At 61.6% G+C, this 694,829-nt stretch carries 600 protein-coding genes, 8 tRNA genes, 1 other RNA gene and 5 riboswitches (1 of these 614 only partly in view); of the genes, 309 read left to right on the top strand and 300 right to left on the bottom strand.

Translation table 11 applies throughout. From position 1 onward, the window contains the following. The 9 genes from KP003_RS00215 to KP003_RS00255 all read right to left on the bottom strand — a co-directional run. A protein-coding gene (locus KP003_RS00215) for an NAD-glutamate dehydrogenase domain-containing protein (protein ID WP_216790101.1) crosses the window boundary here: on the bottom strand, positions 1 to 2,390 show its 5' portion. The gene continues 679 nt to the left of window position 1, outside the view; 2,390 of the gene's 3,069 nt are visible here — the first part of the coding sequence; its start codon is at positions 2,388 to 2,390; the stop codon falls past the left edge of the window. Position 2,391: 1 nt separating this feature from the next. Further along, a complete protein-coding gene (locus KP003_RS00220) occupies positions 2,392 to 4,233 on the bottom strand; it encodes an aldehyde ferredoxin oxidoreductase C-terminal domain-containing protein (protein WP_216790103.1) in 1,842 nt (613 codons plus the stop codon). Positions 4,234 to 4,502: 269 nt separating this feature from the next. Continuing rightward, on the bottom strand, positions 4,503 to 4,727 hold the full coding sequence (locus tag KP003_RS00225) for a MoaD/ThiS family protein (RefSeq protein WP_216790105.1): 225 nt from the start codon (positions 4,725 to 4,727) through the stop codon (positions 4,503 to 4,505). Positions 4,728 to 4,847: 120 nt separating this feature from the next. Further along, on the bottom strand, positions 4,848 to 5,558 hold the full coding sequence (locus tag KP003_RS00230) for an ABC transporter ATP-binding protein (protein WP_183344896.1): 711 nt from the start codon (positions 5,556 to 5,558) through the stop codon (positions 4,848 to 4,850). After that, positions 5,555 to 6,280: an ABC transporter ATP-binding protein gene (locus tag KP003_RS00235; RefSeq protein WP_216496873.1), complete on the bottom strand. Its 726-nt coding sequence runs from the start codon at positions 6,278 to 6,280 to the stop codon at positions 5,555 to 5,557. Before KP003_RS00235 ends, KP003_RS00230 begins: the two co-directional genes overlap by 4 nt. Positions 6,281 to 6,283: 3 nt before the next feature. Further along, on the bottom strand, positions 6,284 to 7,285 hold the full coding sequence (locus KP003_RS00240) for a branched-chain amino acid ABC transporter permease (protein WP_216790106.1): 1,002 nt from the start codon (positions 7,283 to 7,285) through the stop codon (positions 6,284 to 6,286). 1 nt (position 7,286) lies between these two features. Next, positions 7,287 to 8,174, bottom strand: coding sequence for a branched-chain amino acid ABC transporter permease (locus tag KP003_RS00245; RefSeq protein WP_236026660.1), 888 nt, complete (start codon positions 8,172 to 8,174; stop codon positions 7,287 to 7,289). A gap of 172 nt (positions 8,175 to 8,346) precedes the next feature. After that, complete coding sequence (locus KP003_RS00250) at positions 8,347 to 9,588, bottom strand: amino acid ABC transporter substrate-binding protein (RefSeq protein ID WP_216496871.1); 1,242 nt, start codon at positions 9,586 to 9,588, stop codon at positions 8,347 to 8,349. Between the two features lie 364 nt (positions 9,589 to 9,952). Further along, on the bottom strand, positions 9,953 to 11,731 hold the full coding sequence (locus KP003_RS00255) for a sigma 54-interacting transcriptional regulator (RefSeq protein ID WP_216790108.1): 1,779 nt from the start codon (positions 11,729 to 11,731) through the stop codon (positions 9,953 to 9,955). Between the two features lie 476 nt (positions 11,732 to 12,207). On the opposite strand from KP003_RS00255, the gene gabT reads away from it, so the two are divergent. Together gabT and KP003_RS00265 are read left to right on the top strand one after the other, a co-directional pair. After that, a complete protein-coding gene (gene gabT / locus KP003_RS00260) occupies positions 12,208 to 13,518 on the top strand; it encodes a 4-aminobutyrate--2-oxoglutarate transaminase (RefSeq protein ID WP_216790110.1) in 1,311 nt (436 codons plus the stop codon). Positions 13,519 to 13,811: 293 nt separating this feature from the next. Then, positions 13,812 to 14,294 carry an NUDIX hydrolase gene (locus KP003_RS00265; protein WP_216790111.1) on the top strand — a complete coding sequence of 161 codons (483 nt, stop codon included), beginning with the start codon at positions 13,812 to 13,814 and terminating at the stop codon, positions 14,292 to 14,294. 80 nt (positions 14,295 to 14,374) lie between these two features. Here the strand turns inward: KP003_RS00265 and KP003_RS00270 are convergent, their stop codons facing one another. Then, on the bottom strand, positions 14,375 to 17,395 hold the full coding sequence (locus tag KP003_RS00270) for an MASE3 domain-containing protein (RefSeq protein ID WP_239027583.1): 3,021 nt from the start codon (positions 17,393 to 17,395) through the stop codon (positions 14,375 to 14,377). A gap of 252 nt (positions 17,396 to 17,647) precedes the next feature. Here KP003_RS00270 and KP003_RS00280 point away from each other — a divergent pair, with 252 nt between their 5' ends. From KP003_RS00280 to KP003_RS00305, 6 genes are all read left to right on the top strand, one after another. Then, the gene (locus KP003_RS00280) at positions 17,648 to 18,157 is read left to right on the top strand and encodes an OmpA family protein (protein ID WP_216790113.1); all 510 of its coding nucleotides are present in this window, start codon (positions 17,648 to 17,650) and stop codon (positions 18,155 to 18,157) included. 216 nt (positions 18,158 to 18,373) lie between these two features. Next, positions 18,374 to 19,024: a response regulator gene (locus KP003_RS00285; protein WP_216790115.1), complete on the top strand. Its 651-nt coding sequence runs from the start codon at positions 18,374 to 18,376 to the stop codon at positions 19,022 to 19,024. Between the two features lie 80 nt (positions 19,025 to 19,104). Then, positions 19,105 to 20,586: a B12-binding domain-containing radical SAM protein gene (locus KP003_RS00290; RefSeq protein ID WP_216790117.1), complete on the top strand. Its 1,482-nt coding sequence runs from the start codon at positions 19,105 to 19,107 to the stop codon at positions 20,584 to 20,586. 181 nt (positions 20,587 to 20,767) lie between these two features. Then, positions 20,768 to 21,487 carry an AzlC family ABC transporter permease gene (locus tag KP003_RS00295; RefSeq protein ID WP_216496864.1) on the top strand — a complete coding sequence of 240 codons (720 nt, stop codon included), beginning with the start codon at positions 20,768 to 20,770 and terminating at the stop codon, positions 21,485 to 21,487. Continuing rightward, positions 21,471 to 21,782: an AzlD family protein gene (locus KP003_RS00300; RefSeq protein ID WP_216790119.1), complete on the top strand. Its 312-nt coding sequence runs from the start codon at positions 21,471 to 21,473 to the stop codon at positions 21,780 to 21,782. Before KP003_RS00295 ends, KP003_RS00300 begins: the two co-directional genes overlap by 17 nt. 391 nt (positions 21,783 to 22,173) lie before the next feature. Next, positions 22,174 to 22,863, top strand: coding sequence for a hypothetical protein (locus tag KP003_RS00305; protein WP_216790120.1), 690 nt, complete (start codon positions 22,174 to 22,176; stop codon positions 22,861 to 22,863). Positions 22,864 to 22,917: 54 nt separating this feature from the next. On the opposite strand, the gene KP003_RS00310 is transcribed toward KP003_RS00305, so the two are convergent. Then, entirely contained in the window at positions 22,918 to 23,589 is a 672-nt protein-coding gene (locus KP003_RS00310) for a four helix bundle suffix domain-containing protein (protein WP_216790122.1), read from the bottom strand. Between the two features lie 623 nt (positions 23,590 to 24,212). On the opposite strand from KP003_RS00310, the gene KP003_RS21560 reads away from it, so the two are divergent. Beyond that, on the top strand, positions 24,213 to 24,383 hold the full coding sequence (locus tag KP003_RS21560; protein WP_239027584.1) for a helix-turn-helix domain-containing protein: 171 nt from the start codon (positions 24,213 to 24,215) through the stop codon (positions 24,381 to 24,383). Beyond that, on the top strand, positions 24,384 to 25,628 hold the full coding sequence (locus KP003_RS00320; protein WP_217300205.1) for a type II toxin-antitoxin system HipA family toxin: 1,245 nt from the start codon (positions 24,384 to 24,386) through the stop codon (positions 25,626 to 25,628). 81 nt (positions 25,629 to 25,709) lie between these two features. Here the strand turns inward: KP003_RS00320 and KP003_RS00325 are convergent, their stop codons facing one another. Continuing rightward, the gene (locus KP003_RS00325) at positions 25,710 to 25,913 is read right to left on the bottom strand and encodes a helix-turn-helix transcriptional regulator (RefSeq protein ID WP_217300206.1); all 204 of its coding nucleotides are present in this window, start codon (positions 25,911 to 25,913) and stop codon (positions 25,710 to 25,712) included. 284 nt (positions 25,914 to 26,197) lie between these two features. Between KP003_RS00325 and KP003_RS00330 the strand changes: the two genes are divergently transcribed. After that, the gene (locus tag KP003_RS00330; protein ID WP_217300207.1) at positions 26,198 to 26,539 is read left to right on the top strand and encodes a helix-turn-helix domain-containing protein; all 342 of its coding nucleotides are present in this window, start codon (positions 26,198 to 26,200) and stop codon (positions 26,537 to 26,539) included. A gap of 163 nt (positions 26,540 to 26,702) precedes the next feature. Here KP003_RS00330 and KP003_RS00335 read toward each other — a convergent pair whose 3' ends face one another. The 3 genes from KP003_RS00335 to mobF form a co-directional block, all read right to left on the bottom strand. Further along, positions 26,703 to 27,305 (bottom strand): hypothetical protein, encoded by a 603-nt coding sequence (locus KP003_RS00335; RefSeq protein WP_217300208.1) that lies wholly within the window; start codon positions 27,303 to 27,305, stop codon positions 26,703 to 26,705. Next, the gene (locus KP003_RS00340; RefSeq protein WP_217300209.1) at positions 27,302 to 27,661 is read right to left on the bottom strand and encodes a hypothetical protein; all 360 of its coding nucleotides are present in this window, start codon (positions 27,659 to 27,661) and stop codon (positions 27,302 to 27,304) included. The genes KP003_RS00335 and KP003_RS00340 overlap by 4 nt, the downstream gene beginning before the upstream one ends. Before the next feature lie 271 nt (positions 27,662 to 27,932). Continuing rightward, positions 27,933 to 31,124 carry a MobF family relaxase gene (mobF, locus tag KP003_RS00345; protein WP_217300210.1) on the bottom strand — a complete coding sequence of 1,064 codons (3,192 nt, stop codon included), beginning with the start codon at positions 31,122 to 31,124 and terminating at the stop codon, positions 27,933 to 27,935. A gap of 172 nt (positions 31,125 to 31,296) precedes the next feature. On the opposite strand from mobF, the gene KP003_RS00350 reads away from it, so the two are divergent. The 8 genes from KP003_RS00350 (at position 31,297) to KP003_RS00385 (ending at position 37,131) form a co-directional block, all read left to right on the top strand. Next, the gene (locus tag KP003_RS00350) at positions 31,297 to 31,446 is read left to right on the top strand and encodes a hypothetical protein (protein ID WP_217300727.1); all 150 of its coding nucleotides are present in this window, start codon (positions 31,297 to 31,299) and stop codon (positions 31,444 to 31,446) included. 2 nt (positions 31,447 to 31,448) lie between these two features. Continuing rightward, complete coding sequence (locus tag KP003_RS00355) at positions 31,449 to 31,760, top strand: hypothetical protein (RefSeq protein WP_217300211.1); 312 nt, start codon at positions 31,449 to 31,451, stop codon at positions 31,758 to 31,760. A gap of 30 nt (positions 31,761 to 31,790) precedes the next feature. Further along, complete coding sequence (locus KP003_RS00360) at positions 31,791 to 33,167, top strand: hypothetical protein (RefSeq protein ID WP_217300212.1); 1,377 nt, start codon at positions 31,791 to 31,793, stop codon at positions 33,165 to 33,167. Positions 33,168 to 33,388: 221 nt separating this feature from the next. Continuing rightward, the gene (locus tag KP003_RS00365; protein ID WP_217300213.1) at positions 33,389 to 34,240 is read left to right on the top strand and encodes a DUF5677 domain-containing protein; all 852 of its coding nucleotides are present in this window, start codon (positions 33,389 to 33,391) and stop codon (positions 34,238 to 34,240) included. 157 nt (positions 34,241 to 34,397) lie between these two features. Beyond that, the gene (locus KP003_RS00370) at positions 34,398 to 35,333 is read left to right on the top strand and encodes a hypothetical protein (RefSeq protein WP_217300214.1); all 936 of its coding nucleotides are present in this window, start codon (positions 34,398 to 34,400) and stop codon (positions 35,331 to 35,333) included. Between the two features lie 368 nt (positions 35,334 to 35,701). Further along, positions 35,702 to 36,091 (top strand): pentapeptide repeat-containing protein, encoded by a 390-nt coding sequence (locus tag KP003_RS00375; protein ID WP_217300215.1) that lies wholly within the window; start codon positions 35,702 to 35,704, stop codon positions 36,089 to 36,091. Beyond that, a complete protein-coding gene (locus KP003_RS00380; RefSeq protein WP_217300216.1) occupies positions 36,082 to 36,309 on the top strand; it encodes a hypothetical protein in 228 nt (75 codons plus the stop codon). Before KP003_RS00375 ends, KP003_RS00380 begins: the two co-directional genes overlap by 10 nt. A gap of 81 nt (positions 36,310 to 36,390) precedes the next feature. After that, entirely contained in the window at positions 36,391 to 37,131 is a 741-nt protein-coding gene (locus tag KP003_RS00385; protein WP_217300217.1) for a hypothetical protein, read from the top strand. A gap of 57 nt (positions 37,132 to 37,188) precedes the next feature. Here KP003_RS00385 and KP003_RS00390 read toward each other — a convergent pair whose 3' ends face one another. The 4 genes from KP003_RS00390 to KP003_RS00405 all read right to left on the bottom strand — a co-directional run bounded on the left by KP003_RS00390 (position 37,189) and on the right by KP003_RS00405 (position 44,388). Beyond that, positions 37,189 to 38,454: a tyrosine-type recombinase/integrase gene (locus tag KP003_RS00390; RefSeq protein ID WP_217300218.1), complete on the bottom strand. Its 1,266-nt coding sequence runs from the start codon at positions 38,452 to 38,454 to the stop codon at positions 37,189 to 37,191. 199 nt (positions 38,455 to 38,653) lie between these two features. After that, positions 38,654 to 41,440, bottom strand: coding sequence for a GPMC system transcriptional regulator (locus KP003_RS00395; protein WP_216790143.1), 2,787 nt, complete (start codon positions 41,438 to 41,440; stop codon positions 38,654 to 38,656). A 310-nt stretch (positions 41,441 to 41,750) separates the two neighbouring features. Continuing rightward, positions 41,751 to 43,595, bottom strand: coding sequence for a TIGR04442 family protein (locus tag KP003_RS00400; RefSeq protein ID WP_217300219.1), 1,845 nt, complete (start codon positions 43,593 to 43,595; stop codon positions 41,751 to 41,753). Positions 43,596 to 43,632: 37 nt separating this feature from the next. Then, positions 43,633 to 44,388, bottom strand: coding sequence for a GPMC system MBL fold metallohydrolase (locus tag KP003_RS00405; protein ID WP_216496860.1), 756 nt, complete (start codon positions 44,386 to 44,388; stop codon positions 43,633 to 43,635). Between the two features lie 156 nt (positions 44,389 to 44,544). On the opposite strand from KP003_RS00405, the gene KP003_RS00410 reads away from it, so the two are divergent. From KP003_RS00410 to KP003_RS00435, 6 genes are all read left to right on the top strand, one after another. Beyond that, positions 44,545 to 45,567, top strand: a complete 1,023-nt coding sequence (locus tag KP003_RS00410; RefSeq protein WP_216790145.1) for a GPMC system family 4 glycosyltransferase — start codon at positions 44,545 to 44,547, stop codon at positions 45,565 to 45,567. Between the two features lie 251 nt (positions 45,568 to 45,818). Beyond that, the gene (locus KP003_RS00415; protein ID WP_217300220.1) at positions 45,819 to 47,324 is read left to right on the top strand and encodes a methylmalonyl-CoA carboxytransferase subunit 5S; all 1,506 of its coding nucleotides are present in this window, start codon (positions 45,819 to 45,821) and stop codon (positions 47,322 to 47,324) included. A 28-nt stretch (positions 47,325 to 47,352) separates the two neighbouring features. Further along, positions 47,353 to 48,897: an acyl-CoA carboxylase subunit beta gene (locus KP003_RS00420; protein WP_216790148.1), complete on the top strand. Its 1,545-nt coding sequence runs from the start codon at positions 47,353 to 47,355 to the stop codon at positions 48,895 to 48,897. A gap of 10 nt (positions 48,898 to 48,907) precedes the next feature. Beyond that, positions 48,908 to 49,108: a hypothetical protein gene (locus tag KP003_RS00425; protein WP_216497207.1), complete on the top strand. Its 201-nt coding sequence runs from the start codon at positions 48,908 to 48,910 to the stop codon at positions 49,106 to 49,108. A 115-nt stretch (positions 49,109 to 49,223) separates the two neighbouring features. Beyond that, positions 49,224 to 49,667, top strand: a complete 444-nt coding sequence (locus KP003_RS00430; protein WP_239027585.1) for an acyl-CoA carboxylase biotin carboxyl carrier protein subunit — start codon at positions 49,224 to 49,226, stop codon at positions 49,665 to 49,667. Positions 49,668 to 49,757: 90 nt separating this feature from the next. Beyond that, entirely contained in the window at positions 49,758 to 50,222 is a 465-nt protein-coding gene (locus KP003_RS00435; protein ID WP_216496856.1) for a CHRD domain-containing protein, read from the top strand. A 157-nt stretch (positions 50,223 to 50,379) separates the two neighbouring features. Here KP003_RS00435 and KP003_RS00440 read toward each other — a convergent pair whose 3' ends face one another. From KP003_RS00440 to recC, 5 genes are all read right to left on the bottom strand, one after another. Next, positions 50,380 to 51,702, bottom strand: a complete 1,323-nt coding sequence (locus KP003_RS00440; RefSeq protein WP_216496855.1) for a DNA recombination protein RmuC — start codon at positions 51,700 to 51,702, stop codon at positions 50,380 to 50,382. A gap of 2 nt (positions 51,703 to 51,704) precedes the next feature. Further along, entirely contained in the window at positions 51,705 to 52,502 is a 798-nt protein-coding gene (locus KP003_RS00445; RefSeq protein WP_216790149.1) for an alpha/beta fold hydrolase, read from the bottom strand. A gap of 42 nt (positions 52,503 to 52,544) precedes the next feature. Continuing rightward, entirely contained in the window at positions 52,545 to 54,347 is a 1,803-nt protein-coding gene (gene recD, locus KP003_RS00450; RefSeq protein WP_216790151.1) for an exodeoxyribonuclease V subunit alpha, read from the bottom strand. 87 nt (positions 54,348 to 54,434) lie between these two features. Next, positions 54,435 to 57,797 carry an exodeoxyribonuclease V subunit beta gene (gene recB, locus KP003_RS00455; protein WP_216790152.1) on the bottom strand — a complete coding sequence of 1,121 codons (3,363 nt, stop codon included), beginning with the start codon at positions 57,795 to 57,797 and terminating at the stop codon, positions 54,435 to 54,437. A gap of 132 nt (positions 57,798 to 57,929) precedes the next feature. Next, the gene (gene recC, locus KP003_RS00460; RefSeq protein WP_216790154.1) at positions 57,930 to 61,148 is read right to left on the bottom strand and encodes an exodeoxyribonuclease V subunit gamma; all 3,219 of its coding nucleotides are present in this window, start codon (positions 61,146 to 61,148) and stop codon (positions 57,930 to 57,932) included. Positions 61,149 to 61,423: 275 nt separating this feature from the next. On the opposite strand from recC, the gene KP003_RS00465 reads away from it, so the two are divergent. The 3 genes from KP003_RS00465 (at position 61,424) to KP003_RS00475 (ending at position 64,863) form a co-directional block, all read left to right on the top strand. Beyond that, on the top strand, positions 61,424 to 62,356 hold the full coding sequence (locus KP003_RS00465; RefSeq protein ID WP_216790155.1) for a polysaccharide deacetylase family protein: 933 nt from the start codon (positions 61,424 to 61,426) through the stop codon (positions 62,354 to 62,356). A 53-nt stretch (positions 62,357 to 62,409) separates the two neighbouring features. Then, positions 62,410 to 63,447 carry an endonuclease/exonuclease/phosphatase family protein gene (locus tag KP003_RS00470; protein WP_216790157.1) on the top strand — a complete coding sequence of 346 codons (1,038 nt, stop codon included), beginning with the start codon at positions 62,410 to 62,412 and terminating at the stop codon, positions 63,445 to 63,447. Positions 63,448 to 63,660: 213 nt separating this feature from the next. Further along, positions 63,661 to 64,863 (top strand): acetate kinase, encoded by a 1,203-nt coding sequence (locus KP003_RS00475; protein ID WP_216496848.1) that lies wholly within the window; start codon positions 63,661 to 63,663, stop codon positions 64,861 to 64,863. A gap of 262 nt (positions 64,864 to 65,125) precedes the next feature. Here the strand turns inward: KP003_RS00475 and metX are convergent, their stop codons facing one another. The 5 genes from metX to KP003_RS00500 form a co-directional block, all read right to left on the bottom strand. Then, positions 65,126 to 66,229, bottom strand: coding sequence for a homoserine O-acetyltransferase MetX (gene metX, locus KP003_RS00480; protein WP_216496847.1), 1,104 nt, complete (start codon positions 66,227 to 66,229; stop codon positions 65,126 to 65,128). Between the two features lie 99 nt (positions 66,230 to 66,328). After that, positions 66,329 to 66,427, bottom strand: a riboswitch (SAM riboswitch). An 86-nt stretch (positions 66,428 to 66,513) separates the two neighbouring features. Further along, positions 66,514 to 66,684: a hypothetical protein gene (locus KP003_RS00485; RefSeq protein WP_216496846.1), complete on the bottom strand. Its 171-nt coding sequence runs from the start codon at positions 66,682 to 66,684 to the stop codon at positions 66,514 to 66,516. Next, positions 66,681 to 67,544 carry an NAD(P)-dependent oxidoreductase gene (locus KP003_RS00490; RefSeq protein ID WP_217300221.1) on the bottom strand — a complete coding sequence of 288 codons (864 nt, stop codon included), beginning with the start codon at positions 67,542 to 67,544 and terminating at the stop codon, positions 66,681 to 66,683. The genes KP003_RS00485 and KP003_RS00490 overlap by 4 nt, the downstream gene beginning before the upstream one ends. Before the next feature lie 110 nt (positions 67,545 to 67,654). Continuing rightward, on the bottom strand, positions 67,655 to 69,370 hold the full coding sequence (gene pabB / locus KP003_RS00495; RefSeq protein ID WP_216790160.1) for an aminodeoxychorismate synthase component I: 1,716 nt from the start codon (positions 69,368 to 69,370) through the stop codon (positions 67,655 to 67,657). Next, the gene (locus tag KP003_RS00500; RefSeq protein WP_216496843.1) at positions 69,370 to 70,227 is read right to left on the bottom strand and encodes a TIGR02757 family protein; all 858 of its coding nucleotides are present in this window, start codon (positions 70,225 to 70,227) and stop codon (positions 69,370 to 69,372) included. The genes pabB and KP003_RS00500 overlap by 1 nt, the downstream gene beginning before the upstream one ends. A gap of 110 nt (positions 70,228 to 70,337) precedes the next feature. On the opposite strand from KP003_RS00500, the gene KP003_RS00505 reads away from it, so the two are divergent. Continuing rightward, positions 70,338 to 70,709: a pyridoxamine 5'-phosphate oxidase family protein gene (locus KP003_RS00505; RefSeq protein WP_216496842.1), complete on the top strand. Its 372-nt coding sequence runs from the start codon at positions 70,338 to 70,340 to the stop codon at positions 70,707 to 70,709. Between the two features lie 2 nt (positions 70,710 to 70,711). On the opposite strand, the gene dtd is transcribed toward KP003_RS00505, so the two are convergent. The 5 genes from dtd to dapF all read right to left on the bottom strand — a co-directional run bounded on the left by dtd (position 70,712) and on the right by dapF (position 73,941). Continuing rightward, positions 70,712 to 71,161, bottom strand: coding sequence for a D-aminoacyl-tRNA deacylase (gene dtd, locus KP003_RS00510; RefSeq protein WP_216496841.1), 450 nt, complete (start codon positions 71,159 to 71,161; stop codon positions 70,712 to 70,714). Further along, the gene (locus KP003_RS00515; RefSeq protein ID WP_216790162.1) at positions 71,158 to 71,676 is read right to left on the bottom strand and encodes an O-acetyl-ADP-ribose deacetylase; all 519 of its coding nucleotides are present in this window, start codon (positions 71,674 to 71,676) and stop codon (positions 71,158 to 71,160) included. Before KP003_RS00515 ends, dtd begins: the two co-directional genes overlap by 4 nt. 24 nt (positions 71,677 to 71,700) lie before the next feature. Then, the gene (locus tag KP003_RS00520; protein WP_216496839.1) at positions 71,701 to 72,552 is read right to left on the bottom strand and encodes a deoxyribonuclease IV; all 852 of its coding nucleotides are present in this window, start codon (positions 72,550 to 72,552) and stop codon (positions 71,701 to 71,703) included. Further along, positions 72,552 to 72,989 carry an HIT family protein gene (locus tag KP003_RS00525; RefSeq protein ID WP_216790163.1) on the bottom strand — a complete coding sequence of 146 codons (438 nt, stop codon included), beginning with the start codon at positions 72,987 to 72,989 and terminating at the stop codon, positions 72,552 to 72,554. The genes KP003_RS00520 and KP003_RS00525 overlap by 1 nt, the downstream gene beginning before the upstream one ends. 112 nt (positions 72,990 to 73,101) lie before the next feature. Then, positions 73,102 to 73,941: a diaminopimelate epimerase gene (gene dapF / locus KP003_RS00530; protein ID WP_216496837.1), complete on the bottom strand. Its 840-nt coding sequence runs from the start codon at positions 73,939 to 73,941 to the stop codon at positions 73,102 to 73,104. A gap of 133 nt (positions 73,942 to 74,074) precedes the next feature. Here dapF and KP003_RS00535 point away from each other — a divergent pair, with 133 nt between their 5' ends. The 3 genes from KP003_RS00535 to larE all read left to right on the top strand — a co-directional run bounded on the left by KP003_RS00535 (position 74,075) and on the right by larE (position 75,761). Further along, a complete protein-coding gene (locus KP003_RS00535) occupies positions 74,075 to 74,284 on the top strand; it encodes a hypothetical protein (RefSeq protein ID WP_216496836.1) in 210 nt (69 codons plus the stop codon). Positions 74,285 to 74,395: 111 nt separating this feature from the next. After that, positions 74,396 to 74,854: an RrF2 family transcriptional regulator gene (locus KP003_RS00540; RefSeq protein ID WP_216496835.1), complete on the top strand. Its 459-nt coding sequence runs from the start codon at positions 74,396 to 74,398 to the stop codon at positions 74,852 to 74,854. A gap of 100 nt (positions 74,855 to 74,954) precedes the next feature. Continuing rightward, positions 74,955 to 75,761 carry an ATP-dependent sacrificial sulfur transferase LarE gene (gene larE, locus KP003_RS00545; RefSeq protein WP_216496834.1) on the top strand — a complete coding sequence of 269 codons (807 nt, stop codon included), beginning with the start codon at positions 74,955 to 74,957 and terminating at the stop codon, positions 75,759 to 75,761. Positions 75,762 to 75,765: 4 nt separating this feature from the next. Here the strand turns inward: larE and KP003_RS00550 are convergent, their stop codons facing one another. Together KP003_RS00550 and KP003_RS00555 are read right to left on the bottom strand one after the other, a co-directional pair. Then, positions 75,766 to 76,188: an Hsp20/alpha crystallin family protein gene (locus KP003_RS00550; protein WP_216496833.1), complete on the bottom strand. Its 423-nt coding sequence runs from the start codon at positions 76,186 to 76,188 to the stop codon at positions 75,766 to 75,768. A gap of 104 nt (positions 76,189 to 76,292) precedes the next feature. Further along, positions 76,293 to 76,466, bottom strand: a complete 174-nt coding sequence (locus tag KP003_RS00555; RefSeq protein WP_183345018.1) for a hypothetical protein — start codon at positions 76,464 to 76,466, stop codon at positions 76,293 to 76,295. 184 nt (positions 76,467 to 76,650) lie between these two features. Between KP003_RS00555 and KP003_RS00560 the strand changes: the two genes are divergently transcribed. Genes KP003_RS00560 through KP003_RS00570 form a run of 3 tightly spaced genes read left to right on the top strand, consistent with a single transcriptional unit; the run spans position 76,651 to position 80,541 of the window. After that, positions 76,651 to 76,824 carry a DUF4177 domain-containing protein gene (locus KP003_RS00560; RefSeq protein WP_216496832.1) on the top strand — a complete coding sequence of 58 codons (174 nt, stop codon included), beginning with the start codon at positions 76,651 to 76,653 and terminating at the stop codon, positions 76,822 to 76,824. After that, complete coding sequence (gene polA / locus KP003_RS00565) at positions 76,825 to 79,503, top strand: DNA polymerase I (protein WP_216790165.1); 2,679 nt, start codon at positions 76,825 to 76,827, stop codon at positions 79,501 to 79,503. It begins immediately after the preceding gene. A 48-nt stretch (positions 79,504 to 79,551) separates the two neighbouring features. Beyond that, the gene (locus tag KP003_RS00570) at positions 79,552 to 80,541 is read left to right on the top strand and encodes a PilZ-like domain-containing protein (RefSeq protein ID WP_216496830.1); all 990 of its coding nucleotides are present in this window, start codon (positions 79,552 to 79,554) and stop codon (positions 80,539 to 80,541) included. On the opposite strand, the gene KP003_RS00575 is transcribed toward KP003_RS00570, so the two are convergent. Both KP003_RS00575 and KP003_RS00580 read right to left on the bottom strand, forming a co-directional pair. Further along, positions 80,525 to 81,376, bottom strand: coding sequence for an HDOD domain-containing protein (locus tag KP003_RS00575; RefSeq protein ID WP_217300222.1), 852 nt, complete (start codon positions 81,374 to 81,376; stop codon positions 80,525 to 80,527). The genes KP003_RS00570 and KP003_RS00575 overlap by 17 nt on opposite strands. A 1-nt stretch (position 81,377) precedes the next feature. Further along, positions 81,378 to 83,294 carry a GspE/PulE family protein gene (locus KP003_RS00580; protein ID WP_216790168.1) on the bottom strand — a complete coding sequence of 639 codons (1,917 nt, stop codon included), beginning with the start codon at positions 83,292 to 83,294 and terminating at the stop codon, positions 81,378 to 81,380. 232 nt (positions 83,295 to 83,526) lie between these two features. On the opposite strand from KP003_RS00580, the gene KP003_RS00585 reads away from it, so the two are divergent. The 3 genes from KP003_RS00585 (at position 83,527) to KP003_RS00595 (ending at position 85,756) form a co-directional block, all read left to right on the top strand. Then, entirely contained in the window at positions 83,527 to 84,246 is a 720-nt protein-coding gene (locus tag KP003_RS00585; protein WP_216790170.1) for a Smr/MutS family protein, read from the top strand. A gap of 130 nt (positions 84,247 to 84,376) precedes the next feature. Next, positions 84,377 to 85,279, top strand: a complete 903-nt coding sequence (locus tag KP003_RS00590; protein WP_216790172.1) for an ROK family protein — start codon at positions 84,377 to 84,379, stop codon at positions 85,277 to 85,279. 84 nt (positions 85,280 to 85,363) lie between these two features. Further along, the gene (locus KP003_RS00595) at positions 85,364 to 85,756 is read left to right on the top strand and encodes an FKBP-type peptidyl-prolyl cis-trans isomerase (RefSeq protein WP_216496827.1); all 393 of its coding nucleotides are present in this window, start codon (positions 85,364 to 85,366) and stop codon (positions 85,754 to 85,756) included. A gap of 64 nt (positions 85,757 to 85,820) precedes the next feature. Here the strand turns inward: KP003_RS00595 and KP003_RS00600 are convergent, their stop codons facing one another. Beyond that, positions 85,821 to 86,117 (bottom strand): MTH1187 family thiamine-binding protein, encoded by a 297-nt coding sequence (locus KP003_RS00600; protein WP_216496826.1) that lies wholly within the window; start codon positions 86,115 to 86,117, stop codon positions 85,821 to 85,823. Between the two features lie 229 nt (positions 86,118 to 86,346). Between KP003_RS00600 and KP003_RS00605 the strand changes: the two genes are divergently transcribed. The 4 genes from KP003_RS00605 to KP003_RS00620 all read left to right on the top strand — a co-directional run bounded on the left by KP003_RS00605 (position 86,347) and on the right by KP003_RS00620 (position 89,271). Continuing rightward, positions 86,347 to 87,282: an NmrA family NAD(P)-binding protein gene (locus KP003_RS00605; protein ID WP_216790173.1), complete on the top strand. Its 936-nt coding sequence runs from the start codon at positions 86,347 to 86,349 to the stop codon at positions 87,280 to 87,282. A 120-nt stretch (positions 87,283 to 87,402) separates the two neighbouring features. Further along, on the top strand, positions 87,403 to 87,795 hold the full coding sequence (locus tag KP003_RS00610) for a response regulator (RefSeq protein WP_216790175.1): 393 nt from the start codon (positions 87,403 to 87,405) through the stop codon (positions 87,793 to 87,795). Positions 87,796 to 87,814: 19 nt separating this feature from the next. Beyond that, positions 87,815 to 88,534 carry a PilZ domain-containing protein gene (locus KP003_RS00615; protein ID WP_216790176.1) on the top strand — a complete coding sequence of 240 codons (720 nt, stop codon included), beginning with the start codon at positions 87,815 to 87,817 and terminating at the stop codon, positions 88,532 to 88,534. A gap of 26 nt (positions 88,535 to 88,560) precedes the next feature. After that, complete coding sequence (locus KP003_RS00620) at positions 88,561 to 89,271, top strand: cytidylate kinase-like family protein (protein ID WP_216790178.1); 711 nt, start codon at positions 88,561 to 88,563, stop codon at positions 89,269 to 89,271. Between the two features lie 9 nt (positions 89,272 to 89,280). Here the strand turns inward: KP003_RS00620 and KP003_RS00625 are convergent, their stop codons facing one another. The 24 genes from KP003_RS00625 to KP003_RS00740 all read right to left on the bottom strand — a co-directional run bounded on the left by KP003_RS00625 (position 89,281) and on the right by KP003_RS00740 (position 116,810). After that, complete coding sequence (locus KP003_RS00625) at positions 89,281 to 91,452, bottom strand: alpha-amylase family protein (RefSeq protein WP_216790180.1); 2,172 nt, start codon at positions 91,450 to 91,452, stop codon at positions 89,281 to 89,283. A gap of 231 nt (positions 91,453 to 91,683) precedes the next feature. Beyond that, positions 91,684 to 92,109, bottom strand: coding sequence for a MarR family winged helix-turn-helix transcriptional regulator (locus KP003_RS00630; protein WP_216496820.1), 426 nt, complete (start codon positions 92,107 to 92,109; stop codon positions 91,684 to 91,686). 100 nt (positions 92,110 to 92,209) lie between these two features. Further along, positions 92,210 to 94,267, bottom strand: coding sequence for a PocR ligand-binding domain-containing protein (locus tag KP003_RS00635; RefSeq protein ID WP_216790182.1), 2,058 nt, complete (start codon positions 94,265 to 94,267; stop codon positions 92,210 to 92,212). 164 nt (positions 94,268 to 94,431) lie between these two features. Continuing rightward, the gene (locus KP003_RS00640; RefSeq protein WP_216496818.1) at positions 94,432 to 95,031 is read right to left on the bottom strand and encodes a response regulator; all 600 of its coding nucleotides are present in this window, start codon (positions 95,029 to 95,031) and stop codon (positions 94,432 to 94,434) included. Positions 95,032 to 95,060: 29 nt separating this feature from the next. Next, positions 95,061 to 96,971 (bottom strand): PAS domain-containing hybrid sensor histidine kinase/response regulator, encoded by a 1,911-nt coding sequence (locus tag KP003_RS00645; RefSeq protein ID WP_236026657.1) that lies wholly within the window; start codon positions 96,969 to 96,971, stop codon positions 95,061 to 95,063. A gap of 200 nt (positions 96,972 to 97,171) precedes the next feature. After that, positions 97,172 to 97,912 (bottom strand): molybdate ABC transporter substrate-binding protein, encoded by a 741-nt coding sequence (gene modA / locus KP003_RS00650; protein WP_216496816.1) that lies wholly within the window; start codon positions 97,910 to 97,912, stop codon positions 97,172 to 97,174. Between the two features lie 327 nt (positions 97,913 to 98,239). Continuing rightward, positions 98,240 to 98,656, bottom strand: coding sequence for a DUF350 domain-containing protein (locus KP003_RS00655; protein ID WP_216496815.1), 417 nt, complete (start codon positions 98,654 to 98,656; stop codon positions 98,240 to 98,242). A 1-nt stretch (position 98,657) separates the two neighbouring features. After that, on the bottom strand, positions 98,658 to 99,791 hold the full coding sequence (locus KP003_RS00660) for a glutathionylspermidine synthase family protein (protein ID WP_216496814.1): 1,134 nt from the start codon (positions 99,789 to 99,791) through the stop codon (positions 98,658 to 98,660). 3 nt (positions 99,792 to 99,794) lie between these two features. Next, positions 99,795 to 101,120, bottom strand: coding sequence for a hypothetical protein (locus KP003_RS00665; protein ID WP_216790184.1), 1,326 nt, complete (start codon positions 101,118 to 101,120; stop codon positions 99,795 to 99,797). A gap of 123 nt (positions 101,121 to 101,243) precedes the next feature. Continuing rightward, positions 101,244 to 101,678, bottom strand: a complete 435-nt coding sequence (locus KP003_RS00670; RefSeq protein WP_216790186.1) for a c-type cytochrome — start codon at positions 101,676 to 101,678, stop codon at positions 101,244 to 101,246. A gap of 4 nt (positions 101,679 to 101,682) precedes the next feature. Next, positions 101,683 to 102,153 (bottom strand): HyaD/HybD family hydrogenase maturation endopeptidase, encoded by a 471-nt coding sequence (locus KP003_RS00675; RefSeq protein ID WP_216497187.1) that lies wholly within the window; start codon positions 102,151 to 102,153, stop codon positions 101,683 to 101,685. Positions 102,154 to 102,399: 246 nt separating this feature from the next. Further along, positions 102,400 to 103,065: a Ni/Fe-hydrogenase, b-type cytochrome subunit gene (cybH, locus tag KP003_RS00680; RefSeq protein ID WP_216496811.1), complete on the bottom strand. Its 666-nt coding sequence runs from the start codon at positions 103,063 to 103,065 to the stop codon at positions 102,400 to 102,402. A 12-nt stretch (positions 103,066 to 103,077) separates the two neighbouring features. Then, the gene (locus KP003_RS00685) at positions 103,078 to 104,775 is read right to left on the bottom strand and encodes a nickel-dependent hydrogenase large subunit (protein ID WP_216790188.1); all 1,698 of its coding nucleotides are present in this window, start codon (positions 104,773 to 104,775) and stop codon (positions 103,078 to 103,080) included. Between the two features lies 1 nt (position 104,776). Next, entirely contained in the window at positions 104,777 to 105,892 is a 1,116-nt protein-coding gene (locus KP003_RS00690; RefSeq protein WP_216790189.1) for a hydrogenase small subunit, read from the bottom strand. A gap of 401 nt (positions 105,893 to 106,293) precedes the next feature. Then, positions 106,294 to 106,929: a response regulator gene (locus KP003_RS00695; RefSeq protein WP_216496808.1), complete on the bottom strand. Its 636-nt coding sequence runs from the start codon at positions 106,927 to 106,929 to the stop codon at positions 106,294 to 106,296. A gap of 1 nt (position 106,930) precedes the next feature. Next, entirely contained in the window at positions 106,931 to 108,637 is a 1,707-nt protein-coding gene (locus tag KP003_RS00700; protein ID WP_216790191.1) for a sensor histidine kinase, read from the bottom strand. Positions 108,638 to 108,875: 238 nt separating this feature from the next. After that, positions 108,876 to 109,418 carry a C-GCAxxG-C-C family protein gene (locus tag KP003_RS00705; protein ID WP_216496806.1) on the bottom strand — a complete coding sequence of 181 codons (543 nt, stop codon included), beginning with the start codon at positions 109,416 to 109,418 and terminating at the stop codon, positions 108,876 to 108,878. Positions 109,419 to 109,550: 132 nt separating this feature from the next. Beyond that, a complete protein-coding gene (locus KP003_RS00710; RefSeq protein WP_216496805.1) occupies positions 109,551 to 110,681 on the bottom strand; it encodes an ABC transporter permease in 1,131 nt (376 codons plus the stop codon). A gap of 10 nt (positions 110,682 to 110,691) precedes the next feature. After that, the gene (locus tag KP003_RS00715; RefSeq protein WP_216496804.1) at positions 110,692 to 111,825 is read right to left on the bottom strand and encodes an ABC transporter permease; all 1,134 of its coding nucleotides are present in this window, start codon (positions 111,823 to 111,825) and stop codon (positions 110,692 to 110,694) included. Continuing rightward, a complete protein-coding gene (locus tag KP003_RS00720) occupies positions 111,822 to 112,832 on the bottom strand; it encodes an ABC transporter ATP-binding protein (protein ID WP_216790193.1) in 1,011 nt (336 codons plus the stop codon). The genes KP003_RS00715 and KP003_RS00720 overlap by 4 nt, the downstream gene beginning before the upstream one ends. After that, entirely contained in the window at positions 112,829 to 113,800 is a 972-nt protein-coding gene (locus tag KP003_RS00725) for an ABC transporter ATP-binding protein (RefSeq protein ID WP_216790195.1), read from the bottom strand. Before KP003_RS00725 ends, KP003_RS00720 begins: the two co-directional genes overlap by 4 nt. Position 113,801: 1 nt before the next feature. Further along, positions 113,802 to 114,800, bottom strand: a complete 999-nt coding sequence (locus KP003_RS00730) for an HlyD family secretion protein (protein WP_217300223.1) — start codon at positions 114,798 to 114,800, stop codon at positions 113,802 to 113,804. Between the two features lie 19 nt (positions 114,801 to 114,819). Continuing rightward, a complete protein-coding gene (locus tag KP003_RS00735) occupies positions 114,820 to 116,157 on the bottom strand; it encodes a TolC family protein (protein WP_216790199.1) in 1,338 nt (445 codons plus the stop codon). A 23-nt stretch (positions 116,158 to 116,180) separates the two neighbouring features. Next, positions 116,181 to 116,810 (bottom strand): TetR/AcrR family transcriptional regulator, encoded by a 630-nt coding sequence (locus KP003_RS00740; protein ID WP_216790201.1) that lies wholly within the window; start codon positions 116,808 to 116,810, stop codon positions 116,181 to 116,183. Between the two features lie 195 nt (positions 116,811 to 117,005). Between KP003_RS00740 and KP003_RS00745 the strand changes: the two genes are divergently transcribed. Continuing rightward, positions 117,006 to 117,161: a hypothetical protein gene (locus tag KP003_RS00745; protein WP_216496798.1), complete on the top strand. Its 156-nt coding sequence runs from the start codon at positions 117,006 to 117,008 to the stop codon at positions 117,159 to 117,161. Positions 117,162 to 117,238: 77 nt separating this feature from the next. Here KP003_RS00745 and KP003_RS00750 read toward each other — a convergent pair whose 3' ends face one another. The 4 genes from KP003_RS00750 to KP003_RS00765 all read right to left on the bottom strand — a co-directional run bounded on the left by KP003_RS00750 (position 117,239) and on the right by KP003_RS00765 (position 119,453). Next, positions 117,239 to 117,451 (bottom strand): hypothetical protein, encoded by a 213-nt coding sequence (locus tag KP003_RS00750; RefSeq protein ID WP_216496797.1) that lies wholly within the window; start codon positions 117,449 to 117,451, stop codon positions 117,239 to 117,241. 129 nt (positions 117,452 to 117,580) lie between these two features. Then, positions 117,581 to 118,384 (bottom strand): amino acid kinase family protein, encoded by an 804-nt coding sequence (locus tag KP003_RS00755; RefSeq protein ID WP_216496796.1) that lies wholly within the window; start codon positions 118,382 to 118,384, stop codon positions 117,581 to 117,583. 27 nt (positions 118,385 to 118,411) lie between these two features. Then, complete coding sequence (locus tag KP003_RS00760; RefSeq protein WP_216496795.1) at positions 118,412 to 119,158, bottom strand: hypothetical protein; 747 nt, start codon at positions 119,156 to 119,158, stop codon at positions 118,412 to 118,414. 219 nt (positions 119,159 to 119,377) lie between these two features. After that, a tRNA-Asn gene (locus tag KP003_RS00765) sits at positions 119,378 to 119,453 on the bottom strand. Positions 119,454 to 119,741: 288 nt separating this feature from the next. Between KP003_RS00765 and KP003_RS00770 the strand changes: the two genes are divergently transcribed. From KP003_RS00770 to KP003_RS00780, 3 genes are all read left to right on the top strand, one after another. Beyond that, positions 119,742 to 120,371, top strand: coding sequence for a cation efflux transmembrane domain-containing protein (locus KP003_RS00770; protein ID WP_216499204.1), 630 nt, complete (start codon positions 119,742 to 119,744; stop codon positions 120,369 to 120,371). A gap of 181 nt (positions 120,372 to 120,552) precedes the next feature. Further along, positions 120,553 to 120,978, top strand: a complete 426-nt coding sequence (gene mscL, locus KP003_RS00775) for a large conductance mechanosensitive channel protein MscL (RefSeq protein ID WP_217300224.1) — start codon at positions 120,553 to 120,555, stop codon at positions 120,976 to 120,978. 78 nt (positions 120,979 to 121,056) lie between these two features. Further along, the gene (locus tag KP003_RS00780) at positions 121,057 to 122,448 is read left to right on the top strand and encodes an OmpA family protein (RefSeq protein WP_216499202.1); all 1,392 of its coding nucleotides are present in this window, start codon (positions 121,057 to 121,059) and stop codon (positions 122,446 to 122,448) included. A gap of 163 nt (positions 122,449 to 122,611) precedes the next feature. On the opposite strand, the gene KP003_RS00785 is transcribed toward KP003_RS00780, so the two are convergent. The 6 genes from KP003_RS00785 to KP003_RS00810 form a co-directional block, all read right to left on the bottom strand. Continuing rightward, on the bottom strand, positions 122,612 to 123,265 hold the full coding sequence (locus KP003_RS00785; protein WP_216499201.1) for a hypothetical protein: 654 nt from the start codon (positions 123,263 to 123,265) through the stop codon (positions 122,612 to 122,614). An 87-nt stretch (positions 123,266 to 123,352) separates the two neighbouring features. Next, positions 123,353 to 123,934, bottom strand: coding sequence for a putative metallopeptidase (locus tag KP003_RS00790; RefSeq protein ID WP_216499200.1), 582 nt, complete (start codon positions 123,932 to 123,934; stop codon positions 123,353 to 123,355). Further along, a complete protein-coding gene (locus KP003_RS00795; RefSeq protein WP_216499199.1) occupies positions 123,934 to 124,230 on the bottom strand; it encodes a cytochrome C in 297 nt (98 codons plus the stop codon). The genes KP003_RS00790 and KP003_RS00795 overlap by 1 nt, the downstream gene beginning before the upstream one ends. 138 nt (positions 124,231 to 124,368) lie before the next feature. Next, positions 124,369 to 125,145: an acyl-CoA dehydratase activase gene (locus tag KP003_RS00800; protein ID WP_216499198.1), complete on the bottom strand. Its 777-nt coding sequence runs from the start codon at positions 125,143 to 125,145 to the stop codon at positions 124,369 to 124,371. A gap of 139 nt (positions 125,146 to 125,284) precedes the next feature. Continuing rightward, entirely contained in the window at positions 125,285 to 126,268 is a 984-nt protein-coding gene (locus KP003_RS00805; RefSeq protein WP_216499197.1) for a 2-hydroxyacyl-CoA dehydratase family protein, read from the bottom strand. A gap of 5 nt (positions 126,269 to 126,273) precedes the next feature. Further along, positions 126,274 to 126,612 (bottom strand): hypothetical protein, encoded by a 339-nt coding sequence (locus KP003_RS00810; protein WP_216499196.1) that lies wholly within the window; start codon positions 126,610 to 126,612, stop codon positions 126,274 to 126,276. A gap of 148 nt (positions 126,613 to 126,760) precedes the next feature. Here KP003_RS00810 and gcvT point away from each other — a divergent pair, with 148 nt between their 5' ends. From gcvT to lipA, 6 genes are all read left to right on the top strand, one after another. Next, the gene (gene gcvT, locus KP003_RS00815; RefSeq protein WP_216499195.1) at positions 126,761 to 127,852 is read left to right on the top strand and encodes a glycine cleavage system aminomethyltransferase GcvT; all 1,092 of its coding nucleotides are present in this window, start codon (positions 126,761 to 126,763) and stop codon (positions 127,850 to 127,852) included. Between the two features lie 117 nt (positions 127,853 to 127,969). Next, positions 127,970 to 128,341 (top strand): glycine cleavage system protein GcvH, encoded by a 372-nt coding sequence (gene gcvH / locus KP003_RS00820; RefSeq protein WP_216499194.1) that lies wholly within the window; start codon positions 127,970 to 127,972, stop codon positions 128,339 to 128,341. A 1-nt stretch (position 128,342) separates the two neighbouring features. Beyond that, positions 128,343 to 129,680 (top strand): aminomethyl-transferring glycine dehydrogenase subunit GcvPA, encoded by a 1,338-nt coding sequence (gcvPA, locus tag KP003_RS00825; protein ID WP_216499193.1) that lies wholly within the window; start codon positions 128,343 to 128,345, stop codon positions 129,678 to 129,680. Next, the gene (gcvPB, locus tag KP003_RS00830; RefSeq protein WP_216499192.1) at positions 129,671 to 131,110 is read left to right on the top strand and encodes an aminomethyl-transferring glycine dehydrogenase subunit GcvPB; all 1,440 of its coding nucleotides are present in this window, start codon (positions 129,671 to 129,673) and stop codon (positions 131,108 to 131,110) included. The genes gcvPA and gcvPB overlap by 10 nt, the downstream gene beginning before the upstream one ends. Positions 131,111 to 131,147: 37 nt before the next feature. Further along, positions 131,148 to 131,948: a lipoate--protein ligase family protein gene (locus KP003_RS00835; protein ID WP_216499191.1), complete on the top strand. Its 801-nt coding sequence runs from the start codon at positions 131,148 to 131,150 to the stop codon at positions 131,946 to 131,948. Positions 131,949 to 132,116: 168 nt separating this feature from the next. Further along, complete coding sequence (gene lipA / locus KP003_RS00840) at positions 132,117 to 132,968, top strand: lipoyl synthase (protein ID WP_216499190.1); 852 nt, start codon at positions 132,117 to 132,119, stop codon at positions 132,966 to 132,968. Between the two features lie 113 nt (positions 132,969 to 133,081). On the opposite strand, the gene KP003_RS00845 is transcribed toward lipA, so the two are convergent. The 7 genes from KP003_RS00845 to KP003_RS00875 all read right to left on the bottom strand — a co-directional run bounded on the left by KP003_RS00845 (position 133,082) and on the right by KP003_RS00875 (position 139,972). Continuing rightward, on the bottom strand, positions 133,082 to 133,411 hold the full coding sequence (locus tag KP003_RS00845) for a carboxymuconolactone decarboxylase family protein (RefSeq protein ID WP_216499189.1): 330 nt from the start codon (positions 133,409 to 133,411) through the stop codon (positions 133,082 to 133,084). After that, positions 133,408 to 133,953: a flavodoxin gene (locus KP003_RS00850; protein ID WP_216499188.1), complete on the bottom strand. Its 546-nt coding sequence runs from the start codon at positions 133,951 to 133,953 to the stop codon at positions 133,408 to 133,410. The genes KP003_RS00845 and KP003_RS00850 overlap by 4 nt, the downstream gene beginning before the upstream one ends. Positions 133,954 to 133,984: 31 nt before the next feature. Next, positions 133,985 to 135,787 carry an aldehyde ferredoxin oxidoreductase family protein gene (locus KP003_RS00855; RefSeq protein ID WP_216790202.1) on the bottom strand — a complete coding sequence of 601 codons (1,803 nt, stop codon included), beginning with the start codon at positions 135,785 to 135,787 and terminating at the stop codon, positions 133,985 to 133,987. Then, the gene (locus tag KP003_RS00860; protein WP_216499186.1) at positions 135,784 to 136,485 is read right to left on the bottom strand and encodes a 4Fe-4S dicluster domain-containing protein; all 702 of its coding nucleotides are present in this window, start codon (positions 136,483 to 136,485) and stop codon (positions 135,784 to 135,786) included. Before KP003_RS00860 ends, KP003_RS00855 begins: the two co-directional genes overlap by 4 nt. Before the next feature lie 94 nt (positions 136,486 to 136,579). Continuing rightward, positions 136,580 to 137,605: an MBL fold metallo-hydrolase gene (locus KP003_RS00865; RefSeq protein ID WP_239027586.1), complete on the bottom strand. Its 1,026-nt coding sequence runs from the start codon at positions 137,603 to 137,605 to the stop codon at positions 136,580 to 136,582. A gap of 274 nt (positions 137,606 to 137,879) precedes the next feature. Further along, positions 137,880 to 138,938, bottom strand: coding sequence for an NAD(P)-dependent alcohol dehydrogenase (locus KP003_RS00870; RefSeq protein ID WP_216499184.1), 1,059 nt, complete (start codon positions 138,936 to 138,938; stop codon positions 137,880 to 137,882). A 23-nt stretch (positions 138,939 to 138,961) separates the two neighbouring features. Beyond that, positions 138,962 to 139,972: an aldo/keto reductase gene (locus tag KP003_RS00875; RefSeq protein ID WP_216499183.1), complete on the bottom strand. Its 1,011-nt coding sequence runs from the start codon at positions 139,970 to 139,972 to the stop codon at positions 138,962 to 138,964. Positions 139,973 to 140,282: 310 nt separating this feature from the next. On the opposite strand from KP003_RS00875, the gene KP003_RS00880 reads away from it, so the two are divergent. Together KP003_RS00880 and KP003_RS00885 are read left to right on the top strand one after the other, a co-directional pair. Further along, the gene (locus KP003_RS00880; protein WP_216499182.1) at positions 140,283 to 141,197 is read left to right on the top strand and encodes an AraC family transcriptional regulator; all 915 of its coding nucleotides are present in this window, start codon (positions 140,283 to 140,285) and stop codon (positions 141,195 to 141,197) included. Positions 141,198 to 141,245: 48 nt separating this feature from the next. Beyond that, entirely contained in the window at positions 141,246 to 141,596 is a 351-nt protein-coding gene (locus KP003_RS00885) for a hypothetical protein (protein ID WP_216499181.1), read from the top strand. 15 nt (positions 141,597 to 141,611) lie between these two features. On the opposite strand, the gene KP003_RS00890 is transcribed toward KP003_RS00885, so the two are convergent. From KP003_RS00890 to trxA, 3 genes are all read right to left on the bottom strand, one after another. Continuing rightward, a complete protein-coding gene (locus KP003_RS00890; protein ID WP_216499180.1) occupies positions 141,612 to 141,851 on the bottom strand; it encodes a hypothetical protein in 240 nt (79 codons plus the stop codon). A gap of 219 nt (positions 141,852 to 142,070) precedes the next feature. Next, positions 142,071 to 142,583, bottom strand: a complete 513-nt coding sequence (locus tag KP003_RS00895; protein ID WP_216499179.1) for a TlpA family protein disulfide reductase — start codon at positions 142,581 to 142,583, stop codon at positions 142,071 to 142,073. 13 nt (positions 142,584 to 142,596) lie between these two features. Further along, positions 142,597 to 142,926, bottom strand: a complete 330-nt coding sequence (gene trxA, locus KP003_RS00900) for a thioredoxin (RefSeq protein WP_199396653.1) — start codon at positions 142,924 to 142,926, stop codon at positions 142,597 to 142,599. A 227-nt stretch (positions 142,927 to 143,153) separates the two neighbouring features. Here trxA and KP003_RS00905 point away from each other — a divergent pair, with 227 nt between their 5' ends. The 6 genes from KP003_RS00905 to hemB all read left to right on the top strand — a co-directional run bounded on the left by KP003_RS00905 (position 143,154) and on the right by hemB (position 149,876). Then, positions 143,154 to 143,828, top strand: a complete 675-nt coding sequence (locus KP003_RS00905) for a precorrin-2 dehydrogenase/sirohydrochlorin ferrochelatase family protein (RefSeq protein WP_216499178.1) — start codon at positions 143,154 to 143,156, stop codon at positions 143,826 to 143,828. Beyond that, positions 143,825 to 144,640 (top strand): c-type cytochrome biogenesis protein CcsB, encoded by an 816-nt coding sequence (gene ccsB / locus KP003_RS00910; RefSeq protein ID WP_216499177.1) that lies wholly within the window; start codon positions 143,825 to 143,827, stop codon positions 144,638 to 144,640. The genes KP003_RS00905 and ccsB overlap by 4 nt, the downstream gene beginning before the upstream one ends. A 32-nt stretch (positions 144,641 to 144,672) precedes the next feature. Continuing rightward, positions 144,673 to 145,974, top strand: coding sequence for a glutamyl-tRNA reductase (gene hemA / locus KP003_RS00915; protein WP_216499176.1), 1,302 nt, complete (start codon positions 144,673 to 144,675; stop codon positions 145,972 to 145,974). Between the two features lie 88 nt (positions 145,975 to 146,062). Beyond that, entirely contained in the window at positions 146,063 to 147,019 is a 957-nt protein-coding gene (gene hemC, locus KP003_RS00920) for a hydroxymethylbilane synthase (protein ID WP_216499175.1), read from the top strand. A 186-nt stretch (positions 147,020 to 147,205) separates the two neighbouring features. Then, positions 147,206 to 148,756 (top strand): uroporphyrinogen-III C-methyltransferase, encoded by a 1,551-nt coding sequence (cobA, locus tag KP003_RS00925; protein WP_216499174.1) that lies wholly within the window; start codon positions 147,206 to 147,208, stop codon positions 148,754 to 148,756. Between the two features lie 100 nt (positions 148,757 to 148,856). Then, positions 148,857 to 149,876 carry a porphobilinogen synthase gene (gene hemB / locus KP003_RS00930; protein WP_216499173.1) on the top strand — a complete coding sequence of 340 codons (1,020 nt, stop codon included), beginning with the start codon at positions 148,857 to 148,859 and terminating at the stop codon, positions 149,874 to 149,876. A gap of 166 nt (positions 149,877 to 150,042) precedes the next feature. Here hemB and KP003_RS00935 read toward each other — a convergent pair whose 3' ends face one another. After that, complete coding sequence (locus KP003_RS00935; RefSeq protein WP_217300226.1) at positions 150,043 to 150,912, bottom strand: rod shape-determining protein; 870 nt, start codon at positions 150,910 to 150,912, stop codon at positions 150,043 to 150,045. A 249-nt stretch (positions 150,913 to 151,161) separates the two neighbouring features. Next, positions 151,162 to 151,494, bottom strand: coding sequence for a cupin domain-containing protein (locus tag KP003_RS00940; protein WP_216499171.1), 333 nt, complete (start codon positions 151,492 to 151,494; stop codon positions 151,162 to 151,164). A gap of 112 nt (positions 151,495 to 151,606) precedes the next feature. Between KP003_RS00940 and KP003_RS00945 the strand changes: the two genes are divergently transcribed. Beyond that, positions 151,607 to 152,686, top strand: coding sequence for a ribonuclease Z (locus KP003_RS00945; protein WP_217300227.1), 1,080 nt, complete (start codon positions 151,607 to 151,609; stop codon positions 152,684 to 152,686). 159 nt (positions 152,687 to 152,845) lie between these two features. Next, positions 152,846 to 153,211, top strand: a complete 366-nt coding sequence (locus tag KP003_RS00950; RefSeq protein ID WP_217300228.1) for a translation initiation factor Sui1 — start codon at positions 152,846 to 152,848, stop codon at positions 153,209 to 153,211. A 5-nt stretch (positions 153,212 to 153,216) separates the two neighbouring features. On the opposite strand, the gene KP003_RS00955 is transcribed toward KP003_RS00950, so the two are convergent. After that, positions 153,217 to 153,414, bottom strand: coding sequence for an RNA-binding S4 domain-containing protein (locus KP003_RS00955; RefSeq protein WP_216499168.1), 198 nt, complete (start codon positions 153,412 to 153,414; stop codon positions 153,217 to 153,219). A 94-nt stretch (positions 153,415 to 153,508) separates the two neighbouring features. On the opposite strand from KP003_RS00955, the gene KP003_RS00960 reads away from it, so the two are divergent. The 8 genes from KP003_RS00960 (at position 153,509) to KP003_RS00995 (ending at position 164,825) form a co-directional block, all read left to right on the top strand. Further along, complete coding sequence (locus KP003_RS00960) at positions 153,509 to 154,072, top strand: elongation factor P (RefSeq protein ID WP_216499167.1); 564 nt, start codon at positions 153,509 to 153,511, stop codon at positions 154,070 to 154,072. 112 nt (positions 154,073 to 154,184) lie between these two features. Continuing rightward, a tRNA-Phe gene (locus KP003_RS00965) sits at positions 154,185 to 154,260 on the top strand. 327 nt (positions 154,261 to 154,587) lie between these two features. Beyond that, on the top strand, positions 154,588 to 155,040 hold the full coding sequence (locus tag KP003_RS00970) for a phosphate-starvation-inducible PsiE family protein (protein WP_239027587.1): 453 nt from the start codon (positions 154,588 to 154,590) through the stop codon (positions 155,038 to 155,040). A gap of 113 nt (positions 155,041 to 155,153) precedes the next feature. Continuing rightward, the gene (locus KP003_RS00975; protein ID WP_216790208.1) at positions 155,154 to 155,987 is read left to right on the top strand and encodes a hypothetical protein; all 834 of its coding nucleotides are present in this window, start codon (positions 155,154 to 155,156) and stop codon (positions 155,985 to 155,987) included. 579 nt (positions 155,988 to 156,566) lie between these two features. After that, on the top strand, positions 156,567 to 159,059 hold the full coding sequence (locus tag KP003_RS00980) for an ATP-binding protein (protein ID WP_216790209.1): 2,493 nt from the start codon (positions 156,567 to 156,569) through the stop codon (positions 159,057 to 159,059). Continuing rightward, the gene (locus KP003_RS00985; RefSeq protein ID WP_216790211.1) at positions 159,056 to 161,245 is read left to right on the top strand and encodes a CHASE domain-containing protein; all 2,190 of its coding nucleotides are present in this window, start codon (positions 159,056 to 159,058) and stop codon (positions 161,243 to 161,245) included. The genes KP003_RS00980 and KP003_RS00985 overlap by 4 nt, the downstream gene beginning before the upstream one ends. Positions 161,246 to 161,283: 38 nt before the next feature. Next, positions 161,284 to 162,549, top strand: a complete 1,266-nt coding sequence (locus KP003_RS00990) for a sensor histidine kinase (protein WP_216790213.1) — start codon at positions 161,284 to 161,286, stop codon at positions 162,547 to 162,549. Positions 162,550 to 162,566: 17 nt separating this feature from the next. Continuing rightward, positions 162,567 to 164,825, top strand: coding sequence for a response regulator (locus KP003_RS00995; RefSeq protein WP_216790214.1), 2,259 nt, complete (start codon positions 162,567 to 162,569; stop codon positions 164,823 to 164,825). A 129-nt stretch (positions 164,826 to 164,954) separates the two neighbouring features. On the opposite strand, the gene KP003_RS01000 is transcribed toward KP003_RS00995, so the two are convergent. After that, entirely contained in the window at positions 164,955 to 167,822 is a 2,868-nt protein-coding gene (locus KP003_RS01000) for a hybrid sensor histidine kinase/response regulator (RefSeq protein ID WP_216790216.1), read from the bottom strand. A 180-nt stretch (positions 167,823 to 168,002) separates the two neighbouring features. Between KP003_RS01000 and KP003_RS01005 the strand changes: the two genes are divergently transcribed. Beyond that, positions 168,003 to 169,484: a hypothetical protein gene (locus KP003_RS01005; RefSeq protein ID WP_217300229.1), complete on the top strand. Its 1,482-nt coding sequence runs from the start codon at positions 168,003 to 168,005 to the stop codon at positions 169,482 to 169,484. 9 nt (positions 169,485 to 169,493) lie between these two features. Here KP003_RS01005 and KP003_RS01010 read toward each other — a convergent pair whose 3' ends face one another. From KP003_RS01010 to KP003_RS01060, 11 genes are all read right to left on the bottom strand, one after another. Next, complete coding sequence (locus KP003_RS01010) at positions 169,494 to 170,084, bottom strand: DUF4337 domain-containing protein (protein ID WP_216499159.1); 591 nt, start codon at positions 170,082 to 170,084, stop codon at positions 169,494 to 169,496. A gap of 13 nt (positions 170,085 to 170,097) precedes the next feature. Continuing rightward, on the bottom strand, positions 170,098 to 170,889 hold the full coding sequence (locus KP003_RS01015) for a PTS sugar transporter subunit IIA (RefSeq protein ID WP_216790220.1): 792 nt from the start codon (positions 170,887 to 170,889) through the stop codon (positions 170,098 to 170,100). Continuing rightward, positions 170,889 to 173,570 carry a magnesium-translocating P-type ATPase gene (gene mgtA, locus KP003_RS01020; protein ID WP_216499157.1) on the bottom strand — a complete coding sequence of 894 codons (2,682 nt, stop codon included), beginning with the start codon at positions 173,568 to 173,570 and terminating at the stop codon, positions 170,889 to 170,891. The genes KP003_RS01015 and mgtA overlap by 1 nt, the downstream gene beginning before the upstream one ends. 436 nt (positions 173,571 to 174,006) lie before the next feature. Further along, positions 174,007 to 174,175, bottom strand: a riboswitch (M-box (ykoK) riboswitch). A gap of 183 nt (positions 174,176 to 174,358) precedes the next feature. After that, complete coding sequence (locus KP003_RS01025) at positions 174,359 to 174,631, bottom strand: hypothetical protein (RefSeq protein ID WP_216499156.1); 273 nt, start codon at positions 174,629 to 174,631, stop codon at positions 174,359 to 174,361. A 153-nt stretch (positions 174,632 to 174,784) separates the two neighbouring features. Next, entirely contained in the window at positions 174,785 to 177,367 is a 2,583-nt protein-coding gene (locus KP003_RS01030; RefSeq protein ID WP_216790221.1) for a sigma 54-interacting transcriptional regulator, read from the bottom strand. Positions 177,368 to 177,527: 160 nt separating this feature from the next. Next, positions 177,528 to 178,760, bottom strand: coding sequence for a hypothetical protein (locus KP003_RS01035; protein ID WP_216790223.1), 1,233 nt, complete (start codon positions 178,758 to 178,760; stop codon positions 177,528 to 177,530). Beyond that, complete coding sequence (locus KP003_RS01040) at positions 178,757 to 179,563, bottom strand: outer membrane lipoprotein-sorting protein (RefSeq protein WP_216499153.1); 807 nt, start codon at positions 179,561 to 179,563, stop codon at positions 178,757 to 178,759. Before KP003_RS01040 ends, KP003_RS01035 begins: the two co-directional genes overlap by 4 nt. Positions 179,564 to 179,761: 198 nt before the next feature. Further along, entirely contained in the window at positions 179,762 to 182,314 is a 2,553-nt protein-coding gene (locus KP003_RS21445) for an ABC transporter permease (protein ID WP_216790225.1), read from the bottom strand. Beyond that, positions 182,311 to 183,000, bottom strand: coding sequence for an ABC transporter ATP-binding protein (locus KP003_RS01050; RefSeq protein ID WP_216790227.1), 690 nt, complete (start codon positions 182,998 to 183,000; stop codon positions 182,311 to 182,313). Before KP003_RS01050 ends, KP003_RS21445 begins: the two co-directional genes overlap by 4 nt. 200 nt (positions 183,001 to 183,200) lie before the next feature. Further along, a complete protein-coding gene (locus KP003_RS01055) occupies positions 183,201 to 184,640 on the bottom strand; it encodes an ABC1 kinase family protein (RefSeq protein ID WP_217300230.1) in 1,440 nt (479 codons plus the stop codon). Further along, positions 184,630 to 185,247: a TetR/AcrR family transcriptional regulator gene (locus KP003_RS01060; protein ID WP_216499149.1), complete on the bottom strand. Its 618-nt coding sequence runs from the start codon at positions 185,245 to 185,247 to the stop codon at positions 184,630 to 184,632. The genes KP003_RS01055 and KP003_RS01060 overlap by 11 nt, the downstream gene beginning before the upstream one ends. Positions 185,248 to 185,556: 309 nt before the next feature. Here KP003_RS01060 and KP003_RS01065 point away from each other — a divergent pair, with 309 nt between their 5' ends. From KP003_RS01065 to KP003_RS01130, 14 genes are all read left to right on the top strand, one after another. Then, positions 185,557 to 185,979 (top strand): cytochrome c3 family protein, encoded by a 423-nt coding sequence (locus tag KP003_RS01065; RefSeq protein ID WP_216499148.1) that lies wholly within the window; start codon positions 185,557 to 185,559, stop codon positions 185,977 to 185,979. An 85-nt stretch (positions 185,980 to 186,064) separates the two neighbouring features. After that, positions 186,065 to 189,682, top strand: coding sequence for a hypothetical protein (locus KP003_RS01070; RefSeq protein WP_216499147.1), 3,618 nt, complete (start codon positions 186,065 to 186,067; stop codon positions 189,680 to 189,682). Positions 189,683 to 189,833: 151 nt separating this feature from the next. Next, on the top strand, positions 189,834 to 190,403 hold the full coding sequence (locus KP003_RS01075) for a DUF1318 domain-containing protein (RefSeq protein WP_239027588.1): 570 nt from the start codon (positions 189,834 to 189,836) through the stop codon (positions 190,401 to 190,403). After that, positions 190,388 to 198,649, top strand: coding sequence for a CHAT domain-containing protein (locus tag KP003_RS01080; RefSeq protein ID WP_217300231.1), 8,262 nt, complete (start codon positions 190,388 to 190,390; stop codon positions 198,647 to 198,649). Before KP003_RS01075 ends, KP003_RS01080 begins: the two co-directional genes overlap by 16 nt. Before the next feature lie 52 nt (positions 198,650 to 198,701). Then, positions 198,702 to 199,211 carry an SH3 domain-containing protein gene (locus KP003_RS01085; RefSeq protein WP_216499144.1) on the top strand — a complete coding sequence of 170 codons (510 nt, stop codon included), beginning with the start codon at positions 198,702 to 198,704 and terminating at the stop codon, positions 199,209 to 199,211. 10 nt (positions 199,212 to 199,221) lie between these two features. Further along, on the top strand, positions 199,222 to 200,112 hold the full coding sequence (locus tag KP003_RS01090) for a M48 family metalloprotease (protein ID WP_217300232.1): 891 nt from the start codon (positions 199,222 to 199,224) through the stop codon (positions 200,110 to 200,112). Positions 200,113 to 200,401: 289 nt separating this feature from the next. Next, positions 200,402 to 201,409, top strand: coding sequence for an ABC transporter substrate-binding protein (locus KP003_RS01095; RefSeq protein ID WP_217300233.1), 1,008 nt, complete (start codon positions 200,402 to 200,404; stop codon positions 201,407 to 201,409). Next, positions 201,393 to 203,330: a sensor histidine kinase gene (locus KP003_RS01100; protein WP_216499141.1), complete on the top strand. Its 1,938-nt coding sequence runs from the start codon at positions 201,393 to 201,395 to the stop codon at positions 203,328 to 203,330. Before KP003_RS01095 ends, KP003_RS01100 begins: the two co-directional genes overlap by 17 nt. Before the next feature lie 20 nt (positions 203,331 to 203,350). Continuing rightward, positions 203,351 to 204,001 (top strand): response regulator transcription factor, encoded by a 651-nt coding sequence (locus tag KP003_RS01105; RefSeq protein WP_216499140.1) that lies wholly within the window; start codon positions 203,351 to 203,353, stop codon positions 203,999 to 204,001. Positions 204,002 to 204,129: 128 nt separating this feature from the next. After that, complete coding sequence (locus KP003_RS01110; protein WP_216499139.1) at positions 204,130 to 204,420, top strand: hypothetical protein; 291 nt, start codon at positions 204,130 to 204,132, stop codon at positions 204,418 to 204,420. 200 nt (positions 204,421 to 204,620) lie between these two features. Next, complete coding sequence (locus KP003_RS01115) at positions 204,621 to 204,800, top strand: CsbD family protein (RefSeq protein ID WP_216499138.1); 180 nt, start codon at positions 204,621 to 204,623, stop codon at positions 204,798 to 204,800. A gap of 158 nt (positions 204,801 to 204,958) precedes the next feature. After that, complete coding sequence (locus KP003_RS01120; protein ID WP_216499137.1) at positions 204,959 to 205,150, top strand: Thivi_2564 family membrane protein; 192 nt, start codon at positions 204,959 to 204,961, stop codon at positions 205,148 to 205,150. Between the two features lie 56 nt (positions 205,151 to 205,206). Continuing rightward, complete coding sequence (locus tag KP003_RS01125) at positions 205,207 to 205,356, top strand: lmo0937 family membrane protein (protein WP_199396604.1); 150 nt, start codon at positions 205,207 to 205,209, stop codon at positions 205,354 to 205,356. Positions 205,357 to 205,511: 155 nt separating this feature from the next. Next, on the top strand, positions 205,512 to 206,264 hold the full coding sequence (locus KP003_RS01130; protein ID WP_236026913.1) for a hypothetical protein: 753 nt from the start codon (positions 205,512 to 205,514) through the stop codon (positions 206,262 to 206,264). Positions 206,265 to 206,372: 108 nt separating this feature from the next. Here the strand turns inward: KP003_RS01130 and KP003_RS01135 are convergent, their stop codons facing one another. Beyond that, positions 206,373 to 208,946 carry a sensor domain-containing protein gene (locus tag KP003_RS01135; RefSeq protein ID WP_216499135.1) on the bottom strand — a complete coding sequence of 858 codons (2,574 nt, stop codon included), beginning with the start codon at positions 208,944 to 208,946 and terminating at the stop codon, positions 206,373 to 206,375. Positions 208,947 to 209,195: 249 nt separating this feature from the next. Here KP003_RS01135 and KP003_RS01140 point away from each other — a divergent pair, with 249 nt between their 5' ends. The 5 genes from KP003_RS01140 to KP003_RS01160 all read left to right on the top strand — a co-directional run bounded on the left by KP003_RS01140 (position 209,196) and on the right by KP003_RS01160 (position 214,911). Further along, positions 209,196 to 210,725 (top strand): mercuric reductase, encoded by a 1,530-nt coding sequence (locus KP003_RS01140; protein WP_456264251.1) that lies wholly within the window; start codon positions 209,196 to 209,198, stop codon positions 210,723 to 210,725. A 61-nt stretch (positions 210,726 to 210,786) separates the two neighbouring features. After that, positions 210,787 to 211,470: a TVP38/TMEM64 family protein gene (locus KP003_RS01145; RefSeq protein WP_216499134.1), complete on the top strand. Its 684-nt coding sequence runs from the start codon at positions 210,787 to 210,789 to the stop codon at positions 211,468 to 211,470. Positions 211,471 to 211,536: 66 nt separating this feature from the next. Then, positions 211,537 to 212,592, top strand: a complete 1,056-nt coding sequence (gene pdhA, locus KP003_RS01150) for a pyruvate dehydrogenase (acetyl-transferring) E1 component subunit alpha (RefSeq protein ID WP_216499133.1) — start codon at positions 211,537 to 211,539, stop codon at positions 212,590 to 212,592. 1 nt (position 212,593) lies between these two features. Further along, on the top strand, positions 212,594 to 213,556 hold the full coding sequence (locus KP003_RS01155; RefSeq protein ID WP_216499132.1) for an alpha-ketoacid dehydrogenase subunit beta: 963 nt from the start codon (positions 212,594 to 212,596) through the stop codon (positions 213,554 to 213,556). Positions 213,557 to 213,696: 140 nt separating this feature from the next. Continuing rightward, entirely contained in the window at positions 213,697 to 214,911 is a 1,215-nt protein-coding gene (locus KP003_RS01160) for a dihydrolipoamide acetyltransferase family protein (protein ID WP_216499131.1), read from the top strand. Between the two features lie 110 nt (positions 214,912 to 215,021). Here KP003_RS01160 and KP003_RS01165 read toward each other — a convergent pair whose 3' ends face one another. Beyond that, positions 215,022 to 216,113 (bottom strand): Glu/Leu/Phe/Val family dehydrogenase, encoded by a 1,092-nt coding sequence (locus KP003_RS01165; RefSeq protein WP_216499130.1) that lies wholly within the window; start codon positions 216,111 to 216,113, stop codon positions 215,022 to 215,024. Between the two features lie 212 nt (positions 216,114 to 216,325). On the opposite strand from KP003_RS01165, the gene KP003_RS01170 reads away from it, so the two are divergent. From KP003_RS01170 to bfr, 4 genes are all read left to right on the top strand, one after another. Continuing rightward, complete coding sequence (locus KP003_RS01170) at positions 216,326 to 217,162, top strand: rhomboid family intramembrane serine protease (protein WP_216499129.1); 837 nt, start codon at positions 216,326 to 216,328, stop codon at positions 217,160 to 217,162. 230 nt (positions 217,163 to 217,392) lie between these two features. Next, complete coding sequence (gene upp, locus KP003_RS01175) at positions 217,393 to 218,022, top strand: uracil phosphoribosyltransferase (RefSeq protein WP_216499128.1); 630 nt, start codon at positions 217,393 to 217,395, stop codon at positions 218,020 to 218,022. 63 nt (positions 218,023 to 218,085) lie between these two features. Next, positions 218,086 to 219,366 carry a uracil-xanthine permease family protein gene (locus tag KP003_RS01180; protein WP_216499127.1) on the top strand — a complete coding sequence of 427 codons (1,281 nt, stop codon included), beginning with the start codon at positions 218,086 to 218,088 and terminating at the stop codon, positions 219,364 to 219,366. Between the two features lie 236 nt (positions 219,367 to 219,602). Further along, a complete protein-coding gene (gene bfr / locus KP003_RS01185) occupies positions 219,603 to 220,070 on the top strand; it encodes a bacterioferritin (RefSeq protein ID WP_199387718.1) in 468 nt (155 codons plus the stop codon). Between the two features lie 75 nt (positions 220,071 to 220,145). Here bfr and KP003_RS01190 read toward each other — a convergent pair whose 3' ends face one another. Continuing rightward, positions 220,146 to 220,586 carry a PAS domain-containing protein gene (locus tag KP003_RS01190; protein WP_216499126.1) on the bottom strand — a complete coding sequence of 147 codons (441 nt, stop codon included), beginning with the start codon at positions 220,584 to 220,586 and terminating at the stop codon, positions 220,146 to 220,148. 209 nt (positions 220,587 to 220,795) lie between these two features. Here KP003_RS01190 and KP003_RS01195 point away from each other — a divergent pair, with 209 nt between their 5' ends. Together KP003_RS01195 and scpC are read left to right on the top strand one after the other, a co-directional pair. After that, positions 220,796 to 222,877, top strand: coding sequence for a methyl-accepting chemotaxis protein (locus tag KP003_RS01195; RefSeq protein ID WP_216499125.1), 2,082 nt, complete (start codon positions 220,796 to 220,798; stop codon positions 222,875 to 222,877). A 669-nt stretch (positions 222,878 to 223,546) separates the two neighbouring features. Then, positions 223,547 to 225,145, top strand: coding sequence for a succinyl-CoA:acetate CoA-transferase ScpC (gene scpC / locus KP003_RS01200; RefSeq protein WP_216499124.1), 1,599 nt, complete (start codon positions 223,547 to 223,549; stop codon positions 225,143 to 225,145). Between the two features lie 101 nt (positions 225,146 to 225,246). Here the strand turns inward: scpC and xerC are convergent, their stop codons facing one another. Then, the gene (gene xerC, locus KP003_RS01205; protein ID WP_216499123.1) at positions 225,247 to 226,122 is read right to left on the bottom strand and encodes a tyrosine recombinase XerC; all 876 of its coding nucleotides are present in this window, start codon (positions 226,120 to 226,122) and stop codon (positions 225,247 to 225,249) included. Positions 226,123 to 226,182: 60 nt separating this feature from the next. Here xerC and KP003_RS01210 point away from each other — a divergent pair, with 60 nt between their 5' ends. From KP003_RS01210 to KP003_RS01230, 5 genes are all read left to right on the top strand, one after another. Then, positions 226,183 to 227,316 (top strand): DUF362 domain-containing protein, encoded by a 1,134-nt coding sequence (locus tag KP003_RS01210; RefSeq protein WP_217300234.1) that lies wholly within the window; start codon positions 226,183 to 226,185, stop codon positions 227,314 to 227,316. Positions 227,317 to 227,788: 472 nt separating this feature from the next. Then, positions 227,789 to 229,297: a lytic transglycosylase domain-containing protein gene (locus KP003_RS01215; RefSeq protein ID WP_216499121.1), complete on the top strand. Its 1,509-nt coding sequence runs from the start codon at positions 227,789 to 227,791 to the stop codon at positions 229,295 to 229,297. Between the two features lie 58 nt (positions 229,298 to 229,355). Continuing rightward, a complete protein-coding gene (locus KP003_RS01220) occupies positions 229,356 to 230,084 on the top strand; it encodes a tetratricopeptide repeat protein (RefSeq protein WP_216499120.1) in 729 nt (242 codons plus the stop codon). Between the two features lie 104 nt (positions 230,085 to 230,188). Further along, entirely contained in the window at positions 230,189 to 231,994 is a 1,806-nt protein-coding gene (gene typA, locus KP003_RS01225; protein WP_216499119.1) for a translational GTPase TypA, read from the top strand. 77 nt (positions 231,995 to 232,071) lie between these two features. Then, on the top strand, positions 232,072 to 232,851 hold the full coding sequence (locus KP003_RS01230) for an outer membrane protein assembly factor BamD (protein ID WP_216499118.1): 780 nt from the start codon (positions 232,072 to 232,074) through the stop codon (positions 232,849 to 232,851). Between the two features lie 87 nt (positions 232,852 to 232,938). Here KP003_RS01230 and KP003_RS01235 read toward each other — a convergent pair whose 3' ends face one another. Continuing rightward, positions 232,939 to 234,228, bottom strand: a complete 1,290-nt coding sequence (locus KP003_RS01235) for a sensor domain-containing diguanylate cyclase (RefSeq protein WP_216499117.1) — start codon at positions 234,226 to 234,228, stop codon at positions 232,939 to 232,941. 377 nt (positions 234,229 to 234,605) lie between these two features. On the opposite strand from KP003_RS01235, the gene KP003_RS01240 reads away from it, so the two are divergent. The 24 genes from KP003_RS01240 (at position 234,606) to KP003_RS01355 (ending at position 260,744) form a co-directional block, all read left to right on the top strand. Next, entirely contained in the window at positions 234,606 to 235,730 is a 1,125-nt protein-coding gene (locus KP003_RS01240; protein WP_216499116.1) for a THUMP domain-containing class I SAM-dependent RNA methyltransferase, read from the top strand. Positions 235,731 to 235,805: 75 nt separating this feature from the next. After that, positions 235,806 to 235,882, top strand: a tRNA-Ile gene (locus tag KP003_RS01245). 120 nt (positions 235,883 to 236,002) lie between these two features. Beyond that, complete coding sequence (locus KP003_RS01250) at positions 236,003 to 237,121, top strand: Nif3-like dinuclear metal center hexameric protein (RefSeq protein ID WP_216499115.1); 1,119 nt, start codon at positions 236,003 to 236,005, stop codon at positions 237,119 to 237,121. Positions 237,122 to 237,168: 47 nt separating this feature from the next. After that, positions 237,169 to 237,885 carry a zinc ribbon domain-containing protein gene (locus KP003_RS01255; protein WP_216499114.1) on the top strand — a complete coding sequence of 239 codons (717 nt, stop codon included), beginning with the start codon at positions 237,169 to 237,171 and terminating at the stop codon, positions 237,883 to 237,885. 106 nt (positions 237,886 to 237,991) lie between these two features. Beyond that, positions 237,992 to 238,384: RNase P RNA component class A (gene rnpB, locus KP003_RS01260), an RNA gene on the top strand. A 267-nt stretch (positions 238,385 to 238,651) separates the two neighbouring features. Then, a complete protein-coding gene (locus KP003_RS01265; RefSeq protein WP_216499113.1) occupies positions 238,652 to 239,146 on the top strand; it encodes a hypothetical protein in 495 nt (164 codons plus the stop codon). Between the two features lie 30 nt (positions 239,147 to 239,176). Next, positions 239,177 to 239,503: a hypothetical protein gene (locus tag KP003_RS01270; RefSeq protein WP_216499112.1), complete on the top strand. Its 327-nt coding sequence runs from the start codon at positions 239,177 to 239,179 to the stop codon at positions 239,501 to 239,503. A 277-nt stretch (positions 239,504 to 239,780) separates the two neighbouring features. After that, the gene (gene mraZ / locus KP003_RS01275) at positions 239,781 to 240,263 is read left to right on the top strand and encodes a division/cell wall cluster transcriptional repressor MraZ (RefSeq protein WP_216499111.1); all 483 of its coding nucleotides are present in this window, start codon (positions 239,781 to 239,783) and stop codon (positions 240,261 to 240,263) included. Continuing rightward, a complete protein-coding gene (rsmH, locus tag KP003_RS01280; protein ID WP_216499110.1) occupies positions 240,264 to 241,202 on the top strand; it encodes a 16S rRNA (cytosine(1402)-N(4))-methyltransferase RsmH in 939 nt (312 codons plus the stop codon). Positions 241,203 to 241,216: 14 nt separating this feature from the next. Beyond that, entirely contained in the window at positions 241,217 to 241,552 is a 336-nt protein-coding gene (ftsL, locus tag KP003_RS01285; RefSeq protein ID WP_216499109.1) for a cell division protein FtsL, read from the top strand. Beyond that, positions 241,549 to 243,513 carry a penicillin-binding protein gene (locus tag KP003_RS01290; protein WP_216499108.1) on the top strand — a complete coding sequence of 655 codons (1,965 nt, stop codon included), beginning with the start codon at positions 241,549 to 241,551 and terminating at the stop codon, positions 243,511 to 243,513. The genes ftsL and KP003_RS01290 overlap by 4 nt, the downstream gene beginning before the upstream one ends. 13 nt (positions 243,514 to 243,526) lie before the next feature. Beyond that, positions 243,527 to 245,041, top strand: coding sequence for a UDP-N-acetylmuramoyl-L-alanyl-D-glutamate--2,6-diaminopimelate ligase (locus KP003_RS01295; RefSeq protein WP_216499107.1), 1,515 nt, complete (start codon positions 243,527 to 243,529; stop codon positions 245,039 to 245,041). Positions 245,042 to 245,159: 118 nt separating this feature from the next. Beyond that, on the top strand, positions 245,160 to 246,569 hold the full coding sequence (locus KP003_RS01300) for a UDP-N-acetylmuramoyl-tripeptide--D-alanyl-D-alanine ligase (RefSeq protein ID WP_216499106.1): 1,410 nt from the start codon (positions 245,160 to 245,162) through the stop codon (positions 246,567 to 246,569). Continuing rightward, complete coding sequence (gene mraY, locus KP003_RS01305; RefSeq protein ID WP_216499105.1) at positions 246,569 to 247,645, top strand: phospho-N-acetylmuramoyl-pentapeptide-transferase; 1,077 nt, start codon at positions 246,569 to 246,571, stop codon at positions 247,643 to 247,645. The genes KP003_RS01300 and mraY overlap by 1 nt, the downstream gene beginning before the upstream one ends. Positions 247,646 to 247,813: 168 nt before the next feature. Beyond that, a complete protein-coding gene (gene murD / locus KP003_RS01310; protein ID WP_216499104.1) occupies positions 247,814 to 249,175 on the top strand; it encodes a UDP-N-acetylmuramoyl-L-alanine--D-glutamate ligase in 1,362 nt (453 codons plus the stop codon). A 20-nt stretch (positions 249,176 to 249,195) separates the two neighbouring features. After that, positions 249,196 to 250,275, top strand: a complete 1,080-nt coding sequence (ftsW, locus tag KP003_RS01315; protein WP_216499217.1) for a putative lipid II flippase FtsW — start codon at positions 249,196 to 249,198, stop codon at positions 250,273 to 250,275. Then, entirely contained in the window at positions 250,272 to 251,354 is a 1,083-nt protein-coding gene (gene murG, locus KP003_RS01320) for an undecaprenyldiphospho-muramoylpentapeptide beta-N-acetylglucosaminyltransferase (RefSeq protein WP_216499103.1), read from the top strand. Before ftsW ends, murG begins: the two co-directional genes overlap by 4 nt. Positions 251,355 to 251,470: 116 nt before the next feature. Then, on the top strand, positions 251,471 to 252,856 hold the full coding sequence (murC, locus tag KP003_RS01325; protein ID WP_216499102.1) for a UDP-N-acetylmuramate--L-alanine ligase: 1,386 nt from the start codon (positions 251,471 to 251,473) through the stop codon (positions 252,854 to 252,856). Then, positions 252,853 to 253,758, top strand: coding sequence for a UDP-N-acetylmuramate dehydrogenase (gene murB, locus KP003_RS01330; protein WP_216499101.1), 906 nt, complete (start codon positions 252,853 to 252,855; stop codon positions 253,756 to 253,758). Before murC ends, murB begins: the two co-directional genes overlap by 4 nt. Before the next feature lie 109 nt (positions 253,759 to 253,867). Continuing rightward, positions 253,868 to 254,785: a D-alanine--D-alanine ligase gene (locus KP003_RS01335; protein WP_216499100.1), complete on the top strand. Its 918-nt coding sequence runs from the start codon at positions 253,868 to 253,870 to the stop codon at positions 254,783 to 254,785. Positions 254,786 to 254,981: 196 nt separating this feature from the next. After that, positions 254,982 to 255,806: a cell division protein FtsQ/DivIB gene (locus KP003_RS01340; RefSeq protein WP_216499099.1), complete on the top strand. Its 825-nt coding sequence runs from the start codon at positions 254,982 to 254,984 to the stop codon at positions 255,804 to 255,806. Positions 255,807 to 255,821: 15 nt separating this feature from the next. Then, positions 255,822 to 257,060 (top strand): cell division protein FtsA, encoded by a 1,239-nt coding sequence (gene ftsA / locus KP003_RS01345; RefSeq protein WP_216499098.1) that lies wholly within the window; start codon positions 255,822 to 255,824, stop codon positions 257,058 to 257,060. Between the two features lie 111 nt (positions 257,061 to 257,171). Next, the gene (gene ftsZ / locus KP003_RS01350; protein ID WP_216499097.1) at positions 257,172 to 258,326 is read left to right on the top strand and encodes a cell division protein FtsZ; all 1,155 of its coding nucleotides are present in this window, start codon (positions 257,172 to 257,174) and stop codon (positions 258,324 to 258,326) included. A 258-nt stretch (positions 258,327 to 258,584) separates the two neighbouring features. Then, positions 258,585 to 260,744, top strand: coding sequence for a sensor histidine kinase (locus KP003_RS01355; protein WP_216499096.1), 2,160 nt, complete (start codon positions 258,585 to 258,587; stop codon positions 260,742 to 260,744). Here the strand turns inward: KP003_RS01355 and KP003_RS01360 are convergent. From KP003_RS01360 to lexA, 3 genes are all read right to left on the bottom strand, one after another. After that, positions 260,710 to 263,922, bottom strand: coding sequence for a DNA polymerase III subunit alpha (locus KP003_RS01360; protein WP_216499095.1), 3,213 nt, complete (start codon positions 263,920 to 263,922; stop codon positions 260,710 to 260,712). The genes KP003_RS01355 and KP003_RS01360 overlap by 35 nt on opposite strands. Positions 263,923 to 264,089: 167 nt before the next feature. Further along, a complete protein-coding gene (locus KP003_RS01365; RefSeq protein WP_216500852.1) occupies positions 264,090 to 265,340 on the bottom strand; it encodes a DNA polymerase Y family protein in 1,251 nt (416 codons plus the stop codon). Beyond that, a complete protein-coding gene (lexA, locus tag KP003_RS01370; RefSeq protein ID WP_216500853.1) occupies positions 265,316 to 265,969 on the bottom strand; it encodes a transcriptional repressor LexA in 654 nt (217 codons plus the stop codon). The genes KP003_RS01365 and lexA overlap by 25 nt, the downstream gene beginning before the upstream one ends. Positions 265,970 to 266,368: 399 nt before the next feature. Continuing rightward, positions 266,369 to 266,445: riboswitch (cyclic di-GMP riboswitch) on the top strand. Positions 266,446 to 266,518: 73 nt separating this feature from the next. On the opposite strand from lexA, the gene KP003_RS01375 reads away from it, so the two are divergent. From KP003_RS01375 to KP003_RS01395, 5 genes are all read left to right on the top strand, one after another. Then, positions 266,519 to 266,713 (top strand): hypothetical protein, encoded by a 195-nt coding sequence (locus tag KP003_RS01375; protein ID WP_216500854.1) that lies wholly within the window; start codon positions 266,519 to 266,521, stop codon positions 266,711 to 266,713. 40 nt (positions 266,714 to 266,753) lie between these two features. Then, a complete protein-coding gene (locus KP003_RS01380) occupies positions 266,754 to 267,908 on the top strand; it encodes a DUF4388 domain-containing protein (RefSeq protein WP_216500855.1) in 1,155 nt (384 codons plus the stop codon). Between the two features lie 1,152 nt (positions 267,909 to 269,060). After that, the gene (locus KP003_RS01385) at positions 269,061 to 269,684 is read left to right on the top strand and encodes a DUF2059 domain-containing protein (protein WP_216497462.1); all 624 of its coding nucleotides are present in this window, start codon (positions 269,061 to 269,063) and stop codon (positions 269,682 to 269,684) included. A gap of 105 nt (positions 269,685 to 269,789) precedes the next feature. Further along, positions 269,790 to 270,266: a YybH family protein gene (locus tag KP003_RS01390; protein ID WP_216497461.1), complete on the top strand. Its 477-nt coding sequence runs from the start codon at positions 269,790 to 269,792 to the stop codon at positions 270,264 to 270,266. A gap of 219 nt (positions 270,267 to 270,485) precedes the next feature. Further along, on the top strand, positions 270,486 to 270,959 hold the full coding sequence (locus KP003_RS01395) for a hypothetical protein (RefSeq protein WP_216497460.1): 474 nt from the start codon (positions 270,486 to 270,488) through the stop codon (positions 270,957 to 270,959). Between the two features lie 193 nt (positions 270,960 to 271,152). Here the strand turns inward: KP003_RS01395 and KP003_RS01400 are convergent, their stop codons facing one another. Both KP003_RS01400 and KP003_RS01405 read right to left on the bottom strand, forming a co-directional pair. Then, positions 271,153 to 271,455 carry an addiction module antidote protein gene (locus KP003_RS01400; RefSeq protein WP_216497459.1) on the bottom strand — a complete coding sequence of 101 codons (303 nt, stop codon included), beginning with the start codon at positions 271,453 to 271,455 and terminating at the stop codon, positions 271,153 to 271,155. A 3-nt stretch (positions 271,456 to 271,458) separates the two neighbouring features. Then, on the bottom strand, positions 271,459 to 271,755 hold the full coding sequence (locus KP003_RS01405; RefSeq protein ID WP_216497472.1) for a type II toxin-antitoxin system RelE/ParE family toxin: 297 nt from the start codon (positions 271,753 to 271,755) through the stop codon (positions 271,459 to 271,461). Between the two features lie 133 nt (positions 271,756 to 271,888). Here KP003_RS01405 and KP003_RS01410 point away from each other — a divergent pair, with 133 nt between their 5' ends. From KP003_RS01410 to KP003_RS01435, 6 genes are all read left to right on the top strand, one after another. Further along, complete coding sequence (locus KP003_RS01410) at positions 271,889 to 272,320, top strand: hypothetical protein (protein WP_216497458.1); 432 nt, start codon at positions 271,889 to 271,891, stop codon at positions 272,318 to 272,320. Between the two features lie 11 nt (positions 272,321 to 272,331). After that, positions 272,332 to 272,862: a hypothetical protein gene (locus KP003_RS01415; RefSeq protein ID WP_216497457.1), complete on the top strand. Its 531-nt coding sequence runs from the start codon at positions 272,332 to 272,334 to the stop codon at positions 272,860 to 272,862. 115 nt (positions 272,863 to 272,977) lie between these two features. Continuing rightward, positions 272,978 to 273,655 carry a hypothetical protein gene (locus KP003_RS01420; RefSeq protein ID WP_236026719.1) on the top strand — a complete coding sequence of 226 codons (678 nt, stop codon included), beginning with the start codon at positions 272,978 to 272,980 and terminating at the stop codon, positions 273,653 to 273,655. Between the two features lie 149 nt (positions 273,656 to 273,804). Beyond that, positions 273,805 to 274,146, top strand: coding sequence for a cupin domain-containing protein (locus KP003_RS01425; protein ID WP_216497456.1), 342 nt, complete (start codon positions 273,805 to 273,807; stop codon positions 274,144 to 274,146). A gap of 16 nt (positions 274,147 to 274,162) precedes the next feature. Next, complete coding sequence (locus KP003_RS01430; RefSeq protein ID WP_216497455.1) at positions 274,163 to 274,861, top strand: hypothetical protein; 699 nt, start codon at positions 274,163 to 274,165, stop codon at positions 274,859 to 274,861. Positions 274,862 to 275,005: 144 nt separating this feature from the next. Then, positions 275,006 to 275,662, top strand: coding sequence for a DUF2459 domain-containing protein (locus tag KP003_RS01435; RefSeq protein ID WP_236026718.1), 657 nt, complete (start codon positions 275,006 to 275,008; stop codon positions 275,660 to 275,662). Between the two features lie 15 nt (positions 275,663 to 275,677). Here KP003_RS01435 and KP003_RS01440 read toward each other — a convergent pair whose 3' ends face one another. Further along, entirely contained in the window at positions 275,678 to 276,298 is a 621-nt protein-coding gene (locus tag KP003_RS01440; protein ID WP_216790280.1) for a class I SAM-dependent methyltransferase, read from the bottom strand. A 209-nt stretch (positions 276,299 to 276,507) separates the two neighbouring features. Here KP003_RS01440 and KP003_RS01445 point away from each other — a divergent pair, with 209 nt between their 5' ends. Then, positions 276,508 to 279,522, top strand: coding sequence for a response regulator (locus KP003_RS01445; protein ID WP_239027589.1), 3,015 nt, complete (start codon positions 276,508 to 276,510; stop codon positions 279,520 to 279,522). A 94-nt stretch (positions 279,523 to 279,616) separates the two neighbouring features. Here the strand turns inward: KP003_RS01445 and KP003_RS01450 are convergent, their stop codons facing one another. From KP003_RS01450 to KP003_RS01480, 7 genes are all read right to left on the bottom strand, one after another. Then, positions 279,617 to 280,717: an HD domain-containing phosphohydrolase gene (locus tag KP003_RS01450; protein ID WP_216497452.1), complete on the bottom strand. Its 1,101-nt coding sequence runs from the start codon at positions 280,715 to 280,717 to the stop codon at positions 279,617 to 279,619. Positions 280,718 to 280,727: 10 nt separating this feature from the next. Then, a complete protein-coding gene (locus tag KP003_RS01455) occupies positions 280,728 to 280,934 on the bottom strand; it encodes a Franean1_4349 family RiPP (RefSeq protein ID WP_216497451.1) in 207 nt (68 codons plus the stop codon). Positions 280,935 to 281,137: 203 nt separating this feature from the next. Further along, entirely contained in the window at positions 281,138 to 282,493 is a 1,356-nt protein-coding gene (locus KP003_RS01460) for a sigma-54-dependent transcriptional regulator (RefSeq protein WP_216497450.1), read from the bottom strand. Positions 282,494 to 282,702: 209 nt separating this feature from the next. Beyond that, the gene (locus KP003_RS01465) at positions 282,703 to 283,623 is read right to left on the bottom strand and encodes an AEC family transporter (RefSeq protein WP_216497449.1); all 921 of its coding nucleotides are present in this window, start codon (positions 283,621 to 283,623) and stop codon (positions 282,703 to 282,705) included. 82 nt (positions 283,624 to 283,705) lie between these two features. Beyond that, a complete protein-coding gene (locus KP003_RS01470) occupies positions 283,706 to 284,596 on the bottom strand; it encodes a LysR family transcriptional regulator (protein WP_216497448.1) in 891 nt (296 codons plus the stop codon). A 34-nt stretch (positions 284,597 to 284,630) separates the two neighbouring features. Then, positions 284,631 to 284,978, bottom strand: coding sequence for a helix-turn-helix domain-containing protein (locus tag KP003_RS01475; RefSeq protein ID WP_216497447.1), 348 nt, complete (start codon positions 284,976 to 284,978; stop codon positions 284,631 to 284,633). Between the two features lie 121 nt (positions 284,979 to 285,099). Continuing rightward, positions 285,100 to 286,266, bottom strand: a complete 1,167-nt coding sequence (locus KP003_RS01480) for a PQQ-dependent sugar dehydrogenase (RefSeq protein WP_216497446.1) — start codon at positions 286,264 to 286,266, stop codon at positions 285,100 to 285,102. Between the two features lie 255 nt (positions 286,267 to 286,521). Between KP003_RS01480 and KP003_RS01485 the strand changes: the two genes are divergently transcribed. The 3 genes from KP003_RS01485 (at position 286,522) to KP003_RS01495 (ending at position 288,255) form a co-directional block, all read left to right on the top strand. Continuing rightward, entirely contained in the window at positions 286,522 to 287,541 is a 1,020-nt protein-coding gene (locus KP003_RS01485) for a hypothetical protein (protein ID WP_216497445.1), read from the top strand. 61 nt (positions 287,542 to 287,602) lie between these two features. Next, complete coding sequence (locus tag KP003_RS01490) at positions 287,603 to 288,028, top strand: low affinity iron permease family protein (protein ID WP_216497444.1); 426 nt, start codon at positions 287,603 to 287,605, stop codon at positions 288,026 to 288,028. A 65-nt stretch (positions 288,029 to 288,093) separates the two neighbouring features. Continuing rightward, positions 288,094 to 288,255, top strand: a complete 162-nt coding sequence (locus tag KP003_RS01495) for a hypothetical protein (protein ID WP_216497443.1) — start codon at positions 288,094 to 288,096, stop codon at positions 288,253 to 288,255. A 307-nt stretch (positions 288,256 to 288,562) separates the two neighbouring features. Here the strand turns inward: KP003_RS01495 and KP003_RS01500 are convergent, their stop codons facing one another. Beyond that, entirely contained in the window at positions 288,563 to 292,207 is a 3,645-nt protein-coding gene (locus KP003_RS01500) for a DUF748 domain-containing protein (protein WP_216497441.1), read from the bottom strand. Between the two features lie 286 nt (positions 292,208 to 292,493). On the opposite strand from KP003_RS01500, the gene KP003_RS01505 reads away from it, so the two are divergent. Then, positions 292,494 to 295,232: a PAS domain S-box protein gene (locus tag KP003_RS01505; RefSeq protein WP_216497440.1), complete on the top strand. Its 2,739-nt coding sequence runs from the start codon at positions 292,494 to 292,496 to the stop codon at positions 295,230 to 295,232. Positions 295,233 to 295,388: 156 nt separating this feature from the next. After that, positions 295,389 to 296,126, top strand: a complete 738-nt coding sequence (locus tag KP003_RS01510) for a sulfite exporter TauE/SafE family protein (protein WP_216497439.1) — start codon at positions 295,389 to 295,391, stop codon at positions 296,124 to 296,126. Positions 296,127 to 296,133: 7 nt separating this feature from the next. Here KP003_RS01510 and ygiD read toward each other — a convergent pair whose 3' ends face one another. Together ygiD and KP003_RS01520 are read right to left on the bottom strand one after the other, a co-directional pair. Beyond that, the gene (ygiD, locus tag KP003_RS01515; RefSeq protein WP_217300235.1) at positions 296,134 to 296,913 is read right to left on the bottom strand and encodes a 4,5-DOPA-extradiol-dioxygenase; all 780 of its coding nucleotides are present in this window, start codon (positions 296,911 to 296,913) and stop codon (positions 296,134 to 296,136) included. A gap of 121 nt (positions 296,914 to 297,034) precedes the next feature. Continuing rightward, positions 297,035 to 297,409: a cupin domain-containing protein gene (locus tag KP003_RS01520; RefSeq protein WP_216497437.1), complete on the bottom strand. Its 375-nt coding sequence runs from the start codon at positions 297,407 to 297,409 to the stop codon at positions 297,035 to 297,037. 515 nt (positions 297,410 to 297,924) lie between these two features. Between KP003_RS01520 and KP003_RS01525 the strand changes: the two genes are divergently transcribed. The 3 genes from KP003_RS01525 to KP003_RS01535 all read left to right on the top strand — a co-directional run bounded on the left by KP003_RS01525 (position 297,925) and on the right by KP003_RS01535 (position 301,784). Next, a complete protein-coding gene (locus KP003_RS01525) occupies positions 297,925 to 299,682 on the top strand; it encodes a flavocytochrome c (protein WP_216497436.1) in 1,758 nt (585 codons plus the stop codon). Between the two features lie 111 nt (positions 299,683 to 299,793). Beyond that, the gene (locus tag KP003_RS01530) at positions 299,794 to 301,095 is read left to right on the top strand and encodes an MFS transporter (RefSeq protein ID WP_216497435.1); all 1,302 of its coding nucleotides are present in this window, start codon (positions 299,794 to 299,796) and stop codon (positions 301,093 to 301,095) included. Positions 301,096 to 301,175: 80 nt separating this feature from the next. Further along, a complete protein-coding gene (locus KP003_RS01535) occupies positions 301,176 to 301,784 on the top strand; it encodes a DUF922 domain-containing protein (protein ID WP_216497434.1) in 609 nt (202 codons plus the stop codon). Between the two features lie 66 nt (positions 301,785 to 301,850). On the opposite strand, the gene KP003_RS01540 is transcribed toward KP003_RS01535, so the two are convergent. After that, positions 301,851 to 302,615, bottom strand: a complete 765-nt coding sequence (locus KP003_RS01540; protein ID WP_216497433.1) for a hypothetical protein — start codon at positions 302,613 to 302,615, stop codon at positions 301,851 to 301,853. A gap of 472 nt (positions 302,616 to 303,087) precedes the next feature. Here KP003_RS01540 and KP003_RS01545 point away from each other — a divergent pair, with 472 nt between their 5' ends. Beyond that, positions 303,088 to 306,024, top strand: a complete 2,937-nt coding sequence (locus KP003_RS01545) for a patatin-like phospholipase family protein (RefSeq protein ID WP_216497432.1) — start codon at positions 303,088 to 303,090, stop codon at positions 306,022 to 306,024. Here the strand turns inward: KP003_RS01545 and KP003_RS01550 are convergent. From KP003_RS01550 to KP003_RS01610, 13 genes are all read right to left on the bottom strand, one after another. Beyond that, positions 306,021 to 307,643 (bottom strand): hybrid sensor histidine kinase/response regulator, encoded by a 1,623-nt coding sequence (locus KP003_RS01550; RefSeq protein WP_216497431.1) that lies wholly within the window; start codon positions 307,641 to 307,643, stop codon positions 306,021 to 306,023. The two genes, KP003_RS01545 and KP003_RS01550, sit on opposite strands and share 4 nt — an antisense overlap. Then, positions 307,637 to 307,843, bottom strand: a complete 207-nt coding sequence (locus KP003_RS01555; protein ID WP_216497430.1) for a hypothetical protein — start codon at positions 307,841 to 307,843, stop codon at positions 307,637 to 307,639. Before KP003_RS01555 ends, KP003_RS01550 begins: the two co-directional genes overlap by 7 nt. A gap of 77 nt (positions 307,844 to 307,920) precedes the next feature. Further along, positions 307,921 to 307,997, bottom strand: a riboswitch (cyclic di-GMP riboswitch). A 118-nt stretch (positions 307,998 to 308,115) separates the two neighbouring features. Then, complete coding sequence (locus KP003_RS01560) at positions 308,116 to 310,023, bottom strand: Lnb N-terminal periplasmic domain-containing protein (protein WP_236026715.1); 1,908 nt, start codon at positions 310,021 to 310,023, stop codon at positions 308,116 to 308,118. A gap of 98 nt (positions 310,024 to 310,121) precedes the next feature. Then, the gene (locus KP003_RS01565; protein WP_216497429.1) at positions 310,122 to 310,592 is read right to left on the bottom strand and encodes a DUF3015 family protein; all 471 of its coding nucleotides are present in this window, start codon (positions 310,590 to 310,592) and stop codon (positions 310,122 to 310,124) included. Between the two features lie 302 nt (positions 310,593 to 310,894). Beyond that, on the bottom strand, positions 310,895 to 312,904 hold the full coding sequence (locus tag KP003_RS01570; RefSeq protein WP_367620866.1) for a methyl-accepting chemotaxis protein: 2,010 nt from the start codon (positions 312,902 to 312,904) through the stop codon (positions 310,895 to 310,897). A 237-nt stretch (positions 312,905 to 313,141) separates the two neighbouring features. Then, positions 313,142 to 314,452 carry an NCS2 family permease gene (locus KP003_RS01575; protein ID WP_216497427.1) on the bottom strand — a complete coding sequence of 437 codons (1,311 nt, stop codon included), beginning with the start codon at positions 314,450 to 314,452 and terminating at the stop codon, positions 313,142 to 313,144. Between the two features lie 2 nt (positions 314,453 to 314,454). After that, positions 314,455 to 315,006, bottom strand: coding sequence for a hypoxanthine-guanine phosphoribosyltransferase (locus KP003_RS01580; protein WP_216497426.1), 552 nt, complete (start codon positions 315,004 to 315,006; stop codon positions 314,455 to 314,457). Positions 315,007 to 315,134: 128 nt separating this feature from the next. Further along, positions 315,135 to 316,706: an amino acid adenylation domain-containing protein gene (locus KP003_RS01585; protein WP_216497425.1), complete on the bottom strand. Its 1,572-nt coding sequence runs from the start codon at positions 316,704 to 316,706 to the stop codon at positions 315,135 to 315,137. Between the two features lie 20 nt (positions 316,707 to 316,726). Continuing rightward, a complete protein-coding gene (locus KP003_RS01590) occupies positions 316,727 to 317,875 on the bottom strand; it encodes an acyl-CoA dehydrogenase family protein (protein ID WP_216497424.1) in 1,149 nt (382 codons plus the stop codon). A gap of 27 nt (positions 317,876 to 317,902) precedes the next feature. Then, entirely contained in the window at positions 317,903 to 318,559 is a 657-nt protein-coding gene (locus KP003_RS01595; RefSeq protein ID WP_216497423.1) for a hypothetical protein, read from the bottom strand. 20 nt (positions 318,560 to 318,579) lie between these two features. Then, positions 318,580 to 319,566, bottom strand: coding sequence for an agmatinase family protein (locus KP003_RS01600; protein ID WP_216497422.1), 987 nt, complete (start codon positions 319,564 to 319,566; stop codon positions 318,580 to 318,582). Positions 319,567 to 319,592: 26 nt separating this feature from the next. Beyond that, entirely contained in the window at positions 319,593 to 320,243 is a 651-nt protein-coding gene (locus KP003_RS01605) for a GNAT family N-acetyltransferase (protein WP_216497421.1), read from the bottom strand. Between the two features lie 16 nt (positions 320,244 to 320,259). Further along, positions 320,260 to 320,517 carry an acyl carrier protein gene (locus KP003_RS01610; protein ID WP_216497420.1) on the bottom strand — a complete coding sequence of 86 codons (258 nt, stop codon included), beginning with the start codon at positions 320,515 to 320,517 and terminating at the stop codon, positions 320,260 to 320,262. A gap of 237 nt (positions 320,518 to 320,754) precedes the next feature. On the opposite strand from KP003_RS01610, the gene KP003_RS01615 reads away from it, so the two are divergent. After that, complete coding sequence (locus KP003_RS01615; RefSeq protein ID WP_216497419.1) at positions 320,755 to 322,434, top strand: radical SAM protein; 1,680 nt, start codon at positions 320,755 to 320,757, stop codon at positions 322,432 to 322,434. A 151-nt stretch (positions 322,435 to 322,585) separates the two neighbouring features. Here the strand turns inward: KP003_RS01615 and KP003_RS01620 are convergent, their stop codons facing one another. Further along, positions 322,586 to 323,173, bottom strand: coding sequence for an outer membrane beta-barrel protein (locus tag KP003_RS01620; protein ID WP_216497418.1), 588 nt, complete (start codon positions 323,171 to 323,173; stop codon positions 322,586 to 322,588). Positions 323,174 to 323,271: 98 nt separating this feature from the next. Beyond that, entirely contained in the window at positions 323,272 to 323,928 is a 657-nt protein-coding gene (gene elbB, locus KP003_RS01625) for an isoprenoid biosynthesis glyoxalase ElbB (protein ID WP_216497417.1), read from the bottom strand. A 185-nt stretch (positions 323,929 to 324,113) separates the two neighbouring features. Here elbB and KP003_RS01630 point away from each other — a divergent pair, with 185 nt between their 5' ends. Further along, positions 324,114 to 324,308 carry a 4Fe-4S dicluster domain-containing protein gene (locus KP003_RS01630; protein ID WP_216497416.1) on the top strand — a complete coding sequence of 65 codons (195 nt, stop codon included), beginning with the start codon at positions 324,114 to 324,116 and terminating at the stop codon, positions 324,306 to 324,308. Between the two features lie 7 nt (positions 324,309 to 324,315). On the opposite strand, the gene KP003_RS01635 is transcribed toward KP003_RS01630, so the two are convergent. Next, positions 324,316 to 325,548, bottom strand: coding sequence for an MFS transporter (locus KP003_RS01635; protein ID WP_216497415.1), 1,233 nt, complete (start codon positions 325,546 to 325,548; stop codon positions 324,316 to 324,318). A 169-nt stretch (positions 325,549 to 325,717) separates the two neighbouring features. Here KP003_RS01635 and KP003_RS01640 point away from each other — a divergent pair, with 169 nt between their 5' ends. Beyond that, on the top strand, positions 325,718 to 325,876 hold the full coding sequence (locus KP003_RS01640) for a hypothetical protein (RefSeq protein ID WP_216497414.1): 159 nt from the start codon (positions 325,718 to 325,720) through the stop codon (positions 325,874 to 325,876). Positions 325,877 to 325,959: 83 nt separating this feature from the next. Here the strand turns inward: KP003_RS01640 and KP003_RS01645 are convergent. The 12 genes from KP003_RS01645 to KP003_RS01700 all read right to left on the bottom strand — a co-directional run bounded on the left by KP003_RS01645 (position 325,960) and on the right by KP003_RS01700 (position 335,755). After that, positions 325,960 to 326,034 (bottom strand) — tRNA-Glu (locus KP003_RS01645). 72 nt (positions 326,035 to 326,106) lie between these two features. Next, positions 326,107 to 326,182: transfer RNA gene (locus KP003_RS01650), tRNA-Lys, on the bottom strand. Between the two features lie 41 nt (positions 326,183 to 326,223). Beyond that, a tRNA-Glu gene (locus KP003_RS01655) sits at positions 326,224 to 326,301 on the bottom strand. Position 326,302: 1 nt separating this feature from the next. After that, positions 326,303 to 326,378 (bottom strand) — tRNA-Lys (locus tag KP003_RS01660). Between the two features lie 72 nt (positions 326,379 to 326,450). Beyond that, positions 326,451 to 327,749, bottom strand: coding sequence for an adenylosuccinate synthase (locus KP003_RS01665; protein WP_216497413.1), 1,299 nt, complete (start codon positions 327,747 to 327,749; stop codon positions 326,451 to 326,453). Continuing rightward, positions 327,742 to 329,064: an ATP phosphoribosyltransferase regulatory subunit gene (locus tag KP003_RS01670; protein ID WP_216497412.1), complete on the bottom strand. Its 1,323-nt coding sequence runs from the start codon at positions 329,062 to 329,064 to the stop codon at positions 327,742 to 327,744. The genes KP003_RS01665 and KP003_RS01670 overlap by 8 nt, the downstream gene beginning before the upstream one ends. Before the next feature lie 109 nt (positions 329,065 to 329,173). After that, entirely contained in the window at positions 329,174 to 330,652 is a 1,479-nt protein-coding gene (locus tag KP003_RS01675) for a hypothetical protein (protein WP_216497411.1), read from the bottom strand. A 181-nt stretch (positions 330,653 to 330,833) separates the two neighbouring features. Beyond that, complete coding sequence (locus KP003_RS01680; RefSeq protein WP_216497410.1) at positions 330,834 to 331,109, bottom strand: hypothetical protein; 276 nt, start codon at positions 331,107 to 331,109, stop codon at positions 330,834 to 330,836. 61 nt (positions 331,110 to 331,170) lie between these two features. Next, the gene (locus KP003_RS01685; protein ID WP_216497409.1) at positions 331,171 to 331,446 is read right to left on the bottom strand and encodes a hypothetical protein; all 276 of its coding nucleotides are present in this window, start codon (positions 331,444 to 331,446) and stop codon (positions 331,171 to 331,173) included. Between the two features lie 274 nt (positions 331,447 to 331,720). Next, a complete protein-coding gene (locus KP003_RS01690) occupies positions 331,721 to 333,070 on the bottom strand; it encodes a porin (protein WP_216497408.1) in 1,350 nt (449 codons plus the stop codon). Between the two features lie 343 nt (positions 333,071 to 333,413). Next, a complete protein-coding gene (mce, locus tag KP003_RS01695) occupies positions 333,414 to 333,827 on the bottom strand; it encodes a methylmalonyl-CoA epimerase (RefSeq protein ID WP_216497407.1) in 414 nt (137 codons plus the stop codon). A 275-nt stretch (positions 333,828 to 334,102) separates the two neighbouring features. Next, positions 334,103 to 335,755, bottom strand: a complete 1,653-nt coding sequence (locus tag KP003_RS01700; RefSeq protein WP_216497406.1) for an acyl-CoA mutase large subunit family protein — start codon at positions 335,753 to 335,755, stop codon at positions 334,103 to 334,105. Between the two features lie 413 nt (positions 335,756 to 336,168). On the opposite strand from KP003_RS01700, the gene KP003_RS01705 reads away from it, so the two are divergent. After that, on the top strand, positions 336,169 to 336,372 hold the full coding sequence (locus KP003_RS01705; RefSeq protein WP_216497405.1) for a hypothetical protein: 204 nt from the start codon (positions 336,169 to 336,171) through the stop codon (positions 336,370 to 336,372). 99 nt (positions 336,373 to 336,471) lie between these two features. Here KP003_RS01705 and KP003_RS01710 read toward each other — a convergent pair whose 3' ends face one another. From KP003_RS01710 to KP003_RS01730, 5 genes are all read right to left on the bottom strand, one after another. Then, a complete protein-coding gene (locus KP003_RS01710; RefSeq protein ID WP_216497404.1) occupies positions 336,472 to 339,372 on the bottom strand; it encodes an ATP-binding protein in 2,901 nt (966 codons plus the stop codon). 140 nt (positions 339,373 to 339,512) lie between these two features. Beyond that, entirely contained in the window at positions 339,513 to 341,237 is a 1,725-nt protein-coding gene (locus KP003_RS01715) for an acyl-CoA carboxylase subunit beta (RefSeq protein WP_216497403.1), read from the bottom strand. Between the two features lie 601 nt (positions 341,238 to 341,838). After that, on the bottom strand, positions 341,839 to 343,119 hold the full coding sequence (locus KP003_RS01720) for a (Fe-S)-binding protein (RefSeq protein WP_216497402.1): 1,281 nt from the start codon (positions 343,117 to 343,119) through the stop codon (positions 341,839 to 341,841). 106 nt (positions 343,120 to 343,225) lie between these two features. Next, positions 343,226 to 344,602 (bottom strand): FAD-binding oxidoreductase, encoded by a 1,377-nt coding sequence (locus KP003_RS01725; RefSeq protein WP_216497401.1) that lies wholly within the window; start codon positions 344,600 to 344,602, stop codon positions 343,226 to 343,228. 67 nt (positions 344,603 to 344,669) lie between these two features. Continuing rightward, positions 344,670 to 345,950, bottom strand: coding sequence for a lactate racemase domain-containing protein (locus KP003_RS01730; protein ID WP_217300236.1), 1,281 nt, complete (start codon positions 345,948 to 345,950; stop codon positions 344,670 to 344,672). A gap of 472 nt (positions 345,951 to 346,422) precedes the next feature. Here KP003_RS01730 and KP003_RS01735 point away from each other — a divergent pair, with 472 nt between their 5' ends. Beyond that, positions 346,423 to 348,465, top strand: a complete 2,043-nt coding sequence (locus tag KP003_RS01735) for a sodium-translocating pyrophosphatase (RefSeq protein ID WP_216497399.1) — start codon at positions 346,423 to 346,425, stop codon at positions 348,463 to 348,465. An 854-nt stretch (positions 348,466 to 349,319) separates the two neighbouring features. On the opposite strand, the gene glgA is transcribed toward KP003_RS01735, so the two are convergent. The 4 genes from glgA to clpB all read right to left on the bottom strand — a co-directional run bounded on the left by glgA (position 349,320) and on the right by clpB (position 355,962). Beyond that, entirely contained in the window at positions 349,320 to 350,882 is a 1,563-nt protein-coding gene (gene glgA / locus KP003_RS01740) for a glycogen synthase GlgA (protein ID WP_216497398.1), read from the bottom strand. Positions 350,883 to 350,970: 88 nt separating this feature from the next. Then, a complete protein-coding gene (locus KP003_RS01745) occupies positions 350,971 to 352,230 on the bottom strand; it encodes a M48 family metallopeptidase (RefSeq protein ID WP_216497397.1) in 1,260 nt (419 codons plus the stop codon). A 165-nt stretch (positions 352,231 to 352,395) separates the two neighbouring features. After that, a complete protein-coding gene (locus KP003_RS01750) occupies positions 352,396 to 353,250 on the bottom strand; it encodes a DNA-binding protein (RefSeq protein ID WP_216497396.1) in 855 nt (284 codons plus the stop codon). 120 nt (positions 353,251 to 353,370) lie between these two features. Then, on the bottom strand, positions 353,371 to 355,962 hold the full coding sequence (gene clpB, locus KP003_RS01755; RefSeq protein ID WP_216497395.1) for an ATP-dependent chaperone ClpB: 2,592 nt from the start codon (positions 355,960 to 355,962) through the stop codon (positions 353,371 to 353,373). Between the two features lie 244 nt (positions 355,963 to 356,206). On the opposite strand from clpB, the gene KP003_RS01760 reads away from it, so the two are divergent. After that, positions 356,207 to 356,773, top strand: a complete 567-nt coding sequence (locus KP003_RS01760; RefSeq protein WP_236026713.1) for a hypothetical protein — start codon at positions 356,207 to 356,209, stop codon at positions 356,771 to 356,773. A 181-nt stretch (positions 356,774 to 356,954) separates the two neighbouring features. Here KP003_RS01760 and KP003_RS01765 read toward each other — a convergent pair whose 3' ends face one another. Then, entirely contained in the window at positions 356,955 to 358,028 is a 1,074-nt protein-coding gene (locus KP003_RS01765; RefSeq protein WP_216497394.1) for a branched-chain amino acid aminotransferase, read from the bottom strand. 215 nt (positions 358,029 to 358,243) lie between these two features. Between KP003_RS01765 and rpoH the strand changes: the two genes are divergently transcribed. Beyond that, on the top strand, positions 358,244 to 359,095 hold the full coding sequence (rpoH, locus tag KP003_RS01770; protein ID WP_216497393.1) for an RNA polymerase sigma factor RpoH: 852 nt from the start codon (positions 358,244 to 358,246) through the stop codon (positions 359,093 to 359,095). Between the two features lie 61 nt (positions 359,096 to 359,156). Here rpoH and KP003_RS01775 read toward each other — a convergent pair whose 3' ends face one another. The 5 genes from KP003_RS01775 to KP003_RS01795 form a co-directional block, all read right to left on the bottom strand. Continuing rightward, the gene (locus tag KP003_RS01775; RefSeq protein WP_216497392.1) at positions 359,157 to 360,179 is read right to left on the bottom strand and encodes a peptidylprolyl isomerase; all 1,023 of its coding nucleotides are present in this window, start codon (positions 360,177 to 360,179) and stop codon (positions 359,157 to 359,159) included. Positions 360,180 to 360,409: 230 nt separating this feature from the next. Beyond that, positions 360,410 to 360,991, bottom strand: a complete 582-nt coding sequence (gene plsY, locus KP003_RS01780; RefSeq protein ID WP_239027590.1) for a glycerol-3-phosphate 1-O-acyltransferase PlsY — start codon at positions 360,989 to 360,991, stop codon at positions 360,410 to 360,412. 101 nt (positions 360,992 to 361,092) lie between these two features. Continuing rightward, positions 361,093 to 361,554 carry a MauE/DoxX family redox-associated membrane protein gene (locus tag KP003_RS01785; RefSeq protein WP_216497390.1) on the bottom strand — a complete coding sequence of 154 codons (462 nt, stop codon included), beginning with the start codon at positions 361,552 to 361,554 and terminating at the stop codon, positions 361,093 to 361,095. Further along, positions 361,551 to 362,051, bottom strand: coding sequence for a rhodanese-like domain-containing protein (locus tag KP003_RS01790; RefSeq protein WP_216497389.1), 501 nt, complete (start codon positions 362,049 to 362,051; stop codon positions 361,551 to 361,553). Before KP003_RS01790 ends, KP003_RS01785 begins: the two co-directional genes overlap by 4 nt. A gap of 125 nt (positions 362,052 to 362,176) precedes the next feature. After that, positions 362,177 to 362,611: a UPF0158 family protein gene (locus tag KP003_RS01795; RefSeq protein WP_216497388.1), complete on the bottom strand. Its 435-nt coding sequence runs from the start codon at positions 362,609 to 362,611 to the stop codon at positions 362,177 to 362,179. Between the two features lie 75 nt (positions 362,612 to 362,686). Here KP003_RS01795 and KP003_RS01800 point away from each other — a divergent pair, with 75 nt between their 5' ends. Continuing rightward, on the top strand, positions 362,687 to 363,400 hold the full coding sequence (locus KP003_RS01800) for a UDP-2,3-diacylglucosamine diphosphatase (protein ID WP_216497387.1): 714 nt from the start codon (positions 362,687 to 362,689) through the stop codon (positions 363,398 to 363,400). Here KP003_RS01800 and KP003_RS01805 read toward each other — a convergent pair. From KP003_RS01805 to gspC, 21 genes are all read right to left on the bottom strand, one after another. Beyond that, complete coding sequence (locus KP003_RS01805; RefSeq protein WP_216497468.1) at positions 363,397 to 363,633, bottom strand: CxxCxxCC domain-containing protein; 237 nt, start codon at positions 363,631 to 363,633, stop codon at positions 363,397 to 363,399. The two genes, KP003_RS01800 and KP003_RS01805, sit on opposite strands and share 4 nt — an antisense overlap. 6 nt (positions 363,634 to 363,639) lie before the next feature. Further along, entirely contained in the window at positions 363,640 to 364,971 is a 1,332-nt protein-coding gene (locus KP003_RS01810) for a penicillin-binding transpeptidase domain-containing protein (RefSeq protein WP_216497386.1), read from the bottom strand. Between the two features lie 33 nt (positions 364,972 to 365,004). Continuing rightward, entirely contained in the window at positions 365,005 to 366,351 is a 1,347-nt protein-coding gene (locus tag KP003_RS01815) for a YhjD/YihY/BrkB family envelope integrity protein (protein ID WP_216497385.1), read from the bottom strand. 98 nt (positions 366,352 to 366,449) lie between these two features. Continuing rightward, positions 366,450 to 366,764 (bottom strand): YtxH domain-containing protein, encoded by a 315-nt coding sequence (locus tag KP003_RS01820; protein WP_216497384.1) that lies wholly within the window; start codon positions 366,762 to 366,764, stop codon positions 366,450 to 366,452. A 5-nt stretch (positions 366,765 to 366,769) separates the two neighbouring features. Further along, on the bottom strand, positions 366,770 to 367,165 hold the full coding sequence (locus tag KP003_RS01825) for a DUF948 domain-containing protein (protein ID WP_216497383.1): 396 nt from the start codon (positions 367,163 to 367,165) through the stop codon (positions 366,770 to 366,772). A gap of 110 nt (positions 367,166 to 367,275) precedes the next feature. After that, the gene (locus tag KP003_RS01830) at positions 367,276 to 368,148 is read right to left on the bottom strand and encodes a cytochrome C (RefSeq protein WP_216497382.1); all 873 of its coding nucleotides are present in this window, start codon (positions 368,146 to 368,148) and stop codon (positions 367,276 to 367,278) included. Positions 368,149 to 368,459: 311 nt separating this feature from the next. Then, the gene (locus KP003_RS01835; RefSeq protein WP_216497381.1) at positions 368,460 to 369,278 is read right to left on the bottom strand and encodes an ABC transporter substrate-binding protein; all 819 of its coding nucleotides are present in this window, start codon (positions 369,276 to 369,278) and stop codon (positions 368,460 to 368,462) included. Between the two features lie 178 nt (positions 369,279 to 369,456). Beyond that, positions 369,457 to 370,191: an amino acid ABC transporter ATP-binding protein gene (locus KP003_RS01840; RefSeq protein ID WP_216497380.1), complete on the bottom strand. Its 735-nt coding sequence runs from the start codon at positions 370,189 to 370,191 to the stop codon at positions 369,457 to 369,459. Between the two features lie 118 nt (positions 370,192 to 370,309). Next, positions 370,310 to 371,146, bottom strand: a complete 837-nt coding sequence (gspN, locus tag KP003_RS01845) for a type II secretion system protein GspN (protein WP_216497379.1) — start codon at positions 371,144 to 371,146, stop codon at positions 370,310 to 370,312. Continuing rightward, positions 371,147 to 371,689, bottom strand: coding sequence for a dehydroquinate synthase/iron-containing alcohol dehydrogenase family protein (locus KP003_RS01850; RefSeq protein ID WP_216497378.1), 543 nt, complete (start codon positions 371,687 to 371,689; stop codon positions 371,147 to 371,149). Further along, the gene (gspL, locus tag KP003_RS01855) at positions 371,686 to 372,975 is read right to left on the bottom strand and encodes a type II secretion system protein GspL (protein ID WP_216497377.1); all 1,290 of its coding nucleotides are present in this window, start codon (positions 372,973 to 372,975) and stop codon (positions 371,686 to 371,688) included. The genes KP003_RS01850 and gspL overlap by 4 nt, the downstream gene beginning before the upstream one ends. After that, complete coding sequence (gene gspK / locus KP003_RS01860; protein ID WP_216790334.1) at positions 372,975 to 373,904, bottom strand: type II secretion system minor pseudopilin GspK; 930 nt, start codon at positions 373,902 to 373,904, stop codon at positions 372,975 to 372,977. Before gspK ends, gspL begins: the two co-directional genes overlap by 1 nt. Further along, entirely contained in the window at positions 373,901 to 374,542 is a 642-nt protein-coding gene (locus KP003_RS01865; RefSeq protein WP_216497375.1) for a type II secretion system protein GspJ, read from the bottom strand. Before KP003_RS01865 ends, gspK begins: the two co-directional genes overlap by 4 nt. Continuing rightward, positions 374,532 to 374,876 carry a prepilin-type N-terminal cleavage/methylation domain-containing protein gene (locus KP003_RS01870; RefSeq protein WP_216497374.1) on the bottom strand — a complete coding sequence of 115 codons (345 nt, stop codon included), beginning with the start codon at positions 374,874 to 374,876 and terminating at the stop codon, positions 374,532 to 374,534. Before KP003_RS01870 ends, KP003_RS01865 begins: the two co-directional genes overlap by 11 nt. Beyond that, positions 374,873 to 375,394 (bottom strand): prepilin-type N-terminal cleavage/methylation domain-containing protein, encoded by a 522-nt coding sequence (locus KP003_RS01875; protein ID WP_239027591.1) that lies wholly within the window; start codon positions 375,392 to 375,394, stop codon positions 374,873 to 374,875. The genes KP003_RS01870 and KP003_RS01875 overlap by 4 nt, the downstream gene beginning before the upstream one ends. A 95-nt stretch (positions 375,395 to 375,489) precedes the next feature. Next, complete coding sequence (gene gspG / locus KP003_RS01880; RefSeq protein ID WP_275423218.1) at positions 375,490 to 375,933, bottom strand: type II secretion system major pseudopilin GspG; 444 nt, start codon at positions 375,931 to 375,933, stop codon at positions 375,490 to 375,492. 38 nt (positions 375,934 to 375,971) lie between these two features. Then, a complete protein-coding gene (gspF, locus tag KP003_RS01885) occupies positions 375,972 to 377,174 on the bottom strand; it encodes a type II secretion system inner membrane protein GspF (RefSeq protein ID WP_216497373.1) in 1,203 nt (400 codons plus the stop codon). Next, the gene (gspE, locus tag KP003_RS01890; RefSeq protein ID WP_216497372.1) at positions 377,155 to 378,717 is read right to left on the bottom strand and encodes a type II secretion system ATPase GspE; all 1,563 of its coding nucleotides are present in this window, start codon (positions 378,715 to 378,717) and stop codon (positions 377,155 to 377,157) included. The genes gspF and gspE overlap by 20 nt, the downstream gene beginning before the upstream one ends. Positions 378,718 to 378,733: 16 nt before the next feature. Next, on the bottom strand, positions 378,734 to 380,662 hold the full coding sequence (gspD, locus tag KP003_RS01895) for a type II secretion system secretin GspD (RefSeq protein WP_216497371.1): 1,929 nt from the start codon (positions 380,660 to 380,662) through the stop codon (positions 378,734 to 378,736). A 32-nt stretch (positions 380,663 to 380,694) separates the two neighbouring features. Next, entirely contained in the window at positions 380,695 to 381,075 is a 381-nt protein-coding gene (locus tag KP003_RS01900) for a four helix bundle protein (protein WP_216497370.1), read from the bottom strand. Positions 381,076 to 381,141: 66 nt separating this feature from the next. Then, a complete protein-coding gene (gspC, locus tag KP003_RS01905) occupies positions 381,142 to 382,041 on the bottom strand; it encodes a type II secretion system protein GspC (RefSeq protein WP_216497369.1) in 900 nt (299 codons plus the stop codon). Positions 382,042 to 382,537: 496 nt separating this feature from the next. On the opposite strand from gspC, the gene mqnB reads away from it, so the two are divergent. From mqnB to KP003_RS01925, 4 genes are all read left to right on the top strand, one after another. Next, entirely contained in the window at positions 382,538 to 383,278 is a 741-nt protein-coding gene (mqnB, locus tag KP003_RS01910) for a futalosine hydrolase (protein ID WP_216497368.1), read from the top strand. 204 nt (positions 383,279 to 383,482) lie between these two features. After that, positions 383,483 to 384,352 carry a 1,4-dihydroxy-6-naphtoate synthase gene (locus KP003_RS01915; RefSeq protein ID WP_216497367.1) on the top strand — a complete coding sequence of 290 codons (870 nt, stop codon included), beginning with the start codon at positions 383,483 to 383,485 and terminating at the stop codon, positions 384,350 to 384,352. A 73-nt stretch (positions 384,353 to 384,425) separates the two neighbouring features. Next, complete coding sequence (locus KP003_RS01920) at positions 384,426 to 386,624, top strand: PAS domain S-box protein (protein WP_217300237.1); 2,199 nt, start codon at positions 384,426 to 384,428, stop codon at positions 386,622 to 386,624. A 105-nt stretch (positions 386,625 to 386,729) separates the two neighbouring features. Then, a complete protein-coding gene (locus KP003_RS01925; protein WP_216497365.1) occupies positions 386,730 to 387,182 on the top strand; it encodes a septal ring lytic transglycosylase RlpA family protein in 453 nt (150 codons plus the stop codon). A gap of 273 nt (positions 387,183 to 387,455) precedes the next feature. Here KP003_RS01925 and KP003_RS01930 read toward each other — a convergent pair whose 3' ends face one another. After that, complete coding sequence (locus KP003_RS01930; protein ID WP_216497364.1) at positions 387,456 to 389,381, bottom strand: tetratricopeptide repeat protein; 1,926 nt, start codon at positions 389,379 to 389,381, stop codon at positions 387,456 to 387,458. 320 nt (positions 389,382 to 389,701) lie between these two features. On the opposite strand from KP003_RS01930, the gene KP003_RS01935 reads away from it, so the two are divergent. The 3 genes from KP003_RS01935 to thiL are packed head-to-tail and all read left to right on the top strand — an operon-like array spanning position 389,702 to position 393,568. Continuing rightward, the gene (locus KP003_RS01935; protein ID WP_216497363.1) at positions 389,702 to 390,142 is read left to right on the top strand and encodes an Hsp20/alpha crystallin family protein; all 441 of its coding nucleotides are present in this window, start codon (positions 389,702 to 389,704) and stop codon (positions 390,140 to 390,142) included. A gap of 10 nt (positions 390,143 to 390,152) precedes the next feature. Beyond that, positions 390,153 to 392,591, top strand: coding sequence for an endopeptidase La (gene lon, locus KP003_RS01940; RefSeq protein ID WP_216497362.1), 2,439 nt, complete (start codon positions 390,153 to 390,155; stop codon positions 392,589 to 392,591). Then, positions 392,588 to 393,568, top strand: a complete 981-nt coding sequence (thiL, locus tag KP003_RS01945) for a thiamine-phosphate kinase (RefSeq protein ID WP_216497361.1) — start codon at positions 392,588 to 392,590, stop codon at positions 393,566 to 393,568. Before lon (KP003_RS01940) ends, thiL begins: the two co-directional genes overlap by 4 nt. On the opposite strand, the gene KP003_RS01950 is transcribed toward thiL, so the two are convergent. Both KP003_RS01950 and KP003_RS01955 read right to left on the bottom strand, forming a co-directional pair. Beyond that, positions 393,565 to 393,963, bottom strand: a complete 399-nt coding sequence (locus KP003_RS01950; protein ID WP_216497360.1) for a secondary thiamine-phosphate synthase enzyme YjbQ — start codon at positions 393,961 to 393,963, stop codon at positions 393,565 to 393,567. The two genes, thiL and KP003_RS01950, sit on opposite strands and share 4 nt — an antisense overlap. A gap of 86 nt (positions 393,964 to 394,049) precedes the next feature. Then, complete coding sequence (locus KP003_RS01955) at positions 394,050 to 394,535, bottom strand: tetratricopeptide repeat protein (protein WP_216497359.1); 486 nt, start codon at positions 394,533 to 394,535, stop codon at positions 394,050 to 394,052. Between the two features lie 209 nt (positions 394,536 to 394,744). On the opposite strand from KP003_RS01955, the gene folK reads away from it, so the two are divergent. From folK to fsa, 3 genes are read left to right on the top strand one after another with little or no spacing between them, the layout of a single operon-like run. Next, the gene (folK, locus tag KP003_RS01960; RefSeq protein ID WP_216497358.1) at positions 394,745 to 395,233 is read left to right on the top strand and encodes a 2-amino-4-hydroxy-6-hydroxymethyldihydropteridine diphosphokinase; all 489 of its coding nucleotides are present in this window, start codon (positions 394,745 to 394,747) and stop codon (positions 395,231 to 395,233) included. A 10-nt stretch (positions 395,234 to 395,243) separates the two neighbouring features. Further along, positions 395,244 to 395,480, top strand: a complete 237-nt coding sequence (locus tag KP003_RS01965; RefSeq protein WP_216497357.1) for a YHS domain-containing protein — start codon at positions 395,244 to 395,246, stop codon at positions 395,478 to 395,480. A gap of 19 nt (positions 395,481 to 395,499) precedes the next feature. Beyond that, positions 395,500 to 396,144, top strand: coding sequence for a fructose-6-phosphate aldolase (gene fsa, locus KP003_RS01970; protein WP_199394046.1), 645 nt, complete (start codon positions 395,500 to 395,502; stop codon positions 396,142 to 396,144). Positions 396,145 to 396,237: 93 nt separating this feature from the next. Here the strand turns inward: fsa and KP003_RS01975 are convergent, their stop codons facing one another. Beyond that, positions 396,238 to 396,849, bottom strand: a complete 612-nt coding sequence (locus KP003_RS01975) for a DedA family protein (RefSeq protein ID WP_216497355.1) — start codon at positions 396,847 to 396,849, stop codon at positions 396,238 to 396,240. Between the two features lie 149 nt (positions 396,850 to 396,998). Here KP003_RS01975 and KP003_RS01980 point away from each other — a divergent pair, with 149 nt between their 5' ends. The 5 genes from KP003_RS01980 (at position 396,999) to KP003_RS02000 (ending at position 403,283) form a co-directional block, all read left to right on the top strand. Then, positions 396,999 to 398,645, top strand: coding sequence for a putative manganese-dependent inorganic diphosphatase (locus KP003_RS01980; RefSeq protein ID WP_216497354.1), 1,647 nt, complete (start codon positions 396,999 to 397,001; stop codon positions 398,643 to 398,645). After that, positions 398,646 to 400,541 (top strand): bifunctional homocysteine S-methyltransferase/methylenetetrahydrofolate reductase, encoded by a 1,896-nt coding sequence (locus KP003_RS01985; RefSeq protein ID WP_217300238.1) that lies wholly within the window; start codon positions 398,646 to 398,648, stop codon positions 400,539 to 400,541. 67 nt (positions 400,542 to 400,608) lie between these two features. Further along, positions 400,609 to 401,295: a ferredoxin-like domain-containing protein gene (locus tag KP003_RS01990; protein ID WP_216497352.1), complete on the top strand. Its 687-nt coding sequence runs from the start codon at positions 400,609 to 400,611 to the stop codon at positions 401,293 to 401,295. A 50-nt stretch (positions 401,296 to 401,345) separates the two neighbouring features. Further along, positions 401,346 to 402,113, top strand: coding sequence for a tRNA 2-thiocytidine(32) synthetase TtcA (gene ttcA / locus KP003_RS01995; RefSeq protein ID WP_216497351.1), 768 nt, complete (start codon positions 401,346 to 401,348; stop codon positions 402,111 to 402,113). 177 nt (positions 402,114 to 402,290) lie between these two features. After that, entirely contained in the window at positions 402,291 to 403,283 is a 993-nt protein-coding gene (locus KP003_RS02000; protein ID WP_216497350.1) for a 4Fe-4S binding protein, read from the top strand. Between the two features lie 207 nt (positions 403,284 to 403,490). Here KP003_RS02000 and KP003_RS02005 read toward each other — a convergent pair whose 3' ends face one another. From KP003_RS02005 to KP003_RS02065, 13 genes are all read right to left on the bottom strand, one after another. Continuing rightward, positions 403,491 to 403,910, bottom strand: a complete 420-nt coding sequence (locus KP003_RS02005) for a TraR/DksA family transcriptional regulator (RefSeq protein WP_015721986.1) — start codon at positions 403,908 to 403,910, stop codon at positions 403,491 to 403,493. An 83-nt stretch (positions 403,911 to 403,993) separates the two neighbouring features. After that, the gene (gene rimO, locus KP003_RS02010) at positions 403,994 to 405,340 is read right to left on the bottom strand and encodes a 30S ribosomal protein S12 methylthiotransferase RimO (protein ID WP_216497349.1); all 1,347 of its coding nucleotides are present in this window, start codon (positions 405,338 to 405,340) and stop codon (positions 403,994 to 403,996) included. A 16-nt stretch (positions 405,341 to 405,356) separates the two neighbouring features. After that, positions 405,357 to 405,842: a YajQ family cyclic di-GMP-binding protein gene (locus KP003_RS02015; protein WP_216497348.1), complete on the bottom strand. Its 486-nt coding sequence runs from the start codon at positions 405,840 to 405,842 to the stop codon at positions 405,357 to 405,359. Positions 405,843 to 406,024: 182 nt separating this feature from the next. Next, complete coding sequence (locus tag KP003_RS02020; protein WP_216497347.1) at positions 406,025 to 406,732, bottom strand: LolA family protein; 708 nt, start codon at positions 406,730 to 406,732, stop codon at positions 406,025 to 406,027. Between the two features lie 118 nt (positions 406,733 to 406,850). Continuing rightward, complete coding sequence (locus KP003_RS02025; protein ID WP_216497346.1) at positions 406,851 to 407,450, bottom strand: chemotaxis protein CheC; 600 nt, start codon at positions 407,448 to 407,450, stop codon at positions 406,851 to 406,853. Between the two features lie 63 nt (positions 407,451 to 407,513). Further along, a complete protein-coding gene (locus KP003_RS02030) occupies positions 407,514 to 409,145 on the bottom strand; it encodes a chemotaxis protein CheA (protein ID WP_216497345.1) in 1,632 nt (543 codons plus the stop codon). Between the two features lie 3 nt (positions 409,146 to 409,148). Beyond that, complete coding sequence (locus KP003_RS02035; RefSeq protein WP_216497344.1) at positions 409,149 to 409,514, bottom strand: response regulator; 366 nt, start codon at positions 409,512 to 409,514, stop codon at positions 409,149 to 409,151. Continuing rightward, positions 409,514 to 409,966 carry a chemotaxis protein CheW gene (locus tag KP003_RS02040; protein ID WP_216497343.1) on the bottom strand — a complete coding sequence of 151 codons (453 nt, stop codon included), beginning with the start codon at positions 409,964 to 409,966 and terminating at the stop codon, positions 409,514 to 409,516. Before KP003_RS02040 ends, KP003_RS02035 begins: the two co-directional genes overlap by 1 nt. Continuing rightward, positions 409,963 to 411,249: a methyl-accepting chemotaxis protein gene (locus tag KP003_RS02045; protein WP_216497342.1), complete on the bottom strand. Its 1,287-nt coding sequence runs from the start codon at positions 411,247 to 411,249 to the stop codon at positions 409,963 to 409,965. The genes KP003_RS02040 and KP003_RS02045 overlap by 4 nt, the downstream gene beginning before the upstream one ends. Positions 411,250 to 411,292: 43 nt before the next feature. Next, positions 411,293 to 412,123 carry a CheR family methyltransferase gene (locus KP003_RS02050; RefSeq protein ID WP_216497341.1) on the bottom strand — a complete coding sequence of 277 codons (831 nt, stop codon included), beginning with the start codon at positions 412,121 to 412,123 and terminating at the stop codon, positions 411,293 to 411,295. 257 nt (positions 412,124 to 412,380) lie between these two features. Further along, the gene (locus KP003_RS02055) at positions 412,381 to 413,685 is read right to left on the bottom strand and encodes a pyridoxal phosphate-dependent aminotransferase (RefSeq protein ID WP_216497340.1); all 1,305 of its coding nucleotides are present in this window, start codon (positions 413,683 to 413,685) and stop codon (positions 412,381 to 412,383) included. Between the two features lie 239 nt (positions 413,686 to 413,924). Beyond that, the gene (locus tag KP003_RS02060; protein WP_216497339.1) at positions 413,925 to 414,497 is read right to left on the bottom strand and encodes an SH3 domain-containing protein; all 573 of its coding nucleotides are present in this window, start codon (positions 414,495 to 414,497) and stop codon (positions 413,925 to 413,927) included. Beyond that, positions 414,494 to 414,847, bottom strand: coding sequence for a VOC family protein (locus KP003_RS02065; RefSeq protein ID WP_216497338.1), 354 nt, complete (start codon positions 414,845 to 414,847; stop codon positions 414,494 to 414,496). The genes KP003_RS02060 and KP003_RS02065 overlap by 4 nt, the downstream gene beginning before the upstream one ends. A gap of 118 nt (positions 414,848 to 414,965) precedes the next feature. On the opposite strand from KP003_RS02065, the gene KP003_RS02070 reads away from it, so the two are divergent. From KP003_RS02070 to KP003_RS02080, 3 genes are all read left to right on the top strand, one after another. Continuing rightward, positions 414,966 to 416,567, top strand: a complete 1,602-nt coding sequence (locus KP003_RS02070; protein ID WP_216497337.1) for a thiolase family protein — start codon at positions 414,966 to 414,968, stop codon at positions 416,565 to 416,567. Positions 416,568 to 416,659: 92 nt separating this feature from the next. Then, positions 416,660 to 416,821, top strand: a complete 162-nt coding sequence (locus KP003_RS02075; RefSeq protein ID WP_216497336.1) for a hypothetical protein — start codon at positions 416,660 to 416,662, stop codon at positions 416,819 to 416,821. A 108-nt stretch (positions 416,822 to 416,929) separates the two neighbouring features. After that, complete coding sequence (locus tag KP003_RS02080) at positions 416,930 to 417,541, top strand: flavodoxin family protein (protein ID WP_216497335.1); 612 nt, start codon at positions 416,930 to 416,932, stop codon at positions 417,539 to 417,541. Between the two features lie 9 nt (positions 417,542 to 417,550). Here the strand turns inward: KP003_RS02080 and KP003_RS02085 are convergent, their stop codons facing one another. Beyond that, positions 417,551 to 417,751, bottom strand: a complete 201-nt coding sequence (locus tag KP003_RS02085; protein WP_216497334.1) for a hypothetical protein — start codon at positions 417,749 to 417,751, stop codon at positions 417,551 to 417,553. A gap of 272 nt (positions 417,752 to 418,023) precedes the next feature. Between KP003_RS02085 and def the strand changes: the two genes are divergently transcribed. From def to KP003_RS02110, 5 genes are all read left to right on the top strand, one after another. Beyond that, entirely contained in the window at positions 418,024 to 418,542 is a 519-nt protein-coding gene (def, locus tag KP003_RS02090) for a peptide deformylase (RefSeq protein WP_216497333.1), read from the top strand. Further along, entirely contained in the window at positions 418,539 to 419,495 is a 957-nt protein-coding gene (gene fmt / locus KP003_RS02095) for a methionyl-tRNA formyltransferase (RefSeq protein WP_216497332.1), read from the top strand. Before def ends, fmt begins: the two co-directional genes overlap by 4 nt. Continuing rightward, positions 419,485 to 420,255, top strand: a complete 771-nt coding sequence (locus KP003_RS02100; RefSeq protein WP_236026712.1) for a DUF116 domain-containing protein — start codon at positions 419,485 to 419,487, stop codon at positions 420,253 to 420,255. Before fmt ends, KP003_RS02100 begins: the two co-directional genes overlap by 11 nt. Before the next feature lie 46 nt (positions 420,256 to 420,301). Continuing rightward, positions 420,302 to 421,237, top strand: a complete 936-nt coding sequence (locus tag KP003_RS02105) for a polysaccharide deacetylase family protein (protein ID WP_239027592.1) — start codon at positions 420,302 to 420,304, stop codon at positions 421,235 to 421,237. Positions 421,238 to 421,337: 100 nt separating this feature from the next. Further along, complete coding sequence (locus KP003_RS02110) at positions 421,338 to 422,213, top strand: NlpC/P60 family protein (RefSeq protein ID WP_217300239.1); 876 nt, start codon at positions 421,338 to 421,340, stop codon at positions 422,211 to 422,213. Here the strand turns inward: KP003_RS02110 and KP003_RS02115 are convergent. Next, positions 422,210 to 423,247: an HD-GYP domain-containing protein gene (locus KP003_RS02115; RefSeq protein ID WP_239027593.1), complete on the bottom strand. Its 1,038-nt coding sequence runs from the start codon at positions 423,245 to 423,247 to the stop codon at positions 422,210 to 422,212. The two genes, KP003_RS02110 and KP003_RS02115, sit on opposite strands and share 4 nt — an antisense overlap. A gap of 160 nt (positions 423,248 to 423,407) precedes the next feature. Further along, entirely contained in the window at positions 423,408 to 424,814 is a 1,407-nt protein-coding gene (gene merA / locus KP003_RS02120) for a mercury(II) reductase (RefSeq protein ID WP_217300240.1), read from the bottom strand. Positions 424,815 to 425,077: 263 nt separating this feature from the next. On the opposite strand from merA, the gene glyQ reads away from it, so the two are divergent. The 7 genes from glyQ to KP003_RS02155 all read left to right on the top strand — a co-directional run bounded on the left by glyQ (position 425,078) and on the right by KP003_RS02155 (position 435,090). Next, positions 425,078 to 425,953 (top strand): glycine--tRNA ligase subunit alpha, encoded by an 876-nt coding sequence (gene glyQ, locus KP003_RS02125; protein WP_236026710.1) that lies wholly within the window; start codon positions 425,078 to 425,080, stop codon positions 425,951 to 425,953. Further along, positions 425,953 to 428,016: a glycine--tRNA ligase subunit beta gene (gene glyS, locus KP003_RS02130; RefSeq protein WP_216497326.1), complete on the top strand. Its 2,064-nt coding sequence runs from the start codon at positions 425,953 to 425,955 to the stop codon at positions 428,014 to 428,016. Before glyQ ends, glyS begins: the two co-directional genes overlap by 1 nt. Before the next feature lie 185 nt (positions 428,017 to 428,201). Continuing rightward, positions 428,202 to 430,937, top strand: coding sequence for a pyruvate, phosphate dikinase (ppdK, locus tag KP003_RS02135; protein ID WP_216497325.1), 2,736 nt, complete (start codon positions 428,202 to 428,204; stop codon positions 430,935 to 430,937). A 160-nt stretch (positions 430,938 to 431,097) separates the two neighbouring features. After that, positions 431,098 to 431,298: a cold-shock protein gene (locus tag KP003_RS02140; RefSeq protein ID WP_216497324.1), complete on the top strand. Its 201-nt coding sequence runs from the start codon at positions 431,098 to 431,100 to the stop codon at positions 431,296 to 431,298. Positions 431,299 to 431,382: 84 nt separating this feature from the next. Next, positions 431,383 to 431,832: a YaaR family protein gene (locus KP003_RS02145; RefSeq protein ID WP_216497323.1), complete on the top strand. Its 450-nt coding sequence runs from the start codon at positions 431,383 to 431,385 to the stop codon at positions 431,830 to 431,832. Between the two features lie 202 nt (positions 431,833 to 432,034). Next, positions 432,035 to 432,865, top strand: a complete 831-nt coding sequence (locus KP003_RS02150; protein ID WP_217300241.1) for a PstS family phosphate ABC transporter substrate-binding protein — start codon at positions 432,035 to 432,037, stop codon at positions 432,863 to 432,865. After that, on the top strand, positions 432,862 to 435,090 hold the full coding sequence (locus KP003_RS02155; protein ID WP_216790376.1) for a putative bifunctional diguanylate cyclase/phosphodiesterase: 2,229 nt from the start codon (positions 432,862 to 432,864) through the stop codon (positions 435,088 to 435,090). The genes KP003_RS02150 and KP003_RS02155 overlap by 4 nt, the downstream gene beginning before the upstream one ends. A 279-nt stretch (positions 435,091 to 435,369) precedes the next feature. Here the strand turns inward: KP003_RS02155 and KP003_RS02160 are convergent, their stop codons facing one another. From KP003_RS02160 to KP003_RS02185, 6 genes are all read right to left on the bottom strand, one after another. Beyond that, positions 435,370 to 436,026, bottom strand: coding sequence for a fumarylacetoacetate hydrolase family protein (locus KP003_RS02160; protein ID WP_216497320.1), 657 nt, complete (start codon positions 436,024 to 436,026; stop codon positions 435,370 to 435,372). A gap of 10 nt (positions 436,027 to 436,036) precedes the next feature. Further along, positions 436,037 to 436,990 (bottom strand): tRNA modification radical SAM protein MnmL/YtqA, encoded by a 954-nt coding sequence (mnmL, locus tag KP003_RS02165; RefSeq protein WP_216497318.1) that lies wholly within the window; start codon positions 436,988 to 436,990, stop codon positions 436,037 to 436,039. Next, positions 436,991 to 437,650: a thiamine phosphate synthase gene (thiE, locus tag KP003_RS02170; RefSeq protein WP_216790378.1), complete on the bottom strand. Its 660-nt coding sequence runs from the start codon at positions 437,648 to 437,650 to the stop codon at positions 436,991 to 436,993. It abuts the gene before it with no gap. Then, positions 437,647 to 438,429 (bottom strand): thiazole synthase, encoded by a 783-nt coding sequence (locus tag KP003_RS02175; protein ID WP_216497316.1) that lies wholly within the window; start codon positions 438,427 to 438,429, stop codon positions 437,647 to 437,649. The genes thiE and KP003_RS02175 overlap by 4 nt, the downstream gene beginning before the upstream one ends. A gap of 103 nt (positions 438,430 to 438,532) precedes the next feature. Then, entirely contained in the window at positions 438,533 to 438,742 is a 210-nt protein-coding gene (gene thiS, locus KP003_RS02180) for a sulfur carrier protein ThiS (protein ID WP_216497315.1), read from the bottom strand. 186 nt (positions 438,743 to 438,928) lie between these two features. Further along, a complete protein-coding gene (locus tag KP003_RS02185; RefSeq protein ID WP_216497314.1) occupies positions 438,929 to 440,554 on the bottom strand; it encodes a sensor histidine kinase in 1,626 nt (541 codons plus the stop codon). Between the two features lie 326 nt (positions 440,555 to 440,880). Here KP003_RS02185 and KP003_RS02190 point away from each other — a divergent pair, with 326 nt between their 5' ends. Next, the gene (locus KP003_RS02190) at positions 440,881 to 441,663 is read left to right on the top strand and encodes an IclR family transcriptional regulator (RefSeq protein WP_183345626.1); all 783 of its coding nucleotides are present in this window, start codon (positions 440,881 to 440,883) and stop codon (positions 441,661 to 441,663) included. A gap of 67 nt (positions 441,664 to 441,730) precedes the next feature. Here KP003_RS02190 and coaE read toward each other — a convergent pair whose 3' ends face one another. Both coaE and KP003_RS02200 read right to left on the bottom strand, forming a co-directional pair. Further along, entirely contained in the window at positions 441,731 to 442,339 is a 609-nt protein-coding gene (coaE, locus tag KP003_RS02195; RefSeq protein ID WP_216497313.1) for a dephospho-CoA kinase, read from the bottom strand. A gap of 16 nt (positions 442,340 to 442,355) precedes the next feature. Then, on the bottom strand, positions 442,356 to 443,993 hold the full coding sequence (locus tag KP003_RS02200; protein WP_216497312.1) for a flagellar assembly protein A: 1,638 nt from the start codon (positions 443,991 to 443,993) through the stop codon (positions 442,356 to 442,358). Positions 443,994 to 444,355: 362 nt separating this feature from the next. Between KP003_RS02200 and KP003_RS02205 the strand changes: the two genes are divergently transcribed. The 3 genes from KP003_RS02205 to KP003_RS02215 all read left to right on the top strand — a co-directional run bounded on the left by KP003_RS02205 (position 444,356) and on the right by KP003_RS02215 (position 449,274). Next, positions 444,356 to 446,368, top strand: a complete 2,013-nt coding sequence (locus tag KP003_RS02205; RefSeq protein WP_216497311.1) for an FAD-dependent oxidoreductase — start codon at positions 444,356 to 444,358, stop codon at positions 446,366 to 446,368. A gap of 56 nt (positions 446,369 to 446,424) precedes the next feature. Further along, complete coding sequence (locus tag KP003_RS02210; protein ID WP_217300242.1) at positions 446,425 to 448,896, top strand: molybdopterin-dependent oxidoreductase; 2,472 nt, start codon at positions 446,425 to 446,427, stop codon at positions 448,894 to 448,896. Positions 448,897 to 449,037: 141 nt separating this feature from the next. Beyond that, positions 449,038 to 449,274: a hypothetical protein gene (locus tag KP003_RS02215; protein ID WP_216497309.1), complete on the top strand. Its 237-nt coding sequence runs from the start codon at positions 449,038 to 449,040 to the stop codon at positions 449,272 to 449,274. A gap of 9 nt (positions 449,275 to 449,283) precedes the next feature. Here the strand turns inward: KP003_RS02215 and KP003_RS02220 are convergent, their stop codons facing one another. The 9 genes from KP003_RS02220 to KP003_RS02260 all read right to left on the bottom strand — a co-directional run bounded on the left by KP003_RS02220 (position 449,284) and on the right by KP003_RS02260 (position 455,044). After that, positions 449,284 to 449,844 carry a menaquinol oxidoreductase gene (locus KP003_RS02220; protein ID WP_216497308.1) on the bottom strand — a complete coding sequence of 187 codons (561 nt, stop codon included), beginning with the start codon at positions 449,842 to 449,844 and terminating at the stop codon, positions 449,284 to 449,286. Positions 449,845 to 449,878: 34 nt separating this feature from the next. Then, complete coding sequence (locus KP003_RS02225; protein WP_216497307.1) at positions 449,879 to 450,721, bottom strand: cytochrome C; 843 nt, start codon at positions 450,719 to 450,721, stop codon at positions 449,879 to 449,881. A gap of 124 nt (positions 450,722 to 450,845) precedes the next feature. Next, complete coding sequence (locus KP003_RS02230; RefSeq protein WP_216497306.1) at positions 450,846 to 452,201, bottom strand: polysulfide reductase NrfD family protein; 1,356 nt, start codon at positions 452,199 to 452,201, stop codon at positions 450,846 to 450,848. Continuing rightward, positions 452,198 to 453,115 carry a 4Fe-4S dicluster domain-containing protein gene (locus KP003_RS02235; RefSeq protein WP_216497305.1) on the bottom strand — a complete coding sequence of 306 codons (918 nt, stop codon included), beginning with the start codon at positions 453,113 to 453,115 and terminating at the stop codon, positions 452,198 to 452,200. The genes KP003_RS02230 and KP003_RS02235 overlap by 4 nt, the downstream gene beginning before the upstream one ends. 46 nt (positions 453,116 to 453,161) lie before the next feature. Further along, on the bottom strand, positions 453,162 to 453,686 hold the full coding sequence (locus KP003_RS02240) for a cytochrome c3 family protein (RefSeq protein ID WP_216497304.1): 525 nt from the start codon (positions 453,684 to 453,686) through the stop codon (positions 453,162 to 453,164). Positions 453,687 to 453,747: 61 nt separating this feature from the next. After that, positions 453,748 to 453,924 (bottom strand): hypothetical protein, encoded by a 177-nt coding sequence (locus tag KP003_RS02245; RefSeq protein ID WP_216497303.1) that lies wholly within the window; start codon positions 453,922 to 453,924, stop codon positions 453,748 to 453,750. Between the two features lie 39 nt (positions 453,925 to 453,963). After that, positions 453,964 to 454,212, bottom strand: coding sequence for a hypothetical protein (locus KP003_RS02250; RefSeq protein ID WP_216497302.1), 249 nt, complete (start codon positions 454,210 to 454,212; stop codon positions 453,964 to 453,966). Positions 454,213 to 454,296: 84 nt separating this feature from the next. Next, positions 454,297 to 454,683, bottom strand: a complete 387-nt coding sequence (locus KP003_RS02255; protein WP_216497301.1) for a response regulator — start codon at positions 454,681 to 454,683, stop codon at positions 454,297 to 454,299. 109 nt (positions 454,684 to 454,792) lie between these two features. Then, positions 454,793 to 455,044: a hypothetical protein gene (locus tag KP003_RS02260; RefSeq protein ID WP_216497300.1), complete on the bottom strand. Its 252-nt coding sequence runs from the start codon at positions 455,042 to 455,044 to the stop codon at positions 454,793 to 454,795. A gap of 559 nt (positions 455,045 to 455,603) precedes the next feature. On the opposite strand from KP003_RS02260, the gene KP003_RS02265 reads away from it, so the two are divergent. The 8 genes from KP003_RS02265 to KP003_RS02300 all read left to right on the top strand — a co-directional run bounded on the left by KP003_RS02265 (position 455,604) and on the right by KP003_RS02300 (position 464,690). Next, positions 455,604 to 457,010: a sigma-54-dependent transcriptional regulator gene (locus KP003_RS02265; protein ID WP_217300243.1), complete on the top strand. Its 1,407-nt coding sequence runs from the start codon at positions 455,604 to 455,606 to the stop codon at positions 457,008 to 457,010. A 210-nt stretch (positions 457,011 to 457,220) separates the two neighbouring features. After that, positions 457,221 to 459,533, top strand: a complete 2,313-nt coding sequence (locus tag KP003_RS02270; RefSeq protein WP_216497298.1) for a hybrid sensor histidine kinase/response regulator — start codon at positions 457,221 to 457,223, stop codon at positions 459,531 to 459,533. A gap of 4 nt (positions 459,534 to 459,537) precedes the next feature. Then, entirely contained in the window at positions 459,538 to 460,953 is a 1,416-nt protein-coding gene (locus tag KP003_RS02275; RefSeq protein ID WP_216497297.1) for a sigma-54-dependent transcriptional regulator, read from the top strand. A gap of 312 nt (positions 460,954 to 461,265) precedes the next feature. After that, on the top strand, positions 461,266 to 461,535 hold the full coding sequence (locus KP003_RS02280) for a hypothetical protein (protein ID WP_216497296.1): 270 nt from the start codon (positions 461,266 to 461,268) through the stop codon (positions 461,533 to 461,535). Positions 461,536 to 461,559: 24 nt separating this feature from the next. Then, positions 461,560 to 462,273 (top strand): response regulator, encoded by a 714-nt coding sequence (locus KP003_RS02285; protein WP_216497295.1) that lies wholly within the window; start codon positions 461,560 to 461,562, stop codon positions 462,271 to 462,273. A gap of 30 nt (positions 462,274 to 462,303) precedes the next feature. Continuing rightward, entirely contained in the window at positions 462,304 to 463,392 is a 1,089-nt protein-coding gene (locus KP003_RS02290; RefSeq protein ID WP_239027594.1) for a cytochrome c3 family protein, read from the top strand. Then, positions 463,389 to 464,108: a cytochrome b/b6 domain-containing protein gene (locus tag KP003_RS02295; RefSeq protein ID WP_216497294.1), complete on the top strand. Its 720-nt coding sequence runs from the start codon at positions 463,389 to 463,391 to the stop codon at positions 464,106 to 464,108. The genes KP003_RS02290 and KP003_RS02295 overlap by 4 nt, the downstream gene beginning before the upstream one ends. 36 nt (positions 464,109 to 464,144) lie before the next feature. Further along, entirely contained in the window at positions 464,145 to 464,690 is a 546-nt protein-coding gene (locus KP003_RS02300) for a hypothetical protein (RefSeq protein ID WP_216497293.1), read from the top strand. A 98-nt stretch (positions 464,691 to 464,788) separates the two neighbouring features. Here KP003_RS02300 and KP003_RS02305 read toward each other — a convergent pair whose 3' ends face one another. From KP003_RS02305 to mltG, 6 genes are all read right to left on the bottom strand, one after another. Then, positions 464,789 to 465,781 (bottom strand): cytochrome c3 family protein, encoded by a 993-nt coding sequence (locus KP003_RS02305; protein WP_216497292.1) that lies wholly within the window; start codon positions 465,779 to 465,781, stop codon positions 464,789 to 464,791. A gap of 422 nt (positions 465,782 to 466,203) precedes the next feature. Beyond that, complete coding sequence (locus tag KP003_RS02310) at positions 466,204 to 467,850, bottom strand: aspartate:alanine exchanger family transporter (protein ID WP_217300244.1); 1,647 nt, start codon at positions 467,848 to 467,850, stop codon at positions 466,204 to 466,206. Between the two features lie 64 nt (positions 467,851 to 467,914). After that, entirely contained in the window at positions 467,915 to 470,398 is a 2,484-nt protein-coding gene (locus KP003_RS21590; RefSeq protein ID WP_216497290.1) for a methyl-accepting chemotaxis protein, read from the bottom strand. Between the two features lie 91 nt (positions 470,399 to 470,489). After that, positions 470,490 to 471,623 (bottom strand): ABC transporter substrate-binding protein, encoded by a 1,134-nt coding sequence (locus KP003_RS02320; protein WP_216497289.1) that lies wholly within the window; start codon positions 471,621 to 471,623, stop codon positions 470,490 to 470,492. 322 nt (positions 471,624 to 471,945) lie between these two features. Then, positions 471,946 to 473,862: a response regulator gene (locus KP003_RS02325; protein WP_217300245.1), complete on the bottom strand. Its 1,917-nt coding sequence runs from the start codon at positions 473,860 to 473,862 to the stop codon at positions 471,946 to 471,948. Next, positions 473,863 to 474,885: an endolytic transglycosylase MltG gene (mltG, locus tag KP003_RS02330; protein ID WP_216790400.1), complete on the bottom strand. Its 1,023-nt coding sequence runs from the start codon at positions 474,883 to 474,885 to the stop codon at positions 473,863 to 473,865. It abuts the gene before it with no gap. Positions 474,886 to 475,140: 255 nt separating this feature from the next. Here mltG and KP003_RS02335 point away from each other — a divergent pair, with 255 nt between their 5' ends. Together KP003_RS02335 and scpB are read left to right on the top strand one after the other, a co-directional pair. Next, a complete protein-coding gene (locus KP003_RS02335; protein ID WP_216790402.1) occupies positions 475,141 to 478,569 on the top strand; it encodes an alpha-amylase family glycosyl hydrolase in 3,429 nt (1,142 codons plus the stop codon). 89 nt (positions 478,570 to 478,658) lie between these two features. Next, positions 478,659 to 479,438 (top strand): methylmalonyl-CoA decarboxylase, encoded by a 780-nt coding sequence (scpB, locus tag KP003_RS02340; protein WP_216497285.1) that lies wholly within the window; start codon positions 478,659 to 478,661, stop codon positions 479,436 to 479,438. 234 nt (positions 479,439 to 479,672) lie between these two features. On the opposite strand, the gene KP003_RS02345 is transcribed toward scpB, so the two are convergent. The 9 genes from KP003_RS02345 to KP003_RS02385 form a co-directional block, all read right to left on the bottom strand. Next, positions 479,673 to 479,783, bottom strand: coding sequence for an RCKP-type rubredoxin-like domain-containing protein (locus KP003_RS02345; protein ID WP_216497284.1), 111 nt, complete (start codon positions 479,781 to 479,783; stop codon positions 479,673 to 479,675). Between the two features lie 9 nt (positions 479,784 to 479,792). Then, a complete protein-coding gene (locus KP003_RS02350; RefSeq protein WP_217300246.1) occupies positions 479,793 to 481,301 on the bottom strand; it encodes a M16 family metallopeptidase in 1,509 nt (502 codons plus the stop codon). Positions 481,302 to 481,304: 3 nt separating this feature from the next. Further along, on the bottom strand, positions 481,305 to 482,795 hold the full coding sequence (locus KP003_RS02355; protein ID WP_216790405.1) for a M16 family metallopeptidase: 1,491 nt from the start codon (positions 482,793 to 482,795) through the stop codon (positions 481,305 to 481,307). A gap of 143 nt (positions 482,796 to 482,938) precedes the next feature. Further along, the gene (gene lon / locus KP003_RS02360) at positions 482,939 to 485,257 is read right to left on the bottom strand and encodes an endopeptidase La (RefSeq protein ID WP_216497281.1); all 2,319 of its coding nucleotides are present in this window, start codon (positions 485,255 to 485,257) and stop codon (positions 482,939 to 482,941) included. Positions 485,258 to 485,342: 85 nt separating this feature from the next. Next, a complete protein-coding gene (locus KP003_RS02365) occupies positions 485,343 to 487,286 on the bottom strand; it encodes an ABC-F family ATP-binding cassette domain-containing protein (protein WP_217300247.1) in 1,944 nt (647 codons plus the stop codon). Positions 487,287 to 487,499: 213 nt separating this feature from the next. Further along, positions 487,500 to 487,832: a YajD family HNH nuclease gene (locus tag KP003_RS02370; RefSeq protein ID WP_216497279.1), complete on the bottom strand. Its 333-nt coding sequence runs from the start codon at positions 487,830 to 487,832 to the stop codon at positions 487,500 to 487,502. Between the two features lie 231 nt (positions 487,833 to 488,063). Continuing rightward, positions 488,064 to 488,639 (bottom strand): HDIG domain-containing metalloprotein, encoded by a 576-nt coding sequence (locus KP003_RS02375; protein ID WP_217300248.1) that lies wholly within the window; start codon positions 488,637 to 488,639, stop codon positions 488,064 to 488,066. Between the two features lie 67 nt (positions 488,640 to 488,706). Next, positions 488,707 to 489,207 (bottom strand): MaoC family dehydratase, encoded by a 501-nt coding sequence (locus tag KP003_RS02380; protein WP_216497277.1) that lies wholly within the window; start codon positions 489,205 to 489,207, stop codon positions 488,707 to 488,709. Positions 489,208 to 489,254: 47 nt separating this feature from the next. After that, positions 489,255 to 490,196 (bottom strand): DMT family transporter, encoded by a 942-nt coding sequence (locus tag KP003_RS02385; protein ID WP_217300249.1) that lies wholly within the window; start codon positions 490,194 to 490,196, stop codon positions 489,255 to 489,257. A gap of 229 nt (positions 490,197 to 490,425) precedes the next feature. Here KP003_RS02385 and KP003_RS02390 point away from each other — a divergent pair, with 229 nt between their 5' ends. From KP003_RS02390 to KP003_RS02400, 3 genes are all read left to right on the top strand, one after another. Then, a complete protein-coding gene (locus KP003_RS02390) occupies positions 490,426 to 492,798 on the top strand; it encodes a histone H1-like repetitive region-containing protein (protein ID WP_217300680.1) in 2,373 nt (790 codons plus the stop codon). Between the two features lies 1 nt (position 492,799). Then, on the top strand, positions 492,800 to 493,369 hold the full coding sequence (locus KP003_RS02395) for a LysM peptidoglycan-binding domain-containing protein (RefSeq protein WP_217300250.1): 570 nt from the start codon (positions 492,800 to 492,802) through the stop codon (positions 493,367 to 493,369). Positions 493,370 to 493,553: 184 nt separating this feature from the next. Next, positions 493,554 to 494,036 (top strand): rubrerythrin, encoded by a 483-nt coding sequence (locus tag KP003_RS02400; RefSeq protein WP_217300251.1) that lies wholly within the window; start codon positions 493,554 to 493,556, stop codon positions 494,034 to 494,036. A gap of 47 nt (positions 494,037 to 494,083) precedes the next feature. Here the strand turns inward: KP003_RS02400 and KP003_RS02405 are convergent, their stop codons facing one another. The 5 genes from KP003_RS02405 to KP003_RS02425 form a co-directional block, all read right to left on the bottom strand. Beyond that, positions 494,084 to 495,622, bottom strand: coding sequence for a type IV pilus assembly protein FimV (locus KP003_RS02405; protein ID WP_216497273.1), 1,539 nt, complete (start codon positions 495,620 to 495,622; stop codon positions 494,084 to 494,086). A gap of 84 nt (positions 495,623 to 495,706) precedes the next feature. Further along, positions 495,707 to 497,155, bottom strand: a complete 1,449-nt coding sequence (locus KP003_RS02410) for a hypothetical protein (protein ID WP_216790412.1) — start codon at positions 497,153 to 497,155, stop codon at positions 495,707 to 495,709. 161 nt (positions 497,156 to 497,316) lie between these two features. Next, positions 497,317 to 498,105 (bottom strand): amidohydrolase family protein, encoded by a 789-nt coding sequence (locus KP003_RS02415; RefSeq protein WP_216497271.1) that lies wholly within the window; start codon positions 498,103 to 498,105, stop codon positions 497,317 to 497,319. 20 nt (positions 498,106 to 498,125) lie between these two features. Beyond that, positions 498,126 to 498,590 (bottom strand): DUF2721 domain-containing protein, encoded by a 465-nt coding sequence (locus KP003_RS02420; protein WP_216497270.1) that lies wholly within the window; start codon positions 498,588 to 498,590, stop codon positions 498,126 to 498,128. Between the two features lie 26 nt (positions 498,591 to 498,616). Then, a complete protein-coding gene (locus KP003_RS02425; protein ID WP_216497269.1) occupies positions 498,617 to 499,105 on the bottom strand; it encodes a hypothetical protein in 489 nt (162 codons plus the stop codon). A gap of 568 nt (positions 499,106 to 499,673) precedes the next feature. On the opposite strand from KP003_RS02425, the gene KP003_RS02430 reads away from it, so the two are divergent. The 11 genes from KP003_RS02430 (at position 499,674) to KP003_RS02480 (ending at position 514,890) form a co-directional block, all read left to right on the top strand. Then, positions 499,674 to 502,478, top strand: a complete 2,805-nt coding sequence (locus tag KP003_RS02430) for an Rne/Rng family ribonuclease (RefSeq protein ID WP_216790414.1) — start codon at positions 499,674 to 499,676, stop codon at positions 502,476 to 502,478. Between the two features lie 13 nt (positions 502,479 to 502,491). Next, positions 502,492 to 503,274: a hypothetical protein gene (locus tag KP003_RS02435; RefSeq protein ID WP_216497267.1), complete on the top strand. Its 783-nt coding sequence runs from the start codon at positions 502,492 to 502,494 to the stop codon at positions 503,272 to 503,274. A gap of 21 nt (positions 503,275 to 503,295) precedes the next feature. Further along, positions 503,296 to 503,670 carry a fluoride efflux transporter CrcB gene (gene crcB, locus KP003_RS02440; protein WP_216497266.1) on the top strand — a complete coding sequence of 125 codons (375 nt, stop codon included), beginning with the start codon at positions 503,296 to 503,298 and terminating at the stop codon, positions 503,668 to 503,670. 171 nt (positions 503,671 to 503,841) lie between these two features. Continuing rightward, positions 503,842 to 504,219, top strand: a complete 378-nt coding sequence (locus tag KP003_RS02445) for a DUF190 domain-containing protein (RefSeq protein WP_216497265.1) — start codon at positions 503,842 to 503,844, stop codon at positions 504,217 to 504,219. A gap of 53 nt (positions 504,220 to 504,272) precedes the next feature. Then, entirely contained in the window at positions 504,273 to 506,960 is a 2,688-nt protein-coding gene (locus KP003_RS02450; protein WP_216790415.1) for a 2-oxoglutarate dehydrogenase E1 component, read from the top strand. A gap of 178 nt (positions 506,961 to 507,138) precedes the next feature. Next, positions 507,139 to 508,464, top strand: a complete 1,326-nt coding sequence (odhB, locus tag KP003_RS02455; RefSeq protein ID WP_216790417.1) for a 2-oxoglutarate dehydrogenase complex dihydrolipoyllysine-residue succinyltransferase — start codon at positions 507,139 to 507,141, stop codon at positions 508,462 to 508,464. 68 nt (positions 508,465 to 508,532) lie between these two features. Next, complete coding sequence (gene lpdA, locus KP003_RS02460) at positions 508,533 to 509,939, top strand: dihydrolipoyl dehydrogenase (protein ID WP_216790419.1); 1,407 nt, start codon at positions 508,533 to 508,535, stop codon at positions 509,937 to 509,939. A gap of 1 nt (position 509,940) precedes the next feature. Then, positions 509,941 to 510,558, top strand: coding sequence for a lipoyl(octanoyl) transferase LipB (gene lipB / locus KP003_RS02465; protein WP_216497261.1), 618 nt, complete (start codon positions 509,941 to 509,943; stop codon positions 510,556 to 510,558). Between the two features lie 29 nt (positions 510,559 to 510,587). Then, positions 510,588 to 513,023, top strand: coding sequence for a Lon protease family protein (locus KP003_RS02470; RefSeq protein ID WP_216497260.1), 2,436 nt, complete (start codon positions 510,588 to 510,590; stop codon positions 513,021 to 513,023). Positions 513,024 to 513,186: 163 nt separating this feature from the next. After that, a complete protein-coding gene (locus tag KP003_RS02475) occupies positions 513,187 to 514,056 on the top strand; it encodes a diacylglycerol/lipid kinase family protein (protein WP_216790421.1) in 870 nt (289 codons plus the stop codon). Between the two features lie 114 nt (positions 514,057 to 514,170). Then, entirely contained in the window at positions 514,171 to 514,890 is a 720-nt protein-coding gene (locus tag KP003_RS02480) for a response regulator (RefSeq protein WP_216790423.1), read from the top strand. Here the strand turns inward: KP003_RS02480 and KP003_RS02485 are convergent. The 4 genes from KP003_RS02485 to KP003_RS02500 all read right to left on the bottom strand — a co-directional run bounded on the left by KP003_RS02485 (position 514,887) and on the right by KP003_RS02500 (position 519,561). Continuing rightward, complete coding sequence (locus tag KP003_RS02485; protein ID WP_216790424.1) at positions 514,887 to 515,936, bottom strand: TIGR04283 family arsenosugar biosynthesis glycosyltransferase; 1,050 nt, start codon at positions 515,934 to 515,936, stop codon at positions 514,887 to 514,889. The two genes, KP003_RS02480 and KP003_RS02485, sit on opposite strands and share 4 nt — an antisense overlap. Then, on the bottom strand, positions 515,926 to 516,867 hold the full coding sequence (locus KP003_RS02490) for a chemotaxis protein CheV (protein WP_216497256.1): 942 nt from the start codon (positions 516,865 to 516,867) through the stop codon (positions 515,926 to 515,928). The genes KP003_RS02485 and KP003_RS02490 overlap by 11 nt, the downstream gene beginning before the upstream one ends. A gap of 231 nt (positions 516,868 to 517,098) precedes the next feature. Then, positions 517,099 to 519,102 (bottom strand): molybdopterin oxidoreductase family protein, encoded by a 2,004-nt coding sequence (locus tag KP003_RS02495; protein WP_216790426.1) that lies wholly within the window; start codon positions 519,100 to 519,102, stop codon positions 517,099 to 517,101. Between the two features lie 150 nt (positions 519,103 to 519,252). Then, positions 519,253 to 519,561 (bottom strand): cytochrome c3 family protein, encoded by a 309-nt coding sequence (locus KP003_RS02500; RefSeq protein WP_216790427.1) that lies wholly within the window; start codon positions 519,559 to 519,561, stop codon positions 519,253 to 519,255. Between the two features lie 193 nt (positions 519,562 to 519,754). Between KP003_RS02500 and KP003_RS02505 the strand changes: the two genes are divergently transcribed. The 4 genes from KP003_RS02505 (at position 519,755) to KP003_RS02520 (ending at position 522,932) form a co-directional block, all read left to right on the top strand. After that, positions 519,755 to 520,768 carry a PilZ-like domain-containing protein gene (locus tag KP003_RS02505; RefSeq protein WP_217300252.1) on the top strand — a complete coding sequence of 338 codons (1,014 nt, stop codon included), beginning with the start codon at positions 519,755 to 519,757 and terminating at the stop codon, positions 520,766 to 520,768. 105 nt (positions 520,769 to 520,873) lie between these two features. Beyond that, entirely contained in the window at positions 520,874 to 521,347 is a 474-nt protein-coding gene (locus KP003_RS02510; RefSeq protein ID WP_216497252.1) for a GreA/GreB family elongation factor, read from the top strand. A gap of 117 nt (positions 521,348 to 521,464) precedes the next feature. Then, positions 521,465 to 522,151 (top strand): PilZ domain-containing protein, encoded by a 687-nt coding sequence (locus tag KP003_RS02515; protein ID WP_217300253.1) that lies wholly within the window; start codon positions 521,465 to 521,467, stop codon positions 522,149 to 522,151. Positions 522,152 to 522,173: 22 nt separating this feature from the next. Further along, positions 522,174 to 522,932: an NRDE family protein gene (locus KP003_RS02520; protein WP_217300254.1), complete on the top strand. Its 759-nt coding sequence runs from the start codon at positions 522,174 to 522,176 to the stop codon at positions 522,930 to 522,932. 339 nt (positions 522,933 to 523,271) lie between these two features. Here KP003_RS02520 and KP003_RS02525 read toward each other — a convergent pair whose 3' ends face one another. Then, entirely contained in the window at positions 523,272 to 524,453 is a 1,182-nt protein-coding gene (locus tag KP003_RS02525; RefSeq protein WP_216497249.1) for a hypothetical protein, read from the bottom strand. A 469-nt stretch (positions 524,454 to 524,922) separates the two neighbouring features. Here KP003_RS02525 and KP003_RS02530 point away from each other — a divergent pair, with 469 nt between their 5' ends. The 5 genes from KP003_RS02530 to hisG all read left to right on the top strand — a co-directional run bounded on the left by KP003_RS02530 (position 524,923) and on the right by hisG (position 529,699). Beyond that, positions 524,923 to 525,918 (top strand): ABC transporter substrate-binding protein, encoded by a 996-nt coding sequence (locus KP003_RS02530; protein WP_216497248.1) that lies wholly within the window; start codon positions 524,923 to 524,925, stop codon positions 525,916 to 525,918. A gap of 191 nt (positions 525,919 to 526,109) precedes the next feature. Further along, a complete protein-coding gene (locus KP003_RS02535; protein WP_216497247.1) occupies positions 526,110 to 527,009 on the top strand; it encodes an ABC transporter permease in 900 nt (299 codons plus the stop codon). Further along, positions 527,006 to 527,803 carry an ABC transporter ATP-binding protein gene (locus KP003_RS02540; RefSeq protein WP_217300255.1) on the top strand — a complete coding sequence of 266 codons (798 nt, stop codon included), beginning with the start codon at positions 527,006 to 527,008 and terminating at the stop codon, positions 527,801 to 527,803. The genes KP003_RS02535 and KP003_RS02540 overlap by 4 nt, the downstream gene beginning before the upstream one ends. A gap of 477 nt (positions 527,804 to 528,280) precedes the next feature. Further along, on the top strand, positions 528,281 to 528,658 hold the full coding sequence (gene hisI / locus KP003_RS02545; protein WP_216497245.1) for a phosphoribosyl-AMP cyclohydrolase: 378 nt from the start codon (positions 528,281 to 528,283) through the stop codon (positions 528,656 to 528,658). Positions 528,659 to 528,826: 168 nt separating this feature from the next. After that, positions 528,827 to 529,699, top strand: coding sequence for an ATP phosphoribosyltransferase (gene hisG / locus KP003_RS02550; protein WP_217300256.1), 873 nt, complete (start codon positions 528,827 to 528,829; stop codon positions 529,697 to 529,699). Positions 529,700 to 529,780: 81 nt separating this feature from the next. Here the strand turns inward: hisG and KP003_RS02555 are convergent, their stop codons facing one another. Further along, positions 529,781 to 530,095 (bottom strand): helix-turn-helix domain-containing protein, encoded by a 315-nt coding sequence (locus KP003_RS02555; protein ID WP_217300257.1) that lies wholly within the window; start codon positions 530,093 to 530,095, stop codon positions 529,781 to 529,783. A gap of 1,165 nt (positions 530,096 to 531,260) precedes the next feature. Between KP003_RS02555 and KP003_RS02560 the strand changes: the two genes are divergently transcribed. Beyond that, positions 531,261 to 531,701: an SRPBCC family protein gene (locus KP003_RS02560; RefSeq protein ID WP_216790433.1), complete on the top strand. Its 441-nt coding sequence runs from the start codon at positions 531,261 to 531,263 to the stop codon at positions 531,699 to 531,701. A gap of 88 nt (positions 531,702 to 531,789) precedes the next feature. On the opposite strand, the gene KP003_RS02565 is transcribed toward KP003_RS02560, so the two are convergent. From KP003_RS02565 to KP003_RS02585, 5 genes are all read right to left on the bottom strand, one after another. Then, on the bottom strand, positions 531,790 to 531,948 hold the full coding sequence (locus tag KP003_RS02565; protein ID WP_239027595.1) for a hypothetical protein: 159 nt from the start codon (positions 531,946 to 531,948) through the stop codon (positions 531,790 to 531,792). 86 nt (positions 531,949 to 532,034) lie between these two features. Further along, complete coding sequence (locus KP003_RS02570) at positions 532,035 to 533,012, bottom strand: quinone oxidoreductase family protein (protein ID WP_217300258.1); 978 nt, start codon at positions 533,010 to 533,012, stop codon at positions 532,035 to 532,037. A 144-nt stretch (positions 533,013 to 533,156) separates the two neighbouring features. Next, positions 533,157 to 533,348 carry a hypothetical protein gene (locus tag KP003_RS02575; protein WP_216497238.1) on the bottom strand — a complete coding sequence of 64 codons (192 nt, stop codon included), beginning with the start codon at positions 533,346 to 533,348 and terminating at the stop codon, positions 533,157 to 533,159. Between the two features lie 52 nt (positions 533,349 to 533,400). Further along, positions 533,401 to 534,990 (bottom strand): phosphoenolpyruvate carboxykinase (ATP), encoded by a 1,590-nt coding sequence (gene pckA / locus KP003_RS02580; protein WP_217300259.1) that lies wholly within the window; start codon positions 534,988 to 534,990, stop codon positions 533,401 to 533,403. 146 nt (positions 534,991 to 535,136) lie between these two features. Further along, the gene (locus KP003_RS02585; protein ID WP_239027596.1) at positions 535,137 to 536,993 is read right to left on the bottom strand and encodes a phosphoenolpyruvate carboxykinase (GTP); all 1,857 of its coding nucleotides are present in this window, start codon (positions 536,991 to 536,993) and stop codon (positions 535,137 to 535,139) included. Between the two features lie 587 nt (positions 536,994 to 537,580). On the opposite strand from KP003_RS02585, the gene rd reads away from it, so the two are divergent. Beyond that, a complete protein-coding gene (gene rd / locus KP003_RS02590; protein WP_199394171.1) occupies positions 537,581 to 537,739 on the top strand; it encodes a rubredoxin in 159 nt (52 codons plus the stop codon). Positions 537,740 to 537,785: 46 nt separating this feature from the next. Here the strand turns inward: rd and KP003_RS02595 are convergent, their stop codons facing one another. Further along, positions 537,786 to 538,856 carry a pyridoxal-phosphate-dependent aminotransferase family protein gene (locus KP003_RS02595; RefSeq protein ID WP_217300261.1) on the bottom strand — a complete coding sequence of 357 codons (1,071 nt, stop codon included), beginning with the start codon at positions 538,854 to 538,856 and terminating at the stop codon, positions 537,786 to 537,788. 449 nt (positions 538,857 to 539,305) lie between these two features. On the opposite strand from KP003_RS02595, the gene der reads away from it, so the two are divergent. From der to holA, 17 genes are all read left to right on the top strand, one after another. Beyond that, positions 539,306 to 540,628 (top strand): ribosome biogenesis GTPase Der, encoded by a 1,323-nt coding sequence (gene der, locus KP003_RS02600; protein WP_216497234.1) that lies wholly within the window; start codon positions 539,306 to 539,308, stop codon positions 540,626 to 540,628. 81 nt (positions 540,629 to 540,709) lie between these two features. Beyond that, positions 540,710 to 542,458: a response regulator gene (locus KP003_RS02605; RefSeq protein WP_217300262.1), complete on the top strand. Its 1,749-nt coding sequence runs from the start codon at positions 540,710 to 540,712 to the stop codon at positions 542,456 to 542,458. A gap of 1 nt (position 542,459) precedes the next feature. Beyond that, on the top strand, positions 542,460 to 542,828 hold the full coding sequence (locus KP003_RS02610; protein ID WP_199389425.1) for a response regulator: 369 nt from the start codon (positions 542,460 to 542,462) through the stop codon (positions 542,826 to 542,828). Positions 542,829 to 542,995: 167 nt separating this feature from the next. Continuing rightward, on the top strand, positions 542,996 to 545,071 hold the full coding sequence (locus KP003_RS02615; RefSeq protein ID WP_217300263.1) for a chemotaxis protein CheA: 2,076 nt from the start codon (positions 542,996 to 542,998) through the stop codon (positions 545,069 to 545,071). Next, a complete protein-coding gene (locus tag KP003_RS02620) occupies positions 545,071 to 545,871 on the top strand; it encodes an ExeA family protein (protein WP_216497231.1) in 801 nt (266 codons plus the stop codon). The genes KP003_RS02615 and KP003_RS02620 overlap by 1 nt, the downstream gene beginning before the upstream one ends. 126 nt (positions 545,872 to 545,997) lie before the next feature. Continuing rightward, positions 545,998 to 546,804: a chemotaxis protein CheW gene (locus KP003_RS02625; protein ID WP_217300264.1), complete on the top strand. Its 807-nt coding sequence runs from the start codon at positions 545,998 to 546,000 to the stop codon at positions 546,802 to 546,804. Between the two features lie 24 nt (positions 546,805 to 546,828). Beyond that, positions 546,829 to 547,227: a response regulator transcription factor gene (locus KP003_RS02630; RefSeq protein WP_216497229.1), complete on the top strand. Its 399-nt coding sequence runs from the start codon at positions 546,829 to 546,831 to the stop codon at positions 547,225 to 547,227. Next, entirely contained in the window at positions 547,227 to 547,736 is a 510-nt protein-coding gene (locus KP003_RS02635; RefSeq protein ID WP_216497228.1) for a chemotaxis protein CheW, read from the top strand. Before KP003_RS02630 ends, KP003_RS02635 begins: the two co-directional genes overlap by 1 nt. Continuing rightward, positions 547,730 to 548,860 carry a response regulator gene (locus tag KP003_RS02640; protein ID WP_217300265.1) on the top strand — a complete coding sequence of 377 codons (1,131 nt, stop codon included), beginning with the start codon at positions 547,730 to 547,732 and terminating at the stop codon, positions 548,858 to 548,860. The genes KP003_RS02635 and KP003_RS02640 overlap by 7 nt, the downstream gene beginning before the upstream one ends. 81 nt (positions 548,861 to 548,941) lie before the next feature. Then, positions 548,942 to 550,879 carry a HEAT repeat domain-containing protein gene (locus tag KP003_RS02645; protein ID WP_217300266.1) on the top strand — a complete coding sequence of 646 codons (1,938 nt, stop codon included), beginning with the start codon at positions 548,942 to 548,944 and terminating at the stop codon, positions 550,877 to 550,879. Next, a complete protein-coding gene (locus KP003_RS02650) occupies positions 550,879 to 551,748 on the top strand; it encodes a CheR family methyltransferase (protein WP_216497225.1) in 870 nt (289 codons plus the stop codon). The genes KP003_RS02645 and KP003_RS02650 overlap by 1 nt, the downstream gene beginning before the upstream one ends. Continuing rightward, entirely contained in the window at positions 551,745 to 552,812 is a 1,068-nt protein-coding gene (locus KP003_RS02655; protein WP_217300267.1) for a protein-glutamate methylesterase/protein-glutamine glutaminase, read from the top strand. The genes KP003_RS02650 and KP003_RS02655 overlap by 4 nt, the downstream gene beginning before the upstream one ends. A 27-nt stretch (positions 552,813 to 552,839) precedes the next feature. After that, a complete protein-coding gene (locus tag KP003_RS02660; RefSeq protein ID WP_217300268.1) occupies positions 552,840 to 553,658 on the top strand; it encodes a GAF domain-containing protein in 819 nt (272 codons plus the stop codon). A gap of 29 nt (positions 553,659 to 553,687) precedes the next feature. Next, entirely contained in the window at positions 553,688 to 554,065 is a 378-nt protein-coding gene (locus KP003_RS02665; RefSeq protein ID WP_216497222.1) for a response regulator, read from the top strand. Positions 554,066 to 554,316: 251 nt separating this feature from the next. After that, positions 554,317 to 556,791, top strand: coding sequence for a leucine--tRNA ligase (leuS, locus tag KP003_RS02670; protein ID WP_217300269.1), 2,475 nt, complete (start codon positions 554,317 to 554,319; stop codon positions 556,789 to 556,791). Positions 556,792 to 556,809: 18 nt separating this feature from the next. Then, on the top strand, positions 556,810 to 557,331 hold the full coding sequence (gene lptE / locus KP003_RS02675; protein ID WP_216497220.1) for an LPS assembly lipoprotein LptE: 522 nt from the start codon (positions 556,810 to 556,812) through the stop codon (positions 557,329 to 557,331). Positions 557,332 to 557,413: 82 nt separating this feature from the next. Then, the gene (holA, locus tag KP003_RS02680) at positions 557,414 to 558,403 is read left to right on the top strand and encodes a DNA polymerase III subunit delta (protein WP_216497219.1); all 990 of its coding nucleotides are present in this window, start codon (positions 557,414 to 557,416) and stop codon (positions 558,401 to 558,403) included. Positions 558,404 to 558,579: 176 nt separating this feature from the next. Here holA and rpsT read toward each other — a convergent pair whose 3' ends face one another. Then, positions 558,580 to 558,843, bottom strand: coding sequence for a 30S ribosomal protein S20 (gene rpsT, locus KP003_RS02685; protein ID WP_135868260.1), 264 nt, complete (start codon positions 558,841 to 558,843; stop codon positions 558,580 to 558,582). A 294-nt stretch (positions 558,844 to 559,137) separates the two neighbouring features. On the opposite strand from rpsT, the gene KP003_RS02690 reads away from it, so the two are divergent. Beyond that, positions 559,138 to 559,767: a class I SAM-dependent methyltransferase gene (locus KP003_RS02690; protein ID WP_216497218.1), complete on the top strand. Its 630-nt coding sequence runs from the start codon at positions 559,138 to 559,140 to the stop codon at positions 559,765 to 559,767. A 108-nt stretch (positions 559,768 to 559,875) separates the two neighbouring features. Here KP003_RS02690 and KP003_RS02695 read toward each other — a convergent pair whose 3' ends face one another. From KP003_RS02695 to KP003_RS21240, 4 genes are all read right to left on the bottom strand, one after another. After that, complete coding sequence (locus KP003_RS02695) at positions 559,876 to 561,267, bottom strand: cytochrome C (RefSeq protein ID WP_216497217.1); 1,392 nt, start codon at positions 561,265 to 561,267, stop codon at positions 559,876 to 559,878. 264 nt (positions 561,268 to 561,531) lie between these two features. Then, positions 561,532 to 562,998: a tetrathionate reductase family octaheme c-type cytochrome gene (locus KP003_RS02700; RefSeq protein ID WP_216497216.1), complete on the bottom strand. Its 1,467-nt coding sequence runs from the start codon at positions 562,996 to 562,998 to the stop codon at positions 561,532 to 561,534. A 143-nt stretch (positions 562,999 to 563,141) separates the two neighbouring features. After that, complete coding sequence (locus KP003_RS02705; RefSeq protein ID WP_216497215.1) at positions 563,142 to 563,471, bottom strand: hypothetical protein; 330 nt, start codon at positions 563,469 to 563,471, stop codon at positions 563,142 to 563,144. Positions 563,472 to 563,552: 81 nt separating this feature from the next. Next, the gene (locus KP003_RS21240; RefSeq protein ID WP_239027597.1) at positions 563,553 to 565,535 is read right to left on the bottom strand and encodes a DUF3373 domain-containing protein; all 1,983 of its coding nucleotides are present in this window, start codon (positions 565,533 to 565,535) and stop codon (positions 563,553 to 563,555) included. 461 nt (positions 565,536 to 565,996) lie between these two features. Between KP003_RS21240 and miaB the strand changes: the two genes are divergently transcribed. The 10 genes from miaB (at position 565,997) to KP003_RS02765 (ending at position 575,317) form a co-directional block, all read left to right on the top strand. Continuing rightward, entirely contained in the window at positions 565,997 to 567,322 is a 1,326-nt protein-coding gene (miaB, locus tag KP003_RS02720; protein WP_217300270.1) for a tRNA (N6-isopentenyl adenosine(37)-C2)-methylthiotransferase MiaB, read from the top strand. After that, complete coding sequence (locus KP003_RS02725; protein WP_216497213.1) at positions 567,315 to 567,848, top strand: bifunctional nuclease family protein; 534 nt, start codon at positions 567,315 to 567,317, stop codon at positions 567,846 to 567,848. The genes miaB and KP003_RS02725 overlap by 8 nt, the downstream gene beginning before the upstream one ends. Positions 567,849 to 568,044: 196 nt before the next feature. Then, the gene (locus KP003_RS02730) at positions 568,045 to 569,115 is read left to right on the top strand and encodes a M42 family metallopeptidase (RefSeq protein WP_217300271.1); all 1,071 of its coding nucleotides are present in this window, start codon (positions 568,045 to 568,047) and stop codon (positions 569,113 to 569,115) included. 368 nt (positions 569,116 to 569,483) lie between these two features. Next, a complete protein-coding gene (guaB, locus tag KP003_RS02735; protein WP_217300272.1) occupies positions 569,484 to 570,953 on the top strand; it encodes an IMP dehydrogenase in 1,470 nt (489 codons plus the stop codon). A 139-nt stretch (positions 570,954 to 571,092) separates the two neighbouring features. Next, positions 571,093 to 572,643 (top strand): glutamine-hydrolyzing GMP synthase, encoded by a 1,551-nt coding sequence (guaA, locus tag KP003_RS02740; protein ID WP_216497210.1) that lies wholly within the window; start codon positions 571,093 to 571,095, stop codon positions 572,641 to 572,643. A 103-nt stretch (positions 572,644 to 572,746) separates the two neighbouring features. After that, positions 572,747 to 573,415, top strand: a complete 669-nt coding sequence (locus tag KP003_RS02745) for an HAD family hydrolase (RefSeq protein ID WP_217300273.1) — start codon at positions 572,747 to 572,749, stop codon at positions 573,413 to 573,415. A gap of 79 nt (positions 573,416 to 573,494) precedes the next feature. Continuing rightward, a complete protein-coding gene (gene flgM / locus KP003_RS02750; RefSeq protein ID WP_216790455.1) occupies positions 573,495 to 573,785 on the top strand; it encodes a flagellar biosynthesis anti-sigma factor FlgM in 291 nt (96 codons plus the stop codon). Positions 573,786 to 573,884: 99 nt separating this feature from the next. Beyond that, positions 573,885 to 573,959: transfer RNA gene (locus tag KP003_RS02755), tRNA-Gly, on the top strand. Between the two features lie 620 nt (positions 573,960 to 574,579). Further along, complete coding sequence (locus KP003_RS02760) at positions 574,580 to 574,945, top strand: hypothetical protein (protein WP_217300274.1); 366 nt, start codon at positions 574,580 to 574,582, stop codon at positions 574,943 to 574,945. A 33-nt stretch (positions 574,946 to 574,978) separates the two neighbouring features. Next, positions 574,979 to 575,317, top strand: coding sequence for a hypothetical protein (locus tag KP003_RS02765; RefSeq protein WP_217300275.1), 339 nt, complete (start codon positions 574,979 to 574,981; stop codon positions 575,315 to 575,317). Positions 575,318 to 575,388: 71 nt separating this feature from the next. Here KP003_RS02765 and KP003_RS02770 read toward each other — a convergent pair whose 3' ends face one another. Then, on the bottom strand, positions 575,389 to 576,411 hold the full coding sequence (locus tag KP003_RS02770) for a helix-turn-helix transcriptional regulator (protein ID WP_217300276.1): 1,023 nt from the start codon (positions 576,409 to 576,411) through the stop codon (positions 575,389 to 575,391). 191 nt (positions 576,412 to 576,602) lie between these two features. On the opposite strand from KP003_RS02770, the gene KP003_RS02775 reads away from it, so the two are divergent. Continuing rightward, the gene (locus tag KP003_RS02775) at positions 576,603 to 577,481 is read left to right on the top strand and encodes a hypothetical protein (protein WP_217300277.1); all 879 of its coding nucleotides are present in this window, start codon (positions 576,603 to 576,605) and stop codon (positions 577,479 to 577,481) included. 48 nt (positions 577,482 to 577,529) lie between these two features. Next, complete coding sequence (locus KP003_RS02780; protein ID WP_217300278.1) at positions 577,530 to 579,050, top strand: DUF2779 domain-containing protein; 1,521 nt, start codon at positions 577,530 to 577,532, stop codon at positions 579,048 to 579,050. A gap of 256 nt (positions 579,051 to 579,306) precedes the next feature. Here KP003_RS02780 and KP003_RS02785 read toward each other — a convergent pair whose 3' ends face one another. After that, the gene (locus tag KP003_RS02785) at positions 579,307 to 579,825 is read right to left on the bottom strand and encodes a hypothetical protein (protein WP_217300279.1); all 519 of its coding nucleotides are present in this window, start codon (positions 579,823 to 579,825) and stop codon (positions 579,307 to 579,309) included. Between the two features lie 73 nt (positions 579,826 to 579,898). Further along, positions 579,899 to 580,567, bottom strand: coding sequence for a response regulator transcription factor (locus KP003_RS02790; RefSeq protein WP_217300280.1), 669 nt, complete (start codon positions 580,565 to 580,567; stop codon positions 579,899 to 579,901). A gap of 386 nt (positions 580,568 to 580,953) precedes the next feature. On the opposite strand from KP003_RS02790, the gene KP003_RS02795 reads away from it, so the two are divergent. Continuing rightward, a complete protein-coding gene (locus KP003_RS02795; RefSeq protein ID WP_217300281.1) occupies positions 580,954 to 582,525 on the top strand; it encodes a recombinase family protein in 1,572 nt (523 codons plus the stop codon). A 114-nt stretch (positions 582,526 to 582,639) separates the two neighbouring features. Here the strand turns inward: KP003_RS02795 and KP003_RS02800 are convergent, their stop codons facing one another. Then, on the bottom strand, positions 582,640 to 582,999 hold the full coding sequence (locus tag KP003_RS02800; protein WP_217300282.1) for a hypothetical protein: 360 nt from the start codon (positions 582,997 to 582,999) through the stop codon (positions 582,640 to 582,642). 25 nt (positions 583,000 to 583,024) lie between these two features. Here KP003_RS02800 and KP003_RS02805 point away from each other — a divergent pair, with 25 nt between their 5' ends. Then, entirely contained in the window at positions 583,025 to 584,977 is a 1,953-nt protein-coding gene (locus KP003_RS02805) for an ATP-binding protein (protein WP_217300283.1), read from the top strand. Here KP003_RS02805 and KP003_RS02810 read toward each other — a convergent pair. Further along, positions 584,967 to 585,686, bottom strand: coding sequence for a hypothetical protein (locus KP003_RS02810; protein ID WP_217300284.1), 720 nt, complete (start codon positions 585,684 to 585,686; stop codon positions 584,967 to 584,969). The genes KP003_RS02805 and KP003_RS02810 overlap by 11 nt on opposite strands. Positions 585,687 to 585,802: 116 nt before the next feature. Between KP003_RS02810 and KP003_RS02815 the strand changes: the two genes are divergently transcribed. The 11 genes from KP003_RS02815 to KP003_RS02865 all read left to right on the top strand — a co-directional run bounded on the left by KP003_RS02815 (position 585,803) and on the right by KP003_RS02865 (position 598,343). Then, positions 585,803 to 587,002, top strand: coding sequence for a DnaA/Hda family protein (locus KP003_RS02815; protein WP_217300285.1), 1,200 nt, complete (start codon positions 585,803 to 585,805; stop codon positions 587,000 to 587,002). A gap of 91 nt (positions 587,003 to 587,093) precedes the next feature. Then, positions 587,094 to 588,923, top strand: a complete 1,830-nt coding sequence (locus KP003_RS02820) for a DEAD/DEAH box helicase (RefSeq protein ID WP_217300286.1) — start codon at positions 587,094 to 587,096, stop codon at positions 588,921 to 588,923. A gap of 295 nt (positions 588,924 to 589,218) precedes the next feature. Continuing rightward, entirely contained in the window at positions 589,219 to 591,129 is a 1,911-nt protein-coding gene (locus KP003_RS02825; protein ID WP_217300287.1) for an ATP-dependent helicase, read from the top strand. Positions 591,130 to 591,272: 143 nt separating this feature from the next. Continuing rightward, the gene (locus KP003_RS02830) at positions 591,273 to 591,563 is read left to right on the top strand and encodes a hypothetical protein (RefSeq protein WP_217300288.1); all 291 of its coding nucleotides are present in this window, start codon (positions 591,273 to 591,275) and stop codon (positions 591,561 to 591,563) included. A gap of 10 nt (positions 591,564 to 591,573) precedes the next feature. Next, on the top strand, positions 591,574 to 592,401 hold the full coding sequence (locus KP003_RS02835) for a hypothetical protein (RefSeq protein WP_217300289.1): 828 nt from the start codon (positions 591,574 to 591,576) through the stop codon (positions 592,399 to 592,401). Between the two features lie 507 nt (positions 592,402 to 592,908). After that, positions 592,909 to 594,492 carry an exodeoxyribonuclease VII large subunit gene (gene xseA / locus KP003_RS02840; protein WP_217300290.1) on the top strand — a complete coding sequence of 528 codons (1,584 nt, stop codon included), beginning with the start codon at positions 592,909 to 592,911 and terminating at the stop codon, positions 594,490 to 594,492. Then, positions 594,482 to 594,688 carry an exodeoxyribonuclease VII small subunit gene (xseB, locus tag KP003_RS02845; protein WP_217300291.1) on the top strand — a complete coding sequence of 69 codons (207 nt, stop codon included), beginning with the start codon at positions 594,482 to 594,484 and terminating at the stop codon, positions 594,686 to 594,688. Before xseA ends, xseB begins: the two co-directional genes overlap by 11 nt. 97 nt (positions 594,689 to 594,785) lie before the next feature. After that, complete coding sequence (locus KP003_RS02850; RefSeq protein ID WP_217300292.1) at positions 594,786 to 596,276, top strand: ATP-dependent DNA helicase; 1,491 nt, start codon at positions 594,786 to 594,788, stop codon at positions 596,274 to 596,276. A 34-nt stretch (positions 596,277 to 596,310) separates the two neighbouring features. Beyond that, positions 596,311 to 597,255, top strand: a complete 945-nt coding sequence (locus KP003_RS02855; protein WP_217300293.1) for a hypothetical protein — start codon at positions 596,311 to 596,313, stop codon at positions 597,253 to 597,255. Between the two features lie 26 nt (positions 597,256 to 597,281). Continuing rightward, positions 597,282 to 597,599 carry a hypothetical protein gene (locus tag KP003_RS02860; RefSeq protein WP_217300294.1) on the top strand — a complete coding sequence of 106 codons (318 nt, stop codon included), beginning with the start codon at positions 597,282 to 597,284 and terminating at the stop codon, positions 597,597 to 597,599. Between the two features lie 36 nt (positions 597,600 to 597,635). Then, a complete protein-coding gene (locus tag KP003_RS02865; protein ID WP_217300295.1) occupies positions 597,636 to 598,343 on the top strand; it encodes a hypothetical protein in 708 nt (235 codons plus the stop codon). A 39-nt stretch (positions 598,344 to 598,382) separates the two neighbouring features. On the opposite strand, the gene KP003_RS02870 is transcribed toward KP003_RS02865, so the two are convergent. The 14 genes from KP003_RS02870 to KP003_RS02935 form a co-directional block, all read right to left on the bottom strand. Next, positions 598,383 to 599,456 carry a tyrosine-type recombinase/integrase gene (locus KP003_RS02870; RefSeq protein ID WP_217300296.1) on the bottom strand — a complete coding sequence of 358 codons (1,074 nt, stop codon included), beginning with the start codon at positions 599,454 to 599,456 and terminating at the stop codon, positions 598,383 to 598,385. Between the two features lie 220 nt (positions 599,457 to 599,676). Further along, entirely contained in the window at positions 599,677 to 599,991 is a 315-nt protein-coding gene (locus KP003_RS02875; protein ID WP_217300297.1) for a helix-turn-helix domain-containing protein, read from the bottom strand. 109 nt (positions 599,992 to 600,100) lie between these two features. After that, positions 600,101 to 601,804 carry a vWA domain-containing protein gene (locus tag KP003_RS02880; RefSeq protein WP_217300298.1) on the bottom strand — a complete coding sequence of 568 codons (1,704 nt, stop codon included), beginning with the start codon at positions 601,802 to 601,804 and terminating at the stop codon, positions 600,101 to 600,103. Between the two features lie 17 nt (positions 601,805 to 601,821). Then, positions 601,822 to 602,751, bottom strand: a complete 930-nt coding sequence (locus KP003_RS02885) for a DUF3150 domain-containing protein (RefSeq protein ID WP_217300299.1) — start codon at positions 602,749 to 602,751, stop codon at positions 601,822 to 601,824. Positions 602,752 to 602,775: 24 nt separating this feature from the next. Continuing rightward, on the bottom strand, positions 602,776 to 603,147 hold the full coding sequence (locus KP003_RS02890; RefSeq protein WP_217300300.1) for a hypothetical protein: 372 nt from the start codon (positions 603,145 to 603,147) through the stop codon (positions 602,776 to 602,778). Beyond that, a complete protein-coding gene (locus tag KP003_RS02895; protein WP_217300301.1) occupies positions 603,144 to 604,130 on the bottom strand; it encodes an AAA family ATPase in 987 nt (328 codons plus the stop codon). The genes KP003_RS02890 and KP003_RS02895 overlap by 4 nt, the downstream gene beginning before the upstream one ends. A gap of 107 nt (positions 604,131 to 604,237) precedes the next feature. Then, positions 604,238 to 606,259: a BRCT domain-containing protein gene (locus KP003_RS02900; RefSeq protein ID WP_217300302.1), complete on the bottom strand. Its 2,022-nt coding sequence runs from the start codon at positions 606,257 to 606,259 to the stop codon at positions 604,238 to 604,240. Between the two features lie 31 nt (positions 606,260 to 606,290). Further along, the gene (locus KP003_RS02905) at positions 606,291 to 606,905 is read right to left on the bottom strand and encodes a RuvC family protein (protein WP_217300303.1); all 615 of its coding nucleotides are present in this window, start codon (positions 606,903 to 606,905) and stop codon (positions 606,291 to 606,293) included. A 167-nt stretch (positions 606,906 to 607,072) separates the two neighbouring features. Next, a complete protein-coding gene (locus tag KP003_RS02910; protein WP_217300304.1) occupies positions 607,073 to 607,501 on the bottom strand; it encodes a hypothetical protein in 429 nt (142 codons plus the stop codon). Between the two features lie 163 nt (positions 607,502 to 607,664). After that, positions 607,665 to 608,648, bottom strand: a complete 984-nt coding sequence (locus tag KP003_RS02915) for a PD-(D/E)XK nuclease family protein (protein WP_217300305.1) — start codon at positions 608,646 to 608,648, stop codon at positions 607,665 to 607,667. Next, positions 608,645 to 608,893 (bottom strand): hypothetical protein, encoded by a 249-nt coding sequence (locus KP003_RS02920; protein ID WP_217300306.1) that lies wholly within the window; start codon positions 608,891 to 608,893, stop codon positions 608,645 to 608,647. The genes KP003_RS02915 and KP003_RS02920 overlap by 4 nt, the downstream gene beginning before the upstream one ends. An 11-nt stretch (positions 608,894 to 608,904) precedes the next feature. Continuing rightward, the gene (gene bet / locus KP003_RS02925) at positions 608,905 to 609,846 is read right to left on the bottom strand and encodes a phage recombination protein Bet (RefSeq protein ID WP_217300307.1); all 942 of its coding nucleotides are present in this window, start codon (positions 609,844 to 609,846) and stop codon (positions 608,905 to 608,907) included. Between the two features lie 134 nt (positions 609,847 to 609,980). After that, entirely contained in the window at positions 609,981 to 610,247 is a 267-nt protein-coding gene (locus tag KP003_RS02930) for a hypothetical protein (RefSeq protein ID WP_217300308.1), read from the bottom strand. Positions 610,248 to 610,661: 414 nt separating this feature from the next. After that, positions 610,662 to 611,090: a hypothetical protein gene (locus tag KP003_RS02935; protein WP_217300309.1), complete on the bottom strand. Its 429-nt coding sequence runs from the start codon at positions 611,088 to 611,090 to the stop codon at positions 610,662 to 610,664. A gap of 714 nt (positions 611,091 to 611,804) precedes the next feature. Between KP003_RS02935 and drmD the strand changes: the two genes are divergently transcribed. The 3 genes from drmD to KP003_RS02950 are packed head-to-tail and all read left to right on the top strand — an operon-like array spanning position 611,805 to position 625,497. Further along, positions 611,805 to 615,029 (top strand): DISARM system SNF2-like helicase DrmD, encoded by a 3,225-nt coding sequence (gene drmD / locus KP003_RS02940; protein ID WP_217300310.1) that lies wholly within the window; start codon positions 611,805 to 611,807, stop codon positions 615,027 to 615,029. After that, positions 615,026 to 620,083: an Eco57I restriction-modification methylase domain-containing protein gene (locus KP003_RS02945; protein WP_217300311.1), complete on the top strand. Its 5,058-nt coding sequence runs from the start codon at positions 615,026 to 615,028 to the stop codon at positions 620,081 to 620,083. Before drmD ends, KP003_RS02945 begins: the two co-directional genes overlap by 4 nt. Positions 620,084 to 620,112: 29 nt before the next feature. Then, positions 620,113 to 625,497, top strand: a complete 5,385-nt coding sequence (locus KP003_RS02950) for a DEAD/DEAH box helicase (protein ID WP_217300312.1) — start codon at positions 620,113 to 620,115, stop codon at positions 625,495 to 625,497. Positions 625,498 to 625,754: 257 nt separating this feature from the next. On the opposite strand, the gene KP003_RS02955 is transcribed toward KP003_RS02950, so the two are convergent. Then, complete coding sequence (locus KP003_RS02955; RefSeq protein ID WP_217300313.1) at positions 625,755 to 626,537, bottom strand: hypothetical protein; 783 nt, start codon at positions 626,535 to 626,537, stop codon at positions 625,755 to 625,757. Positions 626,538 to 626,939: 402 nt separating this feature from the next. On the opposite strand from KP003_RS02955, the gene KP003_RS02960 reads away from it, so the two are divergent. Both KP003_RS02960 and KP003_RS02965 read left to right on the top strand, forming a co-directional pair. Beyond that, the gene (locus tag KP003_RS02960; protein ID WP_217300314.1) at positions 626,940 to 627,779 is read left to right on the top strand and encodes a sigma-70 family RNA polymerase sigma factor; all 840 of its coding nucleotides are present in this window, start codon (positions 626,940 to 626,942) and stop codon (positions 627,777 to 627,779) included. Then, a complete protein-coding gene (locus KP003_RS02965; protein WP_217300315.1) occupies positions 627,776 to 628,576 on the top strand; it encodes a hypothetical protein in 801 nt (266 codons plus the stop codon). Before KP003_RS02960 ends, KP003_RS02965 begins: the two co-directional genes overlap by 4 nt. A gap of 79 nt (positions 628,577 to 628,655) precedes the next feature. Here KP003_RS02965 and KP003_RS02970 read toward each other — a convergent pair whose 3' ends face one another. The 6 genes from KP003_RS02970 to KP003_RS02995 form a co-directional block, all read right to left on the bottom strand. Then, a complete protein-coding gene (locus KP003_RS02970; RefSeq protein WP_217300316.1) occupies positions 628,656 to 629,087 on the bottom strand; it encodes a hypothetical protein in 432 nt (143 codons plus the stop codon). Positions 629,088 to 629,093: 6 nt separating this feature from the next. Next, positions 629,094 to 629,759 carry a hypothetical protein gene (locus KP003_RS02975; RefSeq protein ID WP_217300317.1) on the bottom strand — a complete coding sequence of 222 codons (666 nt, stop codon included), beginning with the start codon at positions 629,757 to 629,759 and terminating at the stop codon, positions 629,094 to 629,096. Then, entirely contained in the window at positions 629,743 to 630,495 is a 753-nt protein-coding gene (locus tag KP003_RS02980; protein WP_217300318.1) for a hypothetical protein, read from the bottom strand. The genes KP003_RS02975 and KP003_RS02980 overlap by 17 nt, the downstream gene beginning before the upstream one ends. Positions 630,496 to 630,928: 433 nt before the next feature. Further along, the gene (locus KP003_RS02985) at positions 630,929 to 634,534 is read right to left on the bottom strand and encodes a hypothetical protein (protein WP_217300319.1); all 3,606 of its coding nucleotides are present in this window, start codon (positions 634,532 to 634,534) and stop codon (positions 630,929 to 630,931) included. Continuing rightward, positions 634,531 to 635,628 carry a DUF7146 domain-containing protein gene (locus tag KP003_RS02990; RefSeq protein WP_217300320.1) on the bottom strand — a complete coding sequence of 366 codons (1,098 nt, stop codon included), beginning with the start codon at positions 635,626 to 635,628 and terminating at the stop codon, positions 634,531 to 634,533. Before KP003_RS02990 ends, KP003_RS02985 begins: the two co-directional genes overlap by 4 nt. 83 nt (positions 635,629 to 635,711) lie before the next feature. Continuing rightward, entirely contained in the window at positions 635,712 to 637,304 is a 1,593-nt protein-coding gene (locus KP003_RS02995; protein WP_217300321.1) for a DNA primase family protein, read from the bottom strand. Between the two features lie 107 nt (positions 637,305 to 637,411). Here KP003_RS02995 and KP003_RS03000 point away from each other — a divergent pair, with 107 nt between their 5' ends. The 12 genes from KP003_RS03000 to KP003_RS21450 all read left to right on the top strand — a co-directional run bounded on the left by KP003_RS03000 (position 637,412) and on the right by KP003_RS21450 (position 651,666). Continuing rightward, positions 637,412 to 638,251, top strand: coding sequence for a DNA/RNA non-specific endonuclease (locus KP003_RS03000; protein WP_239027598.1), 840 nt, complete (start codon positions 637,412 to 637,414; stop codon positions 638,249 to 638,251). After that, entirely contained in the window at positions 638,248 to 638,505 is a 258-nt protein-coding gene (locus KP003_RS03005) for a hypothetical protein (protein WP_239027599.1), read from the top strand. Before KP003_RS03000 ends, KP003_RS03005 begins: the two co-directional genes overlap by 4 nt. Positions 638,506 to 638,522: 17 nt before the next feature. Beyond that, the gene (locus tag KP003_RS03010) at positions 638,523 to 638,768 is read left to right on the top strand and encodes a YheU family protein (protein ID WP_239027600.1); all 246 of its coding nucleotides are present in this window, start codon (positions 638,523 to 638,525) and stop codon (positions 638,766 to 638,768) included. Positions 638,769 to 638,847: 79 nt separating this feature from the next. After that, a complete protein-coding gene (locus KP003_RS03015; RefSeq protein ID WP_217300323.1) occupies positions 638,848 to 639,138 on the top strand; it encodes a putative quinol monooxygenase in 291 nt (96 codons plus the stop codon). Positions 639,139 to 639,140: 2 nt separating this feature from the next. Next, a complete protein-coding gene (locus KP003_RS03020; protein ID WP_217300324.1) occupies positions 639,141 to 639,593 on the top strand; it encodes a putative molybdenum carrier protein in 453 nt (150 codons plus the stop codon). Between the two features lie 222 nt (positions 639,594 to 639,815). Next, positions 639,816 to 640,376 carry a cysteine hydrolase family protein gene (locus KP003_RS03025; RefSeq protein ID WP_217300325.1) on the top strand — a complete coding sequence of 187 codons (561 nt, stop codon included), beginning with the start codon at positions 639,816 to 639,818 and terminating at the stop codon, positions 640,374 to 640,376. A 221-nt stretch (positions 640,377 to 640,597) separates the two neighbouring features. After that, entirely contained in the window at positions 640,598 to 642,451 is a 1,854-nt protein-coding gene (locus tag KP003_RS03030; RefSeq protein ID WP_217300326.1) for a 3'-5' exonuclease, read from the top strand. 40 nt (positions 642,452 to 642,491) lie between these two features. Then, positions 642,492 to 645,632, top strand: coding sequence for an SNF2-related protein (locus KP003_RS03035; protein WP_217300327.1), 3,141 nt, complete (start codon positions 642,492 to 642,494; stop codon positions 645,630 to 645,632). Position 645,633: 1 nt separating this feature from the next. After that, the gene (locus KP003_RS03040) at positions 645,634 to 647,073 is read left to right on the top strand and encodes a hypothetical protein (protein WP_217300328.1); all 1,440 of its coding nucleotides are present in this window, start codon (positions 645,634 to 645,636) and stop codon (positions 647,071 to 647,073) included. Positions 647,074 to 647,134: 61 nt separating this feature from the next. Beyond that, positions 647,135 to 650,635: an AAA family ATPase gene (locus KP003_RS03045; RefSeq protein WP_217300329.1), complete on the top strand. Its 3,501-nt coding sequence runs from the start codon at positions 647,135 to 647,137 to the stop codon at positions 650,633 to 650,635. 59 nt (positions 650,636 to 650,694) lie between these two features. Beyond that, positions 650,695 to 651,453 (top strand): hypothetical protein, encoded by a 759-nt coding sequence (locus KP003_RS03050; RefSeq protein ID WP_217300330.1) that lies wholly within the window; start codon positions 650,695 to 650,697, stop codon positions 651,451 to 651,453. Between the two features lie 84 nt (positions 651,454 to 651,537). Beyond that, entirely contained in the window at positions 651,538 to 651,666 is a 129-nt protein-coding gene (locus tag KP003_RS21450) for a hypothetical protein (protein WP_275423220.1), read from the top strand. 617 nt (positions 651,667 to 652,283) lie between these two features. On the opposite strand, the gene KP003_RS03055 is transcribed toward KP003_RS21450, so the two are convergent. Both KP003_RS03055 and KP003_RS03060 read right to left on the bottom strand, forming a co-directional pair. Further along, positions 652,284 to 652,958: a PEP-CTERM sorting domain-containing protein gene (locus KP003_RS03055; protein ID WP_236027110.1), complete on the bottom strand. Its 675-nt coding sequence runs from the start codon at positions 652,956 to 652,958 to the stop codon at positions 652,284 to 652,286. 796 nt (positions 652,959 to 653,754) lie between these two features. Next, positions 653,755 to 654,327, bottom strand: a complete 573-nt coding sequence (locus KP003_RS03060) for an Lcl C-terminal domain-containing protein (RefSeq protein WP_217300331.1) — start codon at positions 654,325 to 654,327, stop codon at positions 653,755 to 653,757. Between the two features lie 419 nt (positions 654,328 to 654,746). Here KP003_RS03060 and KP003_RS03065 point away from each other — a divergent pair, with 419 nt between their 5' ends. The 3 genes from KP003_RS03065 to KP003_RS03075 all read left to right on the top strand — a co-directional run bounded on the left by KP003_RS03065 (position 654,747) and on the right by KP003_RS03075 (position 656,929). Beyond that, positions 654,747 to 655,157 carry a hypothetical protein gene (locus KP003_RS03065; RefSeq protein ID WP_216790459.1) on the top strand — a complete coding sequence of 137 codons (411 nt, stop codon included), beginning with the start codon at positions 654,747 to 654,749 and terminating at the stop codon, positions 655,155 to 655,157. A gap of 178 nt (positions 655,158 to 655,335) precedes the next feature. Further along, positions 655,336 to 656,346 (top strand): AmmeMemoRadiSam system radical SAM enzyme, encoded by a 1,011-nt coding sequence (gene amrS / locus KP003_RS03070; RefSeq protein WP_217300332.1) that lies wholly within the window; start codon positions 655,336 to 655,338, stop codon positions 656,344 to 656,346. 94 nt (positions 656,347 to 656,440) lie between these two features. Further along, positions 656,441 to 656,929, top strand: a complete 489-nt coding sequence (locus KP003_RS03075; protein WP_217300333.1) for an adenosine-specific kinase — start codon at positions 656,441 to 656,443, stop codon at positions 656,927 to 656,929. Positions 656,930 to 656,990: 61 nt separating this feature from the next. Here KP003_RS03075 and KP003_RS03080 read toward each other — a convergent pair whose 3' ends face one another. Both KP003_RS03080 and KP003_RS03085 read right to left on the bottom strand, forming a co-directional pair. Continuing rightward, on the bottom strand, positions 656,991 to 658,259 hold the full coding sequence (locus KP003_RS03080; protein WP_217300334.1) for an Hsp70 family protein: 1,269 nt from the start codon (positions 658,257 to 658,259) through the stop codon (positions 656,991 to 656,993). Between the two features lie 137 nt (positions 658,260 to 658,396). Next, positions 658,397 to 658,663 carry a DksA/TraR family C4-type zinc finger protein gene (locus KP003_RS03085; protein ID WP_183345898.1) on the bottom strand — a complete coding sequence of 89 codons (267 nt, stop codon included), beginning with the start codon at positions 658,661 to 658,663 and terminating at the stop codon, positions 658,397 to 658,399. A 196-nt stretch (positions 658,664 to 658,859) separates the two neighbouring features. Here KP003_RS03085 and KP003_RS03090 point away from each other — a divergent pair, with 196 nt between their 5' ends. The 9 genes from KP003_RS03090 (at position 658,860) to KP003_RS03130 (ending at position 669,973) form a co-directional block, all read left to right on the top strand. Further along, the gene (locus KP003_RS03090; RefSeq protein ID WP_239027601.1) at positions 658,860 to 659,126 is read left to right on the top strand and encodes a DUF4160 domain-containing protein; all 267 of its coding nucleotides are present in this window, start codon (positions 658,860 to 658,862) and stop codon (positions 659,124 to 659,126) included. Next, complete coding sequence (locus KP003_RS03095; RefSeq protein ID WP_217300335.1) at positions 659,127 to 659,381, top strand: DUF2442 domain-containing protein; 255 nt, start codon at positions 659,127 to 659,129, stop codon at positions 659,379 to 659,381. 348 nt (positions 659,382 to 659,729) lie between these two features. Beyond that, a complete protein-coding gene (locus KP003_RS03100) occupies positions 659,730 to 661,304 on the top strand; it encodes a DNA cytosine methyltransferase (protein ID WP_217300336.1) in 1,575 nt (524 codons plus the stop codon). 6 nt (positions 661,305 to 661,310) lie between these two features. Next, on the top strand, positions 661,311 to 663,326 hold the full coding sequence (locus KP003_RS03105; protein ID WP_217300337.1) for an ATP-binding protein: 2,016 nt from the start codon (positions 661,311 to 661,313) through the stop codon (positions 663,324 to 663,326). A 299-nt stretch (positions 663,327 to 663,625) separates the two neighbouring features. Next, positions 663,626 to 665,683 (top strand): Z1 domain-containing protein, encoded by a 2,058-nt coding sequence (locus KP003_RS03110; protein ID WP_217300338.1) that lies wholly within the window; start codon positions 663,626 to 663,628, stop codon positions 665,681 to 665,683. A gap of 64 nt (positions 665,684 to 665,747) precedes the next feature. Next, positions 665,748 to 666,665 (top strand): PD-(D/E)XK motif protein, encoded by a 918-nt coding sequence (locus tag KP003_RS03115; RefSeq protein WP_239027602.1) that lies wholly within the window; start codon positions 665,748 to 665,750, stop codon positions 666,663 to 666,665. 92 nt (positions 666,666 to 666,757) lie between these two features. Next, on the top strand, positions 666,758 to 667,129 hold the full coding sequence (locus tag KP003_RS03120; RefSeq protein ID WP_239027654.1) for a very short patch repair endonuclease: 372 nt from the start codon (positions 666,758 to 666,760) through the stop codon (positions 667,127 to 667,129). A gap of 128 nt (positions 667,130 to 667,257) precedes the next feature. Further along, positions 667,258 to 669,186, top strand: coding sequence for a DUF262 domain-containing protein (locus tag KP003_RS03125; protein ID WP_217300341.1), 1,929 nt, complete (start codon positions 667,258 to 667,260; stop codon positions 669,184 to 669,186). Between the two features lie 10 nt (positions 669,187 to 669,196). Next, on the top strand, positions 669,197 to 669,973 hold the full coding sequence (locus KP003_RS03130) for an AlbA family DNA-binding domain-containing protein (protein ID WP_217300342.1): 777 nt from the start codon (positions 669,197 to 669,199) through the stop codon (positions 669,971 to 669,973). Between the two features lie 576 nt (positions 669,974 to 670,549). Here KP003_RS03130 and KP003_RS03135 read toward each other — a convergent pair. Together KP003_RS03135 and KP003_RS03140 are read right to left on the bottom strand one after the other, a co-directional pair. Then, positions 670,550 to 671,065: a hypothetical protein gene (locus KP003_RS03135; RefSeq protein WP_217300343.1), complete on the bottom strand. Its 516-nt coding sequence runs from the start codon at positions 671,063 to 671,065 to the stop codon at positions 670,550 to 670,552. Between the two features lie 18 nt (positions 671,066 to 671,083). Next, positions 671,084 to 671,563: a TIGR02594 family protein gene (locus KP003_RS03140; protein WP_217300344.1), complete on the bottom strand. Its 480-nt coding sequence runs from the start codon at positions 671,561 to 671,563 to the stop codon at positions 671,084 to 671,086. 530 nt (positions 671,564 to 672,093) lie between these two features. On the opposite strand from KP003_RS03140, the gene KP003_RS03145 reads away from it, so the two are divergent. Further along, complete coding sequence (locus KP003_RS03145; RefSeq protein ID WP_217300345.1) at positions 672,094 to 672,765, top strand: fibronectin type III domain-containing protein; 672 nt, start codon at positions 672,094 to 672,096, stop codon at positions 672,763 to 672,765. Between the two features lie 593 nt (positions 672,766 to 673,358). Here the strand turns inward: KP003_RS03145 and KP003_RS03150 are convergent. The 3 genes from KP003_RS03150 to KP003_RS03160 form a co-directional block, all read right to left on the bottom strand. Further along, positions 673,359 to 674,207 (bottom strand): epoxyqueuosine reductase, encoded by an 849-nt coding sequence (locus KP003_RS03150; RefSeq protein ID WP_217300346.1) that lies wholly within the window; start codon positions 674,205 to 674,207, stop codon positions 673,359 to 673,361. Between the two features lie 98 nt (positions 674,208 to 674,305). Then, positions 674,306 to 674,752, bottom strand: a complete 447-nt coding sequence (locus KP003_RS03155) for a MarR family winged helix-turn-helix transcriptional regulator (protein WP_217300347.1) — start codon at positions 674,750 to 674,752, stop codon at positions 674,306 to 674,308. A gap of 239 nt (positions 674,753 to 674,991) precedes the next feature. Further along, complete coding sequence (locus KP003_RS03160; RefSeq protein ID WP_216790490.1) at positions 674,992 to 677,250, bottom strand: protease pro-enzyme activation domain-containing protein; 2,259 nt, start codon at positions 677,248 to 677,250, stop codon at positions 674,992 to 674,994. A 446-nt stretch (positions 677,251 to 677,696) separates the two neighbouring features. Here KP003_RS03160 and KP003_RS03165 point away from each other — a divergent pair, with 446 nt between their 5' ends. Continuing rightward, positions 677,697 to 678,326 carry an acetate uptake transporter gene (locus KP003_RS03165; protein WP_216500758.1) on the top strand — a complete coding sequence of 210 codons (630 nt, stop codon included), beginning with the start codon at positions 677,697 to 677,699 and terminating at the stop codon, positions 678,324 to 678,326. Positions 678,327 to 678,607: 281 nt separating this feature from the next. Here KP003_RS03165 and KP003_RS03170 read toward each other — a convergent pair whose 3' ends face one another. After that, positions 678,608 to 679,066 carry a hypothetical protein gene (locus KP003_RS03170; protein WP_216500759.1) on the bottom strand — a complete coding sequence of 153 codons (459 nt, stop codon included), beginning with the start codon at positions 679,064 to 679,066 and terminating at the stop codon, positions 678,608 to 678,610. Between the two features lie 327 nt (positions 679,067 to 679,393). Between KP003_RS03170 and KP003_RS03175 the strand changes: the two genes are divergently transcribed. After that, positions 679,394 to 680,590: an MFS transporter gene (locus KP003_RS03175; protein WP_216790491.1), complete on the top strand. Its 1,197-nt coding sequence runs from the start codon at positions 679,394 to 679,396 to the stop codon at positions 680,588 to 680,590. A gap of 114 nt (positions 680,591 to 680,704) precedes the next feature. On the opposite strand, the gene KP003_RS03180 is transcribed toward KP003_RS03175, so the two are convergent. Continuing rightward, a complete protein-coding gene (locus KP003_RS03180; RefSeq protein WP_216500761.1) occupies positions 680,705 to 680,890 on the bottom strand; it encodes a hypothetical protein in 186 nt (61 codons plus the stop codon). A 176-nt stretch (positions 680,891 to 681,066) separates the two neighbouring features. Here KP003_RS03180 and KP003_RS03185 point away from each other — a divergent pair, with 176 nt between their 5' ends. Together KP003_RS03185 and KP003_RS03190 are read left to right on the top strand one after the other, a co-directional pair. Next, positions 681,067 to 681,963 carry an OmpA/MotB family protein gene (locus KP003_RS03185; RefSeq protein ID WP_216790492.1) on the top strand — a complete coding sequence of 299 codons (897 nt, stop codon included), beginning with the start codon at positions 681,067 to 681,069 and terminating at the stop codon, positions 681,961 to 681,963. Between the two features lie 261 nt (positions 681,964 to 682,224). Then, positions 682,225 to 683,265, top strand: coding sequence for an acyl-CoA thioesterase (locus KP003_RS03190; RefSeq protein ID WP_216790493.1), 1,041 nt, complete (start codon positions 682,225 to 682,227; stop codon positions 683,263 to 683,265). 42 nt (positions 683,266 to 683,307) lie between these two features. On the opposite strand, the gene KP003_RS03195 is transcribed toward KP003_RS03190, so the two are convergent. Next, positions 683,308 to 683,592 (bottom strand): hypothetical protein, encoded by a 285-nt coding sequence (locus KP003_RS03195; RefSeq protein ID WP_216500764.1) that lies wholly within the window; start codon positions 683,590 to 683,592, stop codon positions 683,308 to 683,310. Between the two features lie 511 nt (positions 683,593 to 684,103). Between KP003_RS03195 and KP003_RS03200 the strand changes: the two genes are divergently transcribed. Further along, positions 684,104 to 684,535 carry a GSU0071 family protein gene (locus KP003_RS03200; RefSeq protein WP_216790494.1) on the top strand — a complete coding sequence of 144 codons (432 nt, stop codon included), beginning with the start codon at positions 684,104 to 684,106 and terminating at the stop codon, positions 684,533 to 684,535. A gap of 204 nt (positions 684,536 to 684,739) precedes the next feature. Continuing rightward, positions 684,740 to 685,201, top strand: a complete 462-nt coding sequence (locus KP003_RS03205; protein ID WP_216500766.1) for a hypothetical protein — start codon at positions 684,740 to 684,742, stop codon at positions 685,199 to 685,201. An 85-nt stretch (positions 685,202 to 685,286) separates the two neighbouring features. Here KP003_RS03205 and KP003_RS03210 read toward each other — a convergent pair whose 3' ends face one another. After that, positions 685,287 to 686,912 carry a methyl-accepting chemotaxis protein gene (locus KP003_RS03210; RefSeq protein WP_216790495.1) on the bottom strand — a complete coding sequence of 542 codons (1,626 nt, stop codon included), beginning with the start codon at positions 686,910 to 686,912 and terminating at the stop codon, positions 685,287 to 685,289. A 207-nt stretch (positions 686,913 to 687,119) separates the two neighbouring features. Here KP003_RS03210 and KP003_RS03215 point away from each other — a divergent pair, with 207 nt between their 5' ends. The 5 genes from KP003_RS03215 to KP003_RS03235 all read left to right on the top strand — a co-directional run bounded on the left by KP003_RS03215 (position 687,120) and on the right by KP003_RS03235 (position 689,925). Beyond that, entirely contained in the window at positions 687,120 to 687,593 is a 474-nt protein-coding gene (locus tag KP003_RS03215) for a permease (protein ID WP_216790497.1), read from the top strand. Next, complete coding sequence (locus KP003_RS03220; protein WP_216790499.1) at positions 687,590 to 688,120, top strand: permease; 531 nt, start codon at positions 687,590 to 687,592, stop codon at positions 688,118 to 688,120. Before KP003_RS03215 ends, KP003_RS03220 begins: the two co-directional genes overlap by 4 nt. 56 nt (positions 688,121 to 688,176) lie before the next feature. Then, a complete protein-coding gene (locus tag KP003_RS03225; protein ID WP_216790501.1) occupies positions 688,177 to 688,530 on the top strand; it encodes a helix-turn-helix transcriptional regulator in 354 nt (117 codons plus the stop codon). Positions 688,531 to 688,671: 141 nt separating this feature from the next. After that, positions 688,672 to 688,789, top strand: a riboswitch (molybdenum cofactor riboswitch). A gap of 103 nt (positions 688,790 to 688,892) precedes the next feature. Next, positions 688,893 to 689,636 (top strand): hypothetical protein, encoded by a 744-nt coding sequence (locus KP003_RS03230; protein WP_216790503.1) that lies wholly within the window; start codon positions 688,893 to 688,895, stop codon positions 689,634 to 689,636. A 1-nt stretch (position 689,637) separates the two neighbouring features. Continuing rightward, positions 689,638 to 689,925 carry a hypothetical protein gene (locus KP003_RS03235; RefSeq protein ID WP_239027603.1) on the top strand — a complete coding sequence of 96 codons (288 nt, stop codon included), beginning with the start codon at positions 689,638 to 689,640 and terminating at the stop codon, positions 689,923 to 689,925. Positions 689,926 to 689,995: 70 nt separating this feature from the next. Here the strand turns inward: KP003_RS03235 and KP003_RS03240 are convergent, their stop codons facing one another. After that, complete coding sequence (locus KP003_RS03240; RefSeq protein WP_216790504.1) at positions 689,996 to 691,015, bottom strand: glycosyltransferase; 1,020 nt, start codon at positions 691,013 to 691,015, stop codon at positions 689,996 to 689,998. Positions 691,016 to 691,505: 490 nt separating this feature from the next. On the opposite strand from KP003_RS03240, the gene KP003_RS03245 reads away from it, so the two are divergent. Then, entirely contained in the window at positions 691,506 to 692,942 is a 1,437-nt protein-coding gene (locus KP003_RS03245) for an aminotransferase-like domain-containing protein (RefSeq protein WP_216790506.1), read from the top strand. Between the two features lie 87 nt (positions 692,943 to 693,029). Here the strand turns inward: KP003_RS03245 and KP003_RS03250 are convergent, their stop codons facing one another. Then, positions 693,030 to 693,245: a hypothetical protein gene (locus KP003_RS03250; RefSeq protein WP_216500774.1), complete on the bottom strand. Its 216-nt coding sequence runs from the start codon at positions 693,243 to 693,245 to the stop codon at positions 693,030 to 693,032. Between the two features lie 235 nt (positions 693,246 to 693,480). Here KP003_RS03250 and KP003_RS03255 point away from each other — a divergent pair, with 235 nt between their 5' ends. Beyond that, complete coding sequence (locus KP003_RS03255; protein WP_236027108.1) at positions 693,481 to 693,735, top strand: YtxH domain-containing protein; 255 nt, start codon at positions 693,481 to 693,483, stop codon at positions 693,733 to 693,735. A 79-nt stretch (positions 693,736 to 693,814) separates the two neighbouring features. Here the strand turns inward: KP003_RS03255 and KP003_RS03260 are convergent, their stop codons facing one another. Beyond that, positions 693,815 to 694,687, bottom strand: coding sequence for an EamA family transporter (locus tag KP003_RS03260; RefSeq protein ID WP_216500775.1), 873 nt, complete (start codon positions 694,685 to 694,687; stop codon positions 693,815 to 693,817). Positions 694,688 to 694,829: the final 142 nt, after the last annotated feature.

The following is a 694,829-nucleotide window of genomic DNA, read 5'->3' on the forward strand; positions in this document are numbered from 1 at the left end:
TCGCGGAAGAAGCGGGCCCAGTTCTCGCCGTCGATGGTCTCCGGGCGCCCCCCCGCCGGGATGAAGAGGTCGGTGGGGACGGAGAAGAGGAGGTTGCCGAACTCGCGGTGGAACTGGTCGGTGGTGACCCACTGTTCCTCGGCCCCCAGGCCGGTGCTCACGGCCCGTTTGAAGAGTTCGCGCAGGCCGTCGGTGCGGCGCTGGTTGCGGTACAGGATGAAGCCGCCCGGGTGCAGGCGCGCCGGGTCGAAGGCGTCCAGGTCCTCCTTGAGGACTATGCGCGAGAGCTCGGCGTGGTCCATTCCTTCAGGGTCGAAGATGGCGCCGCTGCCGTCCAGGATCAGCTTGATGCAGGCCTGCGGGGAGCGCTCCAGCATGATGCGCAGGGCGTTGCCGGCCACGTCGCCGCTGGGGCCGCCGGTGAGTTTCACGCTGAAGCGGTCGCGCCGGATGTCGATCCCGAGCTCGCCCATGGTGGTCTCGGCGAACTGCATCACACCGGTGGAGGTGACGCCGTACTCCTTGTGGTTGATCCCCACCCGCTTGCTGGAGATGAGGCCGATGCCGAGCAGGTAGCCGCGTTTCAAGGACTGGCGCGCGATCATCTCGATCATCACGTCGTGCATGTTCTCGTCGGGGCCGATCTCGATCGGTTCGTCCTCGCCGTAGTAATCCACCACGCGCGGGTCGCGAGCCTGTCCGCCGTCGGTGACGAAGATGTCCAAAAAGGCGTTGATGAAGCCGAACTGCAGCTTGTACAGGCGCTGCGTGGAGAGGTCGTGGGCCTCAAGGCGCGCGGCGTCAAGCACCACCACCATCTTGGAGCCACCCTCGTAGATGTCCTTGTTCTTCAGGTGCTGGGTGTGGGCCAGCACGTAGACTTCGCGGAACAGCGTGCTCGCCGAGGTGACGTAGTCGTCCCGGTTCTTGGTGATGATGGTGCGCCAGCCGCCCCGGGCGATGTCGGAGAAGCCGATGTGGTAGCCGCAGCCGTAGCGTCCGAAGAAGAAGGTGATCCGGAACGGAATCTCCGGGGGGAGGTCGGCGGTGAACTCGGGGGCAAGCTCCGAGAGGTAGGCCGGGTCGAGCCGGAAGGCGAGCGCGTGCTTCTCCCTGACGTAGAAGTTGGTCTTCAGGGTGTTGCGGATGAAGGTGATGGCGCAGCGGAAGATGGAGCGGCGCAGATCGTCGATGTAGCGGTGCCCCGTGTTGTACGACTCGACGAAACGGACCGTCTCCTCCAGGGTCTTTCTGTAGAACTCCTCGCGCAGGGCAAGCCCCGGCTGGAACCGGGTCCGGAACAGCTTGGCGAGCTGCAGGGCGATGTCCGGGTGGGAATGGAACGCGAGCATCACCTCTTCGCGGCTGAAGGGGTCGGGGTGGTGATGGGCGAGGTTCGTGTGGCAAAAGGCGATGAAGGCGTTGACGAGCGACGCCTCCTCCCCGGTCATCACCTGGGTGGTGACGAACTTGCGGTAGGTGGTGGAGGCGGTGGAGAGGATCTGCGTGTTGTAGAGCTCCATCTGCAGCCGGTCGAAGAGCTCGCTCCCCTTGGACAGCAGCGCCGCGTCGCCCCGCTTTCTGACGTAGAAGGTCCCCAGGAAGTAGGGGTGCACGCCGTTGGAGATGGTCAGGCAGTAGGCGCGCTTCACCCCGAAGTCGAGCCGGTTGAAGACCTCCATGGTCTGCAGCAGGAAGTCGTTCTGGGGCGGGTTCCCCACCGCGAAGAGGACGCGGGTCTCGGCGTCGGGCCCCTGGTCCTCGGTCTGCTCGACGTCGAGGAAGATCCCCCCCTGGCGGTTCCCCTCCTGGAAGACCCAGAGGATCTGGGCCACCCGGTTCGGGGGGGAGATGCGCACGTACTGTTCGTTGTTGAGCCACAAAAGCCGCAGGAGCGGATCGAGCTGGTTCATGTCGAACAGCGGATAGCGGCTTTGCAGGGCCTGGGCGATCCCCTCCCTGATGGCGGGGGGGATCTCCGGCGTCGGCGCGTTGGCGATCTCGCCGTGTTCCTTGCGGTCGAAGTCGAAGCGCTGCACCTCGAGCCCCTGGGATAGCCCCGGCACCAGGCCGCTTGAGTGGGTGAACTCGGCGTAGGAGATGTCGCGCTCCTGCAGCGTGCGCAGGGTGTCGTACAGGGAGCCGGGCTGGTTCAGGCGGGCGAGGATCAGCGTCCTGGACCGGTCCGCCACGGTGAGCTTCTGGTTGTGGGCCAAGGTTCTCAGCCCCACCGCCAGCGCGTGCACCGCCTCGGCCTCCTCCTGCATGGTGATGAAGAAGTAGGAATCCATCTGGGCCTGGAGCCAGGCGAGGTTATCCCTGGTGCACCCCTCGTTGGCGCCGATCAGGCGGTCAACTGAGGCGAGCACATCCGTTTCGGCGGCGCACATGTCACTCCCCCTTGACCGGCAGCAGTCCTTCCATTTCCGGTTTGAACACGCTCCAGACGCGCTGGCGCAGCTCGCCCAGGAACTCGTTGGTGATGAATTTGGGCAGCGTCACCTTCGGGTTCGGGTCGTCCATGACCTGCGAGGGGAGGGTGTACTCCTTCTCCTCGTGGAACCCCTGGCGCAGCTCCAGGGCGAGCCCCCGCAGGTAGGCCCGGCGCACGGCGGCGACGATCTCCCCGGAGGCGATCTCCAGCCCCGCGGCCTCCTTGAGCGCCCTGACGATGATGTCGTGCCCGATGCCGACCCCGACGAACTTGCACAGGCCGATCATGTCGTAGCCGACCTGCAAGAGGCCGCCGGTGGTGATGGCCTGGGTCCACTCTTCGAGGGAGTGCTTCCCTTCCTTGGCAAGCATCATGTGGGTCCCCATGGACATGTGGCCGCCGGCGATGGCGAACATGTAGCCGGGGTTGGTGTCCGGGAGGTAGGCCGGGAGCTCCAGCCCCTTGACGTGCATGGCGTAGGAGGTCTCGCCGGTCTCCTGGGAGAGGCGCTTCACGCCGCGGGCGACGCCGGGGAGGGTGCCGCGGCCGGCCCCTTCGATCAGCTCGGTGATTTTCTCGTAGTCGCCGAAGGTGGCGCCGTTGAAGAGCGGCTTTCCCGGGTGGCGCTCGTTGTAGTCCAAGACGTAGGAGATGGTGGTCCCGAGGGAAATGGCGTCCATGCCCAGAAGGTCGCAGCGGTGGATCAGGTCGCAGACCTTCGCAGGTTCGTGCACGCCCAGGTTGGAGCCGAACAGGATGAGCGGCTCGAAGTCGAACTTCGCGGCCAGCTTGCCGCGGCTGCCGTCCTCGTTCTTGTAGAAGAGGTTGTTGTGGCAGCGGATGCCGCAGCGGTGGCAGGCCTCGGTGGCGATGTCGAATTCCTTCTCCACCTCGTCGCGGAAGAGCCTCTCCACGTCGTCGTTCCCCTTGGGACGGAAGTTGTTGAGCGGTACCGCGTGGAAGACCTGGAGCACCTCGATGTTGGCCCAGGTCCCGCCGCCGCCACCCTGGCTTGCCGGCTGGAAGCGGGCGCTGCCGCCGCTCTTCAGGATGTCGCGGTTCACGTCGCGGATCTCGGGGGTGATCTTTTGCAGCTTGTCGGAGCTCTGCGCCACGACGGCCAGGAGGTTCTTGTACCCCATGAGGCTCCCCATGCCGCCGCGGCCGGCGAAGCGGCTCTTGGGCTCGCCGGACTTAAGCTCGTTGTCGGTGCTCATCACCACGGCACCCATGTAGTTGTTCTCCCAGTTCTCGCCGGCGGGGCCGATGGCGGCGAAGTGGGCGTCCGGGTACTCCTGGTACAGGGCCATGATCTTGCCGTGGCCGGTGAGCCCGACCAGGTGGTCGGCGGGCTTCAGCTCGACCTCGGGACCGTTCTCCCCTTCCTTCAACAGGGCGTAGACCGGCTTGTCGGAGCGGTTCTCGAAGATCACCTCGTCCAGCCCGGTCCACTTGAACTTGTTGCCGAAGTTACCGCTGCCGGTGGACCACATGGCGCCGGGGCGCCCGGTGCCGGACTGCTTCAACGGGCTGTAGCCGGAGAAGTAGCTGCGCATGCCGGTCATGATGCTGGTTCCGGTCAGAAGGCCGGTGTTGAGGATCACCGGGTTCTCCGGGGAGTAGGCCTCGGCGATGTCGCGTTCGGCCAGGATCTGGAAGCTCCTGCCGAAGCCGCCCAGCACGTCCTCGAGGTTTTTGCAGGGGACCTGGGCGAAGGTGGTTGTTCCGCTGGCAAGGTCGACGGTGCAGCGCTGGTAGACGACGCTCGCCGGGTTGTTGCTGATGGTTTTTTCGCTCATATCGTTACTCCGCAAAAATATTGAGATGGACTGCCGGGCCCGGCTCCGTCAGCTGCCTGTCCCGGTGGTCTTATGGTGGCGATCCAAGGTCAACTGGTTTTCCGACTAGCGACTGGCTGCAACTGGTAAAAGTCCCCCTTTGGCAAAGGGGATTTAGGGGATTTGCTTTTGCTTTCGGAGAGGTACCCCCCCCCGCCCCCCCCTTCGCAAAGGGGGGAACCCGGGCACGTGCGGCTCTACGTAACTCAGCAACGCCGCTCGCACGCGGGCTACCCTCCGCCCATGCGCGGCAGCAGGGAAACGACGTCCCCTTCCTGTACCGTCTCGTCCCACCCTGCGTGCAGTCCGTTTACAAGGACGGTGCCCACATCCTGCCGGGCAAGCCCCAACTGCTCCACGATGGAGGCGATCTTTTCGTCGTCGGCGCACTCCCAGTCCGCCTCGTCGAACTTCTGCCTGCGCAGGGATGCGTAGAGTTTTACCTTGATCTGCATGTGAAACCTCCCGTCATGACAACGGAAAAAGGATCCCTCCGGCCGTACCCGGGCGGGCGGGAAGCCGGCGCCCGGGGGGACGGAGGGGAGTCTGAAAGGAGCTTTGGTACCGGTGGTTACTTAGAAGCCGAGATAGGCTTCGCGGATGGACTCGTCGGCTTCGAGGTCCTTGCCGGTCCCCTGGCCCACGATGCGCCCGTTTTCCATGACGTAACAGTAGTCGGCGACCTTGAGGGTCTGGTGCACGTTCTGCTCGACGAGGAAAATGGTGAGCCCCTGCTTGTGCAGCTCCTGGATCACCTTGAAGACCTCCTGCACCATGATCGGTGCCAGGCCGAGGCTCGGCTCGTCGAACATGATCACCTGGGGATCTTGCATCAGCGCGCGCCCGATCGCAACCATTTGTTGCTCGCCGCCGGAAAGGGTTTCGGCAGTCTGGGTGCGCCGCTCCTCCAGGCGCGGGAAGATCTCGTAGATCCGCTTCAGGGTCTGGGCGCGCTTGCCATGCGCCCTTTTCAGGTAGGCGCCGACCAGGAGGTTCTCCTCCACGGTCATCTTCGGGAAGAGCTGGCGTCCCTCGGGGACCAGGGTGATGCCGAGGTCGACCACCTTGTGCACCGGCATGCCGGTGACCAGCTTGCCGTCGTAGTGGATGGTGCCGCTCGCGGTCGGGATCAGGCCGCACAGCGACTTGAGGGTCGTGGTCTTGCCGGCGCCGTTGGCGCCGATGAGCGCGACCAGCTGCCCCTTGGCCACCGAGAAGGAGATGTTCCAGAGGGCCTGGATGTCCCCGTAGTTGACTGAGATACCGTTGACGTCGAGTAGATTCATGCCGCTTCCTCTCCAAAATACGCTTGAACGACGTGCGGATCGCTGGACACCTCGGCCGGGGTCCCTTCGGCGATCTTCTTGCCGAAATTGAGCACCACCAGGCGGTCCGAGATGTTCATGATGACGCGCATGATGTGCTCGACGATGAGGATGGTGAGCCCCTGCGCCTTGAGCTTCATGATCAGCTCGACGGTGCGGTCCGCCTCGGTCGGGTTGAGGCCGGCGACGACCTCGTCCAGGAGCAGGAACGACGGCTCCAGGGCGAGCGCCTTGCTGATCTCCAGGCGCTTTCTCCCCGCCAGGGTGAGCCCGGCGGCGGAGACGTTGGCGCGGTCGGCGAGCCCGGTGGCCTCCAGCACCTGCCAGGCGTGACGCTCGGCGTCGGCCTTTTTGGGGTGCTTCAAAAAGGAGGCGATGGTCACGTTCTCGAGGACGGTGAGTCCCGCGAAGGGCTTCACCACCTGGAAGGTGCGGCCGATGCCCACGCCGGCCAGGTGGTAGGGGGGCTTGCCGGAGATGTCGTTCCCCTGGAAGACCACGCTCCCCTTGGTGGGGGCGTAGTAGCCGGAGATGACGTTGAAGAGGGTGGTCTTGCCGGCGCCGTTGGGGCCGATGAGCCCCACGATCTCGCCTTTTTCCACGCTGAAGCTCACGTCGTCCACCGCGGTGAGACCGCCGAAGCACTTGGTTACCGAATTTACCTTGAGGATAGGTTCAGCCATGATTTAGTTCCCTTCTTCCGGTGCTGCCACGGCGGAAAGCGCCGCGGGTTCCGATGCCGGTTCCGGCTGGTGCTGCGGCCTGGTGGCGTCAGCCTTGCGCTTGAACATGGTGCCCCAGAGGCCGTTGGGTATGAAGATGACGCTGATGGCGATCAGCGCGCCCAGGATGATGAGGTAGAGGAGCTGGAAGTCGGACAGGTAGGCCCAGAAGATCGTCTTGAAGGCGAAGATCAGGATGGCCCCCAGTGCCGGTCCGAACAGGGTCCCCATGCCGCCGAAGACCACCATGACCACCGCCTGGTCGCTGACCAGGTCCCCCAGGGTGGAGGAGGGGTCGATGAAGGTGATCCAGTAGGCGTAGATGCCACCCAGGATGCCGGTGGGGAGTGCGGAGAGGATGAAGGACTGCATCTTCAGCTTGGTCGGGTTGAGGCCGAGCGCCTTGGCCCCTTCCTCGTCCTCGCGGATCGCCTTCAGCTTCAGCCCGAAGGGGGCGCGCTCCAGGAGGTACCAGAGGATGGCGAAGGTCGCTCCCACGGTGATCAGCATCAGGTAGTAGAAGAACTGCGGGTTCAGGAACGCCTCGAGACGCATGCCGTCCGGGCCGCCGGTGAACTCGACGTTCAGGGCGAGCTGCTGGATGGCGCGGGAGAGCGCCCAGGTGGCGATGGCGAAGTAGGCACCCTTGAGCCTCAAGGTCGGGATACCCGCGATGAGCGCCACGACGGCGGCAGCGACCCCGCCGGCAGGCAGCGCCGCCCAGAATGGGAGGTTTGCCTGCATCATCAGGATGCCGATGGTGTAGGCGCCGATGCCGAAGAAGGCACCGTGACCGAAGTTCAGGTAGCCGGTGTAGCCGGCGATGACGTCGAAGGCGATGGCGAGCCCGATCCACATCACTCCCTCGGTGAGGACACGCAGTACGAAGGTGTCGTGCACCACGAGAGGCAGGATCAAAAGGGCCGCGCCGATGATGGCCAGTATGGTTGCGCCACGGTTTTTCATGTCAGACCCCCTTGCCGAACAGCCCGCGCGGGGAAATCAGCAGGATGATGTAGAGGATGGCGAAGACGGCGAGCAGGGTGTGGCTCGGGTTGAAGTAGATCATGAAGATCGACTGCACGAGCCCCAGAAGGAGCGCCGCCCAGGGGACGCCGGCCAGGTACCCCATGCCGGCGAGCACCACCACGAAGAAGGCGAAGATGGTGTACTCGTTCCCCATCTGGGCGCCGATGGAGAGGATGCAGCCCAGGAGCACCCCGGTCATGGCCGAGATGCCGACGTAGATGCCGTAAACGTAGGAGCCGGTGCGCTTGCTGTTCACACCCATGAGACCGGCGGCATCCTTGTGCTGTGCCAGCGCACGGACGCCGAGGCCGAAATTGGTCTTTTTCAGAAGGTAGTGCAGGATCAGGGTGATCGCCAGCGCGTAGGCGAGTCCCACGAGACGCACGGTCGGGATGGTCACGGTGAGCCCCAGCGGCTCCAGGTCGAACGACCCTTCCGAGAAGGCGGAGGGGATCGAGTTCGAGTAGAAGCCGAAGGCGGTGAGGGCGAGCCCGCGGAACATGATGGCCAAGCCGAAGGTGAAGACCAGGCCCATCAGGAAGGGGTTGCCCTTGGTCCCGGAGAGCACCCGGTGGATCACCGGCTGGATCAGGTAGCCGACCCCGAAGTAGAGGACGAAGATGACCGGCAGGAAAAGGAAGGGATCGAGGCCGGTCCATTTGTTCAGGTAGTAGCCGGTGAAGGCCCCGAACATGATCCATTCCCCGACGGCGAAGTCGATGACGTGCATGACCCCATAGGTGAGCGAGAATGCGATGGCGATGGTGATGTAGATCCCACCCAGCAGTATCCCGTCGGTCAAGGCTTGTGGCAGCAGTTCCATCATAAAGCAAGTCCTCCAGCGTTGCGTTTCCAGCGAATTGGCAGCTACGTTGTTTGTCCGTCGTCCATAACGGCGTCAGCTTCGCCGCCGGCCGCTATGGCCGTTTCGGTTTTCCCAAAAGGGAGGTGATCCCCTGCCGGCGGCATTACCGGCCGGCAGGGGGGGACTTCAGGTGTTAACGGGATTTCCACTCTTTCATCGGGTAGATGGCGGCGGCTTCGACGGAAGCCTTAGGACCGACGGTTTTCACGTGGCCCCCCTGGATCTGGATGGTGAGCGGGTCGAGGCCGACGTTGGCGTGGTAGAACTCACCGGAGGTGGCGAACTTCACGCGGCCGTAGAAGGTCTGCACGTCGATCTGCTCGAGTGCCTGGATCAGCTTGGTGCGCGTAGCCTCGTCCATGCCCGGCTTGGCGCCGATCTTCTGCAGGGCGGTCTGGAAGGCGATGCCGGCGGCGGAGCAGCCGCCCTGGGTGTAGTCGCCCGGGTTGTTGAAGGCCTTCTGGGAAGCGGCGGCGTAGGCGGCAGCGTTAGGCCAGAGCACCTTGCTCTTGGTCTTGGCGGTGCCGGTCCAGCAGGTGGTGCCGAAGATCTGGTCGCCGTCCTTGCCCACCGCGTCGATGAACGCCTTGTCGGTGATGCCGCAGTGCATGAGGAGGGCTTTCGGGGTGTAGCCGATCTGCTTGAGTGCCTTGACGAACTTCACGTGCTCCTCGTCGTGGCCGCCGAAGGCGATGACGTCCGGCTTCATGCTACGCACTGCGGAGAGCAGCGGGGTCATGTCCTGACCGGAGGGGACGATGCTGAACTTCACGATTTTCAGCTTGGCTTTCTCGGCGGCTGCCTTGTAGGACTCCGCGGTCGCCTTGGAGAAGGCATCGTTGGAGCCGATGATGGCGATGGTCTTCGGGGCCGGCTTCAGTTCGGTGAGGGTCTTGATGGAGGTCGCGCCGGTGAAGTTGATCGGCGGGATGGTGCCGAAGGTGTACTTGAACTTGTTCTTCCAGATGAGCGGGCTCTCCGCGGAACCGGTGATCATCGGGATCTTGTACTTGTCGACGACCGGGGCCACGGCGAGGGTCACGCCGGAGGAGTAGGGGCCGAGGATGAAGTCGACCTTCTCCTGGGTGATCAACCTCTCGGCCGCTGCCGCGCCGGCAGCCGGGTTGGACTGGGCATCGGCGTACACAAGCTTGACCGGGTACTTCTTGCCCTGGATCTCGATGCCGCCCTTGGCGTTCACTTCCTGCGCCCAGAGGTCGTAACCGCGCTTGGTGATGTTGCCGCCGGTGACGAGGTCCCCCGACAGCTCGGTGATGACACCGATCTTGAAGAAGTTCCTCTGCTCCGCGTGGACCGGGATGGCCACGAAGAGGGCTGCGATGAGCAGCAGTACCCTGACGAATCCAAACTTCATTGTGCTACCTCCTGTTGTTTGATGTGCCAAAAAAAGTTTTGAAACAACCTGCATCGCATTCCATCCAGGGCTCGCGGCCGGTGCGGCGGACGACATCGGCTGCCGCCGGTCGAGGGAGCCCCTGCCGGCACCTCACGGCGCTGGTAGCCCGTATACAGCAGAAAGCATGCCAAACGGCCCTCTTGGGCGGCACAGGAGGAATTTGCAAAACGGGGTTTGGCGAAACTCCGCATGCTTACTGACAAAGAACGGTGAACGGGTCGATGCAGGGGGAGGAGGAGGGGGGTACCGCCCCGCTGCGGCACCTCCGGTCGACAGGAAAATTATTCACATCTGAATAAGGGGCGTATACGAGGTCGCGCTCTCAGCAGGCGAGCCCGTAGCGTTTTAATTTTCGCGCTATGGTCGGCTGGCTCACGCCGAGCGCCTCGGCCAGGTCCGCCTGGCAGCCGTGGGACTTCAGTGCGTGGGCCAGGAGCGCTCGCTCAGTACTTTCAATGACTTGCGGCAGCGTCATGCTCTCCGGCCACTGCGCCGGGGCGGCAGCCTCGCTGGTGTCCCCCTTGGCCACGTCGGCCGGGAGGTCCTGCAGGCTGATCACCTCGGTCTCGGTCATGACCACCAGCCGCTCGCACAGGTTCATCAGTTCCCGGACGTTGCCGGGGAAGGGATAGCCGAGCAGGGTGTCGCAGGCCGCGCGGGAGAGGCGTTTGCCGGTCTTGTGCTTCTTCGCGTACCACTCGATGTAGTGCAGGATGAGGGGGAGCAGGCATTCCTTGCGCTCCTTGAGGGAGGGGACGTGGATCGGTATCACCTTGAGGCGGTAGTAGAGGTCGAGGCGGAACTTCCCTTCCTCGACCATCTGCTCGAGGTTGCGGTGGGTTGCGGCGAGGATGCGCACCTTCACCTCGCGGGGGCGGGTGCTCCCAAGGCGCATGATGGTGCCGTCCTCCATGAAGCGCAAAAGCTTCACCTGGGAGGGGAGCGGCAGTTCGGCTATCTCGTCCAGGAACAGGATGCCGCCGTCGGCGAGCTCGAAATAGCCCGGTTTGCCGCCGGATTGGGCGCCGGTGAAGGCCCCCTTGTCGTAGCCGAAAAGCTCTGATTCTATGAGGGATTCCGGGATGGCGCCGCAGTTGATCTTGATGAGCGGCTTGTTGGCGCGCTCCGAGTTCTTGTGGATCAGGTCGGCGAAGAGCCCCTTGCCCACCCCGGAGGGGCCGAGGATCAGCACGGTCGACTCCACCTTGGCGACCTTGAGCGCCTGGCGCAACGCCTTCAGCATGGCGGGGCTCCTGGCGATGATCTGCTGGTTCTCCAGCTGCTGTTCCTGCTGCATCTCGAGCATCTGGTTGCGGAACTGGTCCTTGATGGCCTCCTGGTCCTCAAGTTCGCGCTGCAGGTTGTCGATTTCCGTGATATCCCGCTCGCTTACCACGACCCTCGTGATCCGGTCGGCCGAGTCGAAGACCGGGGTCGCGGTGGTGATCAGCTTGCGCCCTTCGCGCTGCTGCAGGAGGTTCACCCGGGCGCGGGTCCTGATCACCTCCAGGGTGGCGGAACGGTCGAAAACGCGGGCGTTGATCAGGTCGCGCATGTTGCGCCCGACCACGTCCTTGGCCTGGACGTTGTTGATCCTCTCCGAGGCGGGGTTGATGCGGACCACGTTGGCGTCGGCGTCGCAGATCCAGAGGCCGTCCGACGAGGAGTCGATGATGGTGTCGAGCTCGCGGGTAAGTCCCTGGAAAAACTCCATCTGTTTGGCCATCTCCTCGAGCTCCGTGCTCTCGACGAAGACGCAGACGGCCCCCACCTGCTCCTGGTCCAAAAGCATCGGGCTCACCCGCACCAGGAAGTTGGACTCGATGCCGCGCACCGAGATCTCAGTGTTGCGCGTGTGCCCCAAAAGCCTCTGCGCCACCTTGGGCCAGAGGTCGGGGAGCACGTCGTTTAGGTGCACCCCCTGGAAGGCGCCGAAGCTCTCGCGGACCGCCCGGTTGGCCAGGATGATCATCCCCGAGGTGTTCACCGCGAGGATGCCGACGTCGACGGCGTTCACCATCGCCTGGTAGAAGTCGTCCGAGCGCAGCTCGCCGCTGCTGGAAAAACCTATCAGTTCCGCTGGGTTCAGTGAGGTATTCACGGCAGGGGATCTCCTTCTGCAGGCCTCGGGGGGTGCCCGGAATGGCGTATACCACAACCCCTTTGTGGCGCATTATGCAGAAATGAATCAAATATTCAAGTGTAAATAATAGAACGACCCCGAAACAGTCATAGCTCTTGTTACCACCCTGGGCGATGAAAGTCCTTTCTTTTCTCGTATGACATTTTTGGCCTTACTTATAGTGCGGATGCGACTTCTCTGTCTGTATACGCATAAGCTGTTAGAGTGAGGGGCGTTTCCCGTGTGTGGCAGGGCTCTGCTCAACCTCGATTGACCTTTACGTCAACACTCATATGGGCGGACACATCCGTGTCGCTTTCTCCTTGGTACGGTCCTTGTAGTAGGGGATGACCGGGCGGACCCAACAAAGGTCCGGTCGTTTCGATCCGACACCTGTACCGGGATCCACTGGAACCCCCGGTAGTCACCAACTACTAGGCAAAGGAGCTTCACCCATGACCGCTGGTAACGAGCAACTGATGGAGTTACGCAACAAGCATGTCCCCGGAGGGGTCGCACTTTTGAGCCCCGCCTTCATCGCCAAGGCCCAGGGGGCCATCATGACCGACGTCGATGGACGTGACCTGATCGATTTCGCCGGCGGTATCGGCGTGAACAACGTGGGGCACAGCCACCCGAAGGTGGTCAAGGCCATTCAGGAGCAGGCCGAGAAGTTCATCCACACCTGCTTCCATGTCGCTCCCTACCAGGGATACATCGAGTTGGCCCAGCGCCTGAACGAACTGGCGCCGGGTAACTCCCCGAAGCAGACCATGCTGGCCAACTCCGGCGCCGAGGCGGTCGAAAACGCCATCAAGATCGCCCGCTACGTCACCAAGCGCCCGGGCGTCATCTCTCTCGAGAACGGCTTCCACGGCCGCACCCTGATGACCATGACCCTCACCAGCAAGGTGAAGCCCTACAAGTACGGCTTCGGTCCCTTCGCGCCGGAAAGCTACCGCATTCCCTCCGCCTACTGCTACCGCTGCCCCTACGGCGGGAGCTACCCGAGCTGCGGTTGCGCCTGCGCCCACAAGCTCGACGAGTTCTTCACCGGCTACGTGGCGGCCGAGCAGACCGCGGCCATCATCATCGAGCCGATCCAGGGGGAGGGGGGCTTCGTCACCCCGCCGAAGGAGTACTTCGAGATCGTGCAGGGGATCTGCAAGAAGCACGGCATCCTCCTGATCATCGACGAGATCCAGAGTGGCATGGGACGTACCGGCAAGCTGTTCGCCATCGACCACTGGGGCATCGAGCCGGACCTCATCACCACCGCCAAGAGCCTTGCCGGCGGCATGCCGCTTTCCGCGATCACCGGCCGCGCCGAGATCATGAGCCAGCCGCACCCGGGCGGCCTGGGCGGCACCTACGGCGGCAACCCGCTCTCCTGTGCCGCGGCCCTCGCGGTCCTCGACATCTTCCTCAACGACGGGCTGCTGGACCAGTCCGTGAAGCTCGGCGAGAAACTCCAGCAGCGCTTCGACGAGATGCAGCAGAAGTACGAGATCATCGGCGAAGTACGCGGCAAGGGGCCGATGCTCGCCCTGGAGCTGGTCCGTGACCGGAACACCAAGGCGCCCGCCGGCGACCTGGCCAAGAAGCTGGTGAAGCTCTGCTACGACAAGGGGCTCATCATCCTCTCCTGCGGCGCCCTCGGCAACGTGGTCCGTCTGCTGATGCCGCTGGTCATCACCGACGAGCAGCTCGACCGCGGCATGGCGATCCTCGAGGAGTCCCTCGCAGAGGTGAACGCCGAGATCTAAGACTCAAGGCATAGCAGCAAGAACGATACGGCAACGGCAGTGTCTGGCATCTTCGGGGTTGGGGAGGAAGAGATGCACAGCACTGCCGTTGTCGTTTTTTCCCCTTCACCGAGGCTACGGGGGACGCGCAGGTACGGGCATTCCCATGGCGGTCCCTAAAATCTCCCTCTCCCTCAGGGAGAGGGTCGGGGTGAGGGCGCCTCTCAGCATTGGCGGCGGAACTCTTGCCAGCCACCCACAGCCGATGGCATAGTGGAGTGCGCCGTGATGGGAAATTTTCGAGGAGAACAACGATGACCGAAAAAAACGATCCGCGCCACACCGTTGTGGTGGGATGCCTGGTACGCAACGACGAGAACCAGGTCCTGTTGATCCGGCACCGCAAGCGGGGATGGGAGATCCCGCAGGGGCGGGTGGAGGAGAGCGAGAACCTGGTCGACGCGGTGCGCAGGGAGGTAGCCGAAGAGGCCGGGGTCGAGGTCGAGATCGGTCCGCTGGCCGCGGTCTGGTCCATGGTCTCTCCCGGCTCCGCCCTCATCTTCGCCTTCCTGGGGCGCTATCTCCGCGGCGAGCTCAACCCCACCGACGATAGTGAGGCAGCCGCCTGGGTCGACGAAAAACAGGCGTTGGAGATGGTGGCCAGCCCGGTGATGCGCGAGCGTCTCGCCCTGCTCCTTCGCCATGACGGCAGCGTGAGCTACCGCTCCTACTCGTTAAAACCCTACCAGCTGCACCTGGAGCGCGACCTCCTCGCCTGGCCCGAAGCGCTGCAATGAGCTTCGGGGTGCGCGGGTAGCCGACAGCCTGGTCGCGGGATGCGAATGCGAGAAGGGGGAGCCGTTTGCTCCCCCTTTCTTTATGGACAAGCGGGTCCGGACGATCCGAGCAGGCCGGCGATCTTGTCCAGGCACTCCCTGAAATCGATGGGTTTGGAAATGTAGTCATCCATGCCGGCGGCGATGCAGCGCTCCTCGTCCTGTTTCATGGCGTGCGCGGTCATGGCGAGGATCGGCAGCCGTCCGCCCTGGCGCAGCTCCTGCTCGCGGATCGACCGCGTAGCCTCGAACCCGTCGAGCCGCGGCATCTGGACGTCCATGATGATCATGTCGAAACAGGATTCCTGCCACTTATCCACCGCCTGCTCGCCATCTTCCGCGAATTCAACCCGGTAGCCCAGCCTACCCAGCATGGTCCCCAATACCTGTCGGATGGTGGGGTCGTCCTCGGCGACCAGCAGGCGCCTGCCGCTTCCCGTCGCTGCCGCTGCCGGTTGGGAGGGGGGGCGCGGCGTGGTGGACGCCGGCTCCGTCTCCCCTTCCATGGTGCCCAGTCGGACCGAGAACGAGAAGCAGCTTCCTGCACCTGGTTCGCCTTCCACGACGATGCTCCCCCCCATCCGCTCCACGATCTCCTTGCTGATGGCGAGTCCGAGCCCGGTGCCCCCGTGGCTGCGGGTGTTGGAGTCGTCCAGTTGGCTGAAGGAATTGAAGAGCAGGTGCTGCTTGTCTTTCGGGATGCCGATGCCGGTATCGCGTACCGCGAAGCGGTACTCCATCCGCCCGTCGGGATTCCCTGCCCCTGCATGCACGGCTATGGCGACGCCGCCGTGCTCGGTGAACTTCACCGCGTTTCCCACCAGGTTGGTGAGCACCTGGCGCAGTCTCACCTGGTCACCCTGCACGTGGTCGGGGAGTCCGTCCTCCACCTCCAGGGCAAGATCCAATCCCTTGCGCTTCACCTCGGGCATCACGATGTCGACGGCCTGGCCGATGCAGGCCCGCAGGGAGAAGGGGCGGTTGTCCAGGGAGAACTTGCCGGCCTCGACCTTGGCCAGGTCCAGGATGTCGTTCAGTATCCGAAGCAGGGAGCGGGCAGACCTTTGGGCTGTCTGGATGTAGTCGGCTCTCTCGCAGGCGTCCGGAGTCAGCAGGGCCAGGTCGAGCATCCCGAGCACGCCGGTCATCGGGGTGCGCAGCTCGTGACTCATGTTGGCGACGAACCTGCTCTTGGTGCTGCTCGCGGTCTCGGCGATCTGCTTGGCCTGGCGCAGCGTCTCCTCCATACGGTTGCGCTCCATGGCAATGGCCACCTGGTCGGCTACCGCCTTCATCAAAGAGAGGTCGTCCTCGCTGAAACTGGTCCGGCTCCGCGTGCCGAAGGAGAGGGTACCCAGCACCCGCCCTTGGGACAGCAGCGGATGGCAGGCGTAGGCCTTTATTCCGAGGGACCTGACCAGGTCGGCACGAACGTCCTGCGATGCGGGGATGTTCTCGGCGACGATCCTGCAGGCGTCGCGCGCGGCGCAGCCGCAGATCGCCACCCCGAGGTTCAGCCGCTCGATGGCTGCGGCCTGTTCCCCGCCGATCCCTGCGCAGGCGTTCAGTTTCAGCACCCCCTCTTCTTCATCGACCAGATAGTTGAAGAAAACGTCGCAGCCGAGAAAATCCATCACCTGGCGGCAAAGGGTGTCGGCGAGTTGCCGGGGAGCCTTGCTCTGCAGCAGACTGTTGGCGGTATCGGCCAGAAGATCGAGCCGTTCGTTGCTTCGCTTGAGCGCGGCCTCTCCCTCCTCGCGCTCCGTGATGTCGACCGCCATGCCCACCGCGAAAGAGCGGCCGTCCTGCAGTCGCCCCAGGAAGGACGTGTTGAAGATCCAATGCCGGGGGCGGCCGTTGCTGCCGGTAACCGGGAAGTCGGCTGTGAAGCTGTTACGTTCAAGGTGAAACAGTTCCCGCATCTGGACCCGCACTGTTTCGGCGGCCCGCCGAGCGACCTGCGCCTGCAGCCAGCCGTCGAAGGAGGGGATCGCCCCCGGGGCGTAGCCGGTCACCTCCAGCCAACTCCGGCTCGCCTGCAGCACCTCGCCGTCCTGGGTGAGCATGACGACGGGAATGGGAGCTTCCTCTATGGCGCGGCGGAACTGCTCCTCGCGTCCCCTGAGCTCCGCCTCGACCTCTCTGCGCACGGCGGTTTCCCGCTGCAGCTCAGCGTTCAAAGCCTCCTTCTCGATCAGTTCCCGCGTGCGCTGCTCCAAGGCAAGCTGCAGCCGCGCCTCGCTCAGCTTGAGCGCCCGCTCGCTTTGTTCCAAGTCGCGAAACAGGAGCGCGGCCGGCTCTTTCAGGCCCGTCGAGACGATGGCGCGGTAGATCAGGAACGAGGAGAGGAAGAGAAAGAGGTGACCCACCAGGTTTGCCTGGCCGTAGACGCTCAGGTACTGGGTGAAGGCGATGCCGGCGCAAGCGGCGCTTAGCACGGAGGCGACGAGTTTGTTCAGTACGCGGCGGTCGAAACGCTCCCTGTTCACCCATAGCAAGGCCGCGGAGGCCAGGAGGATGATTATCGCGAGGTATTCGCTGTAGATCTTGAAGGGGGTGAGTCCCCGTCCCTCGACGTAGCAGTCGGGGAAGTGGCCAGAAAAGATGGCCAGGATAAGCAGTGCAGCCGTGCTGCCGAATGCCGCCACGGCAGCGGCGACGTTGAGCTTTCTGGTGATGAAGAGCGGTGCCGCAAGGAAAGAGAGGCTGACTACGTAGCGGAAGGAGATCCAGAGCTGGGTGGGGAGGTTGGCGTCGTACCCGACGAAAATGCCGATCCCCTTGTAGGCGAAAGTGTGCAGCAGTTCCAAAACGCCTGCGACTGCGAAGGACATCGCCAGGAAAAGGAAGTAGTGGTTATCAAGGAACTTCCGCGCGTTCCAGGCCAGGAGGAAGACGCCCAGGGTGACGAGGACGCAGAAGACCTCCACCATGGTATGGAAGAGCAGGTAAGAATAGCGGCTGCAGGCATAGAGGATAAGTATCGCGAGCGCGAAGAGGACGAAGGAGATGAGCCTCGCCTCCGTTCGTTGTGTCTCGCTTAAGGCGGTTGCCTCGCTCACCGATCCCCCTCTACCACGTCCCAGCCAATTTAGTAACACTTTATTCGTTGGGAATTTATCATTCTGTGCGGAAGGCAGTCAAAGCTTTTTTGGGATATATCGAATCTTCGGATTCTTTTTACCTTAAAAGAAGGCACGGTTCACACCGCCGTGTCGGTGCGGCAAAAGGTGGGCGACGGATTGACTCGCCGACTTTGAGAGATATGATTTTGCACTGGCCCAGCCTGGGTAACAAAAATGAAAGGAGGGAACATGATCAGGAAAATTGCTGTAGTTGCTGTACTGTCACTGACGGTCTCGGGTGTTGCCCATGCGGCGCTCGATGCAGTCAAGGGGCTTGGCAAAGACCTTGGCAAGGAAGCGGCGGCGACCGCCAAAGAGGGCGCCCTGAGCGCTGTGACCAAGAAGCTTAAGAAGGTTCAGAACGAGAAGGGACCGATCAAGTTCAAGACCGGCAAGGCGGAGGTGGATCCCGCTTGTGACAAGACTATGGTCGCCATCGCGGCGATCATGGCCGATTACCCGGGCTTCCACGTGCAGGTCGACGGCCACACCGACAACGTCGGCAAGCCCGAGGCCAACATGAAACTCTCCCAGGACCGCGCCGATGCCGTGGTGAAGTACCTGGTCGACAAGAAGGGCGTAGCAGCCAACCGTCTCTCCGCCAAAGGTTTCGGCGACACCAAGCCCATAGCCAGCAACAAGACCAAAGCCGGCCAGGCCAAGAACCGCCGCGTCGATTTCACCGTCACCAAGATGTAAAAGCGCAAGGGGGAGCCGTCCGGCTCCCCCCACTCCTCGATTTTCAGTCTATCGGCATCCCATCCCATCAGGTGCCGATGGCCCCCTTCCTCAGACCGGTCCGGCCATCTTCCAGCCACGCCCAAACATACGTTGATTCAGGCTAACGGGAATGTTAAGCTGCAGCACGCTAAGTCCCCGTACCGCTTCGTTCCCGGTTGCCTTTTTGGAGAGCCTATGAAAAAGATCCTCGCCGTAGAAGACAGCAAGGTGGCGCAGGCCCAGCTGCTGGACATCCTTACGCCGGAGTACGAGGTCACCCTGGAAGAAAACGGGGCGTCGGCAAAGTCCGTCGCCTTGGACCTGGGGCCGGATCTGATCCTGCTCGATGTCAACCTCCCCGGGATGAACGGCTACGACATCTGCCGGCAGTTGAAGGGGGATGCCGTAACGCGCGAGATTCCGGTGATCTTCCTCACCGGTTGCGACACCAGTGGCGAAAAGGTAAAAGGGTTCGAGGCAGGGGCTGATGATTACATCGTGAAGCCCTTTTACCCGGAGGAGCTTGTAGCACGTGTCTCCCTGCACCTGGCCTCGCGAAGAGAGAAGCAGATGGCGGTCGAGTTCGAAAGGCTGAAACTGTTGCGGGAGATGGCAGTGGCGATAAGCCACGAGTTCAACAACCCCTTGACCGCGATACTGTGGCATCTGCACCTTGCCACCAGGGAATTGGGCGACGGGAATGACAAGGCGCGCACGCACCTGTCGGACCTGAAGCTTGAACTGGACAAGATCCGGCGCATCGTAGCGCGCCTCGCCGAAGCCTCCCGCGACGCCAAGACCGAGTACGTAATGGGGGAAGCGATGATCGATGTGAACAGCATCTGATCCTGCTTCTCCCGTCACCGCGATATTCCCCCTGAATCAAGGGCGCAATCCAGAGTGCGCCTGCCGAGGAGCCCGTAGCTATGGCCCGCATCACTTTCGTCTACCCTGATTTCGAGAGCCTCGGGGTGGAATATCTCATGGCGGTCTGCTCGGAGGCGGGGCACGAGGTTCATCTCGTCTATTACGAGGCGGAGGATGCCTATCTCGGGAAAAGGAAGAGTCCCGCCTACGACGAAATCGCTGACAGGATCTGCCAAACCCACCCCGCCGTCGTCGCCTTCTCCTGTGTCACGGACAACTACCAGCACCAGCTGCAATGCTCGATTGCACTGAAGCGCAAAAGCGCGGACGTTTGCACCATATTCGGCGGGATACATCCGACCGCCGTGCCGGAGAAGACGCTTTGCAACGATGCCATCGATGCCGTCGCCGTGGGCGAGGCAGAGCACGCCCTTTTGGAATTTCTGGAGGCATGCGCGTCGAACGGCGGATTCTCTTTGCCTGACGCACCCGTCGCCGGCTTCATGTTCAAGAAGAACGGCTTTGTCATCGGCACGCCGGCCGAGGGGAAGCTGGCGGATCTCGATCGACTCCCTTTCCCGAAGAAAGAACCCTTCCTCTCCATCTTGAAAGATGCCTGTCACGAATACCGCATCATGACCAGCAGAGGCTGCCCTTACCGTTGTTCTTACTGCTTCAATTCACAAATAGTCGACCTGCGGGGCAAAAACTCCATCAGGCGCAGAAGCGTGGACAATGTCATCGCTGAACTGGCTTGGGCGAAGGAGAGGTTTTCGACCAGGAGAATCCTATTCGTCGACGACTCCTTCACGACCAGCAAGTCCTGGCTGCGCGAATTCTGCGACAGGTACCGAAGGGAAATCAGTCTCCCCTTCGCCTGCATAGCGAACCCGCACTACGTCGACCAGGAGATCGCGCACATGCTGGCAGACGCCGGCTGCATCAATGTGCAGCTTGGCGTGCAGTCCCTGTCCGAAACGCTCTGCGCCCAGACGCTGGAAAGAAAGAGCTCCAACGCGCGGATCGCGGAAGCCATTGAGCACCTGAAGCGTAACAGGATCATGGTGCAGGTGGACCACATGCTCGGGATACCGGGGGATACCGTCGCCATCCAGGAGGACAACGCCCGCTTCTACAACCGATACCGGCCCGATCTGATCAGCATCTTCTGGCTGACCTATTATCCGAGGACCACCATCGTGGAGCTTGCGCGGAAAAAAGGTGCGATTACCGGGAAGGAAATCGAGTCGATCGAGGAGGGGGTGCGGCTGACTACTGAATCCTACCTTACCGGCGGCAGCCTAAAGGATCCGGCCCCCTACTACAGCGTAGCCTTCCTGCTGAACTGGATGCCTCTACTGCCGAGGTGGAGCGTGACCCTTCTGCTCAACTCCCGGCTTTATCGTCTCTTCAAGGTCCGCAGTTACTACCTGTCCACCGCCTTGCCGCGTGTGATCGGGAGCCTGTTGAACAAGAGAGATTTCAGAGGCAGGAGTCACCTCATCCGGTTCGTTCAAAAGACACTGGGGCATGCCGGATAATCACCTTGCAGGCCGAAGCTTGCCGTGATTCGGAGAGGGCCTTCAAGGCCCTTTTTCAGCTCGGGCCGCACACAGTAATGCGTTTTTTTTATAGGCATCTGTGCCTTTATCCCGTGAGCTTGTTGTAGTACTCTCTGGGACTCGCATGAGCGGCTAAGTGGTAGTCAAAGGCAAGGTGAGTATGAAACGAAGGAAGCCGGAGATGATCAGGGGGGCCAGGGCCAACGTGCCGGTGGCCGCCAGCGCCATGGCCTATGGCAGCGTTCTGGGCGTGCTCGCCGCGCAAAAGGGGCTGAGCTGGCTCGACATGATGTACATGAACACCGCGATCTTCGCCGGCGCGGCGCAGTTCGTCATGGTGGACATGTGGTCGAACCGGCTGCCGCTCTTCGAGATGACCCTGGCCGTCTTGGTGATCAACCTGCGTTACCTGCTGATAGGCGCCTCCCTGGACCCGCTTTTCTCGGGGCGTGGCCTGCTGCACAAGATGGGAATGATGCACCTGGTCGCCGACGAAAACTGGGCGGTGACCATGTCCGAGCAGCGAAACGGCAGTGCCACCACCTGGTTTCTTTTTGGCGGAGGCGTCTTCCTTTACCTCGCCTGGAGTAGCGGCACGTTGATCGGTCTCCTCGGCGGCGGCTTCATCACCAGGCCGGAGGAATACGCCCTCGATTTTGCCTTCACCGCGGTTTTCACTGCGCTGGCCGTCGGGCTGTGGCGCGGGAAGAGCGACGTGCTTCCGTGGATCGCAGCCGGGTGCGTGGCCTTGTTGGCGCACAAGTTTCTGCCGGGGAAGTGGTACATCGTGGCTGGAGGACTGGCCGGCGCCGTCAGCGCCATGTTGGGGCCGTGCGATTCGATCGAGGTGGAGGAGGTGGAAGATGCTGCCGGCTATTGAGCCTCAGGTTTTGATTGCCGTGGGGCTGGCCGCCGGTGTGACCTATTCGCTGCGGCTGGGCGGGTTGCTGCTGGCGTCCCGTTTCCCGCGTTCCGGGCGTTTCCGTCGCGGCATGGACGCCCTTCCCGGAGCCCTGTTGTTCTCCCTCGTTTTGCCGTCCATTGTCGCCGAAGGCGTCTGGGGCCTCATGGCGGCCGCCTTAACCGCCATCGTCGTCCTCCGCACCCGCAACACCCTGGCCGCCATGCTCTGCGGCATGCTGGTCATCTTCGCTGTTCGCAAGATAGGGCTATAACCGCGCTGTATTTTCCCCTTTGGTTTGGGGATGGTTCGTCCGTCATTGCCGGAATTGCCAAGTTCCCCGTCAACCCTTGCAAGTCCGTCGTTTACAAATTTACAGGTCCTTTTTTTCTGTCTTCCGGTTTCTGGCCAGGCTCTTTGGGCGTGGTTGCTTCATTTGCCGGTGCCACAGGAACATCGACCGCCCCGGAGAACTCTACCGAAGCTTAGTGCGGTGTTTCATGGCCTAAAGCAGTTTTCGACACCTTGACAGCACAATCTGCAATGTTAGATTTTGCAAATCGTTGGAGCCGTCCGTTTTCTCTCTGCCCATTGCAGGCACGGGTGCCTCTGATGAAAGGTGAAGCGACAAGACCTCCTTCTTCTGGTTCGCTGTGAGGGCTGCTATGGCGGAAATAAAAAAAATATCTGGGGAGACGTTCCAAGTATCCTTCACGGTAATGAAGGCAGTGGTTGAAAGAGTTGAGAAGTGGGAGCATATTTCAGTTTCAGTAACTACTACCGCCAGTGGCGGGGGAGGTATGATTTACAACGGATATGGCTATGTTGCACCAATGTCATTTGCTACGACGACTTCAGCCGCCAGCGTTCGCAACACTAGACTGTATTATTCTACCGGTTCTCAATCTGGTGAGGTTACAGCTTTCGGCTGCGATCTTCCTATTTTGGAAGGTTCTACTGTGGACATAGTTTGGTACGTTTGCAATGGTTTCGCTGAGAAAATAGCTGGAATTTTAGACCACCGGGCGAATAGGTGGTTTATGCTAAATTCGCCCACCGAATACTTCCTCAATTGGCTTGGTCTTATCTCGATTGATCATAGGCGCTTGGAAACATGGAGCCTACTGTTAGCGACAGCAGGGGCTGTCATTGGATACGTAAGTAACCGGTATGCAGTTCTAGCGCTCGTTGTCATGCTAACGATCACAGGGGTGCTACCCGCGATGTGTCAGGTCTTGTTTACAGCTCTTTTTAACTTTGGAGCTTGCACGAGCAAAGCCGAAATGAATATGGCAGATGTGACTCTAAAAAAAGAGTTTCTCGCATCAATAGGAATTACAGAGTGTTCCACATAACATCTTGTACTAGCCTGTCTCAATGCGGACAACCGCTCGTCTCAAGCACCCCCTTCACGGCTCTTTCCTTTGTTGTTCTCTCACCATAAGCCGAGCATGCGTCATTCGTTCCCGGAGGCCGCCCTCTTTGAGGAAGGATTTCTCTAGTCCTTTAAGCTGTTGGTCGAGGAGGAAATTGGCTTGGTGGATCAGGCAGATGGCTATGTTGGCCACCACTATGGCGTGACGGGTCTCGGTGAAGCCCCGTAATAGCTCAAAGGAGAACGGTGTGCTCCTGCCAAGCTTGCGCACATACAGTGCCTCGCGGCTGTCCTTGTCCCATACGGTGAGGTCGCGGGCCGAGAGGTAGTCACGGTAATCTTCCAATAACTCTTCCAGACTGGCGCGGGCGACGTTGGTGAGTTTTATTTCGGTTTCTTTTGAGGTGGTTGCAGCCTTGCTTCCCTCGATGATGTTCTGCTTGCCGGAGCGAGCCGCCTGCACCATCTGGTCGACCGTGCGGTCGCCCCGTGAGAGAAAGCGGTGGCAGAAGCGGTAGGTGATTTCGTAGATTACTGCGGCTTTCTGGTAGGACAACAGGGTGTGGTAGTCGCCGCGAGGCGGCAGGAGCGGAGTGGCGGGTTCATGGGAGGTAGGGGAAGGCTGGGAGGCATGGGCCAGCTGATGCTCCTGTGGTTTCACATCTTTCCCATTGCTCCCATAATTCCCATGGTTCCCATTTTTCATCACACCACCCCCCGGTGCCCGCCCAACCCCCTCGGTGATGTTACCAAACTTTTCCCTCGCCGGCTAAATCTTCACCGTCTTGTAAAGGAAGTTTTGAGGGATGCTTTTAAAAATAAGGATTTAGGTGGATAAAGGTACGAAAAAGGACGAGATTGATTGCCGATATTTAATAAAACAACTTCAAGAAACAACCGCGTAACCCTTTGTCGCTACTGAAGTTTTTTTGCAGCTCCTCTCACCTTTCCCATTTTCCTCCTACAAGTTTCTTGATGTCAATAAGGACGGATGCTGTTTGCCGCGAGGACAGCAAAAACCTGTCAAAATTGCCCCTGTCAAACCCGTTTGGGCACCTTTCCCATCCTGAAAGGGGGCTTTGCCGTGGAAATTAAAATTTTGCCGTACGCACATATTGTTGCGGTTACGGTTTTTGCCTAAGGTTATTTGTTCGTACGGATAATTTGAGTTGCTTTCCCGCCGAAACAGGCATAATGTGTCCGTACGGAAAAACGGAGGGAGACGTGGACCAGGGACGGGAAAAGGAAAACCGGGGAACGGCTTACGGCAGAATCGCCAGTACCAGCGACCTGGGGCAAGCAATCCGCACTAAGCGAAAGGAAATCGGTATGCGGCAGGAAACAGCCGCCGGGATGACCGGGGTGGGAACCAAGTTCCTTTCCCAGCTCGAGAACGGGAAGGAAACTGCGGAACTGGGGAAGGCTCTCCAGGTGCTGCACAAGATGGGGCTCGAGCTGTACGTCTTCCCCAGAAACGCCAACCCGTTCAAGGAGCGATAGATGCTGGCACGCCTCAAGGTGTATTGGGAGCAGAGGCTGGTGGGGGAGCTGACCCTGGAAGAGGGGCGGCTCGCCTTTCGCTACGATGACGAGTACCGCGCCCTACCCGGCGCGCTGCCGCTGTCGCGCAGGCTCCCTTTGATAGACGAGCGGTTCGACCATAAGGCAACGGAAGCCTTCTTCGCGAACCTCCTACCCGAGGGGGCGATCCGGCGTCAGATAGCCCGGCAGCTTGGGATCTCGGCGGAGAATACCTTCTCCATCCTGGAGGCGATCGGCGGCGACTGCGCCGGCGCAGTATCGGTACTGCCGCCGGAGGACCACCCCGGGGAAAGGGGGCGCTACCGCGTCATATCAGCCGAGGATCTGGCCCGCGAACTGGACACACTCCCGGCGCATCCTTTCCTCGCGGGTGAGGAGGGGGTGCGGCTCTCTTTGGCTGGAGCCCAGAACAAGCTACCCATCTTCATCGAGGAGGGCGCCTACCACATCCCTGAGGGAAACCTCCCCTCGTCCCACATCCTCAAGACGGCGATAGAGCAACTGGAGGATACCGTTACCAACGAGGCCTTCTGCATGAACCTGGCGCGGCAGGTCGGCATCCCTGCCCCTGAGGCGAAAGTGGTTGAGATAGCCCGGAAACGGGTGTACCTGGTGGAGCGCTACGACCGGCACAAGGGTACTGACGGCGGCACCGCGCGTCTGCACCAGGAGGATTTCTGCCAGGCGCTCGGCGTCCCCCCCGAGCTAAAATACGAGAAGGAGGGAGGCCCCGGTTTCGCCGACTGCTTCGCCCTGGTCGGCGCCTGGAGCGTGGAGCCGGTGCTGGACAGCCTGAATCTTCTGAGGTGGGCGCTGTTCAATTTTCTGATCGGGAATGCCGACGCCCACGCCAAGAACCTCTCCTTTATCTACCAGGTCGGCGGCGTCAGGCTTGCCCCCTTCTACGACCTTTTGAGCACGGCGGTCTACCCGCGCGTTAACAACAAGTTCGCCATGAAGATGGGGGGACAGAAGGACCCGCGCTACCTGATGGCGGACGACCTGGCCCGCTTCGCCAAAGAGGCGGGAGTGGGCTTGCGCGCCGTGAAAGGCGAGCTGAAGGAGCTGTGCGAGAAGCTCTCCACCGAAAGCAAAGCGCTGGCCGAAAGCTACTGCGCCGCCTGGAACAATCCCCCCATCGTTCAGGAGATCCTGCAGGTGATCGAGCAGCGCGTCCGCAAGGGGCGCACCCTGTCATCCTGAGCGGACCAAGAGGGGATTAGGGATACAGCAGCTGGGGCGAACCGCCTGAGGCGGCGGTCCGCTCCGGCTGCTGGCCTGATTTTACCTCCCGCCCGGATCGTGGGTGCTGGTGCGAAAATGTGCATCAAGGTATTGCCGCACCGTCTCCTCCTCGTAGCGCACCGCACCCCGCTGGCTCATCTTTATGAACGGGATACCACCACCCTCCCAGCGCTTTCTGCGCAGCCAGTGCACCGACATCCCCACCATCTGGGCTGTTTCCTGTTCCGTCATGAGTCTTGGCATGGCTTCCTCCTCGCGGGTGTGCTTCCCGCAACGCTGTACGCATTTATTGGCCTTTTCTAATTTTATTGCGCAGACCGTGCCAGCGCTAAGGCTCTGAAATCAGATGATGCTCTGCTAGCCAACAGGGCTTACTGATCAAAAAGGGGATGCAAAGTGTTCAAAACCGGTACTGCACCTGCGCCGCGTGGAGCAGGGCAAATGCTTCGCCTATTACTAAAATATAGTAATTAGTTATCATGTTATAGTGATCCTATCGCGTCGGGAAACAAGTCAGAGAGGAGCAAATGCCATACTTTCTTAACGGTCTGCTGGGTTCAAAGGCGAAGGAGTGCGTGCTCATGTACCTCTTCGCCCGGCGTAAGGGGTACGTATCCGAAATAGCCGCTTTCTTCCCGGACCTGAGCCGTAGTGCGGTGCAGAACGCGGCCGAAGTCCTGGAACATGATGGCATTCTGGTGGAAGGACAGCAGGGAAATCTGCGCATATACGAGTTCAGCCCACGCTGCCCGTACGCCCGCTCGCTGCAGCTTCTTTTGCAGGATGTCGCCAGCTGCTATCCACCTGAAGAGCGCGAACGCCTCTTCCTCTACCGGGGCGCCCCGCGACGCAAAGGAAAGATTGTATGAGCCCACGCGACGAATCCTGGTGTGGGGGCGGGGCTTCTATGCTCGCACAAAAGCCGGTGCGTAGGGGGGCGGTGCAGCGCGAGCGGAAGCGCCACCCGCAGCACGGGCTGGACCGGTTAAAGCTGCTGGCACGCCGTTCGGGCCGGCTGCTTTGGTCCAAGAATCAGCGCCTCTTTTTGGCCTCCTTCCTGGGTGGCGGCTGGGGCACGCCGTTGATCCAGTCGTAGATCTTTCGCTGCTCGTCGGTACCGTAGCGCACGATCACCTTCTGCACTTTGCGCCCGAAAAGTTCGTACTCTTTCGCATCGTCCATCGCCTGTATATGGGTGCAGCGCACCATGCCCGCGCCTAGGAGCCCGGTGAAGAGGCCGACGATCAGCGGCCCGCCCAGGAGGCGCCAGTTCCACGAGATGCTGGTCAGTTGGCGGTCGCACTGGTTGATCCGCTGCTCCGCCTCCTGCACGCTCAGCTCCAGTGGTCTCAGTGCGGATTCAAGCTTCTGCTGCGTCACCGTCTCAATCACATTGCTGACATGCACCGGGAATTTCTCGTTACAGAAAACTTCCAGGCGCTTAAGCATCTGCTCCATGAGGCGCCGCGTTTCCTGGGCACCTTTGTCTGCGTCTTCTCCCCGTTGCACCAGGGCGTCGATGCGCCCGACCATTTCGTTGCGTAACCGCAGCAACTCCTCCCGCTCGTTTGCCGGATTCTTGAGGCCCGATGCCTGCAGCAATTTCTCCTTGGGCGACCTCGGATCGTCGCTCATGGCCGCCTCTCCCTACTCGCGCTCAGCACCGCAGCAATCGCATCGGTGAGGGCGTCGACCTGCTCCCTGGTCGCCAACAACGGCAGGATTTCGCCGAGGGTTTTCACCAGCGAATCGATATGGGCCTCCAGGCTTTCCGCTCGTTTCCCAAGCCCCGCCACCGTCTCCTGCAGCTCGCAAAAACCGGCGCGCTCGCTTCTCGCCCGCGCGCAGACCTGGGGAAATTTCTCTCCGATGCAGGCCCGGATCAGCTCCGAAACCGTCACCGTTTCCCCCTCAATCTCGCTTCGTCTGCGAGCTTCGTTCTCGAGTTTTCTGCAGATCTCCGGCGACAAACGGACGCTTGTTTTGGCCATCTCGGGAACCTCCTTCATGCGCCGGACAGCGGCATACAGCGTGGTGCCACGCAAGCTCTCGGCTTTACACGCGGTTTCGCCGTTTCTGGCGCCAGAGCGTCACACGCCGTCCGACGCGAAAGCACAGGGGATTTGGCGAAGCGGACGGCCGGCGCAGCCCGAAGGGCTGCGTGAGGTGTGAAAGGAAAATCAGCCGAGCGAAGCAAGGCCCGCCTCACTGCTTCCGGCACCAAAGGAAAGCACGCCGCAACTCCCCGGAACGTCCCCGCGCTCAGATCTTGAAGCCCCTGCCGGGAAGCTTCGGGAGGGTGAGCTCCAACTGCCGGTCCACCACTTTCTGCACTTGACGGTTCTGTAGCGCCTGCTCCGGAATTCTCAACCCAGGAGCGCGCACCAGCGGAACGACATGTTCCAGCGAGGGAGTCCTGCGTACCCCGTCCCCCCGCTTCAGCATGACCCGCTCCAGTTCTGCGATGCTCCTTTGCAGATCGTGCGGTGGTTCTTCGAGGCCCCTTTGCTGCGCGCGCGTGATCTCCCGCACCGGTTCCCTCGCCTTGTCGAGTGTCGAACTCTTGCCGTCGACGAACTGCACCGACCGCTCAAGATCCTCGATGGAGTTGGTGAAGACGCGGGTCGTGAAGCGGGCACGGGTGACGGCGACGTTCAGCGCGTTGTAGCTCATCCGCCCGTAGGATTCCCCCTCGTTTCCCGGTTCCAGCTCCATCCCCTTGTTCCGGTGCACCGGCGCGAACAGGATGGAGTGCTCCACGGTCGCCCCCTGGCTCTTGTGAATGGTGAGGGCATAGGCGTGATCAACATGGCGGTAGGTGTTCAGGTCGAGCGTCACCTCGCGCCCCTCCAGGTTGACCCGCATCCGCCCCGCGCCGTCGATCTCCCGCACCACCCCGAGCGAGCCGTTTTGCACCCCGAGTCCCCGGTCGTTTTTCAAGGTGACGATACGGTCCCCAGCGGAAAAGCTCCGCTCCTCCTCCCGTAAGAGCGTGGTCCGTCCCGGCAGTTCGGCCGCCGAGAAATCCCTCTCCACCTTCCGGACCACTTGGCGCCGTTGCCGGTCCAGGGGCTCGAAGGAGAGGTCGACCCGCACCAGGTTACGCTCCCGGTCGAGCCCGACCACTTTCCCCTCGGCGTGCAGCCGGGCACCCCAGGCGACCGTCCTGCCATCCCCAGTCCGCTCGCCGGAAAAGTGCAGCGTGTCCCCGAGCTGGTACCCTTCGACGGTGAGCCCCTGGCGCGCCGGTGTGAGCACCGGGAAGCTCCTCCCTTCCTCGATCTCGCGTGCCTCGACACGTCCCTGGCGAATCTCGCGGTTCAACTCCCTGCGCGCCTCGTTGGTCGTGGTGACGAGGAGCACCTGCTGCGTCTCTCCCGCCGCCGCCCGCTCGGGCATGTGCGACAGCTTCCGGCTCTCCTCCAGGTAGTGCTCGACAGCGGCACGGCGCAGTTCCAAGGGGTCGGCTATTTCCAGCACCTCCTGACGCCTCCCAAGGGAGTGGAGCGTCTCCCTCGCGTTCACGGCAAGCTCGCGGTCTTCCCGGTTCAGCCCCTTCGCGATCTCCAGGAGCCCGGGGTCGCGCTGCCTGAGGATCTCGGTCAGGTGCGCGTAGTCAACTTCCCCCTTGAGACCCAGCTCCCGCACCTGGCGCAGCAGGTCTCCCGCCTGGATCCCCTGCATCTGCTTCGAGTCGCCCAGCAGATGCAGCTTTACCCGTACGCCACTTTGCCGCAGCTCTTCGGCCACGTCGAGCAGGCGCTCCGCCTGCCTCGCCCCGAGAAAGCCCGCCTCGTCCACCCGGAGCACCACCTGTGCTTCCCGCCCCTCAGGGATGAGAATTTTTTCACCCGCGACCACTAGCATGGGCGGCTCCCCGTTCGCCCTCTGTAGGGCAAATTTGGAAGCCGGATTCCCGTTTTCGAAACTGTCGAGGGTGAGGGCGGGCCTCCCGGTGGCAAGGGAGAGTTCCAGGGCCGCCTTCCCGGTATAGGAGAGGTTGGCGGAACGATGCTCCCTCCCGTCCGGGCGCAATACCTCCTCGTTGAAACCCTCGACGATCGCCAGGGTCGAGGTCTTGGCGGTCCCCGGGTCCCCGATGGTGAGGGCGACGCCGCGGCTCCCGGTCAGTTCCAGGAGAACCTCGGCTTTCTGTCCGGCCGTCAGCCGGACGCCCTCTCTCTCCTGCCAACGCTCCAGGTACGCCTCGACCTCGGGGGCGCGCGCCACGCTCTCGAAGGGAGGATATTCCCTGATCCTTTCCAGGTTCCGGGCCTCCAGCTCCAGCATCTGCCGCGTCGTGTAGAACTCCCGTCCCCTCCCGTCACGCCCGAGCCGCTGCAGGCCGGGAGTCCCTCCGTCGATGGCGAGGTTCAATTCGGCAAGGGAATGCTCCCCCCCCGAAACGAGCACCGCCTGGTCCAGAAGTCGCGCCCGGTCCAGCACGGCCTCGCGCTCGGTGAGATCCCGAAGCGCCAGATCCACCACGTGCGAGGCTGCGGGTGCGCTGCGGGAGATGGAGAGCTCCCGCCCCCGTTCCAGCTCTTGCCTCACCTGGGCGCAAGAGGTGCCGCACTCCTCGAAGCCCCGCTCGAAGATCCGGGTCACTTCCTCCTTGGTTATGCTGCGCTTGGGGTCGCGGCTCTCCAGCGCCGCCATCTCGTAGAGCCGGGCGTGGGGCACCTCCGAGAACCTCCCCTCGGCCCTCCAGCGCTCCACCTGCTCCTCGATGGCCTGACGCCTTGAAGAGAAGTGCTCGACGAGGTGCGGGTCGATCCCCTTCAACTCGATGAACATCTGCGAGCGGTCCCGCACCTCTACCTCGAAGCCGCGCTCCGAAAGCTCGCGGGCGAGCGCCTGCCGGTACAAAAGCCCTAGGGACTTCTGATCCTGGAAGATGGCCTTCGGCTCGTTCGCCCGAAAGCTACCGTCCCCGGTGTGCACCGCGTTCACCACGAAGACGTGGGAGTGCAACTGCGGATCGACGTTCCGGGAGGTGGCGTGGTCGAACTTGGCCGCCACCATGCCGCCGCACCTGACCCCCTCGGGGGTGCGGTAATGGGAGTAATGTTCCTCCATGTGCGAGAGGACCGAGAGCACCGCCGCGTCGTGCGCCACCCTTACCTGGTCAACACCTGCGGCATAGGCGATGGAGACCGACTTGGGGGCGGAGAAGGTGCAGTCGTTCCCAGCCCGGTGCGTCTCAACGGGCAAACCGCTCTCCCGGTCCCGCGTCAGCTTGGGGGCGACGATTCGCCTCCCCTCCGGGTCCTCCCCTCGACCGAGCGCGCGGAACTCCTCTTCCACGACCGGGCCGTCCAGCCCCAGCGCCTTCGCCCCCCGCCCATACCAGTGGCTCGCCCCCTCAGTCTTGGTGCCACGCAGGTAGTAGTCCTCCCTGGAGAAATACCCGCCGGCCTGCCCTGCAGCCATCCCCGGTGATACCGACATCATCGCTAGATCCCCAGCCCTCCGTTCCAAAAGCTGATAGAGTCTACTCCAAAGCCTTATACGGCATTGGCAAACTTTAACAAAAATCGAAGACATTCCAATGGGCGCCGCAGGAACAGATTCTTATTGTTGTTCATTAACTTTGCGTGCTATGCTGCGCCCGCCAGGGGGAGACATGAAATCGCGCCTGAACCTCAAGCCCGGGCAGAGAGGGACGAAACATCTGGTGGAGAAGTACGGCGATGCGCTGCAGTACATCCGGTATCGTTACGACGAAGAGCACGGAGTCAGGCTAAAGACGGTGGAGATCATCGTGGAGAAATAGCCATGGACCCCCTCAGTCGCTATCGTGAAGAGGAGATGGTGAAGGTGATGGTCGGCTATCCCGAACAAGCCCTTCCCGCAAAACTGAAAGCCACAGGCGGCAGGTGGAACGCGATGGATAAGATCGGCAGGTTCGTTACTGCGCCATTCGCGGCACGGAGTTGGAATGCAGGATCCTCGACGATACCAGATAGCTTGGCAGGTAAATGCATCCTGAATAAGATGCAAATAAAGCATCCTGAACAGGATGCTTATATCCCATATAAGATGCCGGCATCTCAAATGGATGCTTTGCCTAACCTGGTCCATAACTAGTTGGGCCAAGGATCTGATAAGGGGCGAAAAATGAATAATATATTTGAGTATCTAAAACAAAAGGATTTACTTAAGAGCAGAAAGCCAAATCTACGTGAGCTGAGGCGACTTGAACCTAAGAAAGTTATTGAATATGCAGAAGATCTGTTGAATCTTACGAGGAATGAACACATCAGTAAGGAAAATAGCATATACGCCCATTCCGTGTCACTCTCATTGGGAGGTGGGCGTGACGAGTGTAGTAATATCAACTGCAGGCTTCAAAGACTAGATGAACTTTCACGTACAATAGTTCTTTACAGTGAAAAGGCTTACATAAATAATTTTTTCTCTGACTACTCACATTTCGGTAACTTAAATCGTGATGTTATTCAGCAAGCATTCTTCGAAGATGTTTTGCTGCTAAGTTATATTGAGCCGCTCATAAAAAACGGGTTAATCATTTTTGTGACCCCTCCAGGTAACCTCTGTCCGCACTGTCTATCATATATAACAGAAGAAAATTACCTCCCAGAGACCCATGCCCAGATAGCCAAAGTCAGAGAAATGCTTGAGAATGAATATCTCGACAATTGTTCAGTTGCTCTGTCAACCAAGGATGCAGAATATGAGTTTCTCATTTCTGGGTCGGAGGAGTTTTTAACACATGGTGGTAAAAGAATATCTGCCTATAATAACAGCCTTCCAAAACCCCTTTTAGATAGGCCCCGGTTGCTTAAGGAATTGCATAAAAAAGGTACTATCAGTATTTCTAAGACATTGAGAAAAGAATTAAACTTTCACAAAGAATTTGCTGGCCATGTCTTACGTAACCTCTCATTTCAAAGATCGACATCACAGGTCTTAGGAACAACCTTTCTAACTGATAAAGTGCTTGATGTGAGATGTCTGCAAGGCTTGACCGGCAATAGGGATATTGAAGAAAGGAATAGAATCGCATCTAAATACATGACATCATTAGTTCCTTTCGTTAATGACGTGTCCATAGATGATATGTGTAAACTCAGACTCCGGGAAAGAGAGAGTCTCATTCAATTCCGTGCTTCACTTAACAAGGCTATAGACGAATTTAGGAAAAAGGATCCGTCTTTCACTGAAAAAACAGCTAGGGAAGTATTCTGCGACATAATAGAACCAAAGCTAGTATCACTTGACAAGAAGCTGCAAGCATCAAAGCAAGATCTAGTAGCTAAAGCTAGCAGGAGTATTGTTGGCACTGTAGGGGCGCTATCATTCGGTCTCTATACAGGCTTAATTCCTACTGAGATAATTGGAATTGCTAAGACTCTTGGTCTTACAAAAATAGTTTCTGATCTAATTCCACAAGTAATGGCACTTGGTGATGCCGATAAATCGATTAGAAACGAAGATTTGTATTTCCTATGGAAACTCAAACAGAAAACTTGATTCTACGTGGGCGAGCCAAAAAGGGCTGAGGAGTGTTGGTCCGACACCCGGCTGTAGAAGGAGGATCAGGCCAGACGTTAGGGCTTTCATCAACCGAAATCTTACCTTTCGAGGCAATGGGATCGGTTATTGATGTATTGACAATTCAACTGATATCCCAACCAGCGGCTAGACCGGCCACGCCGGTCAGCATTGAAGCGTTATCTATTAAGGAAGAGTTGATGGAAGACATGCCGAGAATTGATATTTGTGAGACAATAAGGTTGATTGATTTCCCAGTGGAAGCTTGGGAATGGCTCGACCTATTCGGAAATGTTGTAGGCATTACGCAAAGAGAGGCCATGTACCAAGAAAGGACATTCTTGGCTGACACACCTTTCAAGAAGATACTGCTTTGTGCCATAAACAAGGACCTTTCTACCTTAAATACAATATACATTCTGTTACGCTGTGAGCTAATTCACCAAGCATCATCCCACGTGAGGTTGCTTTGCGAAAGCTTGATCAGCTTGAAATACATCTCGTTAGAATCGGAGTCACGATCTGCCCTGTTTTGGGGCTATGCAGACATAGAAGCCTATGACATCGCCTCGTCCCTTCTCGAATGGGAGGGTAGTACAGCAAATCTCAAGCATGTTGAGGGGGTCAAGGCTCTTCGTGAAAGCATATCTGGAAAATATAAAAGTGCGAAAGGCACATACTCCTTTGTTGACAAGAAAGGGCGCGAAAAACCTTTTTCTAACTGGTGTAATAAGAGTGTGTTTGTTCAAGCCCGTGACTGCGGCCCATCCTTTCAAAGACTCTACGAACTCGTTTATAGGCAGATGAGTTCGTATATACACGGGACCGCATGGTCACTCAGGAGGCAGGTTTCGTATAGTAGGGATCATTACCTACCTGACGTTATCCTAAATGATATCGCGGCAATTGTCCGCACAGCCTCAGCGGTGTGGATGGAGTGGGCAAACTTTTGCATGGATATTTTGAATTGGAGACTATCAGACACGATAATGGAACTTCCGGCGATGATTGAGGAAATGGAAGAGAGGCACTTTACAGGAAAGAATTTGTAGGGAAAAGTGGCCGGATTTATTTTATGTAAAGATTGGTGCGATTCCCAACCTGAAAATAAGACCGATCAAGCCGGACAACTCCCATGACTTTGGCAGAAAAAACAACCGATTGTCAGGTGAAATTATAGTCACAAATTATTACGACAGGAGCAACCAGGTGACCGACCAATCCAATCGCCCAAGTAAAGATGAGTTCTTTGGCAAAGCCCTTTTCGACGTGGAACATGCCCTGGGAATGTATGCCATTAGTTTCTGTACGCTTCCAGCGGAAGGAATCTATGACAAAGAAGCTCTGGCCTCGGTAATGGAAGTTGTCAATTCTTGTCATATTTATCTTATAGGTTATACGCCTAAAATTGAGTTCATTGAAGCGCAGCAGAATGATCGTTGCCTCAATCTAAAGTTTACAGTCTTGGGTAATGAACATACGGTAGTCTACGACCTTCCCGAGGGATTTACTCTGAAGCAAGATGGCGAGCTCAGCTATTTAGAAGATGCTGACGGTCGGAGATGTTGGCCTAATGTGGAAGACATGCAACTGCGATTGAGCCTCGTATCTAAAACAGTAACTTTTGAGGTCAAATACGTCGGGCAAGCGTACGGTCAAGGCGGGTCTAGGAACGCGATTGACCGACTCCTTAAGCATGAGACCCTGCAGAAGATAGCTTTGAGAGGGGTCCCTGCCGGGTATAGGCTGACATTGTTACTGCTTGCTATTCAGCCAAACAATCAACTTTTTACGGCGATGAACCCATTTGCAAAAAACCAAGACGACGGGAGTGCAAGAATCAAGTCTGGTTTAGATAAGCTTTTTAATACTACAGAACCAGAGCGAATTGCTTTGTACGAGGCTGCGTTGATCCGTTATTTCTACCCCGAGTTCAATATAGAATTCAAAAATAGCTTTCCCTCAACTAATCTTAAGATTCTACAAGATTGCTATGAAAAAGACTTCTCCGCCATCGTGGCCGAAATATGTATCGACGAGCTTCCTTTTATGTTGTGTTCCGAAACGATTAAACCAGCCATCTACCACATAGCAAAGCATGACCTTCACAAGGACGAAGAACGAAGAATGTTCTTTGGGCTTTGATTACCTTCAGAGGGAGGTCGTTAGGACAGGCATTGAGAGGATGCAAGAGGGCAGCATGACATTTAGGCCAAGAGGGGATAGTGGTAAGTTGGCTGACACCGCTGGTTAAGAGCGAGACATTAATAGCGTAAGGTCATTTGCTCTCAAGTTGATCATTATAAGGCGGTTGCCTCTACAACCCTGTAACAAAGCAGAGGTGAGGGGGACGCTTTTTTGATTTGGCTGACTTTACTTTTTTCAGACCTAAAAACTCAGCTACGTAAGGGGCGAATTGTCAACTTTGCGATTGTCCCTTCCGTCACAACTTGCGAATAGATGCATATCGGTATGCTTATAAAATTGCAAAAAAAACCACAAAGAGGTCAAAGATGAAAATCACCGATAAGGTCAAATTAATTTTAGGCGAGGTATTTACTTCGTCACCGAATACGAGTTCCTTCGTGACTAGTGTCAATGGGAAGAGTGTTGTCTTGAGACAAGGTGGACGTTACAAAAACATCAACCTAAGAGGCGCAAACTTAGCAAACGCAAACTTGCAGGATATTGATCTTGAAGGTGCAGATCTGACTGACGCAATTTTGTCCGGTGCTCAACTAAGACGCGCTAACCTAAAAAATGCAAAGCTTGATAGGGCCGTACTCGCCGGAGCAGATTTGACAGGTGCTATTTTAGACCCTAAGGAAAACATTGACAATGTAGTAAAAGTTTCCTCTCTCCGGGAAAAATCCTCTAATCGGAAAGGTGAGCCATGGGAATAACACCAAAATTTAAAATCATTTTCCTGACGGTTGCTGGAATAACCGTACTTAGTATTCTCGTCGTCGCTTTACTAGCGTTTTTTGGAAACAAGGCCACTGATCCCCATAAAATACCTGTAATGCAACAAAATCTTTATACAATGTGTAGTTTTGGATGGCAATCTGGCCTAGGAGCGTTACTTGGCTTAATCGGTGGCAAGGTTACAGCGGATGAATAATATTAAGAACCGCCGGTCAAGGCCGGACCTGTTGGCTGGAGTTCAATACCAAAACAAAATGCTCATAAATTGGATGATTTAGTGAATCTAAAACTTGCTAGGCTTCGATCGCTGCTGGAATATGCCGACAACCAGCAAAAAGAGATATCAGATGAATATTCTCGGTATTTAGACTGCGATATCCCTCCTTCACTCCAAATAAAGATAAAAAATTACTTTGAAAATGCCAGGTCATTGCTCGATTACATTGCTTCTGATATTTGCGTTGCTGTATTGCGCTTGAGCAACAAGCACAAATGCTATTTTCCGATAAACATTCGCACTCAAAATGAATTCCAAAAATTTTGTAAGATTAACTTCCCAAACCTTGAAACAGTGGATTCGGCTATCTACGCTGCACTTGCGAACACTCAGCCATTCAACACAAATAACCTTTCGTCATTGAGGCTACTATCTACTTACACAAATAAGAACAAACATCGTGATTTGAGCCAGCAGAAGATGGTTGTAGAGACCCATGCTGCATCGCGATTCAAAGTGATACGTTTTGACGATATCGGAAAAGAGAAACTCATCAAAGATCTTTGTGATGGGTACTTAATCGCTGATGAGACAAAGGTCGATGAATTTTTGGGTAGTGATTACATTTTGAACAATATTGGAAATATCATTGAGTTAAATCCCGCCTCAGTCCGTTACATATCTTTTAAATTCGACGACTCTGACCAAGACGTTATAGCGACACTAATCAACATTCAGACGGCTATTTCAGACGTCTTAGAACGATTTACTGAGCCGCTTTATGAACGCTACACCGAGTAAAGATGATACCTAATCAAGTGCAACAGCGAACGGAAAGACGAAAGTGTGCTCTGGGAGTTAGTGGAGCTGAAGCACCTTGGCCGCCCCCTCCTTCATGAGCCTTTCGAGCTCACTCGCAATGGTCTGCAAGGGCCTGCGCAGATCCTCAACGTCCGTCGCATCGTAGTGGCGCCCGGAAACCGAGCTGTCCACGTGGTTGGTGAGCCGGTCGGCGTCCTCGAAGATTTTCAGCCGTCGCGCGGTGGTTATGAAGGTTCTGCGTAGGCCGTGCACGGTGATGTTCAGCCCGGTGTTGAGCTTGAGCGCAGTAGCCATCAGCCTTACGTGCCCGGTCTTGTTGGTGCTGTAGCGAACCGTCTTCACCGCCGGGAACACGAAAGGACAACCCTCCTCGCGTTGCGCAAGCCTCCGTTCCAGGATCTCCAGCGACTGGCGGCAGAGCGGGGCATAGAGCGGCCTGCGGTTCTTGGTGTCGGGGATGGTCAGTGTCAGCCGGTCCAGGTTGACGTACTCCCAGCGCAGGGTTGCCGCTTCCTGGCTCCTCAGGCCATGGTATAGGCAGAACAGGTAGCAGTCCCGGATGTTCTCGTTGAACTTCTGGATCCCTTGGTAGAAGATGGCGAACTCCTTCCCCTCCAGCCGCTCGGTCCTCGCCTGGATCTTCTTCATGTGCTTGCCGAACCTCAGCACGTTGAGCGGGTTCGTTGCGATTGCGGCGGGATACTTCACGATGGCGTAGTTGATGATCGCCGACAGCATCACGAAGGCGTTCCTAGCGCCGTAAGGCCCGTGCTTCACCTCCGACTCCCGGTAACGCTCTATGACGATGTCCGGCGTGAGCTTCGCCACCTGGGGCAGGGTGAGCGTGAGCCAGCTGTCGAAGTGGTGGGTAACGATCCTGGTGTACCCCTTGACGGTCGAGGGCTTGTAATCCCTTCCTTCCGAGGTCCTTCTCTCTTTGAAGTAGTCCTCAAGCATCTGTTCCAGGGTGACACCTGACCCGGTGACCCTGACTTTCTCCCGTTTGAGCACGAGGCGTAGCCCGGGGACAAACCCCTCCTCCTTGTCGTCATATCCCATGAACAACCGGCGGGCCTGATCCAGGGTGATCTCGCCGAACCTCCCCAGCGTCTTGCGGACGGTCCGGTACCCTTTCTTGGTGTTCGTGTCCACCACGTCGAGCTTGACGAAGAAGGTCTTGGTGAACTGCCCGACCCTGATGCCGAGCCCCCGGGTGTTGGTGTCGAAGTAATCGACCGGTCCCTTCTTGGGGTCGAAGGTGAGTTTGTCGATGTTGCGTACGGTGAAGCTAAGTCTAGGCATGGTGCGCCTCCGCGGCGATTTTCGTACCTTTCGCATTTTTGCAAGGCTTTTACCCCCAAAAGGTACGAAAAGGTACGATAGAAACGAAAAAACCCGCTAATCCTGGCTAAAAGATTAACGGGTCTTGCTTTGGGTGTCAAGATATAAGTTATTGATTTTTATATAGTTTTATACAGCGTTCTAACACCTTCAAAACACCTCAAATCTTCACCGTCTTGTAAAGGAAGTTCTTGAACCGGAAGAACCGCTTCCTCTCTTCCTCGTCCTCCTGGGGGGAGCCGGTGACGGCTCTTAGGTGACGGGCGACTTCGGGCATGCTCTTGCCGGCGACGCTCCGGCTTCTCTCCACTACCAGGCGCACCACGTCCTTCGAAATCCTGCTCTGCGAGTACGGCTCGTACACCGCCTCCCAGAAATCCTTCCCCGCCTCGATGTCGCTCAGGATGTCGCTCGCCACTTCCTCGGCCAGCAACTCGAACGCGGGCACCACCTGCTCGCGGGAACCGTCACGGATCGCTTTCCTGATGTCATCTCCGGTCACCACCTTGCCGGTCCTGAAGAACAGGGCGCGCAGGAGGATACTCCTTAACTCGCGGATGTTCCCCTTGTAGTTGTGCCCGACCAGCGCTTCCTTGGCGTCCTTGGAGAGGCTGGGCTCGTCGTCGCGACTCGCTTCCTCGGTGCTTCTGTAGGTCCGGTAGAGCTTGCCCAGGAAGTGGATGGAGAGGTCGGGAATGTCCTCACGCCGCTCGTTCAAGGAGGGGACCACGACGGAGAGCTCGGTCAGGCGGTGGTACAGGTCTTCACGGAAATTACCGAGGGCGATCTCCTTTCTCAGGTCCTTGTTGGTGGCGGCCACCAGCAGGACGCGGCTGATCCTCTCCCGGTTCTCGCCCAGGCGCACGAAACCGCCGTTGTCCAGAAAGCGCAGCAGCTGCACCTGGGTCTTCGGGTCGGCGTCGCCGATCTCGTCCAGGAAGACGATGCCGCCGGAGGCCTCCTCCAGAATCCCTTTCCTGTCGCTGTAGGCCCCGGTGAAGGCGCCCTTTATGTGCCCGAAGAGCTCGGAGTAGGTGAGGTCCCCGCTGTAGGCGGCGATGTTGGTCTTTTTGACCGGAAGCTCGCCGTCCGGGTTGATCTGCTGCCGGTACAGCTCGTTCAGCTTGTTGTACAGGTTGTTGAAGAAGAACTCCTTGCCCGCGCCGGTGGGGCCGAGCACCAGGATGGAGGGAAGGCCAATGGTGGCCTCCTGCAGGACGTGCCGGCTCCAAAGGGCGATACGGTTGGAGAGCGGCTGGGAGACCGTGTTGATGAAGGCGACGATCTCCTGGGCCTTGCGGCTGTTGCCGATGATGTTGCCCAGGCGGTAGGAGGAGACCTTGGGGTCCTTGTAGGCGATGTCGCTTTGCAGCTTGTTCACCTCGGACTGCAGCCGCTCGATGCGCTGGATGTCGGAGATGTGCCGGGAGGTGAGGCGGTCGATGATCTGCAGGATCCGCTTGTGCTCCTCGGTGAAGTACCCCTCCTGGAGCGAGTTCAGGCAGATGACTGCGATCACCTCGTCGTCGCTGATTACCGGAACGGCCATCTCGCTCTTGATCAGCTCGTTCATGGGGCGGTGGAACCCCTCGTGCTGCGAGGTGTCGGTGACCTCCCCGATGATCCTGGGCTCCTTGGTCCAGGCGACGTAGCCGGTGAGGCTCCGTTCTTCCGCAGGAAGGTCGCCCCCGCCGATCTTGAAGGGGGGGATCTTCTTCTTCAGCCATTCCTTGTTCTTGGCGCCGACGATGGTCCCTTCCTCGTTCTCGACGACCAGGTACTTTTCACCTTCGCGCTCCTGCACGATGGCGATGCTGCCGGTATCCGCGCCGATCAGTTCAGTCGCCTTGGAGAGCACCTTGGTGAGGAAGGGGTGCAGCCCTTCGTTGCGCTCCTGCAAAAGGTCGGAGATCTCGGAGAGCACCTTGATCTCCAGGTGCTCGCCCCCCACCTCGTTGATGACCCGTTCCACCATCTCGGCGTGGGTCTGCAGCAGACCCTCCTCGAACTCGGAGAAACTGGCGAGCTGGCGCGTGAAGTAGTTGATCAGGCAGATGAGGCGCCGCGTGCCGGGCTCGATGCGCGGCACCATGTACAGGGTTCTCAGCCCCATCTCCTCGGTCAGCGCCCGGCGCTGGATTGTCTGGTCCTGCAGGTCGGCGATGAAGAGCGGCTTCAGGAGCTGGTCGTCGGTCACGACCCCGGCCTCGTTGACGTAACGGGAGACCAGCGAAGTGCCGTGTTTCAGGTCGATACTGCCGACGTTGTCGTAGCGGGTCTTGAGATCCGGGTCCTCGGCATGGCTCGCCAGCACTTCCATGCCGCCGCGTGCAGGCACAAGCACCGAGGCAAGGGTCAGCCCGTCGATCAGGTTCACCGCGGAGCGCACCATGAAGCCCGCTGCTTCCCTCTTCTTGTAGACCTCGACCCGGCGGGCCAGCAGCAGTTGCTGGTGGTATTTGCGGGCGTGGTCCACCCGCTCGCCGGCCCTCGCCAAAAAGGGGATCAGCATCTCGATCCGGTCACGGGAGAGGAGTTCGCCGTCCACGCAGGCAACGCCGATCGATTTCCCCTCACTGGTGATAGGGAGCATGGTGGTGCCGTCGATATTGAAGCGCCGGGAAAATTCCTGGTCCAGGGGGAGCCCGCTTTGGGCGGGGAGCAAGAACTGGGAAGGCATCTGCGTGACGAAGGTGTTGGAAACGCCTGCCTCGGCGGAGATGATCGGGAAGGTTGCTTCGCGGATGTCGGCGGCAAAACTGCCGCAGGCGAAGGCGCAGGACAGCGCCCCGCGGGTCAGGTCTTCCAGGTAGATCCGCACCCGCTCCTGGTTCGAGACCAGCCGGGCCCCCTCGCCCACGAGGTGCAGCATCTCGTCCAGGTTCTCCTTGCCGAAAGAGGCGATCCGGTCGCCTAGCGTTTTAAGTTCCAGATCCGTAACGGCCATGTAGTCCTCTGAGTACAAAATTTACACACATGGTGCACACTAGAGGAATTGATGCCAGGTGTCAAGGGGGAGCGTGAACGGAATGATGAAGGATTGAGGGTCGGAGCGGTGCAGGGCGGACGGGTTGAACGGTTGGGTGGATTGGTGGATTGGTGGATTGGTGGATTGGTGGATCGGTGGATCGGTGGATCGGTGGATCGGTGGGAACGGATGGACGGATGGACAGATGGACAGACGGACCCAGAGGTGAACCGAGTGCGTATGCCCGGCGTGTAGGGGCGAATAATCATTCGCCCTGGCACTGCCTCGTTTAGTTGAACCCCTTCCTGATCTGGTACAGCTCCTCCAGGTTCAGGCCGTTCAGGTCGAAGAACTCGCGCTCCAGTTCCTCCACGTAGAAGCGGTCCAGGCCCGAGTTTTCGAGGAAGTCTTCACGCAGCGAGGAGTTCTTTTCTAGGATGATCTGCGGCAGCAAGTTGTGAATGTAGACCGCTTCCTTCTTGATGGTGAGGATGGTTTCGCGGAACAGGTGGTCCGGGATTTCCCTGTCGATGAGCTTCTTGTGGATGAGCTCCTCGGTGAGCTCCTTCTTGAGCGCATCCTGGTCCGCCTTGGTCGCGTACTTCGAGTAGAAGTTGCGGATCCGGTCCTTGACGTGTTCGAGCAGGGTGAGGTGCAGCCGCTCGTCGCTGTCGATCTTCACCAGTTGCTCCAGTAGTGCGGTGGTGGTGAGCCGGTTCTCCTCGATGAGCTTCAGTCCCGAGGCCAGGTGGCTCACCTTCTTGCGGCCGTAGATCCCCAGGTACTTGTCCTCGAAGATGCCGGAGAGGAAGAGCTTGGTGAACAGGTCGGGGGCCAGCATGTCGAAGGCGTGCTTGTTCCCCAAAAGGCTTCGGATCATCTCCTCGGAGATCCTGACGTTCTCCATGAAGGCGAGCTGGTTGATGGCCGAGGAGGTGGCGTCGTAGCGGTCGAAGTAGGTGATGATGTACGAGTACCCCTCGAGGATCGAGATGTCTGCGCCGTCGCGGATCTTCTCGTCGCAGACCTTGCTTGCGTCGAGCAGCATCTCCTCGAAGGCGTGGTCCCGGTTCTCGGCGGCCTGCTTCTTGGCGAAGAGGAGCTTCAGCATGTCCTCCGCGTCGATGGTGCTCTCGATGTGTCGCTCGGAAAGGAACATCCCCTCCAGGATTTGCCTGGTCTCGGAGATGTAGTTGCTTTCCTCCAGGTCGACCAGCTTCTTGTCCTTCTTGAGCATCTCGTCCAGGGTGTAGAAGAGCGCCCCCGGGATCTTGTTGCGCACCGACAGGGTCTTCAAGCGGGTGAGACGCGCGTTCTCCAGCTTGTTGATCTCACCCTTGCGGTTGCAGGCGATCAGGATGTTCTTGTATTCGTCGACGATGCGCCGGTTGTCCGGGTGCTTGTACATCACGTCGATCCGGATGCGCTCCTGCTGGTAGCGGTCGATTCCGTAGCGCTCCGCGAGCACGGCCAGTGACTGGAACTCGGCGTCGGCGATCTTCTTGTTGTTGAAGTAGAGCGTCTTGAAGGCCTCGCTGTACTCGCGGTGCCGGATGTTGATCAGCTTGAAGAGGAAGAGGTGGGCACTCGGGTCGTCGACGATGTCGAGGATCTCCTGGATGATCAGGTTGTCCTGTTCCTCCCCGACGGCGCCGGAGCGTTTGAGGGCCTTGCCCAGCACCCTGAGGATGCGCTCCTGCTGATCGTGCATCGGGCCGGATAAGTCGACGCCGGTGAGTGCGAAGAAATAATTGAAGATGGCGTTGCCGTCGAAGAAGATCTTGTCGTAGCTGACGAATCCTTCGGTGCGGTCGCTGAACCTCAGCGTGCCGCTTTTGTGATCGTAGTGGGTGCCGTAGATGATGAGACGGTTGGAGACCTCTTCCTTGGCAAGGTCGGCGATGGGCTGGTCCACGCCGAACATGTACTCGCAGAACGAGCCACCGTTGCCCCGGTGGCTGATGCCGCTCTTGGCGATGATGAATTCGTTGCCGGGAGAGAAGAAGCGGATCTCGTCGGGGTCGGAGGGGTCGGTGTTGAAGAAGTAACGGTTGTACGCCTCGCTACCCGCCGTGATGGCGTAGAACTCGACCTGGTCGTTTGCATAGCCGTGCAGCCGAATGTCTCTGAACATCAGTTCCGTCCGTTTCTCAGGTTCTTTTAGTTCGTCTTCAAAGCTCGACCGACAAGCCGTCGTAGGCGAATTCAACGCCCTGGGGGAGTCGCTCTCCGTCGCTGTGGTGCACCTCGTGAGTCAGGTGGGTCAGCACGGTGCGGCGGGGTTTCAGGATCTCCGTTATCTTGAGCGCCCCCTCTATGTTGAAATGGTTGGGGTGCGGGGAAAAGCGTAGGGCGTCGATGATCAGCAGGTCGAGTCCCTGTAAAAGGGCCAGCGACTGGTCCGGTATCTCGCTGCAATCGGTGAGGTAGGCAGCGTTGTCGAACCGGTAGCCGGTGGCCAGGAAGGAGCCGTGCCGGATCGGCACCGGTGTGACGCGGCAGCCGAACAGGTCGAAAGGGTCCTCCACGGGGAACGCCTCCAGCAGCGGCCAGTATCCCTCCGAGTGGAGCCCCTCGAAGATGTAGGAAAAGTTGGCGCTGACCTGGTCGATGGTGTCCTGGCTGGCGTAGCAAGGGATCACCCTGCGGTGGATGAAGTGAAAGCCGCGCAAGTCGTCGATGCCATGGATGTGGTCGGCGTGGGTGTGGGTGAGCAGAACGGCGTCGATCTGCGGAATCCCTTCCCGCAGCGCCTGCATCCTCAAGTCGGTCGAGGTATCGACGAGGATGCGTTGGCCGCAGGATTCGACCAGGATGGAGGCACGTGTTCTCTTGTCGCGCGGGTCTGAGGAACCGCAGACCTGGCAGTGGCAGCCGACCATGGGGACCCCTGTCGAAGTGCCAGAGCCGAGGATGGTAATTTTCATGTGTCGCACCTCGGAATGCCGGTAAAGTACCATGAACCACTCAGTGAGGCAAGGGGTTTATCCCTTGCCTAGTGCGGGTTTTGCGGCTATTATCAGAACCTGTCGCGGCGGCGTTTTCTAATGATGCCGGCGTAAAAACTTTAGCAGAGGTCCCCAATGCGTGTCGGCATCATCGCCCCCAACTACTATCCCGCGGAAACCGGCAATGCCATCACTGTAAGACGTATCGAGGCCCAGTTGAGGCTCTTGGGGTGCGAGGTGCGGGTTTTCCCCGTGGAGCGGCTGCCGGGGGAGCGTCTGCAGGCCGCCGTGGCGGAGTTCGCGCCGCAGATCTTGCACGCCTTTCATGCCTATCACGGCGGCAGGGTCGCCTACGCGCTCTCGAAGTCGCTCGGGCTCCCCTACCTGATCACGCTGACCGGGACGGATATTTACCAGGCGCTTTGCGACCAGCGCGGCCTGGAAATGCACGGAGCGCTGCGTGGCGCCGCGCGGCTGGTCGCCTTTCATGCCTGCGTCAAGAAGCGTCTGGGGGAGCACCTGTCCAGCCTGGAAGAGCGCACCGTCCTGATCCACCAGGGGGTGGAGCTTCCGACCGAGTACGCTCCCCTGGCGGGTGCGGGGGAAAAGGAGGAATTCGTCTTCCTGCTCCCCGCCGGTCTGCGTCCGGTGAAGAACGTGCTGTTCCCGCTCGCCCCCTTGGCCGAGCTGCATGCCCGCTACCCGCAGGTGCGGCTGGAGCTGGCCGGTCCGGTGCTTGAACCTGGATATGCCGCGCAGGTCATGGAAGCGTTGGAGCGATACCCCTTTGCCCGCTACCTGGGGGTGGTGGCCCACGAAGCGATGGGAGAGCTGTACCGTCGGGTGGACGTGGTCCTGAACACCTCCCTCACCGAAGGGGGGATGGCGAACACGGTCCTCGAGGCGCTTTCCTACGCCAAGCCGCTGCTGGTGTCCGACATCGAGGGGAACCGTTCCATCATCAGGGACGGCGTCACCGGCCTGGTCTACCACAGTGCGGCGGATTTTTGCAGCAAGGCCGAGCACCTGGTGACCGACGCGCACCTGCGCGACCGACTGGGAAAGAACGGCAGGTGTCTGGTGCGCGACAACTGTTGTCCCGAGAAGGAAGCCGGTGCCTACCTCGCCCTCTACCGTGATATCCTCGGCGCGGCATAGCCGCGCCCGCTGCGCCCGCGAAGAAGGCCCGGCGCTTTTTGTCCACTAGCCTTTCCCCGTCCACCGGGTCAACTCCCGTCCGTGTAATCCACCAAGACGCCCCCCCTTGGCCGCGTTCGTGCCCCACCCCCTGCCGCTTGACCGCCGTCCGTGTCCCACCGTCTGCCCCGCCCCCCAGCTTAAAATAGACATTAATCCTTGCCAATGAATCCGGTTCCCGTAGACTATCCCTTCGTGACAAGGGGGAAGACATGAACCGTATCATCGACATCACCGAGCTGGCCCTACGCGATGCCCACCAGAGCCTGATAGCGACCCGCCTGGGCATCGACGACATGATCCCTGTCTGCGAAGACCTCGACAACGCCGGCTTCTGGTCCCTGGAATGCTGGGGGGGCGCGACCTACGACGCCTGCATCCGGTTTCTCAACGAGGACCCCTGGGCGCGTCTGCGCACCTTCAAGTCGCTCATGCCCAAGACCCCGCTGCAGATGCTGTTGCGCGGTCAGAACCTCCTGGGCTACCGGCACTACCAGGACGAGGTGGTGGACCGCTTCGTCCAGAAAAGCGCTGAAAACGGCGTCGACGTCTTCCGCCTCTTCGATGCGCTGAACGACCTGCGCAACCTGGAGCGCTCGGTCCAGGCCGTGAAGAAGACCGGCAAGCACGCCCAGGGCGCCATCTCCTACACCGTGAGCCCGATCCACACCACCCAGGCATACCTGGACCAAGCCAGGCGCCTGGTGGAGATGGGGTGTGACTCCATCTGCATAAAGGACATGGCGGCGCTCATCAAGCCCCAGGCCGCCTACGAACTGGTGCGCGGCATCAAGGAGTTCTGCGGCGAGCAGACCCGGGTGCAACTGCACGTGCACGCCACCACCGGCGTCACCATGGTGAGCCTGATGAAGGCGGTGGAGGCGGGGGTGGACGGGGTCGACACGGCGGTGAGCTCCATGAGCCTGGGGCCGGGGCACAACCCGACCGAGAGCTTCGTTGAGATGCTGGAGCATACCGGCAACAGCACCAGGATCGATCTCGGCCGCATGCTGCGGGTCAAGGAACACTTCTCCAAGGTGCTCCCCCGTTACAGCGAGTTCCTCTCCGCGGTGACCGGCGTCGAGACGGAGATCTTCAGGAGCCAGATCCCGGGCGGGATGCTCTCCAACATGGAAAGCCAGCTGAAGCAGCAGGGGGCGGCGGACCGGATGCGCGAGGTGCTGGACGAGATACCGGTGGTCCGCAAGGATACCGGCTACGTTCCCCTGGTGACCCCCACCAGCCAGATCGTGGGTACCCAGGCCGTGCTGAACACCCTGATGGGGCGTTACAAGGTGCTGACCGGCGAGTTTGCCGACCTGATGCTCGGTTACTACGGTGCGGCACCGGTAGAGCTGAACCCCGAGGTGGTGGAGATGGCGCGGCGGCACGCGAAGAAGGAGCCGATCACCGTCCGTCCGGCGGACCTGCTGGAGCCGGAGTGGGGCAAGCTGCGCGCGGCGGCGCTGCCGCTGGAAGGGTGCGACGGCAGCGACGAGGACGTGCTCACCTATGCCCTGTTCCCGCAGGTGGCGCCGAAGTTCTTCGCCAGCAGGAACGAGGGGCCGAGAAATGTAGGCAAGGACCCGGCCACCGGAGCCTCCGAAACCTGCATCCCCGAGGGGCACCCGGGCAAGATCACCGGCCCGGTAACCTACATGGTCACCCTGAGCGGACAGCAACACAAGGTCACCGTGGCGCCGTACGGCCAGGAATAGACGCCGCACCCGCTAAAGGAGCGCGCTCATGTCCATAGATGAAAAGGTCAAGGAACTGAACGAGAGGAAAGAGAGGCTGAAGCTGGGAGGGGGGCGGGCCAGGATCGATCAGCAGCACGCCCAGCAGAGCCTTACCGCGCGTGAACGCATCGAGACGCTGGTGGACAAGGACAGCTTTCAGGAAGTGGGACTGTTCGCCAGGCACCGCTGCACCAACTTCGGCATGGCGGGCAAGGAGTTCCCCGCCGAAGGCGTGGTGACCGGCGCCGGAACCGTTGCCGGGCGCCTGGTGCACCTGGCGAGCCAGGATTTCACGGTGGCGGGGGGCTCGGCCGGCGAGGTGCACAGCGACAAGATCGTCCAGGCGATGCAGTCCGCGTTGAAGACCGGCACACCCTTCGTCTTCATGAACGACTCGGGGGGCGCCCGCATCCAGGAAGGGATCGACTCCCTGGCCGGTTACGGCAAGATCTTCTACCACAACGTGATGCTCTCGGGCGTGGTGCCCCAGATCTCGCTGATCTGCGGCCCCTGTGCCGGCGGCGCCGCGTACAGCCCCGCACTCACCGACTTCATCATCCAGACGGCCAGCGCACGGATGTTCATCACCGGTCCCTCGGTGATCAAGGAAGCCACCGGCGAGGAGATCACCGCCGAGGCGCTGGGCGGACCGCTTTCGCAGATGAACTACGCGGGAGTGGCCCATTTCGTCGCGGAAAACGACCTCGTGGCGCTGCGCATCTGCAAGCGGCTGCTTTCCTTTCTCCCCTCCAACAACCTCGAGGACCCGCCGCAGCTTCAGGCAGACGACATCGTGGTGCCGGACAAGACCCTCAACACCCTGGTCCCGACCGATTCCAAGAAGGCTTACGACGTGCGCCAGGTGATCAACCGCCTGGTCGACGGCGGGGACTTCCTGGAGGTGCAGCCTCTGTTCGCCGGCAACCTCGTGGTGGGCTTTGCCCGGATCCTCGGGCGGAGCGTGGGCGTGGTGGCGAATCAGCCGAGCGTCCTGGCCGGCGCCCTCGACATCAACGCATCGGACAAAGGAGCGCGTTTCGTCCGCTTCTGCAACGCCTTCAACATCCCGCTGATCACGCTGGTGGACGTTCCCGGTTTCCTGCCGGGGGTGCAGCAGGAGCAGGGGGGGATCATCCGCCACGGTGCCAAGATGCTGTTCGCCTATTCCGCCGCGACCGTCCCCAAGATCACGGTGATCATGCGCAAGGCCTATGGAGGGGCGTTCCTCGCCATGTGCGGCAAGGAGCTGGAAACCGACCGCGTCTTCGCCTGGCCCACCGCGGAGATAGCCGTGATGGGGCCGCAAGGTGCGGTCAACGTGATCTTCAGAAACGAGATAGCCCAGGCGGAAGATCCGCAGAAGAGGCGTCAGGAGCTGATCGAGTCCTACCAGGGCACCTTCGCCACCCCGTATGCCGCGGCGGCCAGGCGGGACGTGGACGACATCATCGAGCCTGCCGAGACCCGGCGCCACTTGGCCATGACGCTCGACATCCTGCACACCAAGCGCGAGTTCCGCCCCATGAAGAAGCACGGGTTGATCCCGCTGTAAGGAGGAGGCCGTGGAAGAAAGCGCAGGGAACCATGAGGAGATAACGCCGGAACTGCTGATGGTGATGTCGGCGTCGATAGCGGCCTACCTGGGCAGGAACGTCCGCATACGGAAAGCGAGGTTCGTCGACCCGATGCAGGCCAACGCGTGGGGGCAGTCGAGCCGCGTGGTGCTGCAGGCGTCGCACAACCTCAACATAAGGCACGCGTAGGTGCGTCGCATTCGCAAGGCGCGATGCCCTCACCCCCGCTCTCCCGGAGGGCGAGGGGAGATACCTCCATTTTCTCCCCGCCTCCCTCCTCCGGGGGGAGGAGCTGGAACCGGATTTGTTCAGCGAACAGCAAAGCGATAAGGAGACCACCGTGCAGCTCATCATGACCATCGACGGGAAGAAGTACCGAGTGGATGTGGAAGTCGAGGAGGGCGAAGAGGTCCGGTTGGCCGAGTCCTATCCGACTACGACGGTGCAGGCGGCACCGGCGGCGATGGCTGGCATGCCGATGGCCGCTCCCGCACCGGTAACCGGCGCACCGCCGGGAGGCGTGTCAGCGGGATCGGACAAGATCTGCCGCAGCCCGATCGCCGGCGTCGTCTTCAAGGTGGTGGCCCAGGTGGGGCAGCACCTTGAGGTCAACGACCTCCTCGTGGTCCTCGAGGCCATGAAGATGGAAACGAACATCACGGCCCACATGACCGGCAAGGTCGAGAAGATCCTCGTCACGGTCGGGGAGGCCGTTCAGCCGGGACAGGCCATCGCCGAATTCGCCTGATTTTGATGCTTTAAAACATATAGTATTTTTTGAATATAAGAGGTATCATCGGCGGTAGTGGTAGTACAAAGGCTGTAAAGGAGGCAAGCGATGAGAAAGGTAAGGCTGTTACTGCTGGTTCTGCTAGCCGCGTTCTTTGCTGTCTCGACCGGCTATGCCGCTGAGCACAGCTTCAAAGCAAAATTGAGCCCTAAAGAGGAAGTCGGCAAGCCCGACGTCAAGTCTTCCGGCAAGGCGGAGTTCAAGCTCAGCAAGGACGGCAAGGAGCTGACCTACAAGCTCTACGTCAAAAACGTCATGGACGTCAGCGCGGCCCACATCCATGTAGCCAAGAAAGGGGAAAACGGCCCGCCGATCGTAGGGCTCTTCAGCGGCAGCAAAAAAGGGAAATTCTCGGGCGTCCTCTCTGAGGGTAAGGTCGGGGCCAATGACCTGATGGGTGACTACAAAGGCAAATTCGACGAACTGGTTAAACTCCTGAGGTCCGGCGACACCTACGTTAACGTCCACACCGACAAATACCCCGACGGCGAGATCCGCGGGCAGATCAAATAACGCAGCGGCTATCCCGACTGCATCATAAAGCCCGCCGGCAGCGGCCCTTTGGACCACCTGCCGACGGGCATTTTATTTTTAACGATCCTCGTGCTTGGTAACCCCTCCCCTTGCGGGAGGGGGGAGATGTGGTCGCCCCCACAGAAGCAGAGTCCTTTTAAGCCTCGTCGAGCAGGACCACCTCACCCGGTTCGATGTCGGGCCCCGCTGGAAGTTCCACACCCAATATCCCCTTCGCCTCGTGCTCGGGCAACTCCTCGATCCCCTGCATCTTGCGCTGGATGCGGCGCGTTCTGGTCGCCGCGGTGTCGATGCTGGAGGAGGCCTCGTCCAGTTTCTTCCGGGTCTTGTCCAGCAGGGTCCCGAAGGTCATGAACTCGGTCTTGATGGCGCCCAAAAGCCGCCAGACGTCGCTGCTGCGCTTCTCGATGGCGAGGGTCCTAAAGCCGAGGCTGAGCGACGACAGGAGGGCGGCGATGGTGGTGGGGCCGGCGACGATGACCTTGTGCTCGCGCAGGATGGTGTCGAAAAGGCCGGGGCGGCTCAGCACCTGCGCGTAGCTCGCCTCGTTGGCGAGGAACATCACGGCGAAGTCGGTGGTCTCGGGAGGGGCAAGGTACTTGTCGCAGATCAGCTTGGCCATCCCCTGGACGGTCTTGTCGAACTGCCTGGTCGCATCCGCTACCGCAGCCTGGTTCCCCTGCTCCTGGGCCTCCACAAGGCGCAGGAAATCCTCCTGCGGAAACTTGGCGTCGATGGGGAGCCACAGCGGTTTGTCGTCCCGCCCCGGGAGCCTCACCGCAAACTCGACGCGGGCGTCGCTGCCCGGCTTGGTGGCGACGTTGGCGCCGTACTGGTCCGGGGTCAGGATCTGCTCCAGGAGGTTGTGCAACTGCACCTCGCCCAGCGTACCCCGGGTCTTGATGTTGGAGAGGACCTTTTTCAAATCGCCGACGCCGGAGGCCAGCGACTGCATCTCGCCCAGCCCCTTGTGCACCTGCTCCAACTGCCCGCTCACCTGCTTGAAGGATTCGCCCAGGCGCTTCTCCAGCGTCTCGTGCAGTTTCTCATCCACCGTGGCCCGCATCTGCTCAAGCTTCTTGGAGTTGTCCTCCTGCAGCCACTTGAGCCTGACTTCCACCGTCTCGCGCAGTTTGTCCAGGCGCTGCTCGTTGCTGGCGGTGAGGTTGGCGAGCTGCTGCGTGAAGCCGTCCATCTGCCCCTTCTGCAGGGAGGCGATATCCACCATCCTTTTTTGCACCGCTTCGCCGAACTGCCGCAGGTTGCCTCCCAGTTCCTCGCGGTTGCGCCGCAGCTCATCCTGCAGGGTTCGCTCCAGCCGCTCCAGCCCCTTCTCCAGCTGATCGAAGCGTGCCTCCGAGGAGGACAGACGCTTCAAGCCGAGGTAGCACAACAACGTTACCGCCAGTGTGGCGGCCAAAAGCAGCAGGGCGATCAATTGCAGGACGTCGGCGCTCATGGTTACTCCGGCACAGAGTTCAGGAAGTCGATCAGGGTTTTGTTGAAGATCTCGGGCTGTTCCATGTTCAGCATGTGCCCGGCCTTGTCGATGATCCTGCTTTTGCAGCCGGGCAGGCCGTCGATGAGCACCTTTGCCACCTCCAGGGGGGCGGCGCGGTCTTCGGCTCCGGCCAAAACCAGCGAGGGGAGCTGGAAAGATTTGAGGTCCTCCACGTAATCTTTCCTGTCCCGCATGGCTAGGAGTCCCCCCGCCAGCCCCTTGGGGGCGGCGTTGCGCATCCAGGAGGTGACCAGGGCGATCAATTCGGGATTGCGCTCAGCCGTTTCGGTGGCGAAAAGCAGTTCCGCGAAGATCTTTATGACCGGGTTCGCGCCCAGCCGCTCGGCCTCGGCGGCCATGGCGCTTCTGCGCGCTCGTCCCGCCTCGTCGTCCGCGTTGGCGCGGGTGGCGATGAAACAGGCGGCGCGGACCCGGTCCGGGTAGCGTTCCATGAGGTTCAAAAGGACGTAGCCACCCATGGACATGCCGCCCACCACGGCCTTCTCGATGTCGAGTGCATCGAGGAGTCCGACGATGTCGTCGGCAAAGAGGTCCATGCTGTAGCCCCCTGCGGGGGCGTCGCTGGCTCCAAAACCGCGCAGGTCGGGAGCTATGACGCGGAAGCCGGCCTCGGCTATGGGCGTCAACTGCGGCTGCCACATCTGGCGGTTAAGCGGAAAGCCGTGGATGAGCATCAGGACGGGGCCGGTGCCAACGTCATCGTAGGCGAGGTTTATATCATCAATAGTGATGTTCATGGTTGCTCCTTAGTGGTGGGAGTTGGGACAAGCTGATGCGAGTCAGGCTGTGGTTCCCCAGAGACGGCCGCGCAGGCCGGACCTTCTGACCACCCGCCGCTCCACGCTGGTCAGGAAGAGGTCGTTGGTGGCGAGCACTTCCGCTGACTTTTTGGCACGGGTGATGGCGGTGTACAGCAGCTCCCGCGTCAACACCGGGTTGTCGCGGTCGGGGAGGACCAGGAGCACCTTCTCGAATTCGGAGCCCTGGCTCTTGTGCACGGTCATGGCGAACGCGCACTCGTACTCGGGGAGCCTGAGCGGCAGCACCTTCCTCATCCCCCCGGAACCGGAAGGGAAGAAGGCGCGCAGCTCTCCGCCGTTCTCGGCGTCGGGGAGGATCAGGCCCACGTCGCCGTTGAACAGCCCCAGGTTGTAGTCGTTCCTGGTGATCATCACCGGTTCGCCGGCGTACCAACGTCCGTGGGGATGAATCAGCCCGGCCTGTGCCAGTCGCTGCCGCACCAGCTGGTTGATCCCCTCGACCCCGTACGGGCCGCTGCGCATGGCGCACAGGATACGGAACCGGCTGAACTGTTCGAAGGCCTCCTCCGGCGTTTCCTCCGCCAGGTAGGCGCAGTAGCCGTCGGTGATGCGCTTGGCAAGGGCCTCGGCAAGGCCGGCGGCGGGGGGGAGCGAGGCCAGCGAGACATCCGCAAGGGCGGGGTCTATCGAGGCCGCCAGGGCGCCTTGGGCGTCACCCGCGTTGACCAGGGCGGCGACCCTGCCGATGCCCCCTGCGGACGAGAAGCGATAGCTCTTTTGCAGCAGCACGACCGCGTCGCCGAGCGGGCCGAGCCCGGGCTGGACCTCGACCGCGTCACCTGCCACGTCTGCGGCGAGTTTCGCGAATTCGGGGGAGAAACCGTGCGCGCCGCCGGTGTCGCACATGTCGCCCAGAACGGCGCCGGCCTCGACGGAAGCGAGTTGGTCCCGGTCACCCAGGAGGATCAGGCGGGTGTCCTGCCGCAGCGCACAGACCAGCTTCGCCATGAGCGGCAGGGAGACCATCGACGCCTCGTCGACGATGACGACGTCGTAGGGGAGGGGGTTGTCGCTGTTGTGGCGGAAGCCGCTGGAACCCTTGAGGTAACCGAGCAGCCGGTGCAGGGTGAAGACCTCCTCCGGGATCAGCTCGCGTACCGCCGGATCGGCCTTGTCTACCCCTCCGGAGATCGATTCCTTGAGGCGCGCGGCGGCCTTGCCGGTGGGGGCCGCCAGGGCGATGCGGAGGGTGCTCCCGGCTCCGGCGGCCTGGGCCTGCTCCAGCAGCAAGGAGAGCACCTTGACCACGGTCGTGGTCTTGCCGGTTCCGGGTCCGCCGGAGATGACGCAGAAGCGCCTGGTGACCGCGGCCAAGGCGGCGAGGCGCTGCCAGTCGGTCTCGCCCTGCGTGGGGGGGAACAGGCGCGCGAGCCCCTGGCGCAGCTGTTCGCGGTCAAACGGCGCCGGTTCTCCCCGGTTCAGGATCGCCTCGGCCAGTTCGTTCTCGTAGCGCCAGTAGCGCTGCAGGTAGAGGCGGCCCGTGGGGTCCAGTATGAGCGGTTTGAACTCCCCGGGGGCGCCGACTGCGGGCGAGGCTTTCAGTCGGTCGCACCAGGTCGCCGCCGATTCCAGGCGGAACCCTGCAGCACGCCCATCCTCCAGCGCGGTGTCGAGATCGAGGCAGACGTCGCCCGCGGTAACCCCACGGCTCAACAGCGCGGCGGCCGCCTCCAGGTGCTGGTCGCGGCTCCCCGCCAGGCGGCAGATGAACGCGGCGAACTGCCTGTCTATGTCGTTGAGTTGAACTCCTTCAGGAGTCATGGCATCACCTAAAATCGTCTAACAGGGATACAAGGGATACAAGGATAGAATCAGGAGTGTTCATCCCTTTCATCCCCTTCTTCCCCGTTAATAAAGGTCAAGGCTCAATTGCCCCACCACTTCGGCCTTCTTTGACTTTTTGCCGGCCGCACCTCGCGCGGGCCAGCCAGTTGAAGCTATGGCCGGCGCGGAGAGCACCGATTCCGGCAGCAGTACCCCGGCAAGTTCCTGGATGAACTCCTTGGGCGGCCGGTCGGCGAAGACGCCGTTGCCGGTGCCGTCGACGCCGCGCAGGAACAGGTAAAAAATACCCCCGAAATGCCGGTCGTAATCGTAATCCGGGATGCGCAGCCCCAGGTAGCTGTCCAGCGCCACGGTGTAGAGGAGGTACTGCAGCGGATAGAAATTTGCCTCCATCCCCCTTTTCAGCGCCCCCCTCCCGTAATCCCCGGGGGTGTTGCCGAGGTGGTTGGACTTCCAGTCCACGATGTAGTAGCGCCCGTCCTGCTCGAACACGAGGTCGATGAAGCCGAGCAGCATCCCCCGCACCGGCGCGAAGGAAAGATGGTTGAACAGTTCCGCCATATCCACCGGGAACGCGGCCGCCGCGCCATGTCGGGCCATGAAGCGCGCGACCGACTCCTTGAGGCACTCGGAGGTGACCTGGGCCAGCGGGAAGAAGAATTCCAGCTCGGTCAGCCGCCGCTCCAGGGGGACCTGCGCCAGGGTGATCCCTTCGTCTCCCAGCGGCGCCTGCAAGACGTTCAGCACCATGTTACGCACCGCGCCGCTCCAGTCCGCGGAAAAGCCGTGCTTGTCCAACTGGTCCTCGACCAGCGGAGCGAGCAGGTGCTCGGCCTGGGTGAAGTCCAGGTCCTCGAAGATCTTGTGCAGGAAGATGCCGGCCTTGGCACCCTTGGGGAAAGCGAAGATGCCGGTCGGCTCGACGTCGCGCACCGGGTTTTCCTCGACCGGGGTGGTCTCGTCGCGGTCGGGCAGTTCGGCGGTGTGATACTGGCGGCTGGAAAGGGAGGTGAAGCTCGCCACGCGCCAGTCGCGGGTGATGGTACCGGTGAAGCGGGCCGCTGCCAGCTCGGGCAGCTGATCGTCGCCGGCATGGAAGCCGAGCAGGTCGGCGGCCGGCATCACCAGTTGCTCGATGCTTCCGGCGGAGACCGCGGCAAGCTCTGCGAGCCGTTCCCTCATGTCCTCATCGGAGAGTGTCACCTGCCCCTTCGCGGTCTCCTGGTCCGGGTGCAGCAGGTAGTGCAGCGAACTGTCGCCGGCGTCCTTGAAGGCTCCCCAGATGACGTAGGTGCGATGCTTGCCGCGGGTGAGGGCGACGTAAAGCAGCCGCAGGCTCTCGGCCAGCGCTTCCTGTGCGGCCTTTGCCTTGCTCTGCTCCAGATCCTCCGAGCCGATGTCCAGCACGACCTTGCCGTTGTCGTCGTGGAAGAGCGCCCCCTCGTCCTTGCCGCTGACTTCGGCCCAGCAGAAGGGGAGGAAGACGATGGGGTACTCGAGCCCCTTGCTCTTGTGGATGGTCACCAGCTGGACCGCGGCTTCGTCGGTCTCCAGGCGGACCTCGTACTCCTCCTTCTTGGGCTCCTCGGTGATGCGGCAGGAGAGCCAGGCGACCACCCCTTCCATCCCCAGCCGCTCCCTGACCTGGGCCTGGTGGATGGTCTCGATGGCATGCAGCACGTTGGTGAGGCGCCGCTCCCCCATCGGCCCGGACAAGAGCCGCTGCCGCACCTTGCGCCGCTCCAGGAACTGCAGCGCCATCGCCATGCAGGAAGCCGAGTTCCACGTGTCGTGGTAGCCCCGGAACTCCTCCAGGATTTCCTCCCACCTCTCCTCGTCGTGGACCAGTTGTGCGAGCTCAGAACCGGTGACCCCCACGAGGTCGGTGGCGAGCGCACCGCGCAAGAGCGCCTCGTGCCCGGGCTGGGCCACCGCCGAGAGCAGCCTCAGCAGTTCCGCCGCCTCGTCGGTTTCGAAGAGGTTCCCCGCGCTGCAGAGGACGCTCGGGATCCCCCTGCGGCTCAAGGCCTGCTGCATCAGCCTGGCCTGCCGGTTGGCCCGCACCAGGACCGCCACGTCGCGGGGGCGAACCGGCCGCGGCACCCAGCGCTCCTCCTCGCCCTCCTGCTTGAGTTCCTCGATGGTGAGGTTCCCCGCCGCGCCGCCACGCAGGATGCGGGCGATCTCGGAGGCGACCGTTTCCGGGAGCAGGTCCCACGCCTCCCCCTTGTTGATCGGCTTGCCCTCCTCCTTGCGCGGTGCGAACCAGAACTTGAGCGGCGCCGTCCGTTCCCCCCGCTCGGTGAGGATGCTCCGCTCCTTCGGTGCCGCCTCGACCTCGTTGAAGCCGATCTTCTCGTGCAGGAACGGGAGCTCCCGCGAGGTGAAGAGCTTGTTCACCGCCGTGATCAGTCCCGGCTCGGACCGGAAGTTCTGCAAAAGGGTGTGGCGTTTTTCGGTCGCGTCGGCCGCCCCCAGGTAGGCGAAGATGTCGGCGCCGCGGAAGCTGTAGATGGCCTGCTTGGGGTCGCCGATCAGGAAGAAGGGGGCCTCGTATCCCACCGGGTAGATCGCGTCGAAGATGGCGAACTGGACCGGGTCGGTGTCCTGGAACTCATCGATCAGTGCGGCCTGGAAGCGCTCCCGGATCAGCCGCGGCAGCGTCGAGCCGGCGCGGGTCAGGGCGGCATGGAGGTCGCCCAGCAGGTCGTCGAAGCAGCGCACGTTCTTGAGCCGCTTTCTCTTGGGTAGCTCGGCGCGCAGGTAGTCGAAGAAGTTGCGCTTTAATGCAAGGAGCCAGTCGGCGTCCCCCTCGGTGTCGGCCGGGGGATCCGGGATGACGGCGGCGTAAGGATCGCTGCAGACCCTCTTGGCCAGCTTGAGCAGGGAGTCCGGCGAGATCTTGGCCCGGTCGGCCGCGGCGATCCTGTCGACGGGCTCGCCGTAGCAGTTGATGCGCCAGTAGTCCTGTGCGATCTCCTTGAGGATCTTTTCCTGGTCGGTCAGAAGTTCGGTGTCGCACAAAGAGCCGCTCTCGAAGGGGTTGTCCTGCAGCATCCTCTGGCAGAAACCGTGGATGGTGAAGATGGCCGCCTCGTCGAAGCTGCGCACAGCGCTCGCCAAAAGGCGCCGCGCCTTGGCGGGGTCAGGTGTCCGCTCCAGGAGTCCCGCGATCAGGAAGTCGTCGCTGTTACCGGTCTCGAAGGAGGTTTCGGCGTCCTTGAGCTTCTGCCGGATGCGCTCCTTGAGCTCCTTGGTGGCGGCCTCGGTGAAGGTGACCACCAGGATGCGCGACACGTCGAGCTCCTCCTCGACCACCAGGCGCAGGTACACGCCGGCGATGGTGAAGGTCTTGCCGGTGCCGGCACTCGCCTCGATCAGGTTGCGCCCGGCAAGCGGGGTATGTAGGAGGTCGAATTTCTTCATTTGGTATCCTCCCTCTCCCTGCGGGAGAGGGGCGGGATGAGGGCAGTCGGCAACCTATCCCTTCGTGGCGTCGCCCTCACCCGGCCTACGGCCACCCTCTCCCACAGGGAGAGGGGTAGGTGGGGATAGTCGTTACTTCTTCCTGCCGCTCTTCACCAGGTTGTCCAGGATAGGGTCCCAAACCGCGCGGGCCAAGGCCTGGAACTCCTCGTCAAGCGGGGGAACCTCGCCGAAGCAGCGGCGGCAGTACTCGTCCTTGACGTCTCCCTTCTTGTACTCGCTGCCCTGCCAGGCCGCAGCGGCGGCGCCGAGAGCCTTGGCGGCGTTTTTCGGTTCGCGGGCGTTTTTCACGTACTCGAACGAGGTCTCCGGGAAGAACTTGAGCGGGTGACTCATCCCCTGTTGGTAGAGCTCCAGGAGCCGGTTCAGGTGCCCTTCGCTGTCGTCGATGGCGGGGAGGTTGACGGTGCTCTTCGCGGCGACGAAGGTGCTCTGCAACGGGTACCCTTCGGCCTGTACGCAGTTGAGCGCCAGGTGCTCGACCCAGAGCCGCAGTTGGTCCTTCGGCTTCAGGTCGGTGTAGCGGTAGCGCACCATCCGGTCGCTCCCCAGGTTTTCGAGCCGCCCGATGATGCGCCCGGCAGGGAGCCTCAGGTCGATGTCCAGGGGAGGGAGCGGCTCCCCGGCGGCCATCTCGCTCACCTTCGCCGCGAATTCCGCCGCCGGCTCGCCCAGCTTCTGGTAAAGCGCGGCGCCGCAGACACCGGGGGGGAGATCGCCGCGGGCGCAGGCTACGGTCAAGGGGACTTCCAGCCCCTCCCCGCGCAGCACCGCCGCCACGATTTCCTGCTCCAGCTGGTACTTCTCCAGGGATCCCAGCGCGAACGGTTCCACCTCTTCCAGCGGGTCATCCCCTTCCACTATGCGGACCCCCAGCCTGCGCCGCAACAGCTCCTTGGACGGGTTGCACAGGAAATCCACCAGGGACTTCAGGGTCACCGTCGACGACTCCTCCCACGGGGGGAGGGGGGTGGCCAGGAACGGCACGGGGGGGGCGGGGGGCAGGAGCTTCGCCGCGGCGCCGGCGCAGTTCTGCTGGGAATAGCTGAAATGCCCGTTGTCGCCGGTAAAGTACCTGGGGCTGAAGGGCTGCAGCGGGTGGCGCCGCGACTTCCCCGCGGGTTTCCCCTCGGAGGTTACGAAGCACCTCCCCAGGTAGTCCTGCAACTCGCTGACCAGCACGCAGGGGGGGAGTTCCGCGTTGTCCTTGATGCCCTGTCCCACGTAGCTTATGTGCAGCCGCTTCCGGGCGGAGAGGAGCGCCTCCAGGAACAGGTACCGGTCCTCGTCGCGCGGCGAGCGGTCACCGGGGCGGTGCTCCCTGGTCATCAGGTCGAACCCCTGGGCGGGGTTCTTGCGCGGGAACTGCCCCTCGTCCATGCCGATCAGGGCGACTACCGGGAACGGGATGCTCCGCATCGGGAGCATGGCGCAGAAGGTGACCCCGCCGGTCAGGAAGCCGAGACCCCGCTCCGAGCTCCCCAGTTGCTGTTCCACCCAGTAGCGCACCACCTCGATGCCGATTTCTTCCTCGAAACCGGCCTGGCTGCCGCACTCTCCGAGTTTCTTCACGATCTCTATCAGGGAGAGGAGTTCGCGCTCCCCCTCCTGGTCCGGCAGGATGAAGTCGTCCAGGATCCGGCGCAGCACCGGCACCCACTCCGCAACCCGCCTGGGGCGGGAGAGTCCCTGCGTCTCGGCAAAGAGTTTTTCGCAGAAGGAGAGGAAGCGTCCCAACACCAGCGCCACGCCCCCCTCCATGTCGTCGAACGGGAGAATCTCGTTGTAGAAGGAGCGGCCGTCGCCGTTCATCGCGTAACCCAGGAGCAGCCGGTCCAGCCCGGCCGACCAGGAGTTCTCGTGGAAAGGGGGGACGCCATGCTCGGCGCGCTGGGCGGCGTCGATCCCCCACCTGATGTTGGCCCCCCTGAGCCAGTCGCGCACCGTCTCCAGGTCGTCCTCGTTGAGCCCGAAGCGGCGCGCCACCGGCGCCGATTCCAGGATGTCCAGCACGGTGGCCACCCCGTAGCGGCCGCCGCACAGCCCGAGGATGGCGAGCAGCGCCTGGGCCCCCTCCCCCTCGTTTTTGAGGCTGCGGTCCGCGATGGAGTAGGGGATGCGCTCGGCGCCGGTCTCGGGGTTGCCGAAGACGGCGGAGATGTAGGGGGCGTAGCTTTCGATGTCCGGGGTCATCACCAGCACGTCTCGGGGGGAGAGCGACGGGTCTGCGTCGAAGATGGAGAGGAGGGTATCGTAGAGCACCTCGACTTCCCGCATGGGTGAGTGGCAGGAGTGCACCTCGAGGGAGAGGTCGCCCGCCTCGACCTCGCGCACGCCCGCGTCGGCGCCGCGCAGCTCCACGATATCGGCCTGGACCTCGTGCAGCAGCGAACCCTGCGGGAGCTCCGAGAAGCTGTCCTGCCTGTCGTGCTCGCCGCAGCCGTCGATGATGGCTGCGAAGAAGTCGCGTCCGAGCTTCCCCCAGGAGGCGAGCAGGGGATTCCCCGTCTCGTACCACTGCTCCGCGCCTTCTCCCTGCTTCTCGAGCCGTGCCAGCTCGCGCTCGGAGACGATCTCGCCCCAGTACTGGCGGCATGGGTTCAGCAGGAACAGGTTTACCTCGGCGTGCCGGGCGAGGCGGGCCAGGACCTCGAGATGGAACGGCGGAAGCGACGGGATGCCGATCACGGAGATGCGGCGCTGGTCGGGGAGCCGGCCGCCGGCCAGCGCCTTGCGGAACTCGTGCAGCAGGCGGGCGCGGTGCTTCTGCGAGACGTCCCCGCTGAGGGCGCGCCAGAGCTGCGCCTGCCAATGCTCTTCCTTTCCCTGCTCCCACTCCATGAGCTTTTCGGGGCGGTAGACGGTGTAGCGGTCGAAGGTGTCCGCGACGCGCTGGGCAAGCTGCATCCGCTTCAGCCCGTCCGCGTCGTCCGAGAGGTATCCCGCGATCTCCTCGAAACCGGGCTTTCCCCCCGCCTGCTGCAAGAGCCCCAGGATTCTCCAGGTCATCACCTCGGGTGAGAACAGGGGGGCCTGCTCCGGCGCGTCCGGGAGCACCTTGGCGAAGACCTGCTCCACGAAGCGGTTGGGGAAGAGGAACTCCCCGTTGGCCCAGACGCCGATCCGCGCCGCCAGCTCCATGGAAAGCCAGCGCTGCATACCCTTGCTTTGCACCACGATCAGTTCCTTGTCGAACGGGGTGCAGGGCGCGCGACGCGGCGCGCGGACCACCTTCTCCAGGCGGTCCACCAGGTGCTCCATCTGGTTGCTGGTGTGGATGTACAGGGGCATCGATCCTCGTGGTGCGGGGGGATACGGGCTTTTCCGGGGGGGGAGGCCCCAGCCCCGCGGATTGGAAAACATATCATATCCTCCCGCGACTGTCTCGGTGAAAAGAGGCCTGCGGGCGGCGCTGTGCCCCCTTCCGGGTGCTTGCATTGCGCGCCGCTTTGGATATATTTTGTCTTTGTGTTTCCTAATTAATGGCCGGTTCCGCCTCGTTGTCCCTTCACCGTCGACTCGCCGGTCCGATGATCCGGGCCTGCGCGGCATGCAAAGGAGAGGTCATGAAGCCCTTCATCGAGGAGGCCCTCGCACGCGCTTATTACCAGATGAAGCCTTGGATGTCGCGTCGGTTTCAGATCATGCTGCGCAGCGTAGTGGCGAAGTACAAGCGCTACATCTTTCAAAATGTCTGGCCCATCGATCCCGAGGCGGGCGCCACGCCTCCGGGGTTCCGGGGGTGGCCGGACGGGAGACGGTTTTCCGTGGTGCTGACCCACGATGTCGACACGGCGCGCGGCGTGGCGCGCTGCGAGCAGCTCATGGCACTCGAGCAGGAGCTCGGTTTCCGCTCCTCCTTCAACTTCGTCGCCCATGACTACCACCTTCCCCAAACGCTGAGGGAGAAACTGGTGTCCTATGGCTTCGAGGTGGGGGTGCACGGCCTGGAACATAACCGGAAGCTCTACGAGTCGCAGCAGACCTTCGAAGAGCATGCGCAGCAGATCAACGATTACCTGAAGAAATGGGGTGCGGTCGGCTTCCGCTCCCCGTGTGTCTATCACAACTTCGAATGGCTGCATCGGCTGGACATCCTTTACGAGGCATCCGCTTTCGATACCGACCCCTTCGAGCCGCAATCCGACGGGCTGAAAACGATCTTCCCGGTGCACCAGACCAAGGTCAGGGGAAGGGAATACGTGGTGCTCCCCTACACGCTCCCCCAGGACTTCACCATGTTCATCCTGTTCCGGGAGAAGGACATCCGCATCTGGAAGGAGAAACTGAGCTGGATCGCTGACCGCGGCGGAATGGCCCTGCTGATCACCCACCCCGACTACATGAGTTTCGACGGCGACGTTGGCTATGACGAATACCCGTGCGAGCTGTACCGGGAACTGTTGCACCATATCGCGACGGAGTACGACGGGCAGTACTGGCACCTGTTGCCCCAGGAAATGGCCTCCTTCTGGAAGCAGAGCGTCACCAGGTCCTAGGAGGGACGGTGCTTCCGGGCAGGCAGGAGCGGCCGGGGCTCCAAGGGGGGCGGATGAGTATGTTCAACTGGCTCCTGGTACTCAACACGGCTTACGTTCTTTTGCTGGCCGCCATCACCCTTCTCAACAGGCTAGGCCCGGACCGCTTCTGGGTGGCCGCCTTGAACTTCTACCTCCCCCAGCTCATCTGGGCGGTTCCGGGGCTGCTGCTGGCCCTTGCCGCCTGTCGCAGCGCGAAGCTCCTGGTGTGGGCGCCGCTTCTGGGCGCCCTGTGGGTTATGGGGCCGGTCATGGACTGGCACTGGGCCCTGCACAAGGTCTGGGCGGAGTCCCCTCTGAAGCTGCGGGTGATGACCTGGAACGTCAAGTACGGCAAGCGCGACCTGATGCCGCTCGTTGAGGAACTGGAAAGAAGCCGTCCCGACATCATCCTGTTCCAGGACGCGGTCGATGCAGGTGGCGGCCCGCTGTCCGACTACCTGGCCGGGTGGCAGATGCACAACGAAGGGCAGTACCTCGTCGCCAGCAGGTTTCCCATCTCCGATGTCGAGGTCCATGATCTCCCCTACCACGAGAGGAAGGGGGAATCCTTCCTGCGTTGCCGGGTGCAGGTCGGCTCCCGCGACATCACCCTTTACAACGTCCACTTCAAGACCCCCAGAAGAGGCCTGAACGCCTTCCGCAAGGCGCGGCGGGGCGCCTGGTACATCCCCAAGGCAATCGACCGCTTCGAGGCCAACGTGGATACGCGCCTCAGGCAGGCACAGGCGGTGTCCGGGTACCTGGCACGGGAAAAGGGGGAGGTGGTCGTTGCCGGCGATTTCAACTCGCCTGATCACTCGCTGGTCTGTGAGACCCTGAGGAAAGCAGGCCTCATCGACGCCTTCGCCCAGGGGGGGAGGGGGTACGGTTACACCTACGGGCACTTCCTGCTCAAGAACAAGGTGCCCTGGTTGCGGGCTTCCTGGATGCGCATCGATCACATCATGACCACTCCCGGGATCAAGACCCAGCGTTGCTGGGTAGGAACCCGCAGGGCCTCCGATCACCGTCCCGTCATAGCGGATTTCATCCTCAGTGATGCCCGTTAGTTTCCTTTTGTCATACCCGTTACTGTTTGCACTTTTCCACAGATAGTGCTAGTTATGGACGTTCCGTCAATGCGAAACCGTGAAGACCGCGGCATCCCACCGATCATACTCTCCACACGTATCGTAGCTGACATCCCGGTACCTCTCCCGAAGATACGCAAATTGCAGCGGGCACGGCTGAGCTTTCTCCTGCCCGGATCGGAGTTTAGCAGCATGCTGATTCTCACCCTGAACTGCCGGAGGTTCTCGGCACAGTACCAACTCTACAACTGGGGCGAGCGGTCCCTGGTGGCCACCGGCAAGGTGGAAAGGATCGTGGTAGGGGATTCCTTCCTGACCCACCGCGTTCCCGGGGCAGACCCAAAGCACCTGGAAGGGGAGTGCGCTGATCACACGGATGCACTGCGGCTGATTCTCGACACCCTCGTAGGCGAAGGGGCGATCTGCGACCTTACGGAGATCAAGGCCATCGGGCACCGGGTGGTGCACGGGGGAGAGCGCTTCACGAGATCTGTGTTGATCGACGAGGACGTGGTCGAGGCGATCCGGGAGGTGGCGACATTGGCGCCGCTGCACAACACGCCCAACATCGCCGGGATCCGTGCGGCGCAGGAACTCCTTCCGGAACTACCCCAGGTAGCCATCTTCGATACCGCCTTCCACCAGACCATGCCCGAGCCCGCCTACATGTACCCGCTTCCCTACGAGTGGTACCAGAAACACGGCGTCAGGCGCTACGGCTTCCACGGTCAGTCCCACCTGCATGCCGCCAGGAGAGGGGCTGAACTGGCCGGAGTGCCTTTGGAAAACTCCAACATGGTCACCATCCACACCGGCAACGGTGTCTCGCTCTGCGCGGTCAAAAACGGCGTGTCCGTCGACACCAGCATGGGGCTCACCCCGCTCGAGGGTGTCATGATGGGTACCCGCTGCGGCGACATCGACCCCGGCATCATCCCGTTCATGGCCAACGAGGCGGGAGTGTCGGTGACGGAGCTCGACCTGTTCCTGAACCAGAAGAGCGGCCTGGCCGGCATCGTGGGGCGCCGGGTCAGCCGCCGGACCGTGGTGGACGAAGCGGTGGTGGGGGATCCCCGTTGCCAGCTCGCCCTCGACATGGAGGCCTACCGGCTGAGGAAGTACCTGGGGGCCTACATCGCCGTCACGGGCAAGCCCGACGCCATCGTGTTCACCTACGGCGAGGGGTGGGAGGATTGGCCGGTGCGCGGCATGGCGCTCCAGGGAATGAGCCAGTTCGGAATCGAGGTGGATCTGAAACGGGACGCCGAGGCCCTCATGGGAGGAAAGGACGTCATGATCAGCGCGGACCACTCCTCCATCAAGGTTTTCGTGATACCAAGCGGCGAGGACATGGTCCTCAACGAGGACGTCGCCGCCATCATGGGGTGGCAGTAGGTTCAACGGGAGTCGGAGCAGTTACCGAAGGGGGCGGATGAGCGATCATCCGCCCTTTTTTTGCGTGCTATTGCCTCCAAGGAGAGGGGGCTATGACCGCACCTGTAGGGGCGAATGAGCATTCGCCCGCCCCCGGCGCCCGACCAACGTCAATGGCGGGATGGGCAAAGATGCCAACGGGGGCGAATAATTATTCGCCCCTACGTTGATGCTGAACGTCTCCCGATAGCCGCATTCGGTAAAACAGGGGGGGCAGATCGCGTTATGGTTTGATGCCGTCCAGGAAGGACTGCACCATGGGGGTGAAGGTCTGGTGCTCGAGGAGGAAGGCGTCATGGCCGTAGGCCGAGGTGATCAGGTGGTATTCCACCGACTTGCCCAGGTTTTGGAGCGTGGCGACCATCTCCTCGGTCTGTGCCGGCGGGTAAAGCCAGTCCGAGGTGAAGGCAAAGAACTGGATCGGCGCGCGGACCGGCTCGAAGGCCTCTTCCATCGACTCGAAGCCGGCGGCGACGTCGTAGAGGTCGAGCGCCTTGGCCAGGTAGAGGAAGGAATTGGCGTCGAAACGGTCCACGAAGTTGTAGCCGTTGTAGTTCAGGTAGCGCTCCACCTCGAACTGGCCGAAGAAGTCGAACTGTCCGTCGCGGGCCGAGAAGCGGCGGCCGAACTTGGCGGTCATGGACTCGTCGGAGAGGAAGGTGATGTGCCCGATGCCGCGGGCCAGCGCCAGGCCATCCTTGGGGTTCTTGCGGTACTCCCCCTTCTTCCAGGTAGGGTCGTTGAAGATAGCCCAGCGCGCCACCGCGTTCAGCGAGATCGCCTGCGCCGACGGGCGCGGCGTCGTGGCCAGCACGACCGCCGAGGCGACCCTGTCCGGGTACTGGGTGGCCCACTCCAGGGCCTGCATCCCGCCCATGCTGCCGCCCAGGACGCAGAAGAGTTTCTCGATGCCGAGCCGGTCCAGGAGCAGCGTCTGGGCCTTGACCATGTCCCGCACCGTTATGACCGGGAAGGCGAGGTTGTAGCGCTTTCCGGTCTTGGGGTTGATGGAGGTCGGGCCGGTGGAGCCGAAGCAGGAGCCGATCACGTTGGAACAGATGACGAAGTAGCGGTCGGTGTCCAAAAGGCACCCCGGTCCCACGATCTCGTCCCACCAGCCGGCGCGCTTCTCGTCTTCGCTGTGGCGGCCGGCCAGGTGCGCACTCCCGGTCCAGGCATGGGTCACCAGGATGGCGTTGGAGCGGGCCTCGTTGAGCGTGCCGTAGGTCTCATAGGCGATGTCGATCGGCCCGAGGATGCGGCCGCTCTCCAGGCGCAGCTCGGTGTCGAAGGTGGTGATCTGTTCTGTCACGATGCCGTAGGACATGTCTCTCTCGTACTTTCGGGTGCCGGAACCGGCACGAAAAAAGCCCCGTCTCGGTGTGAGAAGGGGCTTTTCGGGTGTGGCAATGGTGCAAAAGCGCCTTTCTCATCTTCGCCTTTCGGCAGGATTTAGCACCTGTCGCCCGATGGGCCGGTTGCTGTGGCTTCGCAGGGCCTTTCCCTCCACCACTCTAGATAAGCAGGTCTTTCTATTCAATTTTCGGAGCAAGATAAGGGAGCCGCTCCCATTTGTCAACGGCAAACTGAGCCCCGGGTTCACAACGCACGCTACAGCTGCCGATGGTATTTGACCAGGATGTACAGGCAGGCCGCCCCCGCCAGGAACATCCCGAAGTCGCGCGCCCAGGGGACCGGCTTGTCCAGGCCGGACTGTATCAACGGGTCCAGAAAGGCGCTGGTCAAAAGCGACACCCCGGCAAAAGAGAGCAGCTTTTTCATGAGTTGATGGCCTTTAAGACGGCGCAGAAGTCGCGGTCGGCAAGCCCCATCGCCTTCGCCCTCTTGAAGCTCTCATTGGCGGCCGCGGCGGAGCAAAGAGGCTGGTTCAGGGAGTCCCCCAGGGCGACGGCCAGGCGCATGTCCTTCTGCATGTGCTTGAGCGGAAAGGCCGGGTCGAAGACACCCTGGGTCATCTGCCCCCCCTTCAGCTTGAACATCGGGTTGGCCAGGGCACCGGAGTCGAGCACGTCCAAGAGGTCGGAGCTGGCGAGCCCCGCCTTCTCGGCCAAGGCGAGCCCCTCGCAGAAGATGGTCATCATCCCCCCCATCACCATGTTGACGATCAGCTTCATCTCCGCGCCGCGTCCCACTTCGCCCAGGAACAGGCTCTTCTTGCCCATCTTTTCAAAGAGCGGCATCGCCTTGTCGAAGAGGCCGTGGTCGCCGCCGGCGAGGATGATCAGGGTGCCGTCCTCGGCCGGCTTCTTGCTCCCGGACACGGGCGCCTCCAGGAACTGTCCCCCCTTGGCGGTGATTGCCGCCGCTATTTCCTGCGCAGTGGCGGGGTCCACGGTGGACATGTCCACGTAGCCGCGCCGCGCCCCGATCCCCTCCAGGGCACCGGCCGGTCCGAAGCAGACCTCACGGGCCGCGGCCGGGTCGGCCAGCATGGCGATGGTTACGGCGCACGAGGAGGTGACCTCGGCCGGGGTGGCCGCCACGGCTGCTCCGAGCGCGGCGAATTCCTCGCATTTCGCCTGGGAGCGGTTCCAGACCTTTACCTTGAAGCCCGCCTTGATGAGGTTTTTGGCCATGGAGCTCCCCATGATGCCGAGCCCCAAGAAACCGTATGTTTCCATGGTGTTGCCTCCTTTTGTCTGCAGTGGTGGGTGCCCCTCGACCTTCGCCCGGCGCCAGGCCTGGTTCCGTGGGCGTAAGAGGACGGCCGCAGGCCGGGTGAGGGGGGCGCTCATGGTACCAGGGTCACCTGGCGCCACCTGCGCACCGAGTTTACCAGAAAAACCGCATCAGCTCGTGCCAGGTCCTCCCTTTTCAGGATCCTCTCCTCGATCATCCCTTGCGCCAGCAGCTCTTCGCGGAGGGTGCCGGGGAGGAGCCCGCTGCCAAGCGGCGGGGTGCATTTCCTGCCGTCGATGACGGCGACCAGGTTGCTGTAGGCCCCTTCGGTCAGTTCGCCACGCTCGTTCTCGAAGATCACCTCGTCGAGGTCGGGGCGGGCCGCGAGCTCCCGGTGCAAAAGGTCGCGCCGGCTGGTCTTGTGGTAGAGAAAGGGATCGGCGGAACTGACCGGTTGCCGCGCGAAGGCGGCCTTGGCTTCCGGCATCGCCTCGGGGAGCGGCGCCGCTTCACAGCTCAGCCGGCCATCTTCGAAGAGCATGAGGCGCACCTTGTGGCGCGCCGAAGGGGTGAGCCTGACGGCGGTCTCTTCCAGGACCCGCCGCGGCGCGCCCTCGGCGAGGGGGAAGGAGAAGTAGCGGGCTGAGCGCTCCAGCCGCTCCAGGTGCCGCTCGAGCAGGAAGTAGCCCTGCTCGTCGTGCAGCAGCGACTCGATCAGGTGGAATTCGCCCCGCTGCTCTGCAACGAAGGCCCGCTTGTCCAGGCACTCCTGGTATTCCGCCTCCGGCTGCGAATCGTAAGTGATCCCGCTGCCGATGCCGATCTCGCCCCGCCCGGTTTCACGGTCGAGGACGGCGGTCCGGATGGCTACGCTGAACTGCGCCTCCCCGCCGGGAGAAAAATAGCCGAGGCAGCCGGTGTACAGTCCGCGCGGTTCCCCCTCCAGCCCCGCGATGATCTCCATGCTGCGTCTCTTGGGCGCGCCGGTCACCGACCCGCAGGGGAACAGAGCCCGGAACAGCTCCAGCGGCGACACCCCTTCCCCGACCCGAGACTCGATGGTGGAGGTCATCTGGTGCACGGTCGGGTGGCTCTCTACGTCGAACAGCGAGCTGACCTGGACCGAGCCGGTCCGGGAAACCATCCCCATGTCGTTGCGCAGCAGGTCGACGATCATCAGGTTCTCCGCCACGTCCTTCGGGCTCTGACGGAGCCGCTCCTTTCGGGCCAGGTCCTCGGCGTACCAGCGGCCGCGCGGGGCGGTCCCCTTCATGGGGCGGGTGACCAGCCTGCCGCCGGACAGGGAGAAGAACAGCTCCGGCGAGGCCGAGAGAAGGCGCCACCTGCCGCACTCGATATAGCTGTTGTAGGGGGTTGGCTGGTTGCGGCAGAGCTCGCTGAAGAAGGAGCGGGAGCAGCCGCTGAAGGTGAAGCGTTGCCGCATGGTGTAGTTGACCTGGTAGCTGTCTCCGGCGGCGATGAGCTCCCGGATCTCCTGCACCGAGTCCCGATACGTCTCCCATCCGGGATTGGTCTGCCAGTCGGAGCAGCGGAAGGGGGCCTGGTGCAGCGGGAAGGGCTCGGCGTTTCGCTCGGTGAAGAGGCCGAACCAGAGGAGCGGCATCTGGTGCGCGGGAGGGGTGGTGAGGGCGTCGTTGAGGGCACCGGCGGCCTCGTAGCAGACGAAGCCTGCCGCATGGAGCCCCGCTGCCAACTGGCGTTGCAGTTCCTCGAAGGCGGGCAGCACCTCTCCCGGCGTCCGGGCGACGATCTCGCCGACCCGGCCGGTGAAGGCGAAGCCGTGCAGGTATGCCGAAAAGGGGTGCATCAATCGGTCCCCGCCGAGCAGATGTCGCCGATGGGGCAGGCGGCGCACTTAAGCCTGTCCTTGCCGTCGCACCCTTCCGAGATTCCCAGGTGGCAGATGGCGAAGTCGTACTTGACCGGGTCGGCCGGATCGAGCTCGCGCAGGGCCCGGGTGATCTCACAGGCCATGCGCCAGTCCCCTTGTTTCCGGCCGGTGAAGCCGAGGAAGCGGCAGATGCGCTGGATGTGGGCGTCGACGGGGATGACCAGTTGAGCGGGTGAGATGCCGTGCCAGATGCCGAGGTCGATGCCGTCGGCGGGGCGCACCATCCACCGGAGCAGCATGCAGAGTCTCTTGCAGGCGCTCCCCGAGGCGGGAGAGGGGAAGAAGAAGGGATAGTACGAGTCCGCGGGAACGCCGCCGGGGCCGAACACGGGGGAGAGGTCGAGGTTCTTCGCCGCCTCGGAAAAGCCGGAAAGGGTCCCGGTCAGGTCCTCGTCCGCCGGGGTGTAAAAGCGCAGCAGCCACTTCTCGACGGAGCCGGCCTCCTCGAGCATGATCCGGCAGGCGAGCAAGAGGGCGCAGAGATCGCGGGCGTCGTTGAAGCGGTGCTTGAAGCCGGCGAAGAGGCGGCTACCCTGTTTCGGGTCGAAGCGCTCCACGAAGCGGCGCGGAGAGGGGCCCATGGCCTGGAAGATGCCGGCCAGGTTCTTCTTGATGATCTTGACGTTGCCGTAGGCGAACGAGGAGGCCACCAGCCCCGCGACCTCCTGGTCCAGTGGGTCGCTGTAGCGGTGACAAAACGAGAGCGGGTCGTTGGCCAGGTGGGCCTGGGAGCGGTTCTGGTACAGTGCTTCGAGTATGGTTTTCAGCTCCACGTGCTCTTCCTTCGCTGCTGACCGGCCCGCGGGCGCGGTAGACAATCCTTACGGGCCTGCTAGATTATCATAGTGGTTCATCAGCTTAAAGAGAAAAGGGGGCGGAACACATGAAGCTTGCGGAACTGTTTCCGGAAGGGGGGCGCGGCATATTGGGCACCGCCGACGCCAACGGTGTGGTGAACCTCGCCGTCTTCGCCATACCGCACGTAGTCGACGACCAGACGCTGGCCTGGGGTTTTGGCGACGGGCGCAGCATCGCCAACTTGAGGCAAAACCCGCATGCCAGTTACCTGTACCTGGCGCCGTCGCGAGGCTACAGCGGCTGGAGGCTGACCCTCACCATGACCGATGAGAAGGGGGAAGGGGAACTTCTGGGCGAGATAAAGGAGCGGACCGCGCTGGTGGCGAGCCCGCAGGCAAGCGCCGCGGTTTCCTGCGTGGTCTACTTCAAGGTCGAAGAGGTACGGCCTCTCATGTGAGCTCAGCGGTTGGGCGGGGTCTCCAGGACGAAGGTCACCGGCCCGTCGTTCACCAGCGACACCTCCATGTCGGCCTGGAAGATCCCGCTTTGCACCGGCACGCCGAGCTCCCAGACCTGTCCCATGAAATAGCTGTACAGCTTGTTGGCCTCCTCCGGAGCGGCAGCGGTATCGAACGAGGGGCGTCTCCCCTTGGAGCAGTTGCCCGCCAGGGTGAACTGGGAGACCGCCAGCATCTCTCCCTTGACGTCGGGGAGGGCGAGGTTCATCTTCCCCTGGTCGTCGGTAAAGATCCTCAGGTTGACGATCTTCTCCGCCATCCAGTCCGCCTGCTTGCAGGTGTCGCCGATCTCCACGCCGAGCAGCACCAGGACTCCGGGGCCGATCTCTCCGACCACCTTTCCTGCCACAGTCACGCTGGCCCGCTTGACCCGCTGAATTACCGCCTTCACAGAAAAACCTCCTGCATCGTTTCCCGATAGGTCTCTGCGTCCTCGGCGGAGAACGCCACGAAGATTATTTTTCCCAGTTCGGGATAGCTCGCCAGCGCCGCCTTGGCCTCTTCCAGCGCGATCCGGCAGGCGGGACCCTTGGGATAGCCGTAGACGCCGGTGCTGATGGCGGGGAAGGCTATCCCGGTAAGCCCGTTCTCGTGTGCCAGCCGGAAGCAGTTGCGGTAGCAGGAGCGGAGCTGTTCGGCCTCGCCGCTGCCGCCGCCGTGCCAGACCGGACCCACCGTGTGGATCACGTGCCGGGCCGGGAGCCGGTACCCCTTGGTGATCTTGGCTGCGCCGGTGGGGCATCCCCCCAGGGCGCGGCACTCGGCGAGGAGCTCGGGACCGGCCGCCCGGTGGATGGCGCCGTCCACCCCACCCCCGCCCAGGAGCGAGCTGTTGGCCGCGTTGACGATGGCGTCGACCGCCACCTTGGTGATATCCCCCTGTACGATGTCAACCTTTTCGCGCATGCCGTACCCCCTCTCGGTTCCGGATCAGCTTTCGATCAGGCTCCGCAAAAGTTTCAGGTTCACCGCGTCCATCTCGTCGTCATCCCCCTTCGGGGTTTCGATCACCTTCGGGACCAGGGCGAAGTGCGGGTCGTTCAGGATGAAGCGGAAGGGCTCGAGGCCGAGCGTCCCGGCGCCGATGTGGTCGTGACGGTCCACCCTGCACCCCAGCCCCTTCTTGGAGTCGTTCAGGTGGAAGGCCATCAGCCGGTCGATGCCGAGCAGGGCGTCGAACTCGTCAAAGGTCCTGCGATAACCTTCCCTGTCGGCGATGGCGTAGCCCGAGGCGAAGGCGTGGCAGGTGTCGAAGCAGACGCCGAAACGGGTCGGGTCGGAACAGCCCCCCACGATCGCCTTCAGGTGTTCGAACTTGTAGCCCAGGTTGCTCCCCTGGCCCGCGGTGTTCTCCAAGAGTACCTTGCCGGTGAACTGCGGCACCTCGGCGAAGAGCTGGTCGAAGGCCTCGCAGACGCGTCTGATGCCGACCTCCTCGCCGTCGCCGTTGTGCGAGCCGGGGTGCATGACCACCTTGTCGATGCCGAGCTTGGCGCAGCGCTCCAGCTCCTCCCGGAAGGCGACGAGGCTCTTGTCTTTCACCTCGCCGGGTGCCGCGGCCAGGTTGATCAGGTAGATGTCGTGGCTCATGACGCTTTTCATGCCGCTGGCAGCGAACTTGTCCCGGAAGAGCTGGGCGTCGGCGTCGGAGACGGCCTTGCCGCGCCACTGGTTGGCGTTCTGGGTGAAGAGCTGGATCACGCCGCAGCCGGAGGCGACCCCGCGGTCGACGGCGTTGTGGATGCCGCCCGAGATGGAGACGTGAGCGCCCAATAGGTCCATTACGCCCTCCCCTTGACGCCCAGTTTCCCGAGGTGGGTCCTGATCAGCTCGGCCCTTGCCAGGTACTCCTCGCTTTTGAGGATCAGTTCCCGGTGCGGCTCGCTCCAGTGCGGGCGGGGCCAGAGCGGGTCCCCCGAGCGGCGCGGCACCACATGCCAGTGCATGTGCGGCGCCATGTTCCCGAGCAGTTCGTAGTTGATCTTATCCGGGCTGAAGGCGTTGTAAAGCGCCTCGGCGACGGCACAGACCTCGGCCATCACACCGTTTCGCACCGCTTCGGAGAGGTGGAACAGTTCGGTGACGTGGTCCTTGGTATAGACGAAGCAGTAACCGGCGAAGAACTGGTCCCGGTTCAGCGAAACCATGGTGTGTTCCAGTTCGATGACCCGCTGGTCTGCGTCGTCTTCCCATTTGGTGCAGATGGGGCATGAGTTCACAAAAAGCTCCTAAAGGCAGATAGAGATTAAGACAAAGATTGAGCTTCTCCTTAATCTTAATCTCAATCTTGATCTATGATTATCTCGCTTCTCCTTAATCTTAATCTCAATCTTAACCTATGTTTATCTCGCCGCTGAAGACCTCGACCGCCGGACCGGTCATGTAGATGTTGCCGTCCTCGCTCCACTCCATTTCGAGGTCGCCGCCGGTCAGGTGGTTCAGGATCTTTTTCTCGGTCAGGCCGTTCAGGACGCAGGCCGCGGTGACGGCGCTGGAGCCGGTGCCGCAGGCAAGGGTCTCGCCGGCCCCGCGTTCCCAGGTGCGCTGGCGTATTTCGGTGCGCGAGATCACCTGCACGAACTCGACGTTGGTGCGGCGCGGGAACAGCTCGTGATTCTCGATGAGCGGCCCGTACTTCGCCACCTCGAAGCCGTCCACGTCGTTCACGAAGATGACGCAGTGCGGGTTCCCCATGGAGGCGCAGGTGATGTTGAAGGTGGAGTGCAGGATGTTGAGCGGCTCGCCGATCACCTTCGCGTCGGGATCACCCTGCATCGGGATCTCCTTCCGGGTGAGCCGGGGCGGCCCCATGTTGACGCGTACCTTCTCCACCTTGTTCCCCGCGCCGGTGAAGAGCTGCAGGGTCAGGATCCCGGCTCCGGTCTCGGCGGTGATCTCCTTCTTGGCCACGATGCCGTGGTCGTAGGCGTATTTGGCGACGCAGCGGATGCCGTTGCCGCACATCTCGCTCTCGGAACCGTCGGAGTTGAACATGCGCATCCTGACGTCGGCCACCTCGCTGGGCATGATCAGGATGAGGCCGTCGGAGCCGATTCCGAAGTTGCGGTTGGATACCTTGACGGCCACGGCGGCGGGGTCCTGCACGGTTTCTTCGAAACAGTTGACGTAGACGTAGTCGTTGCCGGCACCCTGCATCTTTGTGAATTTCATGGAAAAGACCCCCAAGGAAAATGTCATTCTCTAATAACAAAAACGGCCTGCGGCAACAAGCGAAAACCGGAGTTGCTTGACCGACGCGTATACTTTTCAGTAAGATCATGAGAAAAAAAGGCGGGGAGGTTTAATGGAAATCAAGAACAAGCTCTGGATGAACGGCAGCCTGGAGTGGTACGCCTACATCGGCGACGCCGAGGTATTCCTGGGCAGCCGCGAGGTCCCGGTGCCGTTGGAAGAGGGTGACAAGTGGACCAACATCTACGGCGACGTCTTCCAGGTAGTCGACGGCTACATCACCCTGGTGGAGCGTGTCGAGCCGCCCCAGCGGTACTGGTGATATGGCCCAGGCCCGCAGTGGTAAATTCGGACATACAATTCTTTATATTGTTGACATGAAAAATGTGGTATTGTATCCTCGCTTAACCATTAAACAGCGGGAGATACAGACATGAGACTTTCCACCAAGAGCCGTTACGGCTTGAGGGCTCTTTTCGACATCGCCTACAACGCCGGGAGCCAGCCGGCGCAGATCCAGGATATCTCGCGGCGTCAGGACATCTCGCCTCGTTACCTCGAGCAGATCTTCCAGGGGCTGAAAAAGCACGGCATCCTGAAGAGCAAGCGCGGCCCGCAGGGTGGATACTGCCTAGCCAAGAGTCCCGAGGACATCACGGTGCGCGCCGTGATCGAGGCGACCGAGGGGGACACCCTCATCGTCGATTGCGCCGGCAGGCGAAAAGGGGAGTGCGGCTTCGACGGAAGCTGCGTGACCCAGACCGTCTGGGAGGAATCCAACTCCAGGCTCAACGAGTTCTTCGAGTCGGTCACCCTGAAGACCCTGTGCGAACGGGGGGAGGCGCTGGGGATCAAGCGGGAGCAGGATCATCGCTTCATGTACTTCATCTAGACGGCGGGCAGCTCCCATCACAAAATGACTGCAGCCGCGGCGGCACCAACGGCTGTGAGTTACGCGGCGTGTCCCCGGGGCGGCGGTCCTGCGAGGCACCATGGCATCACCCCAGGAAAAATACACGAAACTGCAAGAGGCCCTGCGCGAGATGGGAACCGTCCTGGTTGCCTTCTCGGGCGGGGTCGACTCCACCTTTCTGCTCAAGGCGGCCATAGACACGCTCGGAACCGGGAGCGTCCTGGCCGTCACCGCAACCTCACCCACCTACCCCGAATCGGAACTCAGCGAGGCGAAGCGCCTGGCGGCGTCCGTCGGCGCCACGCAGCTTTTGGTCGAATCCAACGAGCTGGAGATCCCCGGTTTCAGCCATAACCCAAAGGACCGCTGCTACCACTGCAAGAGCGAGTTGTTTCGGATCTGCAGCGACAAGGCGCGCGAACTCGGCTTCGCCTTTGTCGCCGACGGCAGCAACACCGACGACCTTGGGGACTACCGCCCCGGGCGCGTCGCCGCCTGCGAGCTCAAGGTGCGCTCGCCGCTGCTCGAGGCGGGACTCTCCAAGGCCGACATACGGGAGCTTTCCCGGGGGCTGGGCCTCCCCACCTGGGACAAGCAGGCCTACGCCTGCCTGGCCAGCCGTTTCCCCTACGGCACCGAGATCACCGAACAGAGGCTGAACCAGGTGGAGCGCTGCGAGGAGTTTCTGAAGGGGGAGGGGTTCAAGGTGTACCGGGTGAGGTTCCACCTGGAGAGCGCGCGCATCGAACTCTCCGAGGCGGAACTTGGGCGCATGCTGGAGCCGGCGCTTCGGCAGCGCACCCTCGACTTCTTCCGGCAGGCCGGCTTCACCTACGTGTCGCTCGACCTGCAGGGGTACCGCACCGGCAGCATGAACGAGGGGTGAGCCCTCAGGTGATCTCCACCGTGATGGTCTTGGGGATGACGATGGTGAGGACGCCGCAGTCGCAGCTCGCGCTGAAGCCCGTGGTGTCGAAGTCGGGAGGGACGGCGAAGCTCCTTTGGAAGGGGCCGAAGAAACGCTCGATCCGGTGAAAGTTTTCCTTCCGTATCTCCTCGCTGTGCTTTCTTTCCCCCTTGATGGTGAGGGTGTGGTCTTCCGCCCTGATGTCGATGTCGTCCAGCTCCAGGTCCGGAAGCTCCACCTTGATGGTCACCGCCGCGTTGCTCTCGTAGACGTCGGCCGGCGGGTGCCAGACCCCCTCCCTGATCTCCTCCCCGATCTCGCGGGTCCAGGCCAGGTCCAGCAGCCGGTTCATCTTGTCCTGCATGCTTCTGAGTTCGCTGAGCGGGTTGTACCTGACGATCGCCATCTTCTCCCTCCGCAAGGTGCGCCACCGGGCGCGTATGGTAGGCAAAATTTAAGGGGAGGGAGCCGTTTCCTCAAGCCCCCTCCCCGTTGTTTCCTTCTTCTGGTTTAAATCCGCTTCCCTTTGGGTACGGTGTGCTTCAATTTTTTGGAGCCGTCGTAGAGGTGTTGTTTGACCAACTCCCTTTGTGCCTTCAAGTCCTTTTTCTCGTAGTCCATTGCCAGGTTGATTTCCATCCGCTGTGCCAATTCGTCGATGGTTTTTTCTTCGTCTCGTGCCATGCTGGCTCCCCTTTTACCTGGTTGTTAACGCCGACGCCTAACTGCCTGAACTTGCTGCACCCCCTTTTTTTATTTTTGTGAATCATAGCAGTTTGGATCTTTTTTGCAACAGAACATTTCGCCTTGAAGCATAAGGGTTTATCGGATAATATGGCCGGGAAAATCCCAGTCGTGAGGAGTATTTATGCTGCAGTACAAGGTGGTCGAGTTAAGCCACGTTTCCGAGGACGCCATCGAGGAGGCGCTCAACGAATGGACCCGGAAGGGATGGAAATTCGACGCCATGCAGTTCGCCATGCGTGACGCCAGCAAGCGCCCGGCCATGGCCTTCGTGGTCTTCACCAAAGAGGAGAACTAGGTGACGGCCGAGAGAGAAACCCTGTACCTTTTGGACGGCTCCTCCTATATCTACCGGGCCTATTTCGCCATCCGCCACCTGAGCTCCCCCAACGGCTTCCCCACCAACGCGCTCTACGGTTTCACCCAGATGCTCCTGAAGGTCATGAAGGACCGGGCTCCCGCGCACGTCGCCGTGGTCTTCGACGCCGGCAAGATCACCTTCAGAAACGAGCTCTTCTCCGCCTACAAGGCGACCAGGAGCGCCATGCCCGAGGACCTGGCCCAGCAGATCGAGCCGATCAAGCAGATGGTGCGCGCCTTCAACATCCCGGCGCTGGAGCTTCCCGGCTGGGAGGCGGACGACATCATCGGGACCATCGCCAAGAAGGCCGAGGCGGCGGGGCTCGACTGCGTGGTGGTCACCGGCGACAAGGACCTGATGCAGGTCGTCACCGAGCACGTGACGCTTTTGGACACCATGAAGGACAAGAGCTTCGGCATCCCCGACGTCATCGAGAAGTTCGGCGTGGAGCCGGGACGGGTGGTAGACGTGCTGGCGCTTTGGGGGGACACCTCCGACAACATACCTGGCGTCCCGGGGGTCGGGGAGGTGACGGCCAAGAAGCTCCTGCAGGAGTTCGGCTCGCTGGACGAGCTGCTCGCGAGGGCCTCCGAGGTGAAGGGGAAGACCGGGGAGCGGCTGGTCGAATTCGCCGACCAGGCCCGCCTGTGCCGCACCCTGGCCACCATCGACTGCAACGTCCCCATCGAGTACGACATCGACGATTTCGCGGTGACCCCTCCGGACAACCGCCGGCTGGCAGCGCTGTTCCGCGAGTACGGTTTCGCCACCTTGTTGAAGGACCTGACCAGCTCGCCCACCCTTTCCTGCGACCGCTACGCGCTGGTGCTGACCGAGGCCGAGCTGCGCGAGCTCGTGGCGAAGCTGGAAAAGGCGCCTGCCTTCGCCATCGACCTGGAGACGACGAGCCTCAACCCGTTCGAGGCCTGCATCGTCGGCTACGCGGTCAGCTGCCATTCCCACGAGGCCTACTACATCCCGGTCGGGCACCGCTACCTGGGCGCCCCGGAACAGCTCCCCGAAAAGCTGGTGCTGGAACTCCTGGGACCGCTTCTCACCGACCCCGCCCGCAAGAAGATCGGCCAGAACCTGAAGTACGACTACCAGGTGCTGCAACTTTCCGGCGTGAAACTGGCCGGCATCTGGTGCGACACCATGCTGGCGGCGTACCTGGTCAACCCGTCGCGCAACAGCCAGGGGCTCGACGCCCTGGCGCTTGAGTACCTGGACCACCGCATGATCTCCTACGCAGAGGTGGCGGGCAGCGGCAAGTGCGAGCTGAACTTCTCCGAGGTGGACCTGGACCGCGCCGGCCCCTACTCCTGCGAGGACGCCGACGCCACCTTCCTGCTGCACGAGATCCTGCTCCCCAAGGTGCGCGAGCAGGGGATGGAGGAGCTCCTCTTCGACCTCGAGATGCCGCTCCTGGAGATCCTGGCGGACATGGAGCTGTGCGGCGTGAAGCTCGACCCGGAGCTCATGAAGGAGCTTTCCACCGGGTTCGGCAAGCAGCTCATCGAGCTGGAGGCGAAGATCCACGACCACTGCGGCGGCCCCTTCAACATAAACTCGCCCAAACAGCTGGGGGAGATGCTTTTCGAGCGGATGGGGCTCGCGGTCGGCAAGAAGACCAAGGGTAAGACCGGCTGGTCCACCAACGTCGAGGAGCTGGAGCGGCTGGCCGAGCAGCACGAGGTGGCGCGGCTGCTGCTGCAGTACCGGAGCATCTCGAAGCTTAAGTCGACCTACACCGACGCCCTCCCCAAGCTGGTCGATCCCAGGACCGGGCGGGTGCACACCTCCTACAACCAGGCGGTCACCAACACCGGCAGGCTCTCCTCGTCCGATCCGAACCTGCAGAACATCCCGGTGCGCGGAGCGGAGGGGCGCGACATCAGGCGCGCCTTCGTGGCCGAGCCGGGAAGCCTGATCCTCTCGGCCGACTATTCCCAGATCGAGCTGCGGGTGCTGGCGCACCTCTCCGGCGACCGTGTCCTCTGCGAAGCGTTCGCCTCCGGCGAGGACGTCCACCGTCGCACCGCCGCCGAGGTCTTCGGCATGTTCCCGGAACTGGTCACCCCCGAGATGCGGCGCCAGGCCAAGGTGATCAACTTCGGCATCATCTACGGCCAGGGGGCTTTTTCGCTGGCCAAGGAACTGGGAGTCACCGCCAAGCAGGCCAAGGCCTTCATCGACAACTATTTCGAACGCCACGCCGGTGCCAGGAGCTTCTTGGACAGCTGCATCTCCGAGGCCGAGACCTGCGGCTTCGTCACCACCATCCTGGGGAGGAGGCTGCAGATCCCGGAGATCGCCAGCAAAAACGGCAACGTGCGCGCCTTCGCCCAGAGAAACGCCACCAACTACCCGATCCAGGGCTCGGCGGCCGACATCATCAAGGCGGCCATGATCAAGGTCTCCCGCCGCATGCGCGACGAGCGGGTGGCCAGCCGCCTGATCATGCAGGTGCACGACGAACTGGTGTTCGAGGTGCCTGAAAACGAGCGGGAGCTGATGGCGGAGCTGGTGCGCAGCGAGATGGAGGGGGCGCTTCCCCTCTCCGTCCCGCTCAAGGTAGACCTCAACTTCGGCCTGAACTGGGCCGAGGCCCACTAACGTTTTCGGCGGCAGCCGCCGAAGAGGAGCTTGAGGGACGGAGGCGTCATGGCTGAGGAGCTGGAACAGTACGCGAGATACTTCCATGAAGGACTCAGGGTCCGCGTGGGGATACCGCTGGAAGGAGGCGGCTGGTTCCCGGAATGGGGGATGGTCGCCACGCTGGACGACGACCTGCTGCTGGTCGATCTCTCGCGGGACCAGCTCCCCGAGGAAGCGAGGCTCGAGACCGGCCATACCCTGAACGTGGGGCTACCCGACCAGGAACAGGCGCTCACCTGCCGCGCGGTACTGGTCCGCATCGACGCCGCGGAGCACCGCCTGGCGCTGCGGCTGATCGAAGACGTCTACCCCTTCGAGCCCAGGGAGTACTATCGCCAGGACGTCTATCTCCCCCTGGACTACCGGCTTCCCCTGTCCCAGATCGAGGCGGACGTGAGGCTGCGCTGGCTGGAACGGCGCCGGGAGATGGAGTTCGCGGCGCAGACCCCGGAACCGGGCGAACCGGAGGAACTCGAGGACAGCAGGGAGGAGATTCGGGCCAGGCTGGAAAAACGCAGGGAAACCCCGCCGGTGGCGGCCAACATCTCGGGGGGCGGCCTGCGCATCAACATCAACGAGAAGTTGATCGCGGGGCAGCTGATCGAGCTCAGCATCTACATCCCGAACGCCAAGCACCCGGTCGAGATCGTGGGGGAGGTGGTCGAGGTGCGGGACCTGACCGACCAGGTCCGCTTCAGCACCGCGGTGCGCTACCGCATGATCGATGAGGCCGACCGTGACCGCCTGATCGGCTACATATCGGCGCAGCAACTGCTGCAACTTTCCCAGCAAACCCCGAGGGTGCTGCCGTCCCCGGAGCCGGGTCTGTCCCCCTTCGCCTGGCGCCTGCAGATCGCCCTGGCCTTCATCCTCCTGGTCGCCTTCATAGGGTGCCAGGTGCGGGCCATCCGCATGGCCAAGGACCGGGGCGAAAAATGGGAGGTGCAGCGGATTTTCGACGAGGGATTCGTGGAGTTCCTCAAGCGGCAGCGGTGACCATCTCCATGGCGTCCTCGATCATGATCTCCAGCTCCGCGAGCATGATCTCCTTGATCCCCATGCTTTGCGCCTCGAAGGTCGCCGCCAGCATCAGGTTCGGCTCCGGCGCCCCTCCAAGCCCCAGCTTCCGGCAGGCGTGATCCACCAGCCGCACCAGGCTCAACAGCACGTTGCCGGTGTCGGCGAGTTCGGTGTGATGGTCGCGCACGATGGTGCAGTAGATCTCCGGCAGGTTCCATTTCTGCATCAGCTGGTACCCCGATTCGGTGTGCATGGCCGCGATGATCTCCGAGGTGAGTTCGCGCGACACCCCCTTGCGCTCCCCGTCCGAGTTGAGAATCCCCTCCAGTACCTTGAGTATCAAAAGGCTCCCTATGTCGTGCAGGAGCCCGGCGATGAAACCTTCCTGAGCGAGCTGCTTGTAGCCGCTTTTCTCGCACAGCCAGCGGGTGCCGATGGCGCAGCCGATGGCGTGCTTCCAAAGGACCTGGGAGAGGCTCTTAAGCTCCGGGTGCGTGAAGCTGTTGTCGCTGTTTTGCTGCGAGGCGAGCATGGCCACGCTGGCGATCTCGCGTGCGCCCAGCCGCACCACCGCGTCGGTGATGGTGGTGACCTTGGCGAGGCCGCTGAAGAAGGCGGAGTTGGCGAGCCTGAGGATCTGGCTGGTGAGCGCCTGGTCCTTGATGATCAGCGCCACCACCTGGTCGATGGTGAAATCCTTGCCGGAGAGGATCCCCTGCAGCTTGACCGCGACCGGGTGGAACACCGGGAGGTTCAGGGTTTCCGATTCCAGCTGCTCCTTGACGACCTCGACGAAGGGCTTGCTCTGCATGTCATTCCCCCAGAAGGCGCCTGATCTCCGCGATCGGGCGCGGCTTGCCGATCCTGGGCAGGAGCCGGACCGTGTCGTGCAGCGATACCTCGCCCCGTGCCGCCTTGCACAGCCCCGATTCCAAAAGGGTCACCATGCCGGTGGTCTCGGTCGAGATCTTCCTGATCTCGTAGGAAGTCTTCTTGCTCAGGATGGCGTCTTTCACCAGCTCGTTCAGGACCAGCATCTCGAAGACCCCGACCCGGCCGCGGTAGCCGCTGTAGCGGCACTTGCTGCAGCCCCGCCCTGCCTTGAACTCGGCGCCCCTGAGATCGATGTTGCTGTAGCCTATCCTCCTCAACTCGGTCGGGTTGGGGAGGTAGGTTTCGGCGCATTCCGGGCAGACCCGGCGCAACAGGCGCTGGGCCAGGACGCAGACCACGGTCGAGGCGATCAGGAACGCCTCGATGTCCATGTTCATGAGGCGCAGCAGCCCCCCGACGCTGTCCTCGGTGTGGAAGGTGGTGAGCACCTTGTGCCCGGTGAGTGCGGCCTGGATCGCCGTCTCGGCGGAGAAGCTGTCCCTGATCTCGCCGAGGACGATGATGTCGGGGTCCTGGCGCACGATGTGGCGCAGCGTCTCCTCGAAGGTCACGCCGATCTTCTGGTTGATCGAACACTGGGCGATCCCCTCGATCACGTACTCGACCGGTTCCTCGGCGGTGACGATGCTGGTCGAGAGCTCGTTCAGGTGCTGCACGCAGCTGTACAGGGTCGAGGTCTTGCCGCTGCCGGTGGGGCCGGTGACGATGAGGACGCCGCTTGGGGTGTCGAGGGCGTCGTCGATGAAGCGCTCCAGCATGCGCCCGGGCATCCCGATCTCCTTGAGGTCCAAAAGCTCACCCTTCATGCTCAAAAGGCGCAGCACGATCTTTTCGCCGTGGATGGTGATGTAGAAGGAGACCCTCATGTCGAGGGTGGCGCCGGTTTTGGGGCTTTCGTAGCAGATCCTGCCGTCCTGGTGCCTCCTTCGCTCGGCGATGTCGGCCTCGGCCATCACCTTGATCCTGCTGCTCACCGGCAGCGCCAGCTCCTTGGCGAGGTCCTTGTAGAGCACCAGCATCCCGTCCCGGCGGAAGCGTACCCGGAGCACGCTGCGCATCGGCTCGATGTGGATGTCGCTGGCCCCCTCCTTGAGCGCCTCTTCGAAGATGGTGTTGACGATGCCGGTGACGGTGTGCTCGTCGGTCGCGGTGCCGTCACCCTGGATCATCCCCCGCTTCAGGAGGGTGAAGGCCTCGCGGATCGCCTTCATGGTGCAGATGGTGAAGATGGTGTTCCCCTGGCCGAAAAGCTTTTCGGCGGTCCGTCTTCCCTCCAGGTTCAAAGGGTCCGCTATCGCCACCAGTATCTGCCCGTTCTCCTCCCGGACCGGGACGAAGTTGTGCTGCGCGAGCCAGTGTTGCGGGACCTTGGCCAAAAGCGATCGGTCGATGTCGGAGGCCTGCAGATCGATGAACGGGTAGCCCAACTGGAATGCCAGCACCTCGGCCAGCGTGTACTCCTCGATGAAGCGCTGCTCCACCAGGATCTCGCCGAGCATCTTGCAGTTGTCACCGTCGCGCTGGATGCCGAGCGCCGCTTGCAACTCGGCCGGTTTCAGGTGGCCAAGCTCCACCAGCAGGGCGCCCAGCTTCACCGAAACGATGTTGCTGCGCAGGGTCTCGCGCAACTGCTCACGGCTGAAAAAACCGAGTTCGAGCAGCACCGCGATCAGCGTCCTCGGCGTCACCAGCTTGGTCTTCACCCGCTGGGCGTAGGCAAGCTGGTTCTCCGCCAGGTACCCGGATTTCACCAGCAGGGATGCTATTTCCAGGCCGGAGTCGTCCATCCCGTCTTTGCGGACCGCTTGGTTCGGGTAGTTGCCGTAGCTTTCCATGCACCTTCCCCCGCGTGAGTGCCGCTCGGTCGCGACACTCTTCGTTGACATACGCCCCAAAACCTTGGTAGTATACCATGCCGATTGGAGCAGGCTAATTTATCTCCTCTGTCGAAATCGCACGCCTTCCACCTTTAATGTATGTAAAAACAGCAGCTTGTGCTAGCGCGCATCTGTCACTCCGCAGGATCGGGCCGCAGGCAGAGCAGAAGCGAAAGAAAGGGCCCGCCCCATGAAAAACAAGGACAAAGAGAAACAAAAAACAAAGCAGAAAGAGTTCAGCGCCTCACCGTTCAAGGCGCTCAAGGGTGCTTCCCTCGAGCTGCACGGCGCACCGGTTGCCTCGGCTCCCCCGAAAAAGAAGGAGGAGAAGCCGGCGAAGGCGGTGCAGGAGCTGTCGGACGAGCTGCTGTTCTTCGAAGCCGTGGCAGGGGTAAGGCGCCTGTCGGGGAGCCCCGCTCCGGCGCAGGTGAAAGCCCAGCAGACGGTGAAGGCCCGGCGCGACGAGGAGGACCACGAGGTTTTCCTCAAAGCCCTGGAGGCCCTACGGCTCGACGTCCGTTTTTCCGACCAGATCCAGGACGATGAGCTGGCCCCGCGACCTGCGGCGGTAAACCGGCTGCGCCAGGTCCGCCGTGGCGGCATCAGGATCGACCTGCAGCTTGACCTGCACGGACTGACCAGGGACGAGGCGCTGGAAAACCTGGACCGCTTCGTGAAAGCCGCCTACAACCGAGGGCAGAAGGGGGTGCTGGTGATCACCGGAAAGGGGAACAATTCCCCGGGCGAGCCGGTGGTGAAGGTTGCCGTCGCCAACTGGCTCAGGGAGCACGGCAAGGGGATGGTCGCCGAGTTCGTGCAGGCCCCCAGCGACATGGGTGGGAGCGGTGCCTTCGTGGTGTTCTTCAAGGAGAAAAAGGTGGAGCCGGAAGAGGAAGTAGCTAAAAGCTAGGGGGCCGGGGGCTGGACCGGGCACCCCCAACGCTTAGGTCTCTTGCAGCCTCCGGATGAGAGCTCACACCTGCGTTTCGAAGATCCGGGCAGCCTCCGCTTGCGGGGGCTGGTCTGTTTCGGGAGCACAAATGACGGCAGCTGACATGTTTCGCATCGGCATCGACCTCGGGGGGACCAAGACGGAAGGGGTGCTCCTCGACCCCCGCGACGCGGTCCTGGTGCGGGAGCGCCGCTTCACCCCCCTGGCCGAGGGGTACCAGGCCATCCTGGAGTCGGTGGTGCGACTGGTGCGCGACCTCGCGGCACGGCTGCCGGAGGGGGCGAACTATCGCGTCGGCGTGGGCATTCCGGGTTCGGTGGATGCGGTCACGGGACTGGTGCGCAACGCCAACTCGGTCTGCCTCATCGGCCGCCCCTTCCAGGCGGACCTGGAGAGGCTTTTGGGGCGAAGGGTGGGGGTGCGCAACGATGCGGACTGCTTCACCCTGGCCGAGTGCCGCATGGGTGCGGGCGTCGGGCACCAGGTGGTGTTCGGGGTCATCATGGGGACCGGCTGCGGGGGCGGGATCTGCCTGGATGGCGTGGTCCGCGAGGGACCGCACCGGATCTGCGGCGAGTGGGGTCATGTCTCCGTCGATCCCGCCGGGGCGCCCTGCTACTGCGGCAACCGCGGCTGCATCGAGACCAAGATCAGCGGGTCCGGCGTCGAGGCGGCGTACCTCGCGCGCAACGGCGTGAGTCTCACCATGGAGGAGATCGTGGCCGGTGCCCGCCGCGGCGATGCGCGCGCCCTCCTCGCGTTCGACGCCTTCCTCGACGATTTCGGCCGCAGCCTGGGCGGCCTCATCTCCGTCCTCGACCCCGATGCGGTGGTCCTTGGGGGAGGTCTTTCCAACATCGAGGAGTTGTACCATGCCGGCGTCGAGCGGGTGCGGCACTACGCCTTTCACGACGACCTGCGCACGCCGATCCTCAAGCACAGGCTGGGGGATTCCGCCGGTGTCTTCGGGGCAGCCTGGATCGGAATCTGAGCACCAGGCTGCATTTGAAATAATTAATGTCTTTGCTACTATAGTTTGGTTTCAGGCCCATTCCCCCCCAAAAGGCGGTGCCGCATGGAAACCGAACCCGGCAAAAGGATCAACATCAGGTACAAGTGCAGGCTCGATGACGGCAGGGTCTACCTCGTGGGCGAGCACAACACCCTCGAGTTCGTCGTCGGAGCGGGGCGCGTTCCTCCCGCCCTGGAGCAGGGGCTTATGGGCATGGCCCGGGGAGACCATCGCGTGATACGCGTGCCTGCCGGCGAGGCCGACCTCTTCCCCTTTCCGCTTGGGTCCCACTTCGCCTTCTCGACGAACCGGGCCCCCGGAGTCGCCTACGACTTCGGCCCCGGGGCCGGGGGGGACGTCTCCCTTTCCATGGGGAGGCGCGACTACCGCGAACCGCTCCCCGCGGACCAGGACGTCTTCTTCGAGATCGAAATGCTGTCGGTTGAGGCCGCGTGACCGGCCAAGCCACCGTCACCGCCACGAGAAAGGCCCTTCGCAGGGCCTTTTCCTTTTTCTTTATTTACATCTTCTCCTTCACGCTCCTGATCTTGTCCTCCATGGTCTGTTCCCGGTCGGTGCGGGTGCCGAGCTTCACCGTGGTGGTGATGCGCGGGGCGCCCATGGCGTGAACGGTCTCGTGACAGCGCTTGATGGCGGCGAACACTTCGTCCCACTCCCCTTCGATGTTGGTTCCGTAGGAATGCAGCGCGATCTTCAGACCGGCCTCGTTCAGCACCTTTTCGCATGCAGCGATGTAGCTGGAAAGGGAGACGCCGACACCCAGCGGCACTATGCACAGATCAACCATAACTTTCATCACGTTCTCTCCTTGAGTGACAGTTCATTGAGGACCCGCGGCTGAGCCGGATCCGAGTACCAATGATAATGGATGGTGAGCCGGTTTTAAAGCTGCAAACTCAACTCGAACCGATGTCTGGCTCAACGCACACGCCGCTACACAGTGCCGGCCGGTGTTGACTTTAAGTGTCCAGGACATAAACTGAATCAATTCGCAGGCATCATGGCACTGTAACAGCGGAGAAACTGTGAGTGGAAATGAGGAAGTAAAGGCCAAGGTACTTGTCACCGGAGCCACCGGTTTTATCGGGAGGAGGCTGGTGGACGCCCTGGCGGCGGAGGGGATCCCGGTCCGGTGCCTGGTGCGCCGGTCGGACGTCGCCTTCCCGCCGCAGGTGGAGGTGGCGCAGGGGGACCTCTTGCAGCGCAACTCGCTGCTCGCACCGCTGCGGGGGATCGAGACTGCGTACTACCTGGTGCACGCCATGGCCGGCGAGCGCGCGGGATTCGAGCAGCGCGACCGCCAGGCGGCGGAGAACTTCGTGGCGGCGGCGGAGATGCAGGGGGTGAAGCGTGTCATCTACCTGGGGGGGCTGGGGGAGGAGGGGGACCAGCTCTCCGAGCACCTGGCGAGCCGCCTGGAGGTGGCCAGGATCCTGCAGAGCGGCGCTTTCAAGACCACCTACCTGAGGGCCGCCGTCATCATCGGCGCGGGGGGGGCCTCCTTCGAGATGATCCGTTACCTCGTGGAGAGGCTTCCGGTCATGATCACGCCGCGCTGGGTCTCGACCAGGTGCCAGTTCATCGCGGTTCAGGACGTGATCGCCTACCTGGTGGGGTGCCTGAAGGACGCGCGCACGGCCGGGCGCACCTACGACATCGGCGGTCCGGAACTACTCTCCTACCGAGACATGATGGAGCGCTTCGCGGAGGTGGAAAAGAAGTTCATCAAGATCATCCCCGTTCCCTTCCTGACCCCGAAGCTCTCCTCTTACTGGGTCTGGCTCATCACGCCGGTGAAGCCGTCCATTTCCATGCCGCTCATCGAGGGGCTGGGAAACGAGGTCATCTGCCACGACCAGGAGATCAGGAAGATCCTTCCCATCCCCCTTACCGGGTTCGAGGAGGCGGTGCGCCGGGCACTCGAGGAGGCAGCCGGGGAGGGGGAGGGAAAACTCACATGAAAAAACGGCGTGTTCCCCTTCAAGGTTAATTAACAAGCGCCGATAAGGTTGTCAGAACCAGCGGTGATTACGAGTCGAAGCTGCACCGGCATCGGGCGACGGAGGCGGCAAGGGAGGGGCATGAAGTGCTTGATCATTGAGGACAACGAGTTCCTGCGCGAGGGGCTCATCATGTTTTTGCAGGGGGTGGCGGAGATCGAGACCGCCGGCAACGGCCGGGAAGGGGTGGATCGCTTCACCTCGGCCCTGCGGCAGGGGCACCCCTTCGACCTGGTACTGCTCGACATCGTCATGCCGGAGATGGACGGGCAGCAGGCCCTCAAGCTGATGCGCCAGGCGGAAAAGGCAGAGGGGGGGGGCGGACCAAAGAGCGTGATCATCATGACCACGGCCCTGAACTCCCCAGCCAACATGGAAGAGGCGATGTGGGACGGCGACTGTTCCGACTACCTGGTGAAGCCCGTTTCCCGCGCCGACCTGATGGCCATGCTGCAGCGTCACGGCCTGCTCTGAAGCCGGGAAGGGATCGACCATGGAACCTAATTTCTACCGCCCCACGGTGCAAGCCTCCCTCGAGCAGGACTCCGCGGAGATACTCGCCAACTTCAAGGAGATCATCAAGAGCGGCTCGGGGACCAGGGTGAAACTGGTGAACTACTACAAGGGGCTGCCGATCAGCTACCCGGCCACCCTGGTGGAAGTGAGCGGGCAGGTCCTGGAGTTGGACGTGCACCCGCAGCAGGCGGTGGCCCTGGGGCTCTCCGGGCGGACCTGCATCAAGTGCGGCGCCTTCAGTCACACCTTGCTGGCCGACGTCAAGGACGCGGACGTGCGGCGCATGACCGCGTCACTGCACAACTTCAGCTACGTGGACCTGATGGTGGAGCAGCGCGCCTCGCTGCGGCTCGAGCTCGATCCCCCCTGCGAGGCGGAGATAACCGTCTCGGGGCGCAAGGTGGCCGCGCGGGCGCTGGATGTGTCGCTGGGGGGCTTCTCGGCGCTGACTCCCCAGCCGACCCAACTGGGGAAGGGTGATGAGGTGCTGCTCAAGGTGATGATGCCGAACCTGCTGCACAACACGGTGGCCCCGCTGGAAGTGCCGGCGACCGTGGTGGACGTGGCAGGATGTGACGCGGGCGAACTCTGCCGGTTTTCCATCAGCTCGGACAGCCAGGCCGAGGGAGTGCTCTCCAGGTTCATCTTCCAGCGCCAAGTCGACCTGATCCGGGAGCTCAAGGAGATGAGCGGCTAGCGTGAAGCCGCCCCGAAGGAGAAAGCATGCCAGACAACCTGTTCATACCGTCGGTGGACCTGAGGATCGGGAGCCTGGAGGAGTACAACCGCAGGCAGAAGGAGAAGGCGGCGTCCAGGCACGCCAAGCCCAAAGCCCGCCCCTGCATCACCATCTCCCGTGAGTACGGCTGTACCGGTTACCCGACCGCCGAACTTTTGCGCGACATCCTCATGCAGAGGACCGGCGAGGAATGGGTCATGATCGACCGGGCCATCGTCGAGGAGGTCGCCAAGCGCCACAACCTGTCCCAGGAGATCCTGCAGACGCTGGGCGAAAACAACCGGCTCCTTTCCGAGATCCTGGCCACCTTCTCCTCGCGCTGGAAAAGCAACTACGACTACTTCCTCCCCCTCTCCCAGCACGTGGTGGCGCTCGCCGAGCAGGGAAACGTCCTGATCCTGGAACTTGGCGGCGCCATCGTGGCCAGGCACCTGGAGCATTCCTACCACTTCAGGATCTTCGGCTCCGAGCCGTTCAAGATCGCGACGCTGGCCCGCCGCCTCAACATCGAGGAGGAAGAGGCCGAGAAGCTCATGCACCGGCAGCAAAAGGTGCGCGACCGCTTCACCAAGGACTTCCTGAGCCAGGACGGCCGTGATCCCGCCCTCTACGACATGCTCTTCAACAACGACCGCTGCTCCTCCGACCGGATCGCCCACACCATCGCCGACTTCGTGCTGGGAAGGGCGGCCTGAACCAGATGATCAGACCGGCTCCAGCTTCAGGTACTGCACCTCGTTGGGGAGGGTGAAGACGACGTATATGCCGTTTTCATGGATCTCCTGGGCGCTGCGCGCCGCCGGCCATAGCCGACGGTTCGGGTCGTCCGCCACCAGGTTCCTCGCCTGGTATTGCCCGGAAAGCCTGATGTTCCCCGGCAACTGGAAGGTGCCCGCGTTGCCGTGAGAGATATCCAGGTTGACGAAGACCAGCGTCACCGCGTCCCGTTCTCCATCCTCCCCGCGCCAGCGCGCCACCGAATAGATCTCCTCATGGAACCCGCCTTCGACCAGGCTCAGGAAGTAGCGGTTCGGCTCCCGCAGTTCCGGCGCCGCCTCGCGCGCCTGGTTGATCTTCAGGTACATCCTACCCACGGCCTCCCGATCCGGGATATCTTCGGTCCATGCCTTGTACATGTTCGCCCAGCTGTCCCTAAAGGGGAGCTTGTCCGGCAGTCCCAGCGGCTGCCCCATGAAGACCATGGGGAGACCGTAGCTGGAGGCGGTCACGGCGTAGCGCGCCATCATGGCCCACTTGTCGTCGTTGCCGACCTCGTCGTGGCTGGAGCCGTTGTGCATCACCAGCGCCTCCCCGCCGAAAAGGGCGCTTTCCGCCTCCAGCGAGTGGAAGAGGTCGGTCATCCGCACCGCGTTCATCCGGTACAGGTGGTGGTCCTTGGTGGTCAGGACGTCGAAGACGCGGTTCAGCCGGTACTGGATCACGTCCGGGTCGAGCACCTCGGCCAGGAAGATGAAGTCCCAGCGCGCTTTCCTGGTGCGGTTCACGATGTACTCCCAGAGGTGGTTGGGAAGGCCCTGGGCGAAGTCTGCGCGGATCCCGGCCAGCTTCCCGCCCGTCTTCTCGATCCAGTAGGGGAGGATGTAGCCGAAGTACTGCCAGAGCCTTTCCGTCTCGTTGTCCGAGGCGAGGTCGCTGTAGAGGATGTCCCGCTCGTCCTCGGCGTTCCCCTTCGGGTCCCAGTGCGTCACCGGGTTGCCCCAGTAGTCGGTGGCGCGGCCTGGTTTGGGACCCAGGGCGGAGTAGTCCCCGAAGAACCAGTCCACGTTGGCGTCGTCCCAGATGTGCTCGTTGAGGCGATCGGCAGGTGCCCAGACCGCGCACTCGAAGTCGGAGCGGGCAGCCTCGCGATAGTAGGGGACGCTGTGCCCGTCGACGAAGGCCGTGCCGCGGGTGCACCAGGAAGGGCGGTGCTGGCGGATCCACTCTTCCTCCTGCTGCATGGTGCAAAAGCCGAGGTCGACGCCCCCTTCCCCGTAGATGACGTCGCGGCCGGCGTGGTTGAAGGCCAGGTCTATGAAGACGTCCAGGTCGACGTCGCTTGCCTCCCGGAACAGGATCTGGAACAGCTCGAGGGCACGGGCCGGCGCGGCGTTGTCGGCGAGCCACCGGTTGATGCTCCAGTAGTCCCGCGACGAGTAGGGGCTCCCCGGGCTGTCGTTGGACGCCCAATCCCACTTCTGGCGGTCCCAGCGCCACTGCGTGTTGGGGAAGACCGGCATGAGCCAGAGCGTGTTGAAGCCGAGGTCCTTGGTGATGTAGGTGAGCTGGAAGGGGTTGAAGCCGTCGAAGTCGTGGGTGGAGAGGAAGTCGTCCAGGGTGCTGCGGTTCTCGTACGAGCCGCCGGCCAGCGCCTCGACGGTGAGGGCGTTGGCCTCGTAAAGGCGGGCTTGGGCGGCCTTCTGGGGAGAGACGACCACGGCGCAGTCGCGCTGCAACTGTTGCCCCGGCCAGGGGGCGAAATCGTTGTGCCACCACCAGGTGTCGGAGCCCGCGCCGCGGTAGCGGGCGGTGATACGGTAGGCGCCGCACTTCACGACCGGCAGTTCCAGGGTGAAGACCAGGTTGTCGAAGGATCTCCCCTGGTACGACATCCGGTAGGGCATCCAGTACGACGTGGGGCCTCCGGAGTCCGCGAGCGGCTCGTGGGTCTTGACGAAGTCGCGGCGGTTCAGGTTGCTGAAGAGCTCCACCTCGAACCCTTCCGGTGGAATATCCTGGGCCGCGATCTCCACCGTTACCTGGAGCCGGCCCGGGTTCGCGCCGCTCATCGTCTCGTCCAGCAGGAGCTTTACCGTGCCGTAGTTCCCCCAGCGCCCGTTCACCTTGAGGTTGCCGATCCAGGGACTGTATGCCATCGCGCACCTCCCTAGCCGGCGGCCGCGCCACCGGCAGAGTTGTCTTTTGGGCAAACAAGTTAGAACAGTAGCGGAGTTTGGCCGGTTGGCAACAGGTGGGGCGGACGATGGATTACCCTCCCGTCAAAGGAGGGGAGCGGACATCTTGTAGGGGCGAATAATCATTCGCCCTTCTCCGTCGGGAGGTGCTGATGGCCCGCTTACGGGAGCGGGCGGGGGGGGAGGCTGGCTTCAGGGAAGGTTGGCGCGGATCTTCTTCAACAGGCGGACCAGCTCCCGTTGCTCCGCCTCGTCGACGCCGCGCCACATCTGGTCGATCAGGTTGCGCGACACCTCCTCGAAGACGGGCTGCAGCGCCTGTCCCCGCTGCGACAGCCTGACGTACACGGTCCTTTGGTCCAGGGTGCTGCTCACCTTGTCCACGTAGCCGTTGGCGACCAGCTTCCCCACCAGGGCGGTCACCGTCGACTTGTCCCTGCGCACCGCCTTGGCCAGGTCCTTCATGGTGACCTGCTCGTTGTTGAAGAGGTGGTACAGGATGGCTCCGTGCGAAGGGGCGAGTCCCTCGATCCCCAGGCGCTTGAGCTCCTGGAGCAGGTACCGGTTGATCCCGGCGCGGGTGTCGCTGATGATGGCGGCGATGTTCCTGGTTTCCATGAGACGGGAACTTAGTTTGACGGCAAACTAAAGTCAAGAAAAAAAACCGGCCGGTTCAAACTGCGCCCTGCCGGTTGGGAAAGCCTCAGGCGAAGCAGGGTCAGTCGTCGGAGAGGAAGGTGTCCTCGATCTTGACGGAAAGGGTGCTGATGTCGAACGGTTTCTGGATGAAGTGCATCCCCTCTTCGACCACGCCGCTCCTTGCCACGAGGTCGGCCGTGTAGCCGGACATGAACAGCACCTTCACCTCGGGAAAGGACGCCTTGATCTCTTGGACCATGTCGTTGCCGCTCATCCCGGGCATGATGACGTCGGTCAGCACCAGGTCGATCCTGTTCTCCCTCCCGGTGCAGATGTCGATCCCCGCCTGGGGGGTGTCGGCAACTATGACGTGATATCCCAGCTCCTCCAGGTAGGACCGGGTAACCGTGCGCACCATGTCGTTGTCCTCGACGAGCAGCACGGTTCCTGTGCCGATCCGGACATCGGTGCACCTCTTCGGGGCTTCCGCCGGGGCGGCGCCGCTGCTGCGGGGGAGGTAGATCTTGAAGGAGGTGCCGTGCCCCGCCTCCGAATAGACGTTGATGAAGCCGCCGTTTTGCCGGACGATGCCGTACACGGTGGCGAGCCCCAGCCCGGTCCCCTTGCCCATCCCCTTGGTCGTGTAGAACGGTTCGAAGACGTGCTCCAGCACCTCTTCTCCCATCCCTACCCCCGTGTCGCTCACGACCAGCTGCACGTAATCGCCAGGGACCGAGTCGCGCAGGTACTGGCAGCTTTTCTGGCTCAGGTGCACGTTGTCCGTGTGGATGGAGAGGACGCCCCCGTCGGGCATGGCGTCGCGGGCGTTGACGGCGAGGTTCACCAGGATCTGGTCGACCTGGGACGGATCCATCTTGACGCTCCAAAGGTCGGCCCCCGGGCGGAAGTTCAGTATGATGCTCTCCTCGATGAGCCTCAGTAGCGTCTTCTGCGTCACGGCGACGAGCTGGTTCAGGTCGATCGGCCGCGGGTCGATGATCTCCTTGCGGGAGAAGGCGAGCAACTGGCGGGTGATCTGGCTGGAGCGCTGCGCCGCGGTGGCGATCTGCTCCAGCGGCTGCCACAGCTCATGCCCCGGGGTGATCTTCATCTGTGCCAGTTGTGCCTGTCCCATGATCACGGTGAGCATGTTGTTGAAGTCGTGGGCCACCCCTCCCGCCAGCCTCCCCACCGATTCCATTTTCAGTGCCTGCCGCAGCTGTTCCTCGGTCTGTTTGCGTTCGGTTATGTCACGCACGGTGGCGATGACGCCGACGATTTCGCCTGCGGCGTTTCTGAGGGGGGCCAGTGTGTCCGAATGCCAAACCGTACGGCCCGAATCGGGGAACTTCAATTCCACCTCGTCGGATTCGACGCCGTCGCCGGAGAGGACCCGCCGCAGCCTCTGGACCACCCCCGCCCGCTCCAGCATCGGAAAGACCTCTTCGGGAAGCCTGCCGATGACCTGCTCCGCGCTAAAGCCGGACAACTCTTCCATGTAACGGTTCCAGACCTGGAAGCGCAGCCCGCGGTCGTAGACGATGATCCCTTCCTGCGCGCTGGCGATGATCTGCTGCACGCGCTCCTCGCTCTCGCGCAGGCACTCCTGGACCTCGAGACTCCTCAGTTGGGTCAGCCCCTGCATCGCGAGGAGTTCGGTCAGGTTGGCGATGAAGAAAAGGTTCTGGTCCAGCCTCTCCTGGCTGATGACCGGGACGCGATCCATGGCAAGCAGGTACGAGGCTTCCTCGAAGCCGTACCGCTCGGCCTGAAGGCGGAAGCGGCCGCGATCGGGAGGTTTCAGGAAGAGCTGACCGGTGAAGATGTTGGCGAGATGATCCCCCTCGATGATGAGCGGGGTGGCTGTGTCGGTGAGCCCCAGGGGGCAGGTGATCTGGACGTGGCGCTGCTGGTCCTGCAGGCCGCTGGTGATTTTCCGGTCGCTTTCGATGCAGAACCGCTCGGTGGTGGGGTTAACGCGGTGGTACCTTGTACAGATGTCCTGCCATCCGGAGCCGGTCAGGATCTTCCCCTCCAGGTCGATGATGGCGGACGGGATCCCGGACACCTCGTAGAGACTGTCGAGGATCGCTTGCAGCTTGGGGATGTCGAGAAGCTCGGCGATGGAGTATTTCATCTGGTCTCGCGTTATCCGCAATGTCATTCAAGTCCGCTATGTAAGAGCCGTCACGGCGTTAGCCTTTATTACTTAATAGAGTATCCGGGAAAAGTGTCAATGAGGGAAAAGGAAGTGGACAAAGGGAAACTTCGTAAAGATGTCGTCCGAGAAGAGTAAGCCCTTTACTTGAGAAAGTCCGTCATGGCGACCTCGGCACACTCGGGGCAGTAACTGTGGCTGAAGAGAACCTCGGAGTGTTCCGAGATGTACGACTCCAACTGGTTCCAGTAGCCCTGGTCGTCGCGGATCTTCTTGCATGTCATGCAGATGGGGAGGAGTCCGGAAAGTTCCTTGACCCTGGAGAGGGCAGCCTGCAATTCCTGGTTCCGGCGCTGCAGTGCCTCTTTCTGGGACCGCAGCTCGAGGTGCACCGCCACCCGGCGGGCGAGGATGGCCGGCTTGATCGGTTTGTTGATGAAATCGACCGCACCCGCCTCGAACCCGCGCGTCTCATCGACCTCCTCGTTGAGCGCTGTGATGAACATGACCGGAATGTCCCGCAGCAGCGGGTCCTGTTTGAGCAGGCGGCACACCTCGTAGCCGTCCATTTCCGGCATCATGATGTCCAAAAGGATCAGGTCGGGAGGGGTGGATTGGACCAGTCGCAGCGCCTCGGCGCCGCTGTTGGCGCCGATGACTTCGTACTCGGATCGAAGCACCTTGTAGAGGATGATGAGATTGTCGATGGTGTCATCTACGACAAGAACGGTTTTTTTACCCACCGGGCCCTCGATGCGACCAGGAAGTCTGCTTACAGACGCTGGTCAATCTGGATGTCCAACTCCTCGCACAGCCTTTGCACTGTCTGCAGGGCTCCGGTGCAGTCGAACTGTCTGATTTGCTGGTTCAGCTGAGACAGCAGGGGAAATTCGGGAACTGCAGAGGCGAGGTCGTTCACCTTGTCCAACACTCCCATGTTTCTCTGCTTTAACAGCGGGATCACGGAAGTAAGTATGTCGGCAAGTTTTGTGATGTCAACACTCCCTGCCGCTTGGGGCGCGGCGGCGCCGGGCGGGGCTTCGTGGTGCACGGGAGACAACTGCAGGCAGCGCTTCAACTCCTGCAGCAAAGACGCAATTTCAACCGGCTTGGGGACGTAGCCGTCGTACCCGAGGTTCAGGAACTGCTCCTGCTGGTTCTTGAGGGCGTGGGCCGTGAGGGCGATGATGGCAGTCCGACCACCGGAGGTCTGCTCCATTTCCCTGATGCGGCGCATCGCCTCGTTGCCGTCCATGGTCGGCATCTCCACGTCCATGAGGATGACATCGAACCGTTTCTCACGCCATTTCCGCAGCACATCTTCCCCGTTGACCGCGGTGTCGAGCTCGTGCCCGAAGCGTTCCAGCAGCCGGGACATGATGTTGCGGTTGGTTTCCTGGTCGTCGGCCAGCAGGATGTGCAGCTTCTCCCCCTCCCATAGCCGCCTGATGTCGCTCCTGGCCGGCGTGCGCGGGTCCTGCCGCTCGTCGGAGCGCCGAAACGGGATCACCATGTGGAAGCTGCTCCCCGCGTCCTTGCGGCTCTCGGCCCAGATCCGTCCCCCCATGAGCTCGACGAGCTTGCTGCTGATGGAAAGCCCAAGCCCGGTGCCGCCGTACTTCCGCGTGGTGGAGCTGTCCTCCTGGCCGAAAGGGGAGAAGATGCGCTCGATGGCCTCGTTTGTGATGCCGATGCCGGTGTCGGTAACGCTGATCCCGAGGACGGCGACCTGTTCGCGATATTCCTGTACGGAGACGGAGATGGTGATCCCTCCCTCCCTGGTGAACTTGATGGCGTTGCCCACGATGTTCAAGAGCACCTGCTTCAGCCTCAGCTGGTCCCCCACCAGGGTTTCGGGCACGTCCTCGGCTATTTCCGGCCTGAGGAAAAGACCCTTCTCCATGACGGAGCTCATCTGGGCCTTGATGACCTCGTAGATGCTGCGCCTGATGCTGAAGCCGTGCAGCTCCAGGTCGATCTTGCCTGCTTCCACCTTGGAAAGGTCGAGGATGTCGTTGATGATGGCGAGCAGCCCTTCGGAGGAGGAGAGGATGCCGTCCACGTACTCCTTCTGCTCCGCGGTGAGGTCGGTGAAGGCGAGCAGCTGGGACATCCCCATGATGCTGTTCATCGGGGTGCGGATCTCGTGGCTCATGTTGGCCAGGAAGTCGCTCTTGGCCCGGTTTGCCGCCTCGGCGCTCTCCCGGGCCAGCACCAGGTCCATCTCGGCCTTTTTGCGATCGGTGATGTCGAAACAGTAGCCGATGTAGCCGGCGAAGCAGCCGTCCACCGCGTCGATGGGGCGGCCGATGTCCAGGATCCAGCGGAACTCCCCGTCATGACGGCGCAGACGGTATTCCATCTCGAAGCTCTCCCGCTTCTCGAAGGCCCCCAGCCAGATGTCGACGCAACGCTTCAGGTCCTCCTGGTGCACCCCCTCGGCCCACCCGCTGCCGTATTCCTGTTCCATGGTCCGGCCGGTGAACGAGAGCCAGGTGTTGTTGAACCAGTCGCACTCCGCCTTTGTGTTGGCGCGCCATATCAGCACCGGTGCCTGCGCCAGGATTTTGAGGTAGTGGTCTGCCAGCATCTGCTCCAGGACGGGACGGCGACCGTCGGAACCGGCCGCGTTGCCGCCCGAGGACGGGTGTGTGTTGGAAGGAATATTGTCTTTAGTTGGCATCTTGAACCTCTGCGCATCCATGCTCGGGTCTAGATCTCTTGCTTGAGTCGATGGGCATTATTATCAGATAATTTGTCGCTCTCAAATAGATTTCTTGCCAGCCCCCTAATTCATATATTGTAGCGCAAAAAAAGAGGTTTATAGTGACCAACGTCTCGGTGATGCCAGTGCGCTATTTCAATTCTTCAATTAATTTATGGTTAAAAACTGAACCCGTACTTTCTCAAGACAGACACAGCCTCGGGCCCTTTGAGGTACCGGATAAAAGCGGCCGCCTCGCTCTTTCCCGCAGCAGACGTCGTGAGCGCCATGGGGTAGCTGATGCGCGGATAGAGCTGCTGCGGCACGGTGAAGAGGATCCGGGCACGCCTTCCCAGCAGGGCGTCGGTGCGGTAGACGAAGGCCCCTTCGACTTCGCCTCGCTCGGCGTACATCATGCTTTCCCTGACGTCCTTGGCGAACACCAGCTTCCCGCTCAGTTGCTGCGTCAGGCCGGCTTTGCTGATGGCCTCGGTTGCGTACTCGCCGGCGGGGACGCTCTTGGGGCTTCCCATGGCGATCCTCCCCAGCGCGGCGAGGTCGTGCATGCCGGTTACCTTTTTCTCGGTGCTGCCGGCGAAGACGAGGGTGTTGCAGGCAAGTGTGTCGCTGGCGGAAACCAGTCTCCTTTGCTTCAGGTAGGTCATCCACTCCTCGTTGGCCGCGATGAAGATGTCGGCCGGGGCGCCGCTCTCGATCTGCTTCGCGAGGGTGCCGGAAGCCCCGTAGTTCGGCACGATCCTGACGCCGGGGTGCGCTTTCGCGAAGCGCTCGGCGAGCTCGTTCACCGCCTCCTTGAGACTGGCGGCGGCAGAAACAGCGACCTCTCCAGCCAGGGCAGGAGCGGAGAGCAGCAACAGGACGAAGAGGGACGAGGCTACCTGGATCAACAGTTTTCTCATGGCGTGCTCCTTTGTTGTCGAAATGGGACGGGTGCGGGAATGTCCGCGGTGTTGGCCGTCGTTGCCCCGGTTACATAACGTGTGCCATCGTTGCCGGTGCAGCCTCATCCTCAATGATGAAGGGTGTTTGGAAGGAAGAACAGGGTGGTCGGCGAGGTGGGGCTGCCGGAAAAAGGGGCAGTTGCCAAGTGATCCGGCAGGGAGCGGGAGCGGAGGGGGCGACGGGAGAAGGAGAAGGCAGGAGAGAAGGCAGGAGAGAAGGCAGGAGAGAAGGCGTGGGGGCGCCGGTGCGACGTTCCCCCCGGTCTCGTTGCCGCGGGGGCGGTTCTAGTAGGTCATGCAGGCGGCGCTCAGGATGCCGGCGGCCAGGGAGAGTGCTCCGAGCAGGATGGCCGGGGCCAGCACGTTGCCGGCGATGGCGCGGCTCAAGTCGGCGAAGAGCAGGCGCAGTACGAGGAACACCAGCAGCTGGACCAGGAGGGCAACGGCGGCCCAGACCAGCATGTCCAGAAACGAGACGCTGTGGGAGATGGCGCTGGCGAGGGATATGACGAATCCAAGCAGCGCGCCTGCGAAGCTGACGGCAGGCGCCACCTTGCCCTCGGCTATCAGTTTGAACTCCGGGTAGGGGGTGATGCGCACGTAGATCACGCAGAAAAGGGCCACCAGCAGTGCTGCAGCCAGCAAATTCAGGAAGTAGCCGTTCACTCCCCCCAGGGACTCCACCACCGTTACCGAATTCATCTCACCCCTCCACGAAGTAGTGCGGCAGGAACCTGCTGCCGTTGGTGGTGATCTCCGTTGCGTCCTCGCGGATGCCGATCCCGGCGGGGTCGCCGTCGATCACCCAGGAGCCGATCACCGGGTAGTTGCCGCCGAAACAGGGGAGCGGCTGGTAGCGCTGCAGGATGCAGCCGTCGCCGCCGTAGCTGCCGGGGGTGCTGAGCACGCCCCCTTCCCGGTGGATCTCGATGTTGCTGCCTTCCCGGGAGAAGAGCGGCTTACGGACAAACTCCCCCTGCATGGGGCGCTCCTCGAAGCTTGCCTGCAAAAGGTTCGGGTGCCCTTCGAACAGATCCCACAGGATGGGGAGAATCCCCTTGTTGCTGAGCACCATCTTCCAGGCGGGCTCCAGCAGACGGATCCTCGCCCGGGTGAGGTGGCGGCCGAACTCCTCGCGGATCATCCACTCCCACGGGTAGAGCTTGAACAGGACCCTGATGGGCGCCTCGTCCAGGTCGACGAAGTCCATCCTGGCGCTGTCCCAGCCGATCTCCTCGATGAAGAGCCTGCGCGTGCGCGCTCCCCCCTGCAGTGCGGTGTCGCGCAGGTATTCCAGGTTGCCCAGGTCCTCGATCGCGTCGCCGGCGCAGGCGAAGTGGACCGGCGTCCGTTCCAGGCCGGGCCAGCGCTGCCAGAAGCGGATCAGCTTTTCGTGGATGGAATTGAACTGGTCGTGGTCGGGGCGGGTCTCCCGAAGCCAGAACCACTGCACCACGCTCGCCTCCAGGAGCGAGGTGGGGGTGTCCGCGTTGTACTCGTACATCTTGGGTGCGCCGTTGCCGTCCCAGACCAGGTCGAAGCGGCCGTAGAGGGTGGGCTCGTCGTTCTCCCAGGAGTCGATCACCTTCGCGGCGAACTCCTTCGGGATACGGAGCTTTGCGAAGAGGTCGCGCCGGATCACCTCCTCCACGGCCTGCAGGCAGAGCGAGTGCAGCTCGGCGGTGGCGACGTCGATCGTGTCGATCTCGGCGCGCGTGAACCGGTAGCAGGCGGACTCGTCCCAGTACGGCGCGCCGTCGATGGTGTGGTAGAGCATGCCCACCGACTCCACCCGTTCCTGCCAATTGTCGCGCGGCGTCACCGCGATCCTTTGCACCGGCTACCCCCCGAAGCCGGCGTGGAAGCCGCCCAGCGAGCCGAAGCCCCCGCGGCTCACGCTGGTCACCCCCATGGCGCGGGTGGCCCTGCCGGTACCGCTGCCGTAGCGCGGCCCGTAGTAGTGCGCCCCGCCTCCATAGCTGCCGCCGCCCGAAGCATTGGCGTCACCGGGGAGTTCACGGCAGGCCGCGTCGCCCCAGTCGTCCTGGCAGTCCTTCTTGTTGGCGTAGAGGTAGTGGTTCTCCTCGCCATAGCTCACGACGGCCAGTGCCCCCATGAGCACCAGGGAGATCTGCAGGGAGCGCCGCGGCAGTAGCTGCGCCGGGACGGCGGCGCTCTCCGGAGCGGTCTTTCCGGCCGAGAGCCGCTCCCAGGTGGAAAGGCGCGGGTAGCCGTCCCGGAAGTAGAACCATGCCACGATCATGAAGAGGTACAGGTCGAGGGCGTTGCCGAACAGGACGAAGAGCGTCAGGCCCAAAGCCGCGACGACCACGGCAACCGTGGCGCAGTAGAAGGCGTTCAGATCCGCGCGCTCCAGCCGGTCCATGACCGGTGCCACCCCTGCCTCGCCGCTGCGGCGGGAGGGGGCGCTCCAGTGCCTGATCAGGAAGAAGCCGGAGACGGCGAGGGCGATGCCGGAGACCCGGATCGGGTAGGCGGGGAGGGAAAGGGCCATCCCCATGAAGACGTTGGAGAGCCCGACGGTGAATATGGCGATGAGGGCGAACAGCAGGAAAAAACCGGCCATGAGACGGTAGCTCCCCGCGGCCTTCATGAACTGGTCCAGGGCGATCTTGCTGCAGCGGGATTCGGTGGCGCCGGAGGTCCGGCCGGTGAAGCTGACATGGTGGACGTCCTGCAGGTAGCCCAAAGTGTCGGCAAAATCATCCTCGCTGATCAGGTACCGGTACACCTTGATCGACTCGCGCGGGTTCTTTTCCGAACCGTGGCAGAGTTTCAGGTCCTGCTGCTTGTTCACGTGCAGCTTCAGGTCGTAGACGGGTATCTCCTGGATGCCCAGGATCCCCTTCTTGTAGATCCGGTCCGGGGTGAGCATGACCTCCTGGGTGAGCAGGCAGTCCGAGCCGATCTCCAGGCAGGCCACCAGGGCGATGACGCAGATGATCTGGAAGACGAAGAAGCCCTCCTCGAGGAAGAGCTGGAAGAAGGGGAACAGGATGAACGGCGTGATGAGCGTGGTGAGCTTGGGCCAGAGCCGGTACCTGATGGTGAGGGTCTCCCCCTCCTGCCAGCCGCGCAGGGAGCGCTCCGGCTGGTCCTGCTGGCCGTCCATCTGCTCGAACTCGATCTTTTCGAAAAGGCCCATGGCACTCCCCGCTGAAGTAATGGCGGACGGAATATATGCCACAGTTCGCATAAAGTAAATAAGCAAAAACGAGGGGGCTCTAATCCGATGGCCGGTGGGGCGGCCCTGTCGCGCGGACTGCGGTCAGCGGTAGGTGGCGAGGATGTATTCGGCGATGAGGCGGGCGTCGGCGTCCGGGATGGTGCCTTGGTCGAAGCGGGCCATCCCGGGGCCGGGGTTGCGCATCCTGGCTATGATGCCGGCGGACGTGGTGATGCCGTTGTCGGCCAGCACGCCGCCGTGCAGGGTCTTCCTGGGATTGATGACGTTGCCGCCGTCGGGGTGGCAGGGGGCGCAGCGCTCCTTGAAGAGCTGTTCGCCGCGTGCGCTGACCGCGGGGGGAGGCCCCGCGGGCGGGGAGTCGGTGCAGCCGGAGAGCAGCGCGAGCATGGCGAAAAGAGCAAGCGCGGGAGGCCCGAGGATCGAGCCCCCCTCCCTGCCTCCCCCCTCCGCGGGGATGAGCAGGAAACGGTGGTGATCGCAACCGCGCGGTGCAGGAGCTGCAGGCCTTACCGTCACGGTGCTAGTCCCTGTACTCGTCGTTGACCGCGCGGGAGACCGGACGGCACTGGACGCCGTAGGCGGTAAGCTCCTTCAGCACCGCCCCCTTCATGCTCTCCACCTGCAGCGATACCTCGTGGGTAAGCTCGGTCCCCATCTCGATGTTTCCCGGCTGCACGCCGATCAGCACCATCTTGCCCGGGGCCTGCCCCATGAGCCGCGCCACCGAAAGGAGGTCCTTGAGCCCCATCTGGTGCGGCGAGATCTTGGTCTCCAGGGCGATCGGGAGTTCCTCCCCGGAGAGCCGCACGCAGGTCCCCGGCTCCTTTCCCGTTTCCACGGCGTCGACCATGATCAGGTGGCTCCTCCCCTCCAGCACCGGGAGGAGGTCGAGCCCAAGGGTCCCGCCGTCGACGATCTCGACGCCCTTGGGGAAGCGGTACTCCCGCTGCAGCTGCTGCACCACCCGGATGCCGACGCCGTCGTCGCCCATCACCACGTTTCCTACGCCAAGCACCAGGACCTTCGGTGCGTTCTTCACGGAGTTAGCCGCCACGTGTTCGTTCTCCTTTTATTAGGTATGATCTCCGCCTCCCGACTCTTACAATTCCCTCTCCCTCCGGGGAGAGGCTTGTGCGATCTTCCGCCCCCCCCGGCTCTTACAATCCCCTCTCCCTCTGGGAGAGGGCTAGGGTGAGGGGATTTTGGCGTCGGGTTTTTGGAGAGGGAATCCAGGAGGTTATTCTCCTTTTTTTACGGTGAACTTGTAACCGCTGAACATGCTGGAGATTTCGCCGCCGTGCTCCTTGATGTCCATCAGCCAAGCGCTGTAGATGTGGTTGATGACGAAGCCGAAAATGAGCCACATCCCGAAATGGTGGGCAAGGCGCATCCCCTGCAGGGAGAAGTGGGAGTACATGAAACCAAGCGACCTGAACATCACCCCCCCGGGTGCATGGGTGGCGTACATGGCGAAGCCGGTGAGGATCATGCCCAGGTAGACCAGAAAGAGCGCGAAATAGGCCGTGGTCGCCAGCGGGTTGTGCCCCACCGTTTCCGGCACCTGGTGCGTTTGCAGCGTGTAGTAGCGTATCATGTGCCGCAGCTTTTCCCTCCCCTTGGCGCTGAACATGGGGAAGAAGGCGCGCCAGCTGGCGTGCTCGTTGCCGATGAAAGACCAGACCACGCGCGAGGCGACGCTCACGGTGAAGGCGTAGGCCGCGACGAAGTGAATCAGGCGGATCCACCCCATGGCGTAGTCGCTGGGGGTGCTCCCGAGCGTGACCGGGTGCCCGATTAGGAAGCCGGTTCCCGACAGGAGCACGATGGCGAGCACGTTGATCCAGTGAAACCAGCGCAGCGGCAGTTCCCAGACGTACTGCTTGAACTTGCAACGATCCGACATGGCCCACCTCCCCTAGGATGCTTTCACCCTGACCATCTCCCTGCCGGTGGCGTCGAGGACGTGCACTGCGCAGGCCAGGCAGGGGTCGAAGGAGTGGATGGTGCGCAGGATCTCCAGCGGCTTTTCCGGGTCCGCGACCGGGGTGCCGAGGAGGGCCGCCTCGTAGGGACCCGCCTGCCCCTTGGCGTCGCGCGGCGACGCGTTCCAGGTGGAGGGGACCACCGCCTGGTAGTTGAGTATCTTCTGGTCCTTGATCTTGATCCAGTGCCCCAGCCCCCCGCGGGGCGCCTCGTGCCAGCCGTAGCCGTGCGCCTCCGCCGGCCAGGTCGCCGGGTCCCACTTCTCGTTGGAGTGGATCCTCAGGTCACCCTTGGCGATGTTGCCGATCAGCTCGTCCAGCCACTTCGGGGCCTGCTGCGCGATCACCAGGCAGTCGATGCCGCGGGCGCCGGTCCGCCCCAGGGTGGAAAAGAGCGCTTCCGGGCCGACCCCCAGTTTCTTCAGCACCATGTCCACCGCAGCCTTGGTCTCCTTGTGACCGGAGACGTAGGCGACCAGCACGCGGGAGAGCGGCCCGACCTCCATCGGTTTCTCCTCGTAGCGCGGCGCCTTGACCCAGGAGTACTTCTTGTCCGTGTCGAGGTACTGGTAGGGGGGCTTCGGACCGGTGTAGTTCGGCTCGGTCGACCCCTCCCAGGGGTGCAGCCCCTTGCCGTCCCCCCCCGCATCCTGGTACCAGGAGTGCTCCACGTGCTCGGTGATCTTCTTCTGGTCCAGCGGCACCACCTTCGAGATGTCCCGGTTCAGGATGGCCCCTCCGGGGAGCCAGGTGTTGCCCGCCGCGTCCGGGAACTCCGGATAGCACATGTAGTTGCCGACCCCGGCGCCGATCGCCGCCCAATCCTTGTAGAAGGAGGCTACCGCCAACAGGTCCGGGATGTAGACCTTCTCCACGAATTCCTGGGCCTTGTGCAGCAGGCGCTTGATCTCGATCAGCTTGTCGGCGTTCAAGGCGTTCTGGGAGTCCGGGTCGATGGGGATCGACATCCCCCCCACCAGGAAGGTCTGCGGGTGCGGGTTCTTGCTCCCGAGAATCGCGTGGATCTTGATGATGTCCTTTTGCCACTCCAGGGCCTCCAGGTAGTGGGCGGTGGCCATGAGGTTCGCCTCCGGCGGGAGCTTGTAGGCGGGATGCCCCCAGTAGGCGTTGGCGAAGGGGCCGAGGCGCCCGGAGCCGACGAAGGCCTTCACCTTGTCCTGCACGGACTTGAAGTAGGTGGGGGAGTTGTTGGGCCAGTCCGAGATGGAGGCGGCCAGCTGCGCGGTCTTCACCGGGTCGGCCTTGAGCCCCGAGGTGATGTCCACCCAGTCCAGGGCGTGCAGGTGGTAGAAGTGGATCACGTGGTCCTGGGTGTTCTGGATGGCGATGATGATGTTGCGGATCAGCTGCGCGTTGGGGGGCACCGGGATCTTCAGCGCGTCCTCGACGGCTCGGATGGAGGCGATCGAGTGCACCGTGGTGCAGACCCCGCAGAAGCGCTGGGTCCAGTACCAGGCGTCGCGCGGGTCGCGATCCTTCAGGATCTTCTCGATGCCGCGGAACATGGTGCCGGAGACCCAGGCGTTGCTGATCCTGCCGCCGGAGACTTCCGCCTCGACGCGCAGGTGCCCTTCGATCCTGGTGATCGGGTCGACAACGATCTTGCTCATCTTAGTCCTCCTTGGCGTCCTCGCCCGGTTCCTTGTCCTTTCTCATGGCGGAAAGCGCGCCGTGCACCACGAAGGCGCCCGCAGCGCCCGCGGCGAGCCCGAGGCCGATGGCGTCGGCGGTGTGCTCGATGCCGAAGCCAGGCACGTTGGGAAGGCGGCGGTACATGGGGGACATGACGTCCCAGAATTGGGGCTCGGCGCAGCCGACGCAGGGGTGTCCCGAGCCGATGGGCCAGGCGGTCTTCTCGTTGTAGCGCTGGGTGGGGCAGTTGTGGAAGGTGGCGGGTCCCTTGCACCCCATCTTGTAGAGGCAGTACCCCTTGCGGTGCCCCTCGTCCCCCCAGTGCTCCACGTACTGCCCGGCGTCGAAGTGCGGGCGTCGTTCGCAGTTGTCGTGGATGCGCTTGCCGTAAGCGAAGAGCGGCCGGCCGTGTCCGTCGAGGGCGGGGATCTTGTTGAAGACCAGGTAGTGCACGATGGTGGCGGTCAGGTTGTCGGCGTTGCAGGGGCAGCCGGGGAGGTTGATCACCGTGGCGCCCGGGACCGCCTCCTTGACCCCCACCGCGCCGGTCGGGTTGGGGGCCGCCGCTGGAATGCCGCCGTACGAGGCGCAGGTGCCGATGGCGATGGTGGCCGCGGCGCCGCCGCAGACCTGGCGGGCGCGCTCCAGGTGCGACTTGCCCCCCACGCAGCCGTAGACGCCGCCGTCCTTCATCGGGATGGAGCCCTCGATGACGGCGAAGTACTTCCCCTTGTAGTCGGTGATGGTCTTGTCCAGCGCCGCCTCGGCCTGGTGCCCGGCGGAGGCCATGATGGTCTCGTGGTAGTCGACCGAGAGGATGTCGAGGATGATCTCGGCGACGGTCGGGTTCGCAGAGCGCAGGAGCGCCTCGCTGTCGCCGGTACACCCCTGGAATTCCAGCCAGACTAACGGCGGTCGCTTGACCTCGTCCAGGGCCCGGGCCACGGACGGGGCGAAGGAGGGGGGTAGCGCCAGGGCCGCCGTGACGGTGGAGCAGAACTTGAGGAAGTCGCGTCGGGAGACGCCCCGTTCCTTCAGTATCTGGCCGATGGAAAGTTCACTGTCATCCCTTGCTTCTGTTCTCGTCTTGCTCATCCCGGCCTCCCCTTTGCTCACAGAGAAACGATAGGGCTCTTTGGAGCGCGAACCTGAACTGGCTGAATTATGATTTTAGTAGAAAGTTGTTTTATTGCAATAGGGGAAAGTGAAACGGGTGAGAAAAAAATCACAACGTTTAGGGGCTTTGACAGTAGAACGCGTATTGTGTCTGTTGGTGGGTGACCTGCTGCGATGATCTCGCGCTAGTCCCCTCCCTCTTCGGGAGAGGGTGCCCTAAGGGGAGGGGAGGGCGCCCTAAGGGCGGGTGAAGGTGCCCGAAAGGTGGGGGAGGGCGCCGCCGGATGCTGGCATCTTGCCCTTGACGCCTCCCTCACCCTGACCCTCTCCCAAAGGGAGAGGGGATGTGGATGTATGTGGCGGGAGATCAATGGTGGCGGCTACACGAGCCCCTTATCCTGGGCGTAGCGCAGAAGCGCCACGCGGCCGTCCACGTGTATCTTCTGGTAGATGTTGTGCAGGTGGACCTTCACCGTCCCCTCGCTGATGCAGAGCCTGTCGGCGATCTCCCTGTTGCGCAGGCCGCCTGCCACCATGCGTACCAGTTCGATCTCGCGCTGGGTGAGGAGCCCGGAGACCTCGCGTCCCCCCGCCTCGCGTTTCAGGAGCTTTTCCAGGGCCTGCTTGGCCGAGCGGCGCTCCAGCCACTGCTCGCCCGCGTGCACCTTGCGGATGCACTGCACCAGGAACTGCGGCGCCATCTCCTTCAGGACCACCCCCTGGATGCCGAGCATCACCGCCTCGAGCATGTCCGCGTCCTCCAGGGCCGCGGTGAGCAGGACCAGTCGTGCGCCGAGCCTTTCCTCGGTCACCCTGCGGGCCACCTCGATGCCGCTCAGCCCCGGCATGCGGATGTCCAGTACGGCCACGTCCGGGCGCTGCCGGCGGATCTCCTCGAGGGCGTCCGGCCCGTTGCTGCAGCTTGCCAGCACCTCGAAGTCCTCCTCGAAGTTGAAGAGGCCCGTCAGCCCGTTCAGGATCAGGGGGTGGTCATCGGCTATGACCAGTCGTATCATGTCAGCCTCCTAGTTCCATGAGTGGCAGGGTGATGTCGAGGCGGGCACCCCGCTCGCCGGAGTCGATCGTGAGCTTCCCGTTCAGGGCGTCGATCCGCTCCCGGAGGGTCACCGGGCCGCGCTTGAGGTCGCTCAACTGGTCCTGGTCGTAGCACCCCTGGAAGCCGAAACCCCGCCCGTCGTCGGTCACGCTGATGTGCGCCCACTGCGCGTCGAAGCTGATTTCCGCCCGCAGGGTGGTAGCCTCGGCGTGGCGCACCGCGTTGATCAGCGCCTCGTGCACCACGAAGTAGATCTCGCGCGCCACGCTGCGCTGCAGCCGCGGCGCCGGCGTGTGGCAGGTCACGGAGCAGGCGATCTCCCATTGCCGCCTGATGCGGCCGGCCAGCTCGTCCAGGCGCTTGGCCAGCCCGTACTCCTCGGTCTTGCGCCGGTAAAAGAGCGGCTTCATGTCGTTGATCTGGGTTCTCAGGTCCCGCTGCTCCGAGGCGAGCAGTTGTTGCACCTGCTGTATGTTCTCCCTGGCCGCGGCCGGGTCCGTCTCGATCAGCCGGCTCACCGTCGCCAGTTGCAGTCCCGCTCCCGCCAGTGACTGGAGCAGGCCGTCGTGCAGGTCGTGGGCGAGCCGCAGGCGCTCGTCCGCCGCGGCACCCTGCTGCAGCTGTTTCAAGAGCAGGGCGTGGTCGAGCCGGGCGGCGATCTCATGGGCGACGATGCCGCCCAGGACCAGGTCGTCCGGCGTGAGGTGACTCCGGTCCAGGGCGACCAGGTACCCCGAGATCTTCTCGCCGTCAAGGGGAGAGACGCACGCGGAGGTGACGTCGAAGCGCCGCACGAACTCCGGATGCAGCGGGGCGCAGCGGCGCTGCTGCAAGCCAGCGACCGTATTGCAGACGACCAGCGCCTGTGCCGAACCGGCCTCGCGGGTGAAGAAGCTCGCCTGCTCCAGTCCCTCCGCCACGATGTCGCCGAAGACGCCCGGGTCCTTCCATTCGTAGCGGCTTCCCTCCGCCGTCCAGCAGAGCAGGTGCAGCCAGGGCTCCTCTTCTTCCTCCCATAAAAGCACGACCCTCGGCGCCCTCAGTATGGCTGCGGCATGGCCGAGCATCCCGTGCCCCTCCTCGCCCGGCTCTTCTGGCAGCGTTTCACTGGGCCACTGGGAGAGCATGGCGAGTATCTCCCGCATGGACTCCTCATAGGCGCCCAGGTACCCCAGCAGGCCCGCCACCACCGTCAGGTAGGCGATGCGGATGATGAAGCGGTTGAGCTCGAAGTTCTGGTCCATGAGCAGGTTCGAGGGGTACCAGGCGAGCAGGAGGGTGACCGACATGGCCGCCGCGGCGGTCCAGAGGGTGCCGCGCCATTGCCAGCGGAAGGTGGCGCAGACCAGGATGAAGATGAAGTAGACGAAAAAGGGGCTGTTGGGGCCGGTGGTGAGGAACATGAGGCAGGCGAAGACCAGCAGGTCGACGCTGTGGGTGATCAGGTGCAGCATGCCCCACGCAAAGCCCCGGCGCCAGGTCAACGCCGCCATCACCACGGAGTAGCCGAGATACGCGGAAAGGATGCCGTAGGTGATGTGGGCGTAGCGGGAGGGTTCGGAAGGATCCAGCCCAACCGCCAGCAGGAAGAAGGCCGCCAGGATGACGCGCCCGGTAGCGATCAGGTACTCCGCCCGCGTTTTCGAGTGGTATCTCAGCTGCGCCATCTGCATCGGTCTCCTGCAACGACAGGCGGGACGGCTCCGCGGGCGTCGGAATGGATGACCGCGGCGTAGGGAAAATTCTTAGGGGCGCATTCTATACATTATGTTTACGCCACGTCAATGATTTAGAGGGCTTTTGTGCATCGAAAGGTGGGGAATCGGGGACGCTCGATCAAACGGCGGATCATAGACCACGAGAAAGGGGCGCCGCCGCTCGTCACGGCGACGCCGGGGGCTGGGATCAGATCATCGTCTCCAGGATCTCGGCGGCGCTTTTCACGTAGCCGGGGCAGCGGGCTGCTATCAGCCCCTTGCGCTGCGCTTCCCTCATCCCCTCCTTGGTCCCCATGTCCACGCCGAGGAGCCGCGAACAGGCGAGTTCCTTGTGGCGCGCCTTGAACCGCTCGTTGAAGGTCTCGATCTTGGCGAAGACCTTTCTTTCCTTGGGGCCGTGGGCGAGGCCGAGCACCATGTAGGCGGCGGTGACGGCGCCGCACTCGTGCCCGGCTGCCATGCCGCCGGCAAAGCCGGTGGCCAGTTTGCAGGCGGTTTCCGGCTGCACGCCGTAGGCAGGCGCGTAGTTCTCGAGGATGGACTGGGAGCAGTTCATCGTCTTCACGAACTGTTTCCGGGCCGCCTCGGGGCGCCCCGCCGCCGTCTGGGGCGTCGCCGCCCCCTCCGCCTCCTGGAAGGAGCCCCCCGCCGCGAGGCAGACCCCCAGGCAGAGCGAACCCTTGAGCAGCTCGCGCCTGCTGATCAGCTCCTTTTTGCATTCGTCTTTCATGGCAGCCTCCGCATCAACCGGGAGAGGTCCCTCCGCCGGCGTTCGTAGTGAGTTGTCGCGAGAGGTAGGTATATCACAATATTTGAATTTAAAGAAGGGATTGTGTTCCGGGGGCGCACGGAGAGTCGAGACTCATTCCAGCGACTTGCGGAAGCGGAGCACGCTCACGGTGAGCATGACGACCGCGATGAGCGCCATGGCGGCCATCTGGGGCCAGAGCACGTCGAAACCGACCCCTTTCAGGTAGACGCTTCTCAGCACCACCTCCTGGTAGCGCAGCGGGTTCAGGTAGGTGAGCCGTTGCAGCAACAGCGGCATGCTGGAGATGGGGGAGCCGAAGCCGGAGAAGATGACGGCGGGCATGATGAAGAAGAAGCTCGTGACCATGGCCTGCTGCTGGGTCGCCGAGACGGTGGAGATGAAGAGGCCGACGCCGAGCATGCACAGGATGAAGCAGACGGTCCCGGCGGTCAGCACCAGCAGGCTCCCGGTGAGCGGCACCCGGAACCAGAGCGTGCCCGCCAGGCTGATCAGCGCCGTGTCCAAAAGCCCGATCAGGAAGAAGGGGATGGTCTTGCCCAGGATGAACTCGGTGCGCCGTATCGGCGTCACCATGATCTGCTCCAGGGTGCCGATCTCGCGCTCGCGCACCACGGCGAAGGCGGTCAGGGTGACCACGATCACCAGCACCAGGTTGCCGATCACTCCCGGCACGAAGAACCACTGGCTGGTCATGTCCGGGTTGTACCAGGGGCGGCGCTCCACGACGATCTCGGGGAGGGAGGCGGCGACACCGGGAGCCTGCCGGTTCAGCGCCTCGATGCGGTACTGCCGCGCAAAACCCTGGGCCACCTGGTTCACGTACCCAAGCCCCACCAGCGCCGTGTTCGAGTTGCTGGCGTCCACTATCACCTGCAGGTGGGCGGTCTCCCCCTTGCGCAGGTCGCGTGCGAACCCCGAGTTGATCTGCAGCGCCATGATCACCTGGTCCCGGTCGATCAGGTCCGGGATCTCGCGCCGGTCGGCCAGGCGGCGCACCTCGAAGTAGCGGCTCGCCTGGAAGCGGGAGACGAGGTCGCGGCTCACCTGGCTGTTGTCGTAGTCGACGATGGCGACCGGGACGTGCTTGATCTCCAGCGTGGCGGCGTAGCCGAAAACCAGCGTCTGGATGACGGGAGGGGCGAACAGGAAGAATCTCGCCCTCTTGTCGCGGATTACGTGCAGGAACTCCTTGATCAGCATCTGGCGCAGGCGGCCCAGCATGTTTCCCCCCTCAGGCGAGCTTCTTGCGGAAGACCCGCGTTGCCGCCAGCCCGAGCAGGGCGGCGAAGATGGCGAGTCCCAGGAAATCCTGCCACATGGTAACGACGGACGATCCCTTCAAAAAGACGTTGCGCAGGATCGCCATGTAGTACCGGGCCGGCACCGCGTGGGTGATCCCCTGCACCAGTGGCGGCATCTGGTCGATCGGGTACACGAAGCCGGACAATAGGAAGGCCGGCAGGAAGGTGGCGATCAGGGAGATCTGGCTTGCCGCGAGCTGGGTCTTGGCGACCACCGAGAAGAAGTAGCCAAGCGAAAGGACCACGGTGAGGAACAAAAAGGTGCTCAGCAGGAAGACCCAGATCTCCCCCCGGAAGGGGACGCCGAACCACCACACCCCCATGACGGCGCAGAGGCTGGTGTCGGCGAGCCCGATCACGACGTAGGGGACGAGTTTGCCCAGCATGATCTCCAGCGGCGTCACTGGGGTCGAGATGAGCTGCTCCATGGTGCCCCGCTCCCATTCCCGCGCGACGGTGAGCGAGGTGAGGAAGGTTCCGACCACCGCCATCACCATGGCCACCACCCCGGGGACGATGGTGACCATGCTCTCGAGGTTCTCATTGAACCAGGTCCGGGCGTCGACGCTCAAGGGGAGCCGCGCCGCTCCCTGCCCGCGTGCCTGCAGCCATTCGAGCTGGAGCTGTTGCGAGTGCGCCAGTGCCACCGCCTCGGTGTAGCTCATGCCGAGGCTCGCGCTGTTGCTGTCGGTGCCGTCGAAGATCGCCTGCACGCTCACCTTCCGGCCGGAGCGGAGTTTCCTGGAGAAATCGGGAGGGACCACGAGTCCGATCTGGCAATCCCCCGTGTCGATGGCCCGCACCAGTTCCGGGTAGCTTGCCACCGTTTTTACCACCTTGAAGTAGACCGACGCCTGGAAGCGTTTCAGGAAGTCCTGGCTTTGCTGGCTTTTCTCCTGGTCGTAGACGTAGACCGGGATGTGCTTGGTGTCGAAGCTCACGCCGTAGCCGAAGGCGAACATCATCACGATGGGCATGGCGATGACGATGCCGATGCTGCGGGCGTCGCGCCGGATCTGGATCATTTCCTTGCGCGCCATGGCGCAGAGCCGGTTCCAGTTCATGGTTGCGCCTTCTCCTTGTCGTTATCTACTCTTGTCTCCGCTTTATCCCTTCTATCCCTTTCATCCCCTTCATCCCTGTTCAAGCCGGTGAGCGAGACGAAGACGTCCTCGAGGGAGGGGCGGATCTGTTCGATGCGGGTCGTGGTGATGCCGCGGCCGGCGAGGTACGCCTTGACCTGCGGGATGGCCTCTTGCGCGGAGGGCACCACCAGGTGCAGCGCGCTTCCGAAGATGGCGGCGTCGGTCACCCCCGGCGCCTCCTGCAACTCCTCCAGGGCCTTCCCCACCTGGTCGCACTCGAGCAGCAGCAGGTTTCCCTCCATGCTCTTTTGCTTCAGCTCCAGCGGGGAACCCGAGGCGACGATCTTCCCCCGGTCGATCAGCACCAGGCGGTTGCAGTACTCGGCCTCGTCCATGTAATGGGTGGTCACGAAGACGGTCACCCCGTCGTCGGCCATGCGGTGGATCAGCTCCCAGAAGAGCCGCCTGGAGATGGGGTCGACCCCCGAGGTCGGCTCGTCGAGGAAGACGATGGGGGGGCGGTGCAGCACGGCGCACCCCAGGGCCAGACGCTGTTTCCACCCCGCGGCGAGGGTCCCGGTGAGGAGCTGCTCCCGCCCGGAGAGCCCGGCCATGTCGATGGCCCAGTCGATGCGCTCCTTCAGGTTGGCCGCCGAGACGCTGTACATCCCGGCGAAGAAGCGCAGGTTCTCGATCACCTTGAGGTCGTTGTACAGGGAGAACTTCTGCGACATGTAGCCGATGTTCTGCCGCACCCGCTCCGGCTCGCGCGCCACGTCCAACCCGGCCACCAGCGCCTCCCCCGAGGTCGGCCGCAGCAGCCCGCAGAGCATCCTGATGGTGGTGGACTTGCCGGCGCCGTTGGGCCCTAGGAAACCGAAGATCTCGCCGGGGCTCGCCTCGAGTGAGATGTTGTCCACCGCGACGAAGTCGCCGAAGCGCTTGACGAGGTCTCGCACCACGACTGCCGGGGTCGCGCCGTTCATCGCTCGCCCCCTCTGTCACGTTCGTGGCCATTGTCGCCCCAGTCACCCTGTACCGCTTCGACGAACAGGTCCTCGATGGACGGGGCCACCTGCTCGATGGCGTCGCAGGAGAGCCCGGCAGCGGCGATCCGGCTGCGCAGTTCCGGGATCATGCGCTGCGGATCGCGGACCACCAGGTGCAGACCGTCTCCCACGATCATGACGGTGGAGATCCCCTCCGTCCCGGCGAGGAGGTCCCGGACCGGGCGCGGGTCGGCGCAGACGATGGAGAGGACGGCGCCGGGAAGGGAAGCCTTAAGGTTGGCCGGAGTGTCGCAAAAGAGCATGCGCCCCTCGTGCAAGAGCGCCACGCGGTGGCAGCGCTCCGCCTCGTCCAGGTAGGCGGTGGTGGTGAGGATGGTCACCCCCTGGTCCAAGAGGGTGTAGAGGATGCGCCAGAAGTCGCGCCGCGAGACCGGGTCGACCCCGTTGGTCGGCTCGTCCAGCAGCATCACCTCCGGGGTGTGGATCAGCGCGCAGACGAGCCCCAGTTTCTGCTTCATGCCGCCGGAGAGCTTCCCGGCCAGGCGGGAACGGAATTCCGCCATCCCTGCCGCCTTGAGCAGTTCCGCCGAGCGCTCTTCCCGTTCCCGGCGCGGCACGCCGAAGAGATCCGCGTAGAAGCGGATGTTCTCGTCCACGGTCAACTCCTCGTAGAGCCCGAAACGCTGCGGCATGTAGCTGATGTGGTGCTTGGCCCGCTCGGCGTCCCGCGCCAGGTCGAAGCCGGCGACCGTGGCGCTTCCCTCGTCCGGGGCCAGCACGCCGGCCAGCATGCGCATGGTGGTGGTCTTGCCGGCACCGTCGGGGCCGACCAGTCCGAAGATCTCGCCGCGCCGCACGGCAAAGCTCAGCCCGTCCACGGCGCGCACGCCGGGGAACGACTTGGTGAGCCCATTGAGCTCTATGGCGTTCTCGGAGCCGCTCATGTCACCTGGCCGGCGCCACGGCGAGGGTCGCGTCCGCGGGCATCCCCGGCTTCAGCTCGTGAGCCGGGTTCTCCAGCTCGATCTTGATGCGGTACACCAGGGTCACCCGCTCCTTGTGGGTCTCCACCGACTTCGGGGTGAACTCGGCCTGGGAGGAGATGAAGGAGACCCGCCCCCGGTAGGTCCTGCCCGGGTAGCTGTCCGTCTTCACCGTGGCCACTTGGCCCAGTTTCACCCGGCCGAGGTCGGTCTCGCCCAGGTAGCCGCGCATCCAGAGGTGGTCCAGGTCGGCGATGGTCGCAACCGGCGTCCCTGCGGTCAGCACCTCGCCCAGCTCGGCCTGGCGCACCAGCACCACGCCGGTGATGGGTGCCAGAAGGGTGGTGTAGGAGAGCTTGATCTTTGAGAGTTCCAGCGCCTGGCGCGCCGAGCGGACCGCGGCGCGGTTGACGTCCACCTGCTCCTTGCGCACACCCTCCAGCACCTGGTCGTAGTTCTGCTTGACCCGCTCCAGTGCCGCCTGGCTCCGCTTCAGGGCCGCCGCGGCCGTGTCCCGCACCTGTGCCGAGACCTCGTCCTTCTCGTAGAGGGACTGGTAGCGCTGCAGGTTGTGCTTTTTCAGCTCGTAGTCCGCCTGGGCGTCCAGCACCGACTGGTGCGCCGCCTTCTTCTCCTGCGGACGGCTCCCCGCCGTGGCCAGCCCCAGCTCGGCCTCCCGGGTGCCGACGGCCGCCTCGTCGATCTGCATCTGCTGCCGGTAGTCGCCCTGGTCCAGCCTGGCCAGGACGTCGCCCGCCTTGACCAGCTGTCCCTCCTCGACCGGGAGTTCCGCGAGCCGCCCGGGGACCTTGAAGCCGACCACGCTCTCGTGTGCCTCAATGTTCCCCGAGAGGACGATCGAGGTGGCCTCGGCGTCGCTCTTGGCGCGGTGGGTGAAGAAGTATCCGGCGCCGACAAGCACGGCGACCAGCAGGAGGATCGGGATCAGTTTTCTTTTCATGGCGTGCATGACCTCGCAGTTATTCGATGCCCAGGAAGAGCCGGTACACCTTCTCCGTGTCGCCCAAGGCGCGGGCGAGCGCTATCTTCGCCTCGGCGTGCTGCGCCAGGGCGTTCAGCTCGTTGTCTCGGGCCCGCGCCAGCGCGTCCTGGGCCGTGACCACCTCGATGTTGTTGGCGATCCCGTTTCTGAAGCGGTCGCCGGCATACTGCAGTTCGCGCTCGGCGAGCTGCGCCCCCTCCCGCGCGGTGGCCACCTGGTCCGTGGCGGAGTTCAGGTTCAGGAGCGCCTCCCGGATGTCCTGCTCCACGCCGAGCTTCAGGTCGGCGATCTGCAGCCGGTTGCGCTCCAGGCGGCTGTCCAGCTCCAGGCGCTCACCCTTTCTGTCGTAGTCGAACAGGTTCAGCACCAGGTTCACCTGGAGCATCCCGGTGGGGTCCAGGTTGCTCATCTCCTGGCCGCTGGTGCCGTAGTTGCCGCTCAGCACGATCCTCGGGAGGTAGCGCGAGCGTGAGGCCTTCACCTGTTCCTCGAGGGAGGCGCGCTGGGAGAAGAGCGAACGATAGTCGGGGCGGCTCTCCAGCGCGGCCTGGATCCCCTGTTCGATCTGCGGTGGCTCCAGCTTTCGGAAGGAGAGCTTGTCGGTGAGGGTGATGGGAGTGCCGAGATCGATGCCGACGCTGCGCGCCAGGGCGAGCAGGGCGAGCTGCGCGTTGTTGGCGGTCACCAGGAGGTTCTGGCGGTCGTTGGCGAGCTGCACCTGGGCACGCAGCACGTCCAGGCCGTCGGCCACCCCGACGGCGCGCTGGTCGCGGGCGAGCTGCTCCAGCGCCTCCGAGGTCTGCACCCGGCTCCGCGCCGTCGCCACCCGGGCCTCCGCGTAGGCCGCGTTCAGGTACTGCACGGTAACCAGGCGGATCACCCCCCCCCGGGCGTCCCGGTAATCGTCCTGCCGCGCCTGCTTTTCCTTTTCGCTCGCCTTGATGGCATGGTAGCTCTGCAGGTCGAGGATGCTCTGTTCGCCGTAGATGCGGAAGTCGTAGCTGGTGAAGGGGCCCACGACGGGGGGGGAGTGGGGGAGGCTGATCCCCTGGGCGCGCAGGTTGCGGGTCTGCCAGGCGAAGGGGGTCTCGATGCGCAGGTGCGGCAGGTAGCTCGAGAGCCTGCGCTCCCGCGTCCCTTCCGCCTCGTCCACCCGCGCCCTGGCCAGAAGCGCGTTCAGGTTGTTGTCCAGCCCCCGGGTGATGGCCTGGTCCAGCGACAGCGCCAGGGGTGGGGAGTCCTGGGCGGCGGCCTGTCTGCCGGCCATCCCGAGCAGCAGTGAAACGGCCAACAGTTTCAAGGTTTTTGCGATCATGGCGTGTCCTTTGTTGCCTGTTGCTATTTCGAGCGGGCTCCGTCGACGAAGATCTGGATGCTCTTCTTCAAGTTCTCTTCCAAGGGGTCGATCGGGCTGAGCGACCAGGTGATCATGGTGCCGAAAATGATGCGCTGAAAGCTCTGCGCGACGCTGAACGCGTCCAGGTCGCTGCGGATCTCCCCCGACTGCTGGCGCCGTGCCATCAGGGCGGAGAGCTGCCGGATGTTCCCCTCCATGGCCTCCGCCATCCGCTTTTGGACCGTCTCGCTGCCGAAAACGGCGGTCATGAGGCTCTGGATCAGGCCGGGACCCTTTTCCTGCTCCATGGTCAGCGTCAGCGCCAGTTGCAACAAAAGCGGCGCGAGCGGCCGGTCCGAATCCCGGTGCGCCGCCACGAAGTCGGCCACCCGCGCCATCTGCAGTTCCCGGTACTCCAAAAGGACGCTTTCCTTGTTGTCGAAGTAGTTGAAGAAGGTGCCCTTGCCGACGTCGGCTGCTGCGGTGATCGCCTCTATGGTGGTGGCGTTGAAGCCCTTCTCCGCGAAGAGGTTAAGCGCGGCGCGGAAGATCCGCTCCCTGGTTTCCTCGCTCCTCTTCGCCCTGCGGCCTGACTGGCGGCCGGCGGGGTTCTCGGTCTCGATGGTTGTCATCGTGGTTCTCCTGAAAATATGACCAACGGTCAGGTTTGACTATAGGTCACTGTAGAACGGATGTCAAGCGCCTCAAGGCAGTTTGAACACTTGCGGGGCAGGGGACGGAAAGGGGAGGGAAGAAGGTTGTCAAGAACGCTGTTGCTTGGATTACAATGAAGATGGCAGATGCTGCCGCATAGAGGAGAGATCATCATGAGAAAGATGAGAATATCCATCGGGTTGCTGCTTCTTGCCACCGTGCTGTCGGGGTGTTGCCCGTGCTGGTGGCATGACCGGGATTACGACTACGGCCGCCACGACGGCGGGCGTTACGACGACCGCGGCGGTTACGGCGAGCGCAGGTACTGACACGAAATTCCTGTCTTGAAAAGTAAAGGGGGCCGTCATGCCGACAGCCCCCTTCACCGTTTCTGCTTCGAACCGTCCTAGTCTTCCTCTTCACCCTGGTGCTTCGGCCCGCGCGGCAGCTCGAGCAGCTCTGCGCCCAGCGACTCCGCGATGAACTTCAGTTCGCACATGCGCATGTGCTGGCCGTACACCTTGAGATCGAGGTCCGCTACCGCCACCAGCACGTGGCGCGGCTGATGGGCTCCGTCCTGCATCTTGGTCCTGTGCCGATAAAAGATTTTTCCCGCCATGAAAGGGTGCCTCCTTTCCTTTATGTCCTCCATGAGGAGGGGATACACCTTCATTATACAGGTTGATCATGTGTGCGGCTAGTCGATGCATCACATGAGAGTGCCGATCCCGTCCGCCGGCCCGACCCGTCACACCCGGATCAGGGTGCCGACCTTTTCCTTGCGGATCGCCATCCCCACGGTGCCGCGCTTGTGGCCGTTGACGATGCGAATCTCCTTCACGTTGGCCATGTCCCGCAGGAGGTAAAGCATCTTCCGCTCCAGGACCATGTCCTCCATGTCCAGCTTGATCAGCTCGTCCACCGTGATCTCCTCGATCAGCTCCGCCTTGGGGTTCACGCGGGGATCCTCGGTGAAGAGACCGTCGACGTTTTTCACCAGGATGCAGCTCTTAGCACCCAGCACCTCCGCCATGAGCAGCGCGCCCGTGTCGGTACGGTGCGGAGGGATCAGCCCCGTCTCCGGCGGGTGCTCGTAGAGCCCGTAGGGCGGGGTGCCGTGGATCACCGGCAGCAGCTTCAGGTGCAGCATGGTGGGGAGGTCGAGGAGGTCGCCGGTCTTGACCCGGCTCCCCCCCCATTTGGAGAGAAGCAGGGTCACGATCTCGGCGTTCTGCTCGCTTATTTTGCCGGCGAGTTCGGCAAGGACGCCGGTCGGCATGCCCAGGTCGATGCCGATATCCAGGATGTGGCGCACCCTGACCCCGCCGCCGGTAACCACCATGACCTGGTTCTCCCGGGAAAGCTCGCCGATCTCCTCCAAAAGGGGCAGGACCACCTCGCGGCCGTAGTCGATGATCCCATGTCCGCCGATCTTGACCACGTTCAGATCCGGGACGAGTCGGAGCGTCGCTGCACCTGCCCCGCGTTTGAGCCCCTTGCGGACCAGTGTCTCCCCCTTCAGGTGCGATTCGATTTCATGTCGTGCATTCATTGATTCAGCCTCCAGGAGTTTGGTTCACTAATATTCGCGCAGCAGCCTACGGGGCAGGGTCTCCCATGCGGTGCCGATTGACGGGTCCGCGGGGCGCACCAGCAGCACCGATGCCCCGTCGCGCAGCACCGTCTTCGGCTTGTCCCCTATGGAGACCAGCTCTTCAAGGCCCGCGGTACTCCCGTCGGCGCAGCTCACGGCATCGACGTCCGGCTGCGCAAGGAGCTCGCGCACGGTGAGCAACTGCCCGGGGCGCACCCCGGCGAGGCTTCCCCTCATGCGGCCGTCACTTCCCCACAACCGCAGGCCAACGCCGGCAAGGGCGCCTATCACGCCGTGGCCGGTCCCGCCATGCTCGGACAGGTGCACGCCGAGCCTGCCCGCCAGCGCCAGGGCCTCACCCTTGGTGATCACCTCCTGCTTTGCCCGTCTCCCGAATGCAATCAGATCGGCGGCGACCGGAACCTGCTCCGGGACCGCGACGCAGAGTCCCGGATCGGACCCCTCGGCGCATTCCCGCTCCAGGAAGCCGCAGGCGAAAGATACCAACGGCTCCAGGTATTCTTGCGGCATATCGACCGGGAAGCACATGGCGCTGTTGTGCGAGGTGTAGGGTATGTCGGGGTGTACCAGCAACTGGTGTCGGCTGATGAAGCCGGCAACCCCCCAGCCGTTCTGATCGATGGCGTCGGCGATGAGCGAGGCTATTTCACCGGTTCCCCTGCTGACAGAATTATCCGTGTCGTCGATGGCTATCAGGACTCGTACGGGCATGGCGGCTGCTCTCTTTGGGTTAAGGAGAAGGACCCGACATACTATAACATGGAGTTGCAGGAACTTAAGGAGAGGGGGGCGCGATGTGTAGGAAAATTATTATATTCTTTGGCAGCGCGATGTGGTCGGTTGTGTCTGGCCGAGCCTTGCACGGTGAGGAGCGAAAGAAGGGGGGGAAATGAAAAAGGGTCACGACAATGTCGTAACCCTATTGATTTTTGGCTCCCGAGGTAGGACTCGAACCTACGACACACGGATTAACAGTCCGCTGATCTACCGACTGATCTACTCGGGAATATCTGGTTTTCTTCGCCCTGTGCCGCGAAGAGATTACGTGTATAGCATAGCGGTTTTTGGCTGTCAATAATATTTCTGCAGCATCTATGAATCGGATCTGCCATATTTTTAATGGCAACAATCGCTCGTTTTCAGAGTGTCGGCAATTCGATTACTTGTGCCGGGGCGCAGTTCGCCCCCCTCGATAGAGTCCGAGTGGCGGCGGTCCCCGGCGTTGACATTCACTGCCGCTGCGGGATATATTCAAAAGTCTCGATACTTCCAGTTGCAGCGCAAAAGGACCCCAATGAACAGGCAACTCGAAAAGCTGTACCGGACAGCGGCGCTCCTGGCGCTCATCACCATCTTCTACAACATCCTCGAAGGGGTGGTCTCCGCCTGGTTCGGGTTCGAAGATGAATCCCTGGCCCTCTTCGGCTTCGGGCTGGACTCCTTCGTAGAGGTCATCTCGGGCGCCGGCATCTGGCACATGGTGCGCCGCCAGCGGGGGAACCCCGACCAGGCCCCCGACCAGTTCGAGCGCGGCGCGCTCAGGATCACCGGCGGCGGCTTCTACCTCCTTGCGGCGGGTCTCCTTCTTACCGCCGTCTATGATGCCTTTCACGGCCATGCGCCTACCACCACGTTCTGGGGCATCGTGGTCTCCAGCGTCTCCATACTCTCCATGTGGCTTTTGATCCAGCAGAAGGTCAAGGTGGGGAAAGCGCTCGGCTCCCAGGCCATCCTGGCCGACGCAGCCTGCACCAGGGTCTGCCTCTACCTCTCCGTCATCCTGCTGGTCTCCAGCGCCGGCTACTACCTCACCGGTATCGGCTGGCTCGACTCGGCCGGAGCCCTCGGCATCGCCTGGTTCAGCTTGAAGGAGGGGAGGGAGGCCTTCGGCAAGGCAAGCGGTATTCCCTGCTCATGCAGTTGAAGTTCTGCCGGTTAGCCGGAGGCTGACCCCGACTTCATCCCCCCCCTTGCAACATGCGCCGGAGCGACCGCGCTGCTAACCGGGCAAAAAAGAATCGGTTTTTCTTGCACCCTGTGTAAAGGGTGGTAGCCTTTCTCATGTGTTTTGGCTGCCATCGTTTTAACGAGGAGGGTGCTTCGGAATGCTAAAGGAATTCAAGCAATTCGCTTTGAAGGGAAACGTTCTTGATCTCGCAATCGCAGTCGTCATCGGCGCAGCCTTCGGCAAAGTTGTAAGCTCTTTCGTCGCTGACATCATCACCCCGCCCATCGGCAGGCTCCTCGGCAACATGGATTTTTCCTCCCTCTTCATCAACCTCTCCAACACGCCGGTGCGGTCCGTGGCTGAAGCCAAGGCCGCGGGTGTACCGGTCATCGCCTACGGCCTCTTCCTGAATTCGGTCTTCGACTTCGTCATCGTGGCCTTCGCCCTTTTCCTGTTGGTGCGGCAGGTAAACAGGCTGCTCCCGGCGCCGGCGGCACCCGTGACCACCAAGGAATGCCCCCGCTGCTGCAGCATGATTCCGAGCAAGGCAACACGCTGCCCCAATTGCACATCCGACCAGTAGTAGGAGCTGAACCAACCGCGAACACCGGGAAAATAGCAGCCACAACATAGAATCCTAAACAAACAGAGGAGGTGTCAGATGAAAAAGTACCTGCTGTTGCTTGTTCTGGTTCCCGCATTGTTGTTCACCCTGTGCCCGAAGGCGCGCGCCGAAATAAAGGCGCAAAGCTTCTCCCTCTCACCCTTTGTCGGCGGCTACACCTTCATCGGCAAAGAACACCTGGAGACCGCACCTGTCTTTGGCTTGCGCGGCGGCTACAACTTCACCCAGCACTTCGGCCTCGAGGCGGTGTTCGACTACGTCCCCACCGAAGGGAAGAGCCACAGCAACATCGGCGACGTCGACGCGTACAACTACCATCTCGACATGCTCTATCACTTCATGCCGGACCGGCAGTTGGTCCCCTACGTCGCTGCCGGCTTTGGCGGGCAGTCCCGCGAAGCCGCGGGGGAACACGAGACCAGTCGGGCGGCTTTCAATTACGGCGCCGGCCTCAAGTACTTCCTCACCGATGCGCTGGCCCTTCGCGGCGACCTGCGGCACCTGATCCTCAGGGAGGACGGCGAGTCCTACCACAACCTGGAGTACACCGTCGGGGTTGATTTCATGTTCGGCGGCGTGAAGCAGGCGCCTGCGGTCGCGGCCAAGCCGGCGCCCGAACCGGAGCCGGTAGCGCAGCCGGCCCCCGCAGAAGAGCCGCCGCTGGAGCCGGTACCCGCGGCCGAACCGACCCCGGGGCACTACAAGTACTGCGTCACCCTGCACGGCGAGTTCGACATAGGCAAGGCCGCCATCCGCCAGGAGGACAAGGACCAGATCGGCGTCGTCTGCGACTTCATGAAACAGTATCCGACCACCACGGCCGTCATCGAGGGGCACACCGACAACGTGGGCGCCCCCGAGTACAACCTCGACCTCTCCAAGCGGCGTGCACAGGCCGTCGTCGACTACATGGTGGCCAACTGCGGCATCGACCGCTCCCGTCTCGAGGCCCGCGGCTTCGGCATGGCGCGCCCGGTGGCATCCAACGCCACCGACGAAGGGCGGCAGGCGAACCGCCGCATCGAGGCTATTATCGACTGTGCCTTCGACGTGAAGGAGGTCAAGCCTCCCGAGCGTCTCTGCATGGCCCTGGTGGTCGAGTTCGATACCGGCAAGGCGAACATCAAGCCCCAGTACAAGGATGAAATGGCGAGGGTTGCCGATTACATGAAGAAGTACCCGACCACCACCGCGATCATCGAAGGGCATACCGATAACGTCGGCGGGTTCGAGTACAACATGAAGTTATCGCGGGAACGTGCCGAGAGCGCGGTGCAGTACCTGGTCGACAACTTCGGCATCGAGAAGAGCCGCCTGACCGCCAAGGGGTACGGCTACACCAGGCGCATCGCTTACAACAGCACCGCCGAGGGGCGCGCCAAGAACCGCAGGATCAACGCCATCATCGACTGCGTGATCAAGAAGTAGGTTAAGGCAGAGATTAAGACAAAGATTAAGACAAAGATAAAGATAAAGGTTGAGAAAACCGGAACCGTCTTGCTATCGGCAAGAGGGTAAAATAAAAGGGGAGGCCAGACGGCTTCCCCTTTTTCTCTGCTCTCTCGATTCTTATCTTTGTCTCAATCCGCGTTTACCCGATCTCCTTGACGATGAACCGCTGCACGCCGCGCAGCATCTCGTCCACGTCGGCGGTGCGGTACCTTTCCCCCTGCCCGGCCAGGAAGTCCGCCTTCATGTAGCACCAGTCCTTTACCCGCTGGTAGGTCCCCACCTGGTACGCCTTCGCCTGGTAGAGCGCCTCGTTCATCTCGTCGGTGCTTCCGGCTGCGATCCCCTTGCTGGCGCATATCAGCATCAGCACCTGCTCCAGTAAGACCGAGGCCAGGATGCAGGCGGTGTGGTTGTCGCCGCGCTTCAAAAATTCGGAGGTCCTGCCGCCCAGGTACTCCAACACCGCATGGTCCAGGAACAGGCGGATCTCGGTGAGCCCTCCCCCTTCGTACTCCTCGCGGGCGGACTGCACGATGGCGCGGCAGTTGTCGAAGCTTTCCTTGTAGGTGATGTTGATGATCTTGGAGTAGATGGACTGGAAGTTGCGGTAGTAGGCGCTTTCCTCGCCGAAGATCTGCTGCAGAAGGCTCAGCGCCGAGTTGGCCCAGTCCTGGAACAACTTCGAATCGACGGTGGCGGCGATGTCGTTTATGAGCTGCGAAGAACTAACCTTTTTCGCCTTCTCGGCGAGTTCCTCGAACTTGCGGGTGACGGTGTAGTCCAGTTTCAGCATGACGTCTTGCCCCCTTTGGGGTCTGCGGATCTGTGTATTTCTGCCAACTTATAGTTTTGCAGGTGAAAAGTCAAGAATGGCTTGCCGTCAGGCCGGCGTGATGCTGATGCGGGGAGCTTGCAGGCGCCGGGCCACGATGGCGCCGTGCCGCGAGCGGAGCGCAGCCAGGTTCCCCTCCAGAAAGCCCAGTGCGGACCGGTCCGGGATCCCCTCCAGGTAGCGGTCCACCAGTTGTCCCATCAGGAGATTGTAGTTCTTGGTCGAGGAGCCGTGGGCGTAGTTGCGGCCGGGGAAGCGGCGGATGTCGCCGTCGCAGGCAGGGGAGATGTGGTACAGCTCGTGGAAGATGGTGATCATCTTCTCGCGGAAGGAGAGTTCCAGGAAGCGGGGGACCAGGAAATAGATGACGTAGAGCATCTCCTCGCCGCGGTGGGTGATGCTGGGCATGGTGCAAAGGACGCTGCGCCTGCCGCGCCGCGCCTTGACCGACCTCTCGCCGCCGGCAAAGCGCAACGGGTGGATCTTGGCCAGGCTGCCGCCGCGGCCGCTCCTGCCGGTGGAGACGCAGACCAGCAGCCTCTCGGGAATGATGTGCTGCAGCTCCGGGGTGCGGAGCGTGATGTCGTAGATCAGCCGCTCCAGCTCCCCGGTAAGGTTCAACGTGGTCATTACACTCCGGCCAACTTAAGCTTGTGGCAGAACAGGCAGCGCATCGGCCCGTCCTTGGGTTTCACGGGGTGTTTCGGGGGGAAGGGAATGCCGCCCGGGTCGGTGTTGTGGCAGGCCGGGCAGCCCTTGTCGGCCTCCATCTTGCTGCCGGTCTTCTTGAACAGCTCGTAGGAGGGCTTGTGGGCGTCATCCAGGGGGACGCGCTTGGTCTTTTCCTCGCCGGAAATGACGTAGAAGATGAGAAAAACGGCAGCGATGATGCCGATGAAGATCCAGTCCTTTTTGCCGATACGCATGTGCCCTCCGGAATAAAATCTAGCGGCGAGGTTAAACGGGCCGCGGCGAAAATTCAAGAGAAAAAGCGGGGGGGTGGGGACCGGGGAATAGGGGGTGGAGAAAACCTTGCTTCCGCCAATTAGCCCCTGGCCCCGCCTCTATCCTTGCGAGGCGCAGCCGATGGCGCCGTTGTGCTGCGGATGCTGAGGTATCACGACCTCCATGCCGCACTGGGCCCGCAACAGGTTCACCATGGCGCCGTTGAGCGCGACCCCGCCGGTGATGACCAGGGTGTCGGAGGGAAACCGCTTCAGCATCGGCATCACCCGCTTCACCAACGTGAGGTTGACGCCGGCGCAGAGCCTGGAGGCCGGGTAGCCGCGCAGTATCTGGCCGATCAGCTCGCTCTCGCCGAAGATGCCGCAGGTGGCGTCGAGAGCCACCGGATCCTCCGAGTGGGAGGAAAGCTCGTCCAGGGTGACCTCGAGGACCGCCGCCATGTTTTCCAGGTAGCGCCCGCTGGAGGCGGCGCACTTGTCGTTCATGACGAAGTCGGTGAGCCTGCCCGCCACCACCTGGGCCACCTTGGTGTCCTGTCCCCCCATGTCCAGCAGGGTGAAGTTGGCGAGCCCGGTCTGGGTGCGCGCGCCGGCGACGTGGGCCTTGATCTCGGAAATGACCCGCGCCCCGTGCAGGTTGATGCTGTTGCGGCCGTAGCCCGTCACCGTGATCTGCGCCTGTGCCAGTTCCTCGGCACTGAAGATGCCGCTCCCCAGGAGGTCGAGCGACAGCTCGTCGTTTACGATGCTGCCGTACTTCTTGTAGAAGGCGATGGTGTCGAGGTCCGCCAGCTTGACGATCTCGCTGCCGCGCATCAGGGCGAACTTGGCTTTCCTGCTCCCCAGGTCTATTCCTATTTTCAACGTGTCTGACACCTGAATATGTTCTCCTGTCACTGCCCGCCGCTCCGCGCTATCCGGGAAACATCCGGAGCGGTTTTATCTTGTGGTGCTGCTTGCCAATTGCAGAGGCCATTGTATATTTGGTCACGGGTTTGGCACAGTCGAGGGATTGTCAGCTACGTTCCTCGAGCAATTCCAGAAACCCTTCCAGCCTGATCTTCGTCCTGGCATCGACGTCACCCGGTTTGTCACCTTCGAGCGTCAGAATCGGGAGCTTGATGCTCTTTCTGAGCACCATGTCCTCTATCTGCCTGAAGCAGAAGGATTGCACATAGTGGATCACCCCGTCCACCTTGCGTTTCTCCAGTTCACGGCTTATATCGCCGATCCGGTGGAAGATGTCGTAGGGGTAGCTGTAGGCGCGGTACTGTTCCACCAGGTCCTCGATTCCGTAAGGCATGGAGAACTGCCGCTGGGTCTCGTTGAAGACGACGCGGGCGCCCACCTCCTCCACGAAATCATAGAGCCCGGAAACGATCGGGGGGACGCCGAGGTAGGCGAGCCTGATCGGCTCCCTGCGCTCCGGCCTTTGCGCCGCTTGCGCCAGGAAGGCGTCGACCTCGGCCTCGAATGCATCGAGGTCGCCGTTCATGTCGGAGGTGCAGACCTGGAAGTAGTGGTTCTCCTCGCCGGTCACCCGGTTCTCCTGCCAGGTGAGGCGGTCGATCTCGTGCACCTTCACCCTGATCCGGTCCAGGCGCTTTTTCGCCTCTTCCACCTCGGGCCAGCCGACGCCGAAAACGGACATCAGCTTCTCGATCTCCGCCTTGAGCGGTGCGGCTTCACGGCCCGCCGGATAGGCGAAGGGATAGACCCGCACCCCGTTCAGCGAAAGGACCTCCATGAGGGCCTTGGTGTAGCTGCAGTCCCCTTCGGTCACCGCGATCATCTCCTTGACGCCGCTGGCGACCACGGCGCCGTAGATACCCTTGATCCAGGCGCAGACGTTGCGGGGGAAGCCGGTGAGCTCGGCATCTTCTATCAGTGAGGCTTTTTCGGGGTGGGTGATGAAGACGTTATTGAGATCGATGGGGACCACGCCCGCCGCAACCAGTACTTCCAGCGGGATGGTGGTGGTAAAGCCTACTCTGCGCAAAAGTTCTACTCCGTCTTGATGAAAAATAGATAGATGAGGAATGCCCCGATGGCGAGGCCGCCGAAGGCGAAGGGAAGGGTCGTGGAGAGGTTCAGCGTGTCGCCTTCCGCCGGCATGGTGTAGCGGAGCAGGATGAGCAGCGAGATGGTGGTGAACAGCGCTGCCAGTACGAATTTCGACCGCACCACCACGGCGTAGAAGGCGACGATCAGGAAGGCGCAGACGATCCAGGGGTTCGAGAGGGCGCTCTTCACCGTCAGGTGCCGGGCGAAATCTATCAGGTGGGCCGTCTCGAACGGCGAAAGTTTTTCGGCAGTCTTCTGTAGCAGTTCAGACCTATCCATGAGTTCTCCTAACAAAGGCTAGATTATATGCATAACGACGAATTTAGCAAGAAGTTAAAGAGATAGGGTGTTTGGGGCGTTTGAAGCTGCGGTTCGATCATCTCGTTTGATAGGCGCTAACCCTCGTTTGACGGAAAGGAGTCCAGGTATGGAAGAGCTCAAGGCCACCCCGCTGCGTGCGGACCACGAGAACCTCAAGGCGCTGATGGCACCCTTCGGCGGATGGCTCATGCCGATCCAGTACTCCGGGATCATCGCCGAGCACAGGTGGTGCCGCGAGAAGGCGGCGCTCTTCGACATCTGTCACATGGGGGAGTTCCTCTTCAAGGGGGACCTGGTCGCGGACGGGCTGGAGGAGGTCTTCACCTTCTCGGTCAGTTCCATCCCCGTGGGGCGCTCGCGCTACGGTTTCCTGTTGAACGATGCCGGGGGGGTGATCGACGATCTCATCGTCTTCCGCCTGGCCGAGGACGAGGCGATGATCGTGGTCAACGCCGCCACCACCGACAACGATTTCGCCGTGATCCGCTCCCGGCTCAAGAACCCCACCGTCCTCACCGACATCTCCGCGCGCACCGGGAAGGTGGACCTGCAGGGGCCGCTCTCCCGCGAGATCATGGTTGAGCATTTCGGGGCGCAGATCCGGGACATCCCCTTCTTCAAGTTCATCAAAACGAGCATCCTGGGAAGCGACGCCATCGTCAGCCGGACCGGCTATACCGGGGAACTCGGCTACGAGATCTTCCTTCCGTCGGGCAAGGTGGCAGAGCTCTGGCGCCTGCTGCTCGAGGACCCGCGCGTGGCCCCGGCCGGGCTGGGCGCCCGCGACCTGCTGCGGCTGGAGATGGGATATTCCCTCTATGGCAACGATCTGGACGAGCAGATCACCCCCCTGACCGCCGGGCTCTCCTCCTTCGTCAACATGAACAAGGAGTTCGTCGGCAGGGCGGCCCTGGAACGGGAGTCGGGGCAGGGCTCGCCCCGGGTGAAGGTCGCCTTCAAGGTGGACTCGCGGCGCGCGCCGCGTCACTTTTACCAGATCCTGCAACAGGGGGAAGAGGTGGGTGTCGTCACCAGCGGCGCCTTCTCCCCCATGCTCGCCTGCGGCATCGGCCTGGGGCTGGTCAAACCAGGGGCGGCGGCGCTCGGCACGCGGCTCACCATAAAGCAGGACCGGGTCGAGATGGAGGCGCAGGTGGTGGAGCTCCCTTTCTATACCGGCGGGTCGCTCAGAAGCTAAAACCAATAACAGGGATAAAAGGGATACAGGGGATAAAGACATGTCCCTGGCAGTTATCCCTTTTATCCCCTTTATCCCTGTTCGCATTGTTTTTCCAACTTAACGGAGGTCGGGATCATGGCAAAGTTCTATACCAAGGAGCACGAGTGGGTCGAGGTGGCGGGAGCGCAGGCGACGGTGGGTATCAGCGAGCACGCGGCCCACGAACTTGGGGACATTACCTACGTCGAACTCCCGAAAATCGGCAAGAGCGTCAAACAGTTCGAGACCCTGGCGGCCATCGAGTCGGTGAAGGCCGCCAGCGACATCTACTCGCCGGTCTCGGGCAAGGTGGCCGAGGTGAACCAGGCGCTGGACGCGGCGCCGGAGCTGGTGAACCAGGGGGCCGAATCGCAGGGATGGATCTGCAGAGTCGAAGGGGTGAATGAAGCCGAACTTGGCGCGCTCATGGATGCCGCGGCCTATGCCGAGTACCTGAAAGGACTGTGACATGGGATACTGCCCGAACACGCCGGATGACATCCGGGAGATGCTGGCGGTGATCGGCGCGGCCAGCGTGGAGGAGCTCTTCGCCCCCATTCCCGAGGAATTGCGCGCCAAATCCTTCGACCTCCCGCCGGGCATGTCCGAGCTGGAGCTGATGCGGCTCATGAGGGAGAAGGCGGCCACCTGCGGCGCCGAGATCACCCCCTTCATCGGCGGGGGGATCTACGACCATTTCATCCCCGCCGCCGTGGACCACCTCGCCTCCCGCGCCGAGTTCTACACCGCCTACACCCCCTACCAGCCGGAATGCGCACAGGGTACGCTCCAGGCGCTTTACGAGTACCAGTCCGCCATCTGCCGGCTGACCGGAATGGAGGCATCCAACGCCTCGCTCTACGACGGCGGCACCGCGGTCGCGGAGGCCGCGCTCATGTCGCTGCGCATCACCGACCGGCACAAGGTCGTCCTCGACGCCTCCGTGAACCCGCTGCACCGGGAGATCGTCACCGGCTACCTGCACGGCCTGTCGGCGGAAGCGGTGCTGGTCGCGCCGGACGGCTGCGCCTCCGATCTCGCCCGCCTGATGGCCTCCATCGACAACGAGACCGCCGCGGTGATCGTGCAGAGCCCCAACTTCTTCGGCTCGGTCCAGGATTTCCGCGAGCTCGCGCAGAAGGCGCACGACCACGAGGCGCTCCTTATCGTCTCCTGCTATCCCATCGCCTTGGGGCTCGTGGCGAGCCCCGGCGAGATGGGAGCGGACATCGCGGTGGGCGAAGGGCAGAGCCTGGGGAACCACCTCTCCTTCGGCGGCCCCTACTTCGGCTTCATCGCCACCCGGAAGCGCTTCATACGGAATCTCCCCGGCCGCATCGCCGGCGAAACCATCGACCACCAGGGACGGCGCGGGTTCGTGCTCACCCTGCAGGCGCGCGAGCAGCACATCAAGAGGCACAAGGCCACCTCCAACATCTGCAGCAACCAGAGCCTGTGCGCCCTGCGCGGCCTCATCTTCTGCGCCTCCCTCGGGAGGAAGGGGTTCGAGGAGCTGGCCCTTTTGAACTACGACAAGGCACAGTACGCGAAGTCGGTGCTCGGCGCGGTGCGCGGGGTGGACCTCCTCAATCCGGGCGCCACCTTCAACGAGTTCACCTTGGCCCTTCCCAAGGACGCAGCCGAAGTGGTACAACGGCTTCTCGACAAGGGGGTGGCGGCGGGGGTGCCGCTGGGGCAGTACTATCCCGGCATGGAACGGGCGCTGGCGGTGACCGTGACCGAAAAGCGGAGCAAGGAAGAGATCGATCGCCTGGCGGCGCTGCTTGAGGAGGTGTTATGGAGCTGATCTTCGAGAAATCCGTCTCCGGACGCACCGGCGTCAGGATCCCCTTGAGCGACGTGCCCAAGGCCGCTCCCCTTCCCGAAGAGGTGAGGCGCCGGGAGCCGGTGCGCCTGCCCGAGGTGGGCGAACTGGACCTGGTGCGGCACTATACCAACCTCTCGCGCAGGAACTTCTCGGTAGACACCAATTTCTATCCGCTTGGTTCCTGCACCATGAAATACAACACCAAGGTGACCGAGAATGCCGGCGGGCTCTTCGCCTCCTGCCATCCCATGCTGGCGCTGCTTCCCGGCGGGGACAAGCTGGTGCAGGGGCCGCTCGCCGTCATCTACGAACTGGAGCGCCAGTTGGCCGAGATCACCGGCATGGAGGAGGTCACCACCCAGCCTCTGGCCGGCGCCCACGGCGAGATGACCGGCATCATGGTGATCGCCGCCTACCACAAGTCGCGCGGCGACCGGAAGCGGAAATACGTCATCGTTCCGGACTCCTCCCACGGCACCAACCCGGCCAGCGCCGCCATGGCGGGCTACGAGATCGTGACCGTTCCGACCGCCCCCTACGGCGACATGGACCTCGACCTGTTCCGGCGGGCGATGAACGACGAGGTGGCGGCGGTGATGCTGACCTGCCCGAACACCCTTGGGCTCTTCAACCCGCACATAGCGGAGATCTGCGCCATCGCCCACGAGGGGGGCGCGCTCACCTACTACGACGGCGCCAACCTGAACGCCATCCTGGGCAAGGTGCGGCCGGGGGACGTCGGCTTCGACGTGATCCATGTCAACCTGCACAAGACCTTCGGCACACCGCACGGCGGAGGCGGCCCCGGGAGCGGCCCGGTCGGCGTGCGGGGGGACCTGGTCCGCTTCCTTCCCACCCCGCGCGTGGTGCGCCGGGAGGACGGCAGCTACGGGGTGGAGGACCATCCCGAGGGGATCGGACGCGTTTCCGACTTCTTCGGCAACTTCGCCATCATGGCGCGTGCCTACGCCTATATCACGCTTTTAGGGCGCGAGGGGCTGATCGAGGTGAGCGAGCAGGCGGTGCTGAACGCCAACTACATGATGGCGAGGCTCAAGGAAGAGTACGAGCTCCCCTTCGACCAGACCTGTATGCACGAGTGCGTCTTTTCCGCGAGCCGGCAGGTGCAAAACGGCGTGCACGCCATCGACGTGGCCAAGTACCTGATCGACAGGGGGTTCCATCCCCCGACCGTGTATTTCCCGCTCAACGTCAAGGAGGCGATCATGATCGAGCCGACCGAGACCGAGAGCAGGCAGACCATGGATGCCTTCATCGAGGTGATGCTGGAGGCGGCACGGATGGCCAGGGAGGATCCGGAACGGCTGCACCGGGCGCCGGTGACCACGCCGGTGGGTCGCTTGGACGAGACCCGCGCGGCGAGGATGCAGCAGGTCTGCTGCGAATAAAAGAAAGGCAAAACCGGTGACTTAGAGGTCTTCATAGATGTGTGAGTGGCGTTTGATAGATACGGGTCCCCTGGATGGCCCCGCCAACATGGCGCTGGACGAGGCGCTTCTCAACTGCTTCCAGAAGGATCGGAGCAGGCCGGTGCTGCGCCTGTACGGTTGGAACCCGGCGACGCTCTCCGTGGGACGCTACCAGGACGCGGCGGCCGCGCTCAACCTCGATCTATGCCGGGATGAAGGGGTGCCGGTGGTACGCCGCATGACCGGCGGCGGCATCATCTACCACGCGGCGGAGGTGACCTACAGCCTGGTCTGCGCGCCGGAACACCTGGGTGACCGGACCGGGGTGAAGGACGGCTTCCGCAAGCTTTGCGGCTTCCTGCTCGGCACCTACCAGCGCCTGGGGCTCGACGCCCGCTTCGCCGTCGACTGCAACCCGGACGAGGAGCGGCTGGGAGAGCGGACTTCCTTCTGCTTTGCAGGGAAGGAGGAGTTCGACGTGGTGGTCAACGACCGCAAGATCGGCGGCAACGCCCAGCGCAGGCTTTCCGGTGCCATACTGCAGCACGGCTCCATCCCGCTGGAAAACCGGGTGCAGCAGGGACTGCGCTACCTCAAAGAACCGGCGCCGGGTGCGGCACGTTCCGTAAGCCTTGCGGAACTGGGGCAAAAGCAGGAGTGCGATGGGTTGAAGCGGCTGCTGGTCGACTCCTTCCAGGAGTGCATGGGTGTGGCACTGGCCCCGGAGCCGCTCACGGAGCAGGAAACGGCGACCGCGGGGAAACTCGAGGAGTACAAGTACCGCTGCCCGAAGTGGACCTTCGAGGGGCGGAGTTAAAAGTAACCCATGCTGGTGTCCCCTCTCCCCCCGGGAGAGGGTGCCCGGCGGGGGGGGGAGGGCTCCGCAGGCTGAGGATATGTGGCCCCTGGCAACCCCCTCACCCATCCGGGTGGGGACGCATGTGGCGTGAGATGATGGCGAAACGGGATGGTTTTGAGGTATGAGATGGAATCTTTGCGCAAGCCGGAGTGGCTGCAGAAGAAGGTGAACCCGGCCGCACATGCCGAGATGGAAGGGCTCCTGAAGGAGCTCAGCTTGAACACGGTCTGCCAGCAGGCCCGCTGCCCCAACATCACCGAGTGCTTCCGGCAGAGGCAGGCGACCTTCCTGATCCTCGGGCGTGCCTGCACGCGGCTTTGTTCCTTCTGCTCCGTTTCGAAGGAGGTGCCATTGGCACCTGAACGGGGCGAGCCGACCTCGGTGGCCGAGGCGGTCCGCCGTTTGAAACTCTCCCACGTGGTAATCACCAGCCCCACCCGCGACGACCTGCCCGACGGCGGTGCCGGACAGTACGCCGACACCGTCGCCGCGATCCGCAAGGCCTCCCCCGGCACCAGGATCGAACTTCTGATCCCGGATTTCATGGGGAATCTGGAGGCGCTGAAGAGGGTGTTGGCGAGCGCGCCCGACATCCTCGGGCACAACCTGGAGACGGTGCCGAGGCTCTATGCCATCCGCTCCGGCGCTGATTACCGAAGATCTTTGCGGCTTCTGGCCGAAGCCCACCGGCTTGAACCGGAATTGAAAACCAAATCGGGATTGATGCTCGGGCTGGGTGAGGAGGAGGGCGAACTTCTGGCGGTATTTAAGGATCTGGTCGACGCGGGGTGCAGCTACCTGAGTCTCGGCCAGTACCTTGCTCCCAGCCGGCAGCACTATCCGGTGCAGAGCTTCATCGAGCCGGAGCGCTTCGACAGGCTGAAGGAACAGGCGCTTGCCGCCGGCCTCCTCCACGTCGAGAGCGCCCCCTACGTACGCAGCTCCTACATGGCCGACCGCTACGGGGGCAAGCTGTAGGGGCAAATAATCATTTGCCCAGCCGCCGATGCCCCCGCCTCTGCCAATGGCGAGAGAGGCCGAGGTGCCAGGTGCGGTATCGGCGGGCGAATATTTATTCGCCCCTACAGGTTTTATTCCCCCAACGCGTCCAGCACGTTTTTCAAATGGGCGAACCCCGAGGCTGCCGTAGGCCAGCCGGCGTAAAAGGCGATGTGCGTGATGGCCGCCACCAGTTCCTCCTTGGTCAGCCCGTTCTCCAGCCCCTTCTTGAGATGAAATTCCACCTGCTCGATCCGGTTCAGCGCCACCAGGGAGGTGACCGTGATCAGGCTCTTGTCCCGCGGCGACAGTTCCGGGCGCTCCCAAATTTCCCCGAACAGGAAATCCTTGGTCAGCCTGGCAAAGTCCGGGGCCACCGCCTCCAGATCGCTCATCCCCTTTGCTGTTTCAGGTTTTGTCATTGGTTCCTCCCTGTTCGGCTTGTCACGTCCTCTGCTATGCCGAGCTTGCGTAGCCATTCCGATAGCTTCTGCCCGGCCCTGTTGACCTCGCCGCCTCGAATGGCGATGCCTTCCAGAACCGTGGCGCCGGGGCAGAGATCCCCGATGTCCCTGGCGCTTTGCCCTAAGCCCGTGCCTTCATGCGTGATGAACGGCACGACCGCCTTGTCGGTGAAGTCGTATCCGGCGAGATAGGTCATGACCGGTGGCGCTACCGTATTCCACCAGTTCGGGGAGCCGACGAACACCACGTCGTAGTCGGCTACGCCATCGCCCGTTGCCTTCAGCTCCGGTCGGTACCCCGCCCGCAGCTCTCGCTTCGCCTGGCTCACGACGGTGTCGTAATCTTCGGGATACGGTCGTACCGGCGTCAATTCGAGCAGGTCGCCCCCCACCCTTTGGTTGATCTGCTGGGCACATTCCCTGGTGTTGCCGGAATGCGAGAAGTAGACGGTCAAAACCTTCCACCCCCCGAAGCTTGCCTTGTTGCTTTCGTTTCTCATCAAAAAATCCTCTCTGCGTTTTCTGTGTCTGTTAGACGAGGTCCAGCCCCAGCTCTTTCAGTTTTGCCGGTCCGGGCTTGGTGGTTTCCGGGTCCCAGCCGCGCTCCTGGTAGTACTTGGTGAGCATGTCCTCGAACTTCCTGCGATCGAGCACCGCCCCCTTCTTGGCGCCGATGGTGAAGGCGTCCTCGAAGAAACGGTCGGGAAGCTTGTCGTCCCCACGGCGGAAGCCTTCGCGATAGTTGAAGAGCTTCTCGAGGTTGAAGATCCGCTCGCCCGCCTTTTCGAAAGCAGCCTTGTCGTACTCCCGGCCGGTGATCGCGCTCAGCAATTCGAGCATGGGCTCTTCCAGCGCCGGCTCGAAGGTCGGGAAAAAGCACATCCCGGTCGAATCGAGCATGGCGCGCCTGTTTTGCATGGCGATGTCGTCACCGCTCAGGTGGCAGGCCCCCCGGGACGCGGTGACGTAGGAAAGCGCCCTGGGCTGGTTCCCCTGGATGTTGTGCGCCGCCAGTTCCAGCCCCTTCACGTGAATGGCGAACTTCCCGCTCCCCTGCCCGATGTGGCGGGAAAGGTTCGCCACTCCCTGGGCGGCGAGGGCGCCCACCCCGTCCTTGGCCGCGATCTTTTCGATCATGGCGAGCGTCGCGTCCACGCTCCCCCACTTGAGGTCGATGCCGTCCAGGAACTGTCGGTCGATCATCCCCTTCTCGTAGGCTTCCATCAAAAAGCCGATCACGTTGCCGGTCGAGATCTGGTCCAGGCCGAGATCGTCGATGTTGTAGATCGCCCTCAAAAGCCCGGGCATGTCGGAGATCATCAGGTTGGATCCCAGCATGACCCCGGTTTCGTACTCGGGGCCGTCGTGCACGACTCCGCCGTATTTCCCCTTGGTGACGCCGCTCTTCTTGCAGGCGAGCGGGCAGCAGTAACAGGCGAAGTCCCTCACCCACACGTCGCGCCGGGCCGCGTCGCCGCCGATCTTGTCCGCCTCGGTGAAGGTCCCCTCGCGGTAGTTGCGCACCGATTCGGTGCCGGCGTTGCTGTTGCCGACGATGGCCCTTGCCGTCCCCTGTTCGGCCCACGACTTGGCGTAGGTCGTCCCGTAGAGTGCGCGCCTGGCCTTTTCCAGTGCGGCAAGGAATCGCTCGTGGTCGGCGACGCCCGGCTGGCCGGAGCCCTTGACCGCGATCGCCTTGAGATTCTTGGAGCCCATGACACACCCCGATCCGCCGCGCCCTGCGGCCCTCCCGGCAGTGTGGATGATGCTGGAATAGGGGACCAAGTTCTCTCCCGCCGGGCCGATGTAGACCGTTTTGTACTTCCGGTCGCCGAGCTCTTCCAGAAAGGCCTTGTCGAAGGCGTCGGTGCGCATCCCCTTGAACTTCCGGGCGTCCCTGATCGCCACCTTGCCGTCGTCGATGACGATGTAGGAAAGCTCTTTCGCCTTGCCGACAACCACCAGCCCGTCGTACCCCGCGAACCGGATCTCCGGACCGAAGAACCCGCCCATGTTGGAGTAGGTGACGGTGGAGGCATGGCGATGATCGGATTTCAGCGGAGCCGTGATGGGGGACTTCGTGACCACGCAGGTTCTCGACGAAGAGGGGACGGGGAGCCCCGAGAACGGTCCCGGTATGAACATGAGCGGGTTCTCCGGGGAGAGCGCGTCGACGCCAGGCTTTTTCAGCCGGTCCCAGAGCAGCTTCATGCCCAGCCCCTGCCCCCCAACGAACCTGTCGAGATCCTCGGGAGCGATGGTCACGGTCCTGGACTTCCCGGAGCTCAAATCTATTTCAAGGATCCTGCCGTGGTATCCCGGTTTGCCGCTCATTTCACACCTCCGAACCCTGCCGTCCCGTACCAGTTCCTGGCCAATTCAGCAGCTATCTTTTTCGGCCCGAGGCCGTAGAATTTCCTGTCGCGTCGCACCTCGACGTAGGAGAGCGCCCCGAACGGGCAACGCTTGACGCACTGCGGGTCGCCCCCGCACAGCGTGCACATCCGCTCCGGTTTTCCCGTCTCCGGGTTGGGGCTGATGACGCCGGTGCGCTGCGAGGCGCAGGCCTTGGCGCAACTGCCGCAGCCGATGCAGCGGGCGGCGTCGTTGCGCATGGTGTGGCTCCCTTGGTCCCGGTAGAGGGCGCGCCGGCCCGTTTTCGGGTCCGGTTCCACCGGACATGCCCTGGCGCACGGGGTGTCGGCGCACATGGCGCAGACGTTGGGGACGTCCACATCCGGGTTGAAGTTGTGGACCATGATGTTGGCGAAGTAGGGATTGCCCAGGCCGGGGAGTTCTTTGCCCGAGACCGATGCGGGTCTGTTGCGCGACGAGCAGGCCGTCTCGCAGGTGCGGCATCCCGTGCACTTGTTGTAATCCACCACGACCATCTTCAGGGTCGGTTCGCCCGACAGCGCCCAGGCTGCAGAGTGGATCCCGAACTGCCCGAAAAGCACCACGGCACCCCCCCCAACCCCGATCCCCTTCAGGAACTCCCGGCGCGTGAAGGTCCCCCCATTTTCCTTTGTCATGTCAGCCTCCAAGATTGGGAAAGCATCTACCACTAGCGGTTGCTACCGAGAAAGCTCTTTTGTCCCCTCAGCCTTCGTCTTTTCTCCGATCGCCTCAGATTTCCCCGGGCCTTTGCGCCGAAGCGCTACCACCGGCAAGCGCGGCCAACGGTGTTGACTGTCCCGTGACGGGCACAGGGCCCGCATCGACCGCCGCCCACCACGGCCTGGCCTGAGCGGCGGCGGACGAGTAGACCGGTTCGCCCATGACCGGTACGGCCACCTCGATCTCCCGCGCTTTCGCAAGGGATAAGATCCTGTCGAACGGTTCGCGCCACGCGTGCATGGAAAGGTCGAAGGTGCCGTTATGGATCGGCAGCATCCTTCTCCCTTTCAGGTCGAGGTGCGCCTGTACGGTCTCTTCCGGCATCATGTGCACCCCCGCCCAGTTCACGTTGTAAGCTCCGGCCTCGAGCAAGGTCAGGTCGAACGGACCGTACTGCTCGCCGATCCTTTTGAAGCCGTGGAAGTAGCCGGAGTCCCCGCTGAAAAAGATGCGGAAGCCGGGAGCGAGGATGGTCCAGGAGTTCTGCAGGGTCTGGTTCTTGTTGAACAGGCCGCGGCCGGAGAAGTGCCTGCAGGGAGTGGCCACCAGGCGGATCGCGTCCACCTGCGTCGATTGCCACCAATTCAGCTGCCGTACCTTGGCAGCGGGGACGCCCCAGCCGGTTATGATGTCTCCCACGCCGACCGGCACCAGGAAATGCTCCGTCTTGCCGGCCAGCTTCACAATGGAGTCGCGGTCGAGGTGGTCGTAGTGGTCGTGGGAGATGATCACTCCCTTGATGGGAGGCAGGTCCTCGATGCCGATCGGCGGTTGATGGAACCTCGGCGGACCCGCCCATTGAACCGGCGAGGCCCGCTTGGAAAAGACCGGGTCGGTGAGCCAAAAGCCGTCTTCCAGCTTCAGGAGCACCGTGGAGTGTCCGATCCTGAAGACGGTGTTGACGGGCGCGGAGAGAAGCTCTTCGCGAGACATCTTGTGGACCGGGATTTTCCCGGCAGGTCGCGTGTCAGCAGGCTTGTTGAAAAAGAAATTCCACATGACGCGTGTCGTTTCGAGCATACCCCCGGTGGTCATCACTTCTCCTGATGGTTTCTTCTCGCCTTTTGATGCCCGGTCAACTTCGCTGCTATGTACTGCCATGACTGTTAAGCCTCCGACAAGCAATGCCGTGACGATCTTTTGCCCCAGTTTCATTTTTCCCCAGTGGGAGCCGCCGGGCCGCGAGGCACGGTACCGGCATTTTGTTTGGCGCTTCCGGGCTTGCCCGGAGAAAAGCTGCCTTTAACTCCTCCCCCCTCCCGCGAGGGGAGGAGGGAGGAGCCTGCGGGAACAGCGGGACGAACTCTGTTTATTCCGCTTTCAGCGAGGCCATGTCGATGGAGAAGCGGTACTTCACGTCCGACTTGACCAGTCTTTCGTACGCCTCGTTCACCCTCTGGATCGGGATGACCTCGACGTCGGAGGTGATGTTGTGCTCACCGCAGAAGTCGAGCATCTCCTGGGTCTCGGCGAGCCCGCCGATGAGCGAACCGGAGACGCTGCGGCGGCCGAAGAGGAGCGCGAAGGAGGAGAGGGCGAGCGGCTTGTCCGGAGCGCCGACCAGGGTGATGTTCCCCGCCAGACCCAGCATCTGGATGTAGGCGTTGAGGTCGTGGTCGGCTGCGATGGTGTCGAGGATGAAGTTGAAGCTGCCGGCGTGCTGTTTCATCTGCTCGGCATCAGTGGAGATGATCACCTCGTCTGCGCCCAGACGCAGGGCGTCCTCCTTCTTTCCGGGCGAGGTGGTGAAGACCACGACGTGCGCGCCGAACGCCTTGGCGAACTTGACCCCCATGTGCCCGAGGCCGCCCAGGCCGACCACGCCGACCTTCTTCCCCTTGATGTCGCCCCAGCGGTGGATGGGGGAGTAGGTGGTGATCCCTGCGCAAAGCAGCGGCGCCACCCCGGCAAGGTTCAGGTGGGCGGGGACGCGCAACACGAAGTGCTCGTCCACCACGATGCTGTCCGAGTAGCCGCCATAGGTGACCCCGCCCAAGTGCTTGTCGGGGGAGTTGTAGGTAAAGGTCGCGTTGGTGCAGAACTGCTCCAGGTTCGCCTCGCAGCTGGGGCAGCTGTGATCGGAATCGACCAGGCAGCCGACGCCGGCCAGGTCGCCCGGCTTGAACTTGGTTACCGCCGAGCCTACCTTGGTGACCCGTCCCACGATCTCGTGTCCCGGCACGCAGGGGTAGATCGTGGGCATGATGCTGTTCCACTCGTCGCGCACGGTGTGCAGGTCGGAGTGGCAGATGCCGCAGAAAAGGATTTCGATCTGGACGTCGCGGTCGGTAGGCTCGCGACGCTGGATGGTGGTCGATGCCAGCGGGGCAGCAGCGCTGGCTGCGGAATATGCTTTTGCCTTATACATGGTTGATCCTCCTGTCGTTTTTGTTACCTGTTGGTGAGCTTTTCCAGCATCTCGGGGTAGCGCTCCCCCTCCACGTGTATCTTGGAGGCCGCGGAGTCGATCTCGCGCAGGTCGTCCTGGCTCAGGTTGATGTCGACGGCGCCGTTGTTCTCGTCCAGCCGCTCCAGTTTCGTTGTCCCCGGGATAGGGACGATCCACGGTTTTTGTGCCAGCAGCCAGGCGAGGGCGATCTGCGCCGGGGTCGCCTTTTTCTGCGCCGCGATCTCGCCTAACAGGTCCACAAGGGCCTGGTTCGCCTGCCGCGCCTCGGGGGTGAAGCGGGGGAGGGTGGTGCGGAAATCGGTGCTGTCGAAGGTGGTGCCGGCGTCGATCTTGCCGGTGAGGAACCCTTTGCCGAGGGGGCTGTAGGCGACGAGCCCGATGCCCAGTTCCTCCAAGACGGGGAGGATCTCAGCCTCGGGGCGGCGCCACCAGAGCGAATACTCGTTTTGCAACGCGGCGACCGGCTGCACGGCGTGTGCGCGGCGGATGGTCTGCACGCCCGCCTCGGAAAGGCCGAAGTGTTTCACCTTCCCTTCCTGGATCAGCTGCTTCACCGCGCCCGCCACGTCCTCGATCGGCACGTCCGGGTCGACCCTGTGCTGGTAAAAGAGGTCAATGGTCTCTGTTCTCAGCCGCTTGAGAGAGGCCTCCGCGACCTCCCGGATGTGTTCAGGACGGCTGTTCAGCGCCGGGAGCCCTCCCTTCATCCCCCTGGGGTCCTTGCCGGCGGCGATGTCGAAGCCGAACTTGGTGGCGATCACCACCCGGTCCCGCAGCGGGGCGAGCGCTTCACCGACCAGTTCCTCGTTGATGAACGGGCCGTACACTTCCGCCGTATCGAAGAAGGTGACGCCGCGCTCCACCGCCGTCCTCAGCAGGGTGATCATCTCCTGCTTGTCCTTGGGCGGGCCGTAAGAGAAGCTCATCCCCATGCAACCAAGGCCAAGGGCCGAAACTTCCAGCCCGCTGTTTCCCAGTTTACGTTTTTGCATTGCTGGTCTCCTTTAACTGATTTGTGTGTAGTTGATGCAGCAGGGACCGATGCTGTGAGTGTAGGCATACCGGCAAATTCTATCGCATCGTGCTCCATGCTCCAGCCGGGTCATAGTCATGTGTCCCGTCGAAGATGATCAGATCGTAGCTCTTATAAAGGAAAGGTTGGTAGACCGATCCTGCCTGATTTTTGCCCGATTCTCCGGATGCTGCAAAAAATGTTGTAATGGGTGCGGAGCTTGGGTAGGATGAGTTACGTCAAATGGTTGTTAAAACAGCCTGTTGGGCTGGCGGTTGGAGGTTCTCGCAATGGAAGACGCTATTGAAAGTTTGAGGCGGAGTGTTGCCCGATGGACCGAACGGGAAGAGTTGTTCGAGACGCCGATCCCCGGTCTGTCGTTGTTCAAAAGGGAAGAAGTCACCGAACCGGTCAGCGGAATGTACGAGCCGAGTGTCTGTCTGGTAGCCCAGGGAGCCAAGCGCGTTCAACTCGGCGACGAAACCCTGGTTTACGATGCCAATCATTTTCTGATCACGTCGGTGCACCTGCCCACGGTGGTGCAGATCATCGAGGCAAGCCCCGAAAAGCCGTACCTTGGCCTGAGGCTGATGCTCGACCTGCGCGAGGTTTCCCAACTGATGCTGGACAGCAACCTCCCCCAGCCACGCACGCAGCAATCGAGCCGCGGCATGGCGGTTGGCGAGGTGAGCCTGCCGCTTCTCAGCGCCTTTAAGCGTTTGATCGACCTGCTTGGCGAAGAGAAGGACATCCCCATCCTCGCACCGATGATCCAGCGGGAGATCATCTACCGGCTGCTGGTGGGAGACCAGGGGGCGCGCCTGCGGCAGATGGCTTCGGCGGGAAGCCAGAGTCAGCAGATAGCCCGTGCCATCGATTGGCTGAAGGGGAACTTTTCCAGCCCGTTACGCATCGATGATCTGGCCACCAAGGTCAACATGAGCACTTCGACGTTCCATCACCACTTCCGGACGCTTACCGCCATGAGCCCCTTGCAGTACCAGAAGATGCTGCGCCTGAACGAGGCACGGCGCCTGATGCTGACCGAGCGCGTTGACGCCACCACCGCCGCCTTCAACGTCGGCTACGAGAGCGCCTCCCAGTTCAGCCGCGAATACAGCCGCCTGTTCGGAACACCGCCATTGCGGGACATCACCCACCTGCGCCGCATGGCGACCGGCGATCTCCCCTCGGTTTCCACATAATCCGCTAAAGCACCATATGCGGAGGGGGTACCCGTCAACGAGGTGTTGATGGCCATCGCAACCGATGTTGATGACCATCGCAACGATGTTGATGACCACCGCAACGGTGTTGATGACCATCGCAACGGTGTTGATGACCATCGCAACGGTGTTGATGACCATCGCAACGGTGTTGATGACCATCGCAACGGTGTTGATGACCATCGCAACGGTGTTGATGACCATCGAAACGATGTTGATGACCCTCGCAACGATGTTGATGACCATCGTAACGGTGTTGATGACCATCGCAACAGTGTTGATGACCATCGCAACAGTGTTGATGACCATCGCAACGGTGTTGATGACCATCGCAACAGTGTTGGTGACCGTCACCAAGAAGTTGATGCAGGCCCATGATCCAAGGATAGGAGGTTATTGCTGGTCCTCGATGTTCCAGTACCCCGGTTTGGCGCATGTGCTGAGTCCCTCGGAATCCTTTTCTGAAGTAGCCACCTCGCGAGGCTTTGTCGCTGTTTCCTTCGTCAGTATTACCATTTCGACCTCCTCTCCCACGTGACTCTTGATAACTCCGACATCCTGGCCTTTCTTCAATTCTAAGACTATGTGACCATCGTCGTCCTGCCCTATCACCCCCGTTGCTCTCAGTTTCATGGCACCCCCCTTCGCTGATGTTGTTCGGGAAATAAGTACCCACGAATCGTGCCATACGGTTAGAAAAAGTCAATGTTATGGGTGGTGGGACGGACGGATGGGGTGGCGGGAGTTGGGTGGGGGGCGGAAACGAAAAGAGCGGCCGCTTCGCAGCGATGACCGTGATGGTATCGCTGCGAGACGCCGCTCTTCTCTCTTATCGTGGTAGCTGGTCGCTGCCTATTCGGCGAGCAGTCTCTTGATGGTGTCTTCCATCGCCTTTGCAGTCTGGTCCGAGAAGCCTTGGAACCTTTCGACCACTACCCCCTTCTTGTTGATGACGAAGACGGTCGGGATGGAGCGCAGCCCGTACTCGGTCTGCATATCCTCGTTGGCTATGGCAACCGGGTAGCTGATCTTGCGTTCGTTGATGAAGGTCTTGAGGTCGCGGTCGCTTCCTTCATCGACGCTGACCCCCAGCACCTGCAGCCCTTGCTTGCCGTACTTCGCCCGCATCGAATTCAGATGAGGGATGGCTTCCTTGCAGGGGATGCACCAGGTGGCGAAGAAGTCCATCACCAGGACGTAGCCCTTGTAGTTGCTCAGCGTGATCGGCTGGCCGGAAGTGGTGGTCAGCTTGATCGGGGGGGCGGGGTCCCCTTTCTGCAGTATGGCGGCTGCGGGTTGGGTGAAAAACAGCAGGCCCGCCAGCGCCGGCAGGGTGATTCTCAACAGGAGATTCTTAAACTGCATCTGCTTTTTCATTTTAGAGAGCCTTATTGATCAGGGCCTCCAGCTGGGCTTTGGGGATGGCACCGACTACCTGGTCAAGCACCTTGCCGTCCTTGATCAGGATTACGGTGGGGATCCCGCGTACGCCGTACTTGCCAGGGGTAGCCGGGTTGTCGTCAACGTTGACTTTGCCTACTTTAACGCGGCCTTCGTACTCGGACGCCACGGTGTCGATGAGGGGAGCGATCGCTTTGCAGGGGGCGCACCATGTGGCCCAGAAGTCTACCAGCACCGGAATGTCGGACTGCAGGACTTCCTTCTCAAAGTTGTCGTCGGTAAAGGTATGTACGTTTTCGCTGGCCATGGAACCTTCTCCTTTAATAAAAAAGTGAGTTCTACTATAAATGAGCCGATGAAAAAAGCAAGGAGTAAATGCCCCTTCGGTGAGAGGCAACTAAAGTCTGCAAACCCCTCTGCATCGTTGATGTATTCAGCATTGACAGGGCGATGGGATGGGGTCATATTGGGGCGGCCGCCCCGCCCTGATTGGATACTATCCCGCGTGCCTCGCGGGGCGGCCAGGGAGTGCTCGTGCGTCATTACCCGATAAACCTGAACCTTGGGGGGCGCCTGGTCGTAGTGGTGGGCGGAGGCAAGGTGGCGGCCCGCAAAGCGGCCCGGCTTGTCGCGGCAGGAGCGTGCGTCACCGTGGTGGCCCCGGGTGTCGAGGAGTCGCTGGCCGCTCTCGCCGCGCAGGGGCGCGTCATGCACCTGCCCCGGGGGTACCGGTCCGGCGATCTCGCCGGTGCCACACTCGCTTTTGCCGCTACCGGCGACCCCGCCGTCAATCGCGAGGTGGCCCGGGATGCGCGGGAACTGAACATCCTGGTCGACTGCGTGGATCTTCCGGACGACGGCGACTTCGTTACACCAGCCGTTCTCGAACAGGGCGACCTGCTGATCACCGTCTCGACCGGCGGTGCCAGTCCTTCTCTGTCAAAAACGATCGTCGACCGACTGAGGCCCCAGTTCGGTCCTGAATACGGTGAGGCCGTCGCCCTTTTAAGTGCCGTCCGTGAAAAGCTATTGACTGAAAAGGCGGGGAACGCATACAATGACACGGTTTTTGCCGAGCTAGCCGCGCTGGACATCCCCGCGCTAATCAAAAACGGGCAGAGAGATGCCATAGACCAGATACTCCTGAAGCTCTCCGCTGCCGGGGCCGCACCGGGCTCGGTAGGGGCAGGAAAAGAGGACCCTTCATGAACGCCTTGCTCTTCAACAGCACCCTGGTCATCTACGCGGTCGTCACCGCCGTCTACCTGATCTACTTGCTCAAGCCGAAGGAATCCCTCGGGAAAACCGGCCTTTGGCTCGCCCTGGTCGGCTTCCTCGTCCATTGCGGCTTCACCCTCAACCGCTTCCTCGAGGCGGGTCACACCCCGATCACCAACCTGCACGAATCGCTTTCCTTCTTCAGTCTCTCCGTGGTCGGCATCTTCCTGCTGCTGGAAAGGCGTTACAAGATCAGCATACTCGGCTCCTTCATGATGCCGCTGGCGCTCCTGATCATGGCCATCTCGGCCTCCTTCTCCACCGTGATTCCGCCCTTGAACCCGGCTCTCAAGAGTAAGTGGCTCGCCGTTCATACCATCATGGCGTTCCTGGGCTATGCCGCTTTTGCCATCTCCTTCGGCGTCAGCATCATGTACCTGATCCAGTCGCACTTTTTGAAGACGCGTCGGCTGGGCTCCATGTTCCAGAAGCTTCCGTCGCTGGACATCCTGGACGACATCAGCTACCGCTGCCTCACCTTCGGGTTCCCGCTGCTCACCTTTGCCATCATCTCCGGCGCCATCTGGGCGGAGACGGCTTGGGGAACCTACTGGAGCTGGGATCCCAAGGAGACCTGGTCGCTGATCACCTGGTTCATCTACGCCGCGTTGCTGCACGGCAGGCTCACCACCGGCTGGCGCGGCCGGAAAGCCGCGATGCTCTCCATCTTCGGCTTCGTCATCATGCTCTTCACCTTCCTCGGCGTTAACCTGTTGCTGCCGGGGCTGCACAGCTACAAGTAAGAGGGATTTCCCCAGAAGGGGCAGGGATTGTTATGAACATTATTGTGGTCGGGCTTTCGCATAAAACTGCCGCAGTTGAAATCCGGGAAAAGGTTGCATTCTCCCCTACCCAGATGGAGAAGCCTCTCAACGCCCTCGTGGCGCTCCCCGACATCACCGAGGCCGTGATCGTTTCCACCTGCAACCGCGTGGAGATCTACGCCACCACCCGCGACGTCGCCGGCGGCATGGCCCGCCTGAAGCGTTTCCTCGCCGATTACCACAACTTCCCGCTGGAGACGCTCGAGAAACACCTCTACAGCTACCACGGGGAGGAGGCTACCCGCCACGTATTCCGCGTCGCCTCCAGCCTGGACTCCATGGTGGTCGGCGAGCCGCAGATCCTCGGCCAGATCAAGACATCCTACGGTTACGCCGCGGAGTTCAAGAGCTCCGGCGTCATCCTGAACCGCTTCCTGCACAAGGCCTTCTCCGTCGCCAAGAGGGTGAGGACCGAGACCAAGATCGCCTCCTCCGCGGTCTCCGTCGCCTTTGCCGCGGTGGAACTGGCGAAGAAGATCTTCGGCGAGCTCTCCGACAAGACGGTCCTTCTGATCGGTGCCGGCGAGATGTGCGAACTGGCCGCCAAGCACTTCATCAACGTCGGCGTGCGCGGCGTCATGGTCACCAACCGTACCTACGAGCGCGCCGAAAAGCTGGCCGAGGAGTTCGATGCCAAGCCGGTCCACTTCGAAGCTCTGATGGACCATCTCCCCAAGGCGGACATCATCCTCTCCTCCACCGGAGCGCCGCACTTCATCATCCACGAGAAGGACATGGAGGAGGTGTTGCGCCGCCGCAAGCTGAAGCCGATGTTCTTCATCGACATCGCCGTGCCGCGCGACATCGACCCCAAGGTGAACGACGTGGAGAACTGTTATCTCTACACCGTCGACGACCTGAACGGCGTGGTGGCCACCAACCTTGAGCAGCGCAAGATCGAGGCCGCCAAGGCCGAGGCGATCGTCGAGCAGGAGATCGGCCAGTTCTTCAAGTGGCTCTCCTCGCTGGACGTGACCCCGACCATCGTGGCCCTCAGGAGCCACTTCGACGAGATCAGGAAGGCGGAGCTGGCAAAGACCCTGTCCAACTGGAAGGACATCCCTCCCGGCGCGGACAAGAAGATGGATGCCTTGACCAACGCCATCATGAACAAGCTGCTGCATCATCCGACCAGCCTTTTGAAGAGGACCGACCAGGGGAGCCGCAACGATCTCTACGTCGATGCCCTGCGCCACCTCTTCGACCTGGAGACCGGCGAGCAGCAGGAAAGCATGATGGAGCTGGAAGACTGAGAGGCAGGCTGAGGTTAAGGTTAAGGTTAAGGTTAAGCGGAAACCGATTCGACAATCTCGAAATGATCAAAATATAAAGGAGATGTACATGGCGCTGAAAGAGCTGAGAATAGGAACCCGCGCGAGCCAGCTCGCACTCTGGCAGGCAAACTGGGTCAAGTCCGAGCTGGAAAAACGCTATCCCGACATGACCGTCACCCTCAAGAAGATCAAGACCATCGGTGACAAGATCCTCGACGTACCGCTGGCACAGGTCGGTGGCAAGGGGCTCTTCGTCAAGGAGATCGAGGAGGCGATGCTGCGCGGCGAGATCGACATCGCGGTGCACAGCATGAAGGACGTGCCGACCGAGTTCCCGGAAGGGCTTGGCCTTTACTGCATCACCGAGCGCGAAGACCCCCGCGACGCCGTCATCTCCCGTAACGTCAAGTTCCTCGACCTGCCGCAGGGCGCCCGCATCGGCACCTCCGCGCTTCGCCGCCAGGCGCAGCTGCTGAAAGTCCGCCCCGACCTGGAGATGGTCATCATCCGCGGCAACGTGCAGACCCGCATGGACAAGCTGGAGACCGAGGGGCTCGACGCCGTCATCCTGGCTGCCGCCGGCCTGAACCGCCTGGGCTTCGCCGACCAGATCACCGAGCTCCTGCCGACCGACCTTTCCCTGCCGGCCATCGGCCAGGGGGCGCTGGGCATCGAGTGCAACCTTTCCAACGAGGATGTGAAGGACGCCATCTCCTTCTTCAACCACCCGGACACCAGCCGCGCCGTGCGTGCAGAGCGTGCCCTGCTCTGGCGCTGCGAGGGCGGTTGCCAGGTCCCCATCGCCGCCTACGGCGAAGTGACCGGCAACGAGCTGAAGCTGACCGGTTTCATCGCCTCGGTGGACGGCAAGGTCTCCGTGAAGGGTGTGGTTAGCGGCCCCGCCGACGACTGCGAGAAACTGGGCGTGAAGCTCGCCGAGCAGCTCCTCTCCGAAGGTGGCCACGCCATCCTCGCCGAGGTGTACCAGCGTGAAGTCTCCCGGGAGAAGGAAATCCCGGTATAATCCACCTTCGCCAAGGCTTCGGTGGACAGGTCCCGTCGCAGTGATCCCTGTCCGCCGAAGCTCTTAGCGCGAAGATTAGCAGCCTACCCACCGTAGCCTTGGCGAAGGTGGGTTTGCTTTAAAGGCTAACGGTTCTACCTTAGCCTTTTGCCTTTTGCGCACGACACTCTCTTTTCCTGGTGCGAGATGACCGCTGAAACGACAAAGAAAGGCTACGTCTACCTGATCGGCGCGGGTCCCGGTGATCCCGGGCTGATCACGGTGAAGGGACGGGACTGCCTGGCCAAAGCGCAGGTGGTGATGTACGACTATCTGGCCAACGACGAGCTGCTGCGGCTCGCTCCCAAGGGGGCGGAGCTGATCTACGCCGGCAAGGTAGGCGGCGAACACAACCGCGAGCAGAGCCAGATCAACGACCTGCTGGTGCAAAAGGCCCTCTCCGGCAAGGTGGTGGCGCGGCTCAAGGGGGGAGACTCCTTCATCTTCGGCCGCGGCGGCGAGGAGTGCGAGGCGCTGGTCGCGCAGGGGATCCCCTTCGAGATCGTGCCGGGCATCACCGCGGCGGTCGGCGCCACCAGCTACGCGGGGATCCCGCTTACCCACCGCGGCGTGACCACCTCGGTCGCCTTCGTAACCGGGCATGAGAAGAAAGGGAAGGCCTCCTCGGAGATCGACTGGGAAGGACTCTCGCTGGGGAGCGGCACCGTGGTCTTCTACATGGGCGTCACCAACCTGCCGCACATCGCGCGGAGCCTCATGGATCATGGACGGGCGCCGGAAACGCCGGTGGCGCTGATCCGCTGGGGGACGCGCCCGGAGCAGGAGGTGCTGGTCGGCACGTTGGCCGACATCGCGGAAAAGGCGCGGACCGCGGGCTTCAAGGCTCCCGCCATCACCGTGGTCGGCGAAGTGGTGAACCTCCGTGAAACGCTGCGCTGGTTCGACAACCGCCCGCTCTTCGGGAACTCGGTCCTGGTCACCCGCGGCGCCGACCAGGCCGGAGAATTCACCTCGATGCTGGAGCAGTTGGGAGCCCGCGCCTACTGCTGCCCGACCATCGAGATCGCGCCGCCGGAGAGCTACGCCGCTCTCGACGAGGCCATCGACGCACTGGACAGCTTCCACTGGGTCGTCTTCACCTCTTACAACGCGGTCAAATACTTCTTCGCCAGGCTCGCGAAGCACGGCCTCGACAGTCGGGCCCTCGGTCGCTGCCGCGTCTGCGCCGTCGGCCCGAAGACCGCCGCGGCGCTTGCTCCCTACGGGATCCGGCCCGACCTCATCCCCGCCGACTACAAGGCCGAGGGGGTAGTCGCCGCTTTCTCCGAGCTGGACATGAACGGCAAGTGGGTGCTCTTCCCGAAAGGGGACCGCGCCCGCGAAGTGATTCCGGAGGAACTGGGACACCTGGGGGCACAGGTGATCGCCCCGGTGACCTACGCCAACCACACCCCTACGAGCATCCCGGAAGAGGCGTTGCAGGCCCTGGAGGAGAAGCGCGTCGACTGCGCCACCTTCACCTCCTCGTCCACGGTCCACAACCTCGCCCGCATCCTCGGGGAAAACAGGTTCCTGCATCTCATGGAAGGGGTGAAGGTGGCCTCGATAGGTCCGATCACCTCCAAGACCTGTCGGGATCTCGGGCTGGAGGTGCACATGGAGCCCGCCGAGTTCACCCTTGAGGCCCTGTCGCGGGAGATGATTCGCTTTTTCGGGAGCGCATCTTCTCGCAGTTAACCCCGCCCGCTCTCGTCCTGCATCCTCTCCCCCGGAGGGGGAAGGCGAGGGAGGGGGACGATTTAGAGCTTATCCACAGAAAAGCAAAAGGAGAAATGGTATGTTCTACCCGGTGTACAGAGCGAGACGAATTCGGGGCAAGGAAGTCTTCAGAAACATGGTCAGGGAGACATCCGTCTCGGCCAACGACCTGATCTACCCGATGTTTTCCGCCTTCGGCAAGGGGATCAAGAAAGAGATCTCGTCCATGCCGGGGATCTATCAGCAGTCCATCGAGAACATCGTCGAGGAGGCCCAGGAGGTTTACGAGCTGGGTGTTCCGGCCGTGATCCTGTTCGGCATCCCTGAGCAGAAGGACGCGATGGGGAGCGACGCCTACTCAGAGACCGGCATCATCCAGGAGACCATCCGCGCCATCAAGAAGAGCGTGCCCAAGCTCGCCGTCATCACCGACGTCTGCATGTGCGAGTACACCGACCACGGCCACTGCGGCGTGATCAAGAACGGCGACGTGGACAACGACGAGACCCTGGAGCTTTTGGCCCGCGAGGCCCTTTCCCACGCCCAGGCAGGCGCCGACATGGTCGCCCCCTCCGACATGATGGACGGCCGCGTGGCCGCGATCCGCGAGTCGCTGGACAACAACGGCTTCAACCACATCCCGCTGATGAGCTACGCGGTCAAGTACGCCTCCGGCTACTACGGTCCGTTCCGCGAGGCTGCCGAGTCCACCCCGCAGTTCGGTGACCGCCGCTCCTACCAGATGGATCCGGGCAACAGGCTGGAGGCGATTCGCGAGGCGAGGATGGACGTCGAGGAAGGTGCCGACATCCTGATGGTCAAGCCGGGCCTCCCCTACCTGGACATCGTGCGCGAGGTGAGAAACGAGTTCAACCTCCCCACCGCCGTGTACAACGTCTCCGGCGAGTACAGCATGGTGAAGGCCGCCGCCAAGATGGGGTGGATCGACGAAGACCGCGTGGTCATGGAGACCATGATGTCCTTCAAGAGGGCGGGCGCCGACCTGATCCTCACCTACCACTCCAAGGAAGTGGCCAAGCTCTTGCGCAAGGGGTACGAGGCCGAGCTGAACGGCCGTTGCGGCTGCGGCTGCAGGTAGCGGCAGCACCGATGCAAATGAAAAGCCCCTGTCGACTCGGTCGGCAGGGGCTTTTTTATGTTCATTGGAGGATTCCGGTGGACGTGGGGCTGCTGCCCACGAAGCGATGCACGTAAGCTTACGTCCCCACCTTTGCGAAGGGGGGCAAAGGGGATTTGCATCACCGTTATTTCCAGCGGTTCAGCATCACGACGACCGGAAGGATGGCGCGCGCCCCTTCGACCACGGCGCCGCGCGGGTTGACCGCGGTGCAGACACCGACGCCGGTACGCTCCTCGAGGAGGCGCCGCAATCCCGGGATCAGCGCGCCGCCGCCGGTAAGGCAGATGCCGCTGTAGATGACGTCGCACCCTATGTCGTTGGGCAGGTCCCTGATGAAGGAGTCGATGCCGTCGGCAATCTCTTCGAGGACCGGGACCAGGGCGGCAGCGGCGGTTGCTCCCGCGGCGTGTTCCTCGGGGCGGCTGGTACCGCAACCGCGCAGCAGCAGGTCCGCCTCCTCCTCGTGCAGCACGGTCTTTTGCACGGATTCGACCGCCGTCACGACGGCTTGCCGCATGCGGCAACAGCCTCCCCTGAAGGCGTAGCTCGCGACGACCTTTCCGGAACGGAGCACGGCGCAATCGGTCACGCCGTCGCCTACGTCGACAACCATCTGGGCATACGGGGAAGAAACGTCGAGATTGGCGCCGACGGCCGCGGCCAACGGCTCCGGGATGATCGATACCGCCGCAGCCCCTGCCTTCATGATGGAATCCATCAGCAACTGGCGCTCCTCTGCGGTGGCGTCGCTGGGAGCGCAGCCGAGGATGCTCGGCTTCACCATGCCGAAGACACGGCGCCGTTCGATCACCGGCTGCAGGATCCGGAAGGCCGCGTCCGGGTCGACGATTACCCCGTCGCGCAGCGCTATGCGGGATCCGATCCGGGAGGGAAGTTCCAGCATCCCGCAGCTCCCGGTGGCAATGCGAGTGGTTGCAGTCCCGACATCGAGTGCGACGTGCTGTCGCCACTGATCCATGTTGAAAATAGTCATGCCCCCTGCCCCGATAAGTTGCTGTTCTGGCTCACGTGAGCATAGCCCAAGGGGAAACTGGGGTCAAACAAAAGCGGCAACACGCCCCTGTTCGGCACCAGTAGCATCTCGAAGCACCACAGTTACGCAGAGAACGCAAAAAATCCGCGAGATACGCAAAGAAAGCAGTTTCGGGTCCCCCCGGAAATCATTCTTTGCGCTCTTCGCGGATGCTTTCTTTTTCAGCTTTGCGTAACTGCTTTGGTAGTTTTAAGCCCTTATCATGACCAGCAGCATCTTGAAGCGCTTCACCGCGCGCAGCGAATGCGGCTTGTTGGCGGGCATGATGATGATCTCGCCAGCAGACACCGTGTGCGCGGTCCCTTCGATATTGATCTCCGCCTCGCCGTCCAGCACCTGCACGAAAGCGTCGTAAGGGGCCGTGTGCTCGCTCAAGCCCTCACCCGCGTCGAAGGCGAAAGCGGTGATGGTGCCGACCGGCTTGTCTATGACCGTTCTGCTCACCACGGCACCGTCCTGATAGCCCGCCAGGTTGACCAGGTTCAATGCCTCGCCCAGAGCTACACCCTTTTTCTCTGCCATGTCCCTTCTCCTTATGTTTTAAGTTCGCTTGATTGTTCTCTTGATAGGAACTGTAACCCGTACAGAGTGTGTTGCAATTGATGCAGGTCAATCTAATGGTAAAATTCTGCGCATGCCCAAACCTTTCCGCTATCTCGAGCCTACCTTCTTCGCGGGGCTGTTCGACGACCCGCTGCTCCTGGTCCGTGTGCGTCCCACCGGTCGCGCGATCCTTTTCGACTGCGGCAAGATGCATCACCTTGCCAAGAGGGTCTATACCTCCATAGATGCCATCTTCATCAGCCACGCCCACATGGACCACTTCATGGGGATGGACAGCGTCATTCGTCACAGCCATGCCTCGCCGCGCACCATCGACGTCTTCGGCCCTCCCGGTCTCTCCAGGCGTATGGCCAGCAAGTTCGCCTGCTACGACTGGAACCTCGCCGACACCTTCTGGGGAAATTTCAGGGTCAACGAGGTGGGCGCCGGCGGGCGGGTCGCGAGCACGCTCTACAGCGGCCCGGAAGCGTTCCTTGCCACCCCCGAAGGGGAGCGCAACGGCGTCCTCTACGGCAACCGGCACCTTACCGTGACCGGAACGCATTGCGAGCACCACATCCCGGTCGTGGCCTATCGGGTAGACGAGGGAGCGGCCTTCCTTCTCGATGACGAACGCATGGCGGCGGCAGGGGTGAAGAAGGGGGCGTGGCTCAAGGAGATGGAGAGGCTGTTCCGCGACGGCGTGCTGGAGGGGAGCCCGGTCAGGTACCCGTGCGAAAGTGGCGGGAGCCTCGAGGAGAGGGTAGAGCCGGACGCCGGCCTCTTGTACCAGCGCATCAGGAAGTTCGAAGAGCCCGCCAGCATCGGTTACGTCACCGATATCGGCTATTCCGAGGAAAACGTCGCGAAGCTGGCGGGGCTGCTGGAAGGGGTGACGCTACTGGTGTGCGAGTGTGCCTTCCTGGCGTCCGAGTCGAAAAAGGCGGGGGTGTCCCGCCATCTCTGCACCACGCAGTTCAACATGTTGCTGGAGCGTTTGCGTCCGAGATACGTGTTGCCGATGCACTTCTCGAAGACCTACCAGCGGGGCAGCGGGCCACTCTACGCGGAGATCGAGCCGCCGTCCGGTGTCACCGTTTTGAAGGTACCTGATCGTCTGACCCCGCGTCCCATAATGGAGAGCGAGGTGCCGAGGCCGGTCGAGATATAACCTGAAAAGTATCAACGCAAAGTCGCAGAGCCGCAAAGCTCTTGGACCCCGACAGCGTCATTTTGCTTTTACCTTCGCGTCTCCGCGCCCTGGCGTCTTTGCGTTAAGGCCTTTTTCTTGTCTTGAATCTCTCTCAGCTTTTCTGCTACAAAGGCAGCCATGAAAAAGAGCACCTCCAACAGCGATGCCCCCGTAGTCTATTCCTGTGAATTCGGCCGCATCTGCCCCGGTTGCGGCAAGCCGGTCAACGCCTGCGCCTGCAAGAAATCCGCAGCACCGGCAGGCGACGGCGTCGTGCGCCTCAGGCGCGAAACCAAAGGTCGCGGCGGCAAGACCGTCATCGTCATCACCGGGCTGCCCATTGACGCGACTGCCTTGACCGCGCTCGCCGGCGAACTGAAGAAGCGCTGCGGCTGCGGCGGGACCGCCAAGGACGGCGTCATCGAGATCCAGGGGGACCATGCCGAGGTGCTGCTCGCTGAACTCGCCAAACGCGGCTATAAGGCCAAGCGCGCGGGAGGCTGATCCGGCTATTCTACCGAGAAGGTCTTCCCTCCAAGTTCCACCTGGTCGCCAGGACGCAGCTTTCTGCCACGGCGCAGTTCCACCTCGCCGTTCACCGACACCATCCCTTCCGAGATGATGATCTTTGCCTCGCCTCCGGAGCAGACCGCATCCACCGCCTTTAGAAAACTGTCCAACTTTATGAATTCTGTATCTATCTTCACCGATCCTCCACGTCTCAAAGTCTCGCCGTCATGGCGCGGTTGAATTTAGCACAAAATTCTGTTAAAAAGGGACATTTCGCTAAGGAGAACCCCCATGTACACTACCAACGATTTCAAGAAAGGCCTCGTCATTCAGCTGGACGGAGCCCCCTGCGTGTTAGTCGACGTAAGTTTTCAATCCCCTTCGGCCCGTGGCGCCAACACCATGGTCAAGACCAAATACCGCAACCTGATTACAGCCCAGGTTCTCGAGAAGACCTTCCGCTCCGGTGACAAGGTGGACGAGGCCGACTTCGAGCGTCACAAGGGGCAGTTCCTCTACGCCGACGGCGGCCGCGGCATCTTCATGGACCTGGAGACCTACGAGCAGTTCGAGATGGAAGAGGACAACTTCGAAGCCATCGCGCCGTTCCTTCTCGACGGCACCGAAGTTCAGCTCGGCATCTTCCAGGAGCGCATGGTCAACGTCGACCTTCCCATGGTAGTCGAACTGGTGGTGACCGAGACGGCTCCCGCCATGAAGAACGCCACCGCCACTGCGCAGACCAAGGAAGCCGTATTGGAGACAGGTCTGCGTCTGCAGGTGCCGCCGTACCTCGAGGCGGGCGAGAAGATCAAGGTCGACACCCGCGACGGCCGTTTCATTTCCCGCGCCTAGGAATCCTTTTGGGCCGTGCACTGTGCGCGATGAAGCAATCTGTCGTCGACTGTAAAAATTAGAAGAAAAGGGTTGACACAGTCGGCGAATCAAAGTATAAAGTTGGTCTCTTGCCCAGATAGCTCAGTCGGTAGAGCAGAGGATTGAAAATCCTCGTGTCGGCGGTTCGATTCCGTCTCTGGGCACCATAAAGAAAATAAGCCATCTACGTTAATTCGTAGGTGGCTTTTTTTGTCTCCAGGCGAAGTTCTTGACTCAGGTGTTTTTTGCTGTTACGAAAAAAACATGATGCTTACTTTTTGTGAAGAACTTGCAGTCATGGCAACGGTGATTGAGTATGGATGCTGGTACTGGTCCTTCGCTGGGAAGTCCTGAAGCCCCGTTTTGCAGGACGGAAACTCCATTGCGCTTCCTGCCGATAAAGGGTGCTGCATGCAGAGTGACGGGCGGGAGGCCACGCGTGCTTGTCCCGGAGCCGAAAGCGAGGGGACGGCGAACAAACCCTTGGGATGTCGATGGCGGAGAAGGTCAGCCGTGCCAGAGGAGGTGGCGGCATGTTGCGTGCGATTAAGCGTTTCGAAAAAGGCATCATCATGGTTCTGGTGGTCCTGATGTCGGTGGTGCTGCTTCTCAGTACCCTTGAACTTGCATGGATCATCATCGTGGACATCATCTCTCCACCGGTGTTGCTGCTTGACATCAGCGAGTTGCTCGACATTTTCGGCCTCTTCATGCTGGTCCTGATAGGGATCGAACTCTTGGATACCATCGCGAAGACCTACATGGCCGAATCTGTCGATCATGCGCAGATAGTCATGGCGGTGGCAATTATTGCGATTGCCAGGAAAGTGATCATTCTCGATGTAAAGGAGCTGTCAGGTCTGGCCTTATTGGGGATAGCCGCTATCATTTTGGCCCTCTCGGTCGGTTATTTCCTGATCAAAAAGAGGGATTCCGCAGCGGGATAGGGAAGGTACGCCAAGGGACAGCAGGGGACCGTTCAGGGGGGAATAGCGGAACTGCGTTCCGCTGTCTCGACCGGCTGTTTTGCAGCAGGCGTCACATGAGGAGGGAGAAGGTCATGTCATGGATCAGGTTCGGGCGCTGCCTCGTGGCGGCTTTGCTGCTCTTGGGGGCGGCCGGGGTCGGCAGCGCGGCCGTCGCGCCGCTTACGCCGGACAAGAAAGTGGAGCGGGGGGGCGAACTGACGGCGAGCCGTGAGGAGTTCCACCTGGTGGTGGCAAAGCTTCTGAAGGACCAGGGCTTCCTCGACAAGAACAACACCTTTAAGAAGGGAACGAAGATGCACCGCCTCTTCGAGTCCTACCTGCAGGAAACCCTGTCCGACCCTGCGGTCATGGATTTTCTCTACACGTCCCTGAAGGAAAACGCGGAGCACGTCACCGACTTCGACGCCTTCGGCAAGGCGCTGGCCGGCGAGTACGCGGTGCGTGGCCTGACGCGGCTTTCCGAGTCCGACTTCCAGGAGCTGCTGCGCGTGATGAACGTCCTGGCCGACCGGCTCCCCGTGCGCGATTGTGCCGGCATGCTCCGCCCCGGCAGCGCCTTTGACTACCATTGGCTGGAATTGCTTCCGCTGGACGACGCCCGGGTGTACCTGCGCCTGACCAAGCAGGCGCTGGTTGCCGAGATCACCCGGTCGCCGCGCATCGCGGCCAATACCAAGGAGCAGACCTCGGTTGCCTACCAGGCCCTCTACGCCGAGATAAGGAGAAGGCTTGCGCCGGAAAAGCTGGAGCGGTTCGGGAAGATCTGGGGGAAGCCGGAAGCGGCCGGTGACGAGGAGCTCTGCTGGGGGTACCGTGTGCTCCTCTCCGGCATCCTCGATCTCCCTGTCGAGCCCAGGCGCTGGATGCTGCGCGAGTACGCAAACCTGCTGCGCCCACCGCAATAGTGGTTCCCTGAAGGAGCCGGCGGCGCCGTGCGTGAAACGCGGAGAAGTCGAACCGGTGACGCTGCCGGATCTGAGAGGGCGAACGGCCGACGGCACGGTAGAGAGGCACAACCTGATACTAAGTCCGTTCCCTGCCATTAACAACGAGAGGGTCCAGGTTTCCACAACTGGCCCTCTCTTTATTTCCGTCTGTTCTCACAGACCCTTCACTCCTGTAGGGAGCGATCAGGTGCAGGTGGCATTCTCCTTAAATTGTTCAGGTAGAAGCGCCGAGCAAAACGTTATATGGTTGATCGACTTCGTCTTAGCCGATGCGAAAATACCTTTTACTTTTTCCTTAATTGAAGAAAATCATTTTAGTTGTAAAATTTACCACGACCTTGGAGCAACGGGCGATAATTACTGTCATGGGTGATTTCGCTGTGTTATTCCGGCTCGGGGTGCGACACATTGTACACAGGAGAATGCTTTTGCTTTGAATGATATATCTCCTCTACTGATAGTGGAGGGATAGGTACAGTCTGAATAAAGCCCACAGGGCAACGGCAGCTACTGAAGCGGCCGTTACCAAGGACACGCATGACGGCTCCCCCCTCTGTCGAAAAGCTGCCCCGCTGGACGAATGCGTTCCGCTTCGTCACTCGTACCCTTGACCATCCCGTTGTTTTCCTGGCCTTTTGTCTTTTGCTGATCCTCACCTGTCTTTTCCCCGCAGCCGCGGGCGCCTCCGGCAGGACCGTGACGGTCGGCGTCTACGAAAATCCCCCCAAGATCTTCACCTCCGACGCCGGCAAGCCCACCGGCATCTTCATCGACCTCATCGAGCAGATCGCCGAAAAGGAAGGGTGGCGCATGCGCTATGTTCCCGGCACCTGGAGTGAAGGCCTGGAGCGCCTGCAGAAGGGGGAGATAGACCTGATGCCGGACGTGGCCTACACCGCGGAGCGGGAAAAGATCTACGTCTTCAACAAGGTCCCCATCCTGTCCGGCTGGTCCCAGGTCTACGCGCGCAAGGGGAGCGGCATCCAGTCGATCCTGGATCTGAACGGCAAGCGCGTGGCGGGGCTGGAGAAGACCATCCAACTGGAAACCGTCGACCGGCTGGCCAGGAGTTTCGGGCTGAAGGTGACCCTGGTCCCGGTCTCCAATTACAAGACAGAGTTCCAGATGATCGCCGCGGGGCAGGTGGATGCCGGGGTCACCAACCGCTACTACGGCTTGATGTTCGCCAGGAAGTCCGGCCTCGAAGATACCCCCATCATGTTCGATCCGGCCCCCTACCTCTTTGCCGCACAGAAACCGGCCTCCGAGGAGTCCCTGCAGTTGCTGGAAGCCATCGACCGCCACCTCGCCGAAATGAAGAACGATCCCCAGTCCGCCTACTACACCATCCTGAAACGGTGGACCTCGGAGGAGGTCGATTGGAAGCTGCCGCTGTGGCTGCAGTTTCTGGGACCGGTGCTGGGTGTCGCACTGCTGATGAGCATCGTCGGGGGCGTCGTCCTGAAGCATCAGGTCAAGGCGCGCACCCGGGAGCTGCAGCTGGTCAACCAGGAGATGGAGCAGCGCATCGAGGAACGGACCCACTCGCTCCAGGAAACCAATCTCAAGCTGCGCGCCACCATGGAGGAATTGGCTGTTGCCAAGGAGGGGGCCGAGGCCGCCAACCGGGCCAAGTCACTTTTTCTCGCCAACATGAGCCACGAGATACGCACGCCGCTGAACGCGGTGCTGGGCTTCAGCCAGATCGTACTGCACGACCCGCAGCTGTCGCCGGAGAACCGCCACAACCTCGAGACGGTGAACCGCTCCGGGGAGCACCTGCTGGCCCTGATCAACGACGTCCTGGACATGGCCAAGATCGAGTCGGGGCGGATGACCGTGGAGAAGGCGGCCTTCGACCTGCCCGGGCTGCTCCGGGAAGAGACGGAGCTGCTCACTCCCAAGGCGTTGGCCAAGGGGTTGCAGCTGGTGCTCGAGGTCCAGCCGGACCTGTGCCGCTACGTCATGGGAGACGCGGGGAAGCTGCGCCAGATCGTCATCAACCTGCTCGGCAACGCCATCAAGTTCACCGAGAAGGGCGGGGTTTCGCTCCGAGCCCGGACCTCCGTGCGGGATGGGGCACTGTGGCTCGAGGTGGAGGTCCAGGACAGCGGTCCGGGGATCGCCCCGGAGGATATCCAGAACGTATTCGGGGCCTTCGAACAGGCGGAGATGGGGCGCAGAACCGAGGGGGGCACCGGTCTGGGGCTCGCCATCAGCCGCCAGTACGGCAGGCTCATGGGAGGTGACCTGACCGTCTCCAGCCAGCCGGGACACGGGGCGTGCTTCCATCTGAGCCTGCCGGTCGCCGAGGCGGAGCGCCCGACTGCGTCTGCCCGGGGGGGGCTCCCGCGCGTCGCGCGCCTGAAGGCGGGGCAGCAGGGGTGGCGGGTGCTGGTGGTGGACGACCGGGACACCAACCGGGAGATACTTGTGAAGATGCTCGCCCCGGTGGGGTTCGAAACCATGGAGGCCAAAGACGGTGAGAGCGCAGTCGAGCTTTTCATGACCCAGGCGCCCCACCTGGTCCTCATGGACGTTGTGATGCCCGTGATGGACGGCCGCGAGGCGACAAGGCGCATCCGTGCCCTGCCGGAGGGAAGAGACGTCCCCATCATCGCTGTTTCGGCCAGCGTCTTCGAGGAGCAGTTGCGCGAGGTGATGGAGGCAGGGGCGGACGACTTCCTGCGCAAGCCGTTTCGCGAGGAGGAGCTGCTGGAGAAGATCGCCCGCCTGCTCCCGGCGCAGTTCGCCTATGACGAGGTTGAATCTCGGCCGCCAGCGCAGGAGGATGCGCTTTCGGAGCAAGGCTTCGTGGAGGCGCTGGGGACGATGTCCCAGGAGCTGCGCGAGGCACTGATCGCCGCGGCCAGGGAGCTGGACCGGGGGCGCGTGGTGGCGCTGCTCGTGGAGCTGGCGGCGGTCGCGCCCGAGGCCGCCGGCCGCCTGCTGGGCCATGCCGAGAGCTACCGCTTCGACCTGATCGAGGAGGCGCTGCTGCGATCTCTGGGGGCGGGGGGGCTGGGATGAGGCTGCGCCGACCCCACTGGAGCGTGCCCATCGTGGTGTTGGCGGGGCTGCTGGTCACCGTGGTGCTCTTTTTCGTGGTGCGCAACTCGGAAACGGCCTCCTTCGAGTCCCGCCTGGAGCGCGACGTTTCCAACTGCGCCGACGCTTTGGCAAACAAGGTGGATGACACCGGGCTGGTGCTGATGGCCCTGCGCAACCACTTTGCCTCGAGCAAGGAGGTGAGCAGGGGGGAGTTCACCATCTTCACGGAGACGTTTCTCAGGGAACGCGCCGACATCAAGGCGCTGTCCTGGAACCCTGCCGTGCCACGCGGGCAACGGGCGCGCTTCGAGGAGGAGGGACGCAGGGAAGCCGGCTCCGGGTTCGTCCTCACCGAGCGTGACGCGAGCGGCGTGCGCGTCCCGGCCGCGGAGCGGGATGTTTACTATCCGGTCTGGTACATCGAGCCGATGGCGGAGAACGGCAAGGCTATCGGTTTCGACGTGGGATCGGACCGGGTGCGGCTGGCCGCGCTGGAGCGCGCGCGTGACACGGGAAGGCCGACGGCGACGGAGCGGATCAAGCTGGTACAGGACCGGGCCTCCAACTACAGCGTGCTGGTCTTCCACCCGGTCTACGCCAGGGGGCTTCCGGCCGGGAACGTGGCGGAGCGCAGGATGGCGTTCCAGGGCGTAACCGTTGCGGTGCTCAACATCGAGAAGCTCCTGGTCGCGACCTTCGGCGTGGCGACCCCGTTCGGCCTCGACTTCGACCTTGTCGACCTGTCCGCACCTTTCGGGGAGCAACTGCTCTACCGGTGGAGCGGCCGGCAGCAGGGGGGGGCGACCTGGTACGCCCCACTGCTGCCCCCCTCCCGGACCCTGGTCCGGAACATCGAGTTCTGCGGGCGCCGATGGGCAATGCGGCTTTCTCCCAGCCGGGATTACCTGGAGCACAACGCACCGGTGGCCTACTGGCTGCTGCTGCCGGCCGGGGCGCTCGTTAGCGCGTTCCTCGGGCTGTACTTCCGGGGGGTCTACGCGCAGCGCGAGGAGCTGGAGCGGCTGGTCCTCGCCCGGACCGCGGAGCTGCAGTCCAGCGAGGCGACCCTGCGGGAGCTGAACGGCCACCTCGAGGAACGCGTCAAGGACAGGACCAGGAAGCTGGAAGGGGCGATCGAGGCGCTGTCGCAGGCAAAGGAGCGCGCCGAGGTGGCCAACCGGGCCAAGACCGTCTTCCTGGCCCACATGAGCCATGAGATCCGCACCCCGCTGAACGCGATCCTCGGCTTCAGCCAGATCGCCCTGCACGACGCCACCCTCACCCCGGAAAACCGTCACAACCTGGAAATCATCAACCGCTCCGGCGAACAGCTCCTGGCATTGATCAACGACGTGATCGAGGTCTCCAGGATCGAGTCGGGGCGCGCCGCCCTGGAGCGTGGCGTCTTCGAGCTCCCCTCCCTTCTCGATGAGGTCGTGGCAGCCTTCCTCCCCGAGGCGCGCGCCAAGCGCCTGCAGCTGGTCCATGAGCCGGCGGGGGAGCTGTTGCGCTACGCCGCGGGGGATGAGGGGAAGATCCGCCACGTCCTGGGCGACCTGGTCGGCAACGCCGTCAAGTTCACCCGGGAAGGAGCCGTGTCGGTACGAAGCCGCACCGGCACCCGCGAGGCAGGGGCGTGGCTGGAGGTAGAGGTCGAGGACAGCGGCTGCGGCATCGCACCGGAGGACCTGGAGCGGATCTTCAACGCCTTCGAGCAGGCGCACCTGGGGGGGGCGGACCTGGGGGGGACCGGTCTCGGCTTGGCCATCAGCCGCCAGTACGCCCGCCTGATGGGGGGGGACATCACGGTGCGGAGCACCCTGGGGCAGGGCTCCTGCTTCCACCTCAGCGTACCCTTGAGCCATGCCACCGCCCAGGAGCTGGCCGATGCCCTCGACCGCCGGCGCGGTGCGCCGGCCGCGGAGCGGAAGCCGGAACCGGGGGAGCTGGACCAGGAGCTGACCCGGTTGCCGCCGGAATTGTGCCGCAGCCTGGTTGCCGCCGCACGGGGGCTGGACAAGAACTCCCTCTTGGAGCTGCTGGAACCGGTGGCGCAAAGCGCACCCGGGGTGGCCCGGCGGATTAAGGGGCTCGCGGAGAGGTACCGTTTCGACCTGATCGAGGAGTTGGTCGCGCAGGCGGGAGCGGGAGAGCGGCAGGGGTGATAACGGGGGGCGTCCCCCGAAGCGATAGGGAGCGGAACATGGCGCAGAGCAGAGTGAACATCCTCGTAGTCGATGACACACCGGCCAACCTGCAGCTCCTGGAGTCGATCCTACAGGAGAGGGGGTACACGGTCAGGGCCGCCATCAACGGCAGCCTCGCCCTCAAGGCCGCCCGCATCCAGCCCCCCGACCTGGTCATGCTGGACATAAACATGCCGGAGATGAACGGCTTCGAGGTCTGCCGGGAGCTGAAGAACGACCCGCAGTTGGCCCGCACCCCCGTGATCTTCGTTTCGGCGGCGGTGGAAACCGCGGACAAGCTGCGCGCCTTCGAGGAAGGGGGGGTGGACTACGTCACCAAGCCGTTCCAGCCGCAGGAGGTGCTGGCCCGGGTGGAGACCCATCTCGAGCTCGCCCGCGTGCGCGCAGAGCTCGAGCGGCAAAACCAGGCCCTGGCGCAGGCGCTGCGGAACCTGACCCGGGCGCAGACCCAACTGATCCAGTCGGAGAAGATGGCGGCGCTTGGCCTGCTCACCGCCGGCGTGGCCCACGAGCTCAACAACCCCCTCAACTTCATCTCCGCCAGCGTCCAGGGGCTGCAAAAGACGGTGGCCCCGGTCGACGAGCTGATGGTGCTCTGCCAGGAACTGGCGGGGGGGGAGAACGGCGCGGCGCTGGGGCGCCTCCAGGCCTGGAGCGGCGCCAACCACCCCGAGGAGCTGCGCCAGGAAATGAACGAGCTGGTGAAGAACGCCTGCTACGGCGCCAACCGGGCCGCCGAGATCGTTGCCAGCCTGCGCATCTTCTCCCGGCTGGACGAGGCCGAGAGGAAAAACGTAAACCTGCACGAATGCCTCGATGCGGCCTTGCTGCTGTTGCACAGCCGCTACAAGGACCGCATCCGCATCGACCGCCGCTACGGCGACCTCCCCCTTTGGCTGTGCCAGCCGGGAAGGCTCAACCAGGTATTCATGAACCTCCTGGGAAACGCGGTGGATGCCATCAACGCCAAGCCCGCTTCCGGTGCGGACGAGGAGATTCGGGTCAGCACCCGGCTGGAAGAGCGCGACGGCCGCTGCTGCGCCGTGGTTGAGATCGCGGACACGGGCGTCGGCATGAGCGACCAGGTCAAGCAGCATCTCTTCGAGCCTTTCTTCACCACCAAGGAGGTGGGCAACGGGGTCGGGCTCGGACTCGCCATCTCGCACGGCATCGTACGCGACCACGAAGGGAGCATCGAAGTGGAGAGCCGGGCCGGGCAGGGGAGCCTGTTCCGGGTGGTGCTGCCGCAGTTCGAAGCCTAGGGGAAAGGACCGTCATCATGGAAGACCTGCAAGCCGCCGCCAGACCGAAACTCCTTTATGTCGACGACGAACGCCCTAACCTGGTGGCGCTGCGCGCGCTGTTGCGCGACACCTACGAGGTGCTGATTGCGGAAAGGGCGGAGGAGGCCTTCCTGTTGCTGCAAAGCAACGACATCCCCCTGATCGTCTCCGACCAGCGCATGCCGGGCATGACCGGCACCCAGTTCCTGGAGAAGGTGGCGGAGGAGTACCCCGACAACGCCCGCATGATCCTGACCGGGTACGCCGACATCGACGCCGTGATCGAGGCCATCAACCGCAGCCAGATCTACTACTACTTCAAGAAACCGTGGAACGAGACCGAGATCCGGCTCACCCTGGCCAACGCGCTGGAGTCGGTACAGACGCGCCGCAAGCTGATCGACAGTGAGCACCGCTTCCGGAGCACCTTCGAGCAGGCGGGGCTGGGGATCGCCCACCTCCAGCTGCACGGAGAGATATTGAGGGCGAACGGCCAGCTGAGGGAATTCCTGGGGAGGTCGGAGGCGGAGCTTTTGGGTCAGCCGTTTCAGACCTGGTTCGCGGGGTTCGACCCGGAGGAGCTGCTCCCGGCGCCGGGCCGGGTCGTGGTGCGGGAGGCGCCGGTCCCCACCCCCGGCGGACCGCGCTGGAGCCGCCTCACCTCTTCCGTCTCGCTGGACAGAAAGGGTGTTCCCGATTACCTGATCGCACTGGTGGACGACCTGACCGAGCGCAGGCATACCGAAGAGCAGGTCATAAAGCTGTCGCACGCCGTCGAGCAGTGCCCGGTATCGATCCGCATCACGGACCGCGCCGGTGTGGTGGAGTTCGTCAACCCGAGGTTCACCGAGATGACCGGGTACTCGGCGGAGGAAGTGGTCGGCAAGCCCGCGGACGTCTTCCTCACCTCGCAGGATGACGCCGGCAGCGCCAAGGGCGAGCTCCAGGCCTGCCTCGCCGCCGGCGCCGCCTGGGAGGGGGAACTGCTGAACCACAGAAAGGACGGCGCATACTTCTGGGCCCGGATCACCGTTTCGCCCATCTGTAACAAGGAGGGGGAGGTCACCCACTACCTGATCCTGAAGGACGACATCACCGAGCGGCACAAGCTCGAGGAACAGCTCAGGCAGTCCCAGAAGATGGAGGCCATCGGGCAGCTGGCCGGCGGCGTAGCCCATGACTTCAACAACATCCTGATGGTGATCATGGGGTACGGTTCCATGCTCACCGCGGACGCCCTCCTGGGTTCACGGCAGAAGGAGAAGGTGGAGCACATCCTCGAGTCGGCGGAGAAGGGGGCGCAGTTGACCGCGAGCCTGCTCGCCTTCTCGCGCAAGCAGGTGATGAAGCTCGAGGCGGTGAACCTAAACGACGTCATCCTGCACGTGGAAAAGTTCCTGACCCGGGTCATCGGCGAGGACGTCCAGTTGAGGTCGGTGATCAGCGCCGCCCCCCTGCCGGTCAACGTCGACTGCGGCCAGATCGAGCAGGTGCTCATGAACCTGGCGACCAACGCCCGCGACGCCATGCCCAAGGGAGGGGTGCTGACCATAGAGACGTCGTGGCAGGCGCTCGAAGAGCGTCGCGTCATGCCCCACGACCTGGGCGAGCCGGGCAACTACGCGGTCATTTCCGTCTCCGACACCGGCCTTGGCATGGACGAGGCGACCCGGTCCAGGGTCTTCGAGCCCTTTTTCACCACCAAGGAGCAAGGGAAGGGGACCGGCCTCGGCATGTCCATCGTGTACGGCATCGTGAAGCAGCACAATGGCTTCGTCAACGTCTACAGCGAGCCTCAGGTCGGGACCACCTTCCGGATCTACCTGCCGCTCATCGAGACGGTGGAGTCGGGCGATAGGCCGCGGGGTGACTTCGATCCCCCCAGGGCGGGCTCGGAAACCATCCTGGTCGTCGAGGACGAGCCGGTCCTGCGCGAGCTGCTGCAAAGCATCCTGGTCGAGTACGGTTACCGGGTGATCCTCGCCGAGGACGGGCTCGACGCCGTCGAGAAGTTCCGGGGCGCGGGGAGTGTCGACCTGGTGCTGATGGACATGATCATGCCCAGGATGAACGGCAAGGAGGCCTGCGACGCCATAAGAGCCATGAATCCCGCGGTGAAGGTGGCGTTCACCAGCGGCTACACCAGGGATTTCGTGTACCTGCGTGATTCCATAGACGCCGGGACGGAGCTCATCATGAAGCCGGTGCAGCCCATGGAGCTTTTGCGGCGGATGCGGGATATCCTGGACCGTTAGCCGGCGTCGGGAGGTCAAAGCTAACAGCTGCTGCGTCGGAAAAAAGAGACGGCGGAGGGGGGCGTTTCCGGCGGTTGTCGACCCTCCCGACTGGCGGTGCCTGGAGAGATGCGTCGCGCCGGAGCGGCGTCAGGACGCCAACATCTGCGCGATCTTCTCGTTCAGCTTCCTCGCGTCCAGCGGCTTCGAGATGTAGTGCATCCCTTCCTCCACGATGCCGCGCTGGGCCACGATGTCGGCGGTGTAGCCCGACATGAACAGTACCTTCACCTCCGGGCGGATCGCCCTGATCCGCTCGGCCATCTCGCGCCCGTTCATCCCGGGCATCACCACGTCGGTCAGCACCAGGTCGATCCGCTCACCCTTGCCGCAGATCCCGATGGCCACTTCCGGGCTCTGGGCCTGGATCACGGTGTAGCCCATCTCCTCGAGCATCCTGGTCGTGGTCCACAAGAGCATCTCCTCGTCCTCCACCAAAAGCACGGTACCGCTCCCGGTGGACGGGATGGCGGCGTCGATCTCCTCCTCGTCTGCTTCCGCGTCTCCCAGGCGCGGGAAGTAGATGGTGAACACGGTGCCGTGCCCAGGTTCGCTGTAGACGTTGATGAACCCGTCGTTCTGGGTGACGATGCCGTACACTGTGGCGAGCCCCAGGCCGGTCCCCACCCCCAGCCCCTTGGTGGTGAAGAAGGGCTCGAAGATGTGCTCCCGGGTCTCCCGGTCCATCCCGATCCCGGTGTCGCTCACGGTGAGCTTCACGTAGTCGCCGGGCGCACAGCCTGAGTGATGCCGGCAGTAATCGGCGTCGAGGCGGACGTTGGCGGTCTCGATGTTCAGGGTGCCGCCGTCGGGCATGGCGTCGCGCGAGTTGGCCGAGAGGTTCATGAGGATCTGGTCCAACTGGGACGGGTCGATGAGGACGGTCCAGATCGATGTGGCAGGCTTGAAGTTGAGTCGGACATCCTCGCCGATCAGGCGGCAGAGCATCTTCTCCGCGTCGATGATCTGGCTGTTCAGGTTCACCGGCTTGGGCGAGACGATCTCCTTACGCGAGAAGGCCAGGAGCTGCTTCGTGATCTCGCTGGAGCGCTGCGCCGCTTTCAGGATGTGCTCGAGGTACTTGTGCAGCGGGCTCTCCTCGGGGAGCCGGTGCCGGCACAGTTCCGCGGAGCCGATGATGACGCCCAGCATGTTGTTGAAGTCGTGCGCCACGCCGCCGGCCAGGCGCCCCACCGATTCCATCTTCTGGGACTGGCGCAGCTGCTCCTCCAGCTTCTTGTGCTCGGTCACGTCGCGCCAGATGCAGTAGTAGACGGGGTGATCCTGGACGTTGACGATCTGGGCGTTCACCTCGACGTTTCTCAGCTCCCCGGTTCGGGTGCGCTGCAGCGTCTCGAAGCTCCCCCTGCCGTTGGCCAGGATTTCGGCGATGCGCCGGCGGGTCTCCTCGTGTGTCTCCCGGGCCTCCACGTCGAATACCGTGAGCTTAGCGAACTCCTCCCGGCTGTAGCCGAGCTGCCGGCAGACCGCGCCGTTGAAGTTGATGAAGCGCGCGGTCTCCGGGTCGATGATCACGATGCCGTCCGGGGACTGCTCCAGCAGGATCCGGTTGAACTGCGACTCCTCCTCGACCGCCTTTTCCATCTTCTTGCGCTCGGTGATGTCCGTGACGACCGCTATGCGGCAGGTCCTCCCCTTATACACGATGTCGTGCGAGGTGACCACGATGGGGAACACGGTGCCGTCCTTTCTGCGGTGGTGCCACTCTCCGACATAGGTGTGGCCGGAAAGCCGTGCGGCCACCTCCGCGATCTTCTGCTTCTCGCCTTCCGGGTAGAGGTCGGTCAGGTGCAGCGAGAGAACCTCGTCCATGGTGTAGCCGTAGGCGATGAGGAAGGCGTCGTTGACCGCCACCATCTCCAGTGTCCCCCGCTCGTAGACCAGCATCGGGGCCGGGTTGTGCTCGAACAGGTCGCGGTACCTCTGCTCGCTCGCCCTCAACTCCTCCTCGGCCTCCCGGTGAGCCTCCTCTTCCTTCACGATGACCATGGCCCTCACCACGAAGATGGAAACGGCCACCCCCCCCGCCAGCAGGATCAGCACCGCCAGCACCAGGCGGTTGCGGTACGCGGCGAGCGAAGCCAGGATTTCCCGTTCCGACGAGGCGACCGCGATGGACCAGAAGGTGTTGCCTATGGGGATGGGGTGGAAGACGGCGAGCTGCCGGGCCGGCGCTCCGTGCGGGTCGCCCTCCGCGGGGGCGGTATAGGTTGCCGTGCCGGAAAGTCCTCGCATCATCTGCCGCGCCACCGCGAGCAGGACGGGATAGCCCTTGCCGTCGCTGAGGATGCTCTGGCCGCTGTGCCCCGGGACCGGCGAGTACAGCTCCGTTCCGTCGCGGCTTATCACCCAGGCGTGGCCGGTCTTCCCGATCCTGATGACGTCGAGGTAGCGCTTGGCGAGATTCTGGAAGTTGATGACAATGGCGATGCTCCCCCGGAAGCGGCCCCCCTCGTACACCGGAACGTGCATAGCGATGGCGTCGTACCCCTGAACCGCCCTGAACACGTCGCTCACCACCGGCTTGTGGGTGCGCAGCAGTTCCTGGATGTGCTTCTGGGAGGCGATGTTCCTCCCCGCCATCTCCCGCTGCGGGATGCTGACGAGGACGATGCCGTTCTCGTCCACCCGGGTGAAGGCGCGGATCTGCTCCTTGTGGGCGTCGTAAAAGAATTCCATCTGCTGGCGGCCGGAGGCGTCAGCCGCCGCGATCTCTTTCATGCGCGCCATGGAACTGAGGATGCCGCTCCAGGTGCTGAAGTAATCCTGGATACCCTGGGCCGCCTGCTTGGCGTGGATCATCTGCTCGTCGTGCAGCCTCGAGACGGCGGACTCCCTGGCCTGCTGATAGGCGAACAGGAAGACAAGGGCGCACAGGCCGGTACAGATGAGGACCATGAGTGCCAGGGCCGGTATCTGAATGGTGCGTCGCTTCATGCCGGTTTCTTTCTTTGAAAGTGGGGGGAGTTGGGGCGCTGCTACCATCACTTATCGGCAAATGACTGCGAAAGATTAGCCGCATGTCGCCAGGTAGTGGGTAAGGGTGCGCCGCGTTGAAAAAAGCGGCGCGGCAGATACACTTTGTGAGTTATTTTTAATATGGATCGGGGGCGCGCCATGGAAAGCTACAGGGAAATTGTTGCTCTGCTCCTCGCGGCAGCTACCGCCTTCTTCTACCTCCTCTGGTTCTTCGTGCCCCCGGTCCGCCTGGTATGGCGCTGCCTCTCCACCCGGGAAAACCTTCCCGTCCTGAACACGTTGAAGGCATGCTGCGACTCCGCCTGGCCTTTCCACCCCGCCATGTTCAGAAGGCAGATGCGGCTTTGGCTGGAGCTGAGGCTGCTGCACCCGAAGCCGCGCCGGGAGCCCAAGTGGTTTCTCGACCCCAGGAGCAAGCGCTACCAGCTGCAGTACGACGACCGGGCCTTCAGGCACGAGCTGGCCGAGTGGAAGCGCTCGACACGCGCGAAGTTCGGGGCGCTGAAGATCAAGGAGAAGGAGCCGGTAATCGAGGTGGTGGACGTCTTCCGCCTCAACGACGACGGCACCAAGGAGGGGATCAAGCAGTACCTTCTCGCGGTATCGCAGTTGAGACTCTCGCTGGACGAGCAGGCTTCCTTTCTCTGCAGCGTGAAGATCGAGCACGGCTTTCTATTGCCGCTGAACCTCCTGGCGGGGCTCATGTCACGGTTCGCAGACGACTGGGACCCGATCATCTCCTGTTACGACCGGATGGCGAACCATGCCTTCTCGCCGCAGCAGATGACCATCTTCAACCTGTGGCTGTTGTGGGGGCCGAGCGTGCCGATCTGCAGCTGCGACCAGTGGGGCGGACCGGTGACCCTGCAGTACGGCTTCGGCGACGAGAACAACTCGGTGCGGGTGAGGGTGAGGGACGAGAGGAAGGAGCACCTGCTGGCGGAGCTGCGCAAAGCGGTGGCGGGGAGAAGCGGCGGCGCCCATCCCGCCTTGCATGCCAGCATCACCGGCAGGCTCTGGCCCCCCAGCAGCTTCTTCCAGGGGGAGATCTGCGGGGCGCAGCAGGAGCTTTTGAACCCGGACCGCGAGGCCTTCATCCTGGAGTACGAAGGGCACAGCGTGATCGGCAACCCGGCCAGTTCCAGGCTCTTCTACACGGCCTACGTCTGGGCGCTCTTCGTGGTGGGGAGGGAGCAGAAACCCGGGGGGGACCAGGTGCGCCAGGAGCCATGGCTGCACGTGATCCCCTTCTTCGAGCACGGCAACATCGCGGACGACTCCTGCTACGAGATGGCCAAGCTGCAGCTGGTGCTCAAGGTGATCAACTTCGTGAAGAGCAGCGGTCACCTGGAGGCGGACCCGGGGCTCCCCCCCCTGAGGCTGTGGTACGTGTGCGCCCTGGACGACTCCGGGTGCGGGCGGGACATCGAGGTGGTTCCCAAAGGAAAGACCATCCGGAGTATGCTGGAGGAGCTGCTGGCGGAGAGCGAACAGAGGCCGCTGAAAAAGCGGATCATCACCGACGACCGCAGCTACGCCCAGGTCCTGTCAGGGTGCCACCTCGCGAGGGTGGTGTCAGAGCTCTTCGAGACCATCGCGGAAGGGGGGCGCAGGGGATAGCCGGCAGGGCTAGGTGAGCGCCTTCACCAGGGCGGTCGGGTGCAGGGCGAGGCCGACCAGGCCCGCCACCCCCATCAGGACGCCGAAACCGGCGAACGCGAGCGCCAGGTAGAGGAGCTTTCTTTTCCCGGTGAGCGAGGTGATCGCCAGCATGGCCAGCGAGACCGCCAGCGTGGCGTCGGAGAGGTCGAACTGGTCGTCACGGTAGTTGAGGTCGTCGTACTGCTTCCCAAGGCCGTTCGCCTTTTCGGCCAGCTTTGCTTCCTCGACCTTGTAGCGGGCGATGCTGTCGCTGTACTGCTTCTGCTGGGCGGCCAGGGGAGCCGACACCCTCCCCGGCGCCATGGATTCCAGGGCGGCGACCTGGTTCAGGCCCAGCTCGGCCAGGTGCTGTTTCAGTTTCTTGGCCTGGTACTCGTTCCAGGTGTCCACCTGGTCCGATTTCGCCTGCAGCATCGCCTGCACGATGTTGTCATCCTTCACCTTGCAGACGGCCATGAACACCGAGATGAGCGCGACCGCTATGGCCACCGCGTTGTTGAGGGAGTTTCTGGCTTCGGACGAGTCCAGCCGCTCCTTGAGATCGTTCAGCTCTGACATGAAAGATCCTCCTTCATTTCCCTCCCTGGGTCCGCAGGGCGAGGCAGTCGACGAGGAGGCGCTCCCCGGTGAAGGAGGCCTCCTTCCGTTTCACGATGCGCCACCCCCCGGTGTTGAACGAGCTGTGCGTGGTCACCTCGTCGGAGAGGCCCGGGAGCCCTTCCAGGAGCTCCACGAGGGCGTGGTCATGGCCGAGCACGACCGTCTTCAACCCGGTCCCCACTATGATGGTGATGGGCTCGACGATGAGGTTCGCGAGATCGTAAGGGGCGGGCTCCACGGCGGCCACCTTCCCCTGCAGGCGGATCATCCTGGCGCGGGAATCGGGTCCCACGGTCCCCTTGGTGGTGCTGATCAGGTCGAGCAGGTGGTCGCGGATGTCATTGAGGCTGTCGGCGGCGTTCAGCCGTTCGATTTCCGGGTAGATCTCCAGCGCCTTGGCAAGGAGGGAAACCTCGCGCAGGTAGTTGCTGCGCTGGTTTTCCGGCACGAGGTACATGGCGATCACCTTGACCGCCTTGCCGTCCGGGCTACCGTAGTCGATCCCCCTCGGGCTCCATCCGACGACGCAGATCAGATCCTCGTCAAAGGGGACCCGGGCGTCCGGGCAGGCCCACCCTTTGCCCAGGGCGGTCTTCGAGGCCCCTTCTTTGGCGAGGATCAGCCCCGCTACGTCGGTGTCCGGCGGCAGCGACGGCACGGCCTCGAGGATGTGGGCCAGAAAGCGCAGCGCATCCTCCTTGTCGTAGTCGTCCGGTATCTCGAGAAGACGTCCTTCCTGTAGTGCGTCGAGCAAGCTATCCATCAGTCACCTCCAAAGCGGTTGAAGAACCAGGTCTTCACGAAGTGGGTCATTACCGAGTAGGTCAACAGGAACCCGATGATCCAGATCCAGTAGACCGGGGGCAGCGGCACCAGGTTGAGCGCGCCGGCGAAGGGAGAGTAGGGGAGCCAGGCGCCGATGCCCATGATGCCAAGGGTGGTCAGGGTCATCGGGAGCGATGCGCAACTGCCGATGAACGGGATGCGCCGGGTCCTGATGATGTGCACGATCAGGGTCTGGGTCAAAAGCGACTCCACGAACCACCCGGTCTGGAACAGCTTTGCGAACCCTTCCTGCTGCAGGGCGCTGACGCCCGGGGCGTTGTAGGCGGCGCAGCCGAAAACATACCACATGAGGGCGAAGGTCGCGTAGTCGAAGAGCGAGCTGATCGGGCCGACGCAGAACATGAAGCGCTTGATGTTCTCGATGTTCCACTTGAGCGGCTTGGCAATCAGTTCCGGGTCGACGCGGTCGGTCGGGATCCCGGTCTGCGAGAAGTCGTAGAGCAGGTTGTTGGTCAGGATCTGCACCGGCTGCATGGGGAGGAAGGGGAGCAGGTAGCTCGCCCCCATCACGGAGAACATGTTGCCGAAGTTGGAGGAGGCCCCCATCCTGATGTACTTGACGATGTTCGCGAAGACGCGGCGCCCCTCCATGATTCCCTCTTCGAGGACCAGGAGGCTCTTCTCCAGGAGCACGATGTCGGCGGTCTCCTTGGCGACGTCGACCCCGGAGTCGACCGAGATCCCCACGTCGGCCGCCTTCAGCGCCGGGGCGTCGTTGATGCCGTCCCCCAGGAAACCGACCACGTGGCCGCTGGCGCGCAGGCTGCGCACGATCTGCTCCTTCTGCGCGGGGCTGAGCTTCACGAAGATGTCCACTTCCTGCACGATGGCGGCGAAATCCTCGGGGGTGACACGGGAGAGCTCGGCGCCGGTCAGCATCCGCTCCGCCTTCAGGCCGACGTTGGTGCAGACCCTCTGGGTTACCAGGCCGTTGTCGCCGGTGAGCACCTTGACCCGCACCCCCGCTTCCTGCAAAAGGCCCAGCGCCTCGCTGGCCTGCGCCTTGGGGGGGTCGAAGAAGGCGATGAAGCCCAAAAGGATCATCTGCGACTCGTCCTTCACCTCGAACTGGGTCTTCTGGCGCGGGAATTCGCGGTAGGCGATGGCGAGCACGCGGAAGCCGTCGCGGTTGTGCCGTTCCACCTCCTCGAAGAGGTTGTCCCGGATCATGTCGAAGAGGGGGTAGACCTCCTCGCCGATCTGGTAGTGGCTGCAGCACTCGTAGATCTCCTCCACCGCCCCCTTGCAGATCAGCACGTGGTCCTCCTCGAAGTCCACCACCACCGACATGCGCCGGCGCTGGAAGTCGAAGGGGAGCTCGTCCACCAGGCGGCAGAGCTGGACGTTCATGTCGGTGTGGTCCAGGATGGCGCGGTCGATCAGGTTCCTTAAGCCGGTCTGGTAGTGGCTGTTCAGGTAGGCGTAGGTGAGGACGTCCTCGCTGGTGCGGCCGGTGAGGTCCACGTACTTCTCCAGGACGACCTTGTCCTGGGTGAGGGTGCCGGTCTTGTCGGTGCAGAGGATGTCGATGGCCCCGAAGTTCTGGATGGAGGGGAGCCTCTTGATGATCACCTTCTTGGCCGCCATGGTGAGGGCCCCCTTGGCGAGGTTCACCGTCACGATCATCGGGAGCATCTCGGGGGTGAGGCCGACGGCGATGGAGAGACCGAAGAGGAGGGCGTCGACCCAGTTCCCCTTGGTCATGCCGACGATCAGGAAGACGGCGGAGGTCATCACCAGCATGAAGCGGATCATGAGCCAGGTGAAGGAGCGGGTCCCCTTGTCGAAACTGGTCTCCTCGGCCTTTTCGGCAAGCGACGCGGAGATGGAGCCGAACAGGGTGCGCACGCCGGTATTGACCACGACGGCGCGGGCCGAGCCGCTGTTCACGCTGGAGCCCAAGTAGCAGGCGTTGGGGAGTTCCCAGGCGGAAAGGCCGGCCTCATGCTCCTTCTCCGGCAGCGCGCTCTTCTCCACCGGCATCGACTCGCCGGTGAGGGCCGACTGGCTGACGAAGAAGTCCTTGGCGGAGAGAAGCCGTACGTCCGCCGGGATGATGGACCCCGCCATGAGGAGCACCACGTCCCCCGGGACCACGTCCGAGATCCGGATCTCGGTCTCCTCGCCATCCCTGAGCACCAGGGTACGGGACTGCACCCGCTTGCCCAGGGCCTCGACCGCCTGGCCGGAGCGGCGGTCCAGGATGAAGGAGAGCCCGACGCTCAATATGATCATGGCGCCGACGATGATGGCGGACTTGGTCTCCCCGACGATGCCGGAGATGACGGCGATCACCAGGAGCTGTACGACGAGCGGGCTCTTGCAGCGCTCCAGGAGGTCGGCCAGGACCCCCAGGCGCTTGGCGTGGGCCAGCTCGTTGGCGCCGTACTCGTCGAGGCGCTTTTCGGCCTCCTCGGTGGTGAGCCCCTCCTTCGCCTTGGTGTCGAGCTCCTTGAGTGCATCGCGCACCGACATGGAGCAGATCTCGACCAGGCGGCGCTCGTTTTCGCCCTGGGCCGCCGTTTTCTGCGCTGCGGAGCGCTGGGCCGGGTGCTGCTTCCCGGAGCGCCCTGTGGTTATATTGGAAACGATGAACATCCTGCCTTCTCCTATCAACTGCTGTGCTGCTGTGCGGCCGCCCGTAAGGCGGACCACGACCTCGCGTCGGTCTCCGGAAGGGACGACGGCAAAACGGTCCGGGAGGGGGGGCTCAAAAGGCATGCCCGCACCTCGACCCGAGCGCAAACGGGCAGGTGCACTGCGCCGATGCGTAAACCGGTGAGTTATTGCACTGAGATGGGAGTGTACTACGAACTCCCCGCTGCTTCATCAAGCCCCGTTCCTTGGTGGCGGACGGCGGAGCAAAGCAGACAGGGAAGGAGGAAGGCTTTGCAGGAGGCTATCGCCGCGGGAACGGGATGGGTAACGGATATTCGCTACTATGACTGTCCAATTTGTAGAACCACCACCTTTTCTGTCCGACGTGAAAATACGAAAAAAGGCCACGGGAGAACCCGGGCCTGAACGTCTGCCTGCGATTCCCCACTCGTAGGTTTTCGGCAGTGCACAACGTAGGTCGCAGGGACCAGCTACCTTAAGTAAAGCCTTAATCCGGCAATACCTGGTCTACCCATTGGCGTCTTTCGACGTTTCCGGGCAGTAGCCTGTGTTTGTGCAAACGCCTCATCTTAACGAGGAATTCCGTGCTGCTATGCGTTTGTTGCCAGAACGGGAAGGGCCTTCCGCACCCTGGCCAAAAATTTGTAGCAGTTTTGGGTACAGGTGGCAAGCAAAAAGTAGCCGGGAAAGGGGGAAACGCCAAAGGCCATCGTGAGTGTCACGATGGCCTTTGTGGTGTCGAAATGAAGCGGTACCTGGAGGGGGGACTAGTGGCCGGGCTTGTTCAGTTCGTCGAGGACGTCGTTGGCCTCTTTCAGCTTGTCGTGGAGTTTTTTCAGCTCGTCCGCGGTGTAGACCCTGCTCCCCTTGTTGATCTCGCCCTGCAGTTTCGCGATCTTCTGCTGGATGCTGTCTACTTCGTTTTTGCAGTTTTTCGAGATGAGCAGGCATTCGTCTTTCGCGCCCATGTCAGCGGCGAAAGTCGGTACGCTGCCCATTGCCAGGAACCCTGCCATGACAATCAAAGCAATCCTCTTCATCGTGCGCCTCCTTGTCTGTGGTGTCCTTGCCGGTAGTGAGATGTCCCGCATAAGTAGTAACACCCCCACCGCCTGTGTCAAGGAGATGCCGGACGTCCGGGCACCCTGTGACATGGCGTGCGGCTGTTACTTGAATTATCTCACACTATCGCTTTACAGGATAGCCATGAAGATGACCGCGGCCGCCAGGATGAGCAGGCGGTGCCCGATCAGCGCCCGGGGGGGAAGGCCGTCCTGACGCTGCAGTTTGCCCAGGATGACCCAGGAGAAGACGGCGGCGAGCAAAAGCAAGGGGTAGATGAGCAGGCGCAGCGTCCCAAGCTCCGGGGTGAGCGCCGCCGCGTCCAGGAGGTTCTCAAGCCTCAGTGCCTCCACGAGGAGCGGGACGATCCCGGCGCCCCCCTCCACGAGGGCCCGAAAGAAGATCATGAACAGGCCGGCCACCGCCAGCGGCAGGTAGGCGAGGCCGCTGGTGGTGAAGACCGAGCGCCAGCAGGTGCCGCGCACCGCCGCGGAGGCGAGGGCGGCGAGGAGGGTGAAGCCTGCCACGATGGCCAGGGCCAGCAGGTAGTCGTTCACGCTCCAGAGGGTGCGCGTGAAGATCTCCGGGGGGCGGCCGGCCAGGAGCGGTGTTCCCTTGGCGGCGATCACCACGCCGACCAGGGTGGTGCTGAAGAGCGCCTCGCGGAAGCCGCGCCGGGCCCGGTTGAAGCCCCCCCAGGTAGGGTTTCTCAGGTCGAGCTGCATGGAGCGGTGCGGGCAGCTCCTGACGCAGTTCAGGCAGAGCACGCAATGATCCGAGCTGTCGACGCCCGAGGGGTGCAGCCCCATCGGGCACCCCTTCTCCTTGATGCAGTCGTCGACGCGGCAGCGGCTCAGGCAGACGTTGTGGTTGCTGTGCATCTCAAGCGGAGAGATGCGCGAGACGAGGCTCACGATCCGCCCCAGGGGGCACAGGAACTTGCACCACCCCCGGCGGCCGATCACCAGGTCCGCGCTTACCGTGGCGCAGAGGATCCCCGAGAGGAGCACGCCGGTGGCCCCCGCGTAGCTGAACATGCCGGTCGCCTGCTCCAAAAGGAGGATCGCCACCAGCGCGGCGAAGGAGAGCGACGGCCCCCAGCGGCGCAGCCAGGGGGCGGGGTCGCGCACCACGCGGCTGGAGACCCCGAGGTACTCGCCGATCGCCTCCATGGGGCAGAAACTGCACCAGCCGCGGGCGAACAGGAAGGCGGTGACCAAAAGCGCCGGCCAGCCGATGGTCCAGGCGACGAGGTTGGCCGCGTTGTGCTGGCGCGGGCCGAACAGGGTGTAGAGCGTGACCGCGAGGAAGAGCGGCACGGTGAGCCAGCGCAAAAGGCGCGGGAAGCGCGGGTTCCTGGCCAGGTTCTCCACCGCCGGGAGGGTGAGCAGGTTGAAGCGTCCGTCGCCGAAGGGGTGCCCCTGCAGCGAGATGTGCTCGGGCTGGATCTCGTCATCGTTGCAGACCACGACGGCCCGGGAGACGACCTGGTACAGTTCGCTGGCGTTAAGGGGCCAGTCGTGGTCCACCAGGCGGTTCAGGGCGTCCTGGGAGAGGCGGCGCACCTGCTTGTGGTGCTTCGCGTTCAGGGACTTCAAGAGGCTCCTGGCGATGACCGGGATGTCCTTCTTGCGCTCCCTGAGCGGCACGAGCTCCAGGGTCTCCCCGGAGAGCTTCTTGAACAGCACCGCGTTGAACTTGCCGCTGTCGACCAGCGGCTGCAGGGGCTTGCCGCAGGTGGCGATGATGCGCACCTGGGCGCTCCTGAGCTTCGTCTCCCCGCGGCGGGTGAAATGGCCGTTCTCCATGAAATCGACCAGCTCATCCTGCACGGCGCCGGAGAGGCAGTCGATGTTCCTGAGGATGATGTCCCCGCCGGCGGCGAGCTCGATCATGCCGCGCCTGACCCGGCGTGCGTACATGGCGCCCTCGGGGGCGTGGCCGAACAGGGCCGCCTCCTGGGCGAGCCCGAGAAGGAGCGAGTTCTGCTGCGCGGAGTCGCTGGCGGAGCATTCCTCCCCCATCACCGGCGGAGGGGCGGCACAGTCGAGGAAGAGGACCGGTCGGTCCCCGGTGCTGTGGAAATGGATCAGGCGGGCGGCGAGGTCCTTCCAGGTCCCCGGCTCCCCGAGGATGAGGACGTGGCTCCTGGTGTCGGCCAGGTGCTGCAGGCGCTGGTTCAAAAGGCGCACCCAGGGAGAGGTGCCGGGAAACTCGCCGAATTCCGGGAGGAGCTGCCAGCCGATGATGTTGGTGATCACCTCGCGGTGCTCGCTCTCCTCGCGCTGGTGGCGGTGCGCCCACGAGCCTAGCTGCGCCGCCAGGATGCGGCTCAGGTTGGCGTAGAGAAGGGGCATGGCCTCCAGCAGTTCCTCGAAATGCTCCCGGGTGAGCCGGGCGGCCTGGACCTCGGTGATGGCGCGCACGTCGGCGGAGCGCTTCTCGTCGGTCAGGATGGCGCGTTCGCCGATCACGTTGCCGATGCCGAGTTCGGTGAGGTTGAGGATCTGTCCGGAGCGGTCCAGGAGTTCGACCCTGATCCTCCCGGAGAGGATCACGTAGAGCTCCTGCGCCGGCTCGTGCCTGGCCAGGATCACGTCGCCGGCGGCGAAATCGCGCAGCTCCAGGCGCCGCGCGATGCGCTGCAGCTCCTCCTCGTTGAGGCCGCTGAAAAGGCGTATGCCCGAAATGGTCTCGGAACTGATTGAAGCCATCGTTCTCCCGGCTTCGGCAGGTGGGGTGTCCGGCGCACTGGCGGTTCGGCCGTGGCAGACTGCCGAAGAGGTTTACGATGGTAGCGTAAAGGCGGGGTGGTGTCTAAAACGTATACCGTGCAAAGGGTTGCGGGCGCGTATACGTACCCGCGGCGGGAGGCTACCAGCTGCGGCGTAGCGCCGCCACGAGGCGCCGCGCGCCGTGCAGCGCGCCCAGCGGACCCTGCTCCGAGCCGTAGGGGAGATCGCCCCCCACGGTGACCTTCCAGGTGTCGGTGAGGTTGTAGCCGACCTCTCCCTTCAAGAGGCCATCGCCCCTTTTCAGGCCGCAGTCCCAGACCAGCTTCCAGGCGCCCCACTCCTCGGTCCGGTTCCAGGCGACGATCAGGGCGGGGAGGAGGCCGCGGTCGAAGAGGAGCGTCGGATCGACCGGCGGATCGATGGCGTTGCCGGCCAGGGTGACCAGGAGCGTCCCGTCCCCGAAGCCGCGCTCGACGCTCAGGGTCCCGATGAGCGCGTCACCAAGCTCCCGGTCCGCCGAGAAGAGGGCGGCCGCCTCGCCGCGCAGGACGTAGGGGCCGGCCACCCGCGACACCTCTACCCCGACGCCGTGCTCGCGCGGGTAGCGCCGCCCGACCGAGATCACCGGGGCCGCCCCGCTCTGCAGCGCCGGGTCGAGGGAGAATTCGAGGATGGGCGCCGGACGCACCCCGCTTCTTCCCCAGACGCCGAGGTCCCAGTCGCCGTGGGTGGCCAAAAGGCGCAGGGCGGCGAATCCGGGGAGCGGTGGTTCATCGTCCTTCTCGTAGAACCTGGTTCCCTGGGGGAGCGCGCCCGGGGCGATGGGGGCGTTGCGGCTTCCCAGAGGGGGGAGGCGCCAGGGCGTCGTTACCGGCACCAGCACGGCCTGGTAGCGCAGGTTATCCTCCTGGCCGCTCAGGCGGACGGCCCAAAGAGGCAGCTTTTCGTCGGCGAAGGGGTCGGTGACGTCACGGGGGAGGAAGGCGTCGGCGGGGGAGTAGCCGTCGGTCTTGCCCCAGCCGAGCTGGAAGCGCCCGAACTCCAGATCGTGCGACGGGGCGAGCGGGATGCGCAGCCAGAGCTCCGGGACCGAGAGCGGCGGGCGCCTGAGCCTGCGGTCCGCCGGGTCGAAGACCAGCGGGCTCGTCTGCGGGGAGGTGAGCCACTCGGCGCGCAGGGAGGAGGTGAACTGGCTCTGGTCGAGGCGTTGTTCCCACTTGCCGTAGAGCGTGCCCCACCCGGCGCCGCGGGGTTCGCCCGCGAAGCGCTCGCCATAGGCGAAGCCCTTCACCTCGGCGTAGCCTGAGAACCCCTCTGCGAAGGCGGAGCAGGGGAAGAGGAGCAGAAAAAGGATCAGAAGCCGGGTTGTCAATCGCCCCCCTCGCGGGTCAGGTTCTGCAGCGTGAAGCGGCTGGCGGGCTGGGGACGGTTGAAGGAGATCTGCTTCAGCGTCACCGTGGTGTGGCTCCCCTTCTTCAGGTCGGTCATCTCCATGCGCGCGGCGACGTAGTGCCCCTCGACGTTCTTGATGTCCGAGAGGATCAGGCGCTTGGCCGGCTCCTTCTCACCCTTCCGGACCAGGTCCTCGCGCACCAGGTAGAGGATGTCCTTTCTCAGGTAGAGGGTCAGCTTCTGGTAGATCGACCTGCTCCCCTTTTCCAGCGGGATGGCGGCGATCACCCAGCAGGGCTGCCCGTCGAGCGTTTCCTCACCCTGCAGCGAGACCTTGTACTTCTCGTGGTCGAACTCCTCCATGTCCTCGTAGTTGAAGTCCGTGCCGACGAAGGAGGCGTCCCGGTCCTGGGGCGCTATGCGCCGCTCACGCTTCATGGAGGGGAGGTAGAGCCACTGGTCGGGGTTCTCCGAGCCGGGCCGCGGCAGGGAGAGAAAGCCCACCCCCTTCACCTCGGGAGGATCGGTGAACCGGATCAGGTTTTTCGAGTCGCCCGCGTACCCCTGGCGGTAGCTGTTCCACCCTTTTTTGCGGACTTTCCCCTCCTTGTTCACCACGGTGAGGTCGCCCGAGTACTGCTGGGTCTTGGTGCGGTGCCGGTTCTCGGATTCCTTCAAAAGCGCGCGTGCGTCGGGGGCGGCGAGGGCGGGGGCGGAAGTAACCGGCAGGAGCAGGGCGGCTGCGAGAAGGAATTGCAGCGGTTTCAGTAGAATTCGGATCATGGTGAATACCTCCGTTACATGCATGTGCAATGGTTACCGACCGGTCCCCCTCTCCCCTTGCGGGAGGGGGGCCACCCCCTCGCCCTCCGGGAGAGGGTGGCCGCAGGCCGGGTGAGGGTGCTGCCACGGGCAAGCTGGTTGCTACTGCCGGCGCCCTCACCCCGCCCCTCTCCCGGGGGGAGAGGGAGGATGCGGGCTCTACTCGTACTCGATCGCCTCGGTCACCTTGACCCCGGCCGCCTGCCGCGCCGGGATGCCGGCGGCGAGGAAGGAGACCAAGGGGAGGGCAACGAGCAGCTGCCCCAGCACCTCCCAGGGGTAGTGGTGCGGCATGGCCCAGCCGGTGAACGCCCTGGCCACCGGCCCCTCCATGAAGGAAGCGAACAGGTTCCCCGCGGGAAGGGCGAGCATGAGCCCCACCAGGGCGAGCACCAGGGCCTCAAGCACGACGCTGCGGGCGATCTGTCCGGGGAGCGCTCCGAGCGCCTTCAGTATCCCGATCTCCCGGGTCCGCTCCGCCACCGAGATGAGGAGCGAAGTGACGATGCCGAGGAAGGCGACCCCGAGCGCGAGCAACACGGTGATGCGCATGACCGCGTAGAAGGCGTCGATGGCCTTGCCGATCTCGTCCTTGAACTCGCGCTGGGTCGAGATGAGCGCGGGGTACCTGCCGGAGAGCTTGGCGCGGATGGCGTCGCGCACGCGGCCGGGGTCGGTCCCCGGCTTCACCGAGACGTCGTAGATGTCGACCCGGTCGTCCTGCCAGTGCCTGAGGAATACCTTGCGGTCCAGGAACACGGCCCCCTGGTCCGACGAGTAGTCGCGGATCACGGCGGCGATCGGGAACTCCACCATCCCTCCCGGCGTGTTGAGCGGCACCTTGTCGCCGACGCCTAGACCGAAGCGGTCGCGGAAGTTCTCGGTGACTGCGCACATCTCCTTGTTGATGAGCCCCTCGCGCATGGAGTCGCGGTCCCCCTGGGCGAAGTCGTAGCGCACCCTCTGCATCAGCGTGTCCATCTCCACGGAGCCGACCAGGATCTGCCTGTCGCGGAACTGCGGCCGGATGGCCCGGTAGCTCTCCACGGTGCGCACCCCCGGAAGCGCGAGGATCTCGCCCTTCACCGCGCCGGGGTAGAGGAAGTCGGGACGGGAGAAGTTGGCCGAGGCGCGCACGAAAAGGTCGCAGGTGAGGATGTCGTCCATCCAGCGCTCGATGGTGAGCCTGGTGGAGCCCATGTACCCCCCAAGCCCCAGTACGAAGGTGAGCGAGAGCGCCATGGCCATGATGGTGCCGGAGCTGCGGCGCGGGTTGCCCAGCAGCGCGTCCGAGGAGAGCGGGCCGGCCGAGGGGAACAGGCGGGTGAGCAGCGGGCCGAGGGCGAGCAGCACGGCGCGGGAGAGGGGGCCGATCAGGAGCACGAGCCCGATCCCCCCCAAGAGGAGCACGCAGAGCACCAGCGCGTTCCCCTGGACCGCGCTGCTCAGGGCGAGCGCCGCGGCGCAGGCGACGAGGGCCGCACCCGTGGCGATTCTCGGTCCCACCCGGCGCTGCGCCTTGGCCTGGAAGGCGCCCTTGGCGAAGGCCTCGGTGGGCGAGATGCGCGAGGCGGAGAGGGCAGGCCCCCAGGCGCCGACCAGCGAGGCGACGAGGCCGAGCAGCATGGACTGCAGCATGATGGCGGGGGTGAGGTGCACGATGCCGGAACCGGAGATGCCGTACACCATCTCGGTGCTCTGCCCCATGCTCACCAGGAGCGCCTGGGAAAATGCGGTCCCGGCCAGGCAGCCGAGCGCGCCGCCGAGCAGGCCGATGATGAGAGCTTCGGCCAGGAACAGTAGCTGCACCTGCCGCGGCGTGGCCCCCAGGGCGCGCAGGGTGCCGATGTCGCGGCGCCGCCGGTTCACCGAGACGTTGAAGGCGTTGAAGATGAGGAAGATGCCGATGGAGAGTGCGAAGGCGCTGGAGACGTTGAAGCCGGCGGTGAAGTTCGCCACCAGGCGCTCCATCTGCTCGCCGCGCCGCGCCGGTGTCTCCACGCGGTAGGCCGGGCCGAGCGCCTTTTGCAGCAGCTCGATCCCCTGGGCGACGCTGACACCGTCCTGGAGCCGCACGTCGATCCGGTCGAAGCGCCGCCCCCTGCCGAAGAGCTCCTGGGCTGCGTAGACGTCCACCACCATGAGGTTGCCGCCGAAGGCCTGGGCGAACCCCTTGGGGCTCATCAGGCCGCGCGCGGTCACCTTTCTCACGCCGCTTGGGACCTTGACCGCGAGGGAGGTGCCGGTGGCGAGCCCGGCGCGCTTGGCGAACTCGCGGGTGAAGAGGGCGGAATCGGGCTGGGCCAGGAAAAGAAGCGGGTCGTCCAGGTCGGCGTCGTCCCCCTCGAAGCCGTAGTCGCGCATCTCGCGGTCGCCCAGAAGGTCGACGCCGATCACCATCAGGCTTCCCAGTTCCCCCTTTTTCGGCACCACGATCTGCTCGATCACCGGGGAGGTGGCCCGGATGCCGGGAAGGTTCCTGAGCCTTTCCTGCAGGGCCTCGGGTACGCCCCCCTCCATGGTCACCTGCAGGTGCGCCTTACCCGCGACCCGGTCCACCGTCGAGCCGATGCCGACCACCAGCGCGTCCTGCGCCGTCTTGATCGAGCTGAAGGTGGTGACGCCGACCACCACCCCCAGGAGGGTGAGGATGGTCTTGGCCAGGTGGCGCCGGGCGTAGGAAAGGGAGAGGTGGCGCAGCAGGAACCTCATCGGTCACCTCCCGGGGCGGCTCCGTCGTCCTCGACCCGGCCGTCCCTCAGCCGGATCAGGCGGTCGCAGGCCGAGGCGGCCTCCCGGTCGTGGGTCACCATGACGATGGTGGTGCCGCGCCGGCCGTGGATGGAGCGGAGCAGGGCGAGGATCTCCCTGCCGCGGGCGCTGTCCAGGTTGCCGGTCGGCTCGTCGGCCAGAAGCAGCGGCGCATCGGTGACCAGGGCGCGGGCGATGGCGACGCGCTGGCGCTCGCCGCCGGAGAGCTCGTCGGGGAGGTGGTCGGCGCGGTTTTCCAGGCCGACCTCGGCGAGCACGCGCTCCACCCTGGCCTCCGCCTCTTTCGCGGGGACCCCGGCGAGCCGCAGCGGCAGCGCCACGTTCTGCCTGACCCGCAGGGTGGGCATCAGGTGGTAGGCCTGGAAGATGTAGGAGACGTGGTCGCGCCGGAACAGGGAGCGTCCCTTCTCATTCTGTTTGGCGAGGTCGGTCCCTGCCACCAGCACCTCGCCGGAGCTCGGCACGTCGAGTCCCCCCATCAGGTTCAAAAGGGTCGACTTGCCCGAGCCCGACGGCCCCATGATGGCCACCATCTCGCCGGCGGCGATGGTGAGGGTGATGCCGGCAAGCGCCGTCACCGTCGATTTGCCGTCGTACGATTTCACCACGTCTTTCAGTTGCAGCACGGTTGGTTCCTCCTTCGGAGGGGGCGAAAGATTTTTTCGCCCCTACAGTGTTCGGTTCACGAAAAATGGTCTGCCAGGGAAACTGTAGGGGCGAATAATCATTCGCCCAACCCCACATCCGCTCCCTCACCCCGACCCTCTCCCGGAGGGGGAGGGGGCATCGCGACATGCGCCGTCCTGCCCGATCCCCTGGTCTCAGCTCACTCTGCCACCATGTTGCGCCCGCTTTCCCGCCGGTAGATCTCCTGGAAATCGCAGCGCCCCTTCAAGCGGTATACGACGCCCCGTGCCCCCAGGATGAAACGCGTGGTCCAGATGTGCACCGGCATGCCGCGCATGAACCCCTTGCGCGTCACCCCGACCATGGCGTCCATGCCGCGGCGGAAAAAGTCGGGATCGCCGAAGTCGAACAGGCCGTCCGTAAGCCACGGTTCCAGCTGCCAGCGGATCACCGTCCCGATCAGTTCCAGGCGCTCCCGCCCCATCTGCTCGGCCGAGTCGTAGAGCGAGGACTTCACGATGAGGCGCTCCATCTCCTCCTCGTCCCGGCGCAGCAACGCCTCCTCGACCTCGCACTGGAACTGCCACTCCTCCTCGGTCAACCGCCGCGTGCAGCCGAAGTCGACCAGCCCCAGACGCCCGTCCGGCATGAAGATGTAATTGCCGGGATTGGGGTCGGCGAGGAGGCAGCGGGTGCGGTACAGCGCGCGCAACGTGGCGACGGTCAAAAGGTGGGTGTAGCGGTCGCACAGTTCCTGGGAGGGGTTGCCGGCCAGGAACTCCTCCAGGTGCACCCCCTCCAGGTGTTCCGTGGTCAGCACCCGGCGGGTGGGGTAGTCGGGGTAGACCCGCGGGATGACGATGTCGTCCTCCGGGGTGAAGGAGTTGCCCACCTCCTGCGCGAACCTCGCCTCGGCGAGGTAGTCGGTCTCGGCGAGGAGCACCCTTTCCACCTCGGCCAGCTTCGCGACGACGTTGTCCCAGTCCTCCCCCAGCCGCATCGGCTGCATGAGGAGCCGCAGGTTCTTGAGGTCCGCCTCGATGGTGCGGGCGATACCGGGGTACTGGATCTTCACCGCCACCAGTTCCCCGGAACGGAGGCGGGCGCGGTGCACCTGCCCGAGCGACGCGGCGGCGAAGGCCTCCCGCTCGAAACTCTCGAAGAGCTCGTGCGGCTCCTTGCCGAACTCGTCCAGGAACACCTCGCGCACCATGGCGTAGTGCATCGGGGGAGCCTCGAAATGGAGCGCCGGCAGAAGCCTTGCGAACTCGTCGGGGAGAGCATCCGGGAAGGTGGCCAGCATCTGCCCCAGCTTCATCACCGCCCCGCGCAGGTAGCCCATGGTCCCCAAAAGCTCGAGCGCCGCCTTCAGGTGGGTCTCGCTTTTCAGCCGCTCCCGCTCGTCGGCGTCGGCCCAGCGGCTGCGCAACCAGTAGGCGAGGTAGGCGCAGGTGACCTTCGCCTGCAGCGAGCCGAGGATCCAGAGGCGGGAGAAGGAGGTGGTGGGGGGGCGTCTGGCTGCGACGGATTCGACCAGTTCCGCCAGGCGCCGCCGTGCGGCCTCTTCCTGCTGCGGCATGAGGTCAAGGAGCGAGGCCCGACCCTCGATGCCATGCTTTTGCGGGCGCTCAGCGGGCATGGGGACCTCCCTGCACGTTGCCCGAGATCATCTGCACGAAGGTCCTGATGGCGTAATCGATGAGGGCCCGGGATGCCTCCTGGTTCTCGGAATCGTCGCCGGTCCAGAAGGCGAGGATGCCGAGGTAGAGCGACCAGTAGATGGTGCCGGCGACGTCTTCGCGCGGAGCGGAGAAGCCGTGCCGCTGCATGATCTGCCGCACGCACTCCAGGTGTTCCTGGCGCGCCGTCTCTCCCTCGGGGCAGACGCTTTTGCGCGGGAATGGGCTCAGGGAGCGTTCCAGCACCGGCCCCAGGAAGGGGCGCAGGGGGCGCAGGCGGCGCAGCTCGGTGCCGATCAGCAGGAACAGCTCCTCCTCCAGCGACTCGCTCCCCTCCAGGCGGGTCAGGAATTCCTCCCGTCCCCGCGCCAGCGCCTCGTTCACCATGGTCATGGCCATGGTCTCCTTGCTGGGGAAGTAGTTGAACATGGTGCCGGCGGCGACGCCGGCCGCGAGCGCGATGTCGCGGGTGGTGGTCTGGTCGAAGCCGCGCGCGGCAAAGAGCTCGGCAGCCTTTTCCAGGATCCGGGCCCGGCACAACTGTTTTGCCTGCTCGCTGATACGCATCGTCCGCTCTCCGAGTAAAATGAACGCGCTCACTATAGCAGACGCGCGGCGGCAGTCAATGTAAAAATGAGCGCGCTCACAAAGGTGCCCCTGCCCGCCAGGGATGCCTGCCGCCTGCTTCCTTTCCCTCTCTTGACATCCCTGCGCGCCGGGGCGCCCCAATGAGTCGAATATAATCGCGGCATCGTTGTCTGTCATAGCCGCTGTGCTATGCTTTGCCAGTGAGCTTGAAAATTACCGTCTGATGTCACAATGCCACAAAAAACAGTCAGATACGGAGTTTGATGACCTCTAGTACATAGGTGACTTATGGTCGAGTCAGGGACGGTGCATTTAAGGCTGCAAGCACTGATCGCTACCGCCTTGGGTGGCATGCTCTTCTTCGAGATGGGAGAAGCCAACATATACCATCAGACCGGTGCCAGCCGCATCCTCACCATGGCCGAATGCATGGCTTGCCACTCCAAAGACTCCGCCCGACCGGTTTCCATCTGTCTCGACGATCACTGTCTCTACTCCAACCACCATCCGGTCCTGCGCGGTTATCCCCCTCTCGGCAAAGAGGACAAGTTTGCGCCCGAGTCCGAGCTCTTGGCGGCCGGTTGCGAGCTGGAGGACGGCAAGATCACCTGCCTGTCCTGCCATAACCTGACCCGGCCGGCGCCGCACCTGGTGAAGGATGGCGACGAGCTTTGCTACATCTGCCACAGGTATTTGAGGTCCGGCCTCTGAGGGTCGATCCGGTTTGACTTTAAACGGCGGAGATGGTAACAAAAACTCTTCGAAATTTTCCTCCGTACCCCTGGGACATTGACTGATGCTCCGTCGCCTCCTTGCCTACATCAGTACCCTTCGTGTCAGACGCGTCATTTTCGTGGGCTGCACCTTTGCGCTCTCCGCCCTCCTCCTGCTGGTGCTGTTGGTGGCGTTCCTGCCTGCCCTCCTCTCCACCGACCCGGCGCAGTCCCTGCTGCGGCTGGGGATCTCCAAGGCCCTGAAAAAACCGGTTTCCTGGTCCGACCTCGACGTCTCCTGGTCCGACGGCATCGCCCTCACCGGGCTGGTGCTCGGCGACGGACCACCGCCGCTTCTGCACGCGTCCCTGCAGCAGCTGAAACTCGAACCGGGCCTTTCCCGCGACAAGGGGACCGGGCGCTGGTGCCTGAGCGTCGACCTAAAGGTCAGGACGCTTGAGGCCGAGCTCGCCCCCGGCCCCCCGAAGCCCCCCGAGGCAAAGCCGCTCAAGGATCCGCTGACCCGCATCGCGGAAGGGGTGCAGAAGTTCCAGTCCATGGAGTGGCCGCTGCCGCTCGACCTGCGCCTCTCGGCGGATGCCGCCCCCATGAAGATCCACTACGCCGACCCCGACTCCAAGCGCGACCTGCTCCTGAGCGACTTCACCTTCGGCCTCGCCGTTCCTTCGCTGAGCCGGCTCCCCATCCGTACTTCGTTCTCCGGGAAGGTCGCGGTGGACGAGGGGAAGCCGCAGCCGGTGCGCCTGAGCGCCGAGCTCGCCGACCTGGTCACGGCAGCCTACCGCATCAAGCCCGCGGCCGCCTCCTTCACCGCGCGGGCGGCTCTTCCGGGTGTCGATTTCAGCGCCGTCGGCGGGGTGACCCGTCCCGAGGGGCTCAAGGCCAACCTGGCCCTTTCCCTCCCCGAGCTGGTCCGTCTCGCGGCACCCTTCGCCAGGAAGCCCGTCCCGGAGCTGGGGGGGAAGCTGGCGCTGGACCTGAAGGCGCAGACCGACCGAGCCGGAGACCTGCGCGTGGCGCTCGCCCTGGACGGCGACCGGCTGGCCGTGAGCCGCCTGCCGGGCAAAAGGGGCGGCCTTGGCCCCCTGAACCTGCGTCTGCGCCAAAAACTCGTCAGCAACCACGAGCGCCAGCAGGTGGCCTTCGAGGAGGGGAGCCTGGCGAGCCCCGGGCTGATCGCAGCGTCCTGGCACGCGCTGGTCGACCGCCCCACCGAGAAGTCGCGCAGCGTCGCTGCGGAGCTGGGGCCGCTGCGCCTGGAGCTCGGACGGGCCCGGCAGGTGGCGGCACCCTTTCTCCCCGAGAACCTGCCGGTGCGGGAGCTTGAGGGGACGGTGTCGCTCGTAAGGTTGCAGGTGCGCCTCGAGGGGCCGGCCAACGACGGGACGGTGCGGATCGAGAAATTAGGGGTGGAGCTGCCGCGGCTGCAACTGGCGCTGGCAGGCGGCCCCCTGCAGGGGGAGGGGATCGCCCTCTCGCTGGACCAGGGGGTGATTCCCCTGAAAAAGATGAAGCCGGTGCGGGTGGCGGCCGACCTGTCCTATACGGGGCGCCGGCTGGACCTGGCCGGCAAGAAGCCGGTGCGGGTGGACGGGATGAAGGGGGGGGTGAAGCTCGCCCTGACCGCGATCGATCTGAAGGGGAAGCGCGCCCTGGCCGACGTCAGGCAGACGCTGGAGCTGGAGCGGGCCGGGGTGGGGAGCGAGCTGGCGCTGGAGCAGGTGCGGGAGGAGCTGGAGCTGAAGGCGCGCACCTTCAGCGGCGGTGCCCTCGATCTCGCGCTGCCGCTGTTGCAGCTTTCCGCCCGGACCGTGCAGGCGAACCAGCAGGGGAAGCGGGTGACGCTGCAACCGTTCAGCGCGCGCCTCGCCGCCCAAGGGGTGCACCTGCCGCCCAAGGGGGGGGGGAGCCCGACCGTGCAGCACGCCACCTGCTCGCTTGCGGCGTCCGATGCCCTCTCGCTCGATGCCGAAGCGGCCCTTACCGGGCAGGGGCGGCAGCTCGCCGCCAGCAAGGGGAATCTGCGCCTGGACCTGCGCCGCCTCATGCCGGTCGCGCGCCCGTTCCTTCCCGCCGGTTTCGATGCCGCCGGCCTGGCCTCCTCCTCCTGGGACTTCGCGGCGCCGCTGCCGTTAGCCCCGCTCCCCAGGGAGGAGAACCCGTTGCGCAAGGCGAAGGGAAGCCTCGCTTTGCTGGAGCGGGCCGAACTGGCGCTCGAGTTGACCGACCTGGAGCTTCGTGTCCCCGCCCCCCGGGGGAGCTACCGGGTGCAGGGGCTCACCACGGCGCCGAAACTGCGCCTGTCCCTGCCGCGTCCGGGAGAGCCGCTTGCCATGGACGGCGGCTTCCGTTTCGCGTCGATCACCGGCCTCTCGGGCACGGCGGGAACGCTGCCGCTGCAGTCCGGGACGCTCACGCTGCAGGGGGAGCTGGCGGGGTGGAAGGAGCTCCGGCTGACCCAAGAGCTGAAGGTCGCCTCGCTGGGGCTGTCCCAGATCGCCGACCTCACCGTCGGGCGGATCGATGCCCTCCTCGAGGACCCGGGAGGGAAGTTCGACGCGGCCACCCTGTTGCGGCGCCTGGACGCCACCATGTTCGCCCACCTGGAGGGGAACTTCCCGCCCGAGGCGAAGCAGGTGCTGGCGGGGTGGCGACTGGCGGGGAACCTCTCCGCTGGGGCGCGTGTCGACCTCACCGCCGCGCGCGAGCTGAGGGTGCGGGGGTACGGCAAGTGCCGCGACTTCGGGGTGGCGGACGGCAAGGGGGTGGCGGCGAGCGGCGTCAGGGCGGACCTCGTGCTGGATCGCAGCTACGCGCTGGCCCAATCGCAGGGGAAGGGGGAGGAGTGGGTACCACTCTCGGCGGGGCTGGTGCGACCGGCGCCGGTAGCACCCCTGGGAGCGCCCAACTCGGACCTGTCGGCGCGCATCTACGAGGACCTGAGGGGGCTCATGGGGGGACCGCGCAAGATCAGTGTCCGCAGCGCCTCCTTCAAGTCCGGCGCCGTTCCCATCGATGCCAGCGCCCTGGAGGCGGACCTGCTCCTCGAGCCCGAGGCGCTGGGGGTCAGCTTCTTCCAGGCCGAGGTGGGAGGGGGGACGGTGCGGGCGCGCGGCATGATCGATCTCTCCCGCGATGTCCCGGTCCTCACCACCTACTGCTACTTCTCCCGCCTCGACCCGGTGCTCCTCTTCCCGGCGGCGGGGGGGGAGCGTCCCGGCGGGGAAGGGGAACTGACCGGCGAGCTGAGCCTCTCCGCGCCCCTTGCCACCGAACAGCGCGCGCTCCTGGAAGGGATGCGCCTGAACCTGAACCTGCGCCGTTTCAGCTCGCGCATCCTGGACCGCGCCCTCTTCGCGCTCGATCCGTACCAGCGTAACGAGAAGATCGTGGCGCAGCGCAAGTCACTGCAGGTTGCCGACCTGAAAGGGTTGCGGGTGAGCGCCGTCGACGGCGCCCTCGACTGCGAGGGGGAGGTGGTGGTGAAGGGAGTCGACGTGGCCATCCCGAGGATCGAGCGCCTGCGCATCTCGGAACTCCCCATCCAGAACGAACTGAAGCGGCTGCTCGTCGCCATCGCCTCGTCCAGGACCCTTTTGGACCTGGTCCGTTCCGACACGCTGGTCATCGATGAAAAAGGTAAGCCGTCTCTGAAAAGGAGGAGCAATGCCAAGGACTAAAACAGGTTCTACGTTCTGTGTTCTACGTTCTACGTTGAACCTTCAAAACCGTTCACCGTTCGACGTTCGACGTTGGTCGACCCCGTTGTCCATCGTCGATTGTCAATTGTCGATTCGCCCCCTCCTCCTGGCTCCCGCAAAGTTGGCGGTCGTGGTTTTGCTGCTGGCGTCAAGTTACGGCTGCACTCTCGCCAAGGTCGACGTCAACGTGGCGAGCGAGCGGACCTCGCTGGAAAACCAGGTACTGGGAACCTACAACGCGCTTTCCGAGGACGTGCTCCTGGTCGCGTCGGTGCGCGGGGTCTCGCCCACCGGCCGGGTGGAAACGCCGCCCAAACATTCGCCGGAACAGCAGGAGGCCGCGCAGGCGCTGGAAAACATCGCCTTCCACGCAGACGACGTCGAGGCCCTGAAACGGCTTGGGTGGGTGGGGGAAAACCTGGAGGGGACCCTGACCGGCTTCCCGCGCGAGGTCCCGGAAAAGGCCCCGGCAGACCTGAAGGCCTTCGCCGGCCGCTTCGGCGAGGGGGAATTCCGCCAGGTGGTGAACGAAGTGAACCGCTCACGCGAGATCCTGATGCTCCGGGTGGTGCAGACCAACGAGAACTTCACGGCGAAGGACCTCCCCGCCATCCGCAAGGTCTTCGCGCGGGTGAACCGCCAGAACAGCGCCCCCGGCACCAAGGTGCAAGAGGATGACGGGAAATGGGTAACCCGATGAACGCCGTCGCCAGAAAGATCACCCTGCTATTGGCCCTCGCCGCGCTCCTCTCCGGGAGGGCGGAAGCGGTGCCGCTGGGCGAGGAGCTGCTCGCTCCGGCAGCGCCGCGCCCGGCCCCGCGCTCGCGCCCGGAAGTGGCGCCGACGCCGGCGGTCTACACCCCGCAGTCCGTGCTCTACGCCACTCGCTCCCGGGACGGTAGGTGGATCGCCACGGTGGAAAAGGGGGACGCGGGGTACGAGCTCTGGCTGCACCCGGCCGGCAACGTGGCGGAACTGCCGCGCCTTTTGTCCAAGAGCCCCGTGCGCATCTCCGCTCCCGCCTTCAACGCGGCGGGGACGCAACTCGCCTACGCCGACGAGCGCGACGACCTGAAGGGGGACATCTGGCTCCTCGACCTGGCCAGAGCGGGCGCCGAGCCGCGCCGGCTCACCGGCAACGACGCAGGCGAAGACGCACCGGGCTTCTCCCCCGACGGGAGCGCCCTCTATTACCAGCGCCAGCTCCCCGGCGCCGAGCGCCGCGACCTGGTGCGCCTGGAACTGGGCACAGGCAAGGGGGAAGTTCTCCCCATCGGCATCGACGCGGCCTTCGCGGCGGCATCCCCCGACGGCAACCGGATCGCCTTCGTCTCCCGCGACAAGGATCCGGGGGGGGACCTCTGGCTCTGGGAGAAAGGAGGGCGCCTGACCCAGCTCACCACCGGCGCCGAGCGCGACCTCTACCCGGTCTGGCAGGACGGCGAGACCCTCCTCTTCACCCGCTTCGCTCCCCCGACCGGGGATGCGGCGGACGGGCCCGACGGGGGAGCGGTGTTCCGGCTGCAACTAAAGCGCGATGGAAGCCACGGTTTCCCGGCCGCCTTCCCGCTCACCTCCGGCCTTCTCTCCACCGCGGCCCCGGTCCCGGCCGGGGACCGGGTGCTCTTCGTGGCGGGCGCGGCGGCGGGGGGGCAGGTGCTGTCGCTGCCGGTTTCGGGGGAGGTCCCCGACCAGGCGGACCCCGCCGGTCAATGGCAGGTGGCCCGGGTGATCCTGGAGCGCCAGCCGGCGGACCCGGCCACGGCACGGCTCGCCTGCCTGCGCGTGCTGGCGCGGGAGGAGGCGCCTACGCGGGAAGGGGCGCTGGCCTCGCTGGCCCTCGCCGGGCTCATGGAGCAGGGCGGCGAGCGCAGCCAGGCCCAGGATCGCTACGCCGAGGCCGCGCACCGCTACACAACCTTCCCGGAATCGTCGCTTGCCGCGATCGCGCGGCTGCGGCTGGAGGCGGAGAGCCGCTGCGAAGAGGTGGTGGTCGCCGGACGCCGCAAGACGGTGATCGCCGAGGCCCAGCAAGAGATGCTGCGGGCGGCGCAAGGCAAGGGGAGCGACGCGACGGCCCGGGCCCTCGTGGACGGCGCCCGGCTCCAGGCGGAATACGGCTCCGGCGCGGAAGACCAGTTGGCCGCCATCGCCCGCTTCGAGAAGGCACTCGCCGAAACCTCCGCCGCTCCTGAGATCCTGGCCGAGGCCGCCTACCGCCGTGCGAGGCTTTTGGCCCGGATCGAGGGGGGGGAGGGATCGGTCGCGGCCCTGGTCGAGGTGGCCAAGAAATACGACCGGCAGGAGCAGTGGGCCGAGGCAGCGATCGCCGAGATCCTGGACCAGCTGACGGCGAAAAACGCCGACGCGCGCGAGCGCCTGGCGGCCCTGGCCGAGCAGTACCGCGCCAACCTGCCGCGTCTGGCCATGGGGGCCTGGAATCGGGTCGGCGACCTCGCTTACCGCGGGGGCGACTGGGTGCGCGCCAAGGACGCCTACCGCACCGTGCTGGAGCAGTTCCCCGCGATCGCCACACCGACCGCCGCGGCCCGCTTCGCGCTGGCCGAGATCCTCTACCGCGAGGAGCGTTACGGCGAGGCGACGGCACTCTATGAAAAGGAGATGGGTGAGCATCCCGAGGATGCGCCGCTGTACCAGCTCGCCCGCGCCGCCTACCTGAGAAAGAGCCTCGCCGCCGGCGAGAGCCTGTACCGCCTGGGTGAGGTCTCCGCCGCCCGCGCCGCCTTCCTGGACCTGATCCGCTACGAGGGGAAGAGCCTCGAGGCGCACCGCGGCTACATAAAGTCCGTGGCCGCCCAGGGGCAGGCCCGGGAGCTCCTGGAGCTGTACAAGAAGATGCTGCAATCCTACCCGGAGGACCCGGTGCTCCTCTACGGCGCGGGGTTCTGCTACACCTACCTCCCGGGGAAGGAATCCCTCAAGGAGGGGGACCGCCTGATCGCCCGCGCCGCCGAGCGGCTGCCCGGCTCCGAGTACCCATTCCAGACCCGCGGCTACATCGCGGAGGTGTTGGAGACGGTGCACGGCGAGCGGGGGGGGCTGGAGCGGGCCTTGAACCTCTACCGCCGCGCCAAGCTTTTGAACCATCCCCAGGAAAACCCGGAGAACAGCGCGAACCTCTCCCTCAACATCGGCAACATCGCGTACCTGCTGGGGCGCAACGCCACGGCCTGGAGCTTCTACAGCCAGCGCCTCGCCGCCAAGGTCCCCTTCGACAACGTCGACACCGAGCTTCTCTTCGAGCAGCGCTACGGCGCCGTCGCCTTCCAGGTGGGGGAGAAGCAGGCCGCCATCGACGGCTACGGCCGGGCGCTCAAGCTGGCCGAGTCGCGCCTGGAGCCGGCGCGTGCCCTGGAGCAGTTCGGGCGCCTGACCCGCCGGGTCAACGAGCGTCTCTTCGCCGGGCAGAAGCTCTCTCCCCAGCAGGAGCAGTGGCTCGCAGGGCAGCAGGCGATCAATGCGGAGCTGGAACTGCTCGGCGCGGACCGGGTGGAAGCGCCCCCGGCAGCGGGGTGGCGGAAGTTCGAGGAGGCACTGAGGGGCCTCCTGGTGCGGCAGCGTAAGCTCTCCGCCGAGGCCTGCGCGGGAGTGCCGCAGGGGGAGAAGTACCTCCTGGAGCTGAACGCGATGGCGAGCGCGGTGGAGCGCGAGCTGGACAACGTGCCGCGCCTGGTGGAGACCGGGGCGGAGCTGCACGACCGGCTGGGCCTTGCCAACTTCGACGCGGAGCGCTTCGAGCAGGCCTTGGCCCATTTCGACCAGGCCTACCGGCTGAACCGGGCGCTCGGGCGCCATGCCAACCTGGCGGCGAACCGCCGCTCGGCGAGCATCTCCGCCTACCGCCAGGCCGAGACCGCCTCCGGTGCGGAACGGCAGAGGCTCCTGGCGCTCTCCCGGGACGGGTTCACCGAGGTGCTGGCGCTTTTGGACCAGTACCCACCCGAGAAGAAGAGCGCGCCCAAGCGCGGGGGCGGGCTGATCAACGTGGCCGCCAACGTCGCCCTGGACAAGGGGGGCTCCACCGAGGCCGCCTTCGGCTTCTCGGCGGAGCAGGAAAGGCGCCTGGCGCAGAGCTACCTCGCGCGCATCGCCGCCGACCTGGGCGACAACGCCACGGCGGAGAAGCTCTTCAAGGAGCTGCTCGGGCGCTACCCGGAACGGGTCGAAAAGCTGGCAGAGGGGGACCTCTTCGGGGTGGGGCTCTTGAGCCACCGGGCCGCCCAGCTCGCCTACGCCCGCGGGGACCGTGCCGCGGCCGCCGCGGGGTTCAAGAAGGCGACCGCCGTAGCACTCAGAAACGGCAACGCCGTGGGCGCCATGCTGAACCTGGTCAACTGGGGGATGCTGCTCCCGGAGGACGCCGCGCCGGGCGAGGTGGCGGAATTCCTGGAGTCGCAGGGGACCTGCTCTGCCTTGGCCGACACCTACCGCGACGCGCTTCCGCCGGATGCGGTCGCCCGCTACGGCAACGACGCCGGCGCCATCCTGGCCCGGCTTGCCGCCGGGCGTGCCGACGAGGCCAGCCGGCAGGCGCTGTTGTACAAGGCGGTGGCAGCTTGGGACAAGGTGCTGAAAGCCGGCGCGGCAGTGGGGGGGGCGAATGATTATTCGCCCCTACAGGGACGGCACACCGTGGGGGCGCGCCTGGCGGCGCGCCTGAACCGGGCGGCGACGCTTGTCGCGCTGGGGCTTTCCGAGGCGGCCCAGGCCGGCTACACCGCCGCGCTCGCCGAGGCGCGCGCCGCCGGCAACGACGCCATGGCCTGGCGCGCCCAGGCGGCGCTTGGGGATTACGACGCCGCCCTCAAACTCCTGGACCGGCTTCCCCCCACGGAGTACGACCTGCGGCTCGGCGAGCTTGCCGAGCGCTTCGCACCGCGCATCGAGGCGCTGACCGCCAAGGACCCGGAGCAGGGGTTCGCCCTGGTGGAGCGGCTCTCCGAGCTGGAGCGGGTGCAGATCCTGGGACGGAGCCTCTTGGGCGTCGACGACGGCGCCACCGTCGAACTCCTGCGCAAGGGCGCGCCGCACCTGGCGGAACTGGACCGCGTGAGCGCCGCGCTCGGGAAGGCCGCGCCCGAGGACGCCGCCTATCTGAAGCTGCGCGCGCAGCAGGAGCAGACGGTCCTCGACGGGGTACTGGGCAAGAAGCTGGAGCTCCTTCCCCCCTACTACGCAGTTGCCGGCCCCGGCGCGCTCCGGCTGGCCGCCTCGTCGGCCGCGCTCTCGGGCGGCAGCGCCGGTGAAAGGGAACGTTTCGCGGCGCTCCTGGCCTCGTTCCGCAAGGAGTGCGCTTCCGGCAAAGGGGCCAAGCTCTGCCAGGCCCTGGCGCCGCAGCCCGCCGAGGCGATCGACGTCATGGAGCGGCTTGCCGGGCGTCCCGTGCTGCGCCTCGTACCGCTTCCGGGCGACCGCTTTCTCGTCTTTGCCTTCGACGGCAAGGACGGCTTCAAGGCGGAAACGCTGCCGCGCTCGGCGGTCGCGCCCCGGCTGAACGACCCCGCCCTGGTCGCCCTCTACGAAAGGCCCGAACAGTTCGCCTCCGCGAACGTCCTCAGCTGGGGGGTGAGCGCGAGCCAGCTCCTGAAGAGCGTGGCGCAGCGCCGCCCGCTGCGGACCCAGGTGCTGGACCCGGCGGGGGTGTGGCCGACCCTGGCGCCTTTCACGAAGCTCCCGGCCGACGCACTGCCGGCCCGTCTTCCCGACGCCCACACCCTGGCACTTCCTGCCGCCGCCGGGCTCCTCCCCACGGTGCCGAACCGGCCCGGGGACGGGGGGACCCTCAGTGCTGCCTGGGAGGATGCCGGCGGGGTGCGTCGCGACCTGGTGCAGCTTGCCGACGGCGAGTCGGTGTCGCTGCTCCTGGCCCCCAGGGGGGGAGCGGGAGAGGCCTGGTACCTCGGGCAGCTGGCAACCCTCGTCGGGGTGCCGAGCCTCCTCTTGTCCGACCGACCCGCCGACCTGACCCCGTTCGCGAAGAGCTACGCTCTTCGTTCGCTCGCCCAGGCGCGGCGGGAGCTTCCCGCAGGTTGGCTCCTCATCGGCGACTGGGGGGGCGACGCCGGGGAGAGCGCCCTCCTCGCCAAGAAGCTCTTCAACGACTACGTAAAAAGAGCGGTGCAGGCGCACAACGACGGGCGCTACGCCCAGGCCCTGGCCCTATTCGACAACGCCCTGGTGGTCGCCGATGCCACCCCGGAGCTCGCCAAGAACCGCGCCGCGCTGCACCGCCACGCACGGGAGAGCGCCTTCGGCGCCGGGCTCACGGAACGCGCCGTGGCCCATGCCGAACTGCTGGTGCAGCGGCTGGCCAAGGAAAAGCCGTACTCCGCCGAGCACGCCGATGCCCTGTTGCGGCTGGGGCTTTTGCAGGGGCGCCTGGAGCACTTCAAGGAGGCGACGGCGGCGCTCAAGGAAGGGGTCTCCATCTTCGCCGACCTCGGGCTCGCCAAGGACCAGGCCGCCGCCCTTTCCGATTTTGGGGTGGTCATGGAGAACGCGGTCGATTATCCCGCCGCGCGCTCTCTCTTCGAGGAGGCGGCCGGGTTGCGCGCCCAGTTGAAAGACGAGCTGAACCTGGCCGACCAGTACCGCAACCTCGGGCGCATCTTCGACCTGCGCCTGAACCAGTTCGCCGTCGCCGAGCGCTACTACCAAAAGGCACAGGAGCTCTACGCGAAAAACGGCAACCAGGCCCTGGAGGCCGAGACCATCCTGGAGCGGGGTCGCTGCCAGCGCCTTTTGGGGAACTTCCCGAGCGCCGATGCCCTGTACCGCGAGGCCCTGGCCAAGGTGGGGAGTTCCGAGCTGAAGACCCGCATGCGCATCGTGCTGGAGCAGGGGAACAACGCCTGGTTCCAGGGGCGCTACCAGGAGGCCTTCGACCTGCGCGAGCAGGTGGAAAAGGCGGCGCTCAAGGAGAGCTGGGCGCTGGAGCAGGTGATGGCCAAGAACACCGGCGGCCTGATCTGGTGGACCCTGGGGGACAACAGGCGCGCCCTGGTCGAGCTGAAACAGGCCCTGGAGCTGGCCGGCAAGCTCGAGGTGCGCCGCGACGAGAGCGCCACCACGCTGAACAACATCGGGCTCGTGCGGCGCGAGTCGGGCGACTACCAGGGTGCGCTGGAGAGCCTGGGGCAGGCCCTCTCCATCGACCGGGCCCTCGGCTCGCGCTGGGCCATCGCCTACGACCTGAGGAACCTGGGGCAGACCCGGCTCAAGATGGGGGACCCGGCGGGCGCGCTGAAACTGCTCGCCGAGGCGGCGGGACTTGCCGAAGCCATCGGCGACAAGGTGAACCAGGCCAAGATCCACCTGGCCCTGGGGGACGCCCGGGCCCGCAGCAACATGAACGCCCCTGCGGCGGAAAGCTACACGAAAGCGCTGGAGCTCGCCGACGCCATGCTGCTCAGGGAGGTGCGCTGGCGCGCCCTGCTCGGCCTGGCGCGGCTCAAAGAACAGGGGGGGGACCGCGAGGGTGCCGTCGCCTCCTACCGCCAGGCGCTGGAGACGGTGGAGGGGCTGCGCGCCGAGATCAGGCTGGACCAGTTGAAAGACGGCTTCCTGGCGGACAAGATGGACGTCTACCAGGGGCTCGTGGGGCTCCTCGTGGACCTCAAGCGCCACGACGAGGCCTTCGCCGTCGCCGAGCGATCCCGGGCCAGGAACCTGATCGACATCCTGGGGCGGCAGCGCCTCTCCCTCTCCGGCGGCGCCGACCAGGACCTCTACGACCGCCAGAACCGGCTGCGCGAGCAAATCCAGGAACAGGAGCAGCTCGCGCAGCAGGCCGCGACCCCTGCCGAGCGCACCATGTACGCGGGGGCGCTGGACAAGCTGCGCGCCGACTACCAGGACCTCCTGCTCGACATCGAGAGGCGCCGTCCGGAGCTTCTGGCGCTGGTGAAGGTGACGCCGGTCACGGCGGCCGAGGTGCAGGCCCTGCTGGAGCCAGGTGTGTCCCTCCTCTCCTACTACCAGCTCCCGGACCGGCTCCTTTGCTGGCGCCTGGAGCGGCAGGGCTCGCGGCTCTTCGTGCTCAAGGTCTCCGCGCGGGAGCTCGCCGACCGGATCGCCACCTACCGGCGCATGCTGCAGAACCTGGAGCCGCTGGAGCAGAACTCCCGGGAGCTGTACCGGCTCCTCCTCTCGGAGCCGCTCTCCGGCATGCCCGAAGGACAGACGATCGGCATCGTGCCGCACGGCAGCCTGCACTACCTCTCCTTCGCCACCCTCTACGACGGCAGGGACTACCTGGTGGACCGGCACACCCTGTTCCACCTCCCGGCCGCCTCGGTGTACCGCCACACCCTGGCCCGGCGCCAGGCACAGAAGAACCTGCGCATCCTGGCCATCGGCAACCCGGACCTCGGCAACGCCGCGCTGGACCTCCCCTTCGCCGAGAAGGAGGCCGGGACGCTGCGCTGGAACTACAGCGACGTGACCACCCTGACCCGGGAGCGGGCCACCGAAAGCTGGGTGCGTGAGAACATCGCCAAGTTCGGTATCATTCATCTCGCCTCGCACGGCGAGTTCGACACGGTCAACCCGCTCTTCTCCTCGATCCGGCTGGCCAAGGACGGCAAGAACGACGGTCGCCTGCAGGCGGAAGAGGTGTTCGGGCTGGACATCAAGGCGGATCTCGTGGTGCTCTCCGCCTGCCAGACCGGCTTGGGGGACGTGAAGAGCGGCGACGACGTGATCGGCATGAACCGCGCATTCCTCTTCGCCGGGACCCACGCCCTGGTCTCCAGCCTGTGGCGCGTTTCCGACGTCTCAAGCGCCATACTGATGAAGCAGTTCTACCGGGACTACGGCCAAAACGACAAGGCCCAGGCGCTGCGCCTGGCCATGTTGCACGTGAGAAACCGCTACCCGCACCCCGGCTACTGGGGGGCCTTCGTCCTCACGGGCGATTACAAGTAAAGGGACGACAACCCGGCCGGATCCGCTCCGGCCGATTCACGGAGGTGAAACCATGAAGAAGCGAGTTTTAGGCGGCGCGCTGCTGCTGCTGACCCTGTGCGCGGGTCAGGCGCTTGGCGCCGAGAAACGCTGGGTGGTGAGCGAAGGGACCACCCTCAAGAAGGAACAGTCGGTGAGCGCGGCGAACTTGGCCGACCTCCCCGTGGGCGCGGAGCTGACCCTCGTGGAGGGTGAGGGGCGCTGGCTCAAGGTGCAGACGGCCGACGGCAAGGAGGGGTGGGTCTACGCGGGGCGGGTCTCCGACACCCAGCCGGTCGCCGAGGTGGCAGGCGGGGACGGCCTTCTGGGCGACAGCATGCAGAAGAGCCAGATCAACACCGCCAAGGCCGACAGCGCCCGCAGCGTGCGCGGCCTCTCCCCGGAGACCGCCGCCTACGCGAAGCAGCACGGCACCCCGGAGGCCCTGAAGAAGGAGCTGGACAAGATCCTGGCGCGCAAGGTCTCCAACAACGAGGTCAAGGCCTTCCTCAAGGAAGGTAAAATCGGCGAGTACGCCCAGTAAGGAGGGAGCCATGAACAAACTACGTCTTTTACCGCTGGTCGCGCTCTCCTGCCTGATCGCCGCCCAGGCCCACGCCGGATGGCAGGACAAGCTCAACAACCTGATGAACCCGGAGTCCAAGGAAGGGAAGATCCTCTCCGGGGCCACCCAGGTACTCTCCTCGTCGCAGGAGATGACCTACCAGACCGAGTGCACCGTGGGGGAAAGCCTCGCGCTCGACAGCATGCAGCGTTTCGGCCAGCCGGTGCAGAACGAGGCGCTGCAGAAGTACGTCAACCTGGTGGGGAACGCGGTGGCCAGAAACAGCCGGCGCTCCACCATCCCGTACCGTTTCGTGGTGCTGGACAGCCCGGTGCAGAACGCCTTTGCCGCCCCCGGCGGCATCGTCTTCATCAGCCGGGGGCTCCTCGATGTGCTGGACAACGAGGCCGAGCTTGCCGGGGTCCTGGCCCACGAGGTGGGGCACGTGGCCGAGAAGCACGCGCTGAAGAGCATCCGGCGCGCCCAGTTCCTGCAGGGGGCCAGCGCCATCACCGCCGCCACCATGAAGGGGAGCAAGGGGCAGCAGTTCGAATCGATGGTCGGCGACATGCAGTCGACCCTCTTCGACAAGGGACTGGACCAGGGGATGGAGTACGAGGCGGACCAGGCCGCCCTGGAGACGACCTTCCGCACCGGCTACGACCCCGCTGCCTTCGTGAGCGTGCTGCAAAAGCTCAAGAAACAGGAGGCGACCGCGGCCAAGAGCGGCTCCTGGTTCTCGACCCACCCCCCGCTGGACGAGCGGATCGCCAGGCTTTCGGCGCGGCTGGACAAGTATCCCTCTGCCGGATCGGCTAAGCTGCCGGCCCGTTTCGCCAAGTACGTGAAGCCGGCGAGGAGCGGGAAATCGGTCAAGTGATGTAACGACAGTCATAGTCTCCGAGAATCGTGGACGATTTCTGTTTTAGGGTGGGGAGGGGCAGGCTGAATGGGCTTGGCCCTCCCTTTTTTTATGTTCTTCTTCACTGGGCAGATGGAACTATGTCATTTAGATGATAAAATTAATTGTACTTTGTTAGGCAATTGTCATATATTTGTCGACAATTTAGTGAGGCAATGACCTGAAACGACCGCCCGACAAGAACATTTAACCGGGCCCGGCCGTCGCCGACAGACCCGCAGAAGCCGCCCCGTACTTGAAGGAGTGGATGCTGAGAGCCGCGCTCATATCGATACTGTGCCTGCTCATCGCCGGCTGCCAAAGCCCCGTACAGCACCAGACGGGGCCTCCCCTCCCTCTGCGCCTGGCCTACGTCACCCGGCACGACTGCGCACTGGTACAGATAGCCGTCGCCCAGGGGTTTCTCCGGGACGAGGGGGTGAAGGTAGAGGCGCAGCGCTACGACTACGGCAAAACGGCCCTTCAGGCTGTCCTGGAAGGAAAGGCGGACGTCGCCACCGTCGCCGAGACCCCGGTCATGTTCGCGGCCTTGAAGGGACAGAGGCTCTCCATCTTGGGGAGCATCTTCACCTCCAACAGGAACCATGCCATCCTCGCCGACCGTAACAGCGGCATCGCCCTCCCCGGAGATCTCAAGGGGCGCCGCGTCGCGTTCACCTCCGGAACCACCACCCACATGTTCCTTTCGTCCTTTCTTTCGGCCAACGGTCTGAGCAGCGAGGACGTCACCCCGGTCCCCTTGGCGCCGGAACGGATACAGGACGCGCTTCTCTCCGGCCGGGTCGACGCGGTCTCGGCCTGGGGCGCCGACATAAAGATAATCGCCAGGAAGCTGGCACAGCGCAGCATCCTCTTCGAGGACCCCCACATCTACACCGAGACCTTCGTCATAGCCGGGTTGACCTCGTATGTGGAAGGCAACCAGGAGGCGATGAGGCGGCTGCTGCGTGCCCTGGTCCGGGCCGAAGAGTTCGCCGCGCGCAACCCCAAGGAGGCCCAGTCGATCGTGGCCACGGCCTCCGGCGTCCCCGTGTGGGCGCTTTCTGAGTGTTGGAGCGAGAGCACCCGTACCGTGGGGCTCGACCACGCGTTGTTGATTACCTTGGAAGAAGAGAGTCGCTGGGCCGTGAAATACCACCTTACCCGTGAAGCCCACATGCCGAATTATCTGGAATACATCGATCCGCGCCCGCTCTTGTCGGTAAAGCCGCAGGCGGTGGACCAGCAGGTGCTGCAAGGTGACCTTCGCCCTTAGACTGAAGATAATCTCGCTCCTCTCCTTCACCCTGCTGGTGATCGTGACGGCGCTGCTTGCCTGGTCATCCAGGGAACTGACCCTGGCGGAGCGCAACCACCTCGTGGCGGACAAGATCCAGTCCACCGTGTTTAACCGCGCCACCATGCGCGACGAGTATTTCCTGTTCGGGATCGAGCGGGCCAGGCAGCAGTGGTTCTCCATGAACGACGCCGCGATCCATCTGCTGGCACAAGGGGCGCAGCAGTTCGATGGAACCGAAGAGCAGGGGCTGGTTAGGGCCCGGCTGGCCTTGGCCGAGTCGGTGCAGATATCAAAGCGGCTGGTCGAACAGATGCGGCGGGTGCCCGTTGCCGACCCTGCCGCGGCGCATCACGACGAGTTCGCCAGCCGGCTCTACAGCCAGATCATGCTCAGTGATTCGGCGCTGCAAAGGGAGGCGGTGAGCCTGCAGCAGTACGCCCGGGACCGTTTCCAAAGTGCCAGCAACCGGATGATCTATCTCACTTTGCTGCTTGTCATCCTGATGGCGCTGGTGACCATCCTCAACTCCGCGTTCCTGAACGGGGTGCTGCACAGGCGCATGGCCGCGATCAAACGTGGCGCCGAGGTCATCGCTTCCGGGGACTTGAACAGCGGCATAGAGGTCGAGGGCAACGACGAGCTGTCGGAACTGGCCAGGCTCTTCAATAGCGTGACCTGCCAGATACGGGACTACACCCAGGCGCTGCACGACAGCGAGAAGCGCTACCGCATGCAGCTGCAGGAGTTGGCCAACATCTACACCCACACCCCGGTGGGGCTTTTCGCGGTGGACCGCGACCTGCGTTTCCTGCGCCTCAACGAGCACTTGGCGAGGCTCAACGGCAAGAGCATCTGCGAGCACGTAGGGCGCACCGTCGACGAGGTCCTGGCGCCGGAGCTTGTCGTGCACCTGAAGGAACTCTGGCGCCCCATCCTGGAGCGGGGCGAGTGCGTCCGGGACGTCGAACTGCAGGGAAGGGTGGGTCCCGCCGAAAAGGATCAGCGCTACTGGCTCGCAAGCTACCAGCCGCTCCTCTCCGAGGCGGGCGAGGTGAGCGGGCTCATGGGAGTGGTGCTGGACATCACTGAGCGCAAGGTGGCGGAGGAGATGCTGGCCGGGGCCCGTCAACACCTGGAGGAGGAAGTGCAGCAGAGGACCGCGAAGCTGCAGCTCACCAACGAGCACCTGATCCAGGAGATCGAGATCCGCAAGAAGGTGGAGGTCGAGCTTTTGGCCCAGCAGCAGAAGCTGCAGGACATGTCCCTCGACCTCGCCATGGCCGAGGAGCGGGAGCGCGACCGCATCGCCAGCGAGCTGCACGACCAGGTCGGTCAGCGGCTCATCCTGGCCAAGATCAAGCTGGATGCCCTGGCCAGCGGCATCCCCGCCGGCGAATGCGAGTGCGAGGCCGCGGCGGTAGGGACGCTGGTCCAGCAGACCATACAGGACATCAGGTCGCTCACCTTCCAGATCCGCCCCCCGCTCCTGGCCAGCGCCGGCCTGGAGGCGGCGCTGCGCTGGCTCGGCGAGGAACTGCACGCGGACTTCGGGCTGGAAGCGGAGTTTTGCGACGACGGCAAGGACAAGACCCTCCCCTACGAGATCCGCTCCACCGTGTTCCAGGCGGTCCGCGAGCTGATGCTGAACGTGATCAAACATGCCGGGACGCTGCGTTGCCGGGTCGTGTTGTCCCGGAGCGACGGGGGGCTGGTGATTGCGGTCGATGACGACGGCGTCGGCTACCGGAACGAGCAGGATGCGGCGGAGACTCGCAGCGGCGGCTTCGGGCTCGCCAACGTGAGGCAGAAGATACAGCATCTGGGCGGGAGTTTTTCCGTCACCAGCAAGGAAACCGGCGGGACCGTGGCCACCATCAAGGTGCCGCTGGGGTCTTAGGCTTATAAAAGGGGGCAAAGATGAAGATGAAGATTTTGATTGCCGACGATCACGCCATCGTGCGCCAGGGGCTGCGGGCTTTGATCGACAAGGAAGACGACATGATGGTGAGTGCCGAGGCCGGCACCGGCGCCGAGGCGATTCGCCTGACCCGGGAGGAGTGCCCCGACATCATCGTGATGGACATCTCCATGCCCGACACCAACGGGATCGATGCCACCCGCAGCATCACCTCCGCGTTCCCCGAGGTGAAGGTGCTGGCCCTTTCCATGGAATCCGACCGCCGCTTCGTGGTCGAAGTGCTGAAGGCGGGGGCCAACGGCTACGTGCTGAAGGACGCCGCCTTCTCCGAGCTCGCCACGGCCATCCGCGCCGTCGCCGCAGGCGAAACCTACCTTCCCGCGCGGGTGACCACCCTCTTGATCAAGGAATACCTGCAGCGCATTCCCGAGGACGTTCCGGCGACCTACGAGAACCTTTCCACGCGGGAAAGAGAGATCCTGCAGCTCATCGCCAACGGCTCCAACGCCAAGGAGATCGCCTTCGCCTTCGGCGTCAGCGTCAAAACCGTCGAGAACCAGCGCCACAGCATCATGAAGAAGCTGGATCTCTTCAGCATCGCGGAGCTGACCAAGTACGCGGTGCGCCAGGGGTTGACCTCGTTGAAGTGATGCCGCCCCGTCCCGGGGCGGCGTGTGATTTGCCGTAGTACTGTTTGCCGATTTACCTATTTATTTGGAGGGCGCTTCACCGCATACTGGCCATGGTCCGAGTAAATCACACCCGCCAGGAGTAGGAAATGCCCACGAAAACCGAACCGGAAGAGGTCCGGGACTCCACCAAGGCTCAACCCGAAAATCTCCGCGATTTCACCGAGGCTCAAGCGGAGGAGGCCCGTGACTCCTTCGACACCGTGGCAGGGGAGTCCGCCGACGCTTGCTGCCGCACCCATCCGCTGGTCCCGGCTTTTTCCATCTGCCTGCTGAAGAAGCGCTCCTGCCCTCACGTGATGTCCTTCGGCCACCAGTACCTCTGCCGCCATCCCGACCACGCCGCGTTCCTGGTCTCCTCCTCGAAGCCTAAAAAGTAAATTCCCCGCTCCGTCATCCGGTTCCACGCCATCTGTCGCTTGACACAAAAGCGACGCACTATAAACTTGTCCAGTTGCAAATTAACAAAATTTAATAATATGGTGTTTTCCTGTCAGCCGCCGATCGCCAGCAGAGCGACCGCAGTCACCATGCAACCTGCACCCTCCCGCACAGAAAGCATCGCTTTAGGAGGTACATCATGAAACCGAGCACGAAAGACCAAGCCAAAGGGAAAATGCATGAGTTGAAAGGACAGGTCAAAGAATCGGCTGGAAAGGCCACCCGCAATGTTTCCATGGAGCAACAAGGCAGGGGGGAGAAGATTACCGGCAAGGTTGAGAAAAACGTCGGTAAGGCGGAGAAAAAACTGGAGAAATAGCGCCGCACCTAGCCTGCCACCGGGTGGAAACAACGCTGCGGAGGGTGTCATCGCGGGAGTTTCCCGGATGCCCCGGTGGTGGCTGCGGTCGCTCTGCTGGTGATCGCGGCGCTGCTTTCAAGGAAACCGGACAGCCGGTCAAAGAGGAGGTGCCCTACATGCCCTTGGTACACGTCTTACTGGTGCTGATCGTGGTCGGGGTTCTGCTGTGGCTGGTGAACACGTACATCCCCATGGCCGGCTCGATCAAGTCGATACTGAACGCGGTAGTCGTCATCGTGGTAGTGCTCTGGCTTTTGAACGTCTTCGGGCTCCTGGAAAACCTGACGAGGCTCAGGGTGGGCAAATGACGGCAGGCAACGGGGAGCCCCGGCAGGTAATTGAAAGGCTCCCAAAGGAGGCAGAGATGCTCTGGACCATCGTAGTGATACTTCTGATACTGTGGCTGCTGGGTCTGGTGACCAGCTACACCTTGGGCGGATTCATCCACCTGTTGCTGGTCATCGCCATCATCATCGTTATACTGAACCTGATACAGGGACGCAGGCCTCTATAGTCAGTGGCGCTGCAAAAAGAGAGCGTGGAGATGGCCGCTCGAACCGGTGCAAAGGGGGATTGCCAGTGAAAACAGTGTTGACAGTGTTAGCAGTTCTTGCAGCCTTGCCTGCCTTCGCTGCCGGTCCGGCCGGTTCACCCGGCGGGATGCCCCAGATGGCGGACGCCGTGCCCGGTTCCCCGGGGTACGTAATGAAGAGGGCGATGGGGCGCCAGATGATGCGCTCCCACGAGCACCTGCTGATGATGGCCTACCACAGAAACGTCGCCAATTTCGGCCGCCTCCTCTACGGTGCCGCAGAGGAAGGTGCCACTGTCCCGCCGCAGTTGGCGCGGGTCGCGGTATCCGAGATGAGGCGCAGCGTCGAGGAGATGGAGAAATACCGCGCCTCCGTAGCGGGGGAGGTGCCCCCCGAGCTGCAGCGCATGATGGACGAGCACCTGGTGCAGGTGAAGAGCCATCTGAGGGCGTTGGAAGAGTTGGTGCGGCAGGACCGCATCGACTCGGACCAGGTGAAGCGGCATGTCGAGCCGATGCTGGCCGGCTGCGGTGCGCCGGGCTGCGCCCCAAGGATGGGAGCCGGGGGAGGGTGGCCCGGCGGGTTCCCCGGGCGCGGGATGATGATGGAAAGGATGCTGCAGAAAGTGAAGGGGCAGGACGCTGAACTCGCCGCGCTGGTGCGCGAGATGGAACAGGCCCCGCGCGAGAAAAAGCTGGACCTGCTGGCCGAAGCCGTGGCCAAAATGGTGCGGCAGCGGGCCGAGATGACGGAGGAGATGGAGCGCAGCCACCGGATGATGATGCGCCGCCTGGGGCCCATGGCGCCGGAACAGATGGACGATTCCGATGATGACGATGACAGCGGAGATCACGGCTGGAACGACGACGAGGATACGGACGAGGAGTGACGGGTAAGCGGCGCGGCGCAGTTGCCGCACCGGCCCGCACAGGAAAAGGCCGGCGCAGGGGAAACAAAATCCCTTGCGCCGGCCTTTTTTTAAAACCGTTCGGGTGGGTTAGAGCTGCTTGGCCTGCATCCGGCCGCGCGGGTTGTGCAGGAAGTTGGCCCTTTCCCTGAGTAGCGCCGTCATCTTCTGCACCGGCACCGGGCGGCTGAAGTAGTAACCCTGCGCCTCCTCGCTCCCCTCGGCCTGCAGCCAGGCGAGCTGTGAAGCGTTTTCCACCCCCTCGGCTATGACCTTGAGCTGCATGCTGCGCCCGATGCTGATTACGGCCCGGACCACCGCCGCGTTGTCGTTGTCGCGGGCGATGTTGCGGATGAAGGACTGGTCGATCTTTAGCTTGTCCACCGGGAGCTTTTTGAGGTAGCTGAGGCTGGAATAGCCGGTGCCGAAATCGTCGATGGAAAGCTGCAGCCCGAGCGCCTTCATCGCCGCCATGCTCCCCAGCACCCGTTGCGGGTCGCTCATGATGGTCGCCTCGGTCAATTCCAGTTCCAGGGACTCCGGGGGGATCCCGGTCTCCAGCAGCGAGGCCTCGATGGTTTCCTCGAAGTCGCGGTGCTGGAAGAAGCTGGCGGAGAGGTTGACCGCGGCGGAGACCTGCCCCAGGCCCTGCTGCTGCCACTGCCGGAGCTGCCGGCAGACGGTGGGGATGATCCACTTGCTGATCTGGTTCAAGAGGCCGCTTTCCTCGGCGATCCGGATGAAATGTTCCGGCATCACCAGGCCGCGTAACGGGTGCTGCCAGCGGATCAGGGCCTCCATGCTGCTGAAGTGGCCGGTGGCGAGATCCACCTTGGGCTGGTAGTGCAGCACGAACTCGTCGTGTTCCAGCGCGTGACGCAGTTCCGCCTCCAGGGCGAATCGCTCGTGCGCCATCTCGTTAAGCTTGTGGGTGAAGAACTGGAAGTTGTTGCCGCCGCATTTCTTGGCGTGGTACATGGCGATGTCGGCGTGCTTCAAAAGGGCGAGGTAGTCCTTGCCGTCCTCGGGGTAGATGCTGATGCCGATGCTGGGGGTTACGATGACGTTCGTTCCCTGCAGCGGGAAACCCGCGCTGATGATCTTCTCCGCTACCACGCTGGTTTCGCTCGCCCCGCAGTCCCAGAGCACCACCACGAACTCGTCCCCCCCAAGCCTGGCGACCACGTCGCAGGAGCGGGTGCAGTCCCCGAGCTTGCGCGCAACCGACTGCAGCAGCCGGTCCCCCACGTCGTGCCCCATCGAGTCGTTGATCTGCTTGAATCCGTCGATGTCGAGGAAAAGCAGCGCCACGCTGGTGTGCGTTTTCTGTGCCACCCTGAGGACGTCCTCGATCCTGGCGTAGAGGGTGCTGCGGTTGGGGAGCTTTGTAAGCGGGTCGTGGTGGGCGAGGAAGAAGATGTTCTCCTCGGCGCGCTTTATGTCGGTGATGTCGAGGATGAAGCCGTCCAGCCGCGAGATGGTGACCCGGTTCGCCTTGCGGATCCGTTGCACCGCGCAGTTGTTCAGGATCCAGCGTATCGAGCCGTCCTTGTGCACGATGCGGTGCCGGATCGGCTCCTGGTCTTCTCCGGAGAAGATGCTGTTCAGGAACTGGACCACCTGGTTGCGATCCTCCTCGTGGATCATGGTGAACCACAAAAGGGGATCGCGGTAGTACTCCTCCGGGCTGTACCCGGTGATGTCCAGGCACTTGGGGCTGTGGTAGATCGACTTTATGTCGCCCCCCTCGAAGCGCACGCTGTAGACGTACTCGTTTATGTTGCTGACGATGGTGCGGCACTGCTCCTCGCTTTTCAAAAGCGCTTCTTCTGCGTTCTTGCGGATCGTGATGTCCCGGATGTTGAACTGCAGCACCTTGCTCCGGTCGATGCGGTAGCCGGTCACCACCACCTCCACGATCACGCTGCGTCCGTCGCGGGTAAAAAGGCGCATATCGTCGTTGTGCAGGTAATCCCGGTGTTGCAGCACCGCGAATTCGGTGTCGCTCGCAGCCATGGCGGCAAGAGGGGGTACTTCCCAGAGCAACCGCCCCACCATCTCTTCCCGCTGGTATCCGAGCATCTCGATGAGGAAGGGGTTGACGTCGTTGATTTCGCCGGTGGCCGCATCGACGAGCATGATGCCGTCCTTGGCCGCCTCGAAAAGACCGCGGTAGCGCGCCTCGGAGATCTGAAGGGCCTTGGCCGCCTTTTCGCTTTCCGTGATTCCTATCAGGGCCAGCCGGACCTCGGAGCCGTCCCGGCAGGGAAGCGCCTCGATCCTCAGCTGCTGCAGCGCGTTCCCGGCGTCGGAAAGGAGCGCGTTGCAGGAACTTCTCTGGTTGGAGGCGAGCAGGTGTTCGAAAAATTCGGCCAGGGGACGGCGGGAGCTCTCGCTGAACAGGTCGGCGAAGGGGCGCCTGAGCAAAGAGGAGCGTTCCACTCCGAGCATCTCCGCTCCGGTAAGGTTGACGGCGCGGATCACCCCGCAACGGTCCAGGGTGATGTGGGCGACCGGTGCGTGCTCGTAAAGGTCGGTGTACAACTTGAGTTCCGCGACGAGTTCGTTGCGGGAAAGGCGCGTGGCCTTGGTAGTCTTTTTCGAGCTGCTCTTTTCGGGGCGAATGCCGCGACTGCTCCTCTTCGTCCCAACTGCTCCGCTCATGGGCTCCTCCGTGTTTTCGGCCAAATGAGTTGTGCGGCTACGGTCAGCGCTGTGATTTCGGGCGGTTGCCCGGAGGATGCCGGTGGCGCTCCTAATTGGACCACCCGGCCGGCCCTTATTATGATAAAAATGATAAGGGAAAAGGAGCAAAAGTGCACCGGGAATTATCGAAACGAAACTTCATTCATCCCACTCAATGGGCGGTATTTCAGCACGTTGCCTGGGCGGCGGCTGGGACGGGACAGACTCATGATGAGCGATGACCTGGAACTTTTACCGGATACCGAGGAAAACCGTCTCCTTGCCGCGAGCGTGCGCCCCGAGGGGTGGCGGAACCCGGAACCTGCCGGCCGCTACAACCTGGTGGTCGTCGGTGCCGGTACCGCGGGGCTCGTCTGCGCGGCGGGCGCTGCCGGGCTGGGGGGACGGGTGGCCCTCGTCGAACGCGGCTTTTTGGGGGGCGACTGCCTGAACGTCGGCTGCGTCCCCTCCAAGGGGCTCCTGCGGGCTGCCCGCGCCGTCTTCGATGCCCGCTCCGGCGCCCCCTTCGGAGTTGGGGGGGGCGAGGGAGTGCGCCCCGATTTCGGCGCCGCCATGGAGCGGATGCGGCGCCTGAGGGCGGATATCGGCCGCCACGATGCGGCGCTGCGCTTCCGGGACGAGTTGGGGGTCGATGTCTTCTTCGGCACGGCACGCTTCACCGCGGCGGACCGCATGGAGGTGGCCGGCGCGGAGCTGGAATTCGCCCGTGCCGCCATCTGCACCGGCGCCCGCGCTGCCGTCCCCCCCATCCCCGGCTTGGCCGAGGCGGGCTATCTCACCAACGAAACCGTCTTCTCGCTCACCGTTCTCCCGGCGACCTTGGCCGTCATCGGGGGCGGCCCCATCGGCTGCGAGCTGGCTCAAGCCTTCGGCCGCTTCGGCTCCAAGGTGACCATCGTCGAGCCGGGGGCGCAGCTCCTCGGCCGCGACGACCCCGATGCCGCCGCCATACTGCAGGATGCCTTCGGCCGCGAGGGGATGGCGCTGCACCTTCGCACCGAGGTGGTCGCCGTGGAGAGGCGCGGCGGCGTCAAGGTTTTGCAGCTGCAGCGGGAAGGGGTGCAGTTCGAGGTCCCGGTAGAGAGCATACTGGTCGGCACCGGCCGCGCCCCCAACGTCGAGGGGCTGGGGCTCGAGGCGGCGGGGATAGCCTGCGACCGGGACGGCGTCACGGTGAGTGAGACCCTGCAGACCTCCAACCCGCGGGTCTACGCGGCGGGGGACGTCTGCTCGCGCTTTCGCTTCACCCATACGGCCGACGCCCAGGCGCGCATCCTGATCGCAAATGCGCTCTTCAAGGGGAGACGCAAGAACTCCTCGCTCACCATCCCCTGGTGCACCTATACCGACCCGGAGGTCGCCCACGTGGGCATGTACCCGGCGGATGCCGCGGCACGGGGCATCGAGGTGGACACACTCACCGTCCCCTTCTCGGAGGTGGACCGCGCCGTCCTGGACGGCGAGGAACAGGGCTTCGCCCGGGTGCACCTGAAGAAGGGGGGCGACACCATCCTGGGTGCCACCATCGTGGCGCGGCACGCGGGGGAGATGATCAGCGAGATGACCCTCGCCATCGGATCGGGGCTCGGTCTTGCCGCCATCGGCAACACCATCCACCCCTATCCCACCCAGGCGGAATCCTGGCGCAAGCTTGCCGACGCCTACCAGCGCCGCCGCCTCACCCCCCTGGTGCAGCGACTCCTGCGGGCCTGGCTTGCCTGGCAAAGAAAATGGTAACGCCCGGGCTGCCGATATGTTAAAACCTGCATACTCTACAGCTGCAGGAGATACCACCTTCATGAACCTGAAAAAGACCCTGATTCTCCTGGCCGCCGCCGGAGCCGTAGCGCTCTTCTTCTACCTCGACCTTGAGCGCTTCCTCACCCTGGAGGCGCTCAAGGCGAACCGGCAGTTCCTCGCCGGCTACTGCGCGGCCCACAAGGGGGCGAGCGTCGCCCTCTTCATGGGAATCTACATCCTCCAGACCGCCCTGTCGCTTCCCGGCGCCGCCGTCCTGTCGCTTGCCGCGGGCGCGCTCTTCGGGGTGCTGGCCGGGACCGTCTATGCCGTCTGCGCCGCCACCATCGGGGCGACGCTCGCCTTCCTGGTCACCCGGTACCTGCTCAGGGACGCGGTGGCCGGCCGCTTCGGCGCGCGGCTGGAGGGGCTCAACCGCGAGCTGGAACAGCGGGGCTGGAACTACCTGCTGTTTTTGAGGCTCGTGCCGCTCTTTCCCTTCTTCCTGATCAACCTGGCCGCCGGGCTCACCCGCCTGCCGCTGCGCGTCTTCGTCCTGGGGACGCTGATCGGCATCATCCCCGGGGGCTTCGTCTTCGTCAACGCGGGGGCGAGCCTCGCCGCGATCGACTCCCTTGCCGATGTCGCCTCGCCCCGGGTCCTGGGCTCCTTCGCCCTGCTGGGGCTCTTCGCCCTGGTGCCGGTCCTCTACGGCAAGCTGAAACGGCGGCAGAATCGCTTTTGACATCGTGCAAGTGTCCGTTTACACTCTCCCAATCGCCGAGCCGAGATTTTAATAAGTGAGCGTGCCATGCCGGAACTGCTACTTGCCGATTTTCAAATCAAGCGCCTGGAAGTCCTGAACGAGAAGGGGGAGGCGGATCCGGAGCTTTTGCCGCCACTCTCCGACGCCGAGATCTGGCGCATCTACGAGCTGATGCTGCTTGCGCGCATCTTCGACGAGCGCGCGGTCGCCCTGCAGCGGGAGGGGCGCATCGGCACCTATCCCCCCATCCGGGGGCAAGAGGCGGCCCAGGTGGGGAGCGCCTTTGCCCTGACGGAAAAGGACTGGCTCTTCCCATCCTTCCGGGAGATGGGCGCGCACCTGACGCTGGGCTACCCGATCTCGCAGCTTTTGCAGTACTGGGGGGGGGACGAGCGGGCCCAAAAGGTGCCGCCGCATCTGAACATCTTCCCCTTCTGCGTGGCCGTCGGGAGCCAGATCCCGCAGGCGGCCGGGGCGGCGCTCGCTGCGCGCTACCGCCGCGACCCGGTGGCGGTGGTCACCTACTTCGGCGACGGGGCCACCTCCAAGGGGGACTTCCACGAGGGGATGAACCTGGCCGGCGTCTTCAACCTTCCCCTGGTGTTCATCTGCCAGAACAACCAGTGGGCTATCTCCATCCCCCTCAAGGGGCAGACCGCCTCCGCATCCCTGGCGCAGAAGGCGATCGCCTACGGTTTCGAGGGGGTGCAGGTGGACGGCAACGACGTCTTCGCCGTGTATCGCGCCACCCGCCAGGCGGTCGAGAAGGCCAGAAGCGGCGGCGGTCCCACCTTCATCGAATGTCTCACCTACCGCATGGCCGACCATACCACCGCCGACGACGCCGGGCGCTACCGCTCTGCCGAAGAGGTCGCATACTGGGGAGAGCGCGACCCCATCCTGCGCCTGGAGCGCTTTCTGGAGGGGCGCGGACTCTGGAGCCCGCAAAAGGGGGAGGAGGCCGCGGCAAAGGTCGCTACAATCGTCGACGACGGGGTGCGGGAGATGGAGTCGCAGCCCCCGCCGGCCGCGGCCGATCTCTTCGAAGGGGTCCTCGCCACGCTCACCCCGCGTCAGGCCGGGCAAAGGAAGGTGCGCTGACATGGCCCAGCTCAACATGGTACAGGCGATCAACCAGGCGCTCTCCCTGGAGATGGCGCGCGACGACCGGGTGCTCCTGCTGGGGGAGGACGTCGGGCGCGACGGCGGTGTGTTCCGGGTGACCGAGGGGCTTTGGGAGCGCTTCGGCAGCGAGCGGGTCATCGATACCCCCCTGTGCGAAGCGGGGATCATGGGGGCGGCCATAGGCATGGCGGCCTACGGCCTGCGCCCGGTGCCGGAAATCCAGTTCCTGGGCTTCACCTATTCCGCCTTCGAACAGCTCTTCGCCCATGCAGCCAGGCTCCGCTCCCGCTCCCGCGGCCGCTACAGCTGCCCGATGGTGGTGCGCACCCCCTACGGCGGCGGCATCAAGGCCCCCGAACTGCACGAGGAGAGCACCGAGGCGCTCTTTTGCCAGGTCCCAGGGCTGAAGGTGGTGGTGCCGTCGGGGCCCTACGTTGCCAAGGGGCTCTTGCTGGCGGCGCTGCGCGACCCCGACCCGGTGCTTTTCCTGGAGCCGACCCGGCTGTACCGCCTCCTGCGCGAGGAGGTGCCGGAAGGGGAGTACCTGGTGGAGCTCGGGCGGGCCCGGGTGGCGCGGGGGGGGAACTCGGTGACCGTGGTGGCGTGGGGGAGCATGCTGGAGCGGGTGCTGAAGTCGGTCGAGGGTTACGACGCGGAGGTGCTCGATCTCCTCACCCTGAACCCCTTCGACAGCGAGGCCATCGTCAAGTCGGTGCAGAAGACCGGACGCCTGGTGATCGTGCACGAGGCGGCCAAGACCTGCGGCTTCGGCGCCGAGATAGCGGCGACTGTCGCCGAGGAGGCGATCCTGCACCTGCGCGCCCCCATCTTACGCGTCACCGCGCCCGACGTCCCGGTCCCCCTGGCCAAGCTGATCGACCACTACCTCCCCGGCGCGGAACAGATCCGGAACGCCCTCGACGAGGTGCTGCAGTATTGATTCGCCCCCTCCCCCGGAGGGGAGAGTTTAGGGGAGGGATGCGCGGCGTCGCCCATTTCCTCCCTCCCTCCTCCCACCTCCGGGGGGAGGAGCCATGCAGGTGAACGTCGGACTGACAGGGATTTCAAGGAGAATCGCACATGGCCTTCGACTTCAAACTTCCGGATCTGGGTGAAGGGATCGCCGAGGTGGAACTGCGCCGCTGGCTGGTCGCCGAGGGGGACGCGGTCCGGGAGCACCAGCCGCTTCTGGAGGTGGAGACCGACAAGGCCGTGGTCGAGGTTCCCTCGCCCCGGTCGGGTGTCGTGTCGGGTCTGCGCCGCAAGGAAGGGGAGACGGTTCAGGTCGGCGAGGTCCTGTTGACCCTCGCGGACCGGGAGGCCGAACCCAAGCTGCAGGCAGCGGAACAGCGGCCGGCACCCCGGCCTGCGTCGGTCGGCATCGTGGGATCGCTCCCCGAGGCGGAGGAGGAACCGCTCCCGGCTGTGGCCGGCGCCTTCGAGGGGCTGGCGACGCCGATGGTGCGCAAGCTGGCGCGCGAGCGGGGCATCGATCTCAGGAGCATCAAGGGGAGCGGGCCGCGCGGCTGCATCAGGCCCGAGGACCTGGACCGGCAGCTTCCCCCCGCCGCAAGGGTGATGGGGGGCGCAGGGCCTGAAGAGCGGGTGCCGCTGCGGGGGCTGCGCCGCACCATCGCGCGCAACGTGACCGCCTCCCAGAGGATCACCGCCTTCGTGACCAGCATGGAAGAGGTCGATATCACCGATGTCTTCGAGATGCGCAGCCGGGAGCAGGGGGAGGTGGAGTCGCGCGGCACCCATCTCACCTTCCTACCCTTCTTCATGAAGGCCGTGCAGCACGCGCTGAAGGAGCACCCGCTCCTGAACGCCTCCATAGACGACGAGACCCAGGAGCTGGTGCTGAAGCGGCACTACCATTTCGGGATCGCCGTGGACACGCCGGAGGGGCTCATGGTCCCGGTGATCCGGGACGTGGACAAGAAGAGCATCATCGAGCTGGCGCAGGCGATCCAGGAGCTGGGGCGCAAGGCGCGCGAGCGGAGCATCGCCCTCGACGAGCTGAAGGGGAGCAGTTTCACCATAACCAATTACGGGCACTTCGGCGGCACCTTCGCCACCCCGATCATCAACTGGCCCGATGTCGCCATCATGGGGTTCGGGCGCATCGTGGAGCGACCCTGGGTGCACCGGGGGGAGATCGCCATCAGGAAGATCCTCCCCCTCTCCCTTACCTTCGACCACCGGGCCACCGACGGGGCCGACGCCGCGAGGTTCCTGGGGAAGGTGCTGCGCTACCTGGAAGACCCCGCCCTGCTGTTCCTGGACTGCGGCTAGGAGTGCGGCCGCTCAAGGAGTCCCGACCGGTGCTTCCGCGGGGTCCCTGCAGGCTCGGCTCTCGCCTCTGCCTCGAGCCTTGAACGTAGAACGTAGAACGTAGAACCTTTTCAATAGTCCCTGAAGCTCATAGCCTTTTCGACCCGTTCCCTGGCCAGCGCATCCGCCGCCTCCCGCGGCAGGATCCCGGCGCCCGCGGCCCGCTCCAGCACCACCCTCGTGTTTTTCCTTATTCTCTGTGCGATCGCCGCGAAAGCCTCCTGTTCGTTCCTCCCTGCGTACTCCATGGCCGCCATGATCACGCCCCCCGCGTTGGCGATGAAATCCGGCACCACCACGGTGCCGCGCGTCTGCAGCTCCTTTTCCGCCTCCGCGGTGCAGGGGATGTTGGCCCCTTGCAGGATCAGGCGGGCCTGGACCTGCCCGACGTTGCCACGGTGGATGACGTCGGGCGTGGCCGCCGGCACCAGGATGTCGCAGGAAACGGCGAAGATCTCGTCTCGGGAGAGCCGGTCTCCCTTGCCGTAGTCGGCGACGCTCCCCCCCCGGCGCTTCACCTCGACCAGTGCCGCGAGGTCGATGCCGGCAGGATCGTGGACGGCGCCGCGACTGTCGGAGGCTCCCACGAGCAGCGCACCCTTTTCCGAAAGAAAGCGCGCCGCAGCCTTGCCGACGCTGCCAAACCCCGCGATGGCGACCCGCGCCCCCTTCAGCTCGACCCGGGCGAATCCGGCCGCGACCTCGGCGCACTCGGCCACGCCGAACCCCGTCGCGCCCAGTCGGTCCAGCGGCAGTCCCCCGAGCTCGGCCGGCAGCCCCAGCGATCTCCCCGTTTCATTACGGATCCAGGCCATGGCCGTCTCGTCGCATCCCATGTCGGGGCCGGGTATGTAGTCGGTCAGATCCTTGATCATGCGTGCGAAGACCCGGAAGATCCTCTCCTTGCGCGGGTCCGACGGGTCGGCCACGATCCCCGCCTTGGCGCCGCCATGCTGCAGGCCGGCCGCGGCGTTCTTGAGAGTCATGGCCCGCGCCAGCCGCGCCACCTCCTCGACGCCAACCGTCGGCGACACGCGCACCCCTCCGACCGCAGGTCCGAGCGCGGTATTGTCGATGACCACGAAGGCCCGGAGCCGCTCCTTGGGGGAATAGAGGTGAATGACGCGTGAAGGGCCGAGTTCATCGCAGCAAATCTCTGTCATAGGACACCTCGCCGGGGTGCTGCACAGGATCTAGATGAAAGTGAACGACGATAAGAATCTATCATGCCGCGTTGATGTCGCAACGAATCGAAGGCGCTTCCTGGTAAAGTGACTGCCGGCGCGCTTTTTTAAGGGCGTCATGGCAGAGTCCATGTTGTTTTATTCGGCGAAAATGGTACAGTGGGGCGCAAACTCTCTCAGAGGTATCCCCCATGGCTCACCCTTCCATAACCTGTCCCGAATGCGGACGCGCCACCGACGCCCGATACTCCTCCTGCCTTTGGTGCGGCGCCGCGCTGTCGCGCCCCGGGGGGAGGGTGGTCGAGGTGCTGCGCGGCGACAGGGGGAGCGATCTCGTCATCAACGCCCTCATCGTCGCCAACGTCGCGTACTACCTCCTGTCGCTGCTGGTCTCGAGCAGAACCGCGCTGGGCGGGGGGCTGTTCGGCTTTCTGTCTCCGGACGACAACAGCCTGGCGCTGCTCGGGGCCACCGGGACCTATCCCCTGTTCCGGTACGGCCTCTGGACGCTCGTCTCCGCCAACTACCTGCACGGGGGGGCGCTGCACATCCTCTTCAACATGATGGCGCTGCGGCAAATCGGCCCCTGGGTCTGCGCCGAGTTCGGCGCGAGCCGCATGTTCGTCATCTACACGGTAAGTGGTCTGACCGGGTACCTCCTCTCCGTGCTGGCCGGCGTCCCCTTCACCATCGGGGCTTCCGCGGCGGTCTGCGGACTGATCGGCGCCCTGTTCTATTTCGGCAAGAGCCGCGGCGGCAACTACGGCCAGGCCGTCTCGCGCGAGGTGAGCGGCTGGCTGATCAGCCTCGTGGTCTTCGGCCTCATCATGCCCGGCATCAACAACTGGGGACATGGCGGGGGCATCGTCGGCGGCATCGTCACGGCGAAGCTGCTGGGCTACCGGGAGCGGAGCCGCGAGACGGCGCTGCACCGCGTGGCCGCGCTTTTCTGTCTTCTCCTCACCGTTGCCGTCCTCGCCTTCGGCGCCTGGAAGGGCGTCAGAGTCCTTTCCTACCGCTACTTCTGATCCCGTTTCCCCCCGCTTCACCGCAGCAATCGGGCCGCCGGTTCAACGGCGCGCCCGGGGCGATCCACCCCCGACGGCGGCCGTGACCCGGCCAGGAACAGCTCACCCTGCCGGCTGTCTGCCGTTATCAAACCTCCGCCGTCCCGATTGGCTCTGTCTAATGCGCAACTGCTTGTTTCCAGTCATAAAATCCGGTATGGTATGACCAAAATTTTCGACGGGAGAGCCAGATGAGCGTCCACGAAGTAAACCACCCCCTGGTGAAGCACAAAATTGGCCTGATGCGCGAGTCCGGCATCAGCACGAAGAAGTTCCGCGAGCTCACCGCCGAGATCGCCTGCCTGCTCGCCTACGAGGCCACCCGCGACTTCCCGCTGGAGTCCCGTGACATCACCGGCTGGGACGGCAGCACCATCGAGATCCAGCAGATCAAGGGGAAGAAGGTGACCGTGGTGCCCATCCTGCGCGCCGGGATCGGCATGCTGGAAGGCGTGCTGGACATGATCCCCAACGCGAAGGTGAGCGTGGTGGGGCTGGCCAGGAACGAGGAGACCCTCGAGGCGCACACCTACTTCGAGCGGTTCGTGGGCAAACTGGACGAGCGCCTCGCCCTGATCATCGATCCCATGCTGGCGACCGGCGGCTCGATGGCTGCGACCATCGAGATGCTCAGGAAGAACGGCTGCCGCCAGATCCGCGTGCTCTGCCTGGTCGCGGCACCCGAGGGGCTCGCGAAGATCAGCTCCGCCTATCCCGACATAGACATCTACGTGGCCGCCATCGACGAGCGGCTCAACGAGCACGGCTACATCCTCCCCGGGCTCGGCGACGCCGGCGACAAGATCTTCGGCACCAAGTAGCACCCCTGCCGTACCCTAGCGGGGGTGTCCCCTCCGTATCATTTTCCAAGCGAGGTCTATTGCATGTCTGAAGTAAAAGAGCCGGTCTGGCGCCAGGCGCTGTCCGGCGCGCAGATCCTTTTTGTCGCCTTCGGCGCGCTGGTGCTGGTTCCGATCCTCACCGGGCTCAACCCGAGCATGGCCCTTCTGGGCGCGGGGATGGGCACCATCATCTTCCAGCTCTGCACCAAGCGCCAGGTCCCCATCTTCCTCGGCTCCTCCTTCGCCTTCATCGCGCCCATCATCTACAGCGTGCAGACCTGGGGGCTCCCTTCGACCATGGGCGGGCTCTTCGCCGCGGGTTGGCTCTACCTCGCCTTCTCGCTGGCCATCTACCTGCGCGGCGCCGACTTCGTGCACCACATCATGCCGCCGGTGGTGGTAGGTCCCATCATCATGATCATCGGCCTTGGGCTCGCCAACGTGGCGGTCAACATGGCCATGGGCAAGACCGGCGACGGCAAGGCCGTGCTGGTCGACTACGACACAGCGCTCCTCGTGGCCGGCATCTCGCTCGCCACCACCGCCGTCGTGGCCGTGCGCGCCAGGGGGATCTTCCGCCTCTTGCCGGTGCTTTCCGGCGTCGCCGTGGGTTACATCGTCTCCATCTTCTTCGGCCTGGTCGATTTCTCCAAGATCGCGGCGGCCCCCTGGATCGAGGTGCCCAAGTTCGTGACACCCGAGTGGAACTGGTCCGCCGTCCTGTTCATGGTCCCGGTCGCCCTGGCACCTGCCATCGAGCACGTGGGCGACGTCGTCGCCATCGGAGCGGTCACCGGCAAGGACTACACCGAGAAGCCGGGGCTGCACCGCACCATGCTGGGGGACGGCCTGGCGGTCTGCGCCGCCGCGCTCGTGGGGGGACCTCCGGTCACCACCTACGCCGAGGTGACCGGCGCCGTCATGATCACCCGCTGCTACAACCCGGTCATCATGACCTGGGCCGCCGGCTTCGCCGTCGTCATGGCCTTCTTCGGGAAGTTCAACGCCATCCTGCAGTCCATCCCGGTGCCGGTCATGGGGGGGATCATGATGCTCCTTTTCGGCTCCATCGCCTCCGTCGGCCTGAACACCCTCATCCACGCCCAGGTCGACATGCACCGCCCGCGCAACCTGATCATCGTCTCGCTGGTGCTGGTTTTCGGCATCGGCGGGCTCAGCATCAACGTGGCCGGTCAGCACCTGCACGGCGTGAGCCTGTGCGGCATCGCCGCCATCCTGTTGAACCTGCTGCTCCCGACAGGGGAGGCCGCCCCGATGGGGGGGGACGCCGTGGAGGAGGAACCGGAGGAGACGGTCGCGTAGCACCCTTTCCCCAGCTGCAAAAACATGCGCCGTCCCGCGAAAGCGGGGCGGCGTTTTTTGTTGGTCTCTTCGCCTCTCCCCTCTTAAGCGGCTCTTGAATTGCCAACCAGGCCAGCGCGGGTATAATCTATTCGTTTTAAATTAGAATAAATTAGCAGCGCACGCCGGCGCACCCTTTCGGTTGCCGGAAGCGAACGCGCCCGCAGCTGCCGGGCCGCCAAAAAAGGAGGTCGTCCATGAAGGGAAACGAGAGGGTGATCGAGCAGTTGAACGTACGCCTGGCGGAGGAGCTGACCGCGACCAACCAGTACATGGTGCACGCCGAGATGTGCGAGAATTGGGGCTACAAGAGGCTGTACTCCGCCATCCGCGAGCGCGCCATCACCGAGATGAAGCATGCGGAGAAGCTGATCGAGCGGATACTGTTTCTGGAGGGGCGGCCGATCGTGAGCAGGCTGGACCCGATCCACATCGGCGGGGAGATCCCGAAGATGCACCAGTTCGACCATGCCCTCGAGGAGAGCGCCATCAAGGGGTACAACGAGAGCATCAAGCTGGCTCTGGAACTTGGGGACAACGGGACCAAGGAGCTGCTGGAATCGATCCTCAAGCAGGAGGAGGACCACATCGACGACATCGAGGCCCAACTCGATCAGATCTCGCAGATGGGGGTGCAGAACTACCTGGTCGACCAGGTAGGTTGACGCCGTTAACGGCAGCACGAGGGCGAGCTGAGGGCGCCGGGATCACTCCCGGCGCCCTCTTTTTTTACGGAGCCGTTAGGCTCCCTGCGCCTTTTCCAGTTCGGCGAGGCGCGCCCGCAGCGCTTTTTCCTTTTGCCATCGGGCCGTCACGTCCCTCATCACCGCCACGGTTCCGGCGACCTTCCCTTGGGCATCCCTGATGATGGTCATGGAGAACTCCGTCGAGACGCGCGAACCGTCCTTTTTCAGGGAGGGGGCCGCCAGCAGATCCTTGGAGTAGCGCGTGATGCCGGTCTCCATGACGCGATGGTACCCTTCCCAGTGGCGAGCGCGCTGGTTTTCCGGGATGAAGATGTCGAGCGACTGCCCCAGCGCCTCCTCGGCGCTGAACCCGAGCATCTCCTCCGCCCCCTTGTTCCAGAGCCTGATCAAACCTTCCCTGTCAGAGAAGATGATGGCGTCATTGCAGTTGTGTACCAGTTGCCGAAAGAGCTCCTGTTCGTCTATCCCGTTCATGGTGTCCTCCCTTGCCGATTTGTATCAATGATACCATCCATTGCACTGCCGGCTTTTGACCGAAATCAAGAGACCGTGAACGGAGTCGCCGTGTGAGGTTCGGTTGAATTAAATATTGATAATTTTAAACGCTGTTTCTAAAGGTGGGGAGGCATTTGCCGATAGTCACAGTACTGACTGAGGGTTCTCGCGCCCACCTGGGAGGTATGATGTTCAAGAACAAGCTGATGCACAAGATACTCGCTATCGTCGGTATCAACCTGTTGGTCGGGATCGCCATAGTGGGATGCCTGGCCATCTGGCTCCAGTACAGTTCCACCATGAAGCTGCAGGAGCAGAACAGCCGCACCATGTCGGCCGTCATCATCGACGAGATCTCCGCTTTCATGATGAAGGACGACACGAAGTCGGTGCTGAACCTGGCCCAGACGGCGAAGGCGCAGCACTTCGGCTTTGACCTCCAGGTCTTCGGAAAGGATGCGAAGGATCCGGTGACCGGGGCGGCGAACAAGGACGTCGCCGAGAGCTTCGTCACCGGGAAGCGGGTCGAGAAGCGGGAGGCGGTCGGCGGCATCCACACCCTTCGTTCCGCGGTCCCGATGAAGAACGAACAACGCTGCCAGCAGTGCCACGATGCCGGCGACAAGTACCTCGGGGCCGTACTTTTAACCTCGTCCCTCGAGGATGGCTACCAGAGCGCGGTCAGGATGATCGCCATCCTGGTGGGGGCGGGATGCATCTTTTTCGGCTGCATGATGGGGGGGATGTACTTCTTCTTCAGGAAATCGGTGATGCGGGAGATCCTCTTCTTCTCAGAGAAGCTCAGGGACATCGCCGAAGGGGAGGGGGACCTCACTAAGGAGATTCCGGTCCGCTCCGATGACGAGATCGGCGACCTGGCGCGCCATATCAACCACCTGGTCCGAAAGCTGCGCGAGACGATCACGGTGATCTACGACCTCGCCGAGAACATCTCGATCTCGCTGTGCCATGTTTCCACCCGCGCGGCGAAGACGGTCACCTCCGCGGCGGAACAGAAGCAGCGTTCCGAGGCGGTTGCGGTTGCCACCGAGGAGATGGCGGCGACCCTCAACGTCGTGGCCGGCAACACCCACCAGGCGGCGGAGTTCTCCTCCGAGGTCGACGAGGCGGCCAACCGCGGCATGAGCGTCGTGGACAGCGCCTGCAACTCGATCACCCTGATCCGGGAGAACGTGGCGCAGACCCTGGGGACCGTGGAGCGGCTGGAGACTTCGTCGGCCCAGATCGGCGACATCATCGTCCTCATCGAGGACATCGCGGACCAGACCAAGCTTCTGGCCCTCAACGCCGCCATCGAGGCGGCGCGCGCCGGTGAGCACGGACGCGGCTTCGCGGTGGTCGCCGACGAGGTGAAGATGCTCTCGGAGAAGACAGCCACCTCCACCAAGGAGATCGCCAAGATCATCACCAACATCCAGATCGAGAGCCGCGAGGCGGCCCGCTCCATCACCGAGGAGCAGGGGCGGGTGGAAGACGGCGTCGAGAAGTCGGCGGCGGCCCGGGAGTGCCTGGAGCGGATACTGGGGTTGGCGGGCGAGACCGCGCAGCTCATCAACCAGATCGCCTCCGCGACCGAGGAACAGAGTGCCACCACCAACGAGATCGCGGAGAAGATCCACAACGTTTCCAACTCCGCCTCCGGGGTGCACGAGGACATGCGGGAAAGCGACCGGGCCTTCACCGACCTGACCCGGGTGGCGGAGCAGATTTTCTCCACGGTCGGGAAGTTCAGCGTAGGCAACCGGCACGACGAGATGAAGAGTCTCGCCACGGAGTTGAGGGACAAGCTTACCTCGACCCTGGAACAGGGGGTCGCCTCGGGCAAGATCACCATGGCCGACCTCTTCGACCGCAACTACCGCCCCATTGCCAACACCTCGCCGCAGAAGTTCCACACCGCGTTCGACGGCTTCTTCGACCAGTATGTCTCGCCGGTGCAGGAGGAGGTCCTGGGGCGCAAGGGGACCATCTTCTTCGCCATCTGCGTCGACGACCACGGCTACGTCCCTTGCCACAACCTCCGCTATTCCAAGCCTCTGACCGGCGACCCGGAAACCGATAAGGTGAACAACCGGACCAAGCGGATCTTCGACGACAAGACCGGCCTCAAGGCGGCCCAGAACACCGAGCCGTACCTGCTGCAGACCTACATGAGGGACACCGGGGAGATCATGAACGACATCTCCACCCCGATCGTCCTGAACAACCGGCACTGGGGCGCCGTCCGGCTCGGATACCTCGCCAAGTAGCGCCGCCTCCGGACGCCCGGAAACGGCCGCCCCCGTGGCGGCTCCGCCTCCTGCACGTCAGCCGCTTGAGCGGAGCCGCCGACCACCCTCCTTTTGTTTTATTTTTGTGTAAGACGCGCTGCAGGCGGTGGCCGCCGCTGCAGCGCCCACCGGGGTGGCGGCTTCAAGCCGGCAGGCGGTCCATCCTGCCGCGGCCCCGCCCCGGGGCGCCGCGGCGTCGTCGCATAGAGGGGCAGAATTGAAAGAAAAATTTCCATCCGCGCCCGAACTCTTTCCTTCATGAAAATACCCAATTTAACAGAACAAAGCGCTTCGGCCGTGGCCGGCGCGGCGTCTCCAGGCGCACGAAACAACTTTTTATTCTTGACGTGAACGGCAAGTTCAGATTAGATTGCATACTGTATACATACCCGTAGGTCCCTCCGGATGCGGCCGTGCCACGCCGGGATCGAGGTTTTCGGGGGGCAGGGGAGCGGTACGGGGCGTTACGGCTTTTTAGTTGACTCTGTGGGCGCCCTTAAGTAGAATTCAGTTCTAATTTTCACCCAAAGCGAGCAAAATCACGCCAAGCAAGGTATTTACCGCGTGCGGCGTGGCGCAGAAAACCATGTGATTTGTCAGCTTTACGCTGATTTTGTCGTAAACATCAAAACAAAACAGGAGGCAGATATGTCCGAGTACGGCACACTTCAAGACCGGGTAAAATGCAAACAACTTTTGAACAAGGTCATGGCTCCCGAGCAGACCATTGAGTTCTTCAAGAACGGGATGAACCTCGGCTGGTCCGGCTTCACCCCGGCTGGTTACCCGAAAGTGGTGCCCATCGCCCTGGCTGACCATGTTGAGAAGAACAACCTGCAGGGCAAGCTGAAGTTCAACCTCTTCATCGGGGCCTCCGTTGGTGCCGAGACCGAAGACCGTTGGGCGACTCTGGACATGATCGACCGCCGCTGGCCGTACCAGACCGGCAAGAACATCGCCGCCGGCATCAACTCCGGCCGCATCCGCATGGGCGACAAGCACCTCTCCCTGTTCGCACAGGACCTGGGCTACGGCTTCTACACCAAGGACTCCGAGAGCGGCAAACTCGACCTCGCCATCATCGAAGTCTCCGCCATCAAGGAAGACGGCTCCCTGGTGCCGACCTCTTCCTGCGGCGTTATCCCTGAGATCCTGATGATCTGCGACAAGATCATCCTCGAGGTGAACACCGGACAGCCCTCCTTCGAAGGGATCCACGACCTCTTGACCCCGCTCACCCCGCCGAACCGTCAGATCTTCGGCATCACCCACGCCGGGGAAAGGATCGGTTCCACCTCCATCCCGTGCGATCCGAGCAAGGTAGTTGCCGTGGTCGAGTCCAAGCTGCGTGACCAGGGCCGCGCCTTCGCCGAGCAGGATGACACCTCCGAGGCGATCGCGAACCACATCATCGACTTCTTCACCACCGAGGTGAAAGCGGGCCGTCTGCCGAAGAACCTGCTCCCGATCCAGTCGGGCGTAGGCTCCATCGCCAACGCCGTCATCGGCGGTCTGGCCAAAGGCCCCTTCAAGAACCTGACCGTCTACACCGAGGTGCTCCAGGACACCATGCTGGACCTCTTTGACTCCGGCAAGCTCGACGCGGCTTCCTCCTGCTCGCTGTCCCTCTCGGCCAGCCCGGGCTTCCCGCGCTTCTTCGAGAACATGGACAAGTACTTCGACAAGATCACCCTGCGTCCGCTCTCCATCTCCAACGCACCGGAGCCGATTCGTCGTCTGGGCTGCATCGCCATGAACACCCCGGTGGAGATCGACATCTTCGCTCACGCCAACTCCACCCTGGTCGGCGGTACCCGCATGATCAACGGCCTGGGCGGCTCCGGCGACTTCCTGAGGAACGGCTTCCTGAAGATGATGCACACCCCGTCCTCCCGTCCGAGCAAGACCGACCCGACCGGTATCTCCTGCGTCGTGCCGCACTGCTCGCACATCGACCACACCGAGCACGACCTCGACTGCGTCATCACCGAGCAGGGTCTGGCCGACCTGCGCGGCCTGGCTCCGAAAGAGCGCGCCCGTCGCATCATCGAGAAGTGCGCGCACCCGGACTACAAGGCGCAGCTCACCGAGTACCTCAACATCGCCGAGAAGGACTGCCTGGCGAGGAAGGTCGGCCACGAGCCGCAGCTTTGGGATCGCGCCTTCAAGATGCACCTCAACCTTGAGAAGAACGGCACCATGAAGCTCAAGAACTGGGATGTGAAGATCGATCTCTGCGAAGACTAACCGCTCGCAGCAAAAGCAGCAAAAAAGGCCCCGCCGGAAACGGTGGGGCCTTTTTCTTTGATGCGGGGCGGGCACGCCGGCAGATGGTCTCGCCGCTACGGCTACCCGCGGGCCTTGGGGTGGGCCTGGTCGTACACCTCCATCAGCTTGTCTATGCTGACGTGGGTGTACTTCTGGGTGGTGGAGAGCGAGGCGTGCCCCAAGAGCTCCTGGATGGCACGCAGGTCGGCCCCCCCTTCCAGAAGGTGGGTGGCGAAGGTGTGGCGCAGCGTGTGCGGGGAGACCTTGCGCATGGCGGCGATGAGCAGCATGTGGGTGTCCACGATGCGCGTGACGCTGCGCCGGTTGATCCTCTTGCCGCGGCTGTTCAGGATGAGCGGCTCCCCGGGGTCCGTGGCGCCGCGCTCGGCGAGGTAGGCGGACAGGGCCTGCCGGGCAAAGGAGCCTACCGGCACGATGCGCTCCTTCCCCCCCTTGCCCATGACCCGCGCCACCCCGTCGGCTAGGTCGAGGTCCCCGATGTTCATCCCCGTCAGCTCGCTCACCCTTATGCCGCAGGAGTAGAGGGTCTCCAGCACCGCCCGGTCCCGAAGCGGGAGCCTGCTCCCGGCAGGAGCCTCCACCAGCGCGCTGACCTGGTCGATGTTCAGGTGGAAGGGGAGGCGCTTTTCCTTCTTCGGTGTGCTGACCAGCTCTGCGGGGTTCTTTTCCAGGCGCCCCTCCCGGAGCAGGAAGCGGAACAGCGCCCGGATCGCGGAGAGCTTGCGCCCGATGGAACTCTTGGCGTGCCCCTTGTGCAACTGGGCCAGGTACTGCCTGATGGCGAGGTGGTCGACCGCTTCGGGGAGCGGCTCGCTCCGCTGCGCCAGGAAGGAGGCGAACTGCTCCAGGTCGCTCCGGTAGGCGGCAAGGGTGTGGGGCGAGACGTTGCGTTCGGTCTCCAGGTAGTCGCAGAATTGCTCGATGGCCCGTTTCATGGTATGGAATCTACCTCAGTGCCGTGGCACTTTACAACAGCTTTCAACCGGGAGGATGAGATGTATCAGGTGGCGCTGGAGCGGGTTTCGGGATACGGGCGCGAAGAGGTGCGTGATGCGGTGGCCCGGCTCCTGGAACCGCTGGGGGGGATGGGGCGTTACGTGAAGCCGGGGGAGCGGGTGCTGATCAAACCGAACCTCCTCTCGGCCAAGCCGCCCGAGGCGGCGGTCACCACGCACCCGGAGCTGCTGCGCGCCGTGATCCTCGAGGTGCGCCGGGCGGGTGGCGTGCCTCTGGTGGGAGACTCACCGGGGGTGGGGAGCGGTCGCCGCGTGGCGGAACGCTCGGGCATGATGGCGGTCATCGAGGAGACCGGGGCGGAGTTCGTCCCCTTCACCGAGGCGCTCCCCGTGGCGGGGGTGGGCACCTTCAAGGAGTTCGAGCTGGCGCGCCCGTACCTCGAGGCGGACCGCCTGATCAACCTCCCCAAGCTGAAGACCCACGAGATGATGACCATGACCTGCTGCGTCAAGAACCTGTTCGGTGCCGTGGTGGGGACCGCCAAGGCCGCCTGGCACCTGAAGGCCGGGGCGGACAAGGAGCTCTTCGCCAGCATGCTCCTCGAACTGTACCGGCTGCGCGAACCGGATCTGAACATCGTCGACGCGGTGGTCGCCATGGAGGGGAACGGCCCGGGGAGCGGCGACCCCTGCCAGGTCGGCGTGCTTCTGGCCGGGGACAACGCGGTTGCCGTGGACCAGGTCGCCGCGCGGGTGGCGGGTATACCGAGGGCGCTCCTCTACCTGGAGAACGCGGCCCGGCGCATGGGGCTCCCCGGTACCCGGCCCGAGGAGGTGACGGTTGTGGGGGGTGACCCCGAAACGGTGCTGGAGCGCCCGCTCCGGCTCCCCCATCTTTCCGACGTCCAGTTCGGGCTCCCGGGGTTCCTGAAGAACCGGCTCAGAAACCAGTTCACCTCCCGTCCCGAGGTCGCGCCCGGCAAGTGCGAACTCTGCGGTGTCTGCGTCAAGGCCTGCCCGCCGGCGGCGATACGGGTGGAGGGGGGGCGGCTCCGTTTCGACTACCAGCGCTGCATCCGCTGCTTCTGCTGTCGGGAGCTTTGTCCCCACGCGGCGCTGGCGCTCAGGGACGGATGGCTGCTTCGGCTGATGAAGAAGCGCCACGGTCCGTAGCCTGCCGGGGGCGGTTGACAAGGAGAGGGGGGACCATTATATTTTTCCCCATCCTCCGGGAACCATAAAGCGAGGGATGCAAATCCAACCAGGGAAAAGGAGATCAGGATATGTGGACTAACTTCTTCATGATCCGTCCGGTAACCCACTGCAAAGAAGGTTGCCCTAGTCGGCCCGTCGCCTGACCGCGGCGGGCTCCCCCATCGGAAAAGGCCCCCCGTTCGCAACGGGGGGCCTTTTGTATCTCCTGCCTCACCTGCCCCCCCCGGGCCAGATCCGGCCGTTTCGTACCCTTTCGCTAAAGTCCGGCACCGCATCGCCGATGCGCCCGATAGGGGCGTGGGGCACCCGGTTGCCGCCTCCGCCCCTTGGTCTGCATCGGTCAAACCCCCTTTGAATTGACAACTGTGCCAAATTCCGCTATTCTGCGCGCCTGTGCGTACGCGTGTCGTCACTCAAAAAAAGGTATTGAATGCTTAAAGTTACCCTGATCATAGTTGCACTCCTGACCCCCTGCTTCGCCCTCGCGGCGCCTGGAGAGCTCTCCCAGGAGTCCGGACGCAAGGACCACCAGACCCAGCAGCTTGCCTCGGCCGACCTCGCCCTTTCCAGGGGACTCGGCCTTACCTCCGCCGATTTCCCCGGCAACGACGACGTAACCGACGACTCCGACGACTTCGATCTGAAGCTCCCCGAAATGGAGCTTCCCGACTCCGACATCCCCCTCACGTTCAACTCCAAGGTCGAGTACTTCACCCGCTACTTCCAGGGCTCCGGCCGCGCTTCCTTCGCCAAGTGGCTCTCAAGGAGCGAGCGCTACATCCCGATGATGCGGGAGGTGCTCAAGAAGGAAGCGCTCCCCGAGGACCTGGTCTACCTGGCCATGATCGAGAGCGGCTTCATGCCCCACGCCGTATCCGTGGCCGCCGCCGTCGGCCCCTGGCAGTTCATGCCGGCCACCGGCAAGCGCTACGCGCTCAGGATCGACCCCTGGATCGACGAGAGGCGCGACCCCTTGAAGGCAACCATCGCCGCGGCGCTCTACCTCAAAGAGCTCTACGCGCTGTTCAACAACGACTGGTACCTCGCCGCGGCGGGGTACAACGCGGGAGAGAACAAGATCCTGCGCGCCATCAACATGTACAACACCCGCGACTTCTGGGAGATCTCCAAGGGGAGCTACCTGGCCCGCGAGACCAAGGACTACGTTCCCAAGCTCCTGGCCGCGGCCATCATCGCCAAGGAACCCGCCAAGTTCGGCTTCGCCGACGTCGCCTACCTCCCCCCCATCGAGTTCGACCAGGTACCGATCCCGTCCCGTACCGACCTCGACGTGATGGCCAAGGCGTGCGGCGTTCCCCTTCAGAACATAAAGGAGCTCAACCCGGAGCTGCGCCGCGCCACCACGCCGCCGGACTACCCGGGGTACCTGCTGAAGGTCCCCAAGGGAGCAGGGGGCGCCTGCGCGACCGAGTACGCGAAGATCCCCGAGTCCGACCGCTACGTCGAGCGGGTGAGGAACGTGCAGTACCGGGCCAAGAAGCGCGACACCCTCACCTCCATCGCCAGGCGCTTCAACGCCTCGCCGCAGAGCATCGCCGAGCTGAACAACCTGGGGAAAAGGAAGGTGAAACTCGCCGGGCGAGTGCTGACCATCCCGGTCCAGGTCGCCTCCGCGCGGGGCGAAGGGCACCCGGCGCATCCTGCGCAACAGGCGCAACAGGCGCAGCCGGAGAGCCCGGTGGTTGTGGCGAAGGACATCAAGGCGGTGGCCAAGGCCGAGCCCAAGGAGTTCCACAAGTACTACACGGTGAAAAAGGGGGATACCCTCACCTCGCTCGCCAAGAGGTTCAACGTAACGGCCAGGCTCCTCTCCGCCTGGAACAACCTGAAGACCCGGGTGGCTTTAAAGCCCGGCAAACGCATCATCGTCGCCAAGTACCAGGAGAAGAAGGGCGCCCTGGTCAGGGACGAGGGGTAGCCCCAATCGACCGTCTCGCAAATCACGTGACCCGCACCACGAAAGGATAAATCAGCCGATGTACAACCTTCTTATTTCCGCAGGCGCAGCTATCGCAGTTTTCCTCGTCGTTTCCCTCGCCGCCGGCTTCCAGTACTGGTGGGCGGCGCTTCTGGGCGCCATGATCGTCTTCATGGCGAGCTTTCTGATCATCTCCCGCATCATCACCAAGAGGCTCGAAGCGATAATGGAGCCGGCCATGAAGGACATCCAGGCCCAGCGCTTCGAGAAGGGGATCCGCGACCTGAAGTCGGCGCTCCCCTACGGCAAGTGGCAGATCTACGTGGAGAGCCAGATCAACTCCGCCATCGGCATGGTCTACTTCGTCAGGCGCGAGTTCGCCACCGCCTTCCCGTACCTGGAGAAGGGTTTCTTCAAGAACTGGGTCACCATGGGGATGCTCGGCGTCACCTACATGAAAAAGAACAAGCACGACAAGATGAAGGAGACCTTCGACAAGGCGCTCATGGCGAGCCCCAAGGAGTCGCTGCTCTACGCCCTCTACGGCTACTGCCTCAACGAGATCGGCGAGAACGTGAAGGCCTGCGAGATCGTGGCCAAGGGGGTGGCGAAGCTCCCCGGAGACGAGAACCTGAAGCAGAACCTGGAGCTTTTGCGCGAAGGGAAGAAGATGAAGATGAAGGGGTACGGCGAGATGTGGCTGCAGTTCCACCTGGAGAGTTTGGCGACCATCCAGAAGCAGCAGATGGCAGCAATGGGTGGAAAGCGCCGGATTATCAGAAAATAGCTTGTAAAGATATCTCAAAAGTGCCATATTGAGCTGTTTTTTAAGACGGGCTTCGCTGCTCGTCTTTTTATTTGTAGCCGAGCCAAGAAAAGGAGCAGTAAAGCATGCAGGAGAAGATCAGAAACATCGCCATCATCGCCCACGTCGACCACGGCAAGACCACCTTGGTCGATGCCATGTTGAAACAGTCCGGTGTTTTCAGGGAAAACGAGGCGATCACCGAGCGCGTGATGGATTCCAACGACCTGGAGAAGGAGCGCGGCATCACCATCCTCGCCAAGAACCTCTCCATCCACCACGGCGACTACAAGATCAACATCGTCGACACCCCGGGACACGCCGACTTCGGCGGCGAAGTGGAGCGCGTGCTCAAGATGGTCGACTCCGTGCTGCTGCTCGTCGACGCACTCGACGGTCCGATGCCGCAGACCCGTTTCGTACTGAAGAAGTCGCTCGACCTGGGCTTGAAACCGATCGTGGTCATCAACAAGGTGGACCGCCCCGGCGCCCGCCCCTCGGAAGTCGTCGACATGGTCTTCGACCTGTTCTGCGAACTGCAGGCCTCCGACGCCCAGCTCGACTTCGCCATCTGCTACACCAGCGCCAAGATGGGGTACGCCATGCGCGAGATGGACCAGCCCTCCGAGAACATGGAGCCCCTGTTCGAGCTGATCAAGGACAACGTGCATCCCCCCGAAGGGAACCCGGAAGCGCCGTTCCAGCTCCTGGTCACCAACATCGACTACAACGACTACATCGGCCGCATCGCCACCGGCAAGATCTTCAACGGCAAGGTGAGCGCCGGCGAGACCGTGGCCCTCATCAAGCGCGACGGCACCATCTCCAAGGGGCGCGTCACCAAGCTCTTGGGGTACGAGGGGCTGAAGCAGGTCGAGATCCCGGAAGCCTTCACCGGCGACATCGTCACCATCGCGGGCTTCACCGAGGTGGGGATCGGTGAGACGCTGGCCTCGGCCGAAAACCCGATGCCGCTCCCCTACGTCGCCATCGATGAGCCGACCCTGTCCATGAACTTCATCGTCAACTCCTCCCCCTTCGCCGGGCGCGAGGGTAAGCTCGTGACCTCCAGGAACATCCGCGAGCGCCTGGACCGCGAACTGCGCACCAACGTGTCGCTCAGGGTCGCCAACACCGCCAACGCCGATACCTTCCAGGTCTCCGGCCGCGGCGAGCTGCACCTCTCCATCCTGATCGAGAACATGCGCCGCGAGGGGTTCGAGATGGCCGTCTCCAAGCCCGAGGTCATCATGCGCATGGTCGAGGGCGTGCGCCACGAGCCGATGGAGTACCTGGTGGTGGACGTCCCCGCCGAGTACCAGGGCGCCATCATCGAGCGCATGGGACCCCGCAAGGGGGAGATGGTCGCCATGAACCCGATGGGCGAGACGGTGCGCCTGGAGTTCATCGTGCCGGCCCGCGGCCTGATCGGGATCAGGGGCGAGTTCCTCACCGAGACCCGCGGCACCGCGGTGATCACCCACACCTTCCACAACTACGCACCCTACAAGGGGGAGATCCCGGGGCGCAAGAACGGCGTCCTGATCGCCATGGAGCAGGGTGAGACCACCGCCTACTCGCTGGACGCGCTGCAGCCGCGCGGCATCCTCTTCCTCGGCGCCGGCGTCGAGGTCTACGGCGGCATGATCATTGGCCAGCACGCGAAGGACAACGACCTCGAGGTGAACCCCTGCAAGGGTAAGAAGCTCACCAACGTGCGCGCCTCCGGCAGCGACGACGCCATCAAGCTCACCCCGCCGCGCGTCCTCACACTGGAGCAGGCGCTCGAGTTCATCGACGAGGACGAACTGGTAGAGGTGACGCCGCAGTCCATCCGACTGCGCAAGAAGGAGCTCGACCCGACCAAGCGCAAGCGCGCCGGCCGGGCTTAAATACTGAGCCTCCGGGGCCGTAGCGGCTTGGGCCTCGGGGGCTTTTTCATGATCTCATCGCACTGGAGGAGTCACACATGCACTCTCGACACCTGCGTTACCCGGGCCTTTTCTCCCTGCTCCTGCTGGTCGGCGCCTGCGCTACGGCTCCGGCCCCGGTGAAGAGTCCCGAGACCTATTTCAAGGAAGGCGAGGCCGCCTACGCCTCCCGGCACTTCGAGGACGCCATCGCGCAGTTCAAGAAGGTGAAGGAGAGCTACAGCAACCCCGAACTGACGGCGCAGGCCGAGCTGAAGATCGCGGATGCCCACTTCGATAACGGCGCCTTCATCGAGGCGGCCGCAGCCTACGAGGATTTCCGCAAGCTCCACCCGAGCAACGAGAAGGCCCCGTACGCGCTGTACCGCCTGGGAGTGTCCAACTACAACGAGATCACCGGCATCGACACCGACCAGACGGCGGTGAAGAACTCCGTGCACTACCTGGAGATGTTCCTGGCCCAGTACCCTGGCTCGGAGTACGCGGCGGACGCCAAGGTGAAGCTCGCCGACTGCCGCGGCAAGCAGCTCGCCTACGAGAACTACGTTGGGAATTTCTACCTGAGAACCAAGAAGTACCCCTCCGCGATCAAGCGGCTGAACGAGGCGCTGCAGCGCTTCCCGGGCGAGCCCGGGCTCGCCGACACCCTCTTCAACCTGCAGCAGGCCTACCTGAAGTCTGGGGACACGGCACGTGCGGATGAGGTGGCGAAGAGGCTCGAGGCGGAATACCCCGCGAAGGCGCGAGAGGCGAAGGGGGAGGGGGCGAAGCCGGCCGCAGGCAAGGCGGACGAGCTTCCCATGATCATCTTCAAGTAGCGGCTGGCGAAAAGCTTTCGCTGCACCCGATAAAAAAGGCGCGCGCCCCGATCCCGGGACGCGCGCCCTCATTGCTCCCCGCCGGCTCTAGGCCACCAACTGGTGCTGCCTGCTGCCGGCGTTGCTGTTTTTGCGACCCTTCTTCTGTCGATACATCCTCTGGTCGGCCAGGCGCCAGGACGCCATCAGCTCCTCCCCGTCGTGGGCGGTGGCGGCTCCGATGGAGAGGCTCAAGGGGAGGGCTGGGTGCTCATCGTTGCTCTGGGCCAGTTGGGCCTGGAGCCGCTCCATCGCCTCGCGCAGGGTGGCTTCGTCGGTGTTGGGGAGGAGGGCCGCGAACTCGTCCCCCCCGACGCGCGCGACCACGTCCTCGCGCCGGAAGGCGTTCTTGAGCACCTCGGCCGCGTGCCGGAGCAGGTCGTCGCCGGCCGCGTGCCCCTGCTGGTCGTTGACCTCCTTCAGGCGGTCCACGTCGACCATCACGATGCTCACCGGGAACTTCCGCCCCTTGCTCAGCCGCTCGAGCTCCTCGTCGAAATAGGCGCGGTTGTAGATGCCGGTCAGGATGTCGTGGCTGCTCAGATAGCGCAGCTTCAGCTCGGCCTGCTTGCGCTCCGAGATGTCCAGCAGCGCCCCGACCACTCCCCCGGAGCTGCTCCCCGAGTTCTTGAAGGTGGCGCTGTAAAAGATCATGTCGCGGCGTTCGCCGTCGGCGCAGGTGATGGTCCCCTCGAAGCTGCGCGGGCCGACCCCGTTCTGCGCCGTCTCCTCGCCGCGGCTGTAGAGGGCGGCCAGGTCCGGGGGGAGGATGTCGTAGATGCTCTTGTTGATGTGCCCGTCCCGCTTCATGCCGATCTGCTCCTCGAACGCCTTGTTGCAGCCGAGGTACAGGCCGTTGGGATCGTTGTAGAAGATGGGGGTGGGGAGTGTGTCGATGAGGATCTGGATGAACTCCAGTTTATCCTTCAGTTCCTGCTCGTGGCGCCGACTCTGCTGCCGCAGCGTCGCCTCCGCGATGGAGCGCTGCACCGCCGGCACCAGCCGGGCCAGGTTGCCCTTGAGCACGAAGTCGTCGGCGCCGGCGCGGATGGCCGCCGCCGCGGCCTCCTCGCCGACCTTCCCGGAGATCATCAGGAAGGGGATGTCGCTGCCGCGCTCCTTGAGTATCTGCAGCGCCTTCAGGCCGCTGAAGCCGGGCATCACGTAGTCGCAGATGATGACGTCCCACGGCGACGAGTCGAGCGCCTCGGCCAGGGGCTGAGCGCTGTCCACCCGCTGGAAATGGACGTCGAAGCCCCCCTGCTCGAGCTGGATGACGATCAGCTGGGCATCGTCCGGGGCGTCCTCTACGATCAGGACTCTTAACAGTCTCTTCATGTGCGGTTTTCTCCGAAAAACCAAGGGATTGTGGCACCGGACACCGGAAAATTGTAAACGATGGCGACGCAAAGGCAACCGCCGCGCCGGAGGGGAAAACACTCCGCCGGCGACGGTTGGGCCGGGAAAGCAGGCTGGCACGGCGCTCATGAAAATATGTATCGGCACAACCTCAGCCAACTAAAGAAATTAATTTTTTATCATTATTTTTTAATCAGTGCAACGGCCGGACAACATTAATTTACGCTTTGCCGTTGCGGCGGCAAAGCCGCTGCGTGTATAGTCCTAATGAAGGTGAGCGGCAGGGGGGTGCCTTCGGTGGCTCGGCAGGCCTGAGCTTCTCATGACAGTGCCGGCACGTTTTTCAAGGAGAGGGGATGAAACAGTTTTTTTTCGCCACCACCGCCAAGGGGGTGGAAGAGGCGTTGGCTGCCGAGCTGGTGAGGCTCGGGGTGTCCGATGTGTCGGTAGAGAGCGGCGGCGCCCGTTTCGCCGGTGGGATGGAGGCGGCCTACCGCGCCAACCTCTGGCTGCGCAGCGCGAGCCGCGTGCTGATGACGCTCGCCGAGTTTCCCTGCGAGACCCCGGAGGAGCTGTACCGCGGCGTGCGCGGCGTCTCCTGGGAGCGCTTCCTCACCCCGGAGCTCACCCTCGCCGTCGACTGCAACCTGCGCGACTCCGCGCTGACCCATTCCGGCTTCGTGGCGCTCAAGACCAAGGACGCCATCGTGGACGCCCTGCGCGACCACTACGGTAGCCGCCCGAGCGTGGACACAAAGGACCCCGACCTGCGCGTCAACGTGCGGCTTTTCAAGAACCGCTGCACCCTGAGCCTCGACCTTTCCGGCGAACCGCTGGACCGGCGCGGTTACCGCCTGGACCGTCACGAGGCCCCGCTCAAGGAAAACCTGGCGGCGGCGCTGGTGGAGCTCTCCGGCTGGGACGGCAGCACCCCGCTGGTCGATCCCATGTGCGGCACCGGCACCATCGCCATCGAGGCGGCGCTCAAGGCGCTGCGCATCCCCCCCGGGCTCAACCGCCGCTTCGGCTTCCAGCGCTGGCAGGGGTTCGACCGGGCGCTCTGGGAGCGGATCGTGGCCGAGGCGCGCGCCGGGATGCTGGAGCGGCTTCCCGCGCCGGTGCAGGGTACCGACCTCTCCCACTCCGCGGTCGGCATGGCGGCCCAGAACGCCCAGCGCGCCGGCGTGCTGCAGCACCTCGTGCTGGGACGCCTCCCCATGGCCGAGCTCACCCCGCCCCCGGGGCCGGGGGTGCTGATCGTCAATCCTCCCTACGGCAAGAGGCTCGGCGAGCAGGAGGCGCTGCGTCCGCTCTACAAGGAGATCGGCGACACCCTGAAACAGCGCTGCAAGGGGTACACCGCCTACCTCTTCACCGGCAACCTCGAACTGGCCAAGTCGGTCGGACTGAAGGCGACCCGGAGGATGGTGCTCTACAACGGCCCCATCGAGTGTCGCCTGCTCAAGTACGAGATGTATTAGGGAAGCGGGCTTCTGTCATTAAAATAGAAGCTTGACACGCTAACCCTTTTACTATATGTTTTAATTTCGCTTTTCGGGCCTATAGCTCAGTTGGTTAGAGCTACCGGCTCATAACCGGTCGGTCCCAGGTTCGAGTCCTGGTGGGCCCACCACCTTACAAATTAGGATGATGTGGGGATGCCCTTAAAGCACCTGGTCAGACGAAAAAATACACTTCTAGTGGGGAGAAAGAGTGCACACCAAGCGGTTGCACTCTTTTTCTTTTGAGCGCGATGATAACTCCAAGAATTTCGGATCTAGTTGGAATAACTGGTAAAATCGCCCCAATTCACTTCGCTGAATCCTGGGACAACGTGGGGCTGCAGCTGGGCGACCCGGTCGCCCCGGTCTCCCGGCTCATGGTGGCGCTCGATCCCGGCCGTCCCGCCGTGGAGGCGGCCATCGAAGCCCGTTGCCAGCTGCTCGTCACGCACCACCCCTTCATCTTCTCCCCGCTGAAAAAGATCACCGCCGCCGACGAGACCGGCCGCCTTACCATCCTCGCCCTCAAGCACGACCTCGCCATCATCTCCATGCACACCAACCTCGACATAGCCCAAGGGGGCGTGAACGACCTCCTGGCCGGCCGTCTGGGGATCCAGGGTGCGCAGCCGCTGAAGATCACCGGCGGGGAGGAGTACGCCAAGATGGTGCTCTTCGCGCCGTGCGGTTTCGAGGAGAAGCTTCTGGCCGCGCTCTCCCCCTTCATCCCCCTGATCGGCAACTACCGCGACTGTTCCTACCAGTCGGAGGGGACCGGGCGTTTCACCCCGCTTGCCGGCGCCAAGCCGTTCGTGGGCGAGGTCGGGGCGGGGCACGCGGAGCCGGAAAGCAGGCTCGAGCTCCTGATCATGAAGGACCGCATCGGTCCCGCCGTCACCGCCATGAAGGGGGCGCACCCCTACGAGGAGCCCGCCTACGACCTGTACCCGGTGCTGAACCAGGGGGCACCGCGGGGGCTGGGGCGGATCGGGACGCTGGCTGCCCCGGTAACGGCAGCGTGTTTTGCGAAGGAGGTCCGGGAGCGTCTCGGCGCCGCCGGGGTGCGGCTGGTCGGGGATCCCGAGCGCCAGGTGAAGAAGGTCGCCGTCTGCGGCGGCTCCGGCGTCTCGCTGCTGCACGACGCGGCGCGAAAGGGTGCCGATATCCTCGTGACCGGGGACGTGAAATACCACGAGGCGCGCGAGGCCGAGGCCCTCGGGGTGGCACTCCTCGACGCCGGGCACTTTGCCACCGAGCGCCTTATGGTGCAGGGGCTCGGGGCGCAGTTGCGGGAGTTCCTCGCGGCGCGCCGCTTCGAGGCGGAAATAGTTGAATACCAGGGAGAGCAGGAACCTTTCACCTTCTGGTGAGGCATCTGCTCTTTGAGAACATAAAAAGGTAGTTGGGGAGGCGGATTTTGCGTAACAAACTGAAGGCGTTATACGAATTGCAGGAGATCGACCTGAGGATCGACGGTCTGGACGGCGAGAAGGCGCAGCTTTTGGGCGAGTCCCAGGCGCTGGAAGCGAAGCTTGCGGAAGCGCGCGAGAAGATCGCGGCGCGGCGTGAAGAAGTGAGCGCGCTCGAGGAGGAGAAGGGGGCGCTCGAGGCGAACCTCGCTTCCGAGAACGACAACATCGCCCGTTCCGAGTCGCACCTCAAGGAGATCAAGACCCAGAAGGAGTACCAGGCCGTCTCCAAGGAGATCTCCGGCGCGAAGAAGCTGATCGCCGAGCTGGAGGAGCAGATCCTGCAGAAGATCAACGCCATAGAGGAGATCAACGGCGATATCGCCAAGCGGGAAGCCGACCTCTCCGAGATGGAGACCAACGTCGCCGCGCAGCAGGCCGAGGTGCAGCAGAAGGTCGATGCGCTGGAGGGGGGGATCGCCAAGGATGCCGCCACCCGCGAGGAGACCGTGAAGGGGCTCCCCGCCTCGGTCATGAAGCGTTACAGCAAGCTGCGCGACCAGAGAAGGGGTGTCGCCGTGGTCGAGGCCAAGGAAGGGAACTGCATGGGGTGCAACATGCATCTGCCGCCGCAGCTCTACAACACCCTGTTCCGTGCCGACGACGTGGTGACCTGTCCCCACTGCCAGCGTATCCTGATCATGAAGCTGGAAGTGCAGGACTAAAGAGAATCCAGATTAAGACTGAGACTAAGATTAAGCAGGCACAACCCCAAGGGGGCGCCTTTTCTTAGTCTCAATCTTTGTCTCAGACTGCAGTTAAGTTTTGGCCGAAGCAGACCAGATGGCCGCCGTCCCCCGTAGCCTTGTGCGAAGGGGGAGGGAGGAAAGTCCGGGCTCCACAGGGCATGGTGCTGGATAACGTCCAGCGGGGGCAACCCCAGGGAAAGTGCCACAGAGAGAAGTCCGCCCTCCGAAGCCTTGGCGAAGGGGGGTAAGGGTGAAAGGGTGAGGTAAGAGCTCACCGGGTTCGGCGGCGACGCCGGATGCCAGGTAAACCCCACCAGGAGCAAGACCAAATAGGGAAGCGCCAAGGACGGCCCGTCCGTGCTTCCGGGTTGGTTGCTTGAGGGTGTCGGCAACGGCACTCCTAGATGAATGACCATCGCCCGCCTCCGGGTAACCGGTTGCGGGAACAGAACCCGGCTTACGGGCTGCTTCGGCCAAAAATACAAAAGACGTTCAAGCTTCGCCGTCCGCTCGCTCCGGCCTGACCCGGCGACGGCGGGCCCCAAGCCTTGAGTGCCGAGTCTCGAACGACCGGGTCCAGGCGCAAAGCCGTGGGGGGCGCGCCGCTTCATGCCTTTGCCGTTCTTCGTTTTTGTGCGGTCTCTGCGTCTTGGCGTCTTTGCGTTTAAAAAAACGGTTTTAAAGTATAGACCGCCTTCCGGTCGCTCCGGACGGCGTTTTTTTATGTTGCACGAGGTTTCGCGTGGCCGGATGGGATCATGAGTGGCAGGAGGCGGTGAGCAGGGTGGCGGCGGCGTTCGAGCGGCTCTCCGATGCCGCCCGGCAGAACCTGGAAGGGCACGCCCGCGGCATGGTGGCGCACAAGGAGGCGATGCAGCAACTGGTCGCCCGCGCCGACGCCGCCGCCCATTGCGCCGGCTGCGGCGGGGCCTGCTGCGTCAGGGGGCGCTACCACTTCAGCGCCGTCGACCTGCTGGTCTACCTGGCCACGGCAAAGCCGCTCTTCGCACCCCGTTTCGACAACGGCCTCTGCCCGTTTCTGGGCGAGCCGGAATGCCTGATCCCCGCCGGCTACCGTCCCTTCAACTGCATCACCTTTAATTGCGACCTCATCGAGGACCAGCTGACGCGGGACGAGGTGTCCCGCTTTTACCGGATGGAGCAGGAGCTTTCCGCCCGCTACGCCGAGATCCGCGCCCTGTTCCCGGCGCGGAGCATGGACGGCCCCTTGCTTTGACCCTGCTTTGACCCCACAGGAGAAGTGACCATGGCTACAACGATCAACGACATCGTGCTGGTGCACATCGACAACAAACCCGCCTTCCACGCCAGGATCGAGGACATCTCGCCTGACGCGAAGCCGGGGTGGTGGCAGGTGAAGCTCCTGGTGCTCACCGTGCCGCTCCAGGTCTACAACTGGATCCTGGACGAGAGCCAGGTGAACGGCGCCCCCTTCACCATGTCCGGGACGCCCATAATGCTCGAGAAGATCGTCTCGCCGGAGCCTCCCCTGAAGCCGGTCCCCCCGGTCGACAACGGGGGCTCCCAGAAGAAGGGGAACGTGGTGTCCCTGTTCGACAGGAAAAAGAATTAGTAATGTCGCACCGTTCCGGGCGGGGTCATCAAGGCCCCGCCCGCCTCGTTTTCCACCGCGCTGTTCGCTAGGCTTTTTAATTTGCCCCGATTCACCCCCCCGGCTTTTACCACTTCTTGCCACCGGTTCCCGCTCCCCGCTTAACTCATCGGAAAACCTCCCAAAAATTCCCTATTTGCCGCTAATTTTGCCTTGACATCAATGCGTGCCTCCCGTATAGTTCGTGCACGAAAGTGGTATGTAGTGGTATAAAGTGGCAACGAGTGCCGGGGAAACCATGTTCAGAGGGAAGTTCGACACGACCATCGACGCCAAGGGGCGCACCAGCATTCCCGCGAAATTCCGCGAGGTTCTGGTTGACAGCTTCGGCGACGAGCGCTTCTTCCTCACCAAGTCCAGTCCGCTGCGGCTGGGGGGTGGGGCGATGGGCTATGGCCTTGTCATCTATCCCTACACCGAGTTCCTGGCCCTGGAAGAAAGGCTCAAGGACGGGGCCGCCCTCGGCTTCTCCGTCGAACAGCTGGCCGCGGTGCGCCGCACCGTCCTGGTCCCCGCCGTCGAATGCACGGCGGACAAGCTGGGGCGCATCCTGGTCCCCACCGACCTGAGAAAGACCGCGCAGCTGGAGCGCGAACTCCACTTCGTGGGCATGCAGAAAAAGATCGACATCTACAGCCAGGCCGTCTGGGCCCAGGTCTGCGCCCAGGACGAGCAGAACTTCCCGCTCGATTCGCCCGCCCTCGCGGGTCTGGGTCTCTAGATGGCGGACTTCCATCACATATCGGTGCTCCCGGACGAGGTCCTCGAGCTCATCGCCCCCAAGTCGGGCGGCATCTACGTGGACGGCACCCTGGGGGGCGCCGGCCACGCCGGCCTGATCCTCGAGGCGAGCGCGCCGGACGGCATGCTGATCGGCTTCGACCGCGACGCCGAAGCAATCGCGGTGGCCCGGGAAAGACTCGCACCCTTCGGGGACCGGGTCAGGATCTTCCAGAGGAACTTCTCCTCCATAGCCGCGACCCTGGCCGAAGCCGGTGTGGCCGCGATCGACGGCTTCGTGCTCGACCTCGGGGTCTCCAGCCACCAGCTGGACAAGGAGGAGCGGGGCTTCAGCTTCCAGGCCGACGCGCCCCTGGACATGCGCATGGACCGAAGCTCGGGGCCGAGCGCGGCCGACCTGGTGAACACCCTCTCCGAGGGGGAGCTGCACCGCATCATCGCCGACTACGGCGAGGAGCGCTGGGCCAAGAGGGTCGCCTCCTTCATCGTCAAGGCGAGGGAAGAGCACCCGATCGAGACCACCATGCAACTGGTGGACGTCATCAAGGGGGCGATTCCCAAGGCGAAGTGGGAAGAGCGGCTGCACCCGGCGACCAGGACCTTCCAGGGGTTGCGCATAGCGGTCAACGAGGAGCTGAAGAGCCTGGAGGACGGGCTTTCCGACCTCTTGAAGCTCCTCAAACCCGGAGGGCGCGGCGCGGTGATCTCCTTCCACTCGCTGGAGGACCGCATCGTGAAGGAGGCCTTCCGAGACGCCTCCGCCGGCTGCATCTGCCCCAAGGAACTCCCGATCTGCGTCTGCAAACGGGTGCCCCAGTACAAGGTGCTCACCAAGAAGGCGGTCAAGGCCGGGGATGAGGAACTGAAAGCGAACCCGCGCTCCCGGAGCGCACGCCTTAGAGGCATCGAGAAGATTTAACAAGAGGTAGCACTATGGCACAGAGCAAAGTTGCCTACGGCAAGGTCGCCGCACCGGCACGCCCGGGCGCGGTAGTAAGGGAAAACTGGATCAGCTTCCGTTATCTGACGGGGGTCATGGTCATGCTCACGCTGGTCTCCATCTTCCACGTCTGGTCCCGGGTCGAGGTGATCGACATGAACCTGAGGATAGGCGAGGCGAGCCGGCAGTTCAGGGAGCAGCAGCAGGAGAACAAGCGCCTCAAGGTTGAGGTGGCGTCGCTCAAGGCGCCGGCCCGCATCGAGGCGCTGGCCAAGGGTGAGCTCGGCATGGCGCTCCCCACCGACCAGCAGGTGGTCCTGGTCAAGTGATAGACAAGTGGGAGAAATGGGCCAGGGTCCGCATGCGCTTCGTGGCTCTGCTCTTCGTCGGATTCTTCATAGCGGCAACCGGACGCGCCTTCTACCTGCAGGTGCTTGACAACGACAAGCTGGTGAAGATCGCCGAGAAGCAGCACCAGAAGAGCATCCTGCTGACGCCCAGCCGCGGCGGGATCTACGACCGCAACAACGCGCCCTTCGCCGTCTCCATCGAGATGGACTCCTGCTACGCGGAGACCCGGAACATGGAGAACATCCCCGAGGCCGCGGCGCAGCTCGCCCCGGCGCTTGGGTACTCCAAGGATGAGCTCGAGGCGAAGCTGAAGGGGGCGAAGAACTTCGTCTGGCTGGCCCGCAGGATGCCCCCCGAGCAGGCGAAAAGGGTGAAGGCGCTCGACCTGGAAGGGGTCGGCTTCGTCAAGGAGAGCCGCCGCTTCTACCCGAACTCCCAGGTCGCCGCCCACGTGATCGGCTTCACCGGGGTCGACCCGAGCGGACTGGAAGGGGTCGAGAAGAAGTACGACAACATCATCCTCGGCAACACCGGCTACCTGGTGACCGAGCGCGACGCCCTGGGGCGCGACATCGCCCTCAAGAAGGGGAGCGAGGGGAAGGCGGGTTCCAAGGGGAGTAATGTCGTCCTCACCCTGGACAAGAACATCCAGTACATAGCGGAGAAGGAGCTCACCAAGACCATCGAGAAAAACGGTGCCAAGGCGGGGATCGCCATCGTGATGGAGCCCGACACCGGGCGGGTGCTGGCCATGGCCAACTACCCCTCCTTCAACCCGAACAACATCAAGGAGCTCGCCCCCGGGGCGATCAGGAACCGCGCCATAGCCGACAGCTTCGAGCCCGGCTCCACCTTCAAGATCTTCCTGGTGGCGGCGGCGCTGGAGGCGGGGGTGATCCGCCCGGGCGACAGCTTCAACTGCGAGAACGGCTCCTGCAACATGTACGGCAGGACCATCCACGACACGCACAAGTACGGTGCGTTGACCGTGCCGCAGATCCTCAAGTACTCGAGCAACATCGGCGCCGCCAAGATCGGCCAGAGGCTCGGGTCGCAGCGCCTGTTCACGGCGCTCACCGGTTTCGGGTTCGGAGAGAAGAGCAGCATCGACCTCCCCGGCGAGGTCTCCGGGATGCTCCGCCCGCAGGAGAAGTGGTACGGCATCGACCTGGCCACCATCTCCTTCGGCCAAGGGGTGACCGCCACCGCACTGCAGCTTACCGCCGCGGTGTCCGCCGTCGCCAACGGCGGCAACCTGATGAAGCCGTACCTGGTGGACCGGATCGTGGACGACGAGGGGGTCGTGCTGCAGCAGTTCGGGCCGCAGCTGAAGAGAAGGGTGGTCTCCCCGGAGACGGCCAGGACCGTGGCCCGCATGCTGGAGGGGGTCGTGGCCGATGGCGGGACCGGGACCGGGGCCGCGGTTGACGGCTACCGGGTCGCCGGCAAGACCGGCACCGCCCAGAAGGTCGAGGGGCGCAGCTACTCGGCCAGCAAGCGCATCGGTTCCTTCATCGGGTTCGTGCCGGTCGAGAAGCCGCGGCTGGCCATCATGGTGATGGTGGACGAGCCGACCGCCAACGTGTACGGGGGGGTCGTCGCCGCCCCCGCGTTCAGCGCCATAGCGCAGCAGTCCCTCTGCTACCTGAACGTCCCGCCTGACAAGAGCATCAAGAAGAAGCCGGCGCCGGCACCCGAGAAGGTCACCCCGCAGGCGGAGCAGGCGGTGGTCGAGGGGGGGACGGTCGAAGGGGCGGACGCCGGGACCATGCCCAACTTCCGCGGCATGAGCATGAGGCAGGTGCTGAGGGTCATGGAGCAGCGCGGCCTCAACGTCAAGCTGCAGGGGAGCGGGAGGGCGGTGGAACAGAACCCGCCGCCGGGAGCGCGCATCACCACGCAGGACCAGGTCTGGGTACGCTTCGTGCCGACGGCCTGACCATGGGGGAAGTATGAAACTGAAACAACTTCTGGCATGTGTTCCGGGCGCCAAGGTGACCGGGGACGACGCCATCGAGATAGGGTCGCTCTGCTACGACTCGCGGCAGGTGACGCCCGGTGCCGTCTTCTTCGCCCTGCGCGGCGTGAAGAGCGACGGGACAGAATACGTGGCATCCGCTGTAAAGGGGGGGGCGGTCGCAATTGTTGCGGACCGCCCCTGCGCCGTTGCCGGGGTCGCCTGCGTCGAGGTCCCCGACGCCCGCCGCGCCATGAGCCTCATGGCCGCCGTGTTCTACGGCACCCCCACCGGGGAGATCCCGCTGGTGGGCATCACCGGCACCAACGGCAAGACCACCACCACCTACCTGGTCGAGGGGATCATGGCGCAGGCCGGCATCCCGGCAGCGGTTTTGGGCACCATCAGCTACCGCTTCGGCGGCACCAGCATCCCGGCCCCGAACACCACCCCCGAATCGGTCGACCTGCAGCGGATCCTGAGGGAGCTCGTGGACCAGGGGGCGAAGGGCGCGGTGATGGAAGTCTCCTCGCACTCCCTGGAGCAGCGCCGCGCCGACGGCTGCATCTTCGACGTGGCCATCTTCACCAACCTGACCCGCGACCACCTCGACTACCACCTCGACATGGAGTCCTACTACCAGAGCAAGCTGAGGCTCTTCACCGACCTTCTGACCCCGAGCGCGCACAAGCCGCTTCGGCGCGCGGTGGTGAACCTGGACGACCCCTACGGGGCGAGGATCGCGGCCGATTCCGCAGCGCCGGTCTTGACCTACGCCGTGAACGCACCGGCCGACCTGAGCGTCGCCGAGGTGAACTTCTCGGTGCACGGAATCCGCTGCCGCCTCAACTCGCCGGTGGGGGAGATCAACATCAACTCCGACCTCCTGGGTCGCTTCAACCTGTACAACATGATGGGTGCCGTGGGTGCCGGGCTCGCCCTGGGGATCCCCAAGGAGGCGATCGAGGCCGGGATCGAGGGGCACAAGAAGGTTCCGGGGCGCCTGGAGCGGGTCCAAAACGACCAGGGGATCATCGTGCTGGTCGACTACGCCCACACCGGCGACGCGCTGGAGAACGTCCTCTCCACCATAGCCGAGCTGAAAACCGACCGGATCATCACCATCTTCGGCTGCGGCGGCGACCGCGACAAGGGGAAGCGCCCGGTGATGGGGGAGATCGCGGCCCGCTACAGCGACCTCGCCATCGTCACCTCGGACAACCCGCGCACCGAGGATCCGCAGGCGATCCTCGAAGACGTCCGGGCCGGCATCCCGACGGGCTTGAAGGAGTACAGCCTGGAGGAACTGGAAGGGGGGGTGCGCGAGAAGGGGTTCGCCACCATCGAGTCCCGGCGCACCGCGGTGCGCACCGCCATCCTGGCCGCCCGGCCCGGCGACATAGTGCTTTTGGCCGGGAAGGGGCACGAGGATTACCAGATCGTGGGCACCGAGAAGTTCCACTTCGACGACCGTGAAGAGGCGGCCGCGGCCCTGAAACTCAGGGCGTAAAAAAAGGTTCCCTTTTCCCTTATTTTGCGGCACATTACTGGTTTTGCGTCGTGCCTTGGAAAAACGGAAAACGAAGGGCGTCGAGACGCCCGGCAGCATAAAGGAAACAGGGATTTAGATGGCGATGTTCACGCTGAAAGAAATAGCCGAGGCAACCGGCGGCAGGATGATCGGGGAGGCGCAGACCGTGGTGTCGGGCGTGTCCACCGACTCGCGCCAGGTCGCCCCGGGAGAGCTGTTCGTGCCGCTCGTGGGAGAGCGCTTCGACGGCCACGACTTCATCACCACGGCCGCGGGACGCGGGGTCACCGCGTTTCTCATGGCCGAGAGCTGGCTCGCCGGACACGCCCTGCCGGCGGGTGCCTGCGCGGTAGCGGTCCCGGACACCCTGCGTGCCCTGGGGGATCTGGCCGCCTGGCACCGCCGCCGCTTCGACCTCAAGGTGGTCGCGGTGACCGGCAGCAACGGCAAGACCACCACCAAGGAGATGCTGGCCGGCATCCTGTCCCAGACCGGCCCCGGCCTGAAGACCGAGGGGAACCTGAACAACCTGATCGGCCTGCCGCTCACCCTGTTCAGGCTCACCGGCCGCGAGCGCTGGGCGGTGGTGGAGATCGGCATGAGCGAGTTCGGCGAGATCGATCGCCTGGCCGAGATTGCCGAGCCGCAGGTGGGGATCATCACCAATGCCTTCCCGGCGCACCTGGAGACCCTGGGGAGCGTGGAAGGGGTGGCGCGCGCAAAGGGGGAGCTCTTCCTGCGCCTGAAGGAAGGCGCGGTCGCGGTCTACAACGTGGACGACCCCCTCGTCTCCGCCTGTCCGACCCACTTGAACGTGACCCGGCTCACCTTCGGCCTTCGCGGCGCGGAGGTCTCCTCCGCATCCATCAGGGGGCTTGGGAAGCTGGGGGAGAGCTTTACCTTGAGGCTACCCGACGGCGAGGAGCAGGTCACCCTCAGGGCCTTCGGCCGGCACAACATCTACAACGCCCTGGCCGCGGCGGCCGCGGCGCACGCCTTGGGCGTGCCGGGAGCGGTGATCCGCCAAGGGCTCGAGGAGTTCACCCCTTACGACAAGCGCTTCCAGCTCGAGGAGGTCGCCGGCATCACCCTGATCGACGACAGCTACAACGCCAACCCCGCCTCCATGGCGGCGGCCCTCACCACGCTGCACGAGGTGGCGGACGGGGCGCGCAGCGCGGCGGTCCTTGGCGACATGCTGGAGCTGGGGCTCGGTACCGAGGAGGCGCACCGGGAGCTCGGCCGCAAGGCCGCCGGCACCGTGGAGCGCCTGTACCTTTTGGGCGAACTGGCCGCGGAGGTCGAGAAAGGGGCGCTCGAAGCGGGGCTTCCCGCCGAGCGTATCGTGCGCGCGACGAGCCACGAGGCGCTGGCCGGCGGGCTCATCGCCTGGCTTCAGCCCGGCGACTGCGTCCTCTTCAAGGGGTCGCGCGGCATGAAGATGGAAAAGGTGGCGACGGCGGTAAAAGAGGCGCTGGCACCCACGAAACAAGGGGGGCATGACTGATGCTGTACCATCTTTTGTATCCGCTCGCCTCGGACTACAAGCTTTTCAACGTCTTCAAATACCTGACCTTCCGCACCATCTACGCCATGATCACGGCGCTGGTGCTCTCCTTCATCGTGGGGCCCTGGGTGGTCAGGAAGCTCGAAGGGTTGCAGGCGCGCCAGGTGATCCGCACCGACGGTCCCGAGTCGCACCTGAAGAAGCAGGGGACCCCCACCATGGGCGGGGTGCTGATCCTGGTCTGCATCATCGTGCCGACCCTCCTCTGGGCCGACCTGAAGAACGTCTTCATCTGGCTCACCCTGCTCATCATCGCAGGCTACGGGGTGCTGGGCTTCGTGGACGACTACAAGAAGGTGGTGGAAAAGAACCCCAAGGGGCTCTCGCCGCGCCAGAAGATGTTCTGGCAGGTGATTCTGGCCGGCGGCGTCGGCATCTTCCTCTACTACCTCCCCGGCTTCTCCACCGAGCTCTACTTCCCGTTCTTCAAGAGGCTGCACCCGGAGCTGGGTATCCTCTTCATCCCGTTCGTGACCCTGGTCATCGTGGGCGCGAGCAACGCGGTGAACCTGACCGACGGCCTGGACGGGCTGGCGATCGGGCCGGTGGCCATCAACGCGGCCACCTACATGCTTTTCTGCTACATCGCCGGTAACGCGAGACTCTCCGGCTACCTGCAGATCCCGTACGTCCCGGGCGCCGGCGAGCTCGCCGTCCTGTGCGGGGCCATGGTCGGCGCGGGACTTGGCTTTCTCTGGTACAACAGCTACCCGGCCGAGGTCTTCATGGGGGACGTCGGCTCCCTGTCGCTGGGGGGAGGGTTGGGCACCCTGGCCGTGCTCACCAAGCAGGAGATCCTGCTGGTCATCGTCGGCGGCGTCTTCGTCGTGGAGGCGCTCTCGGTCATTTTCCAGGTGGGCTCCTACAAGTACCGCGGCAAGCGGATCTTCCGCATGGCGCCCATTCACCATCATTTCGAGCTGAAGGGGGTGGCCGAACCGAAGATCATCGTCCGGTTCTGGATCATCACCATCATCCTTGCGCTCGTCGCCATCTCGACGCTGAAGATGCGCTAGCCGCGTCTCCGCGTGAGGATGTGCCAACTCCCCGCCTCCCCTTTGCGCGGTTTCGTCGGGGGATGGGAAGCGAGGCCGTTCCCGGCCACAAAGTACTGCACGTGATCCCGCGTCCCCCCCTTTGCGAGGGGGCAGGGGGATTTAGGTTTTCTTGGAGAAGAAGGGCATATGGAATTAAAGGACAAGAAAATACTGGTGGTGGGGCTTGCGAAGACCGGCGTGGCCGTGACCCGCTTCCTGGCCGAGCGCGGCGCGCTCGTCACCGTCACCGACATGCGTGACGAGGAGGCCCTCAAGGACGTCCTCGCGGAACTCTCAGACCTCGACCTCTGCCTGGAGCTCGGGCGCCACGTCCCCTACAGCTTCCTGATGGCCGACCTGATCGTGGTATCCCCCGGCGTCCCGATGGACATCAAGCCGCTGGAGATGGCGCGCGCCCAGAAGCGCCGCGTGGTCTCCGAGGTGGAGCTCGCCTCCTGGTTCATCGAGGCCCCCATGGTCGCCATCACCGGCACCAACGGCAAGACCACCACGACCACCCTGACCGGCGAGATCTTCAAGGGGTGCGGCTTCGACACCTTCGTCGGCGGGAACATCGGCAACCCCCTCATCGAGCTCGCCATGAGCGGCGAGCGGGTGGAGCGGGTCGTGGTCGAGCTCTCCTCCTTCCAGCTGGAGGGGATCGAGAGCTTCCGTCCCCACGTCGCGGTGCTTTTGAACCTGACCGAAGACCACCTGGACCGCTACCACAGCTTCCAGGAGTACATCGACGCCAAGCTGCGCATCTTCGAGAACCAGGGGGCGGAAGACTTCGCGGTCCTGAACATCGACGACCCGCTGGTGGCCGCCTGCGCCACCAGGCTGAAGGCGCGCCTCTTCCCCATGAGCCGTTTCCACGAGCTCAAGGAGGGGATCAGCTACCGCGACGGCTTCATCACCTTCGCCCACGACGGCAAGGTGCTCCGCTTCGGCACCGACGGTTTCAAGCTCAAAGGGGTGCACAACCTGGACAACATCATGGCCAGCATGGCATCCACCCTGCTCATGCGCTGCGACGGCGACTGCGCCTACGCCTCGGTCAAGGAGTTCAAGGGGCTGCCGCACCGCATGGAGTTCGTCGAGGAGGTGAACGGGGTCGCCTATTACGAGGACAGCAAGGGGACCAACGTGGGGAGCGTGGTCAAGTCCTTGGAGAGCTTCGACTCCGGCATCACCCTGATCGCGGGGGGGAAGGACAAGGGTGGCTCCTACGAGCCGCTGGTCCAGCTCGTTTCCGACCGGGTGAGCCACCTGGTCCTGATCGGCGAGGCGCGGGAGCGCATGCACCAGGCGCTGGGCGATCTCACCGACACCCGTTTCGCCGACACGCTGGAGGAGGCGGTCGACATCGCCCGCAGGGTGACCCAGCCCGGCGGCGTGGTCCTCTTCTCGCCGGCCTGCTCCAGCTTCGACATGTTCAAGAATTACGAGGAGCGCGCCGAGCGCTTCAAGGCGGCGGTACGCGCGGCCAAGGAGGCTGAAGGAAAGTGAGGCGACTGGAGGGGTACGACATGATCGTGCTTATGATGGCGGTGATCCTCACCTGTTTCGGTGTGGTCATGGTCTACTCCGCGTCCTCCGTGATGGCCGCCAAGAAGTTTCACGACGGCTTCTTCTTCCTGAAAAGGCAGTCCCTCTACGCGTTGATCGGCTTCATCGGCATGGGGGTCGCCATGCACGTCGACTACCACGTCTGGAAGAAGTGGGCGGTGCCGCTCTTTCTGGGGACCTTCTTCCTGCTGTTGCTGGTGTTCGTGCCCGGCATCGGGGGGACCGCCAAGGGGGCATCGCGCTGGATCCGCCTTCCCGGCTTCAACTTCCAGCCCTCCGAGCTCGCCAAGGTGGCGCTCATCATGTACATGGCCTACTCCCTGGAGAAGCGGCAGGAGAAGCTCAAGCAGTTCATGTCCGGCTTCTTCCCGTACATGCTGATCCTCGGGGTCTTCATCGCGGTGCTCCTGGCGCAGCACGACATGGGGGCGGCGCTCACCATGCTGGTGGTGGCGATCGTCATGCTCTTTGCCGCCGGTACCAAGGTGCAGTACATCCTGGGGATGGGGCTCGTCGCCCTGCCCGGCATCTGCTACTTGGTCTTCACCAAGGCCTACCGCATGCGGCGCATCACGGCGTTTTTGGACCCCTGGCAGGATCCAACCGACGCGGGGTTCCAGATCATCCAGTCCTGGCTGGCTCTCGGGACCGGCGGTTTCTTCGGGCAGGGGCTCGGGGAGGGGAAACAGAAACTCTTCTACCTCCCGGAAGCGCATACCGACTTCATCCTCTCCGTGCTCGGCGAGGAGATGGGGTTCATCGGGGTGATCGTGATCGCCTCGATGTTCCTGTTACTGGTGCAAAGGAGCATCCGGGTCGCCATCTCCGCCGAGGACAGCTTCGGACGCTTCCTGGCCTTCGGCATCGCCTCGCTGATCGGCCTGGAAGCCTTCATCAACATGTCCGTGGTCACGGGACTGCTCCCCACCAAGGGGATCGCGCTCCCGTTTTTGAGCTACGGCGGCAGCTCGCTGATCATCTCGCTCTGCGCGGTGGGTGTGCTTCTCAACGTCTCGACCAGGATGAGGGGGACGCCATGAGGCTTATCATTGCGGGGGGGGGGACCGGGGGGCATCTCTTCCCGGGGATAGCGGTGGCCGACGAGTTCCTGGGACGCGGATCGGAAAACGAGGTGCTTTTCGTCGGCACCGAGCGCGGCATCGAGGCGCGCCTTCTGCCCAAGCTCGGCTACCGGCTGGAGCTGATCTCCGCCAGCGGCATGAAGGGGATGGGGAGCGTCAAGAAGCTCCTGAGCGCCGGGCGCCTTTTGTACGGCTACTCGCAGTCGAGGAAGATCCTGAAGAGCTTCAAGCCCGACATGGTGCTGGGGGTGGGGGGATACGCCTCGGCGCCGATGCTGCTGGCCGCGCGCGGCATGGGGGTCCGGACCTTCATCCACGAGCAGAACGCCGCCCCCGGCCTCACCAACAAGGTGCTGAGCCGCGTGGTCGACGGGATCTTCATCTCCATGGAGGAGGCGGCGGGCTTCTTCCCCGGGAAGGTCACCCAGATGACCGGGAACCCGATCCGCAAGGAGATCCTCTGGGGATTCCAGGAGCAGCGCGCCAGGTTGACCGGCGATACCTTCAACCTGCTGGTCTTCGGCGGCAGCGCCGGTGCGCAGCGGATCAACAGCGCGCTATTGGAGGCGCTGCCCCACCTGGAGCAGGTGAAGCACAAGCTGCGCATCACGCACCAGACCGGTGAGAAGGACGTGGCGCGGGTGCGCGAGGGGTACCAGGCCCAGGGAGTCCAGGCGCAGGTGCTCTCCTTCATAGACAACATGTCCGCGGCGTACGGGGCGGCCGACCTGGTGATCTGCCGGGCCGGGGCCACCACCATCGCCGAAGTGACCGCCTGCGGCAAGGGGTGCATCTTCATCCCGTATCCCTTTGCCGCCGACGACCACCAGAGGAAGAACGCCGAGTCGCTGGTGAAGCGAGACGCCGGGCGGATGATTCTCGAAGAGGATCTGACCGGCGAGCACCTGGCCGCCGAGATCCTGAACCTGATGGAGCACCCCGAGCAGGTGGCCGAGCTGGAGAAGAACGCCAGGTCCCTGGCCCAGCTGGACGCAGCCCAGGCCATCGTCGCGGCCATGGTTTTGAAGACAGATTAAGACTGAGACTAAGACTAAGGAACGAAGAGAGATAGCAGCTCGGTGGGCAGGGAGAAAAAGGAAAGGTTGTTCTCAATCTTAATCTTGATCTCAGTCTGCGACCGAAGGGAGCAAGCGTGTACGGAAAGATAGAGAGGATACATTTCGTCGGCATCGGCGGCATCGGCATGAGCGGGATCGCGGAGGTGCTCTTGAACCTCGGGTACAAGGTCTCCGGCTCCGACCTGAAGAGCTCGGACACCACCCAGCGCCTGGAAAGCCTGGGGGGCGAGATCTTCATCGGTCACGCCGCCGAGAACGTGGCCCAGGCCGACGTGGTGGTCATCTCCAGCGCCGTGCACGAAGACAACCCCGAGGTGGTCGAGGCGCACCTGAAGCTGATCCCGGTGATCCCGCGCGCCGAGATGCTGGCCGAGCTGATGCGCATGAAGTACGGCGTCGCGGTGGCCGGCACCCACGGCAAGACCACTACCACCTCGATGGTGGCGACCCTCCTGGCCAAGGGGGGGATCGACCCGACCATGGTGATCGGCGGCAGGCTGAACTCGCTGGGGACCAACGCGCGCCTGGGGCAGGGACAATTCCTTGTGGCCGAGGCAGACGAGTCCGACGGCTCCTTCCTGCTCCTCTCCCCGACCATCGCCGTGGTGACCAACATCGACGCCGACCACCTCGACTTCTACAGCGGCATCGAGGAGATCAAGGACACCTTCGTCGAGTTCATCAACAAGGTTCCCTTCTACGGCCTGGCCGTGCTCTGCCTGGATAACGGCAACATCGCCGACATCCTGCCGCGGGTGAAGAAGCGCTTCACGAGCTACGGCCTGTCGGCCCAGGCGGACTTCCGCGCCACCGACGTGCGCCTCTCCGGCTTCTCCACAAGCTTCGTCGCCCACCACAAGGGGGTGAAGCTCGGCGAGATCACCTTCTCCATGCCTGGCGCGCACAACGTGCTGAACGCCCTGGCCTCCATCGCGGTCGCCATGGAGCTGGACATCCCCTTCGAGACGATCCAGGAAGGGTTCAAGGCCTTCGGCGGCGTCGGGCGCCGCTTCTCCCTGAAGGGGGAGGTGAACGGCGTCATGGTGGTCGACGACTACGGCCACCACCCGACCGAGATCAAGGCGACCCTCGCCGCGGCCAAGTCCGGCTTCGCGGAGAACCGCCTCGTGGTCGTGTTCCAGCCGCACCGCTATTCGCGCACCAAGGAGCTCTTCGAGGACTTCGTCAAGGCGTTCCACGACGCCGACGTCCTGATCCTCACCGACATCTACGCGGCCGGGGAGACCCCCATCGAGGGGATCACCGCCGAGTCGCTGGCGGCCCGGGTCAGACGGCACGGCCAGAAGGACGTGACCTGGATCCCTGAACGCGACAAGCTCTGCGAGCATCTTGACCGCGTGCTGGTGCCGGGTGACATCCTGCTCACCCTGGGTGCCGGCAACGTCTGGCAGGTGGGGGAGAGCATGCTGGAGCGCATGAAGGCGGCGGGGGAAAAGTGACCTGGTCCCGGGCCGATCTCGAGCGGGTCGCCCAAGGGGTACGGGGAACCGTGCTGTGGGACGAACCGATGGCCCGGCACACCTCGCTCAGGGTGGGCGGCCCGGCGGACCTCTACCTGGAACCGGCGGACCTCGCCGACCTGGAGAGGGGCATGGAGCTGCTCCGGTCGGCAAACGTCCCCTGCCTCGTGGTGGGATCCGGCTACAACCTGCTGGTGCGCGACGGCGGCATCAGGGGGTGCGTGGTTTCCCTGAAGCGCTTCGACTCACTGGAGCCGCTTCCCGGCGCGAGGCTCGAGGTGGGTGCCGGGGTGACCAACCAGGTTCTCACCCGCTTCGCGGCGGAACAGTGCCTGGGGGGGATCGAATTCCTCAGCGGCATCCCGGGGAGCTTCGGCGGCGCGCTGACCATGAACGCCGGCGCCCACGGCGGCGAGACCATGCAGCGGGTCGAGCTTTTGACCACGCTGCGGGAGACCGGGGTGCTGGTCCGGAAGCGGAGCGAGCTGGAGTACGGCTACCGTTTCCTGAAGCTTGCGCCTGGCGAGATCATACTGGGGGCGCGGCTGAGACTCGAACCGGTCGAGCGTCGCCTCATTGAGGAGAACATCCGGGAGTACATCGGGAAGCGCGGCGGCCAGCGGGTCGGTTTCCCCAACGCGGGTTCCTTCTTCAAGAACCCCGCCGGAGAGAGCGCCTGGCGGCTGATAGACCAGGCCGGGCTGCGCGGCGCCACGGTGGGTGGAGCGCAGGTTTCCGAGGTGCACACGAACTTCCTGGTGAACACGGGGGGCGCGCAGGCCGCGGACTTCCTGGCTCTCGCGGAGCTGGTCAAGGTCAGGGTGAAGGAGGCCGCCGGGATCGGGCTCGAGGAAGAAGTAAGGATCGTCGGCGAAGCATAAATCGAAGCAGCCCTTCCCCGGGGTGCACAACCCTCGCCCCGACCCTCTCCCCGGGGGAGAGGGGGGAAGCGAGAGCTGAAAGCAGTATAAGGACAAAGGAACCTTCGAGATGACCGTAGCGGAGCTGAAAAACAAGAAGATCGCCGTGCTGATGGGGGGACTTTCCGCCGAGCGCGAGGTGTCCCTTAACAGCGGCAAGGCCGTGCTCGCCTCCCTGCAGCGCCAGGGGTACGACGCGGTGGGGATCGACGTCGGGCGCGACCTGGCCCAGCGGCTGGCCGAAGAGAAGGTGGAGCTCGCCTTCATCGCCCTGCACGGCCGCTTCGGCGAAGACGGTTCCGTCCAGGGGCTCCTGGAGCTGATGGCGATCCCCTATACCGGGTCCGGCGTTCTCGCCTCGGCCCTCGCCATCGACAAGATCGCCGCCAAGGTGATGTTCGCCGCCGCCGGGCTGACGCTCGCCCCCTACCAGGTGCTGCGCCGCGGCGAGGAGTTGAAGCTTGAGAACCCCCTCCCGGTGGTGGTGAAGCCCTCCAAGGAAGGCTCCTCGGTGGGGGTCAGTATCGTGAAAGAGCCGGGGCAGATGGAAAAGGCGCTCGAGGAAGCCTTCCGTTACGACTCGGAGATCCTCGTCGAAGCGTTCATCAGCGGCAAGGAAGTGCAGGTAGGCATCCTGGACGGGCGTGCGATGGGCGCCATCGAGATCGTGCCGAAAAACGAGTTCTACGACTACGAGGCGAAGTACACCGACGGAGGTGCCGAGCACATCCTCCCCGCCCGTCTTCCGGAGCAGGTGTACCGGGCGGTCTTGAAGGAAGGGGAGAAGGCGCATGCCGCCCTGGGTTGCGACTGTTACAGCCGCGTCGACTTCCTGGTGAACGAGGCGGGCGAGTGTTACCTCCTCGAGGTGAACACCCTGCCGGGGATGACGGACCTGAGCCTGCTCCCTGAGATCGCCCGCGGTTCGGACATCGATTTTGATCAACTGGTGGTGCGCATCCTGCTGGCCGCATCGCTGAAGATCTGAAAAACAGATAAGGTAAAGCAGATAAAGATTAAGATAAAGATAAAGATAAAGTAAGGATCAACGACCTCAGTCTTAATCTTAATCTTAATCTTAGTCTTAATCTTAGTCTCAGTATTAACCTGTCTCAGTATTAACCTGGTTCACCGATGTTATTTGTTGCACTGTGCATTGAAATTCAATCTAGACGGTAACTGCCATGCGCGATCTACACGCCAAAAAACAGAGGGTGCCCCATAACAGGGTCAAGAAACCACCCAAGGAGCGGAAGCCGATCAACTGGGGCCCCATCCTCAAGTGGCTCTCCCGGGGGATAGGCGCCTCGGCCATCTGCGCCGTCGCCGGCTTCGGCGGCTGGAAGGCGTACGGGCTCGTCACGCGCACCACGCTGCTCCGTCTGGAAACCATCGAGGTGTCACAGCTTAAGAGGGTCTCCCGGGACGAGATCATCACCCGGGCGGGGGTCAGGCCCGGCGACTCCATGCTGGGGCTGGACCTGAAGACCATCATGGCCCGCCTCTCCAAGGATCCCTGGCTGGAGCAGGTCCAGGTGCGCCGCTACTTCCCGCACACGCTTTCCATCTCCGCCTCCGAACGGACCCCGCAGGCCGTGGCCAACGTAGGCTGCCTCTACTACCTGGACGAGAAGGGCGTGCTGTTCAAGTCCCTCTCCGAAGGGGACCGGCTCGACTTCCCGCTCATCACCGGCATCACCGAGGAGGAACTGACCCAGGACCCGAAGGGATGCCAGGAGGCGCTGAAGAGTGCGCTGCAACTGATCGGAACCCTCAGGTCGGGAAGCGTGTTCAGTCTGGCGGATATCTCGGAGATTCATTACAGCAAGGGGTACGGCTTCACCCTGTTCACCATGCAGGGGGGCGTTCCGGTCAAGCTGGGCAACGGCGATTTCAGCCAGAAGCTCGCGCGCCTGTCCAACATCTACCGTGACCTTAAACCTCAGATGCACGCGTTGGATTACATAGACCTCGATTACATCGACAAAATCATAGTGAAAAAAGTGTAGGAAAAGGGGGGGAGCATGTCCGCAACCAGAAGGGATAACCTGATCGTCGGCCTTGATATAGGCACAACCAAGATCTGCGCCATCGTCGGCAACGTCACCGAGGACGGAATCGACATCGTCGGCATCGGCACCAGCCCGTCCAAGGGGCTCAGAAAGGGTGTCGTGATCAACATCGAGAGCACCGTCTCCGCGATCAAGAAGGCGATCGAGGAGGCCGAGCTGATGGCCGGCTGCGAGATCAAGTCCGTCTACGCCGGCATCGCCGGCGGGCACATCAAGGGGTTCAACTCCCAGGGTGTCATCGCCATCAAGAACCGCGAGGTGTCCCCCGAGGACGTGAAGCGGGTGATCGAGGCCGCCAAGGCCATCGCCATCCCGATGGACCGGGAAGTGATCCACATCCTCCCCCAGGAATTCATCATCGACGACCAGGACGGCATCCGCGAGCCGCTGGGGATGAGCGGCGTCAGGCTGGAAGCCAAGGTGCACATCGTCACCGGCGCCGTGGCCAGCGCCCAGAACATCGTCAAGTCCTGCAACCGCGCAGGGCTCGAGGTCGCCGACATCGTCCTCGAACAGCTCTCCTCCTCCGAGGCGGTCCTCTCCGCCGACGAAAAGGAACTGGGCGTGGCCCTCGTCGACATCGGCGGCGGGACCACCGACATCGCCATCTTCGTGGACGGCGCCATCAAGCACACCTCCGTGCTCTCCCTCGGTGGCAACCACCTGACCAACGACATCGCCGTCGGCCTCAGGACCCCGATGGCCGAGGCGGAGCGCATCAAGCAGAAGTACGGCTGCTGCCTCTCCTCCCTGGTGGGCAAGGACGAGACCATCGAGGTCCCGAGCGTCGGCGGAAGGAAGCCGCGCATCCTCTCCCGCCAGCTGCTGTGCGAGATCCTCGAGCCGCGCGTCGAGGAGATCTTCACCCTGGTGAACCGCGAGATCGTGAAGAGCGGCCTCGAGGACATGATCGCCTCGGGCGTCGTGATCACCGGCGGTTCCACCATCCTGGAAGGGATGCCGGAATTGGCCGAGCAGATCTTCAACCTCCCGGTGCGCCGCGGCCTGCCGCAGCGGATCGGCGGCCTCACCGACGTCGTCAATTCGCCGGTTTACGCGACCGGCGTGGGGCTTGTGGTCTACGGTTCCAAGAACGTCGGCGCGCACGAGTTCCCGACCCAGCAAAGTGACGAGACCGTGTTCCGTCGGGTGAGCCGCAGGATGAAGGATTGGTTCGGCGAGTTCTTCTAAAAAAACACAACATATAGTGTTTTTGGGCTTCCATTATCACAGTAAACGTAGTATAAAACCGGCTAATAATTTTTCCGCCGCCGGGGGGCGCGATAATAAGGGGGGTAGTTCATGTTTCATTTCGATGAAAGCATCGACCAGAGTGCGAAGATAAAGGTGATAGGCGTTGGTGGTTCCGGTGGGAACGCAGTCAACACCATGATGTCCGTGGGCATCACCGGGGTCGATTTCATCGTTGCCAATACCGATGCGCAGGCGCTCAGGATGTCCAAGGCGCCCGTCAAGATACAGATCGGAACCCAGCTCACCAAGGGTCTCGGCGCAGGCGCGAACCCCAACGTCGGCCGTGACGCAGCCCTCGAAGACAAGGACAAGGTCACCGAGGCGCTGAAGGGCGCCGACATGATCTTCGTCGCAGCTGGCATGGGCGGCGGCACCGGAACCGGCGCAGCCCCGATCATCGCCGAGATCGCCCGCGAACAGGGTGCCCTCACCGTGGGCGTGGTCACCAAGCCCTTCACCCGCGAAGGGCGTCAGCGCCTGGCCAAGGGCGAGGACGGGATCAAGGAACTCAAGAAGCACGTCGACTCCCTCATCGTGATCCCCAACGACAGGCTGCTCGGCCTGGCCGGCAAGTCCATGTCCATCCTGGACGCCTTCAAGCCTTCCGACGACGTGCTGCGCCAGGCGGTGCAGGGGATCTCCGACCTGATCACCCAGTCCGGCCTGATCAACGTCGACTTCGCCGACGTGAAATCGATCATGAGCGAGCGCGGCATGGCCATGATGGGCATCGGCCTGGGCAACGGCGAGAACCGCGCCGTCGACGCGGCGCTGAAGGCCATCTCCAGCCCGCTCCTCGAAGACATCGACATCTCCGGCGCCAAGGGCGTCCTGGTCAACATCTCCGGCTCCTCCTCCATGACCATGGACGAGTTCGACGCGGCCAGCAAGGTGATCCACGAGAAGGTCCACGAGGACGCCAACATCATCGTCGGTCTGGTCATCGACGAGAACCTGGGTGAGACCATCAAGGTGACCGCCATCGCCACCGGCTTCGGCGACCGCTTCGACCTCGAGAAAGGGCGTCACGAGATTAAGAACGTGAGCAGCCTCGTCAAGCCGCAGCCCGAGGTGAACCGCGAGATCCCGACCTACATCCGCGCCAAGCAGGAGCGCGAAGTCTCCCGGCAGCAGCGCAGCTTCCTGATGGATGACGAGGATCAGTACGATATCCCGACCTTCCTGAGGAAGTCGGTCGACTAGCACCGACCGCACACAAGGCACGACAAGGCCCGGCCCCGCAAGGGAGCCGGGCCTTTTTTGTGTCGTTTTTCCCCCTCCCGTGGCGGGGTTGCGCGCCCAAGCGCTTCGTCCCGCGAAGGGGGAGGGGGAAAAGTTGTCCTTATCCGCCGCGACAAGCCCGAATTCCTCAAGCAACCGCTGATTTCTCCGATAGGTGCATAATGGCCTCTTAAAATCCAGGCCGAGCCTGCGCCGCGCCCGCAGCCGGAGTTACGTACGATGGAAGAACAGCCGCTCTACAACAGCAAGATCGTCAGTATCTTCGTGAGCCTGCTGCGGAAGAAGTACCCGCATGTGGATGTCGGGGAGTTGCTGCAGTACGCGGAGATCAGCCCCTACGAAGTGAGCGACGAGGGGCACTGGCTCACCCAGCGCCAGGTGGACCGCTTCCACGCCCGGATGACCCAGATGGTGGGTAGTGACATCTCCAGGGAAGGGGGGCGCTACGCCGCCTCTGAGGCCGCCCACGGGATGATGATGAAGTACACCTTCGGGCTGATCGGTCCGGCCAACACGCTCCTTGCCATAGGGAAGTGTTCCGGCCACTTCAGCCGGTCCGCGGCCTACACGGCGACCAAACTGGCCGACAACAAGGTGGAGATCACCGCCGTGCCGCACCAGGGGGTGGAGGAGCAGCCCTACCAGTGCGAGAACCGCATCGGTCTCTTCGAGGCGGTGGTGATGCTCTTCAACTACCAGCCCCCGGAGATCGAGCACACCGAGTGCATCTTCCAGGGGGGCGAGTGCTGCCGTTACGTCATCTCCTGGAGGAAGACGCTGTACGCCTCCGTTCGCAGCGCCAGGAACCGGTTTATCCCCATCGCCGTCGTCGCCTACGCGCTGCTGCAGCACTTCTGGCAGGTCGGGCACCTGGTGGAAGTGGTTACCGCCCTTGCCTTCTTCGCCCTGGGGACTTCCTACCTGGCCCAGCGGCTGGAGACGCGGGAGATCGACACCGCCCTCTCCCAGGTGAAGGAATCGACCGAGCAGGTGCTCGCGCAGATGGGCGTCAACTACAACAACGCCCGCATGGTCAACGAGGTCGGTCAGGCGCTCAGCAAGCAGAGCGGGATCGACGAGGTGCTGGAAAGCGTCATCAGGGTGATCGAGAAGCGGCTCGGCTACGACCGGGCCGTCATCATGCTCGCCGATGCCAGGAAATCGAGGCTAACCTTCCGTACCGGCTACGGTTATACCGACGCCCAACGCGACGCACTCCTCAACGCCTCCTTCGACCTCACCTCCCCCGACGCCCAGGGGGTCTTCGTAACCTGTTTCCGTGACAACCAGATCAGGTTCGTGAGCGACTTCGCCGAGGTCGCGCACCTGCATACGCCGCGCAGCCTCGTCTTTTCCCAGGAACTGGAGGCGCGTTCCTTCATCTGTTGTCCCATCGCCTGCGACGGCGAGGTGCTGGGGATCCTGGCGGTGGACAACAAGCAATCGCAGCGCCCGCTGATGCAGAGCGACCTGAGCCTTTTGGCCGGCATCGCCCCCGTCATCGGCATGAGCCTGCGTAACGCCATCTACCTGGAGCGGGAGCGGCGCATGTCGGAGCAGATCCGGCAGTCGCAGAAGATGGAATCGGTCGGGGTCCTGGCGGGTGGGATCGCCCACGACTTCAACAACCTTCTCACCGGCATGATGGGGTTCGTCGCACTGGCCCAGATGAAGCTGAAAAGGGACGATCCCGCCCAGGAATACCTGGAACAGGTGCTGAGTGCCGCGGAGCGGGCCGCGGAGCTGACGCAGGGGCTGCTGGCGTTCAGCAGGAAACAGGTCAACCATCCCGAACCGGTCAACCTGAACCAGGTGGTCGGCAACCTGCGCAGGCTCCTGAGCCGGCTGGTGACGTCCAAGATCACGCTGCGCATCGAGCTTTCGCCCGAGAAGCTGGCGGTCGTTGCGGACTCCGGCCAGATCGACCAGGTGATCACCAACCTGGTCAACAACGCCCGCGACGCCATGCCGGACGGGGGCACGCTCACCATCGGCACCAGCTTGATGGAGATGAACGAGGAGTGGATCGATCTGCGAGGGTACGGGAGGCCGGGGCGCTACGCCGTGGTCTCGGTCACGGACACCGGCACCGGCATCGACGAGGCGACCAAGGCGCACGTCCTGGACCCGTTCTTCACCACCAAGGAGGTCGGCAAGGGGAGCGGCCTGGGGCTCGCCATCGTCTACGGCATCGTCAAGCAGCACGAGGGGTACGTGGAGATCGACAGCACCCCCGGCATAGGCACAACCTTGAACGTGTACCTCCCGCTGCTCACCGGGGCGGCCGCGGCGGGCGTTCCCGAACTGCGGGACCCCGATGCGTCGGCGCAAAGCGGCGGCTCCTTCAGCAGTCCAGGAAGCCGACCCATTTCACCCTGAGGGTCGCTACGCCGAACTCCTCCTCGACCACACCCTTCAAGAGGTAGGGGCGGCGCTGCGAGAGCTTGCGGCAAAAGCGCGCATAGACGTCCGGGAAAAAGGTGGCGTCGAAGATCGCCGTCACGTCCTCGAAGGAGACGAACTCCATGGGGCGGCCGCGCTTGTCCTCCACCGTCTTGGTCGTGATCCACCATCCCACCATGGTCACCCACTTCCCCGCATGCCCGATCAGCTCCGATGCCTTGATGGGGCGGTGCCGCTGCCACTGCGCCTTGTACAGTGTGAGCGGGTGCCGCGAGGCAAGGAAACCGAGCGCCTCCACCTCCTGCCTCAGCACCGTGGCCGCGTCGTAGGGGGGCGGCGCGGGGAGCTCGGTTTTCTGCTCGAAGAGGAGCGCCGTCGCCTGCTGCTGGAACTGGAGCAGCTCCCACAAAAGCGCCGGCCGCCTCTGTTCCCCCTCCAGCACGTCGAAGCACCCCGCCTTCACCAGGCGCTCCGCGTCCGCACGCTGCACGGCTGCCCGGCGCAGGAAATCACGGAACGAGGAGAACGCCCCCCGCTCGCGGCGCTCCTTGAGGAGCCGCTGCGCCCCCTCCCGGGTCAGCCCGTCGATCTGCATCAGACCGATCCTGAGGGATTTGTCGAAGCCGGTGTAGTGGTAGTCGCTCCCGTTGATGTCCGGCGGCAGGATGGTGAGCCCCAGCCTGCGCCCCTCCGAGATGTAGGCGAAAGGGGAGTAGTAGCCACCCTGGTTGGATATCACCGCGGCGATGAACTGCGCGGGATGGTTCGCCTTCATGTAGGCGGCCTTCGCGCTCAACAGGGCGTAGCTCGCCGAGTGCGGCTTGCAGAACGAGTAACCGGCGAAGGAGAGGATCTGCTCCCAGATCGCGTCCAGCACCGGTTCCGCGACGCCCCGCTCCCTCCCCCCCGCGATGAACTTGGCCCGGAAGTCCGCGAGCCTCTTCTCCCGGTGCTTCTTGGTGATCACCTTCCTGAGCTGGTCCCCTTCGCTTGCCGAGAAACCGGCCAGTTCCATTGCGATCTGGGTGATCTGCTCCTGGTAGATGGCGATCCCGAGCGTCTCCCCGAGGACCGGTTCCAGCAGCGGGTGCAGGTGGGTCCATTTCTTCCCCTGCATCCGGGCGACGTATTCCTGGATGAAGCAGTTGGCGGCGGGGCGGATGATCGAGGAGGCCTGTACCAGCACCTCGAAGATGTCGCTGTCGAAGGTCTCCGGCGGCGCCGTGGAACTCCAGATCTTTCGTAAAAGCAGGCGCACCGAGGGGGACTCCAGGTAGAAGCAGCCGATGGTGAGGCCGCGGCGCATGAGGCTCTGCGTCCGTGGGTCCTCGAGCGGGCGCCAGGACGCGTAGTCGATCTCGATCCCGGTCTGTTCCTGCACCGCCGCCAGCGCGTCCCGGATAACGGCGAGCGAGCGGTTCCCCAGGATGTCGATCTTCACCAGCCCCGCGTCCTCGGCCTGGTCCTTCTCCCACTGGATCAGGGGGAGCCCCTTGTGCGATATCTCCACCGGGACGTACCTGCGGATCTCGTCCGGGACGATGACGAGCCCCCCGCAATGCAGCGAGAGGTGCCGCAGCTGCCCGTTGAGGTGGCGCGCCGTGGCGAGGATCTCCTGCCAGTCCTCGGAAAGCGCCTCCCCCTGGAACAGCGGGTGCCCTGCCATCGCCGCGGCGCTTTGTTCCGCGCGCCAGAAACCCGAGATCCGCTCCGTCATCTCCTTGATCTCGAAGTCCGGCAGGCCGTACACCTTGGCCACCTCGCGCAGCGCCGATCTCCCCTTGAAGCCCACCTGGTTCGCCACCATCGCCGCGCGTCTCGCGCCGTAGCGGGCGAAGGCGAAGTCGAGGATGGCGTCGCGTTCGTCCCAGGGAAAGTCCACGTCGATGTCGGGCGGGTCGCTGCGCCCCTCGTTCAGGAAGCGTTCGAAGAAGAGGTTGTGGCGGATGGGATCGACGTGGGTGATGCCGAGGCAGTAGGCGACCAGTGACGCCGCCGCGCTCCCCCTGCCGCAGGTGCGCTGGGACTGCCTGGTGATCTCTTCCACCACCAGGAAGTAGTGGGCGAACCCCTTGTCGCGTATGATGGCGAGTTCCTTCTCCAGGCGTGCCGCCACCCTGTCGTCGACGGCGCCGTAGCGCCAGAGCGCGCCGGAGAGGGCGCGCGCTTTCAAGGTTTCGAAGGCGTCGTCGTTGCCGAGTTCGCGGAAGGCGGGGAAGATGGTGCGGGAGAAGTCCCATTCCCGGCGGCACGACTGGGCGATGCGCAGCGTGTTTTCCAGCGCCTCCGGGCAATGCGGGAAGAAGTCAGCCATCTGTGCCGGAGAGTACAGCGCATCCGACTCCGAAGCCGTCTGTTCCGGCGCCAACCTGGACAGTTTCGCGTTGAGGTGAATGGCCCGCAGTACCCGGTGCAGGTGGAAGTCGGTCACCTCCCCGCGGTCCCTTGATGGGTACGTGTTCCGCAAGGTGCCTGTCCCCTTACCCCCTCCCCCCGTTCCTCCTGTCTCCCTAATCCCTGTTGCCTTACCCCCTGTTGCCTTAACCCCTTCCCCCTTAACCAAGAGATTGGATTCGTCCCCATCCCCCCTCTCCCTCCGGGAGAGGGTCGGGGTGAGGGCGTCGGCAGCATGGGACTCCGGTGCGAAGCGCGAAGCGCGAAGGACAGCCCTTGCCGTTGCCACCGGCGGCAGCCGCAGTTCCCGCGACATTGCCAGTGCCCGGTGCATGTCGTGGCCCGGTGAGAGCTCTACGAAAAGTCCCTCCGCCGAGGTTCGCTTCAGCGCGCAGAGCAGGCGCCGGTCGTCGCTCAGCACGATCACCCCGTGCCGGTAGCGGGTAAGCGCGTGACAGAGATCGAACGACTTGTCGCAGTGGAGATCCGAGAGCAGCCGCGAGATGTTGGCGTAACCCTCCTGGTCGACCGCCAGCAGCACCGCGCGGTTTTGCTGCGTCACCGCCTCCGTGCCGATGATGGGGGAGATGCCCGCCTCCCGTGCCGCGTCCAGAAAGCGCGGTACCCCGTAGAGCCCGTTTCGGTCGGTGATCGCCAGGGTATCGAAGCCCAGCCGCACCGCCTCGGCGCAGAGCGCCTCCGGCGAGTGCACCCCCCAGTTGGGGGAGAGGGACGAATGTACGTGGAGATGGATAAACATCGGGAAACCTAATTGACAGGGATACAAGGGATACAAGGGATTAAACTCAGTTCCCGCCCCTGAGGGGGAGGGACAGGAGCGGGAGGTTGAGGACGCGGCCGTTAGGTCTTAACCAGAAGTCTGGTTTTGCCGTTATCCCTTTTATCCCCTTTATCCCTGTTAATGCCTTAGTTTTTAGTGACCGTCATGTACTTGTTCTGCTCCGGATCCCATTCCGGCGGCGCCTCGCTGGCGAGGGTGACGTCCCGGCGCAGCACCAGCCCCTTTCCCCAGCGCACCGCGTTCCTGCCGTGCTTTTCCCGCAAGAGGTCCAGCGTCTCCTGCAGGTCGCTCTCCCTTCTCGACACCTCCGCCGGCACGGCCGCGAAGAGATCCATCTGTCCCGCCTCCTCCGCCACCTGGTCGCAGCTAAGCCGCAGACTCTTCACCCGCTGCCGCCTCTTGCAGGTGACGAAGAAGAGCTCTTCCACGGCCACCAGCAACGGCAGATCCAGCGAGGTGGGCACCGGCAACACCTTCTTTCCCTGCTGCGCGACCCCGTCCGCGTACATGACCGAGAGCGTGATCTTGCGCGCCCCCTTCTGCAGGCGCCGCAACCGCAACCCGCACTCCTCCACGAGGCGCAGCAATTCCGACATCAGTATGGCGTCGTCGTTCTCCTCCTGCTCGAGGAACCCCTCCTCGACGATCTCGGTCGACAGCCGCGGCGGCTGCACCGGCGAGCGGTCGATGCCGCAGGCCCGGTCGTGCAGAAGCGGCGCGAAGGGGCCCACCGCCAGCCGAAGTTGCGGCACCGAGAGCGCCGCCACCTCTTCCACCCGTTTCAGGTTCAGATCCCGGAAGAGGAGCGTCTGCCTCGACTCCCCCACGCCCGGCAGCACCGACACCGGGAAGGGGGCGAGGAAAGGACGTTCGGCGCCGTGGAAGACGTCGTACACCCCAGGTTCCTGCATGGTGTCCGCTGCGACCCGCGAGACCAGCTTGTTCCCACCGGCCCCGGCCATCGCCTCCAGCCCCAACTGCCACGAGATCGACCTCTCAAGGCGTGCCGCCACGTCCCGCGCCGGCCCGAACAGCCTCCTCGACGCGGTCACATCCAGGAAAACCCGTCCCGCTCCCGGCTCGACCATGGGAGTGAACTCCGCCGAGAGTTCCATGAGCGCCAGGTTCCCCTTGGCCGCCAGGTGCGGATCGGGAGCTATGACGATGAGAGACGGGCAGGATCTGCGGGCGTGGTAGATCGGCGTCCCGACGTGAACCCCCTCCTCTGCGGCCTCCGGAGAGATGCACTGCAACAGTGCACGCTCCGAGTTGAGCGGAGCCACCGCCACCGGGCGCCCGCGCAGGTGCGAGTGAACCACCCGTGCCAGCGCGATGGGGAAGGCGGGCACCGTTATGTGGAGGATTTCCCTGTCCACTTTCGATAAAACCTCATGGAGCCCACCAGCACTCCCCTGATATGAAACTCGTCCTCTTCGGTCACCTCGATCGGGCTCATCGCCGAGTTGGCGGGAAGGAGCTGGATCGTGTTACCCTTGCGCAGGTACTTCTTGATGGTGATCGAGCCGTTCACCTCGGCGATCACCGTCTGGCCGTTTTCCGCGACCGACTGCGGGTGTACCGCCACGTAGTCGCCGTCCATGATCCCCATCTCAACCATGGAATCGCCGCGCACCTCGTAGACCACGTTGCCCGGTCCCGCCATGGCGGAAGGGACCTCGATGGCGTCGGCCAGTTCGTAGGCGTGCACCGGCTTCCCCGCCGCCACGATACCCACCAGTGGCAGTTCCATCCGTTCCGACGGCGCAATGGCCGATCCGGCGATTTCCGCCGCCGGATGCGCCGGAGCCGACAGTTGCAATCCTCGTTTCGCGTTCGAGCGGCGCGCCAGGTGCCCGTGTCGCTCCAGCGAGCGGAGGTAATGCTGCACCGTTCCCAGCGACTCGAAGCCGCACCCCTGCGCGATTTCCAACTGCGAAGGCTGGTACCCGTGGCGACTCACGAAATCCAGAATGAAATCAAGCACCCTCTTCTGTTTAGGTGTCATCCCCACCTCCATTCGATCATCCCTATCCTCCTGTCCTGCGGGAGAGGAGCGGGGTGATTGTCACTCGATCAGGAATGCGAGGATACTCGTAAGTTTTTCGTAAGTCAAGAGCGGCCGAATACCGAGACCCCGCATCATCATCATCATCATACCTCGGCGCCGCGGCGCCCCTGCGAGGGAAGGGGAAGATCGTGACTGGCGGAGACGTGCACTGACGGCAAACCGCAAAGAGGGATATGCTGATAAGGAAAAGCCCTGTCACCTTAAGGTGGCAGGGCGCACCTATCACCTTTGAATACCGAAGCGCCGGCTGGCATTGGATTCCTCATATCTTTACCCTTGACGCGCCCGTCTTCTTTAGGCTATCTTGCGCCACAAGCTCACATACCTAAAGTCAGATAACGACAATACTAAACCATCCGCGAGGGTGGGACGGAAAGCCTACTGGGTCTCATAGAGACAGCCGGGTCGCCGAAATATCTCAAGATATTCTGGCCCCGGCTTTTTTTGTGCCCGCGGTCGACAAAGGAGTTACCTATGAGGTGTCGCATGATGAAAGTGAACAAAATCCTGGTAGCAGCGTTGGTCTTAAGTAGCGTAGTCGCCGGAGTTTCCGGCTGCCGGAAAGAGGGGCCCGCGGAGCGTGCTGGTAAGGAAATCGACAAGTCCGTGGAGAAAGCCGGCAAGGAAATTGAGAAGGCCGGAGCCAAGCTGAACGACGCCGTTAACCAAATGAAAAAATGATGCTCAGGGCTGGTTTAGGGGAGCATGAAAGGCTGTAACCATGAGTCTTGTTGGCAACATCGAGGACCTGGGGCTTGGCGAAATCATGCAGATCGTCAGCATGAGCCGAAAGTCGGGTGTGCTGTCGCTGAAGAGCCGGGGGCGCGAGGCGCGCATCGTCTTCCATAATGGACAGGTCACCAGGGCCAGTTCCACCATGTTTCAGCAGAACATGGGGGAGCTGCTGATCCGGAGAGGGGTGATCGACCGGGGCACCCTCAACCGCGCGCTGAGCGCGCAGGCGGACGAAGGCTACCGCCAGCTTCTGGGCACCATCATGGTCGAGCGCTTCGAGGTAAGCGCCGAGGCGATCGACGCCGTGGTGCGCGAGCAGATTGAGAGGGTGGTCTATTCCCTTTTCACCTGGACCAGTGGGACTTTCGTATTCGAGATGCAGGAGGTGACCGAAGGCGTCGCCATTAGGATTGACCCGGTCCAGTTCATGCCGATACAGGGGCTCAACCCGCAGTTCCTCGCCATGGAGGGGTCCCGGATTCTGGACGAAAAGCGCCACCGGGGCGAGTTGGTTGAGGAACCGGAGGCACCGGTCGTGTCCGCGGGTTCTGCAAATCCCGGCAGGGAACCCGCAAAGATTCCAGCAACACCCGAGCCTCCGGCCCTGGCGCTGGGGGAAAGGGGGGCAGCTTCGGAAACGGTGGAGATAACTGCCTGGCTGGTGATGGCGGTCGGCGGGGCAGCTCTTTTGTACGGCATCGCGGGACTTATGAAGTACTACGGCCGCGATTGGCAGACGGTATTGTCTGAGCCGTATCTGGTTCCGGTCACGAAGTTCTCCGTCTTCATCGACCTCGGTTTCATACCGTGGACGATCACCCTCGCCAGCATCTATCTGCTCTGGGCGGCCTACCAGTTCTGGAAACTCAGGGAGGGCTCCTTGAACCGGTTGATCGAAGGCGCCTGGTCCGGTATCGCGGTTGTGGTTGTATATGAAGTCTTCGAGTTCCGCCAGTGGGTGAAACTCGCCTCCAGCAACGCCGCCTTTTCCTATTACGCCATAGGCGTCGTCGGCCTGATCTTCGGGACCGCCCTGTTGAGCACGCCCTTCGCGGGGCTCCTGTTATGCCTCAAGAGCGATTGGATGTCGCGCGAGCTGAGAAAGCCCTGCTTGGTACCTTCAGGGGCACGCCCGCTTTGACGGCCGGGGGGAGCCTGATAAGCTGTCCTGGGCTTACCTGTCCCCTCGTCGACTCCCTCCCAACCTCCACCCTGGCAATGGATTGCTAGCCGGTAAAAGGGTGAAGGTCGATAACCTTCCTGCAAGATCCGAAAAACGCCCCGGCAAAATCGCAAAACGTAATACAAACAGCGAAGTACGACCGCAGACGGGCAAAGTGCAACCGTATATTCGCAAAGTGCGACCGTACTTTCGTAAAGTACGACCCTACTTTCGCAAAGTGCGACCGTACTTTCACAAAGTACGACCCTACTTTCGCAAAGTACGACCGTACTTTCGCAAAGTACGACCCTACTTTCGCAAAGTACGACCCTACTTTCGCAAAGTGCGACCGTACTTTCGCAAAGTACGACCCTACTTTCGCAAAACACGACCCTACTTTCGTAAAGTAGGACCCTACATTCGCAAAGTACGGCCGTGGTCGGTGGGTTTGACTTCATTAAACGTGCCGGCGGCGAGCCGTTCCGTCGGATCCCGCACGCGTTTTTTTTACCAGGGTGAAGTACAGGGGCACTCCGCGTACGGGAGGGCGGGAAACGCGGCTACGTCAGAAGATTCAAGAATGCCGACCGACAGGTTCAGGGGTACCATTCACCACTTCGCCTTTGACATGTATGCAGGATCTCTATATATTGCGATTGATTTGTGCTGGCAAATGAAAGTTGTTATAGGTAGTCCGACGTCTCCCTGTAGGGAGGGGAAGGGGGGATGGCCAGAAAACTGGCCATCCCCCCAGTTGGCACGAATTCCGACCGTAGCAGTGTGTCATATCAATAGTTTGCGTCAATGCATTTAGGTGTCTGCGCCAATATTGCACGGCGGAGTGGGAGGGTTGGTGACAATTTCCCACTAATAACTAGTTGAACGGCATTAAATGGATGACTGCTATGCCTGAAAGGGAGTGCTAATGAACATGAAGTTGTGTCGCTCGTTGCTTAGCTCGTTCACATTTGTGGCTACATTTTTCCTGATCACATTATGTTACTTCAAGTCGTCTAGCCTTCTTTCATTTTTCATTTCATCAGTTATAGCATTGCCTTTTGCCATGGTAGCCTTCGGGGTTCCATACGCCATATTTTCACTAATCATAGAAAAAAAGAAAAAGGGGGGGGTATGAAGCTGGTAGTAAAAATGTTTGGGTTTGTATTAATTATGTTGGCCATTTCAGTTAGCATCAAACCAACGATTGCATATTCTGTAGAGAAGATTGAACCCAAAATTTACCAACTGCTCGAAGTGACAGGATCAACAAAAAGCAGCATGGCGGCAAATATAAATAAAATTGGCTCCACGTTTAGCTCGTCACTTAAAAAGATAAATCCTAATATTCCTGATGACATAATCAACAAGTGCGGAGAAAGATATTCACAGATATTGAGTAAGCTATTTCTAGGTGAAGACGGATTACACAAGCAACTGGTTATGGTATATAAAAAATATTATTCAGAAAAAGATATAGATAGGTATCTTCAATTTTATCAAAGTAAGTTGTGGCAAAATGCATCAAAGAATAAGGGCAAATTAAGCAAAATTGAAGCTGATCAAGTCAAGACGGAATTTCAAAAAGTTGTTGATGCAACAGGAGGACAATCGAAACAAGATGCTATTAAACAAGATATGAAGGCTAAAACGGATCAATTTGTGGAGTCATCTTTAGGCAATGCCCAAAATGATCTCAACAAATACATGAGGACTTTAGGATACAAACTTGATGGCGACAAAATGGTAAAGTTGTGAACAATGGTCAAAAATGAGGTTCAACTAGCGCCAAGACCGGCCTGAAAACCCGCCGGTCGGGCTTATGGCGTTGGGGGAATAGGTCTGAGGGGATCTGGAGGACATATGCAGAGGCTGGAGCAGACAGCGGTGACGGGGCGGGAGGATAGACAGGGGTTGCCTCCCCATTTAGCGGCCTTATCAACGTTTTACGCGGCACTCAACGGGCGCAACCTTGAGTTGATGGCCTCCAATTGGCTGCAGAGCGATGAGGCGGCGATGGATAACCCACTCGGGGGTATAAAGCGGGGATGGGAGGAAATCAAGTCCGTCTACCAACGGCTTTTCGCTAGCCCGTCAGAGTACTGGTTCGAATTCTATGATTTCACCCTGCACCTGGACGGTAATGTTTTCTATGTGGTGGGGCGGGAGCGGGGAGAGTTCAAGACCGCCGGCACCGTCCTCTCCATGGCGATCCGGACCACCAGGATCTTCACTCATCGCGATGGCCGATGGCAGCAGGTTCACCACCACGGATCGATTGATGACCCGGATCTGCTGGCACGGTACCAGGCGGCAGTGAGACCGGGTATTGATAAATGAATAACTGACTGAGGACGAGCCCCAACAAGGCCAGTGGACCGGTCGCTATGCCCCCGCGCCGGTCACCGCCCAGGCGTTGGGCAAATGAATAATGTTACTGCGTACGGCCAGGCTTAGGAAGGCCGGGCGGAACGGGGGCATTAGATCGAGATCAGCCGGGGCAATTCCTGATGGGAATTATGTGATTATTCAATTCTGCCCCCTGGGCCCTGGAGGAATATGGCTAGTCGAAAAGATAAAGCAACAGAGCCTAACAAGCCTTTCTTGAGACGCCATTCTCTCAGCCTTACCGCGATAGGCATCCTGGCGCTCTGGTTTGTCCTCTATGTAAAATCCAATCCCAAAACGCACGCCGGATCTTTCTTCGGTAACGCTATCGCCGACTGGACTGGTGTTGTCATAACAGTTTTGGCTACAAAATGGTTTTTCGAAAAGGGCTCCAGGGAGAGCCGTCAACCTAAAAAAACACATAGGAATCGTTTTCTGGAGATGTTGCATGAACACTCGCTGACGATATTTCTCTTGATAACCGGGATAGGGTGGGCTGCTCTTTTCTTCGAGGTTGATCCGGATAGCAAATGGGGAACGGTAGTCAGCAATCTGGTTTCAGAGTGGACGCAGCAGATAGGGTTGGTGCTGCTTACTAAGAGGCTCATCGAGACCGGATCAAAAGAAAGCAGTGATAACAATTAGAGGGCAGGGGGAACGCGCATGAAATCATGGGCGTCCCCAGGTCCCCCAGGTCACCATGTGATCCCAACAAAGTGGGTGGAATGGTCTATGCGGGAGTAGAGAGCGGGAACGAGTCGGTGAGAGCCGGGCACTCCGCCGGTCACCTCACCCAGTTGGGCAAACGCAAGGAGAAAACCAAGTAAAAGCGCGAGGTCTAATGGCGAGGCTGTGCTACCAAGCGGACTCCGAGCGCGGAACAAACTCTGCTGATCGTGTCGAAACGCGGATGAGCTCCGGGACGTAAGGCTTTATATAGCGCTTCCCGAGTCAAACCGGCAGCATGCGCAATTTCGGCCATGCCGCGCGCTCGGGCAGCCACTCCCAGGGCATGGGCCAACTCTGCTGCGTCACCTTCTTCAATCACCATGGTGATATACGCCGCAATATCGGCTTCGCTTTTTAACTGCATAGCAAGATCAAATTCTGGCAGGTCGGATACAACGACTTTTTTGGGCATGGGTCAATCCTCCAATCTGGCTGCCCGCTCGAAGGCAATGGCGATGTCGGCTGCTTGTGTGGACTTGTCTCCACCGCCGAGCATAACTATAAGGATGTTGCCACGTTCTATGTAGTACATTCGCCAGCCGGAGCCAAAGAACTCACGCATCTCGAAAACGCCGTGGCCAACCGGTTTCACATCACCCAGGTTGCCTCGCTGGGCCTTGTCAAGGCGTCGAGCCAGCCGTAACCGAGTAGTGCGGTCTTTGATGCCATTTAGCCAAGCGTCAAATTCGGGAAGGGTCTTGACGATGTACAGGCAGGTATTGTAGTCGAACGATTACAAAAAGACAAGTGGCTCAACCGATTAATGCCCGAAGGGAGAGCCCAACAAGAAAGTTGGACCGGCCAAACCATCCGGTCAACTTCCGAGCAGTTGGAACACAACTCCCATGAAAATTATAATTGTCGTGATACTGTCATCGCTCCTTATCTCGTGTTCACACCTTTCACCAATCTATTGGGGGTGGGGAGAGTGGGGCGAGGCTGATGTCGCGGGGGTAGAGAACAACTCATTGGTAAGGATTGACTGGTCAACGCTTCCGGGCGTGGTCACGTCAATTGATGGGAACAAGGTAGGCTCCGGATACAAAAAGGCGAAACTCCACCCAGGCAAGCATTTGATTGAATACGCTTATTATCCTGCGGAGTTCGGCGTGCACCCGAAGGGAAGTGTCGAATTAGACTTCAAATCGGGACATTGGTACCAGTTCGAAATAAAGCTTTGCTATTGGTGTAGGCCAAGAAAATTCGCCGCGTGGCTTCACGATAAAACCACAGGCGAGGTGGTGTGGGGAAAACCTCCGGATTGGCATTTCTTATGAGAAGATGAACCATGATCATAAAGTACAGTCGAATACCTTCATTCATGTTCATCGCGGTGAGCCTCGCTATCGGATTGCCTCTGATGTCAGCACTTGCCAAAAACGCCATCGAGACCAACTTCGCCTGGATCGCATTGTCGATTGTGTTTGCCTCAATCCTTGCTCTGCTGCGAGGGATTCAGCTTCTGATTGCCCCGCCTACGGTGCTGGTATTGGATTGCGAAGGAATACATGTTTATTACAAGTTCGGAAGATCCTTCACAAAGGACGCTGACTTGTTGCCATGGAAGTTGATTGAGAAGATGCAAATCATCAGAGTTCACGGCAAGGATAACAGCTTTAATTGGGCTATAGAGATTCTCTTGTCTGCTCCTCCATGCTTTGACACTACCAAAAGGAATGCCTTGCAATGGACCATAACCGGCCCGTCTGATCCTAACGCATTCTACCTTGACACCTTCGTGCTTGACCTCTCGAGGGAAAAGGCGCTTTCTGCCTTGCAAGCCTCATGGCATAAATGGCAAGGAAATGCAGGGAGATGAACGGACCAGGCAACGAAGCCGTCAACCACGTGGTGCGGACGGTCAATAAACGCAGAACGCTGAGACGTACATGGGTGACGACTTTCCTGGAAGGGCGGGAGGAGGCGAGATAACCATGACCCAGATGAACGAGAATTCGGGAACACCCAAGAAGGCCACGTGGCAGTCTCGCTGGCCGGCATTGAGTGCGTTACTGGCACTTGGCGGGCTGTACGCTGCACTCCCCTCCTCCTTGCTGATTGGCGGGACGCGTTGGTTGCCTTTGGTCGTTATTTCCGTACTTATCGTGCCTGTTCTCATCACGTATTACAAAGGCGCTCACACTGCGAATCAGGTGCTGGGTTATGTCTTGAATGGCGTGGTGACAGCTTTCATGATCATTTCTCTGGTATTGCTGATCAAGGCTTTGCCTTCACACAAGGAAATGCCGCAAGAGCTTTTGAAGTCTGCGGCAGCTCTTTGGCTGTCCAATATCCTGGTTTTCGCGTCATGGTACTGGCGGCTAGATGCCGGTGGGCCGCATAAACGAGCGCAACGAGCAGATCACTCAAGAGGCGCTTTCCTCTTCCCTCAGATGACGATGCCCCCGGAAAGAAGGCATGCAGCGGGATTACAGGAGTGGTCTCCGAACTTCATAGACTACCTCTTCCTCGCCTTTAATACGTCCACAGCCTTTTCCCCGACGGATGTACCCGTCCTGTCGCGTTGGGCGAAAGTCCTGATGATGCTGCAATCGATCATTTCCTTGCTGGTCATTGCTCTACTTGCGGCACGAGCTGTTAACATCCTGTGATCTCAATGCGCGTGAAGGGTATCGGACGGGGCAACCCTTGACACGAGGCAACGGTAAAGAGCTACAATTCAAAAAGGTGGAAGCACCGACAGAAAACGGCAAGATTCTACATTGCGGCCAGGTCCTGAAAGTACCGAGAGGAGAGCGCGATGAGCAACGAACAGGTGGCGCCTGAGACAAAAGGGGTTACGGTGAAGTTACTTGCGACGGTTGACCTTGGTCCTGAGATCGAGGGGATGGCGGGGCGCCAACTGCGCATGCGTATGGTGACCATCGAGCCTGGAGGCGTTTTCGGCCCGATTCACGACCACAAAGACAGGCCGGGCACCGTCTACATACTGCAAGGAACGATCACCGACCATCGAGATGGAGTCGCTACGGAGTACGGACCGGGCGTGGGCTGGCCCGAGGACCGCAACACCACGCACTGGCTCGAGAACAGAGGAACCATTCCGGCCGTGGAGATCTCGGTCGATATAGTGAGACAGTAGTGAGCTCGGGGCGTCGATGAAACTGGTACGGACGGGAATCGTTATCTTCGCCTTTTTTGTCGCAGGGTGTGCCGTACTCGCGAGCAATCCGTACTACGAGCCCTCCGCTTCGGTTCCCGTTGTCGGCAGTACCGGCCGCGGCGGCCCCGTCTACCTCCGTTTCGGTGGGCAAAACATGATAATGACCACCGGCAAGCCGGTCGATGTCGGGGTCAAGTCCGGAGGGTACATCGGCGGGTACGTGCCGATGGCAATGGGACCCATCCTCCCCGTATTCCCTCTTTTTCTCACTCCCCCTGATCAACCTGATCCGATGATCCTGCTGCAGCTGTACATCCGCCCCCACGTCGACGACCTGGTGCTAAACCCAAAAGCCATAACCGTGAAGAACAGCAAGGGAGTCACCTTCAGCCCGGTGCGGGTGCTGGGACCTCTCAAACCCCACTCGATCCCCCTCAACGTAGTAGACGTAACCTATGACAAGGAAGAAGCTCTTCGACCCGGTGGTGACATACAGATCAACAAAGGGAAGGCCTCCTGCTTTCTGCTCCAGTACGACATGGCATCGTCACCGGACTGGAATATTTCCATGCAGGTCGACGGCATCAAGGTCGGCTCCCGCGCCTACCCCCCCGATGAATTCAGGTTCCGGCGCGGCAGCGCTGTCTACTTGATCTGGGGAGGGCGGGAAGAACTTTGCGCCGACGTTGATTGAATCCCGGGTGCGTGCTGAAGCCTCGTCCACTGAAGGTGTCCAAAACGTTTGGTATGCTCGATACGGCGTAGGTGAGATGGACTTCTTGTCACCGGTGAGGTTCGCATGGTAAAGCCGGGGTATCGATGGGTGCCGAAAAAATGGTTGGTTCTGCTCTTTGTCCCCCTGGTGTTGCTCCTGACCGGATGCGCCGCCGGGAAGACGTGGAAATACCTGCCCGCGACGAGGGGGGAGGAGCGGTCCATCTACGTGATAGCCCACGGCTGGCACGCGGGGGTCGCGTTGCCGGCCGAAGAGCTGGGGGAGGAACTGGGGTTCGTCAAGCAATACCTGCGTCCGGGGCGCTACTACGAGTTCGGCTGGGGGGAGGCCGAGTTCTACCAGGCCGACAAGGTCACGCCGTCCATCTTCCTGAGGGCCGTCTTCTGGAGAAATCCGAGCGTCATGCACGTGTTCTCCATGCCCGCCACCCCGGCAGGGCAGTTCGGCGGCGCCGACATGGTCGAGCTCAAGTTGTCGGAAGCCGGGTTGAAGCATCTAAAGGATAGCTTGCGCGCCAGTTTCAGGTTCGACCCGGCGCATCGTCCCTACCCCTTGAAGGGGGGGACCCTGGGTGAATACCGGTTCTTCAGGGCGCAGGGGGAGTACCTCATCACCCATACCTGCAACACCTGGACGGCCAAGGTGCTGGCAAGCGGCGGAGTACCCATGGATACCGCGTTCACCCTGCGTTCTGCGGGGGTGATGAGGCAGGTGAAAGCTGCCCGGAAGGAGTACCTGAGGCTGCGGCCGTCTGAGTAGGTGGTACTCGTGATGTCACCCCTTTTCCGCGCTGCCACGATAGGTATACCCCGCCAACCTGGGGACCCCCTCTGCGTACCCGGCATCGAGCGCCGCGATCCTGAACCCTGACGCCTCGATCAGCCGCGGGATGGGGCGGTCCAGGTGACACCCGCCGGCCACGTGTTTCCACCACGGCGTGATCCGCTTTTGCCATCGCAACACCCCGCGGTCGGGTGCCGCCCCGTGCTCGCAAAACAACAACCTTCCCTGCGGTGCAAGTACGCGCCGCATTTCCGCCAAGGCCTCCCGCCAGTCGGTTATGCTGCACAGCGTGAAGGTCAACAGCACCGTGTCGACGCTCCCGTCCTCCAGGGGGATGGTGGCGGCCGGCAGATCGAGCCAACGCACCGGCATCCCGCTGCGCCGCACATTTCCCTCCGCCGCCTTGCGCATCCCCGGCGACGGCTCCAGCCCCCAGATGCAGCTCACCTTGTCCCGGTCGTAAAAGGGGAGGTTCAAGGCCGTCCCCATCCCCACCTCCAGCACGCGCCCTTGTGCCAGCGGGACGATCATCTCCCGTTGCCGGGACAGTGCCTTCATCCCGCAGACGCAGTTGGTGAGATGGGGGAGACACAGCTCATGGTAGAGGTTCACGATACTACCTCGCGCCTTGAAGCATGGCAGCGGTGCGTGGCCTTTAAGAACTTGCGACAGCGTTGAATTGGGTTAGGCTTGTGCAGGCATGACATATGGCAGCCTCTCCTTCGGAATGTCACATTCTTGGCAGCTTTAATTTCTGCTAAGATACATAAAACCTTCGCGAGCATTTTGTCAACGTCCAGTTGCTGTCTGTCAAGAGAGGTATGATGTTCCGGCCTTCCTCGCTGTCCATCCGCTTTTTGCTGCTGCTCATCGTCTTCGTCGTCGCCCTTCCGGCGGCCGGCGTCATCCTGTATTCCGGCATCGAGTTCCGCAACGCCATGTTGGAGGAGGCCCGGCACGAGACCCTGCGACTGACCGAGAGGATCGGAACCGAGCAGCGCAACCTGGTGGTGGCGGCCGAACAGCTGATGACCTCGCTGGCACAGCTTCCCGAGGTGAGGGAGCGGGACAAATCGAGGGTCGAGCCTATCCTGAGGGAACTGCTCAAGCTGAACCCAATGTACGCCAACATCACCATTGCGGACCGGACGGGGATGATGTGGGCCTCGGCGATGCCCCTGAGCCAGGCTGTGGATGTCAGCAAGCGGCGCTTCTTTGAAAACGCCGTACGCAGCGGCAGGCTTTCCTCGGGTGAGTACATCGTGAGCCGGATCATCACCAAACCCGTCTTCAACCTGGGCTATCCATTTAAAGACGAGCGGGGTGGGATCGCGGGGGTGATCGGGGTCAGCATCAACATCGGCAACTACCGGCAACTGCTGCAGCAGATGAACCTCCCCGCGGGGGTCAGCTTCGTGATCCTGGACCACCAGGGGATCATCCTCGCCCGGGGGATCGAGCAGGAACGCTACGTGGGGAAACCTTACCCGGCGCAGGCCTTCCGCAAGATGCGGCAAGGAGCCGAGATAGGCACCGAGGTTCGGGAGGGGCTCCAAGGGGACAAGAGGATCATCTCCTACCGGAAGCTGCGGCTTTCCGGGGAAGCGGCCCCCTACCTGTACATCACCGCCGGCATCCCCGTGGATGTCGCCACCCGCGATGCCCGCCGCGCGCTTACCCACGGCATCGTGCTGCTGTCGTCGGTCCTGCTCCTGGCCTGCGGCTGCGCGATCCTGATCGGGAAACGCTGCATCGGTGACCGCATCAGAGTGCTGGAGGACGCCTCGGAAAGGCTGGCCGGCGGCGATTCACAGGTGAAGATCTCGACCCTCGTGGTTGGGGGGGAGCTGGGCAGCCTGGCGCAGACCTTCGACGCGATGGCGGAGCAACTGCGGGCCAGGGGGGACGCCCTCGCCCGCAGCGAGGCGTTCCTGAACACCATCATACAGACGGAACCCGAATGCGTGAAGCTGCTCGACCGCGAGGGGCGGCTGCAGATGATGAACAGAGCCGGGCTCAACATGATCGAGGCCGACTCACTGGAGCAGGTGCAGGGTGAGAGCGTCTACCCCCTGGTTACCCCGGAGTACCGCTCCGCCTTCATCGAGTTGAACAGGAAGGTCTTTTGCGGCATTCCCGGCAACCTCGTCTTCGAGGCGATCGGCCTGAAGGGGAGGCGGGTCTGGCTGGCCACCCATGCCGTCCCCTTCCGCAACGATCAAGGAGAGATCGTGTCGCTGCTGGGGATCACCAGGGACATCACCGAGCACAGAAAGAGTGAGGAGGAGCGCCGCGAAAACCTGCTGCTGTTCGAGTCGCTGATGCGCTATTCCCCCATGGGGATCCGCATCTTCGACGGTGAATCGGGCCAGTGCATCCTGTTGAACCAGGCTACGGCGGATATAGCGGGAGGGGCGGTGGAGGCGATGCAGGAGCAGAACTTCCGGGAACTGCGGTCCTGGCGGGAAAGCGGCTTGCTGGAGGTTGCGGAACAGGTGCTGGAGGACGGCGTGGCCCGGGTGCGTGACGTGGGCCTGCATACCAGCTTCGGCAAAGAGGTGGCCATGTCCTACATCCTGTCCCGGCTGCTGATGAAGGACAAGAAGCACCTGCTGGTGGTGGGGCGGGATGTCACCGACGAAAGGCGCCTTGCCCAGGAGAAGAAACAGATGGAAGCCCAGATCCTGCACGTCCAGAAGCTGGAGAGCCTGGGAGTGCTGGCGGGAGGCATCGCCCACGACTTCAACAACATCCTCATGGCCATCATGGGCAACGCCGAGCTGGCGCTATTGCGGCTGCCGCAGGAATCCCCGGTGCGGACCAACCTGCGCAACATAGAGAAGTCGTCGCAGCGCGCGGCGGATCTGGCCCAGCAGATGCTCGCCTACTCCGGGAAGGGGAGGTTCGTGATCGAGGTAGTCGATATGAACGCGGTCATCAGGGAGATGAGCCACATGTTGGAGGTTTCGATCTCCAAAAAAGTCGATATGCGTTTGGAGCTGGCCCCACGTCTACCCCTGCTGGAGGTGGACGCGACGCAGATCCGCCAAGTCATCATGAACCTGGTGATCAACGCCTCGGAGGCCATCGGCGACCGGGACGGGGTGATCTCGGTCAGGACCGGCACCAGGGAACTGGATGCCGACGCCGTGTCCCGGCTCTGGCTGAACGACAGTCTCCAGGAGGGGCCTTACGTCTACTTGGAGGTCTGCGACGACGGCTGCGGCATGGACCAGGAGACCTTGAGCAAGATCTTTGATCCCTTCTTCACCACGAAGTTCACCGGGCGCGGGCTCGGCATGGCTGCCGTTTTGGGCATCGTCCGCGGCCACAAGGGGACCATCGAGGTGCGCAGCGAACCGGGCAAGGGGTCCGTCTTCACCGTGTACCTGCCCGGGCCCTCGGTGGAGGCCCGTCTGCCTGCGCAGCAGGCGCAGGGCGCCACGACGGCTCACGGCTCCGGCACCGTGCTCCTGGTCGATGACGAGGAGGCGATACGCAGCCTGGGGCGGGAGATGCTGGAGAGCCTTGGCTACAGCGTGCTAACCGCCGAGGATGGTGCCGCCGCCGTGGAGACCTTCAAGCGGCGACAGGACGACGTCGACTGCGTCATCCTCGACCTCACCATGCCGCACCTGGACGGGGAACAGGCCCTGCAGCTCTTGCGGGCGCTGGACCCGCAGGTGCAGGTGATCCTCTCCAGCGGCTTCAGCGAACAGGAGATCACCCAGAGGTTCATCGGCAGGGGGTTGGCGGGGTTCATCCAGAAGCCGTACCGTCTCGCGGATCTGAGCCTCAAGCTGCAGCGCATCCGCAAAAGGGAGCAGCGGCAGTGACCGGCTCTCGGTGATGTTTCGGGGGGAGCAATGAAAGGGGGGGGGCGAAGCCTGCGCCTTCGGGGCTACTCTGCACCGGTGGGGCGAGGAGGGGCTAGCGGATGATGTCGGTGATGCTCGTGACCGAAACCGCGTCGGCGTGGATCCTTCCCTGGAGGGCCAGGAATTCGTCGACATGCTCGAAGAATAGCTCGAGCAGTTGCGGGTCGAAGGCCTTGCCGCTTTCGTCCATCATGATCGCGGTGGTCTCTTCCACGGTGAAGGCCCTCTTGTAGACCCTCTCGGTCAAGAGGGCATCGAACACGTCCACGATGGAAACCACCCGGGCGAAGATGTGGATTTCCTCCCCCTTCAGGCCGTAGGGGTAGCCGGTGCCGTCCCATTTCTCGTGGTGCTGCAGCGCGATGATCCTGCCTGCCTCGATGACCGGGTAGTCCCTCGCCCCGGACATGATCTTCCCGCCGATCACCGTGTGCTCCTTCATGGTTTCGAACTCGTCCGGCAAGAGCTTGCCCGGCTTGAGCAGTATGGCGTCGGGGATGCCGATCTTTCCCACGTCGTGCAGCAGCGAGGCGAAGTAGAGAAGATCGCACTCCTCGCCGGGGATGCGGGCCAGCTGGGCCAGGCGCTTGGAAAGCTGGCTGATGCACTTGAGGTGTGATCCGGTCTCCTGGTCCCTGAACTCGGCCGCCCGGCCCAGGCGCAGCGAGATCTCGTACTCGCTCTGCAGGGCCCTGGCCAGCGCCTGCTGCAGGGCCGCGGTTCTTTTGGCCACTTCCATCTCAAGGACGGCGTTGGTGTTGCTGGCAAAGTCCGCGAGCCTCTTGTTCCGGATCTGGTTCATGACCCGGTGGCGCAGTTCGCAGAGGTTGAACGGCTTGGCGAGGAAGTCGTTGGCGCCCAGTTCCAGCACGGCTGCCACCTCCTCGCCGTCCGCGGTCGCCATGACCACCGGAATGTCGTGCCAGTGCACGTCCTGCTTGATCCGGCGCAGCACCTCGTAACCGTCCAATACCGGCATGTTCAGGTCCATGACGACCAGGTCCACCTGGGGGTGGGCCGAGATGGCATCGATGACCTCCTGACCGTTGCCGGCCTTGATCAGCGTGCATTCGAACTGCTGCAGCATCTGCTCGAGCATGCCGAGGTTGAGGGGATCATTTTCCGCCAGGATCACCCGTACGTTTTCGAACATCTTCGTCTCCCTAACTTCTCAGCACGCTGTCGTCGACAGAGTCGGCCAGGGCGGCCAGCAGGTCGAGATCCAGGCGCTGCAACGCTGTGATTTCCGCGGCGGACATGATCAGCCCCGCCTGCAGGGCGGCGCGTTCCAACGAGGCCGTTGCCTGCCGCCGAAAGTTGTCGTCCGTGATGAGACGCCCCAGAAACTTTTCCACTGATTCTTGCGACATCCTTCCTCCCTTAACCCTGTGCTGCGATTCTCGCGGCGATTGCCCGATCGCCGGAAAAGGCATTTACACATAGAGTGCCAAAGAATCGGGACGGCATTTTCCGGCAGGTTGACGGGAATTGGCCCGCGCGCAGTGGCCTTTTTGCGGACAAGGTGGGCGCAATCGGGACAGACCGGGCTTTCCGGGCGAAGCGTGCACCGGCTTTAGCTGTAGAACATCTTGCGGTTCACCTTGAGCAGCTCCGCCGCCCGCGACTTGTTGCCGCCGCAGCGCTCCAGCGTCAGTGTCAGCACCCGGTCCGTGATGGCACGCAGGGACAGCTCGTCGGGGGGGAGCTGCAGGTGGTATTCCACCATCACACCCGGGTCCGGGCGGCTTTGGGCATCGCTGCCGGCGAGCCTCAGGTGTTCCGGCCGGATCAGTTCGTTGGAGACCAGGATGGTCGCGTACTCCAGAACGTTTCTCAGCTCGCGGATGTTGCCCGGCCACGAGTACTCCATCATCACCCCCAGGGCCTTCCTGGAGACGCCCGGCAGGGCCTTGCCCTGGTGCTGCCTGAAGAGGTTGATGAAAAAGTCGACCAGCAGCGGGATGTCTTCCCTGCGCTCGCGCAAGGGGGGGATTATGAGCGGGACCACGTTGATCCTGTGGTACAGGTCCTCGCGGAACTCCCCCTTGCGCACCATCTCGGCCAAGTCCCGGTGGGTGGCGGCGATGATCCGGAAGTCGGCAGGAATTGCCTTGTTGGAGCCTATCTTTTCGAAGCTGCGCTCCTCGAGGACGCGTAGCAGCTTGGCCTGCAGGCTGGGCGGCATGTCGCCGATCTCGTCGAGCAGCACCGTTCCCCCCTGCGCCAGGGAGAACTTTCCCTCCCGGTCCCGGTCCGCGCCGGTGAAGGCGCCCCTGACATGGCCGAACAGCTCGCTCTCCAGCAAAGCCTCGGGTATGGCGGCGCAGTTCACCGCCACGAAGGTCCCCGGCAGGGCGCCGGAGGTGCAGTGTATCGCCTTGGCGAGCACCTCCTTTCCGGTGCCGCTCTCGCCGGTCAGGCAGATGGTGGTGCGCGGGGAGGCGGCGGCCTTCCCCGCCACTTCCAGCACGCGCCGAAAGACCGGCGATTGGGTCACGATGTTCTGGAAGCTGAACTTCTCCTGAAAATGTTCCAGAAGCTGGGCGTTTTGCCCCGAGAGGCGGCCGAATTCCAGCGCCCGTCGTATCGCGAGTTGAAAGGCGTCCCCCTTGCACGGTTTCTCCAGGTAGTCGAAGGCCCCTTCCTTCATCGCCGCCACCGCGGACTCGATACTGCCGGCTGCGGTGAGCATGATGAAGGTGAGGGAAGGAAACCGCTCCCTGGCCGCGTGCATGAAGGCGATGCCGTCCATCTCCGGCATGACCAGGTCGGAGATTACCAGGGCCACCTTTTCCTTTGCCAGCAAGGCCAGTCCCTCCTGCCCGCTTGCCGCGGTGAGGGCGCTCATTCCCTGGCTTGCCAGCTGCTTTTCGATGATCGCGAGGGAAATGGGATCATCGTCGACTAGTAACACCCGTGATTCTGTCATAGTAACCGCCGAAACTGCTTTTATTGGCACCGGCAGGTCCCATCCTGGACAAAGAGAGCGACAGCTGCGCCGGATATGAAAGTAAAAGTTTTACTCTTTCAGAGCGTATCGGATCATTTTTGTCTATCTTGAATCAATAGGTGGGAATCAATGCTTTGCGGATTAGCGATGAGGAGGGGGGAAACAGAGGCAGAGCCGGTGCGGATGGCTCAGAGCAGCACCCACACCGTGACAGGGAGCGTGAAGAAGGAGAGGCAGGTCTGCGCGGTGATGATGGAGGCCATGCTGTCGTGGTCGCCACCCATCTGGCGGGAGAGGATGTAGGAGGCGGGCGACGTGGGGACGCTGAAAAGCAGCAGCACAGCCCCGGCCGCCGCGCCGGTCAGGCCGGTTGCCGTGGCGAGCGACCAGGCGAGCACCGGCTTGCAGAGAAACTGGATGCCGCAGCTCACCAACAGCGGTTGCCAGTGCCGGGCCAGGTTCCCTGCCCGGTAAGCCGCCCCCACGGCCATGAGTCCCACCGGGAAGGCCGCTTTCCCAGCCAACGCCACTGTTCCGTCCACCGCGGCCGGGAGCTGCCACCCCGAGGCGTTGACGCCTATCCCCACCAGGCAGCCGATGATGAGCGGGTTGCGCACGAGGTCGGCCGCCAGGCGTCGCAGGTCGAGCCCTCCGCCGCTGCCGACGGTCAACGAGAAGGCGGAGACGCAGAGCACGTTGATGAGCACGATCATGAACCCCGCGCCCAGGGCCGCGAGGAAGAGGCCGTCCTTGCCGAACAGGCTTTCGGCCAGGGCCAGGGCCACGAAGGTGTTGAAACGGACGCCCCCCTGGAACAGCGAGGTGAACACGCCCCCTCCCATGCGCCGGTTGGCGGCGCCCCACAGGATGACCAGGAGCGCACTGGCGGCAACGACCCCCTCGACGGTAAGGAGGATGCCGAACCAGGGGAGTGAACCGATTTTCTTGCCGGCGAGGCTGTGGATGAGGGCGGCGGGCATCAGCAGGAAGTAGGTGAGCCGCTCTGCCGAGGGCCAGAAGGAAGGGGAAAGGAACTCGCTGCGCCTGATCAGGAAGCCGACCAGTATCAGGGAGAGCACGGGGGTGAGGGCGTTTGCTATGGTGATCAAGCTACTCTCCTTCTGCATCGCAGTGGATAGAGAGTAGCACGGGTGTCACATGGCGAAAAAGTTCATAATACTTGCGCGACGCTCAAGTTTTTTTAAAGTAACCGCACGCGCGGCGGAGCTCGTCCAGCACCAGTTGGGTGAGCGCAAGGCGCGGATGGTGGCGTTTCTGGTACATGCCGACCCTCCTGGCCAACTGGGGAGTGCCGAACGGGGTCAGCGTGAAATGCCTTTTCGCCTCCCTGAGCCGTAGCCGGTTCAGCGGCATCACGGCGATCCCCAGCCCCTCTTCCACCAGGCTCATCGCCGCTTCCAGCGAATCGAACTCCATCACCTCGCGCGGGCGGATCCCCTGCGCCAGCAGCTGTCCGTCGACGAGGGCGCCCGCCCAGGCCGTCTTGTCGAAGCGGACGAAGGGATACGCCGCGAAGAGCTCGGCGACCGTGGCGACTTCGCCCCCCTTGGGGGCGACCACGAAGAACGGCTCCTCGTCGTACACCCGCCACTGGAACTGCTCAGGGACGGAAAACGGCGGCTCGGTGGTCAGGGCCGCGTCGAGGTCCCCCTCCTCGACCTGCCGCACCAGTTCCGCCGACAGGCCGGAGACGAGCCGCACCTGCATCTCCTGGTGATCCTGGCGCAGGCGTCCCAGCACGGGGGGGAGCGGCCCGGTGATTACCGTGGGGACAGCACCCAGGGTCAGCACCCCCTTGATGGCGCCCGACGGGGAGAGCTCGCTCTTGATGCCGTCGTAGAGGTCGAGGATCTCCCGGGCCCGTTGCACGACCAGCTTCCCGTTCAGGTTCAGCCTGGTGCCCCTGCCGGTTCGCTCGAAGAGCGGCACGCCCAGTTCTTCTTCCAGGTTTTTCATCTGCAGGCTGATGGCCGATTGGGTCAGGCAGAGTTGTTCCGCCGCCGCGGCGAAACTTCCTTTGCTGGCGATGGCGGTGAGGATGCGAAGGCTGCGCAGGGACATCAGGGGCTCCGAAGCATTTGTGGATGGGGTGCGGTCAGATGTGCAGCTGTTCTATGGTGATTCCCAGTGCGACGGCAATCTTTCTCAGCGTTGCCATACGTGGACGTGCGTTCGGTTGTTCGAACTTGGCGACGGCGGCTTGCGACACGTTGAGCCGTCTGGCGAGCTCGTCCTGGGTCAGGCCAAGTTCTTCCCGCCAAGCCTTGATGAGGGACATGTCGTGCAGGACATGGGCTTCGACCACGGCCTGAGGGATTCCGGCGCTCTGTGCTTTCCCCGCCTCTAAAATGGGGCGAATGCGTTGGAATTCTTCCCAGGGAACCAGAACGAACGCCGGCTGTCCAGCGTGTTCTATGATCTGGTACTCAGTGTGTTCGCTCATCTCGTTTCCTTATCTCTTCGATGCCCTGCCTGACCGGCTTGGGCCGGCAAACCACTTCCAAATATTATAACCTATTATAACTTTCATGCAAGGTCGGTTGTCCGCTGTTCCGTGACGGCGGTCATCTTTCTCCGATGCGGAAGATGGTGCCGCTGCCGTAGTCGGCGAGGTAGACTTCGCCGTCATCATCCTCACCGAAGGTGGAGATGGCGTATGGGGTGTCGATCAAGAGCCTGGTCTGCCACTTCCCGCCGACCCTGCGCAGCCCCCAGATGCGGCCGCTGCAGAAATCCCCGTACAGGTAGATGCCGCGCAGGGCCTCGATCTTGCCGCGATAGACGTAACCGCCGGTAACCGAGCAGTCCCCATGGCCATGCCGGTAGACGGCGACGGGGAGGGTGAGGGCTGTCTTCTTGCAGTTGGGACTCTTGAAGCAGCGATCCCCCTCCATGACGTTCCAGCCGTAGTTGGCGCCGGCCCCGGAGCCGGCGGGCTGGAAGTCGATCTCCTCCACCTCGTCCTGCCCGACGTCGGCGATGTAGAGGTCGCCGGTGCCGCGGTCGAAGGAGAAGCGCCAGGGGTTGCGCAGGCCGTAGGCCCAGATCTCGTTGCCGAAGGGATTTTTCGGCAGCCGGTAGGGAGCCGTGTCCGAGCTCACGTCGATGCGCAGTATCTTGCCGAGCAGGGTGTCGAGCCGCTGCCCGTTGCCGTGGGGGTCGCCGCCGCTGCCGCCGTCCCCCATGCCGATGTAGAGCATGCCGTCGGGCCCGAAGGCGAGCTGGCCTCCGTTGTGGTTGGCGTAGGGCTGGACGATGGTGAGGAGTTGTTTCCGACTGGCGGGATCGGCGACGTCGGGCTTTTCGCCCGCCTTGAAGCTGGCGATCACCGTGTTGCCGATGCCGGTCCTGTTGGTGTAGTCGACGTAGAAGGTTTTCCTGGTGGCGAAGTCGGGGGGGAAGGCGAGGCCGAGCAGCCCCCGCTCGCCCCCGGACTTCACCAGGGAGGTGATGTCCAGAAACGGGACGGGGTCGAGGGTCCCGTTGCGGATGATCCTGATCCTGCCCTGTTGCTCGAGGACGAAGAGCCGCTTGCTGCCGTCTCTGGCGCTGACGATGGCGGTGGGCTGTTTGAGCCCCTCGACCACCGGCGTCAGGACGAGTTTGGCGGGGAAAATGGCGCTGGCGGATGACGCGGCATGACAGCTAACGGCGCAGACGGCAAAGCAGAGCGAAACGGCGATGGTACAGAGCACGGCAGCCGTTCGCCGTGAAGCTCTCTTGCAGTTCATAGACACCTCCCGGGCTGGTTTGAGTGCGCGGCAGAGAACGCGGCAAGTATATCCGGCATGGAGACCATGTCCACGCAGACGATTTCCCGCATTGTGCCGAGCGGTCGGCCACGCCTCGGCTCCCTCGCAGAGACGATGAACGGGGGGCGAGTTCACATATTTACATTGATAGTGATTAACGAAGCGTGGTATGCTGCGCCTGCCGAAGGGGGGGAGAACTCGTTCCGTGCCGGCGCGTGATGCCAAGGGGGGATTATGAATAAGTGGATGCTCAACGTTGTCATGGCGGTTACGCTCACGTTCTTCTTGTCTCCACCCGCACGTGCGGTGACGGCATGGTGGCTGGAGCCGGGGATACTGGTCGAGGCGGACGAAGCGGTCACTCCTGCGGGGGCGACCGGCCAAACGCTCGCAGTTACCACCGCCAACAACTCGCTTGCCACCGCCAAGGCTTTAAGTGTCGGGGGCGCTCCCGTGGACGGCGTGATCGTGGCCGGCATGAAAAGCTGGTACCTCTTGGCTGCCGAAGACGGTCCCGGCTACATCCGCATCGGATCGACCGGTCCGCTGTTGATCGAGGACGCCATCGGGGCAGCGGGCAACGATTCGGCTCCCGGCCCCTGGTCCCGCAAAAGCGTCGCGCCGCAAAACGGGGCCAAGTTGATCGAGACGTCCATGATTTCCATCACCGACCTGGCCCGCATTCGGAAGGTTCCGCGGGGCTTTGTCAGGCTCAGTACCGAGAGCACCACGCCTGTTGCGTACCGGATCTCCTTTGTTTCCGAATTGCCGGAAAGCCGGGTAGGATCCGCCTACGGACCGGGGAGCGCCGCCAGCCAGTACATCCTGGCTCTGGCCAACGGCGGCCCCCTGAACGACCTGTACCGAACCACCCGGGTCCGTTACACGAAGGACCAGGCAATGGCGCTTCGGGAACGGCTGTTCGGCAAATCGGCCACGGCTTCCCAGTTCTTCCGGGTACACGACAAGGATCCTTCCGTCGACCCGAATCTCACCGAGTCGATGCCCGTCCAGCACATCATCCTTTCCGATGATCAGTCCCGGCACTGGGCCTTCGTGATCAGGTGCGAGCAGCGCGACGGCCTTTGGGTGGTCGCCGACGCCGGCAGGGACCCGGATCTGAGCGATGCGGAGGTGGCGGCAATCGTCCGCCGCGACCGGGAGGCGGGCGGCAATTTCAGGACGGGGGAGGGGGCCAGCCAGCAGAATCAGCACCCGGCCTCGAAAACGCCGGCGAAGCCGAGGGGCAAGTGACCGCGAGGCGCGCGAAAGGCTGCCGCCGCAGGCCTCGGCACATGAATGAGCAGGAGGAGACGTGAAACACCGCGAAACCATGTCCCGTTTCAGCCGCTTCGCCACCTGGGCCTCACACACCTCGGGGCACCCGTCCTCCTTCATATTCGCCCTGGCGATCATCGTGGTCTGGGCGGCAACGGGGCCTATATTCAAGTTCAGCGACACCTGGCAACTGGTCATCAATACCGGCACCACGATCATCACCTTTTTGATGGTCTTCGTGATCCAGAACACCCAGAACCGCGATTCCGCGGCCATTCAGCTCAAGCTGGACGAGATCATCCGGTCGCTGGACGGGGCGAACAACGCACTCCTCAACATGGAGGAACTGGACGAGAAGGATCTCGAGGCGATCCGGCAGAGCTATTTGAAGCTGGCGCAAGATGCGCGCAACGCCTTGCGCGAGGGGAGAAAACAGGAGGCGGCAGCTCCGCCTTCCGTATAAGGGACAGTGGCTGGTGGCAGCGGACCGGCTGCCCGTGGACAATGACAAGTATTGGGGAGGGAATTATGTCGACACCGTTAATCGCACTGGCGGCGATCCTGGCGTTTTTCGCCATCGTCATCATACCGTTCATGTTCATGAAGAGCGATCAGCAGCAGACCGTCGAGCCGCAGCATGATCACGGCGGCCAGGCGAAGAGGGGCCGGAAGAAGAAAAGGAAGCGGTAGCTGCTTTCAAATGGACTAGCTGGGGCGGACGATCTCGGCTGGAAAGGACGCAGATGGTAGCGGTCTAAGGCTTCGCGGTGGAAGCTTGATCGTCAATGGTCGTACTGACGAGAGGAAACCTGTCGGAGCGCAGAATGCTTTGTAACTCCAGGTCCACGTCCAGATCCGGCCAGTACAGAGCGAAAGCCGCCTTCCCTGAAAACGGTAGGACTCACGGGTTCCTCCGGCAGGACGAAGACAGATTACTAAAACCGCCAATCTTTGGCAAGCTGCCGCGAGTTTTCGTTTGTCGCCTGGGGGGCTTCCTCTATCTCGCTATGGCGTTGAATTCGACGCGGCTGCGGTTGGCGGTTTCTTTTTCGGGTGCCTTGTAGATGTTGTCGCTTGCCTGGAACAGTTTTTCCGGCGGCAGCCCCCCCTTGGCAACCAGGTACTTGATCACGTTGGCGCTACGCTCGCGCGCCAGCGACTGCAATTCGTTCTCCCCGACCACCGTGTTGGCGACGATCAGCTTCTTCATCTCGTTGTCGGGGAGGTCCTTCACCATGCCCAGGGCGTTGCGCGGCTTGGGAAACTTCTCCTTCTTGTAGACCGCCTTCAGGTATTTCGAATATTCTTCCGCGGAGAGCTGCACGTTCTCGCTGCTCTCCCCTTCCTTGGTCTGCTGCTCCTTGACCAGGTGCAGGAACTTCTCGTTCTTCACCTTGCGGGTCAAGAGCTCCTGGCGATACCCCTCCGGATCTTTCCCCTTATCCACGAATCCCTTGATCTCGAGCTTGAGCCCCGGGCGGTCGGCGACGACCTTGGCCAACTGGGTCAGCTTCTTTTCTTCGTCCGCCGGCAGTTCGCTGGAGCCGGGCTGGAAGTTGATGACGCTGAAATCCTGGCCGCTGCCGCCAAGCGACGAGAGCAGGGCAAAGGGGGACGTGGCCGCCTTCACCAGCAGGTTCTTCAGCACCTGACCGATCAGGCCCCAGATGCTGAACTGCGGATCGTCGGTGCGCCCAGTGACCGGCAGGTCGAGATGGATCTCCCCGTTGCGGTCCTTCAAAAGGGCGACGGCGAGCCTCACCGGGAGGCTGGTGGCCTGGCTGCTGTCCACTTTCTTGCCGAAGGTGAACTGATCGATGAACACCTTGTTTTCCGAGGTGAGCTGCTTTCTCTCGATGAGGTACTTGAGATCGAGGAACAGCTTTCCCTTGTCGATGGCGTACCCGAGATAGGTGCCGGAGTACGGTGTCACCGGGGAGAGCTCGATGTCGCGGAAGGAGACCTTGAGGTCGACGAAGAGGTCGTCCCGCAGCGGGTTGAGCCTCCCCGTGATCTGCATCGGCGAGTGGTTTTCCAGGTTGCCGCGCAGGTCGACGTCCGCGAACTTCGATTCCTCGGAGCTAAGCCCGCTGACCCGCCCGCCCAGGTTGTAGAAGGTGCTGTTGAAGGTCTGGGGCAGGTGGTTGTCCGTGAAGGCCAGGGTTCCGTTCTGGATGGTGACGCTGCCGACGGAGACCTGCCGCTGTGCTGCGGGCGCCTGTGCTGCGGGCGCCTGCGCTGCGGCAACAGTGGCGGCTGCCGGTGCCGGTTTCACACCGGCTGGCGCGGGAGCCTGGACCGTTGCCGGGAGGGGGGCAGGAGGCGCGGCCGGCTCCTTCTTCACCATGTCTTGAAGGTTCAGCGTCCCGTCCCTCCTGATGATGATGCGGGAGTAGACGTCGTTGAGCGCGACCTCGCGGATGTTCAGCACGAAGGGATCGAAGTTGCCCTGGAACTCGTCGAACTGCAGGCTCTCCCATTTCAGGAGGTCCTGATCGCCGACGGCGTCGATGCTGTGGAAGTCGCGCACACCCGCGTTCCCCCGGAAGCTCCCCTTGGCCTTGCCGTCCTTCAACGCGAGGTCAAGGTTCAGCGTGGTGTCGAGTGAGCCTCCGATCACGGAAAAATTGAAGCTGTCGGGGAAATACGGCTCGAAATCGGCGATGGGGAGCCGGGCGATGCCGACGTTCCCCCGGTAGCGGAATGGAGCGGGGGTAACCGTGCCGTTCAACTTGAGGGCGGCCCCCTTGCCGTAGGTCGCGGAGAAGCGCAGGGGCGCCGGCGCGAACTTCGGCCCCTGCAGGTTCGAGAGGGTCAGGTTCGTGTTGCGCAGGGTGAAGCGCGGCGGCTCCTCGAAGGTCTTGTCGGTGAAGGCGAAGTTGAGCTTCTCCAGCTGGAGCTGCTTTAAGACGTAGGTCCCCCTTCGCGGTGAACCAGCTACGGGGGACGAGGTCCCTTTTCGCGGTGAGGCTGCTACGGGGGACGAGGCTTGCGCGGGCGCCTTTGCAGCCGGTTGGTCGGCAAACAATGAGAGGAGTGACAACTTGCCGTCGGCCTCTTTCGACAGGGACATGCTCCCCTGGGACAGGCGGATCTCGCCGATCTCCAGGCGGTTGTCGCTCTGTCCGAAGGAGGCGTCCTTCACCTGCAGAACGGCGAGGTCGAAGCCTTCCTTGCTGCCGTAGCGGGCGGCAAGACCGGCAACCGTGAGGTTCCCTTTCTGAAGGGTCACGCCGGAGGACTCGCTGTAGCCGACCTCCGCGGCCAATCCGACGGTGCCTTGCACCGGCGCGGTCAGGTACTGGCTCAGGTAAGGCCAGGCGCGCTGGAGTCTGAGCCCGGCAAGCTGGAGCGACGAGGTGACGCTGAGCGGCGCGGCGGAAAACTTCCCTTCCGTTTTCAGCGTTGCCCCGTCGTCGGGTTTCAGCGAGAGCTGGTAGCTAGCCGCCGTTCCCGGCACGGTGCTGACGTTTCTCGCCGAGAGCTCGATGTCCGAGACCGTGGTCTTGAAGCCCCCCTTCGGCAGATCATCACGGAAGTGGACGGTCGCCTTGCTTAAGGAGAAAGAGGGGACGAGGAGCACCGTCTTCTGCTCGGCCTCGGTCGCCTTCTTCGGTTCCTCCTGTTTCTTGGCCGGGGGGATGAGCCGCGAGTACATCCACTCCCCGCGCTGGTTGCGCTCGACGAAGAGCTCAAGGCCGCTGGCACTGATGGACTCGAACTGGAAGTTTCTGGCCAGCGCCTCCAGTTTGGCCGCCTTTACTTCCAGCAAGGGGAGGCGCAACAACGGTTTCCCCCCCGGAAGATCGACGGCGACGCCATCGACCCTGGTCACCCCCTTCAGGGTCAGCTCCGGTTTTTTGTCGGCTGAGATGCGATAGGCGAGGTCAAGATCGACGGTCAGTTTCCCAGAGGTGAGGTCGACGGGGGGCTTGACGGGGGAGTAGGCTACGTATTGGGGCAGGCTCAGCTCTTTTAGTCCGATGTGGACAGAGGTTTCCAAGGACTTGCTGAGCGGTTTCAGCTTTCCCGCGAAATTGAAGGGCGCGCCGTTGATAACCGCGGAAACGCGCGGATCGACGTACTTCTCGGCGAGATACGGGCTGTTGCTTATGAACGGTATCGCGACGTTGAGGCTGCGGACGCTGTGTTTCCTGCCGCCGTCGACGATGCGGTCGTCAAAGTCCATGGACCCGTTCTTGATGGTGATGTTGTTGAGGGAAAAGCGCGTCGGTTCTTTTTTTTCGGTCTGCTTTTCCTTGGGTTGCCGCTCGATTATGTCGCTGAAGTTGAAGCGGTTCGGGGCCGTGCGCACCAGGTTGATGGTCGGGGTGTCGAGGGTGAGTTCCGAGAGGATCAGCGTCCTTTTGAAGATCGATGCCGGCGCGACCGTTGCCTCCAGCGCGCGGAAGGCGATCAGGGGCGGGCCCGTCTTTTCGGCAACGGCGAAGTCCCTGACCGCAACGTGCAGGGTGAGCGGGTTGATGCTGACCGAGCCGATCCGTGCCGCGCGCCCAGTAGCATCCTCGATCGCCGCTACCGCCTTATTTTTTACGATGATGGGCAGTATCGTTGCAATGAAAAGAGCCAGGACGGCAATTACTGCTATTGAAATGACGGCGTATCTTCTGATCTTTGGCAAGGGAAACCTCGATGGTCTGGTTGTCGTTCCGCTTACTATAACTTAGCACTTTTGTGATAAAGTGCATCCTACATTTGCGCATTGTCGCTCTGTATGGTGAGGTCGCCGATACAGCCATGCGAAGCCAAGTTTAGTCTAATACCATAAACTATCTTTAAAAACTCTTGCGGGCTGAAACAAAAGGGTGGTAATCCACATTTATTTGGCTAGTATCTTAATTCGACTGTTTGAAGGCTGCAAGAGCGTGTAGATCTGACCGATTCGAAGTGCTTGTTAGAGGTAGTGGATGCCTTGGATAATCATTGCAGCGATAGCGACTGCCAGTTCGGTGACGGTACTGGCGCTGGTTAATGTCTACCTCTACTCCCGCTACAAAGAGCGCTTCCTGAAACTGTGGGCATTCGCGTGGGGAGTACACGTCTGCAGGTACCTGTTTCTCATCCTCACGGTCCTCTGGCCTGCCAACCTGGTTTTCAAGGAAATCAACTACCTCTGCATCATCGCCAGCGCGGTCATCCTGCTGGCGGGCACCAGGAATTTCATCGGCAGCCCCCCCCGGCGTGGGTTCGCCAGCACCGGCACTCTGCTGGCCCTGTGGGCCGTCGGCACGGTGTCGGCGGGAATGTCGACCCTGTACACCATCATCCCCATCTTCGCCTTCCTGGCCTTCACCTACATCCACATCGGCATCCAGGTGTTGAAGCATGCCGAGCAGGGCGAGACCGCCAGCCGAGTGGTCGGCTGGCTCTTTATCGCCTGGGGGATCCACCAGGCAGACTACCCGCTGCTGCGCCCCATAGAATGGTTCGCCCCCTGGGGGTTTCTCATCGGCAGCGTCCTTGCCACCGGCATCGCCATCGGCATGATCCTCATCTACTTCGAGAGGATGCACCGGGGGCTGCAGGAAAAGGAAACGCGTCACCTAAACCTGATCGAGTCGTCGCATAACTGGATCTGGGAGGTCGACACCAACGCCTGTTACACCTTTGCCAGCCCGCAGGTAAAGGAACTGCTCGGCTACGCACCGGAGGAGGTGATCGGCAAAACACCTTTCGACCTCATGCCCGAGGAGGAAGCGTCCCGCATCGGGGCCATCTTCGCCGGGATCAGCTCCAGGCGGGAGTCGTTTCACAGGCTGGAAAACAGCAACCGGCACAAGGACGGTCGGCTGGTGGTGCTGGAGACCAGCGGCGTACCGTACTTCGACGGGCACGGCAACTTCCTGGGGTACCGGGGGATGGACCAGGACATTACCGAACGCAAGCTGTCGGAGACGCGTAGAGAGGTGAGCAGGGAGGTGCTGCAGGTCCTGAACGAGCCGGGAGACCTGAAGGGGGCGGTGCAGCGCGTCATCGACCTGCTCAAGGTGAAGCTCGATCTTGCCGCGGTGGGGATTCGCCTGCAGGAGGGGGAGGACTACCCCTATTGGTCCCAGTCGGGATTTCCGCAGGCGATGCTCGAACTGGAAAATACGCTGGTGGAGCGTTCGGCGGATGGCGGGCTCTGCAGGGACCAGGACGGCAAGGTGCGCCTGGAATGCACCTGCGGCTTGGTGATCTCGGGGCAGGTACCGCAGGGGCATCCCAACGTCACCCCGGGGGGGAGCTTCTGGACCAACGACTCGTCTCTGCTCCTGGGGGTCCCCCCCGCCCAGGATCCGCGCCACAATCCGCGCAACGTCTGCATGCACCGCAAGTACGCCTCCATGGCACTGGTCCCCATCCGCTACAAGGACAAGATCGTCGGCCTGATCCAGTGCAACGATCATCAAAAGGACCGCTTCACGCCTGAGTCGTTGCAGCACCTGGAGGGGATCGCGGCGTACGTGGGTGCGGCGCTGATGCGCAAGTGGTCCGAGGAGGAACGGGTGACCCTCGAGAACCAGCTGCAACAGGCCCAGAGGATGGAGTCGATCGGGCGGCTGGCGGGGGGCGTGGCCCATGATTTCAACAACATGCTGGGGGTGATCATCGGGCATGCCGGCCTGGGGCTCATGGATACCGCGCAGGGGGAGCCGATCCACCTTCACCTGCAGGAGATCTACAAGGCGGCGGAACGGTCAGCCGATCTCACCCGACAGTTGCTGGCCTTTGCCCGCAAGCAGGCCATCAAGCCCCAGGTGCTGGACCTGAACGAGACCATCGCGGGGATGTTGAAGATGCTGCAGCGGCTGATCGGCGAGGAGATCCATCTCTGCTGGCAACCGGGAAGCAAGATCTGGCCGGTAAAGATGGACCGGTCCCAGATCGACCAGATCATGGCCAACCTCTGCGTCAACGCCCGTGACGCCATCGCCAGCGTCGGCAACATCACCATCAGGACCGGCATCGTCAGCGTCGATGACAGCTACCGGCTGCACCGCCCCGAAGCAGCTCACGGAGAGTACGTCTGGATCTCGGTAAGCGATGACGGGGAGGGGATGGACAGGGAAACGTTGAGCCATATCTTCGAACCGTTCTTCACCACCAAGGGGGTGGGCGCCGGGACCGGGCTCGGCCTCGCCACCATCTACGGCATCGTCACCCAGAACAAGGGTTTCGTCAACGTCGTCAGCGAGCCGGGGCAGGGGGCGACCTTCACCATCCACATACCGAGGCATTCCGGTGCTGATGAAGCCGGGACAACGCAGGAGGAGGTGCAGGAACTGCCGCGCGGTCGGGAGACGATCCTGCTGGTGGAGGACGAACCGGCCATTTTGCAGATGACCACCATGCTGTTGGAGAGCCTTGGTTACGTGGTCCTGACGGCGGGGTCGCCCAGCGAGGCGATCCGCCTGGCGCAGAGGGGGCCGGGCTCCATCGACCTCTTGATGACGGACGTGGTGATGCCCGAGATGAACGGCCGGGACCTGGCGGGCGCGGTGACCAAGGGGCATCCACGCCTTAAGTGCCTGTTCATGTCCGGCTATACCGCCGACATCATCGCCCACCACGGCGTCATCGATGACGGGCTCTTCTTCATCCAGAAGCCCTTTTCGCTCCCCGTGCTGGCGGCCAAGCTGCGCGAGGTGCTGGAACAGGTTTGACGGGGCATGCCGTCTTCCCCTTCGCCGTGATCTTCTTGTAGAGATCGTTTCCCTTGTCGTCAACCAGGATGAAGGCGGGAACGTCGGCGCCCTCGCGCTCCAGTTCCTGCCAGGGGAGGAATTGGGGTACAAGGAAGCGGCGTTTTTGGGGGGGCGATGGACTTCTTGATCGTACTGCCGGTGGCTTTTCTCGCTTCGCTGCTAAGCTCCATGAGCGGCGCGGGTTCCGCCATGCTCACCACCCCGGTATGGCTGGCGCTCGGGTTCCCGCTGCCGGTGGCCATCGCGTCGAACCAGTTGAACGGAGCGGCCTGGACCCTACTCGCCGCCCGCAACTACCTCAAGGGGCGCCGGGTCGACTGGCCCCTCATCCGGGGCATGATCTTCTGCGGTCTGGCCGGCGCCTATGCCGGGACCGTGATCGTGCGCGGCGTCGATCCCCGCCTGCTGCAACGCGTCATCGGCGGCATCATACTCTCCCTGGTGGTCATGGTGGCGCTGAACCCCGCGCTGGGGCGCAGCGAGACCGAACCTGCGCTGTCGCGCCGCGTGACTTCCCTGCTCGCCTTCCCCCTTGGCGTCTATGAATCCTTCTTCGGGTCCGGCAACGGGCTCTTCACTTCGCTGCTCCTCGCCAAGGGGCGCGGCCAGACCCTGGTCGCCTCGCTGGGGTGCTATTACCTGCTGGCCTTTTTCTGGAACTGTTTTGCCGTCGCGATCTACAGCTCGGCCGGGCTTGCCGAAGCCCGGTTGATGCTCCCTTCCACCCTCGGGTCGGTCGCCGGCGCCTACCTCGGTTCGAGAATCGGGCGGCACAAGGGGCACGACTGGGTGCGCGGGCTGTTCGTGCTGCTCGGAGGGATCCTGGGGCTCAAGCTGGCGCTCGGGCTGTGATGGGGGGCTACCCCACCCGGACCGCCAGCATCGAGATGGAGCCGCCGTCGACCCCCTCGACGGGGAAGGCGATGCTCTCTCCCTCCTGACCGGTCGCCAGTACGTAGAGCAGCGGCAGGTAGTGGTCCGGGGTTGGTATCGAGAGCCGGGCATCTTCGCCGAGCGTTTCGTAGGCCACCAGGGGCGCGTGGTCCCCGGCCAGCATCAACTCCCTCGCCTTTGTTTCGAAGCGGACCGCCCAGTCGTAGGGGTCGGGGAGGTGCCTCCCCCAGGCATAGGTGTGCAGGTTGTGCACCAGGTTGCCGCTCCCCACGATGAGGATCCCCTCCTCGCGCAGCGGGGCGAGCTTCCTGCCCAGGTCGTAGTGGAACTGTGCCGGCTGCGTCTCGTCGATGCGCAGTTGCAGCACCGGTATGTCGGCGTCCGGATAGAGGTGGCACAGCACGGCCCAGGTGCCGTGGTCGAGCCTCCAGGTGTCGTCCCCTTGCACGTCCAGGGGGGAGAGCAGCCGCTGCAGGCGCCGGGCCAGCTCCGGGGCGCCCGGTGCCGGGTAGTGCACGCGGTAGAGTTCCGGGGGGAAGCCTCCGAAGTCGTGGATGGTGCGGGGCCTTTCGTTGACGGTGACTGCGGTGCCGGGGAGGTACCAGTGGGCGGAGACGCAGAGGACCGCCTTGGGGCGGGGGATGCTGCGCCCGAGGCTGCGCCACCCTTCGGTGTAGTCGTTGCTGGCCAGCGCGTTCATCGGGTTTCCATGTCCGAGAAAGAGGGCAGGCATTCTTGAGGGCATGTCAGGCTCCTTGCTTGAAAGATATCAAACAGTTGTACCAGTGCCGGCGCCGGGACGCAACCGCCTCCACGAAAACGGGGCGCCTCTTCCGTGGCGCCCCATCTATACGCTGCTCTGCCGCTTAGCCCGCCTTGGCGTAATCTATCATGCCCTGGAAGTCGACCACCACGGCCGGTTCGTCACCGACGACCCAGGCATCGTGCCCCATCGGCAAAAGCGACACGTCGCCCGGTCCGCAATCGAACTGGCTACCGTCATCCATCACCACGTGGAGCCACCCGGAAACGTGGTACTGGAAATGCGGGGCTTCGCAGCTTTTGGTGTGCACCAGGGGCTGCACCGATGTCGACCAGCGCCAGCCGGGGAGGAAGGTCGCTTTGCCCACCAGCGCCCCGCCTATCATGATAAGTTCCACCTTCCCGTTGGGAAACTCCCTCACTTCGTATGGAGCCGCGAAGTTTTTCACCTCTGCTTTGTCGCCCGATATGACTCTCATAGCTGACTCCTTTCGAGACGCTTATGCTACTAAATGATTGTAGTACTGGCACTGTCCCGGGGTCAATTCCGCCGGTGTCTCTTGTGCCGATGCCTCTTCCGACTGTCACCCCTCTGTTCGTGCTGTCGGTCTTCTCCTGTCATGCTTTTCGAAGCCCTTCCTTCCAAAACAGCTCCGCATTCTGCCAAACCCGTGTCAGAACAAGGGGTATAGCCGCAGGTTATAACCATAACCTGGAGTTATCTTTACAGCTAACCCGTTGAAACCACGGCCACTTTCTTGATGAGGACTCTGCCTGCCATAACCTGCGGTTATCGCGCGCTTTCGTTGTTTTTCACGCCCCCCGGGCTAAAGTTATCATTAATTCGATACCTTGGCCTGTTGCACCGGTATTGGCATCACTCGTGCTCCCGGGAGTAGGTCGCAGAGGGGGGCATCATCGGCCGCTCCTGTGACGGATATCCGTGGAGCAGACCACGGGTCACCACCCGAGACAACAAGAAAGGAGAAAGATGATGAGTTCGAGGATAGGCATTGTGATGGCGGCATTGCTGGTGCTGGTGTCCGCCACCGTCCTGTGGGCGGGTGGTTCGGAACCGCTGGCGAAGCTGCACGAAGGGAAGGCGACCTGCGCCGACTGCCACGGCAGCGGCAAGAAGATCCGCGTCGACGACAGCGAGAAGGGGGTCAACAAAAACTGCGTGGGTTGCCACGGAACGCTGGCAGAGATGGGGAAGAAGTCCCAGGAGGAGGTGAATCCCCACAAGTCGCACCTGGGTGACATCAACTGTACCGCCTGCCACCACGGCCACACCGCATCCTGGGCCTACTGCCTGAGCTGCCATCCTTTCGACATGAAAATCGCGGGAGGGGGCGCGACGCCGTCCAAGGCCGCTCCGGCCGCCAAATCCAGGAAACGCGCCGAAAAGGTCGACGTTGTCGTCATCGGGGCCGGCGCTGCCGGCTTCACCGCGGCCATCACCGCCCATGATGCCGGCGCCAAGGTGGTCATCATCGAGAAACAGCCGATTACCGGCGGCAACAGCATGCTCGCCGCCGGCGGGATGAACGCGGCCGGGACCACCTTTCAGAAGGAGAAGGGGATCGCCGATTCGGTCGACCTGATGTACAAGGACACCATGACCGGCGGCGGCGACCTGAACGATCCGGCTCTCGCCATGGTGCTGGCCAGGAATTCCGCCTCTTCGGTCGCCTGGCTCACCGGTCTCGGCGCCGACTTGAGCGACGTGGGCCGCATGGGGGGCGCCAGCGTCAACAGGACCCACCGTCCCAAGGGGGGCGCCGCCGTAGGGGCTCACATCACCGAGGTGCTGCGCAGGAACGCGGCCCAGCGCAACATCGACATACGCGTCAACAGCAAGGTCGTGAAGATCCTGGAGGACAAGAAGGGACGCGTGACCGGCGTTCGCGTCGCGGGCAAGCACAGCGGCGAGTACACCATCAACGCCAAGGCGGTGATCATCGCGGCCGGCGGCTTCTCGGCCAACCCCGAGCGCGTCGCCTACTACCGTCCCGAGTACAAGGGGATGACCACTTCGAACCAGCCGGGCGCTACCGGGGACGGCATCGATCTCGGCACCGCCGTGGGCGCTGACCTGAAGGACATGAAGGAGATCCAGATCCACCCGACCGTGGCCGCGGGCAGCCGTACCCTGATCACGGAGGCGGTGCGTGGCAACGGCGCCATCCTGGTGAACCACGAAGGAAAGCGTTTCGTGAACGAACTAACCACCCGCGACAAGGCCTCCGCCGCCATCCTGGCGCAGAAGGGGCAGTCGGCGTACCTCGTCTTCGACGACGGCATCCGCAAGAGCCTGAAGCAGATCGACGGCTACTTCCATCTGAACCTGGTGCAGCAGGGGGGCACGCTGAAGGAGCTCGCCGCGGCGATCAAGGTCCCGGCCGATGCCCTGGAAGCGACCGTCGCCTCCTACAACAAGGGGGTCGACGAGAAGAACGACGCGGAGTTCAAGCGCCCCGACCTGCCGCGCGCCCTGCGCACCGCCAAGTACTACGCCATCGAGGTGAAACCGGGCGTACATTACACCATGGGCGGCCTGAAGATCACCACCGCCAGCGAGGTGCTGGCCAAGGACGGCAAGGCCATCTCCGGCCTGTTTGCAGCCGGCGAGGGAACCGGCGGCGTCCACGGCAAGAACCGCCTGGGGGGGAACTCCATCTCGCAGACCATTACCTTCGGCCGCATAGCCGGCGAGAACGCGGCCAAGCTGGCCAAGACCACCGGTCCGTAGCACCGCATCTTAACCGGATCCACCGAGGAGACGCCCCGCGGCGTCTCCTCACCGTTTGCCCTTGCCTGCTCCGCTCCAGGGGTGGGGGGGCAAGCCAGGCACGAGGCGGGCATGTTCAACTCTAGCTTCACATTGATGCGCGACGACAATTACCGTATCTTCTTGATCGGACAGGGCATTTCCTGGCTGGGGAGCGTGATGCAGTCCGTGGCCCAGGGATGGCTGGTCTGGTCGCTCACCAAATCACCGGCTCAACTGGCCCTTGCCGCCATCATGCTCTCCCTTCCGGTGCTGCTGTTCAGTGTGCCGGGGGGCGTGGCTGCCGACCGCTTCGACAAGCGGGCCCTCCTTGTGATCACCCAGGGGGGCTCCCTGATCCCGCCCCTCTTCCTCGGTGTCTTGGCCGTGCGCGGCGAGGCGAGCACAGCGGCGATCATGTTCCTCGCCTTTTGCCAGGGGGGGCTGAACGCCTTCGAGGTCCCGGCCCGCCAGGCGCTCCTTTCTGAGTTGGTACCCCGCGCGCGCCTTGGGCAGGCAGTAGCCGTCAACGCCGTTTTCTTCAACGCCACCCGCCTCTTCGGGCCGGCGGCCGCCGGTTGCATCATCGCCGCCTTCGGCGCCGCCCCCTGCTTTTTCCTCAACGCCCTAAGCTACCTGGTCGGCATCATCACCCTGCTCCTGATGCGCCTCCCGTGCCGGGAGCCGGCGCATCCGCTCCGCTCCCAGGCCCTCGCGGTAACCGAGTTGCGCGAAGGGCTCCGCTTCGTGGTCACCCAACGGGAAGTCCGCCAACTCCTCCTGTCCGTGCTCCTGGTAAGCCTCTTCGCCATCCCCTTCGTGCCGCTGCTGCCGGTCTTCGCGGAGACGTTCCGCTCCGGGCCGCAGGGGCTGGGCCTTATGTCCGCGTCTCTTGGCTGCGGTTCGCTCCTCGCCGCCCTTGGCCTTGCCTGTTGGGACGGACCCCCCCGGCCCGACTCCGCCGGGGCCGGGGTCCTCTTCGCCTTGGCCTTGCTGCTCTTCTCGCGTTCGGCGGATTTCCTCCTTTCCCTGGCGGCCCTGGCCGTCGCAGGGGGGGCTGTGGTGGTGTTCCTGGCCCGGGTGAACAGGGCGTTGCAGCAGGCCTGCCCGGACCGTTTGCGGGGCAGGGTGATGGGCGTGTACACGTTGACCCTTCTGGGGATGGCGCCCGTTGGGAGCGCCCTCGTGGGGGGGGGCGCCGCCAAGCTCGGCGTCGCCTCTGCACTCACGCTCACCTCCGCGCTCTGCGTCGCCGGTCTCTCACTGCTGCAGGTCGGGGCTCGCCCGAACGGTCCGTCGCCGGTCCCTGCCGAGCGCGACTCTCTTTGGAGCGGGACGTTGTCCGGTAGCGTAGGAGGCGGGACTGATAAAGGCCCGATTCCGCGCAGTTTGTGACATGGGTCACTCCTCGCCGATGCCCGATGAGGTATGGTTGCTTTACGTTTGCCATCCCGACTTCAGGAGTCCGTATCTGCATGATGCACCGCCTAATTGCCGGCGCAGGGATCGCCCTGCTCTTTCTGGCCAGTTCTTCCCCCCTGTTTGCTTCCGATACGGCTTCCTGCGAACTGAAGGTTCGAGAAGGTTACCGCTTCTATGACATCAGCGGCAAAACCCTGGACGATCTGGTAGAGCAGATCAGGGTCAACGGAACCAGGTGGAACGACGGCAAAGTCTACTCTGCCATGACCAACTGGGACATCCACTTCAAGTACGACGTTACCTGTCAAAACGGGCGCTACTCGGTGAAGTCCGCCGCCACCCGCGTCGACATCCTCTACAACATGCCCCGTCTGAGCCAGGCGACCTGCGCCCCCGAACTGGCCGGCGTCTGGAGCAACTACCTGGTCCATCTGCAGCGTCACGAGTTCGGTCACAAGGACTTGGCGGTAAAGGCTGCTTCCGAGGTGAACGAGATGTTCGGTACCCTGCCGAGCTTCGCCAGTGAAGAGGAACTGGCCGCGGAGATCGGCAAGCGCACCGCAGAGAAATTCCGGATGCTGAAAGAGGTCCAGATCGAGTACGATCACGACACCAGGCACGGCGAGACGCAAGGCGCTGTCCTGGCGGCCGCTCCGCAATAAAGAAGGGGCCACAGGCCCCTGCCCATAACCCCTTCTCCTGCCGCTTTGCTTCACTTTTACTCCGTTCTACCTGCCACTGCCGCCGGTGCCTGTTCCGGTGCCTGTCGAGCCGCCGGTGCCACCGGTGCCGGTACCCGTGGTGCCGCCGGTGCCGGTGCCCATAGTGCCCGTACCTCCGGTCCCCATGTTACCGGTCCCCATGTTACCGGTCCCTATGTTACCTGTACCGGTCGTCCCCCTGGTCCCCTGGTCGTAGTAGCTGCCGCCGGTTCCCTGGTTGAGCGTCCCGCCGGTGCCGCGGTCCATGGTGCCGCCGGTCCCCTGGTTCAGAATGCCGCTGGGACCGCGGTCAAGGGTGTTGCCAGTTCCCCTCGTCCCCTGTTCCAAGTAGCTGCCGCCGGCCCCCGGATTTAACGTGCCGCCTGCACCGCGGTCCGTGGTGCCTCCTGTCCCCCTGGTCCCCTGGTTGTAGTAGGTACCGCCGCCTACCGTTCCGCCCGCGCCGGTGCCCATGCTGCCACCCGTTTCAGGTCCCAGCCGCTCAACCGAGAAGTCCTGCCGCACCGTGCTCCTTGCCCCCGCTCCGCTCGGGAGCGTGGTGCCGCTGTAGCTCTGTACGCTACCGCCACCGGAGGAACCGGAGACGGTCCCGCTCCTGTGGGAGGTTTTTTTGTGGGCCATGCCGGCTTTGTGCGCCCCTGCTTTGTGAGTCATTTTATGGGTCTTGCTCGTTTGAACTCCTGTGTCGGCAGCATAGCCCATGCCGGTGGTCATGCCCATCATGCCCACTGCGGCGATAGCGGTGAATAGCAACCTTCTCACTGTTCTCATAATCGGACCTCCGTTCCCGGTAAAACCTGCCGGGAGGCACCGCCTGCCTTGGTTCGCAGAAGAGCCCCATGGCCCCTGCGGTGCCCCATTTGGTTTGTATACAATTCGTGCTGCTGATTTCAACTTAACATACATGATTAAAAAAAGTCAATTTTTCGTCTCTCGTGGCTTTTGCGTAAGGATCCGTAATTGTTGTTTTTTTGAATGGGCATGCCCCGCGTCCGCCGGGTGCGTTGCACAAAAAAGCGGCGCTCCTCTCCAGGTTCTGGCCATGAGAGATCTCGGGGCGGCAAGGGAGGATTGCCTCTACTGACACCATATGGTTTCGGTGCGGGAGCCGACGCGACACGCGGCGTGGGAGCTGTGAGTGAAGGGGGGCGGCTTGACAGTGGCCAAAGAACTTGTACCCTACCTCGATGCATTAGAGTGTTGTAAGGTTGATTCCAATGTGCGTTGGCCGGGGGGGAACTGCATGAAAGCAACCACGCTTTGTCGAGTCTATCTTCGCAGCGGTCCGCGCAACGTCCTCGCTTACCCTCGCAAGGTGATACCCGCAGGCGCCGAGGTCGCGGTGCTCGAACTCGCCGGCGAGTGGCTCAAGGTCGGTTATTTAGAGAAGGAGGGGTTCCTGCGCAGGGACTCCGTCGAATTGGAGCCGGGCAGCGACCGGGAGTATTACGAACTCCCCGAGGTTTTGCTGCGCGAACTGGCAGCCATCCGGGAGAGCAGGGGGGAGGAAGGAGATGCGGGGCAGAGTGCACTTCCCGCTGAGGAAGACAAGGAAAGCAGGCTGCGCCGGGTGATACCGCAACTGCACGCGGCACGGCTGACCGCCCTCTGCCTCTCCGGCGGCGGCATCCGGAGCGCCACCTTCAACCTGGGCGTGCTCCAGGGGTTGGCGAGATGCGGGCTCCTGGGCAAGGTTGACTATCTCTCGACCGTCTCGGGAGGCGGGTACATCGGCAGTTGGCTCAGTTCCTGGATTTCCAGGGAGACCGGGACCGCGAAGGACAGGCTGGACAAGGTGACCCGGGTGCTGGCGCAGCAGACGGAGGAATCCCGGCGCCGGGAACCTTACCAGGTCCGTTTCCTGCGTGATTACAGCAACTACCTCACCCCCCGCGTCGGGATGTTCAGCGTCGACACCTGGAGCATCATCGGGACCTATCTGAGGAACCTGCTTTTGAACTGGCTGGTGCTGATACCGATGTTGTTCACCTTCCTGCTGCTGCCGAGGTTGCTGGTGCTCCTGGTTTCCGGCCAAGGGATGGAGACCGGGGGGGGAGAGTGGCTGCTCTGGGGCGGGGTGTGCGTCGGCATCCTGCCCATCGCCTACACGGTGATAGATCTCCCCAGCATAGGGGACGGAAAACTGGATAAGGGATACTTCATCGCCTTCTTCCTGGTTCCCCTGCTGCTCATGGCGGTTGCTCTACCGTCCTATTGGGGCTGCAGCTATCTCGCCACGGACGCTACCTATCCGGATGTCACGGTTTTTATCGGGTTCGCGATCTCGGTCCATCTGGGTGGGTGGGTGGCCGGGCACCTCTGGCTCTGGACCAAAAAGGTCTCCCGTCCCCTGCTGCCGGCTGCCGTCTTCTTCGTCTGTGCGGCCCTGACCGGTGCCGTCGCCGGTGCCCTCGGCTGGGTCGCAGCCACGAGGCTCCTGCCGGTCCTCCTGACCAGGGTCGCGTATCCCGAACTGCTCTTCGCCGTTCTCTCTGTTCCCCTGGTGCTGACGGACTACCTGTTGACCGGCACGCTGCTGGTGGCGCTTCTTTCTCGTTTCACGGGGGACCAGGACCGGGAATGGTGGGGACGCGCCGGCGGCGTGACCATCATGGCGGGGCTGGCCTGGGCTGCCCTGCTGGCCCTGGTTGTCTACGGGCCATGGCTCATCCTCCCCGAATCGCACGGGCTCTGGAAGAAGCTCTACGCCCTGCTGGGGGGCGGTGCGGGCATCGCGGCTGCCTTGATGGGGAAGAACGCGGCCACCCCCGCCCTGCGCCCCGGCATCTCCATGGACAGGGTTCGCACCCAGCTTCCTGCGGCCGCGGCAGTATTGTTCCTCCTGTTCCTGGTGCAGGCCGTATCGCTTGCCGCCACCTGCCTGCTCTGGTGGGGAGAGCTCCCCTGGTCGCCGGGGCGGGGGGGGATACCCTCGGATGTGCCGCTGGGCGTCGGCTTCCTGACCCACCTCTACCTTTTGGCCAACACCCAGGTGGCCTGCCTGCTTTGGCTTGCTGCCGCGACCGCATCCATCTGGTTGCTTATGGCCTTGATGGTGAACATCAACAGCTTCTCGATGCACGCCATGTATCGCAACCGCCTGGTCCGGTGCTACCTCGGGGCCTCCCGCCGCAAGGAGGAAAGGTGCCCCAACCCCTTCACCGGCTTCGACAGGAACGACGACCGCGCCATGGTGGAACTCGGCACCCGTCCCTTCCACGTCGTGAACATGGCCTGGAACCTGGTCAAGGGGAAGAGGTTGGCCTGGCAGCAGCGAAAGGCGGCCTCCTTCACCATGACCCCCCTTTTCGCGGGGAGCGACCTGAGTTCCGACGACCGCGCCAAGGGGGTCAAGCCCGGAGGGTACCGCGACATGGCTTCCTACGGAGCCGGATGGGTACCCCGTACCGCCCACCCGACCACCCTGGGGACCGCCATGGCGATCTCGGGGGCCGCTGCCAGCCCGAACATGGGGTACCATTCCTCATCGCTGGTCACCTTCGTGATGGCGTTTTTCAACGTGAGGCTCGGGTGGTGGCTGGGGAACCCCGGCACGGGGATGCACGGCGCCTGGCGCAAGGCCTCGCCGGGGCTGGCCCTGATCCCGCTCTTGAAGGAGACCTTCGGGTTCACCCGCGAGGACGGCAAGGACATCTACCTCTCCGACGGTGGTCACTTCGAAAACCTCGGGCTCTACGAGATGGTGCGCAGGAGGTGCCGCTACATGGTGGTCTGCGACGCGGGCTGCGACTGCGATGGGAGATTCGAGGACCTGGGGAACGCGGTGCGCAAGGTGAGGGCCGATTTCGGCGTGGAGATCGACATCGATCTGGCGGCAGTGCGGGCGAAAAAACTCCATTTCGCGGTGGGCACCGTACGTTATGGCTGCTGCGGGGAGGAGGAGGCGGACGAGGGGTGCGTGCTGTACCTGAAGCCGGTGCTGACTGGCGACGAGTCGGCGGACCTGCTCAATTACGGCAGGGTGCACGCCGAGTTCCCGCATGAGCCGACTGCGGACCAGTGGTTCGACGAGGCCCAGTTCGAGAGCTATCGAAAGCTCGGGCTGCACTCGGTGCTGCAACTGACCGGAGGGGGGTTCCTTGAACTGGAGGAATGCTTCAGCCGCGCCGGCAGGCTGCACCGGCGCGCGCTCAAAGAGCTGGATCAGCGTCACAGCTAGACCGGGTAATCGGCCTGGTCGGTGCCGGAACCTGCCGCGGCCTCCTTGAGCTTGCGGAGCATGTTGCGCATCTGCTCGCTGTTGTAGGGCTTGGCGAGGAATGCGGCGTGCGGATCCCTGTCGATGAAGGGAGAGACCTCCTTCTTGCCGTAGCCGCTGCAGAAGAGGATGGGAAGCGAAGCGGTCTTCCTGCGCAATTCCTGGTAGGCTTCGACGCCGTCCATTTCGGGCATGGTCAGGTCCATCAGGACCAGGTCGATCTCTCCGGAGCGCTCGTCGTAGATCTCCAAGGCTTCCCGGCCGTTGCAGGCCGTGATGACGCTCAAACCAAGCCCGTTCAACAAGACGGTGCCGACCAGGCGCAGTTCCGGTTCGTCGTCAACCAGCAGGACGGTCCCTTCCAGCCAGTCACGGGATTGGCGCGGCGGCTCGGGGGCGAGTTCCGCCTCCACCCGCGGGCAGGCGGCAGGTGGGGTGGGGAAGAAGATCCTGAAACTCGATCCTTCCCCGAGCACGCTGGAAAGCTGCAGCGCACCGTTGTGGCTCCTGATGATCCCCATGGTGGCGGACATGCCCAGGCCGCGCCCGGTGAACTTGGTGCTGAAGAAGGGCTCGAAGATTCGCTGACGTGTTTCCTCGCTCATGCCGCAGCCGTCGTCGCTGACCTCCAGGCAGACGTAGGAACCCGGGGCGATGGCGTTGCCGAAGACGTCGTGGCCGGCCTGACCGGGGGGGACGGTGTGCCGGGCCAGGGAGATGGCTACCGTCCCTTTCCGGTCGCCGATCGCCTCCACCGCGTTGACGACGAGATTCATGATGATCTGCTGCACCTGCCCCTGGTCCCCCTTGATAAGCGGGACTCCCGGCTCAAGCTGGTACCTTAGGGAGACCTTCTTCTTGAAGCCGGGCTGGAGCATGCTGACCACCTCGCGTACCTGGACGTCGAGGTCTATCTCCGTCTGTAGCAGCGGGCTTTTGCCGGCATAGTTGAGCATCTGCCGGCACAGGTCGGCGGCGCGGTTTCCCGCCTGTTCGATCTGCTCCAGGTGCTTTTGCACCTCTTCGGGCTGCGCTGTGCGGGCCATGGCGCAGTGCCCGAGGATGATGGTCAGGATGTTGTTGAAATCGTGGGCGATGCCGCCGGAAAGCACCCCCAGGCTCTCCAGCCTCTGGGTCTGTTGCAGTTGCTGTTCCAGCGCGAGCCGGTACTCCTCCGCCTTCTTCCGTTCCGTGACGTCGCGGGCCACGTGGACGCAGGCGGTGATCTCGCCGAACTCGTTGTACAGGGGCGAGACCGAGATCTCGAAGAAGCCCCCCAGGTGCTGTTCTTCCATCTCCACGTTAGCCGCCTCCCCCTCCTCCAGCAGTTTCAAGAAGGGGCAGGTGCCGGGAACGTTGCCGATCTCGTGGAAGAGCTCGTAGCATTTGCGGCCGGGGATCTGGGACGGGCGCAAGCCGAGGCGGTCGGCCATGGCGCGGTTGGCGCGGGTGATGGTGTGCTGGGTGTCGGTGATGAAAATGAGGTCAGGAACGGCGTCGAAGGTGAGTTCCCATTCCCGTTTGCCGCGGCTGAGAGCCTCGTAGAGAAACTGCGTGGTTAAATCGCCGTCGACTAACATGCCGTTACCCCCAGGGCGGGAACCATACCTTCAAAGAGCGGTCGGTCTTTCCGGCCGCTGCGTTGCAGGTGCATGCCGGGTTGCAGCGGGATGCGCAGGCTGTCGCAGCCAAGCTCTGGTTTCATGGGGGCCCCCGTGATGTGGCGCCACCCGGCGAGTGGGGGGGAGGCCGTTACGGAACCGAAGAGCAAGCGATGCATGGCCTATCTCTCCTCCGTTTTGCATTCCATCATCCGCACCGGACGCAAAAAAGCCGGGGCAGAATATCGAATGATATTTCGGCAACCCGGCTGTCTCCGAGAGACCCAATAGGCTTTCCGCCCCATCCTCGCGGATGGTTGAGTATTATCGTGTATCTTGTTGATGTATTTGATTTTCGATAATTATGCTCGTTGCCAAGGGTGAAGTCAACGAAATGGCGCCTGCCGACTGGGTAAACCTTGTGAGTTGAATCACTAAAAGACAAGATTTGTCAGAAATAGAAGTTCCACAACAGGCTTTGCTCAGAAACGCCGTGCCCTGAGACATCGGCGAAGCTCAGGCCAAGGCTCAGACTCTGTTGCTGTGCCAACCGGAAGTTCTGTGCCAGCGTCGCCTTGAGAGAGACCCGGTCATCTCCGATGACGTAGAAGAAGGCGGAGCCTTCCAGGTGCATCTTCCACCAATCCCTGACCTGCTCCACGGTGCCAAAGCTCATCCCGGGTGCCGCGGCCGCCGTCCCGCGCAGGTGCCTGCCGCCTTCGACGGCCAATTCGGCGAGGCCGTAGAGGATGCCCCCGAAGGGGGACCTGCCGGCGACGCCCCCCCCGCTGTTCAGCCTGAAGACCAGGGAATCCCTGCCGTCCTTCATCACCTCGGTGTCCCAGCCTGCCGCGACCTTCCAGGAATAGGGCTTGAAGAAGCGATCCCTGGGGGCCGTGGAGAGGATGTCCAGCAGATGCAGGGCGCGCAGCCCAGGGCGCCCCGTCTCCGGCACGTAATCGAGCAGGGTGTCGAAGAACTTGATCTGCGCGCCTTTGAGGTAGCCCTGGTCCGGGTCGAGCAGGGCATGGAATTCGGGTTGCAGCTGCACGGCCGCGTACCACTCTCCGCGGCGCACCCCCCCTCCCAGTCCGACCTTGGAGGTGTGATGCCCGGCGTCGGGAGGGGCGGGGGGCAAAACGGCGTAGGCCGCCTCGCTCCCCGTGCCGAGGGCGCTCCGCTCGGCCAGGATCTTCAGGTAAAGCTTGGTGTAGGCGTCCTGCTCCAGCTCCTTGCGGGCGAGACGCAACTGCACCAACTCCGCGGCGAGGTCCAGCACCTCCCGCTTTTCCTGTTCCGTCCCGGCCGCCGTTTCGATGCTGTGCGGTGGGCGCTTCCCCTGGGCGAGCTCCAGGGCGCTCTGCTGCCCTTGCTCGTCGAGCAGCGAAGCGATCTTGACGATGCGCGCCCCCTGGGAGGGACGGTAAACAGCCTCCTCGAGGATGCCGCTTTGCTGGGCGATCTCGATGGTGTTGGTGGGGTGGACCAGCAGGCCGGTGCGGTCCGAGAGATGCAGCGTGGGACGCGCCGCCTCGATCAGGAACAGCAGGTTGTAGGAGCAGTTCTCGTCCAGGAAATAGTAGTCCGAGGCGATCCGCTGCAGTTCCAGCGCGTGCAGCAGCAACCTGTCCACCTCTTCTTTGGAGAGCTTCAGGCGGTACTCCCACATGTCCCTGTGCTCGAGATCGCTGTACTCCTTCACCTTCTGATAGTAGGGCATCAGTGAGTAGTAACCCTTGTACAGCCCGCTGAGCCCCTTGAAGGCGTAGAGAAATCCGTTGGCGTCGGTGGCGTCGGCCGCGTAATTCACGGCATAGGAGATCAGGTTGCTCTTGCTCGGGCCGTCGATCCTGATCAGGGTGTGCCCGAACATGGAGGCCGGGCTGTTGATGTGTCCCACCGGGAACACGAGCACCGCGGAGCGCGCGTCGATGGTCCTGATCTGCTCCTGCTGTTCCGAACAGACGGCCGCCGGGAGCCGGGCCGGGTCGATGGAGAGCTCCTCGCTGAGCCAGGCCAGGCGCGCCGGGAAGCGGCAGATCGGGTGTTCCCCGTCCGGCGCCTCCGGCCCGAAAAAGGCGGCGACGGTCGCGGAAAGCTCGGCTGCCGGATCGGTCCTGCCGGTGGGGGAGAGGAAGAAGTTGGCGTCGGAAATGCGGCTTATCGTGCCGCCGGTGAGCGTCTTCTTGTAGTGCAGCAGGATCTGCCAGGGGCGCCGCTCCCACAGGCGTCTGTCCTGGGCCTCCTTGACGAGTTGGTCGCGGTAGGCCGGGTCCCCGGCAGCCGCCGGCAGGCAGGGGAGGGGGAGGGTGAGCAGCATCAGGGTACAGAGGGTGCGGCGCAGCAGGGGCATGTTCATTCCAGTGCTCATCACAGGTTGGTGGAGGGATGCTCCGGACATTAAAAAGGGTGCACAACTCTCGCTGTGCACCCTTGTAGCATACTTCCCGTCAAAAATCAGTTGTTGGTTACAGTCACGACGTTGTCGATCACTTCAGCCATCACGATCTTGTCGGAGGTGAAGATCTTGTTGAAGTTGGCCTGCAGTTTGGTTTTGTAGGCATCGCTCTGGGTGGAGGGGACGCCCATCATCTCGACGAAGGTGTCCAGTGTCTCGCCTTTGCCCATTGCGATGTCCTTGGCCAGGTTGTCCATGTTGGCGCGCACGAACTGGTTCAGTTTCTCGTTCTGTGCGATCTTGCCGGGCTGCTGGCACTCGGAGGTGCCGGAGCTGATGCCGAAGGTCTGGGTGCCCGAAGTGCCGTTGGTGGTGGACTGCAGCACCTGGAACAGGATTGAGCCGTCAGCCTTGTTTTCCCACAGCATGGTGCCGAGGCCGCAACCTACGTTGGTGTGGGCCTGGCCGGCGGCGAAGGCGGAAGCGGAAGTCAAAAGAGTGAGTGCGAATGCGATCAGTAACTTTTTCATGGTTGTTCTCCTTTTTTAAGGAAATTTTCACCCTAGTATATGGCCTGCGTCGTCACTGTCAACCGCAACGCGGAAAAAGATCTGCCGGAAGTCGGAATGCTCCCGGAATTTCGGCATCACTCTCGATGCCTCCTCCTTGAGGTCGGGCGCGGCGAACAACGCTCGAGAAAGAGCGCCTCCCCTTGAAAGGGGAGGCGCTCTGATCGGTTTTTAAACGGGTATTTTGGCTAGATCTTGCCGGGTGTTTCGGTTTCTCAAGCAGGGGGCGTGTCGCGATGTTTCCCATCCTTGCGCGCTGCCGGCTATGCCAGTTTGAAGCGCCCCACGATCTGTTGCAGTTCAGAGGCGAGGGCCGACATGTGGGTCGCCGCGTCGGCCGTCTCGTGGGCGCCTCCCGCCGTCTCGGAGACCACCTCCGTAATGGTGCCGATGTTCGCGGTGATCTCGCCGGTCACCGCCGTCTGCTGCTCCGCCGCGGTGGCGATCTGGTGGATCTGGGAGGTGAGCTCGTTGATGGCGTTCAGTATGTCATCGAGCGCTTCGCCCGAGCGGCGCGAGCTTTCCATGCCGCTTTCGACCTCCTGCACCCCGAGGGTCATGCTCCCCACGGCGCCGCTGGTGTCTTTCTGGATCGCCTTTATCATGGCGCCGATCTCCTTGGTCGCCCGCGTGGTCCGTTCCGCCAGCGCGCGGACCTCGTCCGCAACCACCGCGAAGCCGCGCCCCTGCTCTCCGGCCCGGGCCGCCTCTATGGCCGCGTTCAGGGCGAGGAGGTTGGTTTGATCGGCGATGTCTTCGATGGTCCCGACGATCGCGCCGATCTCGTCGGAGCGGGCGCCCAGGTTCTGCACCGTCTGGGCAGACTCCTTCACCCGCTCGGCGATTTTTTGCATGCCGACCAGGGTCTGCTGCACCACCTGGGCCCCGCCGCGGGCGGTGTCACTGGCACGGTTGGATGACTCGGCCGCCTGCGAGCAGTTGCTGGAGATGTCGTTCGAGGTGGCGCTCATCTCCTCGCTCGCCGTGGCGACCGTCCCCGACTGCGCGGCCACCTCCTCGGCGGCGGTGGCTATCTGCACCGCGGTCGCGCTCAGTTGCTGGCAGGAGACGGAAAGCTGGCCCGTGTTCCGGGACAGCTGCGAGACGATGCCGTGCACGTTTTCTATGAAGCGGTTGAACCAGGTGCTTACCTCGCCCAGCTCGTCCTTGCGCCCCACTTCGAGCCGCTTGGTAAGGTCCCCTTCCCCCTCGGCGATGTCCTTGAGCATGACGAGCATGCGGGAGAGCGGCCGGGTGATGCCGAGAGAGATGACGACGCCGAGGAGGCAGGTGCCGAGGCTCGCGGCGGCGGCAAGGACCAGGCTGAGGATCAGGGTGAGCCGGGCGTCGTGGGCCAAGCCCCCGGCGGTCGCCAGGATCTCCTTGGTGAGCACGTCCTCGACCTGCTTCATGGTGTCGATCTTCTCCGTGATCACCGGGAACCAGTTCTCCGCCGGAATGCCGAAGTGCCCCGACAGCCCCTTGGAGAGCACCGCTCCCCTGATCTCCTCGACCTTGCCGAAGACCGGCGCCTTCGCTTTCTCCTCGTAGGCGGCGACCGCCTGCGGCGAGGCGAACTTGCGGAACAGGTCGAGGTAGTCCTGCTGTGCCGCCAGGATGGTCATGGTCCGCTGCAGCCTCTCCTGGTCAAGGACGTCCGCAGCGAGGACGGCGTTCAAGGTCGCCCGCTCCTTACCGGTCTCCTCCTTGGCCTTCACGAAGCTGTAGTAGGCGGTCGCCTGGCGCATCACCTCGCGCTTCCCGCTGGTGGTGGCAACGGCAGCCACCACGTCCATGTACGAGTTGATCAGCCCGGTGTAGAAGGTGTAGGCTTCTCCGCCGGTGACCTGAAGGGTGTCGATGCCGGAGCGGGTTTCCTTGAGCCTCCCGATGGCGTTTCCCGCGGCGTCGAGGCTTGCCTTCACCAACGCGACGGATGCCCCGTTCTTCTCCAGGAAGGAGGCGACCGACTGGATCTCCCGGTCCACCTTGGCCCGCTGGCCGGCCAGTTCCTCCTTGAATTTGCCCCCCTTGGCGTTGAGGTAGCCGGAGGTGTAGCCGCGCTCTTTCTGGATCTGGTGCGAGAGTTCGCCGACCTGCACCGCCAGGGTGGTCAGTTTCTGGGTCTGGACGAGCCCCTGCAGGGCGGCGTAGTCCTTGGATGCGTTGTAAATGGAAAACACGACCATCCCGAGCACCGGGACGGCCATCATCAGCATCAGCTTGGTGCGGATTCTCAGATTCTGCAGCATGATCGTTCCCTTTCTTGGCACGGGCTCTTCCAGCCTCTATCCCCGCGTCTGAGGCGCGACTGGCGGCGCCTTATGACAGTGTCTTTGCCTGCCTTTGACATTCGTTTTCATTTTATCGGCCGCCCGGCTGAGAACTTTAGGGGAAAATGTGCCGGAAAGGGGGAGGCCCGGCGCAGGGCGCGCCGGAGGGGAAACGTAAAAAGCCGCTGCACCTTACGATGCAGCGGCTTGATTGCAGATGGGCGACCGGAGCTGCGCTTACTTCGCGCCGAACAGGAAGTAGGAGAGAGACAGCAGGGCGAGGACCCACATCCCCCCCTTCATCTCCTTGATGCGGCCGGTGGCGCCCTTCATCAGCGGGTAGGCGATGAAGCCCGCGGTCATGCCCACACCGATGTTGTAGGTGAAGATCATGAGCACCACGGTCAGGAAGGCCGGGATCAGTTCGGTGAAGTCGTCGAAGTCGATCTTCGCGAGCGGGCTGATCATGTACGACCCGATCACGATCAGGGCGATGCCGTAGGCGTGCGCCGGGACGATGGTGAAGAGGGGGGCGAAGAAGAGAGCCAGCAGGAAGAAGAATGCGGTTACGAGGGCGGTGAAGCCGGTGCGGCCCCCTTCCTCGATGCCGGCGGCGGACTCGATGTAGGCGCCGGTGGTGGTGGTGCCGAGCAGCGGCGCGGCGACGGTGGCAAGGGCGTCGGCCAGCATTGGCTTCTCGATCTCCGGGAGGTTGCCGTTCTCATCCAGCAGGTCGGCGCGCATGGAGAGGCCGAGGAGCGTCCCGACGGTGTCGAGGAAGGCCATGATGAAGATGGTCAGGATGATCGGGAAGAAGCCGGGGGTGAGGGCGCCGGCGAAGTCGAGCTTGAACAGGATCGGGGTGATGTCCGGCGGCATGCTGACGAAGGATTGCGGCAGCGGGGTCACCTTCAGGATGATGGAGGCGATGGTGGTGACCACGATGCCGATCATCATGGAGCCGAGCACCTTGCGGGAGATGAGCACCACGGTAAAGAGCAGACCGAAGACGGCCAGGAGCACGGAGGGGTGGGACAGGTCGCCAAGTTTCACCGGCGCGCCCGGAACGCCCAGGACGACGATGCCGGTTTCGTTGAGGCCGATGAAGGTGAGGAACAGGCCGATGCCGGTGGCGAAGGCGCACTTGAGCGACAGCGGGATGGACTCGGCAAGCCAGCTCCTGACCTTGAACAGGGTGAGCAGGGTGAAGATGACCCCCGCGAAGAAGACGGCGGCCAGGGCGGTCTGCCAGGTGTACCCCATCACCTTGACCACGACGAAGGCGATGAAAGCGTTCTCGCTCATGTAGGGGGCGATGGCGAAGGGGCGGTTGGCGAAGAAGGCCATGAGCACGGTGCCGAACACGGCGGCGATGATGGTGGCGGTGGTGGAGGGGCCGCGCGGGATGCCGGCGTTCTCGAGGATGGCCGGATTGACGATGATGATGTACGCCATGGTGAGGAAGGTGGTGAGACCGGCGATGATCTCGCGCTTCATGCTGGTGCCGTAGCGTTGGAACTGGAAGTAAGTGGCTATACGGGAGGTCATTGCTAGTTTTGCTCCTTCATTGCGTAGAGTGCGGGCAGATTGCGCCAGTATCCTGCGATGTCCATGCCGCAGCCGAACAGGAAGCGGTCTTCGACCTCGAGCCCGACGAAGTCGGCCTTGGCGCCGGGGGCCTTTCGGTCATGGATCTTGTCGACCAGGACGGCGGTGTACACCTCGGCCGCACCTTCCTCCCGGCAGAACTTGGTGATCTCGGCCAGCGTCACCCCCTCGTCGAGGATGTCGTCGATGAGCAGCACCGTGCGTCCCTTCAGGGAGCGTTCCGGTTTCACCTTCCAGAGCAGGTTGCCGCCGAACATCTCCGCGCCGTAACGGGTGGCATGGAGGTAATCCAGCTCGAGGGCAAAGGGGAGCTTGTCCACCAGTTTGCCGGTCACGAACAGCCCGCCGTTCATGATGCAGTACGCGATCGGGTTACTCCCCGCCAGGCGCTCCGCGATTTCCTGCGCCATGCGTGACAGCGCCTCCTCGACTTCCTGCTCCGACCTCAGACAATCCGCTTTCTGGCGAATGTCCTCCATGTCCTTGAGTACCATTTCCGCTCCTTCGGAACATTTGTTTAAAGCCGCCGAACCATAGCAGATTTGTGCAGTAAAAACAACTAATTGAACTTTCATTAGTTGGGGTTTCCCGTATACGGGTGCCGGGGGGGATTGAGGCGGGGTCAGGGGGTGAATTCGCGCTCCAGGGCCTTGCGGTCGATCTTGCTGTTGGAGGTGACCGGGAGAGCCGGGCGGCAGATAATCCTTTCGGGAATCATGTACTTGGGGAGGTGGGCACCGCACAGTCCGAGGAGCTCGGCCGCTTCCGGGACGGCACCCTCGACGTGGGAGACGTAGGCTACGATGCGGCTGCCGGTGAGCTCGTCCGGAATGGCGATCACCGCCGCCTGCCTGATTTCGGGGTGGCTGTTGAGGACGACCTCGATCTCGTCCAGCTCCACCCGGAAGCCCTTGCTCTTCACCATGTGGTCCTTGCGCCCGGCGAAGACGAAGTTTCCATCGCCGTCCAGGCGCACCACGTCGCCGGTCCGGTAGACCCTGGCGTGACTGGAGGGGTTGCGGGGGTCGGGGGTGAAGTGGGCGGCGGTGCGTACGGGATCGTTCCAGTATCCAAGCGCCACCGTGGCGCTCAAGATGTGCAGCTCCCCCTCGCGCCCCGGCTCGGTCACCAGCTCTCCCGCCTCGTCGATGGCGAACACCTCGAAGTTTGGGAAGGGGGTCCCGATCGGTATCTTCCAGGCGTCCTGGGGGAGTTCATCCGGCACCCGGAAAAAGAGGGAGGAGTTGGCCTCGGTCTGGCCGTAGATGTTGTAGAAGGAGGCGGCGGGCATGAAGCGTTTCAGGACCTTCAGGTACTTGACCGGCATGAGATCGCCCGAGAAATGCACCAGGCGGAGTTTCGGGAGGGTGAGCCGGTCCAGGGCCCCCTGGTCGGCGAGCTTGGTCAGCACCGACGCCACCGAGTTCCATACCGTGATCTCCTCGCGATGCAGGAACTCGGCGAGGCGCACCGGGAACGCGGAGAGCGCCTCCGGTACCAGCACCACCGTGGCGCCCCCCCTCATGGCGCAGAAGATGTCGAAGATGGAGAGGTCGAAGTGCAGCGGCGCGTGGTTCGCGATGCGGTCCCCGCCCCCTATGGCGAAGAACTCGGTGGCCATGTTGACGAAGGTGAGGGCGTTCAGGTGGGAGATGACCACCCCCTTGGGGGAGCCGGTGGAGCCGGAGGTGTGCAGGATGTAGGCGGGGGAGGCGCCGCAGACCTGGGGGCGAAGGGGGGTGCCCGTCTGCCGCTCCAGGTTTTTCCAGTCGATCACCTCCACCCCTGGGATTCCGCCGGTGGGGGCGGTCACTACCGCCTTTTCCAGCCTCAACCCTTGATCGGTCTCAGAAAGCAGCCGCTCCAGCTGCTGCGCAGAGGCGATGGCGAGCCTGATGCCGCAATGGTTGATGATGGAGCAAAGGCGCGGCGCGGGGGAGGCGGGGTCGAGCGGCACGTAGATTCCGCCTGCCTTGAGGATGGCGAACAGGGCCACGATGCACTCGATCGACTTGTTCAAGAGGATGCCCACCCGGTCGCCGCGCCTGACGCCGTGGGCCATAAGCAGCGCCGCCAGCCGGTTGCTCGTCTCCTCCAACTCCCGATACGAGAGTGCCCGGTCCTTGAAGAGCACCGCCTGCCGTTGCGGGAAGGCCGCCGCGCTTTGGGTCAAAAGCTGCTGCAGCAGGTACATGGCGTCCCTCCTCTCGGGCTCTAGAGCCCCAGGAAGCTGGCGATGATGTTCCTCTGGATCTCGGAGGTGCCCGAGTAGATCTTCCCTGCGATGGCGTCGCGCAGGTTGCGCTCGAAGTCGAACTCGGTCGAGTAGCCGTAGGCTCCGTGTATCTGCAGGGCGTCGCCGGCGTTTTGCACGTAGCTCTCGCTGATGAAGAGCTTGGCCATGGCCGACTCCAAGGGGGCCCGCCGGCCGGCGCTCTTCAACCCGGCCACGCGGTGCAGCATGAGGCGGGAAAGCTCGGTGCGCAGCTTCATGTCGGCTATCTTGTGCGAGACCGACTGGCATTTCCCGATCGCACGGCCGAACTGGTGCCGTTGCCGGGCGTACTCCACGCACTCCTCGAGGATCTTTTCCATGGCCCCCAGGTGGGCCGCGAACAGGCAGCTTCGCTCCCACTCCATCTCCGAATTGAAGATGGCGGCGCCGCTCCCCTCCGCACCGAGCCGGTTCTCCTCGGGGACCTCGCAATCCTCCAGGAAGACCTCCCCCAGGGGGCAGGTCCTGAGCCCCATGGTCTCGAGGGGGCGTCCCGCGGAAAACCCGGGGAACCCCTTCTCCACGATGAAGGCGGAGATCCCGGCGAACCCCTTGCTGCCGTCGGTCACCGCGAAGACCAGCAGGAGGTCGGCGATCGGCGCGTTGGTGATGAAGGTTTTGGAGCCGTTGAGCAGGTAGCGGTCCCCACGCTTCTCGGCCCGGCAGCGCATGCTGAAGGCGTCCGAACCAGCCTCCGGCTCGGTCATGGCGTGCCCCCCCTTGAGCTCTCCTGAAATGAGCCCGGGGAGGTACCGCCGTCTCTGCCCCGGCGTCCCGAAACGGTTGATGGGGGATTCGCAGGTCCAGATATGGGAGTTGAGGGAGAAGAGGAGGCCGCTGTCACGGCAGGCATAGCCGAGCCCCTCCATGGTGGCGACGGCGGTCATGGTGTCGAGGCCGAGCCCGCCGTACTCCTCGGGCATGGTGATGCCGGGGATGCCGAACTCGGCGCACTTGCGCCATCCCTCCTCGAAGAATTTCCCCAGCTTTTCCCGCTCCTTGGCCCCCGGGTTCAGGTCGCGCCGGGCGAATTCCATCGCCATCTCCCTGAACTTATCCTGTTCGGCTGTGAAGGTGGTTGCGTCCATGTGCGCCTCGCGGGGCCGGCAGCGGCCTCACAGTGTGAAAAGGAGGGAGGCGATGCCGTAGTGGGAAGGGAGACCCGCCTCCTGCTTCAGCACGTTGAATGTGCCGATAGAGATCTGCTGCAGTTCCTTAATCGCCGCGATATAGCGCTTCCGCGCCTGCTCGTCCAGCGAGCTTTTCAGTTCCCCGCAGGCATAGATCAGGCACCTCAGGGGGCGTTCCGCATGGGGAAGGAGGCATCCCCGCGGGCCGAGATGAGCGCAGCGGACCGCGGGAGTTTGTGCCGCGGACTCGTCAGGGGGCGCCGGTTCGAGCCGCCGCCATGCCGCGCCCAGCCGTATCCGCAGGTATGCCGCCAACGGGGGGGCGCCCTGTCCGGCGTACGCGGCGACCCTGGAGCCGGTATGGCGCCGCAGCCAGTAATCGATGGCGGTGAAGTAACGTTCGGCCGGCTCCCTGCAGCAGGCACCCTGACATCTGTCGCACCGGGCGTAGGAGGGAAGATCGAGGGCGGCTATCCTGAGCTGGCAGGCAACCCGTTTCCGGTTCAGCTGTTCCATGGCTTTGCGGGCCGGCGGCGACAGGTCGTGGTCCCGGTCCAGCAGGTCGTGGCTCAGGCCGGCCACGCGCTGGAACAGGCGGTAAGGCCTGGAGAAATGCCAGAAGTCCTGGAGGTCCCTGAACATGTCGTTCTCCTCCCGCACGGTCACCCCTGGTCCCTCTTGCGCTGCGCCACCCCCGAGAGGGCGTAGATCATGGCCCAGGCGGCCAGGTGCGAGGAGTACCCCTGAGGGTCCTGCCCCGGGTAGACCTCGACGAAATCGAGCCCGTCGATGCCCGAGCACCCGATGGTCTGCAGCGCGGGGAGCAGCTCGGTGGGAAGGAGCCCGTTGAAGTCGGCGGGGCCCCCCGGGTTGTACCCGGCGTCGATGCAGTCGCTGCAGATGGTCACGAAGACATGCTTTGTCTTTTGGTGGGCGATCGCTATCGCCTCTTCGGTGACCGCCACCATCCCCCGTTCCCGGATCTCCTTGGTGGTGAAGATGCGCGCACCCATGCTGCGGGCATACTCGTACTGTGCCGGAGAGTTACGTGGCCCCCTGATCCCCAAGTGGACGATGCTCTCCTTGCGCACCCGGGGAAGCTGCACGATGCGATGCAACGGGCCGCAGCGCGGGAACATGTCGGCACCGAAGGACTTGGCGTTGTCGAGGTGGGCGTCGAAGTGGATCACGCCGATCTCGCCTTCGCCCGCCTCGCCGAGCGCCCTCACTATTTCGGGGGTGAAGGAATGGTCGCCCCCCAGCACGAAGGGGATGCTTTGGCTGCGGTACACCTCCAGCATCGCCTTGTGCACGTTGGCCATGGTCTCGGCGGGGTCGTTCGGGTTGACCGGGATGTCACCCATGTCCCCCAACTGCAGGTGGTCGAACAGGTCGATCTCGTACTCGGGGAGGAAGCCCCCGTAGCGCGCCGAGGCGTGCCTGATGCTGCGCGGTGCGAGCTCGCAACTGCTGAAGGAGCCCCAGGTCACCGTCCCCTCCCAGGGGACACCCGCCACGATGACGTCGCAGCCGGCGGGGAGGTTGCGGGCATCGATCACCGGGACCCCGAGGAAGGAGGGGGTATCCCCGTACACCCTGGGGAGGGACGCTTTTCTGTTGGGCACCATCGGGATCTCTTTGCTGTTCATGGTGGCTCCTTTGCGCGTGGCGCGCCCTAGGCTGCACCGTGGCAGGTTACGTGCAGCTTCCTCGACAGCAGCAGGCGGGTCGCCCTGACTCGCTGCAGTTCACGCCATCGCAGGGTCCGGTGCACCCAGAGCGCCGGGACGTTGTCGGCCCAGAAGAAACCGTAGGCCTTGGTGATCCCCCGCTTTTTCAGCAGGTGCAGCGCGCCGTTTTGCAGTGCCGCTGCCAGGTTCCCCCCGCGGTGCGCCGGATCGACGAACATGTCGAAGGTGTAGGCCTCCCCGGGGCGGCACTCGATCCCCAACCACCGCTCGTCGGGATGGTTGCAGCCGCGCCCCCCTTGCCGGTGGTCGGCGCACCAGATGTCTCCCGCCACGGTGTTCCCCTTTACCAGGGCGAAACCGCGGTACCCCTTGCCGAGGTAGGTGAGCGCCTTCAGGTACCTGCTCCGGAACCGGTACACCAGGCGCCGTTCCCCGAGGAGTTCCGCGCTCAGTTCCAAGACGGCTTCGTCGGGGGGACGGGTGAAATCCGTCACCGGGCGGAGGGAGTCGAGCGGGATTTCCACCGGCACCGCTACCCGGTTCAGATACACGATGTCCCTCAGCAGGGTGCGCCACCCGGCGACCAGCAACATCTCACGGGCCTGCACCAGCCTCATCTTGCAGTACTGAAGCATGGTTCCTCCGGGCCGGCTATCCCTTGGCGCCCAGCTTGAAGTTGATGAACTCCGCCACCGCCGATATGGTCTCGAAATGCTCCGGAACGATTTCCGTGTCCGCGATTTGCACGCCGAATTCCTTTTCCAGGTACGCGATCAGTCTTTGCACCCCGAGGGAATCTACAATCCCCTTGTCTATGAGGGAGTCGGAAGGGGAGAGGGTGACTTTGGTACCGGGGGCAGCCATCTCGTTTTCTATGAACGACCTGATGGTATCGGTGTAATCGGTCATCTCATCCTCCTGAATCAAGGGTGGCGGAACGCCGGCACTATCGGCGCAGGAGCGGACTGCTTGAGCCTTGTCCAAGGCTGGCTCCGCCGCGGCGATGAATGGTTGGTTGGGTATAATGACAAAATTGTAATCTTTGGCACGCACCCTAGTGTACATTTGCCCGGTTGGCTGTCAAGGGCACTCCCGCCGGCTTCTTTTTTGTTCCAAAGGGATGACCAAAGATGCTACTTTGGCGCAATGTCGTGGAAGATCATCGAAAGAAAACGGACCCTTCTGGCCGGCGAGAGCGGCCCCGGGCGCGGCAAAAGCGGCGGAAGACTCTCCTGCTGCCTGGTCTACCCTAACCGCTATCACTCCGCCATGAGCAACCTCGGCTTCCAGGCCGTCTACGGCATGCTGAACGCGCAGCCGGAGGTCAGCTGCGATCGCGCCTACCTGCCGGACCGTGACGAGCTCGAGGAACTGCAGAGGACACGGGGGACGCTCCTGTCGCTGGAGAGTCAGCGCCCGCTTTCCTCGTTCGACCTGATCGCCTTTTCCATCTCCTTTGAAAGCGATTACCTTAACCTTCCCACCATCTTCCGGTTGGCCGGCATCGAACCCTATGCGGCGCAACGCTCCCCGCTGCAGCCGCTGGTTGTGGCCGGCGGAGCCGCGCTCTTTCTGAACCCCGAGCCGGTCGCCCCGTTTCTCGACCTGGTCTGCATCGGCGAGGCGGAGCCGACCCTCCCTCCCTTGCTGGAGTTGCTGAAGCGGGGGGCGCCGTCGCGGGAGGAGCTGCTCCGCGAGGCGGCACAGCTTCCCGGGATCTACGTCCCCTCGCTCTACCAGCCGGAGTATGAAGGGGTGCGGCAGGTCGCCTTCAGACCCTCCCCCGGCGCTCCTCCCCGGGTGCGCCGCGTCTGGGACCCCGATCCCGACAGCCGCCCGACCGTCACCGAGATTCACACGGACGCCACCGAGTTCTCGGGGATGCACCTGGTCGAGATCTCCCGCGGCTGCCCCCGTGCCTGCCGCTTCTGCGCCGCCGGGTTCATCTACCTTCCCTACCGGACCCGGTCGCCTGAACTGGTGCGCCAGGAGGTGCTCGAGGGGGTGGCCCAGGGAAGGAAGGTCGGGCTGGTGGCGGCGGCTGTTTCCGACTACGCCGGCATCGGCGAGCTCTGCTGCGACATCGTCGCGGCCGGAGGGAGGTTTTCGGTCTCCTCCTTCCGCATCGACCACCTGGACGGGCGCATGATCGAGGCGCTGAAGGCGAGCGGCCAGAAATCGGTGGCGCTCGCGCCCGAGGGGGGATCGCAGCGGCTGCGGGACCTGGTCAAGAAGGGGATCGACGAGGAGCAGATACTGGCCGCCTGCGACATGCTGGTGAGCCACGACATCCTGAACCTGAAGCTGTACTTCATCATCGGCCTGCCGACCGAGACCGGGGAGGACCTGGAGGAGCTGGTGGCGCTGGTGCAAAAGATCCGGGAGCGGGTGCTGGCGGCGGCCAAGGAGAACCGGCGCCTGGGAGAGATCCAGCTTTCGGTGAACCCTTTCATCCCAAAGCCGTTCACCCCATTCCAGTGGTGCGCCATGGAACCGGTCAAGTCGCTGGAGAAGAAATGGAAGTTCCTGCAGAAGGAGCTGGGGCGGCTTTCCAACCTGAAGCTGCAGATGGAAAGCCCGCGCGAGGCGTTCCAGCAGGCGCTCTTGTCACGCGGCGACCGCAGGCTGGCAGAGCTTATGGTGCTGGCGGATCGGCTGGGGAGCTGGAAGGAAGCGCTTCGAGGGTGGGAGCTCGATGCCGAGGCGCTGGTGAACCGGGAGATCGCGCCGGAGGAGCTCCTCCCGTGGGACTTCATCGACGGAGGGGATGTCGAAAGGTTGCGGCGGGAGTACCGGAAGGCGCTGGGCGAAAACGTTGGCGGGTAATACCTCCCTCTCCCTTTGGGGGAGGGGCGGGGTGAGGGAGATGGAGACGGCCGTGGAGCGAGGACTCACTTCGTGGCTACGCCCTCACCCCTGACCCCTCTCCCTGTGGGAGAGGGGAAGGGCGGGAAATCGATCCTGCTTTCGCATGGGGTTAGTTGAAGAAGAACCTCGCGCCGACCGTGAAGGAGAGGGCGGAGGGATCGAACTTGCCGGTCCCGTTGGGGCCGTCGACATCGGCCTTGAAGGCCTCTACCCCTTTTACCTCGAGGTTCAGGGCCACCTGGCGGTTCATGAAACAGTCGAGACCGCCGCTGACGTGGGCGCCGACGGTGGTGTTGGTGTACTTCTTGTCCAGGTCGTTGATCAGCACGTCGATGCCCGCCCCGACGTAGGGGACCACGTGCTGCCTCCCCGGGAAGCGGTACTGGGCGCCGATGGAGACGTCGGTCACGACGGCGTCACCGAAGCTGGAAGCGTCGAAGGTGGTGCGGCTCACCTCCATCTCCATGGCGACGTTGTCGTCGATGCCGAACAGGAAGCCGAGGCTGCCGGTAAGCCCGGCGTCGGTGGAAACGACCATCCTGCCGTTAACGGTGTCGACCTCGGATTCCGCCGGGTTGCTCACCCCGATCTTGCCGCTGAGTGCTATCCTGCCCCTGAGATCCTCCGCAGAGGCGTTCCCTGCCAGGGGGGCTGCCAGGAGCAGCGCCGCCGCGCAGAGCAGTAAGGTTTTACGCATTTATTTCCCTCCCAAAAAGCGTTCATGAAACAGCGGCATATTAAGTTAAAACGTCCCGCTGTTCAAGCCCTAATGAAGCTTGGGTGGGAGGGGGCGCGCTACCTGATCAGCTCCAGGGTGGCCTTGATCGCCTTCTCGATCCCCTTGGCCGCCTCGGCGATGCCTCCTGCCAGCATGTAGGCGGGGGTCGAGACGATCAGGTTGTCGCGGTCCACGACGCATTCGGTGGCCGGGCACTCCACGTGGCTGCTGCCGGTGGCGTTGATGGCCTGGGCGGTGCCCGTGTCGTTGCCGATGGTCAGCTTGGGGGCCAGGTCCTTGCCCAGGGCGAGGGCGATCACGGCCGGTGCGATGCAGATCGCGCAGATCGGCTTCTTGGCAGCGGCCATGTCGCGGATCAGCTTGAGCACGTCCGGCTGCACGCTCCCCTTGGCCCCCTCGAACGCGAAGCTGCAAAGGTTCTTGGCCGCTCCGAACCCGCCGGGGAGGACGATGGCGTCCAGCTCTTCCGCCCTTGCGCTCTTCACGTCGGCGATCTCGCCGCGCGCGATGCGGGCCGCCTCCACCAGCACCTTCCTCTTGGCCCCGGTGTCCTGCATGGTCAGGTGGTTCACCTCGTCAAGTTCGATGTCGGGGGCAAGGCAGACGGCCTTGGCGCCGTTGTTGTCGATGGCAAGCAGGGTCAGCACCGCCTCGTGTATCTCGCTTCCGTCACGGACGCCGCAGCCAGAAAGTATAACGCCTATCTTTTTCATGCAGATGCCTCCTGTCTTGTAGTTTGCCGATCAATTGCGATATTCTAAGCGGGATGTCCGCTCTCTGCAAGCGGTTTTAGCGGAGGTTAATAGAACGTCTGCGTCAGAACGTCACCATGAGCAGGCCAGTCGTGACCCCAGCAACTGCCACTCACCCCGCTGCAGTGACAGCAGCGCCCAATGCTATGACAGAGAATAGAAAACCGGAAATAGAAGTCGCCCGATGCACCGGCTGCGGTCGCTGTGTTGCCGCCTGCCCGGGCCGCCTGCTTACCCTCGAGGTCGTCGCTTATCGAAAGCACGCCGTCCTGGTGAAGCCGCGGGAATGCGACGGCTGCCTTGCCTGCCTCACCGCCTGCCCGGTACGGGCCATTTCCTGAACCCGCCTCATTCCCCCAGCTTGTCCACCTGCAGCAGCCTCGGGAAGAGCCGCATCCACAAGAGCACCACGACCATGGTGCCGACGCCGCCGATCAAGACCGCCGGAACGGTGCCGAAGAGGGCCGCGGTGACCCCGGATTCGAATTCCCCCAGCTGGTTGGAGGTGCCGATGAACATGGAGTTCACCGCGCTCACCCTGCCACGCATCTCGTCGGGCGTTTCGATCTGCACCAGCGAGGCGCGAATCACCACGCTCACGATGTCGGCCGCGCCAAGGACCATGAGGGCGGCCATCGAGATCGGGAACGAAGTGGAGATGCCGAAGACAACAGTGGCGACCCCGAACAGGAAGACGCTCAGGAACATGGTGCGCCCGACCCGCTGCCGCAGCGGTCGGCGGGCCAGCAAGAGCGACACCCCCAGCGCCCCCATGGCGGGAGCCGCCCGCAACATCCCCAGGCCCAGGGGGCCGGTGTGCAGGATGTCCCGCGCGAAGACCGGCAGGAGTGCTGTGGCGCCGCCAAGGAGCACGGCGAAGAGGTCGAGCGAGATGGCGCCCAGGATCTCCTGGCGGCTCCTGATGAAGGCGATCCCGGCGAAGAGGGAGCGGACCGTGGCGGGCTCGCGCTTGGCGGGCGCGCGGTCGAGGCGGATGCGGGAGAGGAGCAGGCTCGCCGCGAAAAAGAGGACGGCGGCGCTGGTGTAGACCGTGGTGGGGCCGAGGGCGTAGAGAAGCCCTCCCAGGGCGGGGCCGGCGATGCTGGCGGTCTGGTTGGCCGAGGCGGACCAGGCCGAGGCGCGCGGTATCAGCTCCTGCGGCACCAGCCACGGTACCAGCGCCAGCATGGTCGGGCCTTCGAAGGCGCGCAGGGCTCCGGCCGCGAAGACGACGGCCAGGATCCCGTTCTTGTCGAGCCAGCCGCCGTAGGAGCCGAGGGCGAGCAGTACGAGCGCCATCCCTTCCAGGACCTGGCAGGTGCCGGCGATGCGCCTTCTGTCGTAGCGGTCGGCGACGTGACCGACCGCCAGCGTCAGCAGGAACATGGGGAAGAACTGGGCAAGACCGACCAGCCCCAGGTAGAAGACGGAGCCGGTCAGCGCGTAGATCTGCCATCCCACGGCGACCGCCTGCATCTGCAGCGCGACCGAAGAGCAGACCCGCGCCAGCCAGAACAGCCGGAACGGCTGGTGCCTCAACACTGATTGCCGGAAGTCTGCCGTCTCAACGGTGGATGTCATAGAAGGAATCCGGTTTGTTACTGGCAATGCGCCGGGCGCGTGACAATATCTCGTTAGCACAACTCTTGTAAATGACTTTGCCACTGTTGACAACAGGGTTCTTTACCCTAATCTTCAAGTGGTGGCGCGGATTCACCGGAAATCCTGTTGCAGACAAAGGAGGAAGGTCATGCTTTACTTCATCAAGCAGAATACCATCCACACCTATCCGGTAGCCAAGGGGTGCCAGGCTGCGTACGAGCAGGAGCAGCTGCGCGACACGGTGCCGTACCAGGTGCAGGAGTGTCCCTACTGCATGAAGGTCTGGCCGGGAAGAAAGAACGACTGAGGTGGGCGAGAACGAAATAGCGAAGAAGGCCGGCAGGAACGAGAAAAGGCCGCCTCCCCGAGGGGAAGCGGCCTTTTCCGTGATGGTGATCCCAAGGGGACTTGAACCCCTGTTACCGACGTGAAAGGCCGGTGTCCTAACCACTAGACGATGGGACCGAATTGTTGCATCCCGTCCCATCAGGGTTGGGGGCTGTCGCAAGGCCCAGTCATGCGACAGTAAAAATAGGGTGGTGAGCCGCGTTGGGATCGAACCAACGACCACCTGATTAAAAGTCAGGTGCTCTACCAACTGAGCTAGCGGCTCGCTTAAGCTTTGTGCCGAGGCACAAGCGCTGTTTGTTTGAGTGGCGTCCCCAGCCGGATTTGAACCGGCGTCGCCGCCGTGAAAGGGCGGTGTCCTGGGCCGGGCTAGACGATGGGGACGTGGTGAGCCGCGTTGGGATCGAACCAACGACCACCTGATTAAAAGTCAGGTGCTCTACCAACTGAGCTAGCGGCTCAAACAGTGCAGCGAAGCAAGAACAACCTTATAGCAAATCGATTTCTGACAGTCAACACTTTTTATTAAAAAATCAGGCCCGCTCGAACGGGTTCCTGAGCACGATGGTTTCGCTGCGGCGCGGGCCCACGGAGACCAGCACCACCGGGGCGCCGGAGAGCGCTTCCACGCGCGCCACGTAGTCCTGGGCGTTCTTCGGGAGCTCGGCCATGCTCTTCGCGCCGGTGATGTCCTCGGTCCAGCCGGGGAGTTCCTCGTACACCGGGGTGCACTGCTCCATCACCTCGAGGCTCGCCGGGATCTCGTCCAGGATCTGGTCGTTGTACTTGTAGCCGGTGCAGACCTTGATGGTGTCCAGGCCGGTGAGGACGTCGAGCTTGGTGATGGCGATGCCGGAGAGGCCGTTCACGCGCACGGCGTAGCGGGCCACCAGCGCGTCGAACCAGCCGCAGCGGCGCGGACGGCCGGTGGTGGAGCCGAACTCGCGGCCGGCCTGGCGCAGCGCCTCGCCGGTCTCGTCCAAAAGCTCGGTCGGGAACGGGCCACTCCCCACGCGGGTGGCGTAGGCCTTGGAGATGCCGATCACCTCGTGGATCTCCCTCGGGGAGACGCCGCTTCCGGTGCAGGCGCCGCCGGAGCAGGTGGAGGAGGAGGTCACGTACGGGTAGGTGCCGTGGTCGACGTCGAGGAGGGTTCCCTGGGCGCCCTCGAAGAGGAGGCTCTTGCCCGCCTTGATGTCCTTGTGCAGGATGAGCGAGGTGTCCGCCGCGTACTTCCTCAGCACTTCGGCGTACCCCATGTACTCGTTGTAGATCTCCTCGAAGGTGAAGGGCTGGTCGCCCAACAGCTGGGTGAGGATCAGGTTCTTCTCGTCGAGCACCTCCTTCACCTTGCGGGTGAAGGCCTTCTCGTCCAAAAGGTCCATCAGGCGGATGCCGCGGCGGCCGATCTTGTCCTCGTAGGCGGGTCCGATGCCGCGGCCGGTGGTGCCGATCTTCTTGGCGCCGGAGTTCCTCTCGCGGGCGATGTCGATCCGCTTGTGGTACGGCATGATGATGTGCAGCGCCTCGGAGAGGAGCAGCATGCCGTCATCTTTCAAGTACCCGTTGCTCTTGAGGCGGGTGATCTCCATGATGAAGACTTCCGGGTCGAGCACGACGCCGTTGCCGATCACGCAGCGCTTCCCTTCGTGCAGGATGCCGGACGGGATCAGGTGCAGGATGACCTTTTCGTCCCCGACCACCAGCGTGTGCCCGGCGTTGTTCCCCCCCTGGTAACGTACCACGTCGTCGGCGTATTCCGTATAGATGTCGACGACCTTGCCTTTGCCCTCATCGCCCCACTGGGCACCAATTACAACGACGTTAGCCATGATTTTCCCCTTGCAGATCGAATTTCAAATCGAGACCTTTATCGAACAACTCCTGTTTGCCGACGGCGATGGCGCGACGGTCGGCGACCCTGACCAGGTAGAGCTGGTCGGCCGCGCACTCCTCGGCGCCGATCACCAAGAGCATCCGGATGTCCATCTTCTTGGCGTACTCAAGCGAGCTCTCGAAGTCGCGCTTGATGATGTCCCTGGCGCAGGTGAAACCGAGGCTTCTCAGTTTCTGGGCTACTTCCAGCGCCTCGCGGCGTTCGTCTTTTCTGTTGAAGACCAGGAAGTCGCGGCTGCTGGATGCCTCGACCTCCGGCCGCTTGGCCATGCTGGCCAAAAGCGCCAGGATGTTGAAGGCGAACCCGGTGGCGTGCGCCGGGTAGCCGTACTTGGCGGTCAGGTCGTCGTAGCGTCCGCCGCTGCAGACCGCCTCTCCGATGCCGGGAACGAATCCCTCGAAGGTGATGCCGGTGTGGTAGTCGAGCCCGCGGATCTCCCCCAGGTCGATGGTGAGGTGGTCGGCGACGCCGTAGATGTCGAGGATCTCGACCACCTGGGTGATGTTCTCCAGCGCCCGGCGCGAGCGCTCGTTGCCGGCGATGCGGGCCGCTTCCTTGAGCACCTCGCGGCCGCCGTAGAGCCTCGGGAGCAGCGCGATCTCTTCCTTGACGCTGTCGGGAGCGCCGGCAGCCTCCAGGATCGAGCGCACTGCGGTGACTTCCTTCTTGCTGATCGCCTCCTGCAGCTGTCTTTGCACCGCGGGGGAGAGCCCGGAGGCGTCCATGATGCCGCGGTAGAAATCCACCTGGCCGAGGTCGATCTTGAAGCCAGTGAAGCCGAGGTTCTTGAGCACCTCGACCGCCATGGCGACCATCTCGGCATCTGCCTCGGGAGAGTTCAGGCCGATCAATTCGACGCCGGACTGGAAGATCTCGCGGCTTCTGCCGGATTGCATCTGGGCCTGCCTGAGCACGCGTCCCGAATAATAGATGCGGTGGGGCAGGGGGAGCGAGTGCATCCTCGTGGCGACGATGCGCGCCACCTGCGGGGTGATGTCCGGCGGGATGGCCAAAAGCCTCCCGGTCTGGCGGTCGTCGAAGCGGAAGGTCTTGCTGCGCAGCTCGTCACCCATCCCCAGAGCCAGCACGTCCTCGAACTCGAGCAGCGGGGTGATCATGCGCCTGAAGCCCCAGAGCTCGAAGACTCGGTGGATGCTGTCGGCGATGAAGGTGATCTTATCGGCAGTTTCCGGGAGAAAATCGCTTACCCCTTTGGGGAGGGGCGCTTCAATGCATGCGGGGTTGGTCACGGGTCGTCCTAACGTCCGGGAGTACCGGCAGTCCGGCAAAAGGTGGCAAAAAACGAGGAATCGTAACAGTATGGCGGGGGGAAGTCAAGACATTCCCCCCGCCTTTTGGCTATTCGATACCGAGCAGCCGCACCACGCTCCCCCCCTTGCCGCCGAAGGTTCCCTTCTGGGCTACTTCGAGGAGGATCAGCTCCTTGCTGGCGGGGTTATAGGAGTAGTCGGCAAGGTAGTTCTGGCTCTGTTTGGTGCGCCACTTCTCCTCGAGAGAGGAGCCGTTCCACACGAAGTTGACCACGGAGTACTTGGAGTAGGAGCGCAGGTTGCCCAGCACGAAGAAGCCGGAATTCTGCGGCACCAGGATCTCCCCCTTTTCGGTGACGGTGATGCGCTGGTCGAGGAACCGGGTGCGGAACGGGGTCATGTTGGTCCTCTCGTTCTCCCAGTCCCTGCGCTGGAAGTAGGTCTCGGAGCCGCCGAACTTGTCGGAGCTTCTCCAGAGTTCTTCGCCGGTGTCGGAGTAGACCAGGAGGTAGCCGCTGTCGCTGAAGGTGGTCAGGTAGCTCTTGCCGGACTGGTCGCGGAACTGGTTGAAGTTGAAGATGTTGGCGAAGCGAGGCATTTTGATCGGGTTGCTGAGTTTCACCCCCTTGTCGACGATGCTCGCCTCGTACACGTCGCCGTAGAAGTCGTCGGTGCGCCCCATCTGCTGGGCGTAGAGCTTCTTCGAACCGCCGTAGGGGGCGATGGTGCGGAACATGTAGGGGACGTCCTCTGCGACCAGCTTGAACACGTCGTTTTGCAGGGCGTAGATCCGGGAGGAGATGTTTTCGCGGTCCATGATGGTGACGAACACCAGTACCCGCCCGCTTGCTTCCGGTCCCATGGCGTCGAGTGCCAGTATCTTCATACGGTCGGGAAGGATGACCTCGGTGACCAGGTCGAGCTTGGCGCCGGGACGGTACAGGTGGATCCCCTTGTCATCGGCGGCCACGAACTCCTTGGTCCCCCAGGTGGCGACACCGCTGTACACGCCCGAAAGACGCTGGCTGATCCAGCCGGGGGTAGCCTCATTGTGCACGATCTCGGAAGAGGGGGCCTTGACCATCTCCTGGGCGGCTGCCGGGCGCTCGATTTCGGCACGCGGAGCCTTGGAGGGAACCTCTACGGGCGCTGCGGGGAGCGCCGGTGCGGTGGCCTGGAACTGCTTCGCGAGGTCACCCTTGAGTTTTCCGGAGATCTTGCCCACGGCGGGGATGAGGGCGTCCATGCTCTCGCCCTGCTCGAAGGCGGTAGAGAGCTGTTTGCCGCCGGTGCTTTTGGCGATGGCGTCCAGGCTGAACATCTTGCCGAGCGTGGTATAGCTCCCGGAGACGATGACGTCCGCCTCGGCGGGGGTGTCGACGGTCACGATGCCGTCGCCGGCCAGGCGCGTCGCCAGAAGGCGCTGCAGCGTGTTTTTCAGGTTGCCGTTGTCGGTGGGGGAGACGGTGAATTCGGCGATATAGGCGCGGATGGTGGAGGCTGAGGCTGCAGCGGCTGCCAGCAGCGTGCCAACGATAATCAGGATGGCAACGAGTGATCTTTTCATTGATTGCTCCGCTTTTGAGGGGATTTAAGACGCCGAATTATCGCAGAGCAGTACTCATTAGTCAAACGGTTTCACGCCCCCGCGGAGGCGCTTTCAGTGCAGTTTCCCAAGTCGTGCGGCAATAAAAAAAGCGGGCCTGTGGCCCGCCTCTTTCTCCGGCTCTTCGAGGTGTCATGTATCGTCAGCGCCCCGGTTTTTCCATGTCCTTCAGCATTTCCTGCGTCTCGGCGAGTTTCTCCTGCAGCTGCCGCAGCTCCTTGGGCGTATAGACCCTGGTTCCCTTCTGGATCTCCCTTTCCAGACGCTGCATCCGCGTGTAAATGTCGTCGACCTGGTCCTTGCAGTTCCGGGACAAGAGCAGGCACTCGTTCCTGTCGGCCTGGGTCTGCTCGGCAAAAACGCCCGTGCTCGTCGTCATCAGTAAAGCCGCCGTCACCAACATGATCGCCCTTTTCATGGTGTGCTCCTTTCTGGCAAAGCTCTCTTTTCGGGAGTTTGTCTCCGGTACGCATTGACCTCTAGCTGTCAGGCCTTTCCAGGTTGCGCAGGATATCGTCGGCTTCCTTCAGCTTGTCCTGCAACTTTTTCAGCTCCTGCGGGGTGTAGACCCTGGTTCCCTTTTCGATCTCCCTGTTCAGCTTGCGGATGCGTTGCTGGATGTCGTCGACCTGGTTCATGCAGTTTTTCGACGCCAGCAGGCACTCGTCCTTCTGGTCTGCCGCCATCTGGGCGTACGCCGGTACCGAAGACAGCATAAAAAGGCCTGCGGCCAGCATCAGTGCCATCTTTCTCATACGTTAGCTCCTTTTGGGAATTTATTAGAGAAACGTAATGATTGAACCATAGAAGGTCTGCTTGTCAACACGACACCGAAAATATCTGCCAAAGAGGCGTGGTACTGGCTGAGCGGCCTAAAGACCGGTTGCGGAACAGGGGCTGGATTGCTGTCAAAGAGGTCAAAAGGCGGGGCAAAGGCATGGATGACGCAGAAAAAGACAAGCCGGAGAGTCGCCCCTCCGGCTTGCCGGTCCTTCTGTGTCTGCTCCTGCCGTCAAACGACAGGTTTTCTTAGAATGCGTAGCTCAGCTGAAGGTTGACCAGGTACGGATTGTCTGCGTCTGCAGTCTGCGCGTAGGTTGCGATCCTGTCGGTGCCTTTGCCGTTCATGGCGTCGCCGAGGAAGACGTAGGCTGCAGCAGCGCTGGCGGTCAGGTTGTCGTAGATCTTGTAGCCGATCTGTGCGTTGACCTCGGTACCGAGGGACTTCTTCTCGGCGCCGCGGGCTTCTGCAGTCCTCATGTAGCCAACGTTGGCGTTGTAGAAGGTCTTGCCCATGGCCCCGTCGTAGCCGGCGAATACGCCGATGGCGCCGCGGCCGCCGACGCTGATGTCGTTGCCGGTGAGGGAGGTGGAGGTGTTGACCGCCTGGTTCGGACGGATCAGCAGCCACATGTTAGCCGGGTTGAAGTAGGTGGTACCCGCGGTGACGGCCTGGAAGGCGTTGTTGTTGGTGCCGCCTTTGTCGCCGGAGAGGTAGAAGCCGGAGAAGTTAACCGCGCCGGGGCCAGCCTTGACCTTGCCGACTGCACCAAGCAGGTAGGCGCTGATGTCGGTGGCCGAGTTCTTCTCGCCCCACTGGTAGGCTGCGAAAGGCTTGATGTTGGCCGGGCCGACGTTGACGTCGGCGTTGACGCCGACCATGTGCAGCAGCTCGTACGGAGCGGTGGCTGCGAGGCCGGTGTCGTTCTGGATGTTGTAGTAGGTGGCGCCTACGGTGATGTCCTTGCTGACGGCGAACTTGCCGTCGGCGACGATCAGGTCCGCGGTGAACTGCCCCGGGCCGGTGATGTCGTTGGCCAGGGTGTTGTCGTCGAAGCGGAACCAGCCGAGCTGGCCGGTGAACGCGTCAACCTTCTTGGTGCCGATGGCGCCGGTCATGTCGGCCAGCAGGAAGAGGCTACCGTAGGCATCGGCCCAGGGCTGCAGACCGACCTTGAAGTTCGCGCCGGTGGCCGGCTCGTTGAAGTCAAGGTAGATGTTCTTCGTCTCGAGGGTCAGCTGGTCGGCGTCGAGGTTACCGGAGTCGTTGCCGGTGGTCCCTTTGTAGCCTGCGGTCCCGTTGTGGTTGGAGGCGATGCCGCCGAAACGGGTGTCGAGTTCGAAGTGGGTGACCAGCTTCAGGTTGTCGTTGGCCTTGGCGATGTACATGATGCGGGCACGCTGCTCAGCGAAGAAGCCGGAGTGCGCGTCTTTGCGGAGGATGTCCTTGGTGTCGCCGCCGGCGAGGGCGTTGGTCTGGTAGCCCATGAATTTGAACATACCGTGGAACTCGTTCTCCAGCGCCATTGCCGGAACGGCGGTTGCTGCGCTCAGAGCGCTGACGGCTGCAAATGCAAGCAGTTTCTTTTGAAAGCTCATCGTCTACCTCCTGGTTTGTTTTTACAACGTGATTGAAGTTCCTGCTCTACTGTCAATTCGCCCTACGGCGAAGGTGCAGTCCGGTTATAAAGAAAGAGCTCTTAAGTCAACCGCTGTTAATGAGCAGGGTGGAGTCAAGAGCTCTCGTGTGTGGTCCTCGGGCTGTTTTGAGTCAGCAATGATTATCTCCTCGACATTTGCGTAGAAGGTCACGCAGATCAGCCAGTACAGCCTATCCCAATGAGCAAACCGCTGTTATATAAAACTGAGGCCACTATATTATTTTTCAAACAAATGTCAACAGAAAAAAACTTCACTCATTAGATATAAGAAGCTCTATATCTCAGTGGCTGCCGTCGTGCGCTTCACACAGTTCGGTGAGGACACCGTTGCTGCTCTTGGGGTGCAAAAAGGCGATGCGCGCGCCGTGCGCCCCGGTCCTTGCACTGGTATCGATCATGCGGGTGCCGCCGGCGATCAGCCTGGCGATGGTGGCGTCTATGTCCTTCACCCCGTAAGCCACGTGGTGCACGCCCGGGCCGTTCTTTTCCAGGAATTTCGCAACGGGGCTTTCGGTTGAGGTCGGCTCCAGGAGTTCTATTTTCGATTCCCCGATGGACAAGAATGCCACTTTGACTAACTGGCTGGGGACCTCTTCGATCCCTGAGAATTTCATCCCGAGTGTGTCGCGATAGAAGGGGAGTGCTTCTTCTATTGAGGTAACGGCTACGCCTAAATGATTTATCTTGGTGAGCATGTGTTGTTTCCTTGAATGTTCCTCAGAGCGTATCTGACGGTGGTAGATGATATCGAATAATTTCGGAAAAGCAAGTCACAGGCACGAAAAAGTTTCGTTACAGGCCCGTGTCAGATCGAAAAAAAGACTTGTGACTGCATGGAGAGGATGTATTGCGGCAAGATGATGAGCTGTGACAGAAACAAGGCTGCGGGTGAAACGGGAGAACCTTTGAATGTTGTTGTTCCTGCCGGAACGATCTGCACCGTCCCGGCAGGAACTTGTCCACGCCGATGTTAAAGAACCACGGTCTCCCTGTGCACGCCGAAGACGCCGCGCATCACGTTAGCGATTTCGCCCAGGGTCGCGTAGCTCTTCACCGCGTCCAGGATGTACGGCATCAGGTTGCCGCTCCCCTTGGCGGCCTCTTCCAGCGCCTTGAGGGTCTTCTCCACCTGGGCCCCGTCGCGCTTCGCCTTCATCGCGGCGAGGGCTTGCTTCTGCTTCACCTCGACCTCGTCGGTCACCTTCAGGAGCCCCTGCGGAGCACCTTCCTCGACCGTGAACTTGTTCACGCCGACGATGATGGTCTCGTCCTTCTCGATGGAGCGCTGGTAGGAGTAGGCGGAATCCTGGATCTCCTTCTGCTGGAAGCCCCGGGAGATCGCCTCGACCGCGCCACCCAGCGAGTCGATCTTTTCGATGTAGGCCATGGCCTGCTGCTCGATCTGGTCGGTAAGGGACTCGACGAGGAAGGAGCCGGCCAGCGGGTCGATGGAGTCGGCGACGCCGGACTCGTAGGCGATGACCTGCTGGGTGCGGAGCGCGATCCGCACCGACTCTTCGGTGGGGAGCGCCAGCGCTTCGTCCCTGGAGTTGGTGTGCAGCGACTGGGTGCCACCGAGAACGGCGGCCAGCGCCTGGAGCGTGACGCGCATGATGTTGTTGTCGGGCTGCTGGGCGGTGAGGGTGCAGCCGGCGGTCTGGGTGTGGAAACGGAGCATCTGGGAGCGCGGGTCCTTCGCCTTGAAGCGCTCGCGCATGATGCGCGCCCACATGCGGCGGGCGGCGCGGAACTTCGCCACCTCCTCCAGGAGGTTGTTGTGGGCGTTGAAGAAGAAGGCCAGGCGCGGCGCGAACTCGTCCACGTCAAGACCCGCCTTCACCGCCGCCTCGACGTAGGCGATGCCGTCGGCCAGGGTGAAGGCCACTTCCTGCACCGCCGAAGAGCCCGCCTCGCGGATGTGGTAGCCGGAGATGGAGATCGTGTTCCACTTGGGGACGTTGTCCTTGCAGTAGGCGAAGATGTCGGTGATGATCCGCATCGACTCCTTCGGAGGGTAGATGTAAGTGCCGCGGGCCATGTACTCCTTGAGGATGTCGTTTTGGATGGTGCCGGAGATCTTGTCCGGGGTCACCCCCTGCTTCTCGGCCACCGCGATGTACATGGCGAGCAGGATCGAGGCGGTGGAGTTGATGGTCATCGAGGTGGAGACCTTGTCCAGCGGGATGCCGTCGAAGAGGACTTCCATGTCGGCGAGCGAGTCGATGGCGACCCCTACCTTGCCCACCTCGCCGCGGCTCATGGACGCGTCGGAGTCGTACCCCATCTGGGTGGGGAGGTCGAAGGCGATGGAGAGGCCGGTCTGCCCGGCGGAAAGCAGGTACTTGTAGCGCTCGTTGGATTCGGCGGCGTTACCGAAACCCGCGTACTGGCGCATGGTCCAGAACCTGCCGCGGTACATGGTCGGCTGCACCCCTCGGGTGAAGGGGAACTGACCGGGGAAGCCGAGGTTCTCCTCGTAGCCCGGGTAGTCGAACTGCGGGGCGTAGCAGCGCTCCAGTTCCATGTCGGAGCTGTTTTTGAACGAACTCCTGCGCTCGGGGGCCTTGGCCATGCTCTTCTCAACGGTTGCCTGCCATGCCTGTTTCTTTTCAGAAATGCTCATGTTGCTCTCCTGGCGGTACAAAGTATGGTGATCCGGCTGGGGTTTCAAAGACGTCTTTTGTTTACGCTATCTTTACGGTAAATGGAATTATTTTTTTTTAACGGCCGAGTGCGTCTTTGCTGCCCGGCAGCGCCCCGGCGTGTTTTATTTTTATAATGGCGATCTAAATTCAGAGACTCGTTAAAATTCAAATGGTTGCATCGGGGCTGCCGCGGCGGCCCGCTTTGCGGTGTTTTATTTTCGTCAAAAACGTAAAATGACGATTTGTCATGCAAAACAGGCAAACCGTATATAACATAATGTTTTATCAACTGTTTTTGGAACTTTTCCCTTGTAAAACAACTGCCGCGCCCATATATTTCAGGACGACAAAAAAACATGAGCGCCCCGCAGGGGGCAAGAGGAGAACCCAGATGCAATGCCCGGTATGTAAGAACGACGAACAAAACGCGATGGACCTTCGCTCCGGTGCCTTTAACGAAGACCTCAAGGAATGCCCCACCTGCGGCACCACCTGGTCCGTCAACCACGGCATGATGGCCATCGTGAAGGATCCGCTGGCCGACTCCTTCCTGGAGGCCCTCTCCTCCGACAACATCTGCTTCGCTGCGGCCTAGGCGCTCGAAAAAAATAACTGACCCGGCCTCGTGGGCGGGGTCAGCGAATGATCAGAGGGCTCCGGATGTCACCATCCGGAGCCCTTTCTGCGTCTTGGTCTAGAGTACCGCCTTCAGGTACTCGGAGGTCACGTTGCGCTTTTCCTTCTCCAGCGCGTTCACGTCGACTTCCACGAACTTCTCGTCAGGGGTGACCTTGAAGAGCGGCTGCCCCTTGGAAACGATGGTGCCGTCGCCCGAGGTGACCAGGATCTTGTCGATGGTTCCGGCGAAAGGTGCGTACACCTTGTTGAACATCTTCATGACCTCGATGATGTACAGCGGCTGCCCTTTTTCGAAGTGCATCCCCTCGGCGACGAAGGGGGGCATGCCCGGGGCTTCCTGGCCGTAGTACATGCCGCCGCAGGCGGCGACGATCTCGTCGGCCTTGGTTGCCGGCGGCGGGACCAGGACCTTCTTCATGCGGGCCTGGAGCTCGGGATCGTTGAGGTAGTCGGGGATGGTGATCTCAAGGTCCTCCTCGACGCGCAGGTCCCAGAACTTGGTGTTCTGCCCGACCAGGAACAGCGTGCCCAGCAGTTCCAGGCCCGCCTCGTAGCCGAAGTGGGCGGAGCGGATCTCCTGCCAGGTGTGGGCGTCGAAACCGCCCTGCGGCTCCTCCTTGTTGACGATCTCGTTCAGGGTGAAGTACTCGTCGCGGGCCAGGCCGAAGTGCTCGCGCAGGGTCCTCGAGAAACGGAGCGCCTGCTGCAGGAGCTCGTTGTCGTGGCTCCAGATGATCTCCGCGGCCGGCTTGTGCGGCCTGTGGTTCATGTGCAGGTACTCGTAGGTCTCGTTCAGGACGCCTACCGGGTTTCTCAGCCAGACCACCTTGCCGTTGTCGATCCGGAAGTTCTTGGTGTTGATGGAGAGCCAGCCGGAGAGCAGGTGCGGGTCGCCCAAGAGCCTCTCGATGGGGCGGATGATGAGGGTCCCCTTGCGGTCCAAGAGCGAGGACATGTTCTTGGACTCCTTGGCCTGGACCTCGGGCTGGTCTGCGTAGGCCTCGGCGACCCGCTTGGCGTACTGCTTCTTCATCTGCAGGAAGGCGTAGACCGGGTCGAGCTTGTTGGACTCTTCCTTGAGTGTACCCACCAGGGTGAGGTAAGGGACCACGAAGCGGGTGGTCGGCTTGGCCATCACGTTTCTGCCCAGGAACCAGTTGACCAGGCCGTAGTGGAACTCCAGGTTGGTGGCGAGGTCGGAGCCGCGCAGGGTGGTTGCGCGCAGCACTTCGGACATCTTGTCGTAGCTGGTCTTTCTGTCTTCACCGGTGGTGAGCAGGAGGGCGATGTTGGAGTCGTAGGCGCCGGCGACCTTGTACTTCATGAAGATGCCGGTGTCCGGGTTCACCATGCTGATACCCTGGTCGTCGCGGATCTCCCCTTCGATCGGCTTGGACCAGTAGCGGATCATCCCCCCCGCGTGCGGGGAGAGAGAGGCGTCGGTTGCGTTCAGGCGGGCCTCGACGGCGGCGTTGAAACGGACGAAGCGCTGCGGCTTGGGCACCCGCTTCTTGTGGCGGGCGAGGATCGCCATCGCTTCCACCAGGCTCTCCACCACGAAGAAGTCGTTCGGATCTTCCGGGTTCACGAACTTGAGCGCGTAGCAAAGCTCGGTGACGCGGTGCTCCACCTGGATCCTGGTGTTGACCTCCATGAAGTAGTGGCGGTCGCGGTCCACGATGCACTCGAAGGTCGAGGCGGAGTCAAGGCCTACCGCCTTGCCGAAGCGCTCGGACTCTTCTTCCATCCTCTTAAGGACCTTCAGGTCGCTCTCGAGCGCCTTCACCTCGGCCTTCCTGCCGGCGATCTTGGCCTCCTCGATGGCGGTCATCAGCCCTTCCTGGGTCACCGACACCTCGAGGAGCTTCTGCTCGTGCATCTGCAGGGAGCAGTCGCGGCCCCCCAGGGCGATGCACCAGTCGCCGTTGCCCAGAAGCTGGATCTCGTTGTGCCTGGTCTGCTCGATGTTGAGTTCGACGAGGACGTTCTTGTTGTCGCCCACGCCGTTGGCCTTCACCTCGTTCAAGATCTCGCGCACGAGGCCCGGGGCTTCGGAAGCCGCCTTGGCGATGTCGGCGTCGGTTGCGTTCTTCTTGGTCAGAAGGTCCGCCCCCAAAAGGCGCTGCCCCTTGCCGCCGCCGCCGCCGATGGCCTTCAGGCGGACGCGGGACTGCGGGTGCTTCTTAAGCATGGCAGCGCACTCGGCCTCCACCTGGGCGCAGAGCTCCTCGATGGAGAAGAGGTCGATCCCCTTGTTGTAGGAGGCGTACAGGATGTGGTCGGCCAGGTCCTCCAGGGAGAGCTTCGCGTCGGCGAGCACCTTGGCGTCGCACTCGAGCCCGTCGGAGGCGACCAGCGCCAGGAGCTTCTCGCGGCTGCCGTGCTTCTTCACCAGGGTGCGGGCGGTGACGTTGTCGATACCGGGGGTGACCGAGACGTTGACCGAGAGGGCGGTCCTTTTCGCCTCGTCCTTCTTCCCGGCGCCGGTCTGGGTGGCGGCGCAGGGGCCGATGAAGTTGAGCCCCGCCTTCTCGATGGCGCCGACGAACTCGTCGTCCTCGGCCATGAAGCCGTAGCCTGCGAAGATGGCGTTGTAGCCGTTGTCCAGCGCGATGCTGATGATCTGGTGGATGCGCTCGACGCGCTCCTCCTTGCTGGCGCCGGTGTAGTCGGGCACGCGGTGCACGCGGGTGGAGTCGGTCAGGGTGCGCAGCTCCGGGGCCAGGGCGTTCGGATAGACGATGGAGTCCTTCTCTGAGAGGAGGATGCCGTAGTGGGTGATCCCCATCTCCTGGTAGACGTCCATCGCTTCCTTACGGATCGGGCCGCGGCAGACGACGAGCGGCTTCAGGTCTTCGCAGGCAAAGGAGCGGACCCATGCGGACGGGGACGCGGAAAGCCTGCGGTCCCGGTGGATCAGCGGGTTCTTGGTGTATTTTTCGGACGTGTGTGCCATCGTTTTCATCTCCGTAACGTTATAAAGCGCGGACGAGGGGCGGGCGCCCTGGCGTGCCAGCGCACCCTGCCCGAATCCTGCCGACTCGGGAGCAAGGCTCCCCCCCTGCGCGATTCCAATTCCCATATCAGTAGTCGCCATTAGTGGAACTCCCTTTGTACGGACTGCATCGGGCCCGGTTTGTAGTGACGCAGGAAGAAGTTGATGTTCTCGCCAAGCACCTTCCTCAGGTCGGTCGGCATGACCAGCGAGGAGATGGAGCCCAGGGAGAGCGCCTCTTTCGGGTTCATCAGTTCCTTCTCGTAGCGGGAGTTGAGGAGCGCCTCCTCTGCCTTGAGCCAGTCGGCAGCTTCCTTCTCGGCATCGATTTTGGCGAGCTCGGGCTTGACGCCTGCATCGACCCTCTCCTGGGTGCCGCGCTTGACCCGCTCGATGACGGCGTTCCTGATCTTTCTCAGTTCGTCCTTGTACACGAACTCCTTGCCTGCCGGCCCCATGACCGCGAGGCGGGTGGTGGGGAGGGCGAGCACCAGGTCGGCGCCGGTCGGGTAGTTGTTGTAGGAGGCGTAGGCGCCGCCGTAGGCGTTCCTCAGGATCAACAGGATGCGCGGGGTGCGGATGTCGACGATCGAGTCGAGCATGGCGCGCCCTGCCTGGACGATGCCGCGGGCCTCCTGCTCGCGTCCCGGGAGGAAGCCGGTGGTGTCTTCCATGAAGATCATCGGGATGTTGTAGATGTTGCAGAAGCGGTTGAAGCGAGCGATCTTGTAGGCCGCGTCGCAGTCGATCTGGCCGGAATCGACGGCGGAGTTGTTGGCGACGAAGCCGACCACGTTGCCGCCCAGGCGGCCGAAGGCGGTGACCACGTTGCGGGCGCGGTCGCGCTGCAGCTCGAAGTAGTCGCCGTGGTCGCAGATCTGCTGGATGATGATGGAGACGTCGAACGGCGTGTTGAAGCCGGTCGGGGAGTTGAACGCCTTTTTGAGCAGGGTGTTGATCTCCCAGGTCTTCCTGTCCAGCGGATCGCTGGTCTCCTGGTAGGGTGCCATCACCGAGTTGTTGTCGGGGAGGTAGTTGAGGAGCATGATCGCGGTCCTAAGGGCCCCGACCTCGTCCTCGACGGTCAGGTCGGCGACGCCGGACTGCCCGTGCACCTTCGGTCCGCCCAGATCCTCGGGGGTCACGTCCTCGCCGAGCACGCTCTTCACGACGCCCGGACCGGTGAGGCCGAAGAAGGTGTCCTTGGGCTGGATCACGAAGCTCCCCTGGCGCGGCAGGTAGGAGCCGCCGCCGGCGTTGAAGCCGAACATGCACATGATGGAGGGGACCACGCCGGAGATCTTCCTGAGCGCGGTGAAGGCCTCGGCGTAGCCGTCAAGGCCACCCACGCCGGCCGGGACGAAGGCGCCCGCGGAGTCGTTCATGCCGATGACCGGGATCCCCTTCTCGCCCGCCATGTAGAAGAGGCGGGCCAGCTTGTTGCCGTTGGTGGCGTCCATGGAGCCGGCGCGCACGGTGAAGTCGTGGCCGTAGACCGCGACGTCGCGGCCGTGGATGTTCAGGATGCCGGTGACCAGCGAGGCGCCGTCCAGGTTCTTGCCCCAGTTCTGGAACAGGATGTTGGGCTCGGCCTCGGTCAGGACGCGGATCCTTTCCCATACGGTCATGCGCTTTTTAAAGTGCTGTTTCTCGATCTGGTCGATGCTCACCGACTTGACGGGGCGCTGGATGAGGTCGTAGCCTTCCTTCATCGCCTCTTCGTAGCCGCCCGTCGCGCGGGAAATCTCGCCGGGGATGTTGAACTCGACCTTCTCCGCTACGTCAAACGGGTTCTTCAATGAGGGCTTGATCATTTTATTCGACATTGTTGGCATCCTTCCGGGCGTTGGGATTTTGCATCTGTTTAGGGGGGGCTGTGAAGCTCATCTACTTCCTCCTGGCGTTGATATTAAAAAAGTGTTGCACTCTTTGGTCAGTTAGCGAAAACGTCAACCTCCGAACGGCAAAAGGGGGCGTCCCCGTCGGAGAATTTTTTTAGTCTCCCTGAAGGCGGAGGGCAGGGAGGCGTCGGCCGCCGGTTGCCGTGGGGATGCAGGACCCAGGTGCCCGGAGGAGAGATGTTGCTCTATTGCGGGTATTTAGTGAATCTGAAGGGGTTGTGGCGCAAAGAAAGGTGCTTTTTGGCCGGGCAGGAGGATCGTCCTTAGCCTATCGAGTAGTATCGAAATTTCATTTTGACTAAATACCGTTTCGGGCTGATTTAACCTGGCCTGGGTGCGCCGCGACGGCTAATGAGGCATAGTAAAACGAACTATTGTTTTACTTTTTCAGCGCGTACCCTTCATAAGGTTTTGCTTGGCTTTTGTCAATAAGAAAAAGAGCGTATACGGCTAAAGTGTCGAAACTACGGAGGGTTGTATAGCGAGGCTAAAAAAGAGGGGGGAGGCGGCTGACAGCGGTTAGCTGTCAGCGCCTTATTTTGCGGGCAAGGAGCTCGACGGTATGCAATACCCTCGTTTTATCCCCCGCCTGTTTCAAGCCGTCGGAGAGCTGCATGATGCAGCCGGGGCAGCCGGTGACGACGGCGTCGGCACCGGTCTCGATGATCGCCTTGCTCTTGCCGGCGTTGATGTCGAGGGAACTCTCGTAGTGGTAGACGTTGAAGGTGCCCCCAAGCCCGCAGCAGCGGTCGGCCCCCTCCATCTCCACCAGTTCCAACCCCGGGGTCTGCGTGAGCAGGGTGCGCGGCTGTTTCGCGATCCCGGCGGTCCGGTGGTGGCAGGGGTCGTGGTAGGTGATGCGCATCCGCTGGCCGGTGCCGGTATCCTCGGGATGGAGCCCAAGCTTCTGCAAAAGCACCGCCGCATCCACCGTTTTATCCGCCACCGCCTGGAGCCGGGCCTTGAGCTCCGGGTTTCTCTTGCCGATCACCAGCGGGTAGAGCTTGTGCAGCGCGCCGCCGCAGGTGGCGCAGGCGGTCATCACGTAGTCCGCCTGGTGCTTCTCGATCGCCGCGAGGTTCTGTTCGGCCAGTTCGCGCACGGTCTCCAGGTCGCCGCCGGACATCCCGGGGAGGCCGCAGCACTGCTGTCCCTGCGGGATGATCACCGTGCAGCCCAGGTGACGGAACAGCGCCAGGGTGGCCTCGCCGATCTCGGTGTAGACGAAATTGGTCATGCAGCCGACGAAGAAGACGATGGTCGGCTTGCCCGGCTCGCCCTTGATGATTTCGGGATGGCGTTTCATAAAGGGCTTCTTGGCGATCTGGGGCACGTGACGGCTGCCTCCCAGAAACGGCATCGGGAACCGGAGCCTGAGGCCCGAGGTGCTGGGGACCTTGCGGAAGAAGACCGGTCCCAGTACGGCTGCGGCCAGCGCCCCGAAGTTCATCAGCTTGCGGTTCTTGATCACCTGCGCCACCGCCTTGTGGAAGGTGGTAAGGCCGCGGCGCTGCGCCAGCGCCTCGCGGGCGGCGATGACGATCTCGTCGGTGGGGACCTGGTTCGGGCACTTGTCGACGCAGCTGCCGCACAGAAGGCATTTGGACATGGCCGAGTAGGTACCGTCGTCGAGGGTGATGTCCCCCTTCATCAGGTGCTGGGCCAGGGCCACCTTGCCGCGCGCCGTTGCCGGCTCGCGCTGGAAGGTGCCGAAGGCTGGGCAGTTGGCGCGGCAGGCGCCGCACTTCACGCATTTCTTCATCTCTTGAGCTACCCGCTCGAGCGGGTCGGTTTGCTTCTTGGTCATGCTTTGTTCTCGCTTCTAGGAACAATGGGAACTATGGGACGCATGGGAGGTCCGGGGATAATGGGACCCCCATGGTCAATGGTCCATTGTAAATTGTCGATTGCCTTTACGGCAGCATCTTGCCCGGGTTCAGGATGTTGTTCGGGTCCAGCGCGGCCTTGATCGCCTTCATGGCGGTTATCTGGTCCGCGTTCAGCTCCAGGGGGATATAGGGCTGCTTGGCGAGCCCGACGCCGTGTTCGCCCGACATGGTGCCGCCAAGGTCAAGAGCCGCCTGGAACACTTCCTTGATCGCCTCGTGCGCCTTCTCCAGCTGACCCGGCACCGACTTGTCGATCATGATGTTGACGTGGATGTTGCCGTCGCCGGCATGCCCGAAGTTGACGATGGGGATGTCGTAGCGCTTCTGGATCACCTCGATGCGCCTGATCACGTCGGGCACCTTGCTTCTTGGCACCACGATGTCCTCGTTGAACTTGTCCGGGTTCACGTCGCGCAGCGACGGGGACACCAGCCGGCGCACCCGCCAGAGCTCCTCGCTCTCGGCGGCGTCCTTGGCCACCCGGAACTGCACCAGTCCCAGCGGCTCGATCAGCTTGTGGATCTGTCCGGCCTGCTTCTCGATCAGGTCGCGGTCGCCGTCCACCTCGATCAGCAGCACCGCCCGGGCGCTTTCCGGCATGCCCAGGTTGAAGCGGCGCTCGACGCAGGTGAGCGTGGCATGGTCCATGAACTCGAGCGTGGTCGGGATGATCTTGTTCTTGATGATGGTGGAGACCGCGCGCGCCGCCCCGTCGATGGAGTCGAACACGGTCAGCATGGTCTTCTTCGAGTCGGGGTAGGGGAGGAGCTTGAAGATGATCTTGGTGATGATCCCCAGGGTTCCCTCGGAGCCGCACAGAAGCTTGGTGAGGTCGTAACCGACCACACCCTTCACCGTCTCGCCGCCGGTGCGGATGACGGCGCCGGTCGGCAGCACCACCTCGAGCCCCATGACGAAATCCTTGGTGACTCCGTACTTCACGGCACGCGGGCCGCCGGCGCACTCCGCGACGTTCCCCCCCAGGGTGGAGAACTTGAGCGATGCCGGGTCGGGGGGGTAGAAGAGCCCAAGTTTCTCGACCGCCATCTGGAACGCCTCGGTCACCACTCCCGGTTCCACCTCGGCCACTAGGTTGTCGGTGTCAATCCTGAGGATGCGGTTCATCCTGGTGGTCACCAGCACCACGCCTCCCCCCTTGGGGAGGGCCCCGCCGGTGAAGCCGCTGCCGGCGCCTCTTGGGAACACCGGGAAGTTTTCCTGGTTGGCGAGCTTGAGGATCCTCGACACCTGTTCGGGGCTGTCCGGGTGCACCACGGCGTCCGGGAGAAACTCCATCTGGGTGGCATCGTAGCCGTAGCAGATGAGGTCCTGCGCTCCGGTGGCGATGTTTTCGGCTCCGACGATGTCGGTGAGTTGCTGAAGTGTGCGTGCGTCTAGCATCTAGTAATTTCCTTTCGTCAATTGCTCCTCCCCCAGGCTGGGCGGGGACGGGGCGCGGCTTTCTTGATCAGGTCTGCATAACCGGCAGCACCGTTCCCCCTTCGGGGATCAGGTACGCCCGGTACTGTTGCGAAAGCATGGGGGCTGCCAGCTCCAGCGCCTCGTCGAGCGCGCCCGCCGGAATCATCCCCATGGTGCGCACCTCTTCGGCAGGGAGCTTCGACACCAGGATGATCCTGAAGCGCTTCGCTTTCTCCTTTACGGACCAGGCCGTCTGGCCGTTGATCTCGTAGTGCTTCCTGAGGGCGGATTCGAGCTCCGCGCAGCTTTCATAGCCGAACCAGTTGAAGAAGGTGGCGTTGCCGTAGCCGTCGCGGCACTCGGCGAGGAGGATCATGACTCCCCCCGGCTTGAGGGCGCGACTGGCGTACTCCATCGACTTGTGGGCCTGGATCAGGTTGATGTCCTTGGGGAAGCCCCCGCAGGACACCACGACCAGGTCTCCCTTCTCGGCGATGGGAGCGGAAAAAGTGTCGTTGTAGAAGCGGCACCCCGCCAGGTGCGCGGTCTGCCAGTCGCCGGCAAAGGCGGCGATGATCTGCTTGTCCGGACCGAGGACCGTATTAAGGATGAAGTCGGGTCCCACCATGCCGCACGCCTCCAGCATCGCCTCGTGCACCGGGTTCCCCTCCAGGCTCCCGGTCACCGCCTTCGGGTGCCTGCCGCTTCCCTCCTCCGGGTTCAACAGGGAGAAATGGCTCGCCATGCAGCTCTGGCGGCTTGAGACGCCGGGGAGGATGCTCTTGCGGCCGCCGCCAAAGCCAGCGAAGTAATGGAAGGTGACTGCGCCGGTCAGGATGACCCGGTCCGCATCGGCCACCCTGCGGTTCACCTCAACCGGCACGCCCCGCAGGGTGTCGCCGAGGTAGACCAGCTCGCCGGGGTCGTCGCAGTCGTGGTCGGTCACCTTGATCCTGCCGTACAGTTCTCCCACGATTTTCTTGTGCTCGGCCGGGGTCTGCTTGCGGTGGATCCCCAGCGCGATGACGATCTCGATGTTTCGGTCCTTGATGCCGATGGAGTTGAGCCGTGAGACCAGCAAGGGGAGGTAGACATCGCTCCCGGTGGGGCGGGTCACGTCGGAGGTGACGATTACCACGCGGTCGCCGGGGGCAAAGCTCGCCAGGGATGCGCCGCAGCCGTCGAGTGCGCGCTCGACCAACTCGAACGGCGTTCCCTGCCGCTGCAAAGGGCGGGGGCGCAGCACGGAGAGGAGACGTTCCGGAGCAAGCTGGACATTATAGCTGTGATCGCCACATTTAAGATCAAGCATCGGGTTATGATACATATTCGACCTCCGATACGCAACTGTTTACCAGATCGAGCCGGCGGTTAAGGAATTGATGTGACTGGATTAGATGCTCACATGAAGGATGAGAGGTAAAGGATAGGAGCTGACCGATGCTTATTCGCCCCCATCGGTGGACTGTCTGATCTCCCCGCTCCCTTGACGCGAGGAAAGGCGGCACGGCAATGAGATAGCCACATGGCACATCAACGGCCCCCTAACCCCCTCCCGCAACTGGAGGGAGACGAATATGCCTGGCAGTGACACATTTGAGGTGCTGCTGGAGCAGGCGGATGGGTGGCCGCAGCGAAGTATACGGCGGTTTGATAAAAATATTTTAAGAAACGCCTGCTTGGGGTATGAATTAGATTGACAAAATGGGGTATTTTCGATAACAATCACCCGTTTTTATGACTGTGTTCGGAAGGCACGCCTTTTTTTGAGGCATATCTAAATAGGAGGATTTTTTTCAATGGAACAGTATGCAGTAGTCTTCGCCCTGGTCTGTGCCGCGGCGGCAGTCGCCTACGGCCTGATCTCGGCCCAGTGGATCCTGGGGCTTCCCCAGGGTAACGAGCGGATGAAGCAGATCGCCTCCGCGATCCAGGAAGGCGCCGGCGCCTACATGAAGCGTCAGTACACCATCATCGCGGTGGTGGGCGTTGCCATGTTCGTGGCCCTCTTCGCCTCCCTCGGCTGGAAGACCGCGGTCGGCTTCCTGGTCGGCGCCGTGTTCTCCGGTCTCACCGGCTTCATCGGGATGTTCGTCTCGGTGCGCGCCAACGTGAGGACCACCGAGGCTGCCAAGTCCGGCATCCACAAGGCTCTCAACGTCGCCTTCAAGGGGGGCGCCATCACCGGCATGCTGGTCGTCGGTCTGGGCCTTCTGGGCGTGGCTGGCTACTACATGTTCCTACAGCAGGTCATGCCGGGCGCTCCGGTCAAGGAAGTTGTCGGCCAGCTGGTCGGCCTCGGCTTCGGCGGCTCGCTGATCTCCATCTTCGCCCGTCTGGGCGGCGGTATCTTCACCAAGGGCGCTGACGTCGGCGCCGACCTCGTTGGTAAGGTCGAAGCAGGCATCCCCGAGGACGACCCGCGCAACCCGGCCGTCATCGCGGACAACGTGGGGGACAACGTCGGCGACTGCGCCGGCATGGCCGCCGACCTCTTCGAGACCTACGCCGTCACCCTGATCGCCGCCATGCTGCTTGGCGCCATCAGCTTCGGCAACCCGGGCGCCGTCAGCTACCCGCTGATCCTGGGCGGCATCTCCATCATCGCCTCCATCATCGGCACCTACTTCGTCAAGCTGGGCGCCTCCGGCAAGATCATGGGCGCTCTCTACAAGGGTCTCATCGCCTCCGGCGTGATCGCTTGCATCGCCTTCTACTTCGTCACCGTGCAGATGTTCCCGCAGGGCCTCGCCGAGGCCAACGGTGCGGTCATCTCCGCAACCAACATCTTCATCTCCGCCATCGTCGGTCTGGTCGTCACCGGTGCCATCTTCTGGATCACCGAGTACTACACCTCGACCGAGTACGCTCCGGTGAAGCACATCGCCGAGGCCTCCAAGACCGGCCACGCCACCAACATCATCGCCGGTCTCGGCGTCTCCATGAAGTCCACCGCCCTTCCGGTCATCGTGATCGCTGCCGGGATCGTGGTTGCTTCCAACTGTGCAGGCGTGTACGGCATCGCCATCGCCGCCGTTTCCATGCTCTCCCTTACCGGTATCGTCGTCGCCATGGACGCCTACGGTCCGATCACCGACAACGCCGGCGGCATCGCCGAGATGGCTGAACTGGACGACTCCGTCCGCGCCGTCACCGACCCGCTCGACGCGGTCGGCAACACCACCAAGGCCGTAACCAAGGGCTACGCCATCGGCTCCGCCGGTCTGGCCGCCATCATCCTGTTCACCTCCTATGTCCAGGAGCTGACCATCGCCGACAAGACCTTCTCCCTCTCCGATCCGAAGATCATCGTCGGTCTGTTCATCGGCGGCATGCTCCCCTACTACTTTGCCGCTATGTGCATGGAAGCCGTCGGCAAGGCGGGCGGCGCGGTCGTCGACGAGGTTCGTCGCCAGTTCCGCACCATCAAGGGGATCATGGAAGGTACCGGCAAGCCGGACTACGCTGCCTGCGTCGACATCGTGACCAAGACCGCTCTGAAAGAGATGGTCGTTCCGGGCCTCATCCCCATCCTCGCTCCGATCATCGTCGGCTTCACCCTCGGCCCCAAGGCCCTGGGCGGCGTCATCGTCGGTTCCATCGTCACCGGTATCTTCGTGGCCATCTCCATGACCACCGGCGGCGGCGCTTGGGACAACGCCAAGAAGTACATCGAGGACGGCTACCACGGCGGCAAGGGTAGCGAAGCCCACAAGGCTGCCGTTACCGGCGACACCGTTGGCGACCCGTACAAGGACACCGCCGGCCCGGCGGTCAACCCGATGATCAAGATCATCAACATCGTGTCGCTGCTCATCGTTCCGCTGCTGAACAAGATGTAGCACCGGCTTTTGCTGAAGCGAAAAAGGCGTCCCGGATTTCCGGGGCGCCTTTTTTTATGCGGCCGCCTTCACCCCCTCTCCCGGTGGGAGAGGGTGGCCGAAGGCCGGGAGAGGGAGACGCAAGCAGCAGAAGCGGTGCACGGCGGAGCACCCTCACCCCCTCCCCTCTCCCGGTGGGCGAGGGGAGAGCCCGGTGCTGGCAAGGTCCCGGCTAAAATTCTGAAATTACACGGAAAATAGTCGGTGTCCAATGCAATCGTCAAGTCTCGATCGAAATCTCACTATTTTGGCGGAAATAGTGCAATCTTGGCGGAAATCTCACTATTTTGCCGGAAATAGTGCAATCTTGACGGAAATCTCACTATTCTGCCGGAAATAGTGCAAACCTGATCCGGAATTGCACTATTTTTTTTGGAATAGTGCAAACCTGATCCGAAATTGCACTATTTTTTTTGGAATAGTGCAAACCTGATCCGGAATTGCACTATTTTTTTGGAATAGTGCAAATCTGATCCGGAATCTCACTATTCTGTTGGAAATAGTGCAAACCTGATCCGGAATTGGACAATTTTGTTGGGAATAGTGAAATCTCAAACGGGATTTGCACTAATCCGTTTGGAATAGTGCAAACTGGCGATGGGACTTACGCTGTTTTGCCGGGAATGGTGGATTCCTCAGTGGAATTGGGGTGTACCATCCGGAGGGAGGGTGATGTGTACGGAAAGAGCGGGGGGGCGTCGTAAATTGCGTAGCCGCCTGCCAGGCTCCAGCGAAAGGTTTCGAGAATCGCTTGTGACAGGGGGGGGCGTCGCGCGTTCCGGCAGGAGTCACCTCTAAACCGTTTCGTCCCATCGCTACGCCTGGGGCTGGTATCCTTCTGTTTCCTTGCGGGATGCTTTTTTCTTCGCGGGAGTTCTCTCCGCCACGACCTGCCTGAACCTCTCTTCGCCTAGTTTCCTTCTCATCCCCTCCAGGTAGAGGCGTTCGTACTTCTCTGCTGCGTCCTCCCAGGTGAACCTCTTGGCCATGGCGTTTTTTCGCAAGGCCGCGATACCCTCGGGGTCGTGGTACCAGGTATGCACCGCCCAGCCGACCGTGTCGAAGAGGGCGCCGGCGTCCAGGTTCCAGAACTTGAACCCGTCTCCGCTACGGGTCGTCGGGTTGAAGTTCTCGACCGAATCGTCCAACCCGCCGGTGGCGCGCACGATGGGGAGGGTGCCGTAGCGCATGCTGTACATCTGGTTCAGACCGCAGGGCTCGAACGCGGACGGCATCAGGAAAAAGTCGCAGCCGGCCTCGATACGGTGGGCAAGGCTGTTGTCGTAGCCGATGCGGCAGGCGAAGCGGTCTGGGCGGTCGGCGGCCATTCCGCCGAAGTAGAAGTGGGCCCAGGGCTCGCCGGCACCGAGAAGAACCAACTGGATGTCGAGTTCGAGAAGCCGCGGCAGCGCCTGCGCCAGGACGTCGATCCCCTTTTGCTTGACCAGGCGCGACACCATGCCAATCAGCGGTACGTCCTCGCGCTCGGGAAGCCCCAGCGAGCGCTGCAACTCCCTCTTGCAAACGGCCTTGCCGCCCATGTCCCGGGCGCTGAAGTTGGCGGGTAGGAGGCGGTCCTCCTCCGGGTTCCACTCATGGTAGTCGACGCCGTTCAGGATGCCGGAGAGCACGTCGGAGCGCTGGCGCACCACCGCTTCCAGTCCCCAGCCGTACTCGGCGGTCTGGATTTCGCGCGCATAACCTTCGCTGACCGTGTTCAGCACGGTGGCGTGGTAGATCCCTCCTTTGAGGAGGTTCACCTGGTTGTCCATCTCCAGTTCCAGGAAGGTGAAGTGGTGCCATCCGATGCCGAGAACGTCCATGGCACCCTCGTAGAAGCTTCCCTGATGTTGCATGTTGTGGATGGTGAGCAGCGAGGCGGCCTGCGAGAGGTGGTGGTCGTGGCGGTACCAGGTGTTCATCAGCACCGGCACGGCCGCCGTGTGCCAGTCGTGGGCGTGCACCAGGTCGGGGGTGAACTGGAGCATCTTGCAGAGCTCGAGGCTCGCCTTGGAGAGGAAGATGAAGCGGTTGTCGTTGTCGAGGTACCCCTGGTTGTCCCTCTCGTAGAGGGAATCGCGCCCGTAGAAGTCCTCGTGCTCGAGGAAGTAGATGGGGACCTTGGAACCCGGCATGGTACCTTGGTACACGCCGCAGTACATGTTGCCGATGACCCCCATGGGGACCACCAGCACGCCGGGGAGCCGGCGCAGTTGGTAGCGTTCACGGTCCACCTTGTAGTAGCGGGGCATCACCACGCGAACGTCGTGGCCGCGCGCCTCGAGGTACTTTGGGAGTGCGCCGACCACGTCGGCCAGGCCGCCTTCTTTAGCGAACGGGACCGCTTCGGAGGCGGTTATCAGGATGTTCAGACGCATTTCGATCGGCTCCTGTGGCGGGTCTTGTGGCGTCAGGCCTTACCAAAAATACCAGATCAAGAGGTGAGGCGCAATGAAGTGGTGTTAATTATCCCGACGTTTGTTCCACCTTCATGCTGCGCAGCACCGCCACCCGGTCCACAACCGGCGGATGGCTATAGTAGAAGGCGGCGTAGAACGGGTGCGGGTGCAGGTTGGCCAGGTTCTCTTTTGAGAGCTTCACAAGGGCCGAGGCGAGGGCTTCCGGGGTGCCCGAGAGCGAAGCCGCGAACCGGTCGGCTTCCCACTCGTTGCGGCGCGACAGCCAGGCGCCGACGGGGGTGAGCGGGAAGGAGACGATGGAGAAGATGAAGCTCACCATGAGGATCTGGGCGAGGAACGAGGCCTCAGGGAGGCCGAAGAGTTGCGGCAGCCCCCCCCATGCGATCACCTGGTGCACCAGGTAGAAGAGCGCCAGCGCGGAAGCCTCCATGAGCGCCAGCCGCTTCCAGATGTGCCCCTTCTTCCAGTGCCCCGCCTCGTGCGCCAGGATGGCCAGGACCTCCGGGCGCTCCATCTGTTTCAGGAGCGTGTCGTAGAGGACGATCCGCTTCACCCTGCCGATGCCGGTAAAGTAGGCGTTGGAGTGGAGGCTGCGGCGGGAGGCATCCATCTGCTGCACGTCCTTCACCCTGAGGTCGGCCTTTTGCAGCATGCCCCGGATTTCCTCTTCCAAATCGGGGTCACCCAGCGGTTCAAACTTGGAGAAAAGCGGTTCGATCAGGTAGGGGGACACGTAGATCATGACGATAGAAAAGATGGCGAAGAAGGCCCAGACCCAGAGCCACCAGAGCGCGGGCGAGTGCCGGACCAGCAGCAGCGCCGCGCTTATCACGATGGCGGTGAGGGCTGCCGAGACCAGGGTCGATTTCAGGAAGTCGGAAATCCAGAGGCCCGGCGTGGTGGTGTTGAAACCGTAGCGCCGCTCCAGTCGGAAGGTGCTGTAGAGCGAGAAGGGGATGTCCAGCACCTCCTGGACCAGGGTGAGGACCAGCATGAACAGCACTCCCCGGAGCACGAAGGAGTCGGTCAGCGAGGCGATCCAGTGGTCGTAGAGCGGCAGCAAGGGGGTGAACATGAAGATGATCAAAAGCGCGCTGTCGTAGACGGAATCGACCAGGGCGAGCCGGCTCTGGGCCAGGGTGTAGCTTGCAGACTTGGCGAGGGCCTCGGCGTCGACGGCGTCTTCAAACCCTTGCGGGACGGTGCAGCCGCAGCGCCGGAGGTGGCGCAGGTTCAGGTAGCGCAGCAGGCAGGCCGCAGCGAAGCGTGTGAGGTAGAGGGCGATCAGCAGAGTTGTGGTAGACATGTCTCGTTCCCCGTGGCGGCTCCTTGACCTTCTGCCCCCCCCTTCCGTCCTCCCCCTTTCTGGGTGAGGAGCTGGTGTCGGGGTAGTCATCAGAGCCTTGGGCGCTATTAAAAAAGGCCCTCCGTGTGGACGGAGGGCCTTTCCCTGGTTTGACTGCGGGGCGTGTTACTTCTTGACGCTCCCCTTCTCGATGATGGCGGTGTACTTGTAGCCGCCGCCGAAGTCCTTGTCCTTGGCGAGGATGCCGGAAACGGTGATCACATCCCCCTCTTCCGCGTTGTCGGTGGTGGTCACGACGAGGTCGTTGGTCTTTTTCTTGTCGTTGCCGGTGCCGTCCTGCAGGTGCAGCCAGTTCTTGCTCATGATGCCGCTGGCGACCTTCACCACCTGGCCGCGTACCTCGATCTGCTTGCCGTTCAAAGAGCCGCACTTGGCGAAGATCTCCTCCACCGTGTAGGCGTTGGCGCCGGTTGCCTTCTCCACCTTGATCTTCTCGCCGGGAGCGGCCTTCTTGGCCTCCTTGGCGGCGGGCTTGGCGGCACCACCCTTGATTTTCGGCGCGTTGCAGAACAGGATGGTGTCGAAGGTGCGTTTCAGGGTCTTGCTCTGGAAGTTGGTCATCGGCATGCAGCCCTGGAAGGACAGGGTGTCGCCGACGCGGGTCTCGAGGACCGGGTAGGCAACCCAGGTCTTGGTTCCGCCGGCCACCTCGAGGTTGGCGTAGGTGTAGCCGCCCCCGACCATGGTCTCGACGACCTTGCCGGTCGGGTTGGGGTTGATCTCGGCGGCCCCTGCCCCAGCCGGAGCCGAGCCCCCCATCATCATGGAGTGGTCGCTCTTGGACATGGACTTGGTGATGGCATCGACCTTGGATTCCGCCTTCTCAGGCGCCTTCGGCGCGGCGACCGCTTCGACTTTGGCATCTGCCTTTTCAGGCGCCTTGGGTGCGTCAGCACAGGTCCCGGCCACCGGCAGTGCCAGCGTGACGAGGACGGACATAATGGTGGAATAACGCATCATCTAAGACTCTCCCCCGCATCGAATTGCCGCTTGAGCGGCGCAAAACTGAAGCCTAGCGCCGGGTACGATAGCAGCTTAAGCATGAAATATCAATTTGTTAATTTTCGCTTATCGTATTCGCTATTTTCCGGTGATGTTCAGCGAGTTTCCGTCGCCTGCCAGATCGACCCGGACGGTGTCTCCGGGGCCGAACTTCCCTTCCAAGAGCATGAGCGCAAGCGGGTCCTGGATCTTGCGCTGCAGGGCCCGTTTCAAGGGACGCGCGCCATACGCGGGGTCGTACCCCTCCCGCGCCAGGAACTCCCGTGCCTGATCGGTGACCTCGAGGCCTATGCTCTTTTCCTCCAGCCTTTTGGTCAGGGATTGCAGCTGAATGGAGACGATCTCCTTGATGCGCTCCAGGGGAAGCGCGTGGTAGATCACGATCTCGTCGACGCGGTTCAGGAACTCCGGCTTGAAGGCCTCCCTGAGCGTCTCCATGACCTCGCCCTGCATCTTGGCGTAGTCGGTGGCGCCGTACTGCTGGATCCACTGTGAGCCCAGGTTGCTGGTCATGATGATCACGGAGTTCTTGAAGTCGACCGTCCTTCCTTGCCCGTCGGTCAGCCTGCCGTCATCCAGGATCTGCAGGAAGACGTTGAAGACCTCGGGGTGCGCCTTCTCTATCTCGTCGAAGAGCACGATGCAGTAGGGGCGTCGGCGCACCGCCTCGGTGAGCTGCCCTCCCTCCTCGTAGCCGACATACCCCGGGGGCGCGCCGATCAGGCGGGCCACCGTGTGTTTCTCCTGGTACTCGCTCATGTCGATGCGCACGATGGCCTGGTCGTCGTCGAACAGGAAGGAAGCCAGGGCCCGGGCCGTCTCGGTCTTGCCCACGCCGGTGGGGCCCAGGAATATGAAGGAGCCGATGGGGCGGTTCGGATCGGAGAGGCCGCTTCTGGCGCGGCGCACCGCGTTGGCCACCAGGGTCAGCGCCTCGTCCTGGCCCACCACCCGGCTCTTAAGCCGCTCTTCCATGCGCACCAGCTTCTCGCTTTCGGTCTCCAGCATCCGGTTCACCGGGATGCCGGTCCACTTGGCGACCACCTCGGCGATCATCTCGGCGTCGACCTCCTCCGGAAGCATCTTCCCTTCCTTCTGGATCTGCTCAAGGGTGAGGCGCTTGTCCTCCATCTCCTTCTCGATGGCGGGGATTTCGCCGTACCGGATCTCGGCGGTGCGGGCCAGGAGGCCGTCGCGCTCGGCACGTTTGGCTTCCTCAGCCTTGTCCTCCTTGCGCTGCTTGAGCTCGCCCAGTTCCTTCAGGATGGTGGTCTCCTTATGCCAGTGGTCGTGCAGTTCGGCCGACTGCTTCTTGAGGCCGTCCAGTTCCTCTTCCAGCTTTTTCAGGCGGTCCAGCGCCTTGGCGTCCTTCTCCCGAAGCATGGCCTGGCGTTCGATCTCGAGCTGGATGATGCGCCGGTCGATCTCGTCGATCTCGGTAGGCTTGGAATCTATTTCTATCCTGAGCCGGGAGGCCGCCTCGTCGATCAGGTCGATCGCCTTGTCGGGGAGAAACCGGTCCGTGATGTAGCGGTCCGAGAGGGTCGCGGCGGCGATGATGGCGGAATCCTTGATCCTGATCTTGTGGTAGTTCTCGTACTTCTCCTTAAGGCCGCGCAGGATGGAGATGGTCTCCTCAACGCTGGGCTCCCCGGCATAGACCTGCTGGAAGCGCCGCTCGAGCGCGGCGTCCTTCTCGATGTGCTTTCTGTACTCGTTGAGCGTGGTGGCGCCGATGCAGTGCAGCTCGCCGCGGGCGAGCGCGGGTTTCAGCATGTTGGAGGCGTCCATGGCCCCTTCGGCCGCACCCGCGCCGACCAGGGTGTGCATCTCGTCGATGAAGAGGATGATCTTCCCCTCGGAGCGTGCCACCTCCTTGATCACGGCCTTGAGCCGCTCCTCGAACTCACCGCGGTACTTGGCGCCGGCGATGAGGGCCCCCATGTCGAGCGCCATGACCACCTTGTCCTTGAGCGTCTCGGGTACGTCGCCCGAAACGATGCGCTGGGCGAGCCCCTCGGCGATGGCGGTCTTGCCGACCCCCGGCTCGCCGATCAGGACCGGGTTGTTCTTGGTGCGGCGGGAGAGCACCTGGAGCACGCGACGGATCTCGTCATCGCGCCCGATGACCGGGTCGAGTTTCCCCTGGCGGGCCAGGTCGGTCAGGTCGCGGCAGTATTTCGCCAGCGCCTGGTATTTCTGTTCGGGATCCTGTTCGTTGACCGCCTCGCCGCCGCGCAGTTCCTTGAGCGCGGAGAGGATGCCGTCGCGGGTCACGCCGTTTTGGCTCAACAGCCGGCCGCTCGGGGTCTCCTTGGACGCGACCAGCGCCAGCAGCAGGTGTTCGGTCGAGACGAAGGAGTCGTGCATCGCGTCCGCTTCCTTCTGGGCCTGGTCCAGGATGCGGTTGAGAGCGGCCGATAGGCCGACCTGCGCCCCGCCGGTCACCTTGGGGAGGCGCTTGAGCACCTCGCCCACGCTCTCGCGCAGGCGCGGGAGGGGAGCGCCGATCTTCTTGATGAGATCGGGCACGAAGCCCCCCTCCTGGTCGACCAGGGCCAGCAGCAGGTGTTCCGCTTCTATGCTGGGGGCCGACATGGCGAGGGCATTTTCGTGCGCCGTCGCGATGGCTTCCTGCGTCTTCACCGTCATTTTTTCGGGTCTAATCATGGGGTTGCCTCCTAAGTCTTAAAAGAAGATAGGGAGGGGAGGGGGGCGTGTCAAGGTAGGGGGCGGTTTTTAGCGTGGCGTGCGATGGCCCGGCGGAGGAACCACCATCGCGGCAACGCTTGTCGTGCGCGAAAAGATATGGCATTATCCGGCAGCGATATGGCAGAGCCGTGGCACCGGAGTCTCGGGATGTACGATGGCGAGCTGCCGGTGACAAGGGTGTGAGGCTTGCAGGGGAGCTGAGTTGGCAAAGTGGCATTGCAACGATAACGGAACAGGCGCCGAAGGCAATCAGGATGCCGAGCTGGAGCAGGAGCCGACGGCCGAAGACGAGCTGGATGATGACCTCGACCTGGCGGAGGACGAGCATCTATTCTACGGCGAGGATCCGGACGCACTTCTCGACGATGATCCGGATGACGGCGAGGAGTTGGTCTGGGATGCCGACGAGCTGTCGAAACCGGTTGTCGCCACGCCGGGATGCGCCGTCAGTTTCTTCGTGGACAACAAGCGCCACCACGCCATCTGTCTCGCCGTAATCGGTGACGAGGTGCTCCTTGAGCACAAAGACGCGACCCGGTGCTTCCTGTTCATAGGCAAGATAACGGAGATAGTGCCGCGCATCCGCCGTGGGGTCGTCTCCGCCACCATCACCGTTGGTGCATTGAAACGTTGCCGTTACCGGTCGGTTCCCAAGAAGTGGCTCCAGGAAATGATAAGGGGCGGCCAGTCCTGGAAGGGGATCGAGGGGCCGGGTAAGGTGGCGCCGGCTCCCGGTGAACTCCTGAGCGGCCAGATGGAGCTGTTTTAGATTTCGGCGTGCGAGGGCGTTACAACGAAGTGAAGAGATCGCAGTTGCCGGCGCCCCACCCTGCCTGCTCCCGGGGGGAGGGTATCCTGTGATGCGGATCGTGATAGGCTGCGGGGAAGAAGTAACTTGGTGGGAAAAGTGAAAGGGGGCAGGGACCTTTACGGTGCCTGCCCCCTTTTCATTATTTTACTTTCCTCATCCAGCCGAACTTGTCTTCGATCTTGCCGGTCTGGATGCCGGTCAGGGTGTCGTAGAGGGTCTGGGTGTGCTTGCCGACGCCGCCGTTGCCGACCTGGACGGTTTCACCGGCATAGCAGAGCGTGCCCACCGGGGTCACCACTGCCGCGGTGCCGCTGCCGAAGGCTTCGGTGATCTTGCCGCTCTTCAGGTCCTGCATCAGGTCGTTGACGTCGATCTTGCGCTCCTCGACCTTGAGCCCCATGGACTTGGCCAGGGTCAGCACCGAGTCGCGGGTGATGCCGTGCAGGATGCTCCCTTCCAGCGGCGCGGTCACGATGGTGTCGCCGTAGGCGAAGAACATGTTCATCGAGCCCACTTCCTCGATGTAACGCTTGTGTACGCCGTCCAGCCAGAGCACCTGGTCGTACCCTTTCTTCTTCGCTTCGAGGCCTGCCTTCAACGAGCTGGCGTAGTTGCCGCCGGTCTTGGCTTCGCCGGTGCCGCCGGGGGTGGCACGTACGTACTTGTCCTCCACCATGATCCTGACCGGGTTGAAGCCGTTGGCGTAGTAGGCGCCGACCGGGGAGAGTATCACGTAGAAATAGTAATGGTCCGAGGGCTTGATGCCGACGTGCGGTTCCACGGCGATCATGGCGGGGCGGATGTAGAGCGAGGTCCCTTCACTGCCGGGGACCCAGGCGCTCTCCTGGGCTACCAACTGCTCGATCCCCTTTACAAAGAGCTCCTCCGGGACCTCGGGCATGCAGAGCCGTTCGGCGGAGTGGTTGAAGCGGCGTGCATTCATCTCCGGGCGGAACAGCGCGATGGTGCCGTCCTCCCACTTGTAGGCCTTCAGCCCCTCGAAGATTTCCTGCGCGTAGTGCAAAACGAGCGCCGCGGGGTCGATCTGGAACGGTTCGTACTTCTTGATCCGCGCATCGACCCACCCCTGACCCTCTTTCCACTCGACCAGCAGCATGTAATCGGTAAAAATCCTGCCGAAGCCCAGCTGTGACTCGTCGGTATACTTGGCCTTCTTCTCCCCCTCGCTAATCGGTATTACCCTGATCTCCATGTGGCAGAACCTCCGGTTTGTCGGCGCCAGGCGTCGCTTATTTGGATCTTTTCGTTTACCACATTCGCGACGGCAGGCGCAAGTAATTTAACCCCCTATATTACGGGGCATCCCCTTGATTTTTTACATGCCGCTTGATATATTTATTGGCGCTCAGGAGTTGAGAGTGCTAACAAGCAGAAGGCAAAACCAGCACTCACAAGGGAGAGACCAACATGACACACGCAATGCCGGTACCTATAGACAGCCTTACCCTGTACCTCACGGAAATCAACCGTTTTCCGCTTCTGTCGGCGGATGAGGAGATGGATCTGGCCTACAGGTTTCGGGACGAGGGGGACCTGGAGGCAGCGCACAAGCTGATCACCTCGAACCTCAGGTTTGTCGTGAAGATCGCCGGGGAGTACCGCTCCTACGGCATGAAGATGCTGGACCTGATCCAGGAGGGTAACGTCGGCCTGATGATGGCCGTGCGCAAGTTCGACCCTGCCAAGGGGGTCCGTCTCATCTCGTACGCCGTGTGGTGGATCAGGGCGTACATCCAAAACCACATCATTTCCGCCTGGAGCCTCCTGAAGATCGGCACTACCCAGGCGCAGAGAAAGCTCTTTTTCAAACTGAACCAGGCCAAGCAGGCGATCATCAACATGACCGGGGAGGGAGACCTCCACGCGGCGGCGATCTCGCTGGACGTGAAGGACACCGAGGCACAGGAGATGGAACAGCGCCTGAGGGGCGAACTCTCGCTGGACGTGGAGATGTTCGAAGGGGAGGGTGCCACCTTCCTCGAGAGCCTGCCCGACCTGCGCCAGAACCAGGAGGAAATGCTGGCCGAACGCCAGGAGGCCACCATGCTGGAGCGGAGCGTGGCGAGCGCGCTCGAGCAGCTGAACGAGAAGGAGCGCTTCGTCATCGAGCGCCGGGTCTCGGCCGACCAGCCGCTCACCCTGCAGGAGATCGCCGACCACTTCTCCATCTCGAGGGAGCGGGTACGGCAGATCGAGGAAGGGGCACTGAAGAAGATGAAGCGCTTCCTGACCCCGCTGGTGCTGGAACAGGCGGCATGAGCACGAGCCGCATCGCAATTATAGAAAGGGCGTCTTCCCGGGAAGACGCCCTTTCTTTTTTTCAGGACCCGGCGCCCACCGGTTCCACCTTGGCCCTGGCGCGCAGTTCGGCCACATACTCCGCCACCAGCCGCCGCATCTTCTCCCTCCTCAAGCAGGCGTAGATCTCCGCCTCGGCCTCCTGGTAGCTTTCCGGGCGCGGGGCACGCCGCTCGGTCACCTTCAGGATGTGGAACCCGAACCTGGTCTGCACCAGGTCGCTGATCTCCCCCGGATTCAGCGCGGACACCGCCTGCTCCAGCGGCGGATCGAGCTCCCCTTTTTTGCAGAAGCCGAGATCTCCTCCGCGGGCCTTGCTGGGGCAGTCCGAGTGCGATTCCGCCAGTATCCCGAAATTCTCCCCCTCGCGTACCCGGTGCAGCAGGATTTCCGCCCGTTCGCGTGCCCGCTCCTTCTCCTGCTCCTGGGCACGCTCGGCAACCGTCACCAGGATATGGCTCGCCCTGACGCTGCTCCCGGTCCTGAAGCGTTCCCGGTTGGTCTCGTAGAAGCTTTTCGCCTCGTCCGCGCCGATGGTGATCCGGGCTCCGAACTTGCTCTCCAGGAAGCGGTCGATCACCAGCTCCTTGCGCACCAACTGCTCCATCTGCGGCAGGGTGAGACCGGCTTTCCTCATCTCGCTGGCATAGGCCTCGCCGCCCCGGTACCTGGCGCGGTCGAGGGCGATCGCCTGCGCTACCTGTTGCTCCAGGTTCTTGACTTCCGACTTCTGCGCGGCCTGGTACAAAAGCTCCTTGGATATAAGCCCCTCCAGCGCCTCCTTTTTCAGCGCGCCGAGTTCCTCTGCGCTTGGCGGATGGTGCAAGCGCCTTGTCTCGACGAGGCTTCTCACCGCGCGATCCAGCTCTGCGCGTGTGATGGCCCTTCCGTTTACCCGGTGAACAGGGTCGCTCGGGGAACCTTGCTGGGGAGGGGGCGAGGCCTTCGATTGCTGCGTTTGATCGGATGGGGTACAGGCTGCCAGGTTTATAAACAGGAGCGGTATCGCGGCCGCCGCAGCGGTCACTCTTCTCCAATGGGACATGCACTTCCTCCACACACGCGCCGACGTTCGTCTACGCCATGCAGACAGCAAGAGGCATACCTGTCGTGCACGCCGTGAAGCAAACGGGGTATTACGGGGTGTTAGCGTGGAGGTGCCGAAGGCTGCCGCGGGAGGGTGGGTGAAGATGGGTCACTTGCAGGTGCAAATGACCCATCCGGCGAACGGTGCGCAGGGAGGGGGGGAGAAGCGAGGGTCCCGAGGAGACGGGCTCAGGCCTTGAACTTGTTCTCGGTGCCGGCCCGCAGCCTGGCGATGTTTTCGTGGTGCTTTAGGATCACGATCACGGCGATCACGAAGGCCATGACGATGGTTTCGCGGGGTGTGCAGGTGGCCCAGGCCAGCACGGGGATGCAGGCGGCTGCGCTGATGGAGGCCAGGGAGACGTAGCGCCACTTGTACAGGACGGCGGCGAAAACGGCGATTCCGAACAGCACAGCCAGCGGTGCGGTTCCCAGCAGCACGCCCAGCGCGGTGGCGACCCCTTTCCCTCCCTTGAAGCCAAGGAACACGGTGTAGACGTGGCCGAGGAAGGCGGCCAGGCCGATGGCCGCGACCCACACCGGAGAGAGCCCCAGCGCCTGTGCGACCAGGACCGGGATCACCCCCTTGAGGCAGTCCCCGACCAGGGTCATGATGCCCAGTTTTTTGCCGGCGGTGCGGTAGACGTTGGTGGCGCCGATGTTGCCGCTGCCACATTCCCTGATGTTGATGCCCATGCTCCGGGCCAGAAGCAGGCCGGTCGGTACCGAGCCGAGCAGGTACGCGCCGACCAGGAGCAGAATCTCGTTCAAAGCGTTCTCCCGGTACTTAATGAAACAACGGCGCATCCTACAGTATTTCCACTCAAACTGCAAGCCGTGGGGTGTCGAAGGGTGGGGAGGGCGTTTGGCCCTCAGTCGCGAAAGGCGGTGCGCTCCGGGAGGGGGGAGCGCACCTGCAGCCGCTCGTGCCGGATAACGATGGCAGTCATGAAGAGGAAGAGGGTGTCGCGCAACAGCGCGACCCAAGGGGCGGTCTTGGCGCCTTCCGGGCGGAAGCAGCCGCAGTCGATATCCAGGCCCCGGATCATGGCGGAGGCGAGGGCTACCATGAAGACGAGGTTCAGCACGCCGATGATCAGCGCGCCGCTTCTGACCCGTACCCCGCAGACCAGGAGCACCCCGCAGAGCAGCTCCAGAAAGGGAAGCACAGCGGCGGTGAGGTAGCTCCAGAAGTAGGGGAGGATGCGGTAGGCGGCCACGCTGCCGGCGAAGGCAACGGGGTCGGCGATCTTAGGGACAGCGGCATAGATGAAGATGGCGCCCAGGGCGACGCGGAGCGCCACGGGGATCATGCGGGCGTGGAAGAGTTTCATCGCGCTCCTCCCGAGGTCGGGTAGCCGGAGTCCCGCCACTCCGGGAGTCCCCCTTCGAAGACGTAGACCGAGCCGTAACCCGCCTTGATCAGGAGCTTGCCCAGGTCCATGCTGTCGTGGCAGGAAAAGCCGTTGCAGTAGGCGATGACAACGGCGTCTTTGGCGACCCCCTCGAGCTGCGGCGTCCGCTGCCGGGTCGCTTCCTCAAGCGGCAGGGAACGTGCGCCGGAGATGTGCTCCTTTGCGAAGCTGGCGCCGCTTCTGGCGTCAACCAGCACCGCCTGTCCCGAGTCGTGCAGCTCCTTCACCTGCGCAAGACCGATGGGCATCGGGAGCGCCTCCGCCTGCTGCGCGGCCGGCGCAGCCTGCGGGGCAGCAGGCGCGCCGCGCCAGGCGTCGGCCAGGAGCGTCCTGTTCCAGAAGATGCCGAAGACCGCCGAGACGAACACGATGACGGCGATCTCGAGGACGGTTTTGAGCGAGCTTTTCTGTGCCATGTCCAGACCCGGATGGGGGGGCGGTCGGCGGCGTGGGCCGGCGGCAGTCCCTGGTTGAAGTAGCCACCTGAGAGATGTTACGCAAAAGCGGCGTCCAGGTCAACCGGGCGCCCCTTGGGTGCATATTAGAAACGTTCGGGGGGGTAGATGTCGTGCTCCTCGAGCCACTGGGCGGCGCGGTCGGTGAGGAAGGCCTCCCTGATCGCCTGGAAGCGCTCCTGTTCCTCGGGGTAGAAGGAGAGGATCTCGTGCAGCCTGCCGTGGGACTGCTTGCCGCTGAAGGCCCGCGCCAGCATCCCCTTGAGGCTCTCGTTGGTCAGCCGCTGGATGAAGGCGTGCACCAGCTGGCGCTCCTGCCCGTAGTCGAAGGGAGGGACCTCGAGGAAGCGCTCCTCCTGAGAGGCCACCTCTTCCCAGAAACTTTCGTCCTCGTATTCGGCCGGAACCGAAAAGACCTCGCCGGTCTCACGGTCCAGGAAGTAGATCATGTCCGGGTCGCCGTTCTCGAAGGCCTCCATCAGGTCTTCCCAGACGATCTCCAGGTTGCGTAGTGCGTGCATCGGTACCTCTTAAAAACAGGTTGAGGTTAAGGTTGTTCCCTTTACCAACCCCGTATTTTTGTATATATTGCGCGAATGCGCAAGATTTTCATCGCCGACGCCCACCTGAGGAGCCCGCAGGACCGGAACTACCGGACCCTGGTCCGTTTCCTGGACACGCTCCCCACCGACACGGACACCCTTTATCTGCTCGGTGACATCTTCGAGTTCTGGATCGGGAACCCTCGGCCGGTGTACGCCCACTATCGTGAAATCGTGGAGTGCCTTAAGCGGGTGAGGGGGCGCGGAGTGCGCATCGTCTACTTCGAGGGGAACCACGACTTCCACCTGGGGGACTTCTTCAGGGAGCAGCTGCAGGCCGAGGTTCATGCCGGAGCCGCGGAACTGCAGCTCGACGGCAGGAGGGTCTGCCTGTGCCATGGGGACCAGATCAACCGTGCCGATTACCGCTACCGGGCCCTGCGCTTCGTGCTGCACGCCCCCCTGGTGCGGGCGCTGGTGCCGGTTTTCCCGCGCCGGTTGGCCGACCGGATCGCCGCCACCATGTCCCGGCGCTCGAGCGGGCAGCATGTCTCGCGCAAGGAACGCTGGGACTACCCCGCCATCCTGGAAACCTTCGCCCGCGAGCGCTTCGCAGCCGGCTGCGATCTGGTCGTCACCGGCCACTTCCATATCCCGATGCAACTGCGGGAGGATGGGAGGGAGTTCGTCTCCCTGGGGGACTGGATCACCCATTATTCCTACGCCCAGTGGACCGACGCCGGGCTCACCCTGGAGCGCTTCGCCTAGTCCGGCTGCAACCCGAAGAGCCCCAGGTAATTCGCCACCCGCTCCTCCAGGGTCGGCGCGGCGATCAACCCGCACATCTCGTCCGGGCGGTAACCCCGGCACACGGCCGGGCGCTCGTCGTAGATCAGGCAGCGCTGCTCACCGGAGAGGTGGCGGCACCTCTCTCCCACCTTCTTGTCCAAAGAGCTGATGTCCGGCGCGACGCAACAGGTCCCGCATCCCGAGCATTGCATTTCCACCTACCTGAAGAACGCCTCCAGGGCCTGTTCGCCCACCGAGGTCGCCTTGATGCGCCACTTGTTCTCGTTGATGACCAGGGCGGCCAGGGCGATCTGCGGGTCCTCCATCGGGGCATAGGCGGCGAACCAGCTGTAGTGCCCGGCGGGATCGGTCCCGTCGATGGAGCCGGTCTTGGCCGCGATCCGCACCGAGGCGAGCATCCTTCTCCCCCTGCGGTCGTGGAAGGCGCGGCGGGAGGTGCCGCTCTCCACGGTGGTGGCGAGCATGTGGGCCAGGGCGCTGGCCGTCTGCGGCGTCATCACGGTGCGCAGCACCTGGGGCTTCTGGGTGAACACCACGTTACCCTTGGCGTCGCGGATCTCGCTGGCGAGTGACGGCGCCATCATGACGCCGCCGTTGGCCACCGTGGCCATGATGGCGGCGGCATGGAAGGGGGAGATCTTGACCTCCCGGTTGAGACCCGCGCCCATGCGCATCAGCTCGTCGACGGTTCCCGGAACGGGTGCGGTGCTGGCGGCGATCGGCGAGCCGGGGACGATGGGGTGGTTGAAGCCGTACCTCCCCGCGTACAGGAGCAGCGGGTCACGCCCGACCACTTCGCCGGCCAGCCTGCCGTACACCGGGTTCACCGATTTCCCCATGGCGAGGGAAAGCGGCATCTGCTGGTTGCCGCGGCCGGGCCTTACGCGCCAGTATTTCGGGCTTTCCGAGGTGAGCTTGCCGTTGAAGGCGAACATGGTGTCCGGCCCCACCTTCTTCTCTTCCAGGGCCGCCGTCGCGGTCACGATCTTGAAGAGCGACGCCATGGGGTAGAGGTGGTAGTTCGCCCCCTTTTCCCACCCCGGCTGCGACGCGGAGTGCGACACGGCGGCGAGGATGCGCCCGGTCTTTGGTTCCAGGGCGACGAAGAGGCCGTAGGGGACCTTGTAGTCGCTGAAGAGTTTCTCGATCCTTCTCTGGACCTCTTCGTCGATGCCGTAGGTCACCTGCCCCCCCTGCGGCAGGGGTGCCGTGAACTTCCCACCCTGCACCTGGGCGTTCGAGTACGCATCAGCGGCAAGCTTGAAGGCGCCCCCCTGGTCCAGTTTGCCCAGGGACACGGCGGCCGGGGGCTCTGCCGCAGGTGCGCTTTTGGCGCGGGGAGTTCCGAAGAGGGAGATCAAGGGGTAGGAGGCGAGCAAAAGCGCGATGGCCGGCAGTATGATCTTGAGCCGCTTCTTCTCAGGCTTGGTCTCCTCGATCTGCCGAAAGACGTTGCGCCCGTCCTGTGCCTTTTTCCTGCCGAGTCGTCTGCCGTGTTTTTCTTTGTCGATGTCTTTTAAATCTTGCATATCCCGCTTCTGACCGTCTGTTGAATCGGGCCACTATATGTCAACTGCGTCCCCTTTGTCAACGCCGTGCGGGTGCATTTCCGGGAAGGCCAGATCCTTGAGGGTCACCCCTCCCAGGGCCGCCGCGACGGCCTCTTCCGATTCGTTCAGGAGCCCCTCGGCCAGCTCCTCCCCGGAGATGGCGGCCGAGGCGCCGCGCTTTCTCAGGGAGAGGAGTACGTCGGCGATGGAGACCTGGTTCAGGTCGCGGGCGGGGTAGTAGCCGCCGCGCCCTTCCCCGGCCATCACGATGAACCCCTGTTCGCGCAGGTGCTCGAGCGTGCTGCGCACGATGCGCAGGGGGATGCCGAGCTTTCCTGCCAGGTGCTGCTCGCCCCAGGCGGGGTCGCCGCGGTAGAAGGCCTCCGCGATGTGGCGCAACGCCGCCAGCGCCACCAGTTCCTGCAGCTCGTGGCTTATTTCGCGCCCCCGTATGTCGCGCCGGAAGGTGCCGCGGCTTTGGTGCGCCGCCACGACCTCCATGCCGAACAGGACGATGATCCAGCTCACGTAGATCCAGACCATCAGGATGGGGAGCGCCGCCAGGGTGCCGTAGATGGCGTTGTAGTTGCCGGCGCCGACCTGGAAGTGGATGTAGGCCCACTGGGCGAACTGCCAGAGGGTGCCGGCGAGGATCGCGCCGATCAGGGCCGAGTCGAAGCGGACCCGCGTGTTGGGCATGAAGACGTAGAGGAGGAAGATGGCGACCCAGACCACGAGGTACGGGGTGAGCCCCAGGGTGAACAGGAACAGGTCCCCCAGGTAGGTCCACTCCATGATCCAGCTGGTGAGCCACTTGCTCGACAGCGTGGTGGTGATGCTGGTGGCGGCCAGAAGCAAAAGCGGTGCGCTGACCAGGACGCTCAGGTAGTCGCTGAACTTGCGGTAGAAGGTGCGGGTCTCCGGCACCCCCCAGATCACGTTGAAGGCCTCCTCGATGCTCCCCAGCATGCTGATCGCGGTGAAGAGGAGCGCGGCGAGGCCGATCGCCCCCACCGATCCCATGTTGGTGTTGCCGATGTAGGAGATGACCCGGTTCACCACCTCCTCGTTGCCGGCGGTGACCTGCTTGAGGATCAGCGGCACCAGGCGGTTCTGGGCGCCGAGCCCCTTCAGCACCGAGAAGGCGAGGGCGAGCAGCGGCACCAGGGACAGAAGTGTCGTGAAGGAGAGGGCCGTGGCGCGCAGGAGGGAGTTGTTGGCCATGAAGTTGGTGAAGGCGAAGCCGGTGAACTGCAGGATCCCGAGTGCCTTGCCCCGCCACCCCCCGATGGTTGTAGGGTCGTACTGCCAGATCATGCCGGGGGAAAACTTCTTCTTGCTGTTTGATGAACCGTTCATAAGCTGTGGCACCTGTTGCGGCGTGCGGGGGGCGCATGAATCCGCCGCAAAGAAAAAAAGCCCACCTGAGGTGGGCTTTTACGTGGAGTCCGCGGGGATCAGGCCTGGGGCTTCTGCTTCTCCCTTTCCCGCTCCATCGCCTCCTTGCCGGCCTCTATGGCCGAGGAGATGATGTTCTTCTTCTCCAGCACCAGATCCTTGCCGTCCTCGTAGCTGGACCTGATCTTGTCCTGCGCCTCGCTGGCGTATTCCTTGATCTTGTCCACCGCGTCGTCGGCCAGATCCTTGATCTTGCCGCGCAGTTCCTCGCCGGTGTTCGGCGCGAGGAGCAGGGCTGCCCCGATCCCGACGGCAGCACCGGCCAGGAAGGAAAGCAGCATGGTACCGGTCCCGATATCTTTATCTTTTGACATGTCGGTCACCCCCTAATTTTGGTTTTGATTATTCTATCAGCAATGTATCTGCCTGCAACCTTGGCACCGGCCATCCAGACCGAGGAGTTGGTCACGATGTCAGACGCGATCCCAAGTACCTTGTTGATCATGCGTATGTTGTGTCCGGCGTGGCCGAGCTCGCTTAAAAGCATGTTCACGCCGTCCGCGTTGGCAGCCGCGGCACCGGTAACTACCTGGACATCCGCCACTGTGTCACGCAGTTCCTTGACTAGCGGCGTCACTTCCTTTTGCAGCAGGTCCGCGGCGCCCTGCAGTGCGATTGCCGCCTTTTTTAGTTCAGTGAGGACCGGAATCAGGCACAGCGCCAGCACGACGAGGGTCAGCGCCGTCACTGCCGAGGTTATCTGTAGAAAAAGCATGCGATCCTCCTGGTACTGGGCGAACTGTTTTCTTCAAAGGCTTGGAAACTGGGGAGGGGTAAAAAGGTCGGGGAGGCCGCACAGGGCCTCCCCGATTTGCTGCAGGAGTATTACTTCTTGACCGGTTTGGCCGGCTTGGCCGGAGCAGCCGGTTTGGCCGGAGCCGCTGCCGGGGCTGCCGGAGCCGCGTCGCCCCAACGGTTCAGGTCGTGCGCGATGCTGTGGCACTCGCCGCATTTCGGGAACTTCGCCATGATGGCGGCCGGGTGCGGCTTGACGTGGCACTGGGTGCACTGCGGCACCATCTTGTGCTTGGCCTGGTGGCAGTAGACGCAGGCGAGCTTGCTGTGCTTGGCGGTGCTGGAGGTCAGCAGCTTGAACGCCTTGCTGTGGCAGGCGGCGCAGAACTTGGACGGGGTGTCGGACTTGTAGGTCACGTCAGCCGGCTTGTGGGCCTGGTGGCAGACCTTGCAGTCCTTCTGCACGATTTCGCTGGAGTGGGACTTGTGGCACTGGGTGCAGTCCGGAATCCGGCCGTGTACGTTGTGGCAGAAGGAGCAGTTGAGGGCGGAGTGCTTGCTCTTGAAGGAACGCAGCTGCTCGATCTGGCCGGTGTGGCAGGTCAGGCACGGATCGGTGACGTTGTTGCCGAACTTTATGTTCTTCGGAGTATGGGGGTTGGAGTGGCAGCCGAGGCAGCCCTGGAGCTTGTAGTGCGGCTTGCCTTCATGGCACTGGCTGCACTGCGGGATCGGCTTCTTAACCTTGGGCGGGTGGCCGACGTGACAGTCCTGGCAGGTCACCTCGGTTTTGTGCTTGCCGCCGGCAGCTGCGATATCCTTGGGCGGCTGCTCATGGCACTTCACGCAGTCCGTGTTGCTCAGCACCGCCGTAGGTTGTGCAGGATCGGCTGCGGCTGCAGTTCCCACGAATGCGAACAGCGCCAGGGCCGATACAAGGTTGAAAAGTTTTGCTACTCTCATTGCCCCCTCCTTGGTATTAAAACAGAGTTAATTTTAAGCATGGATTTATATAACGTCTTGAGGTGAATTGTCAAGGGTTTAGGCACTGAAACGGACCCCTTGATCCAGCATCGTCACCGCGCTAACTACAGTCCATCCTTACCGATAACGGTAAGGGTGAGATCCGGGCGAGCGCCGACAAAGAGAGATGTGTCGATAAAGAACCAGCCTGGCGCACTTTTTACACTGTTTGTTGATCTGATACCGATGTTTGCGGCGGGGTGAACGAAGTTTCGGCCTCCCCGGCGGGGGGGAGGCCGAAAGCGGGGAGGCTACTTGTCAGCGGTGATCTTGAAGGTGCGCTTGAGCGGGGTGGCGGTCTTCGGGCCGAACCACTTCTCGAAGATCTTCTTGGCTTCGCCGTTTTTCTCCATCTCGAGCAGGGTCTTGTTCACGAATGCGACGAAGTTCTTGTCGTCCTTGCGCATGCCGAGGCCGTAGGGCTCCTCGGAGATCTGCAGGTTGGGGATCTCGAACCTGTTCTTGTTGGGCGCCTTGCCGAGGATGCCGGCGAGGATCGACTCGTCCGTGGTGACTGCCGCCACCTTACCCTGCTGCAGCGCCAGAAACGCCTGCGGGTAGTCGTCGAAGGAGAGGATGGTGGCGGTGGGGATCGCCTTGGCCACGTTTTGTTCCGAGGTCGACCCTTTGGCGGTGCCGATCTTCTTCCCTTCCAGGTCCTTGAGGCTCTTCACCGCGCCCTTCTTGGTGATGAACTTCTGGCCGGTGAGGAAGTAGGTGTGGCTGAAGTCGATCTGCTTGGCGCGTTCCGGGTTCTTGGTCATGGTGGCGGCGATGATGTCGATGTTTCCTTCCATGAGCTGCGGCATGCGCGACGCCGAGGTGACCGGTTTCACTTCAAGCTTCACGCCGAGCTTCTTGGCGATGTACCTGCAGAAGTCGATGTCGTAGCCCACGATCTCGCGGGTCTTCTCGTCCACGTAGCCGAAGGGGGGGAGCGAATCCTTCACACCGGCCACGAGGACCCCTTTCTTCTTCACCTCGGCCAGGGTGTCCCCGGCGGCCAGCGCGGCGTGGGCCATGATGCCGACCAGGGCAACAGCAGCGAACAGCGTCAACAGTCTTTTCATCAGTTTTCCTCCTTGGGAATGAAAATCGTTCTACATTCTAAGTTCTATGTTCTACGTTAAAACGTACGCGATTATATCAGAGTGTTCAGGCTTTGCAGCTTGTCGAACGAAAAACTGTCGCCGGATGAGCGGAGGAAAGCAGTAAACGTGGAACGTAGCACGTAGAACGGCAGTTAGGTCAGTGCATGGGCGAGAGCAGTTGTTTCAGGAACTGCTGTGCCCGCTCGTGTTGCGGGTTCTTGAAGAACTGCTCGGGAGCGGCCTGCTCCAGTATGGTCCCCTGGTCCATGAACACCACCCGGTGGGAAACCTCGCGGGCGAAGCCCATCTCGTGGGTGACCACGACCATGGTCATGCCGCTCAGGGCGAGCTTCTGCATGACGTCGAGCACCTCGCCGATCATCTCTGGGTCGAGCGCGGAGGTCGGCTCGTCGAAGAGCATGATGCGCGGCTTCATGGCCAGTGCCCGGGCGATGGCGACGCGCTGCTGCTGGCCTCCGGAGAGCTGCGCGGGATAGGCGTCCCGTTTCTCGGAAAGCCCTACCCGGTCCAGAAGCGCCATGGCCTGCTCCTGCGCCTGCGCCTTGGGAGTCTTGCGTATCTTGATGGGGGCCAGGGTGATATTGGCGAGTACGGAGAGGTGAGGGTAGAGGTTGAACTGCTGGAACACGAAACCGACTTCGGCGCGCAGCTTGTTGATGTCGAGCTTCTTGTCGCTCAGGTCCTTGCCGTCGACGATCAGGGTGCCCCGGTCGATCGGCTCAAGCTGGTTCACGGTCCGGATCAGGGTCGACTTGCCGCTGCCCGAGGGGCCGCACACCACGAGCACCTCCCCCGGTTTCACGTGGAGGTTGATGTCGTTCAGCACGTGCAGCTTCTTGAACCACTTGTGGACGCCTCTGAATTCGATCATGGGTTGCTCCTGCACGGTTAAGACCTGCACCACCCTGTTCTCATTACTCTCATCTTAAGTAACAGGCGCGGCAAATGCAACCCAATTTTCGATGTTGTCAAACTTCGTTCTGAAAAAGTTACAGCGATGGGTGGGCCAGGGTCCCGCCTATGGGAACCTTGAAGGCCCCCGGAGAACTCTGGTACTTGGTGAGCAGTAAAAACACGAACTTCTGGCGCTCCAGGAAGGAGGGCTTGGGCATCATCTCCATGGTCAGGTTGAGCGGCGACGCGCCGACCGGGTTTCCCAAAACGGTGTCGCCGGAGAGGCGGACGTAGATGCCGTCGCCGTTTAAGGTAAAGCTTTTTAAAACGGCGCGCCCCTTGTCGATCTTAAGGGCGCCGCGCACCTCGCGGTAGGAGGCATCGGGAAGCGGCATGGACCCGATCTTCACGCCGGCAACCTCGGCGGCGCGGACCTCCAGCTGCAGGTCGCCGCTGCCTCCCCCCTTGTTCGCCTCCATTTTGCCGTTGAGCTTCAGCTCCCCCCTCACCTTGGCTTCGGCCACGGTGCTGAAGAAGGGGATGTCCTCGAGCCGGACTCCGCGGCACTGGATGCTCCACCCCTTACTCCTGCCGAGGTCGAGTTCCCCCGCGGCCTCCCCCGCGCCGATGCTGCAGCGGTAGGCAAGGCGCGCCTTGCCGGTAAGAAGCGGCAGCAGCTCCAGCCGCACCTTCACCTGCCCCAGCTTGAGGATGGCCCCCTTCTCGGAGCCGAGCTCGACCTTGTCGGCCTTTAGCCCCAGCGGGAAGCTCTTGCCGAAGCCGGTGCACTCCAGGGTGTACCCGGCGTTTTCTGCTGCCCGGACCAGCACCCCCTTGATGGCGTGGTTGGGGGTGAAAAGCAGCGTCAGGAGCAGGAACAAAAAAAGCGTGGCGGGAACGCCGCAGGCGAGGTAAAGGGTGCGTTTCTTCATCTATTTCCCCACCGGTGCCGGCTTGATCAGGGCGATGGTGAGAGTGAGGTCGAGCCTGGAGGGGTCATCGAACCTCTGCTTGATCAGGGCCTTCTTGACCGTGACCGGTCGCGCCCCCTTTTCCAAACGGTAGATCAGGTTGACCGCCTCATTGGCGGAAAGCCCCTCCATGCGGAGTTCGGCGGCATCCTCGACGTAGCCGGGGATGTCATCCCCCTTGACCGACTTGATCTGGCTTGCGCGCCCCTTGATGCCGATCTCCTCCACGATCTTGGCCGGGGAGTCGTCCGGCTTGGTGGCCATGAGCCGGTTGGCCAGGCGCTGGGCGCCCTGGTTCGCCTCCTGGTAGCGGAGCTTCAGGCGCATCAGCTCGGCAATGTCGGCCTCGCGGGCGGTCCGCTTGTGTTCCAGCGCGGAGATCCTGCTGTTCACGGCCGAGAGGAGCACCACGATGGCGAGCACCACGGCGATGGCGACGCCGATGCGCTGCCTGGTGCGGTTGTCCAGTCCCTGCAGGAGGTTGATCATCTCTTCGCGGTTCATCGGGTCACCCCCTTCATCTTCCCGCTCAGGGTGAAGGTGACGCTGCCGTCGGGGCGGGACTTGGTCTCGCCCACCTCTGCCCCCTCGAGGATGGCGGCGGCGCGGCTCTTCAGCTCGCCGGCGGCCTGGATGCTCTTGGCGTCCCCCTTCAGGCGGACGTCGGAACCGGCAATCTCAGTTTCGTAGATGCCGAAGACGTCCTCCCCCTTGACCTGGGCCACGTCGCTCAAAAGCTTCAGCACGTTGCTCGAGGTCTTGGCACCTTCCAGGCGCTTGATCTCGGAGCGGAGTTCGGCGACCTCGTCGACCGCCTTCTTCCGGGTCGGGAACACCTCTTTGTAGATGCCGGTGATGGTGCGGTCCAGCGAGGCGAGGTCGCGTTTGACGAGGTAGTAGCGCACGCCGCTTTCGGCGAAGATGAGGAGCACGAGGGCCGCGGCCAGCATCATGCTCACCTTGAGGCGCTGGTACAGCTTCTCGGTCGCGGCGGTGTAGGCGAGCGGGCCGCGGCGCAGGTTGACGGCGGAATTGTCGGCCACGGCTGCCGCCAGCGCGTAGGCGCCGGCCAGATCGTGCGCGGCGCGCGGGTCGTCGCCGAAGGCCTCGAACAGCCCCTTGGTGGAGGGGGAGACGGTGGCTTCCTCCTGCTTCCCGGGGGTGTGCGAGATCACGCGTTCAACCCGCAGGTCGCGTGAGAGTTCCAGGGCGGCGACGGTGCGCTGCAGATCCGCTTCGCTTGCGCCGGGGGGGAGGGCCCGGAAGTAGATGGGGGCTCCGTCGCTGTAGGCGGCGACGGCCTCGCCGTCGCTCACCGCCACGGTCCCGGCGGCGGGCGCCAGCTTGTCCCAGTGGAACAGGGACGCGGTGACCACTTCCGGCTCGAGCCCGACTTCTTTCAGGATCTCGATCTTCTCGGAGAGCTCCTGGATCCTGCCCCAGACCGCCAGCACCTTGCCGCCGGACAGGGGGAGGGCGTCGAAGGCGAGCTGGTCGGTATCGAGCGCCGTTTCCCCTTTCAATTCCAGCGGGAGGAGTTCCCGCACCTTGGCGCGGTCGCTGATGGGGAGCTCCAGCTCCCTCATGAACAGCGTGGAGGGGGGGAGGGCGAGTACCACCCGGTGTTCTCCCGTCGCCAGCGAGCTTCCGCAAAGGATGCGGGAGAGTTCCCCCTCCTCACCCAGAAGCGGGTGCCGCTCGGCGGAGAGGAAGGAGGCTCCACCCTTCTTGGCCCTGAAACTGGCCAGGACCAGCTCGGTCCTTTTCAGCTGTACGATCAGCATGTCCATCAATATTCTCTCCAATAAAGGATCCTGGGCGAGGTGCCTTCCACGTCGGTCACCACGGCCTCGACAATACGTACACTCTCTCCCACCCTCCCCTCGGAACGGATCCGGTAGATGGATCCCTTGAATCCTACTTTTAAGGATAGAGCCTGGGTGAGCGTGGAGCTTCCGAAGACATCGGCCAGCGTCTTTATCACCTTGGTCTTACGGTACTCCAGGATCTGGGCCACCTGGTCCCCGGTCATGAGGCGGTCGTCAAGCGACATGAGGACCTCTTTGGGGGCCGTGTTGATGTTGATCTGTGCGGCGGTGCCGTTGGCGACCCCGTACACCGTCACCAGGCCGCGCAGCTTCGCCAGCACCTCCGGGGTGTACCCCTTGACCAGAGCGAGCTCTTCGAGGGTGTCCAGCTTGTCGTTGTGCACCAGGTGCGGGGGCTTGAGGGTGCCGTAATAGTTCTTTTCCGCGCCGTTTGGGCGAGGCGTGTCATCGGTGTCGACCCAGTCGGCCAGCGGGTCGTAAAGATCGCGCGACAGCTTCAGGTTGTCGAAAAGCCTCAGCAGCGCATCCTTTTGGAACGGGTCCGGCGTCCCGGTCTGCGAGGTCGCGGCGTTAAGGTCCAACTTGCCGCTCTCCTCCTCGATGGTGACGGTAACCGTGCCGTTGCCCGCGTCCAGGGACTGCGGCTTCGCCCACGGCTCCAGCAGAGAGCTGTACTGCTCCCCAAGCCGCAGCGTGCTGCAGACCTGCAGCAGCTTCATCCCTCCGGCGACGCCCGACTCGGCCAGGATGCCTGCCTGCTGGGACGCGACGAAGTTGTGGCTGTGCGAGGTGTCGACGTAGACCTCGTTGACGAACTCGGCCAGAAGCGCCACGAGGAGCGTGGTCACGATGAGCGCTATGACGAGGGCGAATCCCCTTTCCCCCCTCATGGCGTCTTCCTCAGGGTGGCGATGGTGCTGAAGACCTCGCCTCCCTTGGCCGTTATCGTGACTCTTACCTTGTTGGGCAGCTTGTTGTTGAGCGCCGTGTCCCAGGTTTTGACCCACTTGCCGCCATCCCAGCACTCGACCAGGAACCCCTCCATCCGGTCCATGACGGGGTAGGGGACCGACGCCACGCTGGCATCGAGATAAAGGTCGCGGGCCTCGCGCACCAGGGTGAGGATCTGGTCCTCCTCCTTTTCCCGCACCGAGTAACGCACCACCATGAGGTCGGACGCCGGCGACGGGTCGATGCGGGGCGGGGTGAGCGCGGTGAACTGGAGCAGCGAGGCTGGCTTGCCGAAGCTGTCCCGGTCCTCGACCACGAAATGGAACCGCTGCGTCGTTGCCGCGGGTGTCGTCGTACCGGTGGTTGATGAGGCCATCCTGAAAAAGGCCGAGGTCAGCTCATCGTGCAGCTTGCCGAGCGTCGCGGAGAGCTCCCGGCGCTCCTCCATCCGGGTCCCCCCCTTTTCGCGCGCCGCCACTACCGAGAAGTAGGTGCCGTACAGGGCGCCGGCGAGGATCACCAGAAGCGCCAGGGCGATCAGGAGCTCGATGAGGGTGAAGCCCTTGTTATTGCGCATTTTGCGGTGCGTATTGCACAAGCGACAGCCTTTTTGTGTCGTTGGCCCAGATGACGGTCAATCGGATCATGTTCAGGCCCGGGATCTCTGTCTTGGTTATTTCGCGCTCCCACTTGTGGTCGGGATGATCGGGGGCGAAGGTCCCCTTGGTGTCGCTCTTCTTGGCGAACTCGGGATCTTCCAGCTTGGCGCGCCCCAGCAGCACGGCCGTGGTCTCCTCGGTATCGGCCGAGATCGTGGCCAGGTGGTGGTTCACCGAGGAGATCACGGTGAGGAGCACACCGGCCGTGATGGCGAGCGCTATCATCACCTCGAGCAGCGTGAAACCTCTCACGAGCTCACCTCCTGGTAGCCGTCCTGCACGGTCACCTTGCCGCCGGAAGGGTTCGCGGTGACCGTGTAATGCTTCTCCCCCGCCTTCAGGTGGATGGTCACCCCGTCCGCCACCCCGCCGGGGCCGAAGGGGATGATCACCTCACCCTCCGTCACGACCCCCTGGGTGGGCAGGTTCACATCCTCGATGTCGATCCCTTCCTCGATGAGCCGCCTCCCCATGAACTGGTCCCCCGGCTGCAGCTCTTCGCCGGAGGGGGATAGCTCGGTGATGCGGGTGGTGTTCTCCCCCAGTTGCAGGTGCAGGCGGTAGACCTTCTTGGTGACGATGGCCTGGTCGTTGAGGAACCTGAGGCCGCTGGCCAGGTTGCGCGCCGAGCTCTTCAGGCGGGTCGCTTCGGGCTCGGGGAGCCGCGGCAGCACGATCCCCGCCGCCAGCGCGATGATGAAGATCACCACCATCAGCTCAAGCAGGGTGAAGCCGGCGTGGTCGCGCTCTTGGTTTTTGCCTTTACTCACAGGTCCCAAACGGGTCTTTCCTCTTGTGCACCATGAGGCGGGGCGAATGATTATTCGCCCCTACAGTCCGGGCGGTGTGTCCACTCCCCTGCACGCTACTTCATGCTCCAGCTTTCGATGTCGGCGTTCTTCCCTTCGCCGCCGCGGGCGCCGTCCGCGCCGTAGGAGGAGAGGTCGTAATCGCCGTGCTCGCCCGGGGAGAGGTAGAGGTAGTCGTTGCCCCAGGGATCCTTGGGGACGTTCTTGTTCTCCAGGTACCCCTCCGCCTTGTAGTTGTTCGGGATCTTGCCGGTGGTCGGCTTTGTGACCAGCGCCTGCAGCCCCTGCTCGGTGGTCGGGAAGTTGCCGTTGTCCAGCTTGTAGAGCTTCAGCGCGGTCTCGATGTTCCTGATCTGCACCTTGGCGTCGGCTACCTTGGCGTCGTCGCTGCGGCCGATGATCTTCGGCCCGACCAGGACGGCCAGAAGGCTCAGGATGACGATGACCACCATAAGTTCGATCAGGGTGAAACCGCGGCTGTCTTTCATTGTCTTCAGCATGGATAGACCTCGCAAAGTATGGAATGGTGTCATTTCAGTTATTTGACCAACTGGTTCAGTTGCATGATGGGGAGCAGCACGGCGATGACCATGAAGCCGATGGTGAGCCCCATGCCCAGGATCAGCATCGGCTCGAGCAGCGCCATGGAGCGGGTCACCTGCGCGTTGAACTCCTTCTGGAAGGCGTCGCCCGCCTTGATCAGCATGGCGTCCAGCTCGCCGCTCTTCTCCCCCACGGCGGTCATGTGGGTCAGAAGCGGCGGGAAGAGGGGGCTCGCCTTCAGCGTCGCGGAGAGGCTTCCCCCCTGGATCAGCGTCTCGCGCGCCTGGGCGAGGAAGGACTTGTACTCCCGGTTCACCACGGCCTCGCCGGTGATCTCCATCGCCTTGATGATGGGGACCCCGCTCTGCAGCAATAGGCCGAGCACCTTGGCAAAACGGGACAGCACCAGGCGCCGCCAGAGCTGGCCGGCCATGGGGAGCTTGAGGAGGAACCGGTCGCGCCTTTGCAGGAATTCCTCGTTCGCCTTCGCCCGCTTCCAGGCCGCGACGGCGCCCAAGGCGAGCGCGCCCATGATCCACCATCCCTTTCTGACCAGGGTGCTGGCCTTGATCAGAAGGACGGTGACCAGGGGGAGGGTCGCCTTGTTGCTCTCGAAGACGGCGGAGATCTTGGGGACCACGAAGCCAAGGAGCACCATCATGACGCCGATACCGACCACCACCATGATGGCGGGGTAGATGAGGGCGGTGATGACCCGGCTTCTCACCTCGGCCTGGTCCTCCTGGAACTCGGCCAGGCGCTCCAGCACCACCTCGAGCGCGCCGCTTGCCTCGCCTGCGGCGACCATGCCGATGTAGCTCTCGGAGAAGACCTGCGGCTCGGCGGCGAGCGACTGTGCGAGCCCCTGCCCCTCGGCGAGCCGGTCCCGCACCCGCCCGAGCACCCGTTTCAGCTCGCCCGGCGCCTCCTGCTCCCACAGGGTCGCGACGGCCTCGTAGACCGGTACGGCGCTCCCGAGGAGGGTGGCGAGCCTTCTCGTGGCGAGGGAGAGGTCGGGGACGCTGACGCCGGAGTTGAACGACCAGCGGGAGCCGGCCTCGGCGGCGGGGGCGATCTCCTTGGCGAAGAGCCCCTTCTGCTTCAACTGGAGCCGCGCCTCGCTCTCGCTGGCGGCGTCCACCGTCCCGGCGACCTCGGCCCCCTTCTGGTTGAATGCGCTATAGCGAAAGGTCGGCATAGTCGTCCTGGGTCACCCGCAGGACCTCCTCGATGGTGGTGATCCCCTGGGCCGCCTTCATGAGGCCGTCCTCGCGCAGGGTGCGCATCCCCTTGGAGACGGCGTACTCCTTGATGGCGCCGGAGGATGACTGGCGGATGATCATGGAGCAGAGCTCCGCGTCGATGGGAAGGAGTTCGTAGATGCCGACCCGGCCGATGGTCCCGAGGTTGAAGCATTTGTCGCAGCCGCGGCCGCGGTAGAGAACCGGCGGGAGCTCGACCCCCGGGTAGCTTCGGTCCGGCGTGTAGGATTCCTTGCAGTGCGGGCAGATGACGCGCACCAGCCGCTGCGCCAGCACCGCCGAGAGCGAGGAGGCCACCATGAACGGCTCGATCCCCATGTCGATGAGACGGGTGACCGCGGTGGCGGCGTCGTTGGTGTGCAGGGTGGAGAGCACGAGGTGGCCGGTGAGCGAGGCCTGCATGGCGATCTCGGCGGTCTCGGCGTCGCGGATCTCGCCGATCATGACGATGTCCGGGTCCTGCCTCAGGATGGAGCGCAGCCCGTTGGCGAAGGTCAGGTCGATCTTCGGGTTGACCTGGATCTGGCCCACCCCCTTCAACTGGTACTCGATCGGGTCCTCGACGGTGATGATGTTCTTCTCCGGCGAGTTGATCTGGGAGAGCGCCGCGTAGAGCGTGGTGGTCTTGCCGCTGCCGGTGGGGCCGGTGACCAGGATGATGCCGCTGGTGCGGGACAAAAGCCGCTCCATGAGGAGGTCGTTCTTGTCGGAGAGCCCGATCTCCTTGAGCGAGAGCACGCCGCGCTGTTTGTCCAGAAGCCTCAGGACCACGCGCTCGCCGAAGAAGGTCGGGATCAGCGAGACGCGGATGTCCACGTCGCGGCCGGCGACCTTCACGCGGATGCGGCCGTCCTGCGGCAGCCTCTTCTCGGCGATGTTCAGGCCCGACATGATCTTCACGCGGGAGGTGAGCGCCTCCTGGATCACCTTCGGGGGGGAGAGCATCTTGTAGAGCAGGCCGTCGATCCTGAAGCGGACCTCGAGCTCGCGCTCGAAGGGCTCGATGTGGATGTCGCTCGCGCGCTCCTTCACCGCCTGGAACAGGATGGAGTTCAAAAGCCGGATCACCGGCGCCTCGTCGGTCAGCTCCATCAGGTCGCGCGGCTCGTTGAACGAGGTGGCCAGGGTGGAGAGTTCCTCCCCCTCGAGCTCCTCGACCACCTCCTGCGCCGAGCCGGAGAGCCGGGAGTAGAGGCGGTTCACCGCGTCGAGCAGGACCGGCTGGGGCACCACCACGGTGGAGACCGGGAGCTGGAACAGCCCCGCCATCTCGTCGATGGCGAGGAGGTTGGCGGGGTCTGCGCTCGCCGCGATCACGGTCCCCTGTTCCTCGCGCAGCGGGAGCAGGAGGTTGTTGCGGGCGAAGTTGAGCGGCACCCGGGTCACCAGCGCGCCGTCCACCTTGGAGTCGTCGATCTCGGCCTGGAAGGGGAGGCCGAGACGTTCCGCTATGCTTTCTAGATCAAGCGTTTCTGCCATGGGAGTCTGTCCGCCGTTACTGGTTGCGAATTTCGGGCTTGTCCGCGGTCACGGACTTCGGTTTTTCCTCGAGAGCGCGCTCCAGGTTGAAGGGGGCGTCGTTCTTCACGGCGTCGGAGAAGTTGTTCCTCTGGGTCACCGAGACCTCGGCCAGGTCGCGCGCGTCCTTGATGATGCGCGGGGTGAGCATGATCAGGAGGTTGGTCTTGTCACGCTTTGTTGTTTTGGTCTTGAAGAGCCACCCAAGGCCCGGGATGTCGCCCAGGAGCGGGATCTTGCTCTCGGTCACCTGGTCGGTGTCCTGGATCAGGCCGCCGATCAGCACGGTGTCGGTGTTCTTCACCACCACCGAGGTCTTGGCGGAGCGCTTGGTGCTCCCGAGGCTCGGGCTGGTCGCGGTGCCGAAGTCCTTCACCGCCGAGATCTCCTGGTAGATGTCGAGCTTGATGTACTCCCCCTCGCTGATCTGGGGCTTGATCTTCAGGATGATACCGGTGTCCTTGCGCTCGATGGACTGCTGGGAGAGCCCGGTCGAGGTGAGGTTGGTCCCCGAGACGAAGGGGACGTTCTCGCCCACGAAGATCTCGGCTTCCTTGTTGTCGCTGGTCATGATGTTGGGGGTGGAGAGGACGTTCAGGGCGCCGTTGGTCTGCAGCGCCTGCAGCACCACCGGGACGTTGATCTTGCCCAGGGTCACGTCCATGCCAAGTGTTTTCGCCGCCGCGGCCGTGGTGGAGAGGCCGGCCACGGTGCCGAACGGGTCGAAGGTGCCGATGGTGGCCACGGTGCCGTTGGAGGCGGCGCCGATGACGCCGATCTGCACCCCGAGGTCCTTGGCCCGGTTCACCGATACCTCGGCGATCATCGCCTGCACGAAGACCTGGCGGCTCCTTCTGTCGAGCTTCTGGATCACCTGCAGGAGGTTCTGGTAGTCGGTCGGGGAGGCCATGACCACCAGGGAGTTGGTGGCCTTGTCCGGGGTGATGGTGATCTTGCCCCCTTCGAATACCGCCTGCTGCGGTGCCGCAGCGGTGCCGGCGGCAGCGGGAGCCGCGCTGGATGTTCCCTTCACAAGCCCTTCCAGCACCTTGGCGACCTCGGTCGCCTCTGCGTTTTCCAGGTAGTAGACGTTCACCTTGCTGCTGGTGGTGGGGGGGACCACGTCGACCAGCGCGATCAGCTTCTTGATGTCGGCCTTGTCCTTGTCGGAGCCGAAGATGATCAGGGCGTTCAGCCTTGCGTCGGCGACCACGGGTACGGAGCCGGTCGAGGCCCCCGGCGCGGTGCCCGCCTTGCCGCTTTGCTTGCCGGAGAGCCAGTCCTTGACCATGGTGGCCACGCTGTCGGCCGCCGCGTTCTTCAAAAAGACAAGCTCGGCACCTTCGCGGACCTGGTCGGTATCGATATGCTTGAGGATCCCGAGGATCTTCTGGATGTTGTAGGCGGAGTCCACCACGAGGATCAGGTTGGCGGCGCCGAAGGCCGAGATCTGCCCGTCCTTGGAGACCAGCGGCTGCAGGAAGGTGACCGCGTCCTGGGGGGGGACGTGCTCGAGCTGGATCACCCGGGCCTGGTAGCTGTCGTTCACCACACCCTTGTCCCCTTCGCTAAGGACCCTCATCCCGGCCTGCTTCGCGGCCGCGGTCGGTACGATCTTCATCACCTTGCCCGCCGGCACCACGGTGAACCCTTTGAGCTCCAGCACCGAGGTGAAGACGTTGTAGGCCTCCTCGTTGGAGAGCTTGGCCGGGGAGAACACGGAGATCTTCCCCTTGACCCGGTCGTCCATGATGAAGTTCTTGCCGGTGAGGTCGCTGACGAATTTCACCATGGTGGCGATGTCCACGTCGGTGAAGTTCAGCACCACCCCTTTGGCGAGGACGAGATTCGGGGCAGCCAGCAGGAACATGAGCATGGCAGTGATGCGCGCAACTCTTCTTTTCAAGGAAACCCCCTAGAGGCAGACTAAGATAAAGATTAAGATTTAGTTAAACCCGACTGCAGTTCTTTCAGAGTTACCACTATCTTGTTGATCTCCAGGTACAGCTTATTCAGAGCTCCGTCGAGAGAATCGGCGTCCTCCGGGGTGAGGTACCCCACCCTCCTCGAGTACTCGATGTGGTTTTGCGTCTCCGTAAGCGAACCCCGGGCGTGATAGTAGAAGTTGATCTTGTCGAGCAGGTGCTTTCTTCCAAAAGCCTCAGCAATGTTTGCTGATATGCTGAGGGCGGATCTGCGAATCTGTGAAGTCAGGCCGTAATCCTCCTTGCGGGGGAGATGTTCCGTTGCCTTGTGCACCCGCTCAGCCACGTCCATAGCGTCCTGCCAAACCGGCATGTCTTTGAAACTATGGTACATGGAGCCCTCATGCGTTGGACTATTGCCTCTGCTTAGTCTTAATCTCTGTCTTAATCTGCTCCTGCTTTATTGGATGTCGTAAGTAAACGTAGTGGGCTTGCCGTCGCGGATCAGGTCGAGCTTGATCCTGCTCTGCCCCTTGAGCGAGGCGAAGGACTGGATCGCCTTCTCCGGCGAGTCGATCGGGAAGTCGTTCATCCTCAGGAGGACGTCACCGTTTCTGATGCCGACGGTGCCGAAGATCCCCTGCGGCTTCACCTCCGAGGCGCGGAACCCCTCGACCTTGCCGTCCTTCATGCTGGGGAGCAGGCGCGCGTCGGTCATGGCCTGCCCGATGTTGTCCAGGGCGGCGTTGAGCGCGCGCTGGTCGATGACGTAGTTCCCTCCGCCGGAGGGGGCGGCCAGGCCGGAACCTCCGGCGACGCCGGCCGGTGCTGCCGCGGGGGCGGCCGCAGCCTCTGCCGCGGCGGCCATCGGGGTGAGTATCTTCACCCTTTTGCCGCCGATCAGGATCTCGGCCACGTCCTTCTTCACCGAGACCAGCGGCCCCGAGGAGAATACCGTGTCCCCCAGCCGGAAGACCCGTTCCTCGTGGCTCGAGGTCTTCTGCACCAGCGCGAAGGTCTCGCGGAAGGAGCCGACCGCCGTCCCCAGAAGGATCAGGTCGCCGACGGATGCGGCGGGACGCGCCGCCGCAGCCGGGCCTGCGGCCGCCTGCTGCTGCAGCGGGGTGAGTTTTCCCTGGGTCGCCTTGCCGAACAGTCCCCGCTCCAGGATCGGCGCGAAGCTGAGCAGGTCCTGGCTTGCGGCCGGTCCTGCGGCAGCCTGCGCCGCGACCTGCTTCTGGGCGTTCCTGGGATACAGGGCGGCGATCTTGACGCTCAATAAATCCGCTGCGATGAGCGCCGCGACTGCGGTGATCGCCAGGCCGAGGGTTATGTTCAGGGGGAGAATCCAGCGCGGCATGAAAGACCCTTCTTTGCGAGTAGTTGGAACTGAGCGAATATATTAGATGCCCTTGACTTATGCAACAAAAAAGGGGGTGCGGGGACCCCGGTCTCGGCATCCCGGCGGCTCCCTTTTCCCCCTCACCATGCCTTGGCATTACCCGAGGCCGGGACCACCGTTGTCAACGGCTCACGAGAGGGGAGAGCGGATAAATGAGAGCCGGCGGTACCCGTACCTTAATCAAGCGCCACTGTATCAGCAAAAGCTGTGCCGCCGCATCTGGCGCGAGGATGCGGGAACAATTGTAACAGATGGAGCATGATTTGCCGCACTTTTTCCAATGAAGACGCCGGGCGAGGGACGCGGGTGGCGGTTGCCGCGTCGGAGAGAGGGGGGGCGGAAGCAGCGTTTTATTGACGTGTGACGGTTATTTGACTCCCCGGCGCCGCTAGGCGTTGAAGTCGGCTTCCCTGCTGTGCTACACTCGCGCACCAAAAACTTTGCAGGAGAGCGCATGAGCCGCATCATCGTCACCGCATCGACCCGGATGGAACTCTCAGAGCTGCTGATCGCCACCTCGGCAGCCGCGCTGCCAGGGGGGGGGCACCTCCCCGTTCACCGCGCCGAGAAGGGGGGGGCGGAGCTCCTCTTCGCCCAGACCGGGATAGGGAAGGTCAACGCGGCGGCGGCCGCCACCCTCCTGTGCGAGCGTTACGCCCCGGATCTCATCATTAATACCGGCTGCGGCGGCGCTTTCGCCGGATCAGGCCTGGCTGTGGGCGATCTGGCCGTCGCCGACAGCGAGTGCCTCGCCGATGAAGGGGTGCAGACCCCCTCCGGATGGCGCGGGCTCGACCTGATCGGCCTACCCGTGTACGAGGGGAGGGGCGAGCGGCTTTTCAACCGGATCCCGCTGGACCAGGAGGTGGCGCGTCGCGCCCTGGATCGCGCCGCAGCCGGCGGCTTCAAGGCCGTCATGGGCCCTTTCCTCACCGTTTCCACCTGCTCCGGCACCGCCCGGCGGGGGGAGGAGCTGCTGAGGCGCTTCCCGGGAGTCTGCGAGAACATGGAGGGTGCCGCCGTGGCCCAGGTGGCTTTCATGTACGGCGTTCCCTGTCTCGAGGTCCGCGGCATCAGCAACATGGTGGAGGACCGGGACCTCTCGCGCTGGGATCTGAAGCGTGCGGTGGGAGAGGTCCAGCGGTTTCTCGCCGTTTACCTCGAGCAGGCGGCCGTCCTGCCCGGCATCCACTGAACGGGGCTTCGGCTCTCCCCCGCCTGATCGAGTCTAAGGGATCTTCCCTTCAGAACTTCTAATTGTACTATGACCATTTCGTTAAGCTTTTCTTGCGCGGAAGCCAGCCTGATAGTATATTGGTGAGTCTTAAAACTTGCGGAGCGTGTCGCATATTGCCGGCAGTCGCTTGCAGTAACTGTAAATCGGGAGCTAGAGCAACACATGGATGCAGCAGTGTCACATAATCAGGATCAGGAGTCAGCTCCGGTACTTTCCCTGGGCTTTTCACCTTGTCCCAACGATACCTTTATCTTTGACGCCCTGATCCACGGGCGCGTCGACTGCGGCTTCCGGTTCCGGGAGCAGCTGGAGGACGTGGAGACCCTGAACCGGATGGCGCTGGCTTCGGTGCTGGACGTGTCCAAGGTCTCCTACCACCTCCTGGGGCACATCCTGAAGGATTACCTCCTCCTGAGAAGCGGCGGCGCCCTCGGGCGCGGCTGCGGGCCGCTGGTCGTGGCACGCGACGACCTCGACCCCGGCACCCTCACCGGCAAGCGGGTCGCCCTTCCCGGACGCTACACGACCGCGGCGCTGCTGCTGCGGCTTTTCAATCCCTCCCTGACCGACTTCGTCTACCTTCCCTTTCACGAGATCATGGCTGCGGTGGCGGACGGCTCGGTGGCGGCCGGCGTGATCATCCACGAATCCCGTTTCACCTACCAGGGGTACGGCCTCAAGAAGGTGGTCGACCTCGGGGAATGGTGGGAACAGGAGACAGGGCACCCGATCCCGCTGGGGGGGATCGCGGCCAAGCGCTCCCTGGGGCGGGAGGCGCTGCTCAGGCTCGAACAGGGGATAGCCCGGAGCGTCGATTACGCCTTCCGGCACCCCGGCGAGGCCCGCCCCTACATCCGCGCGCACTCGCAGGAGATGAGCGACGAGGTATGCGACGCCCACATCGGGCTCTACGTGAACGATTTCTCCCGCGGGCTGGGGAGCGAGGGGGAGGCGGCGGTGCGCCTGCTGCTGGGGCGCGCGGCGGAGGCGGGGATCATCCCCCCCTGGCAGGAGCCGCTGCTCATTTCCTGAACAGGAAAACTAAAGTTATGCCGTTTCCCGCCGAAAGGTGCAGGAGCTGTCTTAGCATCGTGGAGGATCTTGGATGACCAAGCCGTTCAACTGGAAGCGGCACATAGCGGTGGGGGGAGTCTTCATCGCCATATTCTGGCTGGGGGATGCGCTGCTTGACGCTACCATCATGGGGCGCGACCCCTTTCTGCACCAGCTCCACTCGCCCAAAGCCTACGAGATCTGGATGCGCACCTTCTACGCCTGCCTGCTCGGCGCCTTCTTCGCCTCCCTTTCCGTGGTGTGCGAGCGTGGCCGCAGGGTGGAGACGGCGCTGCGCCATTCCGACGACCTTTCCCATATCTTCCTGGAGTCCTCCCGCGACGCCATCTGCGTCGTCAAGACGGCCGACTACACCATCGTCAACTGCAACGGCGTCTTTCTCGCCAATTACGCCCTGACCGAAGAGGCGGCGCAAGGGTACTCCTTCGCCGAACTGGTGGCCCGGCATGGGCTTGCCGACCAGATCATGAGCCTCATCTCAGACTGCTCCTGCAGCGGATCCCCGATGAACAGCGAGATCTGCTACCGCGCCGAAGACGGCAGGAACCGCTACGAGGACATCTCGGTGCACCCCATCGGGGGGCTGGAACAGGGGGTCCGCTCGGTGCTCTTCGTCGCGCGCGACATCACGGTTCGCCGTATCTCGCAGGAGCGGCTGGAGGAGTCCGAGGCGAGGTACCGTGCCATCTTCGAGGACACCGGGACCGCCATGGCCATCATCCTCCCCGACGGCACCCTGCAGATGGTGAACCGCGGTTTCGAGGCGGTGACCGGTCTTTCGCGCGAGGAACTCGAGGGGAGGAGGCTTTGGACCGAGTTCATCGGCCGCTGCGACAGCGACGGGGTTTCCGCCCCGGACGAGAGCGCCCTCCCCGGGACCCCGCGTCGCAGCTTCGAGGTGCAGCTCGTGGGCAAGGAGGGAACCAGGACCATGGCCGGCAACTGGGCCGCCATCGAGGGGACGGACCAGTCGGTGCTTTCCCTGGTCGACATCAGTGCCCACAAGGAGGTCGAGGAGGCGCTCAGGGAAAGCCGGGCCACCCTCGCCTTGGCGCAGCGTATCGCGCGCCTTGGCAACTGGGACTGGGATCTCGGCAGCGACACGCTCGAGTGGTCCGACGAGATGTACCGCATCTACGACCTCGACCCCGCCTCCTTCGTGCCGACCCACGAGCTGGTGCTGCAGGCGGTGCATCCCGAGGACCGGGAGCAGGTGATCCGCTCGGTGAACGACGCCATTTACAACCGCAGGGCCTACCATCTGGACTACCGAATCGTGCTCCCCAACGGCTCGCTGCGCACCCTCTCCGCTCGGGCGGAGGTGACCTACGACGCCCAGGGGAGGCCGCTGCACATGCTGGGGACCGCCCAGGACATCACCTGGCGCATCGAGGCCGAGCAGGCACTGCGCAATTCCGAGGAGAAATTCTCCAAGGCCTTCCACGCCTCACCGGACTCCATCGTCATCACCCGCGCCGAGGACGGCACCTACATCGACGTTAACGAGGCGTTCCAGGAGATCACCGGGTACAGCAGGGAGGAGGTCATCGGCAGGACTTCCACCGAGCTCCTGCTCTGGGCGGACCAGGATGCCCGCATGGTGATGCTCAAACTGTTGAACGAGCACGGACACGTGCGCAACCTGGACGTGCGTTTCCGGGTGAAGTCGGGCGAGATCCGCGAGCTCCTGTGGTCCGCGGACGTGATCGAGTACCAGGGGGAGGCCTGCCTGATCGCCATCTCCCGCGACGTCACCGATCAGCGCCAGATGGAGCGCGAACTGCTGGAGAGCGACGCACGCCTCTACATGAAGCACGAGGAGTTGAAGAACGTCTTCCACCAGATGGAAGGTATCCGGCGCGAATGGGAAGAGATCATGGACTGCATCTCCGACCTGTTCATCCTGGCTGACCAGTTCGGCAAAATCCGGCGTTTCAACCGCGCCGTGGAAACCTTCACCGGCATGGCGCACCGGGATATCGTCGGCAGGGACTGCCTTGCCTTCCTCGAGGAGCACGGTCTCAAGGAGCACCTGGAGTCCCCGGGGATCGAACTGCTGCACAAACCCAGCGGCAAGTGGTTCGTGGTCAAGCGGCACGCCTTCCCCCCCGAGGTCGACGGCTCCGCGCGCGAGGTGGTGATCATTAACGACACGACCAACATCGGCCGTCGGCAGCGGGGGGCGCAGCCCCACGACGACGCCTCGGCCCAGGCGCCGAACGCGGGCTAAGAAAACGGCGGCAGATTAGGTGGTTACCCGGGGCGGGTTCGTTGGAACTTGACTTCGGGGTTAGAGCATGTTATACGAATGCCTCGCCCAACAAAGGAGGTGCGCATGGCATCATCCGAGCGGAGCGGCAGGTTGGTGCGCATAGTCGTGCTGGCCCTGATGCTCCTCCCGATCCACACGCTTCCCCTGCTGGCTGCAGAACAAGTAGCAAAACCGGTAGTAGAAAAGGCAGAACCGCAAGAAAAGTCGGTGGTGAAAAAACTGGTCGGCATAGCATCCTACTATGCCAAGAAGTTCCACGGAAGAGCGACCACCTCGGGAGAGCGGTATCATCCGGAAAAGATGACCGCTGCCCACCAGAGTCTTCCGCTGGGGACCAAGGTTCTGGTCAGGAATCTCGCCAACGACAAGGAAGTCACGGTTGTCATCAACGACCGTTGCCGCAAGAAGGGGTTCCCCTTCATCGATCTGTCACGGGCCGCGGCAAGGAAACTGGGTTTCCTCGGGGAAGGCAAGGCCAAGGTGGCCATCATCCCGCTGACCGAGGACGAATCCTAGAAACAAAATACAATCTGGGCGAACAGAGAAAAAGGCCGGGGGGCTTACCCCCGGCCTTTTTTCTTGGTCGACTGCGGGGAATGCGGGGAATGCTGGGAATGCGGGGAATGCTGGGAATGCTGGGAATGCTGGGAATGCTGGGAATGCTGGGAATGATGGGAATGCTGTGAATGATGGGAACTATGGGAACTATGGGAAAGAATGCCGGCAGCGAAAAAGGCAGCCCCCTCCAGGGAGCTGCCTTTTTATGGATCCTGCTGCCCGCGCGGGCGGCTACTCTTCCTTGTGCTTCTTCTTCGAGGACTTCTTCTTTTTGGAGGAGGACTTCTTCGAGGATTTCTCCTCCTTATCCTTCGACTTCTTCCCTTTCTTCCCCTTCTTCGCCTTGCTCCCGCTCGACCCCTTGTGTTTGCGGTAGCTTCTCGGTTCGGGGTTGAATTCGTCCTTGATGTTGCTCAAGAGGACCTGGGCCTCCTCCAGGTCCGGGTCGGCCTTGCGCGCCGCCTCGAGCGACTCCTTGGCCTCGGCGATGTGGCCGTCCTTCATCTGCACGCGCCCCATGGCGTTGAGCGCCTTGGCATGGTCGGGCTTGAGTTTCACCGCTTCCTTGTACTCGTCGGTGGCGGCGGTGTAGTTCTTCTGGAACTCGTAGACCAGGCCCAGCTTGTAATGCGCGTTGGCGTCGCTGGGGGAGAGCTCGACCCCTTCCTTGAGCAGCTTGGCCAGGGAGTCGTAGTTCTTGTTCTTCACGTAGATGGCGGTTAGGGCGGTGCGGGCCTCCTGATCGTCCTTTTTCAGGCGCAGCACTTCCTGGTACTCGTTGGCGGCCTGGTCCATCTCGTTGCGCTTGCGCAAAAGGTTGGCGAGTTCGCGGTGGGTTTCCAGCGACTCCGGGTCCAGCTTGATGGCCGCCTGGTAGGCGCTGATGGCCGAGTCGAGGTCCTTGGTGTTGACGAAGGCGCGGGCCAGCTTCAACTGGGTCGGGGCGTCCCCGGGGTTCGCCTTGATCAGCGCCTGGTACTGCTCCAGGGCCTGAGGGAAGCTTCCCCTCAGCGTGTAGATCTCGGCCAGGCGCTGGCGCGCCTGCTGGTTGTCCGGGGTGCTGGCGAGCACCTGGCGGTATTCCACCACCGCTTCGTCCAAGAGCGCCTTGCGCTCGTAGATGCCGGCCAGGTTCAGATGCAGCTGCGGGTTCTCACCCTTGCTCCTGATCGCGTCGCGGTAGTAGGACATCGCCTCGTCCTCGCGCCCCACCGCCAGCAGACAGTCGCCCAGGCGCTGCTGCGCCACGGCGTCGGCGGGCTCCTCCGCGATCCGCAGGCGATATTCGCTGATCGCCATCTCGAAGTCCTTGGCGTTGCGGTACTGATCGGCGAGGGCCATGTGGTCTACCTTGGGCGTCTCCTTCACCTTGGGGGCGATGCCGGCCAGCACCCGCTCGTACTCGGCGCTCTTCTGGTCCCCCTTGCGGACGTACCCCTCGGCGAGCAGGCGGTGAACCTCCTTGTTCCCCGGCTCAGCGATGGCGGCCTGTTTCAGCTCGGTCACCGCCTTGTCGATCTCGCCGCGGGCCAGTAGCAGGGCTCCGAGCCCCAGGCGCGCCCGGGCGTTCCCCGGCTGGATAGCGAGCGCCTTTTTGTACTCGTCCTCGGCCTTCTGCTTCTGCCCGACCGCGTCATAGGAAACGGCCAGGTCCGTGTGCAGGGAGGCGTCCTCGGGGAGGGCCGTCAGCGCCTCGGTGTAGTGGAAGATGGCGAGCTGGTGCAGCTCCTTCTGGGCCAGGATGCGGGCGAGCCCCCCGTGGTAGCGCGGGTCGCCGGTCTTGAGCCCCTGGGAGAGCTCGACCGCCGCCTCCTCGCTGGCCCCTTTCTGCAGGTGCAAGAGCCCCAGGTTGCCGCTGGCCGGGTAGAAGTCGGGGTCCAGCGCCAGGGTCTCGCGGTACTCCTGGATGGCGGCGTCGACGTTGCCGCTGCGCTCGAAGGCGAGCGCCTTCAAGTACTTGCCGGGAGCGCCGGTGGGGCAAAGCTCCGCCACGCGCTTTTCGGCATCCTTTCTCTTCTGTTCGCTTGCCTGCGGTGACAGCTCCAGGATGGTCTTCTTCGCCTCCAGGCAGCTGTTGGTCGCCGGGAACGGCCAGCTGAAGCCGGTGCTGAACAGGGTCATCGCCAGAAGCGATGACAGTGCTGCGTATCTTTTCATGTAGGGCCCTTTTATTCGAGAGAACGTGTGGTGGGGGCGCAGTCGCGGCGCGCCGGGGGCTCGGCCCGGGGCAGTCCGGGCACTGCCGGGCCATGCGGCCCGGTGAGGTTGGCGGATTATACACATCGGCGCTAATAAATTCAATTCCAAAACGGTAATCATTAAGGATCCCGGGCGCTTGAACCCGGAAACCCGCGCGGGGCGAGGGGAGCTCCCAGGTTAAGCCGGATTACCTTGACTTTCATGATAAAGATGGTTAAATCATCTGCACCGGCCACGGGGCCGGTTTTTCATTAAGAGCATGGCAACAGAGGGGCGCGATGGCGGTAATTCCCAAGGAACCTTTGGAATGGCTGAACCTGTTCCGCCAGCAGATGGACGAGATCTTCCGTTTTCTCTCCACGCTGGAGGGGCGGGAAGGCTTCACCGACAAGGAACAGTCCCCGTTGGTCGACATCTACGAAACCGACCGCTCCTTCGTGGTCGAAGTGGAACTCCCCGGCTGCGACCGCAGCGACATCACCCTGAGCATGTGCTGCTCCACCCTGGTGGTGGAGGGGACGGCACGGGACGAAGCGGATCCGGGGGCGACCTACACCTGCCTTGAGCGCGGCACCGGCCGCTTCTGCAGGGCCATCGAGGTCCCTCCCGGCGTCGACCTGGAGGGGGTAAAGGCGCGTTACCGGCGCGGTCTGCTCACGGTCGAGTTCCCTTGGCGCAAGGGGGAGACGCCGCACATCCGCGAGATCCCGATTCAGTAAGGAGAGGTAAATGGAAAACAGGCAGGAGACCGAAGAACTTAATATACCGGATGTTCTGCCGCTGCTCCCGGTACGGGACGTGGTCGTCTATCCCTACATGATTCTGCCGCTCTTCGTGGGGCGCGAGATATCCATCGCGGCGGTCGATCACGCCCTTTCCAAAGACCGCATGATCTTCCTCGCCACGCAAAGGGACGTGGGGGACGAGGACCCGGCCCCGGAGGCGATCTACGAGGTCGGCACCGTCGCCATGATCATGCGCATGCTGAAGCTTCCCGACGGCAGGGTGAAGATCCTGGTGCAGGGGCTCACCAAGGGGCGCATCACCGAGTACCTGGCCGAGAAGCCCTTCTACTCGGTGCACATCGACCGCATCATCGAGCCGGCGGCCCCGGAGAACACGCTGGAGTCCGAGGCCCTGATCCGCACCGTGAAGGAAGAGCTGGCGAAGATCGTGGCTCTCGGCAAGGCCGTCTCCCCCGAGGTGATGGTCATCGTCGAGAACATGCAGGAGCCGGGGGCGCTGGCCGACCTCGTGGCCAGCAACATCGGCCTCAAGGTGGAGGAGGCGCAGGGGCTTCTCGAGGTGATCGATCCGTTGGAGCGCCTGAAGAAAGTGAACGACCTCCTGAACAAGGAGAGCGAGCTTCTCAACATGCAGGCCCGCATCCAGTCCGCCGCCAAGGAGGAGATGGGTAAGAGTCAGCGCGAATACTACCTGCGCGAGCAGTTGCGCGCCATCCAGCAGGAGCTGGGAGAGACCGACGCCAGAAGCGAGGAGATGGCCGAGCTGAGAAAGGCCATCGAAAACGCCAAGATGCCCCAGAACGTCGAGAAGGAGGCCTTGAAGCAGCTCGGGCGCCTGGAGCAGATGCACCCGGACGCCGCCGAGGCCGGGATGCTCAGGACGTTTCTGGACTGGATGGTGGACATCCCCTGGGGGAAATCGACCAAGGACGCCCTGGAGATCAAGCGCGCCTCCGAGATCCTCAACGAGGACCACTTCTTCCTGGAGAAGGTGAAGGAGCGGATCCTCGAGTTCCTGGCGGTCAGAAAGCTCAAGAAGAAGATGAAGGGGCCGATCCTCTGCTTCGTGGGGCCTCCCGGCGTCGGCAAGACCAGCCTGGGCAAGTCGATCGCCCGCGCCATGGGGAGGAAGTTCGTGCGCATCTCCCTTGGGGGGGTGCGCGACGAGGCCGAGATCCGCGGCCACCGTCGCACCTACGTGGGGGCGCTGCCGGGCAGGATCATCCAGGGGCTCAAGCAGGCCGGCTCCAACAACCCGGTCTTCATGCTGGACGAGCTGGACAAGCTCGGCTCCGACTTCAGGGGCGACCCCTCTTCGGCGCTATTGGAGGTGCTCGATCCGGAGCAGAACAACAGCTTCTCGGACCACTACATAAACCTCCCCTTCAACCTCTCCAACGTGATGTTCATCGCCACGGCGAACCAGATGGACACCATCCCGGGGCCGCTGCGCGACAGGATGGAGGTCATCAACCTGTCGGGCTACACCGAGGAGGAGAAGCTCGGCATCGCCAAGCGCTACCTGGTGCCGCGCCAGGTGAAGGAAAACGGCATCACCGAGGAGATCGTGGTCTTCTCCGAGGAGGCCCTGCGCACCATCATCGCCAAGTACACCCGCGAGGCGGGGCTTAGGAACCTGGAGCGCGAGATCGGCAGCGTCTGCCGCAAGGTGGCGAGGAAGTTCGCCGAGGGGAAGGGGGAGAAGTTCGTCATCACCGCCGGAACCGTTGCGAAGTACCTGGGACCGCCGAAGTTCCTGCGCGAGGAGGAGATGGAGAAGAACGAGGTCGGCGTGGTCACCGGTCTCGCCTGGACCCCGGTTGGAGGCGAGGTGCTCTTTGTCGAGGCGACGGTCATGAAAGGGAAGGGGGTGCTCACCCTCACCGGCCAGCTGGGCGACGTGATGAAGGAGTCGGTCCAGGCGGCCCTTTCCTACATCCGCTCCAAGACCGCGGAACTGAACATCCCCGAGGATTTCAGCTCGACCATCGACATCCACGTGCACGTCCCCGCCGGCGCCATACCCAAGGACGGCCCCTCCGCGGGGGTCACCATGGCGACCGCGCTGGTCTCGGCGCTCACCAGGATCCCGGTGCGCAAGGAGGTCGCCATGACCGGCGAGATTACCCTGCGCGGCAAGGTGCTCCCCATCGGCGGCCTCAAGGAGAAGATCCTCGCCGCGGCGCGCCTGGGGGTCACCACGGTGATCATCCCGGTGCAGAACAAGAAGGACCTCGAGGACGTCCCGAAGACCATCCTCAAGAAGCTCAAGATCGTCGCCGCCTCCAACATCGATGACGTGCTGGCGGTCGCCCTGGAGAAGTTCCCGCCCCCGGCGCCCAAGGCGCCCAAGCCTGAGCCGCCCAAACCCAAGGTGAGGACCCGCGTCCCGGTCGCGGCCCCGGTGAGGGGCAAGGCTTGAAACTGGCCGAGCTGGGCGAATTCGGCCTGATAGACAGGATCAAAGCAAACGTCGCCGCGTCACCCTCGGTGCTTCTGGGCATCGGGGACGACGCGGCGGCGCTGTCTCCCACCCCCGGGCAGGTCACCCTGATCACCTCCGACATGCTGCTGGAAGGGGTCCACTTCGACCTCTCCTTCTGCGACCCGTTCACCCTTGGCAGAAAATCCCTTTCGGTCAACCTCTCCGACGTCGCCGCCATGGGCGCGCGTCCGCGCCACTTCCTGCTCGGCGTGGCGCTCCCCAAGGATGTTCCGCTGGAATTCATGGACGGCTTCATGGCCGGCATGCTGGAGCAGGCCGGCCGCTACGGTGCGACGCTCGTGGGGGGAGACACCTGCGCCTCCAAGGGGGGGGTGGCCATCTCGGTCACCGCGCTCGGGGAGCAGCGCCCGGAGCTGGTGCTGAAGAGAAGCGGCGCGCGGCCTGGCGACGTTGTCTGCGTGACCGGAACGGTCGGTGACGCGGCGGCGGGGCTTAAGCAGCTTTTCGGCGGGGTACGGGAAGGTTTCCTGGTGCGGCGGCAGCTCGACCCGACCCCGAGGGTCGAGGCTGGGGTGGCGCTGGCCGAGGCGGGGCTCGTCACCGCCATGATCGACGTGAGCGACGGGGTGCTGCAGGACCTGGGGCACATCTGCGAGATGTCGGGGGTGGGGGCGCGCCTGGAGCTTGCGCGGCTCCCCCTGTCGGACGCCTACCGCGCCGAGTGCGGCGCCGATCCTTACCCGCTGGCGCTCTCGGGGGGGGAGGACTACGAACTCCTCTTCTGCATACCGGCCGGGAGGGAGCCCGATGTCGCGGCTCTCTGCGCCTCCGTCGGCCTCCCCGTCTCCGTCATCGGTGAGATCAAGGCCGGAACCGGGATCGAGCTTGTCGCCCCCGACGGCTCATCCTACACGCCGCCGCGGCGCGGCTTCGACCACTTCGGCGCCGACTAGTCCGCGCTGATCCTCACCGCCACCTTCCGCTCCCTCGGACCGTCGAACTCGCAGAAGTAGAGCGCCTGCCAGGTGCCCAAAAGGAGCTTGCCCCGGTCGATCAGGAGCCGCTGGCAGCTTCCCACCAGGCTCGACTTGACGTGCGCCGCCGAGTTCCCCTCTGCGTGGGTGAAGTAGTGCGCGTCCGGCACCAGCCGGTCCAGGCAGTTGGCGATGTCCCGTTTCACCGCCGGGTCCGCCCCCTCGTTTACCGTGACCGCCGCCGTCGTGTGCAGCACGAAGACGTCGCAGCAGCCGCTCCCCACCATGGAGGCCGCGATCAGCTCCTCGACCCTGGCGGTGATGTCGATCAGCTCCGTTCTCTCCCTGCTTTTCAGCGTCAGGTACTGAATCATCCGTCCCTCCGTTAGCGCTCGCAGCTATCGCAAAATTAGAGACCAACTGCTGCCGACGCTCCTCCCCTTCCGTGGGGGATACACGGCTACTTCTTGAAAAGGCTGTTCCGTATCTTGCCCAGGTACTTGTTGAGGGGGTTCCCCCTGGCGAGGAAGGGGAGCACCGGTTTCTCCCGGTGTCCGAGCGTCTGCAGGAGCCTGCTGATGGCGGGGCTTTTCCCCACCCTGAGCCCCAACTGCAGCGCCCTGATCGCCTCCTTCTTCTTCCCGGCGGCGAGGTGGATGGTCCCAAGGCGCAGAAAATGGTTGGGGTTCTTGGGCTCCTGCTTGACCGCCTCCTGGCACAGGGCGAGGGCGGTCCTGGTGTTGCCGGTGTGTTGGGCCAGGGCCAGGGCGTACAGGGAGAGGTGCTCGGCGGACCGCCGCCTTTGCAGGGCGGCATGGAGGTAGCGGTGGGCGGCGGCGAAGTTGCGCGCCTCCAGGGCCTCGCCACCCAGTCGCACCAGTTCCTCGGTCTCCAGTTCGTCCAGACCGCTGTCTTTCGGGGCTTCGTACAAATCAGACTTGCTCATCTTGGCATCGTTCATACTCACGCTCGCTTAGAGTCGTCGCCGCAGCCCGCGGTCGTCGGTGGGGCGCAATCTTATTAAGATCGTATACTATAACATCTAATCTTCAGAAACACACCTCCCGAATCGGGCCGTGCCGCACCGGGGGCGGCTTTAGCGGCGCGGGCGGGCAGGGTTGAAAAAAAAAGGGATTTGTGTTCTAATCTGCGGCTGTGGAACAGTGCGCGTACATAGGGCTGGGGAGCAACATCGGCGACCGGGAGCTGAAGCTCCTGATGGCGGTAGCGGAGTTGGGCAAGCTGCCGCAAACAAGGGTCACCGCCGTTTCCCCCTTCTACGAGACCGAGCCGGTCGGAGGGGTGCCCCAGGACAACTTCTACAACGCCGCGGTGCGCCTCAACACGGAACTGGCGCCGCTGGAGCTTCTGGAGCGGCTTAAGAAGCTGGAGACCGAAGTGTTCCACCGGGTGCCGTCGGAGCGCTGGGGCGCCCGCAGCATGGACCTCGACATCCTCCTCTACGGCGAGCTGGTCTTCGACGGCGCGGAACTCGCCATCCCGCATCCGCGCCTGGCGGAGCGCCGTTTCGTCCTCCAGCCGCTGTCCGACATCGCACCGGACCTGGTGCACCCGATCCTGGGCAAGCGCATCATAGAACTGTTGACGGAGCTGACCTCCCCCGAGAAGGTGGTCAGGATTTGAGGGGGGACGAGTGAAGTTTCTGATCTGGGCGCTGCTGGCGTACCTCGTGTACCGCATGTTCGTCGGCAAATCGGCCGAAAAGATAGCGAAAAAGGAGCCTGCCGCCGCCGAGACCTTTCAGGATCCGGTCTGCGGCGTGTACATAGCGGAGGCCGACGCGGTGGTCGGCAGGTTGGAGGGGAAGCGTTATCACTTCTGCTCCATGGACTGTTTGAAAAAATTCGAAGAGATGCAACAGCGGCACTAACAACTCAACCGGAGGAAAGATGAAGTTTTTTATCGACACAGCGGACGTTAAAGAGATTCGGGAGGCCAACGAACTGGGACTGGTGGACGGCGTTACCACCAACCCCTCCCTGATCGCCAAGAGCGGCCGGCGTTTTGAGGAAGTGATCAAGGAGATCACCGAGATCGTGGACGGCCCGATTTCCGCGGAAGTCATCTCCCTGGAGCATGACGGCATGATCGCCGAGGCGACCGAGCTGGCCAAGATCCACCCGAACATCGTTATCAAGCTCCCCATGACCCCGGAGGGGCTCAAGGCGACCAAGACCCTGCACAAGCAGGGAATCAAGACCAACGTCACGCTGATCTTCACCCCGATGCAGGCCCTGCTCGCCGCCAAGGCCGGCGCCACCTACGTCTCCCCGTTCGTAGGCCGCCTGGACGACATCTCCCAGGACGGCATGGGGATCATCGAAGAGATCAGGACCATCTTCGACAACTACGGCATGGATGCCCAGATCATCGTGGCCAGCATCAGGAACCCGGTGCACGTGCTGAACTCGGCTCTCATCGGCGCCGACGTCTGCACCATCCCCTACTCGGTCATGCTGCAGCTTGCCAAGCATCCGCTCACCGACGCCGGCATCAAGAAGTTCCTGGAAGACTGGGAGAAGGTTCCCAAGTAGAAGGCTAAGCGGAAGGCTTTCCCTTCCGCGGTTCGGGTAACAAAGGCGTTACTGAGGGCGGGTCCTGGACCCGCCCTTGCTTTATGGTGGGGGTTATTCCGGGGATTGGGCGCCGTTTCTGCGCTGCAGGCGAACGTACACGGCGACGATCACGGCGCTTACGATGACGACGCCGATGAGCGCCTGATGCGAGTAGCGCATGATCAGTTCCTGGTTGCTCCCGATGACGTAGCCGATGAAGGTGAGCACGGTGACCCAGATCCCGGCGCCGAGCAGGGTGTAGAGGGAAAACTTGACGTGGTTCATCCCGGCCAGGCCAGCCGGGAGCGAGATCAGGTGGCGCACCACCGGCAACAGCCTCCCGATGAAGGTCGAGATCTCGCCGTGGTCCTTGAAGAAGCGCTCCACCTTGGCGAATTTCTCCTCGGTTATGAAGACGTACTTGCCGTACTTCAGAACCAGCGGACGCCCGAGGTAATGCGCCGCGAAGTAGTTGGCGTAGGCGCCCACCAGGCTTCCCGCGGTGCCGCAGGCGATGGCCACGATCATGCTCATCTGTCCCTGCTGGGCCAGGTACCCGGCCGGCGGCATCACCAGCTCGCTGGGGATGGGGATGACGGAGCTCTCCAGGGCCATCAGGAGAAAGATCCCGGGATAGCCCATCGCCCCTATGGTTTCAACCAGCCATTGTACCGCTGCATGCATGCCTTGCTCTCCTTTGTCGTGTTCTTTGCCGGCGCCATTCTATACGGCACGCGGCAAAAAAACGACAAATTTAATTTTTTTCGTCGCGCGTGAAGGCGGCCGGGGAAGACCTTCCCGCCGGCGCGCGCAGGACGCACACGAAAGGAAACATGGACAAGCAGATTTTCGTTATCGGCCACAGAAACCCGGACACCGACTCGATCGCCTCGGCCCTCGCCTACGCCCACCTGAAGCGGGCGCTTGGGAACGAGCGGGTCACCGCCGCCATGGCCGGCAACCTGAACCCCCAGACCACCTGGCTCTTGGGGCGGCTTGGCATCGACGCGCCCTTGTACTTGGCCGACGTGCACCCCAAGGTGCGCGACGTGATCCAGCGCACCCCTATCACGGTTGCCGCGGACGCGCCGCTTTTGACCGCGCTGGAACAGTTCCACCACAACGCCATCAGGGTGCTGCCGGTGCTCGACGCCGCCAGCGTCCCCAAGGGCGTCATCCCGCTGAGAAAGATCGCCGAGCGCTCGCTGGTGACCGGCGCCGACTCGCTGCGGCTGGTCTCCGCCTCGCTCGCCTCGCTGGCCGCCTGCCTCTCCGGGAGCTTCCTCGCCGGCAGCGCCGACGCCGCCGTGGAAAGCCTGCACCTCTTCGTGGGAGCCATGGCCGAGGAATCCTTCGTGGACCGGATCTCCGGCTTCGATCCCGCCACCTTGGTGGTCGTGACCGGCGACCGTACCTCGATCCAGAAGGCCTCCATCGAGCGCGGCGTGCGCCTGTTAGTGGTGACCGGCGGTCTCCCCGTGGCCGAGGACGTGGTGCGTTTGGCGCAGGCCCGCGGGGTCGCGCTTCTCTCCACGCCGCTTGACACCGCGGCCACCGTTGCCCGGGCCCGGCTGGCCACCCCGGTGCTGGAGCTGGCCGTTTTGAACTTCGAGAGCGTTTCGGTGGGGGAGCCGCTGGGACGACTGCGGGACAAGCTGCTGCACTCGGGCGAGAGCGCGGTGCTGGCGCTCGAGGAGGACGGCACCCTGGCCGGTGTCGCCACCAAGTCCTCACTGTTCGCGCCGCTCCCCTACGCCCTGATCCTGGTGGATCACAACGAGCTCTCCCAGTCGGTGCCCGGCGCCGAGGATCTGGAGATCCTCGAGGTGATCGACCACCACAAGCTGGGGAACCCGCCCACCAGCAACCCGATCCCCTTCATCACCGCCCCGGTGGGGAGCACCTGCACCATCGTCGCCTCGCTCTACGAGGAGCACGAGGTGGAGCCCCCCGCCCAGATCGCGGCGCTCCTTCTGGCCGGCATCCTCTCCGACACCGTGATCCTGAAGTCCCCGACCACGACGCCCAGGGACCGCGCCACCGTGGCGCGCCTCGCCGCCGTCGCGGGGCTCGACTGGGAATCCTTCGGCGCCGAGATCTTCGCCGCGTCGGGGGCGCTCTCCGGCTACGGGAGCCCCGAGCGGGTAATAGGTTCCGACTTCAAGCTCTTCAGCCAGGGTGAGCTTACCTTCGGCGTCGGGCAGGTCGAGGTCTTCGGCTTCGCCGAGTTCAACGAGATGAAGGCCGAACTGCGCAAGGCCCTCGCGGCGCGGCGCGAAAAGGACGGGCTGGAGCTCGCCGGGCTCATGGTCACCGACATCTCCACCGAGAGCACCATGTTCCTCATGGAGGGTGGGCAGGCCTTCACCCGGTTCATGGGGTACCCGCAGCCCGAGCCGCACGTTTTCGAGATGAAGGGCGTCATGTCGCGCAAGAAGCAGCTGGTGCCGCACCTGATCAAGGTGCTGGGAGGTCGCTAGATGAAGAAGTTCCTGGAGCGGATCGCGCAAGGGGTGCTGATCGGCGACGGCGCCATCGGCACCATGCTCTACGCCAAGGGGGTGGCGCCGGAGGCGAACTTCGAGCACCTGAACCTGGTGCGCCCGGAGCTGGTGCTGGAGCTGCACCGCGAGTACCTGGCCGCCGGAGCTCAGGTCATCGAGACCAACACCTTCGGTGCCAACTGCGCCAAGCTCTCCGCCATCGGCCTGGGGGGGAAGGTTGCCGAGATCAACCGCAAGGGTGCACAAATCGCCAGAAGCGCCGTCGACGGGCGGGACCTGCTCGTGGCCGGCTCCATCGGCCCGCTGGGGCGCGGCAAGAGCGAGCTGTCGCCTGAGCAGGTCGCCGACTGTTTCCGGGTGCAATCGGCGGCACTCGCCGAGGGGGGAGTGGACCTCCTGATCCTGGAAACCTTCTCCGAGCTGGACGAACTGTTGGCCGCCCTGGCGGCCGCCAAGGAGACCGGGCTTCCCGTCGTCGCCAACCTCGCTTTCGGTGAAGGGGGGCGGCTCCCCGGGGGGACCTCTGCCGAGAGCGCCGCGCTTCGCCTGGCCGCGGCCGGGGCCGATGTCGTGGGCGCCAACTGCGGCGCCGGACCGTTGGAGCTGCTGGCCACGGTCAAGCGCATCGCTGCCGTCTGCCCGCTCCCGCTGGCAGCCTACCCCAACAGCGGCTTCCCCGAATACCTCGACGGCCGCTACATCTACCGCACCACCCCCGAGTACTTCGCCGACCGCGCCGAAGAGCTGGTCGCCGCCGGCGCGTCGCTTGTCGGCGGCTGCTGCGGCACCACGCCGGAGCATATCCGGGTGATGGCCGGGAGGCTGCAGGGGAGCCTGAATCTTCCCCTCGCCCCCCGGGAGAGGGTGCCCGAAGGGCGGGTGAGGGTGGTGCCACGAAGCGAAGAGGTTGCCGGGGGCGAAGCCCTCACCCCCACCCCCTCTCCCGGAGGGCGAGGGGAGCCTTCCGTCAGCTTCCTCGACGGCTGGGGCGCCGGGCCGGTGATCACCGTCGAACTAGATCCCCCCAAGGGGCTCGACTGCGCCAGGGTGCTGGCCGGGAGCCGCGCCCTGAAGGAGGCGGGTGCCCACGCCATCAACCTGGCCGAGAACCCGCTGGCCCGCGTGCGCATGGGGAACCTGGCGCTCGCCTCGCTGATCCGCCGCGAGGTGGGGATCGAGGTGATCGCGCACGTCACCTGCCGCGACCGCAACCTGATCGGGATGCAGTCCGAGCTTATGGGGGCGAGCCTCCTGGGCGTCAGCTCCATCCTGGCGGTCACCGGCGATCCGGCGAGCCTTGGGGACGAGGCGGGGGCCTCCTCCGTTTTCGACCTGAACTCCTTTACGCTCATCAAGCTCCTGAGCGACCTGAACAGCGGGGTGAACGCCCTGGGCAACCCCATCGGCGCCGGCACCGGTTTCACCGTCGGCGCCGCCTTCAACCCCAACACCCAGAGCATGGAGGTGCAGGTAAGGCGGCTGGCGAAGAAGGTGGCCAACGGCGCCCGTTTCGCCCAGACCCAGCCGATCTACGACATCGTGCGCTTCGAAGACATGATGGAGCAGACCGCGCACCTGGGCATCCCGATCCTCCCCGGCGTGCTCCCCTTGGTCTCCGGGAGGAACGCGGAGTTCCTGCACAACGAGGTGCCGGGCATCGTGATCCCCGAGGAGATCCGCAGGCGTATGGCCGGCAAGAGCGGTGAGGAGGGGGTAGCCGAAGGGCTCGCCATCGCCAGGGAGTTCATCGAAGCCGCCAGCGCCAAGGCCGGTGGCTTCTACCTGATCCCCCCCTTCGGCAAGTACGAGATCGCGGTCGAACTGGTCCGTTACATCAAGGACCTGCGCACGCCGCGTCCACAGGTCCCATGACTCCCATCATTCCCATATTCAAGGTTTTTGACCTGCATCAATTTCAATCGAGACAAAGGAGCAGATGATGAACACCAAGGACCTGCTTGAAAAAGGCGCCATCCTGCAGCGTGACCGCGAGACCTACGCCATCGCCCCGCACATCCCGGGGGGCTTCACCGATACCGCCACCCTGCGAAAGATCTGCGACGTGGCCGACAAGTACAAGCTGGAACTGAAGCTCACCTCGGCCCAGCGCATCGCCATGTTCGGCGTAAAGGAAGAGGATGTCGACGCGGTCTGGGCCGACCTCGCCCAGACGCCCGGCGCGGCCATCGGCCTGTGCGTCAGGAGCATCAAGATCTGCCCGGGCACCCAGTGGTGCAAGAGGGCGGTCCTCGATTCGGCCTCGCTGGGGCTCAAGCTGGACAAGATCTACCATGCCATGGAGCTCCCCAACAAGATGAAGATGGGCGTTTCCGGCTGCCTCCTCGCCTGCTCCGAGTCCGGCGTGAAAGACATCGGCATCGTCGGCCATAACAAGGGGTGGCGCATCCTGGTGGGGGGGAACTCCGGTCCCCGGCCGCGCCTGGCCGAGCTGCTGGTGGACAACATCCAGACTGAGGAAGAGGTGCTGGAGATCGTGGCCAGGGTGGTGGAAGTCTACAAGAACGACCCGCAGCAGGGGCGCCTGGGTAGGCTGATCGAAGAGAAGGGGATCGAGGCATTCAGGGCGGCCGTATTCGGCAGCCAGGACGCCGCGGTCGGGAAGTGATATGAGAGCTGCAATCATGACTGGCAGAGAACTGCGCGCGGGAGGTTGCCGTGGCGCTCATTGAGGACGCGCTCTTCACGCGCATCAAGAACAGGGTAGGGAGGGCGATCCACGACTTCGGCCTGATCTCCGAAGGGGATCGCATCGCCGTCGCCGTCTCGGGGGGCAAGGATTCCTACGCGATGCTGCACATGCTGGACACGCTGCGCCGGCGCGCCCCGGTGCGCTACGAGCTGGTCGCCATCAATATCGACTCCGGCTATCGCGGCTACCGCGCCGACATCATCGAGGAGCATCTAAAGGAGCACGGCTTCACCTACCACATGGAGAAGACCGAGCACTACGACATCATCTCAGAGAAGCGTCGTCCCAACTCCTCATACTGCTCCATCTGCGCCAGGTTGAAGCGCGGCACGCTTTACACGCTCGCCCAGCAGATGGGCTGCAACAAGCTGGCGCTTGGGCACCACATGGACGATTTCATCGAGACGCTCCTTTTGAACCAGTTCTTCGTGGGTTCCTTGAAGGCGATGGCGCCCAGCATGCTGGCCGACAACGGCGTCACCACGGTGATCAGGCCTCTGGTCTACGTCCCCGAGAAGGAGATTATCCCGTTCTCCCGCAACAACCGTTTCCCGGTGGTCTGCTGCTGCTGCCCGGTCTGCGGCACCGCCGATTTGCAGCGCAAGAAGATGAAGGAGTTATTGGAGACCTTGGAGCGGGACAACCCCCTGGTGAAGAAGAGCCTTTTGAAGGCCTTGTCCAACGTGCACCCGCGCCACTTGCTGGACAAGGGGTTGACCAGGATCCCTTCCTGACGCAGATCGGCGATGATGTCCTTCACCGTCAGGTGCCCGCAGTAGACGACGATTCCCACAGCTCCTATGACCATCGGTTCCATATGCTACCTCCGCTTTCCTTGATGATACGACGGTAGCATGTGGTAGTGACAAAATAAGTCGCAACACAAACGCAAGGCAAAGAAGGTGAGGTTCATGGCAGAAAAAAAAGTGCAGCAGGTCAGGGTCGCAGTCCAGTGGGGCTTTCTCCTCTTTTCCCTCTACCTGGGGGTAACCTTCTACCGTTTCGTGCTCCATTTCCGCAGCGGCGGCGCCACCCCGTTCGTTGAGCGTCCCGACGGCGTCGAGGCCTTCCTCCCCATCTCCGGTTTGGTGAGCCTCAAGGGGTGGATGACCCTGGGCACCATCAACGACGTGCACCCGGCGGCGCTGGTGGTCCTTTTGACCGTCATCGCGGTATCGCTTCTGTTGAAGCGCTCCTTCTGCTCCTGGGTCTGCCCGGTATCCACCATCACCGAGGTCTGCTGGAAGGTGGGGACGAAGCTGTTCGGGAAGAACTTCAAGGTTTGGCTCTGGATGGACTGGCTCCTGCGCCCGATCAAGTACCTGCTGCTCGCCTTCTTCCTGTTCTCCATCCTGGTGATCATGGCGCCGGACAGCGTCGCCTCCTTCATCACCGGCGATTACAACAAGATGGCCGACGTGAAGATGCTCGACTTCTTCGTGAACCTCTCCGGGACGCCGCTCGTGGTGATCGGCGTGCTGCTGGCCCTTTCGTTTCTGTTCAAGAACCCGTTCTGCCGTTTCCTCTGCCCGTACGGCGCGCTGCTCGGCCTGGTGTCGCGCCTGTCGCCGGTCAAGGTGCAGCGCAACGAAAGCGCCTGCATCTCCTGCGGCGGCTGCACCAAGGCCTGCCCCTCCTACATCGACGTGATGCACCAGGAAAGGGTCTGCTCCGAGGAATGCGTCGGCTGCCTGCGTTGCGTGAGCGCCTGCCCGAAGCCCGAGGCGTTGCAAATGAAGGCGAAGAACGGCAAGGTGGTGCCGGGGATGGTGTACGCTGCCCTGGTGGTGGCGCTCTTCATCGGCGGGACCCTGATCGGCAGGGCGACCGGGCACTGGCACAGCTCCATCAGCAAGAGCGATTATCAGCGCCTGATCGCCGCACCGCCGGTGGACCATCCCTAGCGAGGGTGATGCCGACCTGGGAGGGGGCGAATGGTTATTCGCCCCTACAGGTGGGTCCCCATAGTTCCCATCATTCCCATAACTCCCATGTTTCCCACAAAAAAAGAGGGGACGGTATCGCTACCGTCCCCTCTTGGTATTTCTGGCACCGGCCGGGTGAAAAAGGATAATGCCCGTCTCACCGCCGCCGTTCCTTGTTGTGAACTGTTACCCTTCCTCTTCCTCGCCCAGGGAGATCTCGCGGTAGGCCCTGTCCTCTTCGAAGCGCTTGGTCTGTGCCTGCTGCTTCTCCAGGTCCGCCTTGCATTTGACGCAGTGGCGGGCGAAGGGGACGATCTTCAGCCTCCCGATGGGGATTTCTTCCTCGCACTCCTCGCAGATGCCGTACTCGCCTTCTTCCAGACGCAGTAAAGCCTCGTCTATATTGCGCAATTTCTCGCGCTCCCGGTCGCCCAGCAAAAGACCGAGTTCACGGTCGCGCTCGCTGGAGGCCTGGTCGTAGATGTCGCCGCTCGGCTCGTTGATCGGTGCATCGGAACCGGACTTGACAGTCTTGTTAATCTCTTTAAGCGTCTCCTCTTTCATTTTGAGGAGCATCGCTTTCATTTCTTCGGGTTTTTCGGTCATGTATAAACTGTCTCCATATCTTTCATTGTCCCGCAAAGCGACGCAATAATACAGCAATAGAGGTCCATGTCAAGACTAAAAGCCTAGCCGATGATCTCCCCAATCAGGTCGTAATCAGACGAGTCAGTGATCTTCAATCTGACTATGTCACCGACGTTGGCGTTGCCTGCGGTTATGTACACCTGGCCGTCCACATCGGGGGCCTGACGGGAGGAACGCCCCTTCAGGAGGAGCTCGGTTTCCTCGCTGTACCCCTCGACCAGCACGTCTTCCTCGCTGTCCACCAGGGTACGGTTGTGCTTGAAGGAGACGCGGGCCTGGGTCCGCATCAACTTCTTGTGGCGCTCGCGCTTGACCCGCTCGGAGACCTGGTCCGGCATCTCCGCCGCCGGGGTCCCCTCCTCGCGGGAGTAGCAGAAGACGCCGAGACGGTCGAAGCGGGTCTCCTCGACGAACTGCAGGAGCGTCTTGAAGTCTTCGTTGGTCTCGCCGGGGAAGCCGACGATGAGGGAGGTTCGGATGGCGATGTCCGGGATCTCCTTGCGCAGCTTGGCGATCAGGGCGCGGATATCGGCCTCGCCGCTTCTGCGCTTCATGTTCTTCAGGACCGGGTCGGAGATGTGCTGGATCGGGAGGTCGAGGTACTTGCACACCTTGGGCTCGTTCTTGATCAGCTCGATGAGCGAGTCCCTGACCCCGTCCGGATAGGCGTAGAGGAGCCTGATCCACTTGAGCCCCTCGAGCTTGGCCAGTTCCTGGACCAGGAGCTCCAGGCTCGGCTGCTCCGGGAGATCCCTGCCGTAGGCGGTGATGTCCTGGGCGATCAGGTTGAGCTCCTTCACCCCGGCCGCCACCAGGGACTTGGCCTCCGCCATGAGGGTCGCGAAGGGGCGGGAGCGGTGCGCGCCGCGCAGGGACGGGATCACGCAGTATGAGCAGTTGTTGGAGCAACCTTCCGCGATCTTCAGGTAGGCCGTGTAGTGCGGCGAGGACTGCAGGCGCGGCAACTCGTCGTTGTAGACGAAGTTGGGGTCGCCGGTGTAGCAGAGCTGGGCGTCGGTCCCCTTCTTCTCCGCGACGATCTCCGCGATGCGGGGGTAGTCGCCGGTGCCGATGAAGATGTCCACCTCGGGGAGCTCCTTGGCGAGCTCCTCCTGGTAGCGCTGCGGCAGGCAGCCGGTCACGATGAGGAGCTTGCAGCGCGCGTCGTGCTTTCGGTCCGCCAGGTCGAGGATGGTGTCGATGCTCTCCTGCTTGGCCTCCTTGATGAAGGAGCAGGTGTTCACCACGATGATATCGGCCTGCATCTCGTCGGTGGTGACCTCGTACTCGTCCTTTGAGAGGTAGCCCAGCATCACCTCGGCATCCACCAGGTTCTTCGGGCAGCCCAGGCTCACCAGGCTCACTTTTTCCTTAATCTTCTGGTTCAAAAAATTCCCCTCTTGATCAGCTTCTGAAGTTGACGAACTGCAGGTCGATGTCGAGATCCTTCCCTTTGAGGATCCGGATCACCTCCTGGAGGTCGTCGATGTTCTTGCCGGTGACCCGGACCTGGTCGTCCTGGATCTGGCTCTGTACCTTGAGTTTGGTTTCCTTGATCACGGCGCCGATGTCCTTGGCCTTCTCCTTGGAGATCCCCACCTGCAGGGTGATGATCTGGCGCACCATGCCGCCGGAGGCCTGCTCCACCTTGCCGTACTGCAGCGCCTTGGGCGAGATGCCGCGCTTGACGAACTTGGACTGCAGTACGTCGATGACCGCCTTCAGCTTGAAGTCGTCCTCGGAGAGGACCTTGATGCTCTCCTTCTCCAGGGTCACCTCGCTCTTGGACCCCTTGAAATCGTAGCGCTGCCCGATCTCCTTCACGGTCTGGTTGATGGCGTTGTCGACCTCCTGCAGGTCGACTTTGGAAACGATGTCGAATGACGGCATAAAACCCCCTAAAGGCAGATTAAGATTAAGATTGAGATTAAGACAGAGTAAAACCCCCTAAAGGCAGATTAAGATTAAGATTGAGATTAAGACAGAGTAAAACTAAAGAAAAGTCTTTGTATTTTTTTAATCTAAATCTTTATCTTTGTCTGCTTCTTAATCTTTGTCTTTATCTGCTTTATCTATCTCTTGATGACCTGCACCCCCGAAGGGATCTTGAAATTGAACTTGCCGCCGGAGATGCCGCGGTTGGTCTTCACGTTGCTGAAATCCATCCTGGTGGCGTTGCCGGTCTGATCGACCACCGTGGAGGAGAGCACCGGGAAGGGGGTGCCGGGATGTCCCTTGGCGATGAAACTCTCCACGGCGTCCCCGGAGATGGTCAGAAGGAGCTTGGCCATGGCCGGGCTCTTCTTGTGCGGGGTGAGCTCCAGTTGGTAGTTGCCGTTTTTGTCCTTCTGCTCCGCGGCGAAGGCGATGCTGAAGTCCTTGGAGACCTGCCCGAGCCCGGAGAGGTAGTTCATGGCGATGCCGTTGCTCGCCTCGAGGAGCTGCGCCAGGTCCATCACCATGACCTGCTTCTGGTCCGGGAGGTAGTACCAGACGCTCTTGCCGTTGGAGACGATCTGCTGCTTGGGCTTGGTGTAGTTGAAGCGGAACATCGACTCCTTGCCCCCTCCCTTCTTCAGGAGGAGCTCACCCGCCCCCTTTTCCTCGCGCTTGAGCGCCTTGATGCTGCTTCTCTGGCTGAAGTCGGCCTGCAGGTCGTTCAGCGACCCGTACCCCTGCTCGATGGTGCGCACCACCTGGGAGAGCTCGGCGCTGAGGGCCATGCCGGCGTTGAGGGCGATCAGGGCGAGACACAAGACGGCGGTTCTGGCGATTTTCATGGCTTCGACCTCTGAAAGTAGTGAAGGTCTCGGGCTGGTGCTCGGGACCCTCAATGTGCCGCAGTAGCAGCAGTTTGACCGGGCATTCTGACATACAACCGGGTAAGGTGCAACCTTTTCATTGCTCCAGGGCGCCCAGGAGAACCCCCAGCGACGCGGGCGCGGGGATGAGGAAGATGCTCCCGCCGCAGAGCGAATCGGAGACCGAGAACATGGCGTCCATCATCACCACCACCTCATCGCCGTCTCCCCGGTCCAGGGCGCGGGCGAGGATGTCGCTCCCCTGTCCGGTGCTCAGGGCGGGGACCGAGGGGAGCAGGGTCATCTTGAGCGAATTCCCCAGGGCGTTGAGGCAGGCCGAGGCGAGGATGTTGCCCACCTCCATCAGGGTGGCGCGCTCCATCTCTGAGAGCGGCTCCCCCTCCTTGGGGAGTTTGCCGAGCAACAGTTCCAGGATGCGGTGCGCGTTTTCCTGGAGCAGGAGGATGATGATGCTGCCGCGCACGTTGCCGAGGATCTGCAACTGCAGGGCTGTCGCCTCCTGCGATTCGAGCAGGTGGGGCAGGGCGGAGCCATCCAGCACCTGGAGTCGGGGCACCTGGATGCTCACCCCCTTCCCCATCAGCTGGGACAGGGCGACGGCGGCGTGCTGCATGCCGGTGTTGCACACCTGGGTGAGCGCCTTGAGTTCGCCATCGTGCAGGTCTTGGTGCGCCATGCTAGCCTCCGGAGATGAGCCGTTCCCCGCGGGGGGGACGGCGGCTGAGGGTAGGGAAACGGTTCACAGGAGCCCGGCCAGGTCGAGGATGGCGACGATCTCGCCGTCGCCGAGGGTCGCGCCCCCGGCTACCCCGGCCATCTTGGAGAGCGGCCTCCCCAGTTGCTTTACGAACAGCTCGTGCTGCCCCAAAAGGCGGTCCACAACGATGCCGACCCGGCGCCCCTTGGCCTGTGTGACGAAAAGGGGGAGGATGCCGTCCGGAAAGCGACCAAGCGGCAGCCCCAGCACCCGGTTCAGCGACAGCAGCGGGATCGGCTCGCCGTCCAATTGGAACATCTGCCTCTTCCCCATGGTCTCGATCTGGCCACGGGAGAGCTCGACGGTGCGCTGCACCGCGTTCACCGGGATGGCCGCCTTCACCTGGCCGATCTGCACCACGAGGGCGTGGATGATGGCGATGGTGAGCGGGAGCCTGAGCGTGATGGTGGTGCCGCGTCCCGGCTCGGAATCAATCCCCAGGGTCCCCCCGAGCTTCTGGATGGCGGCGTTGACCGCGTCCATCCCGACCCCCCGGCCGGAGATGTCGGTCACCTCCTTCGCGGTGGAGAAGCCGGGGATGCAGGACAGCATCAGCGCCTGGTCCGGCGACAGCAGCTCGCCCTCCTCGGGGGACAAAACCCCCTTGGCGATGGCCGCCTCGATCATGGCCTTGGGCTCCATGCCGCGGCCGTCGTCGCGGACGGTGATCTGGATGCGGTCCCGGTCCCGGGTCACCGCGAGCCACACCGTTCCCCTGGCGGGCTTGCCGGCCCGCTCCCGCTCGCCGCTCTCCTCGATGCCGTGGTCCACGGCGTTTCTGAGGATGTGGTTCAGGGGATCGACCAGCTGCTCCAGCATGCCGCGGTCCAGGCCGATCTCGCGCCCGGTCAGCTCGAAATGGATCTCCTTGCCGCTTTTCTTGGCGACCGAGCGCACCGAGCGCTGGAAGCGGTCGCTGATCGCCTCGAAGGGCATCAGGCGCACCTTCATCACCTCGTCGTGCAGGGCGCGCAGAAGCTTCGCCGTCTCGGAGACCGCGTCGTCGAGCGCCGGTGAGGCGAGCTCCCGGCCGATGTTCAAAAGGCGCTGCTTGTTGGTGACCAGCTCGCCGGTCAGGTTGATCAGGTGGTCCAAAAGCTCGGTCTTCACCCGCACCGTGCCACCCGCCTCGCCGGCCGACTCCTTCGCCTTTTCCGCCTCGGCGGCGGGAGGCGCAGCCGCGTCCGGGTGGGTGGGCTCCGGCTCCGCCTGGACCTCCCGGCTCGCCTTCGGTCGCGCCGGGGTGTAGATCGCCAGCCGCTGCGCGTAGTCGCCGGTGGGGAGGGTGGAGGGGCGCTCCTGCTCCACGTCGTCAAGCAGCGCGTCGATCAGGTCGACCCCTTCCAGGAGCAGGTCGGCCACCCCGGCGTCGAAGGGGAGGGCGCCGTCGCGCACCCGCGCCATCAGGTCCTCCATGCCGTGGGCCACCACCACCACGTCGCCGTACTCCATGGAGGCCGCCATCCCCTTCAGCGAGTGCGCGCCGCGAAACAGCGCGTCGACGGCGCTGCGCTCCGCGGGGGACTGCTCGAGGGCCACCACCTGCTCGGCGATGCTGCGCAGGTACTCCCGGGATTCCGAGAGGAACAGGGCCTTGTACTGCGACATGTCCATCGTTTACCCCTGGGCCACTTCCCTGAGCACCCGGAGCACCAGCTCGGGGTTGAAGGGCTTCAGTATGAACGCCTTGGCGCCGGCCACGGTCGCCGCCGTGGTGAGCGCCTCCTGGCCGATGGCGGAGCACATCACCACGCGGGCGCCGGCGTCGTAGGCCATGATCTCCTGCAGCGCCTCGATTCCGGTCTTGTTGGGCATCACGATGTCCAGGGTGACCAGGTCGGGGAGGCACTCCTTGTACTTCGCCACCGCCTCCACGCCATCGGATGCCTCGTCGGCTATCTCGTACCCCTCTTCCACGAGGATGTCGCGCAGCATTTTCCTCATGAACAGGGAGTCGTCCACTATCATGACCTTCAAGGCCATCAGGTACCTCCTGGTTTGGCATCGTTGGGAACGGATCCCTGCAGCTCCTGCTCCAGGCCGCTCAAGAGCGCCTCCAGCCGGATCAGGCGCACGCTCCCCTGCGGCGTCTCGAGCAGCGCCTCGGTGAGCGGGTCGTCGTGGCTGCTGGCGCCGGTGATGCTCCCGGCGTCGAGGATGGAGCCTACCGCGTCCACCTTGAGGGCCAGGTGGGCGAGCCTGGTGTCGATCACCAGGAGTTTGCCCGGCAGCGGGCGGCTCTGCAGGCCAAGGTAGCTCGCCAGGTCCACCAGCGCGGTCAGGTTGCCGTGGAAGTTGATCAGCCCCAGGTAGTGGGGGGGCACCCCGGCGAAGGGGTAGCACTGCTGCGGCTCCATCACCTCGCAGACCTCCTGCAGGTTGAAGGCGAAGAGCTGACGCGCCGCGCTGAACAAAAGCAGGCGCTGCGGGGTCACGCCTCGGGCTCCGGCACGGTTTCCGGCTCGACCTGGAACCGCTCCACCGAGCGCAGGAGCTCGCCGGCGAGCTGGGCGAGTTCCTGGGTCTGGAACACCATCTCCTGCATGGCGGCGTGCTGCTCCTCGGTCGCGGCTGACACCTCCTCGGTGGAGGCCGCGTTGTCCTCGGCCACCTTGGCGATCTCGTCGACCATGCTCACCATCTTGGCGGCGCCGGTCGTCTGCATCTGGGACAGGTCGGCGATGGAATTGGCCTTCCTCTCGGTCTCGACGACGGTTGCCAGGATCTCCCTGAAGGCGTCCGCGGTGACGTCGAGGTTCTTCTTCCCGACGATGATGCCGCGCGAGCTGTCGGTGATGGTCTCCTGCAGCCGGCGGCTCTCCACCTTCACCAGGTCGATCAGTTCCACGATGTCGGTGGCGCTCTTGGCGCTGCCGTCGGCGAGCTTTCTCACCTCCTCGGCCACCACGCCGAACCCCTTGCCGTACTCGCCGGCGCGGGCCGCCTCGATGGAGGCGTTCAGGGCGAGCAGGTTGGTCTGGCGGGACATTTCCACGATGAAGTCGGCGATCTTCCCCACCTGCTGCAGTTTCCCGTTCAGGTCCATGAACTGCATGCTGATCAGCTCCACGGAGTCGAAGAAGCTCTTCAGCCGCTCGACGGAGTCGTTGGCGAGCTCCCCCCCCTTCTGCGCGGTGAGGCTGGTCTCACGCGCCGCCTTGGCCGTCTCCTTGGCCCGGCGCGCCACAAGGTCGACCGAGATCGCCATCTCGTGGATCACTTTGGCGCTCTTGGCAAGCATCTCCGCCTGGTTCTCCGCTCCGCCGGAGATGCTCTCGATCGCCTGGGCCACCTCCTCGGTGGAGGCGTTGATCTCCAGGGCGCTGGAGGAGAGGGTGCGCGATGACTCGGAGACGCGCTCCGAGGTCTCCCGGATCTGGCGCACCAGGGCGCGCAGGTTTTCCTGCATGGTGTTGATGGAGAGCGCCATGGAGTGGGTCTCGTCGGGGAAACGGGTCGCCGGGAAGTTGAGGTCGCGGGAGAGGTCCCCCTGGCTGATTGACTCGGTGGCGCCGGTCAAAAGGGAGATGTTCTTCGTGAAGCTCTTGGAGAAGAACGATCCCAGGATGAGCCCCACCGTGAGCGCCACGACGTAGGAGATGACGCTGGTGAGCTCGGGGGAGTACTGCAGCAGCTGCACCGCGGAAGGGACGAAAACGACGGCGGCGACGACGGCCAGAAAGCCGAGGATGAACTTGTAGCCGATTTGGATGTACATGGGGGAATTGCTCCTTTTCCTGCTCAAAAAATCGGTCGGGCTATCATAGGGCCCGGTAGATCCGCTCCACCGGGCAGATGGTCCGGAAGCGCTTGCGGGCCGTGCCGAAAAGGGTCTCGGCCTTGCCCAGCACCAGGTAGCCTCCGGGGGAGAGGGCGTCCGCGAAGCCGTTCAGGACGGTTTCCTGGCGCTCCCTTTCGAAGTAGATCAGCACGTTGCGGCAAAGGATGAGATCGCAGGGGTCCCACCCCTGCCGGTGGTTCAGGTCGGCGTGTTCGAAATGGACCTGCTCGCGGAGCTCGCGGCAGAGGCGGTAGCGGCTCCCCTCGGGTGCGAACCACCGCTCTAGGACCCCCGGGGGGAGTTCCGCCAGCCGGTCCGGGTGGTACAGACCTTCCCGCGCCTGCTCCAGGATGGCCGTGTCCACGTCCACGCCCAGGATGGTGACCCGTCCCGCGTCGATGGCCGCGGGAAAGCGCTCCTTCATGAGCAGTGCCAGGGTGTAGGGTTCCTCGCCGCCGGCGCAGCCGACGCTCAGGGCCCGGATTTGGTCGCGCTGCTCGAACAGCTGCGGCAGGATCTCGGCGCCCAGTTTTTCGAAAACCGGCGGATTCCTGAAGAAGTGGGAGACGTGGATGGTGAGGACCCGGAGCAGGTGGTCCTGTTCCGCGGTGCTGCGGGTGAGTAGTTCGCCGTACGCCTCGGGGGAGGGGGAGTGGGTGGCGCGGACCCGGATGTGGATGCGCCGCTTGACGCATTTGTCCTTGTACCCGTCCAGGGTGAACCCCGAGCGGGCCTTGAGGATGCGCCCGATGACCTCGAAGGTGTCCGGGGCGATATCCGGTTCGACGCTGCCGCTTATGCCGCTAAGCATCTGCCGCGCCGCGGGCGTTTGCCGCCGACTGCCTTCTTTCCGGTACAACCGAGGCCATCGTGAAACCCCTGAGGTGGTGAGGATGCTGCCCAAATGGAGCATGGATAGCATAACTGCCGCTCGATAGTCAATGAGGACGTCCACTTGCGGCAAAAAAGGGGGTGTGGGGGAGAAAAAGGGGGGGAGGGGGAGAAGCGGTGAGAAGGTTCCCTCCCCCCGGAAGGGGGGAGGGAGAGGGGAGGGGACGCCGTACCTGGCTACGAGGCGAGGTAGGCGGCGATGTTCTCGGTCAGGGTGCGGTAGATCTTGCGGCACTCCTCCTCGTCGCGCTCCAGCAGGGTGACGCGGAAACCGAGGAGCTCGGTGTTGAAGGAGGAGAGCGGCACCACGCAGATGCCGGTGTGGGCCAGGATGTAGTAGACGAAGCGCTTGTCCGGCGCGACGCCGGGCTGGTTCACGATCCCCTCCACCAGCGCGCGGATCTCGGGGTTCTTTATCGGCAGGCTCTGGGTGTGGTTCAGCACCCCCTGCTTGAAGGGAACCGCCATGTAGAAGGCGCCGTTGGTGCGGTTCACCGACAGCTCGGGGACCCGGGAGAGCGCGTCGTACATGATGTTGCTCATCTTCTCGTAGCGGCCGATGCGCTCCTTCAGGTAGTTGTGGTACTCCGGGTGCTTCATCACGGCGGGGAGGCAGCGCTGCGGCAGCGTCGTGGAGCAGACCTCGTTCATCTTGGACGAGAGGATGGAGTTGACGAACTTCTTGAAGCGCGGGTCGCGCTCGCCGTTGTAGACCTCGATCCAGCCGCAGCGCGAGCCGGGCCAGGGGAGTTCCTTGGAGATCCCCTTCATGGCGATGGCAGGGACCTCGCCGATCACGTCGGAGATGGGTACCGTGTGCTCGCCGTTGTAGACGATGTTGCTGTACACCTCGTCGGCGATCAGGAACAGGTCGTACTTCTTGGCGATGGCCACGATCTCTTTCAGCACCTCGGGGGGGTAGACCATGCCGGTCGGGTTGTCCGGGTTTATGAGCATGATCCCCGAGATCTGCGGGTTGTACTTCACGTGGCACTCGAGGTCCTCCATGTCGGGGTACCAGTTGTCCTCGGGTTTCAGCCGGTAGCAGACCGGGACCGCGTTGGCGTGGGCCGCCTCGCCGATGGAGTGGGTGGTGTAGGTCGGCGACGGCATCAGCACGCGGCTCTCGGCCCTCAGGTTCCCGTAGACCTTGGCGATGGCGTCGCCCAGCCCGTTGAAGAAGATGATGTCGTCCGGGGTGATCTGCGCGCCGCCGCGCTTGTTGGTGATCTCGCAGATGAACTCGCGGGTCTCCAGCACGCCGCGGGTGGGGCAGTAGGCGTAGCTCTCGTCGTGCATCGCCTCGGTCGCAACGATCTCCTTCATCCAGAGCGGGATGGTCTCTCCCTTGACGATGGGGTCCCCGATGTTCTCCCAGTTGATCTTCACCCCGAGGCGCTGCACCTTCTCGGCCACGGTGACGATGTTTCGGATTTCGTAGGTGAGTTCTCCCGCGCCGGGAGTAACTATGTCGTTGCGCATTCTTTCCCCCCTGATGGTATGTATCTGCTGCGACTAGAGCCGTTTTTTGTATAAAAAAAGGCCGCGGGGGTCCCCCACGGCCTTCAGTAGAAATTTATTGTTTTCTAATCAGCAGTGGCGGCTCTTGAAAGGTCTGGCCGCTGCTGCCGCGTGGACGGTGCCACGTGATGTAACGCTGTTAGTATACATGACGCCTCAAATAGCATGCAGGGAATTCAATGTCAATGTTTTTTCTCTTTTCAGCGCCTTCCAGCCAGCGAGACGGTGAGCCTCCCGTCGGGGTCGCGCCAGCGCAGCCACCCGGCCGGCGCCTCCACCCGGGCCCACTCCTGCGCCACCTCAAGGACCCTGAGCTCCTGGTCCCGGGAGAGCGGCGCCGAGGGGGCCGGCTCGCCGCCGGGGGCCTGGCGCAACTGGTACCACTCCTTCTTCAGGCCGGGGAGAAGCCGCACCGTGCGCCCCGGCAGGAAGTCGCGCCACTCCCGGTACTCCCACCCGCGCGCCTTTTCGAGCCACCCCTGGCGCCCGGCCTCGTCCAGCGCGACCCGCACCCAGCCGCCGCGCCGCTCGCTCGCCGCCAGAAGGGGCTCAGCGTCGTCGCCGGAGAGCCGCGGCAGCGCCTGGGGCGTGGTCTCGGCCAACCGATGCAGGCCCGGTTCCTGGTACAGCGCGAGGCTCTCCGGCTGCCACCCCGCCCCCTGCCTGAGGATAAGCACCCCGCAGCCGCTGTAGGGGCGCGGGGCGGGGAGGGCGGCCACTGCCGCTGAGCCGGCACCGGCCAGCAGCAGGGTGCACGCTAAAACGAATCTCACATCTCCACCAGGGCAAACTCGTTGCCGTCCGGGTCGGCGACAACCGCCATTTTGCCCCACGGGCTCTTCTCCAGGGGCTCGGTGAAACGCACTCCCTCCCGGGTAAGCCGGGCGTAGAGCTCCTCGAGCCCCTTCACGGTGAAGGTGATGCCGGTGTGGCGCCCGACCAGCTTCTGCGCCGCGTCGTGCATGGCCAGCGACACCCCAAGGGCGGTCCCCTCGCCGGGGAGGAACTCCATCATGTATTCGGTCTCCTGCCCCGCGGGGAGCCCTAACTGCTCCCGGTAAAAACGACGCGCGGCCTTGATGTCCTTGACAAATACAACGATATTCTTAATTTTCTCTACCATGAAAACCGCCTTGAATGATATGTTGTGACAGCGTTCTAATAGATAGCAGAGTGGGCGGGCGCTGGCAAGGCTAATCCGTCGCCGGAAGGCGACGCGCCGCCCGTTACAGGGGGGAAGCGTGACGCAGCAATTCAAACCCAGGGAGGTCTACGTCGCCTCCTCGTACCTCGCCCCGGTCGGGCGCTACAACGGCCGGGAGCGCGAGGCGCTGAGCTTTTTGGAGATGGCCGAAAAGGCGGGGGAGGTCTTCGCCGGGAGCCGGATCCGCCGCTCCGAGGTGGGCGCCGTCGTGGTGGGGTGCCAGAACCCGGTCGCCTTCTCCGGGGTGGACAACACCGCGGCCAAGATCGCCGGGGTGCTCGGCATCTCCGGGGCCAAGTCGGTGCTGATCGACACGGCCTCCTCCTCCGGCGCCTCCGCGCTCGAGTACGCCTACCTGCAGATCGCCTCCGGGCGCTGCGATCACGTGCTCGCCATCGGCATCCAGAAGATGAGCGACGTCTCCACCGGGCAGGCGACCCGCATCGTCGCCGGGGTGATCGACAAGGACGAGGCCGAGTTCGGGCTCTCGATGCCCGCCTGCGGCGCGCTGGTGGCCCGCTCGCTGATCGAGCGGCTCAGGCTTTCCACCGAGGAGTGGACCGCCTTCTCCGCGCTTCTGACCCAAAGGGCACACCGCTTCGCCGCCAGGAACCCCGACGCCCACCTCTCCTTCGAGATCCCGCTCGAGGAGTACTACCGCCAGATCGTCACCGGCAAGAACTACCGCTACTGGTGGCCCCTGCGCTACCACGACTTCTGCCCCATGTCCGACGGGGTCGCCGCGGTGCTCCTGTCGGCGACGCCGCACGAGGTGATCGTCTCGGGGGTGGGGAGCGCCACCGACATCCCCACCATCGCCGACCGCCCCTACTTCCACAGCTTCCCCGCCACGGTCCGCGCCGCCGCCGAGGCCTACGCCATGGCGGGCATCAGGAAGATCACCGACTTCGCCGGAAAGATCCACGTCAACATGCACGACCCCTTCAACGGGTTCGGCCCCATCAACATGGTGGACCTTGGCTTCGTCCCGCGCCGCCGCATCGTCGAGGCGCTCTTGAACGACGAGCTGACCGGCGAGTTCGGCAGTTTCCCCACCAACCTGACCGGCGGGCTCAAGGGGCGCGGCCACCCGCTGGGGGCCACGGGGATGATCCAGATCGTGGAGAACCACCGCCTGATCACCGGCGGGCGCTTCCAGATGGGGCTTGCCCACTCCATCGGCGGGCCGATCAACAACAACGTGGTGACGCTCCTGGAGCGGACCAGCCACTACCGCCAGCGCTCGCACCCCGCACTCTCACCGTGGGGGCTTCCTCCACTGGGGCGCATGAAACCCAAGAACCTCACCCTGAACGAGCTCTTGAACGGGGAGCCGGTGGAGGGGCGCTTCGTCGCAGCCACCACCCGCTTCGACTTCAAGACCGGCGTCCCGGAGGGGATCATCATCATCGTCTCCTGCCTGGCCCAGGGGCGGCGCTATTCCTTCCTGTTCGGGGTGGGGGGGGAGCACTACGAGAAGGTCGTGCAGCTGAAATCCGGGGAGCCGGTCAGCCTCGAGCGCAGCGGTGAGGAGATCCTGGTGAACCGCATCCCGGTCAGGAAGTTCTACAAAAGGACCATGGACGGCGTCCTGGAACTGGCCGGCAGCGGCTGGAAGAAGCTCACCGGCAACGGCTAGCGGGTTTGCCTTGACACCTCGTTCCGGATCGGTATAGTAGCCAGCCGGTCCGGGCTCCCCGGGCGACCGCAAAGCTAAGGAGCAAGCGCAACATGACCCTGCTGTTCAAGATCCTGGGCGTCATCTTCGCCCTTTTCATCGTGCTGTTCGTTTTCATAGTGATCGAGGAGTCATTCCTGGGGGGGCGCCGCAGAAGGAAGCTGGAGCGCAAGGCGCGGGCCGAACAGGCGGCGCGGGATGCGGAAACAAAGTAAGTAGTCCTTGCCGCCGGTCGATTTCCCCCTCGCCCTCCGGGATGGGGCAGGGGTGAGGGTGCCGCCGCGAACAGGAGTGCCACGGGCAGGCGGGCTGACGGAGGCGTTATGGGTGACGCAGTGAAGGTGGTCGCCATCGTGGGAAGCTACCGCAAGGGGGGCATGGTCGACCAGGTGGTGGATGCGGTCCTGGCCGGAGCCGCCGCGGCCGGCGCACAGGTCGAGAAGGTTTACCTCCTGGACACCCACGTCGAGTTCTGCACCAACTGCCGGCTCTGCACCCAGACGCCGGGAGGGGCGCGCGGCATCTGCCCGGTCGCCGACGAGATGGCGCGGCTGCTCGACCTGGTGGAGGGGTGCCAGGGGGTGGTGCTCGCCTCCCCGACCAACTTCGGGGCGGTCACCGCCCTCACCAAGAGGTTCGTGGAGCGTCTGGTCTGCTACGCCTACTGGCCCTGGGGCACTCCGGCGCCCAAGGTCCGCAGCCGGGAAAAGCCCAGGCGGGCGGTGCTGGTGGCGGCGAGCGCGGCGCCGGGCTTCATGGCCCGGCTGTTCACGCCGGTCGTGAAGATGCTCAGGCAGAGCGCGGAGCTGCTCGGGGCGAGCTGCATGGGGACCATCTTTGTGGGGCTTTCGGCCAGGGAGGAGCGTCAGTGTGCGGGAAGGCGCGTCCTGGCGAAGGCGCGCCTTTTGGGAGGGAAGCTGGCGACGGGGAGGTAGCTGCCGCGGCTAGCGGCGCGGGGCCGCCATGGTGAAGCCGTCCTCGCTCCCCCAGATGCGGCGCGGACGCCTGGCGGGCGTGCGCAACGGCACGTCGGCCCTGCCCCGGGCCAGGAGGTGCGGCAGGGCGGCTGCTGCCGCCAGGAGCGCTGCCGGGGGTGCGGTTTTTCCGGTGAGATGCTTCGATGCTGCCATAGGTTCCTGCGTCATGCCTTCCTCCTGCTGCGACTGTCGAACCTGGAGACAAGCAAGAGACGTTCCCTCCCGCTAACACATCGAAATCGTTGCCGGTGATCCGGGGAAAGGGTCCTTTTTGACGGACGTTTTTTTGACTTTCGGCCCCTTTTGACGGGATTTTGACGCGGGAAGGCGCCGGCCGATGAGCCTCGCGCGCTCCCTCCCCTCATGAGTATCTCGTTGATTTTTTCCCGACAACTTTAGTATAGTGACCCGGATAGCCCCCAAAGCCAAAGGAAGGACATATGGTACGAAAAATACTGACCTATCCGGACCCGGAGTTAAAGAAACGCTCCTTGCCGGTTACCGTGATTACCGAAAAGACCCGCGAGCTGGTGCGCGACATGGCCGAGACCATGTACGACGCCCCCGGGGTGGGGCTTGCCGCCCCCCAGATCGGGGTGCACCAGCGCATCGTGGTGATCGACGTCTCGTGCAAGGACGAACAGCCCGAGCTGATCGTCGCCATCAACCCCGAGATCGTTCACGCCGAAGGTGAGGCCTACGAGGAGGAGGGGTGCCTGTCGGTGCCCAAGTTCTCGGCCAACGTGCGCCGCCACGCCCGCGTGGTGGTGAAGATGCTGAACCTGGACGGCGAGGAGGTGGTGATCCGCGCCGACGACCTGTTGGCGATCGCCTTCCAGCACGAGATCGACCACCTGGACGGCGTCCTCTTCATAGACCACCTCTCCCCGCTCAAGAAGGGGCTCTTCCGCAAGCGCTACCAGCGCGCCCAGGAAGAGGCAAAGGAGCAGCAACGATGACCGGTTTGCGTATCGTCTTCATGGGGACACCCGAATTCGCCTGCCCCACCCTGCGCACCCTGATCGAACGCGGTGAAAACGTGGTGGCCGTGGTCACCCAGCCCGACCGCCCCAAGGGGAGGGGGCAGCAGACCCTCCCGCCTCCGGTCAAGGTGGTGGCGCAGGAGCACGGCATCCCGGTGCTGCAACCGGTGAAGGTGCGCCTGCCCGAGTCGATCGAGGAGATCCGCGCCCTGGAGCCGGACCTGATCGTGGTGATCGCCTTCGGCCAGATCCTCCCCAAGGCGCTCCTGGACATCCCGAAGCACGGCTGCATCAACGTGCACGCCTCGCTCCTGCCGCGCTACCGCGGCGCCGCGCCGCTCAACTGGTGCATCATAAACGGCGAGACCGAGACCGGGGTCACCACCATGATGATGGACGTGGGGCTCGACACCGGCGATATGCTGCTCAAGAGCGCCACCCCGATCGACCCGGACGAGGACACCCAGAGCCTGCACGACCGGATGTCGCAGCTGGGCGCCGAGCTCCTGGCCCAGACCCTGGACCGCCTGGTCGCCGGCGAGCTCACCCCCGAGAAGCAGGACGACGCGCTCACCTGCTACGCCCCCATGATGAAGAAGGAAGACGGCCTCATCGACTGGACCAGGAGCGCCCGTGACATCAAGAACCAGGTGCGCGGCATGACCCCCTGGCCCGGCGCCTTCAGCTTCCTCGACGACAAGCTCCTGAAGGTGTACAAGGTGCAGACCGCCGCCGGAACCGGGACCCCCGGCGAGGTGGTCGCTGCCGGCCGCGATGGCATCGAGGTCGCCTGCGGCGAGGGGAGCCTCGTGATCCGTGAGCTGCAGCTGGAAGGGAAGAAGCGGATGGCGGCCGGGGATTTCCTGGCCGGCTACAAGGTGCCGGCGGGCTCGCTGCTGGGCAAAAAGGATTCTGCAGTTGGGGCATAAAGGAACCTATCAGAAACCGCCCCAGAAGCGACTCTTCGTGGCCCTCATGGGGGTGACCTGCCTTCTGGTGGTGGGGCTCATCTACCTGGGGTGGTACATCCCGACCATGGGGCTGGCCAACATCCACCCGGACCTGCCGCGCGTGGTGGGGATGGTGTTCGCCGTCCTCTCCGGCATCGCGGTCCTCGGGACCGCCCTCCTGGTGCTCACCACGGCGCTCGGCAAGGACATCCTCGGCACCAGGTTCATGCGCGGGGTCGTGATCAAGTTCCTGCTCCCGCTCATCGAGCAGATCGGCAAGCTCTGCGGCATCTCCAAGGACACCATCCGCCAGTCCTTCGTGGCCATGAACAACTCCCTGGTGATTTCGCAGCGCCTGAAGATCAAGGCGGACCGGATCCTGATCCTGCTCCCCCACTGCCTGCAGCTCGCCGAGTGCGAGATCAAGGTCACCGGGGAGATCGACAAGTGCCTGCGCTGCGGCCGCTGCGACATCATGGGGCTCGCCGACCTGGCCCGCAAGTACAACGTCGACATATCGGTGGCGACCGGCGGCACCCTGGCCAGGAAGGTGATCATCGAGAAGCGCCCCAAGCTGGTCCTGGCCGTCGCCTGCGAACGCGACCTCACCTCGGGGATCAAGGATTGCTACCCCCTGCCGGTGATCGGGGTGCTCAACGACCGCCCCTTCGGCCCCTGCTTCAACACCCGCGTCGACGTCGACAAGATCGACGCCGCGCTCCGCTCGGTGCTGGCCTAGCCCCTCCATGCCTTCCGGCACGCCGCACCCCGCCAAAGAGTCCGCCATGCGTCTTATGTTCTGCCTGCTGCTCCTCTTCCCGCTCCTCTTCCCGCTCCTGATACTGGCGCCGGGCTCTTCCCACGCGCTGCAGATCTCCGACTACCGCGCGCTGCGCGAGCCGGTCGCCGACCGCTCGGGGCGGGAACTGTGGGCCATCAGGGGCTTTAAGGAGGATGGCGTGCCGCACCGGCTCGCCGTCGACCCCGTCACCCTGCAGAGCTTCGACCTCCCGGCGGCCGACCTGGTCCCGCGAAGGGAGGGCGATTTCAACGCCACCCGGCTGGGGCGCGCGGTGAAGCGCTACACCGCTCCCCCGTACCGGCTGCAAAACGGAGGCGCCACCCGCGCCGAGACCGCTGCCGACGGCTTCTTTCTCACCGTCGATCTCTGCCCCTCCAAGCGCCCCTTCGAGCGCGAGCTCTTCGAGGCCGCGGCGGCGCTCTCCCGTGGCAAGGCGGTGCCCGTGGCGGTGATGGTCACCGGGGTGTGGCTGGAGAGCCACCCGGAGGAGGTGGCCTACCTGAAGGGGGAGGTCGCCGCGGGGAGGCTCGCGGTCACCTGGGTGAACCACTCCTGGCACCACCACTACGACCCCAAGGTGCCGCTTCCGGGGAACTTCCTGCTGGCGCCGGGGACCGACCTGCGCGCCGAGGTGCTGCAGCTGGAGCAGCAGCTCCTCTCCCGCGGGATGGTTCCCTCCCCCTTTTTCCGCTTTCCCGGCCTTGTTTCCGACGGCGCCGCCATGAACCTCCTGGCGGAGCTCTCCCTGGTCCCGATCGGCGCCGACGCCTGGCTCGCCAAAGGGGAGCAGCCGCGCCGCGGCAGCTTCATCCTGGTGCACGGCAACGGCAACGAGCCCAAGGGGGTCCGGCTGGCGCTGCCGCTGTTGAAGGGGGTGGGGGTGCACCTCCTGCCGCTTGCCGCGGCCTTTGCCGACTGAGCGCGGCTCCGTCCGCGCCGCAACCCGCGGCACCCGCCGCGTTCCCGCCGGCCGGGCTCCGGCCCAAGCCGCTCCCGCCGGTCCTGTCACGAGGTAGGTCATGAAGACTCTTCTGCTCGCGGTGATAGCCCTTGCCCTTGCCGTAACCCCGTTCTCCACCCGCGTAACCGCCGCTGCCGCCCCGAAGCGGGTAGTCGCCGTCTCCTTCGCCCCGGTCCTCAACACCCCCGACTTCGCCGGCAGCTTCGGCGGTAAGGTCGCGCTTGATCCCTGCCGCGGGGTGCGCCCCATCGAGTTCATCGCCCTGCCGGGCACCCTGTTCGCCGTTGAGGGAGAGCTGGAGAAGAACGGCGTCAAGGTGCTGCGGGTGACCAGCAACGATTATCCCTATCCTTCCAAAACCGGGTTGTACGTTGATGCCCGCTTCGTAGAAGAGGCCGATGCGGCGGCCAAGGACCGCCCGCGCCACCTCCCGGAGCTGGCGGAGATTCAGAAACGGCTTTTGGCGGCTCTGGGCAAACCGTACGTGTGGGGAGGGAACGTGAAGGATGGCGTTCCGCTTTTGCGCAAGTACTACCCGCACGGGGACCCGCTGGCCGGGGTGGACTGCTCGGGTCTTCTCTACCAGGCTACCGACGGCTTCACCCCCAGGAATACCTCCACCCTGATCGGCTACGGCGAGGCGGTCCCGGTGGCGGGGCTCTCCGCCGAGGCGATCGCGCGCAAGCTCAAGCCACTGGACCTCCTAGTCTGGAACGGACACGTGATGGTGGTGCTCGACGACGAATCGATCATCGAAAGCAGGATGGGGTGCGGCGGGAAGCGAAGCGGGGTGATGATGACGCCCAGGCTTGAGCTCATCAGGCAGATCATGAAAACGAGAAAGCCCGCGGACAGCTTTCCCAAGGGGAGCGCCGGGGGCGGGGCTTTCGTGGTGCGCCGGTGGTTCCCCCCGGGGGGAGCCGGGGCGCCCTAGGCCAGGGCGCGGACGAGGCTCATGTTCATCCCTTTGGGATCGACAAGGACCGGGTCGGGGACCCCCAGCAGTTCCTCGGAACAGGGGAGGGGACCCTCCGGGACCACCTTCAGGAAGACCGCCACGATGCCCGGGTCCAGCGCCTCTCCGCTCATGGAGCGCACCATTTCCCGCGCCTCTGCATAGGGGTACCTCCTGCGGTAGGAGCGGTCCATGGTGAGTGCGTCGTAGACGTCGGCCACCGACACGATGCGCGCCTCCAGCGGGATCGCCTCCCCTTTCAGCCCGAGGGGGTAGCCGGTCCCGTCGTATTTCTCGTGGTGGTGGCGGATGATGTTCTTGGCGACTTCGGAGAGCCTCGCCTTTTCCGCCAGGTCGGCGCCCCAGTCGGTATGGAGCTTCATGGTTTCGAACTCGTCCTCGTTGAGCCGTCCGCTGCCGTTGAGGATCAGCTCGGAGACGCCGATCTTGCCGCAGTCGTGCAGCCAGCTGCCGTACTTGATCTGACGCAGGCTCTCCTTGGAGAGTCCCATGGCGTCGGCGATCAGAAGGGCGTAGACCGCCACGCGGTCGCAGTGCCCCTTGGTGCTGGGGTCCTTGAGCTCGATGGTCTGGGCCAGGGAGCGCAACACCGCCTCGTCCTCCCGCCTCATGACCTGCACGGTCCGGTAGCGCCTGAGCCCCTCCTGCACAACGTCCAGTATCTCCTGCTCCTTCCAGGGCTTCAGCAGGTAGCGGAACACCTCCGAGTTGTTGATGGCGGCAAGCGCGGTGGCGAGGTCGACGTAGGAGGAGATGAGCACCTTGACGGTGTCCGGCGAGAGCCGGCGCAGTTCGGTGAGAAAATCGAGCCCGGACATCCCGGGCATGCGGTTGTCCGAGACCACCACCGCGATCTCGTGATGCCGGAACAGCTCGAGGGCCTCGGCGGCGTTGCTGGCGGTGAGCAGGTCGATTCCCTGCGACCTGAACAGGTCGACGGAGGCTTGCAAGATCAGCTTGTTGTCATCCACGAAAAGAACTTCAGCCGCCATCGACATTTCCCCCCGCTCATAACTCATTGCACAAAAGCAAGCACCGGCCTGTCGTGCCGCCAAGGCGCGGTCCGACGCGGCAGCATGGTAATTCTTCATGAATTCGTTGTCAATTGCTAATCCGGGGGGGGGGAGGGTGCGGCCGGCGCCGCTCTGGGGGCTACTCGGCGCAGCAGGAGAGCTGGGTGAGGTCGCGGTTGAAGGCTTGGGCGCACAGGCGCAGCCCCTCGCCCATGGAGGGGTAGACGTGCAGCGTGTCGGCGAGTTCGGCCACCGTCATGCGGCAGCGGATGGCGAGGGCGGCCTCGTTGATGATGTCGGCGCCGCGGTGCAGGCAGAGATGGACGCCGAGGATCCGGTCGGTGACGCGGTCGGCGACTATCTTGACGGCGCCGTCCAGCGCCCCGGTAACGTGGGCCTTGGGTATCGCGGAGGCGGGTATGGTGTGGCTCTCCACGTCGAAGCCCGCCAGGCGCGCCGCCTCCTCGCCGTAGCCCACCATGGCCACCTCGGGATCGGTGAAGATGGCCATCGGTAAAGTCTGGTAGTTCACTTCGCAGTGGCATCCGGTCTGCAGCATGTTGTCCACCGCGGCGATCCCTTCGCGCGCCCCCACCGTGGCGATTTGCATGCCGCCGGTGACGTCGCCGGCCGCCCAGATGCCCGGCGCCGTGGTGCGCATCTCGCCGTCGACCTTGATGAAGCCGCGCGGGTCCAGCTCCACCCCGGCCCGTTCCAGCCCGATCCCTTCCGTGGCGGGGGCGGTCCCCACCGCCAAGAGGAGCTGCTGAGAGGAGAACTGGTGCGGCTCGCCGTCGACCAGCGCCTCGACCCGCACCCCTGCCCCTTCGCGCGCCACCGAGCAGATCGCGGCTCCCACCACCACCCTCATCCCCTCGCCCTCCAACGCATGCTGCAGCGCAAGTGCCGGCTCCGGTTCCACCGCGGGAAGCACGCGCGAACCGTGCTCCAGTATGGTGACCGGGACCCCCAGCCGGTGGAACATCTGCCCGAGCTCCAGTGCGATGACCCCGCCGCCGACCACGGTGAGCGATTCCGGGAGGCTCTTCAGGAGGAGCGCGCTCTTGCTGGTCAGGTACGGGGTCCGCTCCAGCCCCGGTATGGCGGGAACGCGCGGGTGGCCGCCGGTCGCGATCAGGATGCGGTCGCTTTCGATGACCCGGTCCTCCACCTGCACCTTGCCGGGGGCGACGAATACCCCCTTCCCCTTGACGAGGGACAGCTCCGGAAGCTGCGCCAGGACGTCCAGGTACTTCTTCTGCCTCAGTTCCTGCACCACGGCGAACTTGTGCCGGTCCAGGGTGGGGAAGTCGATGCCTTCCCTGCGCACCCCAAGGCCAAGCCGCTCGCCCAGCTCGGCTTCGTGCCGGAACAGGGCGCAGTGGATCAGGGTCTTCGAGGGGATGCACCCCCAGTTGATGCAGGTGCCGCCGAGGACGCTCCGCTCGATCATGATGGATCGGGCGCCGCGCTCCTTGGCCCTCAGCGCCGCAGCGAAGGCGGTGGAGCCCGATCCTAATATGACGATTTCCTCTGTCGTACTCATGTGAATTTCCCCCTCGCTAAGTTTACCGTCCCGGCGGCGGCCGGTAAACAGGAGAATTCACCGGTATTTTCCCCTCCCCCTTGCCGCCCACCCTCCCGGGCGCCCCCGCGGCGCCCCGTTTTTACTGTGTTTGCGGGTGATATTCCTTGACAGCGCCGGGTGCGCTGTTGTAATCTGGCGAGCCTAACTGTTTGGATACAGTAAACTTTTTTATTCAAAAAGCTGCACCACTTGAAATATACGATTTGATCGGAGGCGGCGTGTTGACATTTCAGGATCTGATCCTCTCCCTGCAGGGGTATTGGGCGGGACAGGGGTGCGTAATCCAGCAACCCTATGATACGGAAAAAGGGGCGGGGACCTTCAACCCGGCCACCTTCCTGCGCGTGCTCGGGCCCGAGCCGTGGAAAGTGGCCTACGTGGAACCGTCCAGGCGGCCGACCGACGGGCGCTACGGCGAGAACCCGAACCGCCTGCAGCACTACTACCAGTTCCAGGTGATCATGAAGCCCTCGCCCATGAACATCCTGGACCTCTACCTCGACTCCCTGCGCGCCTTCGGCATCGACCCGAACAAGCACGACATCCGCTTCGTCGAGGACGACTGGGAATCCCCGACCCTGGGCGCCTGGGGGCTTGGCTGGGAGGTCTGGCTGGACGGCATGGAGATCACCCAGTTCACCTACTTCCAGCAGGCCGGCGGCATCGATCTGAAGCCGGTCTCCTCGGAGATCACCTACGGCTGCGAAAGGATCGCCATGTACCTGCAGGGCGTGGACAACGTCTACGACCTCGAGTGGGTCAAGGGGGTCAAGTACGGCGACATCCACCACGAGAGCGAGGTCGAGTTCTCCACCTACAACTTCGAGGAGGCCGACGTCGACATGCTGCTCAGCCTCTTCAAGATGTACGAGAATGAGTGCGTCCGCCTGGTGGAGAAGGGGCTCGTGCTCCCCGCCTACGACTACGTCATGAAGTGCTCCCACACCTTCAACCTCCTGGACGCCCGCGGCGCCATCTCGGTCACCGAGCGCGCCTCCTACATCGGCAAGGTGCGTAACGTGGCGCGCCTGTGCGCCGAGGGGTATCTGCAGATGCGCGAGCGGCTCGGCTTCCCGCTCCTGAAAGGAGGTCGCTAATGGCTAAGGATCTGTTCCTCGAAATAGGTTGCGAGGAGATTCCGGCCGGCTTCGTCCCCAAGGCGATGGCCGACATGGAAGCCCTCATGAAGCGCGAGCTGGAGACGGCCCGCATCGAGTTCGGCGAGATCGTGACGCTCGGCACCCCGCGCCGCCTGGTGCTGGCGGTGAAAGGGATGGCTGAGCGCCAGCCCGACGCGGAACTGACCGCCATGGGGCCGGCCAAAAGCGCCGCCTACGACGCCGACGGCAACCCGACCAAGGCCGCCCAGGGCTTCGCCCGCGGTCAGGGTGTGGAGGTCGCCGACCTAAAGGTGGTCATGACCCCGAAGGGGGAGTACCTCGCCGCGGTCAAGAGTGAGGTGGGGCGCGACACCGCCGAGCTCCTCCCGGAGATGCTGCCCCGCCTGATCGGCAACATCCCCTTCAAGAAGTCCATGCGCTGGGCCGACTTCGACGTCCGCTTCGCCCGCCCGATCCACTGGATCGTGGCGCTCTACGGCGGCACCGTGGTTCCCTTCTCCTTCGGCAACATCGAGAGCGGCTCGGCCTCCCGCGGCCACCGCTTCATGGCCAACAACACCTTCCCGGTGCGCGACCTCGCCCACTACCTGGAGGAGTGCGAGCGCCACTTCGTGATTCCCGACCCGGAGAAGAGAAAGGCGATCATCCGCCAGGAGATCGACCGGGTGGCCCGCCAGGCCAAGGGGAACGTGCTCCCCGACGAGGCGCTCCTCGAGCAGGTTTCCTTCCTGGTCGAGTACCCCTCCGCCGTGCACGGCACCTTCTCCCCCGACTTCCTGGTCGTGCCGCGCGAGGTCCTCATCACCTCCATGCGCGAGCACCAGCGCTACTTCTCCCTGGTGGACGACCAGGGGAAACTGCTGCCGGGCTTCATCACCATCAACAACACCCTGACCGAGGACCCCTCCGTCGTGGTCAAGGGGAACGAGCGCGTCCTTCGGGCCCGCCTCTCCGACGCCCGCTTCTTCTTCGACGAGGACCACAAGGTGAAGCTCGAGACCCGCGTCGAGAGCCTGAAGAGCGTGGTCTATCAGGCGAAGCTTGGCACCTCCTACGAAAAGATGGAGCGCTTCCGCGAGCTGGCCAAGGGGCTTGCCTCCCGGCACAACCCCGCTGTGGTCGACAAGGCCGCCCGTGCCGCCACCCTGTGCAAGGCGGACCTCGTCTCCGGCATGGTCGGTGAATTCCCCGAGGTTCAGGGGATCATGGGACGCGAGTATGCGCTGCATGACGGCGAGGACGCGGCGGTCGCCAACGCCATCGCCGAGCACTACCTCCCCACCCAGGCCGGCGGCGAGCTCCCCGCCTCCGACATCGGCGCCTTCGTTTCGCTCGCCGACAAGATAGACACCATCTGCGGCTGCTTCAGCGTGGGACTTATCCCCACCGGCTCCGCCGACCCGTACGCGCTGCGCCGCTCGGCGCTGGGCATCATCAACATCATCCTGGACAAGGGGTACCGCGAGCCGGTCTCCGGCCTCGTGAGGGCATCCCTGGAACTCCTCGCCGCCAAGGCGACCCGCCCTGTCGAGGACGTCTACAAGGACGTCATCGAGTTCTTCCGCGGCCGCTTCGTGAACCTGATGGCGGACCGCTACCCCTCCGACGTGGTGGACGCGGTGGTCTCCGTCTCCTTCGAAGACCTGGTCGAGGCGGCCGCCAAGATCCAGGCACTCGCCGAGTTCAGAAAGCGCGAGGACTTCGCCGCGCTGGCCGGCGCCTTCAAGCGCGTCGGCAACATCGTGAAGGAAGGGGTGGACACCCCGGTAGCCGCCGACCTCTTCCAGGAGCCGGCCGAGGGCGCGCTCTACGAGGCGCAGCAGCAGGTGAAGCAGAAGGTGGATGCGGCACTCTCCGGCGCCGACTACCTCGCCGCCCTCACCGAGATCGCCACCTTGAAGCCCGCCGTCGACCTCTTCTTCGACAAGGTCATGGTCATGGCGGAGGACGAGAAGGTGCGCGGCAACCGCCTGGCGCTTTTGACCTCGATCGCGCGGCTCTTCGGGAGCCTGGCGGATTTCGCGAGGTTGTCGGCATGAAAAGACTGCGACAGCTGAACCCGGGATGCGGCACCCTGGAGCAGGCCAACGCAGCAGCACAACGATTTATCTGACGCTCACGTAAACAGCCGTCCGGGTGCAACTCCCGGCGGCTGTTTGCCTTTTTCGGTTTATGTGTATACTTTAAGCTCCAAATTTATTAACAACATCTAAGGAGGGTGCACATGGGAACGCAGTACGTCTACTTTTTTGGCGCGGGCAAGGCTGACGGCAACGCCAAAATGAAGGAGCTTCTGGGGGGGAAGGGGGCCAACCTGGCGGAGATGACCGCCATCGGTCTCCCGGTTCCGGCCGGCTTCACCATCACCACGGAAGTCTGCACCGAGTACTACAAGAACAACCAGCAGTACCCGGCCGCGCTGACCGCCGAGGTCGAGGCGAACCTGGCCCGCGTCGAGGGGCTCATGGGCAAGAAGTTCGGCGACGCCAAGAACCCTCTCCTGGTCTCGGTCCGCTCCGGCGCCCGCGCCTCCATGCCAGGCATGATGGACACCATCCTGAACCTCGGTCTCAACGACACCACGGTGCAGGGGATCATCGCCCAGTCCGGCGACGAGCGCTTCGCCTACGACGCCTACCGCCGCTTCGTGCAGATGTACTCCGACGTTGTCATGGGGATGCACAAGGACGAGCTGGAGCACCTCCTCGAGCGCAAGAAAGAGGCGCGCGGCGTGCACCTCGACACCGACCTGAAGGCCTCCGACTGGAAGGAGCTGGTCGGCGAGTTCAAGGCGAAGATCAAGGCGACCCTCGGGGTCGACTTCCCCGAGGACCCGAAGGAGCAGCTCTGGGGCGCCATCGGCGCCGTTTTCGGCTCCTGGATGAACCAGCGCGCCATCACCTACCGAAAGCTCAACAACATCCCGGCCGACTGGGGCACCGCGGTCAACGTGCAGTCCATGGTGTTCGGCAACATGGGTGACGACTGCGCCACCGGCGTCGCCTTCACCCGCGATCCCTCCACCGGCGAGAACTACTTCTACGGCGAGTACCTGGTGAACGCCCAGGGCGAGGACGTGGTGGCGGGCATCCGCACCCCGCAGCCGATCAACCGCGCCAAGTACAAGCCGGGCGACCTCCCCTCCATGGAGGAGGTGCTCCCCGAGTGCTACCAGCAGCTGGCGCATATCAGGGATATCCTTGAGCGTCACTACAAGGACATGCAGGACATCGAATTCACCATCGAAAAGGGGATCCTCTACATGCTGCAGTGCAGAAGCGGCAAGAGGACCGCGAAGGCGGCCCTGAAGATCGCCGTGGACATGGTGGCCGAGGGCCTCATCGACGAGAAGACCGCGGTCCTGCGCGTCGCCCCGAACCAGCTGGACCAGCTGCTGCACCCCTCCCTCGACCCGAAGGCGGAGAAGAAGGTGATCGCCAAGGGGCTCCCGGCCTCCCCGGGGGCGGCCTCCGGCGAGGTGGTGTTCACCGCCGACGAGGCGGAGAGCGCGGCGAAGCTCGGCCACAAGGTGATCCTGGTGCGCGTCGAGACCTCCCCGGAAGACATCCATGGCATGCACGCGGCCCAGGGGATCCTCACCGCCCGCGGCGGCATGACCTCGCACGCGGCGGTGGTCGCCCGCGGCATGGGCAAGTGCTGCGTGGCCGGCTGCGGCGACATCAAGGTGGACTACCAGTCGGGGCAGTTCGTGGCCAAGGACGGCAGCGTGATCAAGAAGGGTGACGTGATCACCCTGGACGGCTCCACCGGCGAGGTGATGAAGGGCGCCGTCCCCATGGTCGCCGCAGGCGTCGGCGGCGACTTCGCCACCGTGATGGCGTGGGTGGACAAGTTCCGCAGGATGAAGGTCAGGGCCAATGCGGACACCCCGCACGACGCCAAGACCGCCCGCGAATTCGGCGCCGAGGGTATCGGCCTGTGCCGCACCGAGCACATGTTCTTCGAGGCGGACCGGATCGCCGCCGTGCGCGAGATGATCCTTTCCGCCGACCTCGAGGGTAGGAAGAAGGCGCTCGCCAAGATCCTCCCCATGCAAAAGGGTGACTTCAAGGGGCTCTTCCGCGAGATGAAGGGGCTCCCCGTCACGATCCGCCTCCTCGACCCGCCGCTGCACGAGTTCCTCCCCCAGGAGGACAGGGACATCGAGGCGCTCTCCGCCACCATGGGGGTCTCCGTGCAGACCCTGAAGCACAAGGTGGAGTTCCTGCACGAGTTCAACCCGATGCTCGGGCACCGCGGCTGCCGCCTGGGCGTCACCTTCCCCGAGATCTACGACATGCAGGTCCAGGCCATCATGGAGGCGGCCTGCGAGCTGGTTAAGGACGAAGGGTTCCAGATCGTCCCCGAGATCATGATCCCGCTGGTGGCGGTCACCAAGGAGCTCTCCATCATGCGCGCCAACGCGGTCGCCGTCTGCGAGGATGTGCAGAAGCGCTACGGGGTGAAGGTGGAGTACCTGATCGGCACCATGATCGAACTGCCGCGTGCGGCGATCACCGCCGACAGCATCGCCACCGAGGCCGACTTCTTCTCCTTCGGCACCAACGACCTGACCCAGACCACCTTCGGCCTTTCCCGCGACGATGCCGGCAAGTTCCTCCCCTTCTACGTGGAGAACGGCATCCTGGAGGACGACCCGTTCGTCACCCTGGACCAAAGCGGCGTGGGCGCCCTGGTCCGGATGGGTTGCGAGAAGGGGCGCGCAACCCGCCCCAACATCAAGCTCGGCATCTGCGGCGAGCACGGCGGCGACCCCGCCTCGGTCATCTTCTGCGACTCGGTCGGGCTCGACTACGTCTCCTGCTCTCCGTTCCGGGTGCCCATCGCGCGCCTGGCCGCCGCCCACGCCACGCTGAACGCCCAGGCGGCCGCTCCGGCCAAGGGGGGCGCAGCGGGAAAGGGAAGTGACGCCCTGCAGCAACCCGTGGCCAGCGCCTAGTCCGGCAGGCGGCACGGCACGGGCGTCGCGAGAACGCCGGAGAGCTTGACACATTTGGTGTAAACGTGTATTAGCGGATAGCGTCCTTGAGACGCAAAGAGGGGGGGGGCGGATCGAGCCGCCCCCCCTAATCGACAACAGCAGCACAGGAGAAAAAGTAATGGCAAACGGTGTGGTGAAATGGTTCAACGACGCGAAGGGGTTTGGCTTCATCGAGCAGGATAACGGCGGGGACGTCTTCGTGCACTTCTCGGCCATCCAGGGGGACGGCTTCAAATCGCTGGCCGAGGGGGACTCGGTAAGCTTCGACGTGATCCAGGGCGCCAAGGGGCCGCAGGCCACCAACGTCGTCAAGAACTAGCTTCCTTTCCGAGCCTAGGTCCGGCCCCGAATCCTTTCGGGGCCTTTTTAGTTCCGCCCCGACCAGGGGCAAACGGTGCCGCGCATGCGTATCAACGAGAAATCAGACTCCCGCAGCATAGCCAAGAAGGAGAAGGGGGCGGCTCCCAAGAGCGTCGCCGGGACCGGCGCTCCCCTCTTCGCCGGCCGGTTGACCGCGGTCGCCAAGGCGAGCGCCGAGTACCAGGGGGAGCTGCAGCGCCTCAAGGACGAGATCGACAAGGCGGGGGACGTCCTGGAGCAGGAGCCGACCATCGCCAACTTCAAGCTCTTCCGGGAACTGATCGCCACCATGGCGCGCAAGGTCTCCGCCGAGGCCTACCGCATCGAGATGCTGAGCGGCGGGGTCACCGGCCGCAGCCACGAGGTGATCGCCGTCATCGACAAGGAGGCCGACCTCCTCTACCACCTGGTGATGCGGGAGCAGAAAGACCACATAAGGATCGTTGCCCAGATCATCAAGATCAAGGGGCTGGTGGTCGACTTCCTGCTCTAGCCGCCCCTCCTGCGAGCGCGGGGCCTCGCGCCGCTCTCTCGCCACCCGCATCATCCCCCCCCCTGTATGGCATTTTCCGTATATAGTACTTAAGATCACATCGTAAAAACCGATATAACGCTAGGATTGACGGTGGCCGTTTCGCTACCTCCCCGCGCCCCTCGCAGGTCCCATTCCCATTCTGTTTGACAGGAGAACAACAATGCCGTCTTTCGTCCAGGCAGCATTGGCCGTCGTGGCCGTCCTTTCCCCCCTCGTGTTCCCCCCGGCCTCCTCGGCCGCGGAAACCCTCAGGATCAACGGCACCGGCAGCGGCCTTGTGGTGGTAAAGCCGCTGACGGCGGCATTCCAGAAGGAAAACCGCGGATGTGTCGTGGTAATGGAGAAGAGCCTCGGGAGCTCCGCCGCCATCAAGGCCGTGTCCAGGAACGCTCTCGATCTCGCCGTTTCCAGCCGGCCGCTGAAACCCGCCGAAAGCGTGGAGGGGCTGGTTCAGCAGGAGTGGGGGCGGACACCAATGGCTGTGCTCGCCAATCGCGGAGTCCGGGCGAGCGGCGTGACGCTGAAGGAACTGGCGGCGATGTACGCCGGCAGCAGCGCCAAGTGGCCCGGAGGAGAGCTGGTCCGGGTGGTGCTGCGTCCGGTCGAGGATACGGACACCAAGCTGACCCGTTCCCTGTCGCCGGAGATGGACCGGGGGGGGGCCGCGGCGCACGCGCGCAAGGACATGCTCGTGGGCATAACCGATAACGAGACCTTCGACTCCGTCAAGAAGACGGAAGGGGCCGTAGCCGTGATGGCACTGACGCTGGCGCTTTCCGAGCCGAACGCGGTGAGCGTCCTGAAGCTGGACGGGGTGCAGCCGAGCGTCGCCACCCTCGCCACCGGGAGGTACCGCCACCTCAAGGAGATGTACCTGGTCACCCGCAAGGACGCCCCCGCCTCGGTCACTAAATTCATCAAGTTCCTCTACTCGAAGAAGGGGCGCGCCGTCGCCGCCAAGCACGGACTCCTCATCACCGAGGCGAAATGATCGAACACAGCCGCTCCATACGCCGCAGCACCACCATCACCGCGGGGATCCTCTCCGCCGTGCTGACGCTGGTGCCGCCCGCGATCTACTTCGTGATGGCCTTCTCGCACATGACCGGGGTCATCGAAACGGAGGGGGAGATCAACGCGCGCGTCGTGGGCACCTTGGTGGTGGCGAACCCGAAGATGTGGGAGTTCGAAGAGCTGCGCCTGAAGGAGCTCCTGGCGCGCCGCTCGACGCAGACCACGGAACGGCGGGTACTCTACAACCTGAAAGGGGAGGTGGTCGCGGAGAGCTCGGACAAGGTGCTGCCGCCGATTCTTTCCAAATCCTTCCCGGTCCACGACGCCGGGCACCGGGTGGCCGTCCTTGTGGTCTCTCGCTCGCTGGCCCCGACCCTCATGGTGACCGCGCTCTTGCTCTGCCTGGGGGCGATCGGCGCGGGCTTCACCTTCTTCCGGCTGCGCACCGTGCCGCTTAGGGCCATCGAGAATGCCTACCGCAGCCTTAAACAGAGCGAGGAAAAGTACCGTTCGGTCTACGAGTCGCTCAAAGAGGGGCTGGCACTTTACCGGATCGTCGCGGGAGACGGGGGCGAGGCAGACCTGGTTCTGGCGGACACCAACCCTGCGGCCGCGTCGGTGTTCGGCTTCGGACGGGACGACATCGGCAAGAGCATCCGCCAGTTGCAGGGGGGGCTTTTCGCCCCGGTGCGGGGGGCTGTCCAAGGGGCGCTGCAGGGGGAGGTGAGCCTGGAGCTGGAACAGGAAGGGACGGGACGGGTATTCACCGTGAACACCTTTCCCATGGGTGAGGGGATGGTGGCGACCCTTTTGGAGGACGTCACCGAGAAAAAGCGCAGTGCGGAACAGCTTGAGACCCTGGCCTACTATGACAGCCTGACCGGGCTGTTGAACCGCCGCATGCTGCTGGACCGGATGGAGCATACCATCGACGTGGCGCAGCGCGAGGGGCTCAAGATGGCCACCCTCTTCTTCGATCTCAACGGCTTCAAGCCTATCAACGACACCCTCGGTCACGAGGCGGGGGACCAGATACTGATCGAGGTGGCCCGCCGCCTGAAAAACTCGGTGCGCAAGAAGGACACCCTGGCGCGGCTTGGGGGGGACGAGTTCGTGGTGGTGGCGACCCTGGACAAGGAGGAGAATGCAAGCTGCATCGCGCAAAACCTGCTCAGGCGCCTCACCCCGGTCTACGAGGTCAGCGGCAGGGAAGTCTACGTTGGGGCGAGCATCGGCGTATCAGTTTACCCCGACGACGGCACTTCCCCGGAAAACCTTCTGAAGAACGCCGACATCGCCATGTACAACGCCAAAAAACGGCCGGACGTGGAGTTCTGTTTCTACAGCGCCCAGATGAACCAGAAGCTGCAGGACCGCATGCGGCTCGAATTCGACCTCTGGATGGCCCTGGACCGCGATGAGTTTTTCCTGGAGTACCAGCCCATCGTGGACGCCCGCAGCGGGCGGATCGCCGCGGTGGAGGCGCTGGTGCGCTGGATGAGCCCGGAAAAGGGGAGGGTGATGCCGGATGCCTTCATCCCGATGGCCGAAGAGACCGGCATCATCATTCCCCTGGGAGGTTGGGTGCTGAACACCGCCTGTCTCAAGTTGCGGCAATGGCAGGAGGCGGGGTGCCGGCCGTTGAGGATGTCGGTCAACATCTCGGGGCGCCAGTTTGTGCGCGGGGACCTGTGCCGCACCGTCGAGGAGGTGGTGGAGCAGAGCGGGGTGGACCCGGCACTGCTGGAGCTGGAGCTCACCGAGACCTGCCTCATCAAGAACGTCGACGAAACCATCGCCAAGCTCTGCCGCCTGAAGGGGCTCAACGTCTCCATCGGCATCGACGACTTCGGCACCGGCTATTCGTCGCTGCAGTACCTGAAAAACTTCCCCATCGACCACCTGAAGATCGACCGCGCCTTCATCAAGAACGTCTGCGAGCTCCCCGACGAGCGCGCCATCGTGGACGCCATCATCGGGATCGCCAAGGCGATGGAACTCCACGTCATCGCGGAAGGGGTGGAAAGCCGGGAACAGGCGGAATACCTGGCGCAGCGCGGCTGCGACGAGCTGCAGGGGTATTACTACCACCGCCCGCTCTCCGAGGAGCGTCTGCTCGAGGTGCTCCGGGAGGAGCGGATGCGGGAGGAGGCCGGATCGGTCTGGACGGGGGGCGCCGGGGCACCGGCGGTGCCGGTCTGAACCGGCCGGGGGGAACGGAAAAAGGGGGCTCGTTCGAGCCCCCTTTCTTCTTTTTCGTCAGCGATGATCTTCCACCGCACCCCTCTCCCGAGGGGAAGGGGCCTTTCTTTAACTGCAGCCGCACCCTTTGGAGTTGTCTCCGCTCAGGGGAAGCTTCTTGCCGCACTTCTGGCACCGCCAGAAGAGGCCACCTCAACCCGGCATCAGGATCATGAGCCCCTGGCAATCCGGGCAGCTTTTCTCGTTCGTCATTGGCAAACCTCCTTATGGTCTGGACTGCTAGCGTACCGAAACGGCGATGTTCCCCACCCCGGCGATCTCGGCGACCACGCGGTCGCCGCTTTTGATCGGGCCGACCCCCGCCGGCGTGCCGGTCAGAACCAGGTCCCCCGGCTCCAGCGTGAAGATGGAGGAGAGGTAGGCCAACAGCTCGGGGATGCGGTGGATCATGAGCTCGGTGCCGCCGTCCTGGCGTTTCTCGCCGTTCACGGTGAGCGTGATGCGCAGCTGGTGCGGGTCGGCCACCTGCTCCGCCGGGACGAAGGGGGAGAGGGGGCAGGCGGTGTCGAACCCCTTGGCGATGTCCCAGGGAAGCCCCTTCTTCTTGAGCTCCGCCTGCACGTCCCGCAGGGTCAGGTCGATGGCGACGGCGTACCCCGCGACGTGGGAGAGTGCCTGCTCGGGGGGGATGTTGCTCCCTTTCCTGCCGATCAGAAGCGCCAGCTCCGCCTCGTGGTGGCAGTCGCTTGAGTAGGAGGGGATCACCACCTCCTCGCCGGCGCCGATCACGCAGGTGGCGGGCTTGGTGAAGATCACCGGGCGCTCCGGTACCTCGTTGCCCAGTTCCTTTATGTGGTCCGCGTAGTTGCGCCCGATGCAGAGGATCTTGCCGATCCTCACCGGTTCCGCGCTTCCGACCAGTTGTGCCGTCTTCATGGTTCTCCTCTCAGGCCGCCCTGACCTCGCTGGCGAGCCGGCATCCCTGCCAGCTGCCGCGCCTTCTCAGCTCGTTGATCACGGCGTACCACATCTGGTTGTTCTTCAGGTTCCAGTTCGGCGCGACCCGGATGGAAAGGGGGGCCGAGCCGTAGAGCCGCTGCACCGTGACCCGCGCCGGGAGTTCCTCCAGGAAGTCGCAGGCGGTCGCCACGTACTCGTCGATGCCGATCGGCTGCCAGCTCCCGTCCCGGTACATCTGGGCGAGCCTTGTGTTCTCCACCGCGTGCAGCTGGTGCAGCTTGACCGAGTTGACGGGGAGCCCGGCGATGAGACGCGCAGTCTTCAAAAAGCCGCTCCTGGTCTCCCCGGGGAAGCCGTAGATCAGGTGGGTGCAGATATCCAGGCCGCGGCCGGAGAGCCGCTGCACCGCGTCGAGGTACTCGGCCAGGGTGTGGCCGCGGTTGATCCGGGTGAGGATGGCGTCGTCCATGGACTGCAGGCCGAGCTCCACGCAGACGTAGTGCTCGCGCGCGAGGTCGGTCAAAAGCTCGATGGCGGCGGGGGTGAGCGAATCGGGACGGGTGCCGACCGAGATCCCCAGGACGTCGGGGTGGGCCAGGGCACGCCGGTACAGATCCGCAAGCTTCTCCACCGGGCCGTAGGTGTTGGTGTACTTCTGGAAGTAGACGATGAACTTGTCGCTGGAGAGGCGGCTGCGGTGGTACTCCATCCCGGCGGCCATCTGCTCCTCGATCGGGATCAGGGGCTGGGTCTCCTTGGGGGAGAAGGAGCTGTTGTCGCAATAGATGCATCCGCCGGTGCCGCGGCTGCCGTCGCGGTTGGGGCAGGTGAAGCCCCCGTCCACGTTCACCTTGCTGACGCGGCAGCCGAAGCGGCGCCTCAAGTAGGAACCGTAGGAGTTGATGCGAAGCTCGCTATGGATGGTTGTGCCGGCAGTCATCTAGTCGTTGTGCTCCTCGAGCGGGCGGAGCAGGGCCAGGAGCTTCTTGGCCGCGTCGCGCGGGTCCGCCGCGGAAAGGATGGCCGAGATGAGGGCGATGCCGCGCGCCTCACCAGCGACAGTCTCGGCGCAGTTCTCGAGGTTCACCCCCCCCAGCGCGAACACCGGGATCTGCAGCATCTGCGCCACCTTGTTCAGTTTGTCCAGCCCCACCGGCTCGCCGTACTCGGCCTTGCTGGGGGTGTAGTAGACCGGGCCGAAGGTGATGAAGTCGGCCCCCATCTCCTGGGCCGTGATGGCCTGGGTCTGGTTGTGGCAGGAGACCCCGATCAGCTTGCGCTCACCCAGGAGCCTGCGCACCTTGTAAAGCGGCAGGCTGGAGCTGCCGATGTGGACCCCGTCGGCGTCCACCGCCAGCGCCACGTCGACGCGGTCGTTCACGAAGAGCCTGGCGCCGTAGCGCGAGGTGAGGCGGCGCAGCTCCTGGGCCGTCTCGTAGAGCTCCTTGGTGCTGCTCCCCTTGTCCCTGAGCTGCACGGCGCGCACTCCCCCCCTGAGCGCCTCCTCTACCACGAACTCCAGGTTGCGCCCGAGGGTCTCGCCGCGCCCGGTGATCAGGTAGAGGTTGAAGTCTATCCAGGGGGAGTCGAGCCCTTTCACGCGATGAGACCCGCCAGGGGGGAGGAGGCGCTGGCGTAGAGCTTCCTCGGGATGCGCCCGGCGCGGTAGGCGAGCCTTCCCGCCCTGACCGCGAGGTTCATCGCCTCGGCCATGGCGACCGGGTCCTGGGCGCCGGCGATCGCGGTGTTCATGAGGACGCCGTCGCAGCCAAGCTCCATGGCGATGGCCGCATCGGAGGCTGTGCCCACGCCGGCGTCCACGATCACCGGGACCTTGACCGTCTCCAGGATGATCTGGATGTTGTACGGGTTGCGGATGCCAAGGCCGGAGCCGATCGGAGCGCCCAGCGGCATCACCGCGGCGCAACCCATGTCCTCAAGCTTCTTGCAGATGATCGGGTCGTCGCTTGTGTAGGGGAGCACGGTGAACCCTTCCGCGATGAGCACCTTGGCCGCCTTCAGGAGTTCCTCGTTGTTGGGGAAGAGCGTCTTCTCGTCCCCGAGCACCTCGAGTTTCACGAAGTCGGAGAGCCCCGCCTCGCGGGCGAGCCGACAGGTGCGGATGGCGTCCTCGGCGTTGTAGCAGCCGGCGGTGTTGGGGAGCAGGGTATATTTCTTCAGGTCGATGTGGTCTAAAAGGGATTCCTTGCTCCGGTCCGAGATGTTCACCCTTCTCACCGCCACGGTGATGATCTGGGCGCCGGACACCTCGATGGCGCGCACCATCTGCTGGAAATCGGCGTACTTGCCGGTCCCCACCATGAGGCGGGAGTCGAATTCGCGTCCTGCGATGACGAGCTTGTCGTTTGTTACGGGCATCACTGTTCTCCAATCGGTAGCGACTTGTCTAGATGGTCGGCCCGGCTGCTGCGGGGCCTCAAGGTGAGCGGGAGACGGGCCGGCGGCCCGCCGCGGGAGCCGCCTAGCCGCGGCCGGCGCCCCCTCCCACGAAATGGACGATCTCCAGGGCATCCCCCTCCTTGAGCAGGGTGGTCTCGTACTGCGCCTTGGGAAGGATGTCCAGGTTCAGCTCGACCGCGACGCGGCGCGGGTCGATGCCGAGGGAGACCAGGTACTGCTGAACCGTGAGGGGATCGATCGATACGGCTTCGCCGTTGGTGGTGATGTTCACTGCTGCTCCGGTACTGCGTGACGTTGGGGCCGGCCATGCCGGGGTGCGGCGCGAGCCGGGCGTGGCCCGAACGTAAACTAACAATACGGCCCCCCGCTGTCAATCGTTTTCTTCCGCGCAGTTGCGCCCGGTGCGGGGCGCCGGGAGGGTGAGCGTCGAGGGGAAAAGCCCGTATTGTATACGGCTTCAGGCCGTCTCCGGCCCGGCCGGAAGCCCGGCGCCCTTCGGATCCGGAAGGGGGGGGAGGGGGGCGTCCGCTTGCGGGACCGGGAGCAGGATGGTGAAGGTGGTGCCGGCACCTTCCTCGCTTTGCACCTCGATGCGCCCGCCGTGCTCCTGGATGATGCCGTAGGAGACGGAGAGCCCGAGGCCGGTCCCCTTGTTGGATTTGGTGGTGAAGAAGGGGTCGAAGATGCGGCCCAGGTTGGCCTCGGGGATGCCGCAGCCGTTGTCGCTGATCCTGATGAAGGCCAGTTCCTGCACCGGGTCGACGCCGGTCACCACCATGACCATCCCTTCGCCGCGCAGGGCGTGCCCCGCGTTGACCAGCATGTTCACCAGTACCTGCTCGATCTGGTTCGGGTCGAGCAAAAGCGCCGGGATCCGGCCCGAGTAGTTGCGGGCGATGGTGACGTCCTGGAACAATATCTGGTGCCTGACCAGCTCGAGGGCCGCGTCGGAGATCTCGTTCAGCGAGCAGGGGGTCTTCTGCGGCGGCGCGCAGCGGGCGAACTCCAAAAGCCCCTTGACGATGCCGGCGCAGCGCTTTGTTTCCCTGAGCACCGTCTCTATGTCGTTCTTCAGGACCGGGTCGAGCCTTGGGTTGCTCTGGATCAGGGAGGCGAAGACCAGGATGCCGGTGAGCGGGTTGTTGATCTCGTGGGCGATGCCGGCCACGAGCTCCCCCAGCGAGGCGAGCTTCTCGGAGCGGATCAACTGCGCCTGCATCCGGGTGATCTCCTGGGTCCTTTGCTGCACCATCTGCTCGAGGTCGCGTCCCCATCCCTCCAGCTCCTGCCGGGCCTTCTTCAGGTTGAGGGTCATGGTGTTGAAGGAGTCGGCCAGTTCCCCCATCTCGTCGTTGGCGAAACTGTGCACCAGCCCGTCCAACTCCCCCCGCGACAGCATCTGGGTGTGCTCCAACAGTTCACGCACCGGGCGGTTCACCAGTTTCTGGGTGAAGAAGGTAAGGCTCAGCGAGGTGAGGGTGATGAGGAGCAGGGTCAGGAACAGCATCCGGCCGCGGTAGGCATCCAACAGGGAGTGCATCCGGTCCAGCGGGACCACCACGTCCAGCACGCCGAGCACCTTGAACTTCTCGGGGTGGAAGTGACAGCTCGCGGTGTAGCAGCTCTCCTCGTTGTAGATGGCGTTGGTGATACCGAGGAACTCGGCGCCGGAACTGCCATAGAAGCGGCGGCTGCGGTTCTTTGAGGAGGCGGTGAGCAGGAGTTCGGGGCCGCCGTGGCAGACCGCGCAGATCTCGGAGTGTTTGCCGAGCACCGTCCCGGTCTCGGAGTCGTCCGTGGAAAAGATGATGCGCCCGGTCTTGTTGATGAGCCGGATCCGCTCCACCCCCTGCTGGTTGCCGATCTCCTCGATGGTCTTGTAGAAGAGGGGACGGTCGTCCCGGAGCATCTGGTTATGGGTGGTGCGGATGATGGTCTCGGTGATGCGGTCGGCCTCCGAGATCGCCTCCTGCAGCAGCAGCCCCTTGAGGCTCCTCAGGTTCAGGTAGGCGAACAGGGCCATGGTGCACAAAAGCACCAGCCCGGAGGCCAGGGCAAGTTTGGAAATCAGGTTGAGGCGCACGGTCGCTCTCCGCCGATTTGCCGGCGCCGATGCCCAGGCGCCAGACCGTCAAGATCGCATCGCTGCGAACGTCTTGTTGCTTGACATTTCTAGAACATAATTCTATATTTTGCGTGTATGACACTATCCGGAGTCGCATCCTGCCGACTTTACCAGTGGAAGCTGTTTTACCGCACCTCTTGCGGGGCGGCTTCCGGGGAGAAGCGGTAGGGCGAGTTTAAACACATTAAAAGGGTTTATCAAGCGATTAATTTTCTTGACACGGCTTGTCAAATGGCCTAGTTAATATTGTTTGAAATTTTTCCTGATATTCATAGGTGCAGCCAATGGCGAAAAAAGAGAAATCTGAGTACATCATTCAGGCCGTCTCCCACGCACTCGACCTCCTGGAACAGTTCCATGACGAGGTGGACGAACTGGGTGTGACCGAGCTGAGCAAGAGGCTGAAGCTTCACAAGAACAACGTTTTCCGCCTTCTGGCTACCCTGGAGTCGCGGAACTACATAGAGCAGAACAAGGTAACGGAGAACTACCGGCTTGGGCTCAAGACCCTGGAGCTGGGGCAGACCTTCATCAAGCAGATGGGTCTTCTGCGCCAGTCCCGCCCGGTGCTCGAGGCGCTGGTCAAGGAGTGCAACGAGACCACCTACGTCGCCATCCTCAAGGAGTTCCACATCGTCTACCTGGACGTGGTGGAAACCGACCTGACCGTCAGGGTCGTGCCGCGCGTGGGTGCCCGTCTGCCGGCCTACTGCACCGCAGCCGGCAAGGTCCAGATCGCCTACATGACCGACGAGGAGCTGGAGAACTACCTCCCCACCAAGGAAATGAAGCGCTACACCCCGAAGACGGTCACCGACCGCGAGGAGCTGAAGAAGCACCTCAAGGTGATCGCCGAGCAGGGGTACGCCATCGACGACGAGGAGATGGATGTCGGCGTGAAGTGCGTGGGCGCCCCGATCCGCGACTACACCCGCCGCATCATCGGCGCGGTGAGCATCTCCGGCCCCTCGATGCGCTTCACCGACGAGCGCCTGGAGAAGGAACTGATCCCGCTGGTGATCCGCTCCGGCGAGGAGATCTCCCACAAGCTGGGGTACCACAAATAGCAAAAAAGGAAGGCCCCCGCCGCAAGCGGGGGCCTTTTTCGTCGTACCTCTTCGCTTTCGTCCCGGCTCACCCCTTGGTCCGGTCCGCTATCTCCTCGCGCCACAGCTTGAGCACCTGCGCCTCCAGCTCATCCCTGCTGCCGCGGTTGTCGATGACGATCCTCCCCAGCTTTTTCTTTTCTTCCATCGGCATCTGCGACGCTATCCGCGAGAGGGCCGCCTCCCGCGAGAGGCCGTCGCGCGCCATCAGGCGTGCCAGCTGGGTCTCCTGGTCCAGGTAGACCACCCATACCTCGTGGACCCGCGAGGTGATTCCCGCCTCGAAGAGCAGCGGGGCCACGTAGAAGGCGGTGCCGGTCCCCGCCTCCCTGAGCCGCTGCAGTTTCTCCTCCGCCCGTTTCCTGATGGCGGGATGGGTGATCCCCTCCAGGATGCGCCGCGCCGACGGGTCGGCGAACACGATCTCCCCCAGGGTGGCGCGGTTCAGGGTGCCGTCGGGGTTGAGCACCTTGTCCCCGAAGCTCGCCACGATCTGCGCCAGGGCCTCCTCGCCCGGCTGCACTACCTCCCGCGCCAGTTGGTCGGCGTCGACAACTGCCGCTCCCAGCTTTTCGAAGAGGTGCGCCGCGCTGGTCTTGCCCGATGCGATCCCCCCGGTGAGTCCTATGATGCGCATGCCGCTCCCTTGCTGCTCAGTATGCTATCCCCTGTTCGCCCAGGGTGAAGGTCGGGTTGGTCAGGTCCTCCTCGACGAGGAGGGTGCTGGAGCCGATCCTGATCTGCGCGCCCAGGAAAGCGTCGCGCTCCACCTCCACCCTGGCCTGGGCATTGATCTCCAGCCGTTTCTGCAGACGTTTCTTCTCGCCGGTGAGTTCGGCCAGCTCCCCCTGGCACTTGGTGTAGATGCGCTGCTTCAGGTTCAAAAGCCCGGCCTCCATGCTGCCGGGGTTCTCCTTGACGTAGGCGAGGGTCTTGGTGAGCTCGTCCAGTTGGCGCTGCTTCTCGGCCAGGTTTTCCTGTACCGTCTCCAGCTTGCGGTTTAGGGCGGGGTCGACCCCCACCTCGATGACGGTGGGGACCCCGGCGTGGGAGCCGATCACCACGGCGTGCACCAGCGAGACGGCGCGGCAGACGCCGCCGATGATGTGCCCTTTGCGCCCCCCCGTCTCCCCGACGAGGATGCTTCCCCCCGAGGTGAGCTCGCTCTGCATGGCGAGCTCCCGGATCACTATGTCCCCGCCGGCGCTGATGGCGGCGTTCTCGGCGAACTGCACCGTTACGCCCCCCCCCGCCTCCAGCTGGGCCATCTCCTGGCGGCTCACCATCGTCCCGGGCTGTACTGCCTTGCCGTGACCGATGACCCCACCCTGGATCATGATGTTTCCCCCCGCCTTGACCCGGGCTGCCTCCACGACCCCCCCAACGGTGATGTCCTCGGTGGCGGTGACCTCCATCCCCTCGCAGACGTCGCCGGAGATCTCCAGCGATCCCTTGAAGTGAAGGTTGCCGGTGGAGAGGTCGACCCGCTTCAGCTTGAACACGGGCTCAACGATGACGCCGTGCGGCACGATGACCGGGTAGCCGGAGATGGCAGCGACCAGGAGGTCGCAGTCGGTGAGGTCGCAGGCGATGCCGGTAAGGTTCTCCGCGAAGGGGATGTCGACCCCGTCACTGGTGGGGAGCTCCACCCCCAAGAGGTTTACCCCGGGGACGCCGGTGGTGGGGTGGGTGCGCCGCAAGAGCGGGTCCCCGAGGCTCACGCTGACGATGTCGCCCAGGTTGCGGTAGTCGGCCGTGTCGTCGTCTGAGAGCTGCGGCATCTGGGTGGCCATCTCGGGGATCAGGCTGATGAACTGGCTGTCCTCCCCCGGGAGCGGCGCGGTCCCCTGGGCGATCACAAGCTTGCTCGCCTGGCCCGCCTGGACCGCGGCTTCGATCTCGTCGTACAGGATGCCGCAGACCACCCCGGCGCGGGAGAGCGCCTGTTCCACCTCCTCGCGGGTGATCCTGCGCCCGCCGAAGGCCGGCTGGATGCTCAGGGTGGCGCTCATCATGTCGTCGGAGAGCTGCAGGGCGAGGGTGGCGTCGCGCCGCTCGCCGATCTGCAGCGTGAAGGCGGCCGGGGAGACGGCGCAGCGCTGCAGCAGCTGCTCCAGGGCGTCCTGGGAGACGAAGAGTTCGCCGTATCCCAGCGCCTCGATCGCCTCGCGCAGCTGCCCTGCGTCCAGGACGCGCCGCTGGGTGACCGGGGTGTACTGCGCCAACAGGGACATCTGGTCCGGGCTCAGTTGCAGCTTCAATCCGGTGCCGTCGAGAATGTCGGTCTCCATGACCCCTCCGGTGACGCCCACAGGGTCTTCATGGGCGCTTCCAGATTAAGTATCGGCGTCTCCAGCGAAAAGTTAAATTCTTTAAGGGGGGCGCCGCGCCGTGCCGGGGGCGATGTTAGGACCTAACGGCGACAAAAACAACCATTAATTGCAGCTATGGCAACGAGCGTCCGGCGCCGCGATCGGCACTTGTCGTATACGGCCTACCACAGCGATAATCCGTATGATTTTTCGCTTGATTAGAGCTGAGTGATGTGGTAAAAACTGGATACTGTATACAATGTGCACCGGACAATTTACTTAATAAATGTAAATATTTAGCCGATAATGCGGCCAATTTTACAGCTATTTCGGAGGCCTAAGTGGCAGAGGTAGTTTTTTCCAGCTGGGGCAGAAACATAGTTGATAACCGCAAGGGGGGCGAGAAGAAGGATGTCTCCTTCAAACTGCCCGCCACCTACGACGGAGAGCGGCCGCTTTCGGCTTTCCTCGGCTGGGATGGCATCATTTTGTACAACAAGGATGTCGACATCCCTGCCATGGTCGCCGAGTACATGAAGCGGGTGCAGACCAAGTACGTCTGCGGCAAGTGCACCCCGGGCAAGAAGGGGACCCGTGTCATCATGGACGCCCTCTCCGGGATCATGGAGGGGCGCGGCAAGGAAGAGGATCTCGAGACCATCCTCGACGTCGGGAGCGTGCTGTCGCACTGCAAGTGCACCCTCTGCCCGAGTTCTGCGGTACCGGTCATCGACGCGGTCACCCACTTCCGCGATGCCTTCGTGAACTACATCCGCGGCGCCAAGAGCCTCTCCTCGGAATTCCGCTACATCGAGAAGTACACCGCGCCCTGCATGGACAAGTGCCCGGCCCACATCGATATCCCCGCCTACATCGAGTCGGTGAAGGATTACCGTTTCGGCGATTCGCTGGAGACCATCCGCGAGTCGATGCCGCTCCCCTCGGTCTGCGGTCGCGTCTGCCCGCACCCGTGTGAGACCGCCTGCCGCAGGAAGAACGTGGACGAGTCGATCAACATCATGGTGCTCAAACGCAGCGCCTCCGACTACGAATGGCAGCACGGCCACCTCCCGCCCATGGCTCCCAAGGCGAAGCAGTCCAAGAAGGTCGCCGTGGTGGGCGCGGGTCCGGCCGGTCTCGCCGCCGCCTATTACCTGGCCCTGGAAGGGTACCCGGTCACCATCTACGAAGCGCTTCCCTTGGGTGGCGGCATGGTCGCCGTTGGCATCCCCCCCTACCGCCAGCCGCGTCACCTGCTGCAGCGCGACATCGACATCATCCAGGGACTGGGCGTCGAGATCATCTACAACACCCGGGTGGGCAAGGACATCACCCTCGACGAGCTGAGGCAGAAATTCGACTCAGTGCTCCTCGCGCCGGGCGCGCACCGCTCCAAGCCGATGGGTGTCGAGGGGGAGGACAAGGGGTACAAGGGCTTCCTGACCGGCGGCATCGACTTCCTGAGAAACGTCTACCTGGGCCTTCCCACCGGTATGGGCAAGAAGGTCTTCGTGGTCGGCGGCGGCAACACCGCCATCGACTGCGTCAGGGTTGCGCTGCGCGAGGGGGCCGAGGAGAGCGTGCTGGTCTACCGCCGCTCCCGCAACGAGATGCCGGCAGACGTCTGGGAGGTCGACGGGGCGGACGAGGAAGGGGTACGCTTCGAGTTCCAGGTGCTCCCGACCAAGGTCATCGCCAACGAGAACAACGAGGTCACCGGGGTCGAGCTGATCAGGATGGCACTCGGCGAGCCGGACGCCTCCGGGCGCCGCCGTCCGGAACCGGTGCCGGGCTCCGAGTTCATCATCGAGTGCGACACCATCATCCCGGCCATCGGCCAGGACGCCGACCTCTCCTTCATCCCGGCCGACGCGGGGATCGACACCACCAAGTGGAGCACCATCGTCACCAAGTACGTGCCGCTCAAGGGGCACGACGGCAAGGACCTGAAGGACGGCATGGGCAACATGCTCTCCAGGACCCTGATCACCGACTGCGACGGCGTCTTCGCCTCGGGCGACGCCGAGATCGGCCCGCTCACCGTCGTGGCCTGCGTCGGCAACGGCCACCGTGCCGCCAAGGTGATCCAGCGCTACCTGGAAGGAAAGGGCGTCGACCTCACCGACGACGAGCGGATGGAGGACATCCTCACCTACTTCGGCGTCTACGACAAGAACGAGAACGTGCAGTGGCTGGACGGCGCCTCGCGCGAGCACCAGAAGGAGGTGCACGGCAAGGAGAGGGCGAGCTACAAGAACTACTGCGAGGTGGAGTTGGGCTACGCCAACAGCCAGGCGGTGCGGGAGGCCGAGAGGTGCCTGCGCTGCTACCGGGTCGCCATGGTGGCCGTCTAGGGGCGGCAGCGCCCGGACCTATTGCAATTCATCACACCGAATACTGAGGTTTTTATATGGTCAGCTTAACCATTGATGGCAAAAGCGTGCAGGTCGAGAAAGGTACCACCATACTGGAGGCCGCAGCCACGGTAGGGATCACCATCCCGACGCTGTGCTGGCTCAAGAAGGTCTCCCCCACCGGCGCCTGCCGCGTCTGCGCGGTGGAGGTGGCGGGTGTGGAGCGTACCATGACCGCCTGCAACACGCCGGTCAAGGAGGGGATCGAGGTCACCACGGACACGCCGGCCCTGAGGGAAGCCCGCCGCAAGATCATGGAGCTCATGCTGGTGAACCACCCGCTGGACTGCCCGGTCTGCGACGCCGGCGGCGAGTGCGACCTGCAGGATTCCTGCTACGCGCTGAACGCGACCAAGCAGGATTACTCGGCGATCCTGGAGCGCAAGGCGATCCGCTACGACTGGCCGCTCATCGAAAGCGACCCCAACCGCTGCATCCTGTGCGAGAAGTGCGTGAAGGTGGACCACGAGATCGTCGGTTGCGACGCCATCGAGGTGGTCAACAAGGGTGAGGACGCCATCATCGACACGGTGGACGGCAAGCCGCTCAACTGCGAGTTCTGCGGCAACTGCGTCGCGGCCTGCCCGACCGGCGCGCTGATCACCAAGCCCTTCAAGTTCAAGGGGCGTCCCTGGACCTTCAACCGCATCCCCAGCGTCTGCGCCTTCTGCGGCGCAGGCTGCCAGATCGAGTACCACGCCAAGGAGGGCCGCGTTGAGCGGGTCACCAGCGAGGACGACAGCTACAACAACGGCAACCTCTGCATCAACGGCCGCTTCGGCTACCGCTACCTGCACTCCCTGGAGCGGCTCGCCGATCCGCTTTTGCGCGGCGACTCCGGGGCGCTCGCCAAGACCGACTGGGATACCGCCCTTTCCGCCGCGGCCGCGAAGCTCAAGGAGATCGTGGCGCGCGACGGCGGCAAGGCCGTGGCGGGGATCGGGTCCCCGAGGGTGACCAACGAGGAGAGCTTCCTGTTCCAGAAACTCTTCCGCGAGGCGCTCGGGAGCTCCAACCTCGACTCCGAGGCCGGGCTTGGCTTCGCGCAGGCCCAGGCCCAGATGCTCAGGCGCTTCGGCTTCACCGGGGCCAGCAAACAGCTGGACGCCCTGGACGAGGCCCAGGCCATCCTGGTCTTTGGCTGTGACCTGAACGCCGAGGCGACCGGCGCCGAATACCGCGTCATCAAGGCAGCCACCAAGAAGGACGCACGTCTCGTGCTGGTGAACATGCGCGACGTGAAACTCAGGAAGTTCTCCAACGCGCACCTGAAGCACCTCCCCGGCGCCGAACTCCAGGTCATCTACGCACTGATGAAGGGGCTCATCGAGGCGGGGGTAGCGCTTCCGGCCGGGGCCGAGGGTATCAAGGAAGGGCTCGCCCAGCTCTCCATGGACGAGCTCTGCCAGCAGGCCGGGGTCACCATGGCCGCGGTCGAGAACGCGGTGCGGCAGCTCGCCGGCATGAGCCGCGTGGCCATCGTCTTCGGCGCCGACCTGATCAGGAGCGCCGACGCCTCCGGGAAGATCGCGGCCCTGGCCGACCTCGCCGTCATCACCGGCTCGGCAAGCGAGCAGGGGGGAGGCATCTTCCCGATCGACGCCAAGAACAACACCGTGGGCATGCTGGACATGGGGGTCGCCCCGGGCGGCGACGGCAAGGACATCTGGGGCATCGTGGAGGGGATCGAGAAGGGGAGCATCAAGGCCCTTTACCTCCTGGGTTGCGACCTGTCCGGCCTCCCGGACAACCAGCGCATCCGCAAGGCGCTCGGCAAACTGGAACTCTTGGTGGTGCAGGACGTCTTCAAGGGGGACTCCCTCGACTACGCCCACGTCGTGCTCCCGGCAGGTGCCGCCGCCGAGAAGAGCGGTTCCTTCACCTCCCTGGACAACCGGGTACAGGCCATCTTCAAGGCCGTCGACGCCCCTGGCCAGGCCAGGGAAGACTGGGCCATCCTGGCCGATCTCTACGGCAGGCTGACCGACAACGCCCAGGCGATCACCCCGGCCGGCCTCATGGCGGAGATCAAGGGCTCGGCCAAGGGGTACCAGCCCTTCGACGGCTCCCGCAACGGCGTCATCAAGGGTGGGAGCGCCGCCAGAACCGACGCCCCCCTGGCGCCGGTCGCCAAGCCCGCGGCACCCGCCCAGGCGAAGTTCCAGCTCCTGGTCGGCCCCATCGGGTTCCATAACGGCACCTCCACCACCCGCTCCGACGCCAACCTCGACGTGGCGCCTGCCGGTTTCGTGGAACTTCACCCCTCCGATGCGGCGGCACTCGGGATCGCCGAAGGGGCGAGCGTGAAGCTCAGCTCCGGCAACGGCGCCCTTACCGCTGCGGCGAAGATCAGCGCGAAGCTGCAGCCGGGGCTCCTCTTCGCCCCCTCGCACTTCCGCGACCTGAACGCCAACGCGTTGCTCAAGGGGAACTGCAACCTGGTGGAAGTGAAGGTTGAAAAAGCGTAACCCGCCGTGACGGCGTGACTGACGAAGGGGCCCCGTCCGATGGTACGGGGCCTTTTTTTTATGGCGGCCCGGCGCGTATGATGCTAGTCTTCGGGCTCAGTGGCGGTCCGATAGCCAGCTGTTTCTCAAGGGGAGATGCCCATGGACGACAAACTTGCTCAGATAGCGGCACTGGCGGGAAAGAACGACAAGATCGCCGAGAAATTGGAGCAGATGCTCACCGGCCCCAACGACCGTGCCTACATGGTCTGCAGCTACGAAGACTGCAAGCTGCACGAGAAGGGACGCTGCACTATCTACACGGTGCTGGACGTGCCGCGCATGAAGACCGGGCAGCCCTGCAGCAGCTACGAGAAGCTGAGCGCGGCGGAGAACTGAGGCGGGAGGTCAGTCGTAGAGGGACTCTTCGTCTTCTTCAGGGGGCATCCTGCCGTTTCGCTCCAAGAAGGCGAGCTGTTCGCTGCGCTTGCCGATCTGGTCGCTGCAGAAGGTCCAGATCCGGTAGCTTTCCAGGCAGAGGATGGTGAAGCCGGCACCGAAGACGGCCCAGTAGTTGTCCTGGAGCGCCTCGGCGAAGTAGTAGAAGAGGTAGAAGCCGGCCAGGTAGCCGACGTGGCAGAAGCTGCTTGGATGGCGCACGCCGCCCATCATGCGGGAGAGGCTCAGTATGATGGCGGAGAAGGTGTAGAGCACCAGCACCAGGCTGATCATGAGGGGCTTGGGCGCCGCCCCCAGTGTCGCCACCACCTCCTGCGGCCTGGGGAGGAACCAGAAGTCGCGCCAGGCGGCGGTGCTCAGGAGCAGGAACAGGGAAAGCGCCCAAAGTCCCCGGTTGGAGAACCGTTTCAGGCGCCCTATCTCGTCCAGAAGTCCCTGGCGCAACTCCCCCTGCGCGTCACGCGCCCGTTCCCCCATGGTCCCCGTCTTGTTGTTTTCCGCCTGCTCCATCGATCGCTCGCTTACTTTCAGCCGCAGAAATGGTTCACTTGTGTTGGCAGACGGGACCTTTCTCCGTCGTCTGAAATGGCTTTTGCTCAATTTCGTTTAATTTGGCTCTGATAAAGTAGTAAGATTGGGCGATCTTGTCAAGCTCATAGGGAAGATTCGGCGGCCGAGACGTGCCGTTTCCTTCCTGGCCCCTCTCAGTATACTCCTGCAGTTTCCTCATCGGAACCAGCACGATCATCTTTAGCAGCGTGATTACGCCTGCGATAGTGAGGAACAGGGTCAGGATAGAGAAGATCAGCATCTGCATCCGGATCAGCGCCAGTGAGTGCAGGGTCGCCTCCTGTGACAGTCCGATGTCCAGCGTTCCGAGTACCCGCTGCTCGGCGGGGTGGAAGTGGCAGGCGGCGTTGGCGCATTCGGGCTCGTTGTAGATCGGCGCGGTGATGGCCAGGATCTCCTCCCCGGCGGTGTTCTTGAAGGTGCGCGCTTTCTGCATGGTCCCAAGCGTGGTGACCGGCGCCGCCTTCTCATGGCAGACCACGCACCCCTCCGCCTTCTTGTCCACCTGGCGGTTCACCTCCTCGGGTTTCGAGGAGAATGCCACCACCCCCTTCTTGTTGAAGATGCGCACGTGCTGCACGCCGTTTTGGGCGCTGATGTTGCGGATGATGGCGCTGTTCAGCTCCGAGTCCGACTTCATCATGGCGTAACGGGTGGACTTCAGCACGACGCCGGCCAGGTTGTTCGCCTGAGTGATGGAATCGCGGATCACCACCTGCTTGATGGCCGCGTAGAGGAGCACGAAGCAGACCACCAGAAATCCGGTAACCACTATCCCTACGGGAACCAAGGCCCTTCCTGCGATCTTGTCGAACATGGCTCCATCTCCAATCTGGGTCGCCGGCTTGCTGCCGCCGTCAGCCCTGCTATTGCCGCACGTACCTCTTAGCCTGCCGGGCGCCGGCCCTGAGACCGGCGCCCCATCCGACATCCTTTCCCCATCAGTCCAGCTTGGTCATGCGGCTGTAGCTCGCCACCGGTACGGTGCTCGCCTCGCGCCGGCCCCGCGCCGCTGCAGGCACCGCCTCGGGCACGGTCTCCTCCTGCTCCTGCCGGCGCCACTTGTACAGGATCGGGAGCCGGTACAGGATGAAGCGGTAAACCACGATGTAGGTGGCGAAGATGGTCAGGCTGATGATCACCTCGCGCCAGGGCGGGATCTCGCGGTGCGGCAGTTTCCAGTTGAAGGTGATCATGGCGGTGTTGACCCGGTTCAGCACCACGCCGAACACGGTCATGAAGGCGCCGATGCGGACGATGGCCATCTTCCTCGTGTGCACGCCGTAGGTCATCAGGGTGAGCGGCAGCATGAAGCCGACGATGATCTCGAACATGAACCACTGCCCCCAGCCGGTGTCCAGGTAGGCCCACTTGTTGTCGTGCGCGATGCCGATCAGCTTGATGGTGATGTAGGTGGCGATCCCCATGCAGGCGCCCTTGGCGAGCGACACGGTCACCTTGTCCAGTTTCTCGTGGAAGCGGCTGTCGCCGCGCCATGCCATGGTCTTGGCCACGATGGTGCTCACCGTGATCACCATGCACAGGCCGCCAGGCAGCGAGGAGACGAAGAAGTGCAGCCACTGGAACGAAGAGGAGTACCAAAGCGGGTGCACCTTGCCCGGCGCGTAGGTGAAGAGCGCACCCAGCGCCCCCTGGTGCAGGGTCGACAGGATGATGCCGGAAACGGTGAGTCCCAGGGTAATCTTGCGGATGGCGCGCTTGCCGGCAGGGAAGCCGATCCACTCGAAGAAGGCGGTCGACACCTCGGCCACCTGCACCGAGAGGTAGGTGGCGACGTGCCAGGCGACCAGGAACAGGACCGCGGCCGGGCCGAAGGAGACCACCATCGGGTAGGGGAGGCGCCAGGGTTGGCCAAGGTCCGCCAGGAGGTACATGACCGCGAAGAAGTAGCCCAACAGGCCGTTCAGAAGCGCCAGGCGCTCGATCGGTTCCAGGTCGTGCCTGCCGAAGATCTCGCAGGCGGTCCCCAGCTGGAAGCCCGAGGAGGAGAGCGGCACCATGGCGAAGAGGCCGAAACCGAGGAACAGCCCCCAGGGGTAGTCGTTGGAGCCGCTGGTGGCCCAGGCCAACCCGAAGAAGAACCGGCCGATCAGGATCGGGATGCCGATGGCGAAGATCGCCGCCAGGATCCAGTTGAAGGGGTTCCGGAAGGCCTGCAGCAGGTACTGGCTCGGGGTGAGCCCCAAGAGGAGCTTGTTGACCAGCGTGCGCTTCTTGCCTTCATCGTCGTAGGGTGAGTCCACTATTGCCAAACCGTGCTGGATCATTTTTTTCATGGCTTGGTATCCTCCTGGTTGGAATCGGTATCATGCCCATGCTCACCGTGCTCCTGGTTCTTGCAGAGCAGGTGGATGCCGGAGAACAGCGCCGGCCAGATGGAAAGCACCATCGGCACCATGCCGAGGAAATCCTTCACGTTGGAGATGATGGGATCGTTTGACAGCGTGGTGTCGAAGCCCAGCTTGTCGAACCCGACCGGGGCCAGGTAGAGCCAGCTGGTCCCGCCGACCTCCTTCTCGCCGTAGACGTGGTCCACGTAGCGGTCGGGAGTGGCACGGATGCGCTCGTGCGCCAGTTTGATCAGGTCGGCGCGGTGCCCGAAGGTGAGCGCCTCCTGGGGGCAGATCTCGACGCATGCCGGGGGCCTGCCGTACTTGAGCCTGGTGTCGTAGCACAGGATGCATTTCTTGACGACCGGGTTGGTCGCGCTGTCGTAGTCGTAGCCCGGTGCGTTGAACGGGCAGGCGATCATGCAGTTGCGGCAGCCGACGCAGACCTTGGAGTTGTAGATCACCGCCCCTTCCTGGGTTTTCGTATAGGCGTTCACGAAGCAGGAGGTGAGGCAGGCGGGCTCGTTGCAGTGGTTGCACTGCACCTTGCGGTACACGGGTCCCGACGGTTGCTCCTTCTGGTAGCGGTTCACCACCGTGTAGGCCTTCGCGGTCGGGCGCCGGTCGTGTTCGAATACCGACGGATCGTCGAAGGAGGTATCCGGTTCCGGCAGTTTCTGTTCCTTATTGCAGGCAGCCTCGCAGCTGCGGCAGCCGATGCAGCGGGTGGTGTCGACCAGGACGCCCATGGCTTCGGGGTATCCCTCAAAGGAACCGCTGGCATAACCCTTGTTGGTCTTGCCCAGCGCTATCGTGGTCCCGCCTATCAGGCACGCCTTCAGGAAGTTTCTTCGTTTCATCAGCGTTCCTCCTCAATTCATGATGAGCTGCTGTAGTTGGTGCATCTCATTCCTCTTCTGCATGGGCGGGTTTGGCTCCCTTGCGGTTCGTGCTGTAGAAGGCGGCGCCCTCTTTGGTGCGCGGATGGCAGTCCTGGCACCCGGTCGGGCCGTTGCCCACCTTGGTGTGGCAGCCGATGCAGTTTTGGTGCATGGCCCCCTTGAGTCCCATCTTGTCCAGGTGGTAGCGCTGCTTGTCGGCGCGCTTGGCGGCCAGGGTCTCCGGGGAAAACGGGGTGGCCGAATGGCACCCCTTGCAGGAGACGACGGCGGTCGGGCTCGAGTTCTGGTGGCAGCGCACGCAGTTGGGGTCCAGGACCAGGGTGCCGGTGGTGTGGTGGTGGCAGTCCGCGCATTCCTTGATCGACTGGATGTGCTTGCTGTGGTTGAAGGTGAACGGGCTGAACAGCTTGCCGTTCGGGTTCAAGGTGATGGAGTCCGGCACCGGTGCGCACTGCAGCGCAGCAGGGGAGGACACCGAGATGGCGCCTATGGAAAGCGCGGCAACTATAAGATGTTTGTAAGAGGACATGTCATGTTCTCCTGGCTCTGTAGTAGTGGGGAGGCTCACTCCCTTGCTGCCTGGTCCGATGCTAGTGGCGCGCCGCTTCCTTGCCTTCTTCCTGCTCACGCTTGTGCAGGTAGCGGTAGAACATGGGGAACCCGATGAAGAAGGCTACGCAGATCAGGTACTCCACTCCTTTGATGTACTGGTAGAAGTCGACCAGCGTGAAGACTTCCTTTATCTGTCCTATGGTGTCCAGTGTCATGGCTTGGCTCCTTTGCGATCAGGTTGAATTCCATCGCCGCTAGTGGCTCTTGACGCGGGAGGGGGATTTTTCCTGCTCTTTGCCGATCCCCTTCAGCATGCCGTACAGGGTGATCAGGGCAGGGATCAGCTGGACCACCAGCACCAGGGCGCAGAAACCGAGGAAAAGCAGGATCCCCATCTTGCTGACGAAGACCTTGCTGGTCGAGGCGGCGAAAGCGTTGGCTGTCGTCATGAGAAAAACAACGGCTGTGTTCACTAAGGCTGGCAGACGCATCTTGGTTTTCATGGTTTTCTCCTTTTGGGGCGTTGATGTGAAAGACTCGGTCGTTTTATCTTCGGGGCCTCCCGGTGCCTGCCCCCTTTGTTACCCTTAGGCCATCTGCAACTTGAGGCTGTCGAAGGCACACTGAACCGCCTGTCTGATCTCGGCGCGGTCCTCGGCATTAACCGGTTTCAGCGCGTGATAGAAGATCCCCTCGCTCCTGAGCTTTCTGGAGAGCGGCAGCGAGGTGCCGGCGGCTATGAGAATGATTGACAGTTTGCGGTTGCACTGTTTCAGCAGCGGGATGATCTCCGATGCCGAGAACTCGTCGAACTTGGTCCCCAGGAGCACCACCTGCGCGGTTCTTTTCAGGATCCCGGAAAGGGCGCTTTCTATGGAGTTGGTGACGATCACGTTGTAGCCGGACTCGATGAACATCTCGGCCATCTGTTTTCTGCAGTCCATGTCTTCGTCCACGATGAGAAGTCCTTGCATAGCTTTACCCTCACACGGCTGGGAGCATCGGTTCCGCTGTAGCTTGGCTGTGCACCGCCGACACCGGGGGCGCGCCGGCGGAAGTCCCGCCCCGCCAGCCGGCCAGCGGTCATAGGCTGGTCCTGTTGTTCTTGGCAGCCTCTTTCGCGCGCCGCTCGGCTTCGGTGGAAAAGATCCCTTTGAAGATACGGAAAAACATCGTGAGGCCGGGGACCAGCTGAAACAGGATCATCATGGCTACGAATGCGATAAAGACGATCGCGCCCAGCCCGAGCCCCGCGCTTTCCGTTGCGGCGGGAGATGCCATAGCCTGGGTTCCGTCCATCACCAGCGAGGCTGTCGTTACGGTTAGAACCTTCATGATAGTCTCCTTTCCTTTGGTGTGCCTGCGAACCTGGTCAGCTAACCTGCCTGATGACCTTACTAAGCATCCAACGTGCCATCCGCGAGAAAAAGTTATAAGTTGCTGGTTTTCCGTGTGTTTGTTGGCGGATGCGTTTCCTCTTGGGGGCGGCCGGGGCGGTCCAATGTATAGCCGCCCTATACATGCCGCGGCTCCCCCAGGAGCGGGCTTGTTGCGGCGGTCAGGAAAAACGCAATGATTTCGGCGTACAAGGGGGCGGGGCGCGGTGTATTGTTCCGGCATACACTAATAAATCCGGGTGCATTGGCGCGCTCAAGGTCGGTCGTCGGCCGCAGCCGGAGGCGAAACGGCAGCTCAGTCACAGGCAATGCAGTGAAAGTATTTTCATGTCTTTTTGTTGACAGAGAACCCTTTGTGGGCTATTGATACAGCGGGCGGACTCCGTCGTGGGAGCCTCTCAATGGCAGAGGATGACGCGTGGGGCCGTCCTGCTTCAGCGGGCTCGAAAAACCGATAGGCGCGGTGCATCTATAGCTGGATATAACATGGTGATTCTATGCATATTCTTATCGTTGATGATGAGTCTGTTATTAGGGATGGCCTGGCACGAATTCTCGAAGGAGATTCCTTCACCGTAGATGCCGCCAAGAACGGGCATGCTGCCATAGAGCTTTTGCAGCAGAAACAGTTCGATCTGATAATCACCGACCTCAAGATGCCGGGCATGAGCGGGTTCGAGGTGCTGAACGCGGTCAAGATACTGCAGCCGGACACTCCGGTGATCATGATCACGGGGTTCGCCACGGTGGAGACCGCCGTCGAGGCGATGAAAAACGGCACCGTCGACTACATCGTCAAGCCCTTCACGCCCGAGCAGATCCTGGAGAAGGTACACCTCGCGCTGGAACAGAAGAAGACCACGGTGGAAGACATCGTGGTGAAGAAGGAGATCGACTGCCACCACGGCTTCGACGATTTCGTCGGGGAAAGTCGGGAGATGCAGAAGGTCTACCGCCGCATCATCCAGGTCGCCTCCACCGACAGCACCGTCCTGATCACCGGCGAGAGCGGCACCGGCAAGGAGCTCGCCGCCCGCGCCATCCACAAGCACAGTTCCAGGCGCGACCAGCCCTTCGTCGCCGTCGACTGCACCGCGCTGGCGGAAAACCTCCTGGAAAGCGAGCTCTTCGGCCACGTGAAAGGTTCCTTCACCGGCGCCATGCAGACCAAGATGGGCCTGTTGATGGTCGCCGACGGGGGGACGCTCTTCCTCGACGAGGTCTCCAACATCAGCCTCTCCACCCAGGCGAAACTCTTGCGCGTCTTGCAGGAGCGCCAGGTCACCCCGATCGGCGGCACCCAGCCGGTCTCCTTCAACATCCACCTCGTGGCCGCCACCAACCGCAACCTGAAGACCATGGTGGCCGAGGGGAAGTTCCGGGAAGACCTCTTTTTCCGTCTCAACATCATCCCCCTGGAACTCCCCCCGCTGCGCGAGCGTAAAGGGGACATTCCGCTCCTGATCCGCCATTTCATGCACAAGTTCGTCGAGGAGGTCGGCAAGGACCTGCGGGGCATCTCCCCGGAGGCGATGCACTTTCTGGAGAACTACGCCTACCCGGGCAACGTCCGCGAACTGGTGAACACCATCGAGCGCGCGGTGGTCCTGTGCGAGGGGGACGTGATCCAGAAGGAAAATCTGGAATTGGGCGAGGCGGCCGAGGTCTGCAGCACCGGGTTCGACGGCTTCGTCCCGACCAGCGCCGAGGCCCTCAAGGAGATGAAGCGCCACATCCGCGACCGCTCCGTCGAGAACGTCGAGAAAGCGTTCGTGATTCAGGCCTTGAAGCGCAACAACTGGAACATCTCCCGCGCCGCCGAGGAAACCGGCATGCTGCGCCCCAATTTCCAGACCATGTTGAAGCGGTTGGGCATCTCCGTTAAGGACTATTTCGGGCGGTAGGGTAGCCCGGCCGGTCTCCCGTCGCTGCACGAGACGCTCCCCCCGACAGCTACCACCGCGGCAGATGCTGTTTCTGCGTCGCCGCTTTTCCCCTGACTTCCTCACAGCTCTTCTCTTTAATTCTGCGCAGACTCATGGCGAGCTTTTTCCAATGTGTTAAACTCAATGCGGGTTTCTCTTAACGGCCGCGAACGGCAGGGGAGAGCGTGCATGAAACAGATCAACAGTGAAAGAAAGCTGACCCCCCTCAATATCACGATCGTCTATGCCGTAGTCGGTGTCCTCTGGGGCGCCGCTTCCTGCCTGTTCCCCGCCGTGCTGGCACACAAAAGCTTCATGTACACTTCCGTGGAGACCCTGAACCATGCCTTCTTCATACTTGCCACGGCTGCCCTGCTTTACCTCCTGATCAGCCGCAGTGAAGGCGACGTGGTGCGCGGCAAGGAATCGCTGTTCAGGGTGAACCGGGCGCTGAAGACCTTCAGCGGCTGCAACCAGGCTCTGGTGCGGGCCACGGATGAGCTGCAGCTGATGAAGGACGTCTGCCGCACCATCGTCGAGACTGGGGGGTACAAGCTGGCCTGGGTGGGGATGGCCGTGCATGACGACTGGAAGACGGTGCGCCCCGTGGCGCAGTGGGGCGACCGAGGGGGCTACCTCACCAAGCTGGACATGAGTTGGGCGGACATCGACCGGGGGCGCGGCCCCACCGGCACCGCCATCAGGACCGGCACCACGCGCATCGCCCAGAATATCCGCTACGATGCCAGTTGGACCCTGTGGCGGGAGGAGGCGCTGAAACATGGCTTCGCCGCGTCGATATCTCTGCCGCTGATAAACGAAGGGCGCCCCTTGGGAGCGCTGGTGATCTTCGCCGGGGAAAAGCGGGCCTTCGGGAAACAGGAGGTCAAGCTCCTGGAGCAACTGGCGGACGATCTCTCATTTGGGATCGCGACCTTGCGCATGAACGTGGAGCGCAAGAAGGCGGAACAGGAAATCATGCTGCTCGCCTCGGTGATCGAACAGTCCAAGGAAGGGCTCATCCTTTTCGACAGCGACGGGCTGATACAGTACGTGAACCCGGCCATCGAGACCATCACCGGGCACGACGCCCAGTGCGTGGTCGGGCGCAACGTCGCTGCTCTGGGCGACGGCGACGGCGGCGTGGAGCTCTATCGTTTCGTGTGGGCCGACCTGACCAAGGGGGAGCGGCGGACGGGGGGGCACTTTATCCAGAAGGGCAAAGATGGGGAGTGCTACGAGATCGACATCACCTTCTGGTCCATCTCGGATACCTGCGGTGCGGTGAAGAACCACGCCGCCCTGGTGCGCGACGTGACCCACGAACTGCAACTGGAGCGGCAACTGCGCCAGGCCCAGAGGATGGAGGCCATCGCGACCCTGGCCGGCGGCATCGCCCACGACTTCAACAACAACCTGGCCTCCATCATCACCTGTACCGAGATGGCGCGGGACGACGTGGCGCCGGAAAGCCCCCTGCGCGAGCTTTTGGACGTGGTGCTGAAGTCGAGTTACCGGGGGCGCAAGCTCGTGAAGCAGATCCTCACCTTCTGCTGCAAGGGGGAGCAGGAGCGGCAGCCGGTCCAGGTCGAGTCGATCATGAGCGAGTGCCTGAACCTGATGCGCCCGTCGATCCCTTCCTCGATAACGGTGCACGCGCATCTGGAACCGGACCTCGGCATGATCATGGCCGACCCGACCCAGATCCACCAGATCATCATGAACCTGGTGACCAACGCGAGCCATGCCATGAGGCTCAAGGGGGGGACCCTCGAGCTGGCGCTGGAAAACGCCAATCTCGACGCCGATTCCTTCGGCGCACCCGATCTCCCTCCCGGACCGTACCTGAAGTTGACGGTCAAGGACTCGGGGCACGGCATGGACCAGAAGACCATGGAGCAGATCTTCGATCCTTTCTTCACCACCAAGGGGCACAACGAGGGTACCGGGCTCGGCCTGTCGGTGGTGCACGGCATCGTAAGGAACCACGGCGGGGGGATCACGGTAAGCAGCAGGCCAGGGCTGGGAGCCACCTTCGAGGTGTTTCTGCCCCGGACCGCCGCCGTGCAGAAGGATTGCCTGCTGCAGCCGGAGGAAGTTCCGGTGGCCGGCAGCGGCAGGATCCTCTTTGTCGACGATGAGGAGGATGTCGTCTTTGCCGGGAAGAAGATGTTGGAGCGGCTTGGGTACCAGGTGGTTACCGGCCGCGACGGCATGGAGGCGCTGGAAATCTTCCGCGCGGACCCGCGAGGCGTGGACCTGGTCATCACCGACCAGACCATGCCGCGCATGACGGGGATCGAGCTGTCCCGCGAACTCGTCGCCGTCCGCTCCGACCTGCCGGTCATTCTCTGCACCGGGTTGGGATCGGGGGTGGACCGTACCGCACAGCGCGAGGAGGCGGAGCAGGCGGGGGTCCGCGAGGTGGCCTACAAGCCGCTGGACCGCGAGGAGATGACGGCGATGATACACCGGGTAATGGCACCGGCCGGGGAGGCATGAGGAGATGGCGAAGATCCTGATCATCGACGACGAGGAGACTGTCTGCCAGTCCATGTCCCTGGTGGGCAAGCGTGCCGGGCACGAAACGAGCTGCGCTATGACGCTTGTCGCCGGCTGTCAGCTGGCGGCCGAAGGGGAGTTCGACCTGGTGTTCCTCGATGTACGGCTTCCCGACGGCAACGGGCTGGAGATGCTGCCGCGCCTGGCGCAGGCGCCATCGAAGCCCGAGATCGTCATCATGACCGGATACGGCGACCCGGCCGGCGCGGAATTGGCCATCAACAGCGGCGCGTGGGACTACATCGAGAAGGGATCATCGGTGAAGGACATCACCCTTTCCCTCGTGCGGGCCCTGGAGTACCGCAAGCAGAAGCTCTCCCTCTGCGGTCGCCAGGAGGTGGTCGCCCTGAAACGGGAGAATATCATCGGCAACAGCCCCGCCCTGACCGCCTGTCTCGATGCCGTGGCGCGCGCGGCGGTGAGCGACGCCGGCGTTCTGATCCTGGGGGAAACCGGGTCGGGCAAGGAGCTTTTCGCAAGGGCGGTGCACCAGAACAGCAAGCGCAGCGACAGGCCCTTCGTGGTGGTGGACTGCGCCAGCCTGCCGGAGACGCTGGTGGAGAGCCTGCTCTTCGGACACGAGAAGGGGGCCTTTACCGGCGCCGAAAAGGCGCGCGACGGTCTGATCAGCCAGGCTCATGGCGGGACCCTGTTCTTGGACGAGGTGGGTGAGCTCCCCTTCGCCACGCAAAAGGCTTTTCTCAGGGTCCTTCAGGAGAGACGCTATCGCCCGGTGGGGGGGCAGCGCGAGCTGGAGAGCGATTTCCGGCTGGTGGCGGCAACCAACCGCAACCTGAACCGGATGGCGGAGGAGGGAACCTTCCGCAGCGACCTCCTCTTCAGGTTGAGTACCTTCGTCATCGAACTCCCCCCGCTGCGGGAGCGCAGCGAGGACATCAAGGAACTTGCCCGCTATTACATGGACAGGTTCTGTGAGAATAACGGCCTGTCGCCCAAGGGGAGCTGCCCGGAATTCATGGAAACCCTGCAGGCCTACAGTTGGCCCGGCAACGTGCGCGAGTTCATCAACACCATCGAGCGCACCGTGCTGACTGCCCGGGAACAACCGGTCCTTTTCGCCCAGCACCTGCCTACGCCGATCCGGGTACAGGTGACCCAAAACGCCGTGAACCGCCACGAGGCCGCCGCCGCGCCCCCCGCTCAACTGTCGCCGCCTACCCAACTCCCCAAGTTGACCGACTTCCGTGACAGCATCTACAACCAAGCCGAGAAACAGTACCTCTGCGACCTGATGGCGCTGTCCCAAAACGACATCGCCACCGCCTGCAACCTATCCGGACTCTCGCAATCGCGACTTTACGCCCTGCTGAAAATCCACGACCTGCACCGCTCGGCCTAGCCGTCTCGCCATTCCCTTCTCCTCGCCCGATTCTTTCCTGCCGCGCAAGAGCGTTCCTGCACGGCAGGAAACCCAAGTCATCCCTTATTCGGCTCGAATCTCCATGTAAGCATTTGTTTTGACATCATTTTTATCCCCTTTGCCCGAAAGGGGCCGTCCAGGCAGACGTCCGCCCCTAATCCCGCAGTTTTCCGTCCCAATCCTGGCAAGTTACCGTGATAATTGGAATTTTTGTCGTAGGGCTCGTTTCGGCACCAGGGTTGCTATGTATGGGTAACCCTTCGGGGAATAATGCGGAAAAAGGAGAGGGCCATGACAAAGGAAACGCGGGAATCATTGTCCGGGAAAGTGACAAGTTGGTCGATCATCGGTGTGGTACTGGCCGGGACGCTGCTCATCTCCGGCATTGCCGACGTCTCCGAGGGGAGCGGTTTGATGGCGAAGATCTTTCTCCTCTTCATCGGCGCCATCATCGTGGTGCAGGTCATCCCTGGCATCATGCTCTTCAGCGCCATGCTCAAGGGTATTTACGGCCTGTTCGGCAAGAAGGTAAAGGTCCCCCTGGAAGAGGACAAAAAGTAGCTGTTGTGAGACGCGAGGTGCCTTATGGACGAACGGGGAATCATCATTGCGGACAGGGACGCGGATTTCCGCCGCCAGGTAGCCGAATACTTCCGCAAGGCGGGGTATGAGGTCGAGACCACTGATTCAACAGTCCACGTGCTTTGCAGCATCCTGCAGAAGAAGACGCCGGTGTTGTTGCTGGGAAGCGACTTCGACCAGAAGGTTTCGTCGTCGGATCTGATTCACCTGTTGAAAAAATGCAACCGCCATCTGAACGTCATCATGGTTTCCGACGATCTTCCCCTGACCCAGGCGAGGCAGGTGCGCAAGGCGGGGATCTTCTACCAGGCCATGAAACCGGTGGAAAACGGCGATACCGAAGAGCTCGGGCTCGCCGTGGAATGCGCCTTCAAGACCTACCGTGCCAATCGACAGCAGGAGCGCATGGAGGCCGCCATGAGGCGCAGGGCGCACCGGCGCGAGTCGGTGGCAAAGCAACCTGCCAGCGTCTCCAGGCGGTTCTCCTGGCTGATAGCCCTCGCCGTTCTCATCTTCGGGACCAGTTTCCTGGCCCTGTCGGCGGCGGAGAGCGTGCAGCGGGGGGGCAACCTGGGGATCTGGCTCTTCCTCGGATTCTGCGCGCTGTTGGTAGTGGCCCAGTTTTTCCCGGTGTTCCGGATCAAGTTGCCGCATCGCATCATGGCGCAGCAAGCTGCCAAAGAGCAGGCTGCCTCATCCGACAAAAAATCATCCTAGCTAAGGACCTGCTCCTGAAAGGAGGGATACGTGAAACCAGCCGACCTACAAAAGATGAGTTTGCTCGCGAAGCTCGCGTTCTGCGCCTGGGCCATCGCCGGCCTGATCGCGCAAGCGAGCGCCTGGGGCTTCTCTTACGGCGATCAGACCGCCAGCAACCAGGCGTGCCTTTCCTGTCACGGGAAAACCGGCGAGGTGCCGAAGGGATCCTTCGTCGACCCGCAACGGTTCACCCTGACAGCTCATGCCAGCATCGGGTGTGCAGCCTGCCACGCGACCGTGCCTTCCAACCACCCCGACGGGACCAAGGTGCCCAAGGCCGACTGCCGCGATTGCCACTCCGGGATCAGCGATGAGTACGCCAAGGGGCTGCATGCCGCCAAGACCGCCTGCAACGGGTGCCACAACCCGCACCTGGTACAGAATCCGAAAGACGTTTCCGGGCAGGAGATCAACGTGATCTGTTCCAACTGCCACAACTCCCTGGAGATGACGGCAAAGCACGGCGAGTGGCTGCCTCAGTCGGAACTGCACCTGCGCATGCTGCCGTGCATCACCTGTCATACGGGCGCCAAGGACTACTACATCAGCATGTACATCGTCAAGAGCAAGGGCGACAGCCGGTTCGGGAAGCAGGAAGTGGTCGAGTATGCCGAACTGAAAGCGATGGCCGGCGGGCGTCCCATCGTGTCCCTCATCGATACCAACCGGGACAACTACGTTTCGCTGGAAGAGCTGCGCGTGTTCAACCGTTCCCAGAAGTCGCTCCGGCTCTACGGGATGATGACTCCCTCGACGGTGTCCCACAAGTTCGAGATCCTGGACAGCAGGCGTAACTGCAGCTTCTGCCATACCTCGGGCTCGGGACTCATGCAGACCAGCTTCATAGCCGTACCGGATGAGAAAGGGAGCTTCCTGAGAGTGCCGGTAGAGAAGGGGGCGGTCCTTGATGCCCTCTACGCCGCCCCGGACTTCTACATGATGGGGTCCACCAAGAACGCGAATCTGAACAACGTGGGGCTCGCCATCATCTGCTGCGGTCTCATCATGCCGGTCGGGCACGGCTTCGTCCGGTTCCTGACCCGCAAAAACAGGAAACAAAAGGAGCATCAGTCATGAGCGAGAAAAAAAGGATATATCTGCAGCCCTGGCCGATACGCATCTGGCACTGGATCAACGCCTCGGGCATCATCATCCTGATCGTGTCTGGTGCCCAGATCCGCTTCCCCGAGAGCCTGAGCCTCTTCAATAGCTACAAGAGCGCCATCGAGGTGCACAACACCGCGGGGATCATCGTTTCCATCTCCTTCTCGTTCTGGTTCTTCTACTACAAGATGGTGAAGAACACGCTGGACAAGCTGTACATCCCGGACGAGGAGGACATCAAGCACGGCCTGGTACGCCAGCTCCTTTACTACTGCTTCTGGTACTTCCTGGGGCGGCCGAGCCCGTACCATGCCACGCCGGATCACAAGTTCAATCCGATGCAGAAATCGGCGTACCTGGCGGTGATGTTCGTGCTCATGCCGCTGGTCGGCCTCACCGGGATACTGCTGCTGAACGTTACCCCGCTGCGCGTGCTGATCCTGATGTGGGGCGGTATCAAGTTCATCGTCGCGCTCCATTTCCTCCTGGCTTGCTCGCTCCTTGCCTTCCTCTGCACGCACGTCTACCTGGCGACACTGGGAGATTACATCAAGCCGATGCTGATCGGATGGGAGGATGTGGAAGAGCATGAGGAAGTGGGGGGGACGGAAGTGGCCATTCCCGGCTACCGGCCGGTACGTCACTATCCGGAATACGAGCGGGCACTTCTGGAGCAGCGCCACAGTTGATGGGACGGGGGGCTGAACCAGGGAAAGGAGACGGCCATGTCAGGACATCATCTTATCGAGCATATCAAGGCAAAACCGGTGCGGAGAGTGGCCCAGGTCGCGGCGGCAAGTGATCTCTCATGGAACCGGGATCAGGTAGCCCACAACGTCGAGCAACTGCATGTCCTTTCCCGCAGGGGGCTGTGGGGGGTACTGCTCTTCCTCGCCCTGAGCGCGGCGGCACTTCTGCTCAGCCAGGGGACCGTGCCCGCCGTTGCCCAAGCGGAGCTGGAAGCCATCATCGGTCCTTTGCCGTCGGTCGACCTGCTCAACCTTGTCCTCGGTGTCTCCTGGCTGTCCGCCCTGGTGTTGATCCTGGGGCGCAGGGGGAGCGACGGCAGACCGGGGTACAGCTGGTGCAACGTCGGCCTCCCCGCTGCATTCTACCCGCTCTATGTCTTCTGCGACACGACCGGCACCTACTTTCCTGTCGTTTTCCTTGCCGGCCTCGTCTTACTGCTGCTGGAACACTGCTTCGTGGTAAGCTACACCGCCAAGGCGATCAAGGAGGAGACCGCCCGCCTGGAACGCCTGCGCGATTGATCCTTTTGTGCAGGAACGGCCCTCCATGCACAACCGGCCACTCGATTTCGAGTGGCCGGTTCTTTTTTACCCGCGGAAAGGGGCCGAACTTCGTCTCTCTAGCCGTGCTGATGGCAGGAGTCGCAGTTGCCGTTCACGGTGAAGGCGGCCTTGCCGTCGTGACAAGCGCCGCAGGACTTAGCCTTTTTCATCTCGTCCATCGAGACCGGCTTGCCGCCGCGCTTGGTCGGGAAGGTGCCGCTGTGGCAATCCTGGCACTTGTACATGCCCAGGTGGTTGCTGTGGCTGAACTTCACGTCCCCGACGTCGGCAACCTTGAACTTGATCTCCTGAACCGGATGGCACTTCTCGCATTGCGAAACGGCGAAGGCATCCTTGGCGTTGTGGCAGGCGCCGCAGGACTTCCCTTTCTCCATGGCCGCCATGGTGACCGCCTTGCTCGAACCAAGCGGGAACAGCTTGGTGTGGCAGGAGCTGCAGCTGTAGATTTCCACGTGCTTGCTGTGGCTGAAGACGGTGGGCCCGGTCTCCTTCACCTTGAAAACGACCTGCTTGGGGGAAGGATGGCAGCCGTCGCACTTGGCGACGCTGAACGCCTTCTTCCCGTTGTGGCAGGCACCGCACGATTTCCCCTTCTCCATCTCGGCCATGGTTACCTGCTTGTTGGGGCCGGTCTTGTAAAGGGAGTTATGGCAGGCGTTGCACTGCATGGTTTTCAGGTGCTTGTTGTGGCTGAAGAGCACCGGCCCGGTCTCCTTCACCTTGAAGGTGATGTTCTTGACCTGGTGGCAAGCCGTGCATTTGGCGACGCTGAACGCCTTCTTGCCGTTGTGGCACTTGCCGCATGATTTCCCCTTGTCCATGTCGGCCATGGTGTACTTGGTTTTGGCCGCGCGCGGATTCTCATGACATGTCTTGCAGCTCACGTTCGGGCTCTTCTCCGTTTTCTTCTTCAGGTGTTTGTTGTGGCTGAAGACCACCTTGCCCCCGCCGTCGGTCTGGTAGGTGATGTCCTTCAGCTCGATGGCGTATGCTGCGGAAGATCCTACGGCTAACGCGGCCAGGACAATGAACGCCGATTTGAATCTCATGGTTTTCCTCCTTTGACGGTGTATTGGATTGACTCCTTATATTTCTCCCCTGCGAGATCGGTTGCTGGGAGCGGCAGGACGCCAGCCGCACTGCTCTGCTGCGACGGATAAACCGGCACGAGATCTCTTTAGCATTAGCCGTGCCTGATTTTTCAATTAAGTGTAAGTTGATGTAATCACAGGAGTGTTTCGAAGTGGGGTCGATGGGCGCGGCCCGCGGCTGTATAAGGAAGCTATACACTCAATCGGGTTGAGTGATGGCAAGTTGCTAGAAAGTAATGTGTTTTATCCTGATGGGAGGTGCCGCGCGGTGGCGGCTGCTGTATAGCAAACATATACGAACGTCGCAGCCGAGCGCTTAAAAGAAGAGGGCCGCCGGCGCTAAGCCCGCGGCCCTCGTTTCCGGCTCCAGGTCTGGGCGGTCATAGCTGCCCCGTGGCAACGAGGATGATGTGCACCAGGATGATCTTGCCGATGGTGGCAAAGGGGAAGACGCAGGCGTACCCCTGGTCCGAGAGGTCGTTTCCGGTTTGTTCCTTGATGTAGCCCAGGCCGGGCGTTGAGGTATGCATCCCCGCAACGATGCCGACCGCCAGCGTCATCGGCAGCTTCATGATCTTGTGCGCGATGAAAAGCCCGAGGAAGGCCGTGACGGAGGTGACACAGACGCCCGTGATGAAGATGCTGCCGCCCCCCCCGTGGCTGAGCGTGGTGAGCAGGCTGTAGCCGGAGCGGGTGCCGATGCCGGCCAGGAACAGCACCAGCCCCACCTGCTTCAGCACCATGCTGGCGCTGTAGGGGAGGCTCCAGACCATCTTGCCGGTCCTGCCGAAGGTCCCCAGCAGGATCCCCACGATGAGCGGCCCTCCCGCGAAACCGAGCTGCATGCTCCCTCCGCCGGGGAAGGGGAAGGGGATCAGGCCCAGGACCAGCCCGATCACAAGCCCCAGGCTGAAGGTCATCACGTCCACCTCGCTCACCCTGCGGTAGGAGTTGCCGAAGAAGGCGGTCACCTCGTCCATGCAGGTCTTGTGGGCCAGCACCCTGACCACGTCCCCGAGCTCCAGGACCATCTCCGCCTCGGGGAGGAACTCGTTGTCGCCGCGGCGCACCAGCGTGATCACCTCTCCGAAGCGCTGGTCCTGGTGCAGCTCCCCTATGGTGCGCCCAATGGCCTGGGGGCTCGAGACGAAGATCCTGCGGTACTCGTACTCGGTGCGGTCCAGCCCCAGGCGTTCCTTGCTCCTTCTCTCCCCGAGCACCGTCGCGATCTTCTCGATCTCCTGCGGCGCCCCGGCCACCATCGCGAGGTCGCCCTGCTGCAGCACGGTCCCGGGACCGGCATAGAAGAACTCCTCCCCCCGCTTGATGCGGCTGAAGATGACCTCGCAGTCGTTCGACTCGTTCAAAAACTGAACGGTCATGTCGGGCGGATCCACCCTTTGCACCTTGATGGTGCAGTGCACCAGCGACTTGCGGTCCTCGGGCTTGCGCAGCACCTTGAACTCCGCCTGGTAGTCCACCTTCCAGATTTTCTGGCAGACGTTGATGGCCAGCATGAGGCCGATGACGCCGATCGGGTAGGCGACGGAGAAGCCGACCACCGGTTCGGCGAGCAGCGCCTCCAGCATGTCCGGCGGCGCGGTCTGGCGGATCGACTCCAGCGCGCCGCCCAGCGCCGGCGAGGCGGTCATGCTGCCGCAGAAGATGCCGGCGGCGATGCCGGGCTTGATCGCGAAGTACTTCTGCAGCGCGACGCAGAGCGCCGCCGAGGCGCAGAGCACCCCTCCGGCGAGCACGTTGTTCATCACGCCGTTTCGGCGGAAGGTCGAGATGAAGGAGGGGCCGGCGGAGAGCCCGACGGTGTAGACGAAGAGCGCCTGTCCCATGATGTACACGATGGCAGGCGCCTTCATGTCCGGATGGAGCATCCCGAAGGCAAGCCCTACGAAGAGGACGGCGCCGACGCCGAGGGTGATGCCGTACACCTTGATCTTCCCCAGGGGATAGCCCAGTGCTGCGACCATGAGCAGAAGCATCAACGGGTTCTCGAGGAGTATCTTGATCATGATTGCCACCTCTGTCGCTGGCGGGCGCCGCAACCCCGCCCTGATGAGCCTCACGCTCCCCTTGCTATTCGCTCAGCTTGAACTGCCCCACGAGCTTTTGCTGCTCCTCCGCCAGCCGTGACAACAGCAGCGCCGCCGACGCCGACTCCTGCGCGTTCTTCGCGGTGTCCTGCACCACCTCGTTGATGCTCTGGATGTTGTTGCTGATCTCTACCGTGGTGGCGGTCTGCTCCTCTGCTGCCGTGGCGATCTGGTTCACCTGCAGGGTTACCGAGCCGATCTGCTGCAGGATCTCCTCCAGGGCGGCGCCGGACTTCGCCGCCTCGACCGTGCCCTCCTCCACCCGGCTCACCCCCGACTGCATCACGCCGATGGCGCCCTTGGTCTGCTGCTGCACCGCCTTGATCATCTCTCCGATCTCCCGTGTGGCGCTGGTCGTCCTCTGCGCCAGGGCGCGCACCTCGTCGGCCACCACGGCGAAGCCGCGACCCTGCTCTCCCGCGCGCGCCGCCTCGATGGCCGCGTTCAGCGCCAGCAGGTTGGTCTGGTCGGCGATGTCGTTGATGGTGTTCACGATGGCGCCGATCAGCTCCGACTTCTGTCCGAGGTCGCCGACGGTGACCGCCGAGGCGCGTACCTGATCGGCAATCTGGTTCATGCCCCGGACCGTCCCCTTGACGACGTCGGCGCCGGCGACTGCGGCGTCGTTGGCCTGCTTGGAGCCTGCCGCAGCCTGCGTGCAGCTCACCGCGATGTCGTGGGAGGTGGCCGCCATCTCCTCGCTGGCCGTCGCCACCGTGGCCGCCTGCCCGGCGACCCGCGCCGCCCCGGCCGCCATCTGCTCGGCGGCGCAGGAGAGCTGGGTCGAGGTCGAGGCGACCTGCGTGGTGTTCTGCGATACCCGGGAGATGACCTCGTGGAAGTGCACGACGATGTTGTTGATGCTGTTGCAGATGTCGCCGATCTCGTCGTTCGAGCCGGCCTTGATCCGCCTGGTCAGGTTGCCGTCGGCGATCTCTGCGGTCACCACCTTGGCGTGGGAGAGGGGCTTGGTGATGGAGGCGATGATGCGCAGGCTGATCACCAGCGAGATCGCGATCACCGCGATGGAAACCGCGATCATCACGTAGGAGAGCAGGGTGGCGTTGTCCACCGCGTTGCGTACGCCGGTGAGGATCTGCTGCTGGTTCTCGCCGATGCTCTTCACCTGCTCCTCGCTTCTTTGCGCCTGCTCGCGCGAAATGCCGCGCGCCGACTCAAGCGCCTTCTGCATGGCGGCGTTGCTCCTGATCACCCCGAGCTTCGTGCTCTCTATCTTCTGGATCGAGGAGGAGGCGCGGCGCACGGTTGCCGAGACGTCGGACATTTTCTGTGCGAGTTCCTTCTGCCCCGAATCGAGCAGGACCTTTCTCGCCAGGGCGATGTTCGCCTCGATCCTCTTGCGGGTCTCCGCGAGGGTCGCGGTGAGTCTCCCCACCTCGGCATCGGTGGAACTGAGCATGATCTGCCGCACGCCGGAGTTGAGCTCCTTCACGTCGACGCTTATGTTGCTTCCCGCCTCCACGACGCTGTTGGCCGCGTTCTGGAAGCCAAGCGACGAGACCACCTTGTTGCGGTCCTTTACGATCTGCAGTTCCAGGGTGTCGATGGTGTTGAAGATCTTCTGGCTGTTCTCCTCCAGGGGCTTCATGATGTCGCGCGCCTTGTTGGCGTAGTGCTCGGCGTCCGCCTTCTCCGGGTTGTTCAACATCTCCAGCTTGAGGGCTATCAGCCCTCCTTCCTCGGCGCCGATCTGGTTCAGGATGTCGGTGGCCACCCCCTTGACCTCCCTGATGGCCGGGTTGTCCCCCTGGTCCGCCTCGATGTTGCGGGTCAGCTCCACCGTGTTCTTCAGGCGCTCCCTCAGGGGGGCCACCTTGAACTTGTTCTTCACAAGCTCCAGGTCGCTCAGGATGATGTTGATGTCCTTGAGCCGGCTTTGCAGGGTGAGGAGCTTCTTGATCGAGCTGTTCACCTGGAGGTTGGCGGCCTGCGAGGAGTTGATGTTGGAGAGGGCGCTGCTCCCCATCTGGCTGATCTGCTTGCGCAGGCCTGCGACGCTCTCTTCGGCCTTCCGCAATTCCGAGTTCACCGTGGCGATCTCGTTCTTGAAGAGGGTCATGTCCTTGAGTCTCTGGGAGGCGACCTGGACCACGGTCTTCTCTATGTTGCGCAGCACGGCCGTGTCCACGCCGCTGGACGCGGCGCCCCCTTTCACGATCTCGTCGTTCAGCTCTTCCATTCTCTTGATGCGGGTGGTGATGGCCTCCGAGAGGTGGGTCACCTCGGCCGGCTCCGTGGTCATCTCGAGTCGCATGAAGTCGGCGGAGACCTTTTCCACCGTCTGCTGCAGTTCCAGCATCTTCAAGTGCAGCGGCGTCGATTTGCCGGTCAGAATCTCGATGCTCGACTTGACCTTGGCTATGGAAAAGAGCCCGATCCCGGCCAGGACCGAAATGCCGACGATGGTCAGCGCGATGTTCCCCAAAAGCTTGCTTTTGACGGTCATTGCCACCCCCGCAGTAAGGTTGCAGCACCAATAAAACCGGTGCCGCGCAGGACGCGGCACCGGTCATCCGCTCTTCTTGGTCCCCCTTTGCTTACTTGAGGGAAATGAGCTTGTCCCCCTTCACCACCTGCAGGTAGACGTTGTCCTGCCCCTGGTGGTTGTCCTGGGAGAAGGTCAGCCTGATTCCTCCCATGTCCGCTCCCTTCATGCTCTCGTATGCCTGGATGAATGCGGCCTGGGTGGGGGGATTGCCTGCTTTTTCGAGGGCCATGATCATCGACTTCGCGGCCATGCACCCCTCCATGCTCACCGTGTTGAAGCCGACGTCGTCCGGGTTCTTCTCGATGGCCTCCTTGCACTCCCTGGTGATCGGCAGCGACAGGTCGTCCAGCTCCGGAACAACCTGGCTCATGATGACCCCCTCCGAGGCGCCAGGCCCCACCGCCTTGACGAGGTTCATCCCCCCCGCGAAGGAGCCGGAGGCGAGGTAGGCGGTGACCCCTTCCTTGCGCACCAGCTTGATGAACTCCGCCCCCGGCTTGTACACTGCCCCGACGACGATGGCGTCGGGCTTGCCGGCCATGATGCTGGCAAGCCCGGCGGTGACCGCCACGGTGTTCCTCTCGAAGGAGCCCTTGGATACCAGGCTCAGGCCGTGGCGCTTGACGGCGTTCTCGGTCGAGGCGAGGATGTCGGTGCCCAGGCCGTCGTTTTGGTAGAAGACCGCGAAGCGCTTCGCCCCCTGCTTGACCAGTTGGTCCACGATGCGGTCCACCTCCTGTTGGTAGCTTGCCCTGATGTGGAACACCTCACGGACCACCGGCGTGCGCAGTTCGGTCGCGCCGGTCCTGGGGTTTATGTAGGGGAGCTTGTATTCCCTGACCACCGGAAGGCTCGCCACGCAGTTGGAGGTGCCCACGGAGCCTACCACCGCGAACACCTTCTGCTCGTCGGCGAGCTTCAGCAGGCAGTCGATGGTCTTGTCCGTCAGCATCTGGTCGTCCAGCGAGACCAGCTCCACCCTGCGGCCGTTGACACCCCCCTTGGCGTTCACCGACTTGAAATAGGCTTCCACCCCCACCTTCATCCCCCTTCCGGAGCCCTTGTTGGCGCCGGTCTGGTCGTTCACCATGCCGATCTTGATCACGTCGCCCACCGGCCCCGCTGCATGTGCCGTCGGGACGATCATCATCAGCACCACGGTCAGGAACACCATCTTTCTCATGACATCCTCCTCTTCTCGGGTAGGGCCTGCAGGGGGGCGCGAACCGGGGCGGCGGGCGGGGATCGATTCGCCAGCAGTCATGCAGCCTTATCCGCGCGGGCCTCCCTGCCTGGGGCCGTATTAAAAAACTTTAAAATAATATCCGCTAATGATTGCTTGGCAAGCCGATCTCTTAGGTACCGTTACGGCGTTCTTCCGGTGCGATCATGCAAAGGATGGGGCGCACTCGGCGCGGGGGGGAAATAAATGAGGAGGAAAAAAAAAGGCCTCGTCTGTCGAGGCCTCGGGCGGTACTGGTACTGGTGCGGGCAGGATGCGTGGATCAGCCGAAGATGCGTTTGAAGGGTCCCTTCTTCTCGGCCTCGCGGCGCTCCTTGATCAGGCGCATCCCTCCCTGGGCGTGCGGCTGGTGCGGGTTCAACTTGAGGGACTTTTGGAATTCCCCCTCGGCCAGCCCGTCCCTTCCCTCGTCCAGCAGCATCCAGCCACGGAAGGCGAAGGCGTCGGCGTTGCGCTCGGCCTGCAGGCTCTTGGAGAGGAGCATGCGGCACTTCTCCAGGGCCCCCTGGGAGCGCTGGTTGCCGGGGTTCTTGTAGATGGACCAGGCGAGGTAGGCACTGGTATGGGCGTCGTTGGGGTCGAGGGTGTAGGCGTCCTGCAGGGCGCGTTCGGCGTTGGCGAAATCCTCCATCTCCAGGAATACCTTGCCCGATTGGAACTGGATGCGCGCCTGCAACTCGTCCTCGCGCTTGCCTCCCAGGCCGACGGTGTCGGCGTTCAGCATCTCGTCGTAGCGCTCCTTGGCGATGACGCTCGAGAGGGTGTTGTAGGCGTTGGCATAGTGGGAAAGTACGTCCTGGGCGCGTCCAAGCGTCGCCCCGGAGAGCTGCATGAACTTTTCCGGAGAGTACTCCCGCGTCTTGGCGAAGTAGGCCTCCTTGAGGGTGGCGAAGCTGAAGTTGCCCGGGGTCATCCCGAAGATCTCGTAGTAGTTCTTGTCCTGGATGGCGGCGTAGTCCCGCTGCACCTCCTGCTCGAAGTCGATCTCGGTAGACGACAGCGGTGCCGCCATTCCCTTCTTGCCGACCACGAGCTCGATCGATTCCGATACCTCGTTCACCAGGTCCTCGAAGCTGACCGCCTCCGCCCGCCGCTCGGCGACTTCCTCGATGGGGCGGTTGAAGAGGAGCTTCTGCGGGAAATCGGGGTGCTGCTCGGCAACCGGCGTCGCCGGGAGGGACATCATCCCCATGCGCGCCAAAAGGTCGAGCAGGGCCGCTCCCCGGGCCGGGGTGTCGCAGTCGGAGAGGATGGTCGCCACCGTCTTGCCCTGTCCCAGTTGCTGCAGCAGGTCGACCTCTTCCGGCCCCATGTTGAGCAGGTTTGCCAGGCGGTAGTATTGCGTGGTGCGCACCGGGTAGAGCGCGCCGCGGCCGGCGAGGTAGGGGGCGAGGTCGAAATTGGCGGTGCCTGCGGCCTGGTGCAGCAGGCGCGGCAGGGAAAGGGGGGTGAGCGGAAGCTCGATGCCGGCGATGTCCGGTGTGAACCGGGGAGACTGGTTCTGCAGCAGCGCCTCCACGAGGGAGCGGAACAGGAACAGGCGGGATTGCTCCAGCAGGTCGTCGTAGCCTATGAGACCGGCTTCCACGAGCGGCAGCCGCCCAGGGCGGGCCGGGGGGAACTGCTCCAGGTCGGCGCGCTGCAGGTGGTTGCCGGAGACCAGAAACGGCACGAAGCTCGGTGAAGAGAAGCTGGCGGGCTCGCCCCCCACCACGAAGATCCTGGTCCCGCCGCGCAGCTCGAGCATGCCGTTTCGGCCGCTTCCGTACAGCTCCAGGAGGAGCCGGGAAATATCCTTGCGGGCCGGTCCCTGGTCCAGGGCCCCCTGCACCGCCTTGAGGAACTCGTCCTTGCCGAAGGGCTTCTCAAGGTAGGCCTTGACCCCGAGCTTGGTAGCGGCACGGGCGTACTCTTCGCCGCGAAAGACCCCGGTCATGATCACCACGGGGAGTTCCTTCAGGGCCGCGCTGCGGCGCACCCGCTGCAGCAGCTCCACGCCGTTCATTCCCGGCAGCTTCAGGTCGAGCACCAGGAGGTCGAAGCGCTGCGCCTGCAAAAGCGCAAGGGCTTGGTCCCCGCTGGCGGCGCTCTTCACCTCGAGCCCGCGCGCCTCCAGTACGGTGCGCAGCATCGCGGAGAGACGCTCATTGTCCTCCACCAGCAAAATGCTGCCCGTCATCTAGCTTCCCCCTTGCGAGGCCGCGGCAGGCGCCTTCAGGTACTTTTGCACCGCCTGGTTGTGGGACGCGAGGTCCTTGGAGAATTGGTGGCTGCCGTCGCCGCGCCCCACGAAGTAGAGGTAGGGTACCGCGGCAGGGTTGAGGACCGCCTCGATGGCGTCCCTGCCCGGGTTCCCGATTGGCCCCGGCGGGAGGGCCGGGATCAGGTAGGTGTTGTACGGGGTCGGCTTCAGAATGTCCTCCCGTCTCACCTTGCCGGCGAAGGCCCGCACCCCGTAAAGGGCGGTCGGGTCGCTCTGCAGCCGCATGCCGAGCTTCAGGCGGTTTTGGAACACGGCGGCGATGAGCGGCTTCTCCGCCGGAAGCACCGCCTCCTTCTCAACCATGGAGGCCATGGTCAAGAGCTTCTGCACCGAGACCCCCTTGGCCCGGGCGCGGCCGTCCACCGATTCCTTGAGGTACGCCTGCTGCCGTTGCACCATCTCGCGCACCACCTCAAGCTCGCTCTTACCCGGAAGGATGTTGTAGCTCCCGGGGAAGAGGTATCCCTCGGCGCTGGAGGCATCGATCCCGAACTCCTTCAGCAGCGCGGCATCGCGGCAGGCGGCCAGGAAGCTGTCCTTGCCGAAGATGCCGCGTTTTTCGAGCATCTCCGCCACCTGGTAGCTGGAATATCCCTCGGGGAGCGCGAAGATGCGCTGGTACACGTCGCCGTTGATCATCTTGGCGAGGATCTGGCTGGGGCGCATGCCGTCGTCGAACTGGTAGTAACCCGCCTTGAGCCGGGCGTCGCCCCCCTTGATGCGCGCGTAGAGGGTGAAGAGGCGGGCGCTGGAGACGATGCGGCGCGCCTCGAGGTCGGCAGCCAGCGCCTTAAGCGGGCGACCCTTGCCTAGTTCGACGATCTCCACGCGCTTGCCGTCGCCGGAGGGAAACAGCAGGAACCGGGAGAAACGGGTGATGGGTACCAGGGTGACTATCAGCAGCAGCGCGAGGCAGAGTTTGCGCTGCCGTAGGAACATATCTTTTAGGCTGGAAGCTAAGATGGCACTATCCTATGCAAAACGGTGCTTTTGCTAACTCAGCACTAGGTTTAGGTGAAATCGGCAACTGTGTCAAGGCCAAATGCCCTGGGCGGGTAGGGGGAACCGTTGTGATTGACCTTGTTTAATAATATTTTTTTTAAAGACAGTGGGGCGATTCCATTGTATCATATCTGACTGTGCCGCCCGGCCCGGGAGCGGTCCACCACTACAATAGGGCTGACGAGGTGCTTGATGAAGCAGAGATTTATTAACTCCGACTATTTCCCGTTTCAGATCCAGATCTCTGCCGCTTGCGGCGATCGGATCGCCCTGCGCAGTATGCTCGAGGAGCTGGGAGACGTGCCTGGCATCATCTACGCGCGCCGGGTGGCCGGCAAGCTGAACAAGCAGCTGGCACCGCACGAGGCCGCCATAATGCCGGGGTTGTTGCATCTTTATTCCATCCTGAGCCGGGTCTACCGTTACGTGATGGGGCAGTACTGCGCCAACCAGCAGCCCGGCGTGCTGGCAGCGCTCGTGGCCCAGGCGGGGTATCCCGACTTCGGCGGGGATGCGGGGAGCGCGCTGCAGCGTTTCCTGGAGCTGTTCCCGTCGCAGCAGATGGTGCTGGGCAACGACACGCCGCAAGGGTTCCTGGCCGGTGACGACGAGGAGCTGGCACGCCGCCAGGCGCTCTCGGCGGAACTGCTGCTCATGATGCTCAACGGGGAGAACCGGGCCCTGGACCAGTTCCGCCGGCTCTTCGACGCCTCGCAACTGGCGGAATCTTCCCCCTACCTCAAGGTGACCTCCGAGCTGGACCGGCGCCTGGCCCAGGCCCCCCCCTTCGAGCCGATCGGGATTTCGCTTCCGGAGCTGCTGCGGGCTCCGATGAAGGCCGCCCCCGACTCGCTTGCCGGGCAGATCGCCTACATAAGGGAGCACTGGGCCTCCCTCCTCCCGCCGGAGCTATTGACGGAGCTGGTCACCGCGCTGGACATCGTCTCACAGGAGGGGCGCGCCTTCTTCGGCGGCCCGGGCGAGCCCAAGGTGCTCCGCTTCGGCCGGGGAGCCCGCGGCGGCGAGGACTACCCCGAGTACGAGCGCTTCTCCCTGGACGCTGATTGGATGGCCAACGTGGTCATGATCGCCAAGATGGTGTACGTCTGGCTCGGGCAGCTTGCCAAGACCTACCAGACCGAGGTGAGGACCCTGGACCAGATCCCGGACGCCGAGCTGGACCGCCTGGCCGGCTTCGGCTTCAGCGCGCTCTGGCTGATCGGCATTTGGGAGCGCTCCCCCGCTTCGCAGCAGATCAAGCGCATCGCCGGCAACCAGGAGGCGATCTCCTCCGCCTACTCGCTCTACGACTACGTGATCGCCCACGACCTGGGGGGCGACCTGGCGCTGGACAACCTGCGGCGGCGCTGCGCCGCCCGCGGCATCCGTCTCGCGAGCGACATGGTCCCCAACCATACCGGCCTCTACTCCAAGTGGACCGTCGAGCACCCGGACTGGTTCATCCAGCTCGACTACCCGCCGTACCCCGACTACCAGTTCAACGGTCCCGATCTCTCTCCCGACGGGCGCGTCGGCCTTTTCATCGAGGACGGCTACTGGGACAAGCGGGATGCCGCCGTGGTCTTCAAGCACCTGGACCGCGGCAACGGCCGGGTGCGCTACATCTACCACGGCAACGACGGCACCTCCACCCCTTGGAACGACACGGCTCAATTGAACTACCTGATCCCCGCTGTGCGCGAGGCGGTGATCGGCACCATCCTCCACGTGGCGCGCCAGTTCCCGATCATCCGGTTCGACGCGGCCATGACACTTGCCAAGAAGCACTACCAGCGACTTTGGTACCCGCTGCCGGGCCAAGGCTCCGGGGTTCCCTCGCGCGCCGAGCACGGCATGGACCGCGCCAGCTTCGACGAGGTCTTCCCCGCCGAGTTCTGGCGCGAGGTGGTGGACCGGGTGGCGGTGGAGGCGCCGGACACCCTGCTTCTGGCCGAGGCCTTCTGGCTCATGGAAGGGTACTTCGTCAGGACCCTCGGCATGCACCGCGTCTACAACTCGGCCTTCATGAACATGCTGAAGATGGAGGAAAACGCCAAGTACCGGCAGACGTTGAAGAACGTGCTCGAGTTCGAGCCGGAGATCCTGAAGCGTTTCGTTAACTTCATGAACAACCCTGACGAGCGCACCGCTGTGGAGCAGTTCGGCAAGGAGGGGAAATACTTCGGCGCCACCGTGCTCCTGGTCACCATGCCCGGTCTCCCCATGTTCGGCCACGGTCAGGTCGAGGGGTTCCACGAGAAGTACGGCATGGAGTACCGGCGCGCCTACTGGGACGAACCGGTGGATCAGCACCTGGTGGCCCGCCACGAGAGCGACATCTTCCCGCTCATGCGCCGGCGCCACATCTTCTCGGGGAGCGAGCAGTTCACCCTGTACGACTTCTACGCCGGGCAGAGCGTCAACGAAAACGTCTTCGCCTATTCCAACCGCAATGACGGCGAACGCGGCCTGATCCTGTTCCACAACGCCTACGCCACCACCGCCGGCTGGATCCGCAGTTCCTGCGCGGTCCTGAGGAAAAACGCATCGGGGGGGAACACCCTGGCGCAAACGACCCTGGGGGAGTCGCTCGGCTTCAAGGGGGACGGGCGCCACTACTACAGCTTCCGCGACTACGCCACCGGTCTTTCCTACCTGAGAAACGGCCGCGACCTTTGCGACCAGGGGCTCTTCGTCGAGATGGGGGCCTACGAGTACCACGCCTTCCTCGACTTCCGGGAGATCTACGACGACGATTACGGCACCTGGGGCGCGCTTTGCTACCGGCTCAAGGGCGCCGGGGTCGAGAACCTTGATGACGAGGTCAAGAAGGTGCGCTACGCACCCCTTCACGAGGCACTGAGGCTGTTCCTGTCCAAGGCCGCCGTGGTGCTGCAGGAGCCGGGAATCACGCCGCAGGCCTGCATCGCGCCGCTCGAGCCGCTGCTCGCCTCCTTCTACAAGGCGTTGGCGCCGGAGGCCCCGGAAAAGGCGCAGCGCGCCCTGCTGACGACCTTTGGCGCCGAGTTCCTGCGGGGCCTGCAATCGGTCGAGGAGGGGGAGCTCCTTCCTGCGGAGCGGCTCCTCTTCTGCGCCTTCCTGGCGCTGCACCGGACCGGCAGCCTGAAAGAGGGGGAGAGCGCGCAGCTCTTCGAGGACCTGGGGCTGGTGCACCCGGCGGTGCAGCTCTTCCAGGGGCTCCCCCCGGCGGACCCCGAGCAGGTGATCGACCTGCCGCCGCACAGCTTCGGAAAGCTGCTCAGGCTCCTGCTGCAGCATGAGTCGTTCTTCTCCAACTGCCGCGCCGTCGGGTTGACCCGCTGCTGTGCCGCCCTCTTTTCTGATGTGCCGGCGGCCCGCTTCCTCTTCCTGCATGAAAGCGGCGGCGCGCAGTGGTTCAACAAGGAGCGCTTCGAGCTGCTGGTGGACTGGCTGGCACGGGTGGAGTCGTACGCGGAGCCGACTGAAGCCGAGGCCGAAAAGGCCGGGGGCGAAAAGGCCGGGGGCGAAAAAGGGGGCGAGCTGCCCGGTAAGGCCCTGGCAACGCTCATGAAGGAAGGCGCGGAGGCTGCCGGATACCGGCTCGACCAGCTAATGAGCGTTTTGCAGACCGGCTTCTGATTTTTCCGCGTTACCTGTTAGAATCAGAGCTGGCGCTTGATCATCCGGAGCGACCTTATCTATCGCATCATGAAAGAGAGGGGAGAGCAATGGCGGTCATCAATACGGCACTGCAGGACAACGTAGGGACCATCACCTTCAACGATCCCGAGCACCGCAACATGCTCAGCGGCGCGCTCATCGACGAGATGCTGCAGTCGATCGGCGCCTTGCAGAAGGGGAGGATGAGGGTGCTGGTGATCCGGGCCCCCAAGGGGTCGAAGGTCTGGTCGGCCGGGCACGACGTGCACGAACTGCCGCTGCCGGGGCGCGACCCGCTCTCATACCACGATCCGCTGGTGACCGTGCTGCGCTCTATCCAGAGCCTCCCCATCCCGGTCATCGCCATGATCGAGGGGAGCGTCTGGGGGGGCGCCTGCGATCTTGCCCTTTCCTGTGACATCCTTATCGGCTGCCCCAGTTCCTCGTTCTGCATGACGCCGGCGAAGATCGGCGTCCCCTACAACGTATCGGGGATCCTGCATTTCATGAACATCATGGGGGTCAATTTCGCCAAGGAGATGTTCTTCACGGCGGAGCCGCTCTCGGCGGAGCAGGCGAGCAAGGCGGGCCTTTTGAACCACCTGGTCGAGGCCGATCAGCTCGAAGAATTCACCTACAACATGGCCCACAAGATCACCAAGAACAGCCCGCTCTCGATCGGGGTGATCAAGGAGCAGATCCGGCTCCTGGCCAGCGCCCACCCGCTCTCGCCGCTCACCTTCGAGCGGGTGCAGGGACTTCGGCGCACCGTCTACGACAGCAAGGATTACGCGGAAGGGATCAAAGCCTTCCTCGAGAAGCGCCCGCCGGCCTTCACGGGCGACTAGCCCGCTGTCCTCCAGGCTTGACCGGTGTTACTCCCTCTCCCCCCGGGAGAGGGAGGAGTGAGGGTTGCACCAGGCGAATCCTCCCTGCGTGGCGATCCCCTCACCCGGCCTTCGGCCACCCTCTCCCGGAGGAGAGGGTAATGGCGTTGAGGATAGAAAAAAGCCCGACCGTTTGACCCGGCCGGGCTTTTCAACGTGCACCTGTAGGGGCGAATAATCATTCGCCCGCCCCTGTTATTCCTCAGCCTTCTCGAAGTTCCCCTTCTCCTGGCACTGCGGGCACTTCTGGGGCTTGCAGCGACCTTCCTTGGTGTACCCACAGCTCTTGCACTTCCACGTCGCCATAACTACCTCCTATTTGTTGTTGTTCAGCTTGATTTCCTGCACCTTTCCGAAGACGGAAAGCGGCTGGTCGAACTTTTTCTCATCCCCCACCACCACGAGTTTCATCGCGTCGGGACGGAGGTATTTTTTCGCCACCCGCAGCACGTCGGCCCGGGTGACGCGGGCGATGTTGTCGCGGTAGTTTTCCAGGTATCCCTTGGGGTAGCCGTAGAATTCCAGGCGGGCCTGCTGGGCCGCCACCGCGCTGCTCCGCTCGAAGGCGAAGATGAAGGAGTTGATGATGGACTCCTTGGCGAGCTGCAGCTCGGCCTCGGAAACCTCGGCCTGGGTCATGCCGGTGATGATCGACTCCAGGAGCTTGATGGTGCGCGCGGTCGACTCCACCTTGGTCTCGGTCTCGGCAATGAAGGGCCCCTTGAAGCGCCGCCCCGGATCGAAGTAGGCGTCGACGTTGTAGGCGAGCCCCTGGTTGGAGCGGATCTCCTGGGTGAGCCGCGAGGTGAAGCCGCCGCCCAGGATGTAATCCATCACCTTGATGGCGTAGAGGTCCGGGTTGTTCTTGTCGATCCCCAGGTGCCCCATGCGGATCACCGACTGGTTCACCTCTTTCTGCACGTGCAGCACCGCCGGGGTCATCTCCTCGCTGGGGGGGGACACCACCGGGAAGGGGGCGCTCTGGTTGGGCCAGTCGCCGAAGAGCCTCTCGAGGTTCTTGAGGAGCTGGCCTTTGTCGAAGTCGCCGGACACCGCCAGGATCATGTTGGCAGGGTAGAAGTAGCGCTTGTGGAAGGCGACGAGGTCATCGCGGGTGATGGCGTTCACGGTGGCGACGGTCGGGATGCGCCCCAGCGGATGGCCGGCATAGATGGCGCGGGTCAGCTCGCGCCCCGCCACCCCTTTCGGGTCGTCGTTCTGGCGCCTGATCCCTTCGATGGCGTGGCTTTTGGCCAGCTCGAAACGGCCCGGATCGAAGGCCGGCTCCCTGACCACTTCGGCATAGAGCTCGAGGGTGCGGTCCAGGTTTTTGGAGAGCGTGGAGAATGAGACTGTGGCGTTGTCGGCGTTCATGCTCGACTCGATCGACGAGGCCATGAATTCGAGTTCCCGGTCCAGCTTCTCGGGGGCGGTCTTCAGGGTGCCGCCGCTTCTTAGGGTGGCGCCGGTCAGCCCCGCGAGTCCCACCTTGGCGTCGGGCTCGTAGAGGCTGCCGACGTTCAGGTAGCTGGTCAGGTTCACTATCGGGAGCTCGCGGTCCTGAAGCAGATAGACCACCATGCCGTTTTTAAGCTGCACGCGCTCGGTCTTGGGGAACTGGAACTTGAGCGGCGGAAAGGTCATGGTGCGCGGGTTCGCCGGCGCGGCCGCCTGCACCCCCGAGATCGCGTCGAGCTTGGCGGTTGCTATGGCACTGGACCTGAAGGCGTTGGCTTCGGGTATGGCGAAAGCGAACAGGAAACCGAAGGTGGCCAGGCGGGCCAGGGTTGTCTTGCTGAACAAGCGATTGCAGATCGAAATCATTACTTACTGTCCCCCTTCAGCCTTGGTGAGGTAGCCGACGTTGCGGTTCTGGCGCGTGAAGTACTGCTTGGCCACGCGCATCACATCCTCGGGCGTGATCTTGGCCACCTTCTGGCGGTGCTCGATCAGGTAGCGCCAGGTTCCCGCGATCGCCTCGTACTCGGTGAGGTTGCGGGCCAGGCCGCCGTTGGAGGCCATCTGGCGGGACTCCTCGAACTCGAGCTGGTTCAGGATCTGCTGCAGCTCCTCGCGGGTCATCGGCTCGGTCTTCAGGCGCTCCAGTTCCTGGTAGATCGCCTGCTCCACTTCGGCCGCCGTGTGCGGCGCGCGCGGCGTCGCGTTGATGATGAAGAGGTTCGGGTAGCGGCTTCCCGGCGCCCCGAAGGAGGAGACCGAGGTGACCAGCTTCTGCTCCAGGACGAGCTTCTTGTAGAGCCGGGAGGTGCGGCCGTTGGTGAGCAGCATGTCGATCACGTCGAAGACGTAGTCGTCGGGCGCGGGGAGGGTGGGCTTGTGGTAGCCGATCATCAGCTCGGGCTCGGCGTCGCCGATCACCTCGGTTCGCTTCTCGCCCCCCTGCTCGGGCTCGGTGACCGCCACCGGCGGCACCGGGGTCCCCGGTTTGATCTCGCCGAAGTATTTCTCGACCAGGGCGACAGTCTGCTTGGGGTCGATGTCCCCGACGATGGCCACGATGGCGTTGTTGGGGGCGTAGTACTTGTGCAGGAAGTTCTCCGCCTTGGTCCGGGTCAGGTTCTCGATGTCCGACATCCAGCCGATGGTGGGCTGGCCGTTGGGGTGCGCGTTGAAGGCGTCGGCGAGGAAGGTTTCCCAGAGCTTTCCTTCCGGTTCCGCGTCATAGGAGCGGCGCCGCTCCTCCATCACCACGTTTCTCTCCGTGTAGAACTCCCTGAGCACCGCGTTCTGCATCCGGTCCGACTCGATGGCCGCCCAGAGCTCCAGCTTGTTGGCCGGGATGTTGATCAGGTAGGTGGTGCCGTCCTTGCTGGTGAAGGCGTTGTAGCCGGAGCCGCCGTTACGTGAGTAGATGTCGGCGAACTCCTCCTTGACCACGTACTTCTCGGCCTCCTTCTCCAGCCCGGCCAGTTCCGCGGTCAGTTTTTCGACCAGTTTCGGATCCGCCTGCTCCCGCTTGACCTTCTCGGCCATCAGCTGCTGGGCGGTGGCCTCGATCTTGTCCAGGATCGGTTTCTCTGCGGCGTAGTTCCTGGTCCCCAGGGTCTTGGTCCCCTTGAAGAGCATGTGCTCCAGGAGGTGGGCGAGGCCCCGCTCGTCGCTTCGTTCGTCCACGCTCCCCACCTTGAAGCGGATCCAGGCCGCCACGGTGGGGGAGTTGTGCCGTTCTACCATCAAAAGCTTCATCCCGTTTTTCAGGGTGTGCTCCTGCACACGCTCGGCAAGCCCCTGACCAAAGCAGGTGGCGGCGTTGACGAGGATGACAAGGGCGACCACGCATCTTGTTACTGACTTCATGACTACCTCGGCTTGGTGGTTTTAATGTGAAGCGAGAAAAAAGATAACATTTGTCCTTTTGAAGCGCAAGGGGCTAAGAGACAGGAAATCCCGCGGGAGGTGCTCCCGCGGGATTGGGGGGAGTGCGAAACCTGGCGGTACGCCTACTTCAGGGCCTGCGCGAACACCTCGCGGATATCCTCGACGAAGAAGAACTGCAGCTCCTCTTTCACGTTTTCCGGGATGTCGTCCAGGTCCTTCTTGTTCTTGGCCGGAGCCAGCACCTTTTTCACCCCGGCGCGCCGCGCCGCGAGCACCTTTTCTTTCAGCCCGCCGATGGCGAGCACCCGGCCGGTCAGGCTCATCTCGCCGGTCATGGCGACATCGCGCCTGGCCGGACGGCCGGAGAAGAGCGACACGATGGTGGTGGCCATGGTGATCCCGGCGGAAGGGCCGTCCTTCGGGATGCTTCCGGCGGGGACGTGGATGTGCAGCGTGGTGTCGTCGAACGCCTTCTTCTCGATGCCGAGCTCGATGCAGTTGGCCTTGACGAAGGAGAGGGCGGCGCGGGCGGACTCCTTCATGACCTCGCCCAGCGACCCGGTGAGGATCAGGTCCTCCTTCCCTTTCATCTTGGTTGCTTCCACGAAGATGATGTCGCCGCCGCTCTCGGTCCAGGCGAGCCCGGTGGCGACTCCGATCCGGTCCTTCTCGGAGGCGACCTCGTCGAAGAACTTGGGGGGGCCGAGGAGCTCGGCCACCGTGGCGGGGTCGACCAGCGTGCGCAGCGGCTTCTCCTGGGCAACCTCCTTGGCGATCTTGCGGCAGATGGAGGCGATGCTGCGCTGCAGGTTCCTGACGCCTGCCTCCCGGGTGTAATCGTGGGTGACCCGGTAGATCGCCTCGTCGGTGAATTCCGGGACCATGTTGGCCAGCCCGTTCTCCTCGACTTCGCGGGCGATCAGGTACTTCTTGGCGATGTTCAGCTTCTCTTCGTCGGTGTAGCCGGAGAGGGTGATCACCTCCATGCGGTCCTTCAAGGGGGCCGGGATCGGGTCGAGCTGGTTGGCCGTGGTGATGAACATCACGTTGGTCAGGTCGAAGGGGACGTCGAGGTAGTGGTCGGTGAAGGAGAAGTTCTGCTCCGGGTCCAGCACCTCCAAAAGGGCGCTGGCCGGGTCGCCGCGGAAGTCGGCGCCGATCTTGTCCACCTCGTCCAGCATGAAGACGGGATTGTTGGAGCCGGCGCGGTTGATCTCCTGGATGATGCGGCCGGGGAGGGCGCCGATGTAGGTGCGCCGGTGCCCGCGGATCTCAGCCTCGTCACGCATCCCCCCGAGCGAGATGCGGATGAACTTGCGCCCGAGGGTACGGGCGATGGACTTGCCCAGGCTGGTCTTGCCGACCCCGGGGGGGCCGACGAAGCAGAGGATCGGCCCCTTCATCTTGTCCTTCAGGGTCCGCACCGCCAGGTATTCGAGGATCCTCTCCTTCACCTTCTTCAGGTCGTAGTGGTCCTCGTTGAGCACCGCCTCGGCCTGATTGATGTCCTTGTTGTCCGGGGTGCTGTTCTGCCAGGGGATCGTGGTCAGGTAGTCGAGGTAGGTGCGGGAGACCGTGTACTCGGGGGAGGCGGGGTTGATCCGCTCCAGCCGCCTCATCTCCTTCTCGGCGATCTTGCGCACGTCCTCCGGCATGTTGGCGCTCTCGATCTTGCTCCTGAGCTCGTTGGTCTCGCCCTGGCGCGAATCCTCCTCGCCGAGCTCCTCCTGGATCTGCTTCATCTGCTCGCGCAGCAGGAATTCCTTCTGGCTTTTGCCGACCTTCTTGGTGACCTCGGCCTGCACCTCTCCCTTGATCTGCAGCCGCTGCACCTCGTTGGTCAGGTGCATGTAGACCTTCTTCAGCCGCTCCAGCGGATCGATGGTTTCCAGGAGCTTTTGCAGCTCGTCGATGGGAAGGTTCAGGTAGAGCGCCACCAGGTCTGAGAGGCGCGCGGGGTTGTCGATGAAGTCAATCATCTTCATCACGTCGTCGGGAAGGGGACGGCCGTAGGAGAGGGCGATTTTCAAAAGGGCGTTGAGGCTGCCGACCAGCGCCTCCGAGACCATGGACTTCTCGGCGAACTCGCGAACCGGCTCGAGGCGCGACAGCGCCACCGGGGTCTGCTGCACGATGGCCAGCAACCGGACCCGGATCACGCCTTCGAGGACCACCTTGGCGCCGCCGCCGGCGAGCTTGTTGATCTGCACCACCTTGCACAGGGTCCCGATCTCGTGCAGCGCAGAGAACAACTCGCCGGTCGGCTCCTGTTTCAGCTTCACCAGGGCCACCAGATTGTTGAAGAGCACCGCCTCCTCGAAGGGGGGCATATCTTCCTGTTTCAGGAAGATAGTGAAGACCATGTAGGGGAAAGCAATGATCTCCCGCAGGGGATACAGCGGGACGATCTCCGGCATGTTGATGGTGATATTCTCTGTCATGGCAGTATTTCCAGATACTTGGTTGAGGGCGCGAATTGTTAAAGATTACTGGAGAAGCGCCCCCTGTCAACCGTGAACTGCCTGTTTAGATAGCCTCCCATGCTTCGTACAGCGCGGCGATTTCGGAGCTGAGCTGAGCGTGGCGCTCGCCGGCAACGCGAGCCGCCTCGTGGTCGGCAAAGAACTCGGGCTCGGCCATTTCCTCCTCCAGTTTGGCCAGTTCCCCTTCCTTCGCCCCGATCTTTTCTTCGATCTCCGCCAGCTTGCGTTCCCGGGCCCGCTCCTCCTTCTGGCGTTGCTTGTCCATCTCGCGCTGTTGCTGGCGGGACAGGCGCTGATCGGGTTGCTCCTCTACCGGCGCCGCCGGCTTATCCTCCCCCTTCGCGGGGGTGAGCCGCCCCAGGCCGTCCTGCCCCGGTGCCCCGGCAGCTCCGGCGGTTTTTTCCAGGTAGTACTCGTAGTCGCCGTAGAAGCTCTCCAGCTTGCCGCCGCCGACCTCGACCACGCGGGTGGCCAGTCCATCGATGAAGTGTCGGTCGTGGGAGACGAAGACCACGGTGCCGCCGAAGTGCTTGAGCGCCTCGAGGAGCACGTCCTTGCTGAACAGGTCGAGGTGGTTGGTAGGCTCGTCCATCAAAAGCAGGTTGGCGGGGCGCAGCAAAAGCTTCGCCAGCGCGAGACGGTTTCTCTCGCCGCCGGAGAGGACACCGACCTTCTTGTGGATGTCGTCTCCGGAGAAGAGGAAGGCCCCGAGGATGTCGCGCAGCTGGGGCACCATGTCGTAGGGGGCGTCGGCGAACAGTTCGTCGTAGACCGAGTGGGAGGCATCCAGCTCCTGGGCCTGGTCCTGGGCGAAGTAGTCCTTGATGACGTTGTGGCCGTCCTTGACCGCGCCGGAGGTGACGTCGGCGTTGGCCAGCACGCGCATCAAGGTAGATTTCCCCGCGCCGTTATGCCCCACGAGGGCGATCCTCTCGCCGCTCTCCACCGTCAGATCCACCTGGTTCAGCACCACGTTGCTGCCGTAGGCCTTGACCACTCCGGAGAGCTCCATCACGGTCTTGCCGCTTTTGGGGGGCGTGGGGAAGCGGAAATGGATCTTCTTGCGCTCGGGGGGGAGCACGATGCGCTCGATCTTCTCCAGCTGCTTGATGCGCGACTGCACCATGGCGGCCTTGTCGGCCTTGTAGCGGAAGCGGGAGATGAAATCCTCCATCTTCTCCACTTCCTCGTCCTGGCGCCGCTTGGCCTCGCGCAGGGCGGAGACCCGCTCCTCGCGCTGCACCAGGTAGTTGCTGTAGTTGCAGTGGTAGTCGGTGATGGCGTGGTTCCAGACCTCTGCGATCCGGGAGCAGACCTGGTCCAGGAAGAAGCGGTCGTGGGAAACCAGCATGACCGAGTAGGGGTAGCCCTGCAGGTACCCTTCCAGCCAGTTGCGCGCCTCGATGTCCAGGTGGTTGGTCGGCTCGTCCAGCAGCAGGACGTTCGGTTTCTTGAGGAGCAGCTTGGCGAGCGCGATGCGCATCTGCCAGCCGCCGGAGAACTCGCCGCATTCCTTCTCCCAGTCAGCCGGAGAGAAGCCGAGGCCGGTGAGGACGTTCCCCACCTCGCTCTCCATGGCGTACCCCCCCTTGAGGCGGAACTCCTCCTGGAGGTGGCCGAAGCGGTCCAGGAGCTGGTCGTGCCCCGGCGCGTCGTGGGGCTCGCGTTCCAGGCGGGCCGTCAACTCCGCGATCTCTCTCTCGATATCCTGCAGCTCGGACAGCGCGGTCATCACCTCGGCGAAGAGGGGCTGTCCCTTGGCGACGATGCCGTCCTGCGGCAGGTAGCCGACCGTCCCGCCGCGGGTGATCTGGATCTCGCCGCTGCTGCTTTCGACCTCGCCCGCGATGATGCGCATGAGGGTGGACTTGCCGGCGCCGTTTTCGCCGACGAGGCCCACGCGCTCGCCCTTTTTCAGGTGCCAGTTGATCTCGGTGAAAAGCGGTTTGCCAGCGAAATCCTTGGAGAGTTTCTTCAGGTGCAGCATTTGGTGTTTCCTTCCTTTGGGGCGAATGACAGGCGGGTGGGGCCCGGAGATTAACGGCGCATTGTAGGATTAGCGGCGGGATTTTGTCAAACAGGGATGAAGGGGGGGCAAGGGATAAAGGCTAACAGGGATGAAAGGGATACAAGGGATAAAGGCAAAGACTACTGAATCCTCTTTGACGTAACCCTTTATCCGCTTCATCCCTGTCCCTGTTCATTTCTTGTCCTTCCCCTCCAGGTAATCCGCCAGGATGGTGCGGCTGTGCTCGTCGTCGTGGCAGTAGACACAGAGGTTTTCCCAGTTGCTGCCGTCGGGCGGGTTGTAGTTGTGGTTGCCGTCCTTGTGGTGAACGGTCAAAAGGTGCAGGTTGGCGAGCTCGAACTCGCGCCCGCACTTGGCGCAGATCCAGCCATGAAGCTTGAGCGACTTTTCCCGGTAGTTCTCGGGGCGCTGCTGCTCCCCGCGCATCTTGCGCACCAGTTCGTCGATCTCCTCGGCGCTTTTGGGCGTCACGTTCCTGGGACCGCGGGGGCGGAATGCGGACATGGGTGATCCTCCTTTCAGGTGTGGATTGTACAGGTTTCCTCGCGATGCTGTAGGGGCAAATAATTATTTGCCCTGCTCACTGGCCCCGGCGATTGTTCGGGCGAGAGCACCGGGAGGCGGGAAGGCGGGCGAATGATTATTCGCCCCTACAGGTACCGTTCGAGGTCCCCCTCCCTGTCCCCCTCCGGGGGCGGGGACGTATGGGCAGAGGCGCTGTACATCCTGCTGTTGCTACAGATTCCCCTTGAGCCCGATGGTCTCGGCCTCGGTCTTCATCCCTTCTATGGTGTCGGCGATCAGTTCGTTCAGCTCGACTCCCATCATGGCGGCTCCCTTCTCAATGATGGAGCGGTCGGCGCCGGCGGCGAAGGCCTTGTCCTTCCACTTCTTGGTCACGCTCTTCACCGGAAGATCCAGGATGCTCTTCGACGGGCGCACCAGCGCTGAGGCCGCCACGAGCCCGGTCAGCTCGTCAATGGTGAAGAGGGTCTTCTCGAGGTTCGTCTGTGGTTCGACGTCGCTGCAGATCCCCCAGCCGTGGGAAACGACGGCCCTTATGTACTCCTCGGGCCATCCCGCGTTTTTGAGAATCTCCGGCGCCTTGTGGCAGTGTGCTTCGGGGTGGCGCTCGTAGTCGATGTCGTGCGCGAGGCCGATCACGCCCCACATCTCTTCATCCTCGCCGTACTTCTTCGCCATGTGGCGCATCACCGCTTCCACCGCGAGGGAGTGCCTTCTCATCTGGTCGCTGGGCAGGTATTCCTCGATCAGTTTCCAGGCCGCTTCCCTGGTCGGTTTGCTACTCATAAACGTGCCTCCCTCATGATTTGTTCAGCGTCGGATCGTAGTCAAAAATGCCAACGATGTCAATTAGCTAAGCCTTTGGCTCCAGCCGGGCGATCTTGGGTTCGTGCCCCTTTTTGTACACCATCAGCGTCCGTTTGAAGCTGATGACGATGTCGCCGTTTTGGGTGAAACCGGTGGTCTTGACCGTTACGATGCCGAGGTTCGGGCGCGACTTCGACTCTCTCTTGGCCAGCACCTCGGACTGTGAATAGAGGGTGTCTCCCTCGAAGAGCGGGTTGGGTAGGATGACTTCGTCCCAACCGAGGTTGGCGAAGACGTTCTGGGAAATGTCGGTGACGCTCTGGCCGGTGACGATGGCCAGGGTGAGGGTTGAATCGACCAGCGGCTTTCCGAACTCGGTCTGCGCCGAGTAGTGCTGGTCGAAGTGGATCGGCGCCGTGTTCTGGGTAAGCAGCGTGAACCAGATGTTGTCCGTCTTGGTGATGGTGCGCCCCAGCGGGTGGGGGTAGATGTCACCTACCTCAAAATCCTCGAAGAACCTGCCGCGCCAACCTTCCTTGATTGCCATCTCGACCTCCGGTTTCTTGGTAGTAGGAGCGGCGTGCGCCGCTTGTTTCAATCCGCCGACGTCTGTGACCTGACATAGAGCACCAGCCCGACCAGCGAAAGCGTTATGCCGACCATCCCGGCTGCGCCCGGCCAGGCTCCGCCGAGGAACAGGATCTCTCCCAACAGGGAGAAGATCACCTCGGTGGATTGGGTGGCGTCGACGGCGGAGAGCTCGAAAGGCGTCTTCGCCAGATGGCGCGCCTTGTAGAAGAGGGTGGTGGCTATGACGCCGGAGAGGACGGCGACCACGGCGGTGTTGATCAACTGCCCTCCCGATGGGGGCGGCGGCTGAACGAAAAGCGTCAGCACGATCCAGAACGGGATCGATCCGAGCACCATGATCAGCACCCGGGCGACGCTGTCGTCGAGAACGGCCGCGCTGCTTTCCGGGAACTTGGCGATCTTCCCGTGGCGCGCCTCCCAGATCAACTGGTTCCCCAGCGGGTAGGCGAAGGCCGCCACCAGCACGGGGAGCACGCCGAGTAGCGTCTCCCGGATCGATGCCGCTGACGCCTGTTCGCAGGTCACCAGGACGATGCCGATGAAGATCAAGGCCGTGAATACGATCCCCCGCATCGGTACACGCTTGCCGAACAGCAGCAGCACCAGCGGCGTCGCGAGGATGGTCGCTTGCCAGGTGGTCGCTACGACCCAACCGGGGGCGAAGGACGAGCTGAAGGTGAGCAGCGCATAGAACACGCCAAACCCGATGCTGCCGGCCATGGTCCAAAAGCACCAGTTGCTCCGGAAGGCCGAGAAGATGCCCTTGAGCAGGCGCGCCTTCCCGGCGAGTACCAGCCAGAGGCTCAGCATGAAGAACATGTAGAAATAACGCAGGCTTGCTGTCCAGATCCAGTGTCCGCCCTGCAGGCTCATGGCGCGGTTGAGCACGAAGGTGCTGCTGAAGAAGAGGGCGGAACAGATGCCGATGAGAATAAGACGTGTCATTGGTACTCGATTGATGAGTTGTGCCTGCCATGGCTCGGCTAGATCTCTGTAGCTGAAATCGTCTTGCAGGTAAAGTGAAAACGATTCAAGCCGCAGCTTCCTGGCGACCTCTCGTCTCGTCCGGAGTCCCTCTTCGCCTCCTTCCTGTAAACGTCCACAAAGTACTGCAAACACAGGTTTGACGGGGATTCGGGGCCGGGGCATTCTGCGTTGACAATAGTTGTCTATGATGATACTTTCCGACACGTTCAACGCTTTATACCTTATGCCCGGAAAGGTTTATCACGTGCATCTTTACAAGATTTTCCGTGCCTCATTCTCGAAAATTCCAGCGGTCCTGCTTCTCATAGCGCTTCTTATGCCCGCGCCCGCCTTTTCTCTCGATTCTGACGATTCTCAGATCTTCATCACCGGGTTCAATGCCTATCAGAAAAGAGACTATAAAGCCGCGATCGACAACATGTCGGGGCTGCTCAAGAAGTATCCGGATACGCCCCTCAAGGATATGGCGATTTTCTGGCTTGCCAGGGCCAACTACAAGGTTGGCAACAACGCCGAAGCCGGTAAATACATGGCTCAGTTCCTCCACGACTATCCCGAGAGCCCGCTGAAAGCGACCGTGGAGGACGAACTGCTCCAACTCGCTGATAAATACCAGAAGGGTCAGCCCATCGCCACAGCGCCGAAAGCCGCTGCGCAGCCTGCGATAGACAGGGCTGCCGAAAAAGCCGCCGCCGAGAAGGTCGCTGCCGAGAAGGCTGCTGCCGAGAAGGTCGCTGCCGAGAAGGCTGCTGCCGAGAAGGCTGCTGCCGAGAAGGTCGCTGCCGAGAAGGCCGCTGCCGAGAAGGCCGCTGCCGAGAAGGCTGCTGCTGAGAAGGCTGCTGCTGAGAAGGCTGCTGCTGAAAAGGCTGCTGCTGAAAAGGCTGCTGCTCAGAAGGCCGAGGCGAAGAAGGTTGCCAAAGCCAAAAAGCCGGCTGCGGAAAAGGGGAAGTCGGCCGCTCTTCGTAAGAAGGCGATCGCAGGCTACAAGGATGTCATCGACCGTTACCCCGGCACTTCGGCCGCGTCCAACGCATCGGCAAAACTGCTGCAGATGGGCATCCAGTACCCGGCCATCAAGGGCACGGGCACGACTGCCGCGCCAGGCGAGGTAACCCAGGTTTTCGAAATCGAAGTGGCCCAGTTTGCCGACGTCAATGTCGAACTCGGGCCTGCCGCCGAGAGCTTGGAGGCGGGCAAGCCGTTCGCGATCCCGCTAGTGATCGTCAACGCCGGCAACGGCAGCGACAGTTTCTCCCTGGAGTCCGGTTTCCCGCCGGAGTACGGCTTCCATTTTGCCGCTGCCGCCAACCCGGATGTTGCCATTACTAAAACTCCGACTCTTGCCGTTGGTGAGAAGTTCAGGGCGCTTGCCGTAGGCACCATCCCGCGCGGCAATATCGACGGGCAGAAGAACAGCTACCCGGTCAAGGTCACCTCCGCCTTTGCGAAAGAGGCTTCCCAGACAAGGGAGATCGCCTTGGCAACCTCGGCGCCGCTGCTCAGGGGCGTGGTGAAGACGGATAAGACCAAGCTGTTACCGGGCGAGAAGGTCTCCTACCGCATTTCCCTGCTCAACATAGGCAGCGCTCCAGCTCGCGGTGTGACCTTCCGGCTCAACTACCCGCCGCAGTACGAGCCGGTCGGTCTGCCTTCCGGAGCCAAACAGGAGGCGGGCGCCCTGGTCATGGACGGCATGAGGCTGAAGTCAGGCGAGAGCCACGACGTCAACGTCACCTTCCGCCTCAAGGATGAGGCGCTGGCAGACCAGGAGCTGATGGTCGGGGCCGACATCCTGAACGGTGAACTCGACAAGAGGGAGTCCTTCGTATCTGCCACCACTGTTGTCCAGAGGGTGAGCGGCGTGACCGCGAGGACCGGCGCCGGAAAAGTGGTGGTGATCCCGGGGCAGACCGTATCGGTCCCGCTCATCGTCACCAACACCGGCAACGTCAGGGAAGTCTTCTCCATCAGGGCGAGCGCGCCTGCCAACTCCACGTATAAGTTCTACGAGGACGTGAACCGGGATGGCAAACGGCAGAGCAGCGAACCGATCATCAACCATGTCGGACCGCTCTCCCCCAAGGAAGAAGCTTATGTCATCTTCGAGATCGAGACCCCGGCAAGCGCGGCCGACGGTGCCGCTGCTTCCGCTTCGGTCCGGTTCGAGTCCGAGAATGCACCCGATCGCTCCGCGGCCGTAAACCTGCAACTGGCCTACTCCCGGCCGGTGCTTGAGTTGAGCCTCGCCGCCCGCGGCGGGAAGCTGAAGCCGGGCGAGGTCTCATCGCTGGAACTCAATTGCGTCAACCGCGGTTCCAACATGGCCAAGCAGGTTACCCTGCAGAGCGCCCTCCCGGCGCAGCTCGAACTGGTTGCGGCAGATCCTTCCTTCAGCAGGTTCGACAACGGGGTGTACGTCTGGCGCTTCGACGAGCTCGGCGCTGGCGAGAAGCGGAACATCAAGGTAACCTATCGGGTGAAACCGGGTATCGCCGTCGGCACCAGCGTGCAGATGAAGAATTCGCTGACTTACCAGGATCTCCTCGGGAACAGGTACTGAGATGGCAAAACGCATCATCGTCACCCTCGGCAGTCTCGTCCTGCTTGCCTGCGGCACCGCCGGGCATGCGGAAGAGATGCTGCTCTACACTCCCAAGGAGGCGAGCGGCGCAGAGGCACCGGCATCACCGAAGGACGGGGTCCTGGTCCGGACGGTGACGGTGAAACGAGGCGACACGCTTGCCAAGCTCTCCCGGAAGCACATCGGGGTGTCCGACTACTTCCCCGAGATGCTCGTCTTCAACAGGATAAAGAACCCGGACCTGATCCATCCCGGTGACAAGCTGCTGGTCCCGGTACCTCCGGGACAGTCAGGAGAGACTAAAACGAAAAATAGCCATGCCGTTCGCCGAGCGGCGGTCCCGAAAAAGGCCGCCTCCCTCGAGAGGGCACCGGCCAAGCCGGGCGAACAGGAGCTGTTCCAGGGGGCGCAGCGCGCCTACCTCGAGCATGACTACCGCGAGGCGCTGGCCCGTTTAAACGACTTTTTGCGCAAGTTTCCTCATTCCAGGTTCGCCGCGGATGCCTCCCTGTACCGCGCGGACTGTTTTCTGCACCTGTCCGGGGAGTAAATAGCCGCCTCTTCCGCCCCCTTCCAGACCCACACCAGACACCGCAACTTCGCGGGGTACCTGTTGCTGAAGCACCAAGCTCCATCACAGATCCTGCCGCTAGAGTTGTGACTCGGGCGGGACGTGGTAGATTGTTGTGTAACGGTATGTATTTGTTGTTGTTTTTGAATAGGAGGGGTTTGAGATGCAAGACGCGATAGCGTTTCGAGTTGCGGCAGGTGCCGGCCAGGTCCTTGGGGTGTGCGAGAAGGCGGAATTTGCCTGCGCCGAGCTCTACCACTACTTCGCCAACCTCTTCAAGGACGAGCGGGAGATCTTTTACATCTGGTTGAAGAGCGCCCTGGAGCGGGAAAACCGGGCCAGGCTCATGGCCCTGGTCGGGAAGCTGGCGTTGGACGACGTGATAGAAGGGGTGCATCTGGAGTTGACGGAGGCCGAAGAGGTACTCGCCAAGGTCCGCGCCTCGCTGGAGCTGGTAAGGCAAGAGCCCCCCGAGGTACGGGAGGCCCTTCAGCTTGCCATGGACCTGGAACGCACCCTGGATCGCATCACTATGGAAAAGGTGGTGCAGTTCACCGAGTCGTACCAGAAGTGGTTCCTGGCGATCATGAACCGTGACCAGATGGAACTTTTGCAAAACGCCTACAAACAGCTCGGCCGGGACTAGCCCGGCCGCTTAGATATGCGCAACGTGTTGAGGTCGTCTCCGAACGGCTACCGGGTTTCCTGCCGGTAGCCGTTTAATTTTGCCAGCTCCTGCACCAGCGGATCGACCTTGCGATCCGTGATGAAGATCCTGCCCCCCTTCGCGTCGTTGAGCATCACGCCGGGCATGCGCACCCCGTATCCCTTCTCCCAAAGCGACCACAGCTCCTGGTCGCCGTAGCGTCCGGCAATATCAAGCCGGTTCAGCAACTTGTCGGACAGGCTTTGCAGGTCGTCGTGATCCTGGACCGCGATGACTTGGTAACCCTTGCCCTCCAGGAGGTTCGTGAGCGAGTCGCCGAGCGGATCCCCTTGGAAACGTGCCAGCACGTAACGCCTGCCGTTCTTCTCGAAGTAGCGGTACACGGGGATCTCGAGCCGGACGCCGTTGTTGTCGCCCGCGTAGAGGTCGATGCTCTTGTCGGCCTGGAACCGGATCCCGAGCGCTTCCAGGAGCGCGTCCGCGATTCCCCTCGGGTCCTTCTCGGGGATCTGGTACAGCACGCTGTCATCAGGCCTTCCGGTGATGATGGGGGCGGTCGAGGGGGTCTCCACCAGCTTGAAGCCGTGCGTGCTGAGGAGACGGACCAGCGCCTGCGGGGTGGCGGGGCGCTTGCCGGGGACCTTGAGCAGGGTGATGTCCTGGCGCAGCAGGCTGTCCTGGCTCTTCTCTATCTTGAAGTCGGCTTGGACGGTGACCTTGCAGTCGGTGCCGAAGTCAACCAGGAAGTCCTCCTCAAAGGAATAGAACCGGGCGGCGGTCAGCAGGGCGCGGTAGAAGGCGCGGGGATTGTCGGGACGCTCGGAAACCACGCTCAACTGCGGGTTTTTCTCCTGGAGCAGCGACTTCACCAGCGGCGGGAGCGTGGCGCCGGCATCTACGAGGATGGCGCCGCCGTCCTGGGCTGCCAGCACCGGGTAGCGCTCCGGGTCGAGCGAGAGCGAGAACGCGCTGGAGAGATAATCGAGCTGGGCCTTGCTGGAGGGGGCGTTCGGGACCAGTTGCGGCCAGACCTGCGCCGCGTCCTGCACCCCCCCGGTGCTGGATACCGAAGCCTGCGGCACCGCCGGTTGCGTCGCGGGGGCCTTGAAGAACATCATGGTGGCGCCCTTTACCGCGGGCGGTGCGATCCTGCCCGGTTTGGCGGCTGCGACCTTGACGGCGCGGCGCGGCTTCGGCCTGGCGACCTGCTCGGTCGCATCGATGGGGATCAGGAGCGTCGCGCCCACCCGCAGTCTGCGGATGTCCGTGAGATGATTGGCGGCCTGGACCCTGCGGGCCACCGCGTCGGCCCGGTCGCCCGTGATGCCGTATTCCCTGGCCAGCACCCGGTACAGGAAGTCTCCGCGCTTTACCTTGTAGGCCACCGTCCCCGTGGCTTTGGGGACCGGCTTCGTTTTCGGGGCGGGAGCCGGCATGGGGTACTTCTTGGCCAGGGCGGCTGGTTCAATCTCGAACTTCTTGTCGATGGAATGAGAGGTTAACGGAAAAGCGCCCAGCAGGATCAGGGCCAGGCCCAGTTGCTTCTTGTCGAGACTAACCAGCATGCAAACTCCCGGAAAAATTGGCTGACGCGGTATGCGACGGCATGACTGAAACTGAAATCAACTGTGGATTGTCGTGGTGGTGCCTCATTTTTGCCCCTTGTCCGGGAGCTGCAACACGAGCCCCCGGATGCGCCTGTTGGCCTTCTCGCGGTAGATCGCGATCTCGGCGCCGTCCTTGGCCTTCCTGGTCTCGATGGCCAGGCCGTCCTGCTCCCTTGCCCCGGCTTTACCGGGAAGGTCCCCCCCGGTCGCCTCCTTGAAGAAGCTTCCCGGCAGGTTCTCGTTGAGGTCGCCGTCCCCTTCGGCCAGCACCTGGATGGCCCTGACCTTCCCCTGTTCCCGGTAGATCCTGAACTGCTTCCGGTCTCCGCGGTAGAGCTCCCACCCCGGATGAGCCGCAGCATAGGCCGCGTCGGCGGGAACCTTGGGGACGAAACCGGGCAGCTTGCTTTCCGCCTGTTCCGTGGCCGGTGCGGGAGCGGGCGCAGGGGGGGCGGGCGCCACGGCCGCCGGGGCCGGTGCCGGGCGCGGCGTGGGCGGCACCGGTTCCGGTTTCGAGCGCTGCCAGAAGACGACGCCCAAAGCGACCACTATCCCGAGCACGGCAACGCTCGCCAGGTTGCGCCTGTTGCTGCCGGTCACAGCGCCGGAGACGGGTGCAGCGTCACCTTCTTCCGGCGCGTCTCCGCATAGTTCAGGCGGCTTCCGGTAGATCTGGTCGGGGGTAGGGTACAAGGGCTTACGAGGGGGGGGCGCCGCCTTTCCCGTCTGGGGCGGCTCCTGGGCAGTCGGGACCTCCGGCACTGCTTGCGCGGGCTCTTTTTGAGCCTCCGGCGCGACCCGGGCAACCGGGGTGCCCGGGATGACCGGCGCAGTAGGTGCGGGCTCCTGCTGCGAGAGCCGAAGGGACGACGGCTCGGACACGAAGAAGCCGATCTCCTCGCTGTGAAGGGCTTCAAACTCTTTGGCCGCAGGCTGATCCAGCGCCGCTCCCTTTTCTGTCACGGCTTCCGGCTGGTCCGGCCACAAGGGGGCGAGGTGCGGTTCGAACCCGGCATCGTCGAAGTCAGGGATCTCGAATTCGGCGGTGTCATCCAGCGTGAAAAGGTCGGGGAGGTCGGCAAGGTCGGAGAGATCGGAAAGATCGGCAGGGGCGCTGGAAGGCGCCCCGGAAATTGTTTCCGTCGTCAGCAGCTGCATCACCTCTTCGCTCAGGCGTGCGGTGGGGAGGTTGAGGCTGAAGGAGCGAACAAACCCTGCAGGGGAGCGTCCGGACGACTCGTCTTCCTCGAGCAGGACCAACTGCACGGAAGGGTCAGCGATCAGCGCCCTGGCCTGGGTGGCGATCTCCTCTCCGGGAATGCCATCGAGGCTGCTCTGGATGAAAACGTAGTGCGGGTGCTCCTTGGGCAACCTCCTGATGGCACTGGGGAGGTCCGTCTCGAAGGTAAGGCTTTTCGGAGACTGGATGCGCAGGCTCTCGATAAGATCGAGTGCACGTTCATCACTGGCTATGAAGAAGATCTCAGCCATTGAATACCTATCACCTGTGAATGAGGAGAGTAGATCGTATCTGTAATAAATTGGATGTAGCGGTACCGCCTGAACCTGAAGTGTAGGACGCCGTTTGTTTTTAATATAAAAAGCTACAAACGTCAAAATTATTTTGGACTAATATGGTAAAGAAGTGCTCATTAGTCTAGGGTGTGGCTGGACGCAGGGCGGTAAAACTCAATGGCATTTCGGCAAAGAACTTTACGGGCGAGATCCAGGTCGAGCGTGTCCAGTATGAGACGCAGGTCATCGTCGCGGTAGGGGCGGGGGGCGCGGGTGGAGGGGAGGTCGGTGCCGAACATGAGGGCGTTGGGGTTGGCGCGGCAGATGTCCCGGAGGGCACCGGCCACGTCGAAGTCGACCCTGCCGAAGCCGGTCGCTTTTACGCGAACACCCCGCTCCACCAGCGACAGCAGGGCCGGAAGGCCGGTCGCGGAGAGCCCCAGGTGGTCGATGCTGACCGCGGGAAGCCCGACCAGCATGGGGGCGAGCCCGGGGAGTTCGCGGGAGTCGACGTAGAGCTCCACGTGCCACCCTGCCAGTTCGTGGACCCGGCGTGCCATCCGGTCCAGGTGCTCTATTCCTTCCGAACCGCCGCGCTTGATGTTGAAGCGCACCGCGCGCACGCCCAGCCCGTTCAGGCGCAGCACCTCGTCGTCGCTCACCCCGACCGGAAGCTGGGTCACGCCCACGAAATCTGTTCCCAGGGTGGCGAGGGCGTCCTCCAGGTAGGACTGGTCCAGGGCCTGGAACGAACCCGAGACGATGGCGCCGCCCGCGAGGTTCACGCCGGCGGTGCGCTGCAGGTAGTCGCGGCAGGTGAAGTCGTCGGGGAGGAAACCCTGGTTTTCCACCAGGGGAAAGCGGCGGTCGATGATGTGGAAGTGGCTGTCGAAGACGGGGACGGTGGCGGCGAGCTCGGGTGTCATCTGCGACCTCCTTGGCGCCCTCAGTGGCGCCGGTTGACATCCTGGTTCGGGCCGATCTGGAGGCTCGCCTTGGCTATGAAGATCTCGCGCAGGAAACAGACCAGCCCGGACACCATGAGGATCATGCCGACGATGAACAAAAGGGCGACCGGGAGCGAGATGTCGTAGCGCAGGTAGTCGCCTATGAAGAGCATGGCGATCACGGTGCAGACGAGGACTGCGGTGGCGGTGCACAGAAAGATCGCGTGCCCGATCAGGTCGGCGCGGCGCTTCAGTACGGCGAGCGCAGCGTGCAGCCGGGGGACCGCGTCGGGAGCGGCATTCTCCAGCTTCGCCTCGTGGAAACGGGCGCGGTCGATGACGCGCGCCAGGCGGTTGGTCATCACGCTCAGCATGGTCCCTATCGCGGTGAGCAGGAAAACGGGGGCTACCGAGAGCTGGATGACGTGGGCCATGGTGCCGATGGTCTGAGAATCGCGCAGCATCTACTAAATCTCCTTGTGGATCCTCTTTACGTTTCGAATCGTTGTTCCAGTTCCGTCCTGAACTGGTCCATATCGATACCCTTCAGCCTGATCAGGTCCTTCATGACGGGATCGAGCATGGCGTTGGCAGTGTTGAGCTCCGCCCTCTTGGCGCGGATTTCACGGAGCGCCTTTTCGCGCCCCTCGTTGGTCAGCAATAGGTCGGAGCGCTCGTTGTAGAAACGGTGGATCAGGAAGTTCCTGGCCTTGAGCGCCTTTCTGAGCGCGTACACCGACTGGTCGGTGAAGCCGACCTTCTGCTTGATCTCCTCCATGAGGCGCCCCAAGGTCTGGGCTCCCAGAGATTCCATGGTGCCCAGGAATTCCTGCTCGGTCAGGTCGCCGTCGCTCAGGTCGATCAGGAGCGTCACGATGAACGAGATGTAAAGCTCGATCCGCTGGCAGTCCTGGACCGCCGCTCCCATTTCGAGGTAGATGGGGTTGAGCGCGGTAACGTCGATTTTGATTCCCTGCATGGCGGTACCTTCCGGGGGTGATCCGGCCGAGGCGGCCGCTCATGAATCCATAGCACAATTCTTGAGCGTCATAAATAGCTATTTGCGGCGATACTCGCGACGGCGGTCATGGGGAGGGGGGCGCCTCTTCCCGCGGGAAGGGTGGGTAGTGCTCCCCTTTTTTCGCACGCTTCGCCGGGCGCATATACGGCGACGCGGTCTGATTTTGCGGTGGCGCGGACGGCGGGTCTCGGCGGCAACCATCTGAAATTGCGTCACATTTCATGTGCGCTGTTGCCGCCTTGTCCTCATGTGGAGGGCGCCCACACGATGAAAAGGGTTGGCGGGGAGCGCCGGCGCAGGACAATGCCGCGTGGTCACTATGCTTTTTTATGGTGCGGGAGAAAAAAACTCTGCTATAATCACTCGGTTTTCATTAATCTTGCCAGCCCCGGCTCCTTATCGGGGATGCATATAGAGAAGAAACGACCGGCTCCCGCCGGCGTGATAACAAACTGGGCGCGAATGCTGCCTTGGTCCTGATGCGACCGGCTCACGCGGCCCCTAAAGGAAAGGGAACAAAGAATCTATGTCAAAGAAGATGCTGATCAATGCGCTTCACGCTGAAGAGGCGCGGGTGGCGATCGTCGAGGACGGACGCCTGGTGGACCTGGATGTCGAGATCGCCGGCAACGAACAGACGCGCGGCAATATCTACAAGGGGGTGGTGGTCCGCGTAGAGCCGGGGCTGCAGGCCGCCTTCGTGGACATCGGCCTGAAAAAGCTGGGCTTTCTTCAGATGGGCGAGCTGCACCCGGAGAACTGGAAATGGCGTGACGACATCCCCGAGGAGCAGCGCCACCGCCGTCCCCGCATCCAGGAGGTGCTGAGAAGGGGGCAGGAGCTGATCGTCCAGGTCGAGAAGGGTGAGCGCGACAACAAGGGCTCGGCCCTCACCACCTACATCTCGCTGCCGGGGCGCTACATGGTGCTGATGCCGGGGAGTGACTCGGCCGGCATTTCCCGCAAGGTGGAAGCCGAGGGTGAGCGCAAGAAGCTCAAGGAAATCATCGCCGAGATGACCATCCCGCAGGGGTACGGCTACATCATCCGCACCGAGGCCATGGGGCGCACCCGCGACGAGTTGCAAAAGGACCTGGACAGCCTGATTGCCCTGTACGAGGGGATCCGGGAGAGAGGGGCGGGGATGAAGGGGGCCGGCATGGCCTACCAGGAGTCCGCGCTGATCATCCGGACCATCCGCGACTATTTCTCCTCGGACATCGACGAGGTCCTGGTCGACAGCAAGGACGTCTTCAAGGACGTGCGCGACGCGCTCAAGGAGATCGACCCGGACTTCGAGAAGCTGGTCAAGATGCACCAGGAGAAGCGTCCCATCTTCTCCCGTTACCAGTTGGAGGAGCAGATCGACCTGATCTACGAGAAGAAGGTGCCGCTCAAGTCGGGGGGCTCCATCTTCATCGAGCCCACCGAGGCCCTGGTCTCCATCGACGTCAACTCCGGAAAGTCCACCGGCGAGAAGGGGGTCGAGGACACCGCGTTCAAGACCAACCTGGAGGCCGCCGAGGAGGCGGCGCGCCAGTTGCGGCTGCGCGACCTTGGGGGGCTCATCGTCATCGACTTCATCGACATGCGCGACAGAAAGCATAACGCCGAGGTGGAGAAGACCCTGAAGAACGCGCTCAAGGCGGACAAGGCCCGGGTGAACGTGGCGCGCATCTCGGAGTTCGGGCTCCTGGAGATGTCCCGCCAGCGCATCCGCCAGACCCTGAACCAGGCCAGCACCCTCGAGTGTCCCCACTGCGACGGTAGGGGGAAGGTGAAGTCGGTCGAGGCGATGGCGCTTTCCTTCCTGAGGAAGGTGCATGCTGCCGCCGCCAAGGGGACCATCGGCGAGGTGGTGGGGAGCCTGCCGCTCGAAGTCGCTTATTACCTGCTGAACCGCAAGCGTCACGAGCTCTCCCAGATCGAGAACGACTACGACATCGAGGTGACGGTCAAGGGGAAGCCTTCCTACTTGCTGAACCAGATGGAGCTCGAACTGATCAAGCGGGAGAAGCTGCCGCAGGAGGATCTGCCGCAGGAAAAACCGTTCCAGGGGAAGGCCCCGGCCAAGGAAGAGCAGCTGGCCGCCGAGCCGGCCGAAGGGCGCAAGAAAAAGAAGAGAGGGAAGAAGGCACAGGAGCCGGAGGCTGCGCAGCACGCCGAGGCGGTGCCCATCGCGGTTATCGAGGAGCCAAGCGGCGCGGAGCACGTGGTGACGCTGGAGTCGGAGCCGGAGGAACACAAGAAGAAGCGCCGGCGCAAGAGAAAGCGCGGCAAGGGTGGAGCTGCCGAGGGTGGCGCCGAGCATGCGGCCACTTCCGGCGAGGCGATGGTCGAGCTCGCTGGCGGAGTCCCCGCCGAGCTTACCGAGCCGGGCGCGGTGCTGGAACAGCCCGCGGCGCAAGACGCGGAGCAGGCGCACGCTGAGCCGGGCGAAGAGGTGAAGAAGAAACGTCGCCGCAAGAGACGGCGCGGCAAGGGAGGGCACGAAGCGGCTGGCGAGCAGACGCCGGGGGAGGCCCCGCATGCTGCCAGCGAGGTGCCGGCAGCCGCCGTTTCGGCGGAGGCCGTACCCGCTGCCGAGGGTGCCGCTCCGGGCGGAGAGCCAGGCGAGAAGAAGCCGGCGCGCAAGAGGAGGGGCCGCGGCAAGGGAGCCGCAGCAGATGGTGCTCCCGAGGCGGCGGTCGCAAGCGTGGCTGCCATGAGTGCCCCGGCCGAGGCGCCTGCCGAGCAGCGTTCGCAGGCGAGCGCGCCCGCGCCCGTCGAGGCTGCCAAGCCGGAGAAGAAGGCGCGCACCCCGCGCAAGACCAAGGCCGTCACCGAGACCGGCGCGACGCCGGCGGCACCCGCTGCCGCAGCGGACGCACCGCAGGAAAAACCGGCACAGGCGAAAAAGGGAAGGGGCGCAAAGGGCGCCGCAACCAAGGCACCGGCATCGGCTCCCGCCCCGGCTGTAACCGAGACGCCGGCTCCGAAGCCCAAGGCTGCCAAAGCTGCCAAAAAGCCCAAGGAAGCCACGGAAACCGCCGCACCCAAGGAAGCCAAAGCACCGAAACAGGCAAAAGAGCCCAAGGCGGCCAAGGCCGCCAAGGAGCCTGCAGAGCCTGGAAAAGCCAAGGCGGCCAAGGGGCCGAAGCAGGGGAAGGCGCCCAACGGTTCCGGTACAGCTGCCCCCGCTGCCGAGACAAAGCCCGCCGAGGCGGTGCCTGCCAAGGAGAAAGCTCCCGCCAAGCGCGCCAGAAAGGCCGCAGAGCCCGCCGCAGCGTCGGAGGAGAAGCCCAAGAAGCCGCGGGCGCCGCGCAAGAAAAAGGAAGAGACCCCTGCCTGATCGTGAGGACGCAATGAGGACACTCCTGGCCGCCGTCATCGTCCTTTGCTGCGCCCTGCCTGCCGCAGCGGGAACAATGGAAGAGCTGACGCCGTACTTTTCAACGCAGTACTTCACCTGGCAGGAGCGCATCAACGGCCGGAGGCTCCTCAAGGAAGAGGGTGCCCTCTTCTCCGTGGGCGCCCGGGTCGGTGCCGTCATCGATTCCTCCTTCACCTTGAGGGGCAAGGGGGAACTGTTCGGTTCCGAGGTCGGCTACCGCGGTGAGACGCAGGCGCCGGATTCGACTCCGGTACACACCCGCGTCACCTACCTCGGCACCAATGCCGAAGTGGACCTGGGCTACCGTCTGCACCCGGCGAACATCGTCCTCGAGCCGTTCGGCGGCATCGGCTACCGCTACTGGCTCAGGGACCTGCAGGACAGCACTACTTCGGACGGTACCCGGGTCACCGGCTATACCGAGGCCTGGAACCTGGGGTACTGCCGCCTGGGCGCCCGCTCTGTGGCCTCTGCGGGAGGGGTAAAGTTCACTGCCGGGGGGGGCGCCAAGTATCCCTTCTACGTGGGGAACACCGTCGACTTCGAGGGTAGCGGCGACACCACCTTCCACCCCAAGGGGAGGTGGAGCGGGTTCGCCGAGGCGGGTGTCAGCTATCGCTCCCTGACCGTGGCCCTTCTCTACGAAGGGTTCCGTTTCCGGCGGTCCGATCCCAAGATGGTGCAGGGGACCGCGTACTTTCAGCCCGATTCCTCGTCCGATATCTTCGGCGTGAGGGTCGGCTGGGCTTTCTGATCACCCTACGGTTTTTTTGCAATGGAGCAGGCACTCTACATAGCCCTCTTGGGCGCTCTCGGCTGCTTGTCGCGCTATTTTCTCTCCGGCTTCGTTTACCGGATCTGCGGCAACGCCTTCCCCTATGGCACCCTTGCCGTCAACGTCATCGGCGCGTTCCTGATCGGGCTCATCATGGAGTTCTCCATCAGGAGCGCCCTCGTTCCCCCCACGCTGCGCTTTGCCCTCACCGTAGGATTTCTCGGCGGGCTTACCACTTTCTCCACCTTCAGCCTGGAGACCTTCCGCCTCATCGAGGAGGGAGCCCTGCTGCTTGCCTTTGCCAACATCATGCTGAGCGTCGTGTCCTGCCTTGCCTGCACCTGGCTGGGGATCATGGTGGCGCGTTGGCTGTAGCTTAAGGCCGAGGAAGGGGCAGGGGGCGATCTCGCTTGAGCCGATACCTCCCCGAGCATCTCGAGCGGGTCGACACCGCCTGGGCTCCTCTCCCCGGAGGGGGACGGTCGGGAGGGGGGAGGATCTACCGTGGAACCGGACTTTACAACTATTTTCCCGAAGGAGCGACACATGAAGGACAGGGACATGAGCCTGGAGAGTGACAGAAATGGGATGCTCGGCGAGCAGGTGCTGCTCAGGATCTTCATTGGAGAACGCGACAAGTACAAGCACATCCCGCTCTACGAGGCACTGGTGGAACTGTTCCGCAGCGAGGGCTTTGCCGGTGCCACGGTGCTGCGCGGTGTGGCCGGGTTCGGGGCGCACAGCATGTACCACACGGACCGCCTGCTGCGGCTCTCAACGGACCTCCCCATGGTGATCGAGGTGGTCGACGATAGGACGCGGGTGGAGGCGGTCCTCCCCACCGTTGAGGGGATGATGGACGGCGGCATGATCACCCTGGAAAAGGTACAGGTGTGGCGCTACGCCAAGAAACGCTCGGCTTGAAAGGATCAACCCATCTGCTACACTCTCACGTGTTCATGAAAAGGAGCGGATAGATGGGTATATTAGAAAACCTGACCCCCCAGTGGATCGAGAGCCAGTACGAGCTTTGGAAACAGAATCCTCAGCAGCTCTCCGAGGAATGGCGCGCTTTCTTCACCGGCTTCGAGCTCGCGGAGGCGCGTCCCGCCGGCGCCGAGGCCCTCGCGGGTGACGAGGCGCTGAAACAGTCCGCGGTCCAGTCGCTCATCTACCGTTACCGGGACATCGGGCACCTGCTGGCCTGTACCGACCCCCTTTCCCCCTGCCAGATCGAGCATCCCCTGCTCTCCCTATCCGCCTTCGGGCTTGACCCTGCCGACCTCGACAAGACCTTCGTCACCAGACGCTTCATGAGACGCAGCGCGACCCTGAAGGAGATCCTGCAGGTGATGCGCAGCACCTATTGCGGCTCGGTCGGCGTCGAATTCATGCACCTGCAGGACCCGGACGAGCGCCAATGGCTCATCGACCGCATGGAGCCGGGGGGGAACCGCGGCTTCTTCACACCGGAGCAGCGGCTGCTCCTGCTCAAGAAGCTCAAGGAAGCCGCGCTGTTCGAGCGGGAGCTGCACAAGAGGTTCCCGGGGCAGACCAGGTTCTCCCTTGAGGGGGGCGACGTCCTGATTCCCCTGCTCGATGCCGCCGTCACCAAGGCCGCCTCGCTGGGCGTCACCGACGTCGTCTTCGGAATGCCGCACCGCGGCCGCCTGAACGTCCTCTGCAACATCTTCGGCATGCCCTACGAGAACATGTTCGCCGAGTTCTCCGATAACGCGGAGTACGGCGTGGTAGGCGAGGGTGACGTCAAGTACCACAAGGGATTCTCGGTCGACCTTCCCGTCGAAGGTGGCGGTTCCGTGCATCTAACCCTCACATCCAACCCGAGCCACCTGGAGGCGATCGACCCGGTGGTGCAGGGGAAATGCCGCGCCCGTCAGGACCGCATCGGCGAGGAGGGGGAGACGCGGGTGCTGCCGCTTTTGATCCACGGCGATGCCGCCTTTTCAGGCCAGGGGGTGGTCGCCGAGACGCTGAACCTCTCGCAACTGGCCGGCTACCGGACCGGCGGCACCCTCCACATCGTTCTCAACAACCAGATCGGCTTCACCACCAGCGCCGCCGATGCCCGCTCCAGTCACTACGCCACCGACGTGGCGAAGATGGTCCAGGCACCGGTGTTCCACGTCTACGGCGACGACGCCGAGGCGGTGATGCACGTCACCGAGCTGGCGGTCGCCTACCGTGATCGCTACCGCAAGGACGTGGTGGTCGAGGTGATCTGCTACCGCAGGCACGGCCACAACGAAGGGGACGAGCCCTATTTCACCCAGCCGGTCATGTACCAGCAGATCAAGCTCCGTCCGCAGTTGCACTCCCTTTACGAGATGGAGCTGCTCGGCGAGGGATTTGCCGAGGAGGACCTGAAGGGGATCGAGAACGAGGTGGTGCAGCGCCTGGCGCAGGCGGGCGAGCGTCAGGCCGCACCGGTGGAGTCTGCGTTTCTGGCCCGCTGGAGCGGGATGAAGCCCGGCGTCGCCAAGGTGGTGGTCCCCACCGCGGTGGAAGCCGCCACCCTCCTGGAACTTTCCGAGCAGCTTGCCCGCATCCCCGAGGGGTTCCACCCGCACCCGAAGGTGGCCGCCGTGCTTCAGAAACGCCGCGACGCCGTCATCAAGGGGGGACCGCTGGACTGGGGGAACGCAGAGGCCCTCGCCTACGCCTCGCTCCTCTCCTCGGGCGTCTCGGTGCGGCTGTCCGGGCAGGACGTGCGCCGCGGCACCTTCAGCCATCGCCACTCATCGCTCTTCGACCAGGAGACCGGGAACTCCTACCTGCCGCTTTGCAGCGTGCCGGACAAGGGGGCGCGTTTCTTCGCCTTTGACAGCATGCTGGCAGAATTCTCGGTGCTCGGTTTCGAGTACGGCTATTCGCTCGAGGCCCCCGAAGCGCTCACCATCTGGGAGGCCCAGTACGGCGATTTCGTCAACGGTGCCCAGGTCATCATCGACCAGTTCCTGGTGAGCGGCGAGGCGAAGTGGGAGCGCTCCAGCGGGCTCGTGCTGATGCTGCCGCACGGCTACGAGGGACAGGGGGCGGAACACTCCAGCGCCCGCATCGAGCGCTTTTTGGAACTCGCCGCGGCGGGTAACATCCAGGTGGTCTATCCCACCACCCCGGCCCAGCTCTTCCACGTGCTGCGCCGTCAGATGCTGCAACCCTTCCGCAAGCCGCTGATCCTCTTCACCCCGAAGAGCCTGTTGCGCCATCCGGACTGTGCCTCGCGGCTGGAGGAGCTGAGCTCCGGCAGTTTCCGCGAGGTGATCGCCGAGCCGGCAGTGGGCGAGTCGGTGCGCCAGGTAATGATCTGCAGCGGCAAGATCTACTACGATCTCTTGGGGCGGATGAGGAAGGACCAGTTGCAGGGGCATGCGCTGCTGCGGATCGAGCAGCTCTATCCGCTTCCCGTCGAGCAGTTGCGGGACGAGCTGCAACGTTATCCTGCCGGGGCCCGTTTCACCTGGGTCCAGGAGGAGCCGCGCAACATGGGGGCCTGGCGCTTCATTCACGAGCCCCTTTTCGAGCTTTTGGGGACCGTGCCGAGGTACGTCGGACGTCCCGATGCCGCAGCACCCGCCTCCGGATCGCACCGTTTGGACCGTGTCGAGCAGGAGCGCATCGTAGACGAAGCTCTGAAAAACTGAAACACGTTCTATGTTCTAAGTTCTACACTCCAGGTTCTACGTTCATCCCGCAAGCCGATTCCACAATTGGTTCGAAACAAAGCGGTGCCTTCCAAAGCAGAAGGTGGAACGAGTAGTTAGAGGCGTTAACGTGGAACTTAGAACGTAGAACGTAGAACAGCTGTTAAGGGAGAAGCGAATGGATATCAAGGTTCCGGCGGTCGGCGAGTCGGTCTACGAGGCGGTGATAGCCAGGTGGCTCAAGAAGGCGGGAGATGTGGTCGCCAAGGACGAGCCGCTCTGCGAGATCGAGACCGACAAGATCACCCTCGAAGTCACCTCCGAGGCGGACGGCGTACTGAGCATCACGGCGGCAGAGGGAGAGACGGTGAAGATCGGTGCGGTCATCGGCAGTATCGATGCCCGCGGCCCGGGTGCTGAACCCGCGAAGCAAGGTGCCGACGCCGCTGCCGCCGCCAAGCCTGAGGTCAAGCCTGAAGCCAAGCCTGAAGCCAAGCCTGAAGCCAAGCCTGAAGCCAAGCCCGAGGCCAAGCCCGAGGCCAAGCCCGAGGCCAAGCCCGAGGCCAAGCCTGGGGCTGCCGCTCCCATGTCACCCTCGGGAAGAAAGCTTGCGCGCGAACTGGGAGTCGAACCCGCCGACGTCCAGGGGAGCGGTCGCGGCGGCCGCATAACCAACGCCGACCTCATCAAGGCGCAAGGGACACGGCAGGAGGTAGCGGAACCCGTCAAGGCTCCCGCCGCATCGGTTCCGCCGGCGCCCCCCGCCGCAGCGCCCAAACCTGCACAGGAGCCGGCCGATGCGTTGGGACGCGTGGTGCGCAAACCGATGTCGCAGATCAGAAAACGCATCGCAGAGCGCCTGGTCTCGGTGCGCCAGCACACCGCCATGCTCACCACCTTCAACGAGGTGGACATGAGCGAGGTCATCAACCTGCGCAAGAAGCACGGCGACCACTTCCAGACGCGCCACAACGTGAAGCTCGGGTTCATGTCCCTCTTCGTGCGCGCCTGCTGCGCCGCTTTGCAGGAGTTCCCGGAAGTGAACGGCAGCATCGAGGGGGACGACATCGTCTACCACAACTACTGCGACATCGGCATCGCGGTCGGGGGCGAGCGCGGGCTGGTGGTGCCGGTGTTGAGGGGTGCCGAGAAACTGAGCCTGGCGCAGATCGAGCAGGCCATCGCGGACTTCGCGGAGAAGGTGCGCAGCAACCGGATCGCCCTCTCCGACCTCGAGGGAGGGACCTTCACCATCTCCAACGGCGGCATCTACGGCTCCATGCTCTCCACCCCCATCCTCAACCCGCCCCAGTCCGGCGTGCTCGGCATGCACAACATCCAGGATCGCGCGGTGGTGGTGGACGGCCAGGTCGTGGTCCGTCCCATGATGTACCTGGCCCTCTCCTACGACCACCGCATCGTCGACGGCAAGGGCGCGGTCGGCTTTTTGAAGCGGGTCAAGGAATACATCGAGGACCCGGAGGAGATGCTGCTGGAATGCTGAGTGGCCGTCTGCATTTGGGGTAGCCTCCCCCTCCCGCAAGAGGAGGGGGGAATCATCGGAGGGAAAAGATGTCTGAAGAAATTTTCGATCTCATAGTCATCGGCGCCGGCCCCGGCGGTTATGTCGCCGCCATCAGGGGGGCGCAACTGGGCATGAAGGTGGCCGTGGTGGAAAAGCGCGGCTCCATGGGGGGCGTCTGCCTGAACGAGGGATGCATCCCCAGCAAGGCTCTCCTCGACTCCAGCGAGCTCTATCACCTGGCCAAGGACCGCTTCGCCGCCCATGGCATAGAGGTGCAGCCTCCGACCCTCAACCTCGGGCAGATGATGGCGCGCAAGGAAGACGTGGTGAAGAAGCTCACCGACGGCATCGCCTTCCTCTTCAAGAAAAACAAGATCGTCAGCTTCCTCGGTACCGCGACGCTGCTCTCACCCGAGAACGGTACGCACCGGGTCGAGGTGAAAGGCGAGGAGACCAAGGTGGTCAGCGGCAAGAAGGTGATCATCGCCACGGGGAGCGAAGCGGTGCAGATCCCGGCGCTTCCCTTCGACGGCGAGTCGGTGGTGAGCGCGCGCGAGGCGCTCTCCTTCCCGGCGGTCCCGGAGCATCTGCTGGTGGTAGGGGGCGGCTACATCGGCCTGGAGCTCGGTTCGGTCTGGCTGCGCCTGGGTGCCAAGGTGACCGTCGTGGAGCTCCTCCCCAGGCTGGTGGCCGGCAGCGACGGCCAGGTGGCCGAAGCCCTGCTGCGTTCCCTGAAGAAGCAGGGGATGACCTTCATGCTGGGGGGCAAGGTGGCCGGGGTGGAAAAAAAGGACGGCAAGCTCGTGGCGCGCGTCGAGGCCGAGGGGGGGACCACGGAGATCTCCTGCGACAAGGTCCTGGTGGCGGTGGGGCGCAGGCCGCTCACCGCGGGGCTGAATCTCGAAGGGTTGGGGATCGCCATGGACGGCAGCCGCATCCGTGTCGATGCCGACTACGCCACCAACGTCGCCGGGATCTACGCCATCGGCGACCTGGTCGCAGGTCCCATGCTGGCGCACAAGGCGATGGAGGAGGGGGCGGTCTGCGTGGAAAGGATGCACGGCGAACCGAGCCAAGTCGATTACGGCTGCATCCCGGGGGTCTGCTACACCTGGCCCGAGGCGGCCTCGGTGGGAAAAACCGAGGAGTCGCTCAAAGAAGAGGGGATCGCCTACAAGTCAGGCAAGTTCAGCTTCATCGCCAACGGCCGCGCGAAGTGCATGGACGAGACCGAAGGGTTCGTCAAGCTCCTCACCGAGGCGGAAGGGGGGCGGCTGCTCGGCGTGCACATCCTGGGGCCGCGCGCCTCGGACATGATCGCCGAGGCGGTCACCGTGATGGCCTTTGGCGGCAGCGGCGAGGACATCGCCCTCACCGTGCACGCCCATCCCACCCTCTCCGAGGTGATGAAGGAGGCGGCGCTCGACCTGGACAAGCGCGCCATCCACGGCTGACATGGTCGTCCTCGATGCCGGATTGATCGACTACCGGGAGGCGCTCACGCTGCAGGAGCGCCTGGTCCTCGAGGTGCAAAAGGGGGGGGCGGAGACGCTGCTCCTTCTGGAACACCACCCCGTCTACACCATCGGCGCCGGAGGCGATTCGGGCAACGTGCTCGACCCGGTGATAGAGGCGCACCGCGTGAACCGCGGCGGCGACGTCACCTACCACGGACCGGGGCAACTGGTGGGATACCCCATACTCGACCTGGGGCGGCGCGGGCGCGACCTGCACCGCTACCTTCGTTTTTTGGAACAGTTCCTGGTGGAGCTCTGCGGCAGCCTCGGCGTGGCAGGCTTCACCGTCCCGGGCAAGACCGGCGTCTGGACCTCCCGCGGTAAGATCGCCGCCATCGGCGTCGGCGTCAGGCGCTGGGTCTCGATGCACGGCTTCTCGCTCAACGCGACGGCGGACCTGTCACCTTTTGGCAGCATCAACCCCTGCGGCATGCCCGAGTGTCGCATCACCTCGCTCACCCTCGAGTGTCGGCAGGAGATCACCGTAAAGGAATTGAAAGCCTTGGCCGGAGAACGGTTCGAAGCGCTGCTCGAATCGCACCTGCCGCACAGTTAACCGTTGCAGTTGCTCGCAAGGAGGCTCCCGTGTCCGAAACCGATTGCCGAGTCCCCATAGAGAAGCTCCGCTGGGTCTGCGATCCCGCCCTCTTTAATTTCAAGACCACCGAAGAGATAGCCAACCTGGAGGGGAGCATCACCCAGGACCGGGCCCTGGCCGCCATCGACTTCGGCCTCGGGATGTCCAACAACGGCTTCAACATCTACCTCGCCGGTGAACCAGGCACGGGCAGGACCTCCACCATCCGGCAGATGCTCAAGAAGTTCGTCAAGGACACCTGCCCCCCCAGCGACTGGTGCTACGTGAACAACTTCCACGCCCCCGACGCCCCCCTGGCCATCGCGCTCCCCGCCGGCATGGGGCGGGGGTTCGCGGCGGACATGCGCGAACTGTTGGACTACATGCGCGCCAACGTCCCCACCGCACTGGAGAGCAAGGAGTACGAGACCAACCGCGTCTCCATCATCGAGCAGTTCCAGGAAAAAAACGGCGAGATCTTCTCCGACCTGGAACAGGAGGCGGGTGAAAAGGGCTTCGCCCTGCAGCGAACCGTCTCCGGACTGGTGATCGTGCCGCAGAAGGAGGGGCGCAACTTTACCCAGGAGGAGTACGAAACGCTCGAGAAGGAGGAGCGGGAAACGCTGGACACGGTGGGGCGCGAGCTGACCGAGAAGCTCAACGACGCGCTGCGCCAGGTGCGCGAGAACGAGAAGGCGCTCAGGGACGCGCTGGCGCAGCTGGACCGGGAGCTGGGACTGTCGGCGGTGGGGCACCACCTGATCCCGCTCCAGGAGAAGTACCAGGGCTTTGGCAAGGTCCAGGCATACCTCGAGAGCGTCCAGGAGGACCTCCTCTTGAACCTGGAGGACTTCAAGCCGCAGGTCGCCCCGCCGCAGATCCCGGGGCTCAAGATCCCCAAGCAGGAGCCCACCTTCGAGCGCTACGAGGTGAACGTCCTGGTGGAGAACAACCCGGACAACGGCGCCCCCATCGTCTTCGAGTCCAACCCCACCTACAACAACCTCTTCGGGCGCATCGAAAACATCATGCAGATGGGGGGGGTGGCGACCACCAACTTCACCCTGATCAAGCCCGGCGCGCTGCACCGCGCCAACGGCGGCTACCTAATCCTGGACGCGCGCGAGGTGCTGATCAACCCCTTCGCCTGGGAATCGCTCAAACGCTGCATCAGGAACATGGAGATCAAGATCGAGGACGTCCTGGAGCAGTACCGCTTCATGACCGTGGTGTCGCTCAAGCCCGAGCCGATACCGCTTACCGCCAAGATCATCATGATCGGATCGCTCTGGATCTACTACCTGCTCTACTACCTTGAGCCCGACTACCGCAAGTTCTTCAAGGTCAAGGCGGACTTCGACAGCCAGATCAACCGGACCCCGGAGGTGATGCAGGATTACGCCCTGTTCGTCGCGGCCCACTGCTGCAAGGAAGGCCTGCTCCCCTTCGACCCCACCGGGGTGGCCGCGCTCCTTGAGCACGCCTCGCGCCTTGTGGAGGACCAGGACCGGCTCTCCTCCCAGTTCATGGAGCTCTCGGACCTGATCCGGGAAGCGAGCTTCTGGGCCAAGCGCTGCGGTGCGCAGGTGGTTGACCGCAGCTGGGTCAAGCGGGCGATCCAGGAGAAGACCTACCGCTCCAACCGCATCGAGGAGAGGATCCACGAGTACTTGGCCAAGGGGGTGATCCTGTGCGACACCAAGGGGAGCGTCGTGGGGCAGATCAACGGCCTCTCCGTGATCACCATGGGGGATTACAGCTTCGGCAGGCCCTCGCGCCTCACCATCCGCGTCTCCCAGGGGCGCGCCGGCATGGTCAACATCGAGCGCGAGGTGAAGCTCTCCGGCCCGATCCACGACAAGGGGGTGCTGATCCTGACCGGCTATCTGGCCGGGAAGTTCGGGCAGGAGCAGCCGCTTTCCTTCTCCGCCCACATCTGCTTCGAGCAGTCCTACGAGGGGATCGAAGGGGACAGCGCCTCCTCGGCCGAACTCTACGGGCTCCTCTCCGCCTTCTCCGGGCTTGCCGTGAAGCAGGGGATCGCCGTCACCGGCAGCGTGAACCAGCATGGGCAGATCCAGCCCATCGGCGGGGTGAACTACAAGATCGAGGGGTTCTTCGCCGTCTGCAAGGCCAAGGGGCTGACCGGCGAGCAGGGGGTGGTCATCCCCAAGATCAACGAACACAACCTGATGCTGAACGACGAGGTGGTGCAGGCGGTCTCGGACGGGATGTTCCACATCTGGAGCGTGTCCCATGTCGATGAGGGGATCGAGATTCTCACCGGCGTGCCGGCCGGCACGCCGGGCGAGGACGGCGGCTACCCCGAGGGGACCGTCAACTTCCTGGTGCAGAAGAGGCTCAAGGACATGCTGGAGAACATGCGCAAGCTCCAGTTGCAGGACAAGGAGGGGAAGGACGAGCCGGCGAAACTGCCGGAATAGCCCGACCCTTGCTCCTCCCCCTCCACCTATCGGGCACCAGGGCGGTGCCTTAATCGTAGCGCCTAAAACGGTTGTAACCTTTGCACCTTTTTGCTACCTTCCGAAGGCCGCGCCCGCGGCTCTGCCATTTCGCTTGCCCAGCATGCAGCAATGAGGTGACCTCTTGTCCAGACGCTGTTTCCTGATCGTGAACCCCACATCGGGGACCTACTCGCCGCAAAAAATCGAACGCATTATGAAGGGGCTTGCCGAGCGTGGTTTCGCGCCGGAGCTCCTCCCCACCCAAAGCGCCGCCGACCCGGCCCGCTTCGCCGCCCGCCTCTGCCGCGAGGAGAGCGACCCGCTCATCGTTGTGGCCGGTGGGGACGGCACCATCAACGGCGTGCTGAACGGCCTGGCTCCGGGAGCGGCCACCCTCGGCGTGATCCCCCTGGGCACGTCGAACGTGCTCGCGCGCGAACTGGAGATAACCTCCGTCGACGATGCCTTGGACCGCCTCGCCCACGGCGATGCGCGCCCCATTTCCGTCGGTGAGATCGTGGCCGGCGGGGAGCGCCGGCGGTTCATCCTCATGGCGGGGGTCGGCTTCGACGGGGCGGTGGTGCGCGACGTGCGCCTGTCCGAGAAAAAGGCGCTGGGGAAGGGGGCCTACGTGCTATCCGCGCTGCGCACCCTGTGGAACTGGGATGCCTCGACAGTTGCGGTGACCGCAGGGGAGAGGAACGTCTCCTGCCACGGCGTGATCGTCTGCAACGCCTCCAAGTACGGGGGGAACTTCAGGCTGGCGCCGGAGGCCGACCTCTTCGCACCCGGCTTCCAGGTGCTCTGCATTTCCGGTGGCCGGCTCGCCTACCTGGGGCTTGCGCTGGGGCTTTTGAACGGCACCGCCGTCTTCAGCAGTCACGTCACCTGCTTCAACGCCCTCGCGCTGGAAATCTCCGGTGACAAGGCCGTGCAGTTGGACGGGGACTACGTCTGCCCCGCGCCGCTTGCCGTCCGGACCGTCCCGGACCTGGTCCGGCTCGTGGTCTGAGATAGCCGACTTTTTTGGTTGACAAAGCCACGGCGATATTGATTAATGTGCGGGTCCGACCCGTTCGGAATCCCGCGTGAAAACGTCTTTCAATACTTGAGTGGGGGAAGTGGCGTGGCAAAACCTAAGATCATGTTGGTGGACGATACCAGGCTGATCCTGGAGCTGGAGAAGAGCTTTCTCAAGGTGTCGCATATCGACGTCGTCACCGCCGGCAACGGCGCCGAGGCCCTGGAGCTGGTCCGCAAGGATCCCCCCGACCTGATCTTCATGGACCTGAACATGCCCGTCATGGACGGCATCTCCTGTTGCACCCTCTTGAAGGCCGATCCCTTCCTCAGCAGCATCCCCGTCGTCATGCTCACTACTGCCGGAAATGACCAGGACCGCGCGCGGGCCCAGCAGGCCGGATGCGACGACTTCCTCACCAAGCCCATCGACCGCCGTCTCTTCCTCGACATGGCCCGCAAGTACACCGACGCCGTGGACCGACGCGAGGTGCGCATTCCCTGCCAGATCCCGGTGTTGTTCCTTTTGCACGAAAGTCCCGTCGGCGCCCATGCCCTCGACATCGGCGACGGCGGCCTGTTCCTCGCCAGCCGCGAAGAGGTGGTCCCCAACCAGGAGCTGAGGCTCGCCTTATTCCTGGAGACGGAGCGGACGCCGCTATTGGAGCTGAAGGGGAGGGTGGCCTGGGTGAACCAGGAGGGGAAAAGGGTGCACTCCGGCCTCCCCACCGGCTTCGGGGTCGAGTTCCTGGAGCCGGCGCAGTGGCAAAAGGACGAGTTGAACGGTTTCGTCGATGCGGCGCGCAAAGGGCGCGGCGAGGGCTAGGGCGCGGCGAGCAGCGTCAGCCGGAACCAGAGCCAGGTCAGGAGGGCGGCCCCCAGGTCCCCTCCCTTGTTGTCGATGAGCCGCCCCAGAAAGCGGTCGTAAAGCTCCAGAAACCTCCCCCCCCTCCCTTCTTCCCGAAGCCCCCTGGTCACGACGTCCAGAAAGAAAGCTATCTGCCAGGCGTTCGCCCGCACGTAGGCGCCGGTGCGGCGCCATAATCGGCGCCGCTCCCCTGCGTCGAGGTCGCCCATCGCCCGGTGCAGCGACGCCAGGAAGGGGCTTAGCTTGAGCCTCGCGGCGGCGTCCTGGCTGCGGTAGCTCGTCTGCAGGCAACGGATCAGGGAGAGCTGCCCGATGTGGGCCAGGTTCATCAGGATGGCGTTGAGCGTCTGCCTCGGGAGGAGCCCCTCGGCCAGGAAGCGCCGCGGCGAGGTGGTGATGGTGGCCGGCAGGAGGAGCCACCGTCCCTCCCGCCGCACCCGCTCGGCCAGGAAGGTGTCTTCCATGAGCGGCAGCGAGCTGTCGAAGGGGCCTACCTGCGCGAAGAAGTCGCGCCGGAGCAGGAAGCCCTGGTCTCCGTGGGTGCATCCGGGGCGGTCCAGGGCGGCCTTGGCGCCGTAGAAACGGTAGGGGAGCGGGGTGGTGCCGGGGAAGCCGAAACGGAGGGCGAAGCGACCCGCCACCTTTTCTCCGGAGCGCAGGGCCTCCCGGAGTGCGTCCAGCGCCTTCCGGAGGGCCAGCGGGTCTTCGAAGCTGGAATCGATATGCAGGAAGAGGAGGGTTTCGGCGCGGGCCGCCTCGGCGCCGCGGTTTAACTGTCCCCCCCTCCCCTTGGTCCCTTCGAGCAGGGTGAGCGGGAAGGGGAGCCCGTCGCGCAGTTGCCGCGCGCTCCGGAGGGTCCGGTCGCTGGAAGCGCCGTCGGAGAGGATCACCTCCAGGCGTACCCCCTGCTGTCGGGCAAGCGCCGCGAGGAAGGGAGCCACGTTCCCCTCCTCGTTGTAGACCGGCACCACGACCGACAGCTCGGGGCACGGCTCACAGGGCAAGGGTGTCCGCCTTCTGCACCAGGTTGGGGAGGTCCGGCTTGGTGAGGATGTCGCTCGCCCCAAGGTTGCGCCATTTCATCTTGTTGTCGTCGCTGGCGAGGGAAGAGAATATCACCACCGGCAGCCCTCCCAGGTCGGTCTCCTTCCTGATCAGCGCGGTGAGGTGCAGCCCGTCCATGCGGGGCATCTCGATGTCGGTGATCACGAGGCTCAGCAGCTCCTTCAGCGGCTGCCCGCTTTCCGCGCATTTCTGACGTACCGCCTGCACGTGTTCCCACGCCTCCTCGCCGTTCTCCGCTTCCACCACCTGGTACCCCGCTTCCCGCAGCGAACCGCACATGGTCCTCCTGATGAAGGCCGAGTCGTCGGCGACCAGGATGGTCCGGGTGCCGCGGTTCAGGGCGGAGTTGGCGTGCATCAGTTCCTCGCCCGGCGTGGCCAGCGCCATGGTCGAGGAGAGTTCGCCTATGATCTTCTCGAAATCGAGGATGAGGATGATCCTGTCTTCCATCTTCACCACGCCGGTGATGTTGGCGTCGTGGATCGCCTTGACCGGGGGCTCCACGTTTTCCCAGGAGATGCGGTAGATGCGGGAGACGGAGTGTACCTGGATGCCGACCACGATCCTGTTGAATTCGAGCACGATGACCCGGTCCGCCGGGATCCCCTCCGTGTTCTTGTTCAGCGAGCGGGAGAGGTCGATCAGGGTGATCACCTGGTCGCGCAGTTTGATCATGCCGCTCACGCAGGGGTTGGAGTTCACCACCTTGCGTGTCTCGGGCAGTCTGATGATCTCGCGCACCTTGGCGACGTTCACGCCGAAGTAGCAGGGGACCACGTTCCCCTTGCCGTCCACCTCGTCGATCCTGAATTCGACTATCTCCAGTTCGTTGGTGCCGCTTTCCAGCAGAATCTTGTTGTTCGGTTCCATACGCCCCCCGATTGTTTATTGCCGTTGCTTCTCATTACATCGGCAGCCGCCGGCAAATCATGAGGCAAAATGTGTAAGGCTGAAGAGGCCCACCCGCTCCGTTCGTGCAGGATTAAAGGCGTTTTTCAACGCAAAGCCGCAAAGGGAAAAGCGGGTCTGTACTATAAAAGTTGTTTGGTTTTCTTAGCGTCTCCGCGTCTTTGCGTTAAGAAAAGGTTTGGTTCTCCGTCTTTACGCTGGTCTCACATCGACCCTGTTGTCGTAGAAGGTGCTCCCCCCGCCCTGGTCGGTCAGGCGCTGCGAGGTGAGCGCGTTCACCGAGCGCTCTCCCGGCGCATAAGCGAGCCACCACACCCCCTCCGCCACCACCACGCCCTGCGGCACCTTGGGGGTCACCTGCAGCCGGAAGGTGACTTCGCCGAGCTCATTCCAGGCGACCACCTCCGTGCCGTTGCGAAGCCCCTTCTCCGCCGCGTCCTGCGGGTTCATCTTGAGTTCCATCCCCCCCTGGCTCTCCCGCAACTCCTCCCGCTCGTAGAAGGTGGCGTTCAGCGCGTAGGGGGTGGGCGCGGTCATGAGCCGGAAGGGAAGCCGCCCCTGTTCCTCGTGGGTGGGGAGGTAGCGCGGCAGCCGCTCGGCCATCCTCTCATTCAGGATCTCGATCTTTCCCGACGGCGTCAGGATCCCTGCCGGCCTTCCCGCCAGGGTGACCGGGCGTCCCTCGGCGAGCGCCTCCTCGTCAATCCCCGCCCGCAGCGGCTTGGGCACCGCGAGGAGCCGGTCGATCATCTGGTCCGCCGTGAGGGTGAAGATCTCCTCCTCGAACCTCATCGCCTTGGCCAAAAGGGAGAAGACCTCCCAGTTGGACTTGCTCTCCCCAACCGGGTCGACCACCGCCTGGGCGCGCTGGATGCAGTAGGTGCCGTAGGAGCGGTAGATGTCGCTGTGCTCCAGCGACGAGGTGGCGGGGAGCACGATGTCGGCGTAGCGCGCCGTATCGGTCAGGAAACGCTCGTGCACCACGGTGAAAAGGTCCTCGCGGGAAAGCCCCTTGAGCACCGCGTTCTGGTCCGGGGTGACCGCTGCAGGGTTGGAGTGGTACACGTAGAGCCCCATGACCCGCGGAGCATCGAGCCGGTTCAGCGCGCTCCCCAACTGGTTCATGTTGACGAGCCGGGCCTGCCCCGGGATCAGGTCTTCCCTGGTGAGGATCTCCATCGGGAAGGCCGCGCCGGTCGCGGTGTCGGGGAAGCACCCCGCCCCGTCCTTACCGTAGGCGCCGACCAGCGCCGGCAGGCAGCAGATCGAGCGCACCGTCATGGAGCCGTTGCCGTAGCGCGACAACCCGCTCCCAAGGCGGATGAAGGGGGCCTTGGCCGCCGCGTAGGCACGTGCCATGGCCACGATGGTCTTCGCCTCCAGGCCGGTTATCTCCGCGCAGCGCTCAGGCGTCATCTCGGGGAGCACCTCGGCCGCCAGCTCCTCGAAGCCGAGCACCTGTTGCGCCAGGAACTCCCGGTCGACCAGCCCCTCGCGGGCGATCATGTGCATCATCCCGAGGGCGAGGGCCCCGTCGCTCCCCGGGCGCACCAGGAAGGTGCGGTCCGCGGCTGAGGCGGTCGGGGTCTCGTAGGTGTCGATCAGCCAGATCTCCCCCCCCTTTTGCCGCACCTCGTGCGCCTGGTTCAGGAAGTGGATGCTGGTTGCCGCCGCGTTGATCCCCCACAGGACCAGGAGGTCGCTTTTGCCCGCGGATTCAGGCGGCGGGGTCGCCGTCTTGCCCATGACCGCCTCCCACCCCGCTCCCTTGGCGGGGGAGCAGATGGTGCGGTCCAGCCGGGATGCCCCCATGCGGTGGAAGAAGGGGTGCCCCGCGTTTCTCTGCACGATCCCCATGGTCCCGGCGTAGGAGTAGGGGAGGATGGCCTCACCCCCGTGGCCGGCGATGATGGAGTGCCAGCGCTCGGCAATGGTGGCGATGGCCTCGTCCCAGGAGATGGGGGTGAACTCGCCTTTTCCCTTGGCGCCGGTTCTCTTGAGGGGAGAGGTGAGGCGCAGCGGCGAATGGACGCTTTTCTCGTAGTGGCGCATCTTGGGGCAGAGGGTGCCGCGGCTGAAGGGATGGAGGGGGTCGCCCTGAACCGCGATGGCCTTGCCGTTTTCAACCTGCACCAGCATGCTGCAGGTGTCCGGGCAGTCGAAGGGGCAGACCGATCTCCTGGTGACGACGTTCATCTATGATCTCCTCGTGTTGGTAGCAAGGCGACGGGCGGTCGATTCGGCTGTTTCTTTTTATGTTTTTTTCGGGAGTAGATCAACAGAAAAGGAGGGGGGACGTGGGAGGCTGCGCCCCGAGGATGGAGCGCAGCCCGAAAAGCGGTATTGCTATTTCTTGTGGCACTTGGCGCAGTTGCCGGCGGGCTTGAAGGCCCTCTTGCCGTTGTGGCACTCGCCGCAGTATTTGCCGGCGTTGATGTCGGCCATCTTCATCTGCGTGGAGCCCTTCTTCATCTTGAAGATCTTGGTGTGACACTCGTTGCACTTGAGCCCCTTGCCGGCATGGTCGTCCCCCTTGAAGGTAACCTTGCCCATCGAGGTAGGCCATTCCACGGTCTTGCCGGCCGGAACCGCCATCGCCTGTGCCGCCATCATCGCCACCGCCATCGCCGCCGCTGCTATCGCAATACGTTTCATATTCACTCTCCTCTTCATTAGTAAAAAAGCCCTTACTGTGATAGCACAGCTCCCGGCTATGTCAAGATACCCCGCGGGGTTCCTCGGTAAAAACGCAACCGCTCTTTCGCTACCACCCCCTTGCATTTCGCCGCGGCTGCAGTTTAATGTGATAGTCGGTTCATTCTCTTATTAAAAAAACTACGGATTCACCATGGAAGACGAATACAGCGAATACCGCGCGCTCCTCGCGCCCGGGATGCGCATCGAGATCGGCATCCCGCTCGCGGGCGGCGGTGTGTTCCGGGACTGGGGTGTCATCAGCGAGTCGGGAGGGGACCTGCTGCAGATGCAGATCTCCCGCGATGTGCTGCCTGCCAACGTGCGGGTGGACGTTGGCTTCATCCTCGACGTCAGCATCCGGCTCGGCAAGGACAGCTACACCTGCAGCGGGATCGTCACCGACAGGCTGGGAGCGCGGATACTGCTGATACGGCTTTTCGGCCGGTTCACCCTGAGCGAGAGGCGCCAGTTCTTCCGGGCCGACATGGCCTTGAAGGTCCGCTACGACATCGTGGACGAGTCCAGCCGCAAAGAGGTGGAACAGGACTGGGAGGTGCGCAAGGAGCGGGAGCAGATGAAGTTCCAGGGGTACGACGATTTCGTTATCGCGGCCCAGATGGCTCGCTTCCAACCGGCCAAGCCGATCGCCTGGCAGGACCTGCTCAGGGCCCAGTTAAACCTCGGCGGCGGGGGGATCTGCCTGCGCATGCCGATGACCGCGCGCCCGGAGCAACTGGTCAACCTGGAACTCTACCTCCCGCTCGATCCGCCGCGGCTTGTGCACGCAGTCGGGCAGGTCATACACATGAAGCCTCCCCTTACGTTGCGCGACGGCTCCAGCCGCTACGACGTGGGGATGGAGTTCCTCTTCCTGGACGAGCGGGACCGCGACCTGATCTTCAAGCAGATCTCCTCGGTCCAGATCGCCCACCTGCGCAAGGTCGCCGACAAGCGCGAACTCGAGGAGCACGAGGAAACCCAATCCGCTCACCTCACCCGGAAACAGGTCATCACCCGTCTGGCCTGGACCCTCCTTTTCCTGCTGCTGGCCTTCCTCGCCGGCCGCTACCTCATCTCCTACAGCAAGGCACCGCCGGAAAACGAAATCCAGAAGACCTACGAAGAGTCCATCCGCAAGTACCGCCACCTGGACAAGAATCCCTGAGCCACGGCTACCTTATTGCCTTGAGCAGTAAAGTCTACTATGATGCGCTCTCCCAAACATCTGCCCCCTGGACGCCGGGAGGGGATGAAGGGTGAGGAGCGAACTATGACCAACATGATCAGCGCCGAAGGGCGCAAAAGATTACAGGAACGCTACGACGTTCTCTGGGAGACCGAGCGGCCGCGCATGGTGAAGAACATGGCCGACGCCGCCGCCGAAGGGGACCGCTCCGAGAACGCCGAGTACATCTACTCGAAGAAGAGGCTGCGGGAGATCGACCGCGAGCTGAAGCATCTCGGTGACCGGCTCAAGGTGCTCAAGGTGGTCTACCCGCCGCTGAACCCGACCTCGGTCAGTTTCGGCTGCTGGGTCACCTACGAGGACGAGGAAGGGGAGGAGCGCTGCTACCAGCTGGTCGGCCCCGACGAGTTCGACGTGAGCCTGGGGAAGATCAGCATCGACTCGCCGGTCGGCAAGGCCCTACTCGGCAAGAAGGTGGACGACGAGGTTACCATCAGGAGGCCGGCCGGCGACCTGACCGTGACCGTGCTTTCGATAACGTCAAAGAGACCTGAGTAGGCTTCCACTGTCACAGCGCGGTGCCGAAAACGTTTGACCTTCTTTGGGGACCGGCTATAGTGTAGCAGGCCAGTCTCCGAAGCTACCTCCATTGATTGAAGGACCGTCCAACCATACATGTCAGACATCAAGATCCTGATAGTAGTAAAAGATGAAGAAGCAGGTGACGCTTATGCCCAGGCCGTGACAGAAATCGGGGTGGCCTGTGACGTGGCGCGCTCCTTTGCCGAGATGTCGCAGATGGCGACGGACAACCGCTACAACGGTTTCCTCGTCGACATACTGACGCTGGTGCGCTGCAGCAAGGAAGAGAAGGTGGTCGCCTATGAGTGCATCAATCTCTTCCCGGTGCTGCGGGTGAAGTGGGAGGCGAGACAGAAGAAGATAAAGTTGAGCCCGCTGGAACAGAGCTTCTCACCCGACACCGGTTCGGCCCTGCGCTTCTTCATCGAGAACCGCTGCAGGAACTTCCCCTCACGTTCGCTGCGTCGATCGCCGCGCCGGCAGATCAACCTGAACCTTTACTACAGCACCGATCCCGGCTTCCCGGCCGAGAGCACTCACAAGTCCTTCACCATCAACCTCGGCAGCCACGGGCTTTTCCTGCATTCCATGCAGGAATTCCTGCAGGGCGACACCATCTGGATCCGCTTCCTCGAGTCCGCGGACCAGACCCCCATCCGGGCTACGGTACGCTGGTCCCAGCGCTGGGGGGTGACCCGCTGCATCCCCGGAGCAGGGGTGATGTTCGAATCCTTGACCAAGAAACAGGAGCAGGAGATCGCCAAGCTGCTCGACCTCTGATCCCTCTTTTCAGGAAAGCCGCATGTGCACGCTGCTACTCGCCTACCGGGCCCACCCCGCATACCGGCTCGTCATTGCCGCCAACCGCGACGAATACTACCAACGCCCGACAGAGCCCGCCCGCTTCTGGGAGGACGCCCCGCACATCTTTGCCGGGCGCGACCTGGTACACGGCGGCACCTGGCTCGGTGTGACCGCGACCGGACGGATCGCCGCGCTCACCAACTACCGCGATCCCGGCGATCCGCACCGGCACGGCCCTTCATCGCGCGGGCGGCTGGTGAGCGGCTTCCTGGCGGAGGAGGCGGGCGCCGAGGAGTACCTGGCCCGGTTGCGGGAGTCCGGCATTGCCTACGGCGGCTATAACCTCCTGGTCGGGGACAGCGAGCGGCTTCTCTGCTACTCCAACAAGAGCGACCGGGTACTCCCGATAGAGCCGGGAATCCACGGCCTGAGCAACCACCTGCTGGACACACCCTGGCCCAAGGTGCGCTGCGGCAAGGACGGGCTTGCCCGCCTCTTGTCCCGCGGGCACGTCGAACCGGAGGAGCTTTTCGCACTCCTGGCCGACGAGACGCATCCTGCGGACCAGGAGTTGCCGGATACGGGGGTGGGGCTGGAACTGGAGCGGATGCTGTCGCCGATCTTCATCAGGAGCGCACAGTACGGCACGCGCTCATCGACCGTTTTACTGGTGGACCACGAGGGGAAGGCGGTCTTTATCGAGCGCGGTTTCGATGGGGGCATGGTCAGGGAGAGGCGGGCGGAGTTCCAGTGGTGAGGAGGAACGCCCATCCACCACCTCCCTCGCCCTTCGGGAGAGGGTCGGGGTGAGGGCCAGCCACCACCTCCCTCGCCTTCGGGAGAGGGTTCGGGGTGAGGGGCCGCTACAACCTCCCTCGCCCTTCGGGAGAGGGGCGGGGTGAGGGGTGAGGGGCCGCTACAACCTCCCTCGCCCTTCGGGAGAGGGTCGGGGTGAGGGCGCCGGTACGGCAGAAAAAGCGAAGGGGCGAACCATTGGTGGTTCGCCCCTATTTTGTTGCTTCAGGTGGCGGAGGGGTGATCTGTAGGGGCGAATAATCATTCGCCCGGACCTTGCCCGCTCCTATCTAGCCCGCGTCTACTGGTACTGGATGTACAGCGGCTTCGGGTTGAGCATGAGCACCTCTTTCGGGGTGAGCAGCGCGTCACCCTTCTTGGTGTCGTTGTGGTAGAAGAGCTTGAACCCGGTGAACTCCACAGGCTCGGCCACGACGTAGTCCTTGTAGGAGTCGCGCTTGAGCCAGGGGGCGCCCCAGCCGTCCATGTTCATCACGATCTGCACCTCGGGGCGCAGCTGGATGTTCTTCGAATTGGTCACGCCGTTTCTGGTGAAGCGGTGCACGATGAACACCTTCGGCGGGAGGTTGTACTTCTTGACCAGCTCTTTCAGGTAGTTCGAGGCGTAGTTGATGTCGGCGGCGTCATAGGTGCCGATCTTGGTGCCCGGTTTCTTGCCGCTCTTGATCAGGTTGAACTCCGGGTCGATGCCCAAGTGGACGTCCGGGTTCTTGAGGATCCACTCGAAGCGAGGCAGCACGTTGCGGATATTGTCGTGCCCGGTCTGGATGTCGATGAACATGACGGCGTTGATCGACTTGGCCCAGCTGTAGACGTCGTTGATGATCTTGTCGGGCATGACCATGCGGTAGAGGCCGGCCTTGCCCGGTTCCCCCTGTGCCACGACCGCGATCAGGTGCAGCGCGGGCTGTACCGGGTGGGAGGGATCCGCTGCCTGCCATTTGGCCGCTTCACGCTTCAGACGCTGCAGCATGTCGTCCTTCTGGTACTCGCCCAAGGCCCCCATTCTCTTGGAGAGGGGGTTGCCGTAGTAGGCGACGATCCTCTTCTGGGGCAGGATAGAGCCCGGCAGCGGCGCCGGATATTTCACCGGCCATCCCTTCTTGGCCGCGAAGTCCGGGTCCTCGCCGGCGCGGTACGCCGACTTGGGTGCGGCTGCCTCTTTCCCCTTGGCCCCCTTTCCCTTTTTCCCGGCGCTGGAGTGCGCGTCGAATTTGGCGGGGGGGGCAGCCGGTGCCGTCGCTTCGGTTGCAGGCACGGCAGGTGCGGCGGGGGTGGCTGTCGCCGGTGCAGGCGTCGCCGGAGGGGCCTGGGCAGAGCTGGCTTGCCCCTGCTGCACGGCGCCGGCGCTGGTCGTGGTGGCCGAGGCCTTTTTATCCTTGCATCCCACGAGTGCCAGCGGCAGGGCCAGCAGGGCAATCAGCAGGAGGGTAGGGCGATGGTTCGGGTACAGGTGCTTCACGTTGAAGTTCTCCTTATGGGGGTGCAGCCTTGACCGGCCTTGGCCTATGCGGGCATCGGGGTGCAGACGGCGCCGGGCGTGCTTTTTTCTGATTGTGCGGAGTCTGGTTTTGGCGGTTGTTGGGGAGATATCGGGGCGGGCGTTAGTGCCTTACACCTGTGACAAAACCGACAAGCTCGTCCGTACTTATACCCTTTTTGCATTTGCGGTGTCAACAACCTGTGACCGGTTTTGGTGAGAAAAGTTTTATGTTGCGTTGAAATCTGCTCCTTTTGCCTCTTTTTTTTCATTTCTTCAAAGAATTGTTCCTATTTAGCGCCACTATGGCGTTGACGATAGCTCTTACCGAGTGGTATGCTCGGCGGTCGAAAAATAGGTCCGACCTGTTCACCGGTCGATGGCGATAGTTACTGGTTCCCTTGGCAGTACTAGCAGCAGAAATTCAATTCAATGTAAACCGGAGGTATCTGTGCGCAAGAAGATCGGTATTCTGTTGGCTCTCGCTTTGTCTCTGTCGTCTGCGGCAACCGTTTTCGCGGCGGCTCCCGCCAAGCCGGTGACGATCGGCATCTCGAAGATCGTTTCTCACCCGGCGCTGGACGCGGTCGTGAAGGGGATTCAGGATGAACTCAAGGACTCCAAGATCAACGCAACCTTCGACGTGCAGAACGCCAACGGCGACATCAACACGGCGGCGTCCATCGCCACCAAGTTTCAGAGCGAGAAGGTAAACCTCGCCGTCGGCGTCGCCACCCCGACCGCGCAGGCGCTGGTGAACACCCTGAAAGGGATCCCGATCGTCTTCTCCGCAGTTACCGACCCGGTCAAGGCGGGCCTGGTTCCCTCCCTCGCCAAGGGTGGCAAGAACATCACCGGCGTTTCCGACATGACCCCGGTGAAGCAGCAGATCGAGATGCTGCTCAAGATCAAGCCGAAGACCAAGCGTATCGGCCACATCTACACCAGCTCCGAGGAGAACGCGGTCGTCCTGGCCGGCATGGTGAAGCAGGTCTGCAAGGAGAAGCACCTGGAGTTCGTTGAGACCACCGTCACCAAGTCCGCCGAGGTGAAGCAGGCCGCCCAGACCATCGCCAACCGCGTCGACGCCATCTACATCTCCACCGACAACACCGTCGTCTCCGCCATGAGCGCCGTCGCCGAGGTAGCCGCGAAAGCGAAGATCCCGGTCATGTCCGCCGACCCGAGCTCCTCCGAGACCTACGACGTCCTCGCCGCCTGGGGCTTCGACTACTACAAGATGGGCCGCGCCACCGGCAAGATGATCATCGAGATCCTGAAGGGCAAGAAGCCGGAGCAGATTCCGACCCGCTTCATGACCAAGGCTTCCGACGTCGACCTCCTGATCAACCTCGACGTTGCCAAGAAGCTCGGCCTGACCGTTCCGGCCGACATCGTCAAGGCCGCCAAGACTGTCCGTCAGAACGGCAAGATCACCAAGAAGTAAGTCAAGCAGTAAACCATTGGCCCACCTTCGCTAAAGCTACGGTGGGCAAGCTCCACTTCACTGAAGCTACGGTGGGCAAACTCCGCTTCGCTCAAGGTAATCTTCAAGAGGGAGTCCGGGCTTGCCCACCGTAGCGCTTCAGCGCGAAGGCGGGTACCAACGGTTTCGAATAAGGTTCTAAGAAGGGTGTTATGATCGAAGGTATTTTTGTTGAAGGATTGATCTATGGCATCATGGTCCTGGGCGTGTTCATCTCGTTCAGGATTCTTGATTTTCCGGACCTGACGGTTGACGGGTCCTTCCCCCTGGGGGCCGCGCTCATGGTGCAGTGCCTCCTCTCCGGTATGAACGGCTGGCTCGCGCTCCTCGTCGCCTTTGCCGGCGGCGTGCTGGCCGGCGTGGTCACCGCCCTCATCCACAACCACCTGAGGGTGCCGAACCTTCTGGCCGGTATCCTCACCATGACCATGCTCTACTCGGTCAACATCCGCATCCTGGGCAACCGCGCCAACGTCCCCATCCTGGATCAGTCCACCATCCTGAAGCAGGTCACCGAGAAGTTCACCGGCGTCATCCCCGACGAATACATCCTCTTGGTGTTCTTCCTGATCGTCGCCCTGGTGGTGAAGGTGCTGCTCGATCTCTTTTTCCGCACCGACCTCGGCATGACCCTGGGCGCCATGGGGAACAACGAGCAGATGGTCATTTCCCAGGGGGTGAACCCCAAGACCCTGAAGACCATCGGCGTCGGCCTTTCCAACGGCCTGGTCGCCATCTCCGGCGCCTTCGCCGCCCAGTATCTCGGCTTTGCGGACGTGGGGCTTGGCCAGGGAATCATCGTTTCCGGTCTCGCCTCCGTCATGATCGGCGAGTTCCTGATGCTTAAGAGTAACCGCATCGGCGTGCTCACGTTCTGTGCCCTGGCAGGCTCCGTCTGCTTCTACGCAGTCATGTACGTCGGGCGCTTCTACGGCTATGTCATCCACATGACCCCGAGCGACCTGAACCTCATCAAGGGCGTGCTGATCATCGTCCTGCTGATCGCGACGCAGGCAAAGAAACTGAAGGTCCCGTTTAAGGTGGCGAAATGATAGAGCTCAAGAACGTTTCCATCGTATTTGGCCAGGGGACCGTCAACGAAAACAAGGCCCTGAAGAACATCAACCTGAAGGTGAAGGAAGGCGACTTCATCACCATCATCGGCTCCAACGGCGCCGGCAAGTCGACCCTGTTCAACACCATCGCCGGGACCTACCTCCCGAGTGAGGGGCAGATCTTCGCCAACGACAAGAACGTGACCCGGGACCCCGAGTACAAGAGGGCGAAGTACATCGGCAGGATCTTCCAGAACCCGCTGCTCGGCACCGCCGGCAACATGAGCCTGGAAGACAACATGACCATCACCCATAAAAAGGGGATGAAGTGGTTGCGCCGCAGCCTGAACAACAAGACCCGCGAGATCTTCAAGCAGGAGCTGGTGCAGCTCAGGATGGGGCTTGAGCACCGGATGAAGGAGAACCTGGTCATGTTCTCCGGCGGACAGCGCCAGGCGCTCACCCTGCTCATGATGGTCCTTTCCAAGCCGGCCCTCATCCTACTCGACGAGCACACCGCAGCGCTCGACCCGAAGAACGCCGAGATCGTGCTCGAGCTGACCAACAAGTTCATCAGCGAGTACAACCTGACCGGCATGATGATCACCCACAACATGACCCATGCCATCGAGTTCGGCAACCGTCTGCTCATGATGGACGGCGGCGAGATCATCTTCGACATCGAAGGGGAAGCGAAGAAGGCGCTCACCGTCGAGAAGCTGATCCAGAAGTTCCACGAACTGCGTCACAAGACCTTCGAGAACGACAGGACCCTCCTCGCCGAAGACTGATCGGCGGGAAGATTAAGAGGTACCCAGAAGGCCCGGTGGAAACGATCCGCCGGGCCTTTTTGTTTAAAGGCAAAAGGCTCCAACGCAAAGGCGCGAAGCCGTAGAGACGCAGGGGACGGCGAATCAAAGTCTTTGGTGGTTTTGGATCCCCTCAAAGGGGATTCTTAGCGCCTTTGCGGCTTGGCGTCTTTGCGTTGAAGCATTTTCGCTTTGTTTTGTATCTCTCCGAAGGTTTCTTTGCGTCATTGTGGCTTCGTGTTACGAACCGCCTTTCGCCGTAGCTTCAGCGAAATTGGATCTTGCCCACCGTAGCTTTAGCGAAATTGGAGCTTGCCCACCGAAGCTTTAGCGAAATTGGAGCTTGCCCACCGTAGCTTTAGCGGAGGTGGGTACATAATCATTGACACAGCTCGCGCCAGCGGTGTATTAAAGGATACTTTTTTGTCAATAAACGCAGTAGAAGGACTGAGAGAAGCCATGATAAAGATCGATTTCGAGAAGATGGGTGGACTGATCCCTGCTGTTATCCAGGACAACGAAAGCGGGGAAGTGTTGATGGTCGCGTTCATGGACGAGAAGACCCTGAACCTGACCCTGGAAACCGGCAAGACCTGGTTCTTCAGCCGCACCAGAAACAAGTACTGGATGAAGGGCGAAGAGTCCGGCAACACCCAGGAGGTGATCGAGGTGCTGACCGACTGCGATGCCGACACCGTGGTGATCAAGGTGAAGCAGAACGGCCCCGCCGCCTGCCACACCGGGAACCGGAGCTGCTTCTACGTGAAGTACGAGAACGGAACCTGGGTCGAGCACTCCAACCCGCTCTTCGATCCCAACGACGTCTATAAGAAATAACCTAAAAGCCACGGAGCCAACGCTCGCGTGGCTTTTTTATTTTTTCCCCTCTCCTCCTGGGAGAGGGTGGCCGAAGGCCGGGTGAGGGCGACGCCACGAAGGTAACCATACCCCTGTCCGGTTCTAATTGGTTTTCATCTTAATCTGAACTTTCAGCCTGGAGGAACTATGGAAAAGTTGAAGCTCGGCATCCCGAAGGGGAGCCTTGAAAACGCCACCGTCGACCTGTTCAAGAAAGCCGGCTGGCAGATATCGATCTCTTCGCGCAGCTACTTCCCCGGCATCGACGATGAAGAGATCAAGTGCTCCCTGATCCGGCCGCAGGAGATGGGCAAATACGTGGAGCGCGGCACCATCGACGTCGGGATCGCCGGCCGGGACTGGATCCGCGAGAACGAGTCCGATGTCATCGAAGTCTGCGAGATGGTCTACTCCAAGGTGTCACGCCGTCCCGCGCGCTGGGTGCTGGTGGTGAACGGCAACTCCAAGATCCAGGGCCCCGAGGATCTGCACGGCGCCACCATCTCCACCGAACTGGTCGGTTTCACCAAGCGTTACTTCGCCGAGAGGAACATCCCGGTCAACGTCGAATTCTCCTGGGGGGCCACCGAGGCCAAAGTCGTCGAGGGGCTCTGCGACGCCATCGTCGAAGTCACTGAGACCGGTTCCACTATCAAGGCCAACGGTCTGAGGATCGTCACCGAGCTGATGGAATCCGTCCCCGTCATGGTGGTCAACAAGGCCGCCTGGGAAGATCCCTGGAAGCGCGCCAAGATCGAGCAGATCGCGACGCTGCTGCAGTCCTCGCTGCGTGCCGAGGGGATGGTCGGTCTCAAGATGAACGCGCCGAAAGAGAAGGTTGCCGAGATCACCGCCGTCATCCCGAGTCTCAAGAGCCCCACCGTTGCCAACCACTACAACTCCGACTGGGTATCCATCGAAAGCATCATGCCCGAACAAGAAGTCCGCCGCATCGTCCCCGAGCTCATCAAACTCGGCGCCGAAGGCATAGTCGAGTACTCGCTGAACAAGATTATCTAGTTACAGAACGTCCCTGCTAAATAAAAAGCCCGGTCCACTCCAAGTGTGGCCGGGCTTTTTCCTACGCAGCACCATGCCGGGTCAGGAATGGTTGCGCACCAGCCTGATCTCCAGCTTACAGTCGACCGCGGCGGCATATTTGCGAAGCATCTCCAGAGAGGGCGAATGGCGGTGGGAGCCGAGTGAACCCTCCACTCTCGCCAGCGACGGCTGGGAAATCCCCATCCTGTTAGCCACTTCTTCCTGAGTCAATCCTGCCTGCTTTCTAGCTGATAGCAGAATATCCAAAGCCGCAAATTCATCCTCCGATGCCTCCCAAGCCTCCTTGAACTCCGGGGGCTTAAGCTCATTAGCCAGCGTATTTCCAGCGTTGTACGAAACAGGCTTATAACCCATGTTCTAAAATCTCCTTTTGACGCGCCCTACAACTCCGACTGGTGCGCTTGCCAAAGTTGTCCGTGGTGATATGCTGCTGGCTTGGAAGCTTCTAATCTTGTGCGGAGGTTGTGCCATGCCATTTAGCAACGTACCACATGTGGACATGATTGGTAGGTCAGCGGCAATTGCGCAGGCCTTAACTCCTGAGTTGCACGCATACTTGGTTTCCCTGTTTCCCACCCCGGCGGGGATCACGGAACTCTTCCAGAGATACGAGACAAGCTTCGCTGCATCTACTTAAAGGAGATCCTGAAAAGGTCAAGGCGTGCGAGGCGGACAGGGAGGCACTTGATCAAGCGATTGGCTTGTTATTCGGGCTTGGCAAAGCAGCCCACCGCAAAGATCCCACCATTCTGGGCCAACTTGGTTTCACTGAAACTAAGAAGCCGGCAGGTACGGGAAAGCCCGTCGGAAAAGCCGTGGGGTTCCACCTTAGTTTCGGGAAGGATGGGAACCCGTGGGTCGCGTTGACAAGGATCAGCAATGCAAAAGGATATGAAGTGTGGACCTGTAATGGTGACCCTGGCAACGAACAAAATTGGAAACTCCTGGTTTGGTCGACTACCTGTAAAAAAATATTGCTAAGCGGGATAAACCGGTCGGTGCCAAACTTCCTCAGGGTCAGGGGCAAGCGTGGCGATATCGTAGGTCCTTGGTCTAGCTGGATAGTGCTGGATCCCGTCTAATGTTGATCGCCCCCTTCACGTTTCGTGAGGGGGGCGACACCTCCCTTCACGTCGCACCCCTTCTGAAGGCGTTCCTCTGTTGAAACGTCACATCTTGGCGCTTGATAGTAGACTTCCCCCGTAAAACGTCCACTTCATGCCCCCAAAACGTCATTTGGGAATTTGAAGTGCATTTTATTATTGGGGAGTGGTCACTTCAAGACCCGAAGTGTCGATTTCAAGCGCAGAAATGTTACTTCGGGGGCTGAAATGTCTACTTCCAGAGGGAAATGATCATCTCGCAGGGGGAAGGGGGCATTCTGTCGGAAAAATCCATTTCCGTGAAAGTGAGATCGCAGTTTGGCAGGTGACGAGGCAGGTATTTGCGCCTGAGGCGGGTACTTTGCCTTTTTGCCTGCCTTAGCTACTATATTTGAAAGATTGTCAAGGAGGTGGTCATGGCGAACAGTATCACTTTGCACCGCGTGTTTCGTGCGACACCTGAAAAGATCTATCGTGCATTCCTCGATTCTGATGCCCTGGTGAAGTGGCTGCCGCCCAATGGCTTCACTGCCAGGGTGCATCAGCTCGATGCAAAGGTCGGGGGGACGTACAAGATGTCGTTCAGCAATTTCTCGACGGGCCAGACCCATTCATTCGGAGGCACCTACCTCGAATTGGTGCCGCATGAACGGATACGCTACACAGACGCGTTCGACGATCCCCAACTCGCGGGAGAAATACAGACCACGATAACCCTGCGCCGGGTGTCGTGCGGCACGGAATTGAACGTCGTGCAGGAAGCGGTTCCTGCAGCCATTCCTGCGGAGGCCTGCTATCTCGGCTGGCAGGAGTCGCTGGAGTTGTTGAAGATGCTTGTTGAGGCGGATATTCCTTGAGGTAGGGGAGGGGGCGACATCGGACCGTCCCCTGCGAGCATCGTGGATGCCCTCAGGAGACGGTGCAAGCGGCTGCCAGTGCGACTATCTATCTCTTTTCGTGCGCCTTTTGCCCGTGCACCCGCTCGTATGCGCGGCAGAAGGGGCAGACGTCTTCCTCGATGCGGGTCACGAAATCGTAAACGAGACCCTTTTGGTGATAGCGGGCATGAAGGCAGACCGGGCAGAGTTCGCATACGGTTGCCATGGCTTTGTCCAATGCGGTCGGTTTCTCTTTAAGGGGCATGTTCTGTATTCCTTTGATGACGTCTTTGAGCTGGCGTGCACATCCGGTCAATCCGGGATCAGGATGGTGGAGCCTGTGGTCTGGCGCGCCTCCAACTCACGGTGGGCCTGGGCGGCGTCCTTTAGCGGGAAGCTCCGGTTGATCTCTATCTTCACCTTGCCGGAGGTGACCATCTCGAACAGCTCGGCTGCCGCCTCTTCGAGTTCGGAGCGCTTGGCGATGTAGGTCGCGAGCCCGGTGCGGGTCAGGTACAGGGAGCCGAGCTGGGAGAGAAGCAGAAGATCCACTGGCGGCACGGGGCCGGAAGCGTTGCCGAAGCTCACCATCAGGCCGCGGGGGCGCAGGCATTTGAGGGACGTTTCGAAGGTGTCCTTCCCCACGGAATCGTAGACCACGGCGGCACCTTCTCCGCCGGTGATCTCCTTCACCCTCTCCATGATGTTCTCGGTGCGGTAATTGATGCAGTAGTCGGCGCCGTGGCGCCGCGCCAGCTCGCACTTTTCTTCCGAACCGGCCGTGCCTATGACCTTGGCGCCGAGCGCCCGCAGCCATTGGCAGGCGATGGTGCCGACGCCGCCGGCAGCGGCATGGAACACGACCGTATCTCCGGCCTGCACCCGGTAGGTCCTCCTGACCAGGTACTGTACGGTCAGCCCCTTGAGCATCATCCCGGCTGCTTGTTCGAAGGAGACCGCATCGGGGAGCAGGCACAGCCGGTCCTCCTTGATGACGCGGGACTCGCAATAGCCGCCGCCGGAAGTGCCCGCGTAGGCCACGCGGTCACCCGGCTGAAACAGCGTCACCCCCTCGCCGATTGCCTCGACCATCCCGGCTCCTTCGTTGCCGGCAATCGCCGGCAGCGGCATCTTGTAGAGCCCGCTGCGCTGGTACACATCGACGAAGTTTACCCCGACCGCCTTGTGCCGGATGCGCACCTCCCCCGGTCCCGGCTCAGGTACCTCGACCTCCGTCCACTTCAACACCTCGGGCCCGCCGTATGCTTGGAAGCAGATTGCTTTTGACATAAATACCCCCCTTCGCGTCATTATTGGCTAACAAAAAGGCCGCCCTGCAGCGGACGGCCTTCTTTGTCTTATGCTTGCTGCCACGGAGGCAGCCGGAGTCAGCGAAAGCTTCGCGTTTCTGCCTGCTGTCCCCGTGACAATGCGTTACGAAATCATCTCGCAGTCGTCTTCGGGCCAGCTGTCCAGGCTGCCGTCGGGAAGTTCCACCTGCACGGTGTCCCCCTCGATGGTGCAGCCGTAGCTCAGACCGATCTCCCCGGTCTTGGTGTTCTTCACCCGCACGCGCTGCTCCTTCCTCTCCGTCGTGTCGCATATCTCTGAATGTACCCTTTTCATGGTAACCTCCTGAGCTTTGATTTAATGATAGCAGCGCCGCTTCGCAGTGCAACTACAGGACGGAGGCGATCTCCGGCGACGCGCTCTGCTTGAACTGTTCGAAGTTGTGACGGAACATCTCGACGAGCTTTTGGGCCATGGCATCGTACCCATTCTTGTCGCTCCAGGCGTTTCTCGGGTTCAGGATCTCAGCAGGCACCCCGGGGCAGGTGGTCGGGATGTCCAGGCCGAAGACCGGGTCCTTGACGAAGCTTCCGGCGCTCAGGGTGCCGTCCAGGGCCGCGTTCACGAGGGCGCGCGAGTAGGCGATCTTCATCCTCCCCCCAACGCCTGGGCCGCCGCCGCTCCAGCCGGTGTTCACCAGCCAGCAGTCCACCTTGCTGGAGGCGATCTTCTTCCCGAGGAGGTCGGCGTACAGCGACGGCCTGAGCGCCATGAAGGGGGCGCCGAAGCAGGCGGAGAAGGTGGCTTGCGGCTCGGTGACGCCCGCCTCGGTCCCTGCCACCTTGGCGGTGTATCCGGAGAGGAAGTGGTACATGGCCTGCTGCGCGGTGAGCCGCGCGATCGGCGGCAGCACACCGAATGCGTCGCAGGTGAGCATGATGACGTTGCTTGGGTGTCCTCCCACGCCGGAGGGGACGATGTTGGGGATGTGGGTGATCGGGTAGGAGGCCCGGGTGTTCTCGGTGAACGAGGCGTCGTCCAGGTCGATCCGGCGCGAGATGGTGTCGATGGCCACGTTTTCGAGGATGGTGCCGAACCTCCTGGTGCACTGGTAGATCTCCGGCTCGCTCTCGGAGGAGAGGTTGATCACCTTGGCGTAGCACCCCCCTTCGAAGTTGAAGACCCCCTCTTCGTCCCAGCCGTGCTCGTCGTCGCCGATCAGCAGGCGGTTGGGGGCCGCCGAGAGCGTGGTCTTCCCGGTGCCGGAGAGGCCGAAAAAGATGGCCACTTCGCCGTCGGGGCCGGTGTTGGCCGAGCAGTGCATGGACATCACGTTCTTTTGCGGCAGGAGGTAGTTGAGCACGGTGAAGATCGACTTCTTGATCTCGCCTGCGTAGCTGGTGCCGCCGATGATCACCATCTTCCTCGCGAAGTTGATGATGATGAAGGCCTCCGAGTTGGTGCCGTCGACGGTGGGCTGGGCATGGAAGGCGGGGAGGTCGATGACGGTGAACTCGGTCTTGTGGGAGAGAAGCTCCTCCGGGGTGGCGCGCAGGAACATGTTGCGGGCGAACAGGGAATGCCAGGCCCGCTCGGTTATGATGCGCACCGGGATCCGGTGGGCGGGGCTCGCCCCGGCGAAGCAATCCTGGACGAACAGGTCGCGTCCCTGCATGTAGTTGCACATCTTCTGGTAGAGTGCGTCGAACTTGTCGGCGGGGAAGGGGCGGTTCACCTTGCCCCAGTTGATGTGGCGGCTCGAAGACGGTTCGTCCACGATGAACTTGTCGTTCGCAGCCCGCCCGGTGTAGTGCCCGGTCTTCACCGCGAGCGCGCCCAGGTGGGAGATGAGCCCCTCGCCGCGGCGGACCACCTGCTCGTACAGGACGGAGGTCGGGGAGGTCCAGTAGATCAGGTTCGCGTTCGTTATGCCATGCTGCTCCAGCCCATTGCCCCTGGTGATGTCGTTTAATCTCACTGCGTCCTCCCCCTTCTCATTGGATCTGCGACAAGCTTAAAAGATATCAGGGGGAGGTGTCTTTGCAACCGGCGCGGCAAAGCAAAGGGGCCCCGGTCCTTAAGACCGGGGCCCCTGCCCGTTTCATTTGAATGTGCAGCCTGTTACTAGTCGTTGAACCCTTCCGCGGAAGCCGGGTTGTACTGCTCCCAGTGTTCCGGGGAACGCCACAGGCCGGAAAGGATCATCTCGCGGATGTGGAGGAACTCTTTCGGGAGGCGGTCGTACATCTTCACGAACAGCTCCTCGTGGGAGAGGATCTCTTCCTTCCAGACGTCGCGGTCGATGGACATGAGCTCCTGGTACTGCTCGCGGGAGACCTCGTTGAGGCCGGTCCAGTCCAGGTCCTCGTAGCGCGGCATCCACCCAAGCGGGCTCTCCACGGAGGCGCCGCGGCCGTTGGCGCGGTCGGCGATCCACTTGAGAACGCGCATGTTCTCGCCGAAGCCCGGCCAGAGGAACTTGCCGTTGGCGTCTTTACGGAACCAGTTGACCGAGAAGATGCGCGGCGGGTTCGGAGTGGTGCGCCCGACCTGCAGCCAGTGGTTGAAGTAGTCTGCCACGTGGTAGCCGGTGAACGGCAGCATCGCGAACGGGTCGCGGCGGACGTTGCCGATGGCGCCTACTGCGGCTGCGGTGGTCTCGCTCCCCATGGTGGCGGCGAGGTAGACGCCGTAGCTCCAGTTGAAGGACTGGTACACCAGCGGGATCACGTTGTTGCGGCGGCCGCCGAACACGAACGCTTTCATGGGCACGCCCTTCGGGTCTTCCCAGGCCGGGTCGATGGAGGGGCACTGGGAGGCCGGGGAGGTGAAGCGGGAGTTCGGGTGCGCGGCGTTGCGGCCGCAGCCCGGGGTCCACTCGTTGCCCTGCCAGTCGGTCAGCTTCGCCGGCAGCTCGTCGGTCATCCCTTCCCACCAGACGTCGCCGTCCGGGGTGAGCGCCACGTTGGTGAAGATGGTGTTCTTGGCGCAGGAGTGCATTGCGTTCGGGTTGGACTTGAACGAGGTGCCCGGGGCCACGCCGAAGAAGCCCGCTTCCGGGTTGATGGCGTAGAGCTGGCCGTCGGGGCCGGGCTTGATCCAGGCGATGTCGTCGCCCACGGTGGAGATCTTGTAGCCGCTCTTGGCGAAGTGGTCGGGCGGGACCAGCATGGAGAGGTTGGTCTTGCCGCAGGCGCTCGGGAAAGCGGCGCCCAGGTAGGTCTTCTCACCTTCCGGGGTCTCGATGCCGAGGATCAGCATGTGCTCGGCCAGCCACCCCTCGTCCTTGGCGATCTTGGAAGCGATCCTGAGCGCGAGGCACTTCTTGCCCAAAAGCGCGTTGCCGCCGTAGCCGGAGCCGAAGGACCAGATGGAGCGCTCCTCGGGGAAGTGGACGATGTACTTCTCCTTGTTGCACGGCCAGGGCACGTCTTTCTGGCCCGGGGCGAGCGGTGCGCCGACCGAGTGCAGGCAGGGGACGAACTCGCCGTTCTCACCGAGGATGTCGATGACCTTCTTGCCCATGCGGGTCATGATCTTCATGTTGACCGCGACGTAGGGGGAGTCGGAGATCTCGACACCGATCTTGGCGATGTTGGAGCCCAAGGGGCCCATGGAGAAGGGGATGACGTACATGGTGCGCCCCTTCATGCAGCCGGTGAAGAGGCCGGTCAGGGTCTTCTTCATCTCTTTTGGGTGCACCCAGTTGTTGGTCGGGCCGGCATCCTGCTTGGCGATGGAGCAGATGAAGGTGCGGTCCTCGACGCGCGCCACGTCGCCGGGGTCGGACAGGGCCAGGTAGCTGTTCGGGCGCTTCTCCGGGTTCAGTTTCCGGAAGGTGCCGCCTTTGACCAGCAGTTCGCAGAGGCTATCGTACTCCGCCTCGGTCCCGTCGCACCAGTGGATCTGGTCCGGCTGGCACATCTCGGCAACTTCCTTCACCCACGCCAGCAGCTGCTTGTTCTTCACTTCGTAATTCATGGATATTCCCTCCTTTGGGTATTGCTTCATCGCATTTTTAGAAGAGACCAAACCCTCCGCGGTGCTGCTAATCTCACAGGTTTCCATAGTTGTCCTCTCTGCCGTGATGGCGGGTGGACCGGAAACGGCCGAGAGAGACCCTCGCTGGGCCGCAGATGGCGGTTCCGGCCTACGGTTGATGTTTCGTTAGCGTCGGTTAGTCGGGTTTATGGTGCCGAGCCTTGAGGTTGCTGGACGTCGAATGCGGGGTGCTGGGAGTGAGGCCCTCGCCCTGACTGACGATTCGCTCTGTGAGATCGTGGCGTTTGTTTCTTGAGAGACATGCACCAACTGATGTCATCGAACGACTATCCGCTCTCCTCTCTGAGCCTTGATTTTAATTATTGCAAAATAACACAAAGGGCTTCAAAAGCAAGTGCAAATGTATACGAGAGCCGGATTGACACGCAGTCTCAGTCTGTTAGACTTTTGCCGGACTCGACGCTGTGTCTTGTTCCCGCCGATACAGTCCCGCAGAACATTAGACGAAAGCGACTCTTCGCCGACCCAAAGCCGTCGGCCTCACCATGAAAGACAGGGGGTATTCAATGGAGCCTTACATCTGCACCGTCTGCCAATACGTCTACGACCCCTACCTGGGTGACCCGGAAAACGGGGTGCCGCCAGGAACCCCCTTCGCCGACCTTCCCGACGACTGGGTCTGTCCCATCTGCGGGGTCGGCAAGGAGGCCTTCGAACCGGAGTAGGGCATGTAAAAAGGGGGGGAGCTGAACTGCTCCCCCCCTTAGCGCTTTAGAGACCCTGCAGCAGTCCCTCCAATTCGGTTGTGATCTGTTTGAGATCTTGCAGCTTCATGTCGCCCATGTGCGCGACGCGGAAGGTCTTCCCTTTCAGCTTCCCGTAACCGTCATCGAACGCAATGCCGCGCTCGCCCAGCTGTTTCTTCACCAGGGCCAGGTCCACGCCCCGGTCGTTGGTGGCGCAGGTGAGGGTGACCGAACGGTACGGCTCGGCCGGCAGGATGCCGAAGCCGTGCTGCTCCGCCCAGCCGCGCATGAAGGTAGCCATCTCCTGGTGGCGCTGCCAGCGCTTTTCCAGCCCTTCCGCGAAGATGCGCTCCAGCTGGAGGTCCATGGCGTAGATGAGCGAGATGCACGGGGTGGAGGGGGTGTTGTCCTTCTGGTCGGCGGCCAGGAACTCGAGGAAGTCGAAGTAGTAGCCGCGGCCGGGGACGGTCTTGGCGCGCTCCAGCGCCTTCTCGCTGGCGGTGAAGACGGCGAGGCCCGGCGGCAGCGCGAAGGCCTTCTGCACGCCGAAGACGCAGCAGTCGATCCCCAGTTCGTCGATGGGGATGTTGAGCGCGCTCATCGAGGAGACGGTGTCTATGATCGAGACGACGTCAGGGTACTTCTTGAGCACCTCTCCGATCTCGGCAAGAGGCGACATGGTGCCGGTGGAGGTCTCGTTGTGGATCAAGGTGATGGCGTCGTACTTGCCGGTGGCAAGTGCCGCGTCCACCATCTCGGGGGTGATGGGCTGCCCCCACTCCGCCTTGAAGGCGTCGGCTTCCTTGCCGCAGGAAAGGGTCACGTTGTGCCACTTGTCGGAGAAGGCGCCGTTGCAGAAGTTGGCGCAGCGCTTGCCGACCAGGTTCCGTACCGCTCCCTCCATGGCGCCGAAGGCGCTCGAGGTGGAGAGGAACACCTTCTCTTTGGTGGACATGAGTTGCTTCAGCTTGTCGGTGACGCCCTTGTGCAGGCGCGCGTACTCCGGCATGCGGTGGCCGATCATCGGCGTTGCCATGGCCTGGAGTATCTCGGGGCTCACCTCGATCGGTCCGGGGATGTACAGCTTCTTATGCATGTAGGCTCCGTATCAAGCTTTTTTTGCCGGCAGCGTGCGGCGGGGAAGGGGTTGGGAAGGGGCGCGGCGCCGAGGTGCGAGCGGTCCGCGAGCCTGCTGCAGGCGGATCGTCAACCTAGCAGATTACGAGGTCGATGTCAATTCTCACGTCCTGATTTGTAACACGAAAAACAGGGGGCGGGCGGCGCGGGAGAAGGAGCGTGCTCCGAACGTCGAGGCGCCCCCGCCAGGCCTCCCGCGCCACCTCCATACGCGACGGCAGCGGCCGCCGCTGGTTCGCGCCTCGGCGGCAACCTCCGGCGCTTCCCGTCTGAAATCCCGCCTATATTGTATATGTTGCGTATTGCTCGGCAAAATGTTACACATACCGGTTAGCTGTCAAATACATTAAAACGGAAAACTCCGCCTTTTTAATAATTTAGGGCGGGGTATTTATCCGCTGGAAAACCATGAAACCTATTATTGCCATCGTCGGACGCCCCAACGTAGGGAAGTCCACCCTTTTCAACAGGCTGGTCGGGCGCCGTAAGGCGATGGTCGACGACATGCCCGGGGTCACCCGGGACCGCAACTACGCCGAGGTGAACCGTTTCGACTTCCCCTTCATCCTGGTCGATACCGGCGGCTTCGAGCCGGAGACCTCGGACCGGCTGTTGCAGCAGATGCGCGAGCAGTCACGTTTTGCCATGGACGAGGCCGATCTCATCCTCTTCGTGATGGATGCCCGCGACGGGCTCACCCCCGCCGACCGCGACGTGGTGGAGATGCTCAGGCGCATCAACAAGCCGGTCTTCTACATCATCAACAAGGTGGACGGCGAGAAACAGGAAGCCAACGCAGGCGACTTCTACTCCCTGGGGGTGGACCAGATCCACACCATTTCCGCCGAGCACAACCGCGGCGTGGGCGACCTGATGGACGAGGTGCTGGCCGCGCTTCCCTACAACAGGGAGAAGGATGAGGACGAGGAGATCACCAAGATCGCCGTGGTAGGGCGCCCCAACGTGGGCAAATCCACCCTGGTGAACCGCCTCCTGGGATACGAACGCGTGGTGGCCAACCCCACCGCCGGCACCACCCGCGACGCGGTCGACACCCGTTTCACGGTGAACAAGAAACCCTACCTTCTGATCGACACCGCGGGCATCCGCAGGAAAGGGAAGACGGTCCAGAAGGTGGAGAAATACTCCGTCGTCGATGCCTTGCGCTCCATCGACCGCGCCGACGTGGTGCTCATCGTCTTGAGCGCCGAGGACGGGGTCACCGAGCAGGACACCAAGATCGCGGGCTACGCCTACGAGGCGGGGCGCGGCTGCATCTTCGTTGTGAACAAGTGGGACACGGTGCAAAAGGACAACTCCACCATCGGGAAGTTCACCGAGGAAATCCGCCGCAACTTCAAGTACCTTCCCTTCGCCCCGATCCTGTTCGTCTCGGCCCAGAGCGGGCAGCGCACCGGCAAGATCGTGGCCGAGGTGGATCAGGTGATGGAGCAGTACTGCAAGAGGGTGAGCACCGGCGAGTTGAACCGCATCTTCAACCAGGCGGTGGACGAGAACCACGCCCCGCTGGACGGCGGCAAGCGGGTGAAATTCTACTATGCGACGCAGGTGGGTGTGAAACCCCCTTCCTTTGTCGTCTTCACCAATCGTCCCGAGGGAATTCATTTTTCCTATGAGCGGTACATCATGAACCGTTTTAGAGAGGCGTTCGGCTTTAGCGGGACACCTTTGAAGCTTATTTTCCGCGGCAGAGACAAGAAAGATACCTAAATCATTCTTTACTTGGCCGATACGATGGTTTAGTATGATGCCTATTTCTAACCCACCCCCTACCAACAGCGAGCGGCATCAATGAGTCTAGTTGGCAATTTGGAAGATCTCGGATTAGGCGAGATTCTGCAGATCGTGAGCCTCAGCAGGAGGTCCGGCGTGCTCGCCCTGCAAAGCAGGGGGAGAGAGGCGCGGGTGATCTTCCGCAGCGGGCAGGTGATCCGCGCCACATCCTCGACCTTCCAGCAGAACCTGGGCGAGGTGCTGATCCAGCAGGGGGTCATCGACCTGGGGATCCTGAAGCGGGCGCTGAGCATACAGGCCGACGAGGGGTACACCCAGCTTCTGGGCGTGATCATGGTGGAGCGCTTCGGGGTGAGCGCCGACGCCATCGAGTCCGTGGTGCGGGAGCAGATCGAGAACGTGGTCTACTCGCTGTTCGCCTGGGCCGAAGGGACCTTCGAGTTCGAACTGCAGGAGGTGGGTGACGGCGACAACGCCAGGCTCGACCCGGTGCAGTTCATGCTGAAGCAGGGACTGAACCCGCAGTACCTGGCCATGGAAGGCTCCCGCATCATCGACGAACAGCGCCACCGCGGCGAAGGGGATGATGAACAGGGGACCCACCACGACGAATCGGTCGACTTCGCTTTCGACCTCCTGCAGGAGCCGTCCGCGGATGCTCCGGCCGCTCCCCCCCAAACGCCCGATGCTCCCCCCCTAAATGTCCAAGCGCAACCAGAGGGATCTCCCGTCCCGGCCGCCGCGGCCGCCGCGCCTGCAAGCGCGGGGGAGGGGAGGCCGCTGGTGCTGGTGGACGACGATCCTGCGACCCTCGCGGTTTTGAACTCCCTCCTTGCGGAGCAGGGGTACCGGGTGGAAGCCATGGAGCGCGGCGAGGACGCGCTGATCCGCGTGGATTCCCTGTACCGGGACGGCGTGCGCCCGACGGTGCTGGTCGACCTGATCATGCCGCGCATGGACGGCACCGGGATCCTGGGGGGGCTGGAGCTCATGGAGCTTGTGCGCAACAACTTCCCGGAGCTGCCGCTTCTGGGGCTCTCCGACTTCGAGAACGAAGAGGCGCAGCGCAAGATGCGCGGCCTGGGCATTCCGCTATTGATGAAGCCGCTTAAAAGCGAGGTCGAGGAATCGCTCGATCTCTTCGCACCGAGGCTCCTGGCGGCGCTTGAGAGCCTGGCGAGCGGCGAGGAGGCGGGGTTCACCAGCGTCAACATAGGCGACGAACTGAGGCTTGAGATGGGCGAGGAGCCCGCCCTTTACGCCCCGCAGCTGCACCAGAGTACCGGCATCTCGCAGTTGCGCGGCATGCTCGAGGAGCTGAACAACCCGCAGCTTGGCGGCGGGATCATCCTTTTGGTGCTCCGCTTCGCCGCGGAGTTCGTGAACCGCGCGGTGGTGCTCCTGGTCAAGAAGGACAGCGTCCAGGGGCTGGGGCAGTTCGGGCTGCAGGACAGGGACGGCCGCGCCGACTCGCAGGTCCGCAACCTCGCCATCCCCAGGGGGGAGCCGTCGCTCTTCTCAGAGGTGCTCGAGACCCGTTTCCCGGTGAAGGGTGGGGTCGACGCCTCGGTGTGGACCCACTACTTCCTGGAGCAGTTGGGGGGCGGGCGTCCCGCCGAGTACTTCGTGGGACCGATAGTGAGCGAAGGGAAGGTGGTCGCGGTCCTTTACGGTGACAACCTGCCCGAGGACAAGCCGATCGGCGACACCGATTCGCTTGAGATATTCCTGTGCCAGGCCGGCATAGCTATGGAAAAAGCACTGCTGCAGCGCAGGCTGCAGGAGCAGGGACGGGGAGAAATGTGACGTGAAGAGGATACTGATAGCGGAAGATTCAAACACCATGCGTTCCATGCTGGTTTCCACTATAGACGAACTGGAAAAATACACCATCGTCGAGGCCGCCAGCGGCTTCGAGGCGTTGCGTCTTTTGCCGCGCGAGCAGGTCGACCTGATCATCACCGACATCAACATGCCCGACATCAACGGGCTCGAGCTGATCAGCTACGTGCGCAACAACCCCAACTACCAGTCCATCCCGCTGTTCATCGTATCCACCGAGAGCGGCGAGAAGGACCTCGAGAAGGGGCTTGCCCTGGGCGCGAACGAGTACCTGGTGAAGCCCTTCGACCCGGTGAAGCTGCAGGAACTGGTCTGCAAGTACCTGGGGGATTAAAACCGGTTCTACGTTCTCTGTTCCACGTTGATCCACAAGCAGGCGCAATGACATGCCGCGCCGAAGACGATGCAAGGGAACCTGGAACCTGGAGACAGAACACAGAGCTTAAAACCTTACATACTTAGAACGTAGAACGTAGAACGTCTTCTTAAAAAAGAGAGTCTATGAGCGTTGAGGATAACATAGGGAAAGCGTTGAAGGACTTTTTGGCCGAGGCCGAGGAGATCCTGGATCAGTTGAGCCTGGACCTGGTCTCGTTGAGCGACTGCGCCGACGGCGGTGAATGCAGCCCGGACCTGGTCAACTCCGTGTTCCGCGGCGCGCACTCGCTGAAGGGGCTGGCGGGGATGTTCGGGCTCGCCGACATCGCCGAGCTGGGGCACCACCTGGAGAACCTGCTCGACGCCCTGCGGCTGGGCAAGGTGGAGCTGGACCAGGCCGTGGTGAGCACCCTGTTCGAATCGACCGAACTCCTGGCGCAGCTGGTGCGCAGCGCCGGCGAGACCGGCGGCGAGGGGGCCGACCTTTCCGGCGCCATGCAGCGCATCAACGACTGCCTGACCCGCGGCCCCAAGGCCAGCCAGGACTCCCCCCTGGCCCGGCTGAACATCCCCGAGCGGGTGCTTTCCTCGATGACCGAGTACGAGGAACACCGCCTGCTTGAAAACGTGAAGAAGGGGCGCCACATCCATTCCATCCGGGTGTCGCTCCTCTTGGCGAGCTTCGACTCCGACCTCATGGAGCTCACCGACGCCCTGAAGCAGGCGGGCGAGGTGATCAGCACCCTTCCCTCCGCCTCCAGCGGGCTCGACGCCGGCATCGACTTCGAGATCCTCTTCGGCTCCGAGCTCTCCGCCGGCGCGCTTACCCCGATCATCGACCGCGAGCACCTGAGCATCACCACCTTCGGCGAACAGGCCAGGGAAGAGGCCCCCGGGAGGGGCGCGCAGGCAGCGGCTCCGGCCGCGGAAGCTGGCGGCGCTGAAGCTGGCGGCGCGGAAGGTGAGTTCCTGGCGCCTGTTGCCGGCGACGCCGGCGCCATCAGTGCCAAGAGCATGAGCCGTACCGTCCGCGTCGACATCGGCAAGCTCGACCTGTTGATGAACATCGTGGGGGAACTGGTGCTCTCCCACTCGATGATCGCCGACGTCGCCGCGCGCATGCGCCGCGACGGGCTGATCGTCCCGTCCCAGGAGCTGAGCAAGGCGGCCAAGGGGCTCGAGAAGAAGCTCTCTGAACTGCAGAAAGGGGTCATGGAGATCAGGATGATCCCGGTCGGGCAGCTCTTCGACAAGATGACCCGGATCATCCGGAAGATCGCCCGCGAGCAGGGGAAGAAGGTCGAACTGAAGCTCTACGGCGTGGACACGGAGCTGGACAAGCTGATCATCGAGGACATCTCCGACCCGGTCATGCACATCGTGAGAAACTGCATCGACCACGGCATCGAGACCCCCGAGGCGCGGCTGGCCGCGGGCAAGGACGAGAAGGGGACCATCACCCTCTCCTCCTACCAGAAGGGGAACCACGTCGTGATCCAGGTGGACGACGACGGCGGCGGCATCGACGTGGCGCGGGTGAAGCAAAAGGCGGTGAAGCTCGGGATCATCTCCTCTCCCGACGAGGTGAGCGACCGCGACGCGCTCGATTTCATCTTCCGCCCCGGCTTTTCCACCACCGAAACGGTGAGCGAGATCTCCGGCCGCGGCGTGGGCATGGACGTGGTCCGCACCAACATCGCCGCGCTCTCCGGCATGATCGACTTGGAAAACTTCCCGGGGCAGGGGGCGCGTTTCGTCATCACCCTCCCCATCACCCTGGCCATCATCAAGGCGCTCATCATCTCCACCGCGGGGCGCACCTACGCGCTCCCCATCACCTCGGTGCTGGAAAGCATCATCGTGGAGCAGAAGGAGATCAAGACGGTCGAGCGCAAGGAAGTGATCCAGCTGCGCGAGACGACCCTCCCCCTTCTGCGCCTCTCCGAGCTGTTCGAGCTCAAGAGTGCGCAGGCGGCGCCGGAGAGCTGCTACGTGGTCGTCGTGGGGGTCGCCGAGAAGCGGCTGGGGCTCGTGGTGGACGACCTTTTGGGGCAGCAGGATATCGTCATCAAGTCCATCGGGGACACCTTCGCCGGTTTCCGGGGGATCTCCGGCGCCGCGGACCTGGGAGACCAGCGCACCATCCTGGTCCTGGACGTGGGTAGCGTGATCGCCGAGGCCACTCGGGGGAGCGCCTGATGTACAAGGAATTTTACGGCCTGACCGAGAAGCCCTTCAGCAAGACCCCCGATCCCCGCTTCCTCTACATGAGCTCGGGGCACCAGGAGGCGCTGGCGCGGCTCGAGTACGCGGTCGAGGAGAGCGAGATCGCCCTCTTGACCGGCGACATCGGCTGCGGCAAGACCACCATCTCGCGCGCCCTCATGGACCGGATGGGGGACCGCTACCACTTCATGTTCGTGTTCAACCCGCGACTGACCGCGGACGAACTCTTGCGGGTGATCGCCTCCGGGCTGCAGGTGAACGAGCCGTCGTTGCAGAAGGACCAGCTCCTGAAGGAGATCACCACGGCGCTGTACCGGCTGCACGGGGAGGGGCGGGTCCCGGTGGTGGTGATCGACGAGGCGCAGATGATCCCGGACCGGGAACTCTTCGACGAGCTGCGCCTTTTGACCAATTTCCAGCTCGACGACCGCAACCTGGTGAGCGTGATCATCATGGGGCAGCCGGAGCTGCGCGAGATGCTGGCCTCCCCGGTGTACGAGCCGTTCCGGCAGCGCATCTCGCTCAACTTCCACCTGGCCCCCTTGGGGCTGGAGGAGACGCTGGAGTACCTCGATTTCAGGATCGTGGCGGCCGGCGGCGAGCCGGGGCTCTTCTCGCCGGACGCCGTGCAGAGGATCTACGAGCTTTCCGGAGGGGTGCCGCGCCGCATCAACGCCGTGGCCACCAACGCGCTTTTGATCGGCTACGGCAAGGACTCCGCCTGGATCGACGCCTCCATTATCGAGGAAACCGCGGCGGAGCTGCTGGCTTAGACGCTCGTTCTGGGTTCTACGTTCTGCGCTCCACGTTAACGGAACCCTTCGTTAGCCCAGCCGCAGGTGCCGAACCGAGAACAACATAGAACGAACATAGAACGTAGAACCGGTCTTGAGGTTTCGATGAATCTTGCAGAGATCAGAAAGAAGGCTTCCCGCGGAGAGGCGCAGGGCGGAACGGCGCGCGAAGCGGCGCCCGAGCGAGGGCAGGCGCCCGAGTCGGAACCCTGGCCGACGTCGGCTGAGACGGAGGCGGTGCTTCCGCCTGTCGAGGAGTTCTCCGCTGCCGAACCCGTTGTGCCCGAGCCCGTCGTGCCCGAACCCGTGGATCCCGATCCGGTGCCGCGCGCCTCGACTCCGGCCTGGCAGGCCGAGCAGTTCGCCACCCCGTACGAGTACCAGGATGATTTCGACGAGTTCGACCCGGTCGCCGTCATCCTGAGGGGGCGCGAGTCCGCCTCCTTCGAGACCGAGACCCTGCAGCAGGAGGTCGCGGAAGCGGCCAGCGTCGAGCTCCTCTGCTTCCGGGTGGCGAGCGAGGAGTACGCCATCAGCATCATGGACATCAAGGAGATCATCAAGCCGCGCGAGGTGACCGAGGTCCCCAGGGTCCCGTCCTTTGTGCGCGGCATCCTGTCGCTGCGCGGCAACATCATCCCCATCTTCGACATGAAGACCAGGCTGGGGCTCTCCGACGGGGCCGTTTCGGAGCGCGAGCGCATCGTGGTGGTGAAACGCCAGGGTGGGTACGCCGGCGTGCTGGTCGACGAGGTGGTGCAGGTGGTCCGGATCGCCGAGGGGGGGATCGAGCCTCCGCCGGTGGTGCTGGAGGGGATCGATCGCGAGTTCGTGCAGGGAATCGGGCGGGTCGGCGGCAGGATGCTGATCCTGCTCGACATGGAAAAGGTTTTGGACGTAGGGCTCTTGTAGAGTAGGGTGCAGGGGGGGACGAGCATGGAGAAGAACAGGATCCTCGTGGTCGAGGATGAAGAGAGCCTGCTGAAGCTGGAGAGCATCCTCTTCACCTCGAAGGGATACCAGGTCACCGGGGTGCGCGGCGGCAACGACGCGCTGGAGGCGATCGCCAAGGACGCACCGGACCTCGTGGTCCTCGACCTCATGCTGCCGGACATGGACGGCTTCGAGGTCTGCCGCAGCATCAAGGAAAACCCCGCAACCAGTGCCATCCCGGTGGTGATGCTGACGGCGAAGAAGAGCAGCCGCGACCTCGAGCACGGCAGGCAGGTCGGCGCCGACGCCTACATCACCAAGCCCTTCAAGTCGGTGAAGGTGCTCGAGGTGATCGAAGGGCTCCTGGGGAACGAGGGTGCAGCAAAGGGGGACGCTGTCTGATGACGGAGGAGCTGCAGGAAATTCAGGTCGCCTGCCTGCGCATGGATGACGGGCTCTACGCCGTCGACATCATGCGCATCAGGGAGATCATCAGGGTGCCGAAGCTCGCCCCGCTGCCGCGGGCGCTCCCCTTCGTCGAGGGGGTGATCAACCTGCGCGGTTCCGTGATACCGGTGGTGGATCTGAGGAAGCGTTTCGGGCTTCCCGCCGCCGAGAACACGGAGAGCGCGCGCCTTCTGATCCTCTCCATCTCGGGGCAGCCGCTGGCCCTGATGGTCGACGAGGTCACCGAGATGATCACCATACCGCTCAGGGAGCTCAAGGCGCCGCCGCGCGGCGTGCGGATCGTGGGGGGGGAGTACATGGTGGGGCTCTGCCTGGTGCGTGACGTCCCGGTGATGCTGCTCAACATCGACGCCCTGCTCACCTTCCAGGAGAAGGCCCAGTTGGGCTACCTTACCCCCCAGGGGGAGACCACTTCCACGACGAAAAAGAGCCCAGCATGCTGATAGTCTGTCCTAACTGCAAGAAACGATTCAACGTTGCCGTCGACAGCTCCGACGAGCCGAAGAAACTGCGCTGCTCGAGCTGCAAGGCCGTGTTCCGGCTGGTGCGCAAGAGCGACCGCCAGGCTGCGCCCAAGGCGAAGGTGAAGGTCGTGGTCGCCAACGAGAGCGCCGCCTTCTGCAAGGCGGTGGAGAAGGTACTCTCGGCCGAACCGTTCGAGCTCTTTCTCTGCACCGACGGGAAGGAAGCTCTGGAAACCGTGCAGCGGGTGACCCCCGATGTGCTGCTATTGGACGTGGCGCTGCCGACCATGTTCGGGTTCGAGGTCTGCGAGCGGGTGCGCCAGGATCCGGCCCTTGCCAGGGTGAAGATAGTGCTGATCGCCTCGATCTACGACAAGACCCGCTACAAGCGGTCGCCGAACTCGCTGTACGGGGCCGACGACTACATAGAGAAGCACCACATCCCGGACTCCCTGGTCTCGATGATCTACCGCCTCACCTCCGGCGACATGCCCCCGGTGGTGCGCCCGACCGAAAGCGAACTGGCTGCCCAGGAGGAGAGCCGCAGCGAGATCAGGCAGGTGGAAGTCGAGGAGACCTCGATGCCCGAGGCCGCAGCAGCTGCAGCGCCGGCACCCGAGCCCCCTGCGCCGGCTGCAGCGGCGGTCCCGGTTGCTGCGCAAACAAAGGCCCCGGCGCCGGTCATGGCGGCACCGGAGGCTCCCGTGGTCGAGGCCGCCGAGGCCGCCGCCGTCGCGCCCCCCGAGGCACCGGTCGTCGCCGCACCCGCGCCCCCCGCGATCGAGGAAGCCGCGACGGCTCCCGGCGCTCCGGCAGCTCCCGCCGAGCCCGCCGCTGCGGCCCCGGCGCAGCTCCCCGAGGAGCAGGTGAAAGCGAGGCGTTTGGCCAGGATCATCGTTTCCGACATCGTCCTCTACAACCAGGCGAAGGTGGAACAGGGTGTGCGGGAGGGGAGCTTCTACGAACTCCTGGCCGACGACATACGCGAAGGGGAGTATCTGTACCAGCAGAGGGTGTCCCAGCAGGTGCGTGACACCACCTCCTTCCTGAAAGATGCCTTCGACGAGCTTATCGCTAAAAAACGGGCTGAACTGAGTATTTAGGAGAGTACCCTGTCCAACGATCTGCTGGAAATCTCTGAGAGACTGGCCGCTGCCGACGAGGAGCAACGGCGCTTTGCGGTCATGTCCCTGCGCCGCCGCCCCTTCCCCGAGGTGATGGAGCTGCTGTTCCGTGCCATGGGGGATGACAGCTGGCGGGTGCGCAAGGAGGCGGTCGGCGTGGTGCTGCAGGCGCAGCCGCTGCAGGCGGGCGAGATCGAGGCCCTGATCGCGCTGCTGCGTTCCGCCGACAACGCGGGGCTGCGCAACTCCGCGGTCGAGTCGCTGGAGCGGATCGGCGAGCCCGCGGTGGAGCATCTCTGCGCGCACCTGGGCGATCCCGATCACGACCTGCGCAAGTTCATCATCGACATCCTGGGCAACATCCGCTGTGCCGCCTGTCTCCCCCTGCTGGTGCAGGCGCTGGATGACGAGGACATGAACGTCCGCGTCGCCGCGGCCGAGAACCTCGGCAAGATCGGCGACGGGCGCGCGCTGCCGCACCTTCTGAAGGTGCTGGACGGAGGCGAGGTCTGGCTGAAGTTCACCGTGCTGGACGCACTCGCCTCCATAGGGGCTCCGGTGCCGCTTGCCAAGCTGGAACCGCTCCTGCAGGAAGGGCTCCTGCGCCGCGCCACCTACGACTGCCTGGGTGTCCTCGGGGACAGGAAATGCTTCCCCTTGCTCCTTGAGGGGCTGCACGACAAGGCGAAGAACGCCCGCGAGGCAGCGACCATAGCGCTGATGCGCTTGCGGGGGCGCTTGACCCCGCAGGAACAGGAAGAGCTGGTGGACCGCCCGCTCAGGGAGCTTTCCGGGAGCGCTACCGCGAAGAAGCTGATCGACTCGCTGCACGGCGAGGAGCCGGTGATGATCTCCGCGCTGGCGCAGGTTTGCGGCATCATGGGAGACGAGCGCGCCGCGCTTCCCCTGGTGCGCGTGGCACGCGCCGAGCGCCTGAGAGGGGTCTGCCTGGAGGCGCTGCGCCGCATCGGCGACCCGGTGCTGCCGCTGCTTCTCGAGCACTTCCCCTTCGCCATCGCCGCGGAGCGCGCCGTCATCGTGCACCTCATCGCGGAGACCGGGCGCCCGGGCAACGATGATCTCCTCTTCGCCGCGCTCGACGACGACGGGGCGGAGGTAAGGCGCTGTGCGGCCGTCGCCCTGGGGCGGCTGGCGCCGAAAGGGGCCGCGGCGCGGGTGGCCCGCCTGCTTGACGACGAAGACGCCCAGGTGCGCGAAGGTGTCCTCGACGGGCTGCAGCATCTTGCCGCCAGGGATCCCGACGGCGTGGGCGCGATCTGCTCCGACCTTCTGCGGAGCCGGGACGCGCGCAAGAGGCGGGATGCCGCCATCGTCCTGGGCGCGCTGGGCGACGGCGAGAGGCTTGCCCTTTTGGTCAAGGACGAGGACGCCTCGGTGCGACGTGCCGCGGTCGCCTCCCTGGCGCGCGTGGAACTGCCGCAGGCCCTGGGTGCCCTGTCCCTCTCGCTCTCCGACGAGGAACCGGAGGTGCGTGCCGCGGCGGCTCAGGCACTTGCCGAAAGGGGAGGGGACGAGGTGCTGGCGCCGCTTTGCGTGGCCCTAACCGATGCCGATCCCTGGGTGCAGACCGCGGCCCTCAAGGGGCTCACCTCTTTGGGGAACCCCGAGGCCCTGCCGGGCGTGACCGCGCTCCTTGGGCAGGCGCAGGGGCCGGTGCTGATCGCCGCCCTCTCCACGCTGGCCGCGCTCGGGGGGAAAGAGGCGCTCGGGCCGGTGCGCAACGCGCTTTACCACAGCGACGAGGAGGTGGTGGAGGCCGCCATCGGGATTCTCGCGACTTACAGCGCTGACTGGATCGACGAGCACGGTCAGGCGCTCCTGGCGCACCCGCACTGGATGGTGCGGCGCTCCTTCGTGCGGGCCCTGGCCCAGCTGCAGGGGGCGGACTCGGTGGCGGTATTGGACCAGGCGTTGGCCCGGGAGTCGGACCCGCTGGTCAAGGGCGAGATCGTAGAACTGCTCGACAGGCTGCGCTAATGCCATACTTCGAACCCGAATTGCAACTGACGGAAGAGGAATTCCGCCTGATCAGGGACCTGATCTACAACCACTGCGGTCTCTTTTTCGACGACGACAGCAAGTACCTGCTGGACCGTCGGCTCGGGCAGCGGGTGACCCATCACAACCTGTCGGGCTTTCGCGAGTACTACCAGTTCCTGAAGTACGACAGGAGGAGGGACGAGGAGATCGCCGACATCATGGATCTCCTCACCACCAACGAGACCTACTTCTTCCGCGAGGCTTTCCAGCTGCGGGCCTTCACCGACGAGATCGTGCCCGAGCTGATGAAGCTGAAGCAGCGCGAGCGCACCCTGCGCATCTGGAGCGCGGGGTGTTCCACCGGCGAGGAACCCTATACCATCGCCATGCTCCTCTTGGAGATGGGGTGCTTCCACGGCTGGCGGATCGAGATAGTCGGCTCCGACATAAGCCACCGCGTGGTGCAGCACGCCCGCAAGGGGATCTACACCAAGGCCTCCTTCCGTGCCACCGATGAGCGTTACCTGAAGCGCTTCTTCACCGAGACCGACGAGGGGTATCGCATCTGCGACGAGGTGCGGGAGCTGGTCACGATCAGCCAGATGAACCTGTTCGACGCCAACCGTCTGGCCCTTTTGGGGAAGATGGACGTCATCTTCTGCCGCAACGTGATCATCTACTTCGACCAGACTTCCAAGAAGCGGGTCATCGAGTCGTTCTACAACACCTTGCGCGGCGGCGGCTACCTCCTTTTGGGACACTCGGAATCGCTTATGAACCTTTCGACCGCCTTTGCGCTGAAACACCTGAAAAACGACATGGTCTACCAGAAAACAGATACGACCGGCGGCGGAGTGCCCAAGTGAAAAAGATACGGGTAGTAGTCGTAGACGATTCGGCCTATAATCGGCGCGCCATCACCAGGATGCTGGAGGAACTCCCGGGAGTCCAGGTGATCGGGTACGCCACCAACGGCGAGGAGGGGATCCGGAGGGTGATCGATCTCACCCCGGACCTGGTTACGCTCGATCTCGAGATGCCGCGCATGGACGGCTTCACCATGTTGCGCATCCTGATGGCGAGTACGCCGGTCCCGGTGATCGTGATCAGCTCGACCTCCGGCGACGAGAAGGTGTTCAAGGCGCTGGAGCTTGGGGCCGTCGACTTCATCGCCAAGCCGACCAGCGTCATCTCTGACGAGCTTTTGAAGATCCAGCAGGACCTGCACCAGAAGGTCCAGGCGGTGTTCAAGCTGAACATGGCGCGGGTGCAAAAAAGGGCCGAACCGGCTCCCCCTGCGGCCGAGATCGCCGTTCCCGCGGCTCCCGTCGATGTGACGAGCTCCATAGACATAGTCGCCATCGGCTCCTCGACAGGCGGCCCGCCGGCCCTGCAGCGCATCTTCTCCTCATTCCGGGAAGCGCCTCCCTTCGCCATGGTGATTTCCCAGCACATGCCCGCCGGGTTCACCACCGCCTTTGCCGAGAGGCTGAACCGCAGCACCGGGTTCGAGGTGCGCGAGGCAAAGGACGGCGACGAGGTGCTGCCGGGGCGGGCCCTCATCGCGCCGGGCGGGAAGAACCTCGTCTTTGCCAGGATGGGCGACAAGGTGGTTGCACGCATCGTCCCCCCGGGTCCCAAGGACCGCTACGTCCCGTCGGTGGACGTGATGTTCCGCTCCTGCGCCGAACTCTACCAAAGCCGCATGCTTGCCGTCGTCCTGACCGGGATGGGCAACGACGGGGCCGCGGGGGTGCGCGAGGCGAAGAAGGCGGGTGCCCAGGTGGTGGCCGAGTCCGAGGAATCCGCCGTGGTGTTCGGCATGCCGCGCGAGGCGATTGCCACGGGGGTGGTGGACAGGGTGGTGCCCATGGACGGCATGGTGCGTGAGATAGTGCTTCGTTGCGGTCTCTTGCCGCGATTCGGTTGATCAACTAGACGTAAATTCGGGGTGCGCATGCAAAAGGACGATGAACGACTGGTTCATAGCAGGGGTGAGGAGTTCCTGCAGGTTTTCAAGAAGGGGGCGGAGTTCACCCAGGAGCTTTTGAGGGAGAACGAGCGTCTCAGGTTCCGCGTGCTGGAACTGGAGAAATCCCAGATGACGGGCGAGGTGGCGCCGGCTGCGGAGCTTAAGAAGCTCAGCGAGCGGATCGCCGACCTGGAGCAGGAGAAGCAGGAGATCCTGGACCGGATCAAGCACGTCGAGGAAGAAAACCAGGATTTCGCGGCACGCTACCTGGAGATCGAGGATGAGAACAACAACCTCGCCAATCTCTACATCGCGAGCTACCAGCTCCACTCCACGCTCGACTTCAAGGAAGTGCTCCAGATCATCACGGAGATCATCATCAACCTGATCGGTGCCGAGGAGTTCGCCATCATGCTGCTCGACGAGAAGAGCGACGAGCTGCAGGCGGTCTCGACCGAAGGGATCGACCGCAGCGAGATCCCCTCCTTCCGTCTCGGCAAGGGGATCATCGGGAACGTGGCCCAGTCCGGCGAGAATCACTTCGCCAGCGACTTCGACAGCTACCAGCGTGACTTCAGCGCCCCGATGGTGTGCATCCCGCTCAAGATCAAGGATCACGTCATCGGCGTGCTGGCGATCTACAAGCTGTTGATGCAGAAAAAGGAATTCGCCGCCGTCGACTACGAGCTTTTCACCCTGCTGGCCGGTCATGCCGCCACCGCCATCTTCAGCTCGCGGCTCTACAGCGATTCGGAGCGTAAGCTGTCGACCATCCAGGGGTTCATTGATCTATTGACGAAATAGCCAGCTGTGCAATGGGGGATACAGTTCAGATGTCAGATTACAACGTATTGATAGTCGAAGATTCACCCACCATGAGGCAGCTCATCGCCTTTGCGCTGAAGCGGATCAGGGGGGTGCGCATAGTCGAGGCCAACGACGGCGTCGACGGCTTGAAAAAGCTTTCTTCCGAGCGTTTCGACCTGATCCTGACCGACATCAACATGCCGATCATGGACGGCTTGAAGTTGGTGAGCCTGGTGCGAAACGACGCCAACTACAAGGCGATACCCATCGTGGTCATCACCACCGAGGGCGCGCAGGAAGACAGGGAGCGTGCCTTGGCGCTGGGAGCCAACGACTACATCACCAAGCCGATCCAGCCGACCAAGATTCTGGACGTAGCCAAGAACCTGCTCCGGATCGTCTAACCGGCTCCGCCCGGCGTACCGGTCCGCGCCTGCTCCAAGGCGGCCGCGAACGACCCGTGCACCGTTTCCGCACCTCCCGCTGGAGGGGGCAGGGGCAGCCTTCGTCCGTCGTGATCCCTCTGGGGGCACTTCGTTGCACCAGGTCCACCAGGTTCGTCCTGCGGCCATCTCAAAACAACTACCCGCAACCATCGAGTTGCGACATCATAAATATTGCGCGTCCCGTTCGGGGCGCTGGAAGGCGGGGTTTAATGGAAGAAAAATACCTTCCCTCAGCAGTCGAGGGCAAATGGCAGCAGTTCTGGGCTACACACAACAGCTTCGAGGCAACCGTAGACGCCGGCCGCAAGAAGTACTACCTCCTGGAGATGTTCCCGTATCCCTCCGGCAAGATCCACATGGGGCACGTCAGGAACTACTCCATCGGCGACGTCATCGCCCGCTTCAAGAGGATGCAGGGGTACAACGTGCTGCACCCGATGGGTTGGGATGCCTTCGGCATGCCGGCTGAGAACGCCGCCATCCAGAACAAGAGCCATCCCGCCAAGTGGACCTATGAGAACATCGCCTACATGCGCGGCCAGCTGAAGCGCCTGGGCCTTTCCTACGACTGGGACCGCGAGCTCGCCACCTGCGACCTCGACTACTACAAGTGGGAGCAGAAGATCTTCCTGGAGATGTACAAGAAGGGGCTCGCCTACAAGAAGTCCTCCGCCGTCAACTGGTGCCCCAAGTGCGAGACCGTGCTCGCCAATGAGCAGGTCGAGGACGGCTGCTGCTGGCGCTGCGACTCCCTGGTGGAGGCGAAGGAGCTGGAGCAGTGGTCCTTCCGCATCACCAACTATGCCCAGGAACTGCTGGATGACACCTACAAGCTGACCGGCTGGCCCGAGCGCGTGCTCACCATGCAGCGCAACTGGATCGGGCGCTCGGTAGGGTGCGAAATCGACTTCGCGCTGGAGAACGGTCTCAGCAAGATCAGGGTCTTCACCACCAGGCAGGACACCCTGTTCGGCGCCACCTTCATGTCGCTGGCCGCAGAGCACCCGATGGCGCTGGACCTCGCCACCGCCGAGCAGCGCGCCGCCGTGGAAGCCTTCATCGACAAGGTGAAGAAGACCGACCGGATCAAGCGCTCCGCCGAGGACCAGGAGAAGGAGGGGGTCTTCACCGGCTCCTACTGCATCAACCCGGTCACCAACGCGAAGATGCCGATTTACCTCGCCAACTTCGTCCTCATGGACTACGGCACCGGCGCCGTCATGGCCGTCCCCACCCACGACCAGCGCGACTTCGAGTTCGCCCAGAAATACAGCCTGCCGCTCAAGGTGGTGATCCAGCCCGAAGGCGAGACCCTCGATCCTGCCGCCATGACCGAGGCCTACACCGCCGAGGGGGTCATGGCGAACTCCGGCCGCTTCGACGGCATGGGCAACGCCGACGCCAAGGAGGCCATCGCCGACTTCCTGGAGAAGGAGGGGATCGGCAAGAAGACCGTCAACTTCCGCCTGCGCGACTGGGGCATCTCCCGCCAGCGCTACTGGGGCAACCCGATCCCGGTGATCAACTGCGACCTCTGCGGGGTGGTTCCCGTTCCGGAAGCGGACCTCCCGGTGGTGCTCCCGATGGACGCCGAGTTCACCGGCGAGGGGGGCAACCCGCTGGCGCGCGTGGACAGCTTCACCACCTGCACCTGCCCGCAGTGCGGCGAGGCCGCCCGCCGCGAGACCGACACCATGGACACCTTCGTGCAGTCCTCCTGGTACTTCCTGCGCTACTGCTCGCCCAAGTTCACGGCGGGGCCGCTGGATCGCGAGCAGGTCGAGCACTGGATGCCGGTGGACCAGTACATCGGCGGCATCGAGCACGCCGTACTGCACCTGCTCTACGCCCGCTTCTTCACCAAGGTGCTCAGGGACCTCGGCTACTGCAACGTGGACGAACCGTTCTCCAACCTGCTCACCCAGGGGATGGTGATCAAGGACGGCGCCAAGATGTCCAAGTCCAAGGGGAACGTGGTCGACCCCAACGCCCTCATCGAGCGCTACGGCGCCGACACGGCAAGGCTCTTCTCCCTGTTCGCCGCACCGCCGGAGAAGGATCTCGACTGGAGCGACCAGGGGGTCGACGGGAGCTACCGCTTCCTGAACCGCGTCTGGCGTCTCGTGTACGACGTGCTCCCCGCGATCAAGGGCGCCGGTGCCGTCGAGGCGGACAAGCTCACGGCGGAAGGGAAAAAACTGCGTCGCGCGGTGCACAAGACCATCAAGAAGGTCTCCGAGGATGTCGAGGAACGCTTCCACTTCAACACCGCGATCGCGGCGGTCATGGAACTGGTCAACGCCATCCAGGGATTTGCCGGCAAGGACGCCCCGGAGAACGTCGCCGTGGTGCGCGAGGCGGTGGAGTCGGTGGTGCGCCTGCTGGCCCCCTTCGTGCCGCACTTCGCGGAGGAACTCTGGTCCGAGCTCGGCAACGAGGTCGGCCTCGAGCAGGCCGGCTGGCCCGGCTATGACGCCGACGCCGTGGTCGACGAGGAGATCACCGTCGTGATCCAGGTGAACGGCAAGCTGAGAAGCAAGCTCACCGTGGCCCCTGACGCCAAGGAGGAAGATGTCCGCGCCGCCGCCCTTGCCGACGACAAGATCCTCCCGTACCTGGAGGGGAAGAGCGTCAAGAAGGTCGTCTACGTCCCCGGCAAGCTGGTCAGCATCGTCGTCGCGTAGCCAGTGAGGAAGCGTCCCATGACAGCCACCAGGCTATTCACAAGGCTCGGTCTCATCCTCCTGCTCGCTGCGCTCTTTTGCGGCTGCAGCTACAGCCCGGTAATCCAGCACGGCCCGCTGGCCGGCGCCAACGGCGTCAACGTGGTTCTCTTCGCCAACAAGAGCTACCGTGCCGGCGTGGAGGCGGTCCTTGCGCGGGAGATGGTCGACGAGTTCGCCTTCCGCACCGGCGGCAAGGTTCTCCCCGCGGACCGGGCGGAGCTGGAGCTCTCAGGCGTCGTCCTCTCCTACAACTCGGTGCCGGTTTCCTATACCGCGGCCGACGTGATCAGGGAGTACAACGCGATCCTTGCGGTCCAGGCCATCCTGCGCGACCAGAAGTCGCACAAGGTGCTCTGGAAGGGGGATGTCACCGAGCAGCAGGTCTACCCGGTGAACGCCAACATCGCCCTGCAGCAGGACGCCGAGGAAGCCGCCATCGAGAAAATCAGCCGGCGCATTTCCGAGCGGATCTGGCAGAAGCTCGGCGAGCGCTTCTAGCGCCCTCGACAACAATTGCAAACATTGACGCCGCCCATTCAGCATCTGGCTGGTGGGCGGTTTTTTTGACGTGAGGTCGGTTATGAAACCGGAAGAGTTCAACAAGGCGGTGGAAAAGGGAGAACTGGCGTCGCTGTACCTTCTGTACGGGGACGAGCCGTACCTCGTGGAGCGCGCGGTCAAGAAGCTGCTGGATCGGGCCGTCGACCCCGGTTTTCGCGACTTCAACCTGGACGTTTTCTACGGCAACGAGTGCAAGGGGGAGGAGGTTTTCGGCGCCGCCCAGACCCTTCCCATGTTCGCCGAGCGCCGGGTCGTGCTGGTGAAGAAGGGAGGCGACCTGTCCGCCCACGCCATGGAGGTGCTGCTCCCTTACCTTCAGGACCCGTCCCCCGGCACCTGCCTGATCCTGCAGGCCGAGAAGGTGGACGGGCGCAAGAAGTTCTACGCCGACTTCAAAAAGCGCGGCGAGGCCGTCGAGTTCAAGCGCCCCTACGAGAACCAGCTCGGGCCCTATGTGCGCGACGAAGTCCGCGCCGCCGGCAAGAAGATCGAGCCCGCCGCGGCCGAGCTGCTCGCCTACCTGGTGGGAAACAACCTGCAGGAGCTCGTTTCCCAGATCGAGAAGCTTTGCATCTACTGCGGCAGGAAGGAGACGGTAGCGGTTGCCGATGTCAAGGCGATCGTTTCCGACACCAAGGTCGAGAGCGTCTTCGAGTTCACCGATGCCCTGGGCAGCAAGGAGCTTCCCCGCGCCTTGAAGATGCTCACCGCGCTGCTGCAGGACGGCGAGGCGCCCCTGCGCATCCTGGGTGCGGTGGCGCGGCACTACCGCCAGCTCTGGCAGGTGCGCGAGCTGCTGGACCGCAAGGTGCCCCAGTCCGAGCTCGCCAGGGCGTCCGGGATCAACCCGTACTTTCTGAACAAGGTGACGGCGCAGGCGCGGAACTACACGGTGGCGGAGCTGAAGCGGATTTTCGAGCGGATGTTGGAACTGGACCTGGCCTTCAAGTCCGGCGGGCTGGAAGAGCCCCTCTTCGAGCGGTTCGTGATGGATGCCTGCAGGCGGTAGCGGGGAAAGCGGAACCCCGGACGATTTTTCGGGACCGTGGCGAGGCTCGCTGCAGTGGGCGTGACATCCCCCTCCCCCGGAGGGGAGGGGAGCGGATAGCGAAGGTGTCGGTGCAAACTAGAAAAGGGAATCCCCGGTGGGAATTCCCTTTTTGCTTTCATGTATCCGCTACCGGACTAGGCCAGGGTGTTGACCAGTTTGGTGAGGCGGGAAACGTTCCTGGAAGCGTTGGAGGAGTGGATGATCCCCTTGGTTGCGGCACCGTCGATGACCGGGATCGCAGCAGCCAGAGCGGCCTTTGCAGCATCCTGATCCTTGGTGGCAACCGCTTCGCGGACGCGCTTTATGAAAGTACGCAGAGTGGAACGCTCGTGCTTGTTGCGCTCGGTCCTCTTTGCGGTCTGCTTGATCCTCTTAATTGCCGATTTATGATTTGCCAAACTGCACCTCCGGGTATTTTAAAATGTAGCTTTAGGTTTTTTGGAAAGAGGAATTATATAACACCCAGGCGGCGCAGAGTCAAGCATAAAACCGCCCGTAGCCGAAAAATACTTCCCGCCACGCGAACATTGGACCTTACCATTATTTTCCCGACAAATCCAGAAAAAACTGCCGATAACCTTGCCCCCCACCCGGCCGCCTTGTCCATCGCATCGCCGGCTTGACATTCGACTTCTTGAATATTATGCTGCCTTACCACCAGGGGCGTCCCCCTTCACACCCGGAGGATAAATATGCAAACGAAGAACAGGCGTGATTTTGATGCCGTAGCCGAGCAATGGGACCAGGAACCGCGCCGTCTGAAGCTGGCGCAGGATGTCGTGGCAGCGCTTCGGAAGGTACTTCCTCTGACCCGGGCCATGGAGGTCCTGGACTACGGTTGTGGCAGCGGTCTGGTTACCCTCGGGCTGCACCCTTTCATTGGCCGCATCACAGGTGCCGACAGCTCCCGGGGGATGCTCGACGTTCTCGACAAGAAGATCCAGGCGCAAGGTCTCGACAACGTCTCCACCATGTTGCTCGATCTCGAGAAACATGGTCTGGAAGGGAGCTTTGACCTCATCGTGAGCAGCATGACCCTGCACCACGTCCAGGACGTCCCCTCCCTGATCGCTTCGTTGTCCATGGCCTTGAAGCCCGGCGGCTGGTTGGCGCTTGCCGACCTGGCTACCGAGGACGGCCGCTTCCACGACGACCCCACCGGGGTCCTGCACCACGGCTTTTCCGGCGAGTTTCTCTCCGGTGAATTCGCCCGAAACGCCCTGGTCGACGTGAGCGTGGTCACCGCAGCCGCCGTCGATAAAAAAGGTGCGGACGGCGCCATCCGCAGCTATCCCGTCCTGCTCTGCTGCGGTCACAAGTAACCGGGCACACCGCTTTCTGAAGCGCCTCAAAAAGAAAGCCCCCCTCGTTCGAGGGGGGCTTTTGTGCGTGCAATATCCTTATGCTATCTGTGCGAACAGTGGCTCCAGCTACCAGTCTTCCTTCTGCTTCTGTGCCAATTTCTCCATGAAGAGTTCCGGAGAGGTCAATTTCAGGATCTCCTTGTCGCTGTATCCCAAATCCTTGAAGTTGAGGACGCCGTTGGGGGCGTGGCAGTTGGCGCAGTAGAGCGCCTTGGTCTTGGTGACAAGGTGGTTGCTGCCGAAATAGATGGTCTGCCATCCGGGCACCGCCTCCTTGGCGATCTTCTCCGGGTTTTTGAGGCCCAGTGTCTTCGCCGCGGAGAGGACGCCGGCGCGGGTGTCGCCGTCGGACATCGGCTGGGCGAAATCCATGGAGAGGAGCTCGCCGGTCTGCTTGTTGTAGTAGGCCTTGCCCTGGAAGATCTTGAACGGCGTGATCTTGCTCTTGCCGTCCTTCTTGCTCCCTTTCGGGCCGATGAAGTGGGGCGTGTTCTTCACCGTGCCGTTGTACCACGCGTAAACAGGGGTGGTCTCGTTGGCCTCTTTCTTCAGCGTGGTCGGCTCGTAGAACTTGTCAGGCGTCTGCTCCCAAACCGTGAAGTCCTTGGCGAAGGCGCCGCCGGTGCGCGGGATGTGGCAGGTCTGGCAGGCGATCTTGGCACAGTGACGGTTGAGGTCGGCGTCCTTGTGCGGCTTCACCCCGTGGCAGGAGGTGTCGGAGCAGGAGACGAACAGGCCGTCGTTGGCCCAGTTGTTGGGGTCGTGACCGGTCGGCATCTTGTGGTTCTTCGCCTTGTGGCAGTCGACGCAGACCATCCCTTTGGCGGCGTGGGCATCGGTGTCCTTGGTGAAGGTGAACCCGCGCTTGACGATGACGCCGCCGCCGGCCGCCTCATGGCATACCATGCAGTTCTTGACGGTCGGCTTGCCGATGGCGAGGGCGGCCTTGGCGCTGCGGTCCTGCCCCATGACCACCTCCCCCTTCTCGTTCTTGAAGGGTTTTCTCTGCCGGAAATCGTAATCGGTGGAATGGCAGACCAGGCAGTCCACCGCCGCCTCGGCCGCGGCGCCGGTGCTGCCGACGTCGGAGAGATGGTTGCCGGGGTGGCAGGTGTTACAGCCGGAGAACTTGCTCTTGCCGGTCACCGGGCTCTTCGGGATCTCCTTCAGGTTGTTGACGATGTCGTTGCCGTTGCACATGACGTAGATGCGGTTCTTCATCCCGTACTCTTCCTTGGGATTTAACCCCTCCACGTTGGTCACCTTGGAGGCATGCTTCCAGTGCACGGTGTCCAGGAACCCCTTGGCGCTGCCGGGGTGGCACTCCTCGCAGGTTTCAGGCCCCTTGTAGCCGCTTTTCTCGATAGACTCCTTGCCGGGATGCACGCCTGCAGCCAAGGCAGTCGTAGCCGCCAAGGCAAGACCGAGCACTGCCGCTGTAACGCTTTTCTTGCTCATCGAAGCCCTCCTGTTCTCTGTGGTAGCTGTTCCTTGTACTTTCATTGTTATCGGCAGACCGTCACAATAGTTTAGTGTCTAACCGAGGTATGTCGAGTCGACATGAAGTAGTATTTTCCGGCGGATGCTGTGGCAATGAGCGCATGGTCGCGAGCTGCCAATGCCAGTAGCAGGCTTCGTTCGTGGAGAATCGTAACATCCTTTGCAGCCGCCTCTAACGGGAAAAGGGGCGAAATGATTCGCCCCTTCTTTGATGCCGCCGTCTTATTTCTTGGTAACCTTGGCTACCTTTTGTGCCGCCTTGGAAGACCTGCCCCCTTTTTGCATCGGGTCCCCCTTGTAGCCGAGCGCCTTCCAGTCGAGGCGGTTGCCGCCCATGTGGCACTCGCCGCACTGCAGCGCCTCTTCCTTGGGTGACACCTCGTGCTGCGCCGCGATATAGGCCACCGTGTTCACGAACTGGTACTTGCCGCTGTAGGGAAGGCCGCACCCTTCGGCGCCCAGGCGGCACGCCTTATCCCAGTCGTAGTCGACCCACAGGGATTTGTACTGCTGGAAGATGATCAGGTTCTTGAATTTGGCGTCCATAGGCTGGTCGCCCTTGTAGAGCTTGTACGGGTAGATCTTGGCCTTCTGGTCCTTGATGTCGCCTACCGGGCGCATCATCACCACCGGCTTGGAGGGATCCTTCACCTTGTCGCCGACCATGTAGCGCTCGACCATGCCGTTGCTCCAGGCATAGACCGGCTTCACGTTCATGCCCCAGACGAAGGTCCCCTTGTGCTTGGCGTAGGTCTCCTTGTCGAACTGCTCCTCGGCGGTGATGTTCTTGCCCACATCGGACCACTTCCATGCCATCTTGGTGGCCTGCCCCTTGGCGAAGAAGGGGATGTGGCAGGTCTGGCAGGCGACGGTGGCGAGGTGCTTGTTGATGAGCGCGCCGTTTTTGGCCTTCTGGTGTGGAGCCTTGGCGCCGGAGTGGCACTGCTCGCAGTTCACGCGGGTGTCGTAGTGAGCCATCATGCTCGAGGCGCCGCCGATCCTATGGTTCTTGGTGACGTGGCAGCTCTGGCAGCTCATGTCCTGGCCGCCGCTTTCCTTGCTCCCCATGTGGACGTCCTGGGACTTCTTGGTCTTCTCCAGGGTGGAGTCGAGCCCAGCGTTTTTGACGGCATCGCCTCCGCCGCCGTAGAAGTGGCAGGCACCGCAGTTCTTCCTGGTGGGGAGCCCGACGCTCTGGGCGGCGACGTTGAGGTCCATGCTCTTCTTTTCGATGCTCTTGTTGTCGATGTCACAGCCAACCGCAGCCCTGGTGTAGTTCCCCTTCTGGGCGTGGCAGATGAGGCAGTCGACCTTGGTCTTGTCGGTGAAGTCGAAATTGGTGCGGGTCCAGCCGTAGCCTGCGTGGCATTTGCCGCAGGACTCGTGCACCACCCCTTCCTTGCCCCCCTGGATCGAGGTGCAGAAGGAGTTGATCATGTTGGATTTGCCGTACTTCTTGGTGCTCTTCTCCATGCCTTTGACCATGTTCGGGGTGCCGGCCCAGGTCCAGTGGGTGGTCTTCATGAAGTCGGCCGCCTGCTGATCGTGGCACTCCAGACAGACCTTGGTTACCTCGCCGCCGCTTTTAAACGGCCCCTTGACGAACTCGGAATGGTCGACTGCCGCCATCCCCTGGGCAGCAGCCGCCAACATCGCGACCCCCGCCAAAATTCCCAGCATCCCTCTCATACAACCTCCCAGTAGTGAATCGGCTCGCGCCGCGTGCAACTATATCCATGCCTTCATATATAATGAAAACAATATGTGAATGGGCAAAAAGAAGCGCTGCAATTCCTGGAACTACAGCGCCGTCTACGAGGAACCGTCCCGGCTTAACAGCCGGCGGTCTTCCTAAACAGTTTGGAGACGTTCTTGCCGTCGATCACCTCGTACTTGCAGCGGATCTCGTCGCCCTCGACGATCCTGTGGTCCTTGAACTTGTCCAGGGTCAGGTCGTCCTCCACCGTGATCACCACGAGCTGCTCGGTCTTGTTGTCCTTCAGCGTGGCGGTGGCCGTTTTGGCGTCCTTGCCGGCGATCTCGATCTTGGTGATCACACCCACCATCTTGACCTCTTCTCCTGCGCTGGCGATGCTGCCGAAGCAGAAGATGGTGAGCGCTGCCACTGCTACCAGGACCATTACCGAAACTGCTTTTTTCATCTTCTTTCTCCTTTTGGGGGTGGGGTGGCAGCCTCGGCTGCCACCCCGGCTTTTCCATGTACCGCGTCTGCGATACGGGTTTTAGAACTTGACTTCGAAGGTCGCGTAGACGTCCTGCGCGCTCTTAAGCGGCTGGAGCAGCAGCAGATCGGTCGACTTGATGTCGGAGATCTTCTGCGGTGCGCCAACCCAGTTGTTGCTGCCGGTGTAAGCGAAGTCGTAGTACTGGTAGCCGATCTTGAAGAAGGCCTTGGACAGGTGCGAGGAGATCGGTTTCAGGTTGAGCTCCTGGATCAGGTAGGCCTCGTAGACGTCGCCGCGGGTTCCCAGCTTGGAGGTCCACATGTCGTCGGCCGCCGGTGCGAAGGTGATCCAGTTCTTGGAGCCGTGGTTGTACTCGACGCCGAACTTGGTCTTGGTCGGCTCGAAGTCGTAACGTGCACCCGCGTAGGCGGCCCAGCCGGTCTTGTCGGAGGGGGCTTCCTGGTTGAAGAAGGAGCCGGTCAGCAGCCCCTGGAACCCTGCGTTGTTGGAGACGTTGTTGTTCGGGTGGGTGACGCTCAGGCCGGCGTCGGCGAAGAAGTTCAGTTTGCCCGGGCCGATGTTCTTCAGGGTGCTCATGAAGCCGGCGCCGTACCAGTCGATGTCGCCCAGCGAGGTAGCCGGGGCGGTGTTGCCGAAGGCGGTGTTGGACATGACCGGGAAGTCGAAGATCTGGAAGCCGCGGTTCCACTGCAGCCAGACGCGCAGCGGGTCGGTGTCGATCGGGATGAGGGCGACACCGAGCATGTCGGTGTCATGCAGGCTGTTGCTCGGGGTCTCGAAGCCGCTCTCGAAACCGCGGCCGTAGCAGACTTTCGCGTACGCGCCGGGGAGCGCGTCGATGTCCGGGGCCCAGCCGAGGGTCATGCCGTCGAAGGCGTAGTCGACCAGGAGCGCGGGGGTGCCACCGTTGCCCGGGCGCTCGTTGTTCAGGCGCAGGTTGCTCGGTGCGCCGTTGGTGGAGGGGCGGCGGCCGACGGAGAACCAGACCGGCTGGTCGCCGATGTTGCTCCAGGTGGCGTAGGCGCGGTCCACGTCCAGAAGGCTCGAGGAGGGGACGTGGCCGAGGGTGCCGTCGAAGGCGCCGACGCGGTCGGCGAAGAACGGGGTGTTGCCGCTGTTGGTGATCGCGGAGTCATCCTGCGAGCCGAAGGTCTTGTAGGCGACCAGGCGGACGTTCACGGTCACGTCCTTGGTGGCCTTGGCGTGCAGGTCGATGCCGAGACGGTTGGTGTAAAGGAGGTCGTTCTTGGCCTTGTAGGACGGGGAGGTAGCCAGGTTGCCGCTGCCGGCGCCGAGGAAGCCCTGCATGGCCATGACCAGGGCGGCCTGCTGGTAAGCCGGCGGCAGGGAAGCGAAGGCTGCCTGGTTGGCCGGGGTCATCATGCCCATCACCTTGTCCATGATCCCCTTCTGGGTCAGGGTGGCGAGGATCCCCTGCTGCTGCGCGGTGAGGCGGTTGGCGGCCAGGTAGTTGTTGACGTCGGTGGGGGTCATCCCACCAAGAGCCGGCATGATCTGCCCGATGAAGGCGTTGTACATCGCGGAGGGCATGTACTTGTTGAGGATGGTGTCGAACTGGGCGGGGGTGAAGAGGGAGCCTGCCTTGCCCTGGAACATGAAGGCGGTGCCGGAGGGGTTGGCGATGGTGGCGTTGTCACCGACGGTCAGCCCCGCGACCGCGTTTGGGCCGACCACGAAAGCGCCGACCAGGTTGTTCATGGTGCCGATGGCGTCGGAGTGGGCCGCGACGTCGCCCCTGAGGGAGTCGACCCTGAAGCGGTAGTCACCGCCGATGGTGAGCCACTTGCCCAGCGACTTCTCTTCGATCTTGTCGACCTTGCGGGTCAGGTCCTCGATCTTCTTCTGGTCGGAGCCTTTCTGCTGCTCCTCGAGCTTCTGCACCTTCTTGGTCAGGTCGTCAATTTTCTTCTGCATGTCTTGGTCGTCGGCCTGCGCCACGACGGGGGCAGCCAGGGCACAAACGGCTGCGCCGATCAACAGTTTCTCCAGTTTTCTCATTCACTTCTCCTTTTTTGTTTCGCTGGTTTTTACACCAACCTTCGGTCGAAGATTATTTCAGTGGCACGTCGGCGTGCCGGTGCAACTCATTAAATACTGGCGGTTACTGCTCTAATCGGCGCATTCACCGGTAGATTTAGGGTAAATGTGTTAGTTTGGAGATTTATAATCGAACCGATATGTCTTAACCATTAACGGCATTTAGCTTTGGGGAGGTGATATGTCGTGGCAGAAATGTGAAGTCGCCCCCTAGGGGCGGCAAACTAATGAGTCTTATAGATCTTCGAGGCGTCATATGTCAATATATTTTTTATTGCATATATCGTTAGGTCAATGATTTATCGCCGCTAATGTCTGCTCGGCCGGTTGGGGGCCGGCAAGCGGGGCGTGCAGCTAATAGGTGTTGACTGGGAGCGACCAATTTTCGTACTATTCAACCATTTAACCATCAGGATACAGACGTGAATATGTCGAAAAAGCTTTACCTGGAAACGTTCGGCTGCCAGATGAACGTGAGCGATTCCAAGAAGATAGTGGCACTGATGAAGGGGATAGGGTACCAGCAGACCGCCGATCCGGTGGAAGCGGACCTGGTCCTTTTGAACACCTGCAGCATCCGGGCGACCGCCGAGCAGCGGGTCTACGGTCACCTGGGCAGGTTCAAGTCGATGAAGAAGAAAAAGCCGGCACTGATCATCGGAGTCGGCGGCTGCGTCGCGCAGCAGGAAGGGGAGCGGCTCCTGCAGAAGGCCCCCTTCGTGAACCTCGTGTTCGGCACCCACAACCTGCACCTGCTGCAGAAGATGGTCTCCGGCGCCGAGCAGGGGAAGCAGAGCGTCGCAACCGATTTCCTGGACGACGAAAAGCGTTTCGACCTGTTCCCGCACGCCGAAAGCGAAGGTGGCGTCTCCCGGTTCGTCACGGTCATGCAGGGGTGCGATAACTTCTGCGCCTACTGCATCGTCCCGCACGTGCGCGGCCGCGAGATCAGCAGGAATGCGGCGAAGGTCGTCGAGGAGGTTGCCGCCTTGGCCGCAGCCGGCGTCACCGAGGTGACTCTCCTTGGGCAGAACGTGAACTCATACGGGTTCAAGGAGGCCGGCGCGCCCGACTTCGCGGACCTCCTGCGCATGGTGGCGCAGGTCGAGGGGATCGAGAGGCTGCGCTTCACCACCTCCCATCCCAAGGACATCTCGCCGAGGCTGATCGCCTGCTTTGCCGAGATCCCCAAGCTGGCACCGCACATCCACCTCCCGGCCCAGTCGGGGAGCGATGCCGTGCTCGAGAAGATGAACCGCGGCTACACCCGTGCCGACTACCTCGCCAAGGTGCGCGCGCTCAGGGAAGCCTGCCCCGAGATCCAGTTCACCGGCGACATGATCGTCGGCTTCCCCGGCGAGGACGCGGCCTCGTTCGAGGCGACCATGGAACTGATCGAGGAGGTGCAGTATGCCGACCTCTTCTCCTTCATCTATTCGGCCCGCCCCGGCACCAAGGCGGCCGAGTTCCCGGACGAGGTGAAGCGGGCCGAGAAGCAGGCGCGCCTGGAGCGCTTGCAGGCCGCCCAAAAGAAGATCACCCTGGCCCGGAATGAGAGTTTCGTGGGAAGCGTGCAACAGGTGCTGGTGGAAGGCCCGAGCAGTTCCGGCGATTCGCTCTTTGGCAGGACCGGCGGCAATCGCGGCACCGTCATGGACGGGGATCCTGCCCTGGCCGGGCGCCTGGTGCGGGTGAGGATCACGGAGGGGGTGCAGACACTGCTCAAGGGGGAGATCCTGCATGTCTGACAACGGGAGGGACGAGGCACACATGTACGTTGAGATGAAGGTTTTCGGCTTCGCCCTGGATGCCATCGCCCAGATGCCGGTGATCATACTGAAGGACGCCGAAGAAAAGCACGCGGTCCCGGTATGGATCAACACCTCTGAGTCGGTTTCCTTCGCCGCCCAGTTCGTCGGGCGCGAGATGAGCGTTCGCAACAGCCGCAAGGACGTGTTCACCACACTCGTCGAGCGGCTGGACATGACCGTCTCCGGGATCTACGTCGAGAGCCTGCGCGACGGCGTGTTCACCGCCTCGGTGCGGCTTGAGCCCAGGGAAGGGGAAGAGCTCCGGCTGGAAGTCCACGTAGCCGAGGCGATGCTCCTCTCGCTCAAGTATCATATGCCGGTGCGGGTAAACGACGAGGTGCTCACCCGCGCCTCCAGCCTCGACATGAACGACGAAGGGTTCGCCCAGGAGAACAACGCCCGCCGCTTCGTCGACTTCCTCGACCACATGGACCCCGCCGCCATGGGCAAGTACCCGATGTAGCACGCCACGCCGAGATAAAGATTAAGGCAAAGATTAAGAAGGCGGGAGCCGGAGCATCTGGTATCCCGGTGGGCAAGGCAAGCAATTGAAAAAAGTGGGAGTTGGGCGTAGTGTGAGAGCAGGCCCAGCGCCTTCTTAATCTCAATCTTAATCTTAATCTCATTCTTTATCTCAACCTGATCTTACGAGGTTTCACATGCGCGACGCATCCTTTGAATTTCTGCAAAAGCTTCTGGCCGCGCCCAGCCCCTCGGGGTACGAGCAGCCGGCCCAGCGGGTATTCCGCTCCTATATAGAACCCTTCTGCCAGGTGGCCACCGACGTCATGGGCAACGTCTTCGGGATGATCCAGGGGGAAGGGAAGAACCGCCCCCGCGTCATGGTGGTCGGGCACTCCGACGAGATCGGCCTCCAGGTGCGCTACCTGGACGACAACGGTTTCATCTACTTCTCCGCCATCGGCGGCGTCGACCCGCACATCACCCCGGGGATGCGGGTGCACGTGCACACCTCCCGCGGCAGCATAAACGGCGTGATCGGCAAGCGCCCGATCCACCTGATCGAGCCCAAGGAGCGCGACACGGTCATCAAGCTGGACGCCCAGTACATCGACATCGGCGCCGCCAACAAGAAGGAGGCGCAGGAGTGGGTGCGCGTGGGGGATCCCATCACCTTCGCAAGCAACCTCGAGTGCCTCTTCGGCGACCGGGTCAGCTCGCGCGGCCTGGACGACAAGGCGGGAAGCTTCGTGGTGGCCGAGGTGCTGAGGCGGGTTTCCGAGCTGCCGGCCAGGCTTCCGGTCGACGTCTACGGGGTCTCCTCGGTCCAGGAAGAGGTGGGGCTCAGGGGAGGGACCACCAGCTCCTACTCGGTGAACCCGGACGTCGGCATCTGCGTCGAGGTCGACTTCGCCACCGACCAGCCGGACGTGGACAAAAAGCACAACGGCGAGGTGGGGCTCGGCAAGGGGCCGATCCTGCCGCGCGGCGCCAACATCAACCCGGTGCTCTTCGACCTCCTCTCCGACACGGCGAGCAGCAACAACATCGCGGTGCAGTACACCGGCATCGCCCGCGCAACCGGCACCGACGCCAACGTGATGCAGATCTCCCGCGGCGGCGTGGCGACCGCCCTGGTCAAGCTGCCGCTGCGCTACATGCACACCCCGGTTGAGACCATGTCCCTCTCCGACCTGGACAACGCCGTCGAGCTGATCGTCGCCTCCCTCGGCCGGATGGGGAGCAAGGAAGCGTTCATCCCGATGTAGTCCTTAACAGGCTCCTCTCCTCCCTAGCGGTTGCTCCTCCCCCTTAAGGGGGAAGGCCGGGAGGGGGGACTCCGGGACAGGGAAGGGGGCAGGGCAGGCGGTGCCCCCTCGCCCTCCGGGGAGCCGCCCACCGTAGGGGTTCGCCCGGAGGTGGGAGAGGGGTAGGGGTGAGGGGCAGCCTCTCAGGAGATGGTCGCGGCCGGAGGAAAGAGGCCCGCCCCATGAGCGCTAGTTGTGTAGACGCTAAGGATGGGAAACCGCTACGGTTTTTTATCTGTCATTAGCCTTATTTTAGTTGACTTGCCCTTCCCCTTGTAATAAGTTTTCCGGTTAAAACCTGCCTCGAAACAACAAAAGGAGTTTCCCTAATGTTAGAAAGCAGCCTTCCCGAAGGTCTTACGTTTGACGACGTCCTGCTTCTCCCAGCCCACTCACTCATCCTTCCCCGCGACACCGATCTGACCACCCGACTGACCAACAACATACAGCTGAACATCCCGCTGGTGAGTGCCGCCATGGACACGGTCACCGAGTCGAGGGCCGCTATCTGCATGGCGCGTGAAGGGGGGATCGGCTTCATCCACAAGAACCTCACCATTGCCGAGCAGGCGATGGAAGTGGACAAGGTGAAGAAGAGCGAGTCCGGGATGATCGTCGATCCGATCACCATGCGCCCGAACCAGCGCATCAGGGAAGCGCTGGAGATGATGGCCAAGTACCGCATCTCCGGGGTGCCGATCACCAAGGCCAACGGGAAGCTGGTCGGCATTCTGACCAACAGGGACCTCCGTTTTGAGACCGACCTCGACCTCCCCATCTCCGACCGCATGACCAAGAGGAACCTGGTCACCGTTCCGGTGGGGACCACCCTGGAGCAGGCCAAGGAGCATCTGAAGCACACCAGGGTCGAGAAGCTCCTGGTGGTGGACGAGGAGAAGAACCTCAAGGGTCTCATCACCATCAAGGACATCGAGAAGATCAAGAAGTACCCCAACGCCTGCAAGGACTCCCTCGGGCGCCTGAGGGTCGGCGCGGCCGTCGGCCCCACCCCGGACGTCGACGCCCGCATCGAGGCGCTCATGAAGGCCGGCGTTGACGTGGTGGTCATCGACACCGCCCACGGCCACTCCCAGGGTGTCATCGACGCCATCGCCCGCATCAAGAGAACCTACCCGGCCCTTGAGCTCGTGGCCGGCAACATCGCCACCGCCGAGGCCGCCGAGGCCCTCATAAAGGCCGGCGTCGACGCCATCAAGGTCGGCATCGGACCGGGTTCCATCTGCACCACCCGCGTGGTCGCCGGCATCGGCGTGCCGCAGATCACCGCCATCGCCGAGTGCTCCAAGGTCGCCAAGAAGCACAACATCCCGCTCATCGCCGACGGCGGCATCAAGTACTCCGGCGACCTCACCAAGGCCGTCGCGGCCGGCGCCGACGTCATCATGATCGGCTCGCTGTTCGCCGGCACCGAGGAGTCCCCGGGCGACACCATCCTGTACCAGGGGCGCGCCTACAAGAGCTACCGCGGCATGGGGTCCATCGGCGCCATGAAGGAAGGGAGCAAGGACCGCTACTTCCAAAGCGACGTGGACGCCGACGTGAAGCTGGTTCCGGAAGGGATCGAGGGGATGGTGCCGCTCAGGGGACCGCTCTCCGCCAACGTGCACCAGCTGATGGGTGGCCTGAGGGCCGGCATGGGCTACACCGGCAGCCGCACCATCGTCGACCTGCAGCAAAACGGCCGCTTCGTCAGGATCACCGGCGCGGGGCTCAAGGAATCCCACGTCCACGACGTCATGATCACCAAAGAAGCCCCGAACTACCGGGTGGAGAAGTAACGGCAACACCTATAACGCAAAGCCGCGGGGGCGCCGGGACGCAAGGATCTTTCTTCGCCTCTCGCCGAACTTCGCGGCTTTGCGACTTTGCGCCTTTGCGTTACAGCCTTTGACTCTCAATAGATAAGGAACCAAGACAATGACCGTAGATATCCACTCCGAAAAGGTGCTGATCCTCGATTTCGGCTCCCAGGTGACCCAGCTCATCGCGCGCCGGGTGAGAGAGCAGAGCGTGTACTGCGAAATCCACCCCTACAACATGGCGCTCGAGAAGATCAAGGCCTTCGCCCCGAAGGGGATCATCCTCTCCGGCGGCCCCTCGAGCGTCTACGACAAGGACGCCCCGCACTCCGACCTCGGTATCTACGACCTCGGCATCCCCATCCTGGGCATCTGCTACGGCATGCAGCTCATGACCCAGCAGCTTGGCGGACGCGTGGAGCGCTGCGACAAGCGCGAGTTCGGCCGCGCCACCCTGGTGCTGGACGGCGAGAGCGAGATCTTCGCCGGCTTCGAGGGGGGCGCCGAAGTCTGGATGTCCCACGGTGACCGCATCGAGCAGATGCCGGCCGGTTTCAAGCTGATGGCCCACACCACCGGCTGCCCGGTCGCCGCCATGAAGGACGAGAAGCGCAACTTCTTCGGCGTGCAGTTCCACCCCGAGGTGGTGCACACCCCGCGCGGCGACGAGATGATCGGCAACTTCCTGTTCAACGTCTGCGGCTCCAAGCCGACCTGGACCATGGCCAACTTCATCGAGACCGAGATCGAGGATATCCGCAGGAAGGTCGGCACCGGCAAGGTCCTGTGCGCCCTCTCCGGCGGGGTCGACTCCTCCGTCGTCGCCGTCCTGATCCACAAGGCGATCGGCGACCAGCTCCAGTGCGTCTTCGTGAACAACGGCCTGCTCCGCAAGGGCGAGGCCGAGAAGGTGGTGAACCTCTTCACCAAGCACTTCAAGATCAACCTCGACTACGTCGACGCCACCGACCGCTTCCTCGGCATGCTGGACGGCGTCTCCGACCCCGAGCAGAAGCGCAAGATCATCGGCAACGAGTTCATCTATCTCTTCGAGGAGGAGGCCAAGAAGCTGGGCCAGGTCGACTACCTGGCGCAGGGGACCCTCTACCCCGACGTGATCGAGTCCGTCTCCACCAAGGGCCCCTCCGCCGTGATCAAGAGCCACCACAACGTGGGCGGTCTCCCGGAGAAGATGAACCTGAAGCTCCTCGAGCCGGTGCGCGAGCTCTTCAAGGACGAGGTGCGGCTCCTGGGCAAGGAACTCGGCATGCCCGACGAAGTGGTGTACCGCCAGCCCTTCCCGGGGCCGGGTCTCGCCATCCGTTGCATCGGCGAACTCTCCGTGGAGAAGCTCGACATCCTGCGCGAGGCCGACGCCATCGTCATCGAGGAAATCCGCAAGGCAGGGTTATATCGCGACATCTGGCAGTCATTTGCCGTGCTGCTGCCGGTGAAGACCGTCGGCGTCATGGGTGATGCCCGCACCTACGAGTGGACCGTGGCGCTTCGTGCGGTGAATTCCCTGGACGGCATGACCGCCGACTGGGTCAAGCTCCCCTACGAGCTTTTGGGTAGCATATCCTCGCGAATCATCAACGAAGTGAAGGGTGTGAACCGCGTGGTGTACGACATCAGCCAGAAGCCCCCCGCAACCATCGAGTGGGAATAACCCCCCACCCCTGGACCCTGCAAGGTTCGTTTTTTGCACAACACACCGCGGTGATCGGCGCGCAAGCCGGTTGCCGCGGTTCTTTCGTATCTGGAGAGTGATAATGGGTCCCATCCGGCTGCTCATCTTTGACCTTGACGGCACGCTGATCGATTCCCTGCCCGACCTGACCGACGCCACCAACCTGATCCGCGAGCAGCACGGGCTGCCGCGCATCGGCGTAAGCGACGTGCGCAAGCTGGTGGGGCAGGGGGCGCGCTCCCTGGTGGAGCGGGCGCTTCCCGGTGCAGGGGAGCCCGAGGTGGAGCGGGCGCTGGAAGTCTTCTTGGCCTACAACCTGGCCCACATAGCCGACAAAACCCGCCCCTATCCCGGTGTTCCCGAGACCCTGCAGGAGCTCTCCTTGCTGGGGATCCCGATGGTCGTCCTTTCCAACAAGAACGTGGCCCTGTGCCGCGAAGTGCTGGGGAGACTTGGGCTGGAGCGGCATTTCACCGACATCTTCGGCGCCGATTCCTTCCCGTACCGAAAGCCATCCCCGGAGCCAGTGCTCGCCGTGCTGAACGAGTTCGGCGTCGCGGCGAAGGAATGCATCATGGTTGGCGACAGCGTCAACGACATCGCCGCCGGGGGCGGGGCGGGAGTCTGGACCGTCGGCTGCAGCTACGGTTACGGCGATGCCAGCGAGCTCGAACAGGCCCACTACCGGGTCTGCGACTTCCCTTCACTGCTTGCGCTGTCCTTCGCGCAGACAAAAAAAGGGGAGCAATGAAAAAAGACTAAAGTTTTTGATGAGGGTGTCGAAACGGAAGTAAACCTAAACCTACCTGACCTACTGGGGGCGATATCAGATGAAAGTAGAAGACCTCAATTCCAACCCGGCCGTTTCCCATCTTGCAGTCGTGCGCAACGACAAACCCGAAACGGGCGAGGCGCAAGCGGAAGCAGCCAAGCAGCAGACAGCCGCCGACAAAGTCGAGCTGTCCAGCTATATGCCCGTGGTGCCCTCCTCCAAGCAGAGGCGGGACGACATCCGGGTGGACCGGGTCGAGGAGTTGCGTACGCAGATCAGCAGCGGACAGTACGAAGTTTCCAGCAAAGATCTCGCAGAGAAGATGCTTTCCAAGCTCGTCGTGAAGTAAGAGCGCCAGCTACCGCGCAACGAGGAGGCGCGCGGTGACATAAGCCAACAAAACCATTGACAGCTTCCGCCAAATGCGGTAAAAGTTTTCTTCCACCAAGCGGGAATAACTCAGTGGTAGAGTGTCAGCTTCCCAAGCTGAAGGTCGCGGGTTCGAATCCCGTTTCCCGCTCCAAAGAAATCAAAGGGTTAGCCAGTTTTGGCTAGCCCTTTTTTGATGTTCAAACCGTCGATTGTTCTAAAATTGTTCTAAACGCCCTCCTCCGATCTCAAACGTTCCCAATTGTACCGTAACTCGCCTTTTTCAGTCCGCACTAGGTCTCGCGTGAAAATTAGCTTTGAAGAGCAATGACGTCACCCCACCCGGATATCGCCACCGAAACTTGCGTCAGATTTTGACGCACTCCTCATTTATCCTCACGACATTGCAGCCGGAAGAAGATAACGGTCCTTCACCGCAGGAGAGGGGAGCATCTTGGGTGAGGAAACGGTCGGAACAGCGCGGGGGGGGGGAGCGGATGTGCGGATACTGTATCGAGCGCTATTCGGTAGAAATCTTGAGCAGTGACATCCTAGGATTCATACGGCTAAGGCCATCGTGGGGCCCTTGGGAGTGCAACTGCTACCTGCGCGAAGCTCTGGACTGCCTTCGACAGATTAAGGAGATCACTGGCACGAAGAAAGGTTCCTTCCTACTCCATGGTTTCCACTCACAACGTCCTGCTCGGAACGTTGGAGATTCTGCTCCGAGAAGGCTTTCCCTCGCTCGGTTACCGGAAGTTGTTAGGAAGACCGTTGCTGGCTGAAGCCGTGGCAGCAGAATGCTCCCCGGCCCCTAGCAAGGTATTTGCCTCGGCGACTGCCGGCCTTGACCTTTCTGGGCTCTCCATACTCTACGATGCGGATACCTTCCTGGAGGGAAAGCACCATCTGGCGCTAGGTGGTGACCTGGCGGTTAGCTGCAAGAACCTGCTGCTTGAGGAGGCTAGACTCTACCCCGAGGAAATGACCAGCGATTCCCGGATAAACATCATCAGGTGGCTCAGCAAGGAACTTGCTCACCCTGAGCAGTGGACAAAAGAAAGTACGGCGGAATTGCAATTTTGTTCTCCGCCAAGGGCCGAAATTAGTGCTAGATGCGCCCTTTTGGAGACACGATAAATCATGGTGACTGCTCCGGAAACGAGGTGAAAAGTGGCTAGAACGGGTGGTGAAACAGCAGATATCCTGAAGGAACTTTATCGAGACTTCGAATGTGCGTGTCTGAACCCGTTTCGTCTGACCTGGGCTCAGCTACGAGGAATTTCAGGAGTGGCTAGAATCAGCGATCGTTATCTGGAGGAGGTCAAAGAAATGTTGTCACGCGATGGCTTTGCTCTTCTCCCGCTGGAAAACAGTATCGTGGTAGTGCGTGACAGAGATCTCTACCTGTGGGATTACTTGGAGGCGCACTTGGTCGAGCGATACCGGTATCGGGAGGATTCGAAGCCCGGCACTCGTGGCAACGACGGCAAATTGAGCCTGGTCCGGTAAATCGGGCGGTTGTTCAGTAACTCCCTACCGGGAAAAGGCATTTCTGGTCAGCTAGGCGAATCAGGTCGTGATCATTCAAGCGCGGCAACTTTGCCTTTGTACCTTCGGCTCATGGAAGCCGCCGCCTTTTGAAACTCCGACCGTAACTCCGCAGGCTCCAGCACTTCCACGTCCTCCCCGAACCCCCTGAGCCACCACCGCAACTGAAGGCTATCAAGCACCTCCGCCTCCAGCAGTACCCGCTTTGCATCGAATCCTTCCAGGCGCCTGGTCCCCGGCAACGGGGTGTCGTAGAGGTACGCGGCCGCGCCGCGCTCAAACAGCGCCTTGAGGCTGATGATGGTGTCGCCGACCGGGTAGCTGAACTCGCCGCTTTCGATGTACGCCTGCAGTGAGAACCCCTCAGGTATCAGGGCTGGCTCATCCCGCGAAGCGGCGCTCTCGATTCGGTGCAGCAGAAACTGGACCGGATTGCCGTAACCCTTGATGGTGGCCACCAAGTAGACCAGGCTGTCGACGAATACCAGCGCCAGCGGGTTCACCCATGGGTACTCTTTTGCGGCGCTCTCCCCTCTGGGGCGGTACCGGAGCGATAGCCGCCGTTCCCGAAGCACCGCCTCGTAAACCGTATCCGTTACCTGGTCGTCCATCTTCGGCGGCGTCATCTGCAGGCTTCGAGGAATGGTCCTAACCTTCGCGCGCCAGCGGGAGACGGGAAGTTCGGACTGGTCGTCCAGCAGCGCCTGGGCACTTCTGAAGTACGGGTCCAGATACCTGTGGGAGGAGCTCGGGAGGATGTTGGGCATGCGCTTATTCACGAGGCAGTAGGTGAGCGCCGTGTGCGGCTCCATGGCGCCAACCCTCAAAATCTGGGCCCCATCGACCCAGCTCCAGTAATAAGTCTGTCCATCCTCCTCGTATCGGATGGGGAAGTATCCCGAACTATGGATTGCCTCCAGGTCTCTCTGAATCATCCGCCGGGAGATCCCTTCCACCCCTCGGGCGCCCAGCCTCTCTTCGATCTGCTGGGTTGTTATGGTGCCGCTGCGGGGGATCATACTGAGTATCTGCATGCGGCGGTACATCGTCTTCATAACGCCTCCTATGCGACGACACCTTAAATACAGGTTGCGTCAGGAACTGACGCAACCATGAGAAACAATACCACACAATTGATATACTTTCTGGAGGTGCTATGTGTGGTTGGTGTCTTGAAAACCTTCCCCTGGAAATCCTAGCAAAGTCTAGGAACGGTCGTTATCCTGCCAGAGTCGGCGGGGATTCATTGGGCAGAATGTTCTATCTGCGAGAGGTGAGCGACTTCTCGCAAGGCCTCCTGAAGGTTACGCACAGCGCCAGGCGGAAAGGGATCGACCTGTTTGCCGAATGCCCGCCCGAGTATGGAGTGATGCGTCTTCAGGAGATTCTGGTGTGCGAGGGGGGTGACTCTCCCTTGTACCAGGAACTGCTGCGTCGAAAGCAGGTAAGGAGTATTGTTCAAGCGGTCTGTAGCGAACGCATACGGGTGCGGTATCTCCAGGATGCGCGGGGGACAGGATGGGAATGCTTTGAGTTCCTGTACCTTCCCGAAACCTACCTTGATGCCGGGCAGGCGCGGCAGTTGCAGAAGCCTTCCTTGCTGCCAGCCTGCCGCACCCTGCTGGAGCATTATAGAAATTGGTGGCTGCTGGGAAACGCCCTGGAAAAAAACGACCTCCACGATCGGTTTGAGAAGACGGGAGTCCTGGACCCCATCGAGGATATAACCAGGTCGGAACACGATCGCTTTGACGTTTTGCTCAGGGCATTGAACTTCAGTCTCCTGCTTGTCAGCAGGTTTCCTGCAGAAGCCCCCCTGCTCCGATTAATTGCGGAAAGCAGCCCTTTCGGAGTTCCATCCTTTGCAGGGGATGACCTCTGGCTCCAGCGGGAAGCGGCGCTTCTATGGTATGACTTGAAAGGGTTCGAGGGACTCTTGCATGAACTGCCCCGGTTCCGGAGCACGCTTTTTTACTACATCCACCTCAAGCGCGGGTTAACCGTCGAACAACTGAGGGAGCTTCTCATCGTAGCGAGCATGAATTCTTTTATGGACGACCAAGACCCCTACATGGTTATGCAGGAGTGGATTGAGGAAGAATTGGGGAGCAGAGCGGCGCTTTAAGGTTTATCGTGAGCAACAGGGGCCGGTGGCGGGGGAAGGGGAGAGGAAATGGCAAAGAAGAAAGAAGCAGGGCAGAGGGGATCGCACACGGCGGCTCTTAGCAAGACTCTTTTTGTCAGAGGCTGTCAGTGTCATAAGTCTCTGTGGCTGCAGAAGTTCAAGCCTGAGTTGAAGGATGAGGAGTCCCCCGAGACCACAGCGAGGTTTGCCGGTGGCAACATGATCGGCGAACTGGCCCGCGACCTGTTTCCCGGTGGGGTTCTGATCCCCTTCGAGGAGGACGGGGAGAGGGTGCCGCTGGAGGACCAGCTCCGGCGCACCAAAGAGGCGATGGAGGGGGGGGCGAAGGTCATCTATGAGGCAGCCTTTCAGCACGACGGCATTTTCGTCAAGGTTGACCTGCTGCGCAAGAGGGTAAAGGGGTGGGAGCTCTACGAGGCCAAGGCCGGAACTTCCGTCAAAGACGTTTATCTCCTGGACTCGGCGCTCCAGTACTTCGTTCTGGCCGGCGCGGGTGTCCCCCTCGGCAAGGCCTATGTTGTTCATGTCAATACCGAGTACGTGCGCGAGGGAGATGTCGACCTGGGAAGCCTTTTGACTTGCCAGAACGTCACCAAGGAAGTGAAGGGCCTGCAGGCGGAGGTCCGGAACTCTACCCAGAAGATGCGGGCTGCCCTCGCTCAGAAAAAGGTGCCATCAATAGATATCGGCCCCCACTGCTTCGAGCCGTACGAGTGCGACTTCCAGGGGCACTGCTGGGGTCACATCCCCGAAGATTCTGTGTTTGACTTGCGGGGGAGGGGGGTGGACCAGTTCGCGCTGTACTACCAGGGGATTGTTAGCCAGGCCGACATCCCGCTCGACCTGCTCCAAGGAAAGCAAAAACAGCAGGTGCAGGCAACTCTGCGCCAAGAGGATCACGTCGACAGGAAGGCGATCAGGGCGTTTCTCAATCAGCTCAGCTACCCGTTGTACTTCCTCGACTTCGAAACCTTCATAAGTGCGGTTCCTCCCTTTGACGGCACTAGTCCGTACCAGCAGATCCCTTTCCAGTATTCGCTGCACTACCAGAAGAGGAGGGGAGGAAAGATCCACCATGTCGAGTTTCTGGCCGTGCCTGGCGAGGACCCACGCAAAGCGCTACTGAAAAGTCTCCTGGCGGCCATTCCCGACGGCTCCTGCGTCTTGGCTTACAATAGTGCTTTCGAAAATCGGGTGCTGAAGGATCTGGCTGGGCGTTACAAGGGGCATCGGGCGAGGGTGAACAGGATTGTTGCGAACATGCGGGACCTGATGGTTCCATTCAATACACGGGCTTGCTACAAGTGGGAAATGAAGGGAGGGTATTCCATCAAGAACGTGCTTCCCGCGCTGGTCCCCGAACTATCCTATTCGGGGCTGAAGATAGCCAATGGCGGGGCGGCCATGGAGGCATACCATGAGATGTGTGCTGTAAAGGACAAACCGGAGGAGCTTGCAGCAGTTCGGGGAGCCCTCCTGGAATACTGCAAGCTCGACACCCTTGCCATGGTGCGGATTCTCGAAAAGCTATACCAGCTTGCCTCCTGACCCGGCCAGGGGAAACTTGCCACCCGGCTCAAGGGGGGCCGCAGTCACAATTGGAGGGCCGGTGGGGGGAGCCAGAGCTGCGATCCATGCCTGAGGTTATCAGGTTCCTCGGCTATGGTCCCTTTGACTGCCAGGACGAGAACAAATCCAAGCATGGCTGTCCGGGCAGGCAAAGCCAAACGGACAGAGTGTTTGTCGACCAAAAGAGTTCCTACAGACTGCCCATAAGCAGCCCTAAGAGGTGCCTGTTCTAACCCTATCCGTTTTTCGCAATCGAGAAAAGCTGCAGAGTTCGGAGCGTGTCATCAGTGAAATAGACCTTGGTCTTCTTCAAGGTTTCTGCGATTTCCATCAAAATGTCAGCAAAGTGCCACAGCTCAATCCCCTCGGCGGTGGCTTCATCTTCAACAACAGATGCCCACCCCCAACTAACGATTATCTTCTGATACTCTCCAGGTTCAAACCCGTAGCCAGCAAGGGTCTCAACAACTCCAGGGGAGTTAAATTTCCTCTGAGCAAAGTACCCCAAGGTCCTCCGTTGGGCGGCTTGGTAGCGCTTGACCTTTATTAGCTCTTTGTCGTATGGCTTGGCGGTTAGCTTGGCAAAGGGGCCTGGGAGAGAAATCCCGCATTCGATATGGTACTTACCGCAGCTTTTGGGATCGATCGCGAGGATATCTATTTCGTACTGGCCTGGGCATTTTATATTCGGTATCGTTGCCCAGCCCTTGACGTACCGGACGTAAGCCTCAACCACTTTCTCTGTTGTTTCCAATACCCCCTCCGAAATAGCTTAAAACTTATATTACGGTATTATCAAGTGCGTCCAAATCTATAACCCTTAGGTGTTATTGTGGTTCACTCAAACTAAAAATATATCCGACACCCCTTAAGGTATGTATTAATTTTTTATCCGCGCCTTTATCAATTTTTTTTCTTAAATAATTAACATAAACATCGATAATGTTTGTAAAACTATCTAGTTCATGTTCCCAAACACTGCTCGATATATGAGCTCTAGAGACAATGTTTTCTGAATTTTCAACAAAAAATAGTAATAATTTGTATTCTATTTGAGTTAGTTCAATTTCTTTATTGTCACGCCATGCTTTGTGTTTGACAGGATCGATACGAATAGGACCATACACCAACTCAGCCCCTCTTACTGTTTGAGCCCTGCGCAACATTGCCTTTATTTTAGCCACTAAAACCTTAGGCTCAAACGGTCTCGATAAGCAATTGTCGGCTCCTGAATTAAGAATATTGATTATTTCTTGAACCGAGTCATCTTCTGTTAACGCCATGATCGGTAAAAACTGGTCATGGCCCCGTATGATGTTCATGAGGTCCAAGCAGGATTGCCTCGATACGGCCAAGTCCAATAGTACCATGTCAAATTTACATTTTTCGATTGCCCTGATCCCCGCTTCCTTGTCCTTCACATGATGGACCTCAGCAAAGTGGTTTTCGGCAATTTTTTGTAGTTTTGTATCTCCGCTGATAAGTAATGTTTTCAACTTACCTCCCTGGGTGTACAATTTGATAAAATTAATGCAAAACATACACCCCTGCGCGAAGATTTGTCAATGTTAATGATGCCTGTAGGCCATTTTTTTCTGACCATACGGAGTTCGCGCGCCTGACGGTGTCGGTGACTGTGGTCTTGCTGGCGCAGCAGCACTTTGATACGGAAGCCCGGTTCTGGCTGTAGGCCCAGACAAGGCGGTGGACGTCTCGTACTTGTCTCGTGGCGTCAACTTTTGACGCCGATACGGGGCCAAATTTCAGGGTCGATTTACGGCAAAATCAGGATATTCCGGACGTGATATACTGGTAAATCAGCTAAAACCTGCTGCCTCTAACCTTACCCTGCCCATTGTGTATCCCACTCGCGGAGGCACTTATGCCAAAAGCCTATAGTTATATGAGGTTTAGCACTCCTGATCAGGCAAAAGGGGACAGCAAACGAAGGCAGTCCCAGCAGGCTGAAGAATATGCAGCAACGCATGGGTTGGAACTTGATGACAAGCTAACTTACAGTGATTTTGGCGTATCAGCGTTCAGAGGCGCAAATGTAGAAATTGGTAAACTTGGCCAGTTTATGGAAGCGATAAGACGCAAGGAGGTCGAAAGTGGTAGCTACCTCTTAGTCGAATCTCTGGACAGAATAAGCCGAGATGTCATTTTGCCAGCTCAGAACATTTTTACGCAGATAATATTAGAAGGCGTAACGATTGTAACACTGGCTGATAGAAGAGTTTATTCTGCTGAGTCTGTAAACAAATCACCTTTTTTATTAATTGAAGCGATTGTTATTTTGATCAGAGCAAATGAAGAATCGGAAATGAAATCCAAACGACTTAAGTCAATGTGGGAAAATAAACGAAATAATGCATCAACACAAACATTGACAACAGTAGGTCCAGGTTGGTTAAAGTATAACAAAAAAACTCAACGGTTTGATGTCATACCAGAGCGGGCTGCCATAGTGAATAGGATATATAACGAGTACCTGAGCGGGAAGGGGTATTTGACCATTGCACGCATGTTACGCGAAGACAAGGTACGCACCTGGACGTTCAAGAAAGGCGAGAAATCGATCTGGCGAGAACATTACGTCAGTAGGATATTAGGAAATGCCGCAGTAATTGGTACTTTGACTCCACATGTAATGGGCCATGGTAATGGTAAGAGTCAACGGGTTCCACTTGAAGGCATCAAAAATTATTACCCCCCCGTTATATCCGAAGAACTCTATGAAAAGGTGCAAGCTAGGCGGCGCCAATACAAAACAAGATACTGCGACTCCGCAGCATTAAAAAATATCTTTTCAATGGTTGGAAGATGTCCTCAATGCAATGGGCGGATGATGTACCTCAAAAAGGGTCCACGTTGGGATTATATCATCTGCACCAATGCACAATACCAACAAGGTTGCACCACTAATAATATTCCTTATGGCCGGCTAGAAACCGTATTTATGTCAGAATTCGCAAAGGCAATATTGGAATTCCCGTTTATCAATCCGGTGATAAATAAAACCAGGCTTAGCGTCTCACAACTTAAAGAAAAACTTAGACGCACAACAGTCAGACAAAACAAACTGCTTAGCAGCTTAAAAAATGGATTAGAGCTGGAAAGTTATCAGAGCACAATGAGCTTAAATATGGACTTGCAAGCACTTGAGACCACTATTGATAATTGCCAAAGGGAATTAGTACGTTTAAATTCGCTACACAGTGATCAAGCACTTAAACAAATGAAGGCCTACATACACGACTTCACCGAACACGTTTCTGTAGACTACATAAATCGTGAGTTTATAAATAAGTTACTCAGATCAATGTGCGATACCATCCTTGTTTCACACAATTTGATAAACGTTAAATTCAAGATGGGACCAAGCCTTTCAATTGGATATGATAAATATGTTTCTGATTATGAATACATATCCGACAACGCAATCGCTAGATAACTAGGCCAAACCAGTATGTTAGTTCAAGGCTCGAAAGCGATCTGCAACCTCAGGGTGTGAGGGGGAAGAGGGCGCCTATCCCTCGATCCGGGGTAGGCGCCGGACAACTGTTGGCTATTCCTCGGTCTCGAAATCGGTTTCATCCTCATCATCGTCGGGGACATCGATGTCAGCATCCTCGTCCTCATCCTCTTCCCGGTAGCGCTCGGCCAGGCGGGCTGGCAGCTGCCTGGTACTGTCGAAGTCTCCGTCCTTAGCAACGATAAAGCTGTTGTTGAAGGTGAGCAGGGCGAATCCCTTCCCCAGTAAGACCTCGTTCACCTCATTCAGGTAATCGACCTCCAATTTGGCAGCCCCCGCCATCCCGCGCAACTGATCCCAGGTGAGCTGGAACGCTGCCCTGTAATCCCCTTCGAACCCCTTCCTGTAGAGACCTTTCAAAACGTCCGCCATTTCATCCGCTGTTCGTGCCATGTCGTACCTCCTGTGAGTGTGATCGATGAATAGAAGGTACCGCGGATATGCGTCATTTTTTGACGTGATCCGCCTCTACAATCATGACTACAACATCACCGGAGGCGAAGGAGGGAAACCCATGGAACTCGGCAACTATTTAATGTGTGTAGCCACTCGTCACCAGCAAGCCAAGGAAGAGCATGACGATGAACAGCGGGAAATCAGAGCGCGTGCCAGGTCTGGCAGGGGCAGGCGCGCGCTCATGCTCACCTATGATGACGAAACTGCCCTGCTCAAGGGGGTGATCGGCTCGCTCCGTGGGCGGCCTGCCTGCCTCAAGCGTGCCTCTTACCCTGCCATCGGGGCACTCGCCTATCTTTTCAAAGCGAAGGTGGCTAAGGACCCGTACGTCGAGGGGTACGAGATCGTAGACAGGCTGGTTTACGACCCGGAACTCACGGTGGTTTATCTCAAGGCGTTGGAGGAATTGCAGGAATTGGGCTGGGTGAGGCTCAGGAATACTGGCGGTTCCTTTACCGACAGTCCTCCCTTTTGTTGGTTGCAAGCCAACGTTGACTTCGGGGATACCTTCCATCGGGAGATGGGCAATGGGGAAACCACGGTCGCCGGGTTCTCCTCTAATGACGCCTACCTGGACGCCATCTTCTCCTACCTCAAGGGGTTCGATGGGGGAAACAGTGAGCATCTGGTGATCAACGATCCCGATGTCAACCTAGAGACATATCAACCAGTCGGGTGGTACCGTCGATGCGTTCAAAGAGTTGAGGTTTCCACTTGCCAACTCCCGGCAGCCAAAGCGGGACCCAAACTCCGTCTGAGCCCATTACAACACTTAACCCTGATGGGGCTATTGGGGCAGAGGGAGGGGGACCTAAGCTACGACTTCAATGACACTTATCAAGTGGCACGCCTGTTTGCCCGCGGCAGGGTGTGCCGCCAGCGGGTTCGTAAACACCTGTTCGGGGAGAAGAGCCCCTTGCTTACCCAACGGCTGGTGGAGGCGACGCAGGGGACCTTTGGCGAAACGGTGCAGTTGACCCAGGCGGGGGCCACGGCCCTTCTTGGCCGGCACACAGGAAAGAAAAACCTGCAGAACCTGAGGCGGCGCGTAAAGCAGGGAACCTTCTTCGACTTGGAGGAGCCCAAGATACGGCAAGAGGCTCTGTATCTGCCGGGCCCAGTATTGGAAGCCCTGCAGTCGGTTGTGTTCGGCGAATCGCCGAAAGGGCTGGAGGTCAGGAAAGCGTGGCAGGCCTCCCTGCCAACCGAATGGGGCGCCCCGACCGGCAGCACGCTGCTCCTGTACGGGCCTCCGGGAACAGGCAAGACGCTGACGGCTCAGTACCTGGCGAGCCGCTTGGAACGCCCGTTGTTGAAGGTGGATGCCTCCCGTGTGCTCAGCTGTTGGGTTGGGGAGAGCGAGCAGCAGGTGCGCCGGATATTTGATGACTACTCCATGCTGCAGCGGGAGTTTGGGCGCGCCCCGGTCCTCCTCTTTAACGAAGCCGACCAGCTCTTGGGAGGCCGCGGTGCCGGTACCAGCGCGGTGGACCGGATGAACAACAACATGCAGAATCTTTTCCTGGAGGGGCTAGAGCGATTTACTGGCATTCTCGTGGCAACCACGAACCGGCGCGACCTATTGGACGAAGCCTTTAGCCGTCGGTTCACCTATAAGCTGGAACTTCCCGCCCCGGACCGCTCTCTACGCATGGCCCTATGGAAGGAGCACCTGCCGCTGGACCGCCTAGCTCACGATGTCGATCTTGACCAGTTGGCGGATCTGGGATTGACCGGAGGGGAGATTCGCTTGGTGGTTGAACGCGCTGTGAGGCTTCTAGCATACCGTGGTGACGCCAGCGTCGACGCTGGCACTCTGACTCTGCTGGCCAGGGAGGAACTCGCCGCCAGGATGAAGCGTGCCGGTACCGCTGGGCCGATAGGGTTTGCGGGCCAGCGTGGTGTCAGTACATAACCCCAGCCCCGGAATTGTAGATGGTTTCGGGGGGGCAAAGCGCTGTGATGCGTTCATTGGCCACCCGAACGGTCATGTCCACGATGTTGCCGAAGGCGTAGATTGCCATGCAGCTGACATAATACTTCCCTTGACGCTTAGCTACCCGGATTCCGACCGGCCGGTCTACCCTCCCTTTGAAGTGTTGCAGCCCAAACTTCTGCGGGTCGTAAGAAGGGCTTTGGAGACGGCGCAGCAGGAAATAGTTAGGCAGCAGGGTGTAGTTACGGCCGTAAAGTCCGTGCCAGAAGGCGCATTTGGTCCGCAGGTGGTAGGTCAGGTAGATTGCCTCGATAAAGCCTGCCATCGTAGGGGTAACCTGGAGGGCGCTGAGCATATCCTCTTCTTTACCTTCGATCACGGTACGAAACCTGAGGTGCCCGTCGAGCAGGCCTCCGACAAAGGAAGCGGTAACCTCCAGGGACGGGAGGACGGATACCCCCTCGAAGCTCCCTATGAGCGGGTTCAGCGAGAAGACCGGAGTGTGGGTGATGCCACACCCCTGCGGGATGAAAGCATTGGTGGCTTCCTCCAGGGAGCGCCACTTGCGGGCCAGCAGAGGCCTGTCTATCAGAAATTGGGTTCGGTCCGGCATCAAATCGAGATCGCCTGGTGCGGCGATGATCGGAAAAGAGACACGAGGATGGCGTTCAGGATATGCTTTCTCCATAAGTAGGTCCTCCAAAGGTAGGGGCTACGGTGGTCTTTATCCTATTAAGGCGTCAGAAATTGACGCATCTTAAGGGTAGCGTGAGGTGTTAGAGAGAAATAGACGGGGAGGCCTGGATGGTGGTCATAGGAAGGCATCAGGAGGGGTTTGAGAAAGAAGAGCGACTGGATGAGGCCTACACCAAGGTTGCGGAGTTTGGCGGAGATCTGAGGGAGTACCGGAAGTTCAAAGAGGTCGCCGCGATTCTGAATCCCGAGTTGTGTAATGGAGCCTTCACCAAGCGTCCCTGTCGCCGGAAGCTCCGCTACATAGGAGAGGATAACTTCCCTGAAGTGGAACGTTTGGAGAAAATCAGTGATGCCAGTGACTTTTTCGTGTACGGAGCGATCTACTATTCCGTGGATTTCAACGGCGCTACCTACGCGATAGAAGGATACCCACGCAGGATTGGGCGCGTCTACTTCGAGTGGCTAAAGGGTGAAGATGTAACTGAAACCAGCTGCACGGACCACCTGATTGTCAGCACAAAAGAGAAGGGGGACACCATCCCCGCAAGAAAGAGGCCCCATTTCGCGCAGCTGACATTTGAAAACTTTGGGGTACTGGACTGCAACCGCTTCGCGGTGTCTTGTGCTTTGGCAATCGCAAATGGAATAGAGGGACCGCAGCAATCACTTCTCGTACATGGGGGACCGGGGCTCGGTAAGACCCACCTGGTTAATGCCATAAGGCACAGATTGGAGCAAACGGCACCCGATGTATGCATCCGACACATGAGCGGTGGCTCGTTCCTTGAGGAAATGATCCAGGCGTTACGCAGAAAAAAAATGGCAAGCTTTCGGCAGGATCTGCTTCGCGCGGATCTCCTTCTCTTCGATGACATTGACGTCCTTGAGGGGAGGGAGGCGAGTCAGGAAGAGTTCACCAACACTTTAGAGGCGCTGGCCAGTGGTGGGAAGCCGGTAGTTCTAACCTGCGCGCGTCCGTTGGAGCAATTCGCCGTGCTTAACCCAAGGCTGATATCTCGGCTAAAGGGGATGATCAACATCCGCCTGGAACCGCCGGCAAGGGAAGATCTCCCATCGCTTTTAAAGCGTCTTGCGGAAAAGCTTGAAGTGTTGCTGCCAGCGGCTGCGTTGGAGGCCATCGCGGAGCTATATCATAACGATCTGAGGGAACTGGAGGGGATGATTACCTGTCTTGATGCCTATCGTACGCATGTCGGCCCATTGACCGAGGACGTACTATCAGAGGTTCTCAAAGGGTATGGGGGATCGAGGTCCGAAGTAGCTCCGCTGGAGGAGGGCTGTTGCTAGCTTCGATATTTACTCTTTAGGCAAATCCCTTTTCTTCCGATTAGGTTTGAAGGGCCGCCCCATGGCCACTTAAGAGAGAAGGGGGGAGCACGTGAAGCCTGAAGATTTGACTATGACCCTAGCAGTACTCGATAAGCTTACCAACGCTCAATGGCAAAACGTTTTCAACGCTTTGCCAGATAGGAAAAAGGATATTATTAGATTCTCGCAGCGCAAATCAGAAAGCGCGTTGATGGCTGGGTTTAAAAGAGACAAGCTCTACCACATGATAATAGGTGAATACGGCTGCACTTTACTTTCAAATTCAGATATTGGCTCGGCTGTACGAATTGAACTATTGAAATCTTTGTCTAAAGCAAATTGGCAAAAGGTCAGAGACGAATATCGCAATATCTTTGGCATAGGAGCGCTTAACTTAAAGGTGCAGCAGCCCAATGGTTCAAAGATTATGGGCAATAAATGGAAATCAGGTTCTAAATGGGCAAAGAAGTTTTGCGAGCTTATTGGGCTGCCACCTTCCTTTGCACTATCATACAATCAAAAATTTAAAGAAATTGAAACAATAGACCCCGTGTTCACGCTGAAGCCACTCCACAATTATCAGGAGGAGATATACAAAGAACTCAGGCTGTTATTGGATGAGGGGAGAGGCAAGGCGCGCATGGTTTCTATCCCCACTGGTGCTGGGAAAACACGAGTCGCCGTTGATGCCATTTGTGATCACCTCGCTTTATCAATGCAGGCGAACGGCAAGCAGGACATCGTATTATGGATCTCAAATTCTCATGAGTTACTGGCGCAAGCATGGGAAGCTTTCAAAGGGGTTTGGCAGGTCCCCCCTCAAAAAAATGGTGAGCCGATACGGCGCGTTAACCCGATGAAAATTATCAGGGTTTGGCAGAGTGCCAAGCATGATGTCGTCCTCAAGGAACTCGACCCTACAGAAGGTGATTACCTTCGCAGCGTTCACGTGCTCATTGCTTCTGTGGACCAGCTACACGCGTGGCTTAAAAATAAGGAAGAGGCTTTTGAAAGTTTACGTGGCCATTTGGATCGAGTTTGTTGTTGTGTTGTTGATGAAGCACACGGATTGTTGACGAAAGAGTATTCGAACGTACTAACGAAGCTGGGCCTCAAACAACACAAAAAATGGCAGACGGTACCGAAAGCACCGGTAGTAATAGGGTTAACAGCGACCCCTTGGAAGTCAAATGACGATGACACCAGAAGTTTGAGCAAATATTTTGGCGAAAAACTAATCCGGCCTCAAAGGCTGAACGATAAACCCATTGAAACTCTCAGAAATGAGAAATATCTTGCAGAAGTTACTCACCGGCTACTTAAAATCAAGGGTTCACCTGCGCTGACTCCAAGGCAATTGCAACACATAAATACTTTCAAGGATATTCCAGAGGATTACCTGGACATCTTGAGCAAAGAAAGAGCACGCAACCAGAAAATTTTAAAGGAGTTGGTAAGTCTCCCGGTTTCAAAAAAAGTCCTTGTGTTCGCCTGCTCGGTGCTGCATGCCGCCATATTGACGAATTTGTTAAACAACCATTACAAGCCGGGAACAGCTGCTTTTGTATATGGTGAGACTCCCCGATCTTTGCGGATATCTATAGTAAACCAGTTTAGAACCGGCAATGGCCCCCGCTTTTTATGCAACTATGGAGTACTGACTACTGGATTCGATGCCCCAAAAGTTGATGTTGTCTGTATCGCCAGGCCAACGATGAGTGTTTTGCTTTACGAGCAAATGGCCGGTAGAGGTCTGCGTGGTCCTAAAAATGGTGGGACCGATAACTGCATAATCCTCGACGTTAATGACGATGTTTTTGAAAACCGTGTCCAGAGCTATGCCCGAGTCCTTGAGTTGTGGGATGGTAAAGAAGGGGCAAGGGGTGCTGTAGGCGTCTGACCCACAGCTTGATAATAATAATCTCTTATTGGAGGGCGCCCTAAGGGGCATTACCAAGTAAGGCTGTGGGTATTCGTCCTTGCCATACGACGTTTTTAATGGGTGTCACTGGACGGGTTGCTTGCCTTGGCGGTCGGTATCAAAAGGATATGCTCATTGGAGTTTTTACAATTACCCCGTTGCATTTCCTTGTTGCAGGAACTATAATCCTCCCGCCTTGAAGCACCATTCCTTGTAATGCCGCCAGGCCGTGCGGTCGCCCTTTTCCCGAAGCGACCCATGAAGTTCTTGATTCATGAATGAGGTGCTGGTGCAACTGCTCGATTCACGACAAAGGGCTGCAGTCAGACATCGCGGCTCCAACCTCCTTATTCTTGCCGGGGCTGGAAGCGGCAAGACTAAGACCCTGGTGGCGCGGGCCCTGTCCATGCTGGATGAGCCAGGCGACCGACCGATTCTCTTCGCCACCTTTACCAGGAAAGCCGCCCAGGAGATCAGGGAGCGGGTCCGGGCTGCATGCCCGGACCCTGACCTTGGCGGGAGGGTGTGGATCGGCACCTTCCACAGTCTGTGTTGGAAGCTGCTCCAACAGAACGGTAGCGGCGTCAATGCGAGCGGCAAATGGAGCATTCTCGACAGCGTGGACAGCGACAGGATTTTCTCCATAGCAGCCAAAGCCTACGGTGTCCTCAATTTAAAGCAGATCCGCGCCATCCAATCCCTCTACAGTTTTTCCATAAACGCCGCCCTTCCCATGGAGGACCTTCTCGCGTCCCCGAGCTACAAAGAGATACAGGGTGTCCCCCTTCCTGTCACCAGGAAGATTGTCGGCAAGTACGAATCGCTCTGCAAAAGAAGCGGCCGCATCGACTTCGACAATATCCAGAGGCTGCTCCTTGATACGCTGAACTGGGACGGGATGGCGGCGGAACTGCGCGGGAAAATTCACCACATTTTCGTAGACGAGTTCCAGGACACCAACAACATCCAGTGCAACATTCTGAAAAAACTGCACAACGCCAACCTCACGGCCGTCGGGGACGACTCCCAGTCTATTTACGGCTTCCGGGCGGCAAACGTAAACAACATCATCACCTTCGAGGCGGCCTTCAACGCGGAAAAGGTCGTCCTGGAAAACAACTACCGGTCGACCGCTGGCATTGTTGACCTGGCCAATATCTCCATAGGCAACAACAGAAGCCAGATTTTCAAAACCTGCCGGTCTCAGAAAGTGTCCCCTCGAAAACCGAGGCTGATAGTAGCCCAAACACCGGCCGAGGAGGCCCACTGCATCGCCCAAACCGTCCAGAACACCATTGCCAGGGCCAAGGGGCGCCCTTCCCTTGCTGTGTTAAGCCGCACCACGAGACAAGCCGCGCTCCTGCAGAACGAATTGACGAAAAGGGGGATTGATTACCGGCTTATCGGGGGCAAGGACTTCTTTGCCGAAGATCACATCAAGATCCTCCTCGACTACCTGCGGCTGGTTCAGAACCCCTTCGATGTAATCTCGCTACTCTCCATCAACAACCTGCTGCGCCTGGCCCCCCAAGACCACCTCGACCAGCTGGAATTGAGGGCGGAAAGGAATGACACTGACTTCTGGTCGGAGGCCATCGCGGACCGAAGCGTGCATCGCCCCGGACTCCTCCAGTTCAAAGAGACCATCGATCGCTACCGCGCCGAATACCGGAAGAACCAGGACATCCGGACCCTCCTGGTGCGCGTCGCCAGGTCCATCAAGCGCCAGCTGCTGGAACGGCTCCCCTTGTCCTCTGACGACCTCGACCAAGACATCGGCATCATGTTGGAGCTCGCGGGGCAGTTCAGGGAGATAAATAAATTGCTGGAGTCGTTCAGCCTCAATGCTGTGGTCGAAAACAGGGAGCAAGTGGAGTCACAGGTGGTCATCAGTACCATTCACAGCGCCAAAGGGCTGGAGTGGGACCACGTTTTCGTCATCGGGCTTGTGGAGTACTGGTTCCCGCTCAACCTGGCGCTTTCGACACCCGGAGGCGAGGAGGAGGAAAGAAGGCTTTTCTACGTGGCGGTGACCCGCGCGAGCCACGACCTCTATCTCTCAGGCTACACCTCTTCCTCCAACTCTTACGGCAAGGCATTCAGCCAGGAGATCTCCAGGTTCGTCGAGGAACTTCCGGGCCACGTCCTAGACCGGTTCAAGGCTCCACCCATCGGCCCGTCCTGAAAAGCGGTCCCGCCCCCCCGACGCCGCCGGGTACGGCTTTCCAGCCACCCGAGATGCGGCTAGGAGAGCGCCCCCACGGTGCAAAGAGAACCGGGCGCCAGCGCAGGTGCTGGCACCGCTATACCAAACAACAGGAGGTGTGAATGAACAGTGACGAACAGGCATTCATCAAGCTCATGATGGGAAAACTGGACGGTGAGATCGAGGCGATGTGGCATGACGGCACTATAAACAACGATATCGCCATGCTCTTGGCCTGGACGCTCAAGATGCATCTGACCGAGCCAAACGACTTGGTCCGCCAGCGCTATGCCTCGTGCCAGCAGGCAGTGGCGTCCTACCCCGAATGGAAGATAAACGCGAACCTGAAACGGATCACGGAAAAATACCCCACCGTCGCCTTCTTTCTTACCCAGATCAATTCAACCCCGTAAGGAATCGACCATGCCCAACTGGAACATCTCCGTCTCCCAAAAAGAGTGCAGCTATGCAGGCTGCACGTCGCATGCAAAGTACGTAAACCCAGAACAGACGACAAGCTACTGCCCAACGCACTACGAGGAGTACAAGAATTACGTGACGTCGGTGCACGGAACGGAGGCACAGTACACCAACAACCTCATGTTCCTGATGAGTAACCAGAATAGGCAAAATATCATAGAGTCCGTAAGGGCTCTGTTCAGAACTTACGATGAGTACCAAGGCGGGTTAACCGACTATTCTCTGTCGGAAATCGACCGGATGCAGGAAAATATTTACAGGAAGTCGGGATCTCTTGATGAGTGCTTCCAGCGCTTTGCTGTGCAGGTGGGCATGGAGCAGCTCTCCTATGACAGGATGCTCCCCGTTTTCCGCAAGCTCCTGAGCGGAAAGTTCTTATCGGTCGACGGGTTTGCCAAGGCGCTCGATGCTGAAAAGGCCGCCGTCGCGAATGAGATGAAGAATCCCGCAAGCCAAAGCGACTGTTTTGATTACGGGTGTCGGAGGATCCAGGAGATCTTCCGTGCCGGGGACCTGGAGGAGGAAACCACCCCTGACCAGGTCTATCTTGCCAACCTGGGGTTAGTCGCGGTCACACTGCTGGAGCACCTCCTCGCCGGGTATGCCCAGTACTTTTCCGTGTACATCATCGAGAAGGAGATGCTGCCGGCCATTTCGTACACCGAAAATGATGGCGACCTCTTCGTCGATTACTTTCGATCGACGGTTGAGGCGATCGGCATCGAGTTTTTCAACAAGCTCGAGGTGCCGAGGAATCCCAAGTTTGCCTAATGCGCCCCGGCCTAGCAGTACCCACCGAAATCCGTCCAATAAATTGGGAGAGGTGCTTTGCCCCTCTCCCTGCAATGCAGCTCTATTGTTGTTCTCCGATGGTGGGCACTACTTTTAAGGCCTCGGCAAGGGCGTTTACTGCGTTGCTCAGGTGGTTCGATGCCATATGAGGGTACCGCGTCGTCGTGGCGATGCCATTGGGCGGGATACCGACGGGATGTCCACAAATGGGCTGGCGAATATTTGTCGAAGTGTGTTACCCGCCCCCCCCGCCGTAGTTGCTCACGTACGGAACGATCGCTTGAGTTCCACATCCATATGAAGTTGTCGTGGATATACAATACGTCTGCCTTCTATCATGAAACGCCCCTGCCCACTTTAAGCATTGTTGTTTGACCCTCTGCTTGCCGCAGCTGAACCAAACGGGCATTAGGGTTTTTATTGCATTTTGCCAATAAATGTGAAGATAAAGGAACACTCGGAGATCAGAGGCGGAATTGGTCATCTATGGAAAAACGAATTTTCCCACTTTCAACGATAACAAGGCGAATCACAGAACTGCTGGAGCCGGCCATCAACAAGCAGTTCTGGGTTAAGGCTGAGATATCCTCAGGCCGAGAACGTGGCGGTGCTTTCTACTGCGACTTAATCGAAACTGACGCTTATGGGAAGATGATTGCAAAGATGGCCTGTACTATTTGGCAGCGGGACCTGAGCGCAATCAGGGGACAGTTCAGAGGCAAAGGGATTGATCTTGTCTTGGACAACGGGACCGTCGTCGGCTTTCAATGCTCGCTGCAATTCAGCGCTCAATACGGCCTGTCCCTCCGTGTCATAGATGCCGACCCCAGCTTCGCTTTGGGCGAAATGGAACTTAAGAAGCGAGAGATCATTGAGCGACTGCAAAAGGAAGGATTGTTCGAGCCAAACAAGCAGCGTTTTGCCCCATTGTTGCCGCTCAGAATCGGCCTAGTTACCAGCGCCAACAGTGCCGCCTACAACGACTTCATCCAGACCCTGACCGTGTCCGGTTTCGGTTTCCGCATTTATTTAGCGGACGCCTTGATGCAGGGGGACCAGACTGAGCGATCAGTCCTTAAGGCCATTGATGCCCTCTGCCGACTCGATCTGGAGTTGATCGTTATTGCCCGTGGAGGCGGCAGCAAAACCGACCTCTACTATCTCGACAACGAGAGTATTGCCAGAAGAATTGCGGCCTGTCCCCTACCGGTGTGGTCTGGAATTGGCCACGAGATCGATACGAGCGTCTTGGACCATGTAACCAACAAGGCGTTCAAAACACCGACCGCTGTAGCTGAAGAGCTGGTCGCCAGATTCGTGCAGATGCGACGCCAACTAGATGAAGCAACAGGCACGCTCCGCACAGTCTGGGATTACAAATATAAAAATAGCCGAGAGTACCTGGTGCGTGCCGACATCGGCATCCGCCAAGGCACGAGGAAACATCTTGAACTAGTAAGCAGCGGGCTACGTGAACAGGCAAACCAGTTGCATATTAGGGTGACACACAGAATTGCGGCTGAACACCTGGGATTGGCGGGCAAAAGGGAAAGGCTACGCTCCCAACCCGTTGCCCTCGTACAAGGGCTGAGGGATCGATTGTCGTCGAGAGGACAGATTCTAGGGAAAACGGTTCGTTTCCTTATGGCAACAGCCTCTACCTCTTTGGCCAGCTTAAAAGTCCGATTTACAAGGGAGCGGTTTCTAAGACATATCAAGGAGGAGGGGGTGACTCTCACACGGACCGACCAGCAGATACGAGAACGGTTCCGCTCTGCAATGAGACTAAGATCAAGCCACCTGACGGGTATTCGGGACCGATTCCGATTGGAGAAGTATCGATATTTTATCAATACTGAACGTAAAAGTCTCAATGACAAGTTAGCTGTACTGCGGGCGATCGACCCAAAGAATGCCCTGCAACGTGGTTTTGCCCTAGTATACCGTGCCGACGGGAGCTTGGCCCGTTCTATTGTTGATGTGGCTGCCAGTGACAGATTAAGGACGCGTTTAGCGGATGGATACATAACCAGTGAAGTAACTTCCAAGGAGCAGTGCGATGAACAGTAACGGTGAACTCACTTATGAACAGAAGGTAGCCAGACTAGACGAGATACTTACCCGGCTCGATAACTCGGAGACCCCCATAGACAAGCTGGCAGAGGATGTCAAGGAGGGCGCGAAGCTAATAAAGGACCTGGACATGAAGTTAAAGCAGGTCGAGACCGAGGTCATGAACGCCTTTAAAGAATTAGATGGGGCCTAAACAGTAGTCGAGAATGAGCGGCCGTCAGGGGGAGCGCTTCTCTGATCGGTCGAGTTCTTTTGTGAAAACTTAAATTAAAGACCGACGCGGGGGGGATATGGATCCCTTTTCACTGCTGGCACTAGTGACAGCGGCAGGATTTGTTTTCTCGAAAGTATCAAGCCAATCAAAAGAAAACAACGAAACCAATAGGCAAGAACTTACATATAGCAAAGACATAGTTGCAAGGGCTAAGGCAGCCGTAATCACGGAGACAAATATATCTGACATTGAGGTCTTGCCAGAGTATCTTCTTGTGAAGAAATTAGTCCAGAATAACTTCCCTATGATTTTTATAACAGGCGGGGCGGGCACTGGTAAAAGTACTTTTGTCAAATGGCTGCTAAGTGAGTTTAAAGGAACGGTATTGCTAGGAGCCCCTACCGCAGCGGCAGCGGTCAATATTGAAGGCAAGACTCTACACTCTTTATGTCAATTACCGCCTGCCTGGATCGTGAAAACGGATATTAAGGATGCGCCAAGAAGGAGGGAGATAGCTGAAGCAAAACTATTAATCATCGATGAAATATCAATGGTGACTGCAAACCTTTTAGATGGTGTAAGCGCATTCTTCCGCCTTAACAAAAAGATAGACAAGCCATTTGGTGGAATGACCGTTATCATGATTGGCGATATGTTCCAATTGCCACCAATAGTCAACAATCAGACGAAGGATTTGTTTGAACGAATCTATGGATCGGCCAAATTTTATAATGCAAAATGTTTGAGCTTCTCTTCCTATTACGCCGTTGAGTTAAATAAAACGTTTAGGCAGACTGATCAGCTCTTTGTTGATGTATTGACTAAGATCAGAGAAGGTATTGATCTTGAGGCCTCTATTAGCCTGATAAACAGAGTGTGCCTGATTACGGATTCTCCACCTTTTGGAGCGGTATGGTTGTCGCCACGGAATGTGGAGGTGGACTCGCGTAATTTGACTGAATTAAATAAAATTGACGCCCCTCAGCGGATGTACCGAGGGGAAATTGAGGGTAAATTCAAAGACGATCGCCTTCCATCACCTATGGAATTGGTTTTGAAAGTTGGCGCTCAGGTTATGTTCACAAAAAATGATCCACAAAGACGATGGATCAACGGGACGATTGGTGTAGTTACTAAGTTAAACAATGACATAATTGTCGTGTCTCTTGCCCAGACTGGCAAGCTGGTGGATGTAGAAAGAACAAAATGGCCAGAATTTAATTACGCTTGGGCCGAAGATAAATGTGAAATAACTAGAGTGGAAATAGGCTGTTACAAGCAATTCCCATTAGTCCTGGCTTGGGCAATGACAATACACAAAAGCCAAGGTAAAACCATTGAAAAAGTACATTTGGATCTAGGGTCAGGATCCTTTGAAACGGGACAAACATATGTCGCATTAAGCAGATGTCGCGCTATCAATGGACTGTCGATGACGAGATATCTCAAGTCCACTGATATACATGTGGACAAAGAATCTAAGGCCTTTTATGATGAGTTACGCGCAATTATTAAAAAACTACCCCCCAATGACCTCCTGAATAGGCTGGATGCCGCCTCATTTTAATAATTAGCAGTAACATTTAGTTTGGGAGAAGTAAATGAATACGTTCGTAATGAACTCACTACTCGGTTCTGATGATAAAGAAAATGACATTGTATATGATAATGATACTTGGTTAGAGCTTGATGCTGATTCTTATCAAGAGTTTTACAGGGAAGTGAAAGAAGATAATTGCAGGAAGTTGTTCGAGCTTATGCATATTTCAGGTCAATTTGGCTTTGATACATCTAAAGTAAAGATACGTTTTGTTGAATATGATATACCTGTTCTTGTGTTGGAAGATGCTGATTCTATTAACAACTATATTTTCGACTCTATATCTAATGTACCAGGTCTTGTCCAAGCAGATGATAAAAATAGCAGGCTCAATCAGGCCGCGAGTTGCTTTAGGTGCAGGTATTCATCTGAAAGTAACCTGGTGGGCTTGTTCCCATTTATACTCATGCCGTTTGCCCCGCCTACAGATTTGAATGAAAGCCCTTTGTTAGCGCACGAGATATTCCATTTAAAAATGACATTTACGGAGCTATACAACGAGAAGGCAATCAAAATGACATATTGGAATAAGGACTTGCAAGCACTCGTGAAGTCAGATTTACACGATGCTCTGGCTCACAAAATACGTTCCTACTTGTCAGAAGAATATCAAGCATTGCAAATAAACCACGACATTGACACTGTTAATCTTGCATTTTCTCAATCGTATATCCCGATTGTTCTTGATAACTGTGCCAGTATCCTAGACTGGTGGCTGAATGATGAACACATGTATCTTAATATTTCTAGAACCTCAAAAGTCATATCAGATGCGCTCTATGACTGTCTAACAAAGCTAGGTTACAACGACTTACACTCCAGCCAGAACATGACGCCACTCAAATGGCGTGGTGTTTCGGAAAAAGTATTTAGGGAAGCATACAAATTTTGGCAGAAAAAACCTGAAGATTTTTGCGAACTACTAAGACGTTCGGTCGAATCGTAAAGCGACAAAATTAGAGGGAGAATTGCATGTCGGAATTAGTTGAAGACATCACATTTAAGGAAGCAATGCTTAGATCAAAAGGTCAGATAATAGTATGCGGAGAAAATACAACCGTTCCTACTGACTTTTACCGTCTATTATCCCAAACCGCTAAAATTGCAAGCCAGCTCAATCGTCCCTTGCACCATGAGATCGACATGAGGATAAAAAACATCGAAGGCGAGCATCGTGTCTACATTGATTTTTTAGGCCATAAGATCGAATGTAACGGCATTACCCTCTTCGACGCCCTTGGCGCAGGACTACGTGAGGTGGAGGCTAAAATTGAGGCCTACCTTCGATAGGTAGGGTGCAACAGAATTTGTATGGGGGACTGAAACGTGACTTCTGATAAGGCAGAAAAAATATTGAAATCAGCCGTTGATTTCCAAGCCCTCAGCTATGTGGCGAGAGAAAAATGTCGTGACCAATATCGAAAAGTTGAGAAGTCAGAAGAGAACATTCTACGAATTCATATTGATGGTCAGATTGCACTGCTCGCTAATAGAATGGGGGCTAAGATCGAAAAAATAACCCCAGAGATCTCATACCAGGTTGGAGTAGCATCATCTTTTATTAGGACTCACTTTTTGGCAGCTGACTTTTTTATGAATGGGGATCTGGTTGAATCACTATTATTGATAAGGAAGCAACTAGAATCTCTGGCAAGATTGCATGAGCTTGACTCGAAGCCATTACAAAGACTGGAAGGGAGGGTGCCTAACATTCAAAACGTCCTTCAAGGCGGCTCTGGGAAAATGTACGGACATCTCTCAGAGGCAGCTCACTTTTCTAGACCACGAGTTGCCGAGCTGCTGCATGTTGTCGAGAATGGTGATCTAATCGGTCCAAGTTTACTGCCTGTTTTTACTGAAAGAAGCTTTGCGTGCTTAGATATGAACTGCTTTGTTGCATTGTATTTCTTAGCATGGATGGTTCAAAAGCTCCCTGCCTGGTATCCCGGTTACGACAATACTGAAGCCCAGAGGATGGTGATTCAAGGAATTGACTTAGCTCTGAGATGCGGCGTTATTCGGAAGGGGGAGTAAAGCTGGGATGAGAGTGTTCGCCCTCATCCCATTTCACGCTCAAAGAGCATGTTTGTCATCGCCTTCGTCGTCTGGATTGCCTAATGCAGCAGCCAGCGCATTCACAGCGTTACTCAAATGATTGGGGGCTAGGTGCGAGTACCGCATCGTCATAGTGATCGACTTGTGCCCCATCAACCTAGATACTGTCGGAATGTCCACTCCCGCCATGACTAGGTGGCTGGCGAACGTGTGCCGTAGCGTGTGGAACACGACGTCGTTATCAAATCCTGCCTTGGTTGCCGCCGTGCGGAATGACCTCTTAAGGTCCAGGAAGCGTTCGTCCGTCTTGAAGTTGTAGAAGACATACGGCACGTCCTCCTTCTTTGGTAACTCGTTTAGCATGGCCCGCAGTGGCTCGTTGATCGGGATCTTCCTCAACTCAGTGTTCTTGGTCTTATATAACGTGATGAAGCCATGCTTCAGGTCAACCTGTTTCCATTTGATGCTGAGGATCTCCTCCTTTCGACAGCCGGTGTTAACGGCAAAGACGATGATAGGTTTTAGGTGCTGCTGCTCCATGTAGGACCCGCAGCAGTCCAGCAGCAGCTTGATCTCCTCCCGCGAGAGGAACCGGTCCCGTTTCATGGTTTCCTTGAGGACCTTCACCTTGTGAACCTCGGCGAACATGCTGTTGCTCGCCAGTTTCCAATCGACAGCTTTGGTGAACATGTTCTTGAGGCAGCCGATCCGTCGGTTGACGGTCCCCTCGGACAGCCCGTTGGTCAGGAGCCTCGACTGGTACTGCTCTACATATTCCGTCGTGAAGAACTTCAGCGGCAGCACCCCGAAGTCCTCCCGCATCATCTTGAGCAGGCTCTTCTTGTTGCGAAAGCCACGCTGATGCTTGCAGTGCTCTTCGTATTTCTCGGAGAGCTCCTTGAAGTTGCTATCCTTGAGTCGGATGATTTCCGGGCGTTGCCCCTGCTGCACCTGGTGCTTGCGCTGGATCAGCAGCGCCTCGGCGTCCTTGAATTTTTTGCTGCGGCTTGATTCCTTGACCTGGCGCCCGTCGAGACCCGTGTAGTGGATCCAGTAGATGTTGCCTCGTTTGTAAATTCCCTTCTTCGCCATTACCGATAAACTCCTCCTCCGGGTACGGCAGGTCGTTGCTTCCAGACCACCACGATGCTATGATGTGACTGCCCCCGTACCGGGGGCTCGACCACTTTCACACCCGCCGATACGGATTTTTTTGTTAGAACAATTCTTAGAACACCCCTCGCTAACCTCGTGTTACACCAATAGTTTTTGATAGCCCTTCAGATTTACACACTGAAGGCCTCAAGCCACTTCAAGCCACCTTTCTGAGCTTTCCCACCTGGGTGACTGCCCCGGCGGCCGGGGTCGAATTCTCCCGTGCCCATTTGTCGATCTGCGTCTTGTGGAAGCGCGGGTAGCGACCGGCATGGAAGTGCGGGATGGTTTTCAACTGGAGCTGTTTGTAGACCCAGCTCTTGTCGACCTTGAGGTAGCCGGCGAGTCCGGGGACATCGAGTATCTCATCTTCGTTCTTCGTAACTTGCGCCATCGGGAGGGCTGGGGTCAGCCGTGCCGCTACCGCATCTGCGATCGCCTGAATGTCTTCAGGCTCCAACATACTTTTCATAATCTCTTCCTCTCATGATGTGAGTTGATGCATCTGGATGGAACATACGGTTTTCAGGGGACGGATAAATCCTGTTCGCTACTATTATTTTGCAAACTACATTTTTGCCTTACCGGCGGTGGGTGAGCAGGTGCTCCATGACACCGAACATGGCCGCGGGAAGCTCGTGGATCGCATGGATGACGCGGTGGTTCTCCCACAGGTCCTTTACGCCGTCGTGCATGATGCCAATGGCGGCTGTCTCGATACCATCTCGAGTGGCCCGGCGCGTGGCTGCGCGAGTTGCCTCCTCGTTGTCGGGGCAACCGTCGGTCAGAATCAGCATGATCCGTCGGGGCTCGACTCGTTGGAGCAGTCGGGCCCGGGCCGCCCAGATCGCCTTGTCCGTAGGGGTGCTGGCGAAGGGGGGGTGGTTGAAGTGCTCGGAGTGGGGCTTCCTGCCGAAATCCACGAGTACGTTGACCGCTGCGCCCTTACTCTTTCCGCTGAACTCTAGGGAGCAGACTGCCACACCCCTCAGCCCGTAGAGGGTCGTGTGTAGGGCGAAGGCGGCGGCGTTGGCGACTCTATAGCGGTTACTCATGCTGCCTGAGAGGTCTAAAAGCACCGCAACGGCCGTATTGACCGCAGGTGTGTCTACCTTGCGTCGAAAGATCCTTGGGTCGCCGGTAGCGAGCTTGGTCAACCGGGCGGATGCCAGCTTCCGTCCGGATAGCCCATAGGTCTTCGGCTCCCGCTGTACTGCTTGCAGCATCCCCATTAACCGGGCCCGCATTCGGGATGATGCCGAAATGGCCTCTACCTCGTCCAGTCTTCCATAGACAGGTCGCAGTTGACCGACCACCGGCAACAACGGGATGCTGACCTTTGTGCTGTGGGGGATACTGCGGGCTATCTGGTCCAACTCCGTTTTTATCAGCTCGGAGAGGTCACCGTACCCGGTCTTGTTGGCCAGCATGCGAGCGATTTCTTCTGTTGTTGGCCGGTTGTCCTTTCCCGATCCTGCACTGCTGCCGCCACAGCCTGTAGAAGATTGCTCCTCCGGTTCGGCCGGCATGTCCGTCGCCTCTGTAGAGCCTGACGGGATGGCACCTTTTTCTAGCGCTCTTTCTGGCTCACCGTTACCACCGCGGCATTGAGAGCCTACCCGGGAGCCAGATGCTGTTCCTTGTGCACCTTGTTGAGGCTTTCCTGCGGTGGGACTCTGGGGGGGCGCCGGCTTCGACTGACTGATAAGCAAGTCGATGAGCCTTTGTGCCATTGCCGCGGTATCCTTGGTGCTCTTCAGTTCCGGTATTTCCTTGATGATCGTCTCCACGTTATCAATGAACTCTTGACCGAAGGCGTCGTCTATCATCTCGTTGCACTGCGCCTCAAGGGATAGAATGCACTTCTGCTTTAGCACTCTGCCGAATCCGTAAGCCATAACTTTGCCGAGAAAGGCATGGGCAAAGTTCTGAGGGGCCAAACTCCCCTTGTTGAAGTAATAAGTGGTGATCGCCTCCAGGTTGAAACAGGTCCCAGGCCGTCGCTTCATGGTTTCCATGTCCACCCGAACATCCTCGATGACATTCATCATGTCACCAAGCAGTCCATCCGGCTTGTCCCCTTTCGTGTGGTTCTTATGACCGACCTCGTGGAATACGAGGCCGGTCATGAGCATGCGTCCCAACGGTGTCGCCGGCATGCGGGCAATGTTGATGTGGGAGCCGTCCGACGTACAGTACGATCCATCTCCACCCACGGTTATCGTCATTTTTGCGTCACGGCCAAGCGTCATGGCCAAGCCTGATAGCTCCTGATCTCGTATCATTGCTGCTCCTTGTCATGTTAGAAGTCCCAGGAGATCGGCGCTACCACCCCGGTCTCCGGTACGATGACTACCTCGGGGATAACGATGATCTCCTCCAGGTCCGAGTCGGACACTTCTGTTTGGGAGGATGCGGAGGGGCGTCCCATGTTTGCCAGTTGCCGGCCGACCAGTCCGGCAACCATGTTCAGGTCGGTTCCCTTGATGTTGGTATCAGCTGGGAGTTTGGTCAGCGTATCGTCTATGACCTGGATGGTGTCGGCGATGAGCGGGTCGAGGAAGAGAAGTCCCGCCAACTTTTCCCGGATCAATCGGATGGGACGCAGGGTCTTGTGAGTGATCTCCTGCTTCCCGACGAGGTAGTTCTCGTAGGTGTGGCGGGCGGATACCCGGACCTCATGGCACAGCTGGCCATAAAGGCTGTCGATCTCGGTATCGAGGCCGTCCATGTCCGTCTCTTCTGGTGGCCTGATGTCGAGGGCCGCAAAGTTGAAGGTGATGGCCTTCTCTATATGAGCGGGCGAATCCACCGAGGCTCGGATGATATGGGCCCACTCCGGCGGGTTAGCCGCCACCCAGCGCTCCACCTCCTCGTGGTAAACCGACAGGAACTGCTTCTTTGCGTCCTCGAACTCCACCTTAATCCGCTTTAGCTCCTTGCCCAGCGCCTCGACCTTCTCTCGGGGGACGGCGTATCCACAGCCCCCGAAGCGGACGCCACTCAGGACGCAGTGTTTGAGGGCCTCCCGCTTCAGGGAGACGAAGATCTTCACGGCGGCCGGAGAGATGATCCGCTTACTACCAAGGGAGGCCAGAGTCCCTGGAGGAAGTTTGTCAATGTCGATGCCGTTCAGGGCCAGGTCCCCCTGCTTCAGGGCCTTACGCCCCTGCCAGAGTGTGATGTTCAGGACTACGAGGATCATCTTGTCCAGGATTGCTTGCGTTTTCATGTTGTTGTGTCTCCTTGTCGTTGATTAGAAGTCCCACTGGATGGCTGTCTCCGGTGCGCTGGTCGGCCAGTCCACGAGGGGGGCGGCAGAGGTGGCGGGTTGTGCTGATCCCTTTGGGGATTGCTGGGTGCGTTGGCTCTGCCAGCCGTGCTGCGGACTGTACTCATCCACCTGGGTGTACTGGTCCTTGCCGGTTTTCTTTTGGGTGATGATTTTTTGGAGGGCGGTCATGTCGCCAGGCTTGGCGGCGTGCTGGATGATCTGCCCGCTCTTACCCCAGTAAGTATGGATTTCTCCGTTTTGAGTGACGGCCCCGACCCAATCCTTGCCGCCGGATACGGACGGCGCCCGCAGGTGGACGGCGTAGACTGCACCGTGGATGAGGTTGGGGATCATACAATCACCCCCTCGATGTGGGGCGCGGGCACACCGAAGTTGGTCTGGATCAGGGTATGCAACATCGCTCGTACGTGTGGATCCACTCCGTTGCCGAACGCCTTGTCAAAGGAGTGGTAAAGCGGGGCTACGTCTTTACGGTTCCATGCTTGGATTAGTTTTCGCCCCCACCGCAGCAGGTCACGGATGGATATTGGACCTGGACAGTTGCCGTCCAGGTAGGCCCTCCGGATGTCGGCGGCGGTCTTCACCATCGCCGTCATGAGGTTGGGCTGTAGCTTGCCGGAAAAACTATTTTCGAGAATCTGCTCCTCCACGTCGGACGGCGGGTACGACATTTCCCATTTCTCGAACCGGTTGAGCGAGGCGAGGTTGAAGATATTGGTGGCGGTGTAGACCTCCCCACCTTGACCGTCGCCACGGGTGTTGGCGGTGGCCGCCATATAGATGCGGCTGGCGGGCCGGATGATGCTGCCGTCGTCCAGAGTTACTACACCCCGTTCCAGCAGACGGTGGCATGCCATGATGACCTCGGGGTTGTAGCCGTCAATCTCGTCAAAGATGATGGCATAGCCGTACTGGTAGGCTTGCAACAGGTCTCCTGGAACGAAAACGGTATCGCCCCCGCGCAGCTGGACACGGCCTAAGATATCGTCCGGCTCCGTGGAAGACTTGGCCGAGACGATAACCGTCGGGATGTGCAGGCCCGCAAAGACGTTCTTCAGTGCATCGGTTTTGCCACACCCGGTTGGTCCCGAGATCCAAAGCGGGTCGGGGTCCGGCTCGGTCAGCCATTCGATGAAGTCGCGCAGCAGGCGAGCGTCCCACACGTAGCCGGGGGTTGACCTAGGAACCAGTGGGTGCCCCGGTTCGTATCCAGTGAGCGGCAATTGCGATGGAATGCCGAAGACCTCCTGGACCGTGTACGTGGTGGGGGTAAGCTCGATCCCTGGATCGTCCGCTTTTTGATATCGATTTTTCATGCCTTTACTCCTGTAGCTTATTGGTGGAGATTCCCCGATCAGCAAAAAGCCGCCGTGCCCTTGGTGGGCATGGCGGCTTCGTGTCGTACCAGATCTGGTAGTGGGTCTTATTGAAGATACATTTCTATGAACTCATGCTCGGTCATGATCAGTGTACCGAGCTCAGTGGCCTTCCTGTTTTTGTTGCTGCCGGAGAAGGGATCGTTCGTGACCAACACATCCGTGTCCCGGCTGACCGAAGGTGTAAAGGAGTGCCCGCGTGCCTCGATGGCGGTCACGAAGTCGTCCCGGTTTCTGAACGTCGCCACCTTGCCAGTGAAGCAAACTTTCATGCCGCTTCCAGGTGAGCGGTCTTTTGTGGTGCTGTTTGTGGCAACAAAAGTTTCAGCTACGTCAAGGTCCCCGCTGGTGAGGGCCCACTCCAGCAGGGGGCTAGACAACCCCTGGATGATTTTCAAGGCGTTGACCTCTGATACGCCGTCACACTCCATCAGAATCCAGGTTAGGTCGTCGCGCTGTCCGGATTGGGCGTATGCATACAGCTCCCTGAGCCGGTAGTGCGCTAAGATGGGCTTCAGCAGCGTCCGGCCGATCCCCTCGGGGGAAGCGGCTGCCAGCACTTCGTAATCCTTAGGGTTCAGCTTACCAGCGACCGTCGCCATCAGGTTCGCTACGGAGGACTTACCGAGCCCTGGTATCCGGGCTGCCTGCTGCCGGTCTAGGTGGTACAAGTCTTGCGGGTTGCAGATGAGGTCGTGCTCAATCAGCTTCATAATGGTTGAGTCCGCGATCCCCTTGAGGGAGAGCTTCCGGACCCACTGCAGAATTCTTCCTGCCTGGCGCGCCCTGCAGCCCCCTTCATTCGGACAGTAGGCGTAGGTGCCGTTGTTATTGAGCATGATCGTGGCGCCGCAGTGGGGACAACGTTCCGCGAAGACAAACGGCTCGATGCCATCGTTTTCGGGGACGTGCAGGACATCCACATATCCCAGCACGTCGTTGATAAGGCTGAACAACAGGCGTGTCCCCCTGCCGATCTTCAGTTCGTGGAAGCGTCGCCAGTTGGCGATGCTGGTGCGTCGGTAGGTTCGCCCGTTGATGGTTACAGGGGCGAAAACGACGCATGGGGTGACGCGCCCTGAAGGGCCAACCTCAAACTCCATCGCCACGGCCTCCGTTTCGCACTCCATGAACGGGTATTTCAGAGCTATGGCAAATTTCGGATAGGTGCTGGAGCCACGGTGCCAGCCGAGCCGCTCACGGATTGCCTCGTCCAGGTGTTCAATTACCATCCCATCCACCATGTACTCCCAGTTGATCCGCTCTCGCGCCTGCCGTTCATATAGTTCCCGGATGGCCTTGATAACCGTCTCCGGCGTTCCCTCGAATATGCGGAACGATGGAGACACGAACCCCGGCTCCGTGACCAGTGCGTTGATGAATTCGACGACCTCCCTCCGGTTCATCGTCCCGTCCTCCATGGCGATGTCGATCGGCGCCAGATGAACGAACTCCTGGAAGGCTGCGCCATCGTTTTTGTGAAGCAGTCCCGTTACGGCCGCACGCGGGTCGGCTAGGTCCTTGCCGCGCTTTTCCGAGAGGGGAGCCATGCTGCTCTTGGATACTAGTGCCTCATACTTGATACCGAAGCTGCTCTGGAGGGCACAGGGGATGTCCCGCCCGGCGAAAACTGAGCCCAGGTCTACGCCGTAGCCGCCCTTGCCTCGGGTAACGGCACCGGTGAGTCGACCATCCGATGCGTACTGCAGCATCACGGAGTTACCATCCATCTTGTTGGATACAGCCAGGGTCACGGTTTGGGCATCAGCACTGGTCTCTTGGAGCCAAATGCTTAGCTCCTCGATATTGTTGACCTTCTTGAGGGTGCACATCAGGGCGTCATAGGCATGGGATACCCCGGTGGTGCCCTTGCTTCCTGAGATGATCTCCCCGGTCAACGCCTCGTGGATGTCGTTGAGGCGATCGTATTCTTCGTCCGACATGATCTTGTGCTCCGTCTCGTAGTAGGAGCGGCAAGCCCGCTTCAGGAGGACCCGCAGGTCCTTGGCATCGCGGGCGGTCATCTGCCCTTGCTCGTAGCGAGCTACGAACTCTGCCGGTGTATTCATGAGTTGTTCTCCTTTAGGTAGGTGTCTGGTGTTACAGTTGTTTCTGGCGAGCCCACTCGGCAATAAGGACGGCCTCGGCGATGCCGTCGTGCTCAGTCCGGCAGTTCTTTGGGATGAGGTCTACATGCGGGAAGAGGCAGCGGCAGGCGGAGATGCTGTCGCGTTTGTGACTCGACAACCCCATTGCTTTCTTCCAGATGGCCGGTCGGACTTCGTGGTATGCGGTTTTCAGTAAGATGGCGGCATCTTCGAATATCCCGAAGTGACGCCCGTAGTTGAAGCTACTGGTTACTCCCTGTTTCGGCATTGCTTGCGCCCGCTCAGCGATGATAATTATGGTAGGGTAGGCATCCCGGATACGGCGGAGCCAGTCTGCGATGCGTATCTTGTCGACGGGCATCCTGGTATATTCCATCAGCACCCCGTCGGCTCTCAGCACAGCAAGCCCTCCGTTTTTCCCAGGGTCTACCCCCAGGTAGTGTTTCTTTAGTGTCACTCGTGCCCCTTTTCCCCGATGGAGGGGGATAACTCGCCTTCCATCCTGCTGTAGCGCGCCGGTTGCGGTGTCGGCCTCCTGTACCTCGTGACTGGGGAGCGGGAGCCACGCTGGTCCATACTCCTGATATAGTGTCTTGACCCTTCCCATGGCTGATCCTTACCGGCCACCGACCAATAGGAAAAGCCCGAGAGTCACGAAGGTGAGGATTGCAGCCACCAGCCACCTCCGGGGACGGGTGTATCGGTTCCGGCGCGGGTTTTGGGCCCTCTTGGGTTTCACGTCCAGCCCGATTAGGCCAGACCCATAGTACTTACTCATATCTCCTCCTGTTTGTTGGCAAAACTTACTTCAGCCTCTGTTGCCGCGACTTGGGCCTGGAGCCAATCCCTAAGCGCAGGATCCAGCCAAGGCTGATCTGGAATGAACATGCACGGCCCTCCCGCGTTGTTGAAAGCCCAGAAGACACAGAAACACCCCTCTTCCAGGGTGGCGGCATCACAATTGCGCCACCTATCGCTCAGTAGATCGAAGGTGGATTCTTGAGAGATCCGCAGATTTCTGTGGTTGTCTGTCTCTTCGAAGATGTACCAGTAGCCGCCAAGCGCATAATCGAAGTCCTTCTCCATCTGGACAGCCAGATTATCGTTGTCCACCTGGCACAAGGCCGCCATATTCGCCATGGCTCGCTTGACGGGGCTATCCGGCAGCTGCACCACCTCTACCATGCACCTAATCTCAATCATGGTTCCCCCCTTGCGTTCCGGGAATGAGCGGCATGACGAATATCGAACTGGTATGCCGACAGCGAGGTCGACATTTTTCGCCCAGCCGGATCAGGGGGGACTTGTAGTAACGGTCCATTTTCCCTCCATGAAAAAACCCCGGCGTTACGGCCGGGGCTCTGGGTTATGCAGCTTTGGGGATCGCCTCTTTTTTCTTAACCGATCGCACTTCGAGTCGAGAGTACCCTGCCCGGGGCTTCAGGACGGTGGGATAAATGTCCGGGTGGAGCGACTTCAGGAGGGACGCGTCTACTGCCATTCCCCCATCTACAGCGGTAACAGTGAGATCGTAGTTGGCGGATCGTCCCTTAAAGGATGACCCGGTGAAGTCTACCAACTCTTGTCGAATAGCCTTCATTTCCTTTTCAGCCCGGACCTTCTCAGTGTTCAGCTCTAAGTACTTTCCAGCCAGCATTTCGATCTCGTCAGGCAGGTTCACACGTGGGAGAACCATTGAGGGACAATCACTGCGGAATTGGCAATATCCACAGAGGTGGGAAGGGGATGGGTCTGCTGCAACCATCCCGTTCAAGGCGTCCAACAAATGCTGCCCGCGGTAAAGGAGGTAGCTGAAAGTCTCCTCATCGAACTTATAGCCATTGAACTGGTGGATTTCCCCGGCATTTAAATCGACGGCCAAAATGGACCCTCCTAAGTCCCCAATCGGGTACTGGAGCCGGAGCAATCCAAGCTGGAACATCAATTGGTCCTCCCACTGCTGGTAAGGAACGTCAGGTATGCCACTAACCGATTTGACTTCTACGGCGTGCAGTTGCGGCTTTCCGTCCATATCTGCAAAGAAGAGGAAGTCGATGTGGGCCTTCAGAGGAAGTTGAGGATGGCAAACCTCGACCTGTTCGTCATATAGGTGCTTAGCACTCCCGGCCTGGAAAATATTGTTGATGAGCCATTCAGCTGCATGGCCGCGGGCAAATTTGAGGAGGGTTCTCAGGTCAGGCTGAGACGGGCTCAAACGCTGCAAGCAGGCTTTTCTGGCGCAACCTGCAACGTCGCTGGAACCGATGTATTGGGTGCGGTCTCCCAACGCTGAGCCCTTTTGGCGGTTAAGTTCCACAACGGCCGATTCAAAAAACGTTGTGAGGTTCATGCTACCTCCTGAACGATGGTTACCTTGTCGGTTCGCTTGTTTACGAGCAGGGAGATAATTTCGGAAACAATGGATGAGCAGTTGGGGCAGAGGATGATCTCTCCCTTGTTGTAGTCCCTGGCGAGGTAGCCATCTCCCACCGTGCCAGGAGCAAGGGAGAAGGCGGGACTTCCTTGGGGCATGTCGGCTCGACAGTGGTCACAAAGAAGGATATTGCTACCGTTGAAATCGGTATATCGGGTCATGCTTAATCCTCCTAGAAGGGGTCGGGCTCGAACTTCAAGATCCAAGCTTTCGCTTCGCCGATCCACTTGAAGCCGGCCGCTTTCAGTAGCTGGCGCTCGTTGTAGCTGTTGGCGCTGATTACCCCGGCTCGCATGTCCACCTCGTGGGGGATGTTTCGCCCCTCCAGCATTGATAGGATCCCGGCAACAACGCTGGACTCAAGGTGTGCTATGGTGGGTTTTGTTTGCTCCGGGGGGGATGTGCCGCCCGGTTCTTCCTTCAGGACGGCTGGTCCCTGCGCTGGCGTAATTACCTCGCATTCAGTGAGGGCTGGCACTACCACTAGCCTGCTGGCCGGAGAGGGGTATTCCTCTTCCATGGCTGGGGTAACGATCTCCCCGCCTTCGGATTCATACCCCCCGCCCACCTCCTCAGGGCAGTAGACTCCGTGGATGTTGAAGGCTTTTCGCAAGGCCTGTGACTCGGCGACCTTCTTAAGCATGGTCTCCGGCTTTTCGGACCAAAATTTTGTTGGCCCTCCATCTACTGTCTTCTGGACGTACTCGTTGTAAGACACCTGCACAGTGAAAGGCTTGCTGCTATCCTTTCGCCATACCGTGCATTCCGCTACCAGCTGGGGCTTGATTACCCACTTCCCAGACTCGAGTTGCGGTATTTCCTTGATGCTGGCAAGGGTTTCGATGCCGGCGAGTTGGTTGCTCTTGTGTGCTATGGAAAGGAATCCGTCCCTTCCGACCATCGGCTCCACCTTGTTGACCCACCTGTCCCCCACCTTCTGCCGACGTGGGACAAACTGGACCTCCTTTAAAATAGGGTTGAGACCCAGCTCTCGGGCCACAGCGAAGCAGTACTGCTGTTCGGCTTTGCTGGCACCGGTTGGGAAGAATTGGGCCTCGATAACGGCTAGCTGCTCTTTATCGAAGTCGATCTTCGTAACTGCGTTGCTACTCATCATCGTCTCCTTGGGTGTTTGTCCCGGTGATCTCATCACCGAGTTCTTCTAGAATTCGTTTGCCGGCGGAAATCGCCACCTCCACCAAAACAAGTTTAAGAATTTCGACCATTAGGACTCCTTTTGTCTCTTAGTTATGTCAGATCCCGTTCAGCTTCCCAGACATCCAGGCCCATCTGGATGTAGTCTCGCTCGTCCAAACAGTGATCCAGTGCAATCTTTACCTCGTCCCGTGCCGACAGCAGGTCAGTAACGGTCAGACTTAGGGCGTTCTCCCCCATACGGTGGACTATTGCCTGTAAGATCGCCTCCATGGTGATAGCAAAGACGATCTCTGATGGGGTGGCTACGCCCTGCATTATGAGGTTTGATAGTCGGGCGACTATCTCTTCATGGGACATGTTGCCTCCTGCTTAAAGGGGGGACGAAAGGCATCCCACGGGAGTTCTCCTCTGACCGGCTCATCCTCCCGGATGCTTCGAAGCTCAGGATTCGCCGGCCAGGAAAGATTGTGGGCTTGTAAGAACATACGGTTCCTCCTTAAATAAAAGCGCCCATACCGGTCAGGGTATGGGCTGAGGTGTTCAGCTTTAGACATGCTTAGGTGGGGGAGTGGGATCGGCTCGGCATCGTCGGTGCATCGAAACTCTCATCATCCTGGACCTCCGTTGTTTGTATTAGTGATAATCACTAGTTTGCTAATATCCATAGGAATGTTGAGTTGATGCGGGAGGCTGACACAGTAGTCGCCCCTTTGTGGATTAGCCGCCCATGGGAATGCGTCATTAAAGTTCAACGGGCCGTCGATAAGACGGTCACTGGGTGAGTTCGACTTTGACTGTCGGAATAGACTCTTTGATCCAAGCCTCAACCAGATCAACGATGGACTGTTTGGTGTATAGCGAGTACACCTTCAACTTGGAATGCAGCCCCTTGTCAATTTTGGCGACCAAAGCAATTCGGTCGCTGTTGCCTGTTGGGTTCGGAGGTGCTGCGGGTAAAAGTTGGGTGGTGGGCTGTTGGGAAACCAGGCTGGGTGCCCCTGGGGTTTTAACTGCCCCGTTCGTAAGTATCCCGCGACGACGAGGGGGCGTGCTTAAGGGGGGCGACTCTATAGCAGCCTCGCCCTGACTCTCTTCCTGTTGCTCCCAGTCCCCGACCACCACCCCTTCTACTTCGCCTTCTGGATCCATAAAATCCCCTTTCGTATTGATAACTTCCCTCAAAGATTTCTTGAATAACATCTCCATCTCCTTTCAGCTGGTCACTGTGCTAGTCTCTGATGTGGTCTTCAATCAGCTGCTCCACAACATTCAAGATCGTGCGGTCCGTCCTCGCAGCTTCCACTCGAAGCTTCCGGTGTTGTGCACGTGTGATGTCACAACTTAGACGAATCCGCTGCATGTTATCCTCCGGGACACCTTTGCGCCTTTGCTTTACCGGGATGGGCTTTACGGGGCCAGCTGCCTTCTTTTCTCCGCTCACACTGTTGGCGGGTTCCTCTGCAGACGCCCCCATTGTCGACTTCGGTGCCTCCCTCTGCCGCTTGCTCTTCATTTGGAACATTGATTCACCTCCATTCTTCACTAGGTTGGTATGGGGAAATCCTGGTTTGCGGGAAAGTCCACCGGCAGGGTCCCCAATTTATTGTTAATAGTGAAGGTGGGGAAATGGTAACTTGCTGATTTTGTTCTTAATGAGAGTTATGGCCGTTGACACTATCTTCTAATAACTGTAAGAAGATAGGGTTGTCGCCAGTGTTGTTGTTAAGGAGTTTCCATGATATCCAAAAAAGCAAACGGACCGAATCTGCCCCTGTGAGCTCGTTGTGTCTAAACTGGTAGCCGGTGGGGGAGGCGTTTCCTCGTCTGAACGTTAATGGATAGGACTGCACTGCGGCTAAATCAAAATCATAAGGTGCCTAAATGATATCTGAATCTTCGGTGCCCCGAGTCGGCATGCTTGCCACCGTTCGAAATCGCCGCGGGGTAATTTCGTCTGTAGAACCATACGAAGATGCTGTTTCCTCGAAGCTTTTGCACCTGGTTACTGTCGAGTACACCGAGTACGATGGTGAGCCGGAAGAGACCCTTCTTTGGGAACGGGAGTGTCAGCCCGTCGTGTTAGAGCCTAACGCTCTGCCCCGTGTCGGCGATGAAGCTCCCATGCAGCATCCGGATATGGTGGCCCTGCAGAGGGCCAGCCGCTGGAGTGCGATTACTCCATTTCTGTCTGCCCATTCTCCTCATGAGCGTTCTGAGTCGACTCCAACCGCGCCGGTGTATGGTGCGGTATCCGCGGACGATTTCCAGCTGGTTCCGTTGGCCCGAGCCATGCGTATGCCTCGTGTGTCTCTCCTGCTGGCTGATGATGTTGGTCTCGGTAAGACGGTAGAGGCGGGGCTGATCCTCGCGGAACTGATCCGCAAACGGCGTATCCGCAGGGTTTTGATCATTACCCCCGCGTCTCTGCGTCACCAATGGCAGAGCGAGATGGAGGAAAAGTTCTCTCTCGGTTTCGACGTGGTGGACCGGCCTGCCACTCACAAGCTACAACGAGAGTTTGGCCTTGATGTGAACCCCTGGCGGGCTCTGCCACGAATCATCACCTCATACCACTACCTGCGCCAACCAGATGTACTGGAGCAGTTCGAGGCTACCTGCCGTGCTGTCCATCAAGGGCACGTTTCCGCCCAACTCCCGTGGGACCTGCTGATTGTCGATGAAGCGCACAATCTGATGCCTTCGAATTTTGGAGAGGACAGTGATCTCGCCCAGATGCTGCGCCGGCTCACCCCGTGGTTCGAGCATCGCCTGTTCCTAACCGCCACACCGCATAACGGCTATACTCGTTGCTTTTCAGGCTTGCTGGAGCAACTGGACCCGGTACGTTTCACCCGCACTCCGACCTTTACCGACAAGGAACGGAAGATGATCGGCGACGTGCTCGTTCGTCGCTTGAAGAGTGAGATCAACAAACAAGACGAGGATGCGGGGCGATTCCCTCGGTTCGCGAGCCGACATCTGGAGCCCCAGCCCTTATACCTGTTGAAGGGAGAGAAGAACCTAGCCACAGCCGTTCGTGCGTTTTGTGACGCGCTCAAACGGCATATTCGCGCGACACAGGAAGCGCGGATGGTCCTCAACTTCGCGATAGAGATTCTGCGAAAGCGCCTGATGTCGAGCCCGGTTGCATTTGCCGACTCCTGGCTGCGTTTCAAGCTGGGGTTAGAGCAGCAGGATGAGATTCGCCCTTCCGAGGTTGCTGCCGCACAACGGGCTACGGAAGAGGACATCGATGATGACCAGGAGCGAGAGAGCCGCGGACAGCACGCAGCCCATATCATAGGCTCCTGGATGCACCCATATGTCGATCTGCTGGCAGCCGAAATCGGTGCAGTGGATGACGCCCTGGCCTATCTGAAATTGGATCGGCTCCCGGCCACCAGTGCCAAGCCGACAGAGGATGCCCGGTACGACCGTCTCAAGAAACTCATCGATGACAGGCTGCGCGATGGTGGGAAATGGGGCGATTCGGAGCGGCTCATCGTCTTTACGGAGTACAAGACTACCCTTGATTACTTGGTCAACAGACTCCGGGCAGAGTACGGTCAAGATGACAAGGGCCTGATCCTCCTCTACGGCGGTATGGACGACCAGGAGAGAGAGTCGGTCAAGAAAGCCTTCAACGACTTTGCATCACCGGCTCGGATTCTCATCGCCACTGATGCGGCCTCAGAGGGCTTGAACCTCCAGCAGACCGCCAGGCTCCTCCTCCACTATGAGATCCCCTGGAATCCATCCCGCCTGGAACAGCGCAATGGCCGCCTCGATCGGCATGGTCAAGCACGAGACGTAACCGTGTATCACTTCGCCAGCGATGATGATGCCGATCTCCGCTTCGTGGCAAAGGTTATCGGTAAGGTAAATGAGATTCGGGAAGACCTGGGGTCCGTCGGCGAGCTGTTCGATGCCGCTTTTCAGCGGCGTATGATGGAGCAACAGGACGACCATGATGTGTTTTCCCGACTAGACAGTCAAATCAAAACCCGCCGCCATGCGGCCGACGAGGCACGAATCGTTATTGAGGAGCGTGGGGTAGAAGAGCAGGAGCGTTTCCAACAGCTCTTGCAGGACCTTGACCTCAGCCCCGACTCTCTCAAGGATACCCTGCGGGTAGCCTTGGGAATTGGTAGCGGGCGGGATATTCTGGAAGGTCCTGATGAACGGGGCCGGATGCGGCTTTCCAGCCAGCTCTCAGGGCAGTGGCAGGCCATCGTGAACGACTACCTCCGTCTCCCGGATCAACGGGGGGCTATCGGAGCCATTCCCTGGCTGGTGTTCGACCCTCAATTCTTTATCCAGCATATCAACGGCCGCCCCGTCTTCCGACAGTCGCTGGATACGGTTCTGGTCCATCTTGGCCATCCCATGTTGCGGCATGCCTTGGCCTCATTCGCCCGACTCCGATTCCCCGGTGCCCAGGCAGACCGGGTATCCCCCAGCCGCTGGACGGTCACGGAGGGACAAGTTCCTTCTGGAGCGGATGCACTCCTGTTGTTCACGGTTGAGGAGATGGCGATCAACGAGTTGCGGGAGACCTTCCACCACTGGGTCCGGACGCTCGCCATTCCGGTCAAGAATGGTGCTCTGGGGGATCCACTCCCTTATAACGGTCCTAACCATGGCGATCCCGGTAGATATGTTGAGGCCCGGGTCGCCAAAGCTCGCGACCTGTGGGATGAGGTGGACCGCGATCTGAGCCAGTTTCTCAAGCAGTATCGAGCTTCCCTAACTGAGAGCGTTCGAAAACTTCAGGTTGCTGCAGGCGCTGAGGCCAGAGACCGCGAAAAGGAGGCCTTCGAGCGACGTATCAACGAGGTGGCTGCGTTGCAACGGAGCCAGAGCGTCGAGAAGCTGAAGCGCGAGATCGAAGAGAGGCGCAGTGGCGCTCTCCAGCTTAGCCTCTTGGAAGATGCCAACGAGATTGCCGAACGGCAGATGCGTGACCTGGAGGATGAACTTAAGCGGCGGACGGGGCACTTCGGCGAGCTGCTGGAGCGTCTGAAGAGCGAGAAGGCCCGGATACTGGAGCGGGTGATTCCGAGCCGGTTCACCTTGAGGGGAGAGATGCAGGTCTTTCCGATCACCGTTGAAATTCGCTTTCCGGAGGTGCGGCCATGAGTTTGCTACTCGACTGGTGGGCAGCGCTTAACCACGGCGGTCTGCTGATCGCACCCAATAAGATACAGGAATTTTTTCAGCGGGATTTGGAACCGTTATCGAATGGTAAGGCTGAGCGGCTGCGCCGCGAGGTCACCCGTTTCGACGGTACCGGTGAAGGTCTTTCACCGTTGCTCGACTTTCTCCTGGAAGACCTTTGCGGGCTCACTGCCGCTGAATGGCAGAAAGCACAACACGTCGACTCCAAGTGGTCTCTCAACAGTTTTACAAAGGAACAGATAAAGCCACGCCGCATCTGGATTGGCCCCAACGGTGAGACCCTCCCTGTATTCGTGCCCCAAGCTACGAGCGGAAAGCTCCTCGGTAACCGGCTGGGAGTCGGTAAGTCGCGGCGCATGTTCAGCCGGGTGCTGGAGTGGCTCCGCCGGCAACAGCAACCGCTGGCGTTGCTCACCAACGGGCGGCAGTTACGACTTGTCCACGCCGGGCAGGACTATGATGCCTGGTGCGAGTGGGACATCGACCTCTGGTTCGCCGAGGGGGCACCGAGTGCCCAGGTATTCGCCTGGCAGCAACTTCTCGATCGCTCGGTCTTGGTTTCTTCGGGGAAAGGGGCGTCAGGCACTCTATTGACCGCTATCCTCGACTCCCGGAAGGGGCAGGCCGAGCTATCCGCCATCCTGGGAGAGCGCGTTCGGCTAGCGGTAGAGGAACTGGTCACCGCTTCTCATGCGACAATCGAGAATGCCAGGGAACAGGGAGTCGTATTCGACTACCGCGATCTGTACATGGCGGGGACGCGCATCATCATGCGCTACATCGTCACTTTGTTCGCTGAGGCACGCGGTTTGCTGCCCGTCGACAATCGAATCTATCAGCACGCCTATAGCATAGACGGATTACGCCAGCAACTGGATCGTCGTGCCAGCGGACGCGGAGGGGAAAGGCTCTCCCAAGGGCGGAGCGCTTGGCCGCGAGTGGTAGCGCTCTTCAACCTTGTTTACCACGGATCCTCCCATGAAGCGCTACCGGTACCACAATACAGCGGCAATCTGTTCAAGCCGGGCAATGCCGATGGGGATGACCGCCTCAATCGCGCCCTGGCACTTCTGGAAGATCCGACGAACCCAATCAGCGATAAGCAGGTACGCCAGATCCTACGCCTCCTGACCCGGACCAAGGTACAGGTGCGCCAGGGACGTCGCAGTACGTGGGTGGATGGCCCAGTGGACTTCGCCGCCCTATCAACGGAATACATCGGCATCCTCTATGAGGGCCTACTGGATTTCGAACTGAAGCGGGCCGAGGACGGTGATCCGATCATCTTCATCAGCGTAGGGCGCCAACCGGCATTACCACTCTCTCGTCTAGAAGGGATGGATGATAGATCTATCAAGCAGCTGTTCGAGGAGCTAAAAAAGAAAGACTCCGGCCCAGGTGCAGAAGAAGAGGGGGGTGAAGAAGAGGAAGGTGTGGGCGAAGGGGACGAGCCAGAATTGGAGACAGCCGATGACGCCGGTGAGACGGGCGAGGAAGCTTCCGCTGAAGAACCACCTGCCGGTGACACTGAAGAAGAGATCGGGCTGAGTGCTACCGATCTGGAGCGTGCCCAAGCTTGGCTGGAACGCGCCGCCGAGGTCGCCGGGTTGGTGAGACGCCCACGTGGCCGAGGCGCCGTTGCTGTTGACGCGTACGAGCAGGCCCGACGGACGGTTGCGAAACAACTCTGTGCCCGGCTGATTGCGCCGGGAGAGTTCTATCTGGTCCGGTGGGGTGGTACCCGTAAGGGGGCGGGGACATTCTACACCCGACCTCAGTTGGCCGCCCCAACCGTGCGCCGCGCCCTACTGCCGTTGGCGTTCGAGCCCGTGAGGACAGAGACCGACCCGAGGACGGGACTGGAGGAAGTGGTTGAGTGGATACCCCGCAAGCCGGAGGCCATTCTTGCCCTGAAGGTCTGTGACCCCACCATGGGGTCCGGCTCCTTCCCGGTCAGCGCCCTGCGCTTCCTAACGGATGCCTTGGTGCAGTCCCTCTACCATTACCATCGGATCGACAGAAGCGATACCGGGGCTGTAGCCCGGTTGGCGGATGGGCACGAGCTTACCAAGGATACGGAGCAACCGATCCCCCTGCCGCCAGACCATGAGGGGTTCGAGGATGTGCTGAGGGTGCAGCTCAAGCGGCATGTGGTTGAGCGCTGCATTTACGGAGCGGACATTGACCCTTTGGCGGTGGAACTGGGGCGAATGGCGCTCTGGATTGAGACCATGGACCGTACCTTGCCGTTCGGGTTCATGGACCACAAGCTGAAGGTGGGCAACACTCTGCTTGGGACCTGGTTCGATACCTTCCGCGAATATCCGGCGATGGCTTGGGAGCGGGATGGCGGCGACAGCACTCATGACCGATTCGTCAATCACTTCCATGACGTTACGGTCACCCGTGGCAAGAACTCCGGCAAGGTAGAGCGCAAGGGCGACGTCTGGTCTGCGGCCATCAAGGAGCGAAAGCCTGAAGTCCAGCAGCAGTTGATTAATCGCCTGAGCGGCCAACGGGCTTTTGGTGAAGATAAGGATGACGGCAATATCCATGATGAACTGACTCATGTGTTTGAAGAGTTGCACGCGTTCCCCGTTCACGAGACTGAAAAACGCGCTCTCTTTTACCAGGAGAAGGTTCTCAACAACCAGCACTATCATGCGCTAAAGGAAAGGATGGATCTCTGGTGCGCCCTCTGGTTCTGGCCGGGGAATGAGATCGATGAGGCCCCGACCCCAGATACCTTCGCTATGCCGTCTGCGGAAGCAATGGCCATCGCGCGCCGAGTCGCCCGTGAGCAAAAGTTCTTCCATTGGGAGCTGGAGTTCCCGGACGTCTTCACCCCAGAGCGAAAGGGATTCGATGGCATGCTGGGGAATCCGCCTTGGGAGATCCAGAAACCAAACTCCAAGGAGTTCTTTTCGAATATCGATCCGCTTTACCGGGCGTATGGCAAGCAGGAGGCGCTGGCTAAGCAAGTCGAGTATTTCCAGCAACGGCCCAACGATGAGAAGGCGTGGCTTCGATACTGCGCTGTCCTCAAGGCCCGCTCCAACTGGATCAAGTACAGCGGACACCCGTTCGGTGACAACGTTACGATCGACAAAAAGGGAAGCCGGAAGCATGGTTTTAATCTAGGCGGGGGCTTCAGTGAGTCAGAACGGTTGCACGAGAGATGGCGAAAGCAACGTGCCCGCCACGTGTGTTATGCAGATTTCCGGCACCCATTCCTACACCAAGGTTCAGCGGATCTGAATACCTACAAGATGTTCTTGGAGCAGAGCCACGCACTGCTGCGAGATGGCGGTCGGTTAGGGATGATCGTTCCGAGCGGTATCTATACTGATAAAGGAACCACAGCGTTACGGGAGCTGTTCTTGGAGCAATGCGACTGGCAATGGCTCTTCGGATTTGAAAACCGGGAAAAAGTCTTCGATATTGACTCGCGCTTCAAGTTCTGCCCGTTGGTCATACAGAAGAGTGGTGTGACGACAGCTATTCGGGCTACATTCATGCACCGCGACGTGAATGACTGGGATCATGCTGAGCATCATGTACTGGCTTATCCCCATGAAAGAGTCGAGGAATTTTCCCCCTATTCTAAAGCAATCCTGGAGATTCGGACTGACCAAGATCTTCAGATCCTCCAGAAGATTTACGCAAATGGTATCCTCCTGGGGAACAGAAACGATCGAGGTTGGGAGATTAAGTATGCTACAGAATTTCATATGACCAGCGACTCCAAGCTGTTTCCTGAACGCCCGAAGTGGGAGGCAAAGGGATACATTGCAGATGAATACGGTCATTGGCTCGAGGGCCCTTGGCAGGAATATAATGGTCCTCTCAATATCTTAGACCGTAAGCAAGGATTGATAATTTCCAGAGACGGTAGTAAAGCAATTGATGTTGATCAAATCCAGGATGTAGCAATGCCTCTATTAGAGGGTAATATAATAGAGCAATTCGACGTAAGTTCGAAAGGTTGGGTTTCAGGTAAAGGCAGGACGGCAATTTGGCGAGAAATACCAATTGAGTCCAAAGTATTTGAACCTCAATATCTTATAAGCGTAGAAGATGCTAGATCAAAAGTGCATAAAAACAGAGAATTGGCAGGTTTGCCCAAATGGACTCCGAGAGAAAAAGTTGCTTTTATTGATGTAACTTCGGCTACAAACGCAAGAACTGCACGAGCAACCTGTACACCTTATTTCCCATGTGGGAATACGGCTGCTATCCTTGAAACTTCTTGTGACACTTACTCTCTTGCAGTTGCAATGAACACATTTATTTATGATTTTGTAGCTAGAGCACGTTGTGGAGGCTTGCATCTGAATTGGTTTGTAGTTGAGGAAACTGTACTACCAAAGCAGGATATTTGTACTTACTTTTCAGAGATAGGAAGATCATTAATAGGATATCCTAAAATATTTTCTGACTCATTTAAAGAAATCCCACGTATTAAACCAGCCATTACGCTATATGAACGAATTAGACTTAGATGTATTTCAGAAGCATTAATGGCCAATAGCTTTGAATTTACAAAAGAAGAGTTTGAGTATATCTTGCGCGAATGTGACTTTCCTAGAACCAATCTAACTGACGACTTTACGCATAAATTAAATCCCAAAGGTTTCTGGCGTATTGATAAGACCGAAGATCCAGAATTGAGGTTGCCGGTCTTATCCTTTGTTGCGTTCTGTGATCTCCAAAAAAAGGGACTTGATATCTTCCTGAATCAAAATGATGGCGAGGGATGGATGCTGCCAAAAGCTTTACGGCTTGCTGACTACGGGCTAGGCCATGATGATCGTGCCCAAGAATACCAGCCTGTCGCAAGCCGACTTGGACCTCGGTTTTATGACTGGCAGCTCTGCGAAGACGTCAGCCGATCGTGGAAGGAGTGCGAGGCCCACGCGGCCCTCATTCGTAAAATCGTTCCAATAGCAGAGCCTGAAAAGGACGATCATGTCACACCTGCAAAACCAGCTTCAGGGCAGATGACTTTATTCTAAATTGAATGCTTGCGGGGGGATACCCATCCATGCTGAATCCGATCACCTATACAGAGCAGGTTGTAAGCGACTTTTTGCGATACCAGCTGAGCACCTATGCCTTCGCGGACCAGTCCCTCTATGACCAGATGCGTACCCTCCTGAATCTGGAGCACACCCGTGCAACTCCGCTGCTTAAGGGACCGTTCATCTCACTTTCCCGAACCTTCCGCCAAGGGGCCTCCATTGATCAACTGATCACTGAGGGTATTTTGCACCCTCACATTCATCAACTATCACCTTATCCGACCGTCTACGGACATCAGGAGCAGGCTATCCGGTCAATCCGGGCGGGCCGAACTACCTTGGTTGCGACAGGGACCGGGTCCGGGAAAACTGAATGCTTCCTGTTTCCTATCATCAGTAGGTGCCTGGAACTCCGGGACGCGGAAGAACCCGCTGGGATCACCGCGGTCATCGTCTACCCTATGAATGCCCTGGCGGAAGACCAACTCTTGCGAATGCGCGAATTGTTAGCTGGGACCGGTATTTCCTTCGGCATGTACGTCGGCAAGACCCCTGACTCCGAGTCGAACGTCACCGGGCTGCGCCTACCGCCGGGCAGCAGTGTAGCGGATTACCGAGCAAAGCTGGCAGAGGTGCAAAAGAAGAAGCTCGACGTAGCCGTCCATCCGCCTGAAGAATGCGTTTCCCGTGAAACGATGCGAACGCCGGGCAAGCAACCCCGCATCCTGCTCACCAACGTGAAGCAGTTGGAATTGCTCCTCACTCGGCAGAAAGACTTGGAGCTGTTCGACAACGCCCGCTTGGAATTCATGGTCTTCGATGAGGCTCACACCTTTACCGGCGCCCAGGGGGCAGAGACTGCCTGTCTGATCCGCCGGCTACGGGCATACTGTGGAAAAAGCGAGAGCAGTACCACCTGCATAGCCACGTCCGCCACGATCGCCGACCCGGTTAACGGTCTGGAGGCAGGCAGAGTCTTTGCCAGCCGTTTTTTCGGAGTGACCGGTGCTGACGTGGAACTCGTAGGCGAGTCCTATGAGTCTGATATATGGGGAGAGACCCGCACCGCCAATGGCCCCCTTAGTGGGGACCAAAGTGTGCAGCTTCAGACACTGCTGGATGTTCTCAGCCGTGTGGATCGGGAGGACGCCACTGCGGCAGAGATCCAGGCTCTGCGGATTTGGTTTCAGTCTGCGACGGGCAGCAAGCTGGGGGATGGGGATTGGCGCAAGGCGCTCCACACCTGGCTGAGCCATAACGAGGTTGTATACCAAATCGCAGAGAAACTCCGTCATCCGAGAGCGCTGGTTAATCTCTTGGAAGAGCTGTCGGCAGCACTCGGCCGGAAGATAAGTGAAGAAGAGATCCTCATTTGGTTGGCTCTCGGAGCCGCATCCCGCCAGGACACCCGCCCCTTACTACGTCCCGTAGTCCACGGCTTCGTCAGAGGGGTGAGCGGTGCTGTAGTGACATTCCCAGAGCCGGATCGGAAGGCTCGGCTCTGGCTCTCAGCGGAGGACGCACTGGGGGCTACCCCAGATCTGTTCCGGTTTCCTGTCATGAGCTGCACGACTTGCGGCCAGCACTATTTTGAGCATGCCCTCGAAGACTTCTTGTTCACGGATCGAACCCCCGGAGGTGGGATTGCAGAGGGGGATAGCCGTTACTGGCGACCGCTAGAAGTGCCACATGGCGGGATCAGGGCATTGTCCCTCGATCATCAGGTCGGTAGTGATCCAGATGACGAAGCCCCGGCCAGGACCTATACCCTGTTCGTTTGTCGTTACTGTGGTGCAGTTCACGATGAGGACAAGGCTCAGTGTCTAGGGTGCGGCAGGGAGAAAGTCCTAGCACCACTTCACTTCATTCAGCAGCACAATGATCACCCAGGCCAATTGTCGAAATGCATTTCCTGCAACGCCACCGGACGCCGTTTTGTTGGACAGTATCGAGAGCCGGCACGACCTGTTCGGGCCACGACAGTGGCGGACGTCCACGTCCTCGCCCAGAGCATGATTCACAGAGCCGAACGGAGGCGCCTGCTGGTCTTCGCAGATAACCGACAAGATGCAGCATTCCAGGCGGGGTGGATGCAAGATCGCTCCCGCCGCTACCGCCTTAGAGATCTGCTTTATAAAAAAATCCGTGAGGACAGGATCTCTGTAGGTGATTTGACTCTGTGGATGGATCAACTGCTGGATGGAGACGACGAGCTGTCACGGGCATTGATTCCCGAGGTCTGGCGCGTAGAGCCCAAGACGGGTACGGGGCAAGCCCACGGAATGGAACGGAAGTGGTACCTACGGGCTCAGCTCGTTCGGGAGTTAGCCTTGGGAGCCCGGCAGAGGATCGGTTTGGAACCGTGGGGGCGGATGCGAGTGGAGTACCAGGGACTGGTCCCTGAACACCCCTGCATCCTCAAATGGGCTGATCGGCTGGGGTGCAAGGCGAGCGAGTTGGCAGATGGGATCGCATCCTTACTGGATAGCGCCCGTTCCCGTAAGATCATCCACGATAATGTGACCAAGATTTTTAGCAGGTTCTGGATTGAGGGGGCCAAGGAAATACAACGGGGTTACGTCGCCATGATGAGGGACGTCCCCAAGGGGCTGGTGTTCCAACGAGACGCCTCCCATGATGATGCCCGTATTCAACAGTGGTTCAGTGCCTATGACACTGCCATGAAACAGGCAGCGGTATCCTGGGGGGTAGATCCTGATCAGACGGAAGTATTCCTCCGGGAAATATGGGATCTGCTGTCCCGCGATCTGGAGCTGTTGGTACCGGTGACCCTTCTGGGAGCGCGGGGGAACCCGCTTCCCAGGTGTACCGGGGCTTACCAGGTGGATGTAGATAAACTGTTGCTTGCACCTCACAAAGGTCGATATCGCTGTAACACCTGTCGCCGGTTGCACAGTCGCCCGAACCCGACGCAGAGCTGTATGGCGTTTCGGTGCAACGGGACCTTGGAATGGGAAGAGGAAGATCCTGATAACTACGACCTGCTGTTCCTGGACCAGGAGTTCTCCATGCTGCGAGCCAAGGAGCACTCCGCCCAGATCCCGGGGCCAGAGAGGGAGCGGATTGAAATTTCCTTCAAGAGTGACAGTGAACGGATAAATACGCTGGTCTGCACCCCGACGCTGGAGATGGGGGTAAACATCGGGGCGCTCGATGCCGTACTTATGCGCAACATGCCACCGCTTCCTGCCAATTACTGGCAGCGGGCGGGGCGGGCGGGCCGACAGTTCCGAATGGCCCTCGATCTGACCTATTGCCGGGCGGCCAGCCATGACCGAGCATACTTCAAAGAGCCTCTGAAGATGTTGGAGGGGCTGGTCGAACCGCCGAGCTTTAACCTCCGCAACCCGGTAATGATCCGCAAACACGCCAGTGCGACCGTCCTCACGACCTTGTTCAAGTTGGTCAGAGACGCAGCTTTGCCCGAAGCGGAACTCAATGCGATCAAAGAAAGTCTTACATCCTGCATTCCACGAATGATTAAGCCGTGGTTATTCACCCCGGAAGGTTTTGTGCGGTCCACCCCGATGGATGTCAGCGCGGTCGCTCAAGTGATTCAAATACACCGTACCCTCCTGCTTCAAGCAGTCATGGCGGCTTTTGAGCAGGGATGGCCGGTCGAAGATAAGGAGGTGATTGATCAGGGCCAGATGGAGGCGGTCATCGATGGTTTCGGTGATGCCTTGCAGGAGGTCGTCAACAGGCTGTTCGCGCGCCTACAATGGGCGCTAGGACAGTTGGAGCGACTGCGTGGTGTTGCCGCCAACAAGGGTGCACTGGACCCGGACGAAGAAGCCTTGAGGGCGCGGTGCGAGCGGTTGGTCAAGAAACTGAAGGGGGAAGCGCGGCGTAGAGCCAACCAGGCGGAAGGCGTGGATGATACCAACACGTATGGTGTGCTGGCGGCGGAGGGCTTCCTGCCCGGGTACGGGCTTGATACCGGAGCCGTAACCATCACCCACGAAGCCCCGCGGTATGGATCAGATATCCAAGACTGGGAACTGCGGCGGAGCACCTCGCTGGCGATTCGTGAATATATCCCTGGCAACCTGATATACGCCAATGGCCATAAGTTTGTCCCTCGCCGCTTCCACTTGGAACCGGAGGAACCGCTCACCTTTGTTGTGGATACCACGAGTGAGTCCATCCAAGAGACCGGGACGAATACCACTACCGCTGCGGGGATCACTGCCCAGGTGATTCCCGGCATCGTCATGTGCGACGTGGACGCCCCCCATCAGTCATTTATTTCCGACGAGGAGGACTACCGCTTTCAGATGCCTGTCGCCATCTTCGGCCACGAGCAGGGACGGCACTCTGGAGGGAAGGCCTATGACTGGGGTGGTGCTCAGCTACACCTCAAGCGCAACGTCTACATGAGGCTGGTCAACGTCGGGGCAGCCAACCGGGTAAGAAGTCAGTCGGCACTGGGTTATCCGGTCTGTCTCGTGTGTGGCCACAGTCGGTCCCCCATGAGCCACCAGTCGGAGATAGTTGACTTCAGCAGCCATCATCAGGAACGGTGCGGCCGGCCGATCGAGTTCGTGGGTTTCTATGCCGACATCGTTTCCGATGCGTTGGTTCTGACGGAGTGTGCTTCTCGCGAGATCGCCTACAGTGTCCTGGAGGCCTTACGACAAGGAGCAGCTGAGGTTCTGGATATGGAGATTACAGATCTTCAGGTGATGGTCTTTGGTAAGGCGGGGGCAGAGCAGGTTGATGGATTACTCTATGACCCCATGCCGGGGGGATCAGGACTCCTTGATCAGATCATTAAGCGATGGCCGGATGTGGTCACCGCTGCAGAAGGCATCCTAACCGGGTGTGCCTCCGCGTGCGAAACGGCATGCGTGGACTGCTTGCAGCACTTCAGAAACTCCTTCTATCACAACAACCTTAACCGGCACACCGCCATAGAGTGCTTTAGGGAGTGGGGGATGGCCCTGGCTGGATCGCACATCATCCCGCCTATCCTCCCGAGCGAGGCGCAAACCAAGGAACCGGTAAACGCTCCTGAGGCCCAGCTGAAAGCCCTTCTGGAAGCGGCGGGCTTTGATGATTTTGAGACGGAGAAGCCAATCTCGATATCTGGCGGCATCGTAACCAGGCCAGACGTCTACTTTCATGAGCCTAATGATCAACACGCTGGCGTTTGCATCTACCTTGACGGAATGAGCAAGCATATCCACGGTAATTCAGAGACGGCAACCAGGGATAGGCAGATCAGGGAAGAACTGCGAAGCAAAGATTATGAGGTCGTTGAAATAATGTATCAGCAACTCTTCGACAAGGTATCAATGCGTTTGCACATGAGAAAAATCGCGAAGGCAGTGGTAGGCATTAAGAGAGCACGTGATTTGGAGTCTGACGATAGTTGGTTCGTTTAATACATCTCTAATAGGGCCGTCCAATGGCGACAATGATACAGGCGGTGCCGCTTGATTTTCACGGTTGCCCTGGAGAAAAGCATACAATATCCCGAGCTCCGCTCGGGATTAACTTTGGGATGTTCCATTCCAGTCGATGGGCCGGCAGGACTGAACGTTCAGCCGGCCAAGGAGAAGCTCATTTTACCATCGAGCCAAAGAAAGGCGTTCTCGTCCTTGGTGACCACTGCGGAGGTCGTGGCGGCAGCGGGGGGGGCTCATTTGGGAGGCGTAATTGCGTCCTGAAAAAAGGAACTCCTTCGGAGCCTGGATAGAGAGTCTTTTAGATGGGAGTGCAATCTGGCACTGACTTTTGAGGAGCTATCGAAGGACCCAGCTTTCGTCTCAATGCGAGAGATCCCAAAATTGTAGGTGTGCGCCGCCTTTCTGATTAGTTTGCCCAGATCACCTTTGGTGGCAAAACGACCGAGATACACGGTCCCTCTCCCGTGGGTCGGTGCGTCCAAGCCTACTACCCACCCAGCCTCGCCAAGTAATTTCTGCAACGAAACCATGTCCATATCCAACGCGGTAGAGTAAATTCCCCCTTCCTTTCTGTAGGTTACAAAGCAGACCTTCTTTGCCAGCAAGCGGAAGTCCTGCTGCAACTGTTTTCTGATCCTTTTCAGTTGCGATAACACGAAGTCTGGCGATGGCGCATTGATCCTGACGAGATGCAGGAATCCGGTGTGTCTCTCCATCAGGACCAGGATATTCCCTTTTTTCAGCACATAGTCGTTGGTAAGGTACTTTTTCTCCTCCCAAGTCACTTGGACCAGATGCACCGCAAGGGTGCCGACCTCGATAGCTTCGCGCCTTGGGAGGTATCCCGTGAGGCCAATGGCTTCAATGGCTCTCCTACAACTTCTCTCCGACGGGCACGATTCGGACCGGCGCGTTCTCTCAATGATATGGGGCTGGATGTCCAAGTGCAGGTCTTTAACCGGCCATGAGGACGCTCTGGCCAACTCACACAAAACAGCCTTCTCAAAGATCGTCATTTGTCGCCTGCTCTGCAGGTCCGAACCCATAAGAATTGGGACGTGATTGGCAGGATTGGCCCAATGACGGGCAGTTAGATACGCAACCCCTTCATCCCTGGCGATTTTTTTTATGGCAACACCTTGTTCTCGTAAAGCTAAAATTCGCCTTTTGAGTTCGGTGCTGATCCGTTCTCCCCGCATACATCCTCCCAGCCCCCCCGAAATAATGTCATGGGTTATATATATTGTCAAAATGGCTTTCGTATTCCCTCCACGAGAAGCCCCTTTAGACGCCCGGAGCCGCGATTAATCGTCTAGGAGTATTAAAACAACCATCAAGTATAACATATTGATTTGCTTCATCATTTTCATTTATTTTATCCAAAGGAGTGATGAGGGGATATCAACGGAGGAGGGGAGATGACAGTGACTAATGACAGTGACAGAAAACAGGGGGAGCGGAGTCTGCTGGAAGTGGTCTCCTGTAGTGATCCCAATAGTGCAGAATATAAAATAGCTCTGAATACTCTGGTGTTGAGTCACCAGTGGCTGGTCAAGCAGATTGCATATAAGGTCCTCGGGAATTCCTCACGCCGAGAAGAATTCAAAGCTGATCTGATCCAGGAAGGCACCCAAGGTCTTTTGATGGCAATAAGAAAGTTTGATTTGGAGCGAGATACAGCATTGTCTACTTATGCTAAACATTGGATTCATAAGGCTATCGTCAAGTATATCAACCAGAATTGGCGCTCTATAAGAGTGCCAGAACGTGAATGGTACGCCATCCGATGTTTCATTGGCGAGGAAGCTAAAAGTGGACTTAGGGAGCCCTCTGTGGAGGAGATATCAGCGGCTACCGGCGTAAGCATCCCCATGGTTACCGCCATCAGGCAGCTCAAGGACGAGGTCCGGTTGGACGAGATTAGCAGCAATAACGAGGACTCAGAAGGTACCCTAACAATCGGAGACATGTTACCAAATAACATGCCGTCGGCTGAGGATTCGCTCGAATGGGCTAACGACCTTGACCAGATTCGGAAAACGCTACTGTCCGCGGGACTATCAGATACAGCGCTGGAGATCTTACGGCGTCGGTTCGGACTAGACGGCAGGGATGAGGAAAATGTCGAAGAAATAGGAAAAAGCTTAGGGCGTAGGTCGGAATGGGTACGGCGGCAACTTGAACAGGCGCTAGATGACCTAAGATGGAATTTTGTGTCACATGGTCTCACCCCCATCTACGAGAAAGGAATGATATGAACGGTGAAACCAACGTGTTGACTAACCAGATAGGGGACAGTCTGGACCGGGCAATTATCGAAACCCTGCAGTACCACGCACATCTACCCACAGACGCGAGAGATACGATCTGGGAGGAGTTGGAATCGAACATCGGCGCGCTTGACCCATGGGATTTAGATGAGGACGTGGCCTACACCATCGACCTCGATATCCTTAAAAACCTGCATGAGAACAGCGGAGGAGTGGGGGTATACATTTACGAGGGAAGCCAAGCCGGCGAGGTCAACGTAATGATGCTCTTCGCTATATGGATATTTTTCCGGGCACTGGACGGTAAGCAGGCGCTGGCGGTGGGCGATGTAGCCCGAGCGGCGTACATCGCGGCAATGGTACATGAAGGTATCCGCTGCGGCGAGAAGGCAAACAGTGAGACAGAAGCAACAGCCGACCGGCGTCTCAAAACCATCGCCAATGAGAATAACAGGCGAAACGCCGGGCGAATAAAAAACATGAAAATCTATGGACCCTCCAAAGCGATCATTATTGATGACTTTGAAAAGATCCTTGCAGACAACCTACCCATCGTCGAGTTGAGAATACCTATGCCCCTAAATGCCGTGTGCCAGGAGATAACGCTGAAATTTAAAGCCTTGTTTCCAGATAGACCCAACCTCAAACAATGTGCAAAATACCTATATCAAAAGCACGTCAAACTGCCGGAGTCGTTGGGCAAAAGAGCATCGATTATGCTGAAGGAGGACGCGATCTACCGGTGTATCACTGACCACTACCGGCAACGCCACCTAGAGGCCTGAGGGAATGCAATTAGTCCCAAGGGCGCTCGCGCCTTCATCGTCCCCCGTGCCCATATATAAAAAACTGACACCATGCCTGTTATGGCATGGTGTCAGCCAACAGCATCATATCATCAAAGAGCTGTCCATCACGGCGCATAATATCGATTACCCGGATGAAGGCGTCGAACTCCAGAACTGGAAAAGAATAGATGTATGATCCGACAACATTCTTTATTCCATCATCACTAAGCTCTACAGACCGCAGTGGTTCACCCAGTAACAGAGTGATCTGACAAATAGGGAGGTGGCTGTTGTAGTCGAGGCGCGCAAGAATCTCTCCTGAATGACACCCAATTGCCTGATCTGGATATCGGTGGCGACGCTTGACGCACCGATACTCCCCTGGGGAGCGATGAATAGCAATCAGGTGCTCAGCATAAATGAAGAAGTGATGGTTGGGGCTCACCATGTGGAGCCCCAACTTGTCCTTCTGCCACCATATCCTTGCCGTAGAGATATCGGTAGCCATATGTGATTACTCGAACAGCGAGTCGGGGCTTTCTGTATCACTTTGAAGCCCGTCGTCCAGCGGGATCTGGTAGTAGCTCAGTCCCGTGTAGGCCGAAAACAACTTGTCCAGACGATCAAGACTGCCCAACTGCAGCTTACAGGCGATGTAGTAGTAAGTCAGGACTGCGCGATCCAACTGGAAGGAATCAATCAGCTTGATATCCTCCAATTTGCCGATCATAACCCCTGTGTTGCCATGAACGACGTTAATAGCGGAGTTTGCCGGCAGCAGGCGTGCTAGGATCTCGCCGCGCCCCTCTACCTTCTCGCCGGGGATCTGAAACGCCTGCAGAACAACTGTTGGTCGGGTTGGATGGTCCATCCGCTCCACGATCTCGACGAACTGTTTGATCGGGATGACAGTGGGGACCAACTCAGGAGCGGCCACCGCGATAGATACGTTGTAGCGGTCGCGACGGAAGCCCATGCAGGCCGGGTTGAACGGACGTCCTTTATATCCCCTCGGGGACTGCGCCGCGATATCGAACGGAGGTAGCTGCTGCAGATTCGACAGCCCCTTGATGGCAGACGGGTTGCCTGCCATCAAGACCTTGCTTGCGTTGATGAGGCAACTGAATCCGTTCTGGACGTGGCATTCTGCTACCTCGCCAGGTCTAATGGTTGTTTCCATAAGTTTGTTCCTTTTCTCTTTTAAGTTGCCTGAAGGGGTCTACCTCCAGAAATGAATCCGATGCATCGAGAAGTTTCTGGAACCTCTCCCGGTCCTCGTGAAGTCGCCTCAATACCTCATAGTGGCTAACTACCATATTGCTATCGAGAGCAAAGGTAGTCGTGAAGTCGACCCCACCGTCTTTATCCCGTAGGCAGGAAACATGTAAGGTAGAGGTCTCCCCGTTGTACCACCCGACCACGCGGGCTTTGGATATGGGGGTCGACAGGGTCACTACGGCCCCTCCTGTCTCGGGGTCTCGTTCGTTGAGGTGTCCCAACAGCTTTGTCGTCCCATTCTCGCGGACCATCACCTCGAATCTTAGGGCGGCCATGCTCAGCTTTATACCGGCAGGGTTCACAGTGGTAATCCGAAGCTTGTGTCCTATCCCGTTAAGGGATAAGGCTGATAGGTGCTCTTGGCATTGCCCCGCAAGTAGCTGCTGGATCACCAACTTACTGTCGTCCGGATAATCGCTCTTGATTTCGTCTAGGACCTGACTGAGCTGCCAGGTGTAGATGGGGCCATCAGAGGCTAGGGTTTCCAAGTACAGGCGGCAGTGGGGATTTACAGCTTGGGCAATAACCCAGTCCGTTACAGGATAGCTGTACTCTACGGGATTCCCCTCAGGAAGGCCCAGAAGTCGTTTGACTGGCGCATAGATGTCGGGCATTGCTTGGGTTGTGTCTTCATTCATAATTTCACCTCCTTCCTGGTTATGCCGTTGTTTAATGCAGCGATTTACGGCCTGTTGTGCGCATGTTGCGGCGTTTTTCACGCTAAGCTTTATGAAGCGCAGTTTGGTGTTGGTCTTGAGCCGGATCGCATGACGTGATTCTTCTTCACTGCCCAGCACGACTAGAGCCGCTAAGTAAAAGGGGGTGCTGACAGAGTTGCACTTCTTAGCGTGGTGGTATGTAGCAACAAGCTCGGCCAAAGTAACAGACCGATACCGATAAGGTCGGCTGCCCAAAAACGGCACGACCTCTCTGAATGAGAGATCGATGCCGTTATCCAAGACCGAATAGATGGGGGGATGTGGAAATGTGGTTACCATAAGGAGAACATACGGAAGATTTGGTAAGACTTCTTGCGGTCTACAACTTCTTTTTCTGTAGGCCCTATTTCTACTAGTCGATAACAGTCGTCTGGACCAGCGACACGTCCACCCTCAAGGCCTGGCACAGTTTCATTATTTCGGTACGGTTTCGACCTGTATCAGTAACGCGATGCGGGATGAAACGCTGCCGCTTGAGGTCGAGAAACATTTCGTCCGAGAGACCGAATGGCCGTAAAACCGATATGATCCAGGCATGGGCGGGGCGGGTGGGGAAGTCCGGTTGCAATACACAACTGGTCACGCTTTCTAGGACAACGTTGCTGACCTTGGCTCTTTGGGAGCGTTCGAATTCCTTGGGGGGCTCAATGAGGACCGAGGCACAGGCCGTAACGTACTTGGGTGGGATGCGGATGCGCCTAAATAGTCGGGCTATTTCGTCGCGATCACGAGTCGGTCGCTTGCCGGGGACGAAGGACGCTTTCTCGCAGGCGATAAGGATCTCGGGTGTCAGGGGCGGTGATAGGTGCTGCAGAAGGTCCTGCCGGCCAGGTAGCAGGCCCATTCCGGAAAGCGTGGTAAACGGCTCCATATACTGACCGTGCAAAACCGCCTTCACTACCTCGACGATCAAAGCCAGATTGAGCTGTTCTTGGTCAAAGATTAAGGAGCAGGCGGCGGTGGGCTCTACCCCGAACCGCTCGCACAGAACCGTTACCAGGTTGGTGAGGGCCTCGTATCGGGAGACGCAGTGGCACTCAAATTCAGCCCTCTTGAAATTCTTCAGGTCGTTTACGCTCCAGCATTCTCGCTTTTGCTGCAGCTGTTTTGGCAGCAGCGCCCATACTTCGTTTAGTATCGCAACCTTGCCGGGGTAGTCGCCAGTAGCACAGGATGTGGGCAGAATCCCTTGTAAAATGGCGATTAACAGCATCCGGACTGCCCTGTCGGCTTCTCCCTTGCTCGATCGGGATCGGCGCCCTCGCATCCGGACGCGATCTGCCACCTCATTTGGGCGTGCAACGCGGCCCGCCTTCCGTATGTTGTCAGCTTGGTACCGATGCCCCTTCATCGCCGACAACGAGGGGAACGGCAGGGTATATGGAGGCGTGTAGAGGTACCCGCCCGTGTACAGGCTCTCTTGCCGTAGAAGGGGCTGCCGCTTGTAGTCGAAGTCGCAGTTTAGCTTGCGTTCGGCCTTCAGTTGGACCAAGTCTAAAGTGCCGTTGCTCTTCATGATCTTCCCGAAGCTCGGCAATGAGTAGAGCGTGTAGGTCACGATCTCGTCCCGCCCCTCCTCTGTGGCCATAAAGTGATCCAGCAGGTAAGACCCATCCACCTGCTTCTTAACCCCCTCGTTATCTAAAATGAAACGGAATTCCTCCTTGTCCGGCTCGATATCTTGGACGGGCGGTTTCACGGAGAACTTGGCCAATATCGATACACACTCTACAGGGCCATCATCGGTTTCGGCTGTGACTATCCCAATCTGCCCCCGGCTCTTGACCGCCACGACATCATCTGCCATCCCTTTTATCTCCAGGTACTCTGCATTTTTAACCAACTCTTTGCGGGCATGGCGGAAGAGCCGAATCGGCAGGAAGGTGCCCAGTATCTCCAGCAGTCCTTGCGCTCCGAATGCCTGATCATTTAGGACGGCTGGTGCTGACCAATCGACCATGTCCTCTTGCTTGTCCCGCATCCTGACTACATGGTAGTTCTTACCCTTTGCCTCTACGTCACGACGTATGTCTATCAATTCGTAGTATTTTTGCAGCACGGAATACCCTTTCGGCGATGGTACCCCGACCAGCAAGCCGTCAGTTGTACAACTGGCGACGTCGATCCGCTGCGGTTGTGACTTGCCCTCGTTAAAGTGTTCGACCCCCAAAAGCAGGGAGGAGAGTACGGCCCGGGCTGTACCTGTGGTCAATGCGGCCACTACCGGATCAGATACTTTAGATGGTTCCAGGCGGTTCATTGTGAAATTGGAGATGTCACATGTTTTGCGAGGGTTCACCGCCTGGGCGAACTTGCCATACAGGGAGTTCATGAACTCCTTAAGTAGCTTCTCGTAAACGGAGTCGGACGGGTCCTTGTGCGCAGCGTATGCGTCTTTGAACTTCTTGCGTTCCGTTGCCAGTCTGGTCAGGTAATCCTGCATGTAGAGAACAGGCTCGCCCCCCTCATCTCGTTCTATCGGCAGTTCTAAACTCCAGATGGCGTCGACCCGCGCACCAGCATCGAGGGCCAGCATGATTTCCATGTGAGTGGCGGTGGTGCTGCCTTTCAGGGTGTAGACCAAGCCGTACTTGCAGTGGTGCACATGGAGGCAGGGGTACAGTGGAGGCTTCTCTTTGAAGTGGAACTGAACCTGTGCAAAGCCTGGAAGAATGACACGGGCCCGCTCTGCGTCAGGATTGCTCTTTGCCCGCTGCCACTCGTTGTACCAGCGATTGATCATGGTGTTGTCATAGACCAGAGCTCCCTCTCGGATGCGCTGTGCCGCCACCTTTGGCATGGTTCTAAGGGTTGCCTCGAACTGCTCTCTGGATACAAGGAGGGCGTCGCGAGCCTCTTTCGCCATCTGTAACGGCACGTTGTCGGCCACCAGCTTTGCGACTCTCTCTTCATCGATATGATAATTTGGTAGGCGTAGCTCATAGGCCTTATCTAAGTCGATACGGGGGACTCGGGACATAACGCTCGGGTAGCAGCCGGTCAGATCAACGTCAAGCCAGGTTTTGTCGTGAGTCGCCTCGTAAAAGCTGGTCCTGCCTTTCAGAAGCCCTTCATTCCGCCCGCCATAATAGGCCCGCTTCACCAGCCAACGAGCATCAGTGTAGCGGGCACTGTTGAGCTTCTTAAGGTACTTCGTGTGCCATTCGTTCTCGTGAATGAAGGAGCTCATGGCAGCGTTGGCAAGAGTGATGAATAACTTCCGCACCCGGCCCTTATAGGCCAGTTCGTTGAGGGACTGCTGCAACAGACAAAACAGCTTGAGTGTCGCTTCAGTGTCCTTTAGGGCGTAATTCACGAACCCTTCCCGATCCTCTTGCAGCAAGAGCCGCATATCCTCCAAGTACCGCTGACTTATGGTCAACTTCATCTCACCGTCGGACCCAAGGAGTGAAGAGAGCTTCTTCAGGCTGCGGTGGGTAGCGGGCGCCAGGAGCATTGTGTCGAATAGTCTTATGTCAACGAGGCTATACCCTGGCAACGTCACTTGGACTGGATGTGACAAGGTGACGGGTAACTTATGGACCAGCCCGATCGCATCACCGATGTGCTGCTGGTCCCGGTCATCGAGGATGGAACCCTCAGCTGTGGTGTTGTGGCATGAGAGGCATATGAGAGTTCGCTTCCGGTGATGGTCTTCTGGAAATTCCCCGCCATTTACCGAGCGGATCAACTGCTCCGCGATGGTTTTCATGTCTGGACGTGCCCCTTCACGGGCAAAGTAGATGGTGTTGGCCCCGACGCCAGCCGTCGAACAGGCGGCGATCTGGTGAGATAAGAGCACGTTTTTCTTTTCATCTACCGGGTCCCGGTACCACTCGGCATCGAGAGATCCGAAATAGACGATGTCATATGATTTCTGCCTTTGCCGACGGGCAGCAACCCGGAAAAGATCCGAGTATTTCTCGGCCAATGCCCCTAGGCTACTCGTATCGCTCATGACAGCACCTCCGCCAGCTCATCTAAGGAGGGCAACGCACGATTGGACCTGCTTATGGTGTATGCGCGTGCCCGACGAGCAGCGTCTCGCAACCGCTGTTTGTCGTAGCACAGCAAGACATCCAGCCAATCCTGATCCAGCTCGCGAGGGATCAGCAGTTTGACCGTAATCCCCATGTCGTACAGCCGCTGTGCCAGGCGCGCCCCCGCTAGCTGTCCTACACCGTGCTGGTCGTGGTCAGCCCAGATAGCTATCTTGGTTACACCTTCAGGGGGGATGAATGATTCCAGGCCGTGGGCGGAGCCGCAGGCCCAGGTGGGGATGCCGGTCGCCTGGTACACAGCCTCGGCGGTCTCGATGCCCTCGCTGACGCCGAGAACTTCGCTGTGGTCACGTAGGCGGATCGCCGCCCCGGTCAGACCGCCACGGAAAAGAACAGGGGAGAACTTCTTGGGGTGGTCAACGTCTGCTTTCCCGGTGCCACCAGAGTCAAGGAAGGTGCGGTGAACGCAGACGACCTCCCCGTCGGGGGCTTGGAAAAAGCCCACCATGGCGGGGAGATAGTCGTCTTCGAAATCGTCCTTGTACCTCTCATTATGAACGAGGCCGAGGACGGGTGACGGAGGAATGCTCAGACCGCGGTGCCGGTAATAGGCATCCAGACGGGGGTGTGCAAAGACGGTACGGTCTAGGGTGCGATCGATATAAGTGGCGACCCAGGAGCGGTTCTCCGGCGTCGCTGATGCAGCTGGTGGAACGCAATCTTCGTCACGGTTCAGACCCAGCTCCTCCTGGTCCATGAGCCACTCCTCGATAGCATCTACGGCCTCCAGGAACGACCACCCCTTGAGCCACATCAACAGCGCGATGCCATCGTGGAACTTCCCGCAGGTGTTGCAGACGCCACCGCCGGTGGTTTCGGCATCAGGAAACAGGCGGAAGCCGTCACCGTTCCTACCGTTATGGACAGGGCAGGCGACGTGCCGGCCGTGGTGATGGATGGCCTCATAGAGTTCGCTGGTGATGTCCTCCAACAGCGTAAGCCAGCGCTTGCCGACCCGCTTTTTAAGTAATGCTGTATCGATTTGACGCATATTTCACCTCTAGTGCTGTTATGATGCTGGACCCCAAAAAGAACGAAAATGGGGATGCCCCCGGAATGGAGCACCCCCAAATCCTATTCAACGGATTTTTCTGCCGATTCACTCTTAACACCGTCAACACCCTTCACGTCCTTAGCGGATGCCTTGGGTTGATCACTGATGGCGGCCTGGAGCAACCGCTGCCCGTATTTGTTGAGCGTAATTCCGAGCCGCATCTTGCCCTTGTTTGTCGACTTTGAGCTGATCCCGGCCTCATCCAGGAGCGCGGCGAACTCTTTGTCATTGGAGTCAGGGGTGGGGTCGTCCTTGTCGTTCTTGTAAGCGTTATAGGCTTTGAGAAGTTCTGACGCCGAGGTTTTGTTGTTCTTATCACCGCGGTCGCAGCAGTCCACTAGGAACTGCTCCAGTTTGACGACGTGCTTAATGACCGCCGCCTCCTGCTGGTCGAACGGGTTTTCTCCCAGGCCCTCCCGCGCCCAGAGCACGGCGCCTTGGACCATCCAGGCGAGGATGCCGGACGCCTCCTCCGCAATCAGTTCTTGCGTGAGGTTCTTGTTCTGCTCCTCGGGGGGGATGGAAACCTTGAAAGGGATGATGCAGACCCGGTTCATCATGGCATCGTCCGACACCGTGAACTCCGGCTTGGGGTTAGTGCCCAGAAACAGTTTCAGCTCGGGCTCGAACTCGATCTCCTTCTCGTGCGGGTGGCGGGCGGTGAGCGTATCCCCACCTGTCAGCACCTTGATCAGGGCCTCGTTAAACTGGTACTTCTTGTCGGTCTCGGAGGCCGTAACGAATCGGTAGCCTTTGAGCTTGGCGAGGTCGGACCGGATACTGTTGATCCGGCCGCTGACGAGAGATTCGCTAGATAGCTGGACCCGGTAGCAAGCTCCGAGGATAGAGCGGATCACGTTGAAAATTAGGGTTTTCCCGTTATTGCCGGCGGCCCCCCAGAAAATAAAAAAGCGCTTTTCCGACACATCCCCGGTCAGCGCGTAGCCCAGAAGCTTCTGGATGAAGCGGATACCGGCAGGGTTCTCGGGGAATGCACGCTCCAGTAACTTCAAGAACTTTGGGCATGCTGCGTCACGATCGAAGGATACGGGGGCGAGCTTGGTGATGTAGTCTTTCTGGTTATGGGGACGCAGCTCTCCGGTCTTGAGTTCGATCGTACCGTTCGGGACGTTCAGGAGATATTTGTGACTGTCCAGTTCGACCTCAAGAGGGAGAAGAGAGGCCGCGAGATCTGCGGTCGCCTTGATACTGGACCGACTGAGACTTTTTTCAATCCATCCCTGGCCGGGGAGTACCAAATCATAGGCTTTACCTTCGTCTTTGGCCTTTTTATGCAGGTATTTAAGCCAGGGGATTTCAACAGTGATGATGTTCCGTATGGATTGAACGACCAATTTAACAACGGAGTTGTAAGAATCGCGAGCCCAGTGCGTATCGACCCAGCGCAACCAGATCCTCTCCGCATGGAAATAGGCAATAAGACCAGCGAAGTAAAAGACGAGCCGTTCAGCGTTCCCATACTGCGTTATCAGAATGTCGGGGGGCAGTTCCGGTCCTTGGTCGGGCTCGGTATCCCCGGCATAATCAACCCCTGGATTGAAGATTTTTTCATGCTCTGGTATCCTCTGATCCTCTTTCCCTTTTCTTGTCATTGCTGCCTCCTCCGTAGGTATTTCTCAGAAACCTACGGACGCAGTGCGAGCATTTCTTAAAGTCCGCAGCAGAATTCTTGCAGGCGCCACTTTTACGAGGACCACACATGAAAAGCAGAAATCTGTGGATGCCGCACACCCTCCACACGCTTCACCCCTTCCACTGGGGCATGATGCTTATTTGCGGGGCGGTGCTGGCAGCCTCTACGGCATTTGGGTCGCCCACCTCTTGTCCTGACCATTTTGCCGGCGGTGAGGCCCCCGAGATCATGAACCAGAAGATGACCGTGAAAGCTCGGGAGGTTTGCTACTCCGGCTATGCCGTCAAGCACTCCGGGGTCACCCGGACGCCGCTTTACTCGGCCGAGCACCTGACCCGAGAGCGGATGCTTCAGGGCAGGGGCCTCAAACGGCAGAGCAAGTTCTTCCCTGATCCGAACATCCCAGCATCAGAGCGGGCCGAGCTGCATCATTACGCCAGGTCTGGATATGATCGGGGACACGTAGCACCGTCGAAGGACATGCCGGATTTACAGTCGCAGCAGGAGTGCTTTTCGCTCGCTAACATGGTTCCGCAGAACCCGGAAAACAACCGGGGACCGTGGGAGGCTATCGAGTCAGCCGTCCGTAAGCTCGCCAAGGATCGGGGTGACATCTACGTAGTGACTGGCCCCATTTATCAGGGGGAGGTGCAGCGCATCGGCGGGGCAGTGATGGTTCCAACGAAGCTCTACAAGGCCGTGTACGATCCTTCCCGTAGGGAGGCCGGTGCGTACCTGATCGACAATGCCGCCGATGCCCAGCCTCAGAAAATATCCATTGCTGAGCTGGAAAGGATTGCTGGCATCAATGTTTTTCCGGCGGCAAGCGAGTCGGTCAAGGCTAGGATGATGCGGCTACCGGAACCCAAGTCCTACAAAGAACGACGGCAGAAGGGAGGACGATGATGATCGAAAAGGGATTTTCGCCATACCAGAATGAGGCTGACTGCATACAGATCGCGGGCCTGACCATCGAAAATCGGTTGGACCGAGTCAGCGTGTACGGCTCGATAGACCTGTGGAAGGACAAGGGAGGGTTGGAGGCCGCGCGAGAGATGAAGAGGCTTCTCGACCACGTTGTCGAACAACTCGAAAAATCAGACCTTCCGGACAAGGTGGAGATGGCCAAGGTCGAAACGGTTCACAACCCGTTTGCGTGATGGAACGGGACGGTGAAGTGATCAGGCAACTGGATGAGACGGACGACCTCGAGATGGTGGATGTTCCCTATGACCGCCTCAACACGGAAACCCTACGCAGTGTCATCAGCGAGTTCGTGACACGGGATTGGGACGAGATGGGCTTCTACCACTACACCCTCGACGAGAAGACCGACCAAGTCATGGCGCAGTTGAAGAGTGGCAAGGCAAAGCTGGTCTTCGACCCGCTTACCAACTCGTGCAACATCATACCTGTGACCTGACGGAGAGCTGGACATCTGCAAGTTCTGCAAGGGGCACGAGCGGGTACACGGTTGGAAAGCTCGCGAAAAAGGAGAACCCATGTCTAAAGTAACTGTAGTCGCCAAACTGACCGTCAAGCAGGATGCCATCGACCAGGTGAAGCCTGAATTGCTGAAGCTGATCACCCCAACTCGGGCCGAGAAGGGGTGCCTCGAATACCGCTTGCACCAGGATAACGACAACCCGGCCGTATTCACGTTCTATGAAAACTGGGAGAGTCTGGCATGTCTTGACAGCCACATGAACTCGAATCACTTCAGTAGCTACGTCGCCGCGATAGGTGATCTGCTCGAAGATAAAGTCGTCCACCAAATGACTGAGATCGCGTAGATATGATATGCAAGATCGTTTCAGGGGGGCAGACCGGGGTTGACCGGGCGGGACTTGATGCCGCGATGGATGCTGGTATCCCAGTAGGGGGGTGGTGCCCTAAGGGACGGGCCGCTGAGGATGGAACAATACCCGAGTGCTACCCGCTGGTAGAGATGGAAACCATCAGTTACACGTCCAGGACAGAGCAGAACGTCATCGATTCCGACGGGACACTGATCATCAACCAGGGGCCGCTATCGGGCGGGACCAAACGCACTGTTGAGTTTGCCATCAAGCACAACAGGCCATACCTGACAGTCCAGGTTGAGGAACACCCCGACATGGAAGCCATTACGAGATGGGTAGAGGAACACGGTCTACGGACGCTGAACGTAGCAGGCCCCCGAGAGTCAAAATGCCCGGGAATTTACCTGAAGGCAATCGACCTGCTGAAAAGGATGCTGTCGGACTAAAAATATCATCTATCCCAAATGGCACTATTACACCAAGAAACAGACCTCATATTAGGAGCTCTGTTGGCCCCCGTTCCACGTGCCAGTGCGAATGGTAGACAGGCTTCGAAAAAAATCGGCCACACCCTTCATACCCTCCACATTCACCACCACCGCGATGGCGAAACGCAATAAGGCTGGTTCCTGAACGAGGGATCGCATCACAGAAAAGGACTGAGCACTATGAAGACGGCATTACTCATCATCGACATCCAGAACGACTATTTTCCCGGTGGTAAAATGGAGTTGGTTGGCAGCATCGAGGCGGCTGCCGCGACCGAACGACTTCTTGCAGCCTTCCGGAAGCAGTCCTGGCCGATATTCCATGTGCAGCACATCAACACCAGGCCGAGATCCACCTTCTTCCTGCCAGATACCGCCGGTAGTGAGATTTACGCCAGCGTTTCGCCCATGCCAAGGGAGCCTGTCATCACCAAACATTTCCCTAGCAGCTTTCAGGAAACCAACCTAGCGGAACAGCTGCAGGACGCCGAGGTCGATACCCTCCTGGTCTGCGGCATGATGAGCCACATGTGTGTGGACACCACGGTCCGTGAAGCCTTCCGTCTAGGGTTCTCTTGCATCGTCACCCATGATGCCTGCGCTACCAGGGAATTGACGTTCAACGGTGTAACGGTGTCGGCTGCCCAGGTGCACGCATCTTATATGGCAGCCCTTGGTACAGTTTTCGCCCGTGTGCTCGGTGTGGATGAAATCCTGGAGAACATGGCTGCAACGGCATAGCCCGGACAAAAATATCACCTATCCCTAATGGCACTATTACACCAATAATGGCGCTTTAATGGTTTCATAGTGCCCTCCATGTTCCTCGCAGCAGCAAAGATTAAAACAATCTCCATTATTCTGATTGATTAAGATTATCCATTGTGTTATTCCAAAAACGGTTTAGAGCTGGGTGATGGGTGCCCCCACAAAAAAACCATTGATGTTTCGGGAAACCTCCTATGCCGCTTATGATTCCTGACGATATCGAGCAGTTTACAACCCCTGGTGAGGAGGCCTTTTACCGGTTCTTGTCGTCAGTTGCAAAACCGGATGAGCGCTTTCTTGTTTGGTACTCACCCGATATCAACGAGTCAGAGCCCGATTTCATCTTGTACTGCCCTGATGTAGGCCTTATCGTCTTTGAGGTGAAAGACTGGACGATTGACCAGATCCGCGAGGTAAGCCCGAAAAAGTTTCTTGTCGCGTTTGGCAGTAAGGAGATTTCCTGCACAAACCCACACGAGCAGGCAAAGGGATATGTTTTCAATATCCTAGACCATATAGCTAGCGATGGGCTTCTAGTAACAAAGCAGGGGTTTGCACAAGGAAAGCCCAAAATACCCGTCTCCCATGGCGTCGTTTTCCCGAACATCAATTCTCACGAGTATCTTGAGAGGTTCAACAACGACGCCATCATACCGATTCCCAAAATCTTTTTTTGGGACCATCTCCATCCCTACTCAGACCTACATGACCCCACTGGGCACGCATTTCTCGCTGCTATCCGTGAACGATTTGAGCCAAAGTTCCCCTGCCACATTTCAGCCTTTGAGCTAAACCACCTGCGTAGACTACTGTACCCGACGATTCGAATCACTCCAGTAGAGCGAGCCCCATCCGAAGAGTTTAAAAATCATGAAGAAAATGTCCGCCTGCTTGACCATCACCAGGAAATAATTGCTCGGAAGTTCGACGGGGGGCACCGAATTATAAGTGGACCTTCAGGGAGCGGGAAAACTCTCGTCCTCGTGCACCAAGCCGTTTTTCTCCAGAAGTACAACCCCAGAGCCAAACGCATCCTTTTCCTCTGCTACAACACGACTCTCGTCAACTACATTCGCAGACTCTTAGCAGCGAATGGCGCTTCACTGGGGTCCGATGGGATAGAGGTACTTCAATTTTTTGACCTTTGTAGCCGCATTACAGGTGAACCCGTCGTCCACGAAAACGAGGAACCCCTGTATTATGATCTGGTCATCGAGGAGGCCCTTGCAAAAGGAGAGACCGTAGCCACAAAGTACGATGCAATACTCATCGACGAGGCCCAGGATTTCTCCAATAGCATGCTGCAGGTCGTTATGCGGGTCCTGAACAGGGAGGTAGATATACTTTCGATTGCCCTTGATGAGGGGCAAGACCTCTACGGGAAGACGCGGGTGTGGAGTGACGCGGGAATTCAAATAAGAGGCCGGAAACGGCAGCTGAATATAATCTATCGGAACACTAAAGAAATCGCTGAGTTCGCCAACAGATTCCGTTATGGTACTGCTCCAGGGGGGGCGACCGCTACACCCCAACAATCGCTTTTCCCTGATCCTCGAATTTCGAGAGGCCCGGTCCCTGTTGTTGCGATGAGCCAGTCTCTGAGTGACTTAGTGGCGAAAGTCGTCAATACAATCTGCAAACTCTCCGAGTCGGAAATGATCCCGTTTTCGGAGATCGCCATCCTCTATGCGCGTAAAATGCCTTACCCCGAAATGACCAAATCTCTTCCCGTACTGCTGCAAATATCCCTAGACCAGCACGGAGTGATGAGCAAATGGCTTTCGGAGGACTATCGGGCAAAACGGCAGCACGATATCACGGCTAACAGCGTCACGATCTCGACAATCCATAGCGCAAAAGGTTTGGACTTTGGGTGTGTTTTCCTGCTCGGACTAGACACCCTGGACTCGGGCGGCCGCTGGGGCGAGGAGCAAGTCAAGAGCCTATGTTATGTGGGGATGACAAGAGCTAGGTTTAGGTTGGAGATCCATTACGTTGAGGCAACCCCTCTGGTTCAACGTGTTCTTGCTGCTATAGAGGCAGTTTGACCGAATAGTGGCTTGAGAGTTAGGCAAGATGGAGGCTAGATTGACTATTAAATCCGATGTTGACGCGCTCCTGGGGGACTGGGACCCCCAAGTTCCTGCTCAAAACGTTCGCGTCAAGGACAATCCAGGAAAAAAAGGAGCTACAACTGGTGTTGTGAAGAAGGTCGGTACAAGGGTCTTGGTACAGGTTCGGTTTAGCGACAACGAGACGATATACAAACCGTATGAAACATTGGAGCTAGAGGCAGAGCCTGGTGACCTAATTGATATCTTGAAAAGCGGCAGTTTTGGTTCTGAAGCGGACCTGCAACGCCTCCTGACCTTCGAGAAGGTTCAGGGTACGTTGACGAATATTTTCTACAGCATGGAGTCGAGCAGTACTGATTTTTACCCCCACCAATTTAAACCGGTAATCAGATTTCTGGAGTCCCCGGTTGGGCGGTTATTGATCGCGGACGAAGTCGGCTTGGGAAAGACCATAGAGGCCTTCTACATTTGGAAGGAATTACAAACCCGCATCGATGCCCGCCGTTTGTTAGTGGTCTGTCCTTCCATGTTGCTTGAAAAGTGGCGAACAGACATAAAACTTCGCTTCAACCAAGTGGTTACAGTGATAAGGAGCTCGAAAGACTTCCTTGATCTCTTGCGTAGTCATGCCGATTTAGGACCATCAAACGCTTTTTCCTGCGTTGTCAGCCTTGAAAGCATACGATGCCTGAATGATTGGCATGATGAAAAAAATCGGGATCCTCGATCTGAAATAGCTAGAATTCTGGACCGACACGGTAATTCTGAAGACCCCTCGCTTTTTGACCTCGTTATTATTGACGAGGCCCATTATCTCAGGAACCCTGAAACGGCGAGCAATAAGATAGCACGCCTCCTTGCAGATGCATCCCGGCACTTGGTGCTTCTCACTGCGACCCCAATACAACTCAACAACAATAATCTTTACCAACTTCTTCGCTTAATCAGTCCGGAAGAATTTTATAGCGATGCGATTTTTGAGGGGATGCTCAGAGAAAACGCACCTGTTGTCAAGGCTCTGCGTCTCCTGTGGCAACATTCACCAAACATACCCGGTGCTAAGGCGGAAGTGGGAAAGGCTCTCACCGCTAGTTATTTCAAGTCAAACCAGGCTTTGTGGCAAGTTTATAAAGAATTGGACGCCGAACATGTCAGCGACGAGCAGCGTGTTAAACTCGGTCAGTTGCTTGATGGCAGTTCGCTGCTCACCCAATACATGACACGCTCAAGGAAACGAGATGTTTTCGTCAATCGGGTTGAGCGGAAAGCTAAGACACTTCAGGTCCACTTCACTGAAATGGAAAAGCAGCTGTATCGTCAGATTACCGCCAGAATCCGTGCGACTGCCCAAGGTCTAAAAGGCCTTCCCCTGTTCAGCCTCATTTCTAGACAGAGGCAAATGGCGAGTTGCATGCCAGCAGCAATTGAGGCTTGGCGGGAAAGTGGCCTGCTTGAGGACCTCCTGTGGGAAGATTTGGGCGTTTCACCTAGTCTGAACGAGTACGACATTGGAGATGGCGATGGTCTCGGTTGTGAGGGGTTTGGGATTGAGGATATTGACCTTGAGCAGCTGAAAATGAACGACTCGAAATACGTAGAGCTGGTCGAATTTTTGAAGGCTGAATTGCTCAAAAACTCTCAGGAAAAATTCGTTCTCTTCGCATATTTCAGGGGGACTCTTGGCTATCTCCAGGATCGCCTCAGGGATGATGGTATTACCGCTGACGTTGTCATGGGAGGGATGGGAGACCAAAAGGATGAGATCCTGGAGAGGTTTAAAACGGATAACAGATTAAATGTCCTTTTGACTTCCGAAGTTAGTAGCGAGGGGATTGACCTTCAGTTTTGCCGATACATCATAAACTACGACTTGCCGTGGAATCCAATGCGAGTTGAGCAAAGGATTGGTCGCTTGGACCGACTTGGACAACAAGCAGAAAAGATCTTCATAATCAACTTTAGTCTTGTAGATACGATTGAAGAGCAAATTCTTGAGCGCCTTTACGAGCGGATCAAAATTTTTGAGGAGAGCATTGGGGATTTAGAGCAGATTTTAGGTGAGGTGTCAGGGAAACTGCTTGAAGATTTCTTCAAGCATAATCTGACGGATGAGGAGCGTAAGCAAAAAGCGAAGGAAGCCGCTGTAACAATTCTAAAGACGAAGTCTGAACAGGAGAAGCTTGAAAGTGAAGCCATAAACCTTATGGCATTTTCGGACTTTATTGTTGACAACATATCGAAGAGCAGAGAGCAGGGGCGGTGGCTACAACCGGAGGAAGTCGCGAGCTTTGTCGACGACTTCTTCAAACAGCACTATTTAGGCTCTGTCATGCACCCCAAAGATGAAAAGAACACCGTCTTTGAGATCACACTCACAGACAAAGCAAAAACGGATCTTGACCATTTTATCTCTAGGCATTCATGTCCCACTAGAACAACTCTGACCAGGGGCAGTGCCGTTCCTTGCTTTTTTGATGCTCGGCAGGCCGCTAACGTGAAGAGAAACTACGAACTGATAGATACAAGTCATCCTTTGATTCGCTTCATCAGGCACAGCTACCAGACAAGTAATAAGCAGTTTCAGCCGGTTGTGGCGGTAAAGCTGAGCCGGTCAGATGCACCAGCAGGCATGAAGAAGGGGACCTTCGTGTTCCTAACCCACTTATGGAGCTTTTCTGGGATGCGAACTCACAGAAGGCTGGTCCACAAAGTGTGTGATGTGAATACCGGCAAAATCCTCTCAGATTCCTCCTCCGAAGCGATTGTGTTATCGGCCTCTCGCCAGGGAAGGCAGCTGTTCAACGCACGGAACCTGTTGGATATGATTAAGATATCTGACGCAGCAGACCTCGTTGAACAGGAAATATTGGAAAGGTTCGTTCAGGAGTCAGAAGAGTTCGACGCTGACAATACAAACAAGTGCGATGTTCAGGAGAGAAGCGCGAGGGCTCACTATGACAGAAGAACGTCAAGTATACGAGGAACCTTATCTAACGTCCGTACGACGAACCCACGAGTCCTTAAAATGTGGGACGGCCAGCTGAATAAGGCCAAGCGAGATTTAGATGTGAAGCTTAAAGACCTTGGGGAAAAAAGAGCGACAGATCCGGGGTTTAAACCCATAGCTGCAGGGATTGTAGTCATCGAGGCTTGAAATGAAAAAACTTGCAGATGCCATCAGCAAACTGAAATCGAAGGTGGGCAGTAAAGGGGCTAGAACCCCCAAAGAGGCTCTACCCCCAAAAGAAGCAGTCTGTATCAACATAGGGATAGATTTCGGTACAAAGTATACGAAAATATGCTACCGCAACGTCTCCGAAGATAGGTCTAAGATTCTCAACTTTTCGACGAAGTCCACTTCTCTTGACCACTGCCTCATTCCCTCAATTGTGTCCCTAAAAAAGGATGGCACCCTGACCACAGGGCTAACTCAAGCGGAGTGGAAAAAACTAAATAAGGGCTGCAAAATCTTTGAGTTTATAAAAATGAAATTGGCGGACCTAGATCTGCAGCCGCAGTGTGGGCAGTCGACATCGAGCGACGAGTCAATCCTTGAGACAGAGGCCCTATGTGCATACTTCATTGCGACCTTGCTTCGTAGGTCCAGAGACTGGATTCTGGCGAACGAGCGCGACATTTTTGAAAACCGTGTGCCGCGATGGTCGGCAAACCTTGGAGTGCCAGTTGAGTATTATGACTCTCCATCGATCGACCGGTTCCGTAGGGTGCTTTCTGTAGCGTGGATGATGTCGGAAGAATTGGGTGCGTCCCCTTTGACGTTACCGGAACTTTTGGAGAGGTATCAGCATGTTTGTCAGAATTTGAACCTCGACTTGTCTGATCTACAAGCCGTTCCCGAAATTACTGCTGCAGTCCAGTCCTTCCTCATTTCCAGAGAAGCGACTCCAGGAGTGTACATCTATTTCGACATAGGTGGGGGGACCCTCGATGGGGTCTCTTTCCGTTTCTATCATGAGAATGGAGTGGCTAAAGTCGACTTTTACTCTGGAAAGGTAGAACCTTATGGGGTGAACAAGCTGGCAGAAGAGGTTGCCCATCAAAGCGAACTTTCACGTAAAGACCTCGAAGCCGCTTTAGTGTCCGAGGAGGACCATTGTTTAAACCTTGAGTTTACCCAGAGGTATCAAAAACCAATCCAAACCTTGGTAGCAAAGGTGGTTATTGAAGGCTACAGAAAGGATTCAATCGGCTTCAAATCAGGAATAAACAGTAAAGCCCTGAGAATATTCGTAGGGGGGGGCGGAGAACGCTCCCTATACTATAGATCTTTGATTCAAAAAACCCATGCTGCAAGAAACCACTACAGTTTCGATCTACCTCAATACCAGCTATCAGCAGTGTGCAAGCCACGAGATCTTGACATGGCTGGTGTTGCAGAGGCAGCCTATCACCGTTTTGCCGTTTCGTACGGGTTATCCGTCCCAGAGGGAGAACTTGCAGATTACAAGCTTCCAAGCATGATCGGAAGAAGGCACGATGTGACCATCACTAATACGCGTGTCACGATGTGTAAAAACGGATGTGGCCCTGCAATGCCGGGTACCAATGTGTGTAGAGAATGTGACGGGAACTGACAGATTGGTTCCTGAAGTCGGCACAAACTTAGATTAAAACTGATCCTACTCCGGAGGAAGAATGAAGCACCTATCGATTCGACTGCCATGGCATGACAGAGGATGGGACGGCCACATTTGTGATAACCCGCGCAAAAACACGTTTTGCAAGGGATTTAACTCTGTCAATGCAGAGAAAATTCGTTGCGAAAAAAATGATGCCCTAGAGGAAAAGCATAAAGGGAAACCTGTTGACCTTAAAATGGGCTACATCCCACCGTGCTCCGAAAATATAAACGTTTTTGGTGCAAAGCCGATTACGCACGTTCACAAACCGAAGAGCTTTATAAAGAACACCTCTCCCAAAACGGTCTCGATTGAGCCGGGTTGCAGCGGGACATGGCCGTTTGAAGATATGTGGGATGAATCTGGTGGGCGAAAAGAGGCTGACGAGAGAAAAGAGGCTGTGGAAGTTTTTTTTGATGAACTAAAAGAGGCGGGTGAAGCCGGCTTAGTTTTCTACTATTGCAATTATGACAACCCTATATCGGCAGATTCAAAAAAATACCTTTTAGCTGGGATAGCACGAATCAAAAAAGTTCATTCTTTTATCGAGTGGGACGACATTCCTAAAGATCAGCAAGAAAAATACGGCAGTTATATTTGGAGTAGATGTGTTGAAAATTCACATGAGCAAAGGATTAGGCTTCCGTACCAAGAGTATATAAGGCTGGGTAAGGATGCAAACAGGATTGCTGTGTTCGCAGAAGGTGATTTGTCGAGGTCATTTAAATACGTAGCTCATCATGTGACGGACGATAATGCAATTTCTTTAATCGACAAAGCCATAGCAGCTACAAATCGCATAATCGCTGATGGTTACCTGCCTGCTTCCGAGATTGATTCATGGAAAAACAAACTCTTATGGCTGAAAGATGTTCGAAAAGAATGCTGGATAAGCAGGGGGCTTTATCCCGGATTGGGTTCAGTTTTGAAGTTTCTAGGAATGGCAAGGCCGGAAGAATTCATCCGTTTGAGGTTGCGGCACCATCCGGTCTCAGAGATCAAGGACTACCTGTTTGACAGATTTGAGGGAAAGGCGGAGATTGCAACTAATGAAAAGTTGGTGCTCGAACCAGCGAGATGTCGCTTCCAATCAATGCTAACGGCAGCAGACCAAACAGAGAAAGTGAAAGCAGAATTATGCCGTGATCGATTGCCACTGTTCGATTTGGACGATGACCAAGTGAAAAATATTCTTGGCGATAAGCGAGGTATGTATTCAATAACTACCTCTTTGTCGGGTCTGTATGAAAATCCCTACGCGATAGCAGAGGAATATATTGGCGGTGATCCCAATGATTTCATAAACTTTGAAAAGATCGACCATGGAATGGTTCCGTCCGAGGAGTTGGTGGGGGCAGAGCCTATTGCTTTAGACGACCCGCGGAGGCTGCGTTGTCTAATGTATTCCATGCTTACCGAGGCTGCGGAAGAGGGGCATACCTTCCTGGAGTGGGGTGTCTTAGCCGAAAAGGTCGGCCTCTGGCATGACCAAAATGACAAGAACACGATGTTTAATTTTGACCTTGCGACATGGAATCAGCATAAGGCTATCTTTGCTCCCAAGCTCGTCGAGGACACTGCTGATGGGATCCATTCTATTTATCTTAAGACCCTAAATGATGCGGAAAGGAAGATTCGTTGTGATTTCTTGGAGTTGCTTAGGGCAACTGATGTTGGCCCCTCCAAGGTGTCTTGGGGGAGCCTAAACACAAAACTGAGCGAAGAGCAGAACTTAGCTCTAGAGCGACTCTATACGAGCCGATTGAGCGTTCTTACCGGCACAGCTGGAACGGGAAAGACGACTGTCATCAGCTCTCTGGTGAAGGGGATACGTCAAAAAGAACCTCGGCACGACTTTCTTCTTCTTGCCCCCACTGGGAAAGCCTCATTGATTCTCAGAGATAGGATTGATGATTCGGCAGTGACCGTTTCTACCATTCATAGCTTCTTGATGAAGAAAGGCTGGGTTAATGCTTTCAACTTCACGCTGAAATCATCTGGAGGATCAAAAGCACAATGCTCCACTGTGATTGTGGACGAGTGTTCAATGATTGATGTTAGGTTATTTGCTGCACTGCTGAGAGCAATCGACATGGAAAATGTCGAAAGAGTAATTTTGGTCGGGGATTACAACCAGCTGCCCCCAATCGGCCCAGGAAAAATTTTTTACGATCTCATTCAATACTTCAAAAAGGACGATGCCAGATCAAGCAAGCATTTAGTAGAGCTTCGGTATAACTGGCGCCAGGCCCAAGGAAGTAAGGCATCCGTGCTCGCCAGTCACTATGCCAAAGTGCCAGAAATACCGGACGAAAATATCTTCGCTGAGTTAGCAATGGGGGCATATGATCAGGGGAATCAGGCAAACAACGCCGACCTAATAATTGAATATTGGAAAGATGAGGTCGATCTAGAAAATAAACTGCCGAAAGTTCTCTCGCTCGCCATCTCAAACCTTGATAAAAACAAGAAAAACCAGCAGCTCCCCCTTGGAGACCGCTACAATAAGGTTCATGGTCTTGGGCAGAATGAAGCTAAAAATATTGAAGCGATAAATATAATATCCCCATATCGCCATAACCCATCTGGAGTAGACAATATAAATCTAATTGTACAAACGGTGCTTCGAGGGAAGGACACGGTCGATAAATGGAATAAATGGGGGTATGTGTTCAACGATAAGGTCCTTCAGATACGTAATTTCACATATCATGCTTATGAACATGCTACGAAGGCTAAAGTGGAATATTACGTCCCCAATGGGACGCTCGGTTATGTGTTCCCCAAGAAAAACGAACAACTACAAGTAAAATTTCCAAAAGACTATGATAAATTGTCTTTTTACCTTTCGAAAAAGAAGACAAATGAGATGCTAGAATTAGGTTATGCCACTTCAGTACATAAAGCCCAAGGGAGCCAATTCGATATTACAATTTTAGTTTTACCCGCCGAAGATTCTGATTTCCTTAGTCGAGAAATGCTTTACACAGCTTTAACCAGATCAACTAAAATTCAGATTATCTTAGCTCAAAATGACCTGGGAATTTTGAAAGATCGACTTTGGCTAGGTCGTTCTGATATTGTTAAAAGAAACTCTTCGCTTTTTGGTACATCAAAAGGGTTACCAACTAACGCCTTCGAGCAGTATAAGCCAGAAAACCTGATTTACCAGGCCCTTCCTGAGCTGTTTGTAAGGTCAAAAGGTGAACTTCAAATCTCCAAAGCACTTTCTGAAGCTGGTATTGGATTTTTTTATGAAAAGCCCCTTGTCGCGCAGGACAATAAGTCGTTTAAGCTGCCTGACTTCACTTTCAGGCATAGGCGTAAAGAGTACTTCTGGGAGCATAACGGCATGCTCGATGAATTCGATTATGCACAAAGGGTCGAAAAAAAACGAAGGTGGTACTCAGTTAACGGTTATCAGGATAATCTTATTGAGACACCAATTGAAGGATTAAGCCTAGAAAAATCGATTGAATATATATTCAATAACGTTCTCAACCTTGCAGCACCCTGATAGTATCAGCATTGACAATGTCCGTAATCCCACGATTTATCTGAGGTTAAGGAGGCTGCATGGATAAAACTATTTGGACACAGATCCCTTACCCCGGGGATTTGGCAAAAGCAGTCCAGGGGGCTGATGGCTTCAAGACAAGGTTTGGTCGTCTTGCAACGCATCCTTACAACGAGGAAAATCCAGACAATAGCTTCTGGTGGTTGTTTCCCACTGGAAAAGGATTTCAGAATTGGCCAGCCTACCGCTGTGGCAAGTTTGTGTTTTATAGACCACGGGGATCTAATGCAATCCGTGCGGGTCTCCACATTGAAAAGGGGGTCTGTAAAGAGCTCGCAGAAGCTTTTGGTAGTACTAGGGGACGTCATTTCGAGATGACAAAGGCGTGGATCTGGCACTTGTTGCTGCAAGATCTCAAAAATGGGGCGATGGCCACCGCGCTGGGTGATATCCAAACTCGTTCTGGAATGGCCCCTGAGTTTACAATCTCTGTGTGTGCCCCGCTTGACGAGCATACCCTTACTGAAAAGGCGACGGAGTATCGGTTCCGTACTGTTGCAAATGAGGGATTATTTCACTTCTGCACAAAGCCGGGGGAACGCGAGATCACAGGCATTGAACAAGTTACTAGCCTTTCTACTCTGGCGTGTACGCTAGAGGCAATGGGCAAGGGGCCTGGGACGATGTTGTGGGTGGACTTAATCATCGGGCTAGACATACCAATCAGTGCAGACGGACCAGGGCCGAACTGGTCAGGCACTGAGGTGTGGGAAGGAGTTCTCGAGCCCTTCTCACCATGGATCCGAACGGAATGTTAAGACACCGTATTCGAATAATCCGACCTTCAGCTGAAAAGGCTGAAAGTCGGAGTGTTCTAAAAAGTGTTCTGACTAGGAAAGATCTTGACGGATAGTGAGGGGGAAAAAGCTGAAGGCCGCGGGGTAGAGCTACTTGATTTTTCAAAAGTATTGGCCTTCTGGGTTTATTATGGTATAGAACAAAAAGTGCCTGTTATCGGTTTCCCAAGCTGAAGGTCGCGGGTTCGAATCCCGTTTCCCGCTCCATACGAATAATAAGGAATCCTTCGGGATTCCTTTTTTTTTTGCCCCGAATCTCACCAAACCGTCCAGGCCCCACGGCTAGCAGTTCATTCTTTGCCCATTACTTCAAAAGACTCTTGGTACTCTCTGTCAGAGTCATGGAACATATATCAAGTTATAGAGACGCCGCCCGCGGCGGCAAAATGGCCTCCTGCCTGGAACGCGTCGGGTGAGGTTGGGGCGAATGTGCTAAAACCGGGTCCCCTTCGCCAATAGGCCTCATTTGATACTAGAATCAAGTCAGCGCAACCTTCGCAGAACACGTGCGTGGCATTCTCATAAACCGGGGAGGAGGGCCCCCATGAGCCATCGATCTCTCGTACTCGCTTGCATGACGCACAAATGGCGGTGGACAGGGACGTAGGGGATGATTCATTCATCGGGTTTACCTCAAGTTTGACGTTACTCTCTCAAAGTTAAAATAGAGATGTTTTAATTGTTTGTTGTTCGTAATTGCCAGGGACAAGAGCCGTCAGTTTTGTTTGAGTCATAGAACAAAAAAAAGCCGCCCGTGGGGGCGGCTTTCGTTAAGGCAAGCGCGGAGTCGATCAGGTCCGGGCCCTGCGCCGGCCATAGACGGCGAGCCCCATGAGCCCGGCCCCCAACAGGAGGAATGTGCCGGGTTCCGGCACCGGTGCCAGTTCCGCATCGAAGCTGCTGGCGGCGAGACCCGTGTGTGTGATCTCGATCGCCTGGGTGAGGGAGTAGGGGCCGTCCAGTCCCAGCGCGGAAGCGATGTTGACGTCGCTGAAGGCTGGCCCACCGTAGAGTTCCTCGGTCAGCAGCGTGTTCATTGCGAAGGCGGCGTTGGCGGCGTCGAAGTAGGTGCTGTACTTGATTGTTCCGCCGGTGGTCCCGCCGATGGTGGCCGCGAAGCTGGAAAATGCGCCGGTAAAGCCGGTGTCGGTCAGGTAGATGTAGAGCTTGTTGGTGCCGCCTGAGCCGCTGGTCACGTCGATGGAACTGAGGTCCAGCCAAGGATAGGCCGGGCTTCCCAGGATGGGATAGGAAATCCCGGTGCTCACGTTGGCGATGAAGGAACCGACGCCGCCGATGTAGGTGACGGCGCCTGCCAAGGGGTTCATATCGCCGACCCCGTTGTCCCCAATGGTGACGGTGTTGGCGCCGCCATCGGTCAGCCTGATGGATAGTGCGTTTGCAGACGTGGTCATCAGTCCCAGAATGAGCATGATGACCGCCAATTTTCCTGTTATCCTCCGCATGGGTTCCCCTCCTTTTTGGGTGAAACTTTCTATAACGCCTTCTTTCACATAGCATCATGCATGCCCGTTTTGAAAAAGCCCATGATTCCCGCGAGTTGTGCCTTGCATTCCGCCCGCCGCTCTTTCCGCGATCTCCTTTGTCCAGGTGTCTCGTGGCGTGTCGGGCGAAAAGCTCCACGATAACAGGAGGTTCCGGATGCACCGTTTCACCGCGCCTAGGATGCCATCCTGGGATGTGGTGATGCGACCTTTACACGTTTCTTTACACATCGGGAAAATAGCATATCATCACGTAGCCTTAGGTCTTGAACGCGGTGTCGAAAAAGCATACATCGCTGCTTTCGGATCAGCCGCAAAAGACAAGGGCTTAGCCACTACCGGCTAAGCCCTTTGCATTCCCATCTCTGGTGATCAACCCACAACCTCACCTTCAAGGCTCTTCTTCGCAAACTGACCGGCAGAGTGCCGTGCATCTCCCAAAGTAGCCTGCGGATGGGCTTCGTTTCTGTGAGAGGGCGGCGCGAGGGAGCGCAGGCCCCTGCTCGCCGTCGGGCGCCTGTCGGCGGTACACCTCGAGCGCCACACCGACCGGTGACGGCTGGAGGTGACGTATCTATTAGGTCAAGGGAAAAGCCGGGCGGCGAAGCTGTCCGGCTTTTTAATTTCAACCGGCGGAGATGCGAGGAGTGGCTTGGCAACCCCTCGCCTCCGTCCTGGTGCGCCGTATCATCCACCGACATTGAGGCAGCCATCGGGGCTGGTTGGTGAATATATGCGGCGAATCTCGCCCATCGAGTCAGTACAGGGGTTCCCCGGTATGGCTTTGCCCCCCTCTCACACACCATACATGGTACTCGTTATACATGGGTGCGCCTGCCACCTCTCCTGTAACGAAATTAACCTGCAAGGCTGCCCACGGCGCACCTGGATAGGGCGAGGCGGTCCAGTAGGGGTAACGTCCCCATATCAAGCCAAAGGGATGACCGTCGGGCACCATTTTTCCCGATGTGCTTGACCTGTCGATAAGACTCGTCAACTGTTCTACCGTCGGGAGATGCCAGCCCATCCGCCCTCCGATTTCAAGCAAGTTGCATTCGGCACGCGCACCCTGGTAGGTCCAAATGCTGTTGAACGGCGACTGTTGCCATACCAATCCCGTTTCTTTGTCCAGAACGCCTGCTCCGTTGAGCACCAGTTCGAATCTAAGGTTAGCTGGCAGGACTTTACTCCAGGTGGGGGGTAAGTTGTCGAGGATTGGTGGGGACGGCGGGTTTCCGCCTTCAGCCGCTCTGCCTGGTGCAGGAGTGAACAGTAGAGAAACCGCAAACACAATGACTGCGCCAACAACGGAAAAACGGATTTTACACATGGCCGAGCCTCCTGTTGTGTCCAGTTGTTTCGCCTATTGTCGTGTTAGCCGGGAATTCGGATGGCCTTAGCAACACCAGCTCAAGCGACTCACCTCCTTTCTGAGGACAATGTTCTCCCCGCCACAAATCAGGCTTTCGGGACTGTCAAAATCCTGTCATTCAAAGGGTATGACTGTTTCAGGCATTGTCAACGGTGTGGTGAGCTGCCTTAAATTTCAAGACCTGGCACCCTGGTCACCTACTTTCCGACCTGCCGCACCAGCCCATAGGCCAGCCCGGGGCGGTTTCCCGCGGACCGGATGACGGGAACCTCCACACCGCCATACTGTCCTGTCTCATCTCGTTGTCTCAAACGGATTTACATAGGCCCGTCCAGTGCTATCCTGTATTCAATTTGACGAAGGAAAGGAGAGACGGTATGAGAAAAATCATGACAGCCGCGCTGGTCCTTTTAACAGCCACCGTGTTGATGGGCATGGGCAGCCTGGGAGGCGCACCGGAAGGAGAGGTGCCCAAAACGGACGAGAACATCAAGGTGCAGCTTACCGACCGTTCGGGAGTGAAAATCGAATTGACCAGGTTTTCCATGAACGGCAAGGTTTTCATTGAGGGGAAAAGAGGGGCGGGGGAAATGAGTGTCTTCTTCCACGACCTGAAAGAAATCGGCTTTGGCCCTGTCAATGGCGATGCGGTGCCGGCCGATCTGCTGCTTAAATCCGGACGCCGCGTCCAACTCAGCATACGGACGGGTGCCGTCTTCCACGGAGACACGGGAGAGGGAGCCTACCAGATCTCCGCGCCTAACATCAGCCGGATCCAAATTCACTAGGCGAAACTGTCCCCACCTTGCAGGAAGCCGTAACCAGTAAGCCTTTCATACCGACATTTCCCGCTTACCCCCCGACGCGGGGGCAACCCGACAGCGGCGAGATTCACGGGAGATGCGGTAGCCATTATCGTGAAGGGATGCTTGAATAGGACTTCACACGGGAAACGCAGGGGGAGCCATGAAAGAGGCACTGTTTTTCGAGCGGGAAGAGGGGAACCGGGTGCGCTGCGGTCTTTGCCGCTTCCGCTGCCGCATCGCCGATGGCGCCCGCGGAATCTGCTCCGTGCGCGAAAACCGGGGGGGGACACTTTACAGCCTGGTCTACGGCAAACTCTGCGCCGAGCATGTCGATCCGATCGAGAAAAAACCGCTCTTCCACGTCATGCCGGGGACCAGGTCCTATTCCATAGCCACGGTTGGATGCAACTTCCACTGCCGGCATTGCCAGAATTACACCATTTCCCAGGTTGAGCGTGATGCACCCATCGCGGGTACCGAGCGGACCCCCTTGGAAGTCGTACAACGGGCCCGCAATGCCGACTGCCTATCCATCTCCTACACCTACACCGAGCCGACCATATTCTTCGAATTCGCCTACGACACCGCCCTCCTTGCCAAAGAAGCCGGGCTGAGCAACGTTTTCGTCACCAACGGCTACATCAGCAAGGAGGCGCTTTCCATGATCGCGCCCTACCTGGACGCGGCCAATATCGACCTCAAGGGGTTCTCCGAGGGCTTCTACCGCGACGTCGTCCATGCCCGTCTTTCCGAAGTCCTCGACTCCATCATCGAGTATCGCAAACAGGGGATTTGGGTGGAGCTGACCACGTTGATCATACCGGGACTGAACGATTCCGAGGCTGAGCTGCAGGGGATAGCGGAATTCATCGTCACAAACCTGGGGATCGACACCCCCTGGCATGTGACCCAGTTCTACCCCACCTACAAATTGACCGACCGGCCACGGACGCCGGTGGAGACCTTGCGCAAGGCGCGTGAGATCGGCCGCGCCGCCGGCCTGCACTACGTCTATGAAGGCAACGTGCCCGGCGAGGGGGGAGAGAATACCTGGTGCCCCTCCTGTTCGGCCCTTTTGATCGAGCGTTACGGCTTTTCCATCGATACCAACAGGATTCGCAATGGGGCCTGCCCTGACTGCGGCACCGTCATAGCGGGCCTCGGCATCTGAGACGGCCCGGCAAAACACCCGGCTGGGATTGGCTGAGAAGGCTGGAACCGATCGGGTCGTTGGTTGTTCACCTTGTCAAACAAAGGAGGAACCCATGAACGTGGAAATACATGATGTGAAAATCGAGTATCCCGATGGATGCAACATCATCATAGGCCAAACACACTTCATCAAGACAGCCGAGGACCTGTATGAGGTCATTGCCACAACGGTACCGCAGGCTCGCTTCGGAGTCGCCTTTACCGAGGCATCCGGCCCGTGCCTTATAAGGACCGAGGGGAACGACGAAGAATTGGTCCTGGGTTGTGTGACGGTGCTGAAGGCGATCGGCGCCGGTCATGTATTCTGTGTTCTGCTGCGCGATGCCTACCCCATAAACGTGCTCAACCAGATCAAGAACTGCCCGGAGGTGTGCGGGATTTACTGTGCCACGGCAAATCCGCTCCAGGTTATCGTTGCGTCCACGCTCCAAGGGTGGGGGATCCTCGGGGTCATCGACGGGCTGCCGCCCAAAGGGGTGGAGACTGACGAGGATAGGCAGGAACGCCGCGACCTGCTGCGGCGTATAGGTTACAAGTGCTGAGAGCCAAACTGGTGCCAGGTCTGGGAGAATAACTTTTTCGCGGCCGCGCTGATCTACTGCGCTAAAAGAGCGGAACACTCGCGCCCAGGCCGTGCACCACGCTGGTGAAGGCGTTCCGGTTCTCCAGTTTTCCATGGCCGAAACGCTCCTCGAACAGGCGCCGGATCATCGGTATCCGCGAGGTGCCCCCGGTGAGAAATACCGTGTCGATCTGGTCGCTTCTGACTCCCGACCGGCTGATCACTTCGTCTATGCAGCCGGAGATCCGGCTTAGGTTCTCCCTGTTGATCAGTTCGAATTCCTCCCTGGTTATCCCTTCGCTTATGGCCAGGCCGCGCTCCTTGAAACTGACCTGCGCAGCGTCCTGCTGCGACAGCTCGCATTTCGCCTTCTCTATGCACTGGAACAGGAAGAAGCCGTAGTTGTCGCTGATGAGGTGCTCCAGGTTTTCGAGGGGCTCCCTGTCGGTGGCGGCGTTCTTGATGAGCCTGATCTGCTCCCTGGTCTTTCTCGCCCTCAAAAGCGGGATCCTGTGCCACTGGCACAGGGTGTAGATGATGCTGTGCGGGATGTCGAACAACTCGTCCTTCCCCATCCCTCTGTATTTGACGCCGCGGCCGAAATACTTTGCGATTTTTTCCCACATGATCTGGGAGTCGAACTTGTCGCCCGCCGCGTAGACCCCTCCGATGGAGAGGACGTCTGCGCGCCGGTCGGTCCGGGCGAAGGCACCCCCTTTCACCCTGATCACGGTGAAGTCGGAGGTGCCGCCGCCGAAGTCACCAATGAAAACCAGTTTTTCCGCACCGGCGGGGAGCGACTCCTCGAACGAGAGGGCGGCCGCGACCGGTTCGAACTGGAAATGGATGTTACGGAACCCCGCCTTGCGGGCCGCCTTCTCAAGACGGTTTTGAGCCAAGGCATCCTTCTCCGCGTCTTCGGAGAAAACCACCGGGCGTCCCAGGACGACGCTGTCCACGGGAGAGCCGACGTACGCTTCGCCCTTTGCCTTGATCCTCCTCAAGATGATGGCGACCAGGTCATCGATGCCATACTTCTTGCCGAACACCTCCGTCCCCTCAAAGCTCCTGTTGGGGAGGAAGTTCTTTATGGACTGCATGAAACGTCCCGCAGCCCCTTCGTTCACATACTGGCTGATGGCCTCCTGGCCGGTGAAGATCTCGTTGTCCTCGTTGAAGTACAGGACCGAGCGCATCAGCGAGGCGCTCGTGCTTGACTCGTCGATGTCGACGACTTCAACCTTGCCGTCTCTGTAAATGGAAAGGGCGGAATTGGTGGTCCCAAAATCGACGCCGAAAACTACCTTCATGCAGGCTCCCGGAAACAGACAAGGGCGGGATCCGAGGACCCCGCCCTGAGAAAATGAATGTGCGCCCCGCAGTCAGCGGGCAGCGAAGGGAATGTTTTAGCAGAAAGGGGAGGGTGGGGCAACCTGTAAACGCCAGCTCACTTCAGCTGACTATCTTTGCTGCCTCTCCGGTTGTAGAGCGCAGCTGCCTTCTCCTTCTTTTCCAGTTCTGATTGGCAGGCAACGCAGTATCGAACTCCCGGAATTGCCTTGCGACGCGCTTCAGGAATAGGAACCTCACACTCCTCGCAATGGGTGAGACTTTCGCCCTTAGGCAAACGGCTCTTAGCCCGTTCGACTGCGGATTCCACCGTGGCATCTATCTGTTCCTGCACCGCCCCATCTCTCGACCATCCAACCGCCATGGCTTGTTCCTCTGTTTCTCAATTATCTAGCTGATTTCCGAAAGAGGCCTTCGACTCAGTATACTCTTTCGTCCCCTGTTTGGGACTTCAAATGTCGGAGGCCCATTGGAGGGCTGCCTTGCAAAGTTACTGAAGATGACGTACTTTTGGGCAAACAAGTTGATCGGCAGCACGAGCCCTTTACGCAGGAGGATGGATGGCATGCCGACAATTTCAATGTTCTTCGGGATCATCATCAGGATGTTCTACAGGGAATAATAGCAGCACCACCTTCCGCAGGAATATCAAGGTGACGTTGCTGTATTTGCTATTGAAGATGGAAGCCTTCCTCGAAGGCTCGCTTCCACCGGCAAAACGGAAGCTTGTGGAAGCCTGGATGGTAATTCATAAAGATGAACTATTGGCAGACTGGCATTTAGCTGTAGAAGGTGAAACTGTGTTCAAGATTAAGGGGCTGGAATAAATGAGAAGAATTACCTCGCTTAGTGCCAACGACGACTTGACGCTTGACGTCCATTTTGCCAACGGAGAGCTGCGCAGGTATGACGTAAGACCTCTTCTGCAAAGAGAAGCTTTTCGGGAGCTTGAAGATGTCACCATGTTCAAGACCGCGCGTAACGGAGGTTATTTTGTTGCGTGGGACAACGAAGCGGACCTAAGCGCAGACACCCTCTATCTGGAAGGCATACCCGTTACGCCCACGACTCACCCCGCCTGACCCTCCCCTGCCGTCGCTGTTCCCATGTGCTAAGGACCCTGCCTGGCCATTGGGGTCTTTACATCCTCGATTAGACAGTCCTTTTCGGTCACGTTTTTCGAACCCTCCGGCGCTAGAAGCCGGCGGCCACTCAAGGCGCAGTCCTGAGAAGCTTATAAACTTATACGTGTCCCTCTTGCCCTCGTGGCTTACTAGGCCAAACTACAAGCAATAAAGAAAGTTTGACTTGTCAACTCTAATGTTTGTATATTACAGGCGTTTTCAAGAGGTAGTTTCGGCCATCGCCTTTGTGCCTTAGTTGTCGACGTAACACAGTAATGCTCATGTAATACAAGGGATTCAAAATTAATGCCTACCGAAAAAGTAATACGCAATAAGATTGCGCGCCTGAAGTCTGGTAATCCTCCTAGATTCATGGACCTATTTGCCGGTTGCGGTGGTATTTCATTAGGCTTTGCCACTGCCGGCTTTGAGCTTGTCGCCTCTGTTGAATTGGATCCGTGGGCGGCCGAGTCGCATGGGGCCAACTTTTCACGGATCAGTCATGGGAAAAACCAACACGCGCACTTCAAGGCCCGCGATATAACAATTGAGGATCCTGGCACAATATTTCGCGATTTGGAAATAGAAGGGCCTGTCGATGAGCAGGTAGATGTCCTTGTTGGTGGCCCGCCATGCCAGGCTTTTGCCCGTGTTGGTCGTGCAAAACTTCGACATGAGGCTCTACGCCGGGAAGAGGATGACGCTGATATTGCTTTTCTCGTAGATGGTCGAGTTAACCTCTGGCAGCGATACTTGCACTACGTCAGGCAAACCAAGCCCATTGCACTCCTGATGGAGAATGTTCCTGACATACTGAACCACGGCGGGAAGAATGTTGCTGAAATTGTGGCCGAGCATCTCCGCGAGGAAGGGTATAGGGTCCGCTACACTCTGCTCAACGCCTCATGGTTTGGTGTACCGCAGACAAGAGAACGGATGTTTCTGATAGGGGTTCATGAAGATTTAGATTCGGACGTTGTATTTCCAGCCCCCACTCACTTTACGGTGCTACCTGCAGGGTATGAGGGAACGCGTGCGACGGCTCGTAAGTTAATCCCAAAGCATCAAGGGGACAGCTTGTTGGCTAAACATGGTTACTGCTGGATCCATGATCCTTCTACAGCCGATTGCCTACCGCCCACCACCACGGCCAGTGAGGCCCTCGCTGACCTTCCCCCGATTTACGCTCTTGATTTGCTGGAAACCGGTCGCATAACGCGTGGCCGAAAAGATCCGTCAGAATGTGTAGCTTACACTTCTAATAATCCGACCACTGCATGGTCCCGATTGATGCGACAATGGCCTGGATTTGCCACTACTGATCACACTACTGGTCATGTCATTCGCTATCTCCCTCGGGATTATAAGATTTTTCGCTTGATGGAGGAGGGCTGGCAATACCCAGAGGTCTGGCAATTCATCGAGGAGAAACGTCAGCAACTTGTAAATAAGCAGTGGAGGTCCGGAGAGGACAAGACAAGTGACATTGAGCAGCAGGCGTTCACGCGAGAGTGGACACTGCCGTACGACCCTAAGAAGTTTCCAAACAAGTGGTGGAAGCTCTATAGGGATAAGCCGGTACGTACGCTGATGGCCCACTTGGGCAAAGATTCTTACAGTCATATTCATTTTGATAGTGAACAGGCAAGAACAATTTCTGTCCGCGAGGCAGCACGGTTACAGTCCTTCCCTGACGGGTTCATATTACGCGGGAGTATGAATGCAGCATTCAAACAGATTGGTAATGCTGTGCCACCGCTTGTTTCCTATGCGATCGCTATGGAAATCCGTTCGATGATCGGTTGCCAGTTGATTCCTGATATGCGTTATCAATTGCTCCGTCTCCATAGTGATGCAACTCTGCCTCGTGTGAAGGAGTGATCGGGTATGCGTTTCCTGATTCTGCGAATTCTTACCCATAGTGAACTAGGAATGTTTCATGAGTATCGGCGACAGGGCAAGGAAGGATCCAAGCAGAGAGCCGTAAACTTTGATTGGGATGTGGTAGACCGCGTATTCCCAGCGGCCAAGGATTCTGATCGCATTGAGATGGAACTCCGGTACGATACAGATTGCGGTGTTCGAACTGTGAGGCAATGGCTGAAGCGCCAAGACAAGAATTGGCGCCTGGAGGGGAACTGCCCGAGAGATAAACGGTACCACTTTGTAGAGCCTGGGTGCCTATTTGCTATGGAGGTTGAGGGGGGGGCTACTCCTGCTCTCGGTGCTTGGGCGGTTTTCTCTGCAGATGACAAGGTGACCAAAGCAATCCTGGCAAATGGCGAGAGCTGTAGGCTAGTAATGTCATCTATGATTGCGCTGCATGATGAGGAAGGTGAGCGATCCTGGCAAATCTTATGTCAGGCTCGGCCCGACCTCTTTTCGATGGCGAAAAAGGGAGGAACTATGTTGACTTCCGTTATGAAAACAGGGGGCAATGGCGTTGCGTTGCCACCAAATCCAGCACGACTCGTAAAAATCCTTGCTTCCGTTGGGCACACGATGCCATCAGCCGTTGCTGATCTCGTGGATAACGCGATCAGTGCTGATGCCACGGAAATCGCTATTACGCTCGGGCGCCCGGATGCTGGACATGGTCGCTGGATGAGCCTTGCTGACAACGGTTGTGGTATGGATGAAATTACCTTGGCTGAGGCCATGCGGATTGGCAGTGATTCTGATTATGAGGATAATAGCCTCGGTAAATACGGGTACGGTTTAAAAGGGGCCTCATGGTCTCAGGCAAAAGTGTTTACGGTAGTTACGAAGCGTGAGGGGGCTCTAGCACACCACCTAACTTGGGATATTAATAATATGGATGGCTGGGTAGCCAAGTCGGACCCCCTTGAATCATGGGAGCAAGATGCCACAAGTCTTGGGAAAAGCGGAACAGTTGTCCTATGGAAGGATATGCGCCCGCCACAGACCATGTTGGTCTCCCGCGGGTTGGATCCGCATTCATGCGAGTTAATGGTTCTCGAGCGCCATCTCGCACTAGTTTTTCACCGATTTCTCGAAGGAAAAGCGGCTGGAAGAAAGAAGGTGACAATAACCATCAACGGCAACAAAGTTGAACCCAATAACCCAGTTGGGCATCCCTTGACCTCTACGTATGACGCCAAGACGGTTCGCATACCAACAGAGTTTGAGGATGGCAAGGTCCTTGTGCAGGCTTATTTGCTGCCTACGGAGGACGAACTGGCTGAACACCATCAAGGTGAATCTGCGGACCTCGCCCGTCGTGCCCGTGATTTGATCAGTTTGCATGGTAACTGGAACGATTCCCAGGGACTCTTCATCTATCGCCACGATCGCCTGATAAAGTGGGGTGGTTGGCACCAGATGTGGAAAACCAACGACGAGAAGACCAAGCTCGCGCGGGTCGTCATCAGTTTTGATAAGGCGTTGGATGATGTTTTCAAGATTAATATAAGTAAGATGCTCGTCCAACTTCCCATGCAACTTCAGACAGAGATAAAAGCGCTTGCCGATGTAGCTCGCAAAGATAGCCAAAAGAAGTACCGCAAGCCTCGAAAACTGCCAACCGAATCCACGCTTCCTTTCCTTCCGGGAGGCGTACGAGCAGGGATTTCCGACGGGACAGGAAATGGTGCTGTAGCAACGCCTGCGCCTACAGTAACATCAATAAATCCTGTAAGTGCTCGACCTGCACCGCTTCAGCGAATTGGAGTGAAAGAAGTACGGACTGACAAATTCGTGTGGAAAGTGACAAAAGGAATGACTGGTGAGATCGATATTCAAGTGAGTGAGCTCAATCCCAGCCTTTCCTGCCTTCTTAAAGAAATCGAGTCCGCCCCTCAAGCCATGTCCCACTTGGTTAATTTTCTTGTAGGCCTAGATGAGGCAGAGGTCCAGAAGCACCTTTTGGCGAAAAGAGACTAGAGATGGCAATAGTTCGTGTCCTTGGAGCTGTGCCGCCAGAACATAGTTGGACTGACCGTCTTCCAGATGGGGTGGGGCACTGGAGGCGCCTGATCGCGCTACTGCGTGCTGATCCCAAATGGGAGTCACAACAGGTTGATTCACTTGCGTTCGAGTCACTCAGAGTACTGCGGAAGCTTCCTGACCCGCTCCAGAAGACGTCTTTTCAAGGTCGCGGTCTTGTTGTCGGATATGTACAAAGTGGCAAAACAGCAAATTATACAGCTGTTGCTGCACGCGCCGTCGATGCAGGATATCGTATGGTGATTGTACTCTCGGGTATTCACGATTCGCTCCGGAATCAGACTCAGAGTCGCCTGGAACGGGAACTAATTGGGTACGGCAGTCGCTCTACAGCGGAACTTAGCCCTGAGTGGGTACTGCTAACAACTGCCACAGAGGACTTCAAAACGCACGATGTGCGTATCCTCAATTTGGCAGGAACCTTTCTGGCAATTGTCAAAAAGAATGTCCCCGTTCTACAGAAATTAGACCGATGGCTTGAGACAGCTAGCCCTTATCTGAAAGACATTCCAGTCCTGATCATTGATGATGAGGCAGATCAGGCCTCAATCAACACTAAGAGTAACAGACCGCTTGATCCGGCAGTCGGGGATGAGGAGGATAATGACCAGGACTTAGCTCCATCTATAACCAATGCTTTGATACGGTCTGTACTTTCCCGAACAACAAAAGCTGCTTACGTTGCCTACACTGCGACTCCATTCGCCAACATCCTGATCAATCCTGACGCTTTTGATCGCCATGTAGGCGAAGACCTTTTCCCCAAAGATTTTGTGATCCAGCTGCCGCGACCAAAAGGTTATACCGGAACAGAAGAACTTTTTGGCACTTCAGCCCAAAACCGAGACGTGCTGCGACCAGTTTCGATAGACGAGGTAAAGGCTCTACGAGGTTCCCGAAGGCGCCGGAAAGCCGAAATATTTTTGGAGTTAGCAGAAGACACACTGCCAGATTCGTTGGTAGATGCCCTTATCACATTCTTATTAGCTGGTGCCGTCAGGATTCTCCGCGGGTTTGCAGGGAAGCCCCACACGATGTTGGTGCATGTAAGCCAGAAAACGGATGACCAAAGACGGATTGCCGATGCCATTAGGAACCAAGTGGATCTGTGGCGCGAGGCAGATCGCCAAGGACAACGTCTTGAAGTACTGCTTTGCCCTGTCTGGGACAATATGAAGACAGGTATTGATGTTCCTGCTAATGACGAAACGATCCTCGATACGGCTGTCACTGTGCTTAGGGAACTGGTGGTTCTAGAGCTAAACAGCGTAACTGGTGAGAACTTGGAGTATGAAGAGAAACCAGGACGCCACATTGTAGCTGTGGGAGGTAATCGGTTATCCCGGGGGCTTACCTTGGAGGGGTTGACGGTTTCTTATTTCCTACGTACCGCCTCCATGTGCGATACTTTGCTGCAAATGGCACGTTGGTACGGGTTCCGTCGCGGGTATGAAGACCTCATCCGTATATGGACTACTGACGGCATTGCTCAGTGGTTTTCAGAATTAGCTCTGGTTGAACAGTCGCTTCGTGACTCCATCATAGCTCTTGACCGCGCAGGCCGAAGACCTGACCAGATGGCTATACGACTGCGGGCTCACAGCAGCCTTCTTCTGACCGCGCGCAACAAGTCCCAGATCGCGCAGACCACGCAAGAATCGTGGTCATGCGAGCACCCACAGACGGTCCTTCTCCCATTGTTAGATCCGTGTAAGCTCCAGGCGAATCTTCTTCTGACGGATCGATTCATCGCAGAAATTTCACCGTCACAAAAGTGCTACGGTGGAATGCTGGCGCAGGACGTGGCTTCTGAAGCTATAGTGGCTTTCTTGCGTAGATATCTAGTTCATGAGGACATAATCGCTTTTCGCAACGAAGCCCTCGCTGACTGGATCATGGGACGAACTGCCGTTGATGAACTGACTGACTGGTCTGTCTTTGTAGCGTCACCGGGCAAGGGACGATCGATTACGTTGGGGGGGAAGGCTATTGGGCTTGTCCGTCGTAAGCGCGTCAGCAGTGAGAGCATCGGAATATTGACTGACCCAGCGCACGAGGGTGTCGATTTACCGAATGGGCCTGATGCTTACCGACGTGAAACAGGGGATTATGATGCTGCGGCCATGCGGGCGGCAAGACCTTCAACACAGGGACTACTGATTATCTATCCGTTGGACCCTGAGTACATGAATATTCCACACACTCAGGCCGTGATCGCTCTCGCGCTTAGTTTGCCTCAAACCTCGGATGGGGGAGCCATGTGGATCGTGAATAGCAAGGTGTCCAATGATTGATGGTCTAACTTCCGTACACTGGGCGGGCCTCCGAGCCAGAAGGCCTCAGGCCGAAGACTCTCTTGTGACCACGCCTATTATTCTCGATGGCGCGGAAACATCCATTTCTATGGCCATGGACTACGCCGGATATTTGCACCTGTTGATACCGGTGGAAAATCCTCCAGTTGAGGCACCACCATCAGATCTTAATGGTCTCAAGGTGAGGCATCGCTGTCTTGAGATTGGTGATTATCTTGACCTGTCAGCACCTCCATCGCACGAGCAGGTATTTACTCCATTTTGCAGAGAAGTTGTTGATGCCGTAGAAGGGAAAAACCGCGACCCTTGGAAGGCTGTGGCAGCCACGATCCGTGCTTGGCTGTCCGCCTGGAGGCCAGCACGCCAAGCAATGGAGAAGAGCGTCCAAGTCGGTCTTTTTGGTGAGTTGTTGGTGCTCCGGTCTCTGATGATTCCAGCAATAGGGGCGGCAGCCGTCGATCAATGGAGTGGCCCAGAGTCGGAACGTCATGATTTTGTTGGGAAATACCTGCGTGTCGAGGTGAAAACTACTCGAAAGAGCCGCCCTGAACATGAAATATCACGATTGGATCAGCTTCGAGCACCCACCGGCTGCCAACTGCTGTTTGTATCAATCCAGTTGGAAGAAACGATCGGCGGTAGCGAGACACTAGCAACGCAAATGGACAGTATCGTAGACCTGCTGCGTGAAGATCCTGCAGCGTTGGACAGGTTTATGACCAAGATGGTGATCATGGGATGGTCAGAGGATATGCGGACCTCGGGTGAGCTTCTCCGATTCTTTATTCGAGCGGGTGAGGTCTATGCTGTTGATGATGACTTCCCTCGCATTCCGGAGGATTTCCAGGTCCCGTCTGGCATAGTTTCCATAAAATACACAGTCGATCTGGCGAACTTACCCTCACTGGGAGTTGACGATGCGACAAGTCTCATCAAGAAGGCCAATTTCTGTGGTGCCTGAAGTTGGTGCCGGTTATATGTATGTCGCAATCCACGGCTGCGCCCGATTAGTAAATGGTTGATATTTTTACGCACGAAAAGCGCTCAATGATCATGTCCAAAATCAAAGCGCGTGATACTAGGCCCGAACGTATAGTCCGTTCTTTGCTGCACCGGATGGGGTTTCGGTTTAGGTTGCATAAAAAAAATATGCCTGGGCATCCGGATATTGTTTTGCCTCGCTTAAAAGCTGTAATTTTGGTGCATGGTTGTTTCTGGCATAGACACGATAAATGTCGTCTTGCGTACACACCAAAGTCAAGAACGGAATTTTGGCAAACAAAGTTCGAAAAAAATGTCAAAAGAGACGCCAAAGTTAAGGCGGAACTGGAAGGGCTAGGATGGAAAGTGCTAGTCGTATGGGAATGCGAGGTGGCGGACCCAGAGCTGCTTGGTCAACACTTGACGAGCTTTCTAGGATCATAATGCTCATTGTACGAAAAAAATAAAGAAGCAAAGACACCATTTCAGCGGATTACAAAGTGAAGTGACCAGTTAATATTGTAGTGATCTGTGACAAATTATGTGGACCTTCGACAAAGAGAGGAGGAAGCATGTCCGATTTAGCAGTTACGAGTTTAACAATTGAAGAGCTACTGAAGAACCTAAGGGGACGTACGTGGCAGATCCCGCAATTCCAGAGAGAATTCGTATGGACAGTGGGTGACGTTATAGAACTTGTACACTCCATCTTTTGTGCTCGTCCTATAGGAATGGCTACGATATGGGAGCAACCTGATGATACTTCGCTAGAACTTGGACCCATTTCTTTACCTGATAAAGTGGTTCCAGGCATGAGTGAGACACGCGTCACCTTCTGCCAGTCTGAAGAGAATCCAAGAAAGCTTTTTGCTGTGCTTGATGGACTTCAACGGTGTACAGCAATAGCCATGGCGTTTGGCGGGTTTAGAACTGATCATGGTGATTATAGAACCTCTGGTAGGTATTATCTTAATGTATCTGCGCTTGATCCGCTGGAGCAGATCGTTTTCATAAAAGAAGAAGAAGTGCAATCTAAGCATTTTAACAATGATGCAACATGTATTTCGCAGGGGTATTTCCCCTTGGCAAGTAATAATCCTTGCGAAACATTCATGGGCCAATGGCTTAGGTATATTCAAGCTATACAAAGCAAAAATTATTACACAAATGGTGAACTTCCGCCTCCAGATGAATTAGAGAGAAGAAACAATGTTCTTAAAAAAGCATTTGAAGGGATCAACAAAACAAAGCTTGCTGTTTATATAGTGCCAGATACTTATTCTCTGGCGGACATCTGTGACATATTTGAGAAATTAAATACTACCGGTACCAAGGTGTCCACGGTAGATCTTATTCATTCATGGCTTTATGCTGATACAGCTAAAGATGCTACAGGTCCTATTCGGCTAAGGGAGTGGCTTGACGATTTTGGGCAAAAAGATGGAGTGATCGGGTGGTCCGATTCAAATGACCGGCCAGAGCTCCCCGTCCAGATAGTGACCGCATGTCATGTTGCTCTTGAGGAGAAAGCGCAACCAAGAAAGGTGGGGCGAGGTGCCACCACGCCTATAGCTTCAGTTAAAGCAGGAGATCTATTGGCGACCCCCACAGCTCACTGGAAGCTCATTATGGGGGCTGATAACATGCTGGCAGAGTATCTAAAGGACTTCCAGCGTCTTGTAGCATCTGGAATGTTTCCCTGGAAATGGTGCCCCTATCCGGTCACCTCTGCGATATACGTTGCATTGCGTGTACATATGAATTTCGATAGCGCCAGCAAGCATCCATGGGGCATAGATGATCTTAATGCCCTCTTTAAAGCTTTTTTTTGGCGTAATGCTCTCACAAACCGCTATGACCAAGGATTCTTGACTCAATTGGGTGTAGATATAAAGGAGTTAAAACGACTTCTCTCTTTAAGACCCAATTTCTCCACTGCGTCCGCTTGGGCCGCTGCGATAGAAGGAGATCTCCGGGCGCTTATTTCGAAGCCACTACCTTCAAGAGAAGATCTGTATCAATATCTTTCTGATGGAAGACCGAGTGGTGCGATGCAAAAGGCGCTCTTTCTTCCAATGCTGGCGGCCTCCGATAAAGACTTACTAGATGACACTATCAGCATGCGTTTTCCAGAAGCTGGAACATCTGTCCAGCTCCATCATATATATCCTAGAGATTGGTGTAGGAATAATAAAATAGGTGCTTTGTCTGACCTCTTAGATAAAAACAAAGCAGGAAAAGACTGGGTCAATTCAGTCTGTAACCTCATGCCTTTAAGTCGTCAATCGAACAATCTGTGGAAGGCAAAAAATCCGGGTCAAGTCCTTGTTGAGCGCCAAATAAATTATATACATTCTTCTAACCGCTTGAAAAACTTGTTTATAGACCAAGAGTGTTTCGATTTTCTTCTTTCAGGCGCAGATGGGATGGAAGCGTTTTGGGTTCATCGTGCGGAACTTTTAATAGCTGATTTTATACCCCGCATGAACATATCTATTTAGGTGGAGCATTATGGAGGCACCATCAACTAAACTCTTGGCTGCTATATCACAAGCCTTAAGTAGTGGCATTGAAGTTACACTTCTTCAGCTTGTCGAACTTCTTGAATATGATGGGTTTGTCCTGGACCAGCTAGAGAAAGTTAAAAAATTTCTTGAAGATTGGGGGCTACAGCTTAATCCTCCAATTACTACAGGAGACTTTACATCTCCTCGGATAATGAGGAATAAAAACAAATCATCTTATAACAAGGAATCATTTAAAGAAGATATAAAGAATGGTGAGTCATCAAAGATAGAATTCAAAAGTTCTCTTCTGTATGATCATCACCGAGCAAAGTCCCAACCCCAGTCTGAGCTGAAGGACTTACGATCGAGCAAAGTTGTCTACTCCGCCTTGAAAGCTGTAGGCGGTTTTCTTAATAGTGGTGGGGGAGTTCTGTTCGTTGGACTTGATGATGATGCTGTCGTACTTGGCTTGCATTTTGATTGTGCAATCCTTGGGAGTGAAAAGTTTGACCCGGACCTTTGGGAGCTAGAGCTGCGAAATCAGGTTACGGGAAAATTTAAAAATGGTGTTCTTTTAAATGATTATCTAGACGTGACCTTTCTTGACTACGAAGGTGCCTTCGTTGCCAGAATTCAGGTTCAGGCCAGGAAAAGCCTTTCATTTCTGAAGGGGGAAAAAGGCCTTCAACTTTTTAGACGACAAGGTAATAGAACTATAGATGTTAGCATCGATGAAATGGAAGAGTTCCTCGATTCCAGAAAACAACAGATTCAGCCCTAGGCTTTTGCAACTTTATAGCTACCTCTGTCGCCCAAGATGTACCCCATACTGTACCCGTAAGCTTCCAAAAATGTAAAACATGTGTTTCATAAATGGCGATTTTAATCGTCTGAGATGTCAAATTGGCAGCAAGTCTCAGTTTTTCAACCGGGATGTGAAGGGCGGGGGGGGGCGCTCAAACCCGAAGGACATAGGTTAGAATCCTGTCTCCGTAACTAGGAAAATAATGGCCAGTGAGCTGGGTTCTATTTATGCTAACGCAGGATGACGCAGGTAGAGGCGAGGAATTGCATTCATACACAGCAGTCACGTCATCACTTCCCCGCACAGACTCCTGAGCACAAACCTACCTACCCACTGAATACACTCTCTCCGCCTCTAAGACTCACAAGATAATCAGCATGCTTAATCACTGCTTCTATCTTGGTGGGGGCGCTGCTGATATTTTGATATGTCATCGCCGAAGCGTAAGTACAAGAGACGTCCTTGATATTTTGATTTTTGATTCTCCACCCTGAATTATAAGAGTGTTATCTTGCGGTTCTAGAGAACTGAACTTTTGATATTCTGAGATTTTTATCTCAAAGAAATACTCCAAGGAATTAGATGGCTTTGCCTCTTTTGCAGATACATTGCTTCTTCTGATACGCCACATTCAGGGCTACACTCGGATGCTTCACGAATCGTTGCCTGTGTATAGTCTCCTTCATCAATCCGAAGGTTGATACTGCACGTGCCGCTTTTTCTGTAGACATACTCCTGCACGGCAATAGCTTCTCCTGCCTCGTTTTCATCCGTTTCTGCACCTAACCACCAGTTTTTCGCGACCGTCGCTCTCCCTTGCTCGTGTCGATTACATGCTCCCGACTTCGTTATTCTGAAGGCGATGGTCCTGGGATCGATGTAGGTGACTTCCAGCGACTGCCGCTCGTTTCCTTTTACCTGCACGAAACGCAAGGGTGACTTGGGGGGATGTGGCATGGCACGTCGAGGCTCCAGCCGCTGCTCGTCGCGTGGCGGTTGCTCTGCTGCGATGACCGGCGTGGCTGCCAGGAGCACTATGGTAAGCCACCCTAGGGGTACCATCTTCATCTCACCTCCTCGTATTCATCACGGATGAACATTCCCAGGCCAGCGACGGCCCAATAGAGACCAGTTTGCTTTCGCAAAGGTAGACTCCTTTACGCTGTTCCCTTGATTCCCTCCAAGCAGTTTGTAGTGGGTTGTAGTCTCTTCGATGAGGAAGCCGACATGGGCGCCGGAAGTCGAAAAACTGCGGTCGGTCGCCTTGCTGCTGCAGATAACGGTGATTGCTCCTGGGACAGGGCCTGACGGCATCCCCCAGTGGACCCAACTTTTTGCTGCCGCAGAGTCGGTGCCTTTTATGCCTGCCTGCTTGAGGCACCAGTTGACGAAGGAGGAGCACCACGGCGTTTCATCATCGGTGGCTTTGAGCGTGGTCGTGGCATGGTAGGCAAGAATCCGGGGGTTGTCTTCATGGCCCACCACTTCCTTTTGTCCAACCTCTTTGCGGGCGATATCCAGCCAAGGGGCATTCTGCAGAGGGGCTCTTTTGCTGCTGCTGGTCATGGTTTGCACCTCCGGTACTTATTCCTCATCCTCCTGCTGACCGCAGTCGGTGCAATGCGGCTCTCCGTTCTCATCCAACCCGTATGTCTCCCCTTCCGAAAGCTTCCTGCCGCACCGTGCACCGGAGACGGGTTCGTCTCCGGTGGCATAGATGAAAGCCAAACAGGTCACTCATGTATGTCTACGTTAGGGACGATTCATCTTTTCCGTCCACCGTGGAAGGTTGCCACAGCGCAGTCGCATTTGCAACGGAGTGGATTTCGCGCACAAAATTAAAACGCATGAGGCAAGTGGTTTTTGGCACAGGGCGCCGGACCTGCAGGCAAACCGCAGGCCCCGCTGCGAGAAAAGCGCGCCCACTTCTCAATTCAATTCTCGATACGCTCCGTCGGAGATGCCCGCATCGGTTGATCCCCTGGCCCTGTAAAAAAGTTCCTTGACTTAGAATTATTGGCGTGGCTTAATCTTTTGCGTGTTCAGCTGGTAACCCAATCGCAACATGGCTCCCCCTCAAACTAAGGAGGTAACACATGTCGATACTTCATCCGCTACTCGATATCGTCGATGTCAACGTCCGGGACATGTCGCACGTCGAACTGGGCAATTTCGCCATCAACCTCGCGGACGCCTTTGCCCGCCACAAGGACTTCCAAGGCGAGGGTGCGATCCCGAAACCGATGTGCCAACTTGACATACTCAGGGGCCTCGGGGTAAGCCATCTCGCCGTCACCAAGGAGGCCGAGAGCGGCAACCGTTTCAAGAAGGTGGAGCGGGACGCCTCACGCCCGATGGTTGAACTGCACACGACGATGCTGATCAACTGGGCGGCCTATAGGTCCGTGACGGAAAACAAGCCAACGCTCATCACCGAATTGGACCTGCGTCCGAAGCTGAAGGGATCCAAGGGTACGCTCCATGTCGAGGTGACTGCCCCGGAAAACCCGAAGGCGAAGCACGGCAAGTCGGGCGTCGCCCTCATCAGCGTCAACAGGGTGCCAGGGGCAATGGCCTACTACATCGGCATCTGCAAGGGCGATCCTTCACTGCCGGAGTCCTGGTCGACCGTCGGGCCGTTCCACAAGTCGCGGAACATGGAGCTAACCGGGCTGGAACCCGGGCAGGTGTATTATTTCAAAGTCTATTGCTCAGGGCCCAGCGGCCAGAGCGAGTGGTCCTCCATCATCAGCCTCAGGATTCTTTGATTCCGATCCACCACCAAAACCGAAGGCCCTCATCCTCAGGATCAGGGCCTTCGGTCGTAGCAACCTTTCCCGCCTTAGCCATCTCTCCTTACTCCATACCCTGCAAATATCACGACGGACATCAGCCTTGGCAAGTTCGGTCTCCGGATTTTAGGATCGGGCTCAAAGTTATTAACTTCGGCTTCCGGAATTTAAGATCAGGCTCGAAGTTGTTAACTTCGCCCTCCGGATTTTAAGATCGGGTCCAAAGTTATTAACTTCGCCCTCGGGATTTTAAGATCGGGTCCAAAGTTATTAACTTCGCCCTCGGGATTTTAAGATCGGGTCCAAAGTTATTAACTTCGCCCTCGGAATTTTAAGATCGGGTCCAAAGTTATTAACTTCGCCCTCCGGATTTTAAGATCGGGCCCAAAGTTATTAACTTCGCCCTCGGGATTTTAAGATCGGGCCCAAAGTTATTAACTTCGCCCTCCGGATTTTAAGATCGGGCTCAAAGTTATTAACTTCGCCCTCCAGATTTTAAGATCGGGGCCAAAGTTGTTAACTTCGGCCTCGGGATTTTAAGATCGGGCCCGATCCTCTTAACTTCTCTCTCACGTAGCTCGGTGACGATTGCCAGGGATGCAGGCTTCGCAAGGGACGCCTACTTGGCACAAGGCGCAGCCGGCGGGACCCTCCACACCACGTTCTTTGGCAAGACGGACGGAGTCGGGACCGTAGCCGAAGATCATGCAGCGGATTTTGTCGTGTCCTGCTGTTGAGACGGCTTGTGCGGGGCAGCGGCGGATGCAGGCGCCGCAGGCGCCGGTTTTGAAGTGGAGACAGTCGGCCCGATGGTGCTCGGCGGTGCGCTGGTCGGGATCGAGCACGGCATCGATGACAACGGAATTGAGCACGATGGCCATCCCTTTGGTGCTGAGAAAGGCGTTGTTCAGGCCGAAGGTGCCGAGCCCGGCGGCAAATGCCACGTGCCGGTCGGACCAGGGGGAGGTTTTGCCGTCGGGGGCGTCCATGATGCGGAACCACTCGGCATCGGTGGGGGCGACGCCGTGCACCCCGTGCCGCTCCATCTCCTGCAGGAGCTCTCTCCGTACCTCTTTTTGAAGCACCTTGGCGCACAGGTCGTAGGCCTTGGTCCACTCGACGGACGGCCTATCGGTACAGCGACGGTTGCTGTCCCGTAACGCCTTGCTCCAGGGCATCACCCAGCTGACGACGGTGCCGCCGTGCCAGCTCCCCTCGCCGTGCAAGGCTTCGTAGGCCTCTCGCGGTGTTCTGTGCCAGGGACCTATGATCTGCTTGAACTCCTCGAAGATCGGGTCGTCACCGGCAGCGAAATTCACCAGCGGCTCGTCGAAGTAGCGGTCCGCCAGTGACTCGGACCAGTTTGCCTTGTGGTCGACGATGGACCGCGTGATCACTTCCCCTATCAGCTCCTTCATGGTCACCTCCATTCAACATGCTGAAAAACAGACGTTGGCGCAGTCGGCAAAGCCCAAACTTTGCCAAGTTGTATATGCAACTCTACGGACAAAAAAAATCAGCAGCCTACTCTGAGACGATCGGCGATCGCTTTGAGGGAAGAAACGCCTTCCTCGCCTAATAATGCCAATGCCCGCTGCTGGGCTTCCTGCCACTGTTCATGGCAATCCACCATGAGCTGCCTGCCACTTTCCGTGACCCGAACGATCTGTCCCGGCCCTTTTCCTGATACCTGGATCCAGCCGCTTTTTGCCATCCGGTCGATGGTGCGGCTCACGGTGGACTTTTCCATCTGCAGGCGTGCACCGATCTCACCGGGACTCGCGTCCCCGATGGTCAGCAGGCACACGAGGATGCTGGCCTGGTTGATCTTGATGCCGTACGGCTGGAGCGCCCTGTCGTACAGGCCGGTGATGACGCGGTTCAAGCGCCTGGCCCGTCCGGCTATGCACTGGGCAGCTACCAGCTCGGCAATCTCGTTTGCGGACTTACCCGGAGTGTTCATGTTGCATATACAACATCATCTCTTTCAGATTGTCAACGAATATGTCAGGAGGGCAAGGGGAGGGGCGGTGATTGAACCTGCAGCGCGGGCTTTCGAATCGGTGGGTGAGCAAACTTGGAGTCGGGGGGATGAGGGAGAGATTGACGTAGGACACGGGCGAAGGTGCCGGTTCCCGGATTTCGGGAACCGGCGCTTTTCGTTGTGCTGTGTGTTCGGATCGTACTCCTGGTAGCGTATCGTCACTGCGTCTTGAAGTAGTAGGTCGGCGATGTGACGGTGCTGCTCCCTGCGGTGGACGATACCTTGAAGTAGTAGGTCGTCTTCCGCGCCAGGGAGGAGAGGCTCACCACGTGCGAGGTGACCAAGGCAGTGCTGGACAGCGACTTGGTCAGACTGGCGGGCGAGGTGCCGTAGCGGATCACGGAGGTGGAGGGGAGGTTGGTGCTCCACTGGATCTTGGCGGTGGTGGTGCCGATCGTACCGTGCACGCTGCTGGTAAAGGCGAGCGGTGCGGTCGGGGTGGCGTAAGCCTCGTTGGAAAGCGCGGAGGTGCCGGCGCTGTTGACGGCGGCGACCTTGTAGTAGTAGGTGGTGCCGTTGGCTACGCTGTCGGTTAAGGAGGTGGCGGTGAGGCCGGTCTTAATAGGTGTGGTCCCCTCCTGGCCGGCGGCGGTGCCGCGGTACAGGTTGTAGCTCGTGGCACCGCTGCTCGCTGTCCAGCTGAGCGCCACGGCGGCGTTACCGGCCGAAGCCTTCAGCCCCGCCGGGGCGGCCGGCACGGTCACCTTGGGGACCGTGGTGGAGGATGCGGGTGCCAGGGCGGCAAGCAGGTTGGCGCCGTTGAAGGAACCCCAGCCGGTGGCGTTGTCGTAGCCGGTGATGGCGGGGTAGTACAGGTTGGTGGTGCTGTCGGCGACGTCGTGGAAGCTCGTGCCGTAGCCGGTGCCGGCGCCTACCTGGTACAGCACCGGGTTGGCAAAGCCCAGAGGCGACAGACCGCCGGCGGCGCGCTGCTGGTTGACCCGGGCGGTGAAGGCGGCCCACAAGGGAGCGGCGCAGCTGGTGCCGCCGTAGAGCCACCATTTCCCCTGGTAGTAGACGGAATAGCCGGTGCCGGGGTCTGAGTTGAGGGCGACGTCGGGGACGTTTCTCATGACGGAGGAGGCGACGTTGCCCAGCTTCTGCTGCCAGGTGGGGATGGGCCAGAAGGCGCTGACGCCGCCGCCCCCGGCGCCGCCGTTGATGGTGCCGGCGTTCCAGGTGGACTCGCGGTTGTAGCTGCCGCTGCTCAGATAGAGGGTGGTGCCGCCGACGCCGGTCACGTAGGGCTGGGAGGCAGGATCGTCCACGCTGAGCGTACTGCCGTTGTCGTAGGCGCCGCTGTCGCCGGCGGCGGCGTAGACGGTCTGCCCCTGGGCGGCCATCTGCTGGAAGATGGCGTTCTCGCTGCTCAAAAAGGAGGAGCCGCTCTCCCCCTCGCTGAGCCCCCAGGAGCTGCTCACCTGCTTGGCCATGTTGTCGGTGGCGATCCGGTTGTAGGTGTCCAGTACCCCCTTGCTGGTGTTGGGGCCCATGTAGACCATGATCTTGCTGGCGCCGGGGGCGAGCGCCATCTGCAGCTCGATGTCGAGGGTCACCTCGCCGGCGCCGGTGCCGGGTGTGCCGGAGAAGCCGTCCACCAGCACGTTGTGCAGCGGCACGGCGGCGATCCCGAAGTAGTTCGCGTAGGCAGCGATGTCGGAGGGGGTATAGCCGTCCAGCTGGAACAGGGCCAGCGTCTGGCCGGTGCCGGTCGCGGTGACCTGGGAGAGGTTGTAGGCGGTGGCGATGTCCCTCGGGGTCATGCCGCCGCCGGGGCCGGTGCCGACCTGGTAGGGGGTGGCCATGGGGAGGTCGGCGGCACGGGCGGCGTGGCTGTGGGTGTGCCAGGCGGCGGAGCTGTCCAGCCCGACCATGCCGGAGATGCGGGCGGCGATGGCGTTGGGGACGCCGGGCTCGCGGTCGGGAGCGAAGAAGTTGTGGCCGCTGTGGGCCTGGTACTGGTGCATCTGCAGGTCGAAGGCGGCCTCGACGGCGGCGGTGGGACCGGCGACATCCAGCACGGTGCGGTTGGCGTGGGTGCCGGTGATGGTGAGACCAAGCCCCCGTGCGTAGCTCTTGACCGCCTCGTAGTCGGAGGCGGTCGGCGCAAAGCGCTCGATGAACTGGGCACCGGTGAGGTAGTGGCCGTAGAGCGGATCGGCCGGGTCGTAGATGCGCCGCAGCAGGTCGTCCAGCGCCGGCTGGTTGCGCAGGGGGAGGGTGAACGCGAACCTCATCTGCGTCACCGCAGGGAGTCTGCCGAGCCGTCTGGCGCTGGCCACGCTCCGCGCCGGGAAGTGTCCCGCGAGGCGAACCTGTGCCGAGGTGTCGGCCCAGCATGATGGCGCTCCCGCCGCCATGGCGACGGCGAAAAGGAATCCGAGGCAAAGGGGGAACAGTTTCAACGCGACTTTCAAGGCGAGCCTCCGGGCAAAGGTGAATGGGGGGAGTTGACGCGGCTGGGTTCACCATCGGCATTCCTGGGCTGAACTTTAATGTCGCCGGAAAGAAAATTATTGTGGCGAGCGAACTTAGCTGAATCGCTGCCTGATTGCAGGGGAGGACGTTGTCGGCGGGTGCTGTCACTTTTTTTGCAATTCTGCAAAACAAGGTTGCCAAAGCGCGTTGCGGCGTGCAAACGCCTGGACTGGCGTCGCTTTCAGTTGGAGGGGCACGCCATTCATCGGTTTTTTTTGCAACTTTGCAAAACTGGCGGCAAATTGAAGCTCGCCGTTGCTGTCTGTAAGTATCAGTAAATAAACGTGTTTTTTGTGGATGCAACGGCGGGCGGAGACGGTACGGTTATTGCGTATACGGAATGAACAGCGAAGTTGATATCGCAATGCAAATCAGGAGGGTAAAAATGAGTAATGTGAAACTGGGAAATCCCGCGGTGGTCGGTCTCGCCGGCTTCGGTATGACGACATTTGTGCTGCAATGCCACAACCTGGGCTGGTGCGGTATTGCCCCCGTGCTCTGGCTCGGTCTCTGTTTCGGCGGAACCGCCCAGATGATCGCCGGTCTCATGGAGTTCAAGACCGGTAACAACTTCGGCTTCTGCGCCTTCACCGGTTACGGGGCTTTCTGGATCTCGCTCTGCCTCATGATCATCTTCGGCAAGAACGCGGATCTGGTGAAGGCGTACCCGACCCTCGCCTTCAACGCCAACGACCTCGGCTTCTACCTGGTGGCCTGGACCGTCTTCACCTTCATCCTGTTCATCGCCTCCATGAAGCACCACGCGACCCTCGCCTTCATCTTCCTCACCCTGCTCCTCGGCTTCATCGGGCTGGACGTGAAGGAGTTCACCGGCAGCGCCCTGGCCGGGACCTTCGCCGCATACGACCTGCTGGTCTGCGCCTTCTCCGCCCTCTACCTCATGACCGTCGCGGTCTACGCCGAGTCCGGCATCAACCTCCCGGTTGGCGAGCCCTGGATCAAGGAAAGCACCGCAGCCGACGCGGTCCTCGCGGCCGAGAAGGTCAAGGCATAGTCCTTCTCTTTTAGCGCCATCTGTTTGGGGGCGTGCTTGTGCATCCCCCAAAAAGTCGAAAAGCAGTTACCGAAGACTTCTTCGCGTAACTGCTTTTTTTTATTGTCTCTACCCTGGCTGATACTGGCGCTACAGCTTTTTAAAAGCAGTCACGCAAAGAACTCTAAGCAGGCGCGAAGGACGCCAAGAGGAGAGTCCAGCTTAGGGTTTTAAACCCAAAAGCCTTTTCTTCCCGTCCCTTGCGGGTACTCGGCGTTCTTTGCGTAACTGCTTTTTTGTCGTTACCAGAGATAGATGGACTTGTTGTCGAAGCGGTCGCGGTGGAAATAGAGGAAGACGTTGAGCAGCAGGAACAGGACGAAGACGCAGAAGGCGTTGATGCGGTAGCTGTAGTCGGGAACGAGGGCACCGGTGGCGGTGAGGGTCTGCTGGACCGGGAGCATGATGAGGTTGGCCATGCCGCTCGCGCTGGCGGCAAAATTGTAGGCTATGAGCAGCCACAGGGTGAGCCGCTGCCGCTTCAGTATCCCGACGATGAGGTAGAGAGAGGCGATGCTGTTGGCGAAGATCAGGTGTTCCGCCTCATCCCCCTCGTAGAGCCTCCCCATGAAGGGGAATTCCCCCCCCAGGTCGGAAAGCGTGACGAGCATCGCAAGGACGTAGACGCCGATCAGCGGGACCAGGACGAAGTTCCTCTTCTTTTCACCTTCAGATGCCACGACCCTGTCCGTTTCTTTCAAGGGAGCCCTCGTTCCGCCGTTTCGTTTTGTGAGTTGGATCGCGGGTATATTAACAGGAGGGGAGTTCAATTGACAATTGATAATTGACGATTAACAACCGGCAACGGCTCATCGGCGGTTGCTCTCCCGCTTGCACCCTCCACACGGGCCTCGCCGATCGTTTCGGCCCGTCGGCATATCCCTCACCCTGACCCTCTCCCGGGAGGAGGGGGGACGCATGTGTCTGAAGATTTAACCCCTTGCGTCTTTGCGGCTTTGCGTGAGGTAAAACAGAGACTTCCGCCTTTAGTGTTGCAAAAAACATCCGGAGCGGGTACGGATGCTGTCATGGGAAACCTATCCAACAACATCCGCAAACTCTATCTCTTCTCATTCCTGCAGATGACGCTGTTTCCCATGGCGATCATCACGCTCTTCTGGAAGGACCACGCCGGGCTGTCGCTGACCCAGATCCTGCTCCTGCAGAGCATCTTCTCGGTGGCGACCCTGGCGCTCGATTACCCGGCGGGGTACGTGAGCGACCGGCTCGGGTACCGCTGCGCCCTCAACATCGCCTCGATCCTTGGGATGATCGGCTGGGGCATCTACATCTGGGCCGATTCGTTCACGACGGTGCTGCTGGCAGAGATTACCCTGGGGATGTCGCTTTCCTTCATCAGCGGCTCTGACAGCGCCCTTCTCTTCGAGACGCTGCGGGCGCAGGGTGAGGAGCAGTCCTACGCGCGCCACCAGGGGAGGATGCACGGTTTCGCGCAGGCCGGCGAGGCGGCCGGCGCGGTCCTGGCCGGCGTGATCTACGCCTGGCAGCCGAGGCTTCCCTTCATCCTACAGGTCGCCGTGTGGGGCGCCGGCCTCCTGGTCACCAGGCACCTGGTGGAGACGCCGAGGGGGCACGCGCCGGTCCGCTCCCACCTGGCCGAGGCGCTCGCCACCGCCCGCTACGCCTTCCTGGACAACAGGCACCTGCGCTACACCATCCTGCTCAACACGGTGCTGGGGGTAGCGTCGTTCTACCCGGTCTGGCTGATCCAGCCCTACATGCAGCACGCCGGGGTGCCGGTGGCCTGGTTCGGGCCGGTCTGGGCCGGGGCAAATCTGACCGTGGCCCTGTGCGCCCTCGGCAGCCACCGGCTGCACAACCGCCTGGGAGACCGGGGCATGGTCCTGCTCTTCCTGTTCCTCGTGGTGCTGGGGTACCTGGGGCTCGGGCTCGCCGGCGGGATCTGGGGCTTTTTGTTCTACTACCTTTTGACCTGCATGCGCGGCCTGCGCGGCCCGATGATGCTGGCCCACACCCAGCGGGAGTCTTCCAGCGCCAACCGCGCGGCGACCCTCTCGCTGCAGTCGGTCTCCTTCCGGCTCCTCTTCGTGGCAACCGGTCCGTTGGTGGGAAAGCTCGCCGACCAGGCCGGCGTGGGGCGCTGTTTCTACCTTCTCTTCTACGCCTTCGTGGCGACCCTGCCGCTGCTCGCCGTTCTCTTTTTGAGGCACGCACCGCGACGGCTCCACTCCCCCACCCCCTGACCCGGAAGGGGAAGGGGAACGGTTCGGGCATGAAAAAAGCTGGTCCCGGTAGCGGGGTGCCAGCTTTATCGCCCTCTCAGACAGGCCGGGACTCATGCCCGGGAGGGAAAGGAATCACACGGTGCGGCCCTTGCGGCCGGAGTGAATCTTGCCGTGGGGAGTGATGACATGGACGTTGTGGTTGGGCTCGCGCCGGATCATCATCTCGTGCTTGAGTGGCATGGCCGCCTTCTTGCCGCTCCGTTGCCGTTCCATCATCTCTTTCATCTTGGGCGTCATCGTCGTCTTCATCTCTCTCATAGCCGACACCTCCTTTCTGTCCCTTGAATTATATCACGCTGCCGCAGAAACTCCCACACTCACAGTCGCGGGGCCTGAATCGGGAGTGGCGAACCTTTTATATTGAAAGATCAGTTTTTCGGGCCATACTTGTGCACTGGTTGCAAGAACGCGAATGAGGTTCAAGGAGGGAAAGTATGAAGCGCAATCTGTTGTTATGTCTCTCGGTGCTGGTTTGCCTCGCCCTTTCGGGCTGCGTCACGAGCGGTACTTACAAGCAGAAGGAGCTCGAGGCCCAGAACCTGGACAAGAGCCTCCAGGAGCAGAGGGGGCAGTACAACATCCTGATGGGGGAAAACGACCAGCTGAAGAACGAGATCAAGCGGCTCACCACCGAGCTGGCCGCCATGACCGGAGAGAGGAACGCGCTGACCGCGGACAAGAAGGGGCTCGAGGAGACACTCAAATCCACCTCGGACGCGAAGAACCAGAAGATCGGCGAGCTGAGCCAGAGGGTGGGGGAACTCACCGCCAAAACGGGGGAGCTGACCCAGAAGACGGCAGACCTGGAGGCGGAGAACAAGCGTCTCAAGGATGAGGTGGCGCGCCTGCAAAAGCAGAAGGAGGAAGTCCAGAAGACCAGCAAGACCTACGGCGACCTCCTGGAGCAGATGAAGGGTGAGATCTCCAAGGGGCAGGTGACCATCTCGGAGCTGAAGGGAAAGCTGACCGTGAACATGGTCGATTCCGTCCTCTTCGATTCCGGGAAGGCCGAGGTGAAGCCGGAGGGGCTGGTCGTGCTGCAGAAGGTGGTCGACATCCTGAAGACCGTGAAGGATAAGGCGGTCAGGATCGAGGGGCATACCGACAACGTGCAGATCGTGGGGCAGCTCGCCAAGCGCTACCCCACCAACTGGGAGCTCTCGGCGGCGCGCGCCATCAACGTGACCCGCTATCTGCAGCAGCAGGGGCTCGATCCGGCGCTCCTGGGGGCCGTGGCCTACGGCGAGTTCAAGCCGGTGGCCTCAAACGACACCGAGGAGGGGCGCGCCAAGAACCGCAGGATCGAGATCGTGCTGGTGGCCAAGGACTAAAACGAAAAGCGCTCACGCAAAGACGCAAGGACGCAAAGAACGACAAAAGGCCCGGGGGAATCTCGGGCCTTTTTGTTTTAAACCTCACCTCGGAGGCGCGACGGTGCGCAGGGGACGCGAAGGAAAGACCCTTCCACGGAGAAATGAACCTCGATCTTTACCCGGCGTCCCCCCTGCTCCGCCTTTCCCGGTTTGGAGGTCGGACAAGAAGGTGGTACAACTAAGGGAGATGGTTAACGCCGAAACCGAAGGAGCTTCATGATGACCACGCCCAGCGATACCTCGTTCTTCCAGACCCTTTCGCTCGCCGACGATGTCACACTGCGCCGCCGCTTCATGGTGGTGGACGAGGACCTTTTGGGCAACATGCGTTTCGGGATGCTCCTCGAGGTCCTGGACAAGGTCGCGGAGGAGACGGCGCTCAAGTACGTGAACCGGTTCTACCCGGATGCGCGGGTGGTGACGGCCGCCATAGACAACATCATCGTCCGCCACGTGGCGGACGTGACGCGCGACATCGTCTGCGAGGCGCGCATCAACCACGTGGGGAGGTCCTCGCTGGTGATCGGGATCCGCGTGGAGCAGCCGGGAGACCCGGCGAACCACGTGGCATCCTGCTACTTCACCATGGTGGCGCGGTCGGGGATGGGGGAGGGGGCGGTGAGCGTGGCCCTGCCGCCGCTTGAGTACGTGACGGAAAGGGAACAGGCGCGGGCGAAAAAGGCGGTGGCACGCCGCGAGGAGCACACGCAGCAGCAGGCCCTCACCTCGGAGCCTCCCAGCAGCGACGAGTACCGGATGCTGGCGGCCTTGCACAAGGCGCAGGACGAACCGGGGTTCCAGGGTCTCCTCGCGGGACGCCTGGTGGCGGATTCCTGGGAGAGGATGTACCCCGAGTTCGAGAACGTGCCGCAGAAGATCTTCGGGGGGTACCTGGTGCGGCGGGCCTACGAGCTCTCCTCGATCTGCTCCGAGCTGGTGGCGCCGGACCGGTCGGTCATGGCGGCGGTGAACCGGATCAACTTCTTTCACCCGGTGCGCATGGGGGACAAGCTGCACTACACCAGCCGGGTGGTGTTCACCTGCGGCAGCTACATCTGCGTTGAGGCGAACATCGAGCGCATCAGCCGCGACCGGACCAGCAAGGCGCTTTCCAACTCGTGCCTGTTCACCTTCGTCAACGTGGACCGGGAGCTGCGGCACAAGCCGGTGCCGGCGGTCTATCCCACCACCTACGCCGAGGACGCCAGGTACCTGGAGGCGGAGCGGAGCTTCAAGGCGCTGTCGGAACACCTGGCTTAAAAGCGGTTCTACGTTCTACGTTCGAAGCGGCAAACTTGCTTTTCAGTTTTTCGATCCGGCGAGACCCCTGCCGTGGCAAAAGGGGGCGGCTTCGCAGCTGGCGCACATCGAGGGAATGCCACGGGCTGACGCGATCTGCACGGCCTGCTCCTGCACCTCACCGGAAACACCTTCCGGCGCGATCACCAGCGCGTCGACCCCTTCCATGTTTTCCAGGGTGGTGACCAGCGCGGGATGCACCATGCGCAGGTCAAAACCCGCCCGCGCGGCCGCACCCATCCAGCCCCACCCTACCGTTTTTTCACTCCCCACTACCGCTATGCACATAGCCCCCCCTTTTTGACCTTCCAAGGCGCCGCTCCGTTTCGAGAAATTGAATTTTACTTTCAGTAACACCGTATGCCGGCTCTTGTCAATTCAAAAACCGGAGCGGGCAAGGGGGGGGTAACCTGCGGAAATGACAAAATCCGCAAGGGGAGGGGGACAATGGCAGCTCTCCCCGGATTCACCGGCAAGCGCCGCCTTATTTTTTGCATATTTGCAAGTCCCGCTTTGCTTTTTCGCGAAATGGCCGAGGGGACAAGCTCTGTTTCAGGGGGGGCGACATGCTCTTAAAGAAAATCTCCTGTGGAAAACTTAAGAGGAATTGGAACACGATGTTGTGTTAAAGTTGCGCATCTTGCGACATTTTTGAGCACTGCGGGACGGCTTGGTCTCCCCTGCCGCACGTGGTACCGCACATTTCGGGTGTGCCCCGTCAATTGGTATACATCATGCTATTTCACGGACACACCACTTTATCACTGCTTTACTGAACGGAGCAGAATCGAGGGCCGAGATGGACACTTACACGATCGATGTCGAACTGGAACACTACTACGGCGACCGCATGGCAACCAGCAGCAGGGAGGCGTGCCGTCGTTTCTACCTGCGCGCGGTGTCGCGCTGCAACGGCGCGGAACTGGAGCGCTACCTGAAGCTGGTAAAGGCGCACGCCTCGGTGTACTCCTCGGTACACCACATGTTTCGCTCTCCGTTCAAGCACGTCGAGCTGCCGCTTTTGCTGACGAGCCTCGTGCTCCTCATCTCCAGCCTGGTCATGGTCTTTTACGGTGAAACCAGCGCCCTCATCGCCGGCGGTACCTCTGCCGGGCTGATCGGCGTGCTGCAGTGCGTCCGGCAACTGATCAGGAACTGGGAGCAGCATTCGGTGCGCGAGGCCGTGTTCACCGAGTTCGCTGAATTCCTGCAACGGGAGACGCTGCAGTAACCAGGCAAAAAACAGCACCGTTCGCCAAGGAGAAAATCCGGGGGCATCCGGACAGACCGCTGCGAGGGGTTTTTTCTCGACTCCTGCCTCACCCGGATTTTTTCGGATGTTCCTCGTGGCCAATGGTTTTAAGGTTTTCACCGCTGCGCTTTTCGGTATAGTATTTCCTGCCCGCAATTCATTCCAACGATGGAGGTAGGAAACATGAAACGCCTGATTCTTCTCAGCCTGGTTCTCGTTATTGTTTTGCCCATGACTGCGTTCGCCAGTCTGGATTCGTTCCTCTCCAGCCTGAACGTCCAGGCCCGCGCCGACATGTCAGGTTTTTCCGCCAAGGTGAGCGCCCAGTTCGGCGTACCGACCGCCAAGGTGCAGATGGTGCTGCAATCGGTCCCCGAGCCGGCGGACGCCTTCATGCTGTTCCAATTGGGACAGTTCTCCGGGAAACCCGTGGACCAGGTCTACCAGGTGTACCAGCCCAACAAGAAGAAGGGGTGGGGCGCCATCGCCAAGGAACTGGGGATCAAGCCGGGCTCGGCTGAGTTCCATGCGCTCAAGAGGGGAGATCTCCGCCTGACCGGGCAGCCGATGGGACACGGGGGACAGGACGATTCCGGCCCGGGTAAAGGGAAGGGTAAAGGGCACGGCAAGGGGCACAACAAGTAAATTCACCGGCAGGGATCGAATACATCAAAAAAGGGGCCAGGCGTTTTCGCCTGGCCCCTTGCCGTTTCGCGTCTCTCCCCCTTCTTCAGAGCCGGAACCGCCGCACCAGGTTCTCAAGGGTCTGGGCGTTGAGCGCCAGTTGGGAGGCCGCAGCCGCCGTCTCGTTGGCCCCGCGCGCCGTGTGCTGCACCACGTCGGTGACCTGCTGCACGTTCATCGTGATCTCGCTGGTGGTCGCCGTCTGCTCTTCGGCCGCGGTGGCGATCTGGTTGATCTGCGTGGTGACCTCGCCGATCTGCTCCAGGATCATCTGCAGCGCATCGCCCGACTGCTGCGATGACTGGGTCCCCTTTTCCACCTCGGCCACCCCCTCCTCCATGGCGCTTACCGCCGCCTTGGTCTCGTCCTGGATGGCCTTGATCATGTTGCCGATCTCCTTGGTGGCCTTGGTGGTCCGCTCGGCCAGGGCGCGCACCTCGTCGGCAACCACGGCGAAGCCGCGTCCCTGCTCGCCGGCGCGGGCCGCCTCGATGGCGGCGTTCAGCGCGAGCAGGTTGGTCTGGTCCGCGATGTCCTGGATGGTGGCGATGATGTCGCCGATCTGCTCCGATCTCGCCCCGAGGCTCTCCACGGTGCCGGCGCTCTCCCTGACCCGGTCCGCGATGCGCACCATCCCCGCGATGGTCTCCTGCACGACGTGCCCCCCCTGGTCCGCGGACGCGCTGCTCTGTCGGGAGGACTCGGCGGCGCGGGCGCAGTTCTGGGCGATGTCGCCGCTGGTGGCCGCCATCTCCTCGCTGGCGGTGGCCACCGAGCTGGTCTGGGAGGCAAGCTCCTCGGCCCCGGTGGCGATCTGTTCGGCGGTGGCCTTCAACTGCTGCGATGCCGAGGCGATCTCGCTGGAACTCTCCGACACCCTCCCCAGCATCTCGCGCAGGTTTTCCACCACGCGGCGGGTCGAGTCGGCCAGGTGCCCCAGCTCGTCGTTTCCGGTAAGGGTGATGGACACGGTGAGGTCGTTTTCGGCCAGGCGGTCGTTGGCGGCGATCAGTTCCGCGACCGGGGCGGTGATGCTGCGCACGATCATCAGCGCCAGCAGGATGGAAAGGACAACGGCTGCGACCAGCAGGGTTATCACCACCAGGCGCCCCTGGTCGATCATCTGCTTCGACTCCTCTCCGACCCGCACCATCTCCTTGTCCTGGTGGGAGAGCATCTTGTCGATCGCGGCGAAGAAGGCGCTCTGCGCCTTGCGCATCGGCCCGATCAGTTCCTGCCCGGCCTTTTCCCTGTCCCCCTCCTTGATGGTGGCGATGACATGGTGCTGGGCCTCCTGGTACGCCGTCCTGGCATCGATCACGTCCTTGAGGGCGGCCTTTCCCGACTCGCTGTGAGCGGTCTTCTTGAGCTCCTCGATGCGCTTGTCGGCGGCCTGAAGGGATTCGACGATGCGCTTTTCCTCCTTCTGCACCTCCTGCGGGTCCTGAAGGATCACCATGTTGCGCAGGCCGCGGGCCACGACGTTGATCTGCGACTTGAGGTCGTTGAGCGCCACGGTCTTGGGCCACTTGTCCTCGATCAGGGTCCGGACCTTGCCGTCGAAGACCGCCATCCTGTTGATGGAGTATCCTCCGACCACTGTCATAAGGACCACTACCACGGCAAAGGCTACCCCAAGTCTTGCACTAAGCTTGACTCCCGAAAAGGTCATCGTTCTCTCCTTCACAGTTGCTGGTCTCAGAAGCGCCTGTCAGAGCATCTCATTGTCCTGTCTTTCAATATCGACACAAAGTTTAATTATCTTAAGTGAAAAAGCCGGCCCGCCTGTCCCTGTTCCGCTTTGCCGTTGGCATGCAGTTCTAAACATCATACTGTAATTAACAGTATGTGGGGCGGGCTGAGAGAGCAGGGGGGAGTCATGATGTCGGCAGTTTTGTACGGCGGGACCGCATTGGCGGTGTTGGTGTCCTGGCGACTGGATCCGGACAAGACCGGGCGGGCCTTGCGCATCGGCGCAAAGTCGCTGCACGGCCTGGCCCCGCGCATCCTGGGGATGGTGGCCCTGGTCGGGCTGGTGCTTGCGCTGGTTCCGCCGGAGCTGATCAGGAAGCTCTTCAGCCACGGCGGGGTCGGGGGCTTCGCCCTGGTCTCCGCCATCGGGTCCATCGTGACCATGCCTGCGCCGATCGCCTTCGCGCTGGTGGGGTCCCTTTTCAAGCTGGGGGCCGCCCCGGCGAGCCTGGCCGCGTTCGTCACCACGCTCACCATGGTGGGGGTCATGACCGCGCCGATGGAGATCTCCTGCTTCGGGAAACGCTTCACGCTGATGCGCCAGGCGCTGTGCTTCGTGACGGCCATCGTGATCGGGCTGGCCATGGGGGTGCTGCTGTGAAGGTCAAGCTCGTCGACTACCGGCTCTTCCTGGTCGTGCTTGCCGCGAACCTGCTCCTCTATCCCTGGCAGCCGGCGACGGCGCGGCTGTCAGCGCTCAACTCCACCGGGTTTCTCCTGGAGGTGCTCTCGATCGTGCCGCCGGTCATGGTGCTCATGGGGCTCCTGGACGTCTGGGTGCCGCGCCGGCTGGTCGAGTCGCACCTCGGCCCGGACTCCGGCGCGGTCGGGGCCGGGGTCGCCATGCTGCTTGGGACCGCGGCCGCCGGGCCGCTCTACGCCGCCTTCCCCGTGGCGGTCTCCCTGCGGAAAAAGGGGGCGCGCCTGGCCAACATCGTCATCTTCCTGGGGACCTGGGGCGCCATCAAGATTCCCATGATCCTGATGGAGAGCAGTTTCATCAGCCTGCGTTTCGCGCTGCTGCGGCTTTTGCTCACCGTCCCCTGCATCCTCGCCTGCGGCTACCTCATGGAACGGCTGCTGCCGGAACAGGAGCTTCAGGCGCAGCCGGACGCGGTGGACGCCTGAAATCACGCCTTCGCCCGCTAACGGAACGGAAATACAGCCCGAGAAAGGAACCGTCCATGCCTCCCAAACGAAAACAGCAGTACCGCCACCTCCCCGCCTTCATCCTGCTTGCCCTGGCGCAGGAGCCGAGCCACGGCGGCGCCGTCCTGAGCGCGCTCTCCCAGCGCATGCCGCTTTCCAGGCCGGACAGCGCGGCGGTGTACCGCACCCTGCAACAGCTGGAGGAGGAGGGACAGGTGGCTTCCAACTGGGACACGGGCGGCAGCGGCCCGGCCCGCAGGGTGTACCGGCTCACCGAAGCGGGATGGCAAAAGCTCGACAGCTGGCGCGAGGACATCGAGGTGCGCCTGGGGTATCTCAACTGCTTCCTTGAGACCTATGCCGACATCAGAAGTCACAGAGCCCGGTAATCAACGGGTGCGAAAGGGAGCGGCGCCTTATGGACCAGGTCGAGCAGGAGGACAAGGAAGGGTAACCCGCCGGAAAATTGCCGTTCGCGCCACATTTCTCTGGAGTATACGTTTTACCTGTGGTAAAGCTTCTGCCCAAATTCATCTGAGCCTCTCCGAGCCTCGCCGCCTAAAAGGACCTCCTCATGGCTGCGGGCCAACGGGTGCTGCCGGAAACGGCGGCGCCTCCCTTTTGGAAAGGAGAGCCTTGCGGCAGAGCGGAGACTCCGAACTGTTAAAGGCCCCTTTCCATCCAGGATCGGGGCTTTTTATTTGTCCAACGTTATGTAACTTGTAATACAACGGTCAGGAGTGAAAAACAGATGCGGATAGCCATTTCAATCGACGATACCGACAACCTCGAGAGCAGGGGGACCGGGGAGATCGCCTCCCTGATCGCCGAAGAACTGCAGCAACGCGGGTGGGGCAGCTGCAGCTACATCACCCGACACCAGCTCTACGTGCACCCGGACATCCCCTACACCTCGCACAACAGCGCCATGTGCTTCTTCGCGGACGTGGGCGAGGGGTGGCTGGAACCGGTCATCGAGTACGTCTCGGAGTTCCTGGAGAAGGAGAGCGCGCCCGGTTCCGATCCGGGGCTGTGCGTCGCGGTGCCGGCCCGGATGACGGCGCGCAACGAGCTGATCGGTTTCGGACGCCGCGCCAAGCGCGAGGTGATCGGGATGGACGAGGCCTACGACCTCGCCAGGCGGCTGGGTGTGCACCTCTCCCAGCACGGCGGCACGGGGCAGGGGGTGATCGGCGCCCTGGCCGGCGCCGGGCTCAGGATGTCGGGCAACGACGGCCGTCTCAAGGGGTCCCTGGAGTTCGCCCAGCCGTACCGGATGCTGCGGGTGGACGAACTGCTGCAGCATCCCGTGGTCGACGTGGTGAAGAGCGTGACCGGCGAGGGGCTGAAAGACGAGGACCTGGTGGTGCTGGGTGAAAAGCCGAAGACTGTGCTTCTGGATGGGGCGTCGGTGCTCCTGGTGGCAGCATCCCAGTCGTCGGACGCAAAGGCGCGCTGGCAGACGCTGCATCGCAAGCAGCTGAAGGCCTACTAGCATGTGGCGCTGCGATCAGAAGGGGAACAGGGAGTTCGCCCACGGCAAGGAAGCCTGGGTGTTGGCGGCGGAACAGGCCGGGGCCTGCGCGTTATTCGTGGCGGACGTCGAGGAGGAGCAGGTCGTCGAGGAGGAACTCTCCTGCTACAACTGCCGCTACCGGCGCTGGAGCGTGGAATCCTTCACCTGCCTGCGCCTGCCGCCGCTTTCGCTTGACGAAGGTGGACGGACCAATGGTTGGTCCGAAGGCGAGGACATGCACCACGCCCCATTTTACAGCTCCCCGTGAAACGAAGTCGCCGCCGTCCGGCTTGCGGCTACGGTCTTCATAACAGGAAGGAGTTGCTGGGGGGGCGGGGTCAGGCGACGCAGATGGCGTCGCACCCCTCGACGAATCCGGCCTGGCGGGTGCTCTGCCGGACCACCGCACGCGCGCCACGGGCGCCGACCGTCATCAGGAGCTTGGTGCCGTTGCGCTCGAGCTCCCCGGTGGAGAGGACCGGCGCGCCGTGCAGTTGCCGCCCGATCTTTTTCGGGTCGACATCGACCCACGCCTCGACAGCGATACCAACCTCGTGCAGTATCCGGTACCAGGCCCGCCCCTCGAGGCCTGCCCCCGCCAGGATCACCCGGCGCTCCCCTTTCAGAAATCCCTGCAGCAGGTGGTGGAGCTTGCAAAGCCGCATGGCGTGCGCCGCGTAGGCCGGGTTGGTGCGGGTGGTACGTTCCGGGCGCTCGCGCCAGAAGAGGAGCGTCGCGGGGAGCCGGGCGAAGCGGGTCCCGGCCGCCGCCAGGCGCAGCCACAGGTCGTAGTCCTCGGCCCACCCCATGTCGCGGTAGCCTCCCGCCTGCAGCACCTCTTTTTTCCTGAACATGACGCTTGGATGCACGAAGGGCGATTCGACGAAGAGGTCGGCGAGGATCGACTCGTGGCTCAACAGCGAGTTCTGCCACTGCTCGTAGCCGAGCATGCCGCTGCCGATCCGGCGCCGGGGGAAATGCTGGAAGCAGCTGGCCACGAGCCCCACCTCGGGGTGTGCGGCCATGTACGCGGTCTGCGCCTCGAGGCGGGCCGGGTGGGCGACGTCGTCGCCGTCCATGCGCGCCACTAGGTGCGAACGGCACTCGGCAAGGCCGAGGTTCAGCGCCGGGACCAGCCCCTGGCCACCGGTCGCGAGCACCCGCACCCGGGGATCGGCCGCGGCGGCACGCGCGAGAATCTCGTGGGTGCGGTCGGTGGAGCCGTCGTCCACCGCCACCAGTTCCCACTCCCGGAAGCTTTGCGCCGACAGCGATGCGAGTGCCGCCGGCAAGTGCTTCTCTTCGTTTCTGACCGGCATCAGTATGGACAGTGCCGGGGTGGTGGTCGCTGTGCTCATATATTTCTGATCCTTCCTGTGTGACGTTACCCGCCCACCTTACCAGCAGTCGGTCGGGTGCAAAAGAGAAAAAATCCTCCCTGTCCCCCCTGTCCTTTGCGAAAGGGGGGGAAGTGAGGGGGCGTGCTGCGCATCGTGGTCAACGACACCCCAGGTTCTTCAGAATTCTCTCAAGAAGAAAGAGGGAAACGCAAGGTCTCGTCCATCCCTCGGTGAAGAAATACACTCAGCTACGCGGCCTTTGAGTCACGAGAGCCCAGCCACCCATTCACTCCAGCTGTGTCGGCGGTACTGGTCCAGTAATTGTGGATTGTATTGGTAACAGTTGCCGTTTATGATAACTGTACCCTTTTGAAATGAGCCCAACTGTGACTGTGGCCTGGGATGGTTATGAGGTACAGTCGGCCTGTAACTTTGAAGAGTTGGCAGTTTCTGACGACGACAGCCCTGCGGCGCATCGATGCGCCGTCGGTGAGGACCGGGAGGTGGTATGGCCTTGGAAACGGTGAGAGACTGCAGGCCGCTGTACGAGCGGGTGGGGAGCGAGATCGTCTCGCTCATCGACGGGGGTACCTTCAGGGTTGGCGAGAGACTCCCCTCGATCCGGCAGCTGAGCTCCAAGCTCAACGTCAGCATCAACACGGTGATGCAGGCCTACGCGGTGCTGGAAGACCGCCGTGTCATCCAGGCGCGGCCGCAGTCCGGCTACTACGTCTGCCCCAAGGTCCCTGAAATCACGGCGCAGCCGCTGGCGAAGAACCCGCGCCTGCAGCCCACCGCGGTCACCTTCAGCGACCTGTGCGAGCTGGTGATCCGCAACCTGATGAAGCCGGAACTCCTTCCCCTGGCGAGCGCCGTCCCCAACCCTCAGCACTTTCCGGTGGACAAGCTGAACCGGATGACGGCAGCGGAAATGAGGCGTTTCGGAGCCCAGAGCATCTCCTACATGATGCCGCCGGGGAGCGAGCGGCTGCGCACCCAGATCGCCAAGCGCTCCCTGCTCTACGGCGTCAGCGTCCGCCCCGACCAGGTCCTGGTCACCTCCGGTTGCGTCGAGGCGGTGCAACTCGCCCTGCGGGCCACCTGCAAGGCAGGTGACACCATCGCGGTGGAATCCCCTTTCTACTTCAATTTCCTGCAACTGATCGCCGAGATGGGGCTGAAGGCCCTCGAGATCCCGTCTACGCCGAAGGAAGGGATCAGCATCGAGGCCCTGAGCTACGCCATCGAGAACAACAAGATCAGCGCCTGCCTGGTAATTCCCAACTTCAGCAACCCCCTGGGGACGCTGATGCCCGACGAGCGCAAGCGCGAACTGGTCCAGCTCCTGGCGCAGCACGAGATCCCGCTCATCGAGGATGACATCTACGGCGACCTGACCTTCGCGCAACAGCGTCCCCTCGCCGCCAAGTCCTTCGATCGCAAGGGGCTGGTGATCTACTGTTCGTCCTTTTCCAAGACGCTCGCTCCCGGTTACCGGGTCGGCTGGGCCATCGGCGGGAAATTCCAGGCCGAGATGGAGCGGCTCAAGATGATGAACAACCTGGCAACCGCGTCGCCGACCCAGCTCGGCATAGCGGAGTTCCTTGCCACGGGCGGTTACGACCATCACCTGCGCGCGATCCGCAGGCTCTACGCCAAGAACGCGTCGCAGATGACCGACGCGGTGGTGCGCCATTTCCCCGAGGGAACGCGGATGACGCGCCCCGGCGGCGGCTTCATGCTTTGGGTGGAAATGCCGGAGCAGGTGGACTCGGTGCAGCTGTTCCACCGGGCGCTCGAGCGGGGCATCAGCATCACGCCGGGGGCGATCTTCTCCCTGTCGGGCAAGTACCGCAATTACATGAGGCTGTCCACGGCGTTTTGGGACGAAAAGGCCGAGCGTGGCGTCGAGACGCTGGGGGGGCTGGTCAAGGACCTGCTGTAGAAGTTTGATCTTCAGGCGTAACGGTGCCGTTCCAGGTAGTGGGGAGTCGGAGGGGTGTTAGAGAAACCAGTCGTGATTATGTTTGCGTTATGAGGAAGCGAGGTAGATGAGGGAGCAGCAGCGGCATTTTCCGTAGCGTGCCGGGAGATAGAGTACGTTGATGGTGAGGCACTTTTTGCATTCCCAGAAGGTATAGCCGCTGACCTCGTGCCCCGCCTGTTCGGTGAAAAACCAGTGATAATAGGCATCCCAATCGTACTCGGGTTTCTGGTTCGCCTTTTCGATCAGTCGTTCCAGTAGCATGGGGCGCTCCTTGAAGAAGGATGACGTAAACATACAACCAAATAATACAATATCAACTGTGATTTTTTCTAACACCAAAGGATGTTTGTTGTCCATCTTGAATACATAACCTGCAGCAGGAACATGCGCCAGCCATGAAGTTCATGAATGGAATCGTTATTTCTAGATGGACTTCCCTTTTTGAAGAGCGGTAAAATGGGGCATCAGTAGATATCATCCTAAAGGAGGCGCTATCATGGCAGAAAGGATGAAGAGACCGATGACAGGCCTGATGATGCTGGTTGGCGGTGGGGTGCTCGGTGCTGGTCTGGGGCTTCTCTTTGCTCCCTGCGCAGGGGAGAAGAGCCGCAAGAAAATGATGCGCATGGGTAAGACGATCGGCAATAAGAGCGACCGGATCATGCGCGACCTGAGCAACAGAATGGACGATTTGGCAGATAGTATGGCCAGCATGAGCGGGAAGGCCGGCAAGTTCATGCACCTGCGTTAAAGAGAGTGACAGTTCCCCCTGCTGCAGATAGCTAAGAGATTGTGGCCCGCGGCTGAACAGCCGCGGGCCTTTCTTTGTCTTACCCCAGCCGGATCAGGGCAGCCCCGGCCACGATGAGGGCCGCCGAGATGAGGCGCATCCTGCCGAAGGATTCCCGCAGGAAAAAGATCCCAATCAGGACTCCGACCATGATGCTGACCTGGCGCACCGGAACTGCGTAGCCGACCCGCGCCATGTTGAGGCCGTAGCGGAAGCTCAGAAAGGAGAGCATCACGGTGGGGCCGCTCCACAGGATCAGGCGCCAGTTGGTGCGCCACTCCTCGGCGATGAGCTCGCGGTACTTGGGACGGGCCAGGTTGAGGGTCATCAGGGACAGCATCGCGATCACGAGAAAGTAGGTGAAGAAGACGGGGGGGTAGTCCCTCACGCCGGTCTTCTCCGCGATGGAACCTATGGAATAGATGAAGCCGGCCAGGAGGGCGGCGCGGACCGAGCTGTTTTTCAGATCGCGGAAGGGGCGGGTCACTTCGGCCAGCGACACCTTTTGCATCTGGACGCAGAAGGTTCCGAAGATGACCAGGAGGATGCCGCAGACCCCGACCAAGGAAAGCCGCTCCCCCAGCAGCAGTACCCCCCAGATCGGCACATATACCATGGAGGTCTGGGAGAGGGGATAGATGATGGAAAGGTCGCCTTCGCGGTAGGCGCGGCCGTTCAACAGGTGGTACAGCACGAAACTGACCGAGCCGATGGAGATCATGGTCAGTGTGTGGAGCCCGGGCCAGTGGAACGGTTCGTCCACTATGGCGATGATGGCGGTGAAGGGGAACATCGAGGCGATGAACATCCACCAGATGAAGACCGTCTTGTGCCGGCTCTGTTTAACCAGCGTGTTCCAGGTGGCGTGCATGACGGCGGAAAAGATGATGAGAGCGAAGGCGAGGTTGGACATGGCGCGGAGTATAACCGAGGTGGGGCGATAATGTGAACCATTTCGATGCGCTTGTAGTGTTAGAGAATTTTACTCATTAAATCGTTGACGGCGAAGATGCCCTTTGCTATAAAGCTGGACTCCGCAGCAACGACGTTCTTTG

It is taken from the genome of Geomonas diazotrophica, assembly GCF_019063885.1.
GTDB classification, from domain to species: Bacteria; Desulfobacterota; Desulfuromonadia; order Geobacterales; family Geobacteraceae; genus Geomonas; species Geomonas diazotrophica.

Excerpts from the sequence above, each read along its gene's own strand:
- KP003_RS00220 (WP_216790103.1), bottom strand. The coding sequence starts at position 4,233 with ATGAGCGAAAAAACCATCAGCAACAACCCGGCGAGCGTCGTCTACCAG.
- KP003_RS00225 (WP_216790105.1), bottom strand. The coding sequence starts at position 4,727 with ATGCAGATCAAGGTAAAACTCTACGCATCCCTGCGCAGGCAGAAGTTC.
- KP003_RS00230 (WP_183344896.1), bottom strand. The coding sequence starts at position 5,558 with ATGAATCTACTCGACGTCAACGGTATCTCAGTCAACTACGGGGACATC.
- KP003_RS00235 (WP_216496873.1), bottom strand. The coding sequence starts at position 6,280 with ATGGCTGAACCTATCCTCAAGGTAAATTCGGTAACCAAGTGCTTCGGC.
- KP003_RS00240 (WP_216790106.1), bottom strand. The coding sequence starts at position 7,285 with ATGAAAAACCGTGGCGCAACCATACTGGCCATCATCGGCGCGGCCCTT.
- KP003_RS00245 (WP_236026660.1), bottom strand. The coding sequence starts at position 8,174 with ATGATGGAACTGCTGCCACAAGCCTTGACCGACGGGATACTGCTGGGT.
- KP003_RS00250 (WP_216496871.1), bottom strand. The coding sequence starts at position 9,588 with ATGAAGTTTGGATTCGTCAGGGTACTGCTGCTCATCGCAGCCCTCTTC.
- gabT (WP_216790110.1), top strand. The coding sequence starts at position 12,208 with ATGACCGCTGGTAACGAGCAACTGATGGAGTTACGCAACAAGCATGTC.
- KP003_RS00265 (WP_216790111.1), top strand. The coding sequence starts at position 13,812 with ATGACCGAAAAAAACGATCCGCGCCACACCGTTGTGGTGGGATGCCTG.
- KP003_RS00280 (WP_216790113.1), top strand. The coding sequence starts at position 17,648 with ATGATCAGGAAAATTGCTGTAGTTGCTGTACTGTCACTGACGGTCTCG.
- KP003_RS00285 (WP_216790115.1), top strand. The coding sequence starts at position 18,374 with ATGAAAAAGATCCTCGCCGTAGAAGACAGCAAGGTGGCGCAGGCCCAG.
- KP003_RS00290 (WP_216790117.1), top strand. The coding sequence starts at position 19,105 with ATGGCCCGCATCACTTTCGTCTACCCTGATTTCGAGAGCCTCGGGGTG.
- KP003_RS00295 (WP_216496864.1), top strand. The coding sequence starts at position 20,768 with ATGAAACGAAGGAAGCCGGAGATGATCAGGGGGGCCAGGGCCAACGTG.
- KP003_RS00300 (WP_216790119.1), top strand. The coding sequence starts at position 21,471 with ATGCTGCCGGCTATTGAGCCTCAGGTTTTGATTGCCGTGGGGCTGGCC.
- KP003_RS00305 (WP_216790120.1), top strand. The coding sequence starts at position 22,174 with ATGGCGGAAATAAAAAAAATATCTGGGGAGACGTTCCAAGTATCCTTC.
- KP003_RS00310 (WP_216790122.1), bottom strand. The coding sequence starts at position 23,589 with ATGAAAAATGGGAACCATGGGAATTATGGGAGCAATGGGAAAGATGTG.
- KP003_RS21560 (WP_239027584.1), top strand. The coding sequence starts at position 24,213 with ATGCGGCAGGAAACAGCCGCCGGGATGACCGGGGTGGGAACCAAGTTC.
- KP003_RS00320 (WP_217300205.1), top strand. The coding sequence starts at position 24,384 with ATGCTGGCACGCCTCAAGGTGTATTGGGAGCAGAGGCTGGTGGGGGAG.
- KP003_RS00325 (WP_217300206.1), bottom strand. The coding sequence starts at position 25,913 with ATGCCAAGACTCATGACGGAACAGGAAACAGCCCAGATGGTGGGGATG.
- KP003_RS00330 (WP_217300207.1), top strand. The coding sequence starts at position 26,198 with ATGCCATACTTTCTTAACGGTCTGCTGGGTTCAAAGGCGAAGGAGTGC.
- KP003_RS00335 (WP_217300208.1), bottom strand. The coding sequence starts at position 27,305 with ATGAGCGACGATCCGAGGTCGCCCAAGGAGAAATTGCTGCAGGCATCG.
- KP003_RS00340 (WP_217300209.1), bottom strand. The coding sequence starts at position 27,661 with ATGGCCAAAACAAGCGTCCGTTTGTCGCCGGAGATCTGCAGAAAACTC.
- mobF (WP_217300210.1), bottom strand. The coding sequence starts at position 31,124 with ATGATGTCGGTATCACCGGGGATGGCTGCAGGGCAGGCCGGCGGGTAT.
- KP003_RS00350 (WP_217300727.1), top strand. The coding sequence starts at position 31,297 with ATGAAATCGCGCCTGAACCTCAAGCCCGGGCAGAGAGGGACGAAACAT.
- KP003_RS00355 (WP_217300211.1), top strand. The coding sequence starts at position 31,449 with ATGGACCCCCTCAGTCGCTATCGTGAAGAGGAGATGGTGAAGGTGATG.
- KP003_RS00360 (WP_217300212.1), top strand. The coding sequence starts at position 31,791 with ATGAATAATATATTTGAGTATCTAAAACAAAAGGATTTACTTAAGAGC.
- KP003_RS00365 (WP_217300213.1), top strand. The coding sequence starts at position 33,389 with ATGGAAGACATGCCGAGAATTGATATTTGTGAGACAATAAGGTTGATT.
- KP003_RS00375 (WP_217300215.1), top strand. The coding sequence starts at position 35,702 with ATGAAAATCACCGATAAGGTCAAATTAATTTTAGGCGAGGTATTTACT.
- KP003_RS00380 (WP_217300216.1), top strand. The coding sequence starts at position 36,082 with ATGGGAATAACACCAAAATTTAAAATCATTTTCCTGACGGTTGCTGGA.
- KP003_RS00390 (WP_217300218.1), bottom strand. The coding sequence starts at position 38,454 with ATGCCTAGACTTAGCTTCACCGTACGCAACATCGACAAACTCACCTTC.
- KP003_RS00395 (WP_216790143.1), bottom strand. The coding sequence starts at position 41,440 with ATGGCCGTTACGGATCTGGAACTTAAAACGCTAGGCGACCGGATCGCC.
- KP003_RS00400 (WP_217300219.1), bottom strand. The coding sequence starts at position 43,595 with ATGTTCAGAGACATTCGGCTGCACGGCTATGCAAACGACCAGGTCGAG.
- KP003_RS00405 (WP_216496860.1), bottom strand. The coding sequence starts at position 44,388 with ATGAAAATTACCATCCTCGGCTCTGGCACTTCGACAGGGGTCCCCATG.
- KP003_RS00410 (WP_216790145.1), top strand. The coding sequence starts at position 44,545 with ATGCGTGTCGGCATCATCGCCCCCAACTACTATCCCGCGGAAACCGGC.
- KP003_RS00415 (WP_217300220.1), top strand. The coding sequence starts at position 45,819 with ATGAACCGTATCATCGACATCACCGAGCTGGCCCTACGCGATGCCCAC.
- KP003_RS00420 (WP_216790148.1), top strand. The coding sequence starts at position 47,353 with ATGTCCATAGATGAAAAGGTCAAGGAACTGAACGAGAGGAAAGAGAGG.
- KP003_RS00435 (WP_216496856.1), top strand. The coding sequence starts at position 49,758 with ATGAGAAAGGTAAGGCTGTTACTGCTGGTTCTGCTAGCCGCGTTCTTT.
- KP003_RS00440 (WP_216496855.1), bottom strand. The coding sequence starts at position 51,702 with ATGAGCGCCGACGTCCTGCAATTGATCGCCCTGCTGCTTTTGGCCGCC.
- KP003_RS00445 (WP_216790149.1), bottom strand. The coding sequence starts at position 52,502 with ATGAACATCACTATTGATGATATAAACCTCGCCTACGATGACGTTGGC.
- recD (WP_216790151.1), bottom strand. The coding sequence starts at position 54,347 with ATGACTCCTGAAGGAGTTCAACTCAACGACATAGACAGGCAGTTCGCC.
- recB (WP_216790152.1), bottom strand. The coding sequence starts at position 57,797 with ATGAAGAAATTCGACCTCCTACATACCCCGCTTGCCGGGCGCAACCTG.
- recC (WP_216790154.1), bottom strand. The coding sequence starts at position 61,148 with ATGCCCCTGTACATCCACACCAGCAACCAGATGGAGCACCTGGTGGAC.
- KP003_RS00465 (WP_216790155.1), top strand. The coding sequence starts at position 61,424 with ATGAAGCCCTTCATCGAGGAGGCCCTCGCACGCGCTTATTACCAGATG.
- KP003_RS00470 (WP_216790157.1), top strand. The coding sequence starts at position 62,410 with ATGAGTATGTTCAACTGGCTCCTGGTACTCAACACGGCTTACGTTCTT.
- KP003_RS00475 (WP_216496848.1), top strand. The coding sequence starts at position 63,661 with ATGCTGATTCTCACCCTGAACTGCCGGAGGTTCTCGGCACAGTACCAA.
- metX (WP_216496847.1), bottom strand. The coding sequence starts at position 66,229 with ATGTCCTACGGCATCGTGACAGAACAGATCACCACCTTCGACACCGAG.
- KP003_RS00485 (WP_216496846.1), bottom strand. The coding sequence starts at position 66,684 with ATGAAAAAGCTGCTCTCTTTTGCCGGGGTGTCGCTTTTGACCAGCGCC.
- KP003_RS00490 (WP_217300221.1), bottom strand. The coding sequence starts at position 67,544 with ATGGAAACATACGGTTTCTTGGGGCTCGGCATCATGGGGAGCTCCATG.
- pabB (WP_216790160.1), bottom strand. The coding sequence starts at position 69,370 with ATGCACCCCTTTTCGGCATACCTGCACGGCTTCGCCTTCACCGGCCGG.
- KP003_RS00505 (WP_216496842.1), top strand. The coding sequence starts at position 70,338 with ATGAAGCTTGCGGAACTGTTTCCGGAAGGGGGGCGCGGCATATTGGGC.
- KP003_RS00515 (WP_216790162.1), bottom strand. The coding sequence starts at position 71,676 with ATGCGCGAAAAGGTTGACATCGTACAGGGGGATATCACCAAGGTGGCG.
- KP003_RS00520 (WP_216496839.1), bottom strand. The coding sequence starts at position 72,552 with ATGGACCTATTGGGCGCTCACGTCTCCATCTCGGGCGGCATCCACAAC.
- dapF (WP_216496837.1), bottom strand. The coding sequence starts at position 73,941 with ATGAAATTCACAAAGATGCAGGGTGCCGGCAACGACTACGTCTACGTC.
- KP003_RS00535 (WP_216496836.1), top strand. The coding sequence starts at position 74,075 with ATGGAAATCAAGAACAAGCTCTGGATGAACGGCAGCCTGGAGTGGTAC.
- KP003_RS00540 (WP_216496835.1), top strand. The coding sequence starts at position 74,396 with ATGAGACTTTCCACCAAGAGCCGTTACGGCTTGAGGGCTCTTTTCGAC.
- larE (WP_216496834.1), top strand. The coding sequence starts at position 74,955 with ATGGCATCACCCCAGGAAAAATACACGAAACTGCAAGAGGCCCTGCGC.
- KP003_RS00550 (WP_216496833.1), bottom strand. The coding sequence starts at position 76,188 with ATGGCGATCGTCAGGTACAACCCGCTCAGCGAACTCAGAAGCATGCAG.
- KP003_RS00555 (WP_183345018.1), bottom strand. The coding sequence starts at position 76,466 with ATGGCACGAGACGAAGAAAAAACCATCGACGAATTGGCACAGCGGATG.
- KP003_RS00560 (WP_216496832.1), top strand. The coding sequence starts at position 76,651 with ATGCTGCAGTACAAGGTGGTCGAGTTAAGCCACGTTTCCGAGGACGCC.
- KP003_RS00570 (WP_216496830.1), top strand. The coding sequence starts at position 79,552 with ATGGCTGAGGAGCTGGAACAGTACGCGAGATACTTCCATGAAGGACTC.
- KP003_RS00575 (WP_217300222.1), bottom strand. The coding sequence starts at position 81,376 with ATGCAGAGCAAGCCCTTCGTCGAGGTCGTCAAGGAGCAGCTGGAATCG.
- KP003_RS00580 (WP_216790168.1), bottom strand. The coding sequence starts at position 83,294 with ATGGAAAGCTACGGCAACTACCCGAACCAAGCGGTCCGCAAAGACGGG.
- KP003_RS00585 (WP_216790170.1), top strand. The coding sequence starts at position 83,527 with ATGAAAAACAAGGACAAAGAGAAACAAAAAACAAAGCAGAAAGAGTTC.
- KP003_RS00590 (WP_216790172.1), top strand. The coding sequence starts at position 84,377 with ATGACGGCAGCTGACATGTTTCGCATCGGCATCGACCTCGGGGGGACC.
- KP003_RS00595 (WP_216496827.1), top strand. The coding sequence starts at position 85,364 with ATGGAAACCGAACCCGGCAAAAGGATCAACATCAGGTACAAGTGCAGG.
- KP003_RS00600 (WP_216496826.1), bottom strand. The coding sequence starts at position 86,117 with ATGAAAGTTATGGTTGATCTGTGCATAGTGCCGCTGGGTGTCGGCGTC.
- KP003_RS00610 (WP_216790175.1), top strand. The coding sequence starts at position 87,403 with ATGAAGTGCTTGATCATTGAGGACAACGAGTTCCTGCGCGAGGGGCTC.
- KP003_RS00615 (WP_216790176.1), top strand. The coding sequence starts at position 87,815 with ATGGAACCTAATTTCTACCGCCCCACGGTGCAAGCCTCCCTCGAGCAG.
- KP003_RS00620 (WP_216790178.1), top strand. The coding sequence starts at position 88,561 with ATGCCAGACAACCTGTTCATACCGTCGGTGGACCTGAGGATCGGGAGC.
- KP003_RS00625 (WP_216790180.1), bottom strand. The coding sequence starts at position 91,452 with ATGGCATACAGTCCCTGGATCGGCAACCTCAAGGTGAACGGGCGCTGG.
- KP003_RS00630 (WP_216496820.1), bottom strand. The coding sequence starts at position 92,109 with ATGGAAACCAGGAACATCGCCGCCATCATCAGCGACACCCGCGCCGGG.
- KP003_RS00635 (WP_216790182.1), bottom strand. The coding sequence starts at position 94,267 with ATGAAATACTCCATCGCCGAGCTTCTCGACATCCCCAAGCTGCAAGCG.
- KP003_RS00645 (WP_236026657.1), bottom strand. The coding sequence starts at position 96,971 with ATGCCAACTAAAGACAATATTCCTTCCAACACACACCCGTCCTCGGGC.
- modA (WP_216496816.1), bottom strand. The coding sequence starts at position 97,912 with ATGAGAAAACTGTTGATCCAGGTAGCCTCGTCCCTCTTCGTCCTGTTG.
- KP003_RS00655 (WP_216496815.1), bottom strand. The coding sequence starts at position 98,656 with ATGAATTCGGTAACGGTGGTGGAGTCCCTGGGGGGAGTGAACGGCTAC.
- KP003_RS00665 (WP_216790184.1), bottom strand. The coding sequence starts at position 101,120 with ATGGGCCTTTTCGAAAAGATCGAGTTCGAGCAGATGGACGGCCAGCAG.
- KP003_RS00675 (WP_216497187.1), bottom strand. The coding sequence starts at position 102,153 with ATGGGCGACGACGGCGTCGGCATCCGGGTGGTGCAGCAGCTGCAGCGG.
- cybH (WP_216496811.1), bottom strand. The coding sequence starts at position 103,065 with ATGTCGGATCGTTGCAAGTTCAAGCAGTACGTCTGGGAACTGCCGCTG.
- KP003_RS00685 (WP_216790188.1), bottom strand. The coding sequence starts at position 104,775 with ATGAGCAAGATCGTTGTCGACCCGATCACCAGGATCGAAGGGCACCTG.
- KP003_RS00690 (WP_216790189.1), bottom strand. The coding sequence starts at position 105,892 with ATGAGCAAGACGAGAACAGAAGCAAGGGATGACAGTGAACTTTCCATC.
- KP003_RS00695 (WP_216496808.1), bottom strand. The coding sequence starts at position 106,929 with ATGATACGACTGGTCATAGCCGATGACCACCCCCTGATCCTGAACGGG.
- KP003_RS00700 (WP_216790191.1), bottom strand. The coding sequence starts at position 108,637 with ATGGCGCAGCTGAGATACCACTCGAAAACGCGGGCGGAGTACCTGATC.
- KP003_RS00705 (WP_216496806.1), bottom strand. The coding sequence starts at position 109,418 with ATGAAAGACGAATGCAAAAAGGAGCTGATCAGCAGGCGCGAGCTGCTC.
- KP003_RS00710 (WP_216496805.1), bottom strand. The coding sequence starts at position 110,681 with ATGCTGGGCCGCCTGCGCCAGATGCTGATCAAGGAGTTCCTGCACGTA.
- KP003_RS00715 (WP_216496804.1), bottom strand. The coding sequence starts at position 111,825 with ATGAACTGGAACCGGCTCTGCGCCATGGCGCGCAAGGAAATGATCCAG.
- KP003_RS00720 (WP_216790193.1), bottom strand. The coding sequence starts at position 112,832 with ATGAACGGCGCGACCCCGGCAGTCGTGGTGCGAGACCTCGTCAAGCGC.
- KP003_RS00725 (WP_216790195.1), bottom strand. The coding sequence starts at position 113,800 with ATGAGCGGCTCCGAGAACGCCATAGAGCTCAATGGGCTCACCAAGTCG.
- KP003_RS00730 (WP_217300223.1), bottom strand. The coding sequence starts at position 114,800 with ATGAAAAGAAAACTGATCCCGATCCTCCTGCTGGTCGCCGTGCTTGTC.
- KP003_RS00735 (WP_216790199.1), bottom strand. The coding sequence starts at position 116,157 with ATGATCGCAAAAACCTTGAAACTGTTGGCCGTTTCACTGCTGCTCGGG.
- KP003_RS00740 (WP_216790201.1), bottom strand. The coding sequence starts at position 116,810 with ATGACAACCATCGAGACCGAGAACCCCGCCGGCCGCCAGTCAGGCCGC.
- KP003_RS00745 (WP_216496798.1), top strand. The coding sequence starts at position 117,006 with ATGAGAAAGATGAGAATATCCATCGGGTTGCTGCTTCTTGCCACCGTG.
- KP003_RS00750 (WP_216496797.1), bottom strand. The coding sequence starts at position 117,451 with ATGGCGGGAAAAATCTTTTATCGGCACAGGACCAAGATGCAGGACGGA.
- KP003_RS00755 (WP_216496796.1), bottom strand. The coding sequence starts at position 118,384 with ATGAATGCACGACATGAAATCGAATCGCACCTGAAGGGGGAGACACTG.
- KP003_RS00760 (WP_216496795.1), bottom strand. The coding sequence starts at position 119,158 with ATGCCCGTACGAGTCCTGATAGCCATCGACGACACGGATAATTCTGTC.
- KP003_RS00770 (WP_216499204.1), top strand. The coding sequence starts at position 119,742 with ATGAACAGGCAACTCGAAAAGCTGTACCGGACAGCGGCGCTCCTGGCG.
- mscL (WP_217300224.1), top strand. The coding sequence starts at position 120,553 with ATGCTAAAGGAATTCAAGCAATTCGCTTTGAAGGGAAACGTTCTTGAT.
- KP003_RS00780 (WP_216499202.1), top strand. The coding sequence starts at position 121,057 with ATGAAAAAGTACCTGCTGTTGCTTGTTCTGGTTCCCGCATTGTTGTTC.
- KP003_RS00785 (WP_216499201.1), bottom strand. The coding sequence starts at position 123,265 with ATGCTGAAACTGGACTACACCGTCACCCGCAAGTTCGAGGAACTCGCC.
- KP003_RS00790 (WP_216499200.1), bottom strand. The coding sequence starts at position 123,934 with ATGACCACGTTGAACCTTACCGGGGAGCTGGAGCGGCTGATCTACGAC.
- KP003_RS00795 (WP_216499199.1), bottom strand. The coding sequence starts at position 124,230 with ATGCGTATCGGCAAAAAGGACTGGATCTTCATCGGCATCATCGCTGCC.
- KP003_RS00810 (WP_216499196.1), bottom strand. The coding sequence starts at position 126,612 with ATGGATAGGTCTGAACTGCTACAGAAGACTGCCGAAAAACTTTCGCCG.
- gcvT (WP_216499195.1), top strand. The coding sequence starts at position 126,761 with ATGGAAGAGCTCAAGGCCACCCCGCTGCGTGCGGACCACGAGAACCTC.
- gcvH (WP_216499194.1), top strand. The coding sequence starts at position 127,970 with ATGGCAAAGTTCTATACCAAGGAGCACGAGTGGGTCGAGGTGGCGGGA.
- gcvPA (WP_216499193.1), top strand. The coding sequence starts at position 128,343 with ATGGGATACTGCCCGAACACGCCGGATGACATCCGGGAGATGCTGGCG.
- gcvPB (WP_216499192.1), top strand. The coding sequence starts at position 129,671 with ATGGAGCTGATCTTCGAGAAATCCGTCTCCGGACGCACCGGCGTCAGG.
- KP003_RS00835 (WP_216499191.1), top strand. The coding sequence starts at position 131,148 with ATGTGTGAGTGGCGTTTGATAGATACGGGTCCCCTGGATGGCCCCGCC.
- lipA (WP_216499190.1), top strand. The coding sequence starts at position 132,117 with ATGGAATCTTTGCGCAAGCCGGAGTGGCTGCAGAAGAAGGTGAACCCG.
- KP003_RS00845 (WP_216499189.1), bottom strand. The coding sequence starts at position 133,411 with ATGACAAAACCTGAAACAGCAAAGGGGATGAGCGATCTGGAGGCGGTG.
- KP003_RS00850 (WP_216499188.1), bottom strand. The coding sequence starts at position 133,953 with ATGAGAAACGAAAGCAACAAGGCAAGCTTCGGGGGGTGGAAGGTTTTG.
- KP003_RS00855 (WP_216790202.1), bottom strand. The coding sequence starts at position 135,787 with ATGAGCGGCAAACCGGGATACCACGGCAGGATCCTTGAAATAGATTTG.
- KP003_RS00860 (WP_216499186.1), bottom strand. The coding sequence starts at position 136,485 with ATGACAAAGGAAAATGGGGGGACCTTCACGCGCCGGGAGTTCCTGAAG.
- KP003_RS00865 (WP_239027586.1), bottom strand. The coding sequence starts at position 137,605 with ATGACCACCGGGGGTATGCTCGAAACGACACGCGTCATGTGGAATTTC.
- KP003_RS00870 (WP_216499184.1), bottom strand. The coding sequence starts at position 138,938 with ATGTATAAGGCAAAAGCATATTCCGCAGCCAGCGCTGCTGCCCCGCTG.
- KP003_RS00875 (WP_216499183.1), bottom strand. The coding sequence starts at position 139,972 with ATGCAAAAACGTAAACTGGGAAACAGCGGGCTGGAAGTTTCGGCCCTT.
- KP003_RS00880 (WP_216499182.1), top strand. The coding sequence starts at position 140,283 with ATGGAAGACGCTATTGAAAGTTTGAGGCGGAGTGTTGCCCGATGGACC.
- KP003_RS00885 (WP_216499181.1), top strand. The coding sequence starts at position 141,246 with ATGGCCATCGCAACCGATGTTGATGACCATCGCAACGATGTTGATGAC.
- KP003_RS00890 (WP_216499180.1), bottom strand. The coding sequence starts at position 141,851 with ATGAAACTGAGAGCAACGGGGGTGATAGGGCAGGACGACGATGGTCAC.
- KP003_RS00895 (WP_216499179.1), bottom strand. The coding sequence starts at position 142,583 with ATGCAGTTTAAGAATCTCCTGTTGAGAATCACCCTGCCGGCGCTGGCG.
- trxA (WP_199396653.1), bottom strand. The coding sequence starts at position 142,926 with ATGGCCAGCGAAAACGTACATACCTTTACCGACGACAACTTTGAGAAG.
- ccsB (WP_216499177.1), top strand. The coding sequence starts at position 143,825 with ATGAACGCCTTGCTCTTCAACAGCACCCTGGTCATCTACGCGGTCGTC.
- hemA (WP_216499176.1), top strand. The coding sequence starts at position 144,673 with ATGAACATTATTGTGGTCGGGCTTTCGCATAAAACTGCCGCAGTTGAA.
- hemC (WP_216499175.1), top strand. The coding sequence starts at position 146,063 with ATGGCGCTGAAAGAGCTGAGAATAGGAACCCGCGCGAGCCAGCTCGCA.
- cobA (WP_216499174.1), top strand. The coding sequence starts at position 147,206 with ATGACCGCTGAAACGACAAAGAAAGGCTACGTCTACCTGATCGGCGCG.
- hemB (WP_216499173.1), top strand. The coding sequence starts at position 148,857 with ATGTTCTACCCGGTGTACAGAGCGAGACGAATTCGGGGCAAGGAAGTC.
- KP003_RS00935 (WP_217300226.1), bottom strand. The coding sequence starts at position 150,912 with ATGACTATTTTCAACATGGATCAGTGGCGACAGCACGTCGCACTCGAT.
- KP003_RS00940 (WP_216499171.1), bottom strand. The coding sequence starts at position 151,494 with ATGGCAGAGAAAAAGGGTGTAGCTCTGGGCGAGGCATTGAACCTGGTC.
- KP003_RS00945 (WP_217300227.1), top strand. The coding sequence starts at position 151,607 with ATGCCCAAACCTTTCCGCTATCTCGAGCCTACCTTCTTCGCGGGGCTG.
- KP003_RS00950 (WP_217300228.1), top strand. The coding sequence starts at position 152,846 with ATGAAAAAGAGCACCTCCAACAGCGATGCCCCCGTAGTCTATTCCTGT.
- KP003_RS00960 (WP_216499167.1), top strand. The coding sequence starts at position 153,509 with ATGTACACTACCAACGATTTCAAGAAAGGCCTCGTCATTCAGCTGGAC.
- KP003_RS00970 (WP_239027587.1), top strand. The coding sequence starts at position 154,588 with ATGGCGGAGAAGGTCAGCCGTGCCAGAGGAGGTGGCGGCATGTTGCGT.
- KP003_RS00975 (WP_216790208.1), top strand. The coding sequence starts at position 155,154 with ATGTCATGGATCAGGTTCGGGCGCTGCCTCGTGGCGGCTTTGCTGCTC.
- KP003_RS00980 (WP_216790209.1), top strand. The coding sequence starts at position 156,567 with ATGACGGCTCCCCCCTCTGTCGAAAAGCTGCCCCGCTGGACGAATGCG.
- KP003_RS00985 (WP_216790211.1), top strand. The coding sequence starts at position 159,056 with ATGAGGCTGCGCCGACCCCACTGGAGCGTGCCCATCGTGGTGTTGGCG.
- KP003_RS00990 (WP_216790213.1), top strand. The coding sequence starts at position 161,284 with ATGGCGCAGAGCAGAGTGAACATCCTCGTAGTCGATGACACACCGGCC.
- KP003_RS00995 (WP_216790214.1), top strand. The coding sequence starts at position 162,567 with ATGGAAGACCTGCAAGCCGCCGCCAGACCGAAACTCCTTTATGTCGAC.
- KP003_RS01000 (WP_216790216.1), bottom strand. The coding sequence starts at position 167,822 with ATGAAGCGACGCACCATTCAGATACCGGCCCTGGCACTCATGGTCCTC.
- KP003_RS01005 (WP_217300229.1), top strand. The coding sequence starts at position 168,003 with ATGGAAAGCTACAGGGAAATTGTTGCTCTGCTCCTCGCGGCAGCTACC.
- KP003_RS01010 (WP_216499159.1), bottom strand. The coding sequence starts at position 170,084 with ATGTCAGAGCTGAACGATCTCAAGGAGCGGCTGGACTCGTCCGAAGCC.
- KP003_RS01015 (WP_216790220.1), bottom strand. The coding sequence starts at position 170,889 with ATGGATAGCTTGCTCGACGCACTACAGGAAGGACGTCTTCTCGAGATA.
- mgtA (WP_216499157.1), bottom strand. The coding sequence starts at position 173,570 with ATGTTCATCGTTTCCAATATAACCACAGGGCGCTCCGGGAAGCAGCAC.
- KP003_RS01025 (WP_216499156.1), bottom strand. The coding sequence starts at position 174,631 with ATGAAGAGGATTGCTTTGATTGTCATGGCAGGGTTCCTGGCAATGGGC.
- KP003_RS01030 (WP_216790221.1), bottom strand. The coding sequence starts at position 177,367 with ATGGCTTCAATCAGTTCCGAGACCATTTCGGGCATACGCCTTTTCAGC.
- KP003_RS01040 (WP_216499153.1), bottom strand. The coding sequence starts at position 179,563 with ATGATCCGAATTCTACTGAAACCGCTGCAATTCCTTCTCGCAGCCGCC.
- KP003_RS21445 (WP_216790225.1), bottom strand. The coding sequence starts at position 182,314 with ATGAGGTTCCTGCTGCGCCACCTCTCCCTTTCCTACGCCCGGCGCCAC.
- KP003_RS01055 (WP_217300230.1), bottom strand. The coding sequence starts at position 184,640 with ATGCCCGCTGAGCGCCCGCAAAAGCATGGCATCGAGGGTCGGGCCTCG.
- KP003_RS01060 (WP_216499149.1), bottom strand. The coding sequence starts at position 185,247 with ATGCGTATCAGCGAGCAGGCAAAACAGTTGTGCCGGGCCCGGATCCTG.
- KP003_RS01065 (WP_216499148.1), top strand. The coding sequence starts at position 185,557 with ATGGTCGAGTCAGGGACGGTGCATTTAAGGCTGCAAGCACTGATCGCT.
- KP003_RS01070 (WP_216499147.1), top strand. The coding sequence starts at position 186,065 with ATGCTCCGTCGCCTCCTTGCCTACATCAGTACCCTTCGTGTCAGACGC.
- KP003_RS01080 (WP_217300231.1), top strand. The coding sequence starts at position 190,388 with ATGGGTAACCCGATGAACGCCGTCGCCAGAAAGATCACCCTGCTATTG.
- KP003_RS01085 (WP_216499144.1), top strand. The coding sequence starts at position 198,702 with ATGAAGAAGCGAGTTTTAGGCGGCGCGCTGCTGCTGCTGACCCTGTGC.
- KP003_RS01090 (WP_217300232.1), top strand. The coding sequence starts at position 199,222 with ATGAACAAACTACGTCTTTTACCGCTGGTCGCGCTCTCCTGCCTGATC.
- KP003_RS01095 (WP_217300233.1), top strand. The coding sequence starts at position 200,402 with ATGCTGAGAGCCGCGCTCATATCGATACTGTGCCTGCTCATCGCCGGC.
- KP003_RS01105 (WP_216499140.1), top strand. The coding sequence starts at position 203,351 with ATGAAGATGAAGATTTTGATTGCCGACGATCACGCCATCGTGCGCCAG.
- KP003_RS01110 (WP_216499139.1), top strand. The coding sequence starts at position 204,130 with ATGCCCACGAAAACCGAACCGGAAGAGGTCCGGGACTCCACCAAGGCT.
- KP003_RS01115 (WP_216499138.1), top strand. The coding sequence starts at position 204,621 with ATGAAACCGAGCACGAAAGACCAAGCCAAAGGGAAAATGCATGAGTTG.
- KP003_RS01120 (WP_216499137.1), top strand. The coding sequence starts at position 204,959 with ATGCCCTTGGTACACGTCTTACTGGTGCTGATCGTGGTCGGGGTTCTG.
- KP003_RS01125 (WP_199396604.1), top strand. The coding sequence starts at position 205,207 with ATGCTCTGGACCATCGTAGTGATACTTCTGATACTGTGGCTGCTGGGT.
- KP003_RS01130 (WP_236026913.1), top strand. The coding sequence starts at position 205,512 with ATGGCGGACGCCGTGCCCGGTTCCCCGGGGTACGTAATGAAGAGGGCG.
- KP003_RS01135 (WP_216499135.1), bottom strand. The coding sequence starts at position 208,946 with ATGAGCGGAGCAGTTGGGACGAAGAGGAGCAGTCGCGGCATTCGCCCC.
- KP003_RS01140 (WP_456264251.1), top strand. The coding sequence starts at position 209,196 with ATGATGAGCGATGACCTGGAACTTTTACCGGATACCGAGGAAAACCGT.
- KP003_RS01145 (WP_216499134.1), top strand. The coding sequence starts at position 210,787 with ATGAACCTGAAAAAGACCCTGATTCTCCTGGCCGCCGCCGGAGCCGTA.
- pdhA (WP_216499133.1), top strand. The coding sequence starts at position 211,537 with ATGCCGGAACTGCTACTTGCCGATTTTCAAATCAAGCGCCTGGAAGTC.
- KP003_RS01155 (WP_216499132.1), top strand. The coding sequence starts at position 212,594 with ATGGCCCAGCTCAACATGGTACAGGCGATCAACCAGGCGCTCTCCCTG.
- KP003_RS01160 (WP_216499131.1), top strand. The coding sequence starts at position 213,697 with ATGGCCTTCGACTTCAAACTTCCGGATCTGGGTGAAGGGATCGCCGAG.
- KP003_RS01165 (WP_216499130.1), bottom strand. The coding sequence starts at position 216,113 with ATGACAGAGATTTGCTGCGATGAACTCGGCCCTTCACGCGTCATTCAC.
- KP003_RS01170 (WP_216499129.1), top strand. The coding sequence starts at position 216,326 with ATGGCTCACCCTTCCATAACCTGTCCCGAATGCGGACGCGCCACCGAC.
- upp (WP_216499128.1), top strand. The coding sequence starts at position 217,393 with ATGAGCGTCCACGAAGTAAACCACCCCCTGGTGAAGCACAAAATTGGC.
- KP003_RS01180 (WP_216499127.1), top strand. The coding sequence starts at position 218,086 with ATGTCTGAAGTAAAAGAGCCGGTCTGGCGCCAGGCGCTGTCCGGCGCG.
- bfr (WP_199387718.1), top strand. The coding sequence starts at position 219,603 with ATGAAGGGAAACGAGAGGGTGATCGAGCAGTTGAACGTACGCCTGGCG.
- KP003_RS01190 (WP_216499126.1), bottom strand. The coding sequence starts at position 220,586 with ATGAACGGGATAGACGAACAGGAGCTCTTTCGGCAACTGGTACACAAC.
- KP003_RS01195 (WP_216499125.1), top strand. The coding sequence starts at position 220,796 with ATGTTCAAGAACAAGCTGATGCACAAGATACTCGCTATCGTCGGTATC.
- scpC (WP_216499124.1), top strand. The coding sequence starts at position 223,547 with ATGTCCGAGTACGGCACACTTCAAGACCGGGTAAAATGCAAACAACTT.
- xerC (WP_216499123.1), bottom strand. The coding sequence starts at position 226,122 with ATGAAACGGGCCATCGAGCAATTCTGCGACTACCTGGAGACCGAACGC.
- KP003_RS01210 (WP_217300234.1), top strand. The coding sequence starts at position 226,183 with ATGTATCAGGTGGCGCTGGAGCGGGTTTCGGGATACGGGCGCGAAGAG.
- KP003_RS01215 (WP_216499121.1), top strand. The coding sequence starts at position 227,789 with ATGCTTAAAGTTACCCTGATCATAGTTGCACTCCTGACCCCCTGCTTC.
- KP003_RS01220 (WP_216499120.1), top strand. The coding sequence starts at position 229,356 with ATGTACAACCTTCTTATTTCCGCAGGCGCAGCTATCGCAGTTTTCCTC.
- typA (WP_216499119.1), top strand. The coding sequence starts at position 230,189 with ATGCAGGAGAAGATCAGAAACATCGCCATCATCGCCCACGTCGACCAC.
- KP003_RS01230 (WP_216499118.1), top strand. The coding sequence starts at position 232,072 with ATGCACTCTCGACACCTGCGTTACCCGGGCCTTTTCTCCCTGCTCCTG.
- KP003_RS01235 (WP_216499117.1), bottom strand. The coding sequence starts at position 234,228 with ATGAAGAGACTGTTAAGAGTCCTGATCGTAGAGGACGCCCCGGACGAT.
- KP003_RS01240 (WP_216499116.1), top strand. The coding sequence starts at position 234,606 with ATGAAACAGTTTTTTTTCGCCACCACCGCCAAGGGGGTGGAAGAGGCG.
- KP003_RS01250 (WP_216499115.1), top strand. The coding sequence starts at position 236,003 with ATGATAACTCCAAGAATTTCGGATCTAGTTGGAATAACTGGTAAAATC.
- KP003_RS01270 (WP_216499112.1), top strand. The coding sequence starts at position 239,177 with ATGGCTACAACGATCAACGACATCGTGCTGGTGCACATCGACAACAAA.
- mraZ (WP_216499111.1), top strand. The coding sequence starts at position 239,781 with ATGTTCAGAGGGAAGTTCGACACGACCATCGACGCCAAGGGGCGCACC.
- rsmH (WP_216499110.1), top strand. The coding sequence starts at position 240,264 with ATGGCGGACTTCCATCACATATCGGTGCTCCCGGACGAGGTCCTCGAG.
- ftsL (WP_216499109.1), top strand. The coding sequence starts at position 241,217 with ATGGCACAGAGCAAAGTTGCCTACGGCAAGGTCGCCGCACCGGCACGC.
- KP003_RS01295 (WP_216499107.1), top strand. The coding sequence starts at position 243,527 with ATGAAACTGAAACAACTTCTGGCATGTGTTCCGGGCGCCAAGGTGACC.
- KP003_RS01300 (WP_216499106.1), top strand. The coding sequence starts at position 245,160 with ATGGCGATGTTCACGCTGAAAGAAATAGCCGAGGCAACCGGCGGCAGG.
- mraY (WP_216499105.1), top strand. The coding sequence starts at position 246,569 with ATGCTGTACCATCTTTTGTATCCGCTCGCCTCGGACTACAAGCTTTTC.
- murD (WP_216499104.1), top strand. The coding sequence starts at position 247,814 with ATGGAATTAAAGGACAAGAAAATACTGGTGGTGGGGCTTGCGAAGACC.
- ftsW (WP_216499217.1), top strand. The coding sequence starts at position 249,196 with ATGATCGTGCTTATGATGGCGGTGATCCTCACCTGTTTCGGTGTGGTC.
- murG (WP_216499103.1), top strand. The coding sequence starts at position 250,272 with ATGAGGCTTATCATTGCGGGGGGGGGGACCGGGGGGCATCTCTTCCCG.
- KP003_RS01335 (WP_216499100.1), top strand. The coding sequence starts at position 253,868 with ATGACCGTAGCGGAGCTGAAAAACAAGAAGATCGCCGTGCTGATGGGG.
- KP003_RS01340 (WP_216499099.1), top strand. The coding sequence starts at position 254,982 with ATGCGCGATCTACACGCCAAAAAACAGAGGGTGCCCCATAACAGGGTC.
- ftsA (WP_216499098.1), top strand. The coding sequence starts at position 255,822 with ATGTCCGCAACCAGAAGGGATAACCTGATCGTCGGCCTTGATATAGGC.
- ftsZ (WP_216499097.1), top strand. The coding sequence starts at position 257,172 with ATGTTTCATTTCGATGAAAGCATCGACCAGAGTGCGAAGATAAAGGTG.
- KP003_RS01355 (WP_216499096.1), top strand. The coding sequence starts at position 258,585 with ATGGAAGAACAGCCGCTCTACAACAGCAAGATCGTCAGTATCTTCGTG.
- KP003_RS01360 (WP_216499095.1), bottom strand. The coding sequence starts at position 263,922 with ATGTTTATCCATCTCCACGTACATTCGTCCCTCTCCCCCAACTGGGGG.
- lexA (WP_216500853.1), bottom strand. The coding sequence starts at position 265,969 with ATGACACCTAAACAGAAGAGGGTGCTTGATTTCATTCTGGATTTCGTG.
- KP003_RS01375 (WP_216500854.1), top strand. The coding sequence starts at position 266,519 with ATGATGAAAGTGAACAAAATCCTGGTAGCAGCGTTGGTCTTAAGTAGC.
- KP003_RS01380 (WP_216500855.1), top strand. The coding sequence starts at position 266,754 with ATGAGTCTTGTTGGCAACATCGAGGACCTGGGGCTTGGCGAAATCATG.
- KP003_RS01385 (WP_216497462.1), top strand. The coding sequence starts at position 269,061 with ATGAAGCTGGTAGTAAAAATGTTTGGGTTTGTATTAATTATGTTGGCC.
- KP003_RS01390 (WP_216497461.1), top strand. The coding sequence starts at position 269,790 with ATGCAGAGGCTGGAGCAGACAGCGGTGACGGGGCGGGAGGATAGACAG.
- KP003_RS01395 (WP_216497460.1), top strand. The coding sequence starts at position 270,486 with ATGGCTAGTCGAAAAGATAAAGCAACAGAGCCTAACAAGCCTTTCTTG.
- KP003_RS01400 (WP_216497459.1), bottom strand. The coding sequence starts at position 271,455 with ATGCCCAAAAAAGTCGTTGTATCCGACCTGCCAGAATTTGATCTTGCT.
- KP003_RS01410 (WP_216497458.1), top strand. The coding sequence starts at position 271,889 with ATGAAAATTATAATTGTCGTGATACTGTCATCGCTCCTTATCTCGTGT.
- KP003_RS01415 (WP_216497457.1), top strand. The coding sequence starts at position 272,332 with ATGATCATAAAGTACAGTCGAATACCTTCATTCATGTTCATCGCGGTG.
- KP003_RS01420 (WP_236026719.1), top strand. The coding sequence starts at position 272,978 with ATGACCCAGATGAACGAGAATTCGGGAACACCCAAGAAGGCCACGTGG.
- KP003_RS01425 (WP_216497456.1), top strand. The coding sequence starts at position 273,805 with ATGAGCAACGAACAGGTGGCGCCTGAGACAAAAGGGGTTACGGTGAAG.
- KP003_RS01430 (WP_216497455.1), top strand. The coding sequence starts at position 274,163 with ATGAAACTGGTACGGACGGGAATCGTTATCTTCGCCTTTTTTGTCGCA.
- KP003_RS01445 (WP_239027589.1), top strand. The coding sequence starts at position 276,508 with ATGATGTTCCGGCCTTCCTCGCTGTCCATCCGCTTTTTGCTGCTGCTC.
- KP003_RS01450 (WP_216497452.1), bottom strand. The coding sequence starts at position 280,717 with ATGTTCGAAAACGTACGGGTGATCCTGGCGGAAAATGATCCCCTCAAC.
- KP003_RS01455 (WP_216497451.1), bottom strand. The coding sequence starts at position 280,934 with ATGTCGCAAGAATCAGTGGAAAAGTTTCTGGGGCGTCTCATCACGGAC.
- KP003_RS01460 (WP_216497450.1), bottom strand. The coding sequence starts at position 282,493 with ATGACAGAATCACGGGTGTTACTAGTCGACGATGATCCCATTTCCCTC.
- KP003_RS01470 (WP_216497448.1), bottom strand. The coding sequence starts at position 284,596 with ATGTCCCTGCGCAGCCTTCGCATCCTCACCGCCATCGCCAGCAAAGGA.
- KP003_RS01475 (WP_216497447.1), bottom strand. The coding sequence starts at position 284,978 with ATGAGCGAACACACTGAGTACCAGATCATAGAACACGCTGGACAGCCG.
- KP003_RS01480 (WP_216497446.1), bottom strand. The coding sequence starts at position 286,266 with ATGAACTGCAAGAGAGCTTCACGGCGAACGGCTGCCGTGCTCTGTACC.
- KP003_RS01485 (WP_216497445.1), top strand. The coding sequence starts at position 286,522 with ATGAATAAGTGGATGCTCAACGTTGTCATGGCGGTTACGCTCACGTTC.
- KP003_RS01495 (WP_216497443.1), top strand. The coding sequence starts at position 288,094 with ATGTCGACACCGTTAATCGCACTGGCGGCGATCCTGGCGTTTTTCGCC.
- KP003_RS01505 (WP_216497440.1), top strand. The coding sequence starts at position 292,494 with ATGCCTTGGATAATCATTGCAGCGATAGCGACTGCCAGTTCGGTGACG.
- KP003_RS01510 (WP_216497439.1), top strand. The coding sequence starts at position 295,389 with ATGGACTTCTTGATCGTACTGCCGGTGGCTTTTCTCGCTTCGCTGCTA.
- ygiD (WP_217300235.1), bottom strand. The coding sequence starts at position 296,913 with ATGCCCTCAAGAATGCCTGCCCTCTTTCTCGGACATGGAAACCCGATG.
- KP003_RS01520 (WP_216497437.1), bottom strand. The coding sequence starts at position 297,409 with ATGAGAGTCATATCGGGCGACAAAGCAGAGGTGAAAAACTTCGCGGCT.
- KP003_RS01525 (WP_216497436.1), top strand. The coding sequence starts at position 297,925 with ATGAGTTCGAGGATAGGCATTGTGATGGCGGCATTGCTGGTGCTGGTG.
- KP003_RS01530 (WP_216497435.1), top strand. The coding sequence starts at position 299,794 with ATGTTCAACTCTAGCTTCACATTGATGCGCGACGACAATTACCGTATC.
- KP003_RS01535 (WP_216497434.1), top strand. The coding sequence starts at position 301,176 with ATGATGCACCGCCTAATTGCCGGCGCAGGGATCGCCCTGCTCTTTCTG.
- KP003_RS01540 (WP_216497433.1), bottom strand. The coding sequence starts at position 302,615 with ATGAGAACAGTGAGAAGGTTGCTATTCACCGCTATCGCCGCAGTGGGC.
- KP003_RS01545 (WP_216497432.1), top strand. The coding sequence starts at position 303,088 with ATGAAAGCAACCACGCTTTGTCGAGTCTATCTTCGCAGCGGTCCGCGC.
- KP003_RS01550 (WP_216497431.1), bottom strand. The coding sequence starts at position 307,643 with ATGTTAGTCGACGGCGATTTAACCACGCAGTTTCTCTACGAGGCTCTC.
- KP003_RS01555 (WP_216497430.1), bottom strand. The coding sequence starts at position 307,843 with ATGCATCGCTTGCTCTTCGGTTCCGTAACGGCCTCCCCCCCACTCGCC.
- KP003_RS01560 (WP_236026715.1), bottom strand. The coding sequence starts at position 310,023 with ATGAACATGCCCCTGCTGCGCCGCACCCTCTGTACCCTGATGCTGCTC.
- KP003_RS01565 (WP_216497429.1), bottom strand. The coding sequence starts at position 310,592 with ATGAAAAAGTTACTGATCGCATTCGCACTCACTCTTTTGACTTCCGCT.
- KP003_RS01575 (WP_216497427.1), bottom strand. The coding sequence starts at position 314,452 with ATGACCTCCCGTATAGCCACTTACTTCCAGTTCCAACGCTACGGCACC.
- KP003_RS01580 (WP_216497426.1), bottom strand. The coding sequence starts at position 315,006 with ATGGTACTCAAGGACATGGAGGACATTCGCCAGAAAGCGGATTGTCTG.
- KP003_RS01585 (WP_216497425.1), bottom strand. The coding sequence starts at position 316,706 with ATGTACCTGCTGCAGCAGCTTTTGACCCAAAGCGCGGCGGCCTTCCCG.
- KP003_RS01590 (WP_216497424.1), bottom strand. The coding sequence starts at position 317,875 with ATGGACGCAACCACCTTCACAGCCGAACAGGATAAGTTCAGGGAGATG.
- KP003_RS01595 (WP_216497423.1), bottom strand. The coding sequence starts at position 318,559 with ATGTTCAGGGACCTCCAGGACTTCTGGCATTTCTCCAGGCCTTACCGC.
- KP003_RS01600 (WP_216497422.1), bottom strand. The coding sequence starts at position 319,566 with ATGAACAGCAAAGAGATCCCGATGGTGCCCAACAGAAAAGCGTCCCTC.
- KP003_RS01605 (WP_216497421.1), bottom strand. The coding sequence starts at position 320,243 with ATGCTTCAGTACTGCAAGATGAGGCTGGTGCAGGCCCGTGAGATGTTG.
- KP003_RS01610 (WP_216497420.1), bottom strand. The coding sequence starts at position 320,517 with ATGACCGATTACACCGATACCATCAGGTCGTTCATAGAAAACGAGATG.
- KP003_RS01615 (WP_216497419.1), top strand. The coding sequence starts at position 320,755 with ATGTCGTGGAAGATCATCGAAAGAAAACGGACCCTTCTGGCCGGCGAG.
- KP003_RS01620 (WP_216497418.1), bottom strand. The coding sequence starts at position 323,173 with ATGCGTAAAACCTTACTGCTCTGCGCGGCGGCGCTGCTCCTGGCAGCC.
- elbB (WP_216497417.1), bottom strand. The coding sequence starts at position 323,928 with ATGAAAAAGATAGGCGTTATACTTTCTGGCTGCGGCGTCCGTGACGGA.
- KP003_RS01630 (WP_216497416.1), top strand. The coding sequence starts at position 324,114 with ATGACAGAGAATAGAAAACCGGAAATAGAAGTCGCCCGATGCACCGGC.
- KP003_RS01635 (WP_216497415.1), bottom strand. The coding sequence starts at position 325,548 with ATGACATCCACCGTTGAGACGGCAGACTTCCGGCAATCAGTGTTGAGG.
- KP003_RS01640 (WP_216497414.1), top strand. The coding sequence starts at position 325,718 with ATGCTTTACTTCATCAAGCAGAATACCATCCACACCTATCCGGTAGCC.
- KP003_RS01665 (WP_216497413.1), bottom strand. The coding sequence starts at position 327,749 with ATGGCTAACGTCGTTGTAATTGGTGCCCAGTGGGGCGATGAGGGCAAA.
- KP003_RS01675 (WP_216497411.1), bottom strand. The coding sequence starts at position 330,652 with ATGAAAAGATCACTCGTTGCCATCCTGATTATCGTTGGCACGCTGCTG.
- KP003_RS01680 (WP_216497410.1), bottom strand. The coding sequence starts at position 331,109 with ATGAAAAGGGCGATCATGTTGGTGACGGCGGCTTTACTGATGACGACG.
- KP003_RS01685 (WP_216497409.1), bottom strand. The coding sequence starts at position 331,446 with ATGAGAAAGATGGCACTGATGCTGGCCGCAGGCCTTTTTATGCTGTCT.
- KP003_RS01690 (WP_216497408.1), bottom strand. The coding sequence starts at position 333,070 with ATGAGCTTTCAAAAGAAACTGCTTGCATTTGCAGCCGTCAGCGCTCTG.
- mce (WP_216497407.1), bottom strand. The coding sequence starts at position 333,827 with ATGCTCACCAAGATAAATCATTTAGGCGTAGCCGTTACCTCAATAGAA.
- KP003_RS01700 (WP_216497406.1), bottom strand. The coding sequence starts at position 335,755 with ATGAGCATTTCTGAAAAGAAACAGGCATGGCAGGCAACCGTTGAGAAG.
- KP003_RS01705 (WP_216497405.1), top strand. The coding sequence starts at position 336,169 with ATGCAATGCCCGGTATGTAAGAACGACGAACAAAACGCGATGGACCTT.
- KP003_RS01710 (WP_216497404.1), bottom strand. The coding sequence starts at position 339,372 with ATGGCACACACGTCCGAAAAATACACCAAGAACCCGCTGATCCACCGG.
- KP003_RS01715 (WP_216497403.1), bottom strand. The coding sequence starts at position 341,237 with ATGTCGAATAAAATGATCAAGCCCTCATTGAAGAACCCGTTTGACGTA.
- KP003_RS01720 (WP_216497402.1), bottom strand. The coding sequence starts at position 343,119 with ATGACCAAGAAGCAAACCGACCCGCTCGAGCGGGTAGCTCAAGAGATG.
- KP003_RS01725 (WP_216497401.1), bottom strand. The coding sequence starts at position 344,602 with ATGCTAGACGCACGCACACTTCAGCAACTCACCGACATCGTCGGAGCC.
- KP003_RS01730 (WP_217300236.1), bottom strand. The coding sequence starts at position 345,950 with ATGTATCATAACCCGATGCTTGATCTTAAATGTGGCGATCACAGCTAT.
- KP003_RS01735 (WP_216497399.1), top strand. The coding sequence starts at position 346,423 with ATGGAACAGTATGCAGTAGTCTTCGCCCTGGTCTGTGCCGCGGCGGCA.
- glgA (WP_216497398.1), bottom strand. The coding sequence starts at position 350,882 with ATGCGTCTGAACATCCTGATAACCGCCTCCGAAGCGGTCCCGTTCGCT.
- KP003_RS01745 (WP_216497397.1), bottom strand. The coding sequence starts at position 352,230 with ATGTCTACCACAACTCTGCTGATCGCCCTCTACCTCACACGCTTCGCT.
- KP003_RS01750 (WP_216497396.1), bottom strand. The coding sequence starts at position 353,250 with ATGATGCGTTATTCCACCATTATGTCCGTCCTCGTCACGCTGGCACTG.
- clpB (WP_216497395.1), bottom strand. The coding sequence starts at position 355,962 with ATGATTAGACCCGAAAAAATGACGGTGAAGACGCAGGAAGCCATCGCG.
- KP003_RS01765 (WP_216497394.1), bottom strand. The coding sequence starts at position 358,028 with ATGGAGATCAGGGTAATACCGATTAGCGAGGGGGAGAAGAAGGCCAAG.
- rpoH (WP_216497393.1), top strand. The coding sequence starts at position 358,244 with ATGACACACGCAATGCCGGTACCTATAGACAGCCTTACCCTGTACCTC.
- KP003_RS01775 (WP_216497392.1), bottom strand. The coding sequence starts at position 360,179 with ATGTCCCATTGGAGAAGAGTGACCGCTGCGGCGGCCGCGATACCGCTC.
- KP003_RS01785 (WP_216497390.1), bottom strand. The coding sequence starts at position 361,554 with ATGAAACTCTTCCACGCCCGCATGATCCCCGTGGCGCTCCGCGTCGCC.
- KP003_RS01790 (WP_216497389.1), bottom strand. The coding sequence starts at position 362,051 with ATGGCACAGAAAAGCTCGCTCAAAACCGTCCTCGAGATCGCCGTCATC.
- KP003_RS01795 (WP_216497388.1), bottom strand. The coding sequence starts at position 362,611 with ATGCACGCACTACGCAACCTGGAGATCGTCTGGGAAGACCTGATGGAG.
- KP003_RS01800 (WP_216497387.1), top strand. The coding sequence starts at position 362,687 with ATGCGCAAGATTTTCATCGCCGACGCCCACCTGAGGAGCCCGCAGGAC.
- KP003_RS01805 (WP_216497468.1), bottom strand. The coding sequence starts at position 363,633 with ATGCAATGCTCGGGATGCGGGACCTGTTGCGTCGCGCCGGACATCAGC.
- KP003_RS01810 (WP_216497386.1), bottom strand. The coding sequence starts at position 364,971 with ATGCAAGATTTAAAAGACATCGACAAAGAAAAACACGGCAGACGACTC.
- KP003_RS01815 (WP_216497385.1), bottom strand. The coding sequence starts at position 366,351 with ATGAACGGTTCATCAAACAGCAAGAAGAAGTTTTCCCCCGGCATGATC.
- KP003_RS01820 (WP_216497384.1), bottom strand. The coding sequence starts at position 366,764 with ATGTCAAAAGATAAAGATATCGGGACCGGTACCATGCTGCTTTCCTTC.
- KP003_RS01825 (WP_216497383.1), bottom strand. The coding sequence starts at position 367,165 with ATGCTTTTTCTACAGATAACCTCGGCAGTGACGGCGCTGACCCTCGTC.
- KP003_RS01830 (WP_216497382.1), bottom strand. The coding sequence starts at position 368,148 with ATGAGAGTAGCAAAACTTTTCAACCTTGTATCGGCCCTGGCGCTGTTC.
- KP003_RS01835 (WP_216497381.1), bottom strand. The coding sequence starts at position 369,278 with ATGAAAAGACTGTTGACGCTGTTCGCTGCTGTTGCCCTGGTCGGCATC.
- KP003_RS01840 (WP_216497380.1), bottom strand. The coding sequence starts at position 370,191 with ATGATCGAATTCAGAGGCGTCCACAAGTGGTTCAAGAAGCTGCACGTG.
- gspN (WP_216497379.1), bottom strand. The coding sequence starts at position 371,146 with ATGAAGAAACGCACCCTTTACCTCGCCTGCGGCGTTCCCGCCACGCTT.
- KP003_RS01850 (WP_216497378.1), bottom strand. The coding sequence starts at position 371,689 with ATGAACCGCGAAGAGATGATCAACCTCCTGCAGGGACTGGACAACCGC.
- gspL (WP_216497377.1), bottom strand. The coding sequence starts at position 372,975 with ATGGACATGCTGATCGTACAGCTGAAAAGGACCGAGCTGGTCCTGGCC.
- gspK (WP_216790334.1), bottom strand. The coding sequence starts at position 373,904 with ATGAGGGGGGAAAGGGGATTCGCCCTCGTCATAGCGCTCATCGTGACC.
- KP003_RS01865 (WP_216497375.1), bottom strand. The coding sequence starts at position 374,542 with ATGCGCAATAACAAGGGCTTCACCCTCATCGAGCTCCTGATCGCCCTG.
- gspG (WP_275423218.1), bottom strand. The coding sequence starts at position 375,933 with ATGCTGAAGACAATGAAAGACAGCCGCGGTTTCACCCTGATCGAACTT.
- gspF (WP_216497373.1), bottom strand. The coding sequence starts at position 377,174 with ATGCCGACCTTTCGCTATAGCGCATTCAACCAGAAGGGGGCCGAGGTC.
- gspE (WP_216497372.1), bottom strand. The coding sequence starts at position 378,717 with ATGGCAGAAACGCTTGATCTAGAAAGCATAGCGGAACGTCTCGGCCTC.
- KP003_RS01900 (WP_216497370.1), bottom strand. The coding sequence starts at position 381,075 with ATGTACCATAGTTTCAAAGACATGCCGGTTTGGCAGGACGCTATGGAC.
- gspC (WP_216497369.1), bottom strand. The coding sequence starts at position 382,041 with ATGCCGCGCTGGATTCTCCCCCTGAACATAACCCTCGGCCTGGCGATC.
- mqnB (WP_216497368.1), top strand. The coding sequence starts at position 382,538 with ATGAGCCGCATCATCGTCACCGCATCGACCCGGATGGAACTCTCAGAG.
- KP003_RS01915 (WP_216497367.1), top strand. The coding sequence starts at position 383,483 with ATGGATGCAGCAGTGTCACATAATCAGGATCAGGAGTCAGCTCCGGTA.
- KP003_RS01920 (WP_217300237.1), top strand. The coding sequence starts at position 384,426 with ATGACCAAGCCGTTCAACTGGAAGCGGCACATAGCGGTGGGGGGAGTC.
- KP003_RS01925 (WP_216497365.1), top strand. The coding sequence starts at position 386,730 with ATGGCATCATCCGAGCGGAGCGGCAGGTTGGTGCGCATAGTCGTGCTG.
- KP003_RS01930 (WP_216497364.1), bottom strand. The coding sequence starts at position 389,381 with ATGAAAAGATACGCAGCACTGTCATCGCTTCTGGCGATGACCCTGTTC.
- KP003_RS01935 (WP_216497363.1), top strand. The coding sequence starts at position 389,702 with ATGGCGGTAATTCCCAAGGAACCTTTGGAATGGCTGAACCTGTTCCGC.
- lon (WP_216497362.1), top strand. The coding sequence starts at position 390,153 with ATGGAAAACAGGCAGGAGACCGAAGAACTTAATATACCGGATGTTCTG.
- KP003_RS01950 (WP_216497360.1), bottom strand. The coding sequence starts at position 393,963 with ATGATTCAGTACCTGACGCTGAAAAGCAGGGAGAGAACGGAGCTGATC.
- KP003_RS01955 (WP_216497359.1), bottom strand. The coding sequence starts at position 394,535 with ATGAGCAAGTCTGATTTGTACGAAGCCCCGAAAGACAGCGGTCTGGAC.
- fsa (WP_199394046.1), top strand. The coding sequence starts at position 395,500 with ATGAAGTTTTTTATCGACACAGCGGACGTTAAAGAGATTCGGGAGGCC.
- KP003_RS01975 (WP_216497355.1), bottom strand. The coding sequence starts at position 396,849 with ATGCATGCAGCGGTACAATGGCTGGTTGAAACCATAGGGGCGATGGGC.
- KP003_RS01980 (WP_216497354.1), top strand. The coding sequence starts at position 396,999 with ATGGACAAGCAGATTTTCGTTATCGGCCACAGAAACCCGGACACCGAC.
- KP003_RS01985 (WP_217300238.1), top strand. The coding sequence starts at position 398,646 with ATGAAGAAGTTCCTGGAGCGGATCGCGCAAGGGGTGCTGATCGGCGAC.
- KP003_RS01990 (WP_216497352.1), top strand. The coding sequence starts at position 400,609 with ATGAACACCAAGGACCTGCTTGAAAAAGGCGCCATCCTGCAGCGTGAC.
- KP003_RS02000 (WP_216497350.1), top strand. The coding sequence starts at position 402,291 with ATGGCAGAAAAAAAAGTGCAGCAGGTCAGGGTCGCAGTCCAGTGGGGC.
- KP003_RS02005 (WP_015721986.1), bottom strand. The coding sequence starts at position 403,910 with ATGACCGAAAAACCCGAAGAAATGAAAGCGATGCTCCTCAAAATGAAA.
- KP003_RS02015 (WP_216497348.1), bottom strand. The coding sequence starts at position 405,842 with ATGCCGTCATTCGACATCGTTTCCAAAGTCGACCTGCAGGAGGTCGAC.
- KP003_RS02020 (WP_216497347.1), bottom strand. The coding sequence starts at position 406,732 with ATGAAAATCGCCAGAACCGCCGTCTTGTGTCTCGCCCTGATCGCCCTC.
- KP003_RS02025 (WP_216497346.1), bottom strand. The coding sequence starts at position 407,450 with ATGGCGCACCAAGACCTGCACGATGGCGAACTCAAGGCGCTCACCCAG.
- KP003_RS02030 (WP_216497345.1), bottom strand. The coding sequence starts at position 409,145 with ATGGACATGTCGCAGTACAAGGCCCTGTTCCTCTCGGAATCCCGGGAG.
- KP003_RS02035 (WP_216497344.1), bottom strand. The coding sequence starts at position 409,514 with ATGGCCTTGAAGGTCATGATAGTGGACGACTCCCTGTTCATGAGGAAA.
- KP003_RS02045 (WP_216497342.1), bottom strand. The coding sequence starts at position 411,249 with ATGTACATCCAAATCGGCTACAAGTTCATCCTCGGCTTTCTGGCCGTC.
- KP003_RS02050 (WP_216497341.1), bottom strand. The coding sequence starts at position 412,123 with ATGCTTAGCGGCATAAGCGGCAGCGTCGAACCGGATATCGCCCCGGAC.
- KP003_RS02055 (WP_216497340.1), bottom strand. The coding sequence starts at position 413,685 with ATGCGCAACGACATAGTTACTCCCGGCGCGGGAGAACTCACCTACGAA.
- KP003_RS02065 (WP_216497338.1), bottom strand. The coding sequence starts at position 414,847 with ATGGTAGAGAAAATTAAGAATATCGTTGTATTTGTCAAGGACATCAAG.
- KP003_RS02075 (WP_216497336.1), top strand. The coding sequence starts at position 416,660 with ATGACCCTGCTGTTCAAGATCCTGGGCGTCATCTTCGCCCTTTTCATC.
- KP003_RS02080 (WP_216497335.1), top strand. The coding sequence starts at position 416,930 with ATGGGTGACGCAGTGAAGGTGGTCGCCATCGTGGGAAGCTACCGCAAG.
- KP003_RS02085 (WP_216497334.1), bottom strand. The coding sequence starts at position 417,751 with ATGACGCAGGAACCTATGGCAGCATCGAAGCATCTCACCGGAAAAACC.
- def (WP_216497333.1), top strand. The coding sequence starts at position 418,024 with ATGGTACGAAAAATACTGACCTATCCGGACCCGGAGTTAAAGAAACGC.
- fmt (WP_216497332.1), top strand. The coding sequence starts at position 418,539 with ATGACCGGTTTGCGTATCGTCTTCATGGGGACACCCGAATTCGCCTGC.
- KP003_RS02105 (WP_239027592.1), top strand. The coding sequence starts at position 420,302 with ATGCGTCTTATGTTCTGCCTGCTGCTCCTCTTCCCGCTCCTCTTCCCG.
- KP003_RS02110 (WP_217300239.1), top strand. The coding sequence starts at position 421,338 with ATGAAGACTCTTCTGCTCGCGGTGATAGCCCTTGCCCTTGCCGTAACC.
- KP003_RS02115 (WP_239027593.1), bottom strand. The coding sequence starts at position 423,247 with ATGGCGGCTGAAGTTCTTTTCGTGGATGACAACAAGCTGATCTTGCAA.
- merA (WP_217300240.1), bottom strand. The coding sequence starts at position 424,814 with ATGAGTACGACAGAGGAAATCGTCATATTAGGATCGGGCTCCACCGCC.
- glyS (WP_216497326.1), top strand. The coding sequence starts at position 425,953 with ATGGCTAAGGATCTGTTCCTCGAAATAGGTTGCGAGGAGATTCCGGCC.
- ppdK (WP_216497325.1), top strand. The coding sequence starts at position 428,202 with ATGGGAACGCAGTACGTCTACTTTTTTGGCGCGGGCAAGGCTGACGGC.
- KP003_RS02140 (WP_216497324.1), top strand. The coding sequence starts at position 431,098 with ATGGCAAACGGTGTGGTGAAATGGTTCAACGACGCGAAGGGGTTTGGC.
- KP003_RS02145 (WP_216497323.1), top strand. The coding sequence starts at position 431,383 with ATGCGTATCAACGAGAAATCAGACTCCCGCAGCATAGCCAAGAAGGAG.
- KP003_RS02150 (WP_217300241.1), top strand. The coding sequence starts at position 432,035 with ATGCCGTCTTTCGTCCAGGCAGCATTGGCCGTCGTGGCCGTCCTTTCC.
- KP003_RS02155 (WP_216790376.1), top strand. The coding sequence starts at position 432,862 with ATGATCGAACACAGCCGCTCCATACGCCGCAGCACCACCATCACCGCG.
- KP003_RS02160 (WP_216497320.1), bottom strand. The coding sequence starts at position 436,026 with ATGAAGACGGCACAACTGGTCGGAAGCGCGGAACCGGTGAGGATCGGC.
- mnmL (WP_216497318.1), bottom strand. The coding sequence starts at position 436,990 with ATGACTGCCGGCACAACCATCCATAGCGAGCTTCGCATCAACTCCTAC.
- KP003_RS02175 (WP_216497316.1), bottom strand. The coding sequence starts at position 438,429 with ATGCCCGTAACAAACGACAAGCTCGTCATCGCAGGACGCGAATTCGAC.
- KP003_RS02190 (WP_183345626.1), top strand. The coding sequence starts at position 440,881 with ATGGCGAAAAAAGAGAAATCTGAGTACATCATTCAGGCCGTCTCCCAC.
- coaE (WP_216497313.1), bottom strand. The coding sequence starts at position 442,339 with ATGCGCATCATAGGACTCACCGGGGGGATCGCATCGGGCAAGACCAGC.
- KP003_RS02200 (WP_216497312.1), bottom strand. The coding sequence starts at position 443,993 with ATGGAGACCGACATTCTCGACGGCACCGGATTGAAGCTGCAACTGAGC.
- KP003_RS02210 (WP_217300242.1), top strand. The coding sequence starts at position 446,425 with ATGGTCAGCTTAACCATTGATGGCAAAAGCGTGCAGGTCGAGAAAGGT.
- KP003_RS02215 (WP_216497309.1), top strand. The coding sequence starts at position 449,038 with ATGGACGACAAACTTGCTCAGATAGCGGCACTGGCGGGAAAGAACGAC.
- KP003_RS02220 (WP_216497308.1), bottom strand. The coding sequence starts at position 449,844 with ATGGAGCAGGCGGAAAACAACAAGACGGGGACCATGGGGGAACGGGCG.
- KP003_RS02225 (WP_216497307.1), bottom strand. The coding sequence starts at position 450,721 with ATGTTCGACAAGATCGCAGGAAGGGCCTTGGTTCCCGTAGGGATAGTG.
- KP003_RS02230 (WP_216497306.1), bottom strand. The coding sequence starts at position 452,201 with ATGAAAAAAATGATCCAGCACGGTTTGGCAATAGTGGACTCACCCTAC.
- KP003_RS02235 (WP_216497305.1), bottom strand. The coding sequence starts at position 453,115 with ATGAAACGAAGAAACTTCCTGAAGGCGTGCCTGATAGGCGGGACCACG.
- KP003_RS02240 (WP_216497304.1), bottom strand. The coding sequence starts at position 453,686 with ATGTCCTCTTACAAACATCTTATAGTTGCCGCGCTTTCCATAGGCGCC.
- KP003_RS02245 (WP_216497303.1), bottom strand. The coding sequence starts at position 453,924 with ATGACACTGGACACCATAGGACAGATAAAGGAAGTCTTCACGCTGGTC.
- KP003_RS02250 (WP_216497302.1), bottom strand. The coding sequence starts at position 454,212 with ATGAAAACCAAGATGCGTCTGCCAGCCTTAGTGAACACAGCCGTTGTT.
- KP003_RS02255 (WP_216497301.1), bottom strand. The coding sequence starts at position 454,683 with ATGCAAGGACTTCTCATCGTGGACGAAGACATGGACTGCAGAAAACAG.
- KP003_RS02260 (WP_216497300.1), bottom strand. The coding sequence starts at position 455,044 with ATGAAGGTTCTAACCGTAACGACAGCCTCGCTGGTGATGGACGGAACC.
- KP003_RS02265 (WP_217300243.1), top strand. The coding sequence starts at position 455,604 with ATGCATATTCTTATCGTTGATGATGAGTCTGTTATTAGGGATGGCCTG.
- KP003_RS02270 (WP_216497298.1), top strand. The coding sequence starts at position 457,221 with ATGAAACAGATCAACAGTGAAAGAAAGCTGACCCCCCTCAATATCACG.
- KP003_RS02275 (WP_216497297.1), top strand. The coding sequence starts at position 459,538 with ATGGCGAAGATCCTGATCATCGACGACGAGGAGACTGTCTGCCAGTCC.
- KP003_RS02280 (WP_216497296.1), top strand. The coding sequence starts at position 461,266 with ATGACAAAGGAAACGCGGGAATCATTGTCCGGGAAAGTGACAAGTTGG.
- KP003_RS02285 (WP_216497295.1), top strand. The coding sequence starts at position 461,560 with ATGGACGAACGGGGAATCATCATTGCGGACAGGGACGCGGATTTCCGC.
- KP003_RS02295 (WP_216497294.1), top strand. The coding sequence starts at position 463,389 with ATGAGCGAGAAAAAAAGGATATATCTGCAGCCCTGGCCGATACGCATC.
- KP003_RS02300 (WP_216497293.1), top strand. The coding sequence starts at position 464,145 with ATGTCAGGACATCATCTTATCGAGCATATCAAGGCAAAACCGGTGCGG.
- KP003_RS02305 (WP_216497292.1), bottom strand. The coding sequence starts at position 465,781 with ATGAGATTCAAATCGGCGTTCATTGTCCTGGCCGCGTTAGCCGTAGGA.
- KP003_RS02310 (WP_217300244.1), bottom strand. The coding sequence starts at position 467,850 with ATGATCAAGATACTCCTCGAGAACCCGTTGATGCTTCTGCTCATGGTC.
- KP003_RS21590 (WP_216497290.1), bottom strand. The coding sequence starts at position 470,398 with ATGACCGTCAAAAGCAAGCTTTTGGGGAACATCGCGCTGACCATCGTC.
- KP003_RS02320 (WP_216497289.1), bottom strand. The coding sequence starts at position 471,623 with ATGAGAAAGATGGTGTTCCTGACCGTGGTGCTGATGATGATCGTCCCG.
- KP003_RS02325 (WP_217300245.1), bottom strand. The coding sequence starts at position 473,862 with ATGACGGGCAGCATTTTGCTGGTGGAGGACAATGAGCGTCTCTCCGCG.
- mltG (WP_216790400.1), bottom strand. The coding sequence starts at position 474,885 with ATGTTCCTACGGCAGCGCAAACTCTGCCTCGCGCTGCTGCTGATAGTC.
- KP003_RS02335 (WP_216790402.1), top strand. The coding sequence starts at position 475,141 with ATGAAGCAGAGATTTATTAACTCCGACTATTTCCCGTTTCAGATCCAG.
- scpB (WP_216497285.1), top strand. The coding sequence starts at position 478,659 with ATGGCGGTCATCAATACGGCACTGCAGGACAACGTAGGGACCATCACC.
- KP003_RS02345 (WP_216497284.1), bottom strand. The coding sequence starts at position 479,783 with ATGGCGACGTGGAAGTGCAAGAGCTGTGGGTACACCAAGGAAGGTCGC.
- KP003_RS02350 (WP_217300246.1), bottom strand. The coding sequence starts at position 481,301 with ATGATTTCGATCTGCAATCGCTTGTTCAGCAAGACAACCCTGGCCCGC.
- KP003_RS02355 (WP_216790405.1), bottom strand. The coding sequence starts at position 482,795 with ATGAAGTCAGTAACAAGATGCGTGGTCGCCCTTGTCATCCTCGTCAAC.
- lon (WP_216497281.1), bottom strand. The coding sequence starts at position 485,257 with ATGACAGAGAATATCACCATCAACATGCCGGAGATCGTCCCGCTGTAT.
- KP003_RS02365 (WP_217300247.1), bottom strand. The coding sequence starts at position 487,286 with ATGCTGCACCTGAAGAAACTCTCCAAGGATTTCGCTGGCAAACCGCTT.
- KP003_RS02370 (WP_216497279.1), bottom strand. The coding sequence starts at position 487,832 with ATGTCCGCATTCCGCCCCCGCGGTCCCAGGAACGTGACGCCCAAAAGC.
- KP003_RS02375 (WP_217300248.1), bottom strand. The coding sequence starts at position 488,639 with ATGAGTAGCAAACCGACCAGGGAAGCGGCCTGGAAACTGATCGAGGAA.
- KP003_RS02380 (WP_216497277.1), bottom strand. The coding sequence starts at position 489,207 with ATGGCAATCAAGGAAGGTTGGCGCGGCAGGTTCTTCGAGGATTTTGAG.
- KP003_RS02385 (WP_217300249.1), bottom strand. The coding sequence starts at position 490,196 with ATGACACGTCTTATTCTCATCGGCATCTGTTCCGCCCTCTTCTTCAGC.
- KP003_RS02390 (WP_217300680.1), top strand. The coding sequence starts at position 490,426 with ATGATACTTTCCGACACGTTCAACGCTTTATACCTTATGCCCGGAAAG.
- KP003_RS02395 (WP_217300250.1), top strand. The coding sequence starts at position 492,800 with ATGGCAAAACGCATCATCGTCACCCTCGGCAGTCTCGTCCTGCTTGCC.
- KP003_RS02400 (WP_217300251.1), top strand. The coding sequence starts at position 493,554 with ATGCAAGACGCGATAGCGTTTCGAGTTGCGGCAGGTGCCGGCCAGGTC.
- KP003_RS02405 (WP_216497273.1), bottom strand. The coding sequence starts at position 495,622 with ATGCTGGTTAGTCTCGACAAGAAGCAACTGGGCCTGGCCCTGATCCTG.
- KP003_RS02410 (WP_216790412.1), bottom strand. The coding sequence starts at position 497,155 with ATGGCTGAGATCTTCTTCATAGCCAGTGATGAACGTGCACTCGATCTT.
- KP003_RS02415 (WP_216497271.1), bottom strand. The coding sequence starts at position 498,105 with ATGACACCCGAGCTCGCCGCCACCGTCCCCGTCTTCGACAGCCACTTC.
- KP003_RS02420 (WP_216497270.1), bottom strand. The coding sequence starts at position 498,590 with ATGCTGCGCGATTCTCAGACCATCGGCACCATGGCCCACGTCATCCAG.
- KP003_RS02425 (WP_216497269.1), bottom strand. The coding sequence starts at position 499,105 with ATGCAGGGAATCAAAATCGACGTTACCGCGCTCAACCCCATCTACCTC.
- KP003_RS02430 (WP_216790414.1), top strand. The coding sequence starts at position 499,674 with ATGTCAAAGAAGATGCTGATCAATGCGCTTCACGCTGAAGAGGCGCGG.
- KP003_RS02435 (WP_216497267.1), top strand. The coding sequence starts at position 502,492 with ATGAGGACACTCCTGGCCGCCGTCATCGTCCTTTGCTGCGCCCTGCCT.
- crcB (WP_216497266.1), top strand. The coding sequence starts at position 503,296 with ATGGAGCAGGCACTCTACATAGCCCTCTTGGGCGCTCTCGGCTGCTTG.
- KP003_RS02445 (WP_216497265.1), top strand. The coding sequence starts at position 503,842 with ATGAAGGACAGGGACATGAGCCTGGAGAGTGACAGAAATGGGATGCTC.
- KP003_RS02450 (WP_216790415.1), top strand. The coding sequence starts at position 504,273 with ATGGGTATATTAGAAAACCTGACCCCCCAGTGGATCGAGAGCCAGTAC.
- odhB (WP_216790417.1), top strand. The coding sequence starts at position 507,139 with ATGGATATCAAGGTTCCGGCGGTCGGCGAGTCGGTCTACGAGGCGGTG.
- lpdA (WP_216790419.1), top strand. The coding sequence starts at position 508,533 with ATGTCTGAAGAAATTTTCGATCTCATAGTCATCGGCGCCGGCCCCGGC.
- lipB (WP_216497261.1), top strand. The coding sequence starts at position 509,941 with ATGGTCGTCCTCGATGCCGGATTGATCGACTACCGGGAGGCGCTCACG.
- KP003_RS02490 (WP_216497256.1), bottom strand. The coding sequence starts at position 516,867 with ATGGAACCGAACAACAAGATTCTGCTGGAAAGCGGCACCAACGAACTG.
- KP003_RS02495 (WP_216790426.1), bottom strand. The coding sequence starts at position 519,102 with ATGAACGTCGTCACCAGGAGATCGGTCTGCCCCTTCGACTGCCCGGAC.
- KP003_RS02500 (WP_216790427.1), bottom strand. The coding sequence starts at position 519,561 with ATGAAACGTATTGCGATAGCAGCGGCGGCGATGGCGGTGGCGATGATG.
- KP003_RS02505 (WP_217300252.1), top strand. The coding sequence starts at position 519,755 with ATGGAAGACGAATACAGCGAATACCGCGCGCTCCTCGCGCCCGGGATG.
- KP003_RS02510 (WP_216497252.1), top strand. The coding sequence starts at position 520,874 with ATGACCAACATGATCAGCGCCGAAGGGCGCAAAAGATTACAGGAACGC.
- KP003_RS02515 (WP_217300253.1), top strand. The coding sequence starts at position 521,465 with ATGTCAGACATCAAGATCCTGATAGTAGTAAAAGATGAAGAAGCAGGT.
- KP003_RS02520 (WP_217300254.1), top strand. The coding sequence starts at position 522,174 with ATGTGCACGCTGCTACTCGCCTACCGGGCCCACCCCGCATACCGGCTC.
- KP003_RS02535 (WP_216497247.1), top strand. The coding sequence starts at position 526,110 with ATGATCGAAGGTATTTTTGTTGAAGGATTGATCTATGGCATCATGGTC.
- KP003_RS02540 (WP_217300255.1), top strand. The coding sequence starts at position 527,006 with ATGATAGAGCTCAAGAACGTTTCCATCGTATTTGGCCAGGGGACCGTC.
- hisI (WP_216497245.1), top strand. The coding sequence starts at position 528,281 with ATGATAAAGATCGATTTCGAGAAGATGGGTGGACTGATCCCTGCTGTT.
- hisG (WP_217300256.1), top strand. The coding sequence starts at position 528,827 with ATGGAAAAGTTGAAGCTCGGCATCCCGAAGGGGAGCCTTGAAAACGCC.
- KP003_RS02555 (WP_217300257.1), bottom strand. The coding sequence starts at position 530,095 with ATGGGTTATAAGCCTGTTTCGTACAACGCTGGAAATACGCTGGCTAAT.
- KP003_RS02560 (WP_216790433.1), top strand. The coding sequence starts at position 531,261 with ATGGCGAACAGTATCACTTTGCACCGCGTGTTTCGTGCGACACCTGAA.
- KP003_RS02565 (WP_239027595.1), bottom strand. The coding sequence starts at position 531,948 with ATGGCAACCGTATGCGAACTCTGCCCGGTCTGCCTTCATGCCCGCTAT.
- KP003_RS02570 (WP_217300258.1), bottom strand. The coding sequence starts at position 533,012 with ATGTCAAAAGCAATCTGCTTCCAAGCATACGGCGGGCCCGAGGTGTTG.
- KP003_RS02575 (WP_216497238.1), bottom strand. The coding sequence starts at position 533,348 with ATGAAAAGGGTACATTCAGAGATATGCGACACGACGGAGAGGAAGGAG.
- KP003_RS02585 (WP_239027596.1), bottom strand. The coding sequence starts at position 536,993 with ATGAATTACGAAGTGAAGAACAAGCAGCTGCTGGCGTGGGTGAAGGAA.
- rd (WP_199394171.1), top strand. The coding sequence starts at position 537,581 with ATGGAGCCTTACATCTGCACCGTCTGCCAATACGTCTACGACCCCTAC.
- KP003_RS02595 (WP_217300261.1), bottom strand. The coding sequence starts at position 538,856 with ATGCATAAGAAGCTGTACATCCCCGGACCGATCGAGGTGAGCCCCGAG.
- der (WP_216497234.1), top strand. The coding sequence starts at position 539,306 with ATGAAACCTATTATTGCCATCGTCGGACGCCCCAACGTAGGGAAGTCC.
- KP003_RS02605 (WP_217300262.1), top strand. The coding sequence starts at position 540,710 with ATGAGTCTAGTTGGCAATTTGGAAGATCTCGGATTAGGCGAGATTCTG.
- KP003_RS02615 (WP_217300263.1), top strand. The coding sequence starts at position 542,996 with ATGAGCGTTGAGGATAACATAGGGAAAGCGTTGAAGGACTTTTTGGCC.
- KP003_RS02620 (WP_216497231.1), top strand. The coding sequence starts at position 545,071 with ATGTACAAGGAATTTTACGGCCTGACCGAGAAGCCCTTCAGCAAGACC.
- KP003_RS02625 (WP_217300264.1), top strand. The coding sequence starts at position 545,998 with ATGAATCTTGCAGAGATCAGAAAGAAGGCTTCCCGCGGAGAGGCGCAG.
- KP003_RS02630 (WP_216497229.1), top strand. The coding sequence starts at position 546,829 with ATGGAGAAGAACAGGATCCTCGTGGTCGAGGATGAAGAGAGCCTGCTG.
- KP003_RS02635 (WP_216497228.1), top strand. The coding sequence starts at position 547,227 with ATGACGGAGGAGCTGCAGGAAATTCAGGTCGCCTGCCTGCGCATGGAT.
- KP003_RS02640 (WP_217300265.1), top strand. The coding sequence starts at position 547,730 with ATGCTGATAGTCTGTCCTAACTGCAAGAAACGATTCAACGTTGCCGTC.
- KP003_RS02645 (WP_217300266.1), top strand. The coding sequence starts at position 548,942 with ATGTCCCTGCGCCGCCGCCCCTTCCCCGAGGTGATGGAGCTGCTGTTC.
- KP003_RS02650 (WP_216497225.1), top strand. The coding sequence starts at position 550,879 with ATGCCATACTTCGAACCCGAATTGCAACTGACGGAAGAGGAATTCCGC.
- KP003_RS02660 (WP_217300268.1), top strand. The coding sequence starts at position 552,840 with ATGCAAAAGGACGATGAACGACTGGTTCATAGCAGGGGTGAGGAGTTC.
- KP003_RS02665 (WP_216497222.1), top strand. The coding sequence starts at position 553,688 with ATGTCAGATTACAACGTATTGATAGTCGAAGATTCACCCACCATGAGG.
- leuS (WP_217300269.1), top strand. The coding sequence starts at position 554,317 with ATGGAAGAAAAATACCTTCCCTCAGCAGTCGAGGGCAAATGGCAGCAG.
- lptE (WP_216497220.1), top strand. The coding sequence starts at position 556,810 with ATGACAGCCACCAGGCTATTCACAAGGCTCGGTCTCATCCTCCTGCTC.
- holA (WP_216497219.1), top strand. The coding sequence starts at position 557,414 with ATGAAACCGGAAGAGTTCAACAAGGCGGTGGAAAAGGGAGAACTGGCG.
- KP003_RS02690 (WP_216497218.1), top strand. The coding sequence starts at position 559,138 with ATGCAAACGAAGAACAGGCGTGATTTTGATGCCGTAGCCGAGCAATGG.
- KP003_RS02695 (WP_216497217.1), bottom strand. The coding sequence starts at position 561,267 with ATGAGCAAGAAAAGCGTTACAGCGGCAGTGCTCGGTCTTGCCTTGGCG.
- KP003_RS02700 (WP_216497216.1), bottom strand. The coding sequence starts at position 562,998 with ATGAGAGGGATGCTGGGAATTTTGGCGGGGGTCGCGATGTTGGCGGCT.
- KP003_RS02705 (WP_216497215.1), bottom strand. The coding sequence starts at position 563,471 with ATGAAAAAAGCAGTTTCGGTAATGGTCCTGGTAGCAGTGGCAGCGCTC.
- KP003_RS21240 (WP_239027597.1), bottom strand. The coding sequence starts at position 565,535 with ATGAGAAAACTGGAGAAACTGTTGATCGGCGCAGCCGTTTGTGCCCTG.
- KP003_RS02725 (WP_216497213.1), top strand. The coding sequence starts at position 567,315 with ATGTCTGACAACGGGAGGGACGAGGCACACATGTACGTTGAGATGAAG.
- KP003_RS02730 (WP_217300271.1), top strand. The coding sequence starts at position 568,045 with ATGCGCGACGCATCCTTTGAATTTCTGCAAAAGCTTCTGGCCGCGCCC.
- guaB (WP_217300272.1), top strand. The coding sequence starts at position 569,484 with ATGTTAGAAAGCAGCCTTCCCGAAGGTCTTACGTTTGACGACGTCCTG.
- guaA (WP_216497210.1), top strand. The coding sequence starts at position 571,093 with ATGACCGTAGATATCCACTCCGAAAAGGTGCTGATCCTCGATTTCGGC.
- KP003_RS02745 (WP_217300273.1), top strand. The coding sequence starts at position 572,747 with ATGGGTCCCATCCGGCTGCTCATCTTTGACCTTGACGGCACGCTGATC.
- flgM (WP_216790455.1), top strand. The coding sequence starts at position 573,495 with ATGAAAGTAGAAGACCTCAATTCCAACCCGGCCGTTTCCCATCTTGCA.
- KP003_RS02770 (WP_217300276.1), bottom strand. The coding sequence starts at position 576,411 with ATGAAGACGATGTACCGCCGCATGCAGATACTCAGTATGATCCCCCGC.
- KP003_RS02780 (WP_217300278.1), top strand. The coding sequence starts at position 577,530 with ATGGCAAAGAAGAAAGAAGCAGGGCAGAGGGGATCGCACACGGCGGCT.
- KP003_RS02795 (WP_217300281.1), top strand. The coding sequence starts at position 580,954 with ATGCCAAAAGCCTATAGTTATATGAGGTTTAGCACTCCTGATCAGGCA.
- KP003_RS02800 (WP_217300282.1), bottom strand. The coding sequence starts at position 582,999 with ATGGCACGAACAGCGGATGAAATGGCGGACGTTTTGAAAGGTCTCTAC.
- KP003_RS02805 (WP_217300283.1), top strand. The coding sequence starts at position 583,025 with ATGAATAGAAGGTACCGCGGATATGCGTCATTTTTTGACGTGATCCGC.
- KP003_RS02810 (WP_217300284.1), bottom strand. The coding sequence starts at position 585,686 with ATGGAGAAAGCATATCCTGAACGCCATCCTCGTGTCTCTTTTCCGATC.
- KP003_RS02815 (WP_217300285.1), top strand. The coding sequence starts at position 585,803 with ATGGTGGTCATAGGAAGGCATCAGGAGGGGTTTGAGAAAGAAGAGCGA.
- KP003_RS02825 (WP_217300287.1), top strand. The coding sequence starts at position 589,219 with ATGAATGAGGTGCTGGTGCAACTGCTCGATTCACGACAAAGGGCTGCA.
- KP003_RS02830 (WP_217300288.1), top strand. The coding sequence starts at position 591,273 with ATGAACAGTGACGAACAGGCATTCATCAAGCTCATGATGGGAAAACTG.
- KP003_RS02835 (WP_217300289.1), top strand. The coding sequence starts at position 591,574 with ATGCCCAACTGGAACATCTCCGTCTCCCAAAAAGAGTGCAGCTATGCA.
- xseA (WP_217300290.1), top strand. The coding sequence starts at position 592,909 with ATGGAAAAACGAATTTTCCCACTTTCAACGATAACAAGGCGAATCACA.
- xseB (WP_217300291.1), top strand. The coding sequence starts at position 594,482 with ATGAACAGTAACGGTGAACTCACTTATGAACAGAAGGTAGCCAGACTA.
- KP003_RS02850 (WP_217300292.1), top strand. The coding sequence starts at position 594,786 with ATGGATCCCTTTTCACTGCTGGCACTAGTGACAGCGGCAGGATTTGTT.
- KP003_RS02855 (WP_217300293.1), top strand. The coding sequence starts at position 596,311 with ATGAATACGTTCGTAATGAACTCACTACTCGGTTCTGATGATAAAGAA.
- KP003_RS02860 (WP_217300294.1), top strand. The coding sequence starts at position 597,282 with ATGTCGGAATTAGTTGAAGACATCACATTTAAGGAAGCAATGCTTAGA.
- KP003_RS02870 (WP_217300296.1), bottom strand. The coding sequence starts at position 599,456 with ATGGCGAAGAAGGGAATTTACAAACGAGGCAACATCTACTGGATCCAC.
- KP003_RS02875 (WP_217300297.1), bottom strand. The coding sequence starts at position 599,991 with ATGAAAAGTATGTTGGAGCCTGAAGACATTCAGGCGATCGCAGATGCG.
- KP003_RS02880 (WP_217300298.1), bottom strand. The coding sequence starts at position 601,804 with ATGATACGAGATCAGGAGCTATCAGGCTTGGCCATGACGCTTGGCCGT.
- KP003_RS02885 (WP_217300299.1), bottom strand. The coding sequence starts at position 602,751 with ATGAAAACGCAAGCAATCCTGGACAAGATGATCCTCGTAGTCCTGAAC.
- KP003_RS02890 (WP_217300300.1), bottom strand. The coding sequence starts at position 603,147 with ATGATCCCCAACCTCATCCACGGTGCAGTCTACGCCGTCCACCTGCGG.
- KP003_RS02895 (WP_217300301.1), bottom strand. The coding sequence starts at position 604,130 with ATGAAAAATCGATATCAAAAAGCGGACGATCCAGGGATCGAGCTTACC.
- KP003_RS02900 (WP_217300302.1), bottom strand. The coding sequence starts at position 606,259 with ATGAATACACCGGCAGAGTTCGTAGCTCGCTACGAGCAAGGGCAGATG.
- KP003_RS02905 (WP_217300303.1), bottom strand. The coding sequence starts at position 606,905 with ATGGGAAGGGTCAAGACACTATATCAGGAGTATGGACCAGCGTGGCTC.
- KP003_RS02910 (WP_217300304.1), bottom strand. The coding sequence starts at position 607,501 with ATGATTGAGATTAGGTGCATGGTAGAGGTGGTGCAGCTGCCGGATAGC.
- KP003_RS02915 (WP_217300305.1), bottom strand. The coding sequence starts at position 608,648 with ATGAACCTCACAACGTTTTTTGAATCGGCCGTTGTGGAACTTAACCGC.
- KP003_RS02920 (WP_217300306.1), bottom strand. The coding sequence starts at position 608,893 with ATGACCCGATATACCGATTTCAACGGTAGCAATATCCTTCTTTGTGAC.
- bet (WP_217300307.1), bottom strand. The coding sequence starts at position 609,846 with ATGAGTAGCAACGCAGTTACGAAGATCGACTTCGATAAAGAGCAGCTA.
- KP003_RS02930 (WP_217300308.1), bottom strand. The coding sequence starts at position 610,247 with ATGTCCCATGAAGAGATAGTCGCCCGACTATCAAACCTCATAATGCAG.
- KP003_RS02935 (WP_217300309.1), bottom strand. The coding sequence starts at position 611,090 with ATGTTATTCAAGAAATCTTTGAGGGAAGTTATCAATACGAAAGGGGAT.
- drmD (WP_217300310.1), top strand. The coding sequence starts at position 611,805 with ATGCTTGCCACCGTTCGAAATCGCCGCGGGGTAATTTCGTCTGTAGAA.
- KP003_RS02945 (WP_217300311.1), top strand. The coding sequence starts at position 615,026 with ATGAGTTTGCTACTCGACTGGTGGGCAGCGCTTAACCACGGCGGTCTG.
- KP003_RS02950 (WP_217300312.1), top strand. The coding sequence starts at position 620,113 with ATGCTGAATCCGATCACCTATACAGAGCAGGTTGTAAGCGACTTTTTG.
- KP003_RS02955 (WP_217300313.1), bottom strand. The coding sequence starts at position 626,537 with ATGACGATCTTTGAGAAGGCTGTTTTGTGTGAGTTGGCCAGAGCGTCC.
- KP003_RS02960 (WP_217300314.1), top strand. The coding sequence starts at position 626,940 with ATGACAGTGACTAATGACAGTGACAGAAAACAGGGGGAGCGGAGTCTG.
- KP003_RS02965 (WP_217300315.1), top strand. The coding sequence starts at position 627,776 with ATGAACGGTGAAACCAACGTGTTGACTAACCAGATAGGGGACAGTCTG.
- KP003_RS02970 (WP_217300316.1), bottom strand. The coding sequence starts at position 629,087 with ATGGCTACCGATATCTCTACGGCAAGGATATGGTGGCAGAAGGACAAG.
- KP003_RS02975 (WP_217300317.1), bottom strand. The coding sequence starts at position 629,759 with ATGGAAACAACCATTAGACCTGGCGAGGTAGCAGAATGCCACGTCCAG.
- KP003_RS02980 (WP_217300318.1), bottom strand. The coding sequence starts at position 630,495 with ATGAATGAAGACACAACCCAAGCAATGCCCGACATCTATGCGCCAGTC.
- KP003_RS02985 (WP_217300319.1), bottom strand. The coding sequence starts at position 634,534 with ATGAGCGATACGAGTAGCCTAGGGGCATTGGCCGAGAAATACTCGGAT.
- KP003_RS02990 (WP_217300320.1), bottom strand. The coding sequence starts at position 635,628 with ATGCGTCAAATCGATACAGCATTACTTAAAAAGCGGGTCGGCAAGCGC.
- KP003_RS02995 (WP_217300321.1), bottom strand. The coding sequence starts at position 637,304 with ATGACAAGAAAAGGGAAAGAGGATCAGAGGATACCAGAGCATGAAAAA.
- KP003_RS03000 (WP_239027598.1), top strand. The coding sequence starts at position 637,412 with ATGAAAAGCAGAAATCTGTGGATGCCGCACACCCTCCACACGCTTCAC.
- KP003_RS03005 (WP_239027599.1), top strand. The coding sequence starts at position 638,248 with ATGATGATCGAAAAGGGATTTTCGCCATACCAGAATGAGGCTGACTGC.
- KP003_RS03015 (WP_217300323.1), top strand. The coding sequence starts at position 638,848 with ATGTCTAAAGTAACTGTAGTCGCCAAACTGACCGTCAAGCAGGATGCC.
- KP003_RS03020 (WP_217300324.1), top strand. The coding sequence starts at position 639,141 with ATGATATGCAAGATCGTTTCAGGGGGGCAGACCGGGGTTGACCGGGCG.
- KP003_RS03025 (WP_217300325.1), top strand. The coding sequence starts at position 639,816 with ATGAAGACGGCATTACTCATCATCGACATCCAGAACGACTATTTTCCC.
- KP003_RS03030 (WP_217300326.1), top strand. The coding sequence starts at position 640,598 with ATGCCGCTTATGATTCCTGACGATATCGAGCAGTTTACAACCCCTGGT.
- KP003_RS03040 (WP_217300328.1), top strand. The coding sequence starts at position 645,634 with ATGAAAAAACTTGCAGATGCCATCAGCAAACTGAAATCGAAGGTGGGC.
- KP003_RS03045 (WP_217300329.1), top strand. The coding sequence starts at position 647,135 with ATGAAGCACCTATCGATTCGACTGCCATGGCATGACAGAGGATGGGAC.
- KP003_RS03050 (WP_217300330.1), top strand. The coding sequence starts at position 650,695 with ATGGATAAAACTATTTGGACACAGATCCCTTACCCCGGGGATTTGGCA.
- KP003_RS03055 (WP_236027110.1), bottom strand. The coding sequence starts at position 652,958 with ATGCGGAGGATAACAGGAAAATTGGCGGTCATCATGCTCATTCTGGGA.
- KP003_RS03060 (WP_217300331.1), bottom strand. The coding sequence starts at position 654,327 with ATGTGTAAAATCCGTTTTTCCGTTGTTGGCGCAGTCATTGTGTTTGCG.
- KP003_RS03065 (WP_216790459.1), top strand. The coding sequence starts at position 654,747 with ATGAGAAAAATCATGACAGCCGCGCTGGTCCTTTTAACAGCCACCGTG.
- amrS (WP_217300332.1), top strand. The coding sequence starts at position 655,336 with ATGAAAGAGGCACTGTTTTTCGAGCGGGAAGAGGGGAACCGGGTGCGC.
- KP003_RS03075 (WP_217300333.1), top strand. The coding sequence starts at position 656,441 with ATGAACGTGGAAATACATGATGTGAAAATCGAGTATCCCGATGGATGC.
- KP003_RS03080 (WP_217300334.1), bottom strand. The coding sequence starts at position 658,259 with ATGAAGGTAGTTTTCGGCGTCGATTTTGGGACCACCAATTCCGCCCTT.
- KP003_RS03085 (WP_183345898.1), bottom strand. The coding sequence starts at position 658,663 with ATGGCGGTTGGATGGTCGAGAGATGGGGCGGTGCAGGAACAGATAGAT.
- KP003_RS03090 (WP_239027601.1), top strand. The coding sequence starts at position 658,860 with ATGGCATGCCGACAATTTCAATGTTCTTCGGGATCATCATCAGGATGT.
- KP003_RS03095 (WP_217300335.1), top strand. The coding sequence starts at position 659,127 with ATGAGAAGAATTACCTCGCTTAGTGCCAACGACGACTTGACGCTTGAC.
- KP003_RS03100 (WP_217300336.1), top strand. The coding sequence starts at position 659,730 with ATGCCTACCGAAAAAGTAATACGCAATAAGATTGCGCGCCTGAAGTCT.
- KP003_RS03105 (WP_217300337.1), top strand. The coding sequence starts at position 661,311 with ATGCGTTTCCTGATTCTGCGAATTCTTACCCATAGTGAACTAGGAATG.
- KP003_RS03110 (WP_217300338.1), top strand. The coding sequence starts at position 663,626 with ATGGTGATTGTACTCTCGGGTATTCACGATTCGCTCCGGAATCAGACT.
- KP003_RS03120 (WP_239027654.1), top strand. The coding sequence starts at position 666,758 with ATGTCCAAAATCAAAGCGCGTGATACTAGGCCCGAACGTATAGTCCGT.
- KP003_RS03125 (WP_217300341.1), top strand. The coding sequence starts at position 667,258 with ATGTCCGATTTAGCAGTTACGAGTTTAACAATTGAAGAGCTACTGAAG.
- KP003_RS03130 (WP_217300342.1), top strand. The coding sequence starts at position 669,197 with ATGGAGGCACCATCAACTAAACTCTTGGCTGCTATATCACAAGCCTTA.
- KP003_RS03135 (WP_217300343.1), bottom strand. The coding sequence starts at position 671,065 with ATGAAGATGGTACCCCTAGGGTGGCTTACCATAGTGCTCCTGGCAGCC.
- KP003_RS03140 (WP_217300344.1), bottom strand. The coding sequence starts at position 671,563 with ATGACCAGCAGCAGCAAAAGAGCCCCTCTGCAGAATGCCCCTTGGCTG.
- KP003_RS03145 (WP_217300345.1), top strand. The coding sequence starts at position 672,094 with ATGTCGATACTTCATCCGCTACTCGATATCGTCGATGTCAACGTCCGG.
- KP003_RS03150 (WP_217300346.1), bottom strand. The coding sequence starts at position 674,207 with ATGAAGGAGCTGATAGGGGAAGTGATCACGCGGTCCATCGTCGACCAC.
- KP003_RS03155 (WP_217300347.1), bottom strand. The coding sequence starts at position 674,752 with ATGAACACTCCGGGTAAGTCCGCAAACGAGATTGCCGAGCTGGTAGCT.
- KP003_RS03165 (WP_216500758.1), top strand. The coding sequence starts at position 677,697 with ATGAGTAATGTGAAACTGGGAAATCCCGCGGTGGTCGGTCTCGCCGGC.
- KP003_RS03175 (WP_216790491.1), top strand. The coding sequence starts at position 679,394 with ATGGGAAACCTATCCAACAACATCCGCAAACTCTATCTCTTCTCATTC.
- KP003_RS03180 (WP_216500761.1), bottom strand. The coding sequence starts at position 680,890 with ATGAGAGAGATGAAGACGACGATGACGCCCAAGATGAAAGAGATGATG.
- KP003_RS03185 (WP_216790492.1), top strand. The coding sequence starts at position 681,067 with ATGAAGCGCAATCTGTTGTTATGTCTCTCGGTGCTGGTTTGCCTCGCC.
- KP003_RS03190 (WP_216790493.1), top strand. The coding sequence starts at position 682,225 with ATGACCACGCCCAGCGATACCTCGTTCTTCCAGACCCTTTCGCTCGCC.
- KP003_RS03195 (WP_216500764.1), bottom strand. The coding sequence starts at position 683,592 with ATGTGCATAGCGGTAGTGGGGAGTGAAAAAACGGTAGGGTGGGGCTGG.
- KP003_RS03200 (WP_216790494.1), top strand. The coding sequence starts at position 684,104 with ATGGACACTTACACGATCGATGTCGAACTGGAACACTACTACGGCGAC.
- KP003_RS03205 (WP_216500766.1), top strand. The coding sequence starts at position 684,740 with ATGAAACGCCTGATTCTTCTCAGCCTGGTTCTCGTTATTGTTTTGCCC.
- KP003_RS03210 (WP_216790495.1), bottom strand. The coding sequence starts at position 686,912 with ATGACCTTTTCGGGAGTCAAGCTTAGTGCAAGACTTGGGGTAGCCTTT.
- KP003_RS03215 (WP_216790497.1), top strand. The coding sequence starts at position 687,120 with ATGATGTCGGCAGTTTTGTACGGCGGGACCGCATTGGCGGTGTTGGTG.
- KP003_RS03225 (WP_216790501.1), top strand. The coding sequence starts at position 688,177 with ATGCCTCCCAAACGAAAACAGCAGTACCGCCACCTCCCCGCCTTCATC.
- KP003_RS03230 (WP_216790503.1), top strand. The coding sequence starts at position 688,893 with ATGCGGATAGCCATTTCAATCGACGATACCGACAACCTCGAGAGCAGG.
- KP003_RS03235 (WP_239027603.1), top strand. The coding sequence starts at position 689,638 with ATGTGGCGCTGCGATCAGAAGGGGAACAGGGAGTTCGCCCACGGCAAG.
- KP003_RS03240 (WP_216790504.1), bottom strand. The coding sequence starts at position 691,015 with ATGAGCACAGCGACCACCACCCCGGCACTGTCCATACTGATGCCGGTC.
- KP003_RS03245 (WP_216790506.1), top strand. The coding sequence starts at position 691,506 with ATGGCCTTGGAAACGGTGAGAGACTGCAGGCCGCTGTACGAGCGGGTG.
- KP003_RS03250 (WP_216500774.1), bottom strand. The coding sequence starts at position 693,245 with ATGCTACTGGAACGACTGATCGAAAAGGCGAACCAGAAACCCGAGTAC.
- KP003_RS03255 (WP_236027108.1), top strand. The coding sequence starts at position 693,481 with ATGGCAGAAAGGATGAAGAGACCGATGACAGGCCTGATGATGCTGGTT.
- KP003_RS03260 (WP_216500775.1), bottom strand. The coding sequence starts at position 694,687 with ATGTCCAACCTCGCCTTCGCTCTCATCATCTTTTCCGCCGTCATGCAC.